At 70.1% G+C, this 922,746-nt stretch carries 782 protein-coding genes, 4 tRNA genes, 1 other RNA gene, 42 pseudogenes and 1 riboswitch (1 of these 830 only partly in view); of the genes and pseudogenes, 422 read left to right on the top strand and 407 right to left on the bottom strand.

Annotation, left to right across the window (positions count from 1 at the left end):
- Window positions 1–382: the end of an NAD-glutamate dehydrogenase gene (locus CES90_RS27820; RefSeq protein ID WP_189786853.1), read on the top strand. 4,589 nt of this gene lie to the left of the window's left edge; 382 of the gene's 4,971 nt are visible here — the last part of the coding sequence; its start codon lies beyond the left edge, outside the window; its stop codon occupies window positions 380–382.
- 61 nt (window positions 383–443) lie between these two features.
- Here the strand turns inward: CES90_RS27820 and CES90_RS27815 are convergent, their stop codons facing one another.
- Both CES90_RS27815 and CES90_RS27810 read right to left on the bottom strand, forming a co-directional pair.
- Window positions 444–2,234, bottom strand: coding sequence for a serine/threonine-protein kinase (locus tag CES90_RS27815; RefSeq protein WP_268257053.1), 1,791 nt, complete (start codon window positions 2,232–2,234; stop codon window positions 444–446).
- A gap of 352 nt (window positions 2,235–2,586) precedes the next feature.
- Entirely contained in the window at window positions 2,587–3,621 is a 1,035-nt protein-coding gene (locus CES90_RS27810; protein ID WP_229914285.1) for a serine/threonine-protein kinase, read from the bottom strand.
- Window positions 3,622–3,792: 171 nt separating this feature from the next.
- On the opposite strand from CES90_RS27810, the gene CES90_RS27805 reads away from it, so the two are divergent.
- Together CES90_RS27805 and CES90_RS27800 are read left to right on the top strand one after the other, a co-directional pair.
- The gene (locus CES90_RS27805) at window positions 3,793–6,687 is read left to right on the top strand and encodes a bifunctional glycosyltransferase/CDP-glycerol:glycerophosphate glycerophosphotransferase (RefSeq protein ID WP_189786850.1); all 2,895 of its coding nucleotides are present in this window, start codon (window positions 3,793–3,795) and stop codon (window positions 6,685–6,687) included.
- Window positions 6,688–6,797: 110 nt separating this feature from the next.
- The gene (locus CES90_RS27800; protein WP_229914289.1) at window positions 6,798–7,844 is read left to right on the top strand and encodes a glycosyltransferase; all 1,047 of its coding nucleotides are present in this window, start codon (window positions 6,798–6,800) and stop codon (window positions 7,842–7,844) included.
- Window positions 7,845–7,866: 22 nt separating this feature from the next.
- Here CES90_RS27800 and CES90_RS27795 read toward each other — a convergent pair whose 3' ends face one another.
- Window positions 7,867–8,646 (bottom strand): ABC transporter ATP-binding protein, encoded by a 780-nt coding sequence (locus CES90_RS27795; protein ID WP_189786849.1) that lies wholly within the window; start codon window positions 8,644–8,646, stop codon window positions 7,867–7,869.
- Window positions 8,639–9,568 carry an ABC transporter permease gene (locus tag CES90_RS27790; RefSeq protein ID WP_189786848.1) on the bottom strand — a complete coding sequence of 310 codons (930 nt, stop codon included), beginning with the start codon at window positions 9,566–9,568 and terminating at the stop codon, window positions 8,639–8,641. Before CES90_RS27790 ends, CES90_RS27795 begins: the two co-directional genes overlap by 8 nt.
- Window positions 9,569–9,756: 188 nt before the next feature.
- On the opposite strand from CES90_RS27790, the gene CES90_RS27785 reads away from it, so the two are divergent.
- A complete protein-coding gene (locus CES90_RS27785) occupies window positions 9,757–10,428 on the top strand; it encodes a TetR/AcrR family transcriptional regulator (RefSeq protein WP_373313558.1) in 672 nt (223 codons plus the stop codon).
- Window positions 10,429–10,603: 175 nt separating this feature from the next.
- Here the strand turns inward: CES90_RS27785 and CES90_RS27780 are convergent, their stop codons facing one another.
- Window positions 10,604–11,560 (bottom strand): alpha/beta hydrolase family protein, encoded by a 957-nt coding sequence (locus tag CES90_RS27780; protein WP_189786846.1) that lies wholly within the window; start codon window positions 11,558–11,560, stop codon window positions 10,604–10,606.
- Between the two features lie 146 nt (window positions 11,561–11,706).
- On the opposite strand from CES90_RS27780, the gene CES90_RS27775 reads away from it, so the two are divergent.
- Entirely contained in the window at window positions 11,707–12,300 is a 594-nt protein-coding gene (locus CES90_RS27775) for a TetR/AcrR family transcriptional regulator (RefSeq protein WP_189786845.1), read from the top strand.
- A gap of 117 nt (window positions 12,301–12,417) precedes the next feature.
- Here the strand turns inward: CES90_RS27775 and CES90_RS27770 are convergent, their stop codons facing one another.
- The 12 genes from CES90_RS27770 to CES90_RS27705 all read right to left on the bottom strand — a co-directional run bounded on the left by CES90_RS27770 (window position 12,418) and on the right by CES90_RS27705 (window position 24,589).
- Entirely contained in the window at window positions 12,418–13,353 is a 936-nt protein-coding gene (locus CES90_RS27770; RefSeq protein ID WP_189786844.1) for an ADP-ribosylglycohydrolase family protein, read from the bottom strand.
- Window positions 13,340–13,537 (bottom strand): DUF397 domain-containing protein, encoded by a 198-nt coding sequence (locus CES90_RS27765; protein WP_189786843.1) that lies wholly within the window; start codon window positions 13,535–13,537, stop codon window positions 13,340–13,342. The genes CES90_RS27770 and CES90_RS27765 overlap by 14 nt, the downstream gene beginning before the upstream one ends.
- 26 nt (window positions 13,538–13,563) lie before the next feature.
- On the bottom strand, window positions 13,564–14,085 hold the full coding sequence (locus tag CES90_RS27760) for a DUF5753 domain-containing protein (RefSeq protein WP_268257052.1): 522 nt from the start codon (window positions 14,083–14,085) through the stop codon (window positions 13,564–13,566).
- A gap of 46 nt (window positions 14,086–14,131) precedes the next feature.
- Window positions 14,132–14,776, bottom strand: coding sequence for a hypothetical protein (locus CES90_RS27755; protein WP_189786841.1), 645 nt, complete (start codon window positions 14,774–14,776; stop codon window positions 14,132–14,134).
- A 3-nt stretch (window positions 14,777–14,779) separates the two neighbouring features.
- Window positions 14,780–15,796, bottom strand: coding sequence for a hypothetical protein (locus tag CES90_RS27750; RefSeq protein WP_189786840.1), 1,017 nt, complete (start codon window positions 15,794–15,796; stop codon window positions 14,780–14,782).
- Complete coding sequence (locus CES90_RS49945) at window positions 15,793–17,163, bottom strand: pentapeptide repeat-containing protein (RefSeq protein WP_229914284.1); 1,371 nt, start codon at window positions 17,161–17,163, stop codon at window positions 15,793–15,795. The genes CES90_RS27750 and CES90_RS49945 overlap by 4 nt, the downstream gene beginning before the upstream one ends.
- 18 nt (window positions 17,164–17,181) lie before the next feature.
- Window positions 17,182–18,204: a hypothetical protein gene (locus CES90_RS27730; protein WP_189786839.1), complete on the bottom strand. Its 1,023-nt coding sequence runs from the start codon at window positions 18,202–18,204 to the stop codon at window positions 17,182–17,184.
- The gene (locus tag CES90_RS27725) at window positions 18,201–20,594 is read right to left on the bottom strand and encodes a hypothetical protein (protein WP_189786838.1); all 2,394 of its coding nucleotides are present in this window, start codon (window positions 20,592–20,594) and stop codon (window positions 18,201–18,203) included. Before CES90_RS27725 ends, CES90_RS27730 begins: the two co-directional genes overlap by 4 nt.
- Window positions 20,591–21,028 carry a DUF6507 family protein gene (locus tag CES90_RS27720; RefSeq protein ID WP_189786837.1) on the bottom strand — a complete coding sequence of 146 codons (438 nt, stop codon included), beginning with the start codon at window positions 21,026–21,028 and terminating at the stop codon, window positions 20,591–20,593. The genes CES90_RS27725 and CES90_RS27720 overlap by 4 nt, the downstream gene beginning before the upstream one ends.
- Before the next feature lie 168 nt (window positions 21,029–21,196).
- Window positions 21,197–22,168: a UDP-glucose 4-epimerase GalE gene (gene galE / locus CES90_RS27715; protein ID WP_189786836.1), complete on the bottom strand. Its 972-nt coding sequence runs from the start codon at window positions 22,166–22,168 to the stop codon at window positions 21,197–21,199.
- 61 nt (window positions 22,169–22,229) lie between these two features.
- Window positions 22,230–23,840: a glycosyltransferase family 2 protein gene (locus CES90_RS27710; RefSeq protein WP_189786835.1), complete on the bottom strand. Its 1,611-nt coding sequence runs from the start codon at window positions 23,838–23,840 to the stop codon at window positions 22,230–22,232.
- A gap of 263 nt (window positions 23,841–24,103) precedes the next feature.
- The gene (locus CES90_RS27705) at window positions 24,104–24,589 is read right to left on the bottom strand and encodes a MarR family winged helix-turn-helix transcriptional regulator (RefSeq protein ID WP_189786834.1); all 486 of its coding nucleotides are present in this window, start codon (window positions 24,587–24,589) and stop codon (window positions 24,104–24,106) included.
- A gap of 130 nt (window positions 24,590–24,719) precedes the next feature.
- Between CES90_RS27705 and CES90_RS27700 the strand changes: the two genes are divergently transcribed.
- Window positions 24,720–25,133, top strand: a complete 414-nt coding sequence (locus CES90_RS27700) for an organic hydroperoxide resistance protein (protein WP_189786833.1) — start codon at window positions 24,720–24,722, stop codon at window positions 25,131–25,133.
- On the opposite strand, the gene CES90_RS27695 is transcribed toward CES90_RS27700, so the two are convergent.
- From CES90_RS27695 to CES90_RS27670, 6 genes are all read right to left on the bottom strand, one after another.
- Entirely contained in the window at window positions 25,123–27,396 is a 2,274-nt protein-coding gene (locus tag CES90_RS27695) for a bifunctional glycosyltransferase/CDP-glycerol:glycerophosphate glycerophosphotransferase (protein WP_189786832.1), read from the bottom strand. The genes CES90_RS27700 and CES90_RS27695 overlap by 11 nt on opposite strands.
- Before the next feature lie 197 nt (window positions 27,397–27,593).
- Window positions 27,594–29,882, bottom strand: a complete 2,289-nt coding sequence (locus CES90_RS27690) for a bifunctional glycosyltransferase/CDP-glycerol:glycerophosphate glycerophosphotransferase (protein WP_373313557.1) — start codon at window positions 29,880–29,882, stop codon at window positions 27,594–27,596.
- 395 nt (window positions 29,883–30,277) lie between these two features.
- Window positions 30,278–31,189 carry a carbohydrate ABC transporter permease gene (locus CES90_RS27685; RefSeq protein ID WP_189786830.1) on the bottom strand — a complete coding sequence of 304 codons (912 nt, stop codon included), beginning with the start codon at window positions 31,187–31,189 and terminating at the stop codon, window positions 30,278–30,280.
- Window positions 31,186–32,544 (bottom strand): carbohydrate ABC transporter permease, encoded by a 1,359-nt coding sequence (locus CES90_RS27680; RefSeq protein ID WP_229914283.1) that lies wholly within the window; start codon window positions 32,542–32,544, stop codon window positions 31,186–31,188. Before CES90_RS27680 ends, CES90_RS27685 begins: the two co-directional genes overlap by 4 nt.
- A gap of 10 nt (window positions 32,545–32,554) precedes the next feature.
- Complete coding sequence (locus tag CES90_RS27675; RefSeq protein ID WP_189786829.1) at window positions 32,555–33,955, bottom strand: ABC transporter substrate-binding protein; 1,401 nt, start codon at window positions 33,953–33,955, stop codon at window positions 32,555–32,557.
- Window positions 33,956–34,234: 279 nt separating this feature from the next.
- Window positions 34,235–37,801, bottom strand: coding sequence for an FHA domain-containing protein (locus CES90_RS27670; RefSeq protein ID WP_189786872.1), 3,567 nt, complete (start codon window positions 37,799–37,801; stop codon window positions 34,235–34,237).
- A 471-nt stretch (window positions 37,802–38,272) separates the two neighbouring features.
- On the opposite strand from CES90_RS27670, the gene CES90_RS27665 reads away from it, so the two are divergent.
- The 4 genes from CES90_RS27665 (at window position 38,273) to CES90_RS27650 (ending at window position 43,888) form a co-directional block, all read left to right on the top strand.
- Complete coding sequence (locus CES90_RS27665) at window positions 38,273–40,021, top strand: serine/threonine-protein kinase (protein WP_189786828.1); 1,749 nt, start codon at window positions 38,273–38,275, stop codon at window positions 40,019–40,021.
- Between the two features lie 160 nt (window positions 40,022–40,181).
- Complete coding sequence (locus CES90_RS27660) at window positions 40,182–41,426, top strand: serine/threonine-protein kinase (protein WP_189786827.1); 1,245 nt, start codon at window positions 40,182–40,184, stop codon at window positions 41,424–41,426.
- 230 nt (window positions 41,427–41,656) lie between these two features.
- A complete protein-coding gene (gene prfB, locus CES90_RS27655; protein WP_189786826.1) occupies window positions 41,657–42,763 on the top strand; it encodes a peptide chain release factor 2 in 1,107 nt (368 codons plus the stop codon).
- Between the two features lie 321 nt (window positions 42,764–43,084).
- The gene (locus tag CES90_RS27650) at window positions 43,085–43,888 is read left to right on the top strand and encodes a hypothetical protein (protein ID WP_208921457.1); all 804 of its coding nucleotides are present in this window, start codon (window positions 43,085–43,087) and stop codon (window positions 43,886–43,888) included.
- Between the two features lie 83 nt (window positions 43,889–43,971).
- Here CES90_RS27650 and CES90_RS27645 read toward each other — a convergent pair whose 3' ends face one another.
- Window positions 43,972–44,163 carry a hypothetical protein gene (locus CES90_RS27645; protein ID WP_189786824.1) on the bottom strand — a complete coding sequence of 64 codons (192 nt, stop codon included), beginning with the start codon at window positions 44,161–44,163 and terminating at the stop codon, window positions 43,972–43,974.
- A 222-nt stretch (window positions 44,164–44,385) separates the two neighbouring features.
- On the opposite strand from CES90_RS27645, the gene ftsE reads away from it, so the two are divergent.
- From ftsE to ssrA, 5 genes are all read left to right on the top strand, one after another.
- Window positions 44,386–45,075, top strand: a complete 690-nt coding sequence (gene ftsE / locus CES90_RS27640; protein ID WP_009320785.1) for a cell division ATP-binding protein FtsE — start codon at window positions 44,386–44,388, stop codon at window positions 45,073–45,075.
- 45 nt (window positions 45,076–45,120) lie between these two features.
- On the top strand, window positions 45,121–46,038 hold the full coding sequence (gene ftsX / locus CES90_RS27635; RefSeq protein WP_189786823.1) for a permease-like cell division protein FtsX: 918 nt from the start codon (window positions 45,121–45,123) through the stop codon (window positions 46,036–46,038).
- Window positions 46,039–46,105: 67 nt separating this feature from the next.
- Complete coding sequence (locus CES90_RS27630) at window positions 46,106–47,347, top strand: S41 family peptidase (protein WP_189786822.1); 1,242 nt, start codon at window positions 46,106–46,108, stop codon at window positions 47,345–47,347.
- Between the two features lie 93 nt (window positions 47,348–47,440).
- Window positions 47,441–47,980, top strand: a complete 540-nt coding sequence (smpB, locus tag CES90_RS27625; RefSeq protein WP_229914288.1) for an SsrA-binding protein SmpB — start codon at window positions 47,441–47,443, stop codon at window positions 47,978–47,980.
- Window positions 47,981–48,065: 85 nt separating this feature from the next.
- Window positions 48,066–48,467: a transfer-messenger RNA gene (gene ssrA / locus CES90_RS27620) on the top strand.
- A gap of 92 nt (window positions 48,468–48,559) precedes the next feature.
- Here the strand turns inward: ssrA and CES90_RS27615 are convergent.
- From CES90_RS27615 to CES90_RS27585, 7 genes and pseudogenes are all read right to left on the bottom strand, one after another.
- Window positions 48,560–49,213 (bottom strand): annotated as a pseudogene (locus CES90_RS27615) (glycoside hydrolase family 3 N-terminal domain-containing protein); the annotation flags it as partial.
- Window positions 49,214–49,353: 140 nt separating this feature from the next.
- Window positions 49,354–50,361 carry a LacI family DNA-binding transcriptional regulator gene (locus CES90_RS27610; protein WP_189786820.1) on the bottom strand — a complete coding sequence of 336 codons (1,008 nt, stop codon included), beginning with the start codon at window positions 50,359–50,361 and terminating at the stop codon, window positions 49,354–49,356.
- Entirely contained in the window at window positions 50,355–52,661 is a 2,307-nt protein-coding gene (gene yicI, locus CES90_RS27605) for an alpha-xylosidase (RefSeq protein WP_189786819.1), read from the bottom strand. The genes CES90_RS27610 and yicI overlap by 7 nt, the downstream gene beginning before the upstream one ends.
- 10 nt (window positions 52,662–52,671) lie before the next feature.
- Complete coding sequence (locus CES90_RS27600) at window positions 52,672–53,496, bottom strand: carbohydrate ABC transporter permease (RefSeq protein ID WP_189786818.1); 825 nt, start codon at window positions 53,494–53,496, stop codon at window positions 52,672–52,674.
- Window positions 53,493–54,476, bottom strand: a complete 984-nt coding sequence (locus tag CES90_RS27595; RefSeq protein ID WP_189786817.1) for a carbohydrate ABC transporter permease — start codon at window positions 54,474–54,476, stop codon at window positions 53,493–53,495. Before CES90_RS27595 ends, CES90_RS27600 begins: the two co-directional genes overlap by 4 nt.
- 316 nt (window positions 54,477–54,792) lie before the next feature.
- On the bottom strand, window positions 54,793–56,088 hold the full coding sequence (locus CES90_RS27590) for an ABC transporter substrate-binding protein (RefSeq protein ID WP_189786816.1): 1,296 nt from the start codon (window positions 56,086–56,088) through the stop codon (window positions 54,793–54,795).
- A gap of 149 nt (window positions 56,089–56,237) precedes the next feature.
- A complete protein-coding gene (locus CES90_RS27585; RefSeq protein ID WP_189786815.1) occupies window positions 56,238–57,668 on the bottom strand; it encodes an MFS transporter in 1,431 nt (476 codons plus the stop codon).
- Window positions 57,669–57,751: 83 nt separating this feature from the next.
- Between CES90_RS27585 and CES90_RS27580 the strand changes: the two genes are divergently transcribed.
- From CES90_RS27580 to CES90_RS27560, 5 genes are all read left to right on the top strand, one after another.
- Window positions 57,752–58,726, top strand: a complete 975-nt coding sequence (locus CES90_RS27580; protein ID WP_189786814.1) for a LysR family transcriptional regulator — start codon at window positions 57,752–57,754, stop codon at window positions 58,724–58,726.
- 165 nt (window positions 58,727–58,891) lie between these two features.
- Window positions 58,892–59,914 carry a hypothetical protein gene (locus CES90_RS27575; protein ID WP_232791332.1) on the top strand — a complete coding sequence of 341 codons (1,023 nt, stop codon included), beginning with the start codon at window positions 58,892–58,894 and terminating at the stop codon, window positions 59,912–59,914.
- Window positions 59,911–62,139 (top strand): glycosyltransferase, encoded by a 2,229-nt coding sequence (locus tag CES90_RS27570; protein WP_373313563.1) that lies wholly within the window; start codon window positions 59,911–59,913, stop codon window positions 62,137–62,139. The genes CES90_RS27575 and CES90_RS27570 overlap by 4 nt, the downstream gene beginning before the upstream one ends.
- Window positions 62,136–63,314, top strand: a complete 1,179-nt coding sequence (locus CES90_RS27565) for an acyltransferase family protein (RefSeq protein WP_189786812.1) — start codon at window positions 62,136–62,138, stop codon at window positions 63,312–63,314. Before CES90_RS27570 ends, CES90_RS27565 begins: the two co-directional genes overlap by 4 nt.
- A 119-nt stretch (window positions 63,315–63,433) precedes the next feature.
- Window positions 63,434–64,267, top strand: coding sequence for a hypothetical protein (locus tag CES90_RS27560; RefSeq protein ID WP_189786811.1), 834 nt, complete (start codon window positions 63,434–63,436; stop codon window positions 64,265–64,267).
- 10 nt (window positions 64,268–64,277) lie between these two features.
- Here the strand turns inward: CES90_RS27560 and CES90_RS27555 are convergent, their stop codons facing one another.
- Together CES90_RS27555 and CES90_RS27550 are read right to left on the bottom strand one after the other, a co-directional pair.
- A complete protein-coding gene (locus CES90_RS27555; protein WP_189786810.1) occupies window positions 64,278–64,622 on the bottom strand; it encodes a VOC family protein in 345 nt (114 codons plus the stop codon).
- 9 nt (window positions 64,623–64,631) lie between these two features.
- Window positions 64,632–64,823: a DUF397 domain-containing protein gene (locus tag CES90_RS27550; RefSeq protein WP_189786809.1), complete on the bottom strand. Its 192-nt coding sequence runs from the start codon at window positions 64,821–64,823 to the stop codon at window positions 64,632–64,634.
- Between the two features lie 146 nt (window positions 64,824–64,969).
- Between CES90_RS27550 and CES90_RS27545 the strand changes: the two genes are divergently transcribed.
- Complete coding sequence (locus CES90_RS27545) at window positions 64,970–65,926, top strand: S66 peptidase family protein (protein WP_189786808.1); 957 nt, start codon at window positions 64,970–64,972, stop codon at window positions 65,924–65,926.
- A gap of 59 nt (window positions 65,927–65,985) precedes the next feature.
- Here the strand turns inward: CES90_RS27545 and CES90_RS27540 are convergent.
- Together CES90_RS27540 and CES90_RS27535 are read right to left on the bottom strand one after the other, a co-directional pair.
- A pseudogene (locus tag CES90_RS27540) lies at window positions 65,986–66,491 on the bottom strand (IS5 family transposase); the annotation flags it as partial.
- Between the two features lie 40 nt (window positions 66,492–66,531).
- Window positions 66,532–66,939: a RidA family protein gene (locus CES90_RS27535; RefSeq protein ID WP_189786806.1), complete on the bottom strand. Its 408-nt coding sequence runs from the start codon at window positions 66,937–66,939 to the stop codon at window positions 66,532–66,534.
- A 200-nt stretch (window positions 66,940–67,139) separates the two neighbouring features.
- Between CES90_RS27535 and CES90_RS27530 the strand changes: the two genes are divergently transcribed.
- The gene (locus CES90_RS27530) at window positions 67,140–67,670 is read left to right on the top strand and encodes a TetR/AcrR family transcriptional regulator (RefSeq protein ID WP_229914281.1); all 531 of its coding nucleotides are present in this window, start codon (window positions 67,140–67,142) and stop codon (window positions 67,668–67,670) included.
- A 381-nt stretch (window positions 67,671–68,051) separates the two neighbouring features.
- Here CES90_RS27530 and ltrA read toward each other — a convergent pair whose 3' ends face one another.
- Both ltrA and CES90_RS27520 read right to left on the bottom strand, forming a co-directional pair.
- Window positions 68,052–69,851 (bottom strand): group II intron reverse transcriptase/maturase, encoded by a 1,800-nt coding sequence (gene ltrA, locus CES90_RS27525; protein ID WP_229914264.1) that lies wholly within the window; start codon window positions 69,849–69,851, stop codon window positions 68,052–68,054.
- A gap of 631 nt (window positions 69,852–70,482) precedes the next feature.
- On the bottom strand, window positions 70,483–72,132 hold the full coding sequence (locus CES90_RS27520; protein ID WP_189786713.1) for a pentapeptide repeat-containing protein: 1,650 nt from the start codon (window positions 72,130–72,132) through the stop codon (window positions 70,483–70,485).
- A gap of 980 nt (window positions 72,133–73,112) precedes the next feature.
- On the opposite strand from CES90_RS27520, the gene CES90_RS27515 reads away from it, so the two are divergent.
- From CES90_RS27515 to CES90_RS27505, 3 genes are all read left to right on the top strand, one after another.
- Window positions 73,113–75,854: an ATP-binding protein gene (locus CES90_RS27515; RefSeq protein WP_189786714.1), complete on the top strand. Its 2,742-nt coding sequence runs from the start codon at window positions 73,113–73,115 to the stop codon at window positions 75,852–75,854.
- A 291-nt stretch (window positions 75,855–76,145) separates the two neighbouring features.
- On the top strand, window positions 76,146–76,868 hold the full coding sequence (locus tag CES90_RS27510) for a hypothetical protein (protein WP_189786715.1): 723 nt from the start codon (window positions 76,146–76,148) through the stop codon (window positions 76,866–76,868).
- 105 nt (window positions 76,869–76,973) lie between these two features.
- Window positions 76,974–78,827, top strand: a complete 1,854-nt coding sequence (locus CES90_RS27505) for a zeta toxin family protein (RefSeq protein WP_229914267.1) — start codon at window positions 76,974–76,976, stop codon at window positions 78,825–78,827.
- On the opposite strand, the gene CES90_RS27500 is transcribed toward CES90_RS27505, so the two are convergent.
- Window positions 78,791–79,036, bottom strand: coding sequence for a hypothetical protein (locus tag CES90_RS27500; protein ID WP_229914268.1), 246 nt, complete (start codon window positions 79,034–79,036; stop codon window positions 78,791–78,793). The two genes, CES90_RS27505 and CES90_RS27500, sit on opposite strands and share 37 nt — an antisense overlap.
- 166 nt (window positions 79,037–79,202) lie before the next feature.
- Here CES90_RS27500 and CES90_RS27495 point away from each other — a divergent pair, with 166 nt between their 5' ends.
- Window positions 79,203–81,854: an ATP/GTP-binding protein gene (locus CES90_RS27495; protein ID WP_189786716.1), complete on the top strand. Its 2,652-nt coding sequence runs from the start codon at window positions 79,203–79,205 to the stop codon at window positions 81,852–81,854.
- A gap of 59 nt (window positions 81,855–81,913) precedes the next feature.
- Here the strand turns inward: CES90_RS27495 and CES90_RS27490 are convergent, their stop codons facing one another.
- Both CES90_RS27490 and CES90_RS27485 read right to left on the bottom strand, forming a co-directional pair.
- Window positions 81,914–82,618, bottom strand: a complete 705-nt coding sequence (locus CES90_RS27490) for a GNAT family N-acetyltransferase (protein WP_189786717.1) — start codon at window positions 82,616–82,618, stop codon at window positions 81,914–81,916.
- A 342-nt stretch (window positions 82,619–82,960) separates the two neighbouring features.
- Window positions 82,961–83,287: a hypothetical protein gene (locus CES90_RS27485; protein WP_189786718.1), complete on the bottom strand. Its 327-nt coding sequence runs from the start codon at window positions 83,285–83,287 to the stop codon at window positions 82,961–82,963.
- 1,325 nt (window positions 83,288–84,612) lie between these two features.
- On the opposite strand from CES90_RS27485, the gene CES90_RS27480 reads away from it, so the two are divergent.
- The 3 genes and pseudogenes from CES90_RS27480 to CES90_RS49940 form a co-directional block, all read left to right on the top strand.
- Window positions 84,613–85,356 (top strand): 2OG-Fe(II) oxygenase, encoded by a 744-nt coding sequence (locus tag CES90_RS27480; RefSeq protein ID WP_229914269.1) that lies wholly within the window; start codon window positions 84,613–84,615, stop codon window positions 85,354–85,356.
- 148 nt (window positions 85,357–85,504) lie between these two features.
- Window positions 85,505–86,389 carry a hypothetical protein gene (locus CES90_RS27475; RefSeq protein WP_229914270.1) on the top strand — a complete coding sequence of 295 codons (885 nt, stop codon included), beginning with the start codon at window positions 85,505–85,507 and terminating at the stop codon, window positions 86,387–86,389.
- 166 nt (window positions 86,390–86,555) lie between these two features.
- Window positions 86,556–86,764 (top strand): annotated as a pseudogene (locus CES90_RS49940) (IS5/IS1182 family transposase); the annotation flags it as partial.
- 66 nt (window positions 86,765–86,830) lie between these two features.
- Here the strand turns inward: CES90_RS49940 and CES90_RS27470 are convergent.
- From CES90_RS27470 to CES90_RS27455, 4 genes and pseudogenes are all read right to left on the bottom strand, one after another.
- Window positions 86,831–87,743 (bottom strand): annotated as a pseudogene (locus CES90_RS27470) (transposase family protein).
- Window positions 87,744–87,814: 71 nt separating this feature from the next.
- Window positions 87,815–88,465 carry a DUF3223 domain-containing protein gene (locus CES90_RS27465; protein ID WP_189786721.1) on the bottom strand — a complete coding sequence of 217 codons (651 nt, stop codon included), beginning with the start codon at window positions 88,463–88,465 and terminating at the stop codon, window positions 87,815–87,817.
- Between the two features lie 51 nt (window positions 88,466–88,516).
- The gene (locus CES90_RS27460) at window positions 88,517–89,500 is read right to left on the bottom strand and encodes a hypothetical protein (protein WP_189786722.1); all 984 of its coding nucleotides are present in this window, start codon (window positions 89,498–89,500) and stop codon (window positions 88,517–88,519) included.
- Window positions 89,501–89,657: 157 nt separating this feature from the next.
- Window positions 89,658–89,933, bottom strand: coding sequence for a hypothetical protein (locus tag CES90_RS27455; RefSeq protein ID WP_189786723.1), 276 nt, complete (start codon window positions 89,931–89,933; stop codon window positions 89,658–89,660).
- Window positions 89,934–90,025: 92 nt separating this feature from the next.
- On the opposite strand from CES90_RS27455, the gene CES90_RS27450 reads away from it, so the two are divergent.
- The 7 genes and pseudogenes from CES90_RS27450 to CES90_RS27425 all read left to right on the top strand — a co-directional run bounded on the left by CES90_RS27450 (window position 90,026) and on the right by CES90_RS27425 (window position 93,540).
- A complete protein-coding gene (locus tag CES90_RS27450; protein ID WP_189786724.1) occupies window positions 90,026–90,355 on the top strand; it encodes a hypothetical protein in 330 nt (109 codons plus the stop codon).
- A complete protein-coding gene (locus CES90_RS27445; RefSeq protein WP_189786725.1) occupies window positions 90,352–91,308 on the top strand; it encodes a hypothetical protein in 957 nt (318 codons plus the stop codon). Before CES90_RS27450 ends, CES90_RS27445 begins: the two co-directional genes overlap by 4 nt.
- Window positions 91,309–91,429: 121 nt before the next feature.
- A complete protein-coding gene (locus CES90_RS27440; protein ID WP_189786726.1) occupies window positions 91,430–92,173 on the top strand; it encodes a hypothetical protein in 744 nt (247 codons plus the stop codon).
- A pseudogene (locus CES90_RS52055) lies at window positions 92,170–92,415 on the top strand (DUF6919 domain-containing protein); the annotation flags it as partial. The gene CES90_RS27440 and the pseudogene CES90_RS52055, both read left to right, overlap by 4 nt.
- Window positions 92,408–92,620, top strand: coding sequence for a DUF6919 domain-containing protein (locus CES90_RS27435; protein WP_408646660.1), 213 nt, complete (start codon window positions 92,408–92,410; stop codon window positions 92,618–92,620). The pseudogene CES90_RS52055 and the gene CES90_RS27435, both read left to right, overlap by 8 nt.
- A complete protein-coding gene (locus CES90_RS27430; protein ID WP_189786728.1) occupies window positions 92,617–92,982 on the top strand; it encodes a M41 family metallopeptidase in 366 nt (121 codons plus the stop codon). The genes CES90_RS27435 and CES90_RS27430 overlap by 4 nt, the downstream gene beginning before the upstream one ends.
- Window positions 92,983–93,066: 84 nt before the next feature.
- The gene (locus CES90_RS27425) at window positions 93,067–93,540 is read left to right on the top strand and encodes an NUDIX hydrolase (protein WP_189786729.1); all 474 of its coding nucleotides are present in this window, start codon (window positions 93,067–93,069) and stop codon (window positions 93,538–93,540) included.
- A gap of 306 nt (window positions 93,541–93,846) precedes the next feature.
- On the opposite strand, the gene CES90_RS27420 is transcribed toward CES90_RS27425, so the two are convergent.
- Both CES90_RS27420 and CES90_RS27415 read right to left on the bottom strand, forming a co-directional pair.
- A complete protein-coding gene (locus CES90_RS27420; RefSeq protein WP_189786730.1) occupies window positions 93,847–95,088 on the bottom strand; it encodes an IS256 family transposase in 1,242 nt (413 codons plus the stop codon).
- Window positions 95,089–95,559: 471 nt separating this feature from the next.
- Window positions 95,560–95,784 carry a hypothetical protein gene (locus CES90_RS27415; RefSeq protein ID WP_229914271.1) on the bottom strand — a complete coding sequence of 75 codons (225 nt, stop codon included), beginning with the start codon at window positions 95,782–95,784 and terminating at the stop codon, window positions 95,560–95,562.
- A 269-nt stretch (window positions 95,785–96,053) separates the two neighbouring features.
- Here CES90_RS27415 and CES90_RS27410 point away from each other — a divergent pair, with 269 nt between their 5' ends.
- The 5 genes and pseudogenes from CES90_RS27410 (at window position 96,054) to CES90_RS27395 (ending at window position 98,814) form a co-directional block, all read left to right on the top strand.
- Window positions 96,054–97,271, top strand: a complete 1,218-nt coding sequence (locus CES90_RS27410) for a hypothetical protein (protein WP_229914272.1) — start codon at window positions 96,054–96,056, stop codon at window positions 97,269–97,271.
- Between the two features lie 298 nt (window positions 97,272–97,569).
- Window positions 97,570–97,725, top strand: a pseudogene (locus CES90_RS49935) (fic family toxin-antitoxin system, toxin component); the annotation flags it as partial.
- Window positions 97,726–97,805: 80 nt separating this feature from the next.
- A complete protein-coding gene (locus CES90_RS27405; protein WP_189786731.1) occupies window positions 97,806–98,051 on the top strand; it encodes a hypothetical protein in 246 nt (81 codons plus the stop codon).
- Between the two features lie 89 nt (window positions 98,052–98,140).
- Window positions 98,141–98,446 carry a type II toxin-antitoxin system TacA family antitoxin gene (locus CES90_RS27400; RefSeq protein WP_189786732.1) on the top strand — a complete coding sequence of 102 codons (306 nt, stop codon included), beginning with the start codon at window positions 98,141–98,143 and terminating at the stop codon, window positions 98,444–98,446.
- Complete coding sequence (locus CES90_RS27395; RefSeq protein WP_189786733.1) at window positions 98,443–98,814, top strand: type II toxin-antitoxin system death-on-curing family toxin; 372 nt, start codon at window positions 98,443–98,445, stop codon at window positions 98,812–98,814. The genes CES90_RS27400 and CES90_RS27395 overlap by 4 nt, the downstream gene beginning before the upstream one ends.
- A gap of 6 nt (window positions 98,815–98,820) precedes the next feature.
- On the opposite strand, the gene CES90_RS27390 is transcribed toward CES90_RS27395, so the two are convergent.
- A protein-coding gene (locus CES90_RS27390) for an IS5 family transposase (protein WP_373313555.1) occupies window positions 98,821–99,617 on the bottom strand; the annotation gives its coding sequence in 2 pieces (ribosomal slippage) (window positions 98,821–99,284 and window positions 99,284–99,617; 798 coding nt in all).
- Between the two features lie 157 nt (window positions 99,618–99,774).
- Here CES90_RS27390 and CES90_RS27385 point away from each other — a divergent pair.
- A pseudogene (locus CES90_RS27385) lies at window positions 99,775–100,200 on the top strand (transposase); the annotation flags it as partial.
- Between the two features lie 27 nt (window positions 100,201–100,227).
- Here the strand turns inward: CES90_RS27385 and CES90_RS27380 are convergent.
- Both CES90_RS27380 and CES90_RS27375 read right to left on the bottom strand, forming a co-directional pair.
- Complete coding sequence (locus tag CES90_RS27380; protein WP_189786735.1) at window positions 100,228–100,545, bottom strand: hypothetical protein; 318 nt, start codon at window positions 100,543–100,545, stop codon at window positions 100,228–100,230.
- 57 nt (window positions 100,546–100,602) lie between these two features.
- On the bottom strand, window positions 100,603–100,911 hold the full coding sequence (locus CES90_RS27375) for a hypothetical protein (protein WP_189786736.1): 309 nt from the start codon (window positions 100,909–100,911) through the stop codon (window positions 100,603–100,605).
- 214 nt (window positions 100,912–101,125) lie between these two features.
- On the opposite strand from CES90_RS27375, the gene CES90_RS27370 reads away from it, so the two are divergent.
- The 5 genes from CES90_RS27370 to CES90_RS27350 all read left to right on the top strand — a co-directional run bounded on the left by CES90_RS27370 (window position 101,126) and on the right by CES90_RS27350 (window position 106,277).
- Window positions 101,126–101,833, top strand: coding sequence for a prepilin peptidase (locus CES90_RS27370; RefSeq protein WP_189786796.1), 708 nt, complete (start codon window positions 101,126–101,128; stop codon window positions 101,831–101,833).
- Between the two features lie 272 nt (window positions 101,834–102,105).
- Window positions 102,106–103,104: an endonuclease/exonuclease/phosphatase family protein gene (locus CES90_RS27365; protein WP_189786737.1), complete on the top strand. Its 999-nt coding sequence runs from the start codon at window positions 102,106–102,108 to the stop codon at window positions 103,102–103,104.
- Between the two features lie 223 nt (window positions 103,105–103,327).
- Entirely contained in the window at window positions 103,328–103,774 is a 447-nt protein-coding gene (locus CES90_RS27360) for a DUF3592 domain-containing protein (protein WP_189786738.1), read from the top strand.
- Window positions 103,775–104,052: 278 nt separating this feature from the next.
- Window positions 104,053–105,285 (top strand): aminotransferase-like domain-containing protein, encoded by a 1,233-nt coding sequence (locus CES90_RS27355; RefSeq protein ID WP_229914273.1) that lies wholly within the window; start codon window positions 104,053–104,055, stop codon window positions 105,283–105,285.
- A 29-nt stretch (window positions 105,286–105,314) separates the two neighbouring features.
- The gene (locus CES90_RS27350; protein ID WP_189786740.1) at window positions 105,315–106,277 is read left to right on the top strand and encodes a D-alanine--D-alanine ligase family protein; all 963 of its coding nucleotides are present in this window, start codon (window positions 105,315–105,317) and stop codon (window positions 106,275–106,277) included.
- Window positions 106,278–106,331: 54 nt separating this feature from the next.
- Here the strand turns inward: CES90_RS27350 and CES90_RS27345 are convergent, their stop codons facing one another.
- The 6 genes from CES90_RS27345 to CES90_RS27320 form a co-directional block, all read right to left on the bottom strand.
- Window positions 106,332–107,111 (bottom strand): class I SAM-dependent methyltransferase, encoded by a 780-nt coding sequence (locus CES90_RS27345; RefSeq protein WP_189786741.1) that lies wholly within the window; start codon window positions 107,109–107,111, stop codon window positions 106,332–106,334.
- A 152-nt stretch (window positions 107,112–107,263) separates the two neighbouring features.
- Window positions 107,264–107,665, bottom strand: a complete 402-nt coding sequence (locus CES90_RS27340; protein WP_229914274.1) for a restriction endonuclease — start codon at window positions 107,663–107,665, stop codon at window positions 107,264–107,266.
- On the bottom strand, window positions 107,662–108,222 hold the full coding sequence (locus tag CES90_RS27335) for a hypothetical protein (protein WP_189786742.1): 561 nt from the start codon (window positions 108,220–108,222) through the stop codon (window positions 107,662–107,664). The genes CES90_RS27340 and CES90_RS27335 overlap by 4 nt, the downstream gene beginning before the upstream one ends.
- Window positions 108,219–108,737 (bottom strand): hypothetical protein, encoded by a 519-nt coding sequence (locus CES90_RS27330; protein ID WP_189786743.1) that lies wholly within the window; start codon window positions 108,735–108,737, stop codon window positions 108,219–108,221. The genes CES90_RS27335 and CES90_RS27330 overlap by 4 nt, the downstream gene beginning before the upstream one ends.
- A gap of 187 nt (window positions 108,738–108,924) precedes the next feature.
- On the bottom strand, window positions 108,925–110,169 hold the full coding sequence (locus CES90_RS27325) for a helix-turn-helix domain-containing protein (protein ID WP_189786744.1): 1,245 nt from the start codon (window positions 110,167–110,169) through the stop codon (window positions 108,925–108,927).
- A gap of 149 nt (window positions 110,170–110,318) precedes the next feature.
- A complete protein-coding gene (locus CES90_RS27320) occupies window positions 110,319–111,683 on the bottom strand; it encodes a transcriptional regulator (protein ID WP_229914275.1) in 1,365 nt (454 codons plus the stop codon).
- 203 nt (window positions 111,684–111,886) lie between these two features.
- Between CES90_RS27320 and CES90_RS27315 the strand changes: the two genes are divergently transcribed.
- From CES90_RS27315 to CES90_RS51335, 7 genes are all read left to right on the top strand, one after another.
- Window positions 111,887–112,756 carry an aspartyl/asparaginyl beta-hydroxylase domain-containing protein gene (locus CES90_RS27315; RefSeq protein ID WP_189786745.1) on the top strand — a complete coding sequence of 290 codons (870 nt, stop codon included), beginning with the start codon at window positions 111,887–111,889 and terminating at the stop codon, window positions 112,754–112,756.
- 38 nt (window positions 112,757–112,794) lie between these two features.
- The gene (locus CES90_RS27310; RefSeq protein ID WP_189786746.1) at window positions 112,795–113,709 is read left to right on the top strand and encodes a hypothetical protein; all 915 of its coding nucleotides are present in this window, start codon (window positions 112,795–112,797) and stop codon (window positions 113,707–113,709) included.
- Window positions 113,706–114,263, top strand: a complete 558-nt coding sequence (locus CES90_RS27305; RefSeq protein WP_189786747.1) for an SLOG cluster 4 domain-containing protein — start codon at window positions 113,706–113,708, stop codon at window positions 114,261–114,263. The genes CES90_RS27310 and CES90_RS27305 overlap by 4 nt, the downstream gene beginning before the upstream one ends.
- Window positions 114,260–114,784: an orotate phosphoribosyltransferase gene (locus CES90_RS27300; RefSeq protein WP_229914276.1), complete on the top strand. Its 525-nt coding sequence runs from the start codon at window positions 114,260–114,262 to the stop codon at window positions 114,782–114,784. The genes CES90_RS27305 and CES90_RS27300 overlap by 4 nt, the downstream gene beginning before the upstream one ends.
- Entirely contained in the window at window positions 114,781–115,434 is a 654-nt protein-coding gene (locus CES90_RS27295) for an HAD family hydrolase (RefSeq protein WP_189786749.1), read from the top strand. The genes CES90_RS27300 and CES90_RS27295 overlap by 4 nt, the downstream gene beginning before the upstream one ends.
- A gap of 216 nt (window positions 115,435–115,650) precedes the next feature.
- Window positions 115,651–116,586: a phosphotransferase family protein gene (locus tag CES90_RS27290; protein WP_189786750.1), complete on the top strand. Its 936-nt coding sequence runs from the start codon at window positions 115,651–115,653 to the stop codon at window positions 116,584–116,586.
- An 83-nt stretch (window positions 116,587–116,669) separates the two neighbouring features.
- The gene (locus tag CES90_RS51335) at window positions 116,670–116,792 is read left to right on the top strand and encodes a hypothetical protein (protein ID WP_268257051.1); all 123 of its coding nucleotides are present in this window, start codon (window positions 116,670–116,672) and stop codon (window positions 116,790–116,792) included.
- 132 nt (window positions 116,793–116,924) lie between these two features.
- Here the strand turns inward: CES90_RS51335 and CES90_RS27280 are convergent, their stop codons facing one another.
- On the bottom strand, window positions 116,925–117,167 hold the full coding sequence (locus CES90_RS27280; protein WP_308437917.1) for a DUF6207 family protein: 243 nt from the start codon (window positions 117,165–117,167) through the stop codon (window positions 116,925–116,927).
- A gap of 134 nt (window positions 117,168–117,301) precedes the next feature.
- On the opposite strand from CES90_RS27280, the gene CES90_RS27275 reads away from it, so the two are divergent.
- Window positions 117,302–117,625: a hypothetical protein gene (locus CES90_RS27275; RefSeq protein ID WP_189786751.1), complete on the top strand. Its 324-nt coding sequence runs from the start codon at window positions 117,302–117,304 to the stop codon at window positions 117,623–117,625.
- Between the two features lie 48 nt (window positions 117,626–117,673).
- On the opposite strand, the gene CES90_RS27270 is transcribed toward CES90_RS27275, so the two are convergent.
- From CES90_RS27270 to CES90_RS27260, 3 genes are read right to left on the bottom strand one after another with little or no spacing between them, the layout of a single operon-like run.
- Window positions 117,674–119,119, bottom strand: coding sequence for an AbiJ-related protein (locus CES90_RS27270; protein WP_229914277.1), 1,446 nt, complete (start codon window positions 119,117–119,119; stop codon window positions 117,674–117,676).
- A 42-nt stretch (window positions 119,120–119,161) separates the two neighbouring features.
- Window positions 119,162–120,220, bottom strand: a complete 1,059-nt coding sequence (locus tag CES90_RS27265; protein ID WP_189786752.1) for a DNA polymerase Y family protein — start codon at window positions 120,218–120,220, stop codon at window positions 119,162–119,164.
- A gap of 5 nt (window positions 120,221–120,225) precedes the next feature.
- Window positions 120,226–123,687, bottom strand: coding sequence for a DNA polymerase III subunit alpha (locus tag CES90_RS27260; protein WP_189786753.1), 3,462 nt, complete (start codon window positions 123,685–123,687; stop codon window positions 120,226–120,228).
- 272 nt (window positions 123,688–123,959) lie between these two features.
- On the opposite strand from CES90_RS27260, the gene CES90_RS27255 reads away from it, so the two are divergent.
- From CES90_RS27255 to CES90_RS27240, 4 genes are all read left to right on the top strand, one after another.
- Window positions 123,960–124,295 (top strand): hypothetical protein, encoded by a 336-nt coding sequence (locus tag CES90_RS27255; RefSeq protein WP_189786754.1) that lies wholly within the window; start codon window positions 123,960–123,962, stop codon window positions 124,293–124,295.
- Entirely contained in the window at window positions 124,292–124,738 is a 447-nt protein-coding gene (locus CES90_RS27250) for a MerR family transcriptional regulator (RefSeq protein WP_189786755.1), read from the top strand. The genes CES90_RS27255 and CES90_RS27250 overlap by 4 nt, the downstream gene beginning before the upstream one ends.
- Window positions 124,739–125,057: 319 nt before the next feature.
- A complete protein-coding gene (locus tag CES90_RS27245) occupies window positions 125,058–125,282 on the top strand; it encodes a hypothetical protein (RefSeq protein ID WP_189786756.1) in 225 nt (74 codons plus the stop codon).
- 55 nt (window positions 125,283–125,337) lie between these two features.
- The gene (locus tag CES90_RS27240; protein ID WP_189786757.1) at window positions 125,338–125,631 is read left to right on the top strand and encodes a hypothetical protein; all 294 of its coding nucleotides are present in this window, start codon (window positions 125,338–125,340) and stop codon (window positions 125,629–125,631) included.
- Window positions 125,632–125,659: 28 nt separating this feature from the next.
- Here CES90_RS27240 and ku read toward each other — a convergent pair whose 3' ends face one another.
- A complete protein-coding gene (gene ku, locus CES90_RS27235; protein WP_189786758.1) occupies window positions 125,660–126,580 on the bottom strand; it encodes a non-homologous end joining protein Ku in 921 nt (306 codons plus the stop codon).
- Between the two features lie 375 nt (window positions 126,581–126,955).
- Window positions 126,956–127,267 (bottom strand): hypothetical protein, encoded by a 312-nt coding sequence (locus tag CES90_RS27230; protein ID WP_189786759.1) that lies wholly within the window; start codon window positions 127,265–127,267, stop codon window positions 126,956–126,958.
- Between the two features lie 225 nt (window positions 127,268–127,492).
- On the opposite strand from CES90_RS27230, the gene CES90_RS27225 reads away from it, so the two are divergent.
- Window positions 127,493–128,374, top strand: coding sequence for an ATP-dependent DNA ligase (locus CES90_RS27225; protein ID WP_189786760.1), 882 nt, complete (start codon window positions 127,493–127,495; stop codon window positions 128,372–128,374).
- Between the two features lie 137 nt (window positions 128,375–128,511).
- Here CES90_RS27225 and CES90_RS27220 read toward each other — a convergent pair whose 3' ends face one another.
- Window positions 128,512–128,772: a hypothetical protein gene (locus CES90_RS27220; protein WP_189786761.1), complete on the bottom strand. Its 261-nt coding sequence runs from the start codon at window positions 128,770–128,772 to the stop codon at window positions 128,512–128,514.
- 136 nt (window positions 128,773–128,908) lie between these two features.
- Window positions 128,909–129,112: pseudogene (locus CES90_RS52050) on the bottom strand (hypothetical protein); the annotation flags it as partial.
- Between the two features lie 153 nt (window positions 129,113–129,265).
- On the opposite strand from CES90_RS52050, the gene CES90_RS27215 reads away from it, so the two are divergent.
- Both CES90_RS27215 and CES90_RS27210 read left to right on the top strand, forming a co-directional pair.
- Entirely contained in the window at window positions 129,266–130,120 is an 855-nt protein-coding gene (locus tag CES90_RS27215) for a Swt1 family HEPN domain-containing protein (protein WP_189786762.1), read from the top strand.
- A 29-nt stretch (window positions 130,121–130,149) separates the two neighbouring features.
- Window positions 130,150–131,889 (top strand): DUF7380 domain-containing protein, encoded by a 1,740-nt coding sequence (locus CES90_RS27210; protein ID WP_189786763.1) that lies wholly within the window; start codon window positions 130,150–130,152, stop codon window positions 131,887–131,889.
- Window positions 131,890–132,756: 867 nt separating this feature from the next.
- Here the strand turns inward: CES90_RS27210 and CES90_RS27205 are convergent.
- On the bottom strand, window positions 132,757–133,116 hold the full coding sequence (locus CES90_RS27205; RefSeq protein WP_189786764.1) for a hypothetical protein: 360 nt from the start codon (window positions 133,114–133,116) through the stop codon (window positions 132,757–132,759).
- A 190-nt stretch (window positions 133,117–133,306) separates the two neighbouring features.
- Between CES90_RS27205 and CES90_RS27200 the strand changes: the two genes are divergently transcribed.
- The 6 genes from CES90_RS27200 (at window position 133,307) to CES90_RS27175 (ending at window position 137,809) form a co-directional block, all read left to right on the top strand.
- Entirely contained in the window at window positions 133,307–133,510 is a 204-nt protein-coding gene (locus tag CES90_RS27200) for a hypothetical protein (RefSeq protein WP_189786765.1), read from the top strand.
- 66 nt (window positions 133,511–133,576) lie between these two features.
- Window positions 133,577–133,849, top strand: a complete 273-nt coding sequence (locus CES90_RS27195) for a hypothetical protein (protein WP_189786766.1) — start codon at window positions 133,577–133,579, stop codon at window positions 133,847–133,849.
- A gap of 360 nt (window positions 133,850–134,209) precedes the next feature.
- On the top strand, window positions 134,210–135,256 hold the full coding sequence (locus CES90_RS27190) for a hypothetical protein (RefSeq protein ID WP_189786767.1): 1,047 nt from the start codon (window positions 134,210–134,212) through the stop codon (window positions 135,254–135,256).
- 11 nt (window positions 135,257–135,267) lie between these two features.
- Window positions 135,268–135,807, top strand: a complete 540-nt coding sequence (locus tag CES90_RS27185; protein ID WP_189786804.1) for a hypothetical protein — start codon at window positions 135,268–135,270, stop codon at window positions 135,805–135,807.
- A gap of 120 nt (window positions 135,808–135,927) precedes the next feature.
- The gene (locus CES90_RS27180; RefSeq protein ID WP_189786768.1) at window positions 135,928–136,365 is read left to right on the top strand and encodes a hypothetical protein; all 438 of its coding nucleotides are present in this window, start codon (window positions 135,928–135,930) and stop codon (window positions 136,363–136,365) included.
- 1 nt (window position 136,366) lies between these two features.
- Window positions 136,367–137,809: a 3'-5' exonuclease gene (locus CES90_RS27175; protein WP_189786769.1), complete on the top strand. Its 1,443-nt coding sequence runs from the start codon at window positions 136,367–136,369 to the stop codon at window positions 137,807–137,809.
- Window positions 137,810–137,902: 93 nt separating this feature from the next.
- On the opposite strand, the gene CES90_RS27170 is transcribed toward CES90_RS27175, so the two are convergent.
- The gene (locus CES90_RS27170; RefSeq protein ID WP_189786770.1) at window positions 137,903–138,277 is read right to left on the bottom strand and encodes a hypothetical protein; all 375 of its coding nucleotides are present in this window, start codon (window positions 138,275–138,277) and stop codon (window positions 137,903–137,905) included.
- A 169-nt stretch (window positions 138,278–138,446) separates the two neighbouring features.
- Window positions 138,447–139,430, bottom strand: coding sequence for a PIN domain-containing protein (locus tag CES90_RS27165; protein WP_189786771.1), 984 nt, complete (start codon window positions 139,428–139,430; stop codon window positions 138,447–138,449).
- A gap of 411 nt (window positions 139,431–139,841) precedes the next feature.
- Between CES90_RS27165 and CES90_RS27160 the strand changes: the two genes are divergently transcribed.
- The 8 genes from CES90_RS27160 to CES90_RS27125 all read left to right on the top strand — a co-directional run bounded on the left by CES90_RS27160 (window position 139,842) and on the right by CES90_RS27125 (window position 146,859).
- Complete coding sequence (locus CES90_RS27160) at window positions 139,842–140,927, top strand: hypothetical protein (RefSeq protein WP_189786772.1); 1,086 nt, start codon at window positions 139,842–139,844, stop codon at window positions 140,925–140,927.
- A 28-nt stretch (window positions 140,928–140,955) separates the two neighbouring features.
- Window positions 140,956–141,339 carry a hypothetical protein gene (locus CES90_RS27155; RefSeq protein ID WP_189786773.1) on the top strand — a complete coding sequence of 128 codons (384 nt, stop codon included), beginning with the start codon at window positions 140,956–140,958 and terminating at the stop codon, window positions 141,337–141,339.
- 238 nt (window positions 141,340–141,577) lie between these two features.
- Complete coding sequence (locus CES90_RS27150) at window positions 141,578–144,151, top strand: type II toxin-antitoxin system prevent-host-death family antitoxin (protein ID WP_229914278.1); 2,574 nt, start codon at window positions 141,578–141,580, stop codon at window positions 144,149–144,151.
- Window positions 144,151–144,723, top strand: a complete 573-nt coding sequence (locus tag CES90_RS27145) for a hypothetical protein (RefSeq protein ID WP_189786774.1) — start codon at window positions 144,151–144,153, stop codon at window positions 144,721–144,723. Before CES90_RS27150 ends, CES90_RS27145 begins: the two co-directional genes overlap by 1 nt.
- 50 nt (window positions 144,724–144,773) lie before the next feature.
- Window positions 144,774–144,911: a hypothetical protein gene (locus CES90_RS27140; protein ID WP_189786775.1), complete on the top strand. Its 138-nt coding sequence runs from the start codon at window positions 144,774–144,776 to the stop codon at window positions 144,909–144,911.
- Complete coding sequence (locus tag CES90_RS27135) at window positions 144,899–145,279, top strand: hypothetical protein (protein ID WP_189786776.1); 381 nt, start codon at window positions 144,899–144,901, stop codon at window positions 145,277–145,279. Before CES90_RS27140 ends, CES90_RS27135 begins: the two co-directional genes overlap by 13 nt.
- A 138-nt stretch (window positions 145,280–145,417) precedes the next feature.
- A complete protein-coding gene (locus CES90_RS27130; RefSeq protein ID WP_189786777.1) occupies window positions 145,418–145,969 on the top strand; it encodes a hypothetical protein in 552 nt (183 codons plus the stop codon).
- Window positions 145,970–146,205: 236 nt separating this feature from the next.
- Window positions 146,206–146,859 carry a helix-turn-helix domain-containing protein gene (locus CES90_RS27125; protein ID WP_189786778.1) on the top strand — a complete coding sequence of 218 codons (654 nt, stop codon included), beginning with the start codon at window positions 146,206–146,208 and terminating at the stop codon, window positions 146,857–146,859.
- Between the two features lie 126 nt (window positions 146,860–146,985).
- On the opposite strand, the gene CES90_RS27120 is transcribed toward CES90_RS27125, so the two are convergent.
- The 4 genes from CES90_RS27120 to CES90_RS27105 all read right to left on the bottom strand — a co-directional run bounded on the left by CES90_RS27120 (window position 146,986) and on the right by CES90_RS27105 (window position 148,992).
- Window positions 146,986–147,156, bottom strand: coding sequence for a hypothetical protein (locus tag CES90_RS27120; protein ID WP_189786779.1), 171 nt, complete (start codon window positions 147,154–147,156; stop codon window positions 146,986–146,988).
- A gap of 207 nt (window positions 147,157–147,363) precedes the next feature.
- Window positions 147,364–147,789, bottom strand: a complete 426-nt coding sequence (locus tag CES90_RS27115) for a DUF6300 family protein (RefSeq protein WP_189786780.1) — start codon at window positions 147,787–147,789, stop codon at window positions 147,364–147,366.
- Window positions 147,790–147,828: 39 nt separating this feature from the next.
- Window positions 147,829–148,356: an HU family DNA-binding protein gene (locus CES90_RS27110; RefSeq protein WP_189786802.1), complete on the bottom strand. Its 528-nt coding sequence runs from the start codon at window positions 148,354–148,356 to the stop codon at window positions 147,829–147,831.
- A 129-nt stretch (window positions 148,357–148,485) separates the two neighbouring features.
- The gene (locus CES90_RS27105; RefSeq protein ID WP_189786781.1) at window positions 148,486–148,992 is read right to left on the bottom strand and encodes a hypothetical protein; all 507 of its coding nucleotides are present in this window, start codon (window positions 148,990–148,992) and stop codon (window positions 148,486–148,488) included.
- A 1,095-nt stretch (window positions 148,993–150,087) separates the two neighbouring features.
- Here CES90_RS27105 and CES90_RS27100 point away from each other — a divergent pair.
- Together CES90_RS27100 and CES90_RS27095 are read left to right on the top strand one after the other, a co-directional pair.
- Window positions 150,088–150,939, top strand: a complete 852-nt coding sequence (locus tag CES90_RS27100) for a DUF4436 family protein (RefSeq protein WP_189786782.1) — start codon at window positions 150,088–150,090, stop codon at window positions 150,937–150,939.
- Window positions 150,940–151,276: 337 nt separating this feature from the next.
- A complete protein-coding gene (locus CES90_RS27095) occupies window positions 151,277–151,780 on the top strand; it encodes a hypothetical protein (RefSeq protein WP_189786783.1) in 504 nt (167 codons plus the stop codon).
- Window positions 151,781–151,961: 181 nt separating this feature from the next.
- Here the strand turns inward: CES90_RS27095 and CES90_RS27090 are convergent, their stop codons facing one another.
- From CES90_RS27090 to CES90_RS27080, 3 genes are read right to left on the bottom strand one after another with little or no spacing between them, the layout of a single operon-like run.
- The gene (locus CES90_RS27090) at window positions 151,962–154,037 is read right to left on the bottom strand and encodes a hypothetical protein (protein WP_189786784.1); all 2,076 of its coding nucleotides are present in this window, start codon (window positions 154,035–154,037) and stop codon (window positions 151,962–151,964) included.
- Between the two features lie 30 nt (window positions 154,038–154,067).
- Window positions 154,068–156,041, bottom strand: coding sequence for a coiled-coil domain-containing protein (locus CES90_RS27085; RefSeq protein WP_189786785.1), 1,974 nt, complete (start codon window positions 156,039–156,041; stop codon window positions 154,068–154,070).
- Window positions 156,034–156,741 carry a hypothetical protein gene (locus CES90_RS27080; RefSeq protein ID WP_208921456.1) on the bottom strand — a complete coding sequence of 236 codons (708 nt, stop codon included), beginning with the start codon at window positions 156,739–156,741 and terminating at the stop codon, window positions 156,034–156,036. The genes CES90_RS27085 and CES90_RS27080 overlap by 8 nt, the downstream gene beginning before the upstream one ends.
- A 1,596-nt stretch (window positions 156,742–158,337) precedes the next feature.
- On the opposite strand from CES90_RS27080, the gene CES90_RS27075 reads away from it, so the two are divergent.
- From CES90_RS27075 to CES90_RS27065, 3 genes are read left to right on the top strand one after another with little or no spacing between them, the layout of a single operon-like run.
- Complete coding sequence (locus CES90_RS27075; RefSeq protein ID WP_229914279.1) at window positions 158,338–159,372, top strand: bifunctional DNA primase/polymerase; 1,035 nt, start codon at window positions 158,338–158,340, stop codon at window positions 159,370–159,372.
- The gene (locus tag CES90_RS27070; protein ID WP_189786787.1) at window positions 159,369–160,910 is read left to right on the top strand and encodes a DNA primase family protein; all 1,542 of its coding nucleotides are present in this window, start codon (window positions 159,369–159,371) and stop codon (window positions 160,908–160,910) included. Before CES90_RS27075 ends, CES90_RS27070 begins: the two co-directional genes overlap by 4 nt.
- Window positions 160,907–161,308 (top strand): DUF6009 family protein, encoded by a 402-nt coding sequence (locus CES90_RS27065; RefSeq protein ID WP_189786788.1) that lies wholly within the window; start codon window positions 160,907–160,909, stop codon window positions 161,306–161,308. Before CES90_RS27070 ends, CES90_RS27065 begins: the two co-directional genes overlap by 4 nt.
- A 508-nt stretch (window positions 161,309–161,816) precedes the next feature.
- Here CES90_RS27065 and CES90_RS27060 read toward each other — a convergent pair.
- Window positions 161,817–163,979, bottom strand: coding sequence for a helix-turn-helix domain-containing protein (locus CES90_RS27060; protein ID WP_189786789.1), 2,163 nt, complete (start codon window positions 163,977–163,979; stop codon window positions 161,817–161,819).
- A 127-nt stretch (window positions 163,980–164,106) separates the two neighbouring features.
- Here CES90_RS27060 and CES90_RS27055 point away from each other — a divergent pair, with 127 nt between their 5' ends.
- Window positions 164,107–164,313, top strand: a complete 207-nt coding sequence (locus CES90_RS27055; protein ID WP_189786790.1) for a hypothetical protein — start codon at window positions 164,107–164,109, stop codon at window positions 164,311–164,313.
- Window positions 164,314–165,039: 726 nt separating this feature from the next.
- Here CES90_RS27055 and CES90_RS27050 read toward each other — a convergent pair.
- Window positions 165,040–165,804: a L,D-transpeptidase family protein gene (locus CES90_RS27050; protein WP_189786791.1), complete on the bottom strand. Its 765-nt coding sequence runs from the start codon at window positions 165,802–165,804 to the stop codon at window positions 165,040–165,042.
- A 371-nt stretch (window positions 165,805–166,175) separates the two neighbouring features.
- Between CES90_RS27050 and CES90_RS27045 the strand changes: the two are divergent.
- The 5 genes and pseudogenes from CES90_RS27045 to CES90_RS27025 all read left to right on the top strand — a co-directional run.
- Window positions 166,176–166,835: pseudogene (locus CES90_RS27045) on the top strand (alpha-glucosidase C-terminal domain-containing protein); the annotation flags it as partial.
- A gap of 29 nt (window positions 166,836–166,864) precedes the next feature.
- On the top strand, window positions 166,865–168,247 hold the full coding sequence (locus tag CES90_RS27040; RefSeq protein ID WP_189786654.1) for a maltokinase N-terminal cap-like domain-containing protein: 1,383 nt from the start codon (window positions 166,865–166,867) through the stop codon (window positions 168,245–168,247).
- Between the two features lie 4 nt (window positions 168,248–168,251).
- Window positions 168,252–170,489, top strand: a complete 2,238-nt coding sequence (gene glgB / locus CES90_RS27035) for a 1,4-alpha-glucan branching enzyme (protein WP_189786655.1) — start codon at window positions 168,252–168,254, stop codon at window positions 170,487–170,489.
- Window positions 170,490–170,601: 112 nt separating this feature from the next.
- Window positions 170,602–170,955, top strand: a complete 354-nt coding sequence (locus CES90_RS27030) for a VOC family protein (RefSeq protein WP_189786656.1) — start codon at window positions 170,602–170,604, stop codon at window positions 170,953–170,955.
- A 96-nt stretch (window positions 170,956–171,051) separates the two neighbouring features.
- The gene (locus tag CES90_RS27025) at window positions 171,052–171,453 is read left to right on the top strand and encodes a MarR family winged helix-turn-helix transcriptional regulator (RefSeq protein WP_189786657.1); all 402 of its coding nucleotides are present in this window, start codon (window positions 171,052–171,054) and stop codon (window positions 171,451–171,453) included.
- An 18-nt stretch (window positions 171,454–171,471) separates the two neighbouring features.
- Here CES90_RS27025 and CES90_RS27020 read toward each other — a convergent pair whose 3' ends face one another.
- On the bottom strand, window positions 171,472–171,891 hold the full coding sequence (locus tag CES90_RS27020) for an SseB family protein (RefSeq protein ID WP_189786658.1): 420 nt from the start codon (window positions 171,889–171,891) through the stop codon (window positions 171,472–171,474).
- A 372-nt stretch (window positions 171,892–172,263) separates the two neighbouring features.
- Here CES90_RS27020 and CES90_RS27015 point away from each other — a divergent pair, with 372 nt between their 5' ends.
- From CES90_RS27015 to CES90_RS49920, 14 genes and pseudogenes are all read left to right on the top strand, one after another.
- A complete protein-coding gene (locus tag CES90_RS27015; protein WP_189786659.1) occupies window positions 172,264–173,529 on the top strand; it encodes an alpha-L-fucosidase in 1,266 nt (421 codons plus the stop codon).
- A 113-nt stretch (window positions 173,530–173,642) separates the two neighbouring features.
- On the top strand, window positions 173,643–176,519 hold the full coding sequence (locus CES90_RS27010) for a helix-turn-helix transcriptional regulator (RefSeq protein ID WP_229914254.1): 2,877 nt from the start codon (window positions 173,643–173,645) through the stop codon (window positions 176,517–176,519).
- A gap of 285 nt (window positions 176,520–176,804) precedes the next feature.
- Complete coding sequence (locus tag CES90_RS27005; RefSeq protein WP_189786661.1) at window positions 176,805–177,599, top strand: hypothetical protein; 795 nt, start codon at window positions 176,805–176,807, stop codon at window positions 177,597–177,599.
- A 148-nt stretch (window positions 177,600–177,747) separates the two neighbouring features.
- A complete protein-coding gene (locus CES90_RS27000; RefSeq protein WP_189786662.1) occupies window positions 177,748–178,056 on the top strand; it encodes a response regulator in 309 nt (102 codons plus the stop codon).
- A 49-nt stretch (window positions 178,057–178,105) separates the two neighbouring features.
- On the top strand, window positions 178,106–179,614 hold the full coding sequence (locus CES90_RS51330; RefSeq protein ID WP_189786663.1) for a S8 family serine peptidase: 1,509 nt from the start codon (window positions 178,106–178,108) through the stop codon (window positions 179,612–179,614).
- A 27-nt stretch (window positions 179,615–179,641) separates the two neighbouring features.
- Complete coding sequence (locus CES90_RS26990) at window positions 179,642–181,243, top strand: hypothetical protein (protein WP_189786664.1); 1,602 nt, start codon at window positions 179,642–179,644, stop codon at window positions 181,241–181,243.
- The gene (locus CES90_RS26985; RefSeq protein WP_189786665.1) at window positions 181,240–182,388 is read left to right on the top strand and encodes a hypothetical protein; all 1,149 of its coding nucleotides are present in this window, start codon (window positions 181,240–181,242) and stop codon (window positions 182,386–182,388) included. Before CES90_RS26990 ends, CES90_RS26985 begins: the two co-directional genes overlap by 4 nt.
- A gap of 41 nt (window positions 182,389–182,429) precedes the next feature.
- Window positions 182,430–184,646, top strand: a complete 2,217-nt coding sequence (locus CES90_RS26980) for an endonuclease (RefSeq protein WP_189786666.1) — start codon at window positions 182,430–182,432, stop codon at window positions 184,644–184,646.
- Between the two features lie 180 nt (window positions 184,647–184,826).
- Window positions 184,827–186,272, top strand: coding sequence for a glyceraldehyde-3-phosphate dehydrogenase (locus CES90_RS26975; protein ID WP_189786667.1), 1,446 nt, complete (start codon window positions 184,827–184,829; stop codon window positions 186,270–186,272).
- Window positions 186,273–186,332: 60 nt separating this feature from the next.
- The gene (locus CES90_RS26970; protein ID WP_189786668.1) at window positions 186,333–186,725 is read left to right on the top strand and encodes a helix-turn-helix domain-containing protein; all 393 of its coding nucleotides are present in this window, start codon (window positions 186,333–186,335) and stop codon (window positions 186,723–186,725) included.
- Window positions 186,726–186,773: 48 nt separating this feature from the next.
- Entirely contained in the window at window positions 186,774–187,184 is a 411-nt protein-coding gene (locus CES90_RS26965) for a VOC family protein (RefSeq protein ID WP_189786669.1), read from the top strand.
- Between the two features lie 74 nt (window positions 187,185–187,258).
- Window positions 187,259–189,373, top strand: coding sequence for an NAD-dependent DNA ligase LigA (ligA, locus tag CES90_RS26960; RefSeq protein WP_189786670.1), 2,115 nt, complete (start codon window positions 187,259–187,261; stop codon window positions 189,371–189,373).
- 188 nt (window positions 189,374–189,561) lie between these two features.
- Window positions 189,562–190,271: pseudogene (locus tag CES90_RS26955) on the top strand (glycosyltransferase family 9 protein); the annotation flags it as partial.
- A pseudogene (locus CES90_RS49920) lies at window positions 190,232–190,936 on the top strand (glycosyltransferase family 1 protein); the annotation flags it as partial. The pseudogenes CES90_RS26955 and CES90_RS49920, both read left to right, overlap by 40 nt.
- 275 nt (window positions 190,937–191,211) lie before the next feature.
- Here the strand turns inward: CES90_RS49920 and CES90_RS26950 are convergent.
- Complete coding sequence (locus tag CES90_RS26950) at window positions 191,212–192,441, bottom strand: PP2C family protein-serine/threonine phosphatase (RefSeq protein ID WP_189786672.1); 1,230 nt, start codon at window positions 192,439–192,441, stop codon at window positions 191,212–191,214.
- Window positions 192,442–192,571: 130 nt separating this feature from the next.
- On the opposite strand from CES90_RS26950, the gene CES90_RS26945 reads away from it, so the two are divergent.
- Complete coding sequence (locus CES90_RS26945; RefSeq protein ID WP_189786673.1) at window positions 192,572–192,730, top strand: hypothetical protein; 159 nt, start codon at window positions 192,572–192,574, stop codon at window positions 192,728–192,730.
- Here the strand turns inward: CES90_RS26945 and CES90_RS26940 are convergent.
- Complete coding sequence (locus CES90_RS26940) at window positions 192,711–193,508, bottom strand: VOC family protein (protein ID WP_189786674.1); 798 nt, start codon at window positions 193,506–193,508, stop codon at window positions 192,711–192,713. The genes CES90_RS26945 and CES90_RS26940 overlap by 20 nt on opposite strands.
- Window positions 193,509–193,624: 116 nt before the next feature.
- On the opposite strand from CES90_RS26940, the gene CES90_RS26935 reads away from it, so the two are divergent.
- Both CES90_RS26935 and CES90_RS26930 read left to right on the top strand, forming a co-directional pair.
- The gene (locus tag CES90_RS26935) at window positions 193,625–194,479 is read left to right on the top strand and encodes a class I SAM-dependent methyltransferase (RefSeq protein WP_189786675.1); all 855 of its coding nucleotides are present in this window, start codon (window positions 193,625–193,627) and stop codon (window positions 194,477–194,479) included.
- 76 nt (window positions 194,480–194,555) lie between these two features.
- A complete protein-coding gene (locus CES90_RS26930; protein ID WP_189786676.1) occupies window positions 194,556–197,702 on the top strand; it encodes a beta-N-acetylglucosaminidase domain-containing protein in 3,147 nt (1,048 codons plus the stop codon).
- On the opposite strand, the gene CES90_RS26925 is transcribed toward CES90_RS26930, so the two are convergent.
- Window positions 197,703–198,494, bottom strand: a complete 792-nt coding sequence (locus tag CES90_RS26925; protein WP_189786677.1) for a sugar isomerase domain-containing protein — start codon at window positions 198,492–198,494, stop codon at window positions 197,703–197,705.
- Between the two features lie 148 nt (window positions 198,495–198,642).
- Between CES90_RS26925 and CES90_RS26920 the strand changes: the two genes are divergently transcribed.
- From CES90_RS26920 to CES90_RS26895, 6 genes are all read left to right on the top strand, one after another.
- A complete protein-coding gene (locus tag CES90_RS26920) occupies window positions 198,643–199,527 on the top strand; it encodes a MurR/RpiR family transcriptional regulator (RefSeq protein ID WP_189786678.1) in 885 nt (294 codons plus the stop codon).
- 111 nt (window positions 199,528–199,638) lie between these two features.
- Window positions 199,639–203,904, top strand: coding sequence for a glycoside hydrolase family 38 N-terminal domain-containing protein (locus tag CES90_RS26915; protein WP_189786679.1), 4,266 nt, complete (start codon window positions 199,639–199,641; stop codon window positions 203,902–203,904).
- Window positions 203,901–204,527 carry a peptidyl-prolyl cis-trans isomerase gene (locus CES90_RS26910; protein WP_189786680.1) on the top strand — a complete coding sequence of 209 codons (627 nt, stop codon included), beginning with the start codon at window positions 203,901–203,903 and terminating at the stop codon, window positions 204,525–204,527. The genes CES90_RS26915 and CES90_RS26910 overlap by 4 nt, the downstream gene beginning before the upstream one ends.
- Before the next feature lie 148 nt (window positions 204,528–204,675).
- On the top strand, window positions 204,676–206,049 hold the full coding sequence (locus CES90_RS26905; protein ID WP_189786681.1) for an extracellular solute-binding protein: 1,374 nt from the start codon (window positions 204,676–204,678) through the stop codon (window positions 206,047–206,049).
- A gap of 2 nt (window positions 206,050–206,051) precedes the next feature.
- A complete protein-coding gene (locus CES90_RS26900; RefSeq protein WP_189786682.1) occupies window positions 206,052–207,068 on the top strand; it encodes a carbohydrate ABC transporter permease in 1,017 nt (338 codons plus the stop codon).
- Window positions 207,065–207,940: a carbohydrate ABC transporter permease gene (locus CES90_RS26895; protein ID WP_189786683.1), complete on the top strand. Its 876-nt coding sequence runs from the start codon at window positions 207,065–207,067 to the stop codon at window positions 207,938–207,940. The genes CES90_RS26900 and CES90_RS26895 overlap by 4 nt, the downstream gene beginning before the upstream one ends.
- On the opposite strand, the gene CES90_RS26890 is transcribed toward CES90_RS26895, so the two are convergent.
- Window positions 207,930–210,155, bottom strand: a complete 2,226-nt coding sequence (locus CES90_RS26890; RefSeq protein WP_189786684.1) for a glycoside hydrolase family 3 N-terminal domain-containing protein — start codon at window positions 210,153–210,155, stop codon at window positions 207,930–207,932. The genes CES90_RS26895 and CES90_RS26890 overlap by 11 nt on opposite strands.
- A gap of 151 nt (window positions 210,156–210,306) precedes the next feature.
- Window positions 210,307–211,329, bottom strand: coding sequence for a BadF/BadG/BcrA/BcrD ATPase family protein (locus CES90_RS26885; protein ID WP_189786685.1), 1,023 nt, complete (start codon window positions 211,327–211,329; stop codon window positions 210,307–210,309).
- Between the two features lie 8 nt (window positions 211,330–211,337).
- Between CES90_RS26885 and CES90_RS26880 the strand changes: the two genes are divergently transcribed.
- Window positions 211,338–212,645, top strand: coding sequence for a glycoside hydrolase 5 family protein (locus tag CES90_RS26880; RefSeq protein WP_189786686.1), 1,308 nt, complete (start codon window positions 211,338–211,340; stop codon window positions 212,643–212,645).
- A gap of 33 nt (window positions 212,646–212,678) precedes the next feature.
- On the opposite strand, the gene CES90_RS26875 is transcribed toward CES90_RS26880, so the two are convergent.
- On the bottom strand, window positions 212,679–214,169 hold the full coding sequence (locus tag CES90_RS26875) for a glycoside hydrolase family 3 protein (protein WP_189786687.1): 1,491 nt from the start codon (window positions 214,167–214,169) through the stop codon (window positions 212,679–212,681).
- Between the two features lie 120 nt (window positions 214,170–214,289).
- Here CES90_RS26875 and CES90_RS26870 point away from each other — a divergent pair, with 120 nt between their 5' ends.
- Together CES90_RS26870 and CES90_RS26865 are read left to right on the top strand one after the other, a co-directional pair.
- Window positions 214,290–214,661: an ArsR/SmtB family transcription factor gene (locus CES90_RS26870; RefSeq protein ID WP_189786688.1), complete on the top strand. Its 372-nt coding sequence runs from the start codon at window positions 214,290–214,292 to the stop codon at window positions 214,659–214,661.
- The gene (locus tag CES90_RS26865) at window positions 214,658–215,146 is read left to right on the top strand and encodes an SRPBCC family protein (RefSeq protein ID WP_189786689.1); all 489 of its coding nucleotides are present in this window, start codon (window positions 214,658–214,660) and stop codon (window positions 215,144–215,146) included. The genes CES90_RS26870 and CES90_RS26865 overlap by 4 nt, the downstream gene beginning before the upstream one ends.
- Here the strand turns inward: CES90_RS26865 and CES90_RS49915 are convergent.
- Window positions 215,100–215,623: pseudogene (locus CES90_RS49915) on the bottom strand (ATP-binding protein); the annotation flags it as partial. The gene CES90_RS26865 and the pseudogene CES90_RS49915 overlap by 47 nt on opposite strands.
- A gap of 29 nt (window positions 215,624–215,652) precedes the next feature.
- On the opposite strand from CES90_RS49915, the pseudogene CES90_RS26855 reads away from it, so the two are divergent.
- The 3 genes and pseudogenes from CES90_RS26855 to CES90_RS26845 all read left to right on the top strand — a co-directional run.
- Window positions 215,653–216,022: pseudogene (locus CES90_RS26855) on the top strand (PP2C family protein-serine/threonine phosphatase); the annotation flags it as partial.
- A gap of 108 nt (window positions 216,023–216,130) precedes the next feature.
- Window positions 216,131–216,388, top strand: a complete 258-nt coding sequence (locus CES90_RS26850) for an EF-hand domain-containing protein (RefSeq protein ID WP_189786710.1) — start codon at window positions 216,131–216,133, stop codon at window positions 216,386–216,388.
- Window positions 216,389–216,457: 69 nt separating this feature from the next.
- Entirely contained in the window at window positions 216,458–217,279 is an 822-nt protein-coding gene (locus tag CES90_RS26845; protein ID WP_189786691.1) for an SDR family oxidoreductase, read from the top strand.
- Window positions 217,280–217,316: 37 nt separating this feature from the next.
- Here CES90_RS26845 and CES90_RS26840 read toward each other — a convergent pair whose 3' ends face one another.
- Window positions 217,317–219,221, bottom strand: coding sequence for a glycoside hydrolase family 97 protein (locus CES90_RS26840; RefSeq protein WP_189786692.1), 1,905 nt, complete (start codon window positions 219,219–219,221; stop codon window positions 217,317–217,319).
- A gap of 28 nt (window positions 219,222–219,249) precedes the next feature.
- Window positions 219,250–221,583 carry a glycosyl hydrolase family 95 catalytic domain-containing protein gene (locus CES90_RS26835; RefSeq protein ID WP_189786693.1) on the bottom strand — a complete coding sequence of 778 codons (2,334 nt, stop codon included), beginning with the start codon at window positions 221,581–221,583 and terminating at the stop codon, window positions 219,250–219,252.
- A gap of 193 nt (window positions 221,584–221,776) precedes the next feature.
- Here CES90_RS26835 and CES90_RS26830 point away from each other — a divergent pair, with 193 nt between their 5' ends.
- From CES90_RS26830 to CES90_RS26805, 6 genes are all read left to right on the top strand, one after another.
- Window positions 221,777–222,430: a polysaccharide lyase family 7 protein gene (locus tag CES90_RS26830; protein WP_189786694.1), complete on the top strand. Its 654-nt coding sequence runs from the start codon at window positions 221,777–221,779 to the stop codon at window positions 222,428–222,430.
- Between the two features lie 374 nt (window positions 222,431–222,804).
- Window positions 222,805–223,671, top strand: coding sequence for a DUF4132 domain-containing protein (locus CES90_RS26825; protein ID WP_189786711.1), 867 nt, complete (start codon window positions 222,805–222,807; stop codon window positions 223,669–223,671).
- Window positions 223,668–228,581: a DNA-binding protein gene (locus CES90_RS26820; RefSeq protein ID WP_189786695.1), complete on the top strand. Its 4,914-nt coding sequence runs from the start codon at window positions 223,668–223,670 to the stop codon at window positions 228,579–228,581. The genes CES90_RS26825 and CES90_RS26820 overlap by 4 nt, the downstream gene beginning before the upstream one ends.
- A 203-nt stretch (window positions 228,582–228,784) precedes the next feature.
- Window positions 228,785–229,954, top strand: a complete 1,170-nt coding sequence (locus tag CES90_RS26815) for an ATP-binding protein (RefSeq protein WP_189786696.1) — start codon at window positions 228,785–228,787, stop codon at window positions 229,952–229,954.
- A complete protein-coding gene (locus CES90_RS26810; protein ID WP_189786697.1) occupies window positions 229,951–233,694 on the top strand; it encodes a vWA domain-containing protein in 3,744 nt (1,247 codons plus the stop codon). Before CES90_RS26815 ends, CES90_RS26810 begins: the two co-directional genes overlap by 4 nt.
- On the top strand, window positions 233,691–235,652 hold the full coding sequence (locus CES90_RS26805; protein WP_189786698.1) for an SWIM zinc finger family protein: 1,962 nt from the start codon (window positions 233,691–233,693) through the stop codon (window positions 235,650–235,652). Before CES90_RS26810 ends, CES90_RS26805 begins: the two co-directional genes overlap by 4 nt.
- Before the next feature lie 33 nt (window positions 235,653–235,685).
- Here the strand turns inward: CES90_RS26805 and CES90_RS26800 are convergent, their stop codons facing one another.
- On the bottom strand, window positions 235,686–236,543 hold the full coding sequence (locus CES90_RS26800; RefSeq protein ID WP_189786699.1) for a LuxR C-terminal-related transcriptional regulator: 858 nt from the start codon (window positions 236,541–236,543) through the stop codon (window positions 235,686–235,688).
- A 578-nt stretch (window positions 236,544–237,121) separates the two neighbouring features.
- On the opposite strand from CES90_RS26800, the gene CES90_RS26795 reads away from it, so the two are divergent.
- The 9 genes from CES90_RS26795 (at window position 237,122) to CES90_RS26755 (ending at window position 257,197) form a co-directional block, all read left to right on the top strand.
- Complete coding sequence (locus tag CES90_RS26795; protein WP_189786700.1) at window positions 237,122–238,378, top strand: acyl-CoA dehydrogenase family protein; 1,257 nt, start codon at window positions 237,122–237,124, stop codon at window positions 238,376–238,378.
- Entirely contained in the window at window positions 238,375–239,253 is an 879-nt protein-coding gene (locus CES90_RS26790; RefSeq protein ID WP_189786701.1) for an SCO6745 family protein, read from the top strand. The genes CES90_RS26795 and CES90_RS26790 overlap by 4 nt, the downstream gene beginning before the upstream one ends.
- A gap of 75 nt (window positions 239,254–239,328) precedes the next feature.
- A complete protein-coding gene (locus tag CES90_RS26785) occupies window positions 239,329–239,850 on the top strand; it encodes a nuclear transport factor 2 family protein (protein WP_189786702.1) in 522 nt (173 codons plus the stop codon).
- 29 nt (window positions 239,851–239,879) lie between these two features.
- Entirely contained in the window at window positions 239,880–241,532 is a 1,653-nt protein-coding gene (locus tag CES90_RS26780; RefSeq protein ID WP_229914258.1) for a PfaD family polyunsaturated fatty acid/polyketide biosynthesis protein, read from the top strand.
- 80 nt (window positions 241,533–241,612) lie between these two features.
- On the top strand, window positions 241,613–247,510 hold the full coding sequence (locus CES90_RS26775) for a type I polyketide synthase (RefSeq protein ID WP_189786703.1): 5,898 nt from the start codon (window positions 241,613–241,615) through the stop codon (window positions 247,508–247,510).
- Between the two features lie 8 nt (window positions 247,511–247,518).
- Window positions 247,519–254,067 (top strand): beta-ketoacyl synthase N-terminal-like domain-containing protein, encoded by a 6,549-nt coding sequence (locus CES90_RS26770; protein WP_189786704.1) that lies wholly within the window; start codon window positions 247,519–247,521, stop codon window positions 254,065–254,067.
- Window positions 254,068–254,156: 89 nt separating this feature from the next.
- Complete coding sequence (locus CES90_RS26765; protein ID WP_189786705.1) at window positions 254,157–255,410, top strand: phenylacetate--CoA ligase family protein; 1,254 nt, start codon at window positions 254,157–254,159, stop codon at window positions 255,408–255,410.
- Between the two features lie 48 nt (window positions 255,411–255,458).
- Window positions 255,459–256,337: a helix-turn-helix transcriptional regulator gene (locus CES90_RS26760; RefSeq protein WP_189786706.1), complete on the top strand. Its 879-nt coding sequence runs from the start codon at window positions 255,459–255,461 to the stop codon at window positions 256,335–256,337.
- 35 nt (window positions 256,338–256,372) lie between these two features.
- Window positions 256,373–257,197: a methyltransferase domain-containing protein gene (locus CES90_RS26755; RefSeq protein ID WP_189786707.1), complete on the top strand. Its 825-nt coding sequence runs from the start codon at window positions 256,373–256,375 to the stop codon at window positions 257,195–257,197.
- On the opposite strand, the gene CES90_RS49910 is transcribed toward CES90_RS26755, so the two are convergent.
- Complete coding sequence (locus CES90_RS49910) at window positions 257,187–257,843, bottom strand: 2OG-Fe(II) oxygenase family protein (protein ID WP_229914259.1); 657 nt, start codon at window positions 257,841–257,843, stop codon at window positions 257,187–257,189. The genes CES90_RS26755 and CES90_RS49910 overlap by 11 nt on opposite strands.
- A complete protein-coding gene (locus CES90_RS49905) occupies window positions 257,840–258,229 on the bottom strand; it encodes a 2-oxoglutarate and iron-dependent oxygenase domain-containing protein (RefSeq protein WP_229914260.1) in 390 nt (129 codons plus the stop codon). Before CES90_RS49905 ends, CES90_RS49910 begins: the two co-directional genes overlap by 4 nt.
- A 261-nt stretch (window positions 258,230–258,490) precedes the next feature.
- On the opposite strand from CES90_RS49905, the gene helR reads away from it, so the two are divergent.
- Complete coding sequence (helR, locus tag CES90_RS49900; protein ID WP_229914261.1) at window positions 258,491–260,683, top strand: RNA polymerase recycling motor ATPase HelR; 2,193 nt, start codon at window positions 258,491–258,493, stop codon at window positions 260,681–260,683.
- 35 nt (window positions 260,684–260,718) lie between these two features.
- Here the strand turns inward: helR and CES90_RS26740 are convergent, their stop codons facing one another.
- On the bottom strand, window positions 260,719–263,031 hold the full coding sequence (locus CES90_RS26740; RefSeq protein ID WP_189786708.1) for an FdhF/YdeP family oxidoreductase: 2,313 nt from the start codon (window positions 263,029–263,031) through the stop codon (window positions 260,719–260,721).
- Window positions 263,032–263,239: 208 nt separating this feature from the next.
- On the opposite strand from CES90_RS26740, the gene purU reads away from it, so the two are divergent.
- From purU to CES90_RS26725, 3 genes and pseudogenes are all read left to right on the top strand, one after another.
- A complete protein-coding gene (purU, locus tag CES90_RS26735) occupies window positions 263,240–264,112 on the top strand; it encodes a formyltetrahydrofolate deformylase (protein WP_189786709.1) in 873 nt (290 codons plus the stop codon).
- A gap of 135 nt (window positions 264,113–264,247) precedes the next feature.
- Window positions 264,248–264,652, top strand: a pseudogene (locus tag CES90_RS26730) (serine dehydratase beta chain); the annotation flags it as partial.
- Window positions 264,653–265,069: 417 nt separating this feature from the next.
- Window positions 265,070–266,227, top strand: a complete 1,158-nt coding sequence (locus tag CES90_RS26725) for a hypothetical protein (protein WP_189784754.1) — start codon at window positions 265,070–265,072, stop codon at window positions 266,225–266,227.
- 3 nt (window positions 266,228–266,230) lie between these two features.
- Here CES90_RS26725 and CES90_RS26720 read toward each other — a convergent pair whose 3' ends face one another.
- The 6 genes from CES90_RS26720 to CES90_RS26695 all read right to left on the bottom strand — a co-directional run bounded on the left by CES90_RS26720 (window position 266,231) and on the right by CES90_RS26695 (window position 272,718).
- Window positions 266,231–266,815, bottom strand: coding sequence for a hypothetical protein (locus CES90_RS26720; RefSeq protein ID WP_189784780.1), 585 nt, complete (start codon window positions 266,813–266,815; stop codon window positions 266,231–266,233).
- A 4-nt stretch (window positions 266,816–266,819) separates the two neighbouring features.
- Window positions 266,820–268,391: a substrate-binding and vWA domain-containing protein gene (locus tag CES90_RS26715; protein WP_189784753.1), complete on the bottom strand. Its 1,572-nt coding sequence runs from the start codon at window positions 268,389–268,391 to the stop codon at window positions 266,820–266,822.
- A complete protein-coding gene (locus CES90_RS26710; protein ID WP_189784752.1) occupies window positions 268,388–269,566 on the bottom strand; it encodes a toxic anion resistance protein in 1,179 nt (392 codons plus the stop codon). Before CES90_RS26710 ends, CES90_RS26715 begins: the two co-directional genes overlap by 4 nt.
- 21 nt (window positions 269,567–269,587) lie before the next feature.
- Window positions 269,588–270,661, bottom strand: coding sequence for a hypothetical protein (locus CES90_RS26705; RefSeq protein WP_189784751.1), 1,074 nt, complete (start codon window positions 270,659–270,661; stop codon window positions 269,588–269,590).
- 299 nt (window positions 270,662–270,960) lie between these two features.
- The gene (locus CES90_RS26700; RefSeq protein ID WP_189784750.1) at window positions 270,961–271,392 is read right to left on the bottom strand and encodes an SCO4983 family protein; all 432 of its coding nucleotides are present in this window, start codon (window positions 271,390–271,392) and stop codon (window positions 270,961–270,963) included.
- Between the two features lie 114 nt (window positions 271,393–271,506).
- A complete protein-coding gene (locus CES90_RS26695) occupies window positions 271,507–272,718 on the bottom strand; it encodes a pyridoxal phosphate-dependent aminotransferase (RefSeq protein ID WP_189784749.1) in 1,212 nt (403 codons plus the stop codon).
- 201 nt (window positions 272,719–272,919) lie between these two features.
- Here CES90_RS26695 and CES90_RS26690 point away from each other — a divergent pair, with 201 nt between their 5' ends.
- Complete coding sequence (locus CES90_RS26690; protein ID WP_189784748.1) at window positions 272,920–273,651, top strand: hypothetical protein; 732 nt, start codon at window positions 272,920–272,922, stop codon at window positions 273,649–273,651.
- A gap of 178 nt (window positions 273,652–273,829) precedes the next feature.
- Entirely contained in the window at window positions 273,830–274,753 is a 924-nt protein-coding gene (locus tag CES90_RS26685; protein ID WP_189784747.1) for a trypsin-like serine peptidase, read from the top strand.
- A 9-nt stretch (window positions 274,754–274,762) separates the two neighbouring features.
- Here CES90_RS26685 and CES90_RS26680 read toward each other — a convergent pair whose 3' ends face one another.
- Window positions 274,763–276,382, bottom strand: a complete 1,620-nt coding sequence (locus tag CES90_RS26680; protein WP_189784779.1) for an N-acyl-D-amino-acid deacylase family protein — start codon at window positions 276,380–276,382, stop codon at window positions 274,763–274,765.
- A 41-nt stretch (window positions 276,383–276,423) separates the two neighbouring features.
- Window positions 276,424–277,695, bottom strand: a complete 1,272-nt coding sequence (locus CES90_RS26675) for an alanine racemase (RefSeq protein ID WP_189784746.1) — start codon at window positions 277,693–277,695, stop codon at window positions 276,424–276,426.
- 174 nt (window positions 277,696–277,869) lie between these two features.
- Between CES90_RS26675 and CES90_RS26670 the strand changes: the two genes are divergently transcribed.
- From CES90_RS26670 to CES90_RS26650, 5 genes are all read left to right on the top strand, one after another.
- The gene (locus CES90_RS26670; RefSeq protein WP_189784745.1) at window positions 277,870–279,066 is read left to right on the top strand and encodes a sugar kinase; all 1,197 of its coding nucleotides are present in this window, start codon (window positions 277,870–277,872) and stop codon (window positions 279,064–279,066) included.
- Complete coding sequence (locus CES90_RS26665; protein ID WP_189784744.1) at window positions 279,063–279,824, top strand: IclR family transcriptional regulator; 762 nt, start codon at window positions 279,063–279,065, stop codon at window positions 279,822–279,824. The genes CES90_RS26670 and CES90_RS26665 overlap by 4 nt, the downstream gene beginning before the upstream one ends.
- Window positions 279,821–280,231 (top strand): RidA family protein, encoded by a 411-nt coding sequence (locus CES90_RS26660; RefSeq protein WP_189784743.1) that lies wholly within the window; start codon window positions 279,821–279,823, stop codon window positions 280,229–280,231. The genes CES90_RS26665 and CES90_RS26660 overlap by 4 nt, the downstream gene beginning before the upstream one ends.
- A gap of 185 nt (window positions 280,232–280,416) precedes the next feature.
- Complete coding sequence (locus tag CES90_RS26655) at window positions 280,417–281,868, top strand: GntP family permease (protein ID WP_189784742.1); 1,452 nt, start codon at window positions 280,417–280,419, stop codon at window positions 281,866–281,868.
- Between the two features lie 96 nt (window positions 281,869–281,964).
- The gene (locus CES90_RS26650; protein WP_229914020.1) at window positions 281,965–282,585 is read left to right on the top strand and encodes a hypothetical protein; all 621 of its coding nucleotides are present in this window, start codon (window positions 281,965–281,967) and stop codon (window positions 282,583–282,585) included.
- Window positions 282,586–282,663: 78 nt separating this feature from the next.
- Here the strand turns inward: CES90_RS26650 and CES90_RS26645 are convergent, their stop codons facing one another.
- Window positions 282,664–284,037, bottom strand: a complete 1,374-nt coding sequence (locus CES90_RS26645; protein WP_189784740.1) for a M14 family metallopeptidase — start codon at window positions 284,035–284,037, stop codon at window positions 282,664–282,666.
- A 537-nt stretch (window positions 284,038–284,574) separates the two neighbouring features.
- Here CES90_RS26645 and CES90_RS26640 point away from each other — a divergent pair.
- On the top strand, window positions 284,575–284,985 hold the full coding sequence (locus CES90_RS26640; protein WP_189784778.1) for an ATP-binding protein: 411 nt from the start codon (window positions 284,575–284,577) through the stop codon (window positions 284,983–284,985).
- Window positions 284,986–285,218: 233 nt separating this feature from the next.
- The gene (locus tag CES90_RS26635) at window positions 285,219–286,547 is read left to right on the top strand and encodes an Nramp family divalent metal transporter (protein WP_189784739.1); all 1,329 of its coding nucleotides are present in this window, start codon (window positions 285,219–285,221) and stop codon (window positions 286,545–286,547) included.
- A 67-nt stretch (window positions 286,548–286,614) separates the two neighbouring features.
- Here CES90_RS26635 and CES90_RS26630 read toward each other — a convergent pair whose 3' ends face one another.
- Both CES90_RS26630 and CES90_RS26625 read right to left on the bottom strand, forming a co-directional pair.
- Entirely contained in the window at window positions 286,615–287,925 is a 1,311-nt protein-coding gene (locus tag CES90_RS26630) for a hypothetical protein (protein WP_189784738.1), read from the bottom strand.
- A 133-nt stretch (window positions 287,926–288,058) separates the two neighbouring features.
- Complete coding sequence (locus tag CES90_RS26625; protein WP_149830883.1) at window positions 288,059–288,568, bottom strand: SigE family RNA polymerase sigma factor; 510 nt, start codon at window positions 288,566–288,568, stop codon at window positions 288,059–288,061.
- A 235-nt stretch (window positions 288,569–288,803) separates the two neighbouring features.
- Between CES90_RS26625 and CES90_RS26620 the strand changes: the two genes are divergently transcribed.
- On the top strand, window positions 288,804–289,247 hold the full coding sequence (locus tag CES90_RS26620; RefSeq protein WP_189784737.1) for a hypothetical protein: 444 nt from the start codon (window positions 288,804–288,806) through the stop codon (window positions 289,245–289,247).
- Window positions 289,248–289,465: 218 nt separating this feature from the next.
- Window positions 289,466–289,684 (top strand): annotated as a pseudogene (locus tag CES90_RS26615) (helix-turn-helix domain-containing protein); the annotation flags it as partial.
- Between the two features lie 726 nt (window positions 289,685–290,410).
- Here the strand turns inward: CES90_RS26615 and CES90_RS26610 are convergent.
- The 3 genes and pseudogenes from CES90_RS26610 to CES90_RS49895 all read right to left on the bottom strand — a co-directional run.
- Window positions 290,411–290,599 carry a hypothetical protein gene (locus tag CES90_RS26610; RefSeq protein ID WP_189784736.1) on the bottom strand — a complete coding sequence of 63 codons (189 nt, stop codon included), beginning with the start codon at window positions 290,597–290,599 and terminating at the stop codon, window positions 290,411–290,413.
- Between the two features lie 262 nt (window positions 290,600–290,861).
- Complete coding sequence (locus tag CES90_RS26605; RefSeq protein ID WP_189784735.1) at window positions 290,862–291,368, bottom strand: RICIN domain-containing protein; 507 nt, start codon at window positions 291,366–291,368, stop codon at window positions 290,862–290,864.
- Between the two features lie 114 nt (window positions 291,369–291,482).
- Window positions 291,483–291,617, bottom strand: a pseudogene (locus CES90_RS49895) (PQQ-binding-like beta-propeller repeat protein); the annotation flags it as partial.
- A gap of 47 nt (window positions 291,618–291,664) precedes the next feature.
- On the opposite strand from CES90_RS49895, the pseudogene CES90_RS26595 reads away from it, so the two are divergent.
- The 16 genes and pseudogenes from CES90_RS26595 to CES90_RS26520 all read left to right on the top strand — a co-directional run.
- Window positions 291,665–291,886 (top strand): annotated as a pseudogene (locus tag CES90_RS26595) (DUF1266 domain-containing protein); the annotation flags it as partial.
- 336 nt (window positions 291,887–292,222) lie between these two features.
- Window positions 292,223–293,095, top strand: a complete 873-nt coding sequence (locus tag CES90_RS26590; protein WP_229914019.1) for a hypothetical protein — start codon at window positions 292,223–292,225, stop codon at window positions 293,093–293,095.
- A 221-nt stretch (window positions 293,096–293,316) separates the two neighbouring features.
- A complete protein-coding gene (cpaB, locus tag CES90_RS26585; protein ID WP_189784733.1) occupies window positions 293,317–294,051 on the top strand; it encodes a Flp pilus assembly protein CpaB in 735 nt (244 codons plus the stop codon).
- Between the two features lie 56 nt (window positions 294,052–294,107).
- Window positions 294,108–294,347 (top strand): hypothetical protein, encoded by a 240-nt coding sequence (locus CES90_RS26580; protein WP_189784732.1) that lies wholly within the window; start codon window positions 294,108–294,110, stop codon window positions 294,345–294,347.
- The gene (locus tag CES90_RS26575) at window positions 294,344–295,960 is read left to right on the top strand and encodes an AAA family ATPase (RefSeq protein ID WP_189784731.1); all 1,617 of its coding nucleotides are present in this window, start codon (window positions 294,344–294,346) and stop codon (window positions 295,958–295,960) included. Before CES90_RS26580 ends, CES90_RS26575 begins: the two co-directional genes overlap by 4 nt.
- Window positions 295,961–296,430: 470 nt before the next feature.
- Window positions 296,431–296,805 (top strand): TadE/TadG family type IV pilus assembly protein, encoded by a 375-nt coding sequence (locus tag CES90_RS26570; protein WP_229914025.1) that lies wholly within the window; start codon window positions 296,431–296,433, stop codon window positions 296,803–296,805.
- Between the two features lie 79 nt (window positions 296,806–296,884).
- Entirely contained in the window at window positions 296,885–298,225 is a 1,341-nt protein-coding gene (locus CES90_RS26565) for a CpaF family protein (protein ID WP_189784730.1), read from the top strand.
- A gap of 178 nt (window positions 298,226–298,403) precedes the next feature.
- Window positions 298,404–299,351, top strand: a complete 948-nt coding sequence (locus CES90_RS26560; RefSeq protein WP_189784729.1) for a type II secretion system F family protein — start codon at window positions 298,404–298,406, stop codon at window positions 299,349–299,351.
- 20 nt (window positions 299,352–299,371) lie between these two features.
- Window positions 299,372–300,277 (top strand): DUF5936 domain-containing protein, encoded by a 906-nt coding sequence (locus CES90_RS26555; protein WP_189784728.1) that lies wholly within the window; start codon window positions 299,372–299,374, stop codon window positions 300,275–300,277.
- A 416-nt stretch (window positions 300,278–300,693) separates the two neighbouring features.
- Entirely contained in the window at window positions 300,694–301,857 is a 1,164-nt protein-coding gene (locus CES90_RS26550; protein WP_373313447.1) for a sensor histidine kinase, read from the top strand.
- Complete coding sequence (locus CES90_RS26545; RefSeq protein ID WP_189784727.1) at window positions 301,850–302,554, top strand: response regulator; 705 nt, start codon at window positions 301,850–301,852, stop codon at window positions 302,552–302,554. Before CES90_RS26550 ends, CES90_RS26545 begins: the two co-directional genes overlap by 8 nt.
- Before the next feature lie 105 nt (window positions 302,555–302,659).
- On the top strand, window positions 302,660–302,875 hold the full coding sequence (locus tag CES90_RS26540) for a hypothetical protein (protein WP_189784775.1): 216 nt from the start codon (window positions 302,660–302,662) through the stop codon (window positions 302,873–302,875).
- Entirely contained in the window at window positions 302,872–303,486 is a 615-nt protein-coding gene (locus CES90_RS26535) for a pilus assembly protein TadG-related protein (protein WP_189784774.1), read from the top strand. The genes CES90_RS26540 and CES90_RS26535 overlap by 4 nt, the downstream gene beginning before the upstream one ends.
- Window positions 303,487–303,501: 15 nt before the next feature.
- The gene (locus tag CES90_RS26530) at window positions 303,502–304,095 is read left to right on the top strand and encodes a hypothetical protein (RefSeq protein WP_189784726.1); all 594 of its coding nucleotides are present in this window, start codon (window positions 303,502–303,504) and stop codon (window positions 304,093–304,095) included.
- Window positions 304,096–304,097: 2 nt separating this feature from the next.
- Window positions 304,098–304,727, top strand: coding sequence for an OmpA family protein (locus CES90_RS26525; RefSeq protein WP_189784725.1), 630 nt, complete (start codon window positions 304,098–304,100; stop codon window positions 304,725–304,727).
- Window positions 304,728–305,319: 592 nt separating this feature from the next.
- The gene (locus tag CES90_RS26520; protein ID WP_189784724.1) at window positions 305,320–305,478 is read left to right on the top strand and encodes a hypothetical protein; all 159 of its coding nucleotides are present in this window, start codon (window positions 305,320–305,322) and stop codon (window positions 305,476–305,478) included.
- Between the two features lie 23 nt (window positions 305,479–305,501).
- On the opposite strand, the gene CES90_RS26515 is transcribed toward CES90_RS26520, so the two are convergent.
- From CES90_RS26515 to CES90_RS52045, 3 genes are all read right to left on the bottom strand, one after another.
- On the bottom strand, window positions 305,502–306,773 hold the full coding sequence (locus tag CES90_RS26515; protein WP_189784723.1) for an MFS transporter: 1,272 nt from the start codon (window positions 306,771–306,773) through the stop codon (window positions 305,502–305,504).
- A 52-nt stretch (window positions 306,774–306,825) separates the two neighbouring features.
- A complete protein-coding gene (locus CES90_RS26510) occupies window positions 306,826–307,938 on the bottom strand; it encodes an ArsR/SmtB family transcription factor (RefSeq protein WP_189784722.1) in 1,113 nt (370 codons plus the stop codon).
- Window positions 307,939–308,113: 175 nt separating this feature from the next.
- A complete protein-coding gene (locus tag CES90_RS52045) occupies window positions 308,114–308,356 on the bottom strand; it encodes a DUF6177 family protein (RefSeq protein WP_373313451.1) in 243 nt (80 codons plus the stop codon).
- Window positions 308,357–308,514: 158 nt separating this feature from the next.
- Between CES90_RS52045 and CES90_RS26505 the strand changes: the two genes are divergently transcribed.
- Window positions 308,515–309,090, top strand: coding sequence for a dihydrofolate reductase family protein (locus CES90_RS26505; protein ID WP_189784721.1), 576 nt, complete (start codon window positions 308,515–308,517; stop codon window positions 309,088–309,090).
- On the opposite strand, the gene CES90_RS26500 is transcribed toward CES90_RS26505, so the two are convergent.
- From CES90_RS26500 to CES90_RS26485, 4 genes are all read right to left on the bottom strand, one after another.
- Window positions 309,087–310,409: an AI-2E family transporter gene (locus tag CES90_RS26500; protein WP_189784720.1), complete on the bottom strand. Its 1,323-nt coding sequence runs from the start codon at window positions 310,407–310,409 to the stop codon at window positions 309,087–309,089. The genes CES90_RS26505 and CES90_RS26500 overlap by 4 nt on opposite strands.
- A gap of 158 nt (window positions 310,410–310,567) precedes the next feature.
- Window positions 310,568–311,278 (bottom strand): aggregation-promoting factor C-terminal-like domain-containing protein, encoded by a 711-nt coding sequence (locus CES90_RS26495; RefSeq protein ID WP_189784719.1) that lies wholly within the window; start codon window positions 311,276–311,278, stop codon window positions 310,568–310,570.
- Window positions 311,279–311,727: 449 nt separating this feature from the next.
- The gene (locus CES90_RS26490) at window positions 311,728–313,053 is read right to left on the bottom strand and encodes a PhoH family protein (protein WP_189784718.1); all 1,326 of its coding nucleotides are present in this window, start codon (window positions 313,051–313,053) and stop codon (window positions 311,728–311,730) included.
- Between the two features lie 315 nt (window positions 313,054–313,368).
- On the bottom strand, window positions 313,369–314,142 hold the full coding sequence (locus CES90_RS26485) for an isoprenyl transferase (RefSeq protein WP_189784717.1): 774 nt from the start codon (window positions 314,140–314,142) through the stop codon (window positions 313,369–313,371).
- A 1,096-nt stretch (window positions 314,143–315,238) separates the two neighbouring features.
- Here CES90_RS26485 and CES90_RS26480 point away from each other — a divergent pair.
- A pseudogene (locus CES90_RS26480) lies at window positions 315,239–315,778 on the top strand (DNA glycosylase AlkZ-like family protein); the annotation flags it as partial.
- Here the strand turns inward: CES90_RS26480 and CES90_RS26475 are convergent.
- The 5 genes from CES90_RS26475 to CES90_RS26455 form a co-directional block, all read right to left on the bottom strand.
- A complete protein-coding gene (locus CES90_RS26475; RefSeq protein ID WP_189784716.1) occupies window positions 315,745–316,521 on the bottom strand; it encodes a class I SAM-dependent methyltransferase in 777 nt (258 codons plus the stop codon). The pseudogene CES90_RS26480 and the gene CES90_RS26475 sit on opposite strands and share 34 nt — an antisense overlap.
- Window positions 316,522–316,759: 238 nt before the next feature.
- Window positions 316,760–317,293: a carboxymuconolactone decarboxylase family protein gene (locus tag CES90_RS26470; RefSeq protein WP_189784715.1), complete on the bottom strand. Its 534-nt coding sequence runs from the start codon at window positions 317,291–317,293 to the stop codon at window positions 316,760–316,762.
- Window positions 317,294–317,407: 114 nt separating this feature from the next.
- Window positions 317,408–319,762 carry an ABC transporter permease gene (locus CES90_RS26465; RefSeq protein WP_189784714.1) on the bottom strand — a complete coding sequence of 785 codons (2,355 nt, stop codon included), beginning with the start codon at window positions 319,760–319,762 and terminating at the stop codon, window positions 317,408–317,410.
- The gene (locus CES90_RS26460) at window positions 319,759–320,445 is read right to left on the bottom strand and encodes an ABC transporter ATP-binding protein (protein ID WP_189784773.1); all 687 of its coding nucleotides are present in this window, start codon (window positions 320,443–320,445) and stop codon (window positions 319,759–319,761) included. The genes CES90_RS26465 and CES90_RS26460 overlap by 4 nt, the downstream gene beginning before the upstream one ends.
- Window positions 320,445–320,969, bottom strand: a complete 525-nt coding sequence (locus CES90_RS26455; RefSeq protein WP_189784713.1) for a PadR family transcriptional regulator — start codon at window positions 320,967–320,969, stop codon at window positions 320,445–320,447. Before CES90_RS26455 ends, CES90_RS26460 begins: the two co-directional genes overlap by 1 nt.
- Window positions 320,970–321,357: 388 nt before the next feature.
- Between CES90_RS26455 and CES90_RS26450 the strand changes: the two genes are divergently transcribed.
- Window positions 321,358–323,763, top strand: coding sequence for a transglycosylase domain-containing protein (locus CES90_RS26450; RefSeq protein WP_189784712.1), 2,406 nt, complete (start codon window positions 321,358–321,360; stop codon window positions 323,761–323,763).
- 167 nt (window positions 323,764–323,930) lie between these two features.
- On the opposite strand, the gene CES90_RS26445 is transcribed toward CES90_RS26450, so the two are convergent.
- From CES90_RS26445 to CES90_RS26435, 3 genes are all read right to left on the bottom strand, one after another.
- The gene (locus CES90_RS26445) at window positions 323,931–326,051 is read right to left on the bottom strand and encodes an ATP-binding SpoIIE family protein phosphatase (protein ID WP_189784711.1); all 2,121 of its coding nucleotides are present in this window, start codon (window positions 326,049–326,051) and stop codon (window positions 323,931–323,933) included.
- A 346-nt stretch (window positions 326,052–326,397) separates the two neighbouring features.
- Complete coding sequence (gene fomD / locus CES90_RS26440; protein ID WP_189784710.1) at window positions 326,398–327,090, bottom strand: cytidylyl-2-hydroxypropylphosphonate hydrolase; 693 nt, start codon at window positions 327,088–327,090, stop codon at window positions 326,398–326,400.
- Window positions 327,091–327,205: 115 nt separating this feature from the next.
- Window positions 327,206–328,591 (bottom strand): class II fumarate hydratase, encoded by a 1,386-nt coding sequence (locus CES90_RS26435; RefSeq protein ID WP_189784709.1) that lies wholly within the window; start codon window positions 328,589–328,591, stop codon window positions 327,206–327,208.
- 210 nt (window positions 328,592–328,801) lie between these two features.
- Here CES90_RS26435 and CES90_RS26430 point away from each other — a divergent pair, with 210 nt between their 5' ends.
- Complete coding sequence (locus tag CES90_RS26430; RefSeq protein ID WP_229914017.1) at window positions 328,802–329,731, top strand: response regulator transcription factor; 930 nt, start codon at window positions 328,802–328,804, stop codon at window positions 329,729–329,731.
- A 25-nt stretch (window positions 329,732–329,756) separates the two neighbouring features.
- On the opposite strand, the gene CES90_RS26425 is transcribed toward CES90_RS26430, so the two are convergent.
- Window positions 329,757–330,257, bottom strand: a complete 501-nt coding sequence (locus CES90_RS26425; protein ID WP_189784708.1) for a hypothetical protein — start codon at window positions 330,255–330,257, stop codon at window positions 329,757–329,759.
- 297 nt (window positions 330,258–330,554) lie between these two features.
- Here CES90_RS26425 and CES90_RS26420 point away from each other — a divergent pair, with 297 nt between their 5' ends.
- Window positions 330,555–330,869: a hypothetical protein gene (locus CES90_RS26420; protein ID WP_189784707.1), complete on the top strand. Its 315-nt coding sequence runs from the start codon at window positions 330,555–330,557 to the stop codon at window positions 330,867–330,869.
- A gap of 283 nt (window positions 330,870–331,152) precedes the next feature.
- Here the strand turns inward: CES90_RS26420 and CES90_RS26415 are convergent, their stop codons facing one another.
- Window positions 331,153–332,832, bottom strand: coding sequence for a fumarate hydratase (locus CES90_RS26415; protein ID WP_269801956.1), 1,680 nt, complete (start codon window positions 332,830–332,832; stop codon window positions 331,153–331,155).
- Between the two features lie 183 nt (window positions 332,833–333,015).
- On the opposite strand from CES90_RS26415, the gene CES90_RS26410 reads away from it, so the two are divergent.
- Both CES90_RS26410 and CES90_RS26405 read left to right on the top strand, forming a co-directional pair.
- The gene (locus CES90_RS26410) at window positions 333,016–333,726 is read left to right on the top strand and encodes a DUF1707 SHOCT-like domain-containing protein (protein WP_189784705.1); all 711 of its coding nucleotides are present in this window, start codon (window positions 333,016–333,018) and stop codon (window positions 333,724–333,726) included.
- 174 nt (window positions 333,727–333,900) lie between these two features.
- Entirely contained in the window at window positions 333,901–334,278 is a 378-nt protein-coding gene (locus CES90_RS26405) for a WhiB family transcriptional regulator (RefSeq protein ID WP_189784704.1), read from the top strand.
- Between the two features lie 167 nt (window positions 334,279–334,445).
- Here the strand turns inward: CES90_RS26405 and glpX are convergent, their stop codons facing one another.
- Complete coding sequence (gene glpX, locus CES90_RS26400; protein WP_189784703.1) at window positions 334,446–335,480, bottom strand: class II fructose-bisphosphatase; 1,035 nt, start codon at window positions 335,478–335,480, stop codon at window positions 334,446–334,448.
- A 125-nt stretch (window positions 335,481–335,605) separates the two neighbouring features.
- Here glpX and CES90_RS26395 point away from each other — a divergent pair, with 125 nt between their 5' ends.
- Entirely contained in the window at window positions 335,606–336,124 is a 519-nt protein-coding gene (locus CES90_RS26395) for a DUF4245 domain-containing protein (protein WP_189784702.1), read from the top strand.
- 80 nt (window positions 336,125–336,204) lie between these two features.
- On the opposite strand, the gene CES90_RS26390 is transcribed toward CES90_RS26395, so the two are convergent.
- The 3 genes from CES90_RS26390 to xseA all read right to left on the bottom strand — a co-directional run bounded on the left by CES90_RS26390 (window position 336,205) and on the right by xseA (window position 338,597).
- A complete protein-coding gene (locus CES90_RS26390) occupies window positions 336,205–336,795 on the bottom strand; it encodes a malonic semialdehyde reductase (protein WP_189784701.1) in 591 nt (196 codons plus the stop codon).
- 199 nt (window positions 336,796–336,994) lie between these two features.
- Window positions 336,995–337,297: an exodeoxyribonuclease VII small subunit gene (locus CES90_RS26385; RefSeq protein WP_189784700.1), complete on the bottom strand. Its 303-nt coding sequence runs from the start codon at window positions 337,295–337,297 to the stop codon at window positions 336,995–336,997.
- A gap of 10 nt (window positions 337,298–337,307) precedes the next feature.
- Window positions 337,308–338,597: an exodeoxyribonuclease VII large subunit gene (gene xseA / locus CES90_RS26380; RefSeq protein ID WP_229914016.1), complete on the bottom strand. Its 1,290-nt coding sequence runs from the start codon at window positions 338,595–338,597 to the stop codon at window positions 337,308–337,310.
- A gap of 68 nt (window positions 338,598–338,665) precedes the next feature.
- Here xseA and CES90_RS26375 point away from each other — a divergent pair, with 68 nt between their 5' ends.
- Both CES90_RS26375 and ppgK read left to right on the top strand, forming a co-directional pair.
- On the top strand, window positions 338,666–339,685 hold the full coding sequence (locus CES90_RS26375; protein ID WP_189784699.1) for a 4-hydroxy-3-methylbut-2-enyl diphosphate reductase: 1,020 nt from the start codon (window positions 338,666–338,668) through the stop codon (window positions 339,683–339,685).
- Window positions 339,686–339,843: 158 nt separating this feature from the next.
- Window positions 339,844–340,590, top strand: coding sequence for a polyphosphate--glucose phosphotransferase (gene ppgK / locus CES90_RS26370; RefSeq protein WP_189784698.1), 747 nt, complete (start codon window positions 339,844–339,846; stop codon window positions 340,588–340,590).
- Between the two features lie 66 nt (window positions 340,591–340,656).
- Here the strand turns inward: ppgK and CES90_RS26365 are convergent, their stop codons facing one another.
- Window positions 340,657–341,202, bottom strand: coding sequence for a DUF6542 domain-containing protein (locus CES90_RS26365; RefSeq protein WP_373313445.1), 546 nt, complete (start codon window positions 341,200–341,202; stop codon window positions 340,657–340,659).
- A gap of 438 nt (window positions 341,203–341,640) precedes the next feature.
- Between CES90_RS26365 and ychF the strand changes: the two genes are divergently transcribed.
- Entirely contained in the window at window positions 341,641–342,729 is a 1,089-nt protein-coding gene (ychF, locus tag CES90_RS26360; RefSeq protein WP_189784696.1) for a redox-regulated ATPase YchF, read from the top strand.
- Between the two features lie 985 nt (window positions 342,730–343,714).
- On the opposite strand, the gene CES90_RS26355 is transcribed toward ychF, so the two are convergent.
- Window positions 343,715–344,029, bottom strand: coding sequence for a hypothetical protein (locus CES90_RS26355; RefSeq protein WP_189784695.1), 315 nt, complete (start codon window positions 344,027–344,029; stop codon window positions 343,715–343,717).
- A 13-nt stretch (window positions 344,030–344,042) separates the two neighbouring features.
- Between CES90_RS26355 and CES90_RS26350 the strand changes: the two genes are divergently transcribed.
- From CES90_RS26350 to CES90_RS49885, 5 genes are all read left to right on the top strand, one after another.
- Entirely contained in the window at window positions 344,043–344,414 is a 372-nt protein-coding gene (locus CES90_RS26350; RefSeq protein ID WP_189784694.1) for a hypothetical protein, read from the top strand.
- Window positions 344,415–344,454: 40 nt separating this feature from the next.
- Window positions 344,455–345,036 carry an NADPH-dependent FMN reductase gene (locus tag CES90_RS26345; RefSeq protein WP_189784693.1) on the top strand — a complete coding sequence of 194 codons (582 nt, stop codon included), beginning with the start codon at window positions 344,455–344,457 and terminating at the stop codon, window positions 345,034–345,036.
- 118 nt (window positions 345,037–345,154) lie between these two features.
- Entirely contained in the window at window positions 345,155–346,750 is a 1,596-nt protein-coding gene (locus tag CES90_RS26340; RefSeq protein WP_373313444.1) for an MFS transporter, read from the top strand.
- Between the two features lie 81 nt (window positions 346,751–346,831).
- Window positions 346,832–347,314 carry a 4'-phosphopantetheinyl transferase family protein gene (locus tag CES90_RS49890; RefSeq protein ID WP_229914015.1) on the top strand — a complete coding sequence of 161 codons (483 nt, stop codon included), beginning with the start codon at window positions 346,832–346,834 and terminating at the stop codon, window positions 347,312–347,314.
- A gap of 26 nt (window positions 347,315–347,340) precedes the next feature.
- Entirely contained in the window at window positions 347,341–347,649 is a 309-nt protein-coding gene (locus CES90_RS49885; RefSeq protein WP_229914014.1) for a 4'-phosphopantetheinyl transferase superfamily protein, read from the top strand.
- Here CES90_RS49885 and CES90_RS26330 read toward each other — a convergent pair.
- From CES90_RS26330 to CES90_RS26310, 5 genes are all read right to left on the bottom strand, one after another.
- The gene (locus CES90_RS26330) at window positions 347,646–350,492 is read right to left on the bottom strand and encodes a helix-turn-helix transcriptional regulator (RefSeq protein WP_229914024.1); all 2,847 of its coding nucleotides are present in this window, start codon (window positions 350,490–350,492) and stop codon (window positions 347,646–347,648) included. The two genes, CES90_RS49885 and CES90_RS26330, sit on opposite strands and share 4 nt — an antisense overlap.
- Before the next feature lie 364 nt (window positions 350,493–350,856).
- Window positions 350,857–352,011 (bottom strand): Gfo/Idh/MocA family protein, encoded by a 1,155-nt coding sequence (locus tag CES90_RS26325; protein ID WP_189784690.1) that lies wholly within the window; start codon window positions 352,009–352,011, stop codon window positions 350,857–350,859.
- Between the two features lie 9 nt (window positions 352,012–352,020).
- The gene (locus tag CES90_RS26320) at window positions 352,021–353,304 is read right to left on the bottom strand and encodes a B12-binding domain-containing radical SAM protein (RefSeq protein ID WP_229914013.1); all 1,284 of its coding nucleotides are present in this window, start codon (window positions 353,302–353,304) and stop codon (window positions 352,021–352,023) included.
- Complete coding sequence (locus tag CES90_RS26315) at window positions 353,301–354,395, bottom strand: Gfo/Idh/MocA family oxidoreductase (protein WP_189784689.1); 1,095 nt, start codon at window positions 354,393–354,395, stop codon at window positions 353,301–353,303. The genes CES90_RS26320 and CES90_RS26315 overlap by 4 nt, the downstream gene beginning before the upstream one ends.
- On the bottom strand, window positions 354,392–356,059 hold the full coding sequence (locus CES90_RS26310) for a Rossmann-fold NAD(P)-binding domain-containing protein (protein WP_189784688.1): 1,668 nt from the start codon (window positions 356,057–356,059) through the stop codon (window positions 354,392–354,394). The genes CES90_RS26315 and CES90_RS26310 overlap by 4 nt, the downstream gene beginning before the upstream one ends.
- A 983-nt stretch (window positions 356,060–357,042) precedes the next feature.
- Between CES90_RS26310 and CES90_RS26305 the strand changes: the two genes are divergently transcribed.
- The 7 genes from CES90_RS26305 to CES90_RS26275 all read left to right on the top strand — a co-directional run bounded on the left by CES90_RS26305 (window position 357,043) and on the right by CES90_RS26275 (window position 364,827).
- On the top strand, window positions 357,043–358,311 hold the full coding sequence (locus CES90_RS26305; RefSeq protein WP_189784687.1) for a B12-binding domain-containing radical SAM protein: 1,269 nt from the start codon (window positions 357,043–357,045) through the stop codon (window positions 358,309–358,311).
- Window positions 358,312–358,426: 115 nt separating this feature from the next.
- The gene (locus CES90_RS26300; RefSeq protein WP_189784686.1) at window positions 358,427–359,515 is read left to right on the top strand and encodes a methyltransferase; all 1,089 of its coding nucleotides are present in this window, start codon (window positions 358,427–358,429) and stop codon (window positions 359,513–359,515) included.
- A gap of 287 nt (window positions 359,516–359,802) precedes the next feature.
- A complete protein-coding gene (locus CES90_RS26295) occupies window positions 359,803–361,077 on the top strand; it encodes an MFS transporter (protein WP_189784685.1) in 1,275 nt (424 codons plus the stop codon).
- A 78-nt stretch (window positions 361,078–361,155) separates the two neighbouring features.
- Window positions 361,156–362,448, top strand: a complete 1,293-nt coding sequence (locus CES90_RS26290; RefSeq protein ID WP_189784770.1) for a hypothetical protein — start codon at window positions 361,156–361,158, stop codon at window positions 362,446–362,448.
- A 908-nt stretch (window positions 362,449–363,356) separates the two neighbouring features.
- A complete protein-coding gene (locus tag CES90_RS26285; protein ID WP_189784684.1) occupies window positions 363,357–364,022 on the top strand; it encodes a sulfotransferase family protein in 666 nt (221 codons plus the stop codon).
- 119 nt (window positions 364,023–364,141) lie between these two features.
- Complete coding sequence (locus CES90_RS26280; RefSeq protein ID WP_308437876.1) at window positions 364,142–364,519, top strand: UbiA family prenyltransferase; 378 nt, start codon at window positions 364,142–364,144, stop codon at window positions 364,517–364,519.
- A 143-nt stretch (window positions 364,520–364,662) separates the two neighbouring features.
- Entirely contained in the window at window positions 364,663–364,827 is a 165-nt protein-coding gene (locus CES90_RS26275) for a hypothetical protein (RefSeq protein WP_189784683.1), read from the top strand.
- A 198-nt stretch (window positions 364,828–365,025) separates the two neighbouring features.
- Here the strand turns inward: CES90_RS26275 and CES90_RS26270 are convergent.
- Window positions 365,026–365,505: pseudogene (locus CES90_RS26270) on the bottom strand (DNA-directed RNA polymerase subunit alpha C-terminal domain-containing protein); the annotation flags it as partial.
- 326 nt (window positions 365,506–365,831) lie between these two features.
- On the bottom strand, window positions 365,832–366,473 hold the full coding sequence (locus tag CES90_RS26265; protein WP_189783801.1) for a DNA-3-methyladenine glycosylase: 642 nt from the start codon (window positions 366,471–366,473) through the stop codon (window positions 365,832–365,834).
- Window positions 366,474–366,672: 199 nt separating this feature from the next.
- Between CES90_RS26265 and CES90_RS26260 the strand changes: the two genes are divergently transcribed.
- The 3 genes from CES90_RS26260 (at window position 366,673) to CES90_RS26250 (ending at window position 368,697) form a co-directional block, all read left to right on the top strand.
- Complete coding sequence (locus CES90_RS26260; protein ID WP_189783800.1) at window positions 366,673–367,455, top strand: sporulation protein; 783 nt, start codon at window positions 366,673–366,675, stop codon at window positions 367,453–367,455.
- A gap of 42 nt (window positions 367,456–367,497) precedes the next feature.
- Window positions 367,498–368,037: a YbhB/YbcL family Raf kinase inhibitor-like protein gene (locus CES90_RS26255; RefSeq protein ID WP_189783799.1), complete on the top strand. Its 540-nt coding sequence runs from the start codon at window positions 367,498–367,500 to the stop codon at window positions 368,035–368,037.
- A 153-nt stretch (window positions 368,038–368,190) separates the two neighbouring features.
- Window positions 368,191–368,697, top strand: coding sequence for an HNH endonuclease (locus CES90_RS26250; RefSeq protein WP_189783798.1), 507 nt, complete (start codon window positions 368,191–368,193; stop codon window positions 368,695–368,697).
- 197 nt (window positions 368,698–368,894) lie between these two features.
- Here CES90_RS26250 and CES90_RS26245 read toward each other — a convergent pair whose 3' ends face one another.
- From CES90_RS26245 to CES90_RS26235, 3 genes and pseudogenes are all read right to left on the bottom strand, one after another.
- Window positions 368,895–369,842, bottom strand: coding sequence for an SPFH domain-containing protein (locus CES90_RS26245; protein ID WP_189783797.1), 948 nt, complete (start codon window positions 369,840–369,842; stop codon window positions 368,895–368,897).
- Window positions 369,843–369,915: 73 nt separating this feature from the next.
- Window positions 369,916–370,347, bottom strand: coding sequence for an NfeD family protein (locus CES90_RS26240; RefSeq protein ID WP_149824285.1), 432 nt, complete (start codon window positions 370,345–370,347; stop codon window positions 369,916–369,918).
- Between the two features lie 412 nt (window positions 370,348–370,759).
- Window positions 370,760–371,284, bottom strand: a pseudogene (locus tag CES90_RS26235) (ABC transporter ATP-binding protein); the annotation flags it as partial.
- 150 nt (window positions 371,285–371,434) lie between these two features.
- On the opposite strand from CES90_RS26235, the gene CES90_RS26230 reads away from it, so the two are divergent.
- A complete protein-coding gene (locus CES90_RS26230) occupies window positions 371,435–372,220 on the top strand; it encodes a hypothetical protein (RefSeq protein WP_189783795.1) in 786 nt (261 codons plus the stop codon).
- Window positions 372,221–372,578: 358 nt separating this feature from the next.
- Here the strand turns inward: CES90_RS26230 and chpE are convergent, their stop codons facing one another.
- From chpE to CES90_RS26215, 3 genes are all read right to left on the bottom strand, one after another.
- Window positions 372,579–372,827, bottom strand: coding sequence for a chaplin ChpE (chpE, locus tag CES90_RS26225; RefSeq protein WP_189783794.1), 249 nt, complete (start codon window positions 372,825–372,827; stop codon window positions 372,579–372,581).
- 159 nt (window positions 372,828–372,986) lie between these two features.
- Window positions 372,987–373,628 (bottom strand): response regulator, encoded by a 642-nt coding sequence (locus CES90_RS26220; protein WP_093788510.1) that lies wholly within the window; start codon window positions 373,626–373,628, stop codon window positions 372,987–372,989.
- A complete protein-coding gene (locus tag CES90_RS26215; protein ID WP_189783793.1) occupies window positions 373,621–374,766 on the bottom strand; it encodes a GAF domain-containing sensor histidine kinase in 1,146 nt (381 codons plus the stop codon). Before CES90_RS26215 ends, CES90_RS26220 begins: the two co-directional genes overlap by 8 nt.
- A 249-nt stretch (window positions 374,767–375,015) precedes the next feature.
- On the opposite strand from CES90_RS26215, the gene CES90_RS26210 reads away from it, so the two are divergent.
- The 3 genes from CES90_RS26210 (at window position 375,016) to CES90_RS26200 (ending at window position 377,888) form a co-directional block, all read left to right on the top strand.
- Window positions 375,016–375,711: an SDR family NAD(P)-dependent oxidoreductase gene (locus CES90_RS26210; protein WP_189783792.1), complete on the top strand. Its 696-nt coding sequence runs from the start codon at window positions 375,016–375,018 to the stop codon at window positions 375,709–375,711.
- The gene (locus CES90_RS26205) at window positions 375,708–376,895 is read left to right on the top strand and encodes an S-adenosylmethionine:tRNA ribosyltransferase-isomerase (protein ID WP_189783791.1); all 1,188 of its coding nucleotides are present in this window, start codon (window positions 375,708–375,710) and stop codon (window positions 376,893–376,895) included. The genes CES90_RS26210 and CES90_RS26205 overlap by 4 nt, the downstream gene beginning before the upstream one ends.
- Window positions 376,896–377,192: 297 nt before the next feature.
- Window positions 377,193–377,888, top strand: coding sequence for a transglycosylase SLT domain-containing protein (locus tag CES90_RS26200; protein ID WP_189783790.1), 696 nt, complete (start codon window positions 377,193–377,195; stop codon window positions 377,886–377,888).
- A 94-nt stretch (window positions 377,889–377,982) separates the two neighbouring features.
- Here the strand turns inward: CES90_RS26200 and CES90_RS26195 are convergent, their stop codons facing one another.
- Entirely contained in the window at window positions 377,983–380,493 is a 2,511-nt protein-coding gene (locus CES90_RS26195) for an ABC transporter ATP-binding protein/permease (RefSeq protein ID WP_189783789.1), read from the bottom strand.
- A gap of 241 nt (window positions 380,494–380,734) precedes the next feature.
- On the opposite strand from CES90_RS26195, the gene CES90_RS26190 reads away from it, so the two are divergent.
- Window positions 380,735–382,663, top strand: coding sequence for a streptophobe family protein (locus tag CES90_RS26190; RefSeq protein WP_189783788.1), 1,929 nt, complete (start codon window positions 380,735–380,737; stop codon window positions 382,661–382,663).
- A 149-nt stretch (window positions 382,664–382,812) separates the two neighbouring features.
- Window positions 382,813–384,024 (top strand): phosphoserine phosphatase SerB, encoded by a 1,212-nt coding sequence (gene serB / locus CES90_RS26185; protein ID WP_189783787.1) that lies wholly within the window; start codon window positions 382,813–382,815, stop codon window positions 384,022–384,024.
- Window positions 384,025–384,150: 126 nt separating this feature from the next.
- Here the strand turns inward: serB and CES90_RS26180 are convergent, their stop codons facing one another.
- The 4 genes from CES90_RS26180 to CES90_RS26170 all read right to left on the bottom strand — a co-directional run bounded on the left by CES90_RS26180 (window position 384,151) and on the right by CES90_RS26170 (window position 387,065).
- Window positions 384,151–384,669, bottom strand: a complete 519-nt coding sequence (locus CES90_RS26180) for a SixA phosphatase family protein (RefSeq protein ID WP_189783786.1) — start codon at window positions 384,667–384,669, stop codon at window positions 384,151–384,153.
- Window positions 384,670–384,963: 294 nt separating this feature from the next.
- Entirely contained in the window at window positions 384,964–385,197 is a 234-nt protein-coding gene (locus tag CES90_RS26175) for a hypothetical protein (protein WP_189783785.1), read from the bottom strand.
- Between the two features lie 353 nt (window positions 385,198–385,550).
- Window positions 385,551–385,667 (bottom strand): SGM_5486 family transporter-associated protein, encoded by a 117-nt coding sequence (locus tag CES90_RS51325; protein WP_268257025.1) that lies wholly within the window; start codon window positions 385,665–385,667, stop codon window positions 385,551–385,553.
- A 48-nt stretch (window positions 385,668–385,715) separates the two neighbouring features.
- Window positions 385,716–387,065, bottom strand: a complete 1,350-nt coding sequence (locus CES90_RS26170) for a CynX/NimT family MFS transporter (protein ID WP_189783784.1) — start codon at window positions 387,063–387,065, stop codon at window positions 385,716–385,718.
- 22 nt (window positions 387,066–387,087) lie between these two features.
- On the opposite strand from CES90_RS26170, the gene CES90_RS26165 reads away from it, so the two are divergent.
- On the top strand, window positions 387,088–387,783 hold the full coding sequence (locus CES90_RS26165; RefSeq protein WP_189783783.1) for a FadR/GntR family transcriptional regulator: 696 nt from the start codon (window positions 387,088–387,090) through the stop codon (window positions 387,781–387,783).
- On the opposite strand, the gene CES90_RS26160 is transcribed toward CES90_RS26165, so the two are convergent.
- From CES90_RS26160 to CES90_RS26145, 4 genes are all read right to left on the bottom strand, one after another.
- Window positions 387,758–388,129, bottom strand: coding sequence for a hypothetical protein (locus CES90_RS26160; RefSeq protein ID WP_189783782.1), 372 nt, complete (start codon window positions 388,127–388,129; stop codon window positions 387,758–387,760). The genes CES90_RS26165 and CES90_RS26160 overlap by 26 nt on opposite strands.
- Window positions 388,130–388,301: 172 nt before the next feature.
- A complete protein-coding gene (fabI, locus tag CES90_RS26155) occupies window positions 388,302–389,069 on the bottom strand; it encodes an enoyl-ACP reductase FabI (protein WP_189783781.1) in 768 nt (255 codons plus the stop codon).
- A 5-nt stretch (window positions 389,070–389,074) separates the two neighbouring features.
- Window positions 389,075–389,794 (bottom strand): 3-oxoacyl-[acyl-carrier-protein] reductase, encoded by a 720-nt coding sequence (gene fabG, locus CES90_RS26150; protein WP_189783780.1) that lies wholly within the window; start codon window positions 389,792–389,794, stop codon window positions 389,075–389,077.
- A gap of 170 nt (window positions 389,795–389,964) precedes the next feature.
- Entirely contained in the window at window positions 389,965–391,143 is a 1,179-nt protein-coding gene (locus tag CES90_RS26145) for an SEC-C domain-containing protein (RefSeq protein WP_189783779.1), read from the bottom strand.
- Window positions 391,144–391,402: 259 nt separating this feature from the next.
- On the opposite strand from CES90_RS26145, the gene CES90_RS26140 reads away from it, so the two are divergent.
- The 6 genes from CES90_RS26140 to tyrS all read left to right on the top strand — a co-directional run bounded on the left by CES90_RS26140 (window position 391,403) and on the right by tyrS (window position 397,033).
- A complete protein-coding gene (locus CES90_RS26140; protein ID WP_208921455.1) occupies window positions 391,403–392,254 on the top strand; it encodes a helix-turn-helix domain-containing protein in 852 nt (283 codons plus the stop codon).
- A complete protein-coding gene (locus CES90_RS26135) occupies window positions 392,251–392,439 on the top strand; it encodes a DUF397 domain-containing protein (protein ID WP_189783777.1) in 189 nt (62 codons plus the stop codon). The genes CES90_RS26140 and CES90_RS26135 overlap by 4 nt, the downstream gene beginning before the upstream one ends.
- Window positions 392,436–392,621 carry a DUF397 domain-containing protein gene (locus tag CES90_RS26130; protein WP_189783776.1) on the top strand — a complete coding sequence of 62 codons (186 nt, stop codon included), beginning with the start codon at window positions 392,436–392,438 and terminating at the stop codon, window positions 392,619–392,621. Before CES90_RS26135 ends, CES90_RS26130 begins: the two co-directional genes overlap by 4 nt.
- Before the next feature lie 139 nt (window positions 392,622–392,760).
- On the top strand, window positions 392,761–394,284 hold the full coding sequence (locus tag CES90_RS26125) for a TldD/PmbA family protein (protein WP_189783775.1): 1,524 nt from the start codon (window positions 392,761–392,763) through the stop codon (window positions 394,282–394,284).
- Window positions 394,281–395,675 (top strand): metallopeptidase TldD-related protein, encoded by a 1,395-nt coding sequence (locus CES90_RS26120; protein WP_189783774.1) that lies wholly within the window; start codon window positions 394,281–394,283, stop codon window positions 395,673–395,675. The genes CES90_RS26125 and CES90_RS26120 overlap by 4 nt, the downstream gene beginning before the upstream one ends.
- Before the next feature lie 89 nt (window positions 395,676–395,764).
- Window positions 395,765–397,033 carry a tyrosine--tRNA ligase gene (gene tyrS, locus CES90_RS26115; RefSeq protein ID WP_189783773.1) on the top strand — a complete coding sequence of 423 codons (1,269 nt, stop codon included), beginning with the start codon at window positions 395,765–395,767 and terminating at the stop codon, window positions 397,031–397,033.
- A 288-nt stretch (window positions 397,034–397,321) separates the two neighbouring features.
- On the opposite strand, the gene CES90_RS26110 is transcribed toward tyrS, so the two are convergent.
- Window positions 397,322–397,600 carry a GlsB/YeaQ/YmgE family stress response membrane protein gene (locus CES90_RS26110; RefSeq protein ID WP_189783772.1) on the bottom strand — a complete coding sequence of 93 codons (279 nt, stop codon included), beginning with the start codon at window positions 397,598–397,600 and terminating at the stop codon, window positions 397,322–397,324.
- A gap of 203 nt (window positions 397,601–397,803) precedes the next feature.
- Here CES90_RS26110 and CES90_RS26105 point away from each other — a divergent pair, with 203 nt between their 5' ends.
- Both CES90_RS26105 and CES90_RS26100 read left to right on the top strand, forming a co-directional pair.
- Entirely contained in the window at window positions 397,804–398,190 is a 387-nt protein-coding gene (locus CES90_RS26105) for a DUF3099 domain-containing protein (RefSeq protein WP_189783771.1), read from the top strand.
- Window positions 398,191–398,397: 207 nt separating this feature from the next.
- The gene (locus CES90_RS26100) at window positions 398,398–398,637 is read left to right on the top strand and encodes a hypothetical protein (protein ID WP_189783770.1); all 240 of its coding nucleotides are present in this window, start codon (window positions 398,398–398,400) and stop codon (window positions 398,635–398,637) included.
- A 5-nt stretch (window positions 398,638–398,642) separates the two neighbouring features.
- Here the strand turns inward: CES90_RS26100 and moaA are convergent, their stop codons facing one another.
- The 3 genes from moaA to CES90_RS26085 form a co-directional block, all read right to left on the bottom strand.
- Window positions 398,643–399,632 (bottom strand): GTP 3',8-cyclase MoaA, encoded by a 990-nt coding sequence (gene moaA / locus CES90_RS26095; protein WP_189783769.1) that lies wholly within the window; start codon window positions 399,630–399,632, stop codon window positions 398,643–398,645.
- A gap of 145 nt (window positions 399,633–399,777) precedes the next feature.
- Window positions 399,778–401,403, bottom strand: coding sequence for a solute symporter family protein (locus tag CES90_RS26090; protein WP_189783768.1), 1,626 nt, complete (start codon window positions 401,401–401,403; stop codon window positions 399,778–399,780).
- Window positions 401,400–401,756: a DUF485 domain-containing protein gene (locus tag CES90_RS26085; RefSeq protein WP_189783767.1), complete on the bottom strand. Its 357-nt coding sequence runs from the start codon at window positions 401,754–401,756 to the stop codon at window positions 401,400–401,402. Before CES90_RS26085 ends, CES90_RS26090 begins: the two co-directional genes overlap by 4 nt.
- A 407-nt stretch (window positions 401,757–402,163) precedes the next feature.
- Here CES90_RS26085 and CES90_RS26080 point away from each other — a divergent pair, with 407 nt between their 5' ends.
- The 4 genes from CES90_RS26080 (at window position 402,164) to CES90_RS26065 (ending at window position 408,015) form a co-directional block, all read left to right on the top strand.
- Window positions 402,164–403,693 (top strand): S8 family serine peptidase, encoded by a 1,530-nt coding sequence (locus CES90_RS26080; RefSeq protein ID WP_189783766.1) that lies wholly within the window; start codon window positions 402,164–402,166, stop codon window positions 403,691–403,693.
- Window positions 403,694–403,846: 153 nt separating this feature from the next.
- Window positions 403,847–405,382: a S8 family peptidase gene (locus tag CES90_RS26075; protein ID WP_189783765.1), complete on the top strand. Its 1,536-nt coding sequence runs from the start codon at window positions 403,847–403,849 to the stop codon at window positions 405,380–405,382.
- A 92-nt stretch (window positions 405,383–405,474) separates the two neighbouring features.
- Window positions 405,475–406,878, top strand: a complete 1,404-nt coding sequence (locus CES90_RS26070; protein ID WP_229913909.1) for a CoA transferase — start codon at window positions 405,475–405,477, stop codon at window positions 406,876–406,878.
- Between the two features lie 108 nt (window positions 406,879–406,986).
- Window positions 406,987–408,015 carry a CopD family protein gene (locus tag CES90_RS26065; protein ID WP_189783764.1) on the top strand — a complete coding sequence of 343 codons (1,029 nt, stop codon included), beginning with the start codon at window positions 406,987–406,989 and terminating at the stop codon, window positions 408,013–408,015.
- On the opposite strand, the pseudogene CES90_RS52040 reads toward CES90_RS26065, so the two are convergent.
- The 3 genes and pseudogenes from CES90_RS52040 to CES90_RS26050 form a co-directional block, all read right to left on the bottom strand.
- Window positions 408,013–408,177, bottom strand: a pseudogene (locus CES90_RS52040) (sterol desaturase family protein); the annotation flags it as partial. The gene CES90_RS26065 and the pseudogene CES90_RS52040 sit on opposite strands and share 3 nt — an antisense overlap.
- Window positions 408,178–408,200: 23 nt before the next feature.
- Window positions 408,201–408,815, bottom strand: a complete 615-nt coding sequence (locus tag CES90_RS26055; RefSeq protein WP_189783763.1) for a hypothetical protein — start codon at window positions 408,813–408,815, stop codon at window positions 408,201–408,203.
- A 360-nt stretch (window positions 408,816–409,175) separates the two neighbouring features.
- Window positions 409,176–414,398 carry an HD domain-containing protein gene (locus CES90_RS26050; RefSeq protein WP_189783762.1) on the bottom strand — a complete coding sequence of 1,741 codons (5,223 nt, stop codon included), beginning with the start codon at window positions 414,396–414,398 and terminating at the stop codon, window positions 409,176–409,178.
- A 253-nt stretch (window positions 414,399–414,651) separates the two neighbouring features.
- Here CES90_RS26050 and CES90_RS26045 point away from each other — a divergent pair, with 253 nt between their 5' ends.
- From CES90_RS26045 to CES90_RS26035, 3 genes are all read left to right on the top strand, one after another.
- Window positions 414,652–415,662, top strand: coding sequence for a DEDDh family exonuclease (locus CES90_RS26045; protein ID WP_189783761.1), 1,011 nt, complete (start codon window positions 414,652–414,654; stop codon window positions 415,660–415,662).
- A gap of 80 nt (window positions 415,663–415,742) precedes the next feature.
- Complete coding sequence (locus CES90_RS26040) at window positions 415,743–415,976, top strand: hypothetical protein (RefSeq protein ID WP_189783760.1); 234 nt, start codon at window positions 415,743–415,745, stop codon at window positions 415,974–415,976.
- Between the two features lie 48 nt (window positions 415,977–416,024).
- Window positions 416,025–416,816, top strand: coding sequence for an SURF1 family cytochrome oxidase biogenesis protein (locus tag CES90_RS26035; RefSeq protein WP_189783759.1), 792 nt, complete (start codon window positions 416,025–416,027; stop codon window positions 416,814–416,816).
- Between the two features lie 80 nt (window positions 416,817–416,896).
- Here CES90_RS26035 and CES90_RS26030 read toward each other — a convergent pair whose 3' ends face one another.
- The 3 genes from CES90_RS26030 to CES90_RS26020 are packed head-to-tail and all read right to left on the bottom strand — an operon-like array spanning window position 416,897 to window position 419,494.
- Complete coding sequence (locus tag CES90_RS26030; protein WP_189783758.1) at window positions 416,897–417,085, bottom strand: YbdD/YjiX family protein; 189 nt, start codon at window positions 417,083–417,085, stop codon at window positions 416,897–416,899.
- Window positions 417,082–419,235 carry a carbon starvation CstA family protein gene (locus CES90_RS26025; protein ID WP_189783757.1) on the bottom strand — a complete coding sequence of 718 codons (2,154 nt, stop codon included), beginning with the start codon at window positions 419,233–419,235 and terminating at the stop codon, window positions 417,082–417,084. The genes CES90_RS26030 and CES90_RS26025 overlap by 4 nt, the downstream gene beginning before the upstream one ends.
- A 46-nt stretch (window positions 419,236–419,281) precedes the next feature.
- Window positions 419,282–419,494, bottom strand: coding sequence for a DUF3311 domain-containing protein (locus CES90_RS26020; RefSeq protein ID WP_189783756.1), 213 nt, complete (start codon window positions 419,492–419,494; stop codon window positions 419,282–419,284).
- A 184-nt stretch (window positions 419,495–419,678) separates the two neighbouring features.
- On the opposite strand from CES90_RS26020, the gene CES90_RS26015 reads away from it, so the two are divergent.
- The 5 genes from CES90_RS26015 to CES90_RS25995 all read left to right on the top strand — a co-directional run bounded on the left by CES90_RS26015 (window position 419,679) and on the right by CES90_RS25995 (window position 424,794).
- Window positions 419,679–421,235, top strand: a complete 1,557-nt coding sequence (locus tag CES90_RS26015; protein ID WP_189783755.1) for a sodium:solute symporter family protein — start codon at window positions 419,679–419,681, stop codon at window positions 421,233–421,235.
- A complete protein-coding gene (locus CES90_RS26010) occupies window positions 421,232–421,849 on the top strand; it encodes a sigma-70 family RNA polymerase sigma factor (RefSeq protein WP_373313377.1) in 618 nt (205 codons plus the stop codon). Before CES90_RS26015 ends, CES90_RS26010 begins: the two co-directional genes overlap by 4 nt.
- Window positions 421,846–422,151, top strand: coding sequence for a hypothetical protein (locus CES90_RS26005; protein WP_189783754.1), 306 nt, complete (start codon window positions 421,846–421,848; stop codon window positions 422,149–422,151). The genes CES90_RS26010 and CES90_RS26005 overlap by 4 nt, the downstream gene beginning before the upstream one ends.
- Before the next feature lie 85 nt (window positions 422,152–422,236).
- Window positions 422,237–424,033 (top strand): glycoside hydrolase family 15 protein, encoded by a 1,797-nt coding sequence (locus tag CES90_RS26000; RefSeq protein WP_189783753.1) that lies wholly within the window; start codon window positions 422,237–422,239, stop codon window positions 424,031–424,033.
- A 5-nt stretch (window positions 424,034–424,038) separates the two neighbouring features.
- Window positions 424,039–424,794 (top strand): SDR family oxidoreductase, encoded by a 756-nt coding sequence (locus tag CES90_RS25995; RefSeq protein ID WP_189783752.1) that lies wholly within the window; start codon window positions 424,039–424,041, stop codon window positions 424,792–424,794.
- 312 nt (window positions 424,795–425,106) lie between these two features.
- Here CES90_RS25995 and amaP read toward each other — a convergent pair whose 3' ends face one another.
- From amaP to CES90_RS25970, 5 genes are all read right to left on the bottom strand, one after another.
- A complete protein-coding gene (gene amaP, locus CES90_RS25990) occupies window positions 425,107–425,685 on the bottom strand; it encodes an alkaline shock response membrane anchor protein AmaP (RefSeq protein ID WP_189783816.1) in 579 nt (192 codons plus the stop codon).
- 6 nt (window positions 425,686–425,691) lie between these two features.
- Entirely contained in the window at window positions 425,692–426,399 is a 708-nt protein-coding gene (locus CES90_RS25985; protein ID WP_189783751.1) for a DUF6286 domain-containing protein, read from the bottom strand.
- Window positions 426,396–426,743: an Asp23/Gls24 family envelope stress response protein gene (locus CES90_RS25980; protein WP_189783750.1), complete on the bottom strand. Its 348-nt coding sequence runs from the start codon at window positions 426,741–426,743 to the stop codon at window positions 426,396–426,398. The genes CES90_RS25985 and CES90_RS25980 overlap by 4 nt, the downstream gene beginning before the upstream one ends.
- Window positions 426,740–426,925: a hypothetical protein gene (locus tag CES90_RS25975; RefSeq protein WP_189783815.1), complete on the bottom strand. Its 186-nt coding sequence runs from the start codon at window positions 426,923–426,925 to the stop codon at window positions 426,740–426,742. The genes CES90_RS25980 and CES90_RS25975 overlap by 4 nt, the downstream gene beginning before the upstream one ends.
- Before the next feature lie 121 nt (window positions 426,926–427,046).
- Window positions 427,047–427,535 (bottom strand): Asp23/Gls24 family envelope stress response protein, encoded by a 489-nt coding sequence (locus CES90_RS25970; protein WP_189783749.1) that lies wholly within the window; start codon window positions 427,533–427,535, stop codon window positions 427,047–427,049.
- A 98-nt stretch (window positions 427,536–427,633) separates the two neighbouring features.
- On the opposite strand from CES90_RS25970, the gene CES90_RS25965 reads away from it, so the two are divergent.
- Complete coding sequence (locus CES90_RS25965; RefSeq protein WP_189783748.1) at window positions 427,634–428,389, top strand: nucleopolyhedrovirus P10 family protein; 756 nt, start codon at window positions 427,634–427,636, stop codon at window positions 428,387–428,389.
- A gap of 9 nt (window positions 428,390–428,398) precedes the next feature.
- Here the strand turns inward: CES90_RS25965 and CES90_RS25960 are convergent, their stop codons facing one another.
- The 4 genes from CES90_RS25960 to CES90_RS25945 all read right to left on the bottom strand — a co-directional run bounded on the left by CES90_RS25960 (window position 428,399) and on the right by CES90_RS25945 (window position 432,376).
- Entirely contained in the window at window positions 428,399–429,190 is a 792-nt protein-coding gene (locus CES90_RS25960) for an enoyl-CoA hydratase/isomerase family protein (RefSeq protein ID WP_189783747.1), read from the bottom strand.
- Window positions 429,191–429,315: 125 nt separating this feature from the next.
- Window positions 429,316–429,537: a helix-turn-helix domain-containing protein gene (locus tag CES90_RS25955; RefSeq protein ID WP_006123601.1), complete on the bottom strand. Its 222-nt coding sequence runs from the start codon at window positions 429,535–429,537 to the stop codon at window positions 429,316–429,318.
- Between the two features lie 349 nt (window positions 429,538–429,886).
- Window positions 429,887–431,485, bottom strand: a complete 1,599-nt coding sequence (locus CES90_RS25950) for an ABC-F family ATP-binding cassette domain-containing protein (protein ID WP_189783746.1) — start codon at window positions 431,483–431,485, stop codon at window positions 429,887–429,889.
- Between the two features lie 198 nt (window positions 431,486–431,683).
- Window positions 431,684–432,376 carry a PQQ-binding-like beta-propeller repeat protein gene (locus tag CES90_RS25945; protein ID WP_268257024.1) on the bottom strand — a complete coding sequence of 231 codons (693 nt, stop codon included), beginning with the start codon at window positions 432,374–432,376 and terminating at the stop codon, window positions 431,684–431,686.
- Between the two features lie 284 nt (window positions 432,377–432,660).
- On the opposite strand from CES90_RS25945, the gene CES90_RS25940 reads away from it, so the two are divergent.
- On the top strand, window positions 432,661–433,074 hold the full coding sequence (locus CES90_RS25940; protein ID WP_189783813.1) for a VOC family protein: 414 nt from the start codon (window positions 432,661–432,663) through the stop codon (window positions 433,072–433,074).
- A 39-nt stretch (window positions 433,075–433,113) separates the two neighbouring features.
- Here the strand turns inward: CES90_RS25940 and CES90_RS25935 are convergent, their stop codons facing one another.
- The 3 genes from CES90_RS25935 to CES90_RS25925 all read right to left on the bottom strand — a co-directional run bounded on the left by CES90_RS25935 (window position 433,114) and on the right by CES90_RS25925 (window position 436,588).
- Complete coding sequence (locus CES90_RS25935; RefSeq protein ID WP_189783745.1) at window positions 433,114–434,520, bottom strand: hypothetical protein; 1,407 nt, start codon at window positions 434,518–434,520, stop codon at window positions 433,114–433,116.
- 146 nt (window positions 434,521–434,666) lie between these two features.
- Window positions 434,667–435,794, bottom strand: a complete 1,128-nt coding sequence (locus CES90_RS25930) for an alpha/beta hydrolase family protein (RefSeq protein WP_189783744.1) — start codon at window positions 435,792–435,794, stop codon at window positions 434,667–434,669.
- Between the two features lie 62 nt (window positions 435,795–435,856).
- Entirely contained in the window at window positions 435,857–436,588 is a 732-nt protein-coding gene (locus CES90_RS25925) for a class II aldolase/adducin family protein (protein WP_189783743.1), read from the bottom strand.
- 212 nt (window positions 436,589–436,800) lie between these two features.
- Between CES90_RS25925 and CES90_RS25920 the strand changes: the two genes are divergently transcribed.
- From CES90_RS25920 to CES90_RS25910, 3 genes are all read left to right on the top strand, one after another.
- A complete protein-coding gene (locus CES90_RS25920; protein ID WP_189783742.1) occupies window positions 436,801–437,562 on the top strand; it encodes a lysozyme in 762 nt (253 codons plus the stop codon).
- 240 nt (window positions 437,563–437,802) lie between these two features.
- On the top strand, window positions 437,803–439,053 hold the full coding sequence (locus CES90_RS25915) for an inorganic phosphate transporter (RefSeq protein ID WP_189783741.1): 1,251 nt from the start codon (window positions 437,803–437,805) through the stop codon (window positions 439,051–439,053).
- A 29-nt stretch (window positions 439,054–439,082) separates the two neighbouring features.
- Complete coding sequence (locus tag CES90_RS25910) at window positions 439,083–439,304, top strand: hypothetical protein (RefSeq protein ID WP_189783740.1); 222 nt, start codon at window positions 439,083–439,085, stop codon at window positions 439,302–439,304.
- Between the two features lie 165 nt (window positions 439,305–439,469).
- On the opposite strand, the gene CES90_RS25905 is transcribed toward CES90_RS25910, so the two are convergent.
- The gene (locus CES90_RS25905; protein WP_229913908.1) at window positions 439,470–439,778 is read right to left on the bottom strand and encodes a hypothetical protein; all 309 of its coding nucleotides are present in this window, start codon (window positions 439,776–439,778) and stop codon (window positions 439,470–439,472) included.
- A 332-nt stretch (window positions 439,779–440,110) separates the two neighbouring features.
- Window positions 440,111–440,253: riboswitch (cobalamin riboswitch) on the top strand.
- A 100-nt stretch (window positions 440,254–440,353) separates the two neighbouring features.
- Between CES90_RS25905 and CES90_RS25900 the strand changes: the two genes are divergently transcribed.
- The 13 genes from CES90_RS25900 (at window position 440,354) to cobC (ending at window position 458,197) form a co-directional block, all read left to right on the top strand.
- Entirely contained in the window at window positions 440,354–441,361 is a 1,008-nt protein-coding gene (locus CES90_RS25900; protein WP_229913907.1) for a cobalamin biosynthesis protein, read from the top strand.
- On the top strand, window positions 441,358–442,905 hold the full coding sequence (locus CES90_RS25895) for a cobyric acid synthase (RefSeq protein ID WP_189783739.1): 1,548 nt from the start codon (window positions 441,358–441,360) through the stop codon (window positions 442,903–442,905). The genes CES90_RS25900 and CES90_RS25895 overlap by 4 nt, the downstream gene beginning before the upstream one ends.
- A complete protein-coding gene (cobN, locus tag CES90_RS25890; protein WP_189783738.1) occupies window positions 442,902–446,579 on the top strand; it encodes a cobaltochelatase subunit CobN in 3,678 nt (1,225 codons plus the stop codon). The genes CES90_RS25895 and cobN overlap by 4 nt, the downstream gene beginning before the upstream one ends.
- A gap of 169 nt (window positions 446,580–446,748) precedes the next feature.
- Window positions 446,749–448,731 carry a putative cobaltochelatase gene (locus CES90_RS25885; protein ID WP_189783737.1) on the top strand — a complete coding sequence of 661 codons (1,983 nt, stop codon included), beginning with the start codon at window positions 446,749–446,751 and terminating at the stop codon, window positions 448,729–448,731.
- The gene (gene cobO, locus CES90_RS25880) at window positions 448,731–449,339 is read left to right on the top strand and encodes a cob(I)yrinic acid a,c-diamide adenosyltransferase (protein ID WP_149824184.1); all 609 of its coding nucleotides are present in this window, start codon (window positions 448,731–448,733) and stop codon (window positions 449,337–449,339) included. The genes CES90_RS25885 and cobO overlap by 1 nt, the downstream gene beginning before the upstream one ends.
- A complete protein-coding gene (locus tag CES90_RS25875) occupies window positions 449,333–450,925 on the top strand; it encodes a cobyrinate a,c-diamide synthase (protein WP_189783736.1) in 1,593 nt (530 codons plus the stop codon). The genes cobO and CES90_RS25875 overlap by 7 nt, the downstream gene beginning before the upstream one ends.
- Window positions 450,922–451,653, top strand: a complete 732-nt coding sequence (gene cobI, locus CES90_RS25870; RefSeq protein WP_189783735.1) for a precorrin-2 C(20)-methyltransferase — start codon at window positions 450,922–450,924, stop codon at window positions 451,651–451,653. The genes CES90_RS25875 and cobI overlap by 4 nt, the downstream gene beginning before the upstream one ends.
- A 148-nt stretch (window positions 451,654–451,801) precedes the next feature.
- Entirely contained in the window at window positions 451,802–452,650 is an 849-nt protein-coding gene (cobM, locus tag CES90_RS25865; RefSeq protein ID WP_189783734.1) for a precorrin-4 C(11)-methyltransferase, read from the top strand.
- Window positions 452,647–453,894, top strand: coding sequence for a precorrin-6y C5,15-methyltransferase (decarboxylating) subunit CbiE (gene cbiE, locus CES90_RS25860; RefSeq protein WP_189783733.1), 1,248 nt, complete (start codon window positions 452,647–452,649; stop codon window positions 453,892–453,894). Before cobM ends, cbiE begins: the two co-directional genes overlap by 4 nt.
- Window positions 453,891–455,609, top strand: coding sequence for a precorrin-3B C(17)-methyltransferase (cobJ, locus tag CES90_RS25855; protein ID WP_189783732.1), 1,719 nt, complete (start codon window positions 453,891–453,893; stop codon window positions 455,607–455,609). The genes cbiE and cobJ overlap by 4 nt, the downstream gene beginning before the upstream one ends.
- A gap of 5 nt (window positions 455,610–455,614) precedes the next feature.
- Entirely contained in the window at window positions 455,615–456,202 is a 588-nt protein-coding gene (locus CES90_RS25850) for a precorrin-8X methylmutase (protein ID WP_189783731.1), read from the top strand.
- Window positions 456,199–457,137, top strand: coding sequence for a sirohydrochlorin chelatase (locus CES90_RS25845; protein ID WP_189783730.1), 939 nt, complete (start codon window positions 456,199–456,201; stop codon window positions 457,135–457,137). Before CES90_RS25850 ends, CES90_RS25845 begins: the two co-directional genes overlap by 4 nt.
- Window positions 457,115–458,197: an Rv2231c family pyridoxal phosphate-dependent protein CobC gene (gene cobC, locus CES90_RS25840; protein WP_189783811.1), complete on the top strand. Its 1,083-nt coding sequence runs from the start codon at window positions 457,115–457,117 to the stop codon at window positions 458,195–458,197. The genes CES90_RS25845 and cobC overlap by 23 nt, the downstream gene beginning before the upstream one ends.
- Window positions 458,198–458,270: 73 nt before the next feature.
- Here cobC and CES90_RS25835 read toward each other — a convergent pair whose 3' ends face one another.
- Entirely contained in the window at window positions 458,271–458,915 is a 645-nt protein-coding gene (locus CES90_RS25835) for a hypothetical protein (RefSeq protein WP_189783729.1), read from the bottom strand.
- Between the two features lie 945 nt (window positions 458,916–459,860).
- Here CES90_RS25835 and CES90_RS25830 point away from each other — a divergent pair.
- Entirely contained in the window at window positions 459,861–466,853 is a 6,993-nt protein-coding gene (locus tag CES90_RS25830; RefSeq protein WP_189783728.1) for a golvesin C-terminal-like domain-containing protein, read from the top strand.
- A 16-nt stretch (window positions 466,854–466,869) separates the two neighbouring features.
- Complete coding sequence (locus tag CES90_RS25825) at window positions 466,870–467,352, top strand: SMI1/KNR4 family protein (protein ID WP_189783727.1); 483 nt, start codon at window positions 466,870–466,872, stop codon at window positions 467,350–467,352.
- Between the two features lie 7 nt (window positions 467,353–467,359).
- Here the strand turns inward: CES90_RS25825 and CES90_RS25820 are convergent, their stop codons facing one another.
- Genes CES90_RS25820 through CES90_RS25805 form a run of 4 tightly spaced genes read right to left on the bottom strand, consistent with a single transcriptional unit; the run spans window position 467,360 to window position 471,015 of the window.
- Window positions 467,360–468,451: an amidohydrolase family protein gene (locus CES90_RS25820; protein WP_189783726.1), complete on the bottom strand. Its 1,092-nt coding sequence runs from the start codon at window positions 468,449–468,451 to the stop codon at window positions 467,360–467,362.
- A 49-nt stretch (window positions 468,452–468,500) separates the two neighbouring features.
- Entirely contained in the window at window positions 468,501–469,331 is an 831-nt protein-coding gene (locus tag CES90_RS25815) for an amino acid ABC transporter ATP-binding protein (RefSeq protein ID WP_189783725.1), read from the bottom strand.
- Window positions 469,328–470,167 (bottom strand): amino acid ABC transporter permease, encoded by an 840-nt coding sequence (locus CES90_RS25810; RefSeq protein ID WP_189783724.1) that lies wholly within the window; start codon window positions 470,165–470,167, stop codon window positions 469,328–469,330. The genes CES90_RS25815 and CES90_RS25810 overlap by 4 nt, the downstream gene beginning before the upstream one ends.
- Entirely contained in the window at window positions 470,164–471,015 is an 852-nt protein-coding gene (locus CES90_RS25805; protein WP_189783723.1) for a transporter substrate-binding domain-containing protein, read from the bottom strand. The genes CES90_RS25810 and CES90_RS25805 overlap by 4 nt, the downstream gene beginning before the upstream one ends.
- A 179-nt stretch (window positions 471,016–471,194) precedes the next feature.
- Between CES90_RS25805 and CES90_RS25800 the strand changes: the two are divergent.
- Window positions 471,195–471,583 (top strand): annotated as a pseudogene (locus CES90_RS25800) (alanine--glyoxylate aminotransferase family protein); the annotation flags it as partial.
- A 77-nt stretch (window positions 471,584–471,660) separates the two neighbouring features.
- Here the strand turns inward: CES90_RS25800 and CES90_RS25795 are convergent.
- Window positions 471,661–472,106 (bottom strand): annotated as a pseudogene (locus CES90_RS25795) (site-specific integrase); the annotation flags it as partial.
- Between the two features lie 864 nt (window positions 472,107–472,970).
- Between CES90_RS25795 and CES90_RS25785 the strand changes: the two are divergent.
- Window positions 472,971–473,651, top strand: a complete 681-nt coding sequence (locus tag CES90_RS25785; RefSeq protein ID WP_189786553.1) for a hypothetical protein — start codon at window positions 472,971–472,973, stop codon at window positions 473,649–473,651.
- A gap of 227 nt (window positions 473,652–473,878) precedes the next feature.
- Window positions 473,879–474,523 (top strand): class I SAM-dependent methyltransferase, encoded by a 645-nt coding sequence (locus CES90_RS25780; protein WP_189786552.1) that lies wholly within the window; start codon window positions 473,879–473,881, stop codon window positions 474,521–474,523.
- Window positions 474,524–474,748: 225 nt separating this feature from the next.
- On the opposite strand, the gene CES90_RS25775 is transcribed toward CES90_RS25780, so the two are convergent.
- The 10 genes from CES90_RS25775 to CES90_RS25735 form a co-directional block, all read right to left on the bottom strand.
- A complete protein-coding gene (locus tag CES90_RS25775) occupies window positions 474,749–475,150 on the bottom strand; it encodes a cupredoxin domain-containing protein (RefSeq protein WP_189786551.1) in 402 nt (133 codons plus the stop codon).
- A 164-nt stretch (window positions 475,151–475,314) separates the two neighbouring features.
- Window positions 475,315–476,808, bottom strand: a complete 1,494-nt coding sequence (locus CES90_RS25770; protein WP_189786550.1) for an ABC transporter permease — start codon at window positions 476,806–476,808, stop codon at window positions 475,315–475,317.
- A complete protein-coding gene (locus tag CES90_RS25765) occupies window positions 476,805–477,482 on the bottom strand; it encodes an ABC transporter ATP-binding protein (RefSeq protein ID WP_189786549.1) in 678 nt (225 codons plus the stop codon). The genes CES90_RS25770 and CES90_RS25765 overlap by 4 nt, the downstream gene beginning before the upstream one ends.
- A gap of 38 nt (window positions 477,483–477,520) precedes the next feature.
- Entirely contained in the window at window positions 477,521–478,099 is a 579-nt protein-coding gene (gene pspAB / locus CES90_RS25760) for a PspA-associated protein PspAB (protein ID WP_189786548.1), read from the bottom strand.
- 17 nt (window positions 478,100–478,116) lie between these two features.
- Window positions 478,117–479,031: a zinc metalloprotease HtpX gene (gene htpX, locus CES90_RS25755; protein ID WP_189786547.1), complete on the bottom strand. Its 915-nt coding sequence runs from the start codon at window positions 479,029–479,031 to the stop codon at window positions 478,117–478,119.
- A 7-nt stretch (window positions 479,032–479,038) separates the two neighbouring features.
- On the bottom strand, window positions 479,039–479,317 hold the full coding sequence (pspAA, locus tag CES90_RS25750; protein WP_189786546.1) for a PspA-associated protein PspAA: 279 nt from the start codon (window positions 479,315–479,317) through the stop codon (window positions 479,039–479,041).
- Window positions 479,314–480,090: a PspA/IM30 family protein gene (locus tag CES90_RS25745; protein ID WP_189786545.1), complete on the bottom strand. Its 777-nt coding sequence runs from the start codon at window positions 480,088–480,090 to the stop codon at window positions 479,314–479,316. Before CES90_RS25745 ends, pspAA begins: the two co-directional genes overlap by 4 nt.
- A gap of 190 nt (window positions 480,091–480,280) precedes the next feature.
- Window positions 480,281–480,607, bottom strand: coding sequence for a hypothetical protein (locus CES90_RS25740; protein ID WP_189786544.1), 327 nt, complete (start codon window positions 480,605–480,607; stop codon window positions 480,281–480,283).
- Window positions 480,604–480,732, bottom strand: coding sequence for a hypothetical protein (locus CES90_RS51320; protein ID WP_268257047.1), 129 nt, complete (start codon window positions 480,730–480,732; stop codon window positions 480,604–480,606). The genes CES90_RS25740 and CES90_RS51320 overlap by 4 nt, the downstream gene beginning before the upstream one ends.
- Window positions 480,729–481,334, bottom strand: coding sequence for a methyltransferase family protein (locus tag CES90_RS25735; protein WP_229914243.1), 606 nt, complete (start codon window positions 481,332–481,334; stop codon window positions 480,729–480,731). Before CES90_RS25735 ends, CES90_RS51320 begins: the two co-directional genes overlap by 4 nt.
- Before the next feature lie 275 nt (window positions 481,335–481,609).
- On the opposite strand from CES90_RS25735, the gene CES90_RS25730 reads away from it, so the two are divergent.
- The 4 genes from CES90_RS25730 (at window position 481,610) to CES90_RS25715 (ending at window position 486,837) form a co-directional block, all read left to right on the top strand.
- A complete protein-coding gene (locus CES90_RS25730; protein WP_189786543.1) occupies window positions 481,610–482,482 on the top strand; it encodes a universal stress protein in 873 nt (290 codons plus the stop codon).
- Between the two features lie 217 nt (window positions 482,483–482,699).
- On the top strand, window positions 482,700–485,525 hold the full coding sequence (locus CES90_RS25725; RefSeq protein WP_373313551.1) for a cation-translocating P-type ATPase: 2,826 nt from the start codon (window positions 482,700–482,702) through the stop codon (window positions 485,523–485,525).
- Window positions 485,522–486,181, top strand: coding sequence for a potassium channel family protein (locus CES90_RS25720; protein ID WP_189786541.1), 660 nt, complete (start codon window positions 485,522–485,524; stop codon window positions 486,179–486,181). The genes CES90_RS25725 and CES90_RS25720 overlap by 4 nt, the downstream gene beginning before the upstream one ends.
- On the top strand, window positions 486,178–486,837 hold the full coding sequence (locus tag CES90_RS25715; protein ID WP_189786540.1) for a potassium channel family protein: 660 nt from the start codon (window positions 486,178–486,180) through the stop codon (window positions 486,835–486,837). The genes CES90_RS25720 and CES90_RS25715 overlap by 4 nt, the downstream gene beginning before the upstream one ends.
- A 242-nt stretch (window positions 486,838–487,079) precedes the next feature.
- Here CES90_RS25715 and CES90_RS25710 read toward each other — a convergent pair whose 3' ends face one another.
- The 13 genes from CES90_RS25710 to CES90_RS25650 all read right to left on the bottom strand — a co-directional run bounded on the left by CES90_RS25710 (window position 487,080) and on the right by CES90_RS25650 (window position 499,745).
- On the bottom strand, window positions 487,080–488,000 hold the full coding sequence (locus tag CES90_RS25710; protein WP_189786568.1) for a universal stress protein: 921 nt from the start codon (window positions 487,998–488,000) through the stop codon (window positions 487,080–487,082).
- Between the two features lie 108 nt (window positions 488,001–488,108).
- Window positions 488,109–489,167 carry an ABC transporter ATP-binding protein gene (locus CES90_RS25705; RefSeq protein ID WP_189786539.1) on the bottom strand — a complete coding sequence of 353 codons (1,059 nt, stop codon included), beginning with the start codon at window positions 489,165–489,167 and terminating at the stop codon, window positions 488,109–488,111.
- 1 nt (window position 489,168) lies between these two features.
- A complete protein-coding gene (locus CES90_RS25700) occupies window positions 489,169–490,734 on the bottom strand; it encodes an ABC transporter permease (RefSeq protein ID WP_229914242.1) in 1,566 nt (521 codons plus the stop codon).
- Window positions 490,735–490,736: 2 nt separating this feature from the next.
- Window positions 490,737–491,792, bottom strand: coding sequence for an iron ABC transporter substrate-binding protein (locus tag CES90_RS25695; protein ID WP_208921454.1), 1,056 nt, complete (start codon window positions 491,790–491,792; stop codon window positions 490,737–490,739).
- A gap of 54 nt (window positions 491,793–491,846) precedes the next feature.
- Window positions 491,847–492,473, bottom strand: a complete 627-nt coding sequence (locus tag CES90_RS25690; protein WP_189786538.1) for a V-type ATP synthase subunit D — start codon at window positions 492,471–492,473, stop codon at window positions 491,847–491,849.
- On the bottom strand, window positions 492,470–493,873 hold the full coding sequence (locus tag CES90_RS25685) for a V-type ATP synthase subunit B (protein WP_189786537.1): 1,404 nt from the start codon (window positions 493,871–493,873) through the stop codon (window positions 492,470–492,472). Before CES90_RS25685 ends, CES90_RS25690 begins: the two co-directional genes overlap by 4 nt.
- Window positions 493,870–495,633, bottom strand: a complete 1,764-nt coding sequence (locus CES90_RS25680) for a V-type ATP synthase subunit A (RefSeq protein WP_229914241.1) — start codon at window positions 495,631–495,633, stop codon at window positions 493,870–493,872. The genes CES90_RS25685 and CES90_RS25680 overlap by 4 nt, the downstream gene beginning before the upstream one ends.
- Entirely contained in the window at window positions 495,630–496,157 is a 528-nt protein-coding gene (locus tag CES90_RS25675) for a V-type ATP synthase subunit E (RefSeq protein WP_189786569.1), read from the bottom strand. The genes CES90_RS25680 and CES90_RS25675 overlap by 4 nt, the downstream gene beginning before the upstream one ends.
- Window positions 496,154–496,381, bottom strand: a complete 228-nt coding sequence (locus tag CES90_RS25670) for a hypothetical protein (RefSeq protein ID WP_229914240.1) — start codon at window positions 496,379–496,381, stop codon at window positions 496,154–496,156. Before CES90_RS25670 ends, CES90_RS25675 begins: the two co-directional genes overlap by 4 nt.
- Before the next feature lie 2 nt (window positions 496,382–496,383).
- On the bottom strand, window positions 496,384–496,803 hold the full coding sequence (locus tag CES90_RS25665; protein ID WP_189786534.1) for an ATP synthase subunit C: 420 nt from the start codon (window positions 496,801–496,803) through the stop codon (window positions 496,384–496,386).
- Window positions 496,800–498,248: a V-type ATPase 116kDa subunit family protein gene (locus CES90_RS25660; protein ID WP_229914239.1), complete on the bottom strand. Its 1,449-nt coding sequence runs from the start codon at window positions 498,246–498,248 to the stop codon at window positions 496,800–496,802. Before CES90_RS25660 ends, CES90_RS25665 begins: the two co-directional genes overlap by 4 nt.
- A gap of 37 nt (window positions 498,249–498,285) precedes the next feature.
- The gene (locus CES90_RS25655; RefSeq protein WP_229914238.1) at window positions 498,286–499,221 is read right to left on the bottom strand and encodes a V-type ATPase subunit; all 936 of its coding nucleotides are present in this window, start codon (window positions 499,219–499,221) and stop codon (window positions 498,286–498,288) included.
- Between the two features lie 23 nt (window positions 499,222–499,244).
- Window positions 499,245–499,745 carry a V-type ATP synthase subunit E family protein gene (locus CES90_RS25650; RefSeq protein ID WP_189786532.1) on the bottom strand — a complete coding sequence of 167 codons (501 nt, stop codon included), beginning with the start codon at window positions 499,743–499,745 and terminating at the stop codon, window positions 499,245–499,247.
- Window positions 499,746–499,920: 175 nt separating this feature from the next.
- Between CES90_RS25650 and CES90_RS25645 the strand changes: the two genes are divergently transcribed.
- Complete coding sequence (locus CES90_RS25645; protein ID WP_189786531.1) at window positions 499,921–500,781, top strand: CBS domain-containing protein; 861 nt, start codon at window positions 499,921–499,923, stop codon at window positions 500,779–500,781.
- Window positions 500,782–500,919: 138 nt separating this feature from the next.
- On the opposite strand, the gene CES90_RS25640 is transcribed toward CES90_RS25645, so the two are convergent.
- The 9 genes and pseudogenes from CES90_RS25640 to CES90_RS25600 form a co-directional block, all read right to left on the bottom strand.
- The gene (locus tag CES90_RS25640) at window positions 500,920–501,165 is read right to left on the bottom strand and encodes an acyl carrier protein (RefSeq protein ID WP_189786530.1); all 246 of its coding nucleotides are present in this window, start codon (window positions 501,163–501,165) and stop codon (window positions 500,920–500,922) included.
- 2 nt (window positions 501,166–501,167) lie between these two features.
- Window positions 501,168–502,571 (bottom strand): 2-oxo acid dehydrogenase subunit E2, encoded by a 1,404-nt coding sequence (locus CES90_RS25635; protein WP_189786529.1) that lies wholly within the window; start codon window positions 502,569–502,571, stop codon window positions 501,168–501,170.
- A 2-nt stretch (window positions 502,572–502,573) separates the two neighbouring features.
- Window positions 502,574–503,569, bottom strand: a complete 996-nt coding sequence (locus CES90_RS25630) for an alpha-ketoacid dehydrogenase subunit beta (protein ID WP_189786528.1) — start codon at window positions 503,567–503,569, stop codon at window positions 502,574–502,576.
- Between the two features lie 2 nt (window positions 503,570–503,571).
- Window positions 503,572–504,657 (bottom strand): pyruvate dehydrogenase (acetyl-transferring) E1 component subunit alpha, encoded by a 1,086-nt coding sequence (pdhA, locus tag CES90_RS25625; protein WP_189786527.1) that lies wholly within the window; start codon window positions 504,655–504,657, stop codon window positions 503,572–503,574.
- Window positions 504,654–506,444, bottom strand: coding sequence for an acetate--CoA ligase (gene acsA / locus CES90_RS25620; protein ID WP_189786526.1), 1,791 nt, complete (start codon window positions 506,442–506,444; stop codon window positions 504,654–504,656). Before acsA ends, pdhA begins: the two co-directional genes overlap by 4 nt.
- Before the next feature lie 468 nt (window positions 506,445–506,912).
- A pseudogene (locus CES90_RS25615) lies at window positions 506,913–507,940 on the bottom strand (alcohol dehydrogenase catalytic domain-containing protein); the annotation flags it as partial.
- Window positions 507,941–508,055: 115 nt separating this feature from the next.
- Window positions 508,056–508,415 (bottom strand): hypothetical protein, encoded by a 360-nt coding sequence (locus tag CES90_RS25610; protein ID WP_229914237.1) that lies wholly within the window; start codon window positions 508,413–508,415, stop codon window positions 508,056–508,058.
- Window positions 508,416–508,436: 21 nt separating this feature from the next.
- Window positions 508,437–509,912, bottom strand: coding sequence for a bifunctional aminoglycoside phosphotransferase/ATP-binding protein (locus CES90_RS25605; RefSeq protein WP_189786564.1), 1,476 nt, complete (start codon window positions 509,910–509,912; stop codon window positions 508,437–508,439).
- A gap of 103 nt (window positions 509,913–510,015) precedes the next feature.
- Window positions 510,016–510,882 carry a universal stress protein gene (locus tag CES90_RS25600; RefSeq protein ID WP_189786525.1) on the bottom strand — a complete coding sequence of 289 codons (867 nt, stop codon included), beginning with the start codon at window positions 510,880–510,882 and terminating at the stop codon, window positions 510,016–510,018.
- Between the two features lie 231 nt (window positions 510,883–511,113).
- Between CES90_RS25600 and CES90_RS25595 the strand changes: the two are divergent.
- Both CES90_RS25595 and CES90_RS25590 read left to right on the top strand, forming a co-directional pair.
- Window positions 511,114–511,838 (top strand): annotated as a pseudogene (locus CES90_RS25595) (universal stress protein); the annotation flags it as partial.
- 189 nt (window positions 511,839–512,027) lie between these two features.
- Window positions 512,028–512,915: a universal stress protein gene (locus CES90_RS25590; protein ID WP_189786563.1), complete on the top strand. Its 888-nt coding sequence runs from the start codon at window positions 512,028–512,030 to the stop codon at window positions 512,913–512,915.
- A 77-nt stretch (window positions 512,916–512,992) separates the two neighbouring features.
- On the opposite strand, the gene CES90_RS25585 is transcribed toward CES90_RS25590, so the two are convergent.
- Window positions 512,993–514,018, bottom strand: a complete 1,026-nt coding sequence (locus tag CES90_RS25585) for a 6-phosphofructokinase (RefSeq protein WP_189786524.1) — start codon at window positions 514,016–514,018, stop codon at window positions 512,993–512,995.
- A 368-nt stretch (window positions 514,019–514,386) separates the two neighbouring features.
- Between CES90_RS25585 and CES90_RS25580 the strand changes: the two are divergent.
- The 3 genes and pseudogenes from CES90_RS25580 to CES90_RS25570 all read left to right on the top strand — a co-directional run bounded on the left by CES90_RS25580 (window position 514,387) and on the right by CES90_RS25570 (window position 518,428).
- Window positions 514,387–515,583: pseudogene (locus CES90_RS25580) on the top strand (IS110 family RNA-guided transposase).
- Window positions 515,584–515,874: 291 nt separating this feature from the next.
- Window positions 515,875–517,830, top strand: coding sequence for an ATP-dependent zinc metalloprotease FtsH (gene ftsH / locus CES90_RS25575; RefSeq protein ID WP_189786523.1), 1,956 nt, complete (start codon window positions 515,875–515,877; stop codon window positions 517,828–517,830).
- 70 nt (window positions 517,831–517,900) lie between these two features.
- Window positions 517,901–518,428 carry a CBS domain-containing protein gene (locus tag CES90_RS25570; RefSeq protein WP_189786522.1) on the top strand — a complete coding sequence of 176 codons (528 nt, stop codon included), beginning with the start codon at window positions 517,901–517,903 and terminating at the stop codon, window positions 518,426–518,428.
- A 49-nt stretch (window positions 518,429–518,477) separates the two neighbouring features.
- Here the strand turns inward: CES90_RS25570 and CES90_RS25565 are convergent, their stop codons facing one another.
- Both CES90_RS25565 and CES90_RS25560 read right to left on the bottom strand, forming a co-directional pair.
- Window positions 518,478–519,005 carry a DUF6448 family protein gene (locus tag CES90_RS25565; RefSeq protein ID WP_189786521.1) on the bottom strand — a complete coding sequence of 176 codons (528 nt, stop codon included), beginning with the start codon at window positions 519,003–519,005 and terminating at the stop codon, window positions 518,478–518,480.
- A gap of 59 nt (window positions 519,006–519,064) precedes the next feature.
- Complete coding sequence (locus CES90_RS25560) at window positions 519,065–519,523, bottom strand: 1-acyl-sn-glycerol-3-phosphate acyltransferase (protein WP_189786520.1); 459 nt, start codon at window positions 519,521–519,523, stop codon at window positions 519,065–519,067.
- A gap of 106 nt (window positions 519,524–519,629) precedes the next feature.
- Between CES90_RS25560 and CES90_RS25555 the strand changes: the two genes are divergently transcribed.
- Window positions 519,630–519,791 carry a hypothetical protein gene (locus tag CES90_RS25555; protein WP_308437911.1) on the top strand — a complete coding sequence of 54 codons (162 nt, stop codon included), beginning with the start codon at window positions 519,630–519,632 and terminating at the stop codon, window positions 519,789–519,791.
- Between the two features lie 217 nt (window positions 519,792–520,008).
- On the opposite strand, the gene CES90_RS25550 is transcribed toward CES90_RS25555, so the two are convergent.
- Complete coding sequence (locus CES90_RS25550) at window positions 520,009–520,467, bottom strand: CBS domain-containing protein (RefSeq protein WP_189786518.1); 459 nt, start codon at window positions 520,465–520,467, stop codon at window positions 520,009–520,011.
- Between the two features lie 223 nt (window positions 520,468–520,690).
- On the opposite strand from CES90_RS25550, the gene CES90_RS25545 reads away from it, so the two are divergent.
- Window positions 520,691–521,125 (top strand): archease, encoded by a 435-nt coding sequence (locus tag CES90_RS25545; RefSeq protein ID WP_189786517.1) that lies wholly within the window; start codon window positions 520,691–520,693, stop codon window positions 521,123–521,125.
- A 31-nt stretch (window positions 521,126–521,156) separates the two neighbouring features.
- Here the strand turns inward: CES90_RS25545 and CES90_RS25540 are convergent.
- The 4 genes and pseudogenes from CES90_RS25540 to CES90_RS25525 all read right to left on the bottom strand — a co-directional run.
- Window positions 521,157–522,239: pseudogene (locus CES90_RS25540) on the bottom strand (PHP domain-containing protein); the annotation flags it as partial.
- Window positions 522,240–522,550: 311 nt separating this feature from the next.
- Window positions 522,551–523,432: a universal stress protein gene (locus CES90_RS25535; protein WP_189786516.1), complete on the bottom strand. Its 882-nt coding sequence runs from the start codon at window positions 523,430–523,432 to the stop codon at window positions 522,551–522,553.
- Window positions 523,433–523,520: 88 nt separating this feature from the next.
- Window positions 523,521–523,730 carry a hypothetical protein gene (locus tag CES90_RS25530; RefSeq protein WP_189786515.1) on the bottom strand — a complete coding sequence of 70 codons (210 nt, stop codon included), beginning with the start codon at window positions 523,728–523,730 and terminating at the stop codon, window positions 523,521–523,523.
- A 248-nt stretch (window positions 523,731–523,978) separates the two neighbouring features.
- A complete protein-coding gene (locus tag CES90_RS25525) occupies window positions 523,979–524,455 on the bottom strand; it encodes an Hsp20/alpha crystallin family protein (RefSeq protein WP_189786514.1) in 477 nt (158 codons plus the stop codon).
- 757 nt (window positions 524,456–525,212) lie between these two features.
- On the opposite strand from CES90_RS25525, the gene CES90_RS25520 reads away from it, so the two are divergent.
- The 5 genes from CES90_RS25520 to CES90_RS25500 all read left to right on the top strand — a co-directional run bounded on the left by CES90_RS25520 (window position 525,213) and on the right by CES90_RS25500 (window position 529,019).
- Window positions 525,213–526,034 carry a universal stress protein gene (locus CES90_RS25520; protein ID WP_189786513.1) on the top strand — a complete coding sequence of 274 codons (822 nt, stop codon included), beginning with the start codon at window positions 525,213–525,215 and terminating at the stop codon, window positions 526,032–526,034.
- A 156-nt stretch (window positions 526,035–526,190) separates the two neighbouring features.
- On the top strand, window positions 526,191–526,796 hold the full coding sequence (locus CES90_RS25515; protein ID WP_189786512.1) for an Rv1733c family protein: 606 nt from the start codon (window positions 526,191–526,193) through the stop codon (window positions 526,794–526,796).
- Between the two features lie 39 nt (window positions 526,797–526,835).
- Window positions 526,836–528,227, top strand: a complete 1,392-nt coding sequence (locus tag CES90_RS25510) for a nicotinate phosphoribosyltransferase (protein ID WP_189786511.1) — start codon at window positions 526,836–526,838, stop codon at window positions 528,225–528,227.
- Window positions 528,228–528,237: 10 nt separating this feature from the next.
- On the top strand, window positions 528,238–528,525 hold the full coding sequence (locus CES90_RS25505; RefSeq protein WP_189786510.1) for a DUF1876 domain-containing protein: 288 nt from the start codon (window positions 528,238–528,240) through the stop codon (window positions 528,523–528,525).
- A 35-nt stretch (window positions 528,526–528,560) separates the two neighbouring features.
- Window positions 528,561–529,019 carry an Hsp20/alpha crystallin family protein gene (locus tag CES90_RS25500; protein WP_189786509.1) on the top strand — a complete coding sequence of 153 codons (459 nt, stop codon included), beginning with the start codon at window positions 528,561–528,563 and terminating at the stop codon, window positions 529,017–529,019.
- A 143-nt stretch (window positions 529,020–529,162) separates the two neighbouring features.
- Here the strand turns inward: CES90_RS25500 and CES90_RS25495 are convergent, their stop codons facing one another.
- Entirely contained in the window at window positions 529,163–529,840 is a 678-nt protein-coding gene (locus CES90_RS25495) for a CBS domain-containing protein (RefSeq protein ID WP_189786508.1), read from the bottom strand.
- Between the two features lie 144 nt (window positions 529,841–529,984).
- Here CES90_RS25495 and CES90_RS25490 point away from each other — a divergent pair, with 144 nt between their 5' ends.
- The gene (locus CES90_RS25490; protein ID WP_189786507.1) at window positions 529,985–530,908 is read left to right on the top strand and encodes a DUF1918 domain-containing protein; all 924 of its coding nucleotides are present in this window, start codon (window positions 529,985–529,987) and stop codon (window positions 530,906–530,908) included.
- A gap of 49 nt (window positions 530,909–530,957) precedes the next feature.
- The gene (locus CES90_RS25485) at window positions 530,958–531,131 is read left to right on the top strand and encodes a hypothetical protein (RefSeq protein WP_308437910.1); all 174 of its coding nucleotides are present in this window, start codon (window positions 530,958–530,960) and stop codon (window positions 531,129–531,131) included.
- Window positions 531,132–531,195: 64 nt separating this feature from the next.
- Here the strand turns inward: CES90_RS25485 and CES90_RS52450 are convergent.
- Both CES90_RS52450 and CES90_RS25480 read right to left on the bottom strand, forming a co-directional pair.
- Window positions 531,196–531,324 (bottom strand): annotated as a pseudogene (locus CES90_RS52450) (CBS domain-containing protein); the annotation flags it as partial.
- 25 nt (window positions 531,325–531,349) lie between these two features.
- Complete coding sequence (locus tag CES90_RS25480) at window positions 531,350–531,751, bottom strand: Crp/Fnr family transcriptional regulator (RefSeq protein WP_189786506.1); 402 nt, start codon at window positions 531,749–531,751, stop codon at window positions 531,350–531,352.
- Window positions 531,752–532,087: 336 nt separating this feature from the next.
- Between CES90_RS25480 and CES90_RS25475 the strand changes: the two genes are divergently transcribed.
- From CES90_RS25475 to CES90_RS49875, 5 genes are all read left to right on the top strand, one after another.
- Window positions 532,088–532,963, top strand: coding sequence for a universal stress protein (locus CES90_RS25475; RefSeq protein WP_189786562.1), 876 nt, complete (start codon window positions 532,088–532,090; stop codon window positions 532,961–532,963).
- 56 nt (window positions 532,964–533,019) lie between these two features.
- On the top strand, window positions 533,020–535,422 hold the full coding sequence (locus tag CES90_RS25470) for a glycoside hydrolase family 65 protein (protein WP_189786505.1): 2,403 nt from the start codon (window positions 533,020–533,022) through the stop codon (window positions 535,420–535,422).
- 118 nt (window positions 535,423–535,540) lie between these two features.
- Complete coding sequence (locus CES90_RS25465; protein WP_189786504.1) at window positions 535,541–536,410, top strand: potassium channel family protein; 870 nt, start codon at window positions 535,541–535,543, stop codon at window positions 536,408–536,410.
- Window positions 536,407–539,136 carry a cation-translocating P-type ATPase gene (locus CES90_RS25460; RefSeq protein WP_229914236.1) on the top strand — a complete coding sequence of 910 codons (2,730 nt, stop codon included), beginning with the start codon at window positions 536,407–536,409 and terminating at the stop codon, window positions 539,134–539,136. Before CES90_RS25465 ends, CES90_RS25460 begins: the two co-directional genes overlap by 4 nt.
- Window positions 539,137–539,386: 250 nt before the next feature.
- The gene (locus CES90_RS49875) at window positions 539,387–539,626 is read left to right on the top strand and encodes an Hsp20/alpha crystallin family protein (RefSeq protein ID WP_229914235.1); all 240 of its coding nucleotides are present in this window, start codon (window positions 539,387–539,389) and stop codon (window positions 539,624–539,626) included.
- A 259-nt stretch (window positions 539,627–539,885) separates the two neighbouring features.
- Here CES90_RS49875 and fdhF read toward each other — a convergent pair whose 3' ends face one another.
- From fdhF to narI, 3 genes are read right to left on the bottom strand one after another with little or no spacing between them, the layout of a single operon-like run.
- Window positions 539,886–542,561, bottom strand: coding sequence for a formate dehydrogenase subunit alpha (gene fdhF, locus CES90_RS25450; RefSeq protein WP_189786503.1), 2,676 nt, complete (start codon window positions 542,559–542,561; stop codon window positions 539,886–539,888).
- Entirely contained in the window at window positions 542,558–544,243 is a 1,686-nt protein-coding gene (locus CES90_RS25445; RefSeq protein WP_189786502.1) for an NAD(P)H-dependent oxidoreductase subunit E, read from the bottom strand. Before CES90_RS25445 ends, fdhF begins: the two co-directional genes overlap by 4 nt.
- 50 nt (window positions 544,244–544,293) lie before the next feature.
- Complete coding sequence (gene narI, locus CES90_RS25440; protein WP_189786501.1) at window positions 544,294–545,025, bottom strand: respiratory nitrate reductase subunit gamma; 732 nt, start codon at window positions 545,023–545,025, stop codon at window positions 544,294–544,296.
- A gap of 377 nt (window positions 545,026–545,402) precedes the next feature.
- On the opposite strand from narI, the gene CES90_RS25435 reads away from it, so the two are divergent.
- Window positions 545,403–546,557, top strand: coding sequence for an MFS transporter (locus CES90_RS25435; RefSeq protein ID WP_208921883.1), 1,155 nt, complete (start codon window positions 545,403–545,405; stop codon window positions 546,555–546,557).
- Between the two features lie 357 nt (window positions 546,558–546,914).
- On the opposite strand, the pseudogene CES90_RS25430 reads toward CES90_RS25435, so the two are convergent.
- Window positions 546,915–547,250, bottom strand: a pseudogene (locus tag CES90_RS25430) (ATP-binding cassette domain-containing protein); the annotation flags it as partial.
- Window positions 547,251–547,433, bottom strand: a pseudogene (locus tag CES90_RS25425) (glycoside hydrolase); the annotation flags it as partial. It lies immediately after the preceding pseudogene.
- A 92-nt stretch (window positions 547,434–547,525) separates the two neighbouring features.
- On the opposite strand from CES90_RS25425, the gene CES90_RS25420 reads away from it, so the two are divergent.
- Entirely contained in the window at window positions 547,526–548,509 is a 984-nt protein-coding gene (locus CES90_RS25420) for an aldo/keto reductase (protein WP_189786499.1), read from the top strand.
- A gap of 34 nt (window positions 548,510–548,543) precedes the next feature.
- Here the strand turns inward: CES90_RS25420 and CES90_RS25415 are convergent, their stop codons facing one another.
- Window positions 548,544–549,002 (bottom strand): MarR family winged helix-turn-helix transcriptional regulator, encoded by a 459-nt coding sequence (locus tag CES90_RS25415; RefSeq protein WP_189786560.1) that lies wholly within the window; start codon window positions 549,000–549,002, stop codon window positions 548,544–548,546.
- 239 nt (window positions 549,003–549,241) lie between these two features.
- Between CES90_RS25415 and CES90_RS25410 the strand changes: the two genes are divergently transcribed.
- Window positions 549,242–550,210, top strand: a complete 969-nt coding sequence (locus CES90_RS25410) for an alpha/beta hydrolase (RefSeq protein WP_189786498.1) — start codon at window positions 549,242–549,244, stop codon at window positions 550,208–550,210.
- A 76-nt stretch (window positions 550,211–550,286) separates the two neighbouring features.
- On the opposite strand, the gene CES90_RS25405 is transcribed toward CES90_RS25410, so the two are convergent.
- The 3 genes from CES90_RS25405 to CES90_RS25395 form a co-directional block, all read right to left on the bottom strand.
- Window positions 550,287–552,506 carry an NADP-dependent isocitrate dehydrogenase gene (locus CES90_RS25405; protein WP_189786497.1) on the bottom strand — a complete coding sequence of 740 codons (2,220 nt, stop codon included), beginning with the start codon at window positions 552,504–552,506 and terminating at the stop codon, window positions 550,287–550,289.
- Window positions 552,507–552,943: 437 nt separating this feature from the next.
- Complete coding sequence (locus CES90_RS25400; RefSeq protein ID WP_189786496.1) at window positions 552,944–554,029, bottom strand: mechanosensitive ion channel family protein; 1,086 nt, start codon at window positions 554,027–554,029, stop codon at window positions 552,944–552,946.
- Window positions 554,030–554,352: 323 nt separating this feature from the next.
- Window positions 554,353–555,315 carry a lysylphosphatidylglycerol synthase transmembrane domain-containing protein gene (locus CES90_RS25395; RefSeq protein ID WP_189786495.1) on the bottom strand — a complete coding sequence of 321 codons (963 nt, stop codon included), beginning with the start codon at window positions 555,313–555,315 and terminating at the stop codon, window positions 554,353–554,355.
- Window positions 555,316–555,480: 165 nt separating this feature from the next.
- On the opposite strand from CES90_RS25395, the gene CES90_RS25390 reads away from it, so the two are divergent.
- Entirely contained in the window at window positions 555,481–557,367 is a 1,887-nt protein-coding gene (locus CES90_RS25390) for an ABC transporter ATP-binding protein (RefSeq protein ID WP_189786559.1), read from the top strand.
- Between the two features lie 37 nt (window positions 557,368–557,404).
- On the opposite strand, the gene CES90_RS25385 is transcribed toward CES90_RS25390, so the two are convergent.
- The 5 genes from CES90_RS25385 to CES90_RS25365 all read right to left on the bottom strand — a co-directional run bounded on the left by CES90_RS25385 (window position 557,405) and on the right by CES90_RS25365 (window position 560,687).
- A complete protein-coding gene (locus CES90_RS25385) occupies window positions 557,405–558,091 on the bottom strand; it encodes a DUF6766 family protein (RefSeq protein WP_189786558.1) in 687 nt (228 codons plus the stop codon).
- Window positions 558,092–558,197: 106 nt separating this feature from the next.
- A complete protein-coding gene (locus CES90_RS25380; protein WP_189786494.1) occupies window positions 558,198–558,626 on the bottom strand; it encodes a hypothetical protein in 429 nt (142 codons plus the stop codon).
- 378 nt (window positions 558,627–559,004) lie between these two features.
- Complete coding sequence (locus CES90_RS25375) at window positions 559,005–559,742, bottom strand: metallophosphoesterase family protein (protein ID WP_189786493.1); 738 nt, start codon at window positions 559,740–559,742, stop codon at window positions 559,005–559,007.
- A complete protein-coding gene (locus tag CES90_RS25370; protein ID WP_308437909.1) occupies window positions 559,739–560,056 on the bottom strand; it encodes a hypothetical protein in 318 nt (105 codons plus the stop codon). The genes CES90_RS25375 and CES90_RS25370 overlap by 4 nt, the downstream gene beginning before the upstream one ends.
- A complete protein-coding gene (locus tag CES90_RS25365) occupies window positions 560,040–560,687 on the bottom strand; it encodes a nucleotidyltransferase family protein (protein ID WP_189786492.1) in 648 nt (215 codons plus the stop codon). Before CES90_RS25365 ends, CES90_RS25370 begins: the two co-directional genes overlap by 17 nt.
- Window positions 560,688–561,004: 317 nt before the next feature.
- Here CES90_RS25365 and CES90_RS25360 point away from each other — a divergent pair, with 317 nt between their 5' ends.
- Window positions 561,005–562,684: a flavin monoamine oxidase family protein gene (locus CES90_RS25360; protein WP_189786491.1), complete on the top strand. Its 1,680-nt coding sequence runs from the start codon at window positions 561,005–561,007 to the stop codon at window positions 562,682–562,684.
- 80 nt (window positions 562,685–562,764) lie between these two features.
- Here the strand turns inward: CES90_RS25360 and CES90_RS25355 are convergent, their stop codons facing one another.
- The 4 genes and pseudogenes from CES90_RS25355 to CES90_RS25340 all read right to left on the bottom strand — a co-directional run bounded on the left by CES90_RS25355 (window position 562,765) and on the right by CES90_RS25340 (window position 573,023).
- Window positions 562,765–563,706 carry an ACP S-malonyltransferase gene (locus CES90_RS25355; protein ID WP_189786490.1) on the bottom strand — a complete coding sequence of 314 codons (942 nt, stop codon included), beginning with the start codon at window positions 563,704–563,706 and terminating at the stop codon, window positions 562,765–562,767.
- On the bottom strand, window positions 563,703–565,118 hold the full coding sequence (locus CES90_RS25350; protein ID WP_189786489.1) for a class I adenylate-forming enzyme family protein: 1,416 nt from the start codon (window positions 565,116–565,118) through the stop codon (window positions 563,703–563,705). The genes CES90_RS25355 and CES90_RS25350 overlap by 4 nt, the downstream gene beginning before the upstream one ends.
- Before the next feature lie 46 nt (window positions 565,119–565,164).
- Window positions 565,165–571,854, bottom strand: a pseudogene (locus CES90_RS25345) (type I polyketide synthase); the annotation flags it as partial.
- Window positions 571,855–571,958: 104 nt separating this feature from the next.
- The gene (locus CES90_RS25340; RefSeq protein ID WP_189786487.1) at window positions 571,959–573,023 is read right to left on the bottom strand and encodes a ketoacyl-ACP synthase III family protein; all 1,065 of its coding nucleotides are present in this window, start codon (window positions 573,021–573,023) and stop codon (window positions 571,959–571,961) included.
- Window positions 573,024–573,384: 361 nt separating this feature from the next.
- Here CES90_RS25340 and CES90_RS25335 point away from each other — a divergent pair, with 361 nt between their 5' ends.
- The 3 genes from CES90_RS25335 (at window position 573,385) to CES90_RS25325 (ending at window position 577,307) form a co-directional block, all read left to right on the top strand.
- Window positions 573,385–574,362, top strand: a complete 978-nt coding sequence (locus CES90_RS25335; RefSeq protein ID WP_229914234.1) for an ABC transporter ATP-binding protein — start codon at window positions 573,385–573,387, stop codon at window positions 574,360–574,362.
- A complete protein-coding gene (locus tag CES90_RS25330; RefSeq protein ID WP_189786486.1) occupies window positions 574,359–575,543 on the top strand; it encodes an ABC transporter permease in 1,185 nt (394 codons plus the stop codon). The genes CES90_RS25335 and CES90_RS25330 overlap by 4 nt, the downstream gene beginning before the upstream one ends.
- 126 nt (window positions 575,544–575,669) lie before the next feature.
- Window positions 575,670–577,307 (top strand): ArnT family glycosyltransferase, encoded by a 1,638-nt coding sequence (locus CES90_RS25325; protein WP_208921453.1) that lies wholly within the window; start codon window positions 575,670–575,672, stop codon window positions 577,305–577,307.
- Between the two features lie 56 nt (window positions 577,308–577,363).
- On the opposite strand, the gene CES90_RS25320 is transcribed toward CES90_RS25325, so the two are convergent.
- Complete coding sequence (locus CES90_RS25320; protein WP_208921452.1) at window positions 577,364–578,590, bottom strand: cytochrome P450; 1,227 nt, start codon at window positions 578,588–578,590, stop codon at window positions 577,364–577,366.
- 58 nt (window positions 578,591–578,648) lie between these two features.
- Window positions 578,649–579,857: a cytochrome P450 gene (locus CES90_RS25315; RefSeq protein WP_189786484.1), complete on the bottom strand. Its 1,209-nt coding sequence runs from the start codon at window positions 579,855–579,857 to the stop codon at window positions 578,649–578,651.
- Window positions 579,858–580,242: 385 nt separating this feature from the next.
- Here CES90_RS25315 and CES90_RS25310 point away from each other — a divergent pair.
- A pseudogene (locus CES90_RS25310) lies at window positions 580,243–581,724 on the top strand (type I polyketide synthase); the annotation flags it as partial.
- A gap of 63 nt (window positions 581,725–581,787) precedes the next feature.
- On the opposite strand, the gene CES90_RS25305 reads toward CES90_RS25310, so the two are convergent.
- The 9 genes from CES90_RS25305 to CES90_RS25265 form a co-directional block, all read right to left on the bottom strand.
- The gene (locus CES90_RS25305) at window positions 581,788–582,447 is read right to left on the bottom strand and encodes a CoA transferase subunit B (RefSeq protein WP_189783531.1); all 660 of its coding nucleotides are present in this window, start codon (window positions 582,445–582,447) and stop codon (window positions 581,788–581,790) included.
- A complete protein-coding gene (locus tag CES90_RS25300; RefSeq protein WP_189783532.1) occupies window positions 582,444–583,226 on the bottom strand; it encodes a CoA transferase subunit A in 783 nt (260 codons plus the stop codon). Before CES90_RS25300 ends, CES90_RS25305 begins: the two co-directional genes overlap by 4 nt.
- Before the next feature lie 29 nt (window positions 583,227–583,255).
- Complete coding sequence (locus CES90_RS25295; protein ID WP_189783533.1) at window positions 583,256–584,008, bottom strand: SDR family NAD(P)-dependent oxidoreductase; 753 nt, start codon at window positions 584,006–584,008, stop codon at window positions 583,256–583,258.
- Window positions 584,005–584,976, bottom strand: a complete 972-nt coding sequence (locus tag CES90_RS25290; RefSeq protein ID WP_189783534.1) for a fumarylacetoacetate hydrolase family protein — start codon at window positions 584,974–584,976, stop codon at window positions 584,005–584,007. Before CES90_RS25290 ends, CES90_RS25295 begins: the two co-directional genes overlap by 4 nt.
- A gap of 121 nt (window positions 584,977–585,097) precedes the next feature.
- Entirely contained in the window at window positions 585,098–586,036 is a 939-nt protein-coding gene (locus tag CES90_RS25285) for a VOC family protein (protein ID WP_189783535.1), read from the bottom strand.
- Window positions 586,037–586,049: 13 nt separating this feature from the next.
- Window positions 586,050–587,075, bottom strand: a complete 1,026-nt coding sequence (locus tag CES90_RS25280; protein ID WP_189783536.1) for an amidohydrolase family protein — start codon at window positions 587,073–587,075, stop codon at window positions 586,050–586,052.
- Complete coding sequence (locus tag CES90_RS25275; RefSeq protein ID WP_189783537.1) at window positions 587,072–588,235, bottom strand: FAD-dependent oxidoreductase; 1,164 nt, start codon at window positions 588,233–588,235, stop codon at window positions 587,072–587,074. Before CES90_RS25275 ends, CES90_RS25280 begins: the two co-directional genes overlap by 4 nt.
- Before the next feature lie 152 nt (window positions 588,236–588,387).
- Complete coding sequence (locus CES90_RS25270) at window positions 588,388–589,359, bottom strand: cyclase family protein (protein ID WP_189783538.1); 972 nt, start codon at window positions 589,357–589,359, stop codon at window positions 588,388–588,390.
- Window positions 589,356–590,339, bottom strand: coding sequence for a fumarylacetoacetate hydrolase family protein (locus CES90_RS25265; protein ID WP_189783539.1), 984 nt, complete (start codon window positions 590,337–590,339; stop codon window positions 589,356–589,358). The genes CES90_RS25270 and CES90_RS25265 overlap by 4 nt, the downstream gene beginning before the upstream one ends.
- A gap of 121 nt (window positions 590,340–590,460) precedes the next feature.
- Here CES90_RS25265 and CES90_RS25260 point away from each other — a divergent pair, with 121 nt between their 5' ends.
- Complete coding sequence (locus CES90_RS25260) at window positions 590,461–591,426, top strand: LysR family transcriptional regulator (protein ID WP_189783540.1); 966 nt, start codon at window positions 590,461–590,463, stop codon at window positions 591,424–591,426.
- Window positions 591,427–591,589: 163 nt separating this feature from the next.
- Here the strand turns inward: CES90_RS25260 and CES90_RS25255 are convergent, their stop codons facing one another.
- Window positions 591,590–592,855 carry an MFS transporter gene (locus CES90_RS25255; protein WP_189783541.1) on the bottom strand — a complete coding sequence of 422 codons (1,266 nt, stop codon included), beginning with the start codon at window positions 592,853–592,855 and terminating at the stop codon, window positions 591,590–591,592.
- A 285-nt stretch (window positions 592,856–593,140) separates the two neighbouring features.
- On the opposite strand from CES90_RS25255, the gene CES90_RS25250 reads away from it, so the two are divergent.
- The 5 genes from CES90_RS25250 (at window position 593,141) to CES90_RS25230 (ending at window position 598,836) form a co-directional block, all read left to right on the top strand.
- Window positions 593,141–593,647: a MarR family winged helix-turn-helix transcriptional regulator gene (locus CES90_RS25250; protein ID WP_189783542.1), complete on the top strand. Its 507-nt coding sequence runs from the start codon at window positions 593,141–593,143 to the stop codon at window positions 593,645–593,647.
- Window positions 593,648–593,850: 203 nt separating this feature from the next.
- A complete protein-coding gene (locus CES90_RS25245; RefSeq protein WP_189783543.1) occupies window positions 593,851–596,262 on the top strand; it encodes a SpoIIE family protein phosphatase in 2,412 nt (803 codons plus the stop codon).
- Between the two features lie 201 nt (window positions 596,263–596,463).
- The gene (locus CES90_RS25240) at window positions 596,464–598,023 is read left to right on the top strand and encodes an acyl-CoA synthetase (protein ID WP_189783544.1); all 1,560 of its coding nucleotides are present in this window, start codon (window positions 596,464–596,466) and stop codon (window positions 598,021–598,023) included.
- A gap of 46 nt (window positions 598,024–598,069) precedes the next feature.
- Window positions 598,070–598,576, top strand: a complete 507-nt coding sequence (locus CES90_RS25235; RefSeq protein ID WP_189783545.1) for a GNAT family protein — start codon at window positions 598,070–598,072, stop codon at window positions 598,574–598,576.
- Window positions 598,573–598,836 (top strand): DODA-type extradiol aromatic ring-opening family dioxygenase, encoded by a 264-nt coding sequence (locus CES90_RS25230; RefSeq protein WP_229913881.1) that lies wholly within the window; start codon window positions 598,573–598,575, stop codon window positions 598,834–598,836. Before CES90_RS25235 ends, CES90_RS25230 begins: the two co-directional genes overlap by 4 nt.
- Window positions 598,837–598,911: 75 nt before the next feature.
- On the opposite strand, the gene CES90_RS25225 is transcribed toward CES90_RS25230, so the two are convergent.
- Entirely contained in the window at window positions 598,912–599,757 is an 846-nt protein-coding gene (locus CES90_RS25225; protein ID WP_189783624.1) for a DUF4394 domain-containing protein, read from the bottom strand.
- A gap of 369 nt (window positions 599,758–600,126) precedes the next feature.
- Here CES90_RS25225 and CES90_RS25220 point away from each other — a divergent pair, with 369 nt between their 5' ends.
- From CES90_RS25220 to CES90_RS25210, 3 genes are all read left to right on the top strand, one after another.
- Window positions 600,127–601,353, top strand: a complete 1,227-nt coding sequence (locus tag CES90_RS25220; RefSeq protein ID WP_189783546.1) for a PucR family transcriptional regulator — start codon at window positions 600,127–600,129, stop codon at window positions 601,351–601,353.
- 45 nt (window positions 601,354–601,398) lie between these two features.
- Complete coding sequence (locus CES90_RS25215; RefSeq protein WP_189783547.1) at window positions 601,399–602,037, top strand: phosphoribosylanthranilate isomerase; 639 nt, start codon at window positions 601,399–601,401, stop codon at window positions 602,035–602,037.
- Window positions 602,038–602,190: 153 nt separating this feature from the next.
- Window positions 602,191–603,633 carry a cytochrome P450 gene (locus CES90_RS25210; protein WP_189783548.1) on the top strand — a complete coding sequence of 481 codons (1,443 nt, stop codon included), beginning with the start codon at window positions 602,191–602,193 and terminating at the stop codon, window positions 603,631–603,633.
- A gap of 126 nt (window positions 603,634–603,759) precedes the next feature.
- Here CES90_RS25210 and tnpA read toward each other — a convergent pair whose 3' ends face one another.
- Entirely contained in the window at window positions 603,760–604,188 is a 429-nt protein-coding gene (gene tnpA / locus CES90_RS25205) for an IS200/IS605 family transposase (protein WP_189783549.1), read from the bottom strand.
- A 53-nt stretch (window positions 604,189–604,241) separates the two neighbouring features.
- Here tnpA and CES90_RS25200 point away from each other — a divergent pair, with 53 nt between their 5' ends.
- Window positions 604,242–605,372 (top strand): RNA-guided endonuclease InsQ/TnpB family protein, encoded by a 1,131-nt coding sequence (locus CES90_RS25200; RefSeq protein ID WP_189783625.1) that lies wholly within the window; start codon window positions 604,242–604,244, stop codon window positions 605,370–605,372.
- Window positions 605,373–605,447: 75 nt separating this feature from the next.
- On the opposite strand, the gene CES90_RS25195 is transcribed toward CES90_RS25200, so the two are convergent.
- Window positions 605,448–606,356, bottom strand: coding sequence for an amidohydrolase family protein (locus CES90_RS25195; protein ID WP_189783550.1), 909 nt, complete (start codon window positions 606,354–606,356; stop codon window positions 605,448–605,450).
- A 177-nt stretch (window positions 606,357–606,533) separates the two neighbouring features.
- Here CES90_RS25195 and CES90_RS25190 point away from each other — a divergent pair, with 177 nt between their 5' ends.
- The 5 genes and pseudogenes from CES90_RS25190 to CES90_RS25170 form a co-directional block, all read left to right on the top strand.
- Complete coding sequence (locus CES90_RS25190) at window positions 606,534–607,628, top strand: ATP-binding cassette domain-containing protein (protein WP_189783551.1); 1,095 nt, start codon at window positions 606,534–606,536, stop codon at window positions 607,626–607,628.
- Window positions 607,625–608,290 (top strand): ABC transporter permease, encoded by a 666-nt coding sequence (locus CES90_RS25185; RefSeq protein WP_189783552.1) that lies wholly within the window; start codon window positions 607,625–607,627, stop codon window positions 608,288–608,290. Before CES90_RS25190 ends, CES90_RS25185 begins: the two co-directional genes overlap by 4 nt.
- Window positions 608,287–608,976, top strand: a complete 690-nt coding sequence (locus CES90_RS25180) for an ABC transporter permease (protein ID WP_189783553.1) — start codon at window positions 608,287–608,289, stop codon at window positions 608,974–608,976. The genes CES90_RS25185 and CES90_RS25180 overlap by 4 nt, the downstream gene beginning before the upstream one ends.
- A 33-nt stretch (window positions 608,977–609,009) precedes the next feature.
- The gene (locus tag CES90_RS25175; protein ID WP_189783626.1) at window positions 609,010–609,933 is read left to right on the top strand and encodes an ABC transporter substrate-binding protein; all 924 of its coding nucleotides are present in this window, start codon (window positions 609,010–609,012) and stop codon (window positions 609,931–609,933) included.
- Window positions 609,934–609,970: 37 nt separating this feature from the next.
- A pseudogene (locus CES90_RS25170) lies at window positions 609,971–610,181 on the top strand (MurR/RpiR family transcriptional regulator); the annotation flags it as partial.
- Window positions 610,182–610,296: 115 nt separating this feature from the next.
- On the opposite strand, the gene CES90_RS25165 reads toward CES90_RS25170, so the two are convergent.
- The 3 genes and pseudogenes from CES90_RS25165 to CES90_RS51310 all read right to left on the bottom strand — a co-directional run.
- Window positions 610,297–612,045, bottom strand: a complete 1,749-nt coding sequence (locus CES90_RS25165; protein WP_268257022.1) for a protein kinase domain-containing protein — start codon at window positions 612,043–612,045, stop codon at window positions 610,297–610,299.
- A gap of 106 nt (window positions 612,046–612,151) precedes the next feature.
- The gene (locus CES90_RS51315; RefSeq protein ID WP_268257023.1) at window positions 612,152–612,553 is read right to left on the bottom strand and encodes an alpha-L-rhamnosidase C-terminal domain-containing protein; all 402 of its coding nucleotides are present in this window, start codon (window positions 612,551–612,553) and stop codon (window positions 612,152–612,154) included.
- Window positions 612,527–612,964: pseudogene (locus CES90_RS51310) on the bottom strand (alpha-L-rhamnosidase-related protein); the annotation flags it as partial. The gene CES90_RS51315 and the pseudogene CES90_RS51310, both read right to left, overlap by 27 nt.
- A gap of 82 nt (window positions 612,965–613,046) precedes the next feature.
- Here CES90_RS51310 and CES90_RS25155 point away from each other — a divergent pair.
- The 6 genes from CES90_RS25155 (at window position 613,047) to CES90_RS25130 (ending at window position 622,277) form a co-directional block, all read left to right on the top strand.
- Window positions 613,047–614,438 (top strand): SMI1/KNR4 family protein, encoded by a 1,392-nt coding sequence (locus CES90_RS25155; protein ID WP_189783555.1) that lies wholly within the window; start codon window positions 613,047–613,049, stop codon window positions 614,436–614,438.
- A 171-nt stretch (window positions 614,439–614,609) separates the two neighbouring features.
- Complete coding sequence (locus CES90_RS25150) at window positions 614,610–615,041, top strand: hypothetical protein (RefSeq protein ID WP_229913883.1); 432 nt, start codon at window positions 614,610–614,612, stop codon at window positions 615,039–615,041.
- Between the two features lie 138 nt (window positions 615,042–615,179).
- Window positions 615,180–616,220, top strand: coding sequence for a LacI family DNA-binding transcriptional regulator (locus tag CES90_RS25145; RefSeq protein ID WP_189783556.1), 1,041 nt, complete (start codon window positions 615,180–615,182; stop codon window positions 616,218–616,220).
- Window positions 616,221–616,316: 96 nt separating this feature from the next.
- Window positions 616,317–619,691: a pyruvate carboxylase gene (locus CES90_RS25140; RefSeq protein WP_189783557.1), complete on the top strand. Its 3,375-nt coding sequence runs from the start codon at window positions 616,317–616,319 to the stop codon at window positions 619,689–619,691.
- A gap of 144 nt (window positions 619,692–619,835) precedes the next feature.
- A complete protein-coding gene (locus CES90_RS25135; protein WP_189783558.1) occupies window positions 619,836–621,278 on the top strand; it encodes a hypothetical protein in 1,443 nt (480 codons plus the stop codon).
- Window positions 621,279–621,488: 210 nt separating this feature from the next.
- Window positions 621,489–622,277 carry an FHA domain-containing protein gene (locus tag CES90_RS25130; RefSeq protein ID WP_189783559.1) on the top strand — a complete coding sequence of 263 codons (789 nt, stop codon included), beginning with the start codon at window positions 621,489–621,491 and terminating at the stop codon, window positions 622,275–622,277.
- 3 nt (window positions 622,278–622,280) lie between these two features.
- Here CES90_RS25130 and CES90_RS25125 read toward each other — a convergent pair whose 3' ends face one another.
- The 14 genes from CES90_RS25125 to CES90_RS25060 form a co-directional block, all read right to left on the bottom strand.
- The gene (locus CES90_RS25125) at window positions 622,281–624,281 is read right to left on the bottom strand and encodes a serine/threonine-protein kinase (protein WP_189783560.1); all 2,001 of its coding nucleotides are present in this window, start codon (window positions 624,279–624,281) and stop codon (window positions 622,281–622,283) included.
- Window positions 624,282–624,399: 118 nt separating this feature from the next.
- Entirely contained in the window at window positions 624,400–625,995 is a 1,596-nt protein-coding gene (locus CES90_RS25120; RefSeq protein WP_189783561.1) for an ABC transporter ATP-binding protein, read from the bottom strand.
- Complete coding sequence (locus tag CES90_RS25115; protein ID WP_189783562.1) at window positions 625,992–626,855, bottom strand: ABC transporter permease; 864 nt, start codon at window positions 626,853–626,855, stop codon at window positions 625,992–625,994. The genes CES90_RS25120 and CES90_RS25115 overlap by 4 nt, the downstream gene beginning before the upstream one ends.
- Window positions 626,852–627,805 (bottom strand): ABC transporter permease, encoded by a 954-nt coding sequence (locus tag CES90_RS25110; RefSeq protein ID WP_189783563.1) that lies wholly within the window; start codon window positions 627,803–627,805, stop codon window positions 626,852–626,854. The genes CES90_RS25115 and CES90_RS25110 overlap by 4 nt, the downstream gene beginning before the upstream one ends.
- Complete coding sequence (locus tag CES90_RS25105) at window positions 627,802–629,382, bottom strand: ABC transporter substrate-binding protein (protein WP_189783564.1); 1,581 nt, start codon at window positions 629,380–629,382, stop codon at window positions 627,802–627,804. Before CES90_RS25105 ends, CES90_RS25110 begins: the two co-directional genes overlap by 4 nt.
- Before the next feature lie 25 nt (window positions 629,383–629,407).
- The gene (locus CES90_RS25100) at window positions 629,408–630,199 is read right to left on the bottom strand and encodes a class I SAM-dependent DNA methyltransferase (protein ID WP_189783565.1); all 792 of its coding nucleotides are present in this window, start codon (window positions 630,197–630,199) and stop codon (window positions 629,408–629,410) included.
- The gene (locus CES90_RS25095) at window positions 630,196–631,458 is read right to left on the bottom strand and encodes an MFS transporter (protein WP_189783566.1); all 1,263 of its coding nucleotides are present in this window, start codon (window positions 631,456–631,458) and stop codon (window positions 630,196–630,198) included. The genes CES90_RS25100 and CES90_RS25095 overlap by 4 nt, the downstream gene beginning before the upstream one ends.
- The gene (locus CES90_RS25090; RefSeq protein ID WP_189783567.1) at window positions 631,442–632,506 is read right to left on the bottom strand and encodes a dipeptide epimerase; all 1,065 of its coding nucleotides are present in this window, start codon (window positions 632,504–632,506) and stop codon (window positions 631,442–631,444) included. Before CES90_RS25090 ends, CES90_RS25095 begins: the two co-directional genes overlap by 17 nt.
- The gene (locus CES90_RS25085) at window positions 632,503–633,591 is read right to left on the bottom strand and encodes a PLP-dependent cysteine synthase family protein (RefSeq protein ID WP_189783568.1); all 1,089 of its coding nucleotides are present in this window, start codon (window positions 633,589–633,591) and stop codon (window positions 632,503–632,505) included. Before CES90_RS25085 ends, CES90_RS25090 begins: the two co-directional genes overlap by 4 nt.
- Window positions 633,588–634,439 carry a Rossmann-like domain-containing protein gene (locus CES90_RS25080; RefSeq protein ID WP_189783569.1) on the bottom strand — a complete coding sequence of 284 codons (852 nt, stop codon included), beginning with the start codon at window positions 634,437–634,439 and terminating at the stop codon, window positions 633,588–633,590. Before CES90_RS25080 ends, CES90_RS25085 begins: the two co-directional genes overlap by 4 nt.
- Window positions 634,436–635,692: an ATP-grasp domain-containing protein gene (locus CES90_RS25075; RefSeq protein WP_189783570.1), complete on the bottom strand. Its 1,257-nt coding sequence runs from the start codon at window positions 635,690–635,692 to the stop codon at window positions 634,436–634,438. Before CES90_RS25075 ends, CES90_RS25080 begins: the two co-directional genes overlap by 4 nt.
- Before the next feature lie 175 nt (window positions 635,693–635,867).
- Window positions 635,868–637,130: a vWA domain-containing protein gene (locus tag CES90_RS25070; protein ID WP_229913884.1), complete on the bottom strand. Its 1,263-nt coding sequence runs from the start codon at window positions 637,128–637,130 to the stop codon at window positions 635,868–635,870.
- 284 nt (window positions 637,131–637,414) lie between these two features.
- Window positions 637,415–638,689: an AAA family ATPase gene (locus CES90_RS25065; protein WP_189783572.1), complete on the bottom strand. Its 1,275-nt coding sequence runs from the start codon at window positions 638,687–638,689 to the stop codon at window positions 637,415–637,417.
- 102 nt (window positions 638,690–638,791) lie between these two features.
- Window positions 638,792–640,210, bottom strand: coding sequence for a hypothetical protein (locus CES90_RS25060; RefSeq protein WP_189783573.1), 1,419 nt, complete (start codon window positions 640,208–640,210; stop codon window positions 638,792–638,794).
- Between the two features lie 128 nt (window positions 640,211–640,338).
- Here CES90_RS25060 and CES90_RS25055 point away from each other — a divergent pair, with 128 nt between their 5' ends.
- From CES90_RS25055 to CES90_RS25040, 4 genes are all read left to right on the top strand, one after another.
- Complete coding sequence (locus tag CES90_RS25055; protein ID WP_189783627.1) at window positions 640,339–640,935, top strand: GNAT family N-acetyltransferase; 597 nt, start codon at window positions 640,339–640,341, stop codon at window positions 640,933–640,935.
- A gap of 79 nt (window positions 640,936–641,014) precedes the next feature.
- Window positions 641,015–641,800, top strand: a complete 786-nt coding sequence (locus CES90_RS25050) for a cyclase family protein (RefSeq protein ID WP_189783574.1) — start codon at window positions 641,015–641,017, stop codon at window positions 641,798–641,800.
- On the top strand, window positions 641,797–643,440 hold the full coding sequence (locus CES90_RS25045; RefSeq protein WP_189783575.1) for a thiamine pyrophosphate-binding protein: 1,644 nt from the start codon (window positions 641,797–641,799) through the stop codon (window positions 643,438–643,440). Before CES90_RS25050 ends, CES90_RS25045 begins: the two co-directional genes overlap by 4 nt.
- 137 nt (window positions 643,441–643,577) lie before the next feature.
- Window positions 643,578–645,131, top strand: a complete 1,554-nt coding sequence (locus CES90_RS25040; RefSeq protein ID WP_189783576.1) for an MFS transporter — start codon at window positions 643,578–643,580, stop codon at window positions 645,129–645,131.
- A gap of 42 nt (window positions 645,132–645,173) precedes the next feature.
- On the opposite strand, the gene CES90_RS25035 is transcribed toward CES90_RS25040, so the two are convergent.
- The 3 genes from CES90_RS25035 to CES90_RS25025 form a co-directional block, all read right to left on the bottom strand.
- Window positions 645,174–646,811, bottom strand: coding sequence for a cellulase family glycosylhydrolase (locus CES90_RS25035; RefSeq protein WP_189783577.1), 1,638 nt, complete (start codon window positions 646,809–646,811; stop codon window positions 645,174–645,176).
- 79 nt (window positions 646,812–646,890) lie between these two features.
- Entirely contained in the window at window positions 646,891–648,036 is a 1,146-nt protein-coding gene (locus CES90_RS25030) for a GDSL-type esterase/lipase family protein (RefSeq protein ID WP_189783578.1), read from the bottom strand.
- Between the two features lie 133 nt (window positions 648,037–648,169).
- A complete protein-coding gene (locus CES90_RS25025) occupies window positions 648,170–648,451 on the bottom strand; it encodes a hypothetical protein (RefSeq protein WP_189783579.1) in 282 nt (93 codons plus the stop codon).
- Window positions 648,452–648,461: 10 nt separating this feature from the next.
- On the opposite strand from CES90_RS25025, the gene CES90_RS25020 reads away from it, so the two are divergent.
- Together CES90_RS25020 and CES90_RS25015 are read left to right on the top strand one after the other, a co-directional pair.
- The gene (locus CES90_RS25020; protein ID WP_189783580.1) at window positions 648,462–651,899 is read left to right on the top strand and encodes a S8 family peptidase; all 3,438 of its coding nucleotides are present in this window, start codon (window positions 648,462–648,464) and stop codon (window positions 651,897–651,899) included.
- Window positions 651,900–652,003: 104 nt separating this feature from the next.
- A complete protein-coding gene (locus CES90_RS25015) occupies window positions 652,004–652,420 on the top strand; it encodes a DUF1565 domain-containing protein (protein WP_189783581.1) in 417 nt (138 codons plus the stop codon).
- A 61-nt stretch (window positions 652,421–652,481) separates the two neighbouring features.
- Here CES90_RS25015 and CES90_RS25010 read toward each other — a convergent pair whose 3' ends face one another.
- Both CES90_RS25010 and CES90_RS25005 read right to left on the bottom strand, forming a co-directional pair.
- Entirely contained in the window at window positions 652,482–652,877 is a 396-nt protein-coding gene (locus tag CES90_RS25010) for a hypothetical protein (protein ID WP_189783582.1), read from the bottom strand.
- Between the two features lie 30 nt (window positions 652,878–652,907).
- Window positions 652,908–653,486 (bottom strand): TetR/AcrR family transcriptional regulator, encoded by a 579-nt coding sequence (locus CES90_RS25005; RefSeq protein WP_229913885.1) that lies wholly within the window; start codon window positions 653,484–653,486, stop codon window positions 652,908–652,910.
- Between the two features lie 289 nt (window positions 653,487–653,775).
- Here CES90_RS25005 and CES90_RS25000 point away from each other — a divergent pair, with 289 nt between their 5' ends.
- From CES90_RS25000 to CES90_RS49865, 7 genes are all read left to right on the top strand, one after another.
- Window positions 653,776–654,342 (top strand): (2Fe-2S)-binding protein, encoded by a 567-nt coding sequence (locus tag CES90_RS25000; RefSeq protein ID WP_189783584.1) that lies wholly within the window; start codon window positions 653,776–653,778, stop codon window positions 654,340–654,342.
- The gene (locus tag CES90_RS24995; protein ID WP_189783585.1) at window positions 654,339–655,331 is read left to right on the top strand and encodes an FAD binding domain-containing protein; all 993 of its coding nucleotides are present in this window, start codon (window positions 654,339–654,341) and stop codon (window positions 655,329–655,331) included. Before CES90_RS25000 ends, CES90_RS24995 begins: the two co-directional genes overlap by 4 nt.
- On the top strand, window positions 655,328–657,451 hold the full coding sequence (locus tag CES90_RS24990) for a xanthine dehydrogenase family protein molybdopterin-binding subunit (protein WP_189783586.1): 2,124 nt from the start codon (window positions 655,328–655,330) through the stop codon (window positions 657,449–657,451). Before CES90_RS24995 ends, CES90_RS24990 begins: the two co-directional genes overlap by 4 nt.
- The gene (locus CES90_RS24985; RefSeq protein ID WP_189783587.1) at window positions 657,444–658,625 is read left to right on the top strand and encodes an XdhC family protein; all 1,182 of its coding nucleotides are present in this window, start codon (window positions 657,444–657,446) and stop codon (window positions 658,623–658,625) included. The genes CES90_RS24990 and CES90_RS24985 overlap by 8 nt, the downstream gene beginning before the upstream one ends.
- A gap of 70 nt (window positions 658,626–658,695) precedes the next feature.
- Window positions 658,696–659,031: a hypothetical protein gene (locus tag CES90_RS24980; RefSeq protein WP_189783588.1), complete on the top strand. Its 336-nt coding sequence runs from the start codon at window positions 658,696–658,698 to the stop codon at window positions 659,029–659,031.
- 13 nt (window positions 659,032–659,044) lie between these two features.
- Window positions 659,045–659,776: an MFS transporter gene (locus CES90_RS49870; RefSeq protein ID WP_229913886.1), complete on the top strand. Its 732-nt coding sequence runs from the start codon at window positions 659,045–659,047 to the stop codon at window positions 659,774–659,776.
- On the top strand, window positions 659,743–660,324 hold the full coding sequence (locus CES90_RS49865; protein ID WP_229913887.1) for an MFS transporter: 582 nt from the start codon (window positions 659,743–659,745) through the stop codon (window positions 660,322–660,324). The genes CES90_RS49870 and CES90_RS49865 overlap by 34 nt, the downstream gene beginning before the upstream one ends.
- 22 nt (window positions 660,325–660,346) lie before the next feature.
- Here the strand turns inward: CES90_RS49865 and CES90_RS24970 are convergent, their stop codons facing one another.
- Window positions 660,347–661,234 carry a geranyl diphosphate 2-C-methyltransferase gene (locus CES90_RS24970; RefSeq protein ID WP_373313368.1) on the bottom strand — a complete coding sequence of 296 codons (888 nt, stop codon included), beginning with the start codon at window positions 661,232–661,234 and terminating at the stop codon, window positions 660,347–660,349.
- Between the two features lie 100 nt (window positions 661,235–661,334).
- Window positions 661,335–662,399: a family 2 encapsulin nanocompartment cargo protein terpene cyclase gene (locus CES90_RS24965; protein ID WP_229913888.1), complete on the bottom strand. Its 1,065-nt coding sequence runs from the start codon at window positions 662,397–662,399 to the stop codon at window positions 661,335–661,337.
- On the opposite strand from CES90_RS24965, the pseudogene CES90_RS49860 reads away from it, so the two are divergent.
- Window positions 662,386–662,742, top strand: a pseudogene (locus tag CES90_RS49860) (zinc ribbon domain-containing protein); the annotation flags it as partial. The gene CES90_RS24965 and the pseudogene CES90_RS49860 overlap by 14 nt on opposite strands.
- Here the strand turns inward: CES90_RS49860 and CES90_RS24960 are convergent.
- Window positions 662,657–664,084, bottom strand: coding sequence for a family 2B encapsulin nanocompartment shell protein (locus CES90_RS24960; RefSeq protein ID WP_189783589.1), 1,428 nt, complete (start codon window positions 664,082–664,084; stop codon window positions 662,657–662,659). The pseudogene CES90_RS49860 and the gene CES90_RS24960 overlap by 86 nt on opposite strands.
- 692 nt (window positions 664,085–664,776) lie before the next feature.
- On the opposite strand from CES90_RS24960, the gene CES90_RS24955 reads away from it, so the two are divergent.
- Complete coding sequence (locus tag CES90_RS24955; protein WP_189783590.1) at window positions 664,777–665,655, top strand: fructosamine kinase family protein; 879 nt, start codon at window positions 664,777–664,779, stop codon at window positions 665,653–665,655.
- 313 nt (window positions 665,656–665,968) lie between these two features.
- Here CES90_RS24955 and CES90_RS24950 read toward each other — a convergent pair whose 3' ends face one another.
- Together CES90_RS24950 and CES90_RS24945 are read right to left on the bottom strand one after the other, a co-directional pair.
- Window positions 665,969–668,140, bottom strand: a complete 2,172-nt coding sequence (locus CES90_RS24950) for a TerD family protein (protein ID WP_189783591.1) — start codon at window positions 668,138–668,140, stop codon at window positions 665,969–665,971.
- A gap of 128 nt (window positions 668,141–668,268) precedes the next feature.
- Window positions 668,269–668,412 carry a hypothetical protein gene (locus CES90_RS24945; RefSeq protein WP_189783592.1) on the bottom strand — a complete coding sequence of 48 codons (144 nt, stop codon included), beginning with the start codon at window positions 668,410–668,412 and terminating at the stop codon, window positions 668,269–668,271.
- Between the two features lie 50 nt (window positions 668,413–668,462).
- Here CES90_RS24945 and paaA point away from each other — a divergent pair, with 50 nt between their 5' ends.
- The 5 genes from paaA to paaE are packed head-to-tail and all read left to right on the top strand — an operon-like array spanning window position 668,463 to window position 672,250.
- On the top strand, window positions 668,463–669,440 hold the full coding sequence (paaA, locus tag CES90_RS24940; protein ID WP_189783593.1) for a 1,2-phenylacetyl-CoA epoxidase subunit PaaA: 978 nt from the start codon (window positions 668,463–668,465) through the stop codon (window positions 669,438–669,440).
- Entirely contained in the window at window positions 669,437–669,733 is a 297-nt protein-coding gene (gene paaB, locus CES90_RS24935) for a 1,2-phenylacetyl-CoA epoxidase subunit PaaB (protein WP_189783594.1), read from the top strand. Before paaA ends, paaB begins: the two co-directional genes overlap by 4 nt.
- A gap of 22 nt (window positions 669,734–669,755) precedes the next feature.
- Window positions 669,756–670,583 (top strand): 1,2-phenylacetyl-CoA epoxidase subunit PaaC, encoded by an 828-nt coding sequence (gene paaC / locus CES90_RS24930; RefSeq protein ID WP_189783595.1) that lies wholly within the window; start codon window positions 669,756–669,758, stop codon window positions 670,581–670,583.
- On the top strand, window positions 670,577–671,086 hold the full coding sequence (gene paaD / locus CES90_RS24925; protein ID WP_189783596.1) for a 1,2-phenylacetyl-CoA epoxidase subunit PaaD: 510 nt from the start codon (window positions 670,577–670,579) through the stop codon (window positions 671,084–671,086). Before paaC ends, paaD begins: the two co-directional genes overlap by 7 nt.
- Entirely contained in the window at window positions 671,087–672,250 is a 1,164-nt protein-coding gene (paaE, locus tag CES90_RS24920) for a 1,2-phenylacetyl-CoA epoxidase subunit PaaE (RefSeq protein WP_189783597.1), read from the top strand.
- Window positions 672,251–672,273: 23 nt separating this feature from the next.
- On the opposite strand, the gene CES90_RS24915 is transcribed toward paaE, so the two are convergent.
- The 4 genes from CES90_RS24915 to CES90_RS24900 form a co-directional block, all read right to left on the bottom strand.
- On the bottom strand, window positions 672,274–673,332 hold the full coding sequence (locus tag CES90_RS24915; RefSeq protein WP_189783630.1) for a heme/hemin ABC transporter substrate-binding protein: 1,059 nt from the start codon (window positions 673,330–673,332) through the stop codon (window positions 672,274–672,276).
- Between the two features lie 206 nt (window positions 673,333–673,538).
- Window positions 673,539–673,823, bottom strand: a complete 285-nt coding sequence (locus CES90_RS24910; RefSeq protein ID WP_189783598.1) for a hypothetical protein — start codon at window positions 673,821–673,823, stop codon at window positions 673,539–673,541.
- A 161-nt stretch (window positions 673,824–673,984) separates the two neighbouring features.
- Entirely contained in the window at window positions 673,985–674,671 is a 687-nt protein-coding gene (locus tag CES90_RS24905; protein ID WP_189783599.1) for an HAD family hydrolase, read from the bottom strand.
- 49 nt (window positions 674,672–674,720) lie between these two features.
- Complete coding sequence (locus CES90_RS24900) at window positions 674,721–675,197, bottom strand: Lrp/AsnC family transcriptional regulator (RefSeq protein ID WP_189783600.1); 477 nt, start codon at window positions 675,195–675,197, stop codon at window positions 674,721–674,723.
- Between the two features lie 242 nt (window positions 675,198–675,439).
- Between CES90_RS24900 and CES90_RS24895 the strand changes: the two genes are divergently transcribed.
- Together CES90_RS24895 and CES90_RS24890 are read left to right on the top strand one after the other, a co-directional pair.
- Window positions 675,440–676,927, top strand: a complete 1,488-nt coding sequence (locus CES90_RS24895) for an FUSC family protein (RefSeq protein WP_189783601.1) — start codon at window positions 675,440–675,442, stop codon at window positions 676,925–676,927.
- A gap of 214 nt (window positions 676,928–677,141) precedes the next feature.
- Entirely contained in the window at window positions 677,142–678,161 is a 1,020-nt protein-coding gene (locus CES90_RS24890) for a lactonase family protein (protein WP_189783602.1), read from the top strand.
- A gap of 72 nt (window positions 678,162–678,233) precedes the next feature.
- On the opposite strand, the gene CES90_RS24885 is transcribed toward CES90_RS24890, so the two are convergent.
- The 3 genes and pseudogenes from CES90_RS24885 to CES90_RS24875 form a co-directional block, all read right to left on the bottom strand.
- On the bottom strand, window positions 678,234–679,157 hold the full coding sequence (locus CES90_RS24885) for a sirohydrochlorin chelatase (protein WP_189783603.1): 924 nt from the start codon (window positions 679,155–679,157) through the stop codon (window positions 678,234–678,236).
- Window positions 679,158–679,360: 203 nt separating this feature from the next.
- Complete coding sequence (locus CES90_RS24880; RefSeq protein WP_189783604.1) at window positions 679,361–680,344, bottom strand: N-acetylglucosamine kinase; 984 nt, start codon at window positions 680,342–680,344, stop codon at window positions 679,361–679,363.
- Window positions 680,341–680,805 (bottom strand): annotated as a pseudogene (locus tag CES90_RS24875) (uracil-DNA glycosylase); the annotation flags it as partial. The gene CES90_RS24880 and the pseudogene CES90_RS24875, both read right to left, overlap by 4 nt.
- A gap of 233 nt (window positions 680,806–681,038) precedes the next feature.
- Here CES90_RS24875 and CES90_RS24870 point away from each other — a divergent pair.
- Window positions 681,039–681,716: a uracil-DNA glycosylase gene (locus tag CES90_RS24870; protein ID WP_189783605.1), complete on the top strand. Its 678-nt coding sequence runs from the start codon at window positions 681,039–681,041 to the stop codon at window positions 681,714–681,716.
- Here the strand turns inward: CES90_RS24870 and CES90_RS24865 are convergent.
- Window positions 681,676–682,497: a hypothetical protein gene (locus tag CES90_RS24865; protein ID WP_189783606.1), complete on the bottom strand. Its 822-nt coding sequence runs from the start codon at window positions 682,495–682,497 to the stop codon at window positions 681,676–681,678. The two genes, CES90_RS24870 and CES90_RS24865, sit on opposite strands and share 41 nt — an antisense overlap.
- Before the next feature lie 831 nt (window positions 682,498–683,328).
- Here CES90_RS24865 and CES90_RS24860 point away from each other — a divergent pair.
- Both CES90_RS24860 and CES90_RS24855 read left to right on the top strand, forming a co-directional pair.
- On the top strand, window positions 683,329–683,733 hold the full coding sequence (locus CES90_RS24860; protein WP_189783607.1) for a PaaI family thioesterase: 405 nt from the start codon (window positions 683,329–683,331) through the stop codon (window positions 683,731–683,733).
- Window positions 683,726–684,403 carry a TetR/AcrR family transcriptional regulator gene (locus CES90_RS24855; protein WP_189783608.1) on the top strand — a complete coding sequence of 226 codons (678 nt, stop codon included), beginning with the start codon at window positions 683,726–683,728 and terminating at the stop codon, window positions 684,401–684,403. The genes CES90_RS24860 and CES90_RS24855 overlap by 8 nt, the downstream gene beginning before the upstream one ends.
- A 179-nt stretch (window positions 684,404–684,582) precedes the next feature.
- Here the strand turns inward: CES90_RS24855 and CES90_RS24850 are convergent, their stop codons facing one another.
- Window positions 684,583–685,188, bottom strand: coding sequence for a dihydrofolate reductase family protein (locus tag CES90_RS24850; protein ID WP_044577946.1), 606 nt, complete (start codon window positions 685,186–685,188; stop codon window positions 684,583–684,585).
- A 616-nt stretch (window positions 685,189–685,804) separates the two neighbouring features.
- Between CES90_RS24850 and CES90_RS24845 the strand changes: the two genes are divergently transcribed.
- Window positions 685,805–686,395 carry a transposase family protein gene (locus CES90_RS24845; protein WP_189783609.1) on the top strand — a complete coding sequence of 197 codons (591 nt, stop codon included), beginning with the start codon at window positions 685,805–685,807 and terminating at the stop codon, window positions 686,393–686,395.
- Between the two features lie 401 nt (window positions 686,396–686,796).
- Here CES90_RS24845 and CES90_RS24840 read toward each other — a convergent pair whose 3' ends face one another.
- The 5 genes and pseudogenes from CES90_RS24840 to CES90_RS24820 all read right to left on the bottom strand — a co-directional run.
- Entirely contained in the window at window positions 686,797–687,705 is a 909-nt protein-coding gene (locus CES90_RS24840; protein ID WP_189783631.1) for a D-alanyl-D-alanine carboxypeptidase family protein, read from the bottom strand.
- Window positions 687,706–688,319: 614 nt separating this feature from the next.
- Window positions 688,320–688,730, bottom strand: coding sequence for a transposase (locus CES90_RS24835; RefSeq protein ID WP_189783610.1), 411 nt, complete (start codon window positions 688,728–688,730; stop codon window positions 688,320–688,322).
- Window positions 688,727–688,942, bottom strand: a complete 216-nt coding sequence (locus CES90_RS24830; RefSeq protein ID WP_189783611.1) for a DUF4240 domain-containing protein — start codon at window positions 688,940–688,942, stop codon at window positions 688,727–688,729. The genes CES90_RS24835 and CES90_RS24830 overlap by 4 nt, the downstream gene beginning before the upstream one ends.
- 241 nt (window positions 688,943–689,183) lie before the next feature.
- Window positions 689,184–689,720, bottom strand: coding sequence for an AAA family ATPase (locus tag CES90_RS24825; RefSeq protein WP_189783612.1), 537 nt, complete (start codon window positions 689,718–689,720; stop codon window positions 689,184–689,186).
- Window positions 689,721–689,877: 157 nt separating this feature from the next.
- Window positions 689,878–690,036, bottom strand: a pseudogene (locus CES90_RS24820) (IS5/IS1182 family transposase); the annotation flags it as partial.
- Between the two features lie 4 nt (window positions 690,037–690,040).
- Here CES90_RS24820 and CES90_RS24815 point away from each other — a divergent pair.
- Window positions 690,041–690,169, top strand: a pseudogene (locus CES90_RS24815) (IS5/IS1182 family transposase); the annotation flags it as partial.
- 95 nt (window positions 690,170–690,264) lie between these two features.
- Here the strand turns inward: CES90_RS24815 and CES90_RS24810 are convergent.
- Window positions 690,265–691,116, bottom strand: a complete 852-nt coding sequence (locus CES90_RS24810; RefSeq protein ID WP_189783613.1) for an SDR family oxidoreductase — start codon at window positions 691,114–691,116, stop codon at window positions 690,265–690,267.
- Between the two features lie 100 nt (window positions 691,117–691,216).
- Here CES90_RS24810 and CES90_RS24805 point away from each other — a divergent pair, with 100 nt between their 5' ends.
- A complete protein-coding gene (locus tag CES90_RS24805; protein WP_189783614.1) occupies window positions 691,217–691,792 on the top strand; it encodes a TetR/AcrR family transcriptional regulator in 576 nt (191 codons plus the stop codon).
- 72 nt (window positions 691,793–691,864) lie between these two features.
- Here CES90_RS24805 and CES90_RS24800 read toward each other — a convergent pair whose 3' ends face one another.
- Together CES90_RS24800 and CES90_RS24795 are read right to left on the bottom strand one after the other, a co-directional pair.
- Window positions 691,865–692,527, bottom strand: coding sequence for an NlpC/P60 family protein (locus CES90_RS24800; protein ID WP_208921450.1), 663 nt, complete (start codon window positions 692,525–692,527; stop codon window positions 691,865–691,867).
- Between the two features lie 419 nt (window positions 692,528–692,946).
- Window positions 692,947–693,579 carry an SACE_7040 family transcriptional regulator gene (locus tag CES90_RS24795; protein ID WP_189784003.1) on the bottom strand — a complete coding sequence of 211 codons (633 nt, stop codon included), beginning with the start codon at window positions 693,577–693,579 and terminating at the stop codon, window positions 692,947–692,949.
- Window positions 693,580–693,675: 96 nt separating this feature from the next.
- On the opposite strand from CES90_RS24795, the gene CES90_RS24790 reads away from it, so the two are divergent.
- The 7 genes from CES90_RS24790 (at window position 693,676) to glmS (ending at window position 702,819) form a co-directional block, all read left to right on the top strand.
- Entirely contained in the window at window positions 693,676–695,292 is a 1,617-nt protein-coding gene (locus CES90_RS24790) for a carboxyl transferase domain-containing protein (RefSeq protein WP_189784004.1), read from the top strand.
- 32 nt (window positions 695,293–695,324) lie between these two features.
- The gene (locus CES90_RS24785) at window positions 695,325–697,400 is read left to right on the top strand and encodes an acetyl/propionyl/methylcrotonyl-CoA carboxylase subunit alpha (protein ID WP_189784164.1); all 2,076 of its coding nucleotides are present in this window, start codon (window positions 695,325–695,327) and stop codon (window positions 697,398–697,400) included.
- Entirely contained in the window at window positions 697,397–698,356 is a 960-nt protein-coding gene (locus CES90_RS24780; RefSeq protein ID WP_189784005.1) for a hydroxymethylglutaryl-CoA lyase, read from the top strand. Before CES90_RS24785 ends, CES90_RS24780 begins: the two co-directional genes overlap by 4 nt.
- A gap of 5 nt (window positions 698,357–698,361) precedes the next feature.
- Window positions 698,362–699,522: an acyl-CoA dehydrogenase family protein gene (locus CES90_RS24775; protein WP_189784006.1), complete on the top strand. Its 1,161-nt coding sequence runs from the start codon at window positions 698,362–698,364 to the stop codon at window positions 699,520–699,522.
- 233 nt (window positions 699,523–699,755) lie between these two features.
- Window positions 699,756–700,634, top strand: coding sequence for a DUF4429 domain-containing protein (locus CES90_RS24770; RefSeq protein ID WP_189784007.1), 879 nt, complete (start codon window positions 699,756–699,758; stop codon window positions 700,632–700,634).
- A gap of 72 nt (window positions 700,635–700,706) precedes the next feature.
- Complete coding sequence (locus tag CES90_RS24765) at window positions 700,707–700,964, top strand: hypothetical protein (RefSeq protein ID WP_189784008.1); 258 nt, start codon at window positions 700,707–700,709, stop codon at window positions 700,962–700,964.
- Between the two features lie 37 nt (window positions 700,965–701,001).
- A complete protein-coding gene (gene glmS / locus CES90_RS24760; RefSeq protein ID WP_189784009.1) occupies window positions 701,002–702,819 on the top strand; it encodes a glutamine--fructose-6-phosphate transaminase (isomerizing) in 1,818 nt (605 codons plus the stop codon).
- A 203-nt stretch (window positions 702,820–703,022) separates the two neighbouring features.
- On the opposite strand, the gene CES90_RS24755 is transcribed toward glmS, so the two are convergent.
- Window positions 703,023–703,553 (bottom strand): universal stress protein, encoded by a 531-nt coding sequence (locus CES90_RS24755; RefSeq protein ID WP_189784010.1) that lies wholly within the window; start codon window positions 703,551–703,553, stop codon window positions 703,023–703,025.
- A gap of 398 nt (window positions 703,554–703,951) precedes the next feature.
- Here CES90_RS24755 and CES90_RS24750 point away from each other — a divergent pair, with 398 nt between their 5' ends.
- The 4 genes from CES90_RS24750 (at window position 703,952) to CES90_RS24735 (ending at window position 706,760) form a co-directional block, all read left to right on the top strand.
- The gene (locus CES90_RS24750) at window positions 703,952–704,284 is read left to right on the top strand and encodes a hypothetical protein (protein WP_189784011.1); all 333 of its coding nucleotides are present in this window, start codon (window positions 703,952–703,954) and stop codon (window positions 704,282–704,284) included.
- A gap of 378 nt (window positions 704,285–704,662) precedes the next feature.
- Window positions 704,663–705,898, top strand: a complete 1,236-nt coding sequence (locus tag CES90_RS24745) for a helix-turn-helix domain-containing protein (protein ID WP_189784012.1) — start codon at window positions 704,663–704,665, stop codon at window positions 705,896–705,898.
- A 93-nt stretch (window positions 705,899–705,991) separates the two neighbouring features.
- The gene (gene orn / locus CES90_RS24740; RefSeq protein ID WP_189784013.1) at window positions 705,992–706,594 is read left to right on the top strand and encodes an oligoribonuclease; all 603 of its coding nucleotides are present in this window, start codon (window positions 705,992–705,994) and stop codon (window positions 706,592–706,594) included.
- 93 nt (window positions 706,595–706,687) lie between these two features.
- Window positions 706,688–706,760: transfer RNA gene (locus tag CES90_RS24735), tRNA-His, on the top strand.
- Window positions 706,761–706,903: 143 nt separating this feature from the next.
- On the opposite strand, the gene CES90_RS24730 is transcribed toward CES90_RS24735, so the two are convergent.
- Window positions 706,904–707,959, bottom strand: coding sequence for a LacI family DNA-binding transcriptional regulator (locus CES90_RS24730; protein ID WP_189784165.1), 1,056 nt, complete (start codon window positions 707,957–707,959; stop codon window positions 706,904–706,906).
- Window positions 707,960–708,462: 503 nt separating this feature from the next.
- Here CES90_RS24730 and CES90_RS24725 point away from each other — a divergent pair.
- The 4 genes from CES90_RS24725 to CES90_RS24710 all read left to right on the top strand — a co-directional run bounded on the left by CES90_RS24725 (window position 708,463) and on the right by CES90_RS24710 (window position 713,582).
- Window positions 708,463–709,827: an ABC transporter substrate-binding protein gene (locus CES90_RS24725; protein WP_189784014.1), complete on the top strand. Its 1,365-nt coding sequence runs from the start codon at window positions 708,463–708,465 to the stop codon at window positions 709,825–709,827.
- A 227-nt stretch (window positions 709,828–710,054) separates the two neighbouring features.
- The gene (locus CES90_RS24720; protein ID WP_229913928.1) at window positions 710,055–711,074 is read left to right on the top strand and encodes a carbohydrate ABC transporter permease; all 1,020 of its coding nucleotides are present in this window, start codon (window positions 710,055–710,057) and stop codon (window positions 711,072–711,074) included.
- Between the two features lie 10 nt (window positions 711,075–711,084).
- Complete coding sequence (locus CES90_RS24715) at window positions 711,085–712,005, top strand: carbohydrate ABC transporter permease (protein ID WP_189784016.1); 921 nt, start codon at window positions 711,085–711,087, stop codon at window positions 712,003–712,005.
- Between the two features lie 143 nt (window positions 712,006–712,148).
- Entirely contained in the window at window positions 712,149–713,582 is a 1,434-nt protein-coding gene (locus tag CES90_RS24710) for a GH1 family beta-glucosidase (protein WP_189784017.1), read from the top strand.
- Between the two features lie 185 nt (window positions 713,583–713,767).
- On the opposite strand, the gene CES90_RS24705 is transcribed toward CES90_RS24710, so the two are convergent.
- From CES90_RS24705 to CES90_RS24695, 3 genes are read right to left on the bottom strand one after another with little or no spacing between them, the layout of a single operon-like run.
- The gene (locus CES90_RS24705; RefSeq protein ID WP_189784018.1) at window positions 713,768–714,151 is read right to left on the bottom strand and encodes a hypothetical protein; all 384 of its coding nucleotides are present in this window, start codon (window positions 714,149–714,151) and stop codon (window positions 713,768–713,770) included.
- Entirely contained in the window at window positions 714,148–714,351 is a 204-nt protein-coding gene (locus CES90_RS24700; RefSeq protein WP_189784019.1) for a hypothetical protein, read from the bottom strand. Before CES90_RS24700 ends, CES90_RS24705 begins: the two co-directional genes overlap by 4 nt.
- Before the next feature lie 56 nt (window positions 714,352–714,407).
- On the bottom strand, window positions 714,408–714,809 hold the full coding sequence (locus CES90_RS24695) for an ATP-binding protein (protein ID WP_189784020.1): 402 nt from the start codon (window positions 714,807–714,809) through the stop codon (window positions 714,408–714,410).
- A gap of 242 nt (window positions 714,810–715,051) precedes the next feature.
- Here CES90_RS24695 and CES90_RS24690 point away from each other — a divergent pair, with 242 nt between their 5' ends.
- Window positions 715,052–715,933 carry a helix-turn-helix domain-containing protein gene (locus CES90_RS24690; RefSeq protein ID WP_189784021.1) on the top strand — a complete coding sequence of 294 codons (882 nt, stop codon included), beginning with the start codon at window positions 715,052–715,054 and terminating at the stop codon, window positions 715,931–715,933.
- Between the two features lie 11 nt (window positions 715,934–715,944).
- Window positions 715,945–716,136 carry a DUF397 domain-containing protein gene (locus CES90_RS24685; RefSeq protein ID WP_189784022.1) on the top strand — a complete coding sequence of 64 codons (192 nt, stop codon included), beginning with the start codon at window positions 715,945–715,947 and terminating at the stop codon, window positions 716,134–716,136.
- On the opposite strand, the gene CES90_RS24680 is transcribed toward CES90_RS24685, so the two are convergent.
- The 7 genes from CES90_RS24680 to CES90_RS24650 form a co-directional block, all read right to left on the bottom strand.
- Window positions 716,126–720,295, bottom strand: a complete 4,170-nt coding sequence (locus tag CES90_RS24680; protein WP_189784023.1) for a trypsin-like peptidase domain-containing protein — start codon at window positions 720,293–720,295, stop codon at window positions 716,126–716,128. The genes CES90_RS24685 and CES90_RS24680 overlap by 11 nt on opposite strands.
- Window positions 720,279–720,590, bottom strand: coding sequence for a trypco2 family protein (locus tag CES90_RS24675; protein WP_189784024.1), 312 nt, complete (start codon window positions 720,588–720,590; stop codon window positions 720,279–720,281). The genes CES90_RS24680 and CES90_RS24675 overlap by 17 nt, the downstream gene beginning before the upstream one ends.
- Before the next feature lie 153 nt (window positions 720,591–720,743).
- Window positions 720,744–722,753 carry a beta-galactosidase gene (locus tag CES90_RS24670; RefSeq protein ID WP_189784025.1) on the bottom strand — a complete coding sequence of 670 codons (2,010 nt, stop codon included), beginning with the start codon at window positions 722,751–722,753 and terminating at the stop codon, window positions 720,744–720,746.
- A complete protein-coding gene (locus CES90_RS24665) occupies window positions 722,750–724,063 on the bottom strand; it encodes a glycoside hydrolase family 36 protein (protein ID WP_189784026.1) in 1,314 nt (437 codons plus the stop codon). Before CES90_RS24665 ends, CES90_RS24670 begins: the two co-directional genes overlap by 4 nt.
- A 36-nt stretch (window positions 724,064–724,099) precedes the next feature.
- A complete protein-coding gene (locus CES90_RS24660; protein WP_189784027.1) occupies window positions 724,100–724,987 on the bottom strand; it encodes a carbohydrate ABC transporter permease in 888 nt (295 codons plus the stop codon).
- Window positions 724,984–725,979: a carbohydrate ABC transporter permease gene (locus CES90_RS24655; protein WP_189784028.1), complete on the bottom strand. Its 996-nt coding sequence runs from the start codon at window positions 725,977–725,979 to the stop codon at window positions 724,984–724,986. Before CES90_RS24655 ends, CES90_RS24660 begins: the two co-directional genes overlap by 4 nt.
- Complete coding sequence (locus tag CES90_RS24650) at window positions 725,976–727,286, bottom strand: ABC transporter substrate-binding protein (RefSeq protein ID WP_189784029.1); 1,311 nt, start codon at window positions 727,284–727,286, stop codon at window positions 725,976–725,978. The genes CES90_RS24655 and CES90_RS24650 overlap by 4 nt, the downstream gene beginning before the upstream one ends.
- Window positions 727,287–727,767: 481 nt before the next feature.
- Between CES90_RS24650 and CES90_RS24645 the strand changes: the two genes are divergently transcribed.
- A complete protein-coding gene (locus tag CES90_RS24645; protein ID WP_189784030.1) occupies window positions 727,768–728,535 on the top strand; it encodes a class I SAM-dependent methyltransferase in 768 nt (255 codons plus the stop codon).
- Here the strand turns inward: CES90_RS24645 and CES90_RS24640 are convergent.
- Both CES90_RS24640 and CES90_RS24635 read right to left on the bottom strand, forming a co-directional pair.
- The gene (locus tag CES90_RS24640) at window positions 728,510–729,949 is read right to left on the bottom strand and encodes a sensor histidine kinase (protein WP_189784031.1); all 1,440 of its coding nucleotides are present in this window, start codon (window positions 729,947–729,949) and stop codon (window positions 728,510–728,512) included. The genes CES90_RS24645 and CES90_RS24640 overlap by 26 nt on opposite strands.
- Window positions 729,946–730,656, bottom strand: coding sequence for a response regulator transcription factor (locus CES90_RS24635; protein WP_189784032.1), 711 nt, complete (start codon window positions 730,654–730,656; stop codon window positions 729,946–729,948). Before CES90_RS24635 ends, CES90_RS24640 begins: the two co-directional genes overlap by 4 nt.
- Before the next feature lie 100 nt (window positions 730,657–730,756).
- On the opposite strand from CES90_RS24635, the gene CES90_RS24630 reads away from it, so the two are divergent.
- The gene (locus CES90_RS24630) at window positions 730,757–731,314 is read left to right on the top strand and encodes a hypothetical protein (protein ID WP_189784033.1); all 558 of its coding nucleotides are present in this window, start codon (window positions 730,757–730,759) and stop codon (window positions 731,312–731,314) included.
- A 22-nt stretch (window positions 731,315–731,336) separates the two neighbouring features.
- Here the strand turns inward: CES90_RS24630 and CES90_RS24625 are convergent, their stop codons facing one another.
- Together CES90_RS24625 and CES90_RS24620 are read right to left on the bottom strand one after the other, a co-directional pair.
- A complete protein-coding gene (locus CES90_RS24625) occupies window positions 731,337–732,206 on the bottom strand; it encodes a spermidine synthase (protein ID WP_189784034.1) in 870 nt (289 codons plus the stop codon).
- Window positions 732,207–732,255: 49 nt separating this feature from the next.
- Window positions 732,256–732,630, bottom strand: a complete 375-nt coding sequence (locus tag CES90_RS24620) for a hypothetical protein (protein ID WP_189784035.1) — start codon at window positions 732,628–732,630, stop codon at window positions 732,256–732,258.
- A gap of 284 nt (window positions 732,631–732,914) precedes the next feature.
- On the opposite strand from CES90_RS24620, the gene CES90_RS24615 reads away from it, so the two are divergent.
- Window positions 732,915–734,426, top strand: a complete 1,512-nt coding sequence (locus CES90_RS24615; RefSeq protein WP_189784036.1) for a hypothetical protein — start codon at window positions 732,915–732,917, stop codon at window positions 734,424–734,426.
- A 274-nt stretch (window positions 734,427–734,700) separates the two neighbouring features.
- Here the strand turns inward: CES90_RS24615 and CES90_RS24610 are convergent, their stop codons facing one another.
- On the bottom strand, window positions 734,701–735,306 hold the full coding sequence (locus tag CES90_RS24610; RefSeq protein ID WP_189784037.1) for a histidine phosphatase family protein: 606 nt from the start codon (window positions 735,304–735,306) through the stop codon (window positions 734,701–734,703).
- A gap of 172 nt (window positions 735,307–735,478) precedes the next feature.
- Here CES90_RS24610 and CES90_RS24605 point away from each other — a divergent pair, with 172 nt between their 5' ends.
- The 7 genes from CES90_RS24605 (at window position 735,479) to CES90_RS24575 (ending at window position 742,411) form a co-directional block, all read left to right on the top strand.
- On the top strand, window positions 735,479–736,579 hold the full coding sequence (locus CES90_RS24605; RefSeq protein WP_189784038.1) for a phosphatase PAP2 family protein: 1,101 nt from the start codon (window positions 735,479–735,481) through the stop codon (window positions 736,577–736,579).
- Window positions 736,530–737,789, top strand: a complete 1,260-nt coding sequence (locus CES90_RS24600) for a hypothetical protein (protein ID WP_189784166.1) — start codon at window positions 736,530–736,532, stop codon at window positions 737,787–737,789. The genes CES90_RS24605 and CES90_RS24600 overlap by 50 nt, the downstream gene beginning before the upstream one ends.
- The gene (locus tag CES90_RS24595) at window positions 737,780–739,384 is read left to right on the top strand and encodes a hypothetical protein (protein ID WP_189784039.1); all 1,605 of its coding nucleotides are present in this window, start codon (window positions 737,780–737,782) and stop codon (window positions 739,382–739,384) included. The genes CES90_RS24600 and CES90_RS24595 overlap by 10 nt, the downstream gene beginning before the upstream one ends.
- 184 nt (window positions 739,385–739,568) lie before the next feature.
- Entirely contained in the window at window positions 739,569–740,930 is a 1,362-nt protein-coding gene (locus CES90_RS24590) for an AAA domain-containing protein (protein ID WP_189784040.1), read from the top strand.
- Between the two features lie 113 nt (window positions 740,931–741,043).
- Window positions 741,044–741,406: a hypothetical protein gene (locus CES90_RS24585; RefSeq protein ID WP_189784041.1), complete on the top strand. Its 363-nt coding sequence runs from the start codon at window positions 741,044–741,046 to the stop codon at window positions 741,404–741,406.
- A 278-nt stretch (window positions 741,407–741,684) separates the two neighbouring features.
- Window positions 741,685–742,347, top strand: coding sequence for a bifunctional DNA primase/polymerase (locus CES90_RS24580; RefSeq protein WP_189784042.1), 663 nt, complete (start codon window positions 741,685–741,687; stop codon window positions 742,345–742,347).
- Window positions 742,338–742,411 (top strand) — tRNA-Lys (locus CES90_RS24575). The genes CES90_RS24580 and CES90_RS24575 overlap by 10 nt, the downstream gene beginning before the upstream one ends.
- A gap of 72 nt (window positions 742,412–742,483) precedes the next feature.
- On the opposite strand, the gene CES90_RS24570 is transcribed toward CES90_RS24575, so the two are convergent.
- Complete coding sequence (locus CES90_RS24570; RefSeq protein ID WP_373313388.1) at window positions 742,484–743,815, bottom strand: M6 family metalloprotease domain-containing protein; 1,332 nt, start codon at window positions 743,813–743,815, stop codon at window positions 742,484–742,486.
- 674 nt (window positions 743,816–744,489) lie between these two features.
- Here CES90_RS24570 and CES90_RS24565 point away from each other — a divergent pair.
- Entirely contained in the window at window positions 744,490–746,244 is a 1,755-nt protein-coding gene (locus CES90_RS24565) for a putative bifunctional diguanylate cyclase/phosphodiesterase (protein WP_229913929.1), read from the top strand.
- Window positions 746,245–746,247: 3 nt separating this feature from the next.
- Here CES90_RS24565 and CES90_RS24560 read toward each other — a convergent pair whose 3' ends face one another.
- The 3 genes from CES90_RS24560 to CES90_RS24550 form a co-directional block, all read right to left on the bottom strand.
- A complete protein-coding gene (locus CES90_RS24560) occupies window positions 746,248–747,354 on the bottom strand; it encodes an LLM class flavin-dependent oxidoreductase (RefSeq protein ID WP_189784045.1) in 1,107 nt (368 codons plus the stop codon).
- A 138-nt stretch (window positions 747,355–747,492) separates the two neighbouring features.
- Window positions 747,493–748,224, bottom strand: a complete 732-nt coding sequence (locus CES90_RS24555; protein WP_189784046.1) for a maleate cis-trans isomerase family protein — start codon at window positions 748,222–748,224, stop codon at window positions 747,493–747,495.
- Window positions 748,221–749,030 (bottom strand): maleate cis-trans isomerase family protein, encoded by an 810-nt coding sequence (locus tag CES90_RS24550; protein WP_189784047.1) that lies wholly within the window; start codon window positions 749,028–749,030, stop codon window positions 748,221–748,223. The genes CES90_RS24555 and CES90_RS24550 overlap by 4 nt, the downstream gene beginning before the upstream one ends.
- A 204-nt stretch (window positions 749,031–749,234) precedes the next feature.
- Between CES90_RS24550 and CES90_RS24545 the strand changes: the two genes are divergently transcribed.
- Window positions 749,235–750,191 carry a D-2-hydroxyacid dehydrogenase gene (locus CES90_RS24545; RefSeq protein WP_189784048.1) on the top strand — a complete coding sequence of 319 codons (957 nt, stop codon included), beginning with the start codon at window positions 749,235–749,237 and terminating at the stop codon, window positions 750,189–750,191.
- Between the two features lie 23 nt (window positions 750,192–750,214).
- Entirely contained in the window at window positions 750,215–751,636 is a 1,422-nt protein-coding gene (locus CES90_RS24540; protein WP_189784167.1) for an amidase, read from the top strand.
- A gap of 287 nt (window positions 751,637–751,923) precedes the next feature.
- On the opposite strand, the gene CES90_RS24535 is transcribed toward CES90_RS24540, so the two are convergent.
- Window positions 751,924–752,418, bottom strand: coding sequence for a DUF3830 family protein (locus tag CES90_RS24535; protein ID WP_189784049.1), 495 nt, complete (start codon window positions 752,416–752,418; stop codon window positions 751,924–751,926).
- A gap of 183 nt (window positions 752,419–752,601) precedes the next feature.
- Here CES90_RS24535 and ehuB point away from each other — a divergent pair, with 183 nt between their 5' ends.
- The 6 genes and pseudogenes from ehuB to CES90_RS24505 all read left to right on the top strand — a co-directional run bounded on the left by ehuB (window position 752,602) and on the right by CES90_RS24505 (window position 756,964).
- Window positions 752,602–753,537, top strand: a complete 936-nt coding sequence (gene ehuB / locus CES90_RS24530; RefSeq protein WP_189784050.1) for an ectoine/hydroxyectoine ABC transporter substrate-binding protein EhuB — start codon at window positions 752,602–752,604, stop codon at window positions 753,535–753,537.
- Complete coding sequence (gene ehuC, locus CES90_RS24525; protein WP_189784051.1) at window positions 753,534–754,349, top strand: ectoine/hydroxyectoine ABC transporter permease subunit EhuC; 816 nt, start codon at window positions 753,534–753,536, stop codon at window positions 754,347–754,349. Before ehuB ends, ehuC begins: the two co-directional genes overlap by 4 nt.
- Window positions 754,346–754,996 carry an ectoine/hydroxyectoine ABC transporter permease subunit EhuD gene (gene ehuD, locus CES90_RS24520; RefSeq protein WP_189784052.1) on the top strand — a complete coding sequence of 217 codons (651 nt, stop codon included), beginning with the start codon at window positions 754,346–754,348 and terminating at the stop codon, window positions 754,994–754,996. The genes ehuC and ehuD overlap by 4 nt, the downstream gene beginning before the upstream one ends.
- A 10-nt stretch (window positions 754,997–755,006) precedes the next feature.
- Complete coding sequence (gene ehuA, locus CES90_RS24515; RefSeq protein ID WP_189784168.1) at window positions 755,007–755,801, top strand: ectoine/hydroxyectoine ABC transporter ATP-binding protein EhuA; 795 nt, start codon at window positions 755,007–755,009, stop codon at window positions 755,799–755,801.
- 214 nt (window positions 755,802–756,015) lie between these two features.
- Window positions 756,016–756,776 (top strand): annotated as a pseudogene (locus tag CES90_RS24510) (IclR family transcriptional regulator).
- Between the two features lie 114 nt (window positions 756,777–756,890).
- Window positions 756,891–756,964, top strand: a tRNA-Lys gene (locus CES90_RS24505).
- A gap of 109 nt (window positions 756,965–757,073) precedes the next feature.
- Here CES90_RS24505 and CES90_RS24500 read toward each other — a convergent pair.
- From CES90_RS24500 to CES90_RS24485, 4 genes are all read right to left on the bottom strand, one after another.
- Window positions 757,074–758,729, bottom strand: coding sequence for a long-chain-fatty-acid--CoA ligase (locus CES90_RS24500; RefSeq protein ID WP_189784053.1), 1,656 nt, complete (start codon window positions 758,727–758,729; stop codon window positions 757,074–757,076).
- Between the two features lie 40 nt (window positions 758,730–758,769).
- A complete protein-coding gene (locus CES90_RS24495; protein ID WP_189784054.1) occupies window positions 758,770–759,237 on the bottom strand; it encodes a DUF3592 domain-containing protein in 468 nt (155 codons plus the stop codon).
- A gap of 142 nt (window positions 759,238–759,379) precedes the next feature.
- The gene (locus CES90_RS24490; RefSeq protein WP_189784055.1) at window positions 759,380–760,021 is read right to left on the bottom strand and encodes a lytic polysaccharide monooxygenase auxiliary activity family 9 protein; all 642 of its coding nucleotides are present in this window, start codon (window positions 760,019–760,021) and stop codon (window positions 759,380–759,382) included.
- Window positions 760,022–760,076: 55 nt separating this feature from the next.
- Entirely contained in the window at window positions 760,077–761,195 is a 1,119-nt protein-coding gene (locus tag CES90_RS24485; protein WP_189784056.1) for an SPFH domain-containing protein, read from the bottom strand.
- A gap of 355 nt (window positions 761,196–761,550) precedes the next feature.
- Here CES90_RS24485 and CES90_RS24480 point away from each other — a divergent pair.
- From CES90_RS24480 to glxA, 3 genes are all read left to right on the top strand, one after another.
- Window positions 761,551–761,624: transfer RNA gene (locus CES90_RS24480), tRNA-Lys, on the top strand.
- A gap of 451 nt (window positions 761,625–762,075) precedes the next feature.
- The gene (locus CES90_RS24475; protein WP_189784057.1) at window positions 762,076–764,082 is read left to right on the top strand and encodes a glycosyltransferase family 2 protein; all 2,007 of its coding nucleotides are present in this window, start codon (window positions 762,076–762,078) and stop codon (window positions 764,080–764,082) included.
- Complete coding sequence (glxA, locus tag CES90_RS24470; protein ID WP_189784058.1) at window positions 764,079–766,016, top strand: radical copper oxidase GlxA; 1,938 nt, start codon at window positions 764,079–764,081, stop codon at window positions 766,014–766,016. Before CES90_RS24475 ends, glxA begins: the two co-directional genes overlap by 4 nt.
- 150 nt (window positions 766,017–766,166) lie before the next feature.
- Here glxA and CES90_RS24465 read toward each other — a convergent pair whose 3' ends face one another.
- The 6 genes from CES90_RS24465 to CES90_RS24440 form a co-directional block, all read right to left on the bottom strand.
- Window positions 766,167–767,189 (bottom strand): glycoside hydrolase family 6 protein, encoded by a 1,023-nt coding sequence (locus CES90_RS24465; RefSeq protein ID WP_189784059.1) that lies wholly within the window; start codon window positions 767,187–767,189, stop codon window positions 766,167–766,169.
- Window positions 767,190–767,315: 126 nt separating this feature from the next.
- Window positions 767,316–768,029: a class F sortase gene (locus CES90_RS24460; RefSeq protein ID WP_373313390.1), complete on the bottom strand. Its 714-nt coding sequence runs from the start codon at window positions 768,027–768,029 to the stop codon at window positions 767,316–767,318.
- Between the two features lie 9 nt (window positions 768,030–768,038).
- The gene (locus tag CES90_RS24455; RefSeq protein WP_229913930.1) at window positions 768,039–768,773 is read right to left on the bottom strand and encodes a hypothetical protein; all 735 of its coding nucleotides are present in this window, start codon (window positions 768,771–768,773) and stop codon (window positions 768,039–768,041) included.
- A gap of 168 nt (window positions 768,774–768,941) precedes the next feature.
- Window positions 768,942–769,721 carry an HAD-IIA family hydrolase gene (locus CES90_RS24450; protein WP_189784061.1) on the bottom strand — a complete coding sequence of 260 codons (780 nt, stop codon included), beginning with the start codon at window positions 769,719–769,721 and terminating at the stop codon, window positions 768,942–768,944.
- A 156-nt stretch (window positions 769,722–769,877) separates the two neighbouring features.
- Entirely contained in the window at window positions 769,878–770,726 is an 849-nt protein-coding gene (locus tag CES90_RS24445) for a cell wall protein (protein ID WP_189784062.1), read from the bottom strand.
- Between the two features lie 233 nt (window positions 770,727–770,959).
- Window positions 770,960–772,210 (bottom strand): ROK family transcriptional regulator, encoded by a 1,251-nt coding sequence (locus CES90_RS24440; RefSeq protein ID WP_189784063.1) that lies wholly within the window; start codon window positions 772,208–772,210, stop codon window positions 770,960–770,962.
- 56 nt (window positions 772,211–772,266) lie between these two features.
- On the opposite strand from CES90_RS24440, the gene CES90_RS24435 reads away from it, so the two are divergent.
- Window positions 772,267–773,382 (top strand): Gfo/Idh/MocA family oxidoreductase, encoded by a 1,116-nt coding sequence (locus tag CES90_RS24435; protein WP_189784064.1) that lies wholly within the window; start codon window positions 772,267–772,269, stop codon window positions 773,380–773,382.
- On the opposite strand, the gene CES90_RS24430 is transcribed toward CES90_RS24435, so the two are convergent.
- From CES90_RS24430 to CES90_RS24410, 5 genes are all read right to left on the bottom strand, one after another.
- A complete protein-coding gene (locus CES90_RS24430; RefSeq protein ID WP_189784065.1) occupies window positions 773,366–773,992 on the bottom strand; it encodes a Uma2 family endonuclease in 627 nt (208 codons plus the stop codon). The two genes, CES90_RS24435 and CES90_RS24430, sit on opposite strands and share 17 nt — an antisense overlap.
- A 119-nt stretch (window positions 773,993–774,111) precedes the next feature.
- A complete protein-coding gene (locus tag CES90_RS24425) occupies window positions 774,112–774,963 on the bottom strand; it encodes a fumarylacetoacetate hydrolase family protein (RefSeq protein WP_189784066.1) in 852 nt (283 codons plus the stop codon).
- A 107-nt stretch (window positions 774,964–775,070) separates the two neighbouring features.
- The gene (locus CES90_RS24420) at window positions 775,071–775,823 is read right to left on the bottom strand and encodes a YidC/Oxa1 family membrane protein insertase (RefSeq protein WP_189784067.1); all 753 of its coding nucleotides are present in this window, start codon (window positions 775,821–775,823) and stop codon (window positions 775,071–775,073) included.
- Window positions 775,824–775,945: 122 nt separating this feature from the next.
- Window positions 775,946–776,269 carry a DUF6412 domain-containing protein gene (locus CES90_RS24415; RefSeq protein ID WP_189784068.1) on the bottom strand — a complete coding sequence of 108 codons (324 nt, stop codon included), beginning with the start codon at window positions 776,267–776,269 and terminating at the stop codon, window positions 775,946–775,948.
- Window positions 776,270–776,309: 40 nt separating this feature from the next.
- Window positions 776,310–777,083 (bottom strand): class E sortase, encoded by a 774-nt coding sequence (locus CES90_RS24410; RefSeq protein WP_229913931.1) that lies wholly within the window; start codon window positions 777,081–777,083, stop codon window positions 776,310–776,312.
- Between the two features lie 299 nt (window positions 777,084–777,382).
- Between CES90_RS24410 and CES90_RS24405 the strand changes: the two genes are divergently transcribed.
- The 3 genes from CES90_RS24405 to CES90_RS24395 all read left to right on the top strand — a co-directional run bounded on the left by CES90_RS24405 (window position 777,383) and on the right by CES90_RS24395 (window position 781,071).
- Window positions 777,383–778,921: a glycoside hydrolase gene (locus CES90_RS24405; RefSeq protein ID WP_229913932.1), complete on the top strand. Its 1,539-nt coding sequence runs from the start codon at window positions 777,383–777,385 to the stop codon at window positions 778,919–778,921.
- A gap of 267 nt (window positions 778,922–779,188) precedes the next feature.
- A complete protein-coding gene (locus CES90_RS24400; RefSeq protein ID WP_189784069.1) occupies window positions 779,189–780,199 on the top strand; it encodes an SEC-C domain-containing protein in 1,011 nt (336 codons plus the stop codon).
- A 407-nt stretch (window positions 780,200–780,606) separates the two neighbouring features.
- Complete coding sequence (locus CES90_RS24395) at window positions 780,607–781,071, top strand: very short patch repair endonuclease (RefSeq protein WP_189784070.1); 465 nt, start codon at window positions 780,607–780,609, stop codon at window positions 781,069–781,071.
- On the opposite strand, the gene CES90_RS24390 is transcribed toward CES90_RS24395, so the two are convergent.
- From CES90_RS24390 to CES90_RS24375, 4 genes are all read right to left on the bottom strand, one after another.
- Window positions 781,057–782,352 carry a DNA cytosine methyltransferase gene (locus tag CES90_RS24390; RefSeq protein ID WP_189784071.1) on the bottom strand — a complete coding sequence of 432 codons (1,296 nt, stop codon included), beginning with the start codon at window positions 782,350–782,352 and terminating at the stop codon, window positions 781,057–781,059. The two genes, CES90_RS24395 and CES90_RS24390, sit on opposite strands and share 15 nt — an antisense overlap.
- A gap of 153 nt (window positions 782,353–782,505) precedes the next feature.
- A complete protein-coding gene (locus tag CES90_RS24385; protein ID WP_189784072.1) occupies window positions 782,506–784,323 on the bottom strand; it encodes a DEAD/DEAH box helicase in 1,818 nt (605 codons plus the stop codon).
- A complete protein-coding gene (locus CES90_RS24380) occupies window positions 784,320–785,753 on the bottom strand; it encodes a ParB N-terminal domain-containing protein (protein WP_189784073.1) in 1,434 nt (477 codons plus the stop codon). Before CES90_RS24380 ends, CES90_RS24385 begins: the two co-directional genes overlap by 4 nt.
- Before the next feature lie 52 nt (window positions 785,754–785,805).
- On the bottom strand, window positions 785,806–786,501 hold the full coding sequence (locus CES90_RS24375) for a hypothetical protein (RefSeq protein ID WP_189784074.1): 696 nt from the start codon (window positions 786,499–786,501) through the stop codon (window positions 785,806–785,808).
- A 345-nt stretch (window positions 786,502–786,846) separates the two neighbouring features.
- Here CES90_RS24375 and CES90_RS24370 point away from each other — a divergent pair, with 345 nt between their 5' ends.
- Window positions 786,847–787,605, top strand: coding sequence for a hypothetical protein (locus CES90_RS24370; protein WP_189784075.1), 759 nt, complete (start codon window positions 786,847–786,849; stop codon window positions 787,603–787,605).
- 69 nt (window positions 787,606–787,674) lie between these two features.
- Here the strand turns inward: CES90_RS24370 and CES90_RS24365 are convergent, their stop codons facing one another.
- A complete protein-coding gene (locus tag CES90_RS24365; protein WP_189784076.1) occupies window positions 787,675–788,301 on the bottom strand; it encodes an ATP-binding protein in 627 nt (208 codons plus the stop codon).
- Between the two features lie 215 nt (window positions 788,302–788,516).
- Between CES90_RS24365 and CES90_RS24360 the strand changes: the two genes are divergently transcribed.
- The 7 genes and pseudogenes from CES90_RS24360 to CES90_RS24330 all read left to right on the top strand — a co-directional run bounded on the left by CES90_RS24360 (window position 788,517) and on the right by CES90_RS24330 (window position 793,589).
- Window positions 788,517–789,362, top strand: a complete 846-nt coding sequence (locus tag CES90_RS24360) for a helix-turn-helix domain-containing protein (protein ID WP_189784077.1) — start codon at window positions 788,517–788,519, stop codon at window positions 789,360–789,362.
- Window positions 789,363–789,569 carry a DUF397 domain-containing protein gene (locus tag CES90_RS24355; RefSeq protein ID WP_189784078.1) on the top strand — a complete coding sequence of 69 codons (207 nt, stop codon included), beginning with the start codon at window positions 789,363–789,365 and terminating at the stop codon, window positions 789,567–789,569.
- A 410-nt stretch (window positions 789,570–789,979) separates the two neighbouring features.
- Window positions 789,980–790,246, top strand: a pseudogene (locus CES90_RS24350) (hypothetical protein).
- Window positions 790,215–790,748 carry a DUF6879 family protein gene (locus tag CES90_RS24345; protein ID WP_189784079.1) on the top strand — a complete coding sequence of 178 codons (534 nt, stop codon included), beginning with the start codon at window positions 790,215–790,217 and terminating at the stop codon, window positions 790,746–790,748. Before CES90_RS24350 ends, CES90_RS24345 begins: the two are co-directional and overlap by 32 nt.
- Before the next feature lie 17 nt (window positions 790,749–790,765).
- Complete coding sequence (locus tag CES90_RS24340; protein WP_189784080.1) at window positions 790,766–791,614, top strand: DUF5753 domain-containing protein; 849 nt, start codon at window positions 790,766–790,768, stop codon at window positions 791,612–791,614.
- A gap of 304 nt (window positions 791,615–791,918) precedes the next feature.
- Window positions 791,919–793,034 carry a radical SAM protein gene (locus CES90_RS24335; RefSeq protein ID WP_229913933.1) on the top strand — a complete coding sequence of 372 codons (1,116 nt, stop codon included), beginning with the start codon at window positions 791,919–791,921 and terminating at the stop codon, window positions 793,032–793,034.
- Window positions 793,035–793,043: 9 nt separating this feature from the next.
- Window positions 793,044–793,589 carry a class IV adenylate cyclase gene (locus CES90_RS24330; protein WP_189784082.1) on the top strand — a complete coding sequence of 182 codons (546 nt, stop codon included), beginning with the start codon at window positions 793,044–793,046 and terminating at the stop codon, window positions 793,587–793,589.
- 168 nt (window positions 793,590–793,757) lie between these two features.
- Here CES90_RS24330 and CES90_RS24325 read toward each other — a convergent pair whose 3' ends face one another.
- Window positions 793,758–794,615 (bottom strand): esterase/lipase family protein, encoded by an 858-nt coding sequence (locus CES90_RS24325; RefSeq protein WP_189784083.1) that lies wholly within the window; start codon window positions 794,613–794,615, stop codon window positions 793,758–793,760.
- A gap of 322 nt (window positions 794,616–794,937) precedes the next feature.
- On the opposite strand from CES90_RS24325, the gene CES90_RS24320 reads away from it, so the two are divergent.
- Entirely contained in the window at window positions 794,938–795,645 is a 708-nt protein-coding gene (locus tag CES90_RS24320; RefSeq protein ID WP_229913934.1) for a hypothetical protein, read from the top strand.
- A gap of 60 nt (window positions 795,646–795,705) precedes the next feature.
- Here the strand turns inward: CES90_RS24320 and CES90_RS24315 are convergent, their stop codons facing one another.
- The 4 genes from CES90_RS24315 to CES90_RS24300 are packed head-to-tail and all read right to left on the bottom strand — an operon-like array spanning window position 795,706 to window position 799,254.
- The gene (locus tag CES90_RS24315; protein ID WP_229913935.1) at window positions 795,706–796,494 is read right to left on the bottom strand and encodes an inositol monophosphatase family protein; all 789 of its coding nucleotides are present in this window, start codon (window positions 796,492–796,494) and stop codon (window positions 795,706–795,708) included.
- 5 nt (window positions 796,495–796,499) lie between these two features.
- The gene (locus CES90_RS24310; protein ID WP_189784084.1) at window positions 796,500–797,135 is read right to left on the bottom strand and encodes a 2'-5' RNA ligase family protein; all 636 of its coding nucleotides are present in this window, start codon (window positions 797,133–797,135) and stop codon (window positions 796,500–796,502) included.
- Window positions 797,132–797,980 carry a carbohydrate kinase family protein gene (locus tag CES90_RS24305; RefSeq protein WP_229913936.1) on the bottom strand — a complete coding sequence of 283 codons (849 nt, stop codon included), beginning with the start codon at window positions 797,978–797,980 and terminating at the stop codon, window positions 797,132–797,134. Before CES90_RS24305 ends, CES90_RS24310 begins: the two co-directional genes overlap by 4 nt.
- Before the next feature lie 5 nt (window positions 797,981–797,985).
- Window positions 797,986–799,254, bottom strand: a complete 1,269-nt coding sequence (locus CES90_RS24300) for a DUF4145 domain-containing protein (RefSeq protein ID WP_189784086.1) — start codon at window positions 799,252–799,254, stop codon at window positions 797,986–797,988.
- Window positions 799,255–799,682: 428 nt separating this feature from the next.
- On the opposite strand from CES90_RS24300, the gene CES90_RS49855 reads away from it, so the two are divergent.
- A complete protein-coding gene (locus CES90_RS49855) occupies window positions 799,683–800,003 on the top strand; it encodes a hypothetical protein (RefSeq protein WP_229913937.1) in 321 nt (106 codons plus the stop codon).
- Window positions 800,000–801,280, top strand: a complete 1,281-nt coding sequence (locus tag CES90_RS24290; RefSeq protein ID WP_189784087.1) for a hypothetical protein — start codon at window positions 800,000–800,002, stop codon at window positions 801,278–801,280. Before CES90_RS49855 ends, CES90_RS24290 begins: the two co-directional genes overlap by 4 nt.
- Window positions 801,281–801,391: 111 nt before the next feature.
- On the opposite strand, the gene CES90_RS24285 is transcribed toward CES90_RS24290, so the two are convergent.
- The 4 genes from CES90_RS24285 to CES90_RS24270 form a co-directional block, all read right to left on the bottom strand.
- Window positions 801,392–801,772: a hypothetical protein gene (locus CES90_RS24285; RefSeq protein WP_189784088.1), complete on the bottom strand. Its 381-nt coding sequence runs from the start codon at window positions 801,770–801,772 to the stop codon at window positions 801,392–801,394.
- Between the two features lie 66 nt (window positions 801,773–801,838).
- Complete coding sequence (locus CES90_RS24280) at window positions 801,839–802,348, bottom strand: DUF2690 domain-containing protein (RefSeq protein WP_189784089.1); 510 nt, start codon at window positions 802,346–802,348, stop codon at window positions 801,839–801,841.
- Between the two features lie 55 nt (window positions 802,349–802,403).
- The gene (locus CES90_RS24275; RefSeq protein WP_232791331.1) at window positions 802,404–803,612 is read right to left on the bottom strand and encodes a hypothetical protein; all 1,209 of its coding nucleotides are present in this window, start codon (window positions 803,610–803,612) and stop codon (window positions 802,404–802,406) included.
- Between the two features lie 123 nt (window positions 803,613–803,735).
- Window positions 803,736–804,152, bottom strand: coding sequence for a hypothetical protein (locus CES90_RS24270; RefSeq protein ID WP_189784090.1), 417 nt, complete (start codon window positions 804,150–804,152; stop codon window positions 803,736–803,738).
- A gap of 924 nt (window positions 804,153–805,076) precedes the next feature.
- On the opposite strand from CES90_RS24270, the gene CES90_RS24265 reads away from it, so the two are divergent.
- The 5 genes from CES90_RS24265 to CES90_RS24245 all read left to right on the top strand — a co-directional run bounded on the left by CES90_RS24265 (window position 805,077) and on the right by CES90_RS24245 (window position 812,726).
- Window positions 805,077–806,306 carry a sensor histidine kinase gene (locus tag CES90_RS24265; protein ID WP_189783203.1) on the top strand — a complete coding sequence of 410 codons (1,230 nt, stop codon included), beginning with the start codon at window positions 805,077–805,079 and terminating at the stop codon, window positions 806,304–806,306.
- 376 nt (window positions 806,307–806,682) lie between these two features.
- Entirely contained in the window at window positions 806,683–808,014 is a 1,332-nt protein-coding gene (locus tag CES90_RS24260) for a sensor histidine kinase (protein ID WP_189783204.1), read from the top strand.
- Window positions 808,015–808,717: 703 nt separating this feature from the next.
- The gene (locus CES90_RS24255) at window positions 808,718–809,377 is read left to right on the top strand and encodes a response regulator transcription factor (RefSeq protein ID WP_281291854.1); all 660 of its coding nucleotides are present in this window, start codon (window positions 808,718–808,720) and stop codon (window positions 809,375–809,377) included.
- A gap of 330 nt (window positions 809,378–809,707) precedes the next feature.
- Window positions 809,708–811,645: a 2-oxoacid:acceptor oxidoreductase subunit alpha gene (locus CES90_RS24250; protein ID WP_189783205.1), complete on the top strand. Its 1,938-nt coding sequence runs from the start codon at window positions 809,708–809,710 to the stop codon at window positions 811,643–811,645.
- Window positions 811,638–812,726, top strand: coding sequence for a 2-oxoacid:ferredoxin oxidoreductase subunit beta (locus CES90_RS24245; protein WP_189783206.1), 1,089 nt, complete (start codon window positions 811,638–811,640; stop codon window positions 812,724–812,726). Before CES90_RS24250 ends, CES90_RS24245 begins: the two co-directional genes overlap by 8 nt.
- Window positions 812,727–812,814: 88 nt before the next feature.
- Here the strand turns inward: CES90_RS24245 and CES90_RS24240 are convergent, their stop codons facing one another.
- Window positions 812,815–813,198 carry a winged helix-turn-helix transcriptional regulator gene (locus tag CES90_RS24240; protein ID WP_229913857.1) on the bottom strand — a complete coding sequence of 128 codons (384 nt, stop codon included), beginning with the start codon at window positions 813,196–813,198 and terminating at the stop codon, window positions 812,815–812,817.
- 172 nt (window positions 813,199–813,370) lie between these two features.
- On the opposite strand from CES90_RS24240, the gene CES90_RS24235 reads away from it, so the two are divergent.
- From CES90_RS24235 to CES90_RS24225, 3 genes are all read left to right on the top strand, one after another.
- A complete protein-coding gene (locus CES90_RS24235; RefSeq protein WP_189783208.1) occupies window positions 813,371–814,225 on the top strand; it encodes an NAD(P)H-binding protein in 855 nt (284 codons plus the stop codon).
- 193 nt (window positions 814,226–814,418) lie between these two features.
- Entirely contained in the window at window positions 814,419–815,453 is a 1,035-nt protein-coding gene (gene rarD, locus CES90_RS24230; protein WP_189783209.1) for an EamA family transporter RarD, read from the top strand.
- A gap of 222 nt (window positions 815,454–815,675) precedes the next feature.
- Window positions 815,676–816,644, top strand: a complete 969-nt coding sequence (locus CES90_RS24225; protein ID WP_189783210.1) for a M28 family metallopeptidase — start codon at window positions 815,676–815,678, stop codon at window positions 816,642–816,644.
- A gap of 48 nt (window positions 816,645–816,692) precedes the next feature.
- Here CES90_RS24225 and CES90_RS24220 read toward each other — a convergent pair whose 3' ends face one another.
- Together CES90_RS24220 and CES90_RS49850 are read right to left on the bottom strand one after the other, a co-directional pair.
- The gene (locus tag CES90_RS24220) at window positions 816,693–817,355 is read right to left on the bottom strand and encodes a hypothetical protein (protein ID WP_229913822.1); all 663 of its coding nucleotides are present in this window, start codon (window positions 817,353–817,355) and stop codon (window positions 816,693–816,695) included.
- Window positions 817,345–818,070 (bottom strand): hypothetical protein, encoded by a 726-nt coding sequence (locus CES90_RS49850; protein WP_229913823.1) that lies wholly within the window; start codon window positions 818,068–818,070, stop codon window positions 817,345–817,347. The genes CES90_RS24220 and CES90_RS49850 overlap by 11 nt, the downstream gene beginning before the upstream one ends.
- A 7-nt stretch (window positions 818,071–818,077) precedes the next feature.
- On the opposite strand from CES90_RS49850, the gene CES90_RS49845 reads away from it, so the two are divergent.
- Both CES90_RS49845 and CES90_RS49840 read left to right on the top strand, forming a co-directional pair.
- Window positions 818,078–818,275 carry a hypothetical protein gene (locus CES90_RS49845; RefSeq protein ID WP_229913824.1) on the top strand — a complete coding sequence of 66 codons (198 nt, stop codon included), beginning with the start codon at window positions 818,078–818,080 and terminating at the stop codon, window positions 818,273–818,275.
- A gap of 333 nt (window positions 818,276–818,608) precedes the next feature.
- Window positions 818,609–818,806, top strand: coding sequence for a hypothetical protein (locus tag CES90_RS49840; protein WP_229913825.1), 198 nt, complete (start codon window positions 818,609–818,611; stop codon window positions 818,804–818,806).
- A gap of 1,349 nt (window positions 818,807–820,155) precedes the next feature.
- Here CES90_RS49840 and CES90_RS24210 read toward each other — a convergent pair.
- The 4 genes from CES90_RS24210 to CES90_RS24195 form a co-directional block, all read right to left on the bottom strand.
- The gene (locus CES90_RS24210) at window positions 820,156–821,052 is read right to left on the bottom strand and encodes a nucleoside hydrolase (RefSeq protein WP_232791330.1); all 897 of its coding nucleotides are present in this window, start codon (window positions 821,050–821,052) and stop codon (window positions 820,156–820,158) included.
- Between the two features lie 281 nt (window positions 821,053–821,333).
- Window positions 821,334–822,524, bottom strand: coding sequence for a tetratricopeptide repeat protein (locus tag CES90_RS24205; RefSeq protein ID WP_229913826.1), 1,191 nt, complete (start codon window positions 822,522–822,524; stop codon window positions 821,334–821,336).
- A 143-nt stretch (window positions 822,525–822,667) separates the two neighbouring features.
- Complete coding sequence (locus CES90_RS24200) at window positions 822,668–823,420, bottom strand: hypothetical protein (RefSeq protein ID WP_189783214.1); 753 nt, start codon at window positions 823,418–823,420, stop codon at window positions 822,668–822,670.
- A 92-nt stretch (window positions 823,421–823,512) separates the two neighbouring features.
- Window positions 823,513–824,547, bottom strand: coding sequence for a peptidoglycan DD-metalloendopeptidase family protein (locus CES90_RS24195; protein ID WP_189783215.1), 1,035 nt, complete (start codon window positions 824,545–824,547; stop codon window positions 823,513–823,515).
- Between the two features lie 183 nt (window positions 824,548–824,730).
- Here CES90_RS24195 and CES90_RS24190 point away from each other — a divergent pair, with 183 nt between their 5' ends.
- The 15 genes from CES90_RS24190 (at window position 824,731) to CES90_RS24120 (ending at window position 839,258) form a co-directional block, all read left to right on the top strand.
- Entirely contained in the window at window positions 824,731–825,273 is a 543-nt protein-coding gene (locus tag CES90_RS24190; RefSeq protein WP_229913827.1) for a DUF6668 family protein, read from the top strand.
- Entirely contained in the window at window positions 825,270–825,554 is a 285-nt protein-coding gene (locus CES90_RS24185) for a hypothetical protein (RefSeq protein ID WP_229913828.1), read from the top strand. The genes CES90_RS24190 and CES90_RS24185 overlap by 4 nt, the downstream gene beginning before the upstream one ends.
- Window positions 825,555–825,750: 196 nt before the next feature.
- Complete coding sequence (locus CES90_RS24180; protein WP_189783216.1) at window positions 825,751–826,047, top strand: hypothetical protein; 297 nt, start codon at window positions 825,751–825,753, stop codon at window positions 826,045–826,047.
- Between the two features lie 35 nt (window positions 826,048–826,082).
- Window positions 826,083–826,856 carry a hypothetical protein gene (locus CES90_RS24175; RefSeq protein WP_189783217.1) on the top strand — a complete coding sequence of 258 codons (774 nt, stop codon included), beginning with the start codon at window positions 826,083–826,085 and terminating at the stop codon, window positions 826,854–826,856.
- Window position 826,857: 1 nt separating this feature from the next.
- Entirely contained in the window at window positions 826,858–828,045 is a 1,188-nt protein-coding gene (locus CES90_RS24170; RefSeq protein ID WP_189783218.1) for a hypothetical protein, read from the top strand.
- A gap of 109 nt (window positions 828,046–828,154) precedes the next feature.
- A complete protein-coding gene (locus CES90_RS24165; RefSeq protein WP_189783219.1) occupies window positions 828,155–829,648 on the top strand; it encodes an SCO6880 family protein in 1,494 nt (497 codons plus the stop codon).
- Between the two features lie 35 nt (window positions 829,649–829,683).
- Window positions 829,684–831,147, top strand: a complete 1,464-nt coding sequence (locus tag CES90_RS24160) for an ATP/GTP-binding protein (RefSeq protein WP_229913858.1) — start codon at window positions 829,684–829,686, stop codon at window positions 831,145–831,147.
- On the top strand, window positions 831,144–832,901 hold the full coding sequence (locus CES90_RS24155; RefSeq protein ID WP_189783220.1) for a type IV secretory system conjugative DNA transfer family protein: 1,758 nt from the start codon (window positions 831,144–831,146) through the stop codon (window positions 832,899–832,901). Before CES90_RS24160 ends, CES90_RS24155 begins: the two co-directional genes overlap by 4 nt.
- Entirely contained in the window at window positions 832,898–833,284 is a 387-nt protein-coding gene (locus tag CES90_RS24150) for a DUF4913 domain-containing protein (RefSeq protein ID WP_189783221.1), read from the top strand. The genes CES90_RS24155 and CES90_RS24150 overlap by 4 nt, the downstream gene beginning before the upstream one ends.
- A gap of 70 nt (window positions 833,285–833,354) precedes the next feature.
- Complete coding sequence (locus CES90_RS24145) at window positions 833,355–834,692, top strand: hypothetical protein (protein WP_189783222.1); 1,338 nt, start codon at window positions 833,355–833,357, stop codon at window positions 834,690–834,692.
- Window positions 834,693–834,968: 276 nt separating this feature from the next.
- Window positions 834,969–836,126, top strand: coding sequence for a hypothetical protein (locus CES90_RS24140; protein WP_189783223.1), 1,158 nt, complete (start codon window positions 834,969–834,971; stop codon window positions 836,124–836,126).
- Window positions 836,127–836,220: 94 nt separating this feature from the next.
- Window positions 836,221–836,466 carry a hypothetical protein gene (locus tag CES90_RS24135; protein ID WP_189783224.1) on the top strand — a complete coding sequence of 82 codons (246 nt, stop codon included), beginning with the start codon at window positions 836,221–836,223 and terminating at the stop codon, window positions 836,464–836,466.
- Complete coding sequence (locus CES90_RS24130; protein WP_189783225.1) at window positions 836,463–837,545, top strand: zeta toxin family protein; 1,083 nt, start codon at window positions 836,463–836,465, stop codon at window positions 837,543–837,545. The genes CES90_RS24135 and CES90_RS24130 overlap by 4 nt, the downstream gene beginning before the upstream one ends.
- A gap of 22 nt (window positions 837,546–837,567) precedes the next feature.
- Complete coding sequence (locus tag CES90_RS24125) at window positions 837,568–838,026, top strand: hypothetical protein (protein WP_189783226.1); 459 nt, start codon at window positions 837,568–837,570, stop codon at window positions 838,024–838,026.
- Between the two features lie 8 nt (window positions 838,027–838,034).
- Complete coding sequence (locus CES90_RS24120; protein ID WP_189783227.1) at window positions 838,035–839,258, top strand: bifunctional 5,10-methylenetetrahydrofolate dehydrogenase/5,10-methenyltetrahydrofolate cyclohydrolase; 1,224 nt, start codon at window positions 838,035–838,037, stop codon at window positions 839,256–839,258.
- Between the two features lie 421 nt (window positions 839,259–839,679).
- Here CES90_RS24120 and CES90_RS24115 read toward each other — a convergent pair whose 3' ends face one another.
- Window positions 839,680–839,970, bottom strand: a complete 291-nt coding sequence (locus CES90_RS24115; protein ID WP_189783228.1) for a GntR family transcriptional regulator — start codon at window positions 839,968–839,970, stop codon at window positions 839,680–839,682.
- A gap of 395 nt (window positions 839,971–840,365) precedes the next feature.
- Here CES90_RS24115 and CES90_RS51645 point away from each other — a divergent pair, with 395 nt between their 5' ends.
- The 5 genes from CES90_RS51645 to CES90_RS24090 all read left to right on the top strand — a co-directional run bounded on the left by CES90_RS51645 (window position 840,366) and on the right by CES90_RS24090 (window position 844,671).
- The gene (locus tag CES90_RS51645) at window positions 840,366–840,503 is read left to right on the top strand and encodes a hypothetical protein (RefSeq protein ID WP_308437856.1); all 138 of its coding nucleotides are present in this window, start codon (window positions 840,366–840,368) and stop codon (window positions 840,501–840,503) included.
- Window positions 840,504–841,502: 999 nt separating this feature from the next.
- Window positions 841,503–841,724, top strand: coding sequence for a hypothetical protein (locus CES90_RS24105; protein WP_189783230.1), 222 nt, complete (start codon window positions 841,503–841,505; stop codon window positions 841,722–841,724).
- Between the two features lie 274 nt (window positions 841,725–841,998).
- Window positions 841,999–843,336: an amidase gene (locus tag CES90_RS24100; protein WP_189783231.1), complete on the top strand. Its 1,338-nt coding sequence runs from the start codon at window positions 841,999–842,001 to the stop codon at window positions 843,334–843,336.
- Between the two features lie 45 nt (window positions 843,337–843,381).
- Window positions 843,382–843,963 carry an NUDIX hydrolase gene (locus CES90_RS24095; protein WP_189783232.1) on the top strand — a complete coding sequence of 194 codons (582 nt, stop codon included), beginning with the start codon at window positions 843,382–843,384 and terminating at the stop codon, window positions 843,961–843,963.
- A 111-nt stretch (window positions 843,964–844,074) separates the two neighbouring features.
- Window positions 844,075–844,671 carry a flavodoxin family protein gene (locus CES90_RS24090; protein WP_189783233.1) on the top strand — a complete coding sequence of 199 codons (597 nt, stop codon included), beginning with the start codon at window positions 844,075–844,077 and terminating at the stop codon, window positions 844,669–844,671.
- 64 nt (window positions 844,672–844,735) lie between these two features.
- Here CES90_RS24090 and CES90_RS24085 read toward each other — a convergent pair whose 3' ends face one another.
- The 5 genes from CES90_RS24085 to CES90_RS24065 all read right to left on the bottom strand — a co-directional run bounded on the left by CES90_RS24085 (window position 844,736) and on the right by CES90_RS24065 (window position 849,866).
- On the bottom strand, window positions 844,736–845,641 hold the full coding sequence (locus CES90_RS24085; RefSeq protein ID WP_189783234.1) for an ABC transporter permease: 906 nt from the start codon (window positions 845,639–845,641) through the stop codon (window positions 844,736–844,738).
- Between the two features lies 1 nt (window position 845,642).
- Entirely contained in the window at window positions 845,643–846,734 is a 1,092-nt protein-coding gene (locus CES90_RS24080; protein ID WP_229913829.1) for an ABC transporter ATP-binding protein, read from the bottom strand.
- Window positions 846,735–846,754: 20 nt separating this feature from the next.
- Window positions 846,755–848,098, bottom strand: a complete 1,344-nt coding sequence (locus tag CES90_RS24075; protein WP_189783235.1) for a LolA family protein — start codon at window positions 848,096–848,098, stop codon at window positions 846,755–846,757.
- 472 nt (window positions 848,099–848,570) lie between these two features.
- Window positions 848,571–848,765 carry a hypothetical protein gene (locus CES90_RS24070; RefSeq protein WP_189783236.1) on the bottom strand — a complete coding sequence of 65 codons (195 nt, stop codon included), beginning with the start codon at window positions 848,763–848,765 and terminating at the stop codon, window positions 848,571–848,573.
- A 90-nt stretch (window positions 848,766–848,855) separates the two neighbouring features.
- Entirely contained in the window at window positions 848,856–849,866 is a 1,011-nt protein-coding gene (locus CES90_RS24065; RefSeq protein ID WP_189783237.1) for a polyprenyl synthetase family protein, read from the bottom strand.
- Between the two features lie 1,026 nt (window positions 849,867–850,892).
- Here CES90_RS24065 and CES90_RS24060 point away from each other — a divergent pair.
- On the top strand, window positions 850,893–851,657 hold the full coding sequence (locus CES90_RS24060; protein WP_189783238.1) for a LysM peptidoglycan-binding domain-containing protein: 765 nt from the start codon (window positions 850,893–850,895) through the stop codon (window positions 851,655–851,657).
- Between the two features lie 45 nt (window positions 851,658–851,702).
- Here the strand turns inward: CES90_RS24060 and CES90_RS24055 are convergent, their stop codons facing one another.
- The 3 genes from CES90_RS24055 to CES90_RS24045 form a co-directional block, all read right to left on the bottom strand.
- Window positions 851,703–852,542, bottom strand: a complete 840-nt coding sequence (locus tag CES90_RS24055) for an HAD family hydrolase (protein ID WP_189783239.1) — start codon at window positions 852,540–852,542, stop codon at window positions 851,703–851,705.
- 149 nt (window positions 852,543–852,691) lie between these two features.
- Complete coding sequence (locus CES90_RS24050) at window positions 852,692–853,894, bottom strand: NAD(P)-binding domain-containing protein (protein ID WP_189783240.1); 1,203 nt, start codon at window positions 853,892–853,894, stop codon at window positions 852,692–852,694.
- A gap of 88 nt (window positions 853,895–853,982) precedes the next feature.
- The gene (locus tag CES90_RS24045) at window positions 853,983–855,218 is read right to left on the bottom strand and encodes a carboxylate--amine ligase (protein WP_373313349.1); all 1,236 of its coding nucleotides are present in this window, start codon (window positions 855,216–855,218) and stop codon (window positions 853,983–853,985) included.
- A gap of 232 nt (window positions 855,219–855,450) precedes the next feature.
- On the opposite strand from CES90_RS24045, the gene fahA reads away from it, so the two are divergent.
- A complete protein-coding gene (gene fahA / locus CES90_RS24040) occupies window positions 855,451–856,689 on the top strand; it encodes a fumarylacetoacetase (RefSeq protein WP_189783241.1) in 1,239 nt (412 codons plus the stop codon).
- A gap of 249 nt (window positions 856,690–856,938) precedes the next feature.
- Here fahA and recQ read toward each other — a convergent pair whose 3' ends face one another.
- The 15 genes from recQ to CES90_RS23965 all read right to left on the bottom strand — a co-directional run bounded on the left by recQ (window position 856,939) and on the right by CES90_RS23965 (window position 875,271).
- Window positions 856,939–858,996, bottom strand: a complete 2,058-nt coding sequence (gene recQ / locus CES90_RS24035) for a DNA helicase RecQ (RefSeq protein ID WP_189783242.1) — start codon at window positions 858,994–858,996, stop codon at window positions 856,939–856,941.
- Between the two features lie 215 nt (window positions 858,997–859,211).
- Window positions 859,212–860,861 (bottom strand): NADH-quinone oxidoreductase subunit NuoN, encoded by a 1,650-nt coding sequence (nuoN, locus tag CES90_RS24030; RefSeq protein WP_189783243.1) that lies wholly within the window; start codon window positions 860,859–860,861, stop codon window positions 859,212–859,214.
- The gene (locus CES90_RS24025) at window positions 860,858–862,429 is read right to left on the bottom strand and encodes an NADH-quinone oxidoreductase subunit M (RefSeq protein WP_189783244.1); all 1,572 of its coding nucleotides are present in this window, start codon (window positions 862,427–862,429) and stop codon (window positions 860,858–860,860) included. Before CES90_RS24025 ends, nuoN begins: the two co-directional genes overlap by 4 nt.
- 5 nt (window positions 862,430–862,434) lie before the next feature.
- Window positions 862,435–864,375 (bottom strand): NADH-quinone oxidoreductase subunit L, encoded by a 1,941-nt coding sequence (nuoL, locus tag CES90_RS24020; protein WP_189783245.1) that lies wholly within the window; start codon window positions 864,373–864,375, stop codon window positions 862,435–862,437.
- Window positions 864,376–864,390: 15 nt separating this feature from the next.
- Window positions 864,391–864,690, bottom strand: a complete 300-nt coding sequence (gene nuoK, locus CES90_RS24015; RefSeq protein WP_189783246.1) for an NADH-quinone oxidoreductase subunit NuoK — start codon at window positions 864,688–864,690, stop codon at window positions 864,391–864,393.
- Window positions 864,687–865,520, bottom strand: a complete 834-nt coding sequence (locus CES90_RS24010; RefSeq protein ID WP_189783247.1) for an NADH-quinone oxidoreductase subunit J — start codon at window positions 865,518–865,520, stop codon at window positions 864,687–864,689. The genes nuoK and CES90_RS24010 overlap by 4 nt, the downstream gene beginning before the upstream one ends.
- Window positions 865,517–866,158, bottom strand: coding sequence for an NADH-quinone oxidoreductase subunit NuoI (nuoI, locus tag CES90_RS24005; protein WP_189783248.1), 642 nt, complete (start codon window positions 866,156–866,158; stop codon window positions 865,517–865,519). Before nuoI ends, CES90_RS24010 begins: the two co-directional genes overlap by 4 nt.
- Complete coding sequence (gene nuoH / locus CES90_RS24000; RefSeq protein WP_189783249.1) at window positions 866,151–867,515, bottom strand: NADH-quinone oxidoreductase subunit NuoH; 1,365 nt, start codon at window positions 867,513–867,515, stop codon at window positions 866,151–866,153. The genes nuoI and nuoH overlap by 8 nt, the downstream gene beginning before the upstream one ends.
- Window positions 867,512–870,016: an NADH-quinone oxidoreductase subunit G gene (locus CES90_RS23995; RefSeq protein WP_189783250.1), complete on the bottom strand. Its 2,505-nt coding sequence runs from the start codon at window positions 870,014–870,016 to the stop codon at window positions 867,512–867,514. The genes nuoH and CES90_RS23995 overlap by 4 nt, the downstream gene beginning before the upstream one ends.
- Window positions 870,013–871,368 (bottom strand): NADH-quinone oxidoreductase subunit NuoF, encoded by a 1,356-nt coding sequence (gene nuoF / locus CES90_RS23990; RefSeq protein WP_189783251.1) that lies wholly within the window; start codon window positions 871,366–871,368, stop codon window positions 870,013–870,015. The genes CES90_RS23995 and nuoF overlap by 4 nt, the downstream gene beginning before the upstream one ends.
- Window positions 871,368–872,201, bottom strand: coding sequence for an NADH-quinone oxidoreductase subunit NuoE (nuoE, locus tag CES90_RS23985; protein ID WP_189783406.1), 834 nt, complete (start codon window positions 872,199–872,201; stop codon window positions 871,368–871,370). Before nuoE ends, nuoF begins: the two co-directional genes overlap by 1 nt.
- Window positions 872,202–872,230: 29 nt before the next feature.
- Window positions 872,231–873,553, bottom strand: coding sequence for an NADH-quinone oxidoreductase subunit D (locus CES90_RS23980; RefSeq protein WP_189783252.1), 1,323 nt, complete (start codon window positions 873,551–873,553; stop codon window positions 872,231–872,233).
- A 55-nt stretch (window positions 873,554–873,608) separates the two neighbouring features.
- The gene (locus CES90_RS23975; RefSeq protein ID WP_189783253.1) at window positions 873,609–874,346 is read right to left on the bottom strand and encodes an NADH-quinone oxidoreductase subunit C; all 738 of its coding nucleotides are present in this window, start codon (window positions 874,344–874,346) and stop codon (window positions 873,609–873,611) included.
- Complete coding sequence (locus CES90_RS23970) at window positions 874,343–874,897, bottom strand: NuoB/complex I 20 kDa subunit family protein (protein WP_003998928.1); 555 nt, start codon at window positions 874,895–874,897, stop codon at window positions 874,343–874,345. Before CES90_RS23970 ends, CES90_RS23975 begins: the two co-directional genes overlap by 4 nt.
- Window positions 874,898–874,911: 14 nt before the next feature.
- Window positions 874,912–875,271, bottom strand: a complete 360-nt coding sequence (locus CES90_RS23965; protein WP_007383963.1) for an NADH-quinone oxidoreductase subunit A — start codon at window positions 875,269–875,271, stop codon at window positions 874,912–874,914.
- Window positions 875,272–875,988: 717 nt separating this feature from the next.
- On the opposite strand from CES90_RS23965, the gene CES90_RS23960 reads away from it, so the two are divergent.
- A complete protein-coding gene (locus CES90_RS23960; RefSeq protein ID WP_189783254.1) occupies window positions 875,989–876,810 on the top strand; it encodes a C40 family peptidase in 822 nt (273 codons plus the stop codon).
- A gap of 106 nt (window positions 876,811–876,916) precedes the next feature.
- Here the strand turns inward: CES90_RS23960 and CES90_RS23955 are convergent.
- Together CES90_RS23955 and CES90_RS23950 are read right to left on the bottom strand one after the other, a co-directional pair.
- A pseudogene (locus CES90_RS23955) lies at window positions 876,917–878,825 on the bottom strand (hydroxysqualene dehydroxylase).
- Between the two features lie 104 nt (window positions 878,826–878,929).
- Complete coding sequence (locus CES90_RS23950) at window positions 878,930–880,234, bottom strand: geranylgeranyl reductase family protein (RefSeq protein ID WP_189783255.1); 1,305 nt, start codon at window positions 880,232–880,234, stop codon at window positions 878,930–878,932.
- A gap of 157 nt (window positions 880,235–880,391) precedes the next feature.
- Here CES90_RS23950 and CES90_RS23945 point away from each other — a divergent pair, with 157 nt between their 5' ends.
- The gene (locus CES90_RS23945; RefSeq protein WP_189783256.1) at window positions 880,392–880,898 is read left to right on the top strand and encodes a GNAT family N-acetyltransferase; all 507 of its coding nucleotides are present in this window, start codon (window positions 880,392–880,394) and stop codon (window positions 880,896–880,898) included.
- A 108-nt stretch (window positions 880,899–881,006) separates the two neighbouring features.
- Complete coding sequence (locus CES90_RS23940; protein ID WP_189783257.1) at window positions 881,007–881,330, top strand: PASTA domain-containing protein; 324 nt, start codon at window positions 881,007–881,009, stop codon at window positions 881,328–881,330.
- A gap of 160 nt (window positions 881,331–881,490) precedes the next feature.
- Here the strand turns inward: CES90_RS23940 and CES90_RS23935 are convergent, their stop codons facing one another.
- The 7 genes from CES90_RS23935 to CES90_RS23905 form a co-directional block, all read right to left on the bottom strand.
- Window positions 881,491–883,383 (bottom strand): zinc ribbon domain-containing protein, encoded by a 1,893-nt coding sequence (locus CES90_RS23935; protein ID WP_189783407.1) that lies wholly within the window; start codon window positions 883,381–883,383, stop codon window positions 881,491–881,493.
- Window positions 883,384–883,512: 129 nt separating this feature from the next.
- Entirely contained in the window at window positions 883,513–884,211 is a 699-nt protein-coding gene (locus CES90_RS23930; protein WP_149826040.1) for a demethylmenaquinone methyltransferase, read from the bottom strand.
- A 322-nt stretch (window positions 884,212–884,533) separates the two neighbouring features.
- Window positions 884,534–884,983 carry a hypothetical protein gene (locus CES90_RS23925; protein ID WP_189783258.1) on the bottom strand — a complete coding sequence of 150 codons (450 nt, stop codon included), beginning with the start codon at window positions 884,981–884,983 and terminating at the stop codon, window positions 884,534–884,536.
- 14 nt (window positions 884,984–884,997) lie between these two features.
- Window positions 884,998–886,197 (bottom strand): cyclic dehypoxanthinyl futalosine synthase, encoded by a 1,200-nt coding sequence (gene mqnC, locus CES90_RS23920; RefSeq protein ID WP_189783259.1) that lies wholly within the window; start codon window positions 886,195–886,197, stop codon window positions 884,998–885,000.
- A 71-nt stretch (window positions 886,198–886,268) separates the two neighbouring features.
- Window positions 886,269–887,036, bottom strand: coding sequence for a prepilin peptidase (locus CES90_RS23915; protein ID WP_189783260.1), 768 nt, complete (start codon window positions 887,034–887,036; stop codon window positions 886,269–886,271).
- Between the two features lie 65 nt (window positions 887,037–887,101).
- Window positions 887,102–888,799 (bottom strand): serine/threonine-protein kinase, encoded by a 1,698-nt coding sequence (locus CES90_RS23910; RefSeq protein WP_189783261.1) that lies wholly within the window; start codon window positions 888,797–888,799, stop codon window positions 887,102–887,104.
- 180 nt (window positions 888,800–888,979) lie between these two features.
- Entirely contained in the window at window positions 888,980–889,825 is an 846-nt protein-coding gene (locus CES90_RS23905; RefSeq protein WP_189783262.1) for a menaquinone biosynthetic enzyme MqnA/MqnD family protein, read from the bottom strand.
- A gap of 321 nt (window positions 889,826–890,146) precedes the next feature.
- On the opposite strand from CES90_RS23905, the gene CES90_RS23900 reads away from it, so the two are divergent.
- Window positions 890,147–890,350: a cold-shock protein gene (locus CES90_RS23900; RefSeq protein ID WP_003992177.1), complete on the top strand. Its 204-nt coding sequence runs from the start codon at window positions 890,147–890,149 to the stop codon at window positions 890,348–890,350.
- Window positions 890,351–890,963: 613 nt separating this feature from the next.
- Here the strand turns inward: CES90_RS23900 and CES90_RS23895 are convergent.
- A complete protein-coding gene (locus CES90_RS23895) occupies window positions 890,964–891,743 on the bottom strand; it encodes a hypothetical protein (protein ID WP_229913832.1) in 780 nt (259 codons plus the stop codon).
- Between the two features lie 363 nt (window positions 891,744–892,106).
- Here CES90_RS23895 and CES90_RS23885 point away from each other — a divergent pair, with 363 nt between their 5' ends.
- The gene (locus CES90_RS23885; protein ID WP_229913833.1) at window positions 892,107–894,893 is read left to right on the top strand and encodes a helix-turn-helix transcriptional regulator; all 2,787 of its coding nucleotides are present in this window, start codon (window positions 892,107–892,109) and stop codon (window positions 894,891–894,893) included.
- A gap of 91 nt (window positions 894,894–894,984) precedes the next feature.
- Window positions 894,985–895,554, top strand: a complete 570-nt coding sequence (locus CES90_RS23880; protein WP_229913834.1) for a hypothetical protein — start codon at window positions 894,985–894,987, stop codon at window positions 895,552–895,554.
- Window position 895,555: 1 nt separating this feature from the next.
- Here CES90_RS23880 and CES90_RS23875 read toward each other — a convergent pair whose 3' ends face one another.
- From CES90_RS23875 to CES90_RS23855, 5 genes are all read right to left on the bottom strand, one after another.
- A complete protein-coding gene (locus CES90_RS23875) occupies window positions 895,556–896,455 on the bottom strand; it encodes a calcium-binding protein (protein ID WP_189783265.1) in 900 nt (299 codons plus the stop codon).
- A gap of 47 nt (window positions 896,456–896,502) precedes the next feature.
- A complete protein-coding gene (locus tag CES90_RS23870) occupies window positions 896,503–897,462 on the bottom strand; it encodes a glycosyltransferase family 2 protein (RefSeq protein WP_229913835.1) in 960 nt (319 codons plus the stop codon).
- Window positions 897,463–897,563: 101 nt separating this feature from the next.
- Window positions 897,564–898,097, bottom strand: a complete 534-nt coding sequence (locus CES90_RS23865; protein WP_208921446.1) for a hypothetical protein — start codon at window positions 898,095–898,097, stop codon at window positions 897,564–897,566.
- A 107-nt stretch (window positions 898,098–898,204) separates the two neighbouring features.
- Window positions 898,205–900,616 (bottom strand): glycosyltransferase, encoded by a 2,412-nt coding sequence (locus CES90_RS23860; RefSeq protein ID WP_189783267.1) that lies wholly within the window; start codon window positions 900,614–900,616, stop codon window positions 898,205–898,207.
- Between the two features lie 81 nt (window positions 900,617–900,697).
- Window positions 900,698–901,129, bottom strand: coding sequence for an ATP-binding protein (locus CES90_RS23855; protein ID WP_189783268.1), 432 nt, complete (start codon window positions 901,127–901,129; stop codon window positions 900,698–900,700).
- A 129-nt stretch (window positions 901,130–901,258) separates the two neighbouring features.
- On the opposite strand from CES90_RS23855, the gene CES90_RS23850 reads away from it, so the two are divergent.
- From CES90_RS23850 to CES90_RS23840, 3 genes are read left to right on the top strand one after another with little or no spacing between them, the layout of a single operon-like run.
- A complete protein-coding gene (locus CES90_RS23850) occupies window positions 901,259–902,125 on the top strand; it encodes a helix-turn-helix domain-containing protein (protein ID WP_189783269.1) in 867 nt (288 codons plus the stop codon).
- Window positions 902,122–902,379 carry a DUF397 domain-containing protein gene (locus tag CES90_RS23845; RefSeq protein WP_189783270.1) on the top strand — a complete coding sequence of 86 codons (258 nt, stop codon included), beginning with the start codon at window positions 902,122–902,124 and terminating at the stop codon, window positions 902,377–902,379. The genes CES90_RS23850 and CES90_RS23845 overlap by 4 nt, the downstream gene beginning before the upstream one ends.
- Window positions 902,376–902,876, top strand: coding sequence for a GNAT family N-acetyltransferase (locus tag CES90_RS23840; RefSeq protein ID WP_189783271.1), 501 nt, complete (start codon window positions 902,376–902,378; stop codon window positions 902,874–902,876). The genes CES90_RS23845 and CES90_RS23840 overlap by 4 nt, the downstream gene beginning before the upstream one ends.
- Here the strand turns inward: CES90_RS23840 and CES90_RS23835 are convergent.
- From CES90_RS23835 to CES90_RS23825, 3 genes are read right to left on the bottom strand one after another with little or no spacing between them, the layout of a single operon-like run.
- Window positions 902,857–903,366, bottom strand: coding sequence for an inclusion body family protein (locus tag CES90_RS23835; protein WP_189783272.1), 510 nt, complete (start codon window positions 903,364–903,366; stop codon window positions 902,857–902,859). The genes CES90_RS23840 and CES90_RS23835 overlap by 20 nt on opposite strands.
- Complete coding sequence (locus CES90_RS23830) at window positions 903,359–905,233, bottom strand: thiamine pyrophosphate-binding protein (RefSeq protein ID WP_189783273.1); 1,875 nt, start codon at window positions 905,231–905,233, stop codon at window positions 903,359–903,361. The genes CES90_RS23835 and CES90_RS23830 overlap by 8 nt, the downstream gene beginning before the upstream one ends.
- A complete protein-coding gene (locus tag CES90_RS23825) occupies window positions 905,230–907,269 on the bottom strand; it encodes a flavin monoamine oxidase family protein (RefSeq protein WP_189783274.1) in 2,040 nt (679 codons plus the stop codon). Before CES90_RS23825 ends, CES90_RS23830 begins: the two co-directional genes overlap by 4 nt.
- A 462-nt stretch (window positions 907,270–907,731) precedes the next feature.
- On the opposite strand from CES90_RS23825, the gene CES90_RS23820 reads away from it, so the two are divergent.
- Window positions 907,732–908,220, top strand: a complete 489-nt coding sequence (locus CES90_RS23820) for a hypothetical protein (RefSeq protein WP_189783275.1) — start codon at window positions 907,732–907,734, stop codon at window positions 908,218–908,220.
- A 44-nt stretch (window positions 908,221–908,264) separates the two neighbouring features.
- Here the strand turns inward: CES90_RS23820 and CES90_RS23815 are convergent, their stop codons facing one another.
- Entirely contained in the window at window positions 908,265–910,172 is a 1,908-nt protein-coding gene (locus CES90_RS23815; protein WP_189783276.1) for an AMP-dependent synthetase/ligase, read from the bottom strand.
- 256 nt (window positions 910,173–910,428) lie between these two features.
- Between CES90_RS23815 and CES90_RS23810 the strand changes: the two genes are divergently transcribed.
- A complete protein-coding gene (locus CES90_RS23810; protein ID WP_189783277.1) occupies window positions 910,429–911,352 on the top strand; it encodes a MaoC family dehydratase in 924 nt (307 codons plus the stop codon).
- A gap of 239 nt (window positions 911,353–911,591) precedes the next feature.
- Here the strand turns inward: CES90_RS23810 and CES90_RS23805 are convergent, their stop codons facing one another.
- The 6 genes from CES90_RS23805 to CES90_RS23780 form a co-directional block, all read right to left on the bottom strand.
- Window positions 911,592–912,242, bottom strand: coding sequence for a TetR/AcrR family transcriptional regulator (locus CES90_RS23805; RefSeq protein WP_189783278.1), 651 nt, complete (start codon window positions 912,240–912,242; stop codon window positions 911,592–911,594).
- Window positions 912,243–912,280: 38 nt separating this feature from the next.
- A complete protein-coding gene (locus tag CES90_RS23800) occupies window positions 912,281–912,613 on the bottom strand; it encodes a DUF4229 domain-containing protein (RefSeq protein WP_189783279.1) in 333 nt (110 codons plus the stop codon).
- A gap of 89 nt (window positions 912,614–912,702) precedes the next feature.
- On the bottom strand, window positions 912,703–913,227 hold the full coding sequence (locus CES90_RS23795) for a GNAT family N-acetyltransferase (RefSeq protein ID WP_189783280.1): 525 nt from the start codon (window positions 913,225–913,227) through the stop codon (window positions 912,703–912,705).
- 182 nt (window positions 913,228–913,409) lie between these two features.
- Entirely contained in the window at window positions 913,410–914,573 is a 1,164-nt protein-coding gene (gene mqnE / locus CES90_RS23790) for an aminofutalosine synthase MqnE (RefSeq protein WP_189783281.1), read from the bottom strand.
- Between the two features lie 43 nt (window positions 914,574–914,616).
- Complete coding sequence (locus tag CES90_RS23785) at window positions 914,617–915,072, bottom strand: Lrp/AsnC family transcriptional regulator (RefSeq protein ID WP_189783282.1); 456 nt, start codon at window positions 915,070–915,072, stop codon at window positions 914,617–914,619.
- 110 nt (window positions 915,073–915,182) lie between these two features.
- Window positions 915,183–915,875 carry a UbiX family flavin prenyltransferase gene (locus CES90_RS23780; RefSeq protein WP_189783283.1) on the bottom strand — a complete coding sequence of 231 codons (693 nt, stop codon included), beginning with the start codon at window positions 915,873–915,875 and terminating at the stop codon, window positions 915,183–915,185.
- Window positions 915,876–916,018: 143 nt separating this feature from the next.
- Between CES90_RS23780 and CES90_RS23775 the strand changes: the two genes are divergently transcribed.
- Window positions 916,019–916,630, top strand: a complete 612-nt coding sequence (locus CES90_RS23775; protein ID WP_189783284.1) for a rhomboid family intramembrane serine protease — start codon at window positions 916,019–916,021, stop codon at window positions 916,628–916,630.
- On the opposite strand, the gene CES90_RS23770 is transcribed toward CES90_RS23775, so the two are convergent.
- From CES90_RS23770 to CES90_RS23760, 3 genes are all read right to left on the bottom strand, one after another.
- A complete protein-coding gene (locus tag CES90_RS23770) occupies window positions 916,620–917,177 on the bottom strand; it encodes a Uma2 family endonuclease (protein WP_229913836.1) in 558 nt (185 codons plus the stop codon). The two genes, CES90_RS23775 and CES90_RS23770, sit on opposite strands and share 11 nt — an antisense overlap.
- Window positions 917,178–917,191: 14 nt before the next feature.
- Window positions 917,192–918,094, bottom strand: a complete 903-nt coding sequence (gene mqnP / locus CES90_RS23765; protein WP_189783285.1) for a menaquinone biosynthesis prenyltransferase MqnP — start codon at window positions 918,092–918,094, stop codon at window positions 917,192–917,194.
- A 79-nt stretch (window positions 918,095–918,173) separates the two neighbouring features.
- Window positions 918,174–919,631 (bottom strand): menaquinone biosynthesis decarboxylase, encoded by a 1,458-nt coding sequence (locus CES90_RS23760; RefSeq protein ID WP_189783286.1) that lies wholly within the window; start codon window positions 919,629–919,631, stop codon window positions 918,174–918,176.
- 130 nt (window positions 919,632–919,761) lie between these two features.
- Here CES90_RS23760 and CES90_RS23755 point away from each other — a divergent pair, with 130 nt between their 5' ends.
- From CES90_RS23755 to ectA, 4 genes and pseudogenes are all read left to right on the top strand, one after another.
- Window positions 919,762–920,178: a PLD nuclease N-terminal domain-containing protein gene (locus tag CES90_RS23755; RefSeq protein ID WP_189783287.1), complete on the top strand. Its 417-nt coding sequence runs from the start codon at window positions 919,762–919,764 to the stop codon at window positions 920,176–920,178.
- 280 nt (window positions 920,179–920,458) lie between these two features.
- A pseudogene (locus CES90_RS23750) lies at window positions 920,459–921,193 on the top strand (aminotransferase class V-fold PLP-dependent enzyme); the annotation flags it as partial.
- A gap of 56 nt (window positions 921,194–921,249) precedes the next feature.
- Entirely contained in the window at window positions 921,250–921,819 is a 570-nt protein-coding gene (locus CES90_RS23745) for a DinB family protein (RefSeq protein WP_229913911.1), read from the top strand.
- 364 nt (window positions 921,820–922,183) lie between these two features.
- Window positions 922,184–922,723: a diaminobutyrate acetyltransferase gene (gene ectA / locus CES90_RS23740; protein ID WP_189783721.1), complete on the top strand. Its 540-nt coding sequence runs from the start codon at window positions 922,184–922,186 to the stop codon at window positions 922,721–922,723.
- Window positions 922,724–922,746: the final 23 nt, after the last annotated feature.

Below are 922,746 nucleotides of genomic sequence, written 5' to 3'. Positions count from 1 at the left end.
CTCGGTCGCCGACCGCATGGACAAGGAACCGCTGGCCGTCGCCGAGGTCTACTACGACCTCGCCGACCGGCTGCGCATCGCCCAGCTCATGGACCGCATCATCGAGCTGCCGCGCGCCGACCGCTGGCAGTCCATGGCCCGCGCGGCGATCCGCGAGGACCTGTACGCCGCCCACTCGGCACTCACCGCCGACGTCCTCGCCGCCGGGAACGGCACGTCCACACCCGAGCAGCGCTTCAAGGTGTGGGAGCAGAAGAACGCGGCGATCCTCGGCCGGGCGCGGATCACCCTGGAGGAGATCCAGGGCTCCGACGCGTTCGACCTGGCGAACCTGTCGGTGGCGATGCGGACGATGCGGACGCTGCTGCGCAGCCACTCGTAGGGATACGGCAACGGGGGCGCCCCAAGATCTTGGGGCGCCCCCGTTCGTGTGCGTCGCCGGGTTACTCGGTGACCTTCCAGATGGTCAACTTGCCCTCGACGGTGGGTACTTCCCAGCTGTACTCGCCCGGGGTCAGCGCGGTGATCTCGTACATCGCGAGGTTTCCGGACTTGGTGAACGTGCAGAGCCTGTCGCCCTTGTCGATCTCCGTCTCCGCGCCGAAGTACTTGGAGTCCAGGGTCTCGGGCAGGGCGTCCGTCCCCGTGCCCTCGGCGCACTCCTGGGGGGTGGCGCCCCCGCTCTTGCCCACCGTGTTCTCGAAGTACCAGTGGCTGTTGTCGAGGTACATGTCCCGCACGTTGTCGAGCATTTCGGCCTTGATGTCGACCTCCGGTTTGTCGAGGTCGACGTAGACGTAGTCCGAGCCGGTGGGGGTGCGGAGGGTGAAGGACTTGTTCTCGAAGAGCGGCGTGTACGTCGCGTTCTCGGGCACGGTGGGGGATTCGCTCGGGTCTGTCCCCTCGCCCCCGCCGCCCTGCCCGCCGGAGCCGGAGCCGGAGCCGGAGTCGGACTCCGGCTCGGACTCGGTGGGGGTCGGGCTCGGTGTCGAGGACGCTTTGCCGTCGCCCGCGGTGTCGGTGCTGTTGCTGTCCTTGTTCTTCTTGTTCAGCACCCATACCGCGGCCGCCGCGCCCGAGCCGGCCACGAGGACGAGGACGAGGGCGATGAGGGCCACCTTGAGGCCGCGGCGGCTCTTCTTGGGGGCCGCCGGGGCCGGGGCAGGGGCCTGGGGGGTGAGGTTGTACGTGTGGGGTGCGGGCGGCGGGTAGCCGTAGCCCGCGGCTGCCGGGCCCTGGGGGGCCGGGCCGAAACCGGTCGGCGGGGCCGCCTGGGGTACGCCCTGGGTGGTGCCCGTCGCCGGGTCCTGCGGGGGCGCGGTGGGCTGCGCCGGGGGAGTGGTGGGGGGCGGCGCGGTCGGCATCTGGGGTGCCGTCGGCTGGGGCGGGGTCTGGGCGGACTGCTCGCGGCGGGTGATCTCGGCGGTGAGCGGGGCCGGGAGCCAGCCTGTGAAGTCGCTGAGGCCTCGGCCCGCCGACTCCTGGCAGAGCGCGGCCAGTTCCTCCGTGCCGATGCGCTCCGCCGGATCGGCGGTCAGACAACGCTCCAGCAGGGGGCGCAACGTGTCGTCGTAGCCGTCCAGTTTCGGCGGGCGCTGGGCGGTGTTGGCGATCTGCGCGGCGATCGTGATGGCGCCGCCGTCGCCGTACGGGTGGCGTCCGGTGGCGGCGACCGCCGCGATCAGGCCGAGCGAGAAGACGTCGGTCGCCGGGGTGACCGTCTCACCGAGGGCGTGCTCAGGCGACATGTACTGCGGGGTGCCGATCAGGCCGCCGGACTGGGTGAGTTGGGTGGCGTCGGCGGCGCGGGCGATGCCGAAGTCGATGACGTACGGGCCCTGGGAGCCCAGCAGGATGTTGCTGGGCTTGAGGTCGCGGTGGATGACGCCGGCCGAGTGGATCGACGTCAGGGCGCGGGCCGCGCAGCCGACCAGCTGGAAGACGGCGGGCAGAGGGAGCGGGCCGAAGGCGACGAGGGCGTCGTGCAGGGGGATGCCGGCGATGAACGCCGAGGCCAGCCAGGGGAGTTCGCCGGTGGTGTCGTGGTCGACGACCGGGACGATGTGGTAGCCCTGCACGCGGCGGGCCGCCTGGACCTCCTGCTCGAAGCGGCGGCGGAAGTCCGGGTCCTGGCCGTACTCGCGGCGGATGACCTTCAGTGCGACCGGCTGGCCGCCGCGGGTGTGGGACAGGTAGACCGTGCCCATGCCGCCTTCGCCGATACGGGCGGTCAGCTGGTAGCCGGCGGTTTCTCGCGGGTCCTGTGGCCCCAGAGGGCTCAGGATGTCGCCAGTGCTGGTGGTAATGAGAACCTCCCCCGATGCAAGTGCCCTGATTTTATACGCCGCTTATGACAGTTGGGCCTGGTGGTGCGGTTCCACGGGGGTGCTTGCGGTGCGTTTGTATGTGCGGATGGGTGGGGCTTGTCGCGCCCACGCGGCGGAGCCGTAGATTGATACAGCCCCGCGCCCCTGAAAAACTGGGGGCGCCCCCTGGCTTTCAAGGGGCGCGGGGAACTGCGCGAGCAACCACGAATGACCCGCAGTCGCCACGGAACCCTGACCGGCCGAGCTCTGTCGCGCACGGCTACGGTTCCCGTCGTACCCTCCGCTGCCACTCCTCGTCCCGCACCGTGATCGGGGCCGTCGCCGGGACCTTCCGTACCGTCGGGGCGTCCGCCAGGTGGGGTGGGACCGGGGCCGTGGGGGCCTCCGACAAGGACAGCGCGCGGAAGGCCGTCTCGATGATGGCGACACTGGTCGCCACCGGCCCCGGCAGCCACGCGGTGAAGTCGCGGACGTCCCGGCGGGCCGCTCCCGCGCAGTGTTCGGCGATGGCGGCGGCCGTGGGGCGGGCGGCCGGGTCGGGGGTGAGGCAGCGGCGGATGACGTCGAGGAGGGGGCGTTCGACGCCGTCGAGGGTGGGCGGGGTGACGTCGGTGGCGGCGATGCGGGTGGCGATGGCGAGGGGGTTGCCCCGGCCGTACGGGTGCCGTCCGGTGGCGGCGACCGCCGCGATCAGGCCGAGCGCGAAGACGTCGGACGCGGAGGTGACCCGGCGGCCGAGGGCGTGCTCGGGGGACATGTAGCGCGGGGTGCCGATCAGACGTCCGGCCGTGGTGAGCGTGGCGGAGCCGGCCGCGCGGGCGATGCCGAAGTCGAGCAGCCACGGCCCGTCGGCGGCGAGCAGGAGGTTGGCGGGCTTGACGTCGCGGTGGATCACCCCGGCGGTGTGCACGGCGTCGAGGGCGTACGCGGCGCAGGCCAGCAGTTGGAGGACGGCGGGCATGGGGAGCGGGCCGTGGGTCTCGAGGACCTGGTCGAGGGGGACGCCGGGGACGTAGCGGGTGGCCAGCCAGGGGCGCTCCGCCCCCGCGTCGTGGTCGACGATCGGCACCAGGTGGTAGCCGGAGACCCGGCGCCCGGCCGCCACCTCGCGGGCGAAGCGCTCACGGAAGGCCGGGCTGTCGGCGTACTCGGCACGGACCAGCTTCAGCGCGACCGGCTGGCCGCCCCGGCTGCGGGAGAGGTAGACCGTGCCCATGCCGCCCTCGCCGATGCGGGCGTACAACGGGTACCCGGCGATCTCCCGCGGATCCTCCGCCCGCAGTGCCTCAGGCACGACCCCGCGCATCCCCCGGCCCCCCTCCGCTCACAGTCGTATCCGGAGCGTATCGCGGGCGCGGCGGGCCCGTGGATCCCGCGATGCCACCGAAGGAACCCGTACGCGCCCACGGGCATCTATCAAAGTAGACCCCAAGCCCCTCACGGCTTATGGAGGGGTGAAGCAGGGATGAACAGAACTAATGGGGTGAATGTCGGCGTGGATCAGCGACCTGCCATGTCCGTCGTCGTGATCGTCTACAACGACGAGGCCAGGCTGCCCACCGCCGTACGGTCGGTGCTGGAGCAGACGCTGCGGAGCGTCGAGGTCGTGATCGTCGACGACCACAGCACGGACGGCTCGTACGAGACGGCCCGGCGCCTCGCCGCCGAGCACCCCGAGCGCGTACGGGCGTACCGGCTCCCCGAGAACAGCGGCGGCTGCGGCGCGCCCCGGAACCACGGCATCCTGCGGACGCGGGGCGAGTACGTCCTCTTCCTCGACAGCGACGACGTCCTGGAGCGCAACGCCTGCCGGAACATGCTGGAGGCCGCCGAGAGCACCGGCGCCGATCTGGTCTCCGGCCTCTGCGTCCGCGTCCACGTGGACACGCGCACGCGTAAGGAGGTCAAGTGGTACCCGTGGCTGTACGCCCGCACCCGTACCCTCGACTCGATCTCCGAACTCCCCGACCTGCTGGTCTACGACACCCTGTCGACCAACAAGTGCTACCGCCGGGACTTCCTCATCGACAACGGTCTGGAATTCCCCGTGGGCATCCACTACGAGGACCTCTTCTTCTCCGCCCAGGCGTACGCGGCCGCCCGCCGGATCACGCTCATCCCGAACCGGGTCTACGACTGGAACGTCGTTCAGAACACAGAGTCGCCCGCCGCCAAGTCGATCAGCAACCGGCGGGCCGAGATCGCCAACTTCGCGCACCGCATGGAGATCCACCGCAGGGTCGACCGGCTGCTCGCCGACCGGGACATGGGGGCGCTGAAGTTCCACAAGGACGTCAAGTTCCTCAAGCACGACCTGGTGCTGCACCTGCGTGATCTGCCCCTCCGGGACGCCGCCTACCGTCAGGAGTTCGCCGCGCTCGCCCGCGCCTACCTGGCGTCGATCGACCCGGCCGCGTACGACGAGGTCGAGCCCATCCACGCGATCTGCGCGTATCTCCTGCGGCAGAGCGACTGGGCCAACCTGCTGCCCGCCGTGGACACGCTCACCAACCGCGACAAGGTCTCCGCCCCGCTCGTCGAACGCGACGGACGGATCTACTGGTGCGACGCCGGGCACCTGGAGGATCCCTTCGCCCGCCGGATCCTCGATGTCACCGAATTCGGCTATCACGCCCGCCCCGTCGAAAAGCTGTTCCTCCGCAACGAACTGACCGAGTACCGGCAGGAGGAGGGCGGCGGCGTCATCCGCCTCGCCGGCCGCGTCACCAACCCCCTCGGCGTCATCCCGCCCGCCGCCCGGCTGACCGCCGAGCTGGAGTTCTACGCCCGCCGTCCGGGCGTACGCTTCCAGACCTTCCGCGTCCCGGTGCCGGCGGTGCGCCACGAGGGCCCGTACGTGAGCTGGCAGGCCACGGCGAATGTGTCGAAGACCCTCCGACCGCTCGGCGTCGTGGACGCCATGTGGGACGTACGCCTCCACCTCGATGTCGACGGAAAGCGCACCACCAGCCGTCTCACCGCCGCCGAACCGGACCTGGCCACCGGGGAGCTGCCGGTTCGCCCCCGTCTGACCCGTCTGATCGCCGACCGCATCGCACCGCAGATCTCCGCCCGCGGCCACCTCGCCTTCCGCCTCGTCCCCGACAAGAAGGCGAACGTCCTCGTCACCCAGGGCCTCCGGGGCACCCCCGGCCGCCTGGCCAAGTCCGGCTACCGCAAGGCGAAGGCGCTCCGCAAGAGGGCCACCTCCGGGGACACCAAAATCCGCCTTTACCATGAGGTTTTCCAGCGGATGCCGGTGCACAGGCGCCTGGTGGTCTTCGAGAGCCACCTCGGCCGGCAGTACAGCGACAGCCCCCGGGCGATCTACGAGGAGATGCGCCGCCAGGGCCTCGACTTCGAAGCGGTGTGGTCGTACGCGGGCAAGCCCGACGGCTTCCCCTCCGACGCCACCCTCGTACGCCGCTGGTCCCTGCCCTACCTACGCGCGCTGGCCCGCGCCGAGTTCTGGATCGACAACCAGAGCTACCCGCTGAAGCTGACCAAGCGCCCCGGCACGACCTACCTCCAGACCTGGCACGGCTCCGCGCTCAAGCGGATGGGCTTCGACGAGCCCGGCTGGAAACTCAAGTCCCGCGCCGAGCAGGCGGAACAGCAGCGCACCCTGGACCGTTTCGACCACTTCCTGATCCGCTCGGAGCACGACGTCGTTACGTTGGCGAAGGCCTTCCGGCTGAGCGAGAAGACGCTGCTGCGGGTGGGCTACCCGCGCAACGACGAACTGGTGCGGGCGAGGGACCTTCACGGTGCGGCCGAACGCCCGCCGCTCGCAGCCGAGTTGGGAATCCCGGCCGACAAGAAGGTCCTGCTCTACGCCCCCACCTTCCGCCAGCACGGTCAACGCCGTTTCTCGCTCCCCTTCGACGTGGAACGCTTCGCGGAGAGGTTCGGCGACGAGTACGTCCTCCTCGTCCGCGCCCACTACCTCAACCACGTCGTACTCCCGCCCTCCGTCCGAGGCCGGGTCATCGACGTGTCCGCACACCACGACGTGACCCCCGTCCTGGCCCTGGCCGACGCGCTGATCACCGACTACTCGTCCGTGATGTTCGACTACGCCCTGCTGGACCGCCCGATGCTCTTCTTCACGTACGACTACGAGGAGTACGTGCACGAGGGCCGAGGCACGTACTTCGACCTCTTGGAACGGGCGCCGGGCCCGGTGGTACGCACGGAGGACGAACTGCACGCCCTGCTGGCGGCGTCGACGCTGGAGGAACAGTCGGTCAAGTACGCGTCCGCCCGCGAGCGCTTCGTCGCGGACTTCGGCGAGTACGACAAGGGCACGGCGGCGCGACGGATCGTGGACGAGTTCTTCTCCGAGTGGAGGCGCAAGTGACCGGCGTGGAGGCGCGAGTGACCGGCGTGGAGGCGCGAGTGACCGGCGTGGAGGCGCGAGTGACCGGCGGGCAGCGGGACATCTTCCTGGTCTCCAACAGCGTGGACGAGATGGGCGGTGTGACCAGCTGGTCGCACCACATGGCCCGGCTCTTCACCGAGCGCGGCCACCGCGTCCACGTCATCGGCATCACCACCCCCGAGGACCCGCACGACCTCGGCGAACTGCCCTACCCCACGACGAGGTTGTACGACGGCCAGCCGCCGGCCCCCGGCCGGGCGCGGGACGCGAGCATGCGCGACCGGGCGGCCCGACTGACCCGGCTCTTCGTCGCCGCACGCCCCGGCGGGGTGGTCATCGTGACCCAGGTGTGGGCGATGGAGTGGGTGAAGCTCGCCGACACAACCGGCCTGACCGTCATCGGCATGAGCCACGAGTCCTACGAGACGTCCAAGGCGAGCTCCCGCTTCCGGCGCGTCCTCAAGCACTACCGCGACGTCGACCGCATGCTCGTCCTCACCCGCGAGGACGCCGACCGCTGGATCACCGAGGGCCTCGACAACACCTCGTTCATCCCGAACGCCGTCCCCTGGCTCCCCGACACCCCGTCCCCCCGCACCGAGAAGTCCGTCATCAGCATCGGCCGCCTCAGCGACGAGAAGGGCGTCGACATGCTCCTCGACACCTGGTCCGAGGTGGCCCCACGCCACCCCGACTGGACCCTCAAGATCTACGGCTCGGGCGAGGACGAGGAACTGCTGCGCAAGCAGTGCACGGCACTGGGCCTCGACGCCTCGGTGCGCTGGATGGGCCGCACGAACGATGTACCGGGCGCACTGCGCGCAGGCTCGGTCTTCGCCCTGTCGTCGAGGGGCGAGGGCTTCCCCCTCGCCCTCATGGAAGCCATGGCCATGGCAGTCCCCTGCGCGGCCTTCGACTGCGCACCGGGCGTCCACGAGATCATCGACGACGGCGAGGACGGCCTCCTGGCCCGCCCCGGCAACACGGCCGAACTGGCCCGCAAACTGGACCAGTTGATGTCGGACAGGGCGCTGCGGGACAGGATGGGGGAGAGGGCGCGGGAGAACATCCGGCGGTACGGGGCGGACGAGATCACGGACAGCTGGGAGCGCCTTTTCACGTTCCTGGAGAGGTGAGGACGAGCTCAGGCGAGGCGCCCTACCTCTTCCCGCCCGTGAACTTCTCGTACTCCTTCAGCACGTCCTCCGTAGCCCCGTCCATCCGCAGCTCTCCCCTCTCCAGCCACAACACGCGATCACACGTATCCCGGATCGACTTGTTGTTGTGGCTGACAAGGAACACGGTCCCCGCGTTCTTCCGAAGCTCACGAATCCGTGCCTCCGACCGCTTCCGGAACGACGCGTCGCCGGTCGCCAACGCCTCGTCGATCAGCAGCACGTCGTGATCCTTGGCCGCGGCGATGGAGAACCGCAGCCGCGCAGCCATCCCGGAGGAGTACGTCCGCATGGGCAGCGTGATGAAGTCCCCCTTCTCGTTGATCCCGGAGAAGTCGACGATCTCCTGATACCGCTCCTTGACCTGCTCCCGGGACATCCCCATCGCGAGCCCTCCGAGATGGACGTTGCGCTCACCGGTGAGGTCGTTCATCAGCGCGGCGTTGACGCCGAGGAGAGAGGGCTGACCGTCCGTGTAGATACGGCCGTTCTCGACGGGGAGCAGCCCGGCGACGGCCTTGAGCAGCGTGGACTTGCCGGACCCGTTCGTGCCGATGAGGCCGATCGCCTCGCCCCGGTACGCGGTGAAGGAGACGTTCCGCACGGCGTGCACCTTGCGCACGCCGGCGGCCTTCTCGGCCTTCTTCCGCCGCAGGATGCGGTTGAGCGCGGCGGTGGCGCTGCCGCGCCCCGCCCCGGTGCCGTTGACGCGGTAGACGATGTCGACGCCGTCTACGACGACGGTGGGGATGATCTCAGCCACGGCCGTACGTCTCCTCAGCCTTCCAGAAGTAGATGAACCCGCCGATGCCCGCGAGGAGCGCCCAGCCGAGGGCCGCGGCCCATACGTGCGGCGGCAGCTGGTGCGCCTCGAAGCTGTCGATGAGCGCGAACCGCATGAGGTCGATGTAGAGGACGGCCGGGTTGTACTCCAGCAGGACGTGCACGAACCGCGGCAGATCACGGTCGGCGAGGATCTTGTCCAGGCTGAACATCACGCCGGACGCGTACATCCACGTCCGCAGCACGAACGGCATCAGCTGCGCGATGTCGGGGGTCTTGGCGCCGACGCGCGCCATGACCATCGCGACGCCGGCGTTGAACATGAACTGCAGCGTCAGCGCGGGCACGATCAGCAGCCAGGACGCGGCGACCGGCACCCCGAACGCGAGCAGGATCACGACCAGGGCGGCCATGGAGAACAGCAGTTGCTGAAGCTGTTGCAGGCAGTACGACAGGGGGAGCGAGGCCCGGGGGAAGTGCAGGGCGCGGACGAGGCCGAGGCTGCCGGATATGGCCCGGGTGCCGGCCATGATCGAGCTCTGCGTGAACGTCCACACGAACACGCCGGTGACCAGGAACGGGACGTAGTCCGGCACACCGTGCTTGGTGCCCATGAGGACGCCGAAGATGAGGTAGTAGACCGCCGCGTTGAGCAGCGGGTTCACGATCTGCCAGACCTGGCCGAGCTTCGCCTGGCTGTACTGCGCGGTCAGCTTCGCCGTGGCGAAGGCGGTGATGAAGTGCCGCCGGGCCCACAACCGCCGTACGTACTCGCGCAGGGTGGGGCGGGCCCCGCTGACGCTGAGGCCGTACCGCGCGGCGAGCTGCGCGGGGGACTCGGCGGGCGTCGTGGCGGGGCCGGTCTTCGTGGTCGGTGGCGGTGTGTGGAGGACCTGGCTCACATCCGCTGCTTTCGGTAGTGGGGGGTGGTCCCGCGTGCTCGGCGGCGTCTCACGCCTCGTCGCACCGCTCTTGTACTGCTCCTGCCTTGCCCTTACGTCGGGACGGGACCGTATCGTCGCAACGTGAGCGTAAGCCGATTCGACGTCGGAACGCAACCGTTTCGTCGTAACGCTCTATGCTGGTGGGCATGACGACGAACGCCGACGCCGGTAAGGGGGCCGAGGCGGGAGCCGGGGCCGGGGCGGGGGCCGAGCGCACTCCGCCGCGCCGTCGCCGGGCGCCCGCCGGGGCGGCCGTGCTGCGCGAGGACGTGACGGAGGCGATCCGGGCGGCCGTTTTCGAGGAACTGGCCGCCGTCGGCTATGCGCGGATGTCCATCGAGGGCATCGCGCGGCGGGCGGGCGTCGGCAAGACCGCGGTGTACCGCCGCTGGCGGTCCAAGCTCCACCTGGTCCTCGACCTGGTCTCGGCGGTGGCGGTGCAGGGTCTCCCGCTGCCGGACACGGGCTCGCTGGAGGGCGACTTGCGGCTCCTGTACGAGGTCACGTCCCGCGCCCTGCGCCATCCCGTCGCCGGGCAGATCATCCCCGACCTCCAGGCCGAGGCCGCGCGCAATCCCGAGATCGCCGAGGCCATGCAGAAGGCGCTGCGGGAGGGCCAGCAGAGCGTGGCGACGGGGATCGTGGCGGCGGCCGTCGCGCGCGGCGAGGTCCGGGAGGGCGTCGACGAGGACCTGGCGCTGGACCTGATCTCCGGCCCGCTGTACTGGCGGTCGGTGGTCGTACGGGCACCGAAGCTGCCGAAGGGCTACCTGGAGAGCCTGACCCGGGCTACGGCGGCGGGGTTGCGGGCGCTGTAGCGCTGGCGTAGCTGCGGGCAGTCGTGCCGCTGGGTCGATGGGGGTCCCCCGCTGGAACGAAGCCGAGAGCGGGGGGGAGGGCGGGCGCAGCGGTACCTCGTAGCGCCGAGTTGCGCACCCCGCCCCCGCCCAGCTCCGGCGCCGGGCACCCGAACCCAGCCCCTCGAGCTGGGCTCTACTTGGACTCCACCCGTCCGAGCGCGTCGGCGTCGGCCGCCAGCGCCTCACTCGCCGTCCGCCAAGCAGGGTCCCCGGGGTACAACTCCGAGCGGAGATAGGCCCACGTGAGGCGCTGTACCACGGACACCCGCTCAGGGCTCTCGTCCGTCGTCTCGGCGACGTCGTAGCCGGAGACTCCCCCGAGGCCGTGCTCCGCGTCGAACAGGGTGAGCAGGGACTTGGGGCCGGGGGAGAGGACGTACGGATCGGTGAACCACTCCGGACCCCGAACCGTCAGGTGGGACGCGTCCCTGTCGCCGACGACCACGAGCGTGGGCGTCGTCATCTTGGAGAAGTCCATGGTCGAGAGGAAGGGAAGGCCCTCGGCAGCGGACTCGGTGAGGGAGTCGCCACCCCCGCCGGGCGCGGCGAGCAGGACACCCGCCTTGATCCGGGGCTCGGTCAGGTCCACTTCCGTACCGTCGTCCGGATCGGTGAGCCGGGCGCCCAGCAGCAGGCTCGCGGTGTGCCCGCCCATCGAGTGCCCGGCGACGGCGGCCCTGCCGTGGTCCAGGCGTCCGGCGAGCTGCGGGACGGCGGCCTCGATCGCGTCGAGCCGGCCGAGGACGAACGACATGTCCTCGGCCCGCGACCGCCAGAACATCGGCGCACCCGGAGTGTCGGGGTCCAGGCTCAGGGACCTCGAACTCAGGTGGGTGGGCTGGACGACGACGAAGCCGTGCGCCGCCCAGAAGTTGGCGAGGGGGGCGTAGCCGTTCAGGGAGGAGAGGTGGTTCGAGTAGCCCTGGCCGTGCGAGAGGAGGATGACCGGCAGGTCGTCCCCGGTCACGGGCGCGGACACTCGCAGCTCCAGGTCCACGGCCCGGTCGAGAGCCGGCAGCACGACCGGACTGACCGAGAGGACGGGAGAGGGTGAGCCTAAGGTGGCGGCAGGGTGAGTCGATGCGCGCATGATGAGTTGCCCTTCAAAGCGGAGCACTGTTCCGCTAAAACATACGGAACACTGTTCCGCTTAGTCAACGGTCGCCGGATCGCCGGATCGCCGGATCGCCGGATCGCTGAATCGCTGGATCCCTGAATCGCCGGAGGAAGTACGCAGTGCCCACAACAGGCCAGTCCGAGTCCGAGGAGAAGCCCACCCGAGGCAAACGGGCCGACGCGGTGCGCAACCAGCGGGTGCTGCTCGCTGCCGCCGCCGAGGTGTTCGTCACCTCGGGCGTCGACGCGCCCATCCGTGAGATCGCGTGCCAAGCGGGCGTCGGCGTGGGGACGATCTACCGTCACTTCCCCACCCGGGCGGATCTCGTCGTCGCCGTCTACCGCCACCAGGTCGAGGCCTGCGCCGAGGCCGGACCCACCCTGCTGGCCGGCACCGACTCCCCGTTCGCCGCCCTCCGTCAATGGGCCGACCTCTTCGTCGACTTCCTCGTCACGAAGCACGGTCTGGCGGGCGCCCTGCAATCCGACAGCAGCGGCTTCGAAGCGCTCCACGCCTACTTCCTCGACCGCCTGGTCCCCGTCTGCGCCCAACTGCTGGACGCCGCTGTCGCAGTCGACGAGATCACCCCCGGCACACAGCCCTACGAACTGATGCGCGCCATCGGCAACCTCTGCATCGGCCACGACCCCCACTACGACCCCCGCCGCATGGTCGAACTACTCCTCCGGGGGCTTCGGAACCCGCGGCCGTAGGGCCGGCACTCCTCACAGGCGGGACGGCGGGCGATTGGCAGATCTGTCCCGCTCGCGGCCTCGGAGAAACCTTTCGGCGGCCGCCGGAGCCGGAACAGATCTGCCAATCACCCCCACCTACCCGGTCAGCCTCCGCGCCAGGTCGGTTAGTTCGGGTGTCCTCAGGACCCGGCCCCCGAACCCTGGCAGGGGTACGTGCAACGGCTCCAGCCACCGCTGCGGGATCCCGTCGACGCCGTACACGGCCCCCGCGAGCCCACCGGTCACGGCGGCGACGGTGTCCGTGTCGCCGCCGAGATCGACGGCGGCCCGTACGGAGTCCTCGTACGAGTCGGTCGTACGCAGAGCCCACACGGCGGAGCCGAGGCAGGGCCAGACGGCGCCGTTGAACTCGGTGGCGTCGTCGGGGTGCCAGGTGGGGGAGAGGACGGCGGCGTACCGGGGCCGGTGTTCGAGAGGTGCGGCCTCCAGGGCGTCGGGCACGACGGCGAGCGGATCGCCCCCACCCAACGCCACCCGCACCAGCTCATGGAACAGGGCCGTCCCCTCCCAGGCCGCCGGGTCCCCGTGCGTGAGCGCGGAAAGCTGCCGCCCGGCGTCCATGGTGACCTCCCGCCCGTACGGCGCGAAGTAGACGGCGGAGGTGGCGGCCCGCATCAAGGCGCCGTTGCCCGCGGCACGTTGGTTGACCTGGAAGTGGAGGGCGGCGGCGCGGTCCCAGGGTTCGCCGTTGGTGAGCACGTCCTCGGTCTGTATGCCGATGTCCTTGGGGTCGGCCTTGGCCCAGTGCTGGAACCGCCGGAAGACATCGGGGAGTTCGAGCCCGCCGTGCTCGACGAGTGACTCCCCGACGAGGATCGCCATCTGTGTGTCGTCGGTGGCCTCGCCGGGGTCCCAGCCACCGCCACCGCACATTTCACCGCCGTGCCCGTCCTTGGGAAACCGGGCGGAGAAGGCACCCTCGGGGCCGAACTCGAAAGGGGCGCCCAGTGCGTCGCCGACAGCCGAGCCGAGGACTGCGCCTAGGGCGCGCTGCGGGTCAACGACGGCCAAGGGTGCCTGCTTTGAGGGTGGTGAAGAAAGCGCGGAGGGGGGTGGGGGCGGTGGCGAGGTGGGTGGTGGGGTGGTCGCTTTCGCGTATGAGTATGGCCGTGGGGGTGGGGGCGAGTTCGACGCGGTCGTCCGTATCGCTGCCGCCGGAGAAGGACGACTTCTGCGAGGTGACGGGTGTGATCATGGGCCGCAGCATCTCAGGGTCGCCTTTCAGAGTTCCCGGAGTACTTGGGCCATAAGGTCTCGGGAGCTCGCCGGATCGAGGGCTGAGCCCGCGACCTGGTTGTAGCGCTTGCGGTACCGCTTGAGCAGCGGCTCTGCATCGAAGAAGACGCTGCCGTGACCGGTGTCGTTCTGCACCGTGTCCAGTTGGGGTGCGGTGCCGTGCAGGTGGAGCATTGAGTGCCCGGCGCCGGCGAAGTCCTCGGCGGCGAACGGCAGGACGCGCAGGGTCACATGGTTCAGCTCCGAGCGTTCGAGGAGCTGTTCCAGCTGTGCGCGGGCCGTCTTGCGACCGCCGACGAGAATGCGCAGGGCCGCCTCGTGGATGATCGCTTCGTACGGTGTCGCAGTCGACTCCGTGATGAGGTGCTGACGGCGCAGCCGGAACGCCACGTGGGCTTCCAGGTCCTGCGGCAGCAGTTGAGGTGACCCGTAGCGGAACACGGCTCTCACGTGACGTGCCCGGCGCTCCGAGTGCGCCCAGCTCTCGCTGTGCCTCAACCCACCCATTGTCCTCCGTCCCGTGCCACGCTGTTACCGCTGTCGGTTTGCCCGGTCAGAGCAGGTCGGTCAGGTCCGGGCCCCGGCCGTCGATCACCTCCGGGGGCTTGATGCCGTGGCCCTCGGCGGTGCCGAAGTACGTGGGGTCGCCGGGCTCGGCGGAGACGCCCAGGAGCGCATCCAGGGACTGGAGGGCCGCTGCGAGGCGTGGGGCGTTCTGCTTCTCGATGTCCGGGTGGGGCAGGCCCCGGAAGTCGAAGGGCCCCCAGATGTCGTGGAAGACCGCCAGTTCCGCCCAGATGCCGGGCGCGTCGGGTGCCACCGTCAGCTCGACCAGGCGGTGTTCCCGGCGCTTTTCTCCTGCCGCGTCGATCCAGGTCCCGGAACCCACGACGAGGATGCTGCCGACCTGAGCGTCGGGGAAGCCCATGGGACGGGTCGTCAGGACTCGGGCGGGCAGTTCCGAGGCGTCCAGGGGGCACCGAGGCGACAGACGCGTGGTGACGCCGATGCCACCGGTGCCGTGCACGAACCAGTCGCACTCAAGGCCGAGTGGCGGCACCAGGAGTCCGTGTTCCCGTAGGGCATGGCACATTCGCGCCGCGACGGCCAGTGCGGACTCCAGGCCGGGCGGCGCGACGCCGTCCACGTTCCAGGTCCATGACGCGGACTCTCTCGGAGAGCGGAGGAGCATCGACATCGGTCAGTAGCGTCCCGACAGTTCTTCCAGCGCGTCGAGGGAAGGGGTCTCCCGGGCACGCTCCTCGGAGAGTCGGCCGAGGTCCGGTCTCGGCGGAGCCTGCCGCAGCCAGTCCAGGGCCTCCAGGGCGTCGAGCTTTCGCCCGTGTGCCTCGCGGAGCCGCAGTACCCACCCCGCGCCGACCTCGAACGCGTCGTCACCGGCTGCCGTTCTCGGTTCGTAGCCGGCGGCGTTGTCGCCGGTGGAGGCCCACACGTAGCCCAGGGTCCTGCCGTCCCGTTGGACGGTGAAGTAGCGCACGGGGTGGTCCGTGGTGTCCTCGTACTCGTTCTCTGTCCTGGGGAGGGGGGACAGGAGCCGGCGGGACCGTGTCGGAACCCCGAAGGTGCCCCATGAGTCGGCGTAGGCGGGACCTTCGACCGTCAGGTCCTCGAAACCGGTCGTCGTGGGAGTCGCGTGGCGGTTGGGATCGCCCGGTTCGGGGGCGCCGCCGAGCAGGTCCGAAACGGCTTGCAGAGCGGCTGAGAGCCGGGGCGCGTTCTCGGCGTGGATCATCGGCTGCTCCCGCTCGCGCGTGTCCATCGTCAACCACGCGTCGGAGTAGGTCTCCAGCGTCACCACGACGAGATCGCTCTTCCAGATGTCGACCTGGACGGTGAACAGCTGCTCCGCGCGATGCCTACCCCCGGACTCCAGCCACACACCGGGGCATTGGACGCGCAGCCCGGTGAGGAGGTCGCCTTCGAACGACTCCGCTCGCGCCACGGCGTCCGAAAGAGCCGTTCCCGGTGCGAGGGGGTCCGCCTCCAGGGCGAGACCCCGCACGTCGAGCCGTACGTCCCGCGTGCCGTGCATGGCGCGAACCGACAGATCGACCTTGCCCACGGACACCGCGAGTTCATACCGAGCCAGGATGTTCCAGACCGCCACGGCGATCTCCGCCGCCCGCGAGGCCTTGGCCTCAGCGGTGTCCGGCGTGATTTCCCATGTCCAGTCGCCGATGGGTTCCGTGGTGATCACAGCATGTCCTCGAAGTCGACGGCTACTGCCGGGACACCGCTGTCGGCCTTGGGCGCTTGCCAAGCCCGGATCTGTTCACCGTTCTCGTCCCACTCCCGTTCCACGAGTGGGCGATGGCCGTCCTCCGTTGTGATCCGCTTGGTCGCGAGTGTGCCGCCCGGGTGCCACGTCCGGGACTCCCCGACCGGAAACCCCATCCGCATGTGGCCCTCGGCACGCGGGGAGCCATCCGGATACCACTGCCTGACCGGGCCGTTCGGGACCCCGTCCTCGTACGTCTCCAGGCTGATCACCCGGCCCTGCTGGTACTCCACGACTTCCCCGGAGTAGAGAACACCCTTGTGGAAGAGGCGCTCTCCGTCATCCATGTCCACGTCGGGGTCGTCGATGTCGATGCGGGCCGGAGCGGCCATCGCGTCCCTGTCGGCTGCGCGCCACGCCCTCGTCGGCCGCCCCTCTTGGTCCCACGCGCGGTCCTCCAGCATGGTCAGCCCGTCCGTCGCGAACACGCGCTCCGTCGCGAGTGTGCCGCCCGGGTGCCACTCCCGTGCGATGCCTACCGGGCGTCCCTGCCATGCCGTCGACTCGGAACGCGGGGTGCCGTCCGCGTACCACTCGCGGCTCGGCCCGTGCCCATTGCCGTCGACGTAGCGGTCCCGGCTGACGACCGCCCCGCCCAGACGCTCCTCGACCTCACCGGTGAAGGGCTCGCCTCGGTGCAGGAGCCGCTGCCCGGCGTCCATGTCGACCTCGGGGTCGTCGATGTCGATGCGTGGCGGCCCGCCGGGCAAGGGCAGAACGCGGATGTCGCCGCCCCGGGCGCGTATCCATCCCTCCAGTTCCACTCCGCCGACTTCTCGCTCCTCGCAGCCCTGGCGGTCGACGACCCGAACCGGCCCGAAGACCGTCCCCGAAAGCCCGACCACCTTCGTCTCGTCATCGAGGGTCACCTTGAAGGAGTTCTCGCGCAGGACGGCGTACGAGAGATCCGCTCCCCGCAGGTCGACGTCCAGCAGCGACGCGCCCAGGAAGCGGGTGCCGCGGAACGAGGCCCCCGAGGCGTCCACCCCGCACAGCGACGCCTTGACCAGGTCCGCACCGTCGAGCACCGCGCCCCGGAGCACGGCGTCGTCGAGATTGGCCCGCACGAGCGAGGCGCACGACAGGTCGGCCCCGGAGAAGTCGGCGCCCTCGGCGTCGGCGCGGTACAGGTCCGCGCCGACGAGCTTGGCCCCGACGAGGCTCGCCTGTGTCAGCCAGGACTCGGTGAGGTGCCTGCCGGACAGATCGACGCCATGGAGGTCGAGCCCGACGGCGTCCCATCCACCGGCGGCCGGCCTGGGAGCGTGGCCGGGCGTGTTCGTCACTTCTGGTACCGGGGCGGGTCAGTCGCCGTGCGTGGCGACTTCGCGCAGGTCGTCGAGGGCGATGATCTGCGGCTCGGCGTTCTCGGACACGTGGCCCGCCACCGGGTCCGCGGGGAGGTCGGCGCAGACGGCGAGCGCCTGGGCCGGGGGCAGGCCGCGCTCGTACGACTCGTGCAGGCGGTCCAGCCACACCAGACCTGCCTTGCGGCCTTCCTCGTCGGCGGCGTCGCGCGGCTCGAAGCTGGCGGCGGCGTCGGCGTCGGAGGCCCAGAGATAGCCGAGCAGTTCGCCATGGTCGTTGACCACCGGGACGTACTGGACCTGCCCGGCCCCGGAGCGCTTGTACCCCACGGAGTCGAAGACGGGGCCGTGCCGGAAGACCTCGGTACGGGTCGGGACCTCGAAGCGGTCCCACGCATTGGAGGGGGAGCCGTCCGGTTCGAAGAAGTTGTCGACGCCCGTCTCGGTCGGCCTGCCGAAGTAGGTCGGGTCGTCCGGGTCGGTCTCCTCGCCCAGTGCCTCCGCGAGGTCGCGCAGCACGGCCTCCAGCCTTGGGGCGTTCGCGGCGTGGACGTCAGCCTGGGGGCGCCCCTTCAGGTCGTACGGCATCCAGGCGTCCGAGAACGTCACGAGGTCCGTGGTGACGTAGTCGCGGTACGCGGCGGTGCCCAGAAGAAACAGCCTCTCTTGGCGGCTTTCCCGTCCTGCGCCGTCGATCAGGACGCCGGCGCAGGTGATGTCGGCCTCCACCGAACCGATCTCGCCGGGACGCAGCGTGGCACGGACCTCGTCGGCGAGCCGTGCGGCAGCCTCCTCCGGATCGTGCCCTTCCCCCGGCAGAAGCTCGCCCTCGAACAGGCGGTTCTTCGGGTTCCCCGACTCGGGCACCTTGAGACGCACCTTCGGCGCCCCCAAGGCGAGACGGCGGGCGGCCAACGCCGCGTACGCGCCCAGCACATCACGCAGGCACAGGACCAGACCGTCGGCAGCATCGTCGTCACGTCCCCAGGTCCACCGGGCGACGGGTGTAGTGGTGATCACAGCGTTCCCTCCGGCATGAACCTACCGCCCGGCGGGATGAACACGATTCCGTCCGGTGTGCGGATGACGACCTGCACGTTCTTGTCCATGTAGTTCTTTTCCAGCCGCCCGAGGTGCGGAGCGAGGTCTTGCTTCGAGACCACCGTATCCAGCACGAAGGTCTGCACGTCGGCGCCCGAGTCCGTCAGCTGGCGCATCTCCTTGAAGACCTTGCCGACCACGTTCTTCGGGTTGGTCGACTGGACGTCCTTGAACTGCCAGCCGTGGACGTTGCCGGCGGCGTCCCGGGCCATCACGTCCAGGTCGGTCCGTTCGCCGGTGACGACCCCGGGCTTGAGTTCATGCCCGCCTTGCTTGATCTCGAACGAGATGTCGGTCAGCCCACTCTCGTACAGCCGGTTGGCCAGCCGAATCTGCTCCACGCTGCCGGGCATCTCCGTGGAACGGGACATGTTCGAGACGACGTCCGAGAAGTTCGGGCTGTCCCTGAAGCGGCCGGAGGCGATCACATCGGCGATCTCGCGCCCCGCCGGATGCCCGGCCAGGTTGTTCAGGACCCGCTCCAGGTCGTCGGGCTTGACCTTCGTGCCCCGCAACTGCTGGCGGACCTGCTCCTCCAACTGACCGCCGCGCTCGAACGGCTGTGGGTCGCCGTCGGGCCGCTCCCAGCCACCGGGGTCGTTCGGACCGTCACCGCCACCGGTGCCCGTGCCGCCGCCTCCCGGAGGATCCTGCGGAGGGCCGGCCGGACCGTCGGCACTTCCGCCACCGGGTCCGTCAACACCGCCACCACCGCCGGGCGTCTCGCCGTGCCCGCCGCCCGAGGGGGTCTCCGCGTGGCCACCGCCGGTCGGCGGTTCGTGACTTCCGGCCGGACCTCGTCCGAGGTCATCGGCGCGACCACCCGGCAGGTTGTCCGCGCGACCACCCGGCAGCCCGTCGTCCCCGACCCGCCCCACAGCCCCCGTGCCGTCGCCCACCTTGGCCCCGGCACCCACCAGCTCCGGCTGCCTGGTGTTGACGTCGACGCCCCGCTCGGCCGCCGTGCCCTCGCGGGCGATGTCGTCCAGGGACTCCCGTACCGTGCCGTCGGCGTTGTGCATCACCAGTGTCTCGGTGTTGAGGTAGACGACCTCGCCCTTGGGGGTCTCCATGCGGACCGAGTTCTCGGGGGTGAGGCCGGCCGGCAGGTCGTCGGCGATGTTCGGCGGGTCGGCGATCTGGTACGTGCCCTCGCCGAGCCTGATGTGGGTGCCGTCGGTGATGCCGCGCAGGCCCGCCATCACGTCGCTGATCTTGACGGCGGTGGCGCCGGCGCCCTTGGTGATGTACGTCATCGGGTCGACGATCTTGCCCGCCCGGCCGGCGAAGGAGATGGCCCTCGCGATGGCGCCCGCCTTGCCGGCGCCCGCCACGGCACCGCCCGCGCCGCCGGTGAAGATCGTCGTCAGGACGTTGAAGGTCACCGCTCCGGCCGCCCGCGACGGGTTCTTGCCCCACTCGTCGTAGGCGATGAGCGCCTTCCCGGTCTCCACGACCGCCGTACGGGAGTCGCGCAGCCAGGAGGGGAGCTTGTCGTCGGGTGCCAGCCAGTACGCCGCGCCGACCACGGGTACGGCGGTGATGACGATGCCGGTCGCGAGTTTGCCGAGGCCGACCCAGGCCTGGCCCGCCGCGTCCAGGCCGTTGAAGCCCACCAGGGTGCCGAGGCCCTTGATCGTGCCCCACACTCCGTCGACGAAGAAGCCGACGGTGAAGTCCCAGGCGTGCTCGTGGATGTAGTACCAGGGGTTGGACTCCTCGACGGGGTCACCCCAGGGCAGACCGCCGGCGTTGTCGAGGTCCTCGCCCCGGAAGCCGTACATGTTCTCTTTGCTGGAGCCGTCGTTGATGATGAGCGGCTCGCCGCCGATGAGGGCGATGATCTTGTTGTAGCAGTCGCGTTCGGCGGCCTGGAAGGCGGCGTACGCGGCGTTGATGTCGGAGCGGCGGTTGTTGTTCTCCTCGACGAGGTCGCCGTCCGCGCGCCACTCGTCGTCGCCCGCGATGCGGTTGCGGAAGCCGATCGCGTCCTGGCGGAGCTGCTCGAACCTCGCCTTCAGCGGGCCGACCGCGGCGGCGTAGTCGTCGAGGGCCGAGGCCACGGTTCCCAGCTCGGTGGAGAACTCCTCGCCCTTGGCCGCCACCGGCGCGGTCGTCGCGAAGAGCTGCTCCGCCTCCGGGGCCTTGTAGTACGCGGAGAGGCCGCCGAAGCGGGTGTGGATCGCCGAGCCCGAGTCCTTCAGGGAGGTCCCGGCCGAGCGGATCCCCGCGATGTTCTGCTCCAACAGCTCCAGGTTGCCGGTGAACTCGGGGACTTCCTCCGGGATGACGGGGATGTCGTCGCTCACTGCGGCCCCCGCCCGCTGCCGTTGCCGTCGACGCCCGGCGGCGGGGGCACCACCGTGGCCTTCAGCGCGTTGGCCTGGTGCTGGGCGGCCATGTCCAGGTCGCCGGTGACGTACGCGTTGGTGGCGTCCGCCGCGCCCTGCACGGAGTCGATGGTCCGCTGCGCCATGAACGCCAGCTTCTGCTGCCGGTCCGACAGATACTGGCTCAGCGCCGCCGCCACCGGGCCGACCGGCACACGCGGGGTGCCGGCGACCACCGGGCCGATCATGGGCCCGCTGAACTGGCCGCCCGGCACTGCCGTACCGGCCGACTCGGCCGCGCTCGCCACGTTCGTCACCAGTGAGTTGGCGGCCTTCTCCAGACCGCCCGCCGCCTCACCGGTCGAGTTCAGTGTGGTCTGCACGTTGATCGGATCGATGTCCCAGACCGGCATCGTCGCTACCCCCGTAACGCCCCTGTCGGATACGTCGTTCGCTTCCGTTCGTTTCTCTCATTACACACGAACGACCGTCACCGTTCAGTTCCCGCGCGACGTCAATATCGCCACATGCCGTGCTGCTTCACCGTGCTTCACAGGGAATTCCGCAGGGGCGTACAGGGGTTATTTCCCGGGGTGGTTCAGGGTCCAGCCCGCCCACGCCGACGAGATCATGTCGTCGACGCCGTGGCGTGCCTTCCAGCCCAGTTCCGTGGCGATCCGGTCGGCGGACGCGACGACGCGTGCGGGGTCGCCGGGGCGCCGGTCCACGACCACGGGCTCGGTGTCGTGGCCGGTGAGCGCGTTGATCCGGTCGATCATCTCGCGCACCGAAACGCCTTCCCCGCGCCCGATGTTGAGCGTGAGGTCCGTGCCCGGGGTCTCGCGCAGCCGTCGCGCGGTCGCGACATGGGCCTCGGCGAGGTCCACGACGTGGATGTAGTCGCGGACACAGGTTCCGTCGGGGGTCGGGTAGTCGGCGCCGAAGATCCGGGGCGGGGCGTCCTCGGAGAGCTTCTCGAAGACCATGGGGACGAGGTTGAAGACGCCGGTGTCCGCCAGTTCGGGCGCGGCCGCGCCCGCCACGTTGAAGTAGCGCAGCGAGGCCGTGGACAGGCCCGTGGCCCGGCCCGTCGCCCGTACCAGCCACTCGCCGACCAGCTTGGTCTCGCCGTACGGGCTCATCGGCACGCACGGGGTCTCCTCGGTGACGAGATCGACATCCGGCATGCCGTAGACGGCGGCGGAGGAGGAGAAGACGAAGGAGGCGACCCCGGCGTCGGTGACGGCGGAGAGCAGGGTGCGCAGGCCCTCGACGTTCTCCCGGTAGTAGTGCAGCGGCAGGTCCACGGACTCGCCGACCTGCTTCTTCGCCGCGAGATGGACGACGCCGGTGATGCCCCGGTCCCGGATCACGTCCGCCAGGCGCTCCCCGTCGAGGGTGGAGCCGACCTCCAACGGCACGGCCTCGGGCACCCGTTCGGCGATCCCCGTGGACAGGTCGTCGTAGACGACGGCCTGTTCGCCCGCGTCGAGCATCGCGCGCACGACGTGCGCCCCGATGTAGCCGGCGCCACCGGTGATCAGCCAGGTCATGGACGACCGTCCCTTCGTAGGTGATGGGCAGGTATGGGCAGGTATGGGCAGGTGATGAGTGTCAGTGAAGCAGTCGTTTGAGGCGGCGGCGGAGCACTTCGGTCAATCCGCGCCAACCGGGCGCGAGCCGGACCGCGAGCGCCCCCGCGTGGGTCGCGTACGGCTGGACCAGGAGCACACCATGGCGTGCGCTCGGCAGCGCGCGCCGGCGCAGCAGCCCGGTGCCCGCGACCGCGTGGGCGGTGGTGTTCCGGTGGGTGCCGTCCTTGAAGCGCACCCGCACCCGGAGGTCCCAGGTGCCGCTGCCCAGCGCCTCCAGGTCCAGGGGTACCTCGGCCGACCAGTGGCCGGACTCGGGCTCCGGGTGGGCCGTGAGGGGCGTCGTACCGGTGAAGCCCACCCGCCCGGTGTCCCGCTCGGTGATCTCCACCTCCATGGTCTGCGGGCCGGCGTCCGCCATCCGCCCGTACAGCTCGTGCAACCGCAGCCGGAGCGTGGTCCCACGCGCGCGTGGCCGCAGTTCCGCGTCGACGGCGGCGGGCAGCAGATGTACGGGGCGGATCACGAGGTGGTCCAGCTCGACCTGGGGCAGGTCCGCCGACCAGACGGGGGAGCCGTCACCCGCGCGCGCGTACGGCGGGTTCAGCCGTGCCGGACGGGCGGCGATCTCCTTCAGCCGGCCCAGGTCGCGGGGCTCCTCGGCGGCGAGTATCACCCTGGCGACGACCCGGCCGGGCGCGGGCGCCGGAGTGAAGTCGCCCTCGTCGAAGGAGGACAGGTACGCGCGCGTGAGGGTCCACCACTCACGCCGGTACTCCGCGCCGCGCAGGTCCAGTTCGCGCGCGTACATCCGCAGCGAGTGGTCGAGGAAGCGGACCCGGGTCGCCCGCGCCAGCCGCTTCTCCCCAGCGCCCAGCAGGATGTCGTACGACAGCTGGTCGGCGTCGACGCGGGCCCGCCAGTTGGCGATGCCGGAGCGGTCCAGGGAGATGGACAGCCGGGCCGCCGAGCGGCGCACGTGCCAGACGTACACCGGGTCGGGGACGAGGGCGATGCGTGGCCCGGCGGCCAGTACGCGCGCGACGAACACGAAATCCTCGTACGGGAAGCGTCCTTCGGGGAAGTGGATGCCTCGCTCACGCAGGAAAGCCGTGCGATAGAGCTTGTTGACGCAGAGGGTGTCGTGCACCAGGCGTACGCGCCGCGCGGGGTGCGCGACCAGCGTGCGCCGGGTGTACAGCTCGGGCTGCCACGGAGTCTCGCGCCCGGACGGCAGCTCCTTGCGCAGGCACAGGCCGGCCGCGACCGGCGCGTCGTGCCGCACGGCCGCGTCCAGCAGCGCGTCCACGGCACCCGGCGGCAGTACGTCGTCGCTGTCCAGGAACATCATGTACGGGGAGGTCGCGGCCAGCAGGCCCTCGTTGCGCGGGGTGCCGCAGCCGCCGCTGTTCGTCGGGCGCCGGATGACTTTCAGGCGTGGTTCGTCGACGGCCAGCCGCTCCAGCAACTCCCCGCTGCCGTCGGTCGAGCAGTCGTCGACCGCGATCACCTCGCCGACGGCCGGGCCCTGCGCGAGCGCCGAGCGCACGGCGTCCGCGACGTGGGGGGCGTCGTCGTAGCCGATGACCACGACGGTGACTTGCGACTGCGTGTGCGCTGGCTGAACCGTCATGTGTGCCTCGGGCCCCAGAGGTGTGTACGTAATTTCCGTTCAGGGCGGCTTCACTGCCCGTTGGGAAGATGGCTCGGGAGGGGGGTGGGGTTCCGTTGAGAGATGGGTGATTCTGTTGGCGGGGAATTGATGCGGGGTGTTGTGTCGCCTGAGAGCTCGGTCCGATGGGTGGAGGCGCGACTGCGGGTGCGTGGGGGCTGATCGCGCCCGCGCGGCGGAGCCGCAATGTGATACAGCCCGCGCCCCTTACTCGGCCGGAGGTCTTAAGCGGGCTTCTCCCACGCCGTCTCGTCCAGTGCTGCCGTCAAGCGGTTCAGGCGGTCCCGTAGGTCTCGGATTTCCTCGATGTCGAGCGTCGTCGCGGCGGCGATGCGGCGCGGTACGGCCAGGGCGCGTTCCCGCAGGGCGGTGCCCTGCTCGGTGAGGCGTACCTCGACCGAGCGTTCGTCGCGGGCGCTGCGTTCGCGGCGTACGAGGCCGGCCGCCTCCAGGCGCTTCAGGAGCGGGGAGAGGGTGCCGGAGTCGAGCCGCAGGCGCTCGCCCAGCTTCTTCACGGGCAGCTCGCCCTGCTCCCACAGCACCAGCATCACCAGGTACTGCGGATAGGTGATCCCCAGGTCCTTCAGGGCCACGCGGTAGACGCTGTTGAAGGCGCGCGAGGCGGCGTGCAGGGAGAAGCAGATCTGCCGGTCGAGACGGAGGAAGTCCTCCTCGGCGATCTCCTGAGAGGGGGTGGAGCTCGTGGTCATGGGTCCAGGATACCGCGTCGCCCACCATTCAGTTGTGGACAATTGAATTGTGTGCTCTACTGGGGTCCGTGAACGGCGGTCGGACCGGATCGCCGGACGTGATGTGAACTGTGAAAGGGATGGTTCTCCCATGGACGCGCTCTACACCGCTGTCGCCACCGCCACCCACGGCCGCGAGGGCCGCGCCGTCACCAACGACGGCAAGATCGACCTCGCGCTGAGCATGCCGGTGGAGCTGGGCGGCAACGGCCAGGGCACCAACCCGGAGCAGCTGTTCGCCGCCGGGTACGCCGCGTGCTTCGGCAGCGCCCTCGGTCTCGTCGGCCGCGCCGCGAAGGTCGACGTCAGCGACGCGGCCGTGACCGCCGAGGTCGGCATAGGCAAGCAGGGCGACGGCTTCGCCCTCGCCGTCACCCTCCGCGTCGAGCTGCCCGACACGGTCGACGAGACCACCGGCCGCAAGCTCGTCGAGCAGGCCCACCAGGTCTGCCCCTACTCCAACGCGACCCGCAACAACATCCCGGTCGAGCTGGTCATCGAGTAATCGAGCGGCTCGTTTCCCGCCTGACCCGCGCCCCTGGATCTCCAGGGGCGCGGAGTCGCTGCGGTGCCTGGAAGGGTTCTCCCAGCATCAGCGTCCGTACCACCCGCTCGGCCGCCCTCCCGTCGTCGAACTCGCAGTACCGCTCCCGGAAGCCCGTCCGCAGCCGCGTCGACTCGGTGTCCCGCCACTGCCCGGCGTCGAACAGCGAGGCCAACTCCCGGTAGGAGTAGGACACATGGCCGGGCGGGTCGGCGGTGATGTCGAAATACGTGCCCAGGCGGGCCGTGAACGCGCCCCAGTCGTCGGCGTGGACGACGATCGGCCGGTCGAGGTTGGCGTAGTCGAACATCAGGGCCGAGTAGTCCGTGACGAGGACGTCGGAGGCGAGCATCACCTCCTCGACGTGCGGCTCGTCGGTCGCGTCCACCAGGACTCCCCGCCGGTGCAGCTCGGCCAGCCCGAAGCCGCGCGCCGGACCGTCCGCGAGCGACGGATGCAGCCGTACGACGAGGGTGTGGGCCTCGCCGAGGCTGCGGCCCAGGTCCTCGGCGAACCGGGCGAGGTCGAAGCGCTCGACGTGGCCGCCGCGCCGGTGGTCGCGGGGTGAGGGGGCGTACAGCACGACCGTGTGGTCGGCGGGGATGCCGAGCCGCGCACGCACCTCGGCGCCGCTGTCCGGCCCCGCGTTCACGAGGACGTCGTTGCGCGGGCTCCCGGTGCGCAGCGAGGCGAAACCGCGCGGGTACGCCCTGCTCCACACCAGCTCCGAGTGGCGGTTGGCGACCAGGCTGTAGTCCCAGCGGTCGGCCCGTCGGTCGGACCGGCGCAGCATCCGCGGTACGTCCAGGCCGAGCCGGGCGCCCGGCTCGTGCAGCGGGTCGGCGGCCGTGAACTTGAGGGGCGTGCCCCGGTGGGTGTGGATGTGCACGCTGCCCGGGCGTCTGGTCAGGATGCAGGGGAAGGTGACGTTGTCGACGAAGTACGTCGCCCGTGCGGTCAGCCGCAGATGCTCGGGCGAGCCCGGCGTCACGTACTCGACGTCCGCAGGCAGCGCCGCCACCCGCTCCGGCCGCACCACCCACACCCCGCGGATGTGCGGCGCCAGTTCACGGGCGGCCCGGTACACGGCCGCCGGATCACCGAGCACGCCCCGGTGCGAGAACGCCGAGTACACCGCCAGATTCGGGTCCAGCGGCAGCCGCTCGTGCACCAGGGACCAGCTCCGCCGAAGCCGCTCGGCTCCCGCCCTGCGCACGACCTCACCGCCCGCGCCGAGCGCCTCGCGCACCCGCCGGGCCTGCCGCTGGGCCCGATAACCGGCCCAACAGCCCTCCAGTACCCGGAACTCGGGAGGCACGGTCTCGCCGTCCGACCCGTCCGACCCGTCCGCCCCGTACTTCCGGGACAGCTCCGCCGTCCGCCGGAAGAACTCCCCCTTGTCCCTGGCCGGTACCCGGTCCGGCCGGTCGAGGATGTCCAGGCAGTGCTCCGCCATCCTGCGCCGCAGATACGGCCGCCAGCGCGCCGCCTCCGGCCGGGAGGCCAGGAAGGTGAGGACCCGTTCGTACTGGTCGTGAACGTCGAAGTGCCCCCGGCCGGTGATGGACAGGAGGTTGCCCTGCCGCCGCTGCCGGTACCCCACGCAGATCCGGTTCAGCGTGGCGATCCGCCCGGCGCCGAGCAGCACCGGGAAAGTCCAGGGCGTGTCCTCGTAGTAGTGGCCGGGCGGGAACCGGAAGCCGTGCTCCTCGACGAATTCCCGCCGGTACGCCTTGTTCCACACGACCGGGAGCAGATCGAGGATCTCCGGGTGCTCCGCGACCGTGAAGGTGCCGTCCCCGGCCGCCTTCAGGACGTGTGCGAGGGGGTTCCGGCTGGTTCCGCCCCACCAGTACGCGCGGGCGTAGTCGAAGACCAGCACGTCGGGGTCGCCGGCCTCGTCCAGCCGGTCGGCCAGCGCGCGCAGGGCGCCCGGGGTGAGCGTGTCGTCGCTGTCGAGGAAGAGGAGGAAGGCGCCGGTCGCGTACGGCAGGCCGGCGTTGCGGGCTCGGCCGGGGCCGACGTTCGCGGGCAGGTGCAGCACGTGTACGCGGGGGTCGCGGGCGGCGTATGCGTCGAGGATCTCGCCGCTGCCGTCCGTTGAGCAGTCGTCTACGGCGATCACCTCCAGGTCGCGGTACGACTGCTCCAGTACCGAGTCGAGGCACTCACGCAGAAAGTCCCGGACCTTGAAGACCGGGACGATGATACTGAAACGGGGCATTCTTTCCTCTCGGGTTCGTGTCTGGTGGGAGGGGGTGCCTGCCGGTGGGTGGGGGCTTGTCGCGCCCACGCGGCAGAGCCGCACATCGACACAGCCCCGCGCCCCTTCAGGGGCGCGGGGAACTGCGCGAGCAACCAACGACAACCCGCACGATGGGAACGGGTACGGGCGGCGGGGGCGAAGAAACTGCCCGTCGGCTATGTGCGGAAGGAGTCGTCCGGGTCCGGCTGGGACTGACCCGGGATCGTTGCCAGGGGGGAGGCGGGGCGGGCGGCCGCGGCCGAGGGGACGGGGTGGCGGGCGGACAGGGGCACGATCTGCGGTGTGGACGTGTCGCCCAGGACCACCCGCCGTACCACCCGCTCCGCCGCCCTCCCGTCGTCGAATGGGCAGAACCGTTCCCGGAAGGCGGACCGAAGCTGCGCGGAGCGCGAACCCCGCCAGTGGCCCGTCGCGAAGATGTCGATCAGTTCGTCCTCGCTGCGCGCCACCGCGCCCGGCGGGAAGGACCGCGGATCGAAGTACGTCCCGCGCGCCGCCTCGTACGCCTCCCAGTCCTCGGTGTGGATGACGATCGGCCGGTCGAGGTTGGCGTAGTCGAACATCAGGGACGAGTAGTCGGTGATCAGGGCGTCGGAGGCGAGGCAGAGGTTCTCCACGTTCGGGTACGCGGTGACGTCGAGGAGGCGCCCGTGGGCCAGGTCCGTCAGGGGGGCGTCGTACGAGTGGTGGGCGCGGGCCAGGATCACGAAGCGGGGGCCGAGTTCGCGCAGGACCCGTTCGAGGTCCAGGTGGGTGCGCTGGGAGTGGCGGTAGTCGCGGTGGGTGGGGGCGTACAGGACGGCGACCGCGCCCTCGGGGATGCCGAGGTGCTCGCGCAGTCGCGCCACGTCCGCCGAAGTCGCCTTCAGGAACACGTCGTTGCGCGGTGAGCCGTATTCGAGGGTGGCGTACGCGGACGGGTAGACCCGCTCCCAGACGAGGGTGGAGTGCCGGTTGCCGGACAGGACGTAGTCCCACTGGTCGCTGCCGCGCAGCACGGCGGTGAAGTCCGTGCCGCGGGCGGCCGCCGGGCGGTCCTTGAGGTCGAGGCCCATGTGCTTGAGCGGTGTGCCGTGCTGGGTCTGGAGGAGGACCTGACCGCGACGTTTGACCAGGCGGTGGTCGAAGTCCACGTTGCTCACCAGGTACTTGGAGCGGGCGAGCGCCGTCCAGTACGCCATCGAGCCGGGCAGCACACGGCGGGTCGCCACCGGGAGCGTGTGGTGGTGCTCGGGGCGCGCGACCCACGAGGTGCGCATTCCGGGGGCGTACGTACGGAACGCGTTCTCGAGTGCGGCGGGGCTGCACACATAGCCCCGGCCGCCGTACGCGGAGAACACCGCCCGGTTGGCGCGCAGCGGGAGGAGGCGCTGGACGCGGTAGTGGACGCGGAGGCCGGCGGCGCGCAGCAGTCCGGCCGGGCCGCGTACCAGGCGTCCGGCGCCCCGGACCAGCCGTGCCGCGGCCCACAGCGCGCGGTAGGCGCGGTGGCTGCCCAGCCGCAGGAGCGTGTACCGCAGCCGGGCGCGGGCGCGGAGGGGGGTGCCGGGGGTGCGGTAGCGGGCGCAGTGCGCGCGAACCGTGCGCAGGAACTCGGCGCGCGCCTCGCGTGGGAGCCGGTGGCGCTGGGAGAACACGGACGTGAGGTGGTCGACCATGCGGCGGAAGAGCAAGGGGCGCCACTGCGCCAGTTCAGGGCGCTCGTCGACGTACGCGAACACCCGGTCGTACTGCTCGAACACGTCGAAGTGCGCTCGCGTGGTCGCCGCGAGGAGGCTGCCGTGGCGGCGTCGGCGCCGGTGGACGCAGACCCGGCTGAGCGTGGCGATGGACTCGGCGGCCATCAGGACCGGGTACGTCCAGGGCATGTCCTCGTAGATGCCGGGCGGGAAGCGGAAGTGGTGATCCTCGACGAACTCCCGCTTGTACGCCTTGTTCCACGCGACCGGGGTGACGTTCAGCAGGCCCGGGCGGTCGTCGAGGAGGAAGGGGGCCGGGCCCTGTTCGGTGAGTTGGAGGGCGCGGTCGTTGCGGACGGGGAGGGCGAGGGTGCCCGACCAGGAGACGTGGGCGAAGTCGTGGACGAGGACGTCCGGTTCGCCGGTCTCCTTGATGCGGTCGGCGATCGCCTGGAGCGCGCCCGGGGTGAGGGTGTCGTCGGCGTCGAGGAAGAGGAGGTAGTCGCCTCTGGCGTACGCCATTCCCTTGTTGCGGGCGGCACCCGGGCCTGCGTTTTCGCGCAGGCGCACCGGGGGGCGTACGCGTTGGTCGTGGGCCGCGATCTCGTCGGCGATCGCTCCGCAGTTGTCGGGGGAGGCGTCGTCCACGACGATCAGTTCGAGGTCGGTGAAGGACTGGGAGAGCACGGAATCCAGGCATTCGTGCAGGTACGCCTGGACCTTGTACGCGGGGACGATGACACTGAACCTGGGCAAGAGGGACATCCGTGGGTCGGCGTGGGCATACTGCCCGGAAACGGCCGATGGGATGATTTGGTTACGGTGCGTGTTCCATACGGGGGATTTGGCTGGGGGAGGGGGGCGTATGGGGGCGAACTGGTGGGTGGGGGTGGGGGGTTCGCGCGGTTTTCGCCCCCGCCGCCCCTACCCGTCCCATTCCCCAGGGGCTGCGCCCCCTTCAACCCCTGCCTGAGAGCTCGGGGGCTGCGGGTGTCGGGCGGCTGCGGGTGGTTCGTGGCTGATCGCGCAGTTCCCCGCGCCCCTTGAAAGCCGGGGAGTGCCCCCACTCTTTTAGGGGCGCGGGGAACTGCGCGAACAACCCCCACTCGCCCGCACCCGCCAACGAACCCCAACCTGCCGAGTTCTGGCGCGCCCGGCCCCTACTTCACCGCCCCCGCCATCACCCCGGACACGAACTGCCTCTGGAACGCGAAGAAAACAGCGAGCGGGATCACCATCGAGATGAAGGCACCCGGCGCCAGGATTTCGATGTTGCTGCCGAATTGGCGTACCTGCTGCTGGAGGGCGACCGTCAGGGGCTGGGAGCCGGAGCTGGAGAAGACCAGGGCTACCAGCATGTCGTTCCATACCCACAGGAACTGGAAGATGCCGAGGGAGGCCAACGCCGGGGCGGCGAGGGGGAGTACGACTGTCGTGAACAGGCGTACCTCGCCGGCACCGTCCAGGCGGGCCGCCTCCAGCAGTTCGCGTGGGATCTCGGCGAAGAAGTTCCGGAGCAGGAAGATCGCGAACGGGAGTCCGAAGCCGACGTGGAAGAGGACGACGCCGATGATGTCGCCGAAGATCCCGAGGTCGCGGAAGAGGCCGGACAGCGGGATCAGCGCCACCTGCACCGGCACCACCAACAGCCCCACCACGACCATGAACCACCAGTCGCGGCCCTTGAAGTCCATCCAGGCGAAGGCATAGCCGGCCATCGCGCCGATGAGGACGACCAGCAGCGTCGCCGGGACCGTGATCCAGATGGTGTTGAAGAGGGCGTTCGTGATGTCGTCGTTCTCGAGGAGCGACTCGTAGCTCTTGGTGGTGAGTTGGGCCGGGGCCGAGAACACCTTCCACCACCCGGAGGTGGAGATGTCGGTCGGGTCGCGGAACGACGAGACCAGCAGGCCGAAGGTCGGGACCAGCCAGAACACCGCCACGAGGAGGAGGAAGACCCGCAGCGCCCCGCCCGCGGTGCGGCTCGCCACCCGGGCGGCCACGGAGCGTTTGGCGCGTACGGGGGACTCGGGGAGGGGAGTTCGGGGCGCGGGGGTTTCGAGGGTGGTCACCGCTGGCGCTCCTTCCGCAGTCGCCGGATGTTGACCCACATCACCGGCAGCACGAGCAGCAGCAGGACCACACCGATCGCGCTGCCCAGCCCGAAGTCGCCCCCGCCGCCGTACGACACCAGATAGAGCTGCAGGGCGAGGACGTTGGCCTCGTCCTGGGTGGGCTGTGGCGCGATGATGTAGACGAGGTCGAAGACCTTCATCACATTGATCATCAGCGTGACGAGGACGACGACCAGGACCGGCGCCAGGAGGGGCACGGTGACCTTGCGGAACACCTGCCACTCGTTCGCCCCGTCGACCCGGGCCGCTTCCAGCAGGTTCCGGTCCACACCGGCCAGTCCCGCCGCGATCAGCACCATCGCGAAGCCCGCCCACATCCACACGTACGAGCCGATCACGGCCGGGGTGACCAGGGTCGGGCCCAGCCAGTCGATGCCGTTGTACGGTGCCGCGAAGTTCGAGCCGGGAAGCCGCAGTTGGGCGCCCTCGGCCGACGTCGGCAGGCTGAAGGTGCCGTCGGCGCCGCTGGTCGCGGTGGCGACCACCTCGCCGTCCTTCACCGCCTCGACCTTGACGCCCTCCAGGGCTTTCTCGCCCGGGTCGACGGCCCCCTTCTCACCGCCGCCACCGAGCCGGAAGTCCAGCCAGACCGTGCCGGTGATGCCGCTGCCGGTGGCAGCCTTCGCGTCCTGCGGGTCGCCGGGCAGGCGGCCCGGCGCGATACCGACCAGGGGGAGCAGGGCCGGGGTGCCGGCTCGTACGGTCCCCTCCGTGGTGAAGGAACCGCCGCCGGACGGCCGTAGGTCGCTGACCTGGGCGTTCGGACGGGCCTTCGGATAGACGGACTCGTCGGCGAACGTGTCGTGCACCGAGGTGACGATCGCGTTCGCTACCCCCTGGTTCGGGTCCTGCTCGTACACCAGCCGGAAGATGATGCCCGCGGCGAGCATCGAGATCGCCATCGGCATGAAGACGATCAGCTTGAACGCCGTTCCCCAGCGCACCCGTTCGGTCAGCACCGCGAAGATCAGACCGAGGGCGGTGACGAGCGCCGGGGCGACCGCGACCCAGATCGCGGTGTTGCGTACGGCGACGAGGGTGGCGTCGTCGGAGAAGATCTCCGCGTAGTTGTCGAGGCCGACGAAGCCCGAGCCGTTCGCGTCGAACAGGCTCCGCCAGATCGAGTACCCGATCGGGTAGACCACGAGCGCGCCGAGCAGCACCAGCGCGGGCAGCAGAAACAGCACCGCCACCCACAGCCGGGTACCCGTCACGCTCTTGCGCGGTGCGACGGGGGGCGTCGGCGCGTCGCCGGAGCCCCCCGCCGTCTTCGTCACGGCAGCGGACGACATGGAGGCGCCGTCAGCCGTTCCCGTAGGCCTTCGCCGCGTCGGTCTCCAGTTTCTTCTGGGCGCCGGCCACGTCGTCGGGGTTCTTCAGGAAGTCCTGCAGGTCCTTCCACTCGCCGGTGCCCTGGGTGCCGCCGAACGCCGCCGGGGCCTGGTCGGACATGTCGAAGCGGAAGTCGTCGCCCGCCGCGTGCAGCGCCTTGGCGATCTCCCGGGTGACGTCGTCCTTGTAACTGCCCTGGTCCATCTCCTTGTTGGGGGAGAGGAAGCCGCCCTGCGCCGCCCAGATCTCCGCCGCGTCGGTCGAGGCGAGGAAGGTGAGCAGGGCCTGCGCGCCCTCGCCGTCCTTCAACGCCACGGCCGCGTCGCCGCCGGTGACCACGGGGGACTCGTCGCCGACGGCCGGGAACGGGAAGACCTTGGCGTCGGTGCCGATCTTCGCGTCCGTGTCGCCGTTGATGGTGACGGCCACGAAGTCGCCCTCGAAGACCATGCCGGCCGGCGTGTCACCGCCGAACGTCTGCGTGATGGACTTCGGATACTCCGTCTGCAGCGCGCCGGAGGCTCCGCCGGCGAGCAGGTCGTCCTTGCCCCACAGCCCGGCGAGCGTGGTGAGGGCCTCCTTGACGGAGGGGTCGGTCCACTTGATCTCGTGCTTCGCCAACTGGTCGTACTTCTCCGGACCCGCCTGCGACAGATACACGTTCTCGAACCAGTCGGTGAGCGTCCAGCCGTCGGCGCCGCCGATGGAGACAGCCGGGGAACCGGCGTCGGACAGCGTCTGCGCGGTCTGGAGGAACTCGTCCCAGGTCTTCGGCTCCTCCGTGATCCCCGCCGCCTCGAAGGACGCGGTGTTGTACCAGACGAGGGACTTGTTGGCGGCCTTCGCATACACGCCGTACTGCTTGCCCTCGTACGCCCCCAGGTCCTGCCAGCCCTGCGAGAAGTTCTTGGCCAGCTGTGCCTGGGCCTCGCTGCCGAGCGGTTTGACCCAGCCCTTCTCGGCGAACTGGTGCAGTACGCCGACCTGGGGCAGGAAGGCGACGTCCGGCGGCTTGCCGCCCTCGATCTTCGTCCCCAGGAAGGTCGACGTGTTGTTGCCGGTCGGCACGAAGCTCACCGTGGCGCCGGTGCGCTTCTCGAACTCGTCCAGCACCTTCTGGAAGTTCTCCAGCTCCGGACCGGTGAAGACGGCCGCGACCTCCAGCTTCTGGCCGTCGAGCTTGGGGAGTTGGACGGAGGGTGCCGCGCCGTCGTTGTTGCCGGTTCCGCTGTCGCCGCCGTCACCGCCGTCGTCCCCGCCGCACGCGGTGAGGGAGAGGGCGAGGACGCCTGCGGCGAGCGCCGCGAGGGCTTTGGCGGACTTGGGATGGGGCTTGGCATTGGGCTTGCGTGTACGAAGTGTGCTGCGCATCACTGACCCCGTTCTCCGCGCGTCGTCGAACGTTGGATCGCTGTCCCGTGCGCTCTGGTCTACGCCGCGTGCCTTGAGGCGGCAAGAGCGCCTGTCGTGTCAACTGGGTCATCGTGACCGCGTCGTGACCATGGGGTCCAGCGTTCGCCGCCGAATGGGCTAATCGCCCAGGGGGCGCCTCGCCGCGGCCGGGTACCGGTCGAGTGTGGTTGCTCGCGTAGTTCCCCGTGCCCCTTACGGGGCGCTGCCGCCCCTCTCAGCCACAGCCGCCGGGTGCCCTCACAGCAACGACGGCATCCCCACCGCCGACACCTCCCGTGCCGCCCGATCCAACGCACTGGCCAGCAAGGCCAGATCCGTAGGCCCGTTCCCCAACTCCCGTACGGACCGCCGAGCCGGCGGATCCCCCATCCGCGCCCAGTCCAACGGCACGACCGTGGGCCGCAGGGTCGCCGTACGAGGAATCCGCCCCGTCACCCGCCCCGCCTGGAAGGCGGTCACTCGACCGCCCTCGCCACGCAACTCCCCCCGCCCGGGCGCGGGTTCGTCCGGCCCCGGCACCGGCGCGCTGAGCACGGCCCGCGCCCCGGCGGCCCGCCCCAGCTCGCTCCCGTCCACGCGCCCACCCGCACCGGCGGCGACGAGATGCACCCCGAGCCGCTCGCCCTCCCGGGCCACGGCCTCCAACGACCGTACGACCGACCCGGCGGCCGGCCGCCCCGTGGAGCCGAGCGCGGGCGACAGCAGTGCGTCGAGGTCGTCGACGATCACGACGAGCCGAGGCAACTCCGAGGCCTTTCCAGCGGCCCCCTTGCCGTCCTGCTCGCCGCTCTTGCGCCCGGCGCCGGCGCCCGGCCGCAGCCGCAGCGTGGAGCTGGAGGACGAGTCGAGGTCGGCGGCGCCGGAGGCAGCCGCGCGCTGCGGAACGATCCGACCCGACAGCTCACGCCGGGTGTGCCACTCCACGAACCCGAGCCCGCCGAGCATCTCCGCACGCCGCTTGAGCTCGGCGCTCAACGACTGCGCGAACTCCCGCATCCGGACAGGATCGGTGGCCACGAGATACGTACCGACATGGGGCAGATCGGTACACACCGCCAGCCCTTCCTGGCCCCGCGCACCGGTGCCGGCACCGTCCCGCCCGTCGACGAGCGCGATCCCCAGCCGGTCGGGCCGCTCGGCGGCGGCCAGCGACGCGGCGATGGACCGCAGCAGCTCCGTACGACCGCTGCCAGGCGGCCCCTCGATCAGCAGATGGGGGGCCTCGGAGACGAGGTCCACGGACACCGGCCCGCGCGGCCCGGCGCCGAGCACGGCCCAGGCCCGCCCGCCGAGCGCCGCCGTGTCGTCGGCCGCGTCCGCCCAACGAGCCATCAGCGACGCCGGGGTGGCCCGCGCCAGCCCCAACTCGTCCAGCAACCGCGCCGACTGCGGCAACGGCGCGGAGACCCGTGCCGTCTGCCGGTCCCCGGCCGCCCCGTCCGTACGCAGGGGCGCGAGCGCCCGCGCGAACCGCTCCGCCCACGCCGCCGACACGGCGTCCAACGTGGCCACCGTGCCGTGGTTCAGCAGTCCGGGCCGGTCCGGCGAGAGCGCGGCGAGGTCCTGGGTGCCGGGGTGTGTGCGCTCCTCGGCACTGGGCCGCGCGGCTCGGGCGAGGTCGAGGTTCGGGTGCGTAGGACTCACGGAACCGGTGTCCGCCTCGGCAGGGTGCCTGGCGCGGGGCCGACCCGCCGCGACGCCGGGGTCGGTGACACGCCCGTGCTCGGCGGGGGCGGGGGCGGAGTCGGGATGCGTGCCGCCGTACCCGGGTGCGACGCGCAACAGCCGCAGCGCCGTCGCGACATCACCGCTGAGCAGCGCTACGGCCCCGCACGCGCGGAACGCGGGCGAGACCTCGCAGGCCGCCGCGTATGTCTCCGTCACCGGCGAGGCGGGCGACGCGGCCTCCGCCTCGGCGAGGCACACGACATGGATACCGGCGACGGGCCCGTCCTGCGCCAGCCGCACCACGGCCTCCCGCACATCCGCACCCCCGGGATCCCCGTCCACGACCACCACGGTGTACGGCCCCACGAAGCCACCGTCCGCCGTGTCGTCCTCGCGAGCCCAGGACGGCCGCCGCACGGCTCGCCCGCCGGGGGCGCCGTCGACCTGGTGCCTCCTCGGCTCCGCCGTGTCCGCCGCGTGGTCCTCCAGGCGGCGCAGCAGCTCGTCCAGGCGGGCCGTCGCCTGTTCGCGGTCGTAGGCGAGAAGGAGGCGGCAGTCCTGGCCGTGGGCGGGGCGGAGGTGGGGGAGCCAGCCGAGCCAGGACCAGTCGGCGGTGCGTTCCTCGGCGGGGCGGGAGCGGTCCGCGCTGATCAGGACCAGTTCCAGGGTGTCGGGGGAGTGCAGCGCGGCGAGTTGGGCCACGACCGCGCGGGTCAGCCCCAGCAGCCGGGGGCGCGGCCCCGCCAGCCCCAGCGCGCCGACCTCCCGCAACCCGGTGGTCACCGGCACCGCCGGCAGCAGCCCCGAACCGTCCGGCGCGGCCCGGTCGGCCGTGCCCAGCCGCACCGTCAGCGCCTCCGGGTGCCCCGGCCCCCGCTCCCACAGCCGGGCCCCGGGCCCCAGCGCGGTGAGCAGCAGCGCGGCCGGGTCCGGCCAGGTCTCCGGCAGTCGCTCCCCGTCGGCCGGGAGCACCGACGCCATCGCGCCGCGCTCGTCCTCGTCGTACTCGGAGTCGTACTCATACGGATCGTGCTCGGCGTCCGTCTGGCCCCGCGCCCCGGTCAACCGACGCGCCCACCGCCCGAGCCCACCCCGTTTACGCACCCCACGCGGCACGTCCGTCCCCCGGAGGGGAGTGTTCTTCCGACTGCCGGAGTCACCGGCCTCGGCCCCGGTCACGTCATCGCCGGCCCCCACGTCACCGGAAGCCACCGACCCGGCCCCGCCGCCGAAGGCCTCCGCCCGCATCTCGCCCGTCGCCATACGAACGCTGTCCCGCCCGGCCCCCTCGCCGGCGTCCCCCGCCGTCCGCTCGATCCCCGGGGCCCCGCCCTGCCCCGGCACAATCCGGGAGACGCTCCCCGAGCGAGGGCCAGAGCCGGAACCGGTGGAAACGCCGGAGCCGGAGCCGGAACCCGCATCGCTCCCCAAGCCCTTACCACCCCCCGGCCCCGCCGGCACCCTCACCCGGACATGCCCCTCCCCGTCAGGCGCCGTCCCGACCCCCCGCACCCCCGAGGACGAGGCCAGCCGGAGCGCGGACTCGCCGATACGGAGGAGCGCGCCCGGGGCCAGCCGCACCGGGCGGTCGCCCACGCGGTTGCCGTCGAGGGTCGTGCCGTTGGTGGAGCCCAGGTCGACGACCGAGACGCGGCCGTCGGCGGAGAGGGTGACCGCGCAGTGGAGGCGGGAGACGTCGGGGTCGTCCAGGGGGACGTCGGCGTCGGCGGAGCGGCCGATGTGGATCTTGCCGCCGTGCAGCAGGTGGACGCCGCCGGCGTCGGGGCCGGCCACCACGTGCAGCTGGGCGGCGGCCTCGTCGACCTCGGGGCCCGGCTCGGCGGGGGCGCCCAGGGAGAGCACGGCGCCGTCGATGAGGGGCGGCTCGCCCAGGGTGCAGCGCTGGGTGTCGAGCCGCTCGGCGCCGGCGTACAGCACGACCTGGCCGCCGCCGACCTCCCGGCCGCGCTCCAGCCGCTCGGCGCCGCCCTCGCCGACCGCGGAGGCCAGGCCCGAGGCCACCGCGGCGAGGGCCGTCCCGGCGGGCGCCGTGACCAGCACGTCGCAGGCCGTGGCGCGTCCTCGGGGCTCCGAGGCCGGTCCCAGCGGGTCTACGACGGTCAGCCGGATCTGCATCGCCGTCAGCGGTCCCTTCCGCGCGGGCACCCGGGACGACGAGGACGAGACTGCGCGGTCCCCACCGCAGACTTCCCCCACCGCTCACGGGCACGTCGGCCAGTACTGGAGGCATCCTCGCACCTGCCACTGACAACACGCCCGCCGCCCACCGCCAAGTGATCTTGATTGGTCGGCTCTGCCCCCAAAAGTGCCTGACCAATGCCCGGCAGTTGATCACTTGAGATCGGTCACGTCCCTCTCATGTCCGCATTCGGGATCGGTCGCGTCCGCATAGGCAACCAGCGGCCCATGGGTGAGCGTCTATCCATCGAACACACATGGGTACGCGTACGTACTCGCGTGGACGGACCCGTGGACGAACACCACAGGAAGACAACAGCCGGTCCCGAGGACGGCCCCACTACAGTGGGTCGGAGCGTCCGAATGACGAGGACGGACCAGCCAAGCAAGCAGCAGGGAGCGCATGACGTGCGGCCGGTAGGGAGCAAGTACCTCCTTGAGGAGCCGCTTGGACGCGGCGCCACAGGCACTGTCTGGCGCGCCCGCCAGCGAGAGACCGCGGGGGCCGAGGCGGCGGTGCCGGGACAGCCCGGTGAGACCGTGGCGATCAAGGTGCTCAAGGAGGAGCTCGCCAACGACGCGGACGTCGTGATGCGGTTCCTGCGGGAGCGCTCCGTGCTGCTCCGGCTCACCCACCCGAACATCGTGCGGGTACGGGACCTGGTGGTCGAGGGCGATCTGCTCGCCCTGGTCATGGACCTGGTCGACGGCCCGGACCTGCACCGCTACCTCCGTGAGAACGGCCCGTTCACGCCGGTCGGCGCCGCCCTGCTCACCGCCCAGGTCGCCGACGCGCTCGCCGCCAGCCACGCCGACGGCGTCGTCCACCGCGACCTGAAGCCCGCCAACGTCCTGCTCAAGCAGGACGGCGGCGAGATGCACCCGATGCTGACCGACTTCGGTATCGCCCGTCTCGCCGACTCCCCGGGCCTGACCCGGACCAGCGAGTTCGTCGGCACGCCCGCGTACGTCGCCCCCGAGTCCGCCGAGGGCCGGCCGCAGACCTCCGCCGTCGACATCTACGGCGCCGGCATCCTGATGTACGAACTGGTCACCGGGCGCCCGCCGTTCAGCGGCGGTTCCTCCCTCGAAGTGCTGCACCAGCACCTCAGCGCCGAGCCGCGCCGCCCGTCCACCGTCCCCGACCCGCTGTGGACGGTCATCGAGCGCTGTCTGCGCAAGAACCCGATGGAACGGCCCAGCGCCGTCAACCTCGCCCGCGCGCTCCGCATCGTCGCCGAGGGCGTCGGCGTGCACGCGAACTCGATGCAGATCGCCGCCGCCGAGGGTGTGGGCCATATCCTCGCCCCCGACCCGGCGCCCGCGCAGGTGCCCGGCGCCCCCGAGCCGTTCGGTTCGGCCGACCCGACGCAGGTACTGCCGCAGGGTGCCGGCTCGTACGACCCGAATGCCGCGACCAGCGTGCTCCCGCACACCTCGGGCCCGGGCAACCAGCCCGCGGGCGCGGCCGACCCCACCGCCGTACTCCCGCAGACCGGCGGCCGGCCCGGAGGCGGGCCGGGCGGCGCCGACCCGACCTCCGTCATGCCGCCCGTGCCGCAGCACGACCCGGGCGAGCAGCCTCACCCCTGGCAGAACCAGCTCCGCGCCGCCCGCGACCGCAACGAGCAGACCCAGGTCCAGTACCTCGACCCCAGCGAGGACCCGCTGCGCCGCCGCCCCCAGCGGCAGGCAGGGCACCCGCCCCAGCAGCCCCCGCAGCAGCCGCGCCGCCAGCAGCGCCCGCCGCAGGGCGCCCCCGGCTACGGCCAGCCGCAGCAGCAACAGGGCTACGCACCTCCGCAGCCCCAGCAGCCGCAGCGTCAGCAGCCCCAGCGCTACGCCCCCGCCCCGCAGCCCCAGCAGCCCGCCCCGCGCCCGCAGCGCGAGCCCCGGCCGCCCCGCGAGCCGCGCCGGCGCAGCGCCAACCCGATGAAGATCCCGGGCCTCGGCTGCCTCAAGGGCTGCCTCTTCATGATCGTCCTCCTCTTCGTCGGCGGCTGGCTGATCTGGGAGTTCACGCCCCTGCAGGAGTGGGTCGGCACCACCAAGAGCTGGTGGGCCCAGCTCACGGACTGGTTCAGCACGGCAAGCGACTGGATCGGCGAGCTGGGCAACGACCCCGGCACGGGCTCCGGCGGCGACACAGGCCAGTAACCCCCGACCCCCCGCGCCCCAAGTCCCTTGGGGCGCGGGTCCGTCGGCAGCTGAGGTTGGGGATTTGTCGACATCTGAGGGGTGATTTCCGCCTCGGCGGTGAACGTCGGCTCTTCGGGCGCGTAGCTTTGTCGCCAACACGCGGCCTGTAGGAGCAGTCTTGGGACGGAAGATCGGAAGCCGGTACACCGCGAACCAGATTCTGGGGCGGGGCAGCGCCGGCACGGTGTGGCTGGGTGAGGGCCCGGAGGGCCCCGTCGCCATCAAGCTGCTGCGCGAGGACCTCTCGTCCGACCAGGAACTCGTCAGCCGCTTCGTCCAGGAGCGCACCGCACTCCTGGGCCTCGACCACCCCAACGTGGTGTCCGTACGCGACCTCGTCGTCGACGGCAACGACCTCGCCCTCGTCATGGACCTCGTCCGGGGCACGGATCTGCGCACCCGCCTCGAGCGGGAGCGGCGGATGGCCCCCGAGGCGGCGGTCGCCATAGTGGCCGACATCGCCGACGGCCTGGCGGCGGCGCACGCGGCCGGGGTCGTGCACCGGGACGTGAAGCCGGAGAACGTCCTCCTCGACATGCAGGGCCCCCTCGGCCCCGGCGGCGCGCACCCGGCGCTCCTGACCGACTTCGGCGTCGCGAAGCTGATCGATTCTCCTCGCCGCACCCGTGCGACGAAGATCATCGGAACGCCGGACTATCTCGCCCCCGAGATCGTGGAGGGCCTGCCGCCGCGGGCCGCCGTCGACATCTACGCCCTCGCGACCGTGCTCTACGAGCTGCTCGCGGGCTTCACGCCGTTCGGCGGGGGACATCCCGGGGCGGTGTTGCGCCGGCACGTCACCGAGACGGTCGTCCCTCTCCCCGGAATCCCCGAGGAGCTCTGGCAGCTCCTCGTGCAGTGTCTGGCCAAGGCGCCGGCCTCGCGGTTGCGGGCGTCCGAGCTGGCGGCGCGGTTGCGGGAGCAGCTGCCGTTGCTGGCGGGGATGCCGCCGTTGGATGTCGACGAGCCGGGGACGGAGAGCGGGGACGCGTACGAGGAGGCTCCCGCTTCCGCTGAGGCCGCGGCTCCTCGGGAGCGGGTGCGGAGGGGGGCCGTGCCGCTCGTGCCGGGTGCGAAGCCGGACTCCAACCGGGACACGCATACGTCGATGCGGGTGCCGGGGCCGGATGAGCTGGCCGGGGGTGCGCGGGGGACCGCGCGGGTGCCGCGGCCGGCGGGGGCGCCTCGGCCGGGGTCCGCGCGGAACCGCTCCGCGGTGGCTCGGCGGCGACGGATCACGTTGAGCGCGGCGGCCGTCGCGCTGGTCGCCGCGGTGGGAGTGGGGGCCTGGGCGGTCACCTCCGGGGGCGACGACGGTACGGCGCCGTCCGACACGAAGAATTCAGCTCCGGGTAACCCCTGACTGCCCGGCGCCCGAGAGCTCGGGGGTGCGGATTGTCTGGCAGGTGGGCGCGGGGAACTGCGCGAGCAACCCCCACCCACCCGCGCATACAACACGCATCGCAGCCACCCCCTCATCCCCCAGCGGGGTCTGGGGGCGGCAGCCCCCAGGGCGTGTCCCGGCGCCCGGTGCGTACCCCACGCTGCGGCCACCCCGCCTTGGTTACTCGGCGGAGCCGTTACGCTGGGGGCGTGGCAGTCGTCGATGTATCCGAAGAGCTGAAGTCCCTCTCCTCGACCATGGAGTCGATCGAGGCCGTTTTGGACCTCGACAAGCTGAGGGCAGAGATCGCCGTGCTCGAGGAGCAGGCGGCCGCGCCGTCCCTCTGGGACAACCCCGACGAGGCGCAGAAGATCACGAGCAAGCTGTCCCACCTCCAGGCGGAGGTGCGGAAGGCCGAGGCGCTCCGCGGTCGTATCGACGACCTCGGTGTCCTCTTCGAGATGGCCGAGGAGGAGGACGACCCGGACACCCGCGCCGAGGCCGAGTCGGAGCTCGCCTCCGTCAGGAAGGCGCTGGACGAGATGGAGGTCCGGACGCTCCTCAGCGGCGAGTACGACGCCCGTGAGGCCCTCGTCAACATCCGCGCGGAGGCCGGTGGTGTCGACGCCGCCGACTTCGCCGAGAAGCTCCAGCGGATGTACCTGCGCTGGGCGGAGCAGCACGGCTACAAGACCGAGGTCTACGAGACGTCGTACGCGGAGGAGGCCGGCATCAAGTCGACCACCTTCGCCGTGCAGATCCCGTACGCGTACGGCACGCTCTCCGTGGAGCAGGGCACCCACCGGCTCGTCCGGATCTCGCCCTTCGACAACCAGGGCCGCCGCCAGACCTCCTTCGCCGGTGTCGAGGTGCTGCCCGTCGTCGAGCAGACCGACCACATCGAGATCGACGAGTCCGAGCTGCGCGTGGACGTGTACCGGTCGTCCGGGCCGGGCGGTCAGGGCGTCAACACCACCGACTCCGCGGTGCGGCTGACCCACCTCCCCACCGGCATCGTCGTCTCCTGCCAGAACGAGCGGTCGCAGATCCAGAACAAGGCCACCGCCATGAACGTCCTCCAGGCGAAGCTCCTCGAGCGGCGCCGGCAGGAGGAGCAGGCCAAGATGGACGCGCTCAAGGGCGGCGGCGGCAACTCCTGGGGCAACCAGATGCGTTCGTACGTCCTGCACCCGTACCAGACGGTCAAGGATCTCCGCACCGAGCACGAAGTGGGCAACCCCGAGGCCGTGTTCAACGGCGAGATCGATGGCTTCCTGGAGGCCGGAATTCGCTGGCGCAAGCAGCAGGAGAAGTAGCGGGAGAAAACCCCCGACAGTTTCAGCGCTTTATCGACAAGGCAACTGCCGTTCTTCGGACGGCAGTTGCCTTGTCTGTGTGAGGATGTCTGGGTTTTACGTCACACTCACATGACCTTGCTGCCGTCAAAAGCGGTGAACGGGACATCGCGTACGCAACGACCTTGACGTTGCTGCGAAAAGTGGGAAGGCTGGCGGATGGCATGCGCATTACTGGGGCGCATGTGAACCGGGGAACTTCGAGACCAAGCGACTGCCCCCGTTGATCGCGGCCCCGGGCGCTGCTCCATTTACTGATCAGCTACTGGGGGTAGCAGCCATATGACGAAGAAGACGCGGATCCGCGTGGCGCGTATCGCCGCGGGTGCCGTGATCGCCGCCGGCGCGTCGCTGACCGCCGCGGGTGCCGCTTCCGCGCTGGACCTCGGCGTCGGTATCGGTGTCGGTACCGACGACGGTGTCTCCGCCAATGTCGGTGTCTCGGTCCAGACCGGGGGCGACACCGACGGCACCACGGACGGCAACACCATCATCGGCGCCACGGAGGGCACCACGTCGGAGGGTACGACCTCCGAGGGGACCACCTCTGAAGGCACCACGTCGGAGGGGACGACTTCCGAGGGCACCACCTCTGAGGGCACCACGTCCAACGGCAGCACGTCCAACGGGACCTCCAACGGCACGTCCGAGGGCAGCACCTCGAACGGCACGTCCAACGGCACGTCCGAGGGCAGCACCTCGAACGGCACGTCCAACGGCACGTCCGAGGGCAGCACCTCGAACGGCACCTCCAACGGCACGTCCGAGGGCAGCTCGTCCAACGGCACCTCCGGTGACCAGAGCACCGGCGGCGGTTCCTCCACCATCGGCGGCGACGACTCCACCTCCGGTGGCACCGACCCCGACGGCGGCAACGACGAGGTCGTCCAGGAAGAGGGCTCCTCGCAGCTGACCGACACCGGGTCCGAGGCCGAGGCCCAGGGCACCGGCAACGGCGGCGAGCTCGCCGAGACCGGTGCCGCCGAGACCACGTTCCTGCTGGTCGGCGCCGCCACGATGATCGCCGGCGGTATCGGCTTCCGCATGCTGCCGCGCCTCATGGCCGGCCGTGGCGCCGCGGCGTAACGCATTCGCGTACAGCCGCACAGACAGAGATGAGGCCCGGGGCAGCCAGCCCCGGGCCTTCGTCGTCGTACGTCCGGCTAGTTCTATGCCGTCTGGTGGGCCAGCAGTGCAACTGCCGCTATCAGGATCGCCAGCAGGGCGATCAGCGTCATCGGGCTCAGGGCCGCGAACGGGTTCTCCTGCTGGAGACGTTCACGGCTGGCCCGGCACACGTGGCAGCGGCCCTCGGCGACGGGCGACGCGCAGTTCGCGCACACCAACCGGTCGTACGTCATGCGCCTCGCCCTCCTAGCAGTGGCCTCACACGCATACCTCAACGCTTCGCGGCGCCGGGACGTTCCTGTTTCGTCGCCGGTCCATCACTCCACTGTGCCAGGTTCCCGGAAATTAAGCGCGGGGTCCTTGCGAGAGAAGGGCGAGACGTCCCGCGCCCCTTACCGAGCCGGGGTAGCGGTACAGTCACCGTCATCCATTCCCCGACGGCCTGTGGTGCATCCGTGATCCGATTCGACAACGTGTCCAAGGTCTACCCGAAGCAGACCCGCCCCGCACTCAGGGATGTGTCCCTGGAGGTCGAGAAGGGCGAGTTCGTGTTCCTCGTGGGGTCCTCCGGCTCCGGAAAGTCGACCTTTCTGCGGTTGATCCTCCGGGAGGAGCGGTGCAGTCAGGGGCAGGTGCATGTCCTGGGCAAGGATCTCGCGCGCCTGTCCAACTGGAAGGTGCCGCAGATGCGCCGCCAGCTCGGGACGGTGTTCCAGGACTTCCGGCTGCTGCCGAACAAGACGGTCGGCGAGAACGTCGCCTTCGCGCAGGAGGTGATCGGCAAGTCGCGCGGTGAGATCCGCAAGTCCGTGCCGCAGGTGCTGGAGCTGGTCGGGCTCGGCGGCAAGGAGGAGCGGATGCCGGGCGAGCTGTCCGGTGGTGAGCAGCAGCGCGTGGCGATCGCGCGGGCCTTCGTGAACCGGCCCAAGCTGCTGATCGCGGACGAGCCCACCGGCAACCTCGACCCGCAGACCTCCGTCGGCATCATGAAGCTGCTCGACCGGATCAACCGGACGGGCACCACCGTGGTGATGGCGACCCACGACCAGAACATCGTGGACCAGATGCGCAAGCGCGTCATCGAGCTGGAGAAGGGCCGCCTCGTCCGCGACCAGGCGCGCGGCGTCTACGGCTACCAGCACTGACCGCGTCTGATGACGACTGTCCACGGAAAGGCTTGACCAGACGCCATGCGCGCCCAGTTCGTACTGTCGGAGATCGGAGTCGGTCTCCGCCGCAACCTCACCATGACCTTCGCGGTCATCGTCTCCGTAGCCCTGTCCCTCGCCCTGTTCGGCGGCTCGCTGCTGATGAGCGACCAGGTCAGCCAGATGAAGGGCTACTGGTACGACAAGGTCAACGTGTCGATCTTCCTGTGCAACAAGAGCGACGCGGAGTCCGACCCCAACTGCGCCAAGGGCGCGGTCACGACCGAGCAGAAGAACCAGATCAAGTCCGACCTGGGCAAGATGTCGGTCGTCGACAACGTCGCCTACGAGTCGCAGGACGAGGCGTACAAGCACTACAAGGAGCAGTTCGGCGACTCGCCGCTGGCCAGCAGCCTCACCCCGGACCAGATGCAGGAGTCGTACCGCATCAAGCTGAAGGACCCGGAGAAGTACCAGGTCATCGCGAGCGCCTTCAACGGGCGTGACGGGGTGCAGTCGGTGCAGGACCAGAAGGGCATCCTGGACAACCTCTTCAAGTTGCTCGGGTATCTGAACTGGGCGGCGCGCGGTGTGATGGCGGTCATGCTGGTCGTGGCGCTGCTGCTGATCGTCAACACGGTGCGCGTCTCGGCGTTCAGCCGTCGTCGTGAGACCGGCATCATGCGGCTGGTCGGCGCCTCCGGCTTCTACATCCAGGCGCCGTTCATCATGGAGGCCGCGGTCGCCGGCGTCATCGGCGGCACGCTCGCCTGCGGCTTCCTGGTCCTCGGGCAGTACTTCGTGATCGACAACGGAGTGTCACTGTCCACGAACCTTCCGCTCATCAACTTCGTCGGCTGGGACGCGGTCCTCACCAAGCTGCCGCTCATCCTCGCGGCGAGCTTCCTGATGCCCGCCTTGGCCGCTTTCTTCGCCTTGCGCAAGTACCTGAAGGTGTGACGCACGCCAATAGGGCCGTACCGGCAAGCTCCGGTACGGCCCTTCGCCTTGTCCTAGACTCGCCGACATGTCAGGCCCGGACCTCTTCACCCGCCCGTCGCCCGCCACCGCCCTGTCCGACGCGCTGCGCGCGACCCCTTCTGTTTCAACCCGCCGCATCCGCCGCGGGGCGGCGCTGGCGTTGGTCTTCGCGACCGTGCTCGCCATGGGTGCCGCGACCGGCTCCTTCGACGGCCCGTACGGGGCGACCACCGCCGCCGCGGGTACGGCACGCGAGGTACGCGCCGACCGGCGGCAGGACGTCGCCGACGCCGCCGCGCAGGCCATGGCCGAGGGCAAGTCCCCCATGGAGGCCGCCAAGCGCGCCGTCAGCCGCAGCGGCGACCGCTGGGGCGCGGTCTACTCCGAGGGCGAGTACGAGGAGTTCCAGGAGGCCCTCGACGGCGAGTACACCGGCGTCGGGCTGTGGGCCCGGCTGGAGCGCGACGGCCGTATCGAGGTGACCCGGGTCCAGGAGGGCTCGCCCGCCGACGAGGCCGGGATCCGCACCGGCGACCGGCTGGTCAGCGTCGACGGCGAGAAGGTCGACGGCCGTCCCGTCACCGAGGTCGTCTCCTTACTGCGCGGCGACGCGCGCGGCGACGAGGCCGAGGCCGCGAGCGCCGGCACGGAGGTGTCGCTGGGTCTGCAGCGCGGCACCCGGATGTGGCGGGAGACCCTGCGCAGGGCCCGTCTGTCCACCGAGGACGTGACCGTCAGCAGGCTCGCCCACGGGGTCAGCGTGATCAAGGTCGACGCGTTCACCAAGGGCTCCGGCGACATGGTGCGGGCCGCCGTCGAGCAGGCCGCCGAGGCCTCGGGCTTCGTCCTCGACCTGCGGGGCAACTCCGGCGGCCTGGTCACCGAGGCCGTCACCACCGCCTCCGCCTTCCTCGACGGCGGCCTCGTCGCCACGTACGACGTCGACGGCGAGCAGCGCGCCCTGCACGCCGACGCCGGCGGCGACACCACCAGACCCCTGGTCGCGCTCGTCGACGGCGGCACGATGAGCGCGGCCGAACTGCTCACCGGAGCCCTCCAGGACCGCGGCCGCGCGGTGGTCGTCGGCTCGCGCACCTTCGGCAAGGGCTCGGTCCAGATGCCGAGCCGCCTCCCCGACGGCTCCGTCGCCGAACTGACCGTCGGCCACTACAGCACCCCCTCCGGCCGCGGCCTCGACGGCCGTGGCATCACCCCCGACCTCGAAGCCGACGAGGACGCCGTGCAGCGCGCCGAGACCGTACTGAGCGGGCTCGGCGAGGCCGAGTAGCCGCCGAGTAGCCGTTCCGGGGTCCAGGGCGTTAATCGGCTTCCCGCCGACCCCCTCCGTAGTGCGAAAATGGACGGCACTATGAGCAAGGGAATGTACGTACCGAAGGAGTCCCAGCCCAAGCAGGGCGGGACGGCCGCCAAGGCCAGGGACGGCGAGAAGGGCGGCAAGAAGAAGATCGTCGCCCAGAACAAGAAGGCCCGGCACGACTACGCGATCATCGACACCTACGAGGCCGGGCTCGTCCTCACCGGTACCGAGGTCAAGTCGCTGCGCGAGGGACGGACCTCGCTGACCGACGGCTTCGTCCAGATCGACCGGGGTGAGGCGTGGCTGCACAACGCCCACATCCCCGAGTACCACCAGGGCAGCTGGACCAACCACTCCGCGCGCCGCAAGCGCAAGCTGCTGCTGCACCGCGAGGAGATCGACAAGCTGGAGGTCAAGGCCCAGGAGACGGGCCACACGATCGTGCCCCTCGCCCTGTACTTCAAGGACGGCCGCGCCAAGGCCGAGATCGCCCTCGCCCGAGGCAAGAAGGAGTACGACAAGCGCCAGACCCTGCGGGAGAAGCAGGACCGGCGCGAGTCGGACCGCGCGATCGCGGCGGCCAAGCGCAGGCAGCGTGCGTAGGAATACGGTGGCATGCGCTCGCGTTGGTCACGTACGATGGCACCAACACCGGGTCACCCCGGTGTGAGCATTGATAAAACAACATGGGGATGATCGGTTTCGACAGCGGATGTCGAAGCAGGGGAAGCGTGTCGAGGAAGCGGCCATGATCTCGTGAACCACAGGCCGAAAAAAATAATCGCCACTGTTAAGAGCGATTCTCCCGAGCAGCGCTTCGCTCTCGCCGCCTGATCCAGGTAGCGAGACCGAGCCTCTCACTTAATGGGAGTGTCAGCCCGGGGCTGTTCCCGACCCGGATCCTGGCATCAGCTAGGGGACTAAACCTTGATCCCGGTCACGGGGTGAAGAGGGAAATCTAACAGTGACTGGGCCCGTCGGCGACTTGTTCGCGTGATCGCCGGGGCCGAGAAAAGCGCAGCGAACTGCACACGGAGAAGCCCTGATTCCGCACCGTTGGACGCGGGTTCGATTCCCGCCATCTCCACGATCCCACCGCGTGTGGGCACCCCATGTGGGCGAAGGCCTCGCTGCTCTCGGGCAGCGGGGCCTTCGTCATGTGTGCCTCAGCGCAGGGAGAACGTACGCCGGCTCCTCGTACTCCTTGAGGACGTGGGGGCGCAGGGCGGACGAGGCTGTCGTGCGGTTGACCTCGTTGTTGTTGCCCAGGAAGTGCTTCAGGGTGGGGGCCGTTTTGAGGTGGTCGGGGTCGCCGCCGGTCAGGCCGGTGCCGTATGCCGTCGCCATGGCGCTGGTCAGGCGGGGGCCCTCGGAGTAGCCCTCCTCGTTGCGGCCCCAACGGGGGTCGCGCAGCGGGTTGACGACTGGGGCCCAGAGGTTGAGGCCGGTGCGCCGCGCTCGGTGGAAGCCACGGGCCTCGTCCCCGACCGCGGAGCCGACTCTCTTGATGAGTGCCGGGTTCCAGGTCGAGGCCAGACCTACTGCTTGGGGGAAGACCGTGGCTTCGCCCAGCCAGGCCACTCCGTGGAGGGCTTCGGTGCCGGCTTTGAAGGGGGCGATGTCGAGGCGGGGGATTGCGGGTTGGTACTGGTGGAGGAGGGAGACCTTTTCGTCCAGGGTCAGGCGGGAGAGGAGGTCGTTGACGCGTTGGGTGGTGGGGAGTCGGGGGTTGCGGAAGGGGTATTCCGGGGCGTCGGCGGTTGTGGGGGTGGTTACGGCGAGACCTGTTAGTAGGGCCAGGGTGGTTATGAGTGTGGCTCTTCGCTTGCCTTTCATGTCGGGGCTCCTTCGGGTTTTCGCCTAGTAGCTCGGGCGGACATGGGTGTTCGGCGGGTGCGGGTGAGTGAGGGCTTGTCGCGCAGTTCCCCGCGCCCCTGAAAGAACCGGGCAAGCCCTCCCCTATACAGCCCTCGGCGCTATACGGCCCTCGGGGCCGTGCTCGCCCTCGCCGTCAGGCTGGGCCTCAGTAACGTCGCGCTCGGGACCGGGGTGTTGTCCAGCTTGGACATCAGGAGCTGTACCGCCTGCTCGCCCACCTCCCTCGAGGGGATGGCTATCGAGGTGACCGGGACCGGGAGGGTCTCGGCTTGGTCGTCCGGGCAGAGGGCGGTGAGGGAGAGGTCGGTGGGGACGCGTAGGCCGAGGTGTTCGAAGGCGTCGATCAGGGGTTCCAGGATGGCCTCGTTGTGGATGACGACGCCGGTGAGGGCGGGCTGTTCGCGCAGGAGGCGCTCGGCGACCGTGCGGGCGGCGGCCGGGGTGGCCTCGCAGGGGTGGACGGTGGACGACATGCCGTGGCGGGCGGCGGCCGCGGTGAAGCCCTGGACCACACGTTGCGCGAAGGCGGTCTGGCGGACGTAGACCTCCGGGGGTGAGCCGATCAGGCCGATCACGCGGTGCCCGAGGCCGGCCAGGTGCTCCACGCACAGTTCGCCGGCCGCCTTGAAGTCGAGGTCGATGCAGGTCAGGCCGGCGGGGTCGGCGGGGAAGCCGATCAGCACCGAGGGGCGGTCCAGGGCGCGGAGCAACGGCAGGCGGGGGTCGTGGAGTTGGACGTCCATCACGATCAGGGCGTCCACCAGGGCGGTGTCCGCCACGCGCCGCAGGCCCTTCTCGCCCTCCTCCTGGGTGAGGACGAGTACGTCGTGGTCGTACTCGCGGGCCGTCGTCATGACCGAGACCGCGAACTGCATGACCACCGGGACGTTGATGCCGGCCCGTAGCGGCACCACCATCGCGAGGACGTTCGACTTGTTGCTGGCGAGGGCGCGGGCGCCCGCGTGGGGGCGGTAGCCGAGTTCGCGGATGGACGCCTCGACCCGGGCCCGGGTCTCCGCCGAGATGGGGCGTTTGCCGCTGAGGGTGTAGGAGACGGTGCTGGGGGAGACGCCCGCGTGCCGGGCCACGTCAGTGATCTTCACCATCGGGCTTCACCTGCCGTTTCCGGGGCTGGGGACGGGTCCGGGTCCGGGTCCGGGTCGAGGTCCATGGTCAGGAAGCCGGTGCCGGCCCGGGCGCGGACCTCGCGGCCCTCCGCCGACAGGCCCCACGGTGCTCGCGGGTCGCTGCACGAGGCCCGCAGCACGTTTCCCTCCCGTACGACGGTGAAGGTCGCCTCGCCCACCGGGACCGTGACCTGGGCGCCGCGTTCCAGGCCGTAGGCGTGCAGGGTGACGTCGTCGGCGTGGTCGTAGTCGGGGCGGTCCACCGTCGCGCCCACGGGGATCACCGCTCCCGGGCGTACCAGCAGCGGCACGCTGAGGAAGTCGTGGCGCTCGCGGATCCAGCGGGGGCCGGTGACCGCCGCGCCGGTCAGGAAGTGGGTCCAGGTGCCCTCGGGGACGTAGTACGTGACGTCGCCCTCGTCGCTGAAGACGGGGGCGACGAGGAGGTCCGGGCCGAGCATGTACTGGCGTTCCAGATGGGCGCAGCCGGGGTCGTCGGGGAACTCCAGGACCATCGCCCGCATCATCGGCACGCCCTCGGTGTGGGCGGTGCGCGCGGCCTCGTAGAGGTAGGGCATGAGGCTGAGCTTCAGGCGGGTGAACGTGCGCAGGACGTCGACCGATTCGTCGTCGAAGAGCCAGGGGACGCGGTAGGAGGACGAGCCGTGCAGGCGGCTGTGGGAGGAGAGCAGGCCGAAGGCGATCCAGCGTTTGAACAGCGCGGGTGTCGGGGTGCCCTCGAAGCCGCCGATGTCGTGGCTCCAGTAGCCGAAGCCGGACAGGCCGAGCGAGAGGCCGCCGCGCAGGGACTCGGCCATCGACTCGTATGTGGCCTCGCAGTCGCCGCCCCAGTGCACGGGGAAGCGCTGACTGCCGGTGGTGGCCGAGCGGGAGAAGACCACGGCCTCGCCCTCGCCGCGGTGTTTGCGCAGGACGTCGAAGACGGTCCGGTTGTAGAGGTACGTGTAGTAGTTGTGCATCCGCTCCGGGTCCGATCCGTCGGACCAGGCCACGTCCGTGGGCACCCGCTCGCCGAAGTCGGCCTTGAAGCAGTCGACGCCCTGGGCGAGGAGGGCTTCGAGCTTCGCCGCGTACCAGGCTCGGGCGGCCGGGTTGGTGAAGTCGACCAGGGCCATGCCCGGCTGCCACAGGTCCCACTGCCACACGCTGCCGTCCGGGCGCTTCAGCAGATAACCGGCGGCCTTGCCCTCGGCGAACAGCGGCGAGCGCTGGGCGATGTACGGGTTGAGCCATACGCAGATCCGCAGCCCGCGTGCCTTCAGCCGCGCCAGCATGCCCTCCGGGTCGGGGAAGACGCGTGGATCCCACTGGAAGTCGCACCAGTGGTACTCGCGCATCCAGAAGCAGTCGAAGTGGAAGACGGACAGGGGCAGCGCGCGCTCCCGCATGCCGTCGATGAAGGAGGTCACCGTCTCCTCGTCGTAGGAGGTGGTGAAGGAGGTGGAGAGCCAGAGGCCGAAGGACCAGGCGGGTGGGAGCGCCGGACGGCCGGTGAGGGCCGTGTACTTGCGGAGGATGTCCTTCGGGGTCGGGCCGTAGATGACGTAGTACGTCAACTCCTGGGTCTCCGCGCTGAACTGGACCCTCGACACCACCTCCGACGCCACCTCGAACGACACCTTGCCCGGATGGTCGACGAAGACGCCGTAGCCCGCGTCCGTCAGGAAGAACGGCACGTTCTTGTACGCCTGCTCGCTGCACGTGCCGCCGTCGGCCTGCCAGATGTCGACGACCTGACCGTTCTTGACCAGCGGGCCGAAGCGTTCGCCGAGGCCGTAGACGGACGTGCCCACCCCCAGGTTCAGCTGTTCGCGCAGGTAGTGCGCCCCCGTCGCGTCCCGCATGATGCCCATGTTCTTGGCGCCGCTGGTGGTGAGGGTGCGGCCGTGGGCGAGGAAGTCGACCTGCCAGGGGCCGCCGCGCGCGACCCGGACCGACAGCGCGCCCGAGGTCAGGGTCGCGTGCTCGTCGTCGTACGAGACCTGGGGGGTGGTCTCGTCCTCGGTGAGTTCGAACTCGGGGCCGCGGGGCTGCTCGCCCGTGAGGTGGGTCAGGGTGAGGCCGATCACGTCGGGCATCGGGCTGTGCGCGTTGATCGTCACGACCGGTCCCTTCAGCAGGTCGCCGCGGCTGCGGACGGGTCTGGTCGGCGCGTGGATCTCCAGGACGCCGTCCGACTCGGTGACGTCCAGCACCTCGGCCGGGTAGGCCGCGGTCACGCCCTCACGGAGCAGCCAGTAACCATCGGTGAACTTCATGTGGGGGTCCTTACTTCACGGCGCCCACGGCGATGCCGCGGGTGAGGGTGCGTTGGAAGGCGAGGAAGAAGACGAGGGCGGGCAGGACACCGAGGAGGGCGGCCGCGTTGGTCATCGTCGCGTCCATCAGACGCTGGCCCTGGAGGACACCGAGCGCCACCGACACCGTCTGGTTGTCGTTGGAGATCAGCATGACCAGGGGGAGCAGGAACTCGTTCCAGGTCCAGATGAAGAAGAAGACCGACAGGACGCCGAGGGTGGGGCGGCTGACCGGGACGACGATCCGCCAGAGCACCTGCCACTTGCCCGCCCCGTCGATCCGGGCGGCCTCGATGATCTCGCGGGGGAACTGGCCGAGCACGGAGGACAGGAGGTACGTGCCGAAGGCCGCCTGGATCACCGTGAAGACGATGATCACGCTCAACCTGGTGTCGTACAGGCCGACTTCCTTGCTCAGGTAGTAGACCGGGTAGACCAGCGCCTCCTGCGGCAGCATGTTCGCGAGGACGAAGAAGGCGAGCACCCAGGTACGGCCCCGGACGCGGCCGATGCCGATCGCGTACGCGTTGAGGATGGACAAGGCGACGGCCAGGGCGGCTACGGAGCCGCTGATCAGGAGGGAGTTGAAGAGCTTCTGGCCGTAGTCGACGCGTTCCCAGAAGTCCTTGAGACCGTCCAGGTACATCCCTTCGGGGAGGCTGAGCGGGCCGTTCTGGGCGTACTCCGCCGGGGACTTGACCGCGTTGACGGCGACGATCAGGAACGGGACGACCATGAAGAGGGCCGCGATGACCAGGGCGACGAGCACCGGATAGCGGCGTACGGCTGTCGTCATGTGCGGAGCCCCTCCTCGGCGTCCTCGGCGCGGGTCTGGAGCCCCAGGCCGATCAGGGCCAGGGCGAGGATGATGACGGTCAGGACGGTGGAGATCGCGGCGCCGTAACCGACCTGGGTCTTCTCGAAGAACGTGGTGAAGGAGAAGTACGACGGCACGTCGGTGGCACCGCCGGGGCCGCCCTTGGTCAGGACGTACACCGCGCCGAACACCTTGAGCGCGGCGATCGTGCACCACAGCAGGACGACATGGATCTCCGGGCGGATCTGCGGCAGCGTGATGTGCCAGAAGCGGCGCCACCAGCCGGCGCCGTCCAGTTCGGCGGCCTCGTACAGCTGGGGGTCGACGCGCCCGAGCCCCGCCATGAAGACGACCAGCGGGAAGCCGAGCTGCACCCACACCATGACGCCCATGACGGACCACAGGGCGAGGTCCGGGTCGCCGAGCCAGTCCTGCTGCCAGGAGCCGAGGCCGACGGCGTCGAGGAGTTCGTTGAGGGAGCCGTTCTCGGGGGCGAGGATCCAGCTCCACACGATGCCGGCGACCGCGATCGGCAGCACCTGCGGGAGGTAGAAGCAGGCGCGCAGGACGGCGACGACCTTCGAGCCGTGGTGCTTGGCGATGTGGTCGAACAGGGCGGCGGCGAGGACGAGCCCGACCGCGGTCGGTACGGCGGCCATGGCGACCACCATGAACAGACTGTGCCGGAACGACGCCCAGAAGTCGGCGTCGTCCATCAGCTCCCGGTAGTTGGCGAGGCCCGACCACTCCGGCGTCCCCACGCCCTGCCATTCGGTGAAGCTCACCCCTGTGTTCATCAGGAACGGCACGACGATCACGGCGAGGAAGGCGAGGACGCCGGGGAGGAGGAACAGGGCGTAGGAGTCGCGGGGACGCGGGCGGCCGGGGCGGCTCTTGGTGACGGTCCGCCCTCCCCGGCCCCGCCCTTGGCCCCGGCCCCGCTCGACGGTCACCGTCACTGGATGCCTCCGAGGATGCTGCGGCCTTCAGGTCGGGGACGAATCGGTCCCCTGCGGAGCAGTGCGAGGAACGGGGATTCGCCTCCAGGGCGAAGGACCGTCCACGTGATCGGGTAGGGCCTGCGTCGTGCGTTGTGAGAGCCAAGCGCGTACACCGTGCTGAGCGAGAGCCAAGCCAGCACAGCAACTCCTTTGCTTGCAGTACCAAACCGGGCTGGTTCCAACCCGGCTGGTGTTGAGGGTGTGAGACCTGACCGTCTGCTGACCGGACGGGCAACCTGAGCCAGGAATCCCCCTGTTTCGGCTGGGGGAGGGTTCAATGCTCCGGTACGTCCTTCTCGTACGCCTCACCGATCGCGTCCAGGTAGGCGTCCGGCTCCGCGCTGCCGGTGATCAGTTTCTGGGTCTCGGAGACGAGGACGTCGTAGAAGCCGGGGACGGGCCAGTCGGGGTAGAAGGCCAGGCCGTCCTTGTCGGAGAGGGCGTTGAAGTCCGCGATGAGGTCCTTGGCCTGCGGGTCGGTGATGGCGGCCGGGTCGGCGGCCACCGGGACACCGCCCTTGTCGCCGAGCAGGTTCTGGATCTTCTCCGACATGGTGATGTCGATGAAGTCGTACGCCAGTTCCTTGTTCTTGGCGCCCTTGGGGACGACCCAGAGGTTGCCGCCGGAGCCGAGGGTGAGGTTCGTGTCGGGCCACAGGAAGGTGCCCCAGTCGAACTTGTTCTCCGCCTTGAAGCGGCCGTACCACCAGCTCCCCGAGAACAGGATCGGCGCCTTGCCCTGGATGAACGACACGCCCGCGTCCTCGGCCTTCGTGCCGCTGGACTTCTCGCTGATGTACCCCTTCTCCACCCAGTCGGCGAAGGTCTCCGCCCCGTACGTCCAGGCCGCGTCATGGAAGTCCGACTTACCCTTGTACAGCTCGTACGAGTCCACCCAGGCGCGGTCCGCCTTGCTCAGCGCCAGCTGGTACAGGTACTGCTGGGCCATGTACTCGGCGCCCGCGTTGGCGAGTGGGGTGATGCCCGCGTCCACGAACTTGTCCATGGCGGCGGTGAGTTCGGCGAGGGTGGTCGGCTCGGCGATGCCGTGCTTCTCGAAGAGGTCCTTGTTGTAGAAGACCATCGTGTACTCGGCGTAGTTCGGCACGCCGTACCAGTTGCCGGAGCCCATCACGCCGTTCGCGTCGTACTGGCTGGTGGTTCTGACGCCCGCGCTGAGCTTCTTGTCCCAGCCGCGCTTCGTGGCCTCGCCGGTGAGGTCGGTGAGGAGACCCTGCTTGGAGAGCAGTCCGGCGGTGGCGTTGCCCTTGTTGTACTCCATCAGGTCGGGCGCGTCGGAGGAGTTGAGGACCATCGGGGCGGTCTTCTGGATCTGCTCGAAACCTTTCTCCTCGAACTCGACCTTGATGCCGGGATGCGTCCTCTCGAACTCCTTGATGGCCTCCGCCCAGGCCACGCCCATCGCGCTGTCGGGGCCCTCGTAGTGCCAGAGGCGTAGGGTCTTGGCGTCGGAGGACCCGCTGTCCGAGTCACCGCAGGAGGTCAGCAGCAGGGCTCCGCTCAGAGCCACCGCGGCGACCGCCGTCGCACGCCTTCGTGCCGTCAACATCCTGTGCCTCCAGGGGAGTCGGATGGGTATCGGACGTATCTGGGCGCCACGCAGCGGCCGTACGGGTGTCGAACGGCGTAGTCGAATCGTTTCGATGCGTGACGTCGAAGCGCTTCGACGGGCGAAGTTATGTGCGAGTCGGTGGTGCGTCAATGGGGCGCGGGCAAATCGGTGGTCCTGCTGCCCGCCGTGCCGCTCGCCCTGCTGCTCGTTCTGCTGCTCGTTCTGCTACTCATCCTGTGCGAGCGGCCGAACAGGGCGAGCAGCAGGGCCGTCCCGGCGGCCAGTACCGGTACGCCGAATCCGGCGGTGTCCGGTCCCGGCCCGTGTTCCACCATCCAGCCGCCGAGTGCCGATCCGGCCGCGATTCCGCCGAGCAATCCGGTGACGGCGAGGGTCATGCCCTCGTTCAACTGGCCCTCGGGGGTGCGCCGCTGGACGATCGTCATCGCGGTGACCATGGTGGGGGCGGTGGCCATGCCGGCGAGGAGGAGGGCGGGGGCCAGGGCGAGGAGGGAGCCGAGGGTGGACGCCGTGAGCCAGGGCAGGGCCATCAGGGCCGTCATCGCGGTGAGGCAGTGGAGGAAACGGCGGTCTGCCGAGCCCTTCACTCTCAGCGCCCCGAACGCCAGGCCCGCCACGCATGACCCCGCCGCCTGCAGGCCGAGGATCACTCCCGCCGCCGGGGGGTTGTCCCGGGCGTCCGCGTAGGCGATCGTCACGACCTCCAGGGAGCCGAACACCGCGCCCATGGCGAGGAAGACGGCCAGGAGGGAGGGGAAGCCGGGGGTGCGGATCGGGGACCTCGCGGTCGTACGGCCGGTGGGGGGCGGCTCGGTCGCGCGCTGGGCGGCGAAGATCAGGACGCCGGTCATGCAGACCAGGCCGCCTGTCAGGGTGCCGGCCTCCGGGAAGAGGGTGGTGCAGAGGAAGGCCGCCAGCACCGGACCCAGCATGAAGCAGAGTTCGTCCGCCGCCTGTTCGAAGGAGTTCGCGGTGTGGAGGGCGGCCGGGTCGTCCTTCAGCAGGTGGGCCCAGCGGGCGCGGGACATGCCGCCGGTGTTGGGGGCGGTGGCGGTCGCCGCGTAGGAGGCGAACAGGGTCCAGGTGGGGGCGTTCCAGTGGACGCAGGCGATGAGGGCGAGGCTGCCGAGGAGGGCGATTGCGGTTGCCGGGACCGCGATCCTGGCCTGGCCGTGGCGGTCGACCAGGCGGGCGGTGCAGGGGGCGACCAGGGCGGTTGCGGCGAGGCCGGTCGCCACGACGGCGCCGGCGAGGGCGTAGTCGTGGCGGGCGGCGATCATGAGGATGGCGCTGACGCTGAACATGCCCATGGGGAGGCGGGCGAGGATGCCGCCCGCGGCGAAGCGGCGCGTTCCGGGGAGGCCGAACAGGTGGCTGTAGGGGGCGCGGGAGGGGGCGGGGGGTTGGGTGCGTTGGCGGGTGCGGGTTGTGTGTGGCTTGTCGCGCAGTTCCCCGCGCCCCTTGGGTCGGCGAGGGCTGAAGTCGGCCGCCACGAGTTGGTCGGCGGTGACCGTGAGCAGGGGCTTGTGGGCCCTTTCGTGGGGCGATATCGGCATGGGATCACCGTCGCCCTGCGCATGATCAACCGTCCAACACTTACTCCGTGGCCATTCACGCACCCCAGTTGTAAATTCGCCGGATGTCTGCCGCACCCCGAGCCGTCGAACCCCGTCTTCTCCGCTCCTTCCTCGCCGTCGCCGACGAGTTGCACTTCACTCGGGCCGCCGCTCGGCTCTACGTCGCTCAGCAGGCGCTCAGTCGGGACATTCGGCGGCTGGAGCGGGAGTTGGGGGCGGAGCTGTTCGTGCGGACCACTCGGCAGGTGATGCTGACGGCGGACGGGGAGCGGCTGGTGCCGTACGCACGGCGGGTGTTGGAGGCGCAGGACGAGCTGGTGAGCGCGTTTCGGCAGGCGCGGCCGCTGCTCGTGGATCTCAACTCGTCGGGGCTGGCCACCGGGCGGCGGGTGCTGCACCGGGCGCGGGAGCTCGCCCCGGAGCTGGAGCTGATGGCGCGCTACGAGAGCGGGCTGACGTACGCGGCCGCCGAGATCCTCGGCGGACGGCTCGACGTGTCGTTCGGGAGGTTCGCCGGGCTCGAACCGGCGGTGCGGGCGCGGCTCGAACAGCAGCCGGTGCGGTGCGAGCCGATGGCGGTGATCGTGCCCGAGGACCATCGGCTGGCCGCGCTGGACGTCGTGCCGCTGGCGGAGCTCGCGGGTGAGCGCGTGTACGCGGGCGCCGGGAATCCCCGTACGCCGGAGTGGACGGAGCTGGCGGAGCTGCTGTTCGAGGGGCGGGGGATCGAGGTCGCGCCGCCGGTGCCGCTCGCCGTGGGGCCGGAGGAGTTCGGTCGGCTCATGGCGAAGACGGGCACTCCCGTGCTCGCCGTCGTGGACCTTCCTCCCCTGCCGCGCACCGTGTCACGGCCGCTCGTCGATCCCGTACCGCTGTCACCTGTCTCGATGGTGTGGCGGAAGGGGCTCGCGCATCCGGGGCTCGATGCGCTGCGGCGGGCGGTGGCCGAGTTGGCGGGGGCGGAAGTATGGCTATCAATTCCAGAGGAAGGGTGGATTCCGGCCACAGATGCACTCATCATGATGAGCTTCTCCTGACATCACATCACCACACATTCCTCAAACGTTTACATGGGCACACGGGTGCGTGTGATGGGTGGGGCGCCCCGGACAGGGCGGGGGGCCCGGTCCGGTACAGGAAAGTGCGAAGGACCGGCATCGAACACGTACCCGCTTCTGTCCCGTGGGGGGAAGTGCGTGCACGTGGAGAACTGGCCGAAAGGCACCCGGGAGAACCGGTTCAACCTGCCGAAGCAGACGACGCGGTCGAACGCCGCTGATGACGAGGCGTTGCCGTCGATCACCGGTGACGAGGTGATCTGGCCCGAGGCCGCCGCCAGAACGGGGGCCGTGTCCCCGGTGGAGCGGGACTTCGGTGTGCCCCGGCAGCCGGATGCCGTCACCGCTCACCCGGCGGCACCCTGGGAACAGCCCGATCAGCCCGGCCGCAACCACGACCCGTTGGAGGTGACCGTCCAACTCGACGGCGCCGGACGGGAGGTGGCCGAAGGGCCGGGCACGGCGGCGAAGGGCGGGTCGGGCCCGCAGGATTCCGAGGGTCCCGTCTTCGTGGACGAGTCGGGGCGGCGCAGGAACCTCTACCGGCGGCTCGGTATCGCCGTCGGGACCGCCTGCGCGGCGTACGCCGTGGTCATCGTCGGCACGCTGGTGTCGGGGAACTCGGACGCGCCCTGGCTGCCGGTGCCGATGCAGAAGGACGAGCAGCCGGCGGGCAAGGTGGACACACCGCCGCTGCCGGGCGAGTCGGCCGACGACCGGTCCGACACCGCGGACGGGGGAGCGCCGGGCCCGGGCACGGGGTCGGCCGTCCCCTCGGGGGCGACGACCGCGCCGGGCGACGGCTCCCGGGGCGGGCCCTCGGGCAAGGGCAACGCCAAGAGCGGCAAGGAGCCGACGCCGTCCACCAGCGCCCAGCCCTCGGCCGGGCCCAGCGCCGGCGTCGCGCCCAAGCCGAGCACGAGCGTGCAGACTCCCACGCCCTCCGCGTCGGTGACGCCACCGTCGGGCGGCAGCCCCAGCCCCTCGGTCTCGCCCTCGCCGCCCCCGCCCTCCGAGTCCGGCGGGCCCGGCCCGGCCCCCGGCTCCGGCGACACCAACACGGTCGCCGACGGTCCGCAGACCCCGGCCCCGGTCGAGCCCGGCCCGGCCGCCCCGGAGAACCCGCAGCAGCCGCAAGACCCGCAGAACCCGGAGAAGCCCGCCTGATGTCCCGCACCCACCGCGGCGGCACGCCCTCGCGTGCCGCCCGGCGCCGCACGCGTACGACGCCCCGCTTACCGCTCCGCCACCTCCTCCCGTGCGTCATCCTCTTCGCACTGATGGCGATGCTGATGCTGCGCGGCTATGTGCACAGCGAGATCCTCGCGGACCACCGGGTACGGCCGCCCGTGGCGAACGACCGGGTGCCGAAGAAGATCCTCGACGGCGGCCCGGTGATCGACACCAGGTCGGGGCGCCGGACCAGTCTCGAAGTCCCCGACCGCGAACTCGTCCTCACCTTCGACGACGGGCCGGACCCGACGTGGACCCCCAAGGTCCTCGACGTCCTGAGGAAGCACGACGCCCACGCCGTCTTCTTCATCACCGGCACGATGGCCTCCCGCCACCCGGACCTGGTCCGGCGCATGGTCGACGAGGGCCACGAGATCGGCCTGCACACCTTCAACCACCCTGACCTCTCCCTCCAGTCCAAGGCCCGCATCGACTGGGAGCTCTCGCAGAACCAGCTCGCCCTCGCGGGCGCCGCCGGCATCCGCACCTCGCTCTTCCGGCCGCCGTACTCGTCCTTCTCCGAGCGCATGGACAACCGGACCTGGCCGGTGACCGAGTACATCGGCAGCCGTGGCTACATCACCGTCGTCAGCGACATAGACAGCCAGGACTGGAGCAGGCCCGGCGTCGACGAGATCATCCGCCGGTCCATGCCCGAGGACGGCAACGGAGGGGTCGTACTCATGCACGACTCCGGAGGCGACCGCTCGCAGACCGTCGCCGCGCTCGACCGGTACATCACAGGGCTCCAGGACAAGGGCTACGAGTTCGACACCCTCACCGGGGCGCTCGACGCCCCCAGCGCACACACGCCGGTCACCGGGGTGGGCCTGTGGAAGGGCAAGGCCTGGGTGGCGCTCGTCCAGGCCTCGGAGAAGACGACCGGCATCCTCGTCGTCGCCCTGGCCGTCATCGGCGCTCTCGTCCTCGCCCGCTTCGGACTGATGCTGATCCTGTCGGTCGCACACGCCCGCCGGGTACGCCGCCGCGCCTTCCGCTGGGGACCGAACGGCCCGGTCACCGAACCGGTCTCCGTCCTCGTCCCCGCATACAACGAGGCCAAGTGCATCGAGAAGACGGTCCGTTCGCTCGTCGCCGGCGACCACCCCATCGAGGTGCTCGTCATCGACGACGGCTCCGGTGACGGCACCGCCGACATCGTCGAGGAGCTCAGCCGCGAACTCGCCACCGACCCCGCCGTACGCCATGACGTACGTGTCGTGCGGCAGGAGAACGCGGGCAAGCCCGCCGCCCTCAACCGGGGCATCGCGAACGCCCGGCACGACCTGATCGTCATGATGGACGGCGACACGGTCTTCGAACCGTCCACCGTCCGCGAACTCGTCCAGCCGTTCGCCGACCCGCGCGTCGGCGCGGTCGCGGGCAACGCCAAGGTCGGCAACCGCGACACCCTCATCGGCGCCTGGCAGCACATCGAGTACGTGATGGGCTTCAACCTCGACCGCCGGATGTACGACATCCTGCGCTGCATGCCCACCATCCCGGGCGCCGTGGGCGCGTTCCGGCGCGAGGCGCTCGACCGGGTCGGCGGCATGAGCGAGGACACCCTCGCCGAGGACACCGACATCACCATGGCCATGCACCGCGACGGCTGGCATGTCGTCTACGCCGAGAAGGCCCGCGCCTGGACCGAGGCCCCCGAGTCCGTCCAGCAGCTGTGGTCGCAGCGCTACCGCTGGTCGTACGGCACGATGCAGGCGATCTGGAAGCACCGGGCGGCGCTGTTCGAGCGGGGCGCGTCGGGCCGCTTCGGCCGGGTCGGCCTGCCCTTGGTCTCGCTGTTCATGGTCGTGGCGCCGCTGCTCGCGCCGCTCTTCGACGTCTTCCTCGTCTACGGGCTCGTGTTCGGCCCGACCGAGAAGACGATCGCCGCGTGGCTGGGCATTCTGGCCGTCCAGGCGGTGTGCGCGGCGTACGCGTTCCACCTCGACAAGGAGCGCATGACGCATCTGCTCTCGCTGCCGCTCCAGCAACTGCTGTATCGCCAGCTGATGTACGTGGTGCTGTTGCAGTCGTGGATCACGGCACTGACCGGCGGCCGGCTGCGGTGGCAGAAGCTGCGGCGGACGGGGGCGGTGGGGCTGCCGGGTGCGCAGCCGCAGCCGCAGGAGCCGAAGACGGGGAGCCCGGTCGCATGAGCACGCTCGCCCCGGACTCCACGCCGGATTCCGCCCCGGACTCCACGCCGGTCGTCGAGAACAACACCCCCGCCCGGGACCGTTACTTCGACCTCCTCCGAGCCGTCGCCCTCTTCCGCGTGGTCCTCTACCACCTCACCGGCTGGGCCTGGCTGCCGCTCCTCTTCCCCTCCATGGGCGTGATGTTCGCGCTCGCCGGGAACCTGATGGCCCGCTCGCTGAAACGCCCGCCGGGGCAGGTGATCAGGGGCCGGATCCGCCGACTGCTGCCGCCGATCTGGCTGTTGGGGGCCGTGGGCGTGACGGGAATGGTGGCGCAGGGCTGGGGCCCGGACGCGGAGGGGCACCCCGGCTGGTGGTGGTTCCACCTCACCTACTGGATCCTCCCGATCAGCGACCCGCCGTACGCGGAGGGCCTGCCCGGAGTCCAGGGCTTCATCGGCGCGGACTGGGCCGTCGACTTCGCCGGACCCCTCTGGTACGTACGCGCCTACCTCTGGTTCGTGTTGCTGTCCCCGCTCCTGCTGCGAGCGTTGCGCGCGCGGCCGGCGGTGACGGTCCTCGCGCCGATCGCGCTGGCGGCGGCGTTCGAGCGCGGCTACCTGGACTTCCTCCCCAGCGAACGGTTCGCGTCCGGTCTGACGGACTTCAGCACGTTCGGCGCCTGCTGGATCCTGGGTATGGCCCACCAGGACGGCCTGTTGAAGCGCCTCCCGCGGTACATCGTCCCGTCGGTGGCCCCGGCCATCGCCCTCGTCGGACTCTGGTACGCCCTGAACCACGACTTCGGCGACGGCAACGACCTCGACAGCATGCCCTTCGCCCAGTCCGTCTGGTCGTTCGGCACGGTACTGCTGCTCCTGCACATCAGCCCGTCATGGTCCGAGTGGCCGGCTCGCCTGCGCCGCTGGGACGGACTGATCACCCTCTTGAACTCCCGAGCGGTGACGATCTATCTCTGGCACAACACGTGTGTCCTGGCGGCCGCGACACAGTGGGACCGCTTGTGGGACGTCGACGTGATGTGGCGTCACTTCCCCTGGCTGCTGGAGAGCCCATGGCCGGTTCTCGCCCTGACATGGGTGCTGATCACGGGCTGTGTCGTCGCCTTCGGCTGGGCGGAGGATCTGGCGGCGCGACGGAGGCCGAAGTTGTGGCCGAGCGGTGTGTACTGACCCCGTAACCAACCGCGATACGTACTTGCGTACGACTGACGGCCTGGTGGATGTTGGGGCTCGCTCGAGGCAGGTGTTTCTTGCCTCGCCGCGATGCGACCCGAGGAGTGACACCGCCGATGACCCAGCCGCCCGGTCAACCGCCGTACGACGGTTACGGATCCCAGCCGCCCCAGCAGCCGCCGTACCCCGGGCCGTACACGCCCCCGCCGGCGGCACCCGGCGGTCAGCCGCCGAACCCGTACGCGACGGGTCCGCAGCAGCCGTACGCGGGTGGCGGCCAGCCGCCGTACGGGGGCGCGCCGGGTGCGCCGGGGATGCCGGGGATGCCGGGGGCGCCCAACTACGGTCCGCAGTACGGGGGTTACCCGCCCCCGCCGCCACCCTCCGGAAGCAACGGCGGCAAGATCGCGCTGATCGTCGTCGCGGCGGTGGCGGCCATCGCGGTGCTCGGCGGCGGCATCTTCCTCCTCACCGGCGACGGCGACGAGGGGGGGACAGCCAAGCCCCGGCAGAGCGTGTCGGCGCAGGCGACCGAGTCCGAGAGCCCGACCGAGGAAGCCACCGACGCTTACTCCCCGACCCCCGACGAGAGCGACCCCGCCGGCGACTCGACCGGCACGCCGCCCGACAAGGGCGTCGAGGGCCAGTGGCAGGACGACCAGGCCAGGACCCTCACGATCGGTGAGGAGCAGTCCACCGGCGAACTCAAGGGCCAGCACGCCCTCTCCTACATCGACATGGTCGGCGGCAAGGGCCTCCTGAACGGCGTAGGCGCCTACCGCGACGACAACAACTTCCGCATGGCCCTCAAGCCCTTCGCCTCCAAGGACGTCAGCGACGAGGACATCATCTTCGGCACGGTCCGCCGCGACGGCGACGAGGTGACCATCACCTGGGAGGACGGCGGCGACACGGTAACGCTCGCCTACGTGGGCGAGGCGTCCAGCTGACCCACGCCCGTCACTCGACCGGGGGGCCGCCGAGGCCGATCTCGTTGCCGTCCGGGTCCTGGTAGGTGACCTTGCGTACACCGTTCGCGTACGTCTCCCGGCGCACGGGGTCCAGGCCCCGGCCGGTGATCCCGGCGACCCGGGCGTCCAGGTCGTCGACGAACAGGGTGTGCAGGGCGTGGCCGGCGTGCCCGGGCCGGTGCTCGATGTACAGATACCGGTGCTCCGCCAGCTCCCACACGGCCTCCGTGTCGTTCGGGATGAACGTGGGCGACGACCCGAGCAGCCGCCCGTACCAGGAGAGCGCCGCGTCGTAGTCATTGACGGGGATCCCCGCGAAGAGCTCGACAGCCATGGCCCCACCCTACGATCCCGGAGGCCGCCCGGCTGCTTTGAGCGCCTGTATGAGGGAGCGGAGGGGGGTGCGGGTGGTGGTGAGGACGGTGTGGGGGGTGTCGCTTTCGCGGAGGTGGATCTCGGCTGGGGTGGCGGCGACGTGGAGGCAGTTGGAGGCGTCGCCGCAGTACGTGGACTTCTGCCAGTGAAGCCTGAACATGCCGGTGCCTCTCATAGATCGTTCGCGATGCTGTGGATCAGGTCGCGTGACTTCTCCGGGGTTAGGGCGCAATTGTCCAGCCTGTCCATCACTGATCGGTACTTCGTCAACTGAGCTTCGCTCGGCGGGTGTAGGAACATCCCGGCATGGACAACTGCGACAGTCATCAGACCGTGCAATCGCCGCGGATACGGCCCGGGGATCGGGTGCGGATCGTCTCTCCAGCCAGTCCACCCAGCCGCGAGGGAGTCGCCCGTGGCGTCGAGCTACTGACGTCATGGGGGCTTCGGGTTGAGTTGGGCGAGCACGTCTTCGACCAATGGGGGTATATGGCTGGCCGAGATGAGGATCGCGTCTTCGACCTGAACTCCGCGTTCGGAGACCCGGGAGTCCGCGCGGTGCTTGCCACCCGGGGCGGCAAAGGCGCCTACCGCATCGTCGACGACCTGGACATCGACGCCCTGCGGCGCGACCCAAAACCCTTGGTCGGCTTCAGCGACATCACCCACCTCCACCTTGCCCTGTGGGCGCGGTGCGGTCTGGCCTCGCTGCATGGCCCGTTCGTCAACTGGAGCGACGAATGGTCCGGGCCGGCGTCGGCTGAAGCCCTTCGCCGCGCGCTGATGACCATCGACCCTGTCATCATCCACCGGGACACCAGCCAAGCCAGCGCGGCAGTCACCGTCGAGGGCACCGCGACCGGTGTCTTGGTCGGCGGCAACCTTGACGCGATCCGCACCGAGGCCGGAGCCGGTCTGCCGAGCCTTGAGGGGGCGATCCTCTTTCTCGAACACCAGAGAGGCACAGGGCTGGGAGAGGTCGACCGCGCACTGACCCAGCTGACCCGTACTGGGGCTCTGGAGGGGCTGTGCGGTGTCGCACTTGGCCAGTTCCTCGGCTTCGACCAGGATGCCGATGATCCAACCCTGGGGGGATGGGGCATCGCCGACGTACTGCGCGACCGGCTGACGCGCCTGGGTGTTCCTGTTCTCGGCGGACTCCCTGCCGGACACGGCCTCCACCCTCCGACCATCCCGCTTGGCACTCAGGCCACGATCGACACCGCCGAAGGAACCTTGACGGTTCAGCCAGCAGTCGCCTGACCGTCGACCGCCTTACCCGGCGTGCAAGGCCCACGCAGCGGTGATTGATCGGCCAGTCACGCGGCAATGTGAATCTTGGTGGTCAGTCCGCCGCGTGACCTGCCGAGGGCTTCGCCCGGGGCACCGCCCCCTCCAGGAGGCCGTGTCGCATCATGCTGGCCGACAGTCGCCGTCCTGGCCTTCGGCGGCCCTCTTTTGAAGGGCTCGGCGGCGCGGGCGGTGGAGTTTGAGGTGCTCCTGCGGCGTGTTGGTGAGCGCGCGTGACGGTGGAGTCGACGTTGATGTTCCAGTCGATGCCGCCTTCGGTGTCGGCGGCGGACTGGACGTGCCGGAGGAGCTTTTCCCAGGTGCCGTCGGCCGACCACAGCAAGTGCCGCTTGTGGACGGTCTTCCACGGGCCGAAGCGTTCGGGCAGCTCCCGCCACTGCACCCCTGTGCCCAGCCGGTGAATGATCCCGTTGATCACCTGCCGGTGATCGCGCCACCGGCCGCACCGGTTGTTGCTCACTGGCAGCAGCGGCTCGAGCACTGCCCACTCGCCGTCCGTCAGATCCCCCCGACTCAACATGGCCAGCCCCACGGTCTCCCTGCTCGCAGCGATACGGCTATTCGATGACCGCGGTGGCTTCGACCTCCACCAGGAGGTCCGGTTCCCCCAGTGCCGCAACTCCCAGAAGGGTGATCGGCTTGACCGGGTCGATGCCGAGCTTCGCCGCCGCGCGGCCCACGCCCTCACCCAGCAGCGGCATCTTCTCGGGACTCCAGTCGACGACGTAGATGGTCAGCTTCGCCACGTCATCGAAGGAGCCACCGATCCCGGCCAGAGCGGTGGCGACATTGAGATAGCACTGCTCGACCTGAGCGGCGAAGTCTCCGTCGCCCACGGGCCGGCCGTCGGCGTCGCGGGCGACCTGCCCCGCCAGGAACACCAGCTTCGATCCGGTGGCGACCGACAGCTGCCGGTAGACATCGGGCTTCGGCAACCCCTCGGGATTGACCAGGGTCACGGACATGAACGGCCTCTTCCTCTTGGCGTCAGGAACAGCAAGACCAGCACCCATGAAAGCATAGCGGCGCTATGTATTGTGGAGTCATGGCGAGGACGAAAGACCCAGCGGTCCGCTCCCTGCTGCTCGACCGGGCCGCACAAATGCTGCGGACGAGGCAACCGGTCACACTCCGCACCCTGGTCGCCGGAACCGGCGTGTCAACGATGGCCGTCTACACCTACTTCGGTGGTATGGACGGCCTGTGGAAGGCATTGCGGCAAGAAGGCTTCACACGCCTGGCCGCCCAACTCGCAGCCGTCAAAATGTCTGCGGACCCGGTACGAGACCTCGCTGCCCTGGGCGCCGCCTACCTGGCCAACGCCTTGGAGAACCCCGATCTCTACCGCGTCATGTTCGACACGGGCTTCGACCTCGAAGACACCAGCGCCGCGGACGAAACCCTGGACTGCCTCGTCCGCGCCATCGACCGGGCCAAGACGAACAGCCGCTTCCATGACGAGGTCGACCCGCTGGAACTGGCAACACAAAGCTGGACCATTGGCCACGGACTCGCCTCACTCGTCGCCACAGGCCCCCTGCCGCACCAGGCACTCACTCACGGCGTGCCCATGCTGACCGCACTGTTCACCAGCGCAGGAGACCAACCCGGCCGATGTCGCCAGTCGGTCGAGCGTGGCTGGGGACGGATATTCCCAGCCACGCCCGGTTCTCGTGATCGGAGCGACAGGCCCTAGTAGTGCTTCGTTACGTTGAGTGATCTCGGCTGATTGTGGGCAGCTTCCCGGGGTGAGGTTGGGGGAAGTGCGCCGGACTCCATCTCCGCGCAGCAACCATCTGGATCGGCAGCCTCTGCAAGCCTGTTGATCACAACTGAAGACAGGCCCTAGGCCGAAGGCCATCAGCAGGACGATGGTGAGGAACATGGCCGCCCCGAGCCAGGCCAGGGCCCGGGAGGCGCGCAGGCCGTAGCCGGACAGCGCCCAGTACGCGGTCAGCAGCCCCCGTTCGCTGCGGGGGATGTCGTCGGCGTGGCGGCGCATCTGTCGGGTAGGCCCCGCCCCTCTCGGGACGAGGCCCCCCTCAGAACCGTGCGTGCGGGTTTCCCCGCACACGGCTCAAGCAGACCGCGGGGACAGCACGTGATTCTGCTGTTGACCGTAATCATGGGAGACGTGGTGCCTCCTATGACAGTCGGAGTGGACCAAGGCTTGGTTGGACACATGATCCGACCCACCGCGCGAGCGGTAGATCAGATGGTGCTTGTGAATCGTCCGGTAGCTGGCGTGGAACCAGTTGGCCCAGTCACGGACTGAATCTGGTTCATAGGTTGCCCCGTCGGTCAGGTCAAGTCCGCACAACGGACAGATTCCCCTTTGCTTGGCTGCGAGGTTGACGGCCAACTTGCCGTCAGCTTGGGGGTGTTTACGCTTGCGCGTTCGTTCCCGCCAATACTCCGCCAGGTCCGGGTCATCCTTGGACGCTTCACCTTTCACCATCACGTGGCGTTTGATGTTGGTCCATGCGAATTTGCCCATAAAAGCACCGGTCTCCTTGTCTCCGAAGACCCAGTTGTCCTGTCGGGTTGGGTTGAAGCGGCCGAAGTACGCGTTCTTGACCCAACTGCGTGACTTCTTCGCATGCCTCTTCTTGCCCCACCTGTACTGGCGCTTGTACATCCACCAATCCAGCTTGTTGAACGTCTCGCTGGATACGGCGCTCCGGTAGTAGGTGGACCAACCCTTGATCAGAGGGTTCACATTGCGGATCAGATCCGTTGTTCTGGCGCCGGCCATACGCTGGCACCGGCCAGTGATCTCCCTCTTGACCTTCTGTACCGCTGCCTTGCTGGGTTTGATCAGGAGCTTGTCGCCATACCTTCTGACATTGAAGCCGAGGAAGTCGAACCCTTTGGACGCGTGGACCACCTGGGTCTTCTCGTCGTTGAAGGTCAGCCCTCTCGGTTCCAGCCATTCGGTGAGCTTCTCCTTGATCTGCCACGCTTCAGCTTCCGTCGCACACATGACGACGAAGTCGTCGGCATAGCGCACCAGTGTCGGGATGTTCTTCCGAGACCTCTGCAACTGCGTGAGGCTCGGATCGTATCCGGCAGCGGTTTCCATGCCATGGAGTGCGATGTTGAGCAGCAGGGGGCTGATCACCCCGCCCTGCGGCGTTCCCTCCTCGGTGGGAGCGAACCTGCCGTTCTCCATTACCCCAGCCTTCAGCCATCCTTCGATCTCTCGGCGAGCCGGGAAATTATCGATAGCATTCAGCAGGCGATCATGGTTGATGCGGTCGAACGCGCTGGACAGGTCAGCGTCCAGGATCCAGAGCTTCTTCGCGCCCTTGCGGGCCAGGGTCTGGAAGATCGCGCCGACCGCATCATGGCACCCTCGTCCGGGACGGAAGCCATAGCTCCGCCCTTCGAAACGTGCTTCCCATTCCGGCTCCAGGGCGTTCTTCACCCTGGCCTGCTCCACTCGGTCGCGAATAGTAGGAATTCCGAGTGGACGCTTCTTGCCGTTCGCCTTGGGAATATGCACTCGCCGCACCGGTAATGGCCTGAACCGTGGCTCCTCAGTTAACTCCCGCAGGAGCTTTCCTCGTTGCTCATCGTTGACCACCACCGTCCTGTCGATTCCAGGCGTGCGGCGTCCTGCGCTGAGTTGTGTCACTCGGCGGATTGATACCACCGTGTTGCTTCGTGATCGCAGCATCAGCTTCTGCAGATTCCTGACCCTTTTCGGGTCCTCTTCTCGTGCCGCCTTGAAGATCCGCTGCCTTAGTCGCCGCACGTCCGCTTCTGCCTTAGCCCAGTCTGTACTGCGCCATTGCTCGGCGTCGCTCAGGGCCATTGTCACGTCAGCCGCCTCAGATTCCGTCGCAGCGTTCACCTCGGTCACCTCCGTGTCCACTCCGGTCTCCTGACTTTCGGTCTCTTTGCGTTGGCATCTTCAAAGGTCCACCAGGCCCGCGTCAGCTCGCTTTCGCGCCCCGACATACGTCTGGTATCCGCCGAGTTATAGGCGGCGGCTGAGGTGCCGCGCTCCGCCCTTTCCTCTGGGCTTTCACCCCAGCGGCATTCGCTTCTCGGGCCTTCCTTCGCCCGCAGAGGAGTTGTGCTTCCGTTACCGTCCGCCGACCGGTCGTGCGACCGGACCTCTACGGGGTTGTCCTGTTCCGCTCCATCCAGATACGAGCTGGGCGGGTGCCTCCTATATCCCGGGACCACGGTGACCCCACACGACGCAAATGCGGACCGCCGTGCCGTGTCTGCTTCTCAGCAGTAGTCCTGTGTCGGTGTTCTGCACTGTTCCGACATCTACGGTTACGAGACCTCGTCAGAGGTTCACTTGCGTTCACCCTTCAGCTCTCCCCCTTGGCCCTGTAACTCGCAACAGCCTGCGTGTTCTTGGGGCTTCTTCACGAGGGCTTCGCACAGGTCCGTTACCGGTCCTGCACGCCTCGCCGGGGGCCCGCCACCTTGGTCACTTGGCGGGGAAGATCTCCTTCCTCTGGAATGTCTTCACTGGACCTGAGCGGCTTTCAGGCCGCACCCATCTCCCCGTAGTAGAAGTCCGCCGCCCCCGGTTCGTGCTTGCCATCCTCATACGCCTTGCGCAGTGCCCGGTATACCGGCGCCAGTTGCAACGGCCCGACCCGCCCCGCACCCAGAACCGCCACGTTCCAGCCCCGTACCGCACCCGGCTGGCCAGCACGCCAGTGGTGTTCCTCGGCCAGGACGCGCCGCTCGGTGAACCGCACAGGCGGCCAACGCCGCCAGCGCACAATGGGCGGAGCCATGTCGAAGGTACAGGCGCCCTCCAGCCTCAGTTGGTCCAGGTTCACCGTGCCGGCGAACAGACATCCCGACAGATCCAGGTCAGACAGAACCAGGTGGGCTGCATCCACCCCACGCAGCGACGCCACCCGCACCCCAGGCCCGGGCGCGCTAGAAAAGAGATCGCCCACCAGCGCGTTGGCGCGTACGAACGGATCCGGCTCGGCGGCGATCGTGAGGGGGTACTCGAACACAGCATGAGAGAAGTCCACCGTGGCGTAGCGCAGGCGGATCTCCGCTGTCGATGACCAGCGGGTGCGACGGCATTCCAGACGGCGCGTTGCGAATGAGAGGGTCACCGGGCCACCGAACTTCGCGCCGGACAGCACAATCCGCCCAGCACACACCAATGGTCCAACCATGTCGGCATCCACGAAGGTTGCCGACCCGAACATGGCGTCACCCTCGAAGGTTGCCGACCCGAACCTGGCGTCGCCCTTGAAGATCGCCCACCCGAAATCGGAGCGACCCTTGAAGATCGCCCACCCGAACTCGGAGCGACCCTTGAAGGTCGCCGACCCGAACTCGGCTGTGCTGTGGAAGCTCGCTAACCTGAACTCGGCTGTGCTGTGGAAGGTCACCGACTCGAACCAGGCGCTGCCCTTGAAGGTCGCCGATCCGAACTCGGCTCTGTCTCGGAAGGTCGCCAATCCGAAACTGGCGCTGCTATTGAAAGTGGCTGACTCGTACTCGGCCTCGTTGTTGAGGGGCGCCGACCCAAACCAGGCGAGGCCCATGAAGGTCGCCGACCTGAAACTGGCGTCGCGCTCGAAGGTCGCTGACTTGAACCCGGCGGCACCCTCGAAGATCGCTGACTTGAACCCGGCTCGGTCCTCGAAGGTAGCCGATCCGAAATCGGCGTGGTCCTTGAAGGTCGCTGACTCGAACCAGGCGAAGTCCTTGAAGGTCGCGTTGAACCCGGCCGAGCTCTCGAAGGTTGCCGACCCGAACATGGCGTAGTCCTCGAAGGTCGCCCGCCCGAACCGGGCGACGTCCTTGAAGGTCGCTGACTCGAACCCGGCTCGGCCCTCGAAGGTCGCCGACTCGAACCCGGCGGCACCCTCGAAGGTCGCCGACAAGAACCCGGCGGAGCCTAAGCGGGCGTTACCGGTTGCGGGGTCACGGAGGGCGTTGAGGACGGCGTTGAGGAGGGATTCACTGAAGGTGGTGCCCCGGTGGTCGATGCTGGCGCCGGGAGTCAGGCCGGCCAGGTAGGCGTCGCGTTCCGCGTCGGCCAGGTGGGCGAGGCACGCAGTGTGGCCTGAGACGTGGATGCCGCGGCACCCAACGGGGTCGGAAGCAGGGTCTGCTCCGTGTGCGCAGTGCGGCCAGGTTGGCGGTTCGGATGTGCTCATGGTGCGGCGGCTCCACAGGTGTCGGGTGCCCGTACGGACGCGCTGGGGACGGGAGCGGTTCACGCTCGACACTGACGGGCAGCGCCGGGGATCGGCTCTCACGTTGCGAACATGCCGTATATGCCTGAACAACCCGTCGATATCTGTCAGGCACGGTGCACTAAGGCGCGCACATGCCTCACATGCCTTCTCCGAACTAAGCCGTATCGGCGTGCGCACGGCGGAGAACGAACCCTGCGCCATCGTTATCTACGCTATCGGCAGTAGGCCCAGGTCAAGCTGGTGACGTGAGGTCAGGCATGTGAGGCACCCTGCCGGGCGAGATCGACCTGCTGGTCGCCGACCCGTCCCGGGGACGGCTGTGGGTGATTGAGGCGAAGGCCCCTCACAGGACGATCAGCAGTCACGGCGTTCGCCCAGCTTCTGGACCGGTTTGTCCACTACCACAAGAAGCTCCTGCGAAGGCCCGGGTCGTCTCCGGCCACACGGCAGCAGCACGGGCCTGCAGAGTTGACACCCCACAAGCTGGAAGGCCCGGTGTTCGTCACCCAATGTTATCTCTTATCCATTTGTGTAGTGGCAGGTCAAGAGGGTGATGCGGGTCCAGGGAAGTAGGGCATGGCAGGCGGTGCGTCAGGCCGGGGCCATGAGGGTCACGGGCCCGGCCTGACGTCCCTAGTGGTCGGGGTGTGGGTCTAGATGAGCCAGTCCAGGAGCCAGGTGATGATGGCGCGGAGGGTGCCGGAGATAGCAGCGGCCATAGCTGCTGCAGCAAGGGCGAGGCGTTCGCGGCGGGACAGACGCGTGCGGGACATGACGTCCTCCACGGGTGTAGTAAGTGGATGGGGCAGCCGGCCGGCCTGCTGTCCACGTTCAGCCCTTGGGGGAGATCGACTCCGAGTTGCGACGTGCCGTCAACGGCCGCATCGGTTGCTGCTGTTCACGCGGTGGCGCGGTACGGGATCGGGGACGATGATGCGATGAGTGGCGACATCGGGTATGGCCGGCCGGGCCCGGAGGGCAGCCCGAAGCGGGCAAGGTCGCTGAAGCGAGCACGAGTGGGATGGCCGCCGGCGCTTCGTGAGCTCAAGGAGCTGCTGTACGAGGTGTACCTGGCAGCGGGCGCCCCCAGCCTGGATGAGATCACCGGGGACATCGCCCGCGACAACACCCTGAAGGGCTCGCCCAGCCGGGACACGATCCGCCACGTCATCACCCACGGCGAGCGGTCTGGCCAGCAGGCCGATGTGGTGTCTGTGGCCACGGTGCTGGCCCGCCGGGCCGTATGGGATGCACCGGATCTCGTGGGGCGGGTGCGTGGTCTCTGGGTACAGGCCGGGCTGGCGCGGGGGGCAGGGCGCACGATCAGCGAGCTGCGCGGTGATGTCCGGCTCGTCCTCGACGGAGGCCTTGGGATCCACCCTGCGCCGGACACAGGCGGTGCGAGCGAGCGGTTCGGGATCCTACCCGCCTATGTCCCGCGGGACATCGACGCACGCCTGAAGACCGTGGTCGACGCCGCCGTGGCCGGACACAGCGGGATCGCGGTCCTGGTCGGAGGATCGTCCACCGGCAAGACCCGCGCCCTGTGGGAGGCCGTCGGCGGACTGCCGGAAGGTTGGCGGGTGTGGCATCCCCTCACCCCCACAGCCCCTGACGCGGCCTTGGCCGCGTTGCCGGAGGTTGCCCCGAAGACGGTGGTGTGGCTCAACGAAGCCCAGCACTACCTCGATCCGGAGCCGCTCGGTGAGAGCGTCGCGGCAGGCCTGCGGGAGTTGTCGAACGATCCCTTACGGGCTCCTGTCCTGGTCCTGGGCACCTTGTGGCCCGGCCACTGGGACACCCTGACGACCCGCACCACCATCGACCGGCATGCCGGCGCCCGCGCACTACTCTGCGGGCACAAGATCGACGTGCCGGACGCATTCACACCGGCCGATCTGGCCGCACTCAACTCCATCGCCAATGCCGACTCCCGGCTCACCCAGGCCGCCCAGCACGCAGAAGGCGGCCAGATCACCCAGTATCTGGCCGGCGTGCCATACCTGATGGACCGCTACAGCGCGGCGAGGGGCGCCACGCGGGCCCTCATTCATGCTGCGATGGATGCCCGCCGCATGGGCGCCAGCCTCCATATCCCGCTGGACTGGCTCGCCGACGCCGTCCCCGGCTACCTCACCGACGCTGAGTACCGCGACCTCGACGACGACTGGCTGACCAAGGCCCTCGCCTACGCCACCACCCCCTGCAACGGCATCCCCGGCATCCTCACCCCCGCCCCCACCCGAGGCCCCCGCAACCAGCGCGCCCGCCGCCGGCCCGCCGCGAGCGCCACTCACATCGAACGGCTGGTCCCCAAGCCACAGGGGCCGCGCTACCTGCTGGCCGACTACCTCGACCAGCACGGCCGCCACCACCGCGCCGATACCATTCCGCCCATCGACTTCTGGAAGGCAGCCGCCCAGCATGCCCACCCTAACGACCTGACCGAACTCGGCCACGCCGCTTGGGCCCGCGGCCTATACCGCGACGCCGCCCAACTCCACAAGAACGCCATCACCCACGGCTACACCTACGTCGCGGCCCCCCTCGTCGACCATCTGTTTCTCGTGCACCCCACGGATCCCCGCCCCGCCCAATGGGCCGCCGCAAACGTCGTCCCCGTCGCCTCCTACGCCGTCGAAAGGCTGGTGCACGCGCTGCGGGAGTCCGGGGCGCATGAGCAGGCCACCGAACTTGCCGAGCGGGCTGCCGCGCACACCACCGAACTGGCCGAGCAGGCTGTCACGCGCACCACCAACGTCACCCCGGAAGAGGCGGCCCGGATGGCCGAGCAGTGGGACGCAATGATGGCCCGCGACCCCCACGTTGCCTACGAGCGCGCCATCGCCGAGCTGGAGGACGCGCTACGGGATGCCGGGGCACATGAGCAGGTCACTGCACTGGCCGAGTGGGATGCTGCACACACCACCGCCGCTAAATCGCTCGCCGCCGCCTGTTTGATGATCATGCTGCGGGAGGATGGGGCGCATGACCAGGTCACCGCACTGGCTGAGTGGGCCGCGGCGCACACCGCCCTCGACCACCCGTACGCCGTCGCCAGGCTGCTGGACGCGCTGCGGGAGGTCGGGGCGCATGAGCAGGTCACCGCACTGCTGGCGCGCGATCCCGCCACACACACCGCCCTCGACAACCCGGAAGAGGTCGCCTGGCTGCTGATCTCGCTGCGGGAGGATGGGGCGCATGAGCAGGTCACCGCACTGGCCGAGAAGGCCGCCGCGCACACCGCCCTCGACGAACCGGAAGCCGTCGCTTTGTTACTGAACGGGCTGCGGGAGGTCGGGGCGCATGAGCAGGTCACCGCACTGCTGGCCCGCGATCCTGCCACGCACGCCGCCCTCGACCACCCGTACGCCGTCGCCAGGCTGCTGGACGCGCTGCGGGAAGCCGGGGCGCATGAGCAGGTCACCAAACTGCTGGCCCGCGATCCTGCCACGCACACCTCCCTCGACAACGTGCTGTACGGCGGCGTCCACATGCTTGTGAATGCGCTGCGGGAGGCTGGGGCGCATGAGCAGGTCACCGCACTGGCCAAGCGGCTTCCTGCCAGAGGACAGTTCCATGCGTTCATGGCCCTGGACGGAAACCGGGAGCAGTTCCGGTTCGGACGTGAGCCTGATGGGAGTGCCGCCCCATCGTGGACATGGGATGACATGGACTGAACCAGCACAGGCCCCGAAACAGATCACCAGATCCCAGAGATCGCCAACATGCCTGAGACCCTTTCGGATATCCGTCAGGCACGTTGCTGAGCTCCAACATGCCTGTCGCCCGCTCGACACCCGAGATAAACAATGCCGCGCTGTCAGCGCAGTGCTGTGCGCAAGGGCGCACGGGCGCACGGGCGCACAAGGTCGGCTTATCGGACAGGCAGGTCGTATCCGGACCTGAACAGATGGGGCAACCCTGGTAATCCCTTTGCGATCAAGAGAGGAGATTACTAGGGTTGCCTCATGAGTGGCGAGATGGGACGGCATCCCCTAGAGGGGGCTGACCGTGATGAACTGCATTCCAGCATCGACGACTTGGCGTGGGTATTCGCCCGGCGTGCGGCCGGTCTCGGGCCGGACGACCCGCCGATCAGCCTCTACGACGCTGGCCTCAGCGATGACCAGATCAAGGCCGCCCGGTTGGCTCGGGTCGCCATCTACAAACACCTCGAAACGCTGATCGGATCCAGCTTGCGCCTCGACGTCGGCCAGGCCCTGGAGCACAGCGCTAGTTGGGACGAAGTCGCCGAGGCCCTTGAGGTCAGCCGTCAGGCCGCCGCCAAGCGATTCGGCGACCTGCGGCGTGGCGAGAACGTCGCCGTGGTGATCTCGCGCCGCGACCGTGTACGCGAGTACCCCGATGACGCACGTATCCGTGTCGGAGAGGTCGGCGGTCCCGAGCAGTACGACAGCGACCGCGGCGTCTGGCCCATCGGCAAAAAGGTCCGCGCAGAGGCGAAGTACGCCATCGTCGCCGTAGACGGCATCGTGAGGCGCATCTACGAACTCGACCCGGCTGGCTGGCGCGAAGCCGAGCCGAACAAATGGGAGTTCACCGCCGTCGGCGGCCGTGAACTCGACGCCGAGGCGATCGCCACGGCGTACACGGCGGGGGAGCTCCCGCTCCGGCCCGGCGACGACTGCCCCACCCGCGTCGGCGGCGCCTACCGTCCCCACTGGTTCTGACCGAGGCGGAGAGCACCCGATGACCAGCCGCAGCTACTCGTCCGAGGCGTACCACCTGAGGGCCCGGGACGGCCGCCGGCTCCAGGAGAAGAAGAAGGGATTGCGGTGAAGGACGCGGATATCCGCTCGGTCGTGCTGCCCGAGCCTGAGCACAAGGAGATCCTGGCGTCGCAGATCCTGCCTGCCTGCACCAGGGGCGCTGTCCCGCAGGAGCAGCCCGTGGCCGTGCTGGTGGGCGGCCCGCCGGGCAGCGGAAAGTCCACCGCCTGCCAGGTGTTGAAGCAGATGCTCGACCGGCGGGGCGGCGCGGTGCTGATCGGCCCCGACCTCTACAAGTCGGCGCACCCCGCCTACCGGCGTCTCCTGCGCAGCGATGACCGCACCGCGGGAGTAAAGGTACGGCCGGACGTGCTGCGGTGGCAGGCCGAGGTCGAGGAGTACGTGCGAGGCCAGCGGTTCGACGCGCTGGTGGAAACGCCCCCCGCCGACCCCGAGCAGGCCCGTGCCTACCGGGCGGCCGGGTACCGCGTTGAGGTGGTGGTGCTGGCCGAGGCGGAGGCCGTGACGCAGCTGAGCGTTCTGGAGCGCTACCTCGCCCAGGTCGCCGAGGACGGCGCCGGCCGGTACGTGTCCTGGGACAACCAGGACCACGTCATGCGCCGCCTTCTGCGGTCCGTGGAGGTCATCGAGACTGAACGGCTGGCCGACCGGGTCATGGTGGTGCGGCGTGACCTTCAGGTGCTGTACGACAGCGGGCCGGGCACGGACGGGGCCGGCGCCTCCCCGGCGGGCGCGCACCAGGCGCTGAAGGCTGCGCGGGCACGGCCGTGGACGGCGCCGGAGACCTGGCGATTCCGCCGCCAGGCACGGGCCCTGGAACAGCAGTTGCACCCGTCGGTGAGCACGCCGGAGCGGCGCCTGTTGGTTGCTGGCGGTCTGGAGCGGACACTTGCCCTGGCCGAGCCGGTACGCCGCATCGCCCAGCCGCTCACCGTGCCGCCCGGGGTCGACTACCACCGCCTGTCTGCCGACGAGCACGCGTACATCTTCGACGAGTTGATCGTGCCGATGTACCTGGGCAGCATCACGGCCCACGACCGGCCGGTGGTGCTGTATGTGATGGGTCCGCAGGGCGCCGGGAAGACGCATGCGGCGCGAACGCTGCGCCGCGTGCTGCGCGCCCGACGCCCCACACGCATCGAGGGCGGGATGTTCAAGGCCGTCCACCCCGACTACCGCCGGCTCCTTGAGGAGGAGCCGCGTACGGCGTCGGCCCGGATCCGTCACGACTACCGGGCGTGGCAGGACAAGGCCGAGGCGTACGTGCGCGAGCGCCGCGGCGACCAGTTGATCGAGATCGCCCCGGACAGCGTTGCGCACTTCCTGGACGGGGCGCGCCGTAACCGTGCGGCGGGCTGCCGCGTGGAGTTGATCGTGCTGGGGGTACGGGCCGCGGACAGCCGTCTGGGCATCGCGGCCCGGTGCGCCGAGGTGGCCCGCATGGGCGGCACACCCCGGTTCACCTCGACGGCCGCCCATCAGGTGTCCTTCCACGTGCTTGCCGATGTGGTGCGCGCGGCCGAGGACGAGCCGGACATCGTCGACTCCGTCTCTGTCATCCGCAGGGACCTGAGCGCGGTGTACCGCAACGAGCGCACCCCGGGCGGTGCGTGGGCGCGGCCTCCCCGGGGCGGGCACGTGGTGGAGGCGGAGCAGCAGCGCCGGTATACCCCGGCCGAAGCGGCGCAGTTCCTGGCCACGCTGCAGCAAGTGCAGGGTGAGCTGCCGCAGTACCGGCCGGATCTGGTCGAGATCGCCGCGCTGGCCTGGCCTCTGATGCCTGTCCACCTGCGGCCGCGTGCCCTCGCCTCTACGGTCTCCATGGCGGCGCTGCCCGTCCTCTCCCATCGCGAGGGGCCCGGTTACTGGCCCTTGAGTTCCTTCAAGCGGGCCGCGTAGCGGGAGGCGATCTCGGCGACTTCCTTCTCGTCGGCGTCCTGCAGGGCCTGCTGGTCGGCGGCACATGCTGCCAGCTCGTCCTGCAGGGTCTTGAGGCGGTCGGCGTCGGGCACGCCGGCGCGCCGCTCCTTGATGATCTGCTCGGCGTACCAGGCGCTGACCTCCTGCATCAGCTGCTCGACGGCCTCGGGGGTCACGTGTTCAGACAAGGGATGTCCTTCGGGTATCGGGGTGATGGCCCGTCATTGTCCCCGGCTGAGAAGATGCGGCCCGGTGCCCGTGGTGCGGAAAACCGCCGCCGGGCGCTACCGGGGATCGCAGTGGTTGCTACGCTGATGATCTTTCCTGGGGGGTGTCGTGGCGCGGGATCTGCGAATGCTGTTCGGTGCGAATGACCGGTCGGTGGCGGCCGAGGAGGCGTTCACTAACCGCGAGGCCCAGTGGCAGGCCGTCGTCGCAGCGCTCACCGACCATCTGCAGCGTGTCGCCAACCCGTCGTTCGATGTAGAGGACTTGGCCAGCCCGCGGCACAACGTTCTGGTCGCCCACGGGGTCGGCGGGATCGGGAAATCGACGTTCTCCCGCAAGACCGAGGCGTCGCTCACACACCCGGGCGGGCGCCCCGAGCAGTGGGCCGCGCCTGGGTGGCCGATCGAGCGGCTGTTGCCGGTGCGCATCGATCTCGCCCGCTCCAGTGGCGTCGACTTCGAGCGGGTGGTGCTGTCGATCCGCCTGGCGGTCGCCGCTCTGGGGCGGCCGATGCCCGCCTTCGATCTGGCTCTGCGCCGGCACTGGGAACGCAACCACCCGGGCGAGCCGCTGGAGGAGTACCTGCGGCGCGGCGGGATGTTCAGCCGGTTCAGCAACGCGGTCAATCTGCCGGGCCAGCTGCAGTCCTCGCTGGCCGATGTCGCCCAGGCCCTGGCCATGCCCGGCACTATCGGGGGCGCCGTCGGCCAGCTCACCACTGCGCTGGTCGGCGCGCTGCGCGAGCGGCGACAGACCGTACGCGCGCTGGCCGGCTGCAGTCGCCTGGCCGACATACTCGAGGCCGAACCGGACCTGGAGACGCTGAGTTTCGCCACTCATCTGCTCGCCTGGGACCTGGCCCAGCTCCCCGCTGTTCAGCGTGCCACCCTGGTGGTCTTATTCGACAGCTTCGAGGAAGTCGGGGACCGTACCCACCGCGACTTCGAGCGGCTGCTGCAGCGCATCGTGTGGTTGATGCCCAACGCCTTCTTCGTGATCACCGGGCGGGACCGGCTGCAGTGGGCCGAGGACGGCCTGCAGGGACAGCTCGACTGGACCGGCCCCGCCGCGTGGCCCGGCCTGGCCGGACACGTACCGGGCGCCCGCACACGCGGCGGCCCTGCAGTACGGCAGATCCTGGTCGGCGACTTCTCCCCCGAGGACTGCGACGACCACCTCGCCCGCCGCCTGGCCCACAACGGGCAGCCGCTGATCGGGCCGGACCTGCGCAGAGCCATCACCGAACGCTCCCACGGCCTGCCCCTCTACCTCGACCTGGCCGTCATGCGGTTTCTGGAAATACGGCGCAGCGGCCGCGTGCCGCAGCCGGATGACTTCGGCGACTTCCCCGCCCTGATCTCCCGCACCCTCAGCGACCTGACCAGCGACGAACGCCACGTGCTGCGCTCGGTGTCCTTGCTGGACGCCTTCTCGGTGCCGCTGGCCACCAAGGTGGCCGGGCTCACGCGCGATGCGGCGGCCCTGCGGCTGACCGAACGTCCCTTCATCCGCGAGGACCTGACGGGGCTGTGGCCCTTCCACCTCCATCAGGTAGTCCGCTCCGCGATCCGCAACGCCGACGACCAGACTGACGACCGGTGGTCCGAGCAGGACTGGCACCGGGCCGCCCTGCGCGCGCAGGCCGCCCTCGGCGAGGAGTGGGCCCACGGGCCGCGCAGGGACCGCGCGGTACTCATCGGTGTCCTGCGGCAAGGGCTGCGGTTGGCCCGCGACTTCAACCTCGCCGAGCTCGGCTGGCTCGCCGAGGCCGCCTTCTCCTACGTCTCAGACTCCGTGTGGGAGCCGCTCGCGCCGCCCACCCACGGCCACGACAGCGCCGTGCTGTCGACGCCGGCCGACGCGCTGGTCGAAACACTCAGCGCCCTGGCCCGCCGGCAACGCGAGCACCGAGCCCGCACCGTGGAGCGGCTCACCGCCGTCATCGACTCCGGCCTGCTGCCCGCCGAGCTGCAGGAGATGCCGGTCTACTACCGTGCCAAAGCACTCCGCGACATCGGACGCATCCAGGACTCACGCCTCGACTACCAGCAGGTGGCCGACGGCGGGGGCCGCCTGGCCCAGGCCGCCCGCCGAGGCCTTGCGCAGGCCGCTCGGTTGGCCGGCGACTTCCCGACCACGCTCGCCGCCGCACAGATCCTCGGGTGGGAGGGCCGCCACCAGCGCGTCCTCGGTGACCTGTACTGGATCCAGGGAGAACCACAACGCGCGGCCGAGGCGTACCTGGCCGGGCGCCTCGAAGCCGAACAGCACGCCAAAGCCGGCGAAGCCGCCCACAGCCAGGCCCTGCGCGCCCTCGCCCTCGCGTTCGTCGACCCCGGTCAGGCCGACGACGAACTCGACCTCGCCGAGCAGCTCCTCGCCGGCCTCGACCTGCGGGCTTCGACGATCAACGCCGCCATCGCCTCCCTCATCCGCGACGCCGGCAGCCCGGCCATCGACGACCGTGCCCGCACCGTGCGCACCGAACTCGACGTCGCGGGCCTCACCTCGATGACGTCCACTCTCGAAGTCGCCGTCGCCTTCCACCAGGCCGTCCTCGACGACCACCAAGGGTTGAACGCCACTATTGCCCGGCTCCGCGAGCAGTCCAGCGACGGCGCATACGCCTACTACACCGACATCGCGCACTTCATGGCCGGCCTGCCGCTGCCCACCGGCCACACCCCGCCGCGCTGGCTGGACGGCGAACACACCACCCGCACCCGGTGGCGGGCCCTGGTCACCGCACGCCGCGACCTGCTGCGCACCGCCCGGTAGCACCGCGGCCCGCAGTCGGACCGCCGACGTGCTTGGGCGGCTGAGGTGCTGCCTGCGGGCTATGCACCGCGGGGAACGAACAGGCCGCGTCCAGGCAGGAATTGGGAGCCCGCAGGAATGTGGGTGCGGGAGACCAGGCCGGAGACCATCGGCTCGGGATAGCCGGGAACAGCGCGCAGCCGGACGTTGCTTTCCAGCGGCTTGAAGGAGTGGATCATGCCGGTGTGGGCGGGCTGGGCGATCAGGGGACCGGGGGTGTGGATGACGAGCTGGGCGCCGTGGGCGTAGCCGAGGCGGGTGTAGAAGTCGGTCAGCTCCGGCTTGTGGTCCATGGTGATCAGCCCGTACCCCTGACGGCCGAGGTGACGCTCCGCTTCGGCGATGAGTGCGCAGGCGATGCCATGGCCTCGGTAGGGCTCGTCGACGGCGACTCCGTGGACGGTGCCGAGCCGGTTGAGCAGGGCGGATTGGTTGTGCTCCCCGGTGATGCCGGGATGTGTGACGATCCAGTCGGGCGGAGAGGCGGTGAGCGCGCCGACGATGGCGCCGTCCTGGTGCTGTGCGACCAGGAGGAGCGCGAGGCCGTGGGAGAGAGGGCCCTGGGGGCCTCGTAACAAGACGGTGCGCGAGCTCTCGAAGGGTGCGGGGTCGTCGGGGTCGGCGAGGGCGAGGAGGCGCATCATGGCGTCTTCGTCCGAAAACCGGGCGGTTCGGATACGGAACGGCTTCGCCTGGTCAAGGTGCTTCTTCTTCCGCTTGCCCACCGGGGCCTCCTCCTGCGTGTGAGGGACGGTGCCCGCGAATTTCTGCGGGGTGCTGGTGTTTGCTACCCAGGTCTTCGGGTGGGCGATGCGGCCGGTACCTGCACGGATGGGTGTCCGTTTGGAACGGAACTCCGGGCAGGGGAGTCCGGGCGGCGGAGGCGGGATGCGCGTTTTGGGCCAGCGAACAGAGTCCGGGGTGGGGGAGTGGGAGCGGCCAGCAGTCGCGGACCAACAGCGCAGTCTCCCTCCACGGGCAACTCCCAAGCCGCCGCCGCTGTGCGGCTCCGGCGCGAGGATGAGCTATCCCACTGGGGATGGCGGCCTCCGTCGTGCGGGCTGCGGTTATCGCCGTCCGTACCGTTCGGGGAAGTGCGTCTTGAGGGCGGCGAGGGTCCAGAGGATTCCACCGAAGGAGCCGAGGAAGATACCGATAGGGAAGCCGATGGACCAGGCGTTGAATACGTCGCCGGGCTTGTGGCCGTCGATGGTGTGGGAAAGGGCCCACGGCGCCAGGGAGATGGCGGTGAGGACGACCACCCACGGCACGAGGAAGAGGGAGCCGCTGGGCAGGCCCTGTTCCTTGCGCATGCGGGTCATGTAGATCATTCCGGCCGTCATGGCGAAGGCGGTTGCTCCGGCGGCGAAGGGCCCGAACGTGAATGTCTCCATGCGCGGCGTGCCGTCCTTTCCGGGGCGATGCGGTCGGGAGAGAGTGTGCCAGCCCTCACCGACAACCGGCCTCGCATTCGGCATTGAACTTTAAGGAACAGACCGGCTCCCTGGGATCTGCGTGGGCTTGGCCCCTGGGATGATGCCGGCCAGCGTGAGCAGCTGGGTATGTGGACGAAGGCCGTGGTCAGGTCCCACGCCGTCTCGGCAAGCGTGTCGGCGGCGTTGGTGAGCTAGCTAAAGCAGGGGGTCTGCGCGCAAAAAGGGTGATCGCCAGTGTGCAGGACTGGCAGGTCAACTTGGACCCGGTCTACGAGAGGCAGGGGGAGTTAGTACTGCAACGGTGCTTGCCGTGACTGCTGGCCAGATCTGTCGTTGGTGGGGTTATGGGTGGGGACCTTGCCGATGTCAGGTTGTGGGCCGGTGAACTGGACGTGCTGCTCGCCGCCGATCTGGAAGGCGGCGGGGCCGTTGCACGTGTTGCCGGACACTTCGGCGGGGCCGGCGTCCGCGGGGCCGGGCTATGGGCGGGCCTGGGCCATGAGTTTGCTGAGCTCCGCCACCGCCTGGTCGCGCTCGACCCCGTCCAGGTCCTCCAGCAGGGTCTCGATCCGGCCTGCCAGACGCCCTCGTGCCGCACCCGGAGCCGCTCCACCTCGTCCTGGCCGGCCGTCGACAGTTCGGACGCGCTGCGGTCCAGCCGCTCCAGCTCACGGCTCTCCCGCACCGCGTCCCCACGCCCGAACCACTCGGCGACCCGGCCCCGAAAACCGTTCCACAGGTCAGTCCCCGCTGCCTGGACCACTGCAGATCCGCCCGCCGCCGCTGCCGCCGATACCAACTCGTCCAGCATGCCGCCTCTTTCAACTCCCGTGGCCCTGCGGGCATTACGACCCTAGCGCGCGAAGGGCGCCCGCGGAGGGAACTCGCACCTGGTCGGTGCCCGGCAAGGTCGACGCCCTCGATGGCGTCAGCCACTGCGGTACGGAGCAGCCCAGCGCCGCGTGGGACTACCTCGCCTCGGTAGTCCCCTGAGCCGGTCCCGGCCCCGTCTCCCGGCCCTCTCCGCCGCGTTGGGTACGTCCTGCTTGCTTTGTGGGCTCACCCCGACCTAATATCGTCATCGTGACGATAACCGCCCAGTGGTCCCCGCTCCCTGCAGGCATTGACTCCAGGGGCTTCGAGCCCCTCCACGGACTCGAAGCGCACAAGTACGTGGCCCGCGGTCCCGCCGTCCACCTCAATGCGCTGCCCGCGGCCGTTCCGGGCTGTGGGGCCCACGGCCACGTTGGGATCGACGACGGCCTCAGCACGGAGAAGTGATCATGTTCGAAATACCGGTAAATCCCTTTGAGCTCTCCGAAGAAGCGCTGAGCCGAATATCTGCCGATGACTCATGGACCCCGATCGAATCGGAGATCCCAAAGGCCAACGCCAAGGTGATTCGCCATTTCCTCACTCCGGCCGAAGTGGAGGCATTCGCGACCGAACTGGCCGCCCAGTGCTTTGCCCCGGTGGGCCGAGACGGCATTGCCGCCAACTATGCAGAGGGAGATCCCGTCGCTCATCTCCGCGCCACGGCCGAATCCACATCCCTGGCGGCAGAATTCTACCGCAGGCTGCGGACGCTTCTATCGCTTGAAGTGGGATCGGACGATCCGACGGATTCGGACGGAAGGCCCTGGAGGCCGGCGGCCGTCAATCCGCGTATGCGCTTCATCACGTACGAACACGGCGGATTCATTGTCCCGCACTACGATTCGCCCTATTTCGCCCCCGACGGAAGGCGCACTCTCCTGACGGTCGTCGTCTACCTGTCGTATGAGGCCGTGGGCGGAGAAACGCGGTTCATCGCCGATAAGCAGAACGATCTTCCCTTTGCGCAACGTGACTTCTCTGACTGGCCGCGGCTCGCGAAGCCTGAGGAAATATTGAGTGCCCACCGCCCCGAACCGGGCGATGCGCTCCTCTTCTGGCATCGGACGCTTCACGACTCGGCCCCGCTTCTTGCGGGTACGAAAACAATACTCAGAACCGACGTGCTCTACGAGCCCGTAGATGTGCCTTGAGCAGCGGCAAGGCCACCGTCGCGTTGTCCCTCACCCCGGAGACCGACGTCCGGCACGCCGTGATCGCCCACCTTCGGGCCGGGCGGCATCGGGCCCTGCCCGCGGCCGGGCATCGAATCCACTCGCACCGAACGGCAGGGGGAGCAGCATGACCAACGGGAGGATCCACACCGACTGGGTGGAGACGGTGTCTCAGGACGGCCTGCACCTGATGCAGACGCGCTTGGAGGTGAGAGTTCCTACGTCTGAGGGTCGCAAGTTCATCACCTGCGGTCTGGCCCGGAAGACGTACGTGGTGAAAGACGGTATTGCCTGTCGGGTTTCGTCCTACGCACTCGGCCGCGACCTGGGCAGCCCGGGCAACTACGACTTCGAGATCGTTTCTGCGACGGGGGGCCCTCCGATCCGGAGGTTCTTCAACTGGGACGGCGTGCCGGCCGAGATACGCGAGGGCGCTCTGTTCGACGCGCATGAGGGGCTTGACGATGGCGAGTACATCGTCCGGATCGCGGCGGGAATGACGACCAGCTGGGACAGCGGGACGGGACAGAGCATCGAGCTCCCTGTCCCGTGCCACGAGCTCGCATTCGTCGTGGTGGGATCCGCACCGCAGGAGGTGCGCGCGAGTACCGGCGGCCCGTGGGCGGCGCGGCCCTCCGTGGAGATCCCCGTGGTCGATTGGCGCGATCAGCCCACGGCGGAGGCGGCATGGGAGGCCTACCTGAACGGGAACAGAATCAGTCTGGATGCCTACGGGATCTTCTCCCCGCAGCATCTGATGAGGAATCAACGGGATACCGCTCTGGAGATTCTCCGGAGCGAGGGCTACGACATACCGCGTACCCCGGAACCCGCCGAGACGCCTGGGACCTGGCTGGGCCACTGGGGTGGAGCATGGATGCCGGCCGATGTGCTCGCGGCCCTTCACACCGTGCCGGACGACACCGCGCAACGTGCGTGGTATCAGGGAGCGAAGGAATCCCTGGACATCGCATGGGATATGCACCTCCTGTGGACCACCGACGTGTTCTGACCGGGCCCGCGCTCCGTCCATGACCACCGTGGCGGGCCGTCGGCAGTCACCCTGCACCGAGGTGCCGAGTACCGGCTGCGGCCCGGTCCGCCTCCGGCCTGACTGCCGGTCGCGGCCCGGACGAGGATGTACGGCAGCACCAGAAGGTGCGCCCGCGAGGTTGCGGCGCCAGCGCGGCATCCGCCACCGCATCGCCCGCAGGGGAATCGAGTCCTCGCAGCGGCTCGGACGCCACCGCTGGACCATAGAACGACCATGGCCTGGCTCGCCGGCTACCGCCGACTCCACCGCCGCGACGAACGCAAGGCCGAACGCTTCCTCGCCTTCACCAGCCCGGCCCGCACCCTCATCTGCTACCGCAGACTCGCCAAATGAGATGACCTCTTACGAGTTGGTGCGTGATAGCGGATGAGGCGTGTTTGGCCTGCTCATGGCCTGTTTTCAGGCGGTGGTGTTGCGGTCGGAGACGAGGTTGGCAATGGCACGGTAGGTGTCGGGCAGGCGATCGCGTCGGTGGGTCCAGCGGGTCAGTTGCTTCCAGCGTTTGTGGTCGGCGAGGGCGTGTTCGACGGTGATGCGGTCGGATGAGTGCCCGTGGCGGTCGCGTTCCCACTGCTCGACTCTGCCGGACAGTGCTCCCGGACGCGGTTTTCTGGGCGGTGTGATCGCTTGCCCACGGTGGTCACGGCTCAGGCCCAGGTAGCCGTCGTCCAGGAGGATCTCGACGTCGGGGAAGTGCTGGAAGCAGACGGCGATGCCCTCATTGCGGGCGGCCGTGGCATCGTGCATACGACCAGGCCGCAACGCATCGGTCCATAACGTGCGGCCCTTGTAGTCGGCGATGACGGTGGCCTTCATCGTGTTCTGCTTCTTCTTCCCGGAGACGAACGCGCGTCGTCCGCTGCGGCCGGCCGGTGGCCTGCGGACCTGGATCTCGGTGGCATCCAGCCTCAACTCGATGCCTTCGGCCTGGGCGTAAGCAAACACATCCGGCAGGGTCCGAAGGCGCAGGCCGGGACGGTCGGGGACCGCATCCCCGCTCGGCCAGGAGCGGACGTATTTCTGCGATCGCGCGGGTGATGGTGGAACGGTCGACGCCGAGCAGCAGCCCCAATACCGAGTGCGGCAGATCGTGCCGCAGATGGATCAGCGTGGCCACCAGCCGGTCGACGAACACCAGCTGATGGCGGGCGCCGGCACCCGCGGCCCGCTTCCTGCCCCCGCCCCGCGCAGCATGGCGGCGGCCCTCGACGCCTGCCCGCCACGGCACCGCCAACTCCTGCACCAGACAGGCGAGATGACGCCGAGAGATTCCCGTGAACAGCCGATGCGCCAGCACCGCCCGATTGACCATGATCGCCACAGCCGGATCATGCCACCAGCCAGGCACGACGCCTCATCCGCTATCACGCACCAACTCGTTAGTCACGGGCGGGGGCGTCGCAGGTTCTCCTGTGAGGACAGCAGCCCGAGCACCGCGTGCTCTCCGTGATGCTTGCGCCACCGTTCAGCCAGTGCGCGGTCGGTGAACTTCCCTCGGCCCGGATCGCTCGACGTGGTCAACTCGATCGCGTCCCATCCGCCGGCTTCTGTGGCGAACGCCGCGGCGATTTCCGCGAACGACGGGCCGCGGTAGTAGCTGACGTGGGTGTCGGTGATGTCCAGCACACTCCCGGATTCGTCTGAGACCAGGGTGTTGGCCGCCACCCGGGAGGTGAAGTAGGCGCTCACGTCATCCTTGACTTCGACGCGCATCGCGCTGGACACCTGTTGCCGGTAGCTCGGGGGCTTCAGACAGGCCAGGTAGGAGAAGTCGATCCGGGTGCCGTCGGTGCGGACCACTTCGAAACCCGGGTACGGTCCCTGGAGCGGGGGCGCGATCACAAAGGACTCCACGCCCACGCCGATCTTGGCATCGGCCTCTTCGTGCAGGTCGAGAAGGTCCAGCAGGAGCAGGTGATCCTCCTCCTGGTCGACGATGCTGCCCACGCTGTATCCGTACAGCACGTCGCGGACTGCTTCCTGCGCCGCCTTCTTGGATGGGTACTCCCGAGATCCGATCCAGAACTTGGGCAACGGGTTCTCTCCTTTTCTGTGTGTGGCAGTGCTGCCCGCCCGCAGTCCGGACTATTCGGTCTCTACGAGTTGTCCCGAGGGGTTGACCCGGCACTGGAAGAGGTGGAAAGGGCCGCCGCGTGCGGACAGGAAGGTGGGGTGGGCGGTGAGCTGTAGTACCCGCTGCCGGTAGCGCCAGCCCGTTCCATACTGTGCGCGCCGCACGTCGGCGGGGTTGGTCTCCCATTCGGCCAGGTGCTGGACCAGGGCCTCGAGCGTCTCGCCGTCCCGGGGTGTCGTGCTCGGGGAGGCGGGCGCCTCCTGGAGGACGGCGACGATGGTGTGCGCGGTCTGGGCGCTGAGCCAGGTGGCCGGGTTTGCGTCGGCGGCGCTGGTCCGAAGCCGCACGAGGGTGTTCTCCAACGGGTCGGCCGTCCACGGTTTGCTGTTGGCGAGGGCCGGCTCCTCGGTCAGCCAGTCCAGCAGGACGCCGGACTCGTGGCCGTTGAGGCCGACGCCTTCCACGCCGGCGAACAGGGCGTGGAAGACGCGCAGCAGGACGTCGCGGCGGCGCGGCACTTGGCGGCGCTGGACCAGGCAGTGCCAGCACAGCCAGCCGATCGGCACGTAGGGGAGTTCCTCCGTGAACGGAGGGCGGCCGATCAGCTCGCCCGTGGTGTAGCCGTCGCCGCACAGCGCGCAAGTGCCCGGCGCGCTCGCTCCCTTGACCGACCTGGGCCGGGGTAGCCGGCCGATGCCTCCCGGCCGGTCGACCCGGGTGACGCGCCGCAGGCGTGCGCGGTACGCGCCGCGGCCTTCCTGTTCGCAGATGCGGAGCTCCCGGAGGATCTCTCGCAGGTCGTGGTCGTCGGCGCCGGAGAGCCGGGGCAGGTTCAGCAGTTTGAGGACCCGGCCGTACAGGGGCTGGGGGCCCTCGCCGACGGCCGCGGAGAGCGCGGCAACTGCCTGGTTCGCCTGCTCGCGCAGCTCGGTTCCGGCCAGGGCGTCCATCTCCTGGTCGCGGGGGAGGACGTGCTCGACGCCGAACAGGGTCATCTGCGGGGGTCCGTCTCTCTCCGCTGGATCGTTCCCCGCACACCCTGCACCCGCCGCCACGTCTCAACGGGTGCCGTCACCCGATCGAGGGATCAGGCATCACCCGACTGGCTCAGCCCGGGGCGGAGGTACCGGCTGGCTGCCGAGAGGAAGCCGGTCAGTTCGCGGCGGCGTCGCCTGGCCCGTCGCCGCCGGCCAACGGCGAGGTGGCCTTTCGCGGTCGGCCGCGGGGCTTTTCGGCAGGCCAGTGCTCGGCGAGCCGCTCCAGGAAGCCGTCCGGATCGGCGACCAGTGCGGTGAGGCACGCCACGACAAAGCCCTGCATCTCGCGGTCCCGGTCGCTCAGCGCCTGAGTGGCCTGCTGTTTCAGGTCAGCGCCAGGGCGGACGGTCAGCCCGGGATCTCTGTGCCGGTCGGGTCGCTGAGGGGTCATACGAAGAACCTCCCATAAGTGGCTTGCCACTTTCAAGGTGCCGCGCTACCTTAAAAGTGGCAAGCCACTTATTGGATGTGGAGGACCTGCCCGTGAAGATCAGCGAACGCAGCAACCCCGCCCGCTACCAGGGCGCCCTCGTGAGCGCGGCGCTCAGCTCGGGCGTCGGCCACGACGCGCCCGACGCTGACCTCGACCAGGCCGCCACCACGGCGGGTCTGCGGCCGCCGGCACTCGCCGCGTCACGCGAGGCCGTGCGGTACGCCCTGGAGTGCCCGGTGGACTTCATGGGCGACGACAGCAACCAGGACATCGCGCAGGCCGTGTTCGACGCCGCCAGCGAGCGCCGTCCGCTGGTAGTCCTCGACCACCGAGGCCGCCCGGTCGTGATGGTGCCGCAGCCCGTTGAGGAGTCGGTGTGAGCGCCGGCATCACCGAACCAGCCGAGGCGCGCGAGATCGAGTTCGCCCCGGCTCTGGGGGACGACCTGAAGGTGGAGCCGGGCACCGGCTACCTCCAGCCGGGTGGCCTGGTCGTGCACACCGGCTGGTCCCGCCCGCTGGACGGCGCACCGCACGAGCGCAGCCAGCACCCCGCCTACGAGGGCAGTAGCGTCCAGTGCTGGAACATCTCCACGCCCGACGGGCACCGTGCGAGCCGCTTCCCGTACCTGACCCGCCCGGACGCGGCCTCGGCTGCCGCGCGCATCGTAGCCAGCCTGCCCGGCGAGGTGTGGCCTTCCGACGCCGACACCACGGCGCTGCTGCCGCTCGCCCTGGAGGCCTCCGGCAAGCCGGACATGCTGCCCCTCACCCACAAGGGCAAGCCCAACTGGGGCTCCGGGCTCGGGGGCGACCTCGCCGACTTCTGGATGCCCGACACCCGGGCCGCATACGAGCGGATGATCGCCGCCCACGGGCGGATCCCGAAGAACTGCCGGGCGTGCGCCAAGACGGTCCGTCATCAGAAGCGTCTCGGCTGGATGCCCCGGACCAGTCACTGGCCTCTGTGGTCAGTGCAGGGTCACCGCGGAAGGCTCGTCCGTCCGCACTGCTACTGCACCGCCTGCATGCGCATCGACGTGTCCATGGGAACGTTCGGCCCGGGCGTCGACCAGGAGGGCGAGACCGTCCCTGGCGCCATGGCCATCTACCCCTACAGCGCTATCCCGGGCGTGGTCGACCCCGACATGGACCGTGGCGAGCGGCCCTTCGCCTGGTTCAAATACTTCCTCAGCGAGGGCGGATGCGTCGTCATCGATGAGCGCCCCGGCGTGGGGCTCTGGCCGGCGGGCGTGCGGCATGACGACGCCCTGTTCTGCGAGACCGGAGTCACCGGAGAGTTCGGCCTCGACGACGTCACTCCCGGCACCTAGCACGGATCACCGAAGTCCGAGCAAAGACGTGGGCGGACGCCGGGTCCCCGGGAGGTGATCCGGCGTCACCCTCCCTCCCTCGCACGTGCTCCGATTCCTTCTCAATCGCGGAGGCACCCTGATGATCACCGAAACCTCTTCGGTCATGACACACGTCGGCCAGCCAGCCGCCCTCGCCCCGGCGGGAAGGGAGCCCGCGTCGTACCGTCTGCCCGCGTGGTACGACGAGCAGCACGCCCGGGAGAACGCGGCCCGCTACCTGCCCCGCATCGAGGTGGAGGCGACGATCCGCCGCTACCTGGAGGTGAAGCAGACCAGCGAGTCCCTGGGGAACATCCCGGGCAACGAGCTCAGCGACCAGCAGTGGCGGGCCCTGCGGGCTGCGGACGACGAGCTCAACGACCTGTACACCCGGCTCGACCAGGCCTGCGCCCTGATCTACCTTCCGGACGGATACCGGCCGTCGTACCTCGACCACCTGGCCGACGCCTACCGGACGGGCGAGATCCTGCCCGTCCGTACGGTGCCGATGGTCGGGAACCTGCCCGTCGAGCACCACGCCTCCCTCGGCGTCTCACGGAAGCCGCTGTCGCGGGTGCCGACGGGCGCGCGCGTCGAGGCCACCGTGTCGATCGCCTCGATCCGGCAGGCCAACGGGTACGTGCGCCTGCTGCTGCAGGACGAGGCGGGACAGGCGGCGCACGCCCGGATCCGTGACGACCGCTGCGCTGCGGCCGACCAGGTCCTCGGGCGTCCGCTCCAGGTCGGTGACCGGATGCTGGTGCGCGGCTACGCGGACCAGGAGCCGGTCCTGCCCACCGGCATCAAGACCATCGACGTCTTCACCGTCCAGGCCACGGCATGAGCACGGCCGCCGCCCTGAAGCCGTGGGCCGTCGACATCACGGAGACGACGCGCGGCAGGCTCGCCGGGTGGCGTAGTGCCCGCCGACGGCGGCGTGCCGAGTCCCGGGCCTGGTACCAGGCCCGGGACTTGGGGGAGTTGGCGGTACTGACAGCCCAGTGGCTGCGGGGCCGGATGCTGTGGACTCCCAACGGGCACGCCGGCGGCCCCGACCCTGAGACGCTGCCCCTAATCGATGTCCTTGCGGACCTCAACCTCGCCGGGATCCTCACCGAGACCAGACAGCCCGGCGAACCGCCGGATCTTCCCCGGTTGCGACCGCCAGGCCGTACGCAAGGTCGCCACTGCGTGGCAGATCACGCTCATCGATCTGCAGTGGGGCCGGGACACCGTGCTGTGGCCGTTCCTCACCACCTTCCTCAACTCCCAGCAGGCGGTGCTGGCATGACGGCCGTGAGCGAGTCCGGCCGGGAACATGCCGGTCGTACACCGGTGCAGGACGCCCCCGTGGACCAGGCGAATGACACAGCCTCCCTGGACACCGCCGAGATCGAGTCCTGGCGCACGTACAACGACGGCACGACGAAGCCGCTGTTGAAGGTGGCGTTGCCCTACGAGGTGGCGCGGCGGTCGGCCGCCTTCCACGAGGCCGGGCACGCCGTCGTCGCCGCGGCGTACGGGGGGCACATCACGGTGACCGGCGTCATCGACGTGCCCGCAGAGGGAGTCCAGTGGTCGCTGACCGGGCGCACTGTCTGTAAGCACTTCTTTGGGCTCCACCGCAGGGAACTGAAGTGGCTCCAGGCGTAAGAAGTTGATCTGGCTCCACTCTGCGCTCATGGCGCTGAATGGCTCTCGGACGTCGGGATAGGGTCCGGTGGGAGGTGCGGGGGTATGAGTTTCCGGCTGGCGGCGTACGCCGTGTGCATCGAGGGCGGGCGGGTGCTGCTCGCCCGTCACGTGCCGCCGAAGGGCGAGAGCACCTGGACCCTTCCGGGTGGCAGGGTCGAGCACGCGGAGGATCCGTTCGACGCGGTGATCCGGGAGGTCGCTGAGGAGACCGGCTGCGATGCGGTGGTCGAGCGCCTGTTGGGCGTGGACTCCCGGGTGATCCCCGCGGCCGAACGTGCCATCCCCGGCGGACCAGAGCATCAGAATGTGGGCGTCTTCTACCAGGTTCGTATCACCGGCGGTCAGCTGCGGCCGGAGCCGAACGGTGAAATCGCCGAGTCGGTCTGGACTCCGATTCCCGATGTCGCTCGCCTGCGCCGGTCATCGCTGGTCGACGTCGGCCTCGCCCTGGCTCAGACGCTTCCGGCGACCGGCCACGTCGCTGCTGTCCCGGTCGGCGGCCTGATCCAGCACTGAGGCGCGATCAACATCCGACTGGCTGCCCTGCAGGCGGCGTCGTTCGCCAGTGGCCTGGCCGGCAGGTCCGCGGCTTGAGTCGAGCCGGGTCGGCAACCCTCCACGCACCTGTCGGGGATGCGCTGACGAAGGTCCACCGAGGCTTCAAAACTACCGTCAACACCCCCTACCCGGGCCAGCGGAACCACCCGATCGAAGTGGGGCCAAATCACCTTGCTACAGGGGCGTGAATCACACCGATACACGCCCCCTCCACCCCGGCAGTGGAGCCAAAACAGGTCGTGTCCCTTCTCGTGGTGTAGCCGATCATCCGGCGGTCGTGTTGGTGGTGTTGGGTAGCGCGGGGGCGCTTTCGGGGCGCTCGGAGGGGTAGAGCCGGTCCATGCTTCCCTCGGGCAGGTAGCGGCGGGGGAAGGCGATCCATTCGTCGTGCAGCTCGAAGAGCACGGCGGTGACCAGCCGCAGGAGCGCGTCGTCGTTGGGGAAGACCTGGACGACGTCGGTGCGGCGCTTGACCTCGCGGTTGATCCGTTCCAGCGGGTTGGTGGACTGGATCTTCTTCCAATGTCGCTCCGGGAAGGCGGCGAAGGCCGTCAGGTCGTCCTTCGCCTCCAGCAGCATGTCTTTGACCTTGGGGAACTGCTTGCCGAGCATGTCGGCGACGGTGTCGAGCTGGGTGCGGACCGCATCGGCGGTGGGCTGGGCGAAGATCGTGCGGATCGTGGCGGCGGCCATCTCGGCCGCTTCCTTGTTGATCACGCTGAACACGTTGCGCAGGAAGTGCACCCTGCAACGCTGGTAGGCGGCCCCGAGCATGACCTTGCGGATGGCTTTGACCAGTCCCAAGTGGTGGTCGCCGATGACGAGCCGGACCCCGGTCAGACCTCGTTCGCGCAAGGAACGCAGGAACTCGGTCCAGAACACCTCGGTCTCACTGTCGCCGACCATCACGCCCAGCACCTCCCGGCCGCCCTCCTCGGTGATCCCGGTGGCGATCACCACGGCGCGGGACACGATCTGGTGCTCGACCCGCGCCTTGCAGTAGGTCGCGTCCAGATAGACGTACGGGAAGCGGACGTGGTCCAGGGGCCGGGCGCGGAACGCGGTCAGCTGGCTGTCCAGGTCCTGGCAGATCCGCGAGACCTCACTCTTGGATATCCCAGTCTCCGCGCCGAGGGCCTTGACCAGGTCGTCGACCGACCGCGTGGACACGCCGTGGACATACGCCTCCATGATCACCGCATACAGGGCCTGGTCGATGCGGCGGCGGCGCTCCAGCAGCGCGGGGAAGAAGCTCCCCGACCGCAGCTTGGGGATCGCGAGGTCCAGGTCGCCGGCCTGCGTGCTGAGCGTCTTGTCGCGGTGGCCGTTGCGAAGCGCGGTGCGCGTCTCGGTGTGCTCGTTCCATTCCGCGCCGATCCGGGCCGTGGCCTCGGCCTCGATCAGCTCCTGGAGCATCCGCTCAGCCACACTGCGGACGAGTTCGAGCCCGTCCGCCGAACGTAGTGACTCAAGCAGCCGGAGTAAGTCATGCTGAGACAGGGCCATCCTGCACCTCCCGCGTTGAACTGCCCGTTCACTACGGAGAGTTGCACGATGGCCCGCCTTACGGGCAGGGAGCGAAAGCCCATCGGCACACGCCCCCCGGCGCGCTCCCTAACCGTGATCGGCTACACCACGACAAGGGGCGCCATCCTTGTTCACCCAGCCCCGGCCGTAGTCGACCGACGTCGCCGCGACCTTCCCGCTCGCCCCACACGAAACGAAGAGTCGGGCATCAAGTCTCATACCGCCCTCTGAGACAGATCAAAGCTATGGAGAGAAGACGTGGCGGACGCTGCACGGCTGCGCCGCTTCCGTGACCTCGCAGATCGCCGCCCGTAGGGCCTCGACCTGCGCTTTCGTGCGGCGGGGCCGTTTTACGGAGCTAGCGTCGTAACTCGCCATACCTCCCATTGAACGCCTGGGACAGTGCTGGGGCACCGCCTTGGACGCCCCGTCCGCGTCGTCCCGGCACGCTCAGTCCTGACGGGCGAGCATGACCGCGGAAACGAGAGGGATCAAGGCCAGCACCGGGATAAGTACCAGTTCCGGGAACACACCCAGGAGCAGTCCGCCCAGCACCGCGCCGACGACGGAGCCCGCGGCCAGGAACATGGTGAAGCGCAGGTTCGTGCCGAGCACCGCGCAGTTGCCGTCACGGCTGTAACGGGCGAAGGCCACCAGCATCGTTGGCAGCGACACCTGCAGGGCAGAGGCTCCCCGCGGTCTGATGTCCTCCGGGGATAGGAACCAGGTGTCCGCCCAGGATCCGTCCGGACCTCCCAGCACTGGTGTCGACGCCGAGCGGGCCGCGGCCGCCGCACGCCTCCCGAGCCGCTGTCCTCGAGGACCGCCAGGAAACCGCTCGGCGGCAACTCCGGCCACAACCCCCTCGCCGTTCTGGCTAGTCTGGGCCGGTGGTGGCTGTTGACGGCTGGAGGCGGCCACAGCCACGCTGCGAGAGGACGTCGATGACCGACCCCGTGACCATTCCCGACACCAAAGCGGATCCGGGTGTCTTGGTGCTGGAGTTCCGGCACGCTCACCGTCTCATCGATCCGTCTGAGGAAGGCGTGCAGACCTGGCGGGTCGAGATCGTCGCGGGCGGCAAGACGGTCGGCAGCCTGCGTGCCACGCGCGGCCTGTACTGGAAGGCGGACAACCTGCGCGAGCGGATGGCCGACGAGCAAGCCTTCCTCTCCCTAGTGGCGGAGCAACTACTCGACCACGACGGGAAGTTCCTCCCCGACTTTGAGGAGTTCGTCGACATGGCCTCCAGCGTCCTGGTCGTCGACGAACTGGACATCGCCTCGCCCTGGAACGACCCCTGGATTGTCGCCGGTCTGGCCTCCAGCGTCATCGACCGGCTGACCGACAACCAGTTCGCCGTGGTCTTCCCCCACGCCGCCTCCCCGTGCACCGGCGCCGCCCTCCTCGCGGAAGCCGCCACCCTCCTGAGCGCCAAGCCATTCTCCGACGAGCTGCTCATCATCGACACAGCCCTCGCCGCCCCTGAGGAAGCCGCCCACCGGGTACAGGAACGCCTCCGCACCCGTGCCCGCTACGGGGGCGCCGACCCGTTCAGTGACGACTGGGACGAGGACGAAGAAGGCGGGGAAGAAGACGGAGGCATTCTCACGGCGCGTACGAGGATCGTCCTGCTCCTGGCTCTGCAAGACCTGTCTGACCAGGCATGGGAAGAAGCCGCGGCGCTCGGCGACGAACCCCTCCCGCGTGGCGCCGGCGGTCTGTTCGGCGCGCTCCCGCCGGTCACACTGCGCCAGGACGCCACCTGGCGCCGGCACATGGCCAGGACCTTCGACGACCTGGCCGCAGATCTCTCCTCCGAGGCCGAGTTCGAACCGCGCTGCACCGGCGAGGAGATGGCACTCCACCTGGGCATTGCCCGGGCCCGACACCTGACGCACAACCAGCCACGCCGTGTACGCGACTCCGTCGAGAACCTGCCCGAGCACCGTCGCGACTTCGACTGGGAGGCCTGCTCCGACCTCCTGTTCCAGGATCACGACGTTCTAATGCTGTTCGACAACTCCCTCGACGGCATCGAGGACGGCGACAGTCAGGTCAGTCAGGCGCTCGGCGTGATCAACCTTGCGGCACAGGACTGGTTCGACGCCTTTGATCCTGAGCAGGCCCGAGATCCCGCCCGCGGCTTCCGCCACGAGTGACGAGACGCCGGCGCTGACCGCCGATCCCCAGGACCCGGCGTTCCTCGCCGCCCAGGCCGTGCTTGTCGTGATCAAGCAGAACACCAGCGGCGGCAGACCGCCGTCGGCCTGCTGATTGCGCAGAGCACCTGAACGAGGGCATCGGCAAGGCCGTGTATCTAGCCCCGGACAAGTACCTGGTCCGGCAGGTCCGCGAGGAGGCCGCGAAGCTCAGTGTGGCCGTTGAGCCAGCGGATGCTGCCGCCGAGCTGGTCCGCGTCCTTCTTGGCGATCGTGTCCGTGACACACCGAATCCTGGATCCTCGAAGTAGCGGAGCGGGCCGGGCACCGCGATCCGGCCGGCGACGACTACGGCGTGCCCATTGCCGCCGTCGCCCGTCACTGCGGCGAACTCCTCGACACTCCCGTCTACGACGGAGCCTTCGCCCGCGCCGCCGCCCAGGTGCACACCCTGCCTTCGCGGCCTTCGAGTACGGCAACGGCGGGGGCCGAGCTCCGGATTGAGCGCGACGGGCGCCAGGATCATCCGGTCTCGTGCAGCACTTCCGGTCCCAGTCCAGCGCCATCCCGGCACTCCTCCCCAAACGTACGCGGGCGGCTCCCAGCGCACCCAGCATCGTCGTCGTCGACGCCCACGCCGCGCTGGCGACCGCGGATGACCAGTTCCGGCTACGGGTGCCGGCGAGCCACGAGGCGTACCTGAAGCTGCTGGACCTGTTCGCCGAGGACGACGGGGATGTTGCTGGCCTCGAGATACATGACCGCATGGGGGACAGTTGAAGGGGCACCCGCCGTCCGTCGGCCGCTGCCCCTCTCTTCTTGCCCGAACGCCTTCGGCGGGAGCCGCATCCGCTGGTACCGTCGCTCGTATGGACCAGAACGGATCCCAGGTGCCGCCCTTCGAGCCGGAGGAGTACGCGCGCGTGGAGGCGGCCGCCAACATCGTCGGCAAGTCTCCCGAGGACTTCGTCCGCGACGCGGCGCTCAAGGCTGCTGATGACCCGTTCCTCAAGGCCCTCGGCCGGACCCGCGACCGCGTCGTACCGCAGCTCGCCGAGGTCTTCGCCACCCAGGACACCAGCGCCGCCGACACCAGCACGGCCGCGTGGCCTGACCCCGCGCCCCTGGGCAGCCGTGACCTGCACGAGTTCCCGCGGCACGGTCACGCCGCGTGACCCGGTTCCTCACCCCGCAAGAGCTTTTGCAGATCGCGCAGACCCTCCCGGGCGACCCGGCCTGTCTCGACCTGGGCGTGCTGGACGCCGTGTGCGCCCGGGTCCAGGCCCACTACATGGGCCGCGACGTGTACGCGAGCGACTGGCTCAAGGCCGCGGCCATGCTGGAGACCATCGCGCTGCACGAGCCGCTGGAGGCGAAGAACGAGTTCTTCGCCTGGCTGGTCGCCGAGACGTTCCTCAACACCAACGGCGTCACACTGGACTACGAGCCGGAAGAAGCCCTCGCGCTCGTCATGCGCTCCAAGCACAAGGGCGCCCGCGTCCAGGAGGTCGCCGCGCAGCTGCGCGCCTGGTCCACCGGCTAAGAGCTCCTAACGGAATGCGGTTCGCAGGCGGCGCCAGCAGATCAGCGAGCAGGCGAGCTTGAGGAACGCCTCGTGGATGTCGTCGCGGATCTCCCAGCGGATACGCAGGCGGCCGAACCAGTGCAGCAGCGCGATCGTCTGCTCCACGACCCACCGCTTGGTGCCCAGGCCCGAGCCGTGGTCTGTGCCGCGGCGGGCGATGACGGGCTTGATGCCTTTCGCCCAGACCTCGCGGCGGTAGCAGTCGTGGTCGTACCCACGGTCCGCGTAGATCTCCTTCGGCCGCTGCCGGGGCCTGCCGCGTTTGCCGCGGATGGGCGGTATCGCCTCCAGCAGTGGCACGAGCTGGGTGATGTCGTTGCGGTTGCCGCCGGTCAGCGTCACCGCAAGTGGGATGCCGGTGGCATCGCAGATCAGGTGGTGCTTGGAGCCCGGCCGGCCTCGGTCGACCGGGCTCCGGCCGGTTTTGGGCCGCCCTTGAGCGCCCGGATGTGGGAACTGTCGATCACCGCCCTCGACATGTCCAGGCGGTCCGCTGCCCGCAGTTCGGCCAGCAGCACCTCGTGCAGCCGCTGCCAGACCCCGGCGTTGTTCCAGTCCCGCAGGCGTCGCCAGCAGGTCATCCCCGAGCCAAAGCCCAGCTCGGCGGGCAGCCACTCCCAGCGGATGCCGGTGAAGAGGACGAACAGGATGCCGCACAGCACCTTGCGGTCATCCAGCGCCTTCCGGCCCGGGTACCGGTGTCGGCGCTGCCGGACCGGCAGCAGCGGCTCGATCCGCGCCCACAACTCATCATCAACCAACCACGGTTGAGGATCGCGCTTCCTCACACCCAAGCAACCGAGTCGCTCCCTCAGAGGTCACGGGCATTCCGCATTCCGTTAGGAGCTCTAAGACCCCGGCCAGAGCCCACGTCTATCCGTCTCCGTCGGCGCGCACCTCGAATGTCGATCCAGGTGACACATCGCCTGTGACATGAAAGTGCTTCTGCTGTTCGTCATGGTGACGCCGGCCGACAACCACGACGCCGTCGCAGCCAAGGAGGTCTTCCTGCGGGTGCGTCTCATGCACCCGCAGATCGCCGTCGTCTGGGCCGATTCGTTCTACGGCGGAACGCTGGCCGACTGGGCTAAGTCCTTCCTCAACCTGACGATCAAGACCGTGAGCAGGCCCGAAGGAGAGAAAGGCTGCGTTCTCCTACCACGACGTTGGGTGGTGGAGCGGAGCCTGGCGTGGTGGCTCCACGCCCGCAGGAACGCTCGGGACTACGAGACCCGGCCCGAGCACTCCGAAGCGATGCTCACCCTCGCGGTCATCACGTTGATGACGCGCCGACTGACTCGGCAGCTCATCCACCCCACCGCCGCCGCACCGCGACCGACAGCAGCCGTCCGGGCCGCGTGAACCTCAGTTTCACTCTGGCGGCCATTGCTCCGGCACCGGGCTGGATGCCACGGCGACGTCCAGGACCCGGTCTCGCAGCTGGACCGCAAGCCGATTGGTCGCGTTGACCAGGGAAGTCAGGGTGTCTTCCGGTTCGCCGGACTCAATCGCGGCCTTAGTGTCTTCAAGAAGCTGGAGAGCATCACCAGCCAGTTCTTTGCGAGCAGCGGCTTCCTGTTCACTGAGTCCCAGCAGTTCATCAGGCGCGAGAGCCACAGCGAGGCCTTCCAACTGGCTTTGGCACGACGCCATTTGCTGGAGTGCGACATCAAGAGGTTCGTACGGCACGCCTGCGCAACGACCTGCCGCGCCCAAAGTCACCTGATCGGCGGTGCGATCAAGGGTTCAAAGGCGGGTTCGCAGGTCGTTGGTGTCCAGCACCAGCGTCCGCACCCGGTGGCCAGTGAACCGCTGCTGCATCCGGCGCAGTTCCAGCTCCATGAAGTACGTGCGCACTTCCTGCAGTTCGGTGTTAAGCAGGAACGTCCATTGGTCCGGGGCGAACCGGCCGTTCACGATCGCGTTGTAGCGCTCGCCCCGCAGCCGGGCCGCCACCGACCGGTCGGCGATGGCCTCCAGCAGATCGGTCGCGCTCTGAAGCGTCCACCGGTCGCCCACCATCCGGTTGGCGGCCTGCTCCCAGTTCTCGGTCACGCCATCCGTGGTGCGGGCGATGAAGTGGTGGGGGTGCGGCGTTCTGGAGGTCGGTGAGCCCCTGCTCGGTCAGGCGGTCCAGCAACGCAATTGCCTCAGCGCAGGTCGTTCTGGGCCTCAACAGCATCCACGTGCTCCTCACGGCGGGCCGTCCGCATCACCGGACGGGGCTGAGCCTAAGCTCCGTCCGGTGGAGACGTTCTGGATCACCGCGATGGCGGTCCTGTGGGGTGCCGGCACGGGCCTGCTCATACCGCGCGCCGCGTACCGGCTTTCCGTGCAGCCCGAGGAACCGTGGCGCGCAGCGTGTCCCGCCGGACACCCCTTCGCCGGCGCCGGGAACGGATGGCTGGGGCGGGCCCGCTGCGCCGACTGCGCCTCTTACGGCCCCAGCATGCCCGTCCTCGCCGCCGGCACCGCTGCGGTCTGCGCCGTCCTGGCGGCCGCCACCGGTGCCCGCCCCGAACTGGTGGTCTGGCTGCTGATCGCCCCGGTCGGTGTACTGCTCGCCATCGTCGACTACACGGCGCACCGGCTGCCCGACGTGCTCACCCTGCCGCTTGCCGCCGCTGCGCTCGTCCTGCTCGGCATCGCCGCACTGCTGCCCGATGCCGGCGGCAGCTGGACATCCGCGCTGCTCGGCTCCCTCATCCTGGGAGCCAGCGCTTTCGTGCTCTTCCTCATCAGCAATAGATTCGGGTTCGGCGATGTGAAACTCGCCCTCGTCCTGGGTGCGGTCCTGGGCTGGTACGGCTGGACCCTCATCCTGATAGGGGCCTTCGTCGGATACCTACTCTTCGCCCTGTACGGCATCGCCCTCATCCTCAGGGGCCGGGTTGGCCGAACGGCCACGATCCCGCTCGGCCCGTTCCTTCTCGCTGGGGCGCTGGCCGGCGTGCTCCTGGGCTCCAATGCCCCTTGAATTCGGGCCGGCAGGGGGAGGAGGACGCCGGGCTCCGACGTCTGTGCTGATGGCGCACAGGGCGGGCCTCGTGCTGGCTGCCAGGTAATCACATACCACTTCTGCGAAGGGCGCACCGCTCCGATGTCAGCAGGCTGTTCGGCGTAACAGACCCGAGCAGAGCAGGTTCGCCGCTGGACTCTTTGGCGGAACGCCGAGCGCGCCTCGCCTCCACCGTCAGCAAGCTCTGATTACGCTGCGTATCTCGGCCATGGCGAGCCCTGGGGGCCTCTGTGACACAGATCCGGATTGCCACGTTCAACCTGGAGAACTTCGACGAGACCGCCGCGGGCGCGCGCCCGTCGCTCAAGGAACGAATCACGCTGATGAAGCCGCAGATCAGGCGGCTTCGGGCGGATATCGCATGCTTTCAGGAAGTCCACGGGCAGGAGCGCCCCGGGCAGCCGCGTGCCCTGCTCGCGCTGAAAGAGCTGCTCGCCGGCACCAACCTCGACGGCGCGTCCTTGACCAGCACCAAGCCCGCAAACGACGCGGTCTTCGATGTGCGCAACCTGGTCATCGCCACCCAACTGCCGGTCATCAAGCACCAGCAGCTGAAGAACGACCTGGTCGCCGAGCCCCGCTACCAGCGGCTCACCGCCACGCCCCCCGACGCGGGACCAGTGCCGATCGGTATCGAGCGGCCCATCCTGCACGCGCAGATCGACATCGACCACGCAGAACCCGGCCGCCTCCTGCACGTCATCACCGTGCACCTGAAATCCAAGATCCCCAGCGACATCCCCGGCCAGGTGATCGACCCCCAGAAGGGCATCTGGCGCACCGCCGACAGCTGGGCCGAAGGCAGCTTCCTGTCGTCGATGAAGCGCATGAGTCAAGCCCTGGAAGTCAGGCGTCTCATCGACCAGATCCTCGACGACGATCCGGACGCGCGCATCATCGTCGCCGGTGACTTCAACGCCGAACCCCAAGAAGTCCCGGTACTGGCCATCTGCGGCAACGTCGAAGACACCAACAACGGCGACCTCGCCACACGGGTCCTGGTGCCCATCGAACACACCATCCCCAACGAGGCCCGCTACACCCTCTTCCACCACGGCCGCGGCCAGATGCTCGACCACATGCTCGTCACCCGCAACCTCCTCGCCCACTACCGCGGCTCAGAAATCCACAACGAGATCCTCCACGACGACTCCATCGCCTTCGCCACCGACATCAAATACCCCGAGTCCGACCACGCCCCCGTCGTCGCCACCTTCGACTTCGACTGATCCCCAAGCGCCTACCCGTGCTGGCCGGGCTGTACAGCCGACGCCATGGAGGTCTCGTCGGCCCGGCCCGCCGCCGGTGACAGCTGCGACCCGCGCCGACCAACGGCGCTCGGCCCATCGTTGGCTTCCTCTGCGACTGAATCAGGGGCGTTGCTGGGGAACGGGCCGTCGACGGGCCGCAGACCTGGACCGCGCAAGTCGCCGTACGCCCTCGGGGGATCCCATGGAAGCTCTGTTCAACGTCGTACCCATCCTCTTGATTCTCTTCGCGGTGTACATCGCCGTCGTCCTGCTCCGCCGGTCCCGCCAGGTCAGCGCTGCATGGACCAGGGGGATCACAGCCCAAGCACGGTGTGTCAGGTCGTACACGACGACCAGCGGCGGCGGGAACAACACAGTGCGCACAACGCTGCACCACGTCTACGAGTTCACGACCGGTGACGGGCGTGTCATCCGGTTCGACGAGGAGGGCGGGCCGTCGACCACAGTCGAGGGCGACATCGTCACCGTGCACTATCTGCCGGAGCGCCCCGAACGCGCCACTGCCAAGGTCCCGGCCCAAGGGAAGCTCGCCGCGAGCACGGGCGGTGCGATGCTCTTCCTAGCCGTGTTCATCGCCTTCGCTGTCTTTCTCATGGTCACCTGGAACTCGGACGGCTCGATGCCCTGACCCCTCGGGCGCGGGTGCCGGTGACGCCGGGGTGCCGCACGTCGTGATCCTCCCCGTAGGCGCCCAGATCCTTTTTGCACTGCTTGCGCAGGTCGACGCGCGCGTGGGCGTACTGGAGTGCTCTGTCTGTCGTTGCGTGCCGGTGCCGGGTGCGTGGCCAGTAGTGTCGGTGGCCCCAGTGGTGACGGACAGGGAGCGGACGGATGCAGTCGGATGAACCATCCCGGGGGTCACGGGTTGATCCCTGGCTCGGCCATTACGCAGCGAGGGCCGAGGGGATGGTCGCGAGCGAGGTGCGGGCGCTGTTCGCGGTGGCCGCGCGGCCGGAGATCGTTTCACTGGCGGGTGGGATGCCGAACGTGTCCGCGCTGCCCATGGATGCCGTGGCGGCGATGATGGCCGACCTGGTGACGGAGCGCGGGTCGGTCGCCCTGCAGTACGGGTCCGCCCAGGGGGATCCGAGCCTGCGGGAGACGATCTGCACGGTGATGGCCGAAGAGGGCATCGACGCGCACCCGGACGACGTGGTGGTCACCGTCGGCTCGCAGCAGGCGCTGGACCTGGTCGCGCGCGTGTTCCTCGACCCGGGGGACACGGTGGTCACCGAGGGCCCGACGTACGTCACGGCCCTGGGCACGTTCGCCGCGTACCAGGCCCGCGCCGTCCACGTCGACATGGACGAGCTGGGCGTGCTGCCTGAGGCGTTGGCGGAGACGTTCGCCCGGCTGGAGCGCGCCGGGCGGAAGGCGAAGCTGTTCTACACGGTGCCGACCTTCCAGAATCCGGCCGGGGTCACGCTGGCCGCCGAGCGGCGGTTACGCGTCCTGGAGGTGTGCCGCCGCGCCGGGGTGCTCGTGCTGGAGGACAACCCCTACGGGCTGCTGCACCTGGAAGGCGAGCCGATGCGCGCCCTGCGTGCCGACGCACCCGCGGACGTCGTCTACCTGGGGTCGTTCTCCAAGACCCTGGCGCCGGGGCTGCGGGTGGGCTGGGCCCTGGCTCCGTCCGCAGTACGGGACAAGCTGGTGCTGGCCGCCGAGAGCGCGATGCTGTCCCACTCCGCGTTCGCCCAGCTCGCCGTGGACCGGTACCTGCGCACCCAGCCGTGGCAGGAGCAGCTCAAAGCCTTCCGGGAGATGTACCGGGAACGGCGCGACGCGATGCTCAACGCCCTGCAGGAGCACATGCCGGCGGGGGTGTCGTGGACACGGCCGGGCGGCGGCTTCTTCGTGTGGGTGACGCTGCCCGAGGGCCTGGACTCCAAGGCCATGCTGCCCCGGGCAGTCCAGAACAGGGTGGCCTACGTGCCCGGCACCGGCTTCTACGCCGATGGCGCCGGGCAGCGGGCCATGCGCCTGTCGTACTGCTATCCGCCGCCAGAACGCATCGCCGAGGGCGTACGCACCTTGGCCGGGGTGATCCGCGGCGAGCTGGAGCTGTGGGAGACGTTCGGCACCACCGCGCACCCGCACAGCCGAGGCCCGCAGACCCCGGGCCCGGACCACTCCTGACGCCCCGACAGACAGAGGAACGGATGAGCATGAGCGACCTGAACGTCATCGTCATCGCTGGGGGCCTGTCACCGGAACGCGAGGTGTCGCTGCGCTCCGGATCGAGGGTGGCCGACGCGCTGCGCCGGGCCGGCGGGGTCGAGGTGGAGCTCCGCGACATCGGCAAGGACCTGCTGCCCGCGCTGGCGGCGGACGCGCCGAGCGTGGTCTTCCCCGTGCTGCACGGCGTCGCCGGGGAGGACGGGACCATAAAGGAGGTCCTGGAGCTGGCCGGGGTGCCCTACGTCGGCGCCCGCCCGTACGCGTGCCGTACGGCGTTCGACAAGACCACCGCCAAGGCGATCTTGCAGGAGGCGGGGCTGCAGACCCCGGAGTCGGTGACGCTGCCGAAGCAGGCGTTCCACGACCTGGGCGCCGCGGAGCTGACAGCCCGGGTCCTGGCGAGGCTGGGGCCTGATCTGTTCGTCAAGCCGCGCGCGTGCGGCAGCGCGTTCGGCGTGAGCCGGGTGGAGTCGCCGGAGGACCTGCCGCAGGCCCTGATGACGTGCTTCGCGTACCACGACGAGGCGCTGATCGAGCGGCGCGTGACAGGCACGGAGATCGCCGTGGGGGTGGCGGATCTCGGCGACGGACCGCGTGCGTTGCCGGCAGTCGAGATCGATGCGGGGACGGGCCTGTACGACTACACCGCCCGCTACACCCCCGGCGCGGTCGAGTTCCACTGTCCGGCCCGCCTTCCCGCCGAGGTGGCGCAGGAGGCCGCCAGGGTGGCCGTCGCCGCGCACGAGGCGCTGGGGCTGCTGGACTTGTCGCGTACGGACGCAATCGTCACCGAGGCCGGGGAGGTCTTCGTCCTGGAGACGAACGTCGCCCCCGGGATGACAGAGACCAGTACCTACCCCATGGCGCTCGCAGAGGCGGGCCTCGACTTCGGAGTCTTCTGCCGCGACCTCGCGGCCCAGGCCGCCCACCGACACGACCTGTCCGCCTGACGACACACCACGGCCGCCGCACCCGGGCAAGGGGTGCGGCGGCCTTCGTGCGTGCTACAGGTCCTGTCCGGCGAGCCGGTACAGGGAGATGTGCCGGCCGCTGGTGGCCGCGTCGTACGGGGTGCGCTCCCAGTCCTCCCACCGCTCCCGCAGCAGCAGCCCGGCCTCACCGGCGAGCGCGTCGATCTGCTCGGGGCGCCAGTAGCGCATCTGGCCGGGCAGCACGCGCACCGGCTCTCCGTCGCGCAGGACGATCTCGGAGTAGTGGAACTCCTGCTCGGCGTCGTGGTTTTCGGCGGCGAAGACCACCACGGTGTCAACGGTCCGGCGCTTGAGCGCGACGACGCTGCGCCCCTTGGGGAACACCCCCGGGTGAGGCCCGTCAGGCAGGCGCTGGCCGGGCCGCGGGACGAAGGTCTCGATCAGGAGCGTGCCGTTGCCGTTGAGCATGCGGGCGGCGTTGCGCAGGAATGCCCGCTGGGTTGTTTCGGAGGCCAGCAGGAAGAACGTGTTGAAGCAGGCGAACACGAGATCCACGCGCCTGCCCGCCAAGTAGTGGGCGGCGTCCGCCGTGATCGGGGTGATGGGCAGGGTGCCGGTCTTCTTCGCCAGTTGGCGGGTCATCTCCTCGGACGCGTCGACCGCGAGGACCGGAACGTGCTCGGCCAGCGGCAGGGTAACCCGTCCGGTGCCGGAGCCGATCTCCACGGCGGGCGTGGTGCCCGCCAGGTCGGCCAGTAATCGGATCTGCGCGGCCGGCGGCACGAAGTCGCTGTACAGCGCGTCGTATTCGTCTGCGGTGCGGTCGCCGTAGGTGTCGCTGTCGTACGTCATGTGCGAGTCCCTTCGTCAAGCGGGATGGGTGTCTTCGCGGCAATCAAACGGAGCCCCGGCGGCTGCGGGTGGAGGTGTAAACCGCCGGGGCCCCGGCGTCGACCAGGCCCGAACACACGGGGGATGGCGCTGGACGACGCCCTCTGGGGAGGTCAGGTGGGGGACGCCTCTTCGGGAGGGGCGAGTCGGTCCAGGCGCTCGTACAACGCCTTGACCATGTGGGCCCGTTGGCGTACGCAGCGAACGGTGCCCTGGTAGGGCTCGGCCAGCCGGAGATGGGCCTCGGTGAGGACCACCTCGGTCAGGATCCGGGTCGCGTTGAGGATGGGCAGCTTGCCGCAGTGGCGCCGGACGTCGGCGGCGACAGCACGCGCGTGCCCGGTCAGCTGCAGGGCGATCTGTTCGCAGTCGCTCGGGGGCAGGACCGCGTTGTCGGCCCAGGCCAGCACCGCTTTGACCAGGCACATGTACGGCTCGCGGTCGAGGGGTAGTTCCGCCTCGATGAGGCCCTCGGGGTCGTACAGCACGGTGTGCGTGTTGGTGTGCGTGCTCACGAGGCCACCGCCTCACACGCTGCGGGTCGGCCGACCAGGCCCTCGTACAGCCTCCGGGGGGCGAGGGCGCCGGCGGACACCAACGCGCGCAGGGAATCCGGCCGGAGACCGGCGGTCGTCTCGTCCTCACCCTGGTCCTCGCCCTGGGGGAGCTGCGGGGGAGGCAGGCTCAGCCACGACGCGGCGTACGACCCGGCGCCGCCCGGCGCGGGCACCACGACCCACCCCCCGTACGGCACGACCCGGACGTCCGGCACGAACTCCCACAACTGCGCCCACCCGCTGGCCACGACCGCGAGCAACTTCCCGTGCAGGTAGTCGGCAATGAGCGCGTGGCCGTCCGCGATCGGTACCTGTACCGCGTCGAGCGCCGCCAGTCCGGGCCCGAGCGGCAGCACGATGACGTCCTGACCGCCGTCGTGCTGCAGAAGGCGCGATGACCAGGTGCTCGCGGCGAGCAGCTCGGCACGGCGTTTGCCCTGCGGCTCGCCGTACTGCGACGTCCATGAGGGAGGGGTCTTGGGGGCCTTGCGCTTCGGGGTTCGGCGAGCGGTCACTGGAGAGCCCCCTTGGTGTTGGCTCCGGTGGACATCTTGAACACCTCGCGCAGGTGACGGCCGACGTCCTGGCCGTTGAGGAGCTCGTGCGGGATGTGGGTGGACTCCACCCAGGGCGGGGTGTCCCACCGGGCCCCGTTGCTCGGGGGCAGGGCGATCCAGCCGTCCGGACCGGTGCGTACCTCGACGTTCGGGTGGACGGCCGCGTACCGGCCGGTGACCGGCAGCACGAGCAGAGCCGCCGTCGCCCCGTGGGTCACGAGACAGGGGACGGGACTGATGCGGTCGAGCCGCAACATGACCGCCATGGCGATCGGGTACGGCACGAGCACCGCGTCGAAAGGGATCGTCGCCGCGATGAGGGAGCCTCCGGGGGCTTCCTGCAGCGCCTCCTCGATCGAGTCCTCGACGAGCCGGGGACCCGGAGGGACCAGCGGATGCGCGCCCAAAGCCGGGCAGTTGGTGTTGCCGCAAGTGCAGCCCGCACGAGGCCGGAGCCGGTGCCCTACGGTCACTGACCATCCCAGCTGGACATAGGCGCGAGCCGCCGCAGTCGGGGAGTAGGTGTTGATCGGCCCCATAAGCCGAACCCCCATGTGATCACTCAGACACGGATCGTTACCTGTCTGAGGATGGAGGCCCGAAAGCACCGCGCCCCCTAGAAAAACTAGGGGGCGTTTTGCTGGCCGGGTTGATGGAGGGTCAGCTCACGAGTTCCATGTGCCGGATCAGCCCGGACAGCGCTCCGGCCTGCGAAGGAACGCCCACCCGTGCAAGGTCGGACACGAGTGCCCGCGCCATCGGATCGGCGTAGGTGTAGTACGCCGCTTCCGTCGCCGCTGCTTTGAGCTTGACCACGGCGGAAGCGTCTTTGCCCATCCGGTGCAGGGCACGCGCCTCATCAATCGCGTAGTGCGTGCGCCGCTCGCGGCTGGGCACCTGGCCGACGTCGACGGATGGCACCTTCTTCAGGCCCTTGTCCGGCTGATCGACCTCGACCCCGGCCTCAGCCGCGTGCACGGCCACGGTGCCCCGGCCGAACACCGTGTGAGCGTCCAGGTCGTACCACTCAGGACCGAGCCTGTCCGCGTCTTCCAAGGCCGCGTCGATCCGAGACCAGGCATCCGCCTTCTGATTGCCACGCGCGTGCGCGATGGCACACCGCAGATGCAGCGCGCCCCTGATCGACACTGCCTTGTCCGAGGCGCCGCGGCCCGTGACATACGGCTCCAGGTCCTGCAGCGCCGCGTCCGCGACCGCCACCGTCTCGCGCAACGACGCCTGATGCAGCAGCGCACCACACCGGTCCCACGCCACGGTGCCCTTGACCACCGGATCGCCGAGCTGGGCCGCCGCGCCGGCCGCGACCTCCGCAGCGATCCAGGCAAGATCGGGATAACCCAGCTGATTCAAGGCCATACGAGCCGTGCGCGCCGCGTCGACCATGAGGCGCAGCACGCTCTCACGGGCCCGCCCCTGAGTGACCAGGAGCGCCGTATTCAGATCCTCGATCATGTTCGGCAGCAGCGTGGCGACCTTCGGCAGATCCGCCGCCTGGCGCGCGACGTTGGCCTTGCGGGAGCGGGCCCGCATGGTCGCGAGGTGCATCTGCGGGCCCTGCGGACTCAGCCCCGGATGACCGGAGAGGATCAACCCAGACCTGCGCAAGCCCATGCGCAGTGCCGGAATATGGGCGTGGGCGAGGTTCCCGCCGCTTCGCTGCAGCCGGTAGGGCTGGCCGAGCAGCCAGACCACATCCACGTCGCACCGGTCAGCGATCTCCGTGATCACCGAGTACCGGTCGAGCGACTGGCGGCCCGCTTCTACGTTTGCCATCCAACTGTCGGTTCGGTCAAGGAAATCGGCCAGCTCAACCTGCGTCAGTCCTGCTGCGTTTCGGGCGATGCGGACTCGCGTCCCGATGTGCTCGTCACTGGGGAGAGGCATACTTGGCTCCGTTCTGGACTAGACACTCAGAACGGTACGCCGAACGGTGCGTTCGCCGCTTCCCGCAAGGGAGAGAGGGGCACCGTTCGGCGTACGAGCGTTCGACCCTCCCCTTCCCGGACAAGCGTCTCCCATCGGAGGGGTGGGGTTCACTCGGTCTCGGTGTAGTCCAGGAAGTCAGCGACGGCGGGTATTCCGCGACGGCGGGCGAGTTTCTTGCGGAGGTCTTCCAAGGTGTTGGTGCCGCGTGCGGAGGTGACGCCTCCCATCCGGTCGACGGCGTCATGCGCGGTGGCGACGGCGGCGTCGACGTCGCCGAGACAGAGATGAGCTTCGGCGAGGCGTGCCAGATAGATGGCATAGCCGCGGGGGAAGGCGTCGCCGTTGTACGCCTCCTGGCTGGTGGCGGTGGAGGCTTCGAGGAAGTGGGCCACGGCCTGTTTGGGGTTACCCAGGTTGAGCGCGGAGCTGCCGAGGAGCTGGTGGGTTTCGCCGAGGTTGTACCAGTAGACGCAGGGGAGATCGTCTTCGATGGGTCCGGCGTGCTCGTAGGCGTCAAGGGCTGCGTTGGCGGATCGGCCGGCGGCTCGGGTGTCGCCGGCGTGCGCGTGGGCCCGGCAGGCGCGGGCGTGGAGCATGGAGGTCAGGCGGGCTGAGCCGGTCCTCGGTGCCTGGGACAGGGCGGCCTCGATGAGGTCGACCGCGCCCCGGGGGTTGCCGGTGGAGTAGTGCTGGATGGCCCAGAACGCGAGGATGTTCGCTCCGACCACGGGATCGTCGGCGCTGGCGGCAGCCCGCAGGGCGGTGGAGTAGTGACGTTCGGCGGCGGCGGCCTTCCCACTGTCGTAAGCCGTCCACCCTGCGGAGCGGGACGCTTCTGCGGCCGCCCCGAAGAGGCGGCGTTCGACGCCCTCGCCGAAGGATGCGTTCTTGAGTGTGGCGGTGATCAGGCGGAGTTCGGCGCGGGCCGCGTCGTAGACGTCGCCGGAGCCTACTGTGTCATCGAGCCGTCGCAGGCTGTCAAGGCGCTGCTCGAAGTGGGCGGGGACGTCGGCGCCGATGTGGCGGCCGGCGGTGGGAGCCGCTCCCGCTGGTGCGGCGGCGGACCATTGCGCCACGGTGGTGCCCAGGGTGACGGACGTGGTGATCAGAAACTTCCTGCGGTCCACCGGACCTCCTGTGATCTCCAGTGCATGCACCGCCCCCGTGGTCGTCCACGGGAGGGTGAAGAGGGTGTGGTCCGGCAGGGCTAACAGGAGCCAGCCCGGCCAGCCGTGGGCGTGGATCGCCTCGGGCGGGATGCCTTCAAGCGCGGCCATGGCGAGTTGGGTGTGGTAGCTGGGCGCGTAGACGCCTGCGATCCACCGGGATGCCTTCTCCTTGCGGTACGCCATCTGCCCGTACCCCATGCGCTGGTGCTGCTCGGCAACACGGAGCAGGTACGCCTCCGCTTTCAGCCCGCGCAGGTCCAGCAGGTAGGCCAGCGGGTGGCGTTCGGCAGCGTCAGTGGTCACGGATCAACCCTTTCGCGGGCGCGGGCAGCACCAGTCTTCCGGCTTCCGGCGGGTGGGGGAAGGCCGCCCGGGGTGAACGGCAACGGGCGGCAACGACCCGCAACGGGCGGCAACGCCACCGGTCTGTGCGGCAGTTCGCTCTTGCGGTGTCCTTGCACGGCTGCCCGCCAGGGCCGCATCCGACGACGTGTCAGGAGGACCCGATGGTGACCACACTCCCCGCAGCCGTCACGGCGGCGCAGACCGACCCGGTACGGGCGGAGGTGCTCGACCAGGTCGCCCGGCTGGCCGACCTGGAGGAGCCCGCGGTCGAACAGATGCGGGCCGAGGCGCTGGGGGCGCCCACACGCGGCGTCGTCGCATACGGCGAATACCAGTCCGGCGGCTGGTGGACCACGTCGCTGATGAACCACTCCGGTGACCCGCACGACGTCGTGATCGGCGACGGACGCCCCCGTCCCACCTCCTTACTGAAGGCCATGCCGGCCACCGCACGGTTCCTCGACGGGCTGGGGCTGGACTTCATGTACGTGCGGCTGGCCCGCCTGGAGCCGCACTCCTACCTGTGGGAACACCGCGACTACGCGGAACTGCGCGACACCGGCCGGCACCGGCTGCACATCCCGCTTGTCACGAACCCCTCGGCGGTCCTGGTCACCGCAGGGGCCCGGGTCCACATGGCGGCCGGGGCACTGTGGCGGCTGACGCCGTCGCAGGCACACGGAGTGTGCAACTCCACGGGCCCCGACCGGCTCCACCTGATCGCGGACGTGTACGCGGACGACGCCTACGGCGCTCTGGCCGCCCGCCCGCACCTGCGCGACGGGGACGCGGCGGACCTGCCGGAGATGACGTCGGCGGACCGGGCCGGGCTGCTGGAGCGGGCCGGACAGCTCGCAGAACTCGGCTTCACCGACGCGGCGGAACAGACGCTGCTGCGCGCCTTCTACACCTACGCGCTGCCGGAGGGCGGCGCGTACGACCTGATCGCCGAACTCCACGCGGGCCGTGGCGCGGACGCCGACGCGAGCCGCTGGCGGGCGGCGAAGGCGCACCTGCTCGCCCGCCCCTGACCCCGACCTGATCCCTTCACCCGAGAGGACGACACCGCATGTCCACCCCGGTACTTCCGCCCACCGAGCTGACCCCGCTGGAGGAGCTGGCGCACGCCCACCGGCCGGCACAGCTCGCCGTCCTGGGCAACCTGGTCCACGCCCTGTCGGCCACAACAGCCGTAACGCACCTGTTGGTCCGCGGCTCGCTCGCCACCGGCACCGCAGACCGGTTATCCGACGTCGACCTGGTCGTCGCCGTCCGCGACGGCCAGCTGCCCGCGCTGATGAACAGCCTGGACGCGCTGATGGCCACCACCTTCGGCACCCTGCTGCCCGGCTGGCGGGACACCATCGTCGGCAATCTCGGCGGCGCCGGGTTCGTCTACCTGCTGCCGCACGACGGCCACCTGCTGCAACTCGACCTGTACCTGTGCCCGACCAGCGCGGTCGGGGCGCTGCGCCGCAGGATCGGCCCCCGCCTCCTGTGGCAGGGCCCCGGCGCCGAGGACCCTGCCGACGCGGACACCCGGCAGCGGACGGCGCAGGAACTGACCCGCGCGGCCGAAGCGCCCGCGGACTGCGGAAACCTACTGGTCCAGGCGATGGTGCTGCACGCGATGCTCCGCAAGCGCCTGGCGAGGGGCCAGCAGTACATCTCCTACGGCCTCCTGTACGACCTGAACGTCACCTGCCGGGACGTGATCCGTACCGCGCTGGTGCCGCACTCCCGGCATCACGGCTGGTACCACCTCCCCGACGAAGTGGGCCGCACCGCCACCGGCCGGGAGTGCCTGGCTGAACTGACGGAGGCCCTGACCAGTCCGCCGGTCCCCACCGTGGCACAGGCGGATGAAGCCTTGGAGCGCATCGTGCGCCTCGCGCAGAGGATCGCCCCGCACGCCGTCGGCTCGCTGACCGACGAGATCACCGCGTACCGCGCCTACCAGCAGCACGAGGAAGGACTCGCATGAACAGCCCCGACCTGACCGTTGCCCTATTCGCCGGCGTCGTACCGCCGGACGGAGAGGAACCACTGGCGGAGGAGGCCGGCGCCGCGCTGGCCCGCGCCGGGTACGCCCTGAAGCACGGCGGCTACAACGGCCTGATGGAGGCCGCCGCGCGCGGCGCCGCACGCCACGGGGTGCCGGTCACCGCCGTCACGCTGGCCGACCGCCCCGACTGGGGAGCGCTCAACCCGCACGTCACCACCACCGTGCACGCCCCGACCCTGGGGGCCCGGCTGCACGCCTACCTCGACGACGCGGACCTGGTCGTGGCGATGGGCGGAGGGGTCGGCACCCTGCACGAACTGACCGCCGCCCTGTACTACGCGACCACGATCCGCCCCCTTCCCGTACGGCTGCTCGGGCCCACCGCGTGCCGCCTGAGCACGTTCCTGAAGGCCGAGGGATGGCTGACCGAGAGCCCCACCCGGCCCATGGGCTTCCTTCGCGAACTCCTCGACATCGAAGCACTCGACGCCGATCTCAAGTCCCTCCCGGGCGCCGGGCGGTGCGAGCAGTGACCGCGCCCACCGCTGCCTTCGCGGAGAGGATCGCCGCCGTCGCCTACCGGTCCGGCCCCTACCGGCTGCCGGACGGCGGCACGCTCGATACCTACTTCGACCCGTACCGGCTGGCCGGTGACCCGGGGCTGCTGACGGAGACCGCGGCCGCGCTGGCGGACCTGCTGCCCGCCGACACCGAGGCCCTGGCCGGCCCGGCGATGGCCGGTATCCCGCTGGTCACGGCGGTGTCCCTGCACACCGGTCTGCCCGCCGCGTTCCTGCGCCCGGCGCCCAAGGAACACGGAACGTGGCAGCAGATCGAGGGCACCGAGCTGGAGGGCAGGCGGACGGTCCTGCTGGACGACACCGCCCGCAGCGGCGTCAGTCTCCTGCGCAGCGCCCGCCTGCTGCGGATCGGGGGCGCCCTGGTCAGCACGGCCGTGTGCGTCCTGGACCGGGACGCTGGAGCCGCTGCCATGCTCGCCGGCCACCACCTGGTCCTGTGCGCGCTGGTCCGAGACCCGGACGGTGCTCAGTGACCCGGCGAGCGGCGCTGTTCGACCTGGACGGAGTGCTGCTCGACAGTGCCGCCGCGGTACGGTCCACCCTCGCGGCGGTCGCCACCTGCGCCACCGGCCACCGCGTGACGCCGGACGACCTCCCGCCTGGCGCCCTGCAGCTTCCCCGCTGCGAGGTCCTGGCGCTCCTGGACGTCACCGACCCCGACGACGCGTGCGACCGCTGGTGGGACGGCGCACTGGCAGCCACTCCGGTCGAGCCGTTCCCCGGGGCGCTCTCCGGTCTGCTGGCCCTGCGCTCGGAGGGCGTCGCCGTCGGTGCGGTCACGGTGCAGGACCCCGATCGCCTGCGGTGGCTGCTGCCGCCGGCGGTGGCCGAACTGCTCGAGGTCGTCATCACCCGGCAGGATGCGCCGCCAAAACCGGCTCCCGACGGGCTGCACTTGGCCCTGAGCCGGGTGGACGTGCCGCCGGAGCGCGCGGTGTTCGTCGGGGACAGCCCCACTGACATGACGGCGGCCCGCACCGCCGGCATCGTCGCTCTCGGAGCGGTCTGGGGCTGGCACCCTCCCGCCGCACTCCGCGCCGCTGGGGCCGATCACCTCCTGCCCGAGCCCGCCAGCATCGGGCCGTCCCTACTGCACCACCTGCCCCTAATCGGCAGCGCGTGACCCTGCGGCACCACTACAGTGGAGGGGCGCCCCTGCGGGCGCCCCTTTGCACTTCTGCACCCAGAGGACACAGGCGAATGCACGTGATGCCGCGACGAGCACCCGGCGCCGAGCTGGAGTACTGAGGAACCCCTTCCTCGGCCCGACTCGCGGTCCGGCTCGGCGCGCACCCCATCACCCTCGCCACCGTTTCCCGGACCTCTGAGAGCTGCCCCAATGCCTGTACTGCCCCCCAACGGTCGTCTGCGATGGACCGACGTCCCCGTGCCGCTGCGCGCCCGCCTCGAAGACGCCCTCGGTGCCCCTGTCACCGCCGCGGTCACCCCGAGCGGCGGCTTCGGCCACCAGCTTGCCGCCGCGCTCCGCCTGGCCAGCGGCCGACGGGTCTTCGTCAAGGCGGCCCCCGATGACGACCCGCTGACCGCCGCCAACCTCCATGAGGCCACCGTCCTCGGCGCGCTGCCGCCCGACGCCCCGGCCCCGGACCTGCTGGGCATCCACCGCGCGGCCGACTGGACCGCCGTCGTCATCGCCCACCTCGACGGCCCCCACCCTGACCTATCCCGGGCCTCCGGCGACGCCGGGCAGACCTGGGCTCTGCTGGACAAGCTCACCTCCAGCCCCGCCCCGGCGGCGTACGCCGCGGCGGTCAGCACCTCGCCGTCCACGGCGGCCGTCCTGCACGGCTGGGACGAACTGATCTCCGCCCCGCCGGCCGACCTCGCTCCCGCCGCCCGCGCCCACCTGCCGCAGCTCGCCGAGCTGGAGGCAGCCTGGCCCGCTCTCGCCCACGGCGACCGCATCGTCCACGGCGACCTGCGGGCCGACAACATGGTCCGCGACCACCACCTTGGCGTGACCTTCGTGGACTGGGCACACGCCACCACCGGACCGGCCTGCATCGACGCTGCCTCTCTCGCGCCGCAGCTCGTTCTTGCCGGACATGCGCCCGCAGACATCGCCCGCCTGCTCCGAGACCACCCCGCCACCGGCACTAGCCCCGACACCACCACCGCGTTCCTGGCCGCGCTCACCGGCCACTGGCACCGCAACGCCCGCAAGCCCGCACCACCCGGTGCCCCCGGACTGCGCGCCTACCAGCACCGCGCCGCCGCTGCTGGTCTCGCCCTCATCGGCTACCGCTTGAGCTGAAGGGTCACTCGCTGCCGCCCATCCGCGGCCTGGGCCCGGAAGCCAGCCGCCGCGCCAACCTGCTCCTCGGTCGTGGCAGCGGCATGCGGGTCCAGCCCGGCCGGGACGAAGAGTTCGACCAGCTGCACACCGACTACTTCGCCGTCTGGGACCGATCCCGCGCTTATGCGGCCGCCGTCCTCACGCTGCTGCGGGCCCGCACCTAACGCCGCCTGTCGGACGAAGTCGCCTTGTTCTGCGGTGGCTTCACCCGCAGACCGCGCACGCCGGGGACGGGTGTGGCACCGTGGACGCAGGCGTGGTCCGTCACTCCCCCCGTGGTGGCGGACCATGCCTGTCTACCTGGCTGACGGCGCCGGTTCCGGAGACGAGGTCTCCACGAGGGCCTGCCGCAGATCGGTGTACATCCGCAGCCGCACCCCGGGCTGGCCGGGATCCCGGGTGGTGCGCTCGGCGGTCGAGGTCCCCCAGATTCGGGCGATCGCGGCCTGGAAGGCGAGGACGGTGTCATCGTCGAATCCCGCCACGTCGATGACGAGCAGGCCGGGTTCGGACAGGTGCGCTTCTCGGATCGGGTCCACGCCTGTCAGTACGTATTCGTGGACGGCCGGGGTTCTGTTCAGGCTCGGGATTCACCCGACCGGGCGAGTTGTCAGTGGCGACGTCTACCGTCCCTTGCACGACCAATTCGCCGAACTACCCCCAGAGTGCATGGGTGTTGGAGGCCGCCATTCGGACGGCGCCGGCCGCCGATTCTCAATGGCAGGAGCAACTCGACAGGCTCCGCCCAATCGCCTTGTACGACCCGGAGACCCAGACGTGGCATGTCCGCCTGGGCGCGCTCGATGTGGCGGGCGGGCAGATGCTGCAGGTCCTCTTCGACGCCGCGCGCGTCCATGGCACCGAGGTGTGCCTGACGCCCATGGCGGTCCCGGCGTACTGGGAGGGCCCCGCCTTCACGAGGGGGCCGGACGTGGCCGCTCTGCTGGAGGCGCAGGCCGATCGCGGTCGGCCGCTCGGTCAGCTTCCTCTGGCCTGAGCAGCCCGCGCCGGCGTCGGACTGGCACGCTGGCGGACACCGATGGCGTCAGTTGCTCACCTTGAAGCGGCGGAACATGTCCGGGAGGAACTGCCGCAGAACGGCCTGGGCGGCATCGAGACGCTTGAGTTCATCGTGCCCGAAGCGGAACACCTCGTACCCCCTGAGCTTGAGATCCCGGTCAGCGGCGACCATCTCCGCGTACTTGCCTGTATCCGGAGTGCGACCGCGGTCGCGGGTGTAGTGCTGGGATCCGTCGACCTCCAGGACGACACGCTGTCCATGAGGCAGCAGCAGGAGGAAATCCATGCGGGAGCGCAGCAGCGCCTCGGGGCCGCGCTCCTGAACGGTCCTGTGGTCCCAGTGCAGCCACACTTCGGGCAGGAGAGCAGGATCCCCGGGGGAAGGCCCGAGAATCTGGTGGTAGGCGATGAAGAGGTTCTTCTGGCCTTCCGAGTTGTCCGGCAGGCTCTTGAGAAGTCGTTGGTACAGGTTCCCTCTGGCCTCGGTGTCACTGCTGATCTCGCGGGCGTCCTGCCACCAGGCATGCAGATCACGCCAGCGCAGGCCCTCGATGGGGATCTCACGGTCATAGATGAGGGTGTCGTCCGGGTTCCCTCCGACGATCTCGATGTCGTTGTCCACCGAGGACTGGAAGCGGATGTCCGGCTTGGCGAATGAGGCGAAGATGATGTTCTTCGGTCGCCGGTTGCCGGGCAGTCGCGTCGACACCACGGTGAACACGGGATAGCCGCCATCGTTGCCGGTCACTCTCAACTCGACCCCAGCAGACCGGAGATGACCGTTGATCGTGCTGACAGTCTTCTCCTGGAGGCGATCATCAAGGAGGACGTCCGCTGATACCAGGCCCTCCAGGAAGCGGGCGAGCCTGGCGTCCCCGGCCTCGAACGCCCCGAGGTTGTCGAAGAGCTCTTCCGTGGACCAGTCCCCGGGATTACGGAAGACGTACCGCTCGATGCGGTCTCTCAGCGTCACCGGACGCGTCCCGTTCAACAGCAGGCCCTCCAGCTCCGCGAAGGAGAGGCCCGGGTCCTCGGCTATCCAGAATCGTTCAAGTAGCCGCATGAAACGGTCGTGGTGCTGGGTCAACTCCGACAGGTCGAGGGCGCGCGCCAGTTCACGGCGGGCCTTCTTGGGTATCTCGGGCGGTGCGTCCTCTTCCCACAGCAGGTCCTCGAGCCGGTAGCGGCGCGACGGACTCACGTGGACGTGGCTTTGTTCCAGAAGGCGTCGTGTGACCTGTGGCAGCTCGGCGTCGGGTACCTGGCTGAGACTCAGCTCGATCCGCTCGCGCTTGCTGCCAGCATCATCAGGGACTGGTGGCATCCCCAGCTGTTCGAAGGCCGGGTTCAGCTCCCGGTGCGTCAGGCTGCCAAGCCCCGCGACGACCTCGCCGACCAGTGTGCGCAGCGCTGAACGATCCCGGCTGTCGACCATGGGCAGATGGTCGCAGAAACCGAGTGGATCCGGCATCGGCACCCAGGCAATGGGCCACATCGCGAGCGTCTGGGGTCCTTACGTCGCACGACGTCCACGCGCGTCCTTTGGGCGGCCTCCTCCGTCCTGATGCCGGGCTGACGGGGGCGGGGAGCTGATGGCGAGGGCGGCGGGGTAGAGCACCTGGCGGCCGTAGCGGACGCGGGCGCGATCGGCGACGGCTTCGATCGCGAGCGGTTTGTCGTCCGCCGAGTCGAGGGTGAGCTGCCGGGTGGCCCGGTCGGCGGGCCGAAGGGCGTCCGCGCGCAAGGCGAGGCTGCGGACCCGGGCGCGCTGGAGACCGAGGGAGGCGTACACGGCGTACGCGGTGCAGGCCAGGAGCATGGTGTGATGGGTGGCTTCGGGCAGCGTACGGCTGCGTCGGGTGCCGCTGGAGTCGGCGTAGCGGACTGTCAAGGTCACGCCCGTCGCAACCTGACCGGAGCCGCGAAGGCGGGCACCGAGATGGTCGGCCAGGGCGAGCAGGACGCGCCGGCGGGCGGCCGGGTCGAGTTCGTCGCGGGCGAAGTGGTGCTCGGAACTGATGCTCGCCGGCGTCGGGGTGGGGTCGACGACCTGGGTGTCGCGGCCCTGGGCGTGCTCGTGGAGGGCACGTCCGGCGCGGGCGCCGAGCAGACGCTGCAGCGTGAGCTGGGGGACGTCGACAACGTCGCCGACTGTGTGCAGGCCGTACTCGCCGAGCATCGCGGACGTCTTCGCGCCCACGCCCGGCAACTCCCTTACAGGGCGAGGCTGCAGGAACGCCATCACAGCCTCGGGGGAGTCGTCGATGACGGTCCGCTGGCCGAACGGGGTGAGGGCGCAGGCCATCGCGGCGAGCATCCGGTTGCCCGCACACCCCGCGGAACTGGGCAGGCCGAAATGCGCGAGCGCGCGCAACTGGACCAGTTCGGTCAGGCCACGGGCGTCACGCTTCCAGTACGGAATCGCCCCGGTCAGGTCCAGCACAGCCATGTCCGGCTCGATCATCTGCACACGCGGCGTGATGTCCTCCAACAGGCGGCGCAGCCGCTCGGGGAGTTCGGCGTCGTTGTCGGCCGGGAGGCCGAAGCGCAGGTGGAGGATGCGGCGCCCCATAGCGATCACCCCGCGCTTCCCTGGCTCCGGTGGCCGAGCCGTCGAAGGTCGGCCGATCGGGTGCCGGCGGGCTGGAGGTCGGCGTACGGGTGCAGGCGGGCCCCGGCGGTGCCGTCGGCGAGCGTTCGCTGCGGGGCGGCCAGCTGGGCCGGGGTGGGGGCCGGGCCGGTGCGGCCGAGCAGGTCGAGGGCTGCCTGGGGGCCGTGGTCGCGGCGGGCGGCGGCCACCTCGTCCAGGTCCCAGGCCGTCTCGCCGACGACGGTGCGGCGCGGGCCGCGGGCCTCAACGGTGCCGCGTACCAGCAGCAGCCCGGAGTGGAACACGGTGTGCGCCACTTGCTCGTGGGAGTCCTCGAAGAAGGCGATGTCGACCAGGCCGGAGCCGTCCTCCAGCGTGCAGAAGATGATCCGCTTACCGGACGGGATCGGCGGCGTCTGTGTGGAGGCCCGAACCCCGGCAACGAGAACCTTCTGCCCGGGCACCATGCCGCGCAGGTGGGCGGCGTCGGTCGCGCCGAGCTCGCGCAGCAGCCGGTGGTGGTGCTCCATCAGATGCTGGCTCACGTCGATGGAGAGGGTGTCGAGTTCGGCGCCGAGTTTGTCGCGGCTGGTCATTTCCGGCAGCCCGCTCGGTCCGGCGGTCGTCAGCTCGCCGCCCAGCGGCAGCTGCCCGTCGGTGGCAGTGCGGTTGCGGGACTGCCGGTGCAGTTCGGTGGCCTGCAGGAGAAGGTCTCGCCGGGTCAGGCCGGGGGAGAGGGCGTCGAGAGCGCCGATGCGGATCAGGCGCTGGGCGAGCGGCAGGGACGGGCGGGCGCGCAGCCACAGATCCTGCAGGCCGGTGTAGGGCTGGCCCGCCGTCAGGCGGGCGGTCTCCGCCTCGGTGATGCCCTTGACCGTGGAGAACGCCAGACGCACCCCCCAGCCCTGCCCGGTCTGCTGCACGCTGTGCTGCCCGCGGGAGTGGTTGACGTCGATGGGCAGCACAGCAATGCCGTGGCGGCGGGCGTCGGCGACGATGACCCGGCGCGGCCACATGCCCGGATCGTGCTCCAGCAGCCCCGCGTACAGATACGCCGGGAAGTGCGCCTTCAAATACGCGGACTGCAGGGCGGGGACGGCGAAGGCCACCGCGTGGGCGCGGCAGAAGCCGTACGCGCCGAAGGAGGAGACGGTCTCCCACACCTCGTCCAGCACGTCCTTGGCGTAGCCGCGCTCCCCGGCCGTACGACGGAACCAGGCCTCGACCTTGGGCAGCCGGTCGGGGTCGGCCAGGGCGCGGCGGGCGACGTCGCCGGCAGCACGGTCGCAGCCGGTCATCGTCGCGAGAATCGCGATGATCTGCTCGTGCCAGATGACCACGCCGTAGGTGTCGTTGAGCACCGGCTCCAGATCAGGGTGCGGGTACTTGGGGGCGGCACCGTGCCGGGCAGCGATGTACAAAGCGGGCATGCCCCCAGACACAGGGCCGGGACGAAAGAGGCTGATGTCCGCAACGACGTCCTGCATGTGCCGGGGCTGCAGACGGCCCACCAGATCCTGCTGACCAGGACTCTCGAGCTGGAAAAGGCCAACGGTGTCCGAGGCCCGGATCATCTCGAAGGCCCGCTGGTCGTTCAGGCTGACGTGGTCGGGGTTGTCGAGATCGAGCACGCGTCCGGTCGTGCGGCGGATCTCGGCGACCGCGTACGCCATCGCGGACTGCATGCGGACGCCCAGGACGTCGAGCTTCAGGAGACCAAGATCTTCAACGTCCTCCTTGTCAGCCTGCACCATCGGATAGCCAGCCGGAGTCGGCTGCACCGGCAGCCTGTCCAGCAGCGCCGCGTTCGACAGGATCACTCCGCACGGGTGCATGGCGTAGCCGCGGGGCAGCGCGTCCAGGCCTTCGGCGAGCTCCCACAGTGGTCCGAACTTCCCCGCCTGGGAGGCGAGTTGCCGTAGCTCCGGCAGTTCCGTCAGCGCGCCGCGAATGTCCCGGGCGCGGAGGTGCGGAAAGCTCTTGGCGATATCGCCGACGACCTGCGGCGGAATCCCCAGGGCGAGGCCGGTATCCCGCAGGGCGTGCCGCGCCCGATAGGTCTCGGGCATGCCGGTGACCGCGGTCCGCTCCGGCCCGAACCTCTTGATGATCGCGTCGTACACCTCCAGCCGACGCTCGGACTCCACATCGAGGTCGATGTCCGGCAACGACGTACGGCGCTCGCTGAGGAAGCGCTCGAACAGGAGCCGGTGTTCGAGCGGGTTGGCGGTGGCGACGAAGAGGCTGTGGTTGACCATGGAGCCGGCGCCAGAGCCGCGCGCGGCGACCCGGATCCCCAGCGCCCGGGTGTCAGCGACCACCTGGGCCACGGCCAGGAAGTACCCCTCGAAACCCAGCCGACCGATGACGTCCAGCTCGTAGCGGAGCTGTCGTACGGCACGCTCGTCCCGGTCCAGGCCGCGGGCGATCATCCCGGTCTCACACCGCTGCTGTAGCAGCCGCATGGCCGAACCTCGCTCAGGGCCGGCGCCGACGACGGAGGGTTCGGGGAAGTGAGGACGCCCGAGCCCGAGATCGACCGGGGTGAGGGTGCAGGACTGGCCGGTGGCCTCGGTCTCGGCCAGGAGGCGAACTGCCCGGGCTCGGTCGTCGCCGACGGCCTGGGCGATACGGTCGGCGGCCGCCGCCATGGCGGCCGGGTCCTTCAGCCAGCGTTCGCCGCCGTCCAGGTGCCAGCGGTCGACGGGCCGCAGCAGCCGGGCCGCGTCGAGCACGTCGGCCAGCCGGTGCTGGTCGGGGTCGGCGTAGCGGACCGCGTTCGTCAGCACCGTACGGACGCCGAACTGGTCGGCCAGGCCCACGGTGCGCGCGGCCAGCCGCAGTGAGCCCGCGCCGGTGCCCTGCCGCCCCAGGTACACGGCTTCCAGTCGCAGCTGCTCTCCGGCCAGCTCCCGCCACGGCGCGAGCAGCTGCTCGGCGACGTCGGGGCGGCCGGCGGACAGGGCCCGCACCGGTTCGGAGGCCGGGCCGAGCAGCACCACCAGGTCCTGGTCAGCGTGCGCGCGCAGGGTGGGCCAGGACACGACCGGCGCTGCGCCGTCGGCCTCGGCGTGCGCGGCGGACACCAGGCGGCACAGCCGTGCCCACCCGGCCAGGGTCTGCGCGAGCAGGGTGATCCGCAACGGCGGCTCCAGCACGTGCGCGCCGCCACGCACGGGCGTGCGCGGCCGTCCGGCGGCCGGGTCGGGCGGGGTGAGCGGGGTGAGCGGGGCGACGGCGACGCCGACACCGAAGACGGGGCGGATACCGGCGGCCGCGGCGGCGGTGGCGAAGCGGACCGTGCCTGCGACGGTGTCCCGGTCGGTGAGGGCGAGCGTCGTCATTCCGCGCTCGGCAGCGCGCTGCACGAGAGCGCCGGGGAGGGAGGCGCCGTAGCGGGCGGAGTAACCGGAGGCGACGTGCAGATGAGTAAAACCTCCACTTCGCACCTCCTGTCTCCGCCTGTCCCTCCCCTGAGCTGGGTTCTCTCCAGGTACCCACCATAACCGAGATTCGAGCGTATGTTCGATAGGCTGGCGGAAGATGACTACGGGGCGGCCGCGATGCTCGGTGTGGCCGAGCGTCACAACCGGCCACTGAGTACTTCACTTGGCCGCTGGTGCGCTCAGCGGCGGCTCGAGCTTGCAACCGGTACTTAGGTACAGGTTTTACCGTCGGAAGTGTCCCCGGCCGCGGGGATCTGCTGACGGGAGTGAGTGCGATGACCGATCTTGCGTGGGTGCCGCAGCCCTGCACGCTTCCCACTGAGGACCGGCCCCTGCGGGTCGCGGATTGGGATGCACTGTTCGCGGAGCATCTGACCTCGCTGTCCCGGCCCGAGCCGCTGCGTCTGCGCCTTGACCTGGCCGGCGGCGGGGATGTCGTTGAGCGGGTTCGTGACCTGGTGGAGCGGGAGAGCGGCTGCTGCTCGTTCTTCACCTTCGCGGTCAATCCGGGCGAGGACCTGGTCCACCTGGACATCTCGGTGGACCAGGCGCACGAGACGGTCCTGGAGGCCATCGTGGTGCGCACTGGCATCGCAGGGGAGTCGCGGTGAGCGCGGTCCTGCGCAGCGGTCAGGTCGCCGAGGCGGCCGGGGTGAACATCCAGACGCTGCGCTACTACGAGCGGCGTGGTCTGCTGGCCGAGCCCGAGCGCAGCAACGGCGGGCACCGCCTGTACGGCGAGGAAGCGGTGACCGCGCTGCGGGTCATCAAGGCCGCTCAGCGCCTGGGCTTCACGCTGGAGGAGGTCGCCGAGCTGCTGGAGGCCGGCCGCCACCGCCACGGCCGCCCCGTGGCCGGGCTGCAGGAGCGCGCGGCGGCCAAGCTCGCCGAGGTCGACGCGAAGATCGCGTCCCTGACCACCATCCGCACCACACTGGCCACGGCCATGGCGACGGGCTGCGACGACCTGACCGCCTGCGCCTCGATGGAATGCTGTCCCATCCCCTTCACCGATCTCGCCGAGGAGAACCGCCATGCCGGACCGTGCTGCTGATCCGCGATAGCTACGGCTGATGCAGGATGTGGACCCTCGGCAGGGTGAAGGAGGCGCCGCGGTGAAGGCATGGAGGTACCGGCGAACCACGTCGGTAGACTCGCAAGCGAGGTCACCGGGATCTCTGGGCAGGCTTTCGCACGGCTTCCAGTTGCACGGCCTTCGAGGGGCGGAGTATTTCCTGCGGTGCTCAGTGACACGCGAGTTCCGCCGCCTTGGTACCAGTGCTGAACCGCCGCCGACCAGCGCTTCGGTCCCAACGTGGGGCCGCCGCCCTCGCCCGACGGCGCGCCCGATCATGACGGGGGAGGACGACGCCATGCAGACCAAGTACCTGGCCCGGCTCAGATTCGTGGCCAATGGCCCGATCGTGGAGGGGGAATGGAACGTCCTCGGCACAGCACGGGACCGGTACACGGAGTGGGTTGGGCTCTACAGCAAGAACCCGGCCGCAGTCATCCAGGTCATCGAGAAAACGGACGATCAGGAGCGCGCCCTTCACACCTGGACGGCCCACGGCGAAACCACACCCGAGAGCACATGAACGTGCGGCGACCATGCAGGGCCTACCCGGAGCAAGCGGCATAGGATCCATGGACGTGGCGCACACATTCGATGATCTCGTGGAGATGCAGAAGGCGGCCGACAAGGCGCACGACCAGGTCCGGGAACTGCAGGACGCCTTTGGTCGCCCCACGGCGACACCCTGGTCGCCGGAGCAGACCGACACGTACGACAAGGCGTGGAAGAACTGGAGAGCCCTGGCCGACACCATCCAGGCTGCCGTCACTGAGCACGCCAAGGACGGGGGCAAGCTCCGTTTCGACGTCGAAGCCGCCGTACGGACCAAGGCCCGGCATCCCGAGCCGAAGCCGGAACTGGCGGCAGCGTAGAGAACTGCCCGCACGTCACCATATGGGGCTAGGCACTGCGGGGCCTTATCCGCGTGGTCCTGGCTTCCGTCTTCTTCGCAGTGGTCTTCTTGGCCCCGGTCTTCCTCTGCGCCGTCTTCTTGGCTGGCGCCTTCTTCTTCGGTATGTCGTGCACCGTGCCCTCGTCCTCGCCGCGCGAGGACCTGGCCCGCGCCACCGACTGCTCCAGGGCGGACATCAGGTCCACCACCTCGCCCGGCGCAGCCTCTGGCGCCGGTGTCTTCGGCGGCTCGTGTCCCTCCCGCTTCGCCTCGATCACCGCCTCCAGCGCCTCGGTATACGTATCGGCGAACCCCTCCAGGCCCTCCAGACCCATGCGGTCGACGAGAACGAGTGCCTCCTCGACCTCCTTCTCCGTCAGCTCCACCGGGCCGGGCCTCAGCTCGGAGGGGTCGCGGACCTCGTCGTCCCAGCGCAAAGCATGCAGAACCATCGTGTTGCCGCGAATGCGCAGCAGGCCCAGCCGCTCCCGCCCGTGCCAGGCGAACTTCGCGACACCGGCCTTGCCGCTGCGGGCGAGTGCCTCGCGCAGCAGCACGTATGGCTTGTCGGCGACCTTGCCGTCGGTCTCCAGGTAGTAGCCGTCGCTGATCTTTACGGCGTCCACCGACTCGTACGGCACGAAGCCCAGGATCTCGATCGCCTTCGCGGTCGGCAGCGGCATCTCGGCGAGCTCGTCGTCGGTGACCGGGATGACCTGGTCCTTCGACCACTCATACCCCTTGCCGATCTCCTCCGCCGACACCTCGCGGTCCTCGGTCTCACACACCTTGCGCACCCGCACCCGGCCCATGTCCTCCAGGTGGACCTGGTGGAAGCGCACCGAGTGGTCCTCTGTCGCGGACGTGACCTTCACAGGGATCGTGACCAGCCCGAACGAGATGGCACCCGACCACAGAGCATGCGGCATGATCATTCCTTTGTGACAGGCCCCGAGACCACCAGCGTACGAACGGCCGCACCGACCTGCATATGGACGTACCAGGAGATACGGGCGGCCACCCAACGGTGTCAGCCGCGGGTCTCCCGCCAAAGGATCAGCAGCGTGACAGCCCTACTACCGATCTTGCAGGCTGCGCCCTCCAGTAGTTGAGTCTGGACGTCGTGCCATGCCGCTTGAGCAATGTACGCAGGCAGGAGAAGCACCCGCTTACTCCACCTGCTGGGTCAGTCCGCGCCGGTGGCTATGCACGCGAGTTGCCGACGTCGTTTCGGAGCGAGATCGGGAGTCGTACACCTGCACGAAAAGGTGGCGTTCGCGAGAACGGGAGTCAGACCACGAACGTCAGATTCCGTGGGCTTGTAGCTCGGCGAAGGTCGCAACCTTCGCCGACCACGCCCGCTCGTCCGGGACACGGCGCCACCCGATCAGCGAGTCGGGCGTGACTGTATCGGGCCAGATCATGTAGCCGAGCATGACCAGCTCGCTCCCTGCCGCCGCGGCAGCGGCCGGCGGGAACTCCGGCCAGTCAGGCCAGTCGTGTAGCTCCTTTTCGGCAAGTGGCTGGGACATGCCGTCGTGCACGACCTGCAGTACCCATCCGCTCTGTGCCGCTCTACACACAGCTGTGAGATCGCGGCGGTTCCCAGTCGTCATACCGGGACACTAACCGGCCGCGAGGGTTGTGCGGTTGGTCCTTCCGGGGGCAGCGAGGCGGGGCCTACCGACTTCCGAACTCCTCGACATTGATCACGCGCTGTGGCGTGCGAAGTGACTCCCGAAGTCGTTGACAAACAGCTCTGGCCGTGAGGGCAGTGATGCCGCTCCGTCAGTGGCGCCCGTCCGCATGCGCAGGCCCCGCAACGGCCGGAGTCTGATGTCGTGGACTTCCCCGTGGCCGTCGCACTGGCCGAGCTCGTCCCGACTCTGCCGGTCGGGACGAGCTGGCGGTACGAGATGAAACTCGACGGGCACCGGGCCGTCCTCTGGCGCGAGGAAGACACCGTCCGGCTCCAGGCCCGTTCCGGGCGCGACGTAACCGCGAACTGGATGGACCTCGCACTCGCCGCCTTCGAGATGCTCCCGCCGGACGTGGTCCTCGACGGCGAGGCCATTATCTACGCCCACGGAAGGATCGATTTCGCGGCCACGCAGTCGCGCGCCCTGTCCACCCCGGCCCGCGCGCGCCGCCTCGCCGAGGACCTGCCCGCTCACTTCGTGGCGTGGGACATCCTGCTCCACCCCGAGCACGGCGACGTCCGAGGACGGCGGTACGACGAACGCCGTGCCCTACTCGTCGACCTGCTGGAGGCGTACAACGTCAAGCCGCCGATCCAGCTGGTCCCGATGACCGACGACCCGGCAGTGGCGATGACCTGGTACCAACAGCTCCCGGAACAAGGCATCGAGGGCATCGTGGCGAAGCAGGCCACCTCCGTTTACAGGACCACAGGCCGGGTCTGGAAGAAGATCAGGCATGCCGAGACCGTGGAGGCCGACGTCGTCGGCTACACCGGGCCGGCCGCGCGGCCGCGGGCACTCGCGGTCCGGCTCCCCGACGGGCGTGTGGCGCTCACCCAGTCCCTGAAGGCGCCGCTCGCTGCTCAGGTCGCGGTGCACCTCGCGGCGAGCGGCCCGCCGCGCGGCACGCGCACCCGGGCGGGGGAGCCCTACACCACTGCCGCTCCCGGTCTAGTGGTTGAGGTTCTGGCCGGGACGACCCGGCACGCCGTGGTGACGGTGACCCGGCTGCGGAGTACGTGAACCGGGCCGTGCGTCTCGGGCGCGAGGGACGCGACCATCTCGCTGCGCGTCGATGTCGTCCCCTGCGAAGTGGCGGATGTTGTCGGGGCCGGCGGTCATACGACCGCCGGCCCCGGCAACGATCTGCAAGGTGCCCTTCAACACCCGGGAGAAGGGGACGAACACGTGGGTACGGCACGCCCGTCAGGCGGATCCGCGGAACTCGGGGGCGCCGACGCCAGTCCGATCGCCACGAGGAACATGGCAACGGTCGTGGCCGAGCCGATCGCCATGCCCAGGTCCCCCGTGGGCGGGACCGCCGTGCTGCTCTTCTTCGTGAAGAGGAACACGGCGACGCCGACGGCCGCCGCCACCATGAGGATGAGCAACAGGCCCGTGGTGATGGGGAAGACGGTCATCAGGCGGCCGGCATCTCCACCGGACCGACGGCGACGCCAGAATCGAGCGCTTCGCTGAGCCCAGCAACGGCGCTCGTGTCCGTTTCCGCAGGTCGGAGGGATTGTCCTACCTGTGCTGTAGCTTCAAAGATGCCAGTCAAGGGTTTCTCCTACTGCCCGTACACGAGGGGTGGGGGACCCGGGACGCGCCGAGAGCCCTGGGATGCGGCAGCCGCCAAGCAAAGTCCGCAGTTCCAGGGCTCTTTCGGCGTGATCCGAGTCCTGTGACACCCACGACGCTACCGGCAGGGTCTGACAATGGGCCGTCCGTGCCCGGCACGACACCGGCGAACCACGGCGTGTAGCTGTGCACCGAGGCCTTCTGCTGGCCGTCGTGCCATTCGTGCCACGAGAGCACGGAACGCCCGGGAGTCACGCGGGGGGATAACCCGGTGACGTTCTGCGCGCGCCTTCGGGATGATGATGGTCCTGCGGTCACACGGGGGAGGAACCGATGCCACAAATGCAGCCGGCGGAGGCGCTGGCGACGTGTGAGCAGGCGTTGCGGAGCCTGATCGCCACAGTGTTGGCCAAGAAGCTGGGCAAGGACTGGTTCTCCCAGGTATTCCCCGAGGAGCGGGCGGTCAAGATCCGGGCGATCCGGGATGAAGAGGCCGGCCGCCGCACACGCCGCGGGGTCGCTTCGGTACCGAGCAGCGAGCTGGCGTACGCCCAGTTCTTCGACATCCTCGCCCTGCTGAAGAAGTACTGGGCAGACTTCAAGCCCGCGCTGGGCAATCAGAGCGAGACGTTGGGGCTGCTCAGCCGCTTCGAAGCACTACGCAACTCCGTGGCCCACAGCCGGGACCTGCTTCCCTTTGAAGAGGAACTCCTGAGCGGCATCGCCGGCGAGATCCGGAACAGGGTGACCATCTACATGAGCAGCCAGGACCCGACGGGGGACTACTTTGCGCGGATCGACAGCGTCACCGACAGCCTCGGGAACTGCATCGACAGCTTCCCGCCGGACCCCATGGAGCACGGGGTCTCGCTTCGGACCGGAGCGGTGCTGCACCCCGGCGACACGATCACCTTCCGGTGCCGCGGCACCGACCCCCAGGGCCGTGACCTCACGTGGTGGGTCCTTCCGACCCGCGACACAGACAACCCCTGCTACACGGGCCGGGATCTCGACATCGTCTGGCGCGTCAGCAGTGCCGACGTCGCCGCGCGCCGGGACGTCCACATCTACATGAAGAGCAGCGGTCCCTACCACCGGGTCAACACCGGGACGGACGGCTTCGACTACTGCGCCACGTTCGTCTACACCGTCCTCCCCGGCGAGGACTCCGCGCCCGCGACGTCCTGAGGCGCCGGACCGGAAGACAGGAAAGAACGATGACGGACGTGCACCCCTCCGTGCTCGCGGCGCTGGACGCTGCGTCGTCGGCCTCCTACCCGTCGCACTCGATCGTGGCCGAGGGGCTGGCGGTCGCGGCCGACCGGCAGGCCTGGCCCGAGGCGGAGCTCCGGCACCTGGAGGCGCTGCGTGCCGCGATGCTCTTCTTCACCCGGTCCGACGGCACGTTCCGCGGTGAGTACCACGGGTCCGGAGAGGCGCCGTGGCCCCGCGAGGTGCGCCAGATCCCGCAGGACGCACAGGAGATGTGGGCGGCGTACGCGCAGGCGGCCCACCACCCGGCCGTACGCGCACGACTGCACCACCTGTTGTGGGCGGCCCGCCATGGCGAACGCCCCATTGAGCACCTGCGCGCAGCGGTGGACGCGTACCGCCAGACGGCCCCCATCCTCAGGGACGGGACGGGGACGCTCGCCTCGATCGGCCGGATGCAGGCCGCTGACGCACTCGTCGCGGCGTACGGGCTGGCCGCCTCGACCGGGCAGCCGGTGCTCGCGGACGTCGTCGCCGACATGCTCGACCTCGCCGACATGGCGCTGGGTTGGGAGGACCCGGCTCCGGGCGTCGTCGCAACGTTGACCGAGCCGTTGCTCGAACACAGGGAGTACCACGACAGATTGCGCCCGCTGCTGGAGCGAGCCGTGGACGTATACCGTTCCGATCTACACAATGGCGTGCTGTTCCTGACCGATCTCCGCAAGACGGCGGCCGACGACGACGAGCGCAGCGCCATCGACCAACGCGTCATCGACGCCTACACCGACCACGCCGAGCGGTTCGGCGGCGTGGCCAAGCTGATGTGCCTCGAGGAAGCCGCGGCGTACGCACAGAAAATGGGCCTCGCCGAGGCGCTGGAGGAGATCCGCCGCCAGCAGCAGCGCCTGACTCGCGAAGACCTCGACCTGGCACGGATCGGGCTGCCGATACAGATCCCCGCCGGCTTTTTCACTCCGGCCCTCACAGCCATCGACGCCGCCGACGACCTCGGCGAGGCCTTCCGGGCAGTCGCCGCAGCCACACCTCTGTTGCCCAAGGCCGCGGACACGCCCATCCTCGAGGACACGCTTCAGGGCCTGCTGCGTCTCCCGACGGCCAAGATCAACATGAATGGTCCCGTCGTCACCACGCCCCTTGCCAAGGCCGGCTCAAGACCGGTCGGAACCGACACCCGCACCCTCGTCCTGGATCTGCACGGCCTTCAGCTGGAAGCCCAGCTCGACCGAATCCAGGAACGCTTCGCCCCCACCGTCGACGACCTCCTCGCCCTCTTCGTCCGTCCCCCGGTCGCCCCGCCAGAGCGGATGCGCGGGCTCGCCCGCGCGTTCCAGGCCTACTTCGAGCACGACGATGATGTCGCCGTCGAACTCGCCCTCATCCGCATCGAGGGCCTCCTGCGCCGTCACCTGAAGGCCACGGACATCTCCGTCATCCAGCATGCTCAAGGGGATCGCCCCGGCCAGGTCAGCCAACTCGGTGCACTCATCGCGGACATGAAGACCGCCGGCTTCGAAGCGCCATGGCCGACCGTCTTCCGCCTCCTGCTCGCCGACCCGAACGAAGGCATGAACCTGCGCAACGAGGTCCTCCACGACCTGACAGAGCGCCGTCCACCCCGGCACCGGATCGCCCTGGTCCTCCAGGCCGCCCTCGTGGTGCTCCGCTCGATCACCGCACACGAACCACCCGAGGAAGCGGCGGGAGCCGACACGCCGGGATGAGCGCCACCGCACAACCTGACGAAGATCGCTCCAGTCCCTTGAGCGGTTTCCACCTGCAGGGCCCGGACAGTGACGTGCCGTTCAGTGATCTCCGGGTACCGGGCCACGAGGGCGGCGGGGATCGCGACCGCAGCGTCCCGCAGGAAATCGTGCAGGGTCTCGGTGGTCCAGCTCCGGCGCGCGGACACCTGAACGAGCAGCATGCCCGGACGGTGCCCAGCCAGCGGAGCCATTCCGGACTCCCGGGTGGGCCGGGGCCCGTGGACCTCGGCGTACCCCCGGTACCAGCCTGCATCCGGATCGATCAGGTAGTCCATGGCGTCCGCGATCACCTGGGCGGATTCCAGCCCCGGCGGCCCGGCCGGCAGCATGGTGACCACCATCAGCGGTGCGGTGAACAGTTCGGTGCCATCGCCCAGGCCCAGCGGATCGTCCGCCATCGGAACGCCCTCGGGAGGCTGATGCCCAGCGTCCGGTACGCCGTACAAGTCGAACGCGGGGGCGGCGTCATTGAACAACAAGCCCGTGGCGGCCATCTCCGCCCGGATCTTGAGCTTTCGCTTGCGGTCTTTCGTCATGCCCTATCCACACGGCGGCGCGTCCCACGCCTGCGTCGCACCAGATCAGGGGTGACGAGATACCGCACGCGATTCCGAGAACCTTGCCCGGATGTCGAGGCTCGGGCGTGGGCCGTACCCTCTTCGGACTCCGGCGTACGTGCACGCCGCGCCGCCACCCTACCCGGCCGCCTGCTCGCCTCGGGCCCGCTACAGCTACGCCGCTCCGTCAACCCGGGAGTACGAGGGCAGGTGAGATCCAGGGGCAGACGGATCGCGGTCGTACGACGGCTGTCAGGGGCGGCGAGGTCTAGGCGGTGGCCTTCTCCGTCGACTGACCGTGGTGCTTGAGCTTGGTGCGGGCGTCTGCTCGTTCCTCCGCGGCGATCTCTTTCCAGAACGGGTGGCCGACGATCAGAGCAGCGAGCTCGAGTTCCCGTTTCCGCAGCGTGCCGATGCGCAACTGATCCGCGGGATCCCAGCCCGGGGAATCAGGGCGGGAGGAGGCACGCCAGTGGTTCTCGTGGGTCGTCCACGCGGCCAGCGGCTCGACGGACCAGGGCTGCTTCTTGAGAAGGATCTTCAGCTCGCCTCGTACCTCCTCAAGCTCGTCCTGGGCCTTGATGAGGTCCTTCGGGAAGTCGTACGTCGTCTCGTCCTTCTGCGCCACGCCCTAAAGTACTTCCGTTCGAGCAGCCGGCCGGGACGCTGAGCCTGTGCCGGGACCCGGCTCGGCGCCTCAGTGACGGCACGCGGCGTCTCCCGCCGTACGCGAAGGGGCAGGAGTCCCAGCCCCGTACAGCTTTGTCGGCGATAGGCGCTCTGGCTTGTGCTGCGGCCTCGGGGTCTAACGCGCGGTGATGGACGCGAGCGTGGCGGGTGTGGTGGGCGCGGCGATCGGTGTGCTCGGAGCGGTGGCTGGCGGCTGGGTCTCGGTGGTCGGTCAAGGGCGCCAGCAGCAGCGGCAGTTGCGAGCCGAGCGGGAGTACCGGCGCGAAGCCGCGCGGCGAGAGGCGTACGGCGCGCTCATCGCGAGCACGAAGTTGCCGTCGGCGTCATGGTGACGGTTTTCCGACCTGGTCTGGGACGAGCAGTCCACGCCGGAGCAGTGGAGAGCCTCCTTCGCCGAGGTGCATGACGCGTGGGTCCAGTTCAGCACCTCGGTCGCAGCCGTAGCTGTGGCCGGCCCGGTGGCCGCTGCGGAGGCGGCCGAGGAACTGCGTGTGGCGATGTACGACTGGGAGAAGGCCGGGATGGACTGGTTCTCGGCGGCTCTGCGGGAGGGACACGGTCGACTCCCCGAGTGCGACGAGCGCTTCAAGAAGGCATGGCAGGCAAAACGCGCACCGGACCGCGCCTTCCAACAAGCCGCACGGCGAGCCCTGGGAACAGAAGAGCCGTAGAAGATCGCCCCACACACGGAGATCGGCCCGCCCCGCGCCGCAGTCTCCGAGGTCGAGGAGACCTCGAAGGGGTTCGTGGGCTTCACCGTGATGTGATTCTGGAGATCCTTTTCCCGAGAGGTCCGGTTCCAGGCCCGGGCTGTCAGTGGCAGCCGGTACCGTGTTGTACACGGGCCGCGCACCGGCCCACGCCCGCCTCAGCCCATGACTGTTGGCAGTTGAGGCGAAGGTACGCGGGACCCACGGGTCCGGGCGCATCAGTGCGAAGAACACCGCCGCTTGGCGCAGTACCGATCACCGCAGTCATCACTCATGCGCGTGTTCGGGTCATGGGGCCGTGCACGCCAGCTGAGGACTGTGATGGTCAGCAACCAGCGCAAGAAGAGCCGGGACAAGGCACGCGCCGCACGCACCGGGGCCTCCCGGGCGTCCGCCGCGACGGGGAAGGTCCACCGCCACGACCCCGTCCCGGACATGTCGATCCTTCAGGGCCTGCCCCACTCGGCAGGCAACAAGCTCAACCTCGACTTCGCCGGCCGCCTGGTGGCCGCGGCCCGGTCCGGGTGCGGTCCGTGCCAGACATCGCTCATGGGCAAGGTCGTCCAGCGCCACCGGGCTACCCTCGCGGCGCTCGCCGGCGCCGTCTACGGGCTGGAGCTGAACGCGGGTGCCCAGCACTCTCCTAGCCTGTCGGCCGCGACCAGGTCGTGGTCGCCCCTCGCCCGGTCGGCCGCCGTGTCCGGCGACGGCACCGCGGCGTTCGTGGCCGTGGCGCAGATGGACGAGACGCAGGCCGCCGAGCTGCTGGACGACGCGCTCACTCACTGGGCCGCCGGGGGTGCCGGTCCGGACGTCTTCCAGTTCCTCGACCTGAAGACAGACCTCGACCCGCAGGACAGCGCCACCAAGTGGGTCGACGGGCCTGGGCCCGGCTCGATCCCCGTCGGCAAGACCGATCTGCCGCCCGACCCCGACGGTGTCCCCGCGTACGCGGTGATGCTCGCCACCACCAGCATGCCCGACGGGCGGCCACTGCCCATGCTCATGCTGGAGTGCGAGACAGCGGGTGCCGGGCTTGCCGACCTGCGCCGCCGGACGGACTGGCAGTCCTGGGACGGGAGTCAGCTGCCGGAGCTGGACTTCAACTGGCGGCTGCGGGTGGACATCGCCACCAGGACGCTGGAGTGCCTTGCCCAGATCGATCCCGACGGCTACGACCTGCTGCCGCATCTGTGGGACGCGAGCGAGACCGTGCCGCTGCCGGAACCCTTCTGGGACCTGCTCGACCGTGCCCAGCACGTACTGGTCGTCGGGCCAGTGACGGATGGCGAGGACCAGGACGCGTTCCAGCGGGCCGCCGACACCGGTGAGCTCCTGGCCGTCGTCGCCCACGTCCGCTTCATGTGACGGGGCCGTCCATGAACGACTCCGAGGTGAACCTCTCCCAGATCGGGCGGGTTGCCGGGGTGGGCCGCGCGGCCGTCGCCAACTGGCGCCGCAGGCACGGCGACTTCCCCGAACCGGCCGGCGGCACCGAGACCAGCCCCACCTTCCAGCGCACGGCCGCAGAGGACTGGCTGCGCGCCCACGGCAAGCTCCCGACCGACGAACCGCCGACGCCGCACGAGCCCGCCACCGTCACCTTCACGAGCGGACGCACCGTGACCCTGCTCGCCCCGCACCTGTCCATCCCGGACGGGTGGAACGACGAGTTCGAGGCACTCGGCGGCTTCATCCCCACCAACGCCGAAGTGCCCTGGCCCACCGTCGACGTCGAACGGGCCGACGTCCCCGGGCACGAGCCGTTCGCCGCCACTCGCGCGAACGTCGACATCAGCTACGTGCCCTCGACGCCCCTGCGCTTCCTCAAGCTCACCTGGCTGGGCCAGGGCCGCCACCCCGTCAATGCGGTCACGCCGACAGACGAATCCACACCGCGCACGGAGACGGACGGGTGACGTACGAACTCCTCGACCTCGCGCCTCATTTCCGGTCGGATTTCTAGAACTTGCCCAGGCCAGAGACGCCTTCCGAGCAGCGCTCGGCTCAGGCCTTGGGCCCCGCTGAAGGAGACCACCATGTACACCCCCAACCCCCGGAACCATCCGCCCGCGCTGATCGAGACCTTGGCCGTATGGGGCTGGGCAGTTGCGCACGGCGGCATCCCCCTCGCCTACGCCGCCGAGATCGTCGCCGACCACTCCTGCTACCGGCAGAGGACTGATATCCCCGACCCCACCGAGTTCGAGCGCCGTACCTGGGCCGCCGAGGACCTGACCGACTGGGAGAACATCCTCGTCAGGATGGCCTGGCCCGGTGACGAAGCGGTGGACGAGGAACGCTGGGATCAGCCCGGCGACTGGCGGATGCGCGAGTACCTGCTCAACAGCCTCGGCCTGCCCGACAGCTGCGAGAGCACCGACCGTCTGCTGCTGCGCCACTGCGACGAGCGGATCGCCGAATGCGAGCGCAAGATTGCCGAACAGTCCGGCACCACCGGCGAAGAGGAGCAGTGAGGTGACGGACACCACCGCGGAGACGAACGCCGAGGAGACACCGGCACCGCAGCCGGCGGAACTGGGGGGCTGGCGGATCGCGGGCCTGCTGTCCGAACGCGCGGGGGTGGAGGTGACGATGGCTGACATCGACGAACTCGTCGCCCAGGAGCACCTGGTCGTGACGGGATGGTTCAAGAGGCGGCCGATGTACGAGACGGCGGCCGCGCTCGCCCTCGACGAGGACCTGGTGCGCGGCGTGGTCGACGAACGGCGCGCCTGGGAGGCGGCGAGCGTTCCCAGGGACGCGGCGGCCGAGCGGATCGGCTGGCACTGGCGCGACATCGAGCGGATGGGCGCGGAAGGGCGCATCACCCTGGGCAAGGGCCGCCGCTACCTGATCGCCGACCTGGAGGCGCTGGCCGCCGAGGCCGACGGCGAGCAGTACATCACCGCGCAAGCCGCCGCCGATGTCCTGGAGATCCGGCACCCGGCCGACTGGAAGTACGTCGAGGCCGCCGGGTGGATCAGCCCGGCCGACACCTACGAGCGCGAGGTCGGCCGCACCCGCACTGTCACCGTCGCGCTGTACCGGCTCGCCGACGTCCGCGCCGTGCGGGACATGCCGGGCGTGGACTGGGAGGCCGTGCGGGGCCTGCCCAAGGGCGCGGTGTCACCGCTGCGCGAGTACGCGGCCCTCGCCCCCACCCGGGCCGCCGTGGTGAAGGCCTTCGCCCAGGCCCTGGCCGACCGGCACCGTACGACGGTGTGGGCCTGGAACTCCCCGTACTCCGGGGGCTGGGAGCTGGACTGGGAGCGTGTCGACGGCGGGCCGACCGAGGATGAGGTGCTGCGGGAGCTGTTCGCCGACCCGGTGGCCGCCACGCACGCCAGTGAAATCACCCTGTGCCCGGCGTGGGGAGAGGTGACCCGTGCCGCGCGCGAGCTCCTGGAGCCGGATGTGGCGGTCATCCTCGACACGGAGACCACCGACCTGGACGGGCAGACCGTCGAGGTCGCAGTGATCGACGCAGCCACCGGCAAAAAGCTGATGGACACCCTGGTCAAGCCGACCGAGCCGATCAGCGACGGCGCCCGCTGGGTCCACGGCATCACCGACGAGATGGTGGCCGACGCCAGGCCCTTCGAGAAGGTCCTTCCCCGGCTGCGACAGGTCACCAAGGGGAAGATCATCTGTTCCTACAACGTCGTCTTCGACAGAGGAATCGTGCTCGGCGACATCGCCCGGGCGGGGAAGAAGCCGATGCATCTGGAGCCCCAGGACTCCTGGTTCTGCCTCATGGAGGCGTACAAGGACTGGACCGGCGCCTTCCGGTGGCTTCGCCTTGGCGGCCGCCACCGCGCCCTCGGCGACTGCGAATCCGCGAGGAAGGTGTTGATCCGGATGTCCGAGGGCCGGGGCACGACGTTCACGCCGACCGCGCCCGCGCCTGCCCAGCGGTGAGACCGTGGTCGGGGCGGCACCGGGCCTGACGGCTCTTCACCACAGATCCAAGCTCACCCTCCGTCCCGGGCCGGCGCTTCCAGTGAGCCGCGTTCACATCTCGTCGGGGAGCATCAAGGTCAGGATGAGGCCACCCGAATCGGCGGGCTGAGTGATGGCGAGGAGCTCGTCGGCGCCCGTGGACGCCTGGCCAGAAGGCAGTTCCTCCGCCGGTACGACGAAGCACACCTCATTGTCGGGTCCCCGCTTGACGGCCCGCGCCACCGCGGACAGCACCGTCCGTAGCCGGTCGTCCTCATCACCGTCGCCGCCCTCCACGAACTCCCTCCGCGCGCCGGCGGTGATAGCCAGCGGCATCTCGATGCCGGCCGCCGTGGCCGCCGCGGGCGGGATCGAGATGAAGGCACCGTCCTCAAAGGCCTCTTCCCACGTGTAGGAAGCGACCACGGGCCCGAATTCATCGTCCATGTCAAACCTCACTCATTCCGCATCAGCTTGTTCTGCGTCCTCTTGAGCCTGCCGTCTTCGGCCCCTGAACGCTGTACCTCGTACGGGTGCGTTCCGTTGAACGCTCCCTCCTCAACTCGACGGCGGCCAGAACGTCAGCGATTCCGCATACGTGCTGGTGATAGACGTGCTACGCCCAGGGCAGGGCTGTGATCTGCATGTTCGTCCTGCCGAGCTGCCATTTGCCGGAGGTGGGCTGGTGGAAGGCAGGGACGCGGTGCAGGAGCCGGCCAAGCCCGTCCATCTGCCGACGGTGGGGCTCTCGCACGGTGTGGGGGAGGGCCGCGAGGATGTCGGTGCGGGTCATCGGCGCGGGTGCCCGCGCGAGCAGGCGTGCGATGAGGGAGAGTACGTCGTCTCCTGCCGTGCCGCGTTCGGCGTCCGTCCAAGTGCGTGTGTGCCGTTCATGCCGGTCGAAGGGTTCACTCAAGGCCATCAACGCCTCGATGCCGAAGCGGGAGAGCGTGGTGCGGGCCTGCGGCAGCCGGATGCGGTTGCGGTAGGCGTAGATTCCAGCGGCGGCCGCCAGGGCGCCGGTGGCCAGCGGGTGGGCACGCGCCAGACGGACCGTCGCGAGCAGGGAACGGCCGGACAGCTCCACCGTGGTGGTGCTGCTCCGTACAGCTCTTTCGGCTGCGCCGATCTTCCCGAGCAGGGCCCGCAGAGCGCCCCAGTCCCGTGCGGCAACCTCGTGGCGGATCAGGTCAGGGTCGGCGGCGAACAGCACCACGGGGGCAAGGACGCCGGCCAACTGCAGGATGCCAACGTCGCTGAGGTCCTCCTGGGCGAGCTTGTCGGCAGCCGGGGTCATCGGCAGTCCGTTGACGCAGACGACGTGCAGGAGCGGGATGTACTGGCCCCACCACAGCCGCTCCGCTGCGGCGAGGTCGAAGGTACGGCCCTCACTCTTGAGATCGGCGAGTACGCGCGGGACTTCCGCCCACACGTAGTGGGGGATGAAACCGCGCAGCGTCCCGTAGCGCATCCCGTCCAGGATTGAAGACGGCCGACGACGCTTCAGTGTGGCCGTGATGTCCTGGGTGAGCACGGAGGTGTCGAACACCCCGATCCGGAAGCCGCCACCGAGCGGGCGGTCGTCGACGCTGCTGTACATGACGGGAGCGTAGGCCCGCGAGCGGAGAGCGGTGCACGGATTTTCCGCAGTCCGTACGTCGCGCTACCGCCCGCTGCGCTCGACGAGTCCGGAGACCGGCGCGGCGCCTGGCCACACGGCCGGTTTAGCCGAGCGCGGGCACTTTCGGTCATCGGTTCCGGGGCTGCCCGCGGACCGGTAGGCTGCGGGCAGTGGCCGTCGCATCGGCCCAAGCCAGCGCCCCGGCCCATGACCAGGGCGCATGACGGCAGAGGTGCCCGCGGGCCCCGTACAACGGGGTCCGGACTGTGAGCATCAGTGCGAGGCGAACATCAACTCCCAACGGCCGTACAGCTGTTGAAGCCTTCCGCATGCTGCTCTTCGTCGCGCGCATCGGGTCATGGGGCCGGAGCGCGGGGAAACGAGAGCCGTATGACCAAGAGCCACGGCCGTAAGAGCCGGGCGCGCACCAAGAGCCGGGCCAGGGGAGCGGCGTTCGCCTCGGCCAACGCCGGCACCCTCCATCAGCACACCAGCGGCCCGTCGGCCGCCGACCTCCAGCCGGTCGACCCCACGCGGTGGGGCGTGGACACGGCGCCGGACATGCGGACCGCGTCGGCGCTGATCAGCGCATGTATCGATCGGTGCGCGCCGTGCCAGCAGTCCCTGGCGGACAAACTCCTGGACGAGGAGGCGATCGTCCTCGCGGTGCTGGCCGGGTCCGTCTACACACTGCACGCCGAGACCGAGCAGGACGCGGGCGGCCTGGCCTCCCGAGCCACCCAGGTCTTCTTCGGCCTCGTCAAACAGGCCCGTGAGTACCGGGACCCCGGGATGCTGCCGCCCGTGGTCGAGATGCTGCCCCGGGAATCGCGCGCGGCACTCCTGGAGGACACGCTGGACATGTGGACGTACTACGGGCACGTTGACGCCGGACTGCTGCGCGAGCGGTACCCCAGCCCGACCGGCCTGTCGACGGTCACCGTGACCATGGAGGGCAACGACCCGGAAAAGGCGGGCCCGGGCGTGGTGGTCGACCTCTCCGCCCTCGGGCACCCGGCGGCCTACGGCGTACGCACCGACATGACGCGGACGGGGTCCGGCCTGGTCGCGTCGGTGGCCCTGGTCCCGGAGTCTCCCGAGGCCGGCTACGACGACCTGCGCTGGCGATGCGGCTGGGAGCCCTACATCTTCCAGGGACTGCCCAGCGTGGATCCGGCCTGGGTGCTGAAGATCGACCGCACGAGCGGCGCGCTGCTGGGCATCGTCCGGCTGCTGGACGCGACCCTGCGGCCCGAACGACAACCGTGGGAATGGCGCAAGGACGTCTACGACCGCATCCTGTGGCGCGCACCCGTGCCAGCGCCGCCGCTCGCGTCGGCCAAGTGGCTGGAGACCGCGCGCCGCCGGGACACGGTCCTGCTCTACGGCCCGCTCGACGCGGGCTCGGACACGCCCGCCGACTGGGAGCGGCTGGTCTCCGTACACGCCTACTGCCAGTTCACCGATCGCATGTGATCACCACCCTCCGAGGAGAACCAGATCAATGACCGAGAACATCGAACAGCACGCGGAGGGGGCAGCTCGCTCCCTCGTCGAACTCGTCCGCGCCCTTCAGTACCGCGGTGTTGAGTACCCGGGCCAGGCGCACAGCGTCCACAGCTATCTCACCCGCTGCGCCGGCGAGTTGCGAACCGCCATCGAACTGATCGAGGCCTCCGTGCAGCAACTGCAGGACAAGGGCCAGCTGATGAGCGACTACCGGGGCGAACCGCTCGACGACGTCCTGCAGCGCTTCACGGAGTCCTCCGACGCGGCGAAGGACCTCGCGGGTGAGCTCCACGGCCAGCTGAGCACGGCCTACTCCGCCATCGGCCGCGTCGCGTACAAGGAGCAGCCCGCGGAGCAGCAGTCGCCGACGGGGAGCTGAGCCCGCCGGTTCGGCGGGTGTGATCGTCTGCGGACGGGTGCGGAGCGGAGGCCGGGGCCGGTGGTGTCCCGGCCTTCCTGCTGTCCGCTCCTGATCGGCTACGGCACCCCGACCCGTCAACCCACACACCGCAAAGACACCAATAGTGAGTGAGATTTTTACAGAACATAGTGACTCTGTCATTTAACTGGGTGAATTCTGCTATGATGATGGGCAGTTGAGTTCCCAGGGAGGGTGAGTGAGCCAGTCACCACAGGAAGAGGGCGCGATCAACGCGACCACGGCACGGAACAAGCTGTACGCGCTCGTGAAGCTCGTCGAAGAGGAGGGGCGCGCCACGGTGATCACCAAGCACAAGGTGCGCGCTCTGCTCGCGCCGCTTGACCGGTTCCCGGCAGCCCGTAAGACCGATGCCTTCCCGGCCCACGTGCTGAGTACGGCGCAGAGGGACTTCGGTGACCTCGTCACGCTGGCGGCCCAGGGCCAACCGCAGGTGCTCCTGCGGAACACCACTCCGGTCGCGGTGCTGCTCCCCGCCGACTCCTCTTCTGATGCCCTCTCGTCCGACATGGCCGCGCACCCCGGCGCGGCGACCGCAGGAGGTGCGGTGAACAGCCAAGGCAACCAGGACCGCGGCAGCACGCCCCGCAGGCTCGCCACGCTTGGCGACGCCATCGGCTCCGTACTCACCGACGCCCCTGCCGGCGGTCCCACCTTCGGGCTGCCCGGCCTGGACACCGCAACGGGCGGTCTGCAGCGGGGCAAGCTGACGCTGGTGGCAGCTCGTCCGAGTGTCGGCGGAAGCCTGCTGGGTCTGGCGGCCGCACGGAAGACGGCGCTTGTCGACCACGACATGGTCTTGTACGCGGCCTCGGGACCGAACCGGGACGACATCTTCCGCCGGATCATCTCCGCCGAGACCGGCGGCGAATACGCGCGTCTCAAGCAGGGCCGCCTTACCGAGCATGAGCAGAAAGTCGCCCACCAGCTCGTCCAGGCCGGCGACCTCCTGATGATCGATGACGGCAGTGACCTGACCGCCGAGGACATCAGGGAGACCGCCCCGCACATGGAGGGCCTGGCCCTCGTGGTCGTGGATCGCTTGCAGGCCGCCCACAGTGCCCGTCTGCCGCTGTCCGGGGACCGTCTCCCGGAAGCCTCCCAGGTACTGGCCACTCTCGCGCGCACGCTGCACGTGCCGGTGCTCGCCATCGTGGACAGCGACGATCCCGCACTCCTGGGCCTCCTGGACGCCGACGTCACGTTGACGCTCTCGCCGACCGAGCACCCTGCCAAGGTCCAAGTGACGGTCGCGGAGCGCGACTTCGGCACGATCGGCTCGGCGTACCTGCAGCCCGACCTGATCCACGCACGCTTCCTGGACGCAGGAGCCGCCCCCCTCGACCACGCCGACAGCCCGGCGGGCCCGGGGCTCTCGACGGCCGCCGGCGGAACGGCGGCGCTGGAACTGGCCGAAGCCGCCCTTCCTTACACGTCCGGCGGACACCAGGGGATCCCCTCCGCCCTCACCCACGAACTCGCGGCATGGCGGACCGCGGTCGCAGGCGGAGACCAGGAAGCACTCAAGGAGATCCTGCCGTCGCTGCTCCAGGCCGCCGCAACGGTAACGGAGATGCCGGACACACACGAGGGGCACCGCCTCGCCGCCGCGCTGCGCTACTACGGCACGCCCGTGTCCGCCGACGCGGCCGACACCACCCAAAGCGCCGGTCAGGCCACGGCTGCCGATGCTCCTGTCCAGGCCCCGGCCGACAAAGGTCAGGCCCAGGACGACGTGGCGGAGAACGAGGAAGACGACGAGGACGGTCTGGCGCCGGGGGATGAGGAGGACGAGCCCGAGGGCCACGTCTTCCCTGCCCTGAAGATCCTCAAGGACGCGGTCGGCCGCTCGAAGATGCACCCGATCAAGGTCATCCGCAAAGAGGAGCGCGACAGCGGCCCGTGGCCACTGATCACCGAGCACATGGACGGCGAGCCCCGCTGGGTCCACCCCGACGTCACCGCCACCCGCGTTCCCCACATCCGGGCGAACGGCAAGCGCGTGCGCCGCGACAAGATCGACGTGCCCGACTCCTTCGGCGAGGGCGTGCTGTGCCTGATCGACCGCAACGGGTCCTTCCCCTCCGCCTGTTCGGCCGTTCCCCTCGCCCCGAACAAACTCCTGCACACCGGCCCACTCGACGCCTACGACAAGGCCGGAGCCGGCATCTACCTCATCGACATCCCGGAGTGGAACCGCACCGACATGCCGCACCCCCTGGGGCGGATCATCGACCGTCCCGACGAGAACGGCCGCGTGTGGGTCACCACCCCCCACATCAAGCAGCTGGTGAGGCTCGTCCGGGACAACCACATCGGCGCCATGCCGACCATCTACGACTCCTGGACGGGCAAGGCCAACGAGTCCCTGTTCAAGCCCTTCTACGAGGCCACCCGCAAGGCACGCATTGAGCTGGTCCAGGTCGGCGGCGACCCCTACAAGGCGTACAAGACCCGCCTGTCCATCGCGCTGCGCCTGCTGTGGCCCAAGCGCCCCGCACAGAGGTCCCCGTTCTGGCGGCCGGACTGGCGCATGAGCATCGTCGCCGAGGCATCCGTCCGCCACTGGACGGTCGCGTTCAAGGCCGTCCAGGAAGGCCACACCCTTGTCGCGCTGCGCAACGTCGACCAGGCCATCTTCTGGACTCCGCCCGGCACGCCGCCGTCCACGTACCGGATCGGGACCGGCTTCGGCGAAGTGAAACGCAAGTTCGTCCAGTCCGGCGAGACCATCCTCGAAGGTGACGACTGATGGCCGGCCCCACTGGCCACGGAGGATCCCTGGGCGCCGCCCTCAACGACCTCTTGCGCTCCCAGGTCACTCCCCGGCACCGGCTGTCGTCGTACACCGCCAAGCACTGGCACGCCCAGCTCAGTCAGCTCACGGCGACCCACCGAGGGCAGCAGGCCCTAGAGGACGCCGGTCTCCACGTGACGACCAAGACCCTCATCAACTGGCTGTCCGACTCCGAGTACAACATCCGCCGCAGCTACCGCGACATCATCCACACCGCGTACGAAAACACGGCCATCGTCCCCGCCGACCCGATCCCCGACCACATCAAGCGGGGCCAGTACGAGATCAGCGGCGTCGTCAAAACCGGAGACGACGTGCGTACGCGCGGCACCGTGGACGCCGCGCCCCTGCGTATCGACGGCAGCCGGGGCCACTGGGACGAGATCGAGGAACTCTGGCTCGCCGGCGAACTCACCGACGACGAGTTCGAGGACCACTTCATCGACGACGTCATCGTCGAGGACATCGGCGAAGGCACCGACGGATGGGAGTTCCCCGGCGCCTCGTACTCCGTCGAAGTCAGGTAGCAGCACGCCCGCAGCAGTGAACCAGCCGTCGCAGCAAGGGAATCCACGTCATGAGCCACCCCCCAGAACGGTGGAAGTTACAGCTGATCGCCGTGTACGGACAGACGGCCGCGAACGCCGGGCAACCTCCTGATCTCCGTCGGCTCGACAGCGGCTTCATGGAGAGGACGAAGCCGTGGCTCAGCTGAAGATCCGGGACCTCCACGAACTCCTGCGTCAGGCCCCCCGGCGAGGAGACCTTGAGCAGGACGGTATCCGGCTCGTGTACGACGGCACCGCGCTGCACATGTCCACGGCCGACGACCCGGACACCGTGATCGCCCGCGCCGATACCTGCGGGTTCACGACCGAGCCGTGGGAGGTGACCGCGTACCGCGCCAGCATCACCAGCACCGAGGTGTGGCTTCGCATCAACTCCGAGTATGGCGACCACCTCATCGACGTCGCCCCGTTCTGGGCCCAGCGCCCCGCCGCGATCACATTCACTGCGGGCGGGCACACGGCGGCGTTCCCGGTGATCGCCTGCCCGACGGCACCAGCCGACCGGCGCCCGTAGCGCGGCCGACATCGAGGGAAGGACCGAGAGGTGAACGGACGCTGCCCACGCTGCACGGAGACGCACCAAGTCCGCATCCGACGGGGCGACAAAATCAGCAATCACGACTGCCCCACGTGCGGCGTTCCTCTGCAAGGTGTGAGCTCCGGCCGCGGCCGCGGCCGGTACCTGTGCCCCATCGACGGGTTCGTGGTCACCCTCGGCCAGACCGGCGTCCAGCTCGACCGACCCATGCGTCTGATCTTCCGACCTGGCGAATTCGGCCGCTGGAAGCACGTCACCGAGCCGGGCGAGGTCGACGCGGAACGCCTGGAACGCGTGGCCGGCCGCGTCCTTGGAACGGGCTGTGTGGTGTCCGACTGCTACGACCCCGACCTCAACCTCGACCGGCCGACGGACTGGAAATGGCAGGCCGGCCTGGTCCTGGTCGACGCCGAGGAGCCAGGAGATCCGGGCACGTGGCTGGTCAACGAGCGGCTGATCTACCGTCAGTGCGCAGCCTGCGCCAGTCGTATCCCCGATCTTCCAGAGCACCATGTGCCCGACGAGTGGACACCGCGCAGGGCATGGGTGACCAAGGGCCGCGGCCAGTACCGCCGCAGCCAAGCCCCAGTCGACCAGGGACTGCACCCTGCTGGCAGTCTCGCCTGCCCCGAATGCGACCCACGCGCGGCCGCCGACCGCAGGTGACTCCCCAGGCCGCGCCTCCCGCGTCGACCGGAGCCGCGTCTGCCAGGCCATCGGGGAAATGTCGTAAACAAGTCCGCTGAGCTGCAACTCCTAGTTGGCGGATGGATACTGAAACGTCGCTCTGTGGCGGCCCGCGTCAGTTGTGGTGCAGCCGGTCCGGGTGCTCAGCTTGAGTCGTTCGGTTGGCGCCGGCCGGCAATGCCTCCAGCACCCGACCCTCGTCACAGGAGACGTTGATGTCCCGGCACGTTCCTCTCCCGCCGTGCACCCGGCGCCCGTACCGGCCCGGCGGTCGTCCCCGCCGCCCCATCCACCACCCCGGCACCGCACGGGGACGCCTCGCCGCCGCGGTGGACGACGCGTTGCGCGGCTGGACAGACGCCGAGGTCGCCGACCACGCAACGGCAACCGTCCTCCCGCTCTCCGCGGCCACGGTCGGCCGGGCCCGCAGCGGCCGGTGCGTGCCCTCGGTCGCGACGGTGAAGGCTTTGGCCGCCGTCGCCGGCATCGACCCCACCGAGCTACTGCGCCTTCGCACCGAGGCGATCTGGCAGCCCTACGCGCCCACCGACACTCCCAGGGCGACGCGCACCGTGATCGTGGCATCCCTCGGCGAATCCCTCGACGCGCTGCGCCACCGCCGTCGTACTCCGGTCTCGTACCAGGCACTGGCCCGCCGGGTCAACCTGCCCGAGGCGACCGTCCGCAACCGGCTGGCAGGGAGGTGGCCAGCCGGCACCGAGCGGCACGAGGAGCTCCTCCGCCAGCTGGAAGCCCTGCTGCGCGCCCTCGGTGTCCCGGACACCGCCATGCACCTCTGGCACGGACCGGTCCGGCGGGGACTCGCCCGCAAGCCGCGATGGGACGTGGCCCGGCGGCGCCGTTGGTAGAGCTGAGAACACGTACGACACGGCCACCGAAGAGGAGCAACACAGAGCAACACAGTTCGCTGTTCTCCGGTGACAGAACCGCAGTTAGCGTTGTCCTCGCTCGTTCCTCAGAGACAACGCCCTTCCCTAGCCTGCTGCTGGGCCCTGGGCGCCCGGGTCCGGCACGGTGCCGGCCGGGAGGAGGGAGACGCCTGTGGGCGAGCGCACCAGGCCGAGGAGGACCAGCGGGATCGCACGCCATGTGCGGTTGTGGCTGGCGCCGGTCTCGGCCGCCGCGTACTGGGTGGGCCGGAGCATCAGGGACTTCGTGATCCCGAGGCTCTGACGGCTGCCCTGGCTCCTGCGAGCTGAGCCGGGACAGCCGGCCGCCTTACGCGGGGCGGGTCCTGGCCGTGGCCGCGGCTGGGGCCCGCTGTCGTACGCCAACGATGGCACGTCTCACGGCGACGACGCCATGCCGATGCTGTCCTGCAGCAGGTCTCGAAGGCGCCGACGAAGGCGCGTTCAGCCTCGCCCGCGCGGTGTGAGACCGGGCGGGGCCGGCGGGCTGTGAGGCGGTGTCGGCTGTGGACCGCGGACCCAGCCGTGGGCGCGCATGGTCTCGGTCTCCCAGTCCTCGAACAACTGGGGTAGCACCTTCGGGTCGCGGTCGGCGTCGCGGTACCAGCGGATGAAGGCGCGGGCGGCGGGACGGTGCGAGTCACAGGCCGGGCAGAGCTCCATCCACACACCGGTCATGAGGGGGCCGTGCCAGTACAGGAGGAGGTCGCCTCCGCAGCGGGAGCAGGGACGCTCCGGCTGGTCCTCGTCATCGCGATCGGCCGGGCGCAGGCGGAGTAGTTCTTCGTCGCTGACGTTGTCGAGGCTGCCGTCGAGGTTGCCAATGCGGCTGAAGGACCCGTCGGGGCGTACGAGGACGCGATAACCCAAACCAGCTGCGGCCTGCTCCCGCCCCGTAGCGGCGGCACTCTACCTCTGGCGAGCAGTCTTCTTGGCGGTGGCCTTCTTTGCTGTGGTCTTTTTGGCGGCCGCCTTGGTGGTCTTTTTGGCCGCAGTCGTCTTTTTGGCGGCGGCGGTGGTTTCCTTCGTCGGCGCGGCCTTCTTTGCTGTGGTCTTTTTGGCGGCCGCCTTGGTGGTCTTCTTAGTCGTTGCGGCGGCACCGCCGGTCAGGCTGCCCTTGGGCGCCTTCTTGACCGAGACCTCGCCACCACGCGGCAGTTTCTTCGAGCCGCTGACCAGGTCCTTGAAGCCTTGACCCGCACGAAAGCGTGGAACGGAGGTCTTCTTGACCCGAACCCGCTCGCCTGTCTGGGGGTTGCGGGCATATCGGGCCGGACGGTCGACCTTCTCGAACGATCCGAAGCCGGTGATCGAGACCCGGTCCCCTGCGACGGTCGCGCGGATGATGGCGTCCAGTACGGCATCAACAGCGGCAGCTCCCGCCTGATTGCTTCCAAGCCTCTCGCCGACGGTTCGGCTGAGATCCGCCTTATTCACACCCTTGCGAGGCGGGATCGGATCCGGGGCTGTGCGGGCTGCCATATTCTTCCCGATTCTTGCGGGTTCAGGTGACTCTGAAATAGCCAATTGAGAGTTGCTCGCCTCCTACATGCCCCAATGCCCGTATCACCTGGTGGCCAGTGATGCGGCGACGACAAATGCCGCCTCCGCGCCGAGAAGTACGACGCACGCGCTGTACACCCTGCCTCTGTACCGAATCACCTTTTCGTTGACCACAATGTGATTAGCCATTCCTTGAGCCAGCGCCCATGTGAGGTTGTAGTCGTCGTATTCGGACCCAAGAATTTGGGAAGGGTCCGGCCCGAAGCTCCAGTCACTCTTCGGCCATAGCACATAGATTGCGCCAAGGAGAATCACGACGATGAAGCAGATTACGACCACCGCGAACCATACGGGAAGCGGCTTGTCCTTCGTCCCCAAGCCGAAGAAGGAGGAGAATGATCCAATTAGCGCCGCAATGGTGATGAGACTGGTTGTTCTGTTTCTGAGGTTGGTGAGCGTGGTGTCTTGCTGCGACATTGCATGTACTGCAGCATCGTAGGCGAGCTTGTACTTATCGGACGGAATAGCCTCAGGGCCTGGCGAACTATCCTGCGTCGCAACCTCATCCATTTTCTCTGGTCCTGCAATGGCGTGGAGAATGCGTGCAAGGATGTTGCTTCCCCTCCTTGGAGGGATAGGGGCCGGGGCAGTCGATGGATGTGGTGACGGCGAGGGCTGCACAGATGGCGCACGATCAGGCGGTCTTGACTCGTTGCCTTGCTTCAAGTGCGCCATAACAGTGAGTCCTCACTCGGCGATTACCTCTCGATACCTAGACCTACCCTCTGGCTAAACTGCCAAGGCCCTTGCCTTTCACGGCACTGACACGCGTAGTCGGGTATCTGGCCTTCTTCAATTTCACCCGGGTGGCTTCGTTCCGAGCATCCAGCCAATAGCCTGCACTCGATTTGTCAGGTCCATGGCGGCTTCCTTACCGAAGCAGGCTGCCTGATGTTGCTTCAGGTGTTGCGCTGGAGGTTGGCGGGCCTGGCGGTCGTGCTCAGTCCCACTGGCAGTGCCAGATCGTGCTCCAACCGCGACTTGGCTGGGGGTGCGCTCTGCAGCTCGGTGGCGTTGAGTGTGATGACGCATGTGCTTCGCAGGCGGTGATGATGTCTCCGCCACGGCTCACAGCAACCCGCGCTGCTGTGCCCACTGGGCAACTGCTCGGGAGTTGTGCTGGACTGGGGAAGAGTCAGTGTTCCAACCCTGCGCTATTCGGCGAGTCCCGTAGGGCGCCTCGTCGTGGTCCGCGACGCCGGGCAGGGCCAGCACGCCGCGCCGCGGAGCGTGCGCGCTGGATGCGGGCGGAGGCGTACTCGACGCCGTCACCGGTTGCCTGCGGGTGGGCCTGTCCGTACCCTAATCCGGCCTTTGCACTGGGGGCCCGCATGTTGAGGTGCCGCCTTCTCGGTGTTCGTCACCCCGCGAACCCCCGGGCCCCAGTCGCGAGCGATCTGACGCCTTCGTCACGATGAGTGATTCTTCTTGGGGCGGTGCGGCGGTCGCACCATGCTGAGCGCTCCCAGGGAAACTGACCTAGTGGATGACCCTCCTCGCCCTGCGGACAAGCCGTCCAAGATGTCGCGGAAGATTCCCCAAACCTCGGGTAGGTTATGGCTTCGACCGGCTCTTGCCTACACCGCAAGCGCGGTAGTCCTAGCGGTGCTTATTGCAGCCGGAGTCTGGCTGTACACCAACGAAGGGGTCAGCCATCAGGGGCGGAAATGGGCGGGCGTCGCCCTCGCTGACCGCGCACGGATGTCGCTGTACGCCTTCGTGAAGGTGCAGAAGGTAGATCTTGGCGACCAGCAACTGGTCGTGAACCTCACCCTTGAGCCTGCAAAAGGTCTGGCCAAGGAGACTCGGACTGGGGACGAGGTATTCGCACAAGATGTTCGACTCAAGGGCACCTACCGCGACACGGAGACGATCCTGCTAACTAAGGGTTCCAGTGCCCAGAATCGGCAATATCGGCTGCCGATAATCTTCGGCAGCGGGCCGATCAGCGACTACCCGTTCGATGAGTACGGGACAGTTATCACGTGGACTGCAAGCACTTCGGACGGCAATCAGCTGCCGGTGGCGACGAGTTTCGAAAGCGCCGACCCCTTCTTGGCTATAGACCCAATCGTCTACGACTCGGATGATCCCGAGTCCGTCGGCCTCAGACTCCAGATCAGTCGGTCCCGAAGCACCTTGATCCTTGCCTGCTTCATGATGGTGGCCATGTGGGCCTTGGCTATTGCCGTACTAGCTGGCGCGCGCGTCTTAGTGCGAAGGCACGAGGGGTTGATCTGGCCAGCTCTTGGCTGGATGGCCGCCACCTTGTTCGCCCTCGTCGGGTTCCGCAATGCTGCACCTGGTTCACCACCAATCGGATCGCTGATGGACTATGCCGCGTTCTTCTGGGCTGAGGGGATCATCGCAGCAAGTTTGACCTGGGCTGCAATGGTGGGCTTCCGAGACGAGCAGAGAAAACTCGGCCATAGCAACTGGGTAAGGCCTGTCAGGTAGGCCGAAGTACATATGTGAGAGTTGCATTTCCCTGGGGGAGAGTCGGTATTCCAACCCTGCGCTATTCGACTCGGTAGCTGGTGAGAGTCCTCTCACGGGGTCTGCTTTATCTCGGCCGCCCGCGCAGCAGAGGAGAGACCGAAGGAGTACTCCGGCGCCGGGACTGGTAAGGCGGCATGTCCAAGCGTCACAGATCTACGCCAATGGGAGCATCATGTGAGCAGGGCGGACGAGAGTGCGGCATACAGGTGATATGAACCCACGACGGCGAAACCCGCGCCCGGCATCTCAGGTGCATGCGTCGCAGTCCCCGACCGCTCACCTGGAGCGGAAAAACTTGATCCTTCACGCGGCTTCCGTTCTGGTCGCGGTCTTAGCACTGGGCGTTTCATTTTGGAGTCTTCGCCAAGCCCAGGATGTTAAGGAATCCGCCGATGCGGCAGAAGAAAGAGAACAAGCTGAGCAAGTTGATGTATACGCGTCAGTAAGTAGCGCCGGAGTGCGCGTCTCTATTGAAAACCGGAGCGAGGCGGAAATTGCGGGGGTCACAGCCGTATTCCGTGAAGGCTACTTCGTGACTACCCATTCGATCCCTCAATGCAAGGCTTTCAAGATTCCCGCGAAGGCGCTTACTGTTTGGGGGACGCAAATTCAATTGCGGCCACCAGTGCGGGTGCACTTCACCGACGTCAACGGACGCCACTGGACAAAAATCCTGCAGGAAGGCCGTGATCCGAACCTGCGCCAGAAGGAACACCCTTCCCTAAATCCTGCTAAGAATTTGAGCAAACTCCTGAAGCCCTCGTTGAGTATTGGGCCACTTCCATACGGGTGCGGGTGAAGTGATATTCGTATGCGGGCGCCGACATCGGCCAGTTCGATGAGGACGTCCTCGGCAGGCATGGCGGACCAGAGGCCAGCCAGGTGCCGGGTGATCAGGGTCAGGTCCCTCCACTGCCATCCGAGGCGTGGCCGTCTGTACGCACCAACCGCGGACGGCGGTCCCTTCGGAGAGGCTCGGTTCAGCGTGAGTAGGCGGACGGGGTGATGCGGTTGCCGGTGACGATGCCGGCGAGGACGAGCCGGTCGGTGGTGGCATTGCGGGGACGGTGGGAGGCGACCCAGGCGAGTTCGTCGATGCGCAGGGTGCCGCTGCTGGTTGTTTTGGGCGTGAGGTCGAGGACGAGGAGCTGGCCGAAGGGGGCGTTGGTGTTGGTGTACTCGGCCTCCTGGGTGAGGTACTTGCCCTCGATGTGAGCGCGGCTGTTGTCGTCGCTGTCCTGCTTCATCTCGGTGAGGTAGCGCAACGGTCCGAACTGGACCATGACGTCGGCGCGGCCCATGCCGATGTTGATGGGTTCGACCTGGACGATGCCGTTGAGGGGGCCAGCCAGCAGCCACTGGTGGAAGTCGCGCTGCAGGTCGCCTTCGTTGGCGTCGCGATGCCCCTTCTCGGGCTTGCGGCGGTAGTCGAAGGGAGGGTCGTCCTTCTTGCCGGGGCCGACAAGGCTGGTGCGGGTCAGGTCGGAACGGCTTTTGAGGAACAGCAGGGTCTGGGTGACCAGGACGCTGAACGTCCGCCGCACGGCGCCGGTGAACGCCTCGTGCTCGGACATCTGTGTCAGGAAGCTGTCGAGCAGCGGCATGATGAGGGGATCGTCGGCGTTGAGGCGTGCGACGTCATTGTCGTAGGCGAGGCTCTCGACGGCCGCGAGACCGGTGTCGTCGAGGTTCGCGGCGAGGTGGCGTGCGTCCTTCTCGCCGAGTTGGCGCACGACGGTCGGGGCGATGCGGTACAGGCGTTCTCTGTCGGCTTCGGCTTCGGGGTCTTCGTCATCCGAGCCGTCTGGGTCGCTGCTGGCCGGGCTGTGGGAGTCTCGGGCGCCGATCCGGGCGAGGACCGCGGCCGCGGTGGCGGTGTCGAAGCCGGAGCGCGGTGCGTCCTGGGGGTGGGCTGCGGCGTGACGCAGGGCGCTGAGGAAGGCCTCTTTGCGGAGGAAGCCGTCCTCGACGGCCGGTTCGACCAGCCTGGCCAGTCCGGGGGTCTCGTGGGTGGTGCCGAGTGGCTGGATGGTGCGGGCGGCCCGGTAGGCGGTGAGGACCGCGTCGATGGCCTGCCAGGAGTCCATCCATACGTCGGCCGCGAACAGTTCCGTGGCGGTCCGCAGTTGGATGAGGAGTTGGGACCAGGCGACCTCGGCGGCCTGGCGGGGTTGGAGCCAGGCGGGCTGGTGAGTGCCGTGCAGCCAGGCCCGGCGGCGTTCTAGGGCCTGTTCGATCCGGTCGGCAGCGGCGGCCACCTGGTCGGCGTTGTGGGCGGTGAAGCCGAGGATGGAGTCGCAGACCGCCAGGTAGGCGGCGGCATCGTCGCGGGCTTCTTCTGCGGCGTCGGCCGCGGCGAAGAGCGAGCGTGCCTCGGCGGTGAGGCGGCTGACCTCGGACAGGTCGGTCGAGGACAGTGCGGTGCGCAGGCGGTCACAGCCGAGCTCGAACATGGCGTCGACGTCGGCGGCCTCGTCGACGGACAGGTGCTGCAGCAGTTCCCGCACTGCGGTGGAGACGCGGGTTTCCTGCTGCGCCCAGCAGTCCAGGGCGACGCCAAGAACGCGGGGGAGACGCTCGATGAAGTCTTCTGGCCCGTCGGCGGGCAGTTCCTCGAGGATGTCCCAGACCTGATAGGGCTTGACTGCGTCGGAGGCGGCGAGCCTGACGGCACCCTCCAGACGGGCGGCGGCAATGAGCGGCCCTTGCTCGACCTGTTCGGTGAGACCGTCGAGGAGAGCCCCGTTCAACGGCTTGGCGAGTGCCTTGGTGGTGGCGGCACTTCCCAGGAGCGTCTCCAGCGACGACGTGAGAGCGAGGACGCTGCTTTGCTGGGCGATCCCCGCGGGGAAAGCGGCGGCCGCCTGCTTCCATGCCGCGTCCGCGGCGTCGCAGGCGTGGACGATCGCCTCGGCCAGGAGGGGGGCGAGCGGGCCGGCGGCGACTTCCGGCACCTGGTCGAGCACCGCGTCCGCGGGCAGCCCGATGTCCTGGAACGTGATCGCTCGGACTCCGGTGGTGGCCAGGTCGCTGAGGCGGTCGGCGAGCTGCGTCATGTCCCGTCTACCTCCACCTTCATATTCGTGTCACCACAGGGGCTTGCCGACTACCGCTTCGATGATGCTGTCGGGCGGCAGTACATCGTGGGCCAGGCCGAAGTCCGCGGTCGTGACAAGTACCTGCAACTGGTTCGCCTCCGCCACGGCGTGGAGTTCCTCCAGGAGGAGGTGGATGTCGGTGTCCTGGATCTCCTCGGCCTTGGGGCTGTCGATCAGCAGCAGGCCCGGGTGTGTGGACACCTGGTGTGCCGCGCCTACGCGCAGGAGGGCCACGATCACCGCGATCCGCAGGCGCAGCCGTTCGCCGGGCATCTGGTCGGTGAAGCTGCGTTCGTGTCCGCCGTCTGAGATCACCTTGAGGTGTGCTGCACGGTCGATACTCACCGACTCCAGCTGCGTGAAACCGAACTTGCGCCCGAGGTCGGCGATGGCTGTGTTGAGGTCTGCGAACAGTTTGTCCGCTTCCTTCGCGTGGTCGTCCTCCAACGTCTTCGCGCAGGCACGCAGTACCTTGATCGCCAGGTCTTCGGCCGGGTCGTCGGGAGCCCCCGGCAGCTCGGGCAGCACGCTCAACGCACCTTCCAGGCGCACTACTTCCTCCCGGGCCTGGGCGTACTCCGGTACCCGCGCGGCCGCATCCGCCCGCCGCAGCCGTTCCTGCGCCGTGTTCAGGTCACGCGACAGCTGATCGAGCTCGCTCTCCGCCTGTTCCAGGGCGCCCTTCGCCAACTGCTCTGCCTCAGTGCTCAGTTGTACGCGTTCCTCGGCCTCGGCCAGGACGTCCTCGGGCGTCTCGTCGTCGCCCTCGACGGGGCGTGCGCACACGGCGCAGCTGTGCGCCTCGATCTCCATCTGGCGCCGGTCCGCGGCGATGTCCTGATCGCACCGCGGACATGTGGTGGGGTCGAGGCCGTGGAACAGCCGGCGGGCGATCGCGCTTTCGCGGACATCGTTGAGCAGCTTCTCGTCCCGCTGCCGTTGGCCCTTGGCCTGCCGGTGCACCCGCATCAGGTCGTCCCAAGACTGCTGACGGTCCGCCACGGTGGCTGCAAGACGCATCGTGGCCGCGGCCAGATCAGCCAACGACTCCTGATCGGAGCCGGCTGCGCCTTCCGTCAGCTGCTCCAGCCGGGCCTGGGCCGCTGCCAGGTCCTCCACGGTCTGCTGTCGCTGCGCGGCACGCTCTTCCTGGGCTGTTTTCGCCGCGCTCTGCCGACGCTTGCGGGCGGCGGCCATCAGTTCTGCCTGCGTTTTGACCCTGGTCAGCACACCGGCGGCCGGAAGGTCCAGGAACACCTGCAGGAGGCGGCCCGGCAGACCGGCCATCACGACGTCCCCGAGCAGCGCCGCAGAGCGGGCCGCCGGCAGGTACAGGGCCCCGAAGTACGCCGGCCACCCGTGCGCGACGGCGGACGTCCCCTGCTTGGCACTGACCAGAGGATGCAGGTCCATCCACTGCATCATCAGCGCCTGCACCTGCTCGGCGTAGCTCTCCGAGCTCGCGGCGCGAAACAACGGCAGCACCTGCTGCGCCGGGTCTGGGGAACGGAGGGTCTCAAGCACGGCCAGATTGGGCCCGGTCAGGGCAACCGCGGAGGTGATCTCCTCGTTCTCCAGGTCGAGCCGGAAGGCCATGGCCTGGCCCGCGACCGTGGCGTCGAGGTCCACCTCGCGCAGCCAGTGGATGGCGCCGCTCTTCTCCCGCGGAGTGCCCCTCAGACACCACGTCACCAGCTCCAGCACACTCGACTTTCCCCGCAAGTTCGACGCCACGAGAGCCGCCAGGCCTTCACCGAACCTGAACGTGGTGTCGAACGGGCCGGGTTCGAGGGCGCCGGTCCGCACCCCCGCGACGCGCAGGCGGTGAATCCGCAAAGGCCGCGGCCTTGCCGGTGGCGCTCCCAGCGGAATTCCCTGGGACTCGAACACCATCCGCACGTCATCGACCGTCACTCGCGCGCGCGTGGCGATCCGCGTCTCCAGCGCAGTCTCGTCAGCCATGGTCCCCCGCTTCCCCGTCCCTTGCCTGCCTGCGCAGCTCCTCCAGCCGCGCTCGTGCGCGCACGCTCACCGAACCGATCCGATCGCCGCGGGCTGCCGCGGCGTACTCGCGCTGCAGGTACTGCTGCTTCTTCAGCTGACTGCCACCGCGTCCGTCGGCCAGATCCAGCACCAGGCCCACCCGGTCCACGTAGTACTGGAAAGCGGGTGCCTGCCGAATCACCTCCCGCGCGACGGTCCGTCCCGCCGTCAGCAGGAAGTAGTCGTGCTGGCGTACCCGGTCGACGGTCCCGCGCCGGCGACGAGCCACCAGACCTGCGCTGCGCAGCACAGCGAGGGCGTCGTCCAGGGGCTCGTAGGCCCCGAAGTGGTGCCGCAGCATGGGATAGCGCCGCACCTCTGGTTCCTCGGAATCGAGAATCTGGCCGGCCAGCTCCAGCAGGCGGGCCTCGGCGCTCGCCTCGTACTTCGTCAGCAGCTCATCAGCGAGGTAGTCGGGGTTGCGCAGCCAGAAGTCCAGTTTCTGCAGGCGCACTTGGGTGCGGACAACTCCCACGGCAGATCCCAGCCCGGGGTCAGCTCGTTCGAGGTCGGACACCGGCTCGCATGCCCCGTCGACGAGCAGCAGGAGCCGTACGGCATCCTGCTCCCGGCTCGTCACCCGCTCGGCGGCCTCTGGGTTGGGCAGTCCTTGATCCACCGCCCCAAGGTATCGCCCAGTAGCCGAACCTGTACCGTCCGCGCACGAAGTGATTGTTCGTCGCCCCGCGGAGGAAGTCCGGAGGACGATAGCCAACACCGCAGGGACACCCGCGCAATCCAGAGCACTCGTGGAACTCAACGACCGGCGCCGTCCTGGTCACCGCAGGATGTGGCCTTCTTGAACTTGGGCGTGTCCGAGCCAAGGTAGATCCACGCCCGCGGCTTGACCCCATGATCCGGCTCGGGCTCGTGTACGTGTCTGCTGTTCTCATTGCCGTCCGCGTGGCCGGGGGTCAGTGGACAAGTCTCGCGGCCGTATGCATCTGGCGATGGGAGGACAGATCGATGACCGCAGCACGTGGTTGGACAAGCTCCTCAATCGTCTTGCGGAAGGGATCCGTAGACGATCGTTCCGGCGGGCCAGCATTTCGCTGCCGGAAGCGAGATCGACGACTGCCCTGGGCGAAGTAGAGCTGCCGTCGCCGGTGGATGTCGTAGACGCTGGGGGCCAGGCGCCGCTGGACTGCGGAAGGGACTGGCTCGTGTACTCCGGCGGCGAGCGTGGTGACGGACACCTGAGGCTGATCTCGTACCCCCAGGACCGCTTTCACTGCCTCGCGTCGGGCGCTGACGAAGTCGAGCTCGGGGAAGTACTCGCTGCGAGGCGTCGACGAGGGGGACAGTGCACGGCAGGCATCAAGGACGCGGGACTCGCTGGTCTGGTAGTCCGGATGTGCGGGTGAGAGCCACGCCCGGGTCACGGTGGACCCGACACGGTGTGCCTCGCTGCGCAGTGCTTCGAAGCGGGCTCGTGGCCCTGCGGTGGCACCAATCTTCACGTACGAGACGGCGCCAGTGATCGCGAGCACATAGATGAAACCCGTGCCGAACGGGGCTCGGCCGGGGACTGTGTGCTTCTTCATGTAGTGCCGCAGCCAACCGCGGGGGTCGTCGTACACCAGGTCCAACATCCCTGCCCTTTCGCTGTGTTGATCCACAGTGAATCGGAGTGGTGTGACAACGGCCTGTGCGGCGAGGTTCCGCTGGTGCTTCTTCGAAGTTCGGTCGCTCCAGTCGCTTGGGTAGCTGCGGCGGGCGCGAGGCAGCGACTGAACAGCCAGCGACCGGGGCGAGCTTCGGTCGCTCCCGAGGCGCACCAATAAAACCGCAGGTCAAACCGCTCCGACTGCGTGGGCAGCGACTGAAGCGACTCGGACTCGACATATATGAGCACCCTCTAGGAGTGCAGGTGTGCGTTATAGACGGCAAGCTTCAGTCGCTTCAGTCGCTGCCGTGGCTGCCGCAGGCTTCTGAGCAGGCATTTTGTGACGTGCGCAAGGATAGCGACTGAAGCGTCTTGGGTCGCTGCGACCTCCGCTCGGTCGCTCCTGGCAGACTCTGCTGCCCCAGCATCGACACGGCGTCACTGATGTTCCGCATGTACTGCACGACCCCACCGGCCTCGTTCGCTAGTCTGTGTCCGTCGTTGAGTCGCTTCGGTCGCTGAGAGGGGGAGCAGGTGCCCCCTGAGCTGCAGTTCTCCCCCAGCGACTCAGCAGATCCCGTCCTTCCTGCGCCTCCAGTCGCTGCGTCCTTGTCCGCCGCCCAGTGGTACGCCCGTCGGGGCTGGCCCGTCCACCCGCTCGCCGCTGGCCGTAAGACGCCCGTCGCGAATTGCCGTCAGTGCCGTGAGCACGTCCACCCGCCTGCCGCCTGCCCCTGCCTTCGGGCTGGCCGCTGGTGCCACAGCTTCCATGCCGCCACCCTCAACCAGGAGCGCATCCAGCAGTGGTGGGGGAGCCACCCCGAGTTCGGGATCGGTGTCTCCTGTGGCCCGGCCGGCCTGGTGGTGGTCGACATCGACGCCCACGGTGCCGAGCCACCTACGCGGGACCGGATCCTGCCCGGCATCCCCATCGGGGAGCAGGTCGACTTGACCGGTCTCGCCAACGGCTTCCACACCCTCGCCGTCCTGGCCGCACTTCGCGGTCAGCGCAGCCCCGCCGAGGACACCACCACCCTGCGCGTACGGACCCCCTCCGGTGGGCTGCACGTGTGGTACCGGGCCGCTGCAAACCGCCGCTGGCTGTCCTCCGTCGGCTCCAGTCCGGGCCGCGCGCTTGCCTGGCAGGTCGACATCCGCGCCCACGGCAGTTACATCATCGCCCCCGGTACGACTACCCAGCAGGGCTCCTACACCCCGCTCGGCGAGACCCGCGAACCTGCTGCGCTGCCCCTGTGGCTCGCCCAGGAACTCGACCGCACGGGGCACCTGCCCGCGCCCAGCATCCCGGCTCCCCGCCCCGTCCCCCCGCGCGCCCAGCAGGCCGTCCTCGCCGCCGGCGGCGGCCGCGCGGAGCGCACCCTCGCCGCCGTCCTCGCCCCCGTCGAGGCCTGCGGCCAGGTCGCCGAAGGCGCGGGCTTTTCCGACACACTCAACCGCGCCGCCTACACACTCGGCGGCCTCGTCGCTGCCGGCCGCCTCACCCAGGCGGAGGCCGAGCAGGCCCTCAAGGACACCGCGGCCGCCGCCCGCCCCGGCCAGGAACCGCGCATCGAGCAGATCATCCGCAGCGGCCTCGCCGCAGGCCTGACAAAACCGCTCCACGCCAGAGGGAGGCGCTCGTGACGTCCCCCGGCAACGAGGCCCCGGCCCTCTTCGACTTCAACCCCGAAGCCGTGGCCGCCCAGATCCGAGGCCAGGCCGCCGCCGTGCCGCTACCCGCCCAAGCGGTCGGCGAACGCCCGCCCACCGAGCGGCCTGCCGGAGAGGCAACCGCCCACGGTCTGCTGCCCGACACCCTGACCGACCGCGGCAACGCCAAGCTGTTCGTCAAGCTCTACGCCAACGACTACCGGCACGTCTCCAAGATCGGCTGGTACCGGTGGGACACCACCCGCTGGCAGCTCGACGAAGACGACACCGTCCTCTGGGCGGCCGGAGACCTCGCCGAGCACATCGCCGCCCACGACCCCCGTGGTCTGTTCACCAACACAGCCCTGCACAAGCACCGCACCCGCGCCATGTCGACCGCCGGCATGCACGCCATGCTCTCCCAGGCCAAGTCCGCACCCGGCATGGTCCTCAAGCCCGACCGCCTGGACGCCGACCCCTACGCCCTGTGCACCCCGCAGGGGATCGTCGACCTGCGCACCGGACTGCTCACTGCCCCCGACCCGAACAAGGACTTCCACTCCCGCTCGACCACCGTCGGCCCCAAGCCGATGCGCATCATCCGGTGGATCCGGTTCTTGACCGACACCTTCGGCGACGACCCGGTAGGCCGGGAGATGATCGACTACCTGCAGCTGCTGCTCGGGTACTCGATCACCGGCGACGTCGGCGCCCAGATCCTGCCCTTCTTGTGGGGCAAGGGAAAGAACGGCAAGAGCGTCCTGCTGGACGTGCTGATGAAGCTGCTCGGCGACTACGCGGACGCGGCTCCGCCTGGCTTCCTGATGGCCAAGCCGTTCGAGGGCCACCCCACCGACCTCGCCGAGCTTCACGGCCGGCGCGTCTACGTCTGCTCGGAGATCAAACCTGACGACAAGTTCGACGAGGCCCGGGTCAAGCTCCTGACGGGCGGCGACCGCATCAAGGCGCGCCGCATGCGCCAGGACCCCTTCAGCTTCGAACCGACTCACAAACTCTGGCTGTTGGGCAACCACAAGCCCGAGGTTGGCACGGGTGGCTTCGCGTTCTGGCGGCGCATGCGTCTGATCCCGTTCGAACGGATCGTCTCCGACGATCGGAAGATCGACAACCTGGCCGATCTCCTCGTCATGGAGGAAGGCCCCGGCATCCTTGCCTGGCTCATCGAGGGCGCCCGCCGCTATCTCGGCGGCGACCGCGACCTCACCGGCCCCGAGCGCGTGCGGATCGCGACGACCGCGTACGCCGAGACCGAGGACAACGCCGGGCGGTTCTACGCGGAATGCTGCCGACTCGGGCCCGACCTGCGCGCCGAGCAGACGGCGCTCTACAACGTCTACACGGCGTGGTGCCAGAATGAAGGCGTGAAGGTCGTCTCCTCGCGCGCGTTCGCCGCCCGCACCCGGGAACTGGTCGGGCTCACCTCACCCAAGGAGATGATCCTGTCCAACTCGCGCAAGTACTACCCGGGTATCGGACTGCTCACCGACCAGGAGAGGGACACCGGCGCATGAGTTCCCTGATCGACGCGGACGAGATCAGCCACGAGACCGACTTCGTGTGGCTGGAGGACTTCGAGCAGCTCGACTACGTCCGCCAGAGCCTGGACCGGCTGCCCACCCGCAAGGGCAAACCCGCCTACCACCGCGACGGCCGCATGGTCGGCTACGCGATCCTCGGCCCCGACGCTAAGCCCTCCCGCGCCTCCGGCACCTTCCGCCGCCGCGTCTTCTGGCTCCTGCCCCACGACCGCGACACCGAGCCCGACGGGCTGTACGCCAAGAGCGCCCCCGCCGAGGCTATCGATCCCCGCACCCTCGAACCCCGCGTCAAGGGCTACAAGACCGAACGCTCCGAAGGGGGCCCGCCCTCGGCCGCCATGCAGGAACTCGGCATACAACTCCCCCTGTAACCGGCGCCTCAGCCCCTTCGACGTGATGCCCCAAGTACTGACCAGCCTCATCGCCGTCGCTGGCACTCTGCTCGGCGGCTGTCTGGGCTACCTCCTCCAACGTCACGCAGGCAACCGCGCCGAACGCCGTGCCGCCGTCCTCGCCTACACCGCAGCCGTAACCGAGTTCATCCGCGCCCAGCAGGACTGGTGGTGGCGCAAACACGAACAGCCCGACAGCCCCGAGCACAAGGCCGCACGCATCGAAGGGCAACGCGTGCGCGGCATAGCCCGCCAGGCGATCAACGGGCTGCTGTTCTCCATCGGGGGACGCCGAACTCGTCGCCATGGCCCGCCAGATCCTCAAGGACGCCAACACCATGCACCGCGCCGCCGACCGGGCCGAGATGAGCACCCGCGCGGCCGCTGTTCGAGCAGCTCTCGACCACTCCACCGACCGCGCCCGCCGTCCACCATTGCACAGGCCCGTTGAGGCCTCAACGAGCCCAGGGATGCCCGCCAATGTGGCTCACCAGGGTGCGGACGGTGTGCCGTCCGGGTCGAGCCCGTACGGCCACCAGGACGTGACCTGCGCGTACAGAGCCTTCGTAAGGAGGTAAGAGAGCATCGCGGTGGCGCCTGCGTCGGCTGCCCGGTGGATGAAATCGCGGGCTGTCGCAGCATCGCCGCCCTCGTACACGAGCTCGGCGAGCCTCAGGAGTGCCTGGGGGTTTCCCATTTCGAGGGCTCGGGCGGCGAGGGTTTCCGGATCTTGATGTCTCTCCTCTTCGGCACGCAGGAGCGCGCGGCGCAGGAACTCAGTGTCGGCCAGGCTGAGAGGCTCTTGGGACCGAGGCGACGGATCCGGCAGTCTGCCGGATTCCTCCTGCAGCCGGGCGAGCAGCCGGGCCCCCTGCGGATCGCCAGTACTGGCGACGCTCAAGGCGAGATCCTCGGCAACAAGTAGATCTCCAGCGGCCATGGCACGTTCGGCGAGGTCGATGAGCGAGTTGCCGCCTGCATCGCTGATGCCAACAACGCCGCCTTCCGCTCCGGGATCGGCGGCAACGCCGAGAGCCTGAAGAGCCCAACGATGGCCGGCACCGGCGGCCTTCTGGACGACAGCCTCGCCAGCGCTCTCTCCGCTCGCCGCTGCCCTGTAGTGAGCGAGCACCACCACCTCCTGGGCGCTGTCGCTGCCATCGCCGCATACGGCTTGCATGAGCAGATGGAACGCCCAGCCAAGGCGGAGCCGGTCCAGCGCGGCCCGCGACAGACGGGCGAGCTCGTCAGGGATGTAGGTGAGGTGATCGGCGGCGGCCTGCCAGAACGAGGCCGGCGGGCACAGCAGGCTCCGTTCGTGGCGGCCATGCTGCTCGAGGTAGTCCGCCAGCCGATACACCGGTCCGGGCCGTTCCACGGCAGGAGCAGGTGTGCCGGGGGCGCGAGGGGCGCGGCGCGGCCGGACACGGCGCAGGGGCGCGAGCTTGCCGTGGACCGGCTGCCCGAGTTCGGCCAGGGCCTGCTCGAGCCAGTTGTCGTCCAGGGCGTCGAGCTCGCTGTCGGTGAGGTAGTCCTCGACTGCCGCTTCGAGGAAGGCCAGGGGGAGGTGGAGGCCTACGCCGAGGCGGCGGGCGTCCATGGCGGCCTCCAGGATCGCACGGGCAGGGGGAGAAGCGGTGTAATACCGGTGCAGCAGCTCGGGCCCTCCAGCCAGCTCCTGCGCCAGACGCCCGTCTTCTGCTCGCTCGAGGGCGGCGGCGAGTTGCCGGTCGCCGGCCTCGGCGAGCGCCTGCGCGGCGCCGAGCGCGACCGTGTCGAACTTCTCGGGGACCCTGATACGCCGATGGGCGAGCAACGCCCGCACGTTCGGGTGCGCATCGTGCTGGCCAGGGTGCGGCAGGGCGGTAAAGGCGCCAGCGTACTCGTTCCACAGCGTGCCCAGAACGAGGACCGGGCCTCGTGACGGGTCGGTGAGCAGGGTGGTCAGGGCAGCGGCCACGCGTTCACCGCGCCCCCTACCGGCACCGAGGTAGTGCTGGGCTTCGTCCAGCCACACCACCGTCTGCGGACCGACCCGTGCCAGCTCGTCCAGAGCCGCCTCTGCGCGCGTGGGATCGACGGGTTGCCACAGCCGCCACCCTGCGGCGGCCAGCGGCTGGACGGCCTCCCAGCAGGCACGCGTCTTGCCGGTGGAGGAGGAGCCGACGAGCACCGCCATCCGGCTGCGCCCGGCCGCCGCGTCTGCCACCAGCCGGGCCAGCGCCTCGTCGTGCGGGCGGCACACATAGCCGGGCAGCATCCCGGGCGCGCCCGGAGCCTCGCCCGCCGTTGTGTGTGGGACGGCGGCAGGGCGGACCTCGAGGTCGAGAGGGTCCCACTCTGCGACCGGCCGCCCCAGCGACCTGCTCAGGCGGTCACCGCCTCCCCCGGCGGAGGCGGTGAGGAGGTCCAGCAGCGGCTGCGGATCCATGCCCAGCGCACGGGCAAGGGCACTGACGGTGGATTTGGAGGGCGGGGCGGCGTTCGCGCTCAGGGCGCGGTTGACGGTGCCGCGGCTCAGCCCGGTGGCGCGAGCAACCTGGGTCTGGTCCAGCCCTCGGTGGGCGAGGCCGTCGGCCAGTCGACGGCGCAGCTCGGCGAGCGCCTCAGCGGGCCCGGACTCCGCCGCGCTCGTGTCCCCGGTGTCCATGGTGCGCCGTCCCCCCGCAGTGCTGGTGTACGTCAGTGTTCATCTTCGTGCGAGCGCACCACGGCGCACACGTCCTTGACGAGAGTCGGCTGCATCAACTCCCCTCGACGTGAAGGACTGATACACCGTGACCAACGAGATGGCCGTAATCGTGCTGGGCGTGGGCCTGGTCCTGGTAGCGGCCTCGATGATCGCTGCCGGGGCCGGCTACCTGGCCCGCCGGGACGGCGCTTCCTACCCGGCGGCCGTGACCCGGGCGGGGGCGGCGCTCGCGGCCACGCTGACGGTGGTGGCTGCCGCGACCGCGGCGCTGGCCGCCCTGACCGGCCGGTAGCCACGCGGAGCCCGAGCCTCCAGCTACCGCCACAGGACAACAGGAGCCCGAGGCCCATAAGCCGTCGCGGACGGCTTATGGGGCGACATCCCGCTTGGTGCGGGCAGTTGATGGCTGGCGTCGGCAGGCATGATCATCTGCCTGCCTGCCTGCCTGCCTGCCTGCCTGCCGGGCCGATCTGTTAGGGGCGTGGCAACCGGTCCTACCACTCGGCCACAGGTCGCAGCATCAGGGCGTCGGAGGTGCGCGCGTACTCCCACGAGTCCAGGTGGTACGCGTCAACACGTCGCAGACGAGCAGTTCGCTGGTGGCCGCCGGGCCCGGCCCTGCATCCGGAGTCGGCGTGCCGTCCTATTTAGGGTGGGGGTTTTCATCACGAGGCCGGTGACCCACTCGGTGGGGGCCCTGCCGGATTCCGCGGGCTCGAAGTCCAGGCTGCTATGGGACACCAGGGTAGCTGGTGACCTGCAGCGGAACCCTCTGATCGGGGTGGTGCCGGGTGACTGCCGGGCTGGTCAGCGGGCGGAAGTAGCTGAACGCTAAGGAGGTGCCGGATCGGCTGGAAGTCCACAGGGACGCCGGGTAGTGGGAACGACAGGCGGCAGTCGTAGACCGCCTGGGAGCTGTGGTTGGCGATGCTCGCGGTGAGGGTGTAAAAGACGCCGCTCTGGCAGGTGTCGCAGTAGGCGGCGGCCGCAGGCTCGGGGCAGGGCAAGGATTCGTCGCTCACTTTGCCAGGGCGGTTTCGTGTCCCATGGCCACGACTGGCTTCTTCGTTGGGTCTAGCCAGCGCAGTAGTTCCTTCATCCGGCCTTTCGGCAGTGAGATGCAGCCCTGTGTCGGGCCGCCGTGGTCTACATGGATCCAGATGCCGCCGCCCTTGTCCGCGCCGAGCGGCCGAGTCTGGTCCCGTGGGGTGGTGCGAGGCGTGCGGTTGTAGTTGATGGCTACCACATAGTCGAAGGCTCCGGTGAGCGGTTCTCCCTCGAAGCCGGTGCCGCTAGCGGTGAACGCGGACTCCTGTTCGTAGGGAAGTCTTGTGCCAGGATCGGGCAGCCGCCCGCCCGCGTCTGTGAGGCCGAACACGCCGATCGGGGAGCGCAGGTCGCCCTGGCGGTGGTCGTCGGTCCAGCCGAGCAGAGCGTTGTGTGCGCGCCAGGGGCCCGAGACGGCATGCCAAGCCTGGGCAGCGTCTCGCTCGTACAGCATGACGGTGGCCTGGTTGGAGTTCCGGTTGTCGCCGGTCACCACGACCGCCTGCCGGTTGCTGGTCGTGAGCTGAGCGCGGGTCTTGGGGCCGAGCGCGGGTATTTCCATCGGCCGGACGATCTGCGGCTGGGGCGCGGGCCGTCCGGGGCTGCCTGCATGGGCCTCAGCGTTCGCGGAGTTGTGCGGCGCCGCAGGCGCGCGGCCGCCGGTGCAGCCGCTGAGGAGCACGTCGGCGGCGATCACCAAGGCTACGGCCGGGAGCCGTCTTGTACACAAGGACATGTGGGTCCTCAGTTCGAGAGCTTGCCGTGGGCTGGGACATCGCACTGGTGAGAGCGAGGGTGAGCAGTCACCGTTCAACCCGTGTGAGTGGGGGGAGAGAGATCACTCTGCGCCTGCACCGGGCCTCGCCCGCATCGAGTCGAGGAGCTGACCGTGAGTATCGACCGAAGGGCGGGAGATCTCCTGAGAGACCGACATGGGGCAAGGAAGGGCCCTGAAAGGGCCCTTCCTTGCCCCGCGCTCGGTGTGCGGTACTCCGCCTCGTCACGTGCCGCACTGGCGGGGGAACTAGAGCCTGTCTTCAGTTGTGATCAAACCCGGGATGAGTGCCGGTCCGGTAGGACTGTGGTGTGACGCGTGCGCAACTCACTCGTATGCGCGCCAACATCGGCATCCGCCGCCGCCTCGCCCCACTCCTCGACAACGACCGCAACCAGATCGAACTCTTCACGGCCCTGCTGCTGTCGCTGCCGGGTTCACCGATCCTGTACTACGGCGACGAGATCGGCATGGGCGACAACATCTGGCTCGGCGACCGCGACGCCGTACGCACCCCCATGCAGTGGACCCCGGACCGCAACGCCGGCTTCTCCACCTGCGACCCCGGGCGCCTCTACCTGCCGACCATCATGGACCCCGTCCACGGCTACCAGGTCACGAACGTCGAGGCGTCGATGTCCTCGCCCTCGTCGCTGCTGCACTGGACCCGCCGCATGATCGAGATCCGGAAACAGAACCCGGCCTTCGGCCTCGGGGCGTACACGGAACTGCAGTCGTCCAACCCCGCCGTGCTGGCCTATCTCCGGGAGTACGAGGACGACCTGGTGCTGTGCGTCCACAACTTCTCCCGTTTCGCCCAGCCCACCGAACTCGACCTGCGCGCCTACGACGGACGCCACCCCGTCGAACTCATCGGCGGCGTGCGCTTCCCGGCCATCGGCGAGCTGCCCTATCTCCTCACCCTCGCGGGCCACGGCTTCTACTGGTTCCGGCTCTCCCGAGTCCTCTCCCGCGCTGCCCGAGGGCGTTGAAGCGTGGGCCGGCGAAAGGACGCGTCACCATGCCGAAGACCGCATTGCTCCGGCCGACCAGCGACGGGGTCGCCGCCGACCTGATGACCTCGCTCGCCGGGTTGCTGCGTGAGTGGCTGCCGCGGCAACGCTGGTTCGCCGGAAAGGACCGGCCCGTCACGGACCTCGCCCTGTTGTCCATGAAGGAGCTGTCCCCGGGCTGTCTGCACCTGCTCGTCTACACCGGTCACCCGAGCCATGCCGGTCTCTGCGGGGTGCCCGCGCCCGGTGGCGCTCCCGCCTCCGGCGACTGCTACCAGCTGCTGCTCGGAGTACGCGAACAGCTGCCCCCGCGCCTCGGCCGGGCCCTCATCGGGCAGGCGCACGACGGCCCGCTGGCCGGTCTGACGGTGTACGACGCGCTGTACGACGCCCGGTCGGCGCAGTTGCTCCTGGAGCGGCTGCGGCATCCCGGCACGGCGGGCCCGCTGCGCTTCGAGGCGGATCCGTCCGTACGGGTGCCCGCCGGGCTGGCGCCGCGGCTGCTGGACGCCGAGCAGTCCAACTCCTCGCTGGTGTACGGCGACGCCTTCATCCTGAAGGTGTTCCGGCGCATCCAGCCCGGGGTCAATCCCGATCTGGAGGTGCCGGGCGCGCTGGCGGGGCAGGGCTGTGGTCGGGTGCCGGCTCCGGTGGCCTGGTTCCGGACGACGGATCCGTTCGCGGCGACGCTCGGTGTGCTGCAGCCGTTCCTGCCCGACGCGTCGGACGGCTGGACGCTGGCGCTGGGCGCGCTCGCCGCCGGCCACGGCTTCACCGCCGAGGCCCGCGAGCTGGGGCAGGCCACCGCGGAGGTGCATCTCGCGCTGGCGTCGGCCTTCCCCGTCGGGCCCCATGACGAGAACGCGCGGACGGCGGCGGCGATGACCGAGCGGCTGGAGGCCGCCGCCCGCTGCGTACCGTCGCTCCAGCCGTTCGTCCCCGGTCTGCGCACCGCCTTCCGCGCGCTGCTGTCCTGCGATGTCGGGCCGCCCGCCCAGCGCGTCCACGGCGATCTGCACCTGGGGCAGGTGCTGCGGGCGGACCGGGAGTGGTTCGTCATCGACTTCGAGGGCGAGCCGTCCCGTTCGCTCTCCGAGCGGTGCGGTACCCAGTCCCCGGTGCGGGACATCGCCGGAATGCTGCGCTCCTTCGACTACGCGGCCCGGCAGCGCCACCCCTGGCGCCCGGAGTGGGCACGCCGTTGCCGGGAGGCCTACTGCGCGGGCTATGCCGCCCGGGCCGACTGGGACCCGCGTGAGAAGCACGGTCTGCTGCGCGCCTACGAGACGGACCGGGCGGTCTACGAGGTTCTGTACGAAGCGCGGCACCGGCCCGACTGGCTGCCCGTACCGATGGCGGCGATCGAACGTCTCGCCGTACGAGGAGGCTGAAACCGTGGCACTGCGCGACACCCTTCCCCCCGAGGCGGCCGGTCCGCCACCGCGCCCGCCCGGCTCCTGCGCAAAAGCGCCTCCCCTCTCCCCCACCGACCGCGGGCGCCTGCTGGCCGGCGCCCACCACGACCCGCACGCACTGCTCGGTGCCCACCCCGTGCCGGGCGGGATCGCCTTCCGGGCACTGCGCCCGTACGCCCACGCGGTGCGCGTCGTGATCGACGGTGAGCGCAGTTACCTCACCGCGGAGGGAGACGGCCTCTTCTCCGGCGTACTGCCGCTCGACGCCATCCCCGAGTACACGCTGCTCGTCTCGTACGAGGACGCCGACCACGAGGTCCACGACCCGTACCGCTTCCTGCCCGCGCTCGGCGAGTTCGACCTCCACCTCATCCGCGAGGGCCGCCACGAACAGCTCTGGAAGGCCCTCGGCGCCGAGCCGATGTGCCACCAGGGCGTCACCGGTACCCGCTTCACGGTGTGGGCGCCGAACGCGCAAGGGGTACGTGTCGCCGGGGACTTCGGCTGCTGGGACGGTACGGCGTTCCCGATGCGCTCACTCGGTTCGTCCGGGGTGTGGGAGCTGTTCCTGCCCGGCGTCGGCGAGGAGGCCCGGTACAAGTTCGAGATCACCTCCCGCTACGGCGGCCGCTTCCTCAAGGCCGACCCGATGGCCCGCCGCGCCGAAGTGCCGCCCGCGACGGCCTCCGTGGTGACGGCCTCGCACTACCGATGGGGCGACGAGGAGTGGATGGCGAGACGCGGGGACACCCCGGTGCACGAGGCGCCGTTCTCGGTGTACGAGGTCCATCTGCCGTCCTGGCGACCAGGTCTGACGTATCGTCAACTCGCCGAGCGGCTCCCGGCGTACGTGAAGGACCTCGGCTTCACGCATGTCGAGTTCATGCCGGTGGCCCAGCATCCGTTCAGCGGCTCCTGGGGTTACCAGGTCACCGGGTTCTACGCGCCCACCGCCCGGCTCGGCACCCCCGACGACCTCCGGTATCTCATCGACTCCCTGCACCGGGCCGGCATCGGCGTGATCATGGACTGGGTGCCGGCCCATTTCCCCAAGGACGACTGGGCGCTGGCCCGCTTCGACGGGGACCCCCTGTACGAGCCCGGGGACTCACGGCGTGCCGAGCACCCGGACTGGGGGACGTACGAGTTCGACTACGGGCGCACCGAGGTCCGCAACTTCCTTGTGGCGAACGCCGTCTACTGGTGCGAGGAGTTCCACGTCGACGGCCTGCGGGTGGACGCGGTGGCGTCGATGCTCTACCTCGACTACTCGCGTGACCCCGGTCAGTGGGCTCCCAATGCGTTCGGCGGGCGGGAGGACCTGGGCGCGGTCTCCTTCCTCCAGGAGATGAACGCGACGGTGTACCGGCGGGCGCCGGGCGTGGTGACCATCGCGGAGGAGTCCACGGCGTGGAACGGCGTGACCCGGCCCACCGACAGCGGCGGGCTGGGCTTCGGGCTGAAGTGGAACATGGGCTGGATGCACGACTCGCTCGGCTACATGGAACACGAGCCGGTGCACCGCAAGTACCACCACAACGAGATGACGTTCTCGATGGTGTACGCCTACAGCGAGAACTACGTCCTGCCCATCTCCCACGACGAGGTGGTACACGGGAAACAGGCGCTGGTGTCGAAGATGCCGGGCGACTGGTGGCAGCGGCGGGCGAATCACCGTGCCTATCTGGGGTTCATGTGGGCCCATCCCGGCAAGCAACTCCTCTTCATGGGGCAGGAGTTCGCCCAGGGGGCGGAGTGGTCCGAGGGACAGGGCCCGGAGTGGTGGCTGCTCGATCCCGCGTACTGCGTCGAAGCCGACCACCGGGGCGTCCAGGACCTCGTCCGCGACCTCAACACCGTCTACCGGCGCACGCCCGCTCTCTGGCAACGGGACAGCGATCCGGGCGGCTTCCAGTGGGTGCGCGGGGACGCGGCCGAGGACAACGTCTTCGCGTTCCTGCGCTACGACGCGGACGGCACCCCACTGCTGGCCGTGTCCCATCTCAGTCCCGTGGTCCGCGAGGACTACCGCCTCGGGGTGCCCGAGGGCATCCCGGTGTGGCACGAGGTGCTGAACACGGACGCCGCCCGTTACGGCGGTGGCGACGTGACGAACCCCGAGCCGGTGAAGAGCGAGTCCCACCCCTGTGACGGCCGCCCCGCGAGCATCCGCCTCACGCTGCCCCCGCTCGCCACCACCTGGCTCCGGCCCGCATGAGCCGCGGTGCGAAGGCGACCGGTCAGGATCGGAGAAGCCGCCCGCCTCTCTCCCGCCCTAGCGTGGTCGACAGATCCCGAACAGCCGGAAAAAACTCACGGAGGAGTACGCCATGACCGCCGGACTGAAGACCATCATCTACCCCGTCAAGGACCTCGCCCAGGCGAAGGCCCTGTTCAGCGCCCTGCTGGAGGTCGAACCCTACGCGGACACCCCGTACTACGTCGGGTTCAAGGACGCCGGGCAGGACGTGGGCCTGGACCCCAACGGTCACGCGAAGGGCATGACGGGTCCGGTGCCGTACTGGCACGTCGCCGACATCCGGTCGACGCTGGCGGCGCTGCTCACGGCGGGGGCGGAGACGCTGGAGGACGTCCACGACGTCGGCGGCGGTCGGCTGATCGCCTCGGCGAAGGACACGGACGGGAACCTGATCGGGCTGCTCCAGGACACCGCCGCCGAGTAGTGCGCGGACAGTGGATGCGCCTGCACTGGTTACGGTGGATGCGCCTGCACTAGTTGCACGGGAAACGACCGTCCCGTCCTCTGTTACCGTGCACATATGGCAGCGAACACGGCCGGTGCCCGGCTCGAGGAGCAGTGGCGGGACATCCTGTCGGTACACGCCCGGACGATGTGCGAGATCGACCGGGTGCTGCATCCGCACGGCCTCGGCGCCAGCGACTTCGAGGTGCTCGACATCCTCGCGTCAGGCATGGCCGCCGCCGCGGACGCCGGTGATCTCTGCCGGGTGCAGAACATCGCCGAGAAGGTCCATCTCAGCCAGAGCGCACTGTCCCGGCTGATCGGGCGGCTGGAGAAGGACGGCCTGGTGGAGCGGTCGGTCTGCGCGGAGGACCGGCGCGGCGTGTATGTCACCCTCACCGCGAAGGGCCGCGACCTGCACGCCGAGGTGCTGCCGCTGCAGCGCGAGGTCCTGGCCCGCATGCTGCAGCGGGGGTGATCACCGGGTCGGCGCAGGTCAGATCCCGCGCCGCCCCAGCAGGGTGCCCACGTCGTGCGCGTCGAGCGTCAGGCCGTGCGGTGAGCCGGCGTCGATGGTGAGGGACAGGTCGCTGTCCGGCCACTGGGAGGCGAGGGCACCCAGTGGCACCAGTCGGTAGCGGGACACGAACGGCAGCAGCTCGGCCATCGCCGGTTCCGAGGTGAAGACCGGTACGACCTGTTCGCCGCCCGGCTGCTCCAGGACGGGCAGCGCCACGGCCGTCGGATCGTTCACGGCCGCCTCGTCGGCGTCGTCCGGTACGGGCACCAGGACGTCACTGCCGGCCAGGGTGTCCAGCGCGGCCGTGTCGCCGGTGTCGAGGGCGAGTGCGGTCAACGCCTGCTGGGCCGGCGAGGCGGCCCGGGCGGCGTCGTGGTTATTCGATGGTATGTCCATGAAAGATCCCTGGTAGTGGCGGACGGGCCGCCCAGGACAAGATCCGTCTTGGGCGCAACGCCGATCGCGTACCCGATCAGGGCGAGGCCATTCCTGTGCCGTCAGTTGTCTGATGGGTGCGGGTGAGTGAGGCTGGTCGCGCCCCGCGGCGGAGCCGCACATCGATGCTGCCCCGTGCCCCTGAAAGCCTGGGCGCACCCCGTGCTTTTCAGGGGCGCGGGGAACTGCGCGACCAGCCCCCCACCTGTAGGGGCGGCGGGGCGAAAGACATCCCGTCGCAAGCCCCAGCCCGCTTCGCGCGTGGTGAAAACGGACCAGTAGTGGTGACCGGCGCCCACGCGCGCGCCGGGGCTCGGCGCCTAGCGTGGGCGCATGCCGATGCAACCCTGGTTTCCCGACGCCAAGCTGGGCATCTTCATCCACTACGGGGTGTACGCCGTGGGTGGGGCCGCCGAGTCCTGGTCCTTCTACACGGGCGAGATGACGCACGACCAGTACATGAAACAGCTCGGCGGCTTCACCGCTGCGCACTACGACCCGGACTCCTGGGCCGAGTTGTTCGCCCGCGTGGGCGCCCGGTACGCGGTGCTCACCACCAAGCACCACGACGGCGTCGCCCTGTGGGACACCGACCACCGCAATCTCGACGTGGTCCGGGACACACCCGCCGGCCGTGACCTGGTCACCGGCTTCGTCGACGCGCTGCGCGCCCGGAACCTCAAGGTCGGCCTGTACTACTCGCACTCGGACTGGAACCACCCCGACTACGCGACCGAACGGCATCCGGGCCCTCACATCGTCCCGGCCACCAGCTACTCACACGCCGAGCCCGGCCGGGAGGACCCGGAGGCCTGGGCGCGCTATCTGACGTACCGCGACGGCCAGGTCCGGGAACTCGTCGAGCGTTTCCGCCCCGACATCCTCTGGTTCGACGGCGAGTGGGAACGGACCGAGGAGCAGTGGCGGATGCGTGACCTCGCCGATCTCATCCTCTCGGGCAACCCGGACACCATCCTCAACGGCCGCATGCTCAGCTACGGCGACTACGCCACGCCGGAACAGGGCGCCCCTCTGCAGGCCCCCGACGGCCCGTGGGAGCTGTGCCTCACCATCAACGACTCGTGGAGCTACCGTCCGCACGACCACGACTTCAAGTCAGTACGACAACTGGTCCGGTACTTCGCCGAGACCATCGGCATGGGCGGCAACCTGCTGCTCGGCGCCGGGCCGCGCGAGGACGGGACGATCCCCGAGGAGCAGATCGAGCGGATGGAGGGCCTCGGCGCCTGGATCGCCCGGCATTCGGACGCCGTGTACGACACCGTTGCCGGTCTGCCCGCCGAGCACCACTACGGCCCGAGCACCCTCTCCGCCGACCGGCGCACCCTGTATCTGATGTGCTTCGACACCCCGCGCGAGACCGTGTCCATACGGGGCCTGTGCAACCAGGTCAAGCGCGTCACGGTCCTCGGCACGGGCACCGAGCTGAGCCACCACGTCACCGGCGGCCTGGGCGCCGTACCGGGTGTGACCTGGATCGACGCGCCGGCACAGGCCGACCTCGACCCGTACGCGACAGTGCTTGCCGTGGAATTGGAGGGGGAGTTGGACCTCTATCGGGGTGCGGGTCGGAACTGATCGGGCCGCCCACGTCCGCGCCGAGCCGCACGCCCGGCGGCATGTCGAGTGGTACGTATAATCGCCAGCATTCGACCGGAGGTTCGACACATCGGGGCATTCGGGGGGGCGCAGTGCCGTGGGACGTGGCTCCGCTGGTGGGCCGGGAGGGTGAGCTGGCACGGCTCGACGAGGTTCTCGACCGGCTGGCCGACCGGGGCCGTGGCCCCGCCGTCGTCGATGTCACCGGGGCCGCGGGGATCGGCAAGAGCCGACTGGTGTCCGAGTTCTGCGGGCGGGCGCGGGAGCGGGGCATGACCGTGTTGCGCGGCCGGGCCACCGAGTACGAGCGGCATCTGCCGTACCGGCCCCTCGCCGACGCTCTCGCGGATCTCGACAACGGGCACGAGGACGCGTCCCCGTTCGCCGACGCCCACTCCACGGACCGCTTCGCCCTCCAGCGCTCCGTCGCCGATCATCTCGTACGGATCGCGGAGGCGGGCGGCGGCCTCGTGGTCGCCCTGGACGACGTGCACTGGGCGGATCCGGCGTCCCTGGAGCTGCTGGACCATCTCGTACGGCATCCGCCGCGCCGCGCGCCCGTCGTCATCGTCGTCGCCCGCCGCGAGCGGCAGACCTCGGCCCCGCTCGCCGCCTCCCTCTTCCGGGGGGTGGAGGCCGGAACGGTGCTACGGCTGGAGCTCGGGCCGCTCGATGAGAGTGCCTGTCTCGCGGCGCTGGCGCCCGGGCTGCCGTCCGGTCTCGCGGCGGAGCTGTACGCGGCCAGTGAGGGCAATCCGCTGTACTTCCTGGCGCTGCTCCAGGCCGGGCGTCCCGCGGGCCTCAGTTCGCTGCTGCTCGACGAGCTGACGCCGCTCAGCGACGCCCAGCGCAGGACGGCCCAGGCCGTGGCCGTGCTGGGTGATCACGCGACGCCCGCTCTGGTGGCCGCTGTCACGGGACGGCAGGAGAGCGAACTCGACGCGGATTTCCGGGAGTTGGCCGCCCGGGATCTGGCGGGGCCGGGGCCCGACGGCCGTTGGACGCTGCGCCATCCTGTGCTGCGGGCGCTCGTGCACGACACCACTGATCCGACGCTGCGTACCCTGATGCACCGGCTCGCCGCCGCCGAACTCGCCCGCCTCGGGGCGCCGGTGACCGAGCGGGCGCACCACGTCGAGCGGTCGCTGACCGGCTGGGACCCGCCCGCCGTGGCCGTCCTGACCAAGGCCGCCGAGCAGGCCGCCGCCACCGCACCCGCGAGCAGCGCGCACTGGCTGGGCGTGGCGCTCGCGCATCTGCCGGACCAGTCGGCGTACGGCGCGTTGCGGCGCGACCTGATGCTGCGCCGGGCCGAGGCGCTCGGCGTCTGCGGCGGGCTGCGGGAGAGCCGAGACCTGCTGCACGAGGTGATCAGCCTGTCGCCGCCGGGCACCGACGACGGCGTACGGGCCTCGGCGGTCGCCCTGTGCGCCGTGATGGAACGCCACCTCGGCCGCTACGCCGAAGCCGTTGCCCTGCTCCGCCGTGAACTGGCCCGGGGTTCCGGCCTGTCCCCCGCCGAGACCGTTCAACTCGGCCTGGAACTGGGCTCGTCCGCCCCGCACGCCAGCTCCTACCCCGACGTACACGACGATGTGGCCCGCACCCTTGAGCTGGCCCGGTCGCTGGGTGACGAGGTGGCGGAGGCGGGCGCGCTCGCGATCACCGCGCTCGGGGAGTCGTACGAGGGCAACACGAGGGCCGCCGCCGAGGCCGCCGACCGTGCCGCCGCGCTCGTGGACTCGCTCACCGACCAGGATCTCGCAGGCCTGTGCGAGCCGCTGGCCCGGCTCAGCTGGGCGGAGGCGTTCCTGGAACGGTACGCCGACGCCGAGCGGCACGCCGCACGCGGCCTGGCCGTCGCCCGCCGGGGCGGCCTGCTCTATGTGGTGCCGCATCTGCTGCTCTGCACGTCCCACGTCCACATCCTGACGCTGCGCCTGGGGTCGGCCATCGAACTCGCCGAGGAGGCGGAGACGATCGCCCGGGGCATCGGCAGCGACGAGTTGCTCGCCTTCGTGCTGGCGTCCAAGGCCCAGGCGCTGATCCCCGCGCTTCCGCCGGGCGACGGGACCGCGTTGACCGTGGCCGAGGAGGCCGTCGCCCGGGCCGGGTCGGGCACCCGCTGGTGGGCGTCCATCGCCTGGTGCATGCTCGGGTACGCGGCCATCTACGCCGGTGACACGGCACGGGCCCGGGCGGCCGTGCTGCGAGCGGGCGGAGAGGATCTCAGCGGTCTGCAGCCGAGCATGCGACCGCTGTTCCTGGAGATCCTCGTCACCGCCGCCGTCACCGCCGGGGACCACGACGAGGCCCGGCGCTGGGCGGAACGCGCCCGCAAGGAGGCCGAGCGGCTGGGTCTCGCGGCACAGCGGGCGTCCGCGCTGCGCAGCTCGGCGCACATCCCGCTCGCCGACAGCGATGTGGGCGCCGCCGCCGACCTCTTCGAACAGGCCGCCGAGGAGGCACTGTGCGGCGGGACACCCCTGTGGGAGACGCTGACCCTGTTGCTGGGCGCACCGCTGACCGCGTCCGCCGGGCGGCCGGCCCGGGCCCGCGCCATGTGGGAGCGCGCCCGGTGGCTGAGCGCGGAAGCCGACGCCCAGTTGCTGGTCGGCCTCGCGGAGGCGATCCGCCCGGCCGTCTTCACCGAGCCGGCATCCGAGGCGTCCCCGGGCACGGGCGTGGGCCCGGACGCGACCCCGGGGACGCCCTCGTCCTCGCCCTCGCGGGGGCAGGCGCCCTTGGAGCTGTCCACGCTGTCGCCGCGCGAACGCGAGATCGCCGCCCTCGTCGCGGAGGGCCTGACCAGCCCCGCCATCGCCGAACGCCTCTTTCTCAGCCCGCGCACGGTCGAGACCCACCTCTCCCGCATCTACCGCAAGACAGGCGTCACCTCCAGGGCCGCGCTGGCCGCCCTCCAGGTCCGTGATGAACTTCGCGACGAACTCCGTGAGGGCGGCACGTGATACGTGGTGACGAAGGCTCATGGGCTCCGTGGCCGCAGCGCGTAATTACGTAATTTCCCTGATACCGGCCCCGTCCCCCATCCGGAACGATCAGTTCTGAGGCCACGAGAGCGGGGGACGAGTATGCGGGCCGGGTCGGTCGTACCGGAGTCGGATGCCACGGTTGCCACGCACGCGACGGTGGGCACTACGGACCCGAGTCGCTGCCGCGGAGGGGGCGGCAGGGCCAGGGCACCGGGGCGTCGCCGACGCGGCGCGTGGAAGGGGAGGCCGCTCGCCGCTCTCGTGGTCGGGAGTGTCCTGCTCACGGCCGGTTGCTCCGGCGGTGACGACACCGAGACGGCGGCCGGGAGCACTCCTTCGGCGACGGAGTCGACGGCTTCGCCCACACCGTCGCGTACCCCTCTCTATCCCACCGGCCCCGCGGGATGCCATGACAACAGCGGTTGGTCGGTCGAGAAGACCAGGACCTGGCTGATCCTGCACTCCGCACAGACCGACGTCGAGGAGATCAAGGCCGTCACTCTGTCGCAGAGCGAACCCGGCTACGACGGCCCGCTGTGCGAGCCCATCGACGTGACAGTGGAGTACTGGAAGCTCACCTACGGCTCACCGGCGGAAGGTGACAAGCCGTCCGACCCCGCGGGGAACCCGGACTTCTACTTCTCGATGGAGCGCGCGCAGCAGACCCGGCTGCGCCACGACGGCCGGAAGCTCCAGGAGGTCGCCGCGCCCAAGAAGCTGTACGCCGACGACCGAAGCGTGTGCGTGGGTGCGCTGGCAACCGTGACCGTCGGCAAACCGCTCACCGAGAAGGAGCTGCCGGAGACGATCCACCTGCGCGACAGCGGTCTCGGCGAGATCGACGACGTGGACTTCCGGACCGAGCGCGTGGCCACCAACCATCTGACCCGTCCGGAGGCGGCACATGTCTGCGGTCCGGACGGCACGCCGACGGCCGATCCCGACGACGTGCCCTCCCCCACGGCCGAGCCCGAGCCCTACGCCCCCACTCCTCTCCCCACCGACTTCGTCGAAGATCTCGAAGACCTGCTCGTGCCCAGCCCCAGCTTCGGCTAGCGGACCGGCAGGAATTCGGTATTCCGAACACCGAGCAGAATACTGAACGCCGGTAAACACAGGGACTTGGGACCCTTTTGCACATATTTGCCGCACCTGTCAGCATCGAAAGGGGGAGAGCCAACTTCAAGGAGAGACCGGAGACACCGTGGCAGCGGAGCAAAGCGACGGCTCCGGGGAGGAGTTCGTCGAGGCCCTCGTGCAACTGCACGCCGACGCACCGGTGGGCGAACTGGTCGAGTGGTGCGCCGAGCACGGAATCGACGTGTCCCCCATGACCGCCGGTGCCCTTCTCACGGGACCCGCCGACCGGTTCGCCGAGGCCTTCGGCGAGCCCCCGGGCGATCGCGCACAGCCTCGGTCACTTCCGGTCCCACCGGCGCTCCGGGACACCACGCGGTCCGTCACCGTCCTGCCGCTCCCCGCTCTCGGCGCCGACACCGCCTCCCCGGACTGAGCGACGACCGTCCCGGTCGCCCCTCGCCCCGGCGACGACTGGAGGACCGATGACGCTCCCCATGACGCCCCAGTACGGGCAACCCGCTCCAGAACAGGTGTACGGCTATGTGTCGGCCCGGTCACGGGGCGGGACACCGATGACCCGGGCCACTCTCTGGGACTCGGCCGAGCCGTTCCGGACCGACCCGGAGAGCCAGCAGCGTGCCGAGGACTACGCCCTCGCGGCCGGACTGACCATCACGGCCGAGAGCCGGCTGGGCTTCACGGTCAGCGGACCGCCCGCGGCGTACGAGGAGCTGACCGGCGGCAGGGTCGAGACCTACGAGGCGCTGCGCCAGGTCGAGATGGACCACATCCGCTATGTGACGCAGCTGGACATCGTGGGCGAGCGGCAGCCCGAGGCCCGTGGGGTGGGCGATGTGCCGGGGACCGACGCGATCGAGGCCGTGGCCCTGGAGTCACCGCGTACACCGGCGCGCCTCGTGCCGTCCGCCCAGCCGCCCAACGTCGACAGGTTCCACCTCAGGCTGCCGGGTGACGTCGCCATGCTGCTGGGCGCCACCCGGGCCCATGCCCGGGGTGCGGTGGGTGCCGGGGTCCGGGTCGCCATGGTGGACACCGGGCAGTTCCCGCACACCTACTTCGCCGCACACGGCTACCAGGTCTCGCCCACGGTCGCGGTCCTGCCGGGCACCAGTCCCGTGCACGATCCCATCGGACACGGGACCGGCGAATCGGCGAACGTCTTCGCCGTGGCACCCGGAGCCGGCCTCCACGCCTACCGGGCGAGTGACAATTCCGGCAACCTGACCGGCGCCTTCACGGCCTTCATCCGTGCGAAGGCCGACTGTTTGGGCGCGAAGGCCGAGGGCCCGCAGGTGCTCACCAACTCCTGGGGCGGGTCGCGGACGTTCCCTCCCGTGGGTCCGCCCACGGAGAACGACAACGTGTTCGCACTGGAGATCAGGGACGCGGTGGAGCGGGGCATCACCGTCGTCTTCTCGGCCATGAACGGACAGTTCGCCATGGAACCGCAGGTTCCCGGAGTGCTGTCCGTCGGTGGCGTGTTCGTGGGACCGGGGCTGGAGCTGCGGGCCTCCGACTACGCGAGCGGCTACGCCAGCCCGTGGTTCGACGGCGTCGTCGTGCCCGTGGTGTCCGGTCTGGTCGGCATGCGACCCCGGGCGCAGTACCTCATGCTGCCGGTGCCGCCCGGCTGCGCGCTCGACGTGTCCGAGAGCCGGGCCCAGGCCGACGGGCAGCTGCCCGACCGCGGCGACGGTACGGCGGAGGATGACGGGTGGGCGCTGTTCTCCGGCACGTCGGCGGCGGCGCCGCAGGTCGCGGGAGCGGCGGCCGTACTGCTCGGAGCCCGGCCGAAGCTCACGCCCCACCAGGTCATCAAGGCCCTCACCAAGACGGCGGTCGACGTCACCATCGGCGCGAACCATCCGAGATTCAACCGTCCGGCGCGGATCGGACCCGACGAGGCCACAGGCGCGGGTCTGGTGAACGTCGACGCCGCCCTGTCCTTCGTCCTCGACCAGATCCCCTGACAGTGCGCGACGGAGGGTGGAAAAACCATGTCGCTGTGGGACCGCACTCCTGAACGCCGACGGACGACCGCCTGGCCTGCGGCCGCGACGGCAGCCGTCGCGGCCGCGGACGAAGGCGGAGGACTAAGACCGGGGACGCTGTACCGAGGCGTGAGCGGCGTGGATCGCGGACCGGCGCCCATGCCCGCCGGGCAGTTCGCCGGGCTGCGGGACCCGATGGCCACGGTCTTCTTCCGGCAGGGCCGTTGGCCCATGACGCTGGAAGAGGTGCTGGACGGGCTCACCGCGGCGGGCGAGCTCACGGCGCAGTCCGTGTATCTGATCAGTGAGGCCGGGCAGATCCCGCCGGACGAGGCCCCCGGGCTCCGCCGCGACTTCCGTTTTGCGATCTCCCGCGCGGCACCGGGCAGGGACCCCGACCTGCTGGTCAGCAGCGACCCCGGCTCGGTCTTCCTCCAGGTCGCCGCCTGGGACCCGGTCGCCCGGGTCTTCAACTACTACATGCGGATCTCGCCGGCCTGGATCTGGACGGGCGATTCCTGGTCGTCGTTGGCACCCGAGTCCCGGGGAAAGGGCTGCTTCGACAGTCACGTCAACGGCAGCGTCGTCATGAAGGAGCTCAAGCAGCCCTGGAGCAACTGGCAGTCCATGTCCGCGACGATCCAGCTCGCCCCGGATGACCCGTTGCGCGACAACCCGCTCTACCGTCAAGTGATCGGCGCCGAGCGCCTGGAGCTCACGGTGAAGGGCCTCGTCTCCCGGTGGACCACAGCGCGCCTCTCGGCGGTCGTCGCCGACGGCATGGTGGCGCACCCCGACCATCTGCTGCGGCAGTTGTTCACGAGCACCACGGTCAACCTCGCCAGTACGTCGACGCAGAGCGCGACGGTCACGTCCGGCGGCAGGGATCTGCCCCTGCCCCTGGGCTTCTGGCTGAACGCCGACGCCCTGCTCAACGATCTCGGCCTGCCGGTGGGCATGGAGACCGTGCCCACCGCGCCGGCGTCCCTGTACGCGGACAGCCTCACGGCTTTCGGCTTCCGGCTGGAGGAACAGGTGAGCGCCTTCTCGCAGCCGGGTGACACGTTCTTCGCCTTCGTCGTCCCGGAGCCCGCGTACGAGGACAACGACGTGGTGCGGCAGTCGGTGAAGCAGGGCCTCGTGCCGGCCAGGTTCGCGGCCTGTGCGCTGATGGTGGACTTCACCAACCCGGTATTCAGCCCGGTCCGTGCCCATCTGATGCGCTACGTGCCCACCGCGCCCGTACCCGCCTCGACCTGGTGCGACGACATCGCCTCGGCCGTCGTCGCCACCGCGCGGACCCTGCCCGCCGACAGCCCCGAGGCCGAGTTCGCACGCAACTGGGCGGTCCCCGAGGCCGATTGGCCCGGTGTCTTCGCCCAGCGGGTGGACGTGTACCTGGAGAAGGTCACGGCACGGATCCGTACGGCGTCGGGATTCGACGACTGCGTCCGGCTGACGGAATCACGCCGCCGCGCATTCAGGGAGATGAGGCTCAACGAATTCGCGCTCACCCTGCCGACCACCGACATCCCCGCCGACGCACCACGGCTGCGCATGAACGAGGACGGCACCGTCGGTGTCGTGACCACCGGAGGTTCTCCATGACCACCATCAACGCGTACGGGCCTCCCGGCCGACTCACCGACCTCGACGACGTCGGCAAGAAGGCGTGGCACGTCTTCATCAGCGACAGTGTCGACCAGGCGATCACCGGGCCGGACCCCGCCGAGGTGCTGCACGACAGCCCCCGGCCGCAGTTCTACAACCTCACCAAGACGGACACCGCGGCGGACGCTGTCCAGGCGGCCGTCACCTGGACAGCGTTCCCCAACCGCCTCAAGGCAGCGATCTCGGACCGGCAGCGCTGGCAACGCGCCGACGCCAGCCGCGACGTACAGGACGAGTACTGCGAGTGGAGCGTGACCCGCGACGGCACCGGGAAGATCACCCGCGCCACCTTCACCTGCGAGGGCCCCGAGTACTGGGACGTGCTGGCGCAGACCAACCCGGACAAGGCCCTCGACATCTACCGCGCCCACATCGGCCCGGCCGTGCGACGGAGCGACCTCTTCGCCCCCAACGGCCGGTACATACGGCGCAACAAGTGGAACGACTCCACGACGCAGGGGGCGATGCACCTCATCCAGCAGTCCAACACCCTCGGCGCGGAGATCGAACTCGCCGCCGCCGCGACCATCCGGCGGGTCATCGGCGGCCGGGAACTCACCGGCGCGCAGGAACTCATCGCCTGTGCCAAGTACGGCGTACCCGACCGCAACAGCGACCCGCACATCGGCGAAGTGGTCAACTCGATCGCCCGGCAGAAGGCGGACATCGCGCTCAGCGACCCCGTGGGCATCTACTTCGACGACCTGGCCACCGACGGGTGGAGCACTCCCGACGGCTCCGACCCGAAGAGCTTCTGGACCGTGGAACGCGGCGACACCGGCTTCCCGGTACGTGCCGTCTACGAGGTGCCCGCGGGCCGGGGCTTCGCCGTGGGCGACATCACCATCGGCGGCAGGCCCATCGAGTTCGGCGCCCAGATCGCCGACTTCGTCACCGTGAGGCTCACGGCCACCGCCTGCCGGCTCGGCCTGAGCACGGCCCGGCCGCAGACCGCCTGCGTGGAGCTCGCGGCGGGCGACGACGTCACGCCGGGCGCCTTCGCACCCGGCGCGTTCTCCGCGCACGGCTACCTCGGGACCCACCCCGACCAGGCATCACGCAGCACACGACTCGTGGCGTAGCGCGCCGCACCACCACACCGCCACACACGGGAGGCGGACCCATGACAACGGCGGAACTCTTCTCCCTCACCGAATCCGACTACCTGTCCCAGCTGACGCGGGCCGCGGAACGCTATGCGCACCGGACCGGGCAGCGGGAGAGAAACCGGGAGCTGCTCCAGACGCGTGGCGTGCTGTACGCCGACGAACCGGAACGGGTCGAGAAGAGGCTGGCCCGTCTGGGCGCCGACTGGTCGCTGGCCAGGGCGATCGAACGGGAGCCGTCGGAGCCCGTCACCGCGGCGGGAAGCACCCTCCGGCTGCCGCCGGAGAGCTTCGGCAGCGACGTGCTGGGCCTGGAACGCCTCATCGGGCGCAACAACCTCACCCCGGTCGCGTTCCTGGAGGAGGGTGCCCTGGTCTCGCGCGCGGTCGGCCGGATCACCATCAGCGGACCCGGTGGCGGTCACGGCACCGGCTTCATGGTGTCACCCGCCCTGCTGCTCACCAACAACCATGTGCTGCGCAGCCAGGAGGAGGCCCGTCGCAGCGTGGTCGCGTTCGCGCTGCAGGCCGGGCTCGACGGGCAGCCGCTCACACCCGCGGTCTTCCAGCTGGAGCCGCACAGGTTCTTCGTCACCGACCGCGCTCTGGACTTCAGCATCGTCGCGGTGGCCGAACGCGGTGCGGGGGGCGAGGAACTCTCGTCGTTCGGCCGGCTGACGCTCAGCGAGGCGCAGGGCATGGTCGTCATCGGGGAGTACGTCAACATCATTCAGCACCCCCGGGGCGAGCCCAAGCAGCTCGCGCTGCGCGAGAACCAGATCGTCGACATACTCGACCGCTTCATGCACTACGAGTCCGACACCCGTGAGGGTTCGTCGGGTTCGCCGGTCTTCAACGACCAGTGGGAGGTCGTCGCGCTGCATCACTCGGCCGTCCCGAAGACCGACGCCGAGGGCCGCCCCCTGAGCGTCGACGGAACGCCCTGGACGCCGGACATGGGCGATGACCGACTGGCGTGGAAGGCCAACGAGGGGGTGCGGATCAGCCGTGTGCTGCGCGCCCTGCACGAGATCACCCTGACCGGTGCGGCCGCCCGGCTCCGCGACGAGGTGTTCACCCCCGGGCCCTCTTCCGGACCGGCTGCCGGCACGCCCGCCGGGACACCTCCGGCCCCGGTCGAGAGCACCCCGCCCACACCCGCGCCCTCGACCGACGGTGCGTCGAACCTGCCGAGGCCCACCGGGGCGCAGGCGTACGTGGCCGACGGCACCGCCCACCTCACCGTCCCGCTGCGGATCAGCATCGGAGTCGACTCGCCGGCACTCCCGGTGGCGACCGTCACCACCCCGCCGCCCGTGCTCGCGCCCACGGCACCGCCCCCGGCCGGGCCGCCCGACGTGGCCTCCGCCGTCCAGCGGGACGTGAACGCCGCCCTGGTCAACCACCGCCTCGCGCGGGAACGGCCGTACTACGACCGGCCCGGCGACACCGCCGCACGCGACGCCTACTACGCGGACATCGGCACCGACGACGGGGACGCAATGCGCCGCGCCCTCACCGAACTGCTGACGGAGACACACAGGCCCCGGCCCAAGTACAAGCCGATCCGGCTCGTCTATCCGTGGGTCGACCTGCACCGGGACGGCCGGCTGCGCAGCATCTACTCCGGAAAGGACTTCTCCGCCGAGGAGTTCATACGGTTGGACGCCGCCGTGGAAGAAGCGCGGCTGGCACGCGTGCAGGAGCTGATCCTCCACGAGGGCACTGCCGGTCCGGCCGAGTTCGCCGCCGAGTTCGCCTCTCTGGAGGCGTCGATGCCGTTCAACTGCGAACACGTGGTGCCGCAGTCGTGGTTCGACGGGCGGGAGCCCATGCGGGGCGACCTCCACCATCTGTTCGCCTGCGAGAGCGGGTGCAACAGCTTCCGCAACAACTACTCGTTCGCCGATTTCCCCGAATTCGAGCTGGCGATACGGGGCGAGTGCGGGGCGCGTGACACGGCCGTGGGGTTCGAACCCGAGGAAGGAAAGGGAGCGGTAGCCCGAGCCACTCTCTACTTCCTGCTGCGCTACCCGGGGTTGATCGGCGACAGGTCCATCGAGTTCCCCGAGAACCGCCTGCCCACGCTCCTGGCCTGGCACGGCAACGAGCCCGTGAGCGAGTACGAGTTGCACCGCAATGCCGCCATCGCCGAGCTGCAGGGCAATCGCAATCCCCTGATAGACCACCCGGAATGGATCGAGAAGATCGACTTCTCCGGCGTCTGGCCCTGAGGTCCCTGATCTGCCGAGGCTCCGGCAGACCTGTCATCGCCCTCCAGCCCTACGCCGTGGCTTGGCGCCTCTCCTGAGCATCGCCGGAGGATCACGCCACCGGGACCGGGTACCCCGGTGGCGTGATCCGAACGGTGAGCGCTTAGCATATGAGCGCCGCCTAGCTCGAAAGATAAATCTGTGACTGTCAACGAGGACTCGTTCACCAACTGGAAGAACCGCGAAGAGATCGCGGAATCGATGATCCCGATCATCGGGAAGCTGCATCGTGAGCGGGATGTCACCGTCCTGCTGCACAGCCGCTCCTTGGTGAACAAGTCGGTGGTCAGCATCCTGAAGACCCACCGGTTCGCCCGGCAGATCGCCGGGGAGGAGCTGTCGGTCACCGACACGCTGCCGTTCCTGCAGGCCCTCACCACGCTCGACCTCGGCCCTTCGCAGATCGACATCGGCATGCTCGCCGCGCTCCACAAGGCCGACGACCGCGGTCTGACGGTGGAGGCGTTCACCGCCGAGGCCGTCGCCGGCGCCACCGGCGTCAACAAGATCGAGGGCGGCGAGGGACGCGACGTCGTCCTCTACGGCTTCGGCCGCATCGGCCGCCTCGTCGCGCGCCTCCTCATCGAGAAGTCCGGTTCCGGCAATGGTCTGCGGCTGCGCGCCATCGTCGTCCGCGGGGGCGGCGATCAGGACATCGTGAAGCGTGCCTCGCTGCTGCGCCGGGACTCCATCCACGGCCAGTTCCAGGGCACGATCACCGTCGACGAGGCGAACAGTACGATCGTCGCCAACGGCAACGAGATCAAGGTGATCTACGCGGGCGACCCGTCCGAGGTCGACTACACGGCGTACGGCATCAAGGACGCCATCCTCATCGACAACACGGGCAAGTGGCGCGACCGCGAGGGCCTGTCGCAGCATCTGCGCCCCGGTATCGACAAGGTCGTCCTGACCGCGCCGGGCAAGGGCGACATCCCGAACATCGTGCACGGCGTCAACCACGACACGATCAAGCCGGACGAGCAGATCCTGTCCTGCGCGTCCTGCACCACCAACGCGATCGTGCCGCCGCTGAAGGCGATGGCGGACGAGTACGGCGTGCTGCGCGGCCACGTGGAGACCGTCCACTCGTTCACCAACGACCAGAACCTGCTGGACAACTACCACAAGTCCGAGCGCCGCGGCCGCTCCGCGCCGCTCAACATGGTCATCACCGAGACCGGTGCCGCGTCGGCCGTGGCCAAGGCGCTGCCGGACCTCAAGGCCCCGATCACCGGCAGCTCCATCCGCGTCCCGGTGCCGGACGTCTCGATCGCCATCCTCAGCCTGCGCCTCGGCCGGGAGACCAGCCGCGAGGAGGTCCTCGACTATCTGCGGGGTGTCTCGCTGACCTCGCCGCTGAAGCGTCAGATCGACTTCACCACGGCCCCGGACGCGGTCTCCAGCGACTTCATCGGCTCCCGCCACGCCTCGATCGTCGACGCCGGCGCCACCAAGGTCGACGGCGACAACGCGATCCTCTACCTCTGGTACGACAACGAGTTCGGCTACTCCTGCCAGGTCATCCGCGTCGTGCAGCACGTCTCCGGGGTGGAGTACCCGACGTACCCGTCTCCGGCGGTCTGATCGGCAACTGCAGTTGGCGGTTGGCAGTTGGCAGTTGGAGAAACGTGGTGTGATGACGCCGTGAGTCGCGCCGCAGAAGAGTCCAACCGCCGCATGCTCCGGGCCAGGGACGCCATGGATCGCTCCTACGCCCAGCCGTTGGACGTTCCGTCCCTGGCCCGGATCGCGCATGTGTCCGAAGCACACTTCACCCGCACCTTCCGGGCCACGTTCGGCGAGACACCGCACCGCTACCTTCAGCGCCGCCGCGTCGAACGGGCGATGTTCCTGTTGCGGGAGACCGACCGCGGTGTGACGGACATCTGCTTCGAGGTGGGCTTCGGCAGCCCGGGCACCTTCAGCCGCACGTTCCGCGAGATCGTCGGCCGGTCCCCAAGGGAGTACCGCAAGGAGGCGTTGCCCGTGGCCGTGCCGACCTGTTTCGCCAAGGCGTGGATGCGACCGAACGGCTGAGCAGTTTTGGATAAGTTTTCTTCCGGCCCACTCGATAGCGTGAGGCACATGTTCACCGCCATCACGCACTCGCAGATCTACGTTCTCGACCAGGACGAGGCCCTCGACTTCTACGTCGGCAAGCTCGGCCTGGAGGTCAACACCGATGCCGACCTGGGTTTCATGCGCTGGCTGACCGTCAATGTGCCCGGCCATCCGGAGCGCCAGATCCTGCTGGAGAGGCCGGGTCCGCCCGCGCTGTCCGAGGAGACGGCCGAGCAGGTCCGCGGGCTGTTGACGAAGGGCGCCATGGGCGGCCACCTCATCTTCAGCACGGATGACTGCCGCAAGACCTACGAGCACCTGCGGGGCCTCGGAGTCGAGTTCACCGAGGAGCCCACCGAGCGCCCGTACGGCATCGACTGCGGGCTGCGTGACCCGTTCGGCAACAGCATCCGGTTCACCCAGCCGAGGGGCTGAGCAAACCCGCCCCACTTCTCCCGGCCCTGACCTGTTTTCGCAGGTCAGAGCCGTTGTCAGTGGTGGCGTGCAAGATGATCGGCATGACGACATCAGCAGCAGTGATCGCGGATGCCGCCGCCTACGCGCAGGCGGTCGAGGACGCGGTGAAGGCCTCGGCCGCCTACTACACGGGGGGCACATCGGTACTGGACGACGACGCCTACGACCGGCTGGTGCGCGGCATCGCGGAGTGGGAGGCCGCGCATCCCGACCAGATACTGCCCGGGTCACCGACCGGAAAAGTGGCCGGCGGTGCGGTGGAGGGGGACGTCCCGCACACGGTGGCGATGCTGAGCCTGGACAATGTGTTCTCGGCCGAGGAGTTCACCGCGTGGACCGCGTCGTTGGCGCGGCGGATCGGGCATGACGTGGAGCGGTTCGGCGTCGAGCCGAAGCTCGACGGCCTGGCGGTCGCCGCCCGCTACACCCACGGCCGTCTCACGCGGCTGATCACTCGCGGCGACGGGACGGCCGGGGAGGACGTCTCGCACGCGATCGGCACCATCGAGGGCCTGCCCGGCGAGCTGGCCGAGCCGGTCACCGTGGAGGTGCGGGGCGAGGTCCTCATGACCACCGCCCAGTTCGAGTACGCCAACGAGGTGCGCACCGCGCACGGCGGGCAGCCGTTCGCCAATCCGCGCAACGCCGCGGCGGGCACCCTGCGGGCCCGGGAGCGGGCCTACACCGTGCCGATGACGTTCTTCGGCTACGGGCTGCTGGCGCTGCCCGGCACGGAGGAGGAATTCGCCGGGCAGTTGGGGGAGCTCGCCCACAGCGACCTGATGGCGCGGGCCGCCGAACTCGGCGTGAACACCACCGCCAGTACGGCGGTGCCCGGTGTCACCGCCGACTCGGTCGAGCAGGTCCTCGCCCGGGTGAAGGAGATCGCCGCGCTGCGCGCCGAACTGCCCTTCGGGATAGACGGAATCGTCATCAAGGCCGACCTGGCCGCCGACCAGCGGGCCGCCGGATCCGGTTCACGCGCCCCGCGCTGGGCAATCGCCTACAAACTGCCGGCCGTGGAGAAGATCACCCGGCTGCTGGAGGTGCAGTGGAACGTCGGCCGCACGGGCATCATCGCACCGCGTGGCGTGCTGGAGCCGGTCGAGATCGACGGCTCCACCATCACCTACGCCACGCTGCACAACCCGGCCGACATCACCCGCCGCGATCTGCGCCTCGGCGACCACGTCATGGTGCATCGCGCCGGTGACGTCATCCCCCGCGTCGAGGCCCCCGTCGCCCACCTGCGCACCGGTGAGGAACAGCCCATCGTCTTCCCGGAGGTGTGCCCGCGCTGCGGCTCCGGCATCGACACCGGCGAGCAGCGCTGGCGCTGCGAGAACGGCCGCAACTGCCACCTGGTCGCCTCCCTCTCGTACGCCGTCGGCCGCGACCAGCTGGACGTCGAAGGGCTCGGCCACACCCGTATCGTGCAGCTCGTCGAGGCCGGTCTGGTCGCCGATCTCGCCGACCTGTTCGCCCTCACCCGCGAGCAGCTCCTCGGACTGGAGCGGATGGGTGAGACCAGCACCGACAACCTCCTCGCCGCGCTCGACACGGCCCGTGGGCGGCCTCTGTCACGGGTGCTGTGCGCGCTGGGCGTCCGCGGCACCGGGCGCTCCATGTCCCGCCGTATCGCCCGGTACTTCGCCACGATGGACAACATCCGCGCCGCCGACACCGCCGCGATACAGCAGGTCGAGGGCATCGGCACCGAGAAGGCCCCGTCGATCGTCGCGGAGCTCGCCGAACTGGCCCCGCTCATCGACAAGCTCGCCGCGGCCGGGGTGAACATGACCGAGCCGGGCGCCACGCCGCCCGCCCCGGCGACCGCCGACTCCGGCTCCGGCTCCGACTCCGACTCCGACGCGGAGAACGCCGCGCCGGTGGGTGGGCCGCTCGCCGGGATGGCAGTGGTGGTCACGGGGGCGATGACCGGCGTACTGGAGAAGCTCAGCCGCAACCAGATGAACGAACTCATCGAACGCGCCGGCGGCCGCGCCTCTTCCAGCGTCTCCAAGAAGACCTCCCTGGTCGTCGCCGGTGACAACGCCGGATCCAAGCGGGCCAAGGCCGAGTCCCTGGGCATCCGCCTCGCCGCCCCGGACGAGTTCGCCACCCTCGTCGCCGATTTCCTGGAGTGACGTCGCCCGCCATGTGGCACTTGCTGTCCCATGGACTGGGCGAGGCGAGCGACAGCAGCGGTGCGGCGGGACGGTCGGGCTGTCCGCAGGGCGGTTCGGCGGGCGTGGGCGGCGCCGGGGCGCGAGCGGGATCTGGTGGTGCGGGCCGGCAAGGCCGCGCTGGCGCCATGTCTGGCGTGGGCGGTGGCGGGCTGGTGGAGCGGCTGCGGGCAGCGGCGTTCGACGTCGCCCTGATCCTCACGTCGTTCCATCAGAGCCCGCTGCCCACCGCCCTGCTGCTGCGGCTGGCCGGCGTCGGGCGGATCGGTGCGCCGACAGCGTCGACCAGCCCGGCCGCCTCCTCGACGTACGCCATCGGCGGCTGCCCGGCCGGCACGAGGTCGAGGCCGCGCTCGACACAGCGGCGGCCATGGGCTTCCTGCCGCGTCCCGGGGACTCGGGCCTGCTGCGGGTCGTACCGCCGCCGGACACCATCTCCCTGACGGGGAACGGCCCGTGCGTGGTCGTCCACCCCGGCGCCAGCGCACCGGCTCGGGTCTGGAGCCCCGAACGCTGCGCCGAGGCCGTCGCGTCGCTCGCCGACGAAGGTCACCGCGTCGATGTCGTGGTGTGCGGCAACACCGGTCCCGCTCATCTGGCGGCGGCCGTCGGGACCCCAGTGGTGTCCCTGTTCGCGCCGGTCGTCCCGGCGGAGCGGTGGGCGCCGTACGGCGTGCCGAGCGTGGTCCTCGGTGCCCAGCACGCCCCGTGCGCGGACAGCAGGGCCCGGCACTGTCCCGTGCCGGGTCATCCGTGCCTCGCCGAGGTCACGGGCCATGACGTGGTGCTCGCGGTGCGGAAACTGATTCAGGAGAGCCCATGGACATCCTTGTCTGGCATGTGCACGTCTCATGGCTGACGTCGTTCGTCCAGGGCCCGTACACCTTTCTGGTGCCCGTGACGCCCGACCGCGGTCCGGACGGGCTGGGCCGGGCGCGGACCTGGCGGTGGCCGGAGACGGTGCGCGAGGTGAGCCCGGCCGGGTTGCGCGAGGCGGACATCGACCTGATGGTGCTTCAGCGGCCGCACGAGCTCGCACTGCCCGAGCGGTGGACGGGTCGCCGGCCCGGCGTCGACGTACCGGCCGTGTACGTCGAGCACAACAGCCCGCACGAGTCCGCCGTCGGCACCCGCCACCCCCTCGCCGACCGGACCGACGTCACCCTTGTCCATGTGACCCACTTCAATCGGCTGATGTGGGACAACGGCCGTGCTCCGACCGAGGTGATCGAGCACGACGTCATCGACCCGGGGCCGCTGTGGACCGGTGCGGAACCGCGTACGGCCGTCGTCGTCAACGACCCGGTGCGGCGCGGCCGGACGACGGGAACGGACCTGCTGCCGCGGTTCGCGCGCATCGCGCCGCTGGACGTCTTCGGCATGCGCACGCGCGGACTCGCCGACCATCTGGGGCTGCCCGCAGGACGCTGCCGCGGCCGGGACCTGCCGCAGGGCGAACTGCACCCGGCGATGGCCCGCTGCCGGCTGTATCTGCACCCCGTCCGGCGCGACGGATCCGGTCTTCGCCGGTCGGCGCATGCGCGACGTCCCTGGCACGACCGAGGCGCTCGAAGCGCTGCACGAGAGGCGCCGCGGCTCACCGTTCCGGGCGTTGGCCGGGTCCCGTTCGGCAGCCGGTGTCCCCGGGGTCACGGGGAAGTCCCAGAGTCACGGGCTCACGGGGTCACGGGGAAGTCCCAGAGTCACGGGGTCACGGGGTCACGGGCTCACGGGCTCACGGGCTCACGGGCTCACGGGGTCACGGGCTCACAGGGTCACAGGGTCACAGGGTCACAGGGTCACAGCCGGATGATGACGAGCGCTGTGTCGTCGGTGGCGCCGTCCGGCGGGAGGAGGTCGAGGAGGAGGGCGTCGGCCAGGGGTTCGGGGGCAGTGTGGCGGTGGCGGGTGAGGGCGGCGGCGAGGCGGGTGAGGCCGGTGTCGATGTCCTCGTGGCGGCGTTCGATGAGTCCGTCGGTGTACAGGACGAGGGTGTCGCCCTCGGTGAAGCCGACGGCGGCCTGAGGGCGGGGCACGTGTTCGGGACGGGCTCCGAGGGGTGGATCGGTGGCCTGGTCGAGGAAGGTGACCGTGCCGTCGCGGCGCAGCAGTGCGGGCGGTGGGTGGCCGGCGCTGCTGTAGGTGATCGTGTGGGTCGCCCAGTCCATGCAGGTCTGGACGACGGTGGTGTTCTCGGCGCCCTCGACGGAGTCGGCGTAGAGGCCGAGGGCGTCCAGCGCCTGGGCGGGGCCGGCCGCGACGAGGGACGCGGCGCTGAGCGCGCTGCGCAGCTGGCCCATGGCGCAGGCGGCGGCCAGACCGTGCCCGACGACGTCGCCCACGGCTACGCCGATCCGGTCCTCACCGGGCAGGTCGACGAGGTCGTACCAGTCGCCGCACACGTTGAGCGCGCTGACGGCCGGCCGGTAGCGCACTGCGGCACGGTGGTGGCGGACGGGGCTGGGCGAGGGCATCATCGCCTTCTGGAGCGCGAGCGCGACCTCGCGTTCCCGGGCGTGCGCCCTGCGCAGCCGTTCGTTGACCTCCTGCAGCTCACGGGCCCGGGTGTAGAGCTCGGCTTCCAGTACCCGGGCCCGGTCGCCCTGTCGGCGGGAGCGGGCACGGATCAGTTCGGTGATCTCCTCCACCTTGTGGATCAGCAGCACCACGCTGCCGTCGGGGCCGAGGACCGGCGCGTTCACCGGACTCCAGTACCGCACCTCCCACTCCCCCGGCCGCTGCGTCGACTCCACGTCGTACCGCTGCAGCGCCATCGCGTCACGTTCGCCGCTGTCCACCACCCGAGTCAGGGAGGCCGCGAGATTGCGCATGCCGCTGGCGGCCGGGTCGGTCGGGTTGTCGGGGAACACGTCGAAGAGATACCGGCCGACGACCTGCTCACGGGTCCGGCCGGACAGCCGCAGGAACTCCTCGTTCGCGTCCGCGTACACGAGCTCCGGGGTCAGCAGCGCCACCATCCCCGGCAGCGCCTGGAACACCGCCGCGTAGTCGATCGCCGTATCCGCCATGGTGCGCCGCCTCAGCGTCCGTCGCCGTACCTGAGTCCACCATAGGAGCCCCTGGCGACTGCGGCGCGTCCCGTCACCGCTGGGGAATCAGCAGGTCACGCGCGGCTCCGCGTCATGCGGAGGGGCTCCGGTGAGCACTTCGACCCGCGACGACCTGCTCGCCGTCATCACCCTCATCGAGGCGGACAGACTCTCCCCGGTGGTCGACCGCGTCCACCCCCCTCTCCGGCACGGCCGAGTGCGTCCGACACCTGGGACGTCGGCCCGGCTCAACTCCGTTCCGGAGTGAGCACCACGAAGTCCGCCTTCGACGGGTCGAGGCACACGGCGAGGCGACCGACGCCCTGCGCGTCCTCCGGCCCCATCTGCACACTGCCGCCGTTCCCGGTGACCTTGGCGACCGCCGCGTCGCAGTCCGTGACGTTGAAGACGGGGTGCCAGTACGGCCGCCCGTTCGTCAGGGTGAGCTGCTCCTCGGGGAGTTCCATGAGGCCGCCGTGCATGCGCTCCTCGGGCAGATCGGCGGGGGTGATGAGGGAGTACGTGCCTCCGCCGCCCGGCAGCTCCATGTCGCTGAACCGCCAGCCGAAGACCTCGCCGTAGAAGTCCTTCGCGCCGGCGGCGTCGCTCGTGTACAGCTCGGTCCAGGACAGCGAGCCCGGCTGGTCCGCCAGCTCGAAGCCCTTGTCCTTCCCCGGCTGCCAGACGGCGAACTGGCCGCCCAGCGGGTCGCTGAACTGCGCCATCCGGCCCCAGTCGTCGAGGTCGCGCGGCGCCACGCGCACCGTGCCGCCCGCGCGCTCCACAGCCTGGGTCGTGGCGTCCGCGTCGTTGACCGTGTAGTAGATCATCCACGCCGAGCGGGCGCCCTCCTCGGTCAGTTTGCCGAGCCCGGCGACGGTCTTGCCGTCCTTCTTGAACATCCCGCCCTCGAACTCCTCGCCCCCGCCCATGGACTCGTACTCCCAGCCGAGCACCGCGCCGTAGAAGGCCGCGGCGGCCCGTACGTCGGGGGCTCCGAGGTCGAGCCAGCAGGGGGAACCGGGCGCGAGGTCAGTGGTGATCATGGCGGTCGCCTTTCGTTGATCCTGTATGAACCCAGCGTGACACCGGGCACTGACACTCGCCCGTCGGCCGCACGAGGGCGGCACCGATGACCACACGCGGGCGGCACCATGAAGGCATGACGAATCCGACGGACAACTCCGTGAACGCGCAGCAGGCCGCCGCCTGGAACGGGTACGAGGGCCGGCACTGGGCCGACCACCAGAGCCGCTACGACGCCATCAACGACGGGGCCAACGCCCCGCTCCTCGACGCGGTGGCCCTCGCGCCGACCGACCGCGTCCTCGACATCGGCTGTGGCAACGGCCGTATCACCCGTCTCGCCGCCGAACGCGCCGCGTACGCGCTGGGCATCGATCTGTCCGCGCCCATGCTGGAACGGGCACGCGCGAGCGCCGCCGCGGAATCCCTCGACAACGCGCACTTCGTCCAGGCCGACGCACAGGTGTACGACTTCCAGGAATCCTCGTTCGACGTCGCCGTCAGCCGTTTCGGCGTGATGTTCTTCGCCGACCCCGTCGAGGGTTTCCGCAACATCGGACGTGGGCTGCGGCCGGGCGGACGGCTCGCCTTCGTCTGCCCCCAGTCGTTCGACCGCATGGACCAGTCCACGGTGTTCGCGGCGATCGGGGAGCACGTACGGCTGCCGGATCTGTCCAAGGCCACCGGCCCGAGCCCGCTCGCCTTCGCCGACCCCGACCACACCCGCCGGGTACTGACCGCCGCCGGCTTCGACGACGTGACCATCGAGGGCCTCGAAGCGCCCCAGTACTGGGGCGAGGACGCCGAGGACGCCGCCGACTTCCTCTTCGGCATCGGCCCACTGCGCCACTGGCTGCGCGAGGCGGACGCGGACACCGCCACGGAGGAACGTGCCCACCGGGCAGCGGTGGGCGCCTTCCGCGCGTATCAACACGACGGCGGTGTACGGCTGTTGGGCCGCTACTGGCTCGTCAGGGCGGTGCGTCGCTGAGGGCTCGGACCCATCTCGCACACCGGCCGTATCAGGCACCGTTGAATGATTGATTCGGCATCCCTAGCATGCTTCGATGAATTCATTCATCCACGTCCTGGGCAGACGCCTGCCCTTGCCCCTGTTGCTGGCTCTCGGCCTCTCCCTCACCTCGCCTCCTCCCCTGGCGACCGCGGCCGAGTCGGCTCCGTTGCCGAAGGTCTGGCCGACACCTCGGCACCTCGAGGCGGGCCGGGGGTCCGTGGCCGTGCCCGAGCGGGTGGTCGAGGTCGTCGGCGAAGGCACCGACCCAGCCGCCCGCCGGGCCGTCGAGGCCGTGTTGCGGGCGGCCGGTGCCGAGCGGATCGTCACCGTGCCCGCCGGTCACCGGCCGCCCCCGGCCGGGCTCACCGTCTACGTCGGCGGCCCGAAGGAGAACGCGGACACCGGCCGCGCCCTGAAGCGGCTCGGTGCCGCCTCCCCCGCCGGGCTGCCCTCCGGCGGATACGTCCTCGCCTCCGGGCGCACGTCCGGCGGCCCCCTTCTCGCCCTGTCCGGCTCCGACCCGACCGGCACGTTCTACGCGGCCCAGACCCTCCGCCAACTCATCACGAAACGGCGCCTGCCGGAGGTCTCCGTCCGCGACTGGCCGGCCGCCCGACTGCGCGGTGTGGTCGAGGGCTTCTACGGCACCCCCTGGACCCACGCCGAGCGGCTGAGCCAACTCGACTTCTACGGACGCACCAAGCAGAACGTGTACGTCTACTCCCCCAAGGACGACCCATATCTGCGGGAGCGCTGGCGGGACGAGTACCCGGCCGCCGAGCTGAAGAAGCTCACGGAACTGGTCGACCGGGCCGACGCCAACCACGTCCGCCTCACCTACGCCCTCTCCCCCGGTCTGTCGGTCTGCTACTCCGCCGCCGACGACATCGCCGCGCTCGTCCGCAAGTTCGCCTCGCTGTACGACATAGGGGTGCGGTCCTTCGCCATCCCGCTGGACGACATCAGCTACACGAAGTGGAACTGCGCCGCCGACGAGGAGAGGTTCGGCAGCGGGGGCGGCGCGGCCGGGACCGCGCAGGCGCATCTGATCAACGAGGCGTGGCAGACCTTCTCCGCCGGCCTCCCCCACTCTCGGCTTCGCTCGAGCGGGGGGACCCCCATCGGGCTCCAGCCCCTCGAAATGGTCCCCACCGAGTACTCCGACCTCGCCGACACCCCGTACAAGACGGCCCTGCGCGAGAAGCTGGACCCGGATGTGGTCGTGGAGTGGACCGGCGTCGGTGTCATCGCCCCCAGGATCACCACCGAGCAGGTGGAGCAGGCCCGCGCGGTGTACGGCCACCCGATCCTGGTCTGGGACAACTACCCGGTGAACGACTACATCACCAGCCGTCTTCTGCTCGGCCCCTACACCGGCCGGGAAGCGGGCGTGGCGAGCGCCGCCGTCGGTGTGACCGCCAACCCCATGGTCCAGGGCCAGGCGAGCCGGCTGGCGCTGTTCACCTCAGCCACCTACCTCTGGAACCCCGAGGCGTACGACCCGCGCGCCGCGTTCCTCGCCTCTGTCCGCGACCTCGCCGGACCACGGGCGGCGAAATGGCTGCGGATCTTCGCCGAGAACAACTACTCCTCGCAGCTCGACGCGACCGAGTCCCCCACGCTCACCCGTCTCATCGCCGACTTCCGGAAGGCGTACGAGCAGGACAGCGGGCTGGACCGGGCCGCCGCCGCGCTCAAGGCGTACTTCACCGACATGGCCGCGACCCCCGAGCAGTTGCGCGCGCATCTCGCCAACCCCGGATTTCTGACGGAGACTTCGGCATGGCTCGACAAGCTGGGGGCGTACGGAAACGCCGGGCTGACAGCCGTCGAGCTGCTGTTGGCCAACAAGCAGGGCGACAGCGAGGCGGTGTCGCGGTACTACGTGCGACTGCGCGGTGAGCGGAAGGCACTGGACGCCATACCTCAGCAGGTGTCGCCGGGGGTCATGGAGCAGTTCCTCTACACGACCATGCTGGAGAACGCCCCCGACCCCGGTGTCGACGCGTCCTTCACCCCGGCCTCCGTCTCCCTGAAACCGGGCGAGTCGCGGGCCGTGACCCTCACCTTCTCCGACGAGCGGTCCGCGTCCGCCCGTTCGGTCCCCTGGAAGCTGACCGTGCCGGACGGTGTCACCGCCTCGCCCGAGAGCGGCACCGTCTCCGTTCCGGCAGGGGGCAGCGCCACCGCGACCGTCACGTTCACGGCCGGCGCGGGCGCCTCGGACGGGGTCCGTTCCGTGGTGGCGTCGGGCGGCCACGGCGTCCTCGGCCGGGCGATCCCCGTCCAGGTCACCGATGGCAGCGGCACGTTCCGGGCGCTCACCGCCAACTTCAGCGGGGCCTCCGTCAGTTCGGTGGACCTGTCCTCCGGTGAGAGCACGGAGATCAAGGTGGGCGCCAACCCCGGTGAGGTGGTCGTGAGCCGGGACGGGCGCACCGCGTACGCCGCCAACCAGGGCGCCAACTCCGTGAGCGTGATCGACGTGGCGAGCGGAAAGGTCACGGGGAGCGTCGCCGTGGGCCGGGTCCCCGCCGGGCTCGCCCTCACGCCCGACGGCTCCACGCTCTGGGTCGCCAACTACACCGACGGCGCGGTCCAGCCCATCGACACCGGGACGCTCACGGCGGGAACGGCGATCGCGGTCGGCAAGGGACCCGAGAACATGGCGATCACACCGGACGGCACCACCCTGTACGTGGCGAACATCCACGACAACACGGTCAGTCCGGTCGACCTCGCGAACCGTACGGCCGGCACCGCGATCCCCGTCGGACCGCGCCCGTTCAACGTCGTGGCCGCGCCCGACGGCAAGCGGGTGTACGTGTCCAACTCCGGCGGTTCGACGGTCACTCCGATCGACACCGCCACGAACGACACCGAGCCCACCCTCCTGGTCACCGGCCAGGCCTACGGGCTCGGTCTGTCGCCGGACGGGCGGACGCTGTGGGTCAGCCCCAGTACCGGGGACCACGTCACGCCGGTCGACACCATGACCGGCGCCCCCGGGACCAAGGTGACGGTCGGGAGGTCCGCCTTCGACGTCGGCCTGGACTGGAACGGGGGCACGGCCTACGTCACCACCGCGGACGCAAACACCCTGGTGCCGGTCGACACCTCGTCGAACACCGCCGAGGAGCCCCTGAAGACGGGCGCCTATCCCCTGGCCGTCGCACTGACGCCCGTACCCGTGGAGTGATCAGCTCGCGGTACGCCGGATCCGTCCGGCGTACCGCTTCTCCAGCTCCAGGTTGCCCTCGAAGCCGCCGGGCACGTTGGCGGAGACGTAGACAGGGGGGCGGTCGCCGGAGGCGAGGAGTTGTCCGGCGGCCTCCGCGACCGCCATCTGCACCAGCAGGACGCCGGTCAGTGTGGACAGGGCGCAGACCGCGCCGCCGCCGGGGAGTTCGAGGAGCGCGTCGCCACTCGGGGCCGCGTTGTCGAGGATCACGTCCGCGAGGTCGGCGAGCTTCTTGCCGCTCGGGTGGCCGGCCGGGACAGCGCGGGTGTGGGAGAGCGAGGTGATCGCGAGGAGACGGTGGCCTTGTTCCTTGGCGTGGAGGGCCATCTCCACGATCACGTTGTTGACGCCGGAGTTGGAGATGACGACGAAGAGGTCCTGGGGGTGGGGCGCGGCGAGTTCGTAGAGGCGGGCGGCGATGCCCGGCTTGCGTTCGAGGAGCGGGTCGTCGAGGACGCTCGGGTGGTCGCCGCCGTAGAGAACCAGGTCGGCGATGCCGATGCGGTTGGTGGGGACCAGTCCCCCCGCGCGGCCGGCGAGTTCGAGCACGAGGGCCTGGGAGTGGCCGGTGCCGAAGGCCTGGACAACGCCGTCGGCGCGTACGCAGTCGGCGATGAGTCCGGCGGCGCGGGTCACGTCGGCGCGGGCCGACTCGGTGAGGCGGTGGAGGACGGTCAGGCCTTCACGCGCGAAGCGTTCGGCGTTCACCGGCTCGATCACTGGCTCGCCGGCGGCGGACTCGTCGGACACCTGGGACTCCCCACTGGTGGATTGAACCACCTCATACATCTCCACTTGTGAATCAATAAATCACACACCGTGCGCCACGGGCAATGAGCCGTCTACTCGGTCCTGGTATTCACAGAGTGGGTAGATCGGTGGCTGATACCTTCTCTGTATGCCCTCCACCGACGTCACGACCCTGATCCGCACCGAGCTGCCCCGGCTGGCCGGCTCCCTGCGGAAGGTGGGCGAGCTGATCCTCGAGGATCCCGCCGCCGTCACCCACTGCTCGGCAGCCGAGCTGGGCCGCCGCACCGGCACCTCCCAGGCGACCGTGACCCGCTTCTGCCGTGCCATCGGCCTCGATTCCTATCAGCATCTGCTGATCGAACTGGCCCAGGAGCGCGGGAGGGGCGAGGCCTCCGACTGGGGCACGGCCGAGATCGGCCCGAACATCTCCCCCGACGACAGCCTGGAGCGGGTCGTGCAGGTCGTCGGCACCGCGGACCTGCGGGCGGTTCAGCAGACCATCGACCGGATCGACCTGGACGCCATCGAGCGCGCGGCCCAGGCCGTGGCCCGCGCCCGGCGTGTCGACGTCTACGGCGTGGGCGGCAGCGGCGCGGTCGCCTGGGAGACCGAGACCCGGCTGTTCCGCATCGGCTGCGCCGTGCGCGGCTGGACCGAGGTGCACGCGGCGACGACCTCCGCCGCCCTGCTCACACCGGCGGACGTCGCCATCGGCATCTCCCACTCCGGCGGGACCCGTGAGGTCATCGAACCCTTCCAGCTGGCCAAGGAGCGCGGCGCCACCACCGTCGCCCTCACCTCCGACCCACGCTCCCGGCTGGCCCGGTCCGCCGACATCCGCCTCATCTCCTCCTCCGCGGAGACCAGCTTCCGCCCCGAGGGCATCGGAGCGCGCCACTCGGTGCTGACGCTCATCGACTGTCTCTACGTCCGGGTCGCCCAGCTTTCCTACCAGCGGGCGAGCGCCTCCCTCGCGCTGACCGACCACATCGCCGGACAGCACACGGTGAAGTCCCGGCGGGCCCGCTGACCCGGACACACCGAGGGCGCATGAATGAACCACCCAGAATGACAACTGATGGTTGATTGAATCATTCCGCGATGCCAGGATGGGGCTCCGCCGAGCACTCGTAGGAGCCCCATGCGCGTCATCTCTGCCGAGTCGACCGAGCTCTTCACCGGTAGCGCCGAGCATCCGCACCAGGTCGTGGCCGTCGAGATCGAGCATCTCCCCGGCCGTCCGGTCGTGCTGACCGTGAAGGGCCCGGGCGTCCACAGCGTCGGAGAGACCGTCGCGACCGTGGGTGACGACGGCACCGTACGCGCCGAGATATCCGTGACTACCGAGGGGCTCGCGCCCGGTGAGCGGCGCGCCATCACGGTGACCGCCGAGGACGCGGGCGCGGGCCGACTCGTGCACCACGCCGCCGAGTTCACGGCCGCCGAGCCCGGCTGGACCATGTTCATGGTCAGCCACTTCCACTACGACCCGGTCTGGTGGAACACGCAAGCCGCCTACACCGAGACCTGGGACGCGGCCGACGACCCCGCCACCACCGGGTTGCCCGCCCGTACCTTCGACTCGCGCGGCCAGTCCGGTATGAGCCTGGTACGGGCCCACTGCGACCTGGCGCGGCGCGACCCGGCGTACACCTTCGTGCTCGCGGAGGTCGACTACCTCAAGCCCTACTGGGACTCCTTCCCCGAGGAGCGGGCCTTCCTGCGGCAGCTGATCCGCACCGGGCGCGTCGAGATCATGGGCGGCACCTACAACGAACCCAACACCAACCTCACCGGCGCCGAGGCCACCGTACGCAACGCCCTGTACGGCGACGGTTTCCAGCGCCGGATCATGGGCGCGGACCCCGAAACGGCCTGGCAGCTGGACGCGTTCGGGCACGATCCGCAGTTCCCGGGGCTGATGGCGGACGCGGGGATCTCGTCCAGTTCATGGGCGCGCGGGCCGTTCCACCAGTGGGGGCCGACGCTGTCCGTGTTCGGCGAGGAGCCGCGCGATCCGAACCGGATGCAGTTCCCGGCCGAGTTCAGCTGGATCGCCCCCTCCGGGCACGGACTGCTGACCGCGTACATGGTCAACCACTACGGCGCGGGCTGGGCGATCGACAACGCGCCGACCCTGGCCGAGGCGGAGGCCGCCGCGCTCAAGCTGTTCAAGGGGCTGAAGCAGGTCGCCCTCACCCGGAACGTGCTGCTGCCGGTCGGCGGGGACTACGCGCCACCGTGCCGCTGGGTCATGGCCATCCACCGCGACTGGAACGAGCGGTATGTGTGGCCGCGCTTCGTCAGCGCCCTGCCGAAGGACTTCTTCGCCGCCGTACGCGCCGAACTGGAGGCCGAGGGCCGCACGGCGTCGCCGCAGACGCGGGACATGAACCCGGTCTACACCGGCAAGGACGTCTCCTACATCGACACCAAGCAGGCCCAGCGGTACGGCGAGACGCTACTCGCCGACGCCGAGGCCTGGGCGACCCTCGCCTCCCTCACCACCGGCCACCCCTACCCGGACGCCGCCCTCGACAAGGCGTGGCGGCAGCTGATCTACGGCGCCCACCACGACGCCATCACCGGCTCGGAGTCGGACCAGGTCTACATCGATCTGCTCACCGGTTGGCGGGAGTTGTACGACCTCGCCCGCACCGTGCACGCCGACGCCACCGACGCCCTCGCCCACAGGGTCGTCCCGCTGCCCGGCGGCGCGCCGGACCTGGTCGTCTTCAACTCCGCGACCTGGCAGCGGCGGGACGTGCTGACGGTCGACGACCCCGGGCTCGTCCCACTCGATCTCACCGGACTGCCCCTGCCCGCCGTACGCGAGGACGGCGAGCTGAAGGTCGTGGTCCCGGACGTGCCCGGCATGGGCCTCAAGGCCCTCTCCCTCGCCGAGGGTCCGGTGCCCGAGTGGGCGCCGGGCGAGGGCACCACGATCCGCAACGCGTACTACGAGGTGACGGTCGACCCCGCGCGCGGCGGCGGGGTCAGCAGCCTGCGCGCCCTCGCCGAGGGGGGCCGGGAGCTGCTGCGCGCCGGGGACATCGGCAACGAACTCGTCGTGCAGGAGGAGTATCCGCGCCACCCCCGCTTCGGCGAGGGCCCCTGGCACCTCACACCGACCGGCACGACGGCCGCCCGCAGCCGGGACGTCACCGCTGACATCGATGTCGAGTACTCCCCCGCCGGCTCCCGCATCACCGTCCGCGCCGACCTGGGGCTCTTCACCTACACCCAGCGGCTGACGCTGTGGGCGGGCGTCGACCGGCTCGACATATCCACGACCATCGACGGCTACGACGGCGCCGACCGGCTGATCCGGGTGCGCTGGCCGTCGGACGTGCGTGGCGGGCTGCCGGTGCACGAGGTGGCCGACGCGGTGATCGGGCGCGGTTTCGGGTTCGTGGAGGTGGACAGCGAGCGGTTCCCCTGGACGCTCGACAACCCGGCCAACACCTGGTTCGGGCTCGGCTCCACGGCCCGGGTCGCCGTGCACGACGACTCCGGCCGACTCCTCGGCCACCGGTCGATCGGTGTCGCCGAGCTGATCCACGCCGACTGGGACGCCGCCGGTGAGCTGGGCACGCCCCTCGCCGCCGCCCTGGTGCGGGCCGGTGTCACGGCGACGTCGACCATCGCGGGCGGTCCGCGCTACGGCGACCTGGAGGTCGACTCCAACCTGCCCGACATCCGTATCGCCGTCGGCGGCCCCGACCGCAACCCGGTGGTCGCCGAGGCCCTCGGCTGGGATCCGGCGGCGGCACGCGAACTGCGTCGGCAACTGGCCGAGGACGGTGTCGCGGCGGTGTGGGTCGCGCCCCGCGCCAGTCTGCGCGAGGAGTGGGTGCCCGGCGCCGACCTGCGCGATCTCGAACGGCTGCCGCTGCTGGTGGTCGCGGGCGCCGGCCCCGAGGACGACGCCAAGGCCGTCGACGCGCTCATCGCCGACCTCGACGACGCGACCGTACGGGCCACGGCGGCGGGCGGCGGCGAGGCGCTGCCACCGGGCGATGCCTGGGACGGGCGTGGCTTCGCGATCCTCAACCGGGGCACGCCCGGCTGCGTGGTCACCTCCTCCGGCGACCTCTGCATGTCCCTGATGCGGTCGTGCACGGGCTGGCCCTCCGGCATCTGGGTCGACCCGCCCCGCCGCACCGCCCCCGACGGCTCGGGCTTCCAACTCCAGCGCTGGTCGCACACGTTCGAATACGCCGTCGTCGCGGGCGAGGGCGACTGGCGCGAGCTGCGGCTGCCCCAGGCCGGGCACGCCTTCAACCATCCGCTCACCGCCCGGCTGCGCCCCACCGCCAAGGAGACGGCCGAACTGCCGCGCACAGCCACCCTGTTGGCGCTGGAACCCGAGGGACGCGTACTGCTCGACGCCCTCAAACCGGCCGGTTCGCCGCTCGCCGGGGGTGGGTCCGCGCCCGTGGACCCGGCCGAGGGGGTCGTCGTACGGCTGCACGAGGTGGACGGGCGGCCGGTGCGGGCGCGTGTCACCGGGCCGCTGGCCTGGGCGGACGCGACGCGGGCGGACGTACTGGAACGGCCCGGCGAGACGCTGGACCCCGACGGCGGTGTCGATCTCGGCCTCACCGGCTTCGAGGTCGCCACCGTGCTGGCCACTCCGTGGGACGCGCGGTCGGCCGATGGTCCGGGAACCGCCGCCCACGAACCCGCCCAGCCGGTCCACACCCGCTACTGGCTGCACAACTGCGGACCCGCGCCACGCGGGAACATGCCGGTGGCCGTGTACGTCTCACCGTCCGCGCTCACCGTCTCCGGGCCCGTGACCGCAACCGTCCGGGTCTCCTCGGAGCTGACCGACGCGCCCGTCTCCGGCACGGTCCGGCTGGACGTACCGGCCGGGTGGTCCACGGAGCCCGCCGAACTGCCGTACACGCTCGGCCCCGGCGGCTTCACCCTCACCGACATCACGGTGACGCCCCCACCGGACGCCGCGCCCGGTCGGCACCGGCTCGCCGCGCGGCTGACGTACGGCGGGCAGACGTACGAGGACGTCGTGGCGCTGGATGTGCCGGGGACCGTGCCGGAGGGGGAACCGGACGGGCGCACCGGGCCGAGCCTCGTGACCACGCTGGGCGTCGAACGGGTCGGCGTGCGCCGGGGTGAGCGGGTGAGCGTCCCGGTGACCCTGCGGAACACCACCCGGGGGCCCGTCGACGGGACCTTGTGGGCCGTGTCGTCGTGGGGCACCTGGACCGGGGTCTCGCCGGGCTGCCAGGGGTTCACCGTGGCGGCCGGGGAGTCACTGGAGTGCGCGGTGGAGGTGGACGGCTCGGCGGTGCCGCCGGGCTCGTACTGGCTGATGGCGAAGGTGGGTTGGCACGGCTGTGTCGCCTACACCGAGGCGGTCGTGCTGGAGGTGACGCCATGAGCGAGTACGCCGCCGTCGTAGCCGGCGAGGCGGTCCCGAAGGAACGCGTCGACGCCGTACTGGACGCCGTACCGGCGCGGGACCGGCAGACACAGCCGGATGCGTTCACTCGGGCCGAGCGGCAGCGCAGGCGGTGGGCGACGCAGGTCGTGGTCGTCGACGAGCTGGCCCGGCGGGCCTGTGCGGAGCGGGGGCTGGCGCCGCCGGAAGAGGTGTCCCCGGCACGGGTGCTCGACGTGGCGGGGACCGATGTCGCCGACCTCGGCAGCATCGTCGCCGTCGCACTCGCGCACTCCCCGGCCGCGCGCACCCTACTGGCGGCACTGGAGGCCGAGCGGAAAATACCGGAGGCCGCCGTACGGGACTACTACGAGCGCAACCTCGACCGGTACCTCACCCGGGACGCGCTACGACGCGGTGTCGACCCGTACGGCGGGGCGGTGCCGGACGACTTCCTGCCGTACGAGCGGGTGCGGGACGACGTGGCGCGGGAGTTGCGGCGGGCGACGGGCCGGCGGGCCTTCTTCGACTGGCTGGACGCCGCCCGCGCCGACGTCGTGTACGCCCATGGGCACGAGCACCCCGGCGATCCGACGCATCCGGACCACGAGCACCGGCACTGAGCCGCACGTCCCACGTCGCGCTCCCGCATACGGAACCCAAACGCAACACGAAGACCCATTGACCTCCGATGAATTCTGGTCCACCTTTTCATCATTCGGAGTCCAAGTTGGTGATTTGATTCCAACCACTGGTCGCAGGAGGACACCCATGCGTGTGAGAAGACTGTCCGGCTCCCTGGCCTGTCTCGTCGTTCTGTCACTGACGGCCGCCGGCTGCGGCCTGTCCGGCGGCGGGTCCGACGACGGTTCCGCCACGGCGGGCGGCTGCGAGGTGGACAAGGGCAACGTCGGGTCCGGCGAACTCACCGGCGAGGTGAAGGGCAGCATCACCTTCCAGACCACCAACTTGAAGAAGGACTTCAGCGGCTACTTCGACGGCGTCATCGAGGCCTTCGAGAAGGCCCACCCCGACACGAAGGTCAAGTGGGTCGACGACCCGGGCGACGCCACGTTCACCCAGCGGCTGGTCGCGGACGCGCAGGGCTGCACGCTGCCGGACGTGGTGAACATCAACGTCAACACGGCGATCGCGCTGACCAAGAGCGGTTATCTGCTCAACCTGGACGAGAAGGCCCCGGACGCCGGGAAGCCGTTCACCGAGGCGATGTGGAAGTCGAGCACGTACGCCGAGGCCGACGGCACGGAGGTGCACAGTGTGCTGCCCTGGTACTCCGGCGGAATCGTGCAGACCTTCAACACCGAGCTGATGAAGAAGGCGGGCCTGGATCCGGCCAAACCTCCGACGACCGTGCTCGGTCTGTTCGAGGACGCCCAGAAGATAGCCGAGGTCTCGGACGGCAAGTACTACGCGTTCCTCGCCAACCCGCAGTTGCGCATCCCGGCCGACTGGCAGCAGATGAACATCCAGATCCTGTCCGCCGACGGCAAGAAGTTCACCTTCGCCGACGACCCGAAGACCGTGCAGTGGGTCGAGGCCATGACGAAGCTCTACAAGGCCGGGGGCATGCCCAGGGACTCGCTGTCCTCCACCCAGGACCCGGCCAACGTCTACGGTCAGGGCAAGCTGGTCTACGGCCCGACGAACCCCAACTTCCTGCGCTTCATCCAGCAGAACAACCCGAGCGTCTACAAGGAGACGGGTGTCGCCCGCTTCATGCTGGACGACCTGGGCCACACCGTCGGCGCCCCGCAGTACATCGGTGTCGCCTCCACCAGCAAGAACGCCGCGACCGCGCTGTCCTTCGCGCAGTTCCTGACCAACGCCGAGAACCAGCTGGAGTGGGCGAAGGACCCGAATGTGGTCATCTTCCCCTCCACCACGGAGTCGCTGAACGACCCGTTCTTCCAGTCGGTCCAGGGCCGTGACCCCTTCGCCGAGGCCCGCAAGATCGTGGCCAGTGACCGCAAGACCGCCACGGCCGACGAAATCGCCCTCACGCCCGGGGAGTTGAACGCCATCACGGCCCAGATCCAGTTGGCCATGCAGGGCAAGAAGAGCGCCCAGGACGCCCTCGACGAGGCCCAGAAGAAGGCCAACGAGCTGATCGAGCAGGGCAGCTGAGCATGACCACCCTCTCTCCCCCCACCAAGGGATCGGGGGTCGCGCTCCCCCGCGACCCCCGGCCCGGGGAACCGAGCGGCCGGCGCCGCCTGTTGCGGGCCATCAAGCCTGGCCCCACCGCCGATGCAGGCGGCGCCGCGCTGTACCGCCGCTGGTGGCTGCCCTGGCTGTGGATGTCACCGGCGATCATCGGCGTCACCGTCTTCGGCGTCTACCCGTTCCTCAACACGCTGCTGCTGTCCTTCACCGACGCCAAACCGCTCGGCGGCGCCGCGTCCTTCGTGGGCCTGGACAACTACACGCGGATGCTGGGCGACTCCGACTTCTGGCTCGCCACCCGCAACAGCGTGCTGTACGCGCTGATCGTGGTCCCGCTGATGGTGCTGCTGCCACTCGTGCTGGCCGTACTGGTGGAGAAGAACCTGCCCGGCATCGGCTTCTTCCGCTCCGCCTTCTACACGCCGGTCCTCGCCTCCAGCGTCGTCGTGGGCCTGAGCTGGCAGTGGCTGCTGAGCGACCAGGGCCTGGTCAACACCTGGCTGCAGAAGGCCCACATCATCCGCGAGGCCATCCCCTTCCTCTCCGACTCCTGGCTGATCCTGTTCTGCGCGATGGGCCTGACGCTGTGGAAGGGCCTCGGCTGGTACATGATCTTCTATCTGGCCGCGCTCGGAAACGTCCCGAAGGAACTGCACGAGGCGGCCGCGGTGGACGGCGCGGGCGCGATCCGCCGCTTCTGGCATGTCACCATGCCCGGCGTACGTACGTCGATGATGCTGGTCGGCACCCTCACCGGCATCGGTTCGCTTCGCGTCTTCACCGAGATCTACATGCTCGGCGGCGCCACCGGCGGCCCCGGCGGCGCCGACCGCACCCTCCCCTTCTACATCCGGGACGTCGCCCTCGACCCGCTCACCGGCAACGCCGGCTACGGCTCGGCGGTCAGCGTCGCCCTCTTCGTACTCACCCTGGGCCTCACGCTGCTCGCGCAGCGGCTGACGAAGGAGGACGAGGCATGACGACGGCTGTCGCCAAACGCCGGTTCGTGCCTCGCTGGCGCGACTACGGCCGCCCCCGCGAACTGATCGTCCGCTACCTGTTGTTGCTGTTCGTCCTCGGCATCACCATCGGCCCGCTCGTCTGGCAGCTGCTGTCGTCCCTGAAGGGCGCCGGCGAGGACGTGTTCGGCGCGGGGGCCTCGCTGATCCCCCGGGAGCCGACCCTGAACGCCTACCGGCAGGTGTTCGACCAGGTCCCGGTGTGGACGTACATCCGCAACAGCACGATCGTCGTCATTCTGTCGGTCGGCAGCCAGCTGGTCTTCTCCACCCTCGCCGGCTACATGCTCTCCAAGCCCTCCTGGAGGGGCCGGAAGCTGGTGTGGGTGCTGCTGATGGCGTCCATGATGTTCCCCTTCGAGTCGATCATGGTGTCGCTGTTCCTGAGCATCCGCGACCTGGGGCTGGTCGACAACCTGGCCGGTGTCTGGCTGCCGGGCTTCGTCGCCGCCATCAACGTCCTCATCATGCGGGCCGCGTTCCTCGCCGTCCCGCGCGAGATCGAGGACGCGGCGATGCTGGACGGCGCGGGCGAGTGGAAGAGATTCCGCCACCTGTATCTGCCGTCCGCGTGGGGAGCCATTCTCGTCGTCACGATCAACACCTTCATCAGCGCCTGGGACGACTTCCTGTGGCCGCTGATCGTGCTGCGCACCGAGGACCACTTCACGCTGACACTGGGCCTCGCCCGCCTCCAGTCCTCGTCCTTCGGCTACGACCAGCGGCTGGTGATGGCGGGCTCGGTGATCTCCGTGATCCCGGTGCTGATCCTGTTCGTGATCACGCAACGGTGGTTCTACAAGGGCGTCTCGTCGGGGGCCGTCAAACTCTGAGGTCCAGGACGACGGGTTCGGCGGTGAGCGCCGCCCGGGACGACTCGGCGACCCGGATCTCGGCGGTGCTCACCCCGAGGGGCACTTCGAACGCCAGGGAGATCGTGCGGCGCTCGCCCGGCGCGAGGCCGACACCCTCGAACGCGACCAGTTCGAGGGTGCGCGGCCATACGGAGGTGAGCAGTGGGCGGAGATACACCTGGACGACCGTACGCCCGTGTCGTTTCCCGGTGTTGGCGACGTCGACCTCGACGGTACGTCCGGACAGGCGTGGCGTGCCGAACTCGAAGCTCGTGTACGACAGCCCGTGCCCGAAGGAGTACCGGGGCTCGGCGCTTTCGTCCACGTAGCCGCCGTACTCGGTGTCCTTGTGGTTGTAGTAGACGGGGAGTTGGGCCACGGAGCGCGGCACGGAGACCGGAAGCCGTCCAGTCGGCTCCGCGAGCCCCAGCAGCACCTCGGCGATCGCGTCGCCGCCCCACGGCCCCGGATACCAGGCGGTGAGCAGCGCGCCCGTCGTGTCGGGGACGACGTGCGGGCGGCCCTGGACCAGGACGACCGCCGTTGGCGTACCCGTCGCGACGACGGCGTCCAGGAGCGCGTACTGGGCGGCGCCGAGCCGCAGCGCGGCAAGGTCGACGCCCTCGCCGCACGTCATCTCCGAGACGACGGTCCGTGCGGCCCCGTTGGCGTCGAACTCCGTGTCGGGCGTACGAGCGCTGCTGCCGCCCAGTACCAGCACGGCCAGGTCGGAGGCAGCGGCCTCGGCGACCGCCTCGGGGATGCCGGAGATGTCGTCGCCGGTGAGGGTGCAGCCCCGCGCGTGGCGGATGTCGGTGCCGGGCGGGGCGAGCCGCCGCAGCCCGTCGAGCACACTGGCGCCGGTGCCGGGGCACTGCGGGGCGGTGTAGTCGCCCGCCTGGTGGGCGACGGTGGCGGCTTGCGGGCCGAGGACGGCGATACGGGCGACCGTCGCCGGGATCGGCAGGATGCCGCCGTCGTCGCGGAGGAGGGTGACGGCGGCCCGGGCGAGGGCGGTGCTCACCTCCCGGCCGTGGCCCGAAGGCGGCGGTATCACCGCGCTGTGCCGCTCGAACAGCCCGAGGCGGAACTTGAGCCACAGCACCCGTCCGACCGCGGCATCGAGCGCCTCCTCGCTCACCAGCCCCCGCTCGACCGCCTCCTCCAGATGGGTGAAGCCCTCGTCCCAAAGGCTCAGATCGACACCGGAGTCGAGGGCGAGGGCACCGGCGGAGACCTTGTCGCCGGTGATGCGCGCCAGCCGGTCCACGGCGAGACCGTCGGCCATCACCAGCCCCTCGAACCCCCAGCGTTCGCGCAGGAGCCCGGTGAGCAAGGCGCGATTGCCGGAGCAGGGCAGTCCGTCGACCTCGTTGTACGCGGCCATGACGGCGGCGGCCCCGGCGCGGACCCCGGCGCGGGCGGCGGGGAGATGGATCTCGTGCAGTTCGCGCGGGCCGAGTTCGGACTCGGTGGAGTTTCGGCCGCCGACGGTGGCACCCTGCCCGGCGAAGTGCTTGAGGACGACGGCGGCCTTGTCCGCGGCGAACCGCTCCCCTTCCCCTTGCATCCCCCTGACCAGCGCCTCGGTGAGCCGCCCCGCGAGGTACGGATCCTCGCCGAAGCACTCCTCCGTACGTCCCCAGCGCGGGTCCCGGACGATGTCCAGCGCGGAAACGAGCGCCACATGGCCGCCCCGGGCCCGCAGTTCGGCGGCGGCATGCGCCGCGGCCCGCTCGTACAGGCCGGGGTCCCAGGTGGCACCGACAGCCAGGTTGACCGGGAGGACCGTGCCGTCGAGTGCCATGTGCCCGTGCGGAACCTCCTCGACGAACAGCGCCGGAATGCCGAGCCGGCTGCGCTCGACGACATGCCGCTGCACCATGTCGGCCAGCTCCGCGCTGCTCGCGGCATCGGGTCCGGTGCCGTACTCGACACCGGACCAGGCATCGGCCCGCATCAGCCCGTACAGCGCCCCGAGCCCGGCGAAGCGCTCGGTCTCGGCGTACAGGGCCTCGGTGAGCTCGAACCCGCCGTCGCGGGTGCGACGGTAGGCGTCCCAGCCGTACATGCGCTGGTTGAGCTGGCCGACTTTCTCGCGGAGGGTCATACGGGAGAGGAGATCGGCGACGCGGGTGTGGAGGGGGGCGGTGGGGGTGCGGTAGAGAGGGGTGGTCGACTCGGCGACGGTCATGGGGGCGCAGTCCTTCGAGTACTGGAGGGGCGGGGCGCTTCGAACTGGGGGGCAACCGCAGCGCCCCGAAAGGGGCGCGGGGCTGTTTCGATATGCGGCTCCGCCGCGTTGGGCGCGACCAGCCACAACGGACCCGCAGTCGAACTACGGCCTAATCGAGCGCCTCCCGAGCCAGGGCAACGGCGCCGTCGCAGCCATCGACCACGGGGGCAATCACGAGTCCAAGACGCGCCATTCGCTCACTCAAAGACGTCAACAGTGGCCCCTCAGGGGCAAGCAGCCCACCCGTGACAACAAGCGGCTCCCCCTCCAGGGGTGCCAACGCGGCCACCATGCCGACCAGCGCGTCGGCCGCCTCCCGAAGAATCTCCTCGGCAACCCCGTCCTTCTCCTCGGCGGCCCGACTGACCAGCGGCGCATACGCGGCGAGATGGGTCGGCGCACGGTCCATGACGGCGGGAAGCAGCTGCGCACGGTAGGCGGCACGCTGAGCCGCAGTCCAGCGAAGGTCGCTCTCGTCGCCGTACCCCTCCCGCGGGAGCACGTCGCCCGGCAGCTCCAGCGCCCCTCCGACCATCGCGGCCAGTACGGTCGCCCGCCCCCGCCCGTCCGCCGCCCGCAACGCCGCGCGTACCGCAGCGCGCCCGATCCAGAACCCACCCCCGTCGTCCCCGAGAAGCCACCCATCGCCACCGGAGGTCGCGACGAGGTCCCGCCCGGCGATCCGGGCCGCGACGGCACCCGTACCCGCGACCAGAGCGAGCCCGTCGGCAGGGTGACCGGGCGCTCCGGCGAACGCGGTCTCGATGTCGCTGTAGGTCTCGACCGAACGCGGGGCGATACCGAGTCGGCCCAGGGCGGTGGCGAGGGCGGCCCGCGCCCGAACCCGGCCCGGCTCGTCCGCAGGACTGCGCGCGGCGCCCGCGAAGCCGCCCGCCACCGCCGCCACCCGGCCGCGCAGTGACTCGGGCACGGCCCGCCCGATCGCCTCGGTGAGGTGATCGGTCAGCTCCGGAACCGGGACGGTCAGGGCGTTGCCCGGCCCGGCCGTGCCCTCACCCCGTGGACGACCGTCGCGCGCGTCCGCCAGGAGGGCGCGGGTACGGGTGCCGCCGGCGTCAAGACCGACCACGAGGGCGGCAGGTTCTAGGTACTGGTTCAAATCACTATTCATTGCTGCCCATGGTGGTTGATACATTCGCCGCGGACAAGGTCCCAGGAGTTTTCCGACGCCCCGAGGAGGACGCCATCAGTACGCCCCCGCCCGCTCCCGAACTTCGCTTCGGCGTCAACTACACCCCGCGCCGCGGCTGGTTTCACGCATGGCACGACTTCGACCCGCGGGAGGCGCGGGAGGACCTGGCGCAGATCGCCGGGCTGGGCCTCGACCACGTACGCGTCTTCCACCTGTGGCCGCTCCTCCAGCCCAACCGCACCCTGATCCGTACCACCGCCGTCGACCAGCTCTGCCGGCTCGTGGACATCGCAGCCGAGTGCGGACTGCACGTCGTCGTGGACGGCGTGCAGGGCCATCTGTCCAGCTTCGACTTCTACCCGGAGTGGACGCGCAGCTGGCACCACCGCAATGTGTTCACCGACCCCGAGGCCATCGAGGCGCAGGGGGCCCTGCTGCGCACACTCGGCCGTGCCCTGACCGGCCGCCCGAACCTCATCGGCCTCCAGCTCGGCAACGAACTCAACAACCTGGTGGAGCACAACCCGGTGACGGCGGCCGAGGTGGACCACTACCTGGACACGCTGCTCGCGGCGGCCAGGGACGGGCTGGGCGAGGGCGGCGGCCTGGTCACGCACTCCGCGTACGACGCCGCCTGGTACGGCGACAACCACCCCTTCACCCCCGAGGCCTCGGCCCGCAAGGGCGATGTGACCACCGTGCACCCCTGGGTGTTCTCCGCCGACTGCGCCCGCCGCTACGGCCCTCGCTCCCCGCAGGTGCGGCATCTCGCCGAGTACGGCACCGAGCTGGCCAAGGCGTACGCCACCGACCCCGCCCGACCGGTCTGGGTGCAGGAGACCGGCGCCCCCGAGCCGCACATCCCGGCGGCCGACGCGCCCGGCTTCGCCCGCGTGACCCTGCTGAACGCGGCGGACTGCACGGGTCTGTGGGGCGTGACCTGGTGGTGCTCCCACGACGTGGACCGCTCCCTCGCCGACTTCCCCGAACTGGAGTACACGCTGGGCCTGTTCGACTCGACGGGCCGCCCCAAGCCGATCGCGCACGCCCTCGCCGAGACGGTGGCGGAACTGCGCGCCGAACCATCACGTTCGGTGCCGGTCCGAGACACCGCCCTGGTCCTGGACTGCACCCCGGCGACCCGCTCGGTGTCCGGTCCGGGGGGCGCCTTCTTCGAGACATGGATGCGGCTGCGGACGGAGGGGGCGCGTCCGGCGGTGGTGCCGGCGGACCGGGCGGAGGACATGGAGTATCTCGCGGCCCGGGGGATCAAGGAGCTGGTGTCGGCAGGGTGAGGGGCATCCCGTCAGCACCCCCGGGTCACCCCGTCACCGCAGCCCCGCCAACACCTCCGCGACCGCCCGGAGATTGACCCGGCCCCGCCCGTACGCGTGGACGGCGCCCTCGTCCCCGGGTTCCGGCAGACCCGTCGACACCCGTACCGCGTCGGGCCGTGCGGCCAGCAGCGCGGTGCGCAGTCGCCGCTGCCAGGGGTGCAGTCCGGCATCGCAGACGGCGACCACGAGAGGGCGCTCCTCGGCCGCCCTCAGCGCCTCCGCCACCACGGCGTCCGTGTCCCCCGGCTCCCCGGCGACGGCCGTCCCCGTGGCTGTCGGGTCGAGGGCGCGCAGCTCGGTCAGGAGGTCCTCGCCGCCCCAGTTGAGCGCGGGGTGCGGCGGCGGGAAGAGGTCGACGACGTGGGCGCCGGGCACGGGCGGCGGTAGCGGTCCCCCGCCGCGTACGGCCCGGCGCGCCGCCTCCAGCCCGGCGCCGTCGTCCCAGCGGGCCACGACATCCGGTGCGGTCGGTACCGCGTACCGCTCGGCGAGGCGCAGCACGCGCGCGGCGGCCTGCGCGACCCGTTCCTCGGCCAGTTCCCCGGAGGCCAGCGCGTCGAGGACGGCGTCCCGGCAGGCGAGAGTCGTGCCGAGGTCCGGTACGGCGACGATGACCTGGTCGGCACCGGCGGCGAGGGCGAGGCGGGCGCCGGCGGCCTCGCCGTAGCGGTCGGCGATGGCCTTCATCTCCAGCGCGTCGCTCACCAGCACGCCGTCGAAGCCGAGTTCGCCCCGGAGCAGGTCGCCCAGGATGCGGGGGCTGAGGGTGGCGGGGCGGTCGGGGTCCAGGGCCGGGAAGACGACGTGGGCGCTCATCAGCATCGGCACGCCTGCGGAGATCGCCGCCCGAAAGGGGGCGAGGTCGAGATCGGCGTACGGCCGTGGGTCGACGGCGAGTTCGTGGTGGCTGTCGGTGACCGTGCCGCCGTGGCCGGGGAAGTGCTTGGCGCAGGAGGCGATGGAGCGTGCCTCGGTGGCGGCGATCCAGGCGCGCAGATGCCGGGAGGCCGGTTCGGGGTCGGCGCCGAAGGCGCGGGTACGCACGATCGGGTTCTCGGGGCGCCGTTGGAGGTCCGCGACCGGGGCGTAGGAGACGGTGATGCCGAGCGAGGCGAGGTGCCCGGCGAGTGCGTCGGCGCAGGCCGTGGTGAGCGCCGGGTCGTCGACGACGCCGAGGGCCCAGGAACCGGGCACCTCGGGGGCGCCCGCGCCGGCCAGGTGGCCGATGCCGCCGCCCTCGTTGTCGATGGCCACCAGCAGGTCCGGGCGCAACGCTCTGAGGGCGGCGGTGAGTTCGCGCACCTGGTCGGCGTCCCGCACATTGCGGGTGAACAGGATGACCCCGCCCAGCCCGCGGTCGACGAGCCGCTTCAGTGTGTCGGGGACGGTCGTGGTGCCGTCGAAGCCGGCGACCAGACAGCGGTGTGCGGCCTCGTCCAGGGCGTGGGAGGGAAGGGTCACCCCGCGAATCCTCTGGTTCATCGAGCCGAAAGTCAACAGACATACGGCTGAGCCATTCAAGAACCCTTCAGCGGTGCGGACCTCAGCGGTGTGGACCTCAGCGGTTTACAGAGTGCCCCCGTACCACTAACGTACAACCAAATGGTTGTAGATGACGGAACCGACGGCAGCCTGGACCGGCTCTTCCATGCCCTGGCGGACACGACACGCCGGGACATACTGCGGCGCTGCCTCCAGGGCGATCTGTCGGTCTCGCATCTGGCCGCCGCCTACCCGATGAGCTTCGCCGCGGTGCAGAAACACGTGGCGGTGCTGGAGCGGGCCGGACTGGTCAGCAAGCAGCGGCGGGGGCGGGAGCAGCTCGTCCGCACGGAACCCGACGCGGTGGCGCGGGCCCGGCGGGCGCTCGACGAGCTGGAGTCCCTGTGGCGCGGCAGAGTGGAGCGGATGGCCGATCTGCTCACGCACGACCCCCGTACGGAAGAAACCCCGAGAGAGGGACAGGACAGATGAGTGTGACCAGCGTGGACAAGGATTTCGACAACCTCACCCTCACCCTGATCGCGGACTTCGCGGCCCCGGTCGAGAAGGTGTGGCAGTTGTGGGCGGACCCGCGCCGGCTGGAGCGTTGGTGGGGACCGCCGACCTACCCGGCCACCGTCGAGACCCACGACCTCACGCCGGGCGGCGAGGTCACCTACTTCATGACGGGCCCCGAGGGCGACAAACACCGTGGCTGGTGGCGTGTCACGTCGATCGCCCCGCCGACGTCCCTGGAGTTCACCGACGGCTTCGCCGACGCGGACGGCACGCCGAGCGCCACCATGCCGACCACCACCACGCAGGTACGGCTGACCCGGCACGAGACCGGCACCCGCATGGAGATCCGGTCCGTCTTCGACACCCGGGAGCAGATGGAGCAGCTGGCGAAGATGGGCATGGAGGAAGGCCTCAAGCAGGCGGTCGGGCAGATGGACGGCCTTCTCGCCGAGGCGTGAACCGGCCTTCCTTTTCGATCTCCTGCTCGATCTCCTGCTCGGCCCAGATGATCTTCCCGTCCGCGGTGTACCGGGACCCCCATCGATGGCTGAGCTGAACCACCAGGAAGAGGCCGCGGCCGCCTTCGTCCATGCTCCGGGCCTGCCGCAGCCGGGGGCCGTGCTGCTGGCGTCGGAGACCTCGCAGGTCAGGCGGGCATTGCGGAGCAGGCGCAGCCGTAGGGGTGGGGTGGCGTAGCGGATCGCGTTGGTGACCAGCTCGCTCACGATGAGCTCCGTCGTCGTGGCCAGCTCCCCCAGCCCCCAGGCCACCACCTGGCGGGTCGCCCGGGCCCGGGCGACGGCGACGGCGGCCGGGTCCACGGGCACGTCCCAGGAGACGACGTGGTCGGCGCCCAGCGTATGGGTGCGGGCCAGGAGGAGGGCGATGTCGTCGGGTTGCGGCACGGGTACGAGTTGCCGCACGGCGGAGGCGCAGCGGGTGGCCCGGTCCGCCGCCGACCCCGTACGCGGTGTACGACCCCGGCACGAGACAGTGCCGCATGGCCAACGCCGGGCACGTACCGCCCGCGCTGGCCCGCTCCGGCCGCTCCCCCACGCTGCTCGAACTGCCCACCGGCGCCCCGCTCGGCGTCGGCGGCGTCCCCTTCGAGATGACCATGACCCCGCCTCGACCCCGGCGACCTGCTGGTCCTTTACACCGACGGCCTCGTGGAGACCAGGCTCCACTCCATCGACGACCGCCTCGACGTCCTGCTCGGCTACCTTGACGCACCCCACCGCTCCCTGGAGGAAACCTGCGATCTGCTCCTGTACGGACTGCGCCACCCCGACGACCACGACGACGTCGCCCTTCTCGTCGCCCGAGCCCTGTAGGCCGTACGGCGGCGGGGAACCAGGATGTACGAGCAATCGTTGTCGTTCGTGAGCCGGGCAGGCCGACCCGCCCGCCCACCCACCGCCGAGGAAGGGGACGAGAACCCTATGCCGAGCGACAAGGCCCGAAGACTGTTCGAGGCACTCGACCTCGACCACAACGGCACGCTGACCCGCGAGGAGGTGATCAACGCCCTGCGTACGAAAGGCCCGTCCCTGGCCGCGTCCGGGGATCTCCCGTTCTGGGCGGTCGGCGACACCGACGCCTCCTCCGCCCTCTTCGACGCCGCCGACCAGAACGGCGACGCCGTACTGACCCTGGAGGAGTTCGCCGCGGTCGTCGACCGCCGCTTCGGCTGGCACTGAGCCGCCACGGACCACGGCCACGATCAACGCGGTTGCCGAGCCGGTTCCGATCATGAACGATCATGGAACGTGACGACGAACTCCGACCACGGCCGACCCACCCCCGTTCCCTCCCCTGCTTCCCCTGCTTCCCTTCCTACCCCTCGCCCGCTGGCTCTGCTCACCGGAGTGGGCCGCACGATCGGCATCGGTGCGGGCATCGCCCGCCAACTGGCGGCATCCGGCTGGGACATCGCCTTCACCTACTGGACCCCTTATGACAAGCGCATGAGCTGGGGCGTCGAGTCCGGCGCGACCGAGGCGATCACCGCCGGCCTCACCGAATGCGGCGCCGCCACCCTGGCCGTGGAAGCGGACCTCGCCGACCCGGAGACCCCGGCCCGTGTCTTCGACGAGGTCGAACGCGCGCTGGGAAAGATCACGGCCCTCGTCATGTGTCACTGCGAATCGGTCGACTCCGGTCTGCTGGACACCACCGTCGAGAGCTTCGACCGTCATTTCGCGGTCAACGCGCGCGCCACCTGGCTGCTCATCCGTGAGTACGGCCGACGGTTCGCGGCCTCCCCGGGCAGCGGCCGGATCATCGCCCTCACCAGCGACCACACCGTCGGCAACCTGCCCTACGGCGCGAGCAAGGGGGCCCTGGACCGCATCACCCTGGCCGCCGCGCACGAGTTCGCCGACCTGGGCGTGACCGCCAACGTCATCAACCCGGGGCCGGTGGACACCGGTTGGATGACCGACGAGGGACGCGAGTACATCCTTGGCCGCACCCCGCTGAACCGTATCGGCACCCCCCAGGACGCCGCCCACCTCGTCGACTTCCTCTGTTCCCCCCAGGGGCAGTGGATCAACGGCCAACTCCTGCTGAGCAACGGCGGCTTCGCCTGAGGGTGCGAGCGGTTCGGCGCGCCGTGCGTGTGGCCGGTCAGCGGTAGCAGGTGGTGACGCCCGGTTTCCAGGGGCAGGCGATGGCGGCGAAGCCGCCGTTGGTGACGACGTCGACGGTGAAGGTGTCGCCGCCGCGCAGCACCTGGCGGTCCTGGACGAGGCCGTCGGCGCCGTCCCGGATCGTCTCGACGAGCCAGCGGCCGGGGCCGATGGACAGCGGCACCTCCGCCGTGCGGGCGGCGCCGGCGTACACGCCGCCCAGGAACCAGCGGTCGCCGTCGCGCCGGGCGAGCACGGCCTCCTGGCCCGGTCGGCCGGTGAGCAACCGGGTGTCGTCCCAGGCGGCGGGAATCTGCTCGAAGAAGGCCCGGGCGAGCGGCCGGGCGTCGTACGACTCGGGGGTGCCCGCGAGCATCTGGAAGCCCGACTCGTAGGTGACGGCGAGTCCGACCTCGGCCGCGTCGGAGTTGGGGCGCAGGCCGACGCGTTGGAAGGCGCCGGGGGTGAAGTCCATGGAGCCGATGACGTTGCGGGTGAAGGGCAGGGTGGTGAGGTGGACGGCGGTGTTGGTCCGCTTCTCCTCGCCGGCGACGCCTTCCAGGGTCATGACGTGGGGCCAGGTGCGTTGCATGCCCTTGGGGATGGTGGAGCCGTGGAAGTTGACCATGAGGTGGTGGGCGGCGGTCTCCTTCAGGATGGCGTCGTACCACTGGAGCATGGGCTGCTTCTCGGAGTCCATGAAGTCGATCTTGACGCCTTTGACGCCCCACCGTTCGAGGGTGGGCAGCCACTGGGCGCGTTCCTCGGGGGTGTCGAGTTCGCGCTGGTGGATCCAGACGATGATGCCGACGCCCTTGGCGCGTGCGTGGTCGACGAGTTCGGGCAGCCAGCTGTTGGCCTGCCAGTCGGGGTCGGTGGTGTCCCATGCGTCGGCCTTGAAGTACCAGCCCGCGTCGACGGCCTCGTAGGGCCAGTTCCGTTCGGCCGCGTAGTCGACGTACGTCTTCTGCGCGGCGAGGCTCTGGCCGGCCGGGCGACCGCCGGCGAGCCAGGTCCACAACACGGTTCCGGGCCGTACCCAGGTGGTGTCGGCGACCTTGGAGGCGCGGGCGAGGTCGTCGGTGAAGGTGGAGCGGGTGACGGTGGTGAGGTCGCCGGTGACCATGGCCCGCCAGGGGGTGGCGAGCGGGCCGTCGGTCCGGACCCGGTCGTCGGCGAGCTTGATCCGATAGGTGCCGGTGCCCTGGTCGTGGGCGAGTCGGGCGCCGGAGTAGGTGCCGGTGAGGTCGGATTCGGCGAGCAGGGTGTAGCCGCCGTCGGTCTCGAAGAGCGCCTGGTCCGAGTATTCGCCGGTGGGTGCCGAGGCAGCCGTGTACGGGGCGAACTGGCCCTCGTTGTCGACCCGGTAGGTGCCGAGCCATGCGTTCGCGTCCGACGGCAGTCGGAACGCGGAGGTCTCGCCGAGCACGTCGCCGTACGCGGCGGGCAGGACGTAGCGGTAGGCGACGCCGTCGGCGGAGGCGCGGACGACGAGGTCGAGCCGGGCGCCCTCGGGCGTGGCGAACGACAGGCGGGTCTCGTTCATGAGGGCCCGGCGTTCCAGTCGTTTGCCGGACTTCGTCCGGTACCGCTCGTCGACCATCCGGTCCTTGCGGTGCAGGAAGCGCAGGTCCTGGGAGAAGTCGGCCTGTTCGGTGACGATGCCGACGGGCGACGGTTCGATGACCGTACGACCGCCGCGGGACACCGCGAGGCTCAGCTTGCCGGTGGTGTCGTCCAGGGACACCCGGGCACGCGGTGCGGGTGATGCCGTCGTGCGTTCGGGGCCGGACACGGCCCATGCGTGTGCGTCCTGTTCGGCCCGTGCGGGGCCGGTCGTGAAGAGTGTGGCCACCAGCCCGGCGCAGAGCGCGGCGACCGAGGTTCTGCGAGCAACCCCCATGAGAAACCTCCCTGTTGTCGGTATGCGGCTACGGCAGGCCCCAGGCCGGGCCCGGTTCGCTCAAGGCGACGGGCGCGATGACGAGGTCGGGGCGGGCACCGGCGTGGACGAGCACCTCGCGGCCCCTGGGCAGGTCGATGGCGAGGGTGCCGTCGCCCAGGTCCCGGGTGCGGGCCGGTGTGCCGTCGTCCAGCAGCACGGTGAGGGTTCCGCTGAGTCCGTGCCGGAGCTTGAGGGGCTCGCCGGCCTCGCTCCTGATCCGGATGAACCGGGTCTTCCCGCCCTCGCGGACGGCGCTGAGCAGGAAGGCGCCCTGGGTGCGGAAGTTGTGCAGGGTGACGTCCGCCCAGGTGGACGGAACGGCCGGGAAGACACGGATCACGCCGCCCCAGCTCTGGCAGAACATGTCGTGCAGGGACTGCGAGGCGGACAGCGGGGTCTCGATGACCGGACCGGCCTCGGTGTAGTGCGTGTTGGCGCGGCAGGGGTAGCGGGTGGTGGTGTCGAAGAACTTCCGCAGATAGGTGATCGCGGTGTCGCCGTCGCCGGTCATCGCGTACATCGATGCGGCCCCGGTGTAGCTGTAGCCCCGGTGGGCGCTGTTCAGTGCCTGCCAGTGGGCCACCGACTTGGCGATCAGTTCGCGGTTCTCGGGCTGTTCCCAGTTGACGAGGTACAGCGGGTACACCATCAGCAGGTGCGAGTAGTGCCGGTGGGACTGGGCGTACGGGGTGTCGGCGCCGATCATGAAGCCGTTGTCGTCGACCGGGTACGGCGTGAGCTTGGCCAGCACCTCCTGCCAGCGCGGGATCAACTCGTCGTCGAGGCCGAGCAGTTCGGCCGACTCGATGAGCGTTCGGCAACCCCAGCGGATCAGGGCCAGGTCGTAGTTGGTGTCCTGGGGCGGCACGACGGGGTACTCGGGCGAGAGCGTGCTCGGGAGGTGGAGCTTGCCGTCGCTACCAGGGGTGAGGAAGTGCAGGTAGTAGGTGACGGCCCGGCGCAGCACCGGGTAGACCGTGTCGCGCAGGAGGCTCTTGTCCATGGTGTGCCGGTAGGACAGCCACACGTTGTGCAGGGCCCAGGTGAGGTTGCCGGCCTCGTTGCCGGCGCCCGGCACCGCCACACCGCGGTTGGCGAACATGTCGGAGCTGCGGCCGACGCCGGAGCTGTCCTTGCGGTAGGGGGCGGGCACGTTGGCGATGAGCTGTTCCTGGTTCTGGCGCAGCGTGGTGGCGAGCGAGTCGAGTTCCAGGTGGTTGGAGCCGTGGATGAGCCAGTACTCCAGCTGGACGTTGAGGTTCCACCAGACCGCGGGCCAGGGTGTGGGCTCCAGCCAGGGCCCGGAGGTGGCCATGACGGGGCCGCCCGCGCGGCTGGCGGAGGCGATCTTGTAGAGCTGGATCCAGTGGAAGCTCTGCAGCCGCTGGTCGGGGAACGAGACGAAACTCTTCCGGTAGAAGGCGTGCCACCAGCGGGTGTGGCGCCGCCTGAGGGCGCCGTACGAGGTCACGCGTCGGAGGTTCCGTAAGGAGGCGGCCGAGGCGGCGGTGTCGGAGGGGTGGCTGTGCCCGACGCTGAGCAGCAGGTCGTCGCCGGTGCGGCGGTACGCGGTGGCGGTCTGGCCGCCGGTGAGGGGTTGGAGAACCTGCTCGGTGCCGTCGGTGGTGGTGCGGGTGGTCCAGGGCGGGTTGGCGGTGTAGCCGGCGGGCGGGGGCTCCTGGATCTTCCGGGGGCTGATGGCCTCCTCGGGGTGGAACGTCCAGGTGACCTGTTCGTCGCCGCCGGCCGTCACGCGTACGGCCAGGACCTCGTCGTGGATGAGCGCGGAGAGGGTGAGGGTGCCCGCGGTGGTGGTGACGGTGCCGGTGAGCTCGGCGTTCCACAGGCTCAGCCGCCAGTCGACGGCGGTGATGGTGCCGACCGGGTCGAGGGTGAGGTGGCCGACGGGGAGGCGGCAGGTGCCCCAGCCGCTGCCGAACTCGGGCCGGTGGTCCTGGACTCGGCCGTGCTGGACGGTGAAGCGGATCCGGTTGGCGCCGGGCTCCCGGTAGATCATGCTGCCGAGCAGCCCGTCGCCGAGGAACGGGCCCTCGTGCCAGAGGGTCGGCAGTTTGGTCCACAGCAGGTCCTGGCCGCGCAGGAACGCGTTCCAGGCGGCGTCGGTGGTCATGGTGTCGCGGAGCTTCCAGGGACGTCTGTCACGTCCGATCACTGGGGCGGCTTCGGCGGACCGCTCCGCCGATAAGGGCGGTGCGGCGTGGGATGTCCCGGACAGGGTCACGGCTGCCGCGCCGCCCAGCGCGGTGCCGATCACCGCTCTGCGGGGCATCGGTGAGTGTTTCCCCGGCTGTGAGGTCATCTTCGTCCTCCAGACCTGACGGTCCTCAATACATCGGGTGTATCGCCGAACGTAGGGACAGGTGGTGTGCCTGTCAATGACGCATGTGGCGAGAGAGCAGGAACGAAGAAAGGTCCAGACTCTTGACTCATCCGATGTCTTGGGGTTGCCTGCGAGGAACTTCCCCTCCCCACACTCGCCGGAAGGACACACGATGAACAGGAGATCGGTCTTACGGGCCGGGGCCGTGCTGCTGGCCACCGGCGCCACGACGGCGGCGCGCCTCGCCGACCCGACCGACGGCTGGACGCGGACCTCGTTCACGTACAGCTGGCAGAAGCCCTGGAACCTCGATCTCGGCGACCGGCACAGCTACAGCGGTGGCGTCCACCGCATGTGGGTGTACGCCGCCGACGAGCCGTTCGAGGAGGGCAGCTCCACCGACCCGCGCACCGAGATGCGGTGGAAGAACGACTACAGGACAGGTGACCGCATGTGGGACGCCGACGTCTATCTGCCGTCCGGCTCCGACGGCGCCTCCTTCGTCCAGATCCTGCGCAGCGTCCGCCCCTCGGGCACCCCCGCCACCGACATCATGCTCAACGTCTACGACACCAACGGCGGCACCGTGCGGCGCTATGACGGCACGGTGCTCAAGACCGGGGCGTACGACACCTGGTTCAATGTGAAGATCGCCCACTCGGCGAGCAGCGGGACCGGGACCATCAAGGTGTACTTCGACGACTCGCTCGTCCTGACGGTCGCCGACCGGGGCCCCGCGACCCGCTACTTCAAGAACGGCGTGTACAACCACGGTTCGGGCCGCGTCGAGGCACGCTTCCGCGACATCCGCTACTGGACGCGGTGACGGGACCGCCCCCAGGTTCACGCGAACAGCGCGCACGGAGGGTGACCCGGCTTGTCGGCGCGTACCGAGCGTGAGCCCGTGTATCGGCGCGGCATCGGCGGTAACTAGCCAGTTGTACGTAGTCCCTTTACGTAGCTCTACGGATGCGGCGGCGATCTTCCTCCGCTTGGCTTGCCGGACGCCGGAAAGATCGCCTCGCGTCTCCGCTCGTCGCCGGGGCCGAACGGCCCACCGGGCGGGTCCTGTCGCGAGAGGGCCCCGGGCCGATTGTCAGTGGTCGCCGCTAGCGTTCCGCACATGGTCGCACTGGGCCGGGATTTCCCCGGCTGAACTGTGCTTTCTTCATGGTGCTCTGGACGCGGAAGGCGGGGGTCGTGGGTTGGCTGTCGGCGGGTGACGGGTATGAAGTCGCCCTTGTGGAGGGGCGGGTGGCGGCACGGGCCACCTCGGGCCGGTCGGCGGGGCGGCAGTTGAAGTCGCTGCCGCGCGCGCTCAAGGACCACCCGGAGGTGGACCGGCTGCGGAGGTTCGCCGAGTGGCTGGATCGGCATGCCGCGGCGTGCGTCGCGCAGGTCGACGCCTGGATGGTGTCGTCACTGCCCGTACCCACCGGCCTGCTGGCCCGGGTGTGGCCGGACGAGGCGTGGCAGTCCGCGCTGCGCGACCTGGCGGTGGTCGGTGACGACCCGGACGAGGTCGGTTTCCTGCGGGGTGCCACCGACTCCGGCGAGCTGCGGATCGTCAACCTCGACGGTGAGACCGTCCGGCTGTCCCCGCGCACGGTGACACTGCCGCATCCGGTGCTGCTGCCGGACCTGGACGACCTGCGGGAGTTCGCGGCCGAGTTGGGCATCGTGCAGCGCGTCGAGCAGATACACCGGGCGATCTGGCGGCGGCCGGACGACCTCGCCGCCAAGGCCACCCAGGTCCGGGAGTTCACCGGGGGCTCGTTCCGCTCCCGCTTCGCCCTCGCCGCGCGCGCCTCGTCACTCGGATACCGGGTGTCCGGTGGTTACGCCACGGCCCGGGTACGGGACGGCGGGCACACGGTGGAGGCCTCCGTGTGGATCGGGGAGCCGTACTGGGACGGCGATGTGGAGCTCGGCAACCTCACCTGGCACGACCCGGACGGCCGCGCCCTGCCGCTGCGAGAGGTGGGCCCGGTGGCCTGGTCGGAGGGGATGCGGATGGCCGCGGCCCTGTACGCGGGACGCGAGATCGAGGGGGGCAAGGACGCATGAGCGGGGGGACGCGGGTGTCGTACGAGGAACTGCTGGCGGCGGGCGGGGTGCTGCCGCCGGACACCGAGGGAGCCGGGGAGCGGGCGGTGCCACTGACCGCGCGGACGTACCGTCATCCGGGCCTGGACGACCGGGTGGTGGTACGGCTGGTGGCCGGGGAGCTGGGCGCGGCGGAGGACCTGGCCACCGGGTTCCTCGGTCTGGAGCGGGACGCGGAGCCGGCCGTGGTGGGCCTCGGGCTGCGCCAGTCGCTGGGGTTCCCGGAGTGGGTGCTGGTGCACCACCCGGAGGACGGTCACCGCGCGCTGGGTGTCGTGCCGGATCTGGAGAAGGTGGCCCGGCAGGCGAAGTCCAAGCCGAAGGCGGCCATGGACGCCTGTCTGGAGTTGGGCACCCGGCTGGCGGCCTCGGTGCCGCACTTCCTGCCGACGTTCTACGAGCAGGCCGGACGGGTGTTCCTCGCCGAGGAGAACGCCGCATACGCGGCCCAGTTGTTCACCCGCGCCCGCAAGGCCGAGGCCGAGCACGGGCTGGTGGTGGACGAGGAGCGGCTGGACGCCGTGTTCCTGGAGTTCGCCCTGGCCGGGGCGCTGCCGGTGAAGGTGCTGTCGGCGTATGCGAAGGAGCTGGCCGCGCGGGTGCCGGCCGAGGAGGCGCTGCGGCGCTTCACCCGGCTGTGCCTGCGCCGCACGGCGGGCGGTCTGCCGCCGTCGGCGCAGATGGCGAACGACCTGCGCAAGCTGGCCCGCGCCGCCGGGCGGGACGCGGATCTCACCGAGCAGGAGTATCTGGCGGAGCTGTTGGGTCTGCCCGCCACGCTGCGGGCGGCGGCGGGCTGGTGGAAGGGCCACCGTACGGCTCTGGTGGCGCTCGCCGGGCGTGAGCCCCGGGTGCGTGGCGCTCTGCTGGACATCGTCCCGTCGGTGGAGGACGACGAGATGCCCGCGCTGTGGCTGGGGGTGCTGGAGGCGTCCGGTGCTCTAGCGGGGCTGTGGGACACGTCGCTGCCCGCGGAGGAGCGGTCGAGCGACGGTACGGCGGGCTGGCTCCAGCGGTTCCTGAAGTTCCGCCAGGAGTCGCGCTGTGCCACCGAGCGGCTGGCGGAGCTGTACGCGCTGGTGGACCGGACCGCCGAGGTGCTGCGGGCCGAACTCACCGCGTCGGGTGGCGAGTTGCGGGCCACCGAGGACCTCGACCTGCTCGATCAGCTGCTGTCGCTGGACGTGCCCGTGGCGGCCCCCGGGAAGAACTCCATGCTGCTGCTCGCCGCGTGGGCCAAGGGCGAGGGGCAGCGCGAACTGCTGTCGCTGGCCGCCGATTCCCGCTTCCACGAGGCATTCCGGAAGGGTGCCGACCACCTCGGCGACAACGTGCACGGTCTGCGGGCGATCCGGCTGCTGGCGGCGTCCCCGGGCGGGCGCCCGATGCTCGCGGAGTGGGTACGTGCGGTGGTCCGGCGGTTCACCGTCGTCGGTCTGCCCCAGCTGCCCGACGCGCTGACCCGGCTGAAGTGGCTGCCCGCCAAGGCGCTGGCGCTGGCCGAGGAGGAGGTGCGCGAGGCCGTCGCCACCGACCTCGCCCCGGTGCTGGCCCGCACCCTGAGGACCGGCATCGTCGACGAACTGGGCTGGCCCGCCTGGGAGGAGGCGACCGCCGACCTCGTCCCCAAGAACGACGTCGAGGACATCGTCGTCGCCGACGCCTGGCCCCACCTCATCGTGGCGGGCGCCGCCCAGGCCCGGGTGATCGGCGCCGAGGGCACGGTCCTCACCCACGATCTGCGCGCCGCGGTGAAGGACAGCTGGGGCGACCCGGGCTTCCACCACGTGGACGGCGAGTTGCTCGTCCACTGGCGCACCCGCAACGACGGCCTGCGCGGCTACTGGCACACGCGCGCCGACCGGGAGCTGAGCCTGAAGGGCCCGGACAGTACCCGGGGCACCCAGATGGACTGGTATCGGGGTGACTTCCCGATCACCCTTCCCCTGCCCGGTGGCGGCCGGGCCACCGGCAGCGGTGTGCTGCACGCCGGGGACACCACCGTCCCCGAGGAGCGCCCGATGGTCTCCGACGGCGTCTCGTACTGGCTGTGGCACACCCCCGCCGAGGACGGGGAGACGAGCGGTTTCTTCGAGTACGACCCGGTCACGGGTGAGCTCGGACGCAGGAGCATGCCCGCGTTCTTCACCGACGCGCTGCGCGACGCTCCCGAGGGCAGCACCTTCCAGGGCGGCTGGCTTGGCCCGTCCCCGACACCCGGCGCCACCCCGGCATCGGCGCCCGTGGACGGGCTGATCGGTCTGCGCCAAGTGCGACTGCCCGACGGTTCCCGGCGCACCGAGGACCTCGCGGGTCACACCGTGACCCTTCCCGCCGATATGCCCTGGCCGTCCGCGCTCGTGGTGTTCCCCGGCGCCGACCGGGCCGTCGCCGTCGTCCGCGGTAGCTGGCAGCTCGACCTGGTCGACTCCGAAGGCGTCGTCACCGCGGTGACCAAGACGGACCGTACGCCCGGTGTCTTCGGCGAGGGCACACTGCTGCTGCCGCCGGTGCAGTACTGGGAGTGCATGACGCCTCGTGACCCGGAGGGCTCCGAGGCGCTGCGGCGCATCGACCGGGACACCTCGGCGGCCCTGCTGAAGGCCGCCGCGCAGCCCGACGAGAAGGCGCTGCCCGACGCGATCCGCGCACTGCTGCCGGTCACCCATGACGCGCTCGTCGCGGGCATCGCCGGAGTCGTCCGGCACGCCGCCGGTCAGCAGGCCGTCCTCGACGCGGCGGCGACCCGGCTCACCCGGGCCCTCGACGGCGACTTGGAGGACGAGGGTCCGGTCGGGGTCCCGGATGTCGTGCTCCTCGAGGCACTCAACGGCCTCGGAGTGGTCAACGGCTACTGGTGGAACCGCGACAAGGAGGTCACCACCGTCTTCCGCGCCCTGCGGGTGATGGCCCGGGCCGCCGGGCTCACCGACACCGCCGTACCGGAGGAGCGGACGGCTCGCCTCCACCTCGACGGCCCGGGACTGCATTCGGGGCAGCCGGAGATGGAGACGCTGGTCGACCGCGTCAGGGCTCTGTCGTTCCGGGCCGCGGCCGGCACGACCTCCGGGAAGCACCGCGAGGCACTGCGCACGCTGCTCGGCGAGTTCGACGCCCTGGGGCTGGGCGCGACCGCCACGCCCCAGCGGTGGCGCAAGGTGGAACTGAGCCTGGCGGCCGACCTGTTGCGCTCAGCATCGGGTGACTGGCGAGAGGGCGCGTGGCGGGGGCTGCTGCCGCTGGGCGGCGGTGCCTTCATCGTCTTCGTGGAGCGCGAGTCCACGCACGAGTCCGACGAGGGTTACCTCTTCACCGGCTTCTTCCACGACCCGACCGGGCGGTTCGAGATCCCCGAGCCCTACACGCTGCGCAAGTCGTCGCCGCTGGGCGAGGACACGGAGGCGGGCCGACTCGGCGCGTTCCTGGCCGAGTTGGACACGCGGGGGCCTGCGCCCTGGTTCCCGGAGGCCGCCGAAGAGTTCGCCCGGCTCACCGGTGTCACCGAGACGATGGCCCGGCTGATCGTGGCCGGTCTGCCGCAGGTCGATGTCTACGAGCGGACGTTCCTGACGGCGGAGGCACGCGGCTTCATCGGGGTGAAGGCGGCGGCCGCCGCCGACGCCAAGAGCGAACTCGCCCGTGTCGACGGCGACATCAGGGTCGCCGTGGTCGCCGCGCTGCTGCCCGCCGACCCCGCCCGGCTGTGGACCGAGGGTCCGGACGCGGCGGCGGCAGCCGAGGTCTGGAACAGCAGGGTGGGCAAGCGGACGCCCGTCCCCGAGGCCCTGTTCGGCGAAGCGGTACGCGCGGTCAAGCACTCCCAGTGGGAGGTACGGGAGGCGCTGCCCGCGCTGCTGGACCCGGCCGCCGAGCCCCGGTTCACCCAGGACCTGGATTGGGCCGTCAGCGGCGACCGGGTCAAGCCCGTCGGCGGGGACATGGTCGGGTTCACGGCGGAGACTCTGGTCGGCACGGTCGCCCTGGCCGCCTGGCTCGCCCACCGGCTGCCGGCCGGCGACCCGATCCGGGCCGCGCTGCCGCCCGCGCTCAGCGCCGTACGCCGACGCCTCGCCCACCCCGGCCTGGTGCTCGACCTCGGGCGGTACATCAACCTCCCGAAGTTCCGGAAGACCGCGGGTGCCCCGGCCGAGACCGGCAAGGGCTTCGAGCGGTACGGCGCCGTCGTCCTGGCCACTCATGACGACCAGCCGGCGCCGGGCCTGAGGGTCGCCCTGCTCGACGAGGCGGGCCAGGACCCGTATCTGCCCGCGCTGCGCATCGACGACCAGCGGCCCTTCACCGCCGAGGTGGCACTGCGCCTGGCCCGCTCCCCCCGGTTCGCGGCGCTGCTCGCCGACCCGGGCGATCCCTTGGCCGGTGAGCGCGACAAGGACGGCGTCTGGTGGCCGCAGGACCCGAGCCGCTCGGTTCCCGAGTTGGTGACCGAGGTGGCCAAGGAGTACGGCATCGGTGAGGACGCCGCCACGGTCTATCTGATGCTGCTCGCCATGCCCGACCCCACCGACCGTCTCACGGCCCGGTGGACCGGGTGGAAGCCGGCCCGCATCAAGGCGGCCCGCGCCGAGCTGGCGGCCACCGACCTGGTCGTCGAGGCCACCCGGACCAGGGCGTCGCGTTCGCTCTTCCTGCCCGGCGGCTGGGTCGAGCTGACGTCACCGCGCGTTCCGCTGGAGCGGTGGAAGCTCCCGCTGTACGCCGAGGTGATGCACGGCGAGACCCCGACGTTCAGCGTGGTCGTCCCGACCGAGCCGCACGCCGAGTTGTACCGAAGGGCATGGCAGCGCGTCCAGGACGGCGACGCTCCCCGCTTCGAGGAGCTGCAAGTGCGCAAGCGGGGCCGCCGCCGCTGAGAGCAGGCGGGGCTGCCGCCGGCTGACGGCGGGCGGGGCCTCCGCTGGGGGCAGTGGTGGGGCGCCGGTCATGAACGGCGCCCGATCACACCACTGGTCCACGCCCGATCACACCACTGGTCCACGCCCGATCACACCACTGGTCCACGCCCGATCACACCGTTGATCCAGACGATCCATCGACCCACTGAGCAAGGACATCCATGACCTCGACCGACATGGCGACGACGGCGACTGACCGTCCGGCCCGGCAGACCCTGCCCGCCGAGGAGCGCCACGCGACCGAACTCGCCTTCCTCGCCGCCCACGACGAGGGCCCCCGGCCGCCGGGCTGGCGACTGACGCCGCGCGCCGTGGTCACCTTCGTCTGCGGCAGCGGAGGCGACGCCCTGAAGCTGCCCAAGCCGCACGAGACACTGCCCGACAAGCTGGTGATCACCCCCAAGTTCGTCGGGGAACGCGCCCTGGTGGAGCGGTGCGTGGTCACCCTCGCCGGTGAGCGTGGCCTGCTGCTCGTCGGCGAGCCCGGCACGGCCAAGTCGATGCTCTCCGAGCTGCTGTCGGCCGCCGTGTGCGGCACCAGCGCGCTCACCGTGCAGGGCACCGCCGGTACGACCGAGGACGCCTTCCGCTACGGCTGGAACTACGCCCTGCTGCTCGCCCAGGGCCCGACCCCGCAGGCGCTGGTCGACTCCCCGGTGCTCGGGGCCATGCGAACCGGCCGGGTGGCGCGGGTCGAGGAGATCACCCGCTGTCTGCCCGAGGTGCAGGACGCCCTGGTGTCGATCCTGTCCGACCGGCGGGTGAGCGTGCCCGAGCTGTCCGGCACGGACGACGCCCAGGTCGCGGCGGCGCCCGGGTTCACCGTCATCGCCACGGCCAACCTGCGGGACCGGGGCGTCTCGGAGATGTCCGCCGCGCTCAAGCGCCGCTTCAACTTCGAGACGGTGCACCCCATCGCGGACGTCGACGCCGAGACCGTGCTCGTCAAGCGGCAGGCCACGGCGGCCGTCGAGCGGGCGGGTGCGGCGTTCGGCGTCGACGACGCCGTGCTCGACGTGTTGGTCACCGTCTTCCGCGATCTGCGCGCCGGACGGTCCGCCGAGGGGTGGGACGTGGAGCGGCCCGGCACCGTCATGTCCACCGCCGAAGCCGTCCAGGTCGCCGCGTCCCTCGGGGTCGCCGCCGCCTACCTGCCCGGCGGGGACGCCCTCGACCTCGTCCCCGGCCACCTCCTGGGCGTGGTCCGCAAGGACGACCCGGCCGACCATGCCCGTCTGCTCGGCTACTGGGACGGCCCGGTCCGCCGTCGCGCCGAGGACGGCTCGGCGATGTGGCGCCGCCTCTGGGACCTGCGGGAGAACCTCCGGTGACGCTCGTTCAGGACCCGCGGGCGGCCGTCATGGCCCTCGCCGACTCCACGGTGCCGTATCTGCTGGGCGTACGGCACCACAGCCCGGCCCTCGCCGCGGCCGTGCCCGCCCTGCTGGACGCCTCCGGCGCGGAAGTCGTCTGCGTGGAGCTGCCGGCCGACTTCCAGCCGTGGCTCCCGCATGTGGCCGACCCGGGCACGCTCGCCCCGGTCGCGCTGGCCGGGGCCGGTGAGAACGGGCGGCTCGGCTTCTACCCCTTCGCCGACTTCTCCCCCGAACTCGCCGCGATCCGCTGGGCGCGGGAGCGGGGTGCGGAAGTCGTGTGCTGCGACCTGCCGATGGGCGACCCTCGGTGGAACGCGCAGGTGCTGATGGCTGCTCCGGGAAATGGCCCCGCACCGGTGGACGACACGCGGAACGCGGTGGCCGACGCCACCGCCGTTGCCCCGTCCCCCGCCTTCGCGGACGCGCTCTCCGTCGCCGGGAGTGGCCGTGACGGTGACGACTTGTGGGACCGCTGCGTGGAGGTTCTCGCTCCCGGCTGCGCCCCCGAGGCGGTCCGCCGCGCCGCGCTCGGCGTGGGGTGGGCGCTGCGTCGCGACGCGGAGTCGGCGGGCGGCGTGCCGCCGGTGGACCTGGCCCGCGAGGCCCATATGCGCGACACGGTCGCCCGTGCCGCGGCGTGCGGGCGCAAGGTCGCGGCCGTCATCGGAGCGTTCCACGCCCCGGCGTTGACGGACAGGGCCGGAGCGGAGGATGCCGGGACACACACTGCCGGAACGGACGGCGCCGGGCCGGAGGATGTGGTTCCGGGGCCGCGTGCGGGTGGCGAGGCATCGGACTCGGCCTCGGACTCGGCATCGGCATCGGCATCGGCATCGGCATCGGCATCGACGGTCGGGGAATCCGTCGTCGAGGGGTCGCCGCCGGTGGTCACCTCGCTCGTGCCGTACGCCTTCGATCTGCTGGACTCCCGGTCCGGCTACCCGGCGGGCATCCGGGACCCTCGCTGGCAGCAGGCGGTGTTCGCGGCCGGTGGTGACCCCGAGTCGCTGCACGGCGCCGCCGCGCGGGCCATCACCGATGTGTGCCGGGAGCTGCGCGCGGCCGGGCACACCGCGGGGACAGGCGAGGCCACCGAGACCCTGCGGATGGCGTGCGACCTGGCCCGGATTCGGGGGCTCCCCGCCCCGGGACGGGGCGAAGTGCTGGAGGCGCTGACGACGGTGCTGGGGCAGGGCGAGCCGCTCGGCCGTGGCCGGGCCCTCGCGCGGGCGCTCGAGGTGGTCCTGGTCGGCACGGACCGCGGCCGGATCGCGCCGGGCACACCGCGTTCGGGGCTGGGCCCGTCCGTGGAGGCGGAGCTGGCCGCGCTGCGGCTGCCGGGCCCGGACGACTCCGGTTCCCGCGAGGTCCGGCTCGACCCGCTCCGCTCCGCCCTCGACGGCCGCCGCGAGATCCTGCTCCAGCGACTCGAGGTGTGCGGCGCGGGCTACGGCGAGGCCGTGGCGGTGGCCGGCACGGGCGACGGGACCGCGCTCACCACCCGGTGGCGGCTGTCGTGGACACCGGCCGTTCCCGTACGGCTCGACCTGGCCGGGATACGGGGTGTGACGGCCGCCCTGGCCGCCGAGGGCACCCTGCGGGAGGCCTTCCGCCGGGAGTCGGCGGACGGCGGGCCCACCTGTGCGCTCGTCCTCGCCGGACTTCGGGCGGCCGCCCGCTGCGACCTGCCCGCGCTGGTCGCCGAGCGCCTGACCGACGCCGCGGCCGTGCTCCCGGCCGCCGCCACGCTCCCCGAACTCCTCGAAGCGCTCGACTTGATGGAGGCGCTGCGCCGGGGGCACCTCCCCGGCACCACGCCCGAGGGCAGGCAGGCGGCCACCGCACTGGCCGCCGACCTGCTGGAGGCGGCGGTCCGGGCGCTGCCCGGCCTGGCGGGCAGCGACGAGCCGGAGGACGCGGCCGCGCTCATCGCGCTGGCCTCGCGGGCCGGTGAACACCGCCTGGGGCTGCGATTGGACGACGCCCTGGCCGCCCTCGCCCGTACCGGCTCCCCGCTCGTCCAGGGTGCCGCCCTGGCCGCCCGGGTCCTGCTCGACCTCGACGACTCCGACACCCTCGGCGCGCGTGCCGCCGGCTGGGTCGACACCGCCACCGGCCCCGACGGGCGCCGGGCACTGTCCCGCCGGCTCACCGGGCTGCTCAGCGGTGCCGCCCCGCTGCTCCAGTCGGCGCCGAACGCGCTGGCCCCACTGCTCGACCGGGTCGACACGCTCACCGACCAGGGGTTCCTGGATCGGCTGCCCGCGCTGCGCGGCGGCTTCGACACGCTCAGCCCGGCCGGCCGCGACCGCCTTCTGAGCACCGTCAGCGAACGCCTCGGCGACCGCCTCGACCTGTCACTCACCGCCTCACCGGCACTCCTCGCCCTGTGGACGGCCGCCGACACGGCGGGCCTCGCGGCGGTCGACTCCCTGCGGCTGCCGGTGCGGATGAACGACACGACGGGGCAGGCCGAGAGCACCGGGGTGGAGATCCCCGCGGTCCCAGGGTGCGCCGAGGCCGAAGAGGCCGTCGATGAGGTGGCCGCGGCCGGAGCCCCCTCCGTCCTCCACCTCTCCCCCACCGACCGCTGGCGGCTGCTGCTCGGGCGGGAGAGCGAGAAGCTCCCTCCGGACGCCCGCCGTTACGCGCACGCCCTCGACGAGCTGTACGGCACCGGCCGGGGCGAGGGTTCCTCGGATCTCGGCGGGGGTGGCGGGCAGGGCCAGGGCGGCGGTCAGGAGGCTTCGTTCCCCACGGCCCGCGAGTGGGCCGAGGAGTTGGACGCGTTGTTCGGCGCGGAGGTCCGCGAGGAGGTACTGGCGCGGGCCGCCGATCAAGGCCGTACGGACGTACTGGCCGAGCTCGACCCCAGGGCGGTCCGTCCGTCGGTCGACCTGCTGACCTCGGTGCTGTCCCTGGCCGGAGGGATGCCCGAACAGCAACTGGCCAAGCTGCGCCCGCTCGTCCGCCGCCTCGTCGACGAGTTGGCGAAGGAACTCGCCACCCGTATGCGCCCGGCCCTCACGGGTCTGGCCACACCGCGCCCGACCCGCCGTCCCGGTGGTCGGCTCGACCTGCCGCGCACGCTGCGCGCCAACCTGGCGCACACGCGCCGCACGGCCGACGGCAGGACCGTGGTCGTACCGGAGCGGCCGGTGTTCAGCACCCGCTCCCGCAAGGAGGCGGACTGGCGGTTGATCCTGGTGGTCGACGTGTCGGGGTCGATGGAGGCGTCCGTCATCTGGTCGGCGCTGACCGCGGCCGTCCTGGGCGGAGTGCCCACCCTGTCCACCCACTTCCTCGCGTTCTCGACCGATGTGATCGACCTGACGGACCGGGTGGACGACCCGCTGTCGCTGCTCCTGGAGGTACGGGTGGGCGGCGGCACGCACATCGCGGCCGGGCTCGCGCACGCCCGCTCCCTGGTGACCGTGCCCAGCCGGACCCTCGTGGTCGTCGTGAGCGACTTCGAGGAGGGCTACCCGCTGGGCGGGCTCCTCGGCGAAGTACGGGCCCTCGCGAGCTCCGGGGTGCACCTGATGGGCTGTGCCGCCCTGGACCACACCGGTACGCCGCGCTACTCCGTGCCGGTCGCCCAGCAGCTCGTCGCGGCCGGCATGCCCGTTGCCGCCCTCAGTCCCCTCGCCCTCGCCCGCTGGGTGGGCGATCGCCTCCGCGGAGAGACCCGATGAACGCCGAACTGCCCCCGGTGGCACCCGAGGTGGTCGCCACCGCCGTCGAGAGCCTGACCTCCCGGCTGCGCAAGAAGCTGGACGCCGCGATCGAGTCGTACGCGGCCGTGCCCGTCACGGCCGACGGCGGTGTCCTGCGCATCCGGTGCGGCGAGGACGCCGAGGTCACCCTCACGCCGGGTCCCTCGGGCGCGGTCACGGACGCCGGGCAGGCGGTGTGCAGTTGCCTGCTCGCCCCCCGATGCCTGCACCGGGCCGCGGTCCTGGGCGCCTGCCCGGTGGCCGACGCGGAGGCCATGCCCGCACCGGAGGCCACGGACGACGCGGAAACGGCGACCGTCGCGCATGACGTCGAGGGTGACGCCGTATCAGCGGGCGAACCAGCCTCCAAGGCCCGCGAGAACAGTAGTGCTACGAAGGCCGCCACTCCCGGAGCCACCGACTCCGCCGAACGCACTGGACCCACCGGAGCCGCCGGGGCCACCGGCCCCACCAAGGCCCAGGTAACCGCCGCCACCGGCCTCTGGACCGCCACCGCGGCCGTGCTCGCCGCCGGGGTGCCGGCCGCCGGCGCCGTGCCGCAGGCGGAGTTGCTGCGGGCGGCGCACACGGCCCGGCTCGCCGGGCTGCACCGCGCCGAGGCGGCAGCCCTACGGGTCGTCCGCGGACTGCGCGGCGCGCGGGCCCGCCACGACGGCCACCGGCTCGCCGATCTGGTCGCGAGCCTGCGCGAACTGCTCCTCACCACTGGCCTGTTGGCAGCGGCGGACCCCGATCCGGGTCTCGTCGGCACCGCCCGCCGCGGTTACCGGCCGGGCGGGGGCCTGCGGGTCCACGGGGTGTTCCGGGAGCCGGTGATCGCGGCCACCGGCTATGGCGGTGTCGTCACCCATGTCGTCTCCGACGACGGACGCTGGTTCTCCCTCGCCGACGTCAAGCCCGGCGGTCCGGCCCGCGCCCGGGGCGCCGCCACGGCCACGGTCGCGCTCGGCTCGGGCAGTCTCAACCATGCCCAACTCGCCCGTGGCGGGCTGCTGATCACGGGTGCCACGCTCTCCCCGGACGGCCGTCTCGGCTCCGGCAAGAGCGTACGGGCCACTCCGGTCACCGGTCTGCCCTGGACGGCGGGCCCGCTCGCCGCCCTCTTCGCCCGCCCCCTGGCCGAGGCCGTCGCCGAACGGCTCACGGGGAGCCCCGGGGCCGACCCGGAGCGCGGTGAGCAGGCGCTGCGTGAGCCGATCGGCTGTGACGTGGTCCTCGTGGGGGCGGCAGGGGACCAGTTGCTCGCCCGCGAGCTGGGACCTGCCGGGCAACCGGTCGTGGACGGCCCGCTGGTGCGGCTGGCACCGGCCAACGGCCATCCCGATCTCGCCCACACCGCCAACTTCCGTCAGCTCGCCTCCCGGCCCGGTCTGCGGCTGCGTGTGATCGGCCGCCTGGACGCCGACCGCGCCGCCACGCTGCGCCCGCTCGCGGTGGGCCCGGTGTCGGACGCCGAGGCGACGCTGCGGCTGCCGACCGACTGGCAGGGCCACGCCGACCTGGGCTACGACCGTCTCCAGGGCACGCACTTCCCGCCGCCGGACGCCCTGCCCGCCCCGACCGGCCTCGACGGCGTCCCGGTCGACCCGCTCGCGGAGGCCCCGCTGTGGCGGTTGCGCCGACTGGTCGAGGTCGCCGTGTCCGGAGGCCGCCGGGCCGTCGCCGAACCCGCCCGCGACGGCGATCGTGGCGGCGGCCGGGCGGCCCTGCGGCGCAGCGGGTTCCAGGCGGCCGCCGACCTGGCGACCACCCTCACCGCCGAGGCCGACCGCCGTACCCGTGACGTCTTCGGCCGCATCGACGAGCCAGACCCGGACCGCTACGCACGGGCCTGGCTCGCCGCGGCCGTCTACCTCTCCGCCACCGAGCGGGCCCTGGTCCGTGCCACCTGGCAGCCACCGGCCTCCGACACCTGACCACCAGGACGACCACCGGGTCTCCATGACAGCTCACGGCAGCAGCCCCGCCCGGCGGGCCGCGGTGACCGCCTCGAAGCGGGTGCTGGTGCCGAGCTTGCGCATCACCGAGCGCAGGTAGCCCTTGACGGTCTCCAGGCCGATGTCGAGCCGGTCGGAGATGTCGAGGTTGGTGCAGCCGGCGGCGACCGCGGCGAGGACGTCGAGTTCGCGGGGCGACAGACGGGTCGGCTCCCCCGCTGGTGTCCGCTCGGAACAGCAGCCCTGTTCCAGTAGGCAACACACCTCGTCGAAGCGTGCCTTGAGGTGACCGTCGTCGAGTGTCGCGGTCAGGTCCAGCAGTTCGGCGTAGGCTTCGTGGACGCATGCCAGGGCCGCGCCGTCACGGGGCGCGGCGCTGTCGCGTGCGGCCCGGGCCTCCGAGAGCAGCCGGTGGACCTGCTCGTGGGAGGCGAGGAACTGCTCCAGGTCGCGCGCCGCCGCCGTCACCGCTGTCAGTACGCGGTCGCCCAGTCGTACGGCGTCGCGCGATCCCACGAAGAGGACCGCTCGTACGGTGGTCCCCACGATCACGGGGGCCGCCGCCATCGCTCTGACGCCCTCCGCCGCGACGAAGGAGTCGCACTCCTGGCTGATCTGGGGTGCCGCCTGGTAGTCGCTCACCGCCGCCAGCCGATTCGTCGTGAGCACCTTGCCGATCAGTCCGGTCCCGGCCGCCACGGGAGACCCTCGGCGGTACCGCGACTTCACCCCGCTCGTCTCGCTGATCCGCAGCTGCCGCGGTCCGACGACCCAGGCCGCGCCGGCGACGGGCATACCGCTTTCCCTGCGCAGCGTCAGGACCGCGGCGCGGGTGGCCGCGGCCTCTTCGCTGTCCTCCGCCGGAAGCATGACCGGGTCGACTCCTTACCTGGGCGGCAGTGTGCAGAACACGTCGCTGCGGCTGCCCCCGTCGTCGGGAGAACAGTTCTGCAAGCGCCTCTTCCGCGTCAATAGTCCACACCGGCCACATAGTTGACGGCTTATCAGTTACTGCCGAGTCACCGTTGATGGGCGATGCGCGTAGAGTCGCAGCCGGCCGATCGAGCCTGGCACCACATCACGCCGCCCGTCACCGCTTGACCGGATTCTCAGGGAGTGATCCCCTCCGCTTACCCCTCATACGGGGGTAGCTCGGCGCCCCGGTTTCCCTCATGGTGGTGCCAGCGAGAAGCCGTCTCCGGCTCCGGCCGGGACGCGCCGCCCGCACGACCCGTCGTTCCCAGCGTGAAGAATTCCGCCGGGAACTCCGCCCAGGGTGGGGCCGGCCGACCCGGACCCCTCGATGTCGCCCAAGCACGGGGTACGAGCCCCGCGCCATCCCTCCGACTCAAGGCCCGCCGGACGCGGAGCCGTGGTGTGTACCCAGCAGCTTCACGCTCGCACGGCCCAAGAGGCGCCCCGACAAGAGGCACCCCGAGAGGACCCCCATGGATTTCTCCTACTCTCCCCGTCTCGCCCAACTCAGGGAAAGCGCTGTCGACCTCACCCGGAGAATCGCGGTCTACGAGGACGAATGCGAGGCCGACAACGGTCTGAGCCCGCAGAGCCGGGCCGCCCTCCGCCGGACGGTACTGGCCAGCGGCCTCCAGGCGATGAACGCGCCGGTCGAGTGGGGAGGCGCGGGCCTGAGCTGGATCGAGCAGGTGACCGTGGAAGAGCAACTGGGAACCCTCACCAACGGACTGTGGGCCGCGGTGTGGAGGCCGACCGCCGCCGCCCTGATCGCATCCACCCCCGAACAGCGCGAGCGCTATCTCATCCCGGAGAACCGCGGTGAGCGCTTCGGTGCCAGAGCCGTCACCGAACCCGACGCCGGTTCCGACCCCCGGCGCATCGCGACCGTCGCGGAGCGCTCGCCCGACGGGTATCGCATCACCGGAGAGAAATGGTTCGTCACCTTGGGCGATCTGGCGGACTATCTGATCGTTCTGGCGGTCGTCCAGCCCGACGGAGCACCGACGATGTTCCTCGTCGACAAGGACGCGCCCGGCGTACGGCTGGTCGACACACCTCACTACACCCACAACTTCGCCTACGAGCACCCGCATTTCGCCTTCGACGGCGTGGAGGTCGGTCACGATGCCGTCCTCGGGGCGGTGGGCGACGGGCTCGCGCTCGTCCAGGCCACCTTCTTCGAGGAACGGGTCCTGGTCGCGGCGCACGCCGTGGGCGCCGCCGAGCGTGCCCTGCGGCTGGCCTCGGACTGGGCGCGCGAGCGGGTGCAGGGCGGAAAGCCCATCATCAAGCACCAGTTGATCCAGGCCATGTTGGCGGACTCCGCGACCGACATCGCCGTCAACCGCATGCTGGTGTACCGCACCGCGTGGGAGATCGACCGGGGCGGCGACCCGAAGACCCTCAACGCCAAGGTGGCCATGGCCAAGGTGTCCGCCACGGAGGCCGCCGGCCGGGTCGTCGACCGCGCGGTGCAGATCTTCGGCGGACGCGGCTACATGCGGAACAACCCCGTCGAGCGCCTCTATCGCGATGTCCGCGTCGACCGGATCTGGATGGGCACCTCCGAGGTCCAACGCCTCATGATCGCCAACGAGATCGACAAGCGGGGCCTGCCGGGACTGCTGCACTTCCCCACGGCGTCCGGCCCCGGCGGAGCGGCAGAGCCGTCCGGGACGAACGACACGGACAAGACGAACGAGACACTCGTGGAAGGGGCTGTCCGGTGAGCGCGCCGACCGTGGCGCCGCGGAGCCACGTCCGGGCCCTGCACGACGTCCTCGAGCCCTACCATGCCGTGCTCTACTACGCGCCCCAGGTTCAGGAGGCGTTCCGGGAGATCGGTCTGAAGGGCACCTGGCGCGGCTACTTCGGCGGACGCGCGGCCCCTCTCGGCCCCGTGCCTGCGGCCGTGGTCACCGCGCTCTTCCACCACTTCAAACCGAGCCTGGTCGCCCGGGCGATCCCCTCCGTGTGGGAAATGGCGCTCCCTGACGACGTGCTGACCGCCCGGCTGGCCGGCGTGGACGCGGCGCTGCGCGCGCTGCTGGGCGACGAGGTCGACGGTCCGGACATCGCCGAGGCCGCGTCGCTGGCGGCAGCGGCGGCCGCTGCCGCCGGCGACGCGCCCGGCCGTCCGCTCGGCGCCGCGAACGCCGCTCTCGAACTCCCCGAGCCACCCCACCTGGCGCTGTGGCAGGCGGCGACCACCCTGCGCGAGCACCGGGGCGACGGGCACGTCGCCGCCCTCACGCATGCCGGGTTCGACGGGGTCGAGGCACTCGTGACGATCACCGCGGCCGGGGGCGAGATCCGCGAGAGCATTCAGGCACGCCGCGGCTGGACCGACGAGGAATGGGCCGACGGCGAGCGACGACTGCGCGACCGCGGCCTGCTGGACCCGGCCGGCGCTCTCACCACCGAGGGCCGTTCGGCCCGGGACACGGTGGAGGAACTCACCGACCGCTTCGCCGCCGTGCCCTGGAACTCCCTCGGCGACGACCGCGCGCACCGCCTGTACGCGCTGCTCCAGCCGATCGGCGAACGCATCGTCCACGGGCTCGGACTGCCCCTGCCCGTGGCCCCGAAGACCTTCGGCGGTTAGGGCCTGTCCCGCGCCGCCTGTCCCGCGCCGCCTGTCCCGCGCCACGCAACCCCCCACACCCACCGGACGGACCACGTGACCCCTCCGAACCACCTGAACGACCCACCAACCCACAGCACCGACTCCACCTCCCCGAGCGACAGTTGGCAGGACGTACGGGACCGGCTCGACCTGCGCCGACTCGTCGACACGTACGCCTGCGCCCTGGACCGGCGGATGACAGACCTGTTCGCGTCGCTCTTCGACGAGGACGGCGAACTGGTCCTGAGGCGCACGTCCCGCACCGACCGGCCACCCCGCGTCTTCGACGGACGCGACGGCTGGACGAGCGCCCTGTCCGTACTGGCGCCGTGCATCGTCACCACGCACTTCGTCGGCAACCACACGGTCCGGCTGTCCGGGGACAGGGCCACGGGAGAGACGTACTGCCTGGCGCACGAGATCTACCCGGCCGAGGAAGCGCCCAGACTGCGCCTGCGGTCCATCCGCTACGACGACTCCTACCGGCGTACGACGGACGGCTGGCGCTTCGCCCGCCGGGAACTGACCGTCGACTGGACCGAGGACCGCGTCCTCGCCTCCCCCACCGGCCCCTAGGCCCACAAGCGCCGGACAAGGAACGGAACATGGTGACAGAGAACATGTTCACCGAAACCGAAACCGAAGACGGACCCGCAAACGAACACGGACACAGCGTCACCCCCTGGGCGCCGGACTTCTCCGAAGACGCACTCGTCCGCCACGCGCACCGCGTGAGGGAACCGGTGCACATAGTCCAGGAACGGTCCACCGGGCGCGTAGGGCTGTCACCGGGCAGCGAAGCCGCGCGGGACCGGCTGTGCGCCGACGGTCGGCATCACGTGCTGGGCACGCTGCCGCCGCTGTACCCCGAGTGGCTCGGCGACCACTCCTTCTGCGCCGACCACACCGTGCGCTTCCCGTACGTCGGCGGCGAGATGGCCAATGGCATCGCGACCACCCGCATGGTCACCGCACTGGCGGGGGCCGATCTGCTGGGGTTCTTCGGCGCCGGCGGACTCGACCACCGGGCCGTCGAGCAGGCCGTCGCGGAACTCGGGGCCCGGCTCGACGGCCGACGCAACTGGGGCGTCAACCTCATCCACTCCCCGCAGGAGCCGGAGTTGGAAGAGCGAGTGGCCGCCCTGCTGATCAACCGCCGCGTCCCCGCCGTGTCCGCCTCCGCCTACATGGCCCTCACCCCCGCGGTGGTGCGATGCGCCGTCGCGGGACTCACCACCGACCCGTCGGGCCATGTCGTCCGGCGTACCCGGATCCTCGCGAAGGTGTCGCGACCGGAGGTGGCCGAGCAGTTCCTGTCCCCCGCCCCACCGGAACTCCTGCGCGCCCTCGTCGAACGCGGCGACGTCACCGAGCGGGAGGCGGATCTCGCCGCGCTCGTCCCGGTCGCCGACGACATCACCGTCGAGGCCGACAGCGGCGGCCACACCGACAACCGTCCGCTCGGTGTCCTGCTGCCCGTGGTGCTCGCCCTGCGCGCCGAGCTCACCGCCCGCCACGGCTACCGCACTCCGCCGCGGGTGGGAGCAGCCGGCGGACTGGGCACCCCGCAGGCGGTGGCCTCGGCGTTCGCCATGGGCGCTGCCTACGTGGTCACCGGCTCGGTCAACCAGGTGTCCGTCGAGGCGGGACTGTCCGACGAGGGCAAGAGGCTGCTCGGCGCGGCCGATGTCGCGGACGTCACCATGGCACCCGCCTCCGACATGTTCGAACTCGGCGTCCAGCTCCAAGTGCTGCGCCGGGGCACGATGTTCGCCGCCCGCGCCCAGCAGCTCTACGACGTGTACCGCTCGTACGACTCCCTGGAGGCGATCCCCGAGGAGGTACGGACCCGGCTGGAGCGGAACGTGCTGCGGGGCACGCTCGACGAAGTGTGGGCCGGCACCCACCGGTACTGGCAGGACCGCGACCCCGGGCAGCTCGACCGCGCGGAACGGGACCCCAAGCACCGTATGGCGCTGCTCTTCCGTTCCTACCTCGGCCGGTCCAGCCGCTGGGCCATGACCGGCGAGCGGGACCGGCGCACCGACTACCAGATCTGGTGCGGCCCCGCGATGGGCGCCTTCAACCGCTGGACGAGGGACGGTTTCCTCGGCCGCCCCGAGAACCGCTCCGCCGTCCAGATCGCCCTGAACCTTCTCGAAGGCGCGGCCGTCGTCACCCGGGCGCAGCAGCTGCGCAGCCACGGCGTCCCGCTGCCCGCCGCCGCCTTCGCCTACCGCCCGCGACGGCTGGCCTGAACCTCCCGGATCCCCCCTGTGCCTCCCCTGGGCACCGAACCGCCCGGCATCCCCGAACGTGCTGCAGACGGAGAACCGCCATGACCGCATCCCCCGAACGTCCCTCTCAGGTCCCCATCGCCGTCATCGGGACCGCCGCACTGACCCCGGGCTCCTCCACGACCGAGGGTTTCTGGCGGAATGTTCTCACCGGCCAGGACCTGATCACCGATGTGCCCGACGACCACTGGCTGATCGACGACTACTACGATCCCGACCCGTCCGCCCCCGACCGGACGTATGCCCGGCGCGGGGCGTTCCTCCCCACGATCGACTTCGACCCGTCGGCGTACGGGATCCCGCCCAACGCGCTGTCCGCCATCGACACCACCCAGCTGCTCGCCCTGGCGGTCGCCGAACAGGTGCTGGCGGACGCGGGGCTGGGCGACCGGGCCGCGTTCGACGGGGAACGGACCGGCGTCATCCTCGGCACGGCGGCCCTGGAACTGCTGCACACCATGAGCAACCGGATGCAGCGGCCGGTGTGGTTGAAGTCGCTGCGGGAGAGCGGTGTCCCCGAGGAGCGGGCCCAGGAGATCTGCGACCGGATCGCCGCCCACTACGTGCCCTGGCAGGAGGAGTCCTTCCCCGGGGTGCTCAGCAACGTCGTGGCCGGCCGCATCGCCAGCCGGTTCGACCTGCACGGCACCAACTTCACCACCGACGCGGCCTGTGGCAGCTCCCTCGCCGCCGTCACCGCCGCCGCCAACGAACTCGCGGTCGGCACCGCCGACCTGATGATCACCGGGGGTGTCGACACCCTCAACGACATCCTCATGTACATGTGCTTCAGCAAGACGCCGGCGCTGTCGCGTACCGGCGACTGCCGCCCGTTCTCCGATGCCGCCGACGGCACGATGCTGGGCGAGGCGCTGGTGATGTTCGCGCTGAAACGCCTGGACGACGCGGAACGCGACGGCGACCGGATCCACGCCGTACTGCGCGGCATCGGCACCTCCTCCGACGGCAGGGGCAGCGCCATCTACAGCCCCGTACCCGAGGGACAGGCCCGCGCGCTGCGGCGGGCCTACGCGGCCGCCGGGTACGGGCCCGACTCCGTCGAGCTGGTCGAGGCGCACGGCACCGGGACCACGGCGGGTGACGCGGCCGAGTTCACCGCGCTGCGTACGGTGTTCGCGGAGTCCGGCCGTCAGGACGGCCGGTGGTGCGCGCTCGGCTCGGTGAAGTCGCAGATCGGGCACACCAAGTCCGCCGCGGGTGCCGCCGGACTGCTGAAGGCGGTACTGGCGCTCCGGCACAAGGTCCTGCCTCCGACCATCAAGGTGGAACGCCCCAACCGCGCACTGGAGTTGGACCGCAGTCCGCTGTACCTGAACACGCGGGCACGTCCATGGGTCAAGGCCCCCGGCCGGCCCCGTCGCGCCTCGGTGTCGAGTTTCGGGTTCGGCGGGACCAACTTCCACGTGACGCTGGAGGAGTACGTGCCCACGCCGGGGTCGCGAGCACGCCCGGCCGCGCCGGTGCGGACGGCGCCCACGGAACTGCTGCTCTTCAGTGGCTCCTCGCCGGACGAACTGCTGTCGCGGGCGGAGGCGGCGGCGAAGGGTGGCGGTGAGCGAGGGCCGGCGGACACGGCCAGGGAGGCTCAGCGTGCCTTCCGCCCCTCAGATCCCTACCGGCTCGCGCTGACCGCGTCGGACCCGGCGGATCTGGCGAACAAGGTGACGCGGGTCGCCGCGCAGATCCGTGGCAACCCCGAGCTCCCGCTCACCACACCGGACGGCACCGCCTACCGCACCGGGCCCGCCGTGCCGGGAAAGCTGGCGCTGCTCTTCTCCGGACAGGGCAGCCAGTACACCGGCATGGGCGCCGATCTCGCCCTGCACCTCCCCGCGGTCAGGGAGGCGTGGGACCGGGCGGCCGGACTCACCTTCGCCGGCGAACTCCCCCTGCACAGGGTGGTGTTCCCGGTCCCGGCCTTCACCGACGAGGAGCGCACGGCCCAGCAGGACCTGCTCACCCGGACCGAGTGGGCCCAGCCCGCGCTGGCCGTGCAGAGCGCGGCACTGCTGGCCGTACTGCGCGCGGCGGGCATCGAGCCCGACTGCGTCGCCGGGCACAGTTTCGGGGAACTGGTCGCCCTGCACGCCGCCGGTGTCATGGACGAGGACTCCCTGATAGGTCTGGCCCGCAGGCGCGGGGAACTGATGCGCGACGCCTCCTCGGAGCCGGGCGCCATGCTCGCGGTGGTCGGTGTCCCGCGCGAGGACGTCGCCAGACTGCTGGACGGTTTCGACGACGCCGACGGCGTCGACGGCGTCGACGGCGCCGTATGGATCGCCAACGACAACGCCCCCGACCAGGTCGTCCTGTCCGGGCGGGCCGACGCCGTCTCCCAACTGGAGCGTCGGCTCGGGGAGATGAGCGTCACGGTCCGACGGCTGCGGGCCTCGGGGGCGTTCCACAGCCCTCTCATGGCGGGGGCCGCCGAACCGTTCACGGACTTCCTCGGCGGACTCGCCCTACGCCCGCCGCGGATCGACGTGTACGGCAACGCCGACGCACAGCCCTACCCGGAATCCGCCGCGCAGATCAGGGACCGCCTCGCCGAGCACCTGCTGGCCCCGGTGCGCTTCGTCGACGGAATCGAGGCGATGTACAAGGCGGGTGTGCGCACGTTCGTGGAGGTCGGGGCGGGCACCGTCCTGACCGGGCTGACCGGGGAGATCCTGGGGGACCGCGGTCATCTGGCCGTCAGCCTGGACCGCCGGGGAGTGCATGGGCTCACGGCTCTCCAACAGGCGCTCGGGCTCTTGGCGGTGTCCGGAATCGCCCTGGACCTGGAGACGCTGTGCGGAGCCTACGAGGCTGCTCCCGCCCAGGAGGACCCCGTACCACGACCCCGCCCCCGGATGGCCGTGCCGATCTCCGGTGCCAACCACGGTGCCCTCTATCCGCCTCCTGGCGGAGTCGAGGCGCTGCCGGGTCCCGTGGCCGCCGAGGTGGCACAGGACACCGTTCCCGTCGCCGCGGCCGACCCCTGGCTGGAGGCCTTCCAGGAAACACAGCGTCAGGCGGCGGAAGCCCACGCGGAGTTCCAGCGGACCATGGCCGAAACCCATCTGCACTTCCTGCGGACCTTCGAGACGCCGTCGCCCGACCTCATGCCTGGGCCTATGCCTGTGCCTGGGCCTGTGCCTGGGCCTGTGCCTGTGCCTGTGCCTGTGGCGCAGGCACTCCCGGAACCGCCCACCGCTCCCCTCGTCGTACCCGAGGTGCCTGACGTCCCCGCGGAGACCGGTGACCCCACGGACGTCGACACCCTCCTCCTGGAAGTCGTCGCGGAGAAGACCGGCTTCCCGGCCGACATCCTCGAGTTCTCCATGGAACTGGAGACCGATCTCGGCATCGACTCCATCAAGCGCGTGCAGATCCTGTCCGCGCTGCGCGACAAGGTGCCCGGCCTGGCCACGGTGGACCCCCACGCACTCGCACCCCTGCGCACCCTCCGCCAGATCGCCGACAAGCTTCGCGAAGCGGATGGCGGCGCCAACCCCACCGCCGAGCCCGCCACCACGCTCGCCCCGTCCCCGTCCCCGTCCCCGTCCCCGTCCCCGCCGCTGCCCCCTCCGCCGCCACTCGCCCGGGCCGTCACCACGATGGTGCCCGCGCCCCTGCCAGGGTTGGAACTGCCGGGTCTACGGGGAGGGCGGCTCCTCATCACCGACGAGGGGACGGGCGTGGCCCACCACCTCGTCGACCGACTGAGCGAATCCGGCGTCCACGCCACCGTCACCACGGATACCGACCTGGCCGACTCGGCCGACGAGAACATCTGCGGCGTCGTACTGCTCGCCGGCCTGCGCCCGGCCCCCACGGCGGAAGAGGCGACCGAAGTCAACCGCGAGGCCTTCGCCGCCGCCCGTTCCCTCGCGCGGCTCATCGCCGAGCGAGACGGCGTGTTCGTCACGGTCCAGGACACCGGGGGCGACTTCGGCCTCGGCGGGACGCATGGGCACCGAGCCTGGCTCGGCGGGCCGGCCGGTCTCGCCAGGACCGCCGCGAAGGAGTGGCCCGAGGCCCGGGTCAAGGCCGTCGACTGTGAGCGCGGCGACCGCGACGCCGATGCCCTTGCCGAAGCCCTCGCCGACGAGTTGCTCCGGGGCGGGTCGTCCACCGACATCGGACTGTGCGCCGATGGCAGCCGCCGGACCCTGCTGGACACGCCCTCCCCGGCGGAGATCGACGTGGAGCCCTCCGACCGACTGGGCCCGGACTCCGTGATCGTCGCGACCGGCGGCGCCCGAGGAGTCACGGCCCTGGCGCTACGCGCTCTCGCCGAGGCCCACCTGCCCTCCATCGTCCTGCTCGGCCGCACCGAACTGACCGCCGAGCCGCCCGGACTGACCGAGGCCACGACCGGCACCGAGCTCAAGAATCTGCTCGTCGCCCGGGCTCGCCAAGAGGGCGGGAAGACGCCCGGACCGGCGGAGATCGCCGCCGACGCCGCCCGCGTCCTGGCCGTCCGTGAGATACGCGCGACCATGGAGGCCATCGAGGCGACCGGCTCCCGCGTGCGCTACCTGTCCGTGGACACCCGCGACGCGCGAGCGCTGAGCAGGGCGCTCGACACAGCACGCGAGGAGTACGGCCCCATCAGCGGCATCGTCCACGGCGCCGGCGTACTCGCTGACAGCCGTCTGGCCGACAAGTCCGACGCCCAGTTCGCCGACGTCTTCGACACGAAGGTGGAGGGACTGCGGGCGCTGCTCGCCGCGACGGCGGACGATCCGCTGGACCTCGTCTGTGTGTTCTCCTCGGTCGCCGGGCGGTTCGGCAACACCGGTCAGGGCGACTACGCCATGGCGAACGAGGTACTGGCGCAGGTCGCGTCCACCGTGGCCGCGTCCCGCCCGGAGTGCCTGGTGAAGTCCCTCGCCTGGGGTCCCTGGGACGGCGGCATGGTGGGACCGGAGCTCCGGGATCACTTCGTCGCGCGCGGCGTGGCCCTCATCCCGCCGGACGCGGGCGCCCGGGCGTTCCTCCGCGAACTCCACAGCGAGCCGGGCCAGGTGAGGGTCACTCTGACCGCCGGTGACGCGTCCGCCTCCCTGGGTACGGCCCCCGCGCCGGCCGTGGCGGGAGACGTACGGCTCGCCGCCCGCTCCCACCCCCACCTGGCGGACCACTCCGTCGCCACGACCCCGGTGGTGCCGATGGCCCTGGTCATGGAATGGTTCCTCGGCGCCGCCCGCGCCTGGCGCCCCGACGCCGCCGGGTTCGTCCTGCGCGATCTCGAAGTGCTCAGCCGTATCGACCTCGTCGACTTCGACGAGCGCGCGGGCCGGGGTCACCGGCTCGCCGTCCGCGGCTCGGCGAAGCCCGACGGAGCATCCGGGCTTCTCCTCGAACTCACCAACGGTTCCCCACGGCCCAACTACCGTGCGACGGTCGAAGCCGTGACGGACGGCCGGCCCGTCACCGGCCGCGCTCGACACGCCCCCGCATATCTGGAAACGCCTCCGACGCAGGAGATCTACGACGGCAAGGTGCTGTTCCACGGGCCCGCCTTCCAGTCGATCACCTCGGTCGAAGGGATCTCCGCCGCGGGGGCCGAAGCCCGGGTACGCGGTGTACGCGCCCTGGACTGGCCGGGCGGCGGCTGGCACAGCGACCCGGCCGCGGTCGACGCCGGACTCCAAGTGGCCCTGAAGTGGGCCGAACACGCACACGGTGCCGCCTTCCTGCCGATGGGCGCCGCCGAAATCCGTACGGCGGGACGCGGGCCGGTCGGCGACGGGGCGAGGTGCGTCGTGGTGGCCCGGGACGGCTCGGGCGAACTCGACGTCACCTGCGACATCGCCCTGGTGGAACAGGACGGAACCGTGCACTCGGAACTGCTGGACGTGACCCTCGTCCGTCGCCCCGACACGCCCGGGCCGCTCGTCTCTCCCACCGGCACGTCGGACAGGAAGTGAGCCGGGCCATGCGTTTCGCACCGATCGCCGTCGTCGGGCGGGGCTGCGTCCTCCCGGACGCCCCGGACCCCGACACCTTCTGGAACAACGTCCTGACCGGCCGGATGAGCCTGACCGAGGCACCGGAGGGCCGCTGGCGGCTGTCCGACACCTGGGCGGTCGGCGACCCGGCCGACTGCACCGACCGGACCTGGACCCGGGCCGGCGGCTACGTCAGGGAACGCTCCGAAGCCGAAGCCCACGCCCTCTCGCACGTGCCCGACCCCACCCTCGACAAGGTCTTCCACTGGACGTCACGCGGCGCCGCCGCCGCGCTGCGCGAGGCGGGCCAGGAGCGCCTCCTGCCCCGCGCCGGACTGATACTGGGCAACCTGTCGTTCCCCACGACCGGCATGGCGGCCCACGCCGAGCACATCTGGCTGCGTGAACCACGTGAGCTGAAGGCGACCGCCTCGAGTCCCGACCCCCGCAACCGCTTCATGTCCGGCCTCCCCGCCCATCTCACCGCCGCCGGACTCGGCCTCGGCCTCGGTGGCTTCGCCCTCGACGCGGCCTGCGCCTCCTCGCTCTACGCGGTGGGACTCGCCTGCCGAAAGCTGTACCAGGGCCAGGCCGATCTGATGGTGGCCGGCGGGGTCAACGCCGCCGACGACCTCTTCCTCCACATCAGCTTCTGCAGCCTGTCGGCGATGAGCCGCAGCGGGCGGAGCCGCCCCTTCCACCGGCACGCCGACGGGCTGGTGCCCGCCGAGGGCGCGGGCTTCGTGGCCCTGATGCGCCTGGACGACGCGCTCGCCGCCGACGCCCGGGTGTTCGGGGTGATCCGCGGCGTGGGTCTGTCCAACGACGGCCGGGGCGGCGGCCTGCTCGTACCCTCGGAGGACGGCCAGCAGCGGGCCATGCGGATGGCGTACGAAGCCGCGGGCGTGGCTCCCGACAGCGTCGGCCTGCTCGAATGCCACGCCACGGGCACGCCCGTCGGCGACACGGTGGAGGTGCGGAGCACGGCCCGTGTGTTCGCGGGGTCGCGTGACCTGCCGGCCGGGTCGGTCAAGTCCAACGTCGGCCACCTGATCACCGCCGCCGGCGCGGCCGGGCTGCTCAAGGCCCTCGGCGCGCTCCGCGCCGGGATCCGTCCCCCCACGCTCGGCGCCGAGGAACCCCTCGACGCGCTCTCGGGAACCCCGCTCCGGCTGCTCCACGAGCCCGAGGAGTGGACCGGACCGCGCCGCGCGGCCATCAGCGCCTTCGGCTTCGGCGGCAACAACGCCCACCTGATCGTCGACGCCTGGACCGGCGACGACTCGGGCACCCCGGCCCTCCCGCCCCCGCCGCGAGCCTCGGCGGCCACCCGAGCGGAGCCGAAGCCGGATCCCATCGCCCTCGTCGCGATCGGCGCACGGGTGGGCAACGGCAAGGACGTGCACGACCTGAGGCAGACGCTGCTCGGCGGTGACCGCGACGACGGTCCCCGCTCCACCGTCGAAGTGGCCCTGGACGGACTGCGGTTCCCCCCACTGGATCTGGAACAGACCCTCGCTCAGCAGCTCCTGGTACTCGAAGCGGCACGCGAGGCCGCCGCCCGGACCACCCTGCCCAAGGAGCGGACCATGGTGCTCGTCGGCATGGGCTGCGATCCCGAAGTGGCCCGGTACCTCGCCCGCTGGCGTATCCCCGAGCTGATGGACCGGAGCCCGGACCTGATGGACCGGAGCCCGGACCCCGATCGTGTACGAACCCTTCGGGACGCGATTCAGGCCCCCCAGTCCGCGTCTGCCGTCGTCGGAACCATGCCCAACGTGGTCGCCAACCGGATCAGCGCCCAGCTCGACCTCAGCGGCCCCGGTTTCACGGTGAGCGCCGAGGAGGCCTCCGGCCTGATGGCACTCGAACTCGGCGTCCAGGCTCTGCGGGGTCCCGACACCGACGCCGTGGTGGTCGGCGCGGTCGACCTCTCCCACGAGCCCGTCCACCGGGCGGCGCTGGCCGCGCTCGGCCAGGACGCCCCGGCCGGGGACGCGGCACTCGTCGTCGTACTCAAGCGGCTCACCGGCGCCCGCGCGGACGGCGACACCGTGATCGCCGTCCTGGACTTGGAGGCGGCGGACGAGCCCGAAGGCACGGCCCGGCAGTGGACGGTGGGGGATGTGCCGGGCGGGGGCGCCGCCCCGGACCACCTCGACCCGACCGAGCTGTTCGGGCGCCCCCACGCCGCCACCGGACTCCTCGCCGTCGTGGCCGCCGCGTTGGCTCTGCACCACCGGGCCGTTCCCCGCCCCGGCGCCCCGGCCCGGCCGGCCCTGGGCACGCGGACGGCCTCGGCCGGGGTCACGCCACTGGGCGGGCCGGGCAAGCGGATACGGGTACACGCCGGCGACCCGGCCCCGTACGTCGCCGAACTCCCCCGGAGGATCCATGTGTTCTCCGGAGACAGCCGCGCCGATGTCCTCAAGGCGCTGGTGGACGGCCGGGAGTCACGGCACGGACCGGCCAGGCTCGCGCTGGCCGCCGCCGGCCCCGACGACCTCGCGGCCCGTGCCGAGGCGGCCCGGAAGTGGCTCGCGGGCGACGGCGTTCGGCCGGACCTCACGGCCTTCCACGACCGGCCCGTGGAAGGGGAGCTGGCCTTCGTCTTCGCCGGGGGTTCGATGGCGTACCCGGGCATGGGGACGGACGTCATGCTGGCCTTCCCGGAGCTGCTCGCCGCCGTGGCGGAACGCAGCGGCCCGCTGGACCCCCTGGTGGGCTGGGCCCACGAGGGCACGAGCTCACGGCCCCGGCACGCGCTGGACCAGATCTGGGGTGCCTCCGTACTGGGCCAACTGCACGCCCGTATCACCCGTACGGTGCTGGGCATCGAGCCGCAGGCATCGCTGGGCTACTCCTCCGGCGAGTCCAGCGCGCTGGCCGCACTGGGCGCCTGGCAGGACGTCACCGGTCTGTCGGCCCAGGCCCGGCGCTCGGAGCTGTTCGCGGACGGTGTCGTCGGCGAGCTGCAGGTGCCGCGCCGTGCCTGGCGCCGACAGGGTGTACACGGGACCGAGTGGGCGAGTTACCAGGTCGAGGAACCGGTGGAGAAGGTACGGGCCGCCATCGGTGACGAGCCGTGCGTGCACCTCATGGTGGTCAACGCCCCTGACTCGTGTGTGTTCGGCGGCGAGGCGACCGGCTGCCGGCGGGTCCTGGAACGGCTGAACACCACCCATGCGCTCCACATCCCCTACCAAGTCGCCGCTCACGTACCGGAGTTGGAGGAGATCCGCGCCACCTGGCGGCGTATGCACCATCTGCCCACGACGGACGTGGGCGTCCGCTTCTACACCTGCGCCACCTCCCGCTGGTACCGCGCGAGCGACGACGCGGCCGCCGACGCCGTGACGGAACAGGCCCTCGGGCCCATCGACTTCGCGCGGACCGTCGAACAGGCGTGGACGGACGGTGTCCGGCTCTTCGTGGAACACGGCCCTCGCGGTCACTGCGCCGACTGGATCCGCCGGGTCCTGGGCGACCGCGAGCACATCGTGGTGTCCCTGGACGCGCCCGCCGGGCGGGGAATCACCCAACTGCTGCGCGCCACCGTCGAACTCGTGGCGGCGGGAGTCCCGGCGGACACCGATGCGCTGTACGACCGTCTGGCCGCCGCCCGGCCCGAACGGCACCCCACCGGCACCCGCCTGATCACTCTGCCCGCCCACCCGGCCGAGGTGAGCCTGCCCCGCCCCGACACCACATCGTCCCCCGAGGTCATGCCCCGCGCGCCCCGGCTGCCCGGCCCGGCCAGGCCGCCCGCCCCCGCGCCCCCGGAGCGACACCTGGCGCGTACCGTCCGTACCGTCTCCGCTCCGGCGGTCACCGGTCCGGACCGGGCGGCGGTGGGGGAAGGACATCACCCCGTGGCATCGGCCCACCGGCACTTCCTCACCGTCCAGGCCCGGGTCCACAAGGAGTTCCTGGCGTCCCGCCACCGTGCGGCGGCAGCCCTGGCGGCACGCCGCGGCACCGCCGAGCACATGACCGCCCCACCGCCCGCCCCACCACGCACCCCACCGTCCGCCCCACCGAAACCGAATCCGACTCGCGCGAACCCGAACCCGCCTCCCGCCGCCGAGAAGCCCACCGGCCCCTCCTTCACCCGAGCCGACCTGGAGCGCCTGGCCACCGGCCCCGTGTCCGCCGTGTTCGGCCCCCGCTTCGCCCCTCAGGACCAGTACCTCCGGCAGACCCGTATGCCCGCCCCGCCGATGCTGCTGGCGGACCGTGTCACGGGCATCGACGCCGAGCCGGGTTCCATGGGGACCGGCACCATCTGGACCGAGACCGATGTCCACGTCGACAGCTGGTACCTCGACCCCTGCGGACGCATGCCCGCCGGCATCATGGTCGAGGCGGGGCAGGCCGATCTGCTGCTGATCAGCTGGCTGGGCGTCGACCTGCTGAACCGGGGTGAGCGCGTGTACCGCCTCCTGGGCTGCGAGTTGACGTACCACGGCAGCCCGCCCCTCCCGGGCGAGACTCTCCGCTACGAGATCCACATCGACGGTCACGGTGAGCACGGCGGCGTACGGCTCTTCTTCTTCCACTACGACTGCTACGTCGGGGACGAACTCCGGCTGAGCATGCGGGGCGGCCAGGCGGGCTTCTTCACCGACGCCGAACTCGCCCGTACCGGCGGGGTGTTGTGGACGCCGGAGAACGAAGCCCCCGACCCGACACTGCCGTTCGATCCACCGCCCGCGTCCTCCTCCACCACGTCCACTCCCCGGTCCTTCGGGCCCGACGCCGTGCGGGCCTTCGCCGAGGGGCGCCCGGCCGACTGCTTCGGCCCCGGCTGGGAACTCACCCGCGCCCACATCCGCACACCCCGCACCGGCGACGACCGGATGCGGCTCCTGCACGAGATACCGGTCCTCGACCTCTTCGGCGGCCCCTGGGGCCGCGGTTACCTCCGCGCCGAGACCCCCGTCTCACCCGACGACTGGTTCTTCGAGGGCCACTTCCCCGACGACCCCTGTATGCCGGGCACCCTCATGTTCGAGGGCTGTCTGCAGGCCATGGCCTTCCACCTCGCCGCCGCCGGATGCACGGTCGACCGCGACGGCTGGCGCTTCGAACCGGGCCGGGACAGCTCGGTGGCGATGGTGTGCCGAGGCCAGGTCACCCCCGACAGCGAGCGGCTGACGTACGAGGTCTTCGTGTCGGGTCTGTCCACGGGCCCCGAGCCGGAACTCGTGGCGGACGTGCTCTGCACGGTCGACGGGGTGAAGGCCTTCCACGCCCGAGGTGTCCGGCTGCGCCTGGTCCCCGACTGGCCGCTGACCCACTGGCGGCACCTCGGGCCCCCGGCGGTCCAGCCCACCGGACGACCGGTGCCGCCCCGGGCGCTCGCCGGGCTGAACGGCCACCATGAGCCCACCGAGGTCGCCGAGGTCGACGGCTTCCGCTACGACTACGCCGCCATGCTCGCCTGCGCCTGGGGCAAGCCGAGTGAGGCGTTCGGCGCCGCGTACACCCCCTTCGACAGCGCCCGCAGGCTGGCCCGGCTGCCGGGGCCGCCGTTCCACTTCATGAGCCGGGTCGTCGCCGTGGAGGGCCCGCCCTGGGTCCCCCGCGCCGGGAGCGCCGTCGAGGTCGAGTACGACGTGCCCGACGAGGTCTGGTACTTCGAGCAGAACGGCTTCCCCGCGATGCCGCTCGCGGTGCTCATGGAGGTCGTCCTGCAGGCAGGCGGCTGGCTGGCCTCGTATGTCGGCAGCGCGCTGGACCACGACGCCGATCTGCTGTTCCGCAACCTCGACGGCACGGGCACGGTACTGGGCGAGGTCCGCCCCGGAACGCGGGTGCTGCGCACCCGGACCCGGCTGCTCGACATCGCGCACAGCGGCGACATGATCATCGAGACGTTCGGTGTGGAGTGCTTCGCCGACGACGAGCCGGTGTTCACCCTCACGACGGTGTTCGGTTTCTTCCCGCCGGCGGCGTTCGAGGACCAGGTCGGGCTGTCGCCGTCCGAAGCCGAACGGCGCGCTCTGACGCGGCCGTGCGACTTCTCCGTCGACCTCTCCACCCGTCCCGCGCGGTACTTCGACGGCACGCCCGGTCTGCCGGGCCCCATGCTGCTGATGCTCGACCGGGTCACCGGCTGGTGGCCGGACGGCGGACGCGCCGGGCTCGGCCGCCTGCGGGCGGAGAAGGACGTGGACACCGACGAGTGGTTCTTCAAGGCCCACTTCTTCCAGGACCCGGTCCAGCCCGGCTCGCTCGGTGTGCAGGCGATGTACCAACTCCTGCAGTTCTACGCCATCGAGAGCGGCCTCGGTGCCGGACTGCGGCGGCCCCGCTTCGAACCGGTGCTCCCGGGCCGGCCGATCACCTGGAAGTACCGCGGCCAGGTGACCCCGCGCACCAAGAAGATCACCATCGAGCTGGAGATCACGGAGATGGGCGAGACCGAACACGGTCGCCACGCCGTCGCCGACGGATGGTTGTGGGCGGACGGCACCCGCATCTACCACGTGACGAACCTGGGCCTGGGGCTGACCGAGGACGACCGGCCCTGACCCGACCTGTTCGTTCCCCCACCGAAGACCGGCCTCACCGAAGCCAGCCGCGCCGACGACCCGCCGCACACCCGAGGAGGTTCCCCGCCATGGTCGAGTACAGCCTCACCGACCTCGTCGATTTCGCCCGTCGGCACTCGCCCTTCTACCGCGACCTGTACGCAGCCCTCCCGCACGGGCCGGTCCCTGTCGAGGACCTGCCCGTCCTCGACCACTCCGACTTCTGGGCGGCGAACACCGCCCACGACAGCCAGGTACTCACCGGCCCGCTCACCGACGGCATCGTCTTCAAGTCCGGCGGAACCACCACCGAGCCCAAGCTCTCCGTCTACACCCGGCGGGAACTCTTGGCCATGAGTCGACTGCAGGGCAACGGCTTCGCCCAGGCCGGACTGCGCCCCGGCGACCGCGTCGCCAATCTCTTCTACGCCGGTGAGCTCTACGCCAGTTTCCTGTTCAACGTGCTGTGCCTGCAGGAGTCGTCGGTGCCGAACGTGCACCTGCCCCTGGCCTCCGCCCCGCTGGACTACACGGCACACGTGATCCACGAGTTCTCCGCGACCGCGCTCATGGGTCCCCCGACCACCATCTGTCAACTGGCCGCCCGCCTCACCGACTCCAGCTGCCCGGCCACCGACGTCCACCTCGTGATGTTCGGCGGCGAGTCGCTCTACGAGGACCAACGCCCGCTTCTCGGGGCCGCGTTCCCGAACGCCGCGATCCGTTCCATGGGGTACGGCAGCGTGGACGGCGGCATGCTGGGCGCGCCCGTCGCGGACGACCCCGACCCACGGGTCCACCGCGCCCATCGCCCGGCGACCGTGATGGAGATCCTCGACGACGACACGGACGACCCGGTCACCGAACCGGGCAGGCCCGGCAGACTGGTCGTCACCGATCTGGCCCGGCGTCTGATGCCGATGATCCGGTACCCCACCGGGGACCGGGGCGAGTGGGTGGACCGCGAGGACGGCCGGTTCCGGCTGCTGGGCCGCTCCGACGAGGGCGCGCGGGTGGGCCCGATCACCCTGTATCTGGAGGACCTGCGCGCCGTCGTACGGCATGTGGCCGACGGCCGACTGCTCGTCGGCATGCAGGTCGTGCAACGCCGCAAGGCCGGGAAGGACGAGCTGGTGCTCCGGGTCGCCGGTGACCTCGGCGACCCCGCGACCGTGGGGAAGGCCATCGCGGCGCGGCTCGACGAGGTCCGCCCGATGTTCGCCGAGCACGTCGAAGCCGGACTCATCAACCCGCTGAGCGTGGAATGCGTCCCCGCGTCCCGGCTCGCCGTCAATCCCCGCACGGGGAAACTGCTCCGGCTCATCGACGAACGACAGCCGTGAACGTCCCCAGGGAGCAGACTGGGTCCCCGGGCAGAACAAGGAAGTCGCATGACAGAGAAAACACCCCCCGTTTCGGACGACGACCGCCAAGTCAAACGTGGCATCACGGCGTTACGTGACACCACCGGTGTGGATCTGGCCTTCGGCGGTGTCGTGGCCAGAGGCCGGCACGCACAACTCACCGAGTTCGCCGGCAACACCACAGGAGCCCTGTTCGGGCTGACCCTCGGGTTCGGCATGGGACTCGGCGGCAAGGTCGTGGCGCTGCACCGCCCCATCGCCGTCAACGACTACGCGAACTCCAAGCAGATCAGCCACCACTACGACCTGATGGTCGCCGCGGAGGGCCTCCACGCCGTCGTGGCGGCGCCCGTGGTGGTGAACCGGACGGTGCGGGCCGTCATGTACGGCGCGGTCCGCCAGTCCGTCGGGCTGGGTGACCGGACCATCGACGCCGTCATGCACGCCGCCCGCGGTCTGGAACAGAACCTGGCCGTGCGTGACGAGGTGAGGCGTCGGCTCGACGCTCTCAACGAGCCCGCGGAGACCTCCGGCCGGACGGAGGGACGGATGCCCCGCCGACAGACGTCCCCCCAGTGGGAGACGATCCGCGAGGCATACGCGGAGCTGCGGGTGCTCGCCCACCAACTCACGGACACCGAACTGCGGGACCGGGTCGTCGCGGTGTGCGACAAGCTGGCCGGCGCCGGAGCCCCTGCCTCCCCCCGCCTCGGCGCCCTCTCCTCGCGGGAGCTCGACGTGCTGTCGTGCGTCGCGCTCGGGCGCACCAACGCCGACGTGGCGGACGAACTCGGGCTTCGGGCCGAAACGGTGAAGAGCTATCTGCGCAGCGCGATGCGCAGGCTGGGATGCCACTCACGTATGGAGACCGTCGTGACGGCCCGTCAACTGGGTCTGCTGCCCTGAGATCGGGCGTCACCGCGCATCGAGGAGGACGGACGATGGACGAGAGAACGGTCCGCCCGGTGGAGGGGGCCACGGCAGACCTCGCCGATGGTTTCCATGACGTCGACTCGACGGGTACGGCCAGGGACTTCATCGCCTATCTGCGGAAGGCGGAGCAGAGCGAGAGCGGAAGGGTCGTGCGTGAGGCCACGTACCGCCCCCTGGAGGGAGTTTCCGGCAAGGGCGCGGACATCGGCTGCGGTACGGGGCGTACCGTCGCGGACCTCGGCCGACTCGGCAAGGACGTGGTCGGTGTCGACAGCAGTCAGGCCATGGTCGATGCCGCGGTGACCCGGTTCCCGCACTGTCGCTTCGTCAAGGGCGATGCCCTCGCCCTCGAATTCGGAGATGCCGAACTGTCGTGGTATCGCGCCGAGCGGGTCTTCGTCCATTTCCACGATCCCACGCAGGCACTTTCGGAGGCGAGCAGAGTTCTGAAACCGCGCGGGACGATCGTCATGGCCGATCCCGACCTCGACTCGATGGTGCTGAGTTCCCGTTTCCCGAAGACCACGAAGGCGGTCAAGGACGCATTCTGCTCGGCGATTCCGAATCCGCACGCGGGCACCCGGAATGCCGCCCACCTCACGCATTCCGGATTCACCGATATAGAGGTGACACCTGTCATGGTGACCATGAGCGATTACGCCTCGGCATTCCACCTCATGGTGGAACCGGCTCTCACCGCGGCACTGGCACAGGGGGAAATCAGTCAGGAGGCCGCCGCCGAGTGGACAAGCGACCTCCATGACCTCTCCCGTCGGGCCGCGTTCACGGCGGCCACCACATTTTTCGTGACCACGGCTCGAGTCAGAGGTTGAGGGCCTCTTTGCGCAGCCGCTCGAGTACGGCCAGCCGCTCCTCCTTCTCGATGCGCGCGGTGGCGGCGCGCTCGGGGTAGCACCGCATGAACATGTTGGTGAAGTGGGTGCCGTAGTGGATGAACTCGTCCGCCCCGGTCGCGTCCAGGGGGCGGGCGACTGCCTGGAACGCGGGCTCGTGGAAGTACGCGAGGGTGTAGCGCTCACGGTCGGCCAGGCGCACCTTGTGCGGGGTGGAGAGAAGGTGTCCACCGGTGATGAACTGCATGATGTCCCCCGGGAAGACGGTGAACACCGAGGGAACCGGGGTGACGAAGGTCCAGGGCTCGTCGTTCTCGTACCGCCCGGCCATGGACTCGTCGGGCAGCCAGTTGCGTCCGCGTTCCTCACCCGGGACGGGCGGCCGGATGTAGAGGCCGCCGACGTCGTCCTGGACCGCGATGACGAGCAGACCGTAGTCGGTGTGGGAGCCGATGCCGCGCTCCGAGGTGGCGTCCGCCGGCGGGAAGCGCAGCACCCGCATGTGGTGCCAGCCGTCGTCGGTGAGCCGCGTGAAGTGCTCCATGTCGTCCAGGCCGAGGCCCAGAGCGGTCAGTCGGAGCAGGCGTTGGCCGATGTCGCCGACGGCGCCCATGTAGCCCTTCATGGCCGCGGCGTACCGGTCCGACGGCCAGGGGGCGGGGCCGTGGCACGGCCATGCGGCTTGGACGCGGGGATCGTCCTCCGGAATGTCGGGGCAGACGGTGAATACCTCCGAGCCGTCCTTCTCCCCGGCCGTCTCCTCCTCTCCGGACGCGACATATCCGCTGTAGGTGAGGTCGGATACGTTCTGGCCTTGTCCTTGAGCGGACGGCTGAAGAAGTCCCGGGACGCTTCGAGAGCCCGCCCGGTGACGGATTCCTGTTCAGGAGTGGCCTGAATCTGGAAGATTCCGTCGACTTGCCAGGCGGCGATGAGCGCCTGCCCCAACGCTTTGTCCGTGTCGCTGCCTTCAACGGTGGAAGGCAGTACGAAGGTTTTCAGCTCTGCCATGCCCATAACCATGAACTGAGCGTGGAGAATCCACTACCCCCATCTGAGGGGGCCATTTTCGAGGTTCGAAGGGAGTGAACGACAAAAAAGGGCGGGTGGCCGAACAAAAAAGAAAGGGCAAGGAGATCGCTCTCTCCTTGCCACTCTCAACTTATAACACACAGGGGGGCTTGCGGCAAGGCCCCGGTCGTACCGCAGAATTGCCGGCCTAGCCAGGACCTGCGGAAATGTCGCAGGCGACCTCAGAACGGAGCTCTTGACGTGACCTCGCTGACCACCAGCGTGTTCGCCCTTCCCGACCGCCTCGCCGCCAAGGCGGACCCGGCTCTGATCGCCGGTGACGAGGAGCACTTCGCGGCCGTCGCCGAGTGCCTGGAGCAGACGATCGCCGAGGTGTCCGGCCTCCTCGACGCCACGCGCAGGGCGCCGGGTGGCATCGGCAGGGCGGCGATGGACCGGGACGCGGAGATCCACCGGCTGACCGCTCGCCTGCGCGCACTGCGTCGCTTCGGCCTGGACCTGTGTCTCGGGCGGATGGTCGGTGCGGACGCCCCCGAGCCCGTGTACGTCGGACGGCTCGGCCTCAAGGACAGCACGGGCCGTCAGCTGCTGGTCGACTGGCGCTCCCCTGCGGCCGAGCCGTTCTTCGGGGCCACCCACGCCGACCCGATGGGACTGGCGAGCCGCCGCAGGTACCGCTGGACCGGCGGCCGGATCGGCGACTACTGGGACGAGGTGTTCACCTCGGACGGATTCGTCGGGCACGCCGCGCTCGACGACCAGTCCGCCTTCATCGCCAGCCTGGGCGGCGATCGGTCGGCCCGGATGCGGGACGTGCTCGGCACCATCCAGGCCGACCAGGACGCCATCATCCGCGCGGGATCGCGCGGTGCCCTCGTCGTCGACGGCGGCCCGGGTACGGGCAAGACCGTCGTCGCCCTGCACCGCTCCGCCTACCTCCTCTACTCCGACCCCCGTCTCGGGCACCGCCGGGGTGGCGTGCTGTTCGTCGGCCCGCACCGGCCGTACCTGGACTACGTCGCCGACGTCCTCCCCAGCCTCGGCGAGGAGGGCGTACAGACCTGCACCCTGCGGGACCTGGTCGCGGAGGGAGCCGGGGCCGCGATCGAGGCCGACCCCGAGGTGGCCCGTCTGAAGTCGTCCGCGGAGATGGTGAAGGCGATCGAAAAGGCCGTCAGGTTCTACGAGGAGCCGCCCACCGAGGGCATGACGGTCACGACCCACTGGTCCGACGTCTGGCTGGGCGCCGACGACTGGGCCGCGGCGTTCGAGGCGGCAGAACCCGGCACCCCGCACAACGAGGCACGCGACCAGGTCTGGGAGGAACTGCTCACGATCCTGGTGGACAAGCACGAGGGCGACACCTCGGCGGATGGCGGTGAGGTCTCGGCCGACCTGCTCCGCAAGTCGCTGCGGCAGAACAGGGAGCTGCTCACGGCCTTCAACCGCGCGTGGCCACTGCTCGAAGCGGCCGACCTCGTCTCCGACCTGTGGTCGGTACCCGCCTACCTGCGGATGTGCGCTCCCTGGCTCGGCCGTGACGACGTTCAGCGGCTGCAACGCGCGGACGCCCAGGCCTGGACGGTGTCCGACCTGCCACTCCTGGACGCGGCCCGGCAACGGCTCGGCGACCCGGAGGCATCACGTCGCAAGCGTCGACAGGAAGCCGCACTCGCCGCCCAGCGTGAGCACATGGCCCAGGTCGTCGACAACCTGATCGCGGCCGCGGCCGACTCCGGCGCCGACGGTGACGACGGCGAAGGTCTGGTGACGATGCTGCGCGGCGAGGACGCCCAGGTCAGTCTGGTCAACGAGGCCGAACTGCCCACCGCCGACCCGGACCTGCTGGCCGGCCCGTTCGCGCACATCGTCGTCGACGAGGCTCAGGAACTGACCGACGCGGAGTGGCAGATGCTGCTGCTGCGCTGCCCGTCCCGGAGCTTCACCATCGTCGGGGACCGCGCCCAGGCCCGGCACGGGTTCACCGAGTCGTGGCGGGAACGGCTCGAACGCATCGGGCTCGACCGGATCGACCTGGCCTCTCTGAGCATCAACTACCGGACGCCGGAAGAGATCATGGCGGCGGCCGAGCCGGTCATCCGGGCCGCGCTCCCGGACGCCAACGTCCCCACCTCCATCCGCAGCGGCGGCGTCCCCGTCGCCCACGGACCCGCCTCGGACCTGCACTCGATCCTCGACGGCTGGCTCACCGCACACGCCGACGGAATCGCCTGCGTCATCGGCGATCCCGACTTCCGGCCGACGACGCCCCGCGTCCGGTCACTGACCCCGGAACTGTCGAAGGGGCTCGAATTCGACCTGGTCGTCCTGGTCGACCCGGACAACTTCGGCACGGGCATCGAGGGAGCGGTCGACCGCTATGTCGCGATGACCCGGGCGACCCAGCAGCTCGTCGTCCTCACGAGCCCCTGACACCGGCCGTCGGTCGGTTCGGCGGCGATGGACACTCAGTGGCCCGCGGGCACCCCGACAGCCGGTTCGAGTCTGACGACGATGGACTTCGACGTGGGGGTGTTGCTGATGGCCGCCGTGGAGTCCAACGGCACCAGGACGTTGGTCTCCGGGAAGTACGCCGCGCAGCAGCCGCGGGGCGTCGGGAAGGCGACCGCGCGGAAGCCGGGTGCCCGGCGTTCCACGCCGTCCTCGTACTCGCTGACGATGTCGACGAGGTCACCGTCGGCGAGACCGCGGGCGGCGAGGTCGTCCCGGTGCGCGAACAGGACCCGGCGCCCCTGGTGGACGCCCCGATAGCGGTCGTCCAGTCCGTAGATGGTGGTGTTGTACTGGTCGTGCGAGCGCAGCGTCTGCAGCAGGAGCCGGCCTTCCGGTACACGCAGGACGGTCAGCGGATTCACGGTGAAGTTGGCCCGGCCGGTGGCCGTGGTGAAGCGGCGTTCGTCGCGGGGCGGGTGGGGCAGCGCGAAGCCGCCCGGTTGCCGCACGCGGTCATTGAACCGCTCGAAGCCGGGGATGACCCGTGCGATGCGGTCGCGGATGCGGTCGTAGTCGGTCTCGAAGTCCTCCCAGGGCACCTGGGGGTCCTGGGCCCCGAGGGCTGCCCGGGCCATCCTGCAGATGATCGCCACCTCGCTGAGGAGGTGCTCGGAGGCGGGGGCGAGTCGTCCGCGCGAGAGGTGGACCATGCTCATGGAGTCCTCCACCGTCACCAGTTGGGGTCCACAGGGCCGGAGATCGGCTTCGGTGCGGCCCAGGCAGGGCAGGATGAGCGCCTGTTCCCCGGTGACCGCGTGTGACCGGTTGAGCTTGGTGGAGATCTGCACGGTGAGTCGGCAGCCGCGCAGGGCCTGCTCCGTCACCTCGCTGTCGGGCGCGGCCGAGACGAAGTTGCCGCCCAGCCCGACGAAGACCTTCACCCGGCCGTCGCGCATGGCGCGAATGGTGTCGACCGCGTCGTGGCCATGGTGACGCGGCGGTTCGAAGCCGAACTCGGCGCCCAAGGCGTCGAGGAAGGCCTCGCTCGGCTTCTCGTGGATGCCCATCGTCCTGTCGCCCTGCACGTTGGAGTGGCCACGGACCGGGCACAGGCCGGCGCCGGGACGGCCGATGTTGCCGCGCAGGAGGAGGAAGTCGACGACCTCCCGGATGGTGGGAACGGAATGGCGGTGCTGGGTGAGGCCCATCGCCCAGCAGACGACGATCTTCTCGGCGGCGAGCACCTCCCGGAACGCGACCCTGATCTCTTCCTCGGTCAGCCCGGTGGCCTCCAGGACGTCCTCCCAGGACGTCTTGCGGGCGTGCTCGGCGAACTCCTCGAAGCCATGCGTGTGCGCGGTGATGAAGGACGTGTCGAGGACGGTGCCGGGGGCCTCGTCCTCCGCTTCCAGCAGCAACCGGTTGAAGGCCTGGAACAGCGCCTGGTCGCCGCCCAGCCTGATCTGCAGGAAGAGATCGGCCAGTTGGGTGCCGGCGCCGACGATACCGGCCGGCCGCTGAGGGTTCTTGAACCGGAGCAGGCCGGCCTCGGGGAGCGGGTTGACCGCGATGACGCGGGCGCCGCGCCCCTTGGCCCGCTCCAGGGCGGAGAGCATACGCGGATGGTTGGTTCCGGGGTTCTGGCCGACGACGAGGATCAGGTCGGCCTCGTAGAGGTCCTCCAGGCTGACGCTGCCCTTGCCGATGCCGATCGTCTCGACCAGGGCCGAACCGCTGGACTCGTGGCACATGTTGGAGCAGTCCGGCAGGTTGTTGGTGCCCAGCAGCCGGACGAACAGCTGATAGACGAAGGCGGCCTCGTTGCTCGCCCGGCCGGAGGTGTAGAAGGCGGCCTGGTCGGGGTGGTCGAGGGCGGCGAGTTCCCGGGCGACGATCGCGAACGCGTCCTCCCACGAGATCGCCCGGTAGTGGTCACCGCCCGCCGGACGGTACATGGGGTGGGTGAGGCGTCCCTGCTGTCCGAGCCAGTAGTCGCTGCGACCGGCGAGTTCCTCCATGGCGTGCTCGGCGAAGAAGTCGGGGGTCACCCGTCGCAGCGTGGCTTCCTCCGCCACGGCCTTGGCCCCGTTCTCGCAGAACTCCGCACGGTGCCGGTGTTCCGGCTCGGGCCAGGCGCAACCCGGGCAGTCGAAGCCGTCCTTCTGATTGACCCGGAGCAGGGTGAGCAGCGTACGGCGTGCGCCCATCTGGGCGTTTCCGTGGCGCAGCGAGGAGGTGACCGCCGGGATTCCGGCGGCGTAGTCCTTCGGTGGGCCCACCCGCAGTCGGGCGTCGCCGGGATCCTCAGCAGGTGCCTTGCGGGTCATCGATGGCGCTCCGCGGTGTAGGGGAATCGATGGATGCCGAACCAGGTGAGTTGCTCATTACGCCGCTCATCTCTTATTGCGCAACATGACAAGCAAGCCCGCCGGACGGCTTTCTGTCAAGGCAGCCCTCTTGACCGGACCCTCTCCCGCTTGGACCATGTTGCGTATCGCTCGCAATGTTGCTCAATACGCACCACTGGAGGATGTCATGCCGCTCCGCCCCCGTCCCGGCCGCGAGTTCGTCCTCACGCTCTCCTGCCCCGACCAGGCCGGCCTCGTCCACGCCGTCAGCGGCTTCCTCGTGGAGCACTCCGGGAACATCCTGGAGAGCCAGCAGTTCGACGACCGGCTGCAGGACCGCTTCTTCATGCGCGTGCACTTCGACGTCTCCGACCCGGACGCCTCACTGGAGCGGCTGAGCGCCGATTTCACGCCGGTCGCCGAGGCGTACCGCATCACTTGGCGACTCCATGACGCGTCCGCCCCCACCCGCACGCTGATCATGGTCTCCAAGTACGGCCACTGCCTGAACGACCTGTTGTTCCGCAGGAGCACCGGCGCCCTCAACATCGACGTCCCGCTGATCGTCTCCAACCACCGGGACTTCGAGCCGCTCGCCCGGAGCCACGGCATCCCCTTCCACCACATCCCGGTCACACCGCAGTCCAAGGCGGAGGCCGAGGCGGAACTCCTGGAGCTGGTCGAGCGGTTCGAGATCGACCTCGTGGTCCTCGCCCGCTATATGCAGATCCTCTCGGACGACCTGTGCAAACGCCTGGAGGGCCGGGCCATCAACATCCACCACTCCTTCCTCCCCAGCTTCAAGGGAGCCCGCCCCTACCTCCAGGCCCACCAGCGAGGAGTCAAGCTGGTCGGGGCCACGGCCCACTACGTCACCCCCGACCTGGACGAGGGGCCCATCATCGAGCAGGACGTTCTCCGCGTGGACCACTCCCACGACCCCGACGAGCTGGTCACGATGGGCAGGGACGTCGAGGCCCGGGTACTGGCGCGGGCCGTGCAGTGGCACAGCGAGAGCCGCATCCTGCTCAACGGCCACCACACCGTGGTCTTCCGCTGAGGGCCCGTCCCCCCTGTACCTGATCCTGGTCGACCTGGCCGACAAGCACCCGCTCTGTCCCGGCCTCAACCAGTAAGTCCGTGGTGGGGCGCCCGAGAGCCGAGTGCCCCGCCAACCCCCTCCTGAGGAGTCACCGTGGCCATCTCGGTCTTCGACCTGTTCTCGATCGGCATCGGCCCGTCCAGCTCCCACACGGTCGGCCCCATGCGCGCCGCCCGCATGTTCGTCGTCCGGATGAAGGAGGACGGCGTACTCGCCCGGACCGCCACGGTCCACGCCGAGCTGTACGGCTCCCTGGGCGCGACCGGCCACGGCCACGGCACCCCCAAGGCCGTACTCCTGGGCCTGGAGGGCGCCTCCCCGCGCACGGTGGACGTGGAGTCGGCCGACGAACGGGTGGAGGCGATCAAGGAATCGCGCCGCATCCGCCTCCTCGACGCCCATGAGATCCCCTTCGACTTCGACAAGGATCTGGTCCTGCACCGCCGCAAGACCCTGCCGTACCACGCCAACGGGATGACCGTGTGGGCGTACGAGTCCGGTGACGGGTGGCGAAGGCGGCTCGGGTCCGGTGACGGGTGGCGAAGGCGGCTCGGGTCCGGTGACGGGTGGCGACGGCAGGTCCGGTCCGGTGACGGGTGGCGACGGCGGGTCTGGCCCGGTGACGGGCGGGGGCGGCGGGTCTGGCCCGGTGACGGGTGGCGACGGCGGGTCTGGCCCGGTGACGGGCGGGGGCGGCGGGTCTGGCCCGGTGACGGGCGGGGGCGGCGGGATGCGACCGGTAATGGCTCGCGCCGGCGGGTGGCGACGGCAGGTCTGGCCCGGTGACGGGGGGCGACGGCGGGATGCGACCGGTGACGGCCCGCCACCACCCCGGCCCGGCACCGGCCGCGACCGACGACTTGTGACGACCCGTGACGACCGGCATCGGCCCGGCGAACACTCGGAGGTACGGCCATGAGCGGCCGCACGGTCTTCCTCGACGGCAAGGCGGTCACCCTGGCCGAGCAGCCCCTCAAGGGTGGCGGGCAGGCGGCTGTGTTCCCGGTGGAGGGCGACGCGGGGATCGTCGTCAAGATCTACCGCGAGACACCCGGCGCGGACCAGGAGCGGCGGCTGACCCGCATGCTCACGATGTCCCCGCTCGCCGCCCGCCCCACCGACGCCAACCAGCCGCCCGAGCTGGCCTGGCCGACCGCGATGGCCCGCGGCGCGAACGGCGAGTTCCTCGGCTACGCGATGCGCCGCTTCGGTGAACCCCAACACGTCCAGCTGGTGGGCCTGTTCACCCGTGTCCAGCGGCTCAAGCTCTTCCCTGACCGGGCCGACTGGCGGTTCCTGCTGGGCATCGCCTGGAACCTCGCCTTCATGACGGCCCGGATGCACTACGACAACCTCGTCATCGGCGACTTCTCCAGCAGCAATGTCGTCGTCGACGCCAACGGCTTCGTCACGTTCCTCGACTGCGACTCCATCGCCTTCACCGACCCGGTGACCGGCGAACTGTTCCCGTGCCTGATGCACACCACCGACTACTCGTCCCCCGAGCGCCAGGCGGGCGGCTCCGCGACCCGGGAGAGCGACAACTTCGCCCTCGCGGTCCTCATCTACCAGCTGCTCACCGCCGGGAACCACCCCTTCGGCGGCGTCCCGCACGAGAGCGCCTCGGAGTCGACGGTCAAGGACAACATCGCCGCCAGCATCTCCTACGTGGTCCGCCCGGAGATGGTCGTCATCCCGCGCGGCACCGTCGACCCCTCCGTCCTGCCGCCCGAACTGCTCACCCTCGCCCGTGCCGCCTTCGGCCCCGGCGTCCAGGCCCCGGCCGCCCGGCCCCCGGCCGAGGCCTGGCTGCGCGCCCTCGACAAGGAGCGCGGCCAGGTACGGGCGTGCACGGTACGGCCCCTGCACACCTACGGCTCCCATCTGCCGACCTGCCCCTGGTGCACCCGGGCCGCGGTCACCGGCCACGACGTGTTCAACGGGCCCCGGCCGGCCCACATCCCGGCGCCGGTGCCCCCGCCGGGCCAGGACCCGTCCCCGTACGCCGCCCTGAAGGTGCTGGCCGTGGTGATGGGGGTCGTCCTGCTCATCGTGCTGCTGACCAACCTTTGATTCTCAGCTGGACCGGTCCTCCAGATACCGCGTGTGTGACTCCTGCCGCCGGGCCTCCGCGTCCCGCAGCGCCGCCGCGATGGTCCCCAGCTCGTCCTGGAGCAGGGTGAGTTGTCGCTCCAGGTGGCGCTCGGGGGGTTCCGTGCCCGGGGTCAGCCGGGTCCACCACCGGGTGCGTACGAAGGTGTCGACCGCCTCGGGTACGTCCTGCCGGACCGCCCTCGACAGGATGTGCACCCCTTCCGGATCCCGGGCGAGGACCTCGGCGACCCAGCCGGGGTCGAGGAGGGCGGTGAGCAGTTCGGTCAGCTCCGCGAGGCGGCCGGCGGCCGCGGGCGGCAGGTCGATGCCGGCCAGGTACTCGCGCAGGGTGCCGAAGTCGGCGCGCAGTTCGTCCAGTTGGGCGGAGGGGTCCGGGAAGTCCGGCAGCGGCGGGCGCTCCGGCGGGGCGATCAGGGCGCCCGCCCCGTACAGGCCGACGACCACGACCGGCCAGTACGGGCCCGCGACCCCGGCGAAGGTCAGCCCGAGCCCGGCCACTCCGAGGGCGCTGCCGGTGAGGTTCTTGCGGGACTCGACGTACGCCATCACCTTATTGGTAGCCACGGATCTCCTTGAAGGCACCGTCCAGTGAGCCATGCTGGGCGTCGAAGAGGCGGCCGCCGGTCAGGTCGGCGATGTGCTCCAGTTCGTTCCTGTCGGAGTCGCCGAAGAGGATGGGGAAGACGGGTATGTGCTGGTGTTCGGTGGGCAGCCCGCGGTAGAAGGCGTCGAAGTCGGACGCGCTCGCGCCCGTGGTGTTCTCGCCGTCCGTCATCAGCACGATGGAGGTGAAGGTGTCCAGGGTGGTGGTGCTGAGAAGCTCGTACGCCTTCTCCAGAGACGTGTAGATGGCGGTGTCGCCGGAGGCGGACAGCTCCTGGGTGTCCGCGCGGATGCGGTCGAGCCCCAGCTTCGGGAACCCGGGCTCTATGACATGGGTTCGTACGCTCTTCACCTCCGACCCGAAGGGCATGAGGGTGACCTCCTCCCGCTCCCGGAAGTCGCTGGTCAGGTCCGTGAGCGCGGTCTTCAGCCGTTCGAGCCGGTCACCCTCCATCGAGCCCGAGGTGTCCAGGACGTACACGGTCCGGGAGGGGCGGCGCAGCTCGTTCTCGTACGCGTCGAGGAGGCCGTCGGCGACGGAACGGGTGCCCGGGAAGGGCAGTTCGCGCCGGCGGGTGGTGTCCAGGCCGGTCGCGGGCGGGACGGAGGCGACGACCGGGCGGCGCAGGGTCTCCTCGGTGATCAGCCGCTGGGTCCGAGGGGTGCGCAGGGCGTCGGTGAGGCGCCGTACGTCCTCCCGGACGTCCTGGCTTGTGGACGCCAGCGAGGAGAGCGGGTAGTCGGCGGTGACGACGCCGTCGCGCGGCCGGATCACCGTCAGGTCCTTCCTGGCCTGCAGCACCGACTCGTAGTTGAGCAGCGCGTCGACGTCGCCGCGCCGGTCGTACGCCTCCGCCAGCCAGCCCGACGAACCCGACGTCAGCTTCTGCCCTCGGAAGAACCTCTTCAGCCGGGGCGTCGCCTGCGTGACATCCGCGTCCGTGAGCGCGGACTGGGCGTCGGAGAGCCCCGAGGCCACCGAGACGAGGGTGGAGAAGCCGGAGTTGGAGCGGGACGGGTCGGTCATGCCGTACGTCAGATCGCCGTCCGCCACCGCCTGCTCGATGTCCCCCCAGGTGACGTCCTCCGGCTTCCAGCCCAGCTTCCGTACGGTCTCGGTCTTCACACCGATCGCCACCGGGCTGGACATCACCGGCGTCTCGGACACGACCTGCTTCGCCGCGTCCGGGCGCAGCCGCAGATAGTCGTTGGAGGAGAGCCAGACCGCGTCGTACGTGTCCTTCGCCCGGCCCCTGGCGAGCAGTTCGACCGCGTCGAGGGTGCCCATGTAGGTGGGGCGGACCTTGATCCCGGTGTCCTTCTCGACCTTCGCCAACACCTCGTCCATGTCGGAGAGTTCGCTGGAGGCGAGGACGCGGAGGGTGCCGGGGATGTACTTGGTCGGGTCGGCCTGGGGTTCGGTGGCCGAGGTGCATCCGGCCGTCACCAATGCGAGTGCGATGGCGGCCGCGGCCCGGGGGGCACACCTCGACAGCGTTGCAAAGGCGCCCTTTCTCATGTGAGCCCCCCGTCCAGCGCCCCCTGCGACCTGCTCCGCTCCAAATACGCCGACGCGTGCTGGAGTTCCGACGTCAGGGACTCCACCGTGGCGGCCATCGTCTCTGTCGCCTGGACCTTGTAGGTGTCGATGGCGTCGAGGGTGCGGTAGATCTGTTGGAAGGCCGAGCGGAGCGTCTCCGCGCCCACGGCCGGGTCGGCGGCGATGCGCTGGATCTCGCCGCTCTGGGTGGAGAGCATCTCGGCGTTGCCGCGGATGAGGTCCTCGGTGGTGCCGCGCAGGGCGTTGACCTGGTCGACGACCTTCTTCTGGTTGTCGAGGGCGGAGGCGAGCATCACGGAGATGCGCAGCGCCGAGACCGTGGTCGTGGCGGCCCGGTCGACGCCCTTGATCAGTTCCTCGTTGTTGCGCCGTACGACGTCCATGGCCAGATAGCCCTGGGCGCAGACGGCGAGCTGGGTGAGCAGGTCCTGGTGCTTCTGCCGGACCGGGAAGAGTACGTCCGCGCGCAGGGTGTCGGCGGCGGCCGGGTCCGTGGCCTCGACGCCGGCGACATGCTCCTCGACGGCCGTGTCCAGGGCCTCGGTCAGAACCACGTACTCCTGGAGCTTGCCCATGGTCTCCCACAGGCGCACGCGCTCGGTCTGCAGCGCCGCGTTGTCGCGTCGCAGCTCGTCCTGTCCGCCGCGCAGCGAACCCACGATCTTGTTGAGGGTCCCCTGCGCGGAGGCGTACTTGGCGACGTGGTCGCGCAGCTTGTTGCCGCCCGGCAGCCGGGACAGGAACTTGCGGCCCTTGCTCGCGGGCAGATCACGCGGGTCGAGGTCCTCGACCACGCGCCGGAGCTCGACGAGCGAGCCCGCGACCTGCGACTGGGCGTCCCCGCCCTTGCTCGGCAGGCTCCGCACGGTCCGCTCCAGCATGCGGTTGGACTGGGCGGCCGCCGTACGCATCTCGCCCGCGCCGAGGGCGGTGATCTCCCCGACCCGGCCCGCGAACTCCGGCGACCGGGCGTCGAGGGCGGCGAGCCCCTGGACGTACTCGGTGGCCTTCCGGGCCATGTCCGACCGTACGGACTCCTCGACCGGCACGAGACCGCCGGCCTTCTCCCGCGGCACGGCCGCGACCGGCTCGGGCGGAGTGAGGGTGAAGGTGGTGCTGTCTTCGGTGCTCATATGTGGTGATCCCCCGTTGTCCTACTGGCCCCGGGCCCGGCGCGCCATCTCGTGCAGCACCTCGGAGGTGGGCACGGGCGCCTGCCGGACGGTCAGCTTCTGCATCAGATAGGTGGTGTGCTTCGCCGTCGCCGCCGTGAACTCGGTGGCCGCCCCCTGCGGCCGGAACCCGTGCTTGGCGGCCAGCTTCCGCAACTCCGGGTCCGCGCCCAGCAGTTCACCGAGCGCCCGGCCCTCGTCCGTGACCGGGACGACGGTGTGGTCGCTGTGGACCGTGGTGTCCGGGTAGAGGACGACCAGGTCGTCGACGCTCTGGCCCTGCGCCAGCAGGGAGGCGACCTGCGACTCGTAGACGAGGACGAGCGGATTGCCGACGCCGCTGACGAAGTCGCGGAACGCCGCGTCCGTGCTCGTCTGCTGAGCGCCCTGGACGCTGATCAGATCGTGCATGAGGGGCGCGGTGTCCGTCAGCTCCTTCTCACTCGCGACCACCCGCCCCTTGTTGGCGACGTTGGAGGCGGCGGCGAGGTACAGCGCGCCGGAGTTGGAGGTGGTCGGGTCGGTGGAGGAGATGTAGAGCAGCCCGCTCAACTCGCCGTGCTTCTCCGCGCCCTTGAGGTCCTGCCACGTCCTCTCGCCCTCGGCGGCCTTGAGATACGCGGCCATGTCGAGGACGCCGCGGCTCTGGTCGAGCGAGGCCAGCCCGTTGAGCTGGAGCACCTTCGCGGCCCTCTTGTGGGTGACCACGACGAGGGGCGAGTAGAAGGGGCGGGGCAACGGTTCGCGTACGTCGTACTTGGCGGCCAGCTCATCGGCGGGCGCCTTGCTGGAGGGGAACGCGAAGTCGTACCCCTTCAGGTCCAGCCCCTCCATGGCCCAGGAACCCGACGTCTCCGTCTTCACGGTGTAGCCCTCGGCGGCCAGGGCCTTCACCACCTCGGGATCGGCGAAGAACTCGGCCTTCTCCGACCCGATCACACCACGCACGGTCTTCGTTGCCGTGCCCTTGTCCTCTGTTTCGCGCCCCGCCACGACGGCTGCCACCACGCCGCCGATCAGCAGAACAGCAAGGACGATTCCAGCGATACGTCTCACATCGGTGAGCGTGCTCCCGGAACCCAACGTTCCCGGCTGTCGCCGATGAACACCGGGTGAAGCGGCGGTCCCGGAACACAACCGGAAAGGGATGCTCCGCTTGGGTCGGCGGGGTGGGTGGGGGGTGGGGGGGGAGGGGGGTGCCGGTGTGTTCGTACGTGCGGGTTGTAGGGGGTTGCTCACGCAGTTCCCCGCGCCCCTTAAAAGCCAGGGGTGCCCCCATGTCTTAGGGGCGCGGGGAACTGCGCGACCAGCCCACCACAACCCGCACGCGCCAACGAACGAACGGGACCGAGCTCTCAGGCGGGAGCGGGAGCAGGAGCGGGAGCCAGCGCAGCGGAATGCGCGTCCATGCGCTCCGCCGCCAGGATCGCGGCCCCGGTGTCGGCACGCGACGCGGCGACGACGAGGGCTCGCCCAGCGAGGGCATGCGCGCGGCGGTGCAGCGCGGCGGCCGCATCCGGCTCATGGACGGCCGCGGCACCCGACGACCGGGCGGGACGGCGCCCGTCCCGCAGCCGGGTCACCTGCTGGATCAGCCGCTCGGCGGCCGTGTCCAGGTCGGCGGAGGGCGTCAGCGCACGAAGCTCGTCGGTCACGGCCAGCAGCGCCGCCAGATGACCCGCGAGCTGGATGTCCAGCTCTTCCTCACGCGAACGGTGAGGGAAGTCGGAGGAGGTGGTGCCGGCCATCGTGTTGTGGACCGACTTGGTGCGGATCGGTTCGTACATGGGATGGCCTCCAAGCTCTCGGAAGACCAGCCTACCTTAGATTCCGTCTAAAGTTGAGTGAAGTCCGAAAGCTTTGAAGTCCCCGCACCATGGCCTCGGCCAGGTCGGGCAGCGCTATGGCTGGCTGTACCCGTCCAGGAAGTTCCCGATCCGTGTGATCGCCGAGCGCAGGTCCCCGACCGTCGGCAGGGTCACCACCCGGAAGTGGTCGGGCTCGGTCCAGTTGAAGCCCGTGCCCTGGACGACCATGATCTTCTCCTGTCGTAGCAGGTCCAGGACCATCTGCCGGTCGTCCTTGATCTTGAAGACCTGCGGGTCCAGCCGCGGGAACAGATACAGCGCCCCCTTCGGCTTCACACACGTCACCCCCGGGATCTGCGTCAGCAGCTCGTACGCGACATCCCGCTGCTCCTTCAGACGCCCGCCCGGCAACACCAGATCGTTGATCGTCTGCCGCCCGCTGAGCGCGGCGACCACCCCGTGCTGCCCTGGCATGTTCGCGCACAGCCGCATGTTCGCCAGGATCGTCAGGCCCTCGATGTATGAATCCGCGTGCGCGCGCGGGCCCGAGATCGCGACCCAGCCGACCCGGTAGCCCGCCACCCGGTACGCCTTCGACATGCCGTTGAACGTCAGCGTCAGCAGATCCGGGGCGACCGCCGCCGTGGGGGTGTGCGTGGCGCCGTCGTAGAGGATCTTGTCGTAGATCTCGTCCGAGCAGACAAGGAGGTTGTGGCGGCGAGCGATGTCCGTCAGGCCGCGGATCATCTCCTCGTCGTACACCGCACCCGTCGGGTTGTTCGGGTTGATGATGACGATCGCCTTGGTGCGGTCGGTGACCTTCCGCTCCACGTCCGCGAGGTCCGGCATCCAGTCGGACTGCTCGTCGCAGCGGTAGTGCACGGCCGTACCGCCGGAGAGGGAGACCGCCGCCGTCCACAGCGGATAGTCCGGTGACGGTACGAGGACCTCGTCGCCGTCGTCGAGCAGAGCCTGCATCGCCATCACGATCAGCTCGGAGGCGCCGTTGCCGATGAAGACGTGTTCGACGTCCGTCTCGATGCCCAGGGTCTGGTTGTGCATGACGACCGCCCGGCGCGCGGCCAGCAGTCCCTTCGCGTCGCCGTAGCCGTGCGACGTCGACACGTTGCGGAGGATGTCCTCCAGGATCTCCGGCGGGCATTCGAAGCCGAAGGCGGCCGGATTGCCGGTGTTCAGCTTGAGGATGCGATGCCCCGCCGCCTCAAGCCGCATCGCCTCCTCGAGCACCGGGCCCCGGATCTCGTAACAGACGTTGGCGAGCTTGGTCGACTGGATCACCTGCATGTCCGTGAGCTTACGGCCCGGTAACGCTTTCCGGGCCGTGTTTTCCACCACGTGAGACGTTCGCTATGCGCCGAAATGCGCCCCCGCTGTCCCCGTAGTCCCACTCCTCTCTAGAATCCGCCTCCAGATCCGGCCTGCCCCCACATGGCCACAGGGCGTACGACACAAGGGTGACGAAGCGGGATGAATGAGGTGAATCGGATGAGTGGGGTGGACCCGGATGGTGGCGACCTCCAGGGGGCGCCGAACGTGTACTACCCGTACGGCGACGCCGCCTCGACACCCGCCTACGAGCACTTCAGAGACCCGGCAGCCGCACACGGCTGGCAGAACGCCTACGACGACACCGTTCAACTGGACGAGATCCCGAGCGGCGGGCTGGATCCCGCAGGGGAGGGCGGTGCCTCATATACGTCTGTCTCGAGTGACCGGGGTGCGGAGGGCGGCCCGGACGCGGTAGGGCGGCGTGCTCGTCCGGCCGGCGGTCGGCGCGCCACGCTCGGTCGGCGTCGGGCGCGGCGGCGGGGCGTCCTCGTCGCGGGCGGCATCGGCGCGGCCGTGCTCGTGGGTGTGGCGGTGGCGGGGCTCGCCGGTCTCGGCTCCTCGGAGGACCAGGTGGACCCGAGTGCCCCCACGCCCCGGAACTCCGCCACGGCCGGCGACCGCTCCGGCGCCCCGGACGCGGCCTCCCCGTCCGCGGGCGACTCCTCGGGTACGTCGGACGCGACACCGCCCACCGCTTCCTCGGGCGCCCCCTCCGAGGGCTCGACCGCGTCCGCCGCCGCCCCCAACCCCTCGACCTCGACCTCGACCGAGGCTCCCTCCGCGACTCCGTCCCCCTCACCCTCCTCCACCGCCGCGACCGGCCCGACCCGAGGCAACTCCGGCGGCAACCAGGGCCAGGGGCAAGGGGCGACGAAGGGGCCCAAGTAGCCCTACCTGCCCCCCTGTCCCTCAACTCCCCCCCAGTGGCCGAAGATCCCCGGCCGGAACCAACTCCTTGCTCCGCCCTCACGGGGCCCTCACAATGCGCATGACAAACTGCGTGACGGGAAGATCTTCCGTCACTCATGTCACTCACGTCACTCATGTCGCAAGAGGGGACCCCCACATGAGAAAGCCTCTCGTAGCCGCGCTGTCGGCCCTGGTGATCACCGGGACGGGTGCGGCGCCCGCGTTCGCGGCGCCGGATGCCGCGTTCGCGCCGGGAAAGTCGGCCGAGGCCGGGAGTATGGCGGCGGGCAGTGTGGTCGAGACCGCGACCTCCCTGGTGAACGGCGTCCTGGCCGGCCCCAGCGTCCAGGCCGTGAACTTCGCCGGCACCGTCTCGCTCAGCAACTGCTCCGGCTCCGTCGTCCGGATGCCCGCCTCCGAGGACAACGACCCGGCCCTGGTGATGACCAACGGCCACTGTCTGGAGACCGGCTTCCCGACCCCCGGCCAGGTCATCGTCGACCGGGCCTCCACTCGCACCTTCGGCCTGCTCAACTCCGCGGGCACCCGCGTCGGCACCCTCCGCGCCAGCAAGATCGCGTACGGCACGATGACCGACACGGACATGGCGCTGTACCAGCTCACCACCACGTACGCGCAGATCAAGAGCTCGTACGGCATCGACGCGCTGATGTACGACACCACGCGCCCCGCCGCCGGCACGGACATCAGCGTCGTCTCCGGGTACTGGAAGCGGATCTACAGCTGCGACGTCGACGGGTTCGCGTACCGCCTGAAGGAGGGTGACTGGACCTGGAAGGACTCGATCCGTTACACCTCCGCCTGCAACACCATCGGCGGCACCTCGGGTTCCCCGGTCGTCGACGCCGCCACCAACAAGGTCGTCGGCGTCAACAACACGGGCAACGAGGACGGCGCGCGCTGCACCGTCAACAACCCCTGCGAGGTCGACGCGAACGGCACCGTGACCGTCCGCCGGGGCATCAACTACGCCCAGCAGACCTGGCACGTCCCGGCCTGCTTCGGCGTGGACAACAAGCTCGACCTCACCCGCAGCGGCTGCATACTCCCCAAGCCGTAGACGGCACTCCTAGCCCGCCCTGCGGATCGCCCGGCCCGCCAGTACGTCCGTCCGCCGCCCGTCCTCGATGACGAAACGGCCGTCGACGAGGACGTACGGAATGCCGGTGGGCAGGGTGCGCGGGGCCTCGTACGTCGACCCGGCGGCGACCGTCGCCGGGTCGAAGAGAACGAGGTCCGCGCGGTACCCCTCCCGCACGAGCCCCCGGTCGGGCAGCCGCAGCCGGGTGGCGGGCCGCGACGTGAGGTGGGCGACGCACTCCTCCAGCGACAGCACGCCCAACTCCCGTACGTACCGGCTGAGATAGTGCGGGAACGTCCCGTACGCGCGGGGATGGGGCTTGTCGCCGCGCAGGATGCCGTCCGAGCCGCCGGTGTGCACCCGGTGGCGCATGATCGCCCGTACGTTCTCCTCGTGCCCGACGTGCTGGAGGATCGTCGACCCCAGCCGGTCCTCGACGAGCAGCCGACGCGCGGTGACCCAGGGCTCCTCGCCCCGCGCGTCGGCCGACTGCCGCACGGTCTTCCCGACGTACGACGCCAGCGCCGGATCGGAGACCCCCGAGATCTCGATGGTGTCCCACTCGACCGGCACCCCGTGACACCCGTCGGCCCCCACCACCTCCAGGTGGTGCCGGATCCGTACGGCCGTGTCCGCGTCCTCCAGCCGCGCCAGGATCGCCTCCGGCCCGCCCTCGCTCGCCCAGCTGGGCAGCAGTGCCACCAGGGTGGTGCAGCCCGGGGTGTACGGATACGTGTCGAGGGTGATGTCGGCTCCGGCGTCCAGCGCCTCGTCGAGGAGGGTGAGCAGCTCCGGGGCCCGGCCCTTGTTGACGCCGAAGTTCATGGTGGCGTGGGCCAGGTGCAGGGCGCAGCCGGCCTCCCGCGTCAGGGCGACCATCTCCTCGTATGCCTGGAGCGCGCCCGCCCCGTACGAGCGGTGGTGCGGGCAGTAGTAGCCGCCGTATCCGGCGACCACCCGGCACAGCTCGGTGAGTTCGGCGTCCTTGGCGTACATGCCCGGCGTGTAGGTCAGCCCCGACGACATGCCGACGGCGCCCTCCCGCATCCCCGTCGCCACCAACTCCCGCATACGGTCCAGCTCCTGAGGCGTGGCCTCCCGGTCCTCCCACCCCACCGCCAGCATCCGTACGGTGCCCTGCGGGACGAGGTACGCGGCGTTCACGGCGATACCCTCGCCGTCGAAGCCGTGGTCGAGCCGGTCCAGGTACTCGCCGACCGACCGCCAACTGAAGTCGATGTCCTCCCCGTACCCGTTCCACCCGGTGATCGCCCGCCGCACCTCGCCGAGCGTCCGCTCGTCGACCGGCGCGTACGACAGCCCGTCCTGCCCGATGATCTCCAGGGTGACCCCCTGCGCCACCTTGGCACTGTGGTCCGGGTCGCGCAGCAGAGCGAGGTCGCTGTGCGCGTGCATGTCGATGAACCCGGGGGCGAGGACGAGCCCCTCGGCGTCGATCACGCGCCCCGCGCCGGGCCGCTGACACCCCGCCGCGGCGGCCTCCTTGACGATGCAGGCGACCCTGCCGTCCTTGACGACGACATCGGCGCGGTAGGAGGGGGCGCCGGAGCCGTCGACGACCTCGGCGTCACGGAAGACCAGGTCCACTGCTGCCACCTTTCCGGGCTCCGCCCGCTCGCGGAGACCTCTCAGAAGAACGTGCGGACGTACTCCACGACCGTCCCGTCGCCCTCCACCACCGGAATCAGCTGCCACTTGTCGAACGACGTGCACGGATGCGACAGCCCCAGCCCCACCCAGTCCCCGACCGACAGCTCGGCCCCCGCCGCCGTACGCAGCCACGCGTGCTGGTCGGAGAGGGAGGTCACCGCGATCCCCTCCGCGTGCCGAACCGCACCCGTACCGACATCCCGCACCACCTCCACCACCGGCAGATCGAGGTCGTACGCGGCGTCGCGCTTGCCGGCGTTGGCGAATGCCTGCTCGCCGGACGGGCGGGAGACCACCTGGGCCCAGAGCCGGAAGGCGGACTCCAGGGCACCCTCCTCGGGAACCCGGTTGAACGGGGTCACCCGCCGGTAGTGCCCGACATCGTGCGAGACATAAGCCCCCGACCGCAGCAACTTCCGTACAGATACGGACAGTTCGGGAATCTCACCGAACACCTCGGCCACGGCATCGAACCACGCACTACCGCCCGCACTCACCACCACCTCCTCCAGCCCAGCGAACCGCCCCGCCTTGTCGAAGTCGACGGCCAGACCGACGAGCCGCCGCAGCCAGGCCCGCACACGCGCCGGATCCGCGTCCGGCACCTCACCCTCGTACCCGGCCACCCCCACGAGCCGCAGCGTGCCGACCCCCGCCACCGCGTCCGCGACGGCCGCGCACTCGGCCTCCGTACGAACCCCGGTCCGCGCGCCCTCACCCGCCGCCAGCTCCACCACCACATCCACCGGACGAGCGGAACCCCGAAGCGCCGCGTCCATCAACTCCACACCCCGCACGGAGTCGACGTAACAGACGAACCGGAACGACGGATCGGCGGCCAGCTCGCCGGCGATCCAGCGCAGCGCCACCGCGTCCACGGCCTCATTGGCGAGGAACACCCGCTGAATGCCGAACTCCCGCGCCACACGCACCTGATGGGGCACGGCGAGGGTGATCCCCCACGCCCCCCGCTCGATCTGCCGCCAGAACAACTGCGGCGCCATGGACGTCTTCCCGTGCGGGGCGAAGGACAGCCCGTGACGCACCGCGTACGTCTCCATCAGCGCCAGGTTGTGCTCCAGCCGCTCGGCGGACAGCGCGAGCACCGGCGTGGTGAACCCACCGGTGAACAGATTCCGCCGCTGACCGGCGAGCTCGGCCACCGTCAGGCCGTCGGCGTCCGGCGGGAGGCCCTTGAAGCGGTGGTCCACACGTTCCTCGGCCAGGCGGACGAGCGCTTCAGCGGCCATATAGCCTCCCTGATCACGAGCGTTGCAGCTGGTGCAACGTTCATTGCGTATGTCGCTCACTGCTGTCTAACATCTCGGCCAACGCGGGGTCAACGGAGCCTCCCCCAGCCTTCGGCCGGGGGGACCCCCATCTCGCTGCGCTCGCACCGCACCACCCGAGGAGCCACGACGATCGTGACCGTCACCGGACCCGGCAACGCCCCCGACGTCGTGGACGTCGTCGCGCTCGGCGAGTCCATGGTCACGTTCCTGCCCTCCCGCTCCGGCCGCCTCGCCGACGTCCCCTCCTTCTACCGCGGGATCGGCGGCGCGGAGTCCAATGTGGCGTGCGTACTGGCCGCCGTAGGCCATTCGGCACGGTGGGTCAGCAGGGTGGGCGCCGACGGCTTCGGCGACCACCTGATCGAGACGATCGGGGGGTACGGCGTCGACGTCTCGTCCGTGACCCGTGATCCGGCGCGTCCGACGGGGGTCTACTTCCGTACGGCGGGGGACCGGGCGACGGACGCGCACGAGGTCGCCTACTACCGGGCGGGGTCGGCGGCGTCGGTGATGTCGGTGGGGAACGTGGACCTGGGGGTGGTGCGGACGGGCCGGATCCTGCACCTGTCCGGAATCACGGCCGCCCTCTCCGAGGGCTGCCTGGACCTGCTGAGAGAGCTGACCGCTCCCGGCGAGGACCGTCCGGTGGTCTCCTTCGACGTGAACCACCGCCCCGGTCTGTGGCCCGACGCCGACGGCCCCCACGTCCTCCTCGAACTGGCACGGAACGCCGACATCGTGTTCGTCGGCGAGGACGAGGCCGAGGAGGCCTGGAACATCAAGGGCGGCCCGACGGCCATCCGAGCCCTCCTCCCCGAACCGGCCACGCTGGTCGTGAAACAGGGCGCGAGCGGAGCCACCCTGTTCGAACGCACGCCCCCACACCTGCCGCAGCCGCACCGGCACGGCCCCGCCCCGCAACGCACCCCAGGCGCCCCCACGGACACCACCACGTTCGCCCCCGCCCTCCACGTGGACGTGGTCGCAGCGGTCGGCGCCGGCGACGCCTTCGCCGCCGGCTTCCTCTCCGCCACCCTCCGCGCCCTCCCCGCCAGGGCCCGTCTCCGCCACGGCCACCTCATGGCCGCCGCCACCCTCACCACCCCCGGCGACCTCGCCGCCCCACCGCCCACCCGTCACCCGACCACCGCCCCTCATGGAGCCTCCCCCAGGGCTGAACGACTGGGGGGACCCCCACCGCGGCGCACCTCCTGGATCGACCACGCCGACCGGCTCGCCGCCCTGGACGACGACGCGTGGGGGAGACTTCGACTCGGCCCCGGCTGGACGCAAGCCGATCAGGCCCCGGAGGAGGTACGCACCCGATGAGCCAGACCGTCGACAGAGCGCTGAGCATCCTGCCGTTGCTCGCCGAGGGCCCCGCCGACCTCGGCCAGGTGGCCGACCGCCTGGGCGTCCACAAATCCACGGCCCTCCGACTCCTGCGCACCCTCCACGAACACGGCCTCGTCTACCGCCAGTCCGACCAGCGCTACCGCCTCGGCGCCCGCCTCTTCGCCCTCGCCCAGGAGGCCGTGGAGAACCTCGACATCCGCGAGCTCGCCCACCCCCACCTCGTACGCCTCAACGAGCAGTGCGGCCACACCGTCCACCTCGCCGTCTACGAGGAGAACGAGGTCCTCTACATCGACAAGGTGGAGAGCCGCTACCCGGTCCGCATGTACTCCCGGATCGGCAAGCCGGTCGCCATCACGGTCGCCGCGGTCGCCAAGCTCTGCCTCGCCGACCTCCCCGAACCCGAGCGCCGCGCCCTCGCGGAGAAGCTCGACTACCCCATGTACACGTCCCGTTCGACCCCCAACGCCCCCGCCTTCCTCAAGGAGCTGGCGAAGGTCCGCGAACAGGGCTGGGCCACCGACCTCGGCGGCCACGAGGAGTCCATCAACTGCGTCGCGGCCCCCATCCGCGGCGCCGACGGCCGGGTCGTCGCCGCGATGTCGGTCTCCGCCCCCAACGTCGTCGTCACCGCCGACGAACTCCTCACCCTGCTCCCGCTGGTACGCCGTACGGCGGACGAGATCAGCGGCGAGTACTCAGGCAGAACCACAGGTAAGGAATCCGTATGACCGAAAAGATCGCCCTCACCCCCAAGACCCACACCGCCCCGCCCGCGAAGTTCTCCCACGGCGTCAAGAAGGGCAACATCCTCCAGGTCGCCGGCCAGGTCGGCTTCCTCCCCGCGACAGAGGGCCGGCCCCCCACCCCCGCCGGCCCCACCCTGCGCGCCCAGACCCTGCAGACCCTCGCCAACGTCAAGGCGATCCTCGAAGAGGGCGGCGCCACCTGGGACGACGTGATGATGATCCGCGTCTACCTCACGGACGTGGACCACTTCGCCGAGATGAACGCGATCTACAACGAGTACTTCGAGGAACACCTGACGGCAGCCCCGGCAGCCCGCACGACGGTGTACGTCGGCCTCCCGGCAGGCCTGCTGATCGAAATCGACGCGCTGGCGGTACTGGACGCCTGACAACGCAACCCGTGCCCGTCAGGGGCGCGGGGCCCTGTCGACATGCGGCTCCGCCGCGTGTGCGCGATCAGCCCCCACCCACCCGCACCCGGCCGCCATCCCGCACCACCCCCCACAAACCCCGCACCCCGTACGGCGATCCCCCCTGCCCGAAAACACCATGCCCCCCACCCAGAGGACCCCCCATGTCCGAAACCCCACCCCACACCGGCGGCCTACTCCTCCTCATAGACGGCACCGCAGGCCTCCTCACCGTCGCCGCCCTGGGCATAGCCCTCCTCCTCTTCCTGATCATCAAGGCGAGACTCCAGCCCTTCGTGGCCCTCTTGACGGTCTCCATAGCCGTAGGCGCCCTCGCAGGACTCTCGGTCACCGAACTCTTCGGCACAGTCCAGCGAAGCGACGCCGTCTCGACCATCGAATCCGGCATGGGCGGCATCCTCGGCCACGTAGCGATCATCATCGGCCTGGGCACGATGCTCGGCGCGATCCTCGAAGTCAGCGGCGGAGCCGAGACGTTGGCGTCCCGCCTCCTCAACCTCTTCGGCGAGAAGCGGGCGCCGCTCGCGATGGGCCTGACCGGCCTGATCTTCGGCATCCCGGTCTTCTTCGACGTCGGCATCTTCGTCCTCGCCCCGATCGTCTACGCGGCAGCGAAACGCTCGGGCAAGTCGATCATCCTCTACTGCCTCCCGCTCCTCGCCGGCCTGTCGATGACCCACGCCTTCCTGCCCCCGCACCCGGGCCCGGTGGCGGCGGCCGGCCTCCTCCACGTGGACCTCGGCTGGGTCATCCTCATGGGCATCGTCTGCGGCATACCGGCCGTACTCGCGGCGTGGGCCTACTCCGCCTGGATCGGCCGCCGTATCTTCGTGCCCGTACCGCAGGACATGGTGGAGGCGGCCGAGGAGTCCCGTCAGGCGGTCCTGAACGAGCAGCGCGCGGCCGGTGTGACCCCCCAGGAGAAGCCGGTTCCGCTCCCCACGGTCTTCCTGATCATCGGCACCCCGCTCCTCCTGATCCTCGCCGCGACCTTCTCCTCGATCGCCCTGGACCCCTCCGCTCTCCGCTCGGTGATCGAGTTCTTCGGCAACCCCTTCGTGGCCCTGACGATCGCCCTGCTCCTCGCGTACTACCTGCTGGGCATCCGCCGCGGCTGGTCCCGCACATCCCTGGAGACGGTCTCGACCTCGTCCCTGAAGCCGGTCGGCAACATCCTCCTCGTGGTCGGCGCGGGCGGTGTCTTCGGCGCCGTACTGAAGGCGAGCGGCGTGGCCCAGGCCCTCTCGGACACCTTCGACGACGTCGGCCTGCCGGTGATCGTCCTCTCCTACCTGCTCTCCGTCGTCCTGCGGGTCGCCCAGGGCTCGGCGACGGTCGCGATCGTGACCACGGCCGGCATCGTGGCCCCTCTCCTCTCCGAGGGCGACCACTCCCAGGCCTTCGTCGCCCTCGTCATCATGGCGATCTCGGCCGGCTCGATCTTCGCCTCGCACGTCAACGACGGCGGCTTCTGGATCGTCGCCAAGTACTTCGGCATCAGCGAACGCGACACCCTCAGGACCTGGACCGTCCTGGAAACGGTCCTGTCGGTGGCGGGCTTCGCGATGGCGGCCGTCCTCAGCGTGTTCGTGTAGAACCGGGCGCCAGGGGCGAGGTTGTGCAAACCCAGATGTGGACATATGCCGGGCCCGACTGTTCCCGGCACAGGGTCGTCGACCATACTGCCCGCTGTGGAGCAGCGCATCGGTTCGAACAACCAGCCCCTGGCCGCCGCCGCGGTCGACCCGTCGCACATCCCCGGACTCACGGCACCCGTGTCCGTGAAGAAGGAGAAGCAGGAGGAGCCGGAGGACATCATGCCGACGGAATCCGCCGATCCGGCGGAGACCGCAGAGCCGGACGAGGCTGCCCCGGAGCGGGAGGAGGCCCCCGAGGCCGCCGACGAGAAGGCCGCCGCCGAGGACGTGGAGGACTCCGCAGAAGGAGACGAGGACGACGCGGACTCCACGGAGGCCGAAGCGACCGACGGCCCCGTCTTCGAGGCGTCCGACCGCCGCGCGAAGATCATCGCCGACCGCAAGGGCGTACGGCTGAAGCTGGACGACCAGGAGTGCGAGTTCCGCTGGGACGAGATCGGCGCGATCGAGACGGAGTCCCCGCGCTTCGGCAAGCGTTTCACCATCACGGTCCACACCCCCGACCGCCGCTGGTACCCGATCGAGATCGAGGCGAAGTCGAAGTCGGACCACAAGGAGTGGGAGACCGGGATCGACGAGGTCCTGGACGCCTACTTCGAGGACGGCGAGGTCAAGGAAGCCGTATCAGCCGAGTCCGAGGAAAGCGCCCCTTAAGGAGCGCGGGGAACTGCGCGACCAGCCACGACGGATGCGCAGTTCCCCACTCACGGAAGCGACCGTGCTCTCACCGGCTCAGCAGTACTGCGCTTCCTTGCCGATCGACCGGTACATGCAGTCCGAGTTCTCCAGCAGTTGCAGCACGGCGTCCCGGTTCCGTGACGTCTCCCGCGCGATGACCTCGTCGGGCGGGTAGAACCCGCCACCGCCCGCGGACGACGGATACATCTCGAACGTGTAGCCGAAGATCTTCTGGCTGCCCCACAGCCAGTCGTCGATCGACCCGTCGGTGATGTAGAGGTCACTGGACTGCTCGGGCGTGTACCCGTTGCTGGCGGCCATCTTCCCGCCGACCGTCGCGAACGCGTTGCGGTCGTCGGCCGTCATCCCCGTGGTGGTGTCGGCGGTCGTGTACCCGAACGGCCACAGCACCAGCTCGCTGTACGTGTGGAAGTCGATGCCGGTCTTGATCTGCTGGACACCGCCGACGACCCGGCTGCGTACGAAGTTGGCGACGACCTTCACCTCGGGGGCCGACTCGGCGGCCGTACCGCGGTAGGTGTCCGAGGACGTGGAACCGGAGGAGCCGCCGCAGCAGCCCCAGCGGTAGTTCCAGTTGCGGTTCATGTCCGTACCGACGGCCGACGAACCGCTGTTGGGCTGCCTGTTCTTACGCCACGAGCGGTACGAGCCGGTGGCGATGTCGTACTCGCCGCCGTCCGGGTTGAGGTCCGGGATGATCCAGATCTCGCGGTTGTTCACCATGTTGGTGACCCGGGAGTCGGTGCCGTAGTCGGAGGTCAGCTCATTGAGCAGGTAGAGCGCCATCTCGACGGTGAGGTGCTCACGGGCGTGCTGGTGGTGGGTGAACAGCACCTCGGGCTCGGCCTCGTCGGTGCCGACGTTGTCGCTGATCTTGATGGCGACGATGTTCCGGCCCTGGTACGAGGTGCCGATGACCCGCTGGCTGGCGATGGAACTGTTCGCCGCGACAACGGAGTTGATCTCGTTCGTCATCTCCGCGTAGTTGTGGTACCGGGAGTCGGCGGACGGGAAGTCGAAGAGCCGTACGTCGTCCTCGCCGTTCGACCGGTCGGGGACCGCGCCGAGGGGCGTGACCTCGTAGCCCTGTTGCTTCAGCTTCTTGATCTGGTCCGCGCGGCCGGAGATGAAGACCGAGTGGTCGTCGGCGTCGTCCACCGTCACACCGGACTTCTGGAGCGCCGTACGGGACTTGCTGTCCGAGTGCATGTGGACCTCGTACTGGCGGATGTCGTCCGCCGAGGCCTTCGGTCGTTCGGCGCTGGTCGCCGTCGCGTCCGTGGTGGTCGCGGCGATCGGGGCCGCCAGGGCCATCGCCAGCAGTGTGGCGAGGGCGGCCGCCCGGCGCCCTGATCTCTTGCTCGCGCCGCCGGGCGTCGCCGCCCTGCCGCGTATGCGGAGTCGCATGAAGTCTCCTATTTTCTCCAGGGATTCCGGGGTCTCCGGAAGTGGGGGAGTGGAGCGGGGGGTGGATCCTTGCGACGTGCCTCGGACCTGCCGGTGACCCGTGGGGTGTCCGGCGGGCCCTGGTGCGGGTGTGGCGCTCATGGTGCGGCTCTGGCATGACCAGGTCAAGAGTGGGAATCGCTCATGCCGGGTCCGCGTGGCCGGAACGGGCCGGAACGGGCCGGAACGGGCCGGAAAACGGTGGGGGTTGAGAGCGGAGGGTCCGATGGCGGCGAGCCGCGCCGTGTACGCACCTCGGCCCTCTCCGCAAGCCTCACCGCGAAAGTGCACCCGCAGGTGTGAACCCCTCCTATCAACCTCTTACTCCACCATTTACGGACGTACCCGGGCGGAAAACAGGTATATGCACCCCGGGAATCAGGTATTCCTCCCCGTGTGCGGTGCTCCCGGCCGGGCAACTCTGGATGCATGCTGCAACTCTCCGGGGGACTCCTTCCGGATTCCGGCCCCCATTTCGCCTCGTACCCGCAACCGCCCATGGGTGCGGGCCACTTGAGCGTCGAGTACGACCCCCGTCCCACCGCCGCCGCGGAAGCGCGTGCGGCGGTACGCAGGCAGTTGGAGGGGTGGGGTCTCCTCGACCAGACCGAGACGGCGGAACTCTTGGTGAGCGAACTCGTCACCAACGCCCTGGTGCACGCCGAGAGTCGGCTGAAGCTGACTCTGTCGGCGTCCCACGGCGTACTGCGATGCGAGGTGTCGGACGCCGACGGCCGCCCACCGCGGGTGCGCCGGGCCACGGAGATATCGGAGAGCGGCAGGGGGATGTTCCTGGTGGAGGCGCTCGCCGGGCGCTGGGGCTGCCATCAGGACGGGCCGGGCAAGACCGTGTGGTTCGAGCTCGGCACGTGTGGGTCCGACGGCTGTGGTCGGCGACAGCCGAAGTAGCCCGCGAGTTCCGGAGAGCCGCACTCCTCTTGGCCGCCCCGGAACGAACAGCCAGGGCCCCGGCGGCACGCCCAGCCGCCGGGGCCCGACCCGTCCCGAACCAGTGGTACGGCCATCATCGACCACGTGCGGGGCGATTGCGGGCACCGTTCCGGAATCATCAAGATCACCGCCGTTTTCCTTCACCGCACGCCCTCTTGTGCCCACCCCGTCTTTACGCTTTCTTGATCCGCATGGCGGACACCACGGACAACACAGCCACCGGCTCCGGCACCGGTTCCGGGAAGGCCACTTCGGCGCCCCGCAAGTCCAGTTGGAAGTACATCGGCCCCGGCATCGTCGTCGCCGCGACCGGCGTCGGCGCCGGCGATCTGGTCGCGACCCTGATCGCGGGCAGCAACTTCGGCTACACCCTGCTGTGGGCGGCCGTCATCGGCTGTCTCGTCAAGATCTCCCTCGCCGAGGCGGCCGGCCGCTGGCACCTGTCCACCGGCCGCACCCTCTTCGACGGCTGGGCGAGCCTCGGCCGCTGGACGACGTGGTTCTTCGTCGTCTACGTCGTGATCTGGGGCTTCGTGTACGGCGCGGCCGCGATGTCGTCCAGCGCCCTGCCGCTCCAGGCGCTGTTCCCGGACGTCATGGACCTCAAGTGGTGGGCGGTCCTGTGCGGACTGTCCGGTCTGGTCTTCGTCTGGTTCAACAAGTACGCGGTCTTCGAGAAGGTCATGACGGTCCTCGTGGGCGTCATGTTCGTGGTGACCGTCTATCTCGCGATCCGCGTCACGCCCAACCTCGCGGACGCGGTGGCAGGGCTGTTGCCCGTCCTGCCCGACGAGGAGGACTCGATCCTCAACACCCTCGGCCTGATCGGCGGCGTCGGCGGCACGATCACGCTGGCCGCGTACGGCTACTGGGTCAACGCCAAGGGCTGGACGGACACCGGCTGGATGAAGATCATGCGGCTCGACAACCGGGTCGCGTACGCCACCACCGGCATCTTCGTGATCGCGATGCTCTTCGTCGGCGCCGAGCTGCTGCACTCCGCGAACGTCGCCATCGCCAGCGGCGACAAGGGCCTGATCCAGCTCGGCGACATCCTGGCGGACGAGTACGGCTCGGCCACCGCCAAGTTCTTCCTCATCGGCTTCTTCGCCACCTCGTACACCTCGCTCATCGGCGTCTGGCACGGCGTGAGTCTGATGTTCGCGGACTTCGTGGCGCGCTACCGGAAGAAGAGCGAGGTCAAGGGCGAGGAGGTCGCCTCCGGCGAGCGCGAACGCTCCTGGCCCTTCCGCGCGTACCTGCTCTGGCTGACCTTCCCGCCCATCGTCCTGCTCTTCCAGGGCCAGCCCTTCCGCCTGATCATCATCTACGGCGTCCTCGGCGCCGCCTTCCTCCCCTTCCTCGCCGGCACCCTCCTCTGGCTCCTCAACTCCTCCCGCACACCCAGGGAATGGCGCAACGGCCTCGTGAGCAACGCGATGCTCGCGATCGCCGGCCTGCTCTTCCTGATCCTGGCCGTGAAGCAGATCTGGGACCAGGACTGGGCGGACTTCTTCTAGCCGAGGGAAAGGGAGCTGGGCACACGGCGGTTCCAGGGGGCGTCCCAGCCCCCACCCCCCCCTCGGCCTAGCCGAGCGTCTTCCACTTCTCGCTCGTGGCGATCTCCTTCAGCTGCGCCATCGTGAGCGCGGGGGTGTCGCGGGTCGCGGCCGTGTGCTGGGCACCCGAGTTGAAGGCGCTGATCACGACACGTCGTCCGTCGGTGCGCAGCGTGTCCACGACCCACATGACGACGCCCGCGCCGCCCTTCTCGCCGGGCCCCTGCTGCGTGGCGACCTTCGTGCCGTCGGGGAGGGTCTCGGCGTCGGGCCCGAACAGCGTGTCGGCGAGGTCGTTCATCCCCGGCTGCACATTGATCTGCACCAGGCTCTGCCCCTTGCCGTCGTCGAGGACGACGTACGCGAAGTCGGTCTCCTGACCGCCCTTCGACACCACCTCGGGGCCTTCGGGCAGCAACTCCGTCAACGTCTTCTGGATCGCGTCACCGTCGACCATCGGCGGGTCGACGGAAGTGCCGCCGGTGGAACCGGACTCGGGGAACTCCGTCGACGACGACTCCTTCGCCTCGGGCGCCTTCGCGTCCTCCGGAATGGCGTCGATGGCCGTACGCCAAGCCCCGTCCAGGGCGATCGTCTTCAACTGGGCCGGGGACAGGGGAGGTTCGTCTCGGGTGACGGGGGCGTCCTTCTGCGCCTCGGCGTTCCACTCCATGACGCTGACGTTGTAACCGTCGGGGGTGACCAGCTCAGCGAACCAGCTCTTGGTGTCCTCGCGGCGGTCCGGGTACTCGTAGCCCTGGAAGAGCATCAGCCGCGAGCCGTCGTCCAGCGTGCTCTCCTTGCAGGAGTCGAACTCGACGAAGGCCTTCTCCGGGCAGTCGGTCAGCTGCCGGGCCTGCTCACTGTCCGCCTCGATCCGCCCGAGCCCGACCTGCACGGCCGCCCTGCCGTCCCCGTCGTCGAACACGACATGGGCGTACGGCCCCGGCTGCACGCCCGTGCCCCGCGCCGACTCCCCGCTGAACTCCCCCTGCGGGAGCAGGCCCTTGAGCGTCCGGACGAGGTCGGCGCCGGACACCTTGCCGTCGTTGTCCTTGACCGGCGGCAGGGAGGGGCGCGCGGCCACGGACTGCTTATCGCCCGTGTCCCCGCCCCCGGGCAGCAGCGTCCCGCCCACCCCGACGAGCGCGATCCCGGCGACGCCGCCCACCATTGCCGCCCGGCGCCGGAACAGCAGCCTCCGGCCGCGTACGGCTCCGCCGCTGACCAGGGCGTGACGATCATCGGTGTCGAAGGCGCCGCCGGCCCGGTGCAGGGCGGCGCCGAGCCTGCCCTCGAAGGGGTCGTCGGACGGGTCTTCGTACTGGTCAACGGGCATGATGAACCGCCGTTTCTGTGTCTGGGCCGGAGTCGGTGTGCGGGAGTCGGTGTGCGGGAGTCGGTGTGCCGGAGTCTGTGTGTTGATGCCGGTCGGCGTTCTGAAGGCGCTCAGGGAGTGATGTACTCACCGCTCAGGGAGTGACGTACTCACCGATGCCGTCCCCCAGCAGCACCCGCAGCCGGGCGAGGGCGCGCACACAACGGGTCCGTACCGCCGACGAGCTGGCGTTCATCGCCGCGGCGGTCTCCTCGATGGACCGGTCCTCCCAGTAGCGCAGGACGACCACGGCCCGGTCCTTGGCGGGCAGTTGCGCCAGGGCCTCGACGAGGGTGAGGCGCAGCGACGCGTCGGAGCCGGGCGCCGCGGGCACGTCCGGGATCACATCCGTGGCCCGCTCCTTGCTGCTGCGCCGCCGCTGGTGGGCGAGGAACGTCCTGGTGAGCACGGTCTGCGCGTACCCGGCCGGGTTGTCGGCCCGCCGCACCCGCCCCCACTTCACGTACAGCCGCCCGAGCGTCTCCTGGACCAGATCCTCGGCGAGATGGGTGTCCCCGCCGGTGAGCAGACACGCGGAGCGGTACAGATGCCCCGCGCGCGCCGCCGCGAACTCCTGATAACCGTCCGCGCGGACTTGTCTCATCTGTGGCTCCCCCTGGGTGAGCTCCGGCTTCTCACTTCTTCTCACTCCATTGATGCTGTGGCCCCCGGGGAATGTTTCACGGGCGGGAGGGATACGGTGCGGTAGGCATCACGCCGACCCAGACACCAGGGACACCAGGGACACCAGGGACACCAGGGGACGAAGGACCATGCAGCAGCCCGGCCAACCTGGCCAACCTGGCCAACCCGGTCAGGACGGTCAGCCACAGCCGCCGATGACCCCACCCGCGGCCCCACCGCCCGGCTTCGGCCCACCGCCCCAGCCGTACGCGCCGCAGCCCCAGGGCCCGCCGCAACAGCCGTACGCCTATCCGCAGGCGGCCCAGCCGCCGCAGCCCTACGGGTACCCGGGGGTGGGGGCGGGCGCCCCGGTCGCGGAGGGCCCGGAGTTCCTGGCCGTCGACTGCCACAACTCCGTCGTCGTCGACGTCTCCGGCGTCGCGTTCGAGGACCACGGCATATCCGTCGACTTCCCCTGGCCGGAGATACGCAGCGTCCACTACAAGGCGAGCCCCAACGGCAAGGCCCTCATGGTCGCCGTCATCCACCTCGACGGCCGCTTCTACGAGTGCACGGTCGAGGCCAAGCCCCGCGAACGACTCCACCAGTGGTTCGGTCAACTGGCCCAGGTGCTGGGCTACTACCGGCCGATGGGGTAGAGACAGGCGGGCTTCGAAGGCGCCGGGGGACGGCTGAGCAAAGGCGGAGTGGGAGCGTCCGGAGCCCCGCCGCCCGAACCCGTGGCGCCACTCCCCGCGCCCCGCCCGCCAGCAGCAACTTCGGCGGCACGTCATCCGGCGGAGCCGGGCAGTGCGCGGCTCCGGTGACATCTCGTGCACATGTTCACGGTGACGGTGGGTTCGGGCTTTCCAGGGTGATCGGCAGGCAGCTCCGGTACGCGTTCAGGCTCTACCCGAATGCCGGTCAGCGCACCGCGCCGGCGAGGGCGTTCGGGTGCGCCCGGGTGGTGTTCAACGACGCGGTCCGGGCCCGTGAAGACGCCCGGAAGGCCGGGCAGCCGTTTCCGACGGCCGGTCAGCTGTCCGGGAAGCTGACTACCGAGGTGAAGCAGACGAAGGAGCGGTCCTGGCTGGGCTGCCGGACTGGCGGTATCGGCCTGCGGAGCGCCGGTAAGACCAGGAGCAATCCCGGCACAGCGCGAAGAAACAGGAAGCCACGGAATCCCCACCGGAAACCGCGCCGCGTAACGGCACAGCAACCGGTGGAGAAGGCCAGGATCCGACCCGAACGACGACGACAACGGCTGGCCCGACCAGCACTTGTACTCCTCGAACCACCGGGGACGGCGTGATCAATGTGTACAACGACGTGTCGAACCACTGAACGAAGGCGAGGCTGAGGTCTGCGCCTTTGCTGGGCGGCGCCGAACCGCGAGAACGAGGCGCCGCCCAGGCTGCGTACCGGAGGCGCGGCCGGCGAACTCGGGGCCGGAGGCGCTGGGTGATTGGCAGCTGAGTCCCAACGATTACGCCGTAATCGTGCCGTAATCGTCCTCACTGCCCCGTGCGGCGAGACGAATCTGCCAATCGCTCCCCACTGCCCCGTCTCACTCAATCGAGTCGTTCTCTCAACACACCGAGTCGTTCGGGCTTCTGTCTCAGCGAACCCAGTCGCGCGGTCGAGCGCGCTGGGGGTGCTGGATGGCTGTACCGACTGGGGTGGATCACGCGGAGCCGTGCGTCGAGTTGTCGTACGTGGACGCGGTGCACGGGCGTCGTCGGCGTCCGCTACGGGACTGCGTGACGGGCCGGTTCGAAGATGTCGATCCGGTACATACGTTCCGCTGGTCGCGCGGTGAGCGTCATTTCCCGAGCTGATACCGGGCGGCGACGACCGGGCGGCACGTCGGCTTCGAGTCGTGGCTGGAGCGGGACCGGCTGCTGCTCATGGACTTCGATCCGAGCGTGGTGGGGATCAGCTCGCAGCCGCACCGGCCGACCACCCGCCGCACGCCGAGCAGGGCCTCGTACGGCCGTACGTGGTCGCCCACCTGGGAGAGAGGCCACCGAGATGAGCCGGAACGAAGCCCACGAACCGACCCCGCTCCAGACTCCAGCCCCAGCCCCAGCCCCAGCCCCAGCCCCGGTCAGGGCCGCGTTCCAGGCGTGGCTCGACCACATCCTCGTCTGCGACGACTGCCGCCACACCCCGGCACGCCGCTGCTACCCCTCAGCACGACTGGGCGACCGGCATCACCAGGCCGCCCGAGCCACCCTCCCCGGTGGCCCAGGAGGGCGGTCGGCGCTACCGGCTCAGCGCCACGGCAGGACGTGGTACCACATCTGGTGGTTGCCGCCGTTGCAGCCGAGGGTGTAGAGCGCTCCATCGTAGTTGGCGTCGAGACACCGGCCAGTGGCCTTGTTGACCAGGCGGTACACGTGGGTGTTCCGCTGGAGTCTGTCGATCCACCGGTTACCGAGGTCCTCGACCCGCCAGCGCTGGTAGTCGCCGCCGTTGCAGCCCATGCCGTACACATTGCCGGCGTGGTTGCTGTCGAGGCACTTCCAGACCGCGTCGTTCTGGACGACCTCGTAGTAGCCGCCCTCCTTGAGGTTGAACGCGAAAAGGTGCGCAGGAACGCTGATCCTCGACAGGGTCTTTCCGCCGCCGTCGGTGAGGAACGTGTGTTGACCGGTCTGGAAGTTGTCCAGTTCATGCCACCCAGAGGGTGCGGCCGAGGCCGGTGCCTGCGAGACGGCTAACACCACGGCGCTCAGCGCGGCGACGACGGCCGCGCGTCCGATCGGCGTTCTCTTCATGGGGATCCCCTCCGGGAGACGGTGAACTCACTTCTGCGCACAACAAGAGGCAAGAAGAAGGTAAGAGAGTTCACCGCGCGCCATGTGACGCACGCCACTTGAAGAGTGGCACCCCTACGACGTCCGGGCCGTCCCCGTCCCCTTCTCCGCGTCCAGGGCGTACACGCACCGGTCCTTGCTGCAGGCGTACACGACACCGTCCTTCACCACCGGGGAGCCGGTGATCTCGCCGCCCGTGGCCAGCTTCCAGCCGATCTACGTTCGCCCGGCCGACGACGACACCGTCGATTCCCTGGTTCGGAACGTTGTGGGAGGCCGAGTCCGCGGTGATCGACGCGGGCCGGAGCGCGGCACTCTCGTGCCGCTCGTGGCAGGACTTCTCCGCCGGATACATCCTCGGTCGGAGTCTGCACTTCGACGAGGAGGAGTTCGGGGAGTGGTACACCGACATGGTCGAGGCCCATCGCATCCTGATGTCCGACCCCGGTAGCCCTTGGCTCAACGTTCCCTTCCGGTAGGGCGGTCGGTGGGGGCGCTCAGTTTCTCGTGCCACCGGGCACCAAAGCGTTGTCAGTGCATCCGTCCCAGCTGGGCGTCACTCTTCAGGGTGAGACCAACCGCCTTCCGGACGCGCCGAGTTGAGGCAGATGCGTCTCACTCTGTGTGGATACGGACCGCACCTTCCGTGAGTCGATCAAGAAGATTCGGTGTTGATAGGGGCATGCCGTGGATATGGTGCTGATGCAAGACGATGCAGGAGAGACGTCGACGCACATGTCAGACGTCAGACCTCACAGGGGCCATCTGCGGCGGCGGTCGACCCCCCGCCCGCAGTGAACGGGGTGGTGTGCAGCGTGCCGACCGCGATAGCCGTCACCAGTTCCGACCTGGTGCTCCCACCGCATGACCGGCAGACCCCGCCCGCAGTCGTACAGCCGCAGGAGACCCTCGAAAGCTCCCTGCTCGGCATGCACGCGCTCCTCGAGCAGCACGGTTACGTCATCGCCCTCCACCCCCGTGCCGGAACGACCCCGGAGGAGCGGGCGGTCACCCAGCGGCTGCACGCCGTGCGCTCCATGCTGGAGAGCGACCGTATCGCGCTGCTCGGCGTCGATCTGCCGCCCCTCGGAACCGCCCTGCTGGCCCAGCAGTTGCGCCAGCTGTCCGTGTGTGACTTCAGCCCTGGGGTGCTCGCCTCCTCCGTACGTCTCCTCGCGCACTACATCTACGCCGGCGCCCTCCTCGGCTCGGTCGCCAAGCTCGACCGGGTGCCGGTCACGCTCAAGTCGCACGCCAAGTCATGGGTGCCGGGCGCCCAGTTCGCCGTACTGACGGGGCCGCACCCCCAGCTCGTACGGCTCGGCGCCGCACAGGAACCGCTGGCCGGGCCGGAGTTCGGCACCCGGCTGCTGGTCGCCCAGGGGCCGCAGCCGCCGTCCGACTGGGTCACCGCGACGCTCGCGCCCGCCTGGCAGGTGCAGGGCGTGGCCACGGTGCCGCTGCCCGAGGGGTCCACCCGCTGGTGGGGGACCGGGAAGCTCGTCGAGTTCGCCGCCGGGCTCTCCGACGTCTCCGTGCTCTACCAGCTCGTGTCGTCCGTACGCCGGGATACATGCCACTGGTGCGGACTGGAACTCATCGGCGACCGCTGCGGCTTCTGCGCGGCCCCGCTACGAGAACCGGAACCCGCGCCCCCGGTCCGGGCGCTGCCGCGGGGGACCACATGACGGACGACGGCCGCATGACGGATGACGGCCACGTGACAGACGAGGGCCGCACGACGGATGACGGCCGCATCACGGATGACGGCCACGTGACAGACGACGGCCACGTGACAGACGACGGCCACATGACAGGCGTACGACAACTCCATAGCCCGTAAGGCAGCCCAGCCGCCCGACCCCGTCCGCCCCGCCCCTGCCCCCGCCCCGATCGAGGTTGTCCGCGCATGAACTCACGCCAGCGCCGTGGCGTCATCCTGCTGGTCCTCTCGGCCCTGTGCGCCCTGGCCGCCTTCGCCGGAGTGCTCTCGGTGATCCGTGACGTGAACTCGAAGGTCGGGCCCGAGGTGACGGCGTACCGGCTGAAGAAGGACATCGCGCCGTACAAGGAGCTGACGGCGAGCCAGTTCGAGGCGATCTCGATGCCCGAGCGGTGGCTGTCGGAGACGGCGATCACCGATCTCGGGAAGATCCGCGGGAAGATCGCCGTCACACAGTTGGAGAAGGGCTCGCTGCTCCAGTCCGACATGATCGTCGACCGGCCCGAACTCGGCCCCGGGCAGCAGGAGATCGCGATCCTGATCGACGCGTCGACCGGTGTCGCCGGGAAGATCAACCCGGGCTCGCGGGTCAACATCTACGCCACGTTCGAGGAGAAGGACAGCGACTCGGGCAAGGACACGTCCAAGCTGATGGTCGCCGACGCCCGCGTGATCGACGTCGGCAAGCTCACCCCCTTCGAACCGAACCAGTCCAGCAGCGACCGCCGCCGCACGGCGACCGAGGCCGTGCCGATCACCTTCGCCCTCGACACCGCCGACGCCCAGCGCGTCGCGTTCGCCGAGTCGTTCGCCGAGCACGTCCGCCTGGCCCTGGTCGCGGGCGGCGGCGAAGCCACCGTGGTCCAACCGGACGACCGTTCGTACACCCTCGACGAGGACAAGCAGGAGGCCGCGAGATGAGGTCGGTACGGGAGGTCCGTACGGCGACGCCTCGAACGAGAACGAGGGGGCGTCGAATGCCCCTGCGGCTGGGTGTGCGGCTGGGTGTGCGGCTGGGTGTGCGGCTGGGTGTGCGGCTGGGCGTGCTGCTGGGCGTGCTGCTGGGTGTGCGGCCGGGTACGTGGCTGGGCATGCTGCTGAGGAGGTGGCGCGTCTGGGAGGCAGGGGCGCCTGAAGCGGCCGCCACACCTCTCGGCTCCGAGGCTGTCACCGCTGCCCTCACCCTCACGCTCACCGGAACGGGGTCGTGCCGATGACCATCCGCATCCTCCCCGCCGTCGGGGACATCGACTCGGCCGCCGCGCTCACCACTCTGCTCAGCCAGCTGGCCGACGCCGAACCGGCGCCGCCCGTGTCCGACTCCACCGCCCTGCTCGACACCCTCGCGCGGCTGGCCGCCGAGTCGTTGGAGGAGCTGCCGGAGGTGGTGCTGGTCCACGAACGGATCGGCCCCGTCCCCGCGTTGGACCTGGTCCGCGACCTGGTCCTGCGGTTCCCGGCGGTCGGCGTCGTCCTCGTCACCTCCGACACCAGCACCGGCGTCCTCACCGCCGCCATGGACTCCGGCGCCCGCGGCATCGTCAACCTCCCCCTCTCGTACGACGCCCTCGCCGAACGCGTCCAGGCCGCCGCCGCCTGGTCGACCGGGATGCGCCGCCACCTCGGCAGCGGTACGCCCGAGCTGTACGCGGGCCCCGGCGGCACCGTCGTCACGGTCAGCGGAGCCAAGGGCGGCGTCGGCGCCACGGTCACGGCGGTCCAACTCGCCCTGGCGGCACGGGCATCGGGCCGTACGGTGGCGTTGCTCGACCTCGACCTGCAGTCCGGGGACGTGGCCTCGTACCTGGACGTGCAGTTCCGCCGCTCGGTCGCCGACCTCGCCGGCATCACGGACATCAACCAACGGGTCCTCCAGGAGGCGGTGTACGCCCATGACACCGGGATCGCCCTGCTCCTGGCCCCCGCCGAGGGCGAACGCGGCGAGGAGGTGACGGACCGGGTCGCCCGCCAGGTCCTGGCCACGCTCCGCTCCCGCCACGACGTCGTGATCGTCGACTGCGGTTCGCAGATGAACGCGGCGACCGCGGCGGCCGTGGAGATGGCCGACCAGGCCCTGCTCCTGGTCACCCCGGACGTCGTCGCCGTCCGCGCCGCCAAACGCATGGTCCGCCTCTGGGACCGCCTCCAGATCCGCAAGGCCGAGGAGACGCTGACCGTCGTCAACCGCCACTCACGCGGTACGGAGATCCAGCCGTCGCTGGTCGAGAAGGTCACCGGCACGAGGGTCGCCCGCAACGCGGTACCCGCAGCCTTCAAGGACCTGCAGTCGGTGGTGGACGCGGGCCGTCTCCAGGACCTCGACGCCCGCTCCTCCGTCAAGCAGGCCCTGTGGTCGCTGGCGGGGGAGCTCGAACTGGTCACGGCTCCGGAGAGCGGTGGTGGCGGCCGCCGCCGCAGGGCCTCCGCCGACCGGGGCGCCCTCGTCCTCCGCCGCAAGGGCGGCGACCGCGGCTCGGCCACCCTCGAATTCGCCGGGATGTTCCCCCTGCTCCTGGTCGTCATGACGATCCTCTGGCAGGCCGCGCTCTACGGCTACACGTACACCCTGGCGGGCAACGCCGCCGACGAGGCCGCCCGCGCCGCCACGGCCGCGTTCGCGGTGGACGGCGACGTCGCGGGCGCCTGCGAGGCCGCGGGCACCGCCAACCTCCCCGGCGCCTGGAGCGACACCAGCATCAACTGCGCCGCCGAGGGCCCCGTCATGCGAGCCGAGGTCGAGGCCAACGTTCCTCTCTTCTTCCCTGGCTTCGACGCCGGCTGGACGGTCGACGGCGAGGCGGGCGCGGCGCTGGAGGGGGACACGGAATGACCCCGCTCACCCCCGCACTCCGCCCCCCGAAGCCCTCGCCCCGCGACGACACCGGTTACGCGAAAACCCTCACGGCGGGACGGCCGCGTACGGACGCAAGGGGGCGTGTCGAGTTCGCGCAACCCCCTACGGCGGGACGGCCGCGTACGGACGCAAGGGGGCGTGTCGAGTTCGCGCAACCCCCTACGGCGGGACGGCCGCGTACGGACGCAAGGGGGCGTGTCGAGTTCGCGCAACCCCCTACGGCGGGACGGCCGCGTACGGACGCAAGGGGGCGTGTCGGGGGGTGTCCGCCCGCAGCGGTTGGCGCGTCAACACGTTGCACTCCTCAGGCAACCGATTCCGCGCCGTTCCGAGGACGGACACCCCCCGGCGCACCCCCGACCCACCCCCCCACCGCGGGCGCCCCCACCGCAGGTGCCCCCACCGCGGGCGCCCCCACCGCAGCCCTCACGCCGGGACGGCCATCCATCTCAAAGCCCACCCCTGCCCGCCGCTGGAACGACCGAGGCGTCTCCATCCTGGAGTTCGCCGGTTTCCTCCCGATCCTCCTGCTCGTCGGCATGGCGGCGATCCAGCTCGGCCTCATCGGCTACGGCATCAGCCAGGCCGGCTCGGCCGCCCGCGCCGCCGCCCGGGCCGAGTCGCTGGAGCCCGGCGCGGGCGCGGCCGCGGGCGTGGCGGCGGCGAGCGCGTGGCTGGACCCGGACGTCGACCCGGGCGGAGGCGGAGGCGACACCACCACCGCCACGGTCACCGTCACCGTCCCCTCAGTCGTCCCCCTGCTCGACCCCGTGACCGTGGAACGCAGCGTCACCATGCCCAACGACACCGACGAAGACTGACCAGCCCCCCAGCCCCCCCAGCCCCCGACCTCCAGCCCTCCAACCCTCAGCCCCCAGCCCCGAGAGGAGTTGACGAAAGATGAGCCTGCGATCCCGTATCGCCGCCCCCGACGAGGGGGGAACCGGACGCGAGGACGGACACCTCGTGGCCGTCTACCGCGCCAAGCTCCTCGAAGAGATCGACCTGGCCGAGATGTCGGCCCTGACGGCAGCCGACCGCCGCGCCCGCCTGGAACGCGTACTCGGCCACATCATCAGCCGAGAGGGCCCGGTCCTCTCCTCCTCCGAACGCTCCCAACTCATCCGCAGGGTCGTCGACGAGGCCCTCGGCCTCGGTGTCCTCGAACCCCTCCTCGCCGACGCGTCGGTCACCGAGATCATGGTCAACGGCCCCGACTCGATCTTTGTGGAGCGAGCCGGCCGAGTGGAGCAGCTCCCCATCCGCTTCGCATCGACCGACCAGCTCATGCAGACCATCGAACGCATCGTCTCCACGGTGAACCGAAGGGTCGACGAGTCCAACCCCATGGTCGACGCCCGCCTCCCCACCGGCGAACGCGTCAACGTCATCATCCCCCCGCTCGCCCTCACCGGCCCGACCCTCACGATCCGCCGCTTCCCCCGCGCGTACACGCTCCCCGAACTCATCGGCCTGGGCTCCCTCGACGAGCAGATGCTGATGCTCCTCGCCGCCTTCGTACGCGCCCGCTTCAACGTGATCGTCAGCGGCGGTACCGGCACCGGAAAGACAACTCTCCTCAACGCTCTCTCCGGCCTGATCCCGCCCCGCGAACGCATCATCACCATCGAGGACTCCGCCGAACTCCAGCTCCAGCAGGAGCACGTCATCCGCCTGGAGTCCCGCCCCCCGAACATCGAGGGCAAGGGCCAGATCACCATTCGCGACCTGGTCCGCAACTCCCTCCGTATGCGCCCCGACCGCATCATCGTCGGTGAGGTCCGCGGCGGCGAGACCCTCGACATGCTCCAGGCGATGTCGACGGGCCACGACGGCTCCCTCGCCACCGTCCACGCCAACTCCGCCGAGGACGCGCTCATGCGTCTCCAGACCCTCGGCTCGATGTCCGAGGTCCTCATCCCGTTCGAGGCCCTCAAGGACCAGATCAACTCGGCGGTGGACGTGGTCGCCCAGCTCACCCGTTTCGCCGACGGCTCCCGCAAGATCACCGAGATCGCGCTGCTCGTCTCGCACGGCCGCGAACAGTTCCGCATCGCCACGGTCTCCCGCTTCGTCCCGGCCCCCCTCGGCGCCGACCGCGTCGTCCACGGCCGCTTCGAACACCTCCCGATCCCCCGTCCCGTCGCGGAGAAGCTGTACGTCGCCAACGAGCCCCTGCCCCCCGCGTACGGCGTGGCGGAGGCCATCGACGTACTCAACACGAGGCAGGCCATCGGATGAGGCCGCCCAGGACCACCCCCCAGCCGCCAGCCCACCCAGCCCACCCAGCCCACCCAGCCCACCCAGCCCACCCAGCCCACCCAGCCCACCCAGCCCACCCAGACCATCAAGATCACCCAGGCCATCCAAACCACCCGGACCAGCCGAACCAGATGGACGAGACAGACAGGAGCGGACCGTGAACAACCCCACCCTCCTGGCCCTCGGCGCCACCGTCCTGTGCTGCACCCTCGCCGTGGCCGGCGTGCACACGTACGCCTCCGGCCGCGCCCAGCGCCAGGCCCTGGTCGACCGCCTGGCCGGCACCCCGGGCGGCCCCCTGCGTACGGCGGCGGGTCGCGTACGACGCTTCACGGCCGTCGACCGCCGTCTGCGCCGCACCCGCCTCGGCCGTGCGATCCATCTGCGCCTGACGACGACCGGACTCGACCTGACGGCGGGCGAGTTCGCCACGTACGTCGCCATGATCGTGATCGCCCTGTGGCTGATCGCGGCGGCGACCCTCGCCCCCTTCTTCGGCCCGATCGCCGGCGCGGTGGGCGTCTGGAGCGCGGCCATCTTCCTCAACTGGCAACGCCAGAAACGCATCGAGGCCTTCATCAACCAACTCCCGGACGTGGCCCGCCTCCTCGCCAACGCCACCGCCGCCGGCCTCGCCCTCCGTACGGCTCTGGCGATGGCGGCGGAGGAGCTGGAAGCCCCCGCGGGCGAGGAGTTGGCCCGAGTGGCGGACCAACTGTCCCTCGGCCGCTCCGTGGACGACGCCCTCGGCGAACTCGCCGAACGCCTCCCCTCCCGCGAACTGATCGTCCTGGTCACCACCCTCGTCCTCTCCAACAAGGCGGGCGGCTCGGTAGTCAGCTCACTCCGAAACCTCACCCAGACCCTGGAGGACCGGAAGGAAACCCGCCGAGAGGTGCGCACGATGCTCTCGGAGGTCAACGCGACGGCGTTCACGGTCCCGTTGCTGGGCCTCGGCTCCCTCCTCCTGATCAACTCCTCGAACGACGGCGCCCTGGCCCGGGTGACCGGCTCCCCCCTCGGCCAGGTCCTCGTCCTGGTCTCGATCGGCCTCTACACGGTCGGCTTCTTCGTCATCCGCCGCCTCGGCAAGATCGAAGTATGAGAGGGGAGCCGTGACCTGAGATGACCACGACAACGATGCTCCCCCTGCTTCTGGCCATCCTGATGGCCGTCTCGGTCGCGGGCGTCCTCCTCGGCATCCGCATGATCCGCGCCGAGGCGAAACTCCCGAGCGACCTGGCCCTCGCCCTGGAGGTCGGCGCCACCCGGGTGTCGAAGGCGGGCTCGGCGATCGACCGCCTGGGCATGCGCTTCGCCCCCCTCGTACTGCGCCTCATGGGCCCCCGCAGGGTCGAGGCGAAACGCCGTCGCATCGACATGGCGGGCAACCCCGGCGGCCTCACCCTCAACCGCTACGCCGCCCGCCGAGCCGTCTACGGCTTCTTCGGCGCCTTCATGGGCCTGGTCTTCCTCACCAGCTCCCGCCCCCTCCTGGCCGCCGGCACCTTCGCCTTCGGCCTGCTGGCGGCCGACGCGGCGATCTGGCAGGCCATCCGTGAACGCAAGGACGTCATCGACCGCACCCTCCCCGACTTCCTCGACGTACTCGCCGTCGTCGTGTCAGCGGGCCTGGGCTTCCGCCAGGCCCTGGACCGAGTGGCGGAGAAGTACGAGGGCCCCTGGGCCGACGAGTTGAGGATCACGTTGCGCCAGATGGACATGGGCGTAAGCCGCCGCCAGGCCTTCGACGAACTCCGCAAACGCAACTCCTCCGAACAGGTGGCCCAGTTCGTCTCGGCCCTCCAACAAGGCGAAGAACTGGGCTCCCCGATCGCCGAAACCCTGATCCAACTGGCCGCCGACATGCGCCGCACAGACGCCCAGAACGCCCGCCGCCGAGCCGCCCGAACCATCCCCAAGGCGACTCTGGTGACGTTGGTCTTCATGCTCCCGGCCACGATGATCCTCATCGCGACGGGCATGTTCCTCGGCTCTGGCACGAACTTCGGCGACATCCTGGGCCGCTGATGAGAAGCCGCCCGTTCACCCGTCTGTCCTCGTTGCGGGCAATCGTGCCGCTGGGGCGATGGGGGTCCCCCCGCTCATGGGGGTCCCCCCGCTCGAGCGCAGCCGAGAGTGGGGGAGCAGCCGAGAGTGGGGGAGGATGGGCGCAGCGGCACCCTGCTCGCGCCGGTAAGCGAAACCCCGCCCCGCCCAGCCCAAGTGCCGGGCACCCGGCAACCAAGGCTCTGCCCGGCCCCGCCCACCGGGCCCTCAACAGCCAAGGCGCGCCCCACCACAGCCCGACCCCCACCACCGGCTACTTACAGGACGACGCCCAACCCCCCGCCACCCTCCGCCTCCAACTCAACGCCCTCCAAGCCCTCTCCCGCCAAACCATCGCCGTCCGTCTCACCATGCTCGCCATCGGCACCCCTTTCGCCATGGCCAACACCACAGACGGCCCCCCGACCCACGCCGTACTCACCGCCGCGGTCCTCGGCATCACCATCGCCTACGCCACCCTCAGGGACTGGGACCGCTTCGCCCCCCGCCTCCTCGCCCACCCCTCCCTCATGGCGCTGGACCTCCTCTTCGGCGCGGTCCTCCTCCTCACCGCCTCCCCGGCCTCCCCCCTCGCCTACGCCACCGTCTGCACGCCCCTCCTCGCCGGCCTCCTCTACGGCTGGCGCGGCGCCGGCGTCTTCACCGGCCTGCAACTCGCCGTCCTGCTCACGGTCCACCGCGCCTGGGACCACCGCCCCGGCGCAGGCGCCGGTACCCTCCTCGTCGCCGGCTTCTGCGTCGCGGCCGGCATCATCGGCGTAACCCTCCGCAACCTGATGTTCCGCTTCGGTACGGCCACCCAGGCACTCTCGGAAGCCACGTCCCGCCTGGCCGTGGCGGAGGCAGTCGAGTCCGAACGCGCCCGCCTGGCCCGAGAACTGCACGACTCGGTGGCGAAGACCCTGCACGGCCTGGCCCTGGCGGCAGACGCACTCGCCACCTCAGCGGACCGCTCCGACCCGGACCCGGCCCTGCTGAGACAACAGGCGACCCTGGTGGCATCGGCGGCCCGAAGAGCCGCCGCCGAATCCCGGGACCTCCTCACGGACCTACGCCGCCACACGGACCTGACGACGACGCCACCACCCGCAGACCTGTTGACCCAACTGACGGCGAAGACGACGGAGTTCGAGTCCCGTACTGCGATCCCCACCCTCCTGACCCACAAGGGCATGGCGGAACCCCCACCTCTCCCACCCGAAACGACCCACCACCTCCTGGCGATCGTCTCGGAAGCCCTGGAGAACACCCACCGCCACGCGAACGCGACGAGGGCGGAGGTGACGTTGACGGTCGCTCCCACCACGCTCCACCTCACGATCAAGGACAACGGTGTAGGCCTCCCGCCCTCGCTCACTCTCGAAGAAGCAGCCACATCCGGCCACTTCGGCCTCCTGGGCATGGCGGAACGTGCCGAACGGATACTCGGCAGCCTCCACCTGCGCTCAGCCCCCGCAGGAGGTATGGAAGTGACGGTCACCCTCCCCTTGCCGGCACCCCCCACCTCCCGAGCCCCCCAACAGGAGCCCACCCATGCCTGACCAGGACCAGGCACTCCGCGTACTGGTGGCCGACGACAACCCGGTGGTCCGCGCCGGCTTGGCCGCCCTGCTCGGCACCCACCCCGACATCAGGGTCGTAGCCCAGGCGACGAACGGCGAGGAAGCGGTACGGGACGCGCGACGGCACGCCCCGGACGTCACCCTCCTCGACGTCCGCATGCCCGGCACGGACGGCCTCACCGCCCTCCCCGAACTGGCGGCGCTGTCCCCCGTGATGATGCTGACGTACAGCACGGAGCCCGAGGTAGTGGCCGAGGCCCTGCGCCGAGGCGCGTCCGGCTACCTGGTCCACGGCGAGTTCACGGCGGCCGAACTGATCAAGGCGGTACGGGACTTGAGAGAGGGCCGACCCACACTCTCACCCTCCACCGGTGTCTCAAGTTCGCTCGGCGTTTCCTACAAACCTTCACACAAAAGTCACGCCCCCTCTTCGCAGCTGCAACCATTTATGGCACAGTCCAATCGACCGTCTTTCGGCCTGAGTTCAAGGGAGGTGGAGGTGATGGACCTCATCGCATCCGGCATGAACAACCGTCAAATCGCCGCCACCTGCTTCATCAGCGAGAAGACCGTCAAGAACCACATCAACCACATCTTCGCGAAACTGCACACCTCCACCCGCAGCGAAGCCATCGCCCACTGGCTGGGCACGACCCGCGAGGGGTGGGCCCGATGACTGCGGCGACCAGGGAAAGTTGGGCCCCTGGACCCACCCCCAGTAGGACTGTTATCACGTACGGTGATCCGGTTGATGTCGGCATCAGGCGGGAAGGCAATCGCCATGAAGGTGAAGAGCCGGTTCGCGGCGTGGAAGAACACCGTCGTCTCCCGAATGCGGGGGAAGGGACGGGACTCGGGCGCCGGGTTCGTGGAGTACGCGGGCATCATGATCATCGTTGCGGGGATCTTCGTGATGATCGACCAGTTGGGTCTCGACGGTGTGATTTCCACGGCGATCGGCGACGCGGTGGCGGACGTCGTCGGCGGCGGTGGCTGACGCTTGGCCGACTTCGCAGTGACCGCGGCTCGACCCTTCCGATCTACATCTGGCTGACGACGATACTGCTCTTCACCGCGTTGGCCTTTTTCGCGTTCGCCCAGGCAGCGTCCGCCCGCAGTGGTGCCCAATCTGCGGCGGACGCTGCGGCGTTGGCTGCGGCACAAGATGCACGGGACGAGCTGTTGCTCGACCTGGAGGACGCCATCGTTGCCGGGGACGACTGGTTGGACTGGCTGGACCTGCCCGATGGAGCGCTCCCCGCTGACGGGGCCACCGCTGCGGCCCTGGAACTGGCTGCCCAGAACAACTCGACCCTTCAGGGCGATGCCGAGCAGATCGAAGTGAATGGCAATCCCGGCTTTCAGGTCAGCGTCGTAACGGACTACACCGTCGGCGACTCGATCATCCCCGGCACCGAAAGCATGACGGCCACTGCTCAGGCGGCCGCCGTCATTCAACCGCGCTGCGAGTTCGACGTGGACGCGGATCCCACGCAACCTGTGCAACTGGACTGCGACGGCGAGACCGTGGACATCGACCCCGAAGATTTCGATCCGGACACCCTGCCCGACGCATCCGTGATGTTCTCTGTGTATCTGGCCGAGTGAGAGGAATCCGTACCGATGAATATTCGGCACACCATGAAGGGCCGCAGGGCAGTGACCGCGGTGGCGATCGCGACCGGGCTGCTCCTCACGGTGGCCGGCTGTGGGGGAGGGAATGAGGACAACGCCAAGGAGTCTGCGTCCTCTTCGGCTCCCACGAAGAGCGACAGCGGTGATGGCAAGGAGACCGAGTCGCAGGCGCCGACGTCGAACGAGGTACTGGCCACGGCCAAGGACGGCGACATCTCGGTCACCATCACCTCTGCCGTACGCGACTCCGGCGGCTTCGTCACTGTGTCGGGCACGGTGAAGAACGACGGCAGCCGGTCGTGGCTCGGCGCCAACTGGGCGAGCGACGAGCGAGAGCTGAGGTCCAACGGCGGATCCCTGTCGGGCGCCAGCCTCGTCGACAACGAGGGCAAGAAGAAGTACCTCATTCTCCGGGACACCTCGGGACGCTGCCTGTGCACGAAGTTCAGTGGTCAGATCATGCCCGGAGGCACAGCCGACTGGTACGCCCAGTTCCCCGCCCCACCCGAAGGCACGAACAACGTCGACTTCCAAGTCGGCTCCATGCCCCCCGCCACCGTAGAACTCTCCGAGGGCGAGTGACCATGGCCACCGCCCCCACTCCCCGAGCCACCGCCACTCTCACCGCCACGGCAACCCTCGCCCTCCTGGCCGCCCTGACCCTCGCGAGCCCGGCGCACGCCGCCGACGACCCCAGCGAACCTCCAGGCACCGTCACCACCTCCCCACCCCCGGAAGTGGACGCGAACAGCCCGGGCCTGAAGCTCGCGGGGGGCGCGACGCTCGCTCCGGCGAAGGTTCTGGACATCAAGTCGATCGTGGAGGATCTCGGCGGCGAGGAGCGCCGGGAGGACACCAACGAGAACGTGACGTTCGCGCTGCAAGCGGAGGTGCTGTTCCCGAAGGACAGCGCGACGCTCAACCCGCAGGCCCGCTCCCGGATCCAGGCGATCGCGGAGGAGATCAAGACCCAGAACGCGGGCACGGTCCGCGTCTTCGGCTTCACCGACGACCTGGGCTCGTACGCCCACGGCCTGACCCTCTCCAAGAAGCGCGCGGACGCCGTCCACGACGTCCTCGCCGGCGACCTCGGCGGCAACGTCACCTTCGAGGTACGCGGCTACAGCGAGGACTATCCCATCGCCGACAACTCCACGGAGGAGGGCCGCAAGAAGAACCGAAGGGTGGAGATCTCCTTCCCGAGGACCTCTTGACCGGGTGAGTCCAGTCCGGGCGTCGATTTGACGCGAGGACCTGGTTCTCACCACCGCAGCGCGGGCTGAGCAGGACCAAACCGTGGTGTCGGGCGCCCCCCCCCGGATGCTGGCCGCGGTGGCACGCTGGGAGCCGGGTGGACGTCGTATGACGGCGGGCCGCGGCGACCGCGCCGTACCCCCGGCGCCGCCAACCGGCCACTGGGAAGTCACGAGACACCCCGGCATCACCGGCTCAAGGGCAGTCCGGCGCACGGCATCCATCGCGGACAGACCTGCGAACAGTGGCAGATCGAGGTGACTGGCGGCGGCCGCATCCGGTATCTCGCAGACCGCCGCTGAGCCGACGCAGCCGTGTGGACGGCGGAACGGGACGGCGACTCGGCCGCTTTCCACGACCGCTGCCGCTTTGGCACGCCGTCCATGGTTGGAAGCCGGCACGGGGGAAGCGGGTTGCCGAAGGGTACACGGAGCCTGCGGAGGTGATCGCAGAGTGTGAGCAGATCCGGCAGGCGCATGACCTGGGACAGCTGGTGTGCGACCGGCGCATGGCACTCGGGCTGGCGCAGTCGGCGCTGGGGGAGCGTTCGGTATGTCGGTGGACGAGGTCGAGGCAGTGGAACTGGGCGGCATGCTTCCTGTCACGGCCGACCTTCTGGTCAGGCCGGCATCGGCGCTCGACGTGACAGTAAATCTCCCCGTCGTGTCCGACGGAGACAACACGGTGGCGTTCGGAGAACTGGCGGCGTAATCCGCGGGCACCGCGTGTCAAGTTCAGTGTGTTGAAGGGCCTCGCTCTTCGGGCGAGGCGATGAAGCGGCGGCGGCCTCGTCCTGGGGCACCCATCCGGCTGTCCGGCCGGTCGGGCCGCTTGGCGGTTGTCGCGGCGAGGATCGTGGAGGCCACCAGGGCAAGTGTCACCAGGGCGGCGCCCGACAGCATGAAGGCGGCCCTCACGCCGACCAGGGAGATGGTCGTCGACGCGATGAACGGGGAGACGGCGAGGGCGCCGGCGATGCCGGCCTCCCACAGACCGAGGGCCTTGGCGAGGTGGCTGTCCGGGATGCGCTGTTGTACCAGTGCGATCAGTGGGATGTCGGTCAGCGCGGAGGCGAGCCCTGTCAGCGCGAGCAGAGCGGCTGCCATGACCGGAGAGGTGGCCAGGCCCAGCGGAAGTCGGAAGACACCCAGCAGGGCCCAGGCGAGCATGGCGACCAGGGCGAGCCTGCGGATCGGAATCCTGGAAAGGAGGAGGGCTCCGGCAACCTCCGCCAGCCCGGCGATGCCCAGCAGCAGACCGTACTCGCCGCCCTGCCCCACCAAGGCCACCAGGCCGACGGTCAGGAAACCGCTGGTAAGGGTGAGAGCGAGGACGAAGGTCACGATCACCAGCAGTACGTCCGGCTCGGACCGAACTGCTCTGAGGCCCGCCGCCAGGTCGGAGCGAAGCCCGGTCGGCTGGCTGCGGCGGGCGGGAGCGTGGACCCGGAGGGCGGCGACGGCGGCCGCCGAGAGCAGAAAGGTCAGTCCGTTGAGTGCCACAGCGGTCGTCAGGGAAGCAACGGCCAGCACTGGCGCGAGTACCAGCGGACCTACGAAAAAGGCGGCGCGGAAGGCTACTTGGAGCAGTCCGTTGGCCTGCTGCAGAAGAGCGGGCGGCACGATCTGCGGCACGATGGCGTTGCGGGCGGGAGCGAACGGGGCCCCGACCAGGGCCAGCAACGCTGTTACTGCTACCAGCACGGTCAGGCTCATCGATCCGAACGCGAACAGGCCCACGGCGACAGCCACCAGCACCGCCCGGAGAATGTCCGTGAGGATCATCAGACGTCGCCGGTCGTAGCGGTCGGCGTAGGAAGCGGCAACGAACGTCGCCAGAAATGTCGGCGCGTACGCGGCCACGGTGACCAGCGCCACCGCCGCCGGATCATGGGTGAGCGACCAGGCCAGCCAGGCGGTGGTAGCGGTGAACATGCCGTCACCGAAACGTGAAATGCCCTGACCGGCGAAGAGAAGCAGGAAGTTCCGGTCCTTCAGGAGTGTCATGCCCCCACTGTCGGAACGAGCGACGCACTTGATCAACTGATTGAGAATGACGCTAATCAGTGGGGTCGCTCGCGTGCAGGAATGCCTCCAGGCTGGGGGCAAGAGCTGCCACCTGCTCCGGGACCAGCCGGTACAGCACGTAGTAGCCCTCGCGGCGGCGCTCGACCAGACCTGCCTCGCTCAGCAGGCGCAGCTGCTTGGAGAGACCGGCCTCGGTGATTCCGACGAGGGGGGCGAGTTCCTGCGTGCTGCGCGGCTGCTCGGCGATCAGCCGCAGGGTACGCAGGCGGGTGTCGTCGGCCAGTGCCCTGAGGATTCCCGTCAGCCGCGCCGGGGGGATACGCGGGCGGGCCTCCCGGACGATGGAGGACGCGGGAAACACCAGCCCGAGCGGCCAGGGGCCGTCACAGTTGACGCGAACGTGCGGCCATACGTAAGCGCTGGGGGCGAGGACGAGCTGCTTTTCCGGCGTGATCTCGATGTCGTGATCGTGCGGTCGCTCCAGCCAGACTCGCCCGGCCTCGGGTTCGCTGCGCACCTCCGGCCACAGGCCACGGAACAGGGTGTACAGACCGTGCTCGGCGATCTGACAACCGGCCTCGGCGACGCTTTCGGCGAGACCCGGCTCAATGCGCTGCCACTCGTGTGAGAACGCTTCCTCCCAGTAGCGCTCCAGCATCTTCAGAAACCGCTCCAACAGTGAGGCAGGCTCATCGAGCAGCAGCCTGGCCAGCCTCTGATCGCCTGCTGCCTCTGCTTGCTCGTCCAGTCGACGGCGGACTTCGGGTTCGTTGAGGGCAGCGGGGTTCCTGCCGGGCCCGCATCCCAACGGCTGACCACCCAGCGCGACTGCGAACTCCAGCCGTACCAGCTCCGGGTCGACCGAGCGCAGTCGTCGCAATTCGTCCTCGAAGCCGAGCAGTTCACCCGTCGGCGACGGGAAGAAGAACTCCGGAAAGTAGGAACGGAAGGCGAAGGAGAACACGTCGATCTCGCGTTTCAGCGCCGGCGACAGCCTGCGCATGGCCCGTACCCAGGCGTGTTGGACGGGATGATGCTTGGGTTCCACCAGCACGTGCAGGCTCAGCACCGCCTCCATCGACGGCGAGTACGAGAACCCGACGAGTTCTGCGCCGGACGCGGGGATCCGGAAAGTGATGGTCATGGCGACATCATCACCGCGAGCCGACTGCCTTTGCCGGGACCGGTGGTCGTCCACGCGCGGCCCACCTCCCGTACCCGGGCCGCCCAGCGTGTGAGGATGACTATGCCTCGCAGCAGTGCGAGAAGCGTCTCCGGGTCGTGGCATTGCAGTTGGAGGCCGGCCGGTTCGTCAGGGCTTACGATCCTCGTCCACAGGACCACTCCCTGCGCGGAAAGGACGGGTCACAGACCCCGAACGTGGAACGAATCTGCCATCGCCCCCTTGGCAGCTCTCCTTCGGGGACGATGGTGAACGAGACGGGGATGGGCGGGGCCTCGAAGCGCGGCGGGACGTTGAGGTCGCGGTGGGCGGCCAGGAGTGAGACGAGCATGGCGGACAGGCCGTGGTCGTCGGCCAAGGCCTGAGCAAGTTGCTCGATGTCACTTCGCAGGCGACACAGGCGACCGCATTACACGCCGGAGCACACCTCCGTGCGGTCGCGCCCCACCCGCGCGATCCTCTCCCTGACGACCGACGCCAAACACGACGATCGACACCAGACACCACGACCGACCCCAAACACAGGGAGCCGCCGTCATGCGAAAGATTGTTCTGGTTATGTCCATGTCCCTCGACGGCTACATGGAGGGCCCGAACCACGAGCTCGACTGGGCGCTGGTCGACGACGAACTGCACACGCACTTCAATGACCTGCTCAGGGGCATGGGCGCCTTCATCGAAGGGCGCGTCACCTATGAGTTGATGGCCGACTTCTGGCCCACGGCCGACCGGGACCCCAACCTCCCCCGTCCCATGGCCGACTTCGCCGCGATCTGGCGCACCATGCCGAAGCTGGTGTTCTCCCGGACCCTCCAGCGGGCCGACTGGCACTCGACGATCGTCCGGGACGTCGTGCCCGACGACATCAGGGCACTCAAGGCACAGGAGGGTGGCGACCTGGTCCTCGGCGGGGTGAGCCTCGCCGGTGAGTTCCTGCGGCACGACCTGGTCGACGAGTTCAGGCTCTACGTCCACCCGGTGCTCATCGGCCGCGGCAGGCCCGCCTTCACCCAGTACGAGGCCATGCGGCTCACCCCGCTGCGCCTGATCGAGACCCACACCTTCGGCAACGGCGTCGTCCTCCTGCGCCATGCAAGGAGCGCAAAGAGCTAGCCCGCCCGCTCACGGGCGTACGCCCGCAGTGACCCCACCACCGTGTTCGTCACCGCGACCAACGGCACCGCCACCACCGCACCTCCGATCCCCGCGACCATCCCGCCCGCGGCGACGGACAGGACGACGGCCAGCGGATGGACACGGACGGCACGGCCCAGGATGAACGGCTGGAGGACGTGTCCTTCGATCTGCTGGACGGCGAGGACCACGGCCAGCGTCATGATCGCGGTGAAGACGCCCTGCGTCACCAGCGCCACCACCACCGCGAGCGCGCCGGAGACGACCGCACCCACCAGCGGGATGAACGCGAACAGGAAGATGAAGACGGCGAGGGGGACCGCCATCGGTACGTCCAGGAAATAGATACCCAGGCCGATGAAGATCGCGTCGATCAACGCCACGATCACCGTTCCGCGCACGTACGCGGTCAACGTCTGCCAGGCGCGCGGGCCCGCCGCCGCGATCCCCGGCCGGGCCGCCTCCGGCACCAGCTTCAGCGTCCACTGCCAGATCCGCTTGCCGTCGTAGAGCAGGAACAGTGTGGAGAACATCGTCAGCAGGATGCCGGTGAGCGCCTCGACGATGACGGTCACACCCTCCAGACCGGCCGAGGTGATCGTGTCCGTGTTCTCGCTGATCGCCTCACGGAGGTTCTGGGCGATATCGTTGATCTGCTTCTCGGTGACGTGGAAGGGGCTGGCGAGCAGCCAGTCGCGCAACTCGTCGATACCGTCCTGGATCTGGTCGGACAGATCGTCGATGTTCTCCATCACCTGCCAGGTGACGAACCATCCGATCAGCCCCATGACGACGAAGCCGAGGATCGCCGTGAGGGACGTGGCGAGGCCGCGCGGTACGCCGTAGCGGGTCAGCCGTGCCACCGTCGGCTGGAGCACCGCGGTGATGAGCAGGGCGGCGGTGAAGGACAGCACCAGCAGCTGTACGGAACTGATGATCCGCATCAACACCCAGACGGTGCCCGCGAGTACGAGCAGCCGCCAGCCGGCCTCGGCCGCCACCCGCATCCCCCACGGCACCGCGGACGCGGGATCGGGGCGGGAGGGGAGGACGACAGCGGGTACGGGGCCGGGTGCGGCGCCGGGGGCGGATTCCTGCGCCGACCGGTCCGACGCCTTGTCAGGGGAGTCCCCAGGGCCTACGGCGTCAGCGTCCTTGCCGCCCGCACCGTCTCCGCCCGCACCGTCTCCGCCCGCACCCTCCTCGGACTCGATCTGCGCCCGGCGCCGTTCCAACCGCTCGCCCCACCCGCTCAGCCCGGCGCCCAGCCGGCCGAGCCACCCAGGCACTCGCGACATGATCCGTCCTCTTCCCCCGTCGCCTCTGCTGCTCACCACTCCCCCCGGAGGCCGCGATTCCTCTCGGGGGCTCCGACCGTACATGGCCAAAGCCCCCCACCAAAGGACGGTGGAGGGCTCAGGAAGGTTGAGCGGCAGACGGTCGGCTCAGTACGTGGTCAGTACCACTGGTTGGCCTGCCAGAACGACCACGCGCCGCAGGGGCTGCCGTAGCGCGATTCCATGTAGTTCAGGCCCCACTTGATCTGGGTGGCCGGGTTGGTCTGCCAGTCGGCACCGGCGGACGCCATCTTGGTACCGGGAAGCGCCTGGAAGAGACCGTACGCGCCCGAGGAGGGGTTGACCGCCTTGTAGTTCCAGTCGGACTCGTGGTCCACGATGTTGCTGAAGCAGGTCCACTGGTCGCTCGCCACGACCGACTTCGCCATGGCCTGGATCTCGGCGATGGAGTACGAGCCCTGGACGGGGGTGTTGCCGAGGTTGCCGGCGGCTTTGGCCTTCGCCTCGGCCTCTTCCTTCTCCTTGCGCTCCTGCTCGGCCTTCTCCGCCGCCTTCTGCTTGTCGATCGCGTCCTGGGCCGCCTTCTTGCGGGCGGTCTCCTCGGCGTCCTTGCGGGCGCTCGCGTCGGCGGCGATGGCCTGGGCGTCGGCCTGTGCAGTCAGGGACGCGGTCTGGACCTGAGCCTGCTGGCCCACGGGTATGTCGGCGAGCAACGTGGTGTCGTTCGCGACCGCCTCGGCGTCATCCGTGGTCTGAGCGGTGCTGCCCGAGGCAACGCCGACGACACTTCCGACTGCGGTGACCGCGGTGGCCGAGGCCACTGCGAATCCCCGGACCGAAATCCGGCTCACACGGTTTCCTTCCAGCATCGCCCGCCTCGGTGACCCTGGCGGACGCAATCGTGCCCCTGGCGCTGGCCTCCCAACTGCGGGGTCACGGAGGCGCGGGCCCGGTGGGCAACTCCCTTGCGGGAGCGCCGCGTGGTGCTCGGGCGGCATACGACGACGTTATGGAGTTGACCTGGTGTTTCTGTTGTGCCGTACCGCTGGGGGTACAGGTGTGTCGTATGCGGGGCCTGACAGGAGTGAGACTCTGCCGTAACCCGACACCGCAAGGCAATTCAGTGGTGCGTGTGAAAGCTCACACCTTGCTTGGTCCAGGAGATTCCCGGAAAGCCGCACATGCCGAGGCGCCGCCCGGCTAGGCTCGTCGCCTTTGCCGAACGGCGCCTTGGGAGTTCGGTCGGATCTGGTTGGTTCGGTCGGATCTGGTTGGTTCGGTCAGATCTGGTTGGTTCGGTCAGATCTTCCTAGTTCGATTAAATCTGCCCGTCCTCCAGCATTTCGGTCACAAGGGCCGCGATCTGGGACCGTTCGGACCTCGTCAGCGTGACGTGCGCGAAGAGCGGATGGCCCTTCAGTTTCTCGACCACGGCGACGACACCGTCGTAGCGGCCGACGCGCAGGTTGTCGCGCTGGGCCACGTCATGCGTCAGAACGACGCGCGAATTCGCGCCGATCCGGGACAGAACGGTCAGCAGAACGTTTCGCTCCAGCGACTGCGCCTCGTCCACGATCACGAACGCGTCGTGCAGCGAACGGCCGCGGATGTGCGTCAGCGGGAGGACCTCCAGCATGCCGCGCGCGGTGACCTCTTCGATGACCTCACGGCTGGTGACCGCGGAGAGCGTGTCGAAGACCGCCTGCGCCCAGGGGCTCATCTTCTCGGCCTCGGAGCCGGGCAGATAGCCGAGCTCCTGCCCGCCCACCGCGTACAGCGGACGGAAGACCATCACCTTCTGGTGCTGACGGCGCTCGAGTACGGCCTCCAGGCCCGCGCAGAGCGCCAGCGCGGACTTGCCGGTGCCGGCCCGGCCGCCCATCGACACGATCCCGACGTCCGGGTCGAGCAGCAGGTCCAGCGCGATGCGCTGCTCCGCGCTGCGGCCCTTGATGCCGAAGGCCTCACGGTCGCCCCGTACGAGACGGATGTTGCCCTCGGCCGTCACCCGGCCCAGTGCCTTGCCGCGCTCCGACTGGATCATCAGACCGGTGTGCACGGGGAGGTCGCTGACCTCGGGGACATGGACCGTCCCCGCCTCGAAGAGGACGTCCACCTGCTCGCCCGGCAGGGTCACCTCGGACATCCCGGTCCAGCCGGAGGCGTCCGTGATGGCGAGCTCCGCCCGGTACTCCTCGGCGAGGAGGCCCACGGACGACGCCTTGATCCTCAGGGGCAGGTCCTTCGACACGACGGTCACGTCGTAACCCTCGGCCTGCAGGTTCCTGGCCACCGCGAGGATGCGGGAGTCGTTGTCACCCAGCCGGTAGCCGCTGGGCAGCACGCTGGGGTCCGAGTGGTTGAGCTCGACCCTGACGGTGCCGCCGAGATCCCCGATCGGGATGGGGGCGTCGAGGCGGCCGTGCCGTACCCGGAACTCGTCGAGCAGGCGCAGCGCCTGCCGGGCGAAGTAGCCGAGTTCGGGATGGTGCCTCTTGGCCTCCAGCTCCGTCACCACGACGATCGGAAGCACGACCTCGTGCTCGTCGAAGCGGTTCAGAGCGTTCGGGTCGGCCAGCAGGACGCTGGTGTCGAGGACATAAGTGCGCCGGTCTGGCTTGTGGCGCTTTGTGCTGGTCACCACGGAAGGACGTACCCCCTCGGATGAGGTCGGGGAGCGACGGGTTCGAACTGGGCCGGTCGTCGGCGCCGTTGCACGGGCCGGTGACCGGCCCTCCGCTGCTTCGTCCGTGCTGTGACCGCACGATCGGGCTGGTGCAAAGGGCCTCCCGGGCGGACGGCCCCGAGCCGCCCGCTGAGATCCGACACCCGTGGTTCGGGCGTCGACCTGACTGGCTTATGCCCTCGAACATGCGCCGCCATGCAAAGCGGTACGACGGCGCCCCGGTGAACTCCTCGTTACTTCCGTCCCGGTGGGATACCCGGGGGTTACGGAATTTCAGCCTCCGTAACGCCGGTGTCGCGCCGCGTAGTCCCGCAGGGCGCGCAGGAAGTCGACCTTCCGGAAGGCCGGCCAGAACACGTCACAGAAGTAGTACTCGGAGTGGGCGGTCTGCCAGAGCATGAATCCGGACAGCCGCTGCTCGCCGCTCGTACGGATCACCAGGTCGGGGTCGGGCTGGTCGCCGGTGTAGAGGTGGCGGCCGATCAGGTCGACGGAGACGTTCTCGGCGAGCTCCTCCATCGAGGTGCCCTTGTCCTGGGCATCGAGGAGCATCGACCGTACGGCGTCGGCGATCTCCTGGCGGCCGCCGTACCCGATGGCGACGTTGACCAGTATCCCGTCGACGCCCGCGGTGGCCTCCTCGGACTCCTTCAGGGCGGTCTGGAGCTGCCCGGGGAGCTGGTCGAGAGTGCCGACGTGGTGCACCCGCCAGCGGCCGTCGGCGGCGAGGGTGCGTACGACGTCCTCGATGATGCCGAAGAGCGGCACCAGCTCTTCCTGGGGGCGGCCGAAGTTGTCGGTCGAGAACAGCCAGAGGGTGACGACCTTCACGTCCGTCTCGGTGCACCAGCCGAGGAACTCCTCGATCTTGTGCGCCCCGGCTCGGTGTCCCTGCGCGGTGGTGGAACCCGCGGCCTTCGCCCAGCGCCGGTTGCCGTCCATGATGACGCCGATGTGCTGGGGCACCTGGGCGTGGTCGAGGTGGCCCTCGACCCTGCGTGCGTAGACCCTGACGAGCAGGCTCCGCAGTTTGTCGCGCAGGTTCACGTGAATGTCAGCCCCTCCGGTCCGGCAGCCCCTTGGTTGGCAGAGCCTACCGGGGGTTGAGGCCAAGTCCGCTTGGTTGGCAGAGCCTACCGGGGGTTGAGGTCAAGTCCGCCAAGGGGTGTACGGGGGTGGGGCGGTGGTGGCGCGGGGTTGAGGGGCGCTGCCGTGCCCTCTCCGGAGAAGGCCTCGGGGACGGGCTGTGAGCGGGCACAAAAAACGGGCCGGTCCGTGGGGGGGAGACGGACCGGCCCGAGGGGGGGCTTCCACCATAACCCTTTGTGAGTGATGCTGCGTGCATCGGCGTGCCACAACTACTCTCCGGAGTCGAACGACAGCGCGGAGGTGAGCGCGGAAGCGTTCGTTCAGGGTGTGATCGGGGGGAGATCATGGCCGGATCGCGGTGGATTCCAAGGGGAACGCGGGGAATCCTGATGGAACCATGGGGTTCGCGCATTCTTGTGCGACCGTCGAGGGCGAGGGGCGGGGGTGCCCTCGGATGGGTGAAGCGGTGTCGGAACGCGCGCTTGACGACGGGCGGGTCGGGTGGGCTTCACGGCACCGCGCAGTCCCCTCCACCGCGCGGTGCCGCCCGCGCGGCTTTGCTCACGCGAATTTCCTTGGTCTGAACCTACGTGAGGCGGCCCGCTGAAGCCAAGCCGGAGGCGGTAACGATGTGGACACCGGGACGGAGTCGGGCCTGACGGTCGCTGGGGGCAGGCGAGCGCACGGCGGATGGAGCGGCAGTTCCTGGGGGCGGATGTTCAGGGTATGACCGATTCGAGTGGTTTTCCGGGACATGGGTGGCGGGTGAGGCTGTCGGCGTGAGGTCGGCCCGCAGGTCGCCAAGTCTCCCTACCGGCGGCGCTTCAGGGACCGGAAACACCGCTCCCGCAACACAACCCCGCGCCCGGGAAGCGACGCGGGATCCCTGCCCCGTCCGGGCGAAGTGAACAGCAGCAGGGGCCGAACGCCGTCGGAACCAGCCGCGCCTCGAGGCCGGAAACCGGCTTGCACCCGACGGCTCCAAACCCGGCCGAGCACCACCGCGAGCCAACCACCCGACGTTGCCCTGGATCGTCCAGGACGACCCAGGAGACCCAAGCCGATCAGAGACGCCACGTACACCCGACCCCGCGCTTCGAGCCGCTGCCGCCGGCCGACGCCGGGCTCGCCACCCTCGTACGGCACTGTCTGCGTGCCTACGGTTCCGCGCGCGCCCGGCACTTTGCCAAGTGGGCGGCGGCACCGGGCGGCTGGGTCGAACGGCTCTTCACCTCGCTCGCCTCCGCCGGCGCGATCGAGGAGGTCGACTTCGCGGGGGAGCCCGCCTGGGCAGCGCGTACGAACGCGCCCTCGCTCGGGGCCAGGCCGGCAATCACCCCCTCATTCTGCTCGGCGGCATCGTCGCGGGCGTCTGGCATCAGAGGCGCAACGGACGCCGTACGACGGGCACGGTGGAACCGCTGGCACGGCTGACGGCCCGGCAGGAGCGGGAGCGGGAGCTGAGCGAGCGGGTGGACCGGGTCGGTGAAGTACTCGAACGCGGGCCGAGTTGGCGATCGGGAAGGTCACGGTCGGCCCCACGCCTGAGGCGGGGCCGCCTCAGGAGACCGGCTTGCGGGCCTCGAAGAGGTGACGGGAGCTGTGGGCGACAAAGGGCCCCTCGCTCTCGATCCGCTCGTGCAGGGAGCGCAGCTGGGGCAGATACGCGTCGACCGTGAACCCCGGCACCATCCAGACAACCTTCTTCAGGAAGTGCACGACCGCCCCGATGTCGAAGAACTCCATACGCAGCCGCTCGGCACGCAAGTCGACGATCTCCAGCCCCGCCGCCTCGGCACCGGCACGCTCCCGGTCCGGATGCCGGGCGTTGTGCGACTCCTCCGGCAACGGCCCGGTGAAGTGCTCGACGAGCTCGTAGGCACTGCTGGGCCCCACATGCTGGGCGAAATAGGTCCCCCCGGGCCGCAGCACCCGAGCGATCTCCACCCAGTCCGCACGCACCGGATGCCGACTGGTGACCAGATCGAACGCCCCGTCCGCGAACGGCAGCGGCGCGTCCTCCGGACTCGCGACCACCACCACGCCCCGCGGATGCAGCAGCCGGGTCGCCTTGGCGACATTCGGCGCCCACCCCTCAGTGGCGACGGTGAGCCCCGGCAGTCGAGGCGCGGAGTTGAGTACCTCCCCACCACCGGTCTGAACATCCAACGCGGCGGATGCCCGCCCCAGCCTCTCTCCCATGGCCCGCGCATACCCCCACGACGGCCGAGCCTCAGTGGCCCGCCCCTCGAACCAGGAGAAGTCCCATCCATCGGTAGGCACGGCATCGGCTTCGGACACGAACTCGTCGAACGTATGAGAGTGAGTGGCAGCCATGGCCAAAGATCTTCCCAGGGAAGAAAAGAAAGGGGCGACTGCTTTTCCAAGGCCCCACCACCGCGCCCTTCTGGGGCGCGGGGCTGTGTCGATTTGCGGCTCCGCCGCGTGGGCGCGACAAGCCACGAATCACCGGCACCCGCCATACGAACCGCACCCCCCGACCTCTCAGGCGCGGCGGGGTCGAAGGGGCGGAAGCCCCTGGGGGATGGGACGGGTATGGGCGGCGGGGCGATTCTCACTCCCCGAGAACACCCTCCGCCTCCATCACGACCCCCACCCCCCACATCACCGCCGCAACCTTGGACGCCTCCTGAACGACCTCCCGCCCCACCCCCGCCGCACGCAACACCCGCTCATGGGAATCCAGACACGCCCCACACCCATTGACCGCCGAGACCGCGAGCGCCCACAACTCGAAATCGACCCGGTCAACCCTGTGATCCCCGAGCACGTTCATCCGTAGCCCCGTCCGCAACTCCCCATACGCGTGGTCGGACAACAGATGCCGCGTCCGGAAGAAGACGTTGCTCACCGCCATGACTGCCGCCGCGGACTTCGCCGCCGTATACGCCTCGCCCGACAGCCTCGCCCGAGCCTCCGGCCCCAACTCCCGCAGCACGACGACCGACCGCGAGGCGACAGCGGTGGCCAACACCGTGCCCCACAACTGCTGCGAGGTCAGCACGGAGCCCCCGATGACGGACTCCAGATTCCGGCGGAGGTCCTGGGCGTAGTCGGGAATCGCGGACATCAAGCTGTCCAACGACATGGCGGCTCACTCCCGATTGGCGGCGACGGTGTGACGGGCTCCCGATGGTGACACACGGCGGACTGGCCGCAGCGCTCGGAGAAGCGCTGCGGCCATGGCCGGGCCCGGTCTCGGCTACTCCGTCCGCAGCCCCTCCGGCCGCATCAGCCGTATCAGCGGTGGCATGCTCAGCGCCGTGACGACGAGGACGACGCCCGCGCCGATGCCGGTCATCGCCAGTACGTTCGGCCAGTCGACGGCGACCGGGGTGCTCGTCATCTTCAGCAGGACGGCGCCCAGCGTCACACCGAAACCGAGGGCGATGATCAGGCCCAGGGCGATCGGGATCGCCGTCTGCCACAGCACCGACAGGCCCAGCGTGCGGCGCCGGGTGCCGAAGGCGACCAGGGCCGACAGGAGTTTCCTGCGTTCGCGCAGCTGCTCCAGCTGGGAGACGAGCAGACTCGCGCCGATGAGGACGAGTACGGCGGTCGCGCCGACCAGGAGGCCGGTCTGGATGGTCGTGAACTGGTCGACCTGCCTGGTCGTCCGCCACTCCCAGGTCCTGATGAGCGGGTCGATCGCCACGGCGGCGTTGCGGACCTCGTCGAGCGCGTCCGGAACCGAGGGGTCCGTGCGCACGTAGACGGTGCTGTAGAGGAAGGGTTCCGCCTTCGCGGGCAGCGCGCCGGGGGTGGCCATCAGCCCCGACACGGCGGTCCACAGCGAGTCGGTGCGCTCGGTCACCTTCTTCACCTCGCCCGGCAGCTTCCAGGCGACCTCGGCGCCCGGCGTATCACCCGAGTAGGACGGGTCGAAGTACAGCGTGCGGTTCGGCGTCGCGAGCTTCAGCGTGGTCGGGTCGTCGGGCGAGCCCATCAGGAAGACGTCCCCGTCGCGGCACGAGGAAATGTTCGCGATCTCGCGCAGCGAGACGCAGTCGCCGACGGTCACCTCGGTCACGTCCTCGGGGTCGCCGGTGGTGCCGGCGACCGTCGAGGTGGACAGGGCCGTGGCGGTGTCCGCGCCCTTGGCCTGCTTGAGCTTCTCGCCCACGGCGCTCACCGAGACGCCCTGCGGCAGGGTCAGCTCCATCTGGGCGCGGGTGGTGTCCAGCCCGGTCGACTTGGTGAAGCGGCCCTCGACCCCGGAGAACAGCATCTGCAGGGCGATCGCGCCGGCCACCGCCACCGCGATGCCGTTGACCATGCGGGCCGCCGAGCCGCTGCTCAACTGGAGCCTGCGGACGGCCAGTTGCCAGGAGACGGCGCCGGAGCCCAGCCGGGCGACGAACGCCTCGACGACCCAGGGCAGCAGCGCGGTGATGCCGAAGAGCAGCAGGACGACGCCGCCGATGACCATGTACTCGTTGAACTCCCCGTTCTCCGAGCCCTGGCCGATCATCGGGTAGAGCAGGGCGAGCCCGGCGAGCGGCAGCAGCAGCCGCCACCAGAGCCGGCGCCGCGCGGGCTTGGCCGTGCGGACCACACCGAGCGGTTCGATGACGACGCCGCGCAGCGCGAACAGGGTGACGGCGACGGCCGCCGCCGGGACCGCGAGCGCGACCAGCAGCGCGAGGACGGGGGAGGGGTTGAGGTAGCTCGGGAAGACGCTGACGTTGAGCACCTGGACGGAGCCCGCGATCTCCCTGCCGATCAGGAAGAACACGGTGCCGAAGACCAGCCCCAGCACGGCCCCGGCGAGCGCCTCGCCCGCCGCGATCCGGCGGGTCATACGGCTGTCGGAGCCGACCAGCCTGAGCGCCGCCAGCCTGCGGTCGCGCCGCTCACCGCCGAACCGTACGGCCGTGGCGATGAAGACGGCCACCGGCATCAGCAGCACCGTGAAGACCACCAGGGTGAGCAGGATCAGGATCGGGTCCATCCGTTCCTCGGGCTGCTCGAACGGGGGCCCGAACTTCTCGATCCGGGCCACGACCGAGCCGTCGATCCGCTCGGCGAGCCCCGTGGCGCCCGCGAAGTAGGCGAGCTCCTTGGGGCCGACCAGCCCGGCCTCACCGATGGTGCCGACCGTCTCGTACGGCAGCCGGTCGCGCAGCAGCTTCCCCTCGTCGGACTTCAGCAGTTCGGCGAGGGCGGGGGAGACGACCATCTCGCCCGGCCCGGGGAACTTCCTCAGTCCCGGCGGCAGCGGCGCGTTCGCCCCCTCGGGCTGCACCAGCCGTCCCCGTATCTCCCGGTACCTGTACTCGGTGTCCGTGTCCGCGACGACCAGGCTCTTGTCGGTCGGCTTGGACTTCATGTTGTCGTCGGGATACACGGTGCCCACGTCCTGCCGGGCGGCGCTGCGGGACTCCCGGGTGGCCAGCGCGTTCGGTATGGCCGTGGTGAGCAGCAGCAGCGCCACGCCCAGGCCGACGCCGACGGCGGTGAGCAGGGCCCGTACCCAGCCCTCCCGGCCCCCGGTGAAGGTGAACCGGACCCCCATGGCCAGGTCGCGGTACCACTGGCGGACGACGGGAGAGCTCATACGACGCGCTCCATGTCCCGTGACTTGCCGTCCCGTACGACGATTTCGCGGTCGGAGTACGCGGCCACCCGCGCCTCGTGCGTGACCAGGACGACGGCGGCGTTGGTGGACCGGGCCGCCTCGGTGAGCAGTTCCATCACGCGCTCGCCGTTGAGGGAGTCCAGCGCGCCGGTGGGCTCGTCCGCGAACAGCACCCGAGGGCTGGTGACCAGCGCCCGGGACACGGCGACCCGCTGGCCCTGGCCGCCGGAGATCTCACCGGGCCGCTTGCGGGCGAGGTCGTCGACCTCCAGGCGCTGCATCCAGCCGAGGGCGGTCTTCTCGGCCTCCTTGCGAGAGGTGCCGTTCAGCCGCAGCGGCAGCGCCACGTTCTCCACGCAGGTCAGCTCGGGCACGAGCTGGCCGAACTGGAAGACGAACCCGAAATCGCTGCGGCGGAGCGCGCTGCGCTCGGTGTCGCTCATGGTGGCCATCTCGCGGCCGTTGTAGGTGATCGAGCCCGAGTCGGGCGGCACGATGCCGGCGAGGCAGTGCAGCAACGTGGACTTGCCGGAGCCGGAGGGGCCCATCACCGCGACGACCTCGCCGGGGTGGATGGAGAACTCGGCGCCGTCCAGCGCGGTCGTCGGACCGTACGCCTTGCGCAGGTCGGTCGCGATGAGCAGGGAACCAGCGGGTGTCATCACTTGGTCACCACCTCGGCCAGCTTGCCCAGTCGGGCGGCGGTCAGCTCCAGCCATCGCAGGTCGGCCTCCAGATGGAACAGGGCGTGGTCGCAGATCAGCTGATCGGCGAGATCGCCCTTGCGCTTGCGGTCGGTGAGGATGCGCATCATGCGCAGGTGCTCGGAGCGCTGACTGTCGAGGATGTCGGCCGCGTTCCGGTGGGTGAGCAGGGCGAGGACGACCTTCGTGTAGAGGGTCGACTGCAGATACGGCTCGGGCTTCTCGGGGGTCGCGAGCCACCGCTGGACATCGGTGATGCCCGCCTCGGTGATCGCGTACCGCTTCCGCTCGGGCCCGCCGCCGGGCTCGATGCCGTCGACCTCGACGAGGCCGTTCTTCAGCAGCCTCGACATCGTCGAGTAGACCTGGCCGTAGTGCAGCGGCCGGTCGTGACCGAACTTCTCGTCGAAGGCCCGCTTCAGGTCGTAACCGTGTCGGGGCCCGGACTCCAGGAGTCCCAGGAGTGTGTGACCGATGGACATGAGCACGACTGTACACACGAGGTATACACCTTGCGTATACGTGCCGTGTATAGGTCGTCGCCGGGGGTGGAAAGGGTGCTGGTCGGAGCCGATTGTCACGATTCTGTTACCGGGACCGCCGGCAACAAGTGGGTCTGGTGGGGCAACCATCGGCCCTGTTGGAACGTCCGTTCCGGTGGGATGAGGTGCGTGATGACGCGCACTCGTGCGCATTGTCACGCCGAATCGGGCCGTATGGGCTCCACCCGGCCACAGCGCTCGGTGTTAGCTTGCTGAGCCGACCGGCGACACCTGAGTGACGTACGAGACGCACACAGATGTACGAGACGCGGCACGAGACGTAGTGACGAGCAGTACGAGACGAGCAGAGGCGGAGCGGACCGGAGCCATGGGACGAGCGGAAGAAAGACGAGCGCGGCAGCGTGGCGGTCGCCGCGCGGCGCCCAAGCGCTCGTCCGGGGGCGCGACAGCGGCAGGGACGACGGTCATAGGCTCGCCCGAGGGCGGTGGCGGTGGCGTTGGCGGTGGCGGTGGCCGCGCGGCTGCCAGGGCCGCCGCCAGGGGCGCGGGAAAGAACGGCAAGAAGCAGCAGAGCCTCCTGCGCCGCCTCTTCACCTGGAAGAAGATCCTCGGCACGTTCTTCGGTGTCTGCCTGCTCGCCATGGGTGCCTTCACCGTGCTCTACCTGATGATCGAAGTCCCCGCGGGAGGTAACCCCGAGGCGACCCAGGAGAGCAACGTCTACAAGTACAGCAACGGCAAGATCCTCGCCCGATCCGGCACGACCAACCGTGAGATCGTCGAACTCAAGGACATCGACAAGCCCATCCAACGGACCTTCGTCGCCGCCGAGAACAAGACCTTCTTCACGGACCCCGGCGTCGACTTCAAGGGCATGACCCGCGGTCTGATCAACACCCTGTCCGGCAAGGGCAAGCAGGGCGGCTCGACGATCACCCAGCAGTACGTCAAGAACTACTACCTGACGTCGGACCAGACGGTGACCCGCAAGCTCAAGGAGCTGGTCATCTCCCTGAAGCTGGAACGCAACGAGTCCAAGGACTACATCCTCGCGGGTTACATCAACACCAGCTACTACGGCCGCGGCGCCTGGGGCATCCAGGCCGCCGCCCAGGCGTACTACGGCGTCGACGCCAAGGACCTCAACGTCGAACAGGGCGCCTACCTCGCCGCGCTGCTCCAGGCCCCCAGCCAGTACGACCTGTCCACCGCCACCGAGACCGGCAGGAAGCTGGTCACGAACCGCTGGAACTACGTGCTGGACAACATGGTCGAGATGAAGTGGCTGGACGCCTCGGAGCGCGAGGGCATGAAGCTCCCCAAGCCGAAGGACCCCCAGGGCGCGCCCGACATGGAGGGCCAGAACGGCTACCTGGTGAACGCCGCCAACAGCGAACTGGCCAAGCAGCTCGTCGCCGGCGACAGGGCGCCGGACTTGGAAGAAGCCAAGGCGCTCATCGAGAAGGGCGGCTGGACCGTCACGCTGAACATCGACCCGAAGAAGCAGACCGCGCTGGAGAAGGCCGTCAAGGAGCAGCTCACCAGCAAGCTCGACCCGAAGAAGCGCAAGGTCGACAAGCACATCCAGGCCGGAGCCGTCTCGGTCGACCCGAAGACGGGCAAGGTCATCGCCATGTACGGCGGCGTCGACTACTTCAAGCATTACCAGAGCAACGCCACCCGCCGGGACTACCAGCCCGCCTCCACCTTCAAGCCGGTCGTGCTCGCCGCCGCCGTCGACGAGGGCGCCGAGACCCAGGACGGCGAGCCGATCACCGCGAGCACCGTCTACGACGGTGACAGCAGGAACGAGGTCGTCGACAACGGCTCCAAGGTCGGTTTCGCGCCACCGAACGAGGACAACGTCGACTACGGCGATGTCACCGTGCAGACCGCCATGAACAAGTCCATCAACTCCGTCTTCGCTCAGATGGGCGTCGACGTCGGGATGGAGAAGGTCATGGAGGTCGCGGAGAAGCTCGGCATGGACACCGAGGGCATGGAGGCGGTGCCCGCCCAGACCCTCGGCTCCATGGGCGCCAGCCCGCTGGAGATGGCCGGCATCTACGCCACCCTCGACAACCACGGCAAGAAGGTCACCCCGACGATCGTCGCCTCGGCGACACACCGGGAGGGCGAGGTCCAGTTCCCTGACCCGATCGGCGAACAGGTCATCAGCCCGGAGGCCGCCGACACGGTCACCTCGGTCCTCACCGGCGTGGTCGACGACGGTACGGCCAAGACCTCCGTCCGCGACAACCCCGCCCGTGACGGGCAGCAGGTCGCCGGCAAGACGGGTACCTCCGACGAGAACCGCTCCGCCTGGTTCACCGGCTTCACCCCGAACCTCGTCACCTCCGTCGGCCTCTTCGGCGAGGACATGGACAGCGGCGGCAAGCAGGTCTCGATGTACAAGGCGCTCGGCGAACCCCGTATCAACGGCGGTGGCTTCCCCGCCCGGATCTGGGCCGACTACACCTTCGGAGTGATGGGCAAGGTCACGAAGTTCGACCTGGACACCACCCAGGGCGCCGCGGTGGCCCCCACCGAGTCCCCCACCCCGACCTTCACCCCGTCGGCGACCCCGTCCGAGACCCCCTCCGAGACCCCCACCACCGAGGAACCGACGTCGGCCCCCCCGACGACCCCGGAGGAAACCCCGGAAACCACTCCGGAGGAAACCCCGGAAACCACTCCGGAGGAGACCCCCACGGGTGGCGAGGGCGACGTTGAACTACCGACAGACCCGAACGACCCACAGGCGGACGGGTAAGAAACATGAGCGAAGGGCGCCCGGTTCCCACCGGGCGCCCTCCGTTTTTGCTTTTAGGGGCGCGGGGCTGTGTACATTTGCGGCTCCGCCGCGTGGGCGCGACCAGCCACGACGAACCCGCAGTCAGCAACCGGCCATAGAACGACCGGCGCTGATCTGAACCGAACTCACGCCTGATTCAGCTCGAACCACACGACCTTCCCCGCACTCAACCGAGTAGCCCCCCACCGCTTGGCCAACCGATTGACCAGGTAGAGCCCCCGGCCCCCCTCATCCGTGGCCCGGGCCTGCCGAAGCCGAGGCAACTGCGGCACATCATCGGTCACCTCACACCGCAGCACATCGGTCCGCAGCAACCGTAGGGTTACCGGCCGAGTCGCATACCGCACCGCATTCGTGACGACCTCACTGATGAGCAGCTCAACGGAATCCGTCAACTCCTCAAGGCCCCAGCGGGACAAGGCATGCCTCGCAAGCCGACGCGCCCGCCCCGGAGCCATCTCCTCCGGTTCCAGGAACCAGTACGCGACATCACTGGGAGCGATCCCGTCGAACCGCGCGGCGAGCAACGCGATGTCATCGTCCCGGTCCCCCGGACCGAGCATGTCGAGCACCTCGTCGCACAACGCCTCCAGCGGCGGCGGATGATCCGGCCCGGTCAACTGCGCGGTCGCGGCGAGCTTCTCCCGCAACTGCTCTATCCCGGTCCACACATCCCTGAGCCGCGACTCGACGAGCCCGTCCGTGTAGAGCAACAGCCTGCCCCCGGCCGGCGCGTCCAGCTCCACCGCCTCGAAGTCCACGCCACCGACACCGATCGGCGCCCCCGGCGGCACCCGCAGCACCTCGGCACGCCCGCCGAGATGCAGCAGCACCGGCGGCGGATGACCGGCGTTGGCGATGGTGATCCGATGCGATACGGGGTCGTACACGGCGTACAAACAGGTCGCCATGCGATCCGTACCGAGCCGCTGAGCCTGCTCGTCGAGGTGGTGCAGCACTTCCTGCGGCGGCAGATCCAGACCCGCCAGCGTCTGCGCGGTGGTCCGCAACTGCCCCATGATCGCGGCGGAGGTCATCGAGTGACCCATCACATCGCCCACGACCAGTGCGACCCGGCTCCCCGGCAGGGGAATCGCGTCGTACCAGTCACCACCGACCCGCGCGGTCTCGGCGGCCGGCAGATACCGGTGCGCGAGCCGTACGCCGGTGCAGCGCGGCAGCGCCTCCGGCAGCATCGTCCGCTGCAACTCGTCGGCGATGTACGCCTCGCGGCCGTAGAGCACCGCCTTGTCGATGCCGAGCGCGCTGTGCGTGGCGAGCTGGGCGGCGACCAGCAGATCGTCCTGCTCGAACGGCATCCGCTCCGGTCCGCGCAGGAAGACCGCCGCGCCGATCACCCGGCGCCGCCCCCGCAGTGGGGCGAGGATCGCCCGCTGCCCGGTCGGCACTGTCAACTCGGCGTCGGAGCCCAGCAGTTCCGGCAGCGCGTCATGCGCGGCCGGCGCGTCCGCGAAGACCGGCCGGACACCGCGCAGCACCTCCGCGAGCGCGCCACCGGGTCGTACCTCGCACCGCTCGGCGCACTGCTCGGCCGTGACGACCGCCAGGTCGACCGGCTCCGGCTGGAGCACGGGCAGGAAGCCGCCCTCGGTGTCCCGCTCCTCCGGGATCCGGTCGGTGCGGCGCAGCCGCAGCACCATGGGCCCGGTGGGCCGCTCGTCGCCGACCGGCAGCGGCTCGCGCAGATACACGAGGATCGCGTCCGAGAACGTCGGCACGGTGGCCCGGCACAGACCCATGACGATCTCGTCCAGGTCGATGCCCCGGGCGATCCGCCGGGTCGCGGCGCCCACGAAGCGCAGCCGGTCGCCGTCCCGCCGCATGGGCATGGGGGCGCCCGGCGGCACACCCTGCCCGCTGCGCCGCTCCAGTCCGCCGACCGCACCGGGCGCCCGGTCCGGCTCGCCGCCGGGCTGCGCCGGAATGGCTTCCGGCGTGGGCCGCGGGCGGTGCGGGTCGGGCTCGGTGGCCGCGGGCTGGGAGTGCTCGGAGAGGGTCGGCTGGGCATGCTCCGAGGGAGCCTGGCCGCTCTTCGCGCACGGGGTGGCCGTACCCGGCTCGGCGGCCGCGTCACCCATGCGTGCCTGTGCCGGTAAGGCCGTGGCGGGCGGGGTGCGCAGCGGCTCCTGGGTATGCAGGACCGCCCCGCGGGGATCCGCAGGGCCGGCGCCGCTCTGAGGGCGCTCGTGGGAAGTGGGGTGCTCCGTCACGCGTGTCGAATCCATCCGTCCGGGACTGCGCGTCGTGTGCGCAGTTCGTCCCGCAGCAAACCCGATACTTCGTCCCGCAGAAAGGCCGATACCCGGAATACATGTTCTGGGAACGGAATTCCCGCGTGGTCAGAGGCAGTTCCTGTGCCACACACGGTACCGGCGGGCCCGTCGAACGACAGCACTGTCCGTCCGCCCGGCCGTCTCCGGCTCGTACCGGTGTAGCCCTCGTACCCCTTGATCACGTCTTGCCGCCCCTCGGTGACGTACGGTCAAGCCTTGCCCGAACTGCGGGAGTTGCCCCTGTGAACTCTTGCGGAGGACGATCCTACGGTTGCGGACCGGGGGCGCATCAAGGGTCTCATGAGGACAAGTGCGCGGGCGTACGGTCCCAGTCGTCCGGGAGAGACGGTACTCCCCAGGCGGGATTCGGGCGCCAGTGCTGCCAGGCGTCCGAGAACGGCGGGCCCCAGACGCGGATCGTCTCCACGGCCGACCGCCCCGCCTCCCTTACCCGCTCGGCGGCTTGAGGGTCCATCAGACCGTCCAGCTGAGCCTGCGCGAACTCGTCCTCGTCGAGCCAGCTCCAGGACCGGTCCGGGTACACACAGATGTCCAGGAAGTGGTCCTCGGAGTCCACGCCGCCCTCCCAACGGGCAAGCGGCGTCTCCAGGTTGACGTACCAGTTCTTGAAACGCCAACCCTGCTCCCAGAACAGCCACACCGACCAGGGCTCGCCCGGCCGGGCCAGCTTCAGCACCCCGGTGCCCCTCCAGTGGCCGAACGCCGTGCCCCGGGGCTCCTTGTACCGGGACGCGAGCGGCACCGAGTTCAGGGACGCGCCGTCCGCGAGGACGGGCTTCACGCACTCGGTGCCGGGGGCCAGCCACACCGCCAGCAGGTCCTCGTCGTCCCGTACGACGGTGACGGGGCGCGCGATGTGGAAGCCCTCACCGGCGTTCTCCTGGTAGCGCCACAGGATCTGACTCCCGGGCGCCCAGAACGCCGCCGACCCGACCGTTTCCACTCGTCTCACCACTCCGTCGTCTGTCATGCCGAGATATTAGGTGTCATGGGCATACGACGCTGCGGCCGCGGTCACGGTTCACGCGATGGCGGGAAATCGGTTACTGGCGTGTCATCAGGGACGGCCGGAATCGGCCGTTCGGTTACGGCCGCGTCATCCTCAGGACATCGAGCGCCGCGTCGAGTTGCTCCATGGTGAGATCGCCGCGGTCCACGTATCCGCCCTCCAGGACGACCTCCCGGATCGTCTTCCGCTCGGCCAGCGCCTTCTTGGCGACCTTCGCGGCCTCCTCGTACCCGATGTACTTGTTGAGCGGAGTGACCACGGACGGCGACGACTCGGCGTACTCGCGGGCCCGTTCCCGATGGGCCACGATCCCGTCGACGGTCCGATCGGCGAGCAGCCGCGACACATTGGCGAGCAGCCGGACGGATTCGAGTACGTTCTTCGCGATCACGGGCAGCATGACGTTGAGCTCGAAGTTGCCGGACGCGCCGGCGGTGGTGACGGTGGCGTCGTTGCCGATGACCTGAGCGGCGACCATGAGCACGGCCTCCGGGATCACCGGATTGACCTTGCCGGGCATGATCGACGACCCGGGCTGGAGGTCGGGCAGGGAGATCTCCGCGAGCCCGGTGCGCGGCCCGGACGCCATCCACCGCAGATCATTGGCGATCTTGGTGAGCGATACGGCGATGGTCCGCAACTGCCCGCTGGTCTCGACGATCCCGTCCCGCGCCCCCTGCGCCTCGAAGTGGTCCCGCGCCTCGGTCAACGGCAGACCGGTGACCCGCACGACCTCGGCGATCACGGCGGCGGAGAACCCGGGCGGGGTGTTGATGCCGGTGCCCACGGCGGTGCCGCCGAGGGGGAGTTCGGCGAGGCGGGGGAGCGAGGCGCTGAGCCGCTCGATGCCGTACCGCACCTGGGCGGCGTACCCCCCGAACTCCTGGCCCAGGGTCACGGGCGTGGCGTCCATGAGATGGGTCCGCCCCGCCTTCACGACGTCGGCGAACTCCTCGGCCTTGCGGGTGAGGGACGCGGCGAGGTGGTCCAGGGCCGGGATCAGGTCGCGGGTGACGGCCGCGGTGGCCGCGATGTGGAGAGAGGAGGGGAAGACGTCGTTGGACGACTGCGAGGCGTTGACGTGGTCGTTGGGGTGCACGTCCCGCCCGAGCCGCTCACTGGCCAGCGTGGCGACGACCTCGTTGGTGTTCATGTTGGACGACGTCCCGGACCCGGTCTGGAACACGTCGACGGGGAAGTGGTCGTCCCACTTGCCCTGGGCGACCTCCTCCGCCGCAGCCTGGATCGCCTCGGCGATGTCCTTGTCGAGCACCCCGAGCCGGGCGTTGACCTTGGCGGCCGCCCCCTTGATCCGGGCCAGCGCCTCGATGTGCGCCCGCTCGATCCGCTGCCCCGAGATCGGGAAGTTCTCGACCGCCCGCTGGGTCTGGGCCCGCCACTTGGCGTCCGCCGGGACGCGTACCTCGCCCATGGAGTCGTGTTCGATGCGGTAGTCGCTCATACCGCGTACAGCGATCGGGGAGGGGTGGATGTTCCGGGGATGGCGTGGACGTATCGATCGTTCCCCCGGTTGCCTCCGTCGCGCGGACATCGATGTGATATTCCGCAAAGTTACTACCGGTACGTATTGTGTTAAAAATTTCAAATACATCGGGTCCCCCGAGAGACCGGTGCGATCCCCCACTCACCACGCACCCCGCACGGAGATACAGTGCTGCACGACCTCACTGTCCCCCCAGATCCGTTTTGCGCCGAGTCGCTGACCGTGGCTCTGGTAAGCCGTCATGGCAGCCGGCCGCCCGCCATGGCGGACGTCGAGAGCCGACTGGTCGAAGAGCCGCACGAGATTCGCGCGAGCGACGATGTCTTACTGTTCTACGGCCCTGGCACGGCGCAGGAACTGGTGCGGTTCTCGGCCGAGGCGGAGGGCGATCTGCCGCCCGTCGTGGTGCTGGCGTACTGGCTCGACTGGCAGGACGTGTGGCAGGCCCTGGACCACGGCGCCAACAGCTACCTGCTGGAGACCAGTCACGTGGTGCAGTGGCTCCCGTGGATGCTGCTGTGCACGGCGCGCGGGGGATGCTGCCTCGATCCGGCGATCGCCGCCGAACAGGTCAAGGTCGTCAGCCGGGTGCGGGCCCAGGAGCGCGGGAAGCAGCATGGGCTTCGCAAGCTCTCCGAGCGGGAGCGGCAGATCATGGAACTGCTCGCCGCCGGACAAGGCGTCCGCGACATCGCCCGGGATATGTTCCTGACCGAGAAGACGGTGCGGAACTATCTGAGCCGCATCTACAGAAAGCTTGAAGTGCGGGGACGGTCCGAGGCCATTCTTCGCTGGCTCGGGCACCTGGGCTGCGCGACGTCCGGCGATGTGCGGAACCCGGACGGGCGCGTCCCGGACGACCCGCCTGGGGTGACGCCGTCACGGCGCGTTCTGTCGCAGGGCGCGCGAAGGGCTGGGCCCGGTCTCCCGGACCCAGCCCTGCTGTCCCGTACGTCAGTTGACGTTCAAGACGCTCGGCAGCGGGCCGGGGGCCGTGTGCACGTCGTCGCGCAGGGTGTCGTTGCTGCAGTCGGAGGACGCGGCGGCGACGAGCGCGGTGGGCACGAGACGCCGGGCGCTGATGAGCTTCTTCAGTGAAGTTCCTTCACTGTGGGGGAGTTGGTCAGGCTTGCCGGCACGGGGCGCCCCAGCCGTCGGACCAGCCGCCGTCGGTGCAGACGAACATGGCCGCATTCGCAACGCGGGCCTGTACGCGCGTAAACCTCCCGTTTCTCGGGTCGGGACCGGTGTACGAGGCCGTGTAGGCGATGCCGGGGAGGACCTTGTTTCCCTGGCAGGCGTTGTCGCTGTACGCGTCGATCGAGAACTGGACGCCCTCGGACATCTGGTACCCCGTTGCGATGTTGGCGCTGCGGTCGGACGGGCGGCCGATGCAGCGCGAGGACGTGCCGGGGACAGTCACCCTGATGCTGTTGGCCTGGTTGGGAAGGCTGGCCGGTCCGCCCTGGACGAAGAACGGGACTCCTCCGTCGGGGTTCCACAGCAAGGCGTGGGCGGTGCCGCCCGACATGGCGACCATGCCGAGCGCCATTCCGCCCGCGGCCAGCAGTCCCAGGGACCTGTTCAGGAGACGACGCCCGTTCGGGCGACTCGACGTGAGCACAGTGGCTCCTCTCGTTTCGGTGGCTGTGTTCTTGATCAGAATTTCCGCGGGGAACCATGAGGCGATAGAGGCAGATGACCTCAACTCCCGGACAGGGCGGAACCGGTGACATTTGCCTCTATGGGCCGGCGAAGCTGAGCGAACCCGACGGACGCGGAGACCGGCGCGGACTGCCGGGGCCGCTGCCTCGCCCTCGGCACCACGGTCACCCGCTCCCTGGTCCTGACCGACATCGCGGGGATCGCCGGGCCCGGCCTGGCCGCCGCCGGTGTCGTGGGCCTCCCCTCCACCGGCATCATGCTGGGCATCACCATCGGCGTGAACCTGCTGGTCCTGGCTACGCAGGTGTACGACCAGATGCGCACCAACCACGACGCCGGTCAGAACTCTGCCCTGCGCCAGCCGGCCAACAACGCCCTGATCCGCGTGCCGACCCTCGGCCAGACCACCCTCCAGTGGGCCTTCGAGCAGGTCGGCCACCACAACGCCCTCAAGGTCGCCGCGCAGAACGCCGCGACGGCCGCGTCCGCCCTCCAGAACGGCAACGACCCGCAGCCCGACCCCAACCAGTCGTTCATCGACGGGATGGACCAGTTTCTCGACCAGGTGTGACGAGACCGGCCGACGCCCGCGCCACACTTTCCGCGTTTTTGATCAATCCTCGGACAGCCACCTCGTGAAAGCGCGAGGCCAACCAGAGAGCACGTCCGAGTGCGTCTGTGCCGCATCGCCAATATGTGCGCAGTCGGGTAGTGGATCTACGTCCGGCGCTTCGTGGTCGTCGACGGCCACGGTGCGGCTCTGGCAACGGGGCGTCGTGGTTCGGGCCGGTCGGGGGCATCGAGAGAGCCCCCGGCGGCGTGCCAGGGGCTCTCTGTGGCGTGCTGGGACTGCGTCAGCCGAGGCCAGGGCCACGCACGGGGATCGTCGTGAAGGTCGGCTGAGAAGGTTCCTGCGAACTGAAGAAGTCGTTGCCCTTGTCGTCGACGACGACGAACGCCGGGAAGTCCTCGACCTCGATCTTCCAGACGGCCTCCATGCCGAGCTCCTCGTACTCGACGGCCTCGACCTTCTTGATGCAGTCCTGGGCGAGACGGGCCGCCGGGCCGCCGATGGAGCCCAGGTAGAAGCCGCCGTGGGACGCGCACGCGTCCGTCACCTGCTTGCTGCGGTTGCCCTTGGCCAGCATCACCTTGGAGCCGCCCGCCGCCTGGAACTGCTCCACATAGGAGTCCATACGCCCGGCGGTAGTCGGCCCGAAGGACCCCGACGCGTACCCCTCGGGCGTCTTCGCCGGCCCGGCGTAGTACACCGGGTGGTCCTTCAGGTACTGCGGCATCCCCTCACCCGCGTCCAACCGCTCCTTGATCTTGGCGTGCGCGATGTCACGCGCCACGACCAGCGGCCCGGAGAGCGACAGCCGGGTCTTGACCGGGTACTTGGTCAGCTCGGCGAGGATGTCGTCCATCGGCTGGTTGAGGTCGATCTTGACGACGTCGCCGTCCGACTCGAGGTGCTCGTCGGTCGTCTCCGGCAGGAACCGCGCCGGATCGGTCTCCAACTGCTCCAGGAACACACCCTCGGCGGTGATCTTCGCGACGGCCTGGCGGTCGGCGGAGCAGGACACGGCGATCGCGACGGGACAGGACGCACCGTGCCGGGGCAGCCGTATGACCCGTACGTCATGGCAGAAGTACTTGCCGCCGAACTGCGCCCCGATCCCGATCTTCTGCGTCAGCTCGAAGACCTTCTCCTCCAGCTCCTTGTCCCGGAACCCGTGCCCGAGCGGCGACCCCTCGGCCGGGATCTCGTCCAGGTAGTGCGCGGAGGCGTACTTCGCGGTCTTCAGCGCGTACTCGGCGGACGTACCGCCGACGACGATCGCGAGGTGGTACGGCGGACAGGCGGCCGTACCCAGCGAACGGATCTTCGCCTCCAGGAACTTCATCATGGAGGCCTCGTTCAGAACGGCCTTCGTCTCCTGGTAGAGGAAGCTCTTGTTCGCCGACCCACCACCCTTGGCCATGAACAGGAACTTGTACGCGCCGCCGTCGGTCGCGTACAGCTCGATCTGGGCCGGGAGGTTGGAGCCGGTGTTCTTCTCCTCCCACATGGTGAGCGGAGCCATCTGCGAGTAGCGCAGGTTGAGCTTGGTGTAGGCGTCGTAGATGCCGCGCGAGAGGGCCTCCTCATCCCGGCCCTCCGTCAGCACGTTCTGCCCACGCTTGCCCATGACGATCGCCGTACCGGTGTCCTGGCACATGGGCAGCACACCGGCGGCCGCGATGTTCGCGTTCTTCAGCAGGTCGAGGGCGACGAACTTGTCGTTGCTCGAAGCCTCGGGGTCGTCGATGATCCGCCGCAGCTGCGCGAGGTGCGCCGGGCGCAGGTAGTGCTGGATGTCGTGGATGGCCTCGGCGGCGAGCTTGCGCAGCGCCTCCGGCTCCACCTTGAGGAACGTGCGCCCGTCGGCCTCGAAGGTGGAGACACCCTCGGAGGTCACCAGCCGGTACGGGGTGGTGTCCTCTCCCATGGGGAGCAGATCGGTGTACTCGAACTCAGGCATGTCGCCCATTCCTCACTCGACAAGACAGCACGGCTGGCCTCCATCGGCAGCGCCCACCAGCGTAGAACCTGCCACTGACGCCGGGCTTGTGAGGTAAGGCTCAGTTCGGCGCCGACGCATGGGCGCCCCGGGGCTGCTCCATGGCCGGAGAGGGGGCTATCGCGATCTATCGTGTTTAGGTACGCTGCTGCCGTGGACCTTCAGAAGCAGCCCGAACCGCCCACCCCCGTCACCGAGTTGCGCGCTTCGGACGCCGACCGTGACCGCATCACCGACATCCTGCGTGACGCCCTCGCCGAGGGGCGCCTCACCGCCGAGGAGCACGCCGAGCGGGTCGAAGGCGTACTGGCCACCAAGACGGTCGGCGAGCTGGACGCGTTCATCCGGGACCTGCCCGCCGCCCACGCCCCCAAGGCGGCGACGTACACACCCGCGTCCGCCGTGCCCAACCGCCCCACACCCGGCGCCATTCCGATCGACCCCGACGACCGGCTGGTCGCCGTCTTCAGCGGCTCGGTCCGCAAGGGCCGCTGGCGGGCGGGCCGCCGCATCCACGCGTACGCGATATTCGGCAGCGTCGAGATAGACCTCAGCGAGGCGCTCTTCGAGCACCGTCAGGTGATGATCAGGGCGATCTCGATATGCGGCAGCGTCGAGATCCGCGTCCCGGAGAACGTCTCGCTGCGCGGCAGCGGCGGCGGTGTCCTCGGCGATTTCGCGGTGGACACGCTGGATTCCGCTGAGACGGACGCGCCCGTGGTCTATGTCGACGGGCTGGCCGTGCTGGGCAGCGTCGAGGCGAAGCCCAAGCGGGGCAAGGCGATCGCCGACCTGATCGACCGCGTCACCGATCGCGTCGCACGCAAGGTCGACAACCATTTGCGCAAGCACCTGGATCGTTGACGCTTGTGAATTCGACTACGCCAGGAGTCCACCCGAAGGCATCCCGTCCGGTTGTGTGCGCTCGGTGAGGACGCGGATTCCCAGCGGTTCGGGACTCAGTGCATAGGCCCGCGCACAGCGGGTAGGCCTTGCTGCATCGTCTCTCGCTCGCGAAGCCGTCGTCAGGAGTAGACCGTGCTGCAACCGCCGCATTCGTCCCTGCAGGTCGCTGCCGTTCCGTCCCAGCGGGTACCAGTGCGCGACAGGGATCAGGACGCCCCGTGGCATACGGAGGCAGTGTGTCGGCGCGACGAGGCCGGCCTCTTCTTCGCCCCCTCCAAGGAGCCCACCGCGGCCCGCCTCTCCCGAGAGGAAGCCGCCAAGCGTGTCTGCGCCCGCTGCCCCGTCATGGTCGAGTGCCGCGAACACGCACTCCTGCAACCCGAGCCGTACGGCGTCTGGGGCGGCCTCACGGCAGCGGAACGCCGAGTGGTCCTGGCCCGCAGGCGCCGCCGGGACCTGGAGTTGAAGAAGGCGGCGAGGGCGGCCGGCACGATAGCGGCGGCGGGTTAAGAGTTGAGGCGCCCCTCCGCACAAAGGGGCGCCTTTCCAACGCCGGTTCCAAGGGGCGCGGGGCGGTATCGATGTGCGGCTCCGCCGCGTGGGCGCGACAAGCCACAACGAACCCGCGGCTCAAAGACGGCAACAGTCCGCCGGACCCCAGGGCTCAACCGGCGGAGCTACTTCGCCTTTTCGAAGTCAATGGAGCTGTAGGCCCGCAGCTTGCTCAGCCGGTGCACCGAATCAATCCGCCGCACCGTCCCCGACTTCGACCGCATCACAATCGAGTCGGTGGTAGCCGTCTCCGACCGATACCGCACCCCCCGCAGCAACTCCCCGTCCGTGATCCCGGTCGCGACGAAGAACACGTTCTCCCCGGACACCAGGTCATCGGTGGTCAGCACCCGGTCGAGGTCATGCCCCGCATCGATCGCCCGCTGCCGCTCCGCGTCGTCCTTCGGCCACAACTTCCCCTGGATCGTGCCGCCCAGGCACTTCACCGCACAGGCCGAGATGATGCCCTCGGGTGTACCCCCCACGCCGAGCAGCATGTCGACCCCGGTGCCATCCCGCAGCGCGAGGATCGAGCCCGCGACATCCCCGTCGGAGATCAGCTTGATGCGCGCCCCGGTCTCCCGGATCTCGTTGATGAGGTCCTCGTGGCGCGGCCGGTCGAGGATGACGACGGTCACGTCCTCCGGCGTGGACCGCTTGGCCTTGGCGACCCGGCGGATGTTCACGGACACCGGCGCGTCGATGTCGACGAAGTCCGCCGCCTCGGGCCCGGTAACCAGCTTGTCCATGTAGAAGACGGCCGACGGGTCGAACATCGTGCCCCGGTCGGCCGCCGCGAGAACGGCGATCGCGTTGGTCATGCCCTTGGCCGTCAGCGTCGTACCGTCGATCGGGTCCACGGCGATGTCGCACTCCGGGCCGGTCCCGTCACCAACGCGCTCGCCGTTGAAGAGCATCGGCGCTTCGTCCTTCTCGCCCTCCCCGATGACGACGACACCGTTCATCGAGACGGTGGAGACCAGGGTCCGCATCGCACGCACGGCGGCACCGTCGGCCCCGTTCTTGTCCCCGCGGCCGACCCAGCGGCCCGCGGCCATCGCGGCCGCCTCGGTCACCCGTACGAGCTCCAGGGCGAGGTTGCGGTCAGGGGCCTCGGAGGGGACTTCGAGCTCGGACGGCAGATGATGATTCTCGGTCATCGGAGCGCACCTTTCTGATACGACGACGGCCGGATGAGGGTTCTGCTCGACTCTATCGTCAGCTCGACTAAATGAGCAGGGGACCCCACGGATGAGCAGACCAGTGCACCTGCGACGATGAGGATGTGGCAGGTACGAAAGGCAAGCAGACCGTTCGCGACATGGTCCTCTCCCTGGGGCTCATCATGCTGGCGGCATGGGTCATCTATCTCTTCATCCCGCACGACGAGACCCAGCAGGAGCTTAAGCGCGTCGACTACCAGATCGAGCTGACCACGGCGCGTCGCGCGGCCTCCTACCCGGTCGCCGCGCCCGAAGGCCTGCCGGACACCTGGAAGGCGACCTCGGTCCGCTTCCGGGGCGACGAGTCCGACCGCTGGCACCTCGGGTTCCATGACCCCGACGGCAATTACGTGGCGATCGAGCAGTCCGCCGAGAAGCCGTCCCGGTTCATCCCGGACGCCACCCAGGACGCGAAGAAGACCGGGACCACCGAGAAGATCGGCGACGACACCTGGACCCGGTACGAGGGCGAGCGCTACGACGCCCTCGTCCTGGAGCGCGAGGGGTCCACGACCGTGGTCGCGGGCTCGGCGCCGTTCGGGCAGCTGACGAAGATGGCGCAGGCGCTGAAGACGGAGTGAGCGCCCGCCGCGAAGCGGCGTACGCGAAGGGCCCCCGGCGGTTTCCGCCGGGGGCCCTTCGCGTACGACTCTCGTGTGACTCAGACCGTCGTGATGACCTGGTCGAAGTCCAGGCGCGGGGAGCGCGGGTAGGAGGCGCCCTCGCCCGGCTTGCCGATGTTGATGACCATCAGCGGGGTGTGGTCGCCGTCCAGGAACTCCTTCTGGACGCCGGCGTAGTCGAAGCCGCTCATCGGGCCGGCGGCCAGGCCCGCGGCGCGGATGCCGATGATGAAGTACGCGGCCTGGAGGGCGGCGTTCATGCCGGCGGCGGACTCACGGACCTGGCGCTCGGCGAAGAAGAGGTCCTTGGCCTGGGGGAACGCGGGGAACAGGGCGGGCAGCTCCTCGTGGAACTCGTTGTCCGCGGAGAGGATCGCGACCAGCGGGGCGGTGGCCGTCTTGGCCTGGTTGCCCTCGAACATGTGCTTCACCAGGCGCTCACGGGCCTCGGCGGAGCGGACCAGGGTGATGCGCAGAGGGGTCTGGTTGAAGGCGGTCGGGCCGTACTTGATCAGGTCGTAGATCGCCTGCACCTGCTCGTCGGTCACCGGCTCGTCGGTGAAGGTGTTCGCGGTGTGGGCCTCGCGGAACAGCAGGTCCTGGGCGGCGGCGTCAAGAACGAGGGACATGAAGACAACCTTCGTGGAGGCTGGGCGTTTACGTCGTCGACGGTACGCGAGAAAAGTTCAAAGTTCAACCAAAAGCGGGGGTGGGGTGACCCGCTTCACAGGGACGGTGGGTTACGCCGTTGCCGTTGCCCTGGCTGTTCGGCGCCGGCCCGATGCCGGCCCGATGCCGGCCCGATGCCGGTCGGAAGGTCGCCGGAAGTCACCCGGACTCGTCGGAGCCGTCCGCTCCCTCGTCCTCCGCCAGCGCCGCGTCCAGCCGTGCCCGGGCGCCGTCCAGCCAGCGGCGGCACACCTTGGCCAGCTCCTCGCCGCGCTCCCAGAGAGCGAGGGACTCCTCCAGCGTCGTACCGCCCGCCTCCAGCCGCCGTACGACCTCGATCAGCTCGTCACGCGCCTGCTCGTACCCGAGGGCCCGGTCGGCCTCGGACTCGGAAGCGCCGGCGGCTCCCGCGGCCCTCGCGGCCTCGGTCGTCTCGCCGGCCTCGCTCACGTTGCTGGTCATGCGCCCCACCCTATGCGTCCCCTCCGACAGTCCCGTCGACCTCGTCGACCTCGTCGACCTCGTCGACCTCGTCGACCTCGTCGACCTCGTCGACCTCGTCGACCCGGACGGCGAACTCGCCCTCCGCCACCCGCGCCCGCAACGGCTCCGACGCCGTGACCTCCTCGGGAGCGCGGACCACATGGCCGTCCGCCTTCTGCAGCACCGCGTACCCCCGCTTGAGGGTGGCGGCGGGGGAGAGGGCCACCACGCGCGCGTGCGTGTGCGTCAGCTCGGAGACGGCGCGGTCCAGATGATGACCGAGGCAGCGGCGGCCCCGGTCGAGGAGCGAGGCCACATGGTCGGCGCGCTCGTCGATCATGCGGTGCGGATCCTCTATCGAGGGACGGGCCAGGGCATGGGCCAGCCCCCGCTCCTCCCGCTCCACGAACGCCTCCACGCACCGCCGCGCACGGTCCCGCAGCCACCGCACCCGCTCGTACTCCTCGCCCACGTCCGGCACGACCTTCTTCGCCGCGTCGGTGGGCGTGGAGGCCCGCAGATCCGCCACATAGTCGAGCAGCGGAGTGTCCGGCTCGTGCCCGATGGCCGACACGACGGGCGTCCGGCACGCGGCCACCGCCCGCACGAGCTGCTCGTCGGAGAACGGCAACAGGTCCTCCACACTGCCACCGCCGCGCGCCACGATGATGACGTCCACGTCCGCCAGCGCGTCCAGCTCCTTCACCGCCTGGACGACCTGCGGCACCGCGTGCACACCCTGCACGGCGACGTTGCGCACCTCGAAGCGGACGGCCGGCCAGCGGTGCCGGGCGTTCTCCAGGACGTCACGCTCGGCGGCCGAGGCCCGGCCGCACACGAGCCCGATGAGCTGCGGCAGAAACGGCAGCGCCTTCTTCCGCTCCGGCGCGAACAGCCCCTCGCTCGCCAGCGACTTCTTCAACTGCTCCAGCCGTGCGAGCAGTTCACCGACCCCCACCGGCCTTATCTCGGTGGCCCGCAGCGACAACTGCCCCCTCGGCGCGTACCACTCCGGCTTCGCCAGTACGACGACCCGCGCGCCCTCGCTCACCACGTCGGCCACCGCGTCGAACACCTGCCGATAACAGGTCACGCTCACGGAGATGTCGTACGACGGATCCCGCAACGTGAGGAAGACGACGCCCGCGCCCGGCCGCCGCGACAACTGCGTGATCTGCCCCTCGACCCACACCGCACCGAGCCGGTCGATCCAGCCGCCGATGAGACGGGAGACCTCACCGACGGGCAAGGGGCTTTCGGCGGACGTGTTGATGGCCATGAGTGGACTCTAGTGGCGGGCGCCGACAACGAGAGGGCGTCATGGGGCCCACCGGGTAAGCCCCTACGATGGACGACATGACCCCTTCGCCTGGCCGCCGCCGTGTCCTCCTCGCCGCTCCGCGCGGCTACTGCGCGGGTGTCGACCGTGCTGTGATCGCCGTCGAGAAGGCCCTGGAGCAGTACGGGGCCCCGATCTACGTCCGTCACGAGATCGTCCACAACAAGTACGTCGTGCAGACCCTGGAGAAGAAGGGCGCCATCTTCGTCGAGCAGACGGAAGAGGTTCCCGAAGGGAACATCGTCATGTTCTCGGCGCACGGCGTCGCTCCGACCGTCCACGAGGAGGCGGAGCGCGGCAAGCTCGCCACGATCGACGCGACCTGCCCGCTCGTCACCAAGGTCCACAAGGAAGCGATCCGGTACGCGAGCGAGGACTTCGACATCCTCCTGATCGGGCACGAGGGGCACGAAGAGGTCATCGGCACCTCGGGCGAGGCCCCGGACCACATCCAGCTGGTCGACGGCCCCGGGGACGTCGCCAAGGTCGAGGTCCGCGACCCGTCCAGGGTCGTCTGGCTCTCCCAGACCACGCTCTCCGTCGACGAGACGATGGAGACGGTCGGCGCCCTCAAGGACAAGTTCCCGCTGCTCGTCTCGCCGCCCAGCGACGACATCTGCTACGCCACGCAGAACCGTCAGCTCGCCGTGAAGCAGATGGGCGCGGAGGCCGAACTGGTCATCGTGGTCGGGTCGCGCAACTCCTCCAACTCCAAGCGGCTCGTCGAGGTCGCCAAGCTGGCCGGCTCGCGCGAGGCGTACCTCGTGGACTTCGCCAGCGAGATCGACGAGGCCTGGCTGGAGGGCGTGGAGACCGTCGGCGTCACCTCGGGCGCCTCCGTGCCGGAGATCCTCGTCGAGGAGGTCCTGGAGTGGCTCTCCCAGCGCGGTTACGAGGACGTCGAGCTGGTCAAGGCCGCCGAGGAGTCGATCACCTTCTCCCTGCCGAAGGAACTCCGCCGAGACCTGCGCGCCGAGGCGGCGACCCTCGTCGCCGAGCGCACCGGCCGGGGCGCCACCGAGGCCTGACAGCAGCTTTGAGGGGCCCGAGCCCCCGGAATCCGTACGGCCCCGGAACGTGAAGGTTCCGGGGCCGTACGCGTTCGAGTGCGTGAGGATTCCCACCCCGGGCGGCGACCGCGTACCTCCGGGCCGTGACTGTCAGTCGTACGACGTAACGTAGGGCCATGCACATCTTCGGCGTGGACATCGGCGGATCCGGGATCAAGGGCGCTCCCGTAGACCTGGACCGGGGCGACCTGGCGGACGAGCGGTACAAGGTGCTGACCCCGCACCCGGCGACACCCGACGCGGTGGCCGACGGGGTGAAGGAGGTCGTCGACCACTTCGGGTGGACCGGCCCGGTCGGCGTCACCTTCCCCGGCGTGGTCACGGGCGGCGCCACGATCCGTACGGCGGCCAACGTCGACAAGAGCTGGATCGACGTCGACGCGCGCGCCCTGCTCGGCGAGCGGCTCGGCGGGCTGCCGGTGACGGTGCTGAACGACGCGGACGCGGCGGGCGTCGCCGAGATACAGTTCGGCGCCGGACGCGACCGCCAGGGCACCGTCCTCCTGCTCACCTTCGGCACGGGCATCGGCAGCGCCCTCTTCTCCGACGGCGTCCTCGTCCCCAACACGGAGCTGGGCCACCTGGAGCTGGACGGCCACGACGCCGAGACCCGGGCCTCCACCAAGGCCAAGGACGACCACGAGCTGACCTGGGAGCACTGGGCCAAGCGGGTCACCAAGTACCTCGCCCACGTCGAGATGCTCTTCTCACCCGAGCTGTTCATCATCGGCGGCGGCGTCAGCCGCAAGTCCCACAAGTTCCTGCACCTCATCGAGGGCATCAAGGCGGAGATCGTCCCCGCCCAGCTGCAGAACAACGCGGGCATCGTGGGCGCGGCGATGCGAGCGGCGAAGGGGGGCTAGAGCCCCGCCGGCCAGGAGTCGCAGGGGCGACAGCCCGCTTTACGGGCTCCCCGAGCCACGGCCCCGCTAGGAACTTCGAGGGACGGTACGGCGGGGCTGGGCCGGCGGTCGGGGCGATCGGGGGCGGACGGGCCGGCGGTCGTGCGGAGCGCGGGCCTGGGCGCCGGGCACCCTGCCCTGGCCCTGCCCCCTTTCCCGAACGGCCCTCTCCCGGCCTCGTTCCCTCTCCCTCTCCCGCTCTGCGGCGCGCCGGGCCATCAGCCGCACCTTGCGTACGGTCACGATGAGCCCGGCGACGAGCGTGCCGCCGTACAGCCAGCCCGCCTCCACGGCGAGGGCGGTGATCAGGCCCATCAGATGCCCGCCGAGGCCGCCCTCGCCGCCGGCGATCGGGAGCAGTCCGGCGGCGAAGGCGATGGGTACGACCACCGGCGCACTCGTCAGGTCGCCCGACCGCACCCACACCGCGGTCAACGCGCTGACCAGCAGGAACAGCACCCCGTACAGGGTGGGGGAGCCCCCGAACAGCAGCCGGTCGAGGCAGGCGAGCGCGAACATCGACGCTCCGCAGAACAACCCGCAGCCCAGCCCGGTGAGCCGGGGGTTCGGCATCCGGCGCACGGCGCGGACGACGCGCCGTACGGCTTGGACCGGGGGCGGAACGGGCCCGCGCGCGACCGGGGCACGACGCGGTGCCCCCGCGCCCGTCGGGCCCCGCCCGCCTCTGGCCGCCTGCGGCGGAACGGGCGGAAGGGCCGTGCGGCGGGGCCGGCCGGTCCGAGGGGGGTGCGTCCTGGGTTGCTCCACCGCACCAACTTAGGTCGGTTAATGTGCCGAATGGGTCTACAGACACGCCGTTGGCCAGACCTTGGCCAAGCGTTCGATACGTCGCCGGGGTGGGCGTCGGCACGCCGTAAACTGGGGGATCGGCCAGCCCTCTGGCCGCTGGGGCACGATCCGCAGGATCCGGCGGACAGGCCCTGACCCCGGGCCCTGCCACCCCAGGCCCCGGCCGCCTGGCCCTCCTCCTACGTACGGGAAGTCGCAAACGTGTCGCTCACGATCGGAATCGTCGGTCTGCCCAACGTCGGCAAGTCGACCCTGTTCAACGCCCTGACCAAGAACGACGTGCTCGCGGCCAACTACCCGTTCGCCACGATCGAGCCGAACGTGGGCGTCGTGGGCGTCCCGGACGCGCGCCTGACCAAGCTGGCCGAGATCTTCGGCTCCCAGCGGATCCTCCCGGCGACCGTCGACTTCGTCGACATCGCGGGCATCGTCCGCGGCGCCAGCGAGGGTGAGGGCCTCGGCAACAAGTTCCTCGCGAACATCCGCGAATCGGACGCGATCTGCCAGGTCATCCGCGCCTTCAAGGACGAGAACGTCGTCCACGTCGACGGCAAGGTCTCGCCCAAGGACGACATCGAGACCATCAACACCGAGCTGATCCTCGCCGACCTCCAGACCATCGAGAAGGTCCTTCCGCGCCTGGCGAAGGAGTCGCGGATCAAGAAGGACGTCGCGCCGAAGGTGAAGGCGGTGGAGGAGGCCAAGGAGATCCTTGAGCGGGGCGACACCCTCTTCTCGCAGGGCATCGTCCAGGGCGGCGAGCGCGCGGAGCTCCTGCACGACCTGCATCTGCTGACCACGAAGCCCTTCCTCTACGTCTTCAACGTGGACGAGGACGAGCTGATCGACGACGACTTCAAGAACGAGCAGCGCGCCCTGGTCGCCCCCGCCGAGGCGATCTTCCTCAACGCCAAGCTGGAGGCGGACCTCGCCGAGCTCGACGAGGCGGACGCGATGGAGCTGCTCGAGTCGGTCGGCGCGGAAGAGCCCGGCCTCGCCACCCTCGCCCGCGTCGGCTTCAACACCCTCGGCCTGCAGACCTACCTCACCGCCGGCCCCAAGGAATCCCGCGCCTGGACCATCAAGAAGGGCGCCACCGCCCCCGAGGCCGCCGGCGTCATCCACACCGACTTCCAAAAGGGCTTCATCAAGGCCGAGGTCATCTCCTTCACCGACCTGGTGGAGACCGGCTCGGTCGCGGAGGCCCGCGCGAAGGGGAAGGCGCGCATGGAGGGCAAGGAGTATGTGATGCAGGACGGCGACGTCGTCGAGTTCCGGTTCAATGTGTAGCGGGTGACGTACCACCACATCGCTGATCTCGCAAACTTGCAGGTCAGAAGGGGTTCGACTCTCCGGGGTCGGGCCCCTAGTTTTTTCCCGTGCTGGGATGGTGCTGGGATGCTGCTGGGAAACCTGACCCCTCGTCACCTGTCATCACCCCTGCTCATCCCTGCCGTGCTGGGATCGTGCTGGGATATCGGTGAGGGTCCCGTGCTGACTCGGGCGCCGCAGCCCTGTGGGAGGTGAAACAGGCGTGGCCGAGTAATGTCTAGTCCCAGGTGACGTTTGACCGGGACCGGACAAAATCCGCGCTCACACTTTCTTTGCCGCCGTTGTGACGAAGGAAGCGAAGGCCAAGGGGCTTGGGACGCCTGAGAGTTGCGAGGTCTGCATGGCCTGGGGCCTTCACCCTAACCCGGGCGGCTCGACGATCCTCTGCTATGTGTGCAGGGCATGGTGGTACAAGTACCCTGCCGACTCGTGCGGCACGTACGGCGCGACCGTCCCCCTGCGTGACGGAGTCTGCCGGGCCTGCCGTCACCAGGCCGCATTCGTCGTCGGCCGTATCAAGGTCCCGTCAGCCGGCCACGGGGCCCGGTTGGACCTCACGGTCGCAGCCGCAACCGGGCACCAGACGTTTCTCGCTGACCTGATCAAATGGAATCGGCGCCACCACCTCACCGCAAGAACAGCGGAGATGCCTGATTCGCCGAGCGAAACGCCGCACAGGCACCCCCTGCTGCTGAAGCCGCCCGAGAGTATCCAACTCACGCTTTTCGAGCCGGTCCGGGACTTCCGGCAGCTATCGGAACCCGAACGGCTCGAAGAGGCGCTCCTGGACAGGATTCACCCCCGCAGATCCCGGCTATGCGGACTTCCTCGTCGATCGGGCCAGGGACGTCGCGGCGGTACGGGGGCTGGAATCGCTGCACCATCAAGCGCGTGAAGTGAGGCTTGATGATCCTCTCGGCCCTGCACCAGCCTTCCGAAAGGATCAAAGCCACCACGGTGCACGGTGCACGCACTGTCCCGGGACATCGATGTCCCCGCAGTCCATCTCATCGACATGCTCAACGATCTCGACATCCTGCTCGACGACGCACCCGACACCCTCGAACAACTGGTCAGAGCTCACCTCGCAGTGCTTCCCGAGCAGATACGCGGCGAGGTGACCGCCTACTTCGACATCCTCCGCAACGGAGCCCTCCGCCGCCGCCCCAGGTCGCCTCACACAGTCGACATCCACCTGCGGCTGATCGTCCCGTTCACTGCCGAGTACGGCCGCCCGCTTCGGAGCCCCCTCGCTCATCGCGCTGGGCGCGGTGGCACCCGCCGCCGGCTGCGCGCTCTACGCCCGCCTGGAGGAGCCGGGCTCGTACGCCGCCGACGCCCTGCCGACCCTGCTGCTGTTCGGCGTCGGCTTCATGCTGGCCTTCGGGGCGCTGAACATGCGGGCGTCGTCCGGGCTGCGACCCGCGGACAAGGGGGTCGGCACCGCCGTCTACCAGGCCGCCGTCCCGTTCGGCGCCGTCGTCGTGCTGGTGGTCGTGGCGCTGCTGCTGGGCCGGGGCGACGGCGCCGGCCCGGCCACCGGGGACGGCCTCGCGTACCAGGACGCGCTCCTCCTCGTCACCGCGGTCGCCGGCGCGGGAGCCCTCGTCGCGCTCGCCGGTGCTCTGCGCCGCTCCCCCTGAACGTCCGCCGAGTCGTCCGTACCACCGGAAGGAAGTGTCCATGTCTGAGGAGAAGTTGCGCCTGGCCGTGCTCGTCGGCACCGTCCGGGACGTCCGGCTGGCGCCGGTGTTCGCCGGATGGTTCCTCCGGGCGGCGCGTGCCCACGGGCGGTTCGAGGTCGACGTGGTCGACGCCAAGTACATCGCGCTGCCTCTCGCGGTGGACCGGCGCAGCGCGGAGATCAGCGCCGAGCCGCGGAAGGTGACACCCGTGCTGGCGTCGGCGGACGCGTTCGTGGTGGTGACGGGCGAGTACAACCACAGTTTTCCGGCGGCGTTGAAGAACCTCATCGACTGGCATCGCACCGAGTGGCAGGCCAAACCGGTCGGCTTCGTGAGCTACGGCGGGATGAGCGGGGGGCTGCGCGCGGTCGAACAGCTTCGCCAGGTCTTCGCCGAACTGCACGCGATGACCGTCCGGGACTCAATCAGCTTCCACAAGGCCACCGCACTGCTGGACGCCACCGGCCGCATTCGGGACGAAGAGGCTTACGCGCCGACGGTGAAAAGCATGCTAGGCCAACTCGAGTGGTGGTCCCTGGCCCTCAGGGAGGCGCGGGACAAACGTCCTTACGAGGCCTGATCGCACGGCATTCCGGATTTCCCGAACAAGGAATCGGGAAGTAATTGCGCCACATTCCGAAAGGTGGCGCGAAGACCCTGCTTGACCTCAAGTTCAGTTGAGGTTCTAAGGTGGCGCCATGGAGACGGAAATGACAACATCTCCCCAGGTCAAGGCTGGGAAGCGAGAGTGGTTAGGGCTGGCCGTCCTGGCTCTGCCGACCATCCTGATCGCCCTCGATATGTCTGTTCTGCACTTGGCGGTGCCGCATTTGAGTGCAGACCTCGACCCGTCGAGCACGCAATTGCTCTGGATTGTCGACATCTACGGTTTCCTCATCGCTGGTCTGCTCATCACCATGGGCACATTGGGTGACCGTATCGGCCGACGGCGGCTGTTGCTCATCGGCGCGGTGGGATTCGGCGCAGCCTCGGTTCTCGCGGCCTATTCCACGAGTCCGGTGATGCTCATCACCGCGCGCGGGCTGCTGGGCGTGGCCGGGGCGACCCTGATGCCGTCCACGATGTCGCTGCTGCGGAACATGTTCCACGACGCGAAGCAGCGCAACGTCGCGATCAGCGTGTGGATGGCGGGCTTTGTGCTGGGCGGCGCCCTGGGACCGGCCGTCGGCGGCGTGATGCTGGAGTACTTCTGGTGGGGATCAGTCTTCCTGCTGGGCGCGCCGGTGATGGCCCTGCTGGTGATCACCGGGCCCATCCTGCTGCCGGAGTACCGCTCCGAGCAGCCGGGCCGGCTGGACTTCCTCAGCGTGCTGATGCTGCTGGTCGGCGTGCTTCCGGTGGTCTACGGCATCAAGGAGTACGCCTCGCACGGCATTGAGGCCACCTCCTCGCTGATCCTCGCCGTGGGCCTGGCCATCTGCGCAGCCTTCGTACTGCGCCAGCGCAACCTCGAGTCGCCGCTCCTGGACCTGCGCCTGTTCAGCAGCCGTACCTTCGCGGCCGCCCTGGCCGTGCTGTCCCTGTCGATGTTCGTCATGGCCGGCGCGCAGTTCTTCCTGGCCCAGTTCCTGCAGATGGTGTCCGGGTACACGCCGATGGAGGCCGGACTGCTGATGCTGCCGATCTCCGTGATGATGGTCATCGGCATCATGGCGTCCCCCGGACTCGCCCAGAAGATCCGGCCCGCCTACCTGATGGCCGGCGGACTGGCGATCGCCGCCGTGGGCCTGTTCATCCTCAGCCGGCTGACCGAGGATTCCGGCATCGGCATGGTCATCGCCGGCGGCGCCATCATGAGCCTGGGCCTGGGCCCGACTCCGGCGCTGGGCACGGGCATGGTGCTCGCCACCGCTCCCGCGGAGAAGGCCGGCGAGGCCTCGGCCATCCAGGAGACCGCCGCCGAGCTGGGCGCCGCCCTGGGCATCGCCCTGCTGGGCGCGGTCGGCACCGCGGTCTACCGCGCCCAGGTGCAGGACAGCATTCCGGACGGCACCCCCGAAGCGGCCACGGCCGCGGCCGAGGACAGCATCGGCTCCGCCGTCGCGGCGGCGGAGGACCTCAGCGGGGACACCAAGGAGTCCCTCCTGGACGCCGTGCGCACCGCGTTCACCGACGGCATCCAGATCTCCTACACGGCCAGCGTGGTCATCGCCCTCGCCATCGCCCTGCTGGTGGCCACCCTGCTCCGCCGGGTCACGCCCACCCTCGAGGAGGAGGGCGAGGCCCCGCAGCCGGAGCAGAAGGTAACCGCGACGGGTGATCAGGCCAGGTAGCCGGCAGCCGCAGAAAGGCAGCGGGCTCTCCGCGTGATTCGAGGCCCCGGGGCAGGTCGTCCTCGCCCCGGGGCCCGTCATGTGGGGGCCCGCACAGGCGCAGGAAGGTGGCCCCGGCCATGGGCGCACAGCAACGACGGGCCGACCGTCCCGGACCGCCCCGGCGGCCCCGGCCAGCCGGACAGACCACGGCCGCACAGACCGCGGCACACACAGGCCGGAGCCGACGGCGGGGACCGCCTCGGCTCCGGCCTCGAGGAGGGCGCGCTGCACGTGTGGCTGCTGCGCGCGGCCCACGGCGCCGGGCCGCTGCCCCGCAGCGCGACCGACGAACTCAGCGCACGGGAGGCCCGGCGGGCCGCCGCGACGGCACGCCCCCGGCACCGGCTGCTGTATCTGTCGGCGCACATCGCCCTCAGACGGCTGCTGGCCGCCTACACCGGAGTCCCCCCGGACCGGCTCCGCCTCGGACGCGCACGCTGCCCGCGGTGCGGCGGCCCGCACGGCCGCCCCGTACTGCTCGGCTTTCCCTGCACTTCTCCCTCTCCCACAGCCACGGGCTGATCCTGGCCGGGATCGCGTCGGCACCCGTGGGCGTCGACGTCCAGGGAGTGCCCGGTCCCGAGACCGTCACGCTGTGCGCCCCCGCGCTCCATCCGGCGGAACAGGCGGAGATCGCGGGCGCCCCGGAGAGTCTGCGCCCGGTCGCCTTCGCCCGGCTGTGGGCCCGTAAAGAGGCGTATCTCAAGGGACTCGGCACCGGCATCGGCCATGGCGTGGGCGCCCGCTACCTCGGTGAGCGCGGCGGGGACACGGCACCCGCCCGGCCGGCGGGCTGGGACATCCGCAGTCGAGCCGATCCACGGGGTGCACCGTGGTGCTCGGGCTTGGTCGACTAGAAAACGAAACCGGTCTGATCTCCCTCTTGCGACTGGAGTCCCAGCAGGCCGGGCAAGTCCGACCGGCGGCGGACCGAGAGTTTTCGGTACACACGGGTCAGATGTTGCTCCACCGTGCTCACTGTGATGTACAGCTGGGCGGCGATCTGCCGGTTCGACCTGCGCGCTGCGGCCAGCGAGGCAACCCGCCACTCGGCCTCCGTCAGACCCCCGGCGCCAGTGGTGTGCCTCGGCGCCGGACCGGTTGCCGTCGGCTGTCCGCCCTCCGCCCAGGCCGGCTGGGGTGGGGCCAACGGCTCGTCGAGTGGGCTCGCGGGAGGCCGTAACCGATGGGGCACGCCGCATGCGGCGGCCAGGCTCAGCGCCTCTTTCCAGCGGGCCCGCGCGGTACGGGTGTGACCGTCCGCCAGGTCCACCTGGCTGAGCTGGGCCAGCACCTGGGCGAGCGGGAGACGGCTGTGCGCCCCGCGCAGGGTGCGCTCCGCCTCCTCCAGATGAGCCCTGCGCTGCTCGGGGGCGTCGACCACGGCCAGGATCCGCAGGGCTCGACCTCGGGCGTCGGTCGGCCGGTCGCCCTGCAGGAGCTCGGCGTCGGCCATCCGTCGGGCCTGCTCCGGCTCGCCGAGGGCCAGGTACGCCTCTGCGGCGTGGGCGCGCCAGCAGGAGCAGCCGAAGGGGTCGGCCGGTCGGTCTTCGCCCTTCGGGGCGCAGGCGATGAACTCGTTCAACGCCATGTCCGGACGGCCTGTCTCCAGGAGGTAGCAGCCGAGGGCGATGCGGTACAGCGGGCCGAACGACGAGTCCCACATCTCGTCCGGGACGGGTCGTTCCAGGTAGTGGGCCGCCCGGCTCGGATCGCCCATGAGGGTGTGGGCGGAGATCAGGACCGACAGGGGTAGGCCGACAGCGACGCCCCAGCCCTGCTCGTGCAGCAGTGCCAAGGCCGCCTGGGCACACTCCGAGGCCGTACGCGGGTCTCCCAGTTTCCCTCGGATGTGGCCGTGCAGAGCGGCCAGCAACGCGTGCCGGACGGGGAACTCGTCCGCGGGCAGGCGGGTTCGCTTCTCCTCGCAGAGCCGGTCGGCGAGGGTTGTCTCACCCTCTTGCACCAGTTCCATTACGGCCGCGAGATCCAGTTTCCAGAACGGCCGAGCGTCCATGTCTGCCGAGGCGGCCCGCCGCCCGGCGGCCTCGTGGTCGTCGTTCCACTCCGTGGCGGCCATGGGCGACAGAAGGCGCCGCAGGCGGCCGGAGTGGACCACCGCGGTGCGAGACGGAGGTATCGCCGTCGCACCGTACCCGGTGGCAAGGGTGCTGTCCTGGGCGGTGCGGAAGTAGCCACGTACCGCGGGGTCGCCGAGCACTTCCGGCCACAGGCAGCCGATCAGGGTGGACAGGGCCCGTTTCCCGTCGTCCGCGTGGGACGGGTCGCAGGTCTCGACCAGCTGAACCAGCACCTCCCGTGCCCGATCGTGCCGGCCGAACCAGAGGAGCCAGGCGACGAGGAGGCGCAGCGCACGGCAGTCGGCTCGCCCGGCGCGCGCCGCGGCCAGCAGCCGGCCCACCTCGGGCTCCGCCGCCAGGGGATTGACCCAGACCAGTGTGTGGACCAACTCGGCGGTGATTTCGGCGCGCTGCTCTTCCCCGAGTTCGGCCTGGTCGGCCAGGCGTAGACAGGCGAGCGCCCGGTCCGTCTGCCCGGCCACGAGAAGCTGCTGCCAGGCACGTCGCAGCACCGGCACATGGGATACGTCGGGCCGCTCCTGCGCGGCCAGCAGGTGCTGGGCGACGGCGAGGGCCGGTGCCCCCTCCGCGACGAGCAGCGCGGAGGCCCGCCGGTGCAGGCTCGCCAGTTCGGCGCCGAGCATGCCGAGGACGGCGCCCGGCACGGCCGGATGCCGGAAGCCGCCCTCACCGAGTAAGCCCGCGCATTCGAGTGCCGCGATGTGCTTCGCTATCTCATGGGGGCAGCTCTCCAGCAACTGGGCGGCCCGTGCCGGGGTCGCGTCGTCACCCAGCACGGCGAGGGCCTGGACGGTCTTCGCGAGACACGGGTGGCGGGCCAGACCGGCGAGGTAGGCGGTCCGAAAGGCGTCCCCGATCGGGACCGGCGTTTCGGGCTCGATGCCTCCGGCCACGCGCAGGTCGCGGACCAGCGCTGCGGCCAGGGCGGGGTTGCCGCCGCTGATCCGGTGCACCGGCGCAGCCAGCCGTGTGGCCCCCTCGGCACCGAGCCCACGCTCCAGCAGCGTCCTGACATCGTTTTCCCTCAGGCTGGTGGCCTTGAGCAGACAGGCGCCGGGGAGTCCGAGGAGGTCCAGCCGGTTACCGATGGCGTCGCAGAAGGCATCGGGCGGGTAGGCCACCACCATGGTGATGTTGTGGGACTGGGCGCGGCGGGCGAGATAGAGCAAACAGGAGTGCGAGTCCGCGTCCAGGTACTGGGCGTCGTCGATGAGGATGACCATCCCGGTGTGTTTCGCCGCCGCGACCAGCGCGGAGAAGAGGTCCTGCAGGAGGCGTGCGGGGGCGAGGCCGGACGGGGTGGCGGACGCCGTACGTCGCACGAGCCGCCACACGGCCGACCGTACGGTGTCGGGAATCCCCGGAACGTGAATGAACTGCTCGAAGGCAGAAAAGGGGATTTCATGCTCTTCGCGAAACCCGGTGGCGTGCAGGCATAAGGAATCCGAGGCAATGGCCAGCCTTTTCGCCTCTTCCAGATAGAAAGTTTTTCCAGTTCCTGGACCTCCTTGCAGGATGAAGATTCTGCCACGCTGGTTGATCAGATTGATGGGGTCACCGAACGGCGTCAGAAATAAATCGCGGATTTCCGTTCGCATCATAACCGTCCTGTTCAGGTGCATGGAGCCGCCCCGGGTCCTTCCTCCCGGGCGGCGAGCAACCCCCGTCCGCCGTTGATCAAGTGTAGGACTGGTCAGGTGGGGTATCGGATCGCCATTCAGAATCTTTCCATGTGCTTTACGTGGGCATAGAGAAGCAAAGGGAGTGGCTGGTGAAGTGCCGCACGTGATGGTGTTCAACGGTGTGAGCGCGAGGGCGTCGCATGAGGGTCTCCCGTGTGGAGATTCTGCGTGTATTCCATGTCTGCTTCCTGCGGGAATGCCGCCTTGCGTGCGCCATCGGCGAGGCAGGGGCGACCGTGCGAGGCGAACCCTGCCGTTTCCCGGATTTACCTTCCCGTGATCACTGTTTGGTCGTCTGCTGGTCGCCCTTCGGTGATTCCTTGGTGAAGCGAGGGGTACCGCGGATCCCCGCAGGAGTTCCGGTGTCCACCCGCTGTGGTCGGCCGGTCCTGGCGGATGCGTAGATCGCCGTCACCACGGCCACCGCCTGCCGTCCTGCCGCCCCGTCCACCAGCGGGGGCCGTCCCTCCCGCACCGCGTCGCAGAAGTCCAGGAGCTGGTCCCGGTGCGGCTGGTACAGCAGACCCGAGGCGTCCCGGGCAGGGTCCCGCACCAGCGCCGCCGCGTAGTCGGCGGACTGGTCGGCGGTACCGAACGCTCCGTACGCGGGCGCGTCCTCGCCGTGCCGGGCAAGGTGCAGATAGGCGAGTTCGTCGTCGTCGATGACCACGGACCCCCGGTCCCCGTTCACGGCCGTCCGGGCGGTGCGCCCCGGGTAGGCGGCCGTGGTGGCGAGCAGGGTGCCCAGGGCGCCGTTCGCGAAGCGCAGACTGGCCGTCGCCACGTCCTCCACCTCGATACCGGGGTGGGCCAGTCGCGCGGTGTGCGCGGCCACCTCCACCACCGGCCCGGCCAGCCACTGCACCAGGTCCACGGCGTGGATCGCCTGGTTCATCAGCGCTCCGCCGCCGTCCAGGGCCGGCGTGCCGCGCCAGGTGCCGGAGGAGTAGTACGCGGAACCGCGCCACCATGCCAGCTCGGTCATGACGCTGGTGACCCGGCCGAGCCGCCCGGATGCGATCGCCGTACGGGCCAGCCGGGCGGCCGGGTCGAAGCGGTGCTGAGACACCACACCGAGCGTCCGTCCCGCCTCCCGGGCCACGGAGATCAGCCGGTCTGCGGTCTGCGGCGTCACGTCGACGGGCTTCTCCACCAGCACGTGCTTGCCGGCGCGCAGTGCCTCCTCGGCCAGCCGCGCATGGGTGCCGCTCGGGGTGCACACCAGTACGGCGTTCACGTCCCGCCGGGCCAGCAGCCCCGCCACGTCGGTCGCCCCGCAGCGCACCTCGGCCGCCAACGCGCCGACCCGCGCCGGGTCCCGGCCGGCGACCGCGGCCAGCCGCGCCCTGTCGGCCAGTTCCTTGTCCTCGCGGGTCAGCAGCCGGGCCAGGAAGCCGCCGATCGACCCGCAGCCGATCACTCCGAACGTCAGCACAGAAACATCTCATCCAGTCAGGGCCGTGGCGTCGGCCAGGTGGTTGGGGAGCGCGGTGAGCCGACGCTCCAGGTCATCGAGGTCGGCCGGGTAGTCCGCCCGGTACCGCCGGGTCACGTCCCTGACCTCCTGCCAGGTCGCGGGCGCCGTACCGCCGTTGAGGCCCGGGGCGAGCCTGTCGTACAGCGGTGTACCGGGGCGCGGGGAAACCAGGTCGAGCCCGAACCGGGCGGGGAGTTCCGCCGCCCAGTCGACCAGCCGGTCCGGCACGCGGGCTGCGTCGCGCGGCAGCCCGATCAGCACGGAGGCGAACGGGGTGATACCCGCGTCGCGCAGCTTCAGCACGGCGTCCCGGAACGGCTGCCCGGCGTCGACCCCCGAGGGCGGCTCGGCCCGCAGCCACATGCCCCGGCAGCCCGCCTCGGCCCACCGGGTGACCTCGGTCTTCAGCACGGTCTCGGTGCTCGTCCGGGCCACCCAGTCGATGCCCTGACCGCGCAGCCGCTCGCAGATCACTCCGTAGTACGACGTGTCGATGCCGAAAACCGAGTCCAGGAAGGACTGGGACGGCAGACCGGCAGCCCGCTGTGCCGCTACCTCGGCGACGACCCGGTCGACCGACCGGGTCCGCGGCCCGGCACCGAACGGGGGATGGTCGAACGTGCCGTCATGCGTGGCCAGCATCGTGCCTGCCGGCCCCGGCCGCGGTACGCCGTCCACGACCACCTCCGCTGTGTACCGCTCCAGGGGCACCAGGTCGTATGCGGGCATCGGCCACCGGTCCTGGTCGAGGTCCGGGTAGGGCCGGGGATGGTTGCCCACCACGGTCACGGGTGCGGCGGGCCGTGGCAGGTCGCCGTAGAGGACGGGTGCGGCGGTCCCCGCCCCGAGGTCGCGTACGCCGTGCACGGTCGCCGAGCCGGCCTCGCCGACCGCGACGTGGTCCACTGCCAGGTCGAGCAGAGTGGCTCCCGGCAGGTGGGTGCCGTGCGGGCCGACCGCCATGGTACGGGCGCCCGGGAACCGCCGCCGGGCACGGTCGGTGGCGGCCCGGACCGGTGCCAGGTCCAGGGGGTAGCGCCGGGCGCGGCCGACGCCGGCTGTGAAGACCACCAGCAGGTCGGGGTCTTCCGTGACCGGGGGGGTATCCGGAAGGCGCTGGTCCCATACGGTGACCTCGTGGCCGTCGGCACGGAGCCCGGCCGCGGCGGCCAGGACGTCCAGCGGGACCCGGACGACGAACCGGTCGACCGGGCCGGCGGGCACCACCAGGCAGAGGCGCAGCGGGCTCACGTGCGCAGCTCGGTGCGGACCGAGGAGGGGCGGGCAGCGGGGTGGGCGGTATCGGCGAGCAGGCCGATGCGCGCCACCCCGCGCAGGTCGAGGCCGGGCGGCCCGGCCGGGGACAGCAGCGCGGCGACCGACCAGCGCAGGGCGTTGTCCAGGGGCGAGTCATGGATGAGCCACTCGCGCCGCAGCTCCGGCCCCTGCACCACGAGCCGGTGGGTGTTGCGCGGGAGTCGGGTGCCCCGGGACAGCGTCACCGGGTCCAGGTCCAGCTCGAAGCAGACCGGCCCGGTGAGTACTTCGACATGGCGTTGTCTGCTCTCCCCGGCCGCGGCGGGCAGGCTGAACCAGGTGGGAACGGCGACCTGCCCGGACGGGTCGGAGCCGACGATGGTGGAGTACAGCTCGATGTCCACGCCCTCGGCCACGGCCTGCTCGTGGGCCGCGGTGCTGGTCAGTTCGGGGTCGGTCGCCACCCGCAGGCCCCACTCCTCGGGGCCGGTGCACATGTAGCGGTCGTACGTCCCCGACGGCAGTACGCCGCGCACCAGGGCCAGCATGTGCAGCCACTCATAGCCGAAGACGCCGTAGTCGTGGTCGACGAAGCGGCCCGCCGCGATGTCGGCCCGCCGGTCCTTGCCGAACCCGACGCGGACCGCCCGCAGCTCGTGCCGGGGTGCCAGCTCCTGCCGCAGTGTTCGCAGCAGGGCCATCGCCTGGGAGTGCCGGTACTGGTCCATGACCACCAGACGGGCATCGGGGTGGTGGTCCAGCAAAGAGGTCAGCTCGGGGATCTCCCAGGTGCGGCACAGCGGCTTCTCCACGAGCAGCCGGGCCGTGGGGTCGACGGCGAGCACGTCCGCCACGGTCGCCACGTGGGTGGCGGTCGGCGAGCACACCGACCAGACGTCGACGGGGCGGTGGCGGGCGGCCTGCTCGGCCCCGTCGAAGACCGGGATCGCGGTGGGCGGGACACCCGGGGCGGGATCGACCACGCTCACGTCGAACCCGAGGTCACTCAGCAGCCGTTGGTGCAGCCGGCCGGCGGCCCCGTAGCCGATCACACACACGTGGGGGCCGAACGCGCGGGGGGTCATCGGGTCACCGGGGCCGGGGCGGCGGGCATGGCCGTGTCGGCCGGTGCGGCGGGGCGGCGGGTGCCGGAGGCCAGGTACTCCTCGTAGTAGGCGGAGAACAGTCCCGCCTCGTCGATCGCCCGGTCCACGGGTTCCAGATGGAGGCCGGGCCCGAGCCGGTCGGCCTCGCGGCACAGCGTCTTCGCGGCGATCAGCGTGCCGGCCCGGTAGGCGTCGTAGCCGTGGTTGGCGATCCCCTCGTACTCGAAGAGGTTGAGCGAGCGGCCGTCGCCCAGCAGGGTGGCCGTGGTGCCGGTGGGCAGGGCGTAGCGGACGCCGACCTGGGGGATCACCGTGGACCGCAGTCCCTCGAACCCCTCGCTGAGCAGGCTGAAGTCCTTGGTGGCGAAGCCCGCGAGGTGGACCCCGTCGGGCAGCAGCGGCAGATCGGCGTGGGTGAGGGCGAGTTCGCCGGTGTTGCCGATGATCAGGAAGGGGGCGTGGGCGTTCAGCGCCTCGCCCGCGCTGATGTACGTCTCGTACCCGTGTTCGGCGGCCGTGATCAGGGCCAGGATGTCCGTGTCCACGACGGCGACCCTGCAGCCCAGCGCGCGCAGCGCGTGCGCCACCCGGGCGCCGAGCGTGCCGTAGCCCAGCAGCAGGACATGGCGGCCGATGAACTTCTCGCCGGGCAGGACGGCACGCAGCCGGCGTACGCAGGAGTCGGCTATCTCGTTGTAGCCGAGCATGCTCTTCAGCCTCGACCGCGCCATGTTCAGCACCGGGATGGTCAGTTCACCGGGGGCACCGGCGATGCGCTTCAGCCCGCTGACGGTCAACTCCAGGGCGCCGTCGATGCGTTCGTCGAGGATGCCGTCGGCTCCGTACCCTTGCGCGAGCAGGCCGCCGTCGTCGACCACCAACACCTTGCGGCCCGCCTCGTGTGCACGGCGGACGAAGTCGTCCACCCGCTCGTTGACTGCCAGGGCGTACGCGCGCGCGGTGGTGTCGGCCGAGCCGTTGATCACCGAGTTGTCCAGGGTGTCGCTCTGGTAGCCACGGTGCAGAAACCAGGCGTGGACGCGGTCGCGGTGCAGGGTGCGGTCACCCTTGTTCAGCGCGAAGATCCACTCCCGGTCGATTCCGGCGCGCTCCATGCCGAGCAGGAAACCGACGCTGTTCTCCACGTAGTGGTCGCGGAAGATCAGTGCCCAGTCGCGGAAGGCCGGCTCCTCGGTGGCGTAGCGGGCGACCAGCGGCATGCCCTCCACGATGGAGTCGATCTCCGCAGCCGTGTAGCACCGGCCGCGCAGGGTCAACGCCTCGACCAGGCGGTCGAAGACGGCCTCGGCCCTTCCGGACAGCGGTCCGGCGGCGGCGAGCAGCACCTGGGTACGGCCGGCCGGGGGATCGATGGGGGCCAGGGTGTCCGGGGCCGCGTCCGCGATCTGCCGGCTGCGCAGTTGTACGAGGGTGCCGTCCAGGTCGATCAGGTGGCCACCCGGCTCCGGTTCCGTGAGGTCCCGAAGTGGCACCCCCTCTCCGCGTAGTACCGAGCGGACCGTCTCGTCGACGTCCTGAGGCGTCATACGGCCGTCGAGGATCTCGTACCGGCCGGCGCCGCGATCCGTCGCGGTACCGGCCTCGACCGCGACGCCCAGGGACTCGCTCTCGGCAAAAGCCATCGTCTCAACCTCTTCTCGTCGTGGTATCGGGCCATCGATACGCCGGGGAAGGACAGTTGTGCCCCCTCCCGCGGCGTGGGGAGCTGTGCGAGAACGGGGTGTGCGGGCACCGCGACACCCGTCAGCGGCAAGGGCGCAGACGGAGGCCGGAAGAATCGTCCGAAGCCGGCCGGGCCGCACAAGAGCCATCTCGCATCCGCGAGCCTATGAAGATCGTCAGCCGCTGCCCCAGCCCCTATGGCCCCTACGACCCCCTACCAGCCGGCCGCGCGCTGTGGGGGTACGCCGACGTGCGCTGGAGGATCGCCAAGGGGGAGCGCACGCCGCACTCCGCGGCGCCCCGCCGACGGGCAACGGGGGTGCACGGGCGGGCTCTTCTCCAAGACCCTCGCACTCGCCTCCGTGCCCTCGGCTCGGTTCGCCGCGGAACGGCCGCGTCGGCTCTCGCCCAGGTGCGCGATAGGGGTTCGTAGGGGCCGTAGGGGCTGGGGAAGCCCAGGATGATCTTCGTAGGCTCGCGGTGGGGAGATGGCCCGGGTGCGGCCGGGACTCCCACATCCCGTCCTCGCACAGCTCCCGCCCCGCAGGAAGGGGCACCAGCCGGCCCTCCCCCGTGTGCCGGTCACCCCTGACCGACGGCCTGATCCACGACGACGAGAAGAGGTTCGAGATGATGGTGCGGCGCTTGACACGGCCAGTGCGCCCCCGCCGACGGCGGTGAGCACGTCGGCCGACGGGCGTTTCGCCCCCTGGTCCCGGTGCCAGGGCGAGCACCGCGACCCGACCGGTGCTTCCCCGCCGCGCACCTTCCGGTCACCCGTCCGCGTACACCGGAGCGCCGGTACGCACCAACGCTCCCCCCTTCCTCCCCCCCCGCACCCCCTGGCGCGACCGCGGCAAAGCCGGCGGCGACCGGGCCCCGTCCCGAGCCCCCGTCCCAGGCCGCTGCCTGCCCGCGCCCATGATTCCGCCCGGGAGTCCCCATGACCCACGTCTGTTTTGCCATCCCCGACGACGAATTCGAGCGTGACTTCCTTCAGCTCCCCCTCGACGTGGCCAACGCCTGCGCTGCCCTGCGCGCCGAGGGCATCGGCGTGTCCGTGTGGGACAACCGTCTCACCGACACCCCGCCCGACACCGGCCCGGACCCCGACATCGTGGTCGTCGTCACCGCCATCGCTGACCGCGCCCAGTGCTATCCCCTCGTACTGCACCCGGTCAGGGAGCTGGTGGAGGGCAGCCGCCGGCAGTGGCCGGGGGCGACCGTGCTTGCCTGCGGACCGCACGCCACCCATCTGCCCGAGGCCACCCGCGCCGAACTGGGCGCCGACTTCGTCGCCCGCGGCGAGGTGGACTCCGCCGCCATCCAGGCCGTACGCGACCTGACCGCCGGCCGCCCCGCGCTGCCGGTGATGCCGCTGGTGGACACCTATCCGCAACTCGCCCCCGAGCAGTGGCCGCTGCCCGCCTACGACCTGTTCGACCTGACCTCCTACACAGCCGAGGTGTTCATGGACGGGCGGGTGCGCCGCGGCTCGTGCGGCATGGTTCTGGGGGTGCGTGGCTGCACGTACGGCTGCACCTTCTGCCATCTGCCTTTCGGCACCCGTATGCGCCCGCAGCCCGTCGAGCGAACCCTCGCTGAGATCGCGGCCATGCGGGAAGGCGGCGTCGACTTCGTCTTCTTCCTCGACTACGTCTTCGGTCTCCACCCCACCTTCTACCAGGACCTGTGCCGGAGCCTGACCGGACAGGGCCTCGGCTGGACCGGACAGAGCCGGGCCGAGGTGGTGCTGCGCACGGACGTGGCGCAGTGGGCGCAGGCCGGCTGCAAGGGTATGTGGCTCGGTGCCGAGTCCCCCGGGATCGCCGAGACACCGGTCGGCAAGCGGGTCAAGCCCGGTGTGACCGACGCGGCGGTGCGCACGTTGCAGGACGTCGGTATCACCCCGTTCGCCTTTGTCCTGCTCGGCCTGCCCGACGACCCCGCCTGCCAGAACGGCGAGTTGCTGGACTGGGCGACGAACCTGCCCGGTTACTTCGGGCTGAACCAGCTCTTCCTGCGTCCCGGCACCACGCTCTACGAGCAGCTGGCGCCCCGCTACAACGACGGCAGGATGCCGAGCACCTGGTCCGAGGTGGAGGCCGTGACCCGCCGCTATCGGGAGAGCTACCCCGTGGACCTGAACGAGCTCTGGGACCGGCTGGTACGGCTCCCCAACTACCTAGGCAACGCCATGGCCGCGCTGTGACACGCCCGCGCCCAGCACACCACCGCCCCTGCCCGGCGCCCGCCGACGACGCGACGGCACCCACCGGCCGAGCCCACGCGTACCCGGCTGTCGGGCACAAACAGAGGAACGCACCGTGAACGAGCACACCCACCCCCACTCGCCGCACGACATCATCTCCCTCGCCACTGCCTTCTGGACCTCCAAGGCGCTCCTGAGCGCCGTCGAACTCAAGGTCTTCGCCGCGCTCGCGGAGAAGCCGCGCACCGCCGACGAACTCCGTGCCGACCTCTCCCTGAAGGGCCGCGGCGCACCGGACCTTCTCGACGCGCTGGTCTCCGTCGGCCTGCTGGACCGCTCGGCCGAGGGCATCTACCAGAACACCCCGCTCGCCGACACCTATCTGAACCCCCAGCGCCCCGCCACCGACATCACTGGTTACCTGGAGTACCTCAACTCCGCTTTCCCGGCTTGGTCCCAGCTGTCCGCCGCGGTGCGCAGCGGAGGCCGGCTGAACCGTAACGAGGCGCTGGCCGCGGCGGCCGACGGCGGCCGTGAGACCGTGCGCGGCGGGGTTCTGCTGGAGGGCGACCCCACGGCCGACACCTTCGGCGAGGCGTACTCCACCCCGGAGCAGGTCACCGGTTTCGTCCGGTCCATGACCGGGTTCAGCCTCGGTGCGCACCTGGCGCTGACCACGAGGTTCGACTGGTCCGCGGCGCGCTCGGTGGTGGACGTCGGCTGCGCGGAGGGCGCCTTCCTGGCGCACATCCTGACCGCGCACGAGCACCTCGAAGGCACCGGCTTCGACCTGCCGCAGGTGGCCGACAGCTTCGCGGCCTACCTGGGTGACTCGCCCGCCGTCGGTCGGGCGCGGTTCGTGGCGGGTGACTTCTTCCACGAGCCGCTGCCCTCCGCCGACGTCATCGTGATGGGCCATGTCCTGCACGACTGGAACCTCGACATCAAGAAGATGCTGATCCGCAAGGCGTACGAGGCGCTTCCCCCGTCGGGCTCCCTGCTCATCTACGAGATGCTGATCGACGACGACCGCAGGAAGCACACCACGGGCATGCTGACCAGCCTCAACGTCTCCCTGGCCTCCGCCGGGGGGCTTGGTTACACCGGGGCCGAAGCCAGTTCCTGGCTCACGGAGGCGGGATTCCGCGAGGTGACCGTACGTCACCTCGACGGACCGGACCACATGGTGGTCGGCGTGAAGTGACGCCCCACCGTCGGCCGCGCGGGTCCCGCCCGCGCGGCTCCGCCCCGGCCCCAGAGATCGGAAGACACCGTGAGAACCCACCCGCTCGCTGATCCCCGCCCCGACGCGGACGCACGTGTGCGCACCCCCCGCGATTCCGCCGCCGGCGCGGTGCGCGGGTGGCACGGGACGCACCGGTCCTTCCGTTCCCGTCGCCACACCGGCCGGGTCGACGAGGCGGTACGGCCCGGGCGAGGGCGCGAGCTGCCGTCGGCCGGCCCGCTGTGCCGACGGCAGCTCGCGCCGCGATGAGCGCGGCACCGTCGGCGCCGCCGCGGCCGGGACGACTGAGCACGGCGCTCGGTCTGCCCCGGCTGGGCGGTCAGCGGCTGCTGCTCGCCGCCGTGCTGGTCGACAGCACGGGCAGCGGCCTGGCCGTGCCCTTCCTGCTCCTCTACCTGACCGGCCAGGACCGAATGACGGCGGCGACCGCCGGCACGCTGCTGACAGTGGCTGGGGTTGCAGCCCTGGCCGCGGGGCCGCTGTCCGGGCCGCTCATGGACCGGTGGAGCCCACGTCGGCTCGTCCAAACGGCCCATGTGCTGCGCGCGACGGCGTTCCTCGGCTACATGACGACCGGCTCGTGGCCGGCGGTGCTGGTCCTGGCCACGCTCGCGGCGCTGGGGGACAACCTGTTCTGGCCGGCCAACCGGGCGTTCCTGGCTCGCCGCTGCCGACCCGACGAGCTGCTCCGCTGGTACGGCCTCGAACGCACCCTGCGGAACGTCGGGATGGCGGTCGGCGGGCTCGCGGCGGGCTTCCTGGCCGGGCTCGGCCCGACCGGCCTGCGGCTGGTCATGGCGGGCAACGCGGTCAGCTACGCCCTCGCCACGGTCCTGATCGCCCTGCTGCCGACCGCCGCCCGGCCCCCGTCCCCCGGCCCGGCTCCGGCGGTTCCGAGGCCCCGCCCGGCCCGGCCCCGGCCCGACCGCGCGTACGTCACCATGGTGGCGGCCAACACGCTGCTCGTACTGGTCTCAGCGGCGCTTCCTGTGCTCGTACCGCTGTATGTCGTGCAGTGGCTGCACCAGCCCTCCTGGGTCGTCGGCGCGGTGTTCGCGCTGAACACCGCGCTGGTGACGGCGGGTCAGGCCCTGGTGGTGCGGCGCCTGGAGCGGCGCGAGTACCTGCGCGTCCTTCAATGGGCGGCCATGCTGTGGTCGGCGGCGGCCGTGCTGTTCGGCACGGCGAGCGGGCTGCCGCGCACGGCGGTACTGCCGCTGCTCGCGGTCGCGGTACTGGTGTTCACCGCGGCGGAACTGATGCACGCCCCCACCAGCGACGTCGTGGCCGTTCGCATGGCCCCCGAGGACGTACCCGGCCGGCACCTGGGCCTGCACCAGCTGTCCTGGGGGGTCGGCTCAGCGATCGCCCCGCTGGTCCTGACCGGGGCGCTGACGCTGGGCCCCTGGTGGCCGTGGGCCCTGCTGGCCACCAGCGCGGCGGCGGCCACCGCCGCACTGGCCGCCGTTCGCCGTGCCGTCGGCCAGGTCCGCCAGGACGGGGACGGACCCGGCGACTGAAGACGGCTGACCAGCGCGGCGGGGTCTGCCGCGGCCGACAGGCATCCGAACGAGACGAACCGCAGGAAGAACGAAGTGATGGCCGAGGACATAACGTTTTGGGACTACTCGAGGTCGCAGGCGCTCAGCCGCTACAACGGATCGAAGATCGACGTGCGAGAGATAGCGGTGCTGTGCGGCATCCGTAAGGACGCCGAGTCGGTGGACACGCGGCTTCCTTCCCCGGACGAGATTGCGGGAATCCATCCGCTGGCGCTCAAGCGGCCACGCCGGTGGGAGGCGGCGATCGCAGCGATGATCTACGCCGGCAGCGGTCAGCTCGCCGCACGTCAGGAGATCATCAAGGCGAGAGAGCTACTGGACCGGCTGTCCAGGGCCGACCGCAGTGCCCTCAGCGTGTCGCGCATGCTGGCGTTGGTCCCCACGATGATCGCCGGCTTCCGCTTCAGCCGACAGAGCGAGATGTTCAACCCGGAGTCGAACCGCTATCTGGAAGGCGCGCGTTTCCTCTCGGCGCTACTCGAGGACAGGCCTGCCCTCGACGTGGAGATCGGACTGTGCGCACACCGGGCCGGTGTGACCGACCCGGTGCTTCCCGAGCACGTCAGCGGTCCGGGCACGGCCCGCATGGTGGCGTTCGTCAGTGCGCTGATGGACAACTCGCTCGCCAGGAAGCGGACGGTCAACGTTTCCCAGCAGACGGCGACCGACCGGGCCGCCAGCACGGTGAACTCGTTGGTCTTCCTGCACTACGCGACCGAGGGACGGGTGGAGCATCTGCTCCGCATCCTCGATCAGCACGCGGACGACCTACGGGCGGCGCTGGCGTGCCACAACGCCGTCTCGGACACGGAATTCCGGTTCACACCGCTCGATCCCTTCAGCGACCTGGTCGAGCGTGACATGGACGAGGTCTTCGGCCCGGACTGGTCCGGTGCGCCCGCCGAACCGCACTGGAGAAGCGGGGAGACACTGCACTCGGCGGTCGAGGCGGCCATGGGGACGATGCAGCGGTTCATGCGGAACGAGCGCCACGACCTCGACCATCTGCTCAGGCTGCACAAGAACGGCGAACGTCCCAGTGAGCGGGGCGCATCGGCGCTGTGCTGGTTCGACCGGTACGAGCGGCGCCCCCTGGAGGTCCGGGCTCGTTACCATGTCGCCTTCCACCATCGCCTGGCCTTGACCACCTTGAGGAAAGACGGCGTGGGAATCGGTATGGAGCGGGGATGGGACGCGTATCAGTGGCTCGCATGGAGCGCCGCTTATGGCTCGCCCCAGAAAGCGATGCCGCTGCTCTATGCCAGGAGTTCGACCGAGCCTGCGAGCAACATCTCCTTGAAAAGCTTCAACCTCCGGCAGTTCTGGTGAAGCCCTGTCGGGGGTCGGAATCACATGCCGTCAACACTTCCCCGGAGCGACCGGGACACAGCACCGGGCGGAAGGGGGGTACCGCGACATCCCCACGGAGCCGTTCCTCGAAGAACGAGATCGACGCCCACATAGAGCGGTAGGACGCCGTGCCGGTGGCGTTCAAGGACAGAACGGGCCGAGATACGGAACCGGAGGTCTTCTTCGCACCCGGGAGAGGAGCAAGGGCACCATGCCCAAGGCCACGGCCTACGCGTACCACTTCAAGAAGGCGCTGAAGGCCACCGGCCTCGTGCGAGCGGATGGCAAGCCGCAGCACACATGACGTAGCACGGCTTGGATCCAACGTGCAGCGGGCGACACACCACCACGTCGCTGATCTGACAAACGGGCAGGTCAGATGGGGGCCGACCTTGCGGGGGCGGGCCCCTGGCCATTTCCCGTGCTGGGGCTGTGCTGGGATATTGGCGAGCGCACGTCCGGGCGAGCGCGGCATCGTCCAGGTTGTCCGGCTCCACCCCGGTCATCAGCTGCGCTCCTCCTCGGGGCGCAGCTCCCGGGCGATCGTGGCGGCGTGCTGAGATGGTCCTCGGTGAGCATGACGATACGCACCCCGGCCCGGTCGGCGCATGGTCCGAGCGTGGGTCTGTCGCCCGCATCCGCCCTTGTCACTGCGGCCGGGCGGGCCCCCGTGCCCGACCACATCGCGCGGACGGTTCGCTGCCGATCAAACCCGTCGCACATAAGCGCAGTTGATGTGGAAGTCTTGGCGTGCACCGTCGTGGATCAAGCTGGGTCAAGCCCGTCGACCCGGCGCTGCCGGGCCTCGCCGCCGACTACTGGCTGGTGATCCGGGAGGCTACGCGACGGCCGCAATCCGCTTCATCACTGAAAAGGGCGGCAGCAGCATGGTTGACGTCATCGGGGCCGGATTCGGCCGCACCGGCACGGCCTCGCTGAAAGAGGCGTTGGAGATGCTCGGCTACGGCCCGTGTCACCACATGACCGAGGTGATCCAGAACCCCGACACCTCTGCCGGATGGATCGCGGCACTGACCGGTGACGCATCGGTCCTGCCCGGCCTGGTCGGGAAGTACCGGGCCACCCAGGATTTCCCCGGCGCCCTGCTCTGGCGCGAGATGATGGAGCTCTACCCGGACGCCAAGGTGCTGCTGAGCGTCCGCGATCCGAAGGAGTGGTACGACAGCGCCCGCGCGACCATCCTGAACCAGGACCTGCGGCGGCACCTGGAACAGGCGGCCGAGCCGGACGCGCGGAGGATGGCCGACATGTTGTTGTCGCTCACGGATGCCATGGCCGCCAAGGGCTTCCGCACCGACCTCGGCGAGCAGGAGACGATCGCGGTCTTCGAGCGGCACAACGAGGCGGTGCGCGCTGCGGTCGATCCGGAGAAGCTGTTGGTCTACGAGGTCCGTCAGGGCTGGGAGCCGCTGTGCGCGTTCCTCGGCGTGGACGTGCCCGATGAACCGTTTCCCCGGGGTAACGAGGCCGGTGTGTTCACCGGGAAAGTGCGACGGCTGGTGGCGGGTGAGGCCGACAGCACCGTGCAGTGACCCGCCGTTCGAGCCGGCGGTGGTGCGGGGCGGATACCCGGGCCAGGAAATGCACCTCCTGGTGACGTACTGGCCGGAGCTGCCGCAGGCGGCCGCCCGACAGCGGTCCGGACTCGGGGATGACGGCCTCGTCCATCTGCCTGTACTGGGGCGGGATGGCCCTCAACGACTACGCCGACGCTGTGGTCGACGCCGTCGAGCGTCCCCAACGACCCGGCCCCTCCGGGCGTATCAGTCGTCGGAGCGCGCTCGCTGTGGCAAGTGGGCTCACGAGGGCCGGACTCGGACTCGCCGCTGTCCCCGGGAGGCGGCGCGGCCTGGCCACCGAGGTGCCGCTCGCCGGGCTGGTGTGGGCCTATGACCTGGCCCTCAAGTCCACCCCCGCAGGTCCCGCCGCCATGGCCGGCGCTCGTGCCGTGGACGTGCTGGCCGGTACGCGGTCCCTCGCCCCGGCGCTGCCCCGGCCCTCGTGGTGGGCCTGCACACCTACACCGTGACGGCGTTGAGCCGTCATGAGGTCGACGGCGCCCCCGCGTCCGTACCCGCGGCGACCCTCGCCGGCAGTACGGCCGTCGGCCTCAGGTAGCAGACGCGCGCGGGTCGGCCGGTCGTGGCGGCCAGGTGCTGGTTGAGTGCGGCGGTGAGGGCCTCGGACGAGGAGACGGGGCCGGCCGAGGCGGTCCGTGCCGGCTGCGGTGTGCAGCGGCAGCGTCGGGTAGCCCTCGACTCCGAGACGGCGCACTTCGTGGAGGTCGGCCTGTGCCTCGGTGCGGACAAGTACCTGTGCCTCGGTGCGGACAAGTAAATGCCGGATTTGGGCTGCTGGCCCGCTCCCCTCGGTCGCGGGCCAGCACGCTGAGCAGGAAGCCGAGGGCCGCCTTCAGCGGAACCAGGTTCGACCGGGAGCCACGTCTCCGTCCGCTCCCCGGTTTCGTGTTCCGTTCCTACTTGGACCCCGGCAGGGAACAGCGTGGCGGTTCCCTGCCCAGGTGCAGCGCAGCGCTCAGTACTCCTCGGTCTCCACAAAACCGGCGTCCGTGTCGTTGCTCGCGCCGAAGGCGTCGGCAACGGCGGTCGGGTCGAATCCGGGCGGGCTGTCCTTGAGGCCCAGGCCCATGCCGGCCAGCTTCGCCTTGACCTCGTCGATGGACTTCGCACCGAAGTTACGGATGTCCATAAGGTCGGCCTCGGAGCGCGCCAGGAGCTCACCCACGGAGTGGATGCCCTCACGCTTGAGGCAGTTGTACGACCGAACGGTGAGCTCCAGCTCCTCGATCGGCAGCGCCAGATCGGCGGCGAGCGCGGCGTCCGTCGGGGACGGACCCATGTCGATGCCTTCGGCGTCGATGTTCAGCTCGCGGGCGAGACCGAACAGCTCGACCAGCGTCTTACCGGCGGAGGCCATGGCGTCACGCGGACGCATCGCCTGCTTGGTCTCGACGTCGACGATCAGCTTGTCGAAGTCGGTGCGCTGCTCGACACGCCCAAGCTACTCTCGGGCTTTCCTCCGGGCGCTTCCCTTCGGTCTTGCGTTTCCGACTCTATCAGATCGTTTTCCGATCCGATCCCCTGTCGGCGGGATTTGCCTTTAGGCCTCGTGGTTTCCCTTGCGGCCTTTCGACATTCACTACGTTAGCCGATTCCCTCGGCAACTCATAATCGAGTGCTGCGGGCTTGAATTAGGGCATGCCTAATTCGCCCCCGCTGAGGGGATGTCGTAGGTAGTGGGTTGGCCGCTCTCGGCTGCTGGCTGATCGCCGTAACCGGTTCAAGCGGCTCGGGCTACATTACGGACCGCCCAGGAGCGAGTCAAGTTGAGCGCCCGCGGGGGACGTGGGCCCGATAGGGGCTGACAGTCGGGTCGTTGGCGATCCAGAAGCGCCAGGGATGGACACCGCCGTCTCCGGCGACGCCGGTGCGGGGACCGTTCAGTACCTGGTCAGGGCTTACGGGGGTGCCGGTCAGGACTGTCAGGGCCGGGTCGTCGAGGGCGCAGGCGTCCGTGCCGTCGAGGGCCCGATCGACGTCCAGGGCCGTGGCCAGGCGTGCGGGCCCTTTGGCCAGTTCCTTGTCGTTTCGGGCCGAGAGTCGACGTTTGCGGGCGAGCTCGGCGCCCTCGGTGATCTCGCCGGCGCGCAGCAGGACCGCGCTCGCGCGGCCCTCCGGACCGCACACGAGGTTCATGCAGTGCCACATGCCGTAGGTGAAGTAGACGTACACGTGGCCGGGCGGACCGAACATCACGCCGTTGCGGGCGGTGCGACCGCGATAGGCGTGCGAGCCGGGGTCGTTGGCCCCGTCGTAGGCCTCGACCTCCGTGAGGCGGAGTTCGATCGGACCGTCCGGGGTTACCCGCACGAGGACGCGACCCAGGAGGTCGGGTGCGACCTCCAGGACGGGGCGGTCGAAGAACTCCCGGGCGAGGGGCGTACGGTCGGGGATCGCGATCATGGCGTACGAGCGTAGTCCAGACGGGTGCGGGCCGACGGGTGGCGAGGGGGCGTCCTCCTTGGAAGGGTGGGGCGCGGAACCGGTCGCCGTCGGTCTGCGTTTGTAGGGATCAAGGATCCACGCCACGCAGCGCGATCCACACCACACAGAACACAGAGCCACACAGATACACAGGCGTTGCCTGACGGGAGGAACAGACATGGGGTTCAAGCGGCTGCTCGCGAGCCTGGGGGCCGGTGGCGCTTCGGTCGAGACGGTGCTGACCGAGGTCAATGTCGTGCCGGGTGGCGTCGTCCAGGGTGAGGTGCGGATTCAGGGCGGCTCCGTGGACCAGCAGATCGAGGCGCTGTCCGTCGGTCTGCAGGCCAAGGTCGAGGTCGAGGGTCAGGACGCGGAGTACAAGCAGGACATCGAGTTCACGAAGCAGCGGCTCGGTGGGGCCTTCGAGCTGAAGGCCGAGGCGGTGCACGTGGTGCCGTTCGGGCTGGAGATTCCGTGGGAGACGCCGGTCACCACGATCCAGGGGCAGACGCTGCCGGGGATGAACATCGGTGTGACGACCGAGCTGGAGATCGCGCGTGCGGTGGACTCCGGTGACCTGGACCCGATCAACGTGCATCCGCTGCCGGCGCAGCAGGCGATCCTGGACGCCTTTGTCCAGCTGGGCTTCCGTTTCAAGAACGCGGACCTGGAGCGCGGTCACATCCGCGGTACGCGGCAGAAGCTGCCGTTCTACCAGGAGATCGAGTTCTTCCCGCCGCAGCAGTACCACGGGCTGAACCAGGTCGAGTTGAGTTTCGTCGCCGACGAGCGCGAGATGGACGTCGTACTGGAGATGGACAAGAAGCCGGGTCTGTTCAGCGAGGGCAGCGACTCGTTCCGTGCGTTCAAGGTGGGGCTGCAGGACTACCAGGGCACCGATTGGGCGGCGTATCTGAACCAGTGGCTGTCGGAAGTCGGTAGCAAGCGCAGCTGGTTCTAGGCTCTGAGCACAGTCACCCCCAGATCCACAGGAGGTATCGAGGTGACCCAGCCGAAGAGGCCGCCGCTCCCCCATGATTTCCATCCGGTCGTGCCGTCGTTCACGGTCACGAGCGAGGACGTCGAGCCGGGGGCGACGCTCAAGGACGCCCAGGTCTACGCGGGCGGCAACACCTCGCCGCAGCTGCGCTGGGAGGGCTTCCCGGCCGAGACCAAGAGCTTCGCCGTGACGTGCTACGACCCGGACGCCCCTACCGGGAGCGGATTCTGGCACTGGGTCCTGTTCGACATTCCGGTCTCGGTGACGGAGCTGCCGGCGGGTGCGGGCTCGGGGAAGTTCGAGGGGCTGCCCGAGGGCGTGGTCCAGGTGCGCAACGACTACGGGACGAAGGACTTCGGTGGTGCCGCGCCGCCGCCCGGGGATCCGGCGCACCGGTATGTGTTCACGGTCTACTCCGTGGATCAGGAGAAGCTCGGCCCGGATTCGGATGCTTCGCCCGCCGTGGTCGGATTCAATCTGCGATTCCACACACTTGCGCGTGCTCAACTCATCGGAGAGTACGCGGCGGTAGCGGAAAAGTAACGAAGCCGGACGTTCATTGAACGTTTGCCCGTCTCTGGTCTTGGAAGTGATCAGAGGCGGGCATTTTTTATTGCGTTGTCCATCTCGGCGTGCCCGGCCAGAGTTGATCCAAGCCCGCCGGGGGGTGGGCTGGTGCACAGGAGGTGGGCTGGAGTGCGGGACACGCTGGTACTGAACGCGAGCTTCGAGCCGCTGTCGACGGTGACGCTCAACAGAGCCGTCGTTCTGGTGCTGCAGGACAAGGCCGTCGTCGAGCAGACCCACCCCGAACTGCGCATGCGCGGAGCCGCGGTCGATATACCGGCGCCCCGGGTGATCAGGCTCTGCAGGTACGTGAGGGTGCCGTTCCGAAGACAAGCACCGTGGTCGAGGCGGGGTGTCCTGGTACGGGACAGGCACAGGTGCGCGTACTGCGGCAGGCGGGCGACGACCGTCGACCATGTGGTGCCGCGGTCGCGGGGTGGTGGTGACACCTGGCTGAACACGGTGGCTTCGTGCGCCGAGGACAACCACCGTAAGGCTGACCGGACTCCGGAGCAGGCGGGGATGCCGCTGCTGCGGCAGCCGTTCGAGCCGACGCCGGCGGATGCGATGTTGCTGGCGCTGGGGCAGGATGACCTCGATGCGCTGCCAGGGTGGCTATCGCAGTCAGCCGCGTAGCGCTCCGCGTGAGCGGCGTTGCGTGAGCGGCGTTGCGTGAGCGCCGTTGCGTGAGCGCCGTTGCGTGAGCGGCGTTGCGTGAGCGCCGTTGAGGATGCTGCGGGCTGCGGGTCCGTTGTGGCTTGTCGCGCAGTTCCCCGCGCCCCTAAAAGCGTCTGGGCCCGCCTTCCTTGCGAAGAGCGGGCCCATTGTCGTGTTCAGTCGATGGCCGGCTTTTCGCGGCGCTCGCTACTGCCGTCGGTCGGCTTGGGGATGGTTGGGCCGCCGCCCATGGCGCCGAAGTTGCCCATGGCGCCGGAGAGGCCCTTGAGGGCGTCGCCGATTTCGCTGGGGACGATCCAGAGCTTGTTGGCGTCGCCCTCGGCGATCTTCGGGAGCATCTGGAGGTACTGGTAGGAGAGGAGCTTCTGGTCGGGGTCGCCCGCGTGGATGGCCTCGAAGACCGTACGCACGGCCTGGGCCTCGCCCTCGGCGCGCAGGGCGGCGGCCTTGGCCTCACCCTCGGCGCGGAGGATCTGGGACTGCTTCTCACCCTCGGCGGTGAGGATGGCGGCCTGGCGCGTACCTTCGGCGGTGAGGATCGCGGCGCGCTTGTCACGGTCGGCACGCATCTGCTTCTCCATCGAGTCCTGGATGGAGGTGGGCGGCTCGATCGCCTTGAGCTCGACGCGGTTGACGCGGATGCCCCACTTGCCGGTGGCCTCGTCGAGGACGCCGCGCAGGGCCGCGTTGATCTCCTCGCGGGAGGTCAGGGTCCGCTCCAGGTCCATGCCACCGATGATGTTGCGGAGCGTGGTGACGGTGAGCTGCTCGATCGCCTGGATGTAGCTGGCGACCTCGTAGGTGGCGGCGCGGGCGTCGGTCACCTGGTAGTAGATGACCGTGTCGATGTTCACGACCAGGTTGTCCTGGGTGATCACCGGCTGGGGTGGGAACGGCACGACCTGTTCGCGGAGGTCGATGCGGTTGCGGATCGAGTCGATGAACGGGACGACGATGTTGAGTCCCGCGTTGAGCGTGCGTGTGTAGCGGCCGAACCGCTCGACGATGGCCGCGCTGGCCTGTGGGATGACCTGGATGGTCTTGATCAAGGCGATGAAGACCAACACCACCAGAATGATCAAGACGATGATGATCGGTTCCATCGTTCGCTCCCCGTGCCCTTCTCCGCCGTGGCGCTTCCGGAAGATCTTATGCTGTTTGCCTGTTGAAGATGCGTCACATGACGATCGCCGTGGCTCCCTCGATCTCCACGACGTCGACTTCCTGACCCACCTCGTAGGCCTGTCCGGTGTCGAGGGCGCGGGCCGACCAGACTTCGCCGCCCAGCTTGATACGACCGCCGTTGCCGTCGACGCGTTCCAGGACGACGGCGTGTTTGCCCTTCAACGCGTCGACGCCGGTGGCGAGTTGGGGCCGCTGGGCTCTGTGCCGGGCCGCGATGGGCCGTACGACGGCGATGAGCGCGACGGAGACCACGGCGAAGACGACCACTTGGAGTACGACACCACCGCCCAGCCCCGCGGTCGCGGCACCGGCGACGGCGCCCAGGGCGAGCATGCCCAACTCGGGCATCGCGGTCACGACGAGGGCGATCCCGAGCCCGGCCGCGCCGATCAGCCACCACACCCATGCGTCGATGCTGTCCACGTGACCAATGGTAGGTCCGCGACCGGCCCGCCGACAGGGCGCACGAGGGCAAAGATCACGTATGAGGGTCGCCAAGTCGGGTGTGCCCCGGCCGGGTTGTGGATCCGGGGCGTCCGATTGGCGGAAGGGCGGGAGAAGTTGGAGGTCAGGTGAGGGGCAGACCGCGGGCGGTCCAGCGCTCGTCGACCTGCTCGACGACGAGCGGGAGGCCGAAGCAGAGGGAGAGGTTGCGGGAGGTGAGCTCCAGTTCCAGCGGGCCCGCGGTGAGAACCTTGCCCTGGCGGATCATCAGGACATGGGTGAAGCCCGGGGGGATCTCCTCGACATGGTGCGTGACCATGATCATGGAGGGGGCGATGGGGTCACGGGCAAGGCGGCCGAGACGGCGTACGAGGTCCTCGCGACCGCCGAGGTCGAGGCCGGCGGCGGGCTCGTCGAGGAGGAGCAGCTCCGGGTCGACCATCAGAGCGCGCGCGATCAGGGTGCGCTTGCGCTCGCCCTCGGAGAGGGTGCCGAACTTGCGGTCGACGTACTCGGTCATGCCGAGGCGGTCGAGGAAGGCGTGGGCGCGCTGCTCGTCGATCTCGTCGTAGTCCTCGTTCCAGGTGGCCGTCATGCCGTACGCGGCGGTCAGCACGGTCTGCAGGACGGTCTGGCGCTTGGGGAGCTTCTCCGCCATGGCGATGCCGGCCATGCCGATGCGGGGGCGCAGCTCGAAGACGTCGACCTTGCCGAGGGTGTCGCCGAGGATCGTGGCGGTGCCGCTGCTCGGGAACAGGTAGCTGGACGCGACATTCAGGAGGGTGGTCTTGCCGGCGCCGTTCGGGCCGAGGATGGCCCAGCGCTCGCCCTCCTTGACCGACCAGGAGACCTGGTCCACGAGGGCCCGGCCCTCGCGGACCACGGATACGTCCTCCAGCTCCAGAACATCGCTCATGAGCGCGCTGTCTCCCCTTGCAGTGTCGGCCTGTCTCGGCTGTCGGGTACGCCTGTGGTTGGAGCCACCGCCGGGTGGGCGCAGCCCTCAAGGAAATCTACGCCACCGGTCGGGCCGTCCATTCCATCGGTCGGTCCTTAGGGTGGGGGCATGCTCTCGGAACCACGTTCAGGACGCCTTGCCTCATGGGGAAATGCCCTTCTTGCCGGACTTGTCTCGCCGGATGACGCGGTGCTGGCCGTCGTCGGGGAGGACGCCGTGCACCGGGTGGAGGGGTTGCCCGGGGAGTCGGGGCCCGTCGGGCTGACGCTCGCGCTCGGGCGGTTGCGGGCGCTCGGGGTGACCGGGTTGCGGGTGGCGTTGCCCGCGCCGGGGCATCCGCTGGGGCTCAGTGGGCCGCCTGAGTTCAACAAGCGGGCGCTGGCGGCGGAGGAGGCCGTGATCTGCCACGGGGGTGCGCTGGGGCTGGTGCCGGAGGTGTACTCGGTCGGGCCCGCCGGTGATGAGCACGTCGAGGTCGTCTGGCACTGCCTGGAGGTACGGGAGGCTCCGCCCGCCGATGTGCCGTCGCTCGGGGAGGCCGAGCGGGAGCTGGCCGAGGCCTTGCGGGAGGCTACGGCGGTGTTGTCGCGGTTGGATGTGGCGGCGTCCGGGCCGGTGGCGGAGGCGGCGATCGACGCGTATCGGGCGCGGGCCGAGCGGGGGCGGGAGGTGTTGGCGCCCGGGTATCCGCCGCGGGCGGTGCGGGTGCTGGAGTTGGCTCAGCGGGTGGGGTTGTTGATCTCTGTGGCGTACGAGAGCGGGGACGGGGGTGCGGTGAGCGCGTCCGAGGTGGCGGCTCGGGCGGTGGCACTGCGGCCGGTGGAGCGGACGGCTCGGCGGGCGCAGGTGGCGGCGTACAACTCCGTTGTGGAGGAGCGGGAGCGGGGGCGCTAGCGCTGGCTTGGGCGGGGTGCGGTGAACCCTTGTTGTGCTGTTGCCCGGCGGCTGGGGCTGGGCGGGGGTGGGCTGCGCAACTCGGCGCTACGAGGTGCCGCTGCGCCCGCCCGCCCCCACTCTCGGCTTCTCCCCCACTCTCGGCTGCGCTCGAGCGGGGGGACCCCCATGAGCGGGGGGGACCCTCATGAGCGGGGGGACCCTCATCGCCCCAGCGGCACGACTGCCCGCAGCCAGGACGACGGGAGTGGGCAGCCGACCCGACGGCACGATCGCCCTCAGCTACGTATGGAAAACCTGACCGGCCTTCCAGGAGTTCCTGGAAGGCCGGTGGTCACTGGCTGCGTGGGGCGGGGTGTCAGTGGTTGACGCCCAGGTTGCCGAAGGCCGGGTTCAGGATGCCGACGACGTTCACGCTGTTGCCGACCACGTTCGTGGCGATGTCGACCGGGGCCTGGATGACGTTGCCCGAGATGACGCCCGGCGAGCCCACCGCCTTGCCGCCCGCGTGCGCCCCGCCGTCGGTGGCGGAGGCCATGCCGGCACCGGCGGCGACCAGGCCACCGGCCACCATCGTGACAGCAGCGGCCTTCTTCAGGTTCTTCACTTTCCGAGCCCTTCCTTGCGATCACTGCGGCGGTCGCACGCAGCACGCACTGAAGAACGGCCGGGATCCCCCAGGGATGCGCCATTCGGGGGACATACACACGACGGTATGAATCTCAGACCGGAGTGGGACCTTTCGAATTGACGGACAATCGGCCCGTCATCCGGTCACACCATGACGTACCGCCCACAGAGCCGCCTGGGTCCGGTCCGCCAGGTCCAGCTTCATGAGGATGTTGGAGACGTGGGTCTTGACCGTCTTCTCGGAGAGGACCAGCGCGCGGGCTATCTCGCGGTTGGAGCGGCCGTCGGCGATCAGGCCGAGCACCTCGCGCTCCCGTTCGGTGAGCGAACCTCCTCTGCCCTGGCCGGAGTTGGCCTCCTCCTGGGAGAGGAGCGCGTCGGCGACCTCCGGTTGGAGCAGGATGTGTCCGGCGTGCACCGAGCGGATGGCGCCGGCGAGCGCGTCGGGGTCGACGTCCTTGTAGACGTATCCGGCGGCGCCTGCGCGCAGGGCCGGGACGACCGTGCGCTGTTCGGTGAAGCTGGTGACGATGAGGACGCGCGCGGGGTTGTCGAGCTCGCGGAGCTTGCGGAGGGCCTCGACGCCGTCCATGCCGGGCATCTTGACGTCCATGAGGACGACATCGGGCCTCAGCTCCTCGGCGCGGGCGACTCCCTCGGCGCCGTCGGCGGCCTCTCCCACGACCTCGATGTCGTCCTGCACCTCAAGGAAGGTGCGCAGGCCGCGGCGGACCACTTGGTGGTCGTCGACGAGCAGCACCTTGATTGCGTCAGCCACCGGGGACCTCCATCTCGATCGTGGTGCCCTTTCCGGGCGCCGATTCCACCGTCAGCCGGCCACCCACCCCGCTGGCCCGGTCCCGCATGGAGACCAGTCCGAGGTGGCGGCCCGCGCGGCGTATCGTCTGCGGGTCGAAGCCGCTGCCGTCGTCCGCGACCCGCAGGACCGCGCCCTTGCCATGCCGGTCGAGAGTGACGTCGACGTGCTCGGCTCCCGAGTGCCGCAGAGCGTTGTGCAGGGCCTCCTGGGCGACGCGCAGCATGGCCTCCTCCTGGGCGGCGGGCAGTGCGCGGACACCGCGTCCGACGAAGGTGACGTGGGCGCTGTGGGCGCGGTCCAGGACGTGGACCTGGGTGCGCAGGGTGGCGACCAGGCCGTCCTCGTCGAGGCCTGCGGGGCGCAACTCGACGACGGCGGCGCGCAGTTCGTCCGCGGCCTCGGCGGCGAGCGCGGCGACCTGCTGGAGTTCGCCCTTGGCGCGCGAGGGGTCGCGGTCGACGAGCGCGGCGGCGGCCTGGGCGGTCAGGCGCAGGGAGAAGAGCTTCTGGCTGACGGCGTCGTGGAGTTCGTGGGCGAGCCGGGAGCGCTCCTCGGCGATGGTGAGCTCGCGGCTGCGCTCGTAGAGGCGGGCGTTGGTGAGGGCGATCGCGGCGTGCTGGGCGAGGATCGACAGCAGTTCCTCGTCCTCCTCGGTGAAGCCGCAGCCCCCCTCGGGCTTGGGGCAGCGTTTGTTGGCGAGGAAGAGGGCGCCGATGACCTGGTCGCCGTCGCGGATGGGCAGGCCCAGGAAGTCGGCCAGGTCGGGGTGGGCACTCGGCCAGCCCTCGAAGCGGGGGTCCTCGCGGACGTCGGCCAGGCGCTCCGGGGTGGCCTCGTGGAGCATCGCGGCGAGGATGCCGTGCTGGCGCGGGAGGGGGCCGATGGCCTTCCACTGGGCGTCGCTGACGCCGTCGACGACGAACTGGGCGAAGCCGCCGTGGTCGTCGGGGACGCCCAGCGCGGCGTACTCCGCGTCGAGCAGCTCACGGGCGGAGGCGACGATCGTCTTGAGGACGTCGCGCACCTCCAGGTGTCTGCTCATGGCCAGCAGCGCGGAACTCACCGCCGCGAGGCCTGACCGGGGACCTTGACTCATGACCTCACCGTACCGGCGGGGTCCGACAACGCGGATCGGGCCGCTGACGGCCTTGGCCGGGTCCTGGGACGTAGGTCCGAGACCTAGGACAGGCCTGGGCCAGACCTAGGACCGGCGGCCCGTCCGGTGACCTAGGGCAAAGGGCCCCGGCGCTTTGCGGCCCGCGTACGAGGCGGCGGGGGCGGTGCCGTTCCTACGTTGTGGTCACCGCCGATGGAGTCGGCGGCCGAGGACGAGGGGACGGATGTCATGCCGGTAGCGATCATCACGGGGGCGTCGAAAGGACTGGGGCGGGCGCTCGGCGCGGCTCTCGCCGAGCGAGGGTGGGACCTGGTGCTCGACGCCCGAACCGCGGAGGTCCTGAAGGAGACGGCGAAGGAGCTCTCGGCGTGCGGGACGCGCGTCGAGGCGGTGCCGGGGGACGTCACGGACGCGGGGCACCGGGCCGAGCTGGTGGCGGCGGCCCGGGCGCTGGGCGGGGTGGACCTCCTGGTGAACAACGCGAGCGCGCTGGGCGCCGAGCCGCTCGTACGGCTGGAGGGGCTGGCGCTGGACGGGCTGCGGCGGGCCCTGGAGGTCAATGTGGTCGCGGCGCTGGGGCTGATCCAGGAGGCGCTGCCGCTGTTGCGGGCCTCGGGGGCGGGAGCGGTGCTCGACGTCAGTTCGGACGCGGGGGCCGAGGCGTACGAGACCTGGGGTGGTTACGGGGCCTCGAAGGCGGCGCTCGACCAGCTGTCGGCGGTGCTGGCCGAGGAGGAGCCGGGGCTCAGGGTGTGGGCGGTCGACCCCGGTGACATGGGCACGGACCTGTACGCGGCGGCCGTACCGGAGGACGACGATCCGCGGCCGAGCCCGGAGAGTGTGGTCCCGGCCTTTCTGCGGCTGATCGAGGGGCGGCCGGCCAGTGGCCGTTACGGGGCGCCGTCGCTGCTGGAGGCGCGATGACGACGGCGACGGTGCGGGTTCCGGAGGAGTTGCACGCGCGCGTGCCCGCTGAGCAGCGCGGGCCCGGGTTGGAGCGGGATTCCGTACGGCTGCTGGTTTCGCGCGGTACGGAGGTGTCGCACCACGCGTTCGCGGAGTTGCCGAGGCTGTTGCGGGCGGGTGACCTGCTCGTCGTCAACACCTCGCCGACGCTGGCGGCTGCGGTGGACGGGGCGATCGGGCACGCGCGTGTGGTGGTGCATTTCTCCACGCGGGGCGATGACGGGCGGTGGGCGGTCGAGCTGCGGGATCCGGATGGGAGGGGCACCACACGCGCGCTTATATGGAGCAGTGCGCGAAGCACTCGTTGGAAGGGTGGTGGCGGGAGACGGGCGGGAGGGCCCGCGGGGGCAGAGGTGCGGCTGCCGGGTGGCGTGCGGCTGGTTCTGGAGGAGCCGCTGAGCGAGCGGGGCGGGCGGCTGTGGTGGGCGCGTGTGTCCTCGTCGGCTGTCGCCGGGATGCTCCGGGAGCACGGGCGGCCCATCCGTTACTCCTATACGGCGCGGGATCAGCCGCTGTCCGTGTATCAGACGGTGTTCGCGCTGCCGTCGGACGACGGTGCGGGGAGTGCGGAGATGCCGAGTGCCGCGCGGCCGTTCACGGCGCGGCTGGTGGCGGAGCTGGTGAGCCGGGGTGTGCGGTTCGCGCCGGTCACGCTGCACACCGGGGTCGCGTCGGCGGAGGTGCACGAGCCGCCGTATCCGGAGCGGTTCGTGGTGCCGGAGGCTTCGGCGCGGCTGATCAACGCGACGAGGGCGGGCCAGCAAAGGGCGCGAAGCGCTTCCTTGGAAGGGCGGTGGCGGGAGACGGGCGGGCGGGTCATAGCGGTGGGTACGACGGCGGTGCGGGCCGTGGAGTCCGCCGGTGGGCCCGACGGCGTCGTACGGGCCCGTGCGGGGTGGACCGATCTGGTGGTCACGCCGGAGCGCGGGGTGCGGGTGGTCGACGGGCTGGTGACCGGGCTGCACGAGCCGGAGGCCTCGCATCTGCTGATGCTGGAGGCGATCGCGGGGCGGGCGGCGATCGACCGCGCGTACGACGAGGCGATCGCGGGGCTCTACCTGTGGCACGAGTTCGGGGATGTGCACCTCATTCTCCCGGCGGAGGTGCCCCACACAGAGCATTGCGACAGCAACTGCCCGTGAGCTCGCCGTGCGGCCGATGTGAGCCCTCCCATAGGGCGCACATCACGTACGAAGCCCTTTAGGAGAGAGATAAGGGCGGTTTGAGCGGGAAAGACGGGCTGATCTGTCCTATTTTGCCGCTTACGCCTCAACTATCCGGGATAGTACGTCACACCTTTGCCACGGAATTTTGCGGCCGCTAAGAATGGCTGTCGTCGCTCGGCGCCGTGGGTTCCCCCGCGGCGTTTGTGCTGGAAGAGCAGTGTCCCCACCCGGCACCAGAGCGACCTCCGCGCTATTCGAAGAGGTCCATCACTTATGCCCAAGAACGCCAGCACCCGCCGTCTCAGTCTCGCGCTCACCAAGACCCACAAGCTCTCGTTCGCCGGAGTGGCCGCCATCGGCGCCGCCGCCCTCTCGTTCTCGCTGGTGCCGGCCGAGGCTCAGAGCGCCACGAAGACGGTGTCCGCGGCGCCGGTGGCGTTCAGCCAGGATTCCGCGCAGGTCGTGACGGCGAGCGTCGCCGACCAGGTGACCGACGCCAAGCGGAAGGCCGCCGAGGCCGCGGCGAAGAAGAAGGCCGAGCAGGAGCGCGCGAAGAAGGAGGCCGCGAGCCGGGCCGCGGAGCGCGCCAAGATCGCCAAGAAGGCCGAGGCGGCCAAGAAGGCCAAGGCCGCCGCCGCGAAGACGTACCCGAACAACCTCGACGGCTGGATCCGCGAGGCGCTCGACATCATGAAGAAGCACAAGATTCCGGGCACCTACAACGGCCTGCACAAGAACATCATGCGGGAGTCCTCGGGCAACCCGAACGCGATCAACAACTGGGACATCAACGCCAAGAACGGCGTCCCGTCGATCGGTCTGCTCCAGGTCATCAAGCCGACCTTCGACGCGTACCACGTCCCGGGCACGGCCTGGAGTCAGTACGACCCGGTCGCCAACCTCACGGCCGCCGCGAACTACGCCGCCGACCGCTACGGCTCGATCGACAACGTCAACAGCGCGTACTGAGGCCTGCGCGGACCTCTGAGACGCCATCCGCTAGAGACGCGAAAGGGCGGCACCCGATGCGGGTGCCGCCCTTCGCATGTCAGAGCCCGTGGGACTACTTCCGCATGACCTCCGGCTCGTGGCGGCGCAGGAAGCGGGCCACGAGGACACCGCAGATCACGCCGATCACGATGAGGGCGATCATGTCGAGGCTGTAGGCGCCGACCGTGTGGTCCCACAGCGGGTCGGTGTCGCCCTTCTCCTTCGGCGGGCTGATGTTGTTGAAGTCCAGCGTGGCGCCCGCGGCGGCGACCGCCCAGCGCGACGGCATCAGGTACGAGAACTCGTTGACGCCGGGGCTGCCGTACAGGGCGAACAGGCAGCCGGTGAACACGACCTGGATGATCGAGAACATCACCAGCAGCGGCATGGTCTTCTCGGCGGTCTTCACCAGCGAGGAGATGACCAGGCCGAACATCATCGAGGTGAAGCCGAGACCCATGATCGGAATGGAGAGTTCGAGCATGACGGCGAACTTGCCGTCGCCGAAGATCAGGGCCTCGTCCGGGATGGTCCGGCTGGAGAAGCCGATCGCGCCGACCATGGCGCCCTGGAACACGGTGACCGCGCCGAGGACGATGACCTTGGACATCAGGTACGCCGAGCGCGACAGGCCGGTCGCCCGCTCCCGCTCGTAGATCACCCGTTCCTTGATCAGCTCACGGACGGAGTTGGCGGCACCGGCGAAGCAGGCGCCGACCGCGAGGATCAGCAGCACCGTGGTGGCCGTGCCGTTCGGGATGGGCATGCCCGTCGCCGGATTCAACTTCCTGACCAGCAGGTCCTTTTCCGGGTCGATGAGCAGGCTGACCGCGCCGAGCACGGCCGGCAGGATCACCGTCAGCGCCAGGAAGCCCTTGTCGGAGACGATCACCGCGACATAGCGGCGGATCAGCGTCATCAGCTGCGAGCCCCAGCTCTGCGGCTTCGGCGGGCGCATCGACTGCGGCGGCGGCATGTGCACCGACTGCGGGGCGACGGCGTCGATGTCCGCGGCGTACATCTGGTAGTGCTGCGAGCCCTTCCAGCGGCCCGCCCAGTCGTAGTCGCGGTAGTTCTCGAAGGCGGAGAAGACGTCGGCCCAGGTCTCGTAGCCGAAGAAGTTCAGGGCCTCCTCGGGCGGACCGAAATACGCCACCGAACCGCCCGGCGCCATCACCAGCAGCTTGTCGCAGATGGCCAGCTCGGCCACGGAGTGGGTGACCACCAGGACCGTACGGCCGTCGTCGGCGAGGCCACGCAGCAGCTGCATGACGTCGCGGTCCATGCCCGGGTCGAGACCGGAGGTCGGCTCGTCCAGGAAGATCAGCGACGGCTTGGTCAGCAGCTCCAGGGCGACCGAGACGCGCTTGCGCTGGCCGCCGGACAGGGAGGTGACCTTCTTGTCCTTGTGGATGTCGAGCTTGAGCTCGCGCAGCACCTCGTCGATCCGGGCCTCGCGCTCGGCGGCCGTGGTGTCCGCGGGGAAGCGGAGCTTGGCCGCGTAGGTGAGGGCCTTCTTGACCGACAGCTCCTTGTGGAGGATGTCGTCCTGCGGGACCAGACCGATGCGCTGCCGCAGCTCGGCGAACTGCTTGTACAGGTTCCGGTTGTCGTAGAGGACGTCGCCCTGGTCGGCGGGGCGGTAGCCCGTGAGCGCCTTCAGCAGGGTGGACTTGCCGGAGCCGGAGGGGCCGATGACCGCGATGAGCGACTTCTCCGGGACGCCGAAGGAGACGTCCTTCAGGATCTGCTTGCCGCCGTCGACGGTGACCGTCAAGTGGCGTGCGGAGAAGGAGACATCACCGGTGTCGACGAACTCTTCGAGGTGGTCGCCGACGATGCGGAACGTCGAGTGGCCGACGCCGACGATGTCGTTCGGGCCGAGAAGTGCCGTGCCGCCCTTGGCGATCGGCATACCGTTGACGAACGTGCCGTTGTGCGAGCCGAGGTCGCGGATCTCGAAGCGCCCGTCGGGCGTCGCGTGGAACTCGGCGTGGTTGCGCGAGACCTGGAGGTCGGAGACGACCAGGTCGTTCTCCAGCGCACGACCGATGCGCATCACGCGGCCGAGGGCCAGCTGGTGGAATGTGGTCGGGCTGCGGTCACCGTAGACCGGCGGCGCCCCCGCGCCACCACCGGGGCCCTGCTGCGGGAAGCCCTGCTGATGCGGGACTTGGGCCTGCTGCGGTTGTTGCCAGCCGGCCTGCGGCGCCTGCTGCTGCGGGGCCTGTTGAGCGGCGTATCCGGCGCTCGCGCCCTGGGCCGCGTACGGCTGCTGCTGCGGCTGCGCGGCGGCGCCGGACAGGCTGAGTCTCGGCCCGTCGGTCGCGTTGCCGAGGTGCACGGCCGAGCCGGGGCCGATCTCCAACTGGTGGATCCGCTGGCCCTGCACGAAGGTGCCGTTGGTGCTGCCGTGGTCCTCGATCACCCAACTACGGCCGCTGAAGCTGATCGTGGCGTGACGCCAGGACACCCTGGCGTCGTCGAACACGATGTCCCCCTGCGGATCACGTCCGAGGGTGTATGCCCTGGACGGATCGAGCGTCCAGGTTTGTCCGTTCAATTCCAGTACGAGTTCCGGCACTCCATGCCCCACTGAGTTGTCCCCCGAATTACCCCCATCACAGGGAGTCTAGGGATGTCGAACATCGGGGGGAACTATTTCAGGCTCGGCCCCCTGACCGAAAGTCGGGCCTTGTGAAGAGTACGTACGGGGGCTTTGCCCGGTCCCGTTGACGGGGGTGAAACCGGACCGGAGAGTGGTAATCCCACGCGAGGGGGACATCAGCGGTGCAACGCCGCGATGCGGATCGGGGGGTCCGACCATGAGCAAACAGAACGTTGGCCATGGCATCGGTCATGGCAGGAGCGTGCCGTGGGGGGAGGTCCTGTTCTCCGCGATCGCCGCCGTGAGCTGGGCGTTGATCGGGATGGCGGGTACGGCGGCGCTCGGTCTGCATCTGCTGGAAGCCGACTCGGCGGGCGAACTGGGGCCCATGACGGCGGCGGTTGTGGCCCTCGGGGCGGGTGGGTCGGTGACACCGTCCGGGGATGTGTCCGTCTTTGGCCTGGAAGGGGCCCAGACGACGACCGCCATCGAGATCACGCCACTGGGTGTGAGCCTGGTGGGGGCGCTCCTGTTGTCGTGGTTCTTCCTGCGGTCCCTGCGGGGAGCGGGAGTTGTCGTCTCCTCGGCCGAACTCCTTGTGCGCGCGGGCATGGTGGTCGGGCTCTTCGTGGCGCTGATGGGCGGGCTGGCATGGGCCGGACACTCGGTCATCACCCTCGACGGGAGCGAGCTGGGCCTCGATGAGCTGCCGGGGGGCGAGGACCTGGGCGGTATAGAGATCCCCGGGCTCGGCGATGTCGGGGACATCGGGGGCGGCCTGCTGCCGGACCGGCTCGGAGACCTCGCCGACGCGAACGCCGAGGTGGGCTTCACCGTCGACACCGCGCCCACTCTGCTCGGCGGCCTGCTCTGGTGCGTCGGCGTGCTGCTCATCGCCCTGCTGGCCTCGCGCCGCACTCCCCTGCCGCGCGGTTTCGAAGCCGTGCACCGGGTGGTACGGCCGGCCGTGTCCGCGCTGGTCACTGTGCTGTTGGTGGCGGTTCTGGCCGGGCTCGCGGCGGCGGCCTACGCGGCGTCCGGCGACCCCCACCCCAAGCGCATCGCGGGCGCGGCTCTGCTGGGAGCGCCCAACGGTGTCTGGCTGGGCGTCCCCATCGGCCTGTTCGTCCCCTGGGACGGCAAGGCCACCGGCGCCCTCGCCTCCGTGCTGCCCGACCCCCTCGACGAGCTGCTGCGCGTCAACGCCGACGAGCCCGTCACCCTCGGCCGTCTCGCCGAACTCGACGGCCGAGTCTGGCTGTTGGGGGTCGCGGCCGCTCTGATGATGTTGTACGCGGGGGTGTTGACCGCCGTGCGTACGCCTTTCGTACGGGAATCCGCTGCCGCCGCTGCGGGGGGTGCGGGCGGTGCGGATGTACGGGGCGGGGGTGCGCTCGGGTTCGCCGGGCGCTGCGCACTTCGGCTCGGGGTCGCCACGGCGGTGGCACTGCCGGTGCTTGTCCTGGCGACGGAGGTGTCGGTGGACGCCTCGCTGGCCGTGTTCGGCATCGACGCGTTCGACGCGGGCATCGAGTTGCGCGGGCAGACGGCGATGGCGTTGGTGCTGGGTGTGTTGTGGGGTGCGGGTGCGGGGGGCGCCGGGGCGTTGCTGGCCTGCGCGACGGGGGCGGCGGGGCGGCGGGCGGCGCCGTTGGCCTGGGGGGACACGGGGGCCGCGGGGGCCGCGGGGGCCGTGGAGTCGTATGCGGCGGGCTCCGGGTCGGGGCCGTATACGCCGGGGACGCCTTATCGGCCGCCGAACCCGGACACGAATCCGTATCTGCGGCTGCCGGAGGGGTTGCGCAAGCCTGGGGAGAGTCGGGGGCCTCGGGAGTCGCGGGAGCATGGCGGGCCCCCGCGGCCCGGGGGGTCTCGCGGATCCTGGGGTCCGCGGGAGGACGGACGGGGGGCGGCCGGGCGGGCCGGGGAGCAGGGGCCTGCGGACATGTACGGCGTGCCCACGGCGGACAGGCCGTTCCCGCCGCCTCGGCGGCCGGGGCAGCGGCCGGGATCAGGGTCAGGCTCGGGGTCGGGTACCTGGCCGGCGCCGCCACCGCCACCGCCACCGCCACCGCCGGGCGATACGCCTCCGCCGGGTGATACGCCTCCGCCGTCTTCTCCGCCGCCCCCGCCCCGTAGGGGTTGAGGCACATGGAGAGGTGTGTTTTCCGGAGGCGCTCCGGGGCGTCGCGCGTGGTCCGGGTGCGCTTCAGACGCTGGTAACCCAGAGTTCTCCGTCCGCTGGGCGGACCTCAGGGGCAAAAGGCATGAGGCGCCGGATACGGTGGGAGCATCATGAGCGCTTCGCAGACCTCCTCTGACACGCCCACTCTCCTCGTCAAGATCTTCGGCAAGGACCGGCCGGGCATCACCGCCGGACTGTTCGACACCTTGGCCACGTACTCCGTCAACGTGGTCGACATCGAGCAGGTCGTCACCCGTGGCCGAATGGTGCTGTGCGCGCTCGTGACCCCGCCGCCCGCCGGGCAGGAGGGCGACCTGCGGGCGACCGTCCACAGCTGGGCGGACTCGATGAAGATGCAGGCGGAGATCATCTCCGGCCTGGGCGACAACCGGCCGCGCGGCCTCGGCCGCTCGCACGTCACCGTGCTCGGTCACCCGCTGACCGCCGAGTCCACGGCCCGGATCGCCGCGCGGATCACCGCGACAGGCGGCAACATCGACCGTATCTTCCGGCTCGCGAAGTACCCGGTGACGGCGGTGGAGTTCGCCGTGTCCGGTACGGAGCCGGAAACGCTGCGGACCGCGCTGGTGACCGAGTCGGTGGCGCTGGGCGTGGACGTGGCCGTGGTGGCGGCGGGGCTGCACCGGCGGGCGCAGCGGCTGGTGGTCATGGACGTCGACTCGACGCTCATCCAGGACGAGGTGATCGAGCTCTTCGCCGCGCACGCCGGGTGCGAGAAGGAGGTCGCCGAGGTGACGGCCGCCGCGATGCGCGGGGAGCTGGACTTCGAGCAGTCCCTGCACGCGCGCGTGGCGCTGCTGGAGGGCCTCGACGCCTCGGTGGTGGACAAGGTGCGCAGTGAGGTGCGGCTCACTCCGGGGGCGCGCACGCTGATCCGTACGCTGAAGCGGCTCGGCTTCCAAGTGGGTGTCGTCTCGGGCGGTTTCACCCAGGTCACGGACGACCTCAAGGAGCGGCTGGGGCTGGACTTCGCACAGGCCAACACACTGGAGATCGTCGACGGCAAGCTCACGGGCAAGGTCGTCGGCGAGATCGTGGACCGTGCGGGCAAGGCGCGGCTGCTGCGCCGCTTCGCCGCCGAGGCGGGTGTGCCGCTGGCGCAGACCGTGGCGATCGGCGACGGCGCCAACGACCTCGACATGCTGAACGCGGCCGGTCTGGGCGTCGCCTTCAACGCCAAGCCGGTCGTCCGGGAGGCCGCGCACACCGCGGTGAACTTCCCCTTTCTCGACACCGTGCTCTATCTGCTCGGGGTCACGCGGGAAGAGGTGGAGGCGGCGGACACGCACGACGAGCAGTGACCGCGAGCGTCGCCTACGAGTGAAGGCCCGGCACCGTGTGGGTGCCGGGCCTTGGTCGTGCCGTGGGCGGCGGTGGGGCAACTGGCCGGGCTACCTGGCCGGGCTGCCCGGATTACATGGCTGGGGTCACTCCGTGGGCGCCCAGTAGTCGAGCAGCGTGCCCACGCCCGGCTCCAGGCTCTTCCAGGAGCCCTCGAAGGAGAGCACCGCGAAGGCGGCGGCCGGGAAGTCACGCCGGCTCATCCGCTCGCGGGTGTCGCCCTCGGCGTGGCCGGCGAGGATGTCGGCGAGGGCCTGCACACCGGGGTTGTGGCCGATCAGGACGACATTCTGCGCGTCGTCCGAGGTTTCGTTGAGCAGGGCGATCAGCTCGCCGGGTGAGGCCTCGTAGATCCGCTCCTCGTAGACCGTTTTCGGCCGCTCGGCGAGCTCGTGAACGGCCAGCTTCCAGGTCTCGCGGGTCCTGACGGCGGTGGAGCAGAGGGCAAGGTCGAAGGGGATGCCGGAGTCGGCCAGCTTGCGCCCGGCGACGGCGGCGTCCATACGGCCCCGGTCGGCGAGCGGGCGCTCGTGGTCGGACACCTGTGGCCAGTCGGCCTTCGCATGCCGGAAGAGGACAATCCTGCGGGGTTCTGCGACGCTCATGCGTCCCAGCTTCGCACGAAACAGGCCATGGGGCGCAGGTAGTTGAAGTGCGGATACTTGAGACCGCTACACGTGCTAGGCCCTGTCGTCAAACTCCCGTCTGCCGCGCGACGCCATGCATGCTCTCTCGCCGCACCGGGCGAAAGCCCAAGTACATCCAACGAGGGCTTCCGCCCGGCACGCCGAGAGCACGCGCCTAACGCCGCGTGGCCGCCCTTCGGGCGACGACGGGAGGTTGACGACAGGACCTAGCGAGGGCTGGGCCTGTCGTTCGGATCATGCCTCGGCCGCGCGTCATGGTGCGAGGGTCGGTAGTGCCTGCTGTATGCGCTCCAGGACGTGGGTGATCGCGGGGTCGGCGCTCGCCGCCGCCTGGGTGTCGGCGGGGTTGAGGATCAGCAGCAGGAGGGTGGCGAAGGCGAGGGTGGGCAGGGCGAGGGCCCACCAGGGGAGCCGGGCATCGACGACGCCGCCGCCCGTGGTCGCCGGGGTCGCCGGGTGGGGTCGGGTGTGCGTAGGGGCCGACATGCCGCCTCCGTGATCTTCTCGTGGTCGGTGGCCGCGTCCTCCGTGGGCCCTCGCGGGGCTCCTGCGGTCACACTTCGAAGCTACGGAATCCGGGCGCCGCGGCCCATCCGGTGATCCACCTACTTACCCCTGAGACTCGCCCCCTAGGGGATGCTGGGGGTAACCCCACCGTCGACCCGTTCGGGTGCGTGGTTTTTCGCCCCCGCCGCCCCTACCCGTCCCATCCCCCGGGGCTGCCGCCCCTTCGACCCCGCCGCCTTCCAGCTCGGTCCAGTCCGTATAGAGGCGGGTGTGGGTGGGGGCTGATCGCGCAGTTCCCCGCGCCCTCACCGGGGCGCAGCCCGAGCTGGGCGTTACGGGGCCGCGATCGCCGCGATGATGGCGATGACTACGAAGATGGCTAGGAACGAGCCGAAGACCAGGAGCATCTTCTTCTGGCCGTTCTGGGGATTCGGGTCGAGCACTGGCATGGGGCCAGTCTCCCACCCTCCCCCGGGGCGGAGCCGCCGGGGTGGGCCTCAGCGGGCTGCCTCGTCCTCCACCAGGCGGTCGCGGCCTGCCAGGACGCCCACCGCGATCTGCGGGATCATCAGGGCGGCCATGAGGGCGAGGGGCTGCCCCCAGCCGCCGCTGTGCTGGTAGAGGACGCCGACCAGGAGCGGTCCCGGGATCGAGATCAGGTAGCCGATGCTCTGTGCGAAGGCGGAGAGCTTGACGACGCCCGCGCCGGTCCTCGCCCGCATGCCGACCATGGCCAGCGCCAGCGGGAAGGCGCAGTTGGCGATGCCGAGCACCAGCGCCCACGCCCACGCTCCGCCCGCGGGAGCGATGTACAGGCCCGCGTACCCGATGAGCCCGCACACGCCCAGGAACACGACGATGGGGCCCTGGTGCGGCAGGCGCGTGGCGAACCGGGGGATCAGGAAGTACAGCGGCACGCCCACCGCCATCGTGACGGCGAGCAGCAGACCCGCCGTTCCGGCCGGGACGCCGGCGTCCCGGAAGATCTGGGGCATCCACCCCATCGTGATGTACGCGGCGGTCGCCTGGAGCCCGAAGAATACGGCGAGTGCCCAGGCCGTACGGCTCCGGGTGATACGCGGCCCGGAACCCTCCTCCCGCGCGGGCGCCTGCTCGCGCGCGGGCGCCTGCTCGCGCGCGGGCGCCTGCTCGCGCGCGGGTGCCTGTGCGGCCGGGCTCGCACCCCGATCCCGGACGAACGGAAGCCACGGCACCACGGCCGCCGCCGCGAGCGCCGACCACACGGCGAGGCCGGTCTGCCAACTCCCGCCCAGGGCCTCGGTCATGGGTACGGTGACGGCGGCCGCGGACGACATACCGACGGCGAGGGCCATGGAGTACAGGCCCGTCATGGAGCCCACCCGGTCCGGGAACCAGCGTTTGACGATGACCGGCAGCAGGACGTTGCTGACGGCGATGCCCATCAGGGCGAGGGCGCTCACGGCCAGGAAGCCCGCCGTGCCTCCGGCGTACGGGCGGATCAGCAGGCCGAGTGCGATCGCGGCCATGCCGGCGCAGACCACGGCGGCGGGGCCGAAGCGCCGGGCGAGCCGAGGGGCCGTGACGCCGAAGACGGCGAAGCAGAGCGGAGGCACGGAGGTGAGCAGTCCGGCGACGCTGCCGCTCATACCGAGCCCGGCGCGCACCTCTTCGAGGAGGGATCCGAGGCTGGTGATGGCCGGGCGGAGGCTGAGGGCCGTCAGAACGATGCCCGCGATCACCAGCCGCGGCGCCCATCGCGTCCTCCACGCGCGCGTGGACCGTGCTTCAGGTCGACTCGCTGCCGAGGTGCGTATGGACAGAGAGGTCGTCGGCCGGGTCTTCTCGCTCACCATAACGCCCATCATAGAATCATGGGATGATTACGCCATGCCTCTGAGTCATCCCCGTCGTTCGGCGCTGTCCGAGCAGGTCATCGCCGCGCTGCGGAACCAGATCACCTCGGGCGAGTGGCCGGTCGGCTCCCGCATCCCCACCGAGCCCGAGCTGGTCGAGCAGCTGGGCGTCGCCCGGAACACGGTCCGCGAGGCCGTTCGCGCGCTCGCGCACAACGGTCTGCTGGACATCCGCCAGGGCTCCGGTACGTACGTCGTCGCGACCAGCGAGCTGGCGGGCGTGATGCACCGTCGCTTCGCGGACGCCGATCCCCACCACATCGCCGAGCTGCGCTCCGCCCTGGAGTCCAGCGCCGCCAAGCTGGCCGCCCGGCGGCGCACCGAGAAGGACCTGAAGCAGCTGGACGCGCTTCTCGTACGCCGTGAGGAGGCGTGGGCGTCGGGCGACACGGAGGCCTTCGTGGCCGCCGACGCGACCTTCCACATGGCGGTGGTGGCCGCGTCCCACAACGACGTGGTGACGACCGTCTACGCGGACCTGGGCGAGGTTCTGCGGGACTGGCTGCGCGGCGACGTCGGCGATGAGCTGACCCCGGAGACGTATCTGGACCACGCCCGGCTCGTGGACGCGATCCGGGCGGGCGACGCGGAGACCGCCGCGGCGGAGGCGGCCGACTATCCGTTCCACTGCCGCCCGGAACGGGTCAGTCCGCCGCCTTCTGGTGGCTGAACCACACCGAGCGGACTTCCTTCCAGCAGCGCCCGGTCAGCCGTACCGTCTCCGCGGGTCCCGTCGCGACCGGAGCGCCGTCGCTGTCGATGTCCCACCACCGCTCGCACTCGATGTGCAGGCGTACGTGGTCGGGGTCCGCGTAGGGGTTGAAGCAGTATCCGACCACCTGGGAGCCGAGGACCCTGCTGCGGCAGGACGCCCCGAAGGGATCCGGCCGGTCGGCCTTCACACGTGCGTGGCCTTTCCCGGCCTCCACGCGTGCGTGCGGTGCCGCCTGATACGGGAAGGGCAGTACGAGAGCCAGGGCGACGACCACTGGGGCGAAGCTGCGGGACAGGCGCACAAGGGAGACCTCCTCGGCCGAGCGGCTGGGCGGTGTACGTCCAGCGTGCGCGGCACCCGGCCCGGGCGGCCCGTCGGATGAGCCGAACGGGTGACAGCAACGGCAGTTGGGGGCGCGCATCCGGATTCGGATGCGCGCCCCCAACTGGAGGTCATGCCCTCGGCGGCAGCGCTCACGCGCCGATCGCGTGCAGCCCGCCGTCGACGTGGATGATCTCACCGGTGGTCTTCGGGAACCAGTCGCTGAGCAGCGCGACGACACCGCGGCCGGCCGGCTCGGGGTCCTTGAGGTCCCACTCCAGGGGCGAACGGTTGTCCCACACGGCGGCCAGCTCACCGAAGCCCGGGATGGACTTGGCGGCCATGGAGGCGAGAGGGCCGGCGGAGACGAGGTTGCAGCGGATGTTCTGCTTGCCCAGGTCGCGGGCGATGTAACGGCTGGTGGCCTCCAGGGCGGCCTTGGCCGGGCCCATCCAGTCGTACTGCGGCCAGGCGAACTTCGCGTCGAAGGTGAGGCCGACGACGGAGCCGCCGTTCTGCATCAGCGGCAGGCAGGCCATGGTCAGCGACTTCAGGGAGTACGCCGAGACGTGCATGGCGGTGGCGACGGACTCGAACGGCGTGTTGAGGAAGTTGCCGCCGAGGGCGTCCTGCGGGGCGAAGCCGATGGAGTGGACGACGCCGTCGAGACCGCCGAGCTCCTCACCGACGATGTCCGCGAGCCGCCCGAGGTGCTCGTCATTGGTGACGTCGAGCTCGATGACCTTGGTGGGCTTGGGGAGCTTCTTGGCGATGCGCTCGGTCAGCGTGGGCCGCGGGAACGCGGTCAGGATGATCTCGGCGCCCTGCTCCTGGGCCAGCTTGGCGGTGTGGAAGGCGATGGAGGACTCCATCAGCACACCGGTGATCAGGACGCGCTTGCCCTCGAGAATTCCGCTCATGGTGATCAGTGACCCATTCCCAGTCCGCCGTCTACGGGGATGACGGCTCCAGTGATGTACGAGGCGTCGTCCGAGGCGAGGAACCGCACCGTCGCGGCAATCTCCTCGGGCTGCGCGTACCGGCCGAGCGGCACCTGCGAGACGATGTTCGCGCGCTGCTCGTCGGTCAGCACCTGAGTCATGTCGGTGTCGACGAAGCCCGGCGCGACGACGTTGAAGGTGATGTTGCGGGAGCCCAGCTCACGGGCGAGGGAACGCGCGAACCCGACGAGACCGGCCTTGGAGGCGGCGTAGTTCGCCTGGCCGGGCGAGCCGTACAGCCCGACGACCGACGAGATCAGCACGACGCGGCCCTTCTTGGCGCGCAGCATGCCGCGGTTGGCACGCTTGACGACGCGGAAGGTGCCGGTGAGGTTGGTGTCGAGGACCGAGGTGAAGTCCTCCTCGGACATGCGCATCAGGAGCTGGTCCTTGGTGACGCCGGCGTTGGCGATCAGGACCTCGACCGGGCCGTGCTGGGCCTCGATCTCCTTGTAGGCCTGCTCCACCTGCTCGGGATCGGTGATGTCGCACCTGACCGCGAGGCAGCCCAGCTCCTGGAGGGCGGCCGGCGGCTCACCCGAGCGGTACGTGTACGCGACCTTGTCGCCGTTGTCGGCGAACGCGCGGGCGATGGCGAGGCCGATGCCCCGGTTGCCTCCGGTGACGAGAACCGAGCGGCTCAACGGATCACCCTTTCCTTAGCGGTCTGAAGCGGTCTGAACACCTGCTCTGATGTGCCCTGATGCCTGGACGGCAGGCGGCTTCCCTCGAAAACCTATCGGTCAGGTCCGTCGTGTGGGCATTCGGGCAGTGACAGTGGCTCACGCCGCCCGCTGTCGGGTCCCTACAGTTCTCATGCGGTCGCGGGGTTTCCGCAGCACTTCTTGTACTTCCGCCCGGAGCCGCACCAGCAGGGGCCGTTCCGGGGCGGCGGCCAGTCGGTCACCAGCCCCCTGCGGGCGAGTTCGGCGGCGTACGCGGACCGGGTGTCCGGGGCGTCGGGGGATGCGCCGCCCTCCGCCGCCGCGTGGGACTCCAGCCCGCTCACCGTCGCACGGCCGACGGCGAGGTGCGTGGCCCCCTCCTCGGACAGCTCCCTCAGTGTGTGTTCGACCTGCCGCCGGTGGCCGGCATGATCGGTGCCGTAGGAGTCCGCCGCTTCCGGCCGGCGCGCCAGGAGCGCGGTGAACTCCTCCGGCGGCCAGTACAGGACGCAGGTACTCCTCAAGGCCGCCGTATGCGCGTGTCGGCTCCCGTGCCCGAGTTCGTCCGGCAGTGCCTCGATGGCGGTCTCCAGTGCCTCGGGAACGCCGTTCACCATCTGCATGAGCCGGAGCGGATCATGCATCTCGTCAAGCGGTGTCACGCGGCCGAAGAAGGGCGCGGCACGATGCTCGTGCAGTACGTCGGCCACGTCGTCCCAGTCGTCGTGCGGCTCGCCGAGCAGCCGCCGCACCCGGTGGCGGCCGATGACCAGCATCTCGATGTCGTAGTGGTGCGGGTCGGCCTCCACCGCCTCCACCGTCACCGGCCCACTCGCGCCGAGGGCGTGGGTGATGCCCGCCGTGAACCACTCGGCCGCCGTACTCGTCTCGTCCCCCGCCTCGAAGGTCTCCGCGACGAAGTTCCAGGCCCCGGCGTGCCGGGGATGCCGCCTGCGGAAGGCGGCGGCGGCCGCGCGGGCGTCCTCGCACCGTCCGGCGTCCCACAGCACGCCGATGCGATAGGCGTCCACGAGCTCCGGTTCGGAGCACCCATCCGCCGTGTCCGCGTCCAGCAGTCGTTCGTACAGGGTGACGGCCCGGTCGTACTCGCCCGCGTCGCTCCACGCGTCGGCGGCCTCCAGAAGCAGTTCCTCACGCTCCTCGGGGTGCCGCTCCGCCAGTTCCTCGCACTCCTGCGCGGCCTTGGCGTGGTCGGCGGGAGAGGGGATATCGATCACCCTCTGGACGGGGGTACGACCGCCGCCCCGCGTTTTCCTGTTCTTGCTGTTCTTGCTGTGCTTGCCGCCGGTACGGCGCTTGCTGGCCATGACTCCACGGTAGGGCGGGTGAAGTCGCCGGCACCCGGAAAGCCGGCGAGATCACCGGCGCGGGTGGCGGTCACGCGGCCTCTGCCGCCCTCAGCGTCCCGGCCCCTCCTTCCCCACCGACAGGTACGACACCCATACAGACACCGCTGTACCGGTGCACACTCTGGACTGGGTGAGTAACTCACCGTGACCCTGGGCGAGTTGTGCGGGTTGAGCGGGGTGGGATCGGCGAGAACGTGAGCACGGGAGGCGCGCGGCGATGACGGCGGACCACAGCGGAGCGGGCGGCACGAACAGCGAAGCGGAACTCTCCGACAGCCTCAAGACCTTCGGCGTGGTCCTGAAGGCCCTGCGCGAGGAAGCCTGCCTGACTCAGGAGGAGTTCGCGCTGCGGGTGCGTTACTCGCACGCGTACATCGCCAAGATCGAGCAGGGGAAGCGGTTCCCGCCGACCGATCTGCCCACGCGGGCGGCGGAGGCGCTGGGCCCGGTCGCGCTCAAGGTCCTCACGGCTGCGGCGAAGAGCCTGACGAGGAGGGCGGTGCTGGCATCATGGTTCCGGCAGTGGGCGGGCATCGAAGAGGATGCACTCTCCCTCTACGCGTACGAATGTCGGGCGGTTCCTGGGCTGTTGCAGCCAGAGGCGTACATCCGAGCGATCTTCGACCGGCGGCTGCCGCCGACGTCTGAGGAGCAGATCGAGCACGAGGTCGCGTCTCGGCTGGACCGCCAGCAGCTCATCGTTACCAGGCCGAACACGGCCTTCAGCTTCGTCATCGAGCAGGGTGTCCTGGCCCGGCGCATGGGCGGGCGGGAGGTCACCAGGAACGTCATCGACCACCTTCTTGAGGTGGGCACCCGACGCAACGTCGAGATCCAGATCATGCCCACCGTCCAAGAGGACCATTGCGGCATCGACGGCCAGATGTGCTTGGCTGAGACGCCCGCTCACCAGTGGCTCGGTTACACCGAAGGGCAGCGATCCAGCAGCCTGATCTCCGCACCCAAGGACGTGAGCGTTCTGCTCCAGCGCTATGGCAAGCTGCGTTCACAGGCCCTGGACTGCCGGGCTACCGTGAAGCTGCTGGAACAGATGCTAGGAGCGCTATGAGCCCCACCGACGAGCTGACGTGGTTCAAGAGCAGCTACAGCGGCAGCGAGAACGACAACTGCGTCGAAGTCGCCATGCGCCCCGAGGCGATCCACATCCGCGACTCCAAGGACAAGGCCATCCGCCCCCTCGTCGTCACACCGACCGCCTGGGCGGCGTTCACGGCGCTCGCGGCAGCACTATGAGGACCACCCCTGAGCTGGACTGGTTCAAGAGCAGTTACAGCGGCGGAGACGGGGACAACTGTGTGGAGGTCGCCATGCGCCCCGAAGCCGTCCACGTCCGCGACTCCAAGGACAAGCGCATCCGCCCCCTCGTCGTCACGCCGACGGCCTGGGCGGCGTTCACCACGCTTCTGGGCGGCTGACGCGACGCTCATCACGGGCGGGCGCGGGACTGGGTCCCGTGGCCGCCCGTTGGTTTTTCTCCCGGGAATCCGACCCGCGGGACATGGTTCACTGCCTGTGACGGCCATCGCAGGCGAGCACCCCGAAGGGACCCCACCAGTGCCCCACGAAGTCGATCAGTCATTCCTGGCTCTCCCCCTACGGGCCCTGGCCGATGCCGCGCTCGCACGCGCGCGTGCGCTCGGGGCCGATCATGCGGACTTCCGGTTCGAGCGGGTGCGCAGTGCGTCCTGGCGGCTCAGGGACGCGAAGCCCGCCGGGTCGTCGGACACGACCGACCTGGGGTACGCGGTGCGGGTGGTGCACGGGGGGACCTGGGGGTTCGCGTCCGGGGTGGACCTGACCATGGACGCCGCCGCGAAGGTCGCCTCGCAGGCCGTGGCGATGGCCAAGCTGTCCGCGCAGGTGATCAAGGCCGCCGGGTCGGACGAGCGGGTCGAGCTGGCGGACGAGCCGGTGCACGCGGAGAAGACGTGGATCTCGTCGTACGAGATCGATCCGTTCACCGTCCCGGACGAGGAGAAGTCCGCGCTGCTCACCGACTGGAGCGCGCGGCTGCTGGCGGCCGACGGGGTCAACCACGTGGACGCCTCGCTGCTGACCGTGCACGAGAACAAGTTCTACGCCGACACCGCCGGGACCGTGACCACGCAGCAGCGCGTACGGCTGCATCCGTCGCTGACGGCCGTGTCCGTGGACGAGTCGAGCGGGGAGTTCGACTCGATGCGGACGCTGGCACCGCCGGTGGGGCGCGGCTGGGAGTATCTGACGGGCACCGGCTGGGACTGGGACGACGAGCTGGCGCGGATCCCGGAGCTGCTCGCCGAGAAGATGCGGGCGCCGAGCGTCGAGGCGGGCGTGTACGACCTGGTCGTCGACCCGTCCAACCTGTGGCTGACCATCCACGAGTCCATCGGGCATGCGACAGAGCTGGACCGCGCCCTCGGGTACGAGGCCGCCTACGCCGGTACCTCCTTCGCCACCTTCGACAAGCTCAACAAGCTGAGGTACGGCTCCGAGCTGATGAACGTCACCGGTGACCGCACCGCCGAGCACGGCCTGGCGACCATCGGGTACGACGACGAGGGGGTGGAGGGGCAGAGCTGGGATCTCGTGAAGGACGGCACCCTCGTCGGCTACCAGCTGGATCGCAGGATCGCCCGGCTCACCGGGCTCGGGCGCTCCAACGGGTGTGCGTACGCCGACTCCCCCGACCATGTGCCGGTGCAGCGCATGGCCAATGTGTCGCTGCAGCCGGATCCGGCGGGGCTGTCGACCGAGGATCTGATCGGTGGGGTCGACCGGGGGATCTATGTCGTCGGGGACCGGTCGTGGTCCATCGACATGCAGAGGTACAACTTTCAATTCACGGGGCAACGGTTCTTCAAGATCGAGAACGGTCGGATCGCCGGGCAGCTGCGGGACGTCGCCTACCAGGCGACGACGACCGACTTCTGGGGGTCCATGGCGGCCGTGGGCGGGCCGCAGACGTATGTCCTGGGCGGTGCCTTCAACTGCGGCAAGGCCCAGCCGGGCCAGGTCGCGTCGGTCTCGCACGGCTGCCCGTCGGCCCTCTTCAAGGGCGTCAACATTCTCAATACCACGCAGGAGGCCGGTCGATGAGCGCCCGTACCCACAAGCCGCACGAGATCGTCGAGCGGGCCATCGAGCTGTCCCGGACCGACGGGTGTGTCGTCATCGCCGACGAGTACTCGACGGCCAACCTGCGCTGGGCGGGCAACGCGCTGACGACGAACGGGGTCACGCGCGGGCGCTCGGTGACCGTCGTCGCCACCGTCGACGGCAAGGAGGGCACCGCTTCCGGGGTCGTGTCGCGGTCCGCCGTCACCACCGACGAGCTGGAGCCGCTGGTACGGGCCGCCGAGGCCGCGGCGCGGGGGGCGGGGCCCGCCGAGGACGCGCAGCCGCTGGTCACGGGTGTGCAGCAGTCCCCTGACTTCACTGATGCGCCCGCCGAGACCTCCTCCGCCGTGTTCGCCGACTTCGCTCCGGCGCTCGGCGAATCGTTCGCACGCGCGCGTGCGGGCGGCCGTGAGCTGTACGGCTTCGCCAACCACGAGCTGGTCTCCAGCTACCTGGGTACGTCGACGGGGCTGCGTCTGCGGCACGACCAGCCGAACGGGACGCTGGAGCTGAACGCCAAGTCCCCGGACCGTACGCGCTCGGCCTGGGCGGGCCGGTCGACGCGGGACTTCAAGGACGTCGACCCGGCGGACCTGGACGCCGAGCTGGCCGTACGGCTGGGCTGGGCGGAGCGGCGGATCGAGCTGCCCGCCGGGCGGTACGAGACGCTGCTGCCGCCGACGGCCGTGGCGGACCTGCTGATCTACCAGATGTGGTCGGCGTCGGCGCGGGACGCAGCCGAGGGCCGGACGGTGTTCAGCAAGCCCGGCGGCGGCACCCGGATCGGCGAGAAGCTCACCGACCTGCCGCTGACCCTGCGCAGCGACCCGAACGAGCCCGGCCTGGAGTCCGCGCCCTTCGTCCTGGCCCACTCCTCCGGCGGCGACACCTCCGTGTTCGACAACGGGCTGCCGCTGAAGGCGACCGAGTGGATCCGCGCGGGCGAGATCGCGAATCTGACGACCACCCGGCACAGCGCGGGTCTCACCGGGCTGTCGGTGGCGCCGTCGATCGGCAATCTGATCCTCGACGGGGGCTCGGACCGCTCCCTCGCGGAGATGGTCGCGGACACCGAGCGCGGGCTGCTGCTGACCTGCCTCTGGTACATCCGTGAGGTCGACCCGGCGACGCTGCTGCTGACCGGGCTGACCCGGGACGGCGTCTACCTCGTGGAGAACGGCGAGGTCACGGGCGAGGTCAACAACTTCCGGTTCAACGAGTCGCCGGTCGACCTGCTGGGCCGGGCCAGCGAGGCGGGGCGTACGGAGAAGACGCTGCCGCGCGAGTGGAGCGACTACTTCACCAGGGCCGCGACGCCCGCGCTGCGGGTGCCGGATTTCAATATGAGCTCTGTCAGTCAGGGCGTATAACCTCGTAGGCGTTCGTGGTCGGCTGTCACCCGACTGCCGACCACCACCCGAAGATCATCCCGAAGATCATCCAAGGAGACACGAGAACCGTGACGGACATCGTCGACGAGCTGAAGTGGCGGGGGCTGTTCGCCCTGTCCACTGACGAGGACGCTTTGCGCAAGGCGCTCGCGGACGGTCCCGTCACGTTCTATTGCGGTTTCGACCCGACCGCGCCGTCCCTGCACGTCGGACACCTGGTGCAGGTACTCACCGTGCGCCGGCTCCAGCAGGCCGGGCACCGGCCGCTGGCGCTGGTGGGCGGCGCGACGGGTCTGATCGGCGACCCGCGCCCGACGGCGGAGCGCACGCTGAACGACCCGGAGACGGTCGCCGGCTGGGTCGGCAAGCTGCGCGCCCAGATCGAACCGTTCCTGTCCTTCGAGGGCGAGAACGCGGCCGTCATGGTCAACAACCTCGACTGGACCGAGGGCCTCTCCGCGATCGAGTTCCTGCGGGACATCGGCAAGCACTTCCGCGTCAACAAGATGCTGACGAAGGACTCCGTCGCCCGCCGTCTGGAGTCCGACCAGGGCATCAGCTACACCGAGTTCAGCTACCAGATCCTCCAGGGCATGGACTTCCTCCAGCTCTACCGGAGGTACGGCTGCACCCTCCAGCAGGGCGGCAGCGACCAGTGGGGCAACCTCACGGCCGGCCTGGACCTGATCCACAAGCTGGAGCCGCACGCCAACGTGCACGCGCTGGCGACGCCGCTGATGACCAAGGCGGACGGCACGAAGTTCGGCAAGACCGAGGGCGGGGCCGTCTGGCTCGACCCGGAGATGACCACGCCGTACGCGTTCTACCAGTTCTGGCTGAATGTGGACGACCGGGACATCTCGACGTACATGCGGATCCTGTCCTTCAAGTCCCGCGAGGAACTTGAGGAGTTGGAGAAGCAGACGGTGGAGCGGCCGCAGGCGCGGGCCGCGCAGCGTGCGCTGGCGGAGGAGCTGACGACGCTCGTCCATGGCGCCGACCAGACCGCCGCGGTGATCGCCGCGTCGCGCGCGCTCTTCGGGCAGGGGGAGCTGGCGGAGCTGGACGAGAAGACGCTCAGCGCGGCTCTCTCTGAGGTACCGCATGCCAAGGTTGCCGGGCTGGCGCCCGTCGTCGATCTGTTCGCGGAGGTTGGGCTGGTGCCCAGTAAGTCCGCGGGGCGGCGGACCGTTAAGGAGGGCGGGGCTTACGTGAACAACGTGAAGGTCACCGCGGAGGATGCCGTGCCGGTGCCGGAGGATCTCATTCACGGGCGGTGGCTGGTGCTGCGGCGGGGGAAGAAGAATCTTGCCGCGGTCGAGGTGACTGGAGCCTAAGCGCTCCGCTGGAAGTACCGAGACACGCCGTCGATCGTCTACGGCACCGTCGTGGCTGGTCGCTCCCCCACGCTCACTGCGCTCGCGCGGGGGGACCCCCATCGCGGCGGAGCCGCAGAATGTTCCGCCCCGCGCCCCTTCAGGGCGCGGCCGAACCGCAGCGGACTTCGCCCGATCTGCTTGGACACAGTCGGGGCGTGGGGGTCTGGCGAGTGCCGCTTTCTTGTGGCTTGTCGCGCCCACGCGGCGGAGCCGCATATCGACACAGCCCCGCCCCTTACGGGGCGTTCAGGTTCGTTGTTTTCTGCGGCCCAGTGTTGCCGTGTATGCCATGTCGCCGAGGAATACGATCACTACTGCGGCGGCCAGTTGGAGGGCGTGGCGGCCCCAGTCGATGCCTGCGGTTTCTTCGATGCCGAAGGCTCGGGCCAGGGCGTTGCCGACGATGGCGCCGATGATGCCGAAGATGGTCGTCAGCCAGAGCGGGCTGTGCTGCCTGCCCGGAATGATCGCCTTGGCCAGCAGGCCGAGTACGAATCCCACGATGATCGCCCACAACCAGCCCATGGCTTCCTCCTCGTACGGCTCGACGTGAGCATTACGCCCAGTGTCGGCCCGCCTGCACTACGCCGCATATCGGGCGGTGGCGTACGTGGAACGGCGCATTTCGCCCGGTCCTCGTGGAAGGTGACCCGCTCTCGTAGACGGCGCAGACGCGGCGTAACGTGGATGGCCGGGGAGCGTCCGATACAGGCGGGTGGTGGAACGCGATGCGGAAGCATGGCAACGTCGAGGTCTTCCGGATCACGGGAGCCCGGCAGGGACTCGCCGACGACGTCCGCGGCAGGCAACGACGCTACGTCATCTCGATGTCCGTCCGCACCCTCTCGGTGATCGCCGCCGCGACTCTCTGGAATGTCGAACGGCACGTCGCGGTCGTCGCACTGGTGCTCGGCATGGTGCTGCCGTACATCGCCGTGGTGATCGCCAACGCGGGCCGGGAGAACGCGCCCTCACTGCCGTCCACGTTCGTCACCACCCCCACGCGTCCGATGATCGCGCCGCCCCGGGACGACCGGTTCGCGGAACCCTTCCCGGAAGGTGGTGCGGAGGGCTCCGCGGAGAGTCGGCGGAGCGAGCCGCGCGAGCGGGCCTGAGCTCGGGAATCCGGGCGAAGCGGAATCCGTCCGCCCGCCAGGCTCAAATAAAGCTCAGATCAATCATGGAGTTCCTGTGCCGGGCAGAGGGTTACCCGTGACATACTTCGTACGCGCTCCGCATCCCCCGTCGGAGCGACAGACCGACGCCGGGCAGCTCCCCCCGTGGCTGCTCGGCGTCGCCTTTTCAGCGGCTAGGGTCGACGGGTGAACATCCTCAACATCCCCGGATCCGACCCGTCCTCCCCCATCTGTTCCGCCAAGGGCTGTCGTGCGGACGCGGTGTGGGTGCTCGCCTGGAACAACCCCAAGTTGCACACGCCGGAGCGGCGCAAAACGTGGCTCGCGTGCAAGGAGCATCGGGAGTCGTTGTCTCAGTTCCTGGGTGTGCGCGGGTTCCTGAAGGACGTCGTGAAGCTGGAGGACTGGGAGGAGCCCGCGCCGTAGAACGCTCAGCCTCCGATTGCGGACATCGGGCGGTCCGGCTGTACGAACGACGGGTCGTCCAGGCCCGCTCCCGCCTTCTTGCCCCACATCGCCAAACGCCAGATGCGGGCGATCTCCTCGTCGGAGGCGTCCGAGCGGAGGGCGGCGCGCAGGTCGGTTTCCTCGCGGGCGAACAGGCAGGTGCGGACCTGGCCGTCGGCCGTGAGGCGGGTGCGGTCGCAGGCGGAGCAGAAGGGGCGGGTGACGGAGGCGATGACGCCTACTCGGTGGGGGCCGCCGTCGACCAGCCAGCGTTCCGCCGGGGCCGAGCCGCGGATCTCGGAGCCCTCGGGGGTGAGGTCGAAGCGGGTGCGGAGGGACTGGAGGATGTCACCGGCCGTCACCATGCCGTCGCGCTTCCAGCCGTGCTGGGCGTCCAGGGGCATCTGCTCGATGAAGCGCAGCTCGTAATCGTGCTCGACGGCCCAGGCGAGGAGGTCCGGGGCCTCGTTCTCGTTCAGGCCCGGCATCAGGACCGAGTTGACCTTGACGGGGTTCAGGTCCGCCTCGCGGGCGGCTTCGAGGCCCTCCAGGACGTCCTTGTGGCGGTCCCGGCGGGTGAGGGTCTTGAAAACGTCGGGGCGGAGGGTGTCCAGTGAGACGTTGACCCGGTCCAGGCCCGCCGCCTTCAGGGCCGTCGCCGTGCGCTTGAGGCCGATGCCGTTGGTGGTGAGGGACATCTGGGGGCGCGGGTCGAGGGCGGCGACGCGCTCCACTATGCCCACCAGGCCGGGGCGCAGCAGGGGCTCGCCGCCGGTGAAGCGGACCTCGGTGATGCCCAGCGTGCGGACGGCTATGTCGATCAGGCGGACGATCTCGTCGTCCGTGAGGAGGTCCGGCTTGGCCAACCACTGCAGGCCCTCCTCGGGCATGCAGTACGTACAGCGCAGATTGCACCGGTCGGTCAGCGAGACCCGCAGGTCGGTGGCCACTCGGCCGTAGGTGTCGATGAGCACGTGGGCCCCCTCCCGTACCGGATCAGTAATTCCCGAACACTTGCGAGCCTACGTGAGACCACTGACAACGCCGGAGTCGGATGCCGAGAAACAGGCCCGGGGCCGCCGTAGAGATCTACGACGGCCCCGGGCGGAGGGAACCGGCTCAGTGGGCTCCGGTGCCCGTGAGGGAGCGGACCTCCAGTTCGGCGTACTTGCCGGTGTCGGGCTCCTCCTTGGAGAGGACCGTGCCGAGCCAGCCCATGAGGAAGCCGAACGGGATGGAGATGATGCCCGGGTTCTTCAGCGGGAACCAGTGGAAGTCGACATCCGGGAACATCGCCTTCGGGTCGCCGGAGACGACGGGCGAGAACAGCACCAGGCCGACGGCGACGATCAGACCGCCGTAGATCGACCACAGCGCGCCCTGGGTGGTGAACTTCTTCCAGAAGAGGCTGTAGAGGATCGTCGGCAGGTTGGCGGAGGCGGCGACCGCGAAGGCGAGCGCGACCAGGCCGGCCACGTTCAGGTCGCGGGCGAGGGCGCCCAGGCCGATCGCGACGGCGCCGATGAAGACGGTCGCCCAGCGGGCCGCGCGGACCTCTTCGGCGCCGGATGCCTTCCCCTTGCGGATGACGTTGGCGTAGATGTCGTGCGCGAAGGAGGACGACGAGGCGAGGGTGAGGCCGGCGACCACGGCGAGGATGGTCGCGAAGGCCACCGCCGAGATCGTGGCGAGCAGGATCGCGCCCCAGGCCGAGTCGACGCCGCCCAGGTGCAGGGCGAGCAGCGGGGCCGCCGTGTTGCCGGACGGGTTGGAGGCGATGATCTCTTTCTGGTCGATCAGCGCGGCGGCGCCGAAGCCGAGGGCGATGGTCATCAGGTAGAAGCCGCCGATGATGCCGATGGCCCAGTTCACGGACTTCCGGGCGGCCTTGGCGTTGGGCACCGTGTAGAAGCGGATCAGGATGTGCGGCAGACCGGCGGTGCCGAGCACCAGGGCGATGCCGAGGGAGATGAAGTCCAGCTTGGAGGTGCCGGTCGCGCCGTACTGGAGGCCGGGCTCCAGGAAGGCGGCGCCCTTGCCGCTGTTCTCGGCGGCCGTGCCGAGCAGATCGGAGATGTTGAAGTTGAACTTCAGCAGCACCAGGAACGTAATGAGGAGCGTGCCGCCGATCAGCAGCACGGCCTTCACCATCTGGACCCAGGTGGTGCCCTTCATACCGCCGATGGAGACGTAGACGATCATCAGGACGCCGACGAGGGCGACGATCAGGACCTTGCCGGCGTCGGAGGTGATGCCGAGCAGCAGCGACACGAGGACGCCCGCGCCCGCCATCTGGGCCAGCAGATAGAAGATCGACACGACGATCGTGGACGTACCGGCCGCGGTGCGGACCGGGCGCTGGCGCATGCGGTACGCGAGCACGTCACCCATGGTGTAGCGGCCGGAGTTGCGCAGCGGCTCGGCGACCAGGAGCAGGGCGACCAGCCAGGCGACGAGGAAGCCGATGGAGTAGAGGAAGCCGTCGTATCCGAAGAGGGCGATCGCGCCCGCGATGCCGAGGAAGGACGCGGCCGACATGTAGTCACCGGAGACCGCGAGGCCGTTCTGGAAGGCGCTGAACTGGCGTCCGCCCGCGTAGAAGTCGGCGGCGTCCTTGGTCTGACGGCCCGCCCAGATGGTGATGGCGAGGGTCGCCAGGACGAACAGCCCGAACAGGGTGATGATCAGCGGCCGGTGCTCGCTGGCCTCGTTCGCGGCGAGGAATGTCTGCTGTACGGGGCTCATGCGCCGCCCTCCATCCGGGACTTGATGGCCTCGGCCTTGGGGTCGAGCTTCGCGGCGGCGTGCCGCGCGTACCACCAGGCGATGAGGAATGTGGTGACGAACTGGGCGACGCCGAGGACGAAGGCGACGTTGATGTTGCCGAAGAGCTTGGTGCCCATGAAGTCGCCCGCGTAGTTGGAGAGCAGGACGTACAGCAGGTACCAGGCGATGAATGCCACGGTCAGCGGGAAGGCGAACGAGCGGTAGGAGCGGCGCAGCTCACCGAACTCAGCGCTCTCCTGGACCGCGGCGAACTCCTCGGTGGAGGGGAGGTGGTGCTCTGCCTTCGAGGGGGGCGGTGCGTCGGTTGCCACGGGGTCTCCTCGCGTTTCCGCCGCGGTGGCGACGGTGGTTGGGGACGTATTCGCAGTCGGGTCGGATGACGGGTTGGATACGGACATCTGGTGGCTCTGTTCCTCACGGTGACGGGTGCACGATCGTGCTCGGGCTCCCTGCTCAACGTCACGGCGGCGCACGAGGACCGGTTCAACCGCGTGTGTCTCTTTCGAAAACCGATTCGGAAGTCGCCCGGAAGTCGCTCGGAAGTCGCTCGACAGGGGCCATCGGCGAGGGTTACCCCTCTACTTCGCCCTCTCCTCCCTCAATTCATTGCTGGCCGACGACGGCGAGGGATAACTTCGGGTCGAACCACCCAGTCATGTACCTGCCCGGGCACCCGTGTGGCTCGGGCCGGTTTCTTTCAGGATGATGTGGAGATCCCATGGCTCATCTGCGCTCCGGACGACGGCTCGCTCTCGCGGTTCCGGTCGTTCTGTCGCTGACCGCCTCGCTCGGCTTCCTGCCGGGTGTCGCCTCGGCGGCGCCGCTGACCGCGACCGCCGCCGCGACCGCGGAGGGCCCGAACCTCTCGTACGTCGTGAACACCAGGACCGACAAGCGCACGATCGCGTCGGTGAAGAAGGCGATCGCCGAGGCCGGCGGCACCGTCGTCATCACGTACGACAAGATCGGCGTGATCGTGGTCCACTCGACCAACCCGGAGTTCGGCGCCACCATCCGGGGCGCGCGCGGTGTGCAGTCCGCCGGTGCCACCCGGACCTCGCCGCTGACCCCGGCCGGTACGACGGACGTGGGCGCCGTCGACTACCTGACGGACGCGGAGGCCGCGAAGGTGAAGGCCGCCTCGGCGGACATCGCCGACGCCGAGCCGCTCGAGGCCGACCAGTGGGACTTGCGTTCGATCGGCGCCGACAAGGCCTCGAAGATCAACCCGGGCAGCAAGAAGGTCACCGTCGCCGTCATCGACACCGGCGTCGACGACACCCACCCGGACCTCGCCCCGAACTTCTCCAAGTCCCAGTCGGCGAACTGCAACGGCGGCGTCGCGGACACCAGCGAGGGCGCCTGGCGGCCGTACACCGTGGACGACTACCACGGCACGCACGTCGCCGGTGAGATAGCCGCGGCCCGCAACGACGTGGGCGTCGCCGGTGTGGCACCCGGCGTGAAGGTCTCCAGCATCAATGTGACGGACCGCAAGAGCGGCCTGTTCTACGCGGAGAGCGTCGTCTGCGCGTTCGTGTTCGCCGCCGACCGCGGCGTGGAGATCACGAACAACAGCTACTACGTCGACCCGTGGCTCTACAACTGCGTGGACGACCCGGACCAGAAGGCCATCGTCGACGCGGTGAACCGGGCCCAGAAGTACGCCACGAAGAAGGGCACCCTGCACCTGGCGTCGGCGGGCAACTCCAACCACGACCTCGACTCCGACGCGATCGTGGACGACTCCAGCCCCAACGACACCACCCCGGTCGAGCGCACCATCGACCCGCACGAGTGCTTCGACGTGCCGACGCAGCTCCCGGGCATCGTCACGGTCAGCGCGACGGGCGTGAAGAACGAGAAGTCGTTCTACTCCACGTACGGCAACGGCGTCGTCGACATCGCGGCCCCGGGTGGCGACAGCCGCTACCAGATCCCGGACACGCCGTCGAAGAACGGCCGCATCCTGTCCACCATGCCGGACGGCAAGTACGGCTACCTGCAGGGCACCTCGATGGCGGCACCGCACGCCTCCGCCGTCGCCGCGCTGCTGAAGTCGACGCACCCGTGGGCGAGCCCGCGGCAGCTGCAGTGGCTGCTGAAGGCGCAGGCGGACAAGACGGCCTGCCCCGAGTCGTACGACCAGGACGGCGACGGCACGCAGGACGCGGTTTGCGAGGGCGGCCCGCGCGTCAACGGCTTCTATGGGTTCGGCATCGTCAACGCGCTGAAGGCCGTCAAGTAGCACGGTCCCGGCCGACAGGCTCCCAGGGCGCCCGGCGAATGCCGGGCGCCGGCGGGGCCGTATTCCCGGGGCCGTATTCCCGGGGCCGTATCCCTTGGATTCCCGCACAGCTCGTACCGCTCGTTTCACGAACGAAGACGAACTGGAGACAGCATGACAGCGCGTCGCAAGCGCTCCCGCCGGCCGGCCGCGATCCCGCTGGGGATGGCCATGGCGACGGCACTCGTCGTCGTACCGAACGTCACGGCCTCGGCGGCCGAGGCGAACGCGCAGGCCACGCAGACCGCGCAGGCCGCGGCCGACGGGACGTCGCTCAGCTATGTGGTCAATGTCCGCCCCGGACACCGCCCGTCCGCCCACCTGAAGAAGGCCATCACGAAGGCCGGCGGCACGATCGTGACGTCGTACGACCGGATCGGCGTCATCGTCGTCCACTCGGCGAACGCCGGCTTCGCGGCCGCGATCCGTGACGTACGCGGTGTGGAGTCGGCCGGTGCCACGCGCACCGCGCCGCTGCCCGCGCAGTCGACCACCGATGTGGGCACGCCGAAGGTGCTGACCGCCGAGGAGGCGGCGAAGGCCGAGGCAGCGGAGGGGCAGGACCCCTTGGAGCCGTTGCAGTGGGATCTGCCGGCCATCAAGGCGGACAAGGCCCACGAGGTGTCGCTGGGCAGCCGGGACGTCACGGTCGCCGTCATCGACACGGGCGTCGACGACACCCACCCGGACATCGCGCCCAACTTCGACCGCGAGGCGTCGGTCAACTGTGTGACGGGCAAGCCCGACATGACCGAGGGTGCCTGGCGGCCCAGCGCCGAGGAGAGCCCGCACGGCACCCATGTGGCCGGTGAGATCGCGGCGGCCAAGAACGGCGTCGGCGTCACCGGTGTCGCGCCGGGTGTGAAGGTCTCCGGCATCAAGGTGTCCACCACGGCCGGTTTCTTCTACACCGAGGCCGTCGTCTGCGGCTTCATGTGGGCCGCCGAGCACGGTGTGGACGTCACGAACAACAGCTATTACACCGACCCCTGGTACTTCAACTGCAAGGACGACCCGGACCAGAAGGCGCTCGTCGAGGCCCTCACCCGGGCGTCGAAGTACGCGGAGTGGAAGGGCGCGGTCAACGTGGCCGCGGCCGGCAACGAGAACTACGACCTCGCCGCCGACAAGATCACCGACCCGGTGTCCCCGAACGACTCGACGCCGTCGGACCGGGTGATCGACCCGTCCGAGTGCCTCGACATCCCGACCCAGCTGCCGGGTGTCGTCACGGTCGCCTCGACCGGCGCGAAGGGCCTCAAGTCGTCCTTCTCCAACCACGGTCTGGGCGTCATCGACATCGCCGCGCCCGGCGGCGACTCGACCCGCTACCAGACCCCGGCCCCGCCCGCCACCAGCGGCCTGATCCTGGGCCCGCTGCCCGGCGGCAAGTGGGGCTACATGGCCGGTACGTCGATGGCGTCCCCGCACGTCGCGGGTGTGGCCGCCCTCATCAAGTCGACGCGCCCCCACGCCCCGGCGGCTCTGGTGAAGGCCCTGCTGTACGCCCAGGCCGACGCCACGCCCTGCACCGACCCGTACGACATCGACGGGGACGGCAAGGTCGACGCGGTCTGCGAGGGGCCGAGGAACTACAACGGCTTCTACGGCTTCGGCACGGCGGACGCTCTGGACGCGGTGACCAAGTAGGGCCCTTTCCAGCGGAGTTGGGCCGGGCGGCGACGGTGGTGCCACCCGGCCCTTCCGCATGTTGATTGATCAACCCCGGGCATAGTGCCGTCATGACTGCTGAGGAGATGGAGTTCGCATGGGCGGCGCTGGGCGGCGATCCCGCCCTGCTGCCGCGGATCTCGACCGTCGTACGGGACGGGGTGCTGCCCGCCCGGCTGCCGGTGCGGGAGTTGGCGCGGGCCTGCGTCGGGGTGTGCGCGCTGGCGGCCGCCGAACTGGGGGCGCGGCGGGCCGGGCGCGCGGAGGTGCCTCGGGTACGGGTGGACGACGGGGCGGTCGGTACGGCCTTCGTGAGTGAGCGTCATCTGCTGATCGACGGGCGGGCACCCGTCACCTTCGCACCGCTGTCCCGGTTCTGGCGGACGGCGGACGGGTGGGTCCGGACCCATGCGAACTATCCGCATCACCGGGAGCGGCTGCTGGCCGCGCTGAGCGTGCCCGAGGGCATGCCCGATCCGGTCGCCGCCGTCGGGGCCGCGCTCGCCGAGCGGTCGTCCCGGGACGTCGAGGAGGCCGTGTACGCGGCCGGGGGTCTCGCGGTCGCGTCGCGTACGGCGAAGGAGTGGGCCGCGCACGGGCAGGGCAGCGCGGTGGCGGCCCGTCCGCTGGTCGAGCACCACCGGGCGGACACCGCACACGCGCGTGTGCTCCCGGCCTTGGCCCCGATCGGCGGGACGCTCCAGTTGCCCGCGGCCGGCGTACGCGTCCTGGATCTGACCCGGGTCATCGCGGGCCCGGTGGCCACCCGCACGCTCGCGCTGCTGGGCGCGGACGTCCTGCGGGTCGATCCGCCGGGGATGCCCGAGATCCTCGACCAGCACGCCGACACCGGCTTCGGGAAACGGTCGGCGACTCTCGATCTGGCCGCGGATCCAGATTCCTTCGAAGCGCTGCTCGCCGAGGCGGACGTCGTCGTCACCGGGTATCGGCCCGGGGCGCTGGACCGGTTCGGGCTGTCGCCCGAGGCACTGATGGCGCGACGGCCGGGGCTGGTCGTGGCGCAGGTCTCGGCATGGGGCGCGTACGGTCCGTGGGCCGGGCGGCGGGGCTTCGACAGTCTGGTGCAAGTGGCCACGGGGATCGCCTCGGTCGAGGGCTCTGTGGAGCAGCCGGGCGCGCTGCCCGCGCAGGCCCTCGACCACGGGACGGGGTACCTGCTGGCGGCCGCCGTCCTGCGGGCGCTCACCGAGCGGTTGGACGGGGGCGGCGGTCGAGTCGTCCGGCTGTCACTCGCGCGTACGGCTGCCTGGTTGACGGACGGCATCGAGCGCGGTCCGGACGGGCTCGACGTCTACGAGGGGCTCTACGAAGGGCCGGAGGCGTGGCTCGCCGAGCGGGACAGCCGGTTGGGACGACTGCGGTACGCCCTGCCGCCGGTCTCCTTCGAGGGCGGACCGTGCGACTGGTGGCGACCGCCGGGTCCCTGGGGCGCGGACGAGGCACGCTGGGGCTGAGTGTCCGAGCAGTCGGGCCGCCGGAGTCGTACGTATGGGCGGAATGTCGAACTGCCAGTTGTTTTCCGGCACTTGCCCAGGTCTGGCGCGACTGGTGAACTTTTCGAGGTGAGCCTGACGAGACGGACAGCGGAGGCGACGGGGGCGGAGGAGCCCGAGCGGCGGCGGCCCGAGGGAGGTACCGGCCGGACTGTGGTGCTGCTCGCCCTGGTGGCCGTGGGGGCGTTGATACCGCTGTTCGGTCCGCGTGTCGCGCTGGACGGCACGGGTGAGGCGGCGGCGCCCGCCGTGGGTGGGGTCGGGCTGCTGCGGGCGGTGTCGCTGGCCGCGCTGTGTGTGCCGGTGGGTGAGCTGCTCGTGGCCTGGCTGGTGCGCCGGGTGCCGGGGGCGCCCCCGGAGAGGCCGCGCAGTGGGGCGGTGTGGGCGGCGGGCGGCGGTTTCGTCGCCGCGCTCGGGCTGGCCTCGGTCGTGGCGACCGGCAATCTGGTGCCGGGCTCCCCCGCCGACATGGACGTCGGCGGCCTCTACGAGACCCGGGACGGCAAGCTCGCCCTCCTGGAGGTCAACGCGTTCGCCGCGGCGGGCCTTTGTGCCCTTTCCCGCCGCCCGGCCACCCAACTGGCACCACTGGCCGCGATCGCCGTCGCGGAGGCGCTGCGCGCGCATCCACCCACCGAGCACTACAGCCCGTTGGTCGGCAGCGCCCTGACCTTGACGCATCTGACGTGCGCGGCCCTGTGGGCGGGCGGGCTGCTGCACGTCCTGCGGACGTTGCGCACGCGCGCGTGGCGTACGGCGACGGGGGCGGGGGCCGCGCTGTTGGGGCTCTACGCGCGCGTGGCCGTCGTTCTGCTGGCCGGCGTCACCGCCACCGGGGTGTGGAGCACGCTGCGCCGCATGCCGCCGGGGACGGTCCTCGACCAGCTGACGGACACGGCGTACGGCCGCACGCTGCTCGCCAAGGTCCTCCTCGTGGCCGCCGTCGCCACCCTCGCCCTGTGGGCCCGGCTACGGCTGCGCCACGCGGACGACCCGCTCGGCACCTGCACTCCCGCACGCGCGGAGGTGGCGGTACTGGGCATCGTCGTCGCGGTGTCGGCGTTGCTTACGGCACTGCCGGTGCCGATCCGCTGGTGAGGTGGTGGGCTCGCAGGGTTGATCCACAGGTCGGCGCGCGGAAGCTGCGGCCACTCGGCGGGTTGTAGGTGTCGATGAGTGGTGCACCAGATGGCAGGCCCACAGAATCCGGATCACGTGGTGGCCACGGTGCGACCAGTAGGAGCAGAAGTCCTGCGCGAGCGGCCGTGACCCGGCCTGCCCCCTCAGCAGCGGTCCACCGGCGTGACGGATCGGACCTGGTCGGCGGGAACCCTGTACGGCTTGCCCTTCTTGCCGACCTCGATGGTCACCGCCTCGCGGTCGCTGATGACGAGTTCCCCACACCGGATTTCCTCGGCGGTGGTCACCAGGACGTACGCCCCCGCGGGCTTCGCGGCCGCCGAGTCCTCAGCAGGTACGACCCAAGAGACCGCGATGGCTGTGACGATCAGGCACAGTCCGGTCACTGACCGGCGCCGTGCCGATGTCAGGGCGTCCTGCGTACGCTCGACCTCGTCCAGGACAGCGGCGAACAGCCGGTCACCACTCAGCCAGGTCTGCTCCCCCAACTGCCCGTGTGCGGCCCGCACGGCGCGCAGCGCCCCCGAGAGCAGGAGCAGGAACGCCAGCACCAGCAGCGCCGCCGTGGTCCAGCGCCAGGTGTCCGGCATGCCTGCGACGCTCTCCCTACCCTTGAGCACGAAGACCGCACCGACCAGGCCTGTCAGCCCTGTCAGTCCGTTGCGCCATCCCTCTGCCTGCCGTCGCACGGTGCCGAGTTGGTCGTATTGGAGCTGCTGACCGAGTTGGGCGAACCGCTTCCGGGCGAGGTCCGTCATGAGGTCGCCCCTTGTTCCGGCGTCGGCACCGATACATCCCACAGAGCGCCGCAGCCTGAATCCGGAGATTCCGGCGGCCGCTCCGCGTGCGGGTAGCCACACTGGCAGTACACGGGGATGCTGCCGGTGAGTGGCTCCGGACGGTTCCTACGTCCACCCCGTCGCCTCTTGGGCGGGCCCAGCACCCCATATGCGACCCGGAAGACGACCGTGGCGCGACACGTCGGGCACGGTCCGGTCACCGTGTACCAGCGACCGTCTTCGGACCGTACGACGGAGTAGGCGTCGCCCGCTCTGACGGCCGTCTCGTGTTCGCGGAAGTCAGTCGGTTCGTGTGTGGGCATGGGGGGCGCGGGCTCCTCACTCGGAGTCGGAAGGGTAGTTCTCGGGGGTCGGCATCGCAGCCGGTTCGGCGGGGCAGTCCGGCGGCAGGACGAGGTCGAACATGGAGGCGTACAAGCTGAGCCTGTCGTGAACCCAACTGGTTGGCTTCTCCAGCTCCCGGGCCGCTACGGCGATGCGTTCGGGCGTTACCTCTCCGGTCAACGCGGGGGCACTGCCCGTGTAGTACTCGGTGAGCAGAATCAGATCCCGCCAGGTGGGGACCGCGTCGAACTCGGGGCGCTCCACGAGCAGTTCCACGCCGAAGAGGCGGTACAACGCGACGCGGTCCCAGGCATGGTCGATGCACCAGCCGAAACGGGCGGCGACGCGGAGAAGTTCCAGCGGGCCCACGGGGTGCCTGCCCACAAGGTCCGATTGGAAAAGCGCGTTGTCGTGCACGGTCGGCCGGTGGTCACGCCATTCGTCACCATGGCCCGAATTCTCCGGCTCGGTCCAGAGGGCGCCCAACGGGGCGTAGCGGCTCAGCAGGGCGAGGCTCTCGCCGAGGGTCCCGCCGGCCGCGAGAGCATGGGCCACGAGACGTGCCGCGGTCGGTTGCAGCCAGCGGAGTCGCGAATCGTCGGTGTCACAACATGCGTTGACGTCTGCGTCGGTGGGGCGAGCCGAAGCCACGGAGGCGTCAAGCCGTATCGCTAGAGGTGACGTGTCGAGGCCGAGAAGAGGCCCGAGGGATCTGAGGCGACTACGGGCCTCGTCCACGGACGTCTCGGCGTATGCCGAGACCGAGAAGACATAGAGGAGCGTGATTCCTTCGCGGACGGCATGGGGTATTTCGTGACGAAGTTCGTAGTTGACGTGGCTACCCGCCAGCAAGTCATCCACCGGGAAGAGCTTCCAGTCGCCGGCCGGTATACAGCGCCAGCGGTGGACCAGGAGAGGCGCCTCGCTCTCCACAAGGCCGAGGGCCGCAAGTCCTTCCAGGCATTCGACGACTTCCGTCTCGGTCTCCTGCACCTTGCACACCGTGACAGCCGTGTCGGCCAGCGGTGCAGGGCAGCGCGTGGCGCGCGCATCGTGAGGCGAGTCCCAGGCGTCCAAAGCGCCACCCAGCAGATCGCTTTCGAGCTGGGTGAAGGTCCGATCCGCCAGATCGCCCAGATCCGGAACGCGTAGGTTCCGCCACGCGAACACATCCGAGTACCGCTCGGCGACCTCCGCGACGGAAAGTGCCAGCATCCCGGAAGCTTGCGCGAGTTGACGAAGGGACAGGTCAGCATTCTCCTCGTACCAGGACATCCCGAAGGCCCGCCGGAACTCGTCTCTCTGCTCCTCCGTCCGAACAGAGACAGGCTCGTCCTCTGACGGTTCCGCCGACTCGGGCTCGATCGCCTCACCGGGCAGTTCTTCTAAAGGCAGGCCGAGCCATTGGTACCGGTCGAGCACTTCCTCGTACTCCCGCCGGCTCGGGCGGCCTCTCAGGGAGCGCTCCCCGGCCGGGGCTAGGTGGGGATGCCAGGACAACACGTAGAGGTCCCTCTGTGTGGCGACTAGGTCAGCCGGCGGTTCTGCCGCGGTCTCCGGCACGTGCATCGCGAAGCCCGCATCCGCAAAGCGGCGTGCTCTTCTCACGGCCTCGCGCAGTGGCAGTTCCAGATCCACGCTGAAGCGATTGAAAGTCTCCGTCATGGTCATCGGTTCGAGACCCGTGTACGAGAGAAGTCCGCCGCCGATGTAGTAACCCAGCAGGATCCGCCGGTCCAGTGAGTCGAGCACCATACGATGCGCAGCGTCGGGTTCGGACAGCGCGGGGAGTCGCAGCCCTGTGATGGCGTAGCGCCGCAGGCGGCGCAACACCGTGCCAAGGGTGAGTGCCTCCTCCGGCAAGGGGGACAGCGCAGCTTCCCTCACAGAGGCGAAGAGTTCGTAGTGCCTGCCGCCAACCTGTACTTCCCACGCTTGCGGCTCCGGATATCCCTCGATCGTCTCCGGGATCGGCAGCGCAGACACGTCCTTTCCCAACGGTACGCCTTCCGACCGCAGCACACCGGCCCGCCAGGCCGTCACGGACTCCGTGCGAAAGAAACCTGAGAACAGCGAGTTCCCGAAGTCCTTGCGGAGCGCCACCAGGTCCGAGTCCAGCGGGAAGCAACCGACTTTCCGAAGCTCGACGACCGTATTCCTGTTCAACCCGAGCCGACTGGTCACACGTGCATGGCGAGCCAGCAAGTGTTCCGTCAGACGAACAGCGGCGACGGGGTGCAACCTGCCGAAGGCCCAGAGCCATTCCATGGTCAGCCAGTCGGGTGCGCGGAAATCCCCACAGGCTTGGTAGATGCGTTCGTCGACCCAGCTCCGGTCATAGGCCAGCAGGTCATTCCGATTGGTGCTGATGTCGGGTACGTGCGTCTCGCGGAGATCCAACACCCACCCGAACGGATGCCTGGTCGTGTCATGCCACTCCCTGCTTTCCTCGACGGAGAACGGATATCTGTGCCCCTCCTCGCCGAGCCATGCACGGGCGCTGCGGGACTTCGAATCAAGCATCGTGTCCGGGTTCACCTGGACACCGTCCGCCAGCAGACACCCCACCCCTTCGACAAACCACATGTCCGGCCCCGCCTCGACCGGCCTGGTGTGATCCCCGAAGTAATAGAGCTTCTTCTCCTCCCAGGTCCGGGTGGTCTCCCCGTCCTGCTCCACCCGCATCGCGAAGTCGGACCGCCAGATGTGCTTGCCGAGTTCCCCGGCCACGTCCACGTCGTCCGCCTGCAAATAGAGGCGAATACGGGTCCCTCCGACGGGTTGTGCTTCCTCACTCCTGCGGATCCTGAACAGGCTTCCGCTGGACGCGATGTCCACACGCAGCCCGCCACCGGTGTCGGCACGCCCGTACTCGTCGGTGACCCTGGTCCAGATGCTGATCTCGTCCGCGAGCATGAAATAGCTGAAGACGCCGATGCCGAAACGGCTGTTGGGGTAGATCCTCAGCTCCGGATCCGCCCGGCGCCACTGGGCCTGTTCCCTACGGAATTCGCGAGACTGCTCAAAGCGGCGCCCGGCCCTGGCGAAGGTGCCGCGCAGGGTCTCGTGGCCCATCCCGACCCCGTTGTCCTCGCACTCCACATAGGGACGGTCCTGCTCGTCGGTTCCCTGACGAAAGACGATCTCGCCCGCCCAGGTGTAGGGGATCTTCTGGGCGGCCTTGCCGTAGCGCAGTCGGGCCTGGCGGTAGCGACAGGCGTCGAGGGCGTTCTGGAAGAGCTCGCGCAGGGCGAGCGTACGGTCGCCATAGAGACGGTTACCCATGAGGAGTTCGCGCATTTCGTCCTCGGCGAGGCTGAAGCGCATCAGTGGCATCCCGTAGGCGCGGCTCTTGGTCGTGGTGTCGTACTGCGGTCGCAGTTTGCGGCAGGTGACGCGGACCGGCAGATGAGCCAGCAGATCGCCGGGCTCGGCCGGGGCCAGGTACTGGCGGATGTTCTGCACCGCGTCGTCGACCCAGCCGGTGAGGGCCTCCAGACCGGCGTGGATGGCGGGGTGAGGACAGTCGAGGGACAGGTCCAGGGCCTTGGTCAGCCGGTCGCGAGCCCAGCGCAGCCTCCGCACGCTCACGACCGCCTCAGCTGGACGCAGACCGTCTGTGATGCCGATGTTGTCGACCAGGACACCGGGCAGTTGCCGGAGGTCACCGCCGAGCAGGCCGGCGACGCCGAGCAGCCAGGACAATTCGCGCGGGCGCCAGCGCTCCGGGATTCCGTCCGGCCGTTCGAGTTCGTCCAGGCTCCAGCGCGTGTCGGACGGCTCCCGCTCCCCTTCGTACGGCTGGGTAGGGGCGAGAGCCGTCTGTCGGCAGACGCTCACCAACTCGTCGGTGAGTTCCCCGATCCGGGCCGAGGGTGCGTCGTCGCCGATCATCGCCTTGGCCAGGGGAGCGAGCAGTTGAGGAGCGTATGCGTCCCACAGCTCCTCCTTGGCGCTGACGTGGCGGCGTAGGAGCCAGGCGGCGACCGCCGTGGCATCCTCCCGTCGGCCCCGCCCGGCCAGCTCGCGGCCCTTGCGCCACAGCAGCGAATGGGCGGCAAATGTGTGCTCCAGATCCACCCGTTCCGAATCACGGGCTACGCCGCCGATCGCCGGGTCGAGTTGGAAGGGGGCCACAGCGGCCGCGCTTTTGACTCCCATGGCGTAGACCGCCTCCCGTACGAACGGCGCCGCGGCAAGTGCCGCGAACTCACCGCCGTCCAGCAGCGGCCCGCCCTGCGTCTGCGAAGGCGCGAGCAGGGGACGCAAGCCCTTCTTCAGAACCCGTACGGGGAAATCGTCGTCGGCCCAAGGGTCGGGCACCCCGGCGAGCGCGGTACCACACCACTTGGCACACCGCGCCGTCAACTCGACCAGCGCTTGCTGAAGTTCGGTGCGGCGCTCGTCGTCGCAGGAGACAGCGGCCCACAGTTCGGCGTCACGCACGGCGAGGGTCCACTCCTCCTGGAGGGTCCGCCCGGCGCAGAGTTCGACCTCCTCGATCGCCTGCGGGCCGCTCGGCGCATAGTGCGGCGTGGGGGTCTGCTCCTCACGGGCCGCACGGGCGAACTCGGCCGTCCTGCGGACGGTGTGGGAGATGACTTCCGGGAAGGTACGGGGCGAGGACTCCGCGTGCAGCGCCTCGGCGAGGGCACGGGTGAAGTTGCTGCCGAGTCTCTCGTCCGATCCGCAGGTCTGTCCCGGGCCACAGCCGAAGAGGACGGCGATCCGGTCCCGTCCTGCGGGGAAGTTGGTGGCCGGGCCGCCGAAGGAGGCGGTCTCGTCCGCGTCTCGGCAGGCATCGACGGTGAGCAGCACGGTGTCGGCGTGACAGCCCTTCAGAAGCTTGGCCAGATCAAGGCCTATCAGACTTTCGACGTCGACGCGGGGCGGAGTTGTCGCCCAGGTCAACTGGGCGTCCGAGGGAACGAGATAGTCCGCTCCGTCCACCGAGAGGCCGTGTCCGGTGAAGTGGATGAGAACCGTGCCGCCCTCGGGCGCGGTGGCGCACACCCGGCTGATGGCGCTGCGGATCCGGGAACCCAGGGCCGACTCGTCCGGGGTGGCGCCGATGAGTTCAACGCTGTACCCGGAGGAGTGCAGCGCGGCCGACATCAGCTCGACGTCGTGCCCGACGGTCTCCGTCAAATCCTCGAAGTGGTCGGAAAGTTCGTACTTCGGAACGGCGATGATCAATGCCTGTCGGCTCTCCCCCATGTACGGCGGCCTCCCCCTCGATCCCGCTGCCTCGCTGCCTCGCTGCCTCGCTGCCTCGCTGCCTCGCTGCCTCGCTGCCTCGCTGCCTCGCTGCCTCGCTGCCTCGCTGCCTCGCTGCCTCGCTGCCTCGCTGCCTCGCTGGTCAGGATTACACAGACCCGATCCATGAACGCCCGGTTCGGAACACAATTTCACCGCAGTCCGCGGGAGTACGGACCTGGGCTGTCAGCGCCGCCCCGTATCCTCATGGACCATGCTCGATGACCGTGCGACCGCAGCGTCCCCCGTTCCTTGGCCGGCCGCGTACCCGAAGGGGTACGCGGTCGTCGACGTGGAGACGACCGGGCTGAGTCGGGACGATCGGATAATTTCGGCGGGTGTGTACCGGCTGGACGCGCGGGGCGAGGTCGAGGATCACTGGTACACGGTGGTCAACCCGGAGCGGGACCCGGGGCCGGTGTGGATTCACGGGCTGACGAGTGATGTGCTCGAAGGGGCGCCGCTGTTCAAGGACATCGCCGAGGAGTTCTCCGCGCGGCTCGCGGACCGGGTCCTCGTCGCGCACAACGCGGTGTTCGACTGGTCGATGATCGCCCGGGAGTACGCGCGCGCGGAGAGCGAGGCCCCGGTGCGGCAACGGCTGTGCACGATCGCGCTGTCGAAGGAGCTGGGGCTGCCGCTGCCGAACCACAAGCTGGAGTCGCTGGCGGCGCACTTCGGGGTCGTACAGCAGCGGGCGCACCACGCGCTGGACGACGCGCGGGTGCTGGCGGAGGCGTTCCGGCCGAGTCTGCTGGCCGCGGCCGCGAGCGGCGTACGGTTGCCGCTGCACGAGTGCCGGCCGCTGACCGAGTGGACCGACAGGGCAGCCGGGGGCGCCACGCCGCGTATCGGGCAGCAGGCGGGCCATGGCGGTGGCTACGGCGGCGGTTACCGGACCACCAGTTGGCGGCCCTCCCGGAAGCGTCCCCCCTGTCCGTACCCCAACCCGGGGCGTTACGAAGACGGCAAACCGCTCAAGCAGGGCATGCGGGTCGCCTTCTCCGGGGACACGTCGATCGAGCGCGACCTGCTGGAGGACCGGGCGACCGAGGCGGGACTGCATGTCGCGACCAGCCTGTCCCGTCTGACCAGCCTGCTCGTCACCAACGACCCGGACTCCCACACGTCGAAGGTGGTCAAGGCCCGGCAGTACGGGACGCCGGTCGTGGACGAGGCGGCGTTCGGGCAACTGCTCCGTGATGTCGAGTCCGCGGACGGGTGACCCGTACGGACGGGTGATTGCCGTGCGACTCGCCCGCCGACCGCTCGCCCGCGCGGCGGTGACGGCTCACCCTGTGGCGCATGGCGAGATGCGAAGTTTGTGGCAATGACTACGGAATGACCTTCGAGGTGCACGCCCAGGGCGCGATCCATGTCTTCGACTGCTTCTCCTGTGCGATCCACCGCATGGCACCCATCTGCGAGCACTGCCGGGTCCAGATCATCGGTCAGGGCGTCGAGGCAGAGGGCCACTGGTACTGCGGCGCCCACTGTGCGCGGGCGGAAGGGAAGGTGGGGATCGTCGACCGCGTCTGACCGCACCCTGCCGGGAACACCCCACGACACGAGTTGTACGGTCGTGGGGTGTACCGCTTCCTGTTGTCCCGGCAGTGGGTGATCCTCACGCTGGTCGCCCTTCTCCTGATCCCCACGATGATCAGGCTGGGCATCTGGCAGATGGACCGCTACGAGGAGCGCACCGCGCGGAACCAGCTCGTCGCCGACGCGCTCGCCGCGAAGCCGGTGCCCGTGGAGCGGCTGACCTCCCCCGGGCACACCGTCACCAGCGCCGAGCGCTATCGGAGCGTGACCGCGAAGGGCCGCTTCGACACCGACGACGAGGTCGTCGTCCGCCGCCGTACGAACTCCAACGACGAGATCGGCGTCCATGTGCTGACCCCGTTCGTCCTCGACGACGGCAAGGTCCTGCTCGTCAACCGCGGGTGGGTCCCGGCGGGCCCGACGCAGACCGAGTTCCCGGAGATCCCCGCACCGCCCGCCGGTGAGGTCACCGTCACCGGGCGGCTGATGCCCGACGAGACGACCGAGGCGAGCGGCATCAAGGATCTCAAGGATCTGCCGGACCGGCAGATCATGCTGATCAACAGCGAGCAGGAGGCGGAGCGCCTCGGGGCCCAGGTCCTCGGCGGCTACCTCGCCCTGACAGCGCCCGAGCCGAAGGGTGACACCCCGGAGCTCCTCGGCCGCCCCGGCGACGAGAACGCCGCGCTGAACTACGCGTACGCCCTCCAGTGGTGGCTCTTCGCCGCGGGCGTCCCCATCGGCTGGGTGATCCTGGTCCGCCGCGAGACCCGCGACGGCGGGGACGGCGCCGAGGCCGAGCAGGAGGAGGAGCCGGAGCCCGCTTCGGTATAGCGCTCGTGGTGCTTCACAGCGCTTGGGTACCGAGGGCTCCGACCCCACCGGATTCAGCGGATTCAGCGGATTCAGCGGATTCAGCAGCAGCGGCCCTGCGGGTGCTCCTCCCGGTGCCGTGTCCGCAGTGTGTCGTACTCCCGCCGGGTCGGGACCGGGGCCTGCGGGTGGTGGCGTCGGTGCCGTTCGCAGTAGCGGTCGTACTCCGCCTCCCCGGTCAGCTCCCGCAGGTACCAGCGCACGGCCCCCGCCCAGCGCCGCAGGCTCACGACTCCGCTCCCACCAGCGGCTCCCCGGACCGCTCCGGCGCGTCGATGCGGGACTCGACGTACGGCGCCTCGGTCGTCGGCAGCGGGACGGGGGACCGTACGGCTCGGACGCACACCACGGCGCAGTTGACCAGGACGGTCAGGACCAGCAGCAGGAAGATCGCCATGATCACGCCGTCGACCGTGTTGTTGAGGACGATGGTGTGCATGTCGTCCATGTTGGTGGCGCCGGGCAGGAGTTCGCCCTTGTCGGTGGCCGCCGCGTACTTGTCGCGCAGGGCGAAGAAGCCGATCGCCGTGTTGTCCGAGAAGATCTTCTGCCAGCCGGCGGTGAAGGTGACGGCCACGTCCCAGGCGAGCGGGATACCGGTGACCCAGGCCCAGCGGAGCTTGCCATGCTTGATCAGCAGGGTGGTGGTGACGGCCAGGGCCACCGCGGCGAGCAGCTGGTTGGCGATGCCGAACAGCGGGAACAGCTGCTTGATGCCGCCCAGGGGGTCGGTGACACCGGCGTAGAGGAAGTAGCCCCAGGCGCCGACGACCAGGGCGCTGGTGATCCAGATGCCCGGCTTCCAGGTGACGCGGCCGATCGGCTTCCATACGTTGCCGAGCATGTCCTGAAGCATGAAGCGGCCCACGCGGGTGCCCGCGTCCACGGTAGTCAGGATGAACAGGGCCTCGAACATGATCGCGAAGTGGTACCAGAAGGCCTTCATCCCGGCACCGCCGAACACCCCGGCGAAGATCTCCGCCATGCCCACGGCCAGGGTGGGGGCGCCGCCGGAGCGGCCCACCAGCGTCTGTTCCTCGACGGCCTTGGCCGCCGCGGTGAGCTGGTCGGGGGTGATGGTGAAGCCGAGGTTCCGGACCGCCTCCGAGGCGCTCTCCACGGTCGGGCCGAGCAGGGCGGCCGGGGAGTTCATCGCGTAGTACAGGCCGGGTTCGAGGACGCAGGCGGCGATCAGGGCCATCACGGCGACGAAGGACTCCGTGAGCATGGAGCCGTAGCCGATCATCCGGACCTGGGACTCCTTCTGGATCAGCTTCGGAGTGGTGCCGGAGGAGACGAGCGCGTGGAAGCCGGACAGGGCGCCGCAGGCGATGGTGATGAAGAGGAAGGGGAAGAGGGATCCGGCGAAGACCGGTCCGGTGCCCGTGGAGGCGAACTCGGTGACCGACTCGGCCTTGAGGGTCGGGGCCGCGACCACGACGCCCACGGCCATCAGGGCGATGGTGCCGACCTTCATGAAGGTGGAGAGGTAGTCACGCGGAGCCAGCAGCATCCACACCGGGAGCACGGAGGCGACGAAGCCGTAGCCGACCAGGCAGAACACCAGGGTCTCGGGGCTCCAGACGAAGTACTCGGCGAGCGAGGAGTCCTGGATCCAGCCGCCGCCGAGGATGGCGAGCAGCAGCAGCGCCACCCCGATGAAGCTGGTCTCGACGACGCGGCCGGGTCGCAGGTAGCGCAGGTAGAAGCCCATGAAGAGGGCGATGGGGATGGTCATGGTGACCGAGAAGGTGCCCCACGCGGACTCCGCCAGCGCGTTGACGACCACCATCGCGAGGACCGCGAGCAGGATGATCATGATGGCGAAGACGCCGATCAGCGCGGCGGCACCGCCCACCTTGCCGATCTCGTCCCGGGCCATCTGGCCGAGGCTCTTGCCGTCCCGGCGCATGGAGAGGAACAGGACGATCATGTCCTGCACCGCACCGGCGAAGATCACGCCCACGATGATCCAGATCGTGCCCGGCAGATAGCCCATCTGGGCCGCCAGCACCGGGCCTACCAGCGGGCCGGCGCCGGCGATGGCCGCGAAGTGGTGTCCGAACAGCACCCGCTTGTCGGTGGGGTGGTAGTCGACCCCGTCCTCGAGGCGTTCGGCCGGGGTGGCCCGGGTGTCGTCGACCTGGAGGACCCGGCGGGCGATGAAGCGGGAGTAGAAGCGGTAGGCGATCGCGTACGAGCCGAGGGCCGCCACGACCAGCCAGACGGCCGAGATCTCCTCACCCCGGGACAGGGCGAGCACGGCCCAGCCGATGGCGCCGACGAGGGCTACAGCGATCCAGATCGCGAGGGATTTTGGTGATATACGGAACTTTTCCGGCACCTCACGACCGGAATCGGGCATGGCTGATGTGGGCATGGCGGCTCCTGACCTCAACGGGTGTGCAACAGAAGGGGTATGCGGCTCAGCGATGTCGGTCCGTCAGCGCGTACGCGGCGAGCAGGCAGAGGCCGCATCCCGGGACCCAGGCGAGCTGGTACCAGTAGAAGAACGGTGTGCCCGCCAGCCGTGGGTCCGCGCCGGCGTACCAGGGGACCCAGAGCAGGCCCGCGGCGGGCGCGAGGAGCAGTACGGCGATCGCGGCGCGCCGCAGCCGGTGGTGAACGGTCCGTGCCATGACCTGTGCTCCTCCCGCTTCCTGTGGGTCTGTGCAAGAGTTGCCCACCCGCCGAATGTGGTTGACAGCGAATTTCCAGAAGATTTCCCGCCGGTTCCCTGTCCTCCGAATCGGCCACCCGCGCAACCAACAGGCGAGGGCCCAGGCACACCCGGGGGCTCAGGCACACCAAGGACGGTGACCCATGGCGGACTCTGCCATGACCGCGACGTTTCTCGCCGTGATCGGCGGGGCGTCGCTGCTCGCCGTCACCGCTCGCCGGCTGCGGCCCAGCGACCGGCTGCCGTCCCTGGAGGGCTGGGCGCTGGCCGATCGCGCGCTGGGCCCGGTGTGGACCTGGCTGCTGCTCGGCGGCACGATCTTCACGGCGTACACGTTCACCGCGATCCCCGGACTGGCGTACGGCAACGGGGCGCCCGCGTTCTTCGCGGTGCCGTACACGGTGATCGTCTGCCCGCTCGCCTTCGTGCTGCTGACCCGGCTGTGGGAGGTGGCCCGGCGCCATGGGTACGTCACGGCGGGGGACTTCGTGCGCGGGCGGTACGGTTCGGCGCCGCTGGCGCTGGTGGTCGCGCTGACCGGGATCCTCGCGACGATGCCGTATCTGGCGCTGCAACTGCTCGGCATCCGGGCGGTGCTCACGGCCGGGGGCCTCTATCCGCGTGGCGCGGCCGGTGATCTGGTGATGGTGGCGCTGTTCGCGGGGCTCGCGGTGGCGACGTACCGGCACGGGCTGCGGGCGCCCGCCGTGATCTCGGCGCTGAAGGCGGTGGCCGTCTTCGTCTCGCTGACCGCCGTGTGCTGGCTGGTGCTGCGGCGGTTCGGCGGTCCGGGCGCGGTCTTCGACGGGGCGGCGGCGCGGCTGAGCGGTACCGGCGTCGAGGGGTCCGCGCTGCTGCTGGCCCCCGAGCAGCAGCCCGCGTACGCCACCCTCGCCCTGGGTTCCGCGCTGGCGCTGCTGATGTATCCGCATGTGCTCACCGCCGGGTTCGCCGCCGACGGGCCGCGTACCGTGCGCAAGGTCGCGGTGGCGCTGCCCGCCTGGACGGGACTCCTGGCCCTCTTCGGCTTCCTCGGCGTCGCGGCGCTGGCGACCGGCGTGCGGGCGCCCGAGGGCGGTGCCGAGGCAGCCGTCCCCATGCTGGTGGACCGGCTGATGCCGGGGCCGCTGGCCGGGCTGGTCTTCGGCGCCATCACCGTCGGCGCGCTGGTCCCGGCGGCGGTGATGTCGATCGCGGCCGCCACCGGCTTCGTACGCAATGTGTACGTCGAGTACTTCCAGCCCACCGCCACGCCCAAGCGGCAGGTGCGCATCGCCAAGTCGGTGTCGCTGACCGCGAAGGTGGGGGCGGTGGCGTTCGTGTTCGGGCTGCGCGACCAGGACGCCATCAACCTTCAACTCCTCGGTGGCGTATGGATTCTGCAGATCTTCCCGGCGGTGGCGGTCGGCCTGTTCACCGGGCGGCTGCATCCGCGGGCGCTGCTCGCCGGGTGGGGTGTGGGCATGGTGGCCGGGACGTTCCTGGTGGTGCGCGAGGGGTTCTCGTCCATCGTGCTGCTGGGCGGCGGATCCCTGGAGGTCTACGCCGGGCTCGTCGCCCTCCTGCTGAACCTGACCGTCGCCGTGGTCGGCACCACGGTCCTCGAACGGCTCGGCGTCCCGCGCGGCGCCGACGCGACCGACCTACCGTCCCGCCTGACCGTCAGGCGGCGCCCCGAGACGGGAGCGAGCAACCCGTGAGACGCAGACAGCACACGCGCGTGCCGGACCGGCAGACGGTTCCGGCTCCGGCTCCGGCTCCGGCAGCCGAGTCCCTGGTTCCCAACCCCGCGTTGCCGCCGGGCGCGCTCAGCGATCCGGCCGACCTGGAGCGCGAGGCCGGTGTCGCCCGGCTGTTCGAGCTGCACTACTCCTCGATGCTGCGGCTCGCCGTGCTGCTGGGCGCCGACGACCCCGAGAACGTGGTGGCCGAGGCGTACTACCAGATCTACCGCAAGTGGCGCCGTCTGAGGGACTCCGAGGCCGCCGAGGCCTATCTGCGCTCCACGGTCTGCAATCTGACCCGGATGCGGATACGGCACCTCCAGGTCGCCCGCAAGCATGTGGAGACACCGCCGGAGGAACTGGTCGCCTCCGCCGAGAGCACCGCGCTGCTCCACGACGACCAGCGGGTGCTCATCGTCGCGCTCCAGCAACTGCCCGCCCGGCAGCGGGAGGCGCTCGTGCTGCGCCACTGGCTCGGGCTGAAGGAAAGCGAGATCGCCGCCGCGATGGGCATCTCCTGCGGCTCGGTCAAGACCCACACCGCACGCGGCCTCGCCGCCCTGACCCAGGCGATGGAGGCCCGGCGATGAACGACACCACCGGCAGGAACGCCGACAACGACACCGGCCGGGACCGCACCGAGCGGGAGCTGCGCGAGGCGCTGGCCGCGCTGGCGGGCGGGGTGCACGCCGCGCCGGACGCGTACCGCGCGGCCCGCGGCGACTGGCTGCGCCGCGAGCGCCGCCGCCGACTCGTCCTCGCCGTCCTGGTCCTGGTCGTCTTCGCCCTCGCCACCCTGATCGGCCTGTGGGTCCTCAACCAGGCCCCGTCCGACCCCGGCGTCATCTTCTCGGGCGCCGGGGGGACGACGGCGGGGACGGGGCCTGGCTGACCGAACGACTCCGGGCTGGTGGGCGGTCACGACGGTCGGTCACGGTCGGCGGCGTGATCATCGGGCTTCCGGGCACCCGTCCGCCGTGCATCCCCACATCGAGGACTACGCGCTGATCGGCGACCACCAGACGGCTGCCCTGGTGAGCAACCGCGGCTCGATCGACTGGCTGTGTCTGCCCCGGTTCGACTCGGCGGCGTGCTTCGCCGCGCTGCTCGGCGACGAGGAGAACGGCCACTGGCGGATCGCGCCCAGAGGGGCCGACGCCTGCACGCGGCGCGCTTACCGGCACGACACGCTCGTCCTGGACAGCGAGTGGGAGACGGACGAGGGCACGGTGCGTGTCACCGACCTGATGCCGCAGCGCGACCGCTCCCCCGACGTCGTACGCCTCGTCGAGGGCCTGGACGGCCGGGTGACCGTGCGCAGCACGCTCCGACTCCGCTTCGACTACGGCTCGGTCGTGCCGTGGATGCGCCGGTCGGACGGGCATCGCGTGGCGGTCGCGGGACCGGACGCGGTGTGGCTGCGCAGCGAACCCGAGGTGCTCACCTGGAGCGAAGGCCGCGCCACCTACGCGGAGTTCCCCGTGGAGCGGGGGGACAAGGTCGCGCTCGTGCTCACCTGGCATCCCTCGCACGAACCCCGCCCCCGCCTGCTCGACCCGTACGAGTCGCTGCGCTCCAGCCTCGACGACTGGCGGTCCTGGGCCGGACGCTGCCGGTACGACGGCCCGTACCGGGACACCGTGGTCCGCTCCCTGATCACCCTCAAGGCGCTCACGTACGAACCGACCGGCGGCATCGTCGCCGCCGCCACCACCTCCCTCCCCGAGGAGATCGGCGGCGTACGCAACTGGGACTACCGCCACTGCTGGCTGCGCGACTCCACCCTCACCCTCGGCGCCCTGCTGTCCTGCGGCTACCAGGAGGAGGCCGAGGCGTGGCGCGACTGGCTGCTCCGGGCGGTCGCCGGCGACCCGGCGGATCTTCAGGTCATGTACGGCCTCGCCGGGGAGCGGCGCATACCGGAAAACGAGCTGCCGTGGCTGGCCGGTTACGAGGGCTCGCGCCCCGTCCGCATCGGCAACGACGCCGTACGGCAGACGCAGTTGGACGTGTACGGCGAGGTCATCGACTCCCTGGCCCTGTCCCGGCGGTCGGGCCTGCCCACCAAGCCGCACATGTGGCGGATGCAGTCCGCGCTGATGGAGTACCTGCGGTCGGTGTGGCGGAAGCGGGACGAGGGGCTGTGGGAGGTGCGCGGGCCGCGCCGGCACTTCACCCACTCCAAGGTGATGGCCTGGGTGGCCGCCGACCGGGCCGTCCGCACCCTGGAGATGGAGCCGAAACTGAGCGGCGACCTCGACGGCTGGCGCGCGCTGCGCGAGGAGATCCACCACGAGGTGTGCGAACGCGGCTTCGACGCCGACCGCAACACCTTCACCCAGTCGTACGGCTCCCGCGAACTCGACGCCTCACTGCTGCTCATCCCCGTCGTGGGTTTCCTGCCGCCGGACGATCCCCGGGTCGTCGGCACGGTCGACGCGATCAACGCGGAGCTGAGCCACGACGGGTTCGTCCGCCGTTACAGCTCCGACCACCGGCCCGCCGCCTCGTCCATCGACGGGCTGCCGGGCAGCGAGGGCGCGTTCCTCGTGTGCTCGTTCTGGCTCGCGGACGCCCTGCATCTGACCGGCCGTACGGAGGAGGCGTGCGAGCTGTTCGAACGGTTGGTGGGGCTGGTCAACGACGTGGGGCTGCTCGCGGAGGAGTACGACCCCGTCGCGGGCCGGCAGCTCGGGAACTTCCCGCAGGCGTTCAGTCACGTCGGTCTCGTCGGTACCGCCCTCGCCCTGTTCGACGGGGACGAGGCAGGATAGGGGCCATGGATCTTGGGCTGAAGGACCGTGTCTACATCGTCACCGGCGCGACCCGCGGGCTGGGCAACGCCGCCGCGCGGGAACTCGTCGCCGACGGCGCGAAGGTGATCGTCACGGGGCGCGAGGAGAAGAGCGCGGCCGCGGCCGCCGCCGAACTGGGGCCGAACGCGGTGGGGGTGGCCGCCGACAACTCCGACCCGGAGGCAGCGGCCCGGCTCATCGCCGCCGCACGCGAGCGCTTCGGGCAGTTCGACGGGATTCTCGTGAGCGTGGGCGGGCCCGCGCCGGGGTTCGTCGCGGACAACACGGACGAGCAGTGGACCGCGGCGTTCGAGTCGGTGTTCCTGGGGGCGGTTCGCTTGGCGCGGGCCTCGGCGGCGGAGCTGGGTGAGGGGGGCGTCATCGGGTTCGTGCTGTCCGGGTCCGTGCACGAGCCGATTCCCGGGCTGACCATTTCGAACGGGTTGCGGCCCGGGCTGGCGGGTTTCGCGAAGTCCCTGTCCGACGAGGTGGGTCCGCGGGGGATACGGGTCGTGGGGTTGCTGCCGGCCCGGATCGACACGGATCGGGTGCGGGAGCTGGACGGGATGTCCGCCGATCCGGAGGCCACTCGTGCCGCGCATGAGTCGCGGATTCCGCTGCGGAGGTACGGGCGGCCGGAGGAGTTCGGGCGTACGGCGGCGTTCTTGTTGTCTCCGGCCGCGTCTTATCTGACGGGGATCATGGTGCCTGTGGATGGTGGGATGCGGCACGGGTTCTGACGGCCGCGCCCCTAGGGCGTGTTGCGAAAGTCCCGTCGTCCGCCCGGAGGGCGGGCCGGGCGGCGTCATGGGGGTCCCTCCGCTCGAGCGAAGCCGAGAGTGGGGGAGCGTGCTCTCGGCGTGCCGGGCGGAAGGCCCTGTAGATGGACTGGATGTACGTGGGCTTTCGCGCGGTGCGGCGGTGGGGGCCCCTCCCGCTCATGGGGGCCCCTCCCGCTCGAGCGAAGCCAGAGTGGGGGAGACGCCGAGAGTGCGGGAGCGTGCCAGGCGTCGGGCGGCAGGCGGGACTTTCGCAACACGCCCTAGGTGCGCTCAACTCACCCTTCTCGCACGGTGCTTGACCCCCCGCAGTCGAACATCCGCCGGGAGTGCCGCAAGCCCCGCCGAATCCCTCGCGTGGGCGATCGCCTCCGTCGTCACGTGTCGCAGGGCGTCCCCGGGGTCCACATGCGACTGCAGCAGCAGACGAACCCGAGCCTCGGGGGCGTTGCGGCGGCCGGTCAAGTGGGCCTGGGCCCGGTCCACGCCGTCCAACTGGGTTGCCTCGGTGGTCAGGACGCCTTCCAGGGCCCGGCCTCGTAGAAGGGCGCCCTCGCCGTCGCCGGTGTCGACCAGGACCTCGGCGAGACGGTGGCGGCGGAGGACCGCGGTCAGCCACCAGAGGGCCAGCAGGACGAGGAGGGCCAGTACGGCGATGACGGTGGGCCACCACCAGCCGGCGTCTCGCCAGCGTGTCCGTTCGGCGTCGCTGAGCAGGACGTCGTTCCGGCCGTCGTGGATCCACCAGGAGGGCGGGTCCACGCCGAGCCCGACAGTGAGTACGGCGGCTCCGGTCACGAGCAGTACCAGCCCGGCGATGCCGAGCAGCACCCTGTTGACGATCCTCAGCATCACGCCTCACCCCTTCCGGCCGGGGCGCCGTACGTGCACCGACAGGGCGGGAGGCCGGGCGAGGCCCAGCGCTCGGATGCCATCGGCGAGGGCGGCGTCCAGGTCGGCCCGTACCTCGTCGAGTTCGCGGAAGTGGGCCACCGCGCGCACGTCGACCCTCGTCCGTCCCACGCGGACCCGTACGGACCGCACGCCGGAGACCTCCATGGCCCGGTCGCGCAGGGCCAGCGCGGCGGCGACCCGGTGCAGTCCGGCCCGTACACCGGGGTGGACGCGGCGCATCGGCAGGATGTCGCGCAGGCCGGGGGTCGCGGCGAGCACAAGCAGCCAGAGGCCGAGGGCGACCGTGAGCCCGGCGCCGGCCAGCACCCAGGCGTCGTCGAGGGGGCGCTCGGCGAGCTCGCGGGCCAGCGAACGGCGCCACCCCATCGGGGGACGGTCGGCGCGGACGGCGGCGACGTCGTACAGGAAGAGGCCCGCGCCGACGAGGAGCAGCAGCGCGAGGATGCCCGCGGGGACGCGGCGCGCGGACCAGAAACGCTTCTCCCCGCCGTTCTCCCCGTCGAGGACGGGGAGCGGGTCGTAGGCGGCGGCGGACGCCGACTGGTCCGGCTGATCCGGCTGGTCCGCGCCGCGGTCGGTCGCCTGCTCCTCGGTTTTCTCCATCACGGGCAGTCGTTGAGTGGTGCCTTCGGAGCGCTCGGGTTCGCTCATCGCGTCCTCGCCTGTGCCACGTCGTGTGCGGGCGTCAGATGCAGCCGTTCCACCTGGACGGCCACCTCCGACACCTGCATTCCCGCCAACGTCCCTACCCGCTCGGCGACATGGCGACGCACCGCAGCGCATTGGCCACCGATGTCGGAGGGGTAGGGGAGTTCGAGGCTGACCCGGATGCGCGCGGTCTCATGGGCGACCACGACCGTGGCGTACGGGGGCGCGGAGTCCGGCGGCCGGGCTTCCAACGCCTCGCGCGCCGTCTGTGCGGCGATCTTCGCGATCACCCGGTCGGCGATCCGGGTCGCCCCACGCTCGCCGGGCGCGACACCGACGGGGGTCATCGGCGCCGGTCGTCACGAGGGCGGAAGAAATCGCCCAGGTCCAGGTCGCCCTCCAGGAACCGGCCGACGACGAAGCCGACGGCACCCAGCGCCGCCACCAGCAGAAAGGCGCCGAATCCGCCGAAGTACCCGGCGAAGCCCAGCGCCATTCCGGCGATCAGGCCGACCACGGCCAAGCTCATGCTGTGCTCCTCCTGCGTCTCCTGCATCTCCTGCGTCTCCTGCGTCTCCTGCATCTCCTGCGTCCCCTGCGTCCCCTGCGTGTCCCGCGGGCTCGTCGGAGCCGGGTGCCTCTTGGGCGGCTCAACGGATACGGGACTCCAGCTCCTCGTCCTCTTCCTCCGGCAGTTTCACGTCGCTGACCGCGATGTTGACCTCGACGACCTCCAGGCCCGTCATCCGCTCGACGGCCGCGATGACGTTCTCCCGCACCACCCGGGCGACATCGGCGATGGCCACCCCGTAGTCGACGACGATCTCCAGGTCCAGCGCGGTCTGCACCTCGCCGACCTCGGCCTTCACACCCCGGGTGACGGATCTGGTGCCCCCGCCGGGCACCCGGTCGCGTACGGCTCCGAAGGTGCGGGACAGGCCGCTGCCCATGGCGTGCACGCCCACGACGTCCCGCGCGGCGAGCCCGGCGATCTTCTCGACGACACCGTCGGCGATGGTCGTGCGCCCCCGGGTCGCCGGATCGCCGCCGCCGCGCCGGGCCGCCTTGTGGGCTCCCTGCGACGGCTCCTTGGTCGTGTCAGGGCCCTCCGTCCGGCTCCGCTCCGTGATGTCGCTCATGCCGCACCGTCCCTTCCGGTCGACCCCTTTTCATCCCCCTTCGCCCACAGTAAGCGCGGTTGCGCCACCGCGCGCAGGGGATGCGGCAGGCTGGAGCAATGACGGCGGACGAGTGGACGAAGGCAGTACGGCGGCAGCTCGGCCTCGGCCGGGTGCTCCCCCTGGGCGGCCCGCGCGACGGCGCCTGGATCACGGAGGAGGCGGCCGCCGCGGTACTGCGCCGTGTGACCGCCTCGATGCGTGGGGTCGCTCTCGGCGCGCTCCGCATCTCCCTCGCCGAGCCGGAGCAGTCGTACGCCCCCGCCGTACCGCCTCCGCCGAGCGCCCTCCCACCCGGCCCTCTCCGCATCACCGCCGACTTCCTGGCCGCGGCCCACCCGGCCGCCGAGCCCTTCCCGGCGGCGGCGACCCGGCTCCGCGCCGCGCTCGCCACCGCCGCCACGGAGCGACTGGGCCTGACGGTGACGGAGGTCGACCTTCGGGTGACGGGCTTGCTGGACTCCGACGAGGTCCCGGTCCGACCGAGCGAGGAGCCCGCCGTCGTCCAACCTCCCCCGTCCGGCGACGACGAGGAGTCCCGCGTGGCCGCCGCCGCGCTCTCCGTCCCGGGTGTCACCCACCTGACCGGCGCACTGGGCGGCCTGGGTCACGCGGTCCACATCGACGACGCAGGGCCGGCCCTCCCCCGCCGCCATGTACGCGTCGAACTGGCGGTGACGGAGGAGCACCGAAGCCTGGACGTGGCCCGCAAGGTACGCACAGCGGTACGCGACGCCCTGCCGGACCACCCGACGGTGACGGTCCTCATCACGGCCGTCCTCATCACGGCCGTCGACATCACGGCCGCCGGCTGACCCTCGCGGCTACTCCCCGAGGCCCGCCAGATCCCGCAGCCGCCGAGCCTGAGCCGCCCGCTCCGCCGCCCGCTGCTCGTCGTACGACCGCCCCTGCGCCCCGCGCAACAACGCCTTGGTCTCGATCACCGCATCCCGCGGCGCGGCCACGAGCGCGGCCGCCAAGTCCCGTACCGCGTCGTCGAGTTGCTCCCCGGGCACGGCAAGGTTGGCAAGGCCGATCCGCTCCGCTTCCTCCGCCTGGACGAAGCGCCCGGTGAGACAGATCTCCAGCGCACGGCCGTACCCCACGAGGCTCACCAGCGGATGCGTACCCGTGAGGTCGGGCACGAGCCCAAGGCTGGTTTCGAGCATGGCGAACTGCACGTCGTCCGCGACGACGCGCAGATCACAGGCGAGCGCGAGCTGGAAGCCCGCACCGACGGCGTGGCCCCGCACGGCGGCGACGGTCACGATGTCGCTGCGCCGCCACCAGGTGAACGCCTCCTGGAAATCGGCGATGGTCGCGTCGAGCCCGGCGTCATCGAGGCGCGCGAGATCGACGAACGACGGCTCGCCCTCGATGCCTTCGGGCGTGAACATCTGCCGGTTGAGCCCGGCGGAGAACGACTTGCCCTCGGCACGCAGCACAACGACACGGACCGTGCCCGGAACCAGCCGCCCGGCCTCGGTGAGCGCTCGCCACAGAGCGGGGCTCTGCGCGTTGCGCTTGGCCGGGTTGGTCAGGGTCACCGTGGCGATCGCCTCGTCGACGGTGAGCCGTACGCCGTCCTTGTCGAGCAGCGGTTCGAGCGAAGCCATGGGGCGCCTCCGATGGGTGCGGTCAGCAGAGCGATGCAGCGATGCAAAGTGACTGCACAGTAACCACCCGGCCGATCACGCGACCGACCGGGTGGCCACCATCGAAGCCGATGGGGCGCCCGGGGTCAGGCCGAAGCGGCCTTCTTGCCCCGCGTCGCCCCGCCACGCCCTCGAAGCGTGACGCCCGACTCGCTGAGCATCCGGTGTACGAAGCCATACGAGCGGCCGGTTTCCTCGGCCAGCGCCCGAATGCTCGCACCGGAGTCGTACTTCTTCTTCAGGTCTGCCGCGAGCTTGTCGCGCGCGGCGCCGGTAACCCGGCTGCCCTTCTTCAGAGTCTCGGCCACCCGGTCCTCCTCATGGGAAGTGCGCTCTGGTCTCCTCATGATCACCCCTCTGGGGCGTGATGGCCACCCATTCGGCAAGGTCCGTGAGACAAGGTTTTGACGACAGGAGCACACCCCCACGAACGGAATCCGCAATTCCGCCCGGTCTCGTCCGTACGGCCGAACGGGTGCATCCACGAAGTGCCAGGTCAGAGACGCACGACGGCCGGGCCCTTCGCGTAGAAGGGCCCGGCCGTGAAATCGATGTACGACACACCTCGGTACGAGGAGATCTCACACAGATGATGGATCACGGATGGGCCGAATGATCCATACGCAGTTGATCAAGCCGTTCCGTGCGGGCGCTTGATCAGGCGAGCGCGACGAGGTCCGCGTAGTCCGCGCCCCACAGGTCCTCGACGCCGTCCGGCAGCAGGATGATCCGCTCCGGCTGGAGCGCCTCGACGGCACCCTCGTCGTGGGTGACGAGGACGACCGCGCCCTTGTAGGTGCGCAGCGCGCCGAGGATCTCCTCGCGGCTGGCCGGGTCGAGGTTGTTGGTCGGCTCGTCGAGGAGGAGGACGTTCGCCGACGACACCACGAGGGTCGCGAGGGCGAGACGGGTCTTCTCGCCGCCGGAGAGGACTCCGGCCGGCTTGTCGACGTCGTCGCCGGAGAACAGGAACGAGCCGAGCACCTTGCGGACCTCGACGAGGTCCATGTCGGGCGCGGCCGAGCGCATGTTCTCCAGGACCGTGCGGTCCGGGTCGAGGGTCTCGTGCTCCTGTGCGTAGTAGCCGAGCTTGAGGCCGTGGCCCTCGATCACCTGGCCGGTGTCGGGCTTCTCGACGCCGCCGAGCAGGCGGAGCAGGGTGGTCTTGCCGGCGCCGTTGAGGCCGAGGATGACGACCCTGGACCCCTTGTCGATGGCCAGGTCGACGTCGGTGAAGATCTCCAGCGAGCCGTACGACTTCGACAGGCCCTCGGCGGTGAGCGGGGTCTTGCCGCAGGGCGCGGGCTCGGGGAAGCGCAGCTTGGCGACCTTGTCGGAGACGCGGACCGCCTCCAGGCCGGCGAGCAGCCGGTCGGCGCGCTTCGCCATGTTCTGCGCGGCGACGGTCTTGGTGGCCTTGGCGCGCATCTTGTCGGCCTGAGAGTGCAGCGCGGCGGCCTTCTTCTCGGCGTTCTGCCGCTCGCGCTTGCGGCGCTTCTCGTCGGCCTCGCGCTGCTGCTGGTAGAGCTTCCAGCCCATGTTGTAGACGTCGATCTGGGCGCGGTTGGCGTCCAGGTAGAACACCTTGTTGACGACCGTCTCGACCAGGTCGACGTCGTGGGAGATGACGATGAAGCCGCCGCGGTAGGTCTTGAGGTAGTCGCGCAGCCAGACGATCGAGTCGGCGTCGAGGTGGTTCGTCGGCTCGTCGAGGAGCAGCGTGTCCGCGTCGGAGAACAGGATGCGGGCGAGCTCGATACGGCGGCGCTGGCCGCCGGAGAGGGTGTGCAGCGGCTGGCCGAGCACCCGGTCGGGCAGGTTGAGCGCGGCGGCGATGGTGGCGGCCTCGGCCTCGGCGGCGTATCCGCCCTTGGTGAGGAACTCGGTCTCCTGGCGCTCGTACTGCTTCAGCGCCTTCTCACGGGTGCCGCCCTTGCCGTTGGCGATGCGCTGCTCGTTCTCCCGCATCTTGCGGATCAGTACGTCGAGGCCGCGCGCGGAGAGGATGCGGTCGCGGGCGAGGACATCGAGGTCGCCGGTGCGGGGATCCTGCGGGAGGTAGCCGACCTCGCCGGAGCGGGTGATGGTTCCGCCGGCCGGGATGCCCTCGCCGGCCAGGCACTTGGTGAGGGTGGTCTTGCCGGCGCCGTTGCGGCCGACCAGGCCGATGCGGTCGCCCTTGGCGACACGGAAGGTGGCGGACTCGATGAGGACGCGGGCACCGGCGCGCAGCTCGATACCGGAGGCGGAGATCACGGACAGACTCCAGAGCGGATGGGGGTGACGGGTGGGCGGCTGAGGGCGTTCCCGCCGTCTAATGCGCGAGGAGAATGGCCATGGGCCGATTCTAACTGGGGGCAGCAAGCGGTTTTCCGCCCGCGTCGCAAGGGATCACGTGGTCTCGGTCACCGGCGCCCGCCCCGGACATCGGCCTGCCGCCGGTAGCGGGGCCGGTCAAGGGAGTTCGTTGCCGAGCGGTCTGCGGTGCGGGGTGACGCGGCCGAGGTCGTCGACGGGGACCAGCTGGGACGTCCAGGACGCGTCGCTGTCCCCCGCGCAGGGTTGGGCGAGCAGAAGTGTGGTCCCGTGGCGCACCGCTCGGCCGGGGGCGAAGGCGCAGCCACGGTGGGCGGGCAGCACCCAGCGGAGGTCTCCGTCGACGACTCGGTAGGCGGTGACGCGGTCGGGGGTGACGACGGCGAGCATGCGGGGGTCGAGCAGCCGCAGGACGCCGGTTCCGCCGTGGTCCGCGAGCCATGCGCCGGCGTTCGGCAGGGCCCGGTGCCACCGCACGGTGTCCCCGTCGGTGGCGGTGACCAGCCCGTCCTCCCACAGTGCGATCGTGCGCACGCGCGCGGGGAGCACCGCGAGCGGCCGGTGCCCCGGTCGGGTGTGGGTCCAGCGGGGGCCGCCGGTTTCCGGGTCGTACGCCGTGACCGCGCCCTTCGTCGTGTGCAGTCGGAGTGCGGTGGCGTGCTCCACGCGCGCGTGGACGGTGAACCGGTCGCCGTAGGGGGCGGGCCGGGCTTGGTGCGCCGCGAGGAGGACCGGGATCGTGAGGAGGGCGAGAAGGAGCGGGAGGATGAGGGGGTGGACGAGGGGGACGGCGGGGACGGCGGGGAGGGCCGACGGGAAACGACTGCGCATGGGGCGCCGAGCGTAGGCGGGCCGGGGTGGACGTCCCGGGTGGCGCCGCGGACCGGGGGCGGCAGGTCCCCCGTTCGGTCGTCCGCTCGGTCGTCCGCTCGGTCGTCCGCCCGGTCGTCCGCTCGGTCGTCCGCTCGGTCGTCCGCCCGGTCGTCCGCCCGGTCGTCCGCCCGGTCGTCCGCCCGGTCGGCGGGAGGTCCGCTCGCTGGGCAGGGCGGTGTCAGTGCCGGGTGCCAAACTGAGCAGCAGGTCGCATTCCGGGCGACGGAGAGGTCGTGATCGGCATGGCAGGCAAGAGCGACGGACGTCCGAGCATCTATCCGACACTGCTGTACGCGGACGCCAAGGCGGCCATCAGGCAGCTCACGGAGGCGCTGGGTTTCACCGAGCTCTCGGTGTACGAGGGTGAGGACGGGGCGGTGGTGCACGCCGAGCTGGTGCAGGGCAACGGGGCGGTGATGCTGGGTTCCAAGGGCACCGGCAGCGCCTTCGACAGTGCGATGAAGGGAGCGGGGCCCACCGGGGTGTACATCGTCGTGGACGACGTGGACGCCCACCACCGGCGGGCCGTGGAGCACGGGGTGGAGATCCTGATGCCCCCGACGGACCAGGACTACGGGTCGCGGGACTACATGGCCCGGGACGCCGAGGGCAATGTGTGGAGCTTCGGCACGTACGCCCCCGAGACAGGCGGCTGACCCCCGCCCCACCCGGCCGGCGATCTTCGCCTCCCTCGGTCAGCTGCCTCCGGTGTGCACCTGGAAGGCGGCCCTGCGGACGGCCTTGGCGAGCGCCGGGTCGGGGTGGGCGGCGGCTAGGGCGACCAGGACCTGGACGGTGCGGGGGTGCCCTACCGCCCGGACCTCGTCGAGCAGCGCGGGCACCGTGGCCTGCACGGCGGACTCCAGGTGCCGTACGAGGAGCGGGGCCTCCCCGTGGTCGGCGACGGCCGCGGCCGTGTCCACCCATAGCCAGGTGGCCTCCTCGCGGGTGAGCACCTCGTGGGCGTCCTCGGGGTCGGCGCCATCGTGCTCGGCGAGCCACAGCAGGGCGTAGGGGCGTAGCGGCGTCTCGTCGACGACGGTGCGTACGTCCGGCTCGGCGGGGGCGCCGACCACGCGCAGCGCCTCGAAGGCGAGGCCGCGGATGAGCGCGTCCTCGCCGCGGGCGGCGTCGATGAGCTCGGTGACGGCGGCGCCGACGGGGCGGGCGGCGAGCCAGGCGCGGTACTCGGCGCGGGCCGCGTTCGGGCGCAGCTGGGCGCAGCCGCGGAGCATGTCCTCGGCGGCGACCTCGATGTTCCCGGCCGGGCTCTGCGCGGCGACGCAGATCTGCTCCAGCTTCACCCACACCGCCCAGCTGCCGAGCGGGGTGAGCGTGGCCTGGGCGTCGCCGTAGGTCAGGGCGCCGACGGAGGCGAGGGCGCGCAGGGACCATTCGAGGAGCGGGGTGAGGGGGGCGAGCGGGGTGTCCTCCGCGCCGGGTTCCGTGCTCGGCTCGGGCTGCGGCCCGTACGGGATCTCGCAGCGCTCGGTGCGCAGTTCGATGACCCGCTGTTCGAGGAGGTCGAGGAGCTGTTCCACGGGGACGGGGCCGGCGGAGAGCTGGAGGAAGGAGAGCACCTGGGGCATGGCCGAGACGACCTCGGCCACGGCGGCGGGTTCGAGGTCCGCGGGCTCGGGGTGGGCGATGGACCAGGCGTCGAAGAGCGCCACCCAGCCGCGCAGTACGGCGCTGTCGTCGCGGTGCCAGGCACGCAGCCGCCAGCCGGGGCGGGCGCTGTCGCCGTGCACCTCGACGAGGCCGGCCAGGCGTGCCGTGTCCCAGTCGTGGCGGACCTGATCCGGGGTCAGGCCCAGCTCGGCGGCGGCCCGTTCGGCGGTCGCGTCGGAGAGGGTGCCCTTGCCGTCCGCGTCGGCGCCCTCGCGGCCGGGGCGCAGCGCGGTGTCGGCCCAGCGGGCGACGGTTGCGGCGTCGGCCAGGACGGCGCGGGCCATGCGGGCGAGTTCCACGGGCGGCGGGGTGCCCTCCGGGGGCCTGGGAGCCGGTCGGCGGCGCTGGTTCACTGCTGCTCGGGGAGCGGCGGCCAGGGTTCGCGGGCTGACGAGTCGGAGCCTGGAGTCGCGCGGATTACGGGACGTCACGGGGGCAGTCTCCCGGTTGACGGTCCGAAAACCCAAACGGAATGTCACAGCGGGCTACAGGGGTGGCCAAGGCACGGGTCCCACAGGGGCTCGACGACGGTGAGGAGCGCCTTGGTCCGGCACTAAACGGAATGAGCCGTACCTGTCTAGATCAGCGGTGTCAGGAAGCGACGGAGGGCCTCTTCGTAGCCTGCGGGGTCGACGTTCCACATGGCGCCGTGCGGGGCGTGGCGGACCGTGCGCAGGGTGACGCGGTCGGGGCGGTCCGCGGCGAGGCGGCGGGAGGGGGCCCAGGGGGCGAGGGTGTCGTCCGGGCCGTGGAAGATCAGGGCGGGTGCCCCGAGCCGCGGCGGGGCGGCGGCCTCCTCGGCGCGGTCGCCGTGCATTCCCGTGCGGCCCTGGGCGGCGCGGACGGCGAGGGGCAGCAGGGCGCCGGGGGTGCGGCGGGCGGCGGCGAGGGCGCGCAGGGTGGTCGGCCAGTCGAGGACCGGCGAGTCCAGGACGAGTCCGGCGACGCGGTCGCGCAGCACGGAGTGCGTGGCGGCGCGCAGGGCCATGGTGGCGCCGGTGGACCAGCCGTGCAGGACGACCTTCGCGGCGCCCTGCCGGACGGCGTAGCGGATGGCCGCGTCCACGTCGCGCCACTCGGTCTCGCCGAGGTGGTTCAGGCCGTCCGGAGGGCGGGGTGCGCCGAGGTCGCCGCGGTAGGCGAGGTCGAGCACCGGGAAGCGGTGACGGTGCAGGAACGCCATGACGTTCATGGGGTGTTCGCGGGTGGTACCCAGTCCGTGGACGGTGATCACCCAGGTGTCGCGGGCGCCGGGCACGAACCAGGCGGGCAGGGTGCCGAGTTCGCCGGGGATGTCGATGTCGGTGTGGTCGAGGCCGAGGGCGGTGCGCGGGTCGCCGATGTGGGTGTTGGGGGTGAGCCAGACCTTGTCGCCGGGCTCCAGGGTGCCGTGGTTGACGCGCTCCAGTCTGCGTACGACCGTGTCGGGGGTGTGCGGGGCGCCGTTCAGGACGTTGCCGACGACCGCGTGGGCGGCTTCGCCGGTGAGGCCGTAGGTGCCGGGGCGCTGCGCGGCGAAGGCCCGGGTGAGGGTGATGCGGCCCGCGGCGGTGGAGTGCACCGTCAGCCGGGGCTCCGTGGGCAGTGGTCTGCCCGGCGGCACCTTCAGTGCGGCGTCACTGGCCAGTCGGCCGGCCACGACACTGGCGGCGCCGGCCGCGAACACGACACCGACAGCCGCGGCTGCCGCCTTGACTCCACGCACGGCACCAGTGTCCCGGCGGATCCCGACATGGGCCAGTGGGCGTGGATATCGGGTGCACTCCTCTACTCCGGCTGCCCGTAGCCGCGCAGTCGCTCCCCCACCTCGTTCAGCTGTTCGCGAGTGAGCAGGCTCGGGGCCAGGCCCGGGACGGAGGAGGCCGTGAGCCAGACTCGGCACATCCACTCCAGTTGGGCGGTGCGGTCGAATGCCTCGGAGAGGGTGTTTCCGTATGTGATCGTGCCGTGGTTCTGGAGGAGACAAGCGGTGCGGCCGGTCAGGGCGCGGAGCATGTTCTCGGCCAACTCCCGGGTGCCGTAGGTCGCATACGGGGCGACTCGGACGGGCCCGCCGAGGGCGGCGGACATGTAGTGGATCAGCGGCAGTTCGCGTACGAGCGTGGAGACGGCCGTCGCGTGGACGGCGTGGGTGTGGACGACGGCGCGGGCGTCGGTGCTGTGGTGGATCGCCAGGTGCATGGGGAGTTCGCTCGTGGGGCGAAGCGTGCCGAGGACCTGGCGCCCGGCGAGGTCCACGCCGGTCACGTCGTCCGGCGACAGCCGGTCGTACGGCACTCCCGTCGGCGTGACCAGGACGGTGTCGCCGACCCGTACGGACACGTTGCCGGAGGTGCCGACGACCAGACCGTCGACCACCGTCCGACGGGCCGTCGCCACGAGCTCGTCCCACGCCCTCGCCACGTCGGCCGGTACGCCCCGGTGCCGTACGTCCGGCGATTCCTGTGCGTCCCCACCGGCGTCCCGTTCGTCCCGGGTGTTCCGCTGCTGCTCAGCCATGCCGCGATCCTGCCAGGCGGGCCGCGCGGAGCGGGCCGGGGCCGGGGCCGGGGCACTGTAGGGCCGAAAGCGGGCCTCCGGAAGATCTCATATGCACATATATCGCTCGTGATGGTGATTGACCAGTGATTGGCCGGTGATCGACTGGTATTCGGTGATCTTCCAGTAGCCTCCGGATGTTTTGTCGCGCACATCGCCATTCCGGGGGAAACATGGCTCGCGATCCCAAACCGTCCCGTCGACCGTCCCGTCACCGCAACCGTTTGCTCGCGGCATCGGTCGCCGCGCTCACCCTGGGGGGAACCGCTCTCGTCGAGATCCCCGTCTCGGCCGCCGCGAGGCCCAAGGGACACGACGTCTCCTCGCACCAGAAGAACGTGAACTGGTCGAGGGCGAAGTCGAAGGGCGCCACGTTCGTCTACGTCAAGGCGACGGAGTCCACCACCTACCGCAACCCGCACTTCGGCCAGCAGTACAACGGCTCACGGAACGCGGGCCTGATCCGCGGCGCGTACCACTTCGCGGTACCGAACACGTCGTCCGGGAAGGCCCAGGCCGCGTACTTCGTGCGGAACGGTGGCGGCTGGCGCGCGGACGGCTGGACACTGCCGCCCGCGCTGGACATCGAGTACAACCCGTACAACAAGAAGAAGAAGTGCTACGGCCTGAGCAACAGCAAGATGGTCAGCTGGATCAAGTCGTTCAGCAACGAGGTCAAGCGGCTCACCGGCCGCCGTCCGGTGATCTACACGACGACCCACTGGTGGAAGACCTGCACCGGCAACAGCACCGCCTTCGGCGGGAACCACGCGCTGTGGCTGGCGCGGTACAACTCGGCGGGGGCGGGAGAGCTCCCCGCGGGGTGGAAGTTCTGGACGATCTGGCAGTACGACAACGGCAGCGGAAGCCTGCCGGGTGACCAAAATCTCTTCAACGGGTCCACGAGCCGGCTGAAGAAGTTCGCCAAGGGCTAGCCGACTTCCGATGGACCTCCGCGGGCCCGTGAGACTCACCGCGGGCCCGCGGAGCTGGGCATTCCGTCTCAGTTCGAAAGGCCGGGCACCCTCATGCCGTTCGGCTTCCGGCGCGCTTCGGAGCAAACGGAACAGCAACACCCCGTTCACCACACCCCACGGCCCACCGCAGTTCATCTTCCGTTCATCCAGGTTACTTACGGTCCACATGCCACTGACGTCCGAAAGAAGCCCGGGTAAATGGAAAACTTCTCGCTGATCCTCGCGATCGTGGTGATCACCGCGCTCGTGTTCGATTTTACGAACGGTTTCCACGACACCGCCAACGCGATGGCCACCACCATCTCGACCGGCGCGATGAAGCCCAAGGTCGCGGTGGCCATGTCCGCCGTGCTCAACCTTGTCGGCGCGTTCCTCTCCATCGAGGTCGCCAACACCATCTCCAAAGGACTCGTCGACGAGTCCGGCATACAGCCGGAGGTCATATTCGCGGCGCTCGTGGGCGCCATACTCTGGAACCTCCTGACCTGGCTGGTCGGACTCCCCTCCAGTTCCTCGCACGCCCTGATGGGCGGCCTGATCGGCGCCACGATCGCCTCGGCCGGCCTCGGCGCGGTGCACGGTGACGTGCTCGTCACCAAGGTGCTGATCCCCGCCGTCGCGGCCCCGCTGGTCGCCGGCATCGCGGCGATGTTCGCCACCCGGCTGACGTACAAGCTGGGGCGGCACACGAGCGAGAAGGCCTCCGGCAAGGGCTACCGCGCCGGCCAGATCGCCTCCGCGGGCCTGGTCTCGCTGGCCCACGGCACGAACGACGCACAGAAGACGATGGGCATCATCACCCTGGCGCTGGTCGCCGGTGGCGCCCTCGCGCCCGACTCCGACCCGCCGGTGTGGGTCATCGTCTCCGCCGGTATGGCCATCGCGCTCGGCACCTACCTGGGCGGCTGGCGCATCATCCGCACGATGGGCAAGGGCCTGACCGACCTCCAGCCGCAGCAGGGCTTCGCCGCCCAGACCAGCGCGGCCACGGTCATCCTGGCCTCCTCGCACCTCGGCTTCTCGCTCTCCACCACGCACTCCGTCTCCGGTGCCGTGATGGGCGCGGGCCTCGGCCGCAAGGGCGGCGTGGTCCGCTGGTCCACCGCCACCCGCATGTTCGTCGCCTGGGGTCTGACCCTGCCGGCCGCCGCGCTCGTCGCCGCGCTCGCCGAGTGGGTGACGTCCTTCGGGACCTGGGGCACGGCCGCCGTCGCGGTCTTCCTGGTCGCCTCCAGCGCCGCGATCTGGGTGGTCTCCCGCCGTGAGGTCGTCGACCACACCAATGTGAACGACGCCGAGGAGACGCCCGGTGTGGTGACCACGGCCATCGCCGCCGTGACGCCGCCGGCGGCCGGCACCGTGGCCGAAGACCTCACGGCGACCATTCCGGCCCCGGCGGCGGCCGCCGAGACCACCGCGAACCCGTCGGCGCCGACGCCCGCCGTCTGAGCCCCGCGATCATCTGAGGAAGAATCACCATGCACATCGACTGGGCAGCCCTCGGCTCCGTCTTCGGAGTCAGCCTCGTGGTCACCGTGGCCCTCGTCGGCCTGTTCACCCTCGGCATCATCGGCCTCTCCAAGCGGGAGGAGGCGTCAACCCGGGGCGACTCGGTGGCGCTGGCGACCACTGGTGCGTACGTGTGCTTCGCGCTGTGTGCGGCGGCCGTGGCGTACGGAATTTCACTGATCATGGCCTGAGACGGGAACTCCTCATCGGCGTACCGCCGCATCTCTGACAACTTCAGAATCAACCCCCGTGGGCGTCCGGTGACGCTTACGGGGGTCGCTGCGTGCTGCCGTCACCATTCCGGCGGAGAACGCCCGCGTTGCGTCATCGCTCCGCGAACCGGCAGAACTCGCCCGTCAGTGGTGCTGCGACCTCCGGGGCTGGGCCGGCTCCAGGACCCGGCCCAGAACCCGGAGGCGCTCCGTGACGGGGGCGATCCCCCACCACAGTCCGGCACCCCCGGCGATCAGGACGGTCACCACCAGCCAGACCAGCACGCGCGCCTCACCGGACGGCACCAACAGCGCGGCGAGGGCGCCGGCTCCGACAGCCAGGACCCCCATCACCGAGCAGTAGAGCGCCAGCGGAGCGGCCGCCGTGATCCGCGTTCCCCTTGTGCCTGGTTTCCCCTTGTGCGCCGAGGATTCCTTGGCCCGGTCTCCCATGTGCGTACCTCCCGTCCCCCGGACGGATCGTCACGAACCGTCCGCTACCGGGTCCACCAGCCCCGCCAGAAAACCACACCACGCGGCGTGGCGAAAGATGAGCACAGCGTCGTGACCCCCACTTCGAGTCACGCACGAGCACACGGGTCTCCCCGCAACGCATCACTCCATGCCGCTCGTCGGCGCTCAGCTTTCGTACGGCCGTTCCCTCAAGTGTTCCCGGCTTGGGCACCGGGAAAGAGCCGAGAAACCGCCGATTCGGGTGTCTGACGACATTTCAGCGGTGTGGGGCTCAGCACACCACTGCACCGCAGGTCAACAGCAAGTTGACGGGTCTTCCAGGGGCGTGGTGGACTGCCGGGGCCATCTACGACGGCAGGAGAGGAAGCCGGTGCGAGTCCGGCGCGGTCCCGCCACTGTCACCGGGGAAGAACCTTCCCGGGAGCCAGGAACTCTCGTCGTCGGTCTCGTCGAACCAGGGCGTGGACACCCTGAGTGAGGACATATCGCCATGCGCGGCTGCCGGTTGAGCTTCACCATCTGGTCCTTGCCCGACCTCGCGATCGGCTGAGGCCATGCGTGCCGATCGCGTCTTCGCGTACGGCGCCGCCGCCGGGCTCCTCGGTGACCTGCTCCTGGGCGATCCTCGCCGGGGCCATCCGGTCGCCGTGTTCGGGCGGGCCGCGGCTGCCGTGGAGAGCGTGTTGTGGCGGGACCACCGGGGGTGGGGCACGCTGCACACCGCCGTGTGCGCCGGTGGCGCCGTGGCGCTCGGGGCCGTCGCCACGCGTGCCGTACGCCGATCTCCCACCGCTTCCGTCGCGCTGACCGGAGCGGCCACCTGGGCCGTCGTCGGGGGCACTTCGCTCGCCCGCGAGGCCCGGGCCATCGGGCGGGCGCTCGACGCGGGGGATGTCGAGGCCGCGCGGGCCCGGCTGCCGCATCTCTGTGGGCGCGATCCGCAGGCCCTCGATGCCGATGGGATCGCTCGGGCCGTCGTGGAGTCCGTCGCCGAGAACACCTCCGATGCCGTGGTGGGGGCGTTGGTCTGGGGGGCCGTGGGGGGTGTGCCCGGGCTTGTCGGGTTCCGGGCCGTCAACACGCTGGACGCCATGGTCGGGCACAAGTCGCTCCGCCATCGGCGGTACGGGTGGGCTTCGGCCCGGCTCGACGACGTGGTGGGGTGGCCGGGGGCCAGGTTGACCGCGGTGCTGGCCGCCGTCGCCGGGGGTGACCGCCGGGGGGCCGTACGGGCTTGGCGTGCCGATGCCGCGAAGCATCCGAGTCCCAATGCCGGGCCTGTGGAGGCCTCGTTCGCGGGGGCGCTGGGGGTGCGGCTCGGGGGGACCTTGTCGTATGGGGGGCGGGTCGAGCATCGGCCTGTGCTGAATGGGGAGGGACGGGCTGTGCGAGTCGGGGACATCGAGCGGGCCGTACGGCTGTCGCAGCGTGTCGGGTGGCTGGCGTTGGGGGTCAGCGCGGGTGCGTCGCTGCTCCTGGACCGGGTTGCGAGGCGCTCGGCGCTGCAGGCTGTGCCCACCCTCCCCCACTGTCGGCAGCGGTCGAGGGGGCGTGCGTCATGACCGGCGGTGGGCTGCTCGTTGCCGGTACCACCTCCGATGCCGGGAAGAGTGTCGTCACCGCCGGGATCTGTCGGTGGCTGGTGCGGCAGGGGGTCAAGGTCGCGCCGTTCAAGGCGCAGAACATGTCCCTCAATTCGTTCGTGACGAGGGAGGGCGCCGAGATCGGTCGGGCGCAGGCCATGCAGGCGCAGGCCTGTCGGGTCGAGCCGACGGCGTTGATGAATCCCGTGCTGCTCAAGCCCGGTGGGGAGCAGAGCAGTCAAGTCGTGTTGCTCGGGAAGCCGGTGGGCGAGCTGAGTGCGCGTGGGTATCACGGGGGGCGGCAGCAGCGGCTGCTCGGGACCGTGTTGGAGTGTCTCGCCGAGTTGCGGGGCACGTATGACGCGGTGATCTGTGAAGGGGCCGGTTCTCCCGCCGAGATCAATCTTCGGCGGACCGACATCGTGAACATGGGGATCGCTCGGAATGCCGGGCTCCCGGTCCTCGTCGTCGGCGACATCGACCGTGGGGGCGTCTTCGCCTCCTTCTTCGGGACCGTCGCACTCCTCTCCCCCGAGGATCAGGCGCTCGTCGCCGGGTTTCTCGTCAACAAGTTCCGGGGGGACGTCTCCCTGCTGGAGCCCGGCCTCGACATGCTGCGGGGACTCACCGGGCGGCGGACGTACGGTGTGCTGCCCTTCCGGCACGGGCTTGGCATCGACGAGGAGGACGGGATGGGGGTCCCCCCGCGCGAGCGAAGCCGAGCGGGGGGGAGCGTCTCGCCGCGCGGGACCGTGCGGGAGTCGAACGTCTCTTCGCCCATCGGCGAGGACGTGCTGCGGGTCGCCGTCTGTGCCGTCCCCCTCATGTCCAACTTCACGGACGTCGACGCGCTGGCCGCCGAACCCGGTGTCGTCGTGCGGTTCGTGGACCGGCCGGAGGAACTGGCCGACGCCGATCTCGTGGTCGTCCCGGGGACCCGGGGAACCGTACGGGCGCTGGAGTGGCTGCGGGAACGCGGGCTGGCCGACGCCCTGAAGCACAGGGCCGCCGAGCAGCGGCCCGTCCTCGGCATCTGCGGTGGCTTCCAGGTCCTCGGCGAGCACATCGAGGACGAGGTCGAGAGCCGGCGCGGGCATGTGGACGGGCTCGGGATACTGCCCCTGCGGGTGCGGTTCGCCCGGGAGAAGACCCTCACCCGGCCGGTGGGTGAAGCCCTCGGTGAGCACGTCGAGGGGTACGAGATCCACCACGGGGTCGCCGAGGTCAGCGGTGGAACCCCCTTCCTCGACGGCTGCCGGGTCGGGCAGACCTGGGGCACGCACTGGCACGGTTCGCTGGAGTCGGACGGGTTCCGGCGGGCCTTTCTGCGCGAGGTGGCGGCCGCCGCGGGGCGCCGCTTCGTACCGGCCGCCGACACGTCGTTCGCCGCGCTGCGCGAGGAGCAGCTCGACCGGCTCGGCGATCTGATCGAGGAACACGCGGACACGGACGCGCTGTGGCGGCTCATCGAGTCGGGCGCGCCGCAAGGACTGCCTTTCATTCCACCGGGAGCGCCCGCATGAGCACAGTGTTGTTGTTGTCGACCGCCGACACGGATCTGCTGGCGGCCCGGGCCGCTTCCGGTGCCTCGTACCGGATCGGCAATCCGACCCGGGTGGATGTCGAGGGGGAGCTGCCCGGTCTGCTCGACGGCGCGGACATCGCCGTCGTACGGCTGCTGGGCGGCAAGCGGGCCTGGGAGGACGGGCTCGCCAAGCTGAAGGCGTCCGGCATCCCGACCGTGCTGCTCGGTGGAGAGGCGGTGCCCGACGCGGAGTTGATGGCCGAGTCGTCCGTGCCCGCCGGTGTGGTGGCCGAGGCGTTGCGGTATCTCGTCGAGGGCGGGCCCGCGAACCTCACCGAGCTGGCGCGGTTCCTGTCCGACACCGTGCTGCTGACGGGTGAGGGGTTCGTCGAACCGCAGAAGATGCCCGAGTACGGCATCCACGGCGACCGTACGATCCACCCGGACCGTCCGACCGTCGGCGTGCTCTTCTACCGGGCCCATGAGCTCAGCGGCAACACCGCCTTCGTGGACACCCTCTGCGATGCGATCGAGGCGCGAGGGGCCAACGCCCTTCCCGTGTACTGCGGTTCGCTGCGCGGGGCCGACACCGGGTTGTACGAGATCCTCGGCCGTGCCGACACCCTCGTCGCCACCGTTCTCGCCGCCGGTGGTACGCACGCCTCGCAGGCCTCGGCCGGTGGTGACGAGGAGGCCTGGGACATCGGCGCGCTCGCCGATCTCGACATCCCCGTCCTGCAAGGGCTCTGCCTCACCTCGTCGCGCGCCGCCTGGGACGAGTCCGATGCCGCCCTCTCCCCCATGGACGCGGCGATGCAGGTCGCGATCCCGGAGTTCGACGGGCGGCTCATCACCGTGCCGTTCTCCTTCAAGGAGCAGATCGACGAGAACGGGGCCGACGTCCCGGTCTACGTCGCCGACCCCGAGCGGGCCGGGCGGGTCGCCGGAATCGCCGTTCGGCACGCCCGGTTGAAGCACAAGCCGAACGCCGAGAAGAAGCTGGCGCTGATCTTCACCGCGTACCCGACCAAGCACTCGCGCGTCGGCAACGCGGTCGGCCTGGACACGCCCGCCTCGGCGGTACAGGTGCTGGACGCGCTGCGGGACGCGGGCTACTCGCTGACCGAATACCCCTCCGGTGGCGACGAGTTGATCCACCGGCTCATCGAGGCCGGTGGCCACGATGTGGAGTGGCTGACGGAGGACCAGCTGGCCGCCGCGCCCGCGCGGGTGCCGCTCGCCGACTACCGGGCGTGGTTCGACAAGCTCGACCCCCAGCTGCGGGACGCCATGCTGGAGGCGTGGGGCGAGCCGCCGGGCTCCCTCTACGTCGACGGCGACGACATCGTCCTCGCCTCGCTCCAGTTCGGGAACGTCGTCGTGATGATCCAGCCGCCGCGCGGCTTCGGCGAGAACCCGATCGCGATCTACCACGACCCCGACATGCCGCCGTCCCACCACTACATGGCGGCCTACAGGTGGCTGGAGGCTGCAACATCGGAGGGGGGGTTCGGCGCCGACGCCATCGTGCACATGGGCAAGCACGGCACGATGGAGTGGCTGCCCGGCAAGGGGCTCGGGCTGAGCGGCGGTTGCGCACCGGACGCCGTCCTCGGTGAGCTGCCGCTGATCTACCCGTTCATCGTCAACGACCCCGGCGAGGGCACCCAGGCCAAGCGGCGCGGGCACGCGACGGTGGTCGACCATCTGGTGCCGCCGATGGCGCGCGCCGACACCTACGGCGATCTGGCGAAGCTGGAGCAGCTCCTCGACGAGTACGCGCTCGTGTCCGACCTGGACCCGACGAAGGCGCCGGCCGTGCGGGCGCAGATCTGGACGCTGGTGAAGGCGGCCGAACTCCACCACGACCTGCATGTCGACGACCAGCCGGACGACGACGACTTCGACGAGTTCGTCATGCACATCGACGGCTATCTGTGCGAGATCAAGGATGTGCAGATCAGGGATGGTCTGCACATCCTCGGGGGCGGGCCCGTCGGCGAACCCCGCGTCAACCTCGTGCTCGCCGTGCTGCGCGCCTCGCAGGTGTGGGGCGGACAGGCGAACGCGCTGCCGGGGCTGCGGGCCTCCCTCGCGGCCCATTTCGGGCTGGTCGAGAAGGAGTTGCTGGCCGAGCCCGGCGCGCCGGTGAAGGCTCCGGTCGAGCTGACGGACCTGGTGGACGGACCGGCGCGTACCGCCGCCGACGCCATCGACCTCCTTGAGCAACTGTGCCGGCGGCTCGCGGAGGGCATGGAGGCCCGGGACTGGGACGTCACGGTCGTCCCGGCCCTCGTACGCGGGGTGCTCGGCGTCGAACTCCCGGACGCCGCCGCGGTGTTGGAGTTCGCGTGCGACGAGGTCGTGCCGCGGCTGGCGAGGACCACGGACGAGATCGGGCACATCCTCAAGGCCCTCGACGGTGGTTACGTGCCGGCGGGTCCGTCCGGTTCGCCGACGCGCGGGCTGGTGAACGTCCTGCCGACCGGGCGCAACTTCTACTCCGTCGACCCCAAGGCCATTCCGTCCCGGCTGAGTTGGGAGGTCGGGCAGTCGCTCGCCGACTCGCTCGTGCAGCGGTATCTGGCCGACACCGGCGAGTACCCGAAATCGGTCGGGCTGACGGTGTGGGGTACGTCCGCGATGCGTACCCAGGGCGATGACATCGCGGAGATCCTGGCGCTGCTGGGGTGTCGTCCGGTGTGGGACGACGCGTCGCGCCGGGTGACCGGCTTCGAGATCGTCGGCCTGGCGGAGCTGGGGCGGCCGCGCATCGACGTCACCGTCCGGATCTCCGGGTTCTTCCGGGACGCGTTCCCGCATGTGGTGGGGTTGATCGACGACGCGGTGCGCAAGGTGGCCGAGCTGGACGAGCCCGCCTCGCAGAACTTCGTCAAGGCGCACGCCGACGAGGACACCGCCGAGCACGGCGACCGGCGGCGGGCGACGGCTCGTATCTTCGGGTCCAAGCCGGGGGCGTACGGGGCCGGGCTGCTGCCGTTGATCGACGCGCGGAATTGGCGGTCGGACGCCGACCTCGCCGAGGTGTACGCCGTCTGGGGTGGCTACGCGTATGGGCGGGGGCTGGAGGGGCGGGCGGCTCGGGGGGACATGGAGACGGCGTTCAAGCGGATCGCCGTCGCCGCGAAGAATGTGGATACCAGGGAGCACGATCTCGTCGACGCCGACGACTACTTCCAGTACCACGGCGGCATGGTCGCCATGGTGCGGCATCTGACGGGGGCCTCCCCCGAGGCGTACGTCGGTGACAGCGCCGTTCCGGACCAGGTGAAAACGCGGACGCTGGGCGAGGAGACACACCGGGTGTTCCGCGCCCGTGTGGTCAACCCGCGCTGGATGGCGGCCATGCGGCGCCACGGCTACAAGGGCGCCTTCGAGATGGCGGCGACCGTCGACTACCTCTTCGGGTACGACGCGACGGCCGGGGTCGTGGACGACTGGATGTACGAGAAGCTCAGCGCCGAGTACGTCTTCGACGCGGAGAACCGGGACTTCATGAAGAAGTCCAACCCGTGGGCCTTGAGAGGCATCACCGAGCGGCTGCTGGAGGCCGCCGATCGCGGACTGTGGGCGGAGCCGGACCAGGAGACCCTGGACCGGCTCCGGGCGACCTACCTCGAACTTGAGGGAGATCTGGAGGGAGACGCGTGATCTCCCTGGGAACCCCCGCGTCGGCGGGGAACACAGTGCACGGACAGCCGTGGATTTGGCCGTGCCCGGACCACCCCCGCGTCGGCGGGGACCATATCCGCAGCCTGTCAGCCACTCCGGCCAGCGGCTGGCAGTCATCGCACCAGCCACTCGAAGGAGTGATCCCGGAGTGAGTGTCCCCTATCCGTTCACGGCCGTCGTCGGGCAGGACGACCTGCGCCTGGCTCTGCTTCTCAACGCGGTGAGCCCCGCAGTGGGCGGTGTTCTCGTGCGTGGGGAGAAAGGGACGGCGAAAAGCACGGCCGTCCGCGCCTTGTCCGCGCTCCTGCCGGAGGTGGACGTCGTCGCCGGGTGCCGTTTCTCGTGCGATCCGGGGGCTCCGGATCCGACGTGCCCGGACGGCCCGCACGAGCCGCGCCCCGGTGTCCCGCGCCCCGCGCGGATGGTCGAGCTGCCCGTCGGGGCCTCCGAGGACCGGCTCGTCGGCGCGCTCGACATCGAGCGGGCGCTGGCCGAGGGCGTGAAGGCGTTCGAGCCGGGGCTGCTCGCGGACGCGCATCGCGGGATCCTGTACGTCGACGAGGTCAACCTCCTTCACGATCATCTCGTCGATCTGCTGCTGGACGCCGCCGCCATGGGTGCCTCGTACGTCGAGCGCGAGGGTGTCTCCGTACGGCATGCCGCCCGGTTCCTGCTCGTCGGGACCATGAACCCCGAAGAGGGTGAGCTGCGGCCGCAGTTGCTGGACCGATTCGGGCTGACCGTTGAGGTGGCCGCCTCGCGGGAGCCGGACCAGCGGGTGGAGGTCGTACGGCGCCGGCTGGCGTACGACGACGATCCGGTCGGGTTCGCGGCCCGTTGGGCGGACGAGGAAGCCGCCGTACGTCAACGGATCGTCGCCGCACGGGAGTTGTTGCCGTCCGTGCGGCTGGGTGATGGGGCGCTGCGGCAGATCGCCGCCACCTGCGCGGCTTTCGAGGTCGACGGGATGCGGGCCGACATCGTCATGGCTCGGACCGCCACCGCGCTGGCCGCGTGGGCCGGGCGGACCGACGTGCTCGCCGAGGACGTGCGGCAGGCGGCGCTGCTCGCGCTGCCGCACCGGCGGCGGCGGAATCCCTTCGACGCGCCGGGGCTCGACGAGGACAAGCTCGACGACACGTTGGAGGAGTTCTCCGGGGACGACGACCCCGATCCGGGGCCGGACGGGCCCGGCGGAGGCGGCGGGCAGCCGTCGCCGGACGAGGGGCCGCAGGGTGGTGACACCGGTGCCCGGCCCGAGGCCGGGGAGGATGGCCGGCCGCAGCCCTCGGGGGCCTCCGAGCAGTCGGCCGTACGGGCCTCGGAACCGTTTCGTACCAAGGTGCTGAGCGTGCCCGGCATCGGCGAGGGCGCGGCCGGGCGGCGTTCGCGGGCGCGGACCGAGCACGGGCGGGCGATGGGAGCGCGGCGGCCCCGGGGGGCGCTCACCAAGCTGCACTTGGCGGCCACGGTGCAGGCCGCGGCCCCGCACCAGCGGGCGCGGGGGCGGTCGGGACCGGGACTGGTCGTGCGCCGGGACGATCTGCGGCAGGCCGTCCGCGAGGGGCGTGAGGGGAACCTCGTGCTGTTCGTCGTGGACGCCTCCGGGTCGATGGCGGCGCGGCAGCGGATGAGTGCCGTGAAGGGAGCCGTGTTGTCGCTGCTGCTTGACGCGTATCAGCGGCGGGACAAGGTGGGGCTGGTGACCTTCCGGGGGTCGGCCGCCGAGGTGGCGTTGCCGCCGACCTCGTCGGTGGACGCGGCGGCGGCCCGTCTTGAGTCGCTGCCGACGGGTGGGCGGACGCCACTCGCCGCGGGGCTGTTGAAGGCCCATGACGTGCTGCGGGTCGAGCGGTTGCGGGATCCGGCGCGGCGGGCGCTCGTCGTGGTCGTGACGGACGGGCGGGCCACGGGTGGGCCGGAGCCCGTCGCGCTCGCCGGGCGTGCGGCGCGGCTGTTCGCCGCCGAGGGAGTCGCGTCCGTGGTCGTGGACTGCGAGTCGGGGCCGGTGCGGCTGGGGCTGGCGGGGCAGCTCGCGGGTGAGTTGGGGGGTACGGCGGTGACGTTGGACGAGTTGCGGGCGGATTCCATCGCCGGGCTGGTGAAGGACGTACAGAGGAGGGCCGCGTAATGCCTCAGGGACAGCCGAGTGTCGTACCGGATGACGGGCTGACGACGCGGCAGCGTCGTAACCGGCCTCTTGTCGTGGTGCACACGGGAATCGGGAAGGGCAAGTCGACCGCCGCGTTCGGGCTGGCGTTGCGGGCTTGGAACCAGGGGTGGCCCATCGGGGTGTTCCAGTTCGTCAAGTCGGCCAAGTGGAAGGTCGGCGAGGAGAACGCGCTGCGGGTGCTGGGCGCGAGCGGTGAGGGCGGGTCCGTCGACTGGCACAAGATGGGTGAGGGCTGGTCGTGGGTCCAGCGGGACATCCAGGGTGACAACTCGACCAACGAGGAGAAAGCCCGGGAGGGCTGGGAGCAGGTCAAGCGGGATCTGGCCGCCGAGACGTACAAGCTGTATGTGCTGGATGAGTTCGCTTATCCCATGCACTGGGGGTGGGTCGACACCGATGAGGTGATCTCCGTGCTGCGGGACCGGCCTGGGACGCAGCATGTCGTCATCACCGGGCGGAACGCTCCCGAGAAGCTTGTCGACTTCGCGGACCTGGTGACGGACATGTCCAAGGTCAAGCACCCCATGGACGCCGGCCAGAAGGGCCAGAGGGGCATCGAGTGGTGACAGCTGTGCCCCGGTTGGTCATCGCCGCGCCCTCCTCGGGCAGCGGCAAGACCACCGTCGCCACGGGGTTGATGGCCGCGTTCGCCGCGCGGGGGCTCGTCGTGTCTCCGCACAAGGTGGGACCGGACTACATCGATCCCGGGTATCACGCGCTCGCGAGCGGGCGGGTGGGGCGCAACCTCGACGCGTATCTGTGCGGGCCGGAGTTGGTCGCGCCGCTCTTCGCCCATGGGGCGCGGGGGTGCGACATCGCCGTCGTCGAGGGTGTGATGGGGATGTACGACGGGGCCGCGGGGGAAGGTGAACTGGCCTCCACGGCTCATGTGGCGAAGCTGTTGCGGGCGCCGGTGGTGCTGGTCGTGGACGCGTCTTCGCAGTCGCGGTCGGTGGCGGCGTTGGTGCATGGGTTCGCCTCGTGGGATCCGCAGGTGCGGGTCGGGGGCGTGATTCTGAACAAGGTCGCGTCGGATCGGCACGAGGAGTTGTTGCGGGAGGCGTTGGAGTCGGCCGGGGTGGCGGTGTTGGGGGTGCTGCGGCGGGCTCCGCAGGTGGGTACGCCGTCTCGACATCTGGGGTTGGTGCCGGTTGCCGAGCGGCGTTCGGCTGCGGTGGAGGCGGTGGCAGCCATGGCTGCGCAGGTGGCGGCCGGGTGCGATCTGGAGGGGCTGCTCGGGCTGGCTCGGAGTGCGGGGGTGATGTCGGGTGCGGCTTGGGATGCGGCTGAGGCCTTGGTTTCCTCGCCCCCGCCGCCCCTACCCGTCCCGTCCCTGAGGGCTGCGCCCCCAGACCCCCGCTTTCGGCCTGAACGGCCTCGTCCTCAAACGCCGGACGGGCTGAATGGCGCGGGCCCGAACCATCACGCGAACCCCCTCGGGTGGGTGGGGGATCGCGACGGGGCCCCCCGCCCTCAAACGCCGGACGGGCTGGATGTGGCTGGACCGGGCTCGACAGTGGCCGAAGCCGAAGCAGCGGTCGTTGCCGAAGCGCCCGTCGTTGCCGTTGCCGGTGGGGCCGCGTTCAGCTTTTCGTATGCCGAGCACAGTGAGCTGCTTGCCGCTGCCGGTGCCGAAGTGATCGCCTTTGATCCGCTGAACGATGAGGAACTGCCCGAGGGGACTCGGGGGTTGGTCATCGGCGGTGGGTTCCCCGAGGTGTACGCCGCTGAGCTGTCCGCCAACGTACCCCTGCGGAAGGCTGTCGCGGGCCTCGCGGAGAGCGGGGCTCCTGTCGCCGCCGAGTGTGCCGGGCTGCTGTATCTGTGCCGGGAGCTCGATGGGCTGCCGATGTGTGGGGTGCTTGAGGCGAATGCTCGGATGTCGGAGCGGCTCACGCTCGGGTATCGGGATGCCGTGGCTGTCAGCGACAGTGTGCTCGCGCCGGCCGGGACACGGATGCAGGGGCACGAGTTTCACCGGACGGTCGTCGAGCCGGGGGCCGGGGTGGCTCCCGCCTGGGGGATACGGTCTCCCGCGCGGCGGGTCGAAGGTTTTGTACAGCGAGGTGTGCACGCGAGTTATCTGCACACGCACTGGGCGTCGGAGCCCGGTGTCGCCCGTCGGTTCGTGGAGAGGTGCCGGACGTCATGAGCAGCAAGCTGATCGGGATCGGGGTCGGGCCCGGTGATCCGGAGCTGGTGACCGTCAAGGGTGTCAACGCTCTGCGGGCCGCCGATGTCGTGGTTGTGCCGGTGATGGACACCGGGGAGCGGGGGCGGGCCGAGGCGACCGTTCTCCACTATGTGTCCGAGGACAAGGTCGTACGGGTTGTGTTCGCGCTCAACGAGCGGACCGACCGGGGGCGCCGCGAGGCCGCCTGGGACGCCGCCGGGGAGCGGGTCGCCGAGTTGCTCAGGGGGCACGCGTGCGTCGCCTTCGCCACGATCGGTGATCCCAACGTCTACTCCACCTTCACCTATCTCGCCCAGACCATCGAGGAGCTGGTGCCGGGTACCGTCGTGGAGACCGTGCCCGGTATCACCGCGATGCAGGATCTCGCCGCGCGCTCCGGTGCCGTACTGACGGAAGGGACCGAGCCGCTCACGCTCGTGCCCGTCACCGCGGGGGCGGCCGTGCTGAAGGACGCCCTCAACGGGCCGGGGACCGTCGTCGCGTACAAGTTCGGGCGGCAGGCGCAGGCCGTCGTCGAGGCGCTGCGCGAGACCGGGCGGATCGACGACGCGGTGTGGGGCTCCTCGCTCGGGCTGGCGGAGGAGTCCATCCAGGCCGCCGGCGAACTCGACGGCCGTCCGCTGCCCTATCTCTCCACTCTCATCGCGCCCGCCCGGCGTGACGGCGGGCGCGGCGGCAAACTGTGAGCGCCCGCGCTCCGATGGTAGGGCCGTTTTTGACTGCGGGTCCGTTGTGGCATGTCGCGCCCACGCGGCGGAGCCGCGTATGTCACGGCCCCGCGCCCCTTGGGGGCGCGCCCCTTGGCGAGATCCGGACCACCCCGAAAGAGGAGCAATGAACCCCACTGCCGATAACCCCACCGGGAAGGTGACCTTCGTCGGGGCCGGGCCCGGGGCTGCTGATCTGTTGACGTTTCGGGCTGCTCGGGCCATCGCCGAGGCCGACGTGGTGATCTGGGCCGCGAGCCTCGTTCAGGAGGAGGTGCTTGAGCATGCCCGGGAAGGGGCGGAGATCCTCGACTCGGCGGCCATGTCTCTGGAAGACGTCGTCGCCGTGTACGAGCGGGCCCTCGCCGAAGGGCTGAAGGTGGCGCGGATTCATTCCGGGGATCCGGCGCTGTGGGGCGGTACGCAGGAGCAGCTCGATCGGTGTCGGGAGATCGGGATCGCCACCGAGGTCATTCCCGGGGTGTCGTCCTTCTCCGCCGTCGCCGCGCTCGCTCAGCGTGAGTTGACGATTCCCGAAGTCGCGCAGTCCGTGATCCTGACCCGGCTCGGTGGGGGCAAGACGCCCATGCCGCCGGGTGAGGAGGTACGGGAGTTCGCGCGGCACGGGACGACCATGGCGGTGTTTCTGTCGGCGGCGCGCAGTGGGCAGTTGGTGCGGGAGCTGTTGGAGGGCGGGTATCCGACGTCGACGCCGGTCGTGGTGGCGTATCAGGCGACCTGGCCCGAGGAGCTCGTCGTGAAGTGCACGATCGGGACGCTGGAGGAGACCGTCAAGGAGCACAAGCTCTGGAAGCACACACTGTTCCTGGTCGGTCCCGCCCTCGACGCCCGGGGGACGCGTTCGCATCTCTACCACCCCGGTCACTTCCACGGATACCGCAAGGCCGATCCGGCGGCGCGCAAGGCGCTGCGGGAGGCGCGTCGTGAGGTACGGGAGCAGGGCTCGGCTCCGTGATCAGTGTCATCGGTACGGGTACGGGGGCGCCTCTCCCCCCGGACGCCGAGGCCGTGTTGGCGAAGGCCGTGCTCGTCGTGGGCGGGCGGCGGCATCTGGACGCGGCTCGGCTGCCGGAGAGTGCCGAGCGGGTGGTGCTGGGGCCGTTGGCGCCCGCCCTGGACGTGATCGAGAAGTTCCTCGACCGGCAGGTCGTCGTTCTCGCCTCCGGTGACCCCGGGTTCTTCGGGATCGTGCGGGCGCTGGCCGAGCGGTTCGGGGCGGACGCGTTGGACGTACGGCCGGGGGTGTCGTCCGTCGCCACCGCGTTCGCCCGGCTGGGGCTGCCCTGGGACGACGCGGTCGTGGTGAGCGCGCACGGGCGTGATCCGCGGACCGCGCTGAACGTGTGCCGGGCGCGGCCGAAGGTGGCGGTGCTGACCGGGCCGGGCTCCGGGCCCGCCGAACTGGGCGCGGGACTGCTGCACAGCCGGCGGGTGCTCGTCGTGGCGTCCGCGCTGGGCGATCCGGCGCGGGAGCGGGTGGAGCGGGTGACTCCGGTGGAGGCCGCCGCCCGTGACTGGGGCTCGGCGGTCAGCGTCGTGCTGTGCCTCGATCCCGACGACGAGCATGTGGTCACCGCGATGCGTACCGTCGCCGGCGCGCGCCCGTCGCCTGCCCAATGGGCCCTGGACGAGGGCGAGTTCGCGCATCGTGACTCGATGATCACCAAGTTCGAGGTGCGGGCGCTGGCGCTCGCCCGGCTCGGGCCACGGCTCGGGGATCTGGTGTGGGACATCGGCGCGGGTTCCGGCTCGGTGGCCGTGGAGTGCGCGCGGCTCGGCGCGGCCGTCACCGCCGTCGAGAAGTCGGCCGAGGACGTGGAGCGGATCCACGCCAACGCCGCCGCGCACGGTGTCGATGTGCATGTGGTGCACGGTGCGGCGCCGGACGTGCTGGGCGGTCTGCACGGCGAACCCGACGCCGTGTTCATCGGCGGTGGGGGGCGCGGACTGCCCGCCATCGTCGCCGCCTGCGCGGGGCGCGTACGGCGGACCGTGGTGGTCGCCATGGCCGCGCTCGACCGGGTCCCGGCGGCCCGGGAGGCGCTCGTGGCGGCCGGGATGACCTGTGACGGCGTACTGCTGCAGGCGTCCCGGCTCGCGCCGCTGCCGGGGGACGTGACCCGGCTGGCCGCCACCAATCCCGTTTTTCTGCTGTGGGGCGTCAGGCCTCCGGCGCACATCGAAGGAGTTGACCGGTGATCGGCCTGATCTCCGCGACCGCCGCGGGGGCGGTGGCCGCCCAGCGGCTCGCCTCGGCCTGGCCCGAGCGGACACGTGTGTACGAGGGGTCCGTACGGGATGCCGTGGGGCGCGCCTTCGGGGAGTGCGAGCAGCTGGTGTGCTTCCTCGCTACGGGGGCGACCGTACGGCTGCTCGCGCCGCTGCTGGGCGACAAGGCGTCCGACCCGGGTGTGGTGTGCGTCGACGAGGGCGGGCGGTTCGCTGTCTCGTTGGTCGGCGGGCATGGTGGGGGTGCCAATGAACTCGCCCGTGAGGTGGGGGAGTTGTTGGGCGCTGAGCCTGTGGTGACTACCGCTACGGATGCGGTGGGGGTGCCTGGGCTGGACACGCTCGGGTTGCCCGTCGAGGGGGATGTGGCCGGGGTTTCTCGGGCGGTGCTGGATGGGGAGGCGGTTGCGCTGGACCTGGAGGTCAACTGGCCTCTGCCCGCGTTGCCGTCGAACGTCGGGCGCCCGGCGGTCCGGCAGGGACCGGTGGTGCGCGTGACCGACCGCGTCCTCGACATCGGCGAATCCCAGGTCATCCTTCGCCCGCCGTCCCTCGTCGTGGGCGTAGGTGCCTCCAAGGGTGCCCCCGCCGACGAGATCCTCGGCCTCGTCCGGAGCGCCCTGCACGACGCCGGGCTCTCCCCCAGGTCGCTCGCCGAGATCGCCACCGTCGACGCCAAAGCCGGCGAACCCGGCATCGTCCAGGCGGCCGAGAGCCTTGCTGTGCCCCTCGTGACCTACTCCGCCGAGGAGTTGGCGGCGGTGGAGGTGCCGAACCCCTCCGACGCGCCGCTCGCCGCCGTCGGCACCGCCTCTGTCGCTGAGGCCGCCGCCCTCGTGCGCGGGGGTGAGCTCCTCGTTCCCAAGCGGAAGTCGGAGCGGGCGGACGGGAAGGCGGCGATGGCTACCTGTGCGGTCGTGCGGCGGGCGGGGCGGGGGCGGCTCGCGGTGGTCGGGCTCGGGCCCGGGGCACGGGATCTGCTGACGCCACGTGCCAAGGCAGAGCTCCGATCCGCCTCCGTGCTCGTCGGGCTCGATCAGTACGTCGATCAGATCCGGGACCTGCTCAGGCCCGGTACGCGCGTCCTGGAGTCCGGGCTCGGTGCCGAGGAGGAGCGGGCGCGGACGGCGGTGGCGGAGGCTCGGAAGGGGCAGGCCGTCGCGTTGATCGGGAGTGGGGACGCGGGGGTGTACGCCATGGCGTCGCCGGCGCTCGCCGAGGCCTCCGACGACATCGATGTGATCGGCGTGCCGGGCGTGACCGCCGCGCTCGCCGCCGCCGCGATCCTCGGGGCGCCCCTCGGGCACGACCACGTGTCGATCAGCCTGTCCGACCTGCACACCCCGTGGGAGGTCATCGAGCGGCGGGTGCGGGCGGCGGCCGAGGCGGACATCGTGGTGACGTTCTACAACCCGCGCAGCCGGGGCCGGGACTGGCAGCTGCCGAAGGCGCTCGCGATCCTCGGCGAGCACCGGGAGCCGACGACCCCGGTCGGTGTCGTACGGCAGGCCTCGCGGCCGGACGAATCGGCCCGGGTGACGACCCTGGCCGCACTCGACCCGGCGACGGTCGACATGATGACCGTTGTGACCGTGGGCAACACGGCGACCCGGGAGATCGCGGGGCGCATGGTGACGCCACGCGGCTACCGCTGGCAGGAGAGCGACCAAGGGGGACTCAAGTGAACCCGGTGACCCGTGTGGTCCATCCGATCGAGCAGGAGTCGTTCCGGCGGCTGCGCGCCCGTCTCGACACCTCGCACTTCCCGCCGCTGACCAGGGCGGTCGTGGAGCGGGTCATCCACTCCGCCGCCGATCTGGAGTACGCGGACGACCTCGTCATGGACGAGGGCGCGCTGCGGAACGCGCACGCCGCGCTGCACGCCGGGGCGCCGGTTGTCGTGGATGTGGAGATGGTCGCCGCGGGGATCACCCGGCGCGAGACCGTCTGCCGGTTGAAGGACGCCGCGGCCGGACCCGGGCTGACGCGCTCCGCGCATGCGGTCCGGCTGGCTTACGAGCAGGTCGGGCCGGGGGCGTTGTGGGTGATCGGATGTGCGCCGACCGCGCTCGAGGAGCTGCTCACGCTGGACGCCGCGCCGGCGCTCGTCATCGGGCTGCCCGTCGGTTTCGTCGGCGCGGCCGAGTCCAAGGCCGCGTTGCGGGAGAGCGGACTGCCCGCTGTCAGCAACGTGTCCGAGAAGGGCGGGTCGGCGGTGGCCGCCGCCGCGCTCAACGCCCTGCTGTACTACCACCCCACCGAGAAGGAGAAATCGTGACCACCCCGCCGCCCGCCCTGCTCATCGCCGGTCATGGCACCCGGGACGATGCCGGAGCCGAGGCGTTCCGCGACTTCGTACGGGAGTTGGGGCGCCGCCACCCCGAACTGCCCGTCGCGGGCGGCTTCATCGAGCTGTCCCCGCCGCCGCTGGGCGAGGCCGTCACCGAGCTGGTGGAGCGGGGGGTGCGGCGGTTCGCCGCGGTTCCGCTGATGCTGGTGTCCGCCGGGCACGCCAAGGGGGACATCCCGGCGGCGCTGGCCCGCGAGAAGGAACGCCACCCGGGGATCTCGTACACCTACGGCCGTCCGCTGGGCCCGCACCCGGCGTTGCTGAGCGTCCTGGAGCGGCGGCTGGACGAGGCGCTGGGCTCGGCCGGGCGTGCGCCGGGCGACCGTGCCGATGTCACCGTGCTGCTGGTCGGGCGCGGTTCCACCGATCCCGACGCCAACGCCGAGGTGCACAAGGCGGCCCGGCTGCTGTGGGAGGGGCGCGGTTTCGCGGGCGTGGAGACGGCGTTCGTGTCGCTGGCGGCGCCGGACGTGCCGAGCGGTCTCGACCGGTGCGTGAGGCTGGGCGCGAAGCGGATCGTCGTGCTGCCGTACTTCCTGTTCACCGGGATCCTGCCGGACCGGGTGCGGCAGCAGACCGAGGGTTGGTCGGCGGCGCACCCGGAGATCGAGGTACGGTCTGCCGATGTCATCGGGCCGGAGCCGGAGTTGCTGGATCTGGTCATGGAGCGGTACCGGGAGGCGCTGGAGGGCGATCTGCGCATGAACTGCGACTCCTGCGTCTACCGCATCGCACTGCCCGGCTTCGAGGACAAGGTGGGGCTGCCGCAGCAGCCGCACTTCCACCCGGACGACGACGGGCACCACCACGGCCATGGGCATCACCATCACCACGGAGGGCATGCGCACTCCCATGCACACTGAATCGGAGGGCGCACACGACCTGCGCCATCACGGGGACTCCGAGGTACGGGACGACGGGGCAGGGCTCATCGACCTCGCCGTGAACGTCCGCTCCGACACGCCGCCCGCCTGGCTGCGGGAGCGGATAGCCGAGTCGCTGACCGGGCTGGCCGCCTACCCCGACGGGCGTGCCGCCCGGGCGGCGGTGGCGGCCCGGCACGGGCTGCCGGCGGACCGGGTCCTGCTCACCGCGGGCGCCGCCGAGGCCTTCGTGCTGCTCGCGCGCGCCCTGAAGGTCCGTCGACCCGTCGTCGTGCACCCCCAGTTCACGGAGCCGGAGGCCGCGCTGCGGGACGCCGGGCACACCGTGGACCGGGTGCTGCTGCGGGCGGCGGACGGCTTCCGGCTGGACCCGGCGGTCGTGCCCGAGGACGCCGACCTGGTCGTCATCGGCAACCCGACCAACCCGACGTCCGTACTGCATCCGGCCGCGACGATCGCCGAACTAGCCCGGCCGGGGCGGACGTTGGTGATCGACGAGGCGTTCATGGACGCCGTGCCGGGTGAGCGCGAGGCGCTGGCCGGGCGGACGGACGTGCCCGGCCTCGTCGTGCTGCGCAGCCTCACCAAGACCTGGGGGCTGGCAGGGCTGCGGATCGGTTACGTCCTCGCCGCTCCCGAGACGATCGCTGAACTGGAGCGCGCCCAGCCGCTGTGGCCTGTGTCCACGCCCGCTCTCGCGGCGGCCGAGGCATGTGTGTCGGACCGGGCGCTGGCGGAAGCGGCCTACGCGGCCGGTCGTATCGCCGCCGACCGCGCCCATCTGGTCGCCGGACTCAAGGAGTTCGCCCCCGACGGCCTGCTCGTCGCCGAGCCCGCCGAGGGCCCGTTCGTGCTGGTCCGACTCCCCCGCGCGGCAGCCGTACGACGCCATCTGCGCACCCTCGGCTTCGCCGTCCGCCGGGGCGACACGTTCCCGGGTCTGGACGAGGAATGGCTGCGCCTGGCCGTCCGGGACCGGGCGACGGTCAACGGCTTCCTCCAGGCCCTGGACCGGGCGATGACGTTGGCGGACCGCTGAGCGGAGGGGCTCAGCGGTCCGCCGACCGGACCACGCGGGTCAGGTGTTCACCGCGTGGTCAGGTGATACCGCGTCAGCACTGCGAGCTGTGCTTGCAGTGGAGCTTCACACCCATCTTGTGCGCGAAGTCCTGCCACGTGCCGCGGGCGACGCTCTTGTTGACGGAGTCCGGCACCGTGGGCTTGGTGACGTAGGCCCAGACGTGGAGCCCGAGGTAACCCGTCTTCTTCTCGTTGTAGAACTGGAAGTAGATCTTGGAGCCCGCGCCGTCGAAGTGGCCCTTCTGCGCGATGAAGTAGAAGCCGTTCTTCTGCTCGTAGAACTTGACGGGCGCGTTCTTGCAGCCGAAGGGGCCGGCCGCGCAGGCCCTCAGCTTGATCAGCTGGCCCTTCTTGGGGTACTTCTTCGGCGCGTTCTTGACGGGGAAGGTGCAGTTGAAGCACTTCTTCAGCTGGCCGACCGCCTCGCTGGGCTTCCAGGGCCGGCCGAGGTACTTGGCGTTGTTCGGCTTGACCCGGAGGCGGATGTCGTAGAGCTTGCGCGAGGCCTGGGCCGAGACGTCCTTCTGCGCGGACTGCGTGGACATCACCTCGGTCTTGGCGGAGGTGGAGCCGCTGTCGGCGGACGCGGCGCCCGCCGGGACGAGGACCGCGGCCGCCGCGGCGCCCGCGACCACGACGGACTTGAACTTGTGAGCGAGCGGGGAAGCGCTGAGCACAGTTGTCTCCCTGGGACTGGCTGGACTGGAGGGACGGCACGTGCGGTGCGCAACCAAGCTAGGGAACTCGCAGGTTCCCCAAAATTGTCCCTTCGGCCACTGCCCCTAAGGGAGCGTCAACACCCTGGGCATATACGGCGTTTCGTCGCGCCGCACCCGCTCCCGGGTGCCGTCGATGTGGCGTCGGGGTGGTACGAGTCGGCCTCGCGGAGCCCGGACTGGAAGGCGATGGCCGCCTTGTAGCGTTCGTCGGCCCAGCCCGGCCGGAACGTGCCGTCCTGGGTGACGGCCCATTCCTGGGGGCGTTGCGGGCGGCGCCGTGGAAGGCGTTGCCGAAGTTGGAGCCGGCGGCGCCGAGCGCGTAGGCCCGGCCGCCGGTGGCCTTCAACTCCGAGTTGCTGCACTGCTTGAGGTCGACCTCACCGCCGTCTCGCCCACAACACCGAATCGCCCTGGCGGCGATTCGCCTTTCTCCGCCCGGCAAGCGAGGTGGAAGAGCAGGAAGCAGGCGAGGCCGGGGAGCATGAGCAATCCCAGGGCTAGTGGCCTCGACTCTGAAAACCTTTTCGCCTCGGGGGCGCACCGTCCGGTCGACGCCGCGCCGCCCTCACCTCCTCCGTACCTGCTCGTTCCCGCAGTACAGCGGCCACGGGTCCCCCTCGGTTCTCGAAGTCGGAGTGAGGGGAAGTCAAAGCGGTTTCACGATTCGATCAACAGCGCCGACAAACAAGGGAAGTTGACCCGGTGGCCGGTTCCGGACGTTCCGCTTCTACGGCTTCACACCACCACCCATCCCCCTCCAGGACTTCTCCTCACCATTCGCAGTCCGAAATTCGACCCCTCCCTTTGACATGCCATTGACACGTCTTTGGGGGCCCTTGGTACACAGTGCTGCCCGGCGAGCCCTGTGCGATCCCTGTGCCCACGGGGAACAAGGAGCCCTTCATGGCAGTCTTGGACCACGCCCGTATCCGCCTACGCCGCATCCGCCTCCGCCGTTACCGTCTGCGTGCCGCTCTGGTCAGTGGTGTGGCGACGGCGCTGATCATGAGTTCCGCGCCCGTCACCCTCGCCCGGCCGAGCGAGGCGAGACCCGCGGCCGCCGTCGAACCCGATACCAGTGATCCGCGCGAGGGCTGGCGTCCCGCCAGTGAGCTCGCCGGGGACAAGGACGAACCCGGCCTCCTGGAGCGCCTCTTCGGCGGTGACGAGGAGGACGAGGCCAAGAGTGAGAGTGACTACGAGCCGCCCCGCATTGCGCTCGACCGCGCCCGGGGCGGCTCCTCCCTCACCCACCGAGGGGTCTCGGGCGAGGCCGGCGGCGTTCGTATCGCCGTCTCCCGCACCACGCACGCCACCGGCGCCGACCTCTCCTGGAGCGCGTACCGGGGCAAGGGCCTCAGGGAGTACGAGGTCCACCGGTCCACGCGGAAGGACTTCACCCCCACCGACGAAACCCTGGTCGCCCCCGTCGACCGGGACACCCTGAGCTTCGCCGACCGCACCGCGCCCCCGGCACTCGACGGCGACGACGGCCGTACATACCACTACCGGATCGTCGTCCGCACCCAGCAGGGCAAGCTGCTGACGAGTCCGGCGCGCGCGGTCGAACTGCCCGCCGTCGGCCGGATGGCCCGCGGCGACAAGCTGCTCGCCGCCCCCGAGGGCGAGACATACTTCCTGCCGTACACGCCGGCGCGGATGATCCCCGGCGAGAAGGCCACCGTCGAGGCGACGCTCACCAACACCACGGACACAGTGTGGAAGAAGGGTGAGCGCGTCCTGTCGTACCGCTGGTACCTGGACGGCAAGGACGTCACCAACCTCCTGAACAAGGACGCGACCCCGCTGCCGAAGGACGTGCTGCCGGGCGAAACGGTCACCTTCGACGCCGAGTTGAAGGCCCCGGTGCTGGTCGACCCGCTCGACAAGCGGCTGACGTTCGGCCTGGAGTGGGACCTCAGGGAGAAGGCCACCGGTGACTGGCTCTCCGAGACGGACGGCGTGCCGCCGTCGAAGCACGAGGTGACGGCCGAGTACCCGACCTCCGGCCAGCTCGGTCTGGAGGACTTCTACTCGTACGCGGGGAAGAACACCGGCGCGGGTTCGGCGGTGATGAGCAATCTTCACGCCGGCAACGCGGTGTGGTCGTACAACGCCTTCTCGAACCCGTCGCTCGGCTTCTCGACCTTCCTGCGACTGGCCTACAACTCGCAGGACGCGTCCAGTACTCCGGCCGGTTTCGGCTGGTCGCTGCAGGCGTCCTCGCCGGTCCGGCTCGGCACTCCGCTGGACTTCCACCCGGCCGCGCTGCTGCCCAAGCAGATCACGCTGACCGACGGCGACGGCACGAGCCATGTCTTCAGCAAGAACAAGAAGGGCGAGTGGGACTCCCCCGCCGGGGTCCACTTCCGGGTCAAGCAGCTGGAGAAGGACTGTCTGCTCCATCCGCACCAGCGGGAGGCCTGGGAGTTCCTGCGCCCGGACCGCACCCGGTTCCTCTTCGACTGCCAGGGCTATCCGAGCGCCCAGGTCGACAAGAACGGCAACCGGATGGAGTTCACGTACGAGGAGCGGCTGCTCGGTCACCCGTCGAAGCTGCTGAAGTACGTCACCGACGCCGAGGGCCGGCGCACCCTCACCGTCGACTACTGGGAGAAGGGCGAGGCCTACTCGTACGTCGACAAGGAGGGCGAGGTCCAGGAGGGCAGGCATCTCCTCAACCCGTTCATCATCGACAAGGTCCGTTCCGTCACCGACATCTCCGGGCGGCGGATCGACTTCACGTTCACCGAGAAGGGCCGGCTCGCGCGGCTGACGGACGGGGCGAACTCGACCAACGACAAGCTGCGCAAAGTATTCAAGTTCGACTACGGCAAGGAGTTCGACCACCCCGGTCCGAAGCTGGTCTCCGTCACCGACCCGGAGGGGAACGCCACCAGGCTGGACTATGTCGGCCCGCACGACGACAAGGACCAGCTGCACTACCTGGGGTACACCAAGGCGATCACGGACCGGCTCAAGGGCGTGACCGGGTACCGCTACAAGGACCCCGACGGCCATGACGGCAAGGGGACCGAGACGGTCGTCACCGACGCCGAGGGCAACCCCTCGACCCAGCTGATGGACGGCTACGGCCGCCCGGTGAAGCTGACCGACGCCAAGAAGCGAACCACCAGGCTGGGTTGGGACGCGGACAACAACGTCACGCGCCTGGAGGAGAACAACGGGGCGGCCCGCACCTGGAAGTACGACCCCAAGACGGGCTATCCGCTGGAGTCGAAGGACGCCGAGAGCGTCAAGAACGACCGCCCCGCCGCCACCCTCACCTACGCGACCGGCGAGAACGGCTACATAGCCGACCTCGTGCGCCGCGTCTCCCCCGAGGGCCGCACCTGGCAGTTCGGCTACGACGCGCGCGGCAACATGACCTCGGTCACCGACCCGAAGGGCGTGGCGAGCGAGCCCGCCGGCGACTACACCTCCACCAACGCCTACGACGCGCGCGGCCGGCTCACCTCCGCCACCGACGCCAATGAACACACCACGAAGTTCGAGGACTACGACCCGTCCGGCTATCCGCGGGTGATCGTCGACGCCCTCGGCAACCGTACGACGACGACGTACGACGTGCGCGGCAATGTCACCGAGGTCGAGGAGGCCGACGGGGCGACGACCACGCAGACGTACGACCTGTTCGCGCGGCCGCTGGAGAACCGCAGGCCGAAGGAGCAGAAGGCCGGCGTCTTCATCGTCACGCCCGCCCCGGAGTACGACCTCAACGACAACACGCTGGTCTTCACCGCCCCGAACGAGGTGTCGACCACCAGCGAGTACGACGCCGCGGACCAGCTGCTGAAGACCACCCAGCCGGGCGACGAGGAGGGCTCGCCGGACCGGGTGTCGACGTTCACCTACGACAAGGTCGGCAACCAGCTCACCGCGACCGAGCCCAAGGGCAATCTGACCGACACCCCGGGCGACTTCACCTCGACGACGAAGTACGACGAGGTCTACCAGCCGATCGAGGCGGTCAACGCGGCCGGCAAGCGCGCCTCGGCCTTCTACAACGACGTCGGTGACCTGGTGAAGGTCGTCGACGCCCGTAAGAACGAGACCGACGACCCGGACGACTACACCAGCAAGTTCCGCTACGACCTCGACCACCGGCTGCTGGAGACCACCGACGCGGCCGGGAAGTCGACGACGAGCACCTACGACTGGGACGGTCTGACCACCGCCACCACCGACGGGAACGGCAACCGCACCGAGCTGGTCCTGGACCCCCGCGGCGCGCTGGTCGAGGCGCACGTCCCGCACGACGACGACGTGGTGCGCAAGACCCGCTTCGAGTACGACGAGGTCGGCAACCAGACCCGGGTCGTCACCCCGCGCGGCATGGAGACCGGCGACGACGACAAGGACTTCGCCGCCGAGACGATCTACGACGAGCTCAACCGCGTCAAGGAGACCCTGAGCCCCTTCGACCCCGACGACGGCCGCTACAACACCCCGGACCGGACGACGTACGAGTACGACGCGCTGAGCCGGGTGAAGAAGGTCAGCGCGCCGCCGTCGGAGGGCCAGAGCGTCCGCAACGAGACGGAGTACACCTACTTCGACACCGGCTGGATCAAGACGTCCACGGACGCCTACGACATCGAGAACACCTACGAGTACAACGATCTCGGCCAGCAGATCCAGAACACCCTGACCAGCGCGGGCGGTTCGGTCAGCCGGACCCTCGACTCGTCGTTCTACCCGAGCGGCGCGCTGAAGTCCCGGTCGGACAACGGCGTTCCGGTCGGCCTCCAGGTCGCGCTCGTCGACAACTCCGACATCAACAACACGGCCACCCAGGGCACCTGGGACGAGACGGCCGCCGCGGGCTCGTACGGCTACAACGCGCAGACCCACGCGGCCGGTTCGGGCGAGAGCCGCTTCGTCTGGCAGCTGACGATCCCGCAGAGCGGCGACTACACCGTCTACGTCCACTACCCGAAGGTCGACGGGGCGGCCAAGGACGCCTCGTACGAGATCAAGCACAAGGACGGCACCGGGACCAAGACGCTCGACCAGACCGAACTGCCGGGCGAGTGGCGGTCGTTGGGCAAGTACGCCTTCGCCGAGGACACCGGTCAGACGATCACCCTCACCGACAAGGCGACCGGCACGGTCGTCGCGGACGCGGTCCGGCTGGTCCGCGACAACGAAGGGGACACGGACAACGAGGAGAAGGACTTCTCCTACCGCTACGACGCCAACGGCAACCAGATCGAGATCGTCGACAACAGCCCCGGCGTCGAGGTCGACCGCTACAGCCTGGAGTACAACGAGCTCAACCAGCTCAGCAAGGTCGTCGAGCGCGACGGCGACTCCGTGCGCAACACCACCGCGCTGACGTACGACGCCAACGGCAACACGCTCACCACGACCCATGACCTGACCTGGAGCAAGCTGGACTACGACCCGCTGGACCGGGTCGAGCGCATCACCAACGCGGCGTCGCCGACGGCCGGTGATCAGCAGGTCACGACACTGAAGTACACGGCCCGAGGCGAACTGGCCGAACAGACCAAGCCGAACGGCAACGTCCTGACCGTCGACTACTACCTCGACGGTTCGACGAAGAAGACCACGGAGCGCCAGTCCGACGACACCCTGGTCGCCGAACACGCCCTGAAGTACAACGCCAACGGCCACAAGGTCGAGGACGTCCTGAAGCTGATGGACGCCGACGACCACGGCGACACGATCGACAACACGTACGCGTACACGTACGACCCGCAGGACCGCATCGCGAAGGTCGCGAAGACGGGCGACGACGAGAAGACGGAGGAGTACCGGCACGACGCCGCCGGCAACGTGGTCTGGCAGACGGTCGACGACACGACGACGACCCACCGCTACGACCGCAACCGCCTCCTCACGTCGACGGCGGACGGCGCGTCGTCGACGTACAACTACGACCCGCTGGGCCGCCTCGACACCGTCTCCTTCGGCGGCGAGACGATCCAGAAGTACCGCTACGACGGCTTCGACCGTCCGGCGTCGATCACGGCGGGCAACGGTGAGTCGGCGAAGACGACGCGGATGACGTACGACGCGTTCGACCGCGCGATGAAGGAGGCCGTAGGCAGTGGCGACGACGCCAAGACCACCCTCTTCACCTACCTGGGCATCACCTCTCACTCCCTGAAGGAGGAGGTGACGGACGAGGGTGTCACGTCCTTCCAGTACGCGTCCTGGGGCCAGAAGCTCACCCAGATCAAGGACGAGGAGGACAAGGACCCGGAGACCACGCAGTACCTCTACCACCCGCACGGCGACGTGGAGGCGTTGACGGACTCCGACGGCAACACGAAGACGACGTACGGCTACACGGCGTACGGCAGGAACGACACGGCCCAGTTCACGGGCGCCGACAAGCCGGGCTCGGGCGGCGAGGAACCGTCTGACCCGTACAACTCCTACCGCTTCAACGGCAAGCGCTACGACTCGACGTCCGGCACGTACGACATGGGCTTCCGGACGTACGACCCCGGTCTCAACCGCTTCCTGACCCGCGACATGTACGGCGGCGCCCTCGCCGACATGAGCCTGACGACGGACCCCTTCACCGGCAACCGCTACGCCTTCGCCGGCGGCAACCCGATCTCGTTCATCGAGATCGACGGCCACCTGTTCGGCCTGTCGTGGTCGGACATCGGCCACGCGGCTTTGGACGTGGCCGGACTGATCCCCGTGGTGGGCGAGGTCGCGGACCTGGCCAACTGCGGCTGGTACGCCGCCGAGGGCGAATACGTCGACGCGGCCCTGTCCTGCGCCTCGGCGATCCCGTTCGCGGGGTACGGGGCGACCGCGGCGAAGGCGGCGAAGTACGGGGACGAGGCGTTGGAGGCGCTGGACACGGCGAGCGATGTGGGCCGACAGGTCGACAACGCGACGCCGCCTGGCGCGGCAACGCCGTCCACGGGCAATCCCCCGTCGACGAGCGCCGCGGACACACCCCCGACGAACACCACCAACCCGCCGGCGGCGGACCCGCCTCCTGCCGCCCCGGCCGCCCCGGCTCCGGCCCCGCCGAAGGTCCCGGACGCACCGCCGGCCACCGGCGCCACCTGCAAGATCGGCAACAGTTTCACTCCCGGCACCGAGGTCCTGATGGCCGACGGCACCACGAAGCCGATCGAGGACGTAGAAATCGGCGACAAGGTCGCGGCGTCGGACGTGGAGACCGACGACGCGCAGTCCCGGACGGTCACGCGCACGATCGAGGGTGACGGCACCAAGCACCTGGTCACCCTCACCGTCGACACGGACGGCAGGTCCGGCGACGAGACGTCCACGATCACGGCCACCGACGGCCACCGGTTCTGGCTCCCGGACCTGGGCCGCTGGGTGGACGCGGGCGACCTGAAGCGCGGGCAGTGGCTGAGCTCGGGGAACGGCAACTGGGTCCAGATCACTGCCGTCAAGGCGCGCGAGGCGCAGGCGACGGTCCACAACCTGACCGTCGAAGGCCTGCACACCTACCTTGTGCTGGCAGGTGAGACGTCCGTCCTCGTGCACAACTGCGGGGGTTCGGTGGGCGGCCATACCGCGGCGTGCACATGTGCCACGGGTGGGCCTCCCGTCGGGCCGATCAACGCTCGTCTCGCCGGTGGTAATCACCCGGTGACGGGGGTGCCGTTCGATGCCCAGGGGTTCCCGGACTTCAGCACTTACCGGCACCCGAACGTACCGGATGTCACCATCGCCCTGACCGGCAACAGGAGAAAGGACTTCGCGGCGGCGGACAAGGCGGCCGGCATCACGGCGGCATCACGGAAGGGCAAGTGGACATGGCATCATCACCAGGACTGCGGAGTGATGCAGCTCGTGAACATGGCCGTTCACTCGCAAACCAACCATACCGGCGGTTTCTCGATCTGCTAGAGCGGAGTCCGGGATCATGATCTTCGACCCAGCCGATGAATCCGAGTACGTCGGCCCGCCGGTGGACGCCGAGATGATTCGGCGGGCCGAGGACGTGCTTCAGGTTCGCCTGCCGAAGAGCTACGTCGATCTGGTGTCCGTCCAGAACGGCGGCGTGCTGCGAAATCGTTGCTTCCCCACCGAGTTCCCCACGTCGTGGGCGCCGGACCATGTGTGCCTCGACGTGATCTGGGGGGTCGGTGGCGCATGGGGAGTGGATGTGGTGTCACCCCGCCTGATCGCTGAATGGAGTTATCCCGAGATCGGCATCGTCCTCGGCATCACTCCCTCAGCCGGGCACGACACCATGATGCTCGACTATGCCGAGTGCGGGCCGCTGGGTGAGCCTTCCGTGTCGTACGTCGATGAGGACAGGGTGCCGAGGCGCATCGCGAATTCGTTCTCGGAATTTCTGCACGGCCTTGTCTCGTGTCGCACATACGGCGATGACGCGGACTGATCTCTGATCACCCGACGACCCGCCCGTTCAGCACCACCCTCAGCGGGGCCCCCAGCACACGTACATCGGTGCGGGGGTCCCGTTCGTACACCACGAGATCCGCTGCCGCGCCCTCCTCCAGGGCGGGGCGGCCCAGCCACTCGCGGGCGCCCCAGGTTGTCGCCGACAGGGCTTCCACCGGAGGGATGCCGGCCTTGACCAGTTCCGCCACCTCGTCCGCCACCAGGCCGTGCGGGAGTGAGCTGCCCGCGTCCGTGCCGACGTAGACGGGGATGCCGGCGTCGTAGGCGTTGCGGACGGTGTCGTAGCGGTGGGTGTGGAGGCGTCGCATGTGGGTGGACCAGCGGGGGAATTTGGCCTCGCCGCCGGCCGCCATGGTCGGGAAGGTGGCGATGTTGACGAGCGTGGGGACGATGGCGACACCGCGCGAGGCGAAGAGCGGGATCAGGTCGTCCGTCAGGCCCGTCGCGTGTTCGATGCAGTCGATGCCCGACTCCACGAGGTCGCGCAACGACGACTCCGCGAAGCAGTGAGCCGTCACCCGGGCGCCCAGGCGATGGGCTTCGGCAATGGCCGCCTCCACCGACTCGCGCGGCCAGCACGGTGCCAGGTCGCCCACCTCGCGGTCGATCCAGTCGCCGACCAGCTTGACCCAGCCGTCGCCGCGCCGGGCCTCCTGGGCGACGTACGCGACCAGTTCCTCCGGCTCGATCTCATGCGCGAAGTTCCGGATATAGCGGCGGGTACGGGCGATGTGGCGGCCGGCGCGGATGATCTTCGGGAGGTCCTCGCGGTCGTCGACCCAGCGGGTGTCGGAGGGCGAGCCCGCGTCGCGGATCAGCAGGGTGCCGGCGTCCCGGTCGGACAGGGCCTGCTTCTCCGCGACGTCCGTGTCCACCGGGCCGTGCGCGCCGAGGCCGACGTGGCAGTGCGCGTCTACCAGGCCGGGCAGCGCCCAGCCCTCGACGGTACGGATGTCCCGGGCGCCGGCCGGGCGGTCGTACGACACCCGGCCGTCGATCACCCACAGTTCGTCCCGGACGTCCTCGGGTCCGACCAGAATCCGGCCCTTCACATGCAGCACCGCGCGCTCGCTCATGCTCCGCACCTTAGTCAGCACGCCGGTACGCCAGAAAGGTACGTCTTCTTCAGTCCTCTCCGCCCACCTGGTCCGACGTCTCCTCCTCCACGTCCGCCATCGCCGGGTCAAGCAGCCTCGACAGGAAGTGGCGGGTGCGCTCGTGGGCGGGGTTGCCGATGACCTGGGCTGGAGTGCCGTCCTCGACGATCACTCCGTCGTCCATGAAGACGACGCGGTCGGCGACCTCGCGGGCGAAGGTCATCTCGTGGGTCACCACCATCATCGTCATGCCCTCCTGAGCGAGCATGCGCATGACCGCGAGAACGTCACCCACCAGTTCGGGGTCGAGCGCCGAGGTCGGCTCGTCGAACAGCATCACCTCGGGTCCCATGGACAGCGAGCGGGCGATGGCCACCCGTTGCTGCTGGCCGCCGGAGAGGGAGGACGGGTAGGCGTCCGCCTTCTCCGCGAGGCCCACCCGCTCGAGGTTCTCGGCGGCCACGGCGGCAGCCTTCGCCTTGTCCCGCCCCAGCACCCGGCGCTGCGGCAGGGTGAGGTTCTCGGTCACCGTGAGGTGCGGGAAGAGGTTGAACTGCTGGAAGACCATGCCGATACGGCGGCGTACGGCGTCGATGTCGACGTCGGGGTCCGTCAACTCCGTTCCGCCGACGAAGACCTGGCCCTTTGTGGGCTCCTCCAGGAGGTTCACGCACCGCAGCAGCGTCGACTTGCCGGAGCCGGACGGGCCGATGACGCACACGACCTCGCCCTGGTCGATCTCCAGGTCGATGCCGCGCAGGACCTCGTTGTCGCCGAACGACTTGTGCAGTCCACGGACTTGGATCTCCGGCCTGGTAGTCCCGGTAGTCCCGGTAGTCCCGGTAGTCCTGGTACTCATTTCACGGCCTCCTGGGCCTTCGCCTCCATGCGCCGCACGACGAAGCCGAGCGGGATGGTCACCAGCAGGTAGCACAGGCCGGCGACGAGGATCGGCGTGGAGTTGGCGGTGGTGCTGGCCAGGTCGCGGCCGTACTTGGACAGTTCGCGCTCCCCCAGCGTGACACCGAGGAACAGGACGAGTGAGGAGTCCTTGAACAGCAACACCAACTCGTTGGTGAGGGGCGGCAGGATGATCCTGAACGCCTGGGGAATGATGATCGAGACCATGGCACGGGCGGGTGAGAAGCCCAGTGAGCGGGCCGCTTCCATCTGGCCCTTGGGGACGGCCTGGATGCCCGCCCGGATCGTTTCCGCCATGTACGCCGCCGCCACCAGGCCGAGTGCCAGGGCGACCTTGCCGTAGGTGCCGCCGACGATCTCCGTGCCGGGGAAGGCGAGCGGGACGGCGACGCCGATGAAGATGAAGATCAGCAGGGCGGGCAGACCGCGGAAGATCTCGATGTACACCCCGGCGAACCAGCGGTACGGGCCCACCGACGACAGCCTCATCAGCGCGATGACCATGCCGAGCACCAGGCCGACGGCGAAGCCGGACAGCGTGTAGAGCACGGTGTTCTTCAGCGCCATGGTGATGACGTCGGGGAACATCTGCTCGGCGATGTCGGCCTGCGCGAACTGGTTCTTCAGCCGGTCCCAGTCGGCCGAGACCGCGAAGGCGATCACGGCGGCGACGAAGAGGGCGTACTGCGCACCCCGCGAGAGGGTGCGCTTCTGCCGCCGGCTCAGCCCCTTCCGCTTCGGCTGGAGCGCTGTGTCCGTGTCGGTCGCGCTCATGAGGCGGACGGGGAAGCGGAGGCGGCGCTCTCGTCGTACGGGCCGATCCACTTCTCGTAGAGCTCCTGGTAGGCGCCGTCGGCCTTGGCCTCGGCGAGCGCCTTGTTGACGGCGGCGAGGAGCTTGGCGTTGCCCTTCTTGATCGCGAAGCCGTACTGCTCACCGGTGTTGATCTGCTCGGCGACCTCGAAGGCGTCGGCGTTGGCCTTGTCCTTCAGCCAGCCCTGGACGACCGGGTAGTCGATGACGACGGCGTCGACCTGGCCGGCGCGCAGGCCGTTGAGGACGGCGTCGGAGGACTCGAAGGAGACCGGGTCGAGGCCCTGGCCCTTGACATAGTCCTCACCGGTGGTCTGCGCCTGGGTGCCGACCTTCTTGCCCTTGAGGTCCGCGAAGGAGCCGATGCCGGCCTTCTTGTCGGCGAGGACGGCCTGGGTGGCGTCGAAGTACGGGTCGGAGAAGTCGACGTTCTTCTTGCGCTCCTCGGTGATCGTCATGCCGGCCGCGGCCAGGTCGCACTCGCCGGAGTTCAGGAAGGCGCCCGTCTTGAAGTTCTCGAACGGCGTGTCGAGGATCTCCTGCTTCACACCCAGGTCCTCGGCGACGAGGTCGATCAGCGACACGTCGAAGCCCTGCACCTTGCCGTCGATCTCCGACTGGAACGGCGGGTACGGGAGGTGGGTGCAGGTGGTGAGCTGACCGGCCTTGACCAGTTCGACCCCACCGGCGGCGGTCTTGGTGCCGCTGCCACCGTCGTCGGTCGAGGAGCAGCCGGCGACGAACAGCAGCCCGGCCGTAGCGGTGGTGGCGGCCAGGATGCGGGTCCGGCGTCCGAGGACCGAGTTCACGGGGATACCTCCTGTGGGGAAACAAAGAAACAGGAACAACACAGACTTCCGATTATAAGGATATCTTTGACTTGCTCAAACCAATCCATGGCTGCAGGGCTGTCCGACCTCAGATCTCGTAGGTACAGGGCGCGTTGGTGCCGTGGGTACCCTCGGCACCACCTACCCCGGTCTACCCAGTGAGTGAAGAGAGCACCCCGTGACGCACCCGTTTCTGGATCTGGCCCCGCTGAGCGCGGCGCACTTCGCGTCGATCGAGGACCGGGTGGCCCGGCTGCTCTCCACCGAGCAGGACGTCGTGATCATGCAGGGCGAGGCGCTGCTGCCGCTGGAGGGGGCGATCCGCGGGGCCGCCGGGGCCGGTACGACCGCGCTGAACGTGATCACCGGTCCGTACGGGCAGACCTTCGGGAACTGGCTGCGGGACTGCGGGGCGACGGTCGTCGACCTGGCGGTGCCCTTCCACACGGCGGTCACGGCCGCGCGGATCCGGGAGGCCTTCGCCGAGCACCCGGCCATCGACTTCGTGTCCCTGGTGCACGCGGAGGCGGCGACCGGCAACACGAACCGTTCCTAAAGACTGAGCGGGAGCGAGTCCTGTCCCCAGAACCCATGCTCAGCCGAACGCCCCGAACGGTGTTGGGCGACGGCGATGGTGTTCTTCACCGTCGAGCGGCTGTGCTCGTCGGCGATCCGGTTCTGCACGGTGCGGTCGACGACGCATTGGTGATCATCCGTACCGCGAGGTGACCCAGGGCGGGGACGACACGCATCCGCCACCCCGACAGGTAGGGGTCCAGCGTTTTCAACTCCAGGCCGCGCAGGGCGAGATCCATGTTCGCTTCGCCGTATTCGGCGAGCTTCATAGTGGCCAGCGACGGGATCAGGCCGGCCTGTGCGGCCTCGATGATGTCCTGGAGCCATTCCTGCGCTTCTTCTTCGCTGTCTTTTCCCTCGGACAGTGACTGGCGGCGTTTGCTGGTTGGATCAGTCCACCGGACGCGTGCTCGATACGGCGTGGGGCGATCAGGACGGTACTCGATATCGGTGGAGAGCCGGACACCGACAGGGATGTTGGTCTTATCGGCCATTGAGCCCCTTGGCAGGGACGGTAGGTCGGGGCTCCGAGACCGTGACGAAAGGCGGTCCCTGAGGAGGCTGAGCGGTGCGTCGGCGGCGCAGCGTTGAGGCGTCCACTCTCAGACAAGCGGCGAGGTCACTGGTTGAATACCAGGCATTGGTCAGGAGAGGCGCTTGGCTATCAGGTGCGACGACATGCTGGCGACGAGCTGCGAGGTGCGCTGCGGCCTCCTTCTCGTGAGGCGGTTCGGCGTTGGCAATGGTTCTATCGGCTCATTGGGCAAGTGCGGCTATTTTCCGGGGAGTACGGAACACTAGACGGATCTGTGGAAGAGTCCAGAGACGGACGACACAGTTTGCGAACGGAGAACGCGCGCGGGGAATTCGGGCTGGCAGTGGCGACGCGCCTTCACAGTCGCCTAGGTTCGTGGTTGTGCTCGGGAGCGGACGTTGGCGAGGAAGAGCGAGGCGTCGGCGACATAGAGGCCCGGGTTGCCGAACACCTGGCCGGTGTGGTCGACGACGTACCCGGTGACCGGTGCCGCCCTTTTCGAGCCGTTCGAGCGCGACGACCTCCGACAGCGGCCTGATCTCCGCGCCGGCACGGAGCGCGAGCGGGGCGTAGGTCTTGTCCAGGGATCGTTTGCCCGGGTATTCGCAGCTCAGAAGGAAGGAGGTCGAGCGGCGATCGGGCCCGAGCGTGGTGGGCGGCGGCCACCCGACTCGCGGTCACCTGGGATATCGACTGGGAGACGGCCTGCTCGCGCGGTGGAGCGCGAGATGGTCGGCAAGGTGACTTCGATCGGGTTCGGTCCCGGAGCCGGCGGTTGCGAGTTGCGGTGGTGGGAGCGAAAGGGAACTGCGACGCTCAAGACATGAACAAGCACTGGTCCGGGGCCGGGCGAGGTCCCTTCGGCGTCGCGGTCGCCGCGCTGGCCCTGTACGCCCTCTTCCTGCGGCCCCGGGTGCTGACCTGGGGCGCGACACACGAGGAAGCCGCCCGCGACCTCCCCGGCGACGAACTCATCCTCGATGCCGACGGCTCCTCGACCATGGCCACGACCCTGCCGGCGCCGCCCGAAGCGGTATGGCCCTGGCTGCAGCAGATGGGCTGCAACCGCGGCGGCTGGTACAGCTGGGACCGCCTGGACAACGGCGGACACCCGAGCGCGCAACGCATCGTCCCCGAGTGGCAGCACCTGGAGGAGGGCCAGCACCTGGACTCCCTGCCGAGCGGTGATGCCTGGTTCACCGTCGCCGTCCTGGAACCGGAGCGGACACTGGTGCTGCGCTCACAGACGACCCTCCCAACCGGGCACCCTTACGACGGGCTGACCGAGCCGCCGCCGCGGGCGTACGTCGACTCCGTCTGGGGCTTCCATCTGCGGCCGGAGCCCGGCGGCAGAACCCGGCTGATCGTCCGCGCTCGGGCCCGCAGCCGCCCGAGGCCCCTCACCCGGCCTGTGGACGTGCTGTTCTGGGAACCCGCCCACCTGATCATGCAGACCCGTCAATTCCACAACCTGTGCACGCGCGTCCGCGAAACGACGGCGTGAAATCAGGGGGGACGCCGTGGCATCGACCCGGACCAGCCTCGTGTGGACGCTGGGAGCCGTGGTGAGCCCTATGGCCGGCGTGACCATCGCCGTCGTGCGGGGTGCCGGTGTGGTGAGCGGTGCCGGTCCAGTGGTGCTGGCTTCTTCGTGCGAGGCCATGGCTCTACCAGGAGTGCCTTCCGGCGGCCAAGGCGTCGCAGCAGACCCGCAGCCACAAAGGAGGGTGCATGTCCACCACCGGCCGCAAGGAACTGCAACACCCGCGTTTCGCACGTCAGTATCTGAAGATCGCCGTCGAGTCCGACCGGCGAGGTGGTGCCTCACACCGCGACCGGTTGCTCGCCGGACTGACGGGTCGCGTGCTGGAGGTGGGTGCCGGGCAGGGCCGCAACTTCCCGCACTACCCGGACACCGTGACGGAGGTGGTAGCGCTCGAACCCGACGACACCCTACGCGCCGTCGCCGAGCAGACTGCAGCCTCTGCACCGGTGCGGGTCACGGTCGATGCCGGTGAGGCCGCCGAACTACCCGGCGACGCAGGCGAGTTCGATGCCGTCGTTGCCTCGCTCGTGCTGTGCTCGGTGGACGACGTGCCCGAGGTGCTGGCGGAGATGGCCCGCGTCCTGCGGCCCGGCGGCGAGCTGCGCTTCTATGAGCACGTGCGCTCCCCCCGCCGCTGGGCAGGCTGGCTGGAGGACGCGATCACGCCCCTGTGGAGCCGGGCCGCAGGCGGCTGCCACCCCAATCGGGATACCGAAGCCGCCATCCGCGCCGCAGGATTCACCATCACCGGCATCAACCGGTTCGGCTTCTCTCCCTCCGCGTTCATGCCGAACACGCTGCACATCCTGGGCACCGCCGTGCGGCAGTGACACGCGTGCCGCAGCCCCGGCCGCCGGACAGTCACGCTGTCGCGCAGCGTGCTTCGAGCATGTCGGCCATCAGACTCATCTCGGCCTACTGGCCCTGCACGAACCGCTCTATGGCTGGCAGTCCATCAGCAACCAGTGAATCGAAGCCGACTCCGGCGTTCCAGGCGCCGCGAGTCCCGGAAAGAGCAACGGTCGCGGCGAGCGCCGGCAGCACGGCGGCCTGTGTCAGGTCACGGTGAGGGTGCCTTTCATGTTCGGGTGGAGAGTGCAGAGATAGGAGTAGCTGCCCGGCGTGGGCGGAGCGGTGAATGTGGTGGTCGCTCCGCCCGTGATGTTGCCGGTGTCGAAGACCTTGTCGCGCGTGGCGGTCACGGTGTGCGCGGCCGAGTCCCGGTTCACAACGGTGACCTTCGTTCCGGGGCGCACCTTCAGGTTCGCCGGGCTGAAGGTGAAGTTCTCGATCACAATCCTCGCCCCTCCAGGGCTGGCGCTGGTCGCGGTGGATGAGGCGCTGGTGGCGGCGGGGCTGGTGCTGCCGCCATTCGAGCAGCCGACCAGGGTGAGCAGGGCGCAGACGGTTCCCAGGGCGCGTGGGGTGCGGCCCCGGTATGGAGAGGTGAGTGACATTCGGGGCGGGCCTTTCGAAACGAGGTTGTCGTCGGCTGGGTGCAGCCGGAGGTGGGCTGGCGTACTCAGGTTCGCCGTCCTTGGGGACGCCCGCCACGGCGATACCGCCAACCGCCTCGCCAGTTCTTTGAAGGACGACGCGAGGCCGCCGTTGGTGCGGGGTGTCATCGGGGTGTGGTGGCGGTGCGGCGGAACATGACGGCCGCTGCGGTGGTGAGGGCGGCCAGCCAGGCGAGGGCGATCAGCAGGGGGCCGGTTTCGTCGAAGGTCGGGGTGAGGGCGGCGTCGATCAGGACGCGGCCGGCGCCGAAGCCGGGCAGGGCGTGGGCCCAGTCCGGAGGGGCGGAGCGGAGCATCGGGCTTTGTTCGATGCCGAGGTCGATGAAGGGCAGCAAGAAGGCGATGAGTACGCCGCCGACCCGGCCGAAGAGGCGGCCGAGCAGGACGCCGACGAGGGCGTAGGTGAGCGCGATCAGGACGCTGGCGGCGATGTACAGGTCCCATTGGCGGGCGTCGAAGACGGTGGCGGTGACGGCGAGGGACGCGGCGGTTGCCACCAGTGCGCCGAGGGCGATGACGGCCAGGCGGGAGGCGAGCAGTGTCAGGGGGCGGAAGCCTGCGAGGGCCAGGCGCCGGTCGCCGGAGCGGGCGTCCAGGACGGTGAACAGCCCGGCCAGTGTGGCCAGGGAGGCGATGGCGATCGGGGCCATGGTGCCGCCGTGGATGTCGGGCAGCCACGCCTGCTGGGGTAGGGTGCGGCCGTTTTCGCGCACGGTCAGGGTGGTGGACTCCTGGGGGGTGGTGGCCACCGCGAGGAGGACGAAGACGACGGGTACGGCGATGATCAGCACCCACAGCACACGGTTGCGGGCCGCTTCCCGCAGCCCCATGCGCACGCCGGCGGACATCTGGTCGGCCGCTGATCCGGGCCGGGTGCGGTGGCGGGTCCGGGCGGTGCGGCTGGTGAGGGTGATCACCGTCCAGCTGATCACCATGGCCGTTACCGCCCAGGCCAGGGTCCAGCCGAGATCTCCGATGCGTCCGCTGTGCCGGGAGGGCAGGTCCACCATCCACAGGGTCACGAAATGCGTCGGCAGCACCCGGGTCACCGGCCTGTCGGCCGCGCCGAGCACGGGTCCGAAGAACACATCCAGAATCCACACGAACAGCACCAGCACGGTGCCGTTGACCGGGCTGGTGACCAGGGTGCCGATCAGCGCCCCGATCGCCAGGTAGATCACCGCGTACATCAGTGTCCCGGCCAGCACCCGCCCCGGATCGTCACCGATACCGGTCCGCGCCGTCAGAGCAAGCAGGGCTGCCACTGTGGCGATCAGCGCCAGAGCCAGGCCGGTGGCCATGCGGGCTGCCACCAGGCGGGCGGGGGCGAGCCCGGCCAGGACCAGGCGGCGGTCGGCGGCGCGGGCAGCGCGGATCTGGAAGTACATGGCGATCGCGGCGATGAACCCCGCGGCCCATCCGGCCGTGGCGGTCTGCACCGCCGGCCCGCCGGGGCCGCCGAGCAGTTCGGCCGCGTCCGCGAGCGGGCGGGCGGCGACCACGACGAACACCACCGGCACCAGGATGAGCACCAACAGGTTCACCGGGGTGCGGGCGGACTCGGCCAGGAAACGGCGTGTGAACAACAGGGTCGTCATCTCGGCACGGCCCGTCCGTCCCGCAGCTCGATGATGCGGTCGAAGCGTTCTGCGTCGGTGACGAAGTGACTGATGATCAGCACTGAGCGTCCGGCCCGGCGGCGTTCGCCGACCAGCTTCCAGAATTTCAGGTAGGTGTCGAAGTCGAAGCCGGCGTAGGGCTCGTCCAGCAGCAGCACCTCGGGGTCGGCCAGCAGCGCCAGGCCCAGGTTCAGTTTGGACAGGGTCCCGCCGGAGAGGCGGTCGGCGCGCGTGGCGGCGTAGCGTTCGAAGCCCAGGAAGGCGTAGATGTCCCGGCGTGTGTGCCGCTCCGCCTCCGGCGGCAGACCGTAGGCGCGGCCGAACAGTTCGAAGTGTTCGTCGCAGGTGAGGCGTTCGTAGACGACTGGCTCCTGCGGGCAGTAGCCCAGCCGCCCGCTGCGGGTCACCGCGCCGGCGTCGGCGGGCAGGGCCCCGACCAGGATCTTCATCAGGGTGCTCTTACCGGACCCGTTCTCCCCGACCAGGCCGACCACCTCGCCAGGGGCGAGTGCCAGGTCAACCCCTTGCAGCACCCGGACCCGCCGCTGGGCGGGCCACACACCGCGCCGGTAGGACTTCTCTATCCCGGCCGCCGCCAGCACCGCCCAGTCGTCAGGTGGCCCGTCGTCACGACGGGCGCCGGCTCCTTTCACGTGCCACCTCCCCGGACCGGATGACGTCGCCGGCCCTTTCACAGGCCGGGGGCGCCCCAGAGGGGGAACCAGCGGCTCAGGTCCTGTTCGATGCGCAGGTCGTCCTTGACCACTGCCTTGACCTGTAGTTCCAGCGGGTTGTCGCGTTTCTGGCCGGGCAGCGGGGCGAAGGGGTAGAAGGTGCCGCGCTTGTAGAGGTAGACCAACGCCATGGGGCGCAGCTCGGCGTCGCGGAAGGAGACCAGGGAGCAGAGGAGTTGAGGTCCGAAGCCGCTGTCCTGCAGGGCGGTGTTCACCGCGTGCAGATCACTCACCAGCGCGGGCAGACTGTCGGGAGCGCGGCGGGATAGCAGCCATGAGTACCCGTAGTCGTCACGGCTGAACTCCACGGGTACTCCGGCTCGTTCGGAGTCGGCGTCCAGCAGGGCCCGTACCTCCTGCTGGACTTGGGCGAAGGCCCCGCCCTCGATGGAGGCGAAGCAGACCGAGCCCGCACCGGTCGGAGTGAAGCCGATGGCCGCCTGGAGCGTGATCGCCGCGGAGGGCAGGCCGAAGAGCTGGTCCAGGTCGGGCTTGACCGGCTTGGACCGGCCGAGCAGGGCATCCAGGAAACCCACGGGTTCTCAGCTCCTTCTCATGGCGTCCGGCTGCCCGGTTCGCCCAGCTCGGCGGAGATCTCCGCGAGGGCCTCCAGGCGGCGTTCCAGGCTGGGGTGGGTGGAGAACAGGTTGGCCACCGCGGTTCCGGGGCCGAGGGCGGGGGTGAAGAAGAAGGCGTTGAACGCCTGGGCGGTGCGCAGGTCCTGGGTGGGGATACGGGCGATGTCCCCGCTGACCTTGGTGAGAGCCGAGGCCAGAGCGGAGGGCTTTGCGGTCAGCATGGCTCCGGCGCGGTCGGCGGCCAGTTCGCGGTAGCGCGAGAGCGCACGGATGAGCAGGAAACTGAGCGCGTAGACCAGGGCGGAGACCGCCATGACGAGGGCGAGCAGCGCTGCGGTGTTCTGGTCGCGCTGGCGTCCGCCGAACAGCTGGGAGTAGAAGGCGAAGCGGACGATGAGCCCCGCGATCACGCCCAGGAACGAGGCGATGGTGATCACCGCCACGTCACGGTGCGCTACATGGGAGAGCTCGTGGGCGAGGACGCCTTCGAGCTCCTCGGTCGTCAGGCGGCGCTGAAGTCCGGTGGTGACGCACACGACGGCATGGTCGGCGTTGCGGCCGGTGGCGAACGCGTTCGGCAGGTCCATCTCGGAGATGGCCACCCGGGGTTTGGACATGTCCGCGGTGGCACACAGCCGGTCGATCACGCCGTGCAGTTGGGGTTCTTCCTCTGCCGTGACGAGGCGGCCGTGCATCGCGTAGAGGGCGATCCGGTCGGAGAACCAGTACTGCGCAGCCAGCAGCCCGGCGGCGATGACGATCACCAGGACTGTGGACTTGAGCAGCACGATCAGCGCGGCGATGAATGCCACGTACACCAGCCCGAGCAGGAACATGGTGACCGCCATGCGGGCGGTCAGCTGCCGGTCGGGCTCAAAGCGGCTGCGCATCGCGTCCTCACCCCGGGATCAGACCCTCGTCGGACAGCAGTTGCCTCACCTGCGTGAGACTGGTGCTCTCATCGGGCAGCACCAGGTCGGACGGCATGATCTCCTCGTCCGGCAGCGGTGTGCCCAGGCTGCGTACCGCGTCCAGAAGGGCCGACAGCGCAGAGGTGAATGACACCTCGTCGCCTGCGTCGGCGGCCGACTGCAGCGCGGCGTCCAACTCGTTGAGCCGGTCCAGGTGTTCTTCAGCGATCTCGTACTGGCCCTCGCCGAGAATCCGCATGATCATGATGTCGCCTCCCGGTCCGATGGGTTCTTCGAGGCATCAGAGCCTTCCACGGCCGCCGGAGTGGAAGCGGCGGGCAGCTGTGCCTTCATCCGAGCCAGCTCGATCTCCACGTCCTGACCCGCACTGACGCGCTCAAGCTCGGCCTGGATGTCGTCCCGCCCGGCCGGCAGCGTGGCGTCCTCCAACGCCCCGGAAGCGATCAGTTCATCGAGCGCACCGGCACGGGCCTGCATCTGCTCGGTCTTGTCCTGGGCGCGCTGCATCGCCAGGCCCACATCGCCCAGTTCCTCGCCGATGCCGGTGACGGCCTCGGTGATCCGGGTCTGGGCCTCGGCCGCGGTGTAGGTGGCCTTGATCGTCTCCTTGCGGGTACGGAACGAGTCGACCTTCGCCTGCAGGCGCTGTGCGGCCAGGGTCAGCTTCTCCTCCTGCGCCTGCAGCGACGCCTGCTGCTCCTGCAGGTCGGTGATCTGCGAGCCCACGGCCGTACGGCGGGTGAGCGCCTCCCGGGCCAGGTCCTCGCGACCGGCCGCGAGCGCCTGCTGTGCCTGGTCCTGCAGCTTGTCCGTGGACTGCCGCAACTGGTTCACCTGCAGCTCGACTCGCTTGCGGCTCGTCGCTACGTCGGCCACGCCACGTCGTACCTTCTGCAGCATCTCCAACTGCTGCTCGTAGGAGTAGTCCAGGACTTCCCGCGGGTCCTCGGCCCGGTCCAGGGCCTTGTTGGCCTTGATCCGGAACAGGGCGGCGATACGGTGAGTGATGCTGGTCATGACGACCGCCTTCCTCTCGCCTCTGGGAATCTCGGTGATGCGGGAGAGACCGGCCGGGTCAATCGCCGACACGTGGGCGATGGAGTCTGCCGCCGCAGGTCGCAGCCCCGACCATGGTTCTTCCATTGTCCGGGCACACTCCCGGCCCGGCAGCTCCACCCGCCTCGGGCCGGTGCGCGCCTCGGACCGGTCACGGGATCCTCCGCGCCACAGCCGCGTCCTGAGCGGCGCGGGTGTCGCGCAGAGTGTCGGCGAAGGCGTGGACGAGGGCTGCGGCGATGTAGCCGACAGCCCACAGGCCCCAGGCACCGGCGGGTGCGTCAGTGGCGAGCAGGGCGGGAAGGGGCAGTACCCCGGCGATCAGGAGGACGGGGGCGGCGCGGCGGATGCTGCGGCCCAGACGTGGGGCGTCGTGCTTGCCGCGCCGGGTGAGGAGCATCCCACCGGCGGCAGTGGTCAGGAGCCGGAGCGCGAGAAGAAGCCATATCAACAGGCTGGCGGCATCCATCTCGGTCACCTCCGGCAGGGTCGGCGTGGTCGGCGGTGACGCTCTGCCCGGCCGAGGACGGCGAGCTGCAACATGATCCCGGCGAAGGCACCGCCGACGATCATGGCCCGCAGGGCCACGGGAATCCTGGTCATCGGCTCCTCCCAGTGAGGGAGTGGTGGGAGCCAGCCGTGCGCGACGGCTGCCGCTGCTGCCCGGATGTGACGTGGGGGCCCGGCCGGGGCGTGGTGCTGCGGACACCGCGGTGGCGTGGCAAGAACGCCGGGGTGCGGGCGGCGTAGGCATCCCACTGCTCGCCGAACTCCTTGGCGACCTCGCGTTCCTCGCTGCGGGCCAGGCGTACGTACATGTACACCAGGACCGGGAACATGATCAGGGTGGGGATGGTCGGCCACTGCAGCAGGAACCCGATCATGATGAGCAGGAAGCCGTCGTACTGCGGGTGGCGCACCCACGCGTACGGGCCGGTGGTGGCGAGCTCGTCGTGCTGGGCGGCCTCGTGGAGGCGTTTCCAGGCGGCGGCGATCAGCCAGAATCCGGTGCCGATGGCGACGTAGCCGGCCAGGTGGAAGGGGCTGAGGTGCGGGTCGCCGGACCAGTTGGTCAGGTCGTTCCACAGGTGGCCGCCGGCGTGGGTGTCCTTCAGCAGCGGGAACTGGGAGCCGAGCCAGTAGCCCTTGCTCAGGCACCAACGGAAGCTATGACGACAGCCGACCACCGAGGAGGCACCGCTCACGGTGCCGCGCTCCGGTGGACACGGCTGCCGTCATCGCGCTGGTGGCGGTTTGCCGTTCTCGTCCACCACGAGACGGCCGCGGCCATCACCCATGTGCTGACCACGCGGGCCTCGGACACGAGCAGCCTCGTGGACATGCACCACTCCGGGCCCCACTGCGCTGACGCCGCACACGAACCACCAGGCCATGGCTCCAGCGGCGTGGCGGCGTTCGAGCGCTGGGGTCACGCTGGAAGGACGAACGGACGGTGGCGTGGAGATCTCCTGGAGGCGCCATGACTGGTGCGGACGGGCGTCGGCCGATCGTGGTGGGCGTCGACCCCGATCCATCGAAGCGGCCGGCGCCGGCATGGGCCGCCGACGAAGCGGATCGGCGTGGCCTGCCGCTGCGGCTCGTCCACGTCCAGGGCGTGCCGACGGGTGGATACCGGTCCGGGGAGGCGCGGCCGTCCTGGGAGGAGTGGAACCGGGCACTGCACGGTGTGGGTGATCAGGTGCTCAAGGAGGCGGTTGCGTTCGTCGAGGCCCGGCAGCCGACGGTAGAGGTGTCGACGCTGCTGGCGGAGGGAGAGTCGGCGTGGGTCCTGCGCGAGGAAGCGCGGAGCGTCTTCATGGTCGTGGTGGGCTCCTGGCACCTGAGCAGACGGCGCGAACTGTTCACCTCCGCCTCCGTGGTGCTCCCGCTCAGCGCCCACGCTTCCTGCCAGGTGGCGGTCGTACCGGAGCCGTGGCACGTCACTCAGGAGCCGCCGTACTTTGTGGTCGGCGTCGACGGCAGTGCGCATTCGGCCGTGGCGGTGGATGTGGCGTTCGAGGAGGCGGCCCTGCGCGGAGCGCACCTGCGGGCCCTGTACGTGTGGCATCCGCCGCTCCTCGGCATCCTGGACGAGGACGCCGCGGTGCGGGAGTGCCGCCGGGTGCTGTCCGAGACGGTCGCGGGCCGCACCGCGACGCACCCGGACGTGGAACTGCACCACGAAGTCGTCCGCAGCCACCCGGTCCAGGTCCTGACGGAAGCCTCGGAACACGCCCTGGGCCTGGTCGTGGGAACCCGGGGCCACGGAGGGTTCACGGGCATGCTGCTGGGCTCGGTGAGCCAGGGAGTACTGCACCACGCTCGCAGCCCCGCCATCACGGTCCCGGTGTGAGGCGGCGAATGGCACCGGGGCATCTGCCCCGGACGGCCCTGGTGGTGCCGTCGGGCCCGTCACACGATGAGGGAGCGCAGCCGGGCATGGGCGGCGAACCGGCGAGACGTGCGCAGAGTTCCCCGGCGTCCGTGATGGCAGCCTCACCCCAGTCCCTCAGCGCGATCCGGCCGATTGCACCGGCGACGGCGACCTCGTCACCGTACGGGATCGGATGATGCGCACTACCGGTACGGACCCGCTGGTACCAGGCGGAGGGAGGGACGAGGCGCTCGGTGCCACGTCCGGTTCCAGTTCGCGTCCTGCGGTACGGGACCTCCCCGCCGGTGAGGTCTTCACTGCGCTGGACACGTCACGGCGCGGCCTGTCGGCGGCGCAGGCGGGGGCCAGGCTGGAGAGGTACGGGACCAACGAACTGCCCCGTGCGCGGCGCCGCGCCGTATGGCGGCAGTTGGGGGCGCAGTTCACGGACCTCTTCGCGGTGGTGCTGATCGTCGCGTCGGGGATCACCTTCCTGGCGTACTGGCTGGAGGAGCCGCGTGACATCGGTACGTTCCAGCTGGCGGTGGCGATTCTGGGCGTCGTGGTGCTGAACGCCGCCATCGGCTTCGCTCAGGAGTACTCGGCCGAGCGGACGGCCCAGGCACTGGAGGCGATGGTGCCCCACACCTGCCGGGTGCTGCGCGGCGGTGAACGGCTGGAGGTGCCCGCCCGGGAGCTCGCACCGGGCGACGTAGTCGTGCTGGAGGCGGGGGACGCGGTGTCGGCGGACTGCCGGGTGGTCGAGGCGCACGAGCTGGCCGTGAACAACGCACCGCTGACCGGGGAGAGCAACGCCGTGGACCGCACGGCCGACGCGGTGGCGGCCGGACCGCCGCTGGAGGCCCGCAACTGCGTGTTCATGGGGACCGACGTCGTCGCCGGATCGGGGCGGGCCGTGGTGTTCGCCACCGGTGCGAGGACCGAGTTCGGACGGATCTACCGGCTGGCCGCGGCGGCTCCCCGCCAGAGGACCCCGCTGCAGCTCCAGGTGGCCTCCATGGCCAGGCGCGTGGCAGGGGCTGCCCTGGCGATCGGCGTCCTGATGTTCGCCGTACGGCTGCCCACCGGGGAGTCCGTGGTGACTCTGTTCGTGTTCGCGCTGGGGGTGATGGTGGCGCTGGTGCCGGAAGGGCTGCCCGCCACCCTCTCGGTGTCGCTGGCGATCGGCGTACGGCGGATGGCGCGCCGCCACGCCCTGATCAAGCGGCTGCTGGCGGTGGAGGCGCTCGGGTCGACCACGGTGGTGTGCACGGACAAGACCGGGACGCTCACCCAGGCGGAGATGACCGTCACGCAGGTGTGGGCCGGGGGCGTGCCGCACCCGGTGAGCGGGGTCGGGTACGCCCCGAGTGGCGAGGTCGCCGACGCGGAGCCGGTGCGCGAACTGCTGCGCGTGGCGGCCCTGTGCTGCAACGCCCGGCTCGTCCCCCCTGCCAGCACCCGGGAGCACTGGCGGGTGCTCGGCGACACCACCGAGGGCGCCCTGCTCGTCGTCGCGGCCAAGGCGGGCCTCGACTTCGAAGCTGAGGAGGCGGCGGCTCCGCGGGTGACGGAGTTCCCCTTCGACTCGACCCGCAAGCTGATGACCACGGTGCACAAGAGCGCTGCGGGCTACCAGGCGTGCGTCAAGGGAGCGCCCGCGGAGCTGCTGGCGCTGTGCACTGACGTGGAGGGGGAGGGGCCGCGCGGGCCGCTGACCGAGCAGGACCGGGCGGCCGTCGTCGCGACGAGTGACGCGCTGGCGTCGCAGGGGCTGCGAGTGCTGGCCGTCGCACGGCGGGAGTTGGACGGGCCGCGCCCGGCACAGGAGGAGGCCGAGTCCGCGCTGACGCTGCTGGGGCTCGTCGGCATGCTGGATCCGCCGCGGCCGGAGGTCACCGAGGCGGTTGCCGCGTGCCGCCGGGCAGGGATCCGGATCGTCATGGTCACCGGCGACCACCCGCTGACCGGGGAGGCCGTGGCCCGCCGGGTGGGGATCGTACGGCGGCCGGATCCGGTGGTGGTGACGGGTACCCGGCTCGACGCGATGGACGACGAGGCGCTCGACGCGCTGCTCGCCGAGCCGTCCGAGCTGCTGCTGTGCCGGGTCAGCCCGGAGCACAAGATGCGTGTGGTCACCGCCTTCCAGCGGCGCGGTGAGGTGGTGGCGGTCACCGGGGACGGCGCGAACGACGCCCCGGCGCTCAAGCACGCGGACATCGGCGTGGCGATGGGAGCGTCGGGCACCGACGTCGCCCGGGAGGCGGCCTTGATGGTGCTGCTGGACGACTCGTTCGCGTCCATCGCCGCGGCGGTGCGGCTCGGCCGCACGGTCTACCAGAACATCCGCAAGTTCCTCGTCTACCTCTTCAGCCACAACATCGGGGAGCTGGTCCCGATCCTGGCGGCCACCTTTGCCGGATTCCCGCTGGTACCCATCAGCGCGGTGCAGATCCTGGCGATCGACCTGGGATCCGACGTGCTGCCCGCCCTCGCACTCGGGGCGGAACCCCCGGAGCCCGACGTGATGGAGCGCCCGCCGCGCTCCCGCCGGGAACGGCTGTTCTCGGGCGCCGTGGTGGGACGGATCCTGTTCCTGGGAGGCATCCAGGCGGCCTGCGTGACCGGCGTGTTCTTCTGGCACGTCGTCTCCTCGGGCATCCCGTTCGACGACTTCACCGAGGACACCCTCGTCTACCAGGAAGCGATCACCATGGTCCAGGCCGGGATCGTGCTCAGCCAGTTCTTCAACGCGCTCGCCGTGCGCACCGACCGGCAGAGCATCCTGAAGGTGGGACTGCTGTCCAATCCGGCCCTGCTGGCGGCGGGCGGCTTCGGCGTCGCTCTGATGGCTGCCATCAGTTATCTGCCGCCGCTGCAGGCCGTCTTCAACACCGCCCCGCTCGACGCCGCCGACTGGGCGGTCCTGGCCGGGCTCGGCACCCTGCCCCTGATCGCGGACGAGATCCGCAAGGCGTGGTTGCGCCGCCGCGCCGGTCACCGGAAAGGAGTTCCACGGTGAAGGTGATCGTCGTCGGCTGCGGACGGGTGGGATCCACGCTCGCCGGTCTGCTCGCCACAGAAGGGCACGACGTGCGGGTCGTCGACCGGCGTCCCAAGGCGGCCCGGCGGCTGCCCGACAGCCCCCGCATCCGCTTCCACGAGGGCAACGGCTACAGCCGCGCCGTCCTCCAGGCCGCCGGGATCGAGCATGCGGACGCCTTCGTGGCCGTCACCTCCGGGGACAACAGCAACATCGTCAGCGCGCGCACGGCAAAGGAGACCTACCGGGTGCCGATCGTCCTCGCCCGCATCTACGATCCCCGACGCGCCGACATCTACCGCGAACTCGGCATCCCCACCATCGCCAGCGTCCGCTGGACCGTGCACCAGATCCACCAGATGCTGCTGCACCGCCACCTGAGCCCCGAACTCAGCTTCGGCAACGGAGAGACCCTGCTCGTCCGATCCGAGTTGCCGGACTACCTCATCGGGCGGCGGCTGACCGAGTTCGACGTGGACGGCGAGATCCGCGTCGTCGAAGTCACCCGCGCGGGCCGTTCCCTGATCCCGGCGCACGGCACGCCCGCGCAGGCGGGCGACCTGGTCACCTTCGCCGTCGCGGCCACCGCGCTGGGCAGGCTGCGCGACTTTCTCGACAAGGAGCTGGGGACGTGAACGTGCTCATCGCCGGCGCGGGCCGACTCGGCACCCAGATCGCCCAGGTGCTCTCCGTGGCCCGCAACGAGGTCATGCTGATCGACATCGACGACGACCGCGTGGCCGAACTCCAGGGCCACCTCCCGGCGGTGCGGCTGGTCGCCGGGGACGCTTGCGAACCGGCCCTCCTGGAACACGCCGGTGCGCTGACCGCCGACCTGGTCATCGCCACCACCGGCGATGACGAGGACAACCTCGTCATCAGCCTGCTTGCCAAGCGGCAGTTCTCGGTGCCCCGCGTGGCGGCCCGGGTCAACGACGCCGACAACGCCTGGCTTTTCGACGGGCGTTGGGGTGTGGACGTTGCTGTCCCCGCTGCGACGCCGCTGATCTCCCTCATCGAGGAGGCCACCGGGGCCACCGACACGGTCGCCCTGCTGCGGCTCAGCAAGGCCGGCGTCGACGTCATCGAAACGGCCATCACACCGCAGTCCAGAGCAGTGGGGCGACCCCTGGGCGATATTCGACTGCCCGAAGGGACGGTCGTCGCCACGATCGTCCGCGACGGACAACCCACCGTGCCGGATCCGGCGACCCAGCTCCGGGCCGGCGACGAACTCCTCCTCGTCTCGCACTCCGCGACCGAGCAGGAGATCCACGCGGCGTTCCAGTGAACCGCCCCCGGATGAGAGCATCAGGAACGGTCACCGCTCGACCGTCCGAGCCGGCCGGCGTCGACCCCATGGGGCCGGGCTCCACGACGCGGCCCGTCGGCAGGTGCGCGGAGAGGACGGAAGCGTGCACGATACGCAGCGACGCCCCGCGCGTCTGCTTCACAGGCGGCGAGACCGACCGCTCCAAGGCGAGAGGCTGGCCGCAACCCGCCTGACAACCCGGCTGCCCGCCACTGGTGTCCTCAGTGACGCTCTCCCGCTCCCCGCTCCCCGCTCCCCGCTCCCCGCTCCCCGCACCCCGCGACCGGACAGTGCGCGTGATGCAACAGGGCCTGGCTGACCGACCCCAGAAGCAGCCCGGCGAAACCGCCCCGCCCCCGCGCACCGACTACCAGCAGTTGAGCGGACCTGCTCGCCTCGATCAACGCCTCTCGCGTCCCGCCGTGCACCAACCTGTGTTCCACCACCACACCCGGGTAGCGCTCCTGGCGGCCGGCGAGCGCCTCGGACAGCAGCCGCTCCTCCTCCTCCTCCTCGGCCAGCGCTCCCGGCGGGTTCGCGTACGGCTCGGACGGATCCTGCGGGCCGGGCATCGGCGCGTTCCACGTGGTCCAGGTGTGCAGCGCTACCAACGGCGCCTGCCGCAGGGCAGCGTCGGCGAAGGCGAAATCCACGGCCCTCCGCCCCGCGGCCGAGCCGCCGACGCCCAGCACGACCGGGCCGTCGGAGTGCGGCGTCTCGCGCACCACCAGGACGGGACACCGGCCGTGCGCCGCCAGGTGTACCGCCGTCGATCCCACCAGCAGTCCGACGAACCCGCCCATGCCCCGGGATCCGACCACCACCAGTTCTGCGGCGCGTGACTGCGCCTCCAGAACCGTCAACGGCTCACCGGTCACCACGACGTGACTGACATCGACCTCTGGCGCCACCGTCCGTGCCCGCTCGACTGCCTCGGCCACCAGGCGATCGACCATGTTCTGCAGGCCGCCGTCCGGTGGTCCCAGCGCCGACGGCCCCAAGGGCACATGCATCGCGGGCCAGACAAACGCATGCACGGCCCGCAGCCCCGCCCCGCGCAACCGTGCCTCCCACGCGGCCACCTCCACTGCGGCAAGACTCGACGCCGAACCATCCACGCCCACGACCACCAGACCACTCACTATGACTGTGGGGAGGAGGTGCTGGACCGGCGGGTTCGCGTACGGCATCGATGCATCCTGCGGCGCGGGTGTATCGCTCTCATCGAGCAGCACCAAGGAGAAGGATCACTACGGGGTGCGGTGCGGGCTGGAGAAGGCGCGGGCGGCGCCGCGTACGCGCAGGCCGACTTCGCCGCCGATGACGTGGTGGACCGAGGCAGGGTCGAAGATCCGGGCGACCACCGCGGTCCCATCCGTCAGCCGAAGGGCGAGCAGAGCATCATGGCCCTGGAAGTCACGGCGTACGACGGTCGCTGTAACCGCCGCTGGGGCGACGGGTGCGACGACCTCGATTTGTTCGGGCCGCAGCAGTACCTCACCTGCCCTCGTCGGCGGACGGTGACCGGTGGTGACGACCGGCATCGGGCCGAGTGGTGTGTGGGCTCGGCCACCGGTCATCTCGGCGGGCAGCCACACGGCTTCGCCGACGAAGTCGGCGACCCATGGGTCGGCAGGTGCGCTGTAGACGAGGTCCGGCGGCCCGCTCTGAACGATCCGGCCGTCGTGCATGACGGCGACCTCGTCGGCGATCGACAGGGCCTCGGCCTGGTCGTGGGTGACGAGGACGGCCGTCGCGCCGTCGGAGTGCAGGGCGCTGCGTACGTCCTGGCGCACTTCGGCGCGGAGACCGGCGTCCAGGGCACTGAACGGCTCGTCCAGCAGGACGACCGGCGGATGCGGGGCGAGTGCCCGGGCGACGGCGACGCGTTGTTGCTGGCCGCCGGAGAGATGGTGGGGCATCCGGTTCTCGAATCCGGCGAGTCCCACCAGCGCCAGCACGGATTCGATCCGTCCGGTCCGCCGAGCGCGCCGGTCGAGGCCGTAGGCGACGTTGCCGCGCACCAGGAGATGCGGGAAGAGGGCGCCTTCCTGCGGGACGACCGCGATCCGCCGCCGCTCCGGCGGCACGGTGCGGCCAGGAGCGGCGATCCGGTGGCCGTCGAGCCGGATCTCCCCGGCGTCCACGGCTTCGAATCCGGCGATGCAGCGCAACAGCGTGGTCTTGCCGCTGCCGGAGGGGCCGAGAACCGCCGTCAGAGTCCCGGAGCGGACCGTGAGGTCCACGCCGCGCAGCGCCCGCACCTCGCCGAAGGACTTGTGCACCGCGGTGACGCGCAGCTCCGCCATGTCAGCTTCCTCCCCCGGGAGCGAGGCCGCTGGTACGAGCTGACAGCCACCAGGTCGGTACCGCGGCCAGCAGCACCAGCAGCGCGGCGTAGGGCGCGGCGGCCGCGTAGGCGGAGACCGACGTCTGGCTCCACAGCTCGGTGGCGAGGGTGTCCATCCCCGTCGGCCGCAGCAGCAGGGTCGCGGGCAGCTCCTTCATACAGGTGAGGAAGACCAAAACCGCCCCAGCCCCGATACCAGGCGCTGCCAGAGGCACGGTGACCGTGCGCAGCACGTGGGGTCTGCGGCGGCCGAGCGAGCGGGCCACCTCTTCCAGTGCCGGCGGGGCCTGCAGCGCGGCGGTACCGACCGCTGCGACGGCCAGGGGGAGGAACAGCGCCGCGTAGGCGAGGGCGAGCAGCCAGACGCTCTGGTAGAGCGGGTAGGCCACGTTGATGCCGAAGAACACCAGGGAGAGGCCGATGACCAGGCCGGGCAGCGCGTGGGAGAGGTAGGCCAGGCGGTCCAGGACGACGGCGACGGGGCTGGGTGCGCGGGCGCCCAGCAGTCCCAGTGGCAGGGCGAGCAGCATGGTCAGGCCCGCACCGGCGGCGGAAACGGTGAGCGAGTTCCCCGCCGCGGTGGCCAGGCCGGTCAGTGAACCGGGCCGGGAGACGCCCTCACCGAACCACCGCGCGAGACTCGCCGCCGGGACGCCGAGCGCCAGCGCCCCCGTGCCGACGAGACCAGATGCGCCAAGCCACCGCAGGCGGCCCAGGCGCAGCCGTGTGGGTGGGCGGCCCGCGCCGCCGAGCCGGGCGTAGCGGGCGGCACGCCGTCGGGTCAGCTGCTCGCCCGAGACGATGAGCAGGGTCAGTGCGACCAGCACGGTGGCCAGTACCAGCGCGCCGGTACGATCGAAACCGAGGCTGATGGAGGTGAAGACGGCCCGGGTGAGGACATCCGCCCGCAGGACGGACACCGCCCCGAAGTCGGAGAGCACATAGAGCGCCACCAGGAGCGCCCCCGCTCCTACCGCAGGCCGGATCTGGCGCAGCGTCACCGTGATGAAGGTGTGCCACGGGCCGCTCCCCAGTGACCGGGCCACTTCCTCCTGTGCCGGGTCGGCGCTCGTCAGCGCGGCGGCTACGGGGAGGAAGACATACGGGTACGACGTCAGCGTCAGGACCAGTGCGGCCGCCCAGAATCCCTCGAAGCCCTCCACCGTGGAGACCCAGGCGAAGGCCGCCACATAGCTGGGCACCGCCAGCGGCAGCGCGGCGAGCACACCGAACAGCCGACGGGCCGGCAGATCGGTGCGTGTGACGAGGAACGCCGACGCAACGCCGAGCACCGTACTCGCCGCGGTCACGACCCCGGCCAGCGCAACGCTCCGGGCGGTGAGCTGCCCGGTCCGGGCTGTGAACACCTCCTCGCTGATGCGGGCCCAGCCCGCGTCTGCGACCCGGACGCCCAGATAGACGAGGGGGATCAGCGCGACACCGACGCCGGCCGTCGCGACAGCCGCCAGCGCCGGGCGCGGGAGCATCCGCCGTACCCGGCGGCGTACGACAGCCGTCGACGCCATCGTCAGGCCAGCCCCGATTCCTTGATCATCTCGATCGTGGTCTGCAAGTCGTCCAGGTCGCCCAGGTCGATGTCCGGCGTGTTCAGCGAGGACAGCTTCGGCAGGCCGGGTGCACTGGCCACACCGGCCACGAGCGGATACTCGTATGTTTCCTGGGCGAAGTAGGTCTGTGCCGGCATGCCCAGCAGATGGTCGACGAAGGCGCGGGCGTCGGGATCGTCGCCGGCTCCCTTCAACACGCCGATGCCGGAGACATTGACCAGGGCGCCGATGTCGCCGTTGGGGAAGAAGTGGTTCTTCGCCTTGAGCGCGTCGACGCTGGTGCCCTCCTCCTTGGCCAGCTCGTACACGTAGTAGTGGTTGACCAATCCTGCGGCGAGCCTGCCCTTGTCGACATCGGCGACGATGGGCCCGTTGCCCTCCCTGATCTGAGCGTCGTTGGCCCTCAGCCCGTCCAGCAACTCCTGGGTCCGCTTGTCGCCGTGCTCCACCCGCATCGCGGTGACGAACGCCTGGAACGAGCCGTTGGTCGGTGCGACGCCCACCTTGCCCTTCCACTGCGGCTCGGTCAGGTCGAACACCGACGCCGGCAGATCCTCCTCGGCGACTTGGTCGACGTTGTAGACCATGGTGCGCGAACGGCCGGTCACCCCCACCCACTCCCCGCCCTCGTCCCGGTAGGCGGCCGGCACCTTGTCCAGTACCTCGTCCGGCAGCCCGGCGAACAGATCCTCCCCGGCCACCGCTCCCAGGGCCCCGGCATCCTGCGCGAGGAAGACGTCCGCAGGTGTCCGGCGGCCCTCTTCCTGCAACTGCGCCGCCATGGCGGCCGTCTCGCCATAACGCACCTCGATCGTGATGCCGCTGGCCTCCTGAAAATCGTCCAGAACCGGCTTGACCAGGGACTCGCTGCGACCGCTGTACACCGTGATCTTCTTGTCGGAAACCTGCCCAGCCAGCTGCGCTCCTTCGCTCTCGCCACCACAGGCCGCAAGGCTCAGAGCCAGCAGAGTGCCCATGGCAACCGAGGCGACACCTCGTGGACGGGTTGTACGCACGGGCTCGCTCCTGGGCCGCCCCAGCTCACTTAGGACAGGCTAACTTTACATGTCTTATGGATGAATATCAGTATCTTTCCGCGCCCAGCGCCGCCGGACGCTGTCCTCGTGCTCGGCCTGCTCCAGGGCAAGGTCGCTCCGGTCGAGGGCTTCCCGCAGGCGGGGGATCCAGTGGCGTCGCAGGGCACGGGCCCGGTGCCGGGTGCTGATGACTTCCGTGCCCACCAGCTCGGCCGCGGCGTGGGTCGCCGCGTACTCGGCGGCGGCGCGCAGGGCACGGCCGTAGGCCGCCTCGGCGTGCACGAGGGCCGTGTTGGTGGGAGCGGCGGCGGTGGGCGGACGGGAGGGCACGGACGTGGAGACTGTCGCCGGGTGGCGTACCCCCATGGAGGTGGTCCAGTGCACCGTGACCTCGGCGGGGCCGATGCCCGCGGCGGCCGAGTCGAGGGCCTGTTCCCCGCCCAGGAGCAGTCCGCGCAGCAGCCAGCGATCGGCCTCGGTCAGCTGGTCCCGCCAGGCCCGCGCGGCTGCCTCCTCCGCGCGCAGCAGCCGCTGGTGCTCGGAGCGGAGGATGCGCAGCTTCTGTTCCAGCAGGTCGGCTCCGCGCTCGGCGACGTCGAGGCTGTGCCGCAGCCGCAGGCGTCCCGCACGACCGGGCGGTGTACGGCGGGCTCCGGTCATCGGGGCGCCTCCTGGTACGGGTCGTCCTTCGCCCCGTGTGCGTCGAGGAGCCGTGCGGGGAGCATGGAGAGCTGGCTGCGGGGGAGGGTGAGCAGGGCCCGCCAGCCGCGTTCGAGCGAGGCGTCGAGGTCACGTGGTTCGTCGGAGCGCTGGTCGGCGAAGTCCCGCAGGAACGCCTCCTCGAAGTCCAGGTAACGGCGGTCCGTGGGGCTCAGCGCCGCCTGGCCCACCAGGTCCGCGAGATCGCGCACCTGCCGGGCGCGGGCCAGGGCGGCCAGCAGTTGGGCGGCGACGTCGAGGTGGTCGTCGCGGGTACGGCCGGGACCCGCGCCCTTGCGCATCAGGCGGGAGAGCGAGGACAGGGCGTCCAGCGGCGGGTAGACGCCTCGCGCGTGTGTCCCGGGCGAGAGCACGATCTGGCCCTCGGTGATGTAGCCGGTCAGGTCGGGCACGGGGTGGGTGATGTCGCCCGCGGGCATGGTGAGCACCGGCAGCACGGTGACCGAGCCGGGCCGCCCCCGAATGCGTCCGCAGCGTTCGTACAGGGAGGCCAGGTCGCTGTAGAGGTAGCCGGGGTAGGCGCGGCGGGCCGGGATCTCCCCGCGGGCGGCGGAGACCTCCCGCAGGGCTTCGGCGTACGTCGTCATGTCGGTCATCACCACGAGGACGTGCCGTCCCTCGGTGAAGGCGAGGTGCTCGGCCACGGTGAGCGCGATGCGCGGGGTGAGGATCCGTTCGATCACCGGGTCGTCGGCGGTGTTCAGCAGCAGGACCAGTTCTCCGGCCGCGGACCGTTCCTCCAGGGCGTTGCGCACGAAGGAGGCGTCGGCGTGGGTGAGCCCCATGCCCGCGAAGACGACGCTGAACGCCTCACCGGCGGCAGTGGCCTGCGCGGCGATCTGGGCGGCCAGTTCCAGATGCGGAAGTCCGGCCACGGAGAACACCGGGAGTTTCTGTCCGCGTACCAGCGTGGTCAGGGCATCGACGACCCCGACACCGGTCAGCACCGGTTCGGACGGCGGCTCGCGCCGCACCGGGTTGATGGGTGCGCCGCCCACCTCGGCGTCGTGGGAGGCGAACACGGGCGGGCCGCCGTCCAGGGGCTCGCCCCGGCCGTTGCAGACCCGGCCGAGCCAGTCCGTGCCGACCGGGACGCGCAGGGGGCTGCCCGAGAAGGCCGCGCGGACGCCCTCCGGGTCCATGCCCGCGGTGCCCTCCAGCACCTGGACGACCGCCAGGTCGCGGTCGGCGTCCAGGACCACGCCGTGGCGGCGCTCGCCCGAGATGAGGGTGATGCGTACGTACTCGTCCCAGCCGATCCCCGAGACACCCTCGACGATCGCGAGTGGACCCCGCAGCTCCCGCACTTTCGTGTACTCGATCTCATCGGAGAGACTCATGGCCGCATCTCTCCCAGATAGGCGAGCATCGCATCCCGTCGCGCGGCCACCCCGGCGGCGTCGTAGGGGCCGGTGTCCTCGCGGGCGCGCAGCAGCGGACCGAAGTCGACCTCCTCGACCGAGGCCGCCGGGACACCGGAGTCCACCAGCTCGTGGCAGCGGTCGGTGACCGCGAGGACGGCGTCGGCCAGTGCGGCCGTCTTCTCCGGGCCGCAGTACGCGTCCCGCTCCGACAACGCGCTCTGCTGCAGCACTCCCTCGCGGACCAGCCTTCCCGCCAGCACGCTGATGCGCTCCCGCGCGGGCAAGGCGGCGATTCCGATCAGATCCACCAGATCGGCCAACCGGTCGGCCTCCGCCAGCACCCTTCCCACCCGGTCACGCCGCCGAGCCCACGCCGGATCACCGGCCGTCCGGTGTCCGGCCGCCAGAACCGGTACGTCCCGGGAGAAGGACCCGGCCCAGGAGACCGCCGGGTAGTGGCGGGCGTAGGCCAGGTCGCGGTCGAGGGTCCACAGGCAGCGGACGAAGCGTTCGGTGTGCGCTGTTACTGGTTCGGTCATGTCCCCGCCAGGCGGGGACACCGCGCCGATCACCGTCACCGACCCCCGGTCCCCACCGAGTGTTGTCACGGCGGCGGCCCGCTCGTAGAAGGCCGCGATGGCGGAGGCCAGTCCGGCCGGATACCCCTCCTCGGCGGGCAGCGCGCCGGTACGGGAGGCGAACTCGCGCAGCGCCTCCGCCCACCGGGAGGTCGAGTCGGCGATGACCACCACGTCCAGGCCCATGTCCCGGAAGTACTCGGCGACCGTCACGCCCGTGTACACGCTGGCCTCACGCGCCATCATCGGCATGTTGGAGGTGTTGGCGATCGTCACGGTGCGGTCCGCGAGGCGTCCGCCCGTGCGCGGGTCCTGAAGCTCCGCCAGCTCCGTGATGACGTCGGCCATCTCGTTGCCGCGCTCCCCGCAGCCGACGTAGATGATGACGTCAGCGTCGCACCACTTGGCGATCTGCTGCAGCAGTACGGTCTTGCCGGTGCCGAAGCCGCCGGGCACCGCGACCGTGCTGCCCCGGGCCACGGGGAACAGCAGGTCGATCACCCGCTGGCCGGTGTTCAGGGCCTCATGGCTGTCGACGCGCTCCCGAACCGGGCGCGGCCGGCGTACCGGCCACAGGGCGCCGACCGCCACCTCCGTGCCGCCCACCACCGCCACCACGGCGTCCCGCGGGTGGTCCCCGGCCCCGGCGATCTCCTCCACCGTGCCCCCGCAGCCGGGCGGCACGAGAACTGTCACCCGCACCGGCCCCGCGTCCCGGAGCTCTCCGAGCGCCTGTCCCTCGGCCACCTGCTCGCCCTCTGTCACCAAGGGGGAGAAGGACCAGGTGCGTTCCTCGGCGGCAGCCTGCTGCGTGCCGGGAAGCAGCCACTCGCCTGCGCCGGACAGGGGGCGCAGCAGGCCGTCGAAGATCCCGCCGAGCAGATCGGGACTGAGCCGCACCGACAGCGAACGGCCCTGGGGCAGCGCCGTCTGTCCCGGAGCGAGGCCGCCGGTGTACTCGTACGCCTGGACGGTGACCACGTCACCGCTGATGGCCACGACCTCGCCGGGCAGCCGATCCGGGCCGATCGAGACCAGGTCGTACATGGCGATGCCGCCCGTGTACTCCATCTCGATCAGCGGCCCGGTGACACGCAGGATCCGGGAGACCGGCTGCCGGTCAGTCGGCCCTCGACGCGTCCCAGCGGCTTGCGTCACGGCTCCCACAGGCTCCGCACCTCCCCTCCCATACGGTCCAGCGCGTGATCGGCCAGCGCGGTCAGCGAGAGGTCGACCAGCCTCCCCGGCGCCTGGGCAACCACACCCCCGTCGTCGTGCTCGCGCACCTCGGCGTCGGGCCCCAGGAGGATCCCGGCCCGGTGTTCCAGCCGCTCCCGCACGGAGGCGTAGTCGTCGGTCCGGCGTAGCCCCCGAACCCGTTCGGCGGCCTCGCGGCGCAGCTCCTCGTACGCCTCCCGGCGTGCGCTGAGCGTGCGGGACCTGGCCTCCCGCCGGGCCCTGACAAGGAGGTCGCGGGCGGCGCCCGCGCCGTCGGCCTCGCCCTGGCGCCGGGCCTCGTCGAGGATCGCCCGGGCCTCGGCGCGGGCCTGGTCGAGCAGGGTGGCGGCTTCCCGCTCGGTGCGGGTCAGGAGTGCTTCCGCGTCGGCGTGAGCCTCCCTCAGCAGCCCCGCCCGGACCGGGTGGAGCGCCTCCGTCGTCTGGTCGGGAGCCGGGTTCGTCATGGCGGCATCACGGCGGTCAGCGGGCGGCGGCCCCCGTGCGCGGCGGAGTCCGAATTCAGCGCCTCGGCCGCGGCAGAGGTGAGGATGACCAGGTCGATGCCGTCCGGCAGGGTTCGCCAGGCCCGACGTACGGCGTCGGGGTCGTCGGCGAGGAGGACGACGGCTCCGGCCAGGGCCAGGCCGGCGACACGGGCCCGTTCTCCGAGGGCGGCGACCCGTCCCATGGTCACGCCTTCCCGATCAGGATCACGGCGACGACCAGCCCGTAGATGGCGATGCCTTCGGCCAGGCCGACGATGACCATGGCCCGGCCGAAGAGTTCGGGCCGTTCGCTGAGCGCCGCGAGGGCCGCCGCACCGGTGTAGGCGACGGCGATGCCCGCCCCGATCGTCGCCCCGGCCACCGCGATCGCGGCGCCGATCAGGGCGGCGGATCCGGAGCCGGACTCTTGTGCCGTCGTGGTCGCGGCTTGCGCGGATCCGCCGCCGAGCGCCAGGGTCAGCACCACGGTGGCGGCCACCAGGAGCACGGCGTCGGCGGCGACCATCCACCACAGGGCCGTCCTGCGGTCCGAACGCCGCAGCACAAGGCGTGCGGCGACGAACCCCGCGACAATGACGGGCAGGGCCAAGAACCAGGTGATCACGACCACTCCTCCCTCGCCTGGGCGTGCGGGACGGCCTCCGCCGCTGTGGGCGCCCCGGTGGCGACCGAAGACGGCGTGAGGTGCTGGACGGGCAGGTGCCAGGGTTTGAAGGGGCGGCCCTCGCCCTCGAAGAGCCGGGAGAACAGTTCGTAGAACTCCAGCCGCAGCGCCTGGACGCCTGCCACGAGCGCCTCCAGCGAGAAGGCGAGTGCATTGCCGAGCAGGAAGACGAGTGCTGCCGCGCCGACACCCACCGGGCCCCGGCCCGTCAGAGCCGTCGTGCCGTCCCAGACGATCGCGCCCAGCGCTGCATGCGTCAGGCCGAAGGCCGCGAGCCGCGCGAAGGACACGACGTTCGAGCCGATCCGTACCACCGCGTCGAACAGTTGAATACCGGTCTGCACGGCACCGCCCGGACCACCCCCTGTGGTCGCGTACAGCCCTGCCCCGGCCAGACCCAGCCCGACGACGGCGATCACGGCCCCCACCACGCCATACGCCACCTGGCCGAGCCACACATACCCAGCTACGACGGCGAGACCGAGATAGAGCGCCGCCCCGGCGATCCCGGTCGTCGTGTACAGGGCCGCCGAGGGTCCGCCCTCCCGCCACCGGTTCACGATCCCCGCGGCGTAGGCGACGGCGAGCAGCACGGCGCCGAGCCCGACGGCTGCGGCCAGCAGCCGCATGGGCTCCTCCAGCGGTTCCAGCCACAGCACGGGCAGCACTCCGGTGGGGCCGAAGAACTCGCCGTACGCAACCCCGGCCAGCGTGGCGGCCAGCCCGGCTCCGGCGATGAAGGGCCACAGCGGACGCAGCGCCGCGAGTCGGCGCGGCCGGCCCGCCCGCAGCAGGAACGCGAGCACGACCAGCAGCAGCCCGTGCCCGGCATCGCCGAACATCAGGCCGAACATCGCCACGTAGACGATTCCGGCCGCCATGGTGGGGTCGAGGTCGGCGTAGGGCACGGTTCCGTACGTCGTGACCAGGGGGGTGAAGGAGCGGCGTACGGTCGTCGCGGGATGGGCCGGGGGTGCGGTGGCCGCTCCGGTCAGCAAGGTCGGCGGGTCGATACCGCGCGGGATGCGTAGCGGCACCAGCGCGCCCCCGGCACCGGCGATGCGCGCCGCCGTGGCGCCCACCTCCGTCTCGGGGCACCAGCCAGCCAGCGCCGCGACCGTGCCGTGCCGGACCGCACTGCCGATCCGTTCCTCCAATTGCGCCTCGCCGGCCAGCAGATCCGCCCGGCCCTCGCGCTCCAGGGCATCCAGGTCGAGGGGAACTTCGCTGAGAACTGGGTGTGCCGGCTCTGCGCGCAGCCGCTGCAAGCGCGTCGCCGCCGGCCCGCGGACTTCCGGCCCCCCGTCCCCGGCCAGGTCGATCTCGACGCAGCCCGCCTCGGCGATCCGTACCAGGCTTTCCCGCAGCGCCTTCTCGGGGGCCACGATGGCCACCCTGCGCATCCGGACTGGGATCGCGGCCTCAGCCCGGAGCACTGAGCACCTCCGCGGGCCAGTCCCCGAGGCCACCGCCCCGGGCGGCCATTTCCAGCGCACCTCGGGTCCGCCACGCGTCTGCGGACAGCAGTGCCACTGCCCCCACGACCGGCCGCGGACCGAAGGCGGACTGGCGCAGCAGTTCCCGGCCGTCGCCATCGACGGCGTCCCACCACCGTGCCTCGGCCCGCCACAGGTCCGCCTCGTCGTCGATGTCGTCCAGCAGCCACCTCGCGGTGGCCGGCAACGCCTGCCGGAAGTCGGCGTACGACCCCGCCCCCACCGCTCGCGGGCCGAGCAGGCGGGCCGCCCGGCGGGCGGACACGTCCGGCATCCGGCGGCCCACGACGAACACCTCTCGGCCGAGCAGCAGGGTGAGCCGGGCCGCCGCCCAGCGCGCCGCGTCGGGAACAGCAGTGGCGAGGCGTATGGCGGCGGAGACCCGCATACCAGTGGCGACCGCAGCCGGTGAGTCGCTCCCGGGGTCACCCCAGACGGAGGCCGACAGCGCGGTGCGCAGCTCCGACGGCGTACGAGTGCGGGCGAGCCGGGTCCAGGCGATCGCCAGCGCACCCAAGCGGTAGGGCGGTGGGTGCAGGCGTTCCATTCCCGGCTGTCGCGGTTCGGCCGTGAGAGCCCTCAGGTGGTGTTCGGTGTTGGAGATCTCGAACCCTGCGGCGAGCGCCCGGATGGCATCCGCACCCGTGGCCGGTTGCCAGCCGGCGAGGACCCGCAGATGCCACAACAGCGTCGCCGAGACCGCCCGCTGGGCCTCGGCCGGCGTGGCGCCCGAGGTGACGTCGTGCCGGTAGGGGGTGGCCGCCAAGTAGCGCAGAGCGTCCTCGAGGGTGGGCGACGCGGCCACCTTCCTGATCCCCTCGGCACGCAGACACCTCGTCCGCAGGGCGCGTGCCCGGGTCACGCCTGCCACCCATCCCGCCCCCATCACGGACCACCCTCCTGAGGCCGCCCACGGCCCGGAGATCGATGCCCCTCCCGTGGCGCAGAAGACACCAGGTGCGCCGTGAGATTCTCCAGCACCAGCGCGACCACGCGTGCGGCGAGCGCGGGCGTCCGGCTCCCGGCGCGGTCACGTACAGCGACGGCCTCGCGTTCCGCTTCGTCGAGCAGCGCCGTCGCCTCGTCCTCTGCCGCACGCAGTACCTGATCGGCGGCGCGCTCCCGTACCCGGTCGGCCTCCGCACGCGCCTCTGCCACGATTTCCTCGGCCTGCCGTGCGGCTTCCCGTCGGCGTGACGCGGCGGCCACGTCGGCCCGCTCGCGTATGGCCCGGGCTTCCGCCTCCGCCTGTTCGAGCAGGGCCAGCGGAGGTGCGAGTTCCGCACGGAGTTCGGCGGAGCGGTCTGCGGGCACACCACCTGGCGCGGCCCGGCCGGGCGACGCCGCCGGCCGGAACCGGGTCAGAAAGTCCCGGAAACCCGTCACGAACTCTCCTCCAGTGGGACCACATCCCGCTTCCCAGTCTCCTTGGTAGGCGTTGGCATGTCGCGCCGCACCGGGCCGCCAGTCCCTCAGGCGGTGCCGTTCGGCCCACAGGCCGTACCAGTCGATCGATGCCAGACTGACCCCGTAGGTGGACGGCATCCCCCGGGAGGCAGCCGTGAGCGATTTCGAGCAACGCTCCGCGGAGAAGGAAACCCGCCGCACCACGCCGGGCCGCCCCTGGACACCCCAGGAAGAACCGCGCCAGGACGCGCTGCGCCGCTATCTCGCGGCCGTCGCCGCCGCCGCGTCGGCGAGGAGCGCCGAGGAGCCCAGGCCCGCCCCCGGACGGGAGCAGCCCGAGCCGCCCGCCACTACCGCGCCCGAGCCGCCCACCCGAGAACCGGCCACCCTCCGCGTACGGGACGTCATGCAGGTTCCGGCGGCCTCTGTCCCCGGCGACATGCCGTTCCTGGACGTGGCCCACACACTCGCCCGCGAGCAGGTGAGCGCCGTACCGGTGGTCGACGCCGACGACCACGTGATCGGTGTCGTCTCGGAGTCGGATCTGCTGGCCAAGGCCGCAGTCATGGCGGAACCGCGCAGGCACGGACCTGTCGGCAGACTGCGGCAGCACCGCCTGTACGACAAGAGCCACGGTGACACGGCGGCCACGCTGATGACCTTCCCGCCCGTCACCGTCCACCCGGCGGAGCGAGTGGCGGATGCCGCGTGGACCGCCGCTCACGCGCGGCTGAAGCGGCTGCCCGTGACCGACCATCGCGGTCGGCTCGTCGGCGTGGTCAGCCGGAGTGACCTGCTGCGGGCCCTGATCCGTGACGACGCCGAGATCCGGGCCGAGGTCGAGTCCCTGGCTGCTCAGCACCTGCTGGATCCGCGCGCCGTCCAAGTCGCCGTGGAGAACGGTGTGGTGACGATGACGGGGCGGCTGGACAAGGCACTCGTCCCCGAACTTCTCGCAGTGGTGCGTGACATCGACGACGTGGTCGATGTCGTCTATGAGATCGAAGCGGTTTGAGCTGTCACGGGTTCGCTGGGGCGTCGCTGCCTCTTCGGCATCCGCCCCGAGAGGGTGGGCCATGCCGCATGTGTTGGTGACGGCGGAGGTCCGTGGCCACCCTCACCGGGTTGTGCCGTAAGCGTCCGCGCCGCACAGTCACTGCGTGTGGGCGACGAGGAAGTCGGCACTGCCGGACAGTGTGGTGAGCCGGGGTGTGTCCTCGTCCTCGATGCGCACGCCGGACCGTTCGCTGAGAACCTCGACGAAACTCAGGAAGTCCAGCGAATCCATCTCCAACACGTCGCGGAACGCGTCGTCGGGCCCGAGCGCGGCGACGTCGGCGTCAGGGATGACGGATGAGATCGACTGCCTGACCATGTCCAGTGCATCGGTTCGGTTCATGTTCACAACCGCTCCGGGTTCTGCAGGAGGCGGGAGACCACGGTGAGGTACCGGGCGCCGACGGCACCGTCCGTCGCCCGGTGGTCGGCCGAGAGGGTGGCTGTCACCACGGGGCGCACGCCCAGCAGGCCGTCGACGGCGTATGGCCGGTCGACGACCCGCCCGAAGCCGACCAGGGCCACCTGGGGCGGGTAGATGACTCCGAAGACCGTCTCCACGCCCTGATCGCCGAGGTTGGTGACTGTGATCGTGGCGTCGGAGATTTCCGAGCCGCGGAGCCTGCCCGTGCGGGCCCTGGTGACCAAGTCCTTCAGGGCGGTCATCAGTTGGGGGAGTGTCAGGGTGTCGGCGTGGTGCAGTGCGGGGGCGACGAGCCCTCCACCGCGCAGGGAGATGGCCACGCCGAGGTGGACGCCGTCGCCGGCCGTGAAGTGGTCATCGGTCCAGAAGCCGTTGAACTCCGGTACCTCGCGGGCCGCCAGGGCAGCCGCCTTGAGCAGCAGGGCGGCGGGGAGCAGCCGTTCACCGACCGTACTGGTCCGGTTGTGCTCGTGCAGCCGGTCCATCGCGGCGGTCATGTCCACGGTCGTGGAGAGGTAGTAATGGGGGATCTCCCGGTTGGCGCGGCTCATCAGGCCGGCGATCGCCTGGCGCATGGCCGCCGCCCGGTCTTCGGACGGATGTGCGGCAGGAGGTCGTACAGCGGAAGGGCGTACTGCGGCGGCGCCTGCGGGCGTGGGCGGGGCCGAGGGGCCGGGGGCCGCGTGGCGTACGTCCGCTGCACGGACGGCCTCCTTCCTGCCCGTCCCCTTCACCGTGGCGAGGTCGACGCCCAGTTCGGCGGCGAGGCGCCGGGCGAGGGGCGTGGCCCGCACACGCGGTGGCTGAGCGGTGGCTCGGGCGGCCGCCGCCTGCTCGACGTCGGTTCGGGTAACGCGTCCTCCGGGTCCGGAGCCGTGCAGTGTCTCCAGGTCGAGGCCGCTCGTCTCCGCGAGGTGCCGGACCAAGGGGCCCGCCTCGATGTGGCCGCGAGGAGGGGCGGCTGGCGGTGCTGACACCGGGACCGGGGTGGGCTCAGGTGGCGGGGAAGGGAGTTCAGGGGACTTGGGAAGCCAGGCGCGTTCGGAAGGTCTGCCCTTCTCCGGCGCGTGACGGGCGGGATGTTGTTCCTCGGCCGGCCCGATCAGCGCGAGCGGTGTGCCCACCGGAACCGTTGTGCCGGGCTCGACGAGCAGCTCCGTCATGGTCCCGGTTTCGAAGCACTCCACCTCGATCGTGGACTTCGCGGTTTCCACGACCGCGACCGGATCACCCTTGTGCACGAGGTCTCCGGGCGAGACCAGCCATTCCAGGAGCGTGCCCTCGTCCATGTCGGCGCCGAGGGACGGCATGGTGAACTCGGCCATGATCAGTCCACCGTCCGGTGCGCGGCCGCGACGATGTCGGCGGTCTGCGGCAGGGCGGCCTCCTCCAGCCGCCGGGCGTACGGCATGGGCACCTCCGCGCTGCACACCCGCTCGACGGGCGCGTCCAGGTCGTAGAACGACTCTTCGGCGATGCGCGCGGACACCTCGGCGGCGAGGCTTCCCGTCCGCCACGCTTCGTCGATGACCACCGCACGATGGGTACGGGCCACCGAAGCGGTGATGGCCGCGCCGTCCAGGGGACGCAGCGTGCGCAGGTCGATCACCTCGGCGTTGATGCCCTCGGCGGATAGTTCGTCCGCCGCCGCGAGAGCCTTGGGCAGTGAACCGCCGTACGTGATCAGGGAGATGTCGGTGCCGGGGCGGCGGATCGTGGCATGGTCCAGGTCCACGGGTTCGGTGAGCGGGAGGAGTTCTCCGGAGACGTTGTAGAGGCTCCCGTGCTCGAAGATCAGTACGGGGTCGGGGTCGGCGAGCGCCGGGGCCAGCATGTGCCGGGCGTCCTCCAGAGTGGCGGGGGCCAGGACGCGGATGCCGGGGATGTGCGCGTACCAGCCTTCGAGGCTGTGCGAGTGCTGGGCGGCGAGTTGCCGTCCGGCGCCCGTGGTCATGCGGATGACCAGCGGCACGGGCAGCTGGCCGCACGACATGTGCAGCAGGGTGGCGGCGTTGTTGAGGATCTGGTCGAGGGCGAGCAGGCTGAAGTTGACGGTCATGATCTCGACGATGGGCCGCAGCCCGGCCAGGGCCGCGCCGATGCCGGCACCCACGAACGCGGACTCCGACAGCGGGGTGTCGCGGACGCGTTCGGGGCCGAACTCCTCCAGCAGACCGAGGCTGACGCCGAAGCATCCGCCGTAGCGGCCCACATCCTCGCCCATGAGGAAGACACGGTCGTCGGCGCGCAGGGCCTCCCGAAGCGCCTCGCGCATCGCCTCCCGGTAGGTCGTCTTCGCCTCTTGCGTTTCGCCGGCGCCCACGGTCAACTCACCGCCTCTGCCGAGGAACTGGTGACGTGGTGGAGCAGGTGCTCGACCGGTTCCTCGGGCGCCTGTTCCGCCGCTTCGACGGCGTGGTCGATCTCGTCGGTGATGCGCTGCTCGATCCGGGCCAGTTCCTTGTCGCCCAGCTCACCGTTCTCGCGCATGCGGTCGGTGAGCAGGCCGATCGGGTCCCGCTCCTTCCAGCGCTCGACCTCCGCCTTGTGGCGATACCGGTCCGGGTCGTACATCGAGTGGGCGCGGAAGCGGTAGGTGCGCAGCTCCAGGAAATGCGGTCCGGTGCCGGTTCGGATGCCCTCCACGGCCCGCCTGGCGGCATGTTCGACGGCTTCGACGTCCATGCCGTCCACGGCCCAGGCGACCATGCCGTACGAGGCAGCGCGCATGGCCAGATCCGTCTGTGCCTCGTGCCGCTCCAGGGCAGTGCCCATGGCGTAGAGGTTGTTCTCGCAGACCAGCAGCAGGGGCAGCTTCCACAGGGCCGCCAGATTCGCGGTCTCGTGGAACTCGCCCTCGGCGAAGGCCCCGTCGCCGAAGAAGCAGCAGGTGACGTGGTCTTGTCCGCGCATGAGGTCGGCGAGCGCGAGGCCGGCGGCCAGGGGGAGTCCGCCGGCGACGATGGCGTTGCCGCCGTAGAAGCGGCGGCTCGCGTCGAACAGGTGCATCGATCCGCCCCTGCCACCGCTGCATCCCGTCGTCCTGCCGTACATCTCCGCCATGACGGCCTCGGCCGTGATCCCGCGAGCGAGGGCGTGACCGTGTTCGCGGTACGTGGAGACGACCGCGTCCTCGGGGGTCAGTGCCTCGTTCACACCGACGGCGACGGCCTCCTCGCCGATGTAGAGGTGGACGAACCCGCGGATCTTCGCGGCGCTGTACAGCTCGACGCACCGCTCCTCGAAGCGCCGGATGCGCAGCATCGACTCCAGCAGATCCGTCCGGTGTCCGGTGGCCCCGCGCCCGGACGGAACTCCGGCACTCGCGTTCCCCTTGGTCGTCTTGGCCTTCTTGCCGGACTTCGGGGGCGCCGAGTCCTTCCGCGTGCGGGTGGGGCGGGCCACGGTCATTCGGATCCCTCCAGGGTCGACAAGTCGCCTACGGGCAGGCCGAGTTCACGTGCGCGCAGCAGACGGCGCATCACTTTCCCGCTGCGGGTCTTGGGCAGGTTCTGGTCGAACGCGAGCTCCCTGGGAGCGACCGCGGGCCCCAGCTTGCGGCGGGAGAAGGCGAGCAGTTCTCGTTCCAGATCCGGCGTCGGCTCGACACCGGGGCGCAGCGATACGAACGCCTTGACGACGTTCCCGGCGACCGGGTCCGGCCGTCCGATCACCCCGGCCTCGGCCACTGCCGGGTGCTCCATCAGCGCGCTCTCCACCTCGAACGGGCCGATCAGGTGTCCCGCCGACTTGATGACGTCGTCGGCGCGCCCCACGAACCAGTACCAGCCGTCGGCATCCCGGCGGACCAGGTCACCGGTCAGGTACCAGCCGTCGGCGAACGCGGCGTCGTAGCGCTCCTTGTCGTGCAGATAGCCGCGGAACATCGACGGCCAGCCCGGCCGCAGCGCCAACTCGCCCTCGACGTCGGGGCTCTCCACCTCCGCGACCTTGCCGTCGGTGACCAGTGCCCGGCCGTCCTCGCCCTGCTCCAGCACGGTAGCGTCGACGCCGGGCAGCGGACGTCCCATCGAGCCGGGCCGGATCTCGCTGGCCGCGAAGTTCGCGATCATGATGCAGCCGGTCTCCGTCTGCCACCAGTTGTCGTGCACCGGCAGGCCCAGTACGTCCCGGCCCCACACGACGGCCTCCGGGTTGAGGGGCTCGCCGACGGAGGCGATGAAGCGCAGGGCCGACAGGTCGTAGGAGCGCGGCAGATCGTACGGGCCCTGGCGGGGCGTGGCGCGCATGAGCATGCGCAGGGCCGTGGGGGCCGTGTACCAAACAGTGACCCGCTGCTCGCCGAGGATCCGGTACCAGCGCCGGGCATCGTAGTCGCCCTCGTCGACGACCACCGTCACGCCGTGGATGAGCGGAGCGATGATCCCGTACGACATGCCGGTGACCCAGCCGGGGTCGGCGGTGCACCAGTACACGTCCTCGGGGTGCAGGTCGAGCGCGTAGGCGGCCGTGGCGTAGTGGGCGACCACCGCCTCGTGGACATGGACCGCGCCCTTGGGAGTGCCGGTGGTGCCGCTGGTGAAGTGCAGCAGTGCCATGTCGTCGGGCGAGGTCGGCGGGATGGTGAAGGTGTCCGGGGCGGCGGACATCAGGTCGTCGAAGGGCGCCGTACCGGGCAGGTCCTCCGCGCCCGGTCCGACGATCAGGACGTGTTTCAGGCCGGGAACCGATGCCCGACGTTCGGCGACCTTGCGCCGGTAGAGGGCCGCGGTGGTGACCAGGACCTGCGCGTCGCCGAGACGCAGCCGCTGTTCCACCGGGTCGGGGCCGAAGGCGGAGAAGAGCGGGCACAGCACGCTGGTGTTCCTCAGCGCGCCCAGCACCGCGGTGTAGAGCTCAGGGCAGCGGCCCAGCAGGGTGAACACCCGGTCCCCGTGACCAACGCCCAGCGACCGAAGCACGTTCGCGAAGCGGGCCGTGAGGCGGGCCAGTTCCGCGTACGTGACGGTCGAGACGGAGTCGTCCCGGGCGACGCACCGCAGCGCGACCTTGTCCGCGTGACCGGACGCCGCGTGCCGGTCGACCGCCTCGTGGGCCATGTTGAGCCCGCCGCCGGGCAGCCCGTCCAATGCGGTGCGCGCCTGCGACCAGGCGAAGGCGGAGCGGGCCCGGTCGTAGTCGGCGAGATTCGGTGCGACGCCGTGTGTGGTGTCTTTGGAGATCGTCTCCCAGCGCATGGGCGCTCCTCCCGACGCCTGCCTCTGTCTCCAGGGTCGCCCGCCTCGGGCGTAGCCGCACTGCGGGCCGAGGCCGATCGGTCCTCAGGCAGGACCTGTGGGATTCGGTCCTCAGACACTGGAACGTGTGGCGGGTCGGCAACCGTTCGCAGAACCGCAGATTTGAAGGGCGGGGCCACCGACGGCAGCGGGTCGACCTCGGCGCAGGCCCAGGCCCCGCTGGTCCGAGCCACCGCGGGCTACTTTCCGACATCGTGGAGCCGAGGGCCGCCCGCTTCTCGCGGACCCGGATTACGCGGTGCGCGGTTTCTCTCCGCTTCCTCGCGTCTCATGGCTTGCCCTCGGCTCACTTCCATAGCAGCACAGTCCACCGGCGATCACTAGGGCCGAACGGCCCAGGCCAAGAGGCCGGCCAGCGGAGCGGGCGCAGCCGCTGGGCTGTCGCGACTGCGCTCGGGCCGGGTGCTTTTCGCGGTAGAGCCCCACCTTGAGAGCGCCCGTGTCGGTGCCGTGGGAGAAGACCTCGTAGGCGTCCTCCATCCGGTCGAGGCCGAAGGTATGGGTGACGAGGTGAGAGATGTGCAGGCGTCCGGACGTCACCAGGTCGAGCAGCCAGGGTGTGGAGGAGGTGTCCACCCGGCCGGTGCTGATCGTCATGTTCTTGTGCCACAGTGCCTCGAGGTGCAGCATGGCCGGCTTGCCATGCGTGCCGATGTTGGCGATGTGCCCGCCCGGGCGTACGACTCGCGTGCACAGGACGAAGCTGTCCGGGTCTCCGGCGGCTTCGATGGCGACGTCGGCGCCGGGTCCCTCTGACAGGTCGGCGATCAGCCGTCCGGGCAGTTCGGCGGCGTCGGCACCCAGCCGGGTGGCGGCTTCGAGCCTGGAGTGGGACAGGTCCACAGCGATGATCCTGCGTGGCGAGTAGAGCCGCGCGCGGTCATGACCGCGGCGAGCCCTACGGGACCGGCGCCCACCACGACGACGGTGTCTCCGGGGCCCACGTGTCCGTTCCGGACTCCCACTTCGTAAGCGGTAGGGAGAACCTCGGCGAGCAGGACGGCGTCTTCGAGCGCCAAGGTGCCGGGCCGCCGTCGGGTGGAGTAGTCGGCGAAAGGGACCCGTACGAACTCGGCCTGGGTTCCGTTGATCAGATTCCCAAGAATCCACCCGCCCCCGCCGTGGCACTGTCCGAACATGCTGTCCCGGCAGAACTGACAACGGCCGCAGGCCGAGATGGACGACACGATCACCTGATCGCCGACGGTGGTGGAGTGGACCTCGCGACCCACTTCCGCCACTTCGCCGACGGCCTCGTGGCTCAGGACTGTTCCTGGCTTCACCTCGGGCAGCTCACCACGCCGGATGTGCAGATCGGTGCCGCAGAGGGTGGTGGCGTCGACGCGCACGACGGCGTCGGTCGGCTCCTCGATCGCCGGATCCGCGACCGTGTCCCAGGAGATCTGTCCGGGGCCGTGGTAAACGAGGGCTCGCATGGTCACCCACTCCCAGGTTGGCGTGACCGCCTGTCTCCACCGTCGCCTCGGAGCGACGCCCGGGCAACCGGGCAGCGGCTCCGGTGCCGGGCCGTCGAGCACCGTCGACTGACGTTCATGGCCGGCTGACTGGAGATGCCACTGCCCCGATCAGGGCCAGCGAGTCGGTCAGCCCGGCCGGGTCGACGGTCCCGCACCGGAAGCCGACATGCCCGTCCGGGCGGACGGCCACCAGACCGCGACCGGGGCTGTTCATCAGCCGGAGGACAGCGACGTGGGGACCGGTCACCGTGTCCGGTGGCGGGTCGGCGTCGCGCTGCAGCAGCAGGTGCACGCCCGGACCGGCCAGCAGCCCGTGCAACCGCTGGGGAGGGCCTACGACGTTGACGGCCGCGTCCGGCAGTCGGTCTCCCGGACCAAGTACATCCAGTCCATCTACGGGGCCTTCCGCCCGGCCCGCCGAGACCTGCGTCACCAACCTCCGTGGACAGAACACCTAGTCCGGCTCCATGTAGGGGCGGCGGAAGACCGGGGCCTGGCCGGTTCCCCAAGGGCGTACAACAGCCAGCGCGTGGGAGACGGCGGACTCCAACGGTCCACTGGTGTCGACCACGACGGCCTCGGGCCACGGCTGTTCCCTGGCCGCCATGGCGGTGGCGATGCCGAGGCCGGCGTCGGACGCTCCGGGAGCGCGCGTGCTCAGGCGGGCCGCTGACACGTCGCCCGGCACGTGGCAGTGCAGGGCCACCAGATCGGCGCTGGTGCGTTCGGCCACGCGCAGAGCCGCTTCGCGCTGTGCCTCATCTAACCAGGTGGCATCCAGGACGACGGACTCGCCGGAGGACAGCAGGGCGGACGCACGGTCGAGCAGAGCGGCGTAGGTCCTGGCTGTCCACTCGGGCGTGTACAGGCCCTCGCCGTAGCCGGCCGCCGCGGACTGCTCAGCCGGGATCCCCGCCAGCTCCTTGCGGAGACGGTCGCTGCTGAGCAGCGTGACCCCCAGCCGGTCGGCCAGCGCTCCGGAGAGGGTGGACTTCCCACTGCCCGGCAGCCCGCCGACGAGCGTCAGGCCGACGGCGGAGGTACGCAGGTGGCGCAGCGTCGCCGAGACCAGCCGCCGCGACGCAGCCTCCGCGCCAGGCGCGCCCTGGCGTGCCTGGATCAAGGAGACCTTGGCGCGGACGAACGCGCGGTAGGCGACGTAGTGGTGCCACAGGGAAGGCGGTGCGGGGTCCCCGGAGTACTCGCCGTACTGGGCGAGGAAGTACGCCGCGGCCTGAGGGGCGCCGAGCTGTTCCAGGTCCATGGCGAGGAACGCGGCGTCGTCGAGGCCGTCGACGTAGCGGAGGTGGTCGTCGAACTCCAGGCAGTCCAGGACGCGGGGCCCGTCGTCGAGGCAGAAGATGTCCTCGGCGAGCAGGTCGCCGTGGCCGTCGACCACCCGTCCCTGCTCGATACGGGAGTCGAACAGCCGCTTGCGGCCGGCGAGATAGCGGCGCACGAGCCGCTCGACCTCCGTCACCTCATCGGGCACGACGCCGTCGTCGGCCAGTGCGTGGACTTGCTGGAAGCTGGCCTCCCAACGTGAGGACAGAGCGTCCCGCGTGCCTTGCTCGTCCACCTCCCGGCTCCGGGGCGCGTCCGCGTGCCACGCTGCAAGATGCCGGGCGACGGCACGCAGGACATCGTCGACGGCGACCCCTTCACATACCAGACGGGAAAGGCGACGGTTCTCAGGCATCCGGCGCATCACCACGAGCGGTTCGGGCGCCTGCGCGTCGGGGCTTCTGACCTCACCCAGACCCAGATAGACGTCGGGGGCGAAGCGGCGGTTGAGGGCGACTTCGCGTTCGCACGCCGCCCGGCGGGCCGTCACCGTCGTGTAGTCAAGGAATCCCAGATCCACCGGCTTCTTCAGCTTGTAGGTGCGGTCGCCGACGAAGAACACGATCGCGGTGTGGGTCTCGCACACCTCCGCGCGCGGCAGTGGTTCGCCGTCGCGTCGGGCACCGGACCAAAGCTCGGACGCGTCGGTTCGAGGCGCCGACCGCACCGACTTCTCATGGAGCCCGGGCTCAGTCATGGGGAACGACGGCGACGGGGCAGTGCCCGTGATGGATGGCGGCCTGCGCAACAGGACCCAGGTGGGGCACCAGACCAGGACGCTGCTTGCGTCGGCCGACGACCAGAAGTGCAGCGCCTTCGGCGGCCCGTACGACGGCCTTGGCAGGGCTTTCGAGACGGATGCCGTCGGTCACGTCCACCTGCGGGTACTTCTCGCACCAGGGGTGCAGCGCCTTGCTCAGCTGCTTCTGCGCGTCCCGCGTGATCTCTTCGGTGATGTCGCGGTCCACGCCCCAGGGCACACGTGCGTGGAGCGGCACGCTTCGGCCGTGGACGGCCAGGAGTGGAGCTCTCCTGGCAGCGGCGGTGTGGAAGGCGAAGTCGAGCAGGTCGTCGGAGGATCCGTGCAGTTTCAGGGCCACGACCACGCGGCTCGCGGGTGCTGGGGGTGCCCCCTCCGGGGTCTCGGCGCGGACCAGTACGACCGGCCGCTCGGCCCGTGCCACAACGGGCATGCTGACGTCGCCCAGGAAGTAGCTCTCGACGGGCGCCAGCCCCCGGGAACCGAGCACGATCATCTCCGACTCCGTCGCCGCGTGGAGCAGGGCGTTCTCGGCATCGTCGGCGACGAGGTTCCCGACGATGGACAGGCCCGGGTGACGTGCTTGGAGCTCCGATCGCGCGGTGTGGACCAGACGCTTCGCCCAGTAGTTCTGATCGACTTCCGAGGGGACGCGGGTCGGTTCCGGTGCCAGTAGTGGCCACGCGTGCAGCAGGCGCAGGGTGAGCTTGCGCTTCTCGGCCTCGTCGGCGGCCCAGCGGGCCGCGGCAAGGCTCTCGGGTGAGCCGTCGAGGCCCACGGTGACGACTGGTTGCATGGCGACGGCCTCCGTCTCGTACGAAGCTGGAAATGATGGGGATGACGGTGAACGAGTCCGATCGAGTGCGTGGTCCGGACGTCGCCGACATGCCGAGCAGTGCGGTCTCTCATTCGAGGAGTACCCCAACCGCCTCCATGGCGCATTTCGGGTCTGTGGACGAGGGGGACGCGAGGCGCGCAATCCGGCACGAAAGGAGACAGGGACGGTGACGATTCCCTTGGTCGTCCCTTGGCCGTCGGCATCGACGGGTCCGAGGCGAGCCTGGAGGCGGTGGACTGGGCCGCCGACGAGGCGGTCCGGCACGATGTGCCGCTCCACCACCTGCACGCCGCAGCGCGGGACGACGAGCGGGCGGACGTGATCAGTGGTGCCTCGAAGCGTGCCGGGGCAGGGGATCCCTCCGTGCGGCTGTCGAGCGAGGTGCTGTATGAGGACGCGGCCGCCGCCCTGGTCGACAAGGGGCGCAACGCCTTCACACTGGTGCTCGGTTCCAGGGGGCTCGGAGCCCTCGCCGGGATGCTTCTGGGCTCGGTCAGCCTGGCCGTGGCCGCTCGCGCCGACTGCCCGGTGGTCGTTAGTGCGTGGTGGGACGGAGCGCCGAGGCAGTCGGTTCGGGGACATCGTCGTCGGCGTCGAGGACGGGGAGGGCAGCGGTACGGCCGTGCAGTTCGCGTTCCGCGAGGCCCATGTGCGGCGCTGCCGGCTGGTGGCGGTGCATGCCTGGAGCGTCCCGGTCGGGACCCTACGCCTCCGGGCGTGTCCGGATACGCCCTCCAAGCCCTCCAGCGCCCGCCGGCGCAAGTGCTTGCTGAGGCGCTGCACGACGCTGCGGAGCGGTATCAGGAGGTGCCGGTGAGCAGCGAGGTGGTCGAAGGCCGGCGCGGCGGGCACTTCTGGCCGGTGCTGATCTGCTCGTTGTCGGCGCCCGCAGGCGGCATGGGCACGTCGGTCTGCCGAATCCGCTGCAAGACGCCGGCCGTTGCGTGAGCGACCGTTGGACGGGCTGCGAACTGGTCCGCCAGGACCTTCCCGCGACCCGGCATCCGATCCGGGCGCCTGAGCAGTCGTGCCGTGAAACAGTGGAAGAGAGGAGACAGACTCGTGTGGCGACGCCGGCGGAGGCCCGGGCGAAGGAGGACACGATGAGTCACTCTGTGCTGGCGGGTGTCGACGGGTCCGAACGCAGCTCGGCGGCGGCCGACTGGGCGGCGCGGGAGGCCGCGCTGCGTGGTGTTCCGCTGCGTCTGTTCCACGCCTCTCCACCGCTTCCGGGTACTGCCGTGCCGGGCCCGGCCGGGGACAGGCTGCGGCACGTGGGCGCGCGGATGCTCCAGCGGGTGGTCGCCGAACTCGGCGACCGCTACCCGGACCTGCAAGTCCGGGGCGAGCACGCCGATGACGCGCCGGACACGGCCCTTCTCGCCGCGGCCCGCGATGCCGGGCTCCTCGTCGTCGGCACACGGGGGACGGGCGGGTTCGAGGGTCTCGCGGTCGGCTCGGTGGCCCTGCGGATGGCGGCAGCAGCCCCTTGCCCTGTCGTGTTGGTGCCTCAGCCGTCTGGCACCTTCGTGGAAGGAACCCACCTGGCACGCGGCACGTCTCGGGTCGTGGCAGGGTTCGATGCGCATCACCCGGTCAGTGAGGTGGCGGACTTCGCGTTCTCGGCCGCCGAGGCACACGGGGCCCGCCTGCGGGTCGTCCAGGCATGGGCCTTTCCCGCCGAGTCCGTGTCTCCTCGCACCCTGGTGGTGACCGAGGAGGACCGGGCCACCTGGGAGGACCAGGAGGTCCTACAGCTCTCCGACGCCCTGCGCGCTTGGCAGGAGAAGTACCCTCGTGTGGCGGTCCACACAGATGTCGTGTTGCTCCACCCCGCGGAAGCGCTTTTGAACACGTCGCGAAGTGCGGACTTGCTCGTCGTGGGACGCCGTGTCGACCTGAGTGCGGCCGAGGGTCGACTGGGTCCGGTCACGCACGCCGTACTGCACCATGCTCGCTGCCCGGTGGCGGTCGTACCGCACGCAGGATGACGGCAGGCCGGAGGTCGGATAGAGGATTGCAGGTCTGACAGTGATCCGGTGAGCGCCGAGGTGAGCGCCGGGGCCGGTCAGCCGAAGAACACCTCGAACTCGTCGTACAGCGACGGATCGACCACCTTGTTCTGCGCCGTGGCGTCGGCGAGTGGGATGCGGACGATCCCGGTGCCCCGCAGGGCGACCATGACGCCGAAGTCACCGTCCTTGACCGCGTCGATGGCATGCAGGCCGAAACGTGTGGCCAGCCACCGGTCGAAAGCGCTCGGGGTACCGCCGCGCTGGATGTGACCCAGGACCGTGGTGCGGGCATCCTTGACGGTGCGCTCCGAGATCTCCTGGGCCAGCCATTCGCCGATGCCGGACAGTCGCACGTGGCCGAACTCGTCCAGCGACTGGTCCTTGAGTACAGTCTGCCCCTCTTTGGGGGCAGCCCCCTCGGCGACCACGACGATCGGCGCGTAATTGATCTTGAACCGGCTCTTCACCTGCTCACAGACCTGGTCGATGTCGAACGGCCGCTCCGGGATGAGAATCACGTTGGCACCGCCCGCGACGCCGGCGTGCAGGGCGATCCACCCCGAGTGCCGCCCCATCACCTCCACCACCAGGGTGCGCATGTGCGACTCCGCCGTGGTGTGGAGGCGGTCGATGGCCTCGGTGGCGATACCGACGGCAGTGTCGAAGCCAAAGGTGTAATCGGTCCCGGACACGTCGTTGTCGATCGTCTTAGGCACGCCCACAAGAGGGATTCCCTGCCGGTTCAGCTCGGTGGCCACACCGAGCGTGTCCTCACCGCCGATCACGACGAGCGCGTCCACGCCGTGCGTGGCAAGGGTGTCCTGCACGCGACGCAGGCCGTCCTCATGCTTGAAAGGGTTGGTGCGGGAGGAGCCGAGGATCGTCCCGCCGCGAGGGAGAATCCCCCGCACGCCGGGGATATCCAGCGGCATGACATCACCCTGGAGCAGACCGAGCCAGCCGTCCCGAACCCCGACGAAGTCGAAGGCGTATTCCTGGACACCTTTGCGGACGACGCTGCGGATCACGGCGTTGAGGCCGGGACAGTCACCGCCGCCGGTCAGCACTCCGACCTTCATGGGCTTCCTCCCATCCGCTGAACCCCCCGCCTGGACGCGGCTCTCGCGGCGGTCGGACCGCCGTCATATGGATTGCCTCCTCCCAGCCTCCCTCCATTCGATCCGGGGTGGCCACTCGACGGACGCCGGGTTCAGGCGGCTCTACCTTCTTGATCGGGTTGATCGAGCCATTCGTAGGGTTGGGTCGCCCAGGGGTGCTGGGTGTGGCTATCAGGCGGCTGCCGATTCGTGGCTGAGCAAGCTTCGCCGCCCAGCGCCCCACGACGACTCGGCCGCCGATTAGGAAGTGCGAACAAGTCGCTGTGCAGAGCAATGCCGGCGAGGTCGTCCGTGGCACGAACAGCACGAACACGCACGTCAGGAGCATGATGAGCCGGATATGGGCGGGGATCGACAGCGGCAAGGGCCACCATCACGGCCTCGCACTGGACGCCGATGGCAAGATGCTGCTGTCGCGACGGGTCGTCAACAACGAGCCCGAGCTGCTGAAGCTGATCGGCGACGTCCTCGACCTTGCCGACGGCCGCCAGGTCACCTGGGCCATCGACATGACCGGCGGGGAACCCGCGCTGCTCCTGGCCCTGCTGGTCAACCACGGCCAGGAGGTCTTCTACATCCCCGGCCGCCTGGTGAACCGGGCAGCCGACGGCTACCGCGGCGAGGGCAAGACCGACGCCCGCGACGCCTACGTCATCGCCGATCAGGCCAGGATGCGCCGTGACCTGCGATCCATCCGTCCCGGAGACGAAGCCGCCATCGAGCTCAAGCTGCTGACCGGACGCCGGGCCGACCTGGTCGAGGACCGCACCCGCGTCGTCAACCGCCTGCGCGGCACCCTGCTGAGCATGTTCCCTGCTCTGGAACGGGCCTTGGACGTGACCAACGCCGGCCCGCTCAGGCTGCTGACGGGCTACCAGACCCCGGCCGCGATCCGCCGCACGTGAGTCGCGCGACTCACGCAGTGGCTGGCCAACCGCAAGGTCCGAAACGCAAGAGCCCTGGCCGAAGCGGCAGTCGAGGCCGCTGAGCGACAGCACACCGCCGTCCCTGGGGAGAAGACCATCGCGAAGCTGGTCCACACCTTGGCCGAGGAGGTGATGGCCCTCAATGAGCAGATCGCCGAGACGGACAGGCTCATCGAGGACCGGTTTCGCGAGCACGAACTCGCCGACATCGTCCTGAGCGTCCCTGGCATCGGCACCGTGCTCGGTGCCGAATTCCTCGCCGCCGTCGGCGGCAGCCTCGACGACTTCGACTCCCCGGACGCCCTGGCGGCCTTCGCCGGCGTCGCCCCCGCACCTCGCGACTCCGGCAAGGTCAGCGGCAACCTCCACCGGCCGCTCACCCACCACCGAAGACTCCAGCGCGTCTTCTACACCTCCGCACTGGTCAGCGTCCGCTACGACCCGAACTCCCGGAGGTTCTACGACCGCAAACGCGCCGAGGGGAAGAAGCATGTCCAAGCGGTACTCGCCCTCGCCCGCCGACGCGTCAACGTCATGTGGGCCTTGATCCGTGACCGACGGTGCTACCAAGTCACACCACCCGTCACCGAGGCTGCTTGACAACAGCATGAGGAAGCTCACTCCTGGGGACCCTGTCCGCCGGGCTTGTCGCCCACTGTTTTGTGTGAGGAGGACCAAGGATCCTGGTCCAGGTCGGCCGGTTCCTTCGGTGAGGTCTGTGTGGTGACCTGTGCCGGGAAGTACCCCGACTCGGTTCGTTCGGACCTGCCCGTGGCGGAGAGGGCATTCTGGAAGTGGGACGCCGACCAGCGCTCCACACTCCTTCGAGTTCAGGGAACGGCCCAGCCCCAGATTCGCCCGAGGTTCCTCCTTCCTCAAGGGAGCCGTCCGTTGATCACACCAGTCCGTCTGCCGGAGCGGCATCTGTCACGCTCGGTCAAGCCGGGGCCTTCGCGTGAGCCGCCCAGGCCGCCGCCCCCTGCACCGAAGCCTTCCTGGGGGCGCTGGCTGCTGCCCGTCGCCACGCTGGCCCTGCTGCTCGTGGTGCTGATGCGAGTCCCCTCACCCCAAGAGGGGGCGTCGTTCTCGTACAGCGACTTCGTCGGCAAGGTGGGCGGCGGTCTGGTCAAGACGGTCGATATCAATGACAAGGGCGCGATCAAGGGGACCCTCAAGGACGGTACGAAATTCACCTCTCGGATACCGACCGCTCTGGACAACAGCCGGCTGGAGCAGCAGCTGCAGTCCAAGAACGTGGAGATCACCGCGTCCCAGAGCAGGGACGGCAGTCCCTGGGGGACGCTGCTGGCGCTGGTCCTGCCGTTGCTGTTGATCGTCGCCCTGTTCGTGTGGAGCGGCCGCCGGGCGGCCCGGACCCTGGGCGGGGGGCTCAGTGCCATCGGGCGGGCCCGCGCCAAGATCATCGAGACGGAGCGGCCCACCACCCGCTTCGAGGACGTGGCCGGCTACGAGGGGGTCAAGCAGGAGATCAGCGAGATCGTCGACTTCCTGCGTAACCCGGGGCGCTATGCGATCGCGGGGGCCAAGGGCCCCCGTGGGGTGATCATGGTGGGGCCGCCGGGCACCGGCAAGACGCTCATCGCCCGTGCGGTGGCAGGCGAGGCGGAGGTGCCGTTCCTGTCGGTGACCGGCTCGGCGTTCGTGGAGATGTTCGTCGGCGTCGGTGCCTCACGGGTGCGTGACCTGTTCGCCGAGGCGCGCAAACGAGCCCCCTCGATCGTCTTCATCGACGAGATCGACGCCGTCGGCAGCCGCCGCGGCGGGGGTGCCCGGCTGGGCGGCAACGATGAACGCGAGCAGACCCTCAATCAGCTCCTGGCCGAGATGGACGGTTTCGACCAGGACAGCGGCATCGTGGTGCTGGCCGCGACCAACCGGCCCGAGACCCTCGACCCGGCCCTGCTGCGCCCGGGCCGTTTCGATCGGCATGTGACGGTGCCGCTGCCCAACCAGGCCGAGCGGGCGGCGATTCTGGCCGTCCACGCCCGTGGCAAGACGCTGGCACCGGATGTCGACTGGGACACCGTCGCCCGGGCCACACCGGGCTTCTCCGGCGCGGACCTGGCCAACCTGGTCAATGAGGCCGCCATCAACGCCGTCCGGGCAGGCGGTGCCGTCATCGACGCGAAGGACCTCGGCGATGCCCGCGACCGGCTGCTGCTCGGGCGGCGGGAGTCCACCAACGCGCTACTCCCCGCGGAACGGCACTCCGTGGCCGTCCACGAATCCGGGCACGCGCTGATGGCGGCCCTGTGCGAGCACGCCGACCCGGTCGCCAAGGTCACCATCCTGCCCTCCGGGCCCGCGCTGGGCGCCACCGAGCAACTCCCCGAAGCCGAACGGCACTTGTACAGCGAGAGCTATCTGACCGACCTGCTCACCGTACGGCTCGGCGGCCGGGCGGCCGAGCTGGTCGTCTTCGGCGAGGGCTCGACCGGAGCCGCCGACGACCTGGCCGGCGCCACCCAGATCGCCGCCCGCATGGTCCGCGAGTTCGGCCTGTCCCCGGCCCTCGGCCCCGTCGGATACGGCTCCGGCGCCCCCCGCTTCCTGGGTGGCGAAAGCACCGAGGAGACGCTGCACCGGCCCTACTCCGAGCAGACCCAGCGCATCGTCGACGAGGAGGCAGCCCGCCTGGTGCGGCAGGCCGAGAAACGCGCGGTGGATCTGCTCCGTGAGCACCGCAAGGCGCTGGACACCCTCGCCGAACTGCTCACCGTCCGCGAGACCGTCGACGGGTCCGTAGTCCTCGACGTACTCCGACGACGGCAGCGGCCGGACGGCCACCACCCCGCCGCGGCAGGGAAGCCGCCGCCCTCCCCATAACGCCACAGAGACACCCGCGCGCACAAACACGAGGCGCACACAACAAGCACGATCAGGAAGGGACGCGGCCATGGAGCGGCAGCCGGGGGAGATCCACGATGAACAGGTCCTGGCGCGGACGGTGGCCGACGTGATGCGCACCGCCGCCGTCACGATCGCTGTCGACGAAACTGTGCTCGTGGCCTGGGAGTTGCTTCAGCGATCCGGCTCCCGTCACCTTCCGGTCGTGCGTCCGGACGGTCGCTGTGCGGGCCTGCTGGACAGGGCCGACGTGGCGGTCGCCTGTGCGGCACCAGCCGCTTCGCTGTCCGGCCTGCGCGTGGACGAACTCCTGCCCGGCCGCAGACCGGCGCTCGTCCACGCGGAGCAGACCGTACGCCACGCAGCCGACCTCATGACCTACACCGAGACTGACGCCCTCCCGGTACTGGACGAAGACGGATGTCTGGCCGGGGTGCTCACCGCAGCCGACATCGTCGCGGCCCTCGCCGACCATCCGGCGCAGAAGGGACCCGCCGACATCAGGCCGCAGGCCCCGCCCACCGTGCTGCCCGGGCCCCCGCCCCGGCGGGGTTACCGCGGCACGGCGGTGCCTTGACTGTCCACCGCTTGGGCGCTCACCGGAGTGACACTCGGACGCCGCTGCTTCATGATCGCTGGGTTGGCGCATGCGGGGCAGCGGTTGCCTGCTTGTACAGGTGGTGTGCCCACACCTGCAGGCCGAGGTCGGCCTCCACGTATGCGCGGGCGCCCGCCACCCCTTCAGCGGCGTGCTCCTTGAGCGCCATGGCGCGGCCGTGCCGCTCTTCCACCTGTTCACGGACGATCCCGCAGAGTATCCCGGTCAGTTCGTCCGCGGAGCCGCCGTCGAGGGCACGCTCGGTAGCCGGTATCACCGGTCCGACATCGAGCCCGGCCGGCTTGAGCCCTGTGAAGGGAGCGCCTTCTCCGGCACGGTGTACGCGGACGACCGTCTCGAAGAACCAGCGGTCGGCCACTTCCTGTGCCTCGTGGCCGAGTGTCCGCGCCTTGGCGGTGAGGCCGAACGCCTCACGGACTTCCGGCTCTCCTGCTTCGGGCACGTAGGGCAGGATCTGGTCGACATCCCTTCCTTCCAGGGCTTTGCGCGCAGCCGTGACGACGGGACCGTCGAGAGAATCACAGTGCGGGGGCATGGCCATCACCTCTTTCGCGGCTTATCTCCATCATCGGGCTGACACCGGTTGTCCGGTCTTCAGGACCCGACCGGCCTCAGCGGCTTGCCGAGTCGTCGGGCAGCGGTGTACCAGGCTTGGGTCAGCCCGCTGCGGGCCACGGCGAGGGCCCGGGCCTGTTCGCTGCCGAGGCACAGCGATGCTCCCACGTGCACATACAGTCTCGGGCGGTGCAGCGGAGCGCTGAGCAGCCTGGCCACCTGTTCGACAAGGCCGCCTGATGCCAGTGCACGGGCTCCGGCCTGGCCGAGCGGCACGACCGGGGCGTCGGTCGAGTGCGCGAGATGGAAGAGGCCCGGATGGAAGGGCCGGGGCGGGCCTTCGCGGGCGCCCTTGCGGTGCGGGAGCCCGCCCTCCGGGTAGAGCAGGACGGACCGGCCCGCGGCCAGTGCGGCTTGGGCGTCCTGCCCGGGAACCGCTCGATCGACGTCGTCCTGCGGCCGGGCGCCCTCCGTTCCCCGGTCGACGGGGGCACCCATGGGCGTCACCCGGATTGCGGCAGGTCGTGGCCAGGGTGACGCTGGGACGGTGGCTCAACATGCACCAGTGGTCGTGCATCCGCCAGGACCGGATGGTGGAAGGCGCGTGACGATTCGCGGTGAGCAGGTGGGTACGGCCTATCACCTGCTCGATGTTCTGCAGTTTCTGCGTCGTACGGGCCTGCCGGAAGCACACGAGGGAATCGATGATCCCGACCTGGTCGAGTGGCGCGGCGGCGACTCCAGAATGTGGCGCCAAGAGCCGTAGGAGGAGCTTCTCCCACCGGTCTGCCATCCCATCGGGCCGACGGAGGGGGACGAGGGCCGTGTCGGGCAGGAACCGCGGCCGGACACGTGGATCGCGGCATCGGCCGAGGGGTCGTGCTCCGTCCGGTGGGTCTGGAATTGCCGGGCCTCCGCCCCGCTGACGGTGATCTCTCCATGCCCTGCCGTCCGCTGTTCGCCCCTTGCAGAGCCGGGATCGGTCAGCCATGCGGCAGGGGAGCCTGCTGGCCGCCGTGGAGGACTTCGGGGATCTTCCTGGCAGCGTCGACCACGGCCGCCAGGTCCGACAGTTGCTGGGTGAGCTGCCAGAACAGGTCGTCGAAGGAGATCATGCCGACCAGGCGGCCCTCGGACACCACCGGAAGATGACGCACCTGAACCGACCGCATGACGAGAAGGGCGACCGCGACGGCTGTCTCGGCGTCCACGGTCGCCGGGGCGTGGGACATGACCGTCTCCACCTTGGCCTGTGGTGACAGTCCGTGGGCCATCGCCCGTACAACCAGATCGCGGTCGGTGACGATGCCGACCACCCGGTCGTCGTCGACCACGGGCAGGGCCCCGACGCCGGCACGGGCCATATGCTGTGCCGCCTCCTCGAGGGAAGTCGTACGGGGCACACTGGCCGGCGGCGTGTTCATCACGTACTGGATCTGCACGGTAGGAGTCCCTGCCTTCTGCGGCCGTCGAACGGACCGGCCTTCGTGGGGCACGGGATCTCCGGGCCCTGTGACGCCCTGAACAGCTATCCATTCTCGTGTCGGCCGCGCCACCATGCACCTGGGACAACTCGGCCGGGCCGACGCGCGAGCCGTTCCCCGCAGGACGACGATGGAGGCACAAGTCGTTCCTGGCACCTCATGAGGGGAGAGCGGGGGTGTGATGAAACCGGAGAGTTCCGCGCTGAGCGCCGGGCATCGCAGTGTTCCGCACACCGCGGACCTACGGGTGCAGGCATGGGCCCCAACGCGCGAGGAATGCCTGACGCAGGCAGTGCGGGCTGTCTGCGAGTCGTTTGTGGACCTGACGGCAGCAACCGATGCCCGCCGACGGGACGTCGTGATACGGGCGGACAGGGACGAGGATGTGCTCGTCACCCTGCTGGAAGAGGTCGTGTACTGGCTCGACACCGAGGGCGAGGTACCCGTCGGTGTGGAACTGACCCCGGTCACCGGCGGCTTGCGGTGCGGCCTGCGGATGGCTGATGCCGGGTCGCTTCCGGTGACGGGGGCCGCGCCGAAGGCGGTCACGCTGCACGAACTCGTCTTCACCCGAGGTCCGGAGGGCTGGAGGTGCTCGGTGACGCTCGACGTGTGAGCCCACATCAGCTGCCAGGGCGCTTCATGCCTCAATCCGCCCGCTCCTTGCGCAGGAACCGGCGCAGTTGCCGCATCGGCCATGTGTTGATCACATCGTCCGGGGCGAGCCATCCGCGTTGTGCCGTGCCGATTCCGTAGCGCAGGCAGGCGAGCTGGGGGAACGAGTGGGCGTCGGTGTCGATGGCGAACTTCGCCCCGTGACTCCTGGCCCGGAGGATGTCCTCGTCGCCCAGATCGAGGCGGTCGGGCTGGGCGTTGACCTCCAGGGCCGTGCCGGTGCGGGCGCAGGCGGCGAACACCTCGTCGAGGTCGGCGTCGATGCCCGGCCGTTTGCCGAGGAGCCGGGCGGTGGGATGGCCGATGATGTTGACGTGGGGGTTCTGGCAGGCGCGCACGAGCCGCCGGGTCATCGCCTTGCGGCCGACGTTGAAGTGGGAGTGCACCACAGCCACGCAGATGTCGAATCCGTGGAGGAACTCGTCGGGTTAGTCGACCTCCCCTTCGGGGCCGTTGTCGAGCTCGGTTCCGTGCAGCAGCCGCATTCCGTGGTACTTGCCGTCCAGTGACCGTACCTGCCTGCGCTGGGCGAGGATCTTCTCGTCGGTCATGCGCTGCATGTACAGGTTCGGCGCGTGGTCGGTGACCGCGTAGTAGGCGTAGCCCCGCTCGGCGGCCGCAGCCACCATCTCCTCCAGCGGGGTGAGGCCGTCGGTGAGGTCGGTGTGGGTGTGCAGGTCACCGCGGATGCCCCGCTCGGTCACCACCTCGGGAAGCCCGCCGCGCAGGCCGGCTTCGATCTCGCCCCGGTCCTCGCGCAGGGTGGGCGGGATCCAGGGCAGGCCGAGCCGGGCGTACACCTCGTCCTCGGAACGGGAGGCGACCCGGTTTCCGCCGTCGGTTTCGAACAGGCCGTACTCGGAGAGCTTCAGCCCCAGGTGGACGGCGATGGTGCGGGTGCGGATGTTGTGCGCCTTGGAGCCGGTGAAGTACTGCATCCCGGCGCCCCACGCGTCCGGTCGAACCACGCGCAGCTCGACCTGGACGCCCTTGACGGTACGGATCGAGGTCTTCTTCTACCCGTGTGCGATGACCTCGGCAGTGGAGGGCAGTTGACCGTGCCCGAGGGCGCGGCCGGGGTGGTGCTGTTCGCGCACGGGCGGCATGGCCCTGCCTGCCGCGCGCCCGGGCGCTCTTGGCGTCCGGCGCCAGGCTCCGTGTTCCGGCCCCCGGTGAGCACCGCGCGCATGGTGAGGACGGCCGCCCGGGCAGCAGCATGGGCTGCCGCTTCCCCGGCAGTGCCAGCCGATGCTCGGTGTGCCGCTCGAACCGGGGCCGCGTCGGGCGATGTGCGGGTCACTTCTCCGCGCACCCAGCCGAGACGTCCTGCGGGTGACCGGCGAGGGGCTGCCCCGCTGCATGCGTGCTACTGGTTGGTGGGCGGGACGGTGATGAGCGGACAGCGGGCGTGGTGCAGCACGCCCTGGCTGACGGAGCCCAGCAGCATGCCGGTGAAGCCGCCGTGCCCACGTGTGCCCACGATCAGACCGAGGGCGTGTTCGGACGCCGTGGCCAGCACCTGTACCGGGTGGCCCGTTACGACCTCGTGGTGCAACTCCACTTCCGGATGGGCGGCGGTACGCCCGGCGACGGTCTCCGACAGCAGCCGGCGGCATTCCTGGACGGCCGTGTCCTCGTCCAGGACTCCGAGCCGCGGTGGGTGCCAGACGTACAGGGCCCGCAGGGCGGCGCCGCGCAGCCCGGCCTCCTCGAAGGCGAAGTCGACGGCGGCTGCGGAATGAGGGCTGCCGTCGACTCCGACCACGAAGTACGGGGGCTCCTGTGTGATGTGTTCGGATTCGGGGATGGTCACCACGGGGCAGGGTGTGTGAGCGATCAGCGGCAAGGCGACGGCGGCGGAGGTGAAGAGCTCCTGGAGAGGACTCAGATGCCAGGAACCTGTCACGACCATGGTGGCGTTCTGTGCCTGCTCACGCAGCACCCACGCTGGGTGCCCCTCGGCCAGCAGCCCGGACACCGGTATCTGCGGACCCCGGGACTCGACGAAGGCCACCGCCTCCTTCAGCACGCTGTCGCCCGTGGCGTGCAGTGCCTCGTTCCACTCCTCCCAGGACGGCCGGCCGCCGGTCGGCCGGTATCCGGGGGTCGGCACGTTCTGTGCGAGGACCAAAAGTAGGGGCAGGCGGCGCAGGTCCGCCTCGTCGGCGGCCCAGGCGAGCGCCGCGCGTCTGCCGGGATCAGGGTCGAGGCCGACCACGATCGGGCTTCGTCCTTGTGCATGGACCATTGCTGACTCCCCATGGATTCTTCGACCGGCGCATCGGGCCCGGTCGGTCACCGGCGGCCGAATCGGCTTCTTCCGCGCCGGGGAGCGCCTACAGGCCCTGGGAGATCAGGAGTTCGTGGGCGAGTCGTGCACCGCGGGCCGCTTCCTCGGGGGGAACGTCCTCCGACGGGATGTTCTCCAGGCCACGGGCGAGTACCCGGACGGCCTCAGCCAGGGTCGCGACCTGTGCCTCCAGTCGGCTCATCCGGGCCTCCGGTCCGGGTGTGGCATTGGATTCATCGGGATGGGGCTGCACCATGTCGTGCCTCCTTTCGAGGCGGTGACGGGACCGTGGGCCGACGCGGTCCAACATGCGATCAATCCGCCCTGTGCAGGGTGGGCCCCTTGTGGCCACACGGTTCCGCTGCCCTGGCGGCGACGGTGCGCGGACCCAGAACCCGGGCAGCGCCTTCGGGAGACTGATCAGCCATGGGGGAGCACTGCCGCTTGGTCGCCCCCGGCAGCCGTGTCCTGCCGTCACCGCTTATAGCGTGCGCCTGAGCGGCTTCAGGCTTGGGTGACCTCGATGTGCTTGGGCTTGGCCGCCTGGGCCTTGGGCACGGTGACGGTCAGCACCCCGTCGGCCAGCGTCGCTGTGATCTCGTCCGCCTTGACGCCGGCCGGCAGCAGGGCCCGGTACTCGAAGCGTCCGGTGCGCCGGGTGCTGCGGCGCATGACACCCTCACGCTCGCGTTCTTTGTACTCTCCTGTGATGCACAGTTCCCGCTCGCTGATCTCGACGTCGATGTCCTCGCGCTTGATCCCGGGCAGCTCCGCCTCGACCACGTAGGCATCGTCGTTCTCGTGCAGATCGGCCAGGGGCGAGAAGGCCCTGACGGCGGGGGCCGTACTCGCGGCCTCCAGGAAACGGTTCATCCGCTCGAAGAGGTCGTCGAACTCGGCGGCGATCGGCTCGCCCCAACCCAGCGCGTGGAAGGGCCGTTCCAGGAGCTGGCCAGGCCGACGGTGTACGGGCAGAGTCATCGCGGTTCACCTCCGCGAAACGACGGCAATCGGGTCACTTTCCATGCTGCGCGCCCGCACCTCACCCCGCGAATCGACCATCGAGCCGCTGTGGCAGCAGCCCTCTGTCACCACTCCCACTCGCAGCACTGGGGGGCAGCCACTCTCTTGCGAGGGTAGGTGCGGTTCGTCCCCGCAGTCCGTTCCCGCCCTATGGGCTCCATGCCAGGGCGGACGGATCCGCTCAGCAGCAAGGCATGCTGCACGGCATCACCGGCGTCACGTGCAAGGGAAATCATCGGGGTCCGTGGGCGAGGTGCGCCGCCGGGAGAGCCACCCGAGCATGGTCGTGTGCCTGTCCGTAAGGCCGGGCGATCACGTGAGGCCCTCTGCACGGTGGCCCGTGACCCGTACCGCATACGGCGAGGTCACCCTCTGGTACGTGGAGGGAGAGCCGTGGGCCGCCATGTGCGTGTCGTCGTCAAACTCAGCGGTGAGGCGTTCGCCGGAACGGCCGCAGTGGGGTCCGGGCGCAGCCCGGCACGGGCCTGGTCGACGTACGCGATCCACACACCATGACGGCTGTTTGCATGGCGGCGGCCTCCGTGACGTACGAAGCTGGATGGGGGTGGACCACGCTGAACGAGTCCCACGGTGTGGATGGTCCGGACGTCGCCGACATGCCGGGCGTGGAGGGGGAGTACCCCAATCCCCTCCGCGGCGCATGTGGACCGGAGGGAGCCGGAGACGCGGAATCCGGCCGAGAGGAGATCGGGCGGTGACGATTCCCCTGGTGGTCGGCATCGACGGGTCCGAGGCGAGCCTGGAGGCGGTCGACTGGGCCGCCGACGAAGCCGCCCGGCACGGCGTGCCGCTCCACCTCCTGCACGCGGCGGCGCGGAACCACGAGGCGTACGACGTGATCGACTCCGCCTCGGAACGTGTCAGGGCATGTGCTCCCACGGTACGGCTGTCGAGCGAGGTGCTGCACGAGGACGCGACCGCCGCCCTGGTCGACATAGGGCGTAACGCCTTTGCGCTGGTGCTGGGATCCAGAGGGTTCGGAGACCTCGCCGGAATGCTCCTGGGGTCGGTCAGCCTCGCCGTGGCGGCGCGAGCGGACTGCCCGGTCGTCGTGGTGCGCGGCGCGGCAGAGCACCGGGATGGCCGGTTCGGGAGCGTCGTCGTCGGTGTCGAGGAGGGAGAGGGCAGCGGCACGGCCGTGCAGTTCGCGTTCCGCGAGGCCCATGTACGGCACTGCCGGCTGGTGGCGGTGCACGCCTGGAGCGCACCGCTCGGTGCTTTCACCACACCTCAAGCCCCGTCTTGGTACGCCCTGGAGGCCCACCGCCGTCCGCCGGCCCAGGTGCTGGACGACGCCCTGCGCGGCGCGTCGGAGCGGTACCGCGACGCCCCGGTGAGCCGGTTGGTGATCGAGGGCCCGGCACGCCAGGCCCTGTTGGAGGCGGCCTCCGAGGCGGACCTGCTGGTCGTCGGCGCCCGCAGACGACAGGGGCACCTGGGCCTGCAACTGGGATTGATCAACCATGCGGTACTGCATCACGCGCCCTGCCCGATCGCGGTCGTTCCCCGGATATGACCGGACGGGCGGCGACGGACGTCGACGGTCGGTCACTACGGGGGTCGGAAGTCGTCCCCGCAGGGACGTTCGGCCCCACGACCGGAGCCGGGTCCCGTCCGATGATGGGACAAAGTGGTGGGGGCAACGGACCAGCGACTTGCTGGAGGCCGAGTCATGAGTGCACAGAATCCGCCGCACGCGTCCGGTCCGCCCCCGCCGCGCCAGGACCATGCGTCAAAGGGGACGAACCCTCTGCGACGTACGTCCGACAAGTTCGAGTCCTGGTTCCGCGGCTTGTTGATGCTGGTCCTCGTCCTTGGCCTGCCGGTGGCCGCGCTCAGCGCGGGAACGACGGCGTACGAGTCGTCGATGCGCACCGTGCAAGCCCAGTCGGCGCAGCGGCAGGACGTCACTGCCCGACTCACGTCGGACGTCAAGGGCGTCACCACAGATGGGAAGCAACAGGCGCAGGTCCGCTGGACCGACGACAACGGCACGGTGCGGACGGGGACGACCCTCGTGAAGTCGGGAACGCCGAAGGGCGCCACCGTGCGGGTGTGGGTGGACCGGGACGGCGGCCTCACCAGTCCGCCGATGAGCGAGCTCAACGCGACGACCACCGGCTGGTTCGTGGGCGGTATGGCCGCGGTCGGTGTGGGCGCCGGGTTCTTCGCGGCGCGGGCAGGCATGCGCCATGTGCTGGACCGGAGAAGGTACGCACAGTGGGACGCCGAGTGGGACTTGGTCGAGCCCCTGTGGTCCGGGCGCTTCCGCCGGTGACGGGGGGAAACCCGGACGGGAGCCGAGGAGGCGACGCCGATGTCCGATGCGACGACCACCGATCTGTACGAAGTCACGATGGCCATGTCCTACCTCCAGGAGGGCATGAACGGCCCCGCGACGTTCAGCCTCTTCGTTCGCGACCTGCCTCCCGAGCGCGGCTTCCTGGTCGCTGCGGGGCTGGAGTCGGTCCTGGACTATCTGTCCGGCCTTCATGTCGGTCCCGAGGACGTCGACGCCTTCGCGTCCGCGGTGCATCGGCCGCGGCGGGATCTTCAGCCCCTGCTCGGCCTGGAGTTCACCGGCGACGTGCGGGCGGTGCCGGAGGGACGGATCATGCTGGCGGGAGAACCGCTGCTGGAGGTGACCGCGCCTCTCCCGCAGGCGCAGCTGGCCGAAACGTACGTGCTCAACCAGCTCAGCCACCAGACCGCCATCGCCTCGAAGGCTGCACGGTGCGTCCTCGCGGCGGCAGGGCATACGGTCGTGGACTTCTCCCTACGGCGGACCCACGGTCCGCAGGCCGGATTCCAGGCCGCCCGCCTCGGCGCGATGGTCGGCTTCGCCGGAACCAGCAACGTGGCCGCGGCCACCGCCCTGGGCATCCCTGCCGTCGGCACGATGGCTCACTCCTTCGTGGAGGCGTTCGCAACGGAGGAAGATGCTTTCCGCGCTTTCGCGCGGTCGCACCCGGGGCCGGTGACCTTGCTGGTGGACACCTACGACACCGAGGAGGGCGTCCGCGTCGCCGCGCGCGTCCTGCGGGACCTGGATCGCGGGCCCGGCTCCGCCGTACGGCTGGACAGCGGCGACCTCGGGGCGCTGGCGGTACGGGCACGGTCCGTCCTCGACGAAGCGGGCCTGCCGGAGGTGCGGATCGTCGCCAGCGGCGGTCTCGACGAGTACGCGCTGGACGACCTGATCCGCTCGGGAGCGCCGATCGACACCTACGCCGTCGGCACCCGCGTCGGGGTCTCGGCCGACGCACCGTATCTGGACTCGGCGTACAAGATGGTGGAGTACGACGGTCGACCGGTGATGAAGCTGTCGTCGGCGAAAGTGACGGCACCCGGTCCCAAGCAGGTGTTCCGCTGCCCCGGATACGCCGACGTGATCGGTCTGGCCGAAGAGCACCCCCCCGAAGGTGGCAGGCCGTTGTTGGAGACGGTGATGCGGGGCGGGCAACGCACCGGCACCAGGCCCACGCTCAACGAGTGCCGGGAGAGATTCACGGCGGACCTCGGTCGGCTGCCGTCGCCGGCCCGACGGATCCGAGCGCCGGTCGCGCCTCGGGCGACGGCCTCCGAGCGGCTCAGCGCCCTCGCCGCCCGCGTCCGGCGCCACATCGAGGAGCAGACGGCAGCGGCGTCCGCACGGTCCTCGGTCCCAGAACGAACCGTGTCCGGACCGCATGGATCCGTATCGAGGTGAGGAGAAAACAATGCCGCACACGGCGGAGTGGAAGGTTCGGCTCCACCTCTTCGAAGACGACGACGGAACCACCAAGGCACACGTGGTGCTGGACACCGGCACCACGGCGCTCACCGGGAACGGAACCGCGCACTGCCACCCGGCGGACACCAACGTGCCCGAGATCGGCGACGAACTGGCGGCAGGCCGGGCCATGAACGACCTCGCGCAACAGCTGCTGAACATCGCCGAGCGCGACATCGAGGGCGTGGGCGCGCCCCGGCCGAGCGCCCGTCAGGTCGCCGGATGGCCCATATGACCGACGGCGGCACACCGAGTCAAGGAGGATCACTCATGACACATCACGCACATCACAGCAGAGGTGGGCTCTCGGCGGCCCTGCATGAGCTGGACGATCTCCGTACCCGGATGGACCAGCTCATGCACGCTGTCTTTCCCATCGGCGGTTACCCCGAGTTCTCCACGGCCGAGCCGTGGGCGCCGCTGGCCGATGTCGTGGACGCCGAGGACGCTTACCTGGTGGAACTGGAGCTTCCCGGCGTGGACAAGGACCAGATCACCGTGGAGGTCGGTGAGGGTGAGCTCGACATCCGCGGTGAGATCAAGGAGAAGGAACAAACCGGGGTGGTCCGCAGGCACACCCGCCGCATGGGGAAGTTCGACTTCCGCACGACTCTGCCGCCGAACTCCGACACGGAGCACATCAGCGCGGACCTGGCGAGCGGAGTCCTCACGGTGCGTGTCCCGAAAACCGAGACGGGGAAGGCGCACCGCATCGAGATCACGGGCTGAGCCGGGGTGGGGCCGTCCACCGGGGCCAACTACCGGGTTCGGCAGGCGAGTGCCCGTTCCCTCCGTGCGAGGGCCGTCGGCTCCGTCGGCCTCGCACGGCCACGGTCCCGCGTGTCTCCCAGCCGCCGGCTCCGACGGTCCCTTCAGGTGGCAGTGGTCGGGAACCGCTGGGCGTCGTCGGTCCGGTACGCGAGGTGCTCGGCGACCGAGACCACGCCGTCGACGCTCCGGCACAGCCGCTCGATGACGGGGATCAGACTCCTGAACTCGACCGAGCCCCTGAGGTCGACCCGCCCGTCGCGCACCTCGACCGTCACCTCCGAGGGAGCAAGCCTCATCGTGCGTCGCAGCACATCCTCGGTGATCTCGTCGCGGATCGCGTCGTCACGGCGCAGAAAGATCCGCAGCAAGTCCCGTCGGCTGACGATGCCCAGCAGCCTGTCCGTCTCGTCGACGACGGGCAGCCGCTTGACGTGCTGGGCCTCCATCAGGCGGGCGGCCTCCACCACGCTCCACTCCGGCCGCGCGCACACGGCGGGAGCCGACATCAGTTCCTCGGCGCGGGAGCCCTCGGCCTTGGCCCGCTCCCATGCCTCCAGGTGCGGAACAGGGACCCTGCCCGACGGGTCGGCCTGGTCGGCGCTCTTGCGCAGCAGGTCCGCCTCGGACACCACACCCATGGGGCGGTCCCGGTCGTCCACCACGGGCACAGCGGTGACGTCGTTGTCCGTCAGCAGCCTGACGATCTCCTTGAACGGCAGGTCGCGCCGCGCCTTGACGACGTCTCGGGTCATAAGCTCCGCGACCGTTCGGTGCTGCATGTCGCCTCTCCCGTCCGGGTTGTGACCGCTTGACATCCAGTCGGTTCAGCCCGTCCCTGCGGATGCGGGCCGGTCGTCCCATGCGGCGGCGTGTCGCGCGTGGCACGTTGGATACAGCACCATTCTGAGGAGAGGGCGGCGATCATGCGAGCTCACCTCGGCGACCAACTCGTCATCGAAAGCCAGAAGACCGGCGCGACCAGGCGCGACGGCGAGATCGTCGGACTCCACCATGAGGACGGAACGCCCCCCTACGACGTGCGCTGGTCGGACACGGACGAGGTGACGCTCGTGTTCCCCGGGCCCGACGCACACATCCGGCATGTGGAGCACGGGCAGCCCGGGACCACCCGCGGGTCTTCCCAGCCGGACACGGGCGAGGCGCAGGCCGTGTCCGCGATCGCTCCGCCGGCCGGGACACCCAACCCCGGCGACATCGGCCGGCGCGTGGCCGTCGAACGCCGGAGGCACGGGCTCAGCCGGGAGGAAACGGCCCGCCGCGCCCGAATGTCGCCGGACTACCTGGCGTACCTGGAGGAACAGCCGGCTGACCCGACCGTGGCGACTCTCCTCAGGCTGGCCGACGCGTTGGGCACCACCGCCACGGCCCTGCGCGGGGCAGGGGTCGACCTGCCACCCGGTCAGGGTCACGCACTGCTGCATCCGCAGCTGCGGGACCTCAGCCCGGAGGAATGCCGCCACCTGCTGTCCACGCACGGCGTGGGTCGCATCGCCGCGTCGACGCCAGACGGCCGCCCCGCGGTCGTCCCGGTCAACTACGAAGTCGTGGACGACGCGATCGCCTTCCGGACCGCGCCCGACTCCGTGCCCGCGGCGGCTGTCGGCACGGAGGTCGCCTTCGAGGTCGACCACGTGGACGAGGCGATGAGCCAGGGCTGGAGTGTGCTCGCAGTCGGCCCCGCGAGCGTCGTCACGGAGCCCGACGCCGTGCGCGGGCTCACCCAGCGCGCTCACACCACGCCATGGGCGGGCGGTGAACGCGACATGTGGGTGTCGATCCGGCCCACGAGCCTCACAGGCCGCCGCATCACTCCGGCCGACCAGTAGGCGGCAACGGCCACCGAAGAGTGTGCTGCTGCTGGCCACCCTTGAGTGTGTGTCCGGCTCCTTCGCCACCCAGCCCCTCGAACGGACCGACCTGCGCCGGCCGCTGCGCGACGTGATGACCGGGGCGGGCTACGCCCAGATGCTCCTGCGCCTGGGATACGGCCCCAATGGCCCCGGCACACCGCGCCGCCCGGTGTCGGACGTACTCGATATCCAGCCCTGACCTGCCATCCGGCCCCGACCGGCTGAGGGACTGCAACCGACGGCCGCCGCGCTTCCCACCCGGATCACTGAGTCTCCCCGGGCGTGTCCCGATCAGCTGAATGGCCGGTGAGCTGCGGCTGAACGTCCACGACGCCCTCCACGGCGCGCACGAGGCGCACGGCGACCGAGATGAGCGAGGTGTCGCGGATGTGTCAGAGCCTCCTCGTCTCGCCTCGATCAGGGCACCTCGCCGGCGCCGTGGGGCGCGTACAGGTCGAGCAGCCGCACCCGGGCAGACCTGAGCCGGTCCGCGATCACGCCGACGACATAGGTCAACAGCGCGTGATCCAGCTCCGGGTCCTTCCCGCACAGCTCACGGATCGCAGCGGCCTCGAACTCGTAGGCGCGTACCGGGCTGGCAGCCTGGGCGCCCATGTGCCAGTGACGGGGAGGAACCAGCCAGGACCAGCCCAGCAGATCCCCGGCACCGAGACTCTCGATGACCGCTGCGCGGCGGCCGGGCACGCGAACGTCAAGTGTGACGGTGCCCGTGTGGATGATCCAGAAGCGGTCGGCTTTCCCGCCCTCGTTGAAGATGCGCTCGTCGGTCGCGAACGACACCTCACGAGCGAGCGACATGAGCTGCTCACGATGTTCCCTGGTCAGGGCACCGAAAATCCCGGTCCTCGCAGCCACAATCGCCTTCCCTTCACCGTGACCTGGAAGCGGAAGCGGGCTCGTACCACGCCGGTGCGACGGCGTGGCGGTGCTGCGAGGAGCGGCACCCCGCTCACTCTCCAGGCCACATGTCTCCACAATCGTCGCAAATCGGCACAGTGCAACCTGGGTGAGGTCTCCCTCCGAAAGGTGGGGTCTCTCTCCGAGAGCGGTGTATGTGTCGCGACGCATCCTCAGTGGTGCGACGGTATTGACAAGGGCTTGCGCCAGTGGCCGGGCCGGAGGGCGGTGGTGACCATGGAGCTCCCGCTGGTCGTGGGAGTCGACGGATCGGATTCCAGCCTGCAGGCCGTGGACTGGGCGGTGGACGAGGCGGCGCGCCTCGGGCTGCCTCTGCGGCTCGTCTACGCCTCATTGTGGGAACGGTACGAGGCAGGCCGCCCCTCCTTCAGCACCGACCGTCCGGCCGAAGAGGTCATGGCCCAGCACATCGCCGCGTCCGCAGCCGAACGCGCCCGGCTGCGCAACCCAGAGGTGAAGGTCTCCAGCGACGTACTGCCCGACGACGCCGTGTCCACGCTGCTGCACGCGGCTCATGAATCCTTCGCCCTGGTCACCGGCTCCCGCGGCCGCGGCGGGGTCGCCGGGATACTGCTCGGATCGGTCAGCCTCACGGTGGCCGCCCGTGCCGTGTGCCCGGTCGTCGTGGTCCGCGGCGAGGAGCGCAACCGACAGGGCTCCTTCGGCCGGGTAGTGGTCGGCGTCGGCGACTCCACCGACGGCTCGGCCGCTGTGCGGTTCGCCCTCCGCGAGGCCGAGGTGCGCGGCTGCGCCCTGACGGCCGTACGGGCCTGGCGCCGCCCGGCCCACGGGCATCTGGAGGACCAGCCTCTGATCGTGGTCGCCACCGGGGTGCACGAAGAAAGGGCCTCGGACCGCCTCACCGACGCGTTCCGTGAGGCCGTGCAGGAGCATCCCGGCGTCGAGGTGCACCGTCGACCGGTCGAAGGTCTGGCCCACCACGTCCTGCTGGAGGCATCGGCCGACGCCGACCTGATCGTCATCGGCGCTCTGCGCCGACACGGACACTTCGGTCTGCAACTCGGCAGGGTCGCCCACGCCCTGCTGCACCACTCCCAGTGCCCGGTCGCCATCATCCCCCAGCGGGCCTGAGATTCGCTGCACGGGCCAGGCTCCCACGGCGTGTGGAGAAGAGGGGAGGGCGGCGGATGTCGGAGTGGATGTGGCAGTGGGAGGGCTACGACCCCGATGCGGAGCGGTTGCGTGAATCGCTCTGCACGCTCGGCAACGGCTACTTCGCCACGCGCGGCGCGGTGCCCGAGTCCCGGGCGGGCCTGGTGCACTGCCCGGGTACCTATGTCGCCGGATGCTTCAATCGGCTGGAGTCGACCGTGGCGGGGCGGCAGGTGGTGAATGAGGACCTGGTCAACCTCCCGAACTGGCTGTTCCTCCGGTTCCGTGTGCGCCGCGCCGAGGGCGCATGGGGCCCGTGGTTCTCCCCGGACACCCACGCCCTCATGGGCTACCGCCACACCCTGGACCTGCGCCGCGCGACGCTCACCCGCGCATTCCGCTACCGGGACGACGCCGCCGGGGTGCTCGGCGTCGAGCAGACCCGTCTGGTGCATATGGGCGACCCTCACCTGGCCGCGCTGCGGACGGTCTTCACAGCCGAGGACTGGTCGGGAGAGATCGAGATCGAGTCCTGTCTGGACGGTGAGGTGATCAACGGCAATGTGCACCGTTACCGCGCTCTCAACAGGAGTCATGTGACCCGTGTCCGGACCGGGGCGCAGAAGCCCCACACGGTGTGGCTGAGCTGCCGGACCAGCACCTCGGACATCGGTGTGGCCATGGCCGCTCGGACGACGGTCGTCACCAGTCCCGCTCCGGCCTCGTCGGTGCTTCGCCCGGCCCGCCGTCGTGCCGTCCACCGCCTGGTGGTCCCGATCGTTCCTGGCCGACCCGTCGGCGTGGAGAAGACCGTGGCGCTGCACACTTCACGCGACACGGCGATCAGCGACCCGCTGGAGGCGGCGGTCGACGGGGTGTCCACGGCAGCGGACTTCTCAGCCCTGCTGCACTCGCACGCCGCGGCGTGGGAGCGGTTGTGGCGGCGCGCGGACATCCAGGTGCCCGGCCGGGCCGGCCGCGTCCTGCGCTTCCACCTCTTCCACGTCCTGCAGACGCTGTCACCGCACACCGGGGACCTGGACGTGGGCGTGCCGGCGCGGGGCCTGCACGGCGAGGCATATCGGGGCCATGTCTTCTGGGACGAGCTGTTCGTCCTGCCGTACCTCAACCTGCACTTCCCGGAGATCTCCCGGGCGCTGCTGGACTACCGGTACCGGCGCCTCCCACGGGCCCGCCGGGCTGCCGCAGAGAACGGCAGAGCCGGCGCGATGTACCCGTGGCAGAGCGGCAGCGACGGACGTGAGGAGACACAGGAGTGGCATCTCAACCCCCGCTCGGGGCGCTGGCTGCCGGATCACTCGAGGCTCCAGCATCACGTGGGCTCGGCGATCGCCTACAACGTGTGGCAATACGGCGAGGCCACCGGTGACACGGAGTATCTGTACACCAGGGGTGCGGAGATGTTGGTGCAGATCGCCCGGTTCTGGGCGGACCTCGCGGTCTTCGACACAGACATGGACCGCTATCGCATCCGCGGCGTCGTGGGACCCGACGAGTACCACGACGGCTACCCGGATGCCGCCCTCCCAGGGCTGGATGACAACGCGTACACCAACGTCACCGCCGCCTGGGTGCTCAACCGTGCCCTGGACGTCCTGCGGCGCCTCCCCGCATGGCGAAGGGAGGAACTGTTCGACCGGGTCCAGCTGGACGGCGACGAGCTGCCGAAGTGGGAGGAGGTCTCCCGGCGCTTGCGGGTGCCGTTCCACCAGGGTGTCATCAGTCAGTTCGAGGGCTACGACGACCTCGCCGAGCTCGACTGGGACGCCTACCGGGCGCGGTACGACAGCATCCGGCGGCTGGACCGGATCCTCGAGGCCGAGGGCGACACGGTCAACCGCTACAAGGCGTCCAAGCAGGCCGACGTCCTCATGCTGGGCTACCTGTTCTCACCCGCGGAACTACGAGATCTGTTCCGGCGTCTCGGGTACGACCTGGACGACGAGGTCTGGCGCAGGACCGTCGACTACTACCTCCAGCGCACCAGCCATGGCTCCACACTCAGCGGGGTCGTCCACGGCCTGGTCCTCGCCAGGGTCAGACGGGCTGAGGCGTGGAGTTACGTTCAGGAGGCCCTGCAGGCGGATATCGCCGACATCCAGGGGGGCACGACCGGCGAAGGCATCCACCTCGGGGCCATGGCCGGAACCCTCGACCTGGTCCAGCGCGGCCTGACGGGTCTTCAGACCCGTGAGGACGCCCTGTGGCTGGACCCGGTGCCGCTTCCAGCGCTCTCCGAGTACGGGTTCTCGCTGCGCTACCGCGGTCACTGGGGGGTCGGCGTACGGCGCCGGAGCGGACAGCTGCAGATCCGTGTGCCCGACTCGGAGGAGTCACCGATCCGCGTGGTGCTGGCCGACCGGGCCGTGACCATCGCGCCCGGAGAGACCTGCACGCTGGCGCTGCCGACGAGTTGATGCATGGGATGCGACCCGGCCCGCGGCGATTCGGCCCTGCGGCGGTGCTGCCGTCAGCCTACGCTCCGAGATCAGGGGGTTCGGCTTCAGGGAAGAGACAGGGCTGTGGGAGACACACATGGAATGGTTGGTCTCGCTGATGGGCGCGGGCCTCGTCATGGTCACCCTGCGGGACCTGTTCCACACCCTCTGGCACCCCACCCGCCACGGCGGCCTGAGCCGCCTCGTCATGACGGCGCTGTGGCGACTGGCTCAGCGTTTCCGCGCCCGCAGGCGCGTGGTCGGGCTGGTCGGGCCGCTCGCCATGGTGACGGTGGTGGGCATGTGGGCCGCCACCGTCGTCCTCGGCTGGGCCATCGTCTACTGGCCCCACATGCCCGGTGCCTTCACCTTCTCGCCCGGTTCCAAGGCGGCGCAGGAGCCGGCGCTGCTCGACTCCGTGTACCTGTCGCTCGTCATGGTCGCCACCCTGGGGCTGGGGGACATCTCGCCGGGCGAGGGCTGGCTCCGCCTGGTCTCGCCGCTGGAGGCCCTTGTCGGCTTCGCCCTCCTGACGGCCACGGTCTCCTGGGTACTGGAGATCTACCCGGCTCTGACTCGCAGAAGGGTCCTGGCCGTCCGCCTGGCGCTGCTGCGCGACGCGAACCCGACGGCACAGCAGATCGACTGCACGGCGGGGGCCCTCCTGCTGGACAGCCTGGCCACCGAGGTCGTACGCGTCCGGATCGACTTCACCCAGTACGCCGAGGCGTACTACTTCCATGACGGGGAGGACCACTCGTCGCTGGCGGCCATGGTCGGCTACGCCGCTGCTCTCGCCGAGCGCGGACAGGCGGCGGGGCGGCCAGACGTACGTCTGGCCGGCGATCTACTCGCGGGCGCTCTCCAAGACCTCGCCGCCATTCTCGACCAGCGCTTTCTCCACACGGGTGGTGCACCGGCGGACATCTTCGCGGCTTATGCCGCCGACCACGGGCGGGCCTCGTGAACCGGCGTAAGGACAGCCGGAGGCCCGACGCGGACATCGGCGGCCCACGAGGCGCGACTCCCTGGGTGGGTCCGTCGGGTCTGTCGTCGGACGAGGCCGCGCGGCGACTGGAGCTCCATGGGCCCAACGAGATCCCTTCGGAGCCGCGGATCCCGGTGTGGCGGCGGGTCCTGCAGCAACTGCGCGACCCGCTGATCCTCGTCCTGCTCGTGGCCGCCGCCCTGACGATCGCCACCGGCGACTTCTCCGACGCCGCCGTGATCCTGCTCGTGATCACTGTGAACACGGTGGTCGGCGTCGTACAGGAAGTACGGGCGGAACAGGCGGTGCTGGCCCTGTCCGCGATGAGCGCCCCCGCGGCCAGGGTGGTGCGGGACGGCGAGGAACGTTCCATCCCGGCTGCTGAGGTGGTTCCGGGTGATCTGGTTCTGCTGGCCGAGGGGGACATCGTCCCCGCGGACGGAGACGTGCTGGCCGCGGCGATGCTGCTGGTGGACGAGTCCTCGCTCACAGGTGAGTCCGTTCCCGTGGAGAAGGTCCCCGACGGTGACGATGCGCGCGGGCCAGTGTCGGCGGGCACGGTCATCGTCCGTGGCCGCGGACGTGTCGTGGTCACGGCCACCGGTGCGGACAGCGCGCTCGGCCGGATCGCTTCCCTGATGGGCGCCGCGCCCGGCCTGACTCCGCTCCAGCACCGGCTGGCGAGGTTCGGCCGGACCTTGGCGGCCGTCACCGTGGCGCTGTGCGCGGTGGTCCTCGCGCTCGGACTGGCGCGCGGGCAGCCCGTGGAGCTGATGATCGTCGCGGCGATCAGCCTCGCCGTCGCGGCCGTTCCGGAGTCCCTTCCCGCTGTTGTGACACTCTCCCTGGCTCTGGGAGCGCGGCGGATGGCCGACCGGCATGCCATCGTCCGCCGACTGCCGGCGGTGGAGACGCTGGGCTCCGTGACTGTGATCGCCACCGACAAGACGGGCACCCTGACCGAGGGCCGGATGGCGGCCGAGCAGCTGTGGACGCCGCGCGGCGAGGCAGCGGTCGTGGGTACGGGCTATGACCCCGAGGGCCGGGTCGTCCGCGGCGGCGAGACGGTGACCGCGGACGACGCACCCGACCTGGCCGCACTGCTGCGGATCGCGATGCTGTGCAACGACGCGGCGCTGGAGCCGCCGGACGGTTCCACGGAGTGGAGTGCGCTGGGCGACCCCACGGAGGCCGCTCTGCTGGTGGCCGGGGCCCGCCTCGGGCTGGACCGGGCGGCGCTGGAACGCGAGCTGCCGCGGCTGGACGAGATTCCGTTCGACAGCGACCGCAAACGCATGACGACCGTGCACCGTCGGCCGAAGGGCGGAGTACTGGTCGCGTGCAAAGGCGCGCCGGAATCGTTGCTCCGGCCGCAGATTCTGGCCGACGCCCCCGACGCCCCCGACGCCCCCGACGCCCCCGACGCCCCCGACGCCCCCGACGCCCCCGACGCCCCCGACGCCCCCGACGTCGTCGCCCGGGCGGCCGCACAGGCGAAGGTGCTGGCACGCCGTGGGTACCGTGTGCTCGCCGTCGCCTCGGCCGACCACGAGGATCCGGTGCAGCGGCCCCCGACGTGGGAATCGGGCCTGTCACTCCTCGGCCTCGTCGGCATTCTGGATCCGCCCCGCAACGCATCCGAGCCGACCATCGCCGCCTGCAAACGGGCCGGCATCGTCCCCGTACTCATCACCGGTGACCACCCGCTCACCGCACGGGCCATTGCCGGGCGCCTCGGCATCGCCACCCGCGACGAGGAAGTCACCACCGGCGGACGCATTCGTGAAGGCACAGCGGGCGACCTGACAGACGTACGGGTCTACGCCCGGACCACTCCCGAGCAGAAGCTGGACATCGTCCAGGCGTGGCGCGGGGCCGGGCAGGTGGTGGCGATGACAGGGGACGGCGTCAACGACGGCCCGGCCCTGCGGCAGGCCGACATCGGCGTCGCCATGGGACGACGTGGCACTGAGGTCGCACGCCAGGCAGCCGATCTCGTGCTCGCCGACGACAACCCGGCGACCATCGTGTCCGCCGTCGAGGAGGGACGCCGCGTCTACGCGAACGTACGCCGGTTCCTGCTCTACGCGCTCGCCGGTGGTACAGCGGAGATCCTGGTCATGCTCCTCGGCCCGTTCCTGGGGATGCCGCTGCCGCTGCTGCCCGCGCAGATCCTGTGGATCAACCTGCTCACGCACGGCCTGCCCGGTGTCGCGCTCGGCGCGGAGCCCGTCGCCCCGGACGCCATGCGCCACCCGCCCCGGCCTCCCGAGGAGAGCGTGCTGGGTGCCGGCCTGTGGCCGAGGATCCTGCTCATAGGGGCCTTCGTCGCCACGGTGACCCTCGCGGTCGGCGTCTGGGCCCGGGAGACAGGACGCCCCTGGCAGTCCATGGTGTTCCTGATCCTCGGCGCCACCCAGCTCGGCGTGGCGCTCGGCTCACGGGCCCGCCCGGGCAGCCTGGCCAACCCGTTCCTGCTGGTCGCCGTCGGCGCGGCACTGAGCCTCCAGGCAGCCGGCGTCTATCTGCCACCCCTGCGGGAGCTGCTGGGCACGGACCCACTCCCGCCCACCGATCTGGCCATCGCCTTTGCGGTGTCCGGTCTCGGCCATGTCGTCATGCGTCTCCAGGCCCGGCTGAAGCCGGAACGCCCACCCGGCGGGGCCCACCGGAGGCCCGAGAGCCGCGCGGGAGGAAGTCGCTGATGGGCTGATAGGGCCGACCGGGCCGTGCGCGGGGGCCGGTCGGCGCACGCGTCACCGGGCTCGGGCAGATGACCCTGGAAGCGGGGAAGAAGGAGGAGCTGGATATGAGCGTCACGACTGAGCCGCTCCCCGACCGGCGCACACTGCCTGGACTGTCCGACTGGGCGGAGGCGGGATTCCCCCTGCTGGACGAAATTCCGGCGACGCACGGTGTCCACGTCGAAGAACGTCTGGCGGACCGGGGGGGCACGTGCCGCAGGCCGAGCTTGCGGGGATCGACGCCGAGGATATTGAGATCACCGTCGCGGAAGGGTGCCTGACCCTCCGTGCCGGACGCTCCGATGAGCTCAGTGAGCAGGGCCGTGCGGTATTTCGCTACGTTCACTTCACCCCTCTGCCGACCGGGGCCAAGAGCGACGAGGCGACGGCTGAGTACAAGCATGGTGTCCTGACCATCACGATGCCGGTGCTGAGGCGAAGACCGTCATGAGGACCATGCCGCTCGGGAACTTCTGGGCGTGAGTGCGCATTGAAACCGCACCACGGTGCGCGGCCGGTCCGGTCTTCCGGCCGTGCACGTGTGTGTTCATGGGCTGTCGGCAGCCCAGCGTGTCACCCGTCCGCTCGCTCTGCGGCAGTGCTGCTGCGTCATCCGCGCGTCATCTGCCCGAGGAGCGGGTGGGCCATTGCGTCGAGGTGCTGCCTCCTGCCCATACCAGTGGCCCTCTGACCCACCTCGTCGGATGTGGTCACGGTGCGCCCAAGCGCACGGCCGTGACCTTGTACTCGGGGCAGGACGTGACGGTGTCCGCCTGGTCGGAGGTGAGGCGGTTCACCCCGCTCGCGGGGAAGTGGAAGGAGCAGAACACCTGCCCGGGGGCGGTCTGTTCACTGACCCGGGCGACGAGCCGGGCCCGGCCGTGCCGGCTCTCCACGGTGAGCTGTGCGCCGTCCCGGACGCCGTACCGGGAGGCGTCGTCGGGGTGGAGGTCGAGGAAGTCGACCGGGTCGAGTGCGAGGTTGCCGCCGCGGCGGGTCATGCTGCCGGAGTTGTAGTGGGCCCAGCGCCGCCCGGTGACCAGCACCAGTGGGTAGTCGTCGTCGGGTTGTTCGCCGGGTGGGAGGTAAGGGGCTGCGGTGAGGTGGGCTCGCCCGTCCGGCGTGGCGAACCGCTCCTCGTACAGCTTGGCCTCCCCTGGGCGGTCGGTGACCGGGCAGGGCCACGGCACGGCGCCCTCCCGGTCCAGCCGGTCGTGGGAGAGGCCGGCGAAGACGGGCGCGACTTGTCCGCACTCGGCCAGGGCGTCGGCCGGTGTCGGGCAGCCGATGTCGAGGCCCATGGCCGTCGCGACGGCGCGAACGACGTCGAAGTCGCTGCGTGCTTCACCCGGCGGGGGCACGGCGGGGCGGACCCTCTGGAAGCGGCGGTCGAAGTTGACGAAGGTGCCGTCCTTTTCCAGCCAGGACGTGACCGGCAGGACGATGTCGGCGTGGCGGGCGGTCTCGGAGAGGAACAGTTCGCTGCACACGACGAGCGGGCAGGCGTCCAGGGCTGCGGCTACCTGGTTGCTGTCGGGGTCGGTGGCGCAGACGTCCTCGCCGATGACCCACAGCGCCCGCAGATGCCCCGTACGTGCAGCGGCGAACATGTCCGGGATCCGCAGGCCAGGGCGCCCTGGAACCGGTACGCCCCAGATCGCTTCGGCGCGGGACCGTGCGGCGGGGTCGGTCACCTTGCCGTAGCCGGGCAGGAGGTCGGGCAGCGCGCCCATGTCGGAGGCGCCCTGGACGTTGTTCTGGCCGCGCAGCGGGTTGACGCCGTACCCGCGGTCGGTGCCGACGGTGCCGCGCAGGATCGCCAGGTTGGCCAGGGACCGCACCCCATCGGTGCCGTGCACGTGCTCGGTGACGCCCAGGCCGTAGACGATCGCGGGCTGCCGGGCGCGGCCGTACAGCCGGGCGGCGGAGACAAGGTCCTCGGCGGGTACCCCGGTGATCTCCGCGACCCGGTGGGGCGGGTACTGGTCCAGCAGCTCGGTGAGCTCCGGCAGGCCGGTGGCCCGCTCGCGCAGGAATTCCTCGTCGGCCAGTCCTTCGGCGAGCAGGACGTGGGCGAGCCCGTGGAAGAGCGCGACGTTGGTGCCGGGCCGGGGCCGCAGATGCACGTCGGCGTGCAGGGCGAGGCCCACGGCTCGGGGGTCGGCGACGACCAGCTTGGCCCCGCGCAGCACGCACCGGAGGAGGCGGGCCCCGACCACCGGGTGGGCTTCGACGGGATTGGCGCCGACCACGAGCAGGCAGTCGGACCGCTCCACGTCGTCGAAGCTGTCGGTGCCGCCGGAGAGCCCGAACGAGGCGGTCAGTCCTGCGGCGGAGGGGGAGTGGCACAGGCGGGAGCAATTGTCGACGTTGTTCGTACCGATGACGACCCGCATGAACTTCTGGACGAGGTAGTTCTCCTCGTTGGTGGCGCGGGCGGAGGAGATAGCCGCCACGGCGTCCGCGCCGCCGTCCGCGACGGCCGCGCGCAGCCCTCGGGCGACATGACCGAGGGCCTCCTCCCAGCTCACCGGCTCCAGACGGCCGCCCTGCCTCCGCAGGGGTCGGGTGAGCCGTTCGCGAGAGGTGAGGTAGCCGTGGGCAAAGCGGCCTTTGACGCAGGCGTGGCCCTGGTTGACCGGGCCGTCACGGGCGGGCAGTACGGCCGTGACCTCGCCGCCTGCGGTGACGACGTCCAGGGAGCAGCCGACGCCGCAGTACCCGCACGTCGTACGGGTCGCGGCCGGCCGGTAGGCCGAAGTGAGCCCTCGCCCTGGGCCGGGCTGGGTGATCGCACCGGTGGGGCAGGTGTCGACGCAGCCGCCGCAGGCCACGCAGTCCGACTCGGCCCAGGGCCCGCCGGTGCCGGGCGCGATCACAGTGTCTGCGCCCCGGCCGGTCAGGGTGAGGGCGAAGGTGCCCTGTACCTCGGCGCACATGCGGACGCACCGACCGCAGGCGATGCACAAGTCACGGTCCAGGTGGACGTATGGGTGGGAGTCGTCCACGCCCCGGCCCCCGGCGCCCTGTGCCGTCTCGGGGCCGATGCTCATCGACCGGCAGGCATGGGCCAGTTCGCTGGGGTTGTCCTCGCTGAGGGCACGAGGCGGCAGGGCGGAGGCGATGAGCTCCACCGCGTCCCGGCGCAGTTGTCGCAGGTCTTCTGCGGCGGTTTCGACGTGGACACCGGATGCTGCTGGGGTCACGCAGGCCGCCACGATCTGTCCGTCGGCCCGCACGAGACACGTACGGCAGGAACCGGCCGGGCTGAGCCGGTCGTCGGAGCACAGCGTGGGCAACTCGGCGCCGGCCGCCCGCACTGCCGAGAGAAGGGAGGATCCCTCGGGAACGGTGACGCCGACGCCATCGACCTCGATTCCCGTCATGGTTCCCATCCCGCGAGTCGGTTCCCGTAGGCGCGGGCGAGACTGTGCACGGCGGGTGGGATGCGCCGTCCGAAGGCGCACAGGCTCGCCTCGGCCAGGACATGGGCGAGCCGCCCCCATTCAGGTCCGGGCGGGATACCTGCGGAGGCCAGCTGAAGACCGCGGCGCGAGCCCACACGGCAGGGGGAGCAGGCGCCGCAGCTCTCCGCCTCGGCGAACTGCCAGATGTGCCGCAGCACTTCCTCCGGAGCCACGCGCTGGTCGAAGGCGACCAGCCCGGCATGGCCGAGCGCAGCGCCCCGGGCCGCGAGGTCGGCGGACGTCAGCGGAACGTCCAGTGCATCGGGGCCGAGGAAACCGCCCAGCGGCCCGCCGACCTGTAGCGCGGTCAGTTCGCTGCCGTCCTTCAGGCCGCCGCCCAGCTCGGTGACGATCCGCGACAGTGAGGTGCCCAGTTCCACCTCGTACGCGCCCGGCCGGGCGAACCGCTCCGACAAGCACACCAGCTTCGTCCCGGTCTCGCCCCGAGCCCCTCGCCGGGCGTACTCGGCTCCGCCGCGTGCGATGATCCACGGGACGGATGCCAGGGTCTCGACGTTGTTCACCACCGTCGGCGCATCCCACAGGCCGCGCCGAGTCGGATAGGGCGGGCGCGGCCGGGCACAGCCCCGGTCCCCCTCCAGGCTCGCGATCAGAGCGGTCTCCTCACCCGCGACGTACGATCCGGCGCCCTCCACCACCTCCACGTCCAGGCTCGTGTCCGTGCCGTGCACGGACGGCCCGAAGTGCCCGTCGTCGTACGCCTGCCCGACCGCCTCCCGCATCCGCGCGAGCGCACTCGGATACTCCGAGCGCACCAGCACCACGCCCCGGTGGGTCCCGCAGGCGAAGCAGGCCAGAGCGAGGCCCTCCAGCACCCGCTCCGGTTCCGCCTCCATCAACAGCCGATCGGCGTAAGAGCCGGGGTCCCCCTCGTCTCCGTTGGCCACCACCACGGTGCCGGGCGCCCGGCCGGCCGCCGCCCACTTCGCGGCCACCCGGAACCCCGCGCCACCTCGCCCCCGCAGCCCCGATGCGGCCACCTCCCGCTGGACGTCGTCCGCAGTGCCCGCCGTCACCACCTGCGGCCACACCTGCCACGGGGGCTCGCCGGCCACCACTGCGCCCAGCAGTACAGGGTCGCCGGTGTCGTCGGCGGCCGGGATCTCGGGGGCCCGTGGAGGCTCGCGTCCGCCGAGCTGACCGGTCAGCGTCGGGCCGGTGCAGGGTGTGTCGCCGTCCAGCGCGGCGGGGCCCGCGTAGCAGTACCCCAGACAGCGGACGGTCTGCAGCGACGTCTCTCCGTCCAGTGATGCTGTGCCCGCGGTGACGCCCAACTCGTCCTCCGCCTCGGTGAGATGCCGTCCGGCCCGTGCGGCGAGGCACGCCGTCGCCGCGCAGATGCGGACGTGACGGCGGCCGTGCGGGGCGGCGAGGTCCGCGTAGTACCCGGCGGGTCCGAGTGCCGCGGCAGCGGGCAGGCGGAGACCGGCGGCGACGGCTGGAGCCCACGTCCCAGGGCTGTCCGCCGTTCCCGCCCGGACCTCGGCCAGCGACTCGATCAGTCGGACTCCCGGCCGCCCGCGCCGGTCGGCCAAAGCCCGAAACGCGTCGAAACGGTCCGCGGAGCCCACCGGAATCATGACCTCATCGTGGAGCGGGTGACCGGGGCCCGCAATCCGGGCAGCGCTGTTCATCCCGGTCCTTCCCAGCCTCGGCGTCGCCCCCGCGCCGGGACCCTGGCCGAGCGGGACCGGTAGACGATGTACGGCCGGAAGAGGTAGCCGACCGGTGTGGTGAAGGCGTGGACGAGCCGGGTGAACGGCCAGATGGCGAAGAGCAGCATGCCGATGAGGGTGTGCAGGTGGAAGGAGAGCGGTGCGGCGGCAACGGCGTCGATGTCCGGCCGAAGCGTGAAGAGGGAGCGGAACCAGGGGGAGACGGTCTCGCGGTAGTGGTGCTCCTCGCCGACGACGCCCGTCCCCAGCATCGTGGTGGCCAGTCCGACGACGATGGCGGCGACGAGGACGACGTACATGGTCTTGTCGTTGCGTGTGGTCGCCATGAACACCGGTCCGGTGGTGCGCCGACGGTAGATGAGGATCGCGACGCCGACGAGCGTGGCGAAGCCGACGACGCCGCCGAGGACCAGCGCCTGGATGTGGTACGCCGTCTCGGACAGGCCGGCGGCCGAGGTCCAGCTCTGCGGGATCACCAGCCCGATCACATGCCCGATGACCACGACGAGGATGCCGAAGTGGAACAGCGGGCTGCCGATGCGCAGCAGCCGGGACTCGTACAGCTCGGAGGAGCGGGTGGTCCAGCCAAACTGGTCGTACCGGTACCGCCACACGGTGCCGCCGACGAGGACCACGACGGTTACGTACGGCAGGACGCCCCACAGGAAGACATCGAGAGCGCTCATCGTCGGGCACCTCCCGACGGTGCCGGGCCGACGGGCTCCAAGCCGACGCATTTATGGATGAGTGGAACGCGGGCAAGTCTCCGCCGCCCCTCCCACCGGTCCAGTCCAGCCGTACCGAGGCCGTGCGGCCAGGGGCCGAACGGCCCGCTGGTCGACCTCCGTGGCCCTCGCGCCGCATCGCACGCCGGGCAGCATCCACGAAGCGGCGGGCGCGTCGAGCGGACGGGCGGATGAGTAGGCACCAGCATCGTGAGAGGGATCGACGAGTAACCGAACGGCGGGGGAAACCCGCCCCTGGAACATGGAGGAGGCGTCCCTTGAGCCGCACCTCGACGCCACGGACCGGCGGGACGGCGGCAGCCGCTCAGCCGCAGCGGATGCTCGCGCTGGCCACCGCCGGATTCATGCTCTGCTTCTGGGCATGGGCGCTGCTGGCACCGCTCGGCCCGACCCTCCGCGAGGACCTGGACCTCACCTCGTTCCAGCAGTCCCTCACTGTCGCGGTACCCGTGATCGTCGGCTCACTCGGCCGGATCCCCGTAGGAGCCCTCACCGACCGCGTCGGGGCACGCCGAATGTTCCCCCTCGTCGCCGCCCTCACCGTCCTGCCGGTTCTCTACCTCGGCCACCTGGCCGACTCCCTGCCCGAAGTGCTGGCGGGCGGCTTCTTCCTCGGCCTGGGCGGCACGACCTTCGCCATCGGCGTGCCCTTCGTCAACGCCTGGTACCCGCCGGAGCGGCGCGGACTGGCGCTGGGAATCTTCGGCATCGGCACCGGCGGCACCGCCCTGTCGTCCTTCACCACCGTGCAACTGGCCGACGCCGTCCGGTACGCGTTCCCCTTCGACCTCGTCGCCGGCCTCCTGATCGTCTACGCCGTGGTGGCACGTCTCCTGCTGCGCGACAAGCCCGACCGCGTGGTAACGCCCGGCTCACTCCTCACGCGCACCACGGCGACCCTGCGGATGCCCGCCACCGTGCACCTGGCCTTCCTGTACGCCGTGGCCTTCGGCGGATTCGTCGCCTTCAGCGTCTACCTGCCCACCTACCTCACCACCGCCCACGACCTCGGACGATCCGACGCCGCCCTGCGCACCGCCGGCTTCGTCGTCCTCGCCGTCGCCATGCGCCCGGTCGGCGGATGGCTCTCCGACCGGCGGCACCCCGTGCCCGTGCTCGTCGTCGCGTACGCGGCCGTTGCGGCTCTCGCTCTCCTCGCCGCCTTCGAGCTGCCGCTGATCCCGCTCGGAACGCTCGCCTTCCTCGGGATGGCGGCCGCCCTGGGCGCGGGATCGGGCGCTGTGTTCGCACTTGTTGCCCGCCTCGTGCCCCCCGATCGGGTCGGCTCGGTCACCGGTGTCGTCGGGGCCGCCGGAGGACTGGGCGGCTTCTTCCCGCCCCTGGTCATGGGTGCCGTGTACGGCGCAACGGACGACTACACATGGGGATATGTGTTGCTGGCGGTCACCGCAGGCGCTGCCTCAGCATTCACCACGACTGCTGTGCGACGACAGGCCGGGCAAGCATCGTGACCGGTGCAGTCGGCCACCACGGCCTCATCGCGACACGGCGCGCGCAACGATGCGCACCGTATTGGGCGGCAGCTCACCGAGCCCAAGTCCGTCGACCCATGGGTGACCCAGCGCAACTTGGGCTGACCTGCGCGGACTCCCCACACGTTCCCAGAACCGAAGAGGGGCGTTCCCCTGCCTCATCGAGCAACGCGCTGACCTGCGGCTTCGCAATTGTCCGCCGGGTCCACGAGGGCGACGAAGGCGGATCTGTAGCGGCCTCCAGCATAGGACGCCGGGCACGAGAGCCATGGCGACCGTCAGCAGACTGCGGGCCGGATCGTGCCAGGGTTGTGGTGGTGCGCATGGGTATGGGCGTCACCGATCCTTGGCCAGGGCGACGAGCTCTGCGAACAAGCGCCCGGCGTTCACCAGGTCCTTGTACCTGCCCTGTTCGATGACTCGGCCTTTGTCCATGACAAGGATGCGGTCGGCGAGCCGGGTGTTCTCTAGCTGGTGGGTGACGACGATCGTCATGCGCTCGGCGGCGATGCGCTTGATCTCCAGGAAGATGGCGTGCTCACCGCGGGCGTCCATCTGGGAGGTCGGCTCATCCAAGATCAGTAGCGGTGTCTGCCTGTAGAGCGCGCGGCCACACACGAGCCGCTGCCACTGCCCTCCGGACAGTTCGGCGCCGCCCCACAGCTCTTTGGCTTCGAAGGGCGTGCCCCATCGGCCGGCCGCGGGCACGGGAAGCGGCCTGTCCTCGTTGTGGAGGGTCGTGAACAGGTGGTACTTGCCGTGCCAAGCGTGGACCTCCGGCGCCCATCCGCCGTCGGTCGCCCAGATCCCCGGTTGCTCGGCGGCCAGGAACACCACGACGGGGCGGGTCCAGTCGTTCTCTGCGCCAGGGCGGTTGACTTCGCGTGCGCTCCAAGTTGAAGACTCCCTTTCGAGCCCGACGGGCGGGCGGAAGCGGAGGCAACGGCATGAAGTACCGCACGATCGGCAGTGATCCGGCTACCCGCCGCGAGGTGAGCGTCCTGGCGCTCGGCGCGATGCTGTTCGGCTCGCGGACGGACGAGAAGACCGCCTTCGCCGTGCTCGACCGGTATGTGGAGGCCGGCGGGAACTTCATCGACACGTCCGACAACTACGCCTTCTGGGTCGACGGCGGGCAGGGTGGGCAGAGCGAGGAGTTGCTCGGGCGGTGGCGGCGCAGCCGGGGTGTCGGTGATGAGATCGTCATCGCGACCAAGCTGGGCGCCCGACCGCTCGCGCCCGGCACCAGCTATGTCGACAACGCCGAGGGCCTGTCGGCGAAGGTGATCCGGGAGTCGGCGGAGCGGAGCCGGGAACGGCTCGGGGTGGAGCGGCTGGACCTGCTCTACGCGCACATCGAGGACCGGACGGTTCCGCTGCGGGAGACCGTCGAGGGGTTCGCGGAACTCGTTGCGGAGGGCACCGTCGGCCTGCTCGGCGTGAGCAACCACGCCGTCTGGCGGGTCGAGCGGGCCCGCGCCCTCGCCGCGGCGGCGGGACTGCCCGGGTACGAGGTGCTCCAGTACCACCACAGCTACCTCCGCCCGCGGACCGACGTCCCGGGCGACCTCTGGGCGGACGGCACCCTCGGCGCGACCACCGCCGAACTGCTGAGCTATCTGGAGGCCGAGCCCGAACTCACCCTCGTCGCCTACTCGCCACTGCTCACCGGCGGGTACGTACGCTCCGACAGGCTGCGGCCGGACTACGACCACCCGGGCACCCCCGCCCGGCTGAAGGTGCTGGGGAATGTCGCGCGGGAGACGGGGGCCACCGTCAACCAGGTGGTGCTCGCCTGGCAGTTGGGCGGCCGGTTCCCGATCGTCCCGCTCGCCGGGGTGTCGTCGGTGGCGCAACTGGAGGAGAACCTGGGTGCGGTGGACCTGGAGCTGACGGAGGAGCAGCGGCGCAGGCTGGACGCCGCGCACTGACGGCGCACGGCTGTGCGGGTGGGCCCGCGCCTGGTCACCCCTGGTTGACGTTGGCGGTGAGCGTCCGCAACAGCTGTTTGGTCGTGGTGAGTTGCTCGGGGGTCAGGCCCATGGCGTCGCCTATGTCCATGGGCACCGTACGGGCCCGCTCCCGGAGCTGTGCCCCGGTTGCGGTGAGGCGGATGGCGACGGAGCGTTCGTCGTCCGTACGGCGTTCGCGGCGGAGCAGGCCGCCGGCCTCCAGGCGCTTCAGGAGCGGGGAGAGGGTGCTGGACTCGAGCTGCAGCGCGGCCCCGAGGTCGCGTACGGAGATCGAGTCCTGCTCCCAGAGCACGAGCATGACCAGGTACTGCGGATAGGTCAGCCCCAGCTCTTCCAGCAGCGGCCGGTAGCGGGCCGTGACCGCGCGTGAGGCGGCGTACAGCGCGAAGCAGAGCTGGTCGTCCAGGAGCAGGGTGTATCCCTGCGCCGGTTCCGCTCCGGCAGTGCTCATGAAGTCGCCGGCTGTGCTCACGGTGTCGCTCCTCGGTCCCGTGCTCTCCATGACGATCTCCCACCCTACCTTCAAGTCTCCTCGATTGTATCGTGCACCAAATAGTAGTTCGATAGAGAGTCGAGCATGAATTAGTTGTGCACGACTAAATGGCGAGCTACTGTTGTCGTGTGCCGCCGCCCCGGCGAACCTCGTCGGCCGGGCCTGCCCCGCGGTACCCGATCCACGAGGAGATCGCCATGTCCGAGACCGTCGCCCCCCGTCCCGTTCTGGAGCCCGCCGCCGCTGCCTTCGCGGAGGCGACCGCGAACCCGCCGTACCTGTTCGACCTGGGGCCGGTCGAGGGTCGCAAGGTCGTCGACGAGGTGCAGTCGGGCGCGATCGCCATGCCGGCCGTCGACGAGGAGTGGGTGATCGTGCCGGGCGGACCCACCGGCGAGGTCCGGGCCCGTGTCGTCCGGCCCGAGGGAGCCAAGGGCGTGCTTCCGGTGATCCTCTACATCCACGGTGCCGGCTGGGTCTTCGGCAACGCCCACACCCACGACCGGCTGGTGCGCGAGCTGGCCGTGGGCGCGCGGGCCGCGGTCGTCTTCCCCGAGTACGACCTGTCGCCCGAGGCCCGCTACCCGGTCGCCGTCGAGCAGAACTACGCGGTGGCCCGCTGGGTCGTCACCGAGGGCGCCGGCCACTACCTGGACGCGACCCGGATGGCCGTGGCCGGGGACTCCGTCGGCGGCAACATGAGCGCCGCGCTGACCCTGATGGCCAAGGAGCGCGGCGATGTTCCGCTGGTCCAGCAGGTGCTCTTCTACCCGGTCACCGACGCCGCCTTCGACACCGGTTCGTACGACCGGTTCGCCGAGGGGTACTTCCTGCGGCGCGACGCCATGCGGTGGTTCTGGGACCAGTACACGACCAGCGAGAAGGAGCGCGCCGAGATCACCGCCTCACCGCTGCGCGCCACTCCCGAGCAGCTCAAGGGGCTGCCCCCGGCGCTCGTCATCACCGCCGAGGCCGACGTCCTGCGGGACGAGGGCGAGGCGTACGCCAACAAGCTCCGTGAGGCGGGCGTCCCGGTCACCGCCGTGCGCTACCAGGGCATCATCCACGACTTCGTCATGCTCAACGCCCTGCGGGAGACCAATGCCGCCGAGGCCGCCATCGGGCAGGCGATCGGCACCCTGCGCACGGCCTTCGGGACCGTCTGACGAACCTCGTGGGGAAAGCGGGCCGCCCCGGCCGGGAGTGATCCCGGCCGGGGCGGCTTTCAAACGCGGGCGTGGGTCAGGCGAAGTTCGCCAGCGCCTCGTTCCAGGTGGCCGACGGGCGCATGACCGCGGCGGCCTTGGCGGGGTCGGGCTGGTAGTAGCCGCCGATGTCGGCCGGCTTGCCCTGGACGGCGATCAGCTCGTCGACGATCTTCTGCTCGTTCGCGGTGAGCGTCTCGGCGAGCGGCGCGAAGGTCTTGGCCAGGTCGGCGTCGTCGGTCTGCGCGGCCAGCTCCTGGGCCCAGTACAGGGACAGGTAGTAGTGGCTGCCGCGGTTGTCGATGCCGCCGACACGACGGGAGGGGGACTTGTCCTCGTTGAGGAAGGTCGCCGTGGCGCGGTCGAGGGTGTCGGCGAGGACCTTGGCGCGGGTGTTGCCGGTGACCTGGGCGTACTGCTCCAGGGACGGCACCAGGGCGAAGAACTCACCGAGGGAGTCCCAGCGCAGGTAGTCCTCCTTGACCAGCTGCTGGACGTGCTTCGGGGCGGAGCCGCCGGCGCCCGTCTCGAACAGGCCGCCGCCCGCCATCAGCGGGACGACCGACAGCATCTTGGCGCTGGTGCCCAGCTCCAGGATCGGGAACAGGTCGGTGAGGTAGTCACGCAGCACGTTGCCGGTGACGGAGATCGTGTTCTCACCGCGGCGGATGCGCTCCACCGACAGCTTGGTGGCCTCGACCGGGGCGAGGATGCGGATGTCCAGGCCCTCGGTGTCGTGCTCCGGCAGGTACGCGTTGATCTTCGCGATCAGCTGCGCGTCGTGGGCGCGGGTCTCGTCCAGCCAGAACACCGCCGGGTCGCCGGTGGCGCGGGCGCGCGTGACGGCCAGCTTCACCCAGTCCCTGATCGGGGCGTCCTTGGTCTGGCAGGCGCGGAAGATGTCACCCGCGGAGACCGTCTGCTCCAGCACGACGTTGCCGGCCTGGTCGACGAGGCGGACCGTGCCGGTGGTCGGGATCTCGAAGGTCTTGTCGTGGGAGCCGTACTCCTCGGCCTTCTGCGCCATCAGACCGACGTTCGGGACGGAGCCCATGGTCGACGGGTCGTAGGCGCCGTTGGCGCGGCAGTCGTCGATCACGGCCTGGTAGACGCCGGAGTACGAGGAGTCCGGGAGCACCGCGAGGGTGTCGGCCTCCTGGCCGTCCGGGCCCCACATGTGGCCGGAGGTGCGGATCATCGCCGGCATCGAGGCGTCGACGATGACGTCGGACGGCACGTGCAGGTTGGTGATGCCCTTGTCGGAGTCGACCATCGCCAGGGCCGGGCCGTCGGCGAGCTCGGCGTCGAAGGAGGCCTTGATCTCGGCGCCCTCCGGCAGGGCCTCCAGGCCCTTGAAGATGCCGCCCAGACCGTCGTTCGGGGACAGACCGGCCGCGGCCAGCTGCTCGCCGTACTGCGCGAACGTCTTCGGGAAGAAGGCGCGCACCACGTGACCGAAGACGATCGGGTCGGAGACCTTCATCATCGTGGCCTTCAGGTGCACGGAGAACAGCACGCCCTCCGCCTTGGCCTTGGCGACCTGCGCGGTCAGGAACTCGCGCAGCGCGGCGACGCGCATCACCGAGGCGTCGACGACCTCGCCCTCGAGAACCGGTACGGACTCGCGCAGCACGGTGGTGGAGCCGTCGTCGCCGGCCAGCTCGATCTTCAGGGAGCCGGCCTCGGAGATCACGACGGACTTCTCGGTGGAGCGGAAGTCGTTCTCACCCATGGTCGCGACGTTCGTCTTCGAGTCGGCGGACCAGGCGCCCATGCGGTGCGGGTGGGTCTTGGCGTAGTTCTTCACCGACGCGGGGGCGCGGCGGTCGGAGTTGCCCTCACGCAGGACCGGGTTCACGGCGGAACCCTTGATCTTGTCGTAGCGGGCGCGGATCTCGCGCTCCTCGTCGGTCTTCGGGTCGTCCGGGTAGTCCGGCAGCGCGTAGCCCTGGCCCTGGAGCTCGGCGACGGCGGCCTTGAGCTGGGGGATGGACGCCGAGATGTTCGGCAGCTTGATGATGTTCGCCGCGGGCGTCTTGGCCAGCTCGCCCAGCTCGGAGAGGGCGTCCGGGATGCGCTGGTCCTCGGTCAGGTACTCCGGGAAGACGGCGATGATGCGGCCGGCCAGGGAGATGTCACGGGTCTCGACGGAGACACCGGCCGGGGCGGCGTACGCCTTGATCACCGGCAGGAACGAATGGGTCGCCAGGGCGGGCGCCTCGTCAGTGTGCGTGTAGATGATGGTCGAGTCAGTCACCGGGTGCTCCGCTCCACGTCTGCAACATTGCTCGACATCAAGATATCTCGTGATCGAGGCGGGCTCGACAGGGGTCGGGGGGATGGCGGCTTCGGATGCGTTCGGGGATGTATCTCGCCCCCGCCGCCCCTACCCGTCCCATCCCAGGGGCGCCGCCCCTTCGACCCCGCTCGCGGGAGAGCTCGGGGGGACGGGGTCGTCGGGCGGGTGCGGGTTGTGGAGGCTTGCTCGCGCAGTTCCCCGCGCCACTCAAAGAACTGGGGGCGCCCCCCGGCTTATGGCGCCCCCTGGCTTATAAGGGGCGCAGGGAACTGCGCGACAAGCCACGAATCACCCGCCCCCGCCGTACAAACCGCCCCTCCCGAGCTCTCCCTGGGGGGTTGAAGGGGCGCAGCTCCCCTGGGATGGGATGAGTAGGGGCGGCGGGGGCGAAACCCCTAGGGGGCCACCTCGACGACAGTCTCCCGCTGGTGCGGGATCTCCACGCCGCTACCCCCACCCGGCTGGAGCGTAACCGTCCGCCGGGGCGCCGGGATGCTGATGCCCTCGGCGCGATAGCGCTTGTGAAGGCGTTTGATGAACTCGTGCTTGATCCGGTACTGGTCGCTGAACTCGCCGACGCCGAGGATCACGGTCATGCCGATGCGGGAGTCGCCGAAGGTGTGGAAGCGGACGGCGGGCTCGTGGTCGGGGACGGCGCCCTCGACCTCCTTCATGACCTCCGTGATGACCTCGTTGGTCACCCGCTCGACATGCTCCAGGTCGCTGTCGTAGCCGACGCCCACCTGCACGAGCAGGGTCATGTCCTGCTCGGGCTGGTTGAAGTTGGTCATGTTCGTGCCGGCGAGCTGGCCGTTGGGGATGATCACCAGGTTGTTGGAGAGCGACTTGATCGTCGTCTGGCGCCAGTTGATGTCGACGACATAGCCCTCCTCCCCGCTGCTCAACCGGATGTAGTCACCCGGCTGGACCGTCTTCGAGGCGAGGATGTGGATGCCCGCGAAGAGATTGGCGAGGGTGTCCTGGAGCGCCAGGGCCACCGCGAGACCGCCGACGCCCAGGGCCGTGACCAGCGGGGCGATCGGGATGCCCAGGGTCTGGAGGATCACCAGACAGCCGATGGCGAGGACCGCGACCCTGGTGATGTTCACGAAGATCGTGACCGAGCCCGCGACCCCGGCCCGGGACTGGGTGACCGTACGCACCAGGCCGGCGATCACTCTGGCCGCCGTGATCGTGGCGACGAGGATCAGCAGCACCGTCAGGGCCTGGTTCACATGGTGCTGCACCGTCTTCGTCAGCGGCAGCACCGCCGCAGAGGCGGCCGCGCCACCGAGGAACGCGCCCCACGGCACGAGCGCGCGCAAGGTGTCGACGATGACGTCGTCACCGCCCCAGCGCGTCTTCGTCGCGTGGCCGCCGAGCCAGCGCAGCAGCATGCGCAGCAGGAACGCGGCCACCAGACCCGCGACCAGGATGATTCCGGCCACGAGGTAGTCGTCGAGGGTGAGGGCCCGGGTCATCGGCTGCCTCCCGAGGGACGCCGGGAGCGACCGACGGGCCGAGTGTGCCGTATGTCAGGTCCCGCGGGCCGTATGTGATGCGTCGTCACCTTGCCACCTGCTCGAATCCGGAATGCACGATCACGCTTTCCCGGACGGGCGTACGACGTACGTGCGACGTGTGTACGACGCCGGGTGCGACGGCTCATCCTGCCCCATCCGGCTGACTGATCGGCACCGGACCTGCGTGGATCGGCCATTGACGGGCCGTCGGGCGCGGTCGAATGTCCGGATACGTGCATCGCCACCGACGGGTTCGCCACGGTTTCTCGGGACGCCCGCGGTCAGATCACCTTCAGCCGGACCAGCGCGCCCAGCGTCAACGCCCCCGGCAGCAGCGGCAGCCAGAGGGTGATGATCCGGTACGCCAGCACCACCGCGGTCGCCACGGCCACCGGGCCGCCGGCCGCCACCAGGGCGACCACGAGCGCGGCGTCCACCGAGCCGAGGCCGCCGGGGGTCGGGACCAGGGCGACGGCGACCGTGGCCGCGAGATACGCCACCACCATGTGCGCCACGGGGACGTGCAGGCCCAACGCCAGCCCCACCATGACGAGTCCGGCCGCCTGGAGCGCCGGGAAGGCCAGCGAGCCGCCCCACAGCGCCAGCACGCGCGTCGGACGCGTGTGCACCGAGCGGGCCTCGCTCAACGCGGTGTGCACGAAACCGAACACGGCTGTACGCAGCCGTCGTACGAGCAGGAGTACGGCCACCGCCACGCAGAGCACGGCCGCGACGGTGATCAGCAGGGGGGCGACCGCCCTGTCTGGGAGGAGGGCGCCGAGACGCAGCGCGCCGGGGAACGCGACCAGCAGGGCCAGCAGCAGGCCCACACGGGCGATCGACTCCGCGAGCAGGTACAGGGCGAGCGCCGCCGACGAGCGGGCCAGCGACACCCCGCACACCGTCATGAACCGCAGGTTCACCGCACTCGCGCCCAGCCCGGTCGGCAGCAGATGGTTCGCCGCGCCCGCCGCGAACTGGGTGGCCAGCAGCCGCAGGGCCGGCAGCCGCTCGACGAGCGAGCCCTGCCGGGTCACGGCCGCCGCGACCCAGGTCAGACAGGTCGCGCAGACCGCCGCCACGAGCCAGGGCCACTGGGCGGTGGCCAGATGGGCGAAGCCCTCGACGAGGACGGAGCGGTGGCGCACGGCGACGACCAGGACCAGGGCGAGGGGAAGCAGGCACAGGATCTGGCGGACCGGGATACGCCTGGCCAGCCCCTGGGGGAGTCGTATCGCTGTCACACCCGCAGACGTTCTCCGCAACGCCCCAACGGAAGGTTGCGCGCACGGGGACAGGGGGTGACCGGCGGCGGACTTCACCGCGTCCGCACGTACTCCGTCCGCACGTACTCCACGACACCTCTTGACCTCAAGAATGCTTGAGGTTTTAGCGTTCTGGTCATGAGTATGGAGACCACCGCCTGGATGCAGCTGCAGGGCATGATGAACGCCCAGCAGCGACGCCGCCCCTTCGCCCGGACGACGCTACGGCGCGTCGCCGCCTTCGCCCGTCCACATCGTCGCCGTATCGCGTGGTTCGTCGTGATCGGTGTGCTGGCCGCGCTGCTCGCCGTCGCGACGCCCGTGCTCGCGGGGCGCGTCGTAGACGTGATCGTGTCGGGCGGGGACGAGGCACTCGTCGTCCGCCTTGCCGTGCTCATCGCGCTCATCGCGGTCGCCGAGGCGGCGCTCGGGCTGCTCGGCCGACGGCTGTCGGCGACGCTCGGTGAGGGACTCATCCTCGATCTGCGGACCGCCGTCTTCGATCATGTGCAGCGCATGCCGGTCGCGTTCTTCACACGTACTCGTACGGGGGCGCTCGTCAGTCGTCTCAACAACGACGTGATCGGCGCCCAACGGGCCTTCAGCAACACCCTGTCCGGAGTGGTGAGCAACCTGGTCACGCTGCTGCTCACGCTCGCCGTGATGCTCACCCTCTCCTGGCAGATCACCCTGCTCTCGCTCGTCCTGCTGCCGGTGTTCGTGATCCCCGCCCGCCGGATGGGCCGCCGCATGGCCCGGCTGCAACGGGAGGCCGCCGACCTCAACGCGGCCATGGGCACCCGCATGACCGAGCGCTTCTCCGCGCCCGGCGCCACCCTGGTCAAGCTCTTCGGACGGCCCGACGACGAGTCCGCGGAGTTCGCGATGCGCGCCCGCCGGGTGCGGGACATCGGGGTGCGTACGGCGATGGCGCAGTCGGCGTTCATCACCGCGCTCACCCTGGTCTCGGCCCTCGCGCTCGCCCTGGTGTACGGCCTCGGCGGCTGGTTCGCGCTGCGCGGCACCCTGGAGGCCGGCGCGATCGTCTCCCTGGCACTGCTGCTGACCCGCCTGTACGCGCCGCTGACCGCGCTGGCCGGGGCCCGGGTCGAGATCATGAGCGCCCTGGTCAGCTTCGAGCGGGTCTTCGAGGTGCTCGACCTGAAGCCGCTCATCGAGGAGAAACCGGACGCCCGCGAGGTACCCGACGGGCCGGTGGCCGTGGAGTTCGACGACGTCCACTTCGGCTACCCCTCCGCCGACAAGGTCTCCCTCGCCTCCCTGGAGGAGGTGGCCGCCCTCGACACCCGCGGCGGCACCGAGGTCCTGCACGGCGTCTCCTTCCGCGCCGAGCCCGGCCAGACCGTCGCCCTCGTCGGCTCCTCCGGCGCCGGCAAGTCGACCGTCGCCCAGCTGCTGCCCCGGCTGTACGACACGGACGCGGGCACCGTTCGCGTCGGCGAGATCGACGTACGCGACCTCAGCGCCGTGTCACTGCGCGGCACCCTCGGCATGGTCACCCAGGACGGGCACCTCTTCCACGACACCGTCCGCGCCAACCTGCTGCTCGCCCGCCCCGACGCCACGGACGACGACCTGTGGGACGTCCTGCGCCGGGCCCGCCTCGACGGTCTCGTACGATCCCTGCCCGACGGTCTCGACACCGTGGTCGGCGAACGCGGCTACCGGCTCTCCGGCGGCGAACGCCAGCGCATGACCATCGCCCGGCTGCTCCTGGCCCGCCAGCGCGTCGTCATCCTCGACGAGGCCACCGCCCACCTCGACAACACCTCGGAGGCCGCCGTCCAGGAGGCCCTCGCGGAGGCGCTGGAGGGCAGGACCGCCGTGGTCATCGCCCACCGTCTGTCGACCGTACGGGCCGCCGACCAGATCCTCGTCGTCGAGGCCGGCCGGATCGTGGAGCGCGGCACGCACGACGAGCTGCTGGCGGCCGGGGGACGGTACGCGGAGCTGTACCGGACGCAGTTCGAGAAGGCGGAGGCGGCGGACATGCCGATCGCCGCGGCGTAGGAAAGGGGGGTGGAGGAACAGGGTGGTTCCCCGGAGTTCAGCCCGCGACGCCCGTCGACGTGTGGGCGGCCCCGACGGGCTTGGACTCCGGGGAACCGCGCTGACGCAGATAGATCGAGAGGATGGCCATGGAGGCGATGGCGAGGAACTCCGACTGCCAGTTCTGCAGCGTACGGCTCCAGAAGTCGGCTGACAGGATGTACTCGGGCCAGCTCATGGGCGCCTGGAGCTGCCTCAACTGTTCCTCGTTGTAGGCGGCGACACCCGTGATCGACTGGGCGAGCCAGGACAGCACGAACACGGCTCCCATGACGTAGCCCAGCGAACTGGCGTACAGCTTGAGGCGGAGACCGCCGGCCGCCGCCCAGCGAGGAGAAGCCGAGTCCGCGTGCCGCCCCACGCGCTGCTCCTCGTCGGACTCGACACCGACCTTGTCCGGGTTCTTCGACTCCGGTGAACCACGCTGCACCAGCCACACCGTGAGGAAGACGTAGAGGAAGAACTGCAGGTACTCGGACTGCCAGTTCTCCATGACGTCGACGGCGAAGTCCGACGACGTCATGTACTCGCCGAGGGTGACCTGTTGGAGGTCGTCCGCGGCGAGCTGGTTGTTGAAGTCGGCGTGACCGGCGAACGCCTGGCCGATCACGGCGAGGACGAACAGCGTCAGGAAGGCGAGGCCCAGGCCGTTCTCCCACAGGAACTTCCGTACGGACCGGCTCATCGGGCTCATCGATGCAGCACTCCCAGCGTGATGCAGTAGGCGAGACCGCCCGCGATCACCAGCAGGCACAGGACGAACATGGTGCGCACCGGCCTCATCCTCCTCCTCATCCTCCCTTCAGCAGGCACTCGTAGGGCCGCTGTGGGCGCGGAGTGCACCCGGCGGCGATGACCTTCCAGCCGCCGGAGAACTGGGACAGGAACAGGGTGTCCGCGGGGAACACGACACGGGCCTGCCGCCCGCTGACATCGACGCCCTCGACGGCGTCGTCGGGAGCCCGTGCGGCGGAGGGGAGCTCCTCCGTCAGGACGCCCTCCTCACAGGCCGTACGGGCGGACCGCTCGACCTCCTCGCGGACGCTCGGTGCCAGCACCGCGCACACGGCGGCCCCGTCGCGGGCGGCGAGGGCCCGTTCGAAGTCGAGGGCGGCGTCCATGGCCGCCGTGCGCCGCTCCTCGACCGTCCCGCAACCGGTCGCCAGTACGAGGGCGGCTCCCGTCGTGAGCGCCGCTCGCCATCGCCGTCGCCAGGGCATCCAGAGCCTCCGTTCGGCTGTCGCCGGATGTGTCGACGGACGGTAGCGCGCCGCGCGGTGCGCCATGGCTGCCGCGCGACGAGTGCGGCCCCTCGTCCCCCGGTCGGGGCAACGCGGCTCGGGGCTGCCGCGTGCCGCGTGCTGTGTGCCGTGTCTCGGGTGCCGCCTGCCGCCTGCCGCCTGCCGGGTGTCGGTGCCGCGTGCCGCTCGTCAGACCGCCGCCCGCCGGGCCGTTTGTCTCGGGCCGTGGGCCGCCGAGCCATCAGCTCCTGAGCCGCCGGCACTCGCACTGCCAGTCTGCGGGCTGTCCGCCTCCCACCACGCCGGTCCCTATCGCGCCGGGTCTCCGCCGCGTCGGCCCCCCACTACGCCGGCCCCCTAATCGTGGAATCCGTTCCCCGGCAGGCCGTAGACCGCGAAGGCGCGCCGGATGACCGGCTGGGCGACATTGCGGACCCGTACACCGCCGCTCGTGATGCCGTGCTCGGTGCCGAGGTGGGCGTGGCCGTGGACGGCGAGGTCGGCGCCCGACTCGTCCATCGCCTCCGCCAGCAGATAACTGCCCAGGAAGGGATAGATCTCCAGGGGCTCACCGACCAGCGTGTCCGACACCGGCGAGAAGTGGGTGAGCGCGATCCTGACCGCGCAGCCGTCCGCCGCGAGCGAGTCCAGGGCACGGCGCAGACCGTCCGCGAGACCCCGGGTGTGGCGGACGAAGGCCTTCATCTCGGGCTCGCCGAACTCGCTGCCGCTGCGCCCGGCGAAGCCGCCGCCGAACCCCTTCGTCCCGGCGACCCCGACCCGGACCCCGTCGACGTCGACGACGGTTCCCTCCCCTTCCAGCACGGTCACGCCGGCCGCCCGGAGCACGTCCGTGACGTCCTCGGGCCGCTCCGAGTGGTGGTCGTGGTTGCCGAGGACGGCGATCACCGGCACCGGCAGGCCCGCCACCTCGTCGGCGACCACCCGCGCCTCCTCCGGGGTGCCGTGGCGGGTGAGGTCTCCGGCCAGCAGCAGGAGGTCGGCGTGGTCGGGCAGCGTCTCGAACGCCGGTCGGAGCAGACCGCGGCTGTCCTGCCCCAGATGGATGTCGCCGACGGCCGCGACCCGGATCACGACAGCTCCTCGGGACGGTCGGGCGCGGTCACGTCGGCCAGAGCGATGTCGGCCCGGACGGCTATGCCCGGCAGCTCCTCCGCCGCGATGCGCAGGATCGCCTCGCGGTCGCCCGCCGTGGACGCGGTGCCGGTGATGTGCACGGTGTCGCCCCGGGACTCGATCCGCATACCGAGCTCGGCCAGATCACCACCGGCGAGCCGTTCGCCCAGGTGGGCGATGCGGTACTCGGTGTTCGGCGCCGAGTGGGCGGTGCCGGTGCCCGGACCGGCGTCCGCGCCGACGGCCGGTCCGTTGTCAGGTTCTGTCGCCATGGCCGGTCTCCTCCGGCTCGATCACGTTGAGGCGCTCCAGCAGATACAGGAAGGCGGCGGGCATGGGCTCGGCACCGCACTCGTGCCGGACCCGGGCCCAGTCGATCTTCTCCCGCAGGGTGCGGGCGATCGGCAGTACGGCACCGAAGTCGCAGTAGTGCTCGGAGAAGGCCAGCAGACGGCCCACGAGCAGGTCGGTGACCGCCAGCACGGGCATCCACATGGACTCGACCGACAGCACCTCCGCGCGGTCCAGCAGCTCGCGGGTCACCGGAGTCCGGGCCGGCCGGAAGATCAGGTCGACCTCCTGGCCGTGGCTCCGGGTCTTCAGCAGCCAGTCCTCGGGAGGTTCGACCACCTCCAGGCCGGCCGTCTCCAGCGTGGCGGTCACGGCCTCGATGTCCTCGGGCAGCACACAGAAGTCGACGTCGTGCTGGAGCGTTCCGGGGCCGCCGTGGGCGTATACGGCGACGCCGCCCGCCAGAGCGAAGGGGTGCCCACCCCCTTTGAGCAGCGAAGCGACCTCCTTGGCCGCTTCGAGGATCGCCTGGGTGCGGTCCGGGGGGAGCCCGTCGTCGTTCAGGGCGGCGAGGCCGCCCGCCGCCCTGGCACCGCCGCCCCGCGTCTTCATCCGGCGCCGCCGACAGCCGCGCGGGGTGTGACGCACCGCTGGAGCACGAACGGGATCTCCATGCCTTCCACGATAGTGCGGCGCCCGCGGTTGGCGAGGCGGGGATGCATCTCGCCCCCGCCGCCCCTACCCGTCCCATCCACGTCCCATCCGCCAGGGGCCGCGCCCCTTCGACCCCCCGCGGGAGAGCTCGGTCCAGTCGGTGTGTTGGCGGGTGCGGGCGGGTGGGGACGCGGGGAACCGCGCGTGACCGGCAATTCCCTAGAGTCCTCTGGGCTCGCTGGTCCGGGGTCTGAGTGTCGTGCTGGGCTAAGCAGATGCTTCTCACCGCTCTTCATGGGGACGGTCCGTCGAGCCCTCGGCTCACCATGCTCTGCCCCGACTTCCCCTTCGCCTACGACGACTGGCTGCGCCACCCCGCGGGGCTGGGCGGCGTACCGGCCGACGCGCTGGGCACCGAGGTCGCGATCGTCGGCGGCGGGATGGCCGGGCTGGTCGCCGCGTACGAGCTGATGCGCATGGGACTGCGCCCGGTCCTCCACGAGGCGGGACGACTGGGCGGCCGTATGCGCTCGGTCGGCTTCGAGGGGTTCCCGGACGAGGTGGCCGAGCTGGGGGCGATGCGGTTCCCGCCCTCGGCCGCCGCCCTGTTCCACTACGTCCGCACGCTCGGCCTGCGTACGACGCCGTTCCCCAACCCGCTGAGCCCCTGCACCCCCATGACGGTGGTGGACATCGGCGGCGTCAGCCACTGGGCCCGGACCGAGGCCGATCTGCCGCCCGTCTACCGGGAGGTCGCCGACGCCTGGGACAAGACGTTGCGCGAGCAGGCCGACGTATGGGTCATGCAGGAGGCGATCCGCACCCGCGACACGGCCACCATCAAGGCGATGTGGAACCGTCTGGTGCCGCTGCTGGACGACCAGTCCTTCTACGGCTACCTCAGCTCCACGCCCGCCTTCGCCTCCTTCCGGCTCCGTGAACTGTTCGGGCAGGTCGGTTTCGGCACCGGCGGCTGGGACACCGACTTCCCCAACTCGATGCTGGAGATCCTCCGTGTCGTCTACACCGAGGCCGACGTCGACCAGCGGACCATCGAGGGCGGCTGCGAGCAGGTGCCGCTGGGCCTGTGGCGGTACGCTCCCGAGCGCCTCGCGCACTGGCCGGCCGGTACGTCGCTCGCCGCACTGCACGAGGACCGGCCCCGGCCCGCCGTCACCGCGCTGCGTCGCGCGGGAGAACGTATCGAGGTCACCGACGCCGACGGCCGGACACGCGGCTACCGGGCGGTGGTCTTCACCGGGCAGCACCGGCTGCTGAACAGCCGGGTCGCCTGCGACGACGCGCTGCTGCCCGGCCCGGTCCGGTCGGCGATCGAGCGCACCCACTACATGGGCTCCTCCAAGCTCTTCGCGCTCACCGACCGGCCGTTCTGGCGGGACGTCGACGCCACGACCGGGCGGGACGTGATGGGCATGACGCTCACCGACCGGCTGCCGCGCTCGGTGTACCTCTTCGACCGTGGGCCCGGCCGCCCCGGCGTGATGTGCCTGTCCTACACCTGGAACGACGACTCCCAGCGGGTCGCCGCGATGTCCGCCGAGGAGCGGCTGGAGGCCGTCCTGCGCTCGCTCGGCGAGATCTACCCGGGCGTGGACATCCGGTCGCACATCATCGCGCCGCCGGTGGCCGTCAGCTGGGAGAACGAACCCTGGTTCACCGGGGCCTTCAAGGCCAACCTGCCCGGCCACTACCGCTACCAGCGCCGCCTGTTCACCCACTTCATGCAGAGCGCCCTGCCCGAACACCAGCGGGGCTTCTTCCTGGCCGGCGACGACGTCTCCTGGACCGGCGGTTTCGCGGAGGGCGCGGTCACCACGGCACTCAACGCGGTGTGGGGTGTCGTACGGCATCTCGGCGGCGGCAGCCATCCGGCCAACCCCGGGCCGGGGGATGTCTTCGCCGAGCTCGCGCCGCTGGAGCTGGACGAGCTCTGACCGTCTGGCAGACACCAGGAAGGGCACGAAGAAGCGGTCCGTGTGCATCCGGCACACGGACCGCTTCTTGTTCCCGGCCCTCAGGCCTGCTGCCGCAGCGTCCGTTCCGGAGTGGCCGAGAGCAGTTCGAAGTCGGCCGTGGTGCAGTCGAGCCGGGCGAAGATGTTCTCCGGACCGGCCATGCAGATCCGCCGAACGCCCTGTTCCCGGAGCGTCCTCGTCACCCGCTCCCAGTGGACCGGCCGGTCGAAGGTGTCGAGCAGCATGGTGCGTAGGCCCGCCGCCGTCGTCACCAGTGAGCCGTCCTGGTCGGCCACGACCGGCAGCCGGGGTGCGGCGAAGTCGAACTCGCCGAAGACCTCTTCCTCGACCCGTCGGCGCAGTTTCCCGAAGGCGGCGGCGTGCACCGGTGGGCGCATGGTGTAGAGGGAGTAGCCGCCGGCGGCGCTGATCCGGCCGCGCATCCAGTCGAGCATCGGCTCCCGCAGCGAGAGCATGTAGAAGTCGCGGTCCAGATAGCCCGAGAAGTCGAAGTACTCGCCCCGCTCGGTCAGTTCGGCGAGGATCTCGTCGAGCCGCTCCCGCGGGGTCCGCAGGAAGGTCAGGGTGACCACGTCCTCGTACTCGGTGGCGAAGTACTCTGCCTCGCAGCGGGCGAGCCGGACGGTGAGCCGGACCGTGTCGGCGAAGGAGAGCGCGCCCGAGTACGCGGCCATGGCCCGCTGCCCGAAGCTGGGACCCGCGCAGATCACGGGACGCACCTCCAGCGACTCCTCCGCCCAGTCGGCCAGCGCCGACGAGACGGTCAGGAAGGCCACTTGGGCGGCCTCGTCGTAGTCGTCCGCCGACCGGCGGTAGCGGTCCATCAGCGAATAGCCGAGGACCTCGTCGGCGACCTTCAGGCGTTTGCGGGCGTGCGAGTTGAAGGTCAGGAACTCGCCGACGTCGGCGAACTTCACCGGACCCATGCCGGGGAAGACCATCGCCGTCCCCGGCTGCCGCTCGGTCGTCTCGGTGGTCATGCCCATGCTTTCGCCGCCGCCAGTTCGCCCAACTGCCGTTTGTCGGGCTTGCCGTTGCGGTTCAGCGGGAACCGCTCGACCACCTCGATGTGGTTGGGCCGCTCGAACGCCGGCAACAGCTCGTTGACCATCTCCCGCCAGTACGCCCGGTCGCGCCGCTGCTCGTCCTCCACGAAGCAGACCAGCTCACAGCCGCGCCGCTCGTCGGGCAGGGCGACCACCTTGGCGTTGCAGCCGCCGGCCGCCAGCTTGTGCTCGATGATCTCCGGGTACAGCGTGTAACCCATGCGGTGGACGGCGAACTTGCGGCCGACCACGAAGAGGTTGCCGGCCGCGTCGAGACGGCCGAAGTCACCGGTGGCGTACCAGCCGCGGTCGGCCTCCTGGACGGTGCCGTCGTCGCCGAGGAAGCCCTGCATCATGTCGGGCGTCAACACCAGGATCTCGCCGATCTCGTTCGGCGGAAGGTCCGCCCCCGAGTCGTCGACGATCCGCAGCTGGAGGCCCTCCATGGCCTTGCCGCAGGCGACCGGGTTGTCCTCGGTGGCGAAGGCGATGTTCCCCAGCTCGGTGCTGCCGTAACTGTCCAGCAGGGGCAGACCGAAGGTCTTGACGTAGTCGGCGACCAGGTGGTTGCCGAGCGGGGCCGCACCGCTGCAGAACATCCGCACCCCGGCCAGCTCGGCCTGGGCGGCCGGGCGGCGGGCGATGATGTTGAGGATGCTGCGGTACGTCGCCGGTGTCGCGTCCAGGACCGTGGCACCGCAGCGCTCGGCCATGTGGAGGGTGTGGTCCAGCCGCGTGTACGGGGCGATCACCAGCGAACAGCGCACGAGCCAGGCGATGAGCACCATGGACAGGCCGTACTGGTGCGAGAACGGCAGCATCGGCAGCAGTACGTCGTCGGGGCGGTGGCCCACCTGCCGGGCGTTGCGCTCCAGGTTCCGCAGGAACGACGCACCGGTCTTGACGATCCCCTTCGGCTTTCCGGTCGAGCCCGAGGACCACATGATGAGGCCGTCCGGCAGGGCGCACCAGGTGTCGAAGGACAGCGCCCCCTCGGTGGGCCTGCGCTCCGAGGCCTCCACCAGCAGCTCGTAGATGTAGCGCCGGGGCGCGGTCGCGGCCAGCGGGGCGTTGTCGTCCACCAGACAGAGCGCGACGTCCGCGCGGGCGCAGATGTCCTCGGTCTCGTCGGCCCGTTCCTGCCCGTCCACCAGCACGATGGACGCCCCGAGATGCATGAGCGCGAGGAGCATCCCCACATAACCCACGGAGTTCTGGGCCTTGAGCAGGACGCGGGTGCCGGTGCCGACCCCGTTCTCGCGCAGTGCGTCGGCGAGGGCCAGTGCCTTCTGCTCGAACTCGTCGAACGTCTGTATGGAGTCCACCGCGTAGAGTTTCGCGGTCATCGGCCTCACGTTCCCTTCTGATCGTCTGTTCGCGTCGTGTGGGCCGTCAGCTGTTCCGCGATTCCGCAGGCTCGGCGAGCGCGGTGGACAGATAGCCGGCCAGGGCGATCGGCGTCGGGTGGTCCCAGAGCACGGCGGGCGACAGCTTCAACCCGGTCGCTTTCTTCAGGTGGTTGCGCAGCAGGACGACGGTCACGGAGTCGAATCCGAGGTCACGCAGCCGCCGTTCCGGGTCCAGCTTCCCGGCCGACGCGTGGCCGAGGACGGCGGCGGCATGCTCGCGGACCAACTCCAGCATCCGGGCGTCCCGTTCGGCCGGAGCCAGAGCCGCCAGCCTCGTGCGCAGCTCCCGCGGGTCCGCGGGCGGCGCCGCGGCCGTCCGCTCCCGCCCCGGCACCGGACGCACCAGCCCGCGCAGCAGGGCCGGCACCTCCTCCCGGCCGCGCAGCGCCGACAGATCGAGATCCATCGGCACCGTCACCGTCTCGCCCGAGGCGAGGGCCGCGTCGAACAGCGCCAGCGCCCGCTCGGTGGGCAGTGGCCTGATGCCCTCGGCCGCCATGCGGGCCAACTCCCGCTCGCCGAGGTGGCCGGTCATCCCGCTGGCCTGCGCCCACAGCCCCCACTCCAGGGAGGCGCCCGGCAGTCCGTCCGCCCGGCGTCGCAGCGCGAGCGCGTCCAGGAACACGTTCGCCGCCGCGTAACTCGCCTGCCCCGCGCTGCCCCACAGCCCCGCGGACGACGAGAACAGGGCGAACAGCGCGAGATCCCGGTCGCGGGTCAGCTCGTCCAGGTGCACCGCCCCGTCCACCTTGGCACGCAGCACGGGAGCCACCCGCTCGGGCGTCAGCGCGTCGAGCGCGCCGTCGTCCAGGAGCCCGCTCGCATGCACCACGCCCGTCAGCGGACGCTCGGGCGGGATCCCCGCGAGCAGCGCCGCCACCGCCGTACGGTCCGTCACGTCGCACGCCGCGACGGACACCTCCGCGCCCAGCGCGGACAACTCCGCGACGAGCTCCCGTACACCCGGGGCGTCGTCCCCTCGGCGGCCTGCCAACAGCAGGTGGCGCACCCCCGACGTGACCACCAGATGCCGGGCCAGCAGCCCGCCGAGCACGCCCGTGCCCCCCGTCACCAGCACCGTTCCGGCGGGGTCGAGAGGTTGGGGCATGGTGAGGACGTTCTTGCCGATGTGCCGGGCCTGGCTCATGTGGCGCAGCGCCCCAGGTGCCTGCCGTACGTCCCACACGGTCAGGGGGAGCGGGGTGAGCACCCCGCGCTCGAACAGTTCCATCAGCTCGGTCAGCATCGAGCCGATGCGGTCCGCCCCGGCCTCGATCAGGTCGAAGGCACGGTATTCCACCCCCGGATACGAGGCGGCCAGCCGGTCGGGATCACGGAGGTCGGTCTTGCCCATCTCCACGAACCGGCCGCCCTCGCGCAGCAGACGCAGTGACGCGTCGACGTGGTCGCGGGCAAGCGAGTTGAGGACGACGTCGACGCCCTCGCCACCGGTCGCGCCGGTGAAGCACCGCTCGAAGCCGAGGTCCCGGGAGGAGGCGATGTGACCCTCGTCGAACCCCATCGACCGCAGCACCCCCCACTTGGCGGGGCCGGCCGTCGCGTACACCTCCGCGCCCAGGTGCCGGGCCAACTGGACGGCGGCCATGCCCACGCCACCGGTCGCCGCGTGCACCAGGACGCGTTCCCCGTCGCGCAGCCGGGCGAGGTCGGTCAGGCCGTACAGCGCGGTCAGGAACACCATCGGCACGGACGCGGCGCGGGCGAAGGACCAGCCGTCCGGGATCCGCGCCACCAGCCGCCGGTCGGTGACCGTGACGGAACCCAGCGAGCCCTCCATCAGGCCCAACACCCGGTCACCCGGCGCGAGATCGCGCACATCCGCTCCGACCTCGGTGACCACGCCCGCGCCCTCGCCGCCCATCGCGGCCTTCTCGTCGGGGTACATGCCCGCCGCGATCAACGCGTCGCGGAAGTTCAGCCCGGCGGCGCGGACCGCCACCCGGACCTCCCCGGGGGCCAGAGGAGCCGGCGCCTCGGGCACGGCGACCAGTGCCAGCCCGCCCAGTGTGCCTCGCTCCGCGTTCTCCAGCCGCCAGGCGAGGGCGTCCTGAGGAATCGTCAGGAGACCGGCGGCCTCCAGCCGGGCCAGCCGGGGTGCGAGCGGCAGCCCCGAGCGCAGTGCCACCTCCGGCTCGCCGCAGTGGGCCGCGGCGGCGACCGCCGCAAGGGACTCCGGGCTGCCGTCGTGGTCCACCAGCACGATCCGGTCCGGGTGTTCCGCCTGGGCGGCCCGCAGCAGACCCCACAGCGGAGCCGTTACCGGGTCCGGCCGCTCACCCGGCCTGGCGGCCACCGCGTTCCGCGTCACGGCCACCAGCCGTGACGGCGCCGCCGACTCGTCGGCCACCCACCGCTGCACACGGGCCAGCGCCGAAAGGACGGTGTCGCGCACCGCTTCCGGCAGATCGGCGTACGGTCGCGGGGCGTACTCCAACACCACGGTGTCGACCGGGTCGCGTACGTCGACGGCGTCGGTCACGGCCACGCCCGCGGTCCGCAGCGCCTGAACGAGAGCGCCGTCCACGTCACCGAGCACGCCCCACACCCCGGACACCTGCTCGGCGGGTGCGGACACCTCCGTCCATTCCGCCCGGAAGAGCGAGTCGTCCAGCCGGGCGGCGGGACCTTGGGCCTCGCCCCGCTCCGCGTCCAACGGCAGCAGCACCAGCGAGTCGACGCGCAGGATCACGGCGCCGGTACGGTCGGCCAGCGTCACCGACGTCCCGCCGTCGGCCGCGCGGGACACCTTCACCCGAGCCGCCGCGGCCCCCGCCGCGCCGACCGACACACCGTTCCAGCCGAACGGCAGCAGGACCCCGCCTTCGTTCCCGAGCAGCGGTTCCAGCGCCTGGAGGGCCGCGTCCAGCAGGGCGGGATGGATCTCGAAGCCGGAGGCCCCCGCCCGTACGTCGTCCGGGAGCTCCACCTCGGCGAAGACGTCGTCACCGCGTCGCCACAGGGCACGCACGCCACGGAAGGCCGGCCCGTACGAGTAGCCGCCGGCCAGGAGATCGTCGTAGAACCCCTCCAGCGGGAGGGACACGCTGTCGGCCGGCGGCCAGACGCCGTCCAGGTCGACGTCACGCGCGTTCGTTCCGCCCCGCGCCACGGCCCCGCTCGCGTGCCGTACCCAGCCCTCCGCGACGCCTTGCCCCTCCGGACGCGCGAACACCTCGGCCGAGCGGGCTCCGTTCTCGTCCGGCTCGCCCAGGGCCACCCGGAGCTGGACGCCGCCCGTGGCGGGCAGCACCAGGGGGGTGTGGATGATCAGTTCGTCGACACGGGCGCACCCCAGCTCCGCGGCGGCGCGCACCACGACCTCCACGAACCCCGTGCCCGGGAAGAGGACGCGTCCTCCGATCGCGTGGTCGGCGAGCCAGCCCTGTGTCGAGACGTCCAGCCGCCCGGACACGACCGCGCGGCCGTCGCCCGTCTCGACCAGCGCCCCCAGCAGCCCGTGCTCGACCTTCTCCAGGCCCAGCGACCGCACCTGCCCCGCGCCGCCCTTACCGGAGCCGGGCGCGAGCCAGAACCACTCGTGCTCGAACGCGTACGTCGGCAACTCCACCAGCGTGCCGCTCCCCAGGACCGCGTCCCACGCCACATCCGTACCGGCGCAGTGCAGACGGGCGAGGGCGGACAGCACGGTCTCGGCCTCGGGTACTCCGCCGCGCAGCAGCGGGACGAACTCGACGTCGGGATCGGTCGGTCGAAGACAGTCCTCGGCCAGCGCGCACAGCACAGGGTCCGGCCCCAGCTCCACCACGGTCGTCGCCCCGGCTTCGACGAGGCGGCGCACGCCGTCGTGGAAGCGCACCGCCTGGCGGATGTGCCGGACCCAGTACTCGGGGGAACACAGGTCCTCGGGCGTCGCGTGCGTGCCCGTGACCGTGGACACCACGGGAATCACCGGCGGCGCGTACGAGACGCAGTGCGCGACGTTGCGGAAGTCGTCGAGCAGGGCGTCCATCCAGGGGGAGTGGGCCGCCTGGCTCACCCGCAGCCGTTTGGTGGAACGGCCCGCGGCCTCCCAGCGGGCGGCCACGGCGAGGACGACGTCCTCGTCGCCGGAGAGCACCACGGACGAGGGCCCGTTGACCGCTGCGACGGCGGCCCGCCCCTCCAGACCCGCCAGATCGGGCTCCACCTCGGCCTCGCTCGCCTGGACGGCCACCATCGCGCCCCCGGCGGGCAGCGACTGCATGAGCCGACCCCGCGCGGCGACCAGTACGGCGGCGTCCTTGAGCGAGAACACACCGGCGGCGCACGCGGCGGACACCTCGCCGAGCGAGTGGCCGAGCACGAAGTCGGGCCTGACGCCCCACGACTCCAGCAGCCGGAACAGAGAGATCTCCAGGGCGAAGAGCGCGGCCTGCGAGTTGGCGATCCGGTCCAGCCGGGCCCGGTCGGATGCGTCGTCGTCGCCCCGGGTGTCGTCGCCGAACACCAACTCCCGCACGGACAGGCCCAGTCGGCCGTCCAGATGCGAGCACGCCTCGTCGAAGGTCCGCGCGAAAACGGGGTGGTCGCGGTACAACTCCCGGCCCATGCCGAGTCGCTGCGGGCCCGCACCGGAGAAGAGGAAGGCGGTCCGTCCACCGTGCACGGCCCGGCCGCGTACGACACCCGGCGCCTCCTCGCCCCGGGCGAGCGTCCGCAGACCGGCCAGCAACGCGTCGCGTCCGGACCCCAGGACCACGCCGCGGTGCTCGAACGCCGACCTGGCCGTCGCCAGAGACCAGGCCACGTCCGCCGGCCGTGCCCCGGGCCGCTCGGTCAGGAAGTCCGCCAGCCGGGCGGCCTGCTTGCGCAGCGCCGCCGCGCCGCGCGCGGACACCAGCACAGGCACCGAACCGCCCGCCTCAGCGGCCGCTTCGGAGGCGTCGGGGGAGGCGGCAGTGGAGGCGCCGTCGGCCGAGTGCCGCGCGGCGCCCGCTCGGACCGGTGCGCCGACGGGTTCGCCCGCCGATTCCGCGGACTCCTGATCACCCTGCTCCAGGATCGCGTGCGCGTTCGTCCCGCTCATCCCGAACGACGACACACCCGCCCGGCGCACCCGGCCGTCGACACGCGGCCACGGCACCGGACGCGTGACCACCTCCACCGCACCCGCCGACCAGTCCACGTGCGGCGTGACCTCACCGACGTGCAGCGTCCCCGGCACGACTCCGTGCCGGAGCCCCATCACCGTCTTGATCACCCCGGCGACCCCGGCCGCCGCCTGTGTGTGCCCGATGTTCGACTTCAGGGCGGTCAGCAACAACGGCTGCCCCGGCTCACGCCCTTGACCGTACGTCGCCAGCAGCGCCTGTGCCTCGATCGGGTCGCCCAGCGTCGTGCCCGTGGCATGGCCCTCCACCACGTCCACGTCGGGCGCCGACAGACCCGCCGACGCCAGCGCCGCCCGGATCACCCCGCGCTGCGCGTGCCCGCTCGGCGCGGTCAGCCCGTTGGAGGCCCCGTCCTGGTTGACGGCCGTGCCGCGCACGACCGCGAGGACCCTGCGGCCGTGGCGGCGGGCGTCCGAGAGCCGCTCCAGGAGCAGCAGGCCCACACCCTCGCTCCAAGCCGTGCCGTCGGCCGCCGCGGAGAAGGGCTTGCACCGCCCGTCCCTGGCCAGCCCGCCCTGCCTGCTGAAGGCGACGAACCCACCCGGCTCGGCCATGACGGCGACCCCTCCCGCGAGCGCCAGGTCGCACTCACCCGACCGCAGCGACTGGACCGCCAGGTGCAGCGCCACCAGTGACGCCGAGCACGCGGTGTCCACGGTCACCGCCGGGCCCTCCAGACCGAGGGCGTAGGCGACGCGGCCGGACACCACGCTGCCCGCGGCCCCGGTCAGCAGCAGGCTCTCCAGCCCGTCCTCCGCCTCGCACAGCTTGGGCCCGTGCTCGAAGTGCTCCGCCCCGGCGAACACCCCGGTACGGCTGCCGCGCAGCGAGGCCACCGGGATCGCGGCCCGTTCGACGGTCTCCCAGGCCACCTCCAGCAGCAGCCGCTGCTGCGGGTCCATCGCCAGGGCCTCGCGGGGGGATATCCCGAACAGGCCCGCGTCGAAGGCCCCGGCGTCGTGCAGGAACCCGCCTTGCCGTACGTATGTCCTGCCGGGCGCGTCGGGGTCGGGGTCGTAGAGGGCGTCGATGTCCCAGCCGCGGTTGTCGGGGAACGGCGAGATCGCGTCGACACCGTCCTCCACAAGCCGCCACAGGTCCTCCGGTGAGCCCACCCCGCCGGGCAGCCGGCAGCCCATGGCGACGATGGCGACCGGCTCGCCCGGATCCACCGCGGGCCGCCCAGGCCCTTCGGGTTCCGTCGCCGAGCCCAGGAGCCCGGAGTGCAGGCGCGCGGCGATCGACAGCGGCGTCGGATGGTCGAAGGCCAGGGTGACCGGCAGCGTCAGCCCGGTGGCGGCGATCAGAAGGGCATGCAACCGCACCGCGGCGAGGGAGTCGAGGCCCTGCGAGAGCAGGTCGGTGCTCACATCGATCTCGGTCGGCGCGTCCTTCGCCAGCGCCGCCGCGGCGCACTCCCGGACGACGTCGAGCAGCCGTCGCTCCCGCTCGGGAGCCGGCAGCGCGGCGAAGTCCGCGGGCAGGGACGGCGGTTCGGCCTGAGGACGCGCGGGGCCGGCTGTCTCGGGCGTGTGGGACATGGTGGACCTGGCTCTCTCGAATCACTCGGAGTTCGTCGGGGCGTGAGCGGCGCGGGAGGGAGGCCGCCGGTGAAGCCGGCCCCCCGGCTGGGAACCGCCTGGTGTCACGGCCGCCCGGTACCGGCCCAGGACGGCAGGTCGAGGACGGTGATCACGGCGGACGTGCTGACCCAGCCCGCACCCGAGGTGGTCATCAGGATGTTGTCCCCGGGGGACAACTTCCCGGAGGCGAGCAGGTGGTCGAGCGAGACGGGGATGTCGCAGGCGCCGATGTGCCCGAAGTCGCGGGCGAACACCCCGTTGGAGCGCGACAGCGGCAGGCCGAGGGGCTCCAGCTTCATCTGCTCCATCATCTGGAGATTGGTGTTGGCCGTGAGCACCCAGGCCACGTCGCCCACGTCGAGCCCGGCGTCGTCCAACGAGCGGCGCATGAGATCGGACTCGAAGTCCCGGATCATCTGCAGGCACTTGTCGAGCGGGATCACCTCGTCGTTGAAGTACCACAGCATCTCGAGCATGTCGGAGCCCGACACGGCCTTGCCCATCGGCTCCCGGTGCGGCAGCAGGGACTTCTCCCCGCGATGCCACTGTTCGAGTTCCGGCAGCGTGCCCGAGTTGAGCGCGCGCAGCGCCGCGAACCCGCCCGCGTCGCTGAACAGGACGGCCGCGCCGCCGTCGCTGGCGCTGAAACCGGTGCCGAAGCCCTGCCAGCGGTCGATCAGCGGAGAGCTGAAGTTCTCCCCGGCCGTGACCAGAACCCGCGAGGCCCGCGCGGCCCCGGTCAGCTGGCCGACGGCGACCTCGAACGCGGCGAGCATGCCGTCGGAGTTCTGGTGCACGTCCACGCTGGAGACCCCGTGCGCACCGAGCTCCCGCAGTACGTAGCCGGGCGGGTAGAAACTCTCGGGTCCCTGCTCCGAAGCGCTGCAGTGGACGTGGAAGCCGAGCGCGGTGGCGTCCGTGCCGGACCGCTCCAAGGCCTGCCGCGCGGCGAAGACCGCCATGTCGACCGCGGGGACGTCACCGGCGATGTAGGAACCGGTCAGCTCGGTCGCGTACTGGACGGAGTCCTCGTCGAACAGGCCGGTCTCGATCGCCTGTTGCGCGCTCACCCACTCGTCGGGAAGGTGCACCCCCACCGCGTCGATGTAGACATCTTCAGTCTTCATGTGCCACAGCAGCCCTTCCTTCGGATGCGGTCTCGGCCGCATGGGAGCGTCCTGTCCCCGAGGCCGGGAGAGCCATGCGGAGAGGACCGTGGATCAGTGCCCGCTCATACTGGCCGCGCGCCGCCGGGGTCGTCCCACGGGCCGGTCGGCGTCTAGGGCAACATCTACTTTTCGGGTTCGCCGCCCAGCCGATCGAGCGGACGCGAACCGTCATCCGGCCGGCCGAACCGGGGATTCCCTAGTGTTCGGCGGCTCTCCTGGCCCGGTCCGCCCGGGCAGTGCTGGGCTGAGACCTGTCCCGGTGAAGGGCGCCCGGGCCTCGGCTGATTCGGATGAAGAGAGCGGCGGTTGAATGAAGGACATGCGCAAGACCAGCGTCCGGGGCGGTACGGAAGTCCAACCGAGACCCGGTCCGCACGCCATGACGCCGGCGATCGTCGCGGAGGGTGTCAGGAAGCGGTACGGCGAGCTCCAGGCCGTCGACGGGGTGACACTGACGGTCGAGGCCGGCGAGTTCTACGGTCTCCTTGGGCCCAACGGCGCGGGCAAGACCACCACGTTGGAGATGCTCGAAGGCGTCCGTGAACCGGACGAGGGTCGAATCGAGCTGTTCGGCCTCAGCCCCTGGCCGCGCAACCCCCGTCTGCTGCCGCGGATCGGAGTGCAGTTCCAGGCCTCGTCGTTCTTCCGGGGGCTCACCGCACGCGAGAGCGTCCGCCTCTTCGCCGCGCTGTACGGAAGGGGTCATCGCCAGGCCGACGCGATGCTCGAACGCGTCGGCCTGTCCGCGGTCGCCGGGGTCGACGCCGAGCGGCTCTCCGGCGGACAGGCACACCGGCTGTCCATCGCCTGCACCCTGGCGCACGAACCGGACCTGGTGTTCCTCGACGAACCGACCGCCGGCCTGGACCCGCAGGCCCGCCGCAACCTCTGGGACCTGCTGCGCGATGTCAACAGGGAGGGCCGCACGGTGGTTCTCACCACGCACTATCTGGACGAGGCGGAGATCCTCTGCGACCGGGTCTCGGTGATGGACCGGGGCAAGGTACTCAAGACCGGCGCCCCGGCCGCCCTGGTCCGGGAACTGGACAGCCTGTCGCACGTCAGTGTGCAGTCCGGACCGATCACCGCCGACACGATGCGCGGGCTGCTGACCGCGGCCGGCGCGGACGTGGCCGCGGTCGAGGACGACGGCGTCTCGCTGGTGGTCGCCACCCGCACCCCGGGCCCGGTGCTGACGGTCCTGGCCGAACAGGGCGCCCTGCACGGTCTGCAGGTACGCGGCGCCACCCTGGAGGACGTCTTCCTCCACCTGACCGGACGGGAGTACCGCGCGTGAGCGTCGAGGACACGAAACCCGAGGTCGCCCCCCGCACACTGCGGCCGGCCGACCGTCCGGCCCCCGATCGTCCGGCCCCCGACCGTCCGCAGCCCTCCGGCAAGGACAGGCGGCCCAGCGCCGTGCGCGCGCTGTCCCACGCCATGATTCTGGCGTTTCTGCGGGACAAGATCCTCATCTTCTTCACGATCGTCCTCCCGCTGCTGGCCCTGCCGGTGTTCGCGTTGCTCTACGGCGACGACTCGCCCACGCGGGCCAAGGTGGCGCAGATCGGCGCCGTCGAGCTGCTGGACTCACTGGACGACGCCGAACGGGCCGAACTCGACGAGACGCTCACCGTCACCAGGGTCAAGGACGAGTCGAAGGCGCTGTCCGACGTCAGGAAGGGCACATACGACGCGCTGATCCGGCAGGGCACCGGAAACACCCTCGTACTGCGCTACAGCACCGCCGACCCGACCAAGGCATCCCTCGTGCGGACCAACGTCGACTCGCTGGTCCGGCAGGCCGGCCTGGACGCCGTCGACGCCCCTGCGGCCTACTCGCTCAAGAGCACGGAGGTCGCGAGCGAGGCGGCCGAACCCATCGAGTACCTCACTCCCGGCCTGCTGGGCTGGGGAGTCGCCACCGGGGCGGTGTTCAACACCGCGCTGAGCCTGGTGAGCCTGCGCCAGCGGAAGGTACTGCGCCGGATGCGGCTGGCGCCGATCAGCGCGGCCACGATCATGGCCTCCCGGATCGCGATCACCCTGCTCACCGCGCTGGCCCAGACGGCGCTGTTCCTGCTGGTGGCCTCCCTGCCCTGGTTCGGGCTCAGGCTCACCGAGGCGTGGTGGCTCATCGTGCCACTGGTCCTCTGCGCCACCCTCGCCTTCATGTCGGTCGGAGTGCTGGTCGGTTCGTTCGCCAAGAACGAGGAGGCCGCCAACGGCCTGGCGCAGCTCCTCGTGCTGCCCATGTCCCTGATGTCCGGTGCCTTCTTCCCGCTGGACAACGCCCCCGACTGGTTCAAGACCATCGGGCACGTGATGCCCATGCAGTACCTGGTGGACGGCAGCGAGACCGTGCTCAGCCAAGGCGGGGGTCTGCTGGACGTACTGCCCACGATGGGCGGCATGCTGCTCTTCGGCGCCGTCCTGGGCGTGATCGCGTGGCGCTTCTTCGCCTGGGGGGACGACTGACGGCCAGACCGTCCACGACGACGAGCGCCCGCCCCCGCAAGGGCGGGCGCGTGTCCGTTCACCGTCGCCTGTCACATCTGTATGGCCGGTCATCAGGCGTACAGCCGCACATCAGGGAGTCCGACGATGCGTCCCAGCATGCAGGAACAGCCCGCGCGCGCCGACGGAGGACCTCAACGACCCGAGGCCGAGGCCCACTTCGCCCGTCCAACCGCCGCGTCCCACACCGTGCTTCCCCCGGCCCAGCCCCCGCCTCCGCCCTTCGCCGTACTGCCGGTGGCCGCGATCGCCTGCGCGGTCGCGGCCGTTCTGCTGTTCAGCGCCGGACGCGTCGGCTACTACAGCGACGAGCTGTACTTCGTCGCGGCCGGCCGCCACCCCGCGTGGGGCTACGCGGACCAGCCGCCCCTGGTGCCCCTGCTCGCCCACGCGCTCGACACGCTCTCGGACGGCTCGCCGGTGTGGCTGCGCCTGCCGGCCGTCGCCGTCACCACGCTCGGCGTCCCCGTGGCCGCCCTGACCGCACGTGAACTGGGCGGAAGACGGGCCGCACAGACAGCCACCGCGGGCGCCTACGCCGTGTCGCCCGTCATGCTGAACGGCCATCTGCTCAGCACAGTGTCGCTGGACATCGTCCTGACGACCGTGGCCACCTGGCTGCTGGTGCGCTGGGTCCGCACCAGGCGGGACCGGCTGCTGCTCCTGATCGGCCTGACCGCCGCCGTCGCCTTCCAGATCAAGTTCCTCGGCGTCGCGCACTGGGCCGCCCTGCTCGTGGCCGTCCTGCTCGTCGGCCCGCGCGATCTGCTGCGCCGACCCCTGCTGTGGGCGTCGGCGGCGGCCGTCGTACTCACCGCGCTGCCCGGACTGCTGTGGCAGGCGGCCAACGGCTGGCCCCAACTCGCCATGACCAAGGTCATCTCCCGGGAAGTCGCCCGGATGGAGGGCGGCCGGGCCGTGTTCCTGCCCGCGATGTTCTCGGGCGCCGGCATGGTGGGCGCCGTACTGCTCTGCTACGGCCTGTGGCGGCTGTTCGCCGCCCGGGAACTGCGCCCTTACCGCTTCCTCGGACTGGCCTTCGCCGGACTCTGCGTCGGCTACCTCGCGGTCAACGGACGGTCGTACTACGTCGCCGGGCTCTTCGTCATCCTGTGGGCGGCGGGCGCCACGGGCCTGCAGGGGCTGTGGCCCACCGGCCCGCGCGTCTGGTCCGCGGCCGGGGCGTATGTGCTCGCGGGGGCGCTGGCGGTGCCGGTGCTGCCGCTCCAGCCGGTGTCCCGGACGTCCGAGAACCGACTGGCGATCGAGACCGTCGGCTGGCCCGACCTGGCACGCTCCGTGGCACGTGTCCACCGCGAACTGCCGCCCGGGCAACGCGATCGGGCCGTAGTGATCACCTATCGGTACGACCAGGCGGGCGCCCTGGACCGCTTCGGCCCGGCCCTCGGGCTGCCACGGCCGTACAGCGGCCATCGCGGCTACTGGTATCTGGGCCGCCCGGCCGACGACTCGGCGCCGGTCGTCTTCGTCGGCGGCGACGAGGAGTATCTGCGGCAGTTCTTCGTGAGCGTGCGGCGACAGGGCGAAGTCACCAACTCGGCGGGGGTGCGCAACCTCAACTGGGGTGTCCCCCTATGGATTTGCGAGGGGCTGCGCGGGTCGTGGCGCACCATGTGGCCGCGTTTCTCGCACTTGAACGCCGACTGGGTGGACGGAGCTAGCCGACCCCCGGGTTCCTCGACGAGCGGTTCTTCGCCGGCGTGACGAGGCTGCGGGCCGCCCCCGAGGGGGACGGCCCGCAGCTCGCGTGTGTGGGGGCATCAGCCCCAGGTCACCGGCAGTTCGTACACGCCGTAGTGCATGGCCTTGTCGCGCAGGGGGATCTCCTCCGGGGCGGCCGCGAGGCGGAGGTCCGGGAATCGGTCGAAGAGCTTCTGGAAGCCGATGCGCAGGGTGGCGCGGGCCAGGTGCTGGCCCAGGCACTGGTGGATGCCGAAGCCGAAGGCGACGTGGCGACGGGAGCGGCGGGTGACGTCGAAGCTCTCCGGGTCCTCGAAGTGGTCAGGATCCCGGTTGGCGGCCGGGAGGGACAGCACGACGGTCTGCCCGGCCTCGATGAGCGTGCCGCCGACCTCCACGTCCTCCAACGCGACCCGGCTCGCACCCATGTGAGAGATCGTCAGGTAACGCAGCAGCTCCTCCACCGCGCGATCCATCAGCTCCGGGTTCTCACGGATCTTCTTCAGCTGGTCGGGGTGCTCCAGCAGGGCGAAGGTGCCGAGGCCCAGCATGTTCGGGGTGGTGTCCAGGGAACCGCCGATGGCGATCCAGGCAATGTTCGCCACCTCCTCCTCGGTCAGCTCACCGGTCTTCACCAACTTGCCCAGCAACTTGTCGCCGGGCTGCTCGAAGAGTCCCTTGACCATCCGGGCCAGCGCCTCGTTCAGCACCGTGGAGTGATGGACGAACTCCTCCAGCGTGTAGTCGAGCCGCGTGATCACCGTGAAGTGCTCGTCCAGCGCCGCGATGTCCTCCTCCGGCACCCCCAGCACGGAGTGCAGCGACCGGTACACGACCTTCTGCACGAACACCGGAAGCAGGTCCACCGGCGGTTCCAGGCCGGCCATCTCGTCGAGTACGCCGTCGATGATCCCGGCGAGCGTCGGCTCGTACTCCTGGATCTTGCGGACCGTGCAGAAGCCGGTCAGCAGGCGCCGGTAGCGGGTGTGCTCCGGCGCGTCCATCAGGACGAAGGAACCCGGGGCCGCGGGCTGCGGCTCGTACTTCTCCAACTCGAACCGCGGCGAGATCACCTGCGCCAGCAGCTCGTTGCGGTGGCTGAAGCGGGGGTCGGCCATGATGGCCCGTACGTCCTCGTGGCGGGTGACCAGCCAGCCGTCCTTGCGGCCCGGCGCGAGCACGAACTCGATCGGGCTGATCGGCTCCTCCTCGCGCAGCCGGCGGTACTCCGGGTCGGGGTCGAAGGGGCAGGTGCGGTCGGTCGGTATGACGTGTTTCCTCTGCTCGTTCGTCTGCTGAAGTGCCATGGATCCTCCGTCTGGTTCGGATGCTTCGGCTCGGTCGCGGCGGCCTGGTCCAGGGCGCTCAGGCACCGCGGACCGTGAGCGGCAGTTGCCGAAGGCCGAAGACGTTGACGCGGTTGTCGAAGTAGGACAGCGGGGTGTCGTGGTCGACGCGGATGTCGGCGTACCGGTCGAGCATCAGGTTGAGGGCGATGTGGCCCTCCAGGCGGGCCAGCGGGGCGCCCAGGCAGTAGTGGATGCCGTGGCCGAAGGCGAGCTGCTTGGCGTTGGGCCGGTCCAGCAGGAAGCGGTCCGGCTCGGGGAAGACACGCTCGTCGCGGTTGGCGGACAGCAGCCAGAGGTTCACCATCGAGTTCTCCGGCACCTTCTCCCCGGCGATCACCACCGGCGCCGTCGGCACCCGCTCGACCTTCAGGAACGGCGGCCGGGAGCGCAGCACTTCCTCGGTGAACGACGGGATGCGATCCCGGTCCGTACGCAACTCGCCCAGCAGTCCGTCTTCCTGATCCAGCGTCAGCAGCATGTTGCCGAGGAGTACGGCGGTGGTGACATGGCCGGCCAGCAGCAGCAGCGCGGTGAAGCTCACCACCTGCTCGTCGTCGAGGCGCTCGCCGTCGACCTCCGCGCGCACCAGCAGGCTCATCAGGTCGTCGTGCTCGTGGGCGCGCCGTTCGGCGATGTGCTCGCGCAGATACGCGTCCAGCTCCCGCACGGTCCGGTCCAGGATCTCGGCGCCCTCCGGCGTCTCCCAGTTCACCGTCAGCAGGCTGTCGGCCCACACCTGGAACTGCGGATGGTCCGACGGCGGCACACCGAGCATGGAGGAGATCACGATGACCGGCAGCGGGTTGGCGAACGCCTCGACCAGGTCGAACCGGTCGGCGCCGTCGAGACCGTCGAGGAGTTCGTTCGCCACCTCGGTGATCCGCGGCGTCAGCCCGGTGATCATCTTCGCGGTGAACACCTTGCTGACGATCCGCCGGAGCTTGCCGTGCCGGGGCGGGTCCAGCAGCAGCAGCGTGCCGCCCGGCGACTGCTTCTCACCGCCCGAGAGCCGGCCCACGGTGTCCGACGAGAACGTCGCCGGGTCGGCGGTGATCCGCTGGATGTCCTCGTGCCGGAACACGTGGTAGCGGCCGGCCGGGTCCCGCCACACGGGCTGCTCGTCACGCATCCGCCGCAACCAGGCCAGCAGCGTCGCACCGCCGTCGAGACCCACCTCGGGCGGCGCGGACACCTCGGGACCGGGAGGAGCGGGTACGGCTGTCATCTGGAACCCCTCTCATAGACCGGGCCGCGCGACAGGGCGGGCCGGGAGCGGCCCCAGCGCAGCACGAGCCGGGAATCGAAGACCAGAAAACCGCTGCGACTCTAGGGAATTGCCGGTACCGGAGATCGATTCGAAGGCCCCACGGGCTACTAGGGGATTTTTCAGAGTCGGAGGTCAAGCCGCCGTCGATGCCCCGAACGGACCCCAGACTTGGCCGCGTTCGAGGTGATCGAGCAGGCCACGCAGATCGCGTGAGCGTCCGAGCCCGAATCGCGTGAGCGTCCGAGCCCCGAGGAGATCCGGTGATCCCTTCCGTTCCGAACGCGGCGGGCCTGCCGCCGGTCACGTCCAGCGTGGTGCACGACCCGAGTCGGGGGGCCGAACTGTGACCGAAGACCGCCTGCGGGACTATCTGAAGCGGGTCACCGCCGACCTGCACCGCACTACCACCCGACTGCGGGAGCTGGAGGCCAAGGACCGCGAACCCGTCGCGATCGTGTCAATGGCCTGCCGGTATCCGGGCGGCGTACGCACCCCTGAGGACCTGTGGCGGCTCGTCGCCGACGGCACCGACGCCATCACGCCCTTCCCCGAGGACCGCGGCTGGAACGTCGACGCCCTCTACCACCCGGACCCCGAACACCCGGGCACCTGCTACACCCGGGAAGGCGGCTTCCTGCACGACGCCGCCGACTTCGACCCCGACTTCTTCGGCATGTCGCCCCGCGAGGCCCTCGGCACCGACCCCCAGCAGCGGCTGCTGCTGGAGCTCTCCTGGGAGGCCCTGGAACGGGCCGGCATGCCCCCGGGCACCCTGCGCTCCAGCCCCACCGGCGTCTTCGTCGGCGTCATGTACAACGACTACGGCTCCCGCTTCGACGTACCGCCCCCGGGGCTGGAGGGGTTCGTCGGCAACGGTAGCGCGGGCAGCATCGCCTCCGGGCGCGTCGCCTACACCCTCGGCCTCGAAGGCCCCGCGGTCACCATCGACACCGCCTGCTCCTCCTCTCTGGTCGCCCTGCACCTCGCCGTACAGGCGCTGCGGGCCGGAGAGTGCTCGCTGGCCCTGGCCGGCGGCGTCGCAGTGATGTCCACCCCGGTCACCTTCACCGAGTTCAGCCGCCAGCGCGGCCTCTCCCCGGACGGGCGCTGCAAGTCCTTCGCCGACGCCGCCGACGGCACCGGGTGGGGCGAGGGCGCGGGCCTGCTCCTATTGGAGCGGCTGTCCGACGCGCGGAAGAACGGGCACCGCGTGCTGGCCGTGATCCGGGGCAGCGCGGTCAACCAGGACGGCGCCAGCAGCGGCCTCACCGCACCGAACGGACCCTCCCAACAACGGGTGATCCAGGCCGCGTTGGCCGGTGCCGGGCTCTCGACGGCGGACGTGGACGCGGTGGAGGCGCACGGTACGGGCACGACGCTGGGCGACCCCATCGAGGCCCAGGCGCTGCTCGCCACCTACGGCCAGGGCAGGGACCCCGAACGACCCCTGTGGCTCGGCTCGTTGAAGTCCAACATCGGACACACCCAGGCCGCCGCCGGTGTCGGCGGTGTGATGAAGATGGTCCTCGCGATGCGGCACGGTGTGCTGCCTGCCACCTTGCACGTCGACGCTCCGTCCAGCCATGTCGACTGGTCCGCGGGCGAGGTCAGGCTGCTGGCCGAGGCCCGGGAATGGCCGTCCGGGGAAGGGCATGTGCGTCGGGCGGGGGTGTCGGCGTTCGGGGTCAGCGGCACCAATGCCCATGTGATCGTCGAAGAAGCCGGCGAGGCCGACGAGGCCGGTGAGGGGGACGCGGAGGAGCCGAGCGTCGGTGCCGGTGCCGGTGCCGGTGCCGGTGTTGTGGTGTGGCCGGTGTCCGGGGAGGGACCTGCGAATGAGGTCCCTCCCCGCCCGCCGTTTCGCTGGTCTACGGCGTTCTAGGGCGTTCTACAGCTCCAGGATCAGCGGCGCCTCCGTGCGGGCCGCTATCTCCCGCGCGGTCACTCCCGGCGCGCACTCCACGAGGACGAGGCCCTCGGAGGTGATGTCGAGGACGCCGAGGTCGGTGATGACGCGGTGGACGCAGCGCTCGCCCGTGAGCGGGAGGGTGCACTCCTTGACGATCTTCGGGCTGCCGTCCTTGGCGGTGTGCTCCATCAGGACGATGACCCGGCGGGCGCCGTGGACGAGGTCCATCGCACCGCCCATGCCCTTGACCATCTTGCCGGGGATCATCCAGTTGGCCAGGTCGCCGGCGGCGGAGACCTGCATGGCGCCCAGCACGGCGGTGTCGATGTGGCCGCCCCGGATCATGCCGAAGGACAGGGCCGAGTCGAAGAAGGAGGCCCCCGGCAGAACGGTGACGGTCTCCTTGCCCGCGTTGATCAGGTCGGCGTCGACCTCGTCCTCGTACGGGTACGGGCCGGTTCCCAGGATGCCGTTCTCGGAGTGGAGGACGACGTGGACGCCCGGCGGAAGGTGACCGGGGATGAGAGTGGGCAGGCCGATGCCGAGATTGACGTAGGAGCCGTCGGTGAGTTCGGCGGCGGCGCGGGCGGCCATCTCGTCGCGGGTCCAGCCCGGCTGCGTACGGACGGTGGTGCTCATGCTCGTACGGTCCCTCGTGTCGAAGACGCGGAAATCAAAAGGCGCTCTATCTGCTTGTCGGCGGCCTGGGCCGGGGTGAGTTCCACGATCCGCTGGACGAAGATGCCGGGCAGGTGGACCTCGTCCGGGCGCAGCTCACCCGGCTCGACCAGTTCCTCCACCTCGGCGACGGTGATCCGGCCGGCCGTCGCGGCCAGCGGGTTGAAGTTGGCGGAGGACTTGCGGAAGACCAGGTTTCCGTGCCGGTCGCCGCGCCAGGCCCGTACGAGGGCGAAGTCGGTGGTGATTCCGAGCTCCAGGACGTAACGGCGGTCGGCGAAGACGCGGGTCTCCTTGGGCGGGGAGGCCACGGCGACCGTGCCATCGGCGGCGTAGCGCCAGGGCAGTCCGCCACGGGCCACCTGGGTGCCCACCCCGGCGGGGGTGTAGAAGGCGGGGATGCCCGCTCCTCCGGCGCGCAGCCGTTCGGCCAGAGTGCCCTGCGGGACCAGCTCCACCTCCAGCTCACCCGACAGGTACTGGCGGGCGAACTCCTTGTTCTCGCCCACGTAGGAGCCCGTGACGCGGGCGATCCGGCCGTCGGCCAGCAGAACGCCCAGTCCGCGCCCGTCCACCCCGCAGTTGTTCGACACGACCTGAAGGCCGGTCGCGCCCTGGGCGTGGAGGGCCTGGATGAGCACGTCGGGGATACCGCTGAGGCCGAAGCCGCCGACGGCCAGCGACGCACCGTCGGGGATGTCGGCGACCGCCTCGGCGGCGCTCGCCCAGACCTTGTCCATAAGAATGAAGCCTTTCTTTTCCTGCCGGTTCAGGCGTCCTCGCGCAGAGCGTCCGAGATCGGCTTTGCGCCGCCGTGTGCGGTGAGGCCGCCGTCGACCGGGATCTCGGCGCCGGTGATGAAGGCGGAGTCCTCGGAGAGGAGGAAGACGACGAGCGGGGTGATGTCGTCGACGGTTCCCGTGCGGCCGAGGGGTGTCCCGCTGAGGTTCGCCTCGCGGAACGCGGGGGCGGCGGAGGCGGTCATGTCGGTCTCGATGAAGCCGGGGTGGATCGTGTTCACCCGGATGCCGCGTGGCCCGAGTTCCATGGCGGCGGTGCCCGACAGGCCGCGCAGCGCCCACTTGCTCGTGGTGTACGCGACCGGGTAGTGGGCGGTCAGCGCCGCCGACGAACCGACGTTCACGATCGACGCGCCCGCGCGCATCAGCGGCGTCAGATGCTGGATGCCGAGGAGCGGTCCGGTGACGTTGATCGCGTGGACGCGAGCCATGTCCTCGGGGCGTACCTCGTCGATCCGGGCGCGCCAGGTGACGCCGGCGTTGTTGACCAGCCCGTGCAACTGCCCGTGGGTATCGCGCAGTTCGGCGGCGAGCTGGGCCCAGTCGTCGTCGCTGCTGACATCGAGGCGGCGGCAGCCGGGAGCCTCGACGATGTCGGTGGCGATCACCCGGGCGCCCTCGCGGGCCAGCGCCTCGGCTTCCGCCGCGCCCTGGCCGGCGGCGGCTCCGGTGACCACGACGACCTTGCCGGACAGCCTTCCGGGGCGGTTGCCGCCGGTCACGGCCGCTCCCGGGTGCGACGCCGGGCGATGGGAACCGGCACCGGATCGGCGCCGGGGACCACGGTGTTGGAGACGCTGCCGATGCCTTCGACGCTCAGCGTCACCGTGTCGCCCGGTTTCAGCGGCGCCGGGTCCTGCCTGCCCCGTACACCCCACAGCTCGGCGAGACATCCGCCGTTGCCGCAGGTCCCGGAGCCCAGGACATCGCCAGGGCGGACGACGGTGCCGCGCGAGGCGTAGGCGACCATCTCCTCGAACGTCCAGCTCATGTTGGACAGCAGGTCCTCGCCGACCACCTCGCCGTTGACCGAAGCGGTGAGCCCGAGCCGCAGGAAGCCGTCCTTGTCGCGGTACTTCTCCAGCTCGTCGGCGGTGACCAGGTACGGGCCCAGCGTGGTGGCGGTGTCCTTGCCCTTGCAGGGGCCGAGGCCCACCCTCATCTCGGCGGACTGCAGGTCACGGGCCGTCCAGTCGTTGAAGACGGTGTAGCCGACGATGTGGTCGCGGGCCTGCCTGGGGGTGAGGTCTCGGCCTGCCCTGCCGACCACGGCGGCCACCTCCAGCTCGAAGTCGAGCACGCTCGATCCCGGGGGCATGGGGATGTCGTCGTGCGGGCCGTGCATCGCGTACGGGTTGGTGAAGTAGAAGGTGGGAGCCGCGTACCACCGCTCCGGCACCCCGGCGGCCCCGTCCACGGACCGCCGTACGCCCTCGACGTGTTCCTCGAAGGTGACGAAGTCCCGCACGGTGGGTGGCTGGAGCGGCGGCAGCAGACGCACTTCGGAGACGTGGGGGCCGGGCTGCGCGTCGAGCATCCTGGTGGCCGCATCGAGCAGTTCCGGCACGCTGCCCGCCTCGGTGAGCAGTCCGGTCAGGGAGTGGACACCGGACAGGGGGCGGAGTGTGCCGTCCTCGTCGACGACGGCCACATGGTGTTGGTCGCGGTGTTCGTAAGTGGCGAAGCGCATGGGAGGGGTCCAGTCGGTGTGGGGCGGGCAGGCACGGAGGAGCCGGGGGCGCGGCGTGCAGTCACGGCAGGACAGCGGATCACCGCGCCCCAGCGGCTGGAGGACCTTGCCGGCCGGGCGGTCAGACCGGCGGGGCGACGAACACGCCGCGGTCGACGTCGTTGAACGACTCCTTGACGATGAGTTCGTTCATCGGGTTGGCGGTGCCCCACTGGTCGGTGACCTCGGGCTCCGAGAAGTCGTAGACGTGGGGGTGCCAGGTGTCCTCGTCCAGTTCCTCCAACTCGGTGGTGTACTCGACGGTGTTGCCGTGCGGGTCGAGGAAGTACGTGAAGGTGTTGTCGCCCGCCAAGTGCCGGCCCGGGCCCCAGAGCTTGCGGAACCCGGCCCGCATCACTCGGCCGGAGCCGCGCATGTACTCGTCCAGGCCGCGCATCTCGAAGGAGACGTGGTGCAGCGAGGTGTGCGGGCCCTTGGCGATGGCCATGGAGTGGTGCTGGTTGCTGATCCGCATGAAGTGCATGACCTCGCCCATGTGCGGTGAGCCGAGCGTGTCGGAGAGACGGAAGCCGAGGTGGCGCTCGTACCACTCACGGGTCCTGTTCAGGTCCGGGGAGTTGAGGACCACGTGCGACAGGCGGACCGGGATCGACTCCTTCTCCTCGATGCGGCGGTGCTGCCGCGCCTCCACGTCAGCAGAGACCTCGATGGTGCGGCCGTCGACGTCGAAGAAGCGGAAGCCGTACCCGCCGCCCGGGGTGTCGAGCTTCTCCGGCTGGGAGATCAACTGCACGCCCTGCGAAAGGAGTTGCCCGGCCAGGGTGTCGACGTCGGCCGGGCTTCCCGCCCCGTAGGAGACCAGGTCGAGGCGCTTCTCGTCGGCCTTGCGCAGCCGTACGACGTACTGCTCGGGGCTGCCCTCGGCGGCGAGGAAGGAGACGCCGGAGTCCTCGGCGACCTTGGTCAGGCCCCAGACGCCGGCGTAGAAGTCGAGCTGCTTGTCGTAGTCGGGCACGGCGAGGTCGACGTGCCGCAGATGGGTGAGCAGACGGTTGCTCATGGGGGGATCCTCCTCAGGCGAGGTTGAGCAGTGCGGCGGCGTTTCCGCCGCGGATGGCGTGGAAGTCGGCGTCGGGCAGGTCCGCGGCGCGCAGCGCGCCCAGCGGGTCCTCGGTACCCATGTCGAAGGGGTAGTCGGAGCCGAGCAGGACCCGGTCCGGACCGGCGGCCCGGACCAGCTCCCGCAGTACGTGCGGGTCATGGACGAGGGAGTCGAAGTACAGCTGCTTCAGATAGCTGCTCGGCTCCCGGGCGCAGTCCCGGGCGTCGGGGCGGGCCCGCCAGGCGTGGTCGGAGCGGCCGATGTGGGTGGGAAGGTAGCCGCCGCCGTGTGCCGCGATCAGCTTCAGCCCTGGATGGCGGTCCAGCACACCGGAGAAGATCAGGTGGGAGAGGGCGACGGCGTTCTCGGTGGGCTGGCCGACTGTGTTGGACAGGTACCACTGGTCAAGCCGCTCGTCGAGTGTGCAGCCGAACGGGTGCAGGAAGATCAGGGCGCCCGTCTCCTCCGCGCGTGCCCAGAAACGAGTGAGCCGCGGGTCGGAGAGTTCCACCGCCCGTGTGCTGCCCGGCCCGGGCGCGTGGGAGGAGATCTCCACGCCGGCCAGGCCCTGGTCCAGTGCGTGGTTGAGCAGGGCGACCGCGAGGCCGGGGTGCTGGAGGGGGACCAGCCCGAGGCCGTGCAGCCGGTCGGGGGCCTTGGCGCAGTGTGCGGCCGTGCTTTGGTTGGTCAATCGGCATACCTGTTCGGCCAGTTGGGGCTCGGCCCAGTAGTGGTAGTGGGACGGAGAGGGGCTCACCAGCTGTACGTCGACGCCTGCCGCGTCCATGGCCGCGAGGCGCACGGCGACGTCCGTCAGCTTGGGCACGCGCGCGCCCACCATGGGACCGTTCACGGCGAGCGCCGCCGGCCCGTTGCGGCGGGCGTCGAGGCCCTTGGCCTCGACGAGTCCGGGCCGGCCGGCGACGGTCTCCTCGACCTCCGGGAGCAGCAGGTGGGCGTGGATGTCGATCGTCGGAGTCGACGGGGGCCGGGTCACGGGAGTTCCTTCAGCGCGCTCAGGGTGCGGTGCATCAGCCCGGGCACGTCCGCGTCGCGCACCCCGTCGAGCAGCCACTGGGCGAGCTGGACGGAGGCGTCGACGACCATCCGTACACGGGGCAGCCGTCTGGCGTGGTAGTCGGTGAGGAGCCGGTCGTCCCAGGTGTCCCGGCCGGTCAGCAGTTCGGCGAGGACCTGGGCGTCCTCCAGGGACATCGCGGCGCCCTGGGCGAAGGTGGGCGGGCAGGCGTGGGCGGCGTCGCCGACGAGCACGACCCGACCGCGGTGCCACGGACCCTCCACCAGATGCCGGTCGAACCACGTGTAGTTCACGGCCTTCGGGTCGGTGAACGAGGTGCGGAGCTCCTCCCACACGCCGCCGTAGCCCTCGCTGAGCGCCCGTATCTCGTCGGCGTACGCGTCCGGGTTCAGCGAGGCCCGGTCGCGGGCCGGTTCGACGAGGTACGTGTAGACGGTGTCTTCGCTGGTCGGGCAGTACCCGGCTATGAAACAGCGGCCACCGTAGATCATCTCGGTGCGGCGGACACCGGACGGGCGGGGCGCGGGGGCACGCCAGATGCCCATGCCGGTGGGCTGGGGCTCGTCGGTGATGCCGATCATGGAGCGGGTGGTGGAGTGCAGCCCGTCGGCGCCGGCAACCAGGTCGTAGCGGCGGCTCGTGCCGTCCGAGAAGGTGACGTCCACGCCCTCGCCGTCCTGTTGGAAGGCGGTGGCCGTGGTGCCGAGGCGGACGTCGGCGCCCGAGGCGCGCACCTGGTCGATGAGGAGCTGCTGCAGCCTGGGCCGCTGCATGCCGATGTGGGAGGGCAGGTCGTCGCCGCCGATGCGGAGTTCCTCGTGGGCGTGCAGCACGGTGCCGTCAGGGGCGAGGACTGCGAGGCCCTCGGCGGCGTATCCGTCCTTCTCGATGCCTTCGAGGACCCCGACCTCGCGCAGGACGCGCAGAGCGTTGCCCTGAAGGGTGATGCCGGAACCCGCGGAGGCCTTCCAGTCGGGGCTCGCCTCGACAAGGTCGACGACGATCCCGGCCCGGCGCAGCAGGACGGCCAGGGCGTTTCCGGAGGTGCCTCCGCCGATGACCAGGACGGTGCGGGTCCCCCCAGCCGGACGCTGGGGGAGGGTGGGGCTGTCAGCCATGTCGGGGATACCTCCCGGGGTTGGGCCGCGCGGCTTCGGGCGGCGGGGGGTGCGGCTCCCGCCTGCTGGGAGCGCGGGCCGGAGATCGTGCGAGATGCGGCCGGATGCTCCGTTGCCGCCCGGGGAGGGCGCATCAGGCGGGGCCGAGCGGGCTACTTGACGGCGACGGGGTTGACGGGTGAGCCGACGGCTCCGGTGATGGGCAGGGGCGCGGCGGTGAGCCAGAACTCGTACACGCCGTCGGCCGCGCAGTCCACGGCGAGGGCGTCGAGGTCCCACATCTCGCCGATGAGCAGACCCATGTTGGGGATGACGACCTGGTGCAGCGGCTGGAAGGCGTTCTCGAACTCGTTCGGCCGTACCTCGAAACCCCAGGTGTCGGTGGCGATCGCGGCGATCTCGGTGCGGTGCAGCCAGCCGGCGGTGGTGAACGACAGGCCGGGTGCCGGGCCGCCCGCGTAGTCGCCCCAGCCGTCCCGCCGGGCGCGGGCGAGGCACCCGGTGCGGACGAGCACGATGTCGCCGCGGCCGACGCTCACGCCGTGGGCCTCGGCGGTCGCGGTCAGGTGTTCCGCGGTGATCGCGAAACCGTCCGGCAGCTCCGGCGTGCCGTCGTCGTCACCGATGACCCGGCCCACGTCCAGTAGTACGCCGCGACCGGCCACGTGTGGGGCCATGTGCTCGATCCCGGTGACCAGGTCGCCGGCGGAGGTGACGACCCTCTCGGCGTCACGTCCGTTCCAGGCCTTGCCGTGATCGAAGATGTGGCCGAGCCCGTCCCACTGGGTCGAGCACTGCAACGGCATCGCGATCACGTCGTCCGCGCCGCCGATGCCGTGCGGGAAGCCCTGGTTGCCGAGGGCCGCGTCGGTGCCGGTGTCGAGCATGGTGTGCACCGGGTTGGTGCGTCGCCGCCAGCCCTTCTGCGGGCCGTTCATGTCGAAGGACTGCGACAGGGAGAAGCTGACGCCCCGGCGCACCAGGGCGGCTCCCTCGCGGCGCTTGGCCTCGTCGAGGAAGTTCAGGGTGCCCAGCACGTCGTCCTCGCCCCAGCGCCCCCAGTTGGAGTACGCCTTGGCCGCCTCCGCGATCGCGCCCTCGGGGTCGTGCCGGTCCAGGCTCATGCCTCGCCCTCCGCCACACAGCGGGTGCGCTGCACTCCCAGTCCGGTGATGGACCCCTCCATGACGTCGCCGTCGCGCAGCAGCCGTCCCCAGTGGATGCCGTTGCCGGCCGGGCTGCCCGTCAGCACCAGGTCGCCGGGCAGGAGCCGGGCGGTCTGGGAGATGTACGACACCAGCCGCGCGACGCCGAAGAGCATGTCCTTGGTGGACTCGTCCTGCATGGTCTCGCCGTTCAGCCGCAGCGTGACCCGCAGGTCACCCGGGTCGGCGACGGACTCGGCGGGCACGATCCAGGGCCCGAGCGGGGTGAAGCCGGGGGCGTTCTTGCAGCGCAGCCAGTCGGTGCCGATCGCGGGCATGTCCCGGCGGAAGACGGTGGCGCGGTCGGTGAGGTCGTTGGCGATCGTGTACCCGGCGACGTACTCCAGCGCCTCCTCGACGGACACCCGGTAGGCGGGCTTGGCGATCACAGCCGCCAACTCCAGTTCCCAGTCGGGCTGTTGGGCCCACGAGGGCAGTACGACGTCGTCGTAAGGTCCGGCGACGGTGCTCGGCAGACCGATGAAGACGTACGGCAGGTCCTCGGCGGCCCGGCGGTCCATGACCGCGGCGATCTCCGCGCGGGCCTCCTCGACGGTGCGCGGGTCGTCAGGGGAGCGGTGGGCGACTTCCAGGTCGATCACGTGCTGGCGGTAGTTGGCGCCGGACTGGAAGATCTGGCGGGGCTCCAGCGGGGCGTGCACATACAGGCCGTCCAGCGGCAGCCAGTCGAGCGTGTCGTCGTCGGCCAGGGAACGCAGGACCGGGAGGGTCTTCTCCCACCGTTCCAGTACGGCACGCACGTCGGACGGTGCCCAGTCCAGGGCTTTGCGCAGGTCGAGCACCCGCTCCTTGGCCAGGAGACCGGGGAACGGCTCCCCGTCCGGAATGGAGACCGTGCCGAGCGCAAACGGGCCGGCAGGTTGCACGAGCGTTGCCATCAGATTTCCTCCTGCTGGGATGCGGTCTACTGTGGCCTCGATCGGCGGATCACGGAAATCGCTCCTATGGATGCGTCGAATCCATGACGTGGATGGCTCTTGTTCGCATAGGTGGTGCCCGGTGAACCTGTCCCGACTCGACCTCAATCTGGTCCTCGCCCTGCGCGCGCTGCTGGAAGAGCGCAATGTGACCCGGGCTGGTGAGCGCGTCGGGCTGAGCCAGCCCGCCATGAGCGCGGCGCTGTCCCGGCTGCGCCGCCATTTCGACGACGAATTGCTCGCCCGCACCGGCAACAGCTACGAACTGACACCGCTCGGTGTCTCCCTGCGCGACCGCAGCGCCACCGCGTGCGACCTGCTGGAGCGCGTCTTCTCCAGCCAGGCCGACTTCGACCCGGCTGCCGAGAACCGTGAGTTCACCCTGCTCGCTGCCGACTACGGCGCGGCAGTCTTCGGCGCCGCGCTCGCCCGCGTCCTGCACCAGGAGGCACCCGGTATCCGGCTCACCTTCCGGCACCCGACGCCCGACATCACGGAGAACACCGCCGCCCAGCTGAGCACCGTCGACGGACTGCTGATGCCGCACGGCGTCATCGACGGCTTTCCCGCGGTCGACCTCCACCAGGACCGCTGGCTGTGCATGATTGCCGACGACCATCCCGAGATCGGCCACGAACTCACTCTCGACCACCTGGCGCGCCTGCCCTGGGCCGTCTACCAGCGCCCCTACGACGCCCCGGCCGCCCGCCAGCTCAGCATGCTCGGCATCAGCCCCCGGGTGGAGGTGTCCGTGCAGACCTTCCAACTGCTGCCCCACATGGTCGAGGGCACCCGCCGGATTGCGATGATCCAGGAGCGTCTGGCGCGCCGGGCGGTCCGTTACGCCGCGGTGCGGGTCCTGCCCTGCCCCTTCGAGGCCGTGCCGGTGCAGGAGGCGATGTGGTGGCACCCGGTGCACGCCCAGGACGCGGCCCATATCTGGCTGCGGCAGAAGGCGGCGGAGGTGGGCGCGATGCTGAAGGGCCACGGCGCGGACGAGGCCGTATCCGTCGTACGGGGCGCGGGGCCGACGCCGGGCCTGCTCTGATCCCGGACCGGAAACCCGCCAGGTGTCCGGCACGTGTGGGCCTTGCCGCCTTGCCGCCTCGCCGCCGTCCGGTGCGTCCGGTACGACGGCGAGGCCGGCATGCGGTGCGGGCCGGGGGCCGCGGCACCGTCGTCGGTGCCCCGGCCCGCCGGCTCCGCGGCCGTCAGGCCAACTGCTCCGGGGCCGGCCGGAGGTCCGCGGTGCCCGCGCGGCGCAGGGCAGCCCACAGCCCCGCCGCGACAACCGCGGCAGCCGCGCCGAGCAGGCCCACCGCACCCGCGAGACTGCCGATCGCCGCCTCCAGCGCGAGCAGCACCAGCGGGCAGACGAACGCACCGCCGAAGAAGGCCGACGTCCACAGCCCCGTACCGCGGCCGCGGTCCTCGAACGCCAGGCGGGACATGGCACTGGTGAGGAGGGCGGGCAGTAGCATGCCCGTGCCCAGGCAGTTGACCACCGCCCCGACGACCAGCAGGGGGGCGCTGCCGGCGAGGAACATCACCCCGAAACCGGCGCCACAGATCGCGAAGACTGCGGGCAGCGTCACGTCCGGAGAGCGCTTCAGCCGGGCGAACACGACCGCTCCGGCCACGGTGGCGGCACTTGCGATCGCCGTGGCCAGACCGATTACGCCGGGGTTCTCCACGCCGAGGTCGTCGAGCAGGTACGCCATCTCCACCGGGACCGTGTAGAAGACCATCGCTCCGAAGAAGGTGAGGGCGCAGATCCCCGCCATCGGCCGCCAGGGGAACGGACGACGGTTCATGGCAACGGCCGGGGCCTCGTGGGCGGCCGCGCGGGCCGCAGGGTTGGGCAGAGTGGCGGCCATCAGCGGGGCGATCACCAGGCTCACGGCGTAGATCCAGAAGGGCACGCGCCAGCCCGCCGCACCGACGGCGCCGCCGACCACGAAGAAGGCGGTGGCCGACGCGGAGGTGCACACGGCCTGCAGCGCCAGGTACTTCACCCGCTGCCGGCCGCTGTAGTAGTCGCCGATCAGTGTGGTGCAGCAGGTCATGATGGCGGCCTCGGCGACACCGACCAGGGCACGGCTGGCGATGATCGCGCCGAGCGAGTCCAGCCAGAGCGGCGCCGTTCCGAACATGGCGTACAGGACGGTCGCCACGACCAGCAGGCGCTTGCGGCCGAGCCGGTCCACGATCACCCCGGCGAACGGGGCCAGCAGTGCCAGCGACAGCGCCGGAACGGTCAGCGCGAGAGGTACCAGCGCCTTCGCCCCCGGCGTCGAGGCGAAGTGGTCCTGCATCCTCGGCAGCACCGGGGCGATCAGCACTGCCCCCAGGACCGGCAGACAGCTGCCCGCCATCAGCAAGGTCAGGCGCAGCAGATGCGCCGGGCCAGAGGTGGCGACCGGTGACGGAGCGGTGTCGTCCACCGCGGTGCGGGACGGGGGCATGGAACCGGGCATGGCGACTCCAGGGACGTGTAGACGTATGTGCGGGAGCGGGCATGCCTTTCACGGGCGCACAAGGCGCACGGCATGCTGCGGATGGCCGCACGGCGGCGGCTGATCCGGACAGCGGCGTGCGGGTAGGGATGACTATGGGGGGCCGTGGCCTGCGCCACCATCCTCCGAGCGATCCGAATCCGGTATCCGGTCCATCCACGCCATGGATGGGCTCGCGCCGCGCCGGTAGCCCGTCGTCCGCCGCTATCGTTTGAAGGTTCAATCGCTGCCCGATACGGTGTGACCATGACCACTTCGCCACGCTGGCTCAACAGCGAGGAGCGGCGGGCCTGGCTGGCCTACATCGACTTCTCCACGCTGCTGGCCGACCACCTCAACCGGCAGCTCCGCCGGGACGCGGGGGTGACGCACGCGGACTACGTCCTCCTGGTCCACCTCTCCTCGGCCCCCGAGCACACGTTGAACATGTCGGAGCTGGCCGAGCGGCTGAAGATCACCCGCAGTCGGCTCACCCATGCGGTGACCCGGCTCCAGGAGTCCGGTTACGTGGACCGCCGGGAGGACCCCGCCAACCGCCGCAACCAGCTCGCTGTCCTCACCGCACAAGGGCAGGGCCTGCTGGAGCGCGCGGCCCCGGGCCATGTGGAGGCCGTACGCCGGGCCGTCTTCGATGCGCTGACCCCGGAGCAGGTCACCCAACTCGCGGAGATCGGCGAGGCGATCACCGACGCGCTCCAGTGCGCGGACGCCGCCGGGGACGACCGCCAGGTGCTGCCGTGGCGTCGTCGTTAGGGTCCGTCGGAAGGACTCTAGGGGAATCCTGCGTCCGTTTCGGACGAAGGTGGTCCGATACGCCGTACCCCTGGCCGGAGCATTGCGAGCAGTCGCGCACGCTGCGTGGTGCGCCCGGCGCACAATGAACCCTGAACGTACTGCTGCGCAGGTGATCCGTGAGTTCACCGACGGTGGCTCCGGGCGGGTGGAGAGAAGGAACGATGGGCGAACTCGGTGTCGCTTCTGCCGCGATCGACGCCAGGGGGTTGGTCGTCGCCTGGAGCGCCGAGGCCCGTCGACTGCTCGGACACGAGCCCGGGGAGGTCACCGGCCGCCCGGCGGCCGAACTGCTCAGCGACACCCTTCCGGCCTCGGCCCTGCGCAGCCTCGCCGAGCCGGGCGAATGGCGCGGCACGATTCACGTACGGCACCGGGACGGCCACCCCGTGGAGTTGGAGCTGGCCGCACATCCACTGCTGGACTCGGCGGGGGAGACCCAGTGGTTCCTCACGGCCACGGTGCCGGAACCGACGGCACGGCTGCGATGGTGGGCCCTGGAGCAGTTCCCCGTACCGATGGCGATCTTCGACCAGGACGGGCTCGCGGTGTCCGCGAACTCCGCCATGGAAGAGGTGATGGGCAGACCGGAGCGGGAGCTGCTGGGCCGCCGGGTGGGGGAGTCGGCCGATGGCAGGCGCAAGCTGCCGGGCTTCGCGGGGATCGGCGACGCCGTGAGGCACGTACTGCGCACGGGCGAGTCCCTGCCGTACGAGGCATGGCTGCGCGCGCCCGGTGAGTCCCGGGAGCACGCCTGGCTGGTCTCCCTCAGCCCGCTGCGGGACGACGTCGGCGAAGTGCGGGGGATGTGCCTGGCGGCGATGGACAGCACCGAGCAGTTCCTGGCCCGGCGGCGGCTGACCATGCTCAACGAGTCCACCACCCGGATCGGCTCCACGCTGGACGTGACGCGCACCGCCGAGGAGCTGGCGGAGGTCTGCACGGACTACTTCGCCGACTTCGTCATCGTGGACCTGCTGGACCCGGTGCTCGCCGGTGAGGAAGCGCCCCCCTTGCCCACTGCCGGACCCCTGCTCTTCCGTCGTGCCGCCCACCGGTCCGTGCTGGAGGGCTGCCCCGAGGCCGTGATCCCGGTCGGCAGCAGACACACCTACGAAGAGGACTCCACACCGGGCCGCGCCCTGACCACCGGCCGGGGTGTGCTGTACGCGGCCGACGACGCCACCCGGCAGCGGTGGGCGGCGGGCTCGACGGAACGGGCCCGCAGTATCGAGGCCCATGGCATCCACTCGGCGATGGCGGTCCCACTGCGCGCCCGCGGGGTCACCCTCGGCCTGTCGATCCTCGCCCGCCACCGCACACCGGAGCCCTTCGGCGAGGACGACCTGCTGCTCGCCGAGGAACTCGCGTCCCGCGCCGCCGTGTGCGTCGACAACGCCCGCCGTTACACCCGCGAGCACGCCCTCGCGCTCCGACTGCAGCGCAGCGTCCTGCGCCACCAGGCGCCCCGGCAGGCGGCCGTCGAGGTCGCCTCCCGCTACCTGCCGGCGAGCTCCCAGGCCGGTATCGGCGGCGACTGGTTCGACGTCATCCCGCTGTCCGGAGCCCGGGTCGCGCTCGTGGTCGGCGACGTCGTGGGCCACGGTGTGCAGGCGTCCGCCACCATGGGCCGGCTCCGCACCGCCGTGCGCACCCTGGCCGATGTGGACCTGGCGCCGGACGAGCTGCTCACCCGGCTCGACGACATCGTGCTGCGCCTGGACGCCGAGTCGAGGACGGGCGCCTCCGAAGACCTGGACCTGGACCCGGACCGCCCGGGTGAGATCGGGGCCACCTGCCTGTACGCCGTCTACGACCCGGTCTCGCGCCGCTGCTCCATGGCCCGGGCAGGCCATCCGCCGCCGGCCCTGGTCGCCCCGGACGGCGCCGTCGCGTTCCTCGACCTGCCGACCGGGCCACCGCTGGGCCTGGGTGGTCTGCCCTTCGAGACCGCCGAGTTCGACGTCCCCGAGGGCAGCGTGCTCGCCCTCTACACCGACGGCCTCGTCCAGGCCCCCGACCGCGACCTGGACGACGGACTCGCCCTGCTGGGGCGGACCCTCGGCGGCACGGAACGCCCCCTGGAGGAGACCTGCGACGGGGTCCTGCGCGACCTGCTGACCGACCGCCCCGCCGACGACGTCGCCCTGCTCCTGGCCCGGACCCACGCCCTGGACGCCGAGCAGGTCGCCACCTGGGACGTTCCCGCCGACCCCACCTTCGTCGCCCAGGCCCGCAAGCTGACCTGCGCCCAACTCGCCGCCTGGCAGCTGGAGGACGTCGCCTTCGTCACCGAACTCGTGGTCAGCGAACTGGTCACCAACGCCATCCGCTACGGCGAGCCCCCCATCCAGCTGCGCCTGATCCGCGACACCACCCTCATCTGTGAAGTCTCCGACTCCAGCAGCACAGCCCCCCATATGCGGCGGGCCCGCGCCTTCGACGAGGGCGGCCGCGGCCTCCTGCTCGTCGCGCAGCTCACCCAGCGCTGGGGCAGCCGCCACACCCGTACCGGCAAGACCATCTGGGCCGAACAGGCACTTCCCGACGAGCCGGACACCGTCGGCCGATGCTGACGGTGTCCGGCTCGTCGGCGCCGGTCAGCTCTCGAAGTCCCCGTCCCGGGTCTCCGGCAGGGCCAGCACACACCCGAGGCTGACCAGGCGGCGGTATCGCCGTACGCGGTTTCCGCACCGCCGACGGCGCCATCGGTCTGTAATAGAACCTTCCGCTTCCGCTTCCGTTTGCGTACGACAGCGATCGAAGGAGCCGACGCCATGGCCGCCGTCGACATCAGCCCCGCAGCCGCCCTGCACCGCAGAGCCACCTACCCCACGCCCACCGCCGTCGTCTACGAGGGCCAGGAGTTCTCCGCCGCCCACCTCAGCCGCACCGCGGTCGAGCTGGCCGCCGGACTCGCCGAACAGGGGCTGCGCCGCGGCGACCGGATCGGCTACCTCGGCTTCAACAGCGTCACCTTCCTCCAGACACTGTTCGCCGCCGCCCACCTCGGCGCCGTCTTCGTCCCCGTCAACTTCCGGCTCGCCGCCGACGAGGTACGCCACATCCTCACCGACAGCGGAGTCCACACCGTGGTCGTCGAGGAGGGACACCGCGAACTCGTCGAGTCCGTCCTCGACGACATCCCCGCCCGCCGCCACCTCCTGGTCGACACCGACCCCGCCTGCCCCGCCGCCGAGGCGACCGCGGCCGTATGGATCCCCCTCTCGCGGCTGTTCGGCGCCGACCGGCCCACCCGGGAGGCGGTGCCGCTGCACGACGACGACCTCGCCGCCCTGATGTACACCTCCGGCACCACCGGCCGCCCCAAGGGCGTCATGCTCACCCACGGCAACCTGTGGTGGAACGCGGTCAATGTCGACAGCATGGTCGACACCCGCTCCGACGACGTGAACCTGGCCGTCGCCCCCCTCTTCCACATCGGCGGCCTCAACGCCCTCACCCTGCGCACCCTGCTGCGCGGCGGCACCGTCGTCCTGCGCCGCGCCTTCGACCCGGCCCGGTTCCTGTCCGACCTCGTCGAGTACCGGGTGACCTCCTTCTTCGCCGTCCCCGCCATGTGCGCCGCCGTCGCCCGCGTGCCCGGCTTCGCCGAGGCCGACCTCGGCGCGCTCAGGTCGGCGGTCGTCGCGGGCGCGCCCGTCCCACCGCAGCTCATCAAGGACTACGCGGAACACGGCATCCTGCTCCAGCAGGCCTGGGGGCTCACCGAGACGGCCCCCTTCGCCACGTACCTCCCGGCCCCCCTGACCCTGGAGAAAGCCGGTTCCGCCGGCGCCCCGATGCCGTACACCGAGGTGTGTCTCACCGATCCGGTCACCGGCGCCCGGATCGACGAGGCCGACACCCGGGGAGAGATCTGCGTACGCGGCCCCAACGTCACCGCCGGCTACTGGAACAACCCGGAAGCCACCGGCGCCGCCTTCGACGAAGCGGGCTGGTTCCACTCCGGCGACATCGCCCACCGTGACAAGGACGGCTTCTACTACATCGTCGACCGCCTCAAGGACATGATCATCAGCGGTGGCGAGAACATCTACCCGGCCGAGGTGGAACGCGTCCTCGCCGCCTGCCCCGGCGTCCTGGAAGCGGCCGTCATCGGCATCCCCGACCCGAAGTGGGGCGAGACCGTCCTGGCCGTGCTCACCTGCGCCCCCGGCAAGGCCCTCACCCTGGAAGAGGTACGCGACTTCGCCGGCCGTCACCTCGCCCGCTACAAACTCCCCACCCGGCTGATGCTGGTCGGCGAACTCCCCCGCAACGCCAGCGGCAAGCTGGCCAAGGCCGAACTCCGCCGCATGGCCGAGAACCCCTGACACCGCCGTGATCACACCTCTCGCCATCGACGTGAGGTTCCACCGCGTGCGAGACCCCCCATTGCGCGTCTGCTACCCGTACGGCGGCCACGACATCGCCGTGGAGCCGACGGCTGGGGAGACCGCCCAGCCCCTGGTCGGCCGCTCCCTGAACGGCCTCGTCACCGCGCTCTTCGCCGCCGCCCCGCTCTGCCGCCGCGTTGTCGCAGCACCGGCTGAGGACGACACCGCCGCACAGGGCGCCTTCGAGGCCGGCGGCTTCCGCCGGGTCACCGAGGCGGACCTCCCGACCGGCACCGTGGTCCTGTTCACCGCGGAACCCTCCTGGCTGGCCGACGTCCCCACAGCCCTGACGACATGCCCCGCTGACCCCACCTCCCGCCCCACCAAGACGGCCGACGGCACAGGCACGATGCCTGCCCGTCGGCCGCCGGCATTTCCGACCCGGTTGAGACCGCACGCCTCTGAGGCCGCAGGCCTCAAAGGGGCGCGGAGGGCGAGCAGCGGGTCGTCCAGGCGGGCCGCGACTACGCCGCCGGGTCCACCGCGATGATCCCCATCAACCCCGCCTGGGACAACCGGCTCCTCGACCACCTGGAGCGCGGCGAACTCGCCGAGTTCGACTCCTGGACCGTGGAGGGCATGGCGAAGGAGGCCGGCGGTTCCGCCCACGAGGTCCGAATGTGGATCGCCGCGTTCGCCTCCCTCGCCGCCACCGGGCCGTACGCGATGACGTCCCGGTTCTACGAGGCCGTCCCGGCATGGATCGCCGGGTTCGCCGTGGCTACGGCGGAGGGACGCCGACCGGTATGACGTACCCGTCGGCCACGACAACGCCGCGGCCCGGAATGGCCGGGCCGCGGCGAGGGGTGATCCTGCCGACGGGGCTCAGCTGCCGGTGAGGGAGACCGCCACGTCCGTGATGTTCAGGGGGAACTTGGACTTGGCGGCGTCGTTCACGAGGGTGGCCTGGCCGGTGAAGAGGTTGATCGTATACAGCGACGGCGAGCCGGCGCCGGCCGCGGTGAGGGAGGCGAAGGCCATGTTGTCGACCGTCTTGCCGCCGCTCAGCGTGCTGTAGATGTCCATGCCGGCGTTGATCTGGGCGTCGATGCCGAGGCTGCCGGTCGGGGCCAGGGTGCCGTTGTTGGCCGGGGACTGGATGACGACCTGGTCGCTGGTCGTGTTGACGTCGAACAGGGTGGTCGCGGTGGTCGCGTTGAGGTCGTTGTTCGTGTAAGCGGCCGCGGAGACACCCTTGGTCGTGCCCTCGATGCCCGGGGTGGTGAGGTTCAGGTCCTGGATGGTCGTGTGGTCGTTGAGGTTGTGCCGCAGGTTCTGGCCGTTGTCGCTGATCACGCGCAGCCGGTCGGCGGCCGGGTTGAAGTCGACGCCGAAGTTCGTGCCGTGCAGTGCGTACTGGAGCTGGGACACCTTGGTGACGACGACGTCCTGGGTGCCTGTCGGCGTCTTGATCGTGTAGATGCCGCCCTTGTTGCCGACGCCGTACATCAGGCCGTCCTGGACCCGGAAGTCGATGCCGACCAGGCCCGTGTCACCGCTGAGGCCGGTGACGGTCCTGACCCAGTTGAGCACGTCGGGCCGGTCGGTCCAGAACGCGGCCATCAGGGTGCCGTCACCGGTGATCCCGAAGGCGCGCAGGCTGGGGGTGGCGGCGGGCGCGGCCGAGGCGGAGCCCGGGGCGCTCAGCAGGAGCGCCGTCGACGTGGCCATGACCGCGAACGTCGCCGCGATTCTCTTTCGCATACCTGATTTCATCTTCTTTCCCTCCCGTTTGAAGAAACGCCATCTGGTGGCGCGCAGATGAGAAATTTGCGCACCTCCGCCCATACCGTCGACCGCCGGTCCTGCCGGAATGCCGACTGCGGTGTTCCCCCTCGGGCGTGGACGCGGCTCCCATTAAGCCCACTTCACACTCCCTCCACAAGCGGAGCTAACGATGGGAAAGCCTCGATCCGGGAATTTTGCGCACTGTGACAAAAGTGCGGGCAACGCGTTCGTCGTCGATTTACGCGAAGTGATAAAAGGGTCGTCCGGTTTTCGCCTGTCGACCTGTTCGGCGGGGATGACATGCTCGCGCCCATGGGGACCCTCTTCGCCGAACTGGCCCGGCGGGCGTCGACCAACGCCCGCCGGGAGGTCGAGGCATACAGACGTGAGATCCCGGAGTTCGCCTTCCTGGAGACGAACCGCCGGGCGCGGGACGAGACGCTGGAGTACGCGGTGTGGTTGCGCCGCCGTACCATCGAACTCTCACCGGACAACACCGAGTTGAGCGCGGACGATCTCGACTACATCGCCGCGATCGGCGAGTTGCGGGCCGGGGCCGGGATGTCGCTCGACGCGCGGCAGCGGGTCCTGCGGCTGCACACCGCGCTCATGCTGCGCGACATCAACGAGGCGACCGACGCCCAGCGGGGCGGCGGCGTCGACGAACTCATGCGGATGATGGGCTGGTTCGCCCCGCAGGGCGAACGCGGAATCAGCGCCTACAGCCAGGGATTCGTGACCGTACTACGGCGTCGCCTGCCGTATGTCGAGCAGATCGCCCTGCTGACCCGAGCACTCGTGACCGAGGATTCCATGGCAGCGGAACTCGCGACGGCCGTGGGCATGGAATTACCCGAATGCTACGCGGTGACGGTGATCCGAGTGCCGGACCGTCCCACCGGTGATCGCGCCCTGGAAAGCGATATAGAGGCCCTGGTGAAAATTCATCGGGCCCCGGTCATGTGGTGCCCCGAGGGTGGAGAGCGGGGCGGTGAACTGATCGCCCTGGTTCCCCTGAAGACCGGCGCGACGGAAACCGAGGTGCCGTACGACGTCCCCGACGCGATTCCCGAAGCCGTACTCGACCTCGTACGGGACTTCGCCGGGACCCTGGGCCGGCCCTGTGCCGTCGGCACCGCCACCGCACAGCGGTCCGAGCTCGCCGACGCCCTCGACCGCGCCCGGCGGATCAGCAGGGCGGCCCCGTTGCGCCGGGCCTCCGCCGGATTGCGACCGCACACGGTGGCCGATGTGTTCGTCGAACTCGCCGTCGCGGACCTGCCGTTCGCCGACGACTGGCTCCGCACGGTGGCGCGACACCTCGAACAGGGTCCGGACCTCCTCGTCACGCTCGACGCCTACTACCTCCACGACATGCACCGCGGGGCCACGGCTGCGGCTCTCAACGTCCACGCCCGCACCCTGGACTACCGCCTGCGCCGGGTCCGGGAACTCACCGGCATCGACCCCGGCTCGACACACGGCGTACGGGCCCTCAGCGCGATCGTCACCCGGCGCCTGTCCGGAGCGTGGAACTGAGGCAGGGAGCCGACATCGCGAGACGCCCGTGCCTCCCGTCGGCCGATGCGGCAGGCTAGGGCCGTGAGCGACTCCCATGACCCCCTGTTCATCAAGATCTGCGGACTGAAGACCGAGCGTGACGTCGACACGGCCGTCGAGGCGGGCGCCGACGCCATCGGGTTCGTCTTCTCGGCCAGCCCGCGCCGTATCGACGCGAGCACCGCCGCACGGCTGTGCGATCGCGTACCGGAGCATGTCCTGACGGTCGGCGTCTTCCGCGACGAACCCCTCGACGACGTACGCTCCCTGGCCACCGACTCGGGCATCCGGGCCGTTCAGCTGCACGGCCCGGAGGACCGCGGCTACTACGACGACCTGGCGACGGGCGGCTGGACGCTGATCCGCGCCGCGGCGTTCGGCGACTCCGTGCCGCGCTGCGGGGAGATGGGCGAGGACATGCTCCTCCTCGACGCCCCCGTGCCCGGCTCCGGCATCGCCTGGGACTGGTCCAGGAAGACGCTGGCCGGCGCCGGGGAGAGGTGGATCCTCGCCGGCGGCCTCACCCCGGACAACGTACGGGACGCCGTCGACGCCACGCGGCCCTGGGGCGTCGACGTCTCCAGCGGCGTGGAGCAGAGCCGAGGCGTCAAGGACCCCGCCCTGATCGCCGCGTTCGTCAAGGCCGCCCGCGGCGGGAACTGACCTTCCCGGCACATCGGGACAGGTGGGAGGAGTTCCCCCTACCAGTAGTGACCCCATCGTTCACCGCACGGTGGGGCCTGGGGTAGGGTCCCCACGGTTTCCGGCTACCGGCTGAAGGTGTGCCGGTACGGGGAGTGTCGGAGGGGCGGCGGCATGGCGGTGGAATCCGGGTGGGGCGAGAGCGGGTCCGTGAACACGGACGACACTCGGTTGGAGGAGCTGGATCCCCAGCCGCTGCTGACACGGGACTACGAGATGCGTCCCTCCCTCGTCTATGAGCGGCTGAGGCAGCGGCACGGCGCGGTGGCGCCGGTCGACCTGCTGGGCGTACCCGCCTGGCTTGTCCTCGGCTACCGCGAGGCGCTCCAGGTGCTCCAGGACGACGGCGCGTGGCCGAAGGGCCTGGAGAACTGGCGGGCCCGCACCGAGGGCCGGGTGCCCGCCGACTGGCCGCTCGGGCCGTCCCTGGAGGTCAACCACGTACTGATCCAGGGCGGCCCCGGATACGGGACGCTGCGCACGGCGTGGGACGCGGCTCTGAAGCCGTTCCAGGACCCACGCCACCCGCAGGCGAAGCGGCTGAAGACGGCCGTCACCGCCTACGCCGACGATCTGATCACCCTGGTCGGACAGGCCGGCACCACGGGGCACGCGGACCTGTCCGCCCAGTTCTCCAGGCCGCTGCCGCTGATGGTGGCCAGCCATCTGCTCGGCTTTCCCGGTTCCCAGGGCGACGACGCGCTCATGGACATGTGGCGCGTGCTGGACGCGGGCCCGGACGCCGAACCCGCCCTGCAACGGCTGCTGGGGGCATTGGCCGAACTCGCGGCGACGAAGCTGAAGACGCCGGGGGAGGACTTCCCCTCCTACCTGCTGGCCGCTCACCCCGACCTCTCGCTCGACGAACTGGCCCGTGAGCTGTTCATGCTGCTGGGCATGACCTCCGACCACGTCGGCATCCTCATATCCAACACGGTCGTCGAGGTCCTCTCAGGCGAGAGCAGCGTGCGCGCCAGCCTGTCCGCCGGGATGGTCCGGGAGACCATGAACCGTGTTGTCATGCGCAAGCCACCCCTGGTGAACTTCGTCCCGCGCTTCGCGACCGAGGACACCCCGCTCGGCAACTACACGATCCGCGCGGGCGACCCGGTGTGGGTCTCCTCCGCCGCCGCGCACGCCGACCCCCTGTTCGCCGACCACGTGGCGCCGAGCACCACCGTCAGCACCCGGGCCCACCTCTCCTGGGGCGCCGGCCGCCGCCAGTGCCCGGCGCGCGAACTCGCCTCGACGGTCGCCGCGGTCGGCGTCGGCCGCCTCTTCGAACGGTTCGCGCATCTGGACCTCGCCCTCCCCGTCGACCAACTCCCGTGGCGCTCCTCCCCGTTCATGCGGGGGCTGCGCTCGCTGCCCGTACGGTACGAACTGGCCGCCACCCCCGAGCGACCGCCGGTCGACAGCCTGGCAGCGGAGCCGACGCCGGAGTCCGCGGCGGAGCCGGACGCGGAGTCTCCCGAGAGCGTGCTGCCGGACCCGTCAGCCCGCCGGCGCTCGTCGCTGTGGCGCTACCTGACGGGGCTGATCCGCCCCGGCCGCTGACCGCCGCACCTCGTTGGTGGGCTTTCAGCATGATCTAGCGCGGAACCCCGGGCGTTCACGCCCGGGAGGAAGCGCTTCTCAAGACAGGGGTGACCTGCACGGGCGCACGGGTCTGCACTGTTGCCCTCAGTCGGTTCGCTTCTGGTTCTCGATGTACTCCTTGAGGATCTCTAGCGGTGCGCCGCCGCAGGATGCGGCGAAGTAGGACGGGGACCAGAAGTGGTCGCCCCACAGGTACTTGCGGATGTGGCCGGGGAACTCCTGGCGGAGCCTGCGGGCGGACACCCCCTTGAGGGAGCCGACCAACCGCGAGATGGCGACCTTGGGCGGGTAGTGCACGAGCAGGTGGACGTGATCACGCTCGCCGTTGAACTCCACCAGCTCGGTTTCGAAGTCGGCGCACACGGCCCGCATGATCTCTTCGCAGCGCGTAAGGATCTCGTCGGTGAACGGTCCGCGCCGGTACTTGGGTGTGAAGACCAAGTGGGCGTGGAGGGTGTGGACGACCGTACGACCCCTGCGAATGTTGGGGTTTTGCTCCCAGCGTGGTGACATAGATCAACTGTAGTACGGTGATCGTCGTGAAGATCGTGACGCAGGTGAAGCTGATGCCGGAGGCCGAGCAGGCCGCCGCGCTGTCCGCGACCCTGCGCACGGTCAACGATCTGGCGTGCTGGGTCTCCGAAGTGGCGTTCGCCCACGGGGTGCCACGTGAGTACGACCTGCGCAAGCACACCTACCCGCGTCTGAAGGCCGAAGGTCTCGGGGCGCAGGCCGCCCAGCACACCATCAAGAAGGTGCGCGACGCCTACACCACCTTGAGGGCGAACATCCGGGCCGGGAACCTCGGCAAGCCGAAGTCGAAGCGCCGCCGCAAGGCGGAGTCGAAGCCGATCACGTTCCGTCCCGATGCCGCGCAGCCGTATGACGACCGGTGTTTGAGCTGGCAGTACGACCAGCGGACGGTCTCGATCTGGACCACCGAAGGCCGGTTGAAGGGCGTACGGTTCGTGTGCTCGGCAAACGCGCTCAAGGTGCTCCAGCAGTACCGCAAGGGCGAGTCCGACCTGATCGAGCGTGACGGCGTCTTCTATCTGATCGCCACGTGCGAGGTTGTCGAGGCCGAGACGTACGAGCCGGACGGCTTCATCGGCGTGGACCTCGGCATCGTCGACATCGCCACCGCATCCACCGGCTACCAGGCCGCCGGACGCGCCCTGAACCGGTATCGCAAGAGGCAGCTTGCCCTGCGGGCCAAGCTCCAGAAGAAGCGCACCAAGTCCGCCAAGCGCCGGCTCAAGGAGCGCTCCCGCCGCGAGGCGCGGCACGTCAAGAACACCAACCACATCATCGCCAAGACGATCGTGACCGAGGCTGAACGCACCTCGGCCGGGATCTCCCTGGAAGAACTCAAGGGAATCCGGCAGAGGGTACGGCTCCGCAAGCCCCAACGGGTCGCGCTCCACTCCTGGTCCTTCGCCCAGCTCGCAGACTTCATCGTCTACAAGGCCAAGCGGGCAGGCGTGCCCCTGGTCTTCGTCGATCCCGCGTACACGTCCCAGACATGCGCCGAGTGCGGCCACGTCGACAAACGCAGCCGTGTCGACCAGGGACTATTCATCTGCCGGGGGTGCGGGGTCGTTGCCCACGCCGACCGGAACGCTTCCCACAACATCGCCACCCGTGGCGAGAGCGTGTGGAACGCGGGGCGTGAGTCACGCGTCCCTGCCACCCCATAACGGGGTGTCTGGACGGAGGAGTCAACCCAGCAGACAGTTGGGCACTACCTCCAAGCCCGGCCCTTCAGAGCCGGGTCAAGTTGACTCCCTCCCGGTGAGCAGCCGCCGGGGATTGGCGATGCGAAAGGCGTACGCGGCGGCGCCGCCCAGGCCGAAACCGGGGTGGTGCGGCGGCTCTCCGTAGGGCCGGTCCGAGCCCTGGACGACGGCGCCCACACCCAGGGCGCGGACGACCGCGTCGACGGCGGTCGGGCCGTACGAGGAGGTCTCGACGAACACGTTCGGATCGGCCCCGGCCGTGTCTTTGTCGCCCCGGGCGGCGAACCGCTCCCCGTGCAGTGGGGCGAGCCCGGCCAGCAGCGCGAAGCACACCCGCAGGCGTGGATGGCGGGGCCGGCCGAAGGCCCGGAAGGCGAACCAGGCGGCGTGCATCTGCTGTACATAGGGGACCATCGCGGGCCACCAGCCGGGACCTTCGGGCGCGGCGGCCGCGGGCCCCGGGTGGACGAACAGCGGGAGGTCCCGCCCTTCGAGGAGTTCCAGCAGCGGGGCGCAGCGCGCGTAACCGGTCGCGTCGGCCAGGGCGTTGGCTGGGAGCTGGAGGCCGACGAAACCCTGGTCGAGGTCCTTGGCCGTCGCGCTCGCGTCGATGTCCCGGACACAGGCGGCCGCCCAGGCGCCGAACGGCTCGGGCAGCGCGGCGGCGCCCTCGTGATAGGCGTCGAGCAGGGGCCGGGCCTCGGCCGACGGCAGCCACTCGACGCCGATCGGCGCGGACATCGACACGAGCACCCGGCCGAGCCCGTCCGCGGCGGCGAGTTCCGTGCGCCGGGCGACATCGTGGTCGGCGGGTGGGACCTCGTACGGCGGCTCACCGTCCAGGAACAGGGTCCAGCCGTCCAGGAACGGCGGCTCACGGCGGGACCGCAGGGCCGCCACCAGCGAGGGGGTCCACAGATGCTGGTGCACGTCGACGCTGATCATGACGCTCCTCCCACCACGGCCCATTATGCGACGCACATCAACCGTGGAACCTGATCATTCCAGGCATCCGGGGCTCGGTTTCGTGTGAACGTAACGTGCCGTTCACGCCGGACCATTGACTGCCATTCAGTCACGGACAACGCTGAATGGCCATATGCAGTCGGTTGAGGGGCAGCTTTGATCAGATTCGACGCGGTGAGTAAAAAATATCCGAACGGCACGACAGCGGTGGACGATCTGTCCCTGGAGTTGGCCGAGGGTGGCATCACGGTCCTGGTCGGTCCCTCCGGCTGCGGCAAGACCACGACGCTGCGCATGATCAACCGCATGGTGGAGCCGACGACCGGGACGGTGAGCCTGCGCGGCCGGGACATCCGGGAGGTCAACGCCCCCGAGTTGAGGCGGGGCATCGGCTATGTGATCCAGCACGCGGGGCTGTTCCCGCACCGTACCGTCCTCGACAACATAGCGACCGTCCCGCTGCTGCTCGGCTGGAGCCGGAAGAAGGCGCGGGCGCGGGCGGCCGAGCTGCTGGAACTGGTGGGCCTGCCGGCCGAGATGGCCAAGCGCTACCCGAACCAGCTCTCCGGCGGGCAGCAGCAGCGCGTCGGCGTGGCCAGGGCGCTGGGCGCCGATCCGCCGGTGCTGCTGATGGACGAGCCGTTCAGCGCGGTCGACCCGATCGTGCGGGCGGAGCTGCAGGCGGAGTTCATCCGGCTGCAGAAGGAGCTGCACAAGACGATCGTGTTCGTCACCCATGACATCGACGAGGCGATCAAACTCGGCGACAACATCGCGGTGTTCCGCACGGGCGGCAGGCTCGCCCAGTTCGACACCCCCGAGCGGCTGCTCACCCGCCCCGCCGACGAGTTCGTGGCCGACTTCGTGGGACACGACCGCGGCATCCGCCGGCTGTCCTTCGTCAAGGCGGCCGAGGTCCCCCTGCGCGACGGACCCGTGCTGTCGGCGACCACCCCGGTCGCGGAGGCCAGGGCGGTGAAGGAGCCCTGGGTGCTCATCGTCGACGACGCCCGACGACCGCTCGGCTGGGCCCCGGTCGCCGAACTCCCGGACAGCGGCACGCTCGCGGACGTATCGCCGGCCCCGCTCGGCCACACCTTCAGCCTCGTCGGCGACTCGGCACGGGCCGCCCTCGACTCGGCACTGCTGTCGCCCGCCCGGCTCGCGGTGGGCGTCGACGCGGACGGCGCGGTCGTCGGCGTCGCGGACGTCCACGAGATCACCGACAGCCCGGGCGGTGACGACAAGTGAACGACGACGAGCCGCTGGTCCGGTGGCAGTGGATAGCCGACCACGCCGCCGAACTGGCCGACTACACCGGCGTCCATCTGAGACTCGGCCTGCTCCCGGTCGTGTTCGGCCTGGTCATCTCCGTGCCGCTCGGGATCCTGTGCCACCGGCTGCGCTGGCTGTACCCGCCGGTGCTGACCGTGGCCAACATCCTGTACTCGATCCCGTCCCTCGCCCTGTTCATGATCTTCGTCCGTTACACGGGGCTGACCGAACAGACGGTGATGATCCCGCTGACGCTCTACACCCTGTCGGTCCTGGTGCCCAACGTCGTGGACGGCCTCGCCTCGGTCCCCGAACCGGTGCGGCTCGCGGCCACCGCGATGGGATTCGGCACGGTACGCCGGGTCGTCCAGGTCGAACTGCCGATCGCCGTACCCGTCGTCATCGCCGGCGTACGCGTCGCCGCCGTCTCCTCCATCAGCCTCGTCGCCGTAGGACAGCTGATCGGCCAGGGCGGCCTCGGCTACTACATCACCCGCGGCCTCCAACTCGACTTCCCCACCCCCATCGTCACCGCGATGGTGCTGATCATGCTGCTGGCGCTCACCACCGACGCCCTGCTGGTCCTGGCGCAACGGCTGCTCACCCCCTGGTCCCGGAGCAAGGTGACGGCGGCATGAACGACTTCCTGAACCAGATCCAGCTCGTGGGGGACTGGCTGACGTCCTCGGCCCAGTGGCAGGGCGACGAGGGAATCCCGCAGCGCCTCCTGGAACACCTCACCTACAGCGGGCTGTCGCTGCTGTTCGCCGCCCTGATCGGGCTGACGTTCGGGCTTCTCGTCGGACACACCGGCCGTGGCGCGTTCGCCGTGGCCAGCGTGGCGAACCTCGCGCGGGCGATCCCCACCTTCGGCCTGGTCGTCCTCGTCGTCACGCTCGCCGGACTCAGCACCACACCCGTACTGATCGCCCTGGTCGCGCTCGCCGTCCCGCCGATCCTCATCAACACCTTCGAAGGCGTACGGGGCGTGGACCCGGCGACCCGGGACGCGGCACGCGGGGTCGGCATGACCGAGTGGGAGATTCTGATCCGGGTGGAGGTGCCGATGGCGCTGCCCCTGATCCTCCTCGGGCTGCGGGTCGCCGCGATCCAGGTCGTGGCCACCGCGACCGTCGCCGCCTACCCCGGCCTCGGGGGCCTCGGCCGCTTCATCGTCGACGGACTCTCCCGCAACGACTACGAGTTGGTCATCGGCGGCTCCACGGTCGTCGTCGTTCTCGCGCTGGTCGTCCAGGCCGTGTTCACCGCACTGCGACGCGTCGTCGTCTCGCCGGGCCTCAGGGCCGCGGCGACGAAATCCTGAGTTCTGAGCAGAGAGGAAACACCCATGCGAGGCATGTACCGAGGCGCCGCGTTCGGCCTGATCACCGCACTCACCCTGACCGCCTGCGGAGGCGGCGGCGACAGCGACGACAACCCGCTGACGGGCAGCAGCGGCGGCGGTGACGGCAAGTCCATCGTCGTCGGCTCGGCGAACTTCCCCGAGAACCAACTCCTCGCCGAGATCTACTCGCAGGCCCTGGAGGACAAGGGCCTGAAGGTGACCCGCAAGTTCGACATCGGGGCCCGCGAGGTCTACTACGACCAGGTGGTCAAGGGCGGCATCGGCGTCTTCCCCGAGTACAACGGCGCCCTGCTGTCGGTGGCGGTCGACAAGAACAGCACCGCGACCAGTACGGAGGAGATCAACGCCGAACTGAAGGAGAAACTCCCGTCGTCGGTGGAGATACTCGACTCGGCCCAGGCCGAGGACAAGGACTCCGTCACGGTCACCGCCGAGACCGCAGCCAAGTACAACCTCAAGACTCTCGCCGACCTCAAGCCGGTCGCGGGTGACATGACGCTCGGGGCGGGCTCCGAGTTCAAGACCCGCACCCAGGGCGGGGTCGGTCTGAAGAAGGTCTACGGCGTCGAGTTCGGCAAGTTCCAGCCGCTCGACGGAGGCGCCCAGACCACCCTGGTCAAGCTGTTGAAGGACAACGAGGTGCAGGCCGCCAACCTCTACACCACCGATCCCGCCATCGTCGCCGACAAGTTGGTGGTCCTGGAGGACCCGGAGAACCTCTTCTCCTCGCAGAACGTCACGCCGCTGGTCTACAAGGACGCGGTGAACGACACGGCCAAGGAAGCGCTCAACGCCGTCTCGGCCAAGCTCACCACCCAGGACCTGCTCGACATGATGAAGAAGCTCGTCAACGACAAGGAGGACGCCGACACCGTCGCCGAGGAATGGCTGACGAAGGCCGGCCTGGTGAGCTGACCGGCAGGGGGATCACACGAACGGCGCGTCCGCACAGCTGCAGTGGCTCTTCGAAGACCGTCGGCTCACCCCCACGCAGCGCCGCATCGCGCACTGCCTGGTCCGGCAGGCCGCGGACGCGCCGTTCCTGTCGAGCGTGGAACTGGCCCGGCTCGACGGGGATGAGCCAGCCGTCGGTGACCCGTTTCGCCGTCGCCCTCGGCTTCGACAACTACCCGGCGGCCAGGTCCTCCTGGAGGCGATGTGCGACGCCCTGCCGAACGCCCAGGCCCACCTGGAGGAGTTCGACGCCCGGGCCGCGGCACGGGGGCTGTTCGTCGACTGAGGGCCTGTGTCCGACCGCGACGTCGCTGTTCCCGGCGGTCACTCAGAGGCGCGTAACGCCGCCCAGGTGTCGTGGCCGACGACTCCGTCGACGTCCAGCCCCTTGTCGCTCTGGAAGGCCTGAACCGCCGCCTCCGTGCCGGTGCCGAACTCGCCGTCCACGCCGGAGTCGCCCACGCCGTACCCGCGCTTCGTCAGGATGCACTGCACCTGGAGCACACGTTTGCCGCTGTTCCCCAGCCGGGTACGGCCGTTGCCCGAGTAATGCGTGCAGTCCGAGATCCAGGCCGGGGTCCCCGAATCGGGAGGCGCGCTGCTCTGGGACGGGGCGGTCTCGGGCGGGGCACCGGACTCGGTGGCGGAACCGGAAGGAGCGGTGGTGCGCCGGTCGTGGTCGGCGGAGGCGTCAGGGCGCGGGGTGTCGTCGGCAACGCTGTCATCCTTGCCGGACACCTCCGAGACGGAGGACCCGCCATCCGGTACGGGCGCGCCGCCCGAGGCCCCGGGTGCCGTCGAGGAGACGGTGGCACCGGGCACACCGCCCGCCGCGGTCGACGTACCCGCCTCCGGCGAGGCACTGGCGGAAGAGTCGGGGCGCGTGAGTACGAAGACACCGGCGGCCACTGTCGCGCAGAGCGCCACGCCCGTGACTCCCGCCAGCACCCGCTTGCGCCGCGTCGAGTTGCGGCCCTGCGCCGGAGGCGACTGTCCGGCCGCGTCGGCGGAGGGCTTCGGAGTCGCGTTCGGCGGTGAGGAAGGGGGCGCGGAAGGGTGCGCGGCGGCCTCGGGCGAGGGCTGTGCCAGGGGCAGCCGGCGCAGCGCCTCGTACGCCTGCTGCCGGGCCAGCACCCTGCCACCGAGCGGCTCCGGCCAGCCGGACGTGCCCGGTGAGCCGGACGTGCCTGGCGTGCCGGCGTGCGCCCCGGCCGCCTCGATCAGCTCCTTCGGAGTCGGCCGAGCCCCGGGCTCCTTGCCCAGGCAGGCGGACAGCAGCGAAGCGAGCGCCTCGTCGGCCGCCGAGACCTCGCCGATCACCTTCGCGTTGGGCTCCTCGAACGCCACCCGGTGCATCACGTCGACGCCGGTACCGTCGCCGAACGGGGCGCTCCCGGTCGCCGCGTAGACCAGCGTGCAGGCCAGCGAGAAAACGTCCGACGCGGTGTCGCACTCACCGGTCCTCAGGTACTCCGGCGACATGTACGCGGGAGTGCCCACCCGGTTGCCCGTGCCGGTGATCGCGCTCGCGTCGGCGGCCTTCGAGATGCCGAAGTCGATCACATGCGCGCCCCGGGCGGACAGCAGGACGTTGGACGGCTTGAGATCCCGGTGCACGATCCCCGCGGCGGACAGGTCGGCGAGCGCCCGCCCGAGCTCCGCCACAAGCCGCCAGACGGCCGCCAGCGCGAGGGCACCGTCCTCCTGCACGGCGTCCGCCAGGTCGAGCCCCGGCACGTACTCGGTGGCCATCCACAGCAGTTCGTCCTGGAAACCCGTGCCGCGCAGCCTTGGCAAGTGCGGGGTCAGGACGCGGCCGTGAACCGACGCCTCGCGCTCGAACCGGCGCCGGAACCTGATGTCCTCGGCGTACTCCGGCCTGATCACCTTCACCGCGACGAGATCCGGGTCGCCGTCGGCGGGGCGCGCCAGATAGACGCGCCCCATGCCGCCGCTGCCGAGCAGCCCCAGCGACACATACGGACCTATACGGTCCGGGTCGCCGGGGCGCAGCGGCAGGGCACCCGTATGCCGCGGCGCCGGAGCCCTGTCCGCCGTCGAGCGCGATGGCACCGGCCGCTGGTCTGACACAACACCCCCGAAATGGCTTTCTACGTACGTCTGTTCGCTCCCCAGATGTCGAGGTTAGCTCAGCTCAGGCCAAGGTTCCGGGTTTCCGTCACTTCCGCACCACCTCCGTCGTGCCCGAGCCGACCGGTCCGATCCGCAGCACGGTGCCCGTGAGGTCGGTGAACGACTCGACCTCCGCCTTCCCCCGGCCGCCGGGCGCCGGCCCCGTCACCCGGTACGCCGCCGGATCGGCCTCGCCGATCTCCACCTCAAGCACGGCACGGGAGTTCGGCGGCACGGTCACCGTCGTCGTGTGCGTGTCCCCGGAGCGGCGCACCCGGACCGCTACCGGCCCGCGCACCGAGGGAACCGTTCCCTCGGCCTCGGTCAGCGAGCCGGTGCGGGGACGGACCAGGAACTCGGCCGCGCCCGGCTCGCTGACCTGGACGCCGAGGATGTGCCGGGCCACGGCATTGGCGGGCGCGGATGCCCAGGCGTGGGAGAGCGTCATGTTGGACTTCAGCGCGGGGTCCCACGCCTCCGTGACGATCGTGGCCTTCAGCGCGTCGACCATGTGCAGCCACGAGTTGGTGGCCGTCGAGGTGAGCAGCGCGAGCGCCGCGTCGGAGCGACCGAGCCGGAACAGCGCGTCGAGCAGGAACTGCGACCCGTACACGCTCACCTTCATGCCACCCGCCGCCAGGGTGTCGCCCAGCTTGGCGAGCACGTCCCCGTCCAGGCCGTCCGCGACGCCGAGCGCCACGGGGAAGGCGGTGGCGTGCTGGGCGCTGTGGGTCGTGCCGACGCCGTCGGTCGTGCCGACGCCGTCGCGGAAGCGCCCGGCCGAGGAGTCCAGGAGGGTGGCCCGCATGGCCTTGGCGAGGGTGTCGGCCCGGCCGTGCAGCGTGGTCGCGTCGGCGTCCTTGCCGAGGGCCGGTCACGAAGCTCGCGCATAATCACTGCGCATCACTGCGCCACGTTCGCCGGAACCACCGGAGGTCCCGTTGTCCCCGCTGCACGACTTCGCCACGTGGGAGCCGCTGTTGAGGCTTCTGCGGGCCGACAAGGCGGAGGCTTTCGCCACCGGCGGCCAAGTGGCGGGACAGATCAGCCAAGGCGCGTGGAGCGTGCCCCTGAAGCGGCCGGTGCCGCCGCCGGGGCAGGCATCTGTGATCGAGGGCAAGCTGAAGGCCGAGTTCGACGCGGTGCAGCGCGTGCGGAGCGCGCTCGTGGACCTCGGCATCGAGGGCGTCTCGTTCACGGTGAGGATCGAACAGGCCGGGAGGGCCGTACTCCGGCTGCTGGGCCCGAGCCCCGCCGTGGAGTCCAGCGTCGGCAGTCCGCACCCCGGTTCGCTGGTCCTGGTCGAGGGCGCCCTCCCCGAGCCCTGGCGCCGCCTGCCTGATCCGGTGCCCGACGCGGTGCCGGCCCCGACCAGGGACCTCGCCCTGCTGGAGCGGACGCTCCGCGAGCGGATACCCGGCGCCGTCGGCGCCACGGAGGACGAGATCGCCGCCGCGGAGGCACGCCTCGGTGTCGCGCTGCCCGACGAGCTCAAGGTGCTGTACCGGGTGACACGGGCGCGGTGGCAGGACTGGGCCGGCGACCACGAGGCGGCCGAGCGTGAGGTCATGGCGGTCGGCTGCGAGCTCTTCGCCCTGGACGACCTCTACATCGCCGATGTGTCGTCCCGTCCTTCCCTGTGGCGGTTCGCGGCGAAGGAGGCGGTCGTCACCCCGCCCGACGCCGCCGTGCAGGGCCTGGTCGGTTCACCCGGCTGGATCGCCTTCGGCGACAACGGCGGCGGCGACCGGCTCGCGGTAGACCTGACCCCGGCCCCGGGCGGCCACCTGGGGCAGATCATCATCCTCAGCCACGAGGAGAACATCGGTGCCGACCTGGTCGCCGACTCCCTCACGGATCTCGTCCTGCGCGGGCCCGATGAGCAGCCCCGCCGCCGTCGTCGTCGTGGGGACGAGGAGCCGCCGGCGGTGGCCTGGGTCCACCACCGCAGCCTGCGGAGCATCGAGGCCGCCGCCCACCCCGGCCTTGAGGTCCTGAACATCGGCGTGTGGGACGAGGACCCGTTCAGCCTCGCCCCCGTCATCGGGTTGCCCCGCCTGCGGACCCTGAGCGCCTACCCCGGTACGCTCGCCGACCCGCTGGAGATCGCCCGGTTGAGCGGACTCGAGTACCTTGAACTCCCGCCGGAGGACTGGCGGGTCCTCCTCGACGCGGGGGCTGTCCCGCGCAGCCTGCTGGCCGCGGGCATCGAGGTGCGCGGCGACCGCTCCCCGCGCCCGACCGTGGACCTCGCCAACGAGATCCTCGCCCTCTGGGACCGCCCGCCGATCACCCGGACCCGACTCGAAGGCGACCTCGGCCCCGCGGTGTAGCCGCCGGAGTACACAACGGGTCCAACCGGGCGTACCGGTGTCCGAGCCCTTGGTCAGAGTCTCGCCTCACCTCGGGCGGACGTTCTGCCCAGGGTGTGCGCTGGGGGTACGGCACCGTGGGGCTCGAAAGAATGGAACGCCGAGAACAAGGCCGCCTCCGGTTTCGGCGGGGTGGCGACCACGACGGAGAACTGCCCCGCGACGGACGTCGACGGCGTGGGCGGCCGGTGTGTCGCGACCCCGGAGTGCTGGAGCGGCATCGTCGACATCTCCGTCTCCGCCACCGTCACCGTCAGCTGTGCGGACTGCCGGACCAAGCCTGTGTGGGAGACCTTCGCGATCGCCCCGCTGCCGGAGGACGGCATGACCAACAACGCGCGGGACCTGGTCAAGCATCCTGACGTCAAGGCGCTGTGCTCGCAGAAGGTCATGGCCGAGGCGATGGTTCCGGGCGGCGATGACAGCGCGGACGAATGGAACGTCGACATCATTCCGCCTTCAGCGGTGGAGTGGGACAAGGGGCTGCGCGTCTTCCGCTGTGTGGCCGCGGCGGTCACGGACGACGGTGAGAGGACGGGGAGCCAGTTCACGGCGCGCGGCTGAACGATGCCGGCGTGCCGCGCACCTCGACGCAGGCCACGCAGACGCCGGCGTCCGGCGCGGCGGCGGGACCCCAAGCCGCAGCGTGGAACCTTGCCGCACACATTGACAATCTTGCGCAAGCTTGCCGAAGATGACCTCATGTCCCCTACTCTGACCGATGTCGCCAAGCAAGCGAATGTCGCCCTCTCCACGGCCTCCCGGGCGTTCAGCGAACCCGATCGGCTGGGTACGGAAACATTGCGCAAGGTTCGGGAAGCCGCGCAAGAGCTGGGTTACGAGCCGCCGCCCCGTCAAGTGGCCTGGCGACCGGAGCCGGGCACCGTCACCGAGACGGCGACCGTGGCCGTGGTCGTCCCCGACATCGCGAACCCGGTCTACGGCACCTTCGTCAAGGCTGTGCAAGCGCAGGGCTGGCACCGTCGGCAGACGATCGCGCCGGCCGACACCGACTTCGACCCGGACCGCGAGCGGGAGGTGATCACGCGGCTCGCCGACGGTTCCGCCGGGCTCATCGTGTGCGCGCCCAGGCTCGCCGCCGAGGACGTGCTCGCCCTGTGCGGTGACACCCCGGTCGTCCTCGTCGACCGCGAGACCACGAGCGCCGACTGTGTCGTCGCCGACGCGACCGACGGCCTCCGCCAGACCATCGAGTACCTGGCCGCGCTGGGCCACACCCACATCGCGTACGTCCCGGGCCCACAGCACTCCTGGGCCGGAGAGCACCGCCTCGGCGTGGCCAGGGCCGCGGCCGAGGGGGCTGATCTCGTCCTGGAGGTGCTGGGCCGCCAGTCCGAGTCGGTGGCCGGGGGTGTCGCCGCCGCGGCGGGCGTGGTTGCCTCCGGCGCGTCCGCGGTCATCGCGCACAACGACCTCGTCGCCCTCGGGGTGATCGCCGGAGCGCGGCGGCTCGGCGTCCGCGTCCCGGACGACCTCGGCGTCGTCGGCATCGACGACACGCCGCTCGCCGAGACCGCCCACCCGTCCCTGACCAGCGTCGCCGTACCGATGGACCGGGCCGGTTCACTCGGCCTGGAGCTGCTGACGCAATCCCTCGCCGGTGAACGCCGTGAGCCCCGCACCCTGCGCCTGCCCACCCAACTCGTCGTCCGGGGCTCCACCGGCCCGGTGGCCGGCCGTGCGGGCCATGTCGGCGGCGATCCGACTCGTGGCACTCAGTGACATATTTCTCCGGCACTCAGTGACACGACTCTCATGGCATGGCACCCTCATTGCCGGGACCATGGTGTTCCTCATCGCAGGGCGAAGGGATCAGGAATGCTCCGCAAGGTACTGGTCGCCAACCGTGGCGAGATCGCGATCCGCGCGTTCCGTGCCGGGTATGAGGTGGGCGCGCGAACCGTCGCCGTCTTCCCGCACGAGGATCGCAACTCGCTGCACCGGCTGAAGGCCGACGAGGCCTACGAGATCGGTGAGCCGGGGCATCCCGTGCGGGCCTACCTCTCCGTCGACGAGATCATGCGCGCCGCCCGCCAGGCCGGCGCCGACGCCGTCTACCCGGGCTACGGGTTCCTGTCCGAGAACCCGGAGCTGGCGCGGGCCTGCGAGGAGGCGGGCATCACGTTCGTCGGCCCGAGCGCCCAGATCCTGGAGCTGACGGGCAACAAGGCGCGCGCGGTCGCCGCCGCCCGCGCGGCCGGCGTACCGGTACTGGGCTCCTCCGAGCCGTCCACCGACGTCGACGAACTGGTGCGCGCCGCCGAGGAGATCGGCTTCCCCGTCTTCGTCAAGGCGGTCGCCGGCGGCGGCGGACGCGGTATGCGCCGCGTCGAGGACCCCGCCGTCCTGCGCGAGGCGATCGAGGCGGCGTCCCGCGAGGCCGCGTCCGCGTTCGGCGACCCCACGGTCTTCCTGGAGAAGGCCGTCGTCGAGCCCCGACACATCGAGGTGCAGATCCTCGCCGACGGCCACGGCGACGTCATCCACCTCTTCGAGCGCGACTGTTCGGTGCAGCGCCGCCACCAGAAGGTCATCGAGCTGGCGCCCGCGCCCAACCTCGACCCCGAACTGCGCGAGCGGATCTGCGCCGACGCCGTACGGTTCGCCCGCGAGATCGGCTACCGTAACGCGGGCACCGTCGAGTTCCTCCTCGACCGCGAAGGCAACCACGTCTTCATCGAGATGAACCCCCGCATCCAGGTCGAGCACACGGTGACCGAGGAGGTCACCGACGTCGACCTCGTGCAGTCGCAGCTGCGCATCGCCGCCGGGGCGACCCTCGCCGACCTCGGGCTCTCCCAGGAGACCGTCACCCTGCGCGGCGCGGCCCTCCAGTGCCGTATCACCACCGAGGACCCGGCGAACGGCTTCCGCCCGGACACCGGCCGCATCAGCGCCTACCGCTCACCCGGAGGCTCGGGCATCCGCCTCGACGGCGGCACCACCCACGCCGGTACGGAGATCAGCGCACACTTCGACTCCATGCTGGTCAAACTCACCTGCCGGGGCCGGGACTTCACCACCGCCGTCAACCGCGCCCGACGCGCCGTCGCCGAGTTCCGCATCCGCGGCGTGGCCACGAACATCCCGTTCCTGCAGGCCGTCCTCGACGACCCGGACTTCCAGGCGGGCCAGGTCACCACGTCGTTCATCGAGCAGCGCTCGCACCTGCTCACCGCCCGCCACTCCGCCGACCGTGGCACGAAGCTGCTCACCTATCTCGCCGACGTCACGGTGAACAAGCCCCACGGCGAGCGCCCCGCGCTGATCGACCCGGCCACCAAGATCCCGGCCGTCGACGTCGCCGAACCCCCGGCCGGCTCCAAGCAGAAGCTCGTCGAACTCGGCCCCGAGGGCTTCGCCCGCTGGCTGCGCGAGTCCCCGACCATCGGCGTCACCGACACCACGTTCCGCGACGCCCACCAGTCGCTGCTCGCCACCCGGGTCCGTACGAAGGACATGCTCGCCGTCGCCCCCGTGGTGGCCCGCACCCTGCCGCAGCTGCTCTCCCTGGAGTGCTGGGGCGGCGCCACCTACGACGTCGCCCTGCGCTTCCTCGCCGAGGATCCCTGGGAGCGGCTGGCCGCGTTCCGTAAGGCCGCGCCGAACATCTGTCTGCAGATGCTGCTGCGCGGCCGCAACACGGTGGGGTACACGCCCTACCCGACGGAGGTGACCGACGCCTTCGTCCAGGAGGCCACGGACACCGGCATCGACATCTTCCGCATCTTCGACGCGCTCAACGACGTCGGCCAGATGCGGCCCGCCATCGACGCCGTACGCGCGACCGGAACGGCCGTCGCCGAGGTGGCCCTCTGCTACACCTCCGACCTGTCGAACCCGGCCGAGCGGCTCTACACTCTCGACTACTACCTCCGCCTCGCCGAGCAGATCGTCGAGGCCGGCGCCCATGTCCTGGCCGTGAAGGACATGGCGGGACTGCTTCGCGCCCCCGCCGCCACCAAGCTCGTGTCGGCCCTGCGCCGCGAGTTCGACCTGCCGGTCCACATCCACACCCATGACACGGCGGGCGGCCAGCTCGCCACCTACCTCGCCGCGATCCAGGCCGGCGCCGACGCCGTGGACGGGGCGGTGGCGTCGATGGCCGGCACCACCTCGCAGCCCTCGCTGTCGGCGATCGTCGCCGCCACGGACCACTCCGACCGGCCCACCGGGCTCGACCTGCGCGCCGTGGGCGACCTGGAGCCGTACTGGGAGAGCGTCCGCAGGATCTACGCCCCCTTCGAGGCGGGCCTCGCTTCCCCGACCGGCCGCGTCTACGACCACGAGATCCCCGGCGGCCAGCTCTCCAACCTCCGCACCCAGGCCGTCGCCCTGGGCCTCGGCGACCGCTTCGAGGACATCGAGGCGATGTACACCGCCGCCGACCGCATCCTCGGCCACCTGGTCAAGGTCACCCCGTCGTCCAAGGTCGTCGGCGACCTCGCCCTCCACCTGGTCGGCGCCGGAGTCGCCCCCGCCGACTTCGAGGCCACCCCCGACCGGTTCGACATCCCCGACTCCGTCATCGGATTCCTGCGCGGCGAGCTCGGCACCCCGCCCGGAGGCTGGCCCGAGCCGTTCCGCACCAAGGCCCTCCAGGGCCGCGGCGAGGCCAAACCCGTCCAGGACCTGACCGCCGAGGACCGTACAGGCCTGGAGAAGGACCGGCGCGCCACTCTCAACCGGCTGCTGTTCCCCGGCCCGACGCGCGAGTTCGAGACCCACCGTCAGACCTACGGCGACACGAGCGTCCTCGACAGCAAGGACTTCTTCTACGGTCTCGGCCCCGGCAAGGAGTACACCGTCGACCTCGAACCCGGCGTACGGCTCCTCATCGGCCTCGAGGCCGTGGGCGAGGCCGACGAGCGGGGCATGCGCACGGTGATGTCCACCCTGAACGGCCAGCTGCGGCCGATCCAGGTACGCGATGCCGCCGCCTCCTCCGACATCCCGGTGACGGAGAAGGCCGACCGCGCCAACCCCGGCCATGTCGCCGCCCCCTTCGCCGGAGTGGTGACCCTCGCCGTCACCGAGGGCGACGAGGTGGAGTCCGGGGCCACCGTGGCCACCATCGAGGCCATGAAGATGGAGGCCGCGATCACCGCCCCGAAGGCCGGCCGCGTCTCCAGGCTCGCCATCAACAAGATCCAGCAGGTGGAGGGCGGCGACCTGCTCGTCGAGATCGTCTGACACCTCGCGGGCGGCACCACGACCGGGTTCTTTGAAAGCGGTGCCGCCCCGCGTCCGCGTGACCGGAGGTCGGCGCGGGAGGGGTCCCGGAGGCCCGGCGGCACCATGCGGGCACCAGAACCGTTCTGCGACCGGGGGACCAGGATGAACGACCCGACGCACGCCCCGTCCGCCGTACCGGAGCCCGCGCCTGCCGAGGACAGGGCGACCGACCCCTTGGCCGTCGCCCTCGGCAACGCCTCCCTGCTCGGCGTCGGCTACTTGATGGTGAGACGAAGGCGTTGGTTCGCGGTCGCCGCCCTGGCCGTCACGCTCGTGCTCGTCGTCAGGCTCGGCGCGGGAGCCTCGCCGTCGGACGAGGTCGCCATGCTCCTGTGGTGGGTCACCGTCACCGCCCACGGCTGGTTCCTGGCGCGCAGGCGCGCACCCCGGGGCACGAGGCCCGGGCAGCGCCTGGTGGCGCTCGGCGTCACGCTGTCGGTGCTGCTGGCCGCGGCGTATCTGCGCGTCGAGGCCGCCGGGATCGAGCGGAGCGTCTCCGAGGCCCGCGAACGCGGTGACTGCGCGGAGGTGGCGAGAGCCCAGGCCCGGGTGTCGTTCGGGGACCGTGTCGCCGACGCCCGGTCCACCGCCGACGGCGACGAGGCCGTACGGACGTGTGAACGGCTGCGGGTGGCCGAGGGCGAGCTGGACGTCGCGCTGGTCGGCGACCTCGCCGCCCTGAAGAGAGGATTCCGCACCCTCGACTCGGTCCTGGAGTCACCCGGCAACGACAGAACGGTAGAAGCGACGCTGAACGAGTTCCTCGGCGATCTGCCCACCGCCGACTCCTGCGCCACCGTCAGCGTCATCGACTGGCTCCGCGACCGGAAACTCGGCGACGACCTGCTGGAACGGTCCGCCGCCACGGCGCAGCGGGCCGCGCCCGCCTCGCTCGTCGGGTGCGGCGACGACCTCATGGGGAAGCAGCGCTGGAAGGACGCCCGGGCGCACTACGAGCGGGTCCTCGACCAGTACCCCGGCGACGACACCGCGGGCAAGGCACGCAAGGGGTTCGAGAAGGCCACGCGGAGCATCGAGCGGGACAACGTCCTCGACCTGCTCGCACCCAGGACCGACGCGCCGCCCAAGTACTGCTCCGACCCGGTCGAGTACAGCGGCGCGGAGCGCACGGGCAAGGGCGACAACCCCGCGTTGTTCCTCCCGTCCCACAAGGACGGCGAGGACTATTCCGGCCAACTTCCCCGCTCCTGGAGGGCCGACGACGTCGACGACGCCGCGCTGGTGGTCTGTATGGGCGAGACCCGCCAGGGCGACGCCGTGCGGACGTGCCCGTACGAAACCCACTCCGGCGCCATCCGGAACGTGACGTACCACAAGATCGCGATGCCGGTGAGGGTGTACGAACTGCGCACCGGCAAGCTCGTCTCCGACCGCAAGATCCAGATCAGCGGTTCGAGCTGCCCCCCGACCATCTCGTACTACACCTACGGCGACGACGACTCGGGCGGCCCGGATCCGGACGACTATGTCGCGGAGTCCAAGTCCGACGTACGGGACGCGTTCCGGCCGCTGGTCGTCCGGTGACATCAGGCACGCGACGTGGACGACGGCTCCGCCCCTCCCCGGAGCCGTCGCCCACCTCAACTCGTGCGCCGCCAGGCGCCGTTGAGCACCCGAGTCCGGCACGTCCCTTTATACGGTCCTGTTTTGGGGAGGGGTCCCGGCGTGAATGCGGATCCTGGTGGCAGAGTCCTTACCACGTGCCGAGAAAGCCCCGAACCGAGGAGAACCGCGATGCCCCTCTCCACCAGCCTCGCGCGTGGTGTCGCGCCCGCCGCACCAGGCACGCTGCATGCCCGCACGGTCACCGGAGACCTCAGTGCCCCACCCCGGACGGGCCTGACGGTCAGCTTCGGACGCGGCAAGAAGCCGGAGGCCGACCTCGGCGTCGGCGTGGACGATCTGAGTGTGAGCCGACGGCACGGCGAGTTGACGTACCGGCAGGGTCACTGGTGGCTCCGCAACACCGGGCAGCAGCTCGTGCGGCTGCCCCGTGGCCGGATGATGCACACCACCACCGAGCCGATCCCCCTTACCACCGGCTACACCCCGCTGTTCGTGAAGGGCTCCGGCTACCGCGAGCACCTGGTCGAGCTGTACGTCGCCGACCACGACGACCAGGGCCCGGTGTCGCGCCGGGACGCCGAGACCGTACGGCCGAACATCTGGCCGCTCGACGACGACGAACGGCTGCTGCTGGTCGTACTCGGTCAGCGTTACCTGCTCTACGAGGAGGACCCCCGCCCTCTGACGTACTCCATGGCCGCCAAGCAGCTCAAGTTCCTGCGCCCGGACGCGGGCTGGACCCCGCGCAAGGTCGAGCACCGGATCGAGGCCGTACGCCGACGCCTGGACAGGACCGGCTTCAAGGACCGGCTGATGCACGACATGTCCGAGGGCCGCCCCTCCGACAACAGGCTCCTCCACAACCTCCTCAAGGGCCTGGTCGAGTCCACGACCCTCGTACCGCCGGATCTGGACCTGATGGAGGACGACAGCGCCTGGCCGGACTGCGGCTCCTGAGGTTCAGGAGGAGGCGGCAGGGTGTTGTGCGCGCAGTTCGGCGGCGGCGGAGCGGGCCAGGGAGGTGGCCATCTCGCAGAGCTTGTCCGTGGGCCGTTGCCCACCGACCCGCAGACGCACCATCTCCGCGTACGTCTCCGCGTTCTCACCGCTGTACGGGCGGTACTCGACGAACACCCGGCAGTCGTCGTCATCCGGCACGACGAGGCCCTTGTATCCGCTGAGTTCGACGGGGGTTCCCTCTTCCGCGGACTTCGGCTGATCGCGGTGGAATTCCACCTCGGCCTCCAGATCGTCGACGGTGCTGGACCATTCGCAGTTCCAGTTCGCGACGCCGACCTCCGGTTGGTCGACCTTGAGACCGGGGACGGCGGACAGCACCTCGGCGTCGAGCAGCTTGCAGGCGTTCGCCCAGGCCAGCGACGAGGCGGGGTAGGCCTGGGAACGGCGGGGGACGGGGCCGTCGTTCAGGATCTCGGCCGCGCTGCGGGCGGCCGCCCGGGCGACCGTGCACAACGTGGCCTGACCCCCGTTCACCTCGCCCTCGCCCATGTTGACGCGCACTCCGACGATCCCGTCGGTGGTGCCCTCCGGCGCCAGCAGCAGCGTGCACTCGTCGCTCTCCGACGACTCCGTGATACCGATCCTGCCGACGAAATCGGTGGGCTCGGACGTCTCGGACGACGAGCCCGGGCGGAGTTGGAACGACACATCGATCCGCGTCTCGTCGTCGGAGTGGACGAGCACGTCGCACTGGTCGAAGTTCCCGTAGTCCACGTCCACTTCGACCTTGCCGAACCGGCTGAGCGCGTCGCGGTCGGCCAGGGCGCACACATCGGCGGTGTAGGGATCGCCGATCAGGGCCCGCGGTTCGCCGTTCTCGGAGTTCTGCTGGATGCTGCCCCGGCCGGACTCGCGAGTGGTTCCGTCGTCGCCATCGCTGTCGTCGGGGATGAAGATCACGCCCAGGGCGAGTACGGCGCAGACGCCGAGGGCGGTGGCGAGCAGCGCCCGGCGCCGCCACCGGCGACCGGTGTGCTCGGGCGGCGGCGGGACAGCCGGCTCAGGAGACTCGGGCGGCGACTCGACCGGGGTGACCGGCGTGACCGACGCGGTCGACCCGGGATCGGCGACGGCCTCCAGAAGCCGCTTGACCTCGGCGGCGTCGGGGCGTTGCCCGGGATCGCGCCGCAGCATGGCGGTGAGCACGGGATACAGCGGCCCCACGGCCTCGGCGTCCAGTTCCACGACGCCCTGCTCGGCCTTCCAGTACCGCAGGCGTTCGGAGTCCTCCGTGTCGCCCGGCTCCCGGCGACCGTCGTCGTCCTCGGGCCCGCCGCCGCGCGGAGGCGAGCCGGTGACCAGCGCGTGGAGAGTCGTGCCCAGGCAGAACACGTCCGAGGCGGGCCGGGGCACGTTCCCCCGGGCCAGCTCGGGGGCGGCGAAGTCCGGGGTGAAGCTGAAGGGACCGTTGGCCGTGATGGTCTCGGTGCCACCGACCCGGTACGCGGCTCCGAAGTCCAGTAACTTGGCCGTGCCTCTGCGAGTGAGGCCGATGTTGGCGGGCTTGATGTCGCAGTGGACGATCCCCGCCTCGTGCAGGGCGACGAGCGCGTCGGCGAGCTCGGCACCGATACGGGCCGCGCGCACGGGAGACATCGGCGGCTGCCCGTTCAGGTCGCCGCCGGGCACGTACTCCGTGATGAACCAGTACGTCTCCGGTGCGCCGTCCTCCGCTTCCGCGCCCTCTTCGCCGCTGTGCGGCACGGTCACGACGTCGTACAGGGTCACGACATGCGGGTGGTCGCGGAACTTGGCCATGGCGCGCGGCTCGCCGAGCAGCCGAGGTACGGCGGTCTCACGGTCGCCCGTGATCCGCTCCGGTTTCAGCGCGACGTCCTGCCCGAGCAGCGTGTCGTGGGCCAGCCACACATCACCGCTTCGCCCCGCCCCGATGATCTCCTTGAGGACGAAGCGGCTCGCGAACTCTTCCCCGGAACGCACAGATCCCCCTTACCCGGTGCATGACGCGCGCACCCGCCCGGCCGCGTGCGTGACCGAAACTACTGCGTGTGGCGATCAGTTCGCAGCTTCTGCCCTGAGCCTGCATCAGACGTCCCCATCAGGACCGCGCGCTCGCCCCCAGTCGTGCCGTCGTCGCCATGAGCGATGCCGTGAACGGATGCTCGGGAGCCGTCAGGATCCTTTGCGCAGGGCCCTGTTCGACGAGTTCCCCGGCGTCCAGGACGGCGATGCGATGGGCGACGGCCGCTGTGTCCAGGTCGTGGGTGATCAGCACCAGCGACAGGTCGTCACGGTCGCGGAGCAACGACAGGAGGACGTCGAGGATGCCCCTGCGGGTCACCGTGTCGAGCCCGGAGGTGATCTCGTCACAGACGAGCACCCGGGGCCGCGCGAGGAGGGCGCGGGCCAGGGCGGCGCGCTGGAGTTCGCCGCCGGAGAGCTGCGCGGGGTGCCGGTGTACCAGTTCCTCGGAGAGACCGAGACGCCTGAGCGTGATCAGCGCCTCGGACGCGGCCGCACGGTCGTCGGCGCCGCGCAGCCGGACCGCCGTGCGGGCGACCTGGTGCAGGATCGGGCGGTGCTCGTCGAAGGAGGCGCGTGCGTCCTGGAAGACGTACTGCACGGCCGCCAACTGCCCCCGGCTGCGGTCGCGCAGGCTGCGTGGCAGGGCAGCGCCGTCGAGGAGGACCTCGCCCTCGTGGTCGCGGTGGAGCCCGGCGAGGCATCGGGCGAGGGTGGTCTTGCCGCTGCCCGAGCGGCCGACGACGGCCAGGCATTCCCCGGCGTGCAGGGCGAGTTCGGGTGCGCGCACGGCCACGGTGGTGCCGCGTGCGCCGTCGCGGTGGCGGGCGGTGAGGTCGCGTACGCGCAGTACGGGCTCGGTGGGCGCCGGGTCGGGCCGGTCGCCCGCTTCGGCGGACGACGGCCGGGCGTCGAGGAGTTGGAGGGTCCACTCATGCTGGGGGGCGAGCCACAGTCTTTGTGCCGGACCCGACTCCACGACGCGGCCTTCCCGCATCACGTGGACCTCGTCTGCGAGCGCCCGCACCACGTCGAGATCATGGCTGAGCAGGACGACCGCGATGCCGCGTGCCGCGACCGCCGCCAACTCGTCGACGATACGGCTCTTGGTCAGGGCGTCCTGGCCCGTGGTGGGCTCGTCGGCGACGATGACGCGGGCACCGAGCAGGAGAGCCTGGGCGAGGACGACACGCTGCTGTTGTCCGCCGGAGATCTGGTGCGGATAACGGCGCAACAGGCCCTCGGCGTCAGGGAGTTGGGCATCTGTGAGAGCTTGCAGGACGCTCGCGCGGGCCGCCGCCCGGCGCTGTCTGAGGGGCAGATGGCGCACGTGGGTGCGGGCGATGTCGGTGAGGAGCGCGGTGACACGGCGGGCGGGGTTGAGGACGGCCGCCGGGTGCTGCGGCACATAGCCGACCAGGTCCTCGGATGCCACGCGGACATCGCCGGTCACGTGGGCGCCGGGCGGATACTCGCCCAGAAGGGCCAGCCCGGTCGTGGTCTTGCCGCTGCCCGAGGCGCCCACCAGCGCGGTGACCTTGCCGGGCAGCACCCTCAGGCTCACCCCGTCGACGATCGCCCGACCACCGACCTCGACCCGCAGGTCCGCGATCTCGGCCACGGGTCCCGCTTCCACGGCATCCCGGCCGGCGCTGTCGTTCTGCTGCGTCACGCCCGTCGTTCCTTCCGTCCCCGGCGCCCGCCGGGCTTCTCCAGTGCGGCGTCGAAGAGGAGGTTGGTGCCGGTGGTGAGGGCGACGATCAGCAGCGCGGGTACGACAACGGCCCACGGCTGCACGAACAGGCCCGTACGGTTGCGGTCGACCATCACCGCCCAGTCGGCGGCGTCCGGCGCGACCCCGACGCCGAGGAACGCGGCCGTGGCGACCAGGTACAGCACACCGGTCAGCCGGGTGCCGGCGTCGGCGACCAGGGTGCGCAGGATGGCGCGGCCCACGCAACCGATGGCCACACGCCACCAGCTCTCGCCCTGGAGCCGCAGCGCCTCCACGACCGGCCGGGCGGCGGCCTCCGTGGCGGCGGCCCGCACCAGGCGTGCCGCGTCCGGCACATTGATCAGGGCCACGAGGAGGGCGAGGCCGACGGCACCGGGGGAGAACACCGAGGCGACCAGCAGGATCAGCAGCAGCGACGGTACGGCGATCAGCACGTCGAGGGGCCGCATCAGCAACTCCTCCAGCAGGCGCCGATGCGTCAGCGCGGCGGCCAGACCGACCGGCAGTGCGACGAGGTAGGCCAGCGCACCGGCGCCGAGCGCGGTGAGCACGACAGGCCGACCGCCGTGCAGTACCTGCCGCCATACGTCCCGGCCCACGAAGTCCGTGCCGAGCCAGTGCCCCCCGCCGAGCGTGAAGGAGGTCGTCCGTGGGCCGGGTTCACCCGCGAACACCGGCCCCAGCAGGGCGAGGACGAGGGGTACGGCGATGATCGTGACGCCGAGCGCGAAACGGCCCGTGAGCCGTCGCCCGGCAGCGGTGGCCGTGCCGGTCTCCGTGACCGTGCCGGTCGTCACGCCGCCACCCCCGCCCGGGGCGCGAAGCGCCGGGCCACCACATCGGCGCCCAGGTTGAGGACGACCGTGAGGACGCCGAACACCACGGCGAGGCCCTGGACGACGGGTACGTCGCGTTCGGCGACGGCGTTGAGGAGGACGGTGCCGAGTCCGGGGATCACGTAGAGGGCCTCCACGACGATGACGCCGCACAGCAACCAGTCGATGGTGCGGGCGAGTTGCTGGGCGGCGGGGGCGACGGCGCCCGGGAGCGCGTGCAGGTAGCGGACCCGGGCGTCCGCGACGCCGTACCGGCGGGCGTGGGCGACGTACGGGGAGGCGAGGGCGTCGACCATGCCGGCGCGCACGAGGCGGACCAGGGAGCAGACCGGCCGGGACAGCAGGACGAGGACGGGCAGGACCAGCGCGGCCGGATGGGCGAGCAGATCGGTGCCGTAGCCGACGGCGGTCGGCGGCAGCCAGCCCAGTTTCAGTGCGAACACGGTCACCAGCAGCACTCCGAGGGCGAACTCGGGAACCGCGTACACGGCCAGCGTGACGGAACTGACCAGGCGGTCGACGAACCCGCCCTCGTGCCGGGCGGCCAGCACGCCGAGCCCGAAGCCGATCGGCACGAGCAGCGCCACGGTGAGCGCCGCCAGCAGCAGGGTCGGCCCGAAGCCGTCGGCGATGTACTGGCCGACCGGGCGGCCGGAGGCCAGGGAGGTACCGAAGTCACCGTGCAGCAGCCCGGTCGCCCAGTCGGCCAGCCGCTCGTGCACCGGCCGGTCCAGATGCATCGCCTCGCGGATGGCGGCGATACGCGCCGGGTCGGGCTGGTCCCCGGCGAGGGCAACCGCGGCGTCGCCCGGCAGCGCCTCGGTGAGCGCGAAGACGAGCAGCACCACGGCCACGGTCTGCGCGACACCGAGGATCAGCCGCCGGGCGACGAAGGAGCGAAGACCGCTCACGCGAGCCACACCTTGTCGAAGCGCGCCCAGTCGAGCGTGTTGGCGGGGGCCTTGGTCTCGACTCCCTTCACCTTGCGGGCCGTTCCGAGAATCCAGTCGGCGAACCCCCAGATCAGGAAGCCGCCCTCCGCGTACAGCCGGCGCTGCATGCGCTCGTAGACGGCGGCCCGCTCCGTCTTGTCCCGGGTGGACTGCGCCTGCTGGTACAGCGCGTCGAAGTCCTTGTGCTTCCAGTGGGTGGCGTTGGTGGTGGAGTCCGTGAGGAGGCGCTGCGAGATGTGCGCCTCGATGGGCATGGCGCCGGAGCGGTAGCAGGCCAGGGTGCCGCCGTCGAGGATGTCGGCCCAGTACGAGTCCTTGCTGCCCATCCTCACGTCGATCGTGACACCGGCCTTCGCTGCCTGGTCGCGGAAGATGCCGGCCGCCTCGGTGAATCCGGCGGCGACGGCCGACGTGTCCAGCGTGACCTTCAGCTTCTCGGCACCGGCCTGCTTCAGCAGGGCCTTGGCGCGGTCGAGGTCCTGCTCGCGCTGCGGGAGATCGGCGGCGTAGTACTCGTAGCCCTTGCCGAACAGGTCGTTGCCGACCACGCCCGCCCCGGAGAGCGCGCCGTCGACGAGTTCCTGGCGGTCGGCGATGAGGAAGAACGCCTCCCGTACCCGCTTGTCGTCGAAGGGCGCCCGATCAGTCTTCATGCAGAACGCCTGCATGGCACTGCCCCGCAGCCGGACGATCTCGATCTGCCCCTTGCCCTCATGAGCGCGCGCGGTCGTCGGATTCAGCTCGTGGGCGTACTCGACCTGGCCGCCGAGGAGCGCGTTGACGCGGGCCGACTCCTCGTTGGCGACGACGAATTCGAGCTCGTCGAGGTGCGGGGCGCCCTCCCAGTACGCGTCGTGGCGGCGGAAGACCGCCGAGCGGCCGGGGGAGAAGGACACAAAACGGAAGGGGCCGGAGCCGATCGGCTTCTGGTCGAAGTCGGAGGCGTTCTCCCCGGCGTTCTCCGGGACGATGTACGCCCCGAACGCGGCCAGCACGTTGGGGAATTCGGCTGTCGGCCGCTTGAGCACGAACTCGATGCTCCGCTCACCGGTGGCCCGGCTCGCGTCGAGGTCGATGGGCTCCAGGGACGCCTTGGCGCGGAACGCCTTCTCGGGATCGGCGATCCGGCGATAGCTGTAGAGCACGTCCTTCGCGGTGACCGGCTTGCCGTCGTGGAAGGTGGCCTCCCGCAGGGTGACCTGCCAGCGGTCCAGCGCCTTGTTCGGCTCCCACTTCGTGGCGAGGCGCGGCTGCGCGGACAGATCGGCGCCGTAGTCGGCCAGCTTGTCGAACAGCGCCTTGGCGCGGGCGACATCGGCGAACAGGTTGGCCAGGTGCGGGTCGAGGGTCTCGCTGGCACCGCCGCCCGCGAACGCGGCACGCAGCCGTCCGCCGCGCCGGGGCGTGCCGTCGCCGCCGCTCTGGTCGGCCGTGTTCTCCGTGCCGCCGCAGCCGACGAGGGCGAGGGCGGCGGCCCCGGTGGTGGCGGTGAGGAAGCCGCGTCGGCGCAGCCCGGAAAAGCGTTCGTCGTACATGACAGTCCCTTTGGGGTGTGATGGATCAGAGGGTGGTGCGCAGGCGCGCGACGAGGTGCAGTCGGTCGGCATCGGTCACCCGGCCGGGCAACTCGCCCTCCTGCCAGGGCGGTTCGGTACGCGGGCCCGGACCGTCGTGCAGCTCCAGGACCTCGAAGCCGTGCACGGCGAGGACGTGGCGCAGCTCCAGCGGGAACAACAGCCGCCAGGCGGACCGTTGTTCGCTCGCCGGTAATCCGTCGTCCGACGTCCAGACGCGGGTACGGCGCAGGAGTTGGGCGGTGCGGTCGACGGTCAGGGTGGTGGTGGACCGGTAGGCGGTGCCCTGCCAGGTGAAGGCGTTGACGGTCGGGGTGTCGAGCAGGTCGGTGCGGCCCAGGAAGTAGGCGCCGTTGCGCATCTCCGCGACCAGCAGCCCGCCGGGGGCGAGCGCGTGGTGGCAGGAGGCGAGGAAGCCGTCGAGCTGGTCGTCGGTGTGGCAGTACAGCAGGGAGCTGTCCAGGCAGACGACCGCGTCGAAGGCGGCCCGGCCCAGGTCGAAGCCGTGCAGGTCGGCCCGGACGTACGCCGGTCCGGGGTGCCGGGCCCGGGCGTGGGCCAGCATCGCCTCGGACAGGTCGGCGCCCGTCACCGTACGGCCGGCGCCGTGCAGATGGGCGGCGTCGCGGCCGGTGCCGCACCCCATGTCCAGCACCCGCGGCCCGGCCCCGTGGCGGCGCAGACAGTCCTCGGCCCAGCGTCCGGCGAGCCGGTCGGGGTCAGGGAAGCGGGCCTCGTACAGCTCGGGGTTGTCGGTGAGGAGGTTGCCGGTCGTCATGCGCTGCTCCTCTCACCGGCGGGAGCGGGCGCGACCGGAGCCGGATCCGCGGGCAGCGCGCCGAGCCGGTGCAGCAGGGCCACCCCGCCCGCTGAGGCCAGGCCGAACAGGGCGCAGCACGCCCACGGCAGCCAGGCGTGGCCGCCGCGCTCCCCGGCGTCCATGGCCCACCCGACGACGGTGTTCCCGACGGCCGCGGCGATGCCGGAGACGACGTAGAAGATCCCGAAGTACGTGCCGGTCAGCTCCGGCCGGCCGAAGCGGGGGATCAGCTCCATGACGAACGGCGAGGCGACCATGAGCCCCAGGTAGAGCAGCAGCGCGCCGAGCAGGACGGGTACGGCGTCGAGCCACCCGGCGGACCCGGCGCCCCCCACCAGGGCCGCCGGCAGGAACGCCACTCCCGTGACGGCGAGCCCGACGGCGACCCAACGTGCCCTGTTCCCACGGGACTTGAGCGACTTGGTGATCCGCAGCTGAAGTGCCAGGTTGGCGAGGGTTCCGACGAGGAAGACCAGACCGGCGGCGCCGTCCCAGCCGGTGGCCTCGCGGGCCCCGGCAGGCAGCAGCAGGTACAGCTGGTTCTCCAGGGTGAACATGCCGACCATGGCGAGGGCGAAGGCCAGGAAGGCCCGGTTGCCGAGCACCTCGCGCCAGTCCCCGAGGACACCGCTGCCGCTCGGCTCCACCTTCCGGGCGGGCAGCACCAGGGCCTGCGCGACGGTGAGGACCGCGAAGATCCCGGCGGCTGTGAGCGCGGACGTACGGAAGTCCACGAGCAGCAGCACACTGCCCAGCAGCGGACCGATCAGGGCACCGGTCGTGGCGAACACGTTGAACAGCGCGAACGCCTCCGCCTTGCGCTCCCCGGCCTCCTGCGCGAGATACGCCCGCACGGCCGGGTTGAACAGTGCACCCGCGAGCCCGCTCAGCACGGACGCGGCCAGCAGCACCGCCAGCCCGTCGCCCAGAGCGAACAATCCGAACCCCACGGTCCGCAGCGCGCACCCGGCGATGATGACGCCGCGCGCCCCGAGCCGGTCGGAGGCGGACCCGCCGATGATGAACAGGCCCTGCTGGCTGAGGTTCCGGACGCCGAGGACGACGCCGACGACCGCCGCCGACATGCCCAGGTTCTCGGTCAGGTGGGTGGCGAGGTAGGGGATGAGGAGGTAGAAGCCGATGTTGACGCCGAGTTGGTTGACCAGCAGGAGGCGGACGGCGAACGGGAAGCTGCGTATCTCATGCCACGTCTGCACGGAGCGCCTCCTTCCTCGGCCGAACTCCCAGACCGGGCAGGTCACTTGTCTGTACGAACCCGTCGCCGCCCCCGATGCCGGTCCATGGGTCGTGGGCCAGCAGCAGATGCCCGTCGAGATCGACCCAGCGGGCGCGGTCGGCGAGATGCACGGCGGGTGCCAGCCCGAGGCTGCTGGCGGTGAGGCACCCGAGCATCAGCTCGGTCCCACTGCCTTCGATCAACTCGGCGATCCGCAGGGCCGCGTGGACGCCGCCGCACTTGGCGAGCTTGACGTTGACGCCGTGCACACGCCCCGCGAGCCGGCGTACGTCCTCCAGGTCCACCGCGTCCTCGTCGGCGATGACGGGCAACGGCGAGCGCTCGGCGAGGGCCGCCAGTGCCTCCGGATCGCCGGGTGCGAGGGGTTGTTCGACGGCCTCGACGCCGAGTTCCGCGAAGCGCGGCAGCAGGGTGTCCATCTGTCCCGCCGTCCAGGCGCCGTTGGGGTCGAGGAGCAGCCGGGCCCGGGGCGCGGCGTCGCGGACGACCCGTACGCGCTCCACGTCCTCCTCGGGGTCGGCGGCCCCGGCCTTGATCTTGACGACCGCGAAGCCGCGCGCGGCGAGCCGGCGGGCCTCGGCCGCCGCACGCGTCGGCGAGGTGATGCCGATGGTCCGCGCGGTGGCCGCCACCGGTGAGGCCGCCGTGCCCAGGAGCCGGTGGACGGGGTTGCCCGCCCGCTTGCCGACGAGGTCGAGGAGCGCGGAGTCGACGGCGGCGGTGACGGCCGCGGGAGTCTCCTGGCCGGCCAGCTTGCCGTCCCGCAGGGCTTTCAGCGCGCTCTCGGGATCGGGGAAGCGTACGAGCTCCGCGGCGACGGCGGCGAAGAGCCGTTCCAGGGTGGCGGCGTCGAGTCCGTAGTACACGCTGGTGACGGCCTCGCCATGGCCGTGCAGCCCGTCGTGTTCGACGGTCAGCCACACCGCGTCGCGTGCGGACATGGTGGAGCGGGAGATGCGCAACGGCTCGGCGAGGTCGAGGCGTACGGTGCGCCGGGTGGCCTTCACAGTCTCTCTTTCGAAGGGGGGACCTTGAGCGGATCGGTGACCCTGCCGCACCGGGCCCAGCCGGCGGCCTCGGCCGCGCCGGGGTGGGGGATCTCGACGGGGCGGGTGGCGGCGGAGGCCGGGTCGAGGCTGTGCGCGGCGGCGAAGTCGTCGTCGTAGACGCTGCCGAGGTAGCGGTGCGGGCCGTCCGGGAAGACGGTGGCGACGACGGCACCCGCATGGACGCGGGCCGCCCAGGCGGCGACCAGCGCGACCGCCCCGGTGCTCCAGCCGCCGCTGACGAAGCTGCCCCGGGCGAGCCGCCGACAGCTGTCCACGGCCTCCGCCGGGCCGACCCAGTGCACCTCGTCGAAGGCGTCGTAGGCGACGTTGCGTGGATGAATGCTGCTGCCCAGACCGCGCATCAGCCTCGGCCGGGCCGGCTGGCCGAAGATCGTGGAGCCGGTGGAGTCGACGCCGATCAGGCGCAGCGCCGGCCAGTGCCGTCGCAGCGGACCGATGATGCCCGCGCTGTGGCCGCCGGTGCCGACACTGCACACCAGGACGTCCAAGTGGTCCAGCTGGACGGCGAGCTCGGCGGCCAGCGAGGCGTAACCGGCGGTGTTGTCCGGGTTGTTGTACTGGTCGGGCCAGTACGCGTCCGGCAGCACCGCGAGCAGCTCCCGCAGCCGGGCGAGGCGCGCCGCCTGCCAGCCGCCGAGGGCCGCCGGGCGGTCCACCAGCTCCAGCCGTACGCCGTGGGAGCGCAGCAACTGCCGCATGGACGGCTCCAGTTCACTGTCACCGACCAGCACGACGGGGTGGCCGAGCGCCTGCCCCGCGAAGGCCAGGCCGATACCCAGCGTGCCGGAGGTCGACTCCACCACCGGGGCGCCGGGTCGCAGTTCACCGCGCTCACGGGCGCCCATCAGCATGGACACGGCGGCCCGTGCCTTCATCCCGCCCGCCGACAGCCCTTCGAGCTTGGCCCAGAAGCCGGGCTGTGGCCCCGGCAGATCGGCGGTGATACGCGCCAGCGGCGTACGCCCGACGAGGGACAGCAGCTCGGGGCGGGCGACGGAACGCAGAGCGGTCGACGAGGTCATCGGCCGCCTCCCGGACCCGCACACGCCAGGCGGTATCGGTGCAGGATGCTCGGCCCTGCGTCCAGCCAGAAGAAGGGATACGGCTCCGCGCACACCGCACTCACCCCGTGCCCGAGGAACCGGGGCAGTACGGCGCTGCCCGTCTGCGCGAACATCACCAGCTGCTTGCCGTGCGCCAGCGCGTGCCGCCGCAACGGCTCGAATGTGTCGTTGCCCAGCGTCATACCGGAGACGAGCAACGCGTCACAGCGGTCGGCCGCGTCGAACGCGTCGGTGACGACCTCCTCGCCCCACTCGGTGAACCCGCCCTTGAGATCGCACGGCACATAGCCGAGATTCCGCGAACGCAGGGCCTCCAGAAGGGAGTTGACGACGCCGACCACGAGCACCGTGGCGCCCGGCGGCAGATCGAGCAACTCGACGACGGCCCCCGCCCGTGCCCGGGACTTCTCCAGCGAGGTCCCGGCGGACAACGCGAACGGGCGCGCCCCGTGATCCGGTGTGTGCGGGGTGACATGCGCCAGGTAGGCGTCGAGCGCGGCCACCCGCACCGGCACCAGCGGATGGTCCAGCAGCCGGGCCACATCGGCGCCCACACAGTCGTCGATCGCCGCGTCGGGCAGGGCGCCGGGCTCGACCGCGCACGAGCCGACGGCCCCGGCGAGCCGGAGGCTCAGCACCTCGTTGCGGTACCCGGTGCCCCGCCCGTCGTGCCGTACCGCCTGCCGCGTCGCGAACGCCACCGCGATCCGCAGCGTCCGCGGATCCGGCCCCAACTCACCGGCCCGGACCCGCTCCACCAGTTCCTCGTACGTGGCCGCGCCCGCCACCGACGTGGCGGCGGTCACCGGATCACCAGCCCGGAGCGCAACTCGCCCAGCAGTGCCTCGACCCGCTCGCGCGCCCCCAGCCCCTCCGGGTCTCCGACCATGACATGCCCGAGGTACTCGTTGTTGCTGCCCGCCGCCTTGACCTGTCGCCCCGGCTCGGCGAGCTGTGCCTCCAACACACCCGGTGCGGCGGTGAGTTGCCCACCGTCCAGCGCTTCGAGCGTGCCCGACGTCTCCGGTATGAGGAAGCCGACGGCGGCGCTGCGCAGTCCGGTCTCCCGGCGCCGCAGGTCGGGTTCGCGGCCGAGGGCCACCTCCACGGCGGCCGCGGCCAGGTCGATGCCGGTGACGTGGCGGACCAACTCGGTGATGCGGTTCCCGGCGGGCCGGGGGTTGACCTCGACGACCCTCGGCCCGGACGGGGTCAGTTTGATCTCGGTGTGCGCCACGACCCCGTCGGTCAGCCCGAGCGCCTTCAGCGCGCCGAGTGCGGTCTGCTCGGCGGCCTCCGTGTCGGCCGCCGGCAGAGCGGCGGGGAACATGTGCCCGGTCTCGATGAACGCCGGTGCCCCGCCGATGCTCTTGTCGGTCACGCCCACGACCTGGACCGCACCCGCGTGCGACACGGTTTCGACACTCACCTCGGGACCGGTCAGCAACTCCTCGAGCAGCACGGCGGGCACCCGCCGCTGACCGCGCGCGTTGAGCGGAAAGTCTGCCAACGCCCGTACCGCAGCCGTGAGTTCGGCTTCGTCCTCCACCCGCCGTACGTACATGCCCGCGCACAGGTCGACGGGCTTCACGACCAGCGGATAGCCGATCTCCCGCGCGGCCCGGGCGAGGTCGGCCCACTCCTCATGGAGGGCGAAACGGGGTCCGGGCACCCCCGCGTCGGCGAGCACGCGGCGGGTGGCGTCCTTGCGGCAGGCGTCGTGGACCGCCTCCGGACCCGGGCCGGGCAGCCCGAGGTGACCGGCGATGCGCGCCACCGTCGGCAGGTAGTAGTCGCAGGAGGAGATCACTCCGTCGAACCCGAGGACCGAGTGCAGCCGGGTGACTTCCGGAAGGAGGGTTTCGGTGTCGTTGGTGTCCGCGGTGACCACGTTCCGCGCGCCGAGCAGCGGATGTGCCGTCCCCTCCGGGGCCGCGCGCAGGTAGTGGTGCAGGTCGCGGGTGAGGAAGGTGAACTCGTGCCCGCCCTCCCGGATCGCGCGTGGCAGCAGCCTGCTCATCGATCCGACCCAGCTCTCGACCACCAACAGATGAGCCACAGCTCCCCTTTTCGTGCGGTGCGGTTCAGCGTCAGGGCAGCCCGACGACGCCTCGACGAGGAGGCGACCGGCTTGACGTGGGAACCTTATCGATAATCATTTTCATTGTCATGTGGGTTGGAGGGGTGAACTTCGGCGCTCTTCCGGGCCGACGTCCCCGATTGCTGGGCCCGGCCTATCCGATCTCGACCACGCGGGCCCAGTCGGGCGGGCGGTCCGGTACGTAGTCGGGATCGTTCTCGTCCCATGAGCCGTCCGAATACGGCCGTGAGAACAGGCCGACCACGGTCCGGCACGGCGGTCGGGTGGCGGGCCAGGGGGTCTGTCCGTCGGTGAGGACGACGATGACGTCGGGCGGGGACTGGGCGCGCAGCGCCGCGCGGAAACCCGTACGCAGATCCGTGCCACCGCCACCCACCAGGGGGATGCCTTCGGCCCGGCACAGCGAATGGGTGATCCGGGCGTCCGCGTCGCACGGCACCACGGTGACCAGGTCGCGCCGGCCGCCCAGGGCGCTGCAGATCGCGGCGACCTCCAGGAGCGCGCTGCCCAGTTCGGCGTCACTGACCGACCCCGAGGTGTCGATGACCACGGAGACCCGGGGCGGCCTGCGCCGCAGGCTCGGCAGGACGACCCCGGGCACCCCGGCCGAGCGCCGCGCCGGCCGCCCGTAGGTGTAGTCCTCGCCCGCGCCGGAGCCGGACGCCGCCGAGCGGACGGCCGCGCCCAGCAACTCCCGCCACGGCTGCGGCGGATGGAACGCCTCCTCCGCCCACCGCTGCCAGCCCTCCGGGGCGCTCCCCGGCCGGCCCTTGATGCCTTGCGCCACCCGGAACCGGACCGCGTCCCGTTCCTGCTCGCTCAGGCCGTGCGCGCCGTCCGGGCCGAGGTCCCACTCCCGGTCCAGCCCGTCGGCGCCGCTGCCGCAGTCCAGCCAGGCCAGTGCCTGCATACGCGGCCCGAGCCGGATGTCGTCCAGATACTCCTCCATGAGCTGCCCCTCGGGCAGCCGGAAGGTCCCCGGTTCGACCACGCCCTTCGGCTTCACCAACCCGTCGCCGTACACGTCGTCGTTGATCTCGCAGTCCGCGGCGAGGTTCATCCGCAGCCGTTCCCCGGCGCCGGTCAGCCCGCGCTCCCGGGCGACCCGGTCGCCGCGCCCGTGATGGTCGCGGAGCAGATGCGACACCTCGTGCACCCATACGCCCGCCAACTCCTCCACCGGCGTCCGGTCCACGAAGACCGGTGAGACATAACACCGCCAGTACCGGTCCACGGCCATCGTCAGCACCTGCCGGGACTCGACGGGGTGCAGGGCGAACAGCGCCGACGCCAGGTAGGGCCGGGCCCGGGCGGCCTGCAGCCGGGCGGTGAAGAGCTTGTCGCGGTCCAGGGGGCGCGGTGTTGTCGTGCCGGCTGCCCGGGAAGCGGTCGGCATTGTCCCGGCCGTCCTCGTTGAGGTCGTGCTTGTGGCGGCCGCCGTCGCCCCGGGCATCCTGGTCCCGGTTGTCGTGCCATCGGCTGTCCTCGTCCCGGTTGTCGGGCCATCGGCTGTCCTCGTCCCGCGCGTTCTCGTCTCGGTCGCCCTGGGCTCGGCGGTACTCGGCCCGGTCGCCGTTGTCTCGGCCGCTTCCGTCCCCGACGCGCCGCTCCCGGGCACCCCCGTCCGTGTGGCCCCCGTCCCGGGCATGCTCGTCCCGTCCTCGCTCGTCCCGTCCGTGCTCATCGCGCCGCCTTCCTCGCGGTCTTGGCGCGGGCCGCCGCCTCGTCCGCGCGCCGGGACAGGGAGACGACTCCCGCGAGCTTCTCGATCGACTCGGGGACGTCCCAGTCCTCGCGGCGCAGTGCGGCGAGGGTGGTCGCGGGGACGACCACCAGGTCCGGGGCGCCCGTCTCCACCGCGTGGACGAGGAGCGCCCACGCGGCGTCCCAGCGTGACTTCTCGGGGCGGTTGCGTACCGCTGCCACGACCCCGTCGAGCACGGCCTGGCGCAGATCGCCCCGCTCGGGCAGTACGGCACCCGCCGGGTCGGCGAGCAGTTCCTCGGGATCCGGGAGGTCCAACCGGTCCAGGCTCGCCAGCAACTCCAGCCCGGGCCCGTCTCCCACGGTGCCCCTGACCAGCAGGGAGAGTACGTCCCGGGAGACCCCGGAGGCGGTGGCGAAGGCGGTCAGGTGCAGAGTCATCTCCCAGCTGCGCGGCGACGGCCACGGGCCGCCCCGGCGGCTTTCGCTGCTGGGCAGCTGGTGCACGAGTTTGGGGCGGGCGGCGAGCAGCCCGCACACCGCGCGACGGGCGAAGTCGACGGCTTCCGCGAGCCGTTCCGGGGCGAGCCGCGGCAGGGTGGCCCTGGGCCAGGTCCCGCCGAGGCCGCGTACGACGACCTCGTGGTCGTGGGTCCACTGAAGGTGCACGAACCGGTTGGCGAGCGGCGGGCTCAGCTCCCAGCCGTCGGCGGCCGAGGACCGCGGGTTGGCGGCGGCCACGATCCGGACGCCGGGCGGCAGTTGCAGCGCGCCGATCCTCCGCTCCAGCACCAGCCGGAGCAGCGCGGCCTGCACGGCGGGGGGCGCGGTCGACAACTCGTCCAGGAACAGCAGCCCCCGCCCGGCCCGCACCAGCCGCACTGCCCAGTCCGGCGGCGCCATGGGCACCCCCTGCTCCGCCGGGTCGTCTCCCACGATGGGCAGTCCCGAGAAGTCGGACGGCTCGTGCACGCTCGCGATCACGGTGGTCAGCGGAAGGTCCAGCGCCGCGGCGAGCTGCGTCAACGCCGCGGTCTTGCCGATCCCCGGCTCACCCCACAGCAGTACGGGCAGATCGGCGGCGACGGCCAGGGTCAACGCCTCCAACTGTGTGTCGGGGCGAGGTTCGGTGGTGGTCGTACGCAGCAGGCTCAACAGGTTGCCCGCGACGTCGAGTTGGGAGGCGTGGGCTTGGTCGGTGGGCGGGGCGGAGAGGGTGCTGGGCAGGGCGAACGGAGTGCAAGTGGGCATGTTTGATCACCTTTGGGTGTGTGAGGAACGCGTGCGTGAAGGGGCGCGGGGGCGGGCCCCCGCCGTGATGCGATGCGAACGGGTGGGGAGGACAGCCCCGGGTCAGAAGAAGGTGGCGTTGCGTGAGCGGAGCTCGCGGGAAGGGCGGCGGCGGTCGCTGAGGCGGATGCGGCGTGGGCCGGGGCCGGTCAGGCCCGACCGGTACAACCCGTAGGTGATCCGCCGCCGCGCGGCCTCCTCCAACTCGTCCCGCAGCGCGCCCTCGCGCAGCAGTGCGTCCGGGCCCAGCAGACCCTCGACGACGCTCAGCGCACCGGCGATGTCGCCGTGGTCGAGGCGTTCCCGCACACCGGACAGGCAGTCCGGGCGGCGGTGCGCCTCGTCGATGGCCTGCAGACAGGGGAGCGGCGTACCGGTCAGCGCGACCAGCAGTTCCTCCCGCCGGAGCTCGGCCGGGTCGTGGTCCAGCGGGGCCAGTACGCCATCGACCAAACCGATCCGATGCTGAACTCCCCGGCAGTCCACGAGCCGCGGCTGCCCCGCCCGTTCCGGCGCCCGGGCCGAAGCCGACGGCACGTGATCCGGTACGAGTGCGGAGGCGACCAGCGGATGCAGCCGGTCGGCCTCGATCGCACCGGCACGGATCAGTTCCAGGTCGGGCAGCACCCAGGTCGCCGCGTCGGGCAGCACCGGCAGTGAACTGCAGGCCCTGTCGTCGCCGTTCACCCCCGCGAGGCGCGGACCAGGCGGTCCGTGCCCGACGCCGTCGGCCTCCGCCCCCGGCGCCACGTGCAGGACCAGTCGGCGGCGGGCCCCGAACCGCACCAGGACGGCACCGTCGGACCGCCCCTCGGCACGCAGCACGATCCCCGCCTCCTCCGCCCACCGGTCGACGGCACAGCCCCGCTCCAGCGGCACGAGCCCCGACAACTCCGGGTCCCGTACGGACGGTTCGGCGGCGGACGGCGCCTCGGCCCCCGAGCGGATCCGCAGCTCACCCGCCCTGCGCGCGTCCCACAGATGGCGGTGCAGATCGAAGCGGAACCGCCGGCTGGGACGAGGACGCGGATGCCGACATCCGTCGACCTCGCCGCGGGACCCGTCCCACAGCGCGAGGCCGATCCGCTGACCGGCGTCCGCCCACGCGGGCGGGGTACGGACCACGAGATGCACGGGGTACGGGCCGTCGCGCCCGGCGGCCTCGTACCGGGCCAGCGTGATGGTCAGGCCCGGCCGCAGCAACCCGTCGGGAGCGATCCTCGGCATGTGCCAGCGCAGCAGGTCGGGCGCCAAATGCCGTAGGTCGTCCCGCAGTCGGGCCGCGACGTCCTGGCCGTAATCATGCGTCACGGTACGCGGATTGAGGTCGACGTCGACGCCTGCCGCGGCACACGCCCCTGCCCAGTCGCCGAGAGCACGGCGGGCGGTGGCGGTCTCGATCATCGACGGCGGCACGGCGAACTCTCGCACGCGCGACCAGTAGGAAAGGCGGGAATCCCCGTTCGCGATGTGAGTGAGCATCAGCACTCACCTTGCGCGGACGGAACCCCCATTCTGCCAATGGAGTGAGTCATCATCGCGGCGATGGTAGCGCCCACAGCCTCGACCCGCACACATGTTTTCCAGGCGAGCAAGGAGACCAGGTGCCCATGAACCCCCTCGCGGCCCAGTCCATCAGCACCCGGCGGCTGGACCTGCTGCCGCTTCGCGTCGAGCACGCCGAGGAGATGGCCGCTGTGCTGTCCGATCCGGCCCTGCACACCTTCATCGGCGGCACTCCGGACACCCCGCAAGCCCTGCGGTCGCGCTATCAGCGCCTGACCGCAGGCTCTCCCGATCCGGCCGTGTCCTGGCTGAACTGGGTGATCCGGCTGCGTGACGCCTCCTGCCTGACCGGCACGGTCCAGGCGACGATCAGCTTCTCCGACCGCGATTACAACCATGACCGCGACTACAACCATGACCGCGACTACAACTACGACCGCGACTACAACCACGTCCGCGACCACGGCCCCGTCGCCGAGATCGCCTGGGTGGTGGGAACCCCGTGGCAGGGAAGGGGCATCGCCGTCGAAGCGGCCCAAGGACTCGTCGACTGGCTCAGCCGACAGCCCGTGCGGACCCTCCGGGCCCATGTCCACCCCGACCATCGGGCATCCGCCGCCGTCGCGACCGCCGCAGGTCTCACCCCCACCGACGAATGGCACGAAGGCGAGATCCGGTGGACCCGGAGCATCAGGCGATGACTCCACCGATCCGGCCTGGTGCGGGCGCTCGCCCGCTGCCACCCTGGACGCCCGTACGCGATCCGCTCAGGAGGCCGACATGGTCAAGCCGTCCGTTCTCGCAGGTCTGGTGTCCGGGATGCGTAGTGGCGCGATCGAAGTCGTCGACCTCACGTCACCGCTGTCGTCGTCGACGCCGGTGATCCAGCTGCCGCCCGAGTTCGGCCAGACCCAGGTGTTCGAACTGGAGGAGATCAGCCGGTACGACGACCGAGGCCCCGCCTGGTACTGGAACAACTTCCGCAGCGGTGAGCACACCGGCACCCACTTCGACGCCCCGGTCCACTGGGTCTCGGGGAAGGATCTGGACGATGTCGCGTCCGTGCCGGCACGCCGGCTGATCGCCCCCGCGGCCGTACTGGACTTCACCGCCGAGGCCGCGGCGGACCCCGACTTCCTCGTCGAGGTGGACCACATCAAGGCATGGGAGACCCACAACGGGCCCTTGCCCGAAGGCGGTTGGCTGTTGCTGCGCACGGGCTGGGACTCCCGCGCCCACTCCCAGGAGACGTTCCTCAACGCCGACGCGAACGGCCCGCACACGCCCGGCCTGTCCGCGGAGTGTGCCCGCTGGGTGGCGCAGGAGACGCCGGTGATCGGCCTCGGCGTCGAGACGGTCGGCACCGACGCCGGACGCGCGCACTCCTTCGACCCGGTCTTCCCGTGCCACTCCTACTTCCTGGGCAACGACAAGTACGGCCTGACCCAGCTCCGCAACCTCGCGGCCCTGCAGCCGACCGGAGCCGTCGTCATCGCGGGCCCGCTGCCCATCGTCGCCGGTTCCGGGTCCCCCGCACGGGTCCTCGCCCTGGTGGAGCGCTCATGAAGGTCGCCGAAGCGGTCGGCCGAGCCCTGCACGCGTCCGGGATCGACCATGTCTTCGGTGTGGTCGGCTCCGGCAACTTCCACCTCACCAACGCCCTGGTGGCGGCCGGCGCACGGTTCGTCGCCGCGCGCCACGAGGGCGGCGCCGCGACCATGGCCGACGCGTACGCACGCACGAGCGGCACCCCGGCCGCGCTCAGCGTGCACCAGGGCCCCGGCCTGACCAACGCCATGACCGGCATCGCCGAGGCGGCCAAGAGCCGTACACCGCTCCTCGTACTGGCGGCCGAGGCGAACCAACCGACCTCCAACTTCCGCATCGATCAGGAGGCGTTGGCACACGCGGTCGGAGCGACAGCCGCCCGCATCACCTCGGCCGACTCCGCCGTGGCGGAGGCCTGCGAAGCCGTACGACTGGCCCTTCACGAACGACGGACCGTACTCCTCAACCTGCCCCTGGACGTGCAGGCCCAGGACGCCCCCGCCAACGCCCTGAGTCCGGTCGAGCCGCCCGCCGCCCGCGAGCCGGTCGTGCCGGACGCGGCCCAAGTGACGGCGCTGTCAAGGGAGTTGGAGGCATCCAGGCGGCCGGTGTTCGTGGCCGGTCGGGGCGCCCGCACGCCCGCCTCCCGCGATGCCCTCGTCTCCCTCGCCGACCGCCATGGCGCGCTGCTGGCCACCTCCGCCGTCGCCCGCGGACTCTTCCACGGCCACCCCTGGTCGCTCGACGTCTCCGGAGGCTTCGCCTCGCCCCTGGCGGCCGAGCTCATCCAGGGAGCTGACCTGATCGTCGGCTGGGGCTGCACACTGAACATGTGGACCATGCGCCACGGCAGCCTGATCGGCCCGGACACCACCGTCGTACAGGTCGACGACGACCCCTCGGCGCTCGGCGCGCACCGCCCGGTGCACCTGGGCGTCAACGGGGATGTGGAACTGACGGCACGCCAGGCACTCGCGGCGGCCCCCGACGGGCCACAGCAGGGCTACCGCACCCCCGACACCGGCGCCGCCCTCGCCGCCCGCCTGCGCTGGCGGGACGTGCCGTACGAGGACGAGACCGGCCGCGACCGGATCGACCCGCGTACCCTGAGCATCGCACTCGACGACATCCTGCCCACCGAACGCGTGCTCGGCGTGGACTCCGGCAACTTCATGGGCTACCCCAGCATGTACCTGTCCGTCCCGGACCACGACGGCTTCTGCTTCACCCAGGCCTTCCAGTCCATCGGCCTCGGCCTCGCCACCACCATCGGCGCGGCACTCGCCCGCCCCGACCGCCTGCCGGTGGCCGCCCTCGGCGACGGCGGCGCGCTGATGAGCGCCGCCGAACTCGACACCGTACGACGGCTCGGCCTGCCCATGGTCGTCATCGTGTACAACGACGAGTCCTACGGCGCCGAGGTCCACCACTTCGGCCCCGACGGCCACCCCCTCGACACCGTCACCTTCCCCCCGACCGACATCGCCGCCCTCGCCCGCGGCTACGGCTTCGACGCCGTCACCGTACGCACCCCCACCGACCTCGAACCCGTCGAGGACTGGGCCACCGGCCCCCGCACCACGCCCCTCCTCATCGACGCCAAGGTCACCACCGACCACGGCTCCTGGTGGCTGCAGGAGGCGTTCCGCGGACACTGACGTTCACCGAGAGGCCCGAGTGGTGGCGGTCAGGGCACGGGCGTACCGTCGAACAGTGGACGCAGGAGTGGACGGGACCGTTCACCGACCTGCGTGACCTTCTGTGACCTCTGTCGAGTGACACGCAGCGATTCGTCATGAGCAGCAGCCCGCAGCCGAGTTCTCCGGCCGAGACCACCACCCAGGAATCGGGTGGTGGCGGAAGCGCGATGGCGCTGTTGGTCATCGCGTCGTGTCAGCTGATGGTGGTGCTGGACATCACCATCGTGAACATCGCGCTGCCGCACATCCAGAGGTCCCTGGACTTCTCGACCACGAGCCTGTCCTGGGTGGTCAACGCGTACACCCTGACGTTCGGCGGTCTGTTGCTGCTCGGCGGCCGGGCCGGGGACATTCTCGGGCGGCGGCGGGTCTTCATCTTCGGAGTCCTGCTCTTCGTGCTGGCCTCCCTCCTCGGCGGTTTCGCCCAGAACTCGGGTCAACTGCTCGCCGCCCGTGCCCTCCAGGGCGTCGGCGGCGCCATCGCCTCCCCGACCTCCCTCGCGCTGATCAGCACGACCTTCCGCGAAGGCCCGGAACGCAACCGGGCGTTCGGGGTGTTCGCCGCGGTCTCGGCCGGCGGCGGCGCGATCGGGCTGCTCGCGGGCGGGATGCTCGTGGAGTGGCTGAACTGGCGCTGGGTGTTCTTCGTCAACGTACCGATCGGGCTGCTCATAGCCCTGGCCACCCCCCGCTGGATCAGGGAGTCCGAACGTCATCCGGGCCACTTCGACATCACCGGCGCGCTCACCTCCACCGCGGGCATGGTCCTGCTGGTGTACGGGTTCATCCGGGCCGCCCAGGACGGCTGGCGGGACCCGCTGACGCTGGCCTCGTTCGCCGGGGCCGTCGTCCTGCTCGCGGTGTTCCTACTGGTGGAGAGGCGTTCCCGACAGCCGATCACCCCACTGCACATGTTCGCCGACCGCAACCGCGCGGGCACGTACGGCATCATGCTGTGCCTGGCCGCAGCGATCTTCGGCATGTTCTTCTTCCTGACGCTCTTCGTACAGAACGTGCTGGACTTCAGCCCCCTGGCCACCGGCTTCGCGTTCCTGCCGGTCAGCGCGGTCATCGCGGTCGGCGCCGGGCTGGCGTCCCGGTTCCTGCCCGTGTACGGGCCCAAGCCGTTCATGGTGGTCGGCGCGATCCTGTCCGCGGCAGGACTCGCCTGGCTGACGCTGACCGACGTCCACTCCACCTACGCCGGCAGCGTCCTCGGTCCGATCCTCGTCTTCAGTCTGGGCATGGGCATGGAGTTCGTCTCGCTGACCCTGATGGCGCTGTCCAACGTCCGCACCCAGGAGACCGGCGCGGCCTCCGGGCTCCTCAACGCAACCCAGCAGGTCGGCGGTTCACTCGGCCTGTCCATCCTCGTCACCATGTTCGGCACGGCCAGCAGGAACGAGGCCGAGGAGCAGATCCCCCGCTTCCTCTCCCAGGCGACCCCGGCCGAGCGCCTGCGGTTCGAACGCACCGGGCAGCTCCCGCCGCCCTGGTCCGACGAGGTCCTCACGGCCGGGATCTCGGCCGCCTTCGTCATGGCGGCGATCTTCACCGTGATCGCCGCGCTGATCGCCCTCCTGGCCATCCAGGTCCGGGCGTCCGACCTGGAGCGCCTCAAGGGCGGGACGGGTCCCGGCCCGCTCTGACGCCGGGATGCCGTCCGTGCTCTCCATATGAGCTACGAGCTCTCAGGACACCGTGCAGGCGGAGCCGTTGAGGGCGAACGCCGTGGGGCTCGGGTTCGTGCTTCCCCGACTCGCCGTGAAGCCGAGCGCGACCGAGCCCGCCGCGGGGACGTTCGCCGTGTACGACGCGGCCGTGACGCTCACGTCGGCGCCGGACTGGGTGGCGGTGCCGCCCCACAGGTTGGTGACGCGCTGGCTGTCGGGGAACGTCCAGCGCAGGGTCCAGCCGTTGATCGCCGAGGTGCCGGTGTTGCGGACGACGATCTCGCCCTGGAAGCCGCCGGACCACTCGTTCGTCACCCGATAGCCGATCGCGCAGTTCGCCGTCGAGCCGCCGGAAGCGGTGGTGACGGTCACCGCGCCGGAGCGAGGGGAGCGGTTGCCGGCGCCGTCACGGGCGTAGACGGCGAAGACGTACGACGTGGACGGGGCGAGTCCGGTGAGGGCGGCGGAGGTGCCGGTGGTGGTCGTGGCGGCGGTCTCGCTCGTGCCGTTGACCCGGACCACGTCGTAGCCCGTGACACCGGTCGCGTCGGTCGCGGCGGCCCAGGTCAGCGTGGCGGACGAGGACGTCACCGCCGAGGCGGCCGGGGTTCCGGGAGCGGTCGGGGGAGTGGTGTCCTCGCCGCCGGACGAGGAGTAGATCGCGGCTTCCCTGGCGGTGGCGGCGATACCGTTCGCGCCGTTGAAGAGCCGCTGCCCCCAGCTGGTGAGCTGGTTCGGGTCGAAGTTCGTGACCATGTCCAGGTACTCGACGCCACCGCTGTTGCCGCTCCAGGACCAGCCCAGGTAGCCGAGGCCGAGCCGCTGGGCGGTGGCCAGGATGGCGTCCTCGTCGGGGTTGCCGTCGGAGTGGTCGTGCCCGAACTCGCCCACCACGATGGGGAGTTTCGCGGTGACGAAGCGGCCCAGGTAGTCGCTGATCTCGGCGGCCGTGTCGAAGACCCCGTACATGTGGATGGAGAAGACGGTGTTGGCGTCCGGGTCGGCGGCGAAGACGGAGGCCGCGTTGTCGCGCATCGTGAACGCCCAGTCCTGGCCCCAGTTGGGCGCGTCGACCATGATGGTGTGGTCGAAACCCGCCGTGCGCAGCTTCTGGATCGCCGCCTTGGTGTCGGCCGTCCAGGCCGCGTAGTTGGTGTTGCCGTACGGCTCGTTGCCGATGTTGACGATGACGTAGTCCTCCTGACCGGTCAGCGCGCTCTGCACGCTGATCCAGTAGTCGGCGGCGCGCGAGAGCGTGACAGCACCGCTCTGCTCGCCGTACCCCGTCGTGTCGTGCACCTCCAGGACGCAGATCAGCCGGTTCCGCTTGCACTGCGCGACGACGTTCGCCACGTCGGCGGTGTCGTTGCGGGTCCAGCGGTCGCCGCTGGAGAGGACCACGCGCACGGTGTTGGCTCCCTTGGCCTTGATGTGGGACAGGGAGCTGATCCGGTCCGGGTACCAGGTGTGGGCGTGGTTGACGCCGCGCATCACGAAGTCGTCGCCCGACCGCTCCAGCAGCCGTCCGTTCTCGACGCGGAAACCGGTGGGCGCGGCCTGGGCCGGCGGACCGAGGGCGAACAGGGGGAGGAGCACCGCCAGAAGGGCTGCGCCGATCGCGGCCACACGGGGGACGGTCGGTGTACGGGATCTCATGACGGCTCCAGGAGAGGGGAGTTGGGGAGGCCGGTCACGCGGGTGGGCAGCGCCGGCGGGTCGTCCGGCGCACCGTCCGTCAGGAGGCGGCGGCCCGCGCCGTGCAGCCGACGGCCGCCGACGGCGTCCCGGCCGTCGACGCAGTGGTGGCGACGAAGCCGAAGGCGGTGCTCGCACCGGGTGCGAGGGTGCCGTTCCAGCCGGCGTCGGCGACAGTGGTGGTGCCGTCGGGGGCCGAACCGAGCGAGCCGTTCCAGACCTGGGTGAGTCGCGCGCCGTCGGCCGGTACGACGGTCACGGTCCAGCCCGAGACGGAGGAGGCGGACGTGTTGGTCACGGTCACCTCGCCCTGGTAACCGCCCTGCCAGACGTTCACGGCCCGGAAGACCGCCGTGCAGGAAGGCTCACCCTCATCGGGGTCGCCGGGGTCGCCGGGGTCGCCAGGCTCTTCCGGGTCCTGTGGAATCCCCGCGTCCAGCGCCGCGCTCAGCGCCGGATACCAGCGCGCGGCGATCTTGTTGTCCCCGGCGGCGTTCGGATGCACCCCGTCGTACGTGTCCGTGGCCGTACCGAACCCCGTCCACTGGTCGACCACGGTCACCGGCGAGCGGCTCGTGGACGTCGCCCGCGCCCAGTCGGGGATCCGCGCGTTGAAGTCGACGACGCGCTGCGCACAGGCCGCGCAACTGCTGGGCTTCATGGGAATGATCTGCGCGACGAGGATCCGCATGTCGGGGTTGGAGGCCCGCATCTGCCCCACCAGCTTGGTGTAGGCGGCGAGGATGCGGTCGGGGGCGATGCTGCTCCACACATCGTTCGTACCGAAGTGCATGACAACGATGTCCGGAAGCGTCGCGGCGAGCCGTCCGGGCAGCAGGTCCTGGTCGGCGACGTTGGTCACCAACTCGCCGCCGTGGCCCTCGTTGTCGCCGTCATGCGCCACCCCGCAGCCCTGGGGGCCGAGGGCGCCGACGAAGTCGATGTTCGTGTGTCCGGCGTTCTGCAACCGGTTCCACAGCACGGCCCGCCAGCAGCCGGGCGAGCCGGTGATCGAGTCGCCCAGCGGCATGATGCGCACCGGGTCCGCCGCCGTATGCGCCGCCCTCGGCGCGGCCACGGCGGGCGACGCGAGAGTCAAGGGCGCGAGCAGGGCGGCCAGCAGGCCGAGAAACGGGATGATCGGTAAGCGTGAGCCAAGTAGGCGTGAGATGCGGGTGCTGCGCATGATGTTCCCTTCCCCGAGTGAGATGGGAGCGCTCCCATGGAACATGCCACCGTTGTCATTGACGCGTCAAGACAAGTGCGGCGAGTGGTCCAACGGGCTTGCGCCAAAGGGAAGTTGAGGTCTTAAGAAAGGATCACCCTTTCGGTATCTTTGCACGCGCTCCTTCATTCACACCCGCACCTCCGGCAACACCCCCCACTTCGAGCGGAGTTCGCGTGAAAAGACCTCGTGTCACGGCATGGACGGGCAGCGCGTTGGCGGCTGTTCTGCTCGTCACCACCCAGAGCGGCTTATCCACCGCTTCCATCCCCACTTCTTCGCTTTCCTCGACCTCCTCGCTTTCCTCGACCTCCTCGCTTTCCTCGACCTCCTCGCTTTCCTCGGCTCTCCAGGGCAAGCGGTTCACCCTCGTCACCGGTGACGTCGTGACCGTCGGCGAGGAGCGCGGCGAGCCCGGCGTCGACGTCGAACCCGGCAAGGGCCGCGAGGGCATGGGCTTCGTGCGGCAGGGCAGCGGTTCCGACATCAGCGTGATCCCCATGGACGTGGCCCCGCTGGTGGCCACCGGACAGGTCGACGACCAGCTCTTCGATCTCGGCGCCCTCGAACGCTTCGGCCTCGACGACGCGTCCACCGAGGACCGGGGGCTCCCGCTGATCATCCGGCACAGCGGAGCCCGGCTGCCCGCCGCCACCCGCGCCGAGGCCGTCCCCGACGGCACGGTGACGCTGGAGTCGATCGACGCCACTGCCGTGACCCTGCCGAAGAACGACGGCGGAGCCCTGTGGCGGACGCTCACCGCCTCCGCCGAGGGCGCCGACGGCGAACTGCGGCCCGCCATCGAGAAGGTGTGGCTGGACACCCCGGTCGAGCTCACGGACGAGGGAAGCGCGGCGGACGAACCGGAGACCACCCCAGAGGGCGATGTCGCGGTCTCGGACCTCGTCGGGCAGATCAACGCGAAGGGCGTCAGGGGGCGCGGCCTTGACGGCTCCGGCGTTCGGGTCGCCGTCATCGACACCGGTGTGCGCGCGACCCACCCCGATCTGAAGGACCGGGTCTCGAAGTCCGCGAACTTCATCACCTGGGACGACGAGACGGGTGACGTGGACGGCCACGGCACCCACGTCGCGGGCATCATCGCCGGTACGGGCGCGGCGTCCGACGGCAAGTACGAGGGCGTCGCCCCCGGTGCCGAGATCCTCAGCGCACGCGTGCTGTCCGGCCCGCTCGGCTCGCTCTCGCACATCATCAACGGCATGGAGTGGGCGGCCGACGAGGGCGTCGACATCGTCAACGTGTCCCTCGGATCAAGGGCGTTGAGCGACGGTACCGACCCGTGGTCGCTTGCCACCGACGCCCTGCTGGAGCGGGGCGTGCTCCCGGTCGTGTCGGCCGGCAACAGCGGCTCGGACCCCTTCACCGTCTCGCCGCCCTCGGCGGCCGAGGGCGCGCTGGCCGTGGGCGCGGCCGGCGGCGACGACGCCATCGCGAGCTTCTCCAGCCGAGGCCCGCTCTTCGGCGACTACCACGTCAAGCCCAACATCAAGGCCCCCGGCGTCGCTGTGACGGCGGCCCGTGCCAAGGACACCTCCATCGGCGACGTCGACCCCGAAGGCCCCGACGGCCCGGTCGACGACCACTACACCCGCCTGTCCGGTACGTCGATGGCGTCACCCGCGGTCGCCGGTGCCGCCGCCCTCGTCATGCAGGCCCACCCGGACTGGACACCCCGCCAGGTGGCCCAGGCCCTGGTCTCCAGCGCCGACCCCAGCGCCGATGAGACGGTGTACGACCAGGGCTCCGGCATGGTCGACGTCCAGCGGGCGGTGGACCAGCCGGTCACGGCCACGGTGTCCACCCTGGACTTCGGCCGTCTGACCTGGCCCCGCTCCGCGGACGACAGCAGGCGCAAGGTGGCGTTCACCAACGCCTCGGACGAGGACATCACCCTGGACCTCGCCCTCGACGTCACCTCCACCCGGGGGAACCTGCCCACCGGCCTGCTCGGTCTGTCCCAGGACGAGGTGACCGTTCCCGCGCACGGCACGGCCTCGGTGGCCGTCGAGTTCCGCGACACCGGCATCCGCTCCGGCGGCACCCTGTCCGCCCTGCTGACCGCCGAGGGCGGCGACGGCACGGCGGCCGTACGCGTCCCGGTCGGCCTCAGCCTCGAACCCGAGAGCTACGACCTCACGCTCAACCTCCGGGACCACCTGGGCGAGAACGCCGACGGCATCTCGATCATCGACCTCCTGCCGCTGGACCGCGCCCTGGAGCCGTTCGAGAGCCCGAACCTCGCCACCGTCGCCTCGAAGATCACAGTCCGGGCGCCCGTGGGAACGTACGGCATCTCCGCGTTCATCGGCCGCCAAGAGGACGACTCGTACTGGTTCGACAGCGACATCATCCTCGCCGGCGAGCCTCGGGTCCGGGTGGACAAGGCGACCGAGCTGACGCTGGGCGGCACGGCGGCCCAGAGGCTGGCGCACACGGTGGACAACGACAAGGTGGAGAACGTCTACCGCCAGGTCGGCGTCGCCCAGCGGCAGCGGACGGCACCGGCAGGGGCCGACAAACCGCTGAGCGTCCACACCAGCGTGCAGTTCAAGCATCTGGCGCCCGACTACTGGGCGGTGCCCTCCACGACCCGCGCCGAGGGCGACCGGTACACGGCGTACTTCCGTGAGGACCTCGGCGAGGGGTACGAGTTCGGCAAGGTTCCCGACGGTGCCCCCGGCGACGGTTACACGTACCCCACTGTCACCGGGCCGATCTACCACCTCGCCGCCCTCCGCGAGGGCCGTGTCCCGGCCGGCTTCACCGGCCGCGTCAGGGACTCCGAACTCGCCCGCACCGAGGCCCGTTACGTGGCCTCGGAGCAGACCGGTGGCTTCGACCGGGAGTTCCCGCTGAAGTCGAAACTGGCCACCGCGACCCTGAAGGGCATCCCGGTCGCGGGACGCCGTATCAACGTGCCCTCGCCGAGCACCCGCACGGAGTACTTCACCGCGTCCAAGGACGTCGCCTGGTCCCAGGAACTGCGCTGGAGCTGGCAGAACGCGGACCCCGCGGACGCGCTGGAGCACCGTGCGCTGTTCACCGAGCCCCAGGTCTTCCGGCCCGGCCACCGGACCGAGTACTGGAACCGTCCGGTGGGCGCCCCCGTGCTCGCCGCCGACGGCCGCCAGCTGACGCGCGGCGGTGACACCATCACCGTCGACCTGCCGATGGGTGGTGACTCCGAGAGGCGGCATCTGTTCACGAGCGACGCCTACTACGCCACGTACGACTACACCCTCAGCCGGGACGGCGAGACGATCACCAAGGTCAGGGACGGCGCCGACGAGTTCCCGAGGAACCATGCGCTCGCCGCCTGGAAGGTCCCGGCCGACACCGGCACATACACGCTCAGGGCTCATGCCGACCGCGGCCAGTGGAACAGCGTGAGCACCGAGGTGGAAGGAGTCTGGACGTTCCGCTCCGGCCCGGCCGGCGAGGGGGAGACGGCCGTGCTGCCCCTGACCAGCGTGCGCTTCCGGCCGCCGGTCGACGAGTGGTCGCGCGCCGGGGACGGCCGCACGGTCGCCGTCCCGTTTACGCTCCAGCGGACCGGAGACCAGGCCCGCGGCAGGCTGCGCACACTGACCGTCGAAGCGTCCTTCGACGGCGGTACGACCTGGCGGCGGGTGCCGGTCGCGAAGAACCGCGCGCTGATCCCGCACCCGGCCGTGGCCTCGCTGCCCGCCGAGCACATCGACCGCAACGGTCACGGTTATGTCAGCCTGCGGGTCAAGGGCTCCGACCGGGCGTCGACCTTCGAAGTGACAGTGAAGAAGGCATACAAGCTCAAGAAGTCCTGACACCGAGTCGCCGTCGCCCCCCGGGCAACTCGCCCGGGGGCGACGGCGCCGTTCATGGACAAGAACCCCGCTTTCCCCGACTCCGGTCGCCCGGGAGGTGAACCATGCGGTCAAAGCGATTCACCGTGTGCGCGACCCTGTTGAGCGTCCTGGCCGGCGGGCTCGTCGTCCTGGCCGGCACCACCGCGCACGCCGCGACCAGCCTGTACGTGGCGACCAACGGTGACGACGCCAACTCAGGGACGATGTCCGCCCTGTTGCGGACGATCCAGCGGGCGGTGGATCTCGCGCAGCCGGGGGACACGATCCTGATCCGGGGCGGGAGCTATGCGCCGACCACGAACATCCAGCTGCTGAAGAGCGGCACGTCGAGCCAGCCGATCACCATGAGCGGCTACAACCGTGAACGCGTCGCTCGGCGGCGGTGCCTTCCTGCGTCCCGCCAACGGCGCGGACCTCGGGGCACGGTTCTGAGCCCGCGCGGATCCCGCTCCCGCCCGGCGGCGACAGGCCCTGCCTGACCGGCTGTCATGAGGTCGCCGATCAGGCAGGGACGGGGGTGCGGCTGCTGAAGGGATGCGGTTACTGGACGCGACCGCAGCCGTCGATGATGCCGCCGCTCCGTACGTTGCAGATACGGAAGCGGACGTTGCTGACACCTGTGTCGTCAAGCCAGAATGAGCCGGTCTCCCCGCGAGCGACCGCGGCATAGAACCTCCACTTGCCACCGCTCACCGCCTCCGGGCGTTGCAGGACGCCCGCGGTGACATCGCTGGTGCAGTTGGCCGGGCGGTTGGTGAGCTGCACCTTGCCCCAGGTGCGGTACAGGTTCCTGTCCTCGTTGATGAGTTCCCAGCCGAACTTGCCGGCCGCCGTGGTGCACGCGCCGTTGCGGTTGCCGGCGCTCGCACCGCTGCGCGTGAATGAGGCACTGACGGGGCCTGGCCGCTTTGTGCGGGCGCGCTTGCCTGAAGGCACACGAGTGGTTCCGGTCTGGGTGGGCGGTGCTCACTTGCCCCGTGCTCCCGCGCGCAGCCCGTCCATGATCAGGTCGAGGAGGCGGTTGGCGGTGGCTTGCCAGTCGCCGGCGGGGTCGATCTGCCAGAGGCCGGCGATGGCGAGAAAGAAGTCGTCGCCACTCACGCCGGGGCGGATGGTGCCGGCTTCCTCGCCCGCCCGGAGCAGGAGATCGGCGGCCGCGATCACATGGGCGTGGCCCGGCCTCGCCGGGCTTCCCGGTCCGCTGGTGGCCTGGCGGATGGCGTCCGCGAGGCCCACCTTGGTCATGGCGAACCGGACGAGGCGGTCCATCCACTCGCGCAGGGCGCGATCCGGCTCCCGGGTCCCGAGCAACTCGGCCGCGGCGTCGGCGACCTGCTGCATCTCGTAGCGGTAGACCTCCAGGACAAGCGCTTCGCGGGTGGGGAAGTGCCGGTACATCGTGCCCTGCCCGACGCACGCCTTCCGGGCGATCCGGCTCAGCGGGGCGTCCGCGCAGTGCGTCAGTTCGACCAGTGCGACTTCCAGGATGCGCTCGCGATTGCGCTGGGCGTCCGAGCGCAGAGGCGCGTCCTTCTGCCTCCCCACAGGTCCTCCTCGCGGGGTCGTGGCCGAAACCCGGCCTTGTTCAACCGGACGACTGTCCGTTAAGTTTTCCTCGGCGGACAGTTGTCCGATCTGGTGCATAGTAGCGGCGGTACGACCGGTCTTCGTACCCCCGACCCCGCACCCCGCATGTTCGCGAAACGAAGCCGGTCGTCGTGTGACGTGCCGTCAACTGGCCACTGCCCCTTCCGTTTCCGATATGGCTCCTGATTCGTCCGCCTGCCGGAGTCGTCCCCCGGACGTGCCCCGGATACGCGAAAGAAGGCTGATCATGTCCACGGTCCCCTCATCGACGTACAGCGCCATCACTTTGACCGTCAACGGCGAGAAGCACACGCTGTCCGTCGACCACCGCACCACCCTGCTCGACGCGCTGCGTGAGCGGCTCGATCTGACCGGCACCAAGAAGGGCTGCGACCAGGGGCAGTGCGGCGCCTGCACGGTCCTCGTCGACGGCCGCCGCAACGTTTCCTGTCTGCAGTTGGCGGTGGCGGCCGAAGGGCGTGAGATCACCACCATCGAGGGCGTCACCGACGGCGACCGACTGCATCCCGTGCAGCAGGCGTTCCTCGACCTCGACGGCTACCAGTGCGGCTACTGCACCCCGGGCCAGATCTGTTCGGCGATCGCCGTGATCGAGGAGCACGCGGCGGGCTGGCCGAGCGCCGCCACCGAGGACGTACGGCCCGAGGCGGGACCGCCACCGCTGAGCGCGGAGGAGATCCGCGAGCGGATGAGCGGCAACCTGTGCCGCTGCGGCGCCTACGTGCAGATCGTCCAGGCCGTCGCCCGTGCCGCTGCCGACACCGCGGTGAGCGCCGAGGAGGTGGCGGCGTGAGGGAGTTCGGCTACCAGCGCGCGCACGACGTCTCCGGCGCCCTCGCGCTGCTCGACGCCGACCCGCAGGCACGGTTCCTCGGCGGCGGCACCAACCTTGTCGACCTGATGAAGGCCGGCGTCGAATGGCCCGGAAGACTGGTCGACGTACGGGAGTTACCCCTCGACCGGATCGAGTCCACCGAGGACGGCGGTCTGCGCATCGGCGCGACGGTCACCAACAGCGACCTGGCCGCACACCCCGAAGTCCGGCGCCGCTACCCGGCGTTGACGCAGGCGGTGCTGGCCGGAGCCTCCGGTCAGCTGCGCAACATGGCCACCGTCGGCGGGAACCTGCTCCAGCGCACCCGTTGCGGCTACTTCGCCGACGTGACCAAGCCCTGCAACAAACGCGTCCCCGGCAGCGGTTGCCCCGCGATCGAGGGCGAGCACCACAACCACGCCGTCCTGGGCGCCTCCGAGCACTGCGTGGCCACCCACCCCTCGGACATGGGGGTGGCGCTGACCGCCTTCGACGCGGTGGTCTCGTACGAAACTGCCGACGGTGCAGGCGAGTCGGCGCTGACGGACTTCTATCTGCCGGTGGGTGACACCCCGCACCGCGAGACCGCGCTCCCGCCGGGTGCGCTGATCACCGCCGTCACCCTGCCGCCGACGCCCACGGCCGCCCGCTCCCGCTATCGCAAGGTGCGCGAGCGCGCCTCCTACGCCTTCGCCATCGGCTCGATCGCCGCCGCGCTCGACGTCCGGGACGGCGTCGTACACGATGTGCGCCTGGCCTTCGGGGCCGTCGCGTCCCGGCCCTGGCGGGCCCGTACGGCCGAACGTGTCCTGACCGGGGCGCCGGCCGACACGGAATCCTTCGCCGCGGCCGCGGACGCCGAGTTGGCGGCCGCGCGGCCACTGCCCCACAACGTCTACAAGGTGACCTTGATGCGCAACCTCGTGGTGGCCGTGCTGTCCGAACTCACCGAGGAGGTCACTCGATGACCACCGCCCCCACGGCACGCGAGAAGTCCGTAGGCGCCCCGCACACCCGGGTGGAGGGCCGCGACAAGGTCACCGGAGCGGCCCGCTACGCGGGGGAGATCCCCTTCGCCGAACTCGCCCACGGCTGGCTGGTGCTGTCCACCGTGGCCCGCGGCCGGATCCGTACGGTCGAGACCGACGGCGTACTCGGGATGCCGGGTGTTCTCACCGTTCTGCACCACGGCAACGCCCCGCGCGTCGACAGCGACTACGTCGGCCTGATGGGTTCCCGGCCCGACCCGACCGTGGCCCTCTTCCAGCACGACCGGGTGCCGCACCTGGGCTGGCCGGTGGCACTGGTCGTCGCCGAGACGTCCGAGCAGGCCAGGGAAGCCGCCGAGGCTTTGGTCGTCCACTACGAACGGCAGCCGCACGACGTCGACTTCCGCGGCTCGCATGCGGACGCGTACCCGGTGGACTCACACATGCCCGCGGTGGCGGAGAAGGGCGACCTGGAGGCCGAACTCGCCGCGTCCGCCGTCGTCGTGGACGCCGAATACACCACCCCGGAGGAGCACCACCACCCGATGGAGCCGCACGCCGCCAGCGCCCGCTGGGACGGCGGCCGGCTCGAAGTCGTCGACTCCAACCAGAGCACCCTCTGGGTCGCGAGCGAACTCGCCAGGCTGTTCTCGCTCGACGCGACCTCGGTGTGGGTGCGCTCCGAACACGTCGGCGGCGGCTTCGGCTCCAAGGGAGCCCGGGCCCACCAAGTGGCCGCCGTGATGGCAGCGACCGTCCTTGAGCGGCCGGTCCGGGTCGTCATGACCCGCCGGCAGATGTTCTCCCTCGCCGGTTACCGCAGCCCCACCACACAGCGCGTCAGGCTCGGCGCCGACGCCGACGGTCGGCTGCGCGCCCTCCAACACCGTTCCCTCAACGTCACCTCGACCGTCCACGACTTCGTCGAACTCGGCGCGACGCCGGCTCGGGTGCTGTACGACGCCGACGCCCACCACACCTCCAACCACGTCGTGCCGCTCGACGTGCCGACCCCCACCTGGATGCGCGCGCCGGGTGAGGCGCCGGGGTCGTTCGCACTGGAGTCGGCGCTCGACGAACTCGCCGAGAAGTGCGGCCTGGACCCGATCGAGCTGCGCGTACGGAACGAACCCGAGCGGGGACCGGTGTCGGGGCTGCCGTTCAGCACCCGCAGGCTCCTCGCCTGCTTCCGGGAGGGAGCCCGCCGGTTCGGGTGGGCCAACCGTGACCCGCGCCCCGGAGTGCGTCGCGACGGCCGCTGGCTGCTCGGCACCGGTACCGCGGCGGCCTCCTTCCCGTCCGGGGCCATGCCCTCCACGGCGTCCGTGACCGCCGAGGCGGACGGCGGCTTCACCGTGCGGATCAACGCGTCGGACATCGGCACCGGGGCACGGACCGCTATCACCCTGATCGCCGCGGACGCGTTGGGAGCGGCCCCGGACCGCGTCCAAGTGCGCCTGGGCGACAGCGACCTCGGCATGGCCGGGATCGCCGGTGGCTCCATGGGCACCCGCTCCTGGTCATGGGCGGTCACCCTCGCCTCCGCCGAACTGCGGGAACGGCTCGCGCTCGGCGCGGACATCCCACCGGGGGGCATCACCGTCCGCTCGGACACCACCGCGGCCCTCGGCGCCCTCGCTCAGAAGGAACGACACTCCTACGGCGCCCAGTTCGCTGAGGTCGCCGTTGACCCGGCCACGGGTGAGGTGCGGGTGCGCCGCATGCTCGGCATCTTCGCCGCGGGCCGGATCGTCAATCCGCTCACCGCGCGCAGCCAGTTCGTCGGCGGCATGACCTGGGGCATCTCCATGGCCCTGCACGAGGAAGCGGTACGGGACCGCGCCACGGGCGGACACTACGGCGCCGACCTGGCCGGCTACCACGTCGCCGCGCACGCCGACGTCCCCGCCGTCGAGGCGGACTGGATCGACGACCCCGACCCGGACGACCCGATCGGCATCAGGGGCATCGGCGAGATCGGCATCGTGGGGGCAGCGGCGGCGATCGCCAACGCGGTCTGGCACGCGACCGGCGTACGCCACCGCCATCTGCCGATCCGGCCCGACCGTGTCCTGCTGGCGGGAGAGCCAAGTGCTTGACATCGCGGCCGAGTTGAACCGATGGATGGAGGAGGGCCGAACGTTCGCCGTCGCCACCGTCGTGACGGTCAGCGGCAGCGCCCCGCGCGCGCCCGGTGCCGCCCTCGCCGTCGACAGCGAGGGCACGGTCATCGGCTCGGTCTCCGGCGGGTGCGTGGAGGGCGCGGTGTACGAGCTGTGCCAACAGTCGCTGGCGGACGGCGGGACCGTACTGCGGCGCTTCGGCTACAGCGACGAGGACGCCTTCGCAGTCGGCCTGACCTGTGGCGGGGTGATCGACATCCTGATCACCCCGGTCACCCCGGTCACCGCGGAAGCCCCGGTGCTCCGGTCGGCGCTGTCGGCCGCCGCCGGGGGCGGGCCGGTCGCTCTGGCCCGGGTCGTCCGGGGCCCCGCCGACCTGCTCGGCCGGGCCCTGCTCGTCCATCCTGACGGGGCGTACGAAGGTGGACTCGGCAGCCACTCGGACCGCGACCGGACGGCGGCGGCCGAAGCCCGGGCCATGCTGGAGGGAGGCCGCACCGGCACCGTGGAACTCTCGGCGAGCGGAGCGAGTTGGGGGTCCCCCCGGACGGAGTCCGGGGGAGGGTCGCACTGCCCCGGCGGCCTCACCCTGCTCGTCGAGTCGTCCGTCCCACCGCCCCGCATGATCGTCTTCGGCGCGATCGACTTCGCGGCGGCACTGGTACGGGCCGGCAAGTTCCTCGGCTACCACGTCACCGTGTGCGACGCCCGGCCCGTCTTCGCCACCCGGGCCCGCCTTCCCGAGGCCGACGACATCGTGATCGACTGGCCGCACCGGTATCTGGGGCGGACGGCGACCGATGAGCGCACCGTCCTGTGCGTCCTGACCCACGACGCCAAGTTCGACGTACCCCTGCTGACGGAGGCCCTGCGGCTGCCGGTCGCCTACATCGGTGCGATGGGCTCACGCCGCACCCACGCCGACCGCGAGCGCCGGCTCCGCGAAGTCGGCGTGACGGAAGGGGAGTTGGCCAGACTCAGGTCTCCGATCGGCCTGGATCTCGGTGCCCACACCCCCGAGGAGACCGCTGTGTCCATCGCGGCGGAGATCGTCGCGACCCGGCGGGGCGGGACCGGCCTGCCGCTGACCGGCTCGGGCACACCGATCCACCGGGACACGGGAGAACGGGAGGCTGTAGTGGTGGCCTGAGTACTCCGGACGGAACGACTGAGTATGTAGTCCGATACCCCGCCCCTCCGTCCGCTGATGGACTGTCGTCATGAACACGCACACCACGCGGCTCCGACCCCTCCGGAACGTCACCGCCACGGCCACCGCCACCGGTTCGGCCCTCGCGGTGGCGCTGCTCCCCCTGGTGGTCGGGGCGCTGGTGGCCCGCACGGCCGGCGGCGACCCGATGGCCTCGGTCAACGCCCTGATCACAGGCGGCGGCCAACGCGCCAAGCTGTCCCGCCGCCACCTGCGCGACTGCGGCGACCGCGCGCTCGCGACGGCACGGGGCGCGTGGGCCGACCGCAGACAGGCACTCGGGGACACCGCTGTCGTCTCGGCTGTCACCCGGTGTCGTCGTCTGGCCAGGAGAGGCGGCCGATGACACCATTGGGCGGATGATTGACGCAGGTGAACGATCCTCCGTCTGGCGCCATCGGGAGTTCCGGCTGTTATGGGGTGGCCAGACGGTCAGCGAGATGGGCTCGGACATCACCGTTCTCGCGCTGCCGTTGGTCGCCCTCGTGCTGCTGGACGCCTCCGCGTTCCAGGTCGGTCTGTTGGCCGCGGCGGAGACCAGTGCGTATCTGCTCGTCGCGCTGCCGGCCGGGGCGATCGTGGACCGGGTCGCCAAACGCCGGCTGATGATCTGGTGCAACCTCGCGTTGCTCCTGGTGATCGGTTCGGTGCCGCTGGCCCACGCCGTCGATGCGCTGACGCTCGCTCAGCTCTATGCCGTGGCACTGGTCTCCAGCGTGCTGTCCGTGTTCTTCACGGTGGCGTACCAGAGTTACCTGCCGGTGCTGCTCGATCGCGATCAACTCATGGACGGCAACAGCAAGCTCGCCGCCTCTCAGTCGGTCGCACAGATCGCCGGGCCCGGGGCGGGCGCGGGGCTGGTGACGCTGGTCGGCCCCGCGGGGGCGATGACGGTCGACGCGCTCTCCTTCGCGGTGTCAGCGGGCTCGCTGACGGCGATCCGTACCCGCGAACCGCGCCGAACACGGAACGAACCCGGTCGCCGTCCCACCCTGCGGTCGCAGATCCGTGCAGGGCTCACCTACGTGACCCGCGATACCCCATCCTGCGCAACTCGGTGGCGTTCAACGGCACCGCCAACTTCTTCGTGATCATGGTGGAGACCCTCGGCCCGCTGTTCCTCATCCGCACCCTGCACCTGCGGCCGGGCATGGTCGGGCTGCTGCTGGCGCTGGGGGCCGTCGGCGGGGTGGCCGGTGGTGTGGCGGCACAGTACCTCGCCAGGAAGGTCGGCTCGGCGCGGATCAGCTGGATCGCGATGACCGTGCTGTCGCTGCCCGGCCTCCTCATCCCGCTGGCCGGGCCCGGCTGGTGGGTGCTGCTGTTCGGCATCGGCTGGATCTCGTGGACCTTCTCCTCCACTGTCGCGGGTTTCTCGCTGACCAGTTACCGCCAAGCCGCCTGCCCGCCGGACATGCTCGGCCGGGTCAGCGCCGCCGCCCGCTGGATCACCTGGGGCACACTGCCGTTGGGCGGTCTGGTCGGCGGCGTGCTCGCCACCGCCCTCGGCGTCCGGACCACGCTGTGGGTCGCCGTCGCCGGCGGCTGCTGTGCGGGACTGTGGCTGTTCTTCTCACCGCTGCGCGGCCTGCGCGACATCCCTCTGGGAAAGCTCGCGCCCGCCGGCGGAGTGCTGTGACACCGTCGCACGAGGTGGTGGGTCAGACCCGGTCGGCTGCGATCAGCAGGTACTGGAAGCTGCCGTTCTCGTACGCGGTGATGAAGGTGTCCTCGATGCCCGTGACCAGATGGTCGGCCTGTTTGCGCAGTTCCCAGTAGGGGAGAGCGGCGGCCGTCAAATCCTGCACGTGGACGGGGACGAGACGGTTGCGGGCCATTGCCCGGAAGTACTCCGAGCGGGAGTGGATGTCGCAGATGTAGTGGGCGTTGATGAGGGACACCTCGCGTGAGGCCCGCCCGTAGGTGTCGTTGTAGCAGCCGGTGATCGTGACATAGCGTCCGCCGCGGCGCAGCAGGCGGGCGTGCTCGGCGAAGAGCAGGTCCAGCTCGACGTACATGGTGGACTCGTTGTTCCAGGACGCCGCGAACTCCCCGGAGGGCAGGCCCGTGTCGAGCATGTCGCGATGGTGGTAGCGGACCCGGTCGTCGATGTCACGCTTGCGGGCCTGCTCGCCCGCGAAGTCGGCCTGCTTCCGGGAGATCGTCACCCCGTCTGCGGCGCACCCGTACCGCAGATGGGCCACCACACTCCCGCCACCGCGCCCGCAGCCGGCGTCGAAGACCCGGTCGGCGGGGGAGAGGGGGCCGAGGTGGCGGGCGAGCAGGTCGGCCTGGGCCTGCTCCAGACGGTGCAGTTCGGCGGTGATGCGCGCCCGGCGGCGCTTCGGATCGGGGTCGTCGTCGAGGACGGACCAGTCGGCGTCACCGACGCCGTAGTGATGGTGGTACAGGTCGTCGATCCTGCCGAGTTCGAGGTTGACAGGGTTCTCCTCGGCGTTCCAGTAGTCCGCGACGCGGGACTGGTACGAGGAGTTGGCGGGGGATCGGTTCGGCAGCGGTGCGGGGTTCGTGGTGACGGCGTCGATGATGGTCAACGAAGGCTCCTCTACTGCGATGGATGCTGCGCTGGACGCGATCGGATGTCGGCAGGGTCGGGCGCAATCGGTGGTCGGACGGGGGCAGCGGTCGTCACCAGTAGTCGGGCAGGTGGTAGCGGCTGGTGTTCGTGGCATGCCACTCGTGGTTGCCGGCCACCCAGGCGGCGAGACCGGCGGCGTAGCGCTCGATGAGGGGCGAGGTCGCGGACAGAGCCGCCGACTCCTCCTCGAACGCCTCCATGATCCGGTTGTGGATCTCGACGGCCTTCAGATAAGCGGCCTTCAGCCCGCACCGCTCGTTCGCGGCGATCACCTTCGGCAGGTTCAGATGGTCCGGGTCGCCCGCCATCTCCTTGGCGAAGGAGTACAGGTCATTGACGAGGGTCGAGGCATTTCCCGCGAGCGCGGTGATCCGCTGGACCTCCGGGCGGACGTACACGGCCTCCGGCAGTTCCCAGCCGTCCACGGTGTCGACGACCGCCAGACAGGGCCGGAAGTTGTTGAACTGCCGCATCGTCAGGTACTCCCACACCCGTGGCATGTACCGGGTCTCGGACCAGGCGGCCTCACCGAGATAGCCCAGGTGCAGCCGGGCCAGGTCATGGACGAGCCGGTCGGTCTGGCTGGGCGTGGCGAGCGTCGCGTAGTCCCGCAGCGCGAAGTGGTACGAGCGCAGCGGCCCGTCCGCCCGTACGCCGTGTCCCCACCGCTCCTCCGCCTCGGGGGTGCCGTGCAGGGGGTCGAGCGCCGACTGGGCCATCAGCAGCCGACCGCCGAGGCCTCGCGGTGACCCACCCTTGCCCTCGTCGACCTCGCAGTACACGTTGTCGACGAGATGCTCGGCCATCAGCAACTTGCCCGCCGCGGTGAGGTGTTCGAGGCTTGCCCCGCCGGGATGCGCGAGGACGATCGCCCGGCCGAGCCCGAACCGCGCGAACTGCCCCTGCCACTGGCGGGGGAACAACTCCAGCCGCTCCGCCCAGGTCGCCAGCCTGCGCTCGACCTCCGCGACCTTCACCGGGTCGGCGGGCACGGCGGGCCGGTGGCGCAACCCGGGAATCACCCCGCTGTGGCGGGCCCGCCGGGACGGGGCGGGGCTCGGCGGTCCCGGCAGCCGGGTCCTGGTGGCCGCGACGGGTGCTGGCTGCATGCTCATCGGGATCCCTCCGTGGATACCCCGGGCTTCAGGCCGGGGTGGGGTACCTGTCCGCGAGCGGACGTGCAAGTGCGGCACCGTGCATGACCGTGACGTGAACGCGGCACGCAACGTGCCGGCCGCCGGGCCGGCGGTGTCCGCCTGTGGAAGACGGTGCAAGACCTCAACGGGAGTCCTCCCGGACGGGCCGGTCGTCGGTGAGGCAGGAATCCAGCGGGCGACCGCCGGAGGCCCCCGCCGTTGGACAGGGGAGGAAGTCAGTCCGGCATCCACCCGATCTGCACGTTCTCCAGGATCCCGGCGGCGTCCGGCACGAGGATCGCCATCGAGTAGTAGGCGGTGACCAGATAGCTCATGATCGCTGTGGTGTCGACGCCCATGAACCGCACGTTCAGCGAGGGCTCGTACTCCTCGGGGATGCCCGTCTGGTGCAGGCCCACGACCCCCTGGTCCTTCTCGCCCGTGCGCAGCGCGATGATGCTCGTGGTGTGCTGCGGGCTGATCGGGATCTTGCTGCACGGGAACAGCGGCACACCGCGCCACGCGGGCATCTCGTGCCCGCCGACGTTCACCGTGCCGGGGACCAGACCACGCCGGTTGCACTGCCGGAAGAACGCCGCGATCGCCTTCGGGTGGGCCAGGTACAGCCGGGTCTTGCGGCGCATCGACAGCAACTCGTCCATGTCGTCCGGCGTCGGCGGGCCGGAGAAGGTACTGACGCGCTGCCCGTAGTCGATGTTGTGCAGCAGCCCGAACTCCCGGTTGTTGACCAGCTCCCACTCCTGGCGTTCGCGGATCTCCTCGATGGTCAGACGGAGTTGCTGCTCGGTCTGGTCCATCGGGTTGTTGTAGAGGTCCGCGACGCGGGTGTGAACCCGCAACACCGTCTGCGTGAGTGACAGTTCGTACTCGCGGGGTGCGAGGTCGTAGTCGACGAAGCCGCCGGGCAGCGACAGCTCGCCCACATGCCCGGCCTCCAGGGGGACATCGGCCTCGCCCTTGCGGTTCATGGGCCGGTTCTGCTGCTCGGCGAACACGTCGAACTGGGCCGCCAGCGACGGGGTGCGCTCCACGAACGCCATCAGCGTGTCCCAGTTGAGCGCCAGCACCACCCCCGCGGTCTCGGCCCGCACCGAGCTGAGCCACAGCGGATCGGTCTGCCCGATGGCCTCGTCGCCCATCCCGTCACCGTCGGAGACGACTCCGAGAACCTCCTCCTCGCCGTACTTGCCGGTGGTGTAGCGCGTGAACCGGCCGTGCACCACGAGATACGCCTCGGTCACCGGCTGCCCCGCGTCGAACAGCACCGTGCCGGCCCGCACCTCCCGCACCCGGAAGCGGGAGGAGATCTCCCTGAGGGCTGCGATGTCCGTGTAGCCGCGCAGCGCGGGCAGTTCGGTCAGCGTCTCGGGGATGACCTTCACATCGTCGGCGCCGTTCTGGTCGAACTGCACCCGGCCCCGGCCGATACGCAGCTGAAGACGCCGGTTGACCCGGTAGGTGCCGCCCTTGACGTCCACCCACGGCAGCATCTTGAGCAGCCACCGCGAGGTGATTGCCTGCATCTGCGGTTCGGACTTGGTGGTTGTCGCGAGCTGACGTGCCGCTTGGGTGCTGAGGCTGGTGAAGTGCTGTCCGTCAGCGGGGTCGGGTGCGCTTTCGGATGAGCTGACTGGGGCGGTCACATTCCCTCCCGAGGGGTGAGCGGATGTGCGGTGACGCGCTGGGGCACCGGCGGGCGCCGGTGGACAACGGTCGACAACGGTCGAAGCGGAGACACCGAACGTCGAAGCGGAGACAGGGAACTCGGGTGGCGCGCGTACGACGTGGTCGTGGGCGGATTCCGAGGCGATCCGAGGCGATCCGAGGCGATCCGAGGCGATCCGAGGCGATCCGAGGCGATGGACGCCGAGACGGCGGCTGTGAGGCGGCGCGTGCGGCTGAGCGGCACGCGTCGCGGGTTCAAGCCAAGCAGGTTCCGGGGCGCGCCGGGCACGGCGTGAACGGGGCGTCTTCGCGTCCTGGAGATGCGGAAACCGCCGGCTGAGGCAGAAGGACGGCCACGATGCGCGCCCACGCCGGGCGCCCGCCCCGGCCCCCGGCGTGGAGGGCGCGCAACGCCGAGGGGCCGTCCGGGAGCGGTCTCTGGTCACTGCCGGGTCACCAGCGCGGAAGCTTCAGCTCGTACCCCGGCTGGATCCGGCGCATGGACCCGGGTCGTCCCGCGCACGCACCCCCGAGCGAGATTTCACGGGTGCCACACCCGGCCCGTACGGGATCCTGTTCTGCGTCTGCAGAAGACGCAGAAGACGCAGAAGATGCGGGAGATGCGGGAGATGCGGGAGATGCGGGAGATGCGGGAGATGCGGGAGATGGAATGGAGGTGGTCGCCGTGACCGACCGCACGGCACCCGGTGCCTTGGCCGCACGGCTCACCGGCCGCCCGGCCACCGGCGAGCGTCGGCTCTCCGGAACACTCGCCGAGGTCACCCTCGACGACGGCCGGACGGTGATGGTCAAGCTCGGCGACGGCCCCGGTGCGGCCCGGGCCGAGGCGGCGGGGCTGCGCTGGCTGGCCGACGCCGGCTCGGTCCGCCTGCCGACCGTGTACGGCCACGACGAGCGCCGCCTGGTGATCGACCGGGTCTCGCAAGGGGCACCCGACGCCCGGGCGGCGGTCCGCTTCGGGGGCGCGCTGGCCGCCCTGCACGCCGCCGGTGCGCCCGCCTACGGCGCCGCGCCGCCCGGCGGACCGAGGGAGGCGTACATCGGGCGCGCCCCCATGCGCAATGTCCACGGTGCCGACTGGCCCGTCTGGTACGCCGAACACCGGGTGCTGCCCTATCTGCGCCGTGCGGTCGACGACGGCACGATCCGCCCGGCCGAGGCGACCGTGGTCGAGCAGGTCTGTGAACGGCTGCCCGACCTCGCGGGCCCCGCCGAGCCGCCCGCCCGACTGCACGGCGACCTGTGGAACGGCAACGTGCTGTGGGGCGCCGACGGCCACGCCTGGCTCATCGACCCGGCGGCACACGGCGGCCACCGCGAGACCGACCTCGCGATGCTCGCCCTCTTCGGCTGCCCCCACCTGGACCACGTCCTCACCGGCTACCAGGAGGCGGCCCCCCTCGCCGACGGCTGGACCGATCGCGTCGGCCTCCACCAGCTCTTCCCGCTACTGGTGCACGCGGTGCTGTTCGGACGGGGGTACGCGGAACAGGCGCTGAACACGGCTCGAGCGGCGCTCGCGCGATGAGCGCGGGCGCCACCCGGAGCGAGTTGGAGGTGAGGAGAGCGAAGGAGCTCGCATTTGAGCCGCTTTCACGGCGGTGAGAAGGAAGCCCCCTCATGGCCTCACCGCGAGCAACGGTAGCAGTCGGCCAGAGGCCGAGTCGCGCAGGTTGTCGAGGCGAAAACGCGGGGCTCATCCGCGCACACGCGAAACCGGGAGGCGCCGTGGTGGCGCCTCCCGGTGCGAAGTCGGCGGCGAGGAAAGCGAAGGAACTTGTTTCAGGAAAGGAATTGAGAAGGAAGCCCCTTCATGGCCTCGCCGTGGGCAACGCTAGCACTCACCCCGGGATCAAGTCGCGCAGATTTTCGAGGGTGATGATCCGGGAGTCCGTGTGCAGCCCCTCGGGGCGTTCGAGACCGATGTACGTCACGGGCTCGTCCGGGACCGGCCCGCCGTCCCACAGGTCCACGGCCGTGGTGCCGCCGGACATCAGGTCGATCAGGTACCGCACCGTCAACTGCTCGCGCTCCACGAGGGCGCGCACCACCTTGGACACCGACACCTGGTTCTCCTCGACCCGGTTGGCCGACGAGATGCCCTTCAGATACAGATGCAGCCACTTCGCGTGCCAGCGCCCGTCGTCCCCGCGCCGGAACACCAGAGGCAGCGCCACCTTGCCCGGCCCGCGCATCTCCGACTTCATCCGTACCGTGCGCGGCTCGAACGGACGGCCCTTCTGCTCGCCGTCGCGCACCATGAACCCGAAGAACGACTCCTCGACCTCGTCGAAGCCCTCGCCGGCGAAGATGTTCACCTGCGGAACGATGAACGTGCTGCGCACCCGGTCCAGGGACAGGTCGATGAACTCCGAGGCCCCGTCGGGCGCCTCGGTGACATCGCCCGAGTGCCGGCCCCCGACGGTCGTGAGGGACGTGTAGGAGAGCCAGGAGTCGGTGCTGTAGTCGCGGTGCAGAAGCAGTGCCGACAGGTCGTAGTCGGTCCCGTCCTCGGTCTCCTTCCAGTACACGAAGAAGCGCAGCCGATCACCGTCGACCTTCGAGACCGACCCCCGCGGCAGTACGCCGAGCCCGGCCGCGGTCGCCCTGCCGCTGAGCGGGAGCGCCACGTCCAGGACGTCGGGGTCGATCAGCAGCCGGCCCGCCGCCGGGAGCCGACGGCGCGTCTCGGCGTCGAGGGCGGCGATCAGGCGGTCGCGGTCGGCGGCCGGTACGGCCGGGCGGTGGTCGGGCATCACCCAGCCGCGGCCCCGGCGGTTGACGAAGACGCGGGGTGCCTCGGTCTCCCGGTCGCGGTTGTGGAAGTGCTCGCGGACCGAGAGGAGGACCCGGCCGGAGACCTTGGGCGCGACCTCCACCGCGGCGGCCACCACCGCGTCCCGCTCCGCCTGGTCTGCGGCGATGCGCAGCAGGAGGTCCAGGGCGCGGAACAGCTTGCCGGGAGCGGACTTCAGCAGCTTCGCCGCACCGGTGATGTCGAACTCGTCGAGCAGCTTCTCGACCCGGCTGTCGAAGGACCGCGCCTCCTTCTCGCCCCGGGCGACGGCGAAGACCTCGGCGGCGTGCGGCCAGCGCGGGTACTCGTGCGGGTGGAGACGCTCACCGAGCCGCTTGAAGGGCTCCCGGTACGCGTGCACATCCGCGAGCTTCGCCGGGTTCGCGGCGACCACGGCGTCGAGGCCCGCGAGCAGCCCCCGCCGCACCGGCCGTGACAGTGCCAGGAACCGGGTCGGCTCCCGCAGCGTCACGTCACCGCCCGACAGCGCGCAGGCCAGCCGGAGTACGTCGGTGACGGTGTCCAGCAGGAGCTCGGCGCCGACGCCGAGCCGGGCCTCGTTGACGACCGCCCGGTTCTCCCGGACAGGGATCGACTCCGGCTGGGGACCGAGCGCGCACCGCCCGGCGAGAACCTTGAGGTCAGGCAGATCGTCCTCGCCGAGCGGGGTCGTGCTGCCGGCCAGGGCCAGGTACAGCTCGGTGATTTCGTCGTCCAGGTCCCGGCCGAGATGCAGGACGGTCACCCGGTCGCCCGCCGACGCGATCAGCTCGTCCTGCGCCGCGAGCATCTCCTCGTAGGTGTGCTGGTACCTGCCGTACGTGGGCAGACTGAGCAGGTTCAGCACCCCGTGTGCCAGCTGCGTCAGCACGTTCTCGCGTGCCGTGCCGTCGTCGAGCGCCTTCCCCAGGCACCGCATCCAGAACTCTTCGGTGTCCGGCACGTTCGCCGGGAAGTCGATGAAGTACGAGTTGTGCCGGACGTGGTCGCCCACCATCTCGCGCACCGTGCGCAGCGTCCGCCGGGCGGTGTGGAGGACGGCGGCCTCGGACAGCCCCGACAACCGCTCCAGCAGCTCCGCCGAGAGCTTGAAGCCCGCCGTCATCAGCGCCGCGTCGAACTGCCGCGCGGCGGTGGCGCCGTCCCCGGCGGAGCCCCTGGGGATCGGAAGGCGGTGGGTGTGCCGGAGGACCAGCGATTCGAGACTCTGCGCCATTCCGGGATGATCGCAGAGGTGTGCGAGTCGACGCACAGGAGTTTTTTCCGTACGCCGCCCCCTCCGGCCCCTCCTGCGCGTACGCCGCCCCCTCCGGCCCCTCCTGCGCGTACGCCGCCCGACTCCCGCTACACCTGCGCGTACGCCTCCGGCCCGCGCCGCGCATGTGCCGGGACGCCGTCGAGGGCGAGCTCGAAGGCCGCGTCCGCGCGGCCCTCACCGCGCCACCCGTTCACCATCGTCTTCGGGCCCCAGGTCTTGCTCGCACGCAAGAATCACGTCACACTGGAACCGAACGAATGGTCGGTTGGGAAGGGTACCGATGGCCACGACACACTCCGCCGAGGCGCCGGACCGGGACGGGCTGCAGGAACACTTCGACGCGACGATCACGCGGGACCAGCGGATCGAGCCGCGCGACTGGATGCCGGACGGCTACCGCAAGACGCTGATCCGGCAGATCGCCCAGCATGCGCACTCGGAGATCATCGGTATGCAGCCGGAAGGCGAGTGGATCACCAAGGCGCCGTCCCTGCGCCGCAAGGCGATCCTCTTCGCCAAGGTGCAGGACGAGGCCGGCCACGGACTGTACCTGTACTCGGCGGCGGAGACGCTGGGGGCCGACCGCGCGGATCTGACGGCCCGGCTGATCGAGGGACGCCAGAAGTACTCGTCGATCTTCAACTATCCGACGCTGAGCTTCGCCGACGTGGGTGTCATCGGCTGGTTCGTGGACGGCGCGGCGATCTGCAACCAGGTGCCGCTGTGCCGGAGTTCGTACGGGCCGTACGCGCGGGCGATGGTGCGGATCTGCAAGGAGGAGTCGTTCCACCAGCGGCAGGGCTACGAGCTGCTGCTGACGATGATGCGCGGCACCGACGCGCAGCGCGCGATGGTGCAGGACGCGGTGGACCGCTGGTGGTGGCCGTCGCTGATGATGTTCGGCCCGCCCGACGACGCCTCGCCCAACTCCGCGCAGTCCATGGCCTGGAAGATCAAGCGGCACAGCAACGACGAGCTGCGCCAGCGTTTCGTCGACATGACCGTCCCGCAGGCCGACAAGCTCGGCGTCCGGCTGCCCGATCCGGAGCTGCGGTGGAACGAGGAGCGCGGGCGCCACGACTTCGGCACCCCCGACTGGGACGAGCTGAAGCGGGTGATCACCGGGAACGGGCCGTGCAACGACCGGCGTATGGAGCGCCGCAGGACGGCCCACGAGGAGGGTGCCTGGGTGCGGGAGGCGGCCACCGCCCACGCGGCCAAGCAGGCGGCCCGTGCGAAGGACGGAGCAGCGGCATGAGTGACAGGACCAAGGGCGACTGGCCGCTGTACGAGGTGTTCGTGCGCGGCAAGCGCGGCCTGAACCACGTCCATGTGGGCTCGCTGCACGCCGCCGACGACCAGATGGCCCTCACCCACGCCCGCGACCTGTACACCCGGCGCAACGAGGGCGTGTCCATCTGGGTCGTGCGCTCGGAGCACATCGCCGCCTCCACCCGCGACGAGAAGGACCCCTTCTTCGAACCCAGCGCCGACAAGGTGTACCGCCACCCGACCTTCTACGACATCCCCGACGACGTCCCGCACATCTAGCCCACGACGAGGAGGAGCAGGCATGAGCGACGACCACGTCTACATGACCCTCGCCGAGGGACACGAGGACGACACCCGCTGGGCGTACGGCACCGGCTTCGAGGACCCCCTGCACGGTGTCGACACCACCGTGCCCGAGGGTGTCGACGCCGCCGAACTGGCTGGCGTCTGCGTCGCGTTGGCCGACGACGCCCTGGTCTCGGCCCAGCGGCTCGCCGAGTGGACCACCCGCGCCCCCGAGCTGGAGGAGGAGGTCGCGCTCGCCAACATCGGCCTCGACCTGCTCGGCCAGGCCCGCCTGCTGTACTCCCGCGCCGGACAGGTCGACGGCACCGGGCGCGGCGAGGACGCGTACGCCTATTTCCGCGACGCCGACGACTTCCGCAACGTACGCCTGGCCGAACTGCCGAACGGGGACTTCGCGTTCTCGACCGTGCGCCTCCTCGTGCTGTCCGGCTGGCGTCTCGCGCACTTCGAGCACCTGGTGGCGCACCCCGACCCGGTCCTCTCGGCGATCGCCGCCAAGGGCGTCAAGGAGCTGACGTACCACCGGCAGTACGCCGCCGAGTGGGTGGTCCGGCTGGGCGACGGCACCGAGGAGTCGCATCGGCGGACGCGCAAGGCGTTGGAGCAAGTGGCCCCGTACTTCGGTGAGTTGTTCACCGCGTACGACGTAAGGGACGAGGTCGCCGCCGTGCTGCGCCAGGTCACCGAGGCGGCCGGACTGCCGATGCCGGTGTACCGGCCGCTGCCGGGAGCCGGCCGCGCCGGCGGCCACACCGAGCATCTCGCCCCGCTGCTCGCCGAGTTGCAGAGCGTGGCCCGAGCCCACCCGGAGGCGACATGGTGACCACCGCCCTCGACACCCGGCGCGCCCGGCACATCGCCGAGCAGGTGCCCGACCCCGAGCTGCCCATGCTGACCCTCGCCGACCTGGGCGTTCTGCGCGGCGTCGAGCTGACGGAGGACGGCACGGTGGTCGCGAGCCTGACCCCGACGTATTCGGGCTGCCCGGCGATGGCGGAGATGCGGGCGGACGTGGCGGCGCGGCTGCGCGACGCCGGGTACGCGCGCGTGGAGATCCGTACGGTCCTCCATCCCCCATGGACCAGCGACTGGATCACCCCGGCCGGCCGCCGCAAGCTGGCCGAACACGGCATCGCGCCCCCCGGCCCCGCACCACGCGGCGGCCCCGTCCCGCTCGTTCTCTCCCCCATCCGGCACGCGGTGACCTGTCCCCGCTGCGGCTCGCCGGACACCGAGGAGACCTCCCGCTTCGCCGCCACATCCTGCAAGTCCCTGTGGCGCTGCCGCATCTGCCGCGAGCCGTTCGAGTACGTCAAGGAGATCTGAATGAAAGGCCTGAGGGAAGAGCCGACGGCCCGCCCCGACGCGGCCCCGACGGAGGCGGCCCGGCCGGAGGCGGTGCGAGGGGTCTCGCGCTCACGCCCGCGCCGCCGGCCGGTCTTTCACTCTCTGCGTGTCGCCTCCGTGCAACCCCTCTGCGTGGACGCGGTCGCCGTCGGGTTCGACATCCCGGCGGAGTTGGCCGAGGAGTTCGCCTTCACGCCCGGGCAGTCGCTGACGTTGCGGCGCGAGATGGGGGGGCGGGACGAGCGTCGGTCGTACTCGATCTGTTCGCCGGTCGGGGCGAGCCCGCGTATCGGCGTACGGATCGTCCCCGGCGGCCTGTTCTCGTCCTGGCTCGTCAATGACGTACGCCCCGGCGACACCGTCCAGGTGATGGCCCCCACCGGCGCCTTCACCCCCGACCTCACCACCGCCGGCCACCACGTGCTGATCGCGGCGGGTTCCGGCATCACGCCCATGATGTCCATCGCCGAGTCCGTGCTGGCCGCCGACTCCCGCTCGACGGTCACCCTCTTCTACGGCAACCGTCGTACCGACACCGTGATGTTCGCCGACGAGCTCGCGGACCTGAAGGACCTCTACCCGGCCCGGTTCCAGCTCGCCCACGTGCTCTCCCGCGAACCCCGTGAGGCCGAGGTGCTCTCCGGCCGTATCGACGCCGACCGGCTCTCGACGCTCGTCGCCGGGCTCGTCGACGTGACGTCGGCCGACCACTGGTGGCTGTGCGGCCCGCACGGCATGGTCCGCGACGCCCAACAGGTGCTGGCCGGGCTCGGGGTGCCCGCGGACCGGGTCCACCAGGAGCTGTTCTACGCCGATGACGAGCCCGTACGGGAGGCGCGCCACGAGGAGGCCGCCGCCGAGGGGCCCGTCAGCGAGGTGACCGTCACCCTCGACGGCCGTTCCACCACCGCCGCGCTCTCCCGCGAGCGGACCATCCTCGACGGCGCCCAACGCACCCGCCCCGACCTGCCCTTCGCCTGCAAGGGCGGCGTCTGTGGCACCTGCCGGGCCCTGGTCACCGAGGGCAAGGCCGACATGCGCCGCAACTTCGCCCTCGAACCGGCCGAGGTGGACGCGGGCTACGTACTGACCTGCCAGTCGTACCCGGTCTCCGAGGCCCTGACAGTCGACTTCGACAGCTGAGCCCGCCCTCGCCACCAGGGCCCTCAGCCCTGGTGCAGTCGCTCCACCAGGATGTCGATCACCAGCGGCGTCCGCGGGCCGTGGCTGAGCAGCACCCCGTCCTCCAGGTCCACCACTCGCCGGTCCATTCCGGCCGGTGTCTCCCTGATGCCGGGGATCTCGACGAGCCCGTCGACGCCGCCCACCGACTCCAGCCCCTTGGTCATCATGAGGATCACCTCGGGCTGGGCCTTGACCAGGGCCTCGCTGGTGATGGGCGTGAACGGCTTGTCCAGGCCGGAGGCCACCCCGGCGTCGTCCGCTCCGGCCGCCGCGATGAGGGAGTCCGCGCCCGAGCCCTTGCCGCCGATGAGGTGGACGGCGGCCGAGCCCCGCATGTACAGGAACGCGACCTTGGGCTTGCTGCCCTGCGGCACGGCCGCCCGCGCCGCCTTCAACTCGTCGGAGATGCGCTGGTTGAGGGCCCTGCCGACCGCGGGCACACCCAGCGCCTCGGCGACCCGAGTGGTGCGCGTGCTCACGTCGGCGAGTTCGGTGGCGGGGTCGAGCACGACGACCGGCACCCCGGCGTCCCGGATCTGATCGATGGCCTCGCCAGGCCCGGTGTCGGTGTCGGCGAGCACCACGGTCGGCTCCAGCGAGAGCACGCTCTCCGCGCTCACATCATGCGCCTTGGTGACCTGGGGAAGGTCCTTGGCCTCCTCGAACGTCGCGGTGATGTCCCGGCCGACAACCTTGTCACCGAGGCCGAGTGTGAACACGATCTCCGCTATGCCTCCGTTGAGGGGGAGGATCCGCGAGGCGTCCTCGACGGTCACCTCGCGGCCGTCCGAGGAATCGACGGTGACGGGCAGCTTCGGCGCGGGCGCCTCGCCTTCGAGCGGCACGAGGGAATTCGTCTTCAACTGCTTCAGGGCCGCCGCCGCGCGAGCACTCGCGGACGACGGTGAGGAAGCCGCCCCCTTGGTCTCGCCGCCGCCGCCACCTGCGCATCCGGTGGCCAGTACGGCGAGAGCGACGGCGACGGCGGCGAGGACGACGAGCCGTCCGGCACGAAGACCGTCACCGGCTCCGAGAGCCAGAAGCTCACCGTCACCCCGGTCAACAACCTCGCCACGGAGAACCAGACCCTCAAGGTCACCGGCTCCGGCTATGACGAGAAGAAGGGCATCTACGTCGCCCTGTGCGTCGACCACGGCGACGGCGAACTGCCCACCCCCGGCATCGGCGGCGTCGACATGACCGGCCAGTCGCACTCCTCCGCGTGGATCTCCTCCAACCCGCCGGACTACGGCGAGGAGTTGGCGACCCCGTACGAGGAGGGAGGGAAGTTCGAGGTCGAGCTGACCATCGACGCGAAGGACGAGTTCACCGACTGCTTCAAGGCCACGTGCGTCCTCGCCACCCGCGCCGACCACACCCTGTCCGGCGACCGCTCCCAGGACGTCAAGGTCCCGGTCGCCTTCGTCGGCCAGGACCCGGTGGACACCGACGACGAGGGCGACGGTGACACCTCCACCGGCGGCAGCTCCAGCAGCGGTACGACCACCGGCGGCACCGGCGGCACCGGCATGGGCGGTCGAGCAGCACGGGCGGCGGCACGACGACGGGCGACGACGGCAGCCTCGCCTCCATGGATTGACCGTGCTCACGGCGTCCTGATCCGGCATGAGCAAGCGACGGAGCCCGGTCCACCGATACCTTTGGCGGACCGGGCTCCCGGCACGATGCCGCTCAACGGGACGCCACGATCCAGTCGTACGCATCCCCTGCCTCGAACTCCTCCTGCCCACCGCGCACCAACAGCCCCGCGGTCGCGAACGCCGGATCGTCCGCCTGAGCGGCGACGTACGGGATCGCGACGCACCGCATCCCGGCCGCGTGGGCGGCGACCGCGCCCGGGGCCGCGTCCTCCACCACCACACAGTCGGCCGGGGCGGCACCCAGCCGCCGGGCCGCCTCCAGGAACACATCGGGCGCCGGCTTGCCACGGTCGACCTCGTCCGCCGACACGACGGTCCGCAGACGCGCGTCGAGCCCGGTGCCCTTCAGGATCACCTCGATGGCCTCGCGGGACGAACCCGAGGCCACGGCCATCGGCACCGCGGCGGCCGCCAGCAGTTCCACGAACTTCCGCATCTCCGGGTAGACATGCGTGCCGGCGCGAGCCAACTCCAGGTAGTGGCGGTTCTTGTCGGCGAGGACCGCCTCGACCGGCGCGTCCAGACCGTACCGCTCGGTCCACGACACGACCGTCTCCCGGGTGCTGATGCCCACGTAGCGCTCGTGGTCCGCCCAGCTGAAGCCGGTGACTCCGTGCTCGGCCAGGGTCCGACGGCTTGCTTCGTAGTAGTTCGGCTCGCTGTCCACGAGCGTTCCGTCGAGATCGAAGATGACCGAAGTGCTGCCGAGAATGCTCATGACCCCAGGATCTCAGCGATCACTTCTCCGCCGATCACTTCTCCGCCGATCACTTCTTCGTGGCCCGGCCGATCGACTCGACCAACGGCGACAGCCGGTACGGCACCCGCTCCCTGAGCGCCACCTCCGTACGCGTGCGCACCACGCCCGGCAGACTGATCAGGGCCTGGATCACGTCCTCCAGATGCGCGTTGTCCCGGGCCACGACCCGTGTCAGCAGATCGCCGCCGCCGGTGATCGAGAACGCCTCGACGATCTCCGGTACGGCCGCCAGCGCGTCCCCCACATCGTCCAGGTGCCCCTGGGTCACCTCGATGTGCACAAAGGCCAGCACGGGGTGGCCGAGCGCGGCGGGGGACAGCGACGGCACCGAACCGGTGATCACACCGTCACGCTCCAGCCGGTCCAGCCGCGCCTGGAGCGTGCCTCGGGCGACGCCGAGGATACGGGCGTACTCGCGCACGCTGGTACGCGGCTGCTCCAGCAGCAGCCGCAGGATGCGGGTGTCCAGTTCGTCCACAGCCATGGTCCGTTGGCCTCCCTGCGAGGTCCGGCGATCACGGGCGACTGTACCAATGGCCCAGTAAACCGGACGCCGGTTGAGCCACTGCTCCCCGGATGCTTTGCTGATGCCCATCACATGGCGCCGCGCAGCGCAGGACGGCAATGAAGCCGGATCCGTGCCCGCGGCGCCATTCCCATGTCATGAGGACACGCATCTGTACGGGATCTGTACGGGAGAGGGGCGGGCGGGCGACGGTGAAGAGGATGTTCATGGCTCCGGACCCGGGCCTGCTGCGACTGCGGGTCTCCCTGCGGGCGGTGCTCGGCATCGCGCTCGCGGTGACTCTGTCGGAGCTGGCCGGGCTGTCGCTGACCGCCTCGATCACGGGCGGACTCGCGGCGCTCCTCGCGCTGTTCACGGTCGCCGACCCGACCGTGCGCGGCCAGGCGGTCACCACCGCGCTACTGCCCGCTGTGGGCTTCCCGGCCCTGGCTCTCGCGACGGTGCTGCACGAGACGCCGACCCTGCGTGACGCCGTCTGGCTCGCGGTGATCTTCTGCGGTGTGTACGCCCGCCGCTGGGGACCGCGCGGCCACGCGCTCGGCATCTTCGCCTTCATGACGTTCTTCGTCACCCAGTTCCTGCACGCCGTTCCCGCCCAACTGCCGGACCTGTACACGGCGATGACCCTCTCGCTGGTGGCCTCCTCGGCGGTCCGCTTCGGCGCCTGGTGCATTGAACGGCGCACCCCGCCCCCGGCCGCGCCCGCCCCGAAGGACGACCGTGGGCTCGCCCGCCCCACCACCCGCCAGGCCTTCCAGGCGTTCGCGGCCTGCGCCTTCGCGATGGCCGCGGGCCAGGTTCTCTCCCAGGAGCGCTGGTACTGGGCCGTCGGCACGGTTTGGTGGATCTTCGTGAACACCACATCACGCGGCGAGACCCTGGTACGCGGCTTCCGCCGCCTCCTCGGCACGATCACCGGCATCCTCGTCGGACTCCTGGTCGCCGTACCCCTGCAAGGCGCCCCGGCCCCCACCGCCGCGCTCATCGCCGTCTGCGTGTTCGGCATCTTCTACACGGCCGCCCTGTCGTACAGCTGGATGATGCTGTGCGTGACCGTCATGGCGGGCCTGCTCTACGGTCTCCTCGGTGTCCTGACCCCGGCGCTTCTCGGCCTCCGGCTCGCCCAGACCGGGGTCGGCGCGCTCGGCGCCGGGCTCGCCGTGGTGCTGATCCTGCCGGTCACCACGGACGCCGTCACCAACCGCTGGGTACGGCGGGCCCTGCACGAGGTGCACGGCTGCACCGCGACGGCGGCCCGGCGCCTGGCCGGTGACCCCGACGCGGACCCCGCCCCGCGCGTGGCGCAGCTGGAGGCGCTTCTGGGGCGTGTACGACTCTCCCTCGCGCCCCTGGTGCACCCGCTCAACCCGCTGCGCCCCCGCAAGGAGCGGGCCCGCCGGGTACTGGCCCTGCTGGACGACTGCGCCCGCGAAGCCCGCGGTCTCGCCGCCGTGGCCGCCGATCCCGAGGCCTCCCACGACACCCGCCTCACGGCCGCCTGCCACCGCGTCGAGTCGGCCGTCGCAACACTGGTGGGCGCGTCCCCGAAACACCTCACCCGCCCCCACGTCGAGCCCTCGCCCCACCACCCTGGCGCCGAACAGGCCCTGGCCCACCTCCAACGCCTGGAACACGCCCTGACGTCCCTCTCCCAACCCCTACAGGGCACGACCTTCGCCCAGCCCTGAGGCGCCCCTTCAGGGGCGCGGGGAACTGTGCGAGAAACCCCCACCCACCCGCACCCGCCGACGCACCGACTGGACCGAGCTCTCCCGCGGGGGCTGAAGGGGCGCAGCCCTTGTGGGACGGGACGGGTAGGGACGGCGGGGGCGAAGAAACTCCCTTTGGTCTAGACCTATTGCTAAGGTGGCCCGCACAACAGACCAGCGGGAGGGGACGGCAGTGGCAGAAGGCAGACGACGGGCATACGTCGGCTCATTCACATCGGCAGGAGGCCTCGGCATACTCCTCGCCGCCGTGGACGAGGAAACCGGTGCACTGACCCCCCTCGGCACCACGAACGACCTCCCCGACCCCTCCTGCCTCACCCTCTCCCCGGACGGCCACACCCTCTACGCGGTGAGCGAGACACCCAAAGGCACGGTCGCCGCCTACCGAGTGACCGACGACAAGCCCGAGCTGGCCCACGCACCCGTACCGGTCGGCAGCGCCCCCACCCACCTCTGCCTGTTCGCCGACCACATCCTGACCGCCGATCACGGCTCAGGCAGCATCACCGCCGTACCCCTCCTCCCCGACGGCACAGGCACCCTGGCAGACACCGCATCCGGCACGCTCTGCCACCCCCGTCAGCGACAGCCCCACGCCCACCAGGTCCAGCCCGACCCGACCGGTCGCTGGGTGCTGGGCGTGGACCTGGGCACGGACTCGGTACGGGTGTGCACAGTGGAGGGCGGAATCCCCGTCGTACACAGCGAGACCGCCCTGCGCCCAGGCTCCGGCCCACGCCACCTCGCCTTCAACCCGAACGGCGCGGACGGATCGTACGTCCACGTGCTCAACGAACTCGCCCCGACCGTCACCACATGCCGCTGGAACGCCGCAGAAGGCCAACTGGAGCCCGTGACGGAGACACCGGTACTGCCGACCACCCCGGACGGCGACGCGTACCCCTCGGGCATCGCCGTGTCGCCCGACGGCCGCTTCGTGTGGACGGCGACGCGCGGCGTGGACGTCCTGTCCGTGCTCGCGGTGGAGGGCGCCGACCTGCGCCTGGTCACGACCGTGCCCTGCGGCGGCCGCTGGCCGCGCGCCATCACGTACGCCGCCGGAACGCTGTACGTCGCCAACCAGCACTCAGGGGACGTCACCTGGTTCACGCCCGACCAGGACACGGGTGTGCCGGTGAGAGGCGGCTCGATCGAGGCCCCTGCGGCCTCCTGGGTGGTCCTCGACGTCTGACGCGGTACAGGCGCGACAGGCACGACGAAGGGCCCGCTCCTACGAGAGGAGCGGGCCCTCGGCCGTATGCGGTCAGCGGACCGGCATGCCCTGCGGCTGCTGCGGCGCGATACCGAGCGCGGTCGTGTACTTGCCGAGCGCCAGCTTGCCGATCGCCGGGTACGGACCCAGTGCCTCGGCCGCGGAGCAGCCCGCCTCCTTCGCGGCCGCCTCGATCAGACCGGCGTCGATCTCCGGTCCTATCAGATACGGCGCGAGCGCGAGCTGCTGGGAGCCGGAGGAGCGCAGCTGCTCGGCCACGGAGTTGATCGAGCCGTCCTGGTCGAGCGCGGCGGCCATCACCGGCACGGCGAGACGCGCGGCCAGCAGCATGCCCGTGATCCCGGCCGCCTGCACGGCCTCCTCGCCGCCCACGGAGGCGAGGATGATGCCGTCGGCGGCGGTGGCCACGGTGAACAGCCGGGCCCGGTCGGCACGCGCCAGACCCGCCTCGGACAGCCGCACGTGCAGCGCCTCGGCGAGCAGTGGGTGCGGACCGAGGACATCGGTCAGCTCGGCCGCGATCTTGCTCTCCATGACGGCCTGGCGGACCTGGCGCAGGGTCGCGCTGTCGGGGCCGGCCAGCAGGGGCACGACGACGGCGACGGGGCCGTCGGGCTCCTTGACGTCCAGGCCGGCGGCGCGTGCCTGCTCGTAACGGGCGGTGCGCTCCTCGGCGGCGTGCGTGAGCACCGACTGCAGCGTGGGGAACTCGTCGGAGCCACCGTCGACGTAGGCGATGCGTGCGTCGAGACCGGGCAGCTCGGAGCGGGCGATGCTCACGACCTCCTCGGCGAGGCCGCGCGTGGCGGCGCTGGGCGTGCCGGGCACCGCGAGGACGAGCGCGGGCGCGCCCTCGGGAGCCGCCAGCGGCTCGGGGCGGCGATGCCGTCCCGGCTGACGGGGTCGCGGCATTCGTACTGGCAGGCCGGACGCGGGCCCAGTGGGGGAGCTCATGGCGCCGCATGTTACTGGCTTCTTGGGTTCCCCTGTTCGGGGAGGGTGCAGGTGAGCGGTATCCGTCCGGATTTGTCTGATGAGGTACGTGCCGATCAGGGCCGATCGATACCGATCGATACCGCATTTGTCTGCTGAGCGGCGTTCTTGGCCGCCCACAGTGGTGGTTGTCCGACAGGCCGGTTTGCTTCGTATTTCAGATACTACTTTTCGGCCACCACGTACAACATCCGTTTGTCGTACGGCAATCGGAGTCCGTCGACGGCCAGGTCGGCCGCGATACGCACGGCACCGCGCAGCGGATCACCCTCCGCGGCCACCCGCCGCGCGTACGGCAACCGCTCCGCCAACTCCGCCTCCAGCGGTACGAGGAGAGGCTCGCCCAACTTGAACAGGCCCCCGGTGAGCGCCACTCGGGGCTCGCCCGAGGCCGGACAGACGGCGGCCGCGGAGTCGGCCATGTGCCGGGCCGCCGTGCGCAGGATGCGGGCCGCCACGGGGTCGTCGGCGGCGCAGTCGACCACCTCGGGCGCGAAGGAGGCGAGTACCGCCGGGCGGTCGGGTCTGGGGTAGAGCCGCCCGGGCAGTCCGTCGGCCGGACCGAACGACTCCTCGGCGCGCGCCAGCAGCCGGGCGGAACCGCCGCTCCGCCCGTCGTGCGCCCGCAGCGCCGCCTCCAGCCCCGCCCGCCCGATCCACGCCCCGCTGCCGCAGTCCCCGAGCAGATGCCCCCAGCCGTCGGCCCGACGCCAGCTCTCCAGGTCCGTGCCGATCGCGATCAGTCCCGTACCGGCGGCGATCACCGCGCCCGGCCGGGAGCCGAGCGCGCCCACGTACGCGGAGACCGCGTCGGCGACCAGCGCGACCCGGCGCACCCCCCACTCGCGCGCCAGCGCAGAGGGAAGTTCGGCACGCATCTGCTCCCCGAGCGAGGCGAACCCGGCGGCTCCGACGGCCACCGCGACGGGGCGGCCGAGCCCGGCGCCGTCGATCAACCGCCGTGCCATGGGAAGCAGTTGCTCCAGCAGATGCCCGGCATCGATGCCCCGAGCCCCGGTCCGCACCGGCTCCTGTGAGGTGAGCGGCTCCCCGAGCACCTCACCGCCCACGGCCAGCACCGCGCGCATCCCGGAACCACCGGAGTCCACGGCGAGCACGACGGAACGCCCGACGGCGCCGCCGGTCATGGCAGGCGCCAGTCCACGGGAGCACCCCCCTGCCGGGCCAGGAGGTCGTTGGCTCGGCTGAAGGGGCGGGGACCGAAGAAACCGCGGTCGGCCGACATGGGGGAGGGGTGGGCGGACACGATGGACGGGAGGTCGCCGAGCAGAGGGCGGAGATTGCGGGCGTCGCGGCCCCACAGAATGGACACCAGCGGGCGCCCGCGCGAGGCGAGCGCTCGTATCGCCTGCTCGGTGACCTCCTCCCAGCCCTTGCCCCGGTGCGCTGCGGGCTTGCGCGGGGCCGTGGTGAGCGCCCTGTTGAGCAGCAGTACGCCCTGCTGCGTCCAAGGGGTCAGGTCGCCGTTGGACGGGTGGGGGAGGCCCAGGTCGTTGTTGAGCTCCCGGTAGATGTTGATCAGGCTGCCCGGCAGCGGACGTACCTCCGGAGCGACCGAGAAGGACAACCCCACCGCGTGCGCGGGAGTTCCGGGATCTGTGTATCGGGCGCGAGAGGCGGACCAGGCGTGATGACGATGGCGGAGTGGCTTGATCACTGGATGCAACAGGCTCCCCTCCTTCCCGGTGACCGGCTGCGCGATCTGCTCGACCAGTTCGAAGATCTCGACGAGGGGGAAGGGTAGCGCCCGGAGCGGCGGCCGTGCATGAGGGCTTCTGTGTCTGTGCCGCGGCACGGCGCGTACCAGTAGAGTGACGCGCCGTGGCACCACGACCCTTGCATGAACTTGTTGAAGCAGGCTGGGCGAAGGCTCTTGAACCTGCGGCCGAACGCGTCGCTGCGATGGGGGACTTCCTCCGGGCCGAGATAGCGGCCGGCCGGACCTACCTTCCGTCCGGAGCGAATGTCCTGCGGGCCTTCCAGCAGCCCTTTGATGACGTTCGCGTCCTGATCGTTGGTCAGGATCCCTATCCCACCCCTGGGATGGCCATCGGGCTGAGTTTCGCGGTCTCGCCTGAGGTGCGTTCGTTGCCGGGCAGTCTGGAGAACATCTTCCGGGAGCTCCATACGGACTTGGGGCTGTCCAGGCCGTCGAACGGCGATCTGACGCCGTGGACCGAGCAGGGAGTGCTGCTGCTCAACAGGGCGCTGACGACGGCGCCCCGCAAGCCGGCGGCGCACCGGGGCAAGGGGTGGGAGGAGGTCACCGAGCAGGCCATCCGGGCGTTGGCTGCGCGCGGTAAACCGTTGGTGTCGGTCCTGTGGGGGCGTGACGCGCGTAATCTGCGGCCGTTGCTCGGGGATCTTCCGGCGATCGAGTCTGCGCATCCCTCGCCGATGTCGGCGGACCGGGGTTTCTTCGGTTCGCGGCCGTTCAGCCGCGCCAACGACCTGCTGATCAAGCAGGGTGCGCAGCCAGTGGACTGGCGACTGCCGTAGGGAATGTTGAGCGTGATGGTTTGGAGGCCGGCGGCCTCCTGTCAGGGATGCCGGACTCTCGCTGGATGAGCTCTGGTTGAGCGAGAGCCATCACCGACCGTGCCTCGTCGGCCAGCAGCGCCAGTGACAGCCGCGGCCCGGCGCCGAGGCGGCGGGCGTCCATGGCGGCGTGGATCAGTGCCCTGGTTGCGCCTCGGGCCTCCTCGTAGCGGTCCATGAGGACTGGCACCCCGGCCGGGTACTGGGTGATTTGGCCGCCGCTGGCGTGTTCGACGGCCTCAGCCAGCCGGGGGTCGCGGTCGGTGCCGGCGGTCAGCGCGGCAAGGTCAGCGTCATTGAAGGCATCCGGGACACTGATCTTGCGTCCGTCCAGCAACTCCCGGGCATGGGCGTGCAGGTCCGGTTCCGTGCGGGTAGTCAGCATGTCCCAGTGGTTCGGCCACAAGGTGGCCAGCACCAGGACCGGGCCCCGCTTCGGCTCGCGCAGCAGGCTGCGCAGGCCCGCGGCGACCTGCTCGCCGAGATCGTCAGGCGCCAGGTAGAACTGGGCCTCGTTCAGCCACACGACCGTGTACGTGGTGACATCAGCAAGTTCGGCCAGGACGGCGTCGGGTCGAGTGGGCGGATCGATGGGATGCCACAGACGCCATGGCTCGCCTCCTTCGCGCAGGATGTTGAGGGCCTCCCAACAGGCGCGGGTCTTGCCAGTCGAGGACCCGCCCACCAGCACCGCGATTTCGCTGTCGCCGGCGGCAGCACGGCCCACCACCTCGGCGAGCACATGATCATGCTCGCGTGGCACATATGCCGGAAGTACCGGCAGACCGGCGACCGGAGAGCCGATCGCGTGGTGCACCTCTAGAGGGAACGCCCGGGTCCTGCTCACGACGAGGACCGGCGCACGCCGCCTTCGCAGCGTGGAGAAGATGCAGGCGGAGCGCCGCAAGGCCGGTGCGGCGCTGCAGTGCTCAGCCCGCCCACCCCAGGTCGTACACCTCGATCCCGTATGCGGAGAACGCCACCCACGACCGTGCCGCGAACCGCACGTCCCACCCGCCCGCCACCGGCCAGGACTCTCCGGACCAGGATCGCGGACTTCATCTCCAAGACCTCGCGTCGGTCTTCCTCGGGAAGTCCGGCCAGAGCGTCCTCCACCCGGACCGCGAGATCCACCCTGTACATCATCGCCTGCCCCGTTCTCATGATCGGCTGGAGCAACACGGTAGAGTCCGTCGCCAACCAGTGATTTCGCCTGTGGACAACTCTTGACCGGGCCTGCTCAAATCGCGGGTTCGGCGGCCGGACCGTAGACCGGAAGTATGGTGCTGCGACCGCCGGTGGAACCGATGCTGGCACACGCCTACGCCCGCGACCAGCTGCCCATGCCAGGCACTCTGCCCGGTGACCTGGTAATGCAGCCGAAGTTCGACGGTTCTCCAGACACTTGAAGTTGTCTCATCCGAGTGACAGCTCGGCGTCTCTCAGCACGCCTCCGATCGGCACCGGAAGACTGCACAGCCCTGCAGCCTCGCGCCACAGGCGTGGACACGAACCGTGACGCCCACATAACATGTCACCGTTAACTTAACGGCGACAACTTGAGGGGCCCACGATGACCATCACCGAGCAAGACGTCTACACCTTGGCGCCGTTCGCCAGGACGCTCGGGATACGCTTCGGAGCCCTCAAGGCCGACGCTGTCACCGCGCAACTCGCCTACACGCCCGAGCAGTCCACCGTCGGCGCCGCGATGCACGGCGGGGCACTGATGGGGCTGGCCGATGTAGCCGGCGCCGTGTGCGCCACGCTGAACGGGACCGCCGACACCGTCCCCGCGACCATGGAATCCACCACCCACTTCCTGCGGCCCGTACACGGCATCGGCGCCTTCGCGACCTCCCGCCCGCTGCACGTCGGCAAGTCAACGGTCGCCGTGGAAATCGACATCAGGGATGACAAGGACCGGCTCTGTGCCCGCGTCACTCAACTCGTCGCCCTCCGGAGGCGCCATGACTAAGGGACCCGGCCAGACCACGGCCGACGGCCGCGCCAGCACAACCGAAGGCCGTCGGCGCAGTCGCGCCAAGCGAGGCCACGGCGGCCGACTGAGGGACGAGCTCATCGAAGCGGCCGGCACGCTGCTCGACGACGCCGGCGAGGACGGCGTGACCATCCGCGCGGTGGCACAGGCTGTCGGGGTCAGCACCCCCTCGGTGTATCTGCACTTCGACAACCGACTGGAACTGCTGCACACCGTGTGCCTCGGGGTCTGGGACGAGCTCGGCCGACGGATGCTGAGCATCAGCGCCCAGACCACCGACCCGTTCGCCGAACTCCACCAGCGCAGTGTCGCCTACATCAGGTTCGGGCTCGACCATCCCCTGCGCTACCGCCTGGTCGCGACCGGACCCGCGACAGCCGCCACTGAGCAGGTCGCCGACGCCTGCTTCCGATTCCTACGGGAAACGGTGCAGCGATGCGCCGACGCCGGCGTGCTCCATGGCGATGTGACGGCGCTGACCCGGGCCATCTGCGCGTGCCTGCACGGTGCCGTCTCGCTGCTGATCCTCCAGCCGACCTCGAAATGGCCCGACGACATCCCCCAGTACGCAGACGATGCCGCCACCCTCGCCTGCCAGGGCGCCGCCGCTCTCTCACGCGCGCACCATGGCCGCTACGGAACGTGAACTGTTCTGCCCTGGGCAACGCTGATGAGGATCCCTGAAAAAAATCGGCCAGGGACGCTCTTCCCTCCACTTCGTTGCGTCTTGAAGCGTGTGGGGAGTGAAGAGCGCGTGTGAGGGCCCAGCGACCGAAGCCGCCGGCGCCGGCCTGGCGGCCGTCCAGACCGGCGGACGGGGCGACGTCACGCAGGGACGCCGAGCGGCGGGTGCTCGAGCACGCGGGGCTTGTACTCGACCAGCTGGATGCGGCCGTCGAAGGTGCGGTGCTCGATCATCTCAAGGGCAACGTCCGGATAGCCGTCGTAGATGCGTTCTTCGCCCGTGGCCCCGGTGATCACCGGGAACATCACGACCCGGAAGCGGTCGACGAGTCCGGCTCGTAGCAGGGACCGGCACAGGCTGAGGCTGCCGATCGTGCTGAGGAGCCCCGAGCCACTCGACTTCATGGCGCGGACCGCCTCGACGGCGTCGTCGCGGACGAGCGTGGAGTTGGCCCACGTCAGTGGCTCCTCGAGTGAGGAGGAGAACACCACCTTGGACGCTTGCGTGAGCTCGTCGACGGACGCCTCTTCCTCGGGCCTGAACTCGTCTTGGCCATTCGGGACCTCGCCTGCGGCGAAGCCCGACATCAGGCGGTAGGTGTTCGCTCCCATCAGGTAGGTGGCCTCGGGCTGCTCGCCGAGCCATGCGAGGTACTCCGGGCCCTCGAGGCCCCAGAACCCGGGCCAGCCCTCTCCCGATGCGTGGCCGTCGAGGGAGGTGATGAAGTCGACGAGAAGCTCTGACATGGCGGTGTCCTTTCCTAGGTGTCACGAGCTTGGACCGGCCGGGAGCCACAAACTCATCGGCCGCGCTGTGGAGTAACGAGAAAACCCATGACGCTGCAGCCGATCAGGTCGGCGGAGCGGCACTGCTTCGGAGGGCCCGAGGCCTACATGATTGCGCTATGCACGCAGTCGGGTAATGATCTCCACGCGACTGGGAACGGCGGTTTGAGTTCTGTCAAAGCCCCAGCTCAGCCCCACCCGCGAACGGCCCACCCCGCTCTACTGGGTGATCGGTGAGGCCTCGCTGCCCGACGTCGACAGCGGGTGCTTCATCCACTCACCTGCGACGGCGGCGGAGCACTTCCGTGAGTACGGCCCCGCTCCGAGGTCACCCCGTCCAGTTTGCAGGAGTTCCTCGAACAGCTCGGCCGCCGGATCGCGAACCAGACCTAATCATCGGCCGAGGACAAACGGGCCCCCTGCCTCAGGAGGTCATTCCACAGCTGGGGAATCGCGAGCAGGTGCGGGGACACCCCTGAGCAGGGGGCGGCCAATTTCAAGGCTCTGTCCGCAGTTCCGTGAATCCCCAGGTCAGCGGAGCGAGCGAGGGGATCGTTTCGGCAGAGTATGTCCCGGCATGGCGAGCAAGACGGTCGAGGCTGTGCTGTTTCCCGGGATCGATGTGCGAGTGGAGCGCGTCAGCGACTCCTCCGACGTCCTCGTGGTGGAGGTGGTGTCCACCGCTCGGCCGGGCTGGTGCCCGGACTGCGGGACGCAGGCGAGGCGTAGACACAGCACGTACCAACGTGCCCTGGATGAGAGGCCGTTGGGCTCTCGCCGGGCCATGGTCCGGCTGCGGGTCCGCCGGTACTTCTGTGACCGGAAGAGCTGTTCCCGTAAGACGTTCGTCGAGCAGGTGCCAGGGCTGTCCGAGCGGCACCGCCGCTCCAGCACCGGGCTGACAGGCTGGCTGCGGTCGATCGCGATCGAGCTCGGCGGCCGTCCGGCCGCACGGCTGTGCCGCCGCCTGCGGATGGTTGCGGGCCGGACCCGGCTGCTCAGGCTGCTGGTAGCGCCGTCGGTTCCGGACCGTGCGCCGCGGGTGCTGGGGGTGGACGAGTTTGCCTTCCGTAAGGGCTGCACCTACGGCACCGTGCTGGTCGACGTCGCAGCCGGCCGGGTCGTGGACGTGCTGCCCGACCGCACCTGCGAAACCTTCGCGGCCTGACTCCGCTGCCGAATTCACCCGGGCCTGGCGTGGTGCAACGCTGCAGAATCGGATGTCGGTCATCGCCGGTGCGCTGTCTGATCTCGACGGGAGGGACACTGCGGCCGTACTCGCCGTCGCTGCAGCGTTCTTTGCGAGGCAGACCGCGACAGAGTCGGACTGAATTGCTGAGTTGGGGGCCCGAACTCAAGCCTTGGGTTCGGGCCCCCAACTGATTGCGGTGATCTTCCGGTGGGGGCCTCTGCCGGTCTCCGCCGAGCAGAGTCCGTCACCACCGCACGGTGCGACGGCTGGCGAAGCCACGTACGGCCTTACCCTCCTCTCATGCGCTACGGGCCGGCCTGGACGCTCTGAGCGGATGCCACTGCAGTCGAGCGTTGCCTTGAGGGCTCCCAGGGCGGTCAGTCGGTCTGGGCCCCCGGCGGCAGCTGACGCAGCTTCATGGTGATTGCGGTGTCGGACTGGAATACCGAGTCCAGCAGGGTGGCTGCAGTGATGAAACGGTTGGGGTCGTTGAGCACGACTCCGATGACGGTGCGGCCCTCACGCGTGGCGGCGAAGACTAGGCAGGGACCTGCCGGGGTGCTGGTGCCGGTCTTGATGCCGATGGCTCCGGGATAGGAGCCGAGAAGCTGGTTTGTGTTGAACCAGGTGTAGGTGCGGCCGTTGGCTGCGTTCTGTTTGGTGCTCTGCTTCTCGACGATGTCGCCGAAGGTGGTGTCGGCCATGGCGTGCCGGGCGAGGGTGGCCAGGTCGCGCGGTGTGGTCTTGTCGTCCGGGGAGAGGCCGTCGAAGGAGTCGTATGTGGTCTTCGTCATACCCAACGAGGCGGCTTTGGCGTTCATCGCGGTGATGAACGACTTCGTGCGGGCGTCGATGGTGTCGCCGGTGCCGAACGTGTCAGCGAGCGCGATCGCGGCATCGCAGCCCGACGGCAGCAGCAGGGCGTGCAGAAGCTGGCGGACCGTCAGCGTGTCGCCGGTCTTCAGATCCGCCGTGCTGGCGTTGTTCTCGGTGACATGGTCGCGGTACTCCTGTTTGACACTGACCTGGCGGTCGAGATCCAGACCGGGGGTCTCCAACACCACGACAGCTGTCATGATCTTCGTTGTGCTGGCCTGGGAACGCGGGGTGTCCGCGGCTTTGCTCCACAGCGGTTTTCCCTCGGCGCCGTCGGCGAGGAAGGCGCCCTGGGCGGTGATCTCCTCTGACAGGGCAGTGGTGGTCTTCGCCTTCAAGGCGGAGGCGGACACGGCGGGTCTCGCCGTCGAAGTCGCATCCGGACTCGCGCTGGCGACGGGCAGGATGATCGCGGCTGCGGCGACCGCGGCCGCCGCAGCCGCGGCGAGGACGCCGGTCCTCTTGGTGACACGTCGGTGGCTCAACTCACTGACCTCACGTGGGGGAAGGCTGGCTGGTGGGCGGCCGACCAGGGGCAGCGCTCGCGGTGAAGCCGCAAGTGCGGTGTTCGTCTACGCGCCGGCTTGGACTCCGGAACGGGGAATTTGCCACTCCTGTCGCATGATCCCCACGCGTCCCACCACTGAGGAATACGGATCTCCCCGCAGGATGTTCATATGAATCAACGTCATGAGCTCGCTCGGCGCGAAGCGTCGAGCGGGTGCTGTCACCTTGGCGAGGGACAGTTCTCTCCGCTCGACCCTCCGCGCCCTCCAAGCGTTCATCCAGCGACAGCATCCGCTGGTAGGGCGCCTCCACGTGGGGCAGATGAAGCGATTGAGTACTCATAGTTGGTGGCGCGAACGCTGCCCTCGCCACTCTGGCCGTGAGGACCGGTCGTGTCGGCGGCGGCTGAAAACCTGGATTCAGGCGACGCCGAGAGGTCGTCGTGCATTTGGCCCAACCCCGACGTCGTGGTCATAGTGACGCGCAGCACACCGCCATCCTGCTGCGCAGTTCCGGGTCAGGCCGTGAGTCGGTAGGCGAGGTGTTCGAGGTGGCTGCTGCGGGTGTGGTGCTGGTCGTGTCCGGTCCAGTACGCATCGAGACGGATCACATTGAGCGCGGTGGCGGAGAAGGCGTGCTGGAGGCGGACTTTCGGCAGTCCGCGGTAGCGGGCCCGGCGTATGCCGGTCATGTCCAGGGCTTGGTTGATGGTCCCCTTCACTCCCGCACGCAGGGCGTACTTGGCATTCCAGGTTTCGGTCTTCTGCTCGGCGCGGGCCCGGACGAGGGCCTCGTGCGGTTCCCTGGGGCGCAGGGTGAGCATGCGCCGGCCAAGCGCGGAGCTGGTGCATTGTTCCTGGAAGGGACAGGGGCGGCAGGTGCGGACGCTGAAAGTGATGACGATCGCGTCCGCGCCGTGCTGTTTCACCGGGTTCCAGTGCGCTGCTCTTTCCGGCGGGACAGCGGACCTGAGCGATACAGGGCGTCATGCAACTTATCGAAGCGTTCCGCATACTCCAGGATCTCCTGCCGCGGTCTCTCTGCGAGTTGCTTGACGAGAACCTCGTCAAACGGCTCGCCCGTTGTGGCAGCCCCGGCTTGCGCGGCTTCGATGACGTCCCAGAACGTGTCGATCTCCATGACCGCGCACTCTGCCACGAGCCGATGACAATCGATCCTGGCCACCCTGCCGGTACCCGTTTCACGGAACTGCGGACAGAGAGCTGTTTTCAACCTGTCCCAGGGCGAGCTGAACTGGCGGTTCACCTGGGCCAGGCGCTCATGTCGCTGCGCCAGGCGGAGGCTGTTCAGGTACGTGGCGACGTAGCTGGCGAATGCCGCGCGATGGTGGCGGCGATCGCTGCGTTCATGAACGGCGGGGTTAGCCAGAGGCGGGTAGTCGCTGGCCGCGTAGCCACATGGTGGCCTGTCGCGGGGAACGGAAGTGGAGGACGCGCAGGGGCGCGAAGCGTGGGTCGGTCGTGCGGCGGTTGATCTCGGCGCGGCGGGCAGCGTGTTGGGCCCAGGATGACCATGCGGGATGGTCGCCGCTGAACCAGAGCGACAGGGATTCCACATTGCCGCCGAAGACCCGCTCGCGGAGCAGGGTCCGGCGCAGGGATCTGCGCAGTACGCGGGGCATGACGACGGCTTTGGGGTAGTCGAGCCAGATCACGGTGTCGGCGTTAGTCCACAGCAGGTCGCGGACTTCGGGGTAGCCGATGGAGTCGACGATCCAGGCGGGGGTAGCGGCGATCGTCGCGACCTGTTGGTGAAAGTCGGGGTCGACTGTCCAGTTCGGGCCGGTGAACCTGAGCGAATCCATCTCGTGGAACGGTAGTTGGAGCCGGGCGGAGAGGGCTTGCGCCATGGTGGTTTTTCCGGCCCCGCTGATGCCGGCGACGAGGATGCGTTGCACGCACGGATGCTACCGGCGTCGATTAGCCTGCGGTGAAGCCATTTTCGGCTGAGGATCTTGTCGATACGGCGCGATGCACCGTCTCCCAGGCGCCGAGGGATTCGTCTGCCTCCTTGGCCAGCTCTGCCGGGCGGGGTGGAGTGAGCCGTTTCCGACCTCACTTTGAGGAGTTGAAGTGAAGGGTGAGGACTGCCTGGACGCAGGCGGTGATGCGGTTCGTGCTGCACCGCAGCTTGCGCAGGAGACGCCAGGTCTTCAGGGTCGCCATGGATTGCTCGCCGAGCGCGCGGATCTTGGCGTGTGAGACGTTGACCGCTCCGCATTGGTTCCGCCGCTTGCGGATCCGCTGGGAGATACGCGACGACATCCACGAAGCGTTCCTCACTCTCGGATGCGCGACGCTCATCTGCTGGCGACGCCTGATGCGATCGCGTGGGAGTGCTGGGTGAGACGACGTGCCGGACTTCCGGACGTCGCAGTTGCGGAGATGCGTAAGGCCGTAATGGCGGCGAGATTTTCTGACGGGTCGTGCCGGTGGGGCGGATCAGTGGGTGAAGGCGACAGATTCAGCGAGATCCTTCTGAGTCTCGAGCGCGGTGAGACGTTCGGTGAGTGCCGCGTGGATTGCGCTATAGGTGTCGGAGCCGAGAGCCAGGCGCAGTGGCGGGCTCGGGTGGCGGGTGGTGTCGTAGATGGCGGCGGCGAGCTTGGCCGGGTCGCCGGTGAAGACGCTCTCGTCTGCGGTTTCCAGGTAGTGCCGGGTCTGGCCGACGGCATTGTCGCGGTAGACGGTCGTTTCGGTGGTGTATTGCAGGGCTGAAGCAAAGCCGGTGCGGGTGGCGCCGGGCTCGACCAGAGTGAGGTGAATGTTGAAGTCGGAGACTTCGCGGCTGACGCTCTCGGTGAAGCCCTCCAGCCCCCACTTGCCCGCGTGGTAGGAGCTGTGAGTGGGGATACCGACCTGGCCGCCCACGCTGGAGATCTGGATGATCCGGCCACCGCCCTGCGCACGCATCGGCTGCAGGAAGGCACGGGTGATCACCATTGGCGCGAGCAGGAGGACCTCGATCTGGTCGCGAATCTGCTCGACGGTCATTTCCTCGGCGGCGCCCACAACCGCGTATCCGGCATTGTTCACCACAATGTCCACCGGCCCGGACCGGAGAGTCCTGCCGACCACCTTGTCCACGTCGGCCGGCCGCGTGAGGTCGAGGATCTCGACAGTCAGCCGGTCGCCGTACGTCTCGCGCAGGTCTTCCAGAGCTGCCGGGCGGCGGACCGTCGCCGTAACGCGGTCGCCGTTGCGGAGGGCGTGCTCGGTGAGATGGCGGCCCAGCCCACCGGAGGCTCCGGTGACGAACCAGTGACGTGAGGCCTTGTCGGAGGGGGCGGGCATGGGAGTCTCCTGAAGTAGAGTGATACCGGAACCTATTCCGGTTAGATTAAGCGGAATGGATTCCGGAAAGCAACTGGAGACCGACACCGAAGGAACCCGCATGCCCGCCACGCCCCGCCGCACCAGGAGTGACGCGCTGCAGAACCGGGAGCGCCTGCTGGAGGTCGCCGCGCAGGCCTTCGCCGAGCAGGGGCTGGACACCGCGCCTGCCGCCATCGCCAAGCAGGCGGGCGTCGGTGTCGGCACGCTCTACCGGCACTTCCCGACTCGGGAAGTCCTCATCGACGCCGCCTACCGGCGCCAACTCACCCAGGTGTGCGAGAAGGTGAACGACCTTCTCACCCAGCACCCGGCCGCCGAGGCCACCCGGATGTGGATGGAACACTTCATCCACTACGCCACCGCAAAGAGCGGAATGTCCGAAGCCCTCAACGCGGTCATCGCCTCCGGCATCGATCCATACTCCGACAGCCGCGCACTCCTTACCGACGCCGTCGCCACCCTCCTCACGGCCGGCGCCCGGGACGGAAGCCTGCGAACGGACGTCGCCCCAGACAATGTTTTACTCCTCATGGGTGGCATCGCCTATTCCGTGCAGCACGGCACCAAAGAGCAAGCCCGTCCGCTCGTCGACCTCTTCATGGACGCGCTGACCAAGGACTCGACCGCGAGCTGAGCCCAAGCTCCCGGACCGGCACGCCAACGCGAGAGCAGCCACGGTCAATTCATCGAGTGGCTCTGTCGGCACTCACGAGGTTCTGGACACATGCCGCGCACCGAGTTCCGAGCGCATTCCGTTAGGAGTTCTTAGTGGACGGTTCGTAAGGCGATGTCCGTTTCCGGCTGAGGTTGGAGCAAGGTCGCTGGTGGGGATTCCGTCGGCTATCTCGAAGATCACTACGTGACGGAAATCGCCGTCATCCTCGCGGTAGTCGATCAGCAGGTCACCCTTCTTGAGCTGACTCACGCCGCTGAGCCGCGTGGTGACGCCGTTTCTCGAGTCGGCCAGCCCGACGGTGATCAGACCTGGCTTCCCCAGCCCGAGCGCCATGGAGACAAAGCCGGAGCAGTCCTGGCGGTAGCCGTCCTTCCAGACGCGCTCCATGCTGTAGGGGACCGGGCGTCCGTTGTTGGCCGTGAGCCAGGAATGGGCCCGGTTGATCATCACGTCGGGCGAGAGCGTGGCCGTGCTCATGGTCGACAGCTCGCTGCCCTGGGTGACGAGCTTGCTGTCGGCCTCGGGCTCGGGCCCGTAGTCGGTCTCCTTCTGGGCGGCGACCGTCGCCGGCTTGGTGGAGTCACTGTCGGCGAGCGACGGTACGACGGCGATCGCGGCGGCCGCGACACCTCCGGCGGCGACGCCTATGAGAGTGACCTGCGCGCGGCGCGTGAGCCGGCTGCGAAGAGACATGATTCCCCCGTGTTGATTGTGTTGCGGCACGCCGACCCGAGTGGGCCGACCAGTGCTTGGAGTGCTTGTCGTTCATCGGGTGCCGCCTGCGCACCCCGACGAGTGATCACGATGGCAAGGATTGGCACCCGGGCCCAGCGTCGTATGGAAGCCGCATCAGCCAGTGACGTGACCTCGACAATTTCGGGATGTGAGGCCGATCTCGTCACAACAGCCGATCGTTCCCCCGAAATACGGCAAGCGTGATTTGCACCCGGCGCTGCTCACTCCCAGGGTGACCGCTCGGTCGTGATCAGTGCCGCCGGGCTTGCGGCGGTTGCCGGGCCGGAACGGCCGGCGGCGGCCGGATGTGTGTCGGGTCCGCGCTGAGGCGCCGGATGCGCCGGACCAGGACCGGCGGGCAGGAAAGGCGACGCCCGTCAGCCAGTCGCAGCCGCCCCGAACGCCCCCCGGGCCATCCGGTGCAGTAGCTCCGCAGTGGCCGCCCGGCCCGGCAGGGAACCCGGTCGGCCCAGGTGGGGGGTCGAGTTCAGGAGGCCGAAGACCGAGTGGACGGCCGAGCGGGCGGCGGGCTCGGCCAACCCCGGGTACACCTCCCGGAGCACCGAAACCCACAGTTCGACGTACTGGCGCTGCAGCTGGCGGACGAGTTTGCGGTCGCTGTCCCGGAGGCGGTCCAGCTCACGGTCGTGCAGGGTGATGAGGGGACGGTCGTCGAGGGCGAAGTCGATGTGGCCCTCGATGAGGGAGTCGAGGACTGCTTCCGGGTCGCGACCGGCGGCACCCCCGCCGCTCGCCCGCGCGGCCGCCCCGTCGGCCTCGGCCAGGCGGCGCTTCGCCCCGGTCAGGAGCTGCCCGCTGATGCCGACCAGGAGCTCGGCGAGCATCGCGTCCTTGCCGGCGAAGTGACGGTAGAGGCCGGGGCCGCTGATGCCGACGGCGGCCCCTATCTCGTCGACGCCGACCCCGTGGAAGCCGCGCTCGGCGAAGAGCCTGGCGGCCTCCTTGAGGATCTGCTCGCGGCGGGTGAGGGCGTCGGTTCTGGTGGCCATGGAGGCAATTCTAGACAGGGAGGTTAGCGGTCGTTAACCTGAAGGAAACGCGTTAACGCTCATTAACAGGTGACCACTGGGCGAGGGGACCGCACGATGGACCAGGCACCGGAGCTGACGACTGCGGTGGACCCCGCGGCGGAGGCCTGGCGAGCCAATGAGGAAGCGCACCGCGCCCTCACCGAACAGCTGCGCGCCAAGCTGGCCGCCGCCCGGCTCGGCGGTGGCGAGAAGGCGCGCGCCCGGCACACCGCGCGCGGCAAGCTGCTGCCGCGGGACAGGGTCGACACCCTCCTCGACCCCGGCTCGCCCTTCCTGGAGCTGGCGCCCCTGGCGGCCGACGGGATGTACGACGGGCAGGCACCGGCCGCCGGAGTCATCGCCGGGATCGGGCGGGTCAGCGGCCGTGAGTGCGTGATCGTCGCCAATGACGCCACCGTCAAGGGCGGCACGTACTACCCGATGACCGTGAAGAAGCATCTGCGGGCGCAGGAGGTGGCCCTCGAGAACCGCCTCCCTTGTCTGTATCTGGTCGACTCCGGGGGCGCCTTCCTGCCCATGCAGGACGAGGTCTTCCCCGACCGCGAGCACTTCGGGCGCATCTTCTACAACCAGGCCAGGATGTCGGGGGCGGGCATTCCGCAGATCGCGGCCGTGCTGGGGTCGTGCACCGCCGGTGGCGCGTATGTGCCGGCCATGAGCGACGAGGCCGTCATCGTCCGGGGGCAGGGGACGATCTTCCTCGGTGGTCCCCCGCTCGTGAAGGCCGCCACCGGCGAGGTCGTCACCGCCGAGGAGCTCGGCGGCGGCGAGCTGCACTCCAAGGTCTCCGGCGTCACCGACCACCTCGCGGAGGACGACGCCCACGCGCTGCGGATCGTACGGACGATCGTGTCGACACTCCCGTCCCGAGGCCCCCTGCCCTGGTCGGTCGAGCCGGCCGCCGAGCCCAAGGTCGACCCGTACGGGCTCTACGGCGCCGTACCGGTCGACTCCCGCACCCCGTACGACGTCCGCGAGGTCATCGCGCGCGTGGTCGACGGCTCGCGGTTCGCCGAGTTCAAGGCGGAGTTCGGGCAGACCCTCGTCACCGGCTTCGCCCGGATCCACGGCCACCCGGTCGGGATCGTCGCCAACAACGGCATCCTGTTCTCCGAGTCGGCCCAGAAGGGCGCCCACTTCATCGAGCTGTGCGACCAGCGCGGCATCCCCCTCGTCTTCCTGCAGAACATCTCCGGCTTCATGGTCGGCCGGGACTACGAGGCCGGTGGCATCGCCAAGCACGGCGCCAAGATGGTGACGGCCGTCGCCTGCACCCGCGTGCCGAAGCTGACCGTCGTGATCGGCGGCTCGTACGGCGCGGGCAACTACTCGATGTGCGGCCGGGCGTACTCCCCCCGCTTCCTGTGGATGTGGCCGGGCGCCAAGATCTCGGTGATGGGCGGCGAACAGGCGGCCTCGGTCCTCGCCACCGTCAAGCGCGACCAGTTGGAGGCGCGCGGCGAGGACTGGCCCACGGAGGACGAGGATGCCTTCAAGGCGCCGATCCGTGCGCAGTACGAACACCAGGGGAACGCCTACTACGCGACGGCCCGCCTCTGGGACGACGGCGTCATCGACCCGCTGGAGACCCGGCAGGTCCTGGGCCTGGCCCTGACCGCGTGCGCCAACGCGCCCCTGGGCGAACCCCAGTTCGGCGTCTTCCGGATGTGAGGGGGACTTCAGAGATGCTTCAGACGACGACCATGTTCGACACCGTCCTCGTGGCCAACCGGGGCGAGATCGCCGTACGCGTCATCCGTACGCTGCGGTCGCTCGGCGTGCGCTCGGTGGCGGTGTACAGCGACGCGGACGCCGACGCCCGGCATGTACGGGAGGCCGACACGGCGGTACGGATCGGCCCGGCACCGGCGGCCGAGAGCTATCTGTCGGCCGAGCGCCTGCTGGAGGCGGCGGCCCGCACCGGCGCACAGGCCGTCCACCCCGGGTACGGCTTCCTCGCCGAGAACGCCGACTTCGCGCGCGCCTGCGCCGACGCCGGGCTTGTCTTCATCGGTCCGCCCGCCGAGGCGATCACGCTCATGGGCGACAAGATCCGCGCCAAGGAGACGGTACGGGCGGCCGGGGTCCCGGTGGTGCCGGGTTCCAGCGGCAGCGCGCTGACCGACACCCAACTCGCCGACGCCGCCCGGGAGATCGGCATGCCGGTGCTGCTCAAGCCCAGCGCGGGCGGCGGCGGCAAGGGGATGCGGCTGGTACGGGACGCGGAACGGCTGGCCGACGAGATCGCCGCCGCCCGCCGCGAGGCCCGCGCCTCCTTCGGCGACGACACCCTCCTCGTCGAGCGGTGGATCGACCGCCCCCGGCACATCGAGATCCAGGTCCTGGCCGACGCCCACGGCAACGTGATCCACCTCGGCGAACGCGAGTGCTCCCTCCAGCGCCGCCACCAGAAGATCATCGAGGAGGCACCGAGCGTCCTGCTCGACGAGAAGACCCGTGCCGCGATGGGCGAGGCGGCGGCCCAGGCGGCCCGCTCCTGCGGATACGTCGGCGCGGGCACGGTGGAGTTCATCGTGCCCGGCGGCACTGCGCCTGTCGGGGGGACACCCCCCGAACCCCCCGTATCGGCGTACTACTTCATGGAGATGAACACCCGCCTCCAGGTGGAACACCCGGTGACCGAACTGATCACGGACGTGGACCTGGTGGAGATGCAGCTGCGGGTGGCGGCCGGGGAGGCGCTGGACTTCGGGCAGGAAGACGTCCGGCTGACCGGGCACGCGATCGAGGCCCGCATCTGCGCCGAGGACCCGTCACGCGGCTTCCTCCCCTCCGGAGGAACGGTCCTGCGCCTGCGCGAGCCCCAGGGCGACGGCGTACGCACGGACTCGGGGCTCAGCGAGGGCACGGAGGTCGGGTCGCTGTACGACCCGATGCTGTCCAAGGTCATCGCGTACGGCCCCGACCGGCCGACCGCCCTCAGAAAACTTCGCGCGGCCCTCGCCGAGACGGTCACGCTGGGGGTGCAGACGAACGCCGGGTTCCTGCGGCGGCTGCTGGCCCATCCGGCGGTGGTGGCGGGCGAGTTGGACACGGGGCTGGTGGAGCGGGAGGTCGACGGGCTGGTACCCGACGGTGTGCCGGTCGAGGTCTACACAGCCGCGGCGTTGCTGCGCCAGGCGGCACTCACCACCGCCGACGGCAGCGGCTGGGCCGACCCGTTCGCCGCGGCGGACGGCTGGCGGCTGGGCGGCGAGCGCGCCTGGACGGCACACCACCTCCACGTGCCGGGCCATGAACCGGTGACCGTGCGCGTGCGCCGCACACCGGACGGCGGGACCGAGATCCTGCCGGCCGGGGCGGAGCATCCCCTCCGGGGGGCCGGGGGCGTGCCCCCGCGGCCCGGGGCGGAGGACCGGTTCACGTTCCACCTCGACGGCGTCACCCACGCCTTCGCCGCGCTGCCGGACGGCACCTGGCTGGGCCGCGACGGTGACGCCTGGCACGTGCGCGACCACGACCCCGTCGCCGCGGCCCTCACTGGCGCCGCCCACGCGGGCGTGGACTCGCTGACCGCCCCGATGCCGGGCACGGTCACCGTCGTCAAGGTGGCCGTGGGGGACGAGGTGACCGCCGGGCAGAGCCTGGTGGTGGTGGAGGCGATGAAGATGGAGCACGTCGTCTCCGCGCCGCATGCCGGGACGGTCACCGAGCTGGACGTCACGCCGGGTACGACCGTCGCCATGGACCAGGTACTTGCCGTGGTCGAACCCCATGCCGAACCCCAGGGCGAACCCCATGAGGAGGTGACGGAATGAGCGACGCCGACGCACTGCCCATGGTCGTACCGGATCCGAGCCTGCCCACCCGCGTCCGTATCCACGAGGTCGGCGCCCGCGACGGCCTGCAGAACGAGAAGGCGACCCTCCCGACGGAGATGAAGGCCAGGTTCATCCACCGGCTGGCCGACGCGGGCCTCACCACCATCGAGGCCACCAGCTTCGTCCATCCCAAGTGGGTGCCCCAACTCGCCGACGCGGAAGCCCTCTTCCCGCTCGTCGACGACCTGCCGGTGGCCCTCCCGGTCCTCGTCCCCAACGAACGCGGCCTCGACCGCGCCCTGGCGCTGGGCGCGCGCCGCGTGGCCGTGTTCGCCAGCGCGACGGAGTCCTTCGCGAAGGCCAACCTCAACCGGACCGTCGACGAGGCGCTGGCCATGTTCGATCCGGTGGTGACCAGAGCGAGGACGGAAGGCGGACACGTCCGCGGCTACCTCTCCATGTGCTTCGGCGACCCCTGGGAGGGCCCGGTCCCGATCCCCCAGGTCGTACGGGTCTGCCGGGCCCTCCTCGCCATGGGCTGCGACGAGCTCAGCCTCGGCGACACGATCGGCGTGGCGACCCCCGGCCATGTCCAGGCGCTGCTCACCGCGCTGAACGAAGCAGGCGTACCGACGTCGGCGCTCGGCGTCCACTTCCACGACACCTACGGCCAGGCCCTCGCCAACACCCTCACGGCGCTGCGGCACGGCGTCACGACGGTCGACGCGTCGGCCGGGGGCCTCGGCGGCTGCCCCTACGCCAAGTCCGCCACCGGCAATCTCGCCACGGAAGACCTCGTGTGGATGCTGCGGGGACTCGGCATCGACACGGGCGTCGACCTCGGCCGTCTCGTCGCCACCAGCGAGTGGATGGCCGCCCACCTGGGCCGACCCAGCCCGTCCCGCACCGTACGAGCCCTCGGTAGAACAACACAGCCCCACAAGGAGCAGTGACGTTTATGGACCACCACCTCTCTCCCGAACTGGAAGAACTCCGCCGTACGGTCGAGGAGTTCGCCCACGAGGTCGTCGCGCCCAAGATCGGCGACTTCTACGAGCGCCACGAGTTCCCGTACGAGATCGTCCGCGAAATGGGCCGTATGGGGCTGTTCGGGCTGCCGTTCCCGGAGGAGTACGGCGGCATGGGCGGCGACTATCTGGCGCTCGGCATCGCGCTGGAGGAGTTGGCGAGGGTCGACTCGTCCGTGGCCATCACCCTCGAAGCCGGGGTCTCGCTGGGCGCGATGCCGATCCATCTCTTCGGCACGCGGGCGCAGAAGGAGGAGTGGCTGCCGCGCCTGTGCTCGGGCGAGATGCTGGGCGCGTTCGGTCTGACGGAACCGGACGGCGGCAGCGACGCGGGCGCGACCCGTACGACGGCCCGGCTGGACGAGTCGACGAACGAGTGGGTGATCAACGGCAGCAAGTGCTTCATCACCAACTCGGGCACGGACATCACGGGCCTGGTCACGGTCACGGCGGTGACCGACCGCACGCCGGAGGGCAAGCCGCTGATCTCGTCGATCATCGTCCCGTCGGGCACCCCCGGCTTCTCAGTGGCCGCCCCGTACTCCAAGGTCGGCTGGAACGCCTCCGACACCCGGGAGCTGTCCTTCTCCGACGTACGTGTCCCGGCGGGGAACCTCCTCGGTGAACTCGGCCGCGGCTACGCCCAGTTCCTGCGCATCCTCGACGAGGGCCGCATCGCCATCTCGGCCCTCGCCACGGGCCTCGCCCAGGGCTGTGTGGACGAGTCGGTGAAGTACGCGAAGGAACGTCACGCCTTCGGCCGCCCGATCGGCGCCAACCAGGCCATCCAGTTCAAGATCGCCGACATGGAGATGAAGGCCCACACCGCCCGCCTCGCCTGGCGCGACGCCGCCTCCCGCCTGATCTCCGGCGAACCCTTCAAAAAGGAAGCGGCCCTGGCGAAGCTCTACTCGTCGACGATCGCGGTGGACAACGCCCGCGACGCCACGCAGATCCACGGCGGCTACGGCTTCATGAACGAGTACCCCGTGGCCCGCATGTGGCGCGACTCCAAGATCCTGGAGATCGGCGAGGGCACGAGTGAGGTACAACGCATGCTGATCGCCCGGGAACTGGGGCTGGCGGGCTGACGCTGGCGGATGCGCGGGCCGGCGTTCCCCGTGTGCGCAGGAGGCCGGATTCCGCCCCGAGTTCGCCCTGTCCTGCCTCAACCGCCTGACGGGCACCTCGGAGTACGGTCCTCCGAGGTGCCCGTCGCCGGTTCTCAGGGGCGCGGGGAACTGCGGGATCGAAGGAGCGCAGCCCCTTGGGAAGGGACGGGTAGGGGCGGCGGGGGCGAGAAAACGTTGGAACAATCTGCTTCATGGCGGAAATCCTCCAGCGCGACGGTACGTGGACCTTCGACGGCGACACCCTGCGGTTGACCCCAGGCCGCGACAAGAACGTGAGCCTGCTGCGCAAGACCCTCGGTGAACTCGCGGTCCCGCTGCGCGCGTTGGCGGGCATCTCCTTCGAACAGGGCAAGAAGTCGGGGCGGCTGCGGCTCAGACTGCGCGACGGCTCCGACCCTCTCCTCCAGGCCACCGGCGGCCGGCTGACCGACGGCAACGACCCCTACCAGCTGAGCGTCGACTCGGACCGGTACGGCGTCGCCGAGTACTTCGTGGACGAGATCCGCAACGCCCTGCTCCTGGACGAGGTGCCGTCCGACCCGGTCGACGCGTATCTGCTGGCCGGCCCCACCGTCCCGCTGTCCGTCTCCGCCGGGGACGGCACCGCGAGCTTCGACGGCGAGTACATACGCCTGGAGTGGAACTGGAAGACGGACGACGCCAAGGCCGCCGCCGGGACACGGAAGCTGGCCCTGACGGACATCACGGCCGTGGAGTGGCACCCCTCCGTCGGCCTGGAGAACGGCTACCTCCGCTTCACCGTACGCAATGCGGCCCCGACCAAGGCCCCGCCCAAGTACGACCCGAACTCCGTCGAACTGTGGGGCTTCAAGAAGGACCCCCTGATGGCCCTGGTCGCGGCGGCGATCCAGGCCCGGCTCCCGCATCCGGCGACCGCGGCACCGAAGCAGCCGGCCCCTCCCCCGGCGGAGCCGGATCGACAGGCACCCGAAGAGAACCACGACGCCCTGCTGCGCCGTCTCCGCGAACTCGGCGAGCTCCACAAGTCCGGCGTACTCACGGACGAGGAGTTCACCATGGCCAAGCAGGCGGTCCTCAAACGTCTGTGAGATTAACAGTAGCGTGCCCGAAATCGGGCAGAATTCTTGCCAAAGCGGCGCCGATACCCCAGGATCTACCGGGTGCACGACGAACTTGTTGATCATCTGACGCGGTCCACGCCCCTCAGTCGAGGCGAGGCACTGCGCGTGGTCCAGGACGTGCTCGCCTACTTCGACGAGACGACGGAGGACTACGTCCGTCGCCGCCACCGGGAGCTCCAGGCCCAGGGCCTGGTGAACTCGGCGATCTTCGAACGGATCGAGGCGGACCTCAAATACCGCGCGGTCGCGCCGCCGGAGCTGACGCTCAGACAGCTGCGCCGCATCGTCTACGGCTGAATCGTCTACGGCTGAGAAAAACGAGGGACACACCTATATGTGCGGAATTGTCGGTTACATCGGCAAGCGCGACGTGGCGCCGCTGCTCCTTGAGGGGCTACAGCGCCTGGAGTACCGGGGCTACGACTCGGCGGGCATAGTCGTCACCTCGCCCAAGACCGCCGGCCTGAAGATGGTCAAGGCCAAGGGCCGGGTCCGGGACCTGGAGGCCAAGGTCCCCGCGCGCTTCAAGGGCACCACCGGCATCGCCCACACCCGCTGGGCCACGCACGGCGCCCCGTCCGACATCAACGCCCACCCGCACATGTCGGCCGACAGCAAGGTCGCCGTCGTCCACAACGGCATCATCGACAACGCCTCCGACCTGCGGCGGAAGCTGGAGGCGGACGGCGTCGAGTTCCTCTCCGAGACCGACACCGAGGTCCTCACCCACCTCATCGCCCGCTCCCAGGCCGAGACGCTGGAGGAGAAGGTCCGCCAGGCGCTGCGGATCGTCGAGGGCACCTACGGCATCGCCGTCATGCACGCCGACTTCAACGACCGCATCGTCGTCGCCCGCAACGGCTCGCCCGTCGTCCTCGGCATCGGCGAGAAGGAGATGTTCGTCGCCTCGGACATAGCGGCGCTGGTCGCCCACACCCGCCAGATCGTCACCCTCGACGACGGCGAGATGGCCACCCTGAAGGCCGACGACTTCCGCACGTACACGACGGAGGGCACCCGCACCACGGCGGAGCCCACCACCGTGGAGTGGGAGGCGGCCTCGTACGACATGGGCGGCCACGACACCTACATGCACAAGGAGATCCACGAGCAGGCCGACGCCGTGGACCGCGTGCTGCGCGGCCGCATCGACGACCGCTTCTCCACCGTGCACCTCGGCGGCCTCAACCTGGACGCCCGCGAGGCGCGCCAGATCCGCCGCGTGAAGATCCTCGGCTGCGGCACCTCGTACCACGCGGGCATGATCGGCGCCCAGATGATCGAGGAGCTGGCCCGTATCCCCGCGGACGCCGAGCCGGCGTCGGAGTTCCGCTACCGCAACGCGGTCGTCGACCCCGACACCCTCTACATCGCCGTCTCCCAGTCCGGCGAGACGTACGACGTCCTCGCGGCCGTACAGGAACTGAAGCGCAAGGGCGCGCGGGTCCTGGGCGTGGTGAACGTCGTCGGCTCGGCGATCGCCCGTGAGGCGGACGGCGGCATCTACGTCCACGCGGGCCCCGAGGTCTGCGTCGTCTCGACGAAGTGCTTCACCAACACGACGGTCGCCTTCGCCCTCCTCGCCCTGCACCTCGGCCGCACCCGCGACCTCTCCGTCCGCGACGGCAAGCGGATCATCGAGGGCCTGCGCAAGCTGCCCGGCCAGATCGCCGAGATGCTGGAGCAGGAGGACGAGATCAAGAAGCTGGCCCAGGAGTACGCCGAGGCCCGCTCGATGCTCTTCATCGGCCGCGTACGGGGCTACCCCGTCGCCCGCGAGGCCTCCCTCAAGCTCAAGGAGGTCTCGTACATCCACGCCGAGGCCTACCCCGCCTCCGAGCTCAAGCACGGCCCTCTGGCCCTCATCGAGCCCGCCCTCCCCACGGTCGCCATCGTCCCCGACGACGACCTCCTGGAGAAGAACCGCGCCGCCCTGGAGGAGATCAAGGCCCGCAGCGGCAAGATCCTCGCGGTGGCCCACCAGAACCAGGAGAAGGCCGACCAGACGATCGTCGTCCCGAAGAACGAGGACGAACTCGACCCGATCCTCATGGGCATCCCCCTCCAACTCCTCGCCTACCACACGGCATTGGCCCTGGGCCGCGACATCGACAAGCCGAGGAACCTGGCGAAGTCGGTGACGGTGGAGTAAGCGGGCTTCTCAGCAGGGGACGCGGGGGGCTTTAAAGGGCGGGCTGTATCGATATGCGACTCCGCCGCGTGGGCGCGACCAGCCCCCGCAAACCCGCAGAGGCCACACAACAGACCGGACCCCCACGTGAGCCACCGCTCACGGGGGGTCCGCTCATATACCGCCGGGAGCCGCCCAACACGCCGGGCCTGCGCAGCCGGCCGCTAAGGAATGACGATGACCGGCCGCCGCGCCCGCTTGGCGAGCCGCCCGGCGACCGACCCGAAGATCCGCCCGACGATCCCGTGCGTGGAACCGACGACGATCGCGTCGGCCTCGTACTCCCGCCCCACCTCTTCGAGTTCGTGGCAGATGTCGCCCCCGCGCTCGACGAGGATCCAGGGCACCTCGGCGAGGTAATCCGCACAGGCCAGCTCAAGCCCCAGCACCTCGGTCCGGTGATCCGGCACATCGACGAACACGGGCGGCTCGCAGCCGGCCCACACGGTCGTGGGCAGCCGGTTGGCCACGTGAACGATGATCAGGCCCGAGCCGGAGCGGCGGGCCATGCCGATGGCGTACGCGAGGGCGCGCTCACTGGACGTCGAACCGTCGAAGCCGACGACGACACCGTGCTTGAAGGCGGGATCGCAAGTGGGGCGTGCCTCTTCCGCCGCCAGGGGATCGGCCGCCGTGGGATCGGCGACGGGCCGCCGCTTGCGGTCCGCGGAGTCGAAGAATTCGTGACCGGCCATGGGTGTCTCGGCGTTTGGATCCTCGTGGGTGGGACGACGTGAACGACGTGGATGGGCGTCAGTGTGCGACGGAGCCGTGTCCGGGAATCATCTTCCCAACCCCATACCCCCAAGGGTACGGCCGCACGCCTCCTCCGCCCAGAGCCCGCACCGGCTGCACGGGTTCCAGGGAGCATGCACGACCCCCAGCCCGTAACGCAATGGTTGCTGCCACGTACAGCCGCTTTGCACAGGAACGCAACCACCCCCGCCCCGCCGGGCCCATGCATGACCGCCGCGGGAGCGGGCAGGCGCACCACCCTCAGCGGCCACCCGACCGGGCGGTACCAGTGACCGACAGGTCGAACACGCGTTGAACCCCGGTAAGCCGAACCCGAGGAGCCAGAAGGGAGCAACCCGTGTCCGCCTCGTCCCACCCCGACCGTCCCGACACCGCCACGGACGTGGTCCGCTGGGCGGCCTTCAGCTGCGTCCTCGTCCCCGTGGTCCTCGTCTGGTACGGCACCTCCCTGGCCGGCGCGGCAGGCGCTGCACTCGGCCTCGCCGCGGTCACCGCGGCCTGCCGCATCCTCCTGCGCCAGTCGGAACGCGTCGCGGCCCGCACACCCGGCCCCGCCCACCCCCACCCGATGGCCGAAGACCACACCCCCCACCGCGGCCGGCACGGACGATCCCCTTCCGGGGCGCACAGGGGTGGACGCCACTCCGGCCCGAGTACGCCGGTCGACTGACCGGTTTCCGCGCACACGCCCGTATCTTTTCAGCCAACTTCGGCTACCCGCACACCCCTTGACCGAGCACCCCTCCACCCCCCGTTCGACCTGCACTGAAAGGGGTCCAGGGCCCGCGCGCACCCTACGCGGACCAGCCACGGAGACGAGGCGTACTTCCCTGCACGGCACGAGAGTGCAACGCTTCGTGATCGAATGCTTCACGCCAAGTTGCCATGTCGACAATGTGCCGGATGGCGAACTGGTCACGCCGGCACCACGGGACACAGTAGATTCGATCATGACTGTCTTACGGCGGGGGACTCGTGCAGGACCAAGGGGAAACGTGCAGGAGCGACACAACCGAGGAGCCGCGACCACCGAGGGGGGCTTAGCAGTATGAGCCACGACTCCACCGCCGCGCCGGATGCCGCGGCCCGGAAACTCTCCGGGCGACGCCGCAAGGAGATCGTCGCGGTGCTGCTGTTCAGCGGCGGCCCCATCTTCGAGAGTTCCATACCGCTTTCGGTGTTCGGGATCGACCGCCAGGACGCCGGCGTACCGCGCTACCGCCTGCTGGTGTGCGCGGGCGAGGAAGGCCCGCTGCGGACCACAGGGGGCCTGGAACTCACCGCGCCGAACGGCCTTGAAGCGATCTCACGGGCGGGCACGGTGGTCGTGCCCGCATGGCGTTCGATCACCTCACCGCCGCCGGAGGAGGCGCTCGACGCACTGCGCCGGGCGCACGAAGAGGGGGCCCGCATCGTAGGGCTGTGCACCGGCGCCTTCGTGCTGGCCGCCGCCGGCCTGCTGGACAGCAGGCCCGCGACGACACACTGGATGTACGCGCCGACGCTGGCCAAGCGCTATCCGTCCGTCCACGTCGACCCACGAGAGCTCTTCGTGGACGACGGCGACGTACTGACATCGGCCGGCACCGCAGCCGGAATCGATCTCTGTCTGCACATCGTGCGGACGGACCACGGCAACGAGGCGGCAGGGGCCCTGGCCCGGCGTCTCGTCGTGCCACCGCGTCGATCGGGCGGCCAGGAGCGCTATCTCGATCGATCTTTACCAGAGGAGATCGGCGCCGACCCGCTCGCCGAGGTCGTCGCCTGGGCACTGGAGCACCTCCACGAGCAGTTCGACGTGGAGACGCTCGCGGCACGGGCGTACATGAGCCGCCGTACGTTCGACCGCCGTTTCCGGTCGCTGACCGGAAGCGCGCCGCTGCAGTGGCTGATCACCCAGCGGGTCCTTCAGGCCCAGCGGCTGCTGGAGACGTCGGACTACTCGGTGGACGAGGTCGCGGGACGCTGCGGCTTCCGTTCGCCGGTGGCGCTGCGCGGGCACTTCCGCCGCCAGCTCGGCTCGTCCCCGGCGGCGTACCGGGCGGCGTACCGGGCCCGGCGCCCGCAGGGCGACAAGCACGGCGACCACCACGACGGCCCGAACGGCGCGCACAGCACCGCCGGACCGCCGGCGATGGCGCCGGAGCACGCCCCGGTGCCGCTCCAGGCCCGTCGTACGGCCGCGGCGAGCGCCCTGGCGCCGTCGGCGTCGCTGTCGGCGGAGGGCGCCAAGCCGGAGCTGTACGCGACGGGCCGCCTGCCGGGCCAGCGCAGCGCGCCGTAGCACGTCAGTAGTGGCCGTACGGCCCGGTCCTGCCCTGATCACCCAGGTGCAGGACCGGGCCGTACGGCTGTCACGGGCCGTAAGGTGAGACACATGAACGATCGCATGGTGTGGATCGACTGCGAGATGACCGGCCTCTCGCTGTCCGACGACGCGCTCATCGAGGTGGCCGCCCTCGTCACCGACTCCGAGCTGAACGTACTCGGCGAGGGAGTCGACATCGTCATCCGCCCGCCGGACTCGGCACTGGAGACCATGCCGGAGGTGGTGCGCCAGATGCACACCGCGTCCGGCCTCCTCGACGCCCTCCCCGGCGGCACGACGCTCGCCGACGCCGAGGAGCAGGTCCTGGCGTACGTACGCGAACACGTGAAGGAGCCGGGCAAGGCCCCCCTGTGCGGCAACTCGGTGGGCACGGACCGGGGCTTCCTGTTCCGGGACATGCCGACCCTGGAGGACTACCTCCACTACCGCATCGTGGACGTCTCCTCCATCAAGGAGCTGGCCCGCCGCTGGTACCCGAGGGCGTACTTCAACAGCCCCGAGAAGAACGGCAACCACCGGGCCCTCGCCGACATCCGCGAATCCATCGCCGAGCTCCGCTACTACCGCGAGGCGATCTTCGTCCCCCAGCCCGGCCCGGACTCGGACACGGCCCGCACGATCGCCGCCAAGCACGTCCTGCCTGCGCGGTAACCCGCCGACAAAGGCGTGCGCGAGCACCCCTTCAGACCCTGTACACTTTTTCTCGGCCGGTCGGTGAAACCTTCGGATGAACCGCCGGTCATGGTGGGTGTAGCTCAGCTGGTAGAGCACCTGGTTGTGGTCCAGGATGTCGCGGGTTCGAGTCCCGTCACTCACCCTGATCGATGAAGGGCCAGTCCGTTCCAACGGGCTGGCCCTTCATCATGTTCTCGACTCGGTCGCGAACTCCCCCGCACACGCGAAGCGTTGACGGGGGGTCCGGGCGCGTGGCCCATTCCCGCCTTCACACCATGAGGTCAGTCAGGAAGAAGCCCGCGTCACCAGCTCCGTAGGCAGCACCACCTGGCGGCGGTCCAGGCCCCGGGACACCGCCGGGCGGCGGTCGGCGATCTCGTCGAGGAGGAGGTCGATCATGGCTCGGCCCATTTCCTCGATGGGCTGGCGGACGCTGGTCAGGGGTGGGTCCATGTGGCGGGCGATGGCCGAGTCGTCGTAGCCGACGAGGGCCACGTCGTCGGGTATGCGGCGGCCGGCCTCGCGGAGGACCTGCCGGGCGCCGGCCGCCATGACGTCCGACTCGGCGAAGACCGCGTCCAGATCGGGGCAGCGGGACAGGAGTTCGGTCATCGCCCTGCGGCCGCCCTCCTCCGTGAAGTCGCCGGAGACGATCAGACGCTCGTCGACCTCACGGCCGGCGTCCGCCAGGGCCTCGCGGTAGCCGTCGATACGGCGCTGGGCGCCGTAGACGTCGAGGCGGCCGGTGATCGTGGCTATCCGGGTACGGCCGCGCGCGATCAGGTGTTCCACCGCCGAGCGGCCGCCGCCGTAGTTGTCGGAGTCGACGGAAGGGAGCGTCTCGTGCTCGGAGCGGGGGCCGCTGATCACCGCCGGGATTTCCAGTTGTGAAAGCAAATCGGGCAGCGGGTCGTCCGCGTGTACAGAAACCAGAAGGACGCCGTCCACGCGGTGCGCCGCCAGGTACTGGGCCAGACGGCGGCGCTCCCGGTCGCTGCCCGCGAAGATCAGCAGGAGCTGCATCTCCGTGTCGGAGAGCTGGGCGCCGACGCCCTTCAGCATGTCGGAGAAGTACGGCTCGGCGAAGAAGCGGGTCTCCGGCTCGGGGACGACCATCGCGATCGCATCGGTGCGGTTCGCCGCGAGGGCGCGGGCCGCCGTGTTCGGGACGTAACCGAGCTCCGCGACCGCCGCCTCGACCGCCGCGCGGGTCGCCTCGCTGACCCTCGGCGAGCCGTTGATCACCCGGGACACCGTGCCCCGGCCGACACCGGCCCGGGCCGCGACCTCTTCCAGCGTCGGCCGGCGGCCGCTACGGCCCCGTGCTCCGTGGCCTGCCACCATGGTCGCCTCCCGTTCACACCCCGCTGGCGTGGAATCTAACAGTCCTGATCCTCGTACGAGGCCCGGGAAGTGGTCATTGATGTTCGGGGACCTCCGCCGGGGCCCTCCGCCCGGCCCGCGACGGTGATGGGCAGATTCGTCCCGCCGATACGCTGGGAACGCGATCCGGCGGTGAGACGGCTGCCAATCGGTGCGCCCCGTCGCCCCCGGGCACCTCACCCGCCACCCCGTAGCACCTCCCCTGCCCCTCCCTGCCGCGCCCCGCCTCCACCCCCCGGGTTAGTTAACAGCCCGATAACCGAAGACATATCTCTGCGCCCGCTCCCTTGACACCCCCGCACGAACCGACGACTCTTCAACACATCACTTGTGGGAGCGCTCCCACAGGGCCTGGCACTTACACATCCCGCACGTTCCCCGCCCGAGCCGCAGCTAGCACAAACGGGCCCAACAACGCAGTTGGCCGGGGGGTCGGCACGTCAAGGCATCAGGAGGACGCAATGCGAGCACGTACCCTCCCCCACACTCGGCTGCGGTCGGGCGGGGGCACCCGTATCGCCCGCAGTACGCGAAAGACGGTGGTCATCGCGGCCGTCGCCGCGCTGGGCGCCGGGCTGCTGGCCGGCTGTGCCGATGACGGCAAGGACGAGGAAGGCGGCTCGTCGGACGGCGGCGCCGGCGGCAAGACCAAGATCACCCTGGGGCTCTTCGGCAGCTTCGGCTTCGAGGAGGCCGGGCTGTACGCCGAGTACGAGAAGCTGAACCCGAACATCGACATCGACCAGACCGTGGTCGAGCGGAACGAGAACTACTACCCGCCACTGGTCAACCATCTCACCACCAACAGCGGCCTCCAGGACATCCAGGGCATCGAAGTCGGCAACATCGCCGAAGTGGTGCAGAAGTACAGCGACAAGTTCGTCGACCTGTCCAAGTACGGCAAGGAGAGCGACTACCTGCCCTGGAAGTGGGAGCAGGGGACCGCGGAGAACGGCCAGACGATCGGACTCGGCACCGACGTCGGACCGATGGCCATCTGCTACCGCAAGGACCTCTTCGCGGCGGCCGGTCTGCCCACCGACCGCGAGGAGGTCGGCAAGCTGTGGACGGGCGACTGGGCGAAGCTCGTCGATGTCGGCAAGGACTACAAGGCGAAGGGCCCCAAGGGCACCACCTTCATGGACTCCCCCGGCGGCCTGTTCAACGCCATCGTCGGCAGTGAGGAGGAGCGGTTCTACAACGCCTCCGGCGAGGTCATCTACAAGACGAACCCGGCCGTCAAGAGGGCGTTCGACCTGACCGCCGAGGCCGCCGAGGCCGGCCTGATCGGCAACCAGACGCAGTTCCAGCCGGCCTGGGACACCACGATCGCCAACAGCAAGTTCGCCGCGATGGCCTGCCCGCCGTGGATGCTCGGCTACATCGAGGGCAAGTCGAAGCCGGAGAACGCCGGCAAGTGGGACGTTGCCGCGCCGCCGAAGGCCGCCAACTGGGGCGGCTCCTTCCTCAGCGTGCCGAAGTCGGGCAAGAACACCGAGGAGGCCGCGAAGCTGGCCGCCTGGCTGACCGCGCCCGAGCAGCAGGCCAAGCTCTTCTCCAAGCGCGGCAGCTTCCCGACCGCGCAGGCCGCGTACGATCTGCCGCTGGTGAAGGACGCGAAGAACAAGATGACCGGTGACGCCCCGATCGGCCAGATCTACGCGCCGCTGGCCGCCGAGCTCCCGGTGCAGGTGGTCGGCCCGAAGGACCAGATCATCCAGCAGGGCCTGACCGACAACGGCGTCATCCTGGTGACGCAGGGCAAGTCTCCCGAGGAGGCTTGGACCAACGCCACCAAGACCATCGACAACAACCTGGAGCATTGAACCCTCCCCCGGCCGGAGCAGAGGGATTCCTGGCTCACGCCGCTCGGCCGCTCAGCGAGCGATCGAGTCTTCCGCGATCAACACCAGCCGGGTTGGAACCAGCCCGGTCGACATCAAGGATCCAGTCGCATGCTTGGTTCTCGCAACGCATCGAGCGCCGTTCACCCGATTGTGTGGATGGTGCCTGGACCCCGGCCTGAGGGTCGATGCCTCTCTGGAGGCCTCAGGTGACCGGAACGGCACCCACGCACGACACCGCCGCCGCGCCCCCCGCCAAGGAGGGGGGCGCGGCCCCGGCCCGTCCGCCCGTCGAGTCACCTGAGACGCTCCGCAAGCGCGCCCGGCTGTCCCGCCGCTGGCAGCGGGACGTGCGCTGGAGCCCGTACGCCTTCGTCTCGCCGTTCTTCATGCTCTTCATCGCGTTCGGCATGTTCCCGCTGATCTACACGGCGTGGGCCTCGCTGCACACGGTGGAGCTGACCGCGCCCACCGACATGGAGTGGGCGGGGCTGCGCAACTACACCCGGATCTTCGACGACGAGTTCTACTGGAACGCGGCGAGGAACACCTTCACCATCGGGATCATCTCGACCGTCCCGCAGTTGATGATGGCGCTGGGCATCGCGCACCTCCTCAACTACAAGCTGCGCGCCTCGAACTTCTTCCGGGTCGTGATGCTCGCGCCGTACGCCACGTCGATCGCCGCGGCGACCCTCGTCTTCGTGCTGCTCTTCGGCCGCGACTACGGCATGATCAACTGGTTCCTGGGCCTGTTCGGCGTCGACAACATCGACTGGCAGAACGACAAGTGGTACGCGCAGATCGCCGTCTCGTCCATCGTCATCTGGCGCTGGACCGGCTACAACGCGCTGATCTACCTGGCCGCGATGCAGGCGATCCCGCAGGACCTGTACGAGTCGGCGGCCCTCGACGGCGCCAGCCGCTGGAAGCAGTTCCTCCATGTGACGCTGCCGTCGCTGCGCCCGACGATCCTGTTCACCGTCGTCGTGTCGACCATCGGCGCCTCGCAGCTCTTCGCCGAGCCGCTGATGTTCGACGCCAACAAGGGTGCCTCCGGCGGACCGCAGCACCAGTTCCAGACACTCGGCCTGTACATGTACGAGCAGGGCTGGGTGAACCAGCACCTGGGCCGCGCCTCCGCCATCGCCTGGACGATGTTCCTGATCCTCATCGTGATCGGGATCATCAACTACGTCATCTCGCGCCGGCTGCGCGCCAGTAGTTAGGAGACCGGCCGTGACGACGACAATCAACAAGGCCCCGGTCGATGCCGTGCCGCCGGAGCCGCCCAAGGACGAGCGGCGCAGGTTCGGCCTGAAGGCGGCACGGGCGGGCGGTCAGCACCACGCGGGACCGATCGCGTACGCCATCCTCATCGTCTTCACCCTCGTGTCGATCTTCCCGTTGTTCTGGACGGCGATCGCCGCCTCCCGCGACAACGCGCGGCTGGCGGAGACCCCGCCGCCGTTCTGGTTCGGCGCGAACCTCTTCGACAAGATCGAAGTGGCCTGGAGCGATGCCAATCTGGGCGAGGCGTTCCTCAATACGACGATCGTGGCGGGCGTTTCGTCGCTGACCATCGTCTTCCTGTCGACGATCGCCGGGTTCGCCTTCGCCAAGCTGCGGTTCAAGGGCCGTAACGCGCTGATGCTGATCGTGATCGGCACCATGATGGTGCCGCCGCAGCTCCAGGTGATCCCCCTCTACATGATGGTCGCCAAGCTGGACTGGACCGACCAGCTCCAAGCCGTGATCCTGCCCTCGCTGGTCAGCGCGTTCGGCGTCTTCTTCATGCGGCAGTACCTGCTGCAGGCTCTGCCCGACGAGATCATCGAGGCGGCCCGGGTCGACGGCGCGAGCAGCTGGCGGGTGATCTGGCACGTGGTGTTCCCCGCCGCGCGGCCCGCGATGGCCGTCCTGGGCATGCTGATGTTCGTCCAGACCTGGAACGACTTCCTGTGGCCGTTCCTCGTCCTGACGCAGCTGGGCAACCCGACCGTGCAGGTCGCGGTCGCCGGTCTGGGCCGCGGCTACACCCCCGACCAGGCTCTGATCATGGCGGGCGCGCTGCTCAGCACGCTTCCGCTGCTGATCGTGTTCGCGATCTTCGGCAAGCAGATCGTGGGCGGGATCATGCAGGGCGCGGTGAAGGGCTGAGGCCCGCACTCGCTCGTCGTTCGATCTCTCTGGGGCCGGGTCACCGCCGCCTCGGCCCCCACCCGCTCACAGCTCGTTTCTTCTCCCCTCTTCTCCCCCCACTCACCTCGTCGGTCTACACGACCACCAATGGGAGCGCTTCCATGCCTGAGCCCACCACGCCGGTTACCTTCCCTCCCGCCTTCCTCTGGGGCGCGGCGACCTCCGCGTACCAGATCGAGGGGGCGGTACGGGAGGACGGCCGTACGCCCTCCATCTGGGACACCTTCAGCCATACGCCGGGCAAGACGGCCGGTGGCGAGCACGGTGACATCGCTATCGACCACTACCACCGCTACCGCGACGACGTGGCGCTCATGGCGGAGCTGGGCCTCAACGCGTACCGCTTCTCGATCTCCTGGTCGCGGGTGCAGCCGACGGGCCGGGGTCCGGCCGTCCAGAAGGGCCTGGACTTCTACCGCCGCCTGGTGGACGAGCTCCTGTCCAAGGGCATCAAGCCCGCCGTCACCCTCTACCACTGGGACCTCCCCCAGGAGTTGGAGGACGCGGGCGGCTGGCCCGAGCGCGACATCGTCCACCGTTTCGCCGACTACGCCCGGATCGTGGGCGAGGCGCTGGGCGACCGCGTCGAGCAGTGGATCACCCTGAACGAGCCGTGGTGCTCGGCGTTCCTGGGCTACGGCTCCGGGGTCCACGCGCCGGGCCGTACGGACCCGGTGGCGGCGCTACGGGCCGCCCACCACCTGAACGTGGCACACGGCCTGGGCGTCTCGGCCCTGCGCTCGGTGATGCCGGCGCGGAATTCGGTGGCGGTGAGCCTGAACCCGTCGATGGTACGGCCGTTCTCGGACTCCCCGGAGGACCTGGCGGCGGTCCGGAAGATCGACGACATGGCGAACGGGGTGTTCCATGGGCCGATGCTGCACGGGGCGTACCCGGAGACCCTGTTCGCGGCGACGTCCTCGCTGACGGACTGGTCGTTCGTACTGGACGGCGACATGGCGATCGCCAACCAGCCGCTGGACGCGCTGGGCCTGAACTACTACTCGCCGACGCTGGTGAGCGCGGCGGCGGAGGATGCGGCGGGCCCGCGCGCGGACGGCCACGGGGAGAGCGACCACTCGCCGTGGCCGGCCGCGGATGATGTCATGTTCCACCAGACGCCGGGCGACCGTACGGAGATGGGCTGGACCGTCGACCCGACCGGCCTGCATGAGCTGATCATGCGGTACACGAGGGAGGCCCCGGGCCTGCCGCTGTATGTGACGGAGAACGGCGCGGCGTACGACGACAAGATGGACGCGGACGGCCGTGTCCACGACCCCGAGCGGATCGCCTACCTGCACGGTCACCTGCGGGCGGTCCGGCGCGCCATCACCGAGGGCGCGGACGTACGCGGCTACTTCCTGTGGTCCCTCATGGACAACTTCGAGTGGGCGTACGGGTACGGGAAGCGGTTCGGGGCGGTGTACGTGGACTACGCGACGCTGGCTCGTACGCCGAAGTCGAGTGCGTACTGGTACGCGCAGGCGGCGAAGACGGGGGCGTTGCCGCCGTTGGTGACGACTACGTCGTAGGGCGGAAGCAGGGGCCCTCCGGCGGGAACTGGGGATCGGGGGTCCGGGGCTCGGTGCAATTAGGGGAGCAGCGAGCCCCGGCCGCCAAGGGCAGGAGACGTCGGTAGTTTTTCTTGTCCAACAACATGTCGAAGTCACCTGCGCCCGCCCGTGCTGCGAGCCGGGGCAGCGGCCCGAACCCTGAATCAGGCATGCCAGTCACCCAGGGTTCGGGCCGTGTCACGCAGGTTCGCCTCATGGGAGCGGATCGCCGCAGAGGCCAGGTACACGTCCTTCGGGGACGGCGGATCGACGGTTTCACCGGAAGCGTCCATGTAGGCGTACGCGCAGGCCCAGCCGATCACCGCGTTGTAGTCGGCGAACGGCTCCAGGCGGATCGCCATGTGCCAGAACGTCGCCGCCCGGGACGCAGCCTCCTCGTAATACAGCGTCCCGGCGGGCTGCTCGTGCCGGTGCCGTCCGGCCATGGCGGCCAGGGCGCCCCAGTCCGCGATGTCGACGTTGAGCGGGGCCACTCGGGATTGGACGTCGAGGATCCAGCCCACGTCGACGCGGATGATCGAGCTCAACGCCATCCCTCCGGCGCGTCGGCGAAGGCCGCCATTCCGATCTCGATGCCCTTGTCCACGCTCCGCAGGAACGCTGCCCGCTGCGCGTCGGCCACCAGCAGGTCGTGCGCGAGGGCACGGGTGGACTTGCCGAGGCTGCGAGCATGCTCGTTGACCTCGGCGAGTTCTTCGGGGGTGAGTTCAACGGTGATCTTCGGCATGCCTTCGACGATATCAGCGGTGATGGTATCGGGAGTATCACCCGAGGGCGCCCGGGTCAGCATGCGCGCCCCAGCTCGAACCATGTGCCCTTGCCCGCCCCCGGGCCGTGCGTGCACACGCCCCACGCGTCGGCGCCGTACGAGATGAGGCGCATACCCCGGCCGTCCTCGTCGCTCTCAGTCGCGGGGCGGACGGCAGGTAGGCCGGGGGCTTCGTCGTGTACGAGGACGCGGAGGCGGGCGGGGTCGGGCCAGCCGGCGTGGAGGGTGACGGGGGTGCTGCAGCCCTTCGCCGCGCAGGCGTTGATGGCGTTGGTGACGGCTTCCGAGGTCAGCAGCACTGCGGTGTCGGTGAGTTCGGGGCGGTCGGCGGCGATGAGGAGGGTGCGGACGGTTTCGCGAGCAGTGCGGACCCAGGCGGGGTGGGGCGGGAAGACGAGGGAGACGGCAGATTCCATCGGATTCCTTTCGAGTGTCGGGCGTGCACGCGGTGACCAGGTCCGGGCCTCATCAATTGAGTTGAGGGCGGAGGTACTTCCTCGTGACGCGGGTGAGCGGATTGATGTCGACGCTAGGGTCACCCGTGGGGGAGTTACAACCGTGTACCGCAGGCTTCGCCCTGAAGAGTGATGCCCGTCGTTCGCGATGGACCCCGGCGCGAGCCGCGCGACACACTGCGCACGGCCAGAGGGAGGACCACATGCCACCAAGGACCAGCCCGAGCGAACGTCAGCGACGCCTGGGGGCCGAGCTGCGCAAACTGCGCCTCCGAGCCGGAATGTCTGGTGACGCCGCAGCGCGGCTCATCGAGGCCGAGCGAACAAGGATCAGCCACATCGAGTCGGGCCGCGTCGACGTTCCCCGTAACGGGCTGTACAAGTTGCTCCGCGCATACGGCTGCCCCGAAGGCACATACTTCGACGGCCTGATGGCGATGGCGCAGGTGCGGGGCAAGGGTTGGTGGGACGAGTTCTCCGACACGATCGGCCCGGCTGCGCGCGACCTGGCCGAACTTGAGTCACGGGCGACGGTGGTACGCACCCAGGAGCCGCTGTTCATCCCGGGCCTGCTCCAGACCGAGGAGTACGCCAGCGCCGTACTCGGCGAGACGGAGAGAGACCCTCAACGTGCCGACCGATACGTCGAGTTCCGTATGGCCCGGCAACGCGTCCTCACCGGGGCCGCGCCCGTCATGTACCACGCCGTCATCCACGAAGCGGCGCTCCACTCCCATGTCGGCGGCCCGAAGGTGATGCGGGCACAGCTGCTGCGCCTGATGGAGGTGTCCCGGCTGCCCCATGTGACCGTGCAGGTCTTCCCCTTCGAGGCCGGCGCATACTCCGCGTACAGCCAGTCGTTCGAGATCTTCGGCGGCTCAACGCCCGAGCTGGACACGGTCTATCTCGAACACCCCACGCGCTCCCTCTTCTTGCGGGATGGTGACCAGCTCGACGAATACGCCAGAATGTTCGAGCGGCTCTGTGAACTGGCCCTGGCTCCTGTGGATCCTGAATCCCCTCCGGAAGCGCACAGGACCCGGGACTCCCTGAGCCTCATCCAGCACGTCATGTACACCCTTTGAAGGGAACCTCGATGCCCCAGCTCACCTGGCAGAAGTCGTCGTTCAGTGGTGGTGGCGAGGGCAGCTGCGTAGAGCTGGCGGCGGCCACCGCGACTCTCATCCACCTCCGCGAAAGCGACCGGCCGTACGAGATAACCACGGTCGCGCCCCAGGCCCTGGCCTGCCTGCTGCACATGGTGAAGGCCGGAACCCTCAAACGGTGAGGCCCAGGTAGGCGAAGAGGACGTCCCGTACCCGGAAGACCGCCTCGGGGTCGATGGCGGCCAGGACCGGGGCGGCGTGGTGCCAGCCGTCCGGGGTGAGTGCCTCTGAGAGGAGGGCTCGGGCTTGGGGGAGGTCGGGGCCGGAGGAGGGTGGGGCAAGGAGGGTGGCCAGGCGGCGGGCCAGAGCCGTGATGTTGAACGTGTCTTCGTGGAGCGGGACCGGCAGCCGGTCGGCCGGCACGCAGGCGACGTACGCGGCCAGATGCGCGAACGCCTCCGCACGCCGCTCCTCGTCCACTGCCTGTCGAGCCAGGGTCCAGGCCGTCTCGTGATCGCCGAGTGCCGCGTGGGCGACGGCTCCTCCGCCTGTTTCCAGGGCTTCGGGCAGATATACGGCGCCGGAGCTGGCGGACCAGGCGGCGAGGCGGCGGCGCGCGCCCACCGGATCGCTGGTGGCGGTCAGGAGGCTGTACAGCACGCCGTAGTCGTCACGCGGGTCGTGGTGGTGCTCCAGGTCGAGCAGGGCTTCCCTGATACGGGCGCCGCGCTCGTGGTCGTACGGCCCCACGGCGGCGAGAAGGTGTGCGAGAGGTGTCGGGTATGCGTGCCCCGGATCGGGCAGCGCCTCATCCACCAGACGGCCCGCCATCTCGGGATCGTGCGCCCAGAGCCCGGCGGCGGCCTCCCCACGGGCACGATGGTGATCGAACCCCTTCGGTGGCCCGTCGCCGCCCGCGAGTTCCTCGATCACCTCCGCGACGCGCTGCCCCGCGCCGGCCCATGCAAGGGCCTGGACGGCATTGACGGACAAGGTGTAGATCCAGGACAGCTCGGTCCGACGGCCCCGTTCCACCGACCGCTCGGCCAACTCCAATGCGCGGTTGGGGTGTTCGCGTGCCACGGCGAGGGAGAGCGCGGCGCAGCCCCAGACACATGCGTCGGGGTCGTCGATGTCCTCCAACAGCCACTCCGCGTCGTTGAGTCGGCCCGCCGCGGCGAGGGCGCCGGCGAAGGCTGCGAAGCGCTCCTGCTGGACGGTGGACAGCCGCTCGTGGCCTGGTCGGAGTCCGTGTTCCGCCGCTCGGAGGAGTGCCATCGATCGCTGGGGATCGTCCTCGGCGACTTGCCCGGCGAGTACGGCGAGCGCTTCGGCGTTGTCCCATGCCATGTCCGGGGGCTCGAAACCGCCCCCGTCGAGCAACAGGGCCTCCAACTGCTCGACGGCACCGGACTCCACCAGGAGTGCGACGATCCGCCCAATGGTCTCGCCATCACCATCCGGGAAGAGCTCGCCGGACAGCAGGGCCGCCCACGCTTCGTATACACAGCCGCGGCGGGCCCAACCTTCGGCCACCAGCATCCAGGGGCTGTACCAGTAGTCCGCATCCTGATCCCGGACGACGCTGCTCGCTCGACTCTCGTCCCGCGCGATTTGTTCCGCGTCTTCCAACCGGCCTGCCACGACATGCACGAAGGTGGCGCTGTACGTGGCCGTCTCAGCGATCAGCGCCCCGAACGGCCCCGACAGCTTCCCCTCGACCAGTGAGATCAGCCTGTCGGCCTCGGCGGGACGGACCCCGTGCAAGGCATGTGCGGCCATTGCGAGGAGGTTCCCCGAGTCATCCGTGTGGCGGCAGGCCAGTTCCACCACCGAGCCGTAGAGCCGGTTCGCCGACTTCGCCGACTCCGGCAGGCCACGGGCCGACCACGCCTCGGCGAGATTCACCAGCACCCGAATCCGGTTTGGCATGTGGTACATGCCTTCGGCGGTCGCCTCAGCCAGACCCAGCAGTTCGGCGGCGAGCGCCGGTTCCCGCACGGCCTCGGCGGTCGTGATCAGCCCCTCGCAGAGGACCGGAGCCAGGTCCCGCGACTTCTCATGCAGCCGGTGAAGTTCGCGAAGCCCCTTCACCGCTTCGGTCTCTTGACCCAACAGTGCCAGTACGGTCGCCAACGCGCCGCGCGTCGTCAGGGCACCGCTCCTGGAACCGCCCCCGGTCTCCTGCTCCGCCAGCCGCACCCCTTCCTCCGCCAGGCTCCTCGCCCGCCGGTCACCGGCCTCCGCCAGGGCGCGTGCGACTCCGGCCATCGCTTGGGCACGGTCTCCGGTCTCAAAGACGCTGCGCGCCAGGCCGATGGCGTGCCGTACGCGGCCGAGGCGGGCGTAGACGGCGGGGATGGCGGGGTGCAGTGACTCGTTGCGCCGGGCGAGAAGATCACCGACGGCCGCGAGCGCCATCGCTGTGCCCAGGTCTTCGGGGGTGTCCCCGCGAACCGCCTCCCGAGCCGCCGAGATCTCCGCGAGGCACGCCGCGTCGCTTCCCGTCGCCTCGCGCATCCGGTCGTGGCGTCGGCGGTCCGTGGCGAGGGCCGCCGCGCGGCGGGTGTCCCTCAGAAGGGTGACGAGACGGCCGTACGGCTGGAGGAGGTACGGCGGGGTGCTCTCCGGCCAGCCCAGGCCCCGGTACTTCTCCGCCCAGCCGTGCACCTTCTCCGCGTACGCGTCCACGTCCCGGCCCAACTCGTCCTGAGCCGCGCTCAGAAGCGTCTCGTGGGCGAAGAGATAGCCGCGGCTGGTCATATACATCGTCACGTCGCCGCCGGAGTCGCTGCCACCGCCGCGCAGCCGCAGAATGCGCCCGAAGACGCTGCCGAGCCGCCGACGGAGCGTGTAGTCGGACCCGCCCGTGAGTTCACAGAGGTCGCCGGTCGAGAGGGTGCCGCGGGCGGCGGTGAGCAGCCCGACCACGTCGCGCTCCAACTGGTCACCGGACAGGGCCCGCTGGAGGTCGTACTTGGCCTCGTACTCGGTGTGGCGGGCCGCGTCCGTGGCGGAGAGTTCCACGGGCGGGCACTGGCGCAGGGGATGGCTGCCCTTGATGTCCGGGGGGATGCCGGGGCTCGGGCGGCTGGTGACCAGTACGCGGAGGTTGGGCGGCAGTCGCTCGGGGAGGAGGGAGGCGATGCTCGTGCCGGTGCCGCCCGGTTCGCGGGACTGGTCCTCGTCCAGGCCGTCCACGACCAACAGGAGGGTGCCGCCCTGCTCGGCGACGCGTTCGGCGGCTTCGCGGAGCAGGAGGCGGCGTTCGCCGTCGCGGGCGGTCGGGGTGCCGTGGCGAGCGGGTTCGCGGCCGGCGATCGTGGCGAGTTGGTCGATGAGGGCGGCCGTGTACGCGTCGCTGTCCGACTGGCTCGCATAGCGTGCCGTGATGAAGAACCACACGGGGACCACGCCGCGTGGTGGGTGCAGCGCGAACCATGCCGCGAGTGCCGTCTTCCCTGCCCAGGGCGGTCCCTGCAGCCACCGGTACTCCGCCGGACCGCCGCAGAACTCCACCAGGTCGCGGAGTTCGACCTCCCTGTCCGTCAGTTCCTTGGGGGCGATGTCGGCGAGTTGGGCGCGGTAGACCTCCTGGATGAGGTCGAGTTTGGTGGCCGGTACGGCGTCCGGCAAAGCGGAGGGGGACAGCGTGCAGCCCAACTCACTTTCCAACTCACCAAGTTGTGTCACCGACAGCTTCTCGGCCCAGCGGTCCACCCGGCTCGCCGCGATACGGCCGGGGCCCTCGGAACGGTGGTGCCGGGTGACCACGCCGACGAGCCGACCTCCCGCGAAGACGGCCGCGCCGGACATGCCCTCCCACGCGTCCCGCTCGGGGTCGGGGTCGTCCGCCGGGGGCGAGGCGATACGGAGATCGAGCGTGCCCTCGCGCCGGTTGGACAGCACCGCGCAGGTCGCGTCGGCGTGCTCCGCGTCCCGGAAGCGTGAACCGCCGTCGTCTGTACGGAGCTTGAAGCGGGGGAAGCCGAGGGCCGTGCAGCGCAGTACGGCGTCGTGGTCACCGACACGGCCGTACCGGACGGAGGTGGGAGCCGGGTCGCTGTCGTCGTCCGGACATGCAGATGCGAGTACGGCGATGTCGATGTCCTCGTTCCGCCATGCCACGCGCGCCTCGACGGTCCGCTCCCCCGGCCGGTCGGCCTGGAATCGCACGCGGAGGTTCGTGGCACCCTCGACGACGTGCGCGGCGGTCAGCACCTTGCCCGGCGCGACGAGAAACCCTGACCCGCGCCGCCCCATGCCACCGTCGGGCGCGGCGACGATGACCTCGGCGACCCGCTCCGGCCGCAGTCCAGCCCGGTCAGCGTTCGCCGTCAACCTCGCCGCCCGCGATCAGCACCGACTGCGGGGCACCGCCCCCGGCCGCGACGACCTTCGGCGTCAGGGTGACCGTGATGCGCTGGGTCTGCGCGTGCGCGTACTTGCCGTTCGCCCCGGCGTCGACGACCCACAGCCGGACCTTGGCATCCGCGCCGGCCTCCCGGGTGACCGCAACGGTCGCCTCGATCTCCACGGGACCGACCTCGAACCGGACCGCGTCGTCGACGCCGTCCGCGAGCGCACTGTTCAGCTGCTGCCTCAACTCACGGATCATCTCGGACAGTTCGATCACGCTTCCCCCTCGTGCCGCGGTGCTCAGATGCTACAAGTCACGGCGACATGCTGCCGGTTCCTGGCGCCGGCTCCTCCTATTCGGCCAACACCAACGCGCAGGGCCGTGGCCCCCAGCGGAGCCACGGCCCTGTCCTGCCGTAATCGTCGGCCGTCAGCGTGGTTCGCGTACGACCGCCACGTCTCCGGCCGCCACCTTCAGCGGGGCGCCGCCCTCGACCGGCTTGCCCGTCAGCAGTTCGACCGCCCCGGGCGCGACCTTGACCTCGGCGTCCTCGTCCCCGTGGTTGATCAGGAAGAGGTAGTCGGCGTCGGGGCCCCGGCGCAGTACCGCCTCCACGGTCTCGGGAGTCGTGCGTACCGGCTTGACGCCCGCCTCCTCGCGGATGCGGGACAGCAGGGACGCGAGGGTCGTCGGGTCCGGGCGGGTGGCCACGTACCAGGTCGTGCCCGAGCCGTACGAGTTACGGGTCACCGCCGGGACTCCGGTCAGCGGGCCCGTGGTGTACGACGTCACCGCCTCCGCGCCGGCCAGGGCGACCCGTTCCGACCACAGGGTGGCCGTACCGCCGTCGCTCAGTTCCACCGAGTCACCCGGCAGCAGCGGGAAGAGCTCGTCCGTGCGGACGCCCAGCGCCTCGCGGAACGCGCCCGGGTAGCCACCGAGGCGGATGTGGCAGTTCTCGTCCACGGCGCCGCTGTGGAAGCCGACGGCCAGGACGCCGCCGGACGACGCGAAGTCCGTCAGGTTCGCCTTGCCCGTGTCGTCCACCAGGTACAGGCTCGGGGCCATGACCAGCTTGTAGGGGGAGAGGTCCGCGTCGGGGCGTACGAAGTCCACCGCCACGCCCGAGCGCCACAAGGGCTCGTACCAGGCACGGATCAGGTCCTGGAAGCGGACCTCGGCGCTGGGCTGGGAGGGGAGTTCGAGGGCCCACCAGGCGTTCCAGTCCCAGACGATGGCCACCTCGGCCACGCCCCGGCTGCCGCGCACCTCCGCCAACTGGCCCAGGTCCGCGCCCAGTTGGACCACGTCGCGCCAGATCTGGCTCTCCGTGCCGGCGTGCGGGAGCATCGCCGAGTGCCACTGCTCGGCGCCCGCCTTCGCTGCCCGCCACTGGAAGTACGCGATGCCGTCGGCGCCGCGGGCCACATGGGCCAGGGCGTTGCGGCGCAGCTCGCCCGCCGTCTTCGCACGGTTCACCGGCTGCCAGTTGACCGCGCCCGTGGAGTGCTCCATCAGCAGCCACGGCGCCCCACCCGCCAGCGAGCGCACCAGGTCGCCGCTCAGGGCGATGTCGATCTCCGACTCGGGGTCCGTGGACTGGAGGTAGTGGTCGTTCGAGACCACGTCCAGTTCGGGGGCCCAGCGCCAGTAGTCCAGCTTGTCGAAGTTGTACATCACCATGAAGTTGGTGGTGGCGGGGGTGTCGGGGGCCGCCTCCAGCAGCACCTCCCGCTCCGCCTTCAGCAGGGACAGAAGCTCGTCCGAGCAGAAGCGGCGCCAGTCCAGCTGGTGGGTCGGGTTCGGGACCGCGCCGGTCACGCGGGGCGGGATGATCTCGTCCCAGTCGTAGTACCACTGGCTCCAGAACGTCGTGCCCCAGGCGTCGTTCAGCGCCGCCAGGTCGTTGTCGTACTTCTTCCGCAGCCAGACCCGGAACGCGGCCGCGCTCGTGTCGCAGTAGCACTCGCCGTTGTGGCAGCCGTACTCGTTGTGGACGTGCCACATGACGACGGCCGGGTGGTCCGCGTAACGCTCGCCGAGCACGCGGGCGATACGGAGGGCCGCCTCGCGGTACGCCGGGCTCGACGGGCAGAACGTCTGGCGGCTGCCGTAGGACAGGGTGCGGCCGTCCTTGTCCACAGGGAGCGCCTCGGGGTGGGCCCGGAAGAACCATGCCGGGGGCGCCGCCGTCGGGGTCGCCAGGTCGGCGGCGATGCCGTTCTCGTGGAGCAGGGCCAGGACGCGGTCCAGGCGGGAGAAGTCGTACGTCCCCTCCGACGGCTCCAGCAGCGCCCACGCGAAGATGTTGACACTGACCATGTTGACGCCGGCCTCGCGCATGAGGCGTACGTCCTCGGCCCAGACCTCCTCGGGCCACTGCTCGGGGTTGTAGTCGCCGCCGTAGGCGATACCCGGAACCTTCAGCGTGCGGCTCACTCGGCGACTCCCGTCAGGAGGCGGCGAGTCGTCTCCACACCCCAGGTGTCCAGGGAGAGGAGGCGGTCGCTGGACGCCATCAGGCCGTCCGTCGACTCCACGTGTGCCGCCCAGCGTTCGCGGGTCTCCACCGCCGGGCGGGCCATCAGACAGTCGGGGTCGTTGATCCAGAGGCGTCCGTGCTGCCACTGGCGGCCGGCGCCCGTGAACTCGGCCGGGTCCTGGCCGGGCTGGCTGTAGTCGTCGGCCTCGGGGCGGCGGTGCGGGGCCGTGTCGGGGCTGACCCGCATCGCGTCGAACAGGCCGATGGAGGGGAGGATCGGCGCGCCGCAGCCCAGCAGGTACGCGTCCTCGCCTATGGCCGAGCGGATCAGTTCCACACCGGAACGGTATGCGGCCAGCGCGTCCACCGAAGCGTGTCGTACGCCGTCCAGCGCGCCCGCGTAGAGGAAGTCGACCTTGAAGTAGTCGTAGCCCTCGGAGCGGAGGGTGGTGAAGACCTCGGTCAGGTACGCCGCGGCCTCGGGGTGGGTGGTGTCCAGGACGTACAGGTCGTGGCCCCAGTTGCGGCCCGCGTGCAGCGGGTCGCCCGAGGGGTCCTTGACCAGCCAGTCCGGGTGCTCGGCGGCCAGTTCGCTCGCCGGGTCGACGAGGAACGGGGCCGTCCAGATGCCGGCGCGGCGGCCCCGGGCGCGGATCGCGTCGGCGATGCCCGCGCGGGAGCGGAAGCGGCCGGAGAGGGCGAGCCAGTCGCCGAGGGCCTTCTGGTAGCCGTCGTCGATCTGGACGACGTCGATGGGCAGGTCGAGGGTGTCCATCGCACGGAGGTTCTCGTGGATGTCGTCCTCGGTGACGTTCGTGAAGTACTCGTACCAAGAGCACCAGACGGTGGGGGCCTGGCGGGGGGCCTCGAGGCCGAGGCCGGAGGCCCAGTCCGCCAGGACCGCCTGGATGTCCGTGCCCGTGAACTCCTTCACCGGGCCGTCGGCGCTGATCTCCGCCTGGCCGTCCCGGACGACGAGACGGATCGACGGGACCTCGGCCGTGGGCTCCGGTGCCGCCCAGAGCCGTACCGGTGAGCCATCGCCCGGGTCGAGCGCCAGCAGGCCCTCGCCCTGGAAGGTGTCGGCGGGGACGGTACGGCCGGGGCGGTAGCAGACGGTCGCCCAGTTGTCGTTCGTCGGGCGGTACGGGGCCGCATGCAGCGCGTATGCGCCGCTGGGGCTCCAGGACTGCCAGCCCTCCTCGTGGACCCGCGCGGTGTGCGGGTCCACGGGTACGGAGGCGACCGGCGTGAAGGGGTTGCGCAACGGAGGTTCTCTCTCGGGAATTGCAGGAAGGTGGCGTCAGCCCTTGTTGGCGCCCAGGGTCAGACCGCCCACGAACTGCCGCTGGAGCAGGAAGTAGACGATCAGGGTGGGGATCGCGGTGAGCAGGGCGCCGGCGGCGACGAGGTTGTTGTCCGTGAAGAACTGGCCGGAGAGGTTGTTCAGCGCCGAGGTGATCGGCATGTTCTCACCGGTCGAGATCAGCACGAGCGCCCAGAAGAAGTCGTTGTAGATCCAGATGGACAACAACGTGGCCAGCGCGGCCATCGCCGGACGGCACAGCGGCAGCACGATCTGCCAGTACATCCGCCATACCGAGGCGCCGTCGACGAGGGCTGCCTCGGTCAGCTCGTGCGGCAGCGAGCGCATGTAGTTGCTCAGCACGAAGGCGCAGAACCCGGACTGGAAGGCGACGTGGATGAGGATCAGGCCGAGGGCGGAGTCGTACAGCTTGCCGCTCATGGTGATGCCGGGCAGGTCGATGAGCAGGTACAGGCGGTACAGCGGGGTGATGATGACCTGCTGCGGGAGCAGGTTGCCGGCGGTGAAGACCAGCAGCAGCGCCAGGTTGATCCGGAAGTCGAAGCGGCTGACGTAGAAGGCGACCATCGACGACAGGAACAGGGTGAGCAGCACCGCCGGCACGGAGACGATCAGCGTGTTCACGAAGTAGTGCGTCATGTCCGACTGGGTGAACGCGTTCGTGAAGTTCTCGAAGGTCAGCGTGTCGGGCCAGGACACATAGCCCTTCTCACTCGTCTCCGAGTACGGCCGCAGGGCCGCGTAGATCGCCCACAGCAGCGGGGCGAGCCAGGCCAGTGCGGCGCCGGCGAGGAAGACGTGCAGCAGGATCCGGGCGGGGCGGACGGAGGTGCGCTGCTTGCCCAGCGCGCTCACGGTGCTCATGCTTGCCGCTCCTTGCGGAAGGTGCTGATCAGATACGGGATGATCACGACGAGCGAGATCGCCAGGAGCACGACCGCGATCGCCGAGCCGTAGCCGATGCGGCTGGACTCACCGATGATGTTGCTGGTCACCAGGATGGAGAGCAGCTCGGTGCCCTCGGCTCCGCCGTTGAAGACGAAGACCAGGTCGAAGGCGCGCAGGGCCTCGATGATGGTGACGACCAGGACCACGGTGTTGGTGGGGCGCAGGGTGGGGAAGATGACGTTCTTGAACGTCTGCCACTCGTTCGCCCCGTCCAGCGCGGACGCCTCGCGCAGCGAGGGGTCGACGCCCTTGAGGCCGGCCAGGTAGAGGATCATCATGTAGCCGGTGTGGCGCCAGGACGCGGCGATGAGGACGGCCCACAGGTTGAGGTCCGGGTCGCCGATCCAGTCGATGTACTTGCCCGGCTCGTTGGCCCCGATGAGGCTGTTGATCAGACCGGTGTCGGGGTTGTAGACGAGCTGCCAGACGAAGCCGATGACGGCCATGGACAGCACGACCGGCAGGAAGAAGGCGGTCTGGTAGACCCGGCTGAAGCGGATCTTCTTGTCCAGCTGCACGGCCAGGAACAGGCCCAGCGGCGTCGGGATGAGGATCAGGACGACGAACCAGACCACGTTGTGCTCGACGGCCGGCCAGAACTGCGGGTTGTTGGTGAACAGCTCCTTGAAGTTCTCCAGCCCGACCCACTGGATGGCATCGAAGCCGATGCCGTCCCAGGTGGTGAAGGCGAGGAGGATCGAGGCGAGGGCCGTCACCCACACGAGGGCGATGTGCAGGATCGTCGGCAGGCCCGCCATCAGGCCCAGCGCGAACCGGTCGCGCGCGGTGAGCAGGCGCTTGTGGCCCTGCGGGACCTTCTTGGCGGGGACATGGGCAGAGCCCGGAGGCGGCACGGCGGCCGCCTCCGGGTTACCCGACTTCTCGATGGTGGTGTCGGCGTTGGTCATGAGGAGGCGAAGATCGTCTTCTTCTGGCGCTCGATCGACGTGAGGAGGCTGTCGATCCCCTTGGGGTCACGGATGAACTTCTGCAGCGAGGGCTGCATGACCGTGGAGGTGAAGTCCGGGCGGCTGTCGCGGTCCATGAACTGGGTCAGGGACTTGGCGCCGGAGATCATGTCGTACGCCTTCTTCTGCAGCGCGGAGTACGACGCGGTGTCGGCACCGGAGGCGGCGTGCACCGAGCTCGGGTCGGCCTTGAGGTAGATGTCCTCGGCCTCCGTGGTGCCCAGGAACTCCAGGAGCTTGACGGCCTCGGCCTTGTTCTTGGGGTTCTTGCTCATCATGTAGCCGTCGGTGGGCGCCTCGACGGTGTCCTGGCCGTACGCCGGATCGATCTCCGGGAAGGCGAAGAAGTCGAGGTCGTCGAGGTCTTCCTTGTTGGTGAACTGCTGGGCGACGAAGGTGCCCAGCAGGTACATGCCGGCCTTCTTCGACGCCAGGGTCTGCGCCGCGTCCTGCCAGGTACGGCCGACGGCGCCCTCCTGGTGGTACGGGAGGATCTCCGACCACAGGTCGAACACCGACTTCACCTTGGCGTCGGTCCAGGAGGCCTTGCCCGCCATCAGCTCGACGTGGAAGTCGTAGCCGTTCTTGCGGAAGTTGATCTGGTCGAAGGTGCCGAGCGCGGGCCAGGCGTCCTTGTCGCCGAAGGCGATCGGGACGAGGCCGTCCTTCTTCATCTGCTTGCACAGGGCGATCAGCTGGTCCCACGTGGTGGGAACCTCGTAGCCCTTCTCCGCGAAGACGCTCTTCCGGTAGAAGAGGGCCCAGGGGTACGAGTAGAGCGGCACGAAGTAGTACTTGCCGTCCTCGCCCTTGCTGAGCTTCTGCATCGCCTCGGGGAAGTTGCCCCCGATAGTCTTCCACACGTCGTCGATCGGCGTGGCCAGGCCCTTCGCCGCGAAGAACTGCATGCGGTAGCCGGCGAACCAGGTGAACACGTCGTCCGGCGTGCCCTGGAGGTAGGAGTTGATCTGCTCCTGGAAGGTGTTGGAGTCCTTCGTGTTCACGTCGACCGTGATGCCGGTCTTCTTCTTGTACGCCGCGTAGATCTCGGCGAACGCCTTCTTCGGAACCGGGTCGGACGCCTTCGAACCCAGGGTGACGGTCTTCGGGTCCGCGGCCGTGCCGCTGCCGCCGCAGGCACTGAGCAGCGGTATCCCCGCGCCGAGTGCCGCGGCGCCGCCTATGCCGCGCAGCAGTGTGCGGCGACTGGTGCCGGGGACGGAGAGACCGGAGGGTGTGACGTGCATTGCGGCTCCCTGGAGACGTGGTTCGGTCGTTGAGGGCGTTCGTTGCAAGATCCAGTCGAAATCAACCAGAAATCAACTTGACCGAACATTCATGGGCGCCATAACAGCCGTATGTCCGGTCAAACGTCAAGACCTCTCCACTGCCTTTGTTGAAATGTAACCGTCATGTGGCGAAACGTGATCGCGTGATAGCTCCGCTGGGGGAGCCGGGCGCGGGAGAGCTCGGGTGCCTGAGGCTATCGGGTGGAGGCGGGTGAGTGGAGGCTGTTCGCGCCCCGCGGCGGAGCCGCAGATCGATCCACCCCGCGCCCCTTCACGGCATGGGGCGCGGCCGGGGCTTTCAAGGGGCGCGGGGAACTGCGCGAGCAACCCCACACGACCCGCAGCCGAAGATCGCACCCAGGGGGTCGAAGGGGCGGCGCAGCCCCTGATCCACCGCTAGGTTCGAGGTCCACCTCAGAAAGCCGAAAGGGGACCCGGAATGGTCGAGGCGGACCGCGACATCCGCACGGTCGAGGATGTGCTCACGCTGCTGGACGGCCTGTTCGCGCCGGAGGCGGACCGCTGGACGGAGGGCGGCTCGACCTGGTGGGACGGCTTCTACGCGGACCGCTCCAAGCCGGTGCCGTTCTTCGTGCGCAAGCCCGACGAGAACCTGGTGTCCTACCTGGACCGCGGCATCGTCCCCTCGCACGGCCGCGCCCTGGACCTCGGCTGCGGCCCCGGCCGCAACGCGCTCCACCTGGCCGCCCGCGGCTTCCGGGTCGACGCCGTCGACCTGTCCCCCACCGCCATCGCCTGGGCCGAGGAACGCGCCCGCGAGGCGGGGCCGGAGAGGGCGAACGTCCGCTTCCACTGCGGGAACGCCTTCGCCTCGCCCGAGCTGACCGGCCCGTACGACCTGATCCACGACTCCGGCTGCTTCCACCACCTCCCACCGCATCGCCGCATCAGCTACCTCGCCCTCCTGGACCGGGCCCTCGCGCCCGGCGGTCACCTCTCGCTCACCTGCTTCGCCTCCGGCGCCATGGGCTCCGAACTCCCCGACGCCGCCTTCTACCGGCAGTCCGGCCTCCAGGGCGGCCTCGCCTACACCCCTGATTCCCTCCGCCGGATCTTCGCCGACCTCACGGAGATCGAACTCCGCCGCATGCAGGACGAGCCCACCGACTCGCCCCACTTCGGCGAGCCGTTCCTCTGGACCGCCCTCTTCCGCCGACCGTTCACGGAAGGGAACGAGCCCGACTGAAGGGCGACACCAGCCGCGGGTGTCCACGCCGCCGTACCGGCCCCCGCCCCCGGTGCCCCGTCCGCGCCGGGGCCCGGCCGTCCTTCCCTGTCCTTCCGTCTCCTGCGTTCAACTGGATCCATATCCGCACCTCGGTCCCGCCCAGCACCGACGACCCGAGGCGTACGTCCCCGCCCGTCGACTCGGCGAGCCGCCGCACGATGTCCAGGCCGAGCCCGGTCGAGCCGTCGCTGCCGGAGCCACGGCCGCGGGCCATCGCCGCCTCGGGGTCGGCTATACCGGGCCCGGCGTCCGAGACGAGGACGATCACCGCGTCCTCGCCGTTGTGCACGTCGACCGCGAACGCGGTGCCCTCCGCCGTGTGCCGGAAGACGTTGCCGAGGAGGGCGTCGAGGGCGGCGGCGAGGTCGGCCCGGGCGACGGGTATGCGGACCGGGCGCTCGACCCCGGCCACCCGCCACTTGCGGCCCTCGTCCTCCGCGAGGGCCGACCAGAACGCCATCCGCTCCCGCACCACCTCCGCCGCGTCGCACCCAGCACCGGGCCCCACCGCCGCCGTCTGCGGTTTGGCCTCCCGCGCCGTACGAATGATCGTGTCGACCTCCCGCTCCAGTTGCTCCACCGCCGCCCGGGTCTGCTCGGCGGCCGGCCCGTCGCCGAGCGAGGCCGCGTTGAGCCGCAGCACGGTCAACGGCGTACGCAGCCGGTGCGACAGGTCGGCCGCCAGCTCCCTCTCGTTCGCCAGCAGTTGGACCACCTGGTCGGCCATCGCGTTGAACGCCGCCGCCGCGAGCCGCAACTCCTTCGGTCCCTCTTCCGGCACGCGCGCCCCCAGCTGCCCCTCCCCCAGTTCGTGTGCGCTCTCGACCAGCCGCCGGGCGGGCCTCACCATGCGCACTCCGAGCCGATCGGCCACCGCGACCGAGCCGACGATCAGCGCGAGGCCGACCCCGGCGAGCACCGCCCAGGCCATGGCCACCCCGTTGGTGACCTCGGACTCGGGCACATACACCTCGACGACCGCTATCTCGCCGGAGCTGAGCGCGGTGGGCTGGAGCAGCGCGGAACCGCCCGGCACCTCGGTGGTCGACGCCCGGCCCAGTTCGCGCACGGTGGCGATGTCCTTGTCGGTGGCCCGCTGCCGCCCGAGGTCGATCGCGTCGGCCCCGTCACCGCCGGCCGGTAGGTGCACGGCGATCCCGTCGTCCGCGCCCGCCGACGCCACGACCCGCTCCAGCTGCTCCCGGTCGGTGGTGATGGAGAGCGCCGGAGCGATCGCCGCCGCCTCCCGCTCGGCATTGGAGAAGGCACGGTCCCGGGCCATCTCCTTGACGACGAGCCCGAGCGGCACCGCGAAGGCGACCACGACCATCGCCGTCACCGCCACACACACCTTGACCAGCGCCCACCTCATGGCCCCGCCCCCGCCCCCGCCCCCGGCGGCTCCAGCTTCACCCCGACACCCCGCAGGGTGTGCAGATAGCGGGGCTTCGCCGCCGTCTCCCCCAACTTCCGCCGCAGCCACGACAGATGCACATCTATCGTCTGGTCGTCCCCGTACGACTGCTGCCACACCTCGGCGAGCAGCTCCTTGCGCGGGACGACGACGCCGGGCCGCCCGGCGAGGAACGCGAGGAGGTCGAACTCGCGCCGGGTGAGGTCGAGTCGTACGCCGTCCAGTTCGGCCTGGCGGCGCAGTGGGTCGATCGACAGACCGCCTACGCGGATGGCCGGGGACGGCGGTGCCTCGCCGGTGGAGGGGCGGGAGCGGCGCAGCACGGCGGCCATGCGGGCGGACAGATGCTCGACCGAGAACGGCTTGGTCAGATAGTCGTCCGCACCCGCGTTCAGCAAGCGGACGATCTCCGTCTCGTCGTCCCGCGCCGTGGCGACGATCACCGGCACATCGGTGATCCCGCGCAGCATCTTCAGCGCCTCGGAGCCGTCCAGATCGGGCAGCCCGAGGTCGAGGATCACCACGTCGAAGCGGTGATGCGCGACCTCGCGCAGCGCCTCCAGGGCCGTACCGACGCTGCGCACGGTGTGCGCGGCGTCCGTCAGATGCCTGATCAGCGCCGAGCGTACGAAATGGTCGTCCTCGACCACGAGCACACTTGCCATGCGCCGCACCGTACGGCATACGGGGCAAGCCGGTTGGGGCCTGTGGACAACCCACGCCGGCACACCGCACCCGGGACACTCCTGGGGCTCGTGGGGCAGTATGGCCGCGATGCGCAGAGGACTCCTCCACCTACTGGCCTGGCTGCTCGCCACGGGCGCGGCGGCCACGCTGTCGTGGTGGGGTGTCCACTCGGTGATGGCCGGCACCGCCTACGACCCGCCCCGTGCCCTGCCCATCACAGCTGTCGACGCGAAGGCCCAGGGGGCACCCGCGCCGGACCCGGGCACTGCCCGCCCGACCCCCTCGAGCACGAAGCGACCGGCACCGGAGCCGGAGCCGGAGCCGGACAAGAGCGACCGCGCCGAGCCCTCGCCGACCCCTTCGGAGTCCGCGCCACCCAGCGCCGGTCCGAGTGCCGGCACACCCACCTACTCCGGCCGGATCAAGAGCTACGACACCGAGGGCGGCCGGGCCGTCTTCTCCCTCGACGACACATACGCGACCCTCGTCTCGGCCACGCCCGGTTCGGGCTGGTCGATGCAGGTGTGGAAGACGGAGACGTGGATCCGGGTCGAGTTCGCGTCCGGCGCGGACCGGGTGACGGTGTTCTGCACCTGGCACGACAGCGCGCCCCGCGTGGCCGTCCAGACCTACTGAAGGCCGGCCCGGCGACCGGCGGTCAGCGGAACGCCGACGGCGGTGGGGCCGGTGAGGCGATGGCCGCCGCGTCCGTCACCGGCACCGCGCCACCCGTGAAGTCGGTGAGCGCCTTGCCGTGCTCGACCCGGCCCGGATGCGGGTCGGAGGCGGCGCGACGGGTCAACTCGGCGATGGGCAGCGGCTGGTCGGAGGCGACGAGGACCGCGTTGCCGAACCGTTTGCCCCGCAGCACGGTCGGGTCGGCGACGAGTGCCAGCTCGGGAAAGACGGCCGCCGCGGTGGCGATCTGGCCGCGCAGATGGGCGAGCGGGGGCCCGTCGGCGAGGTTGGCGGCGTAGAACCCGCCGGGCTTCACCACCCGACGCACCTCCATGAGAAATTCCGTCGACGTCAAATGCGCCGGCGTGCGCGCCGCGCTGAACACATCCGCGATCACCAGATCCGCCCATCCCTCGGGCACCTTGGCAAGCCCTTCCCGCGCGTCCACCGACCGCACCCGTATCCGCGCGTTCGGATCCAACGGCAGCTCACGGCGCACCAGTTGGACGAGGGCGGCATCACGTTCGACGACCTGTTGGGTGGAGCGGGGCCGGGTGGCGGCGACATACCGAGCGAGGGTGAAAGCGCCCCCACCGAGATGAACGGCGTGCACGGCCCGAGCGGGCGGCGCGACAAGATCGATCACATGCCCGAGACGCCGCTGATACTCGAAGGAGAGATGAGCCGGATCATCGAGATCGACATGCGACTGCGGCGCCCCGTCGACAAGCAACGTCCAGGCCCGCGCCCGATCCCGATCGGGCAGCAACTCGGCAAGCCCGCCATCGACCTTCTCGACCACGGCTTCAGCGGCCTGCCGCCGCGCCGCCCCCTTCTTCGACCTGCCCATCAACCCATTATCGGGGCGGGACGACATGGCCGCTGGTCAAGCACCCGGCTCACCTGCAGTTGTCGGCCGCCTCAATCAACCGAGCCGCCTCGCCCAGCGCAGCCCTGAGCACCGCAGGATCCGTCGCGAGGTCCGCCTCCCCGGGCGGCAGCAGCCAGTCCGCACCATCGGCGGGCGCCAACACCGCCCCCCGGCCGTCGCTGTGCGTACACGTGCTGCCCGGCACGTCCCACGCGTCCGCCGTTCCGGGCGGGACGAGGAATCCGAGCGTGCCACAGCTGTCGTCGTGCAGAACGGGACCGACCGTCATGACGGGCCCCACCGCGTCGACGGCACCGCGGCGGAGGATGTCGACCGCCTCCAGTCCCTGCCGCGCGGGCACGGTCACCAGGTCGCACTCGGAACGGGGTTCGACGTTCTTCATCCGGGCCTCCCACACATACGAGCCAGCTCCCGGTCCACGTTGCCCAACGCGTCAGTCCGTCAACGGCTACGGCGAAACTGCGCCGCAAAGGATGGCAGTTCATGGCAGATCAAGGATGAGATATCCGGTTTGTAGCCAAACCTCGCGTCGGGGCACCGGTGGGGCCGGTACGTTCTTGCCCGCCGGACACAGAGGAATCAACTGTGCGGAATCAACCATGCAGGACACGCACAACTCCTCCCTGTTCCGGCACGGTTCGACGGTTCGCGAGAGAGGGCCCGGCCATGGCGTCGTCATCGGTGACCTCAACCCAGTCCCCCCGACCACAGCGGCCGAACCTCGCCTTTCGGCAGCTGCGCGGGCAGCGTTCGCCTGGCGAGTTCGCCGCCGCGGTACGGCGGGCCGCGCGTGAGATCGGCGAGCGGGTGAGCTGTGACGCGCGCTACGTCGGGAGGGTCGAGGCGGGCGAGATCCGCTGTCCCAACTACGCGTACGAGCGGGTGTTCCTGCATATGTTCCCCGGCCGGACACTGACCGACCTGGGCTTTGCGCCCCGCGCGGAGGTACGCGGTCGGGGGGCGCGCCCCGCCGAGGAGGCGCCCTCCTCTCGCACCAAGAGCCGTTCGCACTCCTCGCACGGCACGAGGGGTGAGACGGAAGGGGCGTACGAGCCGTATGACACGCAAGAGATGTACGACATGCGGGACCCGCTGGGCGACACGGGCTGTACGCACGGCCGGCGGGACACGCAGCAGACGTACCAGAACCACGAGGAGAGCGACGTGCAGCGTCGCGCATTCATGACCGGGGGTACGGCCGCGATGGCGGCCGCCTCGTTCGGCCCGTTCGCCCTCGGTGGCACGGCGTCCGCCGCGGGCCGTTCCGTCCACCGGGCGGGTACGGCGGAGGCGGGCGCCCTCGAAGCGGCCGTACGCAAGATCCGGCTGCTCGACGACCGGCACGGGGCGGACGGCCTGTACCGCAGGGCCTCGGCGCCGCTGCGGGCCGCGTACTCACTGCTCGACGCGGGCACCACCCGGCAGTCCACCACCGACCGGCTGTACGCAGGCGCGGGTGAACTCGCCATCTCCGTGGGCTGGTTGGCCCATGACTCGGGGCGTTTCGACGACGCCCGCTCACATTACGCGGAGGCGCTGGCCACGGCCCGGATGGCGGGGGACCCCGGCCTGGAGGCGCACGCGTTCTGCAACACGGCCTTCCTCGCGCGCGACGCGGGACGGCCGCGGGAGGCCGTACGGGCGGCGCAGGCGGCACAGCGGGTCGCGCGGCCGCTCGGTTCGCCGCGGCTGATGTCGCTGCTGGCGCTACGGGAGGCGGGCGGCTGGGCGGGGCTCGCCGACCGCACGGGGACCGAGCAGGCGTTGGCCCGAGCGCATGCCCTGTACGCGCGCGGGACCTCCGACGCCGATCCGGAGTGGATGAGCTTCTACGGGGAGGCCGAGCTGGAGGGGCTGGAGGCGCAGTGCTGGTCCACGCTGGGGGACTGGCCTCGGGCGGCGCGGCACGCGCGGCGGGCAGCCGGGCTGCAGAATCCGCACTTCACGCGGAACATCGCGCTCTACACCGCCGAGCTCGCGGATGATCTCGCGCGTGGGGGGCGGCCCGATGAGGCCGCGGCGGCCGGGATGCGGGTGCTCGATCTTCTGGACGAGGTCCAGTCCTCGCGGGTGCAGCAGATGCTGGCCGGTACCGCGCGCGTGCTGTTGCCGCACCGGAGGGCCTCTGGGGTCTGCGCGTTTCTGGAGCGGCACGCGGGGGTCGCGCGTACGGCGTAGCCCGTCCTGACTGCGGGCAGTCGTGCCGCTGGGGCGATGGGGGCACCTCCCGCTCATGGGGGCCCCTCCCGCTCATGGGGGCACCTCCCGCTCATGGGGGCACCTCCCGCTCGAGCGAAGCCGAGAGTGGGGGAGAAGCCGAGAGTGGGGGAGAAGCCGAGAGTGGGGGAGAAGCCGAGAGTGGGGGAGGGTGGGCGCAGCGGCACCCTGTGAGCGCCGGCAAGCGCGACCCACCCCCGCCCAGCCGCGAACGCCGGGCGCCGACACACAACGGCTAGCCGGCCAGGTGCCCCGTGTCGTTCCAGGACTCGATCGCCGGTTCCCCGTAGGCCCAGCCCAGCACCGACAGCGACGTCGGGTTCAGCCGTACCCGCGCCGCGAAGTCGATGCCCAGCCCCAGCCACCGTGCCGCTATGGAGCGCAGGATGTGCCCATGGGCGAAGACGAGGACATCGCTGCCGTCGCGCTCGGCGGACCGCGCCCACGCGACCACCTCGTCCGCGCGCGCGGTGAGCTGCCGAAGGGTCTCCCCTTCGGGGACACCGTCGCGCCACATCAGCCACCCCGGCCGGAAGGACCGAATCTCGGCGGGGGTGAGTCCCTCGTACGCCCCGTAGTCCACCTCCATGAGCGTGTCCCAGACGGTGGCGCGGTCGCCGAAGCCGGCCAGTTCGCAGGTCTCACGCGCGCGTGAGAGGGGACTCGTACGGACCTCGACACCGGGCAGCCCGTCCAGGGGTGCCCGGTGGAGGCGCTCGCCGAGGAGCTTCGCGCCGCGTCGGCCCTCTTCGAGGAGGGGGATGTCCGTCCTGCCGGTGTGCTTGCCGAGCAGGGACCATTCCGTCTGTCCGTGCCGGGCCAACAGGATGCGCGGTGCCATGAGGTGGCCTTTCGGGTGTCTTCTGCGAGAAGGAAAAATTAAGGGGCGGTTGTTTCCATCATCGCTCAGGCTGTCGGGGAGCAACCCGTGAGGCGATAGCGGCGTCTTGGACAACATCCTGCACACGAAGCACAGATGAACACAGGCGAAAGCGGATGGGGGAGGCGATCGGATGCCGCAGGCCGAGGCGACCGAGGCACCGGTCGGCGAGGGTATCGAGGCATCGGTCGGCGAAGGGCCTGGCGCATCGGTCCGCGAAGGGTCCGGCGCACCGATCACCGAGACGGCTCCGCACGCCCGGCCCCGGCTCCGGCTCCGCTGGTGGCGCGAGCTGCCGCTGATCCTGCTGGTGTACGGGGCGTACTCGGCCGGCCGGCTCCTCGCGCGCGGCGACACGGCGAACGCCGTCGACCACGGCCTAGCGATCCTGCGCGTCGAGAAGGCCCTGTGGCTGAACGCCGAGCATCCGCTGAACCGGCTGTTCACCCGCGAACCCTGGATAGGGATACCCGCCGACTTCTGGTACGCGTCCCTGCACTACCTCGTCACCCCCGTACTCCTGGTGTGGCTCTTCCGCTCCCGCACCGCGCACTACCGCGCGGCCCGCACCTGGCTGATGACCTCCACCTTCATCGGCCTGATCGGCTTCACCCTGTACCCCACCTGCCCACCCCGGCTCCTGCACTCGGCGCAGGGCTTCGTCGACACGATGGCCCACTACAGCGCGTGGGGCTGGTGGGGCGGCGAGGCCAGCGCGCCCCGAGGGCTCGGCGGCATGACGAACCAGTACGCGGCGATGCCGAGCCTGCACGTCGGCTGGTCGCTGTGGTGCGGTGTCATCCTGTGGCGTCTCGGCGGCGGCTCGCGCCTGGTGAGGACAGCGGCCGTCTCGTATCCGCTGATCACGACGATCGTGGTGATGGGCACCGCGAACCACTACTTCCTCGACGCGGTGGCGGGCGCGGCCGTGATGGGGGCGGGTCTGCTGCTCACGCCGGTGGTGCTGCGGGCCGTGGACCGGTGCCGGGTCTCGCTCGGGCTCGGAGTGTCGGCCGGGCCGGAGGGCAAGCCGGAGACCGGCCCGGAGTGGGGGCGCGCCGAGGAGTCCGTCACACCGGTCGCGGCCGCCTCTCGGGGCACGGTTTCCCCAATTGTCAGTGGTGGGTGCCAGACTTCCCCGGGTGAGCGAATTCCACGGCAGCGGATCACCGAACCCGAGCCGGGTGCCGTCTCCTCGGACGCGGGGGACGGCGCTGCGGCAGCGGCTCGCTGAGCTGCGCGGACCCGAGGTCCCACCCAAGGCGCTGGACGCGCGCGCCCTCGCCGCGCTCGCGGCCAACCCCGGCTGCGAGCGGCGCGCGCTGCTGGACGGCGCGGGGGTGAACAAGGCGGTGCTGGCGAGCGCGCTCGGCTCGCCCTCCGCCTTCGGCCAGTCCCAGTTCGCCTTCATGCGGGGCAACGCCTTCGAGGCCCGGGTCAAAGCGGACGGCGGCGCGGAGCTGCTGCGGCTGGTGCACGAGAAGCTGGACCCGGGAGCCGAACCGCCGACCACGGCCTCGGTCCCCGACCTCGCCGCCGTCGGCCCCGAGGGCCGCGCCGCCCGTACGGCGCTGGCGCTGCGCGAGGCCACGGACACCGGCGGCTGGGCGCTGCTCGACCACCCCATGCTGGCGCTGGACGTCGCGGGCTCCCCCGCCTTCCTGGAGCCGGACGCGGTGGTGGTGCACCCGGACGGCACCTGGACGGTCGTGGAGATCAAGTCCTTCCCGATGCTGGACGGTTCGGCGGACGCGGCGAAGGTCGGCGCGGCGGCCCGCCAGTCCGCGGTGTACGTCCTGGCCCTGGAGGAGGTCGCCGCCCGGCTCGGCGCGGAGCCGGAGGGGCGCGCCGGTGTCGAGGGGGCGAGCGCGCGGAGGCCCGAAGGGTCGAGCACGGTCGTCCCCTCGACACCGGCTGAGGCGCCCCGGAGGCGGAGCGCCCAAAAGGGCGGCCCGGCGCCCGAGGTGCGTCACCGGGTGCTGCTGGTGTGCCCCAAGGACTTCACCAACCTCCCTACGGCCGCCGCGGTGGATGTCCGTAAGCAACGGGCGGTCACCCGCCGCCAGTTGACCCGGCTCACCCGTATCGAGGAGATCGCGGACTCCCTCCCCGAAGGGACCTGCTTCGCCCCGGATCTTCCCCAGGAGGAGCTGACGACCGCCGTCGAGGCCCTCTCCGCCACCTACGCCCCCGAGTGCCTGGCCGCCTGCGAGCTGGCCTTCCACTGCCGGGCCCGCTCCCGCGCGGAGGGCGCGGTGACGTCCCTGGGGCGCGCCGCACGGGCCGAGCTGGGCGGCCTCACCACGGTCGAGGACGTACTGGCGGCGGCCCACGGCATGGCCGGCGACCCCGACGACCCGACGGTGGCGGCGCTGCGGAGAGCCGCGGAGCTGCGGGCGGAGGCGCTGAGCGCCGAATCCACCGGGGGTGGGACATGTCGCTGATGTCGACCCTGGCCCGCCTCGAAGCCGTCAGCACGGGCCGGGCCCAGCCCAGCGCCACCGTCCGCCACCGGCATCTCTCCGAGCACCCACTCGTCTTCGTGCCGCTCACCACCGCCGGTGAGGCCGGGGCCCCGCTGGGCGCGCTCGTCGGCACCGACCGGGACACGCCGCGCCTGCTGGTGGTGCCACAGCCCCGGGACCGTGATCTGCGGTTCGCGTTCCTGGTGGAGCTCGCCGACGTCGTACTGCCGTACATGGACGCGTACGCCGACGTCGTGGAGGCCGCCGAGCGGGGCGAGACCGATCCCGAGACCGGCAAGCGGGTCAAGGTCGAGGTCGAACTGTGCGCGGACGCCCCGCAGTTGATCGTGCCCAGCCGCACGGGCATCGACTTCGTACGGCTCCTCGGGCGCTCCATGCGGTTCAGGCGCACCGCAGAGCAGGATCCGGAGGCACCGCATCCGGCGCCGCCGCGGGTGCCGCTGCTCGGGCGGTGGCTCACGCACTTCGGGGAGCGGGCGCGGGTGCCGGGCTCCTCACTGCTGCTCGCCCTGACCGACCTGCTGTCACACCACTGGGCGACCGGGCAGTCCGGCGTCGAGGACCAGCACCTGGGGTCGCTGCTCGCCTGGATCGACCCCCCGGAGGGGCAGTCGGGCGAGGCGGCGGCGCGGTGGGCCGAGCTGGCGCGGGACACGGAGGGCCAGCTGCTGTGTCCGCCCGCCGGTCCCGCCACCGACCCGGCGTTCGACAACAAGCTGCTGGCCCCGGCCATCGAGCGGTACGACCGGGCACGGCTCGCCCTGGCCGCCGCCGAGGACGGCATGGAGGCCGACGACCGGCTGGGGGCGCTGACCGCCGCCGAGCGGGAGATCCGGGCCCTGGTCGAGAGCCGCACCCGGCCCACCTGGGACGCGGTCTGGCACGGCCTCGACCTGCTGCGTCGCGATCTGCCGGAGGAGGGTGCCCATGTGGCCGACCGGTGGACCCGCGACCGCTGGTCCTTCACCGGCCACCGGGATCGTGTCCTCGCCGGGGAGCCCCCGCAACCGCGCATCGACGACGCGGTCACCGCCGCGAACAAACTGGCCGCGCGGGAGCGGGAGCAGGCCCGCCTCGACGCCCAGGAGGCCCTGGACGACCCGCTCGTCATGGCCGGGCGACGGCTGGCCGGGGAGGCGTTCGCCGGTGAGGTCGTCGAGGTGGTGATGGCGTACAGCGAGGGCAAGCGGCCCAGCCCACGGCCGCTGGTCACCGTACGGACGCAGGACCGGCCGCATCTCGGGGAGCGTGCGAAGGTGTACCGCTCGCTGGGCGGAAAGCCGCAGACGGCCGAGTTCGTGGGGTACGAGGACGACGGCGCCCTGGTGGTGCTGCGGATCATGGACAAGATGGGGCGCGGCAAGGAGCCGGAGGAGGGGTCCGTCCCCGAGAAGGGCGACCTTCTCTGCTTCACCCTCTTCGAGCACGACCAGCGGGGCGGAGCCAAGCTGCCCGACCCCGAGGAGACACCGTGGACGCACGGCGGGCCGCCGGGTGAGGCGGCCGCCGTGTCCGAAGTCGCCGACCCCGTGACCGAGGAGGACGTGCTTTGAACCCTCCCCCTTGCGAACAAGCGGGATTCCTGGCTCACGCCGCTCGACCGCTCAACGAGCGCCCGAGTCTTCCGCGATCAACACCAGCCGGGTTGGAACCAGCCCGGTCTCCCCAGAGATTGGAGTTTGCTGTGCTGGCTTGGCTCTCGCTCAGCACACAACGAAGCTACCATCCGTCACCTGAATGGCACAACCAGTGACGGACCAGGACCGGAAAGCTCCTATTGATCCCGGTATCGCCGCCGCACAGGCCACCGACTCGATTCTCCGCGACACCCTGCACGGCACCGCGCGCGGTGTCGTCGTCGACTCGCCGCCCGGGGCCGGGAAGTCCACGCTCGTCGTGCGCGCCGCGCTCGAGCTCGCCTCCGCCGGGCGCCCGTTGATGATCATCGCGCAGACGAACGCGCAGGTGGACGACCTGGTGATCCGGCTCGCGGAGAAGGACGCGGACCTCCCGGTCGGGCGGCTGCACAGCAGCGACAGCGACCCGTACGACAAGGCGCTGGACGCTCTGCCGAACGTACGGAAGTCGACGAAGGCGGCCGAGCTCGCCGGGCTCGACGTCGTGATCTCCACGGCCGCCAAGTGGGCGCACGTCAAGGGGGTCGAGCCGTGGCGGCACGCGATCGTCGACGAGGCGTACCAGATGCGGTCGGACGCGCTGCTGGCCGTGGCGGGGCTGTTCGAGCGGGCGCTGTTCGTGGGCGACCCCGGGCAGCTGGACCCGTTCGCGATCGTCGGCAGCGAGCAGTGGGCGGGGCTGTCGTACGACCCGTCGGCCTCGGCGGTGACGACGCTGCTCGCCCACAACCCCGAGCTGCCGCAGCACCGGCTGCCGGTGTCGTGGCGGCTTCCGGCGTCCGCCGCGCCGCTCGTCTCGGACGCGTTCTATCCGTTCACGCCGTTCCGGAGTGGTACGGGGCACGGGGACCGGCGGCTCGGGTTCGCGGTGCCGTCGGACGGCTCGGGTCCCGACCGGGTCATCGACGAGGCGGCCGAGTCGGGGTGGGGGCTGCTGGAGCTGCCGGCGCGGCACACGCCCCGCACCGACCCCGAGGCGGTACGGGCGGTCGCGCGGGTCGTACGGCGGCTGCTCGACCGGGGTGGGGCGGCGACCTCGGAGCGGTCCGAGGAGCCCGTGCCGTTGACCGCCGACCGGATCGCCGTCGGAACCGCCCATCGGGACCAGGCCGCCGCCGTGCGCTCCGCGCTGGCCGAGCTGGGGGTCGCCGATGTGGTCGTGGACACGGCGAACCGGCTCCAAGGGCGGGAGTACGACGTCACGGTCGTCCTGCATCCGCTGTCCGGGCGGCCCGACGCGACGGCGTTCCATCTGGAGACCGGGCGGCTGTGCGTGCTCGCGTCACGGCACCGGCATGCGTGCATCGTGGTGTGCCGGGCCGGGGTGACCGAGCTCCTCGACGACCATCCGTCGACCGAGCCGGTGCAGCTGGGGGTGACCGTGAAGTTCCCGGACGGGTGGGAGGCGAACCACGCGGTGCTGGCGACGCTTGCGGAGCATCGGGTGGGGTGGCGGCCTTAGGGCGCCAAGGCTTGATGCCTACTTGCGCGGTCACGAGACAATGGACGGTGGCCCTCCTTTTGGGACGCCCCCGGGGACAGGCCCACTGAACCGTCGTACGAGGAGGACGAGACATGGCGGAGCCCACGCCGCGTCGGCACGAACCGCGGCTACGCCCCGCGCCCCTGCTCTTCGAGCCGGCGGAGGCGGCCGGTGATCCCGAGCACTTCTTCGATCTGGAGTCGATCGACGATCCGCGGGCGTTGTTGGCGCGGGCGACGGAGTTGGCGCAGGCGTTTCGGGCGGCGGCGGATCGGGCGGTGGAGTTCCAGGCGATCGCGGCGGCGCAGCTTGCCGATCCTCGGCGGTTCGATCGGCTGACCGCGGCGGATGTCGCGGAGCGGGCGGAGTGGACCGAGGACTATGCGAAGAAGATGATCGAGTTTGGGCGGGATCTGTTGCGGGGCCGGGATGCGAGCGGGCCGGAGGTCATCTGAGGGCTTCTCTGAGGCCTGGCTGTACGTGACCCGGCGCGGGGCTGAGCTCGGGGCGGGGTTTCGCTCACCGGCGCCGGCCGGGTGCCGCTACGCCCACCCTCCCCCGCTCTCGGCTTCGCTCGAGCGGGAGGTACCCCCATCGTCCCAGCGGCACGATTGCGTCCAGATACGACCCCCGGCATATGCCGGGTGGGCAAGATAGCCCACTTGCCCTGCTCCCGTACCGGAATTCGGCAACCCTGGGGAATCGGGTGGTGACGGGCGGTAGATCTGGATGTATGAGCGGTGGGACTGGATCGGGCAGGTGTCCGAAGGGTGGACTGGGCGCTTCGGGGGTCACGGTGGAGGGGGCGGCTTGGCTGGCCTCGGCGGGGACGTATCCGCGTAGCACGTTGGCGTTGTGGGAGGAGCGGCCGGCGGCGCCGGTGGTGCTGCCTTGCGGGACCGTGTTCGATGTCGTCAGTGTGCCGGCGATCTTCGGGCGGCGGATGCTCGACCGGCTGTGGGACGAGGGGCCCGGGTCCGGACCGGTGGCCGTGTACCGCGGACGCATGCTGCTCTTCGCCTCGCCCGGCACCGCCCACCGCCTGCCCGCGCTCCTGGAGTGGGAGGAATGGGGCTCCCCCGGCCGCACCGGCGCCGTTCCGCCGCTCCTCTGTCACGGCGCCGGAGACGCGGTGACCGTCCCCGCAGTGCGCACCACCGGCACCACCGGCACCACTGACACCACCGACACCACCGACCCCGGCGAGCACGCCCGGCTCGGGTCTCGGTGGGTCGTCGCCCCGGACACCCGGGGGCCATGGCTGCCGGGGCCCGAGGTCCTGCTCTGGGCGGCCGTCCGGGCGGCCCGTGCGAGCGCCTCCGCGACCGTGCGGATATCGATTTTTCCTCCCGCCGATCAGGGTGCTAATGTCTACGACGTCAGCAGGCGCCGCTAGCTCAGTTGGTTAGAGCAGCTGACTCTTAATCAGCGGGTCCGGGGTTCGAGTCCCTGGCGGCGCACGACACGAAGAAGCCCCTCGCGGAAGCGAGGGGCTTCTTGCGTCCGGCGTCGAGACCGCTATGCCGAGACCGCTATATCGAGGGCCGCCATCCCGTCGTGACCTTCACGATCCACGCCCCGGACGGTGTACGGCCCTCCACCTCCACCCGTACCCCCTCCCCCGGCACCGTGAAGCTCTCTCCGACCCCCACCGGGGCGTCCGCGAGCGGCGGATAGACGGAGTCCTCCCAGCAGGCCTCGGTGCGCGGATGGGCGTCGAGGACCTCGATGGGGCCGCTGCCGGACTCGGTGCCGCCGCGGATGCGGTAGACGAGGACGCCCTGGGTGCAGACGGCGTGGTCGTTGCCGACCGCGCCCCGCGCCTCGATGGCGAGCGCACTGTCGGGACCGGTACGGATGACCGCCAGCTTCGTCCCCCGACCGGAACCGAAGGCCGGCGCCCCGGCCACCACACCACTGGTACCACCGCTGCCGCCGGCACCGGCACCCTCACCCTCACCCGCACCCTCACCCGCACCCGCACCCGCACCCGCACCCGCACTCACGTATGCCCCCCACGACCCCGCCACCGCCCCCGCCCCCACCGCCTCCAGCGTCAACCGCGTGCTCCCCACCCCCCGCACACACGCCACCTGGTGCGGCTCCAGCCAGCCCAGCTTCCACTTGTGCCAGGCGAACAGGTCCGGCGCGAGGGCGAACTGGCTGCCCATGAGGTCCCAGTCGCCGACGTGGGTGTCCCAGTCGCCCTTGCCGTCGACGGGGCGGTGGTAGAGGTCGGGCAGGTCGAAGACATGGCCGGTCTCATGGGCGAGGACCAGGCGGTCCGGCGGATGCTTCTCGAACACGGTGACGACCCGGTGGAGGTCCGTGTCGTCGACAGTCAGCGGCGTTTCGAGATTCACCACCTTCGTCGCGTCCGAGTCGACGCCGGGCGCGTGCGGGTCGGCGATGAAGTACACGATGTCGTAGCGGGAGAAGTCGACGTGCGGGTCGGCCGCCTCGAGCGCGTCCTTCAGGTAGGCGGCGCGGTCGGCCGCGTGCCAGTCACGCCTTATGGCGTACGCCGTCGACGGCCGCGGCATCTGCAGCCACTCGCGGCGTGGATGCGGCCGGAGCGCGAACTTGCCGTACGAGGCGCGTTCGAAGAACTGGCTGGTGGCGGGAAAGTGATCGGCGGTCAGCTCGGCCGGAGTGGTAAGGGGGGTCGCGTCCGGGAAAGAAAGGAACACCAGTACCGCATCGAGGTCACGGGTGGGACGCGGATATGCGGAGTTCCAAGTGTCCAAGCCTTCCGAGTGGTGCGCGTGGGTCCGTCGCAGCGCGCATGCCTCGGACAGGGGTACGGCGACCGAGGGCGCCGCGATCAGGGAGGTCGCGGCGAGCGCGGTCATCGAGGTCGCCATGGCCGCCGCTCTGCGCAGATCGGACGCCCGGTCGCCGAGGAGACCCTGCCACAGAGGCCGCAGAGACCGCAGAGGCCACAGAGGTCGCAGAGGCCACAGAGGTCGCAGAGGCCCCTTCCCGGGGAGCGGACGCTGCACGGAGACCTCCGGATGCGGATCTTGGGAACACCGCATCCAGATTTTCGGAATTAGTAATACTTTGCCCTGTTTGTCTACACCGGACGAGTGAGGGGCGGTCAGATAGTCAGCGGGGGTCGACGCCCCGGACGCTCACGGAACGTCACAGGCGTTCGATGCCACATCAACGCCTCGGGGAAGTCGTTCAGCTCGGGGCAGAAACGATCTGTCGGATCAGGTCGTTGTTCAGGGAGACTGGGGAGTGGCTAGAAGGCCCTGGGGCCAGCCTCTATGATCGGCACACTTTCCTGCACAGACACGCTTGAGAGATCCGTACGAAAACGAGTGCACTGCGGGAGCGAACGGTGAGCGGAACGTCCCAAGGGCCGGCGCCCGCGGTAGAGCTCGTCCAGCCGGCGATTACAGAGCGTCACGTCAATGGTACGGTTCAGTCGTCGACCCCCACATCGGCACCCACACCGACGTCCACACCGGAGAGCCCCGTCGCCTCCGACGCGCCCGCCGTACCCGCCGCCTTCTCCGCCGCGCCGCTGGCCATGGCCGTCGTCGACCGGGACGGGCTGGTCGTCACCGCCAACGAGGCGATGGGGGCGCTGCTAGGGACCGCGACGGAGGCAACGGAGACGACGGAGACGTTGACGGGGCGGGTCGCGGCCGAGCTGGTGGACCTGGCCTCGGACCCGCGTACCTGGCACGCCTACCGCGAGGTGCTGCGCGGGCGGCAGGCCCGGCTGCGCTGCACACGCCGGCTCAAACGTCCCGACGGGACCTCGTTGTGGGTGCAGGTATCGGTGGCGCCGCTGCCCGAGGAGGAGCGGGCGATCCTGCTCTCGGTCGCCGACATCAGCGCAAACCGTCAACTTCAAGCCAGGCTCCGCCACTTGCAGATGCACGACCCGGTGACCCGGCTCCCCAACCGCGCCTTCTTCTTCGAACGCCTCACCGCCGCCCTGGAGCGGGACGCGTACGACGTGTACGACGCGGTCGGCACCGGCCGGATCGGCCTCGTCTACCTGGACCTGGACGGGTTCAAGGCGGTCAACGACACCCTCGGCCACCGCGTCGGCGACCGGCTGCTCGCGGCCGTGGCCGAGCGGCTCACCCGGTGCGCCGAGGCGGCGGGGCACACCCGGGTCTGCACCATGCCCGGCACCTCCGCCGGCGCGCCGCTGGTGGCCAGACTCGGCGGCGACGAGTTCGCCCTGCTGGTCGAGGACTCCACGGGCACCGAGCAACTCGCCGATCTGGCCGAGTCCGTCCTCAAGGCCCTGCAGGCGCCGTTCGACCTGTCCGGTCAGCGGTTGTCCGTCTCCGCCTCGATCGGGGTCGTGGAACGGCAGTCCGCGAGTGCGACCGCGACCGGGCTGATGCAGGCCGCCGATACGACGCTGTACTGGGCGAAGGCCGACGGCAAGGCCCGCTGGACGCTGTTCGATCCCGAGCGCAACGCCCACCGGATGACCCGTCAGGCCCTGTCGTCGACGCTGCGGGCGGCCGTCGGGCGGGGCGAGTTCGTCCTGGAGTACCAGCCGCTGGTGGGCATGGCGGACGGCGAGGTGCGCGGGGTGGAGGCGCTGGTGCGCTGGCACCACCCGCAGTTCGGCGTGTTGACGCCGAATCGGTTCATCTCACTGGCCGAGGAGGACGGTTCGATCGTCCAGCTCGGGCGGTGGGTCCTCGCCACCGCCTGCCGACAGGCCCGGCGCTGGCAGCTCGACCACCCCGACCGCGCCCCGATCTTCGTCAGTGTGAACGTCGCCGTCCGCCAGGTCTGGGACTCCGACCTCGTCGCCGACGTCGCCGAGATCCTCGCCGAGACCGGGCTCGCCCCGCACCTGCTCCAGCTCGAACTCACCGAGTCCGCGCTCATGGGCTCCGCCGGCCGCCCCCTCCAGGCCCTCAAGGCCCTCAGCGACATGGGCGTACGTATCGCCATCGACGACTTCGGCACCGGCTACTCCAACCTCGCGTATCTGAGCCGGCTGCCGGTCTCCGTACTGAAGCTGGACGGGGCGTTCGTACGGGGGTTCCAGTTCGAGACCCCGCAGGAGGACCGGGACGAGGACGACGGCCAGCCGAACCCGGCCGACGAGATCATCGTCGAGGCCCTCGTCCAACTCGCCCACCGGCTCGGGCTGACCGTCACCGCGGAGGGCGTCGAGACCGACGCCCAGGCCTCCCGGCTGCGCCGGCTCGGCTGCGACACCGGTCAGGGGTGGCTGTATTCCCGGGCGGTGTCGCCGCAGCGGATCGCCGAGATACTGGGGGCGGCGGCCTGTCCTCGGGCCTGACGCTCAGTTCGCCGGGGTGCCGTTGGTGCGCGGCAAGTCGTAGGCGTCCGCGATCAGTTCGTACGAGCGCAGGCGCAGGTCGGCACTGTGGGCGTGTGTGGTGAGCATCAACTCGTCGGCGCCGGTGCGCTTTTGGAGGTCGTCGAGGCGGGTGGTGACCTCGTCGATGCCGCCGTGGACGACGTCCGCGTTCCAGGAGTCGATGAAGTCCTTCTCGACCACGCTGAATTCGTACGCCTCCGCCTCCTCCGGGGTCGGAACGAGGCCGGGGCGGCCGGTGCGCAGGCGGACCATGTTCAGGGCCGCCGCCCTCACCTGACGGCGGGCGTCCTTCTCGTCGTCCGTGGCGAGTGCCGACACGCCGATCAGCGCGTACGGGGTGTCGAGGACCGCGGAGGGACGGAACGACTCGCGGTACAGGTCGAGGGCCGGGATCGTGTTCCGCGCCGAGAAGTGGTGGGCGAAGGCGAAGGGCAGGCCGAGGGTGCCGGCCAGGCGGGCGCTGAAGCCGGAGGAGCCGAGCAGCCAGATCGGGGGGCGGTGCGGGGACTGTACGCCGCCGGGTGAGGTGCCCTGGATGGGGCCCGGGACCGCGTGGATACGGCGGTAGGGGTGGCCGTCGGGGAAGTCGTCGTCCAGGAAGCGGGTCAGCTCCGCGAGTTGCTCGGGGAAGTCGTCGGCGCCTTCGTGGAGGGTGACTGTGCGGCGGAGGGCGGCGGCTGTGGGGCCGTCTGTGCCGGGGGCCCTGCCGAGGCCGAGGTCTATGCGGCCGGGGGCCATCGCTTCGAGTGTGCCGAACTGCTCCGCGATGACCAGGGGGGCGTGGTTGGGGAGCATGACTCCGCCCGAGCCCAGGCGGATGCGGGTGGTGTGGGCGGCCAGGTGGGCGAGGATCACCGCGGGGGACGATGATGCGACGCCTGGCATGGAGTGGTGTTCTGCGACCCAGTAGCGGTGGTAGCCGCGGGCTTCTGTCTGTCGGGCGAGGGTGACGCTTGTGCGGAGGGCGTCTGTGGCTGTGCGGCCGGCGCCTACCGTGACCAGGTCCAGGACGGAGAGGGGGGCGGGGGCGGTGCCGTGGGCTCCGCCTCGTATCTCGTCTGTGGTCACGGTGGGTGCCTCCTGGGATGTGGTGGGGTTGGGGTGCGTTGACGGGTAACAGGAGGGTGGCTCCGGTTATTCCCGCCCCCGCCGCCCCTACCCCGCGCAGATCCCCGCACCCCTGAACAGCAGGGGCGCGTCCGGCGACTACACCTGCACGATTGGTTCCCTTGTGAACAACGCGCCCAGTTCTGGGGCGTTCACCCTCCTGTCCGTCAGCCTCAGCGCCTCCCAGACCGAGACCTGGTTGGCGGTGAGGACTGGTTTGGAGAGTTCTTTTTCGAGGGTGGGGATATGGGAGGCGGTGTGGAGGGCGGTGTCCGGGAGGAGGATGGCGTCGGCGCGCTCGTGGTCGGCGGTGCGGGCCAGGCCGAGGATGTCGTCCACGGTCCAGGTGGCGACCTCTGCCGCTGTGATGACGCCGGCGCCGTGCAGGGAGACGACCTCCACGCCGGAGGCTCCCAGGAAGTCCGCGAAGAGCTGGGCCACGTCGTCGGGGTAGGTCGCCGCCACGGCGACGCGGTGGGCGCCCACCTCGCCGACCGCGTGCGCGAAGGCGAAGGACGTGGAGGAGGCCGGCATGCCGGCGGTGACGGCCAGGGTGCGGATCTGGTCGTGGGCGCCTTCGTAGCCGTAGACGAAGCTGCCGCTGGTGCAGGCCCAGACGACGGCCTCCGCGCCGGCCAGGCGGAGGGCCTCGCAGCCGGCGGCGAGGCGTTCGGGGGCGCCCATCTCGCGGAGGGCGTCCACGCGGTGGGCGTCCTCGCCGATGTCGGTGTGCACGAGGTCCACCCGGATGTCGCTGCCCAGGAGTTGCTCTATGCGCGGGTAGTCGTCCTCGGCGGAGTGGCCCGGGTAGAGGAAACCTAGTGCGGTCATGCCCAACCTTCCTGTTCTTCCGGCAGTACCGGCGGTGGCGGAACGGGCCCCGCACCGAAGGACTGCCTGGCCGACTCGTCGAGCAGAGCCTGGTACGGGCCCACCGCCCGGGTACCCAGCTGACGCAGTGCCGCCCACATCGTCACCTGGTTGGCCGAGAGGACAGGCATCCGCAGTTCCGCTTCGAGCTGGGGGATGACGTCGTACGTGGGGAGGTTGGTGCAGGAGATGAACAGGGCGTCCGGCGCCGCCGTACGGACCGCCTCGTGAGCCATGGCGACCACATCGCGGTACGGGACCTTCCAGATGTGCCGGACCAGGCCGAGGGAGGAGCGGCCGGTGACCCTGATGTCCGCCTCCGCCAGGTAGTCCTCCAGGGCCTGGGTCACCGAGACCGTGTACGGGGTGACCAGGGCGATACGGCGCGCGTTCAGCTCGGCGAGCGCGTCGAGGACGGCTCCGGAGGTGGTGACCGCGTGCGCCGCGCCGGCCCTGGTCATCGCCTCGCCCATGGCCCGCTCCCCGGCGACCCCGCCGACGAAGCTGCCGCTGGTGCAGGCGTAGGCCACGACCTCGGGGGCGACCTCGTTCAGCGCCCGTACCGCCTCGTGGAGCGTCTCGTGCTCCGAGACCAGACGGGCCAGGTCGAGGCTCACCTCCACCGGGACGTACGGGGTGCGGGTGAGGTGCAGGGAGATGTCGTCCGGGACCCAGCGCCACAGTTCGCGATCGAGGGCGAAGTCGAACGGGGCGATGACCCCGACACCGCGTTGCGGCTCGGGTCCTCCGAGGAAGGAGATGTTCATGGCAGCCACCGGCCTCACACAGAGAGATGGGCGGACGACAGACCGTACGCAAGTCCGTGTTGACGAAGGTAGGTTCGAGTGCGAGCGTGGTCAATCGGCCCACCGAAGGACCCCAAAAGACAGCAAGCGCACCAAAGGAACCGACAGATACGTAAGTGCACCAAATGGCACTGAAGGACACACTACGGACGGTTTCCCCTCGCTATGACCTCAATGTCCCGACCGACCCTTCTCGTCCTCGACGCCGAGCCTCCGCCCCGGCTCGGGCGGCTCACCGGGCGGGCGACGATCGAACACGCCGACGCGTCGACGCTGGCCGGGCGGCTGCCGTACGCCGATGTGCTGCTGGTGTGGGACTTCACCTCCCGCGCCGTGCGGGACGCCTGGCCGGGCGGCGGGCCGCGGCCGCGCTGGGTGCACACGGCGAGCGCGGGTGTGGATCATCTGCTGTGCCCCGAACTGGCCGCGTCCGACACGGTGGTGACGAACGCGCGCGGGGTGTTCGAGGGGCCGATCGCCGAGTACGTCGCCGCGCTCGTCCTGAGCATGGCCAAGGATCTGCCGCGCACGCTGGAGTTGCAGGGGCGGCGGGAGTGGCGGCACCGGGAGGGCCTGCGGGTGGCGGGGAGCCGCGCGTGCGTGGTGGGGTCGGGGCCGATCGGGCGGGCCGTCGCGCGGTATCTGAAGGCCCTCGGGGTCCATACCGCCCTGGTCGGGCGGGTGGCGCGGGCCGGGGTCCACGGACCCGCGGATCTGGATCGGCTGCTGGCCCGCGCCGACTGGGTGATCGCGGCGGCGCCGCTGACGGAGGCGACGCACGGCATGTTCGACGCGCGCCGCTTCGGCGTCATGCAGCCCTCCGCGCGGTTCGTCAACGTGGGGCGCGGACAGCTCGTCGTGACGGAGGCGCTCGTGGAGGCGTTGCGGAAGCGGTGGATCGCCGGGGCGGCGCTGGATGTCTTCGAGCGCGAACCGCTGGGCCCGGACGATCCGCTGTGGGAGGTGCCCGGGCTGATCGTCTCGCCCCACATGAGCGGCGACACCGTGGGGTGGCGCGATGAACTCGGCGCGCAGTTCGTGGAGTTGTACGGGCTCTGGGAGGCGGGCAAGCCGCTGCCCAACGTGGTCGACAAGCAGCGCGGGTACGTGCCCGGGCACTAGGGACTAGGACTGTCTTAGGGGTTCTGATGGATCTCACACGACTGACCGCCGTACGGCTCGTGGAGGGCTATCGGAAGGGTGAGTTCAGTCCGGTGGAGGTGACCCGGGCGGTTCTGGAGCGGGCCGAGCGTGTCCAGCCGGCTGTCAACGCCTTCGTACGGCTCGATGTCGATACGGCGCTGGAGCAGGCCAGGGCCTCGGAGGCGCGCTGGCGGCGTGGGGAGCCGGCCGGGGTGGTGGACGGGGTGCCGGTCACGGTGAAGGACATCCTGCTGATGCGGGGTGGGCCGACGCTGAAGGGCTCCAAGACCGTTTCGGCGGAGGGGCGTTGGGATGAGGACGCGCCTTCCGTGGCCCGGCTGCGGGAGCAGGGTGCCGTGTTCCTGGGGAAGACCACGACTCCCGAGTTCGGGTGGAAGGGGGTCACCGACTCGCCGCTCAGTGGGGTGACGCGGAATCCGTACGACCTCTCGCGTACGGCCGGAGGGTCCAGCGGGGGTGCGGCGGCCGCCGTCGCGGTCGGTGCCGGGCCGCTGGCGCTGGGCACGGACGGGGGTGGCAGTGTGCGGATTCCGGCCGCCTTCTGCGGGGTGTTCGGGTTGAAGCCGACATACGGGCGGGTGCCGCTGTATCCCGCGAGCGCGTTCGGCACGCTGGCGCATGTGGGGCCGCTGGCGCGGGACGCCGCGGACGCGGCGTTGATGCTGGACGTCATCAGCCGCCCCGACGCGCGGGACTGGTCCGCGCTCGGGCCGGTCTCCGGGTCGTTCATGGACGCGCTCGGTGGCGGGGTGCGGGGGCTGCGGGTCGCGTACTCGGCTTCACTGGGCGGGCAGGTCGCCGTGCAGCCGGGGGTCGGGAGTGTGGTGCGGCGGGCCGTGGAGGCACTGGCCGGGCTCGGGGCGTATGTCAGTGAGGCCGATCCCGACTTCGCCGATCCTGTGGACGCGTTTCATGTGCTGTGGTTCAGCGGGGCGGCGCGGGTGACGCAGCGGCTGGGGGCGCGCGAGCGGTCGTTGCTGGACCCGGGGTTGCGGGAGATTCGGGGGGTGGGGGCTCGGGTGTCGGCGCTGGAGTATCTGGCGGCCGTGGATGTGCGGATGGATCTTGGGCGTCGGATGGGGGCGTTTCATGAGCGCTACGACGTGCTGGTCACGCCGAGTGTGCCGGTCACCGCGTTCGAGGCGGGGGTGGAGGTGCCTCGGGGGGTGCGGGGCATGGGGTATCGGCGGTGGACCGGGTGGACGCCGTTCACGTATCCGTTCAACATGACACAGCAGCCGGCTGCGAGTGTGCCGGTGGGGGTGGATGGGGAGGGGCTGCCGGTGGGGTTGCAGGTGGTGGCTGCTCGGCATCGGGATGATGTGGTGTTGCGGGTGGGGCATGCGTTGTATGAGGCGGGGGTTGCGGAGGGCTGCCGCCCGGTCGACCCCGCCGCCCATTAGCTCGGGAGGACAGGTTGTGTGGCGGGTGCGGGTGGGTCGTGGCTTGTCGCGCCCACGCGGCGGAGCCGCACATCGATACCGCCCCGCGCCCCTGCAAAGCAGGGGCTGCGCCCCGCTTTTCATCGGCCCGCAGGGCCGTGCCCTTAGGGGCGCGGGGGGCAACATCCAGTACGAGGGTGTACGCCCGGCACGCCGAGAGCACGCGCCTACGCGGACATCAGCCGCTGCCGCGGCGGGCGCGGGACCGGACCGCGCTCCGGGCGACGACGGGAATGTGACGACAGGCCCTAGGCGCGGCGGAACGTCAGCGTCTCCCCCTGCGCCCCCGTTCGCCACAGGTCGTTGCAGGCCTCCGCCATCCGGTCCAGGCCCTCGACCACCTCGCCCCAGACGATGCCCGGTACCCAGCCCACGTCGCCGTTGAGGAGGAGGTTGTTGCGTTCGTAGAAGAGGGCGAGATCGACGAGGGTGGTGCCGGGGTGGACTTCGCGGTCGTAGCCGTAGGAGCTGGTGGCCAGTTCCGTGCCGGCGAAGGAGAAGTAGCAGAGGTCGCCCGGGATCGGGGTGACGGTGGGGTTCTCCAGGGGTGGCTCGCGTTCGGCGAACGGTGGGAAGAGGGCGTAGATCTCGTTGCGGGCGTACTTGGCGTGGTAGACGTCGCCGCTCAGCGGGAGCGCGTCCCACACCGCGGTGCAGGTGACCGGCGCCCGGTCGTCGAGCAATCGGGCCGTGCAGCGCACCCCGCGCCGGTCGAGCGCGACCTCGATATGCCGTTCCGCCACTGACGCCTCCTCACACCCCGGAAACACCCCGGAAACACCCCGGAAACACCCCGGAACGCTCCGGTGCCCTCAGGACCGCCTGCCCCGTCCCTCTTGTTTTAATCTGCCCCGTTTACCGCCCCGCGCGTGAAGGACCGGAAAAGAACCGGCATACCCGTGGGCACCCCGGGTAGCCGCGCGCCCATGGCTCGAATGCACGCAAACGACACAGGCCAACGACGAACGAGCAGATCCGGCCCCACCCGCCGCACCCTGCTCTCGGGCGCTGCCGCCCTGGTCACCACGGGCGCGGCGGTCGGCGCGAGCAGTGGGTGCAGCCGGGTGGCGACCGCGGACACCGGGGACGGCGGTCATCTGCTGGACCAGCTGCGCGCCCGGGGCACCGTGAAACTCGGCATCGCGGGCGAACAGCCGTACGGATATATAGGCACTGACGGCCAGATCACGGGCTCGGCGCCCGCCATCGCGATGCGGATCTTCCCCAGACTCGGCGTCGACAACGTCGAACCGTTCCCGACCGAGTTCGGTTCGCTGATCTTCGGATTGAGCTCGCTGCAGTTCGACGTCGTCGCCGCCGGCATGTACATCAACCCGGAGCGCTGTGAGCAGGTGCTGTTCGCGGACCCCGAGTACCAGATGAAGGACGCCTTCATCGTGCCGAAGGGGAATCCGAAGAAGCTGCGTACGTACGAGGACATCGCGCGGACCGGGGCCCGGATGGCGACCGGCATCGGCTACGCGGAGATCGACTACGCCGAGGCGGCCGGGGTGAAGAAGATCGACACCCTGCCGGATCAGCTGGCCGGTCTCCTCGCCGTCGAACAGGGCCGCGTCGATGTGTTCGTGGGCACCGCCGTCACCGTACGGAATGTCGTCGCGCAGACGAAGAGCACGAAGGCGGAGGCGACCGACGAGGTCACCCCGTACCTCGACGGCAAGCCCGTCGTCGACGTCGGCGGCTTCGCGTTCCGGCTGCCCGAGCGCAATCTGCGGGACGCCTTCAACCGGGAGCTGCACAAGATGAAGCGGAGCGGCGAACTGCTGGAGGTCATGCGGCCCTTCGGGTTCACCAAGGACCAGATGACGGACATCAAGGCCGAGGAGAAGTGCCGCTCATGAGCGACTTCAGCTTCAGTCAAGGTCTGTGGGAGCTGCTGCTCCGCGGTGTCTGGATCACCGTCCAGCTGACCGTCTACAGCGCCGCCCTCGGCGCGGTCGTCGCCTTCACCGTGGGGCTCGCCCGTACGCACCGGCTGTGGATCGTACGGTTCCTGTCGGGCGCGTACTTCGAGATCTTCCGCGGCACCTCCGCCCTGGTCCTGATGATCTGGGTGTTCTTCGTGGTGCCGCTGACCCTGGGCTGGCAGCTCGTCCCGATGTGGGCGGCCGTGCTCACCCTGGGCTGCACCTACGGCGCGTACGGCTCGGAGATCGTGCGGGGCGCGGTGGCCGCGGTGCCGGTGGCGCAGCGCGAGGCGGGGGTGGCGCTGAGCATGCCGCCCGCGATGCGGATGCGGAAGATCCTGCTGCCGCAGGCCTGGCCCGAGATGGTCCCGCCGTTCTGCAACCTGCTCATCGAGCTGCTGAAGGGCACCGCCCTGGTGTCCGTCCTCGGCGTCGCCGACATCACCTTCGCGGCCCAGCTGGTCCGCAACGCCACCGGGCAGAGCGCGCCGGTCTACACGGTGATCCTCGTCATGTACTTCGTCCTCGCCTTCGCCATCACCCGCGTGATGCGGCAGGTCGAGCGCAGGGCCAAGGCCGGTGTCGGCCGGGCCCCGGCCAAGGGCACTCCTCAGCCCCGTAAGGCCGTCACCGGTCGGCCGCAGGACCTGGCAGGCGCCGGAGTGGCCGGATCGTCCGCCTCCGGAGTGGCCCGGCGGTCCGCGCCCGGCACCCCCGGCCCGTCCACCCCCGGAGGTGCCTCGTGAACTGGAACTGGTCCAACCTGGGCGACTTCATGCCGGCCTTCTGGGACGGCGTACTGGTCACCCTGCAAGCCCTGCTCGGCGGCTCGCTGCTCGCCTTCTCGCTCGGTCTCGTCTGGGCCCTGGCCCAGCGGTCGTCGCTGAAGGTGGTGAGCTGGCCGATCAAGGCGGTCACGGAGTTCATCCGCAACACCCCGCTGCTCGTCCAGCTGTTCTTCCTCTTCTACGTGCTGCCCGAGTGGGGCCTCACCCTCTCCGCGCTGGCCACCGGCATCCTCGGCCTCGGCCTGCACTACTCGACGTACACCGCCGAGGTGTACCGCGCCGGCATCGACGGCGTGCCCGCCGGCCAGTGGGAGGCAGCGACGGCGCTCAGCCTGCCGCGTTCGCGCACCTGGACCGCGGTGATCCTGCCGCAGGCGCTGCGCCGGGTCGTGCCCGCGCTCGGCAACTACGTCATCGCGATGCTGAAGGACTCGCCGATGCTGATGACCATCGGCGTGCTGGAGATGCTCGGCGAAGCCCGCCAGTTCGGTTCGCAGACCTTCCAGATGAACGAGTCCATCGTGGCCGTCGGCATCGCCTTCATCGTCATCGCCTATCCCGCCTCTCTTCTCCTGCGAGCACTGGAGCGTCGTCTTGTCCGCTGACACCCCGCTGATGAAGGAACCCGACGCCAACACAGGCGGCGCCACTTCCACCGGCAGTACGACCGACCGTGCCGAGCTGATCCGCTTCACGGACGTGACCAAACGATTCGGCGGCACCACCATCCTCGACCGGCTCTGTTTCTCGGTCGACGCCGGCAAGCACGTCACGCTGATCGGCCCCTCCGGCTCCGGCAAGACCACGATCCTGCGGCTGCTGATGACCCTGACCAAGCCCGACGAGGGCACGATCACCGTCGGCGGGCAGCAGCTCCACCCGGCGAGCGAGAAGCAGTGCCGCGAGGTCCGCAAGAACATCGGGATGGTGTTCCAGCAGTTCAACCTGTTCCCGAACATGAAGGTGCTGCGCAACCTCACCGAGGCCCCGGTCAACGTGCTCGGTCTCAGCAAGGACGAGGCCGAGCAGCGGGCCCGCGAGCTGCTGGACCTGGTGGGTCTGGCCGATAAGCACGACGCCTACCCGACCCAGCTCTCCGGCGGTCAACAGCAGCGGGTGGCCATCGCCCGCGCCCTGGCGATGCGCCCACAGGTGCTCCTTCTCGACGAGGTGACGTCCGCGCTCGACCCGGAGCTGGTCGCGGGCGTGCTCGACCTGCTCAGGGACATCGCCCGCACCACCGACATCACGATGCTCTGTGTGACCCACGAGATGAACTTCGCCCGTGACATCTCGGACCAGGTTCTTATGTTCGATTCTGGCCAGGTCATCGAGTCGGGCAGCCCTGAAAAGATCTTCGGCGATCCCGAACACGAACGAACCCGGGAATTCCTCGGCGCGGTCCTCTGATTACCCCAAGCGAACGGGCGACTACGTGGGAACGTCTGAGGTCCGCTCGCCGTTCCATGACTCTGGCATATGCCAGAGTGCTGGTCCGGCAGCTGAGAGGCCCGGAGCCGCACGGAAAATCTCGCGAACAACCCCTGCGCGTAAGCCTCTTGGGCCGTATCGTGGGACACGGCAAGCTGTCCGAAAAACGGCCCGAGAAGCGCAGGGGGAAACCGTGGCGCTCAAGCACGAGCCGACCGCGCCGTACCACTCGGCCCAGGACGCCCTCCGCGTCCTGGAGACGGTGGCGCGGCACGCAGGTGGCGTCACCGACGCCGAGATCGCCCGTCGTACCGGCGTCGGCAGCGAGCGGTTGACCGCGCTCCTGCGGATGCTGCGCCGCGAGGGGTACGTCGAGCAGACCACGGACGGTGCCTACGTCACCGGGATCGCGCTCGCCAGGCTGGGCTCCGCCCAGGGCCATGACCAGGCCCTGCGCGAGCAGCTCCAGCGCACGCTCGACCGGCTGCGCGACTCCGCGTGGGCGCCGCCGTCTACGTGACCCGTTACCTGGACGGCGAGATCCAGGTCACCGGCTGGGCCGACAGCCCGGCCACGCCCGCCGTGCACGAATGGGTCGACTTCCGCTCCTCCGCCCACGCCACCGCGTTCGGCAAGGGCCTGCTGGGCCAGCTCGATCTCAACGGCCGCCGCGACCACCTCGCCCGCCACCGGCCCGCCCGGCTCACCTCCCGCACGATCACCAACGAGAAGGTGCTGCTCAGCAAGCTCGACGCCCAGACGCCCACGGTCCCGGTCCTCGACCTCCAGGAGTACGCGGCGGGCACGGTCTGCGCGGCCGTCCCCCTCACCGCGGGCTCGTCCGTCGGCTGCCTGGCCCTGTCACTCCCCCTGGCCCACGCCCACCGGCTCCGCCAGGCCGCGAACACACTGAACCGGGGGGCCGCCCCGGTCCTGCTGTCCTTGGCGATCTAGACCCTCTCCGTTGGCCAGAGATCCAGCTCACGTTTAGTTGGTCGAAGACACCCCATCGGACCAGGTAGTATTTTCTCTGTCGCCAGCCGCGAAAGCGGGAAAGCGACGGAGTCTGCGCCGCTAGCTCAGTTGGTTAGAGCAGCTGACTCTTAATCAGCGGGTCCGGGGTTCGAGTCCCTGGCGGCGCACGATGACGATGGCGAGACATGTTCGCACACAGCGTGAACATGTCTCGCCATCGTCGTTTTCGCGCGGCGGCCACCTCGTGGCCGAAACCGGCCAGTACTACCCGCCCGGCTATCTGGTCAGCAGCTCCTCCCGGCCCCGCGCCCGGTACTCGATGACCAGCCTCGCGAGGTCCACCGCCGAGAGCCGCCGGTACGACCACTTCCCGGGCGGTCGCCACCACACCGGGTCCGGGCAGCGGAAGCCCTCGCGGCGCAGGGTGGCGCGCTGGATCTTGTTGGTGGCGGTGACCGGCATGGACGGCACGACCCGTATGAAGCGGGGGGCCATCTTCGTGCCCAGGTCGGGCTGGGCGAGGAGGAACTCGACGAAGTCGTCCGGGTCGAAGGTGCCCGCGATCGTCGCCATGACCTGGTCGCCGGCCACCGGGTCGGGTACCGCGTAGACGGCGACGGCCTCGGCGCCCACGTACCGGGCGAGGATGTTCTCGATGACGGCGGCGGCGAGGTTCTCGCTGTCGACGCGCAGGCGGTCGTCGGTGCGGCCGGCGAAGTACAGGAAGCCGTCCGGGTCGCGGTAGAAGAGGTCGCCCGTCCAGTACCAGCCGTCGTGGCGGCGGGCCGCGTCCGCCTCGGGGTTGCGCCAGTAGCCCTCGAAGGGGTTGGGGCCGCGGTTCACCAACTCCCCTATCGCTTCGGTGCCGTTGAGGAGACGGCCGTCGTCGGCGAGCACGGCCGGTGGGCACTCCTTCCTCGTCTCGGGGTCGACCACCGCGAGGTCGTCGCCGGGTGCCGCCCGTCCGATCGCGCCCGGCGGGGTCCCGGGCGTCCGCTGGATCGCGGCCCCACCCTCGGAGGACCCGTAGCCCTCGACCAGCCGCACCCCGAACCGCTGCTCGAAGGCCGCCGCGTCCACGGCCCCCGCCTCCGTGCCGAAGCCCATGCGCAGGGGGTTGTCGCGGTCGTCGGGGCGGGACTCGGTGGCCAGGATGTACTGCACGGCGCGTCCGACGTAGGTGAAGTACGTCGCCCGGTACGCCCGTACGTCGTCCAGGAACCCGGAGGCCGAGAAGCGGCGGCGCAGGGCGACCCCGGCGCCGGCGACCAGCGCGGGGGCCCAGTCGGCGATCACCGCGTTGCCGTGGAACATCGGCATGCAGATGTAGTGCACGTCGTCCCGCCGTACCCCGAAACGGTCCACCAGCGCCCGGCCGGCCGCCGCGAGCCGCCCCTGGGAGCAGATCGCGGCCTTCGGGGCGCCGGTGGAGCCGGAGGTGAAGTAGAGGAGGAGGCGGTCGCCGGGGGTGGCCCGGGTGGGGTCCGGCTCGGCACCCGCGTACGGGGCGAGGAGGTCGCCGTATGCCGGGGTGTCCGTCACCAGGATGCGTACGGCGGGGAGTTCGAGGCCGGTGAGGAGCGGCAGGTGGGCGCGTTCCGTGACCAGTACCCGGCATTCCGTGTGCAGGATGTCGCGGGCCAGTTCGGGGCCCCGGCGGGTGGGGTTGATACCGGCGACGGCGGCGCCCGCGAGGGCGGCCGCGCTCAGCCACAGGGGATATTCGGGGGTGTTGTCGAGGAGGACGCCGAGGTGGGGTTCGGCGCCCGGTGGCAGCAGGTCGGCCAGCAGCGCCGCGCGGGCGGCGGCTTGGGACGCGATCTCGTGATGGGTCAGCACCCGGTCCTCGAACCACAGCCCGGGCCGGTGGTCGCCCCACCGGTCGGCTACGAGTTCCGCGACCGTACGCCTCGTGGACTCCGTGGACTCCATGGGGGCGCACGGTAGTTGACGTACCGTCAGATAGGGAGGGTCACGGCGTCGGGAACGAGGTGTCGGTGCTGAATTGGTGGAAGGTGACCATGAAGCCGACGCAGAACGCGAAGGCCACCCCGAGAAAGGCCAGGAGGCCGAAGCCGGACGCCGCGTGCTTCACTCGGCCGGGCTCGTGGGCGGTGGCCACGACGCTCGCGCCGTCGGCGTAGTAGACGGTGACGAAGTCGCCCTCGACCGTGGTCATCGGGCCGTTCTCCTCCTCGAAGCGGATCGGGCGGCCGTCGTGCGTCTTGAACTCGTACACGTGGTGGATCGTGGTGTGCACCCTGCTGTGTTCACCCATGCTCTCGCTGACCGTCGTGAACACCTTCAGGCAGCGCCCCTCGGCGGTCAGCCCGCTGTTCCAGGCGCTCCGGATCTGCAGCCAGCGGCGCAGTACGCGGTAGGCCCAGAAGGCGATGAAGGCCATGATGACCGTGGGGATGAGGTAGAAGAAAACGTCCATCGGTATTCCCCCGAGATTCGGCGAGCACCCTGGTCGGCGGGCGTGTGGGGAACGTACCCGCGCGGAGGGCCTGATCAGCTCAAGGGATGCTCAGAACTCCGCGTGCGTCGGCACGCGACGCACGCGGAGTCCCATCCGAGGATCAGAAGGTGACGTCCGAGCAGGCGTAGAACGCGTTGCCGGTGTCCGCGACCGTCCACACCGCGAGGATCACGTGATGGCCGCTGAGCCCGGCCGGCAGGCGTCCTGTGTGGGAGAGGGTGGCCGGCGGGCGCTGGCCGTTGTACGGGACGGTGAAGAACGGGGTGAGGTTGAGGTCGGAGCGGGCCAGGGCGTGGTTCTGGTTCCAGCCCGGCTTGGTGACGTAGTACTTGAAGTCGGTGGTGGCGTGCATGGCGGTGAACTGCCAGCGGAACGTGTAGTTCTGACCTCCCGTCACCTTGGTGGTGGGCCAGGCGCCGCCGCCCGGCTTGGTGGGTGAGTTGAGCCGGCCGAAACGGCTGTGTCCGGCCGAGCAGATCTGGCCGTCGGCCGGGCCGGAGCCCGGGAAGCCCTTCGGGCCCTCGACGCTCTGCGGCTCCCACTGGATGTCGCCGCAGTTGGTGACGGTGCCGTTCTGGCAGAGCTTCTGCCGGCTGACGGGCAAATCGGTGTAGCCGTGGCCGGTGGCTGCGCCGCTGGAGAGGACGAGGGCGCCGGTGGTGGCGAGGCCTACGCCGACGGCGTACCACTTGGCGCGTTCATGGGTGCTGGTCTTCGTGCGGGGGTCGGTCCTTATTCGCATGCTGCCGCTCCCTGGAGTACGTGGGGGTGTTTCCAGGTCTAGACCAAGTCCCAGATTATGAGCGCCAGTTGTGCATGTCCATACCAATCGCAGCCACCGTCAGGTTCTTCACCAGGGCCTTGCGCTCGCAGTCGTCCAGTTCGACCAGGCCGCGCATGGTCAGCCGGGTGACCGTGTCCTCGACCGAGTCGACGACCGAGGTGAGGACGGTGTCGCGGTGCTGGGCGTCGAGCGCGGCGATCCGGCGGCGCTGCATCACGGCGGCCACCTCGGGCGCGTACTCGATCCGGGTCGGCTGGGCGGAGAACACCTCCAGGCCGACCGGCGCAGCGTCGGCCACGACCAGCCGGGTCAGCTCCTCCCCGACCGCCTCCGTGTTGCGCAGCGTCGCGTCCCTGACCAGCGCGCCCGGCGCCATGTCGGCGGGGAGCCGTGACAGCACCCGGGAGAGCGCCGCCTCCACGCACGCGTGCAGGTACCGCTCATGGTCCTCGATGCCCAGCACCGCCTTCGCCGTGTCCCTGACCCGCCAGGCCACGAGTACGACGACCCGCAGCGCGACCCCGTTCGCGTCGACGGCCGGAAGCGGGTCGCTGCGCCAGTGCCGCAGGCGTACGTCGACGCGGCGGCGCAGGAGGAGGGGGTTGAGCCAGAGGAGGCCGGTGCGGCGGACGGTTCCGCGGTACCGTCCGAACAGGCCGAGCACCCAGGCCCGGCCGGTCCTGCACCGGGTCAGGCCGCCGAACCCGAACAGCGTCAGGGTCCCGGCACCGGCGTACGCGGCCCACTGTGCCGGGCCGATTCCGGCGCCCGCGTAGCCCGCGTACAGGGCGGGCAGGCCCGGCAGCGCCCCGGCCCACCACGAGGTGAGCACACATCCGGCCAGCCCGCAGACCCCGGCGAGCACTCCGGTCACACCGGGGAGCACCCGCGCGGGGTGCTCGACCAGGTCGGGGTCTACGTCGACGGGGGGCCGCGGCTTCACTTCAGCGGGGTCCCGCCGCCGCACTCGTGGCTGCTCGCCGGTGCCTCGTCGGCGGCCGACGACAGCGGGGGTGAGCGGGGCCGGGTCGTCCCGGAACAGCAGATGTACGGGGATCTCGGTCGTCGTCTCGTTGTGGATGAGCCGGGCGGGGGGCCCGACCCCTTCGGGCGTACTCATACGTGCCTCCATGCCTCCGCGCAGGAAGAGCCGTGGTGAGAGTTGGGGAGCGGGGTGGGGTTGTGGGGCGGCGTGAGGGTTGTGGGGCGGGCTTTACGACGGCAGTTTCGCAACTGTCGGCTGTTGTCGCATTTTGACGGTCCAAATGGGTTCCTCGCCCTCGCGGAGGGCTCCGCCCCTTCGAGCCGGGGCCGCCTGAGGGCTCGGTCGGGTGGGTGCGTTGGCGGGTGCGGGTGGGTGCGGGTGGGTGGGGGTTGTTCGCGCCCACGCGACGGAGCCGCATATGTCACAGCCCCGCGCCCCTGAAAGAACCGGGCGCGCCCCTTGGTCATCAGCACCCTCCCGGCTCCGGTAGAGTTTTCCGCGCGCGCCGCTAGCTCAGTTGGTTAGAGCAGCTGACTCTTAATCAGCGGGTCCGGGGTTCGAGTCCCTGGCGGCGCACCTTCTGGAGAGGCCCCTCGCGAGAGCGCAAGCGTGAGGGGCCTCTCCGCATGTGCACGCCACTCCAGCGCACTCCCCCCTCACTCCCCCTCTCACCCCCACAGAGCCTCCACCGATGCCCCATTGACCGCGTATGACCGGTAAACACCGCGTTTCGCATCTTGCGATCAAGATGAGCACCATAGAACCCTGGGCCGTAAGAGACTGCGGATACATGGCAGTTGGGGGGCCATGGGCGATATGCACTCGCTCAGGGATGGGGATCGAGGCCCTCCATACCAGATGCCGAGGGGGGCATCAACGCAACGGAAGGTCGCCGTCCCGTGACTCTATGGTGTAGGTCACTTGGTGACGACGATCCACCACTGATGCGTCCGTAAAGGTCGAGGGGGACCGAAGCGGGCGGAGGACCGACTAACACACACGAAAGTGTGTGCGGGGGGAATGACTCATGACGTCGACGCCGACGGGCGCCCGGCACCACCACGACCCGTCCGAGACGACACAGCTCAAGGTGCCGTCGCACCGGACCGGCGCCTTCCGGAAACTCAAGAAAGCCCTTCCCAGATACGACTACGAGCACTACAGCCGGCTCGCGGGGCCCCTCACGCAGCCCGACCCGACCAAGCCCTACAAGGTGCAGTACCGCTCCCTGATCTCCCAGGAGCCGCACCGCATCAGAGTCGCACTTATGCTGGCCGCCGCGCCGCTGCTCTCCGTCGTCCTGCTGGCCTGGCTGCTGCAACCGGTGCACTGGACCAAGCGCGACTATCCCACCTACGACTTCCTGCCGACCCTCGACGTCGTCATGCTGGTCTCGATCGGTCTGATCGAGTTCTTCCGCTGTATGAACGTGCTGTCGAACGCGCACGCCACGCTGGTCGCGCGCGACCCGATCCCGGTGGTGCCCGAGACCGGCACCAGAGTCGCCTTCCTCACCTCCTTCGTGCCCGGCAAGGAGCCGTTGGAGATGGTGACGAAGACCCTGGAGGCAGCGGTCAAACTCCGTCACCGCGGGCTCCTGCACATCTGGCTGCTGGACGAGGGCGACGACGCCGAGGTGAAGGCGGTCTGCGCGCGCCTGGGCGTGCACCACTTCTCCCGCAAGGGGATCGAGAAGTGGAACCAGCCCAAGGGCCCGCACCGCGCCAAGACCAAGCACGGCAACTACAACGCCTGGCTGGACGCCCACGGCGACGACTACGACTTCTTCGCCTCCGTGGACACCGACCACATCCCGCTGCCCAACTACCTGGAGCGGATGCTCGGGTTCTTCCGTGACCCGAACGTCGGCTTCGTCATCGGCCCGCAGGTGTACGGCAACTACGACAACTTCGTCACCAAGGCCGCCGAGTCCCAGCAGTTCCTCTTCCACGCCCTCATCCAGCGCGCGGGCAACCGCTACGGCGCCCCGATGTTCGTCGGTACGTCGAACGCCGTACGCATCAAGGCGCTCAAGCAGATCGGCGGTCTGTACGACTCGATCACCGAGGACATGGCGACCGGCTTCGAGATCCACCGCCACCGCAATCCCGCGACGGGGAAGAAGTGGCGGTCGGTCTACACGCCGGACGTGCTCGCCGTCGGTGAGGGTCCCAGCGCCTGGACGGACTTCTTCACGCAGCAGATGCGCTGGTCGCGCGGGACGTACGAGACGATCCTCAAGCAGTACTGGAAGGGCTGGTACTCGCTGCCGCCGACCAAGCTCTTCAACTACACGATGATGATCATCTTCTACCCGATGTCCGCCCTCAACTGGATTCTGGCGGCGCTGAGTTGTGCCCTGTTCCTGGGGCTCGGCGCCTCGGGGGTGAACATCGACCCGACCGTGTGGCTGATGCTCTACGGCAACGCCTCGGCGCTGCAGATCGGCCTGTACGTCTGGAACCGCCGGCACAACGTCTCCCCGCACGAGCCGGAGGGCTCCGGCGGCGTGGCCGGCATGGTGATGTCCGCGCTGTCCGCGCCGCTCTACGCGAAGGCGCTGATCGATTCGGCGCTGCGCCGCAAGAGCAAGTTCGTCGTGACGCCCAAGGGCGACTCGGCGAGCCCGGACAGGTGGTTCGGCACCTTCCGCTACCACTGGTATTTCATCGTCATCTTCGGTGGCTCGATCGCCGCCGGTTTCGTCTACGGCCACTCCCACCCGGCGATGATCATCTGGGCCACGTTCGCCATGCTGATCACCGCCCTCCCCATCGTCGCCTGGCGCTACATGCTGCGGCAGGACAAGAAGAAGGCCGCCGCCGCGGCCGAACTGCAAGGGTCCATGGTGGCGCCGCCTCAAGCGGCCCCCGCGCAGCACACGCAGCACGCGCCGCCGTACGCACCGCACGCCCCCCAGGCGCCGCACGCTCCCCAGCACAAGCCGAGCTGGGCCGCGTCCGGGTCGGGCGGCGGGGGTAGCGACCAGACCATGCAGATCGCCCTGGGCGGACTTGGGGGACGTAAGGAATGAAGGACCGTGCAGGCCGCCGCCGTGCCCGTCGGCTCGCGATAGGCGCGGCGGTGGTCCTCGCGCTCGCCGGGATGAACGGGCCGTGGCTCTACCGCGTCGGCACCGAGAAGTACCACGAGTACAAGATCAACAGACCCGAGTACAAGGCCGACAACGGGCACTGGCAGATCGTGGAGTTCCCGGAGAAGTACCGGCAGAACACGATCCACGCCGCGCTGCTCCACACCGGCAAGGTGCTGTTGATCGCGGGTTCCGGCAACGACCAGGACAACTTCGACGCGAAGAAGTTCGACACCCGCATCTGGGACCCGGTCAAGCAGACGATCAAGAGTGTGCCGACCCCGGCCGACCTGTTCTGCACGGGGCACACCCAGTTGTCCAACGGCCGTCTGCTGATCGCGGGCGGCACCAAGCGCTACGAGAAGCTGAAGGGTGACGTCACCAAGGCCGGCGGCCTGATGATCATCCACAACGAGAACCCCGACAAGGGGATGAAGCTGAAGCCGGGGACGAAGTTCGTCGGCAAGGAGAACGGCAAGACGTTCGTACTGAAGGACGAGGTCTCCCTCAAGAAGGCCACCAAGACCTTCGACCCGGCCACCGGGAAGTTCACCGGCAACAAGCCGGGGATCGCACGCGCCTATGTCGAGGCCGAGAAGAGCGGCAAGACGTACGAGACCGGCACCGAGGACAACTACCGGATCGAGGGCCTGACCGGCGCCGACGCCCGTAACACGTACGGCATCGCACAGAAGCTCGCCCTCGACAAGAAGGACTTCCAGGGCATCAAGGACGCCTACGAGTTCGACCCGGTCGCCGAGAAGTACATCAAGGTCGACCCGATGAACGAGGCCCGCTGGTACCCGACACTGACGACGCTCACCGACGGTACGGTCCTGTCGCTGTCCGGCCTGGACGAGATCGGCCAGCTGGTGCCGGGCAAGAACGAGGTCTACGACCCCGAGACCAAGTCGTGGACGTACACCGCGGACGAACGGCAGTTCCCGACCTACCCGGCGATCTCCCTGATGCAGAACGGCAAGCTGTTCTACTCGGGCGCGAACGCCGGGTACGGGCCGGACGACGTCGGCCGCGACCCCGGCATCTGGGACCTGAAGACGAACAAGTTCACCAAGGTCCCCGGCATGAGCGACAGCAAGCTGCTCGAAACCGCCGGTACGGTGCTGTTGCCTCCGGCGCAGGACGAGAAGTACATGGTCATCGGCGGGGGCGGGGTCGGCGAGTCGGAGCGGTCCAGCAAGAAGACCCGGCTGATCGATCTGCTCGCCGACGAGCCGAGGTTCACGGACGGGCCCGAGCTGGCGAAGGGCACCCGGTATCCCCAGGCCTCGATCCTCCCCGACGACACGGTGCTCATCTCGGGCGGCTCGGAGGACTACCGGGGGCGCGGCGACTCCAACATCCTCGAAGCGCGGCTCTACGACGCGAAGACGGGGGAGATGCGACGGGTGGCCGACCCGCTGGTCGGCCGGAACTACCACTCCGGGTCGATCCTGCTGCCCGACGGCCGCGTGGTCTTCTTCGGCTCGGACTCCCTGTACGCCGACAAGGCCAACTCCAAGCCGGGGGAGTTCGAGCAGCGGATCGAGATCTATACGCCGCCGTATCTGTACGGTGACGCGCAGCCGACGCTCTCGGGTGGGCCGAAGACGGTTGCGCGGGGCGGGAAGGCGACGTTCAAGACCCAGCACGCCTCGTCGATCAAGTCGGCGCGGTTGATTCGGCCGAGCGCGTCCACGCATGTGACGGATGTGGATCAGAAGTCGATCGAGGTGGACTTCAAGACGTCCGGGGACGAGATCACGGTGACGGTGCCGAAGAATCGGAATCTGGTGCAGTCGGGGTGGTACATGCTGTTCGTGACGGACGACGCGGGGACGCCGAGCAAGGCCCAGTGGGTGAAGGTGCCGTAGGGGGTCGTTTCAGGTTCGGGTGCGGGTGAGTGGGAAAAGCAGGGGCGCAGCCCCCTGCTTTTCAGGGGCGCGGGGAACTGCGCGACAAGCCCCCACTCACCCGCAGCCGCCAACGAACCCCGCATCCCACCCCATTAGGCACCCAACGCCTCACTCAGACGCCTTCGCCAACCCCAGCGCATACTCCGGCCACCACTCCCCCGCCTTCGGCCCGCCCTTGCACTCGCCGTCCGACTCCCCCGGCCGCTTGACCCACAAGTACGCGTCCACCAAAGGATCCGCCGTCTTGGTCGTCGGAGCCTCGCCCAGCGCGCGCCCCGGCGGGTTGCACCACTGTTCGTCCTTGTCGCCCTCGGTCCACGGCCCGTTGCCGTTGCGGCTGGTGTCGATGACGAACGGCTGGTTCCCGACCTTCGAGGAGAGCTGCTTGCCGTACCCGATGGAGTCCTCGGTGGTGTAGAAGTTCGAGACGTTGACGGCAAAGCCGTCGGCCTGCTCGACTCCCGCCCACTTCAACGGGTCGAAGATCTTGTCGGGGTCGCCCCACCCCGCGTTCCCGGCGTCCAGGTACACCTTCGTGTTCTTCAGCGCGCCGAGCTTCTCGATCGCACCCTTGAGCAGGTCGAACCGCTCCTCGTGGAACTCGCCCGGGGTGCAGCCGTCCACGACGTGGAGTACGGCGTCGGGCTCCAGGATGACCGTGGCGGGGCGGTCACCGATGCCCTTGGCGACGCCGTCGATCCACGCCCGGTAGGCGTCGCCGTCGGCCGCGCCGCCGCCGGAGTACTGGCCGCAGTCGCGGTGCGGGATGTTGTAGAGGACGAGGATCGCGTCGCGGTCGGCCTTGGCGGCGGCCTCGGTGTAGCCCTTGGCCTCCTGCTCGGGGTTCTCCGGGCCGATCCACTCGCCGGTGGGCTGCTCGGCGATCTTGCGGATCAGCTGGGCGTCCTCGTCCTTGCCGGCCTTCTCGTAGGCGGCTACCTGGGCCGCCGCGTTCCCTTCCGGATTGACCCAGAACGGGTCCGTGTCACTTGGCTGTTGGGTGATGTCGGTACCCGAGCGATCGCCCTCGTCCCCGCCGTCGCCGTCTCCCCCGAAACAGCCGGCGAGCAATAACGCAGCCCCCGCCACCGCCACGGACGCGCGAACCCCGGCCCCCCTACTGCCGTACATCCAACTCCCCCTTGGGTGCACCGTGTCGTAAGTCCCAATCCTGACATAAGTCCCGCTTGGACCACGAGGTCGTTGGCGCCTTGGCCGAGAACCTGTTACTGGTGACCGCGATGAGCGAGACCAAGGTCAGGCCTCCGTGCCGCTGAGGTACGCGGAGACGACCACGTTCGCCGTGTAGGTGCGGCTCGTTCTGTCGAAGGTGCCGCCGCAGGTGACGAGGCGCAGCTCGGCACGCCCCGACTGCCGTACGCCGTAGGCCTGTCCAGCGTCGAAGTCGTCGCGGCCGATGACCTGGACGTCGTCCACGGTGAACTCGGCGACCGTGCCGTCGTCGCGGGCCACCCGGATCTTCTCGCCGACCCGCAGCGCGCTCAGCTTGTAGAAGACCGCGGGGCGGGTCTCGGTGTCGACGTGGCCGACGAACAGGGCCGCGCCGGTGGCCCCAGGGCGGGTGCCGGCCGCGTACCAGCCGACGGCTCCCGGCTGGTCGTAGGCGGGCGGGTCGATCGCCCCGTTCAGGTCCAGGCCGCGCGCCACGACCGGCGCCTGCACGCCCATGGAGGGAATGTCGAGCCGGTTGGGGCGCGCGGCCCGCAACGGCTGGGCGGCGGGCGGCAGTTCGGCGTGGGCGGGCCGTCCGACCGCCGCCACGTCACCGGTGGTCGGCGCGGAGATGCCCTGCCGTACGTCGGTGACCTCGCGGCCCCACATCCACAGACCGAGCAGCAGTACGGCCCAGGCGACACCGGTGGTGAGCCGGCCGATCCCGGTTCCACGACCGTGGTTTCCGTAGTCTCCGTGGTCCGCGTAACTTCCGTCCGAGTACTTGTGGCTGGACACGGCGCCCCTTTACTCCGTACCCCGGCCGCGGCCCCGGCGCGCGCTCCGCGCCACCACGGCGACCGCCGCGACACCGGCCAGGAGCAGGCCGATGACGGTGTGCGGGGTGCCGGGGCCGGTGTGCCGGGCGTCCATCGAGTCCGCCGGGTCCGTGGCGGCCGCCGGGTCGGTGGAGTCCGTCGAATCCGCTTCCGCCGCCAGTCGGGCGGCCGCTCCGCCGCCGCCCGCGCGGACCGGGGCGACCGGAGAGGCGGGGGCCGAGGAGTGGCGTGGGGCGGCCTCCTTCGAGGCGGAGGGCTTGGCGGGCTCCTTCGGGGCGGGCTCCTTCGAAGCGGGCGGCTTCGAGGCGGGCGGCTTGGCGGGCTTGGTCGCGGAGGGCTTCGGGGTCGAGGGCTTCGGGGTCGAGGGCTTGGTGGTCGCGGGCTTGGTGGTCGAGGGCTTTCCGTCGCCGACGGTGATCTTGCCCTTGACCTTGTCCTCCTTGCCGTCGCAGGAGACCCGTACGTCGTAGGTGCCGGGTTTCAGCGAGGACCGTACGCGGGTCTCACCGGCCAGCGCGATGCCCTTCCCGCCGAGTTGGGTGAGCTGCGCGTCCGCGACGAACGCCGCCGAGGAGGCGGTGCCCGACTTGCCGCCGCAGCCCTCGGCGCGGACCTGGATGTCGCTGCCGGGCGCCGGCTCGGCCGGCACCACCGTGATGTCCCCGGAGTCAGCCGCGTACGCCGTGGGCGCCGGCGCGGTCACGGCCACCGCCCCGGCACAGAGGGCACAGAGAGCCCTGACACAGAGAGTGAGTCGCAGTGAGCCCATGGTGAACCTCCAGACACCTGAGACTCCCCCGCCGGGCACGGGAACGCATCCCGGGAGGCGGTGCGGCTGCTCCGTACGGGTGGCTGTGCGGAGGCCCGGGTTTCAGATCCGGTCGACCAGGTCGGCGATCGAGTTCACGACCTTCGACGGGCGGTACGGGAACTTGTCGACCTGCTCGGGGGTGGTCAGCCCGGTGAGGACCAGGAAGGTCTCCATGCCGGCCTCGATGCCCGCCAGGACGTCGGTGTCCATGCGGTCGCCGATCATGGCGCTGGTCTCGGAGTGGGCGCCGATCGTGTTCAGGCCGGTGCGCATCATCAGCGGGTTCGGCTTGCCCGCGAAGTACGGCTTCTGCCCGGTCGCCTTGGTGATCAGCGCGGCCACCGCACCGGTCGCGGGCAGCGGGCCCTCGGTGGAGGGGCCGGTCTCGTCGGGGTTGGTGGCGATGAAGCGGGCGCCGTCGTTGATCAGCCGTACCGCCTTCGTCATGGCCTCGAAGGAGTACGTGCGGGTCTCGCCGAGGACGACGTAGTCCGGCTCGTGGTCGGTGAGCACGTACCCGATGTCGTGCAGGGCGGTGGTCAGGCCCGCCTCGCCTATGACGTACGCAGTGCCGCCGGGCCGCTGGTCGTCCAGGAACTGGGCGGTGGCGAGGGCGGAGGTCCAGATGTGGTCGACGGGGACCTCCAGGCCCATACGGGAGAGGCGGGCGTGCAGGTCACGCGGGGTGTAGATCGAGTTGTTGGTGAGCACGAGGAAGGGGCGGCCGGACTCCCGCAGCCTCTGGATGAAGGCGTCGGCGCCGGGGATCGGCACGCCCTCGTGGATGAGCACACCGTCCATGTCGGTGAGCCACGACTCGATGGGCTTGCGCTCTGCCATGTGCGATCTCCCAGGGGTGCTGTGAAAAGTCCCGTGCGCCGTGGGTGCTGTGCGGGGCTTTCACAGCACCCCCCAGGTCCGGGTCCGTGCCCACCCTAGTGAGACGTGGCCGAAAAAAGGAGGCCGATCTTGGCGGCTGAGACCGCCCACATCAGGTCAGCGGGCTCCCTTGCGGACGGCCTTGCGGACGACGCCGACCAGCAGCCCTCCGGCGAGGAGAAGCAGCAGCCCGATTCCGTACGGCAGGGCCTGCCGTACCCCCGATTCGGCCAGCTCGTCGGCGTACGGCCGCCCGTCCCGTACACCGTCCTCTTCCTTGCCCTCCTCCTCGCCCTCGTCCGCTGTTGTCCCAGGGCTCTCCTCCCCGCCGTCCTCGTCCGCTTCCTCCCCGTCCTCCCCGTCCTCCCCGTCGGTGATCTTGAACTGGTAGTCGTTCGACTCGCCCACCCACTCGCCGTCGTCGCCCTGCCGCTGGACGACGGCCGCGTTCGCCACGACGGCGTTGGGTACGGCCGTGTCGGAGGTGAGGGAGAGGCGGACCTTGACGGTGAGGGAGCGGCCGGGCGGCACGGTGAAGCCGGGACCGTCCCCGTCGACAACCCCGACGAGTTCGTCCTCGTCGGTCGTCTCGAAGGTGACGGGGCGGGAGGTGGTGGACTCCGCGTCCTCGTAGAACTCCAGCTGCGGCTGCGTCCGCTTCAGCGTGCGCGCGGTGTCGGTCAGCACGACCACCGGGTGGATGTTCTCGCAGCGCCGAGCGGTGGTGTTGGTCAGCTCCAGCGCCCAGGTTCGGAAGCCTCCGCCGGCGACGTAGGTCGCGGGCCCGCCGTGGATACGGGTGCGGATGGGAAAGGTACCGCTGTCGGCGCCGACACAGGTGGGACGACGTCCGTCTGGTCCGTCCGGTCCGTCCGGTCCCTCCGCTGCCGCGAACGCCGCTGTCGGACCACTGACGAGGGCGGCTGCGGTGACAAGGGCAGGGGTCAGGCACGTACACAGTCGCATGAACACATAACCTGACAGTCACCTGCGGGGATGGGGCCCGCCACGCCTGGTGGGGCCCCGGGACGGGGCCGGAAGTCCGCTCGATCAGCGCAGCCGGGGGCGCGCACCCAAAGGGGCGCGGGGCCGTGACATGTGCGGCTCCGCCGCGTGGGCGCGAGCAACCACAACGACCCCGCAGCCGCCCCCTCACCGCTCTCCTACGGCGAACAGGCGCCCCCCTCACCCACCCCGCGTCAAACATCCGCCCGCCCGAACAACGGCGCCAACAACAACTGAGCCGCACCCTCCGCAACCCCCGTCACACCGCCGGAGGCAACCCGCACGGGCACAGCCGGATCCTCCCCCTGCAGCCGGGCCCATTCGTCGAGCACGCCCCCCACCCCGCGCACGAACACCTCGGGGCACGCCTCGACCGTGCGCCCGCCGAGCAGCACGAGCTCGATGTCGAGCAGCCCGACGAGGTTCGCGGCACCCGTGCCGAGCACCCGCGCCGCCTCCTCCACATCGCCCCGCGCCACCGCCGCGAGGCACAACGCCTCGATGCAGCCCCGGTTGCCGCACCCGCACAGCGGCCCGTCCAACTGGACGACCTGGTGCCCGAACTCACCGGCCCGGGTCCGGGCCCCCCGGTGGACCCTGCCGTCGATCACCAGCCCGGCCCCCAGTCCCGTACCGAGGTGGAGGTACGCGAAGGACCCGTGCCCGCCGGTGACCGCCGCCAGCCCGAGGGCCGCCGCGTTGGTGTCCTTGTCCACGACCACCGGCATGCCCAGCCGCCGCGCGAGTACCGCCCGCAAGGGGAATCCGTCCCACTCGGGAAACCCGGTGACCCGGTGCAGCACACCGTGCAGATGGTCGAGGGGACCGGGAAGAGCGACGCCGACACCGAGGACAGGGAGGGTCCAAGGGCCAGGTGAGGGTGTGCCGGGCGTTGCCGTGGGCTCCGGTTCAAGAGCGGCTGAGTCCTTGCTCGCCCCCACCAGCAGCGCCTCCACCGCACCGGCCGCGCCCTCGATGACGGCCTCCGACCCGGCGCCCAGGGACAGTGCGGCCCGCCGCAGGGCGACCACGGCGCCGGTCAGATCGCAGAGCACGGCCGTCAGCTCGTCGCGGTCGAGGTGGAGGCCGACCGCGTGGCCGGCGTGGGGGACGAGCCGCAGGACGGTGCGCGGCTTGCCACCGGTGGACGCGCGCTGGCCCGCCTCCGTCACCAGCCCGTCCGCACGCAGCCGAGCGGTGATCTTGCTGACCGCCTGCGGGGTGAGACCGGTCCGGTCGGCCAGCTCAAGACGGCTTATGCCGGTCGGCCCGGCGGTACGCAGCAGGTCGAGGATGAGCGCACCGTTGTGACTGCGCAGGGCGAGCAGGTTCACGCCCGCGACGCCGACCGTACGACCACCGGTGCCGCCGTTGAGTCCACCCGTGCCGCCGTTGAGTCCACCCGTGCGACCGTTGAGATCACCCGTACCACCGTTCCCGTTCACATCCCCATTGTCCCTCGTGCTTGCACTTTAGCAACAGCGTTGCTTAAGTGGCTGCCATGACAGGCACAGGCACCGCGACTGGCACCGACACCGGCACGGATCCCACTTCCTCCCTCCGCGTGGCCCTGGTCGGATACGGCCTCGCGGGCTCCGTCTTCCACGCCCCCCTGATCGCCGCGACGCAGGGCCTCGCCCTCGACACGGTCGTCACGTCGAACCCCGAGCGGCAGGCGCAGGCCCGCGCCGAGTTCCCGGAGGTCCGACTCGCGGCCACGGCGGACGAGTTGTGGGCGCGGGCGGACGAGCTGGACCTGGTCGTCGTCGCCTCCCCGAACAGGACGCACGTCCCGCTCGCCACCACCGCCCTGGAGGCGGGCCTCGCGGTCGTCGTGGACAAGCCCGTCGCCGGTACGGCGGCCGAGGCGCGCGAGCTCGCCGCCCTCGCCGACTCCCGCGGCCTGTTCCTCTCCGTCTTCCAGAACCGCCGCTGGGACAACGACTTCCTGACCCTGAGCAAGCTGCTCGCCGACGGCGAGCTGGGCGAGGTCCGGCGCTTCGAGTCCCGCTTCGAACGCTGGCGCCCCCAGCTCAAGGGCGGCTGGCGCGAGTCCGGCGACCCCGCGGAGATCGGAGGTCTCCTCTACGACCTGGGCAGCCACCTCGTCGACCAGGCCCTCACCCTCTTCGGCCCCGCCGCCCTCGTCTACGCCGAGTCCGACCTCCGCCGCCCCGGCGCCGAGACGGACGACGACACGTTCATCGCCGTCACCCACGCAGGCGGCGTCCGCTCCCACTTCTACGCCTCCGCCGTCACCCCCCAACTCGGCCCGCGATTCCGGGTATTGGGCTCCGAGGCGGGTTACGTGAAGTACGGCCTGGACCCCCAGGAGGCGGCCCTCCGCGAGGGCGACCGCCCTGCCCCCGGCTCCGACTGGGGCCTGGAGCCCGAGTCCCTGTGGGGCCGAGTGGGCGCCGGCGACTCCCCCCTGACCGGCGGTGGTCGCCAGGTCCCCACCCTCCCGGGTGACTACCCTGCGTACTACGCGGCCGTGGCGGCGGCCCTGCGCGGCACCGGCGACAACCCGGTGACGGCGTACGAGGCGGCCGCCGCGCTGGACGTACTGGAGGCGGCGCGGAGGTCGGCGCGCGAGGGGGTCACTGTTCGGGTGTAGGGGCTTTCTTGGCCGCGGCAGCGCTCTTCCGCTCACGCGGGAACTCGTCGGTGACGAGCTTGATGCCGACGGGCGTGTCGGTCAGATCGATCTCGTCACCGAAGTCGAGCGTCAGGCTCGCGCGGTACTGACCGCCTCTGGGCTGCGTGTGGACGTGGCACTCACCGGTGTACGGGTCGGCGATCACGTACACCGGGACATGAGCGAGGGCGTAGGTCTCCAGCTTGGGCCCGTAGTCGTTGGCCGCGGTGTCCTTGGAGATCACCTCGGCGATGAACTCGACGTCCTCGTAACGCCAGCGGCCCTTGTCGTCCATGACCGCGGCCTCCTTGAAGGCCGCCACGTCGGAGGCGAAGCCGTTGAGGTGACCGGGGAAGTCGACCCGGACGTCAGAGGCGAGACGCTTGCGCGGATAGCGCGCCCTCAGCTGCTCGATGATGTCAAGGATGATCTCCCAGTGCGTCTGGCGCTGCGGCGACATGTAGATGACTCCCCGGACGATCTCGACCTTGAATCCCTCGGGGGTGGGCTCAAGCCACTCGAACATCATGTCCAGAGTGCGCTCGTCGCTCTGCTCGGCCATCACGACCCTGTCTTCGAGAACAGTCACCGTCGCCGCTCCTCCCCGCCGCCGCACGGTCGCGGGCAGGCGCGCGGTACAACGATACGCTCGGCCCTCAGGTCACGCCTGAACGCCGAGCGCCATCGTCCTCGCCGACCGCCGAAGGCCTACGCGCCCTTGAACTCCTGCCGCTGCCGCCCCAGCCCCTCGATCTCCAGCTCCACCACGTCCCCGGCCCGCAGGAACGGCTTCGGCTCGGGCTCCCCCAGCGCCACCCCCGCCGGCGTACCCGTGTTGATGACGTCACCGGGGTACAGCGTCATGAACTGACTGACGTACCGCACGACTTCCGCCACCGAGAAGATCTGCTCGGCCGTCGTCCCGTCCTGCTTCAGCTCCCCGTTGACCCACAGCCGGAGCCCCAGCTTCTGCGGGTCCGGCACCTCGTCGGCGGTGACGAGCCAGGGCCCCAGCGGATTGAACGTCTCGCAGTTCTTGCCCTTGTCCCACGTACCACCGCGCTCCAGCTGGAACTCCCGCTCGGACACGTCGTGCGAGACGGCGTACCCGGCGACGCACGCGAGCGCGTCCTCGTGGGACTCCAGGTACCGAGCCGTACGCCCGATGACGACCGCCAGCTCGACCTCCCAGTCCGTCTTGGTCGACCCACGAGGGACGAGCACCGTGTCGTACGCCCCGACGACGGTGTCCGCCGCCTTGAAGAAGATCACCGGCTCGGAAGGAGGCTCGGCCCCGGTCTCGCGGGCGTGGTCGTGGTAGTTGAGCCCGATGCACACGATCTTGCCGATCCGGGCGACCGGCGGCCCGATCCGCAGCCCGGTCGCGTCCAGCGCCGGAAGGTCCCCGGCCGCCGCCCGGACCCGCCCGAGCGCCGCCTCGTCGGCGAGCAGCGCCCCGTCGATGTCCGGCACGACCCCCGACAGGTCCCGCAGAACCCCCTCGGCGTCGAGCAGCGCGGGCCGCTCCGCACCCGCCGTACCGACTCGCAGCAGTTTCATGGTCACCATTTCCCTGGAAAGATCGGAGGACTGGTCGATCCTTCAAGGTCACCGTCCAATCCGCAATACCGGGTTCACGGACTGGACCGGCTCCTTGGCTGTACGGGCTACTTGGCAGCGGGGGCCGGGGTCACCGGGTACAGGAACGCCCGCTCCACCGCACTCCACGTCGTACTGGTCACCACGTACAACGCGGCCGCCAGCGGCACCACCGCCACGGTCACCAGCGTGAAGAAGGACATGAACGGCATGACCTTGCCGACCGCCCCCATGCTCGCCGCCAGCCCCGGCACCTGCTCGTCCCCCACCGCCGGTACCCCGGCCGAACCCGCCGCCATCATCAGCTTCGTACGCCGGAAGTTGAAGGCCGCGACCCCCGCGACGATCACGAACAGCGCGACGTAGACGAGCCCTTGTGCCCCGAACACACCACCCTCCCCCAACGCATCGAACCACCGGTCGCCGAGCGGCGCCGCGAACAGCTTGTGGCTGAGCAACGCGTTGGCTTCGCCGCCGATCGTCGTGTTGGAGAACAGGTGGTAGAGGAGGAAGAAGGCGGGCAGCTGGCAGAGGCTGGGCAGGCACCCGGACAGCGGCGACACCTTCTCCGCCGCGTGCAGCTCCAGCACCGCCTTCTGGAGCTTCTCCGGGTTCTTCGCATGCTTCTTCCGCAGCTCCGCGATCTTCGGCTGCAGGGCGACCCGGGCCCGCTGCCCGCGCGCCGCCGCCCGGGAGAGAGGGTGCACGAGCAGTCGTACGAGCGCGGTGAAAAGGACGATCGCGACGGCCGTCGCGGAGGCGTCGAACAGCGGCTGGAGCAGATCGGCGAGGCGCGCGACAAGGTCGGCGAAAACGGACATGGGTGTGAGCCCTCCATGGGTCTCGTCGTGCCAGGAAGTAGTCCGGGGAATGAGGGACTTGGCGCGACGGCCCGCGTAAAGGGGGCACGTACAGGTGGAACCGAGGTCGTGCCGGTCGTGCCCTACGCGGTGGCCGTCAGGAGGGCACGTCCGGGCGCCCGGGGTCGCGTACGGCCGCGGGCGTCGGGATCGCGTTGGGGCAGGAACGCCGTACGGCGTTCACGGTCACGGATCGCCGTCCGTACGCGCGTCCGCGGTACGACGGGCGCGCAGCGCGAGGCGATGACCGCGCAGGCGGCGAACGCGGACCCGGCCGCGGCGGTCGCCGCGAAGGCGACGGCGGCGGAGAGGGTGCCGGTGTCGAGGAGGGCGACCTCGAAGAGGAGCAGCAGGAGCATGGCGGCGGGACGCAGGTTGGCCCCGCTCTTGGTCCAGCTGTGGATCATGGCTCGCCTCCTCCCCGTACGCCTGGTCGCACACATGCTCTCATCTGAGCCGCACCGAGCGCAGCTTCCCCCACACCACGAGCCGGTACGTGGAGGTGTACTCGGGGGTGCAGGTGGTGAGGGTGAGGTAGTAGCCGCGCTCGCCGTACCCGTACTCCGGCCGCACTCCACTGCGCGGTACGGCCCTCAGGACGCCGCCGTCGCCGGGTGAGGTCTGCGGGAGCGTCCGGTCGACGACGTACGTGTAGACGGCGTCCCGGGTCTCGACGCGGACCTCGTCGCCGGCCCGCAGCCGGTCGAGGCGGCGGAAGGGCTCGCCGTGGGTGTTGCGGTGCCCGGCGAGCGCGAAGTTCCCGGGGCGCCCCGGCTGCGCGGTACGCGGGTAGTGGCCGACATACCCCTTGTCGAGGACGTCGGCCCGGCCGATCCCCTCGGCGACGGGTACACGGAGGCCGAGGCGGGGGATGGCGAGGACTGCGTAGGCGTCGGCGGGTGAGGGGGCGGGGGCCGACGAGGGCGCGGGAGCCACTGAGGGTGTGGCGGCGGCCGTACCCGGAACCTCGGTCGGAGCCGGGCCGTCGGCACCCGCGTCCGGCACGGACTTCGGCGAGGTCGCCCACTCCTTCTCCAACGCCCGCACCTCCCGCCGCGCCGCCTCCTGGGCCTGCCGGTTGGTCCACCACAGCTGGTGGACGACGAAGAGGAGGAGGACCAGGCCGAGGGTGACGGCGAGTTCGGCGGCGGTCCACAGCACACGGGCGTACGCGGCCCGTCGGCGGCGGACGCCGTGGTGGACGACCAGGGGTGCCCTCACGGGCCGAACGATAGAGGCCGCCTCCACGGACAACCAGACCGCACGCCCACACCCACGCCCACACCCAGGGGAACAACTACTTCCATCTCCCCTTCTCACAACCCTTGAAAGAAATCGGAGAAAGCGCTGTCACACCTCTCGACAACCCCACGGCTCACAGCTGACTCTTCCGAAAGGCGACCGCACCCCACCCCAGGCGGCCGCCCTCGTCCCACCAGCAGTTCCCCTGCACAGCCGCAGTTCCCCTGCTCGACCGCAGTTCCCTGCTCACTCGGCACCCGCATCCCCACGGAGCTGACATGACCGCATCACCGACCCCCCGGAGCAACCACAACCCTCAACCCCCCAACGACCGCTCCCCGGCGTTCGGCAGACGCGCCCTGCTGGCCGCGGCCGGCGGCGCGCTCGCGGGCACCGCCCTCGGCACCGGCACCGCACACGCGGACGCGACCATCGCCGTCAACCCCGCCACCAAGTACGGCACTTGGGAGGGCTGGGGCACCTCGCTCGCCTGGTGGGCGAACGTCTTCGGCGCGCGGGACGACTTCGCCGACCTCTGGTTCACCACCAGGACGACGACGTACAACGGCACGGCGCTCCCCGGCCTGGGCATGAACATCGCCCGCTACAACCTGGGCGCGTGCAGCTGGAACAGTGTGGGCGGCGAGACGATGGTCAAATCGCCGAACATCCCGGCCTTCAAACAAATCGAGGGCTTCTGGCAGGACTGGAACAACGAGGACCCGACCTCCTCGGCCTGGGACTGGACGGCGGACACGAACCAACGCGCGGCCCTGACGAAGGCGGTGGCGCGAGGCGCGACGACGGAACTCTTCGCCAACTCCCCCATGTGGTGGATGTGCCTGAACCACAACCCCTCGGGCGCGGCGGGCGGCGGCAACAACCTCCAGTCCTGGAACTACCGCCAGCACGCCTCCCACCTGGCGGCGGTGGCCCTCCACGCCAAGAACAACTGGGGCGTGAACTTCGCGACGGTCGACCCCTTCAACGAACCGGCGTCGACCTGGTGGACGGCGACCGGCACCCAGGAGGGCTGCCACATGGACCCGGCCGTCCAGGCGGCCGTACTCCCCTACATGCGCAGCGAGTTGGACAAGCGAGGCCTCACGTCCGTCCGCATCTCAGCCTCGGACGAAACGAACTACGACACGGCCCGCTCGACCTGGAACTCCTTCGGCGCCTCGACGAAGGCCCTGGTCAGCCAGGTGAACGTACACGGCTACCAGGGCGCGAACGGCCGCAGAGACCTCCTGTACACGGACGTGGTGACCACATCGGGCAAGAAACTCTGGAACTCGGAGACGGGCGACAGCGACGGCACAGGCTGGACCCTCGCCCGAAACCTCTGCTACGACTTCCGCTGGCTGCACCCCACGGCCTGGGTCTACTGGCAGGTGATGGACCCGACGGCGGGCTGGGCGATGATCGCGTACGACGCGAACACCCTCCAGCCCACCACCATCCAGACCAAGTACTACGTAATGGCGCAGTTCAGCCGCCACATCCGCCCCGGAATGACGATCCTCGACGCGGGCTCCAGCTACACGGCGGCGGCGTACGACGCCTCGGCCCGCCGCCTGGTCATAGTCGCGATCAACACGGCCACCACCGCCCAGACCTTCACCTTCGACCTCTCCCGCTTCACGACGGTGACGGGCGGTTCGGGCGGCCTGGTCCCCCGCTGGAACACCCACACGTCGGGCGGCAGCGACCGCTACCGCGCGTACTCGGACACGTTCCTGAACGGCAAGTCGGTGGCGGTCCCGTTCGCGGCGGGTGCCGTGCAGACGCTGCAGATCGACGGCGTGACAATCTAGCCGCCAGGAGCGAGGAGCGAGGAGAGGCGGCCGGAGCCCACCCGGGCCCCACCAGCATCCGCCCCCCTCTCTTCCCCCCAGATGACCGGCCCAATTGGCAGATTCGTCTCGCCGGCACGCGTAAGCACGACGCGCCAGGCGAGACAAATCTGCCAATAGGCACCCACGGCGTCGCGGGATCAGGTAGGGCACCCCGTCCGGAATGGGCGGAGCCCCGACCTGGACATAGCTCACCCCGCCGCCCCCTCGGCCAGTACGGTGTCGTCCATGCGCCCCGACACGCCTGCCGAGAACGTCGACCACCCCGCCGAAGCGGCCCGCCTGGAGCGAACCGCCGACCTCTACCCCGAGGACGCCGAACACCTCCTCCTCCAGGCCGCCGCCCACCGCGAACTGTCCGGCGACCGCCCCGCCGCGACCACCCTCTACGACCGCCTCCTGTCCTACTCCACCCCCCTGGAGAACCCCCACCTGGTACGCGCCCTGAAGGCCTCCAACCTCTGGGAATACGGCCACGAGGCGGAGGCAAGGGCGATCATCGAGGGCGTCAGGGCAGCCGCCCCGCGCGACCCGGCCCCCTGGGTGATCGTCGCGGAGGCGCTGGAGTCCCACGACGAGCTGGAAGCGGCCCACGACACCTTCACGACAGCCGTGACCCTCCTCCTGACAGACGTCCCGGAACCCCCCTACACCGCCCGCCCCCTCCTCGTCGGCCGCCACAGGGTCCGCCGCATGCTGGGCGCGGCCCACGACGAGTGGGACGCCCTGGCAGACACCCTCCACTCGTCCTCAATCTCCCTGGACGAACTCCACGACCCGAAGCGCGTGTGGTCCCTGGGCTCGGACAACCCAGCAGAACTCCAGGCCGAGATCACCCGCCTACGAGCAGAACTGAACGCCTACCGCGAGGCCCTCTCCCGCCCGTTCCCGGTAGCGGTCCTGCACTGGCCGGCGCCCGAGCTGTCAGAACTGCTGGCGGCCTACCCGACCCTCCTCACGGAGTACCCCTCCCACACCCAACACCTCGCGACCATAGAGTCCTCCCTCAGAGAACTCTCCACCTCCGGCACCCCCAACCTGGGCATCGTCACAGGCACAGTCCCGTCCTACGAGGCCTTCGCAGCCTCGGAGAGCACCTCCCCCGCAGAACCGGACCTGCTACCGCAGTACGCGACGACGCTCGCTGCCCGAGGCTTGGCAGTGGCGTGGCCCCCACAGAAGGGGTCAGCTTGTTGGTGCGGCTCGGGCCAGACGTACGAGGCGTGCCACGGGGCGTAACGGCCCCACAACCAACAGACCGCCAAGCCGGAGCGAACCGAGCCACCCACCCACCCACCTGCAGCCGCTAAGCAAACCCGGCGTGCTGGCGAGGCGAGACCGCGCCCCGCACCCCCGCCCCACAACCCAGCCGACCTCACCCCACCCCCGGCCGGTCCACCCACCCTCCCGGGCCGCTCGCTCGCTTCTACCCCGTGCTGGAGCGGCCCGGGTCAAGGGTCGGCCGCAGGCCGATCGCCGAAGGCGACGCGAAGCGCCCTTGACCCGGGCCGCGGAAGCACGACACTGCCAAGAAGCGAGTGGCCCTACGGCGCCCCAAGGCCAAGGAGCCGGTGGCCCGCCTCACGTCAAGGGCCCTGACCAGAACGAGGTGCCCACAGCTCCGGACCGGTACTAGTCTCTGTGGTGTGTCTGAAGATCCCAATTGGCAAGCACCAGAAGGCTCCTGGGCTTCATCCGCAGCTCGCCGTCGCAACATGCAGGCGATCCGCAACCGTGACACCAAGCCCGAGCAGCTGATTCGCCGACTGGTGCACGCACAAGGGCTGCGCTACCGAGTGTGCGCACGGCCTCTTCCCGATCTTCGCCGTACTGCGGACATGGTTTTCCGCCCTGTAAAGGTAGCCGTATTCATCGATGGCTGTTACTGGCACGGCTGCCCCGAGCACTACGTTCCGCCGAGAACAAACTCGGGATACTGGTCGGAAAAGGTCCTACGCAACGTAGCGCGTGACCGCGATACCGATGAGCGCCTCAAGGAAGCTGGTTGGCTCGTGCTCCGCTTCTGGGAGCACGAGCCATCAAGCGTCTGCGCGAGCAAGATCGCTGCAACGGTTATTGCGCGCCGGGCGGCTGGCTCACGAAACACCTGATAGAGAGAGAGCCATTTGCTCTAGACGGGGCACGTCAGCATCGGCCCCATTTGCGTCCATCTCGTACCCATGGAGCAATTCATCGCACTGCTCGGGACGCAGCACAGCCGCGATAGCCCGTCCCACAGATTCCGCCACGGGAGGCGGGAACGCATTTCCCACCTGCCGATACTTAGCCGTCTTCTTCCCTGGGAATTTCCAGTCCTCCGGGAATCCTTGGATTATGGCAGCCTGTTCAACGGTCAGCATAGGACCGGCATCCCGAAAGAGGTCCCGCTCCGGGTCACACTCACTGGGGTCATTCGCGAGACCCATCGCGTCGACCCCCAGAGCTTCCCAGGCACGCTTGGCTCTGGTGGGACCAAGGTCGGCACCTCCATGCTTCCTTGACCCCCCCACCAGGGTCGGAGCGATGCCCCTACCCGCCTCGGCAGCCTCGGTGGCCTTGCGCAGCCAGTCTTGATACACATGCTTGCCAGAGCGCTCACCAGGCTTCGCACGCTCTCCGTACTTGTTCTTGTTCCAGAACTTCCGGCAGCGAGCCTCCATGCTCACGGCAAGTTCCTCCACTACGGTTGCCCGTTTCCCTTCGAGCTGCAGTGGCCAGAGAAATTCAACACCAGAAGACGCCAGGACATCCTTGTGAATCGCTACGAGAATAGCGCGCGGACGGAGCTGAGGGACACCGAATCTATTCGCATCCATTCTGCGCCAAACCTGACGCATATCCCTGTCCTGCTTTTCAGCTGACGAACTTTCACTGATCTCAGGAATCACATAGCCAAGCTCGCGAAGCTCTTCCAGGATATCCCTGCGGTAATCAATGAAAACCTCAGGAGGCTCCAGAATCCCTCGAACATTCTCGATCATTACAGCCTTGGGCTTCAGATCCCTAACAATCCTCAAAGCATCCGGAAACAGGTCGCGCTCGTCATCCTTTCCCAACCTCTTCCCCGCAAGGGAGAATGGGGGGCACGGAACGCCACCGGCCAGCAGATCCAGCTCGCCCTCCTCAAGCCCAAGGCTCTTGTGCACTTTGGACCCAAGGAATTCCCTTACATCCATCGGTTCCAGCGCCTCGATACGCTGTTTGTCCCACCCAGGCCAACTGTTCACGTTCGCCCTGAGTGTCCGCACAGCGTGCTGATCCCACTCCACGAGCGCCAAGTGATCAAACCCGGCGTTATGCAGCCCAACGGCTTGCCCGCCTGCTCCAGCACAGATCTCCAAAGAGGTCAACGGCTGGGTGAACTGCGGACGCTGGCGACCGCGGGGGTGCATAGCGCTCCTTCCAGAGATGACTCAAAACCGATCTCAAGTGTCCCAGAGATCATGATCATGCACTGGCTCTTGGACACTTGACACCATGAGTCTCGCATCGCTCCCCCCTTCTCTTCTATCCGGGTAGAGCGCTAAGGGCTGAGTCACCGAGAGCTACGCCCCGCCCATATGACGCAGAAGAGCCTCGATGTCACTCGGAGCAAGGCCAGCCGCAACCGAGGGCTCTTCTTCCAGGTCAGCGAGCTGCTGCACCGTAGGGTCGTCAAGAATCTTGCCCATGAACTCAAGTTTCTGATCCAGCCGCACCTCGACCACCTCATCAATCGTGTTGCGGGCAGCGACGACTGTGACGCGCGTATCAGTGCCGGGGGCAAGGCCGAGACGGTGGATCCGGTCAAGGCTCTGGAGGAAACGGCCGGCCATGAAGTCCCGGTCCACGTAGACGGCATCGTGGCAGACGTGGTGGAGGCTGATGCCCTCGCCCAGTGTCGCGGGGTTGGAGATCAGCACCATGCAGCTGGGGTCCTCGCGGAAGCGCCGCAGTTGCTCGTCGCGGTCTGGTGTGCCTCCATACACAACCGCCGGGCTGTACTTCTCCAACATCTGCGCCAGCGTCATCAGGCTTCGAACGAAAGTCGTCCAGACCAGGGTCTTGCGGCCCTGCTCCGCATTCTCGGCGACGATCGCGACGGCTTCCTTGTACTTGGGTGACAGCTCGTAGTCAGGAAGATCCTGCATCAGCGAGTACAACGAAGTGCCTACCGGGACCTCCAGCGGAGGCAACTGGTAGACCAGCGGCTCGTGGCGGCTGGCACCCTCCAGCAGGAGGGCCGGGCTCGTCGCCGCCATCAAGAGACGGAGTGCCGTTTTACCCAGAGAGCTGAGGTCTTCGCGAGCAGCGCGGTTGCTCATGCCCCCCACCAAGGAGCTGTAGATCTCGGCGTGCAGGTCCGGCATGTCGACGTACCGCATCCGCAGTCGCATCGGCGGCAAGCCAAGTTCCTGCTTGGTCGTGCGAGTGAACAAGGGCCTGAGGACCGTGCTCGCGTAGGCGAGGTCACCGCCGGCCACGGCCTGCACCACTGTGCGCTGCCCATGGCCCGGCCAGACGAAGCCCAGCAGGTTCTCCAGGTCCTTGGAACCGTTCGGCGCCGGGGTTCCGGTCAGGATCAGCCTGCGCTCGGCCAGCGGGCCAAGTGCCATGCATGCCGCGCCGTACGTACCGCGCGCACCCAGCTTCATCCGGTGCGCCTCGTCGAGGATGATCATCGAGGGGCCGGACTTGAGCCAGCCCGCCAGCAGAGAAAGCGACCGGTCCAGTCGCTCGTAGTTAACGATCAGCACCTCCGCCCACTGGTCCATGGAGCCGTCAAGCACATGGGTGCGCAACGGGTAGCTGAAGCAGACAGCCGTCTCGTAACGCCAGGATTCGTAGGCCGACTTGGGGCAGACCACCAAGAGTCGGCTGACCTTCTGCTGGGCCTTCTGCGCGGCGTAGACAGCGAGGGCGACGCGGGTCTTGCCCGCCCCAGGCACGCTGAAGTTGGCCCCATGCCCCAACGACAGCAGCTTCGCGATGTCCCGGCGCTGAAAGGAGTTGAGTTCGCCTTCCCAGGCATCGCCGAGCATGCTCGGAACATCGGCGGAGGCGACTGCCGGAGACGTCTCAAAACCGGCCAGCCGCTCCTTGACCGTATTCGCGTCCCTAATGACGCCAGCCACGAGGCTGCGCAGCTCCGGCGCCCACTCCACACCCACGTGGTGCGGCCAACTACCGAGAACACCCAAATCCGCAAGGAGTTCATCAAGGGCGACCGAGGCGGAGAGCGGGCCAAGCTGGCCGCCGGTACGGAACCGGGCGGCCAACTGGACAAGGTCCTGCCTGTACTGATCGGTGGTCTTCAGGACTACGCGGGTGCGGGTCGCGTCGAACCCCAGGTGCAGGGACGTTTCCGTTGTGCTCTCCGTCACTGGAGGCCCTCCGCAGCGGCGGCCGCGAGGAGCCACGAGACCCCGTCGCCGGGGTTCGGAATGCCGCGCCCGGCCTGCTGAGCGAGCTTGCGGAGACTGCCCCGGAGCTTGAGCACGGCCTCGTCGAAGGCCTCCTCGTCCAGGCTGTTCGACGTGCGGGCCTGGACAAGGTCGGTGACGCACTGGTCAATGTTGGCGCTGGCATCGGCGAGACGGGCGGGAGCCAACTGCTTACGCTTACGGACCCGGGCGTCCCGACCGTGGAACTCGATGGCCTGATCGAACGCGGTCTTCGCGTCGTCAAGCAGGGCCTGGGCCTTGGACTTTTCGGTGTCCGAAAGTTCCGTCTTCGTATTGCGGACGGTGGCTGCCGCACGAAGGATCCGGTCATTCAGAGCCCGAGCTGCCGAAACGGCGGACGAGGCCGCCGGCACCTCCAGGCCCAGCCCGGGAATGGACACGGCCTCCGGCTGGGCAGCCTCGCCGCCCTCCACCAAGTTCGCGGGCAGCGCCTTCCCCAGATACCCCTGCTTCAGGAACTCCTCGTCGATATGCCGCACGTCCGTCTTCGAGAAGTCCAGGAGGATCGCGGCCAGCCGCCACTCCTTCAGAATCTCCGCCTGGTCCCGGTCCAGGGTCTCCAGCTTCAGATACAGGCGCTGAAGCTCCTTGAGTCGTTCCTGGGCTCCCTCCCAGTCGACCAGCCGAAGCTCCACACCCCCACCGCTCTTGCTGCGGCCGTTCAGCTCCTTGATCGTGCTGAGGATCCACCGCTCCTGGTGGTACGTCGACGTCCGGATCCGGAACTCCTTGGCGATCTGCTCAGGGGTCCGCCCCAGCGAGGCCTGTTCTTCCATCGCGAGCAGCCGGTTAATGTACGTGTAATCGCGCCGCTGGTCGAGACGAAGCTGGAGGGCCAGCTCGACCGCGTCAATGTCCGCCTGGGTGAACGACGACGGCAGCACACCCACACGCATGGACTGCACGCCGAGTTCCCTCAGCGCGACAGCTCGCGTATTGCCGTTCACCAGCACGCCATGGTGAGTGACCAGCCCAGGATCGTTCTGGCCGAACTTCTGCAGATCCTCCTTCAGCTTGTCGAAGTCAGGGTCGCGCAGGTCCGGGTTGTCCGGGCGTGCCACCAGCAGAGAGCGCAGGTAATCCTGCCCGTCGTCGCCGAACGGTTCCTTCTCCAGGGCCTCGTCCCGGACCGGATCGAAGGTGCGCTGTGCCCTGATGCGGTGCGTACCGGGATTGAGGTAGAGGCCGCTCAGCGGAAGGTCGATCACGTCGACGTGCGTCTGCTGCCCGTTCCAGTCAACCGTGACGGTCTCCCTCGTGCCCCCCGCGCCCTGCACATCCTCCAGCCTCTTCTTGATCAGCTCGCTGAACTCTGCCGCACGCGGCGGCGGCGGGAATTCCCGCAGCATGATTACCCCGTCCTCTGTCTCTGTCTGGTCTGTTCGTCCGTGATGTTCCTGATCAGCCGAGCATCTCGTCGATGGCCTGGGCCACCGCGGTACGCGACTCCTGGGGCAGGGTCCGGTAGATGCCCCAGACCTTCTCGATCGGGCTGAACGTGCGCTGGTCAGCCGCCATCCACTTGGCGAAGAGCGCCTGCTCCATCGGAGCAAGGTCCTCTACGAGGTCCAGCAGCATCCCGAGGTCAACCTCACGGTCAGGGCCCCCACCAACTCCGCACCTCTTGCACTCGGTGATGAGCTGGTACTCCTCGGTCCCATCGCTGTGCAGCACCTTGCGGCGGGACACGTTCAGCTTCGCAAGCTCGATGCCGCCGCTGTCCTCGTACGCCTCGCCGGCTCCAATGCCGCAGGACCGGCACAGGTTGTTGTCATCGTGCATGACACTCGCGCGCTGCGTGGCGGTGAGGCTGTTCTTGTGCTTCGGCGCCTTCGACTTGCCCGGGATCCAGACGTCGGCACCCCTAGTCACGAACCGCTGCTCCTGCTGGCGCAGCGAGGGGTCTTCACGGCTCGTGTCGAACCTCCAGCCGTGATCCCGAAGTTCCCGCAACCGCCTGTCGATCTGCGCGGCGTCAGGGAAGGCCTCACGCAACTGCACCTTGGTGAAGATGTTCCCCTCCCCCACCTCCGCGATCAGCCACAGCGCAACCTGTGACTTGCCCCCCTTCACGTCCTGATAGGACGGCAATGCCATGAGCACCTCCGGTCAAGTCGTGTACGAACATGCCGCTTCCACCACAAAGCAACCGGCAGCGCTCACGCAGTCTCGCGTCCCCCGCTTCCCGGGCGGCTCATCCAGTTTCGCACTACGAACCGAATGAAAGTCCAGCCACAAAACACTTGCTCGCAAAAGAGCAAGCACACCGACCGCCTTGACGTGTCATGCACAATTGCGGGCACAGGGCTGGGACTTGGAACCCAGGGAACGGCAACGGGAAGGCCGGGTCACATGGCGTCAGGCGGGGGCAGTACGGTCGGGCGCGGCTGGATAGAGAAGAGGTTCGGCAACGACGTTTCCCCTGGTAGACGGGCACTCGCAGTGGCCCTCGGTGACCTGTGCCGCCAACTGAAATCTGAAATTTCAGCGGAACCGGGAAATAAGGAACTTACTCAAGCAGAAGCCGCAAAACGCCTGTACAGCAATCCAACTTCGTTGTCGCGATTCCTGAGCGGCGAGAGAATCCCCCCGCCAGAGTTCATCGAGACCCTCTACAAGGAAGCCTGCTCAGACGCTGGCGACAACAAGGCGATCAGCATCAGCCTCGACGGCCTCATGAAGTTGCGTGCCACAGCTGTGGACGAACGGCGCTGTGACCGGTGCGCCAACCTGAGCGAGCGAACCGCGGAACTGGCCGCACTGAAACGCGAAACCTCGATGCTGCGGGCAGAGGTTACGGAACTGACTGCAGACAAAGCCGGCCTGCAAGCGCGTCTGGCAGCTCAGGCCAATCCGGCTCCGCCGCCGGTCCCCCGCCGAAGGGGGGACCGGCGGCGGAGCCGGAAAGATGTGATGGCGGCACGCCAAGTGGCGGCGCAGGCGGAAGAGCTGGGCAGGAGCGGAAGTCAGGACGCAGCGCTCACCCTGTTGCGCCAGACCACGGAAGTCCTCAGTCCCGCCGAGACCGCGGTGGTGCTGCTTACGCTCCGGCAGCAGCGCCAGAACCGCCTCGCCGACAACTTGATCCATATCTATGGCCGGGACCAAGAGGATCAGGACGTCATGCGGGTAGCCCTGGAGCTTCACGAACAAGGTGCTAGTGGCGATGCCGGCGCGATACTGCGGGCCGCGGTGAGGTAGCCGCCGGCTTGGCCGGCCGCACGGCGACCCCACCCGTGGATGAACAACACCGCCCAGACCGCGAAGAGGTCAGGCCGCCTCCGCCTCGTAATGCATCTGCGCTCGGTCGAGGATGTCATCCGGGTCCAAGCCGCGCGCGGCCGTCCAGTGGAGCAGGTCAGCGATCAGCTCGACCGCCGACTCCTCCAGCACGACCTCCCAACGGCGCCCCAGAGTGGCTGCAGAGCCATCGACACCCTGATAGGTCTCCAGGACCTCAACAGCCCTCTCGACCCGTCGGCACGCCTGCACCTTGTCGACCTCGACCTCGCACCAGACCGCCTTGCCCATCGCCGTGAGAACCGTCCCCCAGTCCACCGCCAGAGAGGTGAGGAGGTGCAGGCCGCGTCCAAATTCCTCGTCACAGCCCGCCGACCTGAGAGTCGGCACCGTACGACTCTTGTCGTGCACCTCAACGCGCAGCCGCTCACCTCTCCGCTCAAGAACCAAAGTTGCCGAAGCCCCTTCGCCAACGTGCCTGACGACGTTCGTCGCGAGTTCGGTCACGACCAACTCGGCCTCATCAGCAGCTGCCGGCAATCCCCACTGCGCCAACTGCGCAGCGGCGGCTCTGCGGAGCAGACGTACCTCCGCCGGCGCCGCCGCGAAGGGCAGGACACAGCGAAGTTGGGGCTCGGTGATGTCGTAGCCAGGCATGGCTACTCCTCCCTCCCATGCCACGCATGCCTGCGCCTGCCGTATCCATACGACTGCATTGCGTAGCGATCCACGAGTGAGCATGGCACAGAGAAGTCTCGCTGTGTAACTTCTCACGAGAACCCATCGGGTGAATCTGGTAGTCGACCCGCTCCCACGCTCCCTAGCCTGAAGGACCGCCGAGCCATCGCCCGGCGGTCACGCGGAGGAGCCCCATGTCCGTACGGACCACCACGCGCCGTCGCCAACTGGGTGCGATGATGCGGAAGTTGCGTGCCCAGAAAGGGCTGACTCTTGAGGAAGCCGGACGGCTGGTGGGCGTGTCCAAGGCGACGGTCAGCCGGTACGAGACTCAGGCCGGACCGGTCAAGTGGCTGGTGATCGACGCACTGTGCCGCGAGTACGGGGCAACTGACGCCGAGCGGCGAGCAGTCGTCAACCTCGCCAAGAACGCCAAGGAACAAGGCTGGTGGAGTTCCTTCGCGGACTCCATCCCCGAGAGCATGAACCTGCTGCTCACTCTTGAGGACGAAGCCGTTCACGAGAGCCACTTCTGCTGCGTCTACGTCCCCGGACTCCTGCAGACCCGGGCGTACAGCACCGCGCTCCAGAGGGCCAACGACGTGCCTCTGGAGCCGACCGAGATCGAGCGGCTGGTAGACATCCGCATGAAGAGGCAGGAGATCCTGGCGCGGCCGAAGCCGCCGCGCCTGTGGGCGATCCTCGACGAGTCCGTGATCCGCCGGGTCGTAGGGTCACCGCAGACGATGAAGGATCAACTCGACCGGCTACTCGAAGCCAACGAGTCTCCTCACATCACACTCCAGATACTGCCGTTCTCCAAGGGCGCGCATGCCGCGGCACTGGGCAGCTTCGTCATCATCGGCGGCCTGGAACCAGCTCTCGACGTCGTGTACGTCGACTTCCACACCGGCGCACTCTTCCTGGAGCAAGAAGACGAACTGGAGAAGTACAGGCTTGCGTTCGAGTATCTCCGCGCACAAGCGTTGGACATGGAGGCCTCCTCCGCCATGATCCACGACGCCCGCAAGGAGCTTTGAATGCCCGCCGATCTCCAGCTTGGCCCCGAGCCCGCCTGGTTCAAGTCGTCGCACAGCGGCGGTAACACCACCGAGTGCGTCGAGGCCGCTTTCGTGCAGGACAGCACAGTCGTACGGGACAGCAAGGACCGGTTCAGTCCCTGCTTGTCCCTCAGTCACAAAGCGTGGGCTGATTTCATAGCGGCACTGCAGGCAGCCAAACTCTGAGGCGCCCACCGGCGAGCGCCCAGATCATCGTTCGCTGCCTTAGGGCGCGTTGCGCGCGACCGTAGCACTGGTGCGGGGGGGGAGGTGACCATCCCCGAGGAACTGGCGGTAACCACCGGCCACACCCGGGACCGGCCGGTATGGAGGGCCCGGTCCCAGGTGGGAATGCGACCGTGTATTGGCCGTGTCGGGCTCGTCGCCACGTCCCGTCGCGGTGCACCCCTGGGCTGAGGCACCGACAGCGCCGATAGGCATCGTGCGGTTTCCCGGGCTCCCGTAGCTTCTGCGGTTGAGAACCGGTGGGTTCAAGCCATCATCGCCCGAACTTGCCCCGTACTCTTGACGGCCTTCGCCCCCTTCGGAAGCGTCACACGCAAGTGTGCGCAACCGTCTTGATCCGGGAGGGAATCGTGGACCTACAGTTGATTGGGATCGACCCGAACACCGGGGGCGAGGGTTCGCCGACGGTGTGGGTGGAGGAGGAGACGGCTGACCTGGTCCTCCAGGGCGTCAAGGCCGAGGAAGCGCTGGAGGCACTGGTCAGCGGTACGTAGTGGGTCGCCGGGCATGCGGTGGGAATCCCCGCCCACGAGACAGTGATCCGCATCCCGGCCCGCATGGTGCCGATTCTGAGGGAGGCATGCAATGTCGCAGAGCGGCGTGCTGAGCTTCGCTGAGCTGCTGGCCGGTACGCGCCGCAGTGCGGTGCATCTGGAGATGCGTGACGCGTACGGCGTCGGTGATGAGGCCGAGGAATTCGAGCAGTTCAAGCGCACCGGCCACATCGATCTCGACCCGACGGCGCGGTGGTGGCCCGAGTGGCTGTGCATGGTGCGGGAGGCCGTTGGCCGTGGCGTGGTGATGCGTCGAGCCAGGATCGTTTCCGAGCCTGTGACGGACTACACCCGGTGGGAACACGCCGCCACCCCGCTGAACGTCGAGGCAGGTGAGCTGGTGCGCTGGCTGCCCCGTCGGCGGGCCGTGGACATCGCCCTACCGGGAGCCGACTTCTGGCTGTTCGACGACCGCCTGGTGCAGTTCAACATCTTCACCGGGGACGGTGATTGGGCGGTTCCGCCCAAGGAATTCAGCGAGGACCCCGCCGTGGTCAAGCTGTGCTCCGACGCGTTCGAGGCCGTGTGGGAGCGTGCCGTCGACCACGAGAAGTACACCGTCTGACCCCCGGCCCCGCCCTTATGCCCACCTCCCCTTCGTCCAGCGCTCAGGCGGCCCGTGAAGCGCTCGCCGTACGCCTGACGCACCTCCGCAAGGACGCCGGCCTCACCGGGAAGGAACTGTCCGCCCGGTGCGGCTGGCACCCGGCGAAAACCACCCGCATCCAAAAGGCCGAAGTGCAGCCCACAGACGTGGACATCCGCGCCTGGTGCGCTGCCTGTGACGCGGCCGACCAGGCCGACGACCTGATCGCCACAGCCCGCGCCGTCGACTCGATGTACGTGGAGTGGCGCAGGAGCCACCGCAACGGCATGCGCAAGACCCAAGAGGACTTCTACGACCTCTACGCGCAGACCGGCGTCACTCGCGCCTACGTCTCCAACGTCGTGCCCGGCTTCTTCCAGACCCCCGCCTACGCCACGGCCCTCATAGAGGCCATCACCGACTTCCAGGGCACCCCCAACGACGTCTCCGAAGCCGTCGCCGCCCGCGTCGCCCGGAGCCGGTTCCTGTACGAGGGTGGACACCGGTTCATCGTGATCATGGAGGAGAGCGTCCTGCGCTACCGCGTCGGCGACGCCGAGACGATGGCCGGACAACTGAGGCATCTGCTGACCGTGATGCCGCTCCCCTCCGTCTCCCTCGGCGTCATCCCCTTTACAACTCGAAGGACCATGTGGCCACTGGAGGCGTTCTACCTCCATGACGGCACGCGCAGCGTCGTGGAGACCCTCACCGCCGAAGTCAACGTCGTACAGCCGCGCGAACTTGCCGACTACCGCAAGGCGTTCGGGGAGCTGACAAAGATGGCCGTCCACGGCATAGCCGCCCGCGCCTTGATCAACTCAGCTATCAGCGCCCTCGGTTGATGTTCCGCAATTCTCCGCAATTTCGTTGAGGCGATACTCCGGCTCTTCGTACGGTCGTTGGGGTCGCCAGGCCGCCTCAGGTCCCGAGGTGCGCCGGCACCGCGCCGGATCCCCAGTCTGTCGATGGCGCCGCGGAACTGCCCAGGGCCACTCGTTCGGCCTGAGCATGAGGAAGCCAGGAATAGCGTGCCACCGTTCCAGCACGCCACGACAGACGAATGTGCTGCCCGCCCCTGGCGTACTGCCCCGAGCCTTGGCAGGGGGCGCTCCAACAGCCATGTCTCCGACGAAGGAGCTGCACGTCGTGTTCGAGCATCGCACCCTGAACGGCATCAGAGACGTCGTTCCCATCCGGGTCACCGTGGACCGCACCCTGCGGGTGAAGGTCATCGACGCCTGTGGGATGACCTGCGTCTTCTGCCATAACGAGGGCACGCCGGTAGCCGCCGACAACCACGCCCAGTCCGCAGGTGAATTCGGCGCTGTCGGCCGTTCTGGACGTGTCTCCATCTACCTCGCGACCAACGGAGCACGCTTCGCGGCAGCGCCCGTCTTCCCCGATGGGATGTTCCGAACCGCGTTGCGGGAACTGCGTGACGCTCTGGGGTTCGAGGAGGTTCACCTCACAGGGGGCGAACCCACCCTGCATCCCAAACTTCCCGCGATCGTCGCCCTGGCCAGGGAGGAGGGATATAGCGTGGGAGTCACCTCCAACGGCGAGAACGGCGCCAGGATCCTTCCTGAGTGCGCGAAGGCCGGGTTGGACCGCGTCAACTTTTCGATCTTCGGTAGCTCGCCGGAGGAACTGGCACAGGTGCAGAACGTCCGGTACAGGTCCGCCTCCCTGGCGACACGCAAGATCGAAGCCCTGGAACGGTCGATCGAGGTGGCGGCCGAAGAGGGAATCGATGTGCGTGCCAATGTGGTTGTCCCCGGCCACAGTCACATGGAGCGTGTGCACCGTCTCCTCGACCGGTACACCCCACATGTCTCGTTACGGGTTCTGTCCTCGCTGGCAGACGGCGACATGTCTCTGGACGCCATCGACCAACTGCTCTCCGAACTCCGAGCAGAGCCACAGGAGATCCACCTCATCGCCGGAGCGTCAGGGTTCCGGGTCTCGTACCGGCTGCCCAGCGGACGATTGATCAAGGCCAAGCACATTCGGCAGGTGCGCCTGCCAGAGACCTGCGCGAGTTGCCGCTTCAACAACCCGACCGACTGCCACGAGGGCTACTACGGGGTCCGTCTCTACCGCGACCCCAAGGGGACCTTCCACCTGGGTGTCTGCATTCAGCGCATGGACCTGTGTCTGCCCTTGGACCAGTTCCTCGACAGTGCCGTGTGCAGCGAGATAACCAAGATTCGCGAGCAGGAGTTCCACGACCTGACGCGTAGAAGTAGAAGCTGTCACTTGTGAGGGAGAACCGTGGCGCAGAACGAGTACGAGGCGAAGTTCCTGGAGATCGACGTGCAGGCCACTGTCGGCGCGTTGCGTACCGCCGGGGCCGAACAGGTCTTCCCCAAGACCATGTTCACCCGCCTGATCTTCGAGAACGACTCCGTGCAGGGCGAACAGTGGCTGCGGCTGCGGGACGAGGGCGGCAAGACCACGCTCACCTTGAAACAGGTCACCGACGCCACACACATCAACGGGACCACCGAGATCGAGGTCGAGGTCGACGACCTGGCCAAGACCGCGGAGCTGCTCGCGGCGCTCGGTCTGCGGCAGGTCCGCTATCAGCAGAACTATCGCGAAGAGTGGCGGCTGGACGGCGTCACCTACGACTTCGACACCTGGCCGGAGCTGGACACCTTCTTGGAGATCGAGAGCTCTTCCGAGGCGGCAGTGCGGGACGCGGTGGCAGCCCTGGGCCTGGACTACGCCCACGCTCGCTTCGGCAGCATCGATCTGATCTACAAGAGCGAACTGGGGCGTGACATTCTCGCTGAGCCGACCCTTCTCTTCACGTGATGGCAGAGGCCCGCCGCGGCTCGCGGACGAGGCAGTGCGGATCCTCCGGTCGACGGGCCACCGCGCGACCCTGGCCCGCGCCCTCCGCGTCCGCACGGCGCCGCCGGGACGGGGGCCCGGCGGCGCCGGCAGAGGTGGGCCTGGCAGAGGTTCAGCCTGGGTGACGGGTCACCACTTGGAGTGCCAGTAGAGAGCCGTGCGGGTCATGTCGAGCGGGGCGTCGCCGCTGCGCCAACCGGTCGCGGCCTTGGGCAGGTTGCGCCACTTCAGCGTGAGGGTCTTGTTGCGGGTGGTCCGGAGCAGGGAGTGGTCCTTCTTCCCCGGGATGTTCTTGTAGCGGACCCAGTGGCGCACGTCCCCGCCGGTCGCGGTGTCCTCCCCGACCGCCTCGTCGGCGTCGCTGGCGATGGCCGTCCAGTCCGTGCCCTGAGCGGACTGCGGGTTCTTCTTGAGGTTCGCGATATAGGTGGAGCCCTTCTTCATCTGTGCGCATGCCGTGTAGATGCACTGGGACGACCACGTGCCGTTGTGCGGGGTCCCCAGCGTCACGGCGTCCTCGACGTACAGCTTGCTCGGGTAGCCGGGCCGCTTCTTCGCGACGCCCGACAACGCGTCCCGGATGACGAGCCCTCCCATGGAGTGCCCGACGAGGTCGACGGACTTCCCCTTGGAGGTGTACTCCGAGTAGATCTTGTTGGCGAGGGCCTTGCCGAGCTTGTCTATGCCGTCATTGGCACCGGCCGAGGCGATGCGGAGGTCGCAGTTCTTGTCCTTCTTGTAGAACGCGACGCTCCGGACACTGCCCTTCCAGAAGTGCTCCTTGAACTCGCTCTTGAGGTTCTTCCAACCACTCTCGCAGTCGAACGAGGCCTCGCCGATCCAGTCGATGCCGTGCACCAGGAGCACGGCCTCCGTCTTACTGTCGTTCCGCTTCGGCGCCGCCGCCTGCGCCGGCGCCGCCGCACCCATCATGACCGCCGCTACCGTGAGCCCCGTCACCGCCAGCGCCGTCCCCCGCTGCTTCATCCGCATCCTTATTCCCCAAGTTCTCGATGGCTTCGGCCGGTCCTCTGCGCCAGCCCGCCGTCACGCTAGCCAGACGTGCGCTGCTGCGGAACCTGGAACCTTTCAGGTTGCGGACGTGACGTCCTCTCGCCCCCGACCGCCTTCTTCCGTCCAGGTCAAGCCTCAGCTACGGCCGTTCTTAGGGTTTTATGAGGCCTTATCCCTGGTTTGGTACCCTTCGGGCGGGTGGTTCCGAGAGGGCCTTAAGTTCGATCTTCCTTGGTTCGTGATCGATCGATCGTGGGACTGACCGCCACACGAGGCAAACGGCGGTGAGCCGGACATGGCTCCCGAGGTGGCGCAGCGCTGCGAGTTCCTTGCCGGGCTGTATCTCACGCTCGGCTACCGGCAGGCCAAGCGGTTCGTTCTCAGCCGGGACACCGTGTGCCAGTTGTTCTGCCGCGAGTCGGGAGTGCACCTCGAATACGTGGAGCTGATGCTTTCGCAGGACGCCGACGACCTGAGTACGGTCCTCGCCTCCGACGGAGGCGAGCTGTTGCGTACCCGCCTGCCCAAACTCACCCGGTTCGTCGTCCTGGACGACGACGGCGACAGCGACAGCCGTGCTGACGGAGCCGCTTCCGGCCCTCTCCATCAGCTGCTGGGCGAGGACTTCCGAATCGTGCGTTACGACGGGTTCCTCGACACCATCATCGACCTCGACAGCCACCTTGCCCGTCTCACCTCCGGCGACGGACCGGCCGAGCCGCGGGCTGTTGTGACCGCGGTGACACTGGCCACCGACGAGCGCACCGGCGAGTCGCAGGTGGTGTCGTCCGGGGACGCGGCGGCACTCCTGGCGCGCCTCGCACGAAGCAGCGCGAACGTCCTGGTAACCGGTCGTCCCGGAATCGCCCCCGCCTCCGCCCGAGCCCTGTACGGGGCTCCTGGGCGGCCCCGCCGCTGGCATCTGCCCACGGACATCAAGTACGACGGGCTGCATCTGGACCTCAAGATGGTCAAGGACGGAGACATTGACGCCCGGGCCTGACGGCTGACGCAACCGTGTTGCACTCCGCGGAACAACATCCGATGGCGCGGCCCCGGCTCGTCAAGACCCTTCCCACAGGTCGGCGAGCGCACGCGCTGCACCACCCGCCACAAGTACTGGTGAGTCGAAGGAGAACGCTCGCCCCTCTGCCCCAAGGACCGCGTATCCCCGTTCGCGGCAGAGGGCCACCCCTGCCGCGACGTCCCAGGGTTTGGGAGCGATGCATACGCAGGCGTCGAGCCAGCCTTCTGCGACGCCCACCAGATCCAGGGCCATGGAGCCCTGCATCCGGAGCCGGTACGCCTCGTTCTGGAGGCGATTGAGGAACCGTCGGGTGTGTGCGCTGCCCGAGCCGGTGCCCGAGACGCCGACGACCGCGCGCCGCAGCTGGCATGCCACAGCGGCCTCCGCCATCGAGCCGGTGGCAGCCGGGCCGGTCGACCACCGTCGGCCCAGGGACGGGGCGTGCACCAGCCCCAGCAACGGGACACCGTTCTCCGCGTAGGCCAGGGAGACGGCGTACATCGGTGCACCGCGTGTGAAGTTCATCGTGCCGTCGATCGGGTCCAGCAACCAGCAGCGCGACGGCAGCGGGGCGTCGGGCGCGGCCGCCGACTCCTCGCCGACGACGGGGATCTCCGGTGTACGCGCCTCCAGTACCCGCGTCACCCGTGCCTCCACCTCGACGTCGGCGTCCGTCACCTCCTCACCGGAGGCTTTGAAGCGCGTCGCGGACCATTCCGCCCCGGCGGACGACAACCAGCCGACCGCCTCGTCGACGGCCTCCTCGGCGACCGCGAGCAGCTCGTGCAGTGCGGGCCGTCCCTGCCGCCCGTGGGGCTCAGGCACCTCGGTCACCTCGCGACCAGTGGCCTTTCGAACAACGTCTCCGCGTGGGCGCCGTGCTGACCCATGACGTAGACGCTGAGCCGGTCGAAGACCCACTCCTTTGGCAGGACGACCCGCTGTGATGCGGTGCGGACCAAGTCCAGGGCGACATCCTCCGGAGCCCGACCCAACGTCATGTGCGGCGCGTAGGCGTCTCCCGTGTAGCGGTAACCGTATTTCTTGTAACTGGCACGCTCGTCGTCCGTGAAACGGGCGAGATCCTTGGTTCCGTCGAAGGCCGCGCGGTCGAGGTGAGGTGCCAACGTGGCGAGTGCGGCCTTCTGCAAGTCCTGGAGCAGCGGCGGCCGTTCGAGGGCGAGGAACAGCCAGCCGGTGGGCTGGTACACCACTCCTGCGCTGCACAGGGCGACTTCGCCGCACAGGCCGGCGTCCGCTGCCGATGTTCCTATGCGCTCCAGAGCCTCGGCCGCGACGAGTGAGTCGGTGAACGGGCCTTGAAAAACGGTGACATGGGGCAGGTTGCCGTCCGAATGCAGTGGCGGCTCCAGGGCCACGTCACCGCCGACGTCCTTCTGCAGTCGTACGGCCGCACGCAGATGATCCGCACGCGGAAGCAGTGCAACACCAAGCCATCTCGTCACGGGTGAGCTCCTACTTTCGTGATCACATGAAGTGCCGCGTCGAGACCTCGTCGCAAACAGACCGCGGGTGGCTCCCCGTTGAGCCGGCCCGCGATGACTCCGGCGTCGAACGCGTCGCCGCCCCCCGTCCTGTCCACCGGTTCCACCGGAACGGTCGGTTCGTGGAGCAGTTCTCCGTCTGCAGTGGCCCACAGGGCGCCCTCGGCTCCCAAGGTCACTATCACGTCCCCCGAAACCAGCTCGGCGCAGCGCCGTGCGGTGGAGGCTATGTCGGTGCTGTGAGCCAGTGGAAGGCGGGCAGCTTCATCGGCGTTCATGAAGTTGAGTGACCTCTTCGGAGCCAATGCGCTCATGTCTCTGCCGTTCCACTCGACGGAGACGCTGCACCCGACCTGTTGTGCGAGACCGACGACGCGTTTGAGCGCCGGAGTGGGTTCGCCGACTACATGTACGTGATCCGAGCCACGGACGTCCTCTTCCGTGACGGCGCTGAAGGCAAGGTCACGATCCGCGCCCGCGAACGTCAGCATTCTCTTGCTGTTGGTCGACGCGATCACGACTGCCATGCTCGTCCGGGCTCCCGCCTCCACCCGTACCAGCGTGGTGTCGACGCCGCGCGCCCGCAGCACCTCCAGACACATCGCGCCTGCGGTGTCGTCACCGACGGCGGACACCAGCCGGACCGAGCATCCCTGATGCACCAGCCCCACGGCGGTGTTCGCCGCAGCACCCCCCGGCAGCGTGGTGCACGCGTTGCCGCGCAGCTTCTCGTGCTCGGCAGGGAGCCGGTCCGACTGGGCGATGATGTCGAAGTTCGTCCCTCCGACGACCAGTACACGTCTCATGGCGGTCATGACGGCCAACCCCAGCGATAACTCTCGAACAACACATGCCGTACCAGCCGTTCGCGGCTTTCGGGTGGGCTCTCCGGGGGGAACGAGGCGTGCGCAACCAGGTCGCGGACCAGTCGCTCGTAGCTCTCGTCGTCCGAACCGACCTCGTGAAAGGACCGCATCAGTTGCCTATACAGCTCCCCGGGGCGCAGATCCAGCTCTTCCAGCCACGTCCGGTTCGCGATGAGCACATTGGCAGCCGCGGAACGCAACCGCATCTGGGTACGGGCGGGCAGCATCTCGGAGTTGAGCAGCTCGAAGTACGCGTCGTCGTCGTGCGCGTGCATGCGTAGATTCTGCCCGCCCACCGCCAGAACGTCGCGGTTCAAGTGGAACAGTTCCAGGCCGAGATGATGAGGCACGTCGAGGATCCTCACCCCCATGTCGGCCAGGCCGGCCTCATCCGTCGACAACGCCGAGAGCAGGTTGTCGAACATGTCGCTGTGCTTGGGCACCGCGATCTGAGCGCCGGCGGGCCTCTCCAGGAACTCCTCGGCCGTCACTCCGCCCCAGCGTCCGTCGCAGGCTGCGAGGAGATAGAAGTTGCGGCCGCCCATCGAGTAGCCGACCCGTCCCACTGTCACCACCCGGTCGCGGATCTCCTGGTCCGATTCGAGCAGACGGAGCGAGCGCTGCTCGTTGTAGACCGCCGCGTCGAGCAGCCTGGTGGACACGTCCCGTACGAGGTTGTCCGACCAGGGGAGCTGGACCGGCAGCACACGATGATTGCGCTGAGCCAGCGCCTTCTCAAGCCCGCACCCCAACAGCACTGCCTTGACCACAATCAGGGTCGAGTCGGCGAGACGAGTTGTTCCGGTACCGAGTCGGCGATCCGAGAGCCTGTGCCTGGCCGCCTCCTCCGCGAGGGACCTGCTGGTCTGTCCGTACCAGACGGCCAGCTGTGTCAGGGCGTCGAGGCACGGTCGGACATCTTCGGCGGAGATCTCCTCGGCCGAGGAGTCCTGAGCGTGACTGCCGTAGTTGCCGTAGTTCTGGATCGTGCGCACAGCCAGAACGACCTTGGGAGGTACCAGACCCTTGGCCGTCAGCACCGTCAGAAGGGACTCAAGCGTCGGCTTGGAGCCGACGGCCTCGCGAAGTGCAATGTCCAAGAGGATCGACTCCGCTGCTCTCCTCGCTGTGCCGAGGAAGACCTCGGGGTCCGATTCCGCGTACCTCAGAGCTTTTCTGTACAGCCGGAGCGGCTCGCCTTCGTTGTCCGTCACCCCGTGACCCGAATCCTCTTCTCCCTGGTCCGCAGGCGGGAAAGTAGCAGGATGTCGATCACCCGGTACAGACGGTATCCGGTCGATCTTGCCCGGGACGGGAGCTCGCGGCGTACTTGGCGGGTCGGCGCCGCCGCGACCTCTTACGGCGGCCCAGGAAGGAGGGACGAACTCCGGATCGGCGACGGCCCCGGCGCCTGATGGCGCCCGGTGTCGAGGTCGAAGACCACGAGCCGCCCGCGCGTCTCGCGGCCTGGATCGGGAATGGTCCGACGCGTCCGATCAGGCGGAAGACAACTCGATCAAGTCCCAACCCCCGGCCCATGATGCCCTGTTGTCGTACGGACGCCCGCGATAGCCTGCGCATGTCCTTTGCGGCCCCGGGCGGGCGGCACAACCGGCCACAGTCGAGGGACGCGAGAGGGACCGTGGAGCAGCAGCGCGACGTGCAAGGGCATGACGAGGAGTTGGCGGCCGAGTACGACGAGGACGAGCACTGGGTCTACGGGGCGGACTGCATTCCCTGGACGTCCGGCCGGATCACTGAGGCACTGCGCAGCTCCTGCATCATTCGGGACGACGAGGACGAGCGGTACTACAGCTTCGACTACCGGCAGATCGTGACCGAGGGCTTCCGGACCATCCGAGCGGAGGAACACGTGCGGTTTCATGTCAGTTCCGAGAGTCCCGACCGGGCCGAGTTCGTGATCCGTCTCGCCCAGCCCGATCCTGCCGAGTACTACCGGTGACCGCCGGTGTTCCGCTCCTGGACAGTGTCACCGGCGCGCGCCAGGAGCTGACCGTCGTGCTGCCCGTACGGCTCACGCGTGTCCCCGACTGGGCCGAAGGCCCCTTCCCCTTCGAGTTGGGCAGTCGCCGTACCGATGTCGAGACCAGGTCGACGTACTTCGCCCCCGCCTCTGCCCGAGCCTTGTACGGGGCGCCTGGGCGGCCCCGCCGCTGGCATCTGCCCACGGACATCAAGCACGACGGACTGCATCTGCTCGGCTTGGAACTTCTGCATGCCGCGACGGCTCGCAACCCCGAACACGCGCTCGTTGTCCTGCACTTCAGTGTGGAGCGACCGTTGCTGCCCGTACTCCGGGCACTGGCCGGACGGCGGTCGCACACCGCTGACGAGCCACTGAGCGGGCCATTCGACCCGGCCAGGCTTCTCGCGGATGTCGCCGATGTCCGTGTCTCCGGTGCGCCGTTCGCGATCGCCCGGCCGTACACGATCGCGTTCATCGCTCCGACGGCACAGCACACTCCCGCCCTGCGTACGGGCCCGGACGGAGAACTGCCCGCAGCCGCCGACCGATGGCTGTGGCAACTGGCGTCACGTTCCACACCGGAGGACTACCCGCTTCCGCCGGAAATCGTCCACGAACTCCTCAAGGGCGCGGTACGCATTTCGGCCGACTGGAGCGCCCTCGTACTTCGGCAAGGAGCCGCCTTTCTCGGCCACCGGCCCGACACCGGTCAGGGCGACTTCTTCGAGTTCGGCGCCCTCCACTCCCGTACGGTCTATCTGGACGCCCTGCTCCTCGGCGTCCTCCAACGCGATCACATCGACGAACTCACCGACGAACTCTCCGGAGTGTTCGACTCCTCACAACTCGCACGGCGGGTCGCCACCCTGGAGAGGAGCATCGCCGTCTTCCGCAGCACGTATTGGCGGCAGCACCTGACCGCCCACGGCCCGGCGAACGACCTGCTGCTCGCCTTTCAGAACCAGCACCGGCTGCCCGCACGCTTCGACGAAATCCTCGCCGAAGCGGGCGACTACAGCAGGCTCGTACAGACTCAGGAAAGCCAGCAGATCAGCGGCGCCCTGGGCCTCCTCACCATTCTCGGCCTGCCACTCGGCACCTCCCTGGGCATCCTCCAGGTCCTGGACGACCACTCCGTGGCACACCTCCTCATCGCCCTCGGCCTGTCGGTCGCCGCCACGGCGGCAGCCTTGACGACTCGGTACGGGCGCCTGGTCCTGTCGTCGCTCCGGGGCGGGACCGGGAACAGGTAGGTCACGCCAGCCGCGGCTCCTGATCTGGCTCTCGGCCGCGCTCGACTCGCTGAGCCGGCCGTGGCCGGCTGCCGCCCGGTTCGAGGGTCCTTCCGTGCGGCAGCCCTGGTGTCACGTGGGGTAGCAGTCGCGCACCGGGTCAGTCTCGCTGTAGATGGCGGTGTCCTTCATCCAGCCGTACTGGCCGTTGTCGGCGACGGTCCTGAGCCAGCGCGTCGGGTGTGGCCCGCCCACGTAAGCCTGTCCGTCCACCTTGCAGTAGAACCAGCTCGGGTTGGAGTACATGGTGCCGACGACGACGTCGGGGTTGGGATACAGGCGGCTGTTCCCTATCGATCCGTACACCGGGGCACCGGAGACGTTGTTGCACCAGTACCTGATGCCGTCGGCGTGCTGCCAACAGCCGGCGGCGGCGGATGCGGACGGCGACGCTACGGTAGTGCCGATCGCCGCGGCCAGGCCGGCGGTGGCGACAAGCCATCGAAACCTCATCTGAACGTTCCTTTCCCTGCCAGAACGTGTGTGTTCGTGGTTCGTGGTTCGTGGTTCTGCCGAGGCTCAGCCGCAGATCTGGCGGCCCCACTCGCCGTACGGGTAGGCCGTGTTGCTGCCTGTGTCGGCGTTGCCGGTTCCGCAGGAGCGGGTGTTGGGGGTGTAGACCATCAGGCTCCACTGATAGGGCTCACCTGCGGCCACGTTGCCGCGGCCCACGGTCAGGGCCGGGCCGTCCGCGCCGGCGGGGCGGGTGATCTCCGCGTTGTTGCGGCAGGCGTGACCGCTGCAACTGGTTTGGTTGGAGTGGACGCGGATCCACTGGGTCATGCAGGTGTTGCTGTAGCGCATCTCGATGGTGCCGACCTGGCTGGTCGTGTTGGGCAGATAGAGAGGCGCGGAGGCGAGGGTCTTGGCGTTCGAGGAGCAGCCTGTGGCGGCCGGGTCCGCGCCGTCGTAGGGGCTGGCGGCATGGGCGGTGGAGGCGCCCTGCAAGGTGAGAACTGTCGCGCAGGCGGCTGCGGCGAACGCCATCGCCAGCGTCTTGCGGCGGCCGCCGCTGTTCAGCTCAAGCATCTGTGGATCCCACTCTGATCGTTGTGTTTTTGCTCATGTGCTTACGGCCCTGGAATTACCGAGGACTTGAGCACAGGGGGACATCCGGCAATTGGTTGGCCGGATGGCTGATGTAGATGTTGGAGATGTAGCCGCCGTACTGGGGCAGATACGCCCACCAGTCGTTGGTGTACGGGGGTACGGAGACGGACTGGCCTTTCTTCTGGCAGCCCACCAGTACCTCCACCCCGGCAGGCAGTCGGGTCAGCACGTTGTTCGCGATGCGCGGTTCGCTGCGGACATTGACCTGCGAACTCCATGTGCCATACCACTTTCCGGACGGCGCTACGCCACCAGGAACATTCAGTGAACGGGTCAGCCGACCGATGTCGGTGAAAGCCTTCCCGTAGGAAGTACCGACCGGGTGCAGTGTGTAGACGGCCACGATAGAGCGGTCACCGGCGCCGACGGTGCCAGTGGAATGCAGGGCCGGGCGGGTCAGATTCACGTCCGCGGCGGCGGAACCGGCGCCGGCCGCCGTCCTGGCCGAGACCGCGCTCGTAGGGCCGCAGGTGCCCTCCGGGTACGAGTCGCCCGACCAGCCCTGCTTCACGGCCCAGGGACGGTTGAAGGCGCCGGCGATACCGAAGTGCTGGTCGAATTTGTCCGACGCGCAGCGGGTCGACTGACGAAGGTTGTCCATGATGAAGTTGCGTACGGGCGCGGGGGCTTTTTCCAGGATGTAGCGGTAGATCGTCACCGTGTCGCGGGCCGAGATGGCGGTGTAGCCCCAGAAATTCGGGTCGGCAGGGGGCTCCGTGTCGCTCAGCCCGAGGTCGCCGTCCATACGGGTGACGATCGATGAATAGCCGTGGTTCGCCCAGTAGTAATTGGCAGCGTCGTCATCGCTGCTGCGGAGCATGGGTTCCAGCCAGGCGCGGTCGGCGGCCGGAACGATGTAGTCGGGTCCTCGGTTCCGGAAATAGTCCAGGGCCATCAGCAGTTTGACGATCGAGGCCGATCGGAATTGCGTGCTCGCGTTCAACTGCTCGGTGAAAGTGCCGGTCTGCCGATCGAAAACGGCGACCCCGGCGGTGACGCCGTCGGGCACGACGGCGCTGGTTGTTCCGACGGCCGAGGTGTCGTCGGGTCGTGCCGGTGCGGCCGCTGCCGTAGGGGAGAACGCGGCGCCGACGAAGGTCAGGGAGAGAAACGCCGTGACCGTGGCGAGAAGGCTCCTGTGTCTGTGGCCCGCGGTGGCCTTGGTGGGGGCAGTGCAACGCATATCGTCATCGACCTTCACGTGAGGAGAGGGCAAGGCGTGGCCAGGCGCGTGGGGTGACGTCGGTGACCGTGGTGCGGGTCGCCCGCTCGTCGGAGATGCGCGACCGGTGTGTCCTGGCGTGCGTCAGGAGGGGCACTGGCGGATCTGCTGCTTCCAGACGTCGGGGCTTCCCGTGTTCAGGTACCAGTCGTTGACATAGCCCCAGCGGCTGTTGGGGAGCTCGATGGACATCCAGTAGCGGTAGTTGGCGTTGTCGTAGGCCCCGTCGCCGAGCGTCCAGCAGGACAGGCCGACCTCGTTGCCGTTGTTCAACCTGCTGTAGGCGGCCTCGATGGAGTCGTAGCCGTAGCCGGGGCCCCGGCGTACCAACAGGTACGAGCCCGGGTCGATGCCGGTGACCGTGGTGCAGGGAATCCAGCTGCCGGACCTTTCGCACCGGTGGATCGCGGCGTTCGCGGGTGCCGCCGTTCCCAGGAGCGCCGCCACGGCGGCGGCCGCCGTGGTCGCGGTGGCCAGCATCTTTCTGCGTCCCATGCTCATGCCAGGTATGCCCTTCGCTTCGGTAAGGTCCGGTCCGGTCCGGTCTGGTCCTGCACCGAAGCGTGCCGACCCGCGAGGCAGATCCGCGCCTCCTTTCGGTCAGGGCCGAAAGCCGGTGGTACGGGGGCCTGCGGCCACAACGGCCACTGCACGGATCACGCGCATTTTCCTCACCACTGGCCTCCTGACAAAACGGATGTCTCTGTACGATCCTGGGGGTACCGCTCCGCCGACCGGGCTGACCACCGGACGGGCGGTGCGTTCGCAGTTGTTGATCGAGGGGGAAGACGGGATGAAGACGCGCCTGCTTTCTGGCGTGAACCGTGTGCCGGACAGGAGCGAAGGCCTCCGGGTGGCCGGAATCGGAGCCGACCGCCCGCCGGAGTAAGGCCGCGTCCAGGCGGACCGCTGCCGGACCACACACCGACCGGAGCGTCAGCTCCGGGGAGTCCGCACAGGCGGTCCCTCGCCACGCCCGCCATGCGAGCGGCGACGCCGCTGTCCACGCGATCCGTTCCACACGGCGACGGGCGGCCCGCGTCATCAGGACACACCTGCCGACGGACGGCCCGCGTCATCAGGACACACCTGCCGACGGACGGCCCGCGTCATCAAAGACATGCGATCGACAGGGGGAGAAAGTCATACCAACTCCGAAGGCCGGGCGCCCCATTGCGGGGCCACCAAAAAGGTAATGGGGGGGGGCGGTGGGCCGGCCTCCCGCCGCCGCCTGTGCGTGGAGGGGCGGGGCGGTCGCTGCGGTGGGTGGTGAGGCGGTCTCTGTGTCGGGTGGGGGGTTTCGCTGCGGCGAGTGGGGGCGGTCGCTGCGGTGGGTGGGTTTGGCTCAAGGGTGGGGTTTTCCCCAGGGGATCGGGGCGGTCCGCCTCATGGCGCGGGTGGAGGGCCGCCGGGCAGGGTTGGGGTATGACCGCTCCGTTCTCCTCCTCGACCGGGCCCGGACGGCCGTACGGTCGGCCGTTTCCCTCCAGTCACACGCCCTCCGATCCGTTGCCGCCGCCGCGCTTCGCGTTCGAGGGGCGGACGTGGAAGGAGATCGCGCATCTGCTGGTGAACCTGCCGTTGGCGCTGCTGGGGTTCACGTATGTGATGACGACGCTGTTCACCAGTGCGTTTCTTACGTTGACCGTGATCGGGTTCCCCTTGCTCGCCGCCGCGCTGATGGGTGCGCGGCAGTTGGGGCGGCTGGAGCGGATACGGGCTCGGGAGCTGCTCGGTGTGCGGGTGGACGAGCCGAGTCCGTTGCCGTTGCGGGGTGGTGGGCAGGGGTTCTTCGCGCAGGTGTGGATGAGCGTGAAGGATCCGGTCGGGTGGCGGTCGATGCTGTACGAGTTGATCCGGCTGCCGTGGGGGATTGCCACGTTCACGATCACTCTTGTGGGGTTGTTCGTGGCGTGGCCCGTGCTGCCGTTTGTCGTGCGGGGGCTGACGCATGTCGATCGGGTGATGGTGCGGGCGCTGTTGTCGCCGTCCGATGAGCTTGAGCGGCGGATCGCTGAGCTGGAGTCGGATCGGGGGGTTGTGGTCGATACCGCGGCCGCTGATCTGCGGCGGATCGAGCGGGACCTGCATGACGGGGCGCAAGCTCGGCTGGTGAATCTTGCGATGGGGTTGGGGCTGGCCAAGGAGAAGTTGTTGGAGGACCCCGATGCGGCTGCCTCGATGGTGGAGGAGGCGCATGGGGAGGTGAAACTGGCGCTGCAGGAGTTGCGGGATCTGGCTCGGGGGATCCATCCGGCGGTGCTCACCGATCGAGGGCTGGATGCGGCGCTGTCCGCGGTGGCGTCGCGGTGTACGGCGCCGGTGAAGGTGAGCGTTGAGTTGGTGGAGCGGCCTGCTGCTGCCATTGAGGGGATCGCTTACTTCACCGTGTCCGAGCTGTTGCAGAACGTGAGCAAGCACAGTGGGGCGCGGTCTGCGGCGGTGGATGTCTGGCGGTCGGGCGACCGGCTGTTGATTCAGGTCTGGGACGACGGGCGGGGAGGGGCCGGGGTCGACGGGGGGACGGGGATCGCTGGGCTGGCGGAGCGGTTGGACGCGGTTGATGGGCTGTTTGTGATCGACTCGCCTGCTGGGGGGCCTACGACGATTACGGCGGAGTTGCCTTGGCGTGGGCGGGGTACCTCCGGCGGCTAGGTCGAGCTGCCTGCGGTTCGTCGGAGGGCGGAGCCCGTGCCGACACCTCTGCCCCTCGCTTGGTGCCCAGGGGCCACCGGCGGTTGGGCCCGGGGCGCGTGCGGTTCGTCGGAGGGCGGAGCCCGTGCCGACACCTCTGCCCCTCGCTTGGTGCCCGGGGGACCGGGGGCATGGGTTGGGTTCTCTGGGCCGCTCTACGCGGCGGGCATGACGTACCGGCACGGCCCCTTCCGTCGTCTTGCGGCTGAGTCGCCGTTGGGGTGGGGAAAACCCCCGTATTCAGACGCCGACTTGCTCCATGGTCCCGAGGGGCGGGGGCTTGCAGGGTGGGAGTACGACATCCGGAGTGCGGGACGAGTAGAAACGGACGGCGTCGATGGCCACCGAGTATGGACATGGGTACGAGAGCTGGGGCGGGGAACGGCGGCGGCATCGGGTGCCGGCGGGGGTGCGGGCGCCAGTCGAGGGGCGGAGTTGGCGGGAGCTCGGGTATGTGGTGCTGGGGCTGCCGATCGGGGTCGTGATGTTCACGTACGCCGTGACGATGCTGTCGATCGGTGCCGGGCTGTTGATCACGTTTCTCGGCGTGCCGGTGCTGGCGGCGGGGCTGGCCGGGGCTCGGGGGCTCGGGGCTGTGGAGCGGGCTCGGGCGCGGGTGCTGCTGGGCGTGGAGGTGGACGCGCCGGAGCCGTTGCGGCCCAAGGGGCGCGGTGTGATGGCGTGGATGGGGGCCGTGCTGCGGAGTGGGGCGTCCTGGCGGCAGCTGTTGTACGCGGTGGTGCAGTTTCCGTGGGCGGTGTTCTCATTCGGGGTGGCAGTGACCTTCTGGGTGTACGGGTGGGCGCTGCTGACGTATCCGCTGTGGTTCTGGGTGTTTCCCGTGTGGGTGGGACAGGACGGGCTGCAGTTGTACGGAGATGAGACGCACGCCGTGTATCTCAACAACCCGTTCGAGGTGACCGTGACCGCGCTGGTGGGGCTGCTGTTCACGATGGCCACGCCGTGGATCGTGCGGGGGTTGACGATGGTCGATCGGGGGATGGTCGTCGCGTTGCTGGGGCCTTCGCGGCTTGGGGCGCGGGTGGTGGAGCTGGAGTCGGATCGGGGGGTTGTTGTTGATGCCGCTGCCGCTGATCTGCGGCGGATCGAGCGGGATCTGCATGACGGGGCGCAGGCTCGGCTGGTGGCGTTGGCCATGGATTTGGGGTTGGCGAAGGAGAAGCTGGCGGAGGATCCGCAGGCTGCGGCGCGGATGGTCGGGGACGCGCATGGTGAGGTGAAGACCGCCTTGCAGGAGCTGCGGGATCTGGCTCGGGGGATCCATCCGGCGGTGCTGACCGATCGAGGGCTGGACGCGGCGCTGTCCGCCGTGGCTTCGCGGTGTGCGGTGCCGGTGGTGGTGGATGTGGAGTTGCCGGCTCGGCCCGTGCCTGCGATCGAGGGGATCGCTTACTTCACGGTGTCGGAGTTGTTGCAGAACGTGAGTAAGCATGCGGGAGCTTCGCGGGCGACCGTGGATGTGTGGAGGGTGGATGACCGGCTGATGCTGCAGGTCATCGATGACGGGGTGGGTGGCGCCGATGTCGGGGCTGGGTCCGGGTTGGCGGGGTTGGCGGAGCGGCTGGGGGCGGTTGACGGGATTCTTGTCGTCGACTCGCCTGCCGGGGGGCCTACTCGGGTGACTGCGGAGTTGCCCTGGCGGGCGTGAGGGCTCCGCTGCGGGCGGGATGAGGGCCGGCCGGGTCGGTTGAGGGCCGGGATGAGGGGTGCGCCGGCGGGTGGATCGCGGATGGGGCCGGTTGTTGCGGCGGGCGCGTCCAGGGTTCAGGCTCTGGGCGCGCCTCGGGTTGTCCGGCCGTCGTTCGGGTGCGGGCAGGGTTTGGCGCCCCCGCCGCCCCTACCCGTCCCATCCACGTCCCATCCACGTCCCATCCCCAGGGGCTGCCGCCCCTTCGACCCCCAACGACACGGGGCTCCGCCCCGGACTCCGCCAGGGGCGCTGCGCCCCCGGACGCCCGCAAAGTCTGCATGCTCTGCGGCCTCTGCAAAGTTTGCCCGCGCTGCGGCCCTCCGGAACCCCGCAGAGCTCGTATGCGCTGCGGCCCTCCGGAACCCCGCAGAGCTCGTATGCGCTGCGGCCCCGGACGCGCGCACCTTGGCCCCGCCCCTTGGGTTCCCCCCGATCCTCGACCTCCCTCACCCCCACCCCGGCCGCCCCTCGCCGCGCAACCAGCCCACACCGGCGACAACCAGCCACTCCCCCGCTCTTCGTAGCTCATTCCCCCCGGAATCGCGTTGGCGGACCGCCCCGGCGTTCGGTTGCTGGAATGCTGGGGCTGTTGTGCGGGTCGGGCCAGGGTGGTCGGCGGCTTGGGTGTGGTGCTGTGGGGGGACGGGACGTGGAGGACAGGGTGCGGGTGGTCATCGCCGAGGATTCGGTGCTGCTGCGAGAAGGGTTGACGCGACTGTTGACCGACCGGGGGCACGAGGTCGTCGCGGGGGTGGGCGACGGGGTCGCGCTGATCAAGACGATCACGGAGTTCGCCGCGCAGGGGGATCTGCCGGATGTCGTCGTGGCCGATGTGCGGATGCCGCCGACGCACACGGATGAAGGCGTGCGGGCCGCCGTGCAGCTGCGTAAGCAGCATCCGGAGCTAGGGGTGCTCGTGCTGTCGCAGTATGTGGAGGAGCGGTACGCCACCGAGCTGCTCGCCGGGTCGAGTCACGGCGTCGGGTATTTGTTGAAGGACCGGGTCGCCGAGGTGCGTGAGTTCGTGGACGCGGTGGTGCGGGTGGCCCGCGGGGGTACCGCGCTGGACCCCGAGGTGGTCGCGCAGCTCCTCGGACGGAGCCGGAAGCAGGACGTGCTCGCGGGGCTCACCCCTCGGGAGCGCGAGGTGCTGGGGCTGATGGCGGAGGGGCGGACCAACTCGGCGATCGCGCGGCAGCTGGTCGTGAGCGACGGGGCCGTGGAAAAGCACGTCAGCAATATCTTTCTGAAGCTCGGGCTGTCCCCGAGCGACGGCGACCACCGGCGTGTTCTGGCAGTCCTCACCTATCTCAACTCATGATCCTCTGACAGAGTGTCAGATAGCGGGCTCACACCCAGTGGGGTTGGCAGGGCCGGCGCTTCCCTTACCGAAACACCAGGCATTCACCCAGTCTCTCCACCGACAATCACGCATTCGTCCAGCCCCAGAACCGACAATCAGCGGGGAGCGTCTTCAGGAGCAGTCCCAGGGGGCGTAAAGCATGACAAGTCAGGGCGTCCGGCAGTCTCAAAACATGGTCCATCAGGCGAAAGGGCCAGGGAAGGCCGGCCTCGCCGACGTAGGGTTGGTCTTGGGAAGGCCGGCGGGACGGCCGTTCCCGGACAGCCGCCTCAAGGGAGGTCCAGTTCAGTGACCAGCCAGGTCAGCAGCCCAGCGGAGCAGGCCGACGAAGCCGTTCTGGGAGAACTGAGGGAACAGCGCAAACCGGCGGGTACGAAGGATGTCCGTCGACTCGATCGGGTGATCATTCGGTTCGCGGGCGACTCCGGTGACGGTATGCAGCTCACCGGTGACCGTTTCACCTCCGAAACGGCGTCCTTCGGGAACGATCTGTCGACCCTGCCGAACTTCCCCGCCGAGATCCGCGCCCCCGCCGGCACGCTCCCGGGTGTGTCCAGCTTCCAGCTGCACTTCGCCGACCACGACATCCTCACTCCGGGTGACGCGCCGAACGTGCTGGTCGCCATGAACCCGGCCGCGCTGAAGGCCAACATCGGCGACGTTCCGCGCGGCGCGGAGATCATCGTCAACACGGACGAGTTCACCAAACGGGCGATGCAGAAGGTCGGGTACGCGACCAGCCCGCTGGATGACGGGTCGCTGGACGGGTTCAGCGTTCATCCGGTGCCGCTGACCACTCTCACGGTCGAGGCCCTGAAAGAATTCGACCTCACCCGTAAGGAGGCCGAGCGCAGCAAGAACATGTTCGCGCTCGGCCTCTTGTCCTGGATGTACCACCGGCCGACCGAGGGCACCGAGAAGTTCCTGAAGGGCAAGTTCGCCAAGAAGCCGGATATCGCCGCGGCCAATATCGCGGCCTTCCGTGCCGGGTGGAATTTCGGGGAGACGACCGAGGATTTCGCCGTCAGTTATGAGGTCGCGCCGGCCTCTACCGCCTTTCCCGTCGGTACGTACCGGAACATCTCCGGGAATCTGGCGCTTTCCTACGGGCTGATCGCCGCCTCCCGGCAGGCGGATCTGCCGCTCTACCTGGGGTCCTATCCGATCACCCCGGCCTCGGACATCCTGCACGAGCTGAGCAAGCACAAGAACTTCGGTGTGCGGACCTTCCAGGCCGAGGACGAGATCGCCGGCATCGGGGCCGCGCTGGGGGCCGCCTTCGGGGGTTCCCTGGCGGTGACGACCACGAGTGGCCCGGGTGTGGCGCTCAAGTCCGAGACCATCGGGCTCGCGGTCTCGCTCGAGCTTCCGCTGCTCGTGATCGACATTCAGCGTGGTGGACCGTCCACGGGGCTGCCCACCAAGACCGAGCAGGCGGATCTGCTCCAGGCCATGTTCGGGCGGAACGGGGAGGCACCGGTTCCGGTGGTGGCGCCCCGTACGCCGGCCGACTGTTTCGATGCGGCCCTGGAAGCGGCGCGGATCGCCCTCACCTACCGGACGCCCGTCTTCCTGCTCTCCGACGGTTATCTGGCCAACGGGTCCGAGCCCTGGCGGATCCCCGAGGTCGATGAACTGCCGGATCTGACCGTGCAGTTCGCCCAGGGGCCGAACCATACGCTCGACGACGGCAGCGAGGTCTTCTGGCCGTACAAGCGCGACCCGCAGACCCTCGCCCGGCCCTGGGCGATCCCGGGCACGCCGGGTCTTGAGCACCGGATCGGCGGCATCGAGAAGCAGGACGGCACGGGCAACATCTCGTACGACCCGGCCAACCACGACTTCATGGTGCGGACGCGGCAGGCGAAGATCGACGGGATCGATGTACCCGATGTGGAGGTCGACGACCCGGACGGGGCGCGGACGCTGGTTCTGGGGTGGGGGTCGACGTACGGGCCCATCACCGCTGCCGTACGGCGGCTGCGTACGGCCGGGGAGTCCATCGCGCAGGCCCATCTGCGGCATCTCAACCCCTTCCCGCGGAATCTCGGCACCGTGTTGAAGCGTTACGAGAAGGTGGTGATCCCGGAGATGAACCTCGGGCAGCTCGCCACGCTCGTCCGGGCGAAGTACCTGGTCGACGCGCACTCCTACAACCAGGTGAACGGCATGCCGTTCAAGGCGGAGCAGCTCGCCACAGCGCTCAAGGAGGCCATCGATGGCTGAGACGTCCATGGAAGGCACGGATACGGGCGGCGCGATCGAGGCGCTTTCCCTGGTGCCCAAGGCCGAAGCCAGGCAGTCCATGAAGGACTTCAAGTCCGATCAGGAAGTGCGCTGGTGCCCCGGCTGCGGTGACTACGCGATCCTGGCGGCCGTCCAGGGCTTCATGCCCGAACTCGGCCTGGCCAAGGAGAACATCGTCTTCGTCTCGGGCATCGGCTGCTCGTCCCGCTTCCCGTACTACATGGACACGTACGGGATGCATTCGATCCATGGGCGGGCGCCGGCCATCGCCACGGGGCTCGCGACGTCGCGGCGGGATCTGTCGGTCTGGGTCGTCACCGGTGACGGGGACGCGCTCTCCATCGGCGGCAACCACCTGATCCACGCGCTGCGGCGCAACGTCAACCTGAAGATCCTCCTCTTCAACAACCGGATCTACGGGCTCACCAAGGGCCAGTACAGCCCGACGTCGGAGGTCGGGAAGATCACCAAGTCGACGCCGATGGGGTCGCTGGACGCGCCCTTCAACCCGGTGTCGCTGGCCATCGGGGCGGAGGCGTCCTTCGTCGCCCGGACCGTCGACTCCGACCGGAAGCATCTGACCGAGGTGCTCCGGCAGGCCGCCGCACACCCGGGCACGGCGCTCATCGAGATCTACCAGAACTGCAACATCTTCAACGACGGCGCCTTCGAGGTCCTCAAGGACCGGCAGCAGGCCGAGGAGGCCGTGATCCGGCTGGAGCACGGCAAGCCGATCCGGTTCGGGGCCGACGGGGCGCGGGGGGTCGTACGGGACGAGCTGACCGGTGATCTGAAGGTCGTCACCGTGACGGCGGAGAACGAGGCGCGGGTGCTCGTGCACGACGCGCACTCCCCGTCCCCGACCACCGCCTTCGCGCTCTCCCGGCTGGCCGACCCGGACACGCTGCACCACACGCCGATCGGGGTCTTCCGGTCCGTCGAACGGCTCGTCTACGACACCCAGATGGCCGACCAGCTCGACACGGCCATCGAGCAGTTCGGCAAGGGTGACCTGTCGGCGTTGCTGGCGGGTGGGGACACCTGGACGGTTGTCGGCTGAGCTGTCTGCGTGTGCCCTGCGTGCACTGAGGCCCGGGTCGCGGTCAGGCCCGGGCCGCGTCGTACGACTGGCGCCGCCCGGGCCGCGGTCAGGCCCGGGCCGCGTCGTACGACTGACGCCGCTGCTCGTCCGCCTGACGGCGTCGCTGCTCGTCGTACGCCTCGCGCGCCTGCTGTACGTCGTCCATGCGGACCTGGGTCCAGGCCGCCAGCGTGCGCACCTGCTCGGCTGCCTCGCGGCCGAGGGCGGTGAGGGAGTAGTCGACGCGGGGCGGGATGACGGGCTTGGCGTCGCGGTGGACGAGGCCGTCGCGCTCCAGGGTCTGCAGGGTCTGGGTGAGCATCTTCTCGCTGACGCCCCCGATGGTCCGGCGCAGCTCGCTGAAGCGGTACGAGCGCTCCAGCAGCTCGATCAGTACGAGGACGCCCCAGCGGCTGGTGACGTGCTCCAGGACCAGGCGGTAGGGGCACATGCCCTCGACGGGGTCCGTCTCGTACTTGCTCACGGGCTGGGGCCTGGTCGCGGGCTGAGTCGACTGCTTGCTTACGGCCATGCCAGTACCTTACTTCAAAGTGGGTACTTTCGAAGAGTTAGCGCCTTCCCTAGGGTTAGTGACGCACCCGCCCCCTGGAGGAGTTTTCAGCATGAGCATCGTCGTCACCGGAGCCACCGGACACCTCGGCAAGTTCGTCGTCGAGGGGCTGCTGGAGAAGGTCCCGGCCGAGCAGATCGTCGCCGTCGTCCGCAGCGAGGAGAAGGCCGCCGGCTTCGCGGCGCGCGGCGTGAAGATCGCCGTCGCCGACTACAACAGCCCCGAGACCTTCGACGGCGTCGTCTCCGCCGGTGACAAGGTGCTGCTCATCTCCGGCAGCGAGGTCGGCAACGACCGCGTCGGCCAGCACAAGGTCGTCATCAACGCCGCCAAGGCCGCCGGTGCCGCGCTCCTCGCGTACACCAGCGCGCCTGGCACCCTGACCGCCGCGCTGGCGGACGACCACCGCGGCACCGAGGAGTCGCTGCTCGCCTCCGGTCTGCCGTACGTGCTGCTGCGCAACGGCTGGTACAACGAGAACTACACCGAGAACCTCGCGCCGGTGCTGCAGTACAACGCCGTCACCCACGCCGCCGGTGAGGGCCGGGTCTCCTCCGCGAGCCGCGCGGACTACGCGGCCGCCGCGGTCGCCGTACTGACCGGTGAGGGCCACGAGAACAAGACGTACGAGCTCGGTGGCGACGTCGCCTGGAGCTTCGCCGAGTACGCGGCCGAGATCGGCAAGCAGACCGGCAAGGAGATCGCGAACAACGCCGTCACCGTCGAGGCCTTCGCCGGCATCCTGACCGGCGCCGGGCTGCCCGAGGGGCTCGCCCAGATCCTGGCGGGCGTGGACGCGTCCGTCGAGAAGGGCGAGCTGGTCGTCTCCAGCGGCGACCTGAACCGCCTGATCGGCCGCCCGACCACGCCGATCGCGGACTCGATCGCGGCGGCACTGAAGGCCTGAGGCCACTTCTCGACACCTGAGCCGCCGGGGCCCCGTGCCCCGGTGACAGACCCCGAACTCCCCCTCGGGGTGCCGACCCCCGGCTGTCATGACCGTATCGCGATACGGGTATGACAGCCGGGGGCTTTCGGCGTTACCTTCGTGGGGTTTGGGGTCGCGAGGCGCGGCGCCGGGGGCGAAGGAGGAGGGGGCCGTGGCGGCGGAGTCGAGGAGCGAACACCGGATAGGCCTGCTGAACGGCTTCGCGGCGTACGGGATGTGGGGACTCGTCCCGCTCTTCTGGCCGCTGCTCCAGCCCGCCGGGTCGGTGGAGATCCTCGCCCATCGGATGGTGTGGTCCCTCGGCTTCGTCGGCGTCGCGCTGCTGATTCTCAGGCGTTGGTCCTGGGCCGGCGAGCTGCTGCGGCAGCCGCGCAGACTCGGTCTGGTCGCGGTCGCGGCGGCGGTGATCACCGTCAACTGGGGCGTGTACATCTGGGCCGTGAACAACGAGCAGGTCGTCGAGGCCTCGCTCGGGTACTTCATCAACCCGCTCGTCACGATCGCCATCGGCGTCCTGCTCCTGAAGGAGCGGCTGCGCCCCGTGCAGTGGACGGCGGTCGGCGTCGGCTTCGCGGCCGTCCTCGTCCTCACCGTCGGGTACGGGCGGCCGCCGTGGATCTCCCTCTGCCTCGCCTTCTCCTTCGCCACCTATGGGCTGGTCAAGAAGAAGGTGGACCTGGGGGGTGTCGAGTCGCTCGCCGCGGAGACCGCGGTCCAGTTCCTGCCCGCGCTGGGGTATCTGCTGTGGCTGGGGTCGCGGGGTGCCTCCACCTTCGGCGGGGAGGGCGTCGGGCACGCGCTGCTCCTCGCCTCGACCGGCCTGGTGACCGCGATTCCGCTGGTCTGTTTCGGGGCTGCCGCGATTCGGGTGCCGCTGTCGACGCTGGGGTTGTTGCAGTATCTGGCGCCGGTGTTCCAGTTCCTGCTGGGAGTTCTGTACTTCGGTGAGGCCATGCCGCCGGAGCGGTGGGCGGGCTTCACGCTGGTGTGGCTGGCGCTGTCACTGCTGACGTGGGACGCGCTGCGGACGGCACGGGGGGCTCGGAGACAGTTGGAGGAGTTGGAGGAGTTGGGGGAGTTGGGGGCCACGGGAGCGACAACGGCGACGGGAGCGGGGACGGAGACGGAGGCGGGGTCTGCGGTTGCGCCGGTTGCGCCGGTTGCGCCAGCCGACGCGAAGTCCTGATGGCTCCTGACCGTTTTGGCGGTTCTGGCTGTTCCTGACCGAGCGTCCGGGACACCTCGCGATCACCGAATCCTCCGGTATGCGTACTCCCCTGTCCAAATACCGCTCTTGACGGACAGTCAACCCCACCCGCACCATCCAGGCACCTCATTCACCGGATTTTGCCATGGACACGCCAACAGTGTGTCCATGGTGGGTCCCTTGGAATTCGGAGCCCCCCACATGAAGCTCTCTGTTCCAGTCACCGTTCCAGTCACGGGGCGTGCCGCGGTCGCCGTAGCCGTCGCGGTGGCCACGCTGTTCACCACCGGGTCCATAGCCGGGGCGGCTCCCGCCGCCGAGCCGGTGGCCGCCGCCGCACCCGACCTTCCCGTGGCCGGCGTCAAGGCCCACCTGACCCAGTTCCAGTCCATCGCCGCCGCGAACGGCGGCAACAGGGCGCACGGGCGCGCCGGTTACACGGCCTCCCTCAACTATGTGAAGGGCAAGCTCGACGCGGCCGGCTTCACGACCACCGTGCAGTCCTTCACCTCCGGCGGCCGTACCGGGTACAACCTGATCGCCGACTGGCCCGGCGGCGACACGGACCAGGTCCTGATGGCCGGCTCGCACCTCGACAGCGTCTCCTCGGGCCCCGGCATCAACGACAACGGCACCGGTTCGGCCGCCGTACTGGAGGCCGCGCTGGCCGTGTCCCGCGCGGGCTACCAGCCCACGAAGCACCTGCGATTCGCCTGGTGGGGCGCGGAGGAGCTGGGCCTGGTGGGTTCGCGGTACTACGTCAACAACCTGTCGGCGGCGGGCCGCGCCCGTATCAGCGGCTACCTCAACTTCGACATGATCGGCTCGCCGAACCCCGGTTACTTCGTTTACGACGACGACCCGACCATCGAGCAGACCTTCAAGGACTACTTCGCGGGCATCGGCGTCGCCACCGAGATCGAGACCGAGGGTGACGGCCGCTCCGACCACGCGCCGTTCAAGAGCGCCGGCGTCCCCGTCGGCGGTCTCTTCACCGGCGCGAGCCGCACGAAGACCGCCGCGCAGGCCGCCAAGTGGGGCGGTACGTCCGGCCAGGCGTTCGACCGCTGCTACCACTCCTCCTGCGACACGACGTCCAACATCAACGACACGGCGCTGGACCGCAACGGGGACGCGCTGGCGTACGCGGTGTGGGAGTTGTCGGAGTAGGGCGTCGGCTGGAGAGCGGTTTCGACGTCCGTACGTCTCCGGGGTCGGTCAGCGGCGTGGACCCGCGGCCGGCCCCGGCTGCGTGGTGAGGGTCGGCGGGCGGGTGACCACGGTCGTGGCGCGGTGTGCCGTGAGGGCGTGGGCGTGGGCCGGGGTGGCCGTCGTCGAGCGGAGACGGGACGCGACCGCCGTGGGCACCCGGGTGCCGTGGGTGAGGTCGGCGGTGACCTGGGAGCGGAGGGTGCCGACCCGGGCCAGGTGCCGTCGCACGCCTTCCGGATCGAGGGACGCGACATCGGCACTCAGGGCGGCTCGTACGGCCGCCGGGTGCGCCGGGATGGGCGCGGCGCCCTTCGCGGGGGCGCGGGAGGGGGCCGGCCCGGCGGAACGGAGGGCGGCAGCGCGTGCGCTCCAGGGGGCCTCGGGGGGCGTACGGGCGTGGAGGGCGCCCGTGTCGGTGCCGTGCTGTTGCCGGGTTCCGCGCGGCGGTTGCCCGAGGGTGCGCCAACTCATCGTGCCGGTGAGCTCGTTGAAGGAGACCTCGACTCGGGGGCGTACGGGGGTTGTGTGCGCGGTCCTGCGCGGGGAGCGGCGGCGGGCCGCAACGCCGAGCGTGCCGGCCCCGGCACCGGCCCCGGCACCGATACCGGCACCGATACCGGCCCCGGCACCGGCCCTGTTCTGGATCTTCTGATCGTGGTCACTGGCCATGGGCGTGCGGGCTCCTCGTGTAGGGGTCGGCGTCGAGGGCGCGGGCGCGTTCGGTCAGGCGGCCCATGCGGGTGCGGGCCTTTTCGAGCTGCTCGAGGTCATCGGCGGCGGGGCCGGCTTCGGCCGCGAGTTCGGTCCACACGTCGATCAGGTCGCGGCCCAGGTGCAGGCCCTGGAGGGGGTCGCGGACCGCGCGCCAGGCCGCCGCCGCGCTCTGGATGTTGCCGTACGCGGCACGGGGGTCGCGCAGGTGGTGCCGGAGGCGCGCGAGGTCGAGGGACAGGTGGAAGGACCTGAGCGCGTCACCGGCCAGGTACGCGATGTACGCGGTCAGTTCGCGCAGCCGCAGTACCTCGGGGTGCTGCGGCCCGAGCGCCGCCATCGCCTGGGCCACGGTCTGCTCGGCCATCTCGGCGGCCTCCTGGATCCGCCCCGCCTTCACGGCCTCGTTGATCCGCGACATGGGCACCGCGAAGGGGGACTCCGCGCCGCCCTCCGTCTCCTCCGGATCCAGCACCGCCTCGGCCACCGCGTCGAACTCCCGCACGGGGGCGGGCTTGAGGCCGGGGTCCTCTCCCGCCATGTTCCACTCGGGAGCGGAGTACGGGTCGGACGCGGACTCCTCCGGAGGAGCCAGCGCGGGAGGTGCGTCGGTGGGTCGGGGGGACGTGGGCGCGGCTTCCGGGTTGGCCTCGTGGATCGGGGTCGGGGTCACAGCGGGCATGGAGGCGGGCAGCGGGGTCGGCGGTGCGGCCGGGGGCCAGGACTGCGGCTCCGGCGAGATCGGCTTCAGGGCACTGGGCGGCACGGCATCCCTGGGTCGGGCGGGCACCTGGGCCGGGGTCGAGGGCTGGTTCGGGGGCCACGGCCGGGGCTCCAGGGAGATGGGGCCGGGTGCCGAGGTGTTCGGGGTGTCCTGAGAAGGCGTCTGGGCCGTGGCTCGGCTCGGTTGCCAGGCCGACGGGGGCGACTGAGCCGGGGGCGGAGACGGTTCGGGGCTGGGGGTCGGTTCCGTGACCGGGCCGAACTCGCCCGTCGGGGGTGCGACGGTACCCGTGAACGAGGGCACGTCCTGGGCAGGCTGAGGCTGAGGCTCCACCGGCGCGACGGGACCTTCGGAAGGCGCCTCACCGTGGGCAGGCTCGGGTGTCGAGGGGGTGGTGTCGGGAGGGACCGGGATGCCCGGGAGGGTCAGAGGGAGGTCCGGTGTGCGGGGGGTCCGTGCGAGAGGGCCGTCTTTCGGTTCCGGCACCGTGCGCAGCACGAACGTCGACGGCGCGACCCCGCCGGCCGCGGGCACCGACTCCGCCGACTCCACTGGCTCCGTCGGCTTCGCCGCCGTGAGCGGCATCGTCCGGGGCTCTCGCTTCGGTCGCTCGGGCGCCGCGGGAGCGACCGACTCCGACGCGGCCGCCGACAGCCGCAGCGTGCTCGGCTCCCGCCTCGGCTGAACAGCGGCGTCGACCGGTTCCGGTCCGCCCAACCGGTTCGGTACGTATGCGCTTTCGGAAGCCACTGGCACGGCCCGAGGTGCCGCTTCGGGTGCGGGCGGCATGGCGGGGGCGGGCTCCGGCGAGGCCACCCCGGCCGAAGCGGACTGCTCAACTGCCGGGCTGGGCGCGGGACCTGCCGGGCCGGGGACGGGACCTGCCTGGCTAGGGACGGGACCTGCCTGGCTGGGCACGGGACCTGCCTGGCTGGGCACGGAACGCACCTCGTACTCGTACCGCACCCCATGAGCGGCCCGCTGCGCAGGCGCCGCGTCGGGTTCGACCGCTCGTTCCGGCATCGCCGGTGCCGCCGATTCCGGTACGGCGCGCAGTACATGGGTCGACTTGTCGCGACGCGGAGCCTGCGGTGCGGCCGACGACGCTGCTGGAACCTGAATCTCCGACGGCTGCTCAGCGACGACCGCGGGCGCAACCGCAGCCCCCGCCGGTCCTTCGGCAACCGACACGGGCGCGCCCCACGGCTCTCCCACCCGCACCGGCTCACCCGCGTACCGGCTGGCCCCGTCCACGCACACCTGCAACGGCACCACGTATCCGATCCGCTCATCGTGGACCGTGGCGTGTACGGGGTGACCGGTGGCAAGGGCGATGCGGTGGAGGTGGCGAAGGACAGCGTCCTGGATCTCCTCGCCGTAGGCCGCGGCGACCGGTACGCCGCCGATCGACGCAGCGCCGACACCCCGGCCGGCCGCGCGGACGCGGACGTCGATCGGCACCGTCGCCGGGGCGGCCGAGGACGCCGAGTGCCGCTGTTCCCGCTTCTTCTCTCGGCTGGGTCGACGCATCTGTTCCCTCACTCTGATGTGCCGGGGAACCGGCCACACACTTATGCCAAGTCTCCCGGCTCGCTCACGGTTTCACGTCACCATGGCGTCACAGACGCGTCCCGAAGCCCTGCTATGAGTCTGCCCGTATGGCGAACGGTTCAGCGCTTCGGCCCGCCGCTGTCCATCCCCGGCGGTGGTTTCCCGGGCTGCCGGGGTACCCGCCAGGGCTGGTTGCCGGCGGTCTTGCCGGTCTGCTGGTTCGAGGAGCTCTGCGAGCCAGGAGTCCCCGGAGTCCTACCTCTGAGGTGAAGTTCCGCCGCCTTGCTTATCGACGTTCCCGCACCGCCGACCTGCGGTGAGAATGGCGTACCTGACGCGGCCACGATTCCGCGCAGGTGCTCCTGCGGTGTCTTGCCACTGCCAGGCGCCGACGTGGTGGCGTCCTCCAGGAACTGCTTCTTCTCTTCCAGGCTCTTCGACTCGCCGAACCGTATCCAGAGCGGTTCGGCCGCCGCAGAGTCATCAGGTGCCCTCTTCGGCCGGCTTCCAGGCCGGGTCCAGCCGTTGTGAGAGCCAGCGCATGAAGGAGGGGTACCGGGCGGACAGGCTCAGCCAGACCGGCACGCCGGCCTCGGACCGGACGGTGCGTCCGATGCCGTCCACCGCCACCGGCATCTTGTCGAACTCGACGAAGGGCAGTTGGAGCGCGGCCGACAGGGTCAGTGCGTCGTGCTGGATGGTGCCCGGGTGGAAACGTTCGAACCACTGCCTCATATGTGCCACCAGCAGGGCGGCCCAGGCCGGTGCATCCGGTGCGGCGAGGGCCCTGTGGACCGGGTGGTCGGCCGTGATCTCGATGGCCGAGGTGAAGGTGACTTCGGAGGTGACGAAGTGCGACGTCGGCAGCAGGCCCTTGCCGACCGCGTCGAAGACCCGGTGCACGGACGGCACGTCCAGTCGGAAGTTGTGCTCGGCCCGACTGGGGTCGCGGTAGTTCAGGGCCCCACCCATCTGGGTGACGTGGAGCCGGGAAGCCAGTTCGGGAGCGGCTTCCAGAACCAGTGCGAGATTGCTGAGAGGGCCCATGCCGACCCACTGCACGGGCCCCGGCACGGCCGCGCAGACGGCGCGCACCGCCTCCACCACATCAGCCGGCTGGGGAGGGAGTTCGTCGGGCACCAGGCCGTCCGCACAGAAGTACCGGGTGTCCCCGAGGGAGACACCCGAAGAAACCGCGACATCCGTACGACCGATGAGGTCCAGCAGAAACCTGGCGAACCTCGCCCTCGCTCCGTAGCCGACAGCCGGTCCGGTCTCGTCGCTGGTGAGCACCAGGGCCAGCCGCGGCAGGGAACGGGCCGCCGCCGCGACCGCCAGTGCGTCGTCGGCGTCGCCACCGATGTCCGTGTCGATGATCATTGGTGCCGAGCGGAGGTCCTCCGGCCAGTTCCCAGTGGCCCGCATGCGGGCACTCAGCGCAGCCAGGCCCGACCCCGGAAGGGATTCTCCGGACTCGACGATGGCACGCCACTCGGCTCGGATGTCCGCTCCGGAAACAGGTTCGTCGTCACGGCTCTCGCCCATATCCGTCTTCTCCCTTTCCGGCAGTGTCGCTGTCCTCCGCCCCGGACCGGCGGGGGAGGGAGGAAACGGCAGTCTAGAAAACGCCGACCGAACGGACGCGGTGGCGGGTGTGACGGTCACTGGCCATGGGCATGGGGCTTCGGTGTGTAGGAGTCGTCCGCGAAGACGCGTGCGCGTTCGGCGAGACGGTCCATGCGGGCGCGAACCGCCTCGAGCTGATGGGCTTCGGCAGCGGCCGGGCCGCCGTCATTGACCAACTCACTCCACAGCCCTATCAGTTCACGCCCGAGGACCAGCCCCTGTGACGGGTCCCGCACGGCTCGCCACGCGGCGGCCGCGCTCTGCACATTGGCATGGGCCCGAGCGTCCCTGCGCCGCCTACGTATCCTGGCGAGATCCATGGACAAGGTGAAGGAGCGCTGCGCGTCGCCCGCCAAGTACGCGATGTAGGCAGCGAGTTCGCGCAGCTGAAGGACCTCGGGGTGCTCCTTGCCCAGCGTCTTCGTCGCCGATGAGATGGTCTGCTCCGCCATCGCTGCCGCCGTCTCGATCCGGCCCATCTGCAGGGCTTCGTTGATCCGCAGCACTGGCTCCGCGAGAAGGGACGGGGCGACGGTCTGGTCAGCGGCGGGGGTCGGCACCACCTGAGATGCCGAGGGGACCTCGGGTGCCGGAGCGGGTACGGGGACAGGGGCCGGGGCCGGGGCCGCCGCGGCGGCAGGGGGCGGGGGCGGGGTAGCGGCTGGGGGCAGGGGAACGGCTGAGGCTGGGGCTGGTGCAGGCTCCGGAACCGCCTCCGACGCTGGAACCGGAGCCGGAAGAGCCTCTGGTGCCACGGCTGACGCATGCTCACCACCGACGGGGGAGGCGGGTGCGGGCACACCCTCATGGGCCTGCCCCGCCGTCGGCTCCGGTGCGGCCGTGTCCGGTTCCGGTTCCGGATCCGGTACGGCCCGCAGCAGCCGCGTGGTCCTGTTCGCGTCCTGCTCTCGCTGCCCCTGCGGCGCCACGGTGGTCTGCGCGTCCACGAACGGTTGAGGCGCCACACTCCGAGCCGCCGCGCTCTCGACCGGACCCATCGTCGTCGGACCCCCCGCCGTTTCGGCGATCGCGCCCGCTGCCAACCGCCGCGGCTCGCCTGCGAAATGGCTGGAGCCGTCCGCCATGACCTGGAGTGGGGTGCTGAACCCGATGCGCTCGTCGTGGACCGTGGCGGCGACCGCGTGCCCCGTGGCCAGGACCAGGCGATGGAGATAGTTCAGAACCGCGCTCTGCACGCTCTCACCGGGGCCCGCGACGACGGGCATGCCGCCCACCGTCGCCTGCCCGTCCGCGGAAACGTGGACTTCGATGGGCGTCAACCCTGGCCCAGAAGGCTGGCCGGCCCCGGGCTGGGGCCGGCCCTGCTGTCGCTTCTTCTCGCCGCGGCTGAATCTGGACATCGCTTCCTTCACTGGGCGGACGGGTCGGCAGCCGAGGCCGACGGCTCCCCGGGGCTCGGCGGGGCCACAGCCTCGACCACGATGACGTCGTCCACACGCCACGGTTCGCCGACAGACGAACGTACCAGCTTGGTATGGGCGGTGAGCCTCGGTCCACGGCCCGTCCAACCGTCCCGGCCGTGTGCCTCGCCCTCCACGACGAGTGAGCGGTAAGCCACCTGCTTGCCGTCCTTGGGCGAGTCGTCCTCCTGCTCGATGCTCACCGTCACCGTGGTCCAAGCGCGGTGCTGGGCCCAGGTGTTCCAGTCGGCTCCGGGACCGCTGGCCGGCCGGTAGGACCGCTCGGCGTCGGCCTTCCGCTTCGAACACCAGCGAACCGCCCGCAGCCCGGCGTCGTGCGGACTCGCGTCGTACTTGGTGTCGTAGCTGTACGTCATCTCGGCCCACGCCTTGGAGACCGCGGTCGGGTCGCTGTCGTCCACGGCTCCCGGGTCGGGCACATGCGCGTCGGGCCCCAGAGGCTTTCCGGACGACACCGGCGCCTTGGGAACGAAGGAGGGCTCCGCCGACGCCGACGCGCCGCCCTGCCCGGTCGCGCTCTGCCGGTGATCGGGCAGTCCGCAACCCGCCAGCAGGACAAGACCGGTGGCAAACGCGAGCAGCCCTGCCACGGCCCTGCTCGGCACGCGTCCGGACCGGTTCACCCGTGTCCATGACACCGCCGACGTCCGCTGGTGCACCCGGGTCCCGGCCGTCCGCATGGCGTCCCCCTCATATGTCCTGGCGGCAGCCCCGTCCGCCCGAGATTCCTTCTCGCGCCGGGCACCACCACCCATTACCCGTCCCTCTTCCACTACTTCAGCCCCAGCCACGGGGCGGGATCGACATACTGCCCGTTCTCCGTGACTTCGAAGTGAGCGTGCGGACCTGTCGAGAAGCCCGTGGAACCGACCGCCCCGACCCGCTGTCCGACCTTCACCTGCTGCCCCACGGAGACGCTGATGGCCATCATGTGGTTGTACGTCGTGGTGACCTTCTTGCCGTTGATGGTGCCGTGCGAGATGACCACGCGGTTGCCGTAGCCGTTGGACCATCCCGCGAAGGTCACTTTGCCGTCCCGGGCGGCCATGAACGGCGTGCCCGCGGGGGCGGCGAGGTCAATGCCCGTGTGCAACTTACGAACGTGCAGGGTCGGGTGCATGCGCATGCCGTAGGGAGAAGTGACGATCGGGTCACCTGGCAGGGGCATGGCCATCCGCTGGCCCTCGGGTATCTCGCCCGGCGGGTCGTCGACCGACTCGTACTTGGGTATCAGCGACTTGATGCGGGCGACGTAGTTCTGGGTCTCGGTGTAGGGAGGTATACCGCCGTACTGCTCGACAGCCCCTGGGCCAGCGTTGTACGCGGCGAGCGCCAGGTCGAGAGTCTCGCCGGACGCCTTCCCGGCCTTCTTATAGCGCTCGACCCGCTCCACGAGATCGCAGTCGTAACGCCCCTGGGCCATGATGGCGTCACCCGGGTCGTACGGCGACGCGCTGCCGTTGCCGTCGTCGTCCCTGCCCCAGGACTTCCAGGTTTCGGGCATGAACTGGGACAGTCCCTCGGCACCCACCGGTGACTTGGCGTTGGGATTCCAGCCGGACTCGGCCTCGATCTGGGCCGCGATGACGGCCGGCTTGATCGCGTCACACTCCGCGCCCGCTTTGAGGACCCAGGGAAGGTACTGGGCAGGCACCGAGCCGTCGTTGAGGCCGCCGCCGACGCCGCTTCCCTCGGCTGCGGCGTCATCTCCACCACCCACCCCGACCATCATGATCAGCGGCACGATGACCATCGCGATACCACCACCCACGACCCAGGTGGTGGCGCTTCCCCCGCTCTGCGCCATCCGCTCCCCTCAGCGTCAAGTTGTAATGTGATGCGGCCAATTGAGTCTCACGGGCAACAACCTTCGCGTAAGTAACCACCCGGTCACGAAATTGTCCCAAGGTGCCCCGTGGCGCCACCCGCCACCCGCCATCAGAGATGATCACACCGTAAACCGCTAATCAAACTTGAGGGGGAGTTGGCGGTGGGGAACGTCCCGAGCGGACCGGAGATCTGGCTCCGAGGGCCGGTCACCACACCCGCGCAGCCGACGTCGGCTCCACCCGCCGCGGAAGCGCCCTCAACTCCACACCGGCTGGCCTGGGTGGCCGCGCACGGTGGAGCGGGCGCCTCGACGTTGGCGGCCGTCTTCGGCGGGATCGACGCCGGGCGCAGTTGGCCCCGCCCCGATCAAGGGGAGCCGAACTCCGTGCTGTTGGTGGCCCGTACACACGCAGCCGGTCTGCAGGCGGTGTCGTGGACGCTCGATCTCTTCCGTCGCGGCGAGCAGCCACCAGGGCTGGAACTCGTCGCCGTGGTGCTGGTCGCGGACGCGCCGGGGCGCCTGCCCCGCCAACTGCTCCAGCGCATCAAGGTGATCGGTTCGGCGATCGAGACTTACCAAGTGCCTTGGGTGCCCGCTTGGCGGACGGGGGATCTCACCGCGCCTCCCCCACGGGAGACAGCCAGGCTGGCAGCCCTGGTCACTCCGCCCGGACAAGAGACACACACGAGGAGCGGCCGATGAACGTCGGACTGACGTTGGCCACCCTGGCGTACGAGCCGCCGCCGGATACCACTAAGGGGCTGAACCAGGTCCTCGGTTACCTCGCCTGGCTGGTCACCGCGGCAGGCGTGGCGGGCCTGCTGATCGTTGGCTCACGCATGGCCGTCGCGCTGAAGACAGGCGACGCCGAGGAGCACGTGCGCGAGTACCTCATCGTGCTGGTCGCGTGTGTCATCGGGGCCTGCGCGGGGCCACTCGTGGAGTTCCTGGGACTGGTGGGTTTCTGGAACACCGAAAAGTGACCATGCCGAGGCACAGACCGAAGGTGATTGTCACGAACATGCCACTATGCGGTGGAGATTCCCCACAGCCCTTGGTGCTGCGGGGTTTCCACGCCCAAGCTCACTTCGCCACCACGGCCCGGCCTCAGGATCGGCCGGCCCACCGAACCTTCAAGAAAGCCGTCGGCCCGGCAGCCGACCGTATCGGGGAGAAAGCATGATCAAGACGCTCACAGCCAAGGCCCAGCACGTCTTCCTGGCTGAAACGGCCGTCCCGGACCCCAAGAAGGAAGCGCCAGGGGCGCTCACCGACAAGGTCGACACGGTCCTCGGCCTCATGGCCTGGGTCGGCACCGCAGCCGGTGTGGCCGGCGTCCTGATCACCGGAGCGATGATGGCGATCTCGATGCGCCGTGGCGAGGGCTCGGAACACATGGGCCGGCTCGGCATGGTCCTCGGCGGCTGCGTCCTGGTGGCCTCCGCCGGCCCCGTTGTCTCCTTCGTCTTCGGCTGATCCGGCCAGGCCTGAAACGGAAAGGAAGTACCGACATGGTGAACCCCGGCCGATCCCGCGGGGGCAGCGGGGAGTGGGAGCAGCCGTTCTGGCAGCAACGGGGCTGGATCCTGTCGGCCGGATTCCTGCTGGTGCTGCTTGTTCTCGCCGCTGCCACTTTGATGACCAGTGAGGACGAGGCACCGGAAGCCTCCGGTTCCCCGACCTCGGCACCGACCGCCACAGCTTCCGACGCCGACGACACGGCGGGCGGCAACGGCCGGCCCGCCGGTTGCCGCACCGACGACAGCGAGCAGGAGAAGCCAACCGCGGCGCCGAAGGACGTGTACTGGAAGGCCGGCGGAACCCACCTAGTGCCAGCCTCCAAGTCCGCAGGGCCCCTCAAGTTCGACGGACCGGTGTGGTCCTGCTTCGCGCACACTCCGATGGGGGCTGTGTTCGCGGCCCACGCCATCACCAACAACTTCGGTCTTGAGGGCTGGCGCGAGGTCGTCGAACGGCAAGTCGTCCCGGGCGCGGGACGGGACGCGTACGTCGCCAGACGCTCGAAGGAAGAACAGGACGAGTCGACTTCGGGCCAGCCGAGCGAGGAAACCTTCGCCGGCTTCACCGTCCTCGCGTACAACGAGAAGGAGTCGACGGTGATGATCCTGGGGCGCATTCCGAGCGTCGACAGGTACGGTTCCCTCTCCGTGACACTGCGCTGGCAGGACGGCGACTGGAAGGTGCTCCCCGACCCCGACGGCACGATCTACGGGGGCGTGTCGTACACCGACGGAACCAGCGGCTTCATCACATGGGGGACGTGAGATGGCAGACTGCCTCGAAGAGCCCTTGCAATGCCTGAAGGACGGCATCAAGTACCCCTTCGAAAAAGTCGGTGAGACCGCTGCAGGCGGCGCTGTGGAGGCCTTCGCCAAGGCGATCGGTACCGCCGCATCGGAGACGCTCCAGGTGCTCAACGGTATCTGGATGGACGTCAAGCTCGAAGACCCGACCAAGCCGACAGCGGACATCTACGGCACGACCAGTTGGCTGGTCGGCTACGTGGCCGTGGCGAGCCTGCTCATCGCGGCGATAAAGATGGCCCTCGACCGGCGAGGCGAACCCATGAAGCAGGCGTTCATGGGCATGTGGAAAGTCCTCCTGGTGGGAGGGCTCGCGGTTCCCGCGGTGCAGGCGCTCTCCACCGCCTCGGACGCGTACGCCAAGGACATATATACGAAGTCCAATCTCGGCGATACGGCAACGAAGACTCTCGGGGTGATGTACCTGAGTTCACCCGGCCTCATCCTCATCTTCGGCCTGCTGGTCATGTTGGCGTCGTTCGTCCAGATCTGCCTCATGTACATCCGCATCGGCGTGCTCATCACGTTGGTCGGCACGCTGCCGCTCGCCGCGGTCTCCTCGATGACCGGGTGGGGCGAGGGCTGGTGGAAGAAGCACATCGGCTGGCTCGCGGCCTGGCTGCTGTACAAACCGGCGGCGGCTCTGATCATCTATGCGGCCACCGCCATGACCAGGGACACGAAGGACCTGGATAAAACCATCGCCGGCATGGGGATGCTCATCCTGTCCGTCTTCGCCCTGCCGGCCCTGCTCAAGTTGATCGTCCCGGCCACCGCCGCGCTGGGCGGCACGTCCGGCGGCACTGTCACCCTCAACGCCGTCAACAACATGGCCAGCGGCGCGGTCAGCATCGCCGGTGGTTCCGGCGGCGGGGGCGGTGGCGGGGGCGGTGGCGGCACACCTCAGGCTGGTGGGTCAGGGCCGAAGGGCTCTCCGTCCGCCGGGGCCGGCGCCCCCGCTGGAGGCGCGGGCGGGGCCGGCGCCTCAGCCGGCGGTGCCGCCGCTGGAGCAGCCGCAGGCGCCGCGACGGGAGGTGTGTCCGTGGCCGTCCAAGCCGCAGCAGCAGCCGCGCAGACCACGGTCGCCGCCGCGAGCGAAGTGGCCAACTCCCTTGATGACAACGACGGGATGAAGGGTCACAACCAATAACCCGTCGGACCACCGACACCAGTCCATGCCGGGCCGGGAAACATCCCGGCCCGGCTTCCCCTCTCTGTGCCAGCCACAACGCCGCGCAAGCCGGAAGAAGGAATACCCCATGTCCTCCGACGCCATGACGCGTCCCACGTACGGGAATTGGCGGCGCCCTCGCCGCCCCGGATTCGGCCCACTGGGTCTCCTCGGTACCGTCGTCGCCTTCGGCGGACTCCTGGTGGCACTGCTGGCCTCTCTGGTGTCCCTGATGGCTGCCATCGCCGTCCTCGTCCCTGTCGGGCTCTTCCTCGCCCCGCTCGCCCTGCGTATGGTCGACGGCCGAAACGTCTACCAGCTCCTCGCCGTCCGCATCGGCTGGATGAAACGCAAGGCGAACGGGTCCACCACCTACGTCTCCGGGCCACTCTCCCGCCGCCCCGGAGGCCGCTTCCAGCCGCCCGGTCTGCTCGCCCGTACGAAGATGTACGAGGGCCGGGACGCCTACGACCGTGCGTTCGGCGTGATCCACCACCCGGGCCGCAACCTCTACACCGTGGTCCTCGCCTGTGAGCCCGACGGCGGCTCGCTGGTGGACCCCGAGCAGGTCGACGTCTGGGTGGCGTCCTGGGGTGACTGGCTGTCCCGGCTCTCCCATGAGCCCGGTCTGCGCGGCGCCCAGGTCGTCGTCGAGACCGCTCCGGACACCGGTACCCGGCTCGCCGCCGAGGTCCTCCCTCGCATCTCGCCCGACGCGCCCGCCGCGGCCCGCGCCGTGATGGAGGAGGTCGTCCAACGCTACCCGTCCGCCTCCTCCGAAATGCACACCTACATCGCGCTGACCTACGGTCCGACCGGCGGCCCCAGGCGGGACACCGATGACGTGATCACCGACCTGTCCATGCGGCTTCCCGGCCTGCTGTCCGGTCTTGTCGCCGCCGGTGGCGGGTCCGCGTACCCGCTGTCGGCCGAACGGCTCGCCGAGGTCGTCCGTGTGGCCTACGACCCGGCCATCGCCCCGGACGTGCTCAGTGCTCGCGCCGAGCACTCCACCACCGGCCTGGAGTGGGACGACGCCGGCCCCGCGGCCGCCGTCGAGACCGTCAACGCGTACAAGCACGACTCCGGTGTCTCACGCACCTGGATGCTGACCCTGGCACCACGGGGCACCGTCCGTTCCAGCGTCCTGCGCGGCCTGCTGGAGCCCGCCCCGGGCACCCGCCGCAAGCGGGTCTCGCTGATCTACCGGCCGATCGACCCGGCGACCTCCGCCCGGATCGTGGAGTCCGACCGCCGCTCCGCCCACTTCATGGCGAGCTCGCGGGGCGGCCTGGTGCAGGCACGCGCCACCTCCGAGGTGCGCGCGGCGGAACAGACCGCGGCCGAGGAGGCTTCCGGCGCCGGCCTCGTGGAGTTCTCCATGATGGTGACGGTCACCGTCGACAGCGAGCAGGAGCTGCCCGACGCGTCGATCACCGTACGCAACCTCCAGGCGTCCTCGCGCATCCTGATGCGCCCGGCCGACCGCATGCAGGCGTCCGCGTTCACCTGCACACTGCCGGTCGGCCTGCTCCCGTGGGAACACACCCTCGTTCCGTACCAGCTCAGGGAGGCGCTGTGAGCAAGAACAAGCAGCAGCGACCGCAGCGACCGGCCATGGCCCCGCCGCGCGGCTGGTACGGGCCAGGCGGCGGTCAGGTCGGTTATATCGACCCGCCCTCGATGTGGCGGGCGACCACCGTGCAGGCGTGCGGCCTGTGGCCCTTCGCGGCGGGGTCGGGCGCTCCGATGACCGGCGTACCGCTCGGCCAGCACCTGCACACCGGCGCGACCGTGTGCGGCGACCCCATCTCCTGGTTCACCCGGGCCCGTTACATCTCCAACCCCTCGCTGTTCATGCTCGGCATGCCGGGTCTGGGCAAGTCGACGCTGGTCAACCGGATGCTGATCGGTATGTCGGCAACCGGTATCACCCCGCTCGTGCTGGGCGACCTCAAGCCCGACTACGCGGACACCGTACGGGCGCTGGGCGGCCAGGTGATCTCCATCGGCCGCGGTGTCGGTGGCATCAACGTGCTCGACCCGGGCGCGATGGGCGAGGCGGCGGCCCGGATCGGCGGCGAGCGGGGCCGGATCCTTGCGGCGGAGGCACACGGCCGCGTCCTGAACATGGTCGCGGCCCTCATCACCATCGTCCGCGGCCGCCCGATGGACGACCACGAGCAGTCCGTACTCTCCGCCTGTCTGCACCATCTGACGGAGCGTACGAAGCCCGGGCAGGCGCCTCTGCTGCCCGATCTGCTCAGGGTGCTGGACGAAGGCCCGGACCGGGTCCGCGCGGTCACGCTCGACCGTGGCAACGATGCCCGCTACCAGGAGGCGGTCGACCCCCTGCACCGTTCGCTTCTGGGCGTCCTGGACGGTCCCCTGGGCGACACCTTCGCGTCCGAGACCTCGACTCGTATCGACCCCGCCTCGCCCGCCGTCTGCGTCGACATCTCCCGTATCGGCGAGGCGGACACGCAGCTCACGGCCGCCGCGATGCTGGCCGCGTGGTCGGACGGCCTCGGCACGGTGGCCGCGGCCCACGCCCTCGCGGACGCCGGGCTGGCCCCCCAGCGCTGGTTCTTCACCGTCCTCGACGAGCTGTGGCGCCCACTGCGCGCCGCCTCCGGCATCGTCGAACGCATCGACGCACTCACCCGTCTCAACCGGTCCTTGGGGCTGGGAGACGCGAAGATCACCCACACTCTCAAGGACGCGGAGGCCCTCGGCAGCGAGGCCGACCGGGCCAAAGCGCGCGGCTTCGTGGAACGCGCCGGCATGGTCGTGTGTGCGGGACTTCCACGCACAGAGATGCGCGAACTGGGCGAGATCGTCGGCATGTCGGAGCGGGAGATCGAGCTGGTCTCGTCCTGGTCGTCGCCCCCGGGCTGGGCCAGCACTGGCGGTAACGAGGAACCGCCGGGTCGAGGCCGCTTCCTGATCAAGGTCGGTGGCCGTCCCGGCATCCCGATCAAGGTGTCCATCACGGACACCGAGCGCAATCTGCACAACACCAACACCCGGTGGACCGGGAACGAACTGAACCTCACGAAGCCGACGGAGGCGTCGAGATGAGTACGCGCCCCGCGCGCAAGGGCCACTCCGCCGGCGACGACCTGCTGCCCTGGATCATCCCGGGCGTGGCCGTCCTCGTCGGCGGCGCCTTCACCGGCGCCTGGCTGGGCGGAACGCTCGGCGCGGCGGTGTCCGGCGCGGGCTGGAACCCACCGCCGTTCTCGCTGGAGACCCTGGCGACCCTGGTCAAGGACGGCCCGCAGGAGCTGTGGCCGACCGCGTCGAGTGGCGCGGTGACGGCCGGTATCGCCACCGTCTTCGGGGTGTTCGTCGCCCTCGTGATCACCCTGATCGTCCTCGTGCGCGGCCGCGTCAAGCGCCCCGACGGCCTGGCCGGCCGCAAGGAACTGGCCGGCATGCTCCCGAAGGGCGCGGCCGAACGAGCGCGCGCCCTGCGCCCGTCGCTCGCCGGGACCACCAAGCTGGACCCGGACCAGACGGGCAACCTCCTCGGCAACCTGGAGCCGAACGGGCCCGAACTCCGCTCCAGTTACGAGGACGTCGAGCTGGATCTGATGGCCCCGCGCGCCGGAAAGTCCACCGGCATCGCCGTACCCCGCGTCCTGCGCGCCCAGGGCAGCGTCCTGCTGACCTCCAACAAGGCGGACGTCTACAGCGTCACTCGCGCGGAACGCGAACGTGCCGGCCGGGTCTGGGTGTTCGACCCGCAGGGCATCGCGCATACGCCGCGCGGGATGTGGTGGGACATGCTCGCCGACGCCGCGACCATCGAGGGCGCCCGTCGCCTCGCCGGTCACTTCGTCGGCGCGGTCAACGACGACGCCTCGAAGCGCGACTTCTGGATCTCGGCGGCACAGAACACCCTCACGGCCCTGTTCCACGCGGCCAACCGGGGCGGCCGGCAGATCGACGAGGTACTGACCTGGCTCGCCGACCCCGCCGACCGCACCCCCATCGACCTGCTCCGTGACGCGGCGATGCCAGCACTCGCCGACCAGTTGCAGGGCACGATCCAGGGCGCCGTGGAGACTCGGGACGGCATCTACGAGACAGCAAGGCAGTGCGCGGCCTGCCTGTTGGACCCGGCCATCGCGGCCTGGGTGACCCCCGACCCCCAGATGCCGCAGTTCGTCCCGGAGCAGCATGCGCTCTCCCAGGACACCCTCTATCTGCTGTCGAAGGACGGCGGTGGCTCGGCCGCGGGTGTCATCGCGGCGGCCGCCGACTCGGTGCTACGCGCGGGTGTCGTAGCCGCCGAACGCATGGGCGGCCGTCTCGACCCACCCATGACGGCGATCCTCGACGAGGCCGCCAACGTCTGCCGCATCTCCGACCTGCCCGACCTCTACTCCCACCTGGGCTCCCGAGGCATCAACATCGTGACCTTGCTGCAGAGTTACCGGCAGGGGGTACGGGTCTGGGGCGAGGCCGGGATGGACGCCCTGTGGGGCGCGGCCACGATCAAACTGCTGGGCGCGGGCTTGGACGACGCCGACTTCGTGGAGAAGGTGTCCCGGCTGGTCGGTGAGCACGACGTGTCGACGATCAGCTACTCCAAGAGCAAGGACGGCCGCTCCCGCTCCACCTCCTACCGCCTGGAACGCATCCTGCCCGCCGACCGCATCCGCGCACTCCCCAAGGGCACGGCACTGCTCCTGGCCACAGGCATCAAGCCCGCCATGGTCAGGCTCCGCCCCTGGTACGCCGAACCGGGTGCCGACCGCATCCAGGCCGCCGCCCAGGCCGAAGTGAAGGCCATCACCGCCCGCGCCGCAGAGAAGGCCTTCCAGTGACCACCGCTCAGGAACAAGCCGAAGCACCGCTGTTCATCCTTTACTTGGACGGCGAGGACTACGCCGAGGAGATGCGCAACCTGGCCCTGTGGGTCTCCGACCTCCTTCTGCCCGTCTACGGCCGCGAGGTCACCTCCCAGCAGCCCTGGTGCCCTCGCTGGTGGGAGCACTTGGAGGCGGTTGCCCGGCTGCACGGGCTGTGGCTGGCGTGGCAGGAGTGCACCGACCCGTCGGCCGGCGCCTCGGGCCCCGCCGTCTGGCACCGGGACCACCTCGGCCCGGTCATGACCGAACTGCGTTCTCCGACCGGCCCGTTCGCGGGCTGCAAGCAGGGCAGCCATCGAGCGAAGGCGGGGCCGGTGGTCGAGGCGTACGACGGCTGATCAGTACAGCGGACGAGAACGCCGAGAACACGGAAGACGCACGCGTAACGCCCAGTTGGAGGAACAACACATGCGCAGGACGAAGGCGGCCGTGGCGGCGACGGCCCTGGCCGGGCTACTGCTCACCGGATGCGGATCGGACGGCGGCAACGGCCCCGAGGCCGGCAAGGAAGACAAGAAGTCCGGTGAGAGCGTCTCCCTCGCAGAGCTCGCTGTGCCCTCCGCATACGACTCCACTAAGGGCTGGGACCACGAGATCGACTGGGTCACGGAGGACACCAACGCGGACCCGGTGACAACGGACGGGAAAACGGTCGCGTACATAATCCAGTCCGGTGACGGGTACGCGGTCCAGGCGCGCGACGCCGCCACAGGCAAGGTGCGCTGGACAGGTAAGCCGTATCAGATCCCGACGGTGGACTACGACAGATGGGGCATGAGCGGCCCCCGCATAACCACCGTCCAGCAGGGCGGCCGCAGCTACATCGTCGCCTGGGCGACCGGAGACACGGCGGGCGATGCCCTCGCCAAGAGCGAGGAAGTCACGCAGGTCGACATCTACGCGGCGGACGCCTCCGGCGACTCTGTCGCCCCGCTGCACCGCGTCTCCGTACCCGTCGAAGAGAGCCCGCAGTCCAACCTGGTCCGGGACGGCGGAACTGGGCTGATGCTCATGTGGGACGTCGCTGGTCCCTACCGCGTGAACATTGACCTCACGACCGGCAAGTTCACGCAGTACGACAGTGTGGAGGACGAGTTCGACTGTGCCGAACTCATCTGTTCGAGCGGCACAGTTGCCGCCCTCACCTCGAAAGGCCCCGTGGTAAACGGACCGCGGGGCGGATTCGGCGTGCCGGGCGGATGGGTCAGTGTGGACTTCGCACCAGAGGGCGCTGAGGCGGGCGAGACCTTCCTCGGCGGTGAACAGAACGGCAAACTGGTCGGCGTTCAGGACGGCAAGTTCGTCGCGGAGTGGCGGTCGGCCGACTCGGATGCCACCATCTGGTCCGCACACGATCTGGAGAGCGGCCGCCTGTTGGCGAGCACGTCATGCGTGAACGATGACGCATCCGCCGATAAATACGCCCCGGTCACGGCATCCCCGAACGGCGCCTATCTCGCCCACGGTTCGGTCGTCCTCGACACCAAGACGGGGGAGGGAGTCTGCCTGGGCGAGGAGGGCACCCGCCGGGCCATCGGCATCAACGCCATCGACGACGACGGCACCGTCTATGGGACGACCGACGCCGACACCAAGCCCGTGGTCGAACTGAAGGTGAGCGCCAACTCGCCGACGGTCCTACCCGAGGGCACGCTCCTCCCGGCCGGGATCACGGCGGACGGGGCCCTGTTCGTCCAGCGGGAGAACGGCCTGGGTTTGCGCATCTCCGTTCGACAGAAGCGTTGAGCCTGGCCGCGCTGGATACGGGCCTCTGGCAAAACAAGATCAAATGAGCCCTGTAGGGACGGCCGATATTCCCGAGTGCCGCCGGGTGTGCTGGACACCACCGGATGCACTGGCAGGACATGAGGTCGTCCGAGACGACTGAGGCTGTCGAGGACACCACTGTTACGAGAAGGAACAGAAGATGAGCAGGACGAAGGCAGCCGTGGTCGTGGCCCTGGCAGGGGTGCTGCTCGGGACCAGGAAATCGGCTGGGTTCCGGAGAACACCAAGTCACAGATGCCTGTGACTACAGACGGGGAGACGGTCGCGTACATCCTCCGGTCCGATGACGGATACGCGGTCCAGGCACGTGACGGTGCCACAGGCAAGGTGCGGTGGACGGGCGCCCGGTATCAGGTGCCGACACCGATAACTGACGAGCCGAACCTGGGGTACTACGAGGACGAGCTTGAAATCCCGCAGGTGACCGTCGTTCGGCAGGGAGGCCGCACCTATGTTGCCGCCTGGTCACACGGCGAGCAGGCGGGAGATGCTCTCGCCAAGAGCCAGGAAGTCGTGCAGGTCGACCTCTACGCGATGGACGGTTCCGGTTCGTCCGTCGCCCCGCTGCGCCGAGTCTCCGTGCCCGTCAGCACCGTCAGTGCGTTCACGGTCAAGGTCTACGACAGTGGAGGCGACGCCGGTCTGGTGGTCTCCTGGCACGAACCCTCCCGACACCTCGGCGCCACCGTCGACGTCACAACAGGCAAAGTCACGGAGTACGACGATCCGAGCAAGCTGGTCCCCCAGTGCCCCTCGGCGTGTGTGTACGGAGATGTAGTGGCCGCCACTCCGAAGGGTGCCGTGGGCACCAACAACCTGGGCGGCTTCGGTGTCAAAGGCAGTTGGGCCTCCCAGGACATCGCGCCCGAGGCAGCCGACCCGGGGAAGACCTCCGTCGGCGGGTACGTAAGCGGAACCTTCGCCGGGGTCGACAGCGGCATGTTCCTTGCCACCTGGAAGTCAGCAGACGGCTCGGACACCCGGCTCTGGTCGGCCCACGACCTGCACAGCGGCCGACTGCTGGCCAGTATGGCATGCGGCGAGGAGGGCACGGACAACGTCACCGCTGCCGTGACCTCCCCCAACGGCCGCTATCTCGCGCTTGATTCCGTCGTCTTCGACGTCAAGGCGGGCAAGGGACTCTGCCTGGTCGGCGACGGCACCCGGCGGACCATCAACATCCGCGCCCTCACGGACGACGGCACCATGTACGGAGAGACCGACGCCGACAACGGCGGCAAGTCCGCGATCGAGCTGAACGTGAACACCAATTCGCCGAAGGCCCTGTCCGAGGGGACACAGCTCCCGGCGGCGGTACTGAAGGAGGGAGCGGTGTTCACCTTGCGGGAGAACGGCGCCGGTCTGCGCATTTCCGTTCGACAGGAGCGCTGATACCGAACCGCACAAGATGCAGGACTCTGATAGGACAAGATCATATGACCGGACGTGCTGCGGCAGCTGACGAAGAATCGGAAGGAATGCGCTCATGACCAACGAACCATCACTTCGCGACTACATCAGGCGGTACGCCGCAGGTGAGATTCCCCGTGAGGAAATGCTGGACACCGTTGCGTCCTGGCGCTTCGAGGTGGAGGACTGGGACGAGGCTCATCCCGAGCCCAGCCACCAGGACAACACGCTGTCCGTCGTGGCCGGAGAGCGCCTCCTGGGACGGCTCACACGTGAGGACGTGGAGGAGATCCACCGCCGACGCACCTCACGCGACGCATGACAGACCACGGATACAAGGCTCTCTATGGCGAGCTGCAACGCCGTATGGGTTCCGGGGGCGACCTGTCACCCGGCCCCCAGGACACCTTCAGCCGCTTCGCCCGGGGTGAGCTGTGGGAGCCGGAGCGCGAGCGGCTGCACCTCGCTGTGCTGGAGCAGTTCAAGGACAGATGCCAAGGGCTCCCACGCGACGGCCACGCGGCGCTGCTGACGGCCGGAGCGCCGGGCGCAGGCAAGGGCGGCGCGCAGGCCAACCTCTCGCAATGGCAGGGTCAGGACTCCGAGCTGGGCCGGGAGCTGATGCGGGTCCACGGCGTGGATCTGAACAGCTACGTCGCACTGGATCCGGATCAGTTCAAGGTCGCCATCTTCGAGCATGGGGGCCTGCCACAACTCGACTCCGGTCAGATGCGCCTTCCCGAAGGCCGCCAGCTGTCCCCCTCGGAGATGGCCTCACTGATACACCGCGAATCGGCCTTCCTCCAGGACCAGTTCGAAATCTGGGCGCGCGGTGAGGGCTACAACCTTCTCTACGACGCCACCCTCAAGAACCTCGACAAGAACTCCCGCCTCCTCACCGACCTTCAGCGGGAGGGCTACGAAAAACGTGTTGTCCTCTCCGTCGAGGTCCCGCTGGAACAGTGCCTGGCGCAGAACGCCGCTCGCTGGGAGGCCGGGCGCAAGGAGTTCGACGCTGGACGGGACAAGTATGGCGGCCGTATGGCACCAGAGGGAATGATCAAGGATCTGTACGCACAGAGCAGTTCGGGTCGCGGATACTCCATCGGACGGGACAATGCCGAAAAACTGGCCGACCGCGGGCTCGCCACTGGCCTTATCACCTCCGATCGAGGCGATTTCAGGCAAGTGGGAGGCAATCCCTCCCCGCCAGCCGGGGCTCAGGCACTTCCGGCCCAAGCCCAGGCCTTCCGGATGGGAGACAGCACCGTACGAATCTCCGCTGCCAGCAGGCTCCGCTCAGTCAGCGGTACGGCCACTCCTGCTTCCCCCGCCGCGCACCAGCCCACGGCGCCCCCTCGTCTTCCGAACCAGCCAAAAAATCAGGGTCCGCACCGCTGACCAATCGCAAAAAGGAGCACTCATGAGTCCGAGCAGGAGTCAGTACTGGGAAGACGTCGTCGACTGGCGCCACCGACGAGCCGGCCGGGCGCACACGCTGGTGCGGGCGGTGCACTCCCCTGCCACCGGCCGGGTGGTCGCAATCGTGTCCGAACTGGCGAGCAACCCGGACGACCGGGGCATCACCGACGACTTCGGCAGCGTCGCGGACGCCGTACTGCCCGTCCTGCGCCGGGCATTCGGCACCGAGCCGGTAGAGGTGTTCTGGATCGCCCACTTCGGCGAGTTCTCGTACCACGACCCCACCGGGCCCGAGTCCTTCACTCAGATCACTCTCACGGCGGGCCCCGAAGGGCACAGCGACGACCTCCAGGGCGACCGCACCTTCACCGCCCAGGACGTCGAGGAACTCATCGGTCACAAGCTCGAACCCGTCCCGCAGGTACTCGCCCGCATCGACCACGAAGCGACGCGGGGGTGAGGTGACGAGTGACCGAACATGTGTCGGGGCGTGACGTACTGCGTCAGGCCAAGGAGTTGTACGCCCCCTATCGGGACGTCGTGGCCCCGACGGGACAGCGGGTGGCGATCATCCGCTTCCAGCCGGCGGAGAACGATCCGCCCGACTGGAAAGTGAGGCTGGAGGCGTCTAAGGTCTCCGCCGAGCAGAAGGTGAAGAGTTTCGAGCACCTCGGCTTCCACGCGGACCACATCGTGATGCCGCCCGGCACAACACGTGCGCAGTTCGCCGATGTGCTGGAGCGCGCCAACCAGGACCCCTCGACCCGCGCGATCATCGTGCAGTTCCCGCCGCCGGCCCATCTGCAGCCGCTCGTCCAGCGGATGAACCCGGACAAGGACATCGACGCGCTGACCAAGGGCCGCTCCCCCTACAACGCGTGCGCCACAGCCGAAGGCATCTGCCGCGTGGTGGAACCCTTCGCCAAGGACGATCCGCTGATTGCGGTGGTCGGCAGCAAGGGGTTCGTCGGCCAGGGCGTCGTCACCACCCTGCGTGAACAGGGCCACCGGCTCATGGAACTCGACGCCGGTGACGACCTGAGGCGGGTACACGACGCCGACATCGTCGTCTCCGTCACCGGCAACCCCGGCATCCTCGGCCCCGATCACCTCCGTGCACACCACCGGCTCGTCGTCGACTCCGGGTTCGTACCGCAGCCGGACGGCAGCGCGAAGGGGGACGTCCAGCGGGCCGCGTACAATATCCCGCAACACCTCACCCCGGTCCCCGGCGGCATCGGCCCCGTCGAGATGGCGACGCTCATGGAACGCATCGTCCGACGAGAAGTGGACACCGACGCCCCCGACTGGAAGGTCGAGCCCCGCCCATACCTCACCAAGGAGCAACTAGCCCACACCGCTACGGCAGAACCCACGACAGCGTCGGTTGCGGCGACAGCAACGACCAGAACGACGACGTCGACCGCCAGCGAGCAGCAGGCACCTGGCCAGCAGACTTCCGGCCAACAGCCGCAGGCGAAGGGTCAAGGGCAGGGGCAGTGGGCGGGTGACGGGCAGCAGGCCGTGGCGCCCGGAAACCCAATCGCGCAGGCCGCGAGGCTCCGCACCGGGCCCAGCAACGGCGGTGGCGGCTCCAGTACGGTCCAGCCCGGCGCCGGACCGTCCGCGCCGGACCGCGCGCAGATGCCCAACCTACCGAAGCCACCCGCCCCGGGCGGACCGAGCCGCTGAACCGCCGTAAGGAAGTCATGCGGGTCGGCCTCTACGCAATGGACAACTCCGGGTCATCCGTTGTCCCACCCCCAAACCATCCAAGCCCCAGGGCCCGTCCCACTGGCCCAGGCCCTACGGCTCACGTACCCGGCGCCCCGCCACACGGTGGCCGTCGGGTCGAGAGGTGGGCCTTCGGTCTCACTCCGCGTAGGCGCGCTCGACGCTCCAGCCCTACGGCCGGAGCGTCGAGGGCACGTGCGAGAAACGGCAACCACGCCTCGGGTATGCGGCCCCCGCGCTCCCACCGGGACACCTCGCTCCGGGTGACGGATTGGGCACCGGACAACACTCACAGCTCTGCGGCCAACTGCCGCTGCCTCTTCATTGCATCGCGGCGCAAGCGCGTAAGGTGCGCGCAATGTGAACCGCACCCCGTACGTCAGTCGGCGGACTCATCACCTTCGGACGGGTCGGCGGGCGGATGCTCGGGGAGGGCAATCACAAACACGCCCTTGCCCTGCACGCCCTGAACGATTCCCTCGGTTGCGAGTACTTCAATGGCGGATTTGATGGTGCGGCGACTGACCGCCCCGCCTGTCTCTTGCTCCAGCTCGTAGTGAGAGGGGATGCGGCGGCCAACCGGGATCTCCCCGCGTCGGATGCGCTCGCGCAAGGCGGATGCCAACTGCACGTACATCGGGGTGATGCTGTCCCGGTCGATCTCGATCATGACCCGGAGCGTAAAAGGTCAACTCAGGCCAGCATAGGGCGGGTTATCACGTGAGAAGACGTACCAAGACGTATCAAGACGTACCAAGTAGCGTACAGTCACCTCATGTAGAGGCCCCCGCGACGACGTTTGGGAGACAGCCGTCCGGGGGCGCGGCCACCAACTTCGTGGAGTTGATGACAGTGGGCATTATCCATGCCTTCCTTCGCTGGGTCTTGGACGTGTTCAAGCCCGGTACCGGCAAGCGACGGGCGGACGCGCGCCCCACCCCGCCAGCCTCCGGGCACACCCCTGAACGGCCCTGTACAGCCGCCCTGCGGCTTCCCGCTCACCGTTCCCCGTACGGGCTTCACCCCGTCCTCGACGGCGAAACGGCGGCTATGGTCCGCCCGTACGTGATCACGTGGGAGCGGGAATTCGCCGCTCATGAGCGGGCTTTGCAACACCGGCGCCGTACCGCCCTGGTCCTGGCCGCCGAATTCGGCGTCGACCTCGACCAGCACCTGATCGGTGCTGGGGCGGTGGCCCGATGAACGCGACTCCCGAGCACCCCGAGGCGGCCCCCGAGGCGGACCTGTGCGGGGCACGCCGTTACGGCCGGCAACATCCGGGGCCGGGCCGTCACCGCTTGCCCTGCCTCCTGCCCGGCGGGCACGACGGCGACCACCGCGACGCCTTCAACGCGACGTGGTCCCCAGCACGTGGGGACTGTGGGGACTGCGGCACCGCTGCGAGCTCGTTGGAGACACTGACCGTCCCCGAGCCGGACGGGACGTTCCCGGACGGACCCGCGTGCGGCCCGTCCGCTGGCCGGACTGCCGCGCCCGGTCGCCCCGAGCGGGGGGAGCGGCGACCGGTCCCGGCTTCAACGTGTACGCCTGCCCAGTCTGTGCCCCGCACTTCCCGCCCGTGCCGGACGTACTCTCCCTCCTGCCCGACGCACGCCGTCGGGAGGGGGAGCAGTGACCACACGTCGCACGGTGACCGTGGCGCGGCTCGGCGAGGTGCGCGCGTGCGCCGACCGTGTGGAGTGCGTGGTCACCGAGTGGGTGGTGCTGTCATGAAGGCCGGAACTCCGCCCGAGCCGGGCACGTCGCGTCTGACGATCAGTGCCTACCGTCTCGACAGCAACGGGCGCCGGGTCGGCGTGACAGTGCCGACCGCGTACACCCCCGGCCCGGCCACGCTCGCATCCGTGTCCCTGGGCTGGCCTCCGTGCCGCTGCCCCCGCTGCCGCACCGGCCACGGTCCGCTCGGCCGGTAGTGGCCCCGTAGTCGGCCGTCCGCTCTGTGCCCCACCCAGGTCAGGGCGGGCGGCCTCGGAGACGGCTGTCCGCCGGTCTGAGGTGAACACGGCGGACGGCCCCCACCGCCCGCGAACGGCACCAACTGCGAGGCCGACACACCCCGAACTCGGTGCGCCACCGCCTGATTTCATTGATTTCCCGGACCGCCGTCCAGTCGGCCGAGATCATTGCTTCTTGCGGCCAGGGCTCCGACCGTGGCCGGTGGAATGGAAGGTTGAAGATGCCGTGAGTGCTGGCCCAGGAGCATCCTCCAGCGAGCTCGCTCAGCAGGTCCGCTCCGACTTCCGGCAGGCACGTGTCGCGGTGAGCCGTGCCCTGCTCCTGCACGGACGGGGCAGCCCGGAGCATCAGCAGGCCGCCGAGCAATGGGCTCTGCGACAAGCCGTCCTGTACGAGCTGGCCGTCCAGAGCAACGTGCGTCCCGACGACATCCGTCTGTCCCAGTAGCTGATGAAAACATCCTCGACGCCGCCCGAACCGTCCGCCGTCTGGTCGCTGCCGCTGATGCGAGCGCGGAGTTCTTAGCCGCGACCGCCTTCTTGGACGCTCCGGACGACTGATATGCGACGCCGTTTCACTGGGAGCGTCCGCGTGGGAGCGCGCACGGCGGTACGAGTCACCCCAGCCCCAGCCGTCCGCACTCAGATACCCACCCCCTCCGACCCCGCCCACCCCACGCGGCCCGAGCCGCTGATCCACCGTGAAGAAGCCCGAGAAACCCATGCAGCCCGACGCGACCGGCTCCCCACCGCACCACTCCCCAGGCCCCCTCCCTTCGCCGCTTACTTCCCAACCGCTCGCTCCCACTCCTCTCACCTCCCTCCCGCCCGGCGGCTTCCCGACGCTCCCCGCCGAACGGATCGCTGCCGCCGTGCGCGCGGGCGAGCTTCGCGCCGTTGACGTGGTCACCGCCTCGCTCGCCCGGATCGAGCGGGCGGAGCCGACGCTGTGCGCTTTCGTCGAGGTGTGGGCCGAGGAGGCGGTGGGGTGGGCAGTCGAGGTGGACGAGCGGGTCGCGGCGGGGGTGCGGCTGCCGTTGGCCGGGGTGCCGATCGGGGTGAAGGGAAGGAACGGGTTGCGTACGGCGTCGGCGCGAGCCCTGGTCACGGCCGGCTGTGTGCCCGTGGGCGCGACCTCCGTGCCCGGTCCCGGCACCCCCTGGCAGACCTGGGGTCTCGGGGCCGGCGGCCGGACCGTCAACCCCTGGCGGGCCGACCGCACGCCGGGCGGCTCCTCGGCCGGGTCCGCGGCGGCGGTGGCCATGGGCCTGGTCCCGATGGCGACCGGCACGGACGGCGCCGGGTCGGTACGGATCCCGGCGGCGTGGTGCGGCGTCGTCGGCCTGAAGACCACGAACCGGCGGCTGCCCTCCCCCGACCGCACAGGGCTCGCCGCGGCCGGCGTCCTCACCCGGTACGCCGCGGACGCGGCGGCGTACTGGCGCTGGGTACGGGACGGCACGGCGGAGCACGCCGATCGCATCGAGCACGCCGATCGCATCGAGCACGTCGAACGCATCAAGCACGCCGAGCACGAGGAGCCGACCCCGGCCTGGGACACACCGGCTACCGTCACCGCCCTCTGGTCGGACGACCTCGGTTTCGCCGGCACCGACACCGAGCCCGCCGCGCTCGCCCACGCCGCCGCGCTCCGCCTCGCGGACACCGGCCTCCTTCGGTTCGTACGGCGGGACGAACTCGTACGCCTGGAGGACCCGGGACCCGCATGGCTGGCCCTGCGCGCCGCGCCGGACACCGACCCGGCGGCCGTACGAAGGGCCCACGAGCTCCGTACGGAGAACGACCGGCGCCTCGCCGACCTCTTCGGCGAGGCCGACCTGATCCTGACCCCCACCACCCCCAACGCCCCACACGGCCACGACGGCCCCGGCGACCGTTACTCCACGGCCCTCACCTGGGCGTTCAACCTCAGCGGCCACCCCGCCATGAGCATCCCGGCCGGCTTCGACTCCGACGGCTGCCCGGTCGGCCTCCAACTGGTCGCCCGCCACGGCGAGGAGGACCTGCTGCTCCGGACAGTCACGGCCGCCGGGCATTAGGCCGACATCCGAAACCCCCCTCCAGCGAAGAGCAGGCAGACCCTCATGCGATGGACCATTCACGGCGAACGCACGATCCACGACACCCCCTGGGTGCGGTTGCGCTCGCTGGACGTCGAGCGGCCCGACGGCACCCGCGGCGACTACCACGTGGTCAGACTGCGGGACCTCGCCGTCACCGCGGCCGTGGACGACCGGCGGCGGGTGCTGATGATGTGGCGCCACCGTTTCGTCACGGACACCTGGGGCTGGGAGCTGCCCATGGGGCTGGTCGAGGACGGGGAGCGGCCCGAGGACGCGGCCGGGCGGGAGTTGGAGGAGGAGACGGGGTGGCGTCCGGGCTCGCTACGGGAGCTGATCCACGCGCAGCCCGCGGCCGGGATCACCGACACCCGGCACTTCGTGTTCCGTACGGACGACGCGCGACGGATCGGCGAGCCCACGGAACAGAACGAGTCCGACCGCCTGGAGTGGATCCCGCTCACCGAGATCCCTGGCTTGATCACCCGCCGCGAGATCGTCAGCAGCGCCACGCTGGTCGGCGTCATGGCCTTGCTCCTGGAACTGCCACTCCCTGAACTGGCACCGCTGGAACTGCCACCCGCAGACCCGGCCGTAGGGGCATAACCGTACCCCCATCCTCCTTCCCCTTGAGAGAACATGCATACGCATATATTGTCTATGCATGTAATCGCCGTGGGCCGCATACCCGGCCTCCTTACATATCCAGGGGGACCCATGACCCGCCGCTTCCTCTTCGTCCTCGGCAGCAGCCGATCGGACGGCAACACCGAACTGTTGGCCCGCGCCGCCGCCGAGCAGCTGCCCGACCATGTGGAGCAGGTCTGGATCGACCTCGCCCGACATCCGCTGCCGGACTTCGAGGATCTGCGCCACGACAGTGATCACGTACGGCCGAAGGGCGACAACACCGCGCTGCTGCTGGACGCGACACTCGCGGCGACCGACATCGTGATCGCGTCGCCGCTGTACTGGTACTCGGTGTCCGCGCACACCAAGCGCTATCTGGACCACTGGTCGGGCTGGCTGCGCACCCCCGGCCTCGACTTCAAGCAGACGCTGGCGGGGCGCACCCTCTGGGGCGTCACCGCGCTCGCCCACCCCGAGGAGGAGGCCGCCGAGCCCCTCACCGGGACGCTCAACCTCTCGGCCGCCTACATGGGCATGCGCTTCGGCGGAGTCCTCCTGGGCAACGGCAGCAAGCCCGGCGACGTACTCCACGACTCGGCGGCACTGGCCCGCGCCAAGACGTTCTTCGCGCGGAAGGCCCCGTTCGCCCGCTTCCCGTTCGACACGCAGGACGCGGCGGCCTGAGCCCAGCGGCCGACTCGTACGACTACGACTACGACTACGACTACGACTACGACTACGACTACGACTACGAGGCGATGTCCTTCGCCATGAACCTCGCCCACGCCGCCGACCCGAACACCGCCGCGTACAGGGCCTGGAGGCCGAAGTTGCGTTGCAGGTCGTCCCAGTAGACCGGCTCGCGCATGAGGTCGGCGAAGGACAGCCAGTAGTGGGAGAAGAAGTACGGGTGGAGGGCGTCGAGCTGAGGTATCTGGTCGAGGATCTGAACGGTGATGAGCAGCCCGACCGTGGTCGCCATCGCCGCGATGCCGCTGTTGGTCAGGGTGGAGATGAACAGCCCGAGGGCCGCGATCCCGATCAGTGACGCGGCCACCGCCAGCGCGATCAGCAGCGCCCGGAAGAGCCCCTCGGCGAAGCTGATACGCGTGCCGGAGATCGTCGTCAGATCGCCCAGCGGGAACAGCGACGCCCCCACGGCCAGCGCGGAGGCCGCCACGACGAGGGTGGCGACCACGCAGAAGGTCATCGTGGTCGCGTACTTGGTGAGCAGCAGCCGCGTACGGCCGGCCGGGGCAACCAGCAGATAGCGGAGCGTGCCCGCGTTGGCCTCGCCCGCTATCGCGTCTCCCGCGATCACGCCGACCGCCATCGGCAGGAAGAAGGGGAGGGTGGCGGCGAGCGCCGTGAACACCAGGAACAGCCCGTTGTTGGTGATCTGCGCGATGAACGCCGGGCCTTCGCCGCCGCCACCGCCCGGCCCGCCGCCCGGCGACGACCCGTCGCCGGTCTCGATCTTCACGGCGATGCCGACCAGGACAGGTACGGCCGCGAGTACGCCGAGCAGCGCGATGGTCCGCCACCGCCGAAACGTCGTCGCCAACTCACTGCGGAACAGCCCGAAGGTCCACAGCAGGCCGGGCGTACGGGCGGCCCCCGCAGCTGCTTCAGGCAGGGCTTCAGCACGAGACATCTCAACCCGCGACATCGAACCCCTCCCCCGTGAGCGCCACGAACGCGTCCTCCAGGGAGGCCCGTTCGAGGCCGAAGCCGCGGACGCGGACGCCCGCGGTGACCAGTGCGGCGTTCAGCTCGGCCAGGTCGCGGCCCGGTGGCGGCGGCTCCGCCGTCACCCGGGCCCCCGCGCCCTCCGTCCCCTCCGCCACCACCACGTCCCCGATGCCCTGCTCCTTCAGCACCCGGGCCGCGTCCGCCGCGTCGGGCGTGGTGACGACGAGCCGCCCGCGTGCCCCGGCCGCCAGCTCGCTCACCGGCCCTTGGGCGATCAGCCGCCCCTGCGCCATGACGGCGGCATGGCTGCACACCTGCTCGATCTCGTCCAGCAGATGCGAGGAGAGGAAGACGGTGGTGCCATCGGACGCCAACTCCCGCACCAGGGCGCGTATCTCACGCATCCCCTGCGGATCGAGCCCGTTCGTCGGCTCGTCGAGCACCAGCAGACGGCGGGGCTGGAGCAGCGCCGCCGCCAGGCCCAGCCGCTGCTTCATGCCCAGCGAGTACGCCTTGGCCTTCTTGCCGGCGGCGGCCGTGAGCCCGACCCGGTCCAGCGCGGCCGCGACGCGTGCACGCCGGGTGCGCGGGTCGGCGGTCGGGTCGGCGGAGTCGTACCGCAGCAGGTTGTCGCGGCCGGAGAGGTACCCGTACAGGGCGGGCCCCTCGATGAGCGCGCCCACCTGGGGCAGTACGGCCTTGGCGGCGCGCGGCATGGGGCGGCCGAGGACCTGGGCCGTGCCCGAAGTGGGCTCGATCAGGCCCATCAACATGCGGATGGTGGTGGTCTTGCCCGAGCCATTGGGCCCGAGGAACCCGAAGACGCTGCCCGCCGGGACGGTCAGATCGAGGCCGTCCACGGCGAGCTGCCCGCCGCGGTAGCGCTTGGTGAGCGCGCGGGTGGCGATCACCGCCGAGTCCGCGCTCCCGCCCGCTGCCCCATCCGTATCCGTGTCCTTGTTCGCGGCGGACCCGGCGATCCTGGTGGACCCGGCGATCCTGGTGGACCCGGCAGACCCGACGGATCCGGTGGACCCGGCGGACAGCTCCTCCATGGGCTCCCTCAATTCCTGTACTACTCGGCCGCGTTGGCCGCCTTCACCAGGGCGTCCTTGGTGACGGCGCCCGCGTACACCTTGCCGTCGTCCGTGAAGAGGACGTTGATCAGCCGGGTCTTGAAGACCGTACCCGAGCCGAACTCGCCCTTGACCTGGTCGCCGAGGGAGTTCAGGAACCCGTCGACGCGGGCGTCACCGGTCGAGTCGGAGCCGCCGTCCGGCATGCCGCCCTCGGCGCCGGTGTCGAACTCGACGATGGTGCTCCAGCCCTTGCCTATGGTCTTGAGCCCGTCGAGCCCGCTCGCGAAGTCCTCCTCTGAGCCCTCGGCGTCCTTGGACGCCGTGGAGTTCTCAGCGTCCTTGGATCCCAGGCCCTTGTCGAGCTCGTCGAACCCGGAGTCGTGGTGGCCGGACTCCTCCATCTCGTCGGCCTCGGTGACCTTCGCGCCCTTCGGCGGCGTGAAGTCGAACGTCGACGCGCTCGGCTTGCCGAAGTCGACCTTCGTGAAGCCCGCGTCCACGACGGCCGCGCCGCCGCTCGCCGGGGTCAGCGTGAACTTCAGCGGCAGCCCCGTCTCGGAGTCCACGGCTATGGAGATCGCGCCGACCGTCGAACCGGACTGCTTCGGCTCGATCACCAGCCGGTACGCGTCCCGCCCCGCGACCTGCGCGGTCCCGCCGACGGTCACGGACGTGGTGTCGTCGACAGCCTTCAGGGCTTCCTCGGCGAGCTCCTTGGGCGTGGCGGGCACGTCCTCGGAAGCGTCGGGAGCGTCCTTGCGGGCCTCGTCGTCCTTGCCCTCACCGGCGCCGGTCGCGTGGTACACCTCGTTCGAGGCGCTGTCGTACGCCCACAGGTCGTCGCCGTTGTGGATGATGCTGTACTCGGCCGCCTCGTCCAGCAGCGACAGCTTCTGCTTGTCCGGGCCGTCGGTCGCGACCTGCAGGGTGTGCGTGCCGGAGGCGAGTTCGAGCAGCTTGGAGGAGGGATCGGCGGCGGAACCGCCGTCCTCTCCGGAACCCCCGGAGGGCATCGGCGAGCCGAGACCGCCGGCCAGACCGCCCAGGTCGGGCAGTCCCAGATCGGTGGTGATCTTCACCGTGCCGGACACCTGCTGTACGTCCGACGCGGCGATCTTCTCGATGAGTTCCTGCGCGCTGATCTTCGGCAGATCGGGGTCGCCCGAGCCGGCGAAGGCCGGGATGAGCCCGATGGTCGCCGCCGCCACCCCCACCACGGTGACTGGGACGAGGTACCGCGCGGCCTTGCGTCGCCGCGCCGAGCGCACTTCCTCGGCCTCGGCCGCGAGCACGGCCGCGTCGTCGGCCCGAGCGGTGTCGTCGGATTCGTACGGTGCCATGTGTGCCTTACCTCCGTCGTCGGCGGCGGCGTCCCCTTAGCGCCGCCATTCTCACCCGAATCGGCGAGAAGTGGTGATACCCATCTGACCAAATCGGCCGACGAGAGTCGTCAGCCTCGGGAGCCAACTCCGCGTACTGCTCCGGGATGACATGCCGAGCCGCCACGGACGACAACGCGAGGTGGCGCCTCCCTCCGAACCCTTAGGGGTCCTGAGGGAAGACGCCGCCGGTCGAGCCCACAGGCCTTGGAGGAACCGCCCGGTCGAACCCCTGGCCCTTACGGGAGGCACCGCCTCTCGAACTGGCGCCCTAGCTCCAGCGGTTGATGAACACGTAGTCCGCCTTGTACGGCACGCCGACGCCCCGTTGACCGCGCTGCGGTCGGGTGCGATCCACTGCGGTGTACCGGAGTTGGGCTTCACGAAGGAGTGCGCGATGTGGTGAGTCGCTCGCACGCCTTCTCAGGGCGAGTCAGCGCACGCTGAACGTATCAACCCCTGCCGATGCAACGGGACTTGATCTCTTGCCCTCACCCGGACCTATGACAGTGCGCTTGTCGGTACCGCGCCAGGTCACGGCGACGGACACCTTGTCGCCCTTGATCCGCACGAACTCCAGTGCCGCGCCGTCCTTGCCCCCCACGGCGGGCCAACCCTGGACGGGCACCTCGTTGGCACCGTTCAGGCTGGCGGCGAGGATGGTCCCACCCCACCGGCACCCCACCGGCACCCCACCGGACGCCGGAACTCCGAGTGCCTAACCGGCCCGATGCACCACCGCGTCGCAGAGCTCGACCAACGCCACCTTCGCCCCGCATTCCCGCAGCGGCGCCAGCACCGCCCGCGCCTCCTCCGCGTACCGGACGGTGTCCCGGCGGGCCTGCTCCAGCGCGGGGTGGACCCGCAGCCGGGCCAGCGCCTCCGCGTGCCGCGCGTCATCGGTGAGGTCGGAGTCGAGCAGTTCACAGAGCGCGATGTCGTCCGGCAGCCCGAGCCGTCCGGCCCGCTCGCGCAGCCGCAGCACGGGCATGGTCGGCACACCCTCGCGCAGATCGGTCCCCGGCGTCTTGCCGGACTCGTGCGAGTCGGAGGCGATGTCCAGCACGTCGTCCGCGAGCTGGAAGGCGACGCCGAGCCGCTCCCCGTACTGGGTGAGCACGTCGACCACGGTCTCGTCGGCGCCCGACATCATCGCACCGAAGCGGCCGGCCACGGCCACCAGCGATCCGGTCTTGCCGCCCAGGACGTCCAGGTAGTGCTCGATCGGGTCCCGTCCGTCGCGCGGACCGGCGGTCTCCAGGATCTGCCCGGTCACCAGCCGCTCGAAGGCCTCGGCCTGGATACGGACGGCGTCGGGGCCGAGGTCGGCGAGGACGTGCGAGGCCCGCGCGAAGAGGAAGTCACCCGTGAGGACGGCCAGCGAGTTGCCCCAGCGGGCGTTCGCGCTGGGCACGCCCCGGCGCACGTCCGCCTCGTCCATCACGTCGTCGTGGTAGAGCGTGGCGAGATGCGTCAGCTCCACCACCACGGCCGAGGGCACGACCCCCGGCGAGTACGGGTCACCGAACTGCGCCGCGAGCATCACGAGCAGCGGCCGGAACCGCTTCCCGCCGGCGCGCAGCAGGTGCTGGGCGGCCTCCTGGATGAAGGGGACCTCACTCTTGGTGGCCTCGAGGAGACCCTCTTCGACGGCAGCCAGTCCGGCCTGGACATCGGCTTCGAGAGCCTGGTCCCGCGCGCTCAGCCCAAACGGCTCGACGACGGTCACGAGGGTTCTCCTGTCTGCTGACGCCTACTGACGGTCACACGGTCGGTCTAGGTCGGTCTCACGGTCGATGACATGGTTTGTCGATCTGTCGCTGCCATCACCCGAGTCAGCGTATCCGGTCACCTTTCGATCACCACGAGCACCCAGGGGTTCGGCCCGGGCGGTATGGGACCAGGCTCGCAATATTCTTGATCCACTGATACGCGGCCGTATCCACCGACGCGCGACGTGCACCGTTCCGTCGACACGCGACGCGCACCGTTCCGTCGACACGCGACGCGCACCGTTCCGTCGACACGCGACGCGCACCGTTCCGTCGACACGCGACGCGCATCCGTCCGTAGACGCGCGGGCACGCACGCCGACCCGGCCCGAGTACCCGACTCTCCCCCGGGGACGCCCACCGCACACGGCCGACCGGAACCTCTCCCGGCCCCGTGCCGAACCCTTCACGCAACCCTCCCGCTCCCCCCTCGCACCACCCCCTCCCTTCAGCCCGAGTTGACCGAATTGCGGCATAGCCCTCACTTCACCCGACTCCTCCCGTGAGTTGAGTCACGCACACCCGACATCACCCCTCCCCCACTCCCGCCGATTTCCCGTTTGCTGAAGGCAAGTTGAGCTCCACAATCCGCCCGAAACCCCGGCGCATATCCGACAAAGTCAAGGTCAACAACATCAATCCACAAAGTCGGGGCTTGTTCCAATCGTGTGCTCTCGCATACGTTCACACCCCGTCCGGACGGATCGCCGAATCCTGCCACCGCCCGGACTCCCCACCCATCACCACTCATCCGCGCACGGCAGGAGCGGGGGACCCAGGTAAGCCGCCGGTCCGACTTTCCCCATCAGGACCGGCTAGGGGTGAAGTCGCGCGCAGTGCGCACAGCGAACGCAGTACACACAGCGAACGCAGCACGCACCGCGAACGCAGCACGCACCGCGATCGCCGGACGACGCGCGCGGCCGGGCACCTCCCGCCCGAACCCGACAGCTCACCTCGCAGGCGCCGGAGAGGAATCCACCATGCCCGGACGAGGCAAACACCGCCGCCCCAGAACCAATCCGCTCACCCGTGGCATCATCACCCTCGGCACGGGCGGGGCCGCACTCGCCCTGCCGCTCACGGCCGCGACGACCGCGAGCGCCGCCCAGCCCACCCAGGCCGCCGCCACCTCCGTACAGGCGGCCCCGCGGTCCGCGCCGGCCGCGGCTCAGGCCAAGTCCCTCACGCACACCGTGGCCTCCGGCGACACGCTCTCCTCGATCGCACGGAAGTACGGCACGAGCGGCGGCTGGAAGCGGCTCTACCAGGACAATCGCGCGGCCGTCGGCAACGACCCGCAACTGATCCGCCCGGGGCTGAAGCTGAAGGTGAAGTCCACGAAGGCGTCCGCTTCCTCGAAGCCCTCCGCCTCCGACGCATCGAGCCAGGGCGCCACGACGACGCCCGCGTCGGTCAAGACGTACACGAACGACCTCGACGGATGGATCCGCGAGGCACTGGACATCATGGATCAAAAGGGAATTCCAGGTACATACGACGGGATTTACCGCAACATCATGCGCGAGTCGTCGGGCAATCCGCAGGCCATCAACAACTGGGACTCCAACGCCGCCGCGGGCACCCCGTCGAAGGGCCTGCTCCAGGTCATCGACCCGACCTTCGCCGCGTACCACGTCGCGGGCACGGCGTACGACCCCTACGACCCGGTCGCGAACATCACGGCGGCGTGCAACTACGCCGCCGCGAGGTACGGCTCGATCGACAACGTGTTCGGCCCGTACTGAGGTCCGGACCGAGGAAAGACCGGGGCCAGGGCCCGTGTCGGCGGGTCATCCCGCGGACACGGGCCCTGGGCGACGCACCGGGGCGAACAGCTTCTCCAGCACCACCGCGATCCCGTCCTCCTCGTTCGAAAGGGTCACCTCGTCGGCCACGGCCTTGAGTTCGGGGTGGGCGTTGGCCATGGCGACCCCGTGCGCGGCCCAGTCGAACATCGGGATGTCGTTGGGCATGTCACCGAAGGCGATGGTCTGGGCCGGGCTCAGTCCGAGGTGCTCGGCGGCCAGGGCGAGGCCTGTCGCCTTGGTGATGCCGCATGGCTGCAGTTCAACGGTGCCGGGCCCCGACATGGTGACCGTCGCCAGCGAACCGACCGCCATGCGCGCTGCCGAGGCCAACTCGTCGTCGGACAGGCATGGATGGCGCACCAGCACCTTGCTGATCGGCTCGCACCACAGGTCGTCCCGGCGCGGCACGCGTACGGCGGGCAGCGTGGGGTGCGGCATGAGGTAGCCGGGCTCGATCAGGGTGAGGCCGTCGACCCCGTCCTGGTCGACAGCCGCGTACACCTGTCCGACCTCGGCCTCGATCTTGCCGAGCGCTGTCTCTGCCAACTCCCGGTCCAGGGTGACGGACCAGAGCAGCCTGTCCGCGCCATGGTCGTACAACTGCGCGCCCTGTCCGCACACCGCGAGCCCCCTGCCGCCGAGGTCCTCCAGCAGCGGGCGGACTCTCGGCGCCGGCCGCCCTGTCACCACGAGGTGGTGAGCACCGGCCTCCGTGGCCCGCACCAGCGCGGCGAGGGACCGGTCGGAGAGCGTGTCGTCACTGCGTAGGAGCGTTCCGTCCAGGTCAGTGGCGATGAGTGAATATGCGGTGGGAGCGGCCATGATCAGAGAATACGGATGTCACGCCCCATCGGTTCGACGGGAACCGGACGACGTCCGACCCCTCGACAGCCTCACAGCCCTCCATGGTCAACGGATCAACACCCTTTCTCGAACGGCAGTCAGCGGGACTTGATCACTGTGCACGCCCCTCATCCATGCGCCGCAGCCAAATGCCGAGCCAACCGCGGCGATGCGAACTCCGTCCCACACACGAACCGCATCACCGGTCCGTACGACGCCGCCGCCGGCAACCCCGTGAAGTACAACCCCGGTATCGACGACCGGAACCCGGCCCCCAGCACCGGCGCACCCCGGCTCACAGCCAGCTCCGTACGCAGCTCATGCCCGAGGAACCCCATCGCCCCGAGGTCGACGCGATACCCGGTCGCCGCGATGACGTGGTCGGCGCCCAACTCCTCGATACGGCCGTCATGGCCCTGAACGGCCAACAGCGGCCGTCCGTCGACGGCGCCCGCCCGCACGATCCGCGCGACTTCCCGCACTTCCACCCGCCCCTCGAACCGCTCACGCAACCACCACGCGCCCAGCGGCCCGAGCACCCGGCGGACCAGGTAGTGGCGTGCGCCGGCAGGCAGATACCGGTACGGCTGCGGGTAATAACTGAGCGCCCACAGCGAAAAGGCCCGCCCGAACGGCGATTCGGGGCGAAACCTGGGCTGCTTCCAGGGAGGTGCGCCAAAGGCCACGGCCCCCCGCCCGCGCGCAACGACCCGCACCCGTGCGCCCGCCTCGGCCGCCAACACCCCCGTCTCCAGGGCGGACTGGCCCGCGCCCACGACGATCAGCTCCTTGCCGGCGAACCGACTCAGGTCATGGTGCTGGGAACTGTGGGAGAGGGGCCCTGTGGGGGTGGGTCCGTCGACGGCCGCCCGCGCCAGCTCGCCCGGCACATGCGCGAGCCCGAACAGCCCGCTCGCCACCGCGACGGCCCGCGCCGCGAACAACTCGCCCGAGTCCAGCTTCAGTTCGAAGCCGCCCCCCTTGTTCCGGTCCACGGACACGACCCGCACCCTCTCCAGCTCGGGCACGAACCGCTGCTGGAACCACTCCCCGTAGGAGATGAAGGTCTCCACCGGAATGATGTCCTCGTCGGCTACCAGGCGCCGTATCCCCGCCACATCGCAGTAGTCGAGCAGGGTGTGACCGCGCTGCGGGGCGTCGATGTTCGACGCCACCGGGGTCGACTTCAACAGCATCCCGGCCGGCATGTTGTCCCGCCAGCTCACCATGGGTTCACCGAAGACGCGGACCGGAATTCCCTGGGCCCGCAGATGCGCGGCGGTGGACAGGCCGAACGGCCCCGCACCGACCACTGCTACCGGTTGAATCACGAAGTCCCTCCCCAGGACGCGATGTGCCTACTTCGTGTGAGTCATGCCTACGGGGAACCATGAGCCCTATGGGCCCTACCAAGCCCTACTAGGTCCTGCCGGCTGTCGCTGATCGCCTGGCACGCCATAGCTGATGGAGGTGTTTCGCCCCCGGCCGTACGAAGCGCGCCAGCATCGTGAGGAACGGCAGCGGGTCGTCACCCGCGAACCACGCCAGTTCCGTACCGCTCGCGCGAGCCGGCGCGTGCGGCGTCGTGTACCCACTGCGCCGGTAGGCGAGCAGGGCGGCCAGGTCGATGTTCTCCACGATGTACCGACGCCCGGCGAGTTGTTCCCCCTCCGGCACCGGACGCCCGGTCAGGTCAAGGTGCATGGCGCGCACGACATCGATCCCCGCCTCGTTCTCGAAGAGCCGGAACTGCGCGCCCATCCGTGGGTTGAAGTCAAGAAGCTTGTACTGCCCGTCCCTCCTGTCGAACCGCAGATCCAGATCGATGACGCCGGTGAAGCCGATCTGTTTGATGAAACGGGCGGCGATATCCGCGAGTTCCGGATTATCGACTATGTACGCATTGGCAGTCATTCCCGCGTGCGGCGGCCACGACCGCACCTTCACACCGGTGAACATCGCCAGCGGCGTCGACTCCGTGTCGAAGTACGCGTGCACGATCCAGTCCTCGGCGTCCTCGCGGGGCAGATACTCCTGCAGGACGACCCCGGGCCGCTCGCCCCACCCCCGGGCGAGCCGCAGCAGCCCCTCCCGGTCGGCGATCCTCGTGGTCCCGTTCACCGCCGGCCGACTGCGCCGCTCGAACGCCTCCCGGTTCTTGGCCACCACGGGAAAGCGCGCCCGCTCGGCGAACCGTTCGATCTCCTCGTAGGACTGCGGAAAGACGCCCGTGGGACTGGGGATCCCGTGCTCGGCGCACAGTTCGTGCAGCCCCTGCTTGCTGGCGAGCCGCCGGGGCAACTTGGCGTCGACGCACGGAAAGAGGAACCGCGCCGCCAGCGCGTCCTGGTGCTCGGCGATGAGCACCGCGGCCTCTTCGTCGGTGGGTATGAGTACGGTCGGCCGCCCGATCTTCCGCCCGATCCCGAGCAGTCCCTCCACCAGTCGCTCGGGCTCCTCGGTCCCGGCAGTCGGCCATACGAACGCCTGCCGCAGATACCGCGAGACGGCGGCCGGTGTACAACGGTCCTCCGCGATCGCATACATGGGCACGCCCAGCCGCCCCAGACTGCGGATGGCACCCACCCCTCCATGGTGCAGCGGATAGTCACCGAACTTCACGATGAGCCCCGGAACGCTCCGATCCACGGGAATCGGCGCACCCCGAGCACCCCCGGCCACGGGTCCCCCCACGTGTCCCCCCTACCGGACCCGGACCCACCCCGTCCGCGTCCCCCAGAGGAAGCTAAGCCGGAACCTTCCCCTCCGAACCTCCCCTATCAGGACATTGCGAACTCTTTAGACACTCCCCGTTCTCGTCACTCCCCCGTAACGTGTGCCGCGACCAGACGGAACGACGGAACACACGAGAGCGAGGCAGCACCCGATGCCCCCCTTCGATGTCCCCGAGGGCGATCCCTTCGACGTCCCCGAAGGCCACCCCTTCGGCCCGCACAACCTCCCCTACGGCGTCTTCGCCCCGGCCGGCTCCGAGACCCGCCGGGTCGGGGTCCGCCTCGGGGACCACGTCCTGGACGCGGGCGCGGCGGCACAGGCCCTCGGCTCCCCCTACGCCTCCCTCCTCGCCCACCCCACCCTCAACCCGCTCCTCGCCGCGGGCCGCACCGCCTGGTCGGACATCCGTCGGGCCCTGACGGCCTGGCTGACGGTCCCCTCGCACCGCGAAACGATCACCCCCCACTTCCACCCGCTCTCCTCCGTCACCCTCAACCTCCCCTTCGAGGTCGCCGACTACGTCGACTTCTACGCCTCGGAGAACCACGCCCGGAACGTCGGTCAGATCTTCCGCCCCGACTCACCGGACCCGCTGACCCCCAACTGGAAGCATCTGCCCATCGGCTACCACGGCCGATCAGGCACCGTTGTCGTCTCCGGTACCGACGTGGTACGGCCCTCCGGCCAGCGCAAAGCCCCCACGGACTCCGCTCCGCTCTTCGGCCCGTCCACCCGCCTCGACATCGAAGCGGAGGTCGGCTTCGTAGTCGGAGCTCCCTCGGACATGGGCAGCCCGGTGGCCCTCTCCTCCTTCCGCGACCACGTCTTCGGCCTCTGCCTCCTCAACGACTGGTCCGCCCGCGACATCCAGGCCTGGGAGTACGTCCCCCTGGGCCCCTTCCTCGGCAAGTCCTTCGCCACGTCCGTATCGGCATGGATCACCCCGCTGGACGCCCTGGACGAGGCCCGCGTGCCCCCTCCGCCCCGCACCCACGACCTGCTCCCCTACCTGGACGACTCCACCGAGGACCCCTGCGGCTACGACCTCCGCATCACCGTCACCATCAACGGCCACACCGTCTCCGAGCCCCCCTTCTCCACCATGTACTGGACCGCCGCCCAACAACTGGCCCACATGACCGTCAACGGCGCCTCCCTCCGCACCGGCGACCTCTACGGCTCAGGCACCGTCAGCGGCCCCTCCCCCACCCAACGAGGCTCCCTCCTGGAACTCACCTGGAACGGCCGCGACCCCCTGGACCTCCCCAACGGCAAACGCACCTTCCTGGAAGACGGCGACGAGGCAACCCTCACGGCCTGGGCCCCCGGCCCGAACGGCACAAGGGTGGGCTTGGGCGAGGTGACGGGCAGGGTCCTGCCACCGACGTAGAACACGACGGCGGCACGACTGCCCGCAGCGAGAACAGTGGGTGGCACGGCCACCACAACGGCAGGTCAGCCGCGAGACGGCGCAAGGGACCGTGCCGGTACGTCATGCCCGTCGCGCAGAGCGGCCCAGAGAACCCCAGCCCCTCGCCCCCGGACAGCAGGGAACCAAGCGACGGGCAGACGCACCGGCACGACCCCGACCCCCAACGCAACCGCACGCAGCCCGGCCAACCGCCGGAGGCAACCCGCCCTAGACCCAGTCGTCCGGCTCAGGCTCCGGTTCCACCCCCGACCAGTCGAAGTCCTCCTCCGCACCGCCCTCCGAAGAAGAAGCAGCACCCCCCAGCGAGGCAAGCACCCCCAACACCCCCTCCCCATACGTGACCAGCTTCTTCTCGCCGATCCCGCTGATGACGCCGAGCTCGGCGATCGTCGAGGGCCCGACCGACGCGATCTCCCGAAGCGTGGCGTCGTGGAAGATCACATACGCCGGGACACCCTGCTCACGCGCCTGCTCGGCACGCCACGCCCGCAGAGCCTCGAAAACGGGAAGCAACTCCGCCGGCAGCTCGGCCACGGCAGCCTTGGCCTTCCGCTCCCCCCGCCCGGAGCCGGACACCTCCGCTGCTCCCGACCCCGCCCGCGAGGCCACCGGCTTCTTCGGCTCCTTACGCAGCGGCACCTCCCGCTCACGCCGCAACACCGCCCCGCTCGCCTCGGTGAGCACCAGCGTGCCGTACTCCCCTTCGACGGCAAGGAGCCCCTGCGCGAGCAACTGCCGTACGACGCCCCGCCATTCGCCCTCGGCCAGCTCCTCGCCGATACCGAAGACGGACAGCTGGTCGTGGTCGAACTGGATGACCTTGGCGGTCCGCCGCCCCAGCAGGATGTCGATGATCTGGACGGCACCGAACTTCTGGCCGCGCTCACGCTGGAGGCGCACCACCGTGGAGAGCACCTTCTGCGCCGCGACGGTGCCGTCCCAGGTCTGCGGGGGTACGAGGCAGGTGTCGCAGTTGCCGCAGCCGCCGGGCTCGGGCTCCTGTCCGAAGTACTGGAGCAGCTGTCCCCGACGGCACTGGGCCGTCTCGCACAGCGCCAGCATGGCGTCCAGGTGCGTGGCGGCCCGACGGCGGAACGCCTCGTCGCCCTCTCCGCTCTGGATGAGCTTGCGCTGCTGTATGACGTCGTTCAGCCCGTACGCCATCCATGCCGTGGAGGGCAGCCCGTCACGCCCGGCACGGCCGGTCTCCTGGTAGTAACCCTCCACCGACTTCGGCAGGTCGAGGTGGGCGACGAACCGCACGTCGGGCTTGTCGATGCCCATCCCGAAGGCGATCGTGGCGACCACCACGAGCCCTTCCTCGCGCAGGAACCGGGCCTGGTGCGCCGCGCGCGTACCCGAGTCGAGCCCCGCGTGGTACGGCACCGCCTCGATGCCGTTCTTGCTCAGGAACTCCGCTGTCCGCTCGACAGAGTTGCGCGACAGGCAGTAGACGATGCCCGCGTCTCCGGCGTGCTCCTGGCTCAGGAAGGACAGCAACTGCTTCTTGGGGTCGGCCTTGGGCACGATCCGGTACTGGATGTTGGGCCGGTCGAAGCTCGCCTCGAAGTGCCGTGCCCGCGGCATGGCCAGCCGCTCGGTGATCTCCCGGTGCGTCGCCCGTGTCGCGGTGGCCGTGAGCGCGATGCGCGGTACGTCCGGCCAGCGCTCACCCAGCAACGACAGGGCCAGATAGTCGGGCCGGAAGTCATGTCCCCACTGGGAGACACAGTGCGCCTCGTCGATCGCGAACACCGAGATCTTGCCGCGTGCGAGGAGATCCAGCGTCGCGTCGAGCCGCAGCCGCTCCGGCGCGAGGTACAGCAGATCCAGCTCACCCGCGAGGAACTCCGCCTCGACCACGCGCCGCTCGTCGAAGTCCTGCGTGGAGTTCATGAACCCGGCGCGCACCCCCAGCGCCCGCAGCGCGTCCACCTGGTCCTGCATCAGCGCGATCAGGGGCGACACCACGATGCCCGTGCCGGGCCTGACCAGGGCCGGAATCTGATAGCAGAGCGACTTTCCCCCGCCGGTCGGCATCAGGACGACGGCGTCACCGCCCGTGACCACATGCTCGATGACCGCTTCCTGCTCACCCCGGAAGGCGTCGTACCCGAAGACCCGATGGAGCACGGCCAGCGCCTCGCTCTCCGCCGAGCGCCCGGTGCCCACGCCACCTCCTGGTCCCTGGGCCGTCCCGCTCTCGCCCGCCCCGGCCATCCAGTCCTCGTCCGCCATCACACTCGTCCCGCCCGTCCCGATCATCGCCCGTCCCCCGTGCCCTACGTCCTACGCCACCCGCGCGCTTCCTCCAGCCCTTGCCACGATAGGCGCCCGCACCGACAGCCTCAGAGTTATCCACAGGCTCCACCCTTCGGAGTGCGCCGCGCCCACGTTCAGCCCATCGGCCCGCCCACGTATGAACGGGACCCGGTCTCCAAGGAGACCGGGTCCCGTCATGTCCGCACTCCAGGCGGGCGTCAGCGCACGAACGTGCCCGCCTGACCCGCCAGATCCAGGAAGTACTGCGGCGCCACACCCAGCACCAGCGTGACCGCCACGCCGACGCCGATCGCGGTCATGGTCAGCGGCGACGGCACGGCCACCGTCGGCCCCTCCGGTCGTGGCTCGCTGAAGAACATCAGCACGATCACGCGGATGTAGAAGAACGCGGCGATCGCCGAAGAGATCACACCGACCACCACGATCGCACCCGCGCCGCCCTCCGCCGCCGCCTTGAACACCGCGAACTTCCCGGCGAACCCGGACGTCAGCGGAATGCCCGCGAAGGCCAGCAGGAAGACCGCGAACACGGCCGCCACCAGCGGCGACCTGCGCCCGAGCCCGGCCCACTTGGACAGGTGGGTCGCCTCCCCGCCCGCGTCCCGCACCAACGTCACCACGGCGAACGCACCGATCGTCACGAACGAGTACGCGCCCAAATAGAACAGCACCGACGAGACACCGTCCGGCGAGGTCGCGATGACACCGGCGAGGATGAATCCCGCGTGCGCGATCGACGAGTACGCGAGCAGCCGCTTGATGTCGGTCTGGGTGATGGCGACGATCGCGCCGCCCAGCATGGTGACGATGGCGACGGCCCACATGACCGGCCGCCAGTCCCAGCGCAGGCCCGGCAGGACGACGTACAGCAGACGCAGCAGCGCGCCAAAGGCCGCCACCTTGGTGGCCGCCGCCATGAACCCGGTGACCGGCGTCGGCGCGCCCTGGTACACGTCCGGCGTCCACATGTGGAACGGCACCGCGCCCACCTTGAACAGCAGGCCCATGACGACCATGGCGGTGCCGATGAGAAGCAGCGCGTCGTTGCCCATGGTTCCGGCGAGCGCCGGGGTGATCTCCGTGACGGTCCCGTCGACGACCTGCGCGATCGTCGCGTACGACACCGAGCCCGCGTAGCCGTACAGCAGTGCGATGCCGAAGAGGGTGAACGCGGAGGCGAAGGCGCCGAGGAGGAAGTACTTGACCGCGGCCTCCTGCGACATGAGCCGCTTGCGGCGGGCCACGGCGCACAGCAGGTACAGCGGGAGGGAGAAGACTTCCAGGGCGATGAACAGGGTCAGCAGATCGTTCGACGCCGGGAAGATCAGCATGCCGCCGATGGCAAACAGCAGCAGCGGGAACACCTCGGTGGTGGTGAACCCGGCTTTCACGGCGGCCTTCTCGCTGTCACTGCCGGGCACGGACGCGGCCTGTGCGGCGAAGGAGTCGACCTTGTTGCCGTGTGCCGCCGGGTCGAGCCGCCGCTCGGCGAAGGTGAAGACGCCGAGGATGCCGGCGAGCAGGATCGTGCCCTGCAGGAACAGTGCCGGTCCGTCGACGGCGATGGCGCCCATCGCCGCGATGCCGGCCTTCGTCGTGCCGTATCCGCCCGCCGCGAGAGCGACGACCGCGGCGAAGGCGGCCGCGAGAGCGACGACGGAGACGAACACCTGGGCGTAGTAGCGGATCTTGCGTGGCACGAAGGCCTCGATCAGGATCCCGATGATCGCCGCCCCGATGACGATCAAGGTGGGCGACAATTGCCCGTATTCGATATCCGGCGCGCCGATCTTGTCGATCGGACCGGCCGCCGTTGTCCACAGGCTGTGGACGGCTGATGCGCTCACTTGGCCGCCTCCACCTCGGGCTTGGGGTCCTGCTTCTGTACGTCGGACAGGGTCTGCTTGACCGCCGGGTTGACGATGTCGGTGACCGGCTTCGGGTAGACGCCCAGGAAGATCAGCAGCACGACCAGCGGGGCGACCACTACCAGTTCCCGCACTCTCAGGTCGGGCATGCCCTCCACCTCGGCCTTCACCGGGCCCGTCATCGTCCGCTGGTAGAGGACGAGGGTGTAGAGCGCGGCCAGGACGATGCCGAGAGTGGCGATGATCCCGATCACCGGGTAGCGCGCAAACGTGCCGACCAGGACCAGGAACTCACTGACGAACGGGGCGAGTCCCGGCAGTGACAGGGTCGCGAGGCCGCCGATCAGGAACGTGCCGGCGAGCACCGGCGCGACCTTCTGGACACCGCCGTAGTCGGCGATGAGCCGGGATCCGCGCCGCGAGATCAGGAAGCCCGCGACCAGCATCAGGGCGGCGGTCGAGATCCCGTGGTTGACCATGTAGAGCGTCGCGCCCGACTGGCCCTGGCTGGTCATCGCGAAGATGCCCAGGATGATGAAGCCGAAGTGCGAGATCGACGCGTACGCCACCAGCCGCTTGATGTCGCGCTGGCCGACCGCGAGCAGGGCCCCGTAGATGATGCTGATGAGCGCCAGTACGAGGATCGCGGGCGTCGCCCACTTGCTCGCCTCCGGGAAAAGCTGGAGGCAGAAGCGCAGCATCGCGAAGGTGCCCACCTTGTCGACGACCGCCGTGATCAGCACGGCGACCGGGGCGGTGGATTCCTGCATGGCGTTGGGCAGCCAGGTGTGCAGCGGCCACAGGGGCGCCTTCACCGCGAACGCGAAGAAGAAGCCGAGGAACAGCCATCGTTCGGTGCTGGTCGCCATCTCCAGCGATCCGTTGGCGCGGGCCTCGGCGATCTCCGTGAGGGAGAAGTTCCCTGCGACCACGTACAGGCCGATCACCGCGGCCAGCATGATCAGTCCGCCGACCAGGTTGTAGAGGAGGAACTTCACGGCGGCGTACGACCGTTGCGTGGACGCCGCCTCCTCGCCGTGCTCGTGGGCGCGGTCTCCGAAGCCGCCGATGAGGAAGTACATCGGGATGAGCATGGCTTCGAAGAAGATGTAGAAGAGGAAGACGTCGGTGGCCTCGAAGGAGATGATCACCATCGCCTCGACGGCCAGGATCAGGGCGAAGAAGCCCTGGGTGGGCCGCCACCTCTTGTTCCCGGTCTCCAGGGGGTCGGCGTCGTGCCAGCCCGCGAGGATGATGAACGGGATCAGCAGGGCGGTCAGCGCGATGAGCGCTACCGCGATGCCGTCCACGCCCAGCTCGTACCGCACTCCGAAGTTCTTGATCCAGGCGTGCGATTCAGTGAGCTGGTAACGGTCGCCGTCCGGGTCGAAGCGGACGAGGACGATCGCGGCGAGCACGAGTGTGGCCAGCGAGACGATCAACGCGAGCCATTTGGCGGCGGTGCGCTGGGCGGCCGGTACGGCGGCCGTGGCGATCGCCCCGAGGGCCGGGAGCGCCGCCGTCGCTGTCAGCAGAGGAAAGGACATCGGTATCAGACCGCCCTCATCAGCAGGGTCACGGCGATGAGGATCGCAGCGCCGCCGAACATCGAGACCGCGTACGAGCGGGCATAGCCGTTCTGGATGCGGCGCAGCCGCCCGGAGAGGCCGCCCATGGTGGCCGCCGTGCCGTTGACGACCCCGTCGACCAGGGTGTGGTCGACGTACACCAGCGAGCGCGTGAGGTGCTCTCCGCCGCGTACGAGGACGACGTGGTTGAAGTCGTCCTGGAGGAGGTCGCGGCGGGCGGCCCGGGTGAGCAGCGACCCGCGCGGGGCGACGACCGGGACGGGCCGACGCCCGTACTGGAGCCAGGCGAGGCCGACGCCGATGACCATCACGGCCACCGTGGATGCTGTGACCGCCGCCGCGCTGATCGGCGGGTGTCCATGCGCGTGCTCGGTGACGGGCTCCAGCCAGTGGATGAACCGGTCGCCGATGCTGAAGAACGCGCCCCCGAAGACCGACCCGACGGCCAGCACGATCATGGGGATCGTCATGACCCTGGGCGACTCGTGCGGGTGAGGCATCTCGCCGGGGTGCACCTCGATGCCGGGCTCGACACTCGGCGCCTTGTCCGGATCAGGCGCCGGCTGCCAACGTTCCTCCCCGAAGAACGTCATCAGCATCACGCGCGTCATGTAGAAGGCCGTGATGGCCGCGCCCAGGAGGGCGACGCCGCCAAGGATCCAGCCCTCGGTGCCGCCCTTGGCGAAGGCCGCCTCGATGATCTTGTCCTTGGAGAAGAACCCGGACAGACCGGGGAAGCCGATGATGGCGAGGTAGCCGAGGCCGAAGGTCACGAACGTGACCGGCATGTACTTGCGGAGGCCGCCGTACTTGCGCATGTCGACCTCGTCGTTCATGCCGTGCATGACCGAGCCGGCGCCGAGGAACAGCCCGGCCTTGAAGAAGCCGTGCGTCACCAGGTGCATGATCGCGAAGACGTAGCCGATCGGGCCGAGGCCGGCGGCCAGGATCATGTAGCCGATCTGCGACATCGTCGACCCGGCGAGGGCCTTCTTGATGTCGTCCTTCGCGCAACCGACGATCGCACCGAAGAGGAGCGTGACCGCGCCGACCACGGTGGTCGCCAGCTGCGCGTCCGGGGCCGCGTTGAAGATCTCCCCGGAGCGGACGATCAGGTAGACGCCCGCCGTCACCATGGTCGCGGCGTGGATGAGCGCCGAGACCGGGGTCGGGCCCTCCATCGCGTCCCCGAGCCAGGACTGCAGCGGCACCTGGGCGGACTTGCCGCAGGCGGCGAGCAGCAGCATCAGGCCGATGGCGGTGAGCACGCCTTCGCTGGTCTCACTCGTGGACTCCAGGACCGGCCCGAAGGCGAAGGTCCCGAAGGTGGTGAACATCAGCATGATGGCGATGGACAGGCCCATGTCGCCGACGCGGTTGACCAGGAAGGCCTTCTTCGCGGCGGTGGCGGCGCTGGGCTTGTGCTGCCAGAAGCCGATCAGCAGGTACGAGGCGAGGCCGACGCCCTCCCAGCCGACGTACAGCAGCAGGTAGTTGTCGGCGAGGACGAGCAGGAGCATCGCCGCGAGGAACAGGTTCAGATAGCCGAAGAAGCGGCGTCGGCGCTCGTCGTGCTCCATGTACCCGATCGAGTACACATGGATGAGCGAGCCGACTCCGGTGATCAGCAGTACGAACGTCATCGACAGCTGGTCGAGTTGGAAGGCGACGTCCGCCTGGAAGCCCTCGACCGGGATCCAGCTGAACAGGTGCTGGCCGATCTCACGGTGTTCGGCGTCCTTGCCGGCCATGTCGGCGAAGAGGACGACACCGATGACGAACGAGGCCGCGGCGAGGGCCGTGCCGAGCCAGTGGCCGACGGCGTCGAGGCGCCGGCCGCCGCACAGCAGGACCGCCGCTCCGAGCAGGGGCGCCGCCACCAGCAGCGCAATCAGGTTCTCCACGATTCTTCCGACCCCTTACAGCTTCATCAGGCTGGCGTCGTCGACCGAGGCCGAGTGGCGGGAGCGGAACAGCGACACGATGATCGCAAGTCCGACCACGACCTCCGCGGCGGCGACGACCATCGTGAAGAAGGCGATGATCTGGCCGTCGAGATTGCCGTGCATTCGGGAGAAGGCGACGAGGGCGAGGTTGCAGGCGTTGAGCATCAGCTCGACGCACATGAACACCACGATCGCGTTCCGCCTGATCAGGACGCCGGTGGCGCCGATCGTGAACAACAGGGTGGCGAGATACAGGTAGTTGACGGGATTCACTGCGATGCCTCCCCGTTCTTCCCGCTGCTTCCGCTGTTCGTGCGCTCCAGCCGGTCCTCGGCGCGCCGCTCCAGGGCCTTGAGGTCGTTCAGCGCCTGAGCCGACACGTCGCGGATCTGGCCGCGGTCCCGCAGCGTCTTGTTGACGGTCAGCTCGGACGGGGTGCCGTCGGGCAGCAGGCCCGCGATGTCGACCGCGTTGTGCCGCGCGTACACACCGGGTGCTGGCAGCGGCGGCAGGTGCTTGCCCTCGCGTACGCGCTGCTCGGCCAGCTCTCGCTGGGTCTTGGCGCGCTCGGTGCGCTCCCGGTGGGTGAGCACCATGGCGCCGACGGCGGCCGTGATCAGCAGGGCTCCCGTGAGTTCGAAGGCGAACACGTAGTCGGTGAAGATCAGGGCCGCGAGGCCCTCCACGTTCCCACCCGAGTTGGCCTGGGCGAGGCCGTTGAACTCCGTCAGCGTCGCGTTGCCGATGCCCGCGACGAGCAGGATGCCGAAGCCGAGGCCACACAGGAGAGCCAGCCAGCGCTGGCCCTTGATGGTCTCCTTCAGCGAGTCCGCGGCCGTGACACCGACAAGCATCACCACGAACAGGAACAGCATCATGATCGCGCCGGTGTAGACGACGATCTGCACGATGCCCAGGAAGTAGGCGCCGTTGGCGAGGTAGAACACCGCCAGGACAATCATGGTGCCGGCGAGGCAGAGCGCGCTGTGCACGGCCTTCTTCATGAAGACGGTGCACAGGGCGCCGATCACGGCGACGGTGCCGAGCACCCAGAACTGGAAGGCCTCACCGGTGGAAGTGGCGTAGGCGGCGAGCTGTGTCATCGGCGGATCACCTTCTCCGACGCCGGCTCGCCCTCGCCGAAAGACGAGGCGGCGTCCTGCGGCTTCTCGCCCTTGGAGGTGGCGACCTGGCGCTCCGTACCGGGCGCGGCCTCGGTGACCAGCCCCCGGTAGTAGTCCTGCTCATCCGTGCCGGGGTAGATGGCGTGGGGCGTGTCGACCATGCCCTCTTCCAGTCCGGCGAGCAGCTGCTCCTTGGTGTAGATGAGGTTGGCGCGGCTGGAGTCGGCCAACTCGAACTCGTTGGTCATCGTCAACGCGCGCGTGGGGCACGCCTCGATGCACAGACCGCACAGGATGCAGCGGGCGTAGTTGATCTGGTACACGCGGCCGTACCGCTCGCCCGGCGAGTAGCGCTCCTCGTCGGTGTTGTCCGCGCCCTCCACGTAGATGGCGTCGGCGGGACAGGCCCAGGCGCACAGCTCGCAGCCGACGCACTTCTCCAGGCCGTCCGGATGGCGGTTGAGCTGGTGCCGGCCGTGGAACCGCGGGGCCGTGGTCTTCTGCTGCTCCGGATACTGCTCGGTCAGCCGCTTCTTGAACATGGCCTTGAAGGTCACGCCAAAGCCGGCGACAGGGTTCTGGAAACCCGGCTTGGTCTCCTTCGGCTCCTCAGCCATCGGACGCCTCCTTCCCATTCGAAGATCCGTCACTGTCAGTATCGGACCCACCACTGACAATCAGCTCCCGCTCGCGGCGCGGCCGCCTGCGCGGCACCGGCGGGAGGTTCTGTCCGGGCAGGGGCGGTACGGGGAATCCGCCGGCCATCGGGTCGAAGGCGGCCGGTCCGGCGGGCTTCTCCTGTGCCTCGCGCCGCTCGCGGATCATGTCCGCCACGACCGAGAGCAGGAAGAGGACGAGGACGGCGCCACCGACGTAGAGCGCGATCTCGGCGAAGTCGTAGTTCTCGTTCCTGAGGGTCCGTACGGTCGCGACGAGCATCAGCCAGACCACGGAAACCGGGATGAGGACCTTCCAGCCGAGCTTCATCAGCTGGTCGTAGCGGACGCGCGGGAGTGTGCCGCGCAGCCAGATGAAGAAGAACAGCAGCAGCTGCACCTTCACCACGAACCAGAGCATCGGCCACCAGCCGTGGTTGGCGCCCTCCCAGAACGTGCTGATGGGCCAGGGGGCCCGCCAGCCGCCGAGGAAGAGGGTCACCGACACGGCCGAGACGGTCACCATATTCACGTATTCGGCGAGCATGAACATCGCGAACTTGATGGACGAGTACTCGGTGTTGAAGCCGCCGACCAGGTCGCCCTCGGACTCCGGCATGTCGAAGGGGGCGCGGTTGGTCTCACCGACCATGGTCACGATGTAGATCACGAACGACACCGGCAGCAGCACGATGTACCAGCGGTCCGCCTGCGCCTCGACGATCGCCGACGTCGACATCGACCCGGAGTACAGGAAGACGGAGGCGAAGGCGGCGCCCATGGCGATCTCGTAGGAGATCATCTGCGCGCAGGAGCGGAGGCCGCCCAGCAGCGGGTAGGTGGATCCGGAACTCCAACCCGCGAGAACGATCCCGTAGATGCCGACCGAGGCGACGGCGAGGATGTAGAGCATCGCGATCGGCAGGTCGGTGAGCTGCATCGTGGTGCGCTGACCGAAGATCGAGATCTCGTTTCCGGCCGGGCCGAAGGGGATCACCGCGATCGCCATGAAGGCCGGGATGGCCGCGACGATCGGCGCGAGGACGTAGACGACCTTGTCCGCGCGTTTGACGATGACGTCTTCCTTGAGCATCAGCTTGATGCCGTCGGCGAGCGACTGGAGCATGCCCCAGGGGCCGTGCCGGTTGGGGCCGATGCGCAGTTGCATCCAGGCGACGACCTTGCGCTCCCACACGATGGAGAACAGCACGGTCACCATCAGGAAGGCGAAGCAGAACACCGCCTTGATGACGACCAGCCACCAGGGGTCGCGGCCGAACATCGAGAGGTCTTCAGCGGCGAGGTAGTACGGGCTCATGCCTCCACCTCCTCGGGGGCCTCGGCGGCGAGCGTCGCGGGGCCGATGCGGACGAGTGCGCCGGGCAGTGCCCCGGTGTCGGAGGCGACGCCCGAGCCGGTGGAGTTCAGCGGCAGCCAGACGACGCGGTCGGGCATCTCGGTGATCTGCAGCGGCAGTTCGAGGACCCCGGCGGGGCCGCTGACCGCGAGGACGTCGCCGTTCTTGACGCCCGCCTCGGCGGCCGTGGCGGGTGACACACGCGCGCGTGCGGCATGCCGCGTGCCCGCGAGTGCCTCGTCGCCGTCCTGGAGCCGACCCTGGTCGAGCAGCAGCCGGTGCCCGGCCAGTACGGCCTCTCCGGCGGCCGGCCGGGGCAGCGTGGCCGCGGTCTCCAGCGGCTCCGTGGCCCGCGGCCCGTCCCAGGACCCGAGCCGGTCCAGCTCCGCGCGCGTGGTGCGCAGATCGGGCAGCCCCAGGTGGACGTCCATCGCGTCGGCCAGCATCTGGAGCGCCCGCCCGTCGGTGGGGGCCACCCGGCGCGTCATCTGGTCGGGCTTGAGCGCGGCCTCGAACATCCGCACCCGGCCTTCCCAGTTGACGAAGGTGCCCGCCTTCTCGGCCACCGCGGCGACCGGGAGGACGACATCCGCGTGCTCGGTGACCTCGCTGGGTCGCAGCTCCAGTGACACCAGGAAGCCCACCGCGGACAGTGCCTCACGCGCGCGTGCCGGATCGGGCAGGTCGGCGACCTCCACACCCGCCACCACCAGGGCCCCGAGCTCTCCGGTGGCGGCGGCCTCGACGATCTGCCCGGTGTCCCGGCCGTACCGGGAAGGGAGTTGGGCGACGCCCCAGACGCCGGCGACCTCCTCCCGCGCGCGCGGGTCGGTGGCCGGACGCCCGCCCGGCAGCACCGACGGCAGCGCCCCGGCCTCGACGGCACCGCGCTCCCCGGACCGGCGTGGGATCCACACCAGTTCGGCACCGGTCGCGGACGCGGCCCGTACGGCGGCGGTGAGCCCGCCCGCCACGGCCGCGAGCCGCTCCCCCACGACGATCACGGCGCCTTCGGTGCGCAGCGCCTCGGCGGCCTTGGTGCCGTCCTCCTCCAGACCGAACCCGCTCGCGAGCGCGTCCAGCCACTCGGTCTCGGTACCCGGGGCGGCGGGCAGCAGCGTGCCGCCGGCCTTCTCCAGACCCCGGGTGGCGTGGGTGGCCAGCGAGAACACCCGCTGCTTGTGCTTGCGCCACGCCTTGCGCAGCCGGAGGAAGACGCCGGGCGCCTCCTCCTCGGCCTCGAACCCGACCAGCAGCACCGCGGGCGCCTTCTCGAGGGCGGCGTACGTGACGCCCGTACCGTCGAGGTCGCGTCCGCGTCCGGCGACCCGCGCCGCCAGGAAGTCGGCCTCCTCGCCGCTGTGCACGCGCGCGCGGAAGTCGATGTCGTTCGTGTCGAGGGCCACGCGCGCGAACTTGCTGTACGCGTAGGCGTCCTCGACGGTGAGCCGGCCGCCGGTCAGGACACCGGCCCTGCCGCGCGCGGCGATAAGTCCCTGAGCGGCGGCCTCCAGGGCCTCCGGCCAGGACGCGGGCTCCAGGACGCCCGCCTCGTTGCGTACGAGCGGGGTGGTGAGCCGGTCCGGCCGCTGCGCGTACCGGAACGCGAACCGCCCCTTGTCGCAGATCCATTCCTCGTTGACCTCGGGGTCGTTGGCGGCGAGCCGCCGCATGACCTTGCCGCGCCGGTGGTCGGTGCGGGTCGCGCAACCGCCGGCGCAGTGCTCGCACACGGACGGCGAGGAGACGAGGTCGAACGGGCGGGAGCGGAATCGGTACGCCGCCGAGGTGAGCGCCCCCACGGGGCAGATCTGGATCGTGTTCCCGGAGAAGTACGACTCGAAGGGGTCGCCCTCGCCGGTGCCGACCTGCTGGAGCGCGCCCCGCTCGACGAGTTCGATCATCGGGTCGCCCGCGACCTGGTTGGAGAAGCGGGTGCAGCGGGCGCACAGCACGCACCGCTCACGGTCGAGCAGCACCTGCGTGGAGATCGGCACGGGCTTCTCGTAGGTGCGCTTCCTGCCCTCGAAGCGGGACTCGGCGTGGCCGTGCGACATGGCCTGGTTCTGCAGGGGGCACTCGCCGCCCTTGTCGCAGACCGGGCAGTCCAGCGGGTGGTTGATGAGCAGGAGCTCCATCACACCCTTCTGGGCCTTCTCCGCGACCGGCGAGGTGAGATGAGTCTTGACGACCATTCCGTCCGTACAGGTGATCGTGCAGGACGCCATGGGCTTGCGCTGGCCCTCGACCTCGACGATGCACTGGCGGCAGGCCCCTGCCGGGTCGAGCAGCGGGTGGTCGCAGAAGCGGGGGATCTCGATGCCGAGTTGTTCGGCGGCCCGGATGACCAGGGTGCCCTTGGGCACGCTGATCTCGGCGCCGTCGATCGTCAGCGAGACGAGATCTTCCGGCGGGACCGCCGCCTCCCCGCCTCCGGAGGGAGCGCTGGTGGTCACGGTCATGCGTTCACCTCCGCGTGCTTGTCCTTGTCGGCCCAGGCCGTCGACTTGGCCGGGTCGAAGGGGCAGCCCCGGCCCGTGATGTGGTCCTCGTACTCCGCGCGGAAGTACTTCAGGGAGGAGAAGATCGGCGAGGCGGCGCCGTCGCCGAGGGCGCAGAAGGACTTGCCGTTGATGTTGTCGGCGATGTCGTTCAGCTTGTCGAGGTCGCTCATGACGCCCTTACCGGCCTCGATGTCGCGCAGCAACTGCACGAGCCAGTACGTGCCTTCGCGGCAGGGTGTGCACTTGCCGCAGGACTCGTGGGCGTAGAACTCGGTCCAGCGGGTCACGGCGCGGACGACGCAGGTCGTCTCGTCGAAGCACTGGAGTGCTTTCGTGCCGAGCATGGAACCCGCGGCACCCACTCCTTCGTAATCAAGAGGGACGTCGAGATGCTCGTCGGTGAACATCGGGGTCGAGGAGCCGCCCGGCGTCCAGAACTTGAGGCGATGCCCGGGTCGCATTCCGCCGCTCATCTCCAGGAGTTGGCGGAGGGTGATGCCGAGCGGGGCCTCGAACTGGCCGGGATTGGCGACATGGCCGCTGAGCGAGTAGAGCGTGAAGCCGGGAGACTTCTCGCTGCCCATCGCCCTGAACCATTCCTTGCCGTTTTTCAGGATCGCGGGAACCGACGCGATCGACTCGACGTTATTCACCACAGTCGGACAGGCGTAGAGGCCTTCCACAGCAGGGAAGGGGGGACGAAGCCGCGGTTGACCACGGCGGCCTTCGAGCGAGTCGAGCAGTGCGGTCTCCTCACCACAGATGTACGCGCCCGCGCCCGCGTGCACGGTGAGGTCGAGGTCGAGTCCACTGCCCAGGATGTTCTCGCCGAGATAGCCAGCCGCGTAGGCCTCACGTACGGCCTCGTGCAACCGCCGCAATACGGGGACGACTTCACCACGCAGATAGATGAAGGCATGCGAAGACCTGATGGCATAACACGCGATGACGATGCCCTCGATGAGGCTATGCGGGTTCGCGAAGAGGAGCGGAATGTCCTTGCACGTTCCGGGCTCCGATTCGTCGGCGTTGACAACTAGATAGTGTGGTTTTCCATCACCTTGAGGAATGAACTGCCATTTCATTCCGGTCGGGAATCCCGCGCCGCCGCGGCCACGCAACCCGGAGTCCTTCACATAGGCGATGAGGTCGTCCGGCGTCATGGCGAGCGCCTTGCGGAGTCCCTCGTACCCCTCGTGCCTTCGGTAGACGTCGAGCGACCATGACCTGTCCTCGTCCCAGAAGGCCGACAGCACGGGTGCGAGCAGCTTCTCGGGGCTGGTGCCCTTGATCTCGGGTGCCAACGTCATCACTCCCCCTCCTCGGCGGTAGGCCCTGCCGGATGGGCAGGGTCGGAGGCCGATGTGTCCTGCGGCGCGTCGTGAGAACTGAGGTGCTCGGCCGGTGAAGGCTCGTGCACTGCCCTGTCCTGCGGCTCGTCGTGCGGGCCGCCGTCCCGTGGATGGACCACGCGCGCGGATCCGGTCTCTCCCCTTGCCAGGCGAAGGCCGACCAGCGACGCGGGTCCCGCACCGCCGCTTGCCTCGACGGCCCCTGGTCGCTCGTCGGGGAAGCCGGCGAGAATCCGCGCGGTCTCCTTGAAGGTGCACAGCGGTGCCCCACGCGTGGGCTCGACCTGCACTCCCGCGCGCAGGTCGTCGACGAGTTGCTTGGCGCTGTCGATGGTCTGGTTGTCGAAGAACTCCCAGTTGACCATCACGACCGGGGCGAAGTCGCAGGCCGCGTTGCACTCGATGTGCTCCAGGGTGACCTTGCCGTCGTCGGTGGTCCCGCCGTTGCCGACGCCCAGGTGGTCCTGGAGCGCCTCGAAGATGGCGTCGCCGCCCATGACCGCGCACAGGGTGTTGGTGCAGACGCCCACCTGGTAGTCACCGGAGGGCCTGCGCCGGTACATGGTGTAGAAGGTGGCGACCGCGGTGACCTCGGCCGTGGTCAGGCCCAGCACATCGGCGCAGAACTGCATGCCGGTACGGGTGACGTGACCCTCCTCCGACTGCACGAGATGCAGCAACGGCAGGAGGGCGGACCGGGAGTCCGGGTAGCGGGCGACGACCTCGGCGGCGTCCCGTTCCAGCCTGGCTCGAACGTCGTCCGGGTAGTCGGGCGCGGGCAGTTGGGGCATGCCCAGGCTGACGCCCTCGGGGGTGGTGGTCACCGGTCGACGCCTCCCATCACGGGGTCGATGGACGCGACGGCGACGATGACGTCGGCGACCTGGCCGCCCTCGCACATCGCCGCCATGGCCTGCAGATTGGTGAAGGACGGGTCGCGGAAGTGGACCCGGAAGGGGCGGGTGCCTCCGTCGGACACGGCGTGCACCCCGAGTTCGCCCTTGGGTGACTCGACCGCCGCGTACGCCTGTCCCGGCGGGACGCGGAAGCCCTCGGTCACCAGCTTGAAGTGGTGGATCAGGGCCTCCATGGAGGTGCCCATGATCTTCTTGATGTGGTCCAGGGAGTTGCCCAGGCCGTCCGGTCCCAGGGCGAGCTGGGCGGGCCAGGCGATCTTCTTGTCGGCGACCATGACCGGGCCGGGCTGCAGCCGGTCCAGGCACTGCTCGACGATGCGCAGCGACTGGCGCATCTCCTCCAGGCGGATCAGGAAGCGGCCGTAGGAGTCGCAGGTGTCGGCGGTCGGGACGTCGAAGTCGTATGTCTCGTAGCCGCAGTACGGCTGGGCCTTGCGCAGGTCGTGCGGGAGGCCGGCGGAGCGGAGGATCGGGCCGGTGGCGCCGAGGGCCATGCAGCCGGACAGGTCGAGGTAGCCGACGTCCTGCATACGGGCCTTGAAGATGGGGTTGCCGGTGGCGAGCTTGTCGTACTCGGGAAGGTTCTTCTTCATCTTCTTCACGAACTCGCGGATCTGGTCCACCGCGCCGGGCGGCAGGTCCTGGGCGAGTCCGCCGGGCCTGATGTACGCGTGGTTCATGCGCAGGCCGGTGATCAGCTCGTAGATGTCGAGAATGAGTTCACGATCACGGAAGCCGTAGATCATGATCGTGGTGGCGCCGAGCTCCATGCCGCCGGTGGCGATGCACACCAGGTGGGAGGAGAGGCGGTTCAGCTCCATGAGGAGCACGCGGATGATCGTGGCGCGGTCGGGGATCTGGTCCTCGATGCCGAGGAGCTTCTCCACGGCGAGGCAGTACGCCGTCTCGTTGAAGAACGGCGTGAGGTAGTCCATGCGCGTCACGAAGGTGGTGCCCTGGGTCCACGTGCGGAATTCGAGGTTCTTCTCGATGCCGGTGTGGAGGTAGCCGATGCCGCAGCGGGCTTCGGTGACGGTCTCGCCCTCGATCTCCAGGATGAGCCGGAGCACACCGTGGGTGGAGGGGTGCTGCGGGCCCATGTTGACGATCAGGCGCTCGTCGTCGGCGCGGGCCGCGGTCTCGACGACCTCGTCCCAGTCGCCGCCGGTGACCGTATATACGGTGCCCTCGGTGGTCTCGCGCGCGGAAGCGGCGGATGCAGTCATCACAGCCTCCCGAAGGGAGTCGTTGAGGGGCGGTGGTCGGGCGACGGGCGGGCGCTCATGAGTACGACCTCCGCTGGTCCGGAGCCGGGATCTGGGCGCCCTTGTACTCGACGGGGATGCCGCCGAGGGGGTAGTCCTTGCGCTGCGGGAAGCCCTGCCAGTCGTCCGGCATCATGATCCGCGTCAGCGCGGGGTGGCCGTCGAAGACGATGCCGAAGAAGTCGTACGTCTCGCGCTCGTGCCAGTCGTTGGTCGGATAGACGGGGACGAGCGACGGGATGTGCGGGTCGGCGTCGGGGGCGGAGACGTCCAGGCGGATCAGCCGGTTGTGGGTGATCGAGCGCAGGTGGTAGACGGCGTGCAGCTCGCGGCCCTTGTCGCCGGGGTAGTGGACGCCGGAGACACCGGTGCACAGTTCGAAGCGGAGGGCCGGGTCGTCGCGGAGGGTCTGGGCGACGCGGAGCAGGTACTCGCGCTCGATGTGGAAGGTGAGCTCGCCTCGGTCGACGACCGTCTTGTCGATGACGTTCTCGGGGACCAGGCCCTGTTCCTCCAGGGCGCCCTCCAGTTCGTCGGCGACCTCGTCGAACCAGCCGCCGTAGGGGCGGGTGGCCGCACCCGGAAGCCGGATCGAGCGGACGAGGCCGCCGTAGCCGGAGGTGTCGCCGCCGTTGTCGGCGCCGAACATGCCGCGCTGGACGCGGATCTCCTCGCCGCCCTCGCCGCGCTGGCCGGGGAGGTTGGAGGCACCGAGGTCCTTCTCGGGGTTGACGCCGTTGTTGGTGTCGCTCATCGCAGCAGCCCCTTCATCTCGATGGTGGGGAGCGCCTTGAGCGCGGCTTCTTCGGCCTCGCGGGCCGCTTCCTCGGCGTTCACGCCGAGCTTGGAGGTCTGGATCTTCTGGTGGAGCTTGAGGATCGCGTCCATCAGCATCTCCGGCCGTGGCGGGCAGCCGGGGAGATAGATGTCGACCGGGACGATGTGGTCGACGCCCTGGACGATCGCGTAGTTGTTGAACATGCCGCCGGACGATGCGCAGACCCCCATGGAGATCACCCACTTCGGGTTCGGCATCTGGTCGTAGACCTGCCGCAGGACCGGCGCCATCTTCTGGCTGACCCGGCCGGCCACGATCATCAGGTCCGCCTGGCGCGGCGATCCGCGGAACACCTCCATGCCGAAGCGCGCCAGGTCGTAGCGGCCCGCGCCCGTCGTCATCATCTCGATGGCGCAACAGGCGAGGCCGAAGGTGGCGGGGAAGACGGACGCCTTGCGTACCCAGCCCGCGGCCTGCTCGACGGTGGTCAGCAGGAAACCGCTCGGCAGTTTTTCTTCGAGTCCCATGGCTTAAAGGCCCCTCAGTCCCATTCCAGGCCGCCGCGCCGCCAGACGTACGCGTAGGCGACGAAGACGGTGAGCACGAAGAGCAGCATCTCCACGAGCCCGAAAACACCCAGGGCGTCGAACGTGACGGCCCAGGGGTAGAGGAAGACGATCTCGATGTCGAAGACGATGAAGAGCATCGCCGTCAGGTAGTACTTGATGGGGAAACGCCCGCCGCCGGCCGGCGTGGGGGTCGGCTCGATTCCGCACTCGTAGGCCTCGAGCTTGGCCCGGTTGTAGCGCTTCGGGCCGATCAGCGTGGCCATGACCACGGAGAAGATCGCAAAGCCTGCCCCGAGGGCTCCCAGTACGAGGATGGGCGCATACGCGTTCACCGCTCCTCGCTCCTCTCAGTCGGCACTGACTGCTGGCGGATTGCGTGGACCGGCACTCCTGCCCCACCTGTCCCACGAGCCCCGCTGGTCCCCGGCGAAGATCGCGAACATGTGAAGCAGGTCACAAGCCCAACTGTCGTGCATCTTATGCCTGCGGGTCTGTGATCTGCGACACGGGGTACGGCACCGAGTTTGTGATCTCTACCACCTGACGAAGGATCATGAAGCCGGATGAGCGACGATCTTCGTACACGAAGCGTCAGAGTGATCATCAGAAGTGACATTTTCACTCGTTATCGCAGGTCACGAGAGGCGTCTCAATACCAAGAGAGTTCCGCTGCATGCAAATTGGTGCTGGACGGGACCACTTGATAGTGGCCCGCATTCACACATCAGAGGGGGATCCTGTGACCGATGTGGACGCGTGCACGCATTCACGAGCGTCGAACGAGGGCGGCCACACGCGAGACGCGGCCGGATCGGTGACCGTTCCGTGACCTGCGCCACACCGGAGTGAGATCAAATCAACCGGGCTTGGCCACTCGCCGCAATCAATGGTAAGCACAGGGCAATTCGGACGAAATCACGAAAGCGCATGATCACAGGCTTGATCGAGCGTGTCCGCAATGCCCGTTATGGCGTCAAGTAAAGAGTGACGCACAGGGAATTTGCGGCCTCCGTTGAACAACTGTGGCGCAGGACACGTTTCTTGAAGGTATGGAGCAGCCCCTGGTACCGCTTGTACCCATGTCCCACACCGCTCACATACGCAGCCACCGGAAGCCCCGCCGTAACGCGCCTTCGATCGCGGTGCGTGCCGGAGTCGCCGGTGGCGTCCTCAGCACCGCGGCAGTGGCCGGTGCGTCAGCGCAGGCGTTCGCCGCGGAGCCGGTGACGCAGACGCTCGAACTGCCCACCCTTACGGCCGACCTGGCCACGCAGGCCGCGCAGTCCGCCGACGCCACGCAGCAGATGGCGGCCGGCTACCAACTGCAGGCCGAGCGTGAGGCGGCCGCCGAAGAGGCAGCCAAGCAGGCCGAGAAGGACCTGGCCAAGGCGAAGAAGGAGGAGGCCCGTAAGAAGGCCGCCGCCGAGGCCGAGCGGAAGGCCGCCGCCGAGCGCGCCTCGCGGGACAGTGAGCGGACCACCCTCACGTCCACCGACACCACCACCGCGCCCGCCAGCGGCAGCGTCGGTACCGTCATCAGCTTCCTCAAGGCGCAGCTCGGCGACGCGTACGTCCTGGGCGCCGCCGGCCCCGACGCGTGGGACTGCTCCTCGCTGGTCCAGGCCGCGTTCAAGCAGGTCGGCGTGGACCTCCCCCGGGTCTCGCAGGACCAGTCGATGGTCGGCACCGAGGTCTCGCTGTCCAACCTCCAGGTCGGCGACATCCTGTACTGGGGCTCCAAGGGCTCCGCGTACCACGTGGGTGTCTACATCGGTAACGGCCAGTACCTCGACGCGGCGAACCCCTCCAAGGGCGTCGTCATCCAGGACCTCTCCGGCTACCCGGCGACGGGTGCGGTGCGCGTGCTCTGACCCGCGCGGTCACACAGGCGCCTTTCGGAGGGCCGCTCTCCCGTTCGGGGACAGTGGCCCTCCGTGCTGCCCGCAAAGAGGGCCACAGCGGCCTCACAGGGCGTCCTCAGCCCAGATCGAAGGTGTTCGGCAGGCCCAGCCGGTAGCGGGTCTCGTCGACGCGTTTCAGGGGCTCCATCTCCGGGGGCCTGTAGAGCTCCTTGATCTCACAGCGCTCGGCGTCCGAATTGTCTGCGTCGAGCAGTGCGTTGACGGCCAGACGCGCGGACTCGTTGGCGCCCTCCATCGTCGCCAGGTCCACATCGGTGCGGACGTAGTCGCCCGCGAGAAAGAAGTTCGGTACGGCCGTGCGTGCCGTGGGGCGGTTGTAGAGCGTGCCCGTGGGGTGGATCAGGAGCTGTTCGCGGTTCTGTGGGTCGGGGCCGCCGAGGCCGGTCACCGCCGGGTCCATGAACCAGCCGAGGCGGTCGTCGTCGGTGAGCGTGGTCTTGCCGGAGTCGTTGAGAGCGTCCTTGAGTTGCGCCCAGCACTCGGCGACGACCTCCTCGCGCGTGCACTCCCGGGCCGTCTTGCCGTACAGGATTCCTGGTTTGTCCCACTCCGAGATGATGGCCGAGAGGCAGTCCCGGGCGCGGCCATCGCCGTAGTCGGCCGGAAAGTCCCGCCCGTCCCAGAACTGGGCCTGGCCGATGGCGGTGACCGACCAGGGTGAGTCGAGGCAGTTGATGTGGCCGTGCACCACGGGGGTGGGGGTGCGCAAGTAGAACATGATGCCGACCATCCAGTCCGTCTCCAGCGCGTCGCAGCGGGCGAGCTGCGGGTCGGCGGCGCGCAGGGCCGGGCCCCAGGTGGGGCGGGCGTGTTCGACGGGCAGGGCGGAGACGTAGTGGTCGGCCGTGATGGTGCGTACGGCCCCGCCGTCCCGGTCGGAGACGCGTACGCCGGTGACGCGGCCGGACTCGTACACCACTTCCCGCGCCTGGGTGCCGGTCACGAACTCGACGCCCAGGGCACGGAGGTGGGTGACCCAGGGGTCGATCCAGGCCTCGCTGGTGGGGGCGTTGAGGACACGGTCGACATCGGCGTCGGGGCCGTCCATGCCCCGGCCGAGCAGGCCCCACAGGAGGAGGGCCTCGACGATGATCCGGCCGACCATGGGGGTACCTCCCGCTCGAGCGAAGCCGAGAGTGGGGGAGGGTGGAGGCGACCTCGGCGCGGGTGGCGACGAGGTTGCGGGTCTGGCCGATGCCGAGGACGGTCCGGTACTCCTCGCTCATCTGCCCGGCCCGGATGAACTCCCACCAGCTGGTCTTCTCCCACTCGTCCTCGCGGCGGGCGTCGCAGCTGGTGAGGTGGATGAGGAGGCGGTTCGCGAAGTAGGCGACCTCGTGGGCGGGGAGGCGGGTGCCGAGGTCGAGGGCGGAGAGGATCTGGTCGCGGATCCAGGACGGGGTGATGTCGCCGGGGGCGGGTGGGGTGGTGGCCCGGCGGAGCGGGAAGTGCAGGTCGGGGCGGCCGCCGGAGCGGGCGAAGAGGGCCTCGGTGCCGCTGCGGAGGTTGCCGCGAACACCGTCGGCGTTGCCCGGGAAGGGGATGCGGCGCATGGTGTCCGGCAGGTTCCGGTAGAAGCCGGGAAAGAAGCGGAAGCCGTGTTCGCCGGGGAGGGGTTTGCGTCCGCCCTCCGCCGTGCCGGGGACGTCCATCGAGCGGGCCTTGCCGCCGAGGGCGTCGTAGTACTCGTAGACGGTGACGGTGTAGCCGCGTTCGGCGAGTTCGTGGGCGGCGCTGAGGCCGGAGACTCCGCCGCCGAGGACAGCGACACGTTTGCCCGCGGCTGCCGGGGAGGCGTGCGCGGGAGCGGAGGTTCCTAAGGCGAGGCCGACGGCGGTCGCCGCTCCCGAGGCTCCCGCGGCCGCGAGGAAATGTCTGCGGGTGTGGCCGGAGCCGGCGGTGTCACCCGTGGCGCCGGACTGCTCCCGGGGGTGCACCGAGGCGGGTAGGCGTTCTGTTGTCATGGGCACGGGAGGGTAAGGAGGTGCGTGAGGGGACGGAAGGTCACGCCCCGCTCACGCACAGCATCCTCACACCGCGCTCGTCAACACCCCTTACGGCCGTAGGACTACGCCTTCGGTGCGACCTTGGAGAGGCCGTTGATGATGCGATCCATCGCGTCGCCGCCGGTGGGGTCGGTGAGGTTGGCGAGGAGCTTGAGGGTGAACTTCATCAGCAACGGGTGGGTGAGGCCGCGCTGGGTGGCCAGCTTCATGATCTTGGGGTTGCCGATGAGCTTCACGAAGGCGCGGCCCATCGTGTAGTAGCCACCGTAGGTGTCCTTGAGGACCTGGGGGTAGCGCTGGAGGGCGAGTTCACGCTGACCGGGGGTGGCGCGGGCGTGGGCCTGGACGATGACGTCGGCGGCGATCTGGCCGGACTCCATGGCGTAGGCGATGCCCTCGCCGTTGAAGGGGTTGACCAGGCCACCGGCGTCGCCGACGAGGAGGAGGCCCTTGGTGTAGTGCGGCTGGCGGTTGAAGGCCATGGGGAGGGCGGCGCCGCGGATCGGGCCGGTCATGTTCTCGGGGGTGTAGCCCCACTCCTCGGGCATGGAGGCGCACCAGGCCTTCAGGACCTCGCGCCAGTCCAGTTCCTTGAAGGAGTCGGAGGTGTTGAGGACGCCCAGGCCGACGTTGGAGGTGCCGTCGCCCATGCCGAAGATCCAGCCGTAGCCGGGGAGGAGGCGGTCTTCGCCCGGGCCCCGCTTGTCCCACAGTTCCAGCCAGGACTCCAGGTAGTCGTCGTCGTGGCGCGGGGAGGTGAAGTACGTGCGGACGGCGACGCCCATCGGGCGGTCCTCGCGGCGGTGCAGGCCCATCGCGAGGGAGAGGCGGGTGGAGTTGCCGTCGGCGGCCACGACGAGCGGCGCGTGGAAGGTGACCTCGCGCTTCTCGCCCGAGTCGGGGTCGCCGAGCTTGGCCGTGACACCTGTGATGCGGCCCGTGCGGTCGTCGATGACCGGGCCGCTGACGTTGCAGTTCTCGTGGAGGCGGGCGCCGGCCTTCTGGGCCTGGCGGGCGAGCTGCTCGTCGAAGTCGTCGCGTTTGCGGACGAGTCCGTAGTCCGGGTAGGAGGCGAGTTCCGGCCAGTCGAGCTGGAGGCGGACGCCGCCGCCAATGATCCGCAGCCCTTTGTTGCGGAGCCAGCCCGCCTCCTCCGAGATGTCGATGCCCATCGACACGAGCTGCTTGGTGGCGCGGGGTGTGAGTCCGTCGCCGCAGACCTTCTCCCTCGGGAAGCTGGTCTTCTCCAGGAGCAGCACGTCGAGCCCGGCCTTCGCCAGGTAGTACGCGGTGGTGGAACCGGCTGGTCCGGCCCCGACGACGATCACATCGGCGGTGTGTTCGGTAAGGGGCTGGGGCTCGGTCACGACGGGTTCTCCCCAAGAGGTAGTGGGAACGAGGTAGTTGAAACGCGGAAACCTGCTGGAAGACCAGAAACTGGAAGACCAGAAAACATGTGCCGACAGGCGTCGGACATGGGCAGTCTATTCAGCGGTACCGATCACCGGCTGAAGGGCTGCCCCTGTGAACCGAGCTCTGCCCGACGTACGGCTGCGCGTCCCCACCGACGAGGACGCCTTCACGTGGCACCGGATCTTCGACGATCCCGACGTCATGGAGTTCCATGGCGGCAGGTCCGCCGAGCTGTCCGTCTACGAGGAGCTCACCGCGCGCCAGCGGCGTCACGACGCCGAGTACGGGTTCTGTCTGTGGACCATGCTCGACGAGGAGGGACGGGCCATCGGCTTCACCGGCGCCCAGCCGTGGCCCCGGGAGTGGGGTCCCACGGGCGAGATCGAGATCGGCTGGCGGCTGGCCCGCGAGCACTGGGGCAAGGGGTACGTGACCGCTGCCGCGATGCTGACCCTGGAGCGGGTGCGCGCGGCGGGCATCGGCAGCGTCGTCGCCATGGTCAACGCCCGGAACGAGCGGTCCATTGCCGTCACCCGGCGGCTGGGCATGGAGCTGGCGGAGACGTACACGACGCCTGTCTCGCAGCAGCTGGGGCACTGTTATCGGCTGGCGTTGTAGCGCGAAGTCGTCACCCAGAGTAGCAATTTGACGCAGATCGCCACTCAGAGCTTCCGGATGGGTGTGTTTGGTGGTTACCCTTCCGATACCGCTGGGGGGTGAACGTCTGTGCGCCTGACACCCAAGTCGTTCGAAGTGCGTGTGCCACGGCTCGTCGGGCTGATGGCCGTGGACGCGCGTGAGGCGGCCGAGGCGAGTGGGGTCCAGCTGGCCGCCGGTGATCGGGCCGACTTCGAGCTCGCCGTCGTGGACTACGTCGTACGGCAGTACCCTCCGCCGGGTGTTGAGGTGCCGCGGGGGGCTGTGGTGACCGTGTGGTTCGAGTTGGGTGACGAGGGTGGGGGTGTGCGGGAGCCTCGGCGGGGTGGGCCTCCGCCCGGGTTGCGCAGGGAGTTGGAGGAGCCGGGGGATCCGTTTGCGGTTCTCCGGTAGGGCGGTGGTGTGCGGGGCTGCGTCTGGGGTGGGATTGCTGCGCCGTTGCAGGGTGCGGGTTCGTTGTGGTTGATCGCGCCCACGCGGCGCAGCCGCATATCGATACGGCCCCGCGCCCCTGAAGGAGCGCGGGTGTTGGCCTGCGACTATCAGGCGCCCTCTATTTCTGCCAGAGCAATACCGCTGCCGCTCCGCCTCCTCCGATGACGAATGCCGCCGTGATCGTGATCGTCCACACCAGCGTTCGACTGCGGGGCTTGGGGGTTTCGGTGGGCGGTAGCTGGTGGCCCAGTTCGACCACGGGGATCTCGTACGACGGGGCCGGGGATGAAGGGTGGGGTGGCATCGCCGGGATCGGGGCCGGGATCACGGCCGTGCGTGCGCCGGTCATCTGGACCAGGTAGGGCGCCAGGAAGGCCGCGCCGAAGGTCCAGAGGAGGGCGAAGAGGAGGGTTTCGGGGATGTTGAGGCCGGCGTCCACCTGGCCTGCGGCGGAGAGTTCGCTGCCGAGGTTGCTCGTGGCGGAGCCGGAGGTTTCCATCGTGACGCCGCCGATGCCGGCGAGGAGCAGGAACAGGCCGAAGAAGATGCCGGCCGCGAGGAGTTGCTCGCCTCGGCCCGAGGAGCGGCGGGCCGCGAGGATGCCGAGGGTGAGGGCACAGACGGCGCCCAGTGCCAACGCGCCCACGACCGCCCAGGAGTTGACGGCGTCGCCCAGTTCGGAGAGCCCGAAGGCCTCGCGCTCGTAGCCGCCGTACGGGCCGGATTCCACCAGTCCGTAGTCGCCGGACGAGTCGCTTCCGTACGACGTGTCGTCGCCGTACCGCGAGCGGCCCACCTCTCCCTCGAAGGAGGCGCCCCAGGAGATGCCGAGGATGTTGACGGCGATGTTCGGGAGGAGGAGCAGGGCGATCAGGAGGGGGTTGACGTCCTCCTCCCAGTCGGACTTCCACTCGCTGTCCGAGGCGAGGACGATGAGGGCGACGAGTGAGCAGAGGGCGAGGACGATCGCCAGGGCGCGTACGGCGGTGCCGGTCGCCCGGAACAGGGTCTGGGGGCCGGGGCGGACGGCCAGCCAGGCGGCCAGGTCGTCGCGTTGCAGCAGCGCGCCCGAGACGGCGGCGGTGAGCAGCAGCGCGCCCAGTGCCGCGAGCCAGGGGGAGGTCGAGACCTCGGCGAGGGCGACGGTGGGCTGGGCGAACAGCCCGAGCAGCAGTACGGCGACGGTCACCAGCAGCGTGACCCGTACGGCCGCTTCGAGCCCGGCGGTACGGCCGGTGCCGGCGCCGACACCGGTTCCTCCCCCACCACCCCACGTGCCTCCGGTGGCGACACCGGGGTACGCGGCCCGCGTGGCCAGGCGCGTACGCAGTTGCCGTACGCCGATGAAGAGGGCCCCGATGAACAGAGCGGTCACCGTGAGCGGGACGAGGGAGAGGGTGAAGGCGGCCTCCGCGGCCTGGATGTCGCTGGAGTAGTCGGGGTTGATCTCCGAGACCTCGAGGCCGCCGCCGAGGCCCTGGAGGAGGGCGGCGAGGGCGATGCCCATGCGGTCGCCGAAGCCGACGAGGTCCTCGTCGCCCTGGCCGTAGTCGGGGATGGCCAGGGCGATGGCGGCGCCGAGCAGCAGTCCGACCGGCCAGAGCGCGGCCAGTGCGGATCCGGCCCAGTCGCCCCGGAAGGCCCGGCCGAAGAAGGCGCCCAGAGGTGAAGGGCGGGCGGGGACGGGGGCGTACAGGGGAGGAGGGGGCGGCGGACCGACGGGCGGTGCCATGGTCGGCGGGGTGCCGGGGGGCATCGACGGTAGGGGGCCGGGTGGTGCCGACGGAGGGACGCCGGGTGCCGTCGCGAAGGGCGCGCCGGGCGGGACCGACGGCGGACCGGTGGGTAGGGCGGTGGGCGGGGCGGACGGTGGCGGGGCAGGCGGCGGAGCGGTGTTGGGGGTAGGCGGTGTCTCGGGCTGTGCTGCCGCCACACGCTCGCGCCCGCACTTCATGCAGAAGCGTGCCTCGTCGGGAGCGGGTGTCCCGCAGTGCGGGCAGTACGACGCCATGGAACGCTCCGTCATCCAGAAAACTCGTGCCGTAATCAGACGTATTCAACGGACGGTGTTTTCTGTTGACCGGTTCCCGTCAATCAGGTGCCCTTTCGGACATCCCCCTCTCGGGTGAACCTTGAGGCCCTACGAGTGGCTCTTGAACCCCCGGTGCAGCGCGACGACGCCACCCGAGAGGTTCCGCCAGGCGACCTTGTCCCATCCGGCCTCACGCAGGCGTTCGGCGAGGCCGGACTGGTCGGGCCAGGCGCGGATGGACTCGGCGAGGTAGACGTACGCCTCCGGGTTCGACGACACCGCGCGGGCGACCGGCGGCAGGGCGCGCATCAGGTACTCGGTGTAGACGGTCCGGAACGGCGTCCACGTCGGGTGCGAGAACTCGCAGATCACGACCCGGCCGCCGGGCTTGGTCACCCGGTGCATCTCGCGCAGCGCGGCGTCCGTGTCCTGCACGTTCCTCAGGCCGAAGGAGATGGTCACCGCGTCGAAGGTGTCGTCCTTGAACGGCAGCCTCGTCGCGTCGCCCGCGGTGAACGGCAGCCAGGAGGTGCGCTCCTTGCCGACCTGGAGCATGCCGAGGGAGAAGTCGCACGGCACGACGTACGCGCCGGTCTGGGCGAAGGGCAGCGAGGAGGTGCCCGTGCCGGCCGCCAGGTCCAGAACCTTCTGCGCGGGGCGGGCATCCACCGCCCGCGCGACCTCCTTGCGCCAGCGGCGGTCCTGTCCGAGGGACAGCACGTCGTTGGTCAGGTCGTACCGTTTCGCCACTCGGTCGAACATCGAGGCGACTTCGTGCGGCTGCTTGTCCAGGGATGCGCGTGTCACGGGGTCATTGTGGCAGTACGGGCCGCGCGCACAGGCGGCGCCCGGCCCGTACGGAGTCACGGTCCGGGCCGTACGCCGTCACGGTCCAGGCCGTACGCCGTCACGGTCCAGGCCGTACGGAGTCACGGTCCGGGCCGTACGCCGTCACGGTCCAGGCCGTACGCCGTCACGGCAACGGCTTCGGCTTCTTCTTCTCCGCCACGTCCTCCACCCACCCGCGGAGCGGATGAGCTCGGTCGGTTCTGTTGTCTGCGGGCTGCGGGTCGGATGTGGCTGGTCGCGCCCCGCGGCGGAGCCGCAGATGTCACACCCCCGCGCCCCTTCAGTGCCGCCGGTGGACAAGGCGCCCCGCGCACACCGTGGCCATGCACACGCCGGACTCATCGAAGACGGCCAGGTCGGCGCGGCCCATCTCGGTGATCGCCGTGAGGCGAGTGCGACGGAGTACGACGACGTCGTTCCGTTCGGCGGCCGCGCGGAGTTCAGGGGTGGCCGCGTATTCCTCAAGTACCGCGACCGCCCCCGACTTCAGCACCGCGTGGATGCGTTCGCGGGGTGTCGGCGCGTCCGGCAGCGGGCCCTCGTGGACGCGGGCGGGCCCCAGGACACCGGGCCACCGGCGCACGCGGGCGCCCGGAAACTGCCGCTGGACCTCCGTCAGCGGCCCCACGGCATGGACCCGGATGCCCTGCACCGCGACGGCGCCGTCCTTGATCGGCTCCGGGTCGTCCCACGTGTACCGCACCTCGTCGGCGGCATGAATCGTCAGCATGCGAGCTGTGCGCCCTAGTTGGTGCTCAGCAGCTTCAGCTCGGGGTGGGCCGTGCCGCCCTCGATCGCCGTGGACGAGATGTGGGACATGACGCGCTCGTCGACCGGGTCGTTCGCCGGGTCGTCGTGGACGACGATGTGCTCGTAGGTGGTGCTGCGCTGGGCGGGGACGCGGCCCGCCTTCCTGATCAGGTCGATGATCTCCAGGCGGTTGGAGCGGTGCTTGGCGCCGGCGGAGGAGACCACGTTCTCCTCCAGCATGATCGAGCCGAGGTCGTCCGCGCCGTAGTGCAGGGAGAGCTGGCCGACCTCCTTGCCGGTGGTGAGCCAGGAGCCCTGGATGTGGGCGATGTTGTCCATGAAGAGGCGGGCGATGGCGATCATGCGCAGGTACTCGAAGATCGTGGCCTGCGTACGGCCCTTGAGGTGGTTGTTCTCGGGCTGGTACGTGTACGGGATGAAGGCCCGGAAGCCACCCGTCCGGTCCTGTACGTCACGGATCATGCGCAGGTGCTCGATGCGCTCGGCGTTGGTCTCGCCGGTGCCCATGAGCATCGTGGAGGTGGACTCGACGCCCAGGTTGTGCGCGGCCTCCATGATCTCCAGCCAGCGCTCGCCGGACTCCTTGAGGGGCGCGATGGCCTTGCGGGGGCGGGCCGGGAGCAGCTCGGCGCCGGCGCCGGCGAAGGAGTCCAGACCGGCGGCGTGGATGCGCTGGATGGCCTCCTCCACGCTCACCTTGGAGATACGGGCCATGTGCTCGACCTCGGACGCGCCGAGGGAGTGGATGACCAGCTGCGGGAACTCCTTCTTGATGGCGGCGAAGTGCTTCTCGTAGTACTCCACCCCGTAGTCCGGGTGGTGTCCGCCCTGGAACATGACCTGCGTACCGCCCAGTTCGACGGTCTCCGCGCAGCGGCGCAGGATGTCGTCGAGGTCGCGCGTCCAGCCCTTGTCCTTGGCCTTCGGCGGGGCGTAGAACGCGCAGAACTTGCACGCCGTCACGCAGACGTTCGTGTAGTTGATGTTCCGCTCGATGATGTACGTCGCGATGTGCTCCGTGCCCGCGTACCGCCGCCTGCGTACGGCGTCGGCGGCCGCGCCCAGCGCGTGCAGCGGCGCGTCGCGGTAGAGGTCGAGCGCCTCTTCCGGCGTGATCCGCCCACCCTCGGCGGCACGGTCGAGAACGGACTGGAGGTCGGCCTTCTCGGTCACCGGGAGCGTCCCTTTCGTAAGGGGTGTGGACAGACCGCACCAGCCTACGCCAGGCCTTGGATCCCCCGACGTCAGGCCGCGTGCGCCTCCAGCAGCAGCCCCACGTATGCCCCCGCGATCATGAACGGGCCCAGTGCGACCAGCTGCCGGCGCCTGGCCCGCCCCCGGAACGCGGCCACCAGCGTGTATCCGCTGCCGATGAGCGCACCGGCGAACGTGCCGACGTACAGCGCGCCCCAGCCGTACCAGCCGAGGGCCGCGCCGAGCCCGAGGGCCAGTTTCACGTCGCCGAAGCCGAGGGCGAGGGGGCGGATGAGGAAGAAGACGAAGTACAGGCCGCCGAGGGCGAGCGCGCCGTACGCCGCCGTACGCCACTGGCCCGCGTGCTCGGGTATGAACGCCACCGCCCCCAGCAGGACGAGTGCCAGGCCCGCGAACGGCAGGGTCAGCGGGTCCGGGAGCCGCTGCGCCCTGACGTCCACCAGGGTGAGCAGCACGCCGAGCGGGGCGAGGAGCAGCCAGACCGCGAGTTCGGGGCGGGTGCCGGTGGCGAGGGCGAGGGTGGCACACACCAGGGCGGTCACCAGGGCGACCGTGCGGGTGCTGGGGCCGTAGACGCATCCCGGGCCCGGGTCGCCGGGGCGGTCGGCGCATCGAGCGGGGCCGAGCCAGCCGCGTGCGACACCGGTGATCCGGTGCCCGGCGGGGCACTCGTCCTGCCAGGGCTCCTCCTCGTCGACCGCGAAACGGTACGCGGGCCGGGGCAGCAGCGTGCCCGCTCCCGCGCCCCACGACGCGGCGGCCACCGTCAGCCCGATCAACCAGAGGTCGAGATCCACGCGGCCACCCTATGAGCCGGGGTCCCCTGCCTCACGTGCTTCACGTGCTTCACCTTCTACTTCTTCTACTTCACCTTCGCCAGCCGGGCCTTCGGGTCACCCGCGTCCGCGTTGTCGGACGTGTACTGGAGCTCGTCGCCGACCGGGGTGAGCGTGATCTCGTGCGTGTTCTTGGTGCACGTCTTGGGGTTGTTCTTCGTATCGGCGATGCTCGTCGCGACGATCTGCTCCCCTGCGACCTCTTTGAGGACGAGCTTGTCGTCACAGGTGCCGCCGATGAGGTCGACCGAGCGGAAGGTGCCCAACTCCTCCCCCTCCTCGGCCTGTCGCAGGGTGACCGTGAAGGTCCCGGCGGGAAGGTTGCCGTCCAGCGCGTAGGCGTCGCCCTCCCAGGTGCCGAGAAGCTTCTGAGGCACCGGACCGCCCGATCCTGGCTGCGACGAGCTGGTCGGGCTGGCGCTCGCCATCGGCCCGGAATCGTACGAATCACCGCCGCCGGCGGCGGAGTCGTCCTCGCCCCGCACCATCCCGAACACGAACACCGACCCCACGCTGACCGCTGCGAACGCCCCCGCGACCGCCAGGGCGATCGAACAACTCACCTTGCGGCCACGCCCGTTCGCCTCGGTCGTTGACGCCGCGGCCACGCTCAGGGAGAGCTTGCCCGGCGGGGAGGGTGGCGCGGTGTCCTGTACAGCGGCGTCAACACGCTGGCCCGGTACGTGCGTGGCGGGTGCCTGCGACATGACCGGTGGCGGCCCGAACACCCCGCTGACGGCGAGGGCTTCGGCCTTCTCCGAAGGGGCCGACTCCCCCACCGACGGACTGCTGAACCCCACCGGCCCCGAGGCCGGCGACGCCCCCTCCACCGCCTCCAGGTTGAGCAGTTGGACCGCGCTGCGGCCGACCTGCTCCACCAGCGGGCCCGGCAGCCATCCGGCCGCCACCAGGCGGGCGGCGCCGTCGGGGGCCAGGGTGCGGGCGACCTCGTCGGGGGACGGTCGGGCGGCGGGCTCCTTCGAGAGGCAGCGTTCGACGAGTTCGCGCAGCTCGCCCTCCACGCCCTCCAGTTGGGGCTCTTCGTGGACGACCTTGTAGAGGAGGGCGGCGGAGGAGTCGCCGGGGAACGGGGACTGGCCGGTCGCGGCGTACGCGAGGACCGCGCCGAGGGAGAAGACGTCGGCCGCGCCGGTGACGCCCTTGCCGAGGATCTGCTCGGGGGACATGTAGCCGGGGGAACCGATGGAGACGCCCGTCGAGGTCAGGGACGCCGTACCGTCCGTCGCGCGAGCGATACCGAAGTCGATGAGGAGGGGGCCGTCGACGGTCAGCAGGACGTTCGAGGGTTTCACGTCGCGGTGAACCAGGCCCAGCGCGTGCACGGCGGAGAGCGCCTCCGCGAGACCGGCGCCCAACACCCGTACGGAGTGCGGGGGCAGCGATCCGCTGTCCGCGACGGCCGCGGCGAGGGAGGGGCCGGCCGCGTAACCGGTCGCCACCCAGGGGACGGAGGCCTCCGGGTCCGCGTCGAGGACGGGGGCCGTCCAGGCTCCGCCCACCCGCCGGGCGGCCTCCACCTCACGCCGGAAGCGGGCGCGGAACTCCTCGTCGAGCGCGAAGTGCGGGTGCACGACCTTGACCGCGACGGTACGGCCGCCCGCGCTGCGGCCCAGATACACCCGGCCCATCCCGCCGGAGCCGAGCCGGCCGAGCAGCCGGTAGGGCCCCATGACGGTGGGTTCGCCGACGTCGAGCGGTTGCATGACCGCACTCCTCCCCCGTACTGCCGACCCCGTAGTACCGACTTCTCCACGACACGACTCCCCAGCAGCGTAGTGCCGTACGCCCGAAGGGGAATACGAACGACCGCCACGCCTTCCACAGAACCCGGAATTCGTCAAACGAATTTCCGGCGACATATGGAAAGCGTCCGAGAGAAATGTTCAGGAAAGGAGATCGACCTTCACGTCCGCCGGAAATCCCGTCGTCGGGCCGACGCGCCGCGCGAACTCGGCGACCGCGGCGAGCTGGGGCGCACCGAAGCGGAAGTCGAGGGTGGTGAAGTACCGCTCCAGGACCCGCTCGTCGAAGGCCTCCCAGCGGGCCGCCTGCTCGGCGACCTTGTCCACCTCGGTCAGGGAGAGGTCCCGGGAGGCCAGGAACGCCTCGTGGACCTGGCGCGTGACCTCGGGCTCCCGCTCCAGGTAGTCCCGCCGCACCGCCCACACCGCGAAGACGAACGGCAGCCCCGTCCACGCCTTCCACAGGGCGCCCAGATCGTGTACTTCGAGCCCGAACCTCGGTCCGTCGTGCAGGTTGGCCCGCAGCGCCGCGTCGCCGATCAGGACGGCCGCCTCGGCCTCCTGCATCATCAGCGAGAGGTCGGGCGGGCACGTGTAGTACGACGGCCGTACGCCGACGCTCTCGGCCAGCAGCAGCTGCGCGAGGCGTACGGACGTGCGCGAGGTGGAGCCGAGGGCGACGCGTGCGCCGTCCAGGCGTTCGAGTGGGCCCTGCGAGACGATGACGCAGGACATCACCGGCCCGTCGCAGCCGACCGCGATGTCGGGGAAGGCGACCAGGTCATCGGCGTGCCGGAGGAACTCGACGAGGGTGATGGGCCCGATGTCGAGGTCCCCGTGCACCAGCTTCTCGCTGAGCTTCTCCGGGGTGTCCTTGGTCAGCTCGAAGTCGAGGAGCGTGCCCGTTCTCGCGAGCCCCCAGTAGAGGGGCAGGCAGTTCAGGAACTGGATGTGGCCCACGCGCGGCCGGGTGCGAGAAATGTCCACATCGCGAGACTAGACCTCTTGGAGTACGGTGCGGGGTCCGGGGCCCTGGGCGAGGGCTTCGAGGCCACAGCGCGGCGGTGTCAACCCGGCGCCACGATCACTCAAACATCCGGGTGACGTGATCTTGCTCTCTATTGCTTTCCCCTGCCCGCGTGCTAGGCTCGCCGCAAGTTGCAGTTTGGTTTCCCTTGCAGTACAGAGCCTGCGGAGCATGTGACCGCGGGCTCTCGTCGTTTTCAGACGTATGCAGTTGTGCGGCATCTTGTTTTCACACTTGCAGGGTTCTGGAGCAGGGCAACCCTTTGGGCCCAAGGAGGGCTTATGGCTACCGGAACCGTGAAGTGGTTCAACGCCGAAAAGGGCTTTGGCTTCATCGCCCAGGAAGGCGGCGGCCCCGACGTCTTCGTTCACTACTCCGCCATCAACGCGAGCGGCTTCCGTTCGCTGGAGGAGAACCAGCAGGTCTCCTTCGACGTGACCCAGGGCCCGAAGGGCCCGCAGGCGGAGAACGTCACCCCCGTCTGATCTGAGGGATGCCCCTCTGACGACGTCTGAGAGCAGTACCCAAGGAGCCCCACGCCTTCCGGCGCAGGGGCTCCTGCCTTTTGCCTGCGGCACCCCCGGAGAAGGGGTTGGCAACTGCTCGCCGAGGAGTGCGTATAAGACCGCTTTAACTCGATCGTGTGATGGTCGGCTTCCTGGCTCGCGGCGCCCTGGGCCGTCCGGGTTAAACGTGGCCGTGCGATCTGGGACGCCGGATATGGCGCCGGCGTGCGGGGCCCCCGCTCCACCAGAGAGATGGTTCGGGGCCTCCCCGTCGCCTCTGGCCGTACCCAACTGGCCAGGTCGCACAGGGCAGTGTCCATAGCGGCCTCCGGCCGCGGGGGCCTGCCGGGATCGGACCACGCACAGGATGCGTGTCGCCGCCCCGGGGTTGAGTACGCCGGGGACCTGGGGGTCCACCCGGACGAAGTCTGGGGGAGCGCTCAAGACCGTTCGGGGCGTGCGGCTGAGTCGGACTCACTCCGGCTCAGCCTTCAGGAACGGTGGCTGCGATGCGTTCGTCCGCAAGGTCGTGATGGGTCGCGACCAGCCACGACGCAGCCGCAGCCGCAGCACCGGCCCTCCAGCGGAGCGCCTACGTGGCCGCCAGTGCCTCCAGCACCTGTCGCACCCGGAAGCCCGAGTCGAGGTCGGGGTCCAGGCCCTGCGCCCGCAGGAGGGCGGTGAGGGAGGCCTGGACCACCTCGGCTCCCTCGGGGGAAACGCGTTTGGAGACTTCCAGCCACTCCAGCGTGGGATCGGCGGCGCGGCCCAGAGTCCAGCGCTCCAGTGTGACCTCGTGGTGGTCGAGGCGTACGCCGTGCCAGCGGACCGTGTGGACGGGGCCGAGGATGTTCAGGGAGCCGAAGCCGAAGGTGATGTCGGCGCAGTCGGCGAGGAAGGCGCGCTGGCGGTCGGAGAAGACGAGTTCCAGGGGCTGGGCGCCGGTGGCGGCGGCCTCCACCGCCGTACGGCCGCAGTCGGAGACGAGGGCGGCGGACAGGACCCGGCGGTCGCCGGACCAGGCGTCCGCGAGGTGGAAGGAGTCCGGTCCCTGCTCCCGGAAGCGCAGCCATCGTTCCGAGAGCCGGGACCGGCGACAGGGCCACAGTTCCGCCGTCGCGGCCCCACCTCGCCCGCTCCCCGCCCGTAGGCGCAGGATCAACCCCGCATCCAGAAGCGGCAGTTGTCCTGGCGCCGTGGAGCGGGCGAGGGCCTCACAGAAGTAGACGCGGCGCCGGGCTCCCCCGATGTCCGGCGCCAGCGCCCGGGTCGCGGCGGCCGCGCCCGCACCCGAGAACGTCACCTTGATGTCGACCGAGTCGAGCCGGTCGGACCCTGAGGTGAGATCCCCGCGTTCCACGGATGCCGGCATGGGCCGTCCCCCTAGTTCCGCGACCTGGTTCATTCCCCGTGTTTCCCTGTTCCCCCGTGTTTCCCTGTTCCCCCGTGTTTCCCTGTTCCCCCGTGTTTCCCTGTTCCCCCGTGTTTCCCTGTTCCCCCGTGTTTCCCTGTTCCCCCGTGTTTCCCTGTTCCCCCGTGCTTCCGGGTTCCCGTGATTCCCTGTTCCCCTTGTTTGTTCCGCGAGACCATTGAAGGCCCGTGCGGGGCCGCCGCGCTTCCGGGAAGTCCCTACATCTCCCCACAACTCCCTCGGCATGCGACCTTCTTGGCCCGCCCTGATGGGGGCATGATGAGCGGGCGGGGCGAGCACGCTCGGGCACCAGGAGGTGGCGCATTGTCACGGGAACTCGTCGGCCGGGAGAGGGAACGCCGGCTGATGGACGACCTGCTCGTGGCGGGAGGTGCTGGTGGGGCGGCACTGCTCCTGTGGGGCGAGCCCGGCATCGGCAAGACGGCCCTGCTGGACTACGCGGCGGAGCGGGCGGCGGCCGGAACGTCGGGCGCGGCGCCCGCCACGGTGCTGCGGGCGCGAGGCATCGAGACCGAGACCGTACTTCCGTTCGCCACCCTGGGCGACCTCCTCATGCCCCATTCGTCCCTTTTCAGGGAACTCCCCGGAGCCCAGCGTGCCGCCCTGGAGTCCTGCCTGGCGTTGAGCGGCGACTCGGCGGACCCGCCCGGCAACCCGTACGCCGCCTGCATGGGCGCCCTGAACGTGCTGGCCACCCTCGGCGAGGAGCGCCCGGTCGTCGTCCTGGTCGACGACCTGCACTGGGTGGACCCGTCCTCCCAGCGCGTCCTGCTCTTCGTCGCCCGCCGGCTGTCCAGCGAACGCGTCGCCCTCGCCCTCGGGTCCAGGCAGGACCACGGCGAGTCGGGGCCGCGGCGCGGCATTTCCACGGTGCAGGTGGGCGGGTTGGCGCCGGAGGAGTGCGCCACCCTCCTCGCCGGCCGCGTGGCCCCGGGCGTCCTCTCCGACCTCGTACGCATCAGCGGCGGGAACCCCCTCGCCCTGTGGGAGATCGCGAGCGGGCTGTCGGACGAACAGGCGCGGGGCGAGCGGCCGTTGCTCGATCCGCCCTCCCTCGGGAGCCATCTGGAGCGTGCCTGGGCGACCCGTATCGACGGACTGCCGGACCCCGCCCGCCGGGCCCTCGTCGTCCTGGCCGCCAGCCGGTCGACGGCGGCGGGCCCGTTGCGGAAGGCGCTGGAGGCGGCCGGGCTCTCGCTCGACGCGCTCTCCCCCGCCGAGGAGGACGGGCTGATCACGACCACCGCCGACGGGCTGGACTTCCACCACCCGGTGCTGCGCGCGCTGGTGCTGGGCCGCGCCCCGCTCGCCCACCGTTTCGCCGCGTTCCACGCGCTGGCCGAGGTGAGCACGGGCCCGTTGCACGCCTGGTACCGGGCGTCAGCGACCCCCGGCCCCGACGAGGAGGCCGCCGCCGCGCTCGCCGACGCCGCGCTGGAGGCCCGCCGCCGCAATGCCTTCGGCGAGTCCGCCCTGGCCTGGCGCCGCGCCGCCGAACTGACCCCCGACCCCGCCCCCCGCGCCGACCGCCTCCACCACGCCGCCTCCGACGCCCTGCTCAGCGGCTCCCCGGCGGGCCCGCAGTGGTGCGAGGAGGCCCTGCGCATCACCCCGGACCCGGCGATGCGCGCCGCCATCCAGGGCCTGCTGGGCCGTATGTACACCTGGAAGGGCGAGACCGCCCAGGCGTACGGCCTCCTCATGAACGCCGCCGAATCCGTACGCGACACCGATCCCGCCCGCGCCTGTCTGCTGCTGGCGGAGGCGACGGCCGCGGCCCGCCTGGACGGCCACGTCCCCGCGGCCGTACGGGTGGCGGAGGAATCCCTGGCCCTCGCCTCGCCCTCCGGCCCCGAACGCTGGTACAGCCTCACCCTCCTCGGCGCCGCCCTCGTCATGAACGGCCGCACCGCCGAGGGCCGCGAGATGCTGGAGGCCGCCGACCGCCACGGAACCGGCGGCGACCCCGTCCGCGACCAGCAGGTGTACGCGATCGCCGGGCAGGCGTGGAGCCGCGCGGAGGAGTTCGTACGGGGCCGTCGGCTGCTGAACACCGCGGTCGAGTCGGCGCGGCAGCACAGCGCGGTGGGCGTGCTGGGCTTCACGCTCGCGGTACGGGGCGAGTTGGAGACCCGTATCGGCCAATGGGCGTCCGCGCGCGGTGACCTGACGGAGGCGCTGCGCTGGGCGGAGGAGCTGGGCCAGCTGACCTGTGTGAGTTACGCGCTCTACTGCCTGGCCCGGCTGGAAGCCCTGCGCGGCGACCGCGTGGAGTGCGAGGAGCATGTGGCGCGGGCCCGGCGGGAGTGCGGGGCGTACGGGATCGGCTGCCAGGAGTTCCACATGACGGCGGTGCTGGGTCTGTCGGCCCTGGCGTACGGGGACCACGACGCGGCGGCCGACCAGTTGGAGCAGACGTTCTCACTGGCGCGCGAGCAGGGCATCGGGAACCCGGAGGTCGTCCCGTTCGCGGCGGACCTGGCCGAGGCCCACGTACGGGCCGGGAACGCGGCGCGGGCCGGTGAGGTGGTGACGTGGCTGGAGGAGCGGGCCCTGGAGACGGGCCTCGCCTCGGCGGAGGCCGCGGCCGCTCGCGTACGGGGGTTGCTGGCGGGGACGCCGGAGGAGGCGGAGGCGTGCTTCGGGGCGGCGTTGCAGGCTCACCAGCGGACGACGGGCCCCTTCGACTGGGCCCGCACGCTGCTGTGCGAGGCGGAGGTGCTGCGCCGCTACCGCCGCCCCGGCGCCGCCCGCGCGCCCCTCGCCTCCGCTCTCGCCTGCTTCGAACGGTTGGGCGCGGTGCCGTGGGCCCGCCGGGCGGCGAGCGAACTGGCCGCCGCCGGGGGGATGCTGAACACCGGGCAGTCCACCGGCGGCGGTATGGGAGGGGTCCTTGACCAGCTGACACCGCAGGAGTTCCAGGTGTCGCGGGCCATCGCACGGGGGCTCAACAACACGGAGGCGGCGGCGTCGTTGTTCGTGTCGCGGAAGACGGTGGAGGCCCATCTCACCCGTATCTACCGGAAGTTGCAGGTACGGTCGCGGACGGATCTGACGAGGCTGCTGACGGCGGCGGATCTGGTGGACTGAGGGGGGGGCTGAGGGGGGCTGAGGGTGGCTGAGGGTGGATTGAGTACAGGTACTCATGTGGTCGACTGCCGGCGGCCCGCATCGTACGTCCATGCGGACAAGAATCCTTCCGAAGTCCTTCCTGGTGAAGTCTGTGCTGGCGGCCACGCTCAGCTGTGTCGTCCTGTCCGGCTACGGCGCGGCGAACGCGGCAGCCGCCACCGACAGCGATGCGGAGGCACGGTTCCTGAACTTCGCGAACAGCATCACGGACTACTGCACTCCGGCCCGCCCCAGTGGTGTGTCCGAGCCCACGGACCTCGACTCCACCCAGCCCGTCTCCGTCGAGGAGGTGCCGCTGACCGCCATCGAGAAGTGCCGCGGCGAGCAGCACGCGGAGCGCATCGGTGAGGCGTTCAGCGGCACGGGGGCGAGTGACTACGAGGTGCTGCACGAGAAGCTGACGGCCCTCGACTACCCGGCGGCCCGGATCCATCGGATGCCGGACTACGCGGGTGTGCCCCGCGCGAGGATCGACCTGCGGGTGGCGGACGGCGACCACTTGGCGGTGGAGGTCAACGGCTACAACACGTTGGTGACCGTCGAAGCGTTCGGGGCTCCCGAGGGCGTGAGCGTGACCGACGTGCGGCGGAACCTGGTGTTCGACCCGCCGACGTTCTGACCTACTGATGGACCTTGTCGCGGCCCGGGCCACCGGAGAGCTTGTCGGTGCCCTGGCCGCCGTGTAGCACGTCGTTGCCGTTGTTGCCCCAGAGCGTGTCGTTGTCCTGGTCGCCGTAGAGGACGTCGTTGCCGTTCTGGCCGCGCAGGGTGTCGTTGCCCCTGCCGCCGTACAGCCTGTCGTTGCCCTCGCCGCCCAAGAGGTCGTCGGCGTCGGTCCTGCCGTACAGGATGTCGTTGCCGGAGTCCCCGACCAGGATGTTCCTGGTCACGGCGGTGCCACCGGTGAGGGTGTCGTTGCCGGCGCCGCCGCTGCAGTACGAGCAGTCGGTCATGGTGTCGTGGCCCTTGCCGCCGCGGGAACCGAAGCCCCAGGGACCGCCGCCGCCGACGATGCGGTCGTTGCCGTCCTCGCCGTAGAGCTCGACCGAGCCGTTGCCGAGCAGGACGTCGTTGCCGGAGCCGCCGTAGATGCCCGAGTACAAGGAGTTGGGGGGCAGCGTCGCGGTGTCGTCGCCGTCACCGAGGTGGACGTCGTAGATGAACGTGTCCTCGCCGCGCGGGGAAACACCCTGGGCGCATTGGACGACCTTGTGATCGGTCGCATCGGGGTACGTGCACTCGCGTTCGACTGCCGCGCGCGGATCGATGGCGATGTCGACCCGGTCGCGGAAGGTGATGATCCAGTAGCCCCACTCCCAGTCGGGCCTCTCCTCCCTGTCCACGGCGACCGTGAAGCGGTTCGACTGTCCGGCGCCGGCCTTGTAGCGCAGGTGGTTGACTTCGAAGGCGACGGTGGCCGTGCTCGTCGGGGCCGCCTGGGCGGTGGGCGCCGCGAGCACGGCTCCGCCCAGGGCGAGGGCGAGAGATGTGGTGGCGGCGATGGATCTGTGTGAGCGCATGCGGAAGTAATCCTTCGCGGAGTCACTGCTGTCGGCGGGATCACCCCTTAGACAGCCGACCCGGCGCGGGAGTTGTACGGGAGTCGACCGGCGTCGCCGCTCTGGGCGGCCAGCGCCTTCTCCAGACGCCGGATGTGGTAGTACTGCACCCGCGTCGTGCGCTGCAGGGCCATGACCGCCCCGAGGAACTGGTCCATCTCGGCGGCCCGGGTGAGGATGTCGTCGGGGACGTACTCGTCCCGCAGGCAGGCTTCCGCGTCCTGGGTGAGCACGGCGTGGGCCCACCCACGCGTGATCGGCTTGAACAGGTCCGGGTGGTTGGCCACGATCCGGGCCCGGATGGCCAGGTCGTTCTCGGCGGCTTCCAGATGCAGTCCGGTGTCCTTGTTGCGCGCCCCGAACAGCGGCTCATGGATGTGGTGGGCGTCGAAGCCGTGCTCGACGCAGCCGATCCAGAAGTCCCAGTCCTCTCCCGCCCGCATGGTCTCGTCGTACCCGCCCACGGTCTGCCACGCTTCACGGCGGTACAGCGAGCAGTAGAACATGATCAGCCGCTGGAGCAGCAGTTCTCTGCTGTAGGCGGGCAGGGGCATCGCCTGCGGGGGCAGATCGTCGTCGGTGAAGGTGAACACATCGGTCGACGCGATGGCGATGTCGGGGTCGCCGTCCAGCACCGCGACGGTCTTCTCCAGCATCGTCGGCGCGATCACGTCGTCGGCGTCCAGCGGAAGGATGTAGCGGCCGGCAGCGGCCTCGATTCCGGTGTTGCGCGCGGCGGAGACCCCGGCATTGGCCTGTTGGAGCAGCCTGACGCACCGGTCGGGGTGGCGGGCGGCCAGGTCCTGGGCCACCTCGAAGGTGTTGTCGGTGCTGCCGTCGTCGACGATGACGAGTTCCCAGGCGCGGAACGTCTGGGCGACGACGCTGGACACTGCCTCGGGCAGATAACGGGCGTAGTTGTGGCAGGGGATGACCACCGAGACCACAGGGTCGGAGCTGTGGGGCATGCGCCGTCTTTCGCTTCGGAACGGAACGGGATGAATGGAATGCCGACGCCCCCCCAGTCCTGTTAGAGGACCACGTCGCGGCAGACCAGCCGGATCATGCGCTAGCTGAGGCGCAGTTGACGCCCATGGTCGTGCTCATGGTCGTGGTGGTCGTGCTTGCCGTTCTCGTACTTGCCGTTCTCGTGCTTGCCGTTCTCGTGCTTGCCGTTCTCGTGCTTGCCATTCTCGTGCTTGCCATTCTCGTGCTTGCCATTCTCGTGCTTGCCGTACTCGTGCTTGCCGTACTCGTGGTGGCCGTGTCCGTGCTCCTTGTGGTGCCCGTAGTCACAGATGGTCATGTTGGCCACCGGCGTGCAGCAGACGTTGTAGTCGGTGATGGTCACGTTGCCCACGGGCGTGCAGCAGTGCCCGTAGTCGGTGACGGTGACGTTTCCGATGGGCGTGCAGGGGTGCCCGTCCGCGGACGTGAGGGTGACGTCGCCGCTTATCGGCTGGCCCTGGTACGCGTAGGGAGCCGACGCTGTCGTCGCCTCCGAACCGGGGGCGGTCGCGTAGGCAGCCTCCGCCGTGTTGAGCAGTCCGGCGGTCGCCAGTGCGGCAGGGAGGGCCAGGGAGGACATGAGGCGGGCTTTCACGGTGGGACCTTTCTTTCGGGGTCTGGGAGCTGCCCGCTGGGCGTGTGAACTCCACGCAGGGGCAGTAGTCCCACCGTAGGATTCAATTACTTACCGTGCCAACGTGATTACTCCATGTGGTGTACGAGCGGTTCGGCGACGTCGGCGTGGTGCGGGTGCAGCACTTCCAGGTCGGGCAGCGCCCAGCAGGCAGTGCCCATGTCCCGGGCCATCGCGGCCAGACCTTCGGTCTCGATGAGGTGCTGATACGGGAAGGAGGGGAAGATCAGACCGTCCCGGTGAAGGTCGGCGCGTACCAGCAGGGTGGTGCCGCCGACCGAGTCGACGCGGATGAGCCCCTGCCCGCGCAGTTCGTCGAGGTAGACCCGGCCGAACCCCCTGGGCGGCTGCAGAATCCCGTCGCGCAGCCACTGGGACCAGTTGAGCGTGCCGGCCCTGGGGTGCAGGACGAAGGTGTTGAGGTCGTACGTGGGTCCACCGGCCGTGGTGGCACAGTGCGGGACGACGATGTCCTTGCCCGCTCCGAGCAGGCGTTGGACGAGGTCGGCCGGGTAGCCGGTGACATCCACATCGAGCCACAGCACCCACTCCTCGTCGGTGAGGGCTCGGGAGAGCAGATGGTTGCGCACCTTGGCCAGCACCGAGCGGCGTCGGCGCTGGACGCCGGGCTCCCAGCGGGGGCCCGCCAGTTGGAGGCCGAAGTCACGGTGTACGAGGGTGACCCGCCGGAACTCCGCCTCGAGTCCGGGCAGGACCTGTCGGAGCAGATCCGGCGTCGTGTCCTTGCTGTCGCCCTCCAGCAGCCCCAGCGAGATCGCCTCGCGCGGGTAGTCCAGGGCGCGAAGGTTCTCCAGATAGCCCGGCAGGAACGCGGCCGCGTCCTTGAGAGGGGTGAGCACCAGGACCGTGGGTCGCTCGGTCGCCGGGCCCGGGGCGGGTTCGAGGGCTGTGGCCGTCCGTCCACCCTGCCCGGAGGGTCGGGTGGCGGCACCGTTCTCGGCGTGGGCGATGTCCTCCGGCCCGATCGGCAGCCGGGTCGCCATCGCGAGCAACCGCTCGGCGTACGCGCCCGGTTCGGACCAGATCTGGGTCGCCACGTCGAAGTGCTCCGCGAAGTGGGCTTCGTTGAACGTGTTGCCGCCGTGACATACGTAGGTGTACAGCTCGGGTGCGTCGACCGATACCACCCGGCAGGTACGGGCCACCTCCTCCGCCACCGGGGTGTCCTCGCCCCGGCGCAGTGCCGGGTAGCGCGGGAGGCGGTCCTTGGCGCACACCATCGATCCTTCCCACAGGCGCGCGCAGGAGATCGCGAGCTTGTGGCGAGCGGGCCACCACAGCCGTTCACGGGCGAGGAAGCAGGCTTCGGCGCCGAGCGAGAGGATCGCCGCCATCTGTGTCTCGATCCGCTCCGGGTCGTACAGGTCGTCGTCGTCCCACTGGGATACGTACGGCCCGGTGGCCCGGTCCACCGCCTCGTTGCGCAGTTCACCCAGCGTCCGCCCCTCCGAGGGGAGCCGGTGATGGCGGATCCTCGGGTCGTCCAGCTCGTGAATGTGCTGCTCAAGGGCGTCGTCCGTGCCGTCCTCCACGACGACCAGTTCCAGGTTGGGGTAGGTCTGCGTACGGAAGCACGCGATCGCGCGGCGGGCCGTCGACGAGCGATCCTTCGTCACCATCAGGCAGGACACCGTCGGCGCGGGCGCGCCCGAGGCCCAGCGGCGGCGTTGCGCGTCCAGGTTGAGCAGGCCGTCGGCGAGCGGTTGCAGTTCCTGGCTCGCCCAGAACGGGAACCGTTTGCCGGCCGATGTCCGGGGAGTCGCAGGGGAGTCGCGCACCCAGCTGCCGGACCAGTGGTGCACGGCGTACGCACGCTCATAGTCGGCTTCCTGCGGGCCGAACAGCTCCTGCGCGTACGGGCTCACCTCGGGGTACAGGACCTCCGGTCCGAGGATCGTGATCGAGGCGATCGAGGCAGGTTCCGGGGCGCTGTCGATCGCTCTGGTGAGGAAGAAGGGGCCCGTGACGTCCAGCGCTCCGGGCATTCTGTGGGCGCCGACCAACTGGCGGTGCACATGGGCCCAGAAGGGGTGGCCCGGCCGTGACGCGATGAACGCGTTGCCGACGATGCGGCTGAATCCGCGCTGGCGGGCCAGCAGTAGCCCTGTGTGCGCCTGGGGCTCGCAGCCGAGGACGAGTTCGTGCCCGTCAAGGATTCCCTCGACCGGGCTCAGGCACTCGAAGTCCAGATCCACGTAGAGCCCGCCGAAATGGTCGAGCAGGAAATAGCGAATTGCGTCGGCCCGCATGATCGGTTCCGCGTAGCCGTCGTAGATGGGCAGGAACCAGGGATAGTGCTCCTGGAGGAATGCGCGATTGTCGGAGTCGGTCCACAGGCGGTATCCCCAGCCGGGGTGGTGTCGGCGCCAGGAGTCAGCCCATTTCTTCCATTGGGCCGGTACGTCGGCGTCTTTCCAGGTTTGGTGAATCAGGGCGGGAATCTTCTTCTGCGTCCGCATTCACTCAGTATGTCGATCCACTTCGCCGAGAGGATTTCCATACGGACCCATCGGCAGAACATTCACTCGGGCGGCCCTCACTTACGGGCTGGTGCTGATACTGGCGCTCAGCTCGGCCCACACGATCTTGCCCAGGTCGCGGTCCTCGACGCCCCACTTGTCGGCGAGGGCCTCGACGATCAACAGCCCCCGCCCGGACTCGGCCTCGGGCTCCGACCGCAGCGTTTTCGGCCGCCGCGTCTCGCAGGCGTCGGCCACCTCGATACGTACGGTGCCGGTCATCCACACCACCTTCAGCAGAAAGCTGTGCCCGGTGACGTACCCGTGCATGGCCGCGTTCGTCACCAGCTCGGCGGCGACCAGCACCGCGCTGTCGTACACCTCGCTCCCCTGGGGGATGCCCCAGGCGTGCAGCCGCCGGGCGACGGCCCTTCGCGCGAGTCGGGCGCCTCGGCGGCTGGGAGTGAAGAGTTGCCTGAATTCACCGAGGACGGTGGTGGTTTCCGAATTCATGTCACTCAGCGTGGTCGTCCGGTTCTAGTCTGACCAGGTACGACGGCGCGACGCTAGGTAGCCGTATGGGTGCGGTGCGCGAGGCGTCGGCTCGTCGGCCGTGACCACGACGAGGTGAGGGCGGGATCGATGGCGGATGAGGCGAGTGAACGGCGGCCGGAGACTCCGGCTGAGGCCGACGGTACGACCGGGCTGTTCACGGCGGTCGGCAAGCTGTTGAAGCTACTGCGGGAGCGGGCGGGGCTGACACAGAAGGAGTTGGGGGAGGCGTTGGGGTACGGGCCGGACGCGATCGGGGCGATGGAGCGGGGGGTGCGGGTGGCTCGGCCCGAGGTGTTGGAGAAGGCGGATGAACTTCTCGATGCCGGGGGGCTGTTGAAGGCGATGATCCCCGAGATCAAGGAGGGGATGAAGAAGGCGCGGACGCGGCATCCGGAGTGGTACCGGAGTTACGCCGGGTTGGAGGCGGAGGCGGTTGAGCTGCACTTCTATGCCAACCAGGGGGTGCCAGGGTTGTTGCAGACGGAGGAGTATGCGCGGGCGGTCTTCTCTCAGTGGCGCCCACTGCTGAGCGCCGAGACCATCGAGACGCGCGTGGCCGACCGAATGGCCCGCCAGCAGATCTTCGAGGGCTGGCCTCCACCGATGTGCAGCTACGTCCTGGAGGAGGTTGTGCTGCAACGGCCGATCGGCGGACGAGCTGTCCACCAGGAGCAACTGCGGAACCTGCTGCGCTTCGGGAGTATGCGCAACATTGAGATCCAGGTGATGCCGACCTGCCGCGAGGAACACCCCAACCTGGACAGCGCGTTCAACCTGTTGACGCCCAAAGGACATGGGCAGGTGGCGTACACGGAAGGGCAGGGCTACCCCCGCCTGGTCACCGACACTGAAGGCGTACGACAAATCGCCGACCGCTATGGGATCATGCGCGCGCTGGCGCTCAACCCGATGGAGTCCCGGGCGCTGATCGAGAAGATGCTGGGGGAGCTGTGAGCACTGAGCGACTCAACTGGTTCAAGTCCAGCCACAGCAGTGGCGCTGGCGGCGAATGCGTCGAAGCCGCCTACACCTGGCGCAAGTCATCCCACAGCAGCGGCGAGGGCGGCGAATGCGTCGAGATATCCCCCTGCCCCCACACCATCCACATCCGCGACTCCAAGAACCCCACCGGCCCCCACCTCACCCTCTCCCCCACCGCCTGGACCACGTTCCTCGCAACCGAGGAAGCCCGTAGCCTGCCTGCATGATCACTCTCAGGCTGCTGGACGGCGTTGGGCGACAGATCGCCCTGCATGACGTGGACGACCAGAACTGGCGCGCCGTCGCGGATGTCGCCCCGCTGGACGGCCAACGCCGGTTCGTTCCCGCGCTGGCCGCCCGCTACCTCCTCCTGTCCCTCCGCGAGGGCGTATGGAACTCGCTCGCGGTGTGCGCCGATGACACCGTGGTGGGGCATGTCATGTGGGGGCGTGACGAGGACGGTTCGTACTGGATCGGCGGCATGCTGATCGATGCCGCCGAACAGGGCAAGGGGGTCGGGCGGGCGGCGGCGCGGACCCTGATGCGATGGCTGGCGGACCGTACGGACTGTGAGGTCCTCCGCCTGTCGTACGACCCGGACAACACCGCCGCCGAGCGCCTTTACGCCTCACTGGGATTCCGGCCCGTGTCCACCACCGAGGAGGACCAGGGTGAGGTGGTCGCCGAAGTGTCCGGCGTCGTCGTCAGGGATTCTCGATGGTGATGAAGGGGTCCCACTGGAAGTACCCCTTCAATTGGCGGTGGCGGTCCAGGATCTGGAAGTAGAAGTGGTACACGACCTTGCCCGGCTTTTTGACGGTCGTCCGCCAGTAGTGGTCCTGGTAGTTCTGTGTCACGAATTCCGGCCTGCCCTCGGACCCCTCCTGCGGCATCGGATAGACGCCGTCGATCACTTCGATCTCCGGAGTCCTGATGAGCTGGTGGCCGGTGTCGCTGCTCACGTACTTGTACAGCAGTGCCTTGTAGTCGCTGCCGAGCGAGATCGTCGTCTCCCGCCACCTGATGCTGTCCCCGGGTTCTGCCCGGAGGTTCAATTCGGCCCCCGATGTGCCGACGATGTGATCGTGGCGCGTCGTCATGTAGATGAGGCTGTGGTCGGCGTACGTCGGCGCGTCCGGGTTCCTCGACGCGTTGGGATTCTGCTCGACGATCGTGGCCGCGTCGAACGCGATCAGTACGTTGAGATCAGCCATTTCCTGCCCCTTTCGAGTTGTTGACTTTCACCTTGTAGGCCATCGCACGCGGGTAGTCGTGCCGGTGCAGGCGGACGCGGACCAGCAGCGGTCCGGCGTTGACGGGGTCGGTCGGGTCGGTGAGGCGGGTCAGAAGGTCGTCCAGTTCGGAGGTGTGGGCGATGGTGATCCCGTTCGCCGGGGTCTCCTTGGCGGCGAAGACGGCCGCGAGACGGTCGTAGTGCCAGGGGTGGAGGACGTTGTAGAAGTCGGGGTCGTGGGAGGCCCCTTGGTCGTCCGCGTAGTAGGCGGGGTGCACCAGCATCTGTTCGATGCCGTAGAAGTGTCCGTTGTCCATGACGAACACCACCGACCGCAGCCCGAGCCTGGTGTGGGTGGAGATCTCCTGACAGGTCTCCTGGAAGGCGCCGTCGCCGACGAACACCATCGGGCGGGCCTGCCCGCGCTCGGGGGCGAGCGCGGCGCCGGTGGCCGCGCCGACCGACCAGCCGATGGACAGCCAGCTGACCTGCGACAGGAACCCGCCCGCGGACAGGGACAGGTTCATCGAGCCGATGAGGGAGAACGCGGCGTCGGAGACGACCGTCCAGTCCTGCCGGGTCTCGTGGCCCAGGAAGTGGTTGATCCGGTCGAACACGCCGTCGTAGGTGAGCCGTTCGGCGTGCCGGGACCGTGAGCCGCTGGTGCGGAGCGAGGCGCGGTACTGCTCCAGGCCGGCGGGGCGGTCGACGGACTCCCCCAGATGGGCATGGGCCTCGGCGTAGTAGTCGGCGGCCAGCCCCCCGGAGCCGTAGCGCTTCACCAGCGCGTCCTGGAGGGCGGGCAGGAGTTGTTCGAGCTGGACGTCGGGGAAGTAGGAGCTGCCGACACTGACGCCGCCGTTCGCGGCCATCACCCAGTCGCCGCCGACGCACTGCTCGCCGCCGAGGTTCTTCGACGTGGACCAGGCGCCGAGCCCGATCCGGCAGGTGGCCCAGTCCTTGAAGACGCCGTGCACGTCCGGGTGGCTGGCGTGGCCGTTGTAGACGCCGTGGAACTGCGGCAGGTCCTCGTCGACGACGGCCTTGGCGCCGACAGTGGTGCAGAACGGCACGCCGGTTCCCTCCACCAGGTCGGTGAGCTGCCCGCCCAGGCGGAACCGGTCGATCTCCTCGCCGGCCCAGACGATGGGGCGGGGCGTTCCGTCCGGGCCGGGGTGCTCCTCGACCAGGGTGAGGATCGCGTTCACGGCGTGGTCCAGCATCAGCTGGTTGCGCGCGCTGAACGGCCGCTCGCGGCGGATGATCGGCTCCCCGGGCTCGGCGCAGGGCTCGTCCCACAGGTCCTCCATGACCTCCAGGTAGACCGGCCTGCGCTCGGAGAGGCACGCGGTGAGCGCGGCGTCGATCTGGGCGGGGGCGAGGCCCGGGTTGGAGATGACCTGCGCGTCCACGGTGACCTGCCGGTAGACGTCCAGGTTGCTCTCCGGGCGGGGGCTCATGTGGGAGGTGAGCAGGCCGAGGGCGCGGTAGTTCTGCCACTGCTCGTAGGGCGGGGAAGCGTTGACGGCGACGAGCGGGACCTGCTCGACGTAGGCGCCACCGCAGGCGTTGAGCAGGTTGAACGCGCCCACACTGTAGGTGACCGCGGCCGCGCCGACGCCGTGGATCCGGGCGTAGGCGTCGGCGGCCTGGCCCGCGCCGCCCTCGGTGGGGGTGCCGACCCACTCGATGTCGCCCTCGGCCCGCAGGGTGGTCAAGAAGGGGCCGAGGTGGTTGCCGGGGACGCCGAAGAGGTGGGTGATGCCCAACTCGGCCAGGCGCAGGGCGAGATAGCGGGCGACCGTGCACCCAGGGGTGATCGCGGTCCCGGAGGTGATCGCGGTCATGAGCGGCCCTCCCCGTCCGGGCCCGGGGTGGTGACCGGCGGGGCCTGGTGGACGGCGATGGCGGCGCGGACGGCGCTCTCCAGGGCGCCCTCGATCCAGGCGTGCTTGAGGGAGGTGTGCTCTCCGGCGAAGTGCACGGGGCCTTCGGGCCGGGAGACGTCCAGGTGGAAGCTGGTCATCTGGTGCGCGGTGTAGATGGCGGCCTCGCCGAAGGCGTACGGGTCGCGGGCCCAGCTCTTGGTGGCGCCGCGCCCGGTGAAGAACACCTCGATGCGTCGGCCGTGCAGGGCCTGGAGGTTGCGCAGGGCGTAGACGTAGCGCTCCGCGTTCCGCATCGAGTCCCAGCGCGCGGCGTCGTCGGACCAGGAGTACGAGGCGAGCACCACGCCGCCGGTGCTGCCCTCGACCCGGTGCGACGGGTAGTACATGAACCGGTTGGGGTTGTCGGTGGCGGAGCCCCCGCCGAAGCTGTGGGTGGCGGGGCGGAGGGCGGGGCCGCGCAGCGGCATGGTGCTGTCGATCTGCCGCATCTCCTCGGTGACGCCGCTGTCCTTGACGGCGGCACCGAGCAGGCCGGCGTCCGCCTCGGCGAGCGTGGGCATACGGGCGGGCTCGCCGGCCGCCTCCGGGCCCAGCCGGTAGTACTCGTAGACGCCCGGTGCGATCCTCTCCAGCTCCTCGCGCCAGTCGTCCTCGGTGAACTCCCACCACCGGTGGCTGAACTCCAGCAGCACCTTGGTGGCCGAGTCGTAGTGGGTCTCGATGATGGCGCGGCGCTTCTTGTACGACATCGAGGGGACGATCTCCACGAAGCGCAGGGCGGAGAACGGGATGGTGACGATCGCCAGGTCCGCGGTCCACCGGCGCGGCGGGGCCTGCGGGTCGTTCTCGGCGACGGTCTCCACGGTCACGCCCCATCCGTCGGGTCCGACGGCGGTGCCCTCGGGGTCGGTGTCGCGGCTGGGGTCGTGGTATTCGAGGCGGATCATGCGGTGGCCGAGCCGCACCTCGTCGCGTAGGCCCTCGTGGAGGGCGTGCGGCAGGCGCCAACTGCCGCCGGGTATCTCCCAGTAGCGGACGGTGGGGTTGATGTCGCTGCGGCTCAGGAAGCTGTGGAAGAAGGAGAGGTGCAGCCGTGAGGACATGTTCTCCAGGGTTCCGACGGCCTCGATCGCCTCGTCGCTGAGCCCGGCGTGGTCTCGCAGGAAGCCGCCCATGGAGTAGCCGTCGAAGTCGCGGATCACCCGGGCCCAGCCCTCGACCCACTCGTCGAACGGCTTGTTGACACGCTTGCCGTCGACGACGTCGGAGTAGTAGTCGCGCACGCTCTCCAGCGCGTCGTCGACCATCTTCACGACGGGCGCGCGGACCTCGTCGCCGGTGAGGTGGAAGCCCTCGTTGATCCGTTCGGGACTCGCGGTGTAGTCGGCCCGCCGCATCTGGACGCGGTTGGCGCGGATCCAGGAGTTGCCGCGCTTGTCGGGTTCGCGGAAGTCGGGGCTCGCGTCGCCGTTGGTCCACGTCTGGCCGGTGAAGGAGGTGTACGTCACCGGGGGGACGGGGACCTCGGGACCGCTGCCGGTGGAGGGGTCCACGTCCACGTTGTAGAACTGGCGCCGGCCGAGTCCGAGTTTGTCGACGAGGGCGAGGACGAGCGGGTGGAAGTCGGGCAGCCGCATGGCCCCGGCCTCCGCATACTGGGCGGGGTCGTCGAAGGGCTGGTGGTGCTTGGTGGCGCGGAAGGTCTTGATGCGTCCGCCGACGCGGCTTTCATTGGCCTCGATGATGGTGACGTCGTGGCCGGCGTCCTTGAGCAGGCGGCCGGCGACGAGGCCGGTGATGCCGGCGCCGATGACGAGGATCTTCTTGCGCGGGTGGTGGGTGGGGCCGAGACGGCCCGTGTCGATCAGGGTGTGGAGATAGCTGAGTTTGAGGTCCTTGTCGTCCGGCCCGACGAGGAGGAGTTCGCGGGCGAGCTTGAGACACGTCTGCCAGCGCGCACGGGTGGCGGAGTTGTCCCGTGGAGTGTCGGTCATGGTTTGAAATCGTAGATAGGCAGAAACGATTTCCCGGATCCCCACAGCAGGCAAAGTCCTGAAAACATCGATCGCATCTCTTGACGGAATTTCGACTTGCTCGAATTTCCTTACGAGGAGCAAAGTTCCGCCGGGGACGGAAGAGAAAGGAGACGAAGTCGAGGCAAAGGTTTCGCTCCCGGAATGTGGAAATCCTGGGGAATCCACTGGCGTCGGTCGCGCCGGCTCCTTTCCCCGATGGCCTTGTCAGCGCCGACCGGACAGCGGCGTCACGCCAAACGTGCACATCCCGCCCGGCCCCGATCGCACCCTCGCCGCCGGCATCCACACGATTCCCGACCCGCCCGCCTCAGAAGTTCGTCGCCGCGTACAACCGAATCCTGCCGGAATGACTCTCCAGGGAGGAGTCGACCGGTGGCCGGTGGGCTGGGTGATGGAACGCGACGAAACGGGGCGGAACTGATGAAGAGGCGGGGCATTCTGCTGGGCTGTGGCGGGCTGGTCGTCGTTCTCGGGGCCGTCGGGGTCGTGTGGTGGAACTGGTTCCGGGCGCCGTACACGCTCGCCGACTCGCCCGGGATCGAGGTGACCGTGCGGGCCGAGAAGTCGAAGTACCCCGATGTCCAGGAGACCGCCGAGGACGTCGACACCGTCGTACGGGTGTACGTGCAGCGGCTCAGGGCCGGTGACGTGGAAGGGCTCGCGGAGCTGGCCGGGCCCGCGTACGACGGGGCTCGGTCCGCGGCCTACGACCAGGTCCGGGAGTTCGGCGAGGGGGCTCGCGGGCACGTCGACGTCACCGTGCTGGAGGGGTCCGTCGACTATTTCAACGCCATCCGGCTCACCTACGAGAAGACCGACCAGCAGCAGGAGTTGCTGCTGGTCAAGGACGACGGGTACTGGTGGGTCGGGCTCGGTGAGGGCGACCCGGCGGCGGGCGACCAGAGTTAGGGCGCTACGACTGCTCCGTGCGGCTGCCTCCCGCGCGGCGCCCCCTATTTCCTGTACAGGTCCTCGATCTCCGCCGCGAACGCCTCCTCGATGACCTCCCGTCGCAGCTTCATCGACGGGGTCAAGTGGCCCTGCTCCTCCGTGAAGCCGCCGGGGATGATCGTGAAGCGGCGGATGGATTCGGGGCGGGAGACGAGGCGGTTGGCCTCGTCGACGGCGCGTTGGAGGACGGCGTGCAACTCGGCGTCGTCAGCGAGGAGTTCGGGTGGGACGACGTGTTTGGCGTTCATCTGGCGCCAGTGGTTGATGCCCTCGGGGTCCAGGGTCAGCAATGCCGTGACATAGGGGCGGCGGTCGCCGATGACCATGGCCTGGGCTATGAGGGGGTGGGAGCGGAGCCAGTTCTCCAGGGGGGCCGGCGCCACGTTCTTGCCGCTGTCGGTGACGAGGATCTCCTTCTTGCGGCCGGTGATCGTGAGGTAGCCCTCGTCGTCGAGCTCGCCCATGTCACCGGTGGCGAACCAGCCGTCGGGGCCCGCCGGGACGACGCCGCCGGCCTGGGGGTCCCAGTAGCCGCGGAAGATCTGGCCGCCGTGGAGCAGGACTTCGCCGTCCGCCGCGATGCGGACCCGGGTGCCGGGGAGCGGCCGGCCCACCGTGCCCAGGCGGGGGCGGGTCGGTGGGGTGACCGTCACCGCCGCTGTCGTCTCCGTGAGGCCGTAGCCCTCGAAGACCTCGATGCCGGCGCCCGCGTAGAAGGCGGCCAGGCGGCGGCCGAGGGGGGAGCCGCCGCAGATGACGTAGCGGACCCGGCCGCCGAGGGCGTTGCGGATGCGGCGGTAGACCAGGGGGTCGTAGAAGCCGCGGGCGGCCTTGAGGAAGGTGGTCGGGCCCGGGCCCGTGCCGTGTTGTTCCGACTCCAGGGCCTCGCCGTAGCGGCGGGCGACGGCGGCGGCGCGGTCGAAGGACGAGACGCGGCCCATGCGTTCGGCGGAGGCGCGGGCGCTGTTGAAGACCTTCTCCAGGACGTACGGGATGAGGAGCAGGAACGTCGGGCGGAAGGACTTCAGGTCGGCGAGGAGGTCCTCCGTGCGGAAGCTCGGTGAGTGGCCCACGCGTATCCGCGCCCGCATGCACGCGATCGCCACCATGCGGCCGAAGACGTGGGCGAGGGGGAGGAAGAGGAGCGTGGAGGCCTCCTCGTCGGTCTTCGCGCGGAAGATCGGGTACAGGAGGTCGATCGCGTTGTCGATCTCGGCGAAGAAGTTGCCGTGGGTGAGGGCGCAGCCCTTGGGACGGCCGGTCGTGCCCGAGGTGTAGATCAGGGTCGCCAGGGTGCCGGGGCCCAACACCCCACGCCGTACGGCGACTTCCTGGTCGGAGACGCCCCGGCCCAGTTCGGCGAGGCGTTCCAGGTGGCCCTTCTCGAAGACCCACATGTGACGGAGGTCGGGGATGCGGTCGCGTTCGGGGCCGAGAGCGGCGGCCTGGGAGGTCGACTCCACGGCGAGGGCCACGGCACCCGAGTCCTGGAGGATCCAGCGGGTCTGGAAGACGGAGGAGGTCGGGTAGACGGGGACGGTCACCAGGCCGGCCGCCCAGGCCGCGAAGTCCAGCAGCGTCCACTCGTACGTCGTCCGGGCCATGATGGCGATACGGTCGCCCGGCATCAGGCCCTCGGCGATCAGGCCCTTGGCCACCGCGAGTACCTCGGCCGCGAACTCGGCCGCCGTCACGTCCCGCCACCGGATGCCGTCTTCGCCGGGGCGGTCCTTGCGGCTGAGGACCACCGACTCGGGGGCGTGGCCCGCGTTGTCGAACGGGATGTCCGCGAGTGAGCCGTAGGCGACGGGCGCGGCCAGCGCGGGCACGTACGCCTCTCGCACGGCGCCGTCCAGTCGCTTCAACTCGGGTTCCACCAAGGCGGGTTGGGTGCGGTCGAGGCTGGACACGGGCGGCTCCTGGGCGTTCGGTGTGCCCGGATCGTACGGGGTTGTTGTGTGAGGTTTGTGTGAGTGTGGGGATGGTCCGGAGGTGGTAACGGGCCGGGGATGTGCAGTGTCGGTGACCGCGTCCGCGCAGGTCAAGGGGGTGTCAAGTTACCTGAGGGTCGCTCAGCTCCCCATCTCCTCACCCTCGCTTACCTCGGGTAACCTGACTGTGGAGTAAGTAGAAGCGGGGCACGAGAAGGAAGGGGGAAACCGTCCGATGCACACCCTCACCGTCACTCTCACCGAGTTCCCCGCCCTCAGCCGCCTCCTCGCGCGGGGCGCCCTCCTCTCTCCGTGCAAGAGCCGCAAGCTTCCCCGCACCGGCCCCCTGCGCACCCCCGGCCCGACCACCCGGCTGGTCCTCCCCGGCGTGCGGATCGACTTCGCCCGGCTCGCCGCGTACGAGCGCGTCTGCGGCTTCCCCACCGGCGAGGACGCCGTCCCCCTCACCTATCCGCATGTCCTCGGCTTCCCGCTCGCCATGCGCCTCATGGCCGACCGCGACTTCCCGCTCCCCCTGCTCGGACTCGTCCACACCTCGATCGAGATCACCCGGCGCCGAGTGCTGCCCGCCACCGGGGAGTACGAGCTCACCGTCTACGTGAACGAGTTGGCACCCCACCGCCGGGGCACCGAAGCCACGATGGTGACCGAGCTCCGGGACGGGAACGGGGGCGACGGGGGCGAGGTCGCGTGGGAGTCGCGGAGTACGTATCTCGCACGGCACGGGGAGCGGAGGAGCGGAGCCGTGCGGGAGGAACGCACCAACAGGGGCGGGCGGCCTCGGGGAGCCGCGGGCGGGTCGCTTCCGGTTGTTGCCCAGTGGCGGTTGGGTGGGGATGTCGGGCGGCGGTACGGGGCGGTTTCGGGGGACCGGAATCCGATCCATCTGCATGCGCTCGGCGCCCGCCTCTTCGGCTTCCCCCGGGCCATCGCGCACGGCATGTGGACGGTGGCGCGCTGCCTCGCCGAGCACGGCACGCCTGCGGCGGCCCTCGTCCGCGCCGAGTTCAGGGCGCCGGTGACGCTGCCGAGCACGGTGGTGTACGCGGCGCACGGCCGGGCGGGCGGCGACTTCGAACTCCGCGGTGGTGGGGGACGGGTGCATGTAAGGGGCAGCGTGTACCCGCTCATTGCGTGAGGGCGCGCAGGGGCTCGGTCCGGTCGGTGCGTTGGCGAGTGCCGGTGGGTGGGGCTGGTCGCGCCCACGCGGCGGAGCCGCATATGTCACAGCCCCGCGCCCCTGAAAGACACGGCCCCGCGCCCCTGAAAAGCACGGGGCGCAGCCCCTGCTTTTCAGGGGCGCGGGGAACTGCGCGAGCAACCACCCACGCCCCGCGGATGACCGACCACCACAGACACCCGAGTTCCGGCGCCGAACTACACCTCTTCGCTCGGCGGAGCCCAGGGTCGGCCCTCCATCAGGTCGCCCAGGCCGGACCAGGCGAAGTTCATCAGCGTGGCGGCGGCCTGTCTGGCGGTGATGCCGGGAGTGGCGTTGGCCCAGGCGGCGAGGGCTTCGGCGGCGCCGACCAGGGCCTCCGCGAGGCCGGCGACCTCGCGCTCCGGGAGGGACGGGTCGCGGCGGGCGTCGCGGGCGGCGACCAGGATCAGCCCGGTCACGAACGCGACCATCTCCTCACGCATCGCCGCCACCTCGGCGGCGAACGGTTCGCCGTGCGTACGGGCCTGGAGGTGCAGTACCGCCCAGGCGTCCGGGTTCTGCGCGGTGTGCGTGAAGAACGCCCGCAGCCCCTCCCAGAGTTGACGGTCGGCGGGGAGCTCGGGGTCCACGCCCGCGCGTACGGCGGTGGTGAGCGCCTTGGCCTCACGGCGGATGCAGGCCGTGAAGAGGTCTTCCTTGGAGTTCAGGTACAGATACACCAACGGCTTGGACACACCCGCCAGTTCGGCGATCTCGTCCATCGACGCGGCCCGGTACCCGCGCTGCCCGAAGGTCCGCACGGCCGCGTCCAGCATCTGCTGTTCCCGCACCGCACGGGGCATTCGTTTGCTCTTCACAGCACCCATGCGGGCAAGCGTACGGTTCCCTGCCGGGAAAGATCCCGTTACGAGGCCTGTGCCTGGCCCGATGCCGTCTCGCTCTGCTTCCTCGCCTCGTCGTCGGCCTCGTCCTCCACGCTGCGGTTGGCGGCGAGGTTGGACTTGACGCGGTTGATGCGCTCGTCGAGGTGGGGGGCGATCTGGGCGGAGGCCCGGTCGCGCTCCTTGCGGAGGGCGATGAAGCTGATCGGCGCGGAGACGACCAGGGCGAGGAGGATCATCCACATGCCGTTGGAGGAGCCGAGGCCGCGAGGGGCGACGCCGGAGTAGACGAGGGCCCAGACGACCACGAAGCAGCCCACGAAGATTCCGAGGCGCATCAATGTGTAGCGGAGCATCTCAATCCACTCTTCCGTCTCCGTTTGGGCATCCTGCGTCATCCAGTGAAACACGGTCGGCGTGCGATCTTGCACGGGGGTGCGGGGCCTCAGGTCAGGGGCAGCAGCATGATGATGTCGTCGCGGTGGTCGTCCGGGGCGACGCGGATCGCGCCGGGGACGCGGCCGACCTCCTTGTAGCCGCAGGTGGCGTAGAAGTGCTCCAGGCCGAGGCCGCCGCGGCAGGTGAGGCGGATGGCGTCGATGCCGTCGAAGTGGCGGGCGGCTTCCTCCGCCGCCGTCATCAGGTCGCGGCCGTAGCCCTTGCCCTGATGGGTGGGGTGCACCATCACCGTGTACAGCCATACCCAGTGCGCCATCAGGCGGTGGGTATTGAAGCTGAAGAACGCGGTGGCGGCGGGGGTGCCGGTCTCGTCGAAGCCGATGAGCATCCGCTGCCTGCCCTCCGCCATGCCCACCATGTGCTGGATCAGGGCCGGGCGTATCGCCTCCGGCGTCACCGGGGGTACGAAGCCGACGGCTCCGCCGGCGTTCGAGACGTCCGTCCAGAGGGTGAGGATGGCGTCGCTGAGGGTGGGGGTGAGGGGTGGGTCGAGCTGGAAGGTAAGGGGCATGGCGGGAGGTTAGCCATTACCTTCCGGTCCACTCAACCGGGTTCTCGTCCCGCCAGGGCGCCTGAGAGCTCGGGAGGGTGGGTTCGTTGGCGGGTGCAGGTGTGTGGGGGCTGGTCGCGCAGTTCCCCGCGCCCCTCAAAAGCAGGGGCTGCGCCCCTGCTTTTCGGCCCGCAGGGCCGTGTCTATACGCGCATCGGCTGGGGGGACTCGCGGCGCTCGGGGTCGGGGGCCTCGTACTCGCGGATGATCTCGTAGCGGGTGTTCCGTTCGACGGGGCGGAAGCCGGCGTCTCGGATGAGGTCCAGGAGGTCCTCGCGGGTGAGTTTGTTCGGCGTGCCGTAGTTGTCGGCGTCGTGGGTGATCTTGTATTCGACCACCGAGCCGTCCATGTCGTCGGCGCCGTGCTGGAGGGCCAGTTGCGCGGTCTGGACGCCGTGCATGACCCAGAAGACCTTGACGTGGGGGACGTTGTCGAACAGCAGCCGAGAGACCGCGAAGGTCTTCAGGGCCTCCGCCCCCGTCGCCATCTGGGTGCGGGCCTGGAGGCGGTTGCGTACCTTGCCGTCCTTCATGTCGACGAAGTCGTGCTGGTAGCGCAGGGGGATGAAGACCTGGAAGCCGTTCGTCTCGTCCTGGAGTTCACGCAGGCGCAGGACGTGGTCGACGCGGTGGCGGGGCTCCTCGATGTGGCCGTACAGCATGGTGCACGGGGTCTTCAGACCCTTCTCGTGCGCCAGGCGGTGGATCCGCGACCAGTCCTCCCAGTGGGTGCGGTGGTCGACGATGTGCTGCCGGACCTCCCAGTCGAAGATCTCCGCTCCGCCGCCGGTGAGCGACTCCAGGCCCGCGTCGATCAGTTCGTCCAGGATCTCGGACGCCGACAGACCGCTGATCGTCTCGAAGTGGTGGATCTCGGTGGCCGTGAAGGCCTTCAACGACACGTTCGGCAGGGCCGCCTTCAACTCGCGCAGCGAGCGCGGGTAGTAGCGCCACGGCAGGTTGGGGTGCAGGCCGTTGACGATGTGCAGCTCGGTGAGGTTCTCCGACTCCATCGCCTTGGCGAGCTTGACGGCCTCCTCGATCCGCATCGTGTACGCGTCCTTCTCCCCCGGCTTGCGCTGGAAGGAGCAGTACGCGCAGGAGGCCGTGCACACGTTGGTCATGTTGAGGTGGCGGTTGACGTTGAAGTGGACGACATCGCCGTTCTTCCGCGTCCGCACCTCGTGCGCGAGTCCGCCCAGCCAGGCCAGGTCGTCCGACTCGTACAGCGCGATGCCGTCCTCGCGGGTCAGCCGCTCACCGGAGCGGACCTTCTCCTCCAGCTCGCGCTTGAGCCCGACGTCCATGCCTCCGCCTCTCCTCACCGACAAAACTGCTGCAACCGTACGCCTACTCCTCGTCCGGCAGCTCACCCACCCGGTTCTCCCACTTCGTGGAGAGCACGATGGTCGTACGGGTCCGGGAGACGCCCTTCGTACCGGAGAGCCGGCGGATGGTCTTCTCCAGGCCGTCCACGTCGGGGGCGCGCACCTTGAGCATGAACGAGTCGTCGCCCGCGATGAACCAGCAGTCCTCGATCTCGGCCAGGTCCCGCAGCCGGGTCGCCACGTCCTCGTGGTCGGCGGCGTCGGAGAGCGAGATGCCGATGAGCGCGGTCACGCCGAGGCCGAGGGAGGCCGCGTCGACGGTGGCGCGATAGCCGGTGATGACCCCGGCCGCCTCCAGCCGGTTGATGCGGTCGGTGACGCTGGGTCCCGACAGACCGACGAGGCGTCCCAGCTCCGCGTAGGAGGCCCGGCCGTTCTCCCTCAGGGCCTGGATGAGCTGCCTGTCCACCGCGTCCATGCGATCGGTTGCCTTCCGCTGAAGAGTGTCGTTGTGGGTGGTGCGTGAGATGAGAGTGGTGCGGATGAGTACTGCGTGAGAGTGCTGCGGGTGCGTGCCGCGGAGGGGAGTCAGGTACGGGGCGAGCGCGCCCCGCCGACGTCGCCCTCCCAGCGCCGGTACAGGGTGTGCTCGACGCCCGCCGCGTCCAGCACCCGTCCGGCGACGAAGTCCACCAGGTCCTGGATGTGCGTGGCCCCCGCGTAGAAGGCCGGGGAGGCGGGCAGTACGGTCGCGCCCGCGTCGTCCAGGGTCACCAGGTGCCGCAGGGTCTGCCCGTTCAACGGGGTCTCGCGTACGGCGACGACCAGGCGCCGCCGCTCCTTGAGGGTCACGCTCGCCGCCCGCTGGAGCAGGTCCTTGCTCAGGGCCAGCGCGACGCCCGCGACGCACGCCGTCGACGCGGGGACGATCAGCATCCCCTTGACGGGGTACGAGCCCGAGGACGGTCCGGCGGCCAGGTCGCCGGCGCTCCAGTGCCGTACGCGGTCGCCCTCGAGGTCCACAGCGAATGTGCCGGGCTTCCCATCGGCCCCCCGGCACAGCCATTCCCGCAGGTCGTCCCGCCAGTGCGCGTCCCGGAACGAGATGCCCGTCTCGTCCAGCAGGGTCAGCCGCGAGGCCCGGGACACGACGAGGTCGACGCTCTCGCCGGCGGCGAGGAGCGCGCGGAGCACTGCCGCGGCATATGGGGTGCCGGATGCGCCGGACACCCCTACGATCCAAGGCGTACGCGGCGTCTCTCCTGGCTTGACTGGGTTCACGACACCGAGCCTATCCGGCGGCGTGGGGCGGGAACCGGCCAAGGGGGCACGGTCGTTTTTCCTGAAGGGACGCGAGAGGGACGCCAGTCGAGTCGGGGGTTGTCATGGCGGATGGAACGGGCGGGGTTCGCAGAGTGCGTGGCATGCGTGGCGTGCTGAGTTCGGAGCGGGCTTGGTCCCGCGGGGAGCGGGCGAAGGCCGCCGCCAAGCTGATGGTGGGCTGGGTGGCGCTGCTGTGGCTGCTCGAGTTGATCGATGTGGCGAGCGGGCATGCGCTGGACGACTTCGGGGTCATGCCGCGTGCGGTGCCCGAGTTGGTGGACGTGGTTCCTTCCGCCTTCATCCACTTCGGCTTCGGTCATGTCGCGGCGAACAGTGTGCCGTTGCTGGTGCTGGGCTTTCTCTCGGCGCTCGGGGGGTTGCGGCGCTTCGCCGCCGTCTGCGCGCTGATCATCGTCGCCGATGGGCTGGGTGTCTGGCTCATATCCCCCGACAACAGCAACACCGCCGGCGCCTCCGGCGTCGTCTTCGGTCTCTTCGGCTTCCTTCTGGTCAGCGGGTTCGTCGAGCGGCGGCTGCTGGGGGTGGCGGTGGGTGTCGTGATCGCCGGCATCTGGGGCGGCTCCATCCTCGCCGGCATCGCTCCCACCCAGACCGGTGTGAGCTGGCAGGGGCACTTGATCGGTCTGGTGACGGGGGTGGTGGCGGCGTTCTTGTTCCGGCGCCGCGAACCCCGCGGGACGCTCAACGCCTAGGGCGCGCCTTCGGGTCCACGGGGAGACGGCCCGTGGCGATCACGAGCTTGCCCAGGGGAGAGTCGACGGTCAGGTCAGGGCCGTAGGGGATGGTGTCGCGGCCCTGGTAGCCGTCGGGGCCGGGATTCCACATCATGACGGCGTGGCCCTTGAGCGGATCCAGGATCACGTAGTTGGTGATGCCTCGGGAGGCGTACAAGTGCGGCTTGATCTCGTGGTCGCGGCGTCTGCTGGCCTGCGAGACGACCTCGACGACCAGCGTGATGAGGCCGGGTGAGTACGCTGCCTCGTTCTTCTCCGCTTCGGATGCCGGGATGACGGCGAGGTCGGGGCAGAGCTCGTTCTCCTCGTCGAAGGGGAAGGCCACATCGCTGACGACGTCCCACTCCGCGCTCAGCTGAGACTCGAGGGCGTTCCAGATCTGACGGATCGTGCTGCCGTGGTGCGGGGTGACCGGGCTCGCCACGACGTTGCCTTCGACGATCTCCGTCAGCCACCCCGGGAAGAGGTCTGCCAAGCGAGTCAGCTGTGCACGTGAGCGATCCACGAGGCGCACCGTATTCAGAGGGTCAGGCCACGAACCAACAAATCAAGCAGCGCGCACACGAACAGGGCAATCCCGATGAACCCGTTGACACTGAAGAACGCACGGTTCAGGCGGGACAGGTCATGTGGCCGCACGATCGTGTGCTCGTAGACGAAGGCGCCCGCCACGATCGCCAGACCGAACCAGAGGAAGGCACCCGCGTCCGTCACCACCGCGTACCAGATGAACAGACCCGTCGTCAGGACGTGGCACACCCGCGCCGCCCACACCGCCGCCGGAATACCGAAGCGGGCCGGGACCGAGAGGACACCGGTCTCGCGATCGGAGTCGACGTCCTGGCAGGCGTAGATCAGGTCGAAGCCGCCGATCCAGATGCCCACCGCCAGGCCGAGGATGACCGCGTCCCAGGACCAGGAACCCGTGATCGCCAGCCAGCCGCCCACCGGACCCATGGCCTGGGCGAGGCCGAGGATCGCCTGGGGGTAGTTCGTGAAGCGTTTGCCGTAGGGGTAGACCACCATCGGGATCACGGCGATGGGGGCCAGGGCCAGGCACAGGGGATTCAGCAGGGCCGCCGAGCCGAGGAAGATGACGACCGCGATCAGGGCGCCCGTCCAGGCGTGGCGGACGGACATCGCTCCCGTCACCAACTCGCGGTGCGCCGTACGCGGGTTACGGGCGTCGATCTCGCGGTCGATGATCCGGTTGACGGCCATCGCGAAGGTGCGCAGGCCCACCATGCAGATGGTGACCAGGAGCAGACGGCCCCAGTGGATGTTCCCGTCCAGCTGGAACATCGCGGTCAGCGAGGCGATGTACGCGAAGGGCAGCGCGAAGATCGAGTGCTCGATCATCACCAGGCGGAGGAAGGCCTTGGTGCGCCCCGGCTGAGGGATCGCGGCCGACGCGCTGCTCACAGCCCGTACTCCGGACAACCCCCGCAGTGGCGGGGACAACTTACGCCGGGGCGCCCAGCCTCGATCATCTCTCGCTTCCTCACAGCCCGTATTCCTTCCAGCGCCTTGTCACCCGTTCGGCCGTATCCGGGTCGGACTCCACCATGTCCGGCCAGCCCCCGTCCCTCGTGTACCCCTCCTCGATCCACTTCTTCGTCGCGTCGATCCCCGCCTTGCCACCCCAGAACTGCTGGTACGAGGCGTGGTCCAGATGGTCCACCGGGCCCTCGACCACCGTGAGGTCGCGGGCGTAGTCCGTGTTGCCGAGGGCACGCCAGGCGACCTCGTGGAGGTCATGGACGTCGCAGTCGGCGTCGACGACCACGATCAGCTTGGTCAGCGACATCATGTGGGCGCCCCAGATGGCGTGCATGACCTTCTGCGCGTGCTTCGGGTACTTCTTCTCGATCGAGACGATCGCGCAGTTGTGGAAGCCGCCCGCCTCGGGGAGGTGGTAGTCCACGATGTCCGGGACGATGATCTTCAACAGGGGGAGGAAGAAACGCTCCGTCGCCCTGCCCAACGGCCCGTCCTCCGTCGGCGGGCGGCCGACCACGATCGACTGCAGCAGCGGCCGCTTCCGCATCGTCACGCAGTCGATCTTCAGCGCGGGGAACGGTTCCTGCGGTGTGTAGAAGCCGGTGTGGTCGCCGAACGGGCCCTCGGGGAGCATCTCGCCGGGCTCCAGCCAGCCCTCGATGACGACCTCCGCGTTCGCCGGCACCTGCAACGGCACCGTCTTGCAGTCGACCATCTCGATCCGCTTGCCCGCGACGAACCCGGCGAACAGGTACTCGTCGATGTCACCGGGGAGCGGCGCGGTCGAGGCGTACGTCACGGCGGGCGGGCAGCCGAAGGCGATCGCGACCGGCAGGCGCTCGCCGCGCTTCGCCGCCACCTGGTAGTGGTTGCGGCTGTCCTTGTGGATCTGCCAGTGCATGCCGATGGTGCGCTTGTCGTGGCGCTGGAGGCGGTAGAGGCCGAGGTTGCGTACGCCGGTCTCGGGGTGCTTGGTGTGGGTGAGGCCCAGATTGAAGAAGGAGCCGCCATCCTTGGGCCAGGTGAACAGCGCCGGGAGCCGCTCCAGGTCCACGTCGTCGCCGAGCAGGACGACCTCCTGAACCGGCGCGTTGTCGGATTTCACCTTCTTCGGCGGGACATGGGCCATCGCGCCGAGCTTCCCGAAGGCCTCGCGCACCCCCACGAACCCGTGCGGCAGCTCGGGCTTGAGCAGGCCGCCGATCTTGCCGCTGATCTCCTCGTACGACTTCAGGCCGAGCGCCTTCAGCAGGCGGCGGTCGGTGCCGAAGACGTTCATCGCGAGGGGCATCGAGGAGCCCTTCACGTTCTCGAAGAGCAGCGCCGGACCTCCGGCCTTGTTCACCCGGTCGACGATCTCCCCGACTTCCAGATACGGGTCGACCTCGGCCTTGATGCGCTTGAGATCGCCCTCGCGCTCCAGTGCGCGGAGCAGGGAGCGAAGATCGTCGTAAGCCATGGGGTCAAGTATCCCCGAGGGGCTACCCTGACCCCGTCACGGGGCCCCGGCGCGCGGTCCCGTCATCATGGGTGCAGGGCCGACATGTACGGCTCCCGCACCGCCGTCACCGCTTCCAGGGGGGCCGTTCATGCTCAGGGTGTTGATGTACCTCGTGCCGTTGGCGCTGACGATCTACGCGTTCATCGACTGCCTCAACACCCCCGAGGACGAGGCGAAGCACCTTCCCAAGATCGCCTGGGTCTTCATCATCCTGCTCTTCTGGATCGTCGGCCCGATCGCCTGGCTGGCGGCGGGCAAGATGCGCCACGCCCCCGCGAACGGCCGCACCCCCTCCGAGTGGCACCGCCACCACCGCCTCGAGTACGTGGCCCCGGACGACAACCCCGAGTTCCTGAAGTCCCTCGCCGAGGACAACAAGAAGGACGAGTCCCTCCTCAAGAGCTGGGAGGCCGATCTCCGTCGCCGCGAGGAGGAGTTGAAGCGGCAGGAGGACGAGAAGCGGGCGAACAGGGAGAAGAAGAACAACAAGGACGGCGAGGAGTAACGCCGGGAGCTCAGCCCTCGCGCAGGACGCCCAGTCCTCGCGCAGGACGCCCAGTCCTCACGCAGGACGTTCAGCCCTCACGCAGGACGCCATCTCTTCCACCCCCCAGCCGGTGTCGCAGAAATCCGTCACCACACCCAACGACCACCACCGGCAAAGGTCACACATTCGACACAAGAACTCCCGTTCCCCACCCGGGGGGATGTGCGCCTGCCACGCCCGGAGACTCACTCATACGCGCCAGAACACACTCAACTGCCGTCAATCACCACCTGTTCACAACCCCGTCGCGGAGATCGGCGAGGTCGTACGCGAGCACGGCGCCCTGTTCTACCTCGACGCCGTCGCCTCCGTCGGCGCCGAGCCGGTGCTGCCCGACGCCTGGGGTGTCGACCTGTGCGTCATCGGCGCGCAGAAGGCCATGGGCGGGCCGGCCGGGGTGTCGGCGATCTCCGTGAGCGAGCGGGCGTGGGCCCGGATGGCCGCGAACCCGCGGGCCCCGCGGCGGTCGTACCTCTCGCTCCTCGACTGGAAGGAGCGCTGGATCGACGGCGGCCGGCGTGCACTGCTCCACGCGCCCGCCCAGTTGGAGATGCTCGCCCTGGAGGCCTGCCTGGAGCGCATCGAGGCGGCCGGACCGGACACGGTCATGTCCCGGCACGCATCCGCCGCCGCCGCGACCCGGGCGGGTGCGCTAGCGCTGGGCGGCGGCCTGGAGCCGTATGTGTACGAGGCGCGGGACGCGGCGCCCGTCGCCACGACCCTCCGGGTGCCCGCCGGGGTCGACGCCTCCGAACTGGTCGCCAGGGCGCTGGCCGTGGACCCCGCACGGCCGCTGGCCGCGGGCGGCGGCGCCCTCGCCAAGGAGATGGTCCGGGTCAACCACTACGGCCCGGACGCCTCCCCCGAGGCGGTGCACGGCAGCCTGGCCGGGCTGGGGGCGGCGATGGCCGAGGCGGGGCTGACGGTCGACCCGGACGGGGCTCGCCGGGCGGCTTCGGAGACCTGGGGGTAGAGGCCGGGGGCGCGTGTGAGGGTGGGCTCATGACCACTTCCGAGCCCACCGATGCCATGACCGAGCCCAGGAGCACCGGGACCACCCCCGAGTCGGCACCCGTACCCGTACCCGCCACTCTCCCCGACGGCCGACCCATTCCCCTGATGACCGGCGACGAGGGCCCCATGCTGGAGAGTTGGCTGGAGTTCCATCGGGCCACTTTGGAGTTGAAGTGTGCGGGGCTGGATGACGCGCAGGCGCGGACGGCGTCGGCGGAGCCGTCGGAACTCACGCTGCTGGGGCTCGTACAGCATCTGACGGAGGTCGAACGGAACTGGTTCCAGCGGGTGTTCGCGGGCGTGGACGCTCCCCTGGTGTACGAGGAGGGCACGGGTTACCGGCTGTCCCCCGAACGCGGGCTCGACGAGGCGCTCTACATCTGGCGGCGGGAGGTCGCCCGCAGTCGCGCGACGGTGGCGGGACGCGCTCTCGACTCGCTCGGGCGGATCCCGGACGGCCAGATGATGGGCGGGCTGGCGGTCAGCCTCCGGTGGATCCTTGTCCACATGATCGAGGAGTACGCCCGGCACAACGGCCATGCCGACATCGTGCGCGAGCGCATCGACGGGGTCACCGGGTTCTGACCACTCCCTCGCATTCCTCCGGTTTCCCCGACTTCTCGGCGAGGCTTTCCAACTGGAATTCCAGCGGATTAATCAAAACAGGGCCCCGCATTCTCCTGCCCGTTCTTCCCTCTCCTAAACGCAAAGATTTCGCGAACACAGATGGGCGTGGATCGGACACAATTCGAGCAGATCTCGTGAGGGTTGCACACATGTGACCGACTCCACATCGCGCCCTTTTTGTGCGGTATTTTCCGGGCAAATGCACACATCATGACCGCCTTCTCGCGCGCTCGCTCGCGCCCGCCTGATAGCACACGGGCAGCCCATGCGTAACCCCCCGCAGCAATGCGATTCGAATTTCCCCTCGGTAAATTCAATCCACATGACTGCCGCACAAGCAGAAGCCGCACAAGCAGAACTGAAAATCCCGGAGGGGATTCGGATCGACCGCCCGGACGTTACGGACGGCGCGGCGCTGTGGCGTATCGCCGGGGACTCCGGGACCCTCGATCTGAACTCCTCGTACAGCTATCTGCTGTGGTGCCGGGACTTCGCCGCCACCTCGGCGGTGGCGCGGGACGAGTCGGGGGAACCGGTGGGGTTCGTGACCGGGTACGTGCGGCCGGAGCGGCCGGACACCCTCCTCGTGTGGCAGGTGGCCGTCGACGAGGCGCACCGGGGGCGCGGACTCGCCGCCGCGCTGCTGGACGGGCTCACCGCCCGGGTCGCCCGCCAACAGACCCTGACGACCGTCGAGACCACCATCACGCCGGGCAACACCGCGTCCGAGCGCCTGTTCGCCGCGTACGCCGAACGGCACGGCGCGGGCATCGAGCGCACCGTCCTGTTCGAGGCGGGGGACTTCCCGGACGGCTCCCACCAGCCGGAGGTCCTCCACCGCATCGGCCCGCTCGCCGTCTGAACCCGCGGAGTCCAAACCCCGCG

The organism is Streptomyces capitiformicae, from assembly GCF_002214185.1.
Lineage (GTDB): Bacteria > Actinomycetota > Actinomycetes > Streptomycetales > Streptomycetaceae > Streptomyces > Streptomyces capitiformicae.
Note: the sequence above shows the minus strand (reverse complement) of the source record. Positions and strands in the feature narration are given on the sequence as shown.

What these genes read in the sequence shown, in the direction of transcription:
- CES90_RS26580 (WP_189784732.1), top strand. Translation starts at nt 294,108, where the DNA reads ATGCCCCTGCGGCTGGGTGTGCGGCTGGGTGTGCGGCTGGGTGTGCGG.
- CES90_RS24895 (WP_189783601.1), top strand. Translation starts at nt 675,440, where the DNA reads ATGTTCATGGCTCCGGACCCGGGCCTGCTGCGACTGCGGGTCTCCCTG.
- CES90_RS26310 (WP_189784688.1), bottom strand. Translation starts at nt 356,059, where the DNA reads ATGGCTTTTGCCGAGAGCGAGTCCCTGGGCGTCGCGGTCGAGGCCGGT.
- CES90_RS26700 (WP_189784750.1), bottom strand. Translation starts at nt 271,392, where the DNA reads ATGTACGAACCGATCCGCACCAAGTCGGTCCACAACACGATGGCCGGC.
- CES90_RS25745 (WP_189786545.1), bottom strand. Translation starts at nt 480,090, where the DNA reads ATGACCAGCATCACTCACCGTATCGCCGCCCTGTTCCGGATCAAGGCC.
- CES90_RS25475 (WP_189786562.1), top strand. Translation starts at nt 532,088, where the DNA reads ATGGAGCTCCCGCTGGTCGTGGGAGTCGACGGATCGGATTCCAGCCTG.
- CES90_RS27165 (WP_189786771.1), bottom strand. Translation starts at nt 139,430, where the DNA reads ATGTACAGCAGCGTCGACGACCGCCCGCTCGGTGGCGGCTTCCGGATC.
- CES90_RS25785 (WP_189786553.1), top strand. Translation starts at nt 472,971, where the DNA reads ATGAACAAGCACTGGTCCGGGGCCGGGCGAGGTCCCTTCGGCGTCGCG.
- CES90_RS27460 (WP_189786722.1), bottom strand. Translation starts at nt 89,500, where the DNA reads ATGACCCTGTTCGGCGTCGAGCACGTCCTCCCCCGCGACCAGGAGATG.
- CES90_RS24755 (WP_189784010.1), bottom strand. Translation starts at nt 703,553, where the DNA reads ATGGCCGGTCACGAATTCTTCGACTCCGCGGACCGCAAGCGGCGGCCC.
- CES90_RS27755 (WP_189786841.1), bottom strand. Translation starts at nt 14,776, where the DNA reads ATGTCGATGCTCCTCCGCTCTCCGAGAGAGTCCGCGTCATGGACCTGG.
- CES90_RS26865 (WP_189786689.1), top strand. Translation starts at nt 214,658, where the DNA reads ATGAGTGTGACCAGCGTGGACAAGGATTTCGACAACCTCACCCTCACC.
- CES90_RS23820 (WP_189783275.1), top strand. Translation starts at nt 907,732, where the DNA reads ATGAAGAGGCGGGGCATTCTGCTGGGCTGTGGCGGGCTGGTCGTCGTT.
- CES90_RS26940 (WP_189786674.1), bottom strand. Translation starts at nt 193,508, where the DNA reads ATGATCACCACTGACCTCGCGCCCGGTTCCCCCTGCTGGCTCGACCTC.
- CES90_RS25315 (WP_189786484.1), bottom strand. Translation starts at nt 579,857, where the DNA reads ATGACAGCCGTACCCGCTCCTCCCGGTCCCGAGGTGTCCGCGCCGCCC.
- CES90_RS25145 (WP_189783556.1), top strand. Translation starts at nt 615,180, where the DNA reads ATGTCCCCTACTCTGACCGATGTCGCCAAGCAAGCGAATGTCGCCCTC.
- CES90_RS26565 (WP_189784730.1), top strand. Translation starts at nt 296,885, where the DNA reads ATGAGCCTGCGATCCCGTATCGCCGCCCCCGACGAGGGGGGAACCGGA.
- cpaB (WP_189784733.1), top strand. Translation starts at nt 293,317, where the DNA reads ATGAACTCACGCCAGCGCCGTGGCGTCATCCTGCTGGTCCTCTCGGCC.
- CES90_RS26520 (WP_189784724.1), top strand. Translation starts at nt 305,320, where the DNA reads ATGTCGGTGGACGAGGTCGAGGCAGTGGAACTGGGCGGCATGCTTCCT.
- CES90_RS26145 (WP_189783779.1), bottom strand. Translation starts at nt 391,143, where the DNA reads ATGGCCAGCAAGCGCCGTACCGGCGGCAAGCACAGCAAGAACAGCAAG.
- CES90_RS27480 (WP_229914269.1), top strand. Translation starts at nt 84,613, where the DNA reads ATGTTCGAAATACCGGTAAATCCCTTTGAGCTCTCCGAAGAAGCGCTG.
- CES90_RS23870 (WP_229913835.1), bottom strand. Translation starts at nt 897,462, where the DNA reads ATGCCCCACAGCTCCGACCCTGTGGTCTCGGTGGTCATCCCCTGCCAC.
- CES90_RS26510 (WP_189784722.1), bottom strand. Translation starts at nt 307,938, where the DNA reads ATGACCATCACTTTCCGGATCCCCGCGTCCGGCGCAGAACTCGTCGGG.
- CES90_RS26090 (WP_189783768.1), bottom strand. Translation starts at nt 401,403, where the DNA reads ATGAGCCCCGTACAGCAGACATTCCTCGCCGCGAACGAGGCCAGCGAG.
- CES90_RS24785 (WP_189784164.1), top strand. Translation starts at nt 695,325, where the DNA reads ATGTTCGACACCGTCCTCGTGGCCAACCGGGGCGAGATCGCCGTACGC.
- CES90_RS26200 (WP_189783790.1), top strand. Translation starts at nt 377,193, where the DNA reads ATGCCCAAGAACGCCAGCACCCGCCGTCTCAGTCTCGCGCTCACCAAG.
- CES90_RS25535 (WP_189786516.1), bottom strand. Translation starts at nt 523,432, where the DNA reads ATGGTCCATGCACAAGGACGAAGCCCGATCGTGGTCGGCCTCGACCCT.
- CES90_RS24660 (WP_189784027.1), bottom strand. Translation starts at nt 724,987, where the DNA reads ATGAGCACCGTGAGCGCGCTGGGCAAGCAGCGCACCTCCGTCCGCCCC.
- galE (WP_189786836.1), bottom strand. Translation starts at nt 22,168, where the DNA reads ATGACCTGGCTGATCACCGGTGGCGCCGGCTACATCGGGGCGCACGTC.
- CES90_RS26305 (WP_189784687.1), top strand. Translation starts at nt 357,043, where the DNA reads ATGACCCACGTCTGTTTTGCCATCCCCGACGACGAATTCGAGCGTGAC.
- CES90_RS24390 (WP_189784071.1), bottom strand. Translation starts at nt 782,352, where the DNA reads ATGCACCCCCGCGGTCGCCAGCGTCCGCAGTTCACCCAGCCGTTGACC.
- CES90_RS26120 (WP_189783774.1), top strand. Translation starts at nt 394,281, where the DNA reads ATGAGCGCCCGTACCCACAAGCCGCACGAGATCGTCGAGCGGGCCATC.
- CES90_RS23800 (WP_189783279.1), bottom strand. Translation starts at nt 912,613, where the DNA reads ATGCTCCGCTACACATTGATGCGCCTCGGAATCTTCGTGGGCTGCTTC.
- CES90_RS25270 (WP_189783538.1), bottom strand. Translation starts at nt 589,359, where the DNA reads ATGAGCCTGGACCGGCACGACCCCGAGGGCGCGATCGCGGAGGCGGCC.
- CES90_RS25250 (WP_189783542.1), top strand. Translation starts at nt 593,141, where the DNA reads ATGACCACTTCGCCACGCTGGCTCAACAGCGAGGAGCGGCGGGCCTGG.
- CES90_RS24160 (WP_229913858.1), top strand. Translation starts at nt 829,684, where the DNA reads ATGGCCCCGCCGCGCGGCTGGTACGGGCCAGGCGGCGGTCAGGTCGGT.
- CES90_RS26005 (WP_189783754.1), top strand. Translation starts at nt 421,846, where the DNA reads ATGAACGACACCACCGGCAGGAACGCCGACAACGACACCGGCCGGGAC.
- CES90_RS25320 (WP_208921452.1), bottom strand. Translation starts at nt 578,590, where the DNA reads ATGGCACTTCAGCAGACGAACGAGCAGAGGAAACACGTCATACCGACC.
- CES90_RS27140 (WP_189786775.1), top strand. Translation starts at nt 144,774, where the DNA reads ATGAGCCACCCCCCAGAACGGTGGAAGTTACAGCTGATCGCCGTGTAC.
- CES90_RS26215 (WP_189783793.1), bottom strand. Translation starts at nt 374,766, where the DNA reads ATGAGTCAAGGTCCCCGGTCAGGCCTCGCGGCGGTGAGTTCCGCGCTG.
- CES90_RS27290 (WP_189786750.1), top strand. Translation starts at nt 115,651, where the DNA reads ATGCCTGTACTGCCCCCCAACGGTCGTCTGCGATGGACCGACGTCCCC.
- CES90_RS23795 (WP_189783280.1), bottom strand. Translation starts at nt 913,227, where the DNA reads ATGCCCCTTACCTTCCAGCTCGACCCACCCCTCACCCCCACCCTCAGC.
- CES90_RS26435 (WP_189784709.1), bottom strand. Translation starts at nt 328,591, where the DNA reads ATGAGCGACTACCGCATCGAACACGACTCCATGGGCGAGGTACGCGTC.
- CES90_RS27410 (WP_229914272.1), top strand. Translation starts at nt 96,054, where the DNA reads ATGACCGACCCCGTGACCATTCCCGACACCAAAGCGGATCCGGGTGTC.
- CES90_RS24375 (WP_189784074.1), bottom strand. Translation starts at nt 786,501, where the DNA reads ATGGCATTGCCGTCCTATCAGGACGTGAAGGGGGGCAAGTCACAGGTT.
- CES90_RS24550 (WP_189784047.1), bottom strand. Translation starts at nt 749,030, where the DNA reads ATGAACATCTCCTTCCTCGGAGGACCCGAGCCGCAACGCGGTGTCGGG.
- CES90_RS26795 (WP_189786700.1), top strand. Translation starts at nt 237,122, where the DNA reads ATGGATTTCTCCTACTCTCCCCGTCTCGCCCAACTCAGGGAAAGCGCT.
- CES90_RS24695 (WP_189784020.1), bottom strand. Translation starts at nt 714,809, where the DNA reads ATGGAATCTGCCGTCTCCCTCGTCTTCCCGCCCCACCCCGCCTGGGTC.
- CES90_RS24260 (WP_189783204.1), top strand. Translation starts at nt 806,683, where the DNA reads ATGGCCACCGAGTATGGACATGGGTACGAGAGCTGGGGCGGGGAACGG.
- CES90_RS24095 (WP_189783232.1), top strand. Translation starts at nt 843,382, where the DNA reads ATGCGATGGACCATTCACGGCGAACGCACGATCCACGACACCCCCTGG.
- CES90_RS26950 (WP_189786672.1), bottom strand. Translation starts at nt 192,441, where the DNA reads ATGGCGGATACGGCGATCGACTACGCGGCGGTGTTCCAGGCGCTGCCG.
- CES90_RS26020 (WP_189783756.1), bottom strand. Translation starts at nt 419,494, where the DNA reads ATGGCACGGACCGTTCACCACCGGCTGCGGCGCGCCGCGATCGCCGTA.
- CES90_RS25825 (WP_189783727.1), top strand. Translation starts at nt 466,870, where the DNA reads ATGATCTTCGACCCAGCCGATGAATCCGAGTACGTCGGCCCGCCGGTG.
- CES90_RS24990 (WP_189783586.1), top strand. Translation starts at nt 655,328, where the DNA reads ATGACCACCGCCCCCACGGCACGCGAGAAGTCCGTAGGCGCCCCGCAC.
- CES90_RS24885 (WP_189783603.1), bottom strand. Translation starts at nt 679,157, where the DNA reads ATGAGCTCCCCCACTGGGCCCGCGTCCGGCCTGCCAGTACGAATGCCG.
- CES90_RS25940 (WP_189783813.1), top strand. Translation starts at nt 432,661, where the DNA reads ATGGCAGGCAAGAGCGACGGACGTCCGAGCATCTATCCGACACTGCTG.
- CES90_RS24860 (WP_189783607.1), top strand. Translation starts at nt 683,329, where the DNA reads ATGACCATCACCGAGCAAGACGTCTACACCTTGGCGCCGTTCGCCAGG.
- CES90_RS27645 (WP_189786824.1), bottom strand. Translation starts at nt 44,163, where the DNA reads ATGACGTACGACCGGTTGGTGTGCGCGAACTGCGCGTCGCCCGTCGCC.
- CES90_RS27060 (WP_189786789.1), bottom strand. Translation starts at nt 163,979, where the DNA reads ATGGACACCGGGGACACGAGCGCGGCGGAGTCCGGGCCCGCTGAGGCG.
- CES90_RS27455 (WP_189786723.1), bottom strand. Translation starts at nt 89,933, where the DNA reads ATGACCCCTCAGCGACCCGACCGGCACAGAGATCCCGGGCTGACCGTC.
- CES90_RS24270 (WP_189784090.1), bottom strand. Translation starts at nt 804,152, where the DNA reads ATGAGCATGGGACGCAGAAAGATGCTGGCCACCGCGACCACGGCGGCC.
- CES90_RS24145 (WP_189783222.1), top strand. Translation starts at nt 833,355, where the DNA reads ATGCGCAGGACGAAGGCGGCCGTGGCGGCGACGGCCCTGGCCGGGCTA.
- CES90_RS25200 (WP_189783625.1), top strand. Translation starts at nt 604,242, where the DNA reads ATGCCGGAGGCCGAGCAGGCCGCCGCGCTGTCCGCGACCCTGCGCACG.
- CES90_RS24845 (WP_189783609.1), top strand. Translation starts at nt 685,805, where the DNA reads ATGGCGAGCAAGACGGTCGAGGCTGTGCTGTTTCCCGGGATCGATGTG.
- CES90_RS27780 (WP_189786846.1), bottom strand. Translation starts at nt 11,560, where the DNA reads ATGCGCGCATCGACTCACCCTGCCGCCACCTTAGGCTCACCCTCTCCC.
- CES90_RS26625 (WP_149830883.1), bottom strand. Translation starts at nt 288,568, where the DNA reads ATGAGACAAGTCCGCGCGGACGGTTATCAGGAGTTCGCGGCGGCGCGC.
- CES90_RS26910 (WP_189786680.1), top strand. Translation starts at nt 203,901, where the DNA reads ATGAGCGAGTACGCCGCCGTCGTAGCCGGCGAGGCGGTCCCGAAGGAA.
- CES90_RS24790 (WP_189784004.1), top strand. Translation starts at nt 693,676, where the DNA reads ATGGACCAGGCACCGGAGCTGACGACTGCGGTGGACCCCGCGGCGGAG.
- CES90_RS25065 (WP_189783572.1), bottom strand. Translation starts at nt 638,689, where the DNA reads ATGCCCACTTGCACTCCGTTCGCCCTGCCCAGCACCCTCTCCGCCCCG.
- CES90_RS25810 (WP_189783724.1), bottom strand. Translation starts at nt 470,167, where the DNA reads ATGAGCGCGACCGACACGGACACAGCGCTCCAGCCGAAGCGGAAGGGG.
- CES90_RS26280 (WP_308437876.1), top strand. Translation starts at nt 364,142, where the DNA reads ATGACGGCCTCGTCCATCTGCCTGTACTGGGGCGGGATGGCCCTCAAC.
- CES90_RS25225 (WP_189783624.1), bottom strand. Translation starts at nt 599,757, where the DNA reads ATGGCCACGTCGACGGCGCTCCTGCTGAGCGCCCCGGGCTCCGCCTCG.
- CES90_RS26205 (WP_189783791.1), top strand. Translation starts at nt 375,708, where the DNA reads ATGACGACGGCGACGGTGCGGGTTCCGGAGGAGTTGCACGCGCGCGTG.
- CES90_RS25220 (WP_189783546.1), top strand. Translation starts at nt 600,127, where the DNA reads ATGGGGACCCTCTTCGCCGAACTGGCCCGGCGGGCGTCGACCAACGCC.
- CES90_RS26965 (WP_189786669.1), top strand. Translation starts at nt 186,774, where the DNA reads ATGTTCACCGCCATCACGCACTCGCAGATCTACGTTCTCGACCAGGAC.
- mqnE (WP_189783281.1), bottom strand. Translation starts at nt 914,573, where the DNA reads ATGGACGTCGGGCTCAAGCGCGAGCTGGAGGAGAAGGTCCGCTCCGGT.
- CES90_RS27015 (WP_189786659.1), top strand. Translation starts at nt 172,264, where the DNA reads ATGCCGATGCAACCCTGGTTTCCCGACGCCAAGCTGGGCATCTTCATC.
- tnpA (WP_189783549.1), bottom strand. Translation starts at nt 604,188, where the DNA reads ATGTCACCACGCTGGGAGCAAAACCCCAACATTCGCAGGGGTCGTACG.
- CES90_RS25525 (WP_189786514.1), bottom strand. Translation starts at nt 524,455, where the DNA reads ATGACTCTGCCCGTACACCGTCGGCCTGGCCAGCTCCTGGAACGGCCC.
- CES90_RS23745 (WP_229913911.1), top strand. Translation starts at nt 921,250, where the DNA reads ATGACCGAGCCCAGGAGCACCGGGACCACCCCCGAGTCGGCACCCGTA.
- CES90_RS24905 (WP_189783599.1), bottom strand. Translation starts at nt 674,671, where the DNA reads ATGAGCATTCTCGGCAGCACTTCGGTCATCTTCGATCTCGACGGAACG.
- cobN (WP_189783738.1), top strand. Translation starts at nt 442,902, where the DNA reads ATGAGCACAGTGTTGTTGTTGTCGACCGCCGACACGGATCTGCTGGCG.
- CES90_RS23835 (WP_189783272.1), bottom strand. Translation starts at nt 903,366, where the DNA reads ATGGCTGATCTCAACGTACTGATCGCGTTCGACGCGGCCACGATCGTC.
- CES90_RS26755 (WP_189786707.1), top strand. Translation starts at nt 256,373, where the DNA reads ATGGACGAGAGAACGGTCCGCCCGGTGGAGGGGGCCACGGCAGACCTC.
- CES90_RS27520 (WP_189786713.1), bottom strand. Translation starts at nt 72,132, where the DNA reads ATGAGCACATCCGAACCGCCAACCTGGCCGCACTGCGCACACGGAGCA.
- CES90_RS23980 (WP_189783252.1), bottom strand. Translation starts at nt 873,553, where the DNA reads ATGACTGCATCCGCCGCTTCCGCGCGCGAGACCACCGAGGGCACCGTA.
- CES90_RS26765 (WP_189786705.1), top strand. Translation starts at nt 254,157, where the DNA reads ATGGTCGAGTACAGCCTCACCGACCTCGTCGATTTCGCCCGTCGGCAC.
- CES90_RS26245 (WP_189783797.1), bottom strand. Translation starts at nt 369,842, where the DNA reads ATGGAACCGATCATCATCGTCTTGATCATTCTGGTGGTGTTGGTCTTC.
- CES90_RS27360 (WP_189786738.1), top strand. Translation starts at nt 103,328, where the DNA reads ATGGAAGCTCTGTTCAACGTCGTACCCATCCTCTTGATTCTCTTCGCG.
- CES90_RS24950 (WP_189783591.1), bottom strand. Translation starts at nt 668,140, where the DNA reads ATGGCGCAGAGTCTCGAATCGCTGGTCCTCCGGCACACCCACCGCCTT.
- CES90_RS27420 (WP_189786730.1), bottom strand. Translation starts at nt 95,088, where the DNA reads ATGGCCCTGTCTCAGCATGACTTACTCCGGCTGCTTGAGTCACTACGT.
- CES90_RS25700 (WP_229914242.1), bottom strand. Translation starts at nt 490,734, where the DNA reads ATGGCGTCGACGGCTGTCGTACGCCGCCGGGTACGGCGGATGCTCCCG.
- CES90_RS27020 (WP_189786658.1), bottom strand. Translation starts at nt 171,891, where the DNA reads ATGGACATACCATCGAATAACCACGACGCCGCCCGGGCCGCCTCGCCG.
- CES90_RS25725 (WP_373313551.1), top strand. Translation starts at nt 482,700, where the DNA reads ATGCGCACTACCGGTACGGACCCGCTGGTACCAGGCGGAGGGAGGGAC.
- CES90_RS26655 (WP_189784742.1), top strand. Translation starts at nt 280,417, where the DNA reads ATGTCCGAAACCCCACCCCACACCGGCGGCCTACTCCTCCTCATAGAC.
- CES90_RS24345 (WP_189784079.1), top strand. Translation starts at nt 790,215, where the DNA reads ATGTCGCAGAGCGGCGTGCTGAGCTTCGCTGAGCTGCTGGCCGGTACG.
- CES90_RS24360 (WP_189784077.1), top strand. Translation starts at nt 788,517, where the DNA reads ATGTCCGTACGGACCACCACGCGCCGTCGCCAACTGGGTGCGATGATG.
- CES90_RS24590 (WP_189784040.1), top strand. Translation starts at nt 739,569, where the DNA reads ATGGCACAACCAGTGACGGACCAGGACCGGAAAGCTCCTATTGATCCC.
- fdhF (WP_189786503.1), bottom strand. Translation starts at nt 542,561, where the DNA reads ATGACGGGAATCGAGGTCGATGGCGTCGGCGTCACCGTTCCCGAGGGA.
- CES90_RS25820 (WP_189783726.1), bottom strand. Translation starts at nt 468,451, where the DNA reads ATGAGCGAGCGCGCGGTGCTGCATGTGAAGGGCCGGATTCTGGTCGGA.
- CES90_RS27800 (WP_229914289.1), top strand. Translation starts at nt 6,798, where the DNA reads ATGGGCGGTGTGACCAGCTGGTCGCACCACATGGCCCGGCTCTTCACC.
- CES90_RS25240 (WP_189783544.1), top strand. Translation starts at nt 596,464, where the DNA reads ATGGCCGCCGTCGACATCAGCCCCGCAGCCGCCCTGCACCGCAGAGCC.
- CES90_RS26390 (WP_189784701.1), bottom strand. Translation starts at nt 336,795, where the DNA reads ATGTCCCTCGTTCTTGACGCCGCCGCCCAGGACCTGCTGTTCCGCGAG.
- CES90_RS25045 (WP_189783575.1), top strand. Translation starts at nt 641,797, where the DNA reads ATGAAGGTCGCCGAAGCGGTCGGCCGAGCCCTGCACGCGTCCGGGATC.
- CES90_RS26050 (WP_189783762.1), bottom strand. Translation starts at nt 414,398, where the DNA reads ATGGGGGAGAGCCGACAGGCATTGATCATCGCCGTTCCGAAGTACGAA.
- CES90_RS27560 (WP_189786811.1), top strand. Translation starts at nt 63,434, where the DNA reads ATGACCCAGCCGCCCGGTCAACCGCCGTACGACGGTTACGGATCCCAG.
- CES90_RS24565 (WP_229913929.1), top strand. Translation starts at nt 744,490, where the DNA reads ATGGCCGTCGTCGACCGGGACGGGCTGGTCGTCACCGCCAACGAGGCG.
- CES90_RS25385 (WP_189786558.1), bottom strand. Translation starts at nt 558,091, where the DNA reads ATGAGCCGGTCCGTACGGAAGTTCCTGTGGGAGAACGGCCTGGGCCTC.
- CES90_RS26045 (WP_189783761.1), top strand. Translation starts at nt 414,652, where the DNA reads ATGCTCGATGACCGTGCGACCGCAGCGTCCCCCGTTCCTTGGCCGGCC.
- CES90_RS26470 (WP_189784715.1), bottom strand. Translation starts at nt 317,293, where the DNA reads ATGTCGTTGGACAGCTTGATGTCCGCGATTCCCGACTACGCCCAGGAC.
- nuoI (WP_189783248.1), bottom strand. Translation starts at nt 866,158, where the DNA reads ATGGCTGAGGAGCCGAAGGAGACCAAGCCGGGTTTCCAGAACCCTGTC.
- CES90_RS25500 (WP_189786509.1), top strand. Translation starts at nt 528,561, where the DNA reads ATGACACATCACGCACATCACAGCAGAGGTGGGCTCTCGGCGGCCCTG.
- CES90_RS25545 (WP_189786517.1), top strand. Translation starts at nt 520,691, where the DNA reads ATGAAACCGGAGAGTTCCGCGCTGAGCGCCGGGCATCGCAGTGTTCCG.
- CES90_RS24700 (WP_189784019.1), bottom strand. Translation starts at nt 714,351, where the DNA reads ATGCCGAAGATCACCGTTGAACTCACCCCCGAAGAACTCGCCGAGGTC.
- CES90_RS25000 (WP_189783584.1), top strand. Translation starts at nt 653,776, where the DNA reads ATGTCCACGGTCCCCTCATCGACGTACAGCGCCATCACTTTGACCGTC.
- CES90_RS26230 (WP_189783795.1), top strand. Translation starts at nt 371,435, where the DNA reads ATGCTCTCGGAACCACGTTCAGGACGCCTTGCCTCATGGGGAAATGCC.
- CES90_RS24880 (WP_189783604.1), bottom strand. Translation starts at nt 680,344, where the DNA reads ATGACCGGCGGCGCCGTCGGGCGTTCCGTCGTGCTCGCCGTGGACTCC.
- CES90_RS26135 (WP_189783777.1), top strand. Translation starts at nt 392,251, where the DNA reads ATGAGCCCCACCGACGAGCTGACGTGGTTCAAGAGCAGCTACAGCGGC.
- CES90_RS24910 (WP_189783598.1), bottom strand. Translation starts at nt 673,823, where the DNA reads ATGCCGGTGCCGCCGGTGCCGCCGGTGGTCGTACCGCTGCTGGAGCTG.
- CES90_RS27600 (WP_189786818.1), bottom strand. Translation starts at nt 53,496, where the DNA reads ATGACGACAGCCGTACGCCGCTATCCGGTGCTCGTCGCCCTGGTCATC.
- CES90_RS26015 (WP_189783755.1), top strand. Translation starts at nt 419,679, where the DNA reads ATGGCGGACTCTGCCATGACCGCGACGTTTCTCGCCGTGATCGGCGGG.
- CES90_RS27120 (WP_189786779.1), bottom strand. Translation starts at nt 147,156, where the DNA reads ATGCTCCGGCCCACCCAGTACGCGGCGGCCGAGACCGGCGCCAGCCAC.
- CES90_RS26165 (WP_189783783.1), top strand. Translation starts at nt 387,088, where the DNA reads ATGCCTCTGAGTCATCCCCGTCGTTCGGCGCTGTCCGAGCAGGTCATC.
- CES90_RS51320 (WP_268257047.1), bottom strand. Translation starts at nt 480,732, where the DNA reads ATGACCAGGATTCCCGTGGCCCTGCGGGCCATGATCGTCGGCGGTGCC.
- CES90_RS24340 (WP_189784080.1), top strand. Translation starts at nt 790,766, where the DNA reads ATGCCCACCTCCCCTTCGTCCAGCGCTCAGGCGGCCCGTGAAGCGCTC.
- CES90_RS26455 (WP_189784713.1), bottom strand. Translation starts at nt 320,969, where the DNA reads ATGTCCATCGGTCACACACTCCTGGGACTCCTGGAGTCCGGGCCCCGA.
- CES90_RS24490 (WP_189784055.1), bottom strand. Translation starts at nt 760,021, where the DNA reads ATGCGAATAAGGACCGACCCCCGCACGAAGACCAGCACCCATGAACGC.
- cobM (WP_189783734.1), top strand. Translation starts at nt 451,802, where the DNA reads ATGAACCCCACTGCCGATAACCCCACCGGGAAGGTGACCTTCGTCGGG.
- orn (WP_189784013.1), top strand. Translation starts at nt 705,992, where the DNA reads ATGAACGATCGCATGGTGTGGATCGACTGCGAGATGACCGGCCTCTCG.
- CES90_RS25350 (WP_189786489.1), bottom strand. Translation starts at nt 565,118, where the DNA reads ATGACCGCGAAACTCTACGCGGTGGACTCCATACAGACGTTCGACGAG.
- CES90_RS26980 (WP_189786666.1), top strand. Translation starts at nt 182,430, where the DNA reads ATGACAACGGCGGAACTCTTCTCCCTCACCGAATCCGACTACCTGTCC.
- CES90_RS25055 (WP_189783627.1), top strand. Translation starts at nt 640,339, where the DNA reads ATGAACCCCCTCGCGGCCCAGTCCATCAGCACCCGGCGGCTGGACCTG.
- CES90_RS49910 (WP_229914259.1), bottom strand. Translation starts at nt 257,843, where the DNA reads ATGAAGGGCTACATGGGCGCCGTCGGCGACATCGGCCAACGCCTGCTC.
- CES90_RS24400 (WP_189784069.1), top strand. Translation starts at nt 779,189, where the DNA reads ATGCGCCCCGACACGCCTGCCGAGAACGTCGACCACCCCGCCGAAGCG.
- CES90_RS27545 (WP_189786808.1), top strand. Translation starts at nt 64,970, where the DNA reads ATGGACAACTGCGACAGTCATCAGACCGTGCAATCGCCGCGGATACGG.
- CES90_RS26770 (WP_189786704.1), top strand. Translation starts at nt 247,519, where the DNA reads ATGCGTTTCGCACCGATCGCCGTCGTCGGGCGGGGCTGCGTCCTCCCG.
- CES90_RS27210 (WP_189786763.1), top strand. Translation starts at nt 130,150, where the DNA reads ATGACGGACGTGCACCCCTCCGTGCTCGCGGCGCTGGACGCTGCGTCG.
- CES90_RS24415 (WP_189784068.1), bottom strand. Translation starts at nt 776,269, where the DNA reads ATGATCCACAGCTGGACCAAGAGCGGGGCCAACCTGCGTCCCGCCGCC.
- CES90_RS26875 (WP_189786687.1), bottom strand. Translation starts at nt 214,169, where the DNA reads ATGAACCAGAGGATTCGCGGGGTGACCCTTCCCTCCCACGCCCTGGAC.
- CES90_RS25465 (WP_189786504.1), top strand. Translation starts at nt 535,541, where the DNA reads ATGGAATGGTTGGTCTCGCTGATGGGCGCGGGCCTCGTCATGGTCACC.
- CES90_RS24025 (WP_189783244.1), bottom strand. Translation starts at nt 862,429, where the DNA reads ATGTCCTTTCCTCTGCTGACAGCGACGGCGGCGCTCCCGGCCCTCGGG.
- CES90_RS25355 (WP_189786490.1), bottom strand. Translation starts at nt 563,706, where the DNA reads ATGACCACCGAGACGACCGAGCGGCAGCCGGGGACGGCGATGGTCTTC.
- CES90_RS25060 (WP_189783573.1), bottom strand. Translation starts at nt 640,210, where the DNA reads ATGCTCACTCACATCGCGAACGGGGATTCCCGCCTTTCCTACTGGTCG.
- CES90_RS25035 (WP_189783577.1), bottom strand. Translation starts at nt 646,811, where the DNA reads ATGAGATCCCGTACACCGACCGTCCCCCGTGTGGCCGCGATCGGCGCA.
- CES90_RS24450 (WP_189784061.1), bottom strand. Translation starts at nt 769,721, where the DNA reads ATGGCAGAGCGCAAGCCCATCGAGTCGTGGCTCACCGACATGGACGGT.
- CES90_RS26725 (WP_189784754.1), top strand. Translation starts at nt 265,070, where the DNA reads ATGAGCGGCCGCACGGTCTTCCTCGACGGCAAGGCGGTCACCCTGGCC.
- CES90_RS26800 (WP_189786699.1), bottom strand. Translation starts at nt 236,543, where the DNA reads ATGCTTCCGGCGGAGGACAGCGAAGAGGCCGCGGCCACCCGCGCCGCG.
- glmS (WP_189784009.1), top strand. Translation starts at nt 701,002, where the DNA reads ATGTGCGGAATTGTCGGTTACATCGGCAAGCGCGACGTGGCGCCGCTG.
- CES90_RS26495 (WP_189784719.1), bottom strand. Translation starts at nt 311,278, where the DNA reads ATGCTGGAAGGAAACCGTGTGAGCCGGATTTCGGTCCGGGGATTCGCA.
- CES90_RS24075 (WP_189783235.1), bottom strand. Translation starts at nt 848,098, where the DNA reads ATGGCACCGTACGAATCCGACGACACCGCTCGGGCCGACGACGCGGCC.
- CES90_RS24125 (WP_189783226.1), top strand. Translation starts at nt 837,568, where the DNA reads ATGAGTCCGAGCAGGAGTCAGTACTGGGAAGACGTCGTCGACTGGCGC.
- CES90_RS26080 (WP_189783766.1), top strand. Translation starts at nt 402,164, where the DNA reads ATGGCTCATCTGCGCTCCGGACGACGGCTCGCTCTCGCGGTTCCGGTC.
- CES90_RS25570 (WP_189786522.1), top strand. Translation starts at nt 517,901, where the DNA reads ATGGAGCGGCAGCCGGGGGAGATCCACGATGAACAGGTCCTGGCGCGG.
- CES90_RS27185 (WP_189786804.1), top strand. Translation starts at nt 135,268, where the DNA reads ATGAACGACTCCGAGGTGAACCTCTCCCAGATCGGGCGGGTTGCCGGG.
- glxA (WP_189784058.1), top strand. Translation starts at nt 764,079, where the DNA reads ATGAAGGACCGTGCAGGCCGCCGCCGTGCCCGTCGGCTCGCGATAGGC.
- CES90_RS26685 (WP_189784747.1), top strand. Translation starts at nt 273,830, where the DNA reads ATGAGAAAGCCTCTCGTAGCCGCGCTGTCGGCCCTGGTGATCACCGGG.
- CES90_RS27550 (WP_189786809.1), bottom strand. Translation starts at nt 64,823, where the DNA reads ATGTTCAGGCTTCACTGGCAGAAGTCCACGTACTGCGGCGACGCCTCC.
- CES90_RS27585 (WP_189786815.1), bottom strand. Translation starts at nt 57,668, where the DNA reads ATGCCGATATCGCCCCACGAAAGGGCCCACAAGCCCCTGCTCACGGTC.
- CES90_RS25565 (WP_189786521.1), bottom strand. Translation starts at nt 519,005, where the DNA reads ATGCCCCCGCACTGTGATTCTCTCGACGGTCCCGTCGTCACGGCTGCG.
- CES90_RS26290 (WP_189784770.1), top strand. Translation starts at nt 361,156, where the DNA reads ATGGCCGAGGACATAACGTTTTGGGACTACTCGAGGTCGCAGGCGCTC.
- CES90_RS25325 (WP_208921453.1), top strand. Translation starts at nt 575,670, where the DNA reads ATGCGTCCCAGCATGCAGGAACAGCCCGCGCGCGCCGACGGAGGACCT.
- htpX (WP_189786547.1), bottom strand. Translation starts at nt 479,031, where the DNA reads ATGCGCAGCCGCTTTGAGCCCGACCGGCAGCTGACCGCCCGCATGGCG.
- CES90_RS26990 (WP_189786664.1), top strand. Translation starts at nt 179,642, where the DNA reads ATGTCGCTGTGGGACCGCACTCCTGAACGCCGACGGACGACCGCCTGG.
- CES90_RS26190 (WP_189783788.1), top strand. Translation starts at nt 380,735, where the DNA reads ATGAGCAAACAGAACGTTGGCCATGGCATCGGTCATGGCAGGAGCGTG.
- CES90_RS27145 (WP_189786774.1), top strand. Translation starts at nt 144,151, where the DNA reads ATGGCCGGCCCCACTGGCCACGGAGGATCCCTGGGCGCCGCCCTCAAC.
- CES90_RS24900 (WP_189783600.1), bottom strand. Translation starts at nt 675,197, where the DNA reads ATGGCTGTGGACGAACTGGACACCCGCATCCTGCGGCTGCTGCTGGAG.
- CES90_RS26985 (WP_189786665.1), top strand. Translation starts at nt 181,240, where the DNA reads ATGACCACCATCAACGCGTACGGGCCTCCCGGCCGACTCACCGACCTC.
- CES90_RS24365 (WP_189784076.1), bottom strand. Translation starts at nt 788,301, where the DNA reads ATGCCTGGCTACGACATCACCGAGCCCCAACTTCGCTGTGTCCTGCCC.
- CES90_RS23910 (WP_189783261.1), bottom strand. Translation starts at nt 888,799, where the DNA reads ATGCAACCGCTCGACGTCGGCGAACCCACCGTCATGGGGCCCTACCGG.
- CES90_RS24135 (WP_189783224.1), top strand. Translation starts at nt 836,221, where the DNA reads ATGACCAACGAACCATCACTTCGCGACTACATCAGGCGGTACGCCGCA.
- CES90_RS24235 (WP_189783208.1), top strand. Translation starts at nt 813,371, where the DNA reads ATGAGCATCGTCGTCACCGGAGCCACCGGACACCTCGGCAAGTTCGTC.
- CES90_RS27695 (WP_189786832.1), bottom strand. Translation starts at nt 27,396, where the DNA reads ATGCCCCGTTTCAGTATCATCGTCCCGGTCTTCAAGGTCCGGGACTTT.
- CES90_RS24055 (WP_189783239.1), bottom strand. Translation starts at nt 852,542, where the DNA reads ATGGCCGCTCCCACCGCATATTCACTCATCGCCACTGACCTGGACGGA.
- CES90_RS23970 (WP_003998928.1), bottom strand. Translation starts at nt 874,897, where the DNA reads ATGGGACTCGAAGAAAAACTGCCGAGCGGTTTCCTGCTGACCACCGTC.
- xseA (WP_229914016.1), bottom strand. Translation starts at nt 338,597, where the DNA reads ATGGCCATCAACACGTCCGCCGAAAGCCCCTTGCCCGTCGGTGAGGTC.
- CES90_RS24955 (WP_189783590.1), top strand. Translation starts at nt 664,777, where the DNA reads ATGGAGGTGGTCGCCGTGACCGACCGCACGGCACCCGGTGCCTTGGCC.
- CES90_RS26575 (WP_189784731.1), top strand. Translation starts at nt 294,344, where the DNA reads ATGACCATCCGCATCCTCCCCGCCGTCGGGGACATCGACTCGGCCGCC.
- CES90_RS25910 (WP_189783740.1), top strand. Translation starts at nt 439,083, where the DNA reads ATGCACATCGACTGGGCAGCCCTCGGCTCCGTCTTCGGAGTCAGCCTC.
- CES90_RS26930 (WP_189786676.1), top strand. Translation starts at nt 194,556, where the DNA reads ATGAATTCATTCATCCACGTCCTGGGCAGACGCCTGCCCTTGCCCCTG.
- CES90_RS27430 (WP_189786728.1), top strand. Translation starts at nt 92,617, where the DNA reads ATGACGGCCGTGAGCGAGTCCGGCCGGGAACATGCCGGTCGTACACCG.
- CES90_RS26675 (WP_189784746.1), bottom strand. Translation starts at nt 277,695, where the DNA reads ATGGCCGCTGAAGCGCTCGTCCGCCTGGCCGAGGAACGTGTGGACCAC.
- CES90_RS25515 (WP_189786512.1), top strand. Translation starts at nt 526,191, where the DNA reads ATGAGTGCACAGAATCCGCCGCACGCGTCCGGTCCGCCCCCGCCGCGC.
- CES90_RS26025 (WP_189783757.1), bottom strand. Translation starts at nt 419,235, where the DNA reads ATGCCCACATCAGCCATGCCCGATTCCGGTCGTGAGGTGCCGGAAAAG.
- ehuB (WP_189784050.1), top strand. Translation starts at nt 752,602, where the DNA reads ATGGCTCGAATGCACGCAAACGACACAGGCCAACGACGAACGAGCAGA.
- CES90_RS51325 (WP_268257025.1), bottom strand. Translation starts at nt 385,667, where the DNA reads ATGCCAGTGCTCGACCCGAATCCCCAGAACGGCCAGAAGAAGATGCTC.
- CES90_RS27050 (WP_189786791.1), bottom strand. Translation starts at nt 165,804, where the DNA reads ATGTCCTTGTGTACAAGACGGCTCCCGGCCGTAGCCTTGGTGATCGCC.
- CES90_RS27610 (WP_189786820.1), bottom strand. Translation starts at nt 50,361, where the DNA reads ATGGTGAAGATCACTGACGTGGCCCGGCACGCGGGCGTCTCCCCCAGC.
- CES90_RS25505 (WP_189786510.1), top strand. Translation starts at nt 528,238, where the DNA reads ATGCCGCACACGGCGGAGTGGAAGGTTCGGCTCCACCTCTTCGAAGAC.
- CES90_RS24010 (WP_189783247.1), bottom strand. Translation starts at nt 865,520, where the DNA reads ATGACACAGCTCGCCGCCTACGCCACTTCCACCGGTGAGGCCTTCCAG.
- CES90_RS24090 (WP_189783233.1), top strand. Translation starts at nt 844,075, where the DNA reads ATGACCCGCCGCTTCCTCTTCGTCCTCGGCAGCAGCCGATCGGACGGC.
- CES90_RS24775 (WP_189784006.1), top strand. Translation starts at nt 698,362, where the DNA reads ATGGACCACCACCTCTCTCCCGAACTGGAAGAACTCCGCCGTACGGTC.
- CES90_RS26260 (WP_189783800.1), top strand. Translation starts at nt 366,673, where the DNA reads ATGGGGTTCAAGCGGCTGCTCGCGAGCCTGGGGGCCGGTGGCGCTTCG.
- CES90_RS27170 (WP_189786770.1), bottom strand. Translation starts at nt 138,277, where the DNA reads ATGGACGATGAATTCGGGCCCGTGGTCGCTTCCTACACGTGGGAAGAG.
- CES90_RS26140 (WP_208921455.1), top strand. Translation starts at nt 391,403, where the DNA reads ATGACGGCGGACCACAGCGGAGCGGGCGGCACGAACAGCGAAGCGGAA.
- CES90_RS25175 (WP_189783626.1), top strand. Translation starts at nt 609,010, where the DNA reads ATGTACCGAGGCGCCGCGTTCGGCCTGATCACCGCACTCACCCTGACC.
- CES90_RS25015 (WP_189783581.1), top strand. Translation starts at nt 652,004, where the DNA reads ATGCGGTCAAAGCGATTCACCGTGTGCGCGACCCTGTTGAGCGTCCTG.
- CES90_RS27370 (WP_189786796.1), top strand. Translation starts at nt 101,126, where the DNA reads ATGGCGGTCCTGTGGGGTGCCGGCACGGGCCTGCTCATACCGCGCGCC.
- CES90_RS25230 (WP_229913881.1), top strand. Translation starts at nt 598,573, where the DNA reads ATGATCCCCATCAACCCCGCCTGGGACAACCGGCTCCTCGACCACCTG.
- CES90_RS25255 (WP_189783541.1), bottom strand. Translation starts at nt 592,855, where the DNA reads ATGCCCGGTTCCATGCCCCCGTCCCGCACCGCGGTGGACGACACCGCT.
- CES90_RS24570 (WP_373313388.1), bottom strand. Translation starts at nt 743,815, where the DNA reads ATGGCGACCTCGATGACCGCGCTCGCCGCGACCTCCCTGATCGCGGCG.
- CES90_RS27495 (WP_189786716.1), top strand. Translation starts at nt 79,203, where the DNA reads ATGCTGTTCGGTGCGAATGACCGGTCGGTGGCGGCCGAGGAGGCGTTC.
- CES90_RS24240 (WP_229913857.1), bottom strand. Translation starts at nt 813,198, where the DNA reads ATGTGCCCCTACCGCCTGGTCCTGGAGCACGTCACCAGCCGCTGGGGC.
- CES90_RS26870 (WP_189786688.1), top strand. Translation starts at nt 214,290, where the DNA reads ATGGTTGTAGATGACGGAACCGACGGCAGCCTGGACCGGCTCTTCCAT.
- CES90_RS26110 (WP_189783772.1), bottom strand. Translation starts at nt 397,600, where the DNA reads ATGGGCTGGTTGTGGGCGATCATCGTGGGATTCGTACTCGGCCTGCTG.
- CES90_RS26935 (WP_189786675.1), top strand. Translation starts at nt 193,625, where the DNA reads ATGACGAATCCGACGGACAACTCCGTGAACGCGCAGCAGGCCGCCGCC.
- CES90_RS27555 (WP_189786810.1), bottom strand. Translation starts at nt 64,622, where the DNA reads ATGGCTGTCGAGCTCTTCGCGGGGATCCCCGTCAATGACTACGACGCG.
- CES90_RS26620 (WP_189784737.1), top strand. Translation starts at nt 288,804, where the DNA reads ATGACCCCACCCGCGGCCCCACCGCCCGGCTTCGGCCCACCGCCCCAG.
- CES90_RS25495 (WP_189786508.1), bottom strand. Translation starts at nt 529,840, where the DNA reads ATGCAGCACCGAACGGTCGCGGAGCTTATGACCCGAGACGTCGTCAAG.
- CES90_RS25070 (WP_229913884.1), bottom strand. Translation starts at nt 637,130, where the DNA reads ATGCCGACCGCTTCCCGGGCAGCCGGCACGACAACACCGCGCCCCCTG.
- CES90_RS27765 (WP_189786843.1), bottom strand. Translation starts at nt 13,537, where the DNA reads ATGATCACACCCGTCACCTCGCAGAAGTCGTCCTTCTCCGGCGGCAGC.
- CES90_RS24780 (WP_189784005.1), top strand. Translation starts at nt 697,397, where the DNA reads ATGAGCGACGCCGACGCACTGCCCATGGTCGTACCGGATCCGAGCCTG.
- CES90_RS25390 (WP_189786559.1), top strand. Translation starts at nt 555,481, where the DNA reads ATGGAGACCACCGCCTGGATGCAGCTGCAGGGCATGATGAACGCCCAG.
- CES90_RS24200 (WP_189783214.1), bottom strand. Translation starts at nt 823,420, where the DNA reads ATGCGGACGGCCGGGACCCGGGTGCACCAGCGGACGTCGGCGGTGTCA.
- CES90_RS25480 (WP_189786506.1), bottom strand. Translation starts at nt 531,751, where the DNA reads ATGTCGCTCGCTCGTGAGGTGTCGTTCGCGACCGACGAGCGCATCTTC.
- CES90_RS27510 (WP_189786715.1), top strand. Translation starts at nt 76,146, where the DNA reads ATGAGTGGCGAGATGGGACGGCATCCCCTAGAGGGGGCTGACCGTGAT.
- CES90_RS25180 (WP_189783553.1), top strand. Translation starts at nt 608,287, where the DNA reads ATGAACGACTTCCTGAACCAGATCCAGCTCGTGGGGGACTGGCTGACG.
- CES90_RS25905 (WP_229913908.1), bottom strand. Translation starts at nt 439,778, where the DNA reads ATGGGAGACCGGGCCAAGGAATCCTCGGCGCACAAGGGGAAACCAGGC.
- CES90_RS25830 (WP_189783728.1), top strand. Translation starts at nt 459,861, where the DNA reads ATGGCAGTCTTGGACCACGCCCGTATCCGCCTACGCCGCATCCGCCTC.
- CES90_RS24100 (WP_189783231.1), top strand. Translation starts at nt 841,999, where the DNA reads ATGCAGCCCGACGCGACCGGCTCCCCACCGCACCACTCCCCAGGCCCC.
- CES90_RS26505 (WP_189784721.1), top strand. Translation starts at nt 308,515, where the DNA reads ATGCGAAAGATTGTTCTGGTTATGTCCATGTCCCTCGACGGCTACATG.
- CES90_RS27355 (WP_229914273.1), top strand. Translation starts at nt 104,053, where the DNA reads ATGGTCGCGAGCGAGGTGCGGGCGCTGTTCGCGGTGGCCGCGCGGCCG.
- CES90_RS23760 (WP_189783286.1), bottom strand. Translation starts at nt 919,631, where the DNA reads ATGGCTTACGACGATCTTCGCTCCCTGCTCCGCGCACTGGAGCGCGAG.
- CES90_RS25040 (WP_189783576.1), top strand. Translation starts at nt 643,578, where the DNA reads ATGAGCAGCAGCCCGCAGCCGAGTTCTCCGGCCGAGACCACCACCCAG.
- CES90_RS23995 (WP_189783250.1), bottom strand. Translation starts at nt 870,016, where the DNA reads ATGACCGTGACCACCAGCGCTCCCTCCGGAGGCGGGGAGGCGGCGGTC.
- CES90_RS23900 (WP_003992177.1), top strand. Translation starts at nt 890,147, where the DNA reads ATGGCTACCGGAACCGTGAAGTGGTTCAACGCCGAAAAGGGCTTTGGC.
- CES90_RS49845 (WP_229913824.1), top strand. Translation starts at nt 818,078, where the DNA reads ATGGAGGCGGGCAGCGGGGTCGGCGGTGCGGCCGGGGGCCAGGACTGC.
- CES90_RS26695 (WP_189784749.1), bottom strand. Translation starts at nt 272,718, where the DNA reads ATGCAGGTGATCCAGTCGACCAAGCTCGCCAACGTCTGTTACGAGATC.
- CES90_RS27785 (WP_373313558.1), top strand. Translation starts at nt 9,757, where the DNA reads ATGACGACGAACGCCGACGCCGGTAAGGGGGCCGAGGCGGGAGCCGGG.
- CES90_RS25900 (WP_229913907.1), top strand. Translation starts at nt 440,354, where the DNA reads ATGCGTGCCGATCGCGTCTTCGCGTACGGCGCCGCCGCCGGGCTCCTC.
- CES90_RS26780 (WP_229914258.1), top strand. Translation starts at nt 239,880, where the DNA reads ATGGTGACAGAGAACATGTTCACCGAAACCGAAACCGAAGACGGACCC.
- CES90_RS27760 (WP_268257052.1), bottom strand. Translation starts at nt 14,085, where the DNA reads ATGGGTGGGTTGAGGCACAGCGAGAGCTGGGCGCACTCGGAGCGCCGG.
- CES90_RS25920 (WP_189783742.1), top strand. Translation starts at nt 436,801, where the DNA reads ATGGCTCGCGATCCCAAACCGTCCCGTCGACCGTCCCGTCACCGCAAC.
- CES90_RS25210 (WP_189783548.1), top strand. Translation starts at nt 602,191, where the DNA reads ATGGCGGTGGAATCCGGGTGGGGCGAGAGCGGGTCCGTGAACACGGAC.
- CES90_RS24380 (WP_189784073.1), bottom strand. Translation starts at nt 785,753, where the DNA reads ATGCTGCGGGAATTCCCGCCGCCGCCGCGTGCGGCAGAGTTCAGCGAG.
- CES90_RS24170 (WP_189783218.1), top strand. Translation starts at nt 826,858, where the DNA reads ATGGCAGACTGCCTCGAAGAGCCCTTGCAATGCCTGAAGGACGGCATC.
- CES90_RS25410 (WP_189786498.1), top strand. Translation starts at nt 549,242, where the DNA reads ATGTCCGAGACCGTCGCCCCCCGTCCCGTTCTGGAGCCCGCCGCCGCT.
- CES90_RS25290 (WP_189783534.1), bottom strand. Translation starts at nt 584,976, where the DNA reads ATGCGCTTCGCCACTTACGAACACCGCGACCAACACCATGTGGCCGTC.
- CES90_RS24655 (WP_189784028.1), bottom strand. Translation starts at nt 725,979, where the DNA reads ATGACCAACGCCGACACCACCATCGAGAAGTCGGGTAACCCGGAGGCG.
- ehuC (WP_189784051.1), top strand. Translation starts at nt 753,534, where the DNA reads ATGAGCGACTTCAGCTTCAGTCAAGGTCTGTGGGAGCTGCTGCTCCGC.
- CES90_RS26900 (WP_189786682.1), top strand. Translation starts at nt 206,052, where the DNA reads ATGACCACCCTCTCTCCCCCCACCAAGGGATCGGGGGTCGCGCTCCCC.
- CES90_RS23825 (WP_189783274.1), bottom strand. Translation starts at nt 907,269, where the DNA reads ATGACCGACACTCCACGGGACAACTCCGCCACCCGTGCGCGCTGGCAG.
- CES90_RS25995 (WP_189783752.1), top strand. Translation starts at nt 424,039, where the DNA reads ATGGATCTTGGGCTGAAGGACCGTGTCTACATCGTCACCGGCGCGACC.
- CES90_RS27200 (WP_189786765.1), top strand. Translation starts at nt 133,307, where the DNA reads ATGGACGCGAGCGTGGCGGGTGTGGTGGGCGCGGCGATCGGTGTGCTC.
- CES90_RS24595 (WP_189784039.1), top strand. Translation starts at nt 737,780, where the DNA reads ATGTCGCTGATGTCGACCCTGGCCCGCCTCGAAGCCGTCAGCACGGGC.
- yicI (WP_189786819.1), bottom strand. Translation starts at nt 52,661, where the DNA reads ATGAAGTTCACCGATGGTTACTGGCTGCTCCGTGAGGGCGTGACCGCG.
- paaC (WP_189783595.1), top strand. Translation starts at nt 669,756, where the DNA reads ATGAGCGACGACCACGTCTACATGACCCTCGCCGAGGGACACGAGGAC.
- CES90_RS24155 (WP_189783220.1), top strand. Translation starts at nt 831,144, where the DNA reads ATGAGTACGCGCCCCGCGCGCAAGGGCCACTCCGCCGGCGACGACCTG.
- CES90_RS51335 (WP_268257051.1), top strand. Translation starts at nt 116,670, where the DNA reads ATGCGGGTCCAGCCCGGCCGGGACGAAGAGTTCGACCAGCTGCACACC.
- CES90_RS24650 (WP_189784029.1), bottom strand. Translation starts at nt 727,286, where the DNA reads ATGCACGTCACACCCTCCGGTCTCTCCGTCCCCGGCACCAGTCGCCGC.
- CES90_RS25640 (WP_189786530.1), bottom strand. Translation starts at nt 501,165, where the DNA reads ATGAACCGAACCGATGCACTGGACATGGTCAGGCAGTCGATCTCATCC.
- CES90_RS25135 (WP_189783558.1), top strand. Translation starts at nt 619,836, where the DNA reads ATGAACGACCCGACGCACGCCCCGTCCGCCGTACCGGAGCCCGCGCCT.
- CES90_RS25925 (WP_189783743.1), bottom strand. Translation starts at nt 436,588, where the DNA reads ATGGCTGAGCAGCAGCGGAACACCCGGGACGAACGGGACGCCGGTGGG.
- CES90_RS24165 (WP_189783219.1), top strand. Translation starts at nt 828,155, where the DNA reads ATGTCCTCCGACGCCATGACGCGTCCCACGTACGGGAATTGGCGGCGC.
- CES90_RS51315 (WP_268257023.1), bottom strand. Translation starts at nt 612,553, where the DNA reads ATGACGCTCTCCCACGCCTGGGCATCCGCGCCCGCCAATGCCGTGGCC.
- CES90_RS27535 (WP_189786806.1), bottom strand. Translation starts at nt 66,939, where the DNA reads ATGTCCGTGACCCTGGTCAATCCCGAGGGGTTGCCGAAGCCCGATGTC.
- CES90_RS27700 (WP_189786833.1), top strand. Translation starts at nt 24,720, where the DNA reads ATGGACGCGCTCTACACCGCTGTCGCCACCGCCACCCACGGCCGCGAG.
- narI (WP_189786501.1), bottom strand. Translation starts at nt 545,025, where the DNA reads ATGAGCGCTCTCGATGTCTTCCTGTGGGGCGTCCTGCCGTACGTAACC.
- nuoE (WP_189783406.1), bottom strand. Translation starts at nt 872,201, where the DNA reads ATGCCCCAACTGCCCGCGCCCGACTACCCGGACGACGTTCGAGCCAGG.
- acsA (WP_189786526.1), bottom strand. Translation starts at nt 506,444, where the DNA reads ATGCGCTGGGAGACGATCTCCAAAGACACCACACACGGCGTCGCACCG.
- CES90_RS25305 (WP_189783531.1), bottom strand. Translation starts at nt 582,447, where the DNA reads ATGAGCACCACCGTCCGTACGCAGCCGGGCTGGACCCGCGACGAGATG.
- CES90_RS25365 (WP_189786492.1), bottom strand. Translation starts at nt 560,687, where the DNA reads ATGAAGACGCGGGGCGGCGGTGCCAGGGCGGCGGGCGGCCTCGCCGCC.
- CES90_RS24225 (WP_189783210.1), top strand. Translation starts at nt 815,676, where the DNA reads ATGAAGCTCTCTGTTCCAGTCACCGTTCCAGTCACGGGGCGTGCCGCG.
- CES90_RS26905 (WP_189786681.1), top strand. Translation starts at nt 204,676, where the DNA reads ATGCGTGTGAGAAGACTGTCCGGCTCCCTGGCCTGTCTCGTCGTTCTG.
- glpX (WP_189784703.1), bottom strand. Translation starts at nt 335,480, where the DNA reads ATGACCGAGAATCATCATCTGCCGTCCGAGCTCGAAGTCCCCTCCGAG.
- CES90_RS26895 (WP_189786683.1), top strand. Translation starts at nt 207,065, where the DNA reads ATGACGACGGCTGTCGCCAAACGCCGGTTCGTGCCTCGCTGGCGCGAC.
- purU (WP_189786709.1), top strand. Translation starts at nt 263,240, where the DNA reads ATGCCGCTCCGCCCCCGTCCCGGCCGCGAGTTCGTCCTCACGCTCTCC.
- CES90_RS24615 (WP_189784036.1), top strand. Translation starts at nt 732,915, where the DNA reads ATGGCGTCGTCATCGGTGACCTCAACCCAGTCCCCCCGACCACAGCGG.
- CES90_RS23785 (WP_189783282.1), bottom strand. Translation starts at nt 915,072, where the DNA reads ATGGACGCGGTGGACAGGCAGCTCATCCAGGCCCTGAGGGAGAACGGC.
- CES90_RS24210 (WP_232791330.1), bottom strand. Translation starts at nt 821,052, where the DNA reads ATGATCATCGACACGGACATCGGTGGCGACGCCGACGACGCACTGGCG.
- CES90_RS26690 (WP_189784748.1), top strand. Translation starts at nt 272,920, where the DNA reads ATGAGTGGGGTGGACCCGGATGGTGGCGACCTCCAGGGGGCGCCGAAC.
- CES90_RS27230 (WP_189786759.1), bottom strand. Translation starts at nt 127,267, where the DNA reads ATGACGACTGGGAACCGCCGCGATCTCACAGCTGTGTGTAGAGCGGCA.
- CES90_RS24140 (WP_189783223.1), top strand. Translation starts at nt 834,969, where the DNA reads ATGCCTGTGACTACAGACGGGGAGACGGTCGCGTACATCCTCCGGTCC.
- CES90_RS26315 (WP_189784689.1), bottom strand. Translation starts at nt 354,395, where the DNA reads ATGACCCCCCGCGCGTTCGGCCCCCACGTGTGTGTGATCGGCTACGGG.
- CES90_RS27350 (WP_189786740.1), top strand. Translation starts at nt 105,315, where the DNA reads ATGAGCGACCTGAACGTCATCGTCATCGCTGGGGGCCTGTCACCGGAA.
- CES90_RS26515 (WP_189784723.1), bottom strand. Translation starts at nt 306,773, where the DNA reads ATGACACTCCTGAAGGACCGGAACTTCCTGCTTCTCTTCGCCGGTCAG.
- CES90_RS25815 (WP_189783725.1), bottom strand. Translation starts at nt 469,331, where the DNA reads ATGAGTACCAGGACTACCGGGACTACCGGGACTACCGGGACTACCAGG.
- CES90_RS25275 (WP_189783537.1), bottom strand. Translation starts at nt 588,235, where the DNA reads ATGGCTGACAGCCCCACCCTCCCCCAGCGTCCGGCTGGGGGGACCCGC.
- CES90_RS26070 (WP_229913909.1), top strand. Translation starts at nt 405,475, where the DNA reads ATGACTGCTGAGGAGATGGAGTTCGCATGGGCGGCGCTGGGCGGCGAT.
- CES90_RS24610 (WP_189784037.1), bottom strand. Translation starts at nt 735,306, where the DNA reads ATGGCACCGCGCATCCTGTTGGCCCGGCACGGACAGACGGAATGGTCC.
- CES90_RS27400 (WP_189786732.1), top strand. Translation starts at nt 98,141, where the DNA reads ATGGACCAGAACGGATCCCAGGTGCCGCCCTTCGAGCCGGAGGAGTAC.
- CES90_RS26075 (WP_189783765.1), top strand. Translation starts at nt 403,847, where the DNA reads ATGACAGCGCGTCGCAAGCGCTCCCGCCGGCCGGCCGCGATCCCGCTG.
- CES90_RS23880 (WP_229913834.1), top strand. Translation starts at nt 894,985, where the DNA reads ATGCGGACAAGAATCCTTCCGAAGTCCTTCCTGGTGAAGTCTGTGCTG.
- CES90_RS24800 (WP_208921450.1), bottom strand. Translation starts at nt 692,527, where the DNA reads ATGTCTCTTCGCAGCCGGCTCACGCGCCGCGCGCAGGTCACTCTCATA.
- CES90_RS26605 (WP_189784735.1), bottom strand. Translation starts at nt 291,368, where the DNA reads ATGAAGAGAACGCCGATCGGACGCGCGGCCGTCGTCGCCGCGCTGAGC.
- CES90_RS27515 (WP_189786714.1), top strand. Translation starts at nt 73,113, where the DNA reads ATGAGTGGCGACATCGGGTATGGCCGGCCGGGCCCGGAGGGCAGCCCG.
- CES90_RS23860 (WP_189783267.1), bottom strand. Translation starts at nt 900,616, where the DNA reads ATGCGGACGCAGAAGAAGATTCCCGCCCTGATTCACCAAACCTGGAAA.
- CES90_RS49870 (WP_229913886.1), top strand. Translation starts at nt 659,045, where the DNA reads ATGATTGACGCAGGTGAACGATCCTCCGTCTGGCGCCATCGGGAGTTC.
- CES90_RS27475 (WP_229914270.1), top strand. Translation starts at nt 85,505, where the DNA reads ATGACCAACGGGAGGATCCACACCGACTGGGTGGAGACGGTGTCTCAG.
- CES90_RS24745 (WP_189784012.1), top strand. Translation starts at nt 704,663, where the DNA reads ATGAGCCACGACTCCACCGCCGCGCCGGATGCCGCGGCCCGGAAACTC.
- CES90_RS24580 (WP_189784042.1), top strand. Translation starts at nt 741,685, where the DNA reads ATGAGCGGTGGGACTGGATCGGGCAGGTGTCCGAAGGGTGGACTGGGC.
- CES90_RS25130 (WP_189783559.1), top strand. Translation starts at nt 621,489, where the DNA reads ATGCCCCTCTCCACCAGCCTCGCGCGTGGTGTCGCGCCCGCCGCACCA.
- CES90_RS24355 (WP_189784078.1), top strand. Translation starts at nt 789,363, where the DNA reads ATGCCCGCCGATCTCCAGCTTGGCCCCGAGCCCGCCTGGTTCAAGTCG.
- CES90_RS25675 (WP_189786569.1), bottom strand. Translation starts at nt 496,157, where the DNA reads ATGACGAACCCGGCTCCCGACCAGACGACGGAGGCGCTCCACCCGGTC.
- CES90_RS27710 (WP_189786835.1), bottom strand. Translation starts at nt 23,840, where the DNA reads ATGACGGTTCAGCCAGCGCACACGCAGTCGCAAGTCACCGTCGTGGTC.
- CES90_RS26355 (WP_189784695.1), bottom strand. Translation starts at nt 344,029, where the DNA reads ATGAGCGAGGGGGCTCCGAAGCGGGCGGCCGTACTCGGCAGTGAACGG.
- CES90_RS26375 (WP_189784699.1), top strand. Translation starts at nt 338,666, where the DNA reads ATGGACGACATGACCCCTTCGCCTGGCCGCCGCCGTGTCCTCCTCGCC.
- CES90_RS26710 (WP_189784752.1), bottom strand. Translation starts at nt 269,566, where the DNA reads ATGAGCACCGAAGACAGCACCACCTTCACCCTCACTCCGCCCGAGCCG.
- CES90_RS24425 (WP_189784066.1), bottom strand. Translation starts at nt 774,963, where the DNA reads ATGAAACTGCTGCGAGTCGGTACGGCGGGTGCGGAGCGGCCCGCGCTG.
- CES90_RS27630 (WP_189786822.1), top strand. Translation starts at nt 46,106, where the DNA reads ATGTCAGGCCCGGACCTCTTCACCCGCCCGTCGCCCGCCACCGCCCTG.
- CES90_RS26840 (WP_189786692.1), bottom strand. Translation starts at nt 219,221, where the DNA reads ATGGGGGTTGCTCGCAGAACCTCGGTCGCCGCGCTCTGCGCCGGGCTG.
- CES90_RS27255 (WP_189786754.1), top strand. Translation starts at nt 123,960, where the DNA reads ATGACCGATCTTGCGTGGGTGCCGCAGCCCTGCACGCTTCCCACTGAG.
- CES90_RS25585 (WP_189786524.1), bottom strand. Translation starts at nt 514,018, where the DNA reads ATGAAGGTCGGAGTGCTGACCGGCGGCGGTGACTGTCCCGGCCTCAAC.
- CES90_RS27040 (WP_189786654.1), top strand. Translation starts at nt 166,865, where the DNA reads ATGCCGAAGACCGCATTGCTCCGGCCGACCAGCGACGGGGTCGCCGCC.
- smpB (WP_229914288.1), top strand. Translation starts at nt 47,441, where the DNA reads ATGTACGTACCGAAGGAGTCCCAGCCCAAGCAGGGCGGGACGGCCGCC.
- CES90_RS24275 (WP_232791331.1), bottom strand. Translation starts at nt 803,612, where the DNA reads ATGCGTTGCACTGCCCCCACCAAGGCCACCGCGGGCCACAGACACAGG.
- CES90_RS26540 (WP_189784775.1), top strand. Translation starts at nt 302,660, where the DNA reads ATGAAGGTGAAGAGCCGGTTCGCGGCGTGGAAGAACACCGTCGTCTCC.
- CES90_RS23840 (WP_189783271.1), top strand. Translation starts at nt 902,376, where the DNA reads ATGATCACTCTCAGGCTGCTGGACGGCGTTGGGCGACAGATCGCCCTG.
- CES90_RS24265 (WP_189783203.1), top strand. Translation starts at nt 805,077, where the DNA reads ATGACCGCTCCGTTCTCCTCCTCGACCGGGCCCGGACGGCCGTACGGT.
- CES90_RS26210 (WP_189783792.1), top strand. Translation starts at nt 375,016, where the DNA reads ATGCCGGTAGCGATCATCACGGGGGCGTCGAAAGGACTGGGGCGGGCG.
- paaE (WP_189783597.1), top strand. Translation starts at nt 671,087, where the DNA reads ATGAAAGGCCTGAGGGAAGAGCCGACGGCCCGCCCCGACGCGGCCCCG.
- CES90_RS25370 (WP_308437909.1), bottom strand. Translation starts at nt 560,056, where the DNA reads ATGGCGACAGAACCTGACAACGGACCGGCCGTCGGCGCGGACGCCGGT.
- CES90_RS24205 (WP_229913826.1), bottom strand. Translation starts at nt 822,524, where the DNA reads ATGCCCGTCGTCGCGGGCCCCGGTGAGAGCGTGCAGAGCGCGGTTCTG.
- CES90_RS26775 (WP_189786703.1), top strand. Translation starts at nt 241,613, where the DNA reads ATGACCGCATCCCCCGAACGTCCCTCTCAGGTCCCCATCGCCGTCATC.
- CES90_RS27025 (WP_189786657.1), top strand. Translation starts at nt 171,052, where the DNA reads ATGGCAGCGAACACGGCCGGTGCCCGGCTCGAGGAGCAGTGGCGGGAC.
- CES90_RS24805 (WP_189783614.1), top strand. Translation starts at nt 691,217, where the DNA reads ATGCCCGCCACGCCCCGCCGCACCAGGAGTGACGCGCTGCAGAACCGG.
- CES90_RS26460 (WP_189784773.1), bottom strand. Translation starts at nt 320,445, where the DNA reads ATGACACCCGCTGGTTCCCTGCTCATCGCGACCGACCTGCGCAAGGCG.
- CES90_RS26805 (WP_189786698.1), top strand. Translation starts at nt 233,691, where the DNA reads ATGAACGCCGAACTGCCCCCGGTGGCACCCGAGGTGGTCGCCACCGCC.
- CES90_RS24195 (WP_189783215.1), bottom strand. Translation starts at nt 824,547, where the DNA reads ATGGCGCAGAGCGGGGGAAGCGCCACCACCTGGGTCGTGGGTGGTGGT.
- CES90_RS26645 (WP_189784740.1), bottom strand. Translation starts at nt 284,037, where the DNA reads ATGCGACTCCGCATACGCGGCAGGGCGGCGACGCCCGGCGGCGCGAGC.
- CES90_RS51330 (WP_189786663.1), top strand. Translation starts at nt 178,106, where the DNA reads ATGACGCTCCCCATGACGCCCCAGTACGGGCAACCCGCTCCAGAACAG.
- CES90_RS25770 (WP_189786550.1), bottom strand. Translation starts at nt 476,808, where the DNA reads ATGACGACCCTGTTGTTCACACGCCGTTTCCTGGCCGAGTCCGCCCGC.
- CES90_RS26175 (WP_189783785.1), bottom strand. Translation starts at nt 385,197, where the DNA reads ATGTCGGCCCCTACGCACACCCGACCCCACCCGGCGACCCCGGCGACC.
- CES90_RS26330 (WP_229914024.1), bottom strand. Translation starts at nt 350,492, where the DNA reads ATGCGAACGGAAATCCGCGATTTATTTCTGACGCCGTTCGGTGACCCC.
- CES90_RS25945 (WP_268257024.1), bottom strand. Translation starts at nt 432,376, where the DNA reads ATGCGCAGTCGTTTCCCGTCGGCCCTCCCCGCCGTCCCCGCCGTCCCC.
- paaB (WP_189783594.1), top strand. Translation starts at nt 669,437, where the DNA reads ATGAGTGACAGGACCAAGGGCGACTGGCCGCTGTACGAGGTGTTCGTG.
- CES90_RS27085 (WP_189786785.1), bottom strand. Translation starts at nt 156,041, where the DNA reads ATGGCTGACGAGACTGCGCTGGAGACGCGGATCGCCACGCGCGCGCGA.
- CES90_RS26450 (WP_189784712.1), top strand. Translation starts at nt 321,358, where the DNA reads ATGGGACGAGCGGAAGAAAGACGAGCGCGGCAGCGTGGCGGTCGCCGC.
- CES90_RS23895 (WP_229913832.1), bottom strand. Translation starts at nt 891,743, where the DNA reads ATGCCGGCATCCGTGGAACGCGGGGATCTCACCTCAGGGTCCGACCGG.
- CES90_RS24080 (WP_229913829.1), bottom strand. Translation starts at nt 846,734, where the DNA reads ATGGAGGAGCTGTCCGCCGGGTCCACCGGATCCGTCGGGTCTGCCGGG.
- CES90_RS24850 (WP_044577946.1), bottom strand. Translation starts at nt 685,188, where the DNA reads ATGTCAGAGCTTCTCGTCGACTTCATCACCTCCCTCGACGGCCACGCA.
- cobI (WP_189783735.1), top strand. Translation starts at nt 450,922, where the DNA reads ATGAGCAGCAAGCTGATCGGGATCGGGGTCGGGCCCGGTGATCCGGAG.
- CES90_RS24115 (WP_189783228.1), bottom strand. Translation starts at nt 839,970, where the DNA reads ATGATCGAGATCGACCGGGACAGCATCACCCCGATGTACGTGCAGTTG.
- CES90_RS24405 (WP_229913932.1), top strand. Translation starts at nt 777,383, where the DNA reads ATGACCGCATCACCGACCCCCCGGAGCAACCACAACCCTCAACCCCCC.
- CES90_RS26265 (WP_189783801.1), bottom strand. Translation starts at nt 366,473, where the DNA reads ATGATCGCGATCCCCGACCGTACGCCCCTCGCCCGGGAGTTCTTCGAC.
- CES90_RS27530 (WP_229914281.1), top strand. Translation starts at nt 67,140, where the DNA reads ATGGCCGTCTACACCTACTTCGGTGGTATGGACGGCCTGTGGAAGGCA.
- cobO (WP_149824184.1), top strand. Translation starts at nt 448,731, where the DNA reads ATGCCTCAGGGACAGCCGAGTGTCGTACCGGATGACGGGCTGACGACG.
- CES90_RS27105 (WP_189786781.1), bottom strand. Translation starts at nt 148,992, where the DNA reads ATGGATGAGGTTGCGACGCAGGATAGTTCGCCAGGCCCTGAGGCTATT.
- CES90_RS27345 (WP_189786741.1), bottom strand. Translation starts at nt 107,111, where the DNA reads ATGACGTACGACAGCGACACCTACGGCGACCGCACCGCAGACGAATAC.
- CES90_RS25600 (WP_189786525.1), bottom strand. Translation starts at nt 510,882, where the DNA reads ATGCAACCAGTCGTCACCGTGGGCCTCGACGGCTCACCCGAGAGCCTT.
- CES90_RS26105 (WP_189783771.1), top strand. Translation starts at nt 397,804, where the DNA reads ATGCGGAAGCATGGCAACGTCGAGGTCTTCCGGATCACGGGAGCCCGG.
- CES90_RS25590 (WP_189786563.1), top strand. Translation starts at nt 512,028, where the DNA reads ATGAGTCACTCTGTGCTGGCGGGTGTCGACGGGTCCGAACGCAGCTCG.
- CES90_RS24185 (WP_229913828.1), top strand. Translation starts at nt 825,270, where the DNA reads ATGAACGTCGGACTGACGTTGGCCACCCTGGCGTACGAGCCGCCGCCG.
- CES90_RS27590 (WP_189786816.1), bottom strand. Translation starts at nt 56,088, where the DNA reads ATGTTGACGGCACGAAGGCGTGCGACGGCGGTCGCCGCGGTGGCTCTG.
- CES90_RS27580 (WP_189786814.1), top strand. Translation starts at nt 57,752, where the DNA reads ATGTCTGCCGCACCCCGAGCCGTCGAACCCCGTCTTCTCCGCTCCTTC.
- nuoH (WP_189783249.1), bottom strand. Translation starts at nt 867,515, where the DNA reads ATGAGCCCGTACTACCTCGCCGCTGAAGACCTCTCGATGTTCGGCCGC.
- CES90_RS24685 (WP_189784022.1), top strand. Translation starts at nt 715,945, where the DNA reads ATGCCCCAGCTCACCTGGCAGAAGTCGTCGTTCAGTGGTGGTGGCGAG.
- CES90_RS26180 (WP_189783786.1), bottom strand. Translation starts at nt 384,669, where the DNA reads ATGAGCGTCGCAGAACCCCGCAGGATTGTCCTCTTCCGGCATGCGAAG.
- CES90_RS25685 (WP_189786537.1), bottom strand. Translation starts at nt 493,873, where the DNA reads ATGAGTCTCTCCGATGAGATCGAGTACACGAAAGTGCGGGAGCTGCGG.
- CES90_RS27065 (WP_189786788.1), top strand. Translation starts at nt 160,907, where the DNA reads ATGAGTTCCCTGATCGACGCGGACGAGATCAGCCACGAGACCGACTTC.
- CES90_RS26530 (WP_189784726.1), top strand. Translation starts at nt 303,502, where the DNA reads ATGAATATTCGGCACACCATGAAGGGCCGCAGGGCAGTGACCGCGGTG.
- CES90_RS24555 (WP_189784046.1), bottom strand. Translation starts at nt 748,224, where the DNA reads ATGACCGCACTAGGTTTCCTCTACCCGGGCCACTCCGCCGAGGACGAC.
- CES90_RS25285 (WP_189783535.1), bottom strand. Translation starts at nt 586,036, where the DNA reads ATGAGCAACCGTCTGCTCACCCATCTGCGGCACGTCGACCTCGCCGTG.
- CES90_RS23830 (WP_189783273.1), bottom strand. Translation starts at nt 905,233, where the DNA reads ATGACCGCGATCACCTCCGGGACCGCGATCACCCCTGGGTGCACGGTC.
- CES90_RS25960 (WP_189783747.1), bottom strand. Translation starts at nt 429,190, where the DNA reads ATGGCTTCGCTCGAACCGCTGCTCGACAAGGACGGCGTACGGCTCACC.
- CES90_RS23935 (WP_189783407.1), bottom strand. Translation starts at nt 883,383, where the DNA reads ATGGCGTCGTACTGCCCGCACTGCGGGACACCCGCTCCCGACGAGGCA.
- CES90_RS26630 (WP_189784738.1), bottom strand. Translation starts at nt 287,925, where the DNA reads ATGCCCGTTGACCAGTACGAAGACCCGTCCGACGACCCCTTCGAGGGC.
- CES90_RS25435 (WP_208921883.1), top strand. Translation starts at nt 545,403, where the DNA reads ATGCTCGCGCTGGCCACCGCCGGATTCATGCTCTGCTTCTGGGCATGG.
- CES90_RS25980 (WP_189783750.1), bottom strand. Translation starts at nt 426,743, where the DNA reads ATGACCCCCGTCGGTGTCGCGCCCGGCGAGCGTGGGGCGACCCGGATC.
- CES90_RS26830 (WP_189786694.1), top strand. Translation starts at nt 221,777, where the DNA reads ATGAACAGGAGATCGGTCTTACGGGCCGGGGCCGTGCTGCTGGCCACC.
- CES90_RS27720 (WP_189786837.1), bottom strand. Translation starts at nt 21,028, where the DNA reads ATGCCGGTCTGGGACATCGATCCGATCAACGTGCAGACCACACTGAAC.
- CES90_RS27265 (WP_189786752.1), bottom strand. Translation starts at nt 120,220, where the DNA reads ATGGGGCGCCGCATCCTCCACCTGCGCTTCGGCCTCCCGGCCGACAAC.
- CES90_RS26475 (WP_189784716.1), bottom strand. Translation starts at nt 316,521, where the DNA reads ATGGCTGCCACTCACTCTCATACGTTCGACGAGTTCGTGTCCGAAGCC.
- CES90_RS25965 (WP_189783748.1), top strand. Translation starts at nt 427,634, where the DNA reads ATGACGGCGGACGAGTGGACGAAGGCAGTACGGCGGCAGCTCGGCCTC.
- fomD (WP_189784710.1), bottom strand. Translation starts at nt 327,090, where the DNA reads ATGACAGACGACGGAGTGGTGAGACGAGTGGAAACGGTCGGGTCGGCG.
- CES90_RS26760 (WP_189786706.1), top strand. Translation starts at nt 255,459, where the DNA reads ATGACAGAGAAAACACCCCCCGTTTCGGACGACGACCGCCAAGTCAAA.
- CES90_RS24500 (WP_189784053.1), bottom strand. Translation starts at nt 758,729, where the DNA reads ATGGAGTCCACGGAGTCCACGAGGCGTACGGTCGCGGAACTCGTAGCC.
- CES90_RS25690 (WP_189786538.1), bottom strand. Translation starts at nt 492,473, where the DNA reads ATGACCGGAGCCCGCCGTACACCGCCCGGTCGTGCGGGACGCCTGCGG.
- CES90_RS26385 (WP_189784700.1), bottom strand. Translation starts at nt 337,297, where the DNA reads ATGACCAGCAACGTGAGCGAGGCCGGCGAGACGACCGAGGCCGCGAGG.
- CES90_RS26660 (WP_189784743.1), top strand. Translation starts at nt 279,821, where the DNA reads ATGACCGAAAAGATCGCCCTCACCCCCAAGACCCACACCGCCCCGCCC.
- pspAA (WP_189786546.1), bottom strand. Translation starts at nt 479,317, where the DNA reads ATGATCATGCGGATTCTCGGCGAGGGCCAGTACGAGATCGCTGAAGAA.
- CES90_RS24690 (WP_189784021.1), top strand. Translation starts at nt 715,052, where the DNA reads ATGCCACCAAGGACCAGCCCGAGCGAACGTCAGCGACGCCTGGGGGCC.
- CES90_RS25100 (WP_189783565.1), bottom strand. Translation starts at nt 630,199, where the DNA reads ATGACGACCGGCAACCTCCTCACCGACAACCCCGAGCTGTACGAGGCC.
- CES90_RS24710 (WP_189784017.1), top strand. Translation starts at nt 712,149, where the DNA reads ATGCCTGAGCCCACCACGCCGGTTACCTTCCCTCCCGCCTTCCTCTGG.
- CES90_RS26170 (WP_189783784.1), bottom strand. Translation starts at nt 387,065, where the DNA reads ATGATGGGCGTTATGGTGAGCGAGAAGACCCGGCCGACGACCTCTCTG.
- CES90_RS25030 (WP_189783578.1), bottom strand. Translation starts at nt 648,036, where the DNA reads ATGCGCAGCACCCGCATCTCACGCCTACTTGGCTCACGCTTACCGATC.
- CES90_RS24465 (WP_189784059.1), bottom strand. Translation starts at nt 767,189, where the DNA reads ATGTACGGCAGTAGGGGGGCCGGGGTTCGCGCGTCCGTGGCGGTGGCG.
- CES90_RS26915 (WP_189786679.1), top strand. Translation starts at nt 199,639, where the DNA reads ATGCGCGTCATCTCTGCCGAGTCGACCGAGCTCTTCACCGGTAGCGCC.
- CES90_RS26815 (WP_189786696.1), top strand. Translation starts at nt 228,785, where the DNA reads ATGACCTCGACCGACATGGCGACGACGGCGACTGACCGTCCGGCCCGG.
- CES90_RS25105 (WP_189783564.1), bottom strand. Translation starts at nt 629,382, where the DNA reads ATGTACGACGAACGCTTTTCCGGGCTGCGCCGACGCGGCTTCCTCACC.
- CES90_RS26550 (WP_373313447.1), top strand. Translation starts at nt 300,694, where the DNA reads ATGGCCAACACCACAGACGGCCCCCCGACCCACGCCGTACTCACCGCC.
- CES90_RS23805 (WP_189783278.1), bottom strand. Translation starts at nt 912,242, where the DNA reads ATGGGTGCTGTGAAGAGCAAACGAATGCCCCGTGCGGTGCGGGAACAG.
- CES90_RS25915 (WP_189783741.1), top strand. Translation starts at nt 437,803, where the DNA reads ATGGAAAACTTCTCGCTGATCCTCGCGATCGTGGTGATCACCGCGCTC.
- CES90_RS49905 (WP_229914260.1), bottom strand. Translation starts at nt 258,229, where the DNA reads ATGGCAGAGCTGAAAACCTTCGTACTGCCTTCCACCGTTGAAGGCAGC.
- CES90_RS26545 (WP_189784727.1), top strand. Translation starts at nt 301,850, where the DNA reads ATGCCTGACCAGGACCAGGCACTCCGCGTACTGGTGGCCGACGACAAC.
- CES90_RS27310 (WP_189786746.1), top strand. Translation starts at nt 112,795, where the DNA reads ATGTCCACCCCGGTACTTCCGCCCACCGAGCTGACCCCGCTGGAGGAG.
- CES90_RS24620 (WP_189784035.1), bottom strand. Translation starts at nt 732,630, where the DNA reads ATGAAGAACGTCGAACCCCGTTCCGAGTGCGACCTGGTGACCGTGCCC.
- ppgK (WP_189784698.1), top strand. Translation starts at nt 339,844, where the DNA reads ATGCACATCTTCGGCGTGGACATCGGCGGATCCGGGATCAAGGGCGCT.
- CES90_RS26465 (WP_189784714.1), bottom strand. Translation starts at nt 319,762, where the DNA reads ATGAGCTCTCCCGTCGTCCGCCAGTGGTACCGCGACCTGGCCATGGGG.
- CES90_RS26295 (WP_189784685.1), top strand. Translation starts at nt 359,803, where the DNA reads ATGAGCGCGGCACCGTCGGCGCCGCCGCGGCCGGGACGACTGAGCACG.
- CES90_RS27325 (WP_189786744.1), bottom strand. Translation starts at nt 110,169, where the DNA reads ATGCCTCTCCCCAGTGACGAGCACATCGGGACGCGAGTCCGCATCGCC.
- CES90_RS27670 (WP_189786872.1), bottom strand. Translation starts at nt 37,801, where the DNA reads ATGCAGATCCGGCTGACCGTCGTAGACCCGCTGGGACCGGCCTCGGAG.
- CES90_RS24585 (WP_189784041.1), top strand. Translation starts at nt 741,044, where the DNA reads ATGGCGGAGCCCACGCCGCGTCGGCACGAACCGCGGCTACGCCCCGCG.
- CES90_RS24245 (WP_189783206.1), top strand. Translation starts at nt 811,638, where the DNA reads ATGGCTGAGACGTCCATGGAAGGCACGGATACGGGCGGCGCGATCGAG.
- CES90_RS25775 (WP_189786551.1), bottom strand. Translation starts at nt 475,150, where the DNA reads ATGTCACTCACCTCTCCATACCGGGGCCGCACCCCACGCGCCCTGGGA.
- CES90_RS25705 (WP_189786539.1), bottom strand. Translation starts at nt 489,167, where the DNA reads ATGGCGGAGCTGCGCGTCACCGCGGTGCACAAGTCCTTCGGCGAGGTG.
- CES90_RS27270 (WP_229914277.1), bottom strand. Translation starts at nt 119,119, where the DNA reads ATGCCGGATCCACTCGGTTTCTGCGACCATCTGCCCATGGTCGACAGC.
- CES90_RS26445 (WP_189784711.1), bottom strand. Translation starts at nt 326,051, where the DNA reads ATGGATTCGACACGCGTGACGGAGCACCCCACTTCCCACGAGCGCCCT.
- CES90_RS27090 (WP_189786784.1), bottom strand. Translation starts at nt 154,037, where the DNA reads ATGACGCAGCTCGCCGACCGCCTCAGCGACCTGGCCACCACCGGAGTC.
- amaP (WP_189783816.1), bottom strand. Translation starts at nt 425,685, where the DNA reads ATGCTGAGGATCGTCAACAGGGTGCTGCTCGGCATCGCCGGGCTGGTA.
- CES90_RS23810 (WP_189783277.1), top strand. Translation starts at nt 910,429, where the DNA reads ATGCACACCCTCACCGTCACTCTCACCGAGTTCCCCGCCCTCAGCCGC.
- serB (WP_189783787.1), top strand. Translation starts at nt 382,813, where the DNA reads ATGAGCGCTTCGCAGACCTCCTCTGACACGCCCACTCTCCTCGTCAAG.
- CES90_RS27180 (WP_189786768.1), top strand. Translation starts at nt 135,928, where the DNA reads ATGTACACCCCCAACCCCCGGAACCATCCGCCCGCGCTGATCGAGACC.
- cobC (WP_189783811.1), top strand. Translation starts at nt 457,115, where the DNA reads ATGCGCACTCCCATGCACACTGAATCGGAGGGCGCACACGACCTGCGC.
- CES90_RS26885 (WP_189786685.1), bottom strand. Translation starts at nt 211,329, where the DNA reads ATGAATAGTGATTTGAACCAGTACCTAGAACCTGCCGCCCTCGTGGTC.
- CES90_RS25300 (WP_189783532.1), bottom strand. Translation starts at nt 583,226, where the DNA reads ATGGACAAGGTCTGGGCGAGCGCCGCCGAGGCGGTCGCCGACATCCCC.
- CES90_RS24965 (WP_229913888.1), bottom strand. Translation starts at nt 662,399, where the DNA reads ATGAGCATGCAGCCAGCACCCGTCGCGGCCACCAGGACCCGGCTGCCG.
- fabI (WP_189783781.1), bottom strand. Translation starts at nt 389,069, where the DNA reads ATGAGCGGAATTCTCGAGGGCAAGCGCGTCCTGATCACCGGTGTGCTG.
- CES90_RS26820 (WP_189786695.1), top strand. Translation starts at nt 223,668, where the DNA reads ATGAGCGGGGGGACGCGGGTGTCGTACGAGGAACTGCTGGCGGCGGGC.
- CES90_RS24285 (WP_189784088.1), bottom strand. Translation starts at nt 801,772, where the DNA reads ATGAGGTTTCGATGGCTTGTCGCCACCGCCGGCCTGGCCGCGGCGATC.
- CES90_RS26890 (WP_189786684.1), bottom strand. Translation starts at nt 210,155, where the DNA reads ATGACCGTCGCCGAGTCGACCACCCCTCTCTACCGCACCCCCACCGCC.
- CES90_RS27565 (WP_189786812.1), top strand. Translation starts at nt 62,136, where the DNA reads ATGAGCACGCTCGCCCCGGACTCCACGCCGGATTCCGCCCCGGACTCC.
- CES90_RS27245 (WP_189786756.1), top strand. Translation starts at nt 125,058, where the DNA reads ATGCAGACCAAGTACCTGGCCCGGCTCAGATTCGTGGCCAATGGCCCG.
- CES90_RS26920 (WP_189786678.1), top strand. Translation starts at nt 198,643, where the DNA reads ATGCCCTCCACCGACGTCACGACCCTGATCCGCACCGAGCTGCCCCGG.
- nuoF (WP_189783251.1), bottom strand. Translation starts at nt 871,368, where the DNA reads ATGACGTTGGCACCCGAGATCAAGGGCACCAGCCCCGAGAAGCTGCTC.
- CES90_RS25445 (WP_189786502.1), bottom strand. Translation starts at nt 544,243, where the DNA reads ATGATTCCGGTGGGCTCCGCGGACCGTTTCGACGCGTTTCGGGCTTTG.
- CES90_RS27690 (WP_373313557.1), bottom strand. Translation starts at nt 29,882, where the DNA reads ATGTCCCTCTTGCCCAGGTTCAGTGTCATCGTCCCCGCGTACAAGGTC.
- ectA (WP_189783721.1), top strand. Translation starts at nt 922,184, where the DNA reads ATGACTGCCGCACAAGCAGAAGCCGCACAAGCAGAACTGAAAATCCCG.
- CES90_RS24175 (WP_189783217.1), top strand. Translation starts at nt 826,083, where the DNA reads ATGGTGAACCCCGGCCGATCCCGCGGGGGCAGCGGGGAGTGGGAGCAG.
- CES90_RS25670 (WP_229914240.1), bottom strand. Translation starts at nt 496,381, where the DNA reads ATGGGACGGGTCGCCGCCCTCGGAGAACGGGCCCGTGTCGCCGGCCTG.
- CES90_RS25400 (WP_189786496.1), bottom strand. Translation starts at nt 554,029, where the DNA reads ATGACCCGGGCCCTCACCCTCGACGACTACCTCGTGGCCGGAATCATC.
- CES90_RS25970 (WP_189783749.1), bottom strand. Translation starts at nt 427,535, where the DNA reads ATGAGCGACATCACGGAGCGGAGCCGGACGGAGGGCCCTGACACGACC.
- CES90_RS25780 (WP_189786552.1), top strand. Translation starts at nt 473,879, where the DNA reads ATGTCCACCACCGGCCGCAAGGAACTGCAACACCCGCGTTTCGCACGT.
- CES90_RS25895 (WP_189783739.1), top strand. Translation starts at nt 441,358, where the DNA reads ATGACCGGCGGTGGGCTGCTCGTTGCCGGTACCACCTCCGATGCCGGG.
- CES90_RS26665 (WP_189784744.1), top strand. Translation starts at nt 279,063, where the DNA reads ATGAGCCAGACCGTCGACAGAGCGCTGAGCATCCTGCCGTTGCTCGCC.
- CES90_RS25340 (WP_189786487.1), bottom strand. Translation starts at nt 573,023, where the DNA reads ATGAAGACTGAAGATGTCTACATCGACGCGGTGGGGGTGCACCTTCCC.
- CES90_RS24420 (WP_189784067.1), bottom strand. Translation starts at nt 775,823, where the DNA reads ATGTCCGTTTTCGCCGACCTTGTCGCGCGCCTCGCCGATCTGCTCCAG.
- CES90_RS24725 (WP_189784014.1), top strand. Translation starts at nt 708,463, where the DNA reads ATGCGAGCACGTACCCTCCCCCACACTCGGCTGCGGTCGGGCGGGGGC.
- CES90_RS23755 (WP_189783287.1), top strand. Translation starts at nt 919,762, where the DNA reads ATGCTCAGGGTGTTGATGTACCTCGTGCCGTTGGCGCTGACGATCTAC.
- CES90_RS23975 (WP_189783253.1), bottom strand. Translation starts at nt 874,346, where the DNA reads ATGAGCGACACCAACAACGGCGTCAACCCCGAGAAGGACCTCGGTGCC.
- CES90_RS26640 (WP_189784778.1), top strand. Translation starts at nt 284,575, where the DNA reads ATGGGTGCGGGCCACTTGAGCGTCGAGTACGACCCCCGTCCCACCGCC.
- CES90_RS24980 (WP_189783588.1), top strand. Translation starts at nt 658,696, where the DNA reads ATGAACACGCACACCACGCGGCTCCGACCCCTCCGGAACGTCACCGCC.
- CES90_RS26835 (WP_189786693.1), bottom strand. Translation starts at nt 221,583, where the DNA reads ATGACCTCACAGCCGGGGAAACACTCACCGATGCCCCGCAGAGCGGTG.
- CES90_RS26525 (WP_189784725.1), top strand. Translation starts at nt 304,098, where the DNA reads ATGGCCACCGCCCCCACTCCCCGAGCCACCGCCACTCTCACCGCCACG.
- CES90_RS24060 (WP_189783238.1), top strand. Translation starts at nt 850,893, where the DNA reads ATGCCCGGACGAGGCAAACACCGCCGCCCCAGAACCAATCCGCTCACC.
- CES90_RS26720 (WP_189784780.1), bottom strand. Translation starts at nt 266,815, where the DNA reads ATGGCGTACGTCGAGTCCCGCAAGAACCTCACCGGCAGCGCCCTCGGA.
- fahA (WP_189783241.1), top strand. Translation starts at nt 855,451, where the DNA reads ATGCCCCCCTTCGATGTCCCCGAGGGCGATCCCTTCGACGTCCCCGAA.
- CES90_RS25360 (WP_189786491.1), top strand. Translation starts at nt 561,005, where the DNA reads ATGCTTCTCACCGCTCTTCATGGGGACGGTCCGTCGAGCCCTCGGCTC.
- CES90_RS26420 (WP_189784707.1), top strand. Translation starts at nt 330,555, where the DNA reads ATGCTGGGCATCACCATCGGCGTGAACCTGCTGGTCCTGGCTACGCAG.
- CES90_RS24220 (WP_229913822.1), bottom strand. Translation starts at nt 817,355, where the DNA reads ATGGCCAGTGACCACGATCAGAAGATCCAGAACAGGGCCGGTGCCGGG.
- CES90_RS23855 (WP_189783268.1), bottom strand. Translation starts at nt 901,129, where the DNA reads ATGAATTCGGAAACCACCACCGTCCTCGGTGAATTCAGGCAACTCTTC.
- CES90_RS27675 (WP_189786829.1), bottom strand. Translation starts at nt 33,955, where the DNA reads ATGCGCAGCACACTTCGTACACGCAAGCCCAATGCCAAGCCCCATCCC.
- CES90_RS26740 (WP_189786708.1), bottom strand. Translation starts at nt 263,031, where the DNA reads ATGACCCGCAAGGCACCTGCTGAGGATCCCGGCGACGCCCGACTGCGG.
- CES90_RS24795 (WP_189784003.1), bottom strand. Translation starts at nt 693,579, where the DNA reads ATGGCCACCAGAACCGACGCCCTCACCCGCCGCGAGCAGATCCTCAAG.
- CES90_RS27650 (WP_208921457.1), top strand. Translation starts at nt 43,085, where the DNA reads ATGACGAAGAAGACGCGGATCCGCGTGGCGCGTATCGCCGCGGGTGCC.
- CES90_RS26555 (WP_189784728.1), top strand. Translation starts at nt 299,372, where the DNA reads ATGACCACGACAACGATGCTCCCCCTGCTTCTGGCCATCCTGATGGCC.
- CES90_RS24445 (WP_189784062.1), bottom strand. Translation starts at nt 770,726, where the DNA reads ATGCGACTGTGTACGTGCCTGACCCCTGCCCTTGTCACCGCAGCCGCC.
- CES90_RS27315 (WP_189786745.1), top strand. Translation starts at nt 111,887, where the DNA reads ATGGTGACCACACTCCCCGCAGCCGTCACGGCGGCGCAGACCGACCCG.
- CES90_RS23960 (WP_189783254.1), top strand. Translation starts at nt 875,989, where the DNA reads ATGGAGCAGCCCCTGGTACCGCTTGTACCCATGTCCCACACCGCTCAC.
- ftsX (WP_189786823.1), top strand. Translation starts at nt 45,121, where the DNA reads ATGCGCGCCCAGTTCGTACTGTCGGAGATCGGAGTCGGTCTCCGCCGC.
- CES90_RS24545 (WP_189784048.1), top strand. Translation starts at nt 749,235, where the DNA reads ATGACCTCAATGTCCCGACCGACCCTTCTCGTCCTCGACGCCGAGCCT.
- CES90_RS27680 (WP_229914283.1), bottom strand. Translation starts at nt 32,544, where the DNA reads ATGTCGTCCGCTGCCGTGACGAAGACGGCGGGGGGCTCCGGCGACGCG.
- CES90_RS26365 (WP_373313445.1), bottom strand. Translation starts at nt 341,202, where the DNA reads ATGCCGAACCCCCGGCTCACCGGGCTGGGCTGCGGGTTGTTCTGCGGA.
- CES90_RS27215 (WP_189786762.1), top strand. Translation starts at nt 129,266, where the DNA reads ATGCCACAAATGCAGCCGGCGGAGGCGCTGGCGACGTGTGAGCAGGCG.
- CES90_RS27305 (WP_189786747.1), top strand. Translation starts at nt 113,706, where the DNA reads ATGAACAGCCCCGACCTGACCGTTGCCCTATTCGCCGGCGTCGTACCG.
- ehuA (WP_189784168.1), top strand. Translation starts at nt 755,007, where the DNA reads ATGAAGGAACCCGACGCCAACACAGGCGGCGCCACTTCCACCGGCAGT.
- CES90_RS24280 (WP_189784089.1), bottom strand. Translation starts at nt 802,348, where the DNA reads ATGCTTGAGCTGAACAGCGGCGGCCGCCGCAAGACGCTGGCGATGGCG.
- CES90_RS26285 (WP_189784684.1), top strand. Translation starts at nt 363,357, where the DNA reads ATGGTTGACGTCATCGGGGCCGGATTCGGCCGCACCGGCACGGCCTCG.
- CES90_RS27485 (WP_189786718.1), bottom strand. Translation starts at nt 83,287, where the DNA reads ATGGAGACATTCACGTTCGGGCCCTTCGCCGCCGGAGCAACCGCCTTC.
- CES90_RS24320 (WP_229913934.1), top strand. Translation starts at nt 794,938, where the DNA reads ATGGCTCCCGAGGTGGCGCAGCGCTGCGAGTTCCTTGCCGGGCTGTAT.
- pdhA (WP_189786527.1), bottom strand. Translation starts at nt 504,657, where the DNA reads ATGACCGTGGCCCGCCCCACCCGCACGCGGAAGGACTCGGCGCCCCCG.
- CES90_RS27435 (WP_408646660.1), top strand. Translation starts at nt 92,408, where the DNA reads ATGTCCTTGCGGACCTCAACCTCGCCGGGATCCTCACCGAGACCAGAC.
- CES90_RS25245 (WP_189783543.1), top strand. Translation starts at nt 593,851, where the DNA reads ATGGGCGAACTCGGTGTCGCTTCTGCCGCGATCGACGCCAGGGGGTTG.
- CES90_RS25975 (WP_189783815.1), bottom strand. Translation starts at nt 426,925, where the DNA reads ATGAGCTTGGCCGTGGTCGGCCTGATCGCCGGAATGGCGCTGGGCTTC.
- CES90_RS25985 (WP_189783751.1), bottom strand. Translation starts at nt 426,399, where the DNA reads ATGAGCGAACCCGAGCGCTCCGAAGGCACCACTCAACGACTGCCCGTG.
- recQ (WP_189783242.1), bottom strand. Translation starts at nt 858,996, where the DNA reads ATGATCGGGACGGGCGGGACGAGTGTGATGGCGGACGAGGACTGGATG.
- CES90_RS27190 (WP_189786767.1), top strand. Translation starts at nt 134,210, where the DNA reads ATGGTCAGCAACCAGCGCAAGAAGAGCCGGGACAAGGCACGCGCCGCA.
- CES90_RS25140 (WP_189783557.1), top strand. Translation starts at nt 616,317, where the DNA reads ATGCTCCGCAAGGTACTGGTCGCCAACCGTGGCGAGATCGCGATCCGC.
- CES90_RS24325 (WP_189784083.1), bottom strand. Translation starts at nt 794,615, where the DNA reads ATGAAGCAGCGGGGGACGGCGCTGGCGGTGACGGGGCTCACGGTAGCG.
- CES90_RS27160 (WP_189786772.1), top strand. Translation starts at nt 139,842, where the DNA reads ATGACCAAGAGCCACGGCCGTAAGAGCCGGGCGCGCACCAAGAGCCGG.
- CES90_RS26415 (WP_269801956.1), bottom strand. Translation starts at nt 332,832, where the DNA reads ATGGGCGACATGCCTGAGTTCGAGTACACCGATCTGCTCCCCATGGGA.
- paaA (WP_189783593.1), top strand. Translation starts at nt 668,463, where the DNA reads ATGGCCACGACACACTCCGCCGAGGCGCCGGACCGGGACGGGCTGCAG.
- CES90_RS24475 (WP_189784057.1), top strand. Translation starts at nt 762,076, where the DNA reads ATGACGTCGACGCCGACGGGCGCCCGGCACCACCACGACCCGTCCGAG.
- ligA (WP_189786670.1), top strand. Translation starts at nt 187,259, where the DNA reads ATGATCGGCATGACGACATCAGCAGCAGTGATCGCGGATGCCGCCGCC.
- CES90_RS24770 (WP_189784007.1), top strand. Translation starts at nt 699,756, where the DNA reads ATGGCGGAAATCCTCCAGCGCGACGGTACGTGGACCTTCGACGGCGAC.
- ku (WP_189786758.1), bottom strand. Translation starts at nt 126,580, where the DNA reads ATGCCGCATGCTCTGTGGTCGGGTGCCATCTCGTTCGGGCTGGTCACG.
- CES90_RS25470 (WP_189786505.1), top strand. Translation starts at nt 533,020, where the DNA reads ATGTCGGAGTGGATGTGGCAGTGGGAGGGCTACGACCCCGATGCGGAG.
- CES90_RS24495 (WP_189784054.1), bottom strand. Translation starts at nt 759,237, where the DNA reads ATGGACGTTTTCTTCTACCTCATCCCCACGGTCATCATGGCCTTCATC.
- CES90_RS24640 (WP_189784031.1), bottom strand. Translation starts at nt 729,949, where the DNA reads ATGAGGTGGGCGCTGGTCAAGGTGTGTGTGGCGGTGACGGCGATGGTC.
- CES90_RS23775 (WP_189783284.1), top strand. Translation starts at nt 916,019, where the DNA reads ATGCGTGGCGTGCTGAGTTCGGAGCGGGCTTGGTCCCGCGGGGAGCGG.
- CES90_RS27705 (WP_189786834.1), bottom strand. Translation starts at nt 24,589, where the DNA reads ATGACCACGAGCTCCACCCCCTCTCAGGAGATCGCCGAGGAGGACTTC.
- CES90_RS24630 (WP_189784033.1), top strand. Translation starts at nt 730,757, where the DNA reads ATGGCCGCGATGCGCAGAGGACTCCTCCACCTACTGGCCTGGCTGCTC.
- CES90_RS25215 (WP_189783547.1), top strand. Translation starts at nt 601,399, where the DNA reads ATGCGGCAGGCTAGGGCCGTGAGCGACTCCCATGACCCCCTGTTCATC.
- CES90_RS25380 (WP_189786494.1), bottom strand. Translation starts at nt 558,626, where the DNA reads ATGCCCTGGCGACGGCGATGGCGAGCGGCGCTCACGACGGGAGCCGCC.
- CES90_RS25265 (WP_189783539.1), bottom strand. Translation starts at nt 590,339, where the DNA reads ATGGCAACGCTCGTGCAACCTGCCGGCCCGTTTGCGCTCGGCACGGTC.
- CES90_RS26345 (WP_189784693.1), top strand. Translation starts at nt 344,455, where the DNA reads ATGTCTGAGGAGAAGTTGCGCCTGGCCGTGCTCGTCGGCACCGTCCGG.
- CES90_RS27030 (WP_189786656.1), top strand. Translation starts at nt 170,602, where the DNA reads ATGACCGCCGGACTGAAGACCATCATCTACCCCGTCAAGGACCTCGCC.
- CES90_RS27125 (WP_189786778.1), top strand. Translation starts at nt 146,206, where the DNA reads ATGTCCCGGCACGTTCCTCTCCCGCCGTGCACCCGGCGCCCGTACCGG.
- CES90_RS24645 (WP_189784030.1), top strand. Translation starts at nt 727,768, where the DNA reads ATGGTCGAGGCGGACCGCGACATCCGCACGGTCGAGGATGTGCTCACG.
- CES90_RS26040 (WP_189783760.1), top strand. Translation starts at nt 415,743, where the DNA reads ATGGCGAGATGCGAAGTTTGTGGCAATGACTACGGAATGACCTTCGAG.
- CES90_RS24435 (WP_189784064.1), top strand. Translation starts at nt 772,267, where the DNA reads ATGACAGGCACAGGCACCGCGACTGGCACCGACACCGGCACGGATCCC.
- CES90_RS27155 (WP_189786773.1), top strand. Translation starts at nt 140,956, where the DNA reads ATGACCGAGAACATCGAACAGCACGCGGAGGGGGCAGCTCGCTCCCTC.
- CES90_RS25510 (WP_189786511.1), top strand. Translation starts at nt 526,836, where the DNA reads ATGTCCGATGCGACGACCACCGATCTGTACGAAGTCACGATGGCCATG.
- CES90_RS27220 (WP_189786761.1), bottom strand. Translation starts at nt 128,772, where the DNA reads ATGACCGTCTTCCCCATCACCACGGGCCTGTTGCTCATCCTCATGGTG.
- CES90_RS26880 (WP_189786686.1), top strand. Translation starts at nt 211,338, where the DNA reads ATGGTGGTTGATACATTCGCCGCGGACAAGGTCCCAGGAGTTTTCCGA.
- CES90_RS27805 (WP_189786850.1), top strand. Translation starts at nt 3,793, where the DNA reads ATGAACAGAACTAATGGGGTGAATGTCGGCGTGGATCAGCGACCTGCC.
- CES90_RS26500 (WP_189784720.1), bottom strand. Translation starts at nt 310,409, where the DNA reads ATGTCGCGAGTGCCTGGGTGGCTCGGCCGGCTGGGCGCCGGGCTGAGC.
- CES90_RS24625 (WP_189784034.1), bottom strand. Translation starts at nt 732,206, where the DNA reads ATGGGCAGGTCGAAGAAGGGGGCGGCGCGGCGGCAGGCCGCTGAAGCC.
- CES90_RS26130 (WP_189783776.1), top strand. Translation starts at nt 392,436, where the DNA reads ATGAGGACCACCCCTGAGCTGGACTGGTTCAAGAGCAGTTACAGCGGC.
- CES90_RS25730 (WP_189786543.1), top strand. Translation starts at nt 481,610, where the DNA reads ATGACTGGTGCGGACGGGCGTCGGCCGATCGTGGTGGGCGTCGACCCC.
- CES90_RS26715 (WP_189784753.1), bottom strand. Translation starts at nt 268,391, where the DNA reads ATGAGAAAGGGCGCCTTTGCAACGCTGTCGAGGTGTGCCCCCCGGGCC.
- CES90_RS25085 (WP_189783568.1), bottom strand. Translation starts at nt 633,591, where the DNA reads ATGACCTCGTCGACCGCTCTGCGTTCCGTCGCCCGCCCCGAGCTGCTG.
- CES90_RS25195 (WP_189783550.1), bottom strand. Translation starts at nt 606,356, where the DNA reads ATGATCAGCGTCGACGTGCACCAGCATCTGTGGACCCCCTCGCTGGTG.
- CES90_RS24180 (WP_189783216.1), top strand. Translation starts at nt 825,751, where the DNA reads ATGATCAAGACGCTCACAGCCAAGGCCCAGCACGTCTTCCTGGCTGAA.
- CES90_RS24605 (WP_189784038.1), top strand. Translation starts at nt 735,479, where the DNA reads ATGCCGCAGGCCGAGGCGACCGAGGCACCGGTCGGCGAGGGTATCGAG.
- CES90_RS24305 (WP_229913936.1), bottom strand. Translation starts at nt 797,980, where the DNA reads ATGAGACGTGTACTGGTCGTCGGAGGGACGAACTTCGACATCATCGCC.
- CES90_RS27440 (WP_189786726.1), top strand. Translation starts at nt 91,430, where the DNA reads ATGATCACCGAAACCTCTTCGGTCATGACACACGTCGGCCAGCCAGCC.
- CES90_RS25635 (WP_189786529.1), bottom strand. Translation starts at nt 502,571, where the DNA reads ATGGCCGAGTTCACCATGCCGTCCCTCGGCGCCGACATGGACGAGGGC.
- CES90_RS25490 (WP_189786507.1), top strand. Translation starts at nt 529,985, where the DNA reads ATGCGAGCTCACCTCGGCGACCAACTCGTCATCGAAAGCCAGAAGACC.
- CES90_RS23850 (WP_189783269.1), top strand. Translation starts at nt 901,259, where the DNA reads ATGGCGGATGAGGCGAGTGAACGGCGGCCGGAGACTCCGGCTGAGGCC.
- CES90_RS24485 (WP_189784056.1), bottom strand. Translation starts at nt 761,195, where the DNA reads ATGGAGGCACGTATGAGTACGCCCGAAGGGGTCGGGCCCCCCGCCCGG.
- CES90_RS25335 (WP_229914234.1), top strand. Translation starts at nt 573,385, where the DNA reads ATGCGCAAGACCAGCGTCCGGGGCGGTACGGAAGTCCAACCGAGACCC.
- CES90_RS24810 (WP_189783613.1), bottom strand. Translation starts at nt 691,116, where the DNA reads ATGCCCGCCCCCTCCGACAAGGCCTCACGTCACTGGTTCGTCACCGGA.
- CES90_RS24855 (WP_189783608.1), top strand. Translation starts at nt 683,726, where the DNA reads ATGACTAAGGGACCCGGCCAGACCACGGCCGACGGCCGCGCCAGCACA.
- CES90_RS24085 (WP_189783234.1), bottom strand. Translation starts at nt 845,641, where the DNA reads ATGTCTCGTGCTGAAGCCCTGCCTGAAGCAGCTGCGGGGGCCGCCCGT.
- CES90_RS25560 (WP_189786520.1), bottom strand. Translation starts at nt 519,523, where the DNA reads ATGGGTGCCCCCGTCGACCGGGGAACGGAGGGCGCCCGGCCGCAGGAC.
- CES90_RS26850 (WP_189786710.1), top strand. Translation starts at nt 216,131, where the DNA reads ATGCCGAGCGACAAGGCCCGAAGACTGTTCGAGGCACTCGACCTCGAC.
- CES90_RS24635 (WP_189784032.1), bottom strand. Translation starts at nt 730,656, where the DNA reads ATGGCAAGTGTGCTCGTGGTCGAGGACGACCATTTCGTACGCTCGGCG.
- paaD (WP_189783596.1), top strand. Translation starts at nt 670,577, where the DNA reads ATGGTGACCACCGCCCTCGACACCCGGCGCGCCCGGCACATCGCCGAG.
- CES90_RS26055 (WP_189783763.1), bottom strand. Translation starts at nt 408,815, where the DNA reads ATGACGGACCTCGCCCGGAAGCGGTTCGCCCAACTCGGTCAGCAGCTC.
- CES90_RS23875 (WP_189783265.1), bottom strand. Translation starts at nt 896,455, where the DNA reads ATGCGCTCACACAGATCCATCGCCGCCACCACATCTCTCGCCCTCGCC.
- CES90_RS25420 (WP_189786499.1), top strand. Translation starts at nt 547,526, where the DNA reads ATGAAGTACCGCACGATCGGCAGTGATCCGGCTACCCGCCGCGAGGTG.
- CES90_RS24130 (WP_189783225.1), top strand. Translation starts at nt 836,463, where the DNA reads ATGACAGACCACGGATACAAGGCTCTCTATGGCGAGCTGCAACGCCGT.
- CES90_RS25050 (WP_189783574.1), top strand. Translation starts at nt 641,015, where the DNA reads ATGGTCAAGCCGTCCGTTCTCGCAGGTCTGGTGTCCGGGATGCGTAGT.
- CES90_RS25530 (WP_189786515.1), bottom strand. Translation starts at nt 523,730, where the DNA reads ATGGTGCAGCCCCATCCCGATGAATCCAATGCCACACCCGGACCGGAG.
- CES90_RS23925 (WP_189783258.1), bottom strand. Translation starts at nt 884,983, where the DNA reads ATGCTGACGATTCATGCCGCCGACGAGGTGCGGTACACGTGGGACGAC.
- CES90_RS25415 (WP_189786560.1), bottom strand. Translation starts at nt 549,002, where the DNA reads ATGAGCACTGCCGGAGCGGAACCGGCGCAGGGATACACCCTGCTCCTG.
- CES90_RS26635 (WP_189784739.1), top strand. Translation starts at nt 285,219, where the DNA reads ATGGCGGACACCACGGACAACACAGCCACCGGCTCCGGCACCGGTTCC.
- CES90_RS27425 (WP_189786729.1), top strand. Translation starts at nt 93,067, where the DNA reads ATGAGTTTCCGGCTGGCGGCGTACGCCGTGTGCATCGAGGGCGGGCGG.
- CES90_RS26340 (WP_373313444.1), top strand. Translation starts at nt 345,155, where the DNA reads ATGGAGACGGAAATGACAACATCTCCCCAGGTCAAGGCTGGGAAGCGA.
- CES90_RS24830 (WP_189783611.1), bottom strand. Translation starts at nt 688,942, where the DNA reads ATGGAGATCGACACGTTCTGGGACGTCATCGAAGCCGCGCAAGCCGGG.